The following is a 922,746-nucleotide window of genomic DNA, read 5'->3' as shown; positions in this document are numbered from 1 at the left end:
TATGCATATTTCCATCAATGTATTTTCCAGAAACCTGAAACAACCGAATTTCGATAAAAAAACACACTGCATCATTGTATTTGTTGCCGTAGACGAAAACGGAAAAAAACTTCCCGTTCCGAAATGGATTCCGGAAACAGAAGAGGAAAAGCAGAAAGAACAGTATGCAATTCGATTAATGGAACTAAGAACTCAGATTGAGGATGAAATGAAGCCTTTTCTGTAGAAAATTTTGAGGCTCTGCATACAGAGATTTGAAGGCGGAAATTACATTCTGAAAAATGATTTATAATTTTTATCTTTGCAGTACAAAAGGAAATGGTGTTCTTCCTTATCCAACCGCTTTTCAAAAGCTGATGACGCCTGATTAAAAGATTATTAACAGTAATTGATCAGGAAAATTATGTCTCAACATCAACGAACTTTAAACCGTACAATAAAATTTCACACTGGTTTTTTCTTCAGAAAATATCCGGCTTTGCCTTATATCCTGAAATGGCTTTTTATCAGTAGTATTATCGGAATTTTGGTAGGAAGTGCTTCTGCCGGATTTTTAAAATCATTGCAATGGGCAACCGATTTCCGGGAAAATCATCTCTGGCTGATTGCGTTTTTGCCTTTAGGTGGATTTTTAACGGGACTTTTGTATTATTATTTTGGAAAAGATGTGGAAGCAGGAAACAATTTGCTTCTGGAAAATATTCAGGAACCGAAGGAAATTATTCCTTTTAAAATGGCACCTTTTGTTTATTTAGGAACGATGGTCACTCATTTTTTCGGAGGTTCTGCAGGTCGTGAAGGAACTGCTCTTCAAATGGCGGGAGCGATTTCCGATCAACTGACAAAAATCCTGAAACTTGATAAAAATGACAGAAAAATTTTGCTGATCTCGTCTATTGCCGCGGGTTTTGGTTCTGTTTTCGGAACTCCTTTAGCGGGAGCGGTTTTTGGACTTGAAGTTTTTCTGATGGGACGAATTCGTTATAATGCTATTTTTCCCGCTTTTACTTCTGCGGTTCTGGCTGATCTTGTTACCAATCTCTGGAAAGCAAAACATACGCACTATCATATCGAACTTATTCCAAAACTTGAATTTTTACCGATTTTATACAGTGTTTTGGCAGGAATTTTATTTGGAATCTGCGCAGCAGCTTTCAGCAGGATGATCCATTTTACGGGCTCTGTTTTCAAATCTAACATAAAATTTCCTCCGTTTCGTCCGGTTGTGGGCGGAATCATTGTTGCTGTTGCCGTTTTTGCAATGGGAACTACAAGATATATCGGATTGGGGATTCCGACCATTGTAGAATCTTTTGAAAAACAGCTTCCGCTTTATGATTTTGCCTTCAAAATGATTTTTACCATCGTTACGCTTTCTGCAGGATTTAAAGGCGGTGAAGTGACTCCCCTTTTTTTTATCGGAGCAGCTTTAGGAAGTGCATTGTCATTATTTATTCCGCTTCCGTTTGGTTTGCTCGCCGGAATGGGATTTGTGGCTGTTTTTGCAGGTGCAACCAATACTCCTCTTGCATGTATGCTTATGGGAATTGAATTGTTTGGAGCTGAATGTGGAATCTATGTGGCAATTGCATGCATTGTTTCTTACTTATTTTCAGGAAATAACAGTATTTATACAAAACAAAAGATCGGTGAAGCCAAAAACAGCAGATTTGAGCATCTTGAGGATAAAAATTTCTCGGATTTGTAAAGTCGTTGATGTTGTTGATTGATTGTTATCAGCTATTAATGCTGTAATTCTATTATAATTAAAAACGATCAACCGTCAACTAAAAACCAATAACCACAATGTTTGATTACAGATTAAAAGTTTATCGGATATTTTATTCTGGCTATTTTGCTGAACACTTATTTTCCTTTTGTTGGTGAACTTAGTTCCTCCATTACTTTTTTAGCGAAGTCCGGATTAAATTTAACGTTGTTTTTTATTGGTTCTACTCTTTCTGTTGAAACTTTGAAAACCATCGGTTTTAAGCCTCTTGCTTTTGCTGTTTTTCTATGGATTTTCATCAGTACCGGAAGTCTGCTGTATATTTTAAATTTTAACTGATGGACGTAAGAGATCCTGTCATCTAGCCTCGATTGGAGCAATTGTCTGAGCTCATTTTCATTATTTGGGCTGCGGCAGCTTCGCTGCCGCAGCCCAAATAATGAAAATAGCGAGTGCGGAAAGCGAGATAAAGCTCCAAAATATTTTTTGCTTCATAACAGACATCTATTAATTACAAAAACCTTTTGGAAGGTCCCAAAAGGCTTTTGCGTATTAAATGTGGAAATGTTTATTTCTAATTGAAATAATTTCTTATATAGCGTCGTTGCAGGTATAAACCTGCGGACAAGCGATGTACTGAACGCAGTAAAACGGTCCTGTTACAGATCCTGAACAGCTGCATCCGCATTTTGAAAGATCCGGTGTTCCGCTTACGCCTCCTGTAATGTTTTTAAGATCGGCTTTTTTTAATTTTGTTGCTTTTTTTAAAAAATTTTGCATTGTGATGTGGTTTTTGATATTAAACGTTAGTTTTAGTTACGTGCCAAAGTTAAACAAATATTCATTATTCAGAGCATAATTTACTATTATTTTTGATAATTTATTTATTCTCTTAAGCTTATTAAAACTGATAACGAAAATTTGAGATTATTATTTCTTAAACAGCAGAAATTATTCTGTAAATTCAAGATCCTTGTCGTGGGTTTCTGAAACCGTTAATGAAGAGTAGAAAGCCAGTCCGAAAACAATAATTCCCACAATTGCCGCACTTGTAATTACCGAAAAATCTTTCTTAAAAAGATCAAAGGCGAAGATCATTACAGGAACCAATCCGCGAACCATGTTCGGAACGGTGGTAGTTGCCGTATTTCTGATATTGGTTCCAAACTGTTCCGCAGCGAGTGTAACGAACATTGCCCAATATCCTGTTCCCAATCCGAGCCATACACAGAAGATGTAATATTTTGTTTCGGTATCCGTATTTCCGAAAAGCATCAGTACAACTCCGATAATCGTAAAAATCAGCATATAGAAAATCGCCATTTTTCTGGATTTTAAAAGGTGGGAAATAAAACCGCTTGCCAGATCTCCGGCAGAAATCCCAACGTAAGCCCACATAATTGCTTTTCCGGGATTAAGGTCTTTAATTCCGAGTTCCGGTGCAAACTGGTTGGCTAAAACAGCCAGAATCCCGATGCAAAACCACGTGGGTAAACCAATTGCAATACATTTTAAATATCGCATTAAACGGTCTTTATTAATGAAAAACGACAGAAAATTTCCTTTGGAAACAGACTGGTGTTCCATTGTTTTATAAATTCCGGATTCGGAAACACTGATTCTGAGAAATAAAAGCATAATTCCTAAAATTCCACCGATGATGTAAGAAATATTCCACCCTCCTGCTAATTCTACTGTTAACTGAGCCACAACCGCCCCCATTAATCCGAAACCGGCAACCACAGACGTTCCGATCGCTCTTAAATTCTTTGGCAGACTTTCAGAAACAAGGGTAATTCCAGCTCCGAGTTCTCCGGCAAGCCCAATCCCCGCTATAAATCTTAAACCCGCATATTGGTACACCAAATGCTCTTTTGGAAAATAGGGTAAAAATCCGCACGCAATATTTGCCAAAGAATAGACTAAAATAGAACCGAACAACACAGAAAGCCTTCCTTTTTTGTCACCGAAAATTCCCCAGAAAATTCCGCCCAGCAGTAAACCAATCATCTGCGCATTTAAAATAAATGTTCCATCTACATCAGGATTCAGTCCTAAAGCTTTTAAACTTGGAATTCTTACGATCCCGAATAAGAGTAAATCGTAGATATCTACAAAGTAGCCTAACGCAGAAATGATAACGGGAATCGAGAAAATGTACTTCAGTTTCGAAGAGGTGGAAAGTTCTTGCATTTTGGAGTTTTAAATTTTGCTAAAAATAAAAAACCTTCCAATTTCTTGAAAGGTTTTTATGAATTATCTTTTTCTGATTCTTATCTCGCAATATTCACAGCTCTCGTTTCTCTGATTACCGTTACTTTTACCTGTCCCGGATACGTAAGTTCGTTCTGGATCTTTTCTGAGATGTCATACGATAACTGAGAAGCTACTTCATCATTTACTTTTCCGCTTTCTACCATTACTCTTAACTCTCTCCCTGCCTGAATGGCATAAGCCGAAGAAACTCCGTCGAAACTTAATGCTGCAGATTCAAGATCTTTTAATCTCTGGATGTAAGATTCAAGAACCTGTCTTCTTGCTCCTGGTCTTGCTCCTGAGATTGCATCGGCAACCTGAATGATCGGAGACAATAATGAAGTCATTTCCACTTCGTCGTGGTGCGCTCCGATGGCATTGACAACTTCTGCATTTTCACCATATTTTTCTGCCCATTGCATACCTAGTAAAGCGTGAGGAAGTTCAGATTCCTGCTCAGGAACTTTACCGATATCGTGTAACAGTCCTGCTCTTTTCGCAAGTTTTACATTTAAGCCTAATTCAGCCGCCATTGTTGCCGCGATATTCGCCACTTCTCTTGAGTGCTGTAACAGGTTTTGTCCGTAAGAAGAACGGTATTTCATTCTGCCTACGATTTTAATTAATTCAGGGTGTAATCCGTGGATTCCTAAATCAATGATCGTTCTTTTTCCTACTTCAATAATTTCCTCCTCAATCTGCTTTCTTGTTTTTTCAACAACTTCTTCGATTCTTGCCGGGTGAATTCTTCCGTCTGTTACCAATCTGTGAAGGGATAATCTTGCGATTTCTCTTCTTACCGGATCAAAACATGAAAGAAGGATTGCTTCCGGAGTATCGTCCACAATAATTTCTACTCCTGTTACCGCTTCCAAAGCACGGATATTTCTACCTTCTCTACCGATGATTCTTCCTTTTACCTCATCCGATTCGATATTGAAAACGGATACGGAATTTTCAATCGCCTGTTCTGTTCCGATTCTCTGAATGGTCTGGATAACGATTTTTCTTGCTTCACTTTTTGCATTAAGCTGCGCTTCTTCCATAATGCTCTGAACGTGCGCCTGAGCTCTTGTTTTCGCTTCCGCCTTCATCGTTTCTACCAATTCAGCTTTTGCTTCTTCAGCAGTGTAGTTGGCAATTTTTTCTAAAATTTCAACTTTTTTCGCTGTTGCAATATCAAGTTCGTGCTGTTTTCTTTCTAAGATTTCTGTTTTTTTAGCGTAATCAGCGATTTGCTTATCCAGATCTTTTTCAAGTTTTCCGGTTTTGCTAAGCTCGTCGTTCAGCTTATGCTCCTTATCCTTGATTCTTTTTTCTACCTCCTGCATTTTCTTTTCTCTTGCCTGAATGTCTGCATCGTGCTGAGATTTCAGTTCAAGGAATTTTTCTTTTGCCTGCAGGTTCTTTTCTTTCTTTATGGATTCAGCTTGTACATTAGCTTTTTCTATAAGGTTTTCGGCATTTTTCTGTGCATCATCTATAATAAATTTTGCTTTGGTATTCAACGAGCTTTTAGAGAAAAATATCCCTGCAACCGCACCGATTACCAAACAAATAACGCCGACTATAATGGCTGTTGTCATAATCTATATTGAGTTTTAATTGTCTTACTATTCATAAATAAAAAAAGCCCACAATAATCCAGAGATTGAGAGTAAACTCCTAATCAACACGATTTGAACTGATTTCCACTGTCTGTAATCCGGAGAACCGGCACGCCATTCAATGGACATTTGTTCGGTAATTGTTTAGCGTTGAGTTTACCTTTAATGTGTTAGAATTATTGTAGGCAGCTTTTTCGGGAAAAAAAATCTATTTCCCTGTTTCATTATTCAACGACTGATTAATTTTTAATAATCTTTCGTTGGTAGATTGTATGGTTTTATCGTAGTTCATAGACACCACTTCAGCATTGGTTCCCAATTTCAGGGCACACATCGCTAAAGCATCCTGTTTGTCTCTCACATCGAAATTCTGTTCAAAATCTTTAATCATATTCTCTATCTGCTTCCCGACTTTGCGCAGGGTTTCTTCCTCTGCTGCCGGTACATTCAGCGGATATACTCTTCCGGCTATATTAATGGTTATTCTTCTTACTTCCATTATAATCCACTGTTTTGAAGCTGCGCAATGCAGAAATCTATTTCTTTCACCAACCTGTTGATGTGGTTTTTCATCAATCGGTTGTGTTCAGGATTTCCTGATATTGCTGAATAAAGTTTTATATTTTTTTGTTCTTCTGCTAATACCTGATTTTTTCTTCTTTCTTCATCGTATCTCTTCTTCAGATCTTCATGCTCAACATTTAATTCCGAGAATCTTTCGCTAAGATTTTTGTAATTTTTCTGTAACTGCAAAATCTTTTTTTCTAATTCTGAAAAATTGTTTTCTAAATCTTGAAGCATTTCAGGTTTTGTATATTCTAACTATTAGCAAAAATAACAAAATATTAATACTAACAAAAATAAAACGGTCTATATTTTGCCCTGAAACAAAAAAGGAGATACAAAATATATCTCCTTTCTCTATTTTATAGTAAATTTTTATTCAAATTTCAGTACAAAAAAGATTGCTCTTGTGTGTAAAGTAGACATTGCAGACGTCCAGTAAGGAGGTGTTGTTGCATTATCTGCCACAATTTCATTGTTCATAATGAAAGTTCCTCTTACGGCAGGAGTCAGTTTAAATTTATTGAAATAAAACTGGATTCCCATTTCTGCAGACCATGCAAAGTTATGCGTAGTAGATCTGAAAACCTGCTGCATATTGTCGTCTGTAGAAGTTGCATTAGACTGAAGGTTTACGATATAGTTTACCCCGGTTGCAACGTAAGGTCTGGAATTGTACCATCTGTTCCCGTGGAATTCCAGCAATACCGGAACATCTATAAGGGTAGTTTTAATATCTCTTATTTTGTCTTTATCCGTTAATTTCATCGGAATAAAAGGATCGTTCGTCAAAGTACCCGCAGCATACTGGTCGTTGCTCTGCGTATTGAAAGTAAGCTGTCTCTGCCCAAATTGTAACCCTGGCTCCAATCTTACATCCAAAAAGTCATTCAGTCTCCACTTTGCAATTAAACCTGCACCGAAACTGTAGCTTTCTTTAGATGTAACAAGATTCTGATTGTTGTTCATCCCATATCTTGGATTGAGAACAATACGGTAGTCTAGTCTGTTACCACTTAGATAAAAACCCCAACTGAATTTCTGTTCGTCAAAGTCTTCCAACTTATCCATTCTGTTTCGGGTTCTGAATTGCGCGTTTGCTAAAACTGCAACATTTACTGAGGCTAAAACCAGTGCTCTTAATAAAAATTTATTCATAGGTTACTTTGTTGCTTTATAAATTGTGGCTATACCTAAACTTAGTTTTTTATATTCAACTTTTTTAAATCCTGTATCTAAAAGAATTTGTCTCATCTTTTCCCCGTAAGGAAAAGCATTTACAGAATCCGGAAGGTATGTATACGCCCTGTTATCTTTGGAAACCAGTCTGCCGATTGCAGGTAAAATGTTTTTAAAGTAAAACATATACAATGGTCCCATAAACCCTTCAACCTTTGAAAACTCCAGTATATAAACACTCTTGTTATCTTTAACTACTCTTCTTAATTCTGCCAAACCTTTGGTAAGGTTTTCAAAATTCCTAACTCCGAATGCAACGGAAACCGCATCAAATCTGTTATCTTCATACAGTAACTTCTCCGCATCTCCTTTTTGCATGGAAATTTTGCCGTCTAATTTAAGTTTTTTTATTTTAATAACGCCAACATTTAACATTTGTTGCGATAAATCTAAACCAATTACTTTAGAGCCGGTTCCTTTTTCCACAGCAATCGCCAGATCACCCGTTCCTGTAGCCACATCCAGCACTTCCTGCGGATTATCTTTTTTCATCCATTTCACCAGTGTATTTCTCCACATCACATCGATTTTCATGGATAAAACCCGATTCAGAAGATCATACTTCGGTGCAATATTGTCGAACATATCTTCTACCTGACTCTTTTTAGTAGCGTCGGTATTGTAAGGCGTAATTTTGGTAATATCTTTTGTCAAAACTTAAAACTTGTAATATTCATTATAATAATTAAGGTAATCCTGCTTTCTGAAGATCTTCGATCTTGATTCTACCTTCTGGATATTTTTGATAATTTTATCGTAATCTTCGTCTACGTTATAATAAAAATCATCGGTAAACAGCTTACTGAAACGTCTTGCGCCTCCGAAATACGGTTTTCCGTCTATGATGGTTTTATCTAATGCCAAAAGTAATGAATCTTTTTTAAGATTATATCCGTAATACTGATCATTGATATAATAATCCTGATGAGCGATATTGATAAGACCTCTGATTTTTTTTACCTCAAAAGCAGAATCGAATAATAATTTTTTATTCCGGTCGAAAACTTTTATAGAATTTTTTCCCTGATTAAGATCTACGGGAACCGTCTGTCCGCCTGCAATTATACCTTCGGAACCATTATTGATTTTATAGTAAAACGTATCCGGCGTAGGATTATCCACTACGTAGTAATTTTTTTTGGCTAAAAAAAGGAAATAAATCCCAAAGGCTACGATAAACGCCACAACTGCAATAAGTAAGCCTTTTAAAGAAGGATTGTTTTTCATAGGATTGTAAAGTACAATTTTTGCAAATTTAGTAATATTTTTAATTCTCTGTTATTAATATTAATTATTAACTTTGCATCTTTAAAAAAAATCATATAAACGAATGCCGAATACGATCATTATTGGTTCTGGATCTTATCTTCCCAGCAGAATTATAGGAAGAGACTTTTTTCTAGATTCAGAGTTTTATTCAGAAGACGGGGTAAAGATTGACAAACCTGCTGAGGAAACGATCTCAAAATTTGTAGAAATTACAGAGATAGAAAACAGAAGATTCATAGAAGATGATCTTTCCAACTCAAAAATCGGTTACGAAGCTGCAAAAATTGCTATTGCAGATGCAAAAATAGATCAGGAGGAACTGGATTATATCATTTACGCAAGTAATTTCGGGGAAGTTACTGTAAACGGATACGCAGATTTTATGCCAACAATGGCAGCGAGAGTGAAAAACAAGTTAGGCATTAAAAACAGAAAATGTGTTACTTACGATATGCTTTTCGGATGTCCGGGATGGGTGGAAGCGATGATTTTGGCAGACAACCTAATTAAAGCTAAAGTGGCTAAAACCATCTTGGTAATCGGTGCTGAAACATTAAGCAGAGTAACAGATCCGCATGACAGAAATAGAATGATCTTTGCAGACGGAGCAGGTGCTGTTGTGGTTCAGGCTACAGATCAGGAAAATGTAGGAATCATTGCTCACAATACAATCTGTGACAACGGTGTGGAACTGGATTATCTTGCCAACGGACCATCCATCAACAAAGATTCTGACCAGACCCGTATTTTCGTAAGAATGCAGGGCAGAAAAATCTACGAATATGCGTTGAAAAACGTTCCGGCTGCGATTAAAGAAACCATTGAAGACGCTGGTCTTTCTATTGAAGACATCAACAAAATCTTAATTCATCAGGCAAATGCAAAAATGGATTATGCGATGATTGAAAGGCTTCACAAGCTTTATAATGTGAAAGAGTATGACCATTCCATCTCTCCAATGACGATCCAGAATTTCGGAAATTCTTCCGTAGCAACCATTCCTACTATGTTTGATTTAATAATTAAAGGAAAAATGGAAGGTCAATCGTTTAAAGAAAAAGGTAACATTGTAATGACTTCGGTAGGAGCCGGAATGAACATCAATGCTATTGTTTACAGATTTCCTTAACAACATTTAATTTAAAATATAAAAAAGCACAGGGAAAATTAATTCTTTGTGCTTTTTTTACACTTAGTTATGCAAAGAAACTTTTTTATCATTGCGGCAGTTTTTATTTTTCTGGAAATTTACATTTACCAGGCAATCAGAACTTTAACAGATAACAACTGGATCAAAATAGGCTACTGCGTCATTTCTTTAGCGGTTTACGTTTTTTTCGCTTACGAAGTTTCCCACTTCAGCAGAGCAGACCGAAGCATGATGCGCGCGCAGATTATGATCTCCCTGTTCCTAATTTTTATTCTGCCCAAAGTTTTCATCGTTTTATTTTTATTAATTGATGATATCTTCAGAACCGGAAGCTATCTTATCGGACTTACCCGCCCGTCAGAAAACTTTTTCCCTGAAAGACGAAAGTTTTTAAGCATTATGGGATTAGGTTTAGGAGGTGTTCTTTCAGCTCTTTTTATCGACGGAATTACCTTTGGAAAATACCGCCATAAAGTAAGAAGAGTACGAATGAATTTTGCGAATCTTCCCCAAAGCTTTAAAGGATATAAAATCGTACAGATTTCCGATGTTCACAGTGGAAGTTTTGCGGATCCGGGAAAGCTTCAGCATGCAATTGACTTAATCAATGAACAGAATCCTGATCTGGTTCTTTTTACCGGAGATATGGTGAATAATGTTGCTGAAGAATTCAAACCATTCATTCCATTATTTTCAAAAATTAAAGCGAAAGACGGAAAATTTGCCGTTCTTGGAAATCATGATTACGCAGATTATGTAAGCTGGGACTCTCCGGAAGCCAAAAAGAAAAATCTTGATACCTTAATTGATTACGAAAGACAGGCCGGTTTTGATATGCTTCGGAACGAACACAGAATCATTGAAAAAAATGGCGAAAAAATATACATTTTAGGTGTTGAAAACTGGGGATTGAAACCTTTTCCACAGTTTGGAAGATTAGATGATGCCCTAAAAGGAGTTCCGGAATCTGCTGTTAAAATCTTAATGAGCCACGATCCTACCCATTTTGATTATGTGGTGAAAAAACACCCTGCAAATGTTCATTTAACGCTTTCAGGACACACCCACGGAATGCAGTTTGGTTTGGATCTGAAAAACATAAAATGGTCTCCTGTTCAGTATAAATATCCGAAATGGGCAGATTTATACGAAAGCGAAGGAAAAATGCTTTATGTAAACAGAGGCTTCGGAGTTTTGGGATATCCCGGAAGAGTCGGCGTTTTACCGGAAATTACGCTTTTTGAACTTGCTTAAATCACAAACACTTATTGCGTTTGATTCAAAGATATTTTTCACTCAGTTTTTCGATAAGTAGATTTGAATCAATCGCATTCTCATCAAATCTTGTTAAAGCTTCACGAACCTTAGGATATTCGTCTATGAATTCAAGGTTTTCGATTTCTTCTAATTTAAAGTCATTCATGATCTTCCGGAACAATTCTTCATCCACTCCCCAATATTTTATATATTTACTTTCATCAATAAATATTTCGACTAAGTTCTCATCATCATTATAGATTAGCCCAAAATTTATAAAAGCATCCTGAGTAAGTTCTTTTTTATATTGATTAATAAATTTCAAAATACTGTCTTTTTCCTCATAATTGCCATAATTTAAGTCAAAATCAATATGCCCAAATAGAACAGCCGCAACTTCGGGTAATGTTTTTGAAAGCGCAACAATTAAATTCCAGAGGTTAGAATTATCAATATTTATTTCAGCAAAAAAATCAAATCCTATCGATTCATTCTCAGAATTATTTTCTTTAAGCTTAAAAGTATATCCCTGAACAATATTTGCAGTTTTACTCTCTTCCCATCTTTTTAAGATTGAAGGATTGTTGGGAATCTCATCTTCATTTAAAAATCTTATCGTTTTGGGGAATTCCAAAGTTTTTTTCATAATTAAAAAATATAATCTTTCATACGGGAAGTAGCCATTTCTTTCTCGTTGATCCAACTGAGGAGGGCATCTAATTTGTCCTCCATTTTTTTGCCCGAATTCAGCCTTCTGTAAAAGGGAATATCAAACGGATATTTTTGGAAATCTGTAAACTGCCATGAATTAAGATAGATCAGAACGAAATCATCCTTTTTCAGGGTTTCAAAAACCATACTCTGGTAATATTCCATCGGAAGCATCTGAAATACAAAATCGTTATACGGAAGCTGACTGTAAGGAGAAATACTTTCCGGAACAATACTCAGTCCGTCCTCCTCATTAATTTGCGTATCTCTTTTCAGACGTTTAAAAGGAAAAAGAATGTTGGCATTATCAATATTGGAAACGTAATTAAATTCCAGCAATTTTAAATCATGCTGTGGAAGTTTATTGTCTTTCTGACGAATTCCGCGAATCTGTTTTTCTAAAAATTCCTGAGTAAATTTTTTAGCATTGTCAATTTCCGGAAGGGTAGAATTTTTATTATAAAAAGCAATTTCATGCCCTTGGAATGAAATTGCTTTTATTAAATTCTGAAGTTTTTGAGCGATCGAAATCTCTACAAAAAAACTTGCTTTAACATCATGAATGTCTAAAATTCTAAGTATTGCTTTTGTATTATCTTCTGAAATTTTCAGTCTTTCTTCATCGGAAACAGACTGCTGTTTTTTGCAGTCAGCTTCAATATTCAGAATGTTAAATGTGAACAATATCATTTAAACTAAATTTTAGATAATTTTTATAATAAATTAAAAATCAGATGTTAAAATAATTTCTATTTAAATTAAAACTCGAAGTAAATTAATTTTTATTCAATTTTACTTTTAAGTTCTTAATCATGTCTTTTGTCATTTCAGAAATCCCGAAATCGTAGCTTAATCCCCAGTCTTTTTTCGCTACGGAGTCATCAATTGAAGCCGGCCAGGAATCTGCGATCGCCTGTCTGAAATCCGGTTTATAGTCGATCTCAAATTCCGGAATTTCTTTCTTAATTTCTTCCGCCAGTTCTTTTGGAGTGAAAGACATTCCGCCCAAATTATATGAAGATCTCACGGTAAGATTTTCTTTCGGAGCATCCATTAATTTCAGAGTTGCATTGATAGCATCATCCATATACAGCATCGGCATTCCTGTATTCTCGGAAATAAAACTTGTGTATTTTCCTTCTTCAATGGCTTCATAAAAAATCTCAACAGCGTAGTCTGTTGTTCCTCCACCTGCAGGCGTTTTCCATGAAATCAATCCCGGATAACGGATGCTTCTTACATCCACTTCATATTTGTCAAAATAATATTCGCACCATTTTTCACCTGCCATTTTAGAAATTCCGTAAACCGTTGTAGGATTTAGAACTACATCCTGCTCTACATTTTCTTTCGGAATTCCCTTTCCGAAAACAGCGATAGAACTCGGCCAGAAAATTTTTTGGATAAGTCCTTCTTTTGCCATTTCACAAAAATGAAGCAAAGGCTCCAGATTTAGCTTCCATGCGAAAATGGGCTGCTTTTCTGATGTACCCGACAATAATGAAGCCAAATGGTAAACGGTGGTGATATCGTAATCTTTGATCACCTGTCTAACCAATTGTGTATTCGTAACGTCCATCCTTTCGTAATGACCCGCCGCAGTAATTCCCTTTTGCCATCTGTCAAGTCCCGAAGCCACAACATTTTCAGCTCCGTGAATTTCAACAAGTCTGTTTGTAAGCTCGGTACCAATTTGCCCTAAAGCACCTGTAATAAGTATTCTTTCCGTGTGGGGTTTCATTTTTAACTTTTATTTGTTGATCGAAGCAAAAGTAAATATTTTACACCCTATCTTAAAACAAAATCGTAAATTCGAATATAAATTTTGCAAATGAAAAAGATTATCCTTTCACTTATTTTAATTTCTTCCACAATTTCAGCACAATACACAGATATTACTATTGTGAAGGAGGTAAAAGTTAAAAACAAAGGTGTGGTTGTTTCTGCACATCCACTGGCAAGTGAAGCCGGAGCAAAAATTCTTAAATCGGGAGGAAATGCCTATGATGCTATTGTTGCCACACAATATGCACTTGCCGTTGTATATCCGCAGGCAGGAAATATCGGCGGAGGCGGATTTTTGGTTGGTGTAAAAAATAATGGTGAAAAATTTACGCTCGATTATCGTGAGACTGCGCCTAAAAAAGCAAGCCGCGATATGTACGTCGACAAAAACGGAAAAGCTAACACGGATCTTTCCCAAAATGGAAGATTAGCTGTCGGAATTCCGGGAAGTGTGGCAGGTTTTTTTGCTACTTTGAAATACTGTAAACTTCCGATGGACAAATTGATTCAGCCTGCCATTGATCTTGCTGAAAAAGGATTTGCGATTACTGAACAGGAAGCTAATTTACTGAATAACAATAAGCAGCATTTCCAGAAGCACAATCAGTCTTCAATTGTATTTGTAAAAGACATTCCGTGGAAAGCCGGAGACCTTCTAGTTCAAAAAGATCTGGCTGAAACGTTAAAGTTGATTCAGAAACAAGGTTTAAAAGGCTTTTATGAAGGAAAAACAGCGGAACTTCTGGTTTCTGAGATGAAAAAAGGAAACGGAATCATTACTTCTGAAGATCTCAAAAATTATAAAGTTGCCGAAAGAAAAGCACTTGAATTTGATTACAAAGGGAATCAGGTGGTTTCTATGCCTTTGCCTTCAAGCGGCGGACTTCTTCTTGCGCAAATGCTGAAAATGGCAGCTTACGAAAATCTGGAGAAATATCAGCAAAATTCTGCACAGGCTGTTCAGGTGATGGTGGAAGCCGAGAGAAGAGCCTATGCAGACAGAGCGGAATATATGGGCGATCCTGATTTTATTCAGGATAAAACTTCTTACCTGATTTCTGACGAATACCTCAAAAACCGCTGGAAAAGTTTCAGTTTCAGCAAAGCAACTCCGAGTGCTGAAGTTGGAAAAATAACCAAACAACCCAAGGAATCCACAGAAACCACTCATATTTCCGTTATTGATAAGGACGGAAACGCAGCAGCTGTTACGACTACTTTAAACGGTTTATACGGTAGTAAAGTTGTTGTTTCGGGAGCGGGATTTTTCTTAAATAATGAAATGGATGATTTTTCCATAAAACCGGGTGTCCCAAATATGTTTGGAGCGGTTGGCGGAGAGGCGAATTCCATTCAGCCGAATAAAAGGATGCTTTCTTCGATGACACCAACCATTGTTCTGAAAAACGGAAAACCTTATATGGTAGTGGGAACTCCGGGAGGGACTACTATTCCGACCTCTGTTTATCAGGCTATTGTTGATGTGATCGATTTTAAGCAAAATGCTAATATTTCTGTAAATGCACCGAAATTTCATCATCAGTGGCTTCCTGAAATCGTTGCCTTTGAAAAGAATTTCCCAGAAACCACGATTAAAGATCTGGAAAAATTAGGATACAAATCTGAAAAATGGAACCAGATCGGAAGAACAGAAATGATTCTGATTGATGACAACGGAAATATTCATGCGGTTGCGGATGGTCGCGGTGACGATTCTGTTGCAGTGGAATAATTGACGTTTTTGTAGTTAATTTAAAAAAGCTGACTTAAAAATAAGTTAATTAATTGATTATCATATATTTTCATTTATCAGAATGGCAAGAGTGAAATAATCTGGATTTTTAAGACATATGTTTAAGATTTTTCTTTATCAAAAATTAGAGAACGATTTAAAATAATTTTGGTTTCGGCTCGGGCCCCGCCCGAGCCGAAACTATTCATGACATTTGTCATTATTTTAAAGCAAATTTCACTAATTTTCGGTTTTTAAAATCCATATTCTTGTGAAAGCAAAAAAGATTTACCACCAGCTTTATTTTCAGGTTATTATTGCGATTGTTGCAGGAATTCTTCTGGGAAGATTTTATCCGGAACTTGGTGAAAAAATGAAACCTTTGGGCGACGGATTTATCAAACTCGTGAAAATGATTATTGCTCCGGTGATTTTCATTACTCTTACCTTGGGAATCGCACACATGACTGATCTGAAGAAAGTAGGCCGAATTGCGGTTAAAGCGATGATCTATTTCCTTACGTTTTCAACATTGGCATTGATTATCGGTTTGGTGGTAGGAAATATATTACAGCCGGGTCACGGTCTGAATATTAATCCTTCTACCCTTTCGGGCGATGTTTCGCAATATCAGCAAAAAGCACATGAAACGACTTTAACGGGTTTCATCATCAATATTATTCCGGAAACGCTGTTCAGTCCGCTGGTTGGAGATAATATTCTGCAGGTTCTCCTTGTTGCTATTTTAATGGGAGTAGCTTTGGTTTTAACGAAAGAAAAGAGCCAGAAAGTAACGGATTTTTTACAGGATCTTTCCACTCCAGTTTTCAAAATTGTGCATATGCTGATGAAACTGGCGCCGATCGGAGCTTTTGGAGCGATGGCTTTTACCATTGGAAAATACGGACTTCATTCGGTTTTGAATCTGATTTTTTTGGTGGGAACGTTTTATATAACTTCTGCATTATTTGTGGTTTTGGTTTTAGGCGCTGTCGCCTGGTACAACGGTTTTAATATTTTTAAGCTGATGTATTATCTGAAGGAGGAGCTTTTGCTGGTTTTAGGAACGAGTTCTTCAGAATCTGCACTTCCCGGAATTATGGAAAAGCTTGAAAAAGCAGGCTGTTCAAGAGCGATTGTGGGTTTGGTGGTTCCGACTGGATATTCTTTCAATCTCGACGGAACCAATATTTATATGACGCTGGCTTCGCTTTTTATCGCACAGGCTTTAAATATTCATCTTCCGATTGAAAAACAGATCATTCTTCTTTTGGTTGCCATGCTGAGTTCTAAAGGTGCAGCCGGAGTTACGGGAGCAGGATTTGTGACTTTAGCGGCAACATTAGCGGTTGTTCCTGAAATTCCGATTGCCGGAATGACGCTGATTTTAGGAATCGATAAGTTTATGAGTGAATGCCGTGCTTTAACCAACGTGATCGGAAATTCTGTAGCAACAGTTGTCGTTGCCAACTGGGAAAAGCAACTGGATAAAGATCAGCTTCAATATTGTCTGGATCATCCGAATGAAGTAGAAAAAAAGCTGGAAGTTTAGCCTGAGTTGTAACTGATAAGTTGTACTCTGAAGCCGATTTAGTTTTTGTTATGACTGTCATTTTAGCCGCGATTGAGCGGCATGTCTGAGCTCTTTTCGTTTTTTTCGGCGCGGCCGCTGCGCGGCCGCGCCGAAAAAAACGAAAAAGCGAGTAGCGAAAGCGCGAAACAGCTCCAAAAAAGAAAACAATTTATTTTTACAAGAAGACTGTTTTAGATTAAAATCCTTAAACTCGAAGGCTGAACTTTTACACGAATCGGAGATTTTATTTTGTTGAACTCCCCGTCGAGATGCCAGTTTTTGGTATTTACTTTAAATTCTATTTCGGAAACCGGAAGATACGTGATGTAATTATCCTGCTTCAGTTTTTTGGTAAACATCCTGAAAGCGAAAAGTGCAGAGTATGTAAAAGGAAACTTTTTTACCAATACCATATCTACCAAACCGTCACTTTTACTTGCGTGAGGTGCAATATAAGCGTTGTTTCCAAATTGTCTTGTGTTGGCAATGTTTACCATTAGATATTTCCCGTTGTACTGCTTGTATTTTTCGTCAAAAAACTTCAGTTTGATTGGTTTATAACTGAAAAAAGTTTTAAAAGAGACTTTGATATAATTTTTAAATCCTCTTGTGGTTTTTTCGAATTCCTTTACGACTTTACCGTCGAATCCGGTTCCGGAAACATTGATGGAAAGTCTTTCGTTTACTGTGAACGTATCAATTTTTCTGGAATTTCCTGTTCTGATCTTTTCCAGCAGTTCGTCCAGATTTTTGCTGAACTGGGTTTCGTTGGAGAATCCGTTTCCTGAACCTGCCGGAAAAATGGCAAGAATTTTTTCTGTATCAATGAGGTTTCTGGCTACGGTAGAAATGGTTCCGTCGCCTCCGATGGCTACAAAAATATCAACGTCATTAAAATGATCCTGAATAAACTGATCGGTTCCGGGAATAGATTCCGAAATGTAATACAAAGGATCTTTCACCTTTGCTTTCAGTTCGTTGAGAAACGGCTGATAATTTTTTTTCGCCGAAAAAGGATTGATGATGAAAGCGACTTTTTCCATTAGTGCAAAAATAAAAAATGCTCCCGATGTGGAAGCATGATTGTTATTTAATTTTCATTCTTTTCGTAAATTCGGGAGTAAGAGTTCCTTTAAGTTCTGACCACGAAATCGGGATGGTGATGTCTCCCGCTGCAAAAGCTGTAATTTCATACGGACTGTAATGGAAATATAGTTTTTTGTCATCAAAATAGAAGTTTTCTGTTGCGGGAATTTTATCCACCAGAAGCATTTCGGAATTATTAACTTCTCCTTTCTCGTCTGTTGCTCCGCTGTTGGTCTTGTTGATGTTTTTCATTAAAAGGGCTTCCAGTTTTTCTTTTGGTATGGAAGTGATGTCTTTTAATTCTAATTTTTTATTGTTTTGAAGATCAAAAACTCTTTCGGAATAACCATAATTATCGTGCGCTCCTCCTTCATACGAAGCCCAAAAGTATTCTATCTGCAGATAATCGTTGGTATTGGATTTTACTTTCATTCCGGTATCCGAATACCATTCCTGAGAAAACGAGATGTCTGAAATCCACTCTTTTGAATCTTTTCTGAGTCTGTTGAAATAGATATTTTTGCTTTTCTGCAGGTAATTCTGTAATCCTTCTCTGGAAAAATCTCCAATATTCTTTTCTGTAAAATAAATACTGTCTAATAAGGCTTTATCCTTAATCGTCGGGAACAATAATTTGGTGGATGAATATTTAATGGTTAAAGAATCGCTTAATTTAGTCGAATCGCTAATTTTCACGGAATCTACTGTAAACTTTTCAGGTACTGCAGTTTCTGTTTCATTCAAATTATTGTTTTCCGCCTTTTTACAGGCTGAAAAGACAAAGAAAGTGGAAAGTGCTAAGACCGCAATGGTATTTTTCATAATTCTGATTTCCTTCTGCAATGCAAAAACCATTCAAAAGATGAATGGTTTAAGATTATTTCGAAAAAAAAATTTTAATTACTGTTTCTTTACGAGACTGATTACCTGATTTTCCTGTTTGGAAGCCACTCCCCAAATCTGCTTAAAGGCAGGGTAATATTCTTTTTCATAAGTGGGACTCTTAACTTTGGTGGTAGAAATTACCTCAATCTTATTTCCTTTTTGTTCAGCAATATAACTGTATTCGATTTCTTTGTCGTCTGTTACAATTTTTTTGTTTTTCGGCATCTCTTCAATCACATATCCTTCCGGAATTTCCAAAGCCACTTTTTTAATTCTGGTGAATGGCGAAGTGAAATCGATAAGGTATTTTCTTTCTTCAGTCTGATCGAATTCGTTTGAGTTTTTATTTAAAAACAACATAGGATTGATAATCATTTTCTTTCCGATCCTGTCTATCAAATTCTCGGAAGAAAACTTCATGGTGCTTTCAAAATCCCCGTTTTCAAGTACTTTAGAATCGATATTGGTGAAATCTATAGAAAAATTATCTTTATACTGTTTTTTGTACTTATCTGCATTGTCGTCATAGTTTTCTTTCGCAAAAATGGCATAGGTTCCGGTATCTTTATCAGAATAGGTTCCGGAAATACTTCCGTCTGCATTAATTTTTGCCTCTGCGGTAAGATAAGTGAAACTTGTTTTTGCATTGATCATTGATAACTGCTGAACTTTATCTTTATTCATCAAAATTCCGAACTGATTCCAGTCTCTTGGTGGCAACTGATCGATTGAAGACTGCTTGGAAGTGGCATCATACAAATGAAAACCATCTTTTGTCTGAATAGCGGCAATTACAAAATTCATATTGGAAACATTGGGTGAAGCAACATTAATAAGACCGTTGCTTACTGTAGAAATCGTAAGCGGATCTGCTTTGATTCCGGCTTCACGAAGCATCATGACCAGAAAAAGGTTGATTTCTGCCGCGTTTCCTGTCTTTGTTTCGAGCATTTTCTTGATTCCGTCTTCTACATAAAGTCCTCTGTCTTTATTCCATGTAAAGGTATTTTTAACATAATTGAATATTGCATTTGCTTTTTCAATCTCATCTGATATTCCCGAAATATTTGCCGGCATATTGTCTTTTGCCAGTCTTGTCTTCTTTAATTCGCTTCCGAAATCTTCACTCTCATACAATCTGTCTTTGATCTGTTCCCAGGATGAAGAATACAATTTAAGTTCCTTAAAATTTGTTGAGTGAAGCTCTGCGCCTATTTTTGTTCTGTAATTTCTGTCATTGTTTACAAACTTCTCGGTTTTAAATCCTTTTACGTTTTCAAATCCGAAGCGGTATGTTCTGTAATTCATTCCGTACATCAATCTTTCTTCCACTTCTCTGTATTTCGGGGTCAAAAAACCCGTGTAATTTAAGTTGTAAGAAATATTTGATGGACTGTCTAAAACATATTCCGTATATAAAGAAGGGGTGTCTGTTTCAATCGTAATTTCCGGAACTACGTAAAGAAACGGAGAAGTAACCTCATACTGATATTCTATGATGGAGCCGTTTTTTACATTCGGAAATGCAAATTTTGTAATGGAGACATATTTGCTTTCCTTACTCTTAAATTTCGAACTTTTATCTACTTTTGTGGCCACAGAAGTACCATTTTCCAGGTTGTATGTGAAAGCTTTAACCTTTGAAATGGTTTCCTGATTGCTCCCACTCTGATATAACGGAATTTCAAGGTTCAACCAGTCTTCCGCCTTGTCTTTATCATAAATTTTAACTCTGTAAAATGCTTTTTTCACCAGATCTCCTGTATTATTGTCAATACTGAAATGCAAAGATTTGAATAAAATTTCGGCAGGTGCATTTTCGTCCAAAGCAGATTTCTGTTTTGTAAGATCTGCATCATTAAATTTAGGATAATTAAGAAATTCATGCTTTTGTGCCTCAATAAATATCAAATTCATTGAGCAGAAAGCCACTAGAAATATTTTTTTCATGTTAAATTTTAGAAATTAAAATTTTTGAGTTGTCGATGTTAATGGTTTTTTTTCGGAAATTAACGTAATCGTTATATTTTTCTTTAGGATAAAGTCCTTTATTAATTCTGATGGTTCTATTCACTTTCAGTTCTTCACCATTTTTTACAAAGCTTAATTTGTAGGTTCCGAATTCTGAGTTTAAGGTCACATTCTCAGGAAGTTCCTCGATTTTATAATTCTTAGGAAGGGCAAAGCTTATTTCATATTCATCCTGAAAAGATTGTCTTAATTCAAAAGGCAATTCCCTGTTTTCGTCTGTTTTGTAGACATTGTTTGAATAGATGGGCACCGCTCTGAAAATGATGCTGCTTCCTGCGTTTTTAGAATAATTATTCGCTTTAAAATCAAGATCAAACTTTGCAACAGCATTGTCTTTATCGTTCAGGAAATTTTTCATTTCAATCTTTTCAAAATGAAGAACATCCAGAAGATTTTTTATGGCTTCATTTCTTTCTTTTGGTGACATCGTTGCAAGTACGAGATTGTTATCATACTGAATTCCTGTATACGCAAAATTACCTTCCCCGGAAATACTATTGTCTTCATTAAGCTTTATTTTTAAAAGCTGTTTTTCTTTGCTCTGGTCTGCTGTATAAACCGGAGTATCGATTAATTCAATTCCGTTTTTTCTGATGGAAAGTACATTTCTTTCTGTGGTTCCGTAACTTAAATGATTAAAAGCTATTTGCTGAGATGTATTTTCCAGCCAGATATTTCCTTTTTCAGCAGGAACCATCAGAATAACATGGTTTCCTCCCATTTTAGGAAAATCTTTATCAAACGAAACCGGAGAAGAACCGGAATTGATCACCGAATAATAAGACGGAATTCCTGCTTCATCCAGTAAAGTTTTCATATAATTTGTTAATCCCTTGCAGTCACCATATCCTTTTTTCTGAACCTCATCCGGAAGCATCGGCTGCCAACCGCCGATTCCCAACGCTACGAAAATATACCTTGTCTTACTCTGCATATACTGATACAGTTTTCTTACTTTTTCTTCGGTTGTTCCCTGTAAATTTAATGCTGCAACTTCCGCTTTGATTGCAGGTGTTGATAAAGAAACCGGTTGTAAAATGCTGTTGTAATACCAAGATCCGAACTCACCCCAGTTGTTTATACTCCCCTGCTTTCCTTCAAGATTAAATTTAGTTAAGGCAAAACTTACTTTTGGTAAAATTTTTATCGGCTGGGGAAGCAAAAAAACATCATCAATAGCCGGAACATTTTTATAAGAGTATATTTTTTCTCCCGCATTATCGCTTTCTATAACTGAAGCATAGTTATAAGCCGAAGGATACGTTTTTGTTTTAAGTTCAATACCGGATTTATTGATGATCTTCATCTGAGCTTCTTCCAGTGAGATATTGGTTGATCTGAAAGGAATAAAATCCGGCAGGAAAACTGTATTTTCATCACCAATCTGATAAGAGAATTCAACGGTGTAAGGATATTGAGTCGGAGTATATGACATAGCCATCACTCGGTTATCCGAATAGAAAGTTCCCTGATTGTTATTGGCAAAATCTCCAAAATCCGACTTGGAAAATGACTTTATTTTCTTTCCTGATTCATCGTAAATATTTACCTTGATGTCTGAAATACTGTTGCCTTTTTCATAAGGGATATAAATCTGCGCATCGGAGTCTCCATCTTTGTTCAAAACTGTAGTAACCGTATAATACTGATATCTTATATCATCAATTTTATTGATCTGAATGGTTGTAAGATCTTTCCTGATCACCGCATCTGCGTTTTTCTTCAGATTCTCAGGAATAGCAGAAACCGGAAAGTTTTGTGAGTAGTAAAAAGAAGCCATCGAAAGCGCTCCAATACAAAGTATTTTCATCATGGTTATTAAAATTTAGCAAAAATAATGAAATCTTATAACTGACAAAATTATTTTTTATTGTATTGAATGGTTAATATTGAAAAAGAAAAAAGACTCCATTGCTGAAGTCTTTTATAATCGTATTTTTTGAATTCAATTATGCATCAATTTTTGCATATTTGGCATTCTTTTCAATAAATTCTCTTCTTGGCGGAACCTCGTCTCCCATCAACATAGAAAATACACTGTCTGCTTCCACCGCATTGTCGATGGTTACCTGTTTCAGGATTCTGTGTTCAGGATTCAGAGTGGTTTCCCAAAGCTGTTCAGGATTCATCTCTCCAAGACCTTTATAACGCTGAACCTCAACCCCTTTTCCATCCGGAGACATTTCTAAAGTAAATTCTTCACGCTCTTTTTCGTTATAAGCATATACTTTTTTGTTTCCTTTTTTCAATAAATACAAAGGCGGCTGAGCAATATAAATATATCCGTTCTCAATCAGCTCTTTCATGTATCTGAAGAAGAAAGTTAAGATCAAAGTGGAAATGTGGGAACCATCAATATCAGCATCGGTCATAATGACGATCTTGTGATATCTTAATTTTGCCATATTCAACGCTTTGCTGTCTTCTTCCGTACCTACGGAAACTCCTAAAGCGGTATAAATATTTTTAATCTCCTCGTTATCATATACTTTATGAAGCATTGATTTCTCAACGTTCAAAATTTTACCTCTTAACGGAAGAATTGCCTGAAAGAATCGGTCACGTCCCTGCTTTGCCGTTCCGCCTGCGGAATCTCCCTCAACCAAGAAAATTTCTGATTCTGCCGGATCTTTTGAAGAACAGTCGGATAGTTTTCCCGGAAGCCCGGAACCTCCCATTGGAGATTTTCTCTGAACCATTTCACGGGCTTTTTTCGCAGCCTGTCTTGCTTTTGCAGCCAACACGACCTTCTGAACGATAATTTTTGCTTCGTTAGGATTTTCTTCTAAAAAGTTAGTCAGCATTTCCCCAACAATTTTATCAACAGCTCCCGAAACTTCAGAGTTTCCTAATTTTGTTTTGGTCTGTCCTTCAAACTGAGGTTCCATTACTTTTACAGAAACTACAGCCGTAAGCCCTTCACGGAAATCGTCTCCTGTAATTTCTACTTTTTCTTTCTGAGGAATTCCTAAATCATCCGCATATTTCTTTAAGGTTCTCGTTAAAGCACGTCTGAAACCTGCTAAGTGAGTTCCTCCTTCGTGAGTGTTGATATTATTAACGTAAGAGTGAAGATTCTCGTTAAATGAAGTATTATAACGCATCGCTACTTCCACAGGAATATCGTCTCTTTCGCCTTCCATGAAAATTACGTTTTCCATGATCGATTCACGATTTCCGTCGATGAAAGCAACGAATTCCTTTAAACCACCTTCAGAATGGAAAACTTCCGATCTGAAAGAACCGTCTTCCAGTTTTTCTCTTTCGTCAGTAAGGGTAATGGTAATTCCTTTATTTAAATAAGAAAGCTCTCTTAAACGGCTTGCTAGTGTATCATAATTATACACCAGTTCTGTAAAGATAGAATCATCCGGCTGGAAGAACTGCTTGGTTCCTCTCTGATCGCTGTGTCCGATTTCCTCAACGCCCGTCTGAGCTTTACCTCTTGAATATATCTGCTGATAAACGTTTCCGTCTCTGTAAACTGTCGTTACCATTTCGTTGGAAAGTGCGTTCACACACGAAACCCCAACTCCGTGAAGACCTCCGGAAACTTTATAAGAATCTTTATCAAACTTACCACCTGCCCCAATTTTTGTCATTACCACCTCAAGAGCAGATTTCTGTTCTTTTTCGTGGAAATCCACAGGAATACCTCTACCGTTATCGCTAACCTCGATTCCGTTTCCTTCTTTAATGCTGACAAAGATTGTATCGCAGTACCCTGCTAAAGCTTCGTCGATAGAGTTATCTACTACTTCATAAACCAAATGATGGAGACCTCTTACTCCCACATCACCAATGTACATTGAAGGACGCATACGCACGTGTTCCATTCCTTCCAATGCCTGAATACTACTAGCTGTATATTGTTTCTGACTCATATAAATATTAAAAAATCCTGCTAAATGCAAAGACTCACAAATATCGTGATTTTTTTCGAGGTATGAAAGTTAAAATATGTCAAAAAAGTATCGATTTTTCCACAGAAACCAAAGATTATTTTCTTTTAAAAAACATCAAAGTTAAAGCCTATTTCTCGAACAAATGCTGTTGTAAATCATAGTGACGGTCTATAATTTATGCGTAAATTTATTTACTCAAAATGAATGGTTTATGGATGACTTTCTTGCAGCTCGTGCACAGATGGCAATGTCACTCGGCTTTCACATTATTTTCTCTTGTGTCGGTATGGTAATGCCTTTCCTTATGGCTTTTGCGCACTGGAAATACTTAAAAACAAAAAATGAAGTTTATAAAGGTCTCACCAAAGCATGGAGCAAGGGTGTAGCAATCCTTTTTGCGACCGGAGCCGTTTCCGGAACAATGCTTTCCTTTGAACTGGGACTGCTATGGCCTGAATTTATGAAACACGCAGGACCGATCTTCGGAATGCCTTTTTCACTGGAAGGAACCGCTTTCTTTATTGAAGCCATCGCTATCGGATTTTTTCTGTACGGATGGGACAGATTTAATAAATGGTTTCATTGGTTCTGCGGATTTTTGGTAGGCTTAAGCGGTTTGGCTTCGGGAATTTTAGTGGTTGCCGCAAACGCGTGGATGAATTCTCCAGCCGGATTTGATTATGTGAACGGACAATATTTAAATATAGATCCTATTAAAGCCATGTTTAATGAAGCGTGGTTTCCTCAGGCGTTACACATGACGGTTGCCGCGTTTTGTGCGACTGGATTTGCCGTTGCCGGAGTTCATGCTTTTTTAATCCTAAAGAAAAAAAATGTTGAATTTCATACCAAAGCCTTTAGAATTGCGGCAGGATTTGCTTTGATCGGAGCATTTGGAGCTCCCTTAAGTGGTGATGTTGCCGCAAAATCTGTTGCAAAAAGACAACCTATAAAATTAGCTGCCATGGAAGCCCATTTTGAAACGGAAAAAGGAGCCTCATTTGTGATTGGCGGTATTCCGGATGAGAAAAAAGAAGAGATAAAATATGCCATAAAAATTCCGAAAGTTCTTAGTTTTTTAGTGGCTAATGATTTTAATGCTGAAGTAAAAGGACTAAAAGATTTTCCAAAAGACGAATGGCCTCCGGTCGCGGTTGTGCATTACGCTTTTCAGATCATGATCTTCTTCGGAGTTGTAATGATTATCATTGGAAGCGTTTTTCTGTATGCTACGTTTTTCAGAAAAGAATGGCTTTCCAGAAACTGGCTCCTGAAAACATTTTTATACGCGACCCCTTTCGGATATATTGCTCTGGAAGCGGGATGGACAGTAACTGAAGTCGGAAGACAGCCGTGGATTATTTACGGAATTATGAAAACAGCAGAGGCGGTAACTCCGATGCCGGGAATTCAGTATTCATTTTACTTTTTTACCGCAATTTTTGTCTCATTATCTTTCGTTATTATTTTCCTTTTGACACGACAGATTAAAATGGTTCCTAAATTATACGATCCTACCGATCCACAGTTTAATTCTAAAAATAAAAAGTCATGATTTATATTGTTATAGGATTTCTCTGGCTATCCATCTGTCTGTATGTAATTTTAGGCGGAGCTGATTTCGGGGCGGGCATTGTGGAAATGTTCACCAGAAAAAAGAACAGGCCCAAAACGCAGACTTTGATGTACACTTCTATTGCTCCGGTTTGGGAAGCCAATCATATGTGGCTGATTATTGCGATCGTTATTCTTTTTGTCGGCTTTCCTGAGATTTACACCACGCTTTCCACCTATCTTCATATTCCTTTGGTTTTAATGCTGGTAGGAATTATTGCGCGCGGAACAGCTTTTACGTTCCGGCATTATGATGCAGTAGAAGACAGTTGGCAACGCATTTACACACAGATTTTTTACTTTGCCAGTTTACTTACTCCTTTTTTTCTGGGATTAACGGCTGCAGCTACAATCTCTCATTCCATTAATCCGGATGCGACTAACTTTTTAGATTTATATATTTTCAGCTGGCTGAACTGGTTTGGTGTAGCAGTTGGTTTATTTACAGTTTCCATCTGCGCTTATCTTGCTTCCGTTTTTGCATTGAGAGAAACATCCGACCGTTTTGAACTGGGCATGATGATCAGAAAATCCAAACAGACCATGATCTTTGTTGTTGTCGCAGGACTTCTGGTTTTCATCACGGCTTATTTTTCTGATATTCCTTTACTGATGTGGGTTTTCTCAAAACCTTTAGGAATTATGGCTACGGTTTTTGCCACGATTTGCCTGTTCCTGATTCTGAGAGCAATGAATCGCCGTAAACTTTTACCTGTAAGAGCTTTAGCCGGATTTCAGGTGATTATGATTCTGGTTGCCGCAACTTATCAGCATAATCCGAATATTATTTTGTTTGGAAACGGGCAACATCTTTCGTTATTAGAACACGTTGCAGCACCAAAGACTATTTCCGCTTTGGGATGGGCTTTAATGCTGGGATCGTTATTCATCCTTCCTTTTCTATTTTATCTGATGGCTTCGTTCAGTAAACAGAGAAGATAATTTTATATGTATAAAAGGTTTCGGCGCAGCAAAGCTGCGCCGAAACCTTATCATCTATTTTTTAAGCAAAACAATTTCTACCCTCCTGTTCTTCATAAAATCCTCTTCCTTTCTTTCGGGATAAACAATAGGATTGAGATGCCCCATTCCGGTGGCTTTGATGCGAGTTGAACTAATTCCCTGCTTTTCCAGAAATTCTTTGATGGCATTGGCTCTCGTCCATGATAAATTAAATGTTTTCAGATCTAAATCTTCACCATCGAAATTATCATAATCACAGCAGATATGTCCCTGCAATTCTACCTCAACTGTAGAATTATTTTTTAAAATTTCCGCTAACTGCATCAATACACTATTTCCTTTTGGCAGCCATACGTGGCGACCTCCGATAAAATTAACATTCGGTAAAGAAAAAGTTTCTCCGATTTTCATTTCCGAAACTTTTTTGCTGAAAAAACTCTCAAAGGCCTTTCCGGAATGTATTTCTCCGGCAATCATCACCCGATCAATAAATACATCTACCCTTCTGTTTTTACCACGCAGTTCTTCGGTACTGTTGTCATTAATCGGTTTTTCTTTTCCCAATCCTACTACACTTTCCAGCTTGATATTGTTTCCAGCTTTTGACTGTAAATATCGATTAACCGCATTTGCGCGATCTTCAGACAGCTTTTTATTGTATTCCGAAGTTCCGGAAATGTCGCAGTTTCCAAAAATTCTGAATTTCAGATTGCTTTTTAGTTGCGCCAGACTGTCAAGTTTTCTCTGCGATTCTTTCGTCAGTTTAGAACTGTTATATTCAAAATAAACCGAACTAAGCATCTGAGCTCTCGTGTTGACGAACAGAAAAATAAGGACGATCAGAATTCTCATCTTATTTAGTTTTTATAAATAACGGAAATTGTACTGAAATAGTTTCTTAAACTTTACAAAAAGTTCCGGCGGAAGCTTCGCTTCCGCCGGAACTAAATTATTATATGATAAAATCTTAAACCAGTTTCATCAAAAGAACCTCATCAATCTTCTCCACTTTCACGAGATTATTTTTCGTTAAAGTTTTGGAAGCTTTGTCCCATTTTTTACCGGACAACTGACTTCTTTCTTTCACTTCTGCCAATGTAAAAGGTTCTTCCTGAGAGTTTAAAATTTCAATAATTACTTTTTCATCTTCACCCAGTTCGATTTGAGGAACCGCTTTTTCAGGTCTCATCTGAGGGAAGAATAAAACTTCCTGAATAGATGCGTTATTCGTCAGGAACATAATCAACCTGTCCATTCCGATTCCTAATCCTGAAGTTGGCGGCATTCCGTATTCCAACGCTCTTAAGAAATCTTCATCAATAAACTGTCCTGCCTCATCATCTCCTTTTTCGGATAATTTTAACTGATCTTCAAAACGCTCTCTCTGGTCAATCGGATCATTAAGCTCAGAATATGCGTTAGCGATTTCTTTTCCGCAAACCATCAGTTCAAAACGCTCGGTTAAGCCTTCTTTACTTCTGTGCTTTTTCGTAAGCGGTGACATTTCAATAGGATAATCTGTAATGAAAGTCGGCTGAATAAAGTTTCCTTCACATTTTTCACCAAAAATTTCATCAATTAATTTTCCTTTCCCCATCGTTTCATTCACTTCGATTCCGATAGACTTCGCAAAATCGAATAATTCCTGCTCCGTTTTTCCGGTAATGTCGAATCCTGTAAATTTAAGAATCGCATCCGTCATGGAAATTCTCTGGTAAGGCGCTTTAAAATCCACTTCATGTTCTCCGAAAGTAGCTTTTGTTGTTCCGTTTACCTGAATAGCACAGAACTCTAATAACTTCTCAGTGAAATCCATCATCCAGTTGTAATCTTTATACGCTACATAAATTTCCATTGCGGTAAATTCAGGATTATGCGTTCTGTCCATCCCTTCATTTCTGAAGTTTTTAGAGAATTCATACACCCCGTCAAAACCACCCACGATCAATCTTTTCAGATACAGTTCGTTGGCAATTCTTAAATATAAAGGAATATCTAAAGCATTATGATGGGTAATAAAAGGTCTCGCCGCAGCTCCTCCAGGAATCGACTGTAAAATAGGAGTTTCTACTTCGAAATATCCTGCATCGTTGAAGAATGTTCTCATTGCATTGAACAGTTTTGTTCTTTTTACGAAAACTTCTTTCACCTGAGGATTTACCGTTAAATCTACATAACGCTGTCTGTATCTTAGTTCCGGATCATTAAAAGCATCGTGAACAACACCGTTTTCATCCGTTTTTGCCTGCGGAAGAGGTCTTAAAGATTTCGTTAACAGCGTAAAATTTTTAACCAACACAGTCTTCTCTCCTACCTGTGTTGTAAACAGCTCTCCTTCTACTCCGATAATATCTCCGATATCCAAAAGGTGTTTGTACACTTCATTGTATAGAGTTTTATCTTCTCCTGTACAGATCTCGTCTCTGTTGAAGTACACCTGAATTCTTCCTGTAGAATCCTGCAACTCAGCAAAAGAAGCTTTCCCCTGAATTCTTCGCGACATCAGTCTTCCCGCGATCTTTACCTGTTTACTTTCTGCGAAATCCTGTTTTATAGATTCTGTAGTATCTGTAATGATGTATTCATCCGCCGGGAATGCATTAATCCCCATTTCAACAAGCTTATTCAGCTTTTCTCTTCTAATGATTTCTTGTTCTGATAATTGCATTTCTTATTTTTCTAAAAGCGTACAAATTTAGTGATTATTTATAAAATTCTGCTTTAAAGTTGAAGCAAATATTTTACGCTCCAATACATTACTGTATACAGTATATATTAATTAAACTGCTAAATGACCAGATAGCTTCAAACCGAAACTAAGGTTATCTGTCAAAAACAACAGACGTGATATTTTTGCATGAAAATAATGCTAAAGCGCAGATAACGTACAGGAAATGTGCATAGAAAACACTATTAATTGAAAAGCTACAGATACGGGATTATATTTTTGACTTCAAAAACCAGTCTTTATGCTTGTTAGGATCAACAAAAGTCCAAGCCAATATCCGGCTGATTTTCTGTCCCTGAGCCATTTCGATAATCCTGAAATCGACTGCTTCTATTTTCTTTAAAAGGAATGTTAATTTACTGAGGTTCTCTTTTTTGGAAACAAGACAAGTAAACCATAAAACCTGAGATGAGTACAGTTCACTTTCGTGAATCATATTTGTAATGAATGCCAGTTCTCCGCCTTCACACCATAATTCCGACTGTTGTCCTCCGAAGTTCAGCAATGGTTTTTTAACCATAGATTTTTTAAGATTTTTTGTCTTTCTGAAATTCCCTTTCATGGCAGATTCTTCGGAATCATGAAAAGGCGGATTGCACATCGAAAATGCAAAACGATCTTCTTTATCAATAATATTCTTGAAAATATGTTCAGATTCCGGCTGCTTTTTCAGATGTATGAAAGGGAGTAAATCCGGATTCTGACTTAAAATATATTCCGCATTTTTCAGGGAATTGTCGTTAATATCAGTTCCAAGCATTTTCCATCCGTAAGAACGATGGGCAATTAAAGGATAGACAAGATTTGCTCCTGTTCCGATATCCAGTCCTTTAACATCAGAATTTTGAGGATTTTTTTCACCGATTAAATCGGCAATATAATGAATGTAATCTGCTCTTCCGGGAATCGGCGGACAAAGATTACCATCGGGAATATCCCAATCCTGAACCTTATAAAAGTGTAACAACAACGCTTTGTTCAGCAATTTTACAGCCTTAGGAAGACTGAAATTAATTGTTACACTTTGATAAGCGTTCACAAAAACATAGTGTTTTAGTTCCGGTACACAGGAAATCAGCTTTTCGAAATCATAAGGATCACGATGCAGATTTCTTGGATGTAAAGCAGACTTTTCAGTCATCAATTATTTTTTCAGACTTAAAATATACTGTACCATTTTTTTGGCATCTTCTTTCGATACCTGTGGATGTGGAGACATCGGAACGCCTCCCCAAACTCCGCTTCCGCCTTCTATAATCTTAGAAGCCAGCATTTCTGCATCCTTTTCAGAATACTTATCTGCTATTTCCTGATAAGAAGGTCCTATCATTCTTTCATTCACCGCATGACATCCGGAACAATCCAGCGTTTCAATAATTTTGTCGCCGGAAAGATTACTTTTCGCCGATTCATTCATTGATGTAGCTTCGGGAGAAGCCGCATCAACAGGTGTATTTTCTTTTTTGGAACAGGAAAACATCAGCATTGCCAGACATCCTGTCAAAAACAGATTTTTCATTATTTTTTTGTAAGAGTATCTGCTTTAGCTTCAGCTGCAGGAAGAGATTCTGCGGCATTTACTTTTGCTGCTTCAGTTTTTTTGGCAGTAGAATCCACCACAGTTGGAGCATCCGGCTCTGGCAACATCGTGTTGCTATCCTGTAAGTCATGATTTGGCTTTTTAGAGCAGCTAGCTGCCAATAAACCACCGATAAACGCGATTGCTAATACTTTTTTCATTATTTTTCCTATAAAAATTTAGACAAAAATATAAAAAATAAACTTTCAAGCTTATGATAAACCTCCATTTTTAAAGATATTTCATTAAATTTTTTCTGCTAAATGATTTTTCTGATTAGTGAAAGCAATCAGTTTCAGATTAAGTTTTTTGATGATCCGTTATTAATCATATTGCTTTTTAACGCAAAGGTTCGCTAAGATTCTTTGTATATGCCGACTGTTTTTGAGATCGCAAAGCCGTTTCACTCAGCAAAGAACGCAAAGTTTTTTTAATGATGATAAATTGAGGACAACCATAAAAGTTTTTTTTTAATTTCATATTTTTTTTGTTTTCATATTAAAAAAATTATATACATTTGTACTATGGTTAACAACAAAAATATGTGGTGGTGGCATTCAAACTCTTCGTCGGGTCTGATGTTATTGCCATGTTGTTAATGCTAAACAACCAACAGAAATAATTTATAACAAATAATAAAGACTTTGACGTAATCCGTTGAAGTCTTTTTTTGTTTCATCCATTTTAAAATTCAACTGCAATGTTCAGTAAAAAGATAAAAATAAAAACCATTTCCAAAAAAACACTCGGAGATCTTCAGACTCCGATGAATATCTATCTGCAGATTCGCGACAAATTCAGGGATACTATTCTTCTGGAAAGCTCAGATTCTAAAAATATTGATAATAATTTTTCCTTTATTGCCATCAATGCGATTGCCGGAATTGAAATTAAAAATTTAAATGATTTTGAAATAAAGCTTCCGGGACAGGAACCTGTAAAACAATTTATCATTGAAAATAAAATTGAAGATGTTTTTCAGAATTTCTCAGATCTTTTCGAATGCGAAAAAACGGCAGATCCTATAGAACAGACGGCACAAAGTCTTTTCGGATATACCAGTTTCGAGGCGGTTCAGTTTTTTGAAAATATTCAGTTCAAAGCACAGAGTCCCGAAGTTGAAATCCCGATTCTTCGGTACCGATTATATCAATATGTTATTGCCATCAATCATTACAATGATGAAATGCATATTATTGAAAATCAGATGGAAGGTGTAAAATCTGAATTTTACCTGCTGGAAAGCTTAATCAAGAATCTAAATTCCGTAATTTATCCTTTCGAAAAAGAAGGAGCAGAAACTTCTAATATTACGGATGAAGAATATATTGAACTCGTAAAAACAGCTCAGAAACACTGCATGAGAGGCGATGTCTTTCAATTGGTTTTAAGCAGAAGATTTCAGCAGAAATTTAAAGGAGATGAATTCAATGTCTACCGTGCATTAAGAAACATCAATCCTTCCCCTTATTTATTTTTCTTCGATTATGGCAATTACAAACTCTTCGGTTCAAGCCCTGAAAGCCAGTTAATCATCAAAAACAACAAAGCCGTTATTCATCCGATTGCCGGAACATTCAAAAGAACAGGACATTTTGAAACCGATCTCCAGTCTATCGAGACTTTAAAAAACGATGAAAAAGAAAATGCAGAACACACCATGCTTGTGGATCTTGCAAGGAATGATCTTGGAAAACTCGGAAAAAACGTAACGGTAACCAAATTAAAGGAAATACAGCTTTTCTCCCACGTTATCCACATGGTAAGCGAAGTGACGGCAGATCTACAGGAAAATGTAAATCCTTTCGAAATGGTGGCAACAACTTTTCCGCAGGGAACTTTAAGCGGAGCCCCGAAACACAGAGCGTTGCAGTTAATTAACCAATATGAAAAAGATTCCAGAGGATATTATGGCGGATGCATCGGAATGATTGGTTTGAACGCAGACTGCAATCAGGCAATTATGATCCGTACTTTTTTAAGCAAAAACAATACGCTGTATTATCAGGCAGGAGCCGGACTTGTGGCAAAATCAAACCCCGAAAGTGAGCTTCAGGAAGTAAACAATAAACTGAATGCCCTGAAAAAAGCAGTGGAAAAAGCGGAGAAATTAGTCGAAAATTATTAAAATTAAAAAAATGAGCAATACTATAAAACAAACAAAAGTTCTCGTATTCGATAACTACGACAGCTTTACCTACAATCTGGTTCAGATCATCGAGAGAGTTTTGGATACCAAAGTAGATGTGGTAAAGAATGACCAGATCAGTCTGGAAGAAATCGATCAGTACGATAAAATCGTACTTTCACCCGGTCCCGGAATTCCGGAAGAAGCCGGAATTTTACTGGATCTGATCAAAGAATACGCTCCTACAAAAAGTATTTTAGGCGTTTGCCTTGGTCAGCAGGCAATTGCAGAAGCTTTTGGAGGAAGTTTAACCAATCTTTCCGAAATCTTTCACGGAGTGGCAACTTCCGCAGATTTCGTAAAAGAAGACACCAAAATTTTTAAAAATCTATCCAGCGGAATCGAAGTCGGAAGATACCACAGCTGGGTTGTTAACCGCGAAGATTTACCGGAAGAACTGGAAATTACCGCAGTAGACAAAGATGGAATGATTATGGCGTTACAGCACAAAAAATATGATGTTCATGGCGTACAGTTTCATCCGGAAAGCATTCTTACTCCACAGGGAGAAATCATCATTAAAAACTTTCTACTCAATTGAAAACAATACAGATTCCCTCAACCATAAAACCTCCACAAATGAAAGAGATCCTGCAATACCTTTTTAATCATCATACCTTGTCCAAATCTGAGGCAAAGGCGATTATGATTGAGATTGCCCAGAATAAATTCAATGCAACCGAAGTTACGGCTTTTATAAGTGTTTTCCTCATGCGAAATATCACACTTAAAGAGCTCGAAGGCTTTCGTGAAGCCCTTCTGCAAATGGCAGTTCCCGTAAACATCGATTCCGGAGATGCCATTGATATTGTAGGAACGGGCGGTGACGGAAAAAACACCATCAATATTTCAACTTTATCAAGTTTTGTAGTCGCAGGAGCGGGACAGAAAGTAACGAAACACGGAAATTACGGAGCTTCCACCATCACCGGATCTTCCAATGTACTGGAAGAACTGGGCTATGAATTCAAAAACAGTTCGGAAAAACTTCAGGAAGATCTTGAAAAAGCCAACATCTGCTTTTTACATGCCCCCTATTTTCATCCGGCACTTCAATCGGTTGGTGCGTTGCGAAGAGCTTTAGGTCTAAGAACTTTTTTCAACCTTCTCGGTCCGCTTGTAAATCCTGCAAAACCTCAGTTTTCCATGATCGGCGTTTACAATCTGGAAATTGCCAGAATTTACCAGTATCTTTTGCAGAAGGACAACTGTGATTTTATCCTTGTTCATGGGATGGACGGCTACGACGAGATCAGCCTTACCCACGACAGTAAAATTATTACCAAAAAAGGAGAAGAAGTGTATTCCACAGAAGATCTTGGTTTTGATTCTATCACGCATGAAAGCATAAAAGCAGGCGAAACACCCCAAGAAACGGCAAAAATTTTCAGAAATATTCTTCAGGGAAAAGGAACGGAACAACAGAATGCCGTTGTATTGGCAAATGCAGCAGTTGCCCTTTATCACACCGATAAATTCGGAAGTTATGAAGATTGCCTTTTGATGGCGAAAGAAAGTTTACTTGGAGGAAAAGCATTAAGAAGTCTGCAACTTCTTTTGGAATAATGAAATTGATTATGAATATTTTAGATAAAATCATACAAAGAAAAAAAGAAGAAATTTCCTTCTCGAAATCGAACACTTCAGTCTCAGCATTGAAGGAATCTGAATTTTTCGGAAGAGAAAATTTTTCACTGAAAGAAAGCTTAAAAAAGAGAAGCGGAATCATTGCCGAATTCAAAAGACAGTCACCCTCAAAAGGAATTATTAATGATAGAGTTTCACCTTTAGAAGTGGTTTCCGCATATGAACAATTTGGAGCGAGCGGAATCTCTATTTTAACGGATCGGGATTTTTTCGGAGGAAGTTCTGAGGATATTCTGAGTGTAAGAAATTCTGTAAATATTCCGATTTTGCGAAAAGATTTCATGATTGATGAATATCAGTTTTATGAAGCCAAAAGCATCGGTGCCGATGTTATTTTGCTGATTGCAGCCTGTCTTTCACCACAACAGGTTTCAGAATTTACGGAGCTTTCTCATGAGTTGGGATTGGAAGTTTTACTGGAAATCCATACCGAAGAAGAGTTGAAACACATCCACAAAAACATTGATCTTGTGGGAATTAACAACAGAAACTTGAAAGATTTTAAAGTAGATCTGCAACATTCCGTTAATTTGAAAAATCAGCTTCCGAAAGATATTCTGTCTGTTGCCGAAAGCGGAATTTACAACGAAGAAGATTTCAGATACTTAAAAAATGAAGGTTTCGACGGATTTCTGATGGGCGAATATTTTATGAAACATGAAAATCCCGGAAAAAAATTAGCTGAATTTATTTCGAATACAGGAATTTAAAAATCAGATTATGAAATCAACAGACAACAATCTATTGACGAATAAAACCGCTCCGAAGCTAAAAGTTTGCGGATTAACCCAATCTGATCAGATTCAAAAGTTAATATCTTTACAGACAGACTTTCTTGGTTTTATCTTTTATGAAAAATCGCTCAGGTATGTTTTGAAACATTTGAATCCGGAACAGATTTCAGCAATTGAACACTCTGGAAAAGTCGGTGTTTTTGTGAATGAAAATTTAGAAAAGATAATTGAAACAGCAGAAAAAGCTAAACTGAATTTCATACAGCTTCACGGCGATGAAGATGAAAATTTTATTACAGAATTAAGAAAAAAATTAAATTCTGAAATCAAAATCATCAAAGTAATCCGAATCGGAAATCAAAACTCTGATGAGCTTCAGAAAACAATCAATCAATATGCGCAAACAAACGATTATATTCTTTTCGATACCGATTCAAAAACATTTGGAGGAACAGGAAAGACCTTCGACTGGAATCTGTTAAACAACATTGAAATTCCCTTTCCCTATTTTTTAAGTGGCGGAATTTCAGAAGAAAATACAGAAAACATAAGCATTTTAAAACAAAAGCCTTTTGCTCTGGACATCAATTCGAGGTTTGAAACAGAACCCGGAGTTAAAAACATCAATCAGATAAAAATATTTAAAGAAAAACTGATCTGATCATAAATTAAAACACAAAATTTGTTTAAACTCATTTTAAAATTAACCGCAAAAGACAAAAGACTTATTGAATTAATATAAAGCATTTCAAAAGTCTGCAAAGAAAAAAAATCTTTGATTTTTTTAAACTTATGTGCTCTTTTTTCCATTTAAGTAGTAAACTTAAACAACTAAGGTGTTTAAATCTTTTGTGGTAAAAAAGTTTAAACAAGCTTACAATAAAAAAACAAAAAGCATTGAAAAAATATTATTCGAGAAAACTGAAGCTTTTAAAATTTAAGAAATTAAATCTTGAAGAGATCGGAAAATCCGTTCACAGAGTCCTGTTTTCTCAAAAATTTGAAAATGAAAAAGTAGAAAGACTGCATGATTTTGTCTCTGAAAATGACAGCAATACAGAATATTGGTACATCGGAGGATTATTAAGTGATTTCATCGAAATCATTAAAAATTTTCACAAAGAAGATGTCGAATATTTCTTTAAAACCATTCATTTCTGGGACAGCTATCATTTGGTGGTGATTGCCGATAAATTGCTCGACAGCAACGTAAAAGCCAGTGTGAAATATGATTTCGGAATCGTTTACTGTAAAATTTTCTGCCTGTATGAGAAATTCGATTCTTATTATCTTGTTGATAATCTTGAAATTGCGATTACCATGTACAACTCGAAATTAGATTTAGATATTTTAATAGATTTAACTGCAAAACTGCATCTGCTGCATCAGAACAAACAGATCAGCAAACAGCAGTTTGATTATAACCTTTCACTGATAAATACATTACAAAATGAATTATAGAAACCCCGACGAACACGGATATTATGGAGAATTCGGAGGCGCTTTCATCCCGGAAATGCTCTACCCGAACGTAGAGGAACTGCAAAAAAACTATCTTGACATTATTGAATCTGAAGATTTTCAACAGGAATATCAGGATTTGTTAAAAAATTACGTAGGACGTGCAACACCACTGTATTTTGCGAAAAATTTAAGCCGGAAATACAACACCAAAATTTACTTAAAAAGAGAAGATCTCAACCACACCGGAGCGCATAAAATCAATAACGCTTTAGGACAGGTTTTGTTGGCAAAACGTCTCGGAAAAAACAGAATCATTGCCGAAACCGGAGCCGGACAGCACGGCGTTGCCACCGCTACAGCCTGCGCGCTTCTGGGACTGGAATGCATCGTTTACATGGGCGAAGTCGATATCCAGAGACAGGCTCCCAATGTCGCAAGAATGAAAATGCTCGGCGCAAAAGTCGTTCCCGCAACTTCAGGTTCCAAAACCCTGAAAGACGCTGTAAATGAAGCCTTAAGAGACTGGATCAACAATCCCGTGACCACTCATTACGTGATCGGAAGTGTGGTCGGTCCGCATCCTTTTCCGGATCTTGTGGCGAGATTTCAGAGTGTGATTTCAAAAGAAATAAAAGAACAGCTTCTGGAACAGACCGGAAAAGAAAATCCAGATTACATCATTGCCTGCGTTGGCGGCGGAAGCAATGCAGCAGGCGCTTTTTACCATTTTGTAAACGAAAAAGACGTGAAAATTATCGCTGCTGAAGCAGGAGGTTTCGGTGTAGAATCCGGAAAATCTGCCGCAACGACTTTTCTGGGAACTTTAGGCATTCTTCACGGAAGCAAAAGTCTCGTGATGCAGACCAATGACGGACAGGTTATCGAGCCCCACTCCATTTCCGCAGGGCTGGATTATCCCGGAATCGGACCTTTTCACGCGAATTTGTTCAGGGAACAAAGAGCAGAATTTTTCAGCATCAACGACGATGAAGCCCTGAAATCAGCGTTCGAACTCACCAAACTCGAAGGCATCATTCCCGCTCTGGAAAGCTCTCACGCGCTCGCAGTTTTCGACAAAAAGAAATTCAACGAAGACGATATTGTGGTCATTTGTCTCAGCGGTCGCGGAGATAAAGACATGGAAACGTATTTGAAACATTTGTAAAATAATTCGGGCGATAATTTCCGTCTTCCACTCCCGCTTTTTTGTTCCGCTTTGCTGCACAAAAAGAGCTCCGTTCAAGCCGGATCGCATCGTCAACATCAAAAATAATTTTTGTCATTACGAAGAACTGATGAACTTACACTTTATTTAACCATAAAAGTCATAAAAGATAAACTAAATGATTAGTGTTTATCAATAAAAAGATCTCAACAGCTTTCAAAAAATCTTTGATTTTTTACACTTTTGAAAACTAATGTTATCAACCTTATCTTTATAAATATCTTTTGCACCTTTTGCGGTTAAACTAAAAAACCATTTTAAGCAGACTTTACGAAATGACACCATTAAAAAGAATTTTTAAATGAAAAAACTAAATATATACTTCACCGCAGGAATTCCCGAACTGGAAAATACTGCTGAAATCATACAATTAATTCAGGATTCCGGCGCAGAGATGATTGAAATCGGGATGCCTTATTCCGATCCTGTTGCAGACGGTCCCGTTATTCAGCAGGCTCATGAATTAGCCCTGAAAAACGGAATGACCATCGAAAAACTGTTCTCACAATTGAAATCCATTAAAAACGAAATAAAAATCCCTTTAATTTTAATGGGCTACATCAATCCAGTGCTGCGTTTCGGATTTGAAGAATTCTGTGCAGCATGTTCGGAAAGTGGAGTTTCAGGATTAATTATTCCCGATCTCCCTCCCATCGAATTTGAGAAAAATTATCAGAAAGTTTTAACAAAATACCATCTGAATTTCACCTTTCTTGTGACTCCCGAAACTTCGGACGAAAGAATTTTATACCTCGATTCCTTAAGTTCCGGATTTTTGTATGCGGTAAGTTCGTCTTCAACCACCGGAAACGATCAGGCTGTTCTCAAAAACGAAGAATATCTTTCAAGATTAGCTTCACTTCCTTTGAAAAATCCGGTGATGATCGGTTTCGGAATCAAATCAAAAGAAGACTTCGAAAATGTAACCGAAAAAGCGGATGGCGGAATCATTGGAACTGCTTTCGTCAACATTTTACTTCAAAATAGAGACTGGAAGACCAAAGCTATAGATTTCATCCATTCCATCAAAGCCTAAAAATCACTAAATTTGTGTATTCAAAAAATGATATGAATACAATTCAGAATAAAGTAGTAGAATTTGAAGACTTAGGAACGCGGGAATATCAGTCGGCGTGGGATTATCAGGAATCTCTGATGAAAAACATCATAGATCTGAAAATTAAAAACCGCGATCTTCCTGCGGAACAGCACAGCAAAACGCCCAATCATTTTCTTCTTGTAGAACATCCTCATGTGTATACGCTGGGAAAAAGCGGACATGAAGAAAATATGCTTGCCGGAATTGATAAGCTGAAAGAAATCGATGCCACTTTCGTAAAGGTAAACCGCGGAGGAGATATTACGTATCACGGTTACGGACAGATTGTAGGCTATCCTATTTTAGACCTTGAAAATTTCTTCACGGATATTCATAAATACATGAGAAATCTGGAAGAAGTCATCATCAGAACCATTGCCGAATACGGATTGAAAGGGGAACGATCTCCCGGAGAAACCGGAGTCTGGCTGGATGTGGGAAAACCTTATGCAAGAAAGATCTGTGCAATGGGCGTAAAAGCTTCACGCTGGGTAACTTTACACGGATTCGCTTTAAATGTAAATACGGATATGCGTTATTTTGAATACATTATTCCGTGCGGCATTAAAGACAAGCAGGTAACTTCCTTAAAAAGAGAACTGGAAAGAGAACTCTCTCCTGAAGAAATGGAAGACATTAAAGCGAAAATAAGAAAGCATTTTACGGAGGTTTTCGAAGCAGAACTTATTGCTAAGTAATTTTTACTAAATAACATTTCCCTGCATATTGCGATGTGCAGGGATTTTTAATTAAAAAAACAATATTAGACGTACGTTCGGCGTTCCGTAGGAACGCTATCTTTAGAAAATTCATTAAGAATTACAGATATCAATCCTACGGATTGATTGATGAACTGATTATTATTTCTACGCAGATTCTTCTCCTAAAAGAGCAATGACTTTTACTATAAACAACTTAAATAACCTGAATTCGGGATAAGAAATAAATTTAAACAATTGATTTATAGTATTGTATTGATTTATCGCAAAGGAAAACAAAAGATTTTTCTACTTATTGAAAGTTTGCAAGCTAAACAAAGGCACTCCGTTTATTAAAAAAAGACAAAAATGGTATTACTTTGATAAGTTTTACGCCTTTGTATATCTTAAAAGCTGAATTCCTGATAATTGAATCTCTTTGTTTAACCTTGCGGTTAAGAAGACTTATCCCGAACTCAGGTTAAATAGAAAAACAGAAAGATTTCAGCCGAAACTTATTATCAATTTTGCCTAACCTAACCTTGATTGTAATATTCGCATCACACTGAAGTTCAGTAAGAGTGATAAAACATGATCAATTTATGCCCTATTAATTTCATCGAACTCACGTTAAATACTTTCGCCCAATTTAATTTTTCCAGTATTCATCGGTAATCTGAATGCCTGATAAAATTTCTTAAAAATTTTGAATTTTATATTCAATTTTTTATTACTTTTAAAATCACAACGCAGTGAACTATAGATAAAAAACTGCATATCATTAACCACAAAAATTAAAACTATGAAAAAATTTCTGCTATCCGCAATGGCATTTGTGATGGTACTTTCCTCCAATGCCTGTTCAGATTCCAGTGCCAATCAGGATCCGAATCTTGTTGTAAAGGAAACCAATGAAAATGCCATGAGAGACTTTGGCAGCACTATTCCGGTAGGGATCCAGAAGGAAGGCAATATCCTGAAAGTTTCTTTCATCATTTCTGCGCAGTTCTATGAAATTAAAGACAGCAAAGAAAATGAAGCCTTCATCTCAATGATTCAATCAGCGGTCGAAAATGAAACTCCGGTTCATGTTTTCCTGAAAAAAAATTCCAACGAAATTGCCAAAGTTGAAAAAGCAACCGATGAAGATGTTACTTACTTCAAATCTATCTTCACCAAAGAAACTCAAAGTGAAACCAGCAAAGCAGTAAGTGTAATTCCGAATCAGGCGACTCTGAACAATCTTTTCACACAGATCAAAAATCAGTCCTGCGGAACTTCTACAGCTTCTTCACCATGTATCACGTTTAGATATGCAGTGGACGGATGTTATGCAAGAGCTCATAAAATGAGACAAATTCTTCTGAATGCAGGTTATGACTGCGAAAAACAATTCGTCTACGGAAACCTGAAAGCTTCTACAGGAACATGCTGTGTTTCGTGGGGATATCACGTAGCCATCTTGGTAAGCTTTAAAAATGCTTCCGGTGTGGTGGAGAAAAGAATTATAGATCCTTCCCTTTTCGCCTCCGGTCCTGTAACCGATGTTACATGGAGAAATGCCTGCGTAAATACAAGCTGCGGTTCTGCTTCTGTTTCGTCTTATGCCAATACGGCAGGAAATGTATATTACAGAAGTCCGTCCGGTTCGTTGCTTTATGACAACAATTATATAAACACGAATTGTGTACTGACAACATTTTCAACATTGTCCGGATGCTCTCCTGTTCCGGCTCCAAGTGTAGCAAGCTGCGGATTCTAACAAATCTTTATATAGCTCCTGCAATTATTTGTTATTTTGCAGGAGCTTTTTAAAATCATATTTTCATGAAATTCTTAACCTATACTCTCTTCATAATAATGATGGTCATTTCCTGCTCCGGCAATCAGAGTTCACAAAACCTTACATGGTACAATAATTCGGTGATTACCGATATTACAGATGATCCAGATCGACCACAGGAATTTGCCCGTGTTTCCATAGGAATCAGCGCGCAGGTTTTCTATCTTTCAAAAAAATCTCAGGATTATACCCATCTTATCGAAAAGGCAACTTTAAGTCTTAAGACAAGTAAAAAATATGATATTGGCATTGAAAATAAAACAAATATTATCAGACAGATCAAAGACGTAAAATAATCTTTTCATCACATTATCATTTAATTACAGATATTCCGGCATCAATTCTCAGTTCCGCTCCGTGAATATAAGATGCTTCATCGGAAGCAAGAAAAAGTACTGCTTTTGCAATTTCCGAAGGTTCTCCCTGTCTTTTAAAAGGAATGGCAGGAATAATATGTTGTACGGCTTCATCAATCTGTTCTGAATTTAAACCCGTATTATTAAAAATATTGGTTTTGATATGTCCCGGACTGATTCCATTCACTCGGATTCCTTTAGTCGTCAATTCAGTTGCGAAAGTTTTAATAAAAGATTGAACTGCCGCTTTTGCCGCAGAATATACTGAAAAATTGGACATCCCGAATTCTTTGACAAAAGAAGTATTAAACACAACCGAACTCCCCTCTTTCATTAAAGGAAGCATCTGCTGAACTGTAAAAAAGCTGCCTTTTACCAACATATTGAAAAGCTCATCAAAATGATGTTCATCCACATTTTCAATCGAAGCAAATCTTCCGTATCCTGCATTTGCAAATACCAGATCGATATGTTCCGTTAATTTTTCAGCTTCATTTCTAAGATTCATCAGGTCGCTTATTTTTCCGGCATCCGAAACAATTCCGAAAGCATTTTTGCCTAGCTTTTTTACGGCATTTTTTACATTTTCTTCACTTCTTCCGGTGATGATTGCCTTTCCGCCTTCTTCTATAAACTGTTGTGCTGTTGCGAATCCCATTCCGTTGGTTCCGCCTGTAATCAGAGCGGTTTTGTTTTTAAATCTCTGCATTGTTTTTGGTTTAAAATTCTTCAGCAAAAATGGAAAGTTCAGTCTTCAGAAAAAATCCGATTCCTGCGATGTTTTAAGAAGGTTTTAAAAATTTTTAAATTAAATTTAACAAAATTAAATTGTGTACAATTTAATTTGGCAATATTTTTGCATCATAGTATTCAAATTAAAAAATTAACAAAATGTCATTAATAGAAGATTTAAACTGGAGACATGCTGTAAAAGCATATGATCCAACAAAAAAAGTATCAGAAGAAGATTTAAATAAAATTTTAGAAGCCGCAAGACTTGCTCCTACTTCTTCCGGATTACAGCCTTTCCGTGTGATCGTAGTGGAAAATCAGGAATTAAAAGAAAAAATGGTTCAGGGTGCGTTGAATCCTGAAGTGATGAGAGATTCTTCTCATGTTTTGGTTTTCGCGGCATGGGACAGCTATTCCGATGAGAAAATCGATAAAGTGTACGATCATCACACCGATGTAAGAGATTTGCCGAGAGGAAGGTTTTCAAGCTATACCGATAAAATTAAAGAAATCTACGGTGCGCAGACTCCCGAAGAACATTTCGCGCATACCGCAAGACAAACATATATTGCTTTAGGACTTGCCATGGCTCAGGCTGCGGAACTTAAAGTAGACAGCACTCCTGCAGAAGGTTTCAGCAATGAAGTGGTGGATGAAATTTTGGGCTTGAGAGATTTAGGCTTAAAAAGTGTGAGTTTATTGTATTTAGGATACAGAGACGAGAAAAACGACTGGCTGTCGCACATGAAAAAAGTAAGAATTCCAATGGAAGAATTCATCATCAAAAAATAAAACCTCTTCATTTTTCAGAAATCATGGAAAATCCCGAATTTTTAAAATTAGAAAACCAGCTCTGCTTTCCTTTATATGTCATTGCCAAAGAAATTACAGGGCTTTACCGTCCTTTTCTTGATGAGCTGGATATTACCTATCCGCAGTATCTTGTGATGATGGTGCTTTGGGAACATGACGGACTTCCGGTAAACAGCATCGGCGAAAAGCTGTATCTGGACAGCGGAACGCTTACACCGCTTCTTAAAAGACTTGAAAATAAAGGATTTATCGAAAGAAAAAGGAAAAAAGAAGATGAACGTGTGGTGGAAGTTTTCATCACAGAATCCGGTAGAAATTTACAGGAAAAAGCCTGCAGAATTCCGGAAAAATTATTTCAGAAAATCGGAGCATCGCCAGAAGACTGGAAAGCTCTGAAAGAAAATGTTCAAAAAATATTAACTAAAATAGAAAAATAAATGAAAATTTTGTATACAACAAAAGTAACTGCAACAGGAGGAAGAAACGGACACGTAAAAAGCGAAAACGGAGTTCTTGATCTGGACGTAAAAATGCCTAAAGCTTTAGGCGGAGCCAATGATGATTTCACCAACCCTGAAATGCTTTTCGCGGCAGGATATTCCGCATGTTTCGACAGCGCACTAAATAGAGTAATTTCTTTGTCTAAAGCAAAAACCGGAGAAACTACGGTAACGGCGGAAGTAAGCATCGGACAATTGGAAAACGGTGGTTTCGGATTAGCGGTTCAGCTTGATGTAAATATTCCTGAAGTTTCTATTGAGGAAGCACAGGCTTTAACAGAAAAAGCGCACCAAATCTGTCCGTACTCTAATGCGACAAGAAATAATATCGAAGTAAAACTTTCAGTTACGAACAACTAATTCAGCGTTTTACGGTATAAATATCAGAATCTGTTTCTTTGGAAGCAGATTTTTTTTGTTTAGCTGCATGAGAAACTTTAAACAGAAATTTGTTTCATCCGAAAAACGTTTATATGTTTGTTGTAAACTTCAAACATAGATAAAAAGTTTGTTTAAACTCATTTTAAATTTAACCGCAAAAAGTACACAAAAGACTTTATTGGATTTATTCAAGATATTTCAAAAGTCTGCAAAGAGAAAAAATCTTTGGATTTTTTTAAACTTATGTGCTCTTTTTTCCATTTAAGTATTAAACTTAAACGACTAAAGTGTTACAATCTTTTGCATCTTTTGCGGTAAAAAAGTTTAAACAGAATTTCTTTAAAAACCCTCATCATTTGAAAAATCTTTTCACCTTATTCATCACAATTTTTAGCTGTTTTCAGTTGTATGCTCAACATACGTATGTTTTTTTCGGTTCTTTTAACTGGGAAAAAGAAACGGAGGGAATTTATGTGTATGAATTGAACATGGAAAAAGGAAAACTATCGAAAATTGCTTCTGTTTCGGGGATTTCAAATCCGTCTTTTCTCGCTTTGTCACCGGACGGAAAATATCTTTTTGCGTGTACGGAAAGCAAAACAAAGAACGGCGGAAGTGTAAGCAGTTTTGAATTTAATCCTGATAAAAAATCTTTACAGTTCATCAGTAAACAAAGCAGCGGTGGTGAAAATCCGGTTTATCTTACAGTTCATCCCAGCGGAAAATGGCTCGTTAACGGAAATTATACGGAAGGAAGCGTTTCTGTTTACCCGATTTCAGGTAACGGAACTCTTGAGCCTTTTTTGCAGAACATACAGTTTTCGGAAGGAAGTGTAAATCCCGACAGACAGGATCGTGCGCACATCCACTCCACTGTTTTTTCTCCGGATTCTGATTATCTATTTCTGCCTGATCTCGGAGCGGATAAAATTCGCGCCTATCGTTTTAACAATGAAAAAAATACACCTTTGCAGGAAGCTGAAATTCCTTTTATAAAAACAACTTTAGGAGCGGGACCGAGACATTTTACTTTTCATCCAAATGGAAAATTCGCGTACTGTATTGAAGAAATGGGCGGTGCAGTCAGTGTTTATGCTTACAAAAACGGAAACCTGAAACCGCTTCAGAGGATTTTTACCCATCCCGAAACCTATAAAGGAGATTTTGAAAGTTCTGATGTTCATCTTTCGCCGGACGGAAAGTTTTTGTACGCTTCCAACCGCGGAAAAGAAAATAATATTGCTATTTTTTCAATTCAGGACGACGGAAGCCTGAAAACAATCGGTTATCAGTCTGTAAAAGGGAAACATCCGAGAACATTTAATCTCGATCCAAGCGGACAATTTTTAATCACCGCCAATACGGCAACGAATAATGTCACAGTTTTTAAAAGAAATCCTGAAACCGGTTTGCTGAAAAAAGCCGGAAGAAAAATTAAGATCAGAAATGTTTCGAATGTGCAGATCAGAAGATATTGATCATAACAAAAAAACTCTGTAAATTTAGATAACAACAAAATTTAAAAACTAATGAACCAGAATAACTTATACGTTCAATATCATAATGCTGATAAACTGAGATGTTTTCCAACTGAAAAGACAGATTTTAATTCTTTAATCTCAGAAATTACTCTTAATGATGATATAAAAGAACATGATTCTTGGATTTATACCAAAAAGAAGACAGCTAAAAAAGCAACTAATGGAATTTGTTTTCTAATTGTAGGAAAAACTGAAAATAAAATTAAAAATTATTATTTATGGAGTTGCTTTAAAATCGAAGATTATGAAGAAAATTTAGACAAAATAATTGTTATCGGAACAGGTCAAGATTTAAAAAAACCAATTTTGCTCAATAATCTTCCTGATTTTATAAGCTTCAAAAAATTTTGCGGAAATTTTGGAATCGGATTTCAAAATATTACTAACAATGATTTCTCACTAAAATTATTTTCATACGTCAAGGACAACAAAGGAATTTTTTCTCAAGTCAATCAGAAGATATCTCTTTATAAAGAAATTAGAGAATTAAACAATAAAATGCTTTTTATTAATCCAGAAAGAAAAGTACAGGAAATTGATAAAATATTACGAAAAGATAAAAAAATAGTAGAATCATTAAAAAAACTTGTTGATTATAAGTGTCAATTTCCAGAATGTAATTCAACTATTCCTACCGAAAAAGGAGTGAATTATGTTGAAGTTGCTCATATAAAACCGGTTTTTAAAGGTGGGAAAAGTATTTTAGGAAACTTAATTGTTTTTTGTCCTAATCATCACAAAGAATTTGATTTGGGAATAAAAGAAATTCTGGAGGATAATACAGAAATAATTTCAGGAATTTTAAATGGTAAAAATTTTAAAATCGATTTACATAAAAATTATACTTATAAGGTAGAATAATATCAGTAAAATTACCTCATCCCAGAATCGCTCTTCTTAAAAGCATCTACTTTCTGATAAGAATCGTTTTTCTCTTTTTCTTTTTTGTCTGAAATTAAAATTCCGAAAAGATGATCGATTTCGTGCTGGAAAATAACGGCTGTAAAACCTTCCACAATTTCTGAATATTTCTGACCTTTTAAATCGACATATTCAAGCTGAATGACTTTGCTTCGGTAGAACTGATCTCTGAAATCGGGAATCGAAAGATCGCCTTCGGGACCTAAATTCTGTAATTCTGATCTCCAGACAATGACAGGATTGATGAAATATTCCAACGGTTCACCTTTTTTATCAAAACGCTGAACCCAGATTACTTTTCTGTTGATTCCAACCTGTGGTGCGGCAATTCCCACTCCGCCATCGGTGGAAAGTAAAGATTCTTTCATTCTGCTGACCAAAACTGCCGTGTTTTTATCCAACGGATCGATTTCTGCGGAAAGGCTTAATAACGTCTTGTGCTGATTTTCGTCTGTAGTCTGATAAATCGGCAACGCAGAATTTTTATCTCCCTGATTAATAATGGAAATTTCGCTTGGTGTCAGTTTTTGAGCGTTCATCAAACCGATGAAAAGGATGAAAAGAAGGGATATTTTTTTCATTTTTCTGAATGTTTTGCAAAGATAAAAATTGCAGGCTAAGTTTTGTCTGTTTTGGTTAAAGCCTATTTGAATATTGATAAAAAAGCAATGAAAAATATGCAGACCTCATTGTCTTTTAAACGACTCATTGTCATTCCGACGAAGGAAGAATCTGCTTGAAATTTCTTACACCTTTAATCTAAATAAAAACACAGCTTTTTACTTTTAACTTTTTACCTGGCTCTTTCTCAGTACGTTTTCGCCATATCACTGGGAATGATCAGATTAAAATCGGTGGGAATATAGTCTTTTTCAGGAACTTTTAATTCAGGATCATCTGATTCAAAAACAGAAATCACCGCCATTTTCAGGTTCGGATTTTTTTGTTTAATGTACCAGTAAATTCCGCCAAATTCCTTGCTGTGATAGTTTCCGTTGTAATGGATGAATGTTTTTCCGGATTGCAGATTTTTCAGGATAGATTCTGCCATAGTCGCATCTTTTATTGCCTGAGCGGAAATAAAATTCATCACTTTGGTTCCGTCTGCGTGATCGCCCATCATCGCTTTCATTTCAGGATAACCCGGTGTTTCAAGCGTTACTTTTATGGGAAGTTGTGCGATGTAGTTTTTTTCTTTTTCAGATAAATTATTCAGAGATTCCAGACCTTCTTTGGCGGTTTGAGATGCGTATTTTCTAGGAATATTGGTTGCGATGAAATTCAGTTTTTTTGCTTTGGCAAAATCAACCAAAGGTTTATAATCGGTCGTGAAATTATTCCAGAGTCTTGCGGAATCTTTCAGTGTTTTCGCGTCTATTTTCCCGTTGAGATATTGATTCAGTTGCGGTTGATTGTCTCTTTCGAACATTTCAGCACCTAAAATAAGCTGTCCGTTTTTCTGAGTATACAAACCTTCCGTCACTTTAAGCTGTAACCAGTGGTTGATGGAATTATTATGATTTTCACCAAAGAAAACCACGTCGTAATCAGCCAGTTGTCTGATGAGTTTTTCGGGCTTTACTGATTTTCCTTTTTTGTCGTAAAACTGATAGGCTTTAAATGGCTGTGCCTGAAATGAACAGAAAACAGTAAGAAAAAAGGCGGTGAGAAGGTTTTTCATTTTAATTTGTTTTTTTGACGAGAATGGCTTTACAAATATCACGATATAATTTTAATTTTCTGTTGTTTTTTTAAACACGAATGACACAAATGGTTTCACGAATATCACGATATAACTTTAATTTTTTAATGATCCATTGTTTATTTTAACGCGAAGCTTTTTTAAACACTAATCACACAAATGGTTTCACGAATGACACAAGGTAACGTTGATTTATTTTAACGCAAAGTAGATATTTTAAGGTAAATATTTAAAGTAAGCAAAGTTATCCAGATTTCATCTGTTATTAAGCGAACGTTTTATGATTGCATTTGGCAATGTCTTAGCTGAGTGGCTCGTTCTATCATTTGCTGAACGAAGTGCCTTTGCGAACAAAAAAATATCCTCAATAAGCTAAAAACAAAACTTAGCGATCCTTGCGTTAAAATAAATCAACGTTACCTTGTGTCATTCGTGTTTAGATAAAAAAAGCCGCCTGTAAAAAAACAAAACGGCTTAAAGAAACTATCTAACTATTTCAATTTATTTTTCAAGATCGGCGACGAGGTCTTTCCATTCCTGTAATTCCGGGATTCCGGGTTTTCTTTTTCCGAAAAACTGAACGATAAAGTCACCTTCTTTATTGAAAACTTCAATGGCGGTCACTTCTCCGTCTTCCGTCGGTTTTTTCACAATCCATGCTTCCGCAATTTTGGTTACGTCCAGATGCAGATTGAAATCCGGATCCATCACATTGAACCATTGCTGATGCCAAAGTGTTTTTTTCACATTTCCTGTATGAATCTGGATAATTCCTCTGTTTCCGACAAAAATCATGATCGGAAGTTCTTTTTCCGATGCATCTTCCAGTACGTTAACGACTTTTGAGCTTTCAATTTTCTTTGCAAAACCTTCCGGAGCCAGTCTCAACGCCTGTGTTCTGCTCACTCCGAATTTTCGGGTCATCATAAAGAAATCATGCGTATCTTTCAGATTTGTCCATGCTTTTTGAAAGCCTTCTACATCAATTTCGGCATCCGGTTTTTCTTCTGCTTTCGGAACTGCTTTTTCAAAATCGAAAGATCCGTTCTGCTCTTCTGCTTTATATTTTTCTGCCATTTCATCGAAAGCAGCTTCGTTGCTGTCTTTGGTAAGATAAATTTTATGCAGCGCCAAACCGTCTTTTCCGAAAAACTGAAGGCTTTTTTTATCTCCTTCCACCACTGCGAAAGCTAATTTCCAGTGATTCAGGAAAATTCTTAAATCAATATCTTCTCCTACAAAAAGCTGTGCATGAGGACTGCTGAAATCGCCGTTCAGATACACTCCTTTTCTTTCGTGAACGCACTCTTCGTTGCGTGTAAGCGCCATTACTTTTCCTAACTGCTCCACTTCTGCTAAAATATTCTGGAATTCCGGCTTCAGAACCGTTACGCCTTCTCCTACGCTGGTTGCCAACAGTTCTGCTTCGCTTACTCCCAGTTCTGCTGCGGCATTTCGGATTCTCAGATGCGGATTTTCAGCTTTAAGAGCTTCCCATTTTTCCTTCAGATCGTTTACTAATGTGCTCATTTATTTATTTTTTAATGGTTAAAATTGTATAATTTCTCGTGAGGGTTTCTTCTCCGGTTTTGCTTTTTACTTCTTCCTGCCGTTCGGAAATTTTCATTCTTTTAAAATAACTTTTGGAAACGGTTTCCTCCATTTCATCGGTATTGTATAATGTAAAACCGAACTGTGTGAAAGGGAGTTTTTCCATGAAATCGCGCTGTCCGAAAGTGAGAACAAATGTTCCGCTGTCTTTCAGAACTCTGTAAATTTCATTGAGGAAATCTGTTGGTTTTTCCCAGAAATAAACGGTGTTTACAGTAAATATTTTATCGAATGTTTTGTCTTCAAAAGGCAGTTCAGTTCCTTCATACAGTACAAATTCAGCCTGATTCTCAAAATCTTTATTCAGTTTTATGGCTTCGTGATGCATGGTTTCCGAAATATCAATTCCGGTATATTTTACATCAATGGCTTTGTCTAAAATATTTCTGACATGCCCTGCATTTCCATGACCGATTTCCAGAATGTGTTCATTGTCTTCTATTAAAAGGGTTTTTATGCTTTCCAACGTCATTCCGATGTTGGTTTCATTCATCATTTCGCCGATCTCGATTCCCTTTTCTCCTTGAGGATGGGCGAGATTCTGTGCTAATATTTTCAGTTTTTCTGTATCCATATTATCCAAAAATAATCATTGGGTGCGAAGTTACCGGATGATTGCAGATCGTACACGGAAAATTGTAGGCTTCCCGGATATTTTCTGCGGTGAAAACCTCTTCCGGAGTTCCGTACGCAGCAACTTTTCCTGATTTCATTAATAAAACTTTATCGGCATATTGTGCGGCAAGATTGAGATCATGAAGAACAACAATCGCAGAATTGGCTTTTTTGGTGAAATTTTTAATGATTTCCAATGCTTTGTACTGATGTTTAATGTCTAAATTATTTAAAGGTTCATCTAAAAAAACAAGTTTGTGGGCAATTTCGTTCTGAAGCTGCGCAAAAACCCTCGAAAGATGAACGCGCTGTTTTTCGCCTCCCGATAAAGTATTGTATTCTCTTTCTTTTAAATGCAGAATATCCGTTTCATTCATCATTCTGTTTGTAGATTCATGGTCTTCTGTTTTGGGCTGTGCATCGAAATACGGATAACGTCCCATCATCACGACCTCTTTTACTTCCAGCGGAATATCGTTGCTGTTGTGCTGTGAAAATTTGGCTTTGTGTTTTGAAAGCTCTTTCACATTCCAGTCGTTGATATGCTTGTTTTTAAATATAATCTGCTGTTCAGATTTAATTTCATTGGCAAGAATACTCAGAAGGCTCGATTTTCCTGCTCCGTTCGGACCGACAATTGCCAGAAATTCGCCATATTCCAGATGAACGTCCACCGAATCCAGAATATGGAAGGTTTTATGCTGATAACTGATCTGATGCGCTTTTATCATAACAGGGATTTTTTAAATTTAACTAAAATCGCAATGAAAACCGGACCTCCCATTAAGGCGGTTAAAATCCCGATCGGAAGTTCCGAAGGTTCCACAATACTTCTGCTGAAAGTATCTGCCGTTAATAATAAAATGCTTCCGCATACCGCTGATAACGGTAAAATAACAGCATAGTCTGATTTAAACAAAAATCTTAAAATATATGGAACGATAAGCCCGACAAAACCAATGGTTCCCGAAAATGCCACACAGCTTCCCACCATTAAAGCCGTAATAAGGATGATCTGCTTTTTTAATCTTTCGACATTAATTCCCAAGTGCTGTGCATCTTTTTCGCCTAACATCATTGCATTCAACGCTTTGCCTTTTGGCAGTAAAACCGTGTACGAAATAACCAGAACGATTCCCAAAATAATATTCTTCGTCCATGTTGCAGCGGCTAAACTTCCTAAATTCCAGAACGTTAAATCTCTCAACTGGTCGTCTTTTGAGATGTAAATCAGGAAACCTGTAATGGAAAATCCGATCGCTGTAATGGCAACTCCCGATAATAACATCATCACGACATTGGTTTTACCGCCGCTGGTTGAAATTCTGTACACCAGAAGCATGGAAATAAAAGACCCGATAAAAGCAGCGATCCCCACCAATGAAAACTGTACGGCTTCAGGAAGAAATTCTCTGAAATATCCTCCCAAAACGATGGTAATGGCTGCAAGCAGGGTTGCGCCGGAAGTGAGCCCGATTAAATCTCCCGTTGCCAGAGGATTTCTGAACAATCCCTGCAAACCTGTTCCCGAAACCGCCAACATACTTCCGATAAGGATCGCCATCACAATTCTGGCTGCTCTTACGTCCCAGACTACATATTTATCGCTCATTGTGAGTGACTGATCTCCGTTCATTATTTTTTGTAAAACAGCGAATGCAGACTGACCTCCGAAATCGTAAACTCCGGTGTTAAGCGACCCTACTGCAATGATGCAAAGCAGTACGGTGCTTATGATGATGTAAACGGATAATTTACCTGGTGCTTTCAATCAGAAGTTGGTTTAATTCTACTGCTGCCTGTCCTAATCTTGGTCCGAAACCGGAAACAAGACCACCGTCCATGGCAATAATTTTTTTATTTTTTCCGGCATTGGTTTGGGAAACACCCGGCATTTTTAGTGCGCCTTCGTTTCCTCCCGCTCCCTGCAGCCCGCTCGTGAAGAAGAATAACACATCGGGATTTGCTTTTACAACCGCTTCCGGCGTTAAAGGTTTGAAATCTTCAAAATCATTTACGGCATTTTGTCCGCCTGCAATTTCAATTAAAGAAGCCATCGGTGTATTTTTTCCTGAAACCATGAGCATATTTCCTCTTGCATAGATGAACAGGACTTTCGGTTTTTTGGCAATCGGCTGAATCTGTTTCAGATCGGCATCAATTTTATCATTCAGTTTCTGATAATCTGTATTTCCGACTGCTTTCGCTACTTCTGCGATCAGTTTTTTAGTTCCGTCAACAGTAAATTCCTGTTTAAAAATTTCTGTTTTGATGCCGGAAGATCTAATTTTCCCCATCAGTTCAGGATTGATGTCTTTATCGGAAGCTAAAATTAAGGTGGGAGAAACTGCCATAATCGGCTCGATGGTCATTGATCTTACGTGTCCCAGATCTTTAGCTGTCGATTTAAGAGATTCGGGAAAAGTACTTGTCACGTCGGTTCCCACGATTTCTTTTTCGTGACCCAAAGCAGCTACAATTTCAGTGATTCCGCCGTTCAGCGTTACGATTTTATGAGCAGATTTTGGAGCTTCAGAGCTTTGTTCTGTTTTATTTTCAGTAGCAGTTCCTTCTTTTTTGCAGGAATAGACTGCCATTAATACAGATGCGGCAAGAATGAATTTTTTCATGATATCTTTTTATTTGATTTAAAATTTTAGAACAGGGGTTTGTATTCGAACTGCGGATAGCCTCTTTCGCCGCTGCTGCTCGTAAGTCTGGTGAATCTCAGCTTAAAGTAATATCCGTCCGGATCTTTGATGACATAAAATACATCACCTTTCACCTGATATCCGGAAGGTCCGACTTCCCGCCAGTTTCCTCCGATAACACGCTGATCGTTGTAAATGAATTTCGACTGATCGATATCCGAAACTTTAAAATTATTGTAGGCTTCAACCCCGGTTGTGGTTCCTGAAGCTTTTACTTCATAAGCTCCTGCTCCACCTACATTATTGATGGTGATAAAGTCTGCATACACATAGCTTCCAGCTCCTGTAATGGTATTGGTAAAGACCGAAAAGCAAAGATCCCATTTCTTTTTTTCAGGCTGAATGAAGAGTTCTTTTTCATTTTTCAGGCTGACAAAATTATAGTTGTACGCGGAGTTTTTATTGATGGTTAATTCCTTGTGAGAAGCAGAATTTAATGGGGCGTATTTTATTTTATATCCTCCGTTTGAAGTTCTCAAGATCTGAATTTTCATCCATCCTCTGCTTTCTCCGGCTGTGGTAACGCTTCCCGCAGGAACATTTCCTGTGTAAATTCCTTTTCCCATGTTCAGAAGGTATACTGCATTTTCAGATTCATTGGGATTAATTTCTTCAATTGCGGTGTATCCTGAAGGAAAGTTTCCTTTCACATCATCAATATAAATGGTGTTGGAAGGGTTAAAATTCGCAACCTGTACAAGATCCTGCAAACCGGAAACCTCAGCTTCTGTGACCAGATCGATATTTGTAGCATTCGGGATTTTTCCTGCTGCCATCATCAGAGAAGAATTAAGAATGACTTTAAAATTGCTTCCTGAATACAAAGCGAGATCCCAATCGGTTCTTTTGGTCAGCACTTCAGAATCCGTTCCCAGATCAAACCAGACCTGATTGGGCTGTGTAGGTCCGCCAACGGTAGGATTCACGATGGAACCTTCAATTTTTGATATGGTAACGGGATCTTCATTATCATTAATACAGGACTGGGTGATGAATGATGTCCCGATGAAGAGGTAAAGCAGTATTTTTTTCATTTCAATGATTATTTTTTAAAAGTTGTAGGTTAGTCTGGTGAAGTAGCTTCTGCCGTAGAAAAGATTCGAGTTCGGATCGGTGGTTCCGTGCGCGGTTCCGGCAACGGTGGTGTCTCTTACGGATGAAACATCAAAAATGTTCTTGATTCCTGCACTGAGTTCAAAATGATTTTTGAAAAAGGGCTGACTTACGACGAAATCCATCATATTGAAGTTGCCGCGCTCTCCCACATAATAAAAAGGATGGGCAATATCCTGACTGTCTAAGACAAACATCTGAAGTTTCCCGACGTGTCTGTAAAACAACGAAACATTGGTTCCTGTTTTTGGGAGGGTATAGTTTGCAGCCAGTTTTCCTTCGAATGTATAAAAGAAATCATCTGGAGAAACCAGAGTCCCTGAAAAGAGTTCTTTTCCGATGCCATAATAAGAGGCATTGGCAGCAAGGCTGAACTGGTTTTTCTGAACTTTAAAATTGGCTTCAAAAAGTAATGATCTGAATTTGTTGATATTGATGTATTTGTACTGCAACGGACTCTGATTGATCTGCAGAACTTCTATTCTGTTTTTGAGATCCATGTACGTTGCGCTCGCTCCTACCTGAACATTCCATCCTGAACTGGTGGTGAATTTTTTGTCTCCGTTTAAAGAGATCGTGATTCCTTCTTCCGGTTTTAAATCTTCATTTCCTCTGATGTCGTGGTTGCTGTCTACAAAGTAGGTGTAGAGTTCATCAAAATTGGGAAATCGGTTCGCGCTTCCTGTAACGAGTCGGATATTACTGGAATCATCAATTTTACCTCTTACCGTTAAGGAATAATTGTGCTGTCTATCAAATTTATCACTCAGCGCCAAACGGTAACCGGGTCTCAATGAAAGCCAGTCTGTAGGATTCCATTCTGCTGAAATAAAATTGGCGTAGTTGAAAATTTTTCGGTCAACATTATTTCCTGCAAAATCTCCTGCAATAAAACCTGCGTATCCTTTGGTATGATCGAGTTCATAACCCAACTGGAAATCTATTTTTTTATCATCAAGAAAATTGCTGAAAACACCTCGTGAATAAATGACATCTGCTTTATTATAGGATTGATAAACTTCTTTCGTTCCCATTACTTTCCTGTTCGGAATATCATAGGTAAAATCTCTGTATTTTCTGTCCTGAGTCTGATAAGAAAAATCACCTGTATAATTGATGCTGCCTAATCTGGTCTGAACATTTAACTGATTGACGTATCTTGTGGTGAGGTAATCTCTGTCGGCAGAAGTATAAGTTCTGTTTCCCTCTCCTAAATAAAGTTCTGAAACAATCGGGCTGTAGAAATTGAGTTGTTCATTAACGAAGCCGAATTTATAGAAAACGGACGTTTTATTTTTACTGTATCGGATCACTCCGTCGATATTCAGCACATCTTTCGGCTGCCACAGATATCCTCTTTTTCCATCCTGTTCAAAATACTTATATCCTTCCTGCGTCCCTTTGAATCCCTGAAAATCGTTATGATTGATATTGGCTCCGATATACCAGTTTTCATTTAAGTTATATCCTGCATTCAGCGTTTGAATATGTCTTCCTTCTCCTTTTTTGTACCAATTGTATTCTTTTCCTACGGTTTCTTCCTGAACCGAAGCATTTAACGTTAATTTTTTCTGAGTGCTTTTTTTGGTAATGATATTGATGACTCCGGCAACGGCATTGCTTCCATAATCCACTCCCATTGAACCTCTTACCACTTCTATACGTTCTACATTATTGATATTGAGCTTGGTGAGATCTATATTGTTTCCCAGTCCTACATCTCCCACCACAGGAATATTGTCAATCAGGATCTTGGTATATTCTCCACCCAGTCCCAGTAAACTCGCGGTTGAATTTCCTGAATTGCGGTCTGAAGTAATCAGGATGTTCAGACTTTGGTTTAAAACATCTGCCACATTGGTTGCTGCCATATTTTTGATCTGCTGCGCATCAATAACCTCCACTTTATAAATTGATTTATTTATGGATTGCTGAGTATACTGTCCGGTAAGGACAACCTCTTCAATTTTTTCCAGCTTTACAGAATCTTTTTTCTGCGCGTCCATCCACAAAATCATCGTTAAAGCAAGAACAGAAAGCAATTTCTTCTTCATAGGATCAAAAAATTTTTGACAAATATAATATTTTATTTAGAACAATTAAAAATAATTATATAATTTTGTAGAATAATTCTAAATAAAAATAATGTTATGAAACTAGGACTACTTATTGGAGGTTTACTGCTTACAGCGATTTCGGGAAATGCACAGGTAACAACGATTAATGAGAATTTTGAATCTTTCACGGCAGGAACAGCTGCAGCATGGCCGCAAAATAACTGGAACCGCGTGCAGAGTGGTTCCGGACCTTGGGTATATGTTGACAATTCGAATGCAGCAGACAAACATATCCAGTATTACAGCTTTTTTACAACGAATACACCGGGTTATGCTATTGCTCCGCAAATTGTAGCACCGGACGGAACTCAGACGCTTACGTTTAAGTCTTCCCTTACAGCAGGATCTTCCGCGGGAAGTACCGGAACTATTGAAGTTGGATTTGTGGACGGCGTTACAACAGCAGATATGGCAAGTTTTACAAAGATTGGAAATACGATTACGCTTACTTCAACAGATACGCAGTATTCCGTACCGATTCCTGCATCCAATAAGCAGTACATCGCATTTAAGATTGTGGGAAGTCTAAATCATACCGCGATTCAGTTGGATGATATTTCTTACGCAGTAAGTTCGATACTTGCGGTTTCAGATCAGGCAAAATTAAAGGAAAGTGTACAGTTTGCAGTGAATTCCGACAATACCGCATTGCAGTTTGTTGCTAAAAAAGAACCGAAAAAAATTCAGATCTATTCAACGGGAGGTCAGAAAACAGCCGAAGGAAAATTATCCGGAAGATCGTTTGATATCAGTACGCTTCAAACCGGAGTTTATTATATCCTGATCGAAACGGCGGAAGGAGAAATCGTGAAATCAAAATTCATTAAAAAATAAACTTTTCACAGAATCACAAAGGTTCACCTGAACTTTAATGATAATACTTTCTATTTTTTCTAATAAAAGGCTGTCCGCAATGGTGAACAGCCTTTTAGTTTTATGCTTCCCTCAGGAAGAGTAAAGTTATTTTTAAACTTCCTTCTTACAGATTACAAAGTTTTAAATCCTTTAAATACCTGAGTAGAACTTTCCAGCATTTTAGAAACGTCTCTTCTGAAATTCAGCAAATGATCCTGCCCGTTGTGGCGGTTCAGGTGTTCTTCACTTTCCCACAATTCCACCATGAAAAAAGTTCCTTTGTTATCTTTGTCTTCAATAAGGTCATACTGCAGACATCCCTCTTCTTTTCTGGTTTCTCTTACCAGTATCTGGAAAAGTTCAACTGCTTCCATCAGATAATTCTCATTAAATCTGAAAAGCGCAACTACGTTTATGTTCATTGTTATTTTTTTAGTGGTGTAAATGTAGAATTTTTTCAAAACCGAAAAGATATTTCATGCTTTTATTTTTCCACATTTAACAGATTTTATCACTAAAAAACAGATTTGTAAATGGTAATCGAGCTCATCACGATGACCAGAGTTCCGATGATGATAAACATACTTTTCACAGGAAGTTTTGCCGTTAACATTGCAGAAAAAGGAGCGGTAAAAATTCCTCCGATCAGAAGACCGAGAATGATATTCCAGTGCTGAATTCCCAATGTGAAAATAAAAGTAATGGCTGCCGTTAAGGTTAAAATAAATTTTGCCACCGTAGAACTTCCCACTGCAAATCTCGGCGTAAAGGAATTTTTAATTAAAGTTCCTGTTACCAACGGTCCCCATCCTCCTCCGGCAAAGGAATCGATAAAACCACCGATCACTCCCAAACGCGTTAAATTTGTTTTCCGTTTTAATTTTTTGTCCTGCTTATTTTTAAAAGCATTGGATAAAATCTGAATTCCAAGATATAATGTGTAGAAGGAAATAATTGTTTTGGTGATTTTTGAATAATATTCTCCGAGATACGTGAGTGAAACCGCCCCGATAACGGCTCCGAAAACCGCAGGAATGGCGAGTCTTTTCACCAGACTTTTGCTTACGTTTTTCAGTCTGATATGACTGATGCTTCCGGCTGCCGTTGTAAAGCTTTCCGCAGAATGAATACTCGCACTCACCGCATGAGGCGGAATTCCGAGGAACAAAAGAGTGGTTGTACAAATTACGCCGTATCCCATTCCCATTGATCCTGCAACGATTTCTGCCAAAACTCCTACCAACATCATCCAATAGAAAATGTAATTGTCTTTGGCTAAAACAGTGAACAGTTCATCCAGATAGCCCAGTTCATACATCGTAAAGGCAACAACCGACAGAACTGCGATCGTCACAAAAAATACATTTAACCTGAACTGAACTTTTCTTGAAATAACCATTTTTTCTGTTTTCTATCGTTTTAAACCATTACTGAAATATTTATGCAGCTAAGAAAATTCACTTTAAATCAACTTACCTTTTTAAATCTTTCCTAAATGACTCAGATTATGTTTGTTTAATTTATAAAATCATTACGGCTCCCACCGTTGAATTGCCTGTCTCGTCGATCAATATAGCGTTGCCTGTTGCATTGCTTTCTTCAAAGCTGTCGAAAACCAGGGGTGAAGCTGTTTTTAAACGGATTTTTACGACTTCGTTTAATTTTATGCTTTCAGAAACCGGCGTTTTTTCTAAAGTATTAACGTCTATTTTATATTCGATTTCTTTGATAATCGCTTTTAAAAGTTTGCTCTTGTGCTGAATAAAATATTTGTTTCCTTCGTTTAATTCCTTTTTATCCAGCCAGCAGACAACGGCTTCAATTTCGTTTTCAACTTTCGGAAGGCTTTCAGTTTTTACTAAAAAATCGCCTCTGCTGATATCAATATCATCTTCAACATGCAGAATAGCGGGCTGATTGGCAAAAACGAATTCCACTTCTTTTCCCCCTGTTTCTATTTTTGAAATTTTAGTCTGAATATTCTGAGGAAGTACCGTAATTTCGTCACCTTTTTTGTAAATTCCTGAAAGAACTTCTCCTGCGTAACCTCTGTAATCGTGCAGATCCTCCGTTTGCGGACGAATGACATACTGAACCTGAAATCTCGGACTCTGAAAGTTTTGATCTGAATTGATTTCAACCGTTTCGAGGAAATCCAACAGCGTAGAACCTTCATACCAAGTCATATTTTCTGATCTTTCAACAATATTGTCGCCATGAAATGCCGAAATCGGGAAATAATTTACATTTTTTAACCCTAGTTTTTCTGCAACCAATTCATATTGAGCTTTTATATCTTTAAAAACTTTTTCAGAATACTCAACGAGATCCATTTTATTGATGGCGACCACCACATTTTTCATCTTCAATAAAGACGCAATAATGGAGTGTCTTCTTGTCTGTTCAATCACGCCCTGTCTTGCATCAATCAGAATAACAATCAGTTGCGAATTAGAAGCTCCCGTAATCATATTTCTTGTATACTGAATATGTCCCGGTGCATCCGCAATAATAAATTTTCTTTTCGGCGTCGAAAAATAGCGGTACGCAACATCGATGGTAATTCCCTGCTCTCTTTCTGCTCTTAAACCATCCGTTAAAATAGCAAGGTCTACTCCGTTTTCGTTTTTATTTTTTGACTGTTTTTCGAGTGCTTCAAGCTGATCGATCAATATATTTTTACTGTCGTACAGAAGTCTTCCGATCAGGGTACTTTTCCCGTCGTCTACGCTTCCTGCAGTGATAAATCTTAATATGTCCACTTTTGTTTTATTAATGATGAGTAATTGAGTGAGGTTGAGAGTGAGGTTAAGGATAAGGTTGAGGTTAAGATTAAAGGCTTACTACAAAAACTTCTGGCTTCCATCTTCCAACTTCCAGCCTAAATATAAAGGTTGGGATTAAGGCTAAGACTGAAAACTTACTACAAAACGTCCATCTTCCATCTTCCAGCCTCCAACTTCCAGCCTAAAAATAACCTCCTTTCTTCCGGTCTTCCATCGCAGCTTCCGTCACTTTATCATCGATTCGGGTTTCGCCGCGCTCAGAAATTCTGGATGCGGTGATTTCATTCACAACCTCATTCAAAGTTTCGGCAGTGCTTTCTACTGCGGCGGTACAGGTCATGTCTCCGACGGTTCTGTAACGGACTTTTTTATTAACAATTGTATCATTTTCATCAATCTGAATAAAATCCGATACTGCAATTAACTGTCCGTCATATTCAATCACCTCACGGTCATGTGCAAAATAAATGGATGGCAACTGGATATTTTCTTTTTTAATATAATTCCAGACATCAAGCTCCGTCCAGTTCGAAATCGGAAAAACTCTTACGTTTTCACCTTTGTTGATTCTTCCGTTGTAGATGTTCCACAATTCCGGACGCTGCAGCTTCGGATCCCACTGTCCGAATTCATCCCGCACAGAGAAAAAACGTTCTTTGGCTCTGGCCTTTTCTTCGTCTCTTCTCGCTCCGCCAATGCATGCATCGAACCCGAATTCTTCAATCGTATCTAATAAAGTGTGGGTTTGCAGCCAGTTTCTGGAAGCAAATTTCCCTTTCGGTTCGGTTAAATTTTTAGCTTTGATGGTATCTTCCACTTTTCTTACAATCAGTTCCGCGCCGATATTTTCTGCTAAATAATCTCTGAACTGCAATGCTTCAGGGAAGTTATGTCCTGTATCGATATGAACCAACGGAAAAGGAATTTTCATCGGAGCAAAAGCTTTTTTTGCCAGATGAACCAAAGTGATAGAATCTTTTCCGCCACTGAAAAGCAGTGCAGGTTTTTCAAACTGAGCAGCAATTTCCCTCATAATGTAGATACTTTCTGCTTCCAACTGCTCCAGATAGTCTAACGTATGTGTCGTCATTTTTTATTTTTTTGAATTAATGAGAATGCAGACCGCACTCTTTCTGTGAACTTTCCCACCACCATCGTCCAACGCGCGGATTTTCTCCTTCTTCGATTGCTCTTGTACAGGGTTGACAACCGACACTGATGAATCCTTTTTTGTGTAAAGACAATTCCTGAACTTTATTTTCTTTCAGATAATCTAAAACATTCTGGTAATTCCAGTGAATTAAAGGATTGTATTTGTATAGTTTACGATCTTCATCCCATTCTATAACCGGCATATTTTCTCTGTTTTCAGATTGTTCGGAACGTAATCCTGTAATCCAGACTTTTGCATTTTCCAATGCGCGGTTTAAAGGTTTAACCTTACGGATAAAACAGCATTCTTTTCGGTTTTCTACAGAATGATAAAATGCATTGATTCCTTTTTCATTCACATATTTTTCCACGTCGGAACTTTCCGGAAAATAGACTTCCGTTTTTGTTTTGTATCGGGAATTATTTTGGGAAAGCAATTCGTAGTGCTCGTAAAAAAGTCTTCCAGTATCAAGCGTGAAGACTTTTACCGGCAGATGATTTTTGAAAATCATATCTGTAATTACCTGATCTTCCTGTCCGAGCGAGGTGGAGAAAACAACCCCTTCCGAAATTTTTGAAGAAATAAATTTCAGTCCCTCTTCTGCGGAAAGCTGTTTCAGTAACTCTGCATCTTCTTTTGAAATCATATTTTGTTCATTTGAAGTAATGCAAATATCAGATAAAATAATTATCCTACCAAAAAAGTAGACTAATTATTTTAAAAAAAAGGATCTGATTAATCCACCAAATCCATTAACGTTCTTTTCTCCAGAATATTCAGCGAAGCGTCGCGAACTTCAATCAGAACGTCGTGAAGACCGCAATGATCTTCACTGCAGTCGTCGCATTTTTCATAAAAGTTTAAACTTACGCAAGGAAGCAGAGCAATGGGTCCGTTAACGAGACGAATGATTTTCGCCAGCTTTACATTTTCCGGATTTTCTTTGAAGAAATAGCCCCCTCCTTTTCCTTTTTTGCTATCGAGAATGTCCGCTTTTTTAAGCTCAAGCAGGATATTTTCCAGAAACTTTAAAGGAATTTTCTTGTGTTCGGCAATTTCGGAAATAAGAATCGGTCCGTCATTTCTCTTTTCTACAAGATATGACAGTGCCTTGAAAGCGTATTGAGATTTTTTAGACAGCATTACTACAAAAATAAGAAAATTGTTTGATATATGTAATAGGGAAGCTGGAAGTTAGAAGATGGAAGCTGGGAGTTTTCAGAGACCGTATTACTTCCTTCTTCGTACTTCCTTCTTCCATGCAAAATCCCTAAATTTGCGTTATGTTCAGTAAACAGGAAGCACAGCAGTTAAAGAAAGAGTTTTGGACGGCTTTCGGAAAGTCTTTTCCAAGAAAATGGATTTTGTATGATACCAAAATCAAGGATATGTCGTTTAAATTTTATGCGGATAAGAAAAAAGCGGAAGTTTCTCTGGATATCGAAATGAAGGATGAAGTTTTCAGAGATGCGTACTACAACAAAATATGGTCACTGGAAGACATTCTGAAGGATTTTATCGGCGATTTTCACAAGGAAGAATTTTATACGCTGGAAAACGGAAAAGTTATCAGCCGAATCTGGGTTGAAAAGCACGGCATTTCTGTTTTCAATAAAAATACATGGAGGGAAGCTTTTGAATTTTTTGTTGAAAAAATGGATGGCTTCGAGCGGTTTTATTATGAATATGAGGATTTTATAAAGGATGTTTAGTGAATAGTTCTTAAAGGATAAAAAAACATATCATGAAAATAAGATATTGCTGGAGGTGCAGAATGGATGTTCCCATGCTTGATGAAGAAGAGGGAAAAATCGCTTCGAAATTATTAGCTGAAGGATTTCAGGAATTTAAAACAACCAGAAAAAAGCCTTTAAATGAAAATTTCAAAAAACTGCTGGATTATTACAATAATTTAACCGGTTTTGAAGAAACAAATCCTAATGCCATCATGCATCATTTCATTGATATGTATGGTCCTGACTGTGAAAACTGCGGAAAACCTTACCGAACGGAAACTGCTACATTCTGCCCGAAATGCGGTAACAAAAGAAAAATTTAAGGACTTTTCTCAATTTGGATTTTTTTTAAACGCAAATATTATTTTTACCAATACAATTTTGAGAAGGCAAAGGCAAATGAAATTTGCTGTTCGAAGCTTGAAAATAGATTTCAAAGGCTAGTTTTGTGTCAAGGTGAATCGTGAATTTTTAATTCAAATCAGGATCGGAAACCGCTTAAATATTTTTAACCTTGTGATTTAAACTAATTCAGAGTTAACCGCAAAAGATAATGATAAAGCGAATTTCAAGAATAATCAAAGCGCTTAAAAGAATAAAAATCAAAGATTTTTAAAAACTGTTGTTATCTTCTTATTTATAATCACAACTTTAAATAGACGTTTACTTTATCTTTTGCGGCTTTTGCGGTTAAATAAAAAGTTTAAACAGATTTGTATAAAATTCAACCTTCTGTTCTTATATTTTTCTGTATTTTGGTCAAAATAAAAATAACAGAATAAATTTTCAGCAAAATAAAAACTAATAATTAAAACAAAATGTCAGAAAATAAAATATTTTTCGCAGACGCAGCAGATCCTGAAATGTCTAAAGCTTATAAAAAAGCGCAGGAAACCTTTAAATATTTCTGGAGAGAGCAATCTTGGGAATACAGAAGAATTATTCCGGCACTGAGTGTTTCATGTGTGAAAGTAGCTTTTTCTCAGGAAGATCCTTATTCAGACTCACCTATTGTAGAACATATGTGGATCAATGACATCAATTTCGATGGCGATCTTATCAAAGGCTACCTCATCAACCAACCGAATAAACTCACCAATGTTGAAGTCGGAGATTATGTGGAAATTCCTGTAAACGAAATCAGCGACTGGCTTTTTGCCATGCCGCAACGCGCAAAAAAAACGAAAGGACTTTCAAAACTGTTTTCATCTTCTGCAGAGTCTCTTCCTCCGAAAGCTTATGGCGGATTTACAATCCAGAAAATGCGTTCGGATATGTCTCCGGCGGAAAGAAAAGCACACGATAATGCGTGGCAAATGGATTTCGGAGATTTTAATGATATTGAAATTGTCTATGAACAGAAAGAGCATCCTGAAAATCTTGTGGAGCATCCGATGAGCAGAAACATGAAGGAAGAGCTGGTAAAATTCGTCAGCGAAAATCCGGATGAGATTACAGGTCAGGATAGTAACGGCTACTCTATGCTTCATGCGGAAACAATTGCCGGAAATCTAAGTTCTGTGGAAGTGATTCTTGCAGCAGGAGGTGATAAAAATTTAAAGACAAAATCCGGAAAAACAGCTTTGGACTTTGCCCGACAACTGAATTGGGAACATATTATTCCTGTTTTGGAAAATTGATTTTATCTTAATTAAAGTAAGTTTGATGTTAGAAGATTGAAAATTAATTTTAACCGAAATTAAGTATAAGTTTTTGGCTAAAGCTAATTGTTTTTTAATTGAGTTTGTTTAAACTTTTAAAAAATAAAATATTCTTGTTGGAAAACGCAAAGACGCAAGATTTTTATTAATCTCAAGTCTTTAAGGCGCAAGAAAATCAAAGATTTTCAATAAGGATTGATACTTAATTTTATCGAAGATAAAATCTTTGCGTCTTAGGAAGAGACCATATTTAATGAATATTTTGCGCCTTTGCGATGGTTATAACCATTAAGTTTAAACATCCTATAAAATGTGCTACAGTCAATTCCTATTGATATTTTATCCTGATTTTACATCGAACTCACGATTAGTATATAAAAGAGAAACTTTCCCGTTTCTCTTTTTTGTTTTCTGCCATCCACGATCTGAATACATTCTTTCCTGATTCGGCTACATTTCCTACTGCACAACTTTCCATCTTTGTACCATCATTTAACAACAAAAAATATTTAAAAATGGAAACAAAAAAAGTATGGTTCGTGACAGGAGCTTCAAAAGGATTAGGATTTGAACTGGTTAAAAAATTATTGTCTGAAGGATTTCAGGTAGCTGCAACAAGCCGTACCGTGAATTCTTTAATTTCCGCTTTTGGAGAGACTTCGGAAAACTTTCTGCCCTTAAGTGTAAATATTACGGACAATAATGATGTAAAATCTGCCATTGCAAAAACCACAGCGCATTTCGGACAGATCAATGTTGTGGTAAACAACGCAGGATACGGACAGATCGGAACTTTGGAAGAGCTTAGCGATGAGGAAGCAAGAGAAAATTATGCGGTGAATGTTTTCGGAACTTTAAACGTCATCAGAAATGCTATGCCTTATCTTCGTGAGCAGAAATCGGGAAATATTTTCAATATTTCTTCTATCGGAGGTTTTTCGGGAAATTTTCCGGGTTGGGGAATTTACTGCTCTACTAAATTTGCTGTGGCAGGATTTACGGAAGCTTTGGCTGAAGAAGCAAAAGATTTCGGAATTCATGCAACGGTAATTTATCCGGGATATTTCCGTACAGATTTTTTGGCTAAAGATTCGGTAAAAACTCCGGCAAATCCTATTCAGGCTTATGAAGCGGCAAGAAGTTCGGAACAGGCACATCTTGACGAAATCAACGGAAACCAGCCGAATGATCCTGTAAAAGCAGCAGATGTTCTGATTCAGCTGAGCAAAGAGCAAAATCCGCCGGTACATTTCCTTTTAGGCGTAGGAACCATGGAATTTCTTACCAATAAAGTAGATGCGATTACAGGAGATGCAAGGAAATGGGAGGTTTTAGCAAATTCTACAGCAATTTAGAATTAATTTACTTCTTTTGTCTTGAAACAAAAGAACCAAAAATTCAAGACTTAGATCCTGAATGCTAAAAATTAAAACGTAATCCTAAAATTCCCAAAACTCGCGCGAATCAAAATTTGTTCTTCGGTTATGGATTATATCCGCGCTCAGACAGTGGAAATTTTTTAACGGATTACGTTTTAATTTTCTTAACGCTTCAGGCTCTTATGTCGGAAAAGCCATGTGATATAGACCTGATATAGACATTTTTGATTTATGTCAGGTAATGTAAAGTATGAACGTTTATCAAATTCTACAGCAATTTAGGATTGATTGATTTCTTTTGTCTTAAAACAAAAGAACCAAAAATTCAAGACTTAGATCCTGAATGCTAAAAATTAAAACGTAATCCTAAAATTCCCAAAACTCGCGCGAATCAAAATTTGTTCTTCGGTTATGGATTATATCCGCGCTCAGACAGTGGAAATTTTTTAACGGATTACGTTTTAATTTTCTTAACGCTTCAAGCTCTTATGTCGGAAAAGCCATCTGATTTAGTCATTTTTGATTTGTATCTCAGGTAATGTAAAAGTATGAACGTTTAGCAAATTCTACAGCATTAATTTACTTCTTTTGTCTTGAAACAAAAGAACCAAAAATTCAAGACTTAGATCCTGAATGCTAAAAATTAAAACGTAATCCTAAAATTCCCAAAACTCGCGCGAATCAAAATTTGTTCTTCGGTTATGGATTATACCCGCGCTCAGACAGCGGAAATTTTTTAACGGATTACGTTTCAATTTTCTTAATGCTTCAGGCTCTTATGTCGGAAAAGCCATCTGATTTAGACATTTTTGATTTAGGTAATGTAAAGTATGAACGTTTAGCAAATTCTACAGCAATTTAGGATTGATTGATTTCTTTTGTCTTGAAACAAAAGAACCAAAAATTCAAGACTTAGATCCTGAATGCTAAAAATTAAAACGTAATCCTAAAATTCCCAAAACTCGCGCGAATCAAAATCCGTTCTTCGGTTATGGATTATAACCGCGCTCAGACAGTGGAAATTTTTTAACGGATTACGTTTTAATTTTCTTAACGCTTCAGGCTCTTATGTCGGAAAAGCCATGTGATATAGACCTGATATAGACATTTTTGATTTATGTCAGGTAATGTAAAGTATGAACGTTTAGCAAATTCTACAGCAATTTAGGATTGATTGATTTCTTTTGTCTTAAAACAAAAGAACCAAAAATTCAAGACTTAGATCCTGAATGCTAAAAATTAAAACGTAATCCTAAAATTCCCAAAACTCGCGCGAATCAAAATTTGTTCTTCGGTTATGGATTATATCCGCGCTCAGACAGTGGAAATTTTTTAACGGATTACGTTTTAATTTTCTTAACGCTTCAAGCTCTTATGTCGGAAAAGCCATCTGATTTAGTCATTTTTGATTTGTATCTCAGGTAATGTAAAAGTATGAACGTTTAGCAAATTCTACAGCATTAATTTACTTCTTTTGTCTTGAAACAAAAGAACCAAAAATTCAAGACTTAGATCCTGAATGCTAAAAATTAAAACGTAATCCTAAAATTCCCAAAACTCGCGCGAATCAAAATTTGTTCTTCGGTTATGGATTATACCCGCGCTCAGACAGCGGAAATTTTTTAACGGATTATGTTTTAATTTTCTTAACGCTTCAGGCTCTTATGTCGCAACAAAAGAACATTTATTTCATAAAAATCACTAAAAACAATTAACTTCGTTACTATGAAAGAGACCTTCCGTTTTCATTCGATCTCCGATTTTCATGCTTTCTGTAATCTGCCGAGTCCGGATCATCCGCTGATCAGCTTAATTGATTACAGCAAAGTCCGCTATCCTGTAAATGATACGGAGCTGAAATGGACCCAGAATTTTTATTCGGTGGGGCTTAAAAGAAATGTAAACGCGAAGTTCAATTACGGTCAGCAGGAATATGACTTTGATTCGGGCGTGCTGTGTTTTGTTTCGCCGATGCAGTTTCTAAGAATTGAGATGAAACCAGATGTTGAGTTTGAACCGACCGGATATCTTTTGCTGATTCATCCCGATTTTCTCTGGGGAACCTCGCTCATCAAAAAATTTAAATCGTACGATTTTTTCAGTTATAAGATCAACGAAGCTCTTTTTTTATCGGAAAAAGAAGAGAAAACTATTGTGGAACTGTTTAAAAATATTGAAAAGGAATACCAAAACAATATCGATAAATTTACTCAGGAGCTTATTGTTGCGCAACTGGAATTATTCCTGATCTATTCTGAACGCTTCTACGAAAGACAGTTTTTCACCAGAAAAAAATCCAGTCACGAATTGCTGGATAAATTTGAGGAAGTTCTTTCGCAGTATTTTAACAGCGGAAATCTTCTAGAACATGGTATTCCTTCCGTGAAAACCATCGCCGAACAACTGAATATTTCACCCAATTATCTGGGAAGTTTACTGCGCATCCATACACAGCAGAACACGCAGCAACACATACAGAATAAACTGATCACTCTCGCAAAGGAACGTCTTAGTACAACGAATTTATCCGTAAGTGAAATTGCGTATGAACTGGGTTTTGAACATCCGCAGTCGTTTAGTAAGTTATTTAAGCAGAAGACGAATCAGTCTCCAGGGGAGTTTAGGAGGTTGTTTAATTGAGAAATCAAATTTTCAATTTTTATTTTTTAAATTTGGTATCCGAAAAAATATTAATATGAAAGACATTAATTGGTTAGTAACTTCAGGTCAAGCAAAAATTACTGAAACAAAAATTACTTATATCCCAACTAAAGCAAAAGATCCTGAAGGAAATGAATATTATCAAACTTCTGTTATAAATAGCGATGTAGATTTTGAAAATGGTTCTATCGAATTTAATATAAAAGTTAAAGAAATTAAAGCTTTGTGTCAAATAGTACTAGAAACAGAAGAATATGGCAATTTAAATATCGGAATGAATGCTAGTGGTTCATTATTTGGAATTACAAAGTATGATTACAAAACAAAAAGATGGGAATGGCAAAATGGATCTGGATTTCCTGAAAATTTGGAATTAGACAAAGAATATAAATTAAAAATAATTGTTACTGGCTCCTTATTAACACTATATGTAAATAATATAAAAATCGCCGAATCCAATCAATATATTAAAAAAGCACAGCTAAAATTTTTCATAACATCAAGTAATGAAGTTGAAATTACAGATTTTAAAGTTACAATGAAAAAACCCAAAGCATTTATAGTAATGCAGTTTTCCGATGAATTTAATAAATTATATAATGAGGTTATAAAACCAATTTGTGAGGAATATGGCTTAGAATGCGAAAGAGCAGACGAATTTTATACTTCTACACCAATAATTGCCGATATTGTAAATTCTTTAATTAAATGTTCTATCATAATAGCTGAAATAACTCCAGATAATCCAAATGTATATTATGAATTAGGTTATGCACATGCAATTAATAAACCTACAATTTTATTATGTGATAAAAACAAACGATCTAAATTACCATTCGATGTTTCAGGTTTTAGAACACTGTTTTACGAGGATTCCATAATGGGGAAAAGTAGTATTGAAAGTAGCTTAAGAAAATATTTAGAGATCATATCTTATTAAAAAAGAGAAGCCAAAAACTTCTCTTTTTATTTTATCCAAATTTCTTCTTTCTCAGCCAGAAGAACAAACCTCCCAAAATACCGATAATGACTAAAGGAAGCAGCAAATTAAACCATTGCCAGTTGTTTTTCTCTTCCGTAATTCTCTGTCGGTCAAGAAGCCTTTCTTCGATGTTTCGGTTTCTGAGATCCATAAGATTGCTGTCGTCCAGAAGATAATCTAATGCATTTCTCAGGAACTGCTCGTTTCCAAACTGTTCGTTAGTAAGCAAATCTACGCCTAAAGGAAGCGGTTCTCCTTTCAGAACTTTATTTCTTCCTACGTCTCCGTCGGCGATCACAATCATTTTATTTTCAGGGCTCGAACTTTTGAAATTCGGGTAGGATTTTCTTTCGATTCTGGAAGCATATGCAGAATTGAATTTTCCTTCCAGAGACACCGCATAAATCTTCGGTGTGCTTGGTTTTTCCATTTGTCCGAGACTGTCGACACTGGAAATTTCTTTCAGATCCACATAATTCGGAACCTGCTTCAATAAAGTTCTTTCACTGGATTCAAAAAGAACGTTCGTTTTGATATTTTTTCTTCCGCCCAATGTATCAATCGAAGTCGGGAACTCAAACTTTACAGGATTGATATTTTTAGTAATCGGATTGTTGCTTTCTGCAATTCCCAAAGGAAAATACGGCCACGGAAGACTGGTGTACTGCGGATTTCCACTCACTTCCCCTGTTACCAATCTCAACAGCGCAAATTTCTTCACATCTTTTACCAAAGCCGGATTGATCCTGATTCCATAATTGAAGAAAAAGTCCGTCATATTGATGTCTACAGGAAAAGGCATCACTTTTTGAGACCTCATCAACGTATCCATTTCCGCATTTACGGCATCAATCATCCACAGCGTTTTTCCGCCGTTCATGATGTATTGGTCAAGAATTACTTTTTCACGGTCTGTGAAAGCTTTTCTTGGTTTTGCGATCACCAAAGCGTTCATTTGTTTTAAGGTCGGAATATCTGCAATGGTAAGTTCGGTCTGATTTTTAGGAATAATAGGACCTGCATCATAACTTTCCGTTGCCAGTTGCATAAATCCCTGAAATTCTCTTGGATTCAGCTCATCCTGATTCACCAGAATCCCGATTTTCTTTCTTTTATGCGCCGCAATATTTTTAATGTTTGAAACCAGATTGTATTCTAAATTTTCAATGGATTTCGTAAGCTGCTGATCAGCATCAATTCCTGTCTGCTGAACGACCAAAGGAATAGAAACTCCCCTTTTGTCGTATTTCACAACCGCATAAGGAAAGAGCATGATCTGAGAAACTTTGCCGTCTTTGATGTCCGGAAGCATGGAAGGTTGCATTCCCATCGCCATCAGAGTATCTTTAGACATTTTGGTTTTGATAGGATCAATGAATTTAAAATCAATCTTCGGATTAATTTTTCTGAACTCTTCCAGCATAAATTTCGTTTCGCTCTGAAGCTGTTTGAAACTTGCAGGAAAGTCTCCTTCCAGATAAACATCGACTACCAAAGGTTTATTTACCGATTCAAGAACCTTAACAGTATTATCGGAAAGTGTATATCTTTTTTCTTTGGTTAAATCCAATCTTATTCCTGAAATGACAAGAATAATAACCAATGGCAACACTACGAAAAGTAAAATTCCTAACGGAGATTTGAACTGTATCTTCTTCATCATTCTACTTCTTTTTATTAATGAAATGATTGGACAAAACTAATGTAACACCGATAATTAAAGCAAAATAAGCCACATCCTTAAAATCAATAAGCCCTCTTGTAAAGCCTAAGAAATGTTGGTAAAAGCCTACATTCTGTAAAATAAAATCTGCGCCTCCCAACAATTTGTAACTCGCCAGTTGTTCGATCCCGAAATACATGATGAAGCACATGAAAACGCCCAACAGATAAGCCATAATCTGGTTTTGGGAAAGCGAAGAAGCCAAAATTCCCACTCCGGAAAATGCTGCAATTAAAATAACTAAGCCGATGTAGCTTCCGAACGTCATTCCCAGATCTACATTTCCGGCAGGAACGCCTAAAACATACACTGTATAAAGGTAAATTAACGATGGAATCAGGCATAAAATCCCGACAATCCAAACCGAAAGAAATTTTCCGAAAACCAGATCTGAAACTTTCAGCGGTTGGGAAAACAGCCAGTTTAAGGTTCCGGTCTGCTGCTCTTCCGCAAAAGTTTTCATGGATAGTGCGGGGATAATAAACATCAGTAACCAAGGAACTAAAACGAAATAACTTTGCAGAGAGGCCATTCCGATCTCAAAAATGTTGGAGTCGTTGTCGAAAAAAAACAGAAACAGCGTCGCGATCAGACTGAAAGCCGCGATGATTACCCACGCGCTCCAGTTTCCGAAGTAGCTCCAAAGTTCTTTTTTTAAAATTGCAATCATAGTTTTATTTAGGGTTTAGGTAATAGGTGTCAGGAATTAGGTGTTGGAAAATCCACAACTTACCATTCACAATTCACCATTATCTCACTTTTTCTTATTCTTATTTACCAGCTTCACCGTCATCATGATTAAAAATACCAGAACGAAAAATCCGGCGATTAATTGCCACCAGTATTCAATAACCTGAGCTTTCAAAATCACGGTAAAAACGACAAGGAACAAAATGAAAGTAGCGATTTCATTTGCCTGTCTCAATTTTATATTGGCGGTTTCTAAAGTATTTCCGTTGAGTTCCTTCAGTTTTAAAACTTTTTTCCAGCACCAGTAATGGTAAACCGCTAAACCGATCAGGAAGGTAAGTTTTAAATGAAACCATGGCATTTTCATCAATCCTGAATTCAGGAAAATCATTGTCAGTCCGCAAACCGTCATAATTACTCCGGCAGGAACGGTGATGATGTTCCAGAGCCTTCGGGCCATAAAAGTATATTGTTCTCTGAGGATCTTTTTCTTTTCTTCCGCAAATTCATCGGTATCTTTATAGTACACAAAAATTCTTACGAGATAAAAAATTCCCGCAAAATAGCTTACCATGAAGATGATATGAAGCGCTTTTATTATGGTGTAAAGCATTCTGAAAAATTAATGGCAAATATAATGTTAATGACAAAAATATTTACTAGAAAACAGAATAAATCTTGCTTTTATTCTGTTATGTTCATTATTTTATATTAAAAAGTTGAGGGATTTTCAGGCTTAGTGTTTTTCGAATGAAATACTGTCTACCTTTTTACCATCTTCATACTTCTTTATGAACCGGAGATTTCCTTTCTCGTCGTAAAATTTCCAGTCTCCGAAATAATACCAATGGCGTTCATTTTTAGAGACATCCATTTTAGACTGTCCACTTTGCATCAACTTTCCGTTCGGATAATACATTTTGGTCTTCGTTATATTCTTTCTGATCCTGTCTTTCTGGAAAAGCTGATTATTCAATGTGGTTTTCCAGATCCCGGCTTTTTCACCGTTTTTATATTTTCCGACGGCAATCAATGTTCCTTCATCCGAAGAATATTCTTCCTTCCATTTACCGTGTCGTTTACTTATATTCTTTTCATCTTTGATGTACTGATTCATCTTGGTGTTGCAGGAAGCCAATAATAAAACAATCAGTAAAATGAGGGATATTTTTTGCATAAAAAAACAGAATTTCCGTAAATATAGAAATTCTGTTTTTATTCTACAATTGTAGAGGTGTTTTATTTTTTAAGAAATTACGCCTAATTCTTTTCCAACTTTTTCAAACGCAGCAATTGCCTTATCAAGATGTTCTCTCGTATGTGCTGCAGAAAGCTGAACTCTGATTCTCGCTTTTCCTTTCGGAACCACAGGATAGAAAAATCCGATGACATAGATTCCTTCGTCCATTAACTTTTCAGCCATTTTCTGAGCCAAAGGCGCATCATAAAGCATTACAGGAACAATCGCAGCATCACCATCCGGAATATCGAAACCTTTAGACTTCATTTCCGCTCTGAAATATTCTGCATTTTCCATTACTTTATCGCGAAGAGAGGTATCTTCAGAAATCATGTCCAAAACCTTCAAAGCTGCTCCCACGATTCCCGGAGCCAAAGAGTTTGAAAACAAATACGGTCTTGAACGCTGTCTCAGCATATCAATGATCTCTTTTTTACCGGAAGTAAATCCGCCTAAAGCACCTCCTAAAGCTTTTCCAAGCGTAGAAGTAATGATGTCTACTCTACCCATCACTTCGTTGGCTTCGTACGTTCCGCGACCTGTTTTTCCGATGAAACCTGTTGCATGAGAATCATCTACCATTACCAAAGCATCGTATTTATCGGCAAGATCACAAACTCCTTTCAGATCTGCAACGATTCCGTCCATGGAGAAAACGCCGTCTGTAACAATGATTTTAAAACGGTAATTTTTTTCGGAAGCTGCAATTAACTGAGCTTCCAGATCTTCCATATTGTTGTTTTTGTAACGGTATCTCGCTGCTTTACACAAACGAACACCATCGATGATGGAAGCGTGGTTCAGTTCGTCTGAAATAATTGCATCCTCTTCCGTAAATAAAGGTTCAAAAACTCCTCCGTTCGCATCAAAACAGGCAGCATACAAAATGGTATCTTCAAGACCTAAAAAGTCTGCAATTTTCTGCTCCAGTTGTTTATGAATATCCTGAGTTCCGCAGATAAAACGAACCGAAGACATTCCGTAACCGTGAGATTCTATCATTTCCTGTGAGGCTTTCATCACTTCAGGATGGTTGGATAATCCCAGATAATTGTTCGCACAGAAGTTCAGCAGCTTTTTTCCGTTGGCTTCTATTTCGGCACTCTGCTGAGAAGTGATGATTCTTTCTCTTTTGTAAAGTCCGTCATTTTCAATATTCTGAAGTTCGTTCTGTAAATTTTCAAGATACTTTTTAGAGATCATTTCTAATAATTTTTAAGATGCGCTAATTTAATAAAATCGTGGTAAAGTAACAGGATTTCTCCTTTTTATTGTAAATGTCTGTACAAAATCATAATGCTTTTCTTAATAGTCTATAATTTTGGTAGACTAATTACTGTATTTGCTGAATAAAATCAGAAAATGCGATTATCACCAGTACAAAAAATTGAAAATATATCATCAGAGGATTTTATCAAAACCTATCTAAAACCTGCAAAGCCAGTAATCTTAAAAGGTTTTGCCGCTCCTGAAAGTCCTGCTTTTGAAAATGGAATTACGAATATTTTAAAGAAATTGCAGGAGACTATAAAGTGAATATCTATGGAAGTGAAATTGAATCTCTGGACAGAATCGCCAGTAAACCAATCGGACAGAGTACTTTTTCAGAATATCTGGATCTCATAACTTCCTCTCCTACCGAACATCGTCTTTTTTTATTCAATTTATTAAGCATTAAACCAGAATTAAAAAATGATATCATTTACAACGATGTTACAAATGGAAAAATTATAAAATGGCTTCCTTTTATGTTTTTCGGAGGTGAAGGTTCGGTTACCCGAAATCATGTGGATATTGATATGTCCCATGTTTTCATAACTCAGTTTCAAGGTATTAAACGAATCTGGCTTTTTCCGTGGGAACAGTCTGATTTACTGTATAAACTGCCTTATAACTTTCATTCCATCACCAATATTAAAGAGCCAGATTTCAAAGAATTTCCGGGACTGAAATACATAAACGGTTATGAAGCTGTTATAAAACCCGGTGAAACGCTTTACATTCCTTCCGGATGGTGGCATTATATTCAGTATGAAACGGAAGGATATTCTGTTTCTGTAAGGGCTCTGCCTTCAAGCTGGCTGGAAAAATGGCGGGTTTTTAAAAACTTAGTGCTGATCCGGAATTTTGATAATGCGATGCGCAATTTATTCAAAGAAAAGTGGTTCGATTTTAAAGTTAGAAAGGCCATAAGAAAAGCCAATCGCGCGATTAAAAAACAAAAAAACTTTCAGATTTAGTGAATTATTAACCTTAAATATATTACTATGGAACTACTTTATTTGATATTTTCCTCAGAAAGATCTTTATATACCTATTTACCCCATTTCATTTAACCATTTTTAAACAAAAAACCTTCAGAAATTCTGAAGGTTTTGACTTTATGCTGTAAAAAATTATTTCTTTAAAAACTTCACATTCTTATCGTTAATTTTAAAAATATACGTTCCCGGAACCAACTCTGAAATGTTGATTGATTTCTCCGGCTGATAAATTCCCTGTCTCACTAATTTACCGTCTGTGAAATAAATCGTAAAATCTGTAGGTTTTGTAATCCCTTTTAAGTTCAGTTCATTTTTAGCAGGATTCGGATATAAAGCAAATTCTTCTTTAATTAAATCTGCTGTTCCCAATGTGTTATCCTGAGTTACCGTAGAATTTCTGTCCAGAATCTGATATTCATAGTTAAATTCCACACTTGCTACAGGAAAACTCACAGTCTGTGTAAAATACTGGTTGTTGGACGTATTGTTTAAAGCAAAATAAGCAACCTGTCCTCCTGTTCCGTTTACTTTGATCGGTAAAGGCATTTCGAAGAAACTTACCGTTGAACTGCTCTGGGTTTGAGATGCTCTGAAAGTAACGGTATTTCCTACCTGCTTCCAACGGATGTCATACGTAGGATACCCCTGTCCGTAAATCCAGTCGTTGAAGAATTCTGTAAAATCCTTTCCGGTAGACGTTAATAAAGACGCATTCAGATCCTGAGTTCTTACATAGTTATAAGCCAAATTCGGTCTGGAATGGTAATCCTGAATTGCCTGATAAAATACGGCATCTCCCAAAATCCATTTCAACATTCTCAGTACATAAGCTCCTTTTGAATAAGACAGTCTGCTGCTGAAAATAGTTCCTACACTGGTAAGATTGGCATCAGCAACATATACACTTCCTGTTGGCGAACCTGTAACAAAGTTTTTCTGAGTCAGCAGATAATTTAAAAAGTCTGTATTTGTCATCAGCAATTTTTCATTCGCCACATGTTCTCCAAAAGTGGCAAAACCTTCATTCAGCCAGATGTCATTCCACGCTCCGCAGGTTACTTTGTCGCCAAACCACTGGTGAGCCAACTCATGGGCAATGAGACCTCTGCTCCATCCCGCCATCGATGACATGGTCTGATGTTCCATTCCTCCCCCCGCCTGAAATTCCATATGCCCGTATTTTTCATTTCGGAAAGGATAAGGCCCGAAGTACGTTTCAAAAGTATTCATCACGGTTTTTGTCCAGTCGATGTTACTCATACTTGTCGTATTGGTAGAAGTTGCCGGAAATATATAATTAATGAACGGAAAAGGAGGATTTCCCATCGTATCCGTAAGTTTCACAAAGTTGGTGATCGAAAGTGCAATTAAATATGCTGCAGTAGGATACTGCGTTCTCCAGAACGTCAGTTTCTGACCATTCCCTAAAATGGTTTCAGACATTGGCTTTCCGTTGGAAGCAACGCTATATTGTGAAGGGGTGGTTACTTTTATATCTACTCTTTCAATTTTATCATTCAGACTTTGCTTGGTTGGAAACCAGTCCTGCGCTCCATAAGGTTCATTTAAAGTAGATAAAACCGCAGTTCCGCCCTGTGTTCCGTTAAAAAAAGCGTTGTTGGTTGATGAAGGCGCTCCTGAATACGTAACTGTTAAAGAATCCAGAACATTCGCCGCAAGAGCAGACTGAAAGTTAATTTTCAGTTCTTTGGTAGACAACTGTTGAAAAGTAAGCGGCGTTCCGTGATACTGCACTCCCGAAACCGTCATCTGATTATCCAGATCAAAATAAATAGAGCTTACACTCTGATTCGGTTTAAAATGAGAAGTGACGGAACCCGAAACATTATACACCGCCGGATTAATGGTAAGATCCAGCCTTTGGTATTGAAGATCGTAATTCAGTGTATTAGGATTCACATTTCCTACAGCCATTTTGTGAGCGAAAGATTTCATCTCCTTTTCCACCATCGCTTTTCTTTCGATATTCTCGTTTTGTGCGCTTAATTGCTGAAAAGCCAGAACACTCAAAACTAAAAAGTAAAACTTTTTCATATTCAATTTAAAATAACATATCAAAGATATAAAAAAACCTTTCAATCATTGATTAAAAGGTTTTGATATTCATTAAATTTTAACAATTTATAAATCTAAAGCTGGTTCGAGAATTTTTTCCATTCTTTTCTTTACCATATCTACAGAGCCTGCATAATTGTTAACCATTAAAGAGAAAACCAATGTTTTTCCGGTATTTGTTTTCATATATCCGGCTAACGTTTTTACTTTGTTCAGCGTTCCTGTTTTTGCAAAAACCTGACCGTTTCCAAGACCGTTGAACATTCTTTTTAATGTTCCGGACTGTCCTCCGATCGGCAATGAATTCAGATACGTTTTGTAATATTTTTCATTCATTAAAGAAGTCAGGAATTTTGCCTGAGCAATCGGCGTTACGTTATTGCTTCTTGAAAGCCCGCTTCCGTCGATATAATTTAATCCAAGCATATCAAATCCTCCGTTTTTAAGATGCTCTGTTACTACTTTTCTTCCGGATTCTGTAGTCTGATCTCCAAGACTCTGAAAACCTACGGTTTTTAACAACGCTTCAGCCAGACCGTTATCGCTGTGCTGATTGGTATAATAAATAATGTCTGCTAAAGTTGGAGATTTGTATACTGAAACGAGCTTTCTAGCTTCAGGATTGGCATCCGTCATTTTTGGAGTCACCTTTCCTGTTACAGAAATTCCACTTTTTACAAGAGTAGTTCTGAAAGAGTTGGCAAGAAAAGCAGGTGCATCGGGTAATTTTGTCGTTAAAATTCCGTCGCCTTCATATTTATCTGCATACACCATCTGATTGTTGTACGGAGAAACGTAGAAAAACTTTTTATCGGTTGAAAAATTGTTTCCTTTCTTTACGATCAGTTTTTCATTGGCAGGATTGATCTCTTTGGTTGTTCCCACCGGCAAATAGTAATTGTTGTTTTCCAACCACACAACATTTTCCGGAAGCTTCGAAATATTGCCTTTGAAAAGCGCTGTCTGGATAATAATATCTCCATTTACCTTTTTGATTCCCTCACGAGAAAGTCCTTCTTTGAAATCTGTAATAATGTCTCTGTAAGCCCAAGCTCCGCCTTTATTGGTTCCTAAAGAAGGATCTCCGCTTCCGACGATGTAAAGATTTCCGTTTAACACTCCGTTTTCATCCACTGTTCCTGAATATTCGAGCTGAGTATTCCAACGATAACTTTCGCCTAGCATGTTCATTGCTGTTTCGGTAGTTAATAATTTCGTTGTGGAGGCTGGAACCAAAGGAGTATTTTCGTTATACGAAGAGATTACTTTCTTCGTTTTCGGGTCGTACACTACGAATCCCCAAGTTGCATTTTTCAGCACAGGATCGGTCATCATAGTGTTTACATTAATGTCTACAAGTTCTTTCGGCGACAAAATAGTTTTTTCCACCATGGAAGTGATGGGAGAAGGTAAGTTTAAACTGCTCTTCTGATTGTCGTAAGCCGGAGAATACAGAACTGTAGAAACGGTAGACTGTGCAAGAAAAAATCCTGAAGCCAGCACCGCAACACCTGAAATATACTTTCTGAAATTTACCATCTATTTTACTTTTGCTATAGTTTGGATGGTTTAAAAATCAACGGGTTAAATTGAAATAGAAAACACCAAACATATAATCAACGATCAAATGTAGAAAATATTGTTGTATGGCAGTTCAGTAGACTATTATAAAAAGAGTATAAAGTTTGTTAAAAATTGTTAAAAATCTACAAAAACGTCTTTTCTGATGCTGTGATACGCAGTAATTTCATCGAATTCTTTCAGACTTGCTAAAACCCTTTTTTTATACTCTTCATACTTTTTCCCTTTGGGAAGTTTCAGCATGATCTGGAACTGATAGAGATTGTTAAGTCGCGCAATCTGAGCTTTTTCCGGACCCAGAACACAATCTTCGGGAAGATATTTTCTAAGGATTGATCCTAAAAACTGGGAAGCACGATTGGCTTTATCCTCTCTCCTGTGTTTCAGCTCAATCATAATAAGCTTTGTAAAAGGCGGATAATGGAATTTCTGGCGTTCCGTTAAAATATATTTGTAGATTTTCGCCGGACTATTCATTTTAATTAACTGAAAAACAGAATGATCCGGATTAAAAGTCTGTATTAAAACTTTTCCTTTTCCGGAAACTCTTCCCGCTCTTCCGGAAACCTGAGTAATGAGTTGATAAGCTCTTTCTTCTGCTCTGAAATCCTGAACATATAATAAGGAATCCGCTTTCGGAATCGCAACCAACTCGATGTGATCAAAATCCAGGCCTTTTGAGATCATCTGTGTCCCGACAACAATGTCTGTCTCTCGGTCTTCAATTTTTTCGTACAGTTTTTCATAGGCAAATTTCTTTCTCATGGAATCTACATCCATTCTGTCCACTTCCTGATCGGGAAATAATTTAGAAACTTCTTCATGGATCTGCTCTACTCCTACTCCTCTTTCATTCAGGTTTTCGGAATGACATTTTGGGCAAACTTTGGGTTTTGAGGCTCTCTGTCCGCAGTAATGACATTTCATTTCATTGGCAGCTTTATGATACGTCATCACCACATCGCAATTGGAACAATAGTTTACGTAACCGCAGGTTTCGCATTCCACAACATTGGCGTAACCACGGCGGTTATGAAGAACGATTGCCTGATTTTTTTCTTCGATAACATTTTTAATCTCGTCAATAAGCTGTAAAGAAAAATTTCCGGATACTTTTTTGGATTCCTGAGCTTCTTTGAAATTAATCAGTTCATATTCAGGAAGATTGACATTTCCAAAGCGTTCTTCCAGAAAAACATATTTCATTTTATCTTTTCTGGCGTTGTAATAGCTTTCTACGGAAGGTGTTGCAGAGCCTAAAATGACTTTTGCTCCATAAAAATTTCCAAAAACCAGTGCCGCATCTTTTGCATTGAAATAAGGAGAAACTTCTCTCGGACGATACGCAGAATCATGTTCTTCATCCACAATAACCAACCCGACATTCTGAAAAGGTAAAAACAAAGAATTTCGTGTTCCTATTAAAACTTTAATATCATTCTGCCTGATTCTTCTCCAGACTTCAACCCGTTCAAAATCTGTAAGTTTCTGATGGTAAAATCCCAATTGTCGACCGTATTTTTTTTCCAGTCTTTGGGTGATCTGTTTGGTTAAAGAAATTTCGGGAAGTAAAAACAGTACATTTTTTCCTTCGCTGATGCATTCTTCAATCTTTTCTAAATAAATATGGGTTTTTCCGGAAGAAGTTACTCCGTGAAGCAGGACATTTTTCCCTTCTTCAAAGGCTTCATCCACTTCATTTTTCGCTTCTTTCTGGGCTTCCGAAAGTTCTTCGATCTGTTCTATTTCACCTTCATAGCTTTCGATGCGGTCTTTCTGCATATAATATTCTTCGACCAGATTTTTATCTGCCAAAGCCTTAAAATGCGAGCTTCCGAAATATCCGTCTTCAAAAAGTTCTGATTTTTTGATGGGCAAATCAGGATTTTCGGTCTGCTTTTCTAAAATATGGAGGAAAAGATCTTTCTGCTTTTGCGCTCTTTTTAAGGATAAAAGTATTTCTGTAAGATTTTGACGCTGTAAAACCTCATCATTGATTTTTACGTAGGCAACTTCTTTCGCTCTGTATTTTTCGGCAATTTTCTCGTCGATTTCAATGTACTGCAAATCGATTAACGAATTGACGGTTTTAATGATATCTTTTTTAGGAATAAAAGCTTCGATGTCAGTTAGATTAATCAACTGCCGTACTTCCAAAGCCTGAATAAGATACATTTCGTTGACATCGAGGTTCTCAAAATCAACTTTTACATTGGGTTTTAGCTTTAAATATGTTTCACTTTCGAGTTTGAGGGACGAAGGAAATGCAAAACGGTAAATTTCTCCCAAACCGCACAAGTAATAGTCGGAAAGCCAGTTCCAGAATTTAATCTGCTCCTGCGGAACAATCGGCTGATCGTCGAGAAGACTGATAACTTCTTTTGCTACAAATGTTTCCGGCGCATTGTTGTGAAGTTCAAAAACAATTCCCGTATAGATTTTTTTGCCGCCAAAAGGAACCAAAACCCTCATTCCTGTCAGAATTCCGGTTTGCAGCTCTTCAGGAACTTTATAGGTGAAAGATCCTTTTAGGTTTAACGGTAAAACAATCTGGGCGTAATTCAAGGGAAAAATTTAAAGTGTAAAATTAATTTTTTCTTTTGTGAACTGCAATTTTTTTGGTGGTGTGTTTTTATGGGATACTTTTTAAGTAGATCATTCAGGAAAAATCTTTGATTGATATGCTTTTTTAAACGCAATGACCGTTAAGATTTTCTTTAAATGATTATGTATATTTTTTCGTTCGCTAAGGCGTTTCACTTAGCGAATGAGATGAAATACTTAAAGCTTATTATCAAAAGGAATTTTTTCGTTTTGAAAGACTCTGAAACATACAAAGTTTTTAAAATCTATCTGTTCAATTGGAGATTGTCTCGTCGTGTTGCTCGTTGCCATGAGTTTTTTTAGCCCGGATTGCAACGGCATCCTTTTGGGTTGCGGGCGGAGCAAGGCGGAGCCCGTAACCCAAAAGATACAGTGAAAAGCCGGAAAAAGCTCCAAAAAAATGTTGAAGGGTTTGAGAGTTTAAGAGTTTAAGAGTTTGAGAAAGTTAAGCTTTAGTTCAATGTAAAGATTTCTAATCAAAATTGATTTTAACCGAAATTCAGCATACGTTTTGGCTAAATTGTTACTTATCTTTTTGTATAGTTTTTACATTAAAAACAATAGTTGCCATTATCCACTAAAGAAGTAATCGATAATGTAAAACCAGACTGCAGAAGTGAAAAACGCCGCAATAATACTGAAGCCGATCGTTAAATTGGTAAGTTTTGTATTTAATCGGTACTGCTCCGCAATAATGCTTGAGGTAACGACTGTAGGCATTGCTGATTCGAAGATGGTAATTCTGGCAATATTTCCTTTTATTCCGAGTAAAAGTGCTAATCCGAGCGTTATTGCCGGAGCCAGAATAAGTTTGTAAAACATGGAAACGGACATTTGGGGAATCAGTTTTTTCCAGCCATTGAATTTCAGTTGTAATCCGACTGAAAATAAAGCTAAAGGACTAACTGTGGCTGCTAATTTATCGAAAAAAGGTTCTGCGGAAGTGAAATCGACGAATTGAGACAAAACTAATGCAGCAATACAGCCAATTAAAGGTGGAAATGTAATGAGTCTTTTCAGAATAAATGCCGCGCTGATCTTTCCGGATTTGCTTCCGCCTTTTAAAGCCGCAATAATTCCTAATGTTGAAAGTGCAAAAAACATGGTCTGATCACAGATAATGGCAATGCTCAGTAAGCTTTCTCCGTAAAAAGCCGAAATAAGCGGAAAACCGATAAACGAAGTATTGCTGTAGCCGCTTACAAGTTCCAGAGTGCTTCGGGAACGCCGTGAATAACCTTTACTTTTGCTGTAAAACATCATAAAGAAAAAGCAGAAAACCGCTGTAAGAAAAGTCGCCACCACAGGAAACAGCATTTCTGCCGACCAGTGAACTTTCGGTAAATATTTGAATGAAACCGCCGGAAGCGCAAGATAGAGAATCCAGGTGTTGATTCCTTTATGTGCATCGGGATGGATGGATTTTGTTGCTTTGAAAACCATTCCCGCGATAATGCACACTGCAATCAGAACAAAATTTACCATAGTTTTGAATTATTGTGCAAATTTACGGTTGATTTCTTTTTAATGGAGATATCTGAAGATTTTTTAATCGCTTATTTTCCATTATCAAAAAACTTTATTTTTGTCATTCTGACGAAGGAAGAATCTCTACGAAAATATTATAAATTCTTCATTCCGCTTCTTAACTTTGTTCGTAAACTTTCAGTATATGTTTAGAATGGTAACTATATATAAATTTAATTCATTGTATCAAACAAGCTCATTACCTCTATTTTCTCCAATGGTTTTGAAAGGATAATTCTTTTGGCTGTTTTTGGAAGAAGATCGAAAAAATTATCGCTGAAATGGGTATCTCCCATCAGATAAACGTCTTTTGCCAAAACATCTGTAGAAATTTCAATTTCAGTGGCAGATATTTTCCTGATTTTAAGTGCAGGTTTTGTTAATTTTAAATCTTTGGGCTTTGCGAAGAAATAGTTGCTTTCGGCAATTATCTTTCCGTTGGTATCTTTTAAAGTCAATTTTAAAAACGTTTCATTTCTATTGGAATCAGAAACCAGATTTTGAATTTCGATCGGATCGAATGGTACAATTTCTTCCAGTGTTTTTCCATTGGGAACTGTTGTTATTTCGTCTAAAACTTTCCCTTGAAAATTAACGATCTCTATTTCCACAAAAACATCATCAAATTTTCGTGTCTGATCATTAATGGCATAAAAAGTAAGTATTCCTTCTTTTTCTGCCATTAAAATCACCTGATTTTCAAAGCTCCTTTTCACCTGATAATGCAATGCTTTCCAGTTTCCTGAATAATCTATGGAAGACCACGAAACAACAGGCCAACAATCGTTCAGTTGCCAGTATAAAGTTCCCATATTATAAGGTTTTGCTCTGCGGTGTGCTTCAATGGCAATCTGCATTCCACGAGCCTGAAGCAACTGCGAAACATAATTATACTTCACAAAATCTGTCGGAACTTTATAATCACGCTTCATGTAATTTTCAATAATTTCCCAGCCTCTGGAATGTTTTTCATGAGCTTTTATGGTTCCATTTTGTAAGCTTAAATCAGGATTTCCCGAAAACATAGATTTTGTAGTTTCCAATGTCGGCATTCCCTGAAAACCATATTCCGAAGCAAAACGCGGAACTTTTTCATTGCATATTTCAAACGTCTGTTCTCCCCACCAAACGCCCCAATAATGGGAATCGCCTTCCGTAAGGCTTTCTTTATGCCCCCATCCGATGGACGGTGAGCTTTCCCAATAGATTTGCTTATCCGAAGACGCATATTTTTGAATGGCATTGGGAATTACTTCATGAAAAATTTTCTTGTAATCTTTCCAAACCTGCAGCGAATCTTCTTTTGAATATTTGAATTGTTTCTGATACCCCCAATTGACAATCGCTTCATCGATTTCGTTATTTCCGCACCACAAAGCCAAAGAAGGATGATTCTGAATCCTTTCGATCTGGTCTTTCACTTCCAATTCTACATTTTTCTGAAAGTTTTCATCGGACGGATAAAAACTTCCTGCAAACATAAAATCCTGCCACACCAAAATTCCATTTTCGTCGCAGGCTTTGTAGAATTCGTCATCTTCATAAATTCCGCCTCCCCAAACGCGGATCATATTCATATTCGCATCCTTACAGGCTTTAATCAACTGCTGATATTTTTCTTTGGTCATTCTCGGAGAAAAACTATCGCCCGGAATCCAATTGGTTCCTTTGGTATACATTGGTTTTCCGTTCACTTTGAAGTAAAATGATTTTCCTTTTTCATCTTTTTCCTGAATTAATTCAACTGTTCTCAGTCCGATTTTTTCAGATTTTTCAGCAATCATTTTTGAATCTTTTTGCAAAGAAACTTTGATATCGTATAAGTTCGGATTTCCCCAACCGTTAGGCTGCCATAATTTCGGATTTTGAATCTGATAAGGAATTGAAATTAAATTCAATCCGGATTTTAAAGAAATATTTTGAGATTTTCCGTTAATTGAAAAAGTGTATTTTCCTTCTTTTTCAGTAAAAATTTCAGCCTGAATGTTTAAATCCGCTTTTTGCTTTGTTAAATTTTTTTGTTCGATTTTTACATGATCAAGTCTTGCAGCATTCCAGAAATTCAACTTAACGTCTTTCCAGATTCCTGCCGTTACTAATCTCGGTCCCCAATCCCAACCGAACTGATATTGCGCTTTTCTCACAAAACTTCTCGGAGATTCCGGCATGATGAAAGGAACTTTTTGGGCTAATTCTTTTCCGACATTTACCGCAGACCTGAATTTTACCTGTAAAACATTCTCACCTTTTTTTAAACTTTGTTTAACCGGAATTGTCCATTTTCTGAACATATTATCTGTCGATTCAATCAATTTTCCATTTAAATAAATTTCAGAAAACGTATCCAATCCATTAAAAATCAATTCAATATTTTGATTTTCTAAATCCTTTGAAGAAATGTTAAATGACGTCTGATAATCCCAGTCTTCATTTTCTATCCATTGTACTTTTTTTTCGTTTTCATCCTTATACGGATCGGGTATAATTTTGTTATTCATCAAATCCAGATGAACAGTTCCCGGAACAGAAGCAGTCAACCAATTATTCTCTTTGGCATTTTTGAATTTCCATTTTTCAGAGGATAAATTGCGCTCTGAAGTTTGTGCATTGGTAAAGATTTGTATGAAAAGGAAAGTAAAAAGTATGGATTTTTTCATTAAGAGATTGATTATTAGTAAAATTCAAACGTTTTGTCATTCTGACGAAGGAAGAATCTCAGCATTTATATTTAGATTCTTCACTTCACTTCGTTTCATTCAGAATGACAAACTTGGCGTATATTTTTTAGTTAAAATTTCATATTATTATTTATTCTTCAAAGCAACAATCTCTTCAGCATTCGCAAAAGCTCCGCCGTCCGTAATTGCTGAAGAATGAAAATATCCGGCTTTGGTAAATCCCCTGATTTCTTCGATATTGGATGAGCGAAGTCCGCTACCGACAAGAATTTCTATTCTGCCATTGGATAACTCTACTAATTTTCTAATATTTTCCTTTCCTTCCGAAACATTGGGTTTCTGTCCGGAAGTAAGGATGGTTGTAAAGCCGCATTCAATGACTTTTTCCAATGATTTTTCTAAATCTTTCGCACGGTCGAAGGCACGGTGAAACGTACATGGAAGAGGTTTTGCCAGTTCTACCAAAGTTTTATTCTGTTCAATATTCACTTCATTATTTTCATCCAGAATTCCGAACACGAAACCGTCTACGTTTAAAGATTTTAATTGAACCAGATCTGATTTCATCTGCTCAAATTCTTCATCAGTGTACGTGAAATCTCCACCACGAGGACGAACCATCACAAAGATCGGAATATTGATTTTTTCTCTAAGTTGTTTTACGGTTTCAAAATCAGGTGTGGTTCCTCCTTCGCTTAATCCGTCGCACAATTCTATTCGGTCTGCACCGTTTTCAAAAGCAATGATTGCAGATTCCGGATTGAAACATGCTATTTCTATTTTTGACATTTTTTTAATTTAAGTTTTGGCTAAAGCCAATGGATTTTTTATTTTGAAAGACGGGCTAAAGCCCGTTCCTATTGATGACTACATCTATTTTAATGCAAAACCGGGTTTTTCCAGACGGTTTCCTTTCTGATCGTACACTGCAAAATTAAACCCATCCTGAATGCAGTAGGAGCCATATTCCCCTTTTTTATTAAGGGCAATAAAACCCACCTGAATATCCTTCAGATTTTTATTTCTACGCTGTGTAATTTTTACAATTCTTTCAACCGCTTCTTTACAAGCCTGTTGCGGCGTTCTTCCCTGTCTCATTAATTCTACCACCAAATGCGTTCCTACGGTTCGGATCACTTCTTCACCATGACCGGTTGCTGTTGCTGCACCTACCTCATTATCAACAAACAAACCCGCCCCTATAATCGGTGAATCTCCTACTCTTCCGTGCATTTTGAAAGCCATTCCGCTTGTTGTACAGGCTCCGGAAAGATTTCCGTTTGTATCCAGAGCGATCATTCCGATTGTATCGTGATTTTCGATATTGACGATCGGCTGATATTTGCTGTCTTTCAGCCATTCTTTCCATTCTTTTTCGGATTCGGGAGTGAGAATATTTTCTTTTTTAAATCCCTGCGAAATGGCAAACTGCAAAGCTCCATCTCCAACCAGCATTACGTGAGGTGTTTTTTCCATCACAGCTCTTGCTACAGAAATCGGATTTTTAATATTTTCCAGACAGGCAACAGACCCGATGTTGTAATTTTCGTCCATAATACAGGCATCTAAAGTCACTCTTCCGTCTCTGTCGGGACGACCGCCGTAACCTACACTTCTCTCTGCCGGATCATTTTCCACAAGGCGGACTCCTTTTTCCACTGCATCCAAAGCTCTTCCTCCTTTTCCGAGAATCGTCCAGGCTTCTTCATTGGCTTTTAAACCGAAATTCCATGTGGAAAGAACGATCGGTTTATTAATGATTGTCTTGTTATTTTCAGGCTGATTTTTAGCTAACAGATCCAACGGATTTACCGCTAAAGCCAGTGAAGCGACGGCAGATTTTTTCAGAAACTTTCTTCTACTTTGCATACTCAGATTTATTTGGCTCCAAATTAAGGATTTTTCGCATGAAGATGAAATAAAAAAAGCGGTAGATTTTCTACCGCTCAAATGATTTTATTGAAATTAATGAGGTAATTTTTCCCTGAAATATCCATACATCCAAGTCCCGAAAATAGCACTCAGCAAAGTGATAGCTACCGCAAAAGCTCCGGTTCCGATCTGTGCGAAAAGCGGTCCTGGGCAGGCTCCTGTAATTGCCCAGCCAAATCCGAAGATCAGTCCGCCATAAATTTGCCCTTTATTAAATTTCTTTGGAGCAATGGAAATTTTTTCGCCATAAATAGTTTTGATATTAAATTTTTTAATGATCAATACGGCAATCATTCCCGTTAAAACGGCACTTCCGATAACGCCGTACATGTGAAAAGACTGTAACCGGAACATTTCCTGAATTCTGAACCAGCTTATAATTTCTGCTTTTACAAAGATGATCCCGAATAATATTCCAACGATCATATATTTTAAATTGTGGTACCATTTGTGCCTAAGTTGACTTTCGTTGGTACAAATACTGTCCTGATGTCTTATCTCTTTTTCCTGTTTCATTTTTAAATTTTAAAGTGAAAGAATAATGGGCAGAATGATGTTTGCCATTAAAAAACCGCCTACCATAAAGCAGATTGTTGCAATTAAGGAAGCGCCCTGAAGGTTGGAAAGTCCCATGATGGCGTGTCCGCTGGTACATCCTCCCGCATAACGCGTTCCGAAACCTACCAAAAAGCCGCCGACAACCATCATAATAAATCCTCTTATAGTAAAAAGACTGGTAAAATTCATGAGTTGGGTCGGAACGAGATTGCTGTAATCTGTAATTCCGTAGGTTGTTAATTCTGCTTTTAGATTCTGGTTAACGGTAATTTCTTGTGAATTCATTAAAAATTGGGCGGCAATCATTCCGCCTAAAAAAATTCCGAACACGAAGAATAAATTCCATAGTTCTTTTTTCCAGTCGTATTTAAAGAAGCCGATATTCGCAGGAATACAGGCTGCACAAATATGTCTGAGTGATGAGCTGATCCCGAAAGATTTATTTCCCAAAATCAGCAAAGCAGGAACAGTAAGCCCGATTAACGGTCCTGCAACGTACCACGGCCAAGGTTCTTTTATGATTTCTAACATTAAGTATTTGTATTAAAACTGTTTTTATTCTGATTAATGATTTTAACGTGAGTTTGATGTAAAGATTGCAAATAAAATCGACTTCAGCAGAAATTGACCTATTTTTGGATCTAAACGCCAGGAACGCTAAGTTTTCTTTTCAAAATAACTCTGTTGATTTTTATTCTGCCTGATTTTGGATCTCCAAAGATCTTTTGTCTCTTTCTTTGTTAAATCTATTTTAAAATTTTACTCTGGCAAACAAAATCACTTACCGGAATGTCTGTTTGAGAAATTGCGCTGAACCCGCCTTCAATTTCACTAAAATTGCGGTAGCCTCTTGCCTGAAGAATACTTGCAGCCATCATACTTCTGTAACCTCCTGCACAGTGAAGATAGAAATGTTCTGCCGGATCGATTGAACTGATCCATTCGTTGATGTATGCCAAAGGTTTGTTGAATGCTTCATCTATATGTTCTGCATTGTATTCACTTTCTTTTCGGACATCAATAATTTTCGCATCTTTTTCTTTAATTTCCTGTTCAAATTGCTGCGCTGAAATTCTGTTGACAGAATCTGTTTCTTTACCGCTGTCTTTCCATGCGTTGAAACTGCCTTTTAAAAATCCGAGAACATTGTCAAATCCTACACGGCTTAATCGGGTCACGGTTTCTTCCTCTTCATTTTCGTTGGTAATAAGCAGAATCGGCTGTTTTACATCTACAATCAAAGCTCCGACCCAAGGTGCAAAATCGCCATTCAGTCCGATATTAATGGATTGCGGAACAAATCCTTTTGCGAAGTCTTCGTTATTCCGTACATCCAAAATCAAAGCACCTGAATGTTCTGCCATTTCTTCAAATTCATCCGGAGAAAGAGCCTGTAAACCTTTAGACAAGACTTCATCGAAACTGTCGTAGCCTTTTTTATTCATCGCCACATTCATTCCAAAATAAGCCGGAGGCGGAAGAAGTCCGTCTGTAACCTCTTTGATGAAACTTTGTTTATCTCTCTGATTCAAGGCGTAATTGGTTTTCTTCTGATTTCCCAGAGAATCTACCGTTTCTTTCTGCATATTTTTTCCGCACGCAGAACCTGCTCCGTGTGCCGGATAAACGGTAATATCGTCATTCAAAGGTAAAATTTTGCTGTAAAGACTTTCATAAAGCAAACCAGCCAATTCTTCCTGCGTCATGTTTGCTGCTTTCTGCGCCAGATCTGGACGGCCTACATCGCCTAAAAACAAGGTATCTCCGCTAAAAAGAGCTGTTTCTTTTCCGTTTTCGTCCATCAGAAGAAAAGATGAGCTTTCCATGGTATGACCGGGTGTATGAAGAACTTTTATGGTGATACTTCCTACCTGAAAGGTCTGATTATCTTCTGCAATAATGGCTTCAAATTCAGGTTTTGCTGTGGGACCGTACACAATCGGTGCATTCGTTTTTTTACTTAAATCTAAATGTCCGCTTACAAAATCCGCGTGAAAGTGGGTTTCAAAAATGTATTTCAGCGTAACGTTATCTTTTTTAAGACGCTCAATATAAGGCTGGGTTTCTCTTAGCGGGTCTATAATTACCGCTTCACCGTTGGAAACAATATAATAAGCTCCCTGTGCAAGACATCCTGTATAAATCTGTTCTATTTTCATTTTTTATGATTTTAAATTTTACTTATTTTTTCTGATACAAATTTCCGAGTTTGGGATTTTCTGTACCGCTACTTTTGTTACAGAAGGGTTTTATTTTTTGAACACAAAGACCACAGAGTTTTTTTTAAATACATATTTTTTTAGCTTCACAAAGCCGCTAAAGCTTATAAGAGATTGGATTTCATGGTATTTTAATTAAAATTAGCTTTACACGAAATTTATTATAAGTTTTGGCTAAAGCCTATTGTTTTCTTGATTATTAAAATGGGCTGAAGCCCATTCCTATTGATACTTTTGTACTGTTTTTAGATCAAACTCACGTTAAGACACTATATCCCCAAAGATTTTTTAACTACTATGCTTTTTTGAGTGTCACAAAGCCACTAACGCTTATAAAAAATTGAATTTCAATGCATTAAAATTAACTTTAATAGAAATTTAGTACAAGTTTTGGCTAAAGCTTATTGTTTTCTTGATTATCAAAATGGGCTGAAGCCCATCCCTATTGATAGTTTTGCACTGTTTTTATATCAAACTCACGTAAAATACTATGTACCCAAAGATTTTTTAACTACTATGCTTTTTTGAATATCACCATGATGCTAACGCTTATAAGAGATTGGATTTCATGTTGTTTTAATTAAAATTAGCTTTAATCGAAATTGAGTACAAGTTTTGGCTAAAGCCTATTGTTTTCTTGATTATTAAAATGGGCTAAAGCCCATTCCTATTGATACTTTTGCACTATTTTACATCAAACTCACGTTAAAATACTTTGTCCCCAAAGATTTTTTAACTATTATACTTTTTTGAATATCATAATGATGCTAACGTTTATAAGAGATTGGATTTCATGGTATTTTGCTCTATAGATTTAAAACTTTGATGTTTTTTTCTCCCGAATCTTTCGCAGTCCGACCTGAGTGGAGCTCTTTTTGTTTTTTACAAAACAAAAAGATTGGGAGCCCTTCGATAAACTCAGGATAAACTACTGGCGGAAACAGATGCCCTAATAAAAAAACTATAAAAAAAGTTCTTTAATGATGATGTACATTCCCATCACAAGAATGAACCATCCGAATGCAGGTTTGAGTTTTTTCCCGTCGATTTTTTTGGACAACTGCGAACCGATGATGATGCCGACAATTGCAATTGATGAAATGGTGGCTAATAATTTCCAATCGATTTTCACAGCATCCATTGATGAGAAAAATCCGATAAGCGAATTGAGCGAAATGATTACCAGTGAAGTTCCGATGGCTACTTTCATTGGAGTTTTAAGCAGATTAACGAGTGCGGGAATGATCATAAATCCGCCTCCTGCACCTACCAAACCTGTCAGAACCCCAACAACAGATCCTTCTCCTGCTGCTAAAAGGGTATTGTTTTTCTGTAAATCTGATGTCTTGGTAACACAATCTGTAGTTTTCTGAATCATTTTGTAGGAAGCCAAAATCATTAATCCTGCAAAAATTAAAAGCAACAGAATATCTTTGGTTACCACAAAGTTGCTGACTGTAAAAACTTCATCGGGAATTAAGGGTACAATATAATTTCGCGTCAGAAAAATGGAAATAATGGACGGAATGCCGAAAACAAGTGCTGTTTTAAAATTCACCAAGCCTTTTTTAAAATAGGAAACTGAACCGACCACACTGCTGATCCCGACAATAAAAAGGGAATATTCTGTTGCCAGAAAAGCGTCTAATCCGAAAAGGTAAACCAAAACGGGAACGGTAAGAATGCTTCCGCCGCCACCGATTAACCCTAACGAAATTCCTATTAAAACAGAAGCGAGATATCCAAAAATTTCCATGTTTTCAACTTTATGATGCAAAATTGAAGATATTTGGAAAGGTGTACCGCTACTTTTGTTACAGAACGGCTTTTTAATGCTAAGTTTGCGAAAATTTTTACTTTAGTTGTTATGTTGAAAGGATATTAATATTTTTTTTGATCGCGAAGTTCGCTAAGATTTTTTTTAATACTATCCTTTTTAAGTTCGCAAAGCTACTTCGACAAGCTCAGCATAAACTATTTACTTAGATAAGATTGCTAAGAGAGATTTAGGAAAGTAATATAGAATCTTTGTAAACATTTAAGATTACTTTTATCGTGATGAAATATTTAGTTTCGACGGATTAAAACATCTTAATATTTTTTTGATTGCGAAGTTCGCTAAGATTTTTTTTACTACTATCCTTTTTTAAGTTTGCGAAGCTACTTCGACAAGCTCAGCATAAACTATTCAATTAGATAAGATCGCAAAGAGACTCGCTAATCTTCCAAAATTGTAATTTTATTTCGTCCGAGCTGCAGCTTTCCGGAGTCTTCAAGCTGTTTCAGGAGTCGGGAAACGACGACTCTGGCTGTTCCAAGTTCGTTAGCAAGCTGTTCGTGGGTGATTACGATGGTTTTGGAATTCAGAATTTCGGATTTTTTGTGAAGAAGATTCAGCAGTCTTTCATCTACTTTTTTGAAAGCGATCGCATTGATGATATCCAAGAGTTCTTCAAAACGTTTATGATAGAGCCTGAAAATATAATCGAGCCATTCCGGATATTCTTTAATAAACAATGAAACCTTGTCAACAGGCAGAAACAGGATTTCGGTATCTTCTTCTACTTCCGCTTTTACGATGCTTTTTTCGTTGTGCATTCCGCCCAGAAAAGACATGATGCAGCTTTCTCCGGCTTTGATGTAGTACAGAAGAATTTCTCTCCCGTCTTCTTCGGTACGGATCACCTTCATCATCCCTTTCATCACAATCGGAATAGAACGGATGGACGAATTTTCATCGAGAATAATATCGCCTTCCTGATAGGTTTTTGTAACTCCGTATCTGTAAAGCTTTTCTACCAGTTCCGGCGAAGTAGTAAATTCTGAGGAAAGAACCGAATCTTGCATAATTAAATTTCTAAGGCTAATTTACGCCAATTTCGTCAACAAAAAGCCAAGCTTTAGAATCCGCGCCCGGATTTCCCGCAGGAATAATGCCTGCATTTTCTATTTTAACCTTAATGTATTTTGAATTCTGGCTTCCTACATTCACTTTAATTTCTCCTTTTGCTGAAAGGATTTCTTCTTTTCCGACTTCTTTGATTAACTTAAAATCTGAGCCGTTGTCTGACACGAAAATCTGAGCCGATTTTGCAAAATGAATCCAGCTTCCTTTATTATCCAGTGTATTGAAATAAACTTCTGAGAACTGCGTTTTCTGTCCGAAATCAATGGTTGCGACCACATCTTTTCCATTAAAACCGAGCCATGTTTTTCCCAATTGCTTTTGGTTTCCAGTAATTCCGTCGACTAAAGTAAAAGCTCCGCCGAAAGAATAATTTTCACTCGGCTGCTCTTCTAATGTAATTTTTTTTCCGGTTGTTTTGGATATGGTGAAACTTTGGGAAGATACAGAGCTTTTAAGCTGTCCATTTTCGAAATAGGCAGATTTAACCGTCATTGATTTTGAAATCTGAACAGGATTTTTATAGTTTTGAGAATTGGCAGAAGGATCTGCTCCATCCACTGTATATCGTATTCCATCAGGATTCTGAGAGGTTGAAAGTTCGTAAGCTACTCCATTTTCAGAAGAAATTACTTTCCCTGAAACATTGTAAATGCTTTTCGCATAATTCACCGCCATTTTATCCAGATTTCTGAATTCATTAATTACTCTTCCTTCAAATTCCTTGTAATTTTTAGGATCAGCAGTTCCCCATCCCACTTCCGAAAGCGCCAGTAATCTCGGGAAAATCATATACTGAACCTGTTTGAAATCCAGAATATATTCCGTCCATAAATTTGCCTGAACTCCTAAAATGTATTTTGCCTGTTCAGCATTCAGTTCTTCGGGAATCGGATTATAAGAATAGACTTTATCCAAAGGCGTAAATCCTCCGAAAGCGTTCGGCTCTGTTGCGGGATCTCCCTGATAATGATCGAAATAACAGTAAGAACCGGGCGTCATAACGGCAAAATGACCGGATTTTGCAGCTTCTACCCCGCCTTTTATTCCTGTCCAGCTCATTACAACAGCATTCGGAGCCAGTCCACCTTCCAGAATTTCGTCCCAGCCGATAATTTTTCTGCCTTTTGAATTTACATATTTTTCAATTCTTCGGATAAAATAGCTTTGCAGACCATGTTCATCTTTCAGGTTATTTTTTTTGATTAATTCCTGACAATGTGCGCATTCTTTCCATCTTGTTTTCGGGCATTCGTCGCCTCCGATATGGATGTATTGTGAAGGAAAAAGTGCGATTACCTCATCTAAAACGTTTTCTAAAAATTTAAATGTTTCATCTTTCGGGCAGAAAACATCATCAAAAACGCCCCATTTCGTTGCCGGTTCGAAAGATCCTTTTGTACAGGCTAAATCAGGATAAGCGGACAATGCAGCTAAAGCGTGACCCGGCATTTCAATTTCGGGAACTATGGTAACATGTCTTTCCTGAGCGTATTTTACCACTTCTTTAATCTGTTCCTGTGTATAAAAATACGGTCCGTAAGGTTTTCCGTCGAAGGTATTGTCAACATACGCTCCAATCATCGATTCCTTACGTTTTGAACCGATCTGCGTTAATTTCGGATATTTTTTGATCTCAATTCTCCAACCCTGATCGTCGGTTAAATGCCAGTGAAAAGTATTGAGTTTGTACATGGCAAGATAATCAATGTACTGTTTTACTTCTTCAACGGTGAAAAAATGTCTGGAAACGTCCAAATGCATTCCTCTCCATTGAAATTTTGGGGAATCCCGGATTTCGAGAGCAGGAATTTTTCCGTCTTCTGACGTTTTTATTAATTGTAAAAGAGTTTGGATGCCTTGAAAAAGACCTTCAGGGTTCTTCCCAACAACCATAATCATTTCGTTGCTGATATTTATAATATAATTTGAATTAAACTCTCGTTTATTATCAATTTTCAAATCTTTATTTAACAGTAGCGAAATAAAATTTGGCTTTGTTTTTTTTATGTTTTGAGATGAATTTTTTGGATAGATTTTTTTAAAATTATCCATAAAATATTTGTATTCATTCGATTTTTTGTCTCCCACGAAAAGTGTATTCCCGCTTACCTCGAAATTCCCTGTTTTTAATTCAACCTTTTGCGGATAGGGAATTAAATTTAATCTGGTTTGAGTAAAAAAAAGACTTGAAAAAAGCACAGAAAGTACCAGTAAAAAACGCTGCATTTTGTGAGTTTAAGATTAAGCGAATATACTTATTTTCTGAAAATTTTTAAACGTAATTTAACTTATTAAATAAGAAAAACATCTAATTTTGCAAAAAAATAAATGATGAGAAAAACATTTTTATTGGTGGGCGGACTTTTATTTTCAGTTTCCGCACAGGCACAGATTTTAGATGTCATAAAATCAACGGTAAAAGATCAGACAGGAATTGATCTTAACAATCCAAAAGTTCCCGCTCAAACCAACGGAACGGCAACCACGCCAAAAACAACCACGACCACATCTCCAATCAATCTCGGAAGTCTCACTTCCACACAGATTTCTTCGGGATTAAAGGAAGCTTTGAGCTTAGGTGTAAATGAAGGAGTAAAAAAATTGGGCGTTACAGACGGTTTTCTAAAAAATGAAGCGGTAAAAATCTTAATGCCGGAAAAACTGAGAAAAATTGACGCGACTTTACGTTCTATCGGGCTGGGAAGTCTTGCAGACCAAGGAGTGAAATTACTGAACAGAGCTGCAGAAGATGCTGTAGTGGAAGCCGCTCCTATCTTTACGAAAGCGATTACTTCAATGACGATTACGGATGCTAAAAATATTTTGCTGGGAAGTAATAATGCAGCGACAAACTATTTACAGACTAAAACTCAATCGCAATTATTTACAGCGTTTCAGCCAAAAGTGAAAGCTTCACTGGGAAAAGTGGGAGCCGATAAGGTCTGGAGCAATATTATTTCCAAATACAATACTTTTACCGGACAGGCTGTAACCACGGATCTTAATGAATATGTAACCACAGAAACCATCAACGGAGTTTTCAAAATGGTAGCAGAAAAAGAAAGTGGAATCCGAAATACGCCTGCCATGAGAACCACAAGTATTTTACAGAAGGTTTTCGGAGCGCAGGACGGTAAATAATTTAAAATCTAATCCCTTCAAAATATCCGGTTTTGAAGGGATTAATTCATGATAATTTATTGATTTTCTGCTTAATACCCGATATTAAAGTAAATTGGAAGTACTATATGTAATTTAATATTGTTTCAATAAATACTTTAAAATATCTGTGGTAGTTACAATCCCTTTCAGTTCTCCATTTTCCACTACAGGAATAGAATGAAAGCTCTGTTCAGATAAAATTTCCACTACTTCTTTAATGGTTGTATTGGGTTCTACAATCATCGGGCTTTTCGTCATCACCTGTGAAATGCTGAAAATATCATATACTACGGCAGAAACGCCATCTGCTTCAACATCCTCTGCTTCTTCTACATCTGCATAGCTGATTTTCAATAAATCGGAATAACTTAATACTCCCAGCAATTTTTTATCTTCCACAACAGGAATGTGTCTTATTTTGTGATTCTTAAATAATTTTTCGGCATCATACAGTGTATTCGAAACATTAAGAGTTATTAAGTCTTTCGTCATGATCTGAGATACAGGAATTCTTTGTTTCATAATATTCAAAATTTAAATTGTTTTTAAAGAAATCACTTACTAAACTCCATTTTGTATACTCAAAGTTAGCGAACAAACTGTTGTTTTTAGAATTCGGGAGTATGATAAAAGTTAGCTTCTTCAATAAAAAAAGTGAATATTGATTTTATGAATCACAATTGAAAAACCAATTCACATTTTAAATATATAAAATTTAAAATAAATAATTATTCATTAAAAATAAAATGATAAAAAGACTTAATCTACCGTAAATTTAAAAATAAAATTTATATTTTTTAACAAAAATGATAAATATCAAAATGACAAATATCAGCGAAAATCATCACAAAAAAAGATGAATACCCCCCTAAATTTGATCGTGTTAAATAAATAAAATTTAGGAACATGAAAAAAATGTTATTAGCTGGTTCTATGATAATAATGGGGCTATGCAACGCACAGGAAAAGCAAGAAGGTCTAAAGGGAACTTGGTTTGCAACGGCACAATTTGGCTATCAAAGCACAAATGACGGTTCGGAAACCGGTAAATCTTCCAGTACTACGATTCTTCCTCTTGCCGGTTATTTTATGGGACCTTCCACTGCTATAGGAATTGCAGCAGGAAATATTGGTGTAAAATCTCAAAATCAGGTTGCGGATAATGTAACTTTAAAAACGAATCTTCTGGTGGTGGAACCTCTGGCAAGAAAATACTGGAATATACACGGAGGACTTTTCTTTTTCGGGCAACTTGCAGTTCCTATCATTTCAGGAAAAACGAAAATGACAGCAAACGGACAATCTGTACCGAATAGTGATATCAAGGTAAATCAGATAGGGCTGGCTGTTTCCGGAGGATTAGATTATGTTCTCACCAAACATTTTACGGTAGAATTTTCTTATAATCTGGCTAATCTTTCGTATACAACAATTAAAAACTATCCGGGAACAACAAAAGATATTAAAACAACAGATTTTTCTCTGGCTCATGTTGCCACTGTAGTACCGGATTATAATAAGGCGGTATTCGGACCTAACGGAAATGCCATCTCTACGCTATCTTTCGGTTTTAAATTTTTATTTTAAAGAAATCTGAAGATACTTTACACACTCATAGGTTTGAATGAAATAAATGATGCTTAACAAAAAAGCTGTTTCAATTGTCTGAAACAGCTTTTGTTTTTTATGAGAACTGCATTTCCGGAATTTCTCCTTCAATAATCAGATCAGCTTCTGTAGATTGTATGATGTGCTCCACAGAAACTCCCGGAGCTCTTTCAATAAGCTTAAAACCTTGAGGCGTAACATCTAAAACGGCTAATTCTGTAACCACTCTTTTCACGCAGTTTACTCCGGTTAAAGGAAGGGTACATTTTTTTAGAATTTTACTTTCTCCGGCTTTGTTTACGTGCATCATCGCAACGATAATATTTTCTGCCGAAGCTACAAGATCCATTGCTCCGCCCATTCCTTTCACCATTTTTCCCGGAATTTTCCAGTTGGCAATATCTCCGTTTTCGGCAACTTCCATGGCTCCCAAAATGGTAAGATCTACTTTCTGCGCTCTGATCATCCCGAAACTGAACGCCGAATCGAAGAAGGAACCTCCGTCTAAGATGGTAATCGTCTGTTTTCCGGCATTGATAACGTCCGCATCTTCTTCTCCCTCAAAAGGAAATGGTCCCATTCCCAACACTCCGTTCTCACTCTGGAACTCTACCGAAAGATTGTCCGGAACGTAGTTGGCAACCAATGTTGGAATTCCGATTCCTAAATTTACGTAATATCCATCTTTTACTTCTCTGGAAATTCTTTGTGCAATTTGTTCTTTAGTTAGCATAGCTTAATCTTATCCTGCCAAATTAGCCATTTTTTCAGAATTACAAAATAATTTTCTTTCTTATCACAGGATAAATTTTGAATCTCAAATTGTTGTAAATTTGTACGCTTTTAATTTAAACGATGAAAATTTTATTACATTACCTTAAACCTTATAAGTGGCTGATTATTATTTCGCTTTTTTTAGCTGCTGTAAATCAGGTATTTTCTTTATTTGCCCCCGCTATTACGGGGAATATATTAGATAAACTTGTTACCCATCCCAATTTTTTCGATAAAGAGAAAACTCTTCCCCGAAATATGGGGGAATATCTCTACGGAACTGATATCTATCATGGAGTTTTTTACTTTTTGGGACTGTTAATCGGTACTGCCATGATCAGCCGAATCGCCAAAGCTTTTCAGGATTATGTGGTGAATGTGATTATTCAGAAATTTGGGGCTAAAATTTTTACGGACGGTCTGAAGCATTCGATGAGACTTCCTTTTCAGGAATTTGAAGACCAGAGAAGTGGTGAAACACTTTCTATTTTAACGAAGGTTCGTGAAGATTCTGTAAAATTCATTAATAATTTCATCAACGTTTTTTTCGGAATTCTGGTGAGTATAATTTTCGTTTCTGTGTACGCAATTCGTCTGCACTGGTCGATTATGCCGGTTTATGTGGTGGGAATAGTTTTTATTGCGGTGGTAACGAATTTATTAAGTAAAAGAATAAAAACCATTCAGAAAAATATTGTTACCGAAACTACAAATCTTGCGGGAAGTACTACGGAAAGTCTCAGAAATATTGAGATCGTAAAAAGTCTGGGACTGACCAATCAGGAAGTTGAACGTCTGAACAATAATACCTACAAAATTCTGAATCTGGAACTGAGAAAGGTAAAAAGTATCCGTTCCCTGAGTTTTGTACAGGGAACTCTGGTTAATTTTTTACAGCAGACGATTACTTTTACTTTATTGTTATTGATTTTTAAAAATATTGTAACTCCGGGACAGTATTTATCGTTAATGTTTTACGGGTTCTTTATTTTCGGACCGATGCAGGAAATCGGAAACATCATCATTTCATACCGTGAAGCGCAGGCTTCTCTGAATAATTTCGACAGAGTGATGAAAAAAGAAGTGGAACCAAAACCTTTAACGCCAAAGAAAATCGGAGCTATTGAGGAGCTTGAATTTGAAAAAGTTTCTTTTCAGCATCAGACTGCGCATTATAAAGCTTTAAATTCTATTTCATTTAACGTAAAAAACGGAGAGACCATTGCTTTTGTAGGACCAAGCGGTTCGGGAAAAAGTACTCTGGTAAAACTGTTGGTGGGATTGTACAGACCGCAGGAAGGCTCTATTTTATATAACAATATTGACGGGAAAGAATTTGATTTTGATGAACTGAGAAACCAGATCGGGTTTGTAACGCAGGATACTCAGCTTTTTGCAGGAACTATTAAAGAAAATCTGCTATTTGTAAACCCATCTGCAACGGAAGAAGATTTGCAACTGGCTTTAAAAAAATCAAGCTGTACTGCTCTTCTGGAGCGTGCTGAAAACGGAATTAATACCGTGATTGGTGAAGGCGGACTAAAACTAAGCGGTGGTGAAAAGCAGAGAATTGCGATTGCAAGAGCATTACTGAGAAAACCTCATTTGCTGATCTTTGATGAAGCTACTTCTGCACTGGACAGTATTACCGAAGAGGAAATTACCACAACCATTAAAGAAATTTCTAAGGAAAAAGAACAGATTACCGTTCTTATTGCACACCGTTTAAGCACGATTATGCACGCCGACAGAATTTACGTTCTGGAACGCGGACAAATTGTAGAAACCGGCTCTCATCTTAATCTTATTGAAGAAAAAGGTTTGTATTATGCCATGTGGAGACAGCAGATCGGGGAGAGAAAAACTTTAGTGTAGATGAAATGGAAGTTGATATGATTGTGAGATTCTTCACTTTGTTTATAATGACAATTAGGCTTTTATAACTAAAATAAATTACCCCGAATATTGATTTCGGGGTATTATTTTTAAGAAGAAATTTAAAATCAATCTCTTTTTCTAACGGTTCTCTGCTCGATTCTTTTTTCGAATTTTTCACCCTGAAAAATTCTCTGGATCATGATTCCCGGAATGTGAATCTGGTTGGGATCCAATTCTCCCGGTTCTACTAATTCTTCCACTTCTGCAATGGTAATTTTTCCTGCTCCTGCCATCGGATGATTGAAGTTTCTTGCCGAACCTTTGAAGATAAGGTTTCCGGCGTGATCTCCCTTCCAGGCTTTTACAATAGAAAAATCTGCTTCATATGCATATTCCAGAATATGAGGTTTTCCTTTGAAATCTTTTACTTCTTTTCCTTCCGCTACTTCAGTTCCGAAACCAGCCGGTGTATAAAAAGCGGGAATTCCAGCCTGTGCCGCTCTGCATTTTTCTGCCAAAGTTCCCTGCGGAGTAAGTTCCACTTCCAATTCTCCTGAAAGCATCTGTCTTTCGAATTCTGCATTTTCTCCCACATAAGAGGAAATCATTTTTTTGATCTGTCTTTTGTGAAGCAGTAATCCCAGACCGAAATCGTCTACTCCGGCGTTGTTTGAAATACAGGTTAAGTCTTTTACATCACTCTCTACCAAAGCATTAATTGAGTTTTCAGGAATTCCGCAAAGTCCGAATCCGCCTAACATTAATGTCATTCCGTCTTTAATGCCTTCGATGGCTTCCTTTGCATTTTTTACTCTTTTATCTATCATGAAATATTAGATTTTTCTGTTGGCTAAATTTAATAATTTTTCTCATATATCCGTTGTTCAGGATTTTTAGATTTTTTTTCGTGGTCTGAATTTTGGTACGTCTTACACAATCACCTCACAAATATTTATTTATGGAAACAAAAAATATTTCAAGAATTGCTCTGGGAGCTTTTCTGATTACCGCAGGAATAGGACATCTTACTTTTGCAAGGAAAGAATTTCAGGCACAGGTTCCGGAATGGGTTCCTCTGGATAAAGATGATACTGTTGTTTATTCGGGAATTGCTGAAATTGCTTTAGGAACGGCAATGATCGCAACGCCCAAAAAATACAGAAAAAATATGGGAAGAATTGTTGCCGGATTTTTCGCGGCTGTTTTTCCCGGGAATATTGCCCAGTATAAAAACAGAAGGGATTCTTTTGGACTGAACACGGATAATCAGAGATTGGGAAGGCTTTTTATGCAGGCTCCGCTGATTGCATGGGCACTGAAATCTACTGATGATTGATTTTTGAATGTCAAATATTGAACTACGGAGAATGTTTTAGCCCAGATTGAGCGGCATGTCTGAGCTCTTTTCTTATTTTCGGCGGCTGCGAAGCAGCCGCCGAAAATAAGAAAAAGCGAGTAGCGAAAGCTGGAAAAAGCTCCAATTTTGATGATCGATAATCAATAATTGATGATTGATTATTGATGAGCGATGGGTCAATATATAATTGATCCGGGTATTACCAAAAATAACAAAAACGGACTTTTCTAAGCCCGTTTTGTTGTTTTATATGAAAATTGAAGTGTTTTACTGAATGACTAATTTTAAGGTAAATAATTTTCTTGTGTATACTTTTACAAAATACACTCCTTTCGGAAGATTTTCGTTGACCAGAGAGAAACGCTGGTTATTTACATTTTTCGACTGATATAAAAGGTCTCCGTTGGCAGAAAGAAGTTCTATTTTTTCGATCGGATAATCACTTTTAATAAAAGTCGGTTCACCGGGTTTTGTAGGATTCGGATAAAGAACCACATTTTTCTCTGTACTTTTTGTTTCTTCTGTTCCAAGCGGTGTTCCGGTTACCTGAAACTGAACCCTGTTTGAAACTTCCGTGTAAGAATCGTTGGTAAACATCACCATATAATAATTTCCCGGTGCTGCAGGAACTGCTGTTCCGGTGATTGTTTTGGTTCCCTGTGTAATTCCGTCAAAATAAGTATAAGAAATAAACTGATCATCCGGAACCGAAATATTCTGAGGATAAATTCCGAGCCAGTCTTTGATTATTCCCGGAGAATCCGTCCATGAAGCGGTGATATTTTCTCCTAAACTGTAAACCGGTTTGTTGATCCAAAGTTCGGTGACTACATCCCCTACTTTAAAGAAAACTTTTTCTCCAACCGTTGTATAACCGTCTTCCAAGAAGTACTGTGCATAATAATATCCTTTGGCAAGGCCTGTAAAATTAAGCGTTCCCGAAGCCGTTGTCACATAGCTCCACTGAGTAGAATTTATGGTTCCGGGCGTGTGTCCCATTTTATAAATTCCGATCCAGTCTTTGGTTAAATTCGGTCCGTTGGAGAAATTTACGGTTACGGTTCCGCCAACAGGATAAACATCTGAAGTGGTACTCAGATTAACTTTCGGACCTACGTAGAAGTTTTTTCTCGGTGTAATTTCCGTATATCCGTTATTGGCAAAAAATCCTGCAAAATACTGACCTTTGGCAGAAATTCCGTTCGGGAAAGTGGCTGTTCCTGCGGTTTGCCCGTTGGTATACACAAAAGCCTGAGAAGTTACGGCAGAAGGATTCTGTCCTTTTTTATAAATTCCAACCCAGTCCTGATTATTTCCTGGACCGTCTGTAAAGTTGGCAATAATGGGTTCGTTTTGAAGATATTCTGTTTTATTTAAAGTGAAAACAGGATTAGAAACCACACTTCCGGTTACTGTAAACTGTTTTACATCACTCCAGTCGCTCCACTCCATGTTGCGGTCTCTGTAACGCACTTTTACGTAATAATTTCCGTTGGTGATTGAGTTGGCGGCAATAGTAGCTTTTGTGATATCTACTCCTGCATTCAGGTTTTTGGTGATATCGGGAGTTCCGCTTCCGTCTTTTCCGAACCAGTTTTCATAGTCTCTGTAAAATTCTTTTTCAATGATGGAAAAATCAGCCGCTTTACTAATTAAGAACTGAGTGGTGTTCAGCAATTCTCCGTTTGAGCTTGAAAATGTACTTCCGTTTAAAGTTAACGGTAAAGTAACCGGCGCCGTAAATGTATTGGAAATGGAAGGTTTTGCAGGTTTGGGCTGATTTTTATAGCGGTGGAATGTATCAATCAGCTCATTATATTTTTTATGATAAACCCCTCCGATAGAATAGGATTCCACATCTACTTTTCCTGTGTTTACATCTACTTCCACGATCTGGTACGTCCAGTCTGTTAATGTTTTCTGAACATCATCAAAGTCCTGTTCGGTCGACATTCCCCAATACTGATCCCATGCAACTCCACCGGAAATAATCTGGTAATTCGGTGTATTTTTCAGCTGACCTCTGTGGTATAAATGGTGATGCGCTCCAACGTGCATTAAATATTTTGAAGAAGTGGTTAAAAGTGGAACGGCACTGTTTCTTACCCATGTAGAAATATCTCCTACATATTGTTCCGCCTGATACGGTCTGTGGCTCAGAGAAATGATCCAGTCTACCGTAGAATCGCCGTTTGCAGCATTTAAAACCTGTTGCAGCCAAGTCATTTGTGCAGAACCGGTATGTTCAGAGCTTAAGCTTATAAAGAGAACGTTTCCAGCCTGTTGCGCATAGTAATTTTCGTTTCCTGAGCTAATGTTTTTATACTGAATTTCATCGATGTAAAAATGTGCATAATAGGAATTCATTCCCAGACTTCCGTAAGTTTCATGGTTTCCCACCGTGGTCTGAATCGGAAGATAAGGCGATAAATTAATGTTTTTCTTGAAATGAACATTTTCGTAATGATCCAGAGTTCCCACATCTACCTGATCTCCTACCATGAAGGTTAAAGCAATATTATCTGAAGGATCGGAAGCCGCACCGAATTTTTCCTTTAATTTTTTATAAGCATTTAAAGTTAAGGTATCGTATCTCGGTTCTGCTTTAATCTGGTTGTCGCCCATGATCAGGAAACGGATTTTTCCGTTGGCTGTTGCTGCTTGTCCCGGTAGAGGAAGTGTCCGGAAATTATACACTGCAGATTCACTGGTTCCTGTTTTAATCTTATAATAGTATTTTGTGTTAGGCTGAAGATTGGCAATTTTTGCAGTGTGATAAAAGTAATTGTTGTTATATCCTGTATCTGAAAAAATATTCGTTGTTCCTGTAAAAGTAACATTCAGGTTGGTTGGGCTGGTTCCGTAAAAAACTGTGGTTTCATTATTGGAAGAGGTTTTCCAGTTGACAATCATGGAAGTTGGCGTCGGATTTTGTAAATAAGGATACAAAGTCTGTCCAAAAACCATCTGGACGACGAAGAGGAAAAAGAAAAAATAATGTTTCATTTTTAGTTTAATTTTTATTAGATTTATTGAGATTAAAAATTGTATATCAGCGGATTATTAAAAATTGTACTGCCTGATTTTATTTTCGTGCAAAAGTAGAATTCACATATAAACTGTGTCTGATGGGAAGTTGAAGGAAACATTAAATCTGAGCCGAAAAACGGGATGAAAATTTCATGATATTTAATATAAAATTGTTTGGAAAATTTCAAAAATGTTTTGTACATTTGCAACCTGTTATTCAACCTCTGACGAAGTCCGTGTAAGTTGCTTAGCTTTAACATTTTATTTATTAATAATGGATTTATTAAAGTACGTACAAGACAAGTACATTACAAAAAAAGAATTCCCTGAATTCAAAGCGGGTGATACGATCACTGTTTACTACGAAATTAAAGAAGGACAAAAAACAAGAACTCAGTTTTTCAAAGGAACAGTTATCCAATTGAGAGGTACTGGTTCTACAAAAACTTTCACCATCAGAAAAATGTCTGGTGATGTAGGAGTAGAAAGAGTATTCCCAATCAACATGCCGGCTCTTCAAAAAATCGAAGTTGACAGAAGAGGTAAAGTTAGAAGATCTAGAATCTACTACTTCAGAGATCTTAGAGGTAAAAAAGCGAGAATTAAAGACGCTGCTTACAAGAAGAAATAATTCAGACAACAATACATACGAAAAGAGACTGCTAATTTTTAGCGGTCTCTTTTTATTTGAAGTACATATTTATTTGGAGCTTTTTCCCGCTTTCCGCTGCAATCTTTTTTTTTTCAAAAAAGGATTTTTACTGCAATCGGGGCTAAGAAAAGTATGCATTTTAAAACCACCCCGTCAAAAATTTCAGGAAATTTTTGCCACCCCTCCAGAGGAGGAGAATTCATTCATTAAAAATAAATTTATATATTCTCTCAATCATTTAAATTTTCAATCATCAAACCTTTTGCTTTTCTACTTAATAAATTCATACAACGCATTCCAGAATTTATCATAGACTTCGATATGCGGAAGGTGTCCTACGTTTTCGATTTCCACGAGTTTAGAACCAACAATCTGTTGTTGTGTTTTCTTTCCTAATTCCTGATATTGCCCCATTTTTGTTTGCAGTTCTTTTGGAGCGCGGTCTTTCCCGATTGCGGTTCTGTCTCTTGTTCCGATAATGAGTAAAGTGGGAACTTTTATGTTTTTAAATTCATAGCAAACCGGCTGATTGTAAATCATATCTGAAGTTAAGGCTGCATCCCATGCAACTTTTGGATAATCAGGATGTACAGTCCATCCTGCAATTAAGTTTAACCATGGTTGATATTCTGCTTTCCATTTATTGTCGTAATAAAATTTAAGCTGATAATTTTTATAGGTTTCTGCGGTATTTTTTAATTCTGACTGATATGCCTGATCAATTGTTTGATAAGCAGCAAATGTTTTATAATCTTCCAATCCGATTGGATTTTCTAAGATCAATTTTTCAACTTTTTCGGGGTATTGTAAAGTAAATCTTGTCGCAATCATCCCTCCCATCGAATGTCCTAAAACAATAATTTTATCGATTTTTAATTTGTCCAAAATGGCTTTTGTATTTTCTGCCAACTGCGAAAATGAAAACTGATAACTTTGAGGTTTTGAAGATTTTCCAAATCCTATCTGATCCGGAATAATCACTCTGAAACCATTATCTGAAAGGTCTTTGGCGGTTCTTTCCCAATAAGCTCCATTAAAATTCTTACCATGAAGGAGCATGATGACTTTTCCGTTTGACTTTGTTGGCTGAACATCCATGTAAGCCATTTTCAAATTGTTTTTCTGAGATGTAAAATTTAAAAAATGAACTTCGAAAGGGTATTGATAATTCGTTAATTCCGCATCCAGTGGTTTCACCTGTGACAATAAAAGATTCGTACTTGTAATAAAAATTAATGCGGTAAATATATTTCTGTAATATTTCATAAACCATTTTATTTACTGAAATTAAAAAACCGTTCCAAATGAAACGGTTTCAATAGTATTATTTAAGATATTTCAGCAAGTTGATTTTCTTTTTTAGATAAATTCATGAGGACAATTGCAAAAAGTATTAGTGCAATTCCAACCCATTGTATAAAAATTACTTTTTCACCCAATAAAACAAAGGCCATCGTCACAGAAACCGGTAATTCTAAAGAAGAAACGATGCTTCCCAATCCAAGTCCTGCATTCGGAAATCCGACATTAAATAAAATCGGCGGAATTATGGTTCCGAAAAGTGATAAAATTAAACCATATTTCCATAAAATTGAATAATTAAAGGAATGAATATGCTCTGTATTGTCTGTAAAATTAAGGTAAAAAGATTTTAAACCTTCGAAATGCAGCGGTCCGATCTGTGCAAAAAACAAAAATGCAAAAACAACAACTGAACCACCCAAAAGCATGATAATACTTTTTCTGAAAACAGGTAAGTGCGTTGCTAAAGTATTGGAAGTAAACATCGTTAGTGTATAGGAAGCTGCAGCTAATAATCCCCAGAAAATTCCTTTCCAGTCCAGATCTAAACTTTCATTGATTAAATTGGTGGCTAAAATGGTTCCCGCCAAAACAATAATAACGGAAACAATTTTTCTTGCATTGGGCAGTTTTTTTGTCAGAAAACTTTCCACCACTACACTGAACCAGACGGACTGCATCAGCAAAACAATCGCTATCGAGACATTGATATACTGAACTGCAATGTAATAAAACAAACTGGTGCAACCTAATGAAGTTCCGGCTAACAGTAAGTTTCTTACTTCTTTTGATGTTGGTGAAGGCAAAGCTTTTTTAGAGGTGATTGTCTGAATAAAATTTAAGACTAAAAGGCCCACTATTCCCAATAAAAACTGTGATGTTGTAACTTCTGAAGTGGTATAACCATCCTGATAAGCGAGTTTAACAAACGTTGCCAGCATCCCATATATACTTGCGCCAATCCCTACAAATAGAACTCCCTTTAAAATATTTTTCTTCTGCATAATTCATTTTTACAGCCTGCAAAGGTACAATATATTATTAAATGAATAATAAAATGGCTGTGAAAATAAAAAGTTACGGCGCGAGCTTCGCTCGCGCCGTAACTAAAATTTATAAATATTCAGATTATTTTTTAACAATAACTTTTGATGCAGCATCAATACCGATGCCTTTTACTTTCACCATATATGTTCCGTTAATCAGTTTATCTGTAGAGATTGATTTTTTAGCATCTGGAGAAATTTTATCCTCAGAAGAAACTAATTTTCCAGACATATCATAAATTTCAACACTTACTTTTCCTAACGTATTGCTTGGGAAATTGATGAAAAATTCATTCTTCGCAGGATTAGGATAAATTGAAATGTTGTTTTTAACAACTTTTACTTCGTCTGTAGCCAATACACAATCTGCAGGAACACTAAAATCCTGAACCTGATCATTAATATTTGTTAAACTTCCCGCACTAGCATTAACACCTAAACCTCTCTTTGCAAACGTTCTCCAGATCATACATCTGTCTGCACCTCCTTTAGCCTGATCTGCTGCAATGATGGCATCTCTACCATTGATAAATGTAGGATTACAAACCTGAAGTTTCAATGCGTCGGTTACTAATTGTAAAACTCTTGAGCTACCATTTGTTGTGTTTGCCATTACATCAGAAGAATATCCATACTTGGCAACATACTGCCAGTGAAGATCCCAAAGCATTGTAGCCCATACAAATCCAATAGAGTGTACATCAGGAACTATTTGTAAATTAGTATTCGTATACTCCATTCCATTGGTGTCACCATAAGTATAATCATTAATGGCAAAATCTGGTGAATATTGAGCTGGTCTTATACCGCTTCCAAAAATCCCTTGTCCTGCTGCATATGTTGCCATACCTCTTGGAACAGAGGCGTTATCTCCCGCCTTATTAGTAAGCATTAAAGCAAAGAAGTCCGACCATCCTTCACCCATTTGCTCTTTATCTAAAGAAGAATTCAAACATCCAGAACCAGTTCCGGTAAGTCTATTAGAAATTCCGTGACCATATTCATGAACTACTATTCCATTATCAAAACTTCCATCTGGCGTAATACTGCTGGCAGGATCATTTTTTAAAGTTACATTTACAGTTGTATTAGCGGAAAGCTGCCCTTTAATATATTCACCTTCAGTATTTGAAATTAGAACTGATGGGATAGTAATCGTTGCATCAGTTCCAGACATATTTCCAACCGTATCACCATTTGTAGTGTTATTATAAATAATTACTGCTGTAGCTCCTGCGTTTTGTGCATTTTTCACCTTAACTGTAAAATTACAAGTTCCTCTTTCTACTAAACCAATCTTACCCGTTAAAGATCCTGCAGGTATTGCTGTACAGCCATCAAGAACTGAGGATAACTGTACATTGCCTGTAACACCAGTCGCATCTAAAGCATTTCCAAATAAAGCTGTTCCTGCAATGGGTTGACGAGGCACTGCCGAAGTCGGTGCATTATAATAAAATATTCTGTTCACAGCTGACCAAAGATACATCTGCATTCTTGGTTTACTTCCATCACTAGGACTTGCAAAGTTAGCATTATTTGTTCCTCCTCCATCTTGTGCTTCAGCCTGTACATAATCGTTACCAGAACCTCCTAAGCCAAAATTAGTATTCTGAAAGTTTCTTGCTGTAGGAGTAAAACCAAACATGTAGAAAATATCGTGAATTTTATTATTAATATAAAATAAATTCGTTATTGCCGCATTCTGATTGTTTAATGGATCATCATTAATATTAAAAGCATAATTGAAATTTCTTGTAGTGCCTCCATCAGGTGAATATCCAACTGCATTGGTTCCTGCTGTATCCTCATAAGCATGTACGTTATTACCTCTTGTAATTGTATAACGGGTAGTTCCGTCATAATGCCATCCTTCCGGAGAGGCAGTTAAGATCCATGGATTACTTACAATTGATCTTGAACCAAATGTAGGAGCCTCTATAGGTAATGCAAAAACATTATATGAAGCGTTATCGGGTGCTAAAAGTGAAAAACTATTTTTACTTTCTTCTTGCTTTAGCGGTCCTGCTGTAATAGTTTCATTATGAACATGACTGTAATCACGCGAATAAGCATCATTATGGAAATTACAGGATAAGTTCAAATCTAGTTTACTGATAATATTTCCTGTATTTGCATCTACTAGAATATCCCAATAGCTTGGAGAATTAGGCTCTGGAAAAGAGAATTGGTAAGCTAATTTTAAAGCACCATTATCTTGTACGTATACCAGTCTTTGTTTTGCAGCGGGTGCGTTATTTAAATCTGCATCATTATACCCTAAAATAGGATAATTCTGAATTTTATCTTTCTGTAAATTTTCAGCTATTTTCTGAAGAGCAGCAGTCTTCGTAACAGAAGCTGTATTTGATACAGAAGAAGTATAATCTTTCAAAAAAGTATCAGAATAATAAATTACTTTATTATCTCTTACTAAAACAGTACCTTCCGCATTGTATACCGGAAGTCCATTATAAGTCTGCTGGAATTTAATTACATTTCCATTTAATGACTTTGATTCATCAACATTATCAATCTTAAAATTTGTAAGATCTGATTTCTTATATTCTCTGATCTTATTTTGAGAAATATAATCCTTAATTAACTTCTCATTATCCTGTCCGAAAAGAACAGAAGGAAACATTGCAGAAACTACAAATAAAAGGGGTAAAGCTACTTTTTTCATATACACTAATAAAGCCGCTAATTTACATATAATTAACAATAAAACAATAGTATAATTTAAAATTATTTAAATAGACATTTAATTTAACAATAGTATATAAACTCCGCTAAATTTATGAATAAATCAAATTAAGAAATCCCGGATTAACAGCAATTTTATGAATTGAATAAAAACAAAAAAGCCACTCTTTTGAGTGGCTTAATATTTAAAATGAATCAGGTATTATTTCCCTTCTTCCATTTTTCTTTTTAATTCTGCTAATGCATCGATATCTCCAAGAGTAGATCTCTCTTCGTTTGAAGATGATGAAACATTATTAGATCTGTTGTTAGAGTTTTCTCTTACGTTTTTCTTCTCTTCGTCTCTGAAGATTCCTGTATGAGAAACTACTACTCTCTTGAATTCTTTGTTGAATTCAATTACTTTGAAATCAGCCTCTTCACCTTTCTTGATTTTAGATCCGTCTTCCTTCTCTAATAATCTTGATGGACAGAATGCTTCAACTTCAGCATCTTCGAACTGTACAGAAGCTCCTTTATCGTGTACTTCTACCGCTTTACCAGCGTGAACTGTTCCTTCAGCATATTTAGTTTCGAATGCATCCCAAGGGTTTTCTGTTAATTGTTTGTGACCTAGAGATAATCTTCTAGCCTGGATGTCTAGTTCAAGAACTACAACATCTAATTTATCACCAACTGCACAGAATTCAGATGGATGCTTGATTTTCTTAGTCCAAGAAAGATCAGAAATGTAGATTAAACCGTCGATACCTTCTTCTAACTCTACGAATACACCAAAGTTAGTGAAGTTTCTTACAGTTCCTACGTGCTTAGATCCTACAGGATACTTAGCTTCGATATTTTCCCATGGATCTTTGCTTAATTGCTTGATACCTAAAGAAATTTTTCTGTCTTCTCTGTCTAAAGTAAGTACTTCAGCTTCTACCTCATCACCTACTTTTACAAAGTCACCTGCAGATCTCAAGTGAGTAGACCAAGACATTTCAGAAACGTGGATTAATCCTTCAACACCCGGAGCAATTTCTACGAATGCACCATAGTCAGCAAGAACTACTACTTTTCCTTTTACTTTATCTCCAACTTTTAAGTCAGCAGAAAGAGCATCCCAAGGATGAGCTTCTAATTGCTTCATACCTAACTGGATTCTTGTTTTCTCATCATCAAAATCAAGGATAACCACTTTTACAGTCTGTCCGTCCTCAAGGATTTCAGATGGGTGGTTCACTCTAGACCAAGAAAGGTCTGTAATGTGGATCAATCCATCAACACCTCCTAAGTCGATGAACACACCGTAAGAAGTAATATTCTTAACAGTACCTTCAAGAACCTGTCCTTTTTCTAACTGAGCGATGATTTCTTTTTTCTGACCTTCGATATCTGCTTCGATCAATGCTTTGTGAGAAACTACTACGTTTTTGAACTCAGGGTTGATTTTCACAACTTTGAATTCCATAGTTTTTCCTACGAACTGATCGTAATCTTTAATTGGCTTAACGTCGATCTGAGAACCAGGTAAGAATGCTTCGATTCCATGTACGTCAACGATCATACCTCCTTTAGTTCTAGACTTAACAAAACCGTTAACGATTTCACCTGTTTCGTGAAGTTCGTTTACTTTATCCCAGGCTTTAAGCGTTCTTGCTTTTCTGTGAGATAACTGTAACTGTCCTGTTTTGTCTTCTCTTCTGTCCACCATTACTTCTACCTCGTCTCCTACTTTAAGACCTTGGTTGTAACGGAATTCGTTAAGAGAAATAACACCTTCAGACTTGAAGTTGATGTCTACGATAGCTTCTTTATCAGTTAATCTTACTACTTTACCAATTAGAACGTCGTTATCGTCTAAGTTGTTTAAAGATCCGTTGTAGATTTCTTCTAAATCGCTTTTCTCTTTTCTAGCATCAGCATCAAGACCAGATTCGAAAGAATCCCAGTCAAATTGTTCAGGTGCTACGTTTTGATTTAATAATAATTCAGCTGAATTTGTCTCTTTTGACATAATTCTAATTAAATTTGTATTCCTTCTCTTTCAACGGTCTGAATAAATGTGAATTGAAAAATACGGAAGTAATTAATTTTTAGTTATTTACTCTTCAAACCTTTTCGCCACAAAAGTGGGTGCAAAGATATGAAATTTATTTGAAACAAACAATAATATTCTGAGCATCAAAATACTGCATATCTTTACCAGACAATGCATACTTTACAAATATTCATCCCTGAAATATTGTTTTAATAAAATGAAGCTACCTAAGACAGCTAAACCATCATTCTAATCCAGCCTTTGAAATCAGGAAAAAGCGCCTTATAATTTTTTATTGATATCTTTTAGTTAAAAACAAATCTTAAACTTTAAACTGAAAAAAACAACTAGCCAACACCATAACGAATTCTGTATCTTTGCACCATGGAATTAGAATCTATCTACGAAAAACTGCAGATTCAGGACATGAATCAGATGCAGAAATCTACATACAAAGCGACAGAAAACAATCAGGATGTTGTCCTGCTCTCTCCTACCGGTTCGGGAAAAACACTGGCTTTTTTGTTTCCTGTGCTGCGAAATTTAAAGAAAAACAGTTCAGGAATTCAGGCTCTTATTCTGGTTCCGGCGCGAGAACTGGCTTTACAGATCGAGCAGGTTTTTAAAGCAATGGGAACCGATTTTAAAGTTTCCGTGTGTTATGGCGGTCACGACAAAAAAATTGAGGTAAACAACCTGATTGAAGCTCCGGCGGTATTAATCGGAACACCGGGAAGAGTGGTTTATCATCTGAGGAATAATAATTTTGATCCGAAAACCATCAAAACGCTGGTTCTGGATGAGTTTGATAAGGCTCTTGAACTTGGCTTTCATGATGATATGGAATTTATTTCCAATTCATTGAAGGGATTGTCTCAGAGAATTTTAACTTCCGCAACGGCAATGGACGAAATTCCTGCATTTACTGGATTAAAAGATGAAAAGATTATTGATTTTTTAAAACTAAGCGAAGCAAAACCCGACATTCAGTTTAAAAAGGTAATGACTACGCCGGAAGAAAAACTGGACACGTTATTCAATTTAATCTGTAAAATCGGGAACAAAAGAACTTTAATTTTCTGCAATCACCGAGAAGCAGTTGACCGGATTTCCGAGCTTCTCCGCCAGAAAGGAATTGACAGAGAAACCTTCCATGGAGGAATGGAACAGGATGAAAGAGAACGCGCCCTGCTGAAATTTAGGAACGATTCTGCAAGAATTTTAATTACCACTGATCTGGCTGCAAGAGGGTTAGATGTTCCGGAAGTAGAATCGATCGTTCATTATCAGTTACCGCCGAAAGAAGACGCTTTCATCCACAGAAACGGTCGTACAGCAAGAATGAACGCGAAAGGTTTTGCGTATCTTATTATGACGGAAGATGAAAATTTCCCTTTCATCAAAAACAATACACCGGAAGACAGCGTAGCCGGATTTACCAGAGTTCCGGAAAAAACGCCTTTTCAAACCATCTATATCAGCGCCGGAAAAAAAGACAAAGTGAATAAAGTGGACATTGTTGGTTATCTGCTGAAAAAAGGAGAACTCCAGAAAGAAGATGTCGGCTTGATCGAAGTAAAAGACACGACTTCTTACGTTGCCGTATCAAGAAATAAAGTCAATGCGCTGCTGAAAAAACTTGCCAATGAAAAACTGAAGGGCAAGAAAGTAAAAATGGAAGTGGCGTATTAAGATTAAGGTTGAGGTTAAGATTTAGATTAAGGCTGAGATTAAAACACAACGCTTATCTAAACCTTAACCTCAACCTTAAATTTATCTCACTCCTCTTACTCGTGTCGGTAAAGTATAAACAGATTTTGAAGCGGTGATGAATAGAACATCATTATTTTTACCTCCGAAAGTAACGTTAGAAGTCCAGTCTTCTTCGATGGGAATATGATAAATCTTCTTTCCTTCTCTGTTGAATACATGAACCCCTTTTCCAGTTAAATAAAGATTTCCGTGTTTGTCTAACGTCATTCCGTCGGAACCCATTTCACAGAAAAGTTTTTTCTCGGATAATTTTCCTTCGCCCAAAATATCATAAACATATGTTTTTCCGGCATCAATATCCGAAACATACAATTTTCTGAATTTTTCGCTTCCTACCACTCCATTCGGCTGTGTAAAGGTTTCAAGTTTGGAAATCTGTCCGTCTTTATTTCTGTAGTATAAACTTTTATGCGGAGTTTCCTGCTTAAAATTCACCCAGTAATCTCGTACATACAGAGGATCGGTAAAATACATTCCGCCAAACTCGTCATTCCAGACATCATTCGGTCCGTTCAGTCTTTTTCCTTCAAAGCCTTTCAGCAGAACCTGTACTTTTTTATCTTTTGAAATTTTCCAGATTTCACCCTGATCATCGGAACAGGTGATTAAATTATCATCTTTATCGAAATGTGTTCCGTTGGCTCTTCCCGTTTTATTCATGAACTCAATCACTTTATTGGTTTTCCAGTCCCAATAATAAATCTTATCATTCGGCTGATCCGTGAAGTACACATTCCCTTCTTTATCCGAGGAAGGACCTTCGGTAAAACTGAACTGATCCGAAACTTTCTCGGGCTTTACATCTTCATAAAACATTTTAGTGGTATTTACTGATTGACAGCTATATACTGCTAAAATCAAACCAAGCGAGCCGGTTTTTAAAATATTTTTCATTCCGCACAATTTTTAAAGCAGGCAATTTACGATATGTAAAATGAGATTCAAAGTTTATTTTCTCTTTTTGATTAAATAAAAACCAAATCCAAAATGTCCGAATTGTACTATTTCAGAAGCAGATCATATTAGTTCAGGAAACAATTATTGCAGAGCTTTGTATCAGTGAAAAACACTATAGGATTTTAGTTAAAAATATCTGGAAATGAGCATTTAAACTTTATTAAATGATTTCAGCCAGCTTTCAGATCAAATCAAAAAGATGAATACACAGAACAGCAATTTTCAGGCTCCGGAACTTTATGAGGAAAGCTTCCGGAATTCCGTAGGAACAATGGACGAAACCGGAAAAAGAAAATGGGTCTATCCGAGAAAACCCAAAGGAAAATTTACCAACTACAGAGATTATGTAACTTATTTGCTTTTAGCGATATTTTTCACTTTACCTTTTGTGAAAATCAACCATAATCCTTTTCTTTTATTTAATGTTATCGACAGAAAATTTTTTATTTTCGGACAGCCGTTTTATCTGCAGGATTTTTTCATTTTAGCACTTGGAGCCGTTACTTCTGTTATTTTTGTGATGCTTTTCACCGTTGTTTTCGGAAGGATTTTCTGTGGCTGGCTTTGTCCGCAGACCATTTTTATGGAAGGGGTTTTCCGGAAAATAGAATACTGGATCGAGGGCGACCGTAATAAACAGATGAAGCTCGACCGACAGGAATGGAACAGCGAAAAAATAAGAAAAAGGCTCACCAAATGGTCTGTTTACGCCGTTCTTTCTGTGGTGATTACGAATTTCATGTTCATGTATATTGTTGGTTATGAAGAAGTTTTCAGAATCATCACCGAAGGTCCCGCAGAAAATCCGCTGAAGTTTCTTGCGATGATCTGTTTCACTGCGGTTTTCTATTTTGTTTTTTCGTGGCTGAGAGAGCAGGTTTGTACTTTGGTTTGTCCGTACGGAAGATTACAGGGCGTTTTAATCGACAAACAGACCATCAACGTTTATTATGATTTTAAAAGAGGTGAAAACCGCTCCAAATGGAAAAAAGACGAAGACCGAAAAGCCGTCGGAAAAGGAGATTGTATCGATTGTAATCAATGTGTTGTTGTCTGTCCTACAGGAATTGACATCCGAAACGGACAGCAACTGGAATGCGTAAACTGCACCGCATGTATTGATGCGTGTGACGAAATTATGGTAAAAGTAGGTCTTCCGAAAGGGCTGATCCGTTATGCCACAGAAGCGGAAATTGAAAATCAGGAGAAATTCAAATTTACCGGAAGAATGAAAGCAACAACGGTAATTTTAAGTTTACTGATCGGGTTTTTAGGATTTCTGATGTACGACAGAGGTTCGATGGAAGCTAAATTCATTAAACCGGCAGGATCAACATTTTTCATTAAAAACGGAAAAATTACGAATACTTTTATTTATACGCTTTTAAACAAATCCAACGAAAAGAAAACACTCACAATAAAAGTCTTGAATCCTAAAAATGCGGAAATTAATTTCTTCGGCAATGAAAAAATTATATTGAAAGGGGATCAGATCTTAAAAGGAAATATCAATATTTCTTTCCCTGAAAAAGAGATCCGGTTTTCGAAACAGAATATGACGATTGGCGTTTTTGATGAAAAAGGAAATCTTGTAGATTCTTTCGACACGGTATTTGAAGGACCTTTTCAATTGGTATTGTAGATATTGAGGTGAGAGTTTGAGTTTGAGTGTTTCAGAGTTTTAGAGAGGAGTTTGTTGGAGTTAAACTTCATACCATCAACAAAATTAAGCCTTATATTTTTTAATAAATTGTGTGGGAGTCATGCCGGAAGTTTTACGGAAGACTCTCACAAAATAGGAATATTCTTCGAAACCAAGACGGAACGCAATTTCCGTAAGGCTTTCATCAAGATACATAAGCATTCTTTTGGCTTCCAGAATTATTCTTTCTGTAATAACGTCAGTCGCTGTTTTCTGAACGACAGTTCTGGTAATTCTGTTTAAATGTTTAGACGAAATTTCCAATAAAGAAGCATAGAAAGCAACGGATTTTTCTTTTGCAAAATACTCTTCAATAAGATTTTCGAACTGCTGATAATGTTTAAAATAAGAAATGTTAACCCCAGAATTTTCTTTTCCCAGCTCTTTTGAAAAAGCTCTTGTTGCCTGAATGAAAATCTGTGACATCAGTGAAAGAATTAAACCATCTTTCATCACGTTTTGAAGCTGATATTCTTTTTCCAGTGCTGCAAAAAGGTGATTATTTTCTCTTAGTTCCGTTGCAGTAAGCTGTAATTTTCTTGGGAAATTAACCGATCCGAAAAAGGGAAAACTTCTGAGCTTCTGATTGACATAATGCATTTCGTAAAAATCCTGTGAGCAGAAAAAAATATATCCATCGATATCCTCAGAAAGTTCCCAGCTGTGAATCTGTCCCGGAGACATAAAAAATAAGCTTCCTGCTGAAACGTCATATTTCTGAAAATCAATTTCATGCATTCCGCTTCCTTTGGTAAAGAGAATTGTGGCATAAAAATCATGACGGTGCGGTTTTTCGATATGTCTGTGTCCCAAAACCAGATGTTCCTTCATTCGGTTGAAATAAAAATCTGAGGTATTTTTACCAGGCTGAAAAAGATTAATATGGATAACAGAAATAGAATTCAATTTTTTATACGTTTTTCATCATCAAAAATAACAAAAAGAATTACATTTTCTTATCATAAAATTCACATTGAACCCTGATTACAAAGCGGAGAATGAACTTTTTGCCCTCTTAATTTGCTGTGGGATTTAAAAAATTTTTATCTTTGACCATTACGATTCTAAAAATGAAGATAAATTTACCTGATAAACTGTATTATTCAATAGGAGAAGTAGCGAAAGCTTTTGATGTAAATACTTCATTAATACGTTATTGGGAACAGGAATTCCCTATCATTAAGCCTAAAAAGAACAAAAAAGGCAATCGGTATTTCACTCCGGAAGACATTAAAAATCTTCAGATCATTTATCATCTCGTAAAAGAAAAAGGCTACACTCTGGACGGTGCTAAAATCGCATTAACCACCAACAGCAAGATCTCCGAAACCATCACCATCATCGACAGATTGGAATTTGTAAAAGCTGAATTGCTGAAACTGAAGGAGTCTTTGGCAGAGAGGGATGAGGAATAGTTTAAATATTTCTTCCATAATCTTTTTTGAATTTATTTTTTGAAGCCGAATAACAGAATTTATATCCTAAAATAATCCAATTGCAACCCCATCATTGCGAATACTTAACAGAATGATTAAGTTTACAGCGATGAAAAAAAACTATTACCAGAGATTGGCAGTCATGGGAATATTGCTGATCATTTTATTCGCTTTTCAAAAATATACAAGTAAGGAAAAGGAAGAATTTCCCGATGTTCAGTTTATCACACAACCATTCGCTGTGCTCCATCTCACAGAGTTTGATCCTAATGAACTGGATGAAAAACAATGGCAGAATTTAGGGTTTACAGAAAAACAAACAGCGACGATTCTCAACTATAAGAAAGTAGTCGGAGGAAGATTTGTATCAAAGGAACAGCTTAAAAAATGCTTTGCCATTTCTGAGGAAAAGTTTTCGGAGCTGAACCATTATATTTTACTTCCGGAAACCCGTAAAGAAGCCAAATCAGTTGCATTCAAAAGTTTTGAAAAAAAATCGATTACGGTTAGAGGAAAATTTAACCCCGATCTTTATTCGGCAGACGACTGGACGAAAATGGGCTTTAGTGAAAATCAGGCAAAAGCTATTTTAAAATACAAAAGTTATCTGGGCGGAAGTTTTGTGAGCAAGGAAAAATTCAGGGAGTGCTTTATCATCAGTGAAGAAAATTTTCAGAAAATCGATCCTTATCTTATTCTACCGGAGAAAACACCGGAAAATTACAGAGCTGCTAAAAATTTTAATGTCGATAAAAAGAAAATTCAATATCATTCTTTCGATCCGAATGCATTGGATTTTGAAGGATGGAAGTCTTTTGGCTTTTCAGATAAACAGGCACAAATCATCATCAATTACCGTGACCGGAATTTAAAAGGAAGCTTTAAAAATCTGGAAGACATTCAGAAATGTTTTGTTATTTCTTCTGAGAAGTTTGAGGAAATGAAACCGTTCATTAAATTCAATACAGAAACAATTGCGGTGAGTAAAAATGACAAATCTGAAACTAAGCAGCAGGAAAAAACGGATTTTACCAAGGTAGATTTAAACGCAATAACCTACAAACAGCTTATAGAGTTTGGATTTGACGGAAAAGCAGCCGGTTCGATGATCGGTTTTCGAAATAAACTGGGTGGATTCGTGAATAAAGAACAGATTCTTTCTACGTACAATATTGATCCGGAACTGACGAAAAAATTACTTTCAACCGCACCGCTTATAACTTCGAATGTTCAGAAATATACGTTGCAGGATGCTCCGGAAGAATGGCTGAAAAATCATCCTTATTTTAAATATTCTGCAGAAAAAATTATTTTTTACCGAGTTTCCGAAAAAGATGAGAATAAAATCTGGAAGATGCTAAAACTGAAACCAGAGTATGAAGTGAGGATGAAATGGTATTTGAAGTAGGATGCAATTTTCCACACTTTAATTGAACCGCAAAAGAAGCATAACATAAAAATATCACATTTAAAATCAACAAGATACCTCTTTTTAATTAACCTCAGTTCGGGATAAGAAAAAAAATTAAATAATTGATTTATAATGTTGTATTATTTTATCGCAAAGAAAAACAAAAGATTTTTTTAATTATTGAAAGTTTGTAAGGTAAACAAAGGTACTTCGTTTATTTAAAAAAGACAAAAATGGTATTACTTTGATAAGTTTTACGCCTTTGTATATCTTAAAAGCGGAATTCCTGATAATTGAATCTCTTTGTTTAACCTTGCGTTTAAGACTTATCCCGAACTCAGTTAATTAATTTAAATTTATCAATTAAATCTGCGCGATCTGTAAAATCCGCGGGAGATAAAAAAACTTTTTGAGATTCCTCCTGTGTCAGAATGACAATGCAGCTTTAATTTTTTTGTCAAAATATTTTTTTAACAATCATTCATTGTTTTAACTATTATAGGAAGTATTCGCAATGTCACCCTCAGCTTGTCGAAGGGTTTTCTTTAAAGTTAATTTTTTTAGACTTTGCTTAGATCCTTTCAGGATTACAAAAAAGCTGTAAATACATCTGAGAAAAGTTTAAAAAAAAGAGATGTCCAATCCGGCATCTCTAATATCTTTAATCGTATGTTTTACTGGAACCTTTAACCAGTTTTTGTAAGGCAGAAAGTTCCTCATCCGTAAGATCTCTCCATTTCCCGATAGGAAGATCGAGTTTGATATTTAAAACCCTGATCCGTTTCAGCTTCTTTACTTCGTAGCCTAAATATTCGCACATTCTTCGGATCTGTCGGTTCAGACCTTGTGTAAGGACGATACGAAAATTCATTTCATCAATTTTTTCGACCTCACATTTTTTAGTAACGGTATCCAAAATCGGAACACCGTTTCGCATTTTATCCAGAAATTTGGGCGTAATCGGCTTATCGACTCTTACAATATATTCTTTTCCGTGGTTGTTTCGGGATCTTAGAATTTTATTTACAATATCGCCATCGCTGGTTAAAAGAATCAATCCTTCGCTCGGTTTATCCAGTCTTCCGATTGGGAAAATTCTTTTAGGATGATTAATATAATCGATGATATTATTTTTCTCACGTTTTGTATCAGTGGTACAAACAATTCCTACAGGTTTATTAAAGGCAATATAAACATGGTTTTCTTCCGGCTCGCGGATTGGTTTTCCGTCTACTTCAATCACGTCTTCATCGGAAACTTTTGTTCCCATTTCAGGAACTTTACCGTTAATGGTGATTCTTCCTTCCTCCAAAAGTTTGTCTGCCGCTCTTCTCGAACAGTATCCTACTTCAGATAAATATTTGTTAATTCTTGTTTTTTCCATACTATTTTTCAGACTGTATTCATCAATAAAGAAATTTCTTTTTATGATTCGTTAAATCTAAAATCATTTTCCAAAAAGTCGGACGTGGCATCTTCAATTTTGTATTCTCCGATCTTTGTCCGTCTCAATTGTGTTAAATACGCTCCGACACTTAATTCCTGTCCGATATCGTGAGCTAAACTGCGAATGTAAGTCCCTTTCGAGCAACCCACCGTAAAACTTACGAGCGGAAAATCAATCTTTACATCATCAATATAAAAAATTGTGGTTTTACGGGATTTCATTTCCACCTCCTCTCCTGCTCTGGCATGATCATACGCTCTTTTTCCCTCAATTTTTATTGCCGAAAAAACAGGCGGAGTCTGATCTATTTCTCCGACAAATTTTTCCAATGCCGTTTTTATCTGCTCTTCTGAAATCTGCGAAATATCCTGATGCAGAATTTCGGGTTTTTCAGTATCGTATGATTCGGTCTGAACGCCTATTTTTATTTCGGTCCAGTATTCTTTTGGGGCATCCTGAATTTCGGGAATTTTCTTGGTGAATTTACCACAGCAGACAATCAATAATCCTGTTGCACGCGGATCTAAGGTTCCTGCGTGACCAATTTTGAATTTCTTAGGTAAATCAAACTCTCTTTTGAGTTTGTATTTCATTTTATTGACCGCCTGAAAAGAAGTCCAGTCCAATGGTTTGTCTAATAAAAATATATGTCCAGATTGTAGATCTTCAGCGGTCATTTGTTTTTTCCTATTTCATTAATTTCGTCAATTCCTTTATTATCTATTTTATTTTTATTTACCCACAACATGTATATGATAAGTAAACAACAAAAAAATAAATTTTCAGGCTCATAAATAAAGTGTGTTGGGTACACAGAAAATGAATAATATAATATAAAGGGTAAAAGCAACAATATAAAAGTATTTATTAAAACAATTACATTTCGCTTCTTATTAAATAATTTAATGCAAACAATTAGAGATAATATGGATAAAATTAACAAATAAATCAAGTTTAAAGTTTTAATTTCATTCATCATTCCTAAAATTAGAAATAATGTTGTTATTATAAAAAAAACAACAGAAACTCTATGCAATAATTTACTCCTAAAAACTCTTTCGTCCATTCTTATTTAAAGAAATAAAAATAAATCAGTAAAGCAACCCCAACGAAAATACGATACCAACCCCAAGGTTTGAAACCATATTTATTCAAAACTCCGATGAATGCTTTGATGGCGATTAATGCAACGATAAATGCAACAACATTTCCTACGATGAAAATCATGATGTGATCCTGAGATTCCATAATCATTTCATAACCTTTCTGCGGATTGGGCGTTTCTTTCCCCCATGTTTTTACAAAAACCGAATATACCGTTACCGCCAACATGGTAGGAACCGCCAAAAAGAATGAAAATTCTGCCGCTGCTTTTCTTGTCAGTCCCTGTGTCATACCTCCGATAATGGAAGCTGCACTTCTGCTCGTTCCCGGCATCATTGCCAGACACTGCCAAAAACCAATGGTTACTGCTTTTTTTATGGTAATGCCTTTTTCATCATCAATTTTTGGATTTTTGAACCACGTATCGGCAAACAGCAAGACTACTCCACCAAGAACCAAAACGGAGGAAATAGCGATCTGATTTCCTAAAACCGCTTCAATCTTATCATCAAATAAATACCCTAAAACCAAAGCCGGAACTACTGCAAAAGCCAGTTTAAAATAAAACTGCAAATTTTTCAGATCAAAAAACTTTTTCCAGTATGCCACAACCACAGAAAGAATGGCTCCAAACTGTATGGAAACCTGAAACATCTTTAGAAATTCGGTTTCTTCCAGCCCCAGCAAATTGGCGGTGAAGCCCATGTGTGCGGTTGATGAAATGGGCAGATATTCTGTTAAGCCTTCGATGATCGCAATAATGATTGCTTTGATTAAATCCATAATTTATACAAAATTAAAAGATTAAGAAACCGAGAGATTTAGACTGAGCTAAATTTCCGAATTTCTTAATCTTCAAATACAATTTATTTTTACTTTCTTTTTAAAATCGCATATACTTCGATACAAAAACCGATAACCACAAATAATGGTGCAATTCTGATTCTTCGGATAGAAAAAATACCATCGTTCCATGAATTCGGATCATATTTTCCGTCCACAGTATTGGCATCGGCTCCCATCATCAAAAGAAAGCCAACTACGATAAATGCGAAACCGATAAGCATCCATTTAAAGTTTTCTTTTCCAAAATAAAAGGAATTTTCTTTTGGAGCTTCGGTTGTTTCTTTTCCGAAGTTGTCTGCGGAAAATTTATTTGTTTTTTTGCTCATTTTTAAGAGTAATATAAGTCGTCAACGTTTGATCTTAAGAATCTCCAGGTAGCCACTACTGTACTTAAAACCGTAATAAAAATTCCCACTCCAAATACCATCAGAATCAGCCAGAAATACTGGTTATTGTCCTGTACAAATGCAGATCCGATCTGGCTTGTAAAGTAATACCATGCTCCGAAAAGCACTAAAAGTCCGATTGCAGATCCTATGGCTCCTAAAACCACCGCTTCAATAATGAATGGCTTCAGGATAAATCTTCTTTTCGCTCCTACAAGCTGCATGGTTTTAATAATAAATCTTTTGGAGAATATTTTCAGACGGATGGAATTGTTAATTAATACAACCGCAAGAATTAAAAACAGAATGGAAAAACCTAAGATCCATTTCAGAATTCTGCTCAGGTTATTGTAAACATCAACCATCAGAGTACTGTCGTTCTTTACATCAATAATTCCGGGAACAGCTTTAATGGCTTTAATGGCCTGATCGATCTTTGCAGGATCTACATATTCCGGTTTTAAGGCGATTTCTACAGATGAAGGAAAAATATTTTCTTCGAAAAGCGCATCCGTATCAATTCCCATTGCTTTTTTCGCTTCTTTGGAAGCCATTTCTCTGGTGATGTACGTTGCTTTCTTTACCGGAGCCAGTGTCTGAATTTCTTTGAAAACCTCAGCTTCCATTTTCGCAATCTTTACAGAATCTTTTGCCTCATAGTTTTCATCAAAGTAAGCATTTACAACAAGTTGCTCCTTGATATAGTCGGAATATTTCTGGGCATTGATTAAAATAAGTCCCATTAATCCTAACAAAAATAACACTAAGGCAATACTTATTACTACTGTAATATTGCTAGACCTAAGCCTTTTCTTATTAAATTCATCTACAGATTTAGCCATTAATATTAAAATTTTTGGCTAAAATAGAAAAAATCTTCCGAAATTTGGGACGAAAAAGAGAAAATCACTGTTAATAAAATCATAAAAAACATTGAGTGTAAAAGCAAAAAAGCATCTTGGTCAGCACTTTCTGACAGATGAAAACATCGCAAGAAAAATCGTGGAAGGTCTGAGTTTTGAGGGCTACAATAAGGTAATGGAAGTGGGTCCCGGAATGGGAGTTCTCACCAAATATCTTATTGAAAAAGAACAGAATATTTACCTTGCGGAAATCGACAAAGAATCTATAGAATACTTAAAGCAAAACTATTCTAAAATAACCGAAGAAACTTTTGTGGGAGATTTTCTGAAGCAGGATTTTCGGTTTACCAACGGAGAACAGATTGCCATTATCGGAAATTTTCCTTACAACATTTCTTCCCAGATCTTGTTCCAGATTATCGATCATTATGAGCTGATTCCTGAAATGGTGGGAATGTTTCAGAAAGAAGTAGCGGAAAGAACAGCAGCCGTCCCAAGAACAAAAGATTACGGAATTCTCTCTGTCCTGATTCAGGCTTATTATGACACTTCGTACTTGTTTACGGTTCATGAAAATGTCTTTAATCCGCCGCCAAAAGTAAAATCCGGTGTTATCAGAATCACCCGAAACCCGAAAGAAGGATTAGCCGGAAATGAGGTTTTATTCAAACAGATCGTAAAGGCAGGTTTTAACCAGAGAAGAAAAAAGCTGTCGAATGCGCTGAAAATTTTAAATATTCCGGAAGCTTTAAAAACACATGAATTTATGGATAAAAGAGCGGAAGAACTCAGCGTAGCAGATTTCATTTCATTTACACAGCTCTGGAAAGAAAGTGTGTAGTAAAAAAGTTAAGAAGAGCAATAACTTAATTTATCCTAAAAAAAGCCCCTCAATTTCTTGAAGGGCTTTCATTTTGCATTATCGATTGATTTTTTATTCTCTGTTTTTCAACATAATCCAGCCAGACTGGGTCATGCTTGTTTTTGATTTCGGATACTGGAAGTTAAATTTATACCAGTATGTTGCAGTTGGTAGCTTTTTACCTCCTAAAGTTCCGTTCCAGATTGGGCGTTCTTTCGAGAATCTGAATAATTCTGATCCATATCTGTCATACACTGAACCTGTGAAGTTATTAAAGTTTCCAAGCGCTGTAAGATCCAATGTATCATTAACACCATCCTGATTTGGAGTAATTATATTTGCAATATTCAATGTGAAGAATTCTAACGCACCTACACAATGTGTACCCACTGTTCTTACCTGAATATCATAATGTGTATTATTTATAAGCCCTGTAAATACATTAGACTGCTGCCATGAAATACCGCCATCCACAGAATATTCTGCCGTTTGAGGGATGTTATTAATCATTGGAACCTGCGCAGTAATTGTTAACGTATTGTTGCTGTAATCAACATTCGAAACAAATGGTGAAGCTGCCGCCATTACTTTTGCAGTGAAAGTCTGCTGGCAAAATCCATTCTTAATGGTTACGGAATAAATACCCCACTGATCTACTTCTATAGTTCTTGTGGTTGCACCCGTACTCCATAAATAAGTGTAATTTGGTCCCGCTCCTGCGTCTAAAGTTACCCTGTCTCCCTGACACATTTCCACATCTCTCAATGAAGAACTGATTTCCGGAACAACCTCAACGGTAACTTTTGCAGGCTGTAAAGATTTACATCCTTTTGTTCCCAATGCATATACAGAGAAAGTAGTTGTATTGTAAACTGTTGCACTTTGCGTATTGCCTGTTCCTGAGAAGTTTGCCCATTGATAAGTTACTCCACCTGTGGCAGTAAGATCAACTACTGTTCCCGGGCAGACTTTAATTTTGGATGCCACAAGATTTGCAACAGGAGTAGTTTCTTTTGATAAGGTTAATTTAACCATCTTACTACAGAACCCGCCATTTGATACTACAACATAGAGAATCTGTCCGTCATTACCATTATAATGAAGAATATCCTGAATATAGTTGTTGTTCTGAGCAATTGCATCTGCCTGATTTACATAAAAATGAAATACCGCGCCCGGCGTTGTACTGATTGATGCCATAGAGTTGGTAAGATCAAACCAGGTGACATCCGGAGTTGTACAGAGCAGCAATGTCGCATCTACTGCGGCGGGTGTTGTTCCTCCGTTAATCTTAATATTGGCTTTACCCGGACAAGGACTTCCCGGGAATGAAACCTGAATTTCATAATTCCCCGGCTGTGTTGCTGTAATGGTAGGAGAAGTAGCTCCCGGAATAGCAACTCCGTTGAAGAACCACTGATACGTCATATTCGGATCACTAACCGATGCTGTGATAACCTGAGGAACATTGTCGCATACATTAATTTCCTCCGGCAATGTTGCTCCGGAAGGATCTAATAATTCTACTCCAATGTTGAAAGATCCACCATCTAAAAATACAGCAGAATCATAGCTGCTGTCAATAGCATCTGCCAAAACCATTTTAAAGTGGTACGCCTGTCCAGGAACCACTGTAGCGGTCGCCTGTAAAGGAACCGTTCTTCCGTTAAAGTTAGTTTCTATATTAGCCGTGTTATATCCTCCAAAAAATGCAACGTTTGGCGCGCCGCATCCCATATTGGTTCCCGCAAAACTATTTTGTGGGTGAATATTGGTTACACTCACCGGTCCTGTTCCCGGAGCCGGTAATACAGCCATGTTGACATAAGGTCCGCCGGATACAGGTTTTAATAATAAAGCAAATGCATCTGAGAAACTACAAGGGAAAGTTCCTGTATATTCTTCGGAAGCAAAAAGATAATTAAACTTTACCTGACTGGAAGTAGGTACAAAGTCAAACTCTAGAATAACGGCATCATTAAGTGTTGCAGAAGGATTCGTTGCTGCAACAAGATCCGGATCACTACCCGTCGGCAAATCATCTCCTAAAGTAGAGCTAATATAGCTGTTTCCGGCTTTTTGAGCATATCCTGTAGAAAGAACAATACCATCCTTGAAAGGAAAGCTGGTTGTTCCTCTGTTGAAATATCCCCAGGATCTGTTTGCATTTGTTGCCGGGAGATTCGGACTCACCTGCACGTTGGAAACGTTGGGTGTAACACAAGAATTGGTTCCTGATGAAATCAGCACATCTTTTACCAGCTGCAAAGGGGTATAAGCTGACGCAGGATATGTAGGAGCATTCACATCAATAAAAGCACCCGCTTTCATTGTAAGAGAGGAAGCCTTTTCTTGCTGAGGCTTTCTGTTTGTATTTTTTTGTGAATAAAAGAGACTCGATGAGGAGACCGCAAATAAAGAAAACAATAGTAGATATCTCTTCATAATAATTTTGTTTTAACAAATTTAACTTTTTTTTGAATATACCACACACATATTTGGCATTTTTATATAAAAAAAGCAAAAAAACCTCCCGGTTGGGAGGTTTTCAATTTAAATATCTTTTAATTTCTGTTTTTCAGCAAAATCCATCCGCTTCTCAGCTCAAGTTTTTTACTGGCAGGATTTTCCCATTGTACTCTGTACCAATAAGTAGCAGTCGGAAGCACCAGACTTCCTCTCAACATTCCGTTCCAGAAAGTCTGGTTTTTGGAAGCTTTAAATACTTCCTGTCCGTATCTGTCGAAAATGGAAGCTGCAAAATTGTTATAATTGCTGATTCCTGTAAAATCTACAATATCATTTTTTCCATCAGAATTTGGTGTAATGGCATTGATTATAACAAATGTAAAGAACGATATGGAAGTGCTGCATTTCGCATCTTTTACCTTTACCAGAAGATTATAATTGGCATTATCCAGTATATTGTAGAAAATATTTGAGGTCTGCCAGCTAAAACCATTATCTGCAGAATACTCCAGAGTTCCGCCTGTCGGGTTTGTCGTAGACAATGTTAAAACATGGTTCTCGTAAGAAATATTTGTGAATTGTGGTAATACCGGATTAATCAGCTGTGCAGAAAATACTTTAGAACAAACTCCATTACTTATCGTTACCGTATAAGTTCCCGGTGTACTTACGGAGATCGTTTGTGTTGTTGCTCCGGTATTCCATACATACGTATAATTTGTTCCTGCACCTGCATCTAAAATTCCTGAATCTCCGGCGCAAACATTAACATCTTTAAGAGTAGAGACAATTGCCGGTACAACCTGAATGGTAATTGAAGTAGGATTAGCCACTTTACATCCGTTTCCTCCTAACGCAAAAACAGAATAAGTAGTCGTGGATGTTGGAGATACAATTTGTGTACTTCCGTTACCCGGTAAACCTACCCATTCGTAAGTAACGCCGCCGGTTGCTGTTAAAGTTACAGATTCACCCGCGCATATTTTCATTTGAGAAGCAGTTAAAACTGCTACAGGAGGAGCCACGATTATTGTAATGGTAGCTGGAGTCGCTGAAACACATCCATTAGCACCCACAGCAAAAACGGTGTAAGTAGTTGTAGAAGTAGGCGAAACTACCTGTGTATTTCCATTTCCTGTAAGTCCTGTCCAGTTATAGGTTGCACCGCCAGAAGCCGTTAAAGTAACAGACTCTCCGGAACATATCTGTAATGCCGTAGAAGTTACAGTTGTTACAGGAGCTGTTGTATTTTGTGTTACCGTAACATTTGCTGTATAAGTACAATTTAAATTTCCTGGCTGGTTGACGTTAGTTACCGTTAAAGTATATACTCCACCCGCGTTTACCACCGGAGTTAATGTATTAGCTCCAGAAACAATATTTCCACCGCCTGTTGCGGTCCATGTAATCGTAGAACCTGCAGGGATTACAGAAGACGAAGCATTCAATGTAATCTGAGGTGTGGTACAGGTAATCTGCTGAGGCGGATTAATGGTTAAAGTGGTCTGAGGCGTAGATAAAAGCTGTAAGGTTACTACATTCTTACATCCTCCGTTCGTCACCAGAACATATATCGTCTGTCCTCCTGCACTGTTAAAAGACGCAGGATTTGCAATGGTATTCGTATTTCCGGCATTGGCGTCTGCAGCATTCAGATAATAAGCAAAGGTAACCCCTGTTGCTGTCGTAATCTGAGGTTGTGCCTCTGTTAAATTATAATTAATTCCTCCGTTCTGATAACATTTTAATAAAGTTGCATTCTGAACGGTAATAGGCTGAGTCACCTGTATCGTAATCGTTGCAGGAGTAGCAGAAACGCATCCGTTCGCACCTACTGCAGTTACCGTATAAGTTGTGGTAGTTGTAGGAGAAACAGTTTGTGTAGCTCCGTTTCCGGGAAGACCTACCCAATTGTAGGTAGCTCCACCAGAAGCCGTTAAAGTTACCGATTCTCCTGAACAGATTAAAACTTTTGAAGCTGTTAATCCTGTGGTTGGCGGTGCACTGTCTCCTGTAACCGTCACATTTGCGGTTCCTGTACAGGTAAGATTTCCCGGCTGATAAATATTAGAAATAGTTAAAGTATACGTTCCCGCTGTATTTACAACAGGATTTAAGGTATTTGCTCCTGAAACAATATTTCCGTTGGTAGTTGTCCAGCTGAAAGTGGAGCCTGTAGGATATACTGAACTCGAAGCATTTAACGTAACTTGTGAATTCGTACATGTTAAAACTCCCGGTGTGGCAATCGTTGCTGTAATCTGAGGAGCTTTTATCAATTGTAATTCGGCAACTTTGGAACAAAAACCATTTTTAACCGAAACATAAACAGTCTGTCCCGGACTTGAAAACGCAGTTGGTGTTGCTATTGTATTTCCGTTTCCGGCAACTGCATCTGCCTGATTTACATAATAAGCAAATGTAGCTCCCGGTGTTGTACTGATTGAAGACTGCGCCGATGTTAAGTTGAAAGTAGCATTCCCCTGCGTATAACAGGAAGTAAGTGTTGAATTCTGAACCGTCGGCGAAGTTCCTCCGACAACAGTAATAGAAGCCGTTCCCGGACAGGTATTTCCGGGTAAAAATACCTGAACAGAATATACTCCCGGCTGTGTAGCCGTATAGGAAGCATTTGTCGCTCCCGGAATTGGATTTGTTCCCAGATACCACTGATAAGTAGCTCCGCCTCCCTGAACCGAAGCCGTAAATGTCTGCGGAGCGTTATCACAAACGTTGATGGATGAAGGAAGTGAAACTCCGGCAGGATTTAACAGCTGTACCCCAATGTCGAAAGATCCTGCTTCAAGAAATACCGCAGAATCGAAATTAGCATCCTGATAATCTGCCAAAACCATTTTAAAATGATAAGTCTGTCCCGGAATTACCGTTGCTGTTGCCGTTAACGGAACAGTACGACCGTTAAAATTGGTTTCAATTTGAGGAATATTATATCCTCCAAAATAAGATACGTTTGCAGCTCCACAAGCTAATGGTGCTCCAGTCTGATATTGTGTGGAAGGGTGAATATTGGTCACACTTACAGGTCCTGCTCCTCCCGGTAAAACGGCAAGATTGGTATATGGATCCCCTACTTTTTTCAATAAAAGTGCAAAACCGTCACTGATAGTACAAGGGAAGTTCGTCTGATATTCTTTTGAAGCAAATAAATATCTGAAACTCACTTTCGTGGAAGCCGGAACAAAATCGAATTCGATATAAGTAGCATCATTAAGCTGATTGTTAGGAACTCCAAGAGCCGCTGCCAAATCTGCATCTCCTCCGGAACCTAAACCGTCACTTAATGTTCCCTGAAGATCATTTCCTGCTTTTCTCGCATATCCTGTCGTAAGAACAATTCCTTTGGCAAAAGGAAAATTAGTGGTTGCTTTATTAAAATATCCCCAGCTTCTGTTTTGGTCTGTCACTGCTAAATTAGGAGAAACAGATACATTGGTTACGTTAGCTGCGGAACACGTAGACCCTCCACTAATGAGCACATCTTTTACCAGTTGTGTTATGCTGTATGCAGACTCTGGATAAGCCGCAGTATTTACATCTATAAAAGCTCCGGCTTTCGTGTTTTCAGGGGTTTGTCTGCTCACAACTCCTTTTCCGTCTCTGCCTTTCTGGGCATTAACGAAACTCCCTACAAAAACCAAAAGCAAAGCCAAAAATAAATTTTTTGTCCTCCTATTTAACATTTTATATTATTTTAAACAAAAATACTATTTTTTTTAATTGAATTTTAATTCGGTGCTAATTACATTATCACTAATACAATTAAATATATCATAAAAAGAGTAATTTCAATTATCTGTAAAACGTAAAAAAGACCAACAAATTGTTGGTCTTTTTTACTATTGATTTAAATTTTTCCGCTCATAGTTTATCAATCTTGTGCATAGTTTTAAGCTGGTTCACAAAGACTGTAACAAATTACGGATAATTATTCGAAATTTTTCAATAAGATCCAGCCTGTCTTTACAACCGGCTTTTTACTTGCGGGATCTTCGAAGCTTACCTGATACCAGTAAGATGAGGTATTCAGTCTTTTGCCTTGGAAATATCCGTCCCAATAAGGCTGTAAGCTGCTTTCCCTGTAAACTTCTTTACCGTAACGGTCGAAAATAGAAGCTTTAAAGTCTTTGTTTTTATTAACGATTCGGAAATCGATGATGTCGTTAATGTTATCTCCGTTTGGCGTAATAACGTTCTGCATTACAAATGTAAAATATTCAAGGAAGCCTACACAGCTTGTTTTCTTCACTCTTACTCTGATGGAGATCACCGTATTTCTAGGCACATTGGTAAATGTATTGGAATTTTGCCATGTTAAACCATTATCAACAGAATATTCCAAAACACCGTTGCTTGGATTACTTGCCGTAATAATCATGGTTCCGTTTTCGTTATAGTTAACATTAATAACTTCCGGAATAACCGCCTGGATAACCTGTGTTGTAAAGACTTTTGAACACACTCCATTAGTAATGGTTACACTGTATGTTCCCGGAGTTCCTACAGAAATCGTCTGAGATTTTGCTCCATTACTCCACAGATATGTATAGTTCGGGCCTGCTCCTGCGTCTAAATTAATAACATCGCCCTGACAGATCATTCCACCGGAAAGTGTTGATTTAATAGCCGGAACAACTTCTATAGTAACGGATGCAGGCTGTAAAGATTTACATCCCTGTGTTCCGATCGCGTAAACAGAATATGTTGTAGTCTGGGTTGGAGAAACCGTTTGTGTAGCTCCGGTTCCCGATAAATTCGTCCATTGATAGGTTGCTCCGTTCGAAGCTGTTAAAGTTGTAGATTCGCCTAAGCAGATTCTTACTTTTGTTGCAGTAAGCTGTGCAACAGGCGTTGCTTCTTTTCTTAAAGTTAAAGTTACCGTTTTGCTACAGAAAGCTCCATTAGAAACCACGACATACAAAACCTGTCCGTCTGTTCCGTTATAACTTGCCATTTGTGCAGCAGTAAGATAATTTCCATTCTGAGCAACAGCATCTGCCTGATTTACATAATAACGAACGATGGCCGTAGTGGAAGTTGTAATCTGCGGCGTTGCATCATTTAAATTAAATGTTGCCAAAGATGGTGTTGTACAAAGTTTTAAAGTAGCATTCTGTGCAGGCGGCGTTGTTCCACCTACAATGGTAACGGTAGCTGTCTGACAATTGGTTCCTCCCACAAATGTTCTTACAACATATACCCCAGGTTCTGTTGCAATGTATGTAGCACTTGTTGCACCCGGTATGGCAACACCGTCTTTGTACCATTGGAAAGTCATTCCCGGAACGGAAGCAATTTGTGCCGTTAAAGTTTGCGGTGTATTATCACACATGTTAACGCTTGTTAATGGATTTCCATTTCCGTCTACAATGGTCATTCCAATATCAAAAGATCCTCCCTGAAGAAAAACCACAGAGTCAAAACTACTGTCGGAAGCATCAGCCAGAACCATTTTAAAATGATACGTCTGTCCCGGAATTACCGTTGCCGTCGCTGTTAAAGGAATTGTTCTTCCATTGAAATTCGTTTCAATATTTGCGGTGTTCATCCCTCCAAAATATGCTTCATTAATAGGTCCGCACGTGAAACCGTTACCTGCAGGAACAATATTGGTAACACTTACAGGTCCCGCTGTTCCCGGTAAAATTGCCATATTGGTATAGGTAGGATCACCTACTTTTTTCAGTAATAAAGCAAAACCATCAGAATAAACTCCACATGGGAAATTAGACGTATATTCTTCCGAAGCAAAAATGTAATTAAATTTTACCTGAGTACTGTTAGGAACGAAGTCAAATTCAATAAAAACAGCATCTTTTAAAGGAGCCAAAGGGTTAATTGCCGTTACAAGATCCGGATCACTTACCGTAGAACCGGGAACAGTATCACTTAATCCGCTTTCCAGAACATTTCCCGCTCTTCTGGCTTTCCCTGTTACGAGAACAACACCGTCCGTAAAAGGAAAAGCGGTAGTTCCTTTATGAAAATATCCCCACGCTCTTTCCGTGTCTGTTGCAGGCTGGTTGGGAGAAACAGTGACGTTGGTAACATTGGCAACAGCACAACTTGAACCGCCTGTAATAAGGATATTTTTAACAAGCTGTTCTATATTATAAGATGATGGCGCATAGGAAGCGACATTAACATCTATAAATGCTCCTGACTTTAAACTCGAATTAGTATGCTTTTCTTTGATTGGTTTTCTTGATGTTTTTTGTGCAAACATAGATCCCGAAACCAGAAGCAACACTAAAAGGAAATAGTAGTTTTTTAATCTATAATTTAACATTTTGTTGTTGTTTGTTCAAAAATACTAAATTATTACTTAAAATCAGAACAAAAAACAAGCATTATACTACAAATAACCTAAAATATTTTAAAATTATAGAAATAACAGATATTCTATCTGAATTAATAAAAAAGACTGATAAAATTATCAGTCTTTTTGTGTGGAATTTTACTATTTCAACAATTTTATCTGTTGATTAACTAATCTTTTTTCAGTTCGTCAATCATATTTTGCAATTCTGAGATCTTATCTTTCAGTGCTTTAATTTCATTTTTGTTGGAACTTACATTGCTTTTCAGCATTACATTTTTGGCGCGCTCGTTATGGTCTTCCTCATCTTCTTCCTCATTAATTTCTTCAATATCTTCCTGAATATCCTCAATATCTTCATTAATTTCTTCGATATCCTCGCTTATTTCCTCAATGTCTTCGCTGATCTCTTCAATATCTTCCTGAATATCTTCAATATCTTCACTGATCTCCTCGATATCTTCCTGAATGTCTTCAATCTTTTCATGACTTTTATTCACCGACATCTGGATGAAAATGGCAAGATAAATTGCTTCTAAAGAAACCACTGTGGTAAGAATCAGCAGCATTTTATCAAATTCTACAATATGAAGAACCGGCAGAAGAAAGGAAATCAAAAAAAACAGGGTATGCGCAATGAGCGACGGAATAGAACCGATCCACCATGTAATTCCGTTGGCAATTCTTTCTAATACTTCAATTTTTTCTTCGTTCTTTTTCATTGCGTTTCAATTTTAAATTAATTCCTTGGTAACTCCTAATCCAAACAGTGCAAAATCATATTTTGCAGGATCTTTTTCATCAAATGTACGGATGATAAGATCTAATTCTTCCACCGTTTTCCAGTCGTTCTGCGTTCTCGTAATCAAACCGAGTTTTCTTGAAATATTTCCGGTATGTACATCCAAAGGAATCGACAGATGTTTCGGATCTGTATTTTCCCAAAGACCAAAATCTACGCCACGCCTGTCGTTACGTACCATCCAGCGCAGAAACATGATAATTCTTTTGGTGGAAGAATTTTTATACGGCGAACTTATGTGTTTGTGCGTTCTGTGCTTTTCCGTTCCCAGAAATTGTGTTCTGAAACGTTCAATCGCATGAGAAAAATTAATCTCAGAATCATTTACCCTGAATAAATCTTCCAGACTTTCATTCTCCGTATAAATTCTGTTAAACTGCTTAATAAAATAAGCAAAATCTTCTCCGTTAAACGTTCTGTGGACACTTTTGCCTTCAAGAAATTTCAAATCCTTTTCTGAATGATTCAAAACAAAATCATAGGGCGAATTTCCCATAATATCGAGCATCTTTTCCGCCGATTTAATGATCGCTTTTCTGTTTCCCCACGAAATTGTCGCCGCCAGAAATCCTGCAATTTCAATATCCTGTTTCAGAGAAAAACGATGCGGAATCTGGATCGGATCATTTTCTATAAATTCAGGATCATTGTATTGGTCTGCCTTTTCATCTAAGAAGATTTTCAGTTCTTCAAACTTCAACATTATTTTTAAATTTTTACAGGTTCCAGTGCTTTCGGTAAGAAAGTATTGGGAAAAACAGTTCTTGCTTCATCGGTAAATACGGTAAGATCTCCATAACGGTTGGAAAAATGTCCTAAGATCAGTTTTCCGACTTCTGCTTTTCTGGCTACCGTTGCGGCTTCCAGAGCAGTTGTATGTCCTGTATAATCTGCCATTTCCTTCAAATCGTGAAGAAATGTAGATTCATGATAAAGCACGGTTACATTTTTAATGATCGGGATTAAACTTTCCAGATATCTTGTATCGCTGCAAAAGGCATAAGATACAGAAGGTGCAGGTTCTACGGTAAGAATTTCATTTTTAAGAACATATCCATCGCTTAAAACAAAATCTTTTCCGGCTTTTATATTGTGATAATCACAGGTTTCTATTTCGCTGTATTTCGCGATTTCCTTCATGTTCAGATGCCTGTCTTTCGGTTTTTCTTTAAACAGATAACCGTTGCAATATATTCTGTGATCCAGAGGAATGGTGTACACTTCTACCCTGTTGTCTTCATAAATTTTCTCTGAATAATCTTTATCCAGTTCATGATAGACCACTTCAAAACCACGGTGTGTTTCTGTAATCGTGAAAATAGTTTCCAGCATTTTCTTAATTCCTTTCGGACCGTAAACATGAAGCGGCGTTTCTCTTCCCAGAAGCCTGAAGGAAGCAATAAGCCCCGGTAAACCAAAACAGTGATCTCCGTGAAGATGAGAAATAAAAATATGATTGATCTTCGAAAATTTCGCTTTGGCTTTTCTCAACTGTACCTGCGTTCCTTCCCCGCAATCGATGAGGAAAGACCGTTCTTCCATCTCCAGAAACTGCGCGGTAGGAGAAGAATTCACCGTAGGAATTGCTGAATTAAAGCCTAATATCGTTAAATAAGTACTCAAATCGATGGTTTATTAAGGTGACAAATGTACGGATTTAGGTTAAGACTAAGATTTAGGCTGAGATTAAAATTACGTAGTGGAAACCAATTTAAATATCTAAATTCCGGTTTCTGTTTTCACCATACATCTTAGCCTCAACCTCAAACTATTCTTTCCCTTTCAGGAAATCCAAAAATAGATCCAAAGCCTGTTTTCTGTGGCTGATTTTATTTTTATCCTGCGGTTCCATTTCTGCAAAAGTCATGTCGTACCCTTCCGGAACGAAGATCGGATCGTAGCCGAACCCTTTGAAACCTTTATTTTCCTTCAATAAATTTCCGTGAACCCTTCCGTCGAAATATTTGGCTCCGTTTTCGTCATAATAGCATAAAACAGTAATGAAATATGCTTTTCTGTTTTCAATACCTTCCATTTCGCTCAAAACTTTTTCGATATTTTTAGCAAAATCATGATTTCCTGCATAACGCGCGGAAAAAATTCCCGGTCTTCCGTCCAGAGATTCTACAACCAGTCCGCTGTCATCGCCCAAACTTGGAATTCCTGTTTTTTCGAAGCAGTATTTTGCCTTAATTAACGCATTGGCATTGAAAGAATCTCCGTCTTCTACGATTTCGTCATGAAGATCGTAATCGGCAAGACTTTTAACGACAAATTCATCTCCTAAAATCTGCTGAATTTCTTCTTTCTTATGTATGTTGTGCGTTGCTACCAGTAATTCCATATTCAATTTCATTTATTTAATTTCTATTTTGTTTAAACCTTAAATCATCATCACAAATAACACCAATGATATTAGTGAAATTAGTGTTTAAAAATTTAGTGTCATTCGTGTTTAGATTTAAATTTCAGAATAATGCACTTTGTATTTTTTCATGAAAAGAAAATAAAACAAGGAGAAAAGTGCAATTCCTATCGTCAATATGATCCATTCCGAAACTTTAAAAGCATCTGCGAAGCTTTCCGTTTTCACATAAGTGATTAATAAGGTGGAACATAAATTATTAAAACCATGCAAAAGCATTGGTAAAAGCAGAGATTTTGTTTTGTAATAGACCAATCCCAGAACGCATCCTAACAGAACCGCTCCCACAAACTGCCACGGATTTCCGTGAACCGCACCGAAGATTACGGAAGCAAAAACAATTGCTATTTTTGGTTCAACACCTTTATTCATCAATCCTTTCTGGATAATTCCCCTGAAAATAATTTCTTCAAAAATAGGCGCACAGATAACGGCAGTAATGATCATCACAACCGGATCATCGGTAAGTTTTTCCATCATCTGGGTAAAAAAATCGTAATATTTCCCGAAAAAAGGTCCCGTTGTAGGAATCTGGGCGGTAATAAATTCTGCAATAAACATCATCCCGATCATCATTGGAAAAATCAGGAGATAAGTAGAAAAATTAGTGGGAGAAAAATTGAAATTCAGCTTCATTCCTGTTGTTCTTCTCACGATGAAAAAATCAAAAAAAGCAATAGCCGTAAGAAATCCTGCGGCATTGGTAATCATAAAAAACCAGTCTCTGTACTGCAGGTTTTCTTTGAAAGTAAACATCCAGAAAACATTAAAAGACGAAACCACCATTGTTCCGAAAAACAATCCTGCCAGTAAAACAAGACCGCCAATCCATGTAAACTTGAAATTCGGATATTTACTTTTTTCCATAGAATCTAAGAATTTATTGAGAAACAAAGATAATTCAAATTATGAGAAAAGAGAATCGCAGAGAAATTTAACCTTAAAATACATTGTTACATTTATGTTTTTTTTAAATGTTTAAATTAATTTCAAAATTAACCGCAAAAGTTGCAAAAGACCATTATTCCGCAATAATTAGAATAATCAAAGTTCTCAAAAGAATAAAAATCGAAGATTTCTAAAACTGTTGTTGCCTTTTTCATTTTTCGTTATTGAATTTGAATAAAATTTCAGCTTATCTTTTATAACTTTTGCGGTTAAATAAAAAAAAGTTAAAAAGATTTTAAGTTAAATTTCTCTGTCAGACTGTTTTAATGAAGTAACTTTGCAGCTTAATATTTTCACATGCAGAGTTTGGTAAAAAAGTCGGAGAATGTTAATCTGTCTTTAATCAGTTATGTAAGTTTTACCTTTATAGGGTACTTCATTATCGGATTATCGCTTTCGGTACTTCCTATTTTTATTAATAAAAGTCTTGGATTCAGTCTGGTAATTGCAGGTTTGGTCATCAGTCTGCAATATGTTTCTACATTTTTCCTGAGAGCTTATTCCGGAAAAATCATTGACGGAAAAGGTCCGAAACCAGCCGTTTTATTCAGTATGATCAGTTTTTCGCTGACCGGAATTTTCCTGATCATAGCTTATTATTTTAAATTTTCTCCTTGGTTAAGTTTAACATTTTTGGTCATCACGCGTCTTCTTACAGGCTGTGCGGAAGGAATGATCGGTGCAAGTCCGATTAACTGGGCAATTATGGCAGTCGGAGAAAAACATACGGCAAAAATTATTTCCTACAACGGAGTTGCCTGTTACGGCGCATTGGCAATCGGAGCTTCTCTGGGTGTAACGATTGAGCATGAATTCAGCTTATACGGAATCGGAATTTTTTCGATTATTCTTGGAATTTTAGGGTTTCTTTTTGCAAAAACGAAAGACAATAAAACCAATACAAATATAAAGGAATCGCAGTCTTTCTGGAAAGTTTTGGGAAAAGTGGCTCCTTTCGGCGTTTGTCTGGCTTTAGGAGGACTTGGTTTTGCGAGTATTTCTACTTTTATCACTTTATATTACAACTATTTTCACTGGAATAACGGCGCTTTATGTCTGAGTGTTTTCGGGGTACTGTTTGTTGCAGGAAGACTCGTTTTCAATAATGTAATCAATAATTACGGAGGAATTAAAGTCGCCGTTATCTGTCTTTTGGTAGAAACTATCGGGCTTTTAATTATTTCGTTTGCCACGAATTCACAAATGGCTCTTGTAGGAGCCGGCGTTACAGGGCTTGGGTTTTCATTAATTTTTCCGGCTTTGGGTGTTGTGGCGATTAAAAGCGTGCCTTCATCCAATCAGGGTTCCGCTTTGGCGGGATATGGTCTTTTTATTGATCTTTCTCTTGGTGTTGCAGGACCGCTGATTGGCGGAATTGCCGATCTTTACGGGATGAGCTATATTTTCCCTTTCAGTGCGGCGATGGTTTTTGTGGGATTGGGACTGGCTTATTTACTTAAGTTTAAACACAAATAGATCTTTTAAACACGAATAACACAAATGGTTTTCACAAATTCCACGAATTTGATTTTTTTTTAGCCTATTTTTAGTTTGGCAAAAACAAACAAAAAAAGTTGTTTAAAGTAAAACGGCAGAAAACTCTATGGAGTTTTATCTGTGTAGAAATCATATTAACCGTACGTTCGGCGTTCCGTAGGAACGCTATCTTTAAAAAATTTATCATATTTATAGATATCAATCCTACGGATTGATTTGCGGATTTATTCTTATTTTTACACATTCTGCTCCTAAAGGAGCAACCTCTCTTACTTCAAACAACTTCAAAATAAAAAATCAAAGATTTTTAAACTAATGTCTCCTGTTACGTATAAAGAATTTCATCCTAAGTTGATTCTGTTTAAACTTTTTATTTAACAGCAAAAGGGACAAAAGATGACTAGACTTTTATTTAAAGTTGATCATTATAAATGAAAAAGTTCGCAATAGTTTTTAAAAATCTTTGATTTTTATTCTTTTGATTGCTTTGATTATTCTTGAAATTCGCTTTCCCATTGTCTTTTGTGTCTTTTGTGGTTAATTCTGAAATTAGTTCAAACAAATTTGTTACGAATGTGTTATAATCTTTTGTGAGTTTTCGGTTAAATAAAATTCATGCTTTTTCGTGTAAAAATTTGTGTTTAAACAAAATTTTCAGGATTCGACAAAATTCCCGATTTTTGCAACTTCAAAATACGATATGTCAGACTTAATCAAAGAAATAGAAAAAAGAAAAACCTTCGGAATTATCTCTCACCCGGATGCCGGAAAAACCACTCTTACGGAAAAGCTTTTGCTTTTCGGGGGTGCAATTCAGGAAGCGGGTGCGGTAAAATCCAACAAAATAAAAAAGGGAGCGACCTCCGATTTCATGGAAATTGAAAGACAGAGAGGGATTTCCGTGGCAACTTCGGTATTGGCTTTTGAATACAGAAACCACAAAATCAACATTCTGGATACTCCCGGTCACAAGGATTTTGCAGAAGATACGTACAGAACTTTAACGGCGGTTGATTCTGTAATCGTAGTAATTGACGTTGCAAAAGGGGTTGAGGAACAGACGGAAAAGCTTGTTCAGGTTTGTAGAATGAGAAATATTCCGATGCTGGTTTTCATTAATAAGCTTGACCGTGAAGGTAAGGATGCTTTCGATTTGCTGGATGAGGTGGAACAGAAGTTAGGATTAACAGTTTGTCCGCTTTCTTTGCCAATCGGGATGGGAGCTGACTTTCAGGGAATTTACAATATCTGGGAAAACAATATCCAGTTGTTTTTGGAAGAGAAGAAACAGAAGGTGGGTGAAGCGATAAAGTTTGACAATATTAATGATCCTTCAATTGATGAAGTGATTGGCGAAAAAGCCGCTGCTACTCTAAGAGAGGAACTGGATCTGGTTCAGTCGGTTTATCCGGAATTCAACCGTGAAGATTATATGAAGGGGGATTTGCAGCCTGTTTTCTTTGGTTCGGCTTTGAATAATTTCGGGGTTCGTGAGTTGCTGGATGCTTTTATTGATATTGCACCGATGCCACAACCGAAGGAAAGTGATACGCGTATTGTAAAGCCTGAAGAAAATGGTTTTACGGGATTCGTTTTCAAGATCCATGCGAATATGGATCCGAAACACAGGGACAGACTGGCTTTTGTGAAAATTGTTTCGGGAACTTTCAGGAGAAATGAAAATTATCTTTTGGTAAGAGAGGGCAAAAAAATGAAGTTCTCTTCACCAAATGCTTTCTTCGCGGATAAAAAAGAGGTGGTTGATGAAAGTTTCCCGGGAGATATTGTAGGTCTTCATGATACGGGAAGTTTCAGAATCGGAGATACGTTAACAGGCGGTGAAAAACTGAATTTTAAAGGAATTCCGAGCTTCTCTCCTGAACATTTCAGATATATTAACAACAACGATCCGTTGAAAGCAAAACAACTGGCAAAAGGGATCGATCAGTTGATGGATGAAGGAGTTGCACAGTTATTTACCCTTGAAATGAACGGCAGAAAGATCATCGGAACAGTGGGTGCGCTTCAGTATGAGGTAATCCAGTATCGTCTGGAGCATGAATATGGGGCAAAATGTACTTACGAGCCTCTTTCTATGCACAAAGCGTGTTGGGTGGAAGCGGATGAAAAGTCAGATGAATTTAAGGAATTTGCAAGACTGAAACAGAGATTTTTGGCGAGAGATAAATACAACCAGTTGGTTTTTCTTGCTGATTCTTCTTTCACGATTCACATGACGCAGGAGAAGTTCCCAAATGTGAAACTGCATTTCATCAGTGAGTTTAAGAATGCTTAATTGAAATAAATCAGCTTTAAATAGATTATCCGCGGAAGTTTTTCTGCGGATTTTTTTATGAAATTAAATGAAACTTTTATACCATGAAGAATCTTGAGTGTATCTGAGATTTTTCGACTCCGCTTTGTTTCGCTCAAAATGACAGTTCTGAAAATTAAATTCAGATAAGATTTAATTAAGAAAAAAGAAATCAAAGATTAAAAAAACTTTGTAAAACAGCATTTTCTCATTTTACAAAACACTAAAATTCAAACTATTATCAATTTACATAAGCAAAACAATTCCTTTACAATCTTTACAAAAACTTCCCTCCTAATTTTACCTCATCGAAAAAATTAATGTTATGAAAAAGTTCATCTTACTCGTTGCTGTATCAAGCACGTTTATCATGTGTAAAAAGGGAGAATCAGCAGTTTCTAAACTGGAAAATACCGCAGATTCTGCAGACAGCGCAATTTCTGTTGCTTCAGAAAAATTAAATGATGTAAGCGAAAAAGCCAATGCCGCGCTGGATTCTGCCAACGTAAAAATAAAAGATTTTGAAAATGCTAAAAATGAAGTGAAAGACAAGATTGAAAATACTTCCAAAATGGTAGATTCTTTATCTGAGAAAATTTCTTCCGTAAGACTGGAATCGAAAACCGAGAAAAAAGATTCGGCTAAAAAAGAAGAAAAAATTGTGGTGAATGTTCCGGCTCCGAAAGTGATTAAAGAAACGAAAATTGTTTATAAAGACAAACCAAAGAATGAAAATTTTGAACTGAATGTTCTAAAAAATAAAATGGTAAAATCGGGCTATTTAACCATGAATGCAGACAATGCGGAAATCGTAAGGGAAATTATTCGAAAGGAAACGGTTAGAAACAACGGGGCTGTGACAAAAGAAGAGCTCACTTATGTTGCAGCAGAACCTTCCGATGACAGATCTTCGGAAATGGCGGATCAAAAAGCATATTATCTTCAGATTAAAGTTCCTCTGCAGAATTTTGATCAACTGATGGATGATTTAAGCAGCAATATCGGCAATATTGAAAGTAAAAACATAGAAGTAAAAGGAAATGACTATTATAACAATACGCTTTGTGAGATCAGGATCTCTCTTTTGGATAACGCTCATAAAGCTCCGGAAACTTTTGGTGAAAAATCTTTAGCCGCTGTTTCTTCAGGATGGAGTGTCATTACTTCTATTTTCCTGTTTATTCTGCCGCTTTGGCCATTGTTTTTAATTGCCGGAATCGGATATTATTTTTATAAAAAGAGGGGTAAAAACACAACCAATCATGATGCTCATTAATTTCGAAAGTCCATCCTTTGTGATGGATTTTTATTTTAATATTATTTTAATCATATAATCTCTTATCTAATAATTCTTATTGATATTTTTGATATATCAACAAACATAAGAATACAATCAAAGGATTTAACTTTAACGAAAAATTTCAATCAAAAAAATAAATAAAGAGAAAAATTTTATATATTATATTTTGTGGTTCGTGTGAATGTAAAAAGGCTCCCAAATTCGGAAGCCTTTTACTATTTCATGTATAATTAAGCAATTACTTTGCAATGCTTCTTGAAATAACGATCTTCTGGATTTCAGAAGTTCCTTCGTAGATCTGAGTGATTTTTGCATCTCTCATCATTCTTTCTACGTGATATTCTTTCACATATCCGTATCCGCCGTGGATCTGTACAGCTTCAATCGTAGTATCCATTGCTACCTGAGAAGCGTATAATTTTGCCATTGCACCGCTTTCAGAGATATCTTTTCCAGCGTCTTTTTCTACAGCCGCCTTGAAGCAAAGCATTCTTGCTGCTGTGATCTGAGTTGCCATATCTGCCAGTTTAAACGCAATCGCCTGATGATTGATGATTTCTGTTTTAAACGCTTTTCTCGTTTTAGCATATTTCAAAGCCAGTTCGTAAGCTCCGGAAGCAATTCCTAAAGCCTGAGAAGCAATCCCGATTCTACCACCGTTCAGAACAGCCATTGCGAAATTGAATCCGAAACCATCTTCCCCGATTCTGTTTTCCTTCGGTACTTTTACGTTATTAAAGATCAAAGAATGCGTATCGCTCCCTCTGATTCCCAGTTTGTCTTCTTTCGGACCGATCTCAAAACCTTCCCAACCTCTTTCTACGATAAAAGCATTGATTCCTTTATGTTTTTTCTCAGGATCTGTCTGTGCAATTACAATATAGTAAGATGCTGTTCCTCCGTTTGTGATCCAGTTTTTAATCCCGTTTAAAAGGTAATAATCTCCTTTATCTTCCGCAGTTGTTTTCTGGGAAGTTGCATCAGAACCCGCTTCAGGCTCAGACAAAGCAAAAGCTCCTATTACCTGTCCGCTTGCCAAAGGGGTAAGATATTTTACTTTCTGCTCTTCAGAAGCAAATTTCTCAAGACCGGCACAAACCAAAGAGTTGTTTACAGACATTACCACAGCCGCAGAAGCATCTACTTTTGCAATTTCTTCCATAGCAAGAACGTAAGAAACACTGTCCATTCCGGCACCACCGTATTTAGGATCCACCATCATCCCCATAAGTCCCATTTCTCCCATTTTCTTTACCTGTTCTGCAGGAAACTTCTGGTCGCGGTCTCTTTCGATTACTTCCGGTAAAAGTTCGCTTTGCGCAAAATCTCTTGCTGCCTGCTGAATCATCAGCTGTTCTTCTGATAAATTAAAGTCCATAACATTGAATAATTAGATGGTCGCTAATTTACACTTTTTGGACAAATCTGAAAATAGAATCATAAATTAGATAAAAACAACGAAAGAAGTTGATTTTTAAATATTCATCATATATATGTTAAGTTTGAATTATTAAATATATTATGGCATACATTTTATTAATTTCTAAATAATCACTTGCAATTTCCACAATTAAAAAAAATGCTTATATTTAAAATCCTTTAACAATTACTTAAAAAATCATGACAATCAAAAGATTATTTGATATTCCTCAACATGCATTGAAAACCTATCCCAAGTCGGATATGTTTGTAACCAAATATCATGGTGAATGGAAGAAAACTTCCACACAAGAGTTTATCAATGAAGCCAATAAGATCTCAAGAGGACTTTTAAAGCTTGGCATAAAACCGGGTGATAAAATTGCATTAATCACCACCAATTCCCGAACAGAATGGGCAATAATGGATCTTGGACTTTCCCAGATCGGAGTAGTTTCCGTTCCTATTTATCCTAGTATTTCTGCCGAAGATTATGAGTTTATCTTTACCAACGCCGAGATTAAGTACTGTTTTGTGTCTGATAAAGATCTTTTGAATAAGGTAGTTAAAGTAAAACATAACATCCCTTCATTACAGGGCGTTTTTACTTTCGATAATGTTTCGGGTGCTGCCAACTGGAAAGAAATACTGGATCTTGGCGAAGATGATTCTACGCAGATTGAAGTGGAAGATCTTTCAAATGCTATTAATCCTGAAGATCTGGCTACCATTATTTATACTTCCGGAACCACCGGAAAGCCAAAGGGAGTTATGCTGACGCATCACAATATCGTTTCCAATGTTTTGGGTTCTATCCCAAGAATTCCCAAAAAGAAAGGACTGGATTATAAAGATACAAGAGTTCTGAGTTTCCTTCCCATCTGTCATATTTTCGAAAGAATGCTTTTCTATCTTTTCCAGTACAATGGTTTTTCTATTTATTTCGCAGAAAGCATTGAAAAAATGGGAGAAAACGTGAAAGAGGTAAAACCTCACTACATGAGCGTTGTACCAAGACTCGTAGAAAAAGTGTATGATAAAATCTACGGAACCGGTTCTTCTGCGGGAGGATTGAAACAGAAAATCTTCTTCTGGGCACTGGATCTGATCTCTAAAAAGAAAAGCGTATCTAAACCATCCGGATTAAAGGAAATTATCGCCGATAAACTGGTATTTAAAAAATGGAGAGAAGGTTTAGGCGGCGAAATTGTTACTTTGGTTTCCGGTTCTGCGGCTTTGTCTACAAGACTGAATTTAATGTTCCAGAATGCAGGAATTCCTATTCTGGAAGGATATGGATTAACGGAAACTTCGCCTGTAATTTCGGTAAATTCTTTCAGCAAAATGAAAATCGGAACGGTAGGATTACCACTTGATAATCTGAGTGTTAAAATTCAGGCAGACGGAGAAATTACCGTAAAAGGACCTTCTGTTTTTAAAGGATATTTTAAAAATGAAGAAATGACGAAAGAAGTTTTTACAGAAGACGGTTATTTCAGAACGGGAGATATCGGACATATCGACAGCGACGGATTTTTACAGATCACCGACCGTAAAAAGGAGATGTTCAAGACTTCCGGAGGAAAATATATTGCACCGCAGACCATAGAAAATTTAGCAAAGGCTTCAAAATTTATCGAACAGATCATGGTTGTCGGGGACGGCGAAAAAATGCCTTGCGCACTGGTACAGCCAGATTTTGAATTTGCAAAAAGCTGGGCATCCAGAAACAATCTGAATGTAGGTTCTACTCCACAGGAAATTGCCAAAAGTGCGGAATTAAAAGAAAGAATTAAAAAAGAGATCGACGATATCAACCAACATTTAGGAAACTGGGAACAGATCAAAAAAATCGAGCTTACCCCAGAAGTCTGGAGCATTGATGGAGGTCTTTTAACGCCGACTTTAAAGCTGAAAAGAAAAGCGATTAAGGAAAAATTTATAGATCTTTACAATAAGATGTATGAACGTAAGGACTAAATTTTCAACGAAAATAAAGAATAAAAAAATTAACCGATTCATCATTTTTGGATCGGTAATTTTATTTTCGTCCTGTGAAAAACATACCGACAACACAAAGATATGTTCCAAAGAAGATTCTGTTCAATTTGTTTCGGATATACCAAAAATTCAAGGACTCAGCAGAACGGAACTTATGGATTATGTGAAATCTTCACCAACCATCGAGACAAACCAGAGCAGCGGAATTCCTTTCAGTACGCTTGATTATGATAAAATTATAGCATACGATTTCAAAGGTGATGAAGAATTGTACGATGCTCCGATTAATGAACAGGGAAACTTCATTCCTATCATAGAAAAACAGCAGTTTCTGTCACAAGAACAGGCTGATAAAATTTTAACGGCTTTAGCGAAAAAATCCAGTTATGGAGAAGCTTCCGCGGCGTGTTTTAATCCACATTTAGGGTTGGTATTTTTTAAGGACAATAAAAAGGTTAACCAGATCAGTATTTGTCTGGATTGCAATGGTTCTATTTCAGAAATTGATATTCCGGCTCGACGTCACAGAGTTTTTAACAAAGGAACTGATGACGAATATTCTTTTACCGGTTTTACTCCTCAAGGAAAAGCAGCTGTTGCTGAGCTTTGCAGAGCAATTAATTTTTACTATAAATCTGCAGACAGTACGAAGGCAAAAAAATAATTTTCTCTGTCGTATTTTTAACACGAATTGCACAAATATTTTTACGAATGGCTCTATCTAATGATTTCAAAATAAAGCTATTTCAGTTTTCCACTAAATAAAAGTTTTTAAATATTCTTTTTCTTTATAATCACTAATATCATGTGGTTTATATTTATTTTTTTAAAACTCTATAGAGTTTTATCTGTGTAGACATCATATTAGAAGGACGTTCGGCGTTCCGTAGGAACGCTATCTTTAGAACATTTATCCTATTATAGATATCAACCCTGCGGATTGATTGATAGACTTATTCTTATTTCTACACAGATTCCGCTCCTAAAGGAGCAAAGCTATTTTACCTTAAAAAACTTCAATATTAAATTGTGCTATCTGCGAAACATTTGCGCAATTAGTTTTTAAAGCCAAAAAAAGCTGTCTCAAAATTGAAACAGCTTTATATCTTTAAAATCGTAAGTTATTAAAATTTAATTACAGATTTCATTCTTTCGTTTTCTTCCATTACCAACTCGTCGTCAACAAGGATTTTTCCTGAATGCTCATCGATGATGATTTTCTTTCTCTGAGCAATTTCCATCTGCTTTTGTGGTGGAATGGTGAAGAATGATCCTTTCGGAGCGCCTCTTTCCAATCCTACTACAGCAAGACCGTTTGGAGAGTTTGTTCTGATTCTGTTGTATGAAGCCAATAATCTCTCATCAATTTTTTCAGAAAATTCTTTTGATTTCTCAATAAGATATTCTTCTTCTTTCTGAGTTTCAGAAATAAGACCTTCCAATTCTTCTTTTTTGAATTTCAGGTGATTTTTAAGCTCATCAATTTTTGAATTCAATTCACTTAACGTTTCGTTTTTGTGACCTATTTTAGCACCGAATTCTTTAATTCTTTTCTCTGCTAGCTGGATTTCAAGCTCCTGATATTCAATCTCCTTTCCTAACGCTTCAAACTCTTTATTGTTTCTTACATTATCCTGCTGAGACTTGTATTTTTCAATTAAAGTTTTTGCATGGTTTATTACTTCATGCTTTGTTTTGATCTGATCGTCCTGATCTTTAATTTCTGCATGAAATTTTTCAGCTCTTTTTTCAAGACCTTCGATTTCAATCTCAAGATCCTCTACTTCGATTGGCAATTCTCCTCTTGTATTTCGGATTTCGTCCAATCTAGAATCAATGATCTGCAAATCGTATAAAGCTCTTAACTTCTCTTCAACTGAAATATCGTTGGTTTTTGCCATATTTTAAATGAAATAATTTACCGGGTTTGTTTTCTCAATAGATTTTGAGATTGCAAATGTACTAAATTTTTGTGACAATATTTCAAATAATTGTTGAGTTACAAATTGTTCTGATTCAAAATGCCCGATATCACAGATCATCATTTTCGAATCGGCAAGGAAAAAATCGTGATATTTTACGTCTCCCGTAAGATAAGCATCACATTTTTTGGAAATTGCAGACCGGATGCCGCTTGCTCCGGAACCACCCAGAACTCCTACTCTTTTAATTTTTTTGTTATTGAATCCTGAATGACGGATCATCTCCAGACTGAATTTTTCTTTTACAAATTTCAGAAAATCCTTTTCATCCATCGGCTCATCAAGGTCGCCATACATTCCCAGTCCGGAATAATGGTTGGTATTTTCCAAACTGTAAATCTGGTGCGCGACTTCCTCATAAGGATGTGCTGTTTTCATTGCGTTAACGATCTGTCCCTGTTTGTAATCCTCAAAAATTACAGAAACCATATCCTCATCTGCATTTTCGCGGATGTTCTGCTGTCCCGAAAACGGATTTGAGCCTTCAATCGGTCTGAACGTTCCGTTCCCGTTGATTTTGAAACTGCATTCGTCATAAAATCCGATATTTCCTGCACCTGCCGAAAATAAAGCTTCCTTCACTTTTTCAGAATAATCTTTCGGAACGAAAACCGTAAGCTGTTTCAGATTATTTTTTTTAGGCTGAAGAATTTTTAAATTTTTTAATCCCAACTGATCACAGATTCCACGGTTCACCCCAAAAAAATCATTATCGAAAGCCGTATGAATGGCATAGATGGCAATTTTATTTTCAATAGCTTTTAAAACAGCTCTCTCTACATAGTTTTTCCCTGTTAAAGATTTCAGTCCCGAAAAAATGATGGGATGAAAACATACAATTAAATTACAGTTCTTTTCAATGGCTTCATCCACAACATTTTCCAATGCATCATGGCATACCAGAATTCCGGAGACATTTCTGTCGGGAACCCCGCAAAGCAAACCTACATTATCAAAATCTTCTGCCTGCTGCAGTGGAATTCTTTCTTCTATTTTGGCAATTACCTTACTTATTGTCATTTTATTGTCTATGTTTGGTACGAAAATAGGGATTATTTGTTAATTTTAAAAAAACCTCGAAAAATGGAAAAAGAGCACAATCTTATTCCCGAAGATGCTCTCTGGAAAAGACATCTTTACCGCATTATATACCGCTCCGACACAAAGCTCGGAAAACTTTTCGACATTACTTTACTGATTCTTATTCTCATCAGTACGGCAATTATCATGATGGAAAGTGTTCCGAAGCTGGATAAAAGGTTTCATTATACGTTCATTATTATGGAATGGATTATTTCCATATTTTTTTCTGCGGAATATTTTTCGAGAATTGCCGTAGTGAAAAACAAACGGAATTATATTTTCAGTTTTTTCGGGATTATTGATTTTCTTGCATTGATTCCGTTTTATCTGAGCTTTATTTTTCCGGTTACCAAATATTTTCTCATTTTCAGAATGCTGAGAATGTTAAGAGTTTTCCGGGTATTCAACTTACTGGATTTTATGAATGACGGCTCTGTAATTGTGAGAGCATTAAAGAACAGTTCAAGAAAAATATATATTTTCCTTTTGTTTTTAATAATTTTCTCGGTGATTGTCGGCTCACTGATGTTTATGGTGGAAGGCGGAAGAGAAGGTTTTGAAACCATTCCGCAGGCAATTTACTGGGCGGTTGTTACCGTTACAACGGTTGGTTATGGAGACGTTTCCCCGATTACTCCGATGGGAAAATTTTTCGCCGTGGTTTTAATGCTTGCCGGTTATTCTATCATCGCTGTTCCTACGGGAATTGTAACCGCCGAGATGAGAAACAAAAGGCAAAATCTGGAAAAAGTATGTGACAGATGCGGGAATGAAGATATTGATGATGATGCAAGGTATTGTAAACAGTGTGGCAAGAAATTAGCTTAGTAAAAATTAATACTCAATTTATTAACGAAACACCACAACAATCATGGAACCTAAAAAGAAAAATAAACCGAACAGCTTAGTAATTATCCTTTTCTCGATGATCGCCCTTATGATCGTAATTTACTTCATACTCGTAATGTTTTTCCCTACTGTTTTCGAAAGTTTGACGACAGGAGAAATTCAGCCCGTTCCCAATAAATAAAATATCTTCATTAAATAATAAAGGCGATCTTTACAGACCGCCTTTATTATGCTTAATTTTTATTTCCTGATGGTTTTCACTACCTGTTTAGAACCGTCTTTCATATCCAGCATCAGCAGATATACTCCCTGCTTCAGCTCACCCAAATGAATTTCTGAATCAGGATTTTCAATCATTCTTATCAGCCTTCCTGAAATATCAGTCACGGAGACAGATTTTACTTTAGCGATATCAGAAATTGTAACCACATCACTGAAAGGATTCGGGAATACTTTAACGGTATTTTTATTGGCTGCAACTTCAGAAGTTCCTAAAGTGTTTTTTGTAATATTAATGGAAAATGCTCCTTCCGGTTCATCTGACCAGCCACTGTAATGGCCAACATTTACATAATAAGTATTTCCTGAAAGAGTAGGAATAGAAATTGTTTCAGCACCGCCCTGTCCTCCGTCATCTACTGTATTTTCACAGGTTAATGCAGAGCAGTTTCCGCTATAAACTCCGATCTGAGGATCAAAATCGCTTCCCGCAGGCATTGTTACACTGATATTAAATGTACTTCCGTCTCCTGTAAAAGTAAACCAGGTTCCGTCATTCATTTCATTAGAACATACGCTTACAATCCCTGAATTATTAGTAGCTCCCGCTCCGTCATTTTGTATATACGTATAAGGGAAAGCATTGGCAGATAATGCACCTGAGCAGGCATCATTTACCGGAGGCGGTGGGAAAGTTCCTACACAGATATTAAAACTCTGATTACTTCCTGCTCCGTAATAACTATAAACTCTCACCCAATATGTTTCTCCTGCGGTAAGACCTGTTACAACTCCGGAAGGCGGATCTGAACAGAATATACTGGAAAGCGCTCCACAGCCTCCACTGAATACCTGAAAATAAGTATCGGTATCTCCCGTTGTACTGCCTACAGAGGTGATATTGAGAAGGGATATTTTATGAGTCGCCGCAGTTGCTACAAATTTAAACCAGACATCATCATCCGCATCTCCATAACATGGACTTGGAGCAGTTCCTGAATCTGTAGCACCCAGAGTATAACCAGCCGTTACAGTTCCACAGTTTAAATCCGGATTCACCGTTAAAGTAACCGCTGTTGCACATTCGTCATTAGCAGGCTGCGGAGGTGCAGTTGTAAATGATACTTCCGTACATCCGGCAGATTCTCCTCCTGAACCTACAGCTATAATTTTAACATAATGGGTGGTATTAGGAGCCAATCCAACAGAAGGTGTATAACTATTAGTTGTTACAGAAACCTGATTCGCCACATTTGTTCCTCCTGAAGAAGTACCTATAGAAACTTTATAGCTTGTTGCTCCTGCCGTATTGTTCCATGTAATCGTAGGAGTTAAAGGAACAAAAGAAGCATTACTTCCCGGATAGGTAACTACCGGGCAAGCCGGAATAGGATTCGGAGCCAGCCCCTGAAAGGTAACAACAGATTTATAATTTACCAGATTTCCCGTCGCAGGTGGTGAAGCCGGATCCGGATCTGTATAATCGTTTTTATAATAAATGGTAGAATTTTGTGCCGCGTTATAAACGTGCATTGCCTCATCATAATTATTGTTATCATAGCCTGAAGAATTTTCTTCAGCAGCAATAACGAGATTGGAGGTATTATTGTAGGAAAAAGGGGTAGGAAAAACAATTTCAATAACACCATTATTATTGGTAACTGTCCCGGAAAAAACCTGTGTTAATTGTGATGAAGGAATCCAGTCTGAATCTGTACTGAAAGATGTTTTGTTGGTCAGCCCCAGATAAACCACCCATTGCGAAGAGTTTGAAATGGACATTGTGGGATCTATATAGAACTTCAGTCCTGTAATGTTTCCGGCTGCGTTTGCGTTAATTTCCTGCTTTGTGAAAATCTGCTGTACGTAAGAATATCCATAATATGTACTGATTGGAGCAACGCCGACATTAGTACTTCCTGATCCCAGAGTAATCTGGGCGGAAAAACACATGCTTAAGAACAATAAGCATGAAAGTAGAATTTTTTTCATAAACTATTTATATTTTGTTGATTAAGTACTAATTTAACAATTATTATCTAATTTCTGTAACAATTTCCAAATTTAATTAACAAAAAAAATAGCGACTAAAAATTAGTCGCTATTATAATTTATGGTATGTATTAAAAACTATTTTTTAATTGTTTTTATCGTTTGTTTAGATCCGTCTTTCATCTCTAAAGTAACTAAATACATTCCTTGTTTCAATTCTCCTAAGTGAAGTTCTGATGTAGGATTAGCAATAGTTTTCACTAATCTTCCCGCAATATCTGTAACCAGTACATTTTTAACATTAGCTACGTCAGAAATATTCAATACCTCAGAGAATGGGTTTGGATATACTTTGATATTGTTTTTAGCATCTTTTACTTCATTAGTTGCTAATACAAGTGATGCATCATAAGCAGATACCTTGAATTGACCAGTTGTTGATGAAGAATAATTCCAAACACCAATCATCAATGTAGATCCCGGAGTTAATCCTGTAAGAGATACTAAAGAGAAGTTACCGTCTGCGGAGCTGTCATCATCACAACCAATTTGCGTAAGTGCTCCACAGCTTCCACTGTACACTCCTAAAACAGTATCCGTAACATTAGAACCAGAAACAGACTGAGTCTCTATTGTAATATTTCCACTTGCAGGAACTACAACAGAATACCATACATCTCTGTAACCTGTAGTCTGGCAAGAGTGTGTAGCCGTAGCATCAGATGTAGCCGTAGCACCAGAGTTTGTAGCAGTTACAGCATTTTGTGCAAAAGTACCACCAGGCGTTAAAGCAATTGCTCCGGAACAGTCGTCGTTTGCAGGAGGCGGAGGTGCAGTTGTAAAGCTTCTTTCTGTACATCCCGGAGATGTAGATGTAGCATCATAAGCATTTAAGGTATAATAATAAGTCGTATTATAACTTAGCGCAGTTGGAAGGGTATAAGTTGTTACATTTCCTAAATCCTGAGCATTCATAATATTAGTAGCACCGGCTGAAGTACCGATAGAAAGTTTATAACCAGAAACTCCGGTTACAGCAGTCCAGGTAAATGTAGGGGTTACAGAAACATTTGTTGCAGCAGCTGAAGGTGCAGTAACAGTAGGACAGAAAGATTTTGTCGTAAATGTTACAGGAACCCAGATAGACTGATCTGAAGCACTACAATTAGATCTAACCCATAAATAATAAGTTGTAGAAGGGGTTAAATTAGATAAAGTAGTTGTAGCAGCAGTTAAGCCAGAAAGTGTTGGTGTTGTAGTAGCAGTCGGAGCTGTATTCGTTGTACTGTAATAAACATCATAACCGTTTGCAGGTGCTGTAGCAGGTGCAGTCCAGTTTACAACAGCAGAGTTATATGCTAAAGTTGCAGCAGGAACTGTAACCGCAGAAGGCTCTGAACATGTTGGAGTAACAACAATACTAATATCATCTACATACAGGTTATATTGGTCAGCAGCAGAATATGCATTAAATCCAAAATAATAAACACCGGATGCAGCAGGAGTAAAGTCTACAAAGTTAGTTGCCGCTGTTGCAGTGTTAATGTTTGTATGATCTGCCAAAGCATTCGTCATACTTGCACTGCTGGCAGAGGTGCCATATGCTACCTTTAATTTTTCAACATACGTTGTACTGTTATTTCCATAGGTGTATTTAATTCTATAAGAAACACCAGCCGTTAAATTGATTCCCTGAGTATAGAACCAGGCATTAGCAGCATTAAGAGAATTATACAGATAAGTAAGCGCTTTAGTAGTAAAGCCATAAGCAGCAGGTGAACTTGTAGTCCAATTGTTACCCGTACCAGCATTTTCTATAGAAGTACATGAAGGCAACGCAGGTGTCGTCACACTTTCAAAATCTTGTGTGTAAGGAACATTTGTAGATGTACATGCAGTTGTAAAGCTCAGAGGACCTGCCCAAGAACTTGTAGATCCGGAACCACAATTAGAACGCACCCATACATAATAAGTTGTATTAGAGGTAAGTCCGGATATATTGTAAGTTGTAACCCCCGCTGCAACAGTAGCACTTGGTGTTGTAGTAGCAGTTGGAGCTGTGTTGGTTGTACTGTAATAAATATTATATCCATTTGCAGGAGCTGGTGTAGGAGCTGTCCATGAAATGGTAGCACCTGAAGCTGTAATTGCAGATGAAGTAAGTACCGTTGGTTCTGTACATGCAGGAGTTAATTCCAATTTAAAATCATCAAACCCCATATAATATGGTGCAGTAGATGTTACGTAAGCTTTTATACCAAATGTATAAACTCCTGAAGTTGTTGGTACATATGTTACTGTAACTTTGGTATAATTGGTACTATTAGATCCCCCTGTTGCTGTTTGCGTTGAAGTAAGGAATGTACTAAGGCTTGTTGCTCCTGTAGAAGATTGAGCATTATTTACCAATACTTCATTCTGCCATCCCGTTAATCCATCTCCGACCCAATAGAATGAAAAATCGTATGACTGACCTGCTGTAAGATTAAATGAAGGAGTCCATAAATATGCAGCCGTAGTAGGATAGTAAATAGTCATATAGTTAGGAGCAGACTTAGGATCATTATAAGTATTTCCAGATGCAGTCTGACTTGTAAACAGATAAGAAGAGCTTAAACCTCCACTTGTTGCCCAACAGCTTGGAGTAATTCCGTTTCCAACTGTTGTCATACCATCAAAATTCTCAGTCCATGGGAAAGTTGATATCGCTGCTGCCGGAGCAGATACTGCAACAGGAGTAGAGTTAGTAGTGATTCCTGAACCTGAACAAGTAACAGCACAATAGAAGGAATTAGCAGCACTTACAGTTGTTGTGTAAGTAGATGTTGTAGCACCCGCAATTGCACCTGCATTATTGTACCATTGATAACTAACCCCTGATCCAACCGTAGAATTCTGCAGACTTAGCGTCGTAGAATACGGGGAAGAACACGGTGTACTTGTTGCCGTTGCTAATGTATTCCCGGGATTAGGAGCACCAGAGCAAGCTGTTGCAGTGTATGTTAGTTGTGTCTGATACCTTCTCGTTTGAGTGGTATAACTAGTAGTTGTAGCAGCAATTGCAGTTGAAGCACTGGTTCCCATCGCCTGAGCAGTAGTTGTAGTATCATATAACCATTGGAATGCTCCTCCTGTAAATGGAGTTGCCAAGGTACCGGAAGGAACCCATTCAATATATACTTCAATAGCACCTCCTGTATAACTGAAAGTGTTTGATGTATTATTGTTAAAGGTTACCCAGCCTGCAGCAGCAGGAAAATTGTTAGTACTATTTATCGTAGCACTATAAAATAAAGTTGCTCCTCCAATCATAGTACTCCAGGCAGTACCACTTGCTAAAGCTGTAGCAGTACTATTTTTAAGATAGACATTAAGTGTCCATGCATTACTGCCCGACACATTAAACGCCGTACTCTTATTATAGGCGATACTGTTAATGGTTGCTCCAGGAACAACAGATGCACCACTCAAATCCGCTGCCGTAAGCAACTGTATAGATTTTGAATGATGAAATGAACTCGTACCACTGGAACGATAGATCGGATCGCCATTTGTACCAGCCGATGCTGTACTGGCTCCCGAACCTATTGTTACTGTGGTTTGCGCCATGATGCCTGCATAGAGGAACATCAAACACATCAGTAAAAGTTTTTTCATGCGTAAAAAAATAAAATTAGGTGATGTAAAAATAAAAATAAATTTTAATTTAATTAACCAAAACTTTATAAATAATTAATATTTAATAATTAATAAAAACATTTTAAATCTATTTACTAAACAATCATTTGAATAATTAAATAAATCATAATTTAAACAAACTTATAAAATATTGTTTATTAGCAAGTTAAATAACACTCACAAATATTTGACTTACAATCAATAACAACTTTGCATAAAAAAACCTTTCAAAAAAATATAGACTGCCTCAAAGAGACAGCCTATATTAGTTAGTTCTATTTATCAAAATCTTTTGATAAACCATAAATTATTTACTTTTCGATACCTCTAAATATATATCTTTTTGATATACGGATAAAAACTACCACAAACCTTAACACTCTGATAAAAATCACCCAGTGCTTCAAATTTCATATTTACAGAAACTGTTTACAATGTATCAGGTAGCATGATGCTGCCATACTTTGATATTTCAGTTACATGATCAGGGAGGCTTAATGGTGAGTGAAGTCATTTTTTTGTCCTTTATTTTTAATCTTTAAACCTGATGCAAAAGATTTTAATACTTTAGTTGTTCAAGTTTATACTTAAATGGAAAAAGAGCACATAAGTTAAAAAAATCAAAGATCTTTTCTCTTTGCTGGCTTTTGAAATAAAAGTTATTTAAAGTAAAATGGTAGAAAATTCTGTGGAGTTTTATCTGTGTAGACACCATATTCGCAAGGCGTTCTGCATTCCGTAGGAACGCCATCTTTAGAAAATTTATCGTATTTAAGATATGATTCCTATGGATTGACTGACGAATCTATTCTTATTTCTACACAGATTCTGCTCCTAAAGGAGCAAACTCTTTTGATTTAAATAAGTCCAATAAATTCTTTTGTGGTTCTTTTGTGGTTAAATTTAAAATGAGCTTAAACAGACTTGTTATATTCATCTTTATGGTCGTTACCTATTAAAGATATTGTAGAAAAAGTATTTGATCTTCTAAACCATAAAAAATAATTTTAAGTCTTTTAGATGAACTTTTTTCTGCCTTTTCATATCAGACTATTTTAAAATATGCTCCCGCAGGCATTTTATCTTCGGATGCTCCCGAAAACACATTCCTTTGGGCGAAACGATTTCGGAACTCCCCGAAAATGTTTTCCTTTTGGCGGAATACACCCGGCGGGTTCCGAAGGTCTGCTTCTTTAGGCGGGACGGTTTCGGCTGCTCCCGACAGCTCCCTCCCTTCGGCGGTGGCTCTAGGAAGGGGTTTGCGGAGATTCAGGTTTCTGATCTTCTCCCCCGCTTTCTTCCGTACTGCTATATTTGGTAACGGCAAGATTATATTGGTTTACCAGACTGCTGAGCTTTGCCATCAACTGATCGTATTCTGCATTCGGGGTAAGCAGGGCATGAGCCTCTATATGCTGCTTCAGTGTCCGGTAAGCTTCCGTAGATGCTGTTCTGGCGGTGGCTAACACACCTGTTTCTACTTCCGAAAGTTGTACGGTACGGGCAATGTACTTGTTGTTAAAATTCTGGTTGGAAGTTTTCAGCTCGTTTACCCAGTCCGTAAGTTGAAGCTGGGAGATTTTATCACTGTGCTTTTCTTCCCATTCTGCTACGATGCTGTTAATCGTGGCGGTTTCCAGCTGATACCGAAGCTTGTAGATACGGTCTCCAAAACGGTTAAGGATATCTAGAAGTGCAAAGGCATTGTTTTTGGTCACCGGATCGAAATGGTACTGCCATGCTTCCAGCATCATTTTAATCCCGATAACAGCGTTGTCTCTCTGCGCATCCAAAGCCTGAATTTCCGGCGTAATATCGCTTCCCGTATAGGGCAGATAAGCATTATTAAAACTTTGTGCCGCTGTTTGCAAAATTGTTCTTTGGCTGCCTATATTTAATTGGTCGGCAGCGGCTTGAGGTAAAAGTTCCAGTACATTGTTCACGAATTGCAGAAAATCTCCGTTACGGTATTTTTCCAGATTGGCGGTTGTAATCATTGTGTTATTTTAAAATTTTAAAGGGCTAATTTATAAAAAAATTGAAAGCGTTTTTCTGTTCAGGTATATTTTATGAAAAATTTTAGATAACTTCAACATATTGGCAGCTATAACGTTTTCATAGTAAAGAATTTTCATGAAACATTTATCAAAAAAATAGAGGCTATCCTATTGACAGCCTCTACCTTTTTATTAGTATAATTATTTAAGATTATCTCTTAATTGTTTTGAATGTCTGTTTAGAGCCATCCTTCATTTCAAGAGTAACTAAATACAATCCTTCTTTAAGCTCTCCCAACTGTAGTTGAGAAGCTGGGGTTGCGATAGTTTTCACTAACCTTCCGGCAGCATCTACGATAAAGATAGATTTTACATTAGATACATCAGAAATGTTTAGTACATCCACAAATGGATTAGGATAAACTTTAATTCCTTTGTCTTTATACAATATTTCGCCTGTACCCAATGTAGGTGCCATTTCCGCATAAGAAAGGAAACCTGTGTAACCGGTGCTTGCCAATGCAGTAGTAGATTGTGTTGTATTTGGACTGCCTGCCGCATAAGTACCTGTAGTACCAAATGAGCTGTCATATACTCCATTTGCTGTTGTCGCGATTACCGGGAAATTGCTACTTGCAATTGCTGCATCCCCTAATCTTACATTGATGGTTGAGAAAGCACCAGATACCAGTGGAGCTTCCCATCTTCTTGTAGCAGATAAATTTTGAGTACCTGCGCCAGCCGTTCCGGAGTTGGAATCAAAAGCTTCAGCTTTCATATTGGTTACCGCCGTAGTTGCAGGTGCCAATGCAATTGGAGCATACGCTGTTTTACCTACAGGATATACTATATAACTTGTATTCGCATTACCGGAAGCAATCGTTCTGGCAAATGGTCCCACTACATAAGATGTAGTGCTGCCTCCTGACAATGTACCTGCAGCTGTTGCTGTACCTAATGTCAATAAGTTAGTAGAAGTTGTATTTACTTTACCTGCTGTAAGCGTTAAAGTTCCACTTACTGATAACGGTGCATTTAATGTAACACCTCCGGTACTTGCATTATTTACAGTTAAACTAGTTAAGTTAGCTGTAGGAGATGCTGCTAAATTTCTGAATACACCTGTACCAGATATAGTTTGAGCATTGGTAGATGCCACGCTAGAAGTAGAAGATGTTAAATCTGCTCCCCATTGTGCCAATTCTAAAGTACCAGTAGAAGTAAGCGTACCATTATTTACAATATTTCCATTAATTTTTGAACCAGATAATCTTAGCTCACCAGAAGTAATGGTTAAATCTTTTTCAACACCTACGGTATATGGAGGTACAACAAATCTATTTGTACCTGTAGGTAAATTAATAACTAAATTACCCGCAATAAAATATCCAGTGCCCGGCCAAGTATTATATTGAAGACCACTCGTGTTTCCACCTGCATCAGTAGACACTCCGTCTCCTAATTGAATTGTATGATTTACTCCTGCACGGTAACCATTACCCCAATACGCGAAAGCATGTCCATTTGAAGTACCTCCTGCTGCTGAAGTTGCCACATGCGGATCTACAATAACAATTCTACCGCCTGTTAAATTTAATGTAGCTCCTGTTCCTGAAGTACCAAAACCAAAGATATTAGTACCAGAAGCAACAGAATTAGCCACTATACCTGCATCATTACCATCTACAATAATATCTCCACCTGATTGATTAAATGTTGATCCATTTACATTATTTACATTACCATTTACATTTAATATACCACCTGAAATTGTTAATGTTCCGTTATTTACTAATGAATTATTTTTAAGAGTACAACCTACCGTAAGATCACCGGATGCATTTACCAATGTCCCTCCTGTATTAATCGTAACATTTTTAGAAACATTTCCTGCGGAATTTACCGTTACCGTAGTACCTGCTGCAATTTGCACCACATCTGTACAAGATGGTACCGTTCCTTTATTCCAAGTTGCAGCACTATTCCAGTTTCCGTTTCCTAAAGAGACAAAAGGAATATCCGAAGCTGCGATACCTAAATAATAAGTATCCGCTAAATTAGCCAATGGAAGAACGGTTCTTTGTGCATTTACATAATTTGTTCCTGCTTGGTGTGTCCCTAAAGCCGGAGCAGAAGCTAAGGTAATTCTGCTGTTACCGTTAACAGCAGTATAAATATTTTGCCCGTTTATTGCCATAGAATAAGTAGGTGTTCCCGTAATCCCTGTCTGAGAAACAACCCAGTTGGATTTTGCCTGCGTATCTACAGTATAAGCCCCATCTACAATGCTTACAGTATTTGTTCCCGCAACATCATTATATTGTACTGCAATTTTACCACCAGTGGTAGCAGCAGCTGTTTGGTTTAAGTAAAGATTTCTTGCCACAAAAGCGGTTGATGTTCCTGTAGCAAAAGGATATACTCCTGTAGTCGTTGCTGACGGTGTTGTACTTGCTGTAATAGTTGCTCCACCTGTTGTAGTAGGCCACCATCTTGCAAAAGTACTTCCTGTACTAAAGCCACCTGCAGTATAAGATAAAGTTCCGTTAGATGTAGCTGAAGTTCCTAAAATAAGAGTATTAGCACCTGTATTTACAAAACCTGTTGTCATTGTTAATGTACCAGAAACAGTTCCTGTATTTGCACCGCTTAATAAAGAGTTTGCATTGCCAAAAGTAACCCCTGTTGAAGAACTATTATTAATCGTTACAGAAGTAAAATTAGCTGTAGAACTTGCCGTAACAATATTATTTCTGAATACTCCGGTTCCTGAAACAGTCTGCGGTGTAGTAGAAGCTGATGCTGTTCCGTTATTCTTGAAATTCTGGAAACTCAATGTGGAAGCAGTATGTGTAAATGTACCATTATTGGTAAAGTTACCCGCAATACTTACTCCTGATGTTGGCATTCTGAATTCTCCGTTTGCATTAATCGTTAATGTATTAATACCGATTGTTGTAGCAGAGTTGGCTACATATCTGTTTGTACCTGCAGCTCCATCTATTATTACATTATCAAAATAGATTTTACTTCCTGCATTGTTCCAGATAAATCCTCCCGCAGCAGAAGCCGTTGCCGTAGTACCCCCTGCATCTGTAGATGATCCGTCACCAAACTTCAGAGTCCAGCCAGCTGTATTATCAATCGCAGTTCCTCCCGTATAGGAGAATGCGTATGAAGTAGTACTGTTAGCTGCATGAGGATCTACCACCGTCATCGTTCCACCGGTAAGCGTTACGTTTCCTGTAGCTATATTTACTATATTTGTACCAGAAGCTACACTCGTCGCTGTGGCGCCCGCATCGTTTCCATCTACATTAATATTTCCTCCACTTTGAGCAAAAGTAGAACCGGAAGCATTGTTAATATTACCATTTACTGCTAATGTTCCTCCAGATACCGATAAGGTACCGTTATTGTTAATATAATTGTTTTTATTAACACATCCTACAGCAATAGAACCCCCTGTAACAGCTAAAGCTCCTCCTGTATTAATAATTACATTACTTGGATTTGCCGTTGTAGAAGAAGATACAGTCACCGTATGTCCTGAAAGAATAGCTGCATTAGCACACGAAGGCACCACTCCGCCTACCCATGTACTTGTACTTTCCCAAGGACCGGATTGTGCTGATTCTATAGGAGCTTCTGAAGTAATTGAAGCTAATGTATAAGTAGCTGCTATATTTGCTGCAGGAACTGCAGCTCTCTGCCCCATAGGCTGGTTTGTACCTGCCTGTGCAGTACCTAACAACGCCCCGTTATTTAATACCGTAACATTGGGAGTTACAGCTGTATAAGTTCCCTGCCCCTGAACGGCAACAGTATGGGTAGCAGAAGAAGCGTATCCCGCAGAAGTCGTCACCACCCAATTAGCATTCGTCTGCCTGTCATAAGTTAATGAACCTTCGGTTAAAGGAGTTATTGCTGTAGTACCTGAAGCACCATTAAACTTTACAGCCATTTGACCAGCCGTAGTTAATGCTGCAGTAGCTCTATGAAAATGATCCGCTGAAAGTCCAATTACAGGATTACCCATTACAAAAGGATAAGTTCCTGCACCCGGAGTTGGAATTGTAGATGCTGCTATAGTAGTTCCTGATCCTGCTGTTCCGTACCATCTGCTGAATGTAGAACCTGAACTGAACCCTCCTGCAGTATACGACAGTGAACCAACAGTTGTACCACTTACACCTAATATAAAAGCATTAGATCCCGTATTTACCACGCCATTTGTAAAAGTTAATGTCCCTGAAACAGTACCTGTATTTGTGCCGCTTAATAACGAGTTTGCATTTGCAAAAGTAACACCGCCTGCACTTGAGTTATTAACAGTTATACTTGCAAAATTAGCTGTAGAAGTTGTTGCTGAATTTCTAAAAACACCGGTTCCTGATATGGTTTGAGCAACTGTATTGGCAACAGATGATGTACTTGAAGGCATTGCAAATGTTAATGTGGAACTTGCTGTATAGATGCCATTATTAACTAAGTTACCACCAACGGTTAACGCTATTGAATTCTGGTCTAATTCTCCAGCCGTAATCGTTAAGTTCCCCTTTATACCATTACTCCATGAATATTCTTTTACGATTCTGTTGGTACCAGAAGGATTGTTTACTTCAACATTACCAAAATTTAGTTTTCCGGAACCTACATAATTGTATATGTAAAATCCTATTGCATTTCCTCCCGCATCTGTTGAAACGCCATCTCCAAATTTTAAAGTATGATTTAAAGAAACCTCTGAAGAAACAGACGTGTTATAATAAATCGAGTAATGCGAAGATGAGGTGGACGCAGGTGGATCTAATAAAACTAAAGTACCACCTGTCCAGTTTACTCCATTTGAAGAAGTAATATTTAATGTATATTGGCTACTTGTAGTACTTGTAGCTGTAGCTCCTGCATTATTAGGATCAATGGTTATTGTACCTCCACTTTGATTAAAATTACCAGATGTGTAATTTAAATAGCCATTGATCAGGACATTACCGCCAGAAACAGTAAATGTTCCTCCACTGACAGTAAGATTTGAATTATTTGCGTTGGCAATGCTTACTGTAAGCGTATTTGCAGCAACTGTTAAACTTCCTGAGTTTATGGTAAGCTGCCTTACCGATGCATTCCCGGGAAGCGTCATTGCTGATGAATTTTGTATTACAAAATTATCTGCATTACTAATAGAACCGGGTGACGTTCCCGTTCCGTCAGTATTGGTTCCCCAGGAAGCCACATTTGTAAAATCCGTCGCCGAGGCTTTCGAATAATACGTGGTCTGAGCTTTTATTGAGGCGACACCGCCAATCAATAAAAGTAAAAAATACGTTTTTTTCATAAATTGTTAAATTAAAATTAGGACTTGTAAAATTATAAATAAATTTAACCCAATTAAAAAAAAATCAATAAATATTTAAATTTAACATAAAAAAAACACATTAAGAGTGATATTTTTAAACAATCATTTAAAAAATTAAAATTTCTGTAATTAAAAAGCAATTCATAAAAAACTGTTTATTAGACAGTTAATTATTAATCACAAATCACTGATTTATAAACAACTATAACTTAACATAAAAAAATAACCATTCTCCAACCTGAGATATCTGCTTAAAGTGAAACTTTTGCATCCCAGTTATTATTTTCAGGACACAGAACTGTAATGTAACATTTCTCAAAAAAAATAGAGACTATCCAAATTGGCAGTCTCTATAATTTATTGATGGGTATAGTGAACAGAATTACCTCTTAATCGCTTTAAAGGTCTGTTTAGATCCGTCTTTCATATCTAAAGTAATTAAGTACATCCCTTCTTTCAATTCATTTAAATGAACTGATGATTCAGGATGGGTTATGGTTTTAACCAATCTTCCTGCAATATCTGTTACATAAACAGTTCTTACATTAGAAATATCCGATATATTCAAAATATCTGTAAAAGGATTCGGATATACTTTAATTTCGTTCTTCGTACCGGACAATTCGTTTGTCGCAAGCGGAGCGGTTACAATAAGTGAATAATCAATAATTTCTCCTCTTGAAAAACCTAAACAAGGATCCGTTGGTGCACTGTTGTTGTAATTGATCAGAACCCTCATTCTGTATGTTCCTACAGACGTATTTGCAGGGATGGTAAGTGTAGCACCGCTTGTGGTTGTGGTATAAGCTGTTGTTGCATACAGCTTTTCGGAAGCTTCAAAAACATTATTCTGATTTAAATCTATCCAGACAGCCATTCCCACAGTAGGTCCTCCCGCCGTTATGGAAACAGGAATAACCGTATTGGAAGAAGATTTCGCTATTGAAATATTATTTGAGCTCATCAGATTCTTATAGCCAAAAGTTGCTGCACTGTTTGCTGTTGCAGAACTGTATGCCATATTGGTATTGGCAGTGGTGGATGTAAATGAACTGATCCATGAATTCTGATTGGAAGTTGAAGGTGTACAGTAATTGCTTGTATAGAATCTTGTTCCGCCTTCCCATGCACTGTTATCAGTAGTGGTACATTTAGCTCTTGCCCATACATAATAGAATGTATCACTGGTTAATCCTGTCAGGTTAGCTGTTGTACCCGTTCCACTTGTAGTTACTGAATTAGCCGCATTTAAAACCGTTGTTACTGTTGGTGGTGTATTTGTCGTACTGTAATAAACATCATACCCTACTCCAATCGTAGAAGAAGGTGCCGTCCAACTAACTGCAGCTCCGTTAGCTGAAGTTGATGGTACAGTAATTAATGTCGGATTATCGCAGCTTGGAATAGTCTGAATATTAATATCATCAATCCCGATTCCTCTGTAAGTTCCTCCTACACCGTGTCTGAATGCCAGATACTGATCTGTTCCCGCCGGAATATTTACCGTATACTGAACCATAGTTGACGTTAAAGTAACCGAACTGATCTGCGTAAAAGTAGAAGCATCAGCAGGATTGCTTAACGTTCCTACCTGAAGCGTATAACCTGCAGCCCCTCCCACAGCCATGAAACGAACTCTGTTTGCCCCGTTTGAAAGAGGGGTAATTTGTGGGGAAACCAACATTCCTCCCACTGTAGTAGCTGTATCATTATATAGATAATAACCATTTGGAGCAGAAGAATTATACGATGTATTTACATAGCCATATCCTGCCCAAGATGACGGTTCTAAATATCTCCAGCAGGAAGGTGCATTTGTATTGCTGCTGCTTCCCGTAGCTGTGGTGTCGAAATTTTCAGACACAGGAAGAGAGGTTACAGCCGGACAAACAGTTGTAAAGCTTCTCTCTGTACAGTTTAATGAGTTTTGAGTTGCCGTATATGCTCCTACAGACCAATAATATACCGTACTGTAATTAAGGGAAGTAGGCAAAGTGTATGTGATAACATTTCCAACATCAAAATTATTAAGCACATCATTTCCACCCGGTGTTGTTCCTATTCTCAGTTTGTAGCCTGTAACTGCAGACGAGGAAGAAGCCGTCCATGTAAAGGTAGGCGTAAGCGGAACATTAATGGCAGATGCTGCAGGCGCAGATTGTGCAGGACAGATAGAAAGTGTTGTAAATGTTCTCTCTGTACATCCTGTAGATGAAATCGCAGCATTATAGGAATTAACCGTATAATAATACTTTGTGTTATATGCTAATTCTGTTGGCAAAGTATACGTTGATACGTTTCCTACATTCAAATTATTTAAAACATCTGTTCCTCCTGAAGTTGTACCCACAGATAATCTGTATCCTGTAGCTTCTGGATTTGCCGTCCATGTAAATGCAGGCGTCACGGAAACTCCTGTTGCCGCCGAAGAAGGCGCAGAAACCGTAGGACAGAACGTTTTCGTGGCAAAAGAAGATCCTGAAACCCAAGAACTCTGATCCGAAGCAGAACAACGGGATCTTACCCAAACATAATAGGTTGTATTCGGCGTTAAATTGGTTATTGTATACGTTAAACCTGTTGCTCCCACAACATTTGGCGTGGTAGCAGCAGTAGGTGCTGTATTGGTCGTGCTGTAATAGATATCAAATGCCGGTGCAGGATTTGCCATCGTCCAGCTTACCGGAGCTGTCGTAGACGTAGTCGTTCCGGGAGTTACAGAATCCGGGAACATACAAGGAATTACGGAAATATTTACATTATCAATATAAATATCGTTGCTTCCGTTATCTCCTGTAGCCATAAATCTTACAATCGCTGTCGGACTGCTCGTTCCCAAGTCTGCATATTTGGTAGCCCATGAAGCAGAAATCCCCTGAGTAGAACCCACCTGATTGAAAGTGTTTCCGCCATCCGTAGAAACCAAAACTTTTAAAACATCAGTTCCTGAAGTATTCTGATAATCATACGACAACAGCCTCGACCCTGTTCCAGAAGATAAATTGATATACAAGTCCATATATCCTGAAGCATTGATCGTATTGTATGAATGGAATCTTGCGGCAGGAGCTATACCGGGTGCAGCAACAGCAATATTTCCGCCCACGCTTGTCCATCCTGTTGTACTTGCGTAGCCATTTACCGTAATATCACTTGCTCTCCATGAGTTATCCCCTCTCGAAGGCCATGTTCTCCAATAGCTTGCATTAGGAAGATCGCCTATGGAGTTTCCGTTTTCCCATGTCGTGAAACTTTCATTAAAAGGAATCGCAGCATACGTTGCAGGCGGTGCAATCCATGTTCCCGGAGAATAAGTAAACGTAAGACCGGAAGCAGGTACAGTTGTGGAATTGGTCGTTCCTAAAGTAACCGAATCTGTACTTCCTGTTCCTATGGAAGTTGCTGTCCAGTCCGTTCCTACTCTGTTGTTGGTATCAGAAGCTTCTGATCCTCTTATTCCGACCTGTCCCGTTAAGACCGCAGTACCGGAAACACAATTTCCGTAAACAATGCTTACATTATTAGAAGTTAAATCAAACTGAATCTGAAAATTAAGAAGCTGCGCAGCAGATGCCCCACTTCCCTGAAGATCTTTAAACTGTATAATAAATTTTGAACCAACAGTCTCGTAAGAGATCTCGGAGGTTGTTGTATTTGCGTTCTTCAAATTGGCTGCAAAACCTGCAAATGCCCCTTCATAGGGAGTTGTGGTATCTGTAGACAACCCGGTATATGTAGCTGCAAGAGCAGCGGTTCCAAGCGTTACAAAACCATTATTGCTGAGGTAAACAGCGTTATAAGATTTACCATTAAATTTAAAAGCTGATGGTAAATTAATCGCAGCAGAAACAGCATCTGTCCCTAAGGCTGCTCCCGACTGCCAAATTGTTCTGGAGGCAGAAAGCGGTGTGTAAGCTCCTGTAGTCTGCGTAAATCCGTAGCCGTTATTGGTATTCGGATTGGTAGCCTGAGGCGGTCCCACCTGTGCAAACGCTGCCGATCCCAAGGCAAGAAGACACGTGAGTAGAATTTTCTTCATATTTCAATAAAATTAAGGGCGGTAAAAATATAAAAATTATTCATTAAATCTGTTAAAATTCAGAAATTCATCATTATTTAATGTTAAAAAGATAAAATATTTTAATAAAAAATAAACATTAATTTAATTTTAACAGATCAATAAAAAGTGGAATTTTAATGAGTGGCTCATGGTATTGGTTTAAAAAACACAAAAATAAAAATGGCTAAAAATCTGATCAATAGATTCATAGCCACTTTAAATTTATATCAGCAGAGTTTTAAATTTAATTCAGATAAAATTCATATTTTTTTAATAATTGAATTTCTTTGATCAGTTCACCGCTTAGATTTACAGAATGCTTCATAGACTGAACTTCGAGATGTTCCACCTTCGAATCTTCTTCTACATTTTTCAGATAAAATTTCAGCTTCTGCGTTCCCTGATTTCTTTCTAAAACTTTTCTGAAAAAATTCAGGTCTTCCGGTCGGAAATCCATCACATCCATCACTAAGGAAATACTTTTTGCAAATCTCTCAAAAGCTTCCTGAAGCTCAATAACATCCGTAACATTCACAAAAACCCTTCCGTCCTTTACCTGAGCAAATTTTATTTTGAAAATAACAAACCGCTGAACCTCCAGTTTTTCTTTCAGCTTCATATAATCACGATCTCCCAGTCGGAAAGAATAAGAACCGGAATAATCTTCCAACGTTACAAAAGCCACTTTTTCACCACTTCGGAAACCATCTTTTACCACATATTCGGTAATCAGACCGGCAACAGTATATTCTTTTCCGCCACCGCCGTTTTCTCTTTCCTTCTGTAAGGTTTTCCAGTCTTTTTTCTTCTCTTCGAATAATTCTTCCTGCTTATTCGCAAAAGCCTGTTCTTTATACGCATCTACTTCATCAAGATTAAGGAAATGGAAAACACCTTTTGGCTCTGCTTTTTTGGTGACTTCCTCAATGATTTCCTCTTCTTCACCCGCAATCACATCATCGGAAACAATTTCCGCAAGTTCAGCCACATCTTCCGGAACCTCCTGCTCTAAGATCGGAACCTCATCTATTACGATTTTAGATTCGTCTTCTTTTTCCAGAACAGATTTTTTGGAAAGACTTCCCTGTATAAACTGGAACTGGTATTTGAATTCGTCCAGAGGATGTGCAGAAAGATAGAATCCAATGGTTTCTTTTTCCTTATTCAGCTTATGCATATTCGGCCATTCCGGACACGGAGCCAGTTTGGGCTGCTCGATCTGAACTTCCTCTGCAAAATCCGCAAAAAGAGAATGTTCCATTTCATTTTTACTTTCCTGAAAGCTCTGTCCGTAACGGATCAGTCTTTCGAGATTGGTTCTTCCCGCCATATCAATATCGAAATACTGACCTCTGTGGAAATTGTCGAGTTCGTCAAAAGCTCCTGCCAAAACCAAACTTTCTGCCACTCTTTTATTCATTTGCGAAGGCAGAATTCTTTCGAAGAAATCATAGATATTTTTAAATCTTCCGTTCTGTCTTTCTCTTGTAATGGCTTCACTCGGACCTTCACCAATTCCTTTAATGGCACCCAGACCAAAACGGATCTGCCCTTTTTCGTTTACCGAGAATTTGTACTGCGATTCGTTTACATCCGGTCCCAAAACATCAACGCCCATACTTTTACAGTCTTCCATGAACATGGTGATGGAATCTGTATTGTTAATGTTGTTACTCATCACACTCGCCATATATTCTGCCGGATAATTGGCTTTTAAATAAGCAGTCTGATACGCAATAAATGCATAACACGTAGAGTGAGACTTGTTGAAGGCATATTCTGCAAAGGCTTTCCAGTCGTTCCAGATTTTCTCTAAACGTTCTTCGTTGAGGTTATTTTTTCTTCCGCCTTCAATGAATTTCGGGTACATTTTATTAAGAACGTCGATCTGCTTTTTACCCATCGCCTTTCTCAGCGTATCGGCTTCCCCTTTCGTGAAATTTGCCAGTTTCTGGGATAAAAGCATTACCTGTTCCTGATATACGGTAATTCCGTAGGTTTCTTTTAAATATTCCTCTGTTTCCGGTAAATCGTAGACGATTTCTTCAATTCCGTGTTTCCTGTTGATGAAGTTCGGGATGTATTTTATAGGACCGGGACGGTACAATGCATTCATGGCAATAAGATCGGCAAAAACGGTAGGTTTCAGCTCTCTCATGTACTTTTGCATTCCGGGACTTTCATACTGGAAAATCCCGACTGTTCTTCCCTCTTTAAATAACTGATAGGTTTTTGCATCATCAAGCGGAATAAGATCCGGATCAATATCTACTCCATATCTTGCTTTTACTAGTTTTAAAGCATCTTTAATAATGGTTAAAGTTCTCAGCCCTAAAAAGTCCATTTTCAGAAGCCCTGCACTTTCTGCCACCGAGTTATCAAACTGCGAAACCAGAATATCGGCATCTTTTGCCGCAATGGTTACCGGAACCAGATTACTTACATCTTCCGGCGTAATGATAACCCCACAAGCGTGAATTCCTGTATTTCTGATGCAGCCTTCCATTTTTTTTGCACTCGCCAAAACTCCGTGACGCGCATCATTCGGACTGTCGAGAACGTAGCGCATTTCGTCAACAAGCTGTTGTTCTTCAGGTTTTAATTTATCGTATTTTGCTAAAGCTTTCGCAATATTCATTCCCGGTGTGGAAGGAATTAATTTAGCAATATTATTCGTGTCAGGAATCGGGACATCCAAAACTCTCCCCGCATCTTTAATCGCAGATTTACCTCCTAAAACCGAATAGGTAATAATCTGGGCAACCTGTGTTTTTCCGTATTTATCAACCACCCACTTGATGATTTTATCACGTCCTTCATCATCAAAGTCGATATCGATATCGGGCATGGAAACCCTTTCCGGATTCAGGAATCTCTCGAAAAGGAGATCGTATTTAATAGGATCTACGTTTGTAATTCCGATACAGTAGGCAACTGCAGAACCTGCCGCAGAACCACGACCGGGACCCACCCAAACGCCCATTTTACGGGCTTCGTTACAGAAATCCTGAACAATCAAAAAGTAACCGGGATATCCTGTATTGGCAATAACTTCCAGTTCGAAATCCAGACGTTCTTTTATCTCATCTGTAATTCCGGTTTCCACATATCTTCTTTTTGCCCCTTCGTACGTTAAATAGGTAAGATAAGCCATCTCACCGCGTTTTCCGCCATCGACATCATCTTCGGGATGAATAAATTCTTCCGGAATATCGAATTTAGGAAGGAGAACGTCTCTTTTTAAAGTATAAGGCTTGAACTTTGCGAAAAATTCTTCATATGCTTCGAATGCATCGGGATACGTTAAAAACGCTTCCTTGATTTCATCCGCCGTTTTCATATAGTATTCTCCGGTTGCAAGTCCTCTTCTTTTTCCAAAACCTTTTCCTACAGGCGTTGAAAGCTTTTCACCATCTTTGATGCAGCTTACAATATCCTGAATATTAGAATCGTCTTTATTGGTATAGAACGTTTCATTCTGCGCTAAAATTTTAACATTATATTTATCGGCAAAATGCAACAATACATCATTTAAATGCTCTTCTTCCGGCAGTTTATGGTTCTGGATCTGGACATAAAAATCGTCTCCGAAAGTATCTTTCCACCATCTGAAAAGCTCCTCCCCTTTCTGTTCCCCCGTATTTAAAATGGCATCCGGAATATCTCCGTGAATTCCTGAAGTTAGAGCAATAACTCCTTCTTTATATTCGGCAATCAATTCCCGGCTTACCCTCGGAACTCCGAAATAAAATCCTTTAAGAAATCCGATACTGGATAGTTTGGCTAAATTTTTATAGCCGTTAAAATCCTTTGCCAATAAGACAACCTGCGTTCTTCGGTCGGGATCATCTTTGGTAAACTGCTTCTGCTCATAACGGTCTGAAATATAAAATTCACATCCAACTACAGGAATCAAAGGCTGTGAAACCGGTTCCGGTTCATTGAATTCTTCGCCTTTTTCTTCTGCTTCCTGTTTTTTAGCGAGGTATTCTTTATGCTTTTTCGCACGGTCGCCGTTTGCGCCTTCTACCGCAGAAACAAATTTGAAAGCACCCATCATATTTCCCAGATCCACCATTCCGACAGCGGGAAAATTATCATCAGTTGCTTTTTTAATTAAATCGTTGATGCTTGTGGTAGCCGTTAAAGTAGAGAAAACACTGTGGTTATCAAAGTTGAAATATTTTCCGAGGTCGATCTCATCAATACTTCCGAAGTCCTGCTGTTTCTTTTTGTTGTGAAAATCCGCAACCTGCCTTCTGATAACAATATTGAAAGGCTTTATCGGATCAGGATACAGCGTTTTAAAATACGCAAGCTGATCTTCCGAAGTTTTCAGTACTTCCGCAGGAATGATCCCGATTCTCATCATTTCGAAGAAAACCTGCGCCGTTGCATTTACGTCGGCAGCGGCGTTGTGCGCTTCATCAAATTTATGACCGTATAATTTTTCGTAAAGTTCTTCCAGCTTCGGAGCTTTGTACCTTCCTCCTTTTCCGCCTCCTAACTGACAGAAATCTGTTCCCAGAATCATCGTATCGGCTTTGGGCTTTTCCTGAAGATTGTCTTTAATATTTTTACGGTAGAATTCGGCTCCCACAATGTTGTAGTCAAACTCCACATTGTGTCCGGAGACCACTCTTACTTTTTCTAAAACTTTAGAAAATTCATTTAAAATTTCTTCGAGATCACGACCTTCCTCATTGGCGATTTTTGTTGTAATCCCGTGAATTCTCGCGGCATTGAAGGGAATATCATACCCTTCCGGTTTTATAATATAATCCTGATTTTCAATTAATGTTCCGTCATCATCATGCAACTGCCACGCAATCTGCACCATTCTTGGCCAGTTATATGAATCTGAAAGCGGAGCGTTGAAATTCTTCGGTAAACCTGTGGTTTCTGTGTCAAAAACTAAATACATGTAATTTTTCTAGCTTTTATTAAAAAGAGAATGTAAAGTTACTTTAATTTTTTGTCTTTTGGAATTAGTTTTTATAAATCCTGCTGAATCATGGTATATATATTTGATTTTGATAAATCAGGTTTTAGCGCAAATCAGACATCAAAGAACATTGAAAAACAACAGATTACCGAAAAACACTAACGATTGTTAGTATTTTGATTTTTTGTTTATCTTTGCTTTCTATGGAAAATACACTTCACGAAAAGGTTTCTCAAGATATATTACTCAAGGCTTATAACCACATGATGCTTGCCAAAGCAATGGCAGATATTTATGAAGAAAACAGAAATGTCTGTAAATATGTTCATAGTACATCAAGAGGTCATGAAGCTATTCAATTGGCAACAGCATATCAGTTAAAAAAAGAAGACTGGGTTTCCCCATATTACCGTGATGAAAGCATACTTTTAGGAATCGGTTTTGAACCTTACCAGTTGATGCTTCAATTGCTGGCAAAAGCTGACGATCCTTTTTCCGGAGGCAGATCTTACTACTCACACCCTTCAAGCAGGGACGAAAATAAACCGAAAATTATTCATCAGAGTTCTGCGACAGGAATGCAGACCATTCCGACAACAGGAGTTGCGCAGGGAATTAAATATATTCAGGATTTTGAATTGCAGGATTTTGAAAACAATCCGGTAGTGGTTTGCAGTCTGGGCGACAATTCTGTAACGGAAGGTGAAGTAAGTGAAGCTTTCCAGTTTGCTGCTTTACATCAGTTGCCTATTATTTTCCTTGTTCAGGATAACGAATGGGGAATTTCCGTAACCAAGGAGGAAGCAAGAACTTGTGATGCTTATGATTTTGTAGCCGGTTTTACGGGTTTAAGCAGAATGAGAGTAGACGGAACTGATTTCGTGGAAAGTTTCGAAGTAATGAAAAAAGCGGTGGATTTTGTAAGAACTGAAAGAAAACCTTTGGTAGTTTGCGCAAAAACAGTCTTAATTGGTCACCACACTTCGGGAGTACGAAGAGAGTTTTACAGAGACGAGGAAGATTTAACCAAACACCGGGCGAAAGATCCGGGAAATATTCTAAGAAATCATTTGATCGAATCCGGAGTTGATGAAGAATTATTAAAACAGATTACGAAAAAAGCCCGTCTTGAAGCTGAAGAAGCTTTTGAAAAGGCTAAAAACGCAGAAGATCCGAAGCCAGAAAGTGTAATGAATCATGTTTTCGCGCCAACTCCAATTACGGAAGAGATTGGAACCAGAGAACCTGAAGGTGGAGAAAAAATTGTGATGGTTGACGCCGCCATTCACGCGATTCAGGAATTGATGTGGAAACATCCGGAAGCTTTGCTGTACGGACAGGATGTCGGGGAAAGAATCGGCGGGGTTTTCCGTGAGACGGTAACGTTAGGAAAAAAATTCGGCAGCAAAAGGGTTTTTAATACCGCGATTCAGGAAGCTTATATTATCGGTTCCACAGCGGGAATGAGCGCAGTCGGATTAAAACCGATTGTTGAAGTTCAGTTTGCGGATTATATTTATCCGGGGATCAATCAGTTAATTACAGAAATTTCAAAATCTAGTTATTTAAGTCAGGGAAAATTTCCTGTAAGCAATATCATCCGTGTTCCGATCGGAGCTTACGGCGGTGGCGGTCCTTACCACAGCGGAAGTGTTGAAAGTATTTTAGCGAATATCAAAGGAATTAAAATTGCTTATCCGAGCAACGCGGCAGACTTCAAAGGTTTATTAAAAGCAGCCTATTACGATCCGAATCCGGTGGTAATGCTGGAGCACAAAGGGTTGTACTGGAGCAAGGTTCCGGGAACGGAGGATGCAAAAACCATTGAACCTGCGGAAGATTATATTTTACCTTTCGGAAAAGGAAAAGTAATTATTGAAGCTGATAAGGAAGAAACCGAAAAAGGCAGAACTTTATTAATTGTTACTTACGGAATGGGGATTTACTGGGCAAAAGAAGCGGCGAAAAACTTCAATGGAAGAGTTGAAGTGATTGATTTAAGAACTTTAATTCCTCTGGATGAAGAACTGGTTTTTGAAAGGGTAAAAGCACACGGAAAATGTATCGTTTTAACGGAAGAGCAATTGAATAATTCTTTTGCGGAAGCTTTCGCTCACCGAATTTCGAAAAACTGTTTTAAATATCTTGATGCTCCGGTAGAAACGATGGGTTCTCTGGATGTTCCTGCCGTTCCTATCAATTTGGTACTTGAAAAGGAAATGCTTCCGAATGCGGAAAAGCTTTCCAATAGAATCGAAGAAATGCTGAAATATTAATTCAGTTTAAAATAAAAATTGTAAGCCTCTAATTTTTTAGAGGTTTTTTTGTGTCTTAATTTCTTATATTTATATGCTGTCAGCGAAAGTTTTTCAAATTCTGTTTCAAAACATGGTATCTGTTTTGCTAAGTTTTTTGCTGGTTCAAAATTAAATTGCACAAATATGATTACAACAAAATACGTTAATTACCGACAGGTTCTCAATTTATCAGGATTTCATGTGATTCTGATTTCGATCTGGTGTACTTTAATTGCTGTGCTTTTTCATTTTTTTCATTGGGACTGGATGATTATTCCGTGGGTTCCGGTCGCATTGATTGGTACTGCGGAAGCATTCTTAGTTGGTTTTAAAAACAACCAAGCTTACGACAGATTGTGGGAGGCAAGAAAAATTTGGGGAGGAATTGTTAATTCCAGCAGAATGCTCGGATCGATGGTTTATGCCTTTGATACTAAAGAAGAAAAAGTAGGAACATTTGATCTGGAAGACCGCAGAAAGAAAATCGTTTTCCGGCATATTGCATGGCTGTATCAGTTAAGGGAGCAACTCCTGATTCCTACAGAGTGGGAACATATTAAAGTAGAAGAAGATCGGTTCAAAAGTGTGGATTATAAGCGTAACCGACTGATAAAGGCGGGTTTTCCTGATTATGGGAGAACGCCTATTTTCCTCAACAAATACTTGTCTGAAGAGGAAACTGAATTGCAGTCTCAGTATAAAAATTTCGCGACTTACCTTATTGCTCAGCAGTCGAAAGATGTTAATGAGCTTAAAAACATGAACGTTATTTCAGACTTCAACCAAAAGCAACTGCAGGATTGTCTTAATGAATTTTATACGCTGCAGGGACAGGCGGAAAGGATTAAAAAGTTTCCTTTGCCAAGACAGTTTGCAAGTACCGCCTTCGTTTTTAATGTCATTTTTATTATGCTTCTTCCGTTAGGTTTGGTGAGTGAATTTGCCAAATTGGGAGACTGGGGAATCTGGGCTTCGATTCCGTTTTGTATTACAATTGGCTGGATTTATATTATTATGGAGCTGGTTGGAGATTATTCTGAAAATCCTTTTGAGGGTCTTATGTTTGATATTCCGATGCTTTCGATCTGCAGAACGATTGAGATTGATCTTCTGCAAATGACAGGAGAAACGGATTTGCCTGATCCTATCGCTTCTAAGAATGGGGTTTTGGTTTAATTAATTGTCTTCAATTGAAATTAAGACCGCGGTTTAGCCCCGATTGCAGCTTTGTCTGAGCTCATTTTCATGGATTTAGGGTTGCGGCGGCTTTCCCCCCGCAACCCTAAATCCATGAAAATAGCGAGTGCGGAAAGCGGGAAATAGCTCCTGAAAAAAACTTTTTTCTCTACAAAACAATTGCCGTTGTATTTTTTACCTCAGAGATCATGAAAGAGCTGTGGGTACTTGCAATATGCTGCAATGTGGTAAGCTTCGTAAGCATAAAATTTCGATAGTCTTCCATATCTTTTACCCCGATTTTTAAGATATAATCGTAGTCTCCGCTTACATGGAAGCATTCGGTTACTTCTTCTAAATTCATCACTTCTTTTTCGAACTGCAGAACGTATTCCTTTTTGTGCTGAGCGAGTTTGATGTGACAAAGCACAATGAAATTTCGTTGGATTTTATTCCTGTCCAGAATCGCAACATATTTTGAAATCACTCCTGTATTTTCGAGTTTCCGGATGCGTTCATAAACAGCCGTAACGGACAAACCTAACTTATGAGACAGTTCTTTGGTGGTTTGTTTGGAATCTTCCTGCAGAAAAAGGAGCAGTTTTTTATCGGTATCATCAAAACTCATAGATAAATTTTAATCAAATGTTTATTAAATTCAAATATAATAAACTTTTTTTCTATCAATCTAAATTTTAATAGTTTTATATTCTAATAATTTAAATTTTTATTGTAATAATTCTGAAGGTTATTCATATTTATAGCATAAAAAATTTAAACGATATGAACGACTTTAATGCAGCCAACGAAATACAGGATCTACAGTATTTCGGTGAATTTGGCGGAGTAAACCCATCAATTTCAGACAGTTCTACCTATACTTTTCTTTCTGCAAAAACGATGTTCGATACTTTCGAAGGAAATGCGGAAGGATGCTATTTGTATTCAAGACATTCTTCTCCGATGAATCTGTATCTTGCGCAGGCTCTGGCAAAACTTGAAAATACAGAAGCAGCAAACGTAACCGCATCGGGAATGGGAGCGATTACTTCGGTTCTGATGCAGGTCTGCAAAAGCGGAGATCATATTATTTCGAGCAGAACAATCTACGGCGGAACGTATGCTTTCATGAAAAATTTTCTACCGCCATTCAATATCCAGACGACGTTTGTAGACATCAATAATTTTGAATCTGTTGAAAACTCAATTACCGAAAACACAAAAATCATCTACTGTGAAAGTGTAAGCAACCCGCTTCTGGAAGTTGCAGACCTTAAAAAACTTTCTGAAATCTGTAAAAGACATAATCTGAAACTGATCGTAGACAATACGTTCTCTCCTCTTTCTATTTCGCCAAAGCTTTTGGGCGCAGATATTGTGATCCATTCTTTAACGAAATTTATCAACGGAAGCAGCGATACCGTTGGCGGAGTGTACTGCGGAACTCAGGAGTTCATTAACGATACGAAAAACGTAAATAACGGAGCGTGTATGCTATTGGGACCTACGATGGACAGTCTTCGTTCTGCAAGTATTCTTAAAAATCTCAGAACGTTGCACATCAGAATGAAACAGCACAGTTATAATGCCATGTATCTTGCACAAAGATTTGAAGAAGACGGACTGCGTGTCTCTTATCCCGGATTAAAATCTCATAAAAACCACGAACTGATGAAAACGATGATGCACGAAGAGTACGGATTCGGCGGTTTGCTGACTTTAGACGCGGGAACCACAGAAAAAGCCAATGAACTGATGGAATTAATGCAGCAGGAAAATCTGGGTTATCTTGCGGTAAGTTTAGGCTTTTATAAAACTTTATTCTCATGCTCAGGAAGCTCCACTTCTTCTGAAATTCCGGAGGAAGAACGTGCTGCGATGGGAATTTCCGATGGACTGATCAGATTCTCAATAGGGCTGGATCACGACATCGAACGAACGTATGAAAAGATGAGAGAATGTATGCTAAAAACAGGTGTTCTCAGCCATGAAACCATCTCCATATCTTAATTATTGTAAAAAAAGCTGTTGTTAATTCGACAGCTTTTGTTTTTTTAACCGCAAATGTTATAAAAGATATTTTGTATGCTATTTTGCAGCATTTCAAAAGCTCAAAAAATGTATTTTTTTAGATAAGTTTCGCGCCTACAGAGCAATATTTAATGTAATCGAAAAGCATAGTTTTTTTTAACGCAAAGTTTAATTTTAAATACCCATTATTTAAGGGAACAAAGAAGAATCAATAAATTGCTTTGATGAAGCGTATTTTCAAGCTTTGCGTAGCAAATTTATTTGCCTTTACTGACTAAAATTAAAGCTTTGCTAAAAAAATCTTTGCGTCAAAAAATTTACGCTAAAAAGTAATGCATTAAAAATTTTAGTGGTAAAATCAAACTTTATGAAAATGTTTCGGGAAGGCATCTTCGGGTTTCATCCTGAAAATATTCAGCAAAATCCACGATTTTAAGAAGCCATACCCGTAAGAAAACATCTGGATGTAGGTGGAAATAACCGCCATTCCGGCAATGCTGATGTTTTTGGTCACCCACAAAGCATGGAAAAGAACCATAAAAGTATATAACCCATAAAACGCAAGAATAACGCCTTTTCCCAGAATAAAATATTCTATAAATCCCATCACGTAACCTAGCATAAACAAGGTAGGAAATGCAAATGAAATCTTTACATAATTCGGATGTCTTTGATTAAGGATTGGTCTTGCACAGCCAAACTGATACACCTGTTTTGAAAATTTGCCGAAATCTACCCTTCGTTTGTGATAGACTGCAATATCATCGAAAAAAGCAGTTTTAAAGCCATTTTCCCAAAGCGTCATGGAAAGATCCGGATCCTCTCCTATTCTCATTTCTGAAAAACCACCGACTTTTTCAAATACTTCCTTTTTCACCCCCATATTGAAGCTTCTGGGCTGAAATTTTGAAACGGCTTTTTTACTTCCTCTGATTCCTCCGGTTGTAAAAACAGAAGTCATGGAATAAGAAATGGCTTTCTGCATCAGATTAAAACCTTTATGCGCCTTATCTGCTCCGCCAAAAGCATCACACGGAATTTCAAGAATATCTTTTTTGATGTTTTCGATGTAGTCGTTCTCTACAATAACATCACTGTCCACAAAAACAAGCCATTCATTTTCCGCTCTTCTCGCACCGTAATTTCTTGATAAACCCGGTCCTGAATTATCCTTCCGGAAATATTTAATGGTTAGAAAACTTTCGAACTTTGAAATCGTTGGTTTTAAATCGATTAATGAGCCGTCATCCACGATAATGATCTCAAACTCTCTGTCTGTCTGCGCAGTAAGAGAATTCAGGAGTTCAAAAAGTTCGTCTTTACGATTAAAAATAGCAACGATAATGGAAATTGTAGGCTTCAAATCTGAAAATTTTTCAAAATTACTTATTCAGGAAGGAATGAGCAAAAAGATTTTGGAAATTAACAGCTTAATTTAAGATGATAAACAATAACATTACACCGTAATAGTTGTTTTTTGAGTATTTTTGATCTTTAAACATAAATGTGATGAGTGGTTTTAGAGAATTTAAATATTCTATTATAATTTTTATTATTGGCTTAATTACAACTTCCTTTATTTTTATACCCTCATATTGGTTATTTAATATTCATCCTTTTCCTCCAAAATTTGGATTCGGAACATGGATATTTGCCATCTTATTTACATTAATTCCTGCTTATTCTATTGAGATGAAATTCATCCAAAAATTTAGGCTTAGTGAAAAAAGAAAAGATATCATTTTATTTTCATCGCTGCTTTGTATTTTAATAATACAATTTGGAGTTATGAATCTTATGAACAGTTACAAAGAAGGTGTAAAGGCAAAAACTACTACAGTAGAAAAGATTTATGAATCAAGAAGTCCCAAATTATTTATCGAGAAATTTGAGGTCATCAATGAACCAATTATTTATAAAACGATAAAAGAAAACACAAATAACGGAACCCGTTATTTACAGATTTATTTTCTGTACCATTTTATTCCTAACAGCAATACTTACTATTCTCTGAAGTTTGAAGAACTTTCTGATACAAATTTTATTCCCGAAGAAATGCAAATGGGTATATTTATGAACAGAATTAAATCTGAAATGCAAAACTATGATTTTCAAAAAATAAAAACATTCAAATATCTTACTATAACAGATCCTGATTATGATAGCTATGGCAAAGCAGTATCCGATTATTCAGGGGTTTTTCTACAACCTATTAACAATAAAGATGATGAAGATCTGTTTTTGGGAGCTAAATTATGATCGGAGGATTTTTACTCTATTTAATCATTTTTTTACTTTCCAGAGTCGAGGATTGGAAATAAAATTAAACAAACAGTCCTGATTTAAAATAAACCCACAAAACCAAAGAAATAATAAAAGACAGTACAGAAACACTGAAAAAAAGCCACTGAAAAACACTCTTGAAATAGTATTTTTCTAAAGAATGTAAAACAAAAAATAATAAAAATGAAATGGCAACTCCAATAAGTGAAGCAACAATTAATGTCTGAACATATTTTTCAGAAGGCAATGGATCTTTGAATACGAAAAAAAATAAAACTCCCGAAGAAAAAAGAAATACTGCACTTACTTTTTCTGTAAAATACTTTTTGGGCTTTTCATTTTTGAGCTTTTCGTGATAACTAAGATCTGAAGAAGAATTCCTTCCAAACAATTCCAAAGCATCGAATACAATGTCTAAAATATCCAGAAAATTCCAATTCATGATTTGAGTTTTTTGACAAAAATATATTTTTTATTTAAAAATCATAAAAAAAACCTTCCATTTCCGGAAGGTTTTCATTTTATTTTTCTTCTAATTTATGAACTTTCTTCGTTCCCTCATACATTTCATACTGCAAAAATCTGGTTTCCAGTTTTCCGTTGAAAAGCTTGATTTTTCTTGACGGACGAAGACCGATTTTCTTCACCGCTTCCAGATCAGAAGAAATCAGCCATGCCAATGTATTCGGATAATGGGTTTTGAAAGTGTCGCCTATTTTCTTGTAAAAATCATCATCGTTAATAGAAATTCTTTCGTCGTAAGGTGGATTGAAGACCAACAACAAAGGGAAATGTTCTTTTTTGGAATCAAAGAAATTCTGCTTTTTCACTTCAATCACGTCTTCCATTTCTGCTGCTTCGATGTTCATTCTTGCCGCATTCAGCATTCTGGCATCAATATCGTAACCTACAATCTTTCCGGTAAACTCTTTCACCCTGTTGATTCTGAATTCTTTAATCTTGGTAAAAAGATCTGCATCATAATTTTTCCAGTTTTGGAAAGCAAATCTCCTTCTGAAAATTTGCGCCGGAAGATCCAAAGCAATCATTGCCGCTTCAATTAAAAGTGTTCCGGAACCGCACATCGGATCAAGGAAATTACCTTTTCCGTCCCAACCTGCCAGTTGAAGCATTCCGCTTGCCAGAACTTCATTAATCGGAGCTTCTCCCTGCTCTCTTCTGTATCCTCTTTTAAATAAAGGATCTCCCGAAGAATCCAGAGAAATGGTAATTAACTCTCTGTCGATATGAAGGTGGAATTTAATATCCGGATTTTTGGTTTCTACATTCGGGCGTTTTTTGAATTTTTCCTGAAAATAATCCACAATCGCATCTTTCATTTTCAGCGTTACAAACTGAGAATGTTTGAATGTTTCAGAATTTACGGTAGAATCAATTGCAAAAGACTGATCCACATCCATAAATTCTTCCCAGTTGAATTTGAAAAGCCTGTCGTAAAACTGGTGCTGATTGAAAGCCTTAAATTCATGAATCGGAACCAAAATTTTCAAGGCTGTTCTCGCAGAGTAATTGATCTTGTACAAAAAGCCCAAATCTCCTTCACAGTTTACCGCACGGTTTTTAACCTCAACTTTCCTTCCTCCCAGCTTTTTAATCTCTTCCGCCAGGATTTGTTCCAGCCCGAAGAATGTTTTTATCTGAATCTGTATATTTTCTGTATTCATTCTGCAAAAATAGCAATTTTAGTTGTTGGTTCTCAGTTTATAGTTTATACAAATCACTGCAACTACAAAAACCATAGCTTTGCGACAGCAGACAATCGCTCAAAAAACACTATTTTTGCATTATGGAATGGTTTGAATCTTGGTTTGATACCCCTTATTATCATGTACTGTACAGCAACAGAGACTATACAGAAGCGGAAAATTTCATCACAAAACTTACTGCTGAACTGCAGCTTCCGCCGAACTCAAAAATCATCGATCTCGCTTGTGGTAAGGGAAGACATTCGGTTTTTCTTAATAAACTCGGATATGATGTTTTAGGACTTGATCTTTCGAGACAGAGTATAGAATTCGATAAGCAGTTTGAGAATCAGACCTTGCTTTTCGATGTTCACGACATGAGAAACCCGATAGATGCAGATCCGATGGACGCTGTTTTTAATCTTTTTACCAGTTTCGGATATTTTGATAATGAGAATGATGACAAAAAAGTATTCCAGTCGGTTTATAATGCATTAAAACCGGGCGGATATTTTGTTTTGGATTATCTGAATGAAGAATATGTAAGAAAAAGCATCGTTCCGGAATCTACCACCGTTCGCGGAGATATTGAGTTTAAAATAAAAAAGAAAATTGAAGGCAGGCATATTGTAAAGGACATTCAATTTGAAGCAGACGGAAAGCCGTATCATTTCTTCGAAAAAGTAAAACTTCACACATTGGATGCGATCAATTCCTATGCAGCTGAATGTGGTTTTGAGAGAATAAAAATCTGGGGAGATTATCAGCTGAACGATTTCAACAAAGAAACTTCTCTGCGTTGCATTAATTTATTCAAGAAAAAATAATGATTACCGTACTTTTACTGGTTTTAAGCGTTATTACAGGAGTTTTTCTGGGAAAGCATTTCGGTAAAAAAGAAAAGCTGGCAAAAAATCTTTTGATTTTAAGTGCCGGATTTCTGATTACCATTTGTCTGAATGAAGTATTTCCTGAAGTCTATACTTCAGAAACGGGAGGAAGTCTGGGCATTTTCGTGATCGGCGGTGTTTTACTGCAAATGATCCTTGAAGCTTTAACCAAAGGTTTTGAACACGGACATTTTCATCATCACAGCGAACATAATATTCTGCCTGTCGCTTTAATGGTGGGGCTTTTCATTCATGCTTTTATAGAGGGAATTCCTTTGGCGAACGAAGAACAGGAATTGTCACCTTATCTCTTGGGAATTGTTTTTCACAATCTTCCGATATCGTTCATTTTGGGCGCGTTTTTGTTTAACCGAAAAGATGAATCGAAATCTAATCCCTCTTATCCGTCCTTATTAATTGTTGCACTTTTTGCACTTGCTTCACCTTTGGGAATGCTGCTCGGAAATTATTTCAATCCTGATCTTCAGCCCTATTTTCTGGCTATTGTAGGAGGAATTTTCCTTCATATTTCTTCGGTAATTATCTTTGAAAGCAATAAGAACCATAACATCGACTGGGTGAAAATAGGACTTGTTATTTTAGGAGTTTCATTAGCCTTAGTCATGCATCTCTTTCACAGTCATGCACCAATAGGACATCACCACTAAACAACGTGGATCCGATGTAAAAACAATACAAAAAAATCAATAGGCTTTAACCAAAATTTAATTAAATTTCTATTAAAGTCAATTTTGATCTGAAAACTTTACATTGAACCGAAGATTAACACAATTAATGAAATACAGTGGTTTGATAGTCAATTAATTTTCAATCTTATTATATCGAACTTAAGGTAATCAACTTAATGAAAATAAAAAAGCTCCGAAAATAAATTCGGAGCTTTTTATATAGTATATTGTTTCAGGAAATTAAAATTTCCATCCTACTGTAATAAAGAAATTGTTTCTTACATTTTTTACATCAGACACTGCGAAAGCATCACTTGAGATTAAATGATTCGGAGAATAATATCCTGCTTCGTAATTACCGTCTACTTTACCGTATAAGAACGGATTGGTATAATTTGAAGTAACGTTCTGATATGATGCATCAATATAGAATGATCTGAAATCATATCCTAAACCTACAGATAAAGCATTTCTGTCGTTTAAGATCAGATTACTATATGACTGATTTTTATCAACACTTCCATTATTCGAGTATCTGTCTACCGTTAAAGCATCAAACGGGCTTGAAGCATAAGAATAACCTCCTCTCAGTCTGAACTGTTTAACTCTGTATTCCGCACCAATCTTTACTTCTGACAGATTTTTGTAATTTTCTTTAAAGAAGTCGTTCAGCTCGGTTTCGGCATCTCCGTACACTTTATATTTAGGCTTTGTTAGACCTAATGTATAATCTACGTTCAGGGCAAAACTCTTGCTCGCGATAAATGCAGCACTCACAGTAGCCTTTAAAGGAGTCGTTAATTTTCTGTTTTCAACAGCAGTATCATCTCCATAAACCGGATCATTATAGAAGTTGTAGCTTCTGTCTATATTCCAGAAAGTAGGCGTTTCTAAAGCTGCTCCCAATCTGAAATTAGGACTTAATTTTCCGATCACCCCCAATGAAGCCGAGAAACCGTTTCCTTTTTCATAGAATGGCGTATTCTGCTTACTGAAGTACTCTGAACTTCCATCCGACAAAGAATTGAACATTGCTGTATCCGATTGATCAATGGAAGAATTAAAGAAATTCAATCCTGCTCCCAGATACAGGTTATTGTTGTAGTTTGCTCCTACCCCAACACTTGTTTTTGATAAATATCCATATCTGTCGTAGCCATGTCTGCCGAAAGATGAACTTTTACCATCAGGAAAATCATATACTAGATTACTGTTTCCCTGAGTTTCAATATAATTTTCAATAGACTGGTTAGAATAATTAACCCCAATATTGATAAACTTCCAGGCACTTTCACTTAATAACTGAAACGTCATTACAGCTCCTAGGTTCCCAAGATCTCCTTTGTTGACACTGTATCCGAAAGATGAACCTGCATAAGTAGACGTATTCTTGTTATTGGTGATAGATAATGTTCCGGAAATTTCTCCTGAAATGGCTACTCCCAAACCCGCAGGATTGGTAAGCAGCGAATTTGCATCACCTCCCAAAGCTCCGTTTGAGCCAGCCATTGCGTTAAATTTAGCTGAACCTACATTCGGGGCATTAGAATAAACATCCACTGTATTTCTAATCACAGAAACATCTTGAGCCTGCGCAAAAAATGCAGCAGAAATACTCATTATTGCTAAAGATTTTTTTAACATTATTTTTTGAATAGTTTTTGCTTTTTAAAATTATCTGCCGCCTCGGAAACCGCCTCCGCCGCCACCGCCGGATCTGAATCCGCCGCCGCCACCGCTTCCGCCACCGAAGCCTCCGCCTCCTGATCTGAAGCCGCCTCCGCTGTTGGAATTATTGAAGCCTCCGTTATTTCTAAAACCTCCATCATTGTATCTTGGCTGCGATTGTTGCGGATAATTGTAGCTTGGTCTTGGCTGACTCTGATTCGGGTTTCTAAAGCCTCCCTGAGATCTTATGCCGCTTTGACTTTGATTTCTGAAACCGCCCACATTACTGTCTCCTTGTCTGAAGCCTCCACTGTTGCCGGAATTTCTGAAACCTCCGTAATTCGAGTTAGAATCTCTGAATCCGCCTGCATTGTTGGTGCTTCTTCTGAAACCTCCGGAACCTACGCCATATTTGCTGGCAAAACCACCGTTATATGAATTAAAGCCTCTGCCGTTAGATCCGCTTCTTCTATACATGGGTGCATAATATCCTCCTCCCCAGTATCCTCCGTAACCCCAGTAAGGATTGCCGTAATATCCACCCCAACCCCAATATGGATTGTAGCTCCAGTATGGAGAATATCCCCATCCCATATTCCAGCCCCATCCCCAGGAACCTCCCCATCCCCAGGAAAGTCCGATGTTCCAGCCGCCATAGCCACCATATCCCCAGTAAGGATTATAGCCTCCATACCATCCTCCCCATCCCCATGGAGAACCCCATCCCCAGGAATTGTTATAATAGTTGGTCTGGCTTCCTGCATAGCTTCCCCAGTCTGAATCTGTAGCTGTGGTATTCCAGTTGTAGTTATTCCAGTCGCTGTATCTCCCTTCCTTAGCATTTGCTTCGGCATTCTGGATTACATTGGTATCATCCTGATAATAGTTGTATTCTTCTCCTACCCTGTTTCCTCTGTCATTAATAATTACCCCTTCAGGAAGTGTGTCTTTATTCGGGTCGTAATAAACACCGTCTGTCTCGCTGTAGCCGCCCATCTGAGCGCCGCAGGACATAAGTAACAATCCACCGGATATTGCTAAAATCCCTTTGGATCTTAAAATTCCTAGTAAATTTTTATGTATATTTTTTTTCATGATAACGTAAAAATTTTTAATTTAAATTATATTTGCAATCTGTACTAAAAATGTACCAAAACACGGTTATAAAAATCTATCAAAAATAGATTTTTATTTTTAGATAACAATAACATAAAAAAGTTAAAAAAATTAAAAAAAATAATGGCAAAATTAACCTCAAGAAGCGAAGATTACAGCAAATGGTATAATGAGTTGGTGGTAAAAGCCGACTTAGCTGAAAACTCAGGAGTACGAGGATGCATGGTGATTAAACCATACGGCTATGCAATCTGGGAAAAAATGCGTGACGAAATGGACAAAAAGTTCAAAGAAACAGGTCACGTTAATGCTTATTTCCCGCTTTTTGTGCCCAAGAGCTTGTTTGAGGCTGAAGAAAAAAATGCAGAAGGTTTTGCTAAAGAATGTGCGGTTGTTACCCACTACAGATTGAAAACAGATCCCGATAATCCTTCCAAGCTTATTGTAGATCCGGACGCTAAACTGGAAGAAGAACTTATTGTACGTCCTACTTCTGAAGCAATTATCTGGAACACTTATAAAAACTGGATCCAGTCTTACAGAGATTTACCTATATTAATCAACCAGTGGGCGAATGTTGTCCGTTGGGAAATGAGAACCCGTCTTTTTCTAAGAACAGCAGAATTTTTGTGGCAGGAAGGTCATACTGCTCACGCTACAAAAGATGAAGCAATTGAAGAAGCTGAAAAAATGAATAAAGTATATGCAGATTTTGCAGAGAACTTTATGGCAATTCCTGTGATTCAGGGATTGAAAACGCCTTCAGAGAGATTTGCCGGAGCAGACGAAACCTATTGTATTGAAGCATTGATGCAGGACGGAAAAGCTTTACAGGCAGGAACGTCTCACTTTTTAGGACAGAATTTCGCAAAAGCTTTTGATGTGAAATTCACCAATAAAGAAGGTAAAATTGAACATGCATGGGCAACATCGTGGGGAACTTCAACCCGTTTGATGGGGGCTTTGATTATGACACACTCCGATGATTTCGGATTGGTGCTTCCTCCTACTCTGGCTCCGATTCAGGTTGTGATTGTTCCTATTTTTAAAGGTGAAGAACAATTGGCACAGATCAGCGAAGTTGCTTTAGATATTCAGGCTAAATTGAGAGCAAAAGGAATTTCTGTAAAATTTGATAACGATACTCAGAACAAACCGGGCTGGAAATTCGCAGAATATGAATTAAAAGGTGTACCAGTAAGAATTGCAATGGGACCAAGAGATCTTGAAAACAGATCTGTGGAAATTGCAAGAAGAGATAATTTAACAAAAGAAGTCCGTTCTATTGATGGTTTAGATACTTACATTGAAGAATTATTGAAAACTATTCAGCAGGATATCTACAACAAAGCATTTGAATTCAGAAAAAACAATATTACGAAAGTAGATACGTACGAAGAATTCAAAAAAGTTCTGGAAGAAAAAGGAGGATTCATCTATGCACATTGGGACGGAACGGCTGAAGAAGAAGAACAAATTAAGGATGAAACCAAAGCAACGATAAGATGTATTCCTTTGGACGATGATATTGAAGAAGGTGTTTCTTTAATTTCCGGAAAACCATCTAAAAGACGTGTTTTATTCGCAAAAGCATATTAAGACTTAACATAAAAAATTATTAAATCTGCAAAAATTTCAGGAATTTTTGCAGATTTTTTTTTAAAATCAATAAGTGGACTATTTTTTGTTTAAATTTATTACAACATTAATCTTTAAAATAAATTTATTATGTCTTTAAATGTTATTGATTTAATTAAAGGACAAGTAGGTCCTGCTTTAGTGTCTCAGGCTGCATCACAGTTTGGGGAAAGTGAGTCTGCCATTTCAAAAGCAATCGGAGGTTTATTGCCTGCCGTTGTGGGAGGTTTAGCAAACAATTCAGATAATCCTGCCGTTTTGGATGCAATTTCAGGAGCTTCTTCCAATGGAATTTTGGGTAATCTGATGGGTGGTTCTTCCAACAATTCGATCATTTCAAGTTTACTGTCTTTAATTTTCGGCGATAAACTGAGCGGTTTAGTAAATGGTATTGCTTCTTATGCAGGGATCAGCAATAATTCTTCAAGTTCTCTTTTAAATTTAGTTACAGGAGCAACTTTAGGTTCTATTGGAAAATATGCCGCTGATAATAATCTGGATAAATCAGGAATCTCAAATTTACTTGGTGACCAGAAAGGAGTTATTTCTTCATTATTACCTGCCGGACTTTCTCTGGCTTCTTTAAATATGGGAGACTGGGATGCCAGATACAAATTTGATAATGACGGCGATGCAATAAAAGCTCCTGCTCAGGAAGAACCCAAAATTGAAGTTACCAGAAGTACAGCTCCTAACGGAACTTTTCCGGACAGAAACAATAATGATGGCGGAGGTTCTATCTGGAAATGGCTTCTTCCATTATTGCTTCTAATCGCTGTAGGTTACTTCATCTGGAAGCAGTGCGATAAAAAAGAGACCACAACAACCACTACTATGACAGACTCCGGCAAAGTGGTTACAGATACGGTAAACGCTAAAAAATCGGATACAGCTTCAATGAAGTCTGCAAACGCTAAAGTTGATGAGAATATTGATTTAAACGGTGTTTCCTTAAAAGGGTATAAAGGAGGAATGGAAGACAATATGATTGCTTTCTTAAAATCCGGTGGTTATAAGAATGCTAAAGATGATGCTGCTTTAAAGAAAACGTGGTATAATTTTGACCATGTAAACTTTAAATTGGGAAGCGCTACAGAACTTGAAGCAGGATCTGAAGGACAGCTTCAGAATTTAGTAGCTATTTTAAAAGCATATCCTGATGCAAAAATAAAAATTGGCGGTTATACAGATAAAACCGGAGACGAAGCCAAAAATCTTAAGCTTTCTGCAGACAGAGCCAACTATATTAAGACATGGCTTGAAAAACAGGGAGTAGGACCACAGGTGACCGGAGCAGACGGATATGGAAGCCAGTTTGCAACCGTAGACGCATCTGCTTCTAATGAAGAAAGGGCCGTTGACAGAAAAATGTCTGTACGATTTACAAAATAATCTTTAAAACATAAATCAGAATCCCGGAAATTTTTCGGGATTTTTTGTTTTCCGGTATTCTCTGTTTTCATTTATTTAATTATATTTGTTAGTCATTTCTAACATTTATGAATCTGAAATTAAAATCCGCCTGGCGAAAAGATAAAACATCTCATTCACTATCCGAAGTATATTCTTCGGTAAAAGTTCCTAAAAACGCAAGTTTCTGGAGAAAGTATCTTGCGTTTGCAGGTCCCGGACTGATGGTTGCCGTTGGATACATGGATCCCGGAAACTGGGCAACAGATATTGCCGGAGGAGCGCAGTTTGGCTATACTCTGCTTTCTGTAATTTTAATTTCAAATATTTTTGCAATGGTTTTGCAGCATCTGTCTGTGAAATTAGGAGTGGTTGCGGAAAGAGATTTGGCGCAGGCTTGCAGAGATCATTTTAGCCCGACCACCAATTTTATTCTTTGGGTCTTCTGTGAAATTGCCATTGCAGCGTGTGATCTTGCGGAAGTAATAGGTTCTGCGATTGCATTAAATTTACTTTTCCATATTCCTCTTACCTGGGGAATTGTTATTACGACTATTGATGTTCTTTTCATTCTTCTGCTTCAGGCAAAAGGTTTCCGATGGATCGAAAGTATTGTGGGCGGACTGATTTTTATTATTCTCGCCTGTTTTGTGTATGAATTGGTTATTTCCAAACCAGCCGTTAATGAACTTTTGGATGGTTTAATTCCACAAAAGGAAATCATTCAGAATCCTGCAATGCTCTATATTGCGATCGGAATTTTAGGCGCTACCGTGATGCCCCACAATCTGTATTTACACAGCAGCATTGTTCAGACCCGTGATTACGAGCGTACACGAGAAGGTAAAAAAGAGGCTATCAAATTTGCTACTTTAGACAGCACGGTTTCTTTAATGCTTGCCTTTTTTATCAATGCCGCAATTCTTATTCTGGCAGCGGCAACTTTCCATATTACAGGGAATAAAAATGTTGCCGACATTCATGATGCCTATAAGATGCTGACTCCAATTTTAGGGGCTTCGATGGCAAGTATTGCCTTTGCGATTGCCTTGCTTGCTTCGGGACAAAATTCTACGCTTACCGGAACGCTTGCCGGACAGATTGTAATGGAAGGTTTTCTGAACATCAGATTAAAACCATGGTTGAGAAGACTGATCACGAGACTAATTGCTGTAATTCCCGCTCTTATTGTTGCTATTCTTTACGGTGAAGAAGGAACTACCGATCTATTGGTTTTAAGTCAGGTTATCCTTTCGATGCAGTTGAGTTTTGCCGTAGTTCCGCTTGTTATGTTTACGAGTGATAAAGGTAAAATGGGCGAATTCGTCAACAAACCTTTCCTGAAAATCTGTGTCTGGATTATTTCATTTATTATTATCATTTTGAATCTTTATCTTCTGTATCAGACATTTTTTGGGAAATAGTTCTGTACCAAAATTATTTTCTTTTTATATTAAGTAACCGTAATTTTTTTGTACATACTTCATTAATGATCGTACTTATTCTTTGACGTAAAGTCCTCAAAGTTTTTTTTAAAGACTCATGTATATTTTAAGTTCACAAAGCCGTTCTACTTAGCAAGAACTCAAAGCTTTTCAATGATGACAAATTTTGGACAATTATTAATTTTTTCAAATCTGATATTTGTAATGATGTTAAATTTTTCAAATAACAGATTCCCAATATTTAAAACACGACTTCAACTCTAGCCCCGATTGAAGCTTTGTCTGAGCTCATTTTCTGTGTTTTGGCTGCGGCTTCGCCGCCGCAGCCAAAACACAGAAAATAGCGAGTGCGCAAAGCGGGAAAAAGCTTCTTAAAAAACAAGAAAAATAACTGTAGTTTAAGTAATTTTTAGAACAACCCCATCAAAAATTTTTACAAAATTTTGCCGAGTCTAAAGAGAAGGGAATTTTTTTGCGCTCCATATAAATTACAACAAAAACTCAAAATCTGACGAAATGTCACGCTTTTTTCTTTGGCAGAATGTTTGTGAATAAAAAGGAAAATAAAGATTGAATTATGGTAAATCAGGATATTAACGAAGAAAGCATCAATAATCAAGAAGATACGAATATTCAGAACGAAGCGGCAACTGAAGAAAATGTGACAGCAAAACCGACAGCAGAGGAACTTTTGGCAGAAGAAAAGGATCGTTACATCAGACTGTACGCGGAATTCGAAAACTATAAAAAAAGAACGGGCAAAGAAAAAATGGAGTTTTTCCAGTATGCAAATCAGGATATGATGATTTCTATGCTGGGCGTATTGGACGATTTTGAAAGAGCGATTAAAGAAATCGCGAAGAACGGAAATCCTGCTGATCTGCAAGGTGTTGAATTAATTTACAACAAGTTCAAAAATAAACTAACAGAAAAAGGACTGAAAGCAATGGAAGTAAAAGCGGGAGACAGCTTTAATGTGGATTTCCACGAAGCGATCACGCAGATTCCTGCTCCGTCAGAAGATTTGAAAGGAAAAATCGTGGATGTTATTGAAACAGGATACACTTTAGGAGAAAAAGTGATCCGTTTTGCAAAAGTAGTTACAGGAAATTAACATAAGCAATAAGTGATGGGTAATAAGCAATTTTTGATATTACTCATTATTCATTACTAATTACTCATATAAAGATGTCAAAAAGAGATTATTACGAGGTTCTTGAGATCAGCAAATCTGCATCAGCCGACGAAATAAAGAAAGCATACCGTAAAATGGCCATTAAATATCACCCTGATAAAAATCCGGGCGATAAAGAAGCGGAAGAAAAATTTAAAGAAGCTGCAGAAGCTTACGAAGTTCTGAGCGACGAACAGAAGCGTGCACGATATGACCAGTTCGGACACGCAGGAATGGGCGGAAACGGAGGCTTCGGAGGAGGCGGTTTCGGTGGCGGAATGAACATGGAAGATATTTTCAGTCAGTTTGGAGATATTTTCGGTGGCGGTTTCGGAGGATTCGGCGGTGGCGGCGGTGGTCGTCAGCAGGTAAAAGGTTCTAATTTAAGAATCAGAATTAAGCTGAATCTTGATGAAATGGTGAACGGAACGCAGAAAACAATTAAAGTAAAGAAAATGAAGATGGCAGAAGGTGCCACTTCAAAAACCTGCCCTACCTGTAACGGTTCCGGTGTACAGCTTAAGGTAATGAATACAATGTTCGGACAGATGCAGACACAGACAACCTGTGGAACGTGTCAGGGAATCGGAAAAGTGGCAGATAAAATTCCTGCGGGTGCCAATGCTCAGGGATTGATTAAAGATGAAGAGGAAGTTACGATCAATATTCCGGCGGGAGCAAGAGACGGTATTCAGCTTAATGTAAGAGGAAAAGGTAATGATGCTCCTTTCGGCGGAATTCCGGGAGATTTACTGGTGATTATCGAAGAGGAAGTTGATAAAGTAATCAAAAGAGAAGGCGATAATCTTCATCAGGAATTGTACATTTCATTTGCTGAAGCAGCTTTGGGAACGAAAAAAGAAGTACCGACAGTTGGCGGAAAAGTAAAAATTACGGTGGATGCAGGAACACAATCCGGAAAAATTCTGAGATTAGCAGGAAAAGGTCTTCCAAGCATCGACAGTTACGGAAAAGGAGATATGTTTATCCACATCAATGTATGGACTCCGCAAAAGCTGACAAAAGATCAAAAAGATTTCTTCGAAAAGCAGATGAACAGCGGAGAAATGGTTGCGGAACCATCCGGCAAAGAAAAAACTTTCTTCGATAAGGTGAAAGATCTTTTCAATTAACTATATTTATAGAGGCTTTCTTTGAAAAGTCTCTTTTTTGAATTTTAAACTACTTTAAATTAAAAACCTGTACATATTTGTACGTATTGTAAAAATTTCACATGAACTACAAGCTTCAACTCCATACACCAGAATCTACGGCAAATCTTATTTTCAATATGATTACTTTTGATGCATTCAAGATTAATATTGTTGAGAGATATTTCGGACCTGCTAAAAAATCATGCGAGGTTTTATTTAAAGTAAGAACGCTGGATGACAAAATCGTAGAAAGAAGAGACGGAAACATGAGAGTAAAGATCAAAAATGAAGATCTTGAGACTTACAAACAACTGCTTTCTGTTCTGAAATCGTATGAATATAAAAATCATCTGATCAACAGAAAAAACGCAGACCAGGATTATGTGCATTTTATTCTGAGACTCGTGATCATGAATTATGATCTGAACTAGGTAATTAAATTATCTTTGAAATAAAAAAATTCGCGGCTTCGTAGAAGCCGCGAATTTTTACTATTATCGATCAATTTTCTATGCGCGTTTCACTAAAGAGAACAGTGCTTTTCCGATTGTGAAAACAGCCACGGCAAGCAATCCTCCTGCAAGTCCAAGAATCACTTCTTTAAGAACCGTAAGTATTTTATCTGAAGACCATGATGGTAAAATATGGTGAAAATATTCTATTCGGTGAGCAAAAATTCCTCCGGCAACCATAATCAGGGCAATCGTTCCGATCACTCCTAAAGCTTTTATAACTATTGGTAAAGCTTTTACAAGAAGATGTCCCAGTTTTCCGATAATTCCTTTATCGTTACTTTTTCTGATCAGTTTAAATCCTGCATCATCCATTCTTACAATTAAAGCTACAATTCCGTAAACTCCTACTGTTGCAATAAAAGCCACCAACGAAGTTACCAGAATCTGGGTAATAAAAGGATGACTTTCCTCCAAAACCGTTCCTAAAGCAATAATTACAATTTCAATAGACAGAATAAAATCCGTGGTAATTGCTGATTTAATCTTTGCCTTTTCGGTTTCTTCAGAATTCAGATCTTCTTCTTCCGCCTCTTCTACCACTTCATGACCCTTTTTATCCCTGTGAAACAGAAATTCTATAATTTTTTCTACCCCTTCAAAAGCAAGATACAGACCTCCCAAAATCAAAACATAATTAATGGCAGGCGGATACAGCCAGTTTAGCAGAAAAACAATCGGAAGAATAATAAGTTTGTTGATGAAAGATCCTTTTGTGATCGCCCAAAGTACCGGAAGTTCTCTCGAAGAAAGGAAACCAGTCGCTTTTTCAGCATTTACAGCGAGATCATCCCCTAAGATTCCTGCCGTTTTCTGAGTTGCTATTTTACTTGTAACTGCTACATCATCCATTAATGCAGCAATATCATCCAAGATCGCAAAAAAACCAGATGCCATAAAATTTTAATGTTTTTTTAATGTTTGTTAAAGGGCAAAAATAATTATTTAATTCGGTTTTTCTTATGACTGACCGAGCTTTATTTAAACTTATTTATCGCGTAGTTAATTAAGATTAATTATTTTAAATCTGTATATCAAATTGTATTCCTCATAATTTGTATATTAGTGATAATCATCAAAAAACTATGAAAATTACACGGCGAATTCTGATTTTGCCTTTAATATCTAAGCATTACCATGTTATATTATACTTTCGATGTAAAAAACAACAGCAGTGAAATTGTTTCAAAAGTGAAGATTGAAACTGAAAAGCTGATAGAAGTTTATGATGATGAAATGGAAATCCATCATAAGTATGGCAAAAAATTACCTCATGATGCCCCAAGACATATTGAATATCAAAATATCACCCGTTTACGGAAATTACTTTCGGAAGCAAAAACAGATATTGATTTTGCAGAAAAAAATCAATATGTACAATCTTTTTCAATTAAAATAATGATTCGTAAAGATTTTCATTCAATATTATGTAAAAAATGCAGTCGGGAATATTCTCCCGAAGAAATTATTTACGAACATGGTTTCAGGGAGAAAGTTTATTTGCTTCGGGAGGAAAAACTTTATTGTGTAAAAACAACCATTTTCTTTTCGGGTATATGGAATGGAATTCATAACAAAAAATAAAATTTCTGGTATTATTAATTTTTAAATTTTAATTTTCTGTACTTTTATTCTATGAAAAAGCTGATTCTTCGTTACCATTTCTTTGTTTTAGGGTTAATTGGCTTTATTCTGACTTCATGCAATACGAGAAAATTTAAAGTCTGGGTGGGAACAAATAACGAACAGAAAATTTACAATCTGAAATATGGCGAACATAAAAGGCAGAAAGCAGACATCTTTCTTCCTTCGGATTATCCTGAAAATTCTCCCGTTGTTTTATTAATTCATGGCGGAGCATGGACTCTGGGCAAAAAAGAACACATGATCCAGATTCAGAAAATGCTTTTTAAAAATAATATTCCGACCATTAATATGAATTACCGGCTGGTTTCAAAATCAAAAAAAATCACGTACCGCGAACAGCTTGAAGACATTAATTCGGTGATTGCCAAATTCAACGAACTGGCGCAGAAAGCAGAACTTCAGCCTAACAATTATATTCTTCTGGGAGAAAGTGCAGGAGGTCATCTTGCTTTGCTGTATGGTTATCAAAATCCTGATAAAGTAAAAAAGATCATTTCCTTAAGCGGACCCACAGATTTTTATTCTCCGGAATACCTGAATTCATTTTACTCCAAATATTCTTCGCCAACCGTCCAAAAAGTGGTGGGAACAAAATTCACGCGTGGAAACTTGTCTGAAGAATTTAAAAAAGCCAGTCCGATTGCCCATATTTCGAATGTTCCTACCCTCCATTTTCAGGGAAATCAGGATTTTTTAGTCAGTCCGAAACAGGGAATTGCCTTAGATTCTGCTTTAACGGCTCAAAATATACCGCATAAATTTATTTTTATGGAAAATACAGGTCATGCGCCAAGATTTTTTAGTAAGAAAAAAAGAGACAGTATCATTTATCCCAATATTCTGGAGTGGATTAAAAATTAATCTGATAAATAACTAAAGAACTGGTTTTGTAATATCTCCTTATCCTTCTAAGAAGAATCTATAATGATTCAGCAAAAAAATAACCCGCTCAGATAAGCGGGTTAAATATATTTAAAAATGAATTCTTAGTTGTCTTCTTCATCAAAATTATGATTTTCATACTTGGAGAAGTCCTGTTTCTTTCCGAATAAAAATTTGATAATAACCGGAACTGTTGTTATCAGAACAATCACAATGATAATCAGTTCTAATTTTTTCTTAAGATCAATTCCAAACTGATCGATGAATAATTTATCCAGATAATGTCCCGCAAAAATCAATAAAAACGACCATAGAACCGCTCCGATAACATTATCTCTTAAAAATGCCTTTTTATCCATCTTTACAATTCCTGCAACGATCGGGGTGAATGTTCTTACCACCGGTAAAAATCTCGCCATGATAATTGCCAAAGCTCCGTTTTTCTCGAAAAAATCGTGCGCCTGATAAAGATATTTCTTTTTAAAAAGCCATGTATCTTCTTTTTTGTATAAAGCAGAACCTGTCTTTCTCCCAAAATAGTAACCTATTTCATTCCCTATAATAGCTGCCAGAGAAACTGATGCCGCTAAGATAAATGTATCGAAAAAATCGCTCCCTGTGGAGCCGAAAGTCTCTCTGATGATATCAATTGAATAAATTCCAGAAACGAAAAGCAATGAATCGCCCGGTAAAAAAAATCCTACAAAAAGACCTGTTTCGGCGAAAATGATAAACAGAATGAGCCAAAATCCTCCAAGCTTGATATAAAACTCCGGATTTAATAAATCTTTCCAGCTATTGAAATCTTCCATACATTTTGATAAGTAACAAAAATAGGATTAATAAACGTCAATCGGAAATTAATTATAAGATTTTAACGAAATTTAAACATCATGCTACAATTCCATATCATCATCTGAAACTGCCGTTCCATCCGCCATCAGGAAAGCTTTCAGGAATGGAGTAATGTTTCCGTTCATTACAGAATCCACATCCGAAGTTTCGAATCCGGAACGCACATCTTTTACCAGTTTATAAGGATGCATAACGTAGTTTCGGATCTGGCTTCCCCACTCGATCTTCATTTTATTGGCTTCGATCTCGTTACGGGCTTTCATACGCTCTTCCAGTTCCATTTCGTATAATCGCGAACGAAGCAACTGCATTGCTTTTTCCTTATTTTGAAGCTGGGAACGCGACTCTGAGTTTTCAATGATGATTCCTGTAGGTGCGTGACGAAGACGAACCGCCGTTTCTACCTTGTTTACGTTCTGACCTCCTGCTCCGGAAGATCTCATCGTTTCAAATGAAATATCGGCAGGATTGATGTTGATTTCAATGGTATCATCCACCAAAGGATACACATACACCGAAACGAAACTCGTATGACGCTTCGCATTGGAATCGAAAGGCGAAATTCTTACCAGACGGTGAACTCCGTTTTCTCCTCTTAAATAGCCGAATGCAAACTCTCCTTCAATTTCCAGCGTTACGGTCTTTACTCCCGCAACATCCCCTTCCTGAAAGTTTAGTTCACGGATTTTATACCCTTGTTTTTCCGCCCACATAGTATACATTCTCATCAGCATTGAAGCCCAGTCGCAGCTTTCTGTTCCTCCTGCTCCTGCCGTGATCTGTAAAACCGCAGAAAGTTCATCCCCTTCATTGGAAAGCATATTCTTGAACTCAAGATCTTCGATTTTTTCTACCAGTTGAGGGAAAGTTTCGTCCAGTTCTTTTTCAGAATCAGGATCTTCCTTCGCAAATTCCACTAAAACCTGTAGATCTTCAAACTGGGTATTGATTTCATCATACGCTTCTACCCACTTCTTTTTGGAACGAAGTTGCTTCAGAAATCCTTCAGCTTCTTTAGGATTGTCCCAAAAACCAGGAGCTGCTGTTTTTTCATCATCATTAGAAATTTCTATCTTCTTTTTATCGATCTGAAGATATTTATGTAAATCATCAATTCTTGACTGAATTTCTTTTATCTGGTCGCTGTTAATCACGATTGTTTATTTTTTGCAAAAATACGGATAAAATTATGAGTGCAAATTTTTGTCCCGCAGATTTCGCGAATTAGTACAGATTTCTGCTGAAATACACCTTCAGTTTATATGTTGATATTCTTAGTTAATTCAAAATTTAAACACATCAGTCACCTGAGATTTTAAATCTTTCGTATCGTAGAGAAGAACACATTAGTTTCTGAAAATCTTTGATTTTCTTCTTAATTGATTTTTTTACTTTAAAGTAATAAAACTAATGTGACTGAAATTAGATCATTTCCGCTACAATCTCTCCGATTTTCGGAGCCAGCGCAACGCCCATTCCCGAAAGGCGGACTGCACAAAACTGTCTTTCTGAAAGTTGTTTTACAATCGGAGTTTTTTCGGTTCCCATTGCCATAATTCCTGACCAGCGATGAGCGATTTCAAAATGCTGATCTGGTAATATCACTTCTTTTAAAAAGTTTTCTAAATGACTTTGTAAGAATTCTGTGGTTTCAAAAGATGTGGTTTCTTCTGTTTTAAAATCCTGATTTCTTCCGCCTCCGAGTAAAATCCGGTTTCCGAGATTTCTGAAATAATAAAAACCTTCATCATAATGGAATGTTCCTTTTAATTTCAGATGTTCAATCGGTTCAGTTAAAATAATCTGTCCTCGAGCCGGAATAATTTCTTCTTTCTCTAAAAATTTTGAAGCAAAAGCATTGGTACAGTGTATTAATTGACCTGCCTTCACAGAAAGATTTTTTGAAAGATGAACTTCAATTTGATCCGGATATTCTGTGATATTTTCAACTTCGGTTCCGAAAAGAAATTCAACCTTTAATTCGTGACACTTTTCCAGTAATTTTTGAAGCAGTTTCCCGGAATGCAAACTTCCTTCACACGGATTTTCAATGAGATATTGAGATTTTCCCAAACCGAATTCCTGAATTTTATGCTGGCTTAAAAAATAGGTTTCTTCAACATTGGTAATGGATTTCAGCTTCTGATTTACTTCATCTAGTTTTTGTAAAGGTTCATCTTCATTAAGAATCTCGAAACCGCCATTCAGATCAAAATCTATTTCAGAATTTTTAAAATAATGCTGAATTTTCTGCAAACCGTCAAACCTCATCTTTACAAGGTCTAGTGTTTTTTTCCAGCCCATTTTTTCAGAATCGGCAATCACTTCCGTTAGACTTCCGAAGCAGGCAAATCCTGCATTTCTCGTGGAAGCGCCCATCGGAACAGCATTTCGCTCAATGATCAAAACAGATTTTTCGGGATATTTTTCCTTAATGGAAATTGCGGTCCAAAGTCCCGTAAAACCGGCTCCGATAGTAATAACTTCGCGTTTTTTGTAAAAAGTTTCAAGTTCCCAGATGCTGTTCATAAGCTATTTTTATGGTAAATTGTGAATAGTCAATTCTCTTCGCTTGTGAATTTTTTTTTTCATTCTGAGTCATAATATTATAAAAATTGACAGTTGACTTGCAACGCAAAATTCACAAACAAAGAGAATTCACCTTTCTATCCCTGACTTCCCTCTTCTTCGCCGTTATGATGAAATCCGATGATTCTTCTTGGTTCTTCAACTGCTTTATAAGTATCCAGTTCTTTTTTAAGATTCTGAATTCTCTGCTGGAACTGATCGAAATTATTGATGATCGCATCTGCTAAAAATCTCGCAATCTGATCCAGATATTCTTCCGTCAGTTTCGCTGCCGCATCTCTTAAAGCCCCTTTCAAAAGTTTGTGATCGATCTTTAAATTTTCGTTCCGCGTTTTCTGATATTCGTTTTTAATTCTTTTTTTCAGACTTTGGGTAAAATCAATCAGCATCGTATTGCTGAATACTTTCATTTGTGAAGAAACCTCGTTCCAGAAAGGAATTTTATCAGCTTTGTTGTTTTTTAAAATCTTAAACAGCAAAGAATCCTTCTCCAGATTTTTCGTCATGGCATATAAAATGATTTCAGATCTTTCCGCAAGATTAGGCGGAAAAACAGGGATCATCACATCAAATCTTCCGGGAGCCAGAATTTCTTCATTGATGTCGGAAACTGAGTTTGCCGAACCTACCATCAGAAGATTTTCCTGCTCAAATTTCGAAATATAATGCAGAATAAGTTCCTGCGTTTCCAGATTACAGGAAGCGACATTATTTTCAGCTTTTCGGGACATCATAATGTCATCAAAATCATCCAGAAACATCAGTATTTTTTCTTCTTTCATTACCGTCGCAAGAAAATCACTGAAATTGGTCTGCGTTCCGTCTACAAAGGAAGTTCCGAGGTAATGTTTTTTAACTTCTTTAAATTGATAGCCGATAATTTCCGCAATTTTATTCGCCCAGAAAATCTTTCCGCTTCCGGGAGGTCCGTACAGAATAATTCCGGCAGGCTTGTTGATTCCCCAGTCTTTAATCTGCTGCGGATTTAAAAATGGTTCCAAAACTCCTGAAATATAGAAGAACAGATCTCTGTAGCCAATAAAATCTCTTTTTTGGAGGCTGGTTTTATGCCCGAAATAATCGTAGACAAACTGATAATTTCCGCCCAGTTTGTTATCGATTCCGTAGCTTGAAATGGAAGATTTGAAGAAACCGTTGTCAAAAATATTCGGATCGGCTTCTTTAATGGCTTTTTCTATTTTTTCTTTGGGCTGATTGATGGTTTCCGCAATCTGTTCCAGTGTTTTCGTTTTGTCCAGATCTTTTTCGTAAAGCTTTAAAAATTCGATGTTTTCGCGCGCAAACTTTTCAAAATACTCTTTTACTTCAAAATTTGTGCTTATGCATTCTGTAAGCTCAAGATCAAAATCCTGAATAAACTGTTTGATCGCTTCGGCTGAAACATTAAGTTCTTTTGCCAGTTCAATTAACTTCATAATTCCCTATTAGTTCTATCAAATTTAATGTTTTTAGAAATTAAATTTTACGGATTGATGATATAATTTGTAACAAAACATGAATTATATACACTACTACTATGTAAAACAAATTACATGGAAAAAATTTTATCAGTAAAGAATCTGACTAAAAAATTCAAGAAAATCGTGGTAAACAATATCTCCTTTGATGTGGAAAGAGGGAATGTTTACGGACTTTTAGGACCGAACGGAAGCGGAAAATCCACCACTTTCGGGATGCTGCTTTCTACGATTAACCCTACAAGCGGAGAATGGTACTGGTTTGGAAAGAAAGGAACTGATCCGGATACGCTGAAAAAAATCGGGGCGATTATAGAACAGCCTAATTTTTATCCTTATCTGAATGCGGAGACGAATCTTAAAATTGTTGCCGAAATTAAAGGAACGCCTTATTCCAGAATTGATGAAGTGCTGAAAACGGTTAATCTTCTGGAAAGAAAAAAGGATTCTTTCCGAACGTATTCTCTGGGAATGAAACAGCGTCTTGCGATTGCTTCGGCGATGCTGAACAATCCGGAGGTTCTTATTCTGGATGAGCCGACAAACGGTCTTGATCCTGAAGGAATTATCCAGATCAGAGATATCATTAATAATATTGCAAAACAGGGCATTACGATTATCATTGCGAGTCACCTTCTTGATGAAATTGAAAAGATATGCAGTCATGTAATTGTTTTGAAGGAGGGAAATTCCATCTATTGCGGAAGGGTGGACGAAATGACCGCCAATAATGGTTATTTTGAATTAAAAGCAGACAACAATACATTGCTTTTAAATGCACTGAATGAACTGCAATGGTTTACTGCGGTGAAGCAGGAAGGTGAAATTTTAAAAGCACAAATTCGTGATGATGCTTCTATTTCGGCTTCGGCGCTAAACCAGAAACTGGCTGAAAAAGGGATTTTCCTGTCTCATTTAACGAAGAAAAAACTGTCTCTTGAATCTCAATTCCTTGAACTTGTAAAAAACACAAAATAATCATGCTGAAATTACTAAAACTAGAATATTACAAAAACCTGAGCTACAGACCGTTTAAGGTTTTTACGATCTTATATTTTGCGATTCTTATTACTTTGCTTTTCGTCGGACTGGTAGATTTTGATGCTTTCGGAGGAAAGATTAATTTGAAAGAGCAGGGAATTTATAATTTTCCGGGAATCTGGAATTTTACAACATGGATTGTTGCTTTGCTGAAGATTTTCTTAGGATTAATCATTGTTTTTTCGATTTCGCAGGAATTCAGCAACCGGATGTTTAAGCAGAATATGATTGACGGTTTAAGCAGAAAGGAATTCATCAGCTCTAAATTGTTAACGATAAGCATTTTCACAATTATTTCTACGGTTATCGTTTTTGCAATTACCATGTTTTTAGGGTATCAATATTCTGATACAACAGAATCTGGGAAAGTTTTTGAAGAGGTTTTCTTTATTGGCAACTACTTTGTAAAGCTGTTTACGTTTTTCTGTTTTCTGATGTTTCTTTCGGTTTTATTGAGAAAATCGGTCTTTGTTTTTCTTGCATTCTTTGTTTTGTGGATTGCAGAAAGTATTTTATCTACCATAGAAGTTTTTACAAAAGTAAGAGGAACACAGGAAGCGGAACGATTAAAGATTATGAAAGACGATTTCTTCATCAGTCATCTTTTTCCGCTGGAAAGTATGTCAAGCCTTATTCCCAATCCGATGATGCGTTTAAAAGCGGCGCAAATCTTTGGCGGAAAATACGAATTCCACTACCCTACCGAAAGCTTGTTTGCGTGCCTGGTTTGGTGTGCGATTTTTATTTTCGGGTCGTACTGGATTCTCAGAAAGAAGGACTGGTAATTGATTTGAAACATTCAACACAATATATTCAGATTATTTTTTTAAGTGGTTCGTTTTTACGGATCACTTTTTTTGTTTTTTGGCTTAAAATTTTCATTCAGATGAAATTAAATTATAACCATGAGAAAGATCTATTATTTTCCGGGACTGATCAGTGCTTTGCTGATTCCTGTTTTGTTCTGGTATTATGGGAATGTGAAACTTGAAGAAGCTAATCTGCGTGTTATGGACATAGGACTTCCAGCGAAGCTTACAGGTAATAATTATCTATATAGCTTTGAGCCTTTGAGAAACTGGGACTATAAACAGATAAAAGTTAATCCTAATACAGCTAAAGAAAATTCTAACTTGTATGTTTCGGAAATGAAAGCTCTTCAGAAAAGAAATCAAAAAGAAACAGGAATTGAGTTCATTCTGGATAAGAATAATACTTACGGAGACTTTGCTTCTTTACTAAATGATATGGAAATTGCAAAACAGGACACTTATGCTTTTGATATAGAAAAAACAGGGCATGTATTTGCAGTTCATTATTATAAGGATCCAAACGCAAAAGAAGTTGAATGCCTTCTGTGTAATGATGCAATTTATACTTATGCAGAACCAACTTTTAAGGATAAATTTTTCAAACTTCCAAAAGAAGCTTTTTTCATTATTTTTGGATTTCTACTGTTTAAATATTTCCATGTTCAGCATTAAGGAAAATCTTCAAACTAAAAGAACATTTGCATGAGAAAGATCTATTATTTTCCGGGACTGATCAGTGCTTTGCTGATTCCTGTTTTATTCTGGTATTACGGTAGCCAAAGAACTCATGAACAATACACCGTGATGGATCTGGGACTTCCCGCTAAACTAAAAAAAGGAAAGGAAAATTCATTGAATACTTTTGAACCTTACAGAAAATGGAATTACAAAAAGATTGTTGTAAAGCCCAATACCGCACTTCAGAATCAGCCATATTATGTCTCCGAATTAAAAAAACTTCAGGCAAGAAATGAAAAAGAAACCGGAATTGAATTTGTAATTGGAGATAAAAATAATTATCAGGATTTTATCGCTTTAATTGATGCAATGAAGATGGCAAAACAGGAATCCTATGGGGTTGATGTTGAAAAAACCAATCATTTTTTTGCTGTTCATATGTACAAAGATCCGAAGGCTGTAGAAAGAGAAGCTATTTGTGGAGGAGTTGTAGGAGGCGAGCATCACGAAAAGAAAATCTCATTGAATTTTTTAAAGCCAGAAACATTTATTAATCATGTTCCTCAACAAACGTATTACATCATCTTTGGATTTCTACTGTTTTTAAATATTTCCATGTTTAGCATTAAAGAAAGACTTCAGCTAAAACTCTGATAGATTCTTCAATGCGCTCCACTCCGTTCCGCTCCTTTCTGAATGACGGGATACTCAATTTAAAGTATAAACATAAAAAGGCTGCCTTTCGACAGCCCCTTCAATCACCTCTTCACTTAACACTTACTTTTTATCTTTATCAAGTAGAGAAATATATTCTCCATAACCTTTTTCCTGCATTTCCGCTTTCGGAATAAACTTCAGGGAAGCTGAATTGATGCAGTAACGAAGTCCGCCTTTGTCTGCGGGACCGTCATTGAAAACGTGTCCCAAATGCGCATCTCCTGTTTTACTTCTCACCTCCACTCTTATCATTCCGTGAGAACGGTCTAACTTCTCTTCGATTAATTTTTTGGTAATCGGCTTAGAAAAACTTGGCCATCCGCAACCGGATTCGAATTTATCGGTGGAGATAAACAAAGGTTCTCCTGTGGTAATATCTACATAAATCCCCTCTCTGGTTTCATCCCAGTATTCGTTCTGGAAAGCTCTTTCTGTACCGTTTTCCTGAGTTACGTTATACTGTTCGGCAGTCAGTTTTTCTTTTAAAACCTTTTTATCCTGCTTCTGATATTTGGTTTCGTTACTTCCTTTTGTATCTTTTTTTGGCGGATTGGCGTTTCTTGCCATTTCAAACAATCCCGGTTCGATGTGGCAGTAACCTCCCGGATTTTTATCCAGATAATCCTGATGATAATCTTCCGCTTTATAGAAATTCTTTAAAGGAATGGTTTCCACCACGACTGGTTTGCTGTAATTTTTAGCCAGTTTTTCCACTTCAGCTTTTACGATCGCTTCCGTTTCTTTGTCTGTGGAATAAATTCCCGTTCTGTATTGGTTTCCTCTGTCATTTCCCTGTTTGTCGATGCTTGTAGGATCTATGGTTTTAAAATACAGATCAATTAATAGTTTTAAATCTACAACTTCAGGATCGTATTTCACTTTTACGGTTTCGGCAAAACCTGTAGTATGACTTACTACTTCTTCATATGTAGGATTCTTTTTATTTCCGTTGGCATAGCCAACTTCTGTTCCTACCACTCCGCGAATCTGCTGAAAAAAATGCTCGGTTCCCCAGAAACATCCTCCTGCAAAATAAATTTCTTTTACATTTTTGTTGTCCATAATGGTCTCATTTTCTTTTTTTGTGTCTGTGGATTTTTGTCTGGCATCTCCACAGCTTGTCGCAAAAACTGCTATTCCCAGTACCACACTGAGTAGAATTAGTATGTTTTTCATTTTTATCTTGTTATTCATTTTTTTATATTTAAAATCATTAATCCAAATCCTAAAAGCATCAGGTCTTTTATGATGAAAAAATCTGTTACCGGAACTCCGTCCACTATTTTCCAAACTCCCGGAGTTGTAAATAAATAGCTTAAAGTAGTAAGGAAGGTAACGATCATTCCGATGGCGGCGTACTTTCTGAGTGATGCAAATTTCACACTAAAAATTAAAAGTAATGCAATGATAATTTCTATCACTCCGATAGCATTAGACACTGCCTGAATGCTTACAATATTATATACGAAAAAAGTAAGGAAATGGTTTTCTACCAAAGGTTTTATCGCGTTCGCTTCTGTGGGTGTGAATTTGAAAATTCCGATCCAGAGCAGAATGATGGCAGCTCCGAAAAGTGAGAGGTAATACCCTGCTTTTCCGGCAAGGTTTTCGTTATCGATTTTAAGTGTAGTTCCGTTCATTTTTTAAGATTTTGAGTTAATACTTTATTATTTTCAAAAGTATAGTCGGAACGTTTTCAAAATCCTGACAAAAAATTTCTTAAATATCTAATTTTTTAATCACTTTTTCTTTAAAATCCTGAATTTCAGAATCATGAATTTTACTTTTTTCTTCATTAAAAAGTTTTCTTTTTAAAATTTCATCTAAAATTTCCAGCTTTTCTTTATAAGCTCTGCACCATTTACAGATTTTCAGATGCATGGAAAGTTTTCGATTCTCTTTTGAAGAAATAGTACCTGCGTTTCTTTTTTCCATGAGCATGGTTGCTTCACTGCATGGTAAAAATAAGATATGGATTAGTTTTTTTAACATTTTAAAAGCATTTATAATTGAGCAAACCAGTTAAATTCCAGACATTCTCTGAGCTGCATTCTGCCTCTCTGCAGAATCTTCCAAAGATTAGTCGTAGAAATATTCAGTTCCTGACTTACTTCGGGTGCTTTTTTTTCTTGAAGATAATACATTTTCATTGGAAGTTTCCACCGAACGGGCAATTCTTCCAGGCAATCCTCCAATGTTGTATTAAAATCTGTATCGTCTAAAAGTTCTGTTTCTTTATTTTCAGCATTCCAGTCATTCAGCACATCGTCATTTTTCCACGATCCGGTTTCATCAAAAAAATGATCCAAACTTATCTGTGGTTCCGATTTGTATTTTTTGCGGTAAAAATCGGCAACCTTTCTGTTTAGAATCGTCATTAACCACGTTAAAGGCTGACTTTTCCCTTCAAAAGATTCGTATAACGAAAAAGCAGAGATAAAAACCTCCTGAACAATATCTTCCGCCTCCACTCTATCCGACAGCAGATAAACAGCTCTTCTCAGCAACTGCCCGGAATACTGATCGATCCAGTTCTTAATGGTTTCATTTTTTGTCATTGATTTAAATTTATAAAAAAATCAGCACATTTTTACAGTTAAAAACGAATATAGAAAGTTAAATGGTAAACTGCAAAGTTTTCATCAAACTTATCTGAACGTTGTATTTGTCCTGCTGAAAGCATCTAAGCAATACTATCAAACATAGCTACAAATCCTGACACCAATAACCCGATTCTGATAAAATTATATCTCGTGTTGTGCAATTTACATGCTTTCATCATGACAAATGATGGTTTATTATGATAAATGGTGAAAATTATGACCGTAATTTAGCCCCGATTGCAATGAAAATCCCGCAGTGAAGCGGCGGAGCAAAGCGGAGCCGCGCAATGAGGAATTGCAATGGAAAGCGGGAAAAAGCTCCTGAAAATGTTTCAGATTATTATACAAATCTTAGCAAAAGTATCAAATATTTAAAACTAAATCACTCAAAAACATTAAATTTGCATCTTATCAAAATTGTAAAAAGCAAAGCAATATATAGTATTATGACATCACAAGAGATTCGTCAAAAATTTTTAGATTATTTTAAAAGTAAAGAACACCTTATCGTTCCTTCGGCTCCTATTGTTCTGAAAGACGATCCTACCCTTATGTTTTCCAATTCGGGAATGACGCAGTTTAAAGATTATTTTTTAGGTTATAAAGAGCCTAAAGCCCCAAGAATTGCCGATACCCAGAAATGTTTAAGAGTTTCCGGAAAGCACAATGATCTGGATGATGTAGGTAGAGATACCTATCACCACACCATGTTTGAAATGTTGGGAAACTGGTCTTTTGGTGATTATTTTAAAAAAGATGCTATTGCTTTTGCCTGGGAATTGCTGACGGAAGTGTACGGAATTCCTAAAGAAAATCTTTACGTAACCATTTTCGAAGGAGATGCTTCCGAAAATTTGGATAGAGATCAGGATGCTTATAATTTCTGGAAATCCCATATTTCTGAAGACAGAATCATCAACGGAAACAAGAAGGACAATTTCTGGGAAATGGGAGCAAGCGGACCTTGCGGACCGTGTTCTGAAATTCATGTTGACCTGAGAACTCCGGAAGAAAAAGCTAAAGTTTCCGGTCTTGAATTGGTAAACAATGACCATCCTCAAGTGGTGGAAGTCTGGAATCTCGTTTTTATGGAATTCAACAGAAAAGCTGATGGTTCTCTGGAAAAACTTCCTGCACAACATGTTGATACCGGAATGGGCTTCGAACGTCTTTGTATGGCGCTTCAGGGAAAATCCTCCAATTATGACACCGATGTTTTTACCCCTTTGATTGCTAAAGTGGAAGAACTTTCAGGAAAAAAATATACCGGAATTTTAAAAGACGAAAAAGATATTGCGATTCGTGTTGTGGTAGACCACATCAGAGCGGTTTCTTTTGCCATTGCAGACGGACAATTGCCTTCAAGCGGAGGTGCAGGTTACGTTATCCGAAGAATTTTAAGAAGAGGAGTTTCCTACTCTTACAGATTCTTAGACATGAAAGAACCTTTTCTTTATAAATTGCTTGCCGTTCTTCAGGAACAAATGGGTAAATTCTTCCCTGAACTTGAAAAACAGGGAGCTTTGGTTACAGAAGTGATCAAAAGCGAAGAAGAATCTTTCTTAAGAACCATTGAAAACGGACTGATAAGAGTTGAAAAATTAATTCAGCAGACCATTGAAAGTAATTTGAAGGTACTTCCAAGCAATGAAGTTTTCGAATTGTATGACACTTACGGTTTTCCGGATGATTTAACGAGAATTATTGCTGAAGAAAAAGGCTTAACGATTGATGAAGCAGGTTTTGAAGCGAGAAAAAAAGAGCAACAGGATCGTTCAAGAGGCGGTGCTGAACAGAAAGTTCACGACTGGGTAATTCTTGAGGAAAAAGCAGAAAATTTTGTAGGCTACGACCAATTAGAATCTGAAACCTACATTACAAGATACCGAAAAATAGAAAATAAAGACGGAGAATTTTATCAAGTGGTTCTAAGTGAAACGCCTTTCTATCCGGATGGCGGCGGACAGGTTGGAGATAAAGGTCTTCTTGAAAACGCCACGGAAAGTTTTGAGGTTCTGGAAACCAAAAAAGAAAACGGGCTGATTATTTCGTTAATTAACGGTCTTCCGAAAGATGCAGGAGCAGTTTTCTATGCTAAAGTAAATGTCGCGGAAAGAAAAAATTCTCAGGCAAACCATTCGGTAACGCACTTACTGCATGAAGCGCTAAGAGAAGTTCTTGGAACGCACGTTGAACAGAAAGGTTCTTACGTAGGTCCCGATTATCTGCGTTTCGACTTCTCCCACTTCAACAAAATGACGGAAGAAGAACTGGCTTTGGTAGAAAATAAAGTGAATGCAAAAATCAAAGAAAGTATTGCATTACAGGAATTCAGAAGCATCCCGATTCAGGAGGCTTTAGACAAAGGTGCAATGGCTTTGTTTGGAGAAAAATACGGAGATAATGTAAGAATGATCCAGTTTGGAAGCTCGAAAGAACTTTGTGGTGGAACTCATGTAAAAAACACCAGCGAAATCGGTCATTTTAAAATTCTTTCCGAAAGTTCTGCAGCAGCAGGAATCAGAAGAATTGAAGCGATCTCCGGAGACGAATCTGAAAAATATTTCAAAAACCTTGAAAAGCAGGTAGCTGAACTTTCTCAGTTGTTAAAATCCAAAGACATCATCCGTTCGATTGAAAAGCTGATGGAAGAAAATGCTTCTTTAAAATCTGAAGTGGAAGCTTTCAAGAAAGAAAAAGCAAAAGGAGAAATCGGCGACTGGAAAAATGCTTACGAACAAAAAGGCGATAAGCAGCTTTTGGTAAAGAAAACGTCTCTTGATGCAGGTTCTGTAAAAGATATCGTATTCCAGTTGAAGAGAGAAATCCCGACTTCAGTAACGATCATCCTTTCTGATGCAGACGGAAAACCAATGATTACCGTGGGTGTTTCAGATGATCTGGCTGCAAATTATCAGGCAGGAGCAATCGTAAAAGATTTAGCGAAAGAAATCCAAGGCGGCGGCGGAGGAAATCCGGGCTTTGCAACGGCAGGAGGAAAAAATCTTGATGGTCTTGAAAATGCATATCAAAAGGCTTTAGCGCTTTAATTAAAATATGGTTTTGAATTCGGCGGCGAAGCCGCCGAATTCCCAAAAATATCCTGAAAATTTTTCAGGATATTTTTTTTATTCCACTTTGGAACGATTCATGATAAGACAATAAAAGACAGATCTGATTTTATCTGAAATATAATTCTGAATGAGATATAAAATTAAAATACAATGCATTGTCATTACATTCAGAAAAAAATCACACAGAAAACCGATTATTATTAAAAATAACACACTTACACATATTAATATAAACTACAAAAAAATTTACATTATGAAACGAACACATTTTATTTCAAAAATTCAGATTGCTGTACTTACATTAATGACCAGTTTTTCTGCACTTTGGGCAAATGCACAGGAAAAAGCATCCGATCTGAAAGTTGATGTTAACGTAAACAAAGGAGACAGCTCGGCTGACTGGATGTCTAACCCGATTGTTTGGGTTGCAGGAGCACTTATACTAATTCTTATCGTTGCCTTGGCAGCACGAGGAGGCGGAAGTAAAGCTTAATAACGTGATTTCTATTTATCATTATTGAAACAAGATAATATAAGAGGCTGTCCTAATTTTGGGGCAGCCTTAATTTTGCTGATTTAGAAATGTGTTTTTATTTTAACAAAAGATTATATTTTTTCGTACCGTTTTGTAACCTTCTTATTTTTAGTTTTGTCTTATCTATAAAAAAGACTAATGACAAAATATCTATCTTCCCTGTTTTTGTTTATTTCGGTAGTGTTTTTCGCCCAGAATCAGCTGAAAGTTATCAGTAAAACGGACAAAAAACCTGTTCATAACGCATCGGTTTACTGTGATGACGCACTTCTTGGGAAAACCGATTTTAACGGCAATTTATCTTTTAAAACAAAATGTAAAAAGGTAGAAATTCTTGCCAGCAATTTTCAGGATGTAATGGCGGATGTAAAACCTTCTATGGAAGTTTCTATGCAGCCTTTATCTGAAAAAATGGGAAATATCGATAAAATCGTTATTCAGGATAAAAGTGATCCGAGAGCGTTGAGAATTTTAGATGAAGTGAATAAAAGAGCCAAGGAAAATTCACCCAAATCATTGGACTCCTACAATTTCAAATCGTATTCCAAGTTTTCTATTGATGTAGATAAAGATTCTGTAGATACGTATAAAAACTTTTTGGCAGTACGAAAAGATTCGCTTTCAAAGGTTAATAAAAAAGACCTTAAACAGACAGAAAAAGAGAAAAAAGACTCTTTGATCGGAGAAGATCTTATTCAGGCAACCACCGAAAGCCAGCTGTTTCTTTGGGAAAAAGCAACAGAATACAAATATTCTAAAAGTTTCGGAGAAAAAACCAATATCATTGATAACAGAATGTCGGGATTCAAAAATCCGATTTACGAAGCTTTAGCCATTAATATTTCTAATCTTGACAGAACGCCAAGACAACTTAGACCCGAAAACAGAAAATTATTCAATTTTTATCTTTCCGATACTTTACAGCTTGACGGAAGAAAAACTTTTGTGATTAAATTCAAGGAAATCACCGATAAAAAGAAGCAGAATCCGAGAAAATTCAACGGGAAAATATACATCGATTCCGAAACTTATGCTTTGAAAAAATTTGAAAGCCAGAGTAAAAAGCAGAATGAAGGAGATATTGTTTCGGTTTGGAAGCCTATCGACGGAAAGTGGTTTTTAGACTATGAAAACATCAAAGTAAAAATGGGAAGCCAGAGTTTTGAGACTTCGAAAAAAGACAGTCTGAAACCCGGTGAAAAATCAAAGTACAACAAAAAGAATTTCGGAAATTACCTGTATGTGAAAAACCGTTTCTTCGGTTTTGAAATTAATAAAGAACAAAAAGCATCCGACTTCAAAGGGTATTCTCTTGAAATGAAAAACTCGGACGGAAGTCTTCTTTCCCAGTACAGAACCGATAGTCTTACGGCGAGAGAAAGTGCTACTTATACAAAAATCGACAGTTTTGTGGAAAAACATGATTTTGAAAAAAAACTGAATACATTAACGCAGCTTTTAAGAGGAAATCTGCGGTATAAATTCATCGATTTTGATCTTACGAAGTTCTTCAGCTATGATAAATACCAAGGTCTTCGTCTGGGAGCAGGAATCAAGCTGAATGAAAAATTCAACAAAACATTTTCTCCGGACGGCTATTTCGGGTACGGATTTAAAGATCATACGTGGAAATATGGTTTGGGTCTTGATGTGAAATTATCAGATAAAAGAACTTCCATTTTCAGGATCGATTATGTGGATGATGTGTTCGCAGCAGGAAGATTCAGCAATCATATGTGGGACATGATGATGAAATTTTCAGACATCAATCTGGATCTTCACAACTCAACTTTCTACAAAAACCAAAAATGGGGAGCTTCTTTCCTTTATGATATTTCGAATTCTTTAAGTGTGAAAATTGCAGTGAATAAAGAGAAGCAACAAGCTCTTTTTGATTATCAGTACAAAAATATGGGCAACAGTTTCAACAATACAAGCGCTACTTTATCCTTAAAATTCTCACCAAATGATAAAAACATCATGACACCAAGCGGAAAATTCACTTATGAAAAAGGATATCCCCAAATCTTCATGAATTATGAAAAAGGATTCGAAACTTTAGGAGGAGATCTGGATTATCACAGAGTGGATGCATTAATTATTCATCAGTTCAGATCAAAATTAGGATACACGAACGTTAAACTTTTCGGAGGATTTTCCTCAGGCAATGCACCGATCTGGAAAAACTTTGAAATCGCCGGACAAACTGATGCAGACAGAGACAACTGGACTTCAAGCATTACCACACCTTCCAATCTGGGATTTGCAACCATGCCTTCGGGAACATTTTTCACCGATAAATTTGCAGCCTTCAAAATATCACAGTCTCTTCCTTTCAGGTTTAAAACTTTCGGATCAAGATATTCCAGTATCGAACTCGAATATCAGGCGGCGATCGGAAACATGAAAAACAGACAAGATCATCAGTTTCAGTTTCAGGTGCTGGATCATTATTATCAGGAAGCCGGAGTTATCTGGAACCGTTTCTTGGGAAGAAATTTTGGGGTAGGATTTTCTTACCGTTTAGGATATTATCAGACGTCAGAATTTAAAGATAATTTTGCTGTTAAGTTCAGATTTAATCTGTTAAACTAAGCGCTAATTCAGAAATCATAACAAGAAAAATAAGAACAGAAGCTTTCGGGTTTCTGTTTTTTTATTATCTTTCCGGAAAAATAATCATGAAACATATGCTTATTGAGTGTTTCTCTACAATATTACTTTCTAGTATAAAAAAATTCAAGCCTTTGAGTCAAGATGGAGAGTTTGAGCATTTTTTCTAAAAGATATTTCCAATCAATAACCACATTAATATCAATTAACAAAACTTTTGCGGGACAATAAATATTAGTAATTTTGGCAAGGTTTTCTATGAAAAGGATTTTACTGTTTCTATGTTTTTCAATCTGTATTTTTGGTTTTTCACAATCGAAAGTTACTTCTATTGAAACTGTTATCATAGAAGATAAGAGTGATCCCAAAGCATTGGAAATCCTCAATAAAGTGAACCAGCACTTTCATGAAAACTCTCCGAAAACACTGGATTCCTATTATTATAAATCTTACGAAAAAATTTCTCTGGACATCGACGAAGATAGCATTGCACAGTACAATAAGTTCTTCGAAGAAACCGGAATGTTCAAAAAAAGGAGAGAAAAAGATTCATTAAACAACATTACCGCACGAAAAATATTCTCGAAAAGCAAACTGTTTCTCTGGGAAAGAGCTCAGGAATTTCTGTATTCTAAAAAATACGGCGAGAAGATCAATATTCTGGATAACAGAATTTCCGGTCTTAAACAGCCCATCTATGAAATGATTTCGCTTCAGCAGAGCAACAGAGATAAAGTTCCGGATCAGGTGAAAAAGGAAAACCGTGGACTTTACAGGTTCTTTCTCACAGATACGATTGAAATCGACGGAAGAAAAAATTTCGTTATCCGTTTCAGGGAAGTGAATTACAAAAAGCCCGATAAAAAAAGGAAATACAACGGAGCCATTTATGTGGATACCGAAACCTTGGGCGTAAAAAAAATTGAAAATTTCAGCAAAAATAAAAACGACGGCATTATTACCAGTTCGTGGATTTTCTTCAACAACAAATGGTTTCTGGCATACGAAACCGTAAAGCTGAAGATGAGCAATATGCAGATGGAAAACGAAAATTCCGAGCAAAAAATTGACAGAAAAAGCAAAAAGACCTTCGGAACTTATGCGTTTCTCACGTCGAGATATTTCGATTATCGTTCCCCTGCGGAAAATAATCAGAATGATTTTAAAGGCTACACTTTTTCAGTAAAAAATATTGATGGAAAAACCTTAGACCAATACAGAACCGATCCTCTCACCGAAAGGGAAAGAAATACGTATAAAACCATTGACAGTCTTGGGAAAATTTACAACATCGATCAAAAGGCAAGGGTTTTGGGCGGTCTTTTTCTTAACGGACAGATTAAAGTCGGTGTCGTTGATTTTGCTGTGGATGAGATCGTGAATTATAATCTTTATGAAGGCTTCAGAGTTGGGTTAAAAGCAAAACTTAATGAAAATTTCAATCCGTATTTTTCTCCGGATTACATTTTTGCCTACGGTTTTAAAGATGATAAATGGAAATACAGAATCGGGCTCGACATCAAAACAACCCTGGAAAAGGATTCTTATTTCCGGTTGGATTATTACGATGATGTGACGGCTTCCGGCGAGTTCTACAGAAGACTCTGGAGCTTTAAAATGAGGACGGCAAACTATGGAAATAACCTCAATAACGACCGTTATTACCGTTATAAAGGAGCATCTGCTTCTTATCTGAATGATGTTACCAACGGATTAACCCTGGTTTTTGCTGCACGCAGAAATCTGGAAGAAGCAATGTTTGATTATTCTTTCCGCGGAAGAGGTCCGTCTTTTGATAATTTTAATACCTTATTTACGCTAAAATACTCGCCCAATTCCACAAATATTATGACACCGCAGGGAAAATCGCTGATTGATCAGAAATATCCCGAAGTGTACTTTAATTATGAACAGAGCTATAAAGTTTTTGGCGGAGATTTCGATTATACCCGGTTTGATGCGCTTTTGGTTCATAATTTCAAAACGATGTTTGGAACCACCGGTTTCAGACTTTATGGCGGAATGGTTTTCGGAGAGGCTCCAATCTGGAAAAATTTTACAATGAACGGTCTTGCTTCTTCAAGGAAAGATTTCAATTTTAACCTAACTTCCTTCTTAGGATTTGCTACTCTGGAAGGCGGTAAATATTACAATGACCATTTTATTGCCTATTATTTTACACACAAAATTCCTTGGTATTTTAAAAGTTTCGGGCAGAATATTTCAAGTTTCGACTTCGTTTTAAGAGGAACAACGGGAAATATGAGGCATCCTGATTACCATCAGTTCAGATTCCGTCCTTTGAATCATTTATATCAGGAAGTCGGTCTGGAATGGAATAATTTTCTTTCAACCTACTTTAATCTGGGATTATTTTACAGAGTAGGATATTACACCACTCCTAATTTTAAACAAAACTTTGCGATTCAGTTTAAATTAAAGATTCTGGATTTTTAAAAAATGAAACAGCTAAAAATAAAAGATAAATGCAGAAAATCGAAATAAAAGCAGATCAGTTTTTTGAATTACTGAAATTAAAAGATACTTCAATGTGGGAAATTTTTACCCAAATGATTGACGGAAACGAAAAGGAAATTATTTTTCTGGATAACGAAGATAAAATCCTTTTCAATTATATCCTTCCTTCCACACCGGAGAAAATGGAGGAAGACCGAAAAGAATTTTCAAAACAGTTTGCAGATAAGCTTGCGAATCTGAATTAAACTTTTAGAAACGTATTTCTTCTTATTTAAAGTTTAACCTCAACTTAAACTTCATTTTTTGTTTATTTTGTGTTAAATTTTAAAAGTTCAATCAAATCATTAAAAAATTCAAGATGAAAAATTACCTATTATCTGCAATCAGTGTGTTTGTTTTTGGGACTTTTACTGCTCAATCCTATCAAAAACCTCTGGTTTCTGCTATCAAAGAAGGCGATCTTCGCAAGGATATGTATGATCTTGCAGCCGATCAGTTTCTGGGGCGTGAAGCAGGAACTTTAGATGAGCTTAAAGTATCTATGTGGTTAGCCGACAGAGCTAAAGAAGCCGGAATGAAACCGGCCGGAGATAACGGAACTTTCTTTCAGTTTTTCGATATGTACAGACATCAGGTAATTCCGCAGAGCAGTCTGAAAATTGGTAACAATTCTTTAAAATTATGGAAAGATTTTCTTGTTGCGGAACCCGTAAATGCAGACATTGATTCTGAAATTGTTTACGCCGGAAATGCCGAACCTGAAGATTTATCGAAATTAAATATTAAAGGGAAAATTCTCGCCGTAAATGCATCCGACAAGAATATTGAAAAGGAAATGACACTTTTCGTAAGAAGATATCCCGGTTTTGTAAGAACAAAATACTATAACAAAGCATTTGAACTGGGAGCAAAAGGAATCATCTTCATTACAGACGAAACATCAGACAAAAGCTGGGTTGAAGTTTTACCGCAAATGACCAGAGGTTCTTACGGAGTTGAAGGTTTAAGAGAAAGTGTAACGAATAATATTCCGGTTTTATGGATTAAAAGAGAAAATTCTGACTGGGTAAAAAACAATCCTAAAATTTCGCTGCACCTCATCACAGAAACTTATAAATATCCTTCCGTAAACATCATCGGAAAAATAGACGGTACAGATCCGAAACTTAAAAGCGAGTATGTATTAATCAGCGGACATCAGGATCACGACGGAATAAGACATCCTGTAAAAAACGATACGATCTACAACGGCGCAGATGATAATGCAAGTACCTGTGTTGCAATGTTGGCAATGGCAAGAGCCTATAAAAAACAACCTTCAAAACGCAGTATTCTTTTTGTTTTTCATGGTGCTGAAGAAAGAGGTTTACTGGGTTCGAGATGGCATGCAGCGCATCCTGTTGTGCCAAAAGAAAATATTGTTGCCGTTCTTAATGGGGATATGATCGGGAGAAATGACAATAACGAAGCTGCCCTTCTGGGAGGAAATGCACCTCACAAAAATTCTGAAGAATTGGTAAAAATGGCTGAAGATGCCAATAATGAGAGTACGAAATTCAGGTATCTGAAAGATTGGGATTCGCCGAAGCATGCAGAATATTTTTATTTCAGAAGCGATCATTTACCCTACGCAAAGGCAGGAATTCCTGCAATATTTTTCACGAGTGTTCTGCACGATCAGTATCACACTCCGCAAGACGAATCGGAAAACATTAATTACAAAAAGCTGTATAAAATGACGGAATGGATGTACCGAACTTCATGGAAAGCAGCCAATGAAACCGAACGTCCGAAAGTGATTTCTAATTTTACACTGGAAAGATAAATTAAGAACTATAAAAAAGCTGTCTCAAAAGCCAAAAACTGACTTTTGAGACAGCTTTTTTGTTTTTTAATCATGAAAATCCGAAGATTCGGATCATTTTAGCTCCTCAAAAATATATCCAGAGTTTTCTTGGCTTCCATAACATCATGAACTCTCAAAATTTTTGCGCCCTGCTGCAAAACTTTCAGATGCAATTTCTGAGTTTCTTCATTAATGTCCAAAGGAGATTTTCCTAAAGGTTTGTAAATGAAAGATTTTCTCGAAATACCGATCAGTAAGGGAAATTTTCCAAATCCTAAATATTGTACTTCGTCAGTCATTTTCACTTGATCTTCCACCGTTTTACCAAATCCGAAACCGGGATCAAGGATCAGATCTTTTACTCCTGACTTGAGCAATTCTGCCGTTTTCTCTGAAAAATATCGGTTTTCTGAAAGAATAATATCTTCAAATATTATTTTATCATGCATCGTTTCATATGTAGGATTTACATGCATCAGAATATACGGAAGCTTTGTTTTCGCCGCAGTTTCAAACATTTTATCATCATACTGACCGCCGGAAATATCGTTAATCAGATCAATGCCTTCGTTGAAACCAAACTTTACGGTTTCCGAGTAAAACGTATCCAGAGAGATCAAAGCTTCCGGAAATTCTTTTTTAATGAAAGAGATCATATTTCCGATTCTTCGGATTTCCTCTTCGTAAGTCAGAAATTCTGCATTCGGTCTTGTGGATTGTGGTCCGATGTCGATTATTTCCGCTCCTTCTTTCAACATTTTTTCGGTCTGTTCCAAAGCTGATTTCTCACTGTTAAATTTTCCACCGTCTGAAAAAGAATCCGGAGTGAGATTGAGAATTCCCATGATTTTCGGAGCCGACAAATCTACGATTCTTCCGTTGCAGTTTATTGAATGATAATTATTTGATGGTAAATATGCCATAATAAATGTAAGGTAAATAAAGATAGAGTTTAAACCGTAAGAAACTGATTTCCCCAGTTTTTCATTTCAACTAAAACACTTTTCAGGGCTTTGCCTTTCTCTGTAAGTGAATATTCAACCTTAGGAGGAACTTCTGCATAAACTTTTCGCAAAACAATCCCGTTTTCTTCAAGCTGTTTCAGTTCTTTTACAAGCATTCGGGTATTTATTCCTTCAATTTTTCTTTCCAGTTCTTTAAAGCGACTTGTTTCTTTCATGAGCGCAAAAATAATTGGCAAAGACCATTTTCCACCCAGAACTTCCGCCGTTCTTGTGATAGGACAATCTGTAAATTTAGATTTTTTTTCGTTCATAACTGCTGAATATCAATAATACATTACTTTTTGTTACTACTTCACATTTTGATAACTACTTGCAAATATAAAGTAATGGATTTAATTTTGTAACTGAAATTCTTTTAATCTTAATTATATTTAAATATTTAAAACTATTAAAATAATGAAAGCTTTAGTAATAAACGGACACGTACGATGGCCACAAATAGCCGAAGGTAAACTTAACCAGACAATTTTTGAAGAAAGTATAGCCGTATTCAGAGAAAAAGGATACGAAATTCTGGAAACAACCATAGACAAAGGATATGACGTGCCACAGGAAGTAGAAAAATGGATAAATGCAGATTTTATTTTGTTTCATTTCCCTATTAACTGGTTCGGAATGCCCGCAAAAACCAAAGCATATATAGATACTGTACTGATGAGCGGCTATGGAAAAATATACGCAGGAGACGGAAGAAATAACGGCGGGAAATATGGTACCGGCGGATTATTAAAAAGCAGGGGAATGATTGTGAATACCTGGAATGCTCCTGAAGAAACTTTCGGAACTCCGGAACAATTATTAAGTGATATATCCATGGAAGATTTTACAAAACCATTTACGGCAGCTTTGCAGTTTCTTGGTGTAGAACCGCAGCCTACCTTTGCATTTTATGATGTTTTCAAAAACCCTGATATAGAAAACGATCTAAAGAAATATAAAGAACATATAACAAAATATATTTAACATATCATGAACAGAATACAGGTAATTTTAGCCATAGACACAAACAATCTTCCAGAAAATTTTCAGCAGATCCTGAAACACGAACAGGAAGTATTAGCAGACTGGAAAGAAAAAGGAATTCTGGAACATCTGTTTTTAACACAGACCAAAGATGCAGCCGTTATCATTCTGAAAGAGGTTGATGAAGCAAATGCAAAAGAACTTATTGAAACTTTACCACTTTATCAGATAAAAAAAAGTGTGGAATACTTAAATTTAGTGAAACAGTTTTAAAATACAGTAAAAGAGTAAAAAGTAATTTTTACTCTTTTTTATTTGAATGGCTTTTATAGTCATTGAATTTATCTGCGGTAAACCAATTAATGATAATTCATAACTCAAAAAAACCTATTGATTCCTGCCTATTTTGTATATTTGAAAGATTAAGAGAATTTATGTCAGAAACATCAGTACAGTTCGGGAAAGTTATCAGTCAGTGCCGCGAATTATTCAGCAAAAAATTACAGGATTACGGTGCAGCTTGGAGGGTTTTAAGACCAAGCTCAATTACGGATCAGATCTATATTAAAGTGAACAGAATCCGTACGTTACAAATGACTGACAAAAAAATGGTAGATGAAAGTGAAGAAGATGAATTCATCGCCATTGTGAACTACTCCATTATCGGACTGATCCAGCTTGAAAAAGGTTTTTCCAACGATTTTAATGAAAATAAAGAAGAGATTTTAGAGCTTTACAATCATTATGCGACCGAAGCACAGCAATTAATGGAAAGAAAAAACCATGATTACGGAGAGGCTTGGAGAGATATGAGAATTTCCTCTATAACAGATCTTATTTATCAGAAAGTTTTGAGAACCAAGCAAATTGAAGATAACCAAGGCGTTACTCTTGTTTCCGAAGGTTTGGACGCCAATTATTTTGATATGCTGAATTATGCGGTGTTCTGCCTGATAAAATTTTCTGAAAAAGCAGCCAGTGTAAAATAAAAAAACAAATTAATTATGATAAAAGGTTTATTACGATTTCTTCTTGCGGTTATTTTCATCCTTTCAGGGTTTGTAAAAGCAGTGGATCTGGTTGGTTTTTCCTTTAAAATGGAAGAATATTTTGCCCCGAATGTTTTTAATATGCCGTTTTTTGAAAAGCTTGCACTGCCGCTTTCGATATTTGTTGTGGTTCTGGAACTTCTTCTGGGCTTTATGCTTTTGATTAAACTGAAACTTAAATTCACGCTTTCTGCATTAATTGCACTTTGTATTTTCTTTGGTTTCCTTACCTTTTATTCTGCCTATTACAGTGTGGTAACAGATTGCGGATGTTTCGGGGATGCCATTAAATTTACGCCGTGGCAGAGTTTCATGAAAGATATTGTACTTCTGGTAGGATTAATTGCTGTTTTTATTCTTTACAGAAAAGATTTTAAGAAAAAAGATGCGTACAGCTACAGTGCAAAAAAAGAGACAGGAAATAAATTCAAATATATTCTTCTGGGCGTTTTTTCTGTTGCCATGATTGTGGTGGGTGCTTATGGAATTATTCATGAACCTGTTATCGATTTCCGCGATTATAAAATCGGAACCGATCTGAGAGCTGAAAAAGCTAAAATTGCTAAAAATCCGTCCCAGTATAAAACGTTTTATTCCCTGAAAAACTCTAAGACCGGAGAAATTCTGAAAGTGAATCAGGACGATTATATCAAAAAGACAGAATATTGGGCAGAAGGATCACCGTGGAAAATTGAGGAAGGAAAGAATGAATCTGTTCTGGTAAAAGAAGGCTACAAATCTGAAATTGCAAAATTCAAGCTCGAAGATACATCAGGAACAGATCTTACTCAGCAGATTATCAATGCTCCGAAAGCCATTTTAATTTTCACGTACTATCCGCAAAATGTTTCTCCGGAAGTTATTAAACAGCTTGAAGCTAAAGTAAAAACTGAGGGTACACCTGCTGTTTACGGGGTTTCAACGCTTCCGAATACTTTTAAATCCACTAAAAATTTGATGATGGATGCTACAGCCATTAAAACCATCGCAAGAAGCAATCCTTTTGTTCTGGTTCTTGAAAACGGAAAAATTGTGGATAAACAGCCTGCAAAAGATTATCTGAAATAAAAAAACACTAAAATTTAAACTATATCAATGCAAAAGTCTAACAAACCCATTGCCGGTTACCATTTATTGATGATTCTTTCTTCTGTAGACGGAGAATTTGCTCCGGAAGAAGGAATGCTTGTTCAGCAGTATCTAGCCGATGAATTTCCTTTTAAAATGAATCTTGATAATGAGCTTGAAACCATTGCCCTGCTTCAGCCGGAAGAATGGAAAGATCATTTTGAATTTCACGCACGTTGTTTCTACGACGATTCTACGGAAGAGGAAAGAACAAGTTTCATCCAGTTTGCCAAAACGCTTATTAAGGCGGATAATAAAGTAACGGATGAAGAGCATACTTTTTATACGCTTTTGAAAAATCTTTGGAATATTAATCGATAATTGAGTCATTAGAAGTTAGAAATCCGTTTCTGACTTTTAGTTTTTAACTTTAAAATAAAAGAAACTATGAGAAGAAAAATAGTTGCAGGAAACTGGAAAATGAACAAAAATGTAATTGATGCCCAACAGTTAATGGTTCAGTTACTAAGCTATAAAAACAATAATACTACGAACTGCGAAGTATGGATCGCTCCTCCGTCTCTATATCTGATGATGGCAAAAGATGTTTTTGAAAAGGATGAAATCGGCGTTTTTGCACAGGATATCAGTGAACATGAAAGTGGAGCGTACACAGGAGAAATCTCTGTGGATATGCTGGAATCGATTGATGCAACAGGTTCTTTAATCGGGCATTCTGAAAGAAGACAATATCACGGCGAAACAGATTCTCACTGCAACAGGAAGGTAAAATTAGCTTTGGATAAAGGTCTGATTCCGGTTTACTGTAACGGGGAAACTTTGGAGCAGAGAAAAGCAGGACAACATTTTGAAGTGGTAAAAAACCAGACTGCAGTGGCTCTTTTCACACTTTCAGCGGAGGAAATTAAAAAAGTAGTGATCGCTTACGAACCGGTTTGGGCAATCGGAACCGGAGAAACTGCAACGCCGGAACAGGCACAGGAAATCCACGCTCACATCAGAAGCATTATCGCTGCAAAATACGGACAGGAAGTTGCTGATGAAGTTTCTATTCTTTACGGAGGTTCTGTAAAACCAGATAACGCAAAGGAAATATTCTCTCAACCTGATATCGATGGTGGTCTGATTGGTGGAGCCGCTTTAAAACTGGAAGATTTTTCTAAGATTATTGAGGCTTTTAATTAGCAGACAATATAAGCCGTGAAAAAATTTATACTGCTGTTTCTGGGAATACTGTTATTTGATATTCTTTATGTGTTTATCTATGATCAGTTTTTCATCGGTATAAAACCTGAATTTTTGCAGTACCCGTTGTCAGTCATAAAAGTTTTGGCGAGCTCACCTGCAGTATTGTTTGATCCGTTACTGCCCTTTTATGCACCAATTGCTTTTTATAAGGTATTCCTGATACTTTTAGGAAATGTTTTCATACAGACGTTTTTAATTTACAGGATGTTCTATAAAAAGAGAAAGTATACGGAAAGCTAAAAATAAAATCCGGCGGCATCTTCGATGCCGCCGGATCTTTTATAATCAGAGTTTGTAAAATTAAAGTTTGTGCTTTTGTATTTTAGATGGTCTGTTCTTCATGTTTTCCTTCTTTGATCTCCTCGACCATCTTTGCATTAAAGGCTGGAAGATCTTTCGGAGTACGGCTTGTGACCAGACCATGATCTACCACAACTTCGCTGTCTTCCCAGTTCGCTCCCGCATTTTTAAGATCTTTGCTGATTGAATCTACCGATGTCATTTTTCTTCCGTCCACCACTTCGGCGTTAATAAGAATCTGTGGTCCGTGACAAATAGCTGCAACAGGTTTATGCTGCTGGAAAAAATCTCTTACGAAAGATAAAGCAGTTTCGTTGGTTCTTAACTGATCCGGATTGATTACTCCTCCCGGTAAAACCAATGCATCGTAGTCTGAAGCATTGGCTTCATCCAAGGTTTTATCAACGTTGTATTCCTGTCCCCAATCTTTTTCTGCCCATGCTTTAATAGTTCCGGATTCCGGACTGATGATGTGGGCTGTCCAACCTTGCTGTTCCAAATGTTCTTTTGGAGATTTCAATTCGCTTTCTTCAAATCCGTGTGTTGCTAAAATTGCAATTTTCTTTGACATAATTTTTATGATTTAAGTGTTGTACTCATCATCTTGAAAAAATGATACCGTTTTTGCCCTTACATTTTATAAAATTTGTTAAAGTATTTATTTCCGATCTAAAAATTACTTTTATTACTATTGATATTAAAATTTATAAATCCGACTTCTATCCTAGCCCGGATTGCAGCAATTGTCTGAGCTCATTTCTAATATTTGAGGGTTGCGGCGGCTTCGCCGCCGCAACCCTCAAATATTAAAACGGCGAGTGCGGAAAGCCGGAAAAAGCTCCTAAAAAATTCATAAAAGTTTCAGGTCTCCATAAAAAAACGCACCAAAATCAATTGATGCGTCTTCTTATTATTTTTACAAAATTTATTTTTTGTCTTTAGATCTCTGTAAAACTTCGTCTACCATTCCGTATCCTTTTGCTTCTTCGGAAGTCATCCAGTAATCTCTGTCTGAAGCTTTTTCTACCCAGTCATAAGTCTGTCCTGAGTGCTCGGAAATGATCTCGTAAAGCTCTTTTTTAAGCTTTAACATCTCTCTCAAGTTGATCTCCATATCAGAAGCAACACCTTGAGCGCCTCCTGAAGGCTGGTGAATCATTACTCTTGAGTGCTTTAAAGCAGAACGCTTACCGCTTTCTCCGGCAACCAAAAGAACCGCTCCCATTGAAGCTGCAATACCTGTACAGATTGTCGCTACATCCGGCTTAATGATCTGCATCGTATCATAGATTCCTAAACCTGCATAAACACTTCCACCCGGAGAATTGATGTAAATCTGAATATCTTTTGAAGGATCTGCACTCTCTAAGAAAAGAAGCTGAGCGGTAACGATATTCGCCACCTGATCATCAATTCCTGTTCCTAAGAAAATAATTCTGTCCATCATTAAACGAGAGAAAACGTCCATTTGTGCAACGTTTAATCTTCTTTCCTCCATGATGTACGGCGTAAGACCTGTAGGACCGTACATTCCCATATACTGATCGGTTACTAAACCGTTATTTCCTAAATGTTTTACAGAGAAATCTCTGAATTCTTTTTTAATGTCCATATGTTTGCTTTGTGTATTAAATTTTTACAAGGTTGAATTTACAACTTTTATTCCTAAAATTTTATAAGACTTTTTGTCATAAAGTTTTAATAATTAAAAAATCATTTGCCATTATCTGTCAGTATAAATACCTGTAATTGCAGAATAATTTAAAATTTTAGCCAGTTCTTTGGAAACCATCGTGAGCATCTGAATTTTCTTAAGCTGTTCAAAATATTTAGATTCATCGGATTCTGCATATTCTGCCAATTCTCCTTTTGCTTTTGATATCAGAAAATTGACGTATCTGAATTTATGAATCAGAATATCTCCTGCAACCTGCTCCGGAATTTTATCTCCGTAATTGGGTGAAAAAATATTTCTTGTGGTCCAGTCGTTCAGCTCACTGTAGATATTCATGGAATTAACGGCTGCTTTACTTAGTTCTTCATCCATTAATCCGAAAAAGAAATTTCCTTTTCGGAGTTCCTCTTTTTCAATTCCTTCTTTTATATAGTCTACGATTTTTTTATTCAGTTCTACCTGAAATTCATAATCGTCTTCTTCAAAATGGTGGAGAATTTCTTCAATCACCGTAATATCATATTTCTGCTGATCCGGCGCAGTGCGGTGAAGAACAACATCTCCGTAATTGAGCATATGATTGATAAGATCATTTTCAAGTTTCGTTACATTAAAAAGTACTGGATCAATATAATCTCTCGGATCATTAACTACTTCAAGCTTTGCCGGTTGTTGCGCTTCAGCTTTAATTTGTGCTTTATGCGTCTGATTTTGGGTGATTTGCTTCTGAACATCCAGCTCATTAAACAGACTCTGCTCAGAAAGTCCGAATTTTGTAGAGACCTGCTTCAGGTAAACCTCCCTTTTCAAAGCATTCTGAACAAAGGAAACCGACTTCACAATGTCTCTGATCGCCTCAGCTTTCTTAATCGGATCGTCTCCAATTTCCTTGAAAAGAATTTCGGCTTTAAAATCAATAAAATCCATCGCTTCATTTTCGATGAATTTTTCCACGTATTCCTGCGGATATTTTCTGGCGAAAGAATCGGGATCGTCTCCGTCCGGAAACAGCATCACCCGAATATTCATTCCTTCTGTGAGAAGCATATCGATACTTCTGAAACTGGCTTTGATTCCTGCGTTATCCCCGTCAAAAAGAATGGTTACATTCTCCGTTAATCTTTTGATAAGCTTAATCTGCTCCGTCGTTAAAGATGTACCGGAACTTGCCACCACATTTTCGATTCCCGACATGTGAAGCGAAATAACATCCATGTAACCTTCCACCAAAAGACAGACATTTTTACGCGAAATTGCCTGTTTGCTCTGGTTTAAACCATAAAGAACGTTGGATTTATGATAGATTTCCGTTTCCGGAGAGTTAAGATATTTCGCTGTTTTTACGTTATTTTTAAGAATTCTGGCCCCGAATCCTAAAACCCTACCCGAAAAACTGTGAATCGGAAAGATTACTCTTTCACGGAAACGGTCGATTCCGGCGGGAGAATTTTCAGGAAAAATCGAAAGTCCCGATTTCTCCAGAATTTCTTTTGAATAACCTTTTTCCAAAGCATATTCTGTAAAGGCGTTCTTTTTTTCAGGTGAATAGCCGAGCTGGAATTTTTTAATGATATCATCACGAAGTTCACGCTCTTTAAAATAAGAAAGACCGATTGATCTCCCCTCTTCCACTTCCCAAAGGAAATTCTGGAAAAAATCGTTGGCAACTTCATGAATTTTGTACAATAAATCTCTTTCCGACTGTGCATTTTTTGCTTCTTCGGAAAAATCTTTCTGATCTTCTTCAATTTCAATTCCGTATTTTTTTGCCGCGTGACGAAGTGCTTCAGGATAGGTAAAATTTTCGATTTCCATTAAGAAAGAGATCGCTGTCCCACCTTTTCCGGTGGAGAAATCTTTCCATATCTGTTTACTTGCCGAAACAACGAAACTCGGTGTTTTCTCGTCATGAAAAGGACTTAATCCCTTGAAATTAGACCCTGCTCTTTTGAGCTGCACATATTCTCCCACAATCTCCTCAACGCGGATTGTAGAAAAAATCTTATCTATGGTCTGTTTGGAAATCATGCTGCAAAAATATATAAAAATTATATTCTTTCTATAATAGGATTGTAAAGAAGATTTTTATTGGCCCACATAATTTATTGATTTAAAACAATTTAATTTATTTATTTTTGAATCAAACTATAACGACATTCTTTATTTATGAAATATTTCAGACGATTTTTTATTATAACTGTTACTATTTTCATTGTATTCCTTTTGTATCTAGAGTTTGGAGGAATGTTCATCTTAAAGACCAACGACAAAAGAACAATCACATTCAACATCAGAAGCAGCGAAAAAATTCCTAATAACTTTTCAAATTTTTATAATACCGTTTATCCGAATTCGTTATCCGCAAATTCATGGAGTTACATGTTTGATATACTAACTAATCCACAAGTTCCTCGAAAAGAATGCCCATGTAATCAAATGTCTTACAAGATTTTACCAACTTTAGAAATTAAGCATACAAAAAGAATAAATTATTTCATGAATCAGTTTATTGTAGCAAGATTTATTGAAAACAAATTTAGCCAGAAAGAATGTCTTCAGTTTAATTTCAGCAGTTTTAACTTCTTAGAAAACAGAAAAGGCTTATCTGAGGTTTCCCAGTCTCTTTTTAAAAAAGATGTCGAAGATCTGAAACCCATGGAAATGGTTGAAATTTTAGCATTATACGAAGCTCCTCTAAGATACAACCGATCTAGAAATCCTCAAAAAGCAAAGGAAAGGACAGAACATTTTTATCATGTTTATCTCAATAATTCTAAAATATAGAATTAAATTTTTTACCGCAATTAATTATCTTTGTTTAAAAATATGCAATTCACGATTCAACATATGGAAGACTGGCAGAATATTGCCGAAACCGTCATTTCAAAATTAGAGCATAACATTTTACTTTTAAAAGGAAATCTGGGCGCCGGAAAAACAACTTTTACCCAGTTTCTCCTTAAAAACTTGGGAAGTACAGATGAAGTAAACTCACCTACCTATTCCATTGTTAACGAATACAGTACCCCGAAAGGAAAAGTATATCATTTCGATTTATACCGTTTAAAAAATATTGATGAAGTCTATGATATCGGAATGGAAGAGTATTTAGACCATTCATTTCTCTGCATTATCGAATGGCCTGAAGTATATGAAGAAGATCTTTACGGCCTTAAATACCACGAAATGAGCATCATTAATACCGGAGAAAACAGAGAAATTTCATTCGAGTAAATATTATGTATATTTGCTCCTGAATTTGAATGTAAAATAACGATCTGTAAGAACCTAATTATTTAAAAGGATGAGTACTACAAACATTTTTACTCCTTTTACCGAAGAGGAACTGATGCCGAAAGAAGAAAAACTGGAGGTCATTAAAAAAGGAAAACAATTCAGCATAGGAATTCCTAAGGAAACTTCCCTGAATGAAAGAAGAACCTGCATTACACCCGATGCGGTACAGGTTTTGGTAGAAAGTGGTCATGAAATTATCATAGAATCCGGAGCCGGACAAGGTTCTTTCTTTACAGATCTTCAATATTCTGAATCGGGAGCCAGAATTACAAACGATCCTAAAGAAGCTTTCGGACAGGATTTAATTTTAAAAGTAAATCCGCCGACAGAAGAAGAAATTGATTATATGCGTCCGAATACCTATCTGGTTTCCGCATTACAGATCAACCTGAGGGATAAGAATTATTTCCTGAAACTGGCAGAGAAAAAAGTAAATGCCATTGCATTCGAATTCATTGTAGACGAATACAAACAATTAGCTTTAGTAAGACTGGTCGGCGAAATTGCAGGAACGGTTTCCATTCTTTATGCTTCCGAGCTTTTAGCTTTATCCAACGGTTTAATGTTGGGCGGAATCACAGGAGTAAGACCCGCTGAAGTGGTGATTTTGGGAGCAGGAATCGTTGGAGAATTTGCCACAAAAGCAGCAATCGGTTTAGGCGCAAGTGTAAGAGTTTTCGATAATTCACTTTCAAAATTAAGACGACTTCACACTCTGGTCGACAGCAGAGTTCCGACTTCTATTATCGATCCGAAAGAGTTGAAAAAAGCATTAAGGAGAGCCGATGTTGTGATCGGAGCCCTTCCAAGACTTAATATGACGCCCATCGTTACCGAAGATATGGTAATGAAAATGAAAAAAGGAAGCGTTATTATCGATATTACCATCGACAACGGAAAAGTAATCGATACTTCCGAACTTACCACCATGGAAGATCCATACATCATCAAGCACGGTGTAATCCACTGCGGACTTCCGAATCTTACTTCAAGAATGCCGAGAACCACCACAAAAGCGATCTCCAATTTCTTTCTTTCCTATATTTTAAATTACGACGAAGAAGGCGGTTTCGAAAATATGCTGGTTCGCAAAAACGAAATGAAACAGAGTCTTTATATGTACAAAGGCAGACACACGAAGAAAATAATCTGCGACCGTTTCGGACTTACTTATCACGATATCAATCTTTTAATTTTCTAATGAAAAAACTGAAATTCTATGCAATCGGTCTTGTACCGGGATGTATTATTGTATTTTTTATCTTAAACAAAAAAGGTGCAAGCTGCAGCGGTTATCTTCCCAACAGCCGCGTTATTGCAGAAACCCTGTCTAAAGATTTTAAATATTCTGAAACAGCAAAAGCAGAAATGGCGACATTAAAAGTTGATGAAAAATTTCTGAAAGACAGTATCATCACCAAAGGAAAGATTGATTTCGACAGAAGCCACGCACAGAAAAAACCCTGTCCTGATTATCTTCTCACCTATCCTGAAGAGAATCCCGCTTATGAAATCACTTTCGAAAAATGCGAGGAAAGCGTAACGGTAAATTCTTTGAAGAAATTGAAATAAATTATCAGTCTGCTTTGCGAAGCATTTATGCCTTTGCTTATTTTAAATTTAGAATTATCTTTATTAAAACTTTGCGTTTAAATAAAAAATAAAGATGCTTCGACAAGCTCAGCATGACATTTCGCAAATACCGAGTGTTTGGTTTAAAATAGAAAATAAAAAGAAGTAAATAAATTTTCAATCCATGGAAGGCAATTACTACATGATTCATGATTATTGGATATTCATCGGAGTATTTGCGGTTTTCTTTTTTTTAACGGTAAGCATTTATTTATTCAGCCAAAATCAGAAATTTAAAGTAAAAAATGCCAAGCTTTCGACTGCCAATAAAATGATTCAGGAAAGACTGAATGAAGTACAGCTTGAACACATCGGAACAAAGCTGAATCCGCATTTATTTAAAAATATCCTGAATTCGGTGCAGTCTCACGCCTATCAGACGTATATGTCGCTCGATAAACTTGCGAATGTTTTAGACTATATTCTATACGAAAGCAATAACAAATTCGTAAGCCCGAAAGAAGAATTAAATTTTGCTTTAAGTTTAATTGAGATCAACAAAATTAAAGTAAATCCGCTTTTTGATTTCAGAATTAAATCGAAAATCAATAAATCGGATGAAATTTACGAAGAGAAAGTTTTTGCCCCTCTTCTTTCGGTAGATTTGATTGAAAATGCCTTTAAACACACCGATTTCCTTGCTTCAGACTCTTTTATTTCCATTCAGCTTGAACTTGAAAAAAGAATTTTCACGATGAAAGTAAGCAATAAAGCTTCTCTGAAAAATGTTCTCGAAAAAGAAAAAAGCGGCTTCGGAAGCCAGTCTCTGGATCAAAGGCTGAAAATGATCTACAATAATTTTTACACGCTTCAGAAAAGTTCAAAAAACGGTATCTTCACGGCAGAATTAACAATCAATTTAGGAGATTTCTATGATAAAATGCGTTATTCTTGATGATGAATTACTGGCAATCAGCTATTTAAAACTTCTATGCGAACAGATTGAAAATGTAGAAGTTGTAAAAGCATTCAATGATCCTAAAATTTTTCTTAACGAAATTGAAAACATCGACTGCAACGTCTGTATTTTAGACATCGAAATGCCCGGAATAAACGGATTGCAGGTTGCAGAAGCCATTTCAGGCTCAAAAAAAATCATTTTTACCACCGCTTACAAAGAATATGCAGCCGAAGCTTTCGACCTGAATGTTGTGGATTATGTAAGAAAACCCATCAAAAAAGAAAGGTTAACCCAGGCTTTCGAAAAAGCGGAAGAATTGCTCCGGAAAACCCATAAAAAAGATTTTATCGAGTGGAATACCAACATCGGCAAAACCGTAATTTTTACGGACCAGATCGCCTACATCAAAACTTCGGAAATCGACAGTCGGGATAAGGAAATCCTTCTTAAAGACGGAACCAATATTGTTCTAAAAAACCTGAATTTCAAAAACCTTCTGGAAATGCTTCCTGCAAAAGATTTTGCGCAGGTCAACAAAAAAGAAGTTATTGCTTTATCTGCCGTCAAAATATTCTCCACCAACGAAATTATTACCACTGTTTCTCTGGAAAATGACCGGTTCTTAAAACTTCAGATTGGGGAAACCTACAGGAAATCTCTTTCTGATTTATTGGGACATTAGATTTCACTGCAAAATTCTTTCTTTTCATTACATTTGATTAAAAATCATCTTTTTTTTCCGATTTTCTTAGCAATTTTGTCTAAAATTTGGAATCATGAATTGGGGAAAATACAGAAATATCATCTTTTATATTTCCACCATTATTGTTTTTTCATCACTGATGTACTTTTTCATCATTGAAGGACAGACGTTGGAAATCGGAGAAAAGATCATTACAAAAACAAACAACAGTTCCAGTTGGGACAACTTTTTAGAATCATTCAAGACCAATCTTCACCATCCTTTAGCTTTATTACTGGCGCAAATCGTTACGATTATTCTTGTTGCAAGACTTTTCGGCTGGATTTGTATGAAGATCAAGCAGCCTTCCGTGATCGGTGAAATGATCGCGGGAATTGTTCTGGGACCTTCCCTTGTAGGAATGTACTTTCCGGAATTTTCGGCATTTCTTTTCCCGAAAGAATCTTTAGGAAATCTTCAGTTTTTAAGCCAGATCGGACTTATTCTTTTCATGTACATTGTGGGAATGGAACTGGATTTAAGTGTTTTAAGAAAAAAAGCACACGATGCGGTGGTCATCAGTCATGCAAGTATCATTATCCCTTTTGCCTTGGGAATTGGTCTGTCTTATTTCATTTATAAAGAATTTGCGCCGGAAGGAATTCAGTTTACCTCATTCGCGCTATTCATCGCTATTGCTATGAGTATCACTGCGTTTCCTGTTTTGGCAAGAATCGTTCAGGAAAGAAATCTTCAGAAAACCAAACTGGGAACTGTGGTTATCACCTGTGCTGCAGCCGATGATATTACGGCATGGTGTATTTTGGCAGCCGTAATTGCTATTGTAAAAGCAGGATCGTTCGAAAGTTCACTCTATGTAATTCTGATGGCAATTGCCTATGTATTTTTCATGATTAAAATTGTAAGACCATTCCTGAAAAGAATCGGTGACTTACAGGCAGGAAAAAGCACCATCAACAAACCCATGGTTGCAATTTTCTTTTTAACCTTGATTCTTTCGGCTTATGCTACGGAAGTTATTGGGATTCATGCGCTTTTCGGAGCTTTTATGGCAGGAGCGATTATGCCGGAAAATGCAAAATTCAGAACTTTGTTTATTGATAAAGTTGAAGATGTGGCATTGGTTCTTCTTCTGCCCCTTTTCTTCGTATTTACAGGACTTCGTACCCAAATCGGTCTATTGAATGACAGTCATCTCTGGATTACGGCAGGATTCATTATTTTAACCGCAGTAATCGGAAAATTTGCAGGAAGTGCATTAACCGCTAAATTTTTAGGTATTAAATGGAAAGAAAGTTTAACGATCGGAGCTTTGATGAACACCAGAGGTCTGATGGAGCTTATTGTCCTGAATATCGGTTATGATCTGGGCGTTTTAAGTCCTCAGATATTTGCCATGATGGTAATTATGGCGCTGTTTACAACTTTCATGACGGGACCGGCACTGGATTTCATCAATTTTATTTTTAAATCTAAAAAAGATGAAGATGAATCTCCGGAAAATGATGCAAAATACAGAGTTTTATTGTCTTTCGACCATCCTGAATCCGGAAGCACCCTGCTGAAACTGGCTCATGATTTTACCAATAAAATGAACGGCAACAAAAGCATAACCGCAATGAATATTGCTCCTGTGAATGAAATGCACGCTTACGACATTAATGAATACGAAAATGAGCAGTTTAAAAATGTAATAGAAACGTCCAATGATCTGAATCTTGAAGTTACAACGCTTTTCAAAGCGTCCAATGATATTGAAAACGATCTTACGCACATTACCAACAAAGGAAATTATGACCTTCTTCTCATCATGCTCGGAAAATCGATGTATGAAGGAAGTTTACTGGGAAGATTGCTTGGTTTCACGACAAAGATTATTAATCCTGAAAAACTTTTAAACACAGTTAAAGGAAAAGGAAATATTTTCAACAACTCGCCTTTTGACGATTTTACGTTACAGATTCTGGATAAAACCCATATTCCTGTTGGGATTCTGGTTGAAAAAGAATTCACTTCCGCAGACAAAGTTTTTGTCCCGATTTTTAATTTAAGTGATTTTTATCTGCTTGAATATGCCAAAAGACTCATCAATAACAACAATTCCCAGATTATTATCCTAGATGTTGCAGGACAGATCCGGAATAATATTGAAGTGAAGGAACTCATCCGAAGCATCGAACAGGTTGCGCCCAATCACATTACGCTATACAATGAGAAAAAAATTGAGAAAGAATTTCTGAATTCGCAGGATTTAATGCTCATCAGCAGCAAAAGCTGGAAAAACCTTATCGATACAAAAAGCATATGGTTATCGGATATTCCGTCAACATTGATTATCAGCAATCCTTAATGATTTGAATAATGAATTTTGCTACGCAAGCAATGGCTAATTCTTAAATTCACAATGAAATAAATTGACAGCAAAGCGAATTGGCAACGAAGTTAATTGACCTGTAAAAAATTTGACTCGCGAAGCAAAATTCACAATTCACTTTTTAATCCTGATTAAAAAAAATTATTTACCTTTGTCTCGTGATTACAAACAACGGAACATATTATTACGGAATTTTTAACTCAGATCTGGGATAAGGATTTCATATAGATAAAACAAAACCTCGTCCTTGGGCGGGGTTTTTTATTTTAAAATTTAAACGATGAAAATAAGTATTATTGGTGTAGGATTAATCGGGGGCTCAATAGCTTTAAAATTAAAACAAAAGGGAATTGCCGATTTCGTCTACGGTATTGATAACAGCAATGAGCATCTGAATGAAGCATTAGAACTCAAAATAATCGACGCAAAAGTAGATCTGGAGTACGGAATTAAAAACTCTGATCTGGTGATTCTTGCCATTCCTGTGGATGCCGCGAGAAAATTACTGCCGAATGTTTTAGACCTGATTTCGGAAAATCAGACGGTAATGGATGCAGGATCTACCAAAGCGGGAATTGTAAATGCGGTAAAAAACCATCCGAAAAGATCGAGATTTGTGGCTTTCCATCCGATGTGGGGAACGGAAAATAACGGCCCGAAATCGGCAGTTTCAGAAAGTTTTTCCGGAAAAGCCGGGGTTATCTGCGATAAAGAAGAATCTGCGAAAGATGCTTTAGAATTGGTTGAAAAAATTGTCGAAAGTCTTGATATGCATCTGATTTATATGAATGCAGAAGATCATGATGTTCACACCGCTTACATTTCGCATATTTCCCACATCACCTCTTACGCTTTGGCAAATACGGTTTTAGAAAAAGAGAAAGAAGAAGAAACTATTTTTCAACTGGCAAGTTCCGGTTTTTCCAGCACCGTTCGTCTGGCAAAGTCTCATCCTGAAATGTGGGTTCCGATTTTCAGACAAAATAAAGAAAATGTTCTGGATGTTCTTAATGAGCATATTGCTCAGCTAAGAAAGTTTAAAGCCGCTTTGGAAAAAGAGAATTTCGAATATCTGGAAGAACTGATTTCCAACGCGAATAAAATAAGAGGAATCTTAGATAAATAGATAAAAAATAGGGTTAAAGATTTTAAATATGTCTTTAACCCTGATATTTTGAATTACTTCTAAAACTTCATCACATCTTTCACCACTCCGTTATTCTGCGTATGCTGTAACAGTTCGGCTTCGATGAAAGATTTTATTTTTCCTTCTGAGCCGTCGTTCGGGAAGAGAAGGTGAACGTTGGCTCCTGCGTCTAACGTGAAGAACAGCGGCAAACTGGTTTCTTTTCTGAAATCCCAGATTTTGTTGATGACTTCCAAAGTTCCTGTTTTCATCAGAATAAATGCAGGATCGCTCATCATCATCATGGCATGAAGTGTTAATGCTTCGTGTTCTACCAGTTTAATAAAACGCTGCAAGTCTCCACTGGCTAACATTTCTTTCATGGGACCGAAATTTTCCCTTGCTTCCTGAAATCTTCTGTCTGCGTAAGGATTGGTATTCATCAAACCATGACCGACAGTGGAAGAAACGCTTTTCTGCCCTTCATGGATGAGTAAAACCCAGTCATTAAAATCTTTAAAAATTTCATGAATTTCATCGTTTGGGTATTGTACTGCAAAAAGATCTGAACTTCCTTTTACCTGAGATTCTCCCCACACAACCAATCCGTTGTAAAGACTTCGGCACGCGCTTCCGCTTCCTAATCTTGCTAAAAAAGAAGCTTTTCTCAACGATTCTTCATCTGATGTTTTTCCTGAAAACGTTTCGTCAAGATTCATCAGACATTTGGCAATGACTCCAAAACCTGAAGCCGAGCTTGCAATTCCTGAGCTGTGGGGAAAAGTATTTTCGGTTCTGATGATGTATTTTCCCTGTAAAATCCATGGAAGATACTGTTCAATATTTCGAAAATATTTTTCAATTTTTTCGGCAAATTTTACTTCCTCATTTCCGGCAAGAAAAGTCTGCACAGAAAAAGGTTCATTGGCAGAAAACTCCATCGAAGTATTCGTTCTGCAATGATTTAATGTAAAACTGATGCTGGGATTGGCGGGAATCTGATTGTCGTATTTCCCCCAGTATTTGATTAAGGCAATATTCGAAGGACAGCTTTCCGAAACTGTCTGATTATGTATTGTAAATTCGTTATTTCCTAAAAACTCCTGTGTTGTCATAATTTTAATTCTTGTAAGATGGAATGCAGCCTGATTTACCGTTATTGCTTAATCTTAAGCTCAGCCTTAAAATTTAATACATTTTCTCAATAAGATCTGCATATTTTTTAAGCACTACATTTCTTTTTACCTTTAGTGTCGGAGTAATTTCTCCCGTATTAATATCAAATTCCGAAGGCATCAATGTGAATTTTTTCACTTTTTCGTAATCGGATAAATGGCTTTGCAGTTCTTTAATTTTGTCTTTGTAAAAATCGTGTATCTTTTCGTTTTTTACAATTTCTTTCCAATTGGTGAAAGGAATATTATTTTTTTTGAGATATTCTTTTAAAAATTCAAAGTTCGGAACCACTAAAGCGGAAACAAACTGTCTTCCTTCCGCAATCAGCACAATCTGCTGAATGAAATTGTTGTTGGTTAAGATATTTTCAATCTGCTGCGGCGCGATGTATTTTCCGTTGGAAGTCTTCATGAGATCTTTCAATCGGTCTGTAATGGTAAGATTTCCTTTGCTGTCGATGGTTCCGGCATCTCCGGTTTTAAACCAGCCGTCATCGGTAAAAACTTTCTGCGTTTCTTCAGGCTTTTTATAATATCCCTTCATGATTCCGTTTCCTTTTGCCTGAATTTCGTCGTTCTCCCCGATTCGGATTTCCACGCCCGGAAGAGGTTTTCCGCAGCTTCCGTGTTCAAAATGCGTCAAAGGAAAAGCGGTTAAAGTTGCCGTAGTTTCCGTTAAACCGTAGCCAACCGTTACATGAATTCCAACCGACTCAAAAAACTTCGTCACTTCCGGAGATAATGAAGCTCCGCCACAAGGCAGAAACCACAATCTTCCGCCCATTTTTTCTTTAATTTTACTGAAAACCAAAGATTCGGCAATATTTTCTTTTATTTTTAATCCAAATGGAACCGGCTGTTCTCTTCTTCTTAATTCTGCGGTCTGCGAACCGGTTTCCAATGCCCAGTTAAATATTTTTTTCTTCAGCGAAGAACCTTCTTCTGCCTTTTCCAAAACTCCGGCGTAGACTTTCTGGAAAAATCTCGGCACCGCACACATCATGGTCGGTTTTACCTCTTCCAAAGCATTGGCGATATTCTTCGGATCTTCAAGGAAATAAACTCTTGCGCCTCCGTAAAGACACAAAAGGCTCCAGCTTCTTTCGAAAACGTGGGTTAAAGGTAAAAATGCCAGAGAAAGTTCTTCTTCGAAGTTTTTAAACTTAAAAAATTCAAAATGGGCATCAAATGCTTTTATGAAATTTCCATGGGTGAGAATGACTCCTTTCGGTGTTCCTGTTGTTCCGGAAGTGTAGATAAGCGTGGCAATATCTCCATATTCTTTCTTGCAGAATTCTAATTTGGGAGCGCTTTTGGCAATAAAATCTTCAAGATAAAAACTGCTGAATTCTTTTTTGATCCAGACAGCTTTTTTAGAAATGATAATCGTTTGCAGATTTGTACTTTCTTTTTTCAGAATTTCCAGACACGTATCGTACTGAGCCTGATCTCCCACCAAAATAGCCTTTGCTTCCGAATCGTTGATGATGTATTCTGCCTGTTCTGCATTATTGGTGGAATAGATCGGAACCGTAATGGCTCCGATTGCTAATACTGCGAGATCAAAAATCATCCATTCTGATGAATTATCCGAATAAATGGCTACTTTATCATTTTCCTGAATGCCTGCATTTTTAAGCGCATTGGCTGTTTTATACACAATTTCGCCGAATTTTTTCCAGCTCAGTTCTTTCCAGCCCGCATCTTTCTTTTTAAATCCGATGGCAGATTTTATGGGATGCTTTTCTGTATTTTTTAAGATAATTGCTTCTGCAAGATTCATTGCTTTATCTTTTTATCGTTGATGTAATTATTTAAATGAAAATCAATACTTTCCGTAAGAGGAATGAACTGATAATTCAATCTGCTTTTTATTTTTTCGTTGGAAACAATATTCATCTCAGAAATTGCTTTTACATTGGATCTTGTCGCCATTCTTAAAGCCGGAATCAGCCATCCGAATAATGCATTTGCCAAAACTCCGACATTCAGCTGAAATTGTGACAGGAGTTTCGCTTCCTTCAGCCCCAGTTTCTTTCGGATCTGCTTTCCTAATTCTGCATATCTTCTGTTCTCGGAAATGATGATGAACCGTTCTCCAAAAATATTTTTCTCCATCAGTTCAACAGAGATTGCGGCAACATCTCTCACGTCCGCATAGCTTGTTCCTCCTGAAAAAGTAAAACTGTTTTTTTCGAAAGTGGGAAAAATATCGCCACTGCTGTTTCCCCAGTTTCCGCTTCCGATAATCATTCCCGGATTTACAATAACGACGTTTAACCCTTCAGCAGAAGCTCTCCAGACTTCCATTTCAGAAATATGTTTTGAGATTGCATAAGCAGAATGGTCTTCTTTCGGGTTAAAATCGGATTCTTCATCCAGCTCACCTTTTTCATTAAAATTATCGAGAACAGCAATTGAACTTACATGAAGGAACTTCTTCACTTCAGTACCTTCACAGGCATAAAGTAAATTTTCTGTTCCTTTAATGTTCGTGTGGTAAATTTCTTTGCTGTCTTTGGGATTGAAACCCACTTTAGCAGCGCAGTGATACACCTCATCAATTCCTTTTAGGGCTTCCTGAAGAGAGAGAATATCATCAAAATCTACATCGATCCATTCAATTCGGTTGAAAAAATCATCGGGATTTTCCGTATAAAATGTATAGGAATGCCTTACTTCGTTTAAATTGCTCGTCGGTCTTTTTGCTGCACGAACGTTTTTTCCCTTTTTCAGAAGTTCTAAAACGATTACTCTGCCTAAAATTCCGGTTGCTCCCGTTACAAAAACCATCAATTTTTTTTACTTGATTGCTTACTAAATTATGATAATATTCTACGTTATGCAAATTTGCGATTTTTAAGGGAGATTTTGTGTTTTTTAAATGGATAAAAACAGCAAAAGTTTTGATGTTTCTGTTTTGAGCAATAGATAAGATGATCATTAAATTAACCTGAGTTCGGGATAAGTCTTCTTAAAAGCAAGGTAAAACAAAGAGATTCAATTATCAGGAATTCATTTTTTTAGATATACAAAGGTGTAAAACTTATCAAAGTAATACCATTTTTGTCTTTTTTAAATAAACGAAGTGTCTTTGCTTACCTTACAAACTTTCAATAAGTAAAAAATCTTTTGTTTTTCTTTGCGATAAATTAATATAATGCGATAAATCAATTTTTTTAAATTTATTTCTTATCCCGAACTGAGGATAAATTAAAAAAAACGGACTTTCGCCCGTTTTCTGTATTATCTTGTGTTAGAAAAATTTAGATCAAAACCATATTGTTTCTTCTTGGAGCTTTATCGCATAAGATATCGGCAATACTTTTAGAAATAAGGTTTCCTTCGGTAAGATTATCCAGCCAGAAGAATTCTCCGGCACAGTTGATCTCAATGAAATAATATTCGTCTTCGGGCGAAACGATCATATCAATAGCTCCGTAATCGATATTGTAAACGTCTAAAAGTTCCAGCAATTTTGCTTCGATGTCTGTCGGAAGTTCCGCAGGAATCCATTTATCAATGAGATTTACCCCGTCTTTTCTCCAGTCTATTTTTGCGGCTTCCGACTGTTGGGAATCGATTTCAAAAGCGTACACTTCTCTTCCTACAATGGTAATGCGGAGCTCTTTTTTCTTTTCAATTTTTTTCTGAAACTGCATCGGACAGTATAAAAGCGTATCCAGTTCTTCCAGTTTATCTTCCTTTACCACATTGGTGAATACCACACTTTCAACACCGTCTTCATAAATAGCAAATCCAGTCTGCATTTTGGCAACTACATTTTTATGTTTCACAATGAACTGTCTGGCTTCTTCCGGATTGTTTGTAAGGCAGGATTCCGGAATTCTAAGTCCAATTTTATGAGCTATTTTCAATTGCTCTTCCTTGCTGTCTACTCTTCTGTAAACACTTGGTTTCCCTAATGCATAAACATCAATAGACTCTAAAAACCCAAATAATGTCGTTCTGATCTCTCCCATCGCTGCACCGTAAAATTTAGAATCCAGCTCTTCTTTCAGACCAGATCCAATATTGTAGGCTCTTCTGTACCAGACTGCGGAAATATCGTCCAAACGATGTTTTTTTTCAGGAGTTTCTAAAATACTGATCCACTTTCCATCTTCAAAACGAGTAGATAATTTATTTTGCAAAGGGTATAAATCGACGTCGAAACGGATGACTTCACAATGGTTTTCAGCAATATATTCTGTTACTTTTTCTATGGAAAAATTATCTCCTGTATGGGTAATTATTAAAATTTTATTCATTGGTTTTCATTCTTTTTATAAGGTTATCGGCAATTCTTTCCGCAATTGGGAAATTGAGTTCTTTCTGGAGCATTCCCCATTCTCCCTGCGGATTTACTTCCAGGAAATAGTAGTTTCCGTCTTTGCTTTTTATCATATCGATTGCTCCGATGTACAGTCCCATTTCTTTCATCATTGAGGTGAGACCGATTTTAATATGTTCCGGTAAGTGATATTCTGACCAAAAATAATTCTCATTGGCTATTCTCCAGTCGGCATTTTCGCTGTTATTGATTTTTCCGGTAAAAAATTCTCCGTCAAGATACAGTATTCTCAGTTCATATTCTTTTTCAATGTAGGGCTGAAAAATCATGGGACAGTATTCTATATCGTCTATATTTTCGAGAGAATTTTCATCGATAATATGGGTAGAAAGGAAATTTTCCGCGTTCATCGACTTGGAAAGCGCACCATGAAGTTTTGCCACCATTTTTCCGTTACATTTCTGATGGAAAAATTCGGTTATTTGTTCTGAATCGTTTGAAAAAATAGTTTCGGGAATAGTAAGATTGTTTTTTTTGGCAATCTTTAGTTGATGCATTTTATTGCCGTCAATCTTATTTTCATTTTCAAACGGATTGATCCACGGAATGTCTTCCAGTAAAGTGAAAAGATTGTTTCGGAGGGCAGCATATTCTTTCAGGAAAATTTTTGTGAAGCTTTCATCCAGTTCTTCAGGAACAGTGATGCCCCACGATTTTCTGTGCCATACTGCTTTAATTTCGTTTGAATTTACGGTATTTCCGGATTCATCAGTTAATTCAAAATAGTTTTCGTTGATGCTGATTTTCTGGTAATGACTGATTTTGTCTGAATTCAGTCGGAAACATGGAATATTTTTAGATTTTAAATATTCAAAAAAGATTTCAATATTGTAAAAGTCGTGAGAATGCGTTATACAAAGAATCATCTGCCGTTTTTTATTAAAAAAGGAAACTTAGAGTGTAAGTTTCCTTTAATATGATTTTTTAATGCGATCTGAAAATAAAAATCCATTAAACAGATGGAGAATCATCATCTCCGTCGGAAGGATATTTCATTGTTTGCGCCATATCATAGATTGGCTTTGTAACTGTATCTACAGCGGGTTTTGTAATGCTGTCCTGCGATGCAATAGTTACATCTCCACCTCCTTTAATTTTTTCAGGATCCTGTAATTGTTTCTCTAAAAATGAAGCGAAGAAAGGCTTCTTTTTTGAATCTTTGTTTTTCATAGTTGTTTATTTTGGGTATTTTTTATGACTATTCAATTCCCGGAGGATTACCTGGATTAAATCCTCCCTCGTCACTGTCTGAAGGATATTTCAGTGTGACAGGAGTGTCTGTAACCGGTGTTGTGGTTACTGGTCCGTCCAGCGTTTTTAAGGTAAAAACAGAATCTTTTGCGGGTAACGTAACAGAATCATCCATTAATCCTGTTATTATTCCGCCACCGCCCTGAACTTCTTCAGGATTCTGAATCTGCTTCTCTAAAAACGAAGCAAAAAACGGTTTTTTCTTGTCGCTTCTTTTCATAATGTCTGTGATTAGAGTTTATACAGTTAAATCATTTTTTAGATTTCTGTACCCCCTTCATCACTGTCTGAAGGATACTTCATGGTAACATTATCATTGGAAGGTTTTGTAACGCTGTCCTGAAGTGCCGTTGTAACATTATCTCTTAATGGAGCTGTCGCAACAGTTTCAGATCCTCCTTTGATTTTTTCCGGTTCTGCGATCTGTTTTTCTAAAAATGATGCAAAAAACGGCTTTTTGTTTTTCTTATTTTCCATGAGATTAATATTTAGTGATTTAGCTTCGACTAAAATATTAAAAAATATCACACAAAGTAGAATAAATTTACACTTTAAGAAAATTTTAACAAATAACCCACAATAAATGCATTATGTTACACAATATTCAAAAATTCTTTTACAATTTTAGCAAAATCTACAGGATTTTCAGCCTGAACCCAATGCCCTGCATTTTTAACTGTTGAAAACTGAGCTTTGGGAAACTGCTGTTTAATAGCAAACTCATCCTGAGGAAGAATATAATTGGATTTTTCGCCTGCAATAAACAATGTCTCTCCTTCGAAAACACCGAATTTTATCGCATTGGAGACAAACTGATTGTATTTTTCAGAAAGGGTTTTCAGGTTAAATCTCCAGTTCAGTTTTTTATTATCATCCCAATACAGATTTTTTGTAAGGAATTGTATTGTTGATCTTTCAGGAATATACTGGCTTAAAACGGTTTCCACATCATTTCTGGAATTTACCGTATTAAAATTCACGGTTTCCAAAGCTTTTATAATCCCCTGATGATGTGGAGGATATGCTTTCGGAGAAATATCCACAACAATAAGCTTTTCCACTTTTTCAGGATATTTAATGGCAAACTGCATCACTGCTTTTCCTCCCAGAGAATGCCCCAGAATATGAGCTTTCTGTATGCCGTAATGCTCCATATAGCGAAGAATATCATCCGCTAAATCGTCATGAGACATTTCATCCGAATGAAAACTTCTTCCGTGGTTGCGGAGATCAATAAGATGCGTTGGCAAAAACTCTCCGAAATCTTTCCCGAAAGTTCCCCAGTTGTCCAGCATTCCAAATAAACCGTGAAATACCAAAAGCGGTGTCGACGAAAGATTCTCGCCAAATATTTTTGAATTTAAAATTTCCATACGTTTTGTTTTTAGGATAGAAGTGGGTTTTGGAAGCAGATAGTTCAGACAACACTTATCAAGCCTTTGGCTTTACATATCCAGCTTCCAGCCTATTTACCATTTTGCCAGTCTCTTCAGATAAGCCTGAACTGTATTTTCCATTCCCATGTATAATGCTTCTGAAACCAGAGCATGACCGATGGAAACTTCGAGCAAATTCGGGATGGTATCTGCAAAATATTTTAAATTTTCTAAACTTAAATCGTGTCCGGCATTAATTCCCAATCCAAAATCTGTAGCAACAACTGCCGTATCATAATAAGGTTTTATGGCAGATTCTTTATTTTGGGTATAATTTTTAGCGTAAGCTTCGGTGTAGAGTTCAATTCTGTCGGTTCCTGTTTTGGCAGCATATTCTACCAGTTCAGGAGTCGGATCTAAGAAAATTGAAGTACGGATTCCTGCATTTTTAAATTCTGCGATAATTTCCGTAAGAAAATCCAGATGTTTTTTCGTGTTCCAACCCGCATTTGAAGTAATGGCATCATCTGCATCGGGAACCAACGTTACCTGTTCCGGTTTTACCTCAAGAACCATATCGATAAAAGAACGGTGAGGATTTCCTTCGATATTGAATTCCGTGGTTACCAAAGGTTTCAGATCATAAACATCTTTTCTTGTGATGTGTCTTTCATCGGGTCTTGGATGGATGGTAATGCCCTGTCCTCCGAATTCCTGAATTTTTACGGCTGCTTCCGTTACACTGGGTGTTTCTCCTCCTCTTGCATTTCTCAGCGTCGCAATTTTATTAATGTTTACACTTAGTTTTGTCATACTGCAAAAATAAAAAAACCCAACTTAAAAGTGGGTTTATAGTCTTAAGATTTTTCCTATTTCTGTAAGGTAAGTCTTATAATGGTAAGAACTATATTTACAGCAAGTCCTATAAGTGCCATATTACACGCAGATTTCGCTGCCATAGGTTCTTTGTCTTTTTTAACGAAGTAAATGATTGCACCTGCCAAAGGAATACAGAATGATAAAATCTTTAATCCTATATGCAAGTCTTCATTAGACTGATTAGGCTTTTGGTAATTTTGATTAAAATCGCTCATAGTTTAAGTTATTAATGTTTCAATGAATTTATAAGTATGATAGGTAATTCTTTCACTAAGACCACTCATTCCTATTCCGGCGAGAATTCCGGTAAAACAACGGATAAAGTTGGTGCTCTCTCTGTTGAGATAAGCCTGAGTTAAGCCATCAACAAACGTAGGAAGAACAAGCACAACACTTAAAAGAATACTTATCTGATAAAACCATAATAAAGGAATCATGACAAAATATCCTAAGTAAATGCCGGTACATCTTGCACATACCGGAAATTGTTTATTCTTGTAAAAAAATGATCTTGAGGGCATTCTATGACAGTCTACCCATTGTATTTTAGTCATAAAGCTAAAATACAAAAAAATTCTTCTGAGAAATTATTTTTTTGATTTTTGAAAATGTAGTTGACAAAGTACTCTGAAAACAAACTTCATTACACCTTAACACTGATCTGCATCACCTGAAGATCAAATTCCTTTGAAGCTACGAGTAAATGATCGAAAATATCCGCCTGAATCTGCTCAAAATGTTCCCAGCGCGAATCGTTAGCGAAACAGTAGATTTCCAGAGGCAGACCTTGTGGAGTAATATCAAGCTGACGAACCATCATGGCTCCTTCCTGATTAACATCGGGATCGTTCTCAAGGTATTTTTCTGCATAATATCTGAAAACACCAATGTTCGTAAGCTGTCTTCCGTTCACTATTTTATCACTGTGCTTTAAAGTCTCTTTTTCTTTTTTCAGTTCAATGCTTTTTCCTTCAAGATATTCCGAGATCAGATTGATATCTTTCAGCCTTTCAATATCTTCTTCCGTTAAAAATTTAAAGGAATTGATATTAAAGTAGATTGATTTTTTAATTCTTCTGGTATTGGATTCAGACATCACCTGAAGATTTTTAATCTCAGTAGTTAAAAGATCATAGGTTGGAATTGAAGAGATTGTTTTATCGAAATTCATAATCTTCGTCGTCAAAAGACTGATGTCTGAGATATTTCCTTCAATACTGTATTTGGGAATACTGATCCAGTCTCCTACTTTTAAACTTTTAGAAGTGGAAACATGAATTCCGGTTACAAATCCAAGGATGGTATCACGGAAAACCAAGACCAACACTGCCGTAATCGCTCCTAAACTTCCGACAATGGTAGAACCTTTAATCCCGAAAATCACACAGATTCCTACAATGGAGAAAATGAAGATTCCTAAAATTTTCATTGTTTCAGAAATCGCATTCAATGCCATAATCTTGTAATAATCCTGTTTGATGGCAAAATAATTTCTAAAGGCCGTTAATCCTCTGTAAAGCATCCCCGCCAGAATTAAAACAAATCCCAGATTGATGGCGCGTATAATAAAGACGTTGGTTCTGGGAATCGCTTTTGGCGGAAATATAGAAGTCTGAATTCCTACAACAATAGCCAGAGCAAAAAGATGAGCCACAGAATTGGTAACTCTGGACTGGTAAACTGATTTTACAACCGGATATTTTTCTTCGTTATGAAAAAAACGGAAAATAAAATTAATCACAGGTTTTACAAGAAAATCAACCAGCAAAAATAAAACAACTAATATAGCAAGCTTTGTAAAAGCATGAAAAACCCAGTCCAGACCCGCCGGAGAAATTTTGGTGATGTATATATAAAGCTGTTCGCTTAAATCCTGTATAAAATTTTTAGTTTCCTGTAACTGATCATTCATTATAACAAATTTAATAAAATTTAAATCCTCCCAACACCGATTAAATAAGAATTTTTCACAAAACAATCAAAAATTATTTAACAATTATTTAAAATTATTTTAAAAATAAAACATATTTAATAATAAAATCATTAATTTAGTCTTTTAATTAAAAACTGTAATTTATGAAAAAATTTAACCTCTTCTTTATTTTTATCATTCTTTTTTCTCTGGGTTCCTGTCACTCAGATTCTTCTTCTCCCACAGAAGCAACGGCAGACAATACGGTAAAAACCGGAAAGGTAACCGGTAAAGTAATGTCTCAAAACGGCGCAAAAGCCATTGGTGGTGCCTCTGTTTTTACTTTCGATGATAAATATAAGATTTACTACACAACTTCCGATGCGGATGGTAATTTTACACTGGACGCTCCGGTCGGCAATCACACCATTCACATTCAGACAGGGAATGGAAGCAATTTCCGTACAGAAGTTGCTGCGACTGTAAAAAATAACGAAACTTTAACGCTTGATCTTTCCCAGACCAAACTGAATCAGGTGGCTAAAATTGCTTATGTAAAAGGCTCGTATGATAAAATTGAAGATATTATTCTTTCTTTAGGATACACCGCAACAGAAATTACGAATAATGATCTTACGAATTTAAATACCATTGCACAATATGATATCATTTTTCTGAACTGCGGTTCGAGAAAATATTCCACCAATCAGGCACTTTTCCCTGCAATCGACGCAAATCTTGCTATTTTCGTTGCTAATGGAGGAAGTATCTATGCTTCGGACTGGGATGTTTCTTATCTGGTAGGCGGAACAGATAATACTTCAGGCTGCGCTCCAGCGGGAGGATTTGTTCCCGATTCAAAACTATGTTCTGTGAATAACGGAAGTTCGGGAATTGTTCCGGCTGTGGTAAGCAATGCAGGATTGTCTTCTGCTCTTGGTTTCAGCAATCTTAATATTGATTTTGATTTGGGAGCATGGCAAAAAATTACCAGTTATGATTCTTCTTACTGGGAAGTCCTGGTAAAAGACGGAGCCAATCAGGCATTGATGCTGAGAACGAATCATTTTACAGCTACAGGAATTCCTGTAACTCCAATTGGAAATGCACCGAACACCACGTTTGTTCCGGTTTGCGTTACAATTCCGGGAACTAATATCCAGATCACGATTTCAGTTCCGCAGACTCTGGTTCCTTATCTTGTTGCATTAGGAGCAACTGTAGGTCCTTGCTCCGGATCATCCAACAGCGGCTTTATTTATTATACGAGTTTCCACAACCATGCTGCAGGAAACATCGGCAATGCAGGTGTTATTCTACAGTATGTAATCCTGAATCTTTAATCCATTTTTTTCATTATTATATAAAGTGGCTCTTTGGAGTCACTTTTGTTATATACTGTCAATAAATTTCAACTTATGGACACAACATTAATTAATATCCTTTGTCTTATTCTTTTGGTTTTAGGTATTTTAGGAACGTTTCTTCCTGTTTTGCCGGGGTTATTATTAAGCATTTGCGGACTTTTGATCTATAAATACGGTACAGATGCAGATCTGTCTATGATCTATGTATGGGTATTTGTAATTCTCACTGCGGCTTCTGTTATTTTAAATTACGTCATTCCGGCAAAAACCACCCAGAAATACGGCGGAACCCGCTGGGGAAGCATTGGTTCGGTTATCGGAACCATTGTAGGAATTTTCTTACCGATTCCTTTAGGATTTCTGGTAGGAATGTTTGCGGGAGTTTTTGTTGGAGAGCTTCTTCACGACAGTCAGGATATAAACAAAGCCCTGAAGTCCACAAAAGGAGCATTTATAGGATTTATTTACGGAACAGGATTTAGTTTCGTGGTAGGTGTGGCAATGTTTTTGGTGGTATTATTTAATATGCTTAATATTATCTAAAATAAAAAATTATGTTTCATAAAATCCTTATCCTGAGTTTAAGTTCGTTATTTTTAATGAACTGCAATGCTCAAAAGAAAAATAAATTAAAAGTGAACACGGATAAAACAGGCGTTACAAAAGTAACCAATAAAGATGGCGAAATCATTTATTTCAATGAAGGAGAAAATAAATTTCTGAAAGAATATGAAATGAATGTAACCTTTAAAGGAATATCGGAAGACAGCCGCTGTCCAAAAGGAGTAAACTGCATTTGGGCGGGAGTTGCCGTAGCGCAGGTTGAAGTAATGGGAACTGCAACCCGACCAATGGTTCTTAATTTAGCTACTATGGATAATGAAGGCAGAAACTATCATCAGTCGGCTGCATTTAACGGATATACTATTTCTTTAACGGATGTTCAGCCTTATCCGGCTTCTGCAGACGGAGCAAAGGCTTTGAACGGAAAGTATAAAATAGGAATTACCATTAAAAAAGGAGGAGAAAATCCTACCATGAAATAGGTTTCTTCCCTTTTGAAACAAGATATTCATTAATTTTTGAAAAAGGTCTGCTTCCGAAGAATCCTCTATACACGGAAAACGGAGAGGGATGAGCAGATTTTAAAATAAAATGTTTAGCCGGATCGATGAGTTCGGCTTTTTTTTGTGCAAAAGCGCCCCAAAGAACAAAAACAACGTTTTCTTTTTTATCTGAAATTTCTTTGATGATGAAATCTGTAAATTTTTCCCATCCCAAATCTTTGTGTGAATTAGGAGAATGCGCACGAACGGTTAAAGTTGCATTCAACAGTAAAACTCCTTGTTTTCCCCAATCGTCCAATTCTTTTGAAGTTCTTTCAACACCTAAATCATCTTTTAATTCAATAAAAATATTTTTCAGAGAAGGCGGCGCGGCAACCTGTTCAGAAACAGAAAAACATAAACCATTCGCCTGATAATCATTATGATAAGGATCCTGTCCGATGATCACTACTTCAATATCTTCAAAAGGCGTAATTTCCAACGCTCTGAAAATCTGATTTTTTGGTGGAAAAACTTTAGTGGCTGCATATTCCTGCTTTACTTTTTCCCAAAGGTTGGTAAAGTATGGGGTGTTTTTTATGGGGGCTAATATTTCTGTCCAGGTCATTTTTTTAATTTGAAAATTTGAGAATGAATTAATTTGAAAATTCAATTTTTACGCCAACCTGTCATTCTGAATGAAGCAAAGCGTAATGAAGAATCTATGCAAATTTAATGATTAAAATAAAAAGAGATTTCTCCTCCGTCGAAATGACAAAGAAATTTATTTCTTCAAGCTAAAAACCAGATTCTCCAGAAAATCTTCATCCTTCCTATCTTCCTGCAATACAAAATCATGTTTTAAAAGAAGTCCTTTTGAATTTTCATTGAGTTTATGCGTCATCGCAACAATTTCCTGCAAATGTAAATTTTTAAATGCAAAATCCACGACTGCAGCCAAAGCTTCCGACATGATTCCTTTTCTGTGATACTCCGGTAATAATTCATAACCGACTTCTGCTTCTTTTCGGTCTTCGGAAAAATTCCATAGACAAATGGTTCCAATCAGATTTGGTTGGTCTTTTAAAGAAATTCCCCAGTAAAAAGATTTCTGATTTCGGGTATTTTCTTTAATGGTTAAAATAAACTGAAGCGCATCATAATTATTTTTAGGAGGATTTCGGTGTACGAACTGGTTAATGGTTTCATTGCTTCTGATCTTTAGAATGTCTTCTGTATAACTCTCGTCGATGGGTTTGAGAATTAATCTTTCGGTTTCTAGCTTCATAGTTCAAACTTACATAAATTTAGTAAATTAAACTTATTAATTTCGACCAAAAAACACGAAAATTTTATTAAAAGAAGTCAGCCTAAAGTTCAAAAATTAAATCTAATTGTTAAATAGTGGTAAACAAACCTCACAGGTTTTTGAAACCTGTGAGGTTTTAAAAGAAATTTAGTAATTAAACTCATTAATTTCTGACTCAAAAATCACAAAAAATTTTATTAAAAGAAATCGACCTAAAGTTCAAAAATTAAATCTAATTGTTAAATAGTGGTAAACCTCACAGGTTTTCGAAAACCTGTGAGGTTTTAAAATAAACTTAGTAATCAAACTCATTAATTTCTGACTCAAAAATCACAAAAAATTTTATTCGAAAAGTCAGCCTAAAGTTCAAAAATTAAATCTAATTGTTAAATAGTGGTAAACCTCACAGGTTTTTGAAACCTGTGAGGTTTTAAAATTAAATCAGCCATTACTTAATTATACAGCACATTAATGATTTCAAAAAAACTTTACAAAAGGTAACATCCCGAATACAAACGAAGCTTTAAAAGTATAAACTGCACTTGCCGAAGCTTATATTAATAAAAGAGATCAAATCAATAAATCATTTTCAAATTCTCAAATTATTTCATTTTCAAATTAATTATCTTTGCAGTGTGTATATAAATAAAGAAGATTTAAACGAATTAGAGTTTCCGCAATTGCTCGCGGAAATTTCTCCCTTTGCGTATTCTCCGAAAACAAGAGAAAAAATTCTTCAACTTCGTCCGATGGAAATAGACGAGGCAGAACTTTCATTGAAAAAAACTTCCGAATATCTTTCGAGTTTTGAAAGTTCAAATGCAATTCCGTTTGATGAATATGAAGATATCGAAAGTGAGCTGAAGCTAATGCTGATCGAAAATTACCGACTGGAAAACAGCGCTTTCATCAAAATCAAAACCATCACGGAGCAAATCGGGAAACTGCAGAAGTTCTTCCCGACCATGCCGGAAACCTTCCCTACTCTCATGGAAGATGTTTCTGTTCTGGAATTCAGAAAAGAGATTATTGATAAAGTTGATAAAGTATTCAACCGTTTTGGTGAGGTTAAAAGCGAAGCTTCCCCAGCTTTAAAAGGATTAAGAAGTGAAATTCAACACGCCAAAAAAGCGATTCAGGAAAACTTTAACCGTGCGTTAACAACTTATGGACAGAGTGATTTTCTGGATGATATCCGCGAAACGATTATTGATGACCAAAGAGTTTTAGCGGTAAAATCGGGTTTCAAAAGAAGAGTTCCGGGAAGAGTTTTGGGACTTTCAAAAACCGGTTCTATCACTTATATTCAGCCGGATTCCGTAGTAAAGCATTATTTCAAGCTTCGTGAAAGTGAGGAGGAAGAGAAAAAGGAAATTGATAAGATCTTAAGACAGCTTACCGCAGAACTAGCGGAATTTCAACCTCAGCTCTGGAGATATCAGAAGTATATTTTCGACCTTGATTTAACGAGAGCGAAGGCTAAATTTGCGGAACTCATCAATGGTGTTTTACCAAAAATCAACCGCCATAAAACATTAAGATTAAAAGAAGCGTTCCATCCTTTGCTGTTTTTAAGAAATAAAGCGGAAAATAAAACGATCTATCCTCAAACGCTGAGTTTAACGGAACACAACAGAATCATCTGTATTTCCGGACCGAATGCGGGAGGAAAATCCATTACGCTGAAAACGGTTGGTTTGCTTCAACTGATGATCCAGAGCGGAATTCTGGTTCCGACCCATCCCAAATCGGAAATGTTTTTCTTTGATAAAATCATGACCGATATTGGGGATAATCAGTCAATTGAAAATCACCTTTCAACGTATTCATCCAGACTGAAGAAAATGTCGGGAATCATTCGTGAAGCTGAAGCGAATACACTTTTACTAATCGATGAATTCGGTACAGGTTCCGATCCTGAACTGGGAGGTGCTTTAGCAGAAAGTTTCCTTGAGTTTTTCTATGACAAAAAAAGTTTTGCGATTATTACGACGCACTACACCAATATTAAACTTGTTGTGGAACAGCTCCCGAATGCTCAGAATGCAGCAATGTTATTCAATGAAGAAACATTGGAACCGATGTACAAACTGGAAGTGGGACAAGCGGGAAGTTCATTTACTTTTGAGGTGGCGGAAAAGAATAAAATTCCGAGATTCATTATTCATTCTGCCAAGAAAAAGGTGGAACATGATATTGTAAATCTGGATAAAACGATTGTAAAGCTTCAGCAGGAAAAATATGAAGTGGAAAAGCTTAAAACCGATCTTGCCGAAAGAAAGGAATCTGTAGAAGACAAACGCGATAACCTTCAGAAACTGAATGAGCAGCTTCAGCAGAAGCTATTCAATTTCCAGAAATTATATGAAGAAGAGCACCGTAAACTGCAGTTCGGGAACAAGATTGAGGCTTTTATCGACAGCTACGTAAAAGGAAAGTCCAGAAAAGATGTGGTAAAAGATTTTGTAAAAATTCTTGAGCAGGAAAAATTCAGAAAACTGGGTGCAGATAAAGATGAATCCAAACGTCTGCAGGTTGTAAAAAGGAAGATAACCCAACAGCTTAAAAAGGAGGAAGTGATTGAAAAAATTACGGAAACCAATGAAAAACTGGAGGAAAAACGCAAAACCGACCGCGCTCTCTGGATGAAAGTCGGGCAGCGCGTCCGTATTTCCGGCAGCACAAGTGTGGGAACGATTGAAAAAATTTCACGGAATAAAGTGATCGTGAATTACGGAACATTCAAAACAACAATTGACGCAGACGAACTGGAAAGAATTTAAATGATAACGGTAAAAACTCATATCAGTTTTAAGGATTTTCTGATATTTCATCTCAAAAGTTCTTTAATAAGGCTTATTGCTTTTCCTTTGCTGATTTTGCTTTTCTTTATTGTAAAACTGTTTGCGGATGGCAATTCTGAACAGGAAATTTTGCTTTCGGCTTCAATGTGGCTCGGAATTATGTTTTTGTTTTTCGTGATCCGGTCTTTTTTGCGGCTGAGATTTGTTTTCAGTTCCAATAAAAAGATTCAGGAAAACATTACGTACATTTTTACGGAAGAGAAAATCCGTACGGAAGGAGAAACTTTTGATGCAGAATTTGCATGGAATACAGTTTATAAAGTGAAGGAAAATAAAGAATGGTTTCTGATCTACCAAAGTGCACAGACGATGAATATGGTCCCGAAAAAGTATTTTACAAAGGAGCAGATTACCGGATTGCGAAGAATGATTACAGAAAATAATGTAAAAGCAAAGCTCAGAAAAGAGTAATGTGCTTACAAAATATCTCATGAGAGCGTCTGTTCAGGACGCTCTTTTATTTTAAATTTTATATTTTTACCCCAAACAATAATTTATGAAGACCTTAAAAATGCTGTCCGACTTTCTGCCGATACCGAGCTATACTGTAATTATCCTTTGTTTTTTATTTCCCTTTTTCCTTGTGAAATGCGGTAACGTTACTTTGATGTCTGTAAAGGGAACTGATCTGATAACGGGAGTTTCTAAGCAAAAAATGGACGAAAGAATGAGAGAAAGCATTAAAAAAAGTTCTCCTTATGCATCTTCCGTAAGCAATCAGGAAGATCATACGTCTTCATCCGATGATTCTCGGGAAGAAAGTGACAAAGGAGATATTTCGCCGAATCTGTTTGTTATTCTTTCTTTTCTAATGGCAGTAGCAGGAATTGCTGTGCAATTGATGAAAACCTTACGAAACAAATATCTTTATCATCTTGGATTTTCTGTAGCCGGACTTCTTGGTCTTTTGGGATTTTATCTCAGTTTTAAAGCAAAAATGGAAGATATGGAACATACTACAGGAATGGGAATGGATGGAAAAATAAATATTGCGTACAGTTTTGGAGGAGCTTTTTATATTGCTGCCGCTTTATTTTCAGTTGTTTTTCTTTTCTTTGGAATCTATTCTTATCTGTTTTTGTCAAAAAAAGATCTGGAGAAAATTTAACGATATTTAGTTATCAGTTTCTAAAAAATTTCAGATTTTTATTCTTTTGAGAGCTTAAGATATTTTAGTAGAAGCTTTATAATCAATTGATGTAACTTTGGTTGAATTCAAAATTAATTTAAACAGATATATGGTTAAAAATATAAGGATTCTCTGGATTTTCTATGTAAAATTACTGATTCCTGCTGTTCTCTTTTCTTTGCTGATGAATATCCTGCTTGGTTTTACTGCTGCCAATTTCGGATTATGCTTCTTATTATTTTTTCCGGTTTTTCATTACCTCATCTATGAATTGAGGCTAAAAGAAGAATATTCTTTCTTTGCCAATTTCGGGTTTTCAAGATTATTTCTCTGGATCTTTACTTTTTCATTAAGTGTAATCATTAATATAGTTACAAAACTAATATGAGCAGATTACATATTGACAGCCTCACAAAATCTTTTAATGAAAAGAAAATCCTAAGAGATATCTACATCAGTTGTGAAACGGGAAAGGTAATCGGTCTGCTGGGAAGAAACGGTACGGGAAAATCTACTCTTTTAAAAATTATTTTCGGGATCGAGAAGGGAGATTCTCAGTTTATCAGAGTGGATGATAAAGTCCTGCAAAATCAGATGGACAGGAAAGGAAGAATTGCTTATTTACCTCAATACTCATTTCTTCCGAAAGGTATTAAAATAAAAAACCTGATCTCTCTTTTCTGTACTAAAGAAAACGCGGATCTGCTTTTTAAATCAGATCTGCTAAAACCTTTTTTGAATACATCTTCACGAAACCTTTCAGGCGGCGAGAAAAAAATTGTTGAAGTTATTTTAATGGTCTATTCCGATTCGAAATTTGTTCTTCTGGATGAACCTTTTAACGCTTTATCACCGAAAATGATTTCTGAAATTCAAAAAATGATCAAAGAACAGTCTCAGCATAAGGGATTTATTATTTCAGATCACCGTTATCAGGAGGTTTTGGATATTTCAGATGAAATTTATCTGCTTTCTGATACGTATCTGAAGCAAATTAAAGATTTTAAAGAATTGCAGCAGTATAATTATCTTCCGAAGAATATTTAATTTATATATTTGAACTTTCAAAAAAATTTTCATGATGGTTTCCGGAAAAAAAGCTTTTTATCTTTCAGTGTTCAGTATTTTTTCTTTTGCTTTTGCGAAGGGACAGAATAAAGTGCCTTTCGGCGTGGTAAAAGCTGAAGAAGGTTATGCCATGGTGCGTGTCCATAAAGACGATTACCGAAAAATAATTGACAAGATCCGTATGAAAACCGGAGATGTTTTTATTTACGAAAAACCTGCACCGGGAGAAACAGAATGGATCTGGATAAAATATCCTGAAAAAGAAGACACCGAAAAACCTTTCGTAAGATATGACAGCATCATCAAGGAAGGAATGGTGAATAAAAACCGTATTGTTTTCGTTGATAATTTACCAAAATTTACGCCTTCTAAATCGAAAAACGGAAAGTCTCTGATTTTTACAGATGATACCAATCCCAAAATTCCAGGAAACCAGAGAACAAAAGTTATCATTGATGTTTATCCTTCTTATGCACAAATCAAAAAGCAGGAAAAAGATTCTAACGGAAACATCGTTAAAATAGACAAGGTAAAAGTCTGGGGCGTAGGAAAAGAATTGCCGGAAGGTTTAATGGAAATAAAATCTGTACGCGTCCAGCAACCCGGAAGAGGTTCTGTTTTTGTAAGAGATGCCATTAAAAATATGTTTCAGCCTGCTATGGATTTTGAAAACGTGGGCGTAACCGCCATCGATAACGATCATATTTTTCTTTATATGATTAACGGTTCAGGCGAAAACCGCTACACAACAATATGGACAATCAAGCAGGGAAAAGCTGAGAGCCAGATCATTTATAAAACTCCTGAATAATTCATCAATAATCATTATTTTTGTCATCGAAAAGTGTGACTTTAGATTTTATAAGCTTATCACTTTTCAGGAAACTGGTTTTGCTTAACTGCAGATTAAAAGGGAATCGTGTGAAAATCACGAACTGTCGCGCAACTGTAAGTAACGGAATTCTTTATTAAAAATCCACTGTGCAAAGTCATGGGAAGGAAATAAAGAGGTTACAAGTCAGGAGACCTGCCTTTTTCTTAACAACAAAAAACTTTCGCGATTTGAAGTTTATTTATCTAATGGATACTCAGAGATTTCTGTCTCTGCTTTTTCTGTTGTTCCGATATTTTCATTTCGCTTTAATAATAATGATATATGACTACAGAAGAAAGAATTGAAGCATCCGAAACCCGAATTTTTAAAGCGGTTTTCCCAAACACAACCAATCATTACGATACTCTTTTCGGAGGTACGGCGATGCAGCTAATGGATGAAGTGGCTTTTATTGCAGCAACAAGATTTGCAAGAAAACGCGTGGTAACCGTAAGCAGCGATAAGATTGATTTTAAAAGATCGATCCCCGCAGGAACGATTGTGGAGTTAATCGGAAAAGTTGTTCACGTAGGAAAAACAAGCATGAAAGTAAATGTAGAAATTTTTACGGAACAGATGTATTCTTATGAAAGGGAAAGAGCCATTGTAGGAGATTTTACTTTTGTAGCGATTGATGAATTTAAGAAGCCAATTCAAATATTATAAAAAGGTTCCGGCGACCTTCGGTCGCCGGAAACCAATATTTTCAAAATGTTCTTTAAAGCGGTTTCGGCGGGCTTTGCCCGCCGAAACTTTTATTTCAATACCTTTTCGGTCTCAAGATTTTTAATTAACAACATCTGAAAAGCTTCTCCCAGTTCATCCGAAGCCCTTACAATGGCATTTTCCAGCATATTTCTGATTTGTTTTTCCGTGACTCCGGCTTCTGTCCAGCTCTTTCCTGAAGTGTGGGAATTTAAGATAAAAGGCATAATGCGGTCAATTGCACAGGCAAAAACAGCATCGGGAGTCTGCTCTTCTTCAAATTCCAGCCAAAGGTTAAAAAATTCTGAGCGCAGCGGTTCATCTAAAATTCCGAAGATCTTCTGAGCCGAAACTTTCTCTCTTTCAAATTTTCCGACCATGGCAGCTTCATCAAATATAAAAGTATCCCCTGCTTCAATTTCAACCAAATCGTGAATCGACAGCATTCTGATCACTCTCAAAAGATCAATATCCGCTCTGTTTTTCGCATAAGGAAACAGAATCTGCGCCAGAATAATAATCTGCCACGAATGTTCTGCCGTATTTTCCCTTCTGGAATCATCTGCATTATAATTTCTTCGCTGTACATTTTTCAGGGCATCAACAGCAAGAATAAAATCGATTTCCTTTTGTATCTTCATATTTATTTTGTTTAAAATTTCATCATCCATTTTACGGGATTGATGATAAAAAAGCTGTACAAAAATAAGACTTTTGACTGTAAACCTGTTTTAATTCACAGATTAGTATTACATTTATTTAAATATTATGTATGACGCCAAATTACAATTATCCTGCAGAAATCAAAGGAAAACGAAAACTGTATTCTCTTTTTTACGGAGTAAATAATCCCTTGGAAGTAATCAGTGGAAATCATGCCATTGCAGGAGATACTTATTACCTTAAAGCTACTTTAACGAATAAGAATTTTATCTTTTCTCAGGATAAGGAATTCATCGAATATATTTTAAAACAAAACCAGAAAAATTATTTTAAATCTGATATCCAGTCTGTTACTTTAAGAAAATATCTCGGGAAAGGACTGCTTACGAACAATGGAAAAGATTGGCTGAAACAAAGGAGACTTATACAGCCCGGTTTTAGTAAAGCTAAAATTGCTGAATTGATCTCTATCATGAACGAAGAAATAAATAAAGCTTTTACGCCTTTTCCTGATGAACCTGAAATCGATCTGCATGATTTTTTCCATACCCTGACTTTTAATATTGTTGCAAAAACACTTTTCAGTTCGGATATTAATGAAGAAAGCGTAAAAGAACTTGGGAAAATTATTACAGAAGTTCAGGAAGTTTTTGCCAAAGAAGTAAGAATACCTTTCTATTCACAATTTTTGAAAAGTATTGGTGTCATCGATAAAATGATCAAGAAAAGTACTGAAGCCAAAAATATTATTCAGGGTGTTCTGGATAAACGCAGAAATTCGAAGGAAGAAAAAAATGATTTGCTAGATATGCTTATTCAGGCGAGATATGAAGACACGCAGCTTCCGATGTCTGATGAACAACTTATTGATGAAATGCTCATTCTTTTCATTGCAGGACACGAAACAACAGCCAATGCATTAAGCTTTATCTTTTTTGAGATCAGTCAAAATCCTGAATCTGAACAAAAGCTAAAGGCTGAAATTGCAGCAGAAGGAGTAAACGCTTTCGGGACAGAAAGCTTAATGAAAAAATCTTATACCACGAATATTATCAAAGAAGCAATGCGGCTGCATTCTCCGGCATGGGCAATTGACAGACAGGCTTTAGAAGACGACAGCTTTAAAAATTACTCTTGGAAAAAAGGAACTTTCATTATTCTTTACATCAGCGGACTTCATAGGAATCCAAAATATTGGAACAATCCAAATTCCTTTATTCCGGAACGTTTTGATGATGAAAATGCTAAAAATTTCGCTTATTATCCTTTCGGAGCAGGACCGAGACTCTGCATTGGAGAACACTTTGCCATGATAGAAATGGCACTTATCGTCCGTAGATTCTATAAAAGCTACACTTTTAGATCATATCATAAAGAATTACAGAAAAAAGCTTTGGTTACCTTAAGAACAGTGAGCTTAAAAGGTAAAATTATTAAAAATTTAACCTGAATTTCCTAAAATTCATATTTCTAAAATTTTCCAGTAAAAAACAATTAAACTGATTATCAATTAGTTAAATAATTTATTTAATTTTTTTTACTACTTTGTATTGCATAATACCATTTTATTTACATATCTTTGTAATGTAAAATCGAAACAGGTACAACTAGCTAGGTTCCGGGTTTCGAAAATTATACAACTAATTAACAAAACTTATTAAAGATGAATACTGAAAATACCAAAGCGCAAATGCGAAAAGGAATTCTGGAATTCTGTATTTTAAGTCTCATCAATCATCGTGAAATGTACGTTTCCGACTTAATAGATGAACTGAAAAAAGGAAAACTGGATGTCGTAGAAGGAACACTCTACCCTCTTTTAACAAGATTAAAAAACGGTGAGTTCCTTTCATACAGATGGGAAGAATCTACGGGAGGACCACCCAGAAAATATTACCAGATTACAGAAAAAGGTAAATTATTTTTAGATGAACTTCAAAATACCTGGAACGAATTAACCAATTCAGTCAACCAAATCACTCAAAAAAATTAAAAACAAAGCTATGAACAAGACACTCTCAATAGGACTCGCAGGTTTTTCTTTTACCATAGAAGAACACGCATACATAAAACTTAGCGATTACCTGAATGCTCTGAGAAGCTCTCTGGACGCTTCGGAAGCAGATGAGGTAATGCATGACATAGAAATCAGAATGGTAGAAATCTTCAAAGATTCTATGGCAAAACGTGAAGTAATTAACGACTCGGATGTAGAAAGAGTAATTGCACAGATCGGAAGCCCTGAAAAAATCGAAGAGCAGGAAGAAGCATATTATTCTGAGAAAAATACAAAGAAAACAGGAACTTCCGGAACCGGATATTCTGATAAAAAACAGTTGTTCCGAGATCCTGAAAGACAAAAAATTGCCGGTGTTTGCGCAGGTTTAGCACATTACGTGGGAATGGACATCACTGCGATGAGAGCGATCTGGCTTGGTGTTTTCATCCTGGGAATCTTCACGGCAGCCGTTTCTTCAACCTTGGTTTTCTTACTTTACGTTATTCTTTGGGCAGTTTTGCCAAAAGCAGAAACCGCAGCAGATTTCCTGAAAATGAAGGGAAAGCCTATGAACTTCGACAATCTTAAGAATGAGTCTAATAAATTGGTACAGTTTGCCAATGAATCTACTCAGAGGGTCGGAGAAATCTATATCGAAAACAAATCCTACATCAATAACGCCGGAAGCGGACTTTGGAATGTATTACGATATATTTTAGGGGGTATTTTCGGGTTTATGTCTTTGTCTTGTCTCATCGGAGTATTTGTAGTATTCGGTTTTATGGGAGCAGACAGCGATTTCCCTCCGGTAAGCCAGATGAACTTCTATTTTGATAACGATAATATGAAATACATTCTTATGGCACTGATTACTTTAGGAAGTTTATTGCCTGCGATGTTATTCGGATTATTAAGCATCAAATTAATTTCTCCTAAAACAAAACTGAGAAACACAGGTTGGGTAATCGGAGCTTTGTTCCTTGCACTCATCAGTTTAGGTACTTATTTCGGGTTCAGCATGGCAAAAAGAGAAATGTTCCTGAAAGGTCATAAAGAAGATACGGAAGAAATTGCGATCAATACACAATCAGACAGTATTTATGTAGATTTCAAACAGGTTTCTATTCCGCAAAACTTTAAAGGATACGATGATGATCTTTATTCAGACAAAGTTTCTGTATACGAAAGAGACTGGATGCATGTGGATGTAACGAGAAAAGCAGATGTAAAAACACCTTATTTAATCATTAAAAAAGAAGCTAAAGGATACAATCTTCCATTAAATGTAAGCGTTCCTGTAGAAGTGGTAAATAACAGAATTGTTCTTCCGAACTACATCAAATACCCTTACGAACACCGTTTCAGAGATTACAGCATAGATTATGAACTGGTACTTCCTTTAAAAACCGTAGTGATCCCTGTGAAAAAAGACGGAATCAGCTTCGATGGAGATCTTAACGCAGACGGAATTAATGATGACGATCAGGAAAGAGACGAAGACGGAAAAATTAAAATCGAAAAAAATAAAATTACCGTAAATGGCTCTACGATCGAATACAATTCTGATGATGAAGACAGCATTATCGTTAACGGAAAAAAAGTTCCGAGCAATAAAGCAGATCAGGTAATCGACTCCATGAAAAGCAGCATCAAAAAGATGAAAGGAGCCAACATCGACTTCAAAGTGGATAAAGATAAAAACGAAATTTCCATACAAACCAAATAACTAAACTGCAGAGAGTGGCAGAAGGTGTGAATGAATAACACAACCGTTTGAAATTCACACTCTTCTTCTCTCACTGAAAACGAAAAAATATAAAGATTTTATTCGCTGTTTCAATAAAAATCTTTACATTTGTGTAGTAAAAAATTAAAACCAAAACACTCAATAAAAATTCAATAATCATGGTACAACTGGCACTAGAAATTGTAATGAAAATTGTTGATTTAATCAGCAGTCTGTTTTAAGAGCGATAATATTTCAATATATTTGTAAAGTATAACCACTTTGGTTATACTTTTTTGTTTTTAATCTAAACTATATGAGAAAGCTGATCGGCAAGCTGCTGCTAAAATTAATGGGCTGGAAAGTCGTTCTTCAGGGCGACGAAAACGTTCTGAACAGATGTATTCTTGTAGTCGCCCCTCACACGCACAACATGGAATATATTTTAGGAAACCTATCCTACTGGTCTCTGAAAAAACCATTAAAAATCATCATCAAAGATGCACACACCAAAGCATGGTACGGAAGCGTGGTAAAAGGTCTGGGCGGAATCGGGATCGACAGAAGCCAGAAAAATGATCTGGTGAATTTCGTAGCCAAACAGTTTGAAAAAGACGATTTCAGTCTGGTCATCACTCCGGAAGGAACAAGAAGCTGGGTTCCGAAATGGAGAAAAGGTTTTTACCACATGGCTTTAGCGGCAAAAGTTCCTATCGTTCTCGCGGCAGGAGATTTTAAAAGAAAAATCATTTATCTTGGGTATACCATTCCCTACGAAAGAATTGCAACGGCACCATTTACCGAAATTATGCAGGAAATTCAGGATTACTACATAAAAAATGATATAGTTCCTAAAATCCCTGAAAACTGGAACCCGAATATCATGGGAAATGATACTGAGGCTAAAGGTTAGGAGATAGAGGCAGGAAGATAGAAGCTAGATGCTGGAAGATGGAAGTTAGAAACTAGATGTTAGATGTTATCAAAATTACTCATTACCAATTACTTATTACTGATTATTAAAATATGTATATAAAAGATAAAAGCAAGGAAGAAATATTAGAATTCATCAACAACTGGGGCGGAGAAACATTTGCAAAAACTCTGGATATTAAGTTCACAGATATTGATGTTGAAAATGAAACACTGACTGCAACAATGCCTGTTTCACCAAAAATTCATCAGCCTTTCGGAATTATGCACGGTGGCGCAAGCTGTGTTTTGGCAGAAACCATGGGTTCAAGCCTGTCTAATATTTTTATTGATGGTTCAAAATATTTCGGAGTGGGAACCAACATCAATTCCAACCATTTAAGAAGCAAAAAAGACGGAATCGTAACAGCCGTTGCAAGATTCATCCGAAAAGGAAAAACAATGCACGTTTCGGAAATAGAGATCCGTGATGAAAAAGGTCAGCTCATCAATCATACCACGATGACGAACAATATCATCAACCGATAAGATTTAATTTTCACTGAAAAATATCAAGCTCAAAAAAATTTGAGCTTTTTTTATTTTCTTACTGCAACCTTTTATTTTTTCTGCATCTTATAAGAAAAATAATAACCATGAAAACTTTAAATTTATTTTTTATTGACCCTGTTCATTTGTATAAAGATTTAACTTTATCTTGAAAAGGTCTAAATTTTATGTGATGATCCGTAATTGGTCATAATTGAAAATCTTTGAGTTCTTTGCTGAGTGAATAGTTTATGCTGAGCTTGTCGAAGTACCTTTGCGAACTTAAAAACGGTTGGTATATAAAAGAATCTTAGCGATCCTTTGCGTAAAAATTAAGCAATTATGATTAATAACAGAAAATCAAAAAATTTTAATAAAACTTCCGGTAAATAATAACTTACTATTTGTCGCGAATTAAATTATGAAGCAAAACAGCAACTTCAACTGGCAGAAAATCTATCTCGATTATTCCCCGAAACTTCTGGGAATATGCCGAAGATATGTCGATGATATTTATACGGCGGAAGACATCGTGCAGGACAGTTTCATTACCGCAATCCAGAAAAACGATCAGCTGAATGATGAAAAAGCTCTGTTTGCATGGCTGAAAAAAATTGTGGTAAACAATGCACTGCAACACATCCGCAAACACAGCAAAGATACTTTTGTAACTACAGAACCTTTGGAAATCCCAGATACCTATTCAGAAATGGACCATCATTTATTAGAAGAGAAAAATGTATTCGTTTACGACTTTACCAGTGAAGAACTGCTGTCTTCCATCGACAGTCTTCCACCGCATCACAAATCTGTTTTCAATCTGTATTTTATTGAAAATCATTCTCATGCAGAAATTTCCGGTTTATTGGGAATTACCGTAAATACCTCAAAATCTCACCTTTTGAGAGCGAAAAAATCGATTCAGAATTATCTGATGAAGAATTTCGTCAATCAAAATACTCCGAAGAAAAAAATGGCGCAACTGCTTGTTGTTTTCGGACTTGGAGGATTGCTTTGGGCGCAGACTTTTAAAAGTAAATTTGCAGATTTTACCATTCAGCCATCAAAAAAATTGCAGATTCCTTCCGATCTTAAAATTAATAACACTGCATTTTCATCATCCAATACGAGTCTGAAAAAGAAAACAGTTATTGGAGGAACATTTTTGGTCATCATCATTCTGTCTGTTTTTTTCTTAAATCCGAAGAATTCTTTTTTCTCAACGAATCAGAATTCAGCTTTACCAATTCTTACAGATAATAATGAAACAGTAGGTAAAAAGACAAAAAACCACTTCGTAAATACCAATTCTGATTCAAAAGAAAAATCAGACAATAATGCTGTAAATCAGTCAGCAACAAATATAATTGAAGAAAAAAACACTGCTAAAAGAGAAATAAGAGGAGATGAAACAGGATTGAAAAGCAGATCGGTTTTAAAAAAAACGGCTGCAAACGACACCATTGAAGAAGCTCCAAAGAAAGTAATTGTCGTTAAAAAAATCATTAAAAGAGACACCGTATTTATTGAAAAATAAATTGAAACGCAGAATATGTTCTTCCAAAAAATAATACTTCTTTTTCTCATCGCCTGTGTCAACTTTTCGTTTGCACAGAAAATCAGGAAAAAGAAAATAGATACGGTTTACGTCTACGAAAAAGTAGTCGTTTATGATACCGTATATCTCATGAAACCTTTAAAATTCAGGCTGAATGATGTTGTGATGAAAACACCAACCGTTCAGGAAACGAAATTTGTTACGGATGTATACAAACAGGAAATCGACAAACAGAGGGCTTCAAGAAGAGCAAGATTGCGAAAACCGGTGAGCTTTCAGTACGGAATTGAAGGAGGATTTGGCATAAAAAGTACAAACTGGGCTTTAGAAAATAAACCGCAGTTCGGAGAAAATATCGGAATCTGGGCTTCCAAAAGTTTCTCCGATTCTCAGTTTTTAGTCTGGCTGTCTGCCAATGTGTACCACTGGAATTCATCCTTCGATCTCGATGCCAACAAAGAAGACACTTTTCTGAACGGATATTATTTTACCGAAGATAATCAGCCGCTTCTATTTCAGAAGTTTAATAATGAACATTTTGAGTTTGCACTTCAGCTTAAACTGATGTATAACTGGAAAAACTTCCGTCCGTTTGCAGGAATTCTGCTAAATAATCAGACTTATAAAATGCAGTTTCTGACTCCTGAAAATGATGTTTTAACCAAACTGGAGGATTTTAAAAGCACACAGACCAATCTCGGATTTTCTGCGGGTCTTCAGTATAGATTTTTGCGACGCTTCATCATTTCTGCGGAATATCAGCATTACAGCATCAAGAATATTTCCTTAAAAAATCCTGACTTTGATTTTGAGATTTTTAAGACTAATAATACCTTTGCAGAAAGAAAAATCAACGTTGGAATTTCTTATATTATTTCCCGACTCTGATTTTCTAAAAAGCTTCAAACAATGATTTATTTCAAATTTCCATTCGACGAAAAACTGTATTCCACAGATGAAAATTCCGGAGAAAATCCTATCAGTTTTTATTCTTTTGATGGATTGAAACGATCGGATTTTGGAGGAAAAATTATTGAATTAAGCCCCGAAAATTTTAATCAGATAGCTATTTCAAGTAAGATTTTATCTGAAGATAAAAATGAATTTGCTGCCGAAACCAAGGAAGAATATTTAAAAAATCTTGAAAAAGTAATTGAGATTATCCAAGAACATCAGCTTCCGAAACTGGTCTATTCAAGAAGAAAAATTTTTACCGATTTTGAAGAAATTAATCTGAAAGAAAGCTTTAATCATCTTTGTCAATCCTATCCGAATGCATTCAGATATATTTTTATCAATAACGAAAATTCATGGATGGGCGCTTTTTCAGAAGTTTTAGGAAAATTCAGTAAAAAAACGTACGAATTTGAAACGATGAGTCTCGCAGGAACGCTTCCTGTTTCTGAAAACTGGTCGAAAAAGGAAATAGAGGAACAAAAACCTGTAACGTCATACATCAGAAATATTTTAAACCAGTATTCTGAAAACGTAACGGAATCTGAAACCTACGATCATATTTCGGGAAACATCAAGCATCTACGAACCGATTTTAAAGCCCAAATTAAGCCTGAAAACTTAGATCAGATTATTCAGGAATTACACCCCACTCCTGCTGTTTGCGGAATTCCGAAAGATTTCTGTAGAGAAGAAATTCAGAAGATTGAAAAATTTCCGCGCGAACTGTACGCAGGATATATTAAAATTGAGACTGATGAAACGGTACAGTATTTTGTTAATCTTCGCTGTTCAAAACTGTATAAAAATGCAGTTCATTTATTTGTAGGCGGCGGAATTACCGCACAAAGTAGTCCCGAAAAAGAATGGACAGAAACGGAGCTGAAATCGGAAGCAGTTCTGAAAAATCTGGTGATTTTGAAATAATAAATTTCTTTAAATTTTATTTGACCGAAAAAAGGCAAAAGATTCAACATTTTGTTTAAAGTAAAATGCCAGAAAACTCTATAGAGTTTTATCTGTGTAGAAATCATATTAGGAGGACGTTTGGCGTTCCGTAGGAACGCTATCTTTAGAAAATGTATCGTATCATAGATATCAATCTTATGGATTGATTGATAGACTTATTCTTATTTCTACACAGATTCTGCTCCTAAAGGAGCAAAACTCTTTAGTTTAGATTTTTATTATTTGAGAGCTAAAATTCAACAAGAAACAGAAATAAAAAAGCCTCCTTCAAACTGAAAGAGGCTTTATATAAAATTGTAATTCAATTATTTTCTTACTCCGATCTTGCTCCATGTATTCATTACAAAAAGCAAAATAAGACCTATCGCTGCTGAAGCTATTGAGAAAACAAACTTCAGGTTATCTTCAGACAAAATATCCGATTGCCAGTCTAAAGCATAAAGATTAATTGCGATAAACACGATGAACAGTACCAAAAATACTTTATAAAACTTCTGCATAACTCTTAAAAATTAATGTAATTCTGCACCAGTTGCGCAAAATTCGCGGTGAATAATTTAATTGAAATCGCCAACAGGATAATTCCGAAAACTTTCTGTAAAATGGCAAGTGTTGCATCGCCCATTTTCTTCTCCAGCCACGTTGCAGATTTCAGCACCAAATATACGAAAATTGTGTTGAGAATAATTCCAAAAATAATGTTAATGTCATGAAACTCCGCTTTCAGAGAAAGCGTTGTCGTTAAGGTTCCTGCTCCTGCAACCAGCGGAAACGCGATGGGAACGATGGATGCAGCCTTTGCTTCAGAAGTTTTATTGATCTCAATCCCCAGAATCATTTCCAGTGCTATGATAAAAATCACAAAAGCTCCCGCAATTGCGAATGAATTAACATCCACACCAATAAATTTCAGAATTTTGTTTCCCACGAAAAGAAAAACAAGCATAATGGCTCCTGCTGTAATAGATGCTTTTTCAGCTTCAATCTGCCCGAATTTCTGCTGTAAACTTACCACAATCGGGATAGAACCAATGATATCAATCACTGCAAAAAGAACCATAAAACAGGTAATAATCTCTTTTATCGAAAAATCATTAAATATTTCCATTTCCTTGCAATTAATAATTTCGCAAAAATATGAAAATAAATTGATTATTTGCTAATCTTAGAATACAAATTAACGATGGAGGATAAAAGTTCGTCCATTCCTTCCGAAGATTTTATCGGAGCATATTTTTCAACCTGTACTCTCTGAATAAGATTCCTGTATTCTTCGGCTATTGACGAGCCTTTTTCTTTTTCCAGCAAATCGGTTAAATGATCAGCAGGATTTCCAGAATATTGATTTTTCACTTCCTGATCAAGTTCATCAAAGGTTTGAAAAAACTTCTGATAATCTTCATTATCTTTAAGATTTTCCAAATAGCCAAAATAATCGTTGATGTCAGTTTTAAACTTTTCACGGATTTCATTTTCCGTTTCAGCAACAGAACCTAATGGCATCGGAGCCTGAATTTCTTTAGATAATCTGTTTTTCTTCTGCCATGTTTTAAACAGAAGATACATTCCGAATAAGGAAAGCAAAATAGCAATATTGATAAAAAGAACATTCCAGTGAAATTTCTTTTTTTCTTTTACTTTAAATGAAGTTGTTTTTAAAACAGGCGTATTTACCGTTTCTAAAAAAGTATTGGTATACTCATTCACTTTTTCAACCGCTGTACGGGACTCAAGAATCTGATCATGAGAAAAAGCATTTACCGCTAAAGACTGCTGTCCAAGATCTACATACTCTTTGCTGGAAGGATCGAAAAAGGCAAACTGTTCTGTTTTAATATTAATTTCTCCCGCTTTTTTAGGAATTACAAGATAATTGGCTAACACCTCTCCTTTCATTCCTTCCGTTCCAACCGTTACGCGTGAAATGATCTTAGGAGCGAAAACTTCATAATCCGGAGATTGCGCAATTTTAGGAAGCTCCATGCTTTTAAGATTCCCTTCTCCGCTTACTTTTACCAGAACATTCATCGGTTTTTTAACCTCAATTTTTTCTTTTGAAGTATTAACAACGGTTACATTAAAATTCCCGACTGCATTCTTAAAACATTCCGGAGAACCTTCAGGAAGTTTTTTAACATTAATCTTTACTTTATTGGAAACGAGCTTGTTTTTGTTAGCATAAGAATTCAGCGAAGCCGAAACCCCCGGAATGTCCACATAACCGGCTTCATTCGGGAAAACCATAAACACGGCAAGAATCTGCGATGCCATATTTCCTGCATCGGAAGGATCAATTTCAGATTTGGTAAAACTTACCGGAAAAACATCCAGATTGTCCTGCTCAGGAAGATGTATATTTCTTACTCTTCTGAAGTTATCCATGTTTTTTGAATACACCTTCAGAACAGCAATGGTAGGCTGATCCTGATACACTTCACGGTCATCAATCTCCATATTGAGATAAACGTCTTTTGAAGCATTGTTGACAGTAACCGGTTTCTTTTCTACATCTTTAATAAAAATGTCAAAAGGTTCGGTTTTATAAATTTTATTATTGATGGTAATCAGGAAAGATCCGATCTTTACTTTTCCTTTCTGTTTGGGTTCAAGAGCTAATCTTGTAATAGATTGGGAAATTACGGTATTGGTTTCAGGATCCACATAACCGTTACTGGCAGAACCGCTTCCTATGATATTAAATTTTGACAAGTCCGGTGAACGTAATGGCGTTTGCTGATTATACTCACCACCATTCATTTCAAGAACAATATTCAGATTTACTATTTCCTTACCATTATACGTTGTTTTGTCAGGAGTTACAGAAAGATTTACCTGTCCGTAAGAAATTACGGAAGACATTAAGAGTAATATGTAGATAATTCTGTTCTGCATCACCAATCTTTCTCGTTGCTCTCGGGCATCGAATAAGAATTTTTATTCAAAATTCTTCTGGCGGTTTCTTTTTCCTTATCGCTTACTTTGTTGAGTATTTGATTTTCGAGACCTTTAGGGATTTTGCCTTCATTATTCTGGTTACGGTTGGGATCATTTCCCTGTCCGTCTCCTTTATTCTGCTGACCTTGTCCCTGATCCTGCTTTTGATCTTTTCCTTTTTGATCATCATTTTGCTGTTGGTCTTTACCACCGCCTCCTTTACCGGAGTTATTTTGCTGTTGTTTTTTCTGCTGGTTTTCCTTATCCTTCAGCTTGGCAATCTCGTAATTTTTTCTTGTTACTTCGCTGTACGGATTTTGTTTCAGGGACTGTCTGTAGAATTCTGCTGCCTTTTCAGGCTTATTCATCTGCATATAGGTATTCCCCAAATTATGAAGAGCAGCCGCTTTATCAGGAATTGTCTGAGAAAGTTTCTGAGCCGTCTCGAATTCTGCTTTTGCTTCTTCGTATTTTTTGCTTTTATATAATGCGTTTCCTAAATTGTAGTGCGCTATAAAATCTTTACTGTTGGTTCTTATCGCTTCCAGATACTTTACAGACGCCCCATCATAATCTTTACCGTTGAATTTTTCATTGCCTTCATAGACTAAAGTCCTGTAATTTTTCTGCCCGAAAAGATTTCCCGAGAAGATGAAAGCAATTATAAACGATAAAAAAATGATTTTAGTATTCATTATGTGCAAAATTATTCCTTTAAATGTTAATAAACAGTGTCTTATTTGTTAAAATTGGGTTAAAGTAATGGTCTGATTCTGAGACAATGTATCCGGATTATCAAACATTAAAATCTCTTTTAGGATTAAATAAATAAATCAGAAAGAAGAAAAATAGAGAAACTTCCAGAAAATACTGGTAATAATGATTCGCATTTTGTGATTTCACCATCGTTTCAGATGATCCTGTTTTCTTTTTCAGAGCATCTAAAATTCTGTCCGGAGCTTCATTGATGTTATTTCCGTCAATATAGCTTCCTCCGGTTGCATCAGCCATTTTTTTCAGCGCTTCCGTCTGTCTTTTGGAGATAACAGTCTGTCCGTTGATATCACTTTTATATCCCATTAACTGTCCGAAAACATATTCCGGAACCGGAGCGCCTTCTTCGGTACCGATTCCGACGGAAGTAATCATAATTCCCTCTTTTTTAGCCAGTCGTATCGCTGCATCATCATTTCCTTCATTATCTTCACCGTCACTAAGCAAAACAACTTTTCGTCCGTCTTTGCTTACGTTTTTAAATTTTTCAGCCGCAATCTTCATTCCGTTAAGGAAATCTGTTCCCTGAATCTGCATGGAGTTTGTTTCGATTCCGCTGATATAGGTTTCTGCTGAATTATAATCTGTGGTTAAAGGCATAATGGAAGTTGCCTGTCCTGCAAAAATCACCATTCCCACTTTATCGCTTTTCATTTTCTGCATCGTCTGAAGCATCAGATTTTTTGCTTCCGTTAAACGGCTCGGACTGATATCTTCCGCATTCATTGAATTGGAAACATCCAGCATGAAAATGACATTGTTTAATTTCTGACTGGATTTCACTTCTTCTGAACCACTTAATAAATCGATAATTGAAAATATTAAAAACAGGGTTCCCAAAAGATAGAGTGCGGGAAAAAACTTCGTAAAACCTGATTTTTTCTCAAATAGCTGCTCATGAAACTGGCTGTCTGCAAAAATTTCTCTTTTCTTTTTTTTCCATTTCAGAAAACGGATTAAAAAGGAAGCTAACAGCGGCAGAAGCAATAGCAATAATAAAAACCAATAATTCCCTAAATACCAATCCATTAACTTAAAATTTTATAAAAAACCCATCTCAGTAAAGCGTCTAAAAACAGCATTCCCAAAGCAATCCACAGGAAAATTTTAAAATATTCCTGATAATTGAAAAGCTTCGCCACCTTTACATCAGATTTTTCCAGTTGGTTAATTTCGTCATACACTTCTTCAAGACTTGTATTTGATGTGGCTCTGAAATATTTTCCACCCGTCATTTGTGCGACTTCTTTTAAAACAGGCTCATCAATTTTCACTTCGGTTTCCGTAAAGACAAGATCTCCGAAAATATCGGTCTGTGTAGGCATTAAAGCGTATCCGTTCGTTCCGATTCCGATGGAATATACTTTAATTCCGTTATTTTTAGCCAGTTCCGCAGCAATTGCAGGAGGCATTGCATTTTCAATGGTATTCACACCATCCGTCATGAGAATGATGATTTTACTCTTTGCCTTGCTGTTTTTCAAATGGTTAACCGCAACAGAAAGTCCTTCTCCGATGGCTGTTCCCGGCTGTAATTCCAGAGGATTCAGATTGTTCAGTTCATCCACAACAACCTGATGATCGGAAGTTACCGGAACTTTCGTAAATGCTTCTCCTGAATAGGCAACGAGACCAATTCTGTCATTCGGTCTTTTATTAACGAATTTAATTGCAATATCCTTCAATGCCGTTAAACGGTCGGGTGTTAAATCCTTTGCCAGCATACTCAGGGAAACATCCACAGAAAGCATAATATCAATTCCTTTGGTGTCGTCTCTGTCCTGAGAGACCGTAAAAGTTCTCGGTCTTGCCATTGCAATAATCAGCGAAGAAAGAATAATATACTTCGAAATTCTCAGGATAAACATAATAAAATGAATCCCGCCGCTTTCGCCCATATTTTTTACCGTAGGAACTTTTATCCCTTTTCTTTTCTGTCGGCTTGCATCCCTGAATAACAAAGGGATAAACAGTGCGAAAAGCAACAGAAACCACGGACTGTAAAATTCAAAATCAGGCATCTTTTCTCAAGTTTTCAAATTCAAGATCTTTGGATGATCTTTTTACAAAATCTCTGATGTCGGCAAAATCTTTTTCCATGGTTGCCTGATCCGGAAATGTTTTCGCAAATTTCACCAGATCTCCTCTTAAAAATACGTCTTCCACTATTTTTTCATTTTCCTGAGAAATGGTATTGTTTTTCTTCATCACATCGATAAGGTCATCCGTTAACAAAACATCTGCCGGAACGCGGTATTGCTTTGCGATGAATTTTCGGGAAATATCAATCAGTTCAACATAAAATGAACGGTAATCTCCTTTTTCCACATATTTTTTCTTTTTAAGGGAATCCAGTTCCTTCAGGGTCTGATTTGTGGCGACAACCGGCGAATCTTTTGGTTTTCGTCCGTATTTTATGAACATGATAATCGCAATGATGAGGCAAATCACCGCAATGGCGGCTAATATGTAAAATTTATACAGTTCCCAATAATCTGTGACTTCAAGTTTTACTTCTTTGTTGTTCATAATATCATTAATCTGGTCGGTCTTCTGAGCCGTATTAATAACATCAATTTCGTAAGGAATTGTTTTCAGAACTTTTCCGTTGACTTTGAATTCCAGTTCGGGAATGGTAAATTTTCCTTCATCAAAAACAGCAAATTCAATTCTTCTGTAATAAACATCCTGAGTCTGCGCAATACTGTCTTTAATTTCTTCAAAATGAAAAGGCAGCAACTCATTTTCGCGAGCTGCAGAAACTTTTTCATTGTTCAGGTTATTAATGGTGATCACAATATGGTTCACTTCTCCCAAAGCAATGGTTTTCTTCTCAACACTGGAAGAAAGGATCTGCGAAAAGGCATTTGCACAGATTAAAAAACAAAATATAAATAAAAGTTTTTTCAATTTTATTATTAAATTTTAATGATGAAGCAAGATTGTCATTCCGACGTAGGAGGAATCTAATAATTTCAAATAGATTCTTCACTCCGCATCCGTTACGTTCAGAATGACAAACTTACCTCACAATTTTATTTTTTCTGAAAATAGTTATACAGCAATCTCGAATAATCCGAACCTGTATTAATATTCATAAAACTCGCCGAACTGTTGGCAAAATCTTCTTCTAAAGATTTCATTTTCTGCTTTTTGGCTTCTGCAAAATTGTATCTCCATCTTGCACTTGAAGTATTTACCCAAACCTGCTTTCCGGTTTCCGCATCATATAATAAGGTATATCCCACATCCGGAATTTCATTGTCTTTTTCATCATAAATTCTCATTCCAAGCAACTGATGTTTTTTGGAAGCTACTCTCAGCATTTTAGAGTCATATTCGTCTTCAAAATCCGAAAACAGGAAGACCAAAGATTTTCGTTTGAAAATTCCCATCATATATTCCATTGCTTTATCAATTTTTGAAATGGCAGGAACATAATCTGCGGTTAAAATGGTACTGATAATGGATAAAATATGTTTTCTTCCTTTCTGTGGCGGAATTACTTTGTACACTTTATCCGCAAACAGAATTAAACCTACTTTATCATTATTTCCCGCTGCTGAAAAACCTAAACTTGCTGCAATTTCTGCAACGTATTCTCTTTTCAACTGATTTTTAGTTCCGTAATCCATCGAAGCGGAAATATCCACAACCAACATCATCGTCAGTTCACGTTCCTCCTCCATTACTTTTACGAAAGGTTCCCGAAAACGAGCTGTTTTGTTCCAGTCGATCCTGCGGATCTCATCTCCAAACTGATAGGGACGAACTTCCGAAAACGTCATTCCCTGTCCTTTAAAAGCACTGTGATATTGCCCCATTAAAGTAGCTTCCGTCTTCTTTCGGGTCCGGATTTCTATCTGCTTAACTTTTTTTACAATATCTTTTATCTGCATTTCCTTTGTTTGAGTGTTTTAGTGTATGAGCGTTTTTTTGAGATTTTGTAAACTTCCATCATCATGCTTCCAACTTCCCTACTATTTAAATTCAATAGATACATTCAACCATTCGTCATCAAATTTCGGGCTGTATTTTTTGTAGAAATTAATTGCAGGCTCGTTCCAGTTGAGCACCTGAAAAACCATTCCGCTGTATTGGTTAGATTTTCCGTAGTCTATGGTAGCTTCAAATAATTTCTTGCCGATCTGTTTTCCTCTCAGGTTTTCCGTCACCACCAAATCTTCTAAGTACAATCTTCTTCCCTTCCAGGTCGAATATCTGTCGTAATACAAAGATATCCCGACAATTTCACCATTAAATTCTGCTACAAAAGCTCCCCAAACAGGAGATTTTCCGAATCCGTCTTCAATAAACTGATCCAAAGTTAAGGTAACTTCATGCAAAGCCTTTTCATAATCCGCCAGTTCTTTAATCAGTTCCAGCATTGGTGCGCAATCTCCCTGAACTGCCTTTCTAATAATTACCTCACTCATTACGGAGCCTGAATTTTTGCCAGAATTCTGTTGATGATCTCTTCTGAAGAAATTTCCTCCGCTTCAGCCTCGAAAGTTAATCCGATTCTGTGTCTCAGAACATCTTTTGCAAGTGATTTTACATCTTCCGGAATTACAAATGCTCTTCCCTTTAAGAAAGCATACGCTCTGGAAGCAATGGCAAGATTAATTGATGCTCTCGGAGAAGCCCCGAAACTGATATAATTTTTAAGTTCCGAAAGTCCGTAATCTTCAGGGAAACGGGTGGCAAAAACCATATCCAGAATATATTTTTCAATCTTCTCATCAAGATAGATCTGATTGATTAATTCTTTCGCCGCAACAATATGTTCAAGTGAAATCACAGGTTTTACAGTTGGCTGATGCGAAGTGGAAACCATTCTCATTACGGTTCTTTCATCTTCCAGTTTTGGATAATCGATCGTACATTTCAGCATGAAACGGTCGCTCTGCGCTTCCGGTAAAAGATAAGTACCTTCCTGATCGATCGGGTTTTGCGTTGCCAATACCAAAAACGGTTTTGGAAGCTTCATGGTTTCGTCTCCGATGGTTACCTGCTTTTCCTGCATCACCTCCAAAAGAGCCGACTGCACTTTCGCAGGCGCTCGGTTGATCTCATCCGCCAAAACGAAATTCGCGAAAACAGGACCTTTTTTTATGGAGAAATCATTGTCTTTTACATTGTAGATCATTGTTCCCACAACATCCGCAGGAAGAAGATCCGGCGTAAACTGAATTCTGGAAAACTCTCCGTGAACCGCTTCAGCCAGAGTTTTTATCGCAAGAGTTTTTGCCAGTCCCGGAACACCTTCCAAAAGAACGTGACCATTGCCCAAAAGACCGATCAGAAGACGGTCTATCATATATTCCTGTCCAATAATAACCTTGTTGATTTCCTGTCTCAAAAGAGAAAAAAAGTAGTTTGCTTCTTTTACCTGCTCCGTCAATTGACGAATATCTTCAGCTTGATTGATCTCTGACATATCTTGATTTAAAATAATGGGTAAATTTCCAATAAATACTTGCATTAATCAACACAAAAAATGCCATTTTTGAGTTAAAGTTTGTTAAATATTCCGGCATTGATGCAGGATTCTAAATAGATGAAGGCTTAAAACTCAATACAATCAATATTATTTTTCTTAAAAATATATAAATTTTACTTTAATCCACCGTTCAAAAATTGTCATTTCCAGTTTATTAAACTATTTTTGGAGATTAAAATTTTTGTAAAATGAATTATCATTTTCAAGCACACAGACAAGTAAGAAAAAACCTTCTGGATATTCTGCAAAACACTTCTCACGAAGATCTTTTACTGATTCCGGACGGTTTTAACAATAATCTTTACTGGAACATTGCTCATACGGTTGCTACACAGCAGTTGCTGCATTATTATCTAAGCGGAAATCCTTTCAGAATTGATAAATACTGGATCGAAACTTATAAAAAAGGAACGCTTCCGAATCTGGATGTGCAGAAATCCGAAGTGGAAGATCTGGAGTTTTTATTAACCGAAACTTCAAAAATCCTGATGAAAGATTATGACAGCGATTTCTTTTCAGATTATACGCCTTACACCACAAGTTTTGGGCTGGATCTGAAAAGTATTCAGGATGCCATTATTTTTAACAATATGCACGAAGGTCTGCATTATGGCTATGCTTTGGCGCAGAAGAGAGCTATTTTAGGGGAAAAAGGAAGATAGTACAACTGAATTTTGCTTCGCAAGTTAATCGTGAAAAGTGATTTTCAATAGAATTGAACTGACTTACGAAGTAAATGGGCAATTTATAATTTAAAATATCAAAATGACAGATAAAAAAGATGACTTCATTTTCGGGCTGCGTCCCGTAATTGAAGCTATAGAAGCGGGAAAAACAATTGACAAGGTTTTTGTGCAGAATGCATTGCAGGGACCTATTTATGCTGAACTTAAAGCCATTCTGGCGAAAAATAAAATCCGTCCCAATTACGTTCCGGTAGAAAAGCTGAATCGTTTTACGAGAAAAAATCATCAGGGAGTAGTTGCTTTTATTTCGGATGTTCCTTTTCATAAAGTGGAAGATGTGGTTCCTCAATTGTTTGAGGACGGAAAAACTCCTTTTTTATTGATTCTGGACAGATTAACAGATGTAAGAAACTTCGGAGCCATCTGCCGAACCGCAGAATGTGTGGGAGTGGATGCAGTGATTATTCCCGAAAAAGGAGCAGCGCCGATTAATTCCGATGCGATAAAAACCTCAGCTGGAGCTCTTTATAATGTGAAAATCTGTAAAGCTCCGAATCTGGCTCATGTGGTAGATTTTCTTCAGCAAAGCGGAATTTCTGTTTTTGCAGCAAGCGAAAAGGCTGAAAAATTAATTTATGATATTGATTTTACAGAACCCTGTGCAATCGTGATGGGAAATGAAGAAACAGGAATTTCCAAAGAGGTTCTTCACCATTCTGACGAAAAAATAAAACTTCCGATCGATGGGAAAACACAGTCTTTAAATGTTTCTGTTGCGTGTGGAGCGATTTTATATGAAGCAGTGAGACAGAAAATGATTACCGCTTCGAAAGCGTAAAATATGAAAATTAAAATTCTTTTACCTTTTTGTTTTGCAATAGCTTGTAATGCTCAAAACAAAAATATCCCTACAGATAATCCTTTGACAACCAATCTCGATAAGCTGGTTCAAAGGAAAGTATCTGTTTATATGGAAGATCCGGCTCGTGTTGGGATTTCCATAGGGATTTTTAAAGATGGTAAAAGCTATTTTTATAATTATGGGACAACAGAATTAGGAAAGTCAAAACTTCCGACTTCAAAAAGTGTTTATGAAATTGCATCAATAACCAAAACATTTACAGGAACACTTCTCGCGCACGCACTGATAGATAGAAAAATTAAACTGAATGATGATATCCGCAAATATTTAAATGGCAACTACACAAATCTTGAGTTTGATAAGCAACCCATAACGATTGCACATCTTACCAATCATTCTTCAGGATTACCGCAGTTTTTGCCCGATCAGTCGGAAACATTTAAAAAACCAATGGATTCTGTAGCTTTTGCTTTGTCAAAGTTTTATAAAAATTATTCTAAAAAGAAATTTTATGAAGATCTTTACGAAGCAAAAGTGGCATTTAAGCCCGGAACAGATTATAAATATTCCAACGTAGGAACACAGATCGCAGGCGATATTCTGGAAAAAGTATATCATAAAAGCTATGAAAAATTACTTTCGGAATATATAACCAAACCTCTGAAAATGAATCATACAATAATTAGTATAGATTCAGTAAAACTCATGACCTGTTATAATGAAAAGGGTAAAGTAATGCCCAGAAATATTACAACAATCATGGCTCCGACAGGAGGGATTCTTTCTACCACAGAAGATTTGGTAAAATATATGCAGTATCACCTCAGTCAAAATGATAAATATGTAGCTTTGTCACATACTCCTGTTGTAAAAACTGAAGGCGATCAGACAGGATTATTTTGGAGAATCCATACCTATGAAGACGGAACAAAAACAATTTATCATACAGGAGGAACATTTGGTTTTTCCGGTGTTCTTCAGATTTATCCTTCAGAAAACATGGGAGTTGTTATATTATCCAATGAATCCGACGGAGAATCTCAGGGAAAGCTACAGGATATTGTAGAAAGTATATTAGAAAACAGCAGTAAAATAAATTAAAAAAATCGAATGAAAAACATAGCAGCTTTAGCGCTTATCTCAACCATAGCCATTGTTTCGTGCAACAAAAAGGAAACGGCAAAAATTACAAAAGTAGATCCTAAAACCGGAAAAACAATTACAGTGGAAGTTCCGGCAGATTCTGTAGCAAAAGTAGAGGAAAATCCGGCGATTAAAGATTCAGCGGGAGTGTATACGCAGACTTTTAAACTGGAAAAAGGAAAAACTTATCCTTTAACAACGTATCAGAGAGATACGAAAACAATGACTGATCCTCAAGGGAAAACTCTGAACGGAACAAGCGAATCTACGGACGAAATGTCTTTTACGGTGAATGATATTAAAGGAAATGTTTATGATATTACCTTAAATTTAATCGCTAAAAGAAGCTCTCAGACGGCACAGGGAAAAACAATCGTAGTGGATACCAAAATGCCGATCCCGAAAGAGGATGACCTGAAGATGATCTGGAATATCAACAGAGCATTGACCGGAAATAAACTGAACATGAAGATGGACACCAAAGGAAATGTAATTTCAATTACAGGTTTTGATGCTGTTTACACTAAAGTTGCCAATTCTGTAGGATCATTGATTAAAGATAAAAACCAGAAAGAGAGCGTAGTTGCAAGTCTTAAGGAATCTTTTAACGAAAAAGTTCTTAGAGATCAGTTCAACAAAAACTTAACGATTATTCCTAAAAAAGGGGCGAAAATCGGAGAAAAATGGACGAACAGCGAAAATGCTGATGCACAGGGAAATATTAAAGTGACCTCTCACTACATTCTGAAAAGTGTAGGAAACGGTGTGGCAGAAATTTCGGTAACCGGAGGAATTCCAAAGAAAGTTAATAAACAGAATCAGGGAGAAGTTACCCACAGCTTAAGCACGGAACTTACGCAGAACGGAACGATTACGTTTGACCAAAATACAGGATGGATCAAAAACCAGAATATTTCTGTGAAAACGACACAGATTGAAAGTATTTCAAACGGAAAAGAAACCCAGTCTATGACGAGCGTTTCCAATTCTTCCGTAATGGTAAATCCTTCTGCTAAATAAAGCAGAACTTTTTAAAGTTGAAATGTCGGAGCGTAATAACGGCTTTGAACATTAAACCTTAAATATTTTTATTATGATGAAACATATTTTTGAGTTTGTACTCGCAACCATTATTATCTATTTTGTGTGGAATATTCTGAAGAGAATCTTTTTCAAAAAATTTCACAGCTATCTGTTTAACCAGAACAGAAATGAAAACAGAGGGGAGCAGAACATCAAAAACTCAGACAATACGAAGAAAAAAATCAACTGGGATGCAGAAACCGTTGATTATGAAGAGGTAAAAGAAAACAACAGCAAAAGGTAACAATTCCGAAAAATATTTAGATAATAACCATCAACATGGCGAAAAATAAAAACCTGATTTATATTGCAATTTCATTAGTTGTATTTATCGTTTTAGCATTTTTATACTCCACTCCTGTTTTCACGGGAAAGCAGCTTTTCCAGCATGATATTGTGCAGTATCGGGGCGGAGCAAAAGAGCTTCTCGATTACAGAGCCGATACCGGAAAAGAAACCTACTGGAGCGATTCCATGTTCGGAGGAATGCCGACTTATCAGATGGGAAGTCAGTTTAACGGAGACATCATCAAAAAAATCGATTCCAAACTGAATTTTCTGCCAAGACCGGTTAATTATCTTTTTCTTCTTTCCGCAGGATTTTTCCTTTTGGGAATGGTTGTGGTAAGAAACTGGAAATATGCTCTTTTAGGAGCTACTTTTTTCGGACTTTCCACCTATTTTTATATTGCCATCGCAGCGGGACACAACGGAAAAATCAATACCATTGAATATTTCGCACCGCTTCTAGCCGGAATTTTACTCGTTTACATCCGGAAACAGTACGTTTGGGGATTCATTGTCACTACCCTATTTATGGGGCTTCAGATTGCTGCAAACCACCCACAGATGACGTATTATCTTTTCTTAGCGTTAGGATTTTTATTCCTTTCCGAACTGATAAGAGGTATTCTGAAAAAAACACCAATGAAACACTTCCTGATTTCGTCCGGAATTGTTGCCGCTTCATGTTTAATCGGAGTCGGAATGAATTCTCAGAGAATCATGGCGAATTCAGAATACATCAAAGAAACCGTTCGTGGAAAACAGATCCTTACAAACGGCAGCAATACAGGCGGAGATTCCGGAATGGATAAAGAAAGTATGCTGATGTGGAGCTACGGAAAACTGGAAACTTTAAACCTTTTCATCCCGAGATTAATGGGAGGTGGAAGTCAGGAGCCGGAAGGAAAGGAAATGATGGCTAAAATTCAGGAACTGGTTCAGGAAAACGTAAGTTCACAAGCTGAATATGACAGAATTTCCAAAGGTTTCGGGAATCTAACCTATTGGGGAGATCAGCCGGGAACTTCGGGACCTGCTTATCAGGGAGCTATTGTTTGTTTTCTTGCACTTTTAGGATTCTTCATCGCATGGAAAAAATACCGCTATTGGATTTTAGGAGCTTCTATTCTTACCGTATTTTTAGCTTGGGGAAGTAATTTCATGGCACTTTCCGACTTTTTCATCGATTTCGTGCCGTTTTATAATAAATTCAGAGCACCTTCTTCTATTTTGGTGGTTGTAGAATTACTATTTCCTTTAATTGCGATCATCGGATTATACAGATTCTTCACAGATAAAACACTCACACAGGAATACAAACAAAAAATTCTTCTTTACGTAGGAGGCGGAACTTTAAGTTTTGTATTGATTTTACTGGTTTTCGGAAAATCTCTGTTAGGATTTCATACCGATAATGAAAAAACCTATCTTCCTCCTTTCCTGTTGGATTATCTTATAGACGAAAGATTTAAATTATTCAGAATTGATGCTATTAAAGCATTCATCTATGTTGCTATTGCAGTGGGCGCCTTATTTCTTGTTTTAAAGCAAAAGCTGAATCAGAACATTGCTCTGGTAATTATCGGAGTAGTCAGTTTATTCGATCTTTGGACAGTTAACAAACGTTATCTGAACGATGACAATTATGTGGATAAAATCTTTGCTGAAAATCCTTTCCAGACGGAAAGCTCAGATCTGATGGCTGAAAAAGTTCAGGGAAATCCAAATCTGGAACCGATTTTAGCGAATGTAAATGTGAACAAAACATTAGAAACCATCGCTGAAAAAGACAAAACGCATTACAGAATTTTCAACAATATTTTAGGAACATTCAGCGAGACAAACACTTCTTATTTCAAATCTTCCATCGGTGGTTATCATGCGGTAAAACTGAGAAGATACGATGATGTAATCAACGAATATTTCCAGATCATGGATTCTGTAAAAGTTCCGAATATCCTGAATCTTCTGAATGCAAAATATTTGGTTTTAGGAGGTCCGGAACAACCTCAGGCAATGCCGAATCCAAAAGCCAATGGAAACGCATGGTTTGTAAGCGATCTTAAATTCGTAGAATCTCCCAATCAGGAAATTAAAGCAATCGGAACCATCAACAGCAAAAGAACCGCTGTTATTTCCGCAGATGATAAGAAATATTTTGACGGAAAACCTGTTCAGGCAGACTCAACAGCGTTTATCAATCTAACGAAATATCAACCTAACGAACTGGAATTTAAATCGCAGTCTAAGACTCCGCAATTGGCAGTTTTTTCTGAAATTTACTATCCTCACGGCTGGAAATTCTTCATCGACGAAAAAGAAGTTCCTTACATTAAGGCAGATTATATTCTTCGTGCCGTTCACGTTCCTGCGGGAAATCATAGTGTGAGAATGATCTTCGAACCGGAAGTTATCGAAAAAGGAAAATGGATTTCATTAATCTGCTTCGGTTTATTTATTCTGTTAAGTGGTTTTGGGATTTATTTTCTTTACCGCAAAAGAGACAAAAGACAAATGGAAAAGATTTAGAAATTCAAAAGTTTGAAAAAGCATTGTGCTTATGATTACTCAAAAATACATTACAGATCTTACCTATAGAATTAATGGAGCTTGTATAGAAGTTCACAAGATTTTAGGCGCAGGTTTGGCAGAAATTGTATATCATAAAGCTTTAGAAAAAGAGTTTAAATTAAGGAATATCGAATATAAATCTGAGTTTCAAATTCCTGTAATTTATAAAGATGAGTATTTAAATTGTGATTTCAAATGCGATTTCCTAATTGAAGATTTAATTGTTTTGGAAATAAAAGCTGTATCTTCTCTTTTGGAAATTCACAAATCTCAAATTCTAAATTATATGAATCTACTAAAAGTACCAAAAGGTGTTTTAGTAAATTTTAATGTAAAAAATATTTATCACTTTGGTCAAGAGACATTTATTAATAAATATTTTGATCAATACGATTAAAATAGTGAATTACATTTTGTCACCTTTTGAATAGCTAAAAAATCATCATCATCTTTTGCCTCTTTTGCGGTTAAAACAATTATTAATGGAACCAAAAAAAATACTCATCATCACCTATTACTGGCCTCCGGCGGGAGGTCCAGGTGTGCAGAGATGGCTGAAATTTGCAAAATATTTACCTGAATTCGGATGGAAACCTGTGATCTATACACCGGAAAATCCGAGTTATCCTTTGCTGGATGAAAGTTTATTGAAAGATGTTCCGAAAGATCTGGAAATTGTAAAAACAAAAATCTGGGAACCTTATCAACTGGCTGAAAAGCTGAACAAAAGCAACAAAAAATTTAAAGCGGGGCAGTTTGATGTCGGGAAAAATCAAAGCTGGAAATCTAAGCTTTCGATTTGGGTGAGAGGCAACTTTTTTATTCCCGATGCGAGAGTTTTCTGGGTAAAACCTTCCATAAAATTTTTGGAACAATATTTAAAAGAGAATCAGATTGAGGTTGTGGTAACTTCGGGACCACCCCATTCTTTACATTTAATAGGTTTACATTTAAAAAAGAAACTTCCTAAATTGAAATGGATTGCCGATTTCCGTGATCCGTGGACAGAAATCTCTTATTACAAACACTTAAAACTGACCAAAAGTTCGGATCGAAAGCACCGTCAACTGGAAAGCGAAGTGTTCAGAAACGCAGATATTACGTTAGCAACAAGCTACACCGATGCTGAAAATTTCTGTAAAAACGGAGCGAATGCACTTTGTATTACGAACGGTTTTGACGAGTCAGACTCAAACACTCAAACACTTAAATTTTCCAACACTCAAACAAAATTCACATTAAGTTACATCGGAGTTCTGGAACAGTTGAGAAACCCTGAAAATCTCTGGAAAGCTCTAAATGATCTGGTGACAGAAAATGAAGAATTCGCTGAAAAGTTTACCTTGAAATTTGCCGGAAGAATTGATGATAAAATTCTGAATTCTATAGAACATTCAGACCTGAAAAATCATATTCTGAATTTAGGATATCTTTCTCACGATAAAGCGATTGAAGAAATGCAGACTTCGGAAATACTGCTCATCACCAACTTTCCTAATGATTCTTCCAAAGGGATCATTCCCGGAAAAATATTTGAATATCTGGCAACAGGAAAACAAATCATTTCTTTTGGACCTAAAGATGCAGATGTTTCTAAAATTTTAAGTGAAACACAGGCAGGAAAACATTTCAGTTATGATGATTCCGGGAAAATTAAAGAATTTATTTTAGAAAAATTTGAACTTTGGAAAAACGGAAATCTCTCGGAAAACACACAAAATATTGAACAGTTTTCAAGAAAAAATTTAACTAAAAAATTAGCGGAAATTTTATAATCACGAAAATTTTACATATTAACGCTACTGTGTAGACATCACATTATGTTAGTATTAGAGATGTCATCCTAAGCTTGTTGAAGGGTCTCTGCCGAAATATAGTTATTAACAATTCAGTTGCTTATAAAAACAGCTATTTATGAGATTCTTCCTTCGTCAGAATGACATAGGATCGTTGAACCTCTTTCTCAATGAAAATCATATTTCACAATAATACATTGTTTAAATATTGCACTGAGTATTTGCAAAATCGCACTAAATCTGTCGAATTTTTTTAATTTATTCTAAATCGTCCACTGATCGTTAACAACACCAATAAGATAATATTTTCCCTGAAATTCTTCAAAAACCAAACGAAGGCATTTCCAGTCCATTTCGGAGTTGACTTCTGAGCCTTTGATGAAATTTTCCGTAAAATCTGCATTTGGATAAATTTCCTTTACATTATTCAGAGAATTGCCTTTTCCCTGAAACGCATTTAAAGAAACCTGCGCTGTCGCAAAGTCTTTGGAATACACCCAGTCTGTTAAATAATCATGAATAGTCGCTCTGTACAGATCTCCGGAACCATCCATTCTTCCCCAAGTGAAAAGGGTTTTGGTAGGTTGATATCTGATAAAATCCGCTTTTGAAAGTAACTTGTCTTCTTTTGGATTTACGAAAGCGTACATCGAAAAGCGAACTCCTTTTTCAGGGTGAATAAATTCCGCAAACTTCTTAAAATCTTGATCTTTTAAGGTTTGTATAATATCCTCATTGACCTTTTTTAAAGCCTGATCTTTGGTAATTTTCGTTTTACTGATAACTGAATCATCTGAAACCGTTTTGCCTTTTGCATTCACCTCATCATTAACAAATTTTTCAGGATTTTTCTCACATGCAACTGCCGAAAAAATAAGCAGGGAAAAGATAATTTTCTTCATTTTTCTTAATGTCTGATCATAATTCACCAAAATAAATGCCATGTTTTGAATTGAAGAAATTTCATATTTATCGAATAGATGGTCATTATTACAGCAATAGTTTTTTGCTTTTATCGAAAAAAGCCTTTGTTGATGGGTTTTCCTTACATTTGTTGTATGGAAATTTTAGATATTCTTATCATCGGAGGCGGACCGATCGGGCTGAACTGTGCACTGGAAGCGCAGAAAAATAATCTTTCTTATCGGGTTATCGAAAAAGGAACCATCGTTAATTCTCTGTACAATTATCCTTTGTATATGCGGTTTTTCTCAACTGCTGAAAAACTGGAAATTGATGGAATTCCCTTTATTTCAACGGCTCCAAAACCGGGAAGACAGGAAGCGCTGGAATATTATCAAGGAATTGCAAGACAGCGGAATATCAACATCAATTTATATGAAAAGGTAGAAAAAGTTTCCAGAGAGAATGACATTTTCACCATTGAAACTTCGAAAGGAAAATATTTAGCGAAAAACGTCATTATTTCAACGGGATTCTATGATATTCCGAATCTGATGAATATTCCCGGAGAAGATTTACCCAAAGTAAGACATTATTATACAGAACCTTATCCGTACGCAAAACAGAAAATTGTTGTGGTCGGTTCGAGCAATTCGGCGGTCGATGCTGCTTTGGAAACTTACAGAAAAGGCGCGGAAGTCACCATGATTATCCGACATTCCGAGATTTCAAAAAGTGTAAAATACTGGGTGAAACCGGATATTGAAAACAGAATTGCGGAAGGAAGTATTGCAGCGCATTTCAATGCCAAATTGATTGAAATTAAACAGCATTCCGTTGTTTTTAAAGATGAAAAAGGTGAAGTGCAGGAAATTGAAAATGATTTTGTTCTTGCAATGACCGGCTATCTTCCTGATTTTGATTTTTTAAAAAATTCCGGAATTGAATTGCAGGGCGATTGTCTGAACCCGCTTTATCATCCTGAAACCATGGAAACCAATGTTCCGAATTTATATTTGGCGGGTGTAGTTTGCGGAGGAAAAGATACACATCTCTGGTTTATTGAAAATTCCAGAATTCATGCGGAAATGATTGTGAAAAACATTCTTTCGAAATAATGTCATTGCGAGGAACAACGTGACGAAGCAATCTTTATCTATTTTTATTGTTTAGTTTTAATTAAGCATCTGTTTAGTTTTAGACAAACTCAGTATAAACTTTTCACCCAGCAAAGAATCCAAAGTTTTTTTAATGATTGTCTTGTCCTGAAAAAGGTTGACTACTAAATACCAAAAAACCAGTCATCCTAATGAGATTAAAAAAAGTATCCGCCCCTGTTCAAGAATACAGTGAAGCATTTAAAAGACAAGTTGTCTCCGAATATGAGCGGGGATTATATACAAAATCACAATTACAAACCCGCTATAATATCAGGGGTAATTCCTGCATTCCCAGATGGTTAATGAAATATGGTAACTTTACTTATGAAAAACAATTAAGTAAAGGCAGACCCATGAAAGATCCACAGAAACAGAAGATTAAAGAGCTTGAAGCAGCATTGGCCAAAAAGGAAGAAGAACTCAAAGTGTTCAGGAAATTTATAGAAATTGCAGAGCGTGAGCTTAAGGTTGAGATTGTAAAAAAGTCTGGTTCCAATCAATCCAGGAAATAAAGGTAAATACGACTCTTTCAACAGAGAATATCTGCCGATTGTTTGGCTACAGTAAGCAAGCTTATTACAAGAGACAAAAACAGCCTGTTTCTACAGATCATGAAACAAGAGTTATAGAATTGGTTGTATCAATTCGTAAAAAGATGCCTAAAATAGGTACTAGAAAACTTTATGTTTTACTTAAGAATGATTTTGAAAAGGAAGAAATTCATGTAGGAAGGGATCAGTTGTTTAGCATTTTGAGATCAAATTATCTTTTAATTCCCAGAAGGCACAGCTATTTTAAAACAACCAATTCCAGACATTGGATGAAAAAATATCCCAATATTATCAAAGGAAAAGAATTGAAATGTTCGGAGAAAGTTTGGGTTGCAGATATTACTTATCTCAAGACCAAAGAGAAGAATTATTATCTTCATCTGATTACCGATGCCTATTCTAAGAAAATTGTAGGATACGAATTGAGTGATAATTTACAGACCAACTCTACGTTGAAAGCATTAAAGCAAGCCATACAGAATCGACTGTACAAGCATTCACTCATTCATCATTCAGACAGAGGGTTGCAGTATTGCAGTAAAGAATATACTGAAACACTCAAGAAAAGTGATATGCTTATCAGTATGACCGAAAATTCGGATCCTTATGAAAATGCTATAGCAGAGAGAGTGAATGGTATTCTGAAACATGAATTTGGATTGATTGATACTTTTGAAAATTTTAAAAATCTTTCCCAACAGCTTGAACAAGCAATTTATTGCTATAACAATTTAAGACCGCATTTTTCTTTACATTATAATATTCCAAACCAAGTACACATGAAAAATAATGTGAAATTAAAAACCTATAAAAAACAAAATCAGAATAGGAAAATTCCTACTCTGATTTAAGTATATTTGTGATATAAAACTAGTTAACCTTTTTCAGGACTAGTCAGATTACAAATTGCGGACAACAAGATGAGATTGCTTCGTCGCTTCGCTTCTCGCAATGACATTAAAAATCAACCTTTATTCCCAATACAAAATTTCTTTTGGCAGCCGGATTATAATAACGGTTTCCGAAAGCATTGATATCAAAACCTAAAACATATTCTGTATTATAAAGATTCTGAATCTGAAGATACAAACTGACTCTCGTTTTTTCAAAATGTACAGGAAATCTGAACTGAATATTCCCAACCAAACTTGGTTCCGACAATACTGAATTGGCATCATTCAAAGGAATTTTTGACGTGTAAAAATGGGAATAATCTACCGAAAGTTTTCTGAAAAACGTAAAATTCAGCAAACTGTTGATTGTTGTTTTGGGAACTCCGGTAATTTCATTTCCTGATAAATTATTTCCGCTCTGCTGATAATTTTTAAATGTAAAATCGTAAAAGCTTCCCGAAAACCTGAATCTGAAATGGCTTAAAAAGTTGTTTTTCAGATTGAAATTCTTCGATTCCATTAAAATTTCAACCCCTTTTTGAACGGTTTCTCCGGAATTGACGAAGTATTCCTGTCCGGCTTCGTTCTGTCTCCTCACAATTGCATCTTTCATCCGGAAATCAAAATAATTTCCTTCCACAAAAACGGAGTTACCGAATTGTTTCCGAATCCCGATTTCCTTGTTCCAGCCGAATTCGGGTTTTAAATTTGTATTAAACTGCTGATTCGAAGAGCGGATTTCTTCATTCGTTGGTGCAGAATTCCCCTTCCCTATTTTTCCGCGTACCGAAAAGCCTTTTCCCAAAAGATAGGTGAAACCAAAATTGGGCAGCCATTGGTTTTTAAAATGAACTTTTCCTTCTTCATTTCGGGGATATATCCGGTTCCAGTCGTAAGAATTTGAATTTATACTGATGGAAATATCGGTGAATAATTTTTCGCTGACATTCAGTTTTTGAGAAAGAAAGAAAAATCCTGAAGTATTTTTAATCTTATCGAAATTCTGTGGGTTTCCTTCTGTTCCTCTGTTATTATCGTAATTTCTGACCAAAATATCATTAATTCCGCCTTCAAATCCCAATCGGTAGGCTAATGAAATAGTATTCCAGCTTCTTTCATAATTGAGGTGTGTTCTTAGTGCAAAATTCTTTTCAAAACGGTTTTCATAATTGGTGATAAACGGATTTTCAAAATCTACGTAAGAACCCTGAATTAAAATAAAATGGGAGAAATACGGACTGAAGTTATAATCATTTGAAATTCCTGCCAAAATCATTTTATTGCGGATTCCGGCATCCTGTTCTTTTGCACTCGGAACTGTTTTAGTTGAAGGTCTTGCCTGTTTCCGGTTGATCTGCATCTGTTCTAAAGTGAGTCCTCCCGGAGTCTGATAATCGAGATCAGCGTACAAAATCATGGCTTTCAATAATCCATTTTCTGAATATTGGAAATGGTCTTTTACAAAAATCTGCTTTCGCTGAACCTTCGACTGTTCCCGGTAAGAATCGGTTTGATAATAGTTCTGAAAAACCTGAAAAAAGTGCTTCCCAATGTGTTTGGAAAGATCAAAACTCTGGTTAAAGGTTCCATAACTTCCAATTGCCAGATTTGCGGAAATCTGGTCTGATTTTCTGGTCTGAAGCAAAACAGTTCCGCCCGTTACAGCTCCGTAATCGCCGCTTTCAGGACCTTTATATATTTCCATCCGGTTGATGAGTTCAGGAGAAACAACATTAAAATAAGTGTTTCCCGAAGCATCGGACAGGATGAAATCATCAAGATAAACTTTCACATTCCGAACGCCAAAAGGTGACCTTAAAGTGCTTCCGCGAAGGGAAATCCTGTAGCTTCCGGGAGAACGTTCTTCCATTCTGGCTCCTGCAATCTGATTGATGGATTCCAGCATTCTTTCGGACGTATTCTGGTTAAGCAGATTTTCTGAAACTACAGCAACCGATTTTGTGGACGAAATAAAAGTTGTGGGTTTCTTGTAAGCATCAATCCTGACTTCTGAAATCAGTGCTGCAGAATCTCTTTTTTGAGAAAACAGCAGGGAAACGGAACATAATAAAAATAGAAAGCAGAGTTTTGTCATCGAATGAAGGGAAGCAAAAACTGTACTTTTCTGTGCGAAAATATAAATTCGCAGAAGATTTGTTTAAAATAATGTGAGTTGAGCTTCCGCCGAAATTGATGATGCCTTTTGGCTAAAGCCAAATTTGTTTCTTACTCCGTTGCAATAAAAAGTCCGTCAACATTTCTGTGACGGACTGAATTTCTTAGAGTGTGTTTTCCTTCGCGTGAGGGATGCGGCGGGCGGCGACGAAGGCGCCGGTGCGAGTGAGGAACGAACGAATACGGAAGCGAAGCGAACCCCAAAGCAGCCCGACCCGAATTGTAAGGGGAAACCTCATAGGTTTTAAAAACCTATGAGGTTTAGCTCCGGAATGAGGGACACGCCCAAAAGATTTAAGATTCTGCGTGTTTTCTGTCGCCAATCATCCAGGGAACAATGTAATAAAACGCAATGGCAATGATTGTGGCTAAAACTCCGGTTCCGATCCATAATATGGTGAATCCAAACCTTTCGGCAATGAACGTTCCTAAAGTAGGGGTTACGATAAAGGCGATGGAGAATGAAATTCCGTTCAAGCCCATATACGCTCCTTTGTTGTTTTTTCCGGAGCGTAATGCTGTGATGGTTGACATAAACGGCAAAGCCCAGATTTCTCCTACGCAGAGAAGACTCATGGATATCACTAAAGTCAGGATACTGTAATCAAAACCAAGCATGGCATAAGCAAATCCGCAGATGAATGTTCCCAACAACATGGTTACAGCAAGACTGAAATATTTTTCGGCAACCTGTACCAATCCCATTTCGAGTAAAACGACTAAAAATCCGCTGTATCCCAAAATATATCCTATACTTTGCTGACTTATATGTGCTGTGTCTTTGTAAAAAATAGTCAATGTACTGAACAACTGGAAGAAGCAGATTGAAAAAAGCATACAGAAAAAACAGTAAACCAGAAATTTACCATCGCGGTAAGGGGAATTTTCTTTTTTAATTTCTATGACTTCCTGCACTTTTCGGGCTTTTAATTTTGCCAGAATGTTTCGTTTTCTGAAAAAGACGATGTATAAAATTCCCGCCACCAAAGCTGTAAAAGCATTGCTGAAAAATAAAAATTCGTAGGAAATTGCCGATAAAATACCGCCCAAAGCGGGACCGATGGAAAAGCCTAAATTAATAGCCATCCGGTTTAAGGAAAATGCTCTGGTTATGTTTTCGGGTTTCGCATATTTTGTAATGGCAACCGAGTTTGCAGGACGAAATGAATCGCTTACAATGCTTTGCAGCAAAATAATGGTCGCCACTCCTATTTCTGTCTTAAATAGAGGAATCATACAAAATAAAGGCACACTGAGCAATAAACTGAGATACTGAACTTTGTATTCTCCGATTCTGTCTGTAATAAATCCGCCCAGCCAGGAACCGATTACCGAACCGATTCCGAAAAAGCTGAGTACAATTCCTGTATTTTCGATACTGAATTTCAAATGATCGGTCATGTAAACTCCCAGAAAAGGAAGCACCATGGAACCTGCCCGATTGATGAGCATGACCAAAGCAAGCATCCAGCTTTCTTTGGAAAGCCCTTTGAATGAGTTGGTGTATAGATATATAAGTTTCACAATTTCTAATTTTAATTATTTTTTTGAACACTAATGAAGCAAATGTTTTTCACTGATAACCTTATTTTTTGGTTATCGTTTTTGTTTCGTTAGGGTTAAAAACAAAAAACAGGGCTTAAAAATTAAGCCCTGTTTTATTTATATGTATAATAAATTTTTACTCCGGCTTATAAGAGTCTTTTAACGTCACAGTTCTGTTGAATACAAAGTTTGTATCCGTAGAATCCTGATCTTTCGTGAAATAGCCAATTCTCTGGAATTGAAGAGGTTCTCCAACTGCCACATCTTTTAAGCTTGGTTCAGCAAATCCCTGAATGGTAGTTACAGAATCCGGATTGATAAAGTTTAGGAAATCGACATCTTTCTCTGCATCTGGCTGTTCCACTGTGAATAATTTGTCGTAATTTCTTACTTCCACAGGAATTGCATGTTTCGCAGATACCCAATGAATGGTTCCTTTTACTTTTCTTAAGCTTTCTTCTGTTCCGCTTCCTGACTTAGATTTTTCGTCGTAGGTTGCGTAAATGGTCGTAATGTTTCCGTTTTCGTCTTTTTCTACTCTTTCACCTTTAATGATGTAAGCAGATTTCAGACGAACTTCTCCGCCTAACTTTAGTCTGAAGAATTTGTTGTTTGCTTCTTCTTTAAAGTCTTCACGCTCAATATATAATTCTCTGGAAAACGGAATTTCTCTTGTTCCTGCATTTTCCTGTTCAGGATTGTTTTCTGTTTCCAGCCATTCTTCTTTTCCTTCCGGATAGTTTTCAATAACTAATTTGACAGGATCCACCACTGTCATTACACGTTTTGCGACTTTATTCAGGTCTTCGCGAACGCAGAATTCCAGTAACTGAAGCTCGATAAGATTTTCTCTTTTGGCAACTCCTACTTTTTCAATAAAATTTCTGATGGAAGCAGGCGTAAATCCTTTTCTTCTCATTCCGGAAATCGTAGGCATTCTCGGATCATCCCAACCGTTTACTACATTTTCGGCAATAAGCCTCTGCAGTTTTCTTTTGGAAGTAATCATGTAAGAAACATTCATTCTCGCAAATTCTCTCTGCTTGTTTTTCACTTTTCCTTCTTCGTACACCTGATCTAAGTACCAGTTGTATAAAGGTCTGTGGTTTTCAAACTCTAAAGAACACAGTGAGTGAGAAATTTGTTCAATATAATCAGATTCACCATGCGCCCAGTCGTACATTGGGTAAATTTTCCAGTCCGTTCCTGTTCTGTGATGAGGTTTGTTCAGAATTCTGTACATCACAGGATCACGCATGTTCATATTCGGTGAAGTCATGTCGATTTTTGCACGAAGAGACATAGAACCGCTTTCGAATTCACCGTTTTTCATTCTTTCGAATAAATCTAAAGATTCTTCTACAGGACGGTTTCTGAAAGGAGATTCCACACCCGGTTCTGCCGGATTTTTTCTCTGCTCGGTAATCACTTCAGACGGCTGCTCATCTACGTAAGCTTTCCCTTCTTTTATCAACTGAACTGCCCAATCGTAAAGCTGCTGGAAGTAATCGGAGGCGTACAAAACTTTATCCCACCTGAAACCTAACCATTCAACGTCTTTCATAATAGAATCTACGAATTCCTGTTCTTCTTTTTCAGGGTTCGTATCGTCGAAACGAAGGTTCACGGGAGCATTGTATTTTTCACCCAAACCGAAGTTGATGCAGATCGCTTTGGTGTGACCTACATGCAGATAACCGTTTGGTTCAGGCGGAAAACGGAAACGGAGCTGATCTTTTCCCAGACCGTTTGCCAAATCATCTTCGATAATTTGCTCAATAAAATTGAGTGATTTTTTTTCTTCTTCCATTAAAATTCGCTTTTAAATGCCGTAGAATACGACAATTTGCAAATTTATGAAATTTTCAGGGTTTATGGAAATAATAATGTAAAAGTATAATTCTGAACCTGTATTTCCTGAACAGCGTTTTTTGTTAAAAGATTCAAATTTTTAAACAAACATAACGTTAATACTTTCTATGAATTGGGAGATTGAAAGAACTTTATACCTGCGAAATCTAAAATATTGGAAAAAAAATTTACAAACACCTCTTACACAACAGTTTATATATTATTGAAAAAAAATGTTAAAAAAGTAAAAATTATGCATTGAATTCTGGCATAAAGATTGTAAATTTATTACCACAAAAATATTAACATTTTATATTATGAAAAAAGTTAAAAGTAAGTTTTCTTTAATTTTAGAATACATTAAGAAAGCGATTTTTGTAAAAGATGTCATTTAATCGCCAATCACTAAACCATAAACACCAAAACTATACGACTGAAAATTACTACATAAAAACTTCAAAATCATTTTCTTGACAAACAAAGTTCATCTGAGCTTTGAAAACTTTTAATATATTTTCTAAGGGCACATTAACTCACTTTAATGTGTGTTAATATGTGTTAAAGTGTTGCACATCACAAAAAAGAATTTCATATTTACATAACAAACCAAAAAAAATGTTTCTATGAAAAATCTAAAAAAACTTAAAAAAAGTGAATTAAAAACAATTAAAGGAGGTATAGTTCCTATCGGCTGTCTTAGTTGGAATCCTAAATTAAGATGCTGCAGAACATGGGATGAAGAACATTACAACAATCCTGTTTGTGAAATCTAATTTTTAAACCATAGTAATTCTCCTTTCAGATCCAGATTTGATTCGAAATTATTAACAAATAAAGCTCCGGTTCCCAATCCTTGCGGCATCGGGCTTTTTTTTGTAAAAGTATACTGAGCAATTGCGTTAAGCCCGATATTACTTTCCAGTGCTGATGTAATCCACCATCCTATATTCATACTTTCCGCGAGAGAAATCCATTCATCAGATCCTAAAAAACCTCCTACTAAAGCAGGTTTTAAAATAATATACTGAGGTTTTATGGTTTCGAGTAATTTTCTTTTCTCATTAAAATCTGTAATCCCGATCAGTTCTTCATCCAAAGCAATCGGAGTAGGCGTTTCAAGACATAATTCTGCCATATCATTCCAGCTTCCTGCTTTTATCGGCTGTTCGATGGAGTGAATATGCAGATCGGCTAATTGCTGTAAAACAATTTTTGCTTCTTCTTTCTTAAAGCCTCCGTTCGCATCTACCCGAAGTTCAAGCCTGTCCTTTGAGAACTTTTGTCTCAGTTTCTGAAGAATTTCATGTTCGGATTTCCAGTCGACTCCTATTTTGAGTTTAATGCAGTGAAAACCTTTTTCCAGTTTATCCTGAATCTGCTCTTCCATATAATTGATATCGCCCATCCAGATCAGACCATTAATAACAATCGGAGTTTTTCCTTGTGTAAATTCACTTGGAAAATATAGATTCTTACCGTTTTTCAAATTGAGAACAGCCTGTTCATAACCAAACCAAATGGACGGAAATTCTTTTAATTCTTCTTTTAAAAACTCGGAATCCTGCTGAATATTTTCACAAAGCCATTTTAATTTATCTTCATAATCCGGTCTGTCGTCAAAACTTAATCCTCTGAAAATTGCGCACTCCCCTATTCCTTTTTTTCCATTTTCTGAAATTTCGAGAATAAAGGTCTCTTTTTCAAGCAAAACGCCGCGAGATGTTCCACTCGGGCGTTTGAATTCTAATAAATATCTTGAATATTCTGCTTTCATTATTTTACACTGTCAATTCGCATAAATTCTTCCGCTTTCTCCACCATATCGATACTTCCGCAGAAAAACGGGATTCTCTGATGCAGTTCTGTAGGTTCAATTTCAAGGATTCTTCTGAAACCATCGGTTGCTTTTCCTCCTGCCTGTTCTGCAAGGAAAGCCATCGGATTGCATTCGTAAAGCAATCTCAGTTTTCCGTTTGGAGCCTGTGAATAAGACGGATAAATATAAATCCCGCCTTTCAGCATATTTCTGTGGAAATCTGCAACCAACGAACCAATATATCTTGAAGTATACGGTCTGTCTCCCTCTTCCATCTGGCAATATTTAAGGTAATTTTTTACGCCCTGAGGAAATTTGATATAGTTTCCTTCGTTGATGGAATAAATCTTTCCTGTTTTTGGGAAAGTCATGTTCGGATGAGACAGATAATAGGTTCCCAAAGAAGGATCTAATGTAAATCCGTTCACTCCGTTTCCTGTTGTATACACAATCATTGTGGAAGATCCGTAAATAACGTATCCTGCTGCAATCTGGTTAACTCCTTTCTGTAAAAAGTCTTCCAGCTGAACCGGAGTTCCCGGCTCTGTAACTCTTCTGTAGATTGAGAAAATGGTTCCTACCGAAACATTTACATCAATATTTGAAGAACCGTCAAGAGGATCGATCAGCACCACATATTTGCTTAAATGTCCGTTTTCGCCACATTTGATATCGATGAAATCGTCGTTTTCTTCGGAAGCAATTCCACAGACAACCTCTCTCTGAGACAAAGCGGTAATAAAAATTTCATTGGCAATTACATCCAGTTTCTGCTGTTCTTCTCCCTGCACATTCTGGTTCCCTGCAGCGCCTGCGATGTCTACAATTCCTGCTTTATTTACTTCTCTGTTTACTACTTTTGAAGCCAGTCTTATTGCACTCAAGAGACGGGAAAACTCTCCCGTGGAATACTGAAAATCATCCTGTCTATCAATAAGAAACTCTCCTAAAGTCTGTAATGGTTGCTCTGACATATTTTGCTTTTTACGTTTTCTCCAAATTTCGTAAAATTTATTACAATTTAAAAGAATAATTAATAAAAGACCTTATTGCCTGTCTATCAAATAAATACAATCGCAAAAATCTGACTTGAAAAATATTTGTCTTAAAATACCAATCCCATTTTATTGAAGCAATCGGAATAATTTCTGCGAATTGATAATTTTAATAAAATCTTAAGCCCGCAGCGATATTGTCCTCTTTCATATCTCGTTGTAAATGCATAATTTTGTCACCCGTAAAATATTCCCACAAATTTTATCTAACAATTTTATTATTAACAATTTAATGAAAATTTTCAAGTTTGGTGGAGCATCGGTAAAGGATGCTGAAAGTGTAAAAAATGTAGCTATGGTTTTAAAAAGCCAGGGATTTGCCAAATGTCTGCTGGTGATTTCAGCAATGGGCAAAACGACGAATGAGTTGGAAAAAGTTGTAGAACTTTATTTCAAGAAGGAAAACTATCAAACTGAAATTGAAAAGATAAAACGAAAACACATTGAGATCGCTGAAGGATTATTTCCTGAAAATCATGCGGTGTTTGCAGAAATCAATTTATTTTTTGATGATATTGATTCTTTTTTAAGAAGAAACAAATCTCCGAACTACGATTTTGTTTATGATCAGGTGGTAAGCTGCGGCGAAATGATTTCTACAAAAATTGTGAGCGAATATTTGAACGAAATTCAGTTTCCCAATCAGTGGCTGGATGCAAGAGATTATGTAAAGACAGACAATTCTTACAGAGAAGGTGTCGTAGACTGGGCAAAGACGGAAGAATTTATTTCTAATTTAAATAAAGAAATCTGCTACGTTACGCAGGGATTCATCGGTTCGGATGGTAATAATTTTACGGTGACTTTGGGAAGAGAAGGATCTGATTATTCTGCTGCAATTTTTGCATATTGTTTAAATGCAGAAGCTATGACGATCTGGAAAGATGTTCCGGGAGTAATGACGGGAGACCCGAGAAAATTCAAAGATGTAACGTTACTTTCTCATATTTCTTACGAAGAGGCAATTGAAATGGCGTATTACGGCGCAAGTGTGATTCACCCGAAAACATTACAGCCGCTACAGCAGAAAAACATTCCTTTTTACGTAAAATCTTTTGTAGATCCTACGAAGGAAGGGACAAAAGTAGGTGCTTCGGAAAAGAACCAAAGCGAAGAATCTTATATTTTAAAGGAAAACCAGACTTTGCTGAAAATTTCCACAAGAGACTTTTCATTTATCGCAGAAGACCATATGAGTCTTATTTTCGGGTATTTATCCAAGTACAAAATTAAAGTTTCCCTGATGCAGAACTCTGCAATTTCATTGGCTTTATGTCTTGAAGATAAATTTAATACCGTGGATGAATTAAATGAAGAACTTCAAAAAGTATTTAAAACAGAAGTTATAAAAAATGTATCTTTATTTACCGTAAGAAATGCGAAAATAGAGAACATAGATAAATTTTACCAGGAAAAAAGTGTATTATTGGAGCAGATTGCGAAAAATACGCTTCAAATGGTAACACAATAAAAACTAATTGCGACTAAACACAATATGAGTTTAATTTCGAAAAACGATCTGATTAAGGCTTCCGGCTTAAGTAAAATAGGATTTCTGAAGAATCCTGTAGCATCTGCTGTGATGAGCATTGCTAAAATCAACGAAGTAAATAAATTATACGACAAACTAAAAGATAAGGAAGGCAAAGACTTTTTCGACTCATTTGTGAGAGAGCGCAACTTAAGCTACATCGCTTTTGAAGAAGATCTGGCAAAAATTCCGAAGACGGGACCGTTCATTCTGGTTTCCAATCATCCGCTTGGTGCGATTGACGGGATTTTAATGTGTAAAGTATTGTCGGAAGTACGTCCTGATTTTAAGGTAATGGGAAATTTCCTTCTGGAAAAAATCAAACCGATGGAACCGTACGTAATTGCCGTAAATCCTTTTGAGGGCAGGAAAGAAGCTTACAGCAGCTCTTCCGGAATGCGGGAGACCTTAAAGCATCTCCAAAACGGAGGTTGTGTAGGAATTTTCCCTGCAGGAGAGGTCTCTAATAAAAATAATCCTTACAGCGAAATTCTGGATAAGGAGTGGGAAAAACCGGCGTTAAAGCTTATAAGAATGGCAAAAGTGCCGGTTGTTCCTATGTATTTCCATGCGAAAAACAGCAGAATATTTTATCAGGTGGCAAAAATACACCCGAATCTGCAGACTTTAATGCTGCCCGCAGAAATGATGAATGACCGGGAAAAACCTATCAGGATAAGGATCGGAAAGCCTATCTCTGTAAAAGCAATGGACGATATGGAAACCATTGAGGAGCTGGGAGAATTTCTGAAACGTAAGGTGTATATGATGAAATCTTACTACGAGAAGCGAAAATCTTTGGCTCAGAGCATTAATCTTAAAAATCTTTCGGTAAAATTTCCTTTATTAAAAGAAGAAAATATTGTTCAGAATATCATCGACGAAACTCCGAAAGAAGATATTTTAAAAGACATCAATAAGCTGAAAGGAACCGATAAAATGTTTTTCAGCAACGGAAATTATGAAGTTTATTTTACCACTTACGAAGAAATTCCTTCAATAATGCGGGAAATCGGAAGACAGAGAGAGCTTACCTTCCGTGCAGTAGGAGAAGGAAGTAATCTTCCGTTCGACCTTGATGAATATGACAAACATTACCATCATCTTTTCCTTTGGGACAGTGCTGCAGAGAAACTTGTGGGAGCTTACAGAATGGCTCTGGGAAAAGAAGTCATGAAAAAATCAGGAATTAAAGGGTTTTATACAAGTTCTTTATTTGAATTTGAACAGGATATCCATCCTTTTTTCAAGAAAGTAATCGAAATGGGACGTGCGTATATCTGTCAGGAATATCAGCAGAAACCACTTCCACTTTTCCTTTTATGGAGAGGAATTGTACATGTCTGCTTACGAAATCCGGATCATAAATTTTTGATGGGAGGCGTAAGTATTTCCAATAAATTTTCAGAATTTTCCAAATCTCTGATGATCGAGTTTATGCGTTCGAATTATTATGATTCCGCAGTTGCACAATATATTACTCCAAGAAACGAATACAAAGTAAAACTTCGCGACAGGGATAAACATCTGTTTTTTGAGGAAATGGAATCTGATCTTAATAAGCTTGATAAGATCATTGATGATCTGGAACCGGAACTTAGATTGCCTGTTTTAATTAAGAAATACATTAAGCAAAATGCTAAAGTTATCGCCTTTAACGTAGATCCCAACTTTAATGATGCGATCGACGGACTGATGTACATACGAATAAGTGATCTTCCGGAAAGCACGATTAAGCCTGTATTAGAGGAAATGAGCGAACAGATAAGACGCGAACAGGAAAATAATTCAGTTGAAAATCAGTAGGTTTTTAAGTTTTGTTAAAAAAAGTCTTGTTAATACTTGCTTCATATACTAAAACTTACTACTTTTGCATCACTTTAAAACAACGAAGTAACAAGAATGGTTTCTTAGCTCAGTTGGTAGAGCAATGGATTGAAAATCCATGTGTCCCTGGTTCGATTCCTGGAGAAACCACTTAAAAAACCACCTGTAAAAAGGTGGTTTTATTTTCAAAGTTTTAAATAAAATTTGCCAAGATTAATAATTATTATTACTTTTGCACCACTTCAAAAAAGAAGCAAAAATTAAATGGTTTCTTAGCTCAGTTGGTAGAGCAATGGATTGAAAATCCATGTGTCCCTGGTTCGATTCCTGGAGAAACCACTTAAAGTCATCTCATTTGGGATGACTTTTTTTGTTTATACTTATTTGTAATCATTTTTATAATCTATCTCAATAGGATTATTTTGCTCACGAATCATTTTTTGTGTTTGTTTTGTCAATTCATTCAAGTCTAATGCCTTTTTTCCACCATGTCCGTCACTGGTATAAACAGGTAACATATTTCTTAATTTAAGATCAGCATAAGGATCATTGTAATATTGCATCATTAATTTTTTGAAATGAGAAAAATCCATATCCAACCCTTTTTTTCGCAGAAATAAATTCCCAGAATTATTTTTGATTGCTATAAGTGTAAAGTCGTAATCCATATCACTATCAGTTGCTCTTACAATAAGTCCCGGAAGTCCGTTAAAAATATATGGACCATCCGTAATCGGAATTTCTGTTGTGAACCATACAATCCATTTTCTTCCACCATAGTCTGTTACAGCTTTCTGAACATCAAATCCTCCTATTTTATCCCTGTCGGATTCTATTTTCCAGATTATTTTATTTTCTATTTTTACATCGTAATAATCATTAAACCGTGTCCGATAATTTCTTTTAATATCTTTATTCTTTAAATCTTTTGTTACGTATATCTGCCTTTCAATATTTTGATCAGCTCCTATTCCGAATCTTGATACGCTTAATAATGAATCAGATCTTTTCTCTTTTTCGGTTCTAAATACGGATATGTTATCATTAAAATCCAAAATCATATTAATATAAGCAAGACTATCATTATGAGGTTCCAAGTGATATTTCAACTCATAAACAAATGATTTTTTTTGTGCGGAACAGAATCCTATAAAGCATATTAGAAAAATAAAATTAACTTTTTTCATAATAAAAAAGAGCTATAACTGAAACAGGTGTCTCATGTCATTTTAGTAAATAATTAAATTGTCACACATCTTAAACATTGACTATCGTTTGATCTTCCACTCACTGTCAGAACGATACATATCTGTGCAGTCTGCACCTCCTCCATTCCCAGAATATCTTTAAGATTTTCATAATAGATTATTTCAACAAAATTATGTCTTTTATCTTTCTCTCCAGCTTTTGTAATTGATCCGTTTTTTGTTTTCAATTAAAAAATTCTTTTCCGTTTGTAGATTTAAATAAGCACTTCGTAGATTTTATTATTATTTTTAAAAGAAAAACTTGAATTTTATCTGTTTTTATTTTAAAATAATTTAGAACCTTGAAACTGACTCAGAAAAACAAATATCACATCTTCTTTTGGCTTGCCTATTATCTCTTTGAGATTAATGCATCATTTGTGTATATACATGAAAGTTTTAAACAATTTTCATGGCAAAAAACACTCTATCTGTCTGTAATCTCAGAATTCACTTTTCTTTTTGCAGAAATTCCGGCAGCATATTTAGTTTTGACAATGATAGACGGTAAAATAAAAATTCTCAGAAATAAAGCATTCCGAATTTTTGCTGTAATTATAATCGTAACATTTTCAGTAGTTGTTTTCAGGATAATATCCCATGATCTCATATTTCCTTACTATTATTATGTTCCGGAAGACACCACAAGATTTTCATTAGGCGGAATTTTTGTTGCAGCCATGAATATCGTTTTTGCCATCGCCATCATGTTGGGCTTTGAAAAATTTATTCAGCAAAATGAAACGCAAAAAAGATTAATCGAAATTTCGAAAGAAAAAACAGATGCAGAACTAAAATTGCTTAAGACCCAATTAAATCCCCATTTTCTTTTCAATACACTTAATAATATTTACGGACTTTCGCTTAAAAAATCAGATGAAGCACCCCAAATTATTTTGAAACTGGCAAAAATAATGCGGTACAATATCTTTGATTCCGCCCAAAGCAAAGTGTATCTCAATCAGGAAATAGAGAATATTCAGGATTTTATTGATATACAGAAAATAAGACACAAACTGATTAAGGTAGAATTCAATGACTCAATCGACGATCAATTGCAGGAAATCTCTCCGTTAATTCTTCTGCAATTTGTTGAAAATGCCTTTAAACATGGTGCTTCGGAAAGCAGATTCAACTCTTTTATCACCATTAATCTTGAACTTAAAAATAAAGTTCTGGTTTATAGTATTGAAAATTCCAAAGAAGAAAATCCGGAAAAAGAAAGCACCAAGATTGGTTTAAAAAATATTAAAAGACAGCTGGATTTGTTATATCCCAAACATAGTCTGGAAATTAATGACAGCAACAACCTGTATTCGGTTACTTTGAAAATATTATTCGATTAAAATGATTCCTGAAATAAAATACAATTGTCTGATTATAGAAGATGAACCTATTGCCATGGAAATCATGGAGCATTTCATTTCTCAAAATAAAGATTTTCACATTGTCGGAAAATGTTCGGATGCAATTTATGCCAACAGTCTTCTTAAAATATATCAGATAGATTTGATATTTCTGGATTTACATCTTCCCGCAATAAAAGGGTTTGAATTTTTAAGAAGACTCAAAAATCGTCCTCACGTTATTGTAACAACCGCCTTTCACCAATATGCACTGGAAGGATATGAGCTGAATATTGTAGATTATCTTTTGAAACCAATCTCTTACAGCAGATTTCAGGATTCAATAGAAAAATTTAAGCATCTGATGAATGCAGAAAAAGCCATCCTCGAAATAGAAGACCGGGATTTTATATTCGTCAATATTGCAAAACGAAAAATAAAAATTGTTCTTCAGGATATTTTTTATATTGAAAGCATCAGAGAATACATTAAAATACACACAAAACAGGAAGTTTACACGGTAAAAATGCCCATCAGTAAATTTGAGAAAGATCTTGAAGGAAATAATTTCATTAGAATTCATAAATCTTATATCGTTTCCAGATCCAAAATTGAAGTAATGTCTGCCAGCGAAATTACAGTCAATGGAAAAAAGCTGCCCATCGGAAGAACTTACAGACCATTCATTAGCAATTAATTTTTCCCTTTTATCACGTGTAGAGATTCATTATTTACTCTTTTATCATGCCAAATAGTAATTGATATACGGTAAGCTGCTTTTTGTAGAAATAAAATACTCAGCAGCCGGAATAACTGTAATATTGATACAGAAAAACAGTTAAATCTCTTAACTAAAATCTTAAAATTACTATGAAAAAGACAATTAAGAATCTGCGGCCTCTGAAGGCGAAAGAACTGAAAAAAATCCATGGCGGAGCTACAAAAGGCTATGACAAATGCTGTTATAAAGGAGAAATTCCACCATATGATCCATTTTCAGGATGTGAAGCCTATTACATCTGTGATTAAAAGTAAAATAGTTTAATTAACCAAAATTTCTAAACAATAACAATCTTAAAAATTAATTTATTATGAAAAATTCAATTCTAAAACTAAAAAACGCAAAAAAATTATCCAGAAATGAGCAAATTTCAATATTAGGAGGAAGTTCTTCCTGTTATATAAGAACCTGTGAAATTACCAAAGAGCAATGTGACGATTTACAAGGATTCTACAATAAAAAAGGTTGCTGCGGCTATGTTCCTTTAAGTCAGAATTGCTAAAAAAGCTGAAAGCAAACATGAGTAAAAGATTTTATCCTATCAACAAAAACTAATATACTGAGTAAACAAGATAAATTTTCATAAGATAAAATTAATCAGCTTTAAATTTAAAACGAGAGATTGTCGAAACATGGCAATCTCTTTTTTTTATAATATAATTAGCATACTATTTTATCGATATACAGCCAAAATATACTATATTCGCCAACAAATTCTAATTGGAAATGAAGAAGATTATCTCCGGTTTATTGTTATTTTCTGCTGTTACGGCATTTGCTCAGGAAGCCATTAAATTTGAAGATCTTCCCTTTAAAGATCTTATTGCAAAGGCAAAAAAAGAGAAAAAGATTGTCTTTCTGGATGCCTATGCTTCATGGTGCGGTCCGTGCAAAATGATGGAAAGAAATGTTTTTACGCAGAAATCGGTGGGAGACTACTTTAATGCAAATTTTGTAAATGCAAGATTTGATATGGAAAAAGGCGAAGGAAGAGATATTGCCGTAAAATACGGAGTACGCTCCTATCCTACTTATCTTTTTCTGAATGGCGACGGAGAGCTTGTTTCCCAGAATTTCGGATATATGGAAGGAAGTATGTTTCTGACGATGGCGCAGGATGTAAATTCTCCCAACAATAAAAAAGGTTCACTGAAGGAACGTTTTGCAAAAGGTGAAAAAGATCCAGAGTTCCTCATCAATATTATGAAACTGAACTCCTCTTCTGACTTTAATTTTGCAAAGCAGGCATCTGAAAGGTATTTTGAAAATAAAAAACTTACTGAAGAGTTTACAAAAGATGACGTTGGACTGCTGCTGTATTTCTTAAAATCTACTGAAGACAAAAATTACAAAGTTTTTACAGACAGAAAAGCGGAAATCATTAAGTTTTTACCGGACGAAACCTACAAAGAATTTGACAATCAGATCAAGCTTGGCAAAATTGTGGAGCAGTCTATCGATCAGCAGAATAAAAAAATCAATGAAGATTACTTCATGAAAAATGCGGAACCTCTTGTAGGAAAGCATGATGCGGAACTGAAGCTCAACCAGACAAAACTCGCATATTACGAGCAAAATGCCAATTTTCCGGAATATGAAAAAGCGGCTTTAGCCTATTATAAAAATTCAGAAGCATTTGAACCCAATGAATTGTTAAAAGCAGCGTGGGTATTTGCTGAACATATAAAAACTCAGTCATCCCTGAAAAAAGCGGCGGAGTGGGCCGAGAAATCCGTAATGAGAGGCGAAAGTTCTGAAAATACTTATATTCTTGCAAAGCTTTATTTTCTAACCGGAAATAAAGAAATGGCAAAAACATACGCAGAAATGTCTAAAAATATGGCTGCTCAGGCTCAGAAAGATTCCACTTTAGCTGATGAGTTATTAAAACAAATAAAATAGAATGCTTAAAATAAGATTGATTGCAGGGATTTTGACCTTGTTTTTTTTAGGAACACTCCATGCACAGGAACAGGAACCACAACAGACTTCTGAAAAAAGTGTATATCTGAAAGGAAATGCTTTACTAATACCCGTAGGAGTTATCAACCTGGGATTAGAACATCAGTTAAATAAAAAATTCACAGTACAGGGCGATGTTTTAATTTCTCCGTGGAAATCTTTTGCCGGACATGAATTGCAGTATTACTCCGTTTCACTGGAAGGAAGATATTACTTTGATGAAGCTTTTAAACACTGGTATATCGGAGGAAATATTGCAGGTTCCCGCTTCATAGCACAAAAATGGAATTACTGGAGTGACAGTACTTTTGTTGATGAAAAAAACGGAAATGTCTATCAATATTCAGATGTTTACCAGAAAGGATATTCAATAATACTGGGAATTACTGGAGGCTATCAGTTTAAACTTGCTGAAAACTGGAACATGGATATTTATGCAGGAATCGGAACTTCTCAAGACTTTTACAAAGGCTATGTCCGTTCAACAGGAGCACGTTACGATGTAGCGGAAGGCTTTAACAAAAGCGGGGAAATTCTTCCTTACAGAGGCGGCATCATGATTTCTTATAAACTAAAATAAAACAATGAAACTATTCGGTAAAAATCATATTATTATCTGTATCATCACTTTCGGGATTCTTTTTCTGATGAACTACCTTGGAAACGATCAGGCAGATAAGCTGGAAAGAGCTTTAATGATCGGTGCAGCAGGCGTTATCGGTCTGTCGATTGGTCTTGTCATCATGAACAAAGGAAAAAACGACAAAACTCCGCCGCAGGATTTTGATTAAAAAATTTCAATTGTCAATTGTCAATAGTGAATTCATTTTATTTGTGAATCTAAATTGACAATTGACGATTCACATTTCATCAGTTTTCGTAAACAACGTATTTCTTTCTGATTTTCTCGAATTTTTCCAAATCCGACTTCCACGATGCTTTGATCTCCGAAGTTGATTTTCCAGCAACAATCTGTTTTCTCAACTCATCGGTTCCGGCTAAAGTATCAAACCACAAATTACTTCCTGTGGTTGGTTTCAGGAAAAAGTCCAAATCAGGATTTTTATAGTTTTTGTACGCTTTTATTACCCAGTCCAGATTCAGTTCTCTTAAATCTTTTCTATAATCTGAAAGATTTTCGCCGTAGCACAATTTTCCGTTTAAGAAAGGATCTTTTGCTCCTGCACTTGGCTTCGGAGTAAACTGATAAGGAAGATTTTTTGTCCATGGAGATCCGTAGATCTGGAACGGTAAATCTGTTCCTCTTCCCACGGAAACCTGCGTTCCTTCAAAAAAGCATAAACTTGGATATAAATTGATGGCTTTATCGTTGGGTAAATTCGGGGAAGGCTTATCTGAAATCTGATAGCGTAGCTTTTTATGATAGTTTTTCATCGGAATCAACGTGTATTTTGCCTGAACTCCGTTTTTCAGCCATTTTTCTCCATTTACCATTTTTCCGTACTCTCCTATTGTTAATCCGTATACAACAGGAACTTCGTGCATTCCCACAAAACTTGTCCATTTTTTCTTTAAAACAGGACCGTCTGTGTAGCCGTCATGCGGATTTGGTCTGTCTAAAACAATCACTTCAATATTATTTTCAGCGGCTGCTTCCATAAGATAGGTCAGTGTTGAAATGTAAGTATAAAATCTCACACCAACATCCTGAATATCAAACACCAGAACATCCATCTCTTTGAGTTGTTCCGAAGTAGGTTTTTTGTTTTTACCATATAATGATACGATGGGAATTCCGGTTTTCACGTCTACTCCGTTCTTTACCTTTTCTCCTGCATCTGCATCGCCTCTGAAACCATGTTCAGGCGCGAAGATCGATCGGATTCTGATCCCGTTTTTTACTAAAAAATCCACAACGTGCGTTTTATCGCTCATCAGTCCGGTCTGATTGGTTACCACTCCTACAATTTTTCCTTTCAGCAATGGCAGATACTGCTCCGGCTGATCTGCTCCCGTTCTAAAATCTTTTTTATCTTGAGTCTGAGAATAATATTGATTGAATACTCCTAAAAAAATTAGGCAAATAAGAAGTAAATTTTTAATTTTGAAATCTAAATTCATAAGTTTGAAATTTCCTTTATATTTCTCGAAAAAAATAGCGTTTTCCAAAGATAACAAAAATAACCTTTCGAGGGTTATCATCTTCATCGGCAGACTTTCTGTGGCATTGGGAATTATAGTTTCCCTCATTACAGTTTCCACAGGATTCGGTTCGAAGAAAGCCATTAAGGAAAGACTTGCAGATTTCAGCGGACACATTACGGTAAGATCAACGAGATCAAACTCTTCCTACAACACTTCTGTTCTTGATAATCAGGGACTGAATATCAAGAAAATAAAAGAGCTTCCGGATGTGGAAAGTGTGCAGAAATATGCTACGGTTACCGGAATCATGCGAAATGAGCACAATTTTGCCGGAATTATCTTCAAGGGAGTAGGAAAAGATTTCGACAGTCTTAGATTTAAAAAATTTCTGGTAGCCGGAACTTCTCCGAAAGTAACGGAAGTAGGCTATTATAACGGTGTTGCCATTTCCCAGAAAATAGCGAATGATCTTCATCTAAAAGTGAAAGACAGCATTGTAACAGTGTTTTCAAAAGCAGATCAAAAGCCTATCTACAGAAAATTTGAAGTAGTAGGAATCTATAAAACGGATATTAAAATGATCGATGATCAGTTTGTTCTGGGAGGAATTAACCATGTAAGAAAAATTCAGGATATGAAGCCTGATGAAATGGGCGGACTGGATATTTTCTTTAAAAATGTAAATGATATTGACCGTGATTTTCCTGAGATTGAAAAACTGATCGGTTATAAAAATTATGCCGAAAAAGCTACTGAAAAATATCCTCAGATTACGGACTGGATCAGTATTTTTGATACAAATATTGCTCTGATTATCATCATCATGTTAATCGTTGTGGTTATTAATATCATTATGGTTCTTCTGATTCTGATTATTGAAAGAACCAATTCTATCGGTCTTTTGAAAACTTTAGGAGCCAGCAATTCACAGATCAGGGCTACTTTTATCAATTACACTTTAATTATTATGATTCCGGGATTGCTGTACGGAAATGCGATTGGTCTCGGACTGCTTTTTATTCAGAAAGTTTTTGGAGTGATTACCTTAAATCCGGAAAATTATTACGTAAGTACAGTTCCGGTAGATCTTAATCCGATTGCCATTATTTCAATTTCTGCCGGAATTCTGATTATTTCAGGGTTGGCTTTAATAATTCCGAGTTATCTGATCAGTAAGATTTCTCCGGTGAAGGCGATAAAGTATAATTAATAAAGTGAATGGTGAATTTTTACTGCGTAAGTGAATGGTGAATTTTTTTAACACTGAATTTTTGTAAAGCCATTACATTGACTCTTTGACGATTCACAATTGACTTATAATCAAACTTTTCAGACCACCCCGTCAAAAATTTCTCTGAAATTTTCGCCACCCCTCCAAAGGAATGGAATTTTCTTTGTGTGTAATTCCTGTTTGAAATCCTGAATTCATAGCCCCGATAGAAACGACATCCTTTTTTGTTGCGGCTGGAGCATAAACTGGAGGTTTACGGACGTAGTTCAGGAAGCCGTAACAAAAAAGATACAGTGGATAGCGGGAAACAGCTCCTTATTGAGTTGGAGTATAGGAAAGCTTGAAAATGAGAGAGTTTGCGGGTAAGAGAGTGTGTGTTTTGGGGTTGAAATTGGGAAAACAGTATTAATTATTCATTTTTAATTATTAATTATCTGAAAGCCGTATCTTTGCAACGCTTTAAAAGACATTTATGAAATACGCAAACAACATCCTCGAAACCATCGGAAATACGCCTCTTGTAAAACTTAATAAAGTTTTGGGTGAAGATTTTCCGGCACTGGTTTTGGCAAAGGTGGAAACTTTCAATCCGGGGAACTCTGTGAAGGACAGAATGGCTCTGAAAATGATTGAAGATGCTGAAAAAGATGGAAGATTAAAACCCGGAGGAACGATTATCGAGGGAACATCCGGAAATACAGGAATGGGACTGGCTCTTGCCGCGATCATCAAAGGGTACAAATGTATTTTTGTAACCAACTCTAAACAATCTAAAGAAAAATGTGATATTCTTCGTGCTGTAGGAGCAGAAGTTATTGTTTGTCCGACGGATGTAAAACCTACCGATCCGCGTTCTTACTATTCTGTTTCCAAAAGGCTGGCTAAAGAAACGGAAAACGGATGGTATGTAAACCAATACGACAATTTATCCAACAGAGCTGCTCATTACGAGTCTACCGCGCCTGAAATCTGGGAACAGACGGAAGGAAAACTAACGCATTTTGTTGTAGGAGCAGGAACAGGAGGTACGATTACAGGCTGCGGAACATTTTTTAAGGAGAAAAATTCTGACATAAAAGTAATCGGAGTAGATACATATGGTTCGATCTTAAAAGAGATCCACGAAACGGGGGAAATCAACTTAGGAAATGCTTACACGTACATTACGGAGGGAATTGGCGAAGATATTCTTCCTGAAAACTACGATATGTCGGTAATCGATCATTTTGAAAAAGTAACGGATAAGGACGGAGCGGTGTATGCAAGAAAACTGGCTAAAGAAGAAGGTATTTTCTGCGGATATTCTGCGGGAAGCGCGATTTCTGCTTTGGTACAGATGAAAGATCAGTTTACGAAAGATGATGTGATTGTGGTTCTTCTTCACGATCATGGTTCTAGATACGTCGGAAAAATTTACAACGACGACTGGATGAAGGAAATGGGCTGGCTGGATTAATCAGCTTTTTTATGATAAAATAAAACTCAGAGCAAAGCACTCTGAGTTTTTTGTTGTTTTATTCTGAAATATTTTTCTTTAAAACCTGCTTCAGAAAGCTGTATTCTTTTTCACTCATCGATTTTTTGGGAAACATATAGCTGTATTTTCCTTCAACGGTAATAAATTCATTATTGCTGTCAAAATAAGTGAAATCTTTCCATTCGCTGGTTTCTTTTTCGCCATCGATATTTACGGTAAAAAAATTTTCATCAAACCGGATTTCGTAGATTTCACAGTTTTCAAGCTTATTCAGGTAATTATTCACCTGCTTTTTCCATCTCGAAACTTTGTTGATGCTTACCGAAAGAAAAACCGCACACAGCAAAAACAAAAAACTTACGAAGTATAAAATTCCCGCTTTTTCTTTGGTAAAATCATTTCTGAAAACAAAAACAATCAGTAAAATAACGGCAATTACAATCGTTGTAATCGTTTTTCCTCGGGTTGTTGATGAAAAAAACAAATTTCCCTGATTTCCGCTGAAATATATTTCTTCGAAGTCTTTCCTTTTAGGTTTTAAAACAATAACTTTTTCTTCAGTCATAAACAGTAATTTCTGATGCAAAGCTAAATGAAAAATTTAATTAAATGATGATCTCTTCATTGATCTCTTGTTTTTTCACAACTCCAATCATCAATCATGATGCTTCAGCTATCAACTAAATTACCCATCCTCATATTTATCTGCAACTGCCGAAAGTTTATTCATCAGTTCACGGTTCCTCTGTCTGAGATCTTCCATTTTTTTCAGCATTTCATGGATCACTTCCAAACCCGGAAGATTGATTTCCAGATCATAATGCCAGTTGGTAAACCGCTCAAACGTGGACAAATCTTCATACATCACATAACGGATTTCGTTTTCTGTATGAATATTGAGCAATCCGGAATTCACCAGTTCATCAAAAAAAGTAATTTCTACATTGTATATTTTTACGAGTTCTTCCCGCGATATTCTTTCACTCATGGCTTAGGAATTTTTAAGTTGTTCAAAAAGTTCTTTCTGCTTTTCAGTCAGGTTTGTCGGTAATTTAACTTCATACGTCACGAAAAGATCACCAAATTCGCCCTCTTTCTTGTACACCGGAAAACCTTTTCCTTTTAGTCTCACCGTTGTTCCGTTCTGTGTTTCAGGTTTTACTTTCAGATTTACGCTTCCGTTCAGCGTGTTTACTTTTACGTCACCGCCTAAAACGGCAGTGTACAGATCAATTGAAACTTTAGATTTCAGATCATCACCGGTTCTTTCAAAATTCGGATCAGGAGTGATATTGAAAGTAATGTATAAATCTCCATTCGGACCGCCATTGAAACCGGGATTTCCATGACCTTTTAATTTAATCTGCTGACCGTCATAAGTTCCCGCCGGAATGGTAATTCTTACTTTTTTGCCATTGATATCAAAAGTCTGAGGATGTGTTGTTGCGGCATCTTTCAAGGTTAAAGTTAATTCTGCCTGAATATCCTGTCCTTTAAATTTTCCCGACGCACTTCCCCTTGAATTCCTTCCGAAACCTCCTCCTGCTCCGCCAAACATACTCTGGAAAAAATCTGAAAAATCTTCCCCATCACCAAAATCCGCTTCCGAAAATCCGCCTCCGAAGTTTCCTCCCTGATTTTGATATTGTCTTTGCTGCTGTTGCCGAGCTTTTTCATATTCTTCGCCATGCTTCCAGTGTTCTCCGTATTTATCGTACTTTGCACGGTTTTCGGGATTGCTCAGAACTTCATTGGCTTCATTAAGCTCTTTGAATTGTCTTTCGGCTTCCTTATCATCAGGATTAAGATCGGGATGTAATTTTCTTGCGAGTTTACGATATGCCTTTTTGATATCTTCCTGCGTTGCGTTCTTGTCTACGCCTAAAATTTTATAGTAATCTATATAAGCCATAGAAACGATGTTTACTCAAATTTAAGGATTTTATGACTGAATTTTATATAATGGAATGTTAAAAATTAAGCTATCTTTGGTTAAAAAGCAACGCATGAAAGAAGTGTTGAAAAACTACTCCGGAATTTTACTTTTACTGTTGGGAATCTCTGTCGGAAGCATCATCGGAATTGCGGCTCCCGATATTGTGGATTATATAAAACCTTTGGGAGATATCTTCCTGAATCTGCTGTTTGTAAGTGTAGTTCCGCTGGTTTTCTTTGCCGTTTCCAATTCTATTGCTTCACTGGAGCAACAGTCTAAGTTCGGAAAGATAATGGTAACCATGGCTTTTACCTTTCTGTTCTTTATTTTAACTGCTGCAATTTTCACAATTTGTGCCGTTTATCTTTTTCCCGTTTCCGGAGTTTCGGGAAGCTCGGAAATCGTGGAGGAAGCAACGAGTAATGACAGTTGGGGAAACAGAATTGTAGGATTTTTTACGGTAGGAGAATTTACACAGCTTTTTTCAAGACAAAATATGCTGGCTCTTTTAATTTTTGCTTTCATGACAGGATTTTCCGCCAGAAAAGCGGGAGAAAAAGGACAGGCTTTCCGCTCATTTATCGCTTCGGGTTATGAAGTGATGAAAGAACTGCTTTTGTTGATTATGAAAGTCGCCCCGATTGGTTTGGGCGCTTATTTTGCGTATCAGGTTGCCACTTTGGGACCTCAGCTTTTCGGATTTTATGCAAAACCTTTAGGATTGTATTATATTGCAGGAGTAGTCTATTTTCTGGTCTTCTTTTCACTCTATGCATTTATGGCAAAAGGACAGAACGGGGTTAAAAGTTTCTGGACGAATGCTGTTTTCCCCACTTTAACCGCTTTAAGTACCTGCAGCAGCTTCGCCACGATGCCCGCTAATTTACAGGCAGCTTCAAAAATCGGAATTCCGAGCCAGATTTCAAATATTGTAATCCCGATTGGAACAACTTTGCATAAAAACGGTTCTTCCATGTCGTCGATCATTAAGATTTATGTGGCATTCTTAATCATCGGAAGAGACTTTTTTGATCCTATGAATCTTCTTCTAGCTTTAGGAATTACCGTGTTTGTAAGCATTGTTGCAGGAGGAATTCCGAACGGAGGATATATCGGAGAAATGCTGATGATTTCGGTATACAAATTACCGCAAGAAGCAATTCCGGCAGTAATGATTATCGGAACGCTGGTTGATCCTTTGGCAACGGTTTTAAATGCGGTCGGACAATTGGTAGCTTCTATGTTTGTGAGCAGGTTTGTGAAGGTTTGATTTTTTTATCTGAACACAAATTGCACGAATGTTTTTTCACGAATTGCACAAATGTTTTCTAAATAATTTTATGTATTGATTTCTGTATGAATTCTTTTTACAAAAGTATCGGGCTATATGATGAATTAATCTTTGAAACTACAATGGATAAAGCTGAATTCATGTATATATTAAAAAAGCTTATTTATCATAGTAATTTTAGTTTTTTTGAAAATTCAGAATATTTAATTCCAAAAAGATATGAATATAAAGGATATTTGAATAAAAACGAATTTTTGATTATGAGAAGAAGACATCTTTTTGATATGAGTTCTCCAAATCCTTATATAAGAGGTACGATAAATGATGAAAACGGAAAAACATTCATTAGAATGGAATTCACTCCCATAAAATATTCCGGTATATCCTTAATTTTTCCGATAATTTTTTTAATTATATTTTTCAATATTCCTTTCCAAGGCAGTTCTGATATGTCTTTTATAGTAATTATACCAATAATTGGAGTTATAAATTATTATTTTACTCTAAAAAGAAATATTACTAGGGGAAAATACGATTTTGAAAGAGAATTAAATTTTATAGTTCAGAAAAATAATATGTTAAAAAATACACGATAATTATTCACTCCGTTTCACCGGTTCTAAATTCTCCAGTTCTTCTGGCGTGAAAAGTCTGTAAATGACTTTGAATGTTTTTCCCAGAGGTGTTTCTAAAGAGAATCCGCCCGGTCCGAAACCATCGACAACATCGAGTGTAAAATGTGAGTATTTCCAGTATTCGAAGAGATCACGGTCGATCCAGAATTCATGATTGTTAATCGTACCGATCATCGCATCGTTCATTCTCGGGTAAAATCCTCCTTTTTCAAAACACTGCGGCTGCGTTCCTTCACAGCATCCTCCTGCCTGATAAAACATCAGATCACCGTATTTTTTTTCCAGTTCCCAAATGACTTCCAGAGCTTTTTCGGTTGCTGAGAGTCTTGCTATTCTTGTTTGCATTTTTCTTTATTTTTAGTGAATTAAAGGTCTACGAACACAGTTCAGAAGTGAAGTAAAAAATCTTTATAAATAAGGTTTAGATTCTTCCTTCGTCAGAATGACAACATTTTCGGTATTTCAGAATGTCATTATCTCTTCTTTGATCCATTCGCAAAAATCATGTTCTTAACGCCTCCGTTTCCCTCGTCATTATTTTTCTTACATAAAGTTAAAAAGTTTCGGCGAAATGTCATTTCGCCGAAACTCTAAATTTATTTAATTCGAACTTCCTGCAATATCGAGAACAATTCTGCCATCGATCTGCCCTTTCTTCATTTTATCGAAAACATCGTTAATATCTTCTAATTTTGCCGGGGTTACCGTTGCTTTCACCAGTCCTTCATTTGCAAAATCCAGTGCTTCCTGAAGATCTTTTCGAGTTCCTACGATGGAGCCTCGCACCGTGATTCTTTTTAATACGGTTTCAAAAATCGGAAGTTCAAATGATCCCGGCGGAAGACCATTTAACGCGATTGTTCCTTTTCTTCTGAGGACATCAATTCCCTGTTTAAAGGCAATCGGAGATACTGCTGTAATTAATGCACCATGCATTCCGCCAACCTCTTTATGGAGGTATTCTCCGGGATCTGTTGTTTTGGCATTCACGACCAGATCTGCGCCTAATTTTTTAGCCAGATCCAGTTTATCATCAGCGACATCAATGGCAGCAACATGCATTCCCATTGCTTTTGCATACTGAACGGCAACGTGTCCCAATCCACCGATTCCTGAAATGGCAACCCATTCTCCCGGTTTTGTTTCCGTTTCCTTTAAACCTTTATATACGGTGACTCCCGCACAAAGAATCGGCGCAATTTCTAAAAAGTTAACATCCGGTTTCAGGTGTCCTACATATCGTGAATCTGCAATGACATATTCGGCAAACCCTCCATCAACGCTGTATCCTCCGTTTTTCTGGGCTTCACAAAGTGTTTCCCAGCCTGTGATACAGTAATCGCAGCATCCGCAGGCGGAATAGAGCCACGGAACTCCCACTGCATCTCCTTCTTTTACAAAAGCTTCAGGACCACATGCAACAACAATCCCCACTCCTTCATGTCCCGGAATTAAAGGCATTTTTGGTTTTGCAGGCCAGTCGCCGTCCACCGCGTGTAAATCTGTATGACAAACGCCACAGGCAATTACTTTTACGAGTACTTCATATCTTCCGGGTTCTCTTACGGGAACTTCTTCTATTTTCAGGGGTTGTCCATAGCCTTGAACAACTGCTGCTTTCATTGTTTTTGGAATCATTATTTATTTTTTTGAGTTGGTTTTTAAGTTTAGTCTTTTTCTTTAAAGTTTTGATACGGCTCTAAATGACACAAAAGTTCCTGCTCACCCGAAAATTTCAGATAAGGACGAATGGTTGTTCGCGTGAGGGATAGGAAGGGCGGCGAGGAACGAGCCGGTGCGGAGTGAAACGGAGCACCGAAACGAAGTGGAGCCCTGAATAGCCCGACCGTTTTTCCCCGTTGCCGAGACGGGGAAAACGGGCACGCCCTAATATTTAAGATTAAAAGAAACCTAGTTTGTTTTTGTTGTAGGAAATCAGCATATTTTTGGTCTGACGGTAATGATCCAGCATCATTTTGTGGTTTTCGCGACCGATTCCCGATTGTTTGTATCCTCCGAAAGGTGCTCCTGCAGGATATGCATGATACTGGTTTACCCAAACTCTTCCTGCTTCAATATGACGCGGAATGTTATAAAGCTGATGGGCATCTCTTGTCCATACTCCTGCTCCAAGACCGTAAATGGTGTCGTTTGCAATTTTTAATGCTTCTTCTTCGTCTTTGAAGGTGGTGAATGCCAGAACAGGTCCGAAAATTTCTTCCTGGAAGATTCTCATTCTGTTGTTTCCTTTGAAGATGGTCGGCTGAATATAATATCCGTCTTCCAGACCTTCGCCAACATGATTTACATCTCCACCGACAAGCACTTCTGCGCCTTCTTCTTTTCCTAATTTGATGTAGGAAAGGATTTTGTCTTTCTGGATCTGTGAAGCCTGTGCTCCCATCATTACGGTTTTATCTAAAGGATTTCCGACTTTGATGGCTTTTACTCTTTCGATCACTTTGGCAATGAAGGCGTCTGCGATGTCTTCCTGAACCAGTAATCTTGACGGACAGGTACAGATCTCACCCTGATTCAAAGCAAAAAGAACTGCGCCTTCGATGGCTTTATCTAAAAACTCGTCGTCTGCATCCATTACCGAATTGAAGAAAACGTTTGGAGACTTTCCTCCTAATTCTAACGTTACCGGGATGATATTTTCTGTTGCGTACTGCATAACAAGTCTACCCGTTGCTGTAGAACCTGTAAATGCTGCTTTTGCTACTTTCGGATTGGTTACCAAAGCTCTTCCCAGTTCTGCTCCGAAACCGTTCACAATGTTCACCACTCCTGCCGGAAGCAGATCGCCGATGAGTTCCATAAGAACCATGATGGAAATCGGAGTACTTTCTGCGGGTTTTAAAACGACACAGTTTCCTGCTGCCAAAGCCGGAGCTAATTTCCAGACTGCCATTAAGATCGGGAAATTCCATGGAATGATCTGTGCGATCACTCCAAGCGGTTCGTGAACGATTAATGAAACGGTATCTTTATCCAGTTCGTTGTGAGAACCTTCTTCCGCTCTGATAACGGACGCAAAATATCTGAAATGATCAATTGCCAAAGGAATATCTGCGGCTAAAGTTTCTCTTACCGCTTTCCCGTTATCGATGGTTTCAACGGTTGCGATGTATTCTAAATTCTGCTCGATCCTGTCGGCAATTTTGTTTAAAATGATACTCCTTTCTGTGGAAGAAGTGTTTTTCCATGTTTGGAATGCTTTTTCGGCCGCATTTACCGCCAATTCAAGGTCTTCTTTGGATGAATGCGCTGCCTGTGTGAAATTTTTACCGTCAATGGGAGAAACTACATCGAAGTACTGTCCGTTGACCGGAGCTGTAAATTGTCCGTTGATGTAGTTATCATATCTTTTTTTGAATTCAGGCCATTGCAATAGTGTGCCTGATTGCTGTTGTGTTGTAGTGCTCATATTCGTACAATTTTAATTTTTATCTATTGCCAAATTACACTTCCCTTAGAGATTCGGATAGCACAATCGTACAAAAAAACTTCAAAATCGTGCAGACTGAGAATTTTATTATTTCATTAACAGTATTGTAAGCCGATTATTTTCTATATTTGAGTAAACAGGCTATTAAAAATGTTTAGAAATGAACAATAACAAGATTTTATTAGAAACTCCTGAATTGAAAAGGGAAAACCAGCTTATGCACTTGGTTGAAAATCAGACAAAATTCAATCTAAACAATTGTGAATTCAGCATCTACGAAACGCATAAGGCTGCTTTCGATGTAAAACTGCATTTTGAAACGATTGCATTCACGGCAATGCTTCGAGGCAAAAAGCATATGAAAATAGATCATAAAACGGGCTATTTCGATTATTATCCGGGAGAAAGTGTTTTGGTTTCGCCGGGAGAAACGATGGTAATCGATTTTCCTGAAGCGGATGAAACGCCTTCGCAGTGTATCTCTCTAAGCCTAAATCCTGAATTCATAGAGAGTTCTCTCAATCACCTCAATTATCATCTTCCGAAAGTAGACGAAACTTCGCGCTGGAATATTGAACTGGATGAATATTTTCTGTTTAATAATCAATCTCTTGCTTCGGCAACCAATAATATAATGAGAATTGCCATGGACGATAATTCACAAAAAGATATTATGGCAGATTTTGCTTTGAAGGAACTTCTGATCCGTCTTATGCAGACACAGGCAAGAAGCATGGTGGAGAAAAATATCGTAAAAAATAGATCCAGAATTGGTTTTGCCGTAGATTATATTAAGAAAAACCTTCATCAGAAATTATCGATAGACAGCATTGCAAAAATGGCATATGTAAGTAAATCTAATTTCTTTAAAATGTTCAAAGATGAACTGGGAACTTCTCCGAATGAATTTATTCTGCAGGAAAGAATCAATCGCGCGAAAGAACTGTTGGCGAGCCAGAACAGCATTAAGGAAACAGCCTATCAGACAGGGTTTTCGGATGCGAATTATTTTACGAGAGTATTTAAGCAATTAGTGGGAGTAACACCGAAAAGTTATCAGGATACAGTGTTGTTTCCGGAATAAAAAAAACACCTCGAATTGAGATGTTTTAATATTATTCGTAATTTCTAATTATCCCTGATAATCATAATATCTTGCCCCTTTCAAAAGAGGATTTTCCAGTTCTACTGATGTTAAACCAAAGCCTTTATAGTTTTCGTTAACTGAATTTTGCAGTTGTTTTCTGTGGAGTTTTTCGTAAGTCTCAAAATCAATTGCTGTTCTGTTTTTTAAGCTTTCAAATAAATTCCATTTTTCGGTCACCTTTTTCCAGTTTTCTGAAACTTTTCCGGCAAAAACTTTGGATTTTGATCCGCTTCCGTATCCTAAAAATCCGATTTGCTGTCCTGCCAATTCTTCATTCTCGTTAAAAGATGTCTGTAAAGCAGAAAGTAGAGCCATAAAAATAGAAGCGGTATACATATTTCCGATTTCCGAAGAGGCTCTTTGCGATTTTTCAATTTTATCATTAATAAACTGAAGGTATTCTTCTGATTTTGCCACTGCTTTTTGTTCTTCAGGTGTTTCGTAAGACAAAGCGTTTTCTAAGCTGTAAATTTCTGTGAAAACTCTCTTTCCGTGGAACGCATATGGAAGATGGAAGATTAGATGTTTCCAGTTTTCGTAAGGCTTATTAAGTCCTGTAATTTCTTTATAATGATCGTAGGCTTCTCTAATTCTTTCCTGATAACACTGGTTGGAATATTGTCCGTCAAAGACAGGTTCATCCGTAAAAACTTCTATTTTTTCAGGAAAACTTTCGGGAGCATTCGTTAAGTCTTCTTTTTTGAAATGACGACGCGGCTTGAAAAAGTCAAAGACCGATTCTGTGGCAACTCCCCAGTTGTTTTCAATTTCAATGAGATCAGGTTTTGAAGAAATTAAAACCGCAACTGCTCCTCCACCCTGTGTATATTCTCCGGAAGAAGCCAGTTCGTATTTTGCGTAATCACTTGCAATAACTACCGCTTTTTTATCAGGGTTTGCTCTTACAAAATCTAAAGAATTATGAAGCGCATCTACTGCTCCGATGCACGCAAAAGTCATGTCTACCACATCACAGTTCCTGAAAACCCGTTCTCCAAATTCTTTTTCGAGAACTTTTTCTACCATCTGCATAGCATAAGAAGCAGTTGGTTTAGCGGCATCCAAAGCGCTTTCTGTTCCTAAGTAAATTCTTGATATTTCTTTCGGATTGATGTTATAATCCTTTATGAGTTTAAGTAATGCTTCTGCTGCAAATGTTGCGGCATCTTCATGAACATCGGGAAAGCCCATTTTATGCAATCCCAATCCTTTTTCGAGTTTTGCAGGTTCGATTCCTCTTTTTTCTGCTAAATCTTTAATTTCCAAATATAATGAAGGCACATAATAGCTTGCTGCCTCAATTCCAAAAGTCATATTTCTTAATTTTCATACGAATTTAGAAAATGTAAACGTTTAATCATATATGATTTTTAGCAATTATTAAAAATTTATTCAGAATATGATAAACCTCAGTGCATTATGTTTTATGCCTGAAGATGGAGATTTTGTGATTACTGATCCTCAAACTCATTATTTTTCAGTAATTCTGCCAGAACTTTTTTTGCACGCATCACCCTAACTTTTGTATTGGCGACAGAAATGCCCAGTTCTTCGGCAATTTCTTTGATGCTTTTTTCTTCAAAAAATCTTAAACGAATGATTTCCTGATAATTGACATCTAAAGATTCTATTGTTTTAATGATTTTCTTTTGTTCTTCTTCGGAAATCATTAATTCTTCAGGAGATTTGGCATATTGGTTTTTTACTTCATCCAAATTTTCTGTAGGATCCTGATTTTCTCTAGATTTTTTCCGCCAAAAATCGATGATGGTATTCTGCGCGATCGTGAGAACCCATGTTTTAAACTGAAAATGAGGATCGTACATTTCCAGCTTTGAAAGGACTTTTGAAAAAACATTTACGGTGATTTCATCGGCATCATTTTCGTCGTGAACTTTTTTCATTACAAAAGAAAAAACATCAACCCAAAAAATGTTGATGAGCTTTGTCTGCGCTTTCTGGTCTTTTTCCTTCGCTTTCTGAATGAGAGGAAATAATTGTTCGTCGTTCATTAGTAACAAATATAACTGATTTTCGCTGAAAATACAATGCAGGAAATCAAATGATTTTTTGGTAAAAATGGTATTACCGACCGAAGTTTAGCCCTGATCGCAGCATTTGTCTGAGCTCATTTTGTTTGATATAGGTTTCGGCGGCTTTGCCGCCGAAACCTATATCAAACAAAATAGCGAGTGCGGAGAGCAGGAAACAGCTCCTAAAAAAACAGCTTCTTTTTCATCCTGAATTGAAAGTTTCTGTCTTCGCCTTATTGCTCTGAAATGATTATCTTTGCACATTAAAATTTTAAATCAGAAAATAATGAACTCTTTTATTGAAGAACTGAAATGGCGCGGGCTTTTTGCCGACATGATGCCCGGAACGGACGAACAACTGGATAAGGAAATGACAACAGCTTACATCGGTTTTGATCCTACCGCAGATTCTTTGCATATCGGAAGTCTTATTCAGATCAAAATTTTAGCTCATTTTCAGCAGCACGGTCATAAACCGATTGCTTTGGTGGGTGGCGCAACAGGAATGATTGGTGATCCTTCGGGAAAGTCTGCGGAAAGAAATCTTCTGGATGAAGATACTTTGCTTCATTATGTAGACTGTCTTAAAAATCAGCTTTCCAGATTTTTGGATTTTTCGGGGAGCGAGCCGAATAAAGCGGAACTGGTAAACAATTACGACTGGATGAAAAATATATCTTTCCTTGATTTTGCCAAAAATGTAGGAAAAAATATTACCGTAAACTATATGATGGCGAAAGATTCTGTGAAGAAAAGATTTTCGGGAGAATCGGGTGCAGAAGGAATGAGTTTTACGGAGTTTACGTATCAGTTGATTCAGGGGTATGATTTTTTACATCTGTATCAAAATAACAGCGTTAAACTTCAGATGGGAGGTTCTGACCAGTGGGGAAATATCACGACCGGAACTGAACTGATCCGCAGAAAAGCGCAGGGTGAAGCTTTTGCATTAACAGTTCCTCTGATTACAAAAGCCGACGGTTCTAAATTCGGGAAGTCTGAAAGCGGAGAAAATTACTGGCTGGATAAAAAGAAGACTTCTCCTTACAAATTCTATCAGTTCTGGCTGAATGCAACGGATGAAGACGCAGAAAGATTCATTAAATTCTATACATTTTTAGGGAAGGAAGAAATTGAAGCTTTAATTAAAGATCATAAAACGGCTCCTCACGAAAGAAAACTTCAGAAAAAATTAGCTGAGGAAGTTACGGTATGGGTTCACGGAAAAGATGAATACGAAAAGGCATTGAAAGCATCTGAGATTCTTTTCGGACGTTCAACCGCTGAAGATCTGGTAAGTCTTGATGAAGAAACTTTTCTGGAAGTATTTGACGGAGTTCCTCAAAAAGAAGTATTGAAGAATGATGTTTTAGGTGTAAATATTGTAGATCTTTTATCTGAAAAATCAGGATTTTTAAAATCGAAAAGCGAAGCGACAAGAGAGCTGAAAGGAAATTCTATTTCCGTAAACAAACAGAAAATTAATGATGTTTACACTGCCAATGAAAGTGATCTGATTGACGGAAAGTTTTTACTTCTTCAAAAAGGAAAGAAGAGCTATTTTATTATGAAAGTAATTTAAAAGTTAATAATATAGTGTAAATCGGGGGCGTAAAATTTTCAATTTTGCGCCCCCGATTTTTTAGGTAATATCAATAAAAAAAGACCACCTTTTCAGATGGTCTTTATATTTTGAATAATTTTTTCTTATAATTCTAAGAAGCTGTAAGAAAGTGATGCACTCTGCGTACCCGATCCTACTACTTTTTTAGTTTTAGCAACTTCACCGTCTACATAAATATTGATGATTAGCTCAGAATCTGAATAAGGAAGAACTGCATTTGCTGCTAAATTTAGCTGAGCCTGGCTTGAGCTTACAAACTGCTCTCCGCTGGACCATGTAGTTCCTGTAGGATTGAAAGTAGTACTCTGCCCTGTTCCGATTTGTGTAACTACTGTTTTGAAAGTTCCTGTAACTGGTGGATTTGCAGGTGGATTTGGACCTTTTGTATTTATTTTAGCTTCAAATTGAATAATATGATCTGTAAATCCGTCCTCGTCATCTTTCTTACAAGAATTAACAACTAAAATTGCCGAAAATAATACAGCGAATAAAAAAGAAAGTCTAAGTAAACTTTTTGATTTGTAAAATTGCTTCATTTCTCCAAATAGATTTTTAATGTTCCAAATATAGGTTTTTTATCAATATAAAAATAACTTTTATGAAAAATTTCCAACAATGATTTGCAAATAATATCAATTCAATAAATATTTACACCGTTGTTTTTGCCTGAATATTGAATGACTGGACAATAGTTTTTAAGACAGTTTGTCCGTGTCTCTGAAATGGTCTTATTTTGATGCTGTTGAAGGATAAATACATCATTAATAATTATCTTTGCCTTATGAATTTAGATTATATTGTAAGAGAACCCGAAAATATTAGTTCCGACACCACGATTCTTTTCATGCTTCATGGCTATGGAAGCAACGAGCAGGATCTTTTCAGCTTCAGGGAAACACTTCCTAAAGACTGGATTATCGTAAGCTTCAGAGCTCCAAGAAACACCCAGTTTGAAGGCTTTTCATGGTATGATATCGATTTTAATAATCCTGAAAATTTTATTGATGTTCCGCAGGCTACAGAATCTTTAAACAGCGTTACGGAAAGTATTCTTAAAATTATAAACAGCTACGGAATTACCGAAGGAAAGACTCACCTTTGCGGTTTCAGTCAGGGGGGAATTTTATGTTATGCTCTGGCTTTAAAATACCCTGAAATGTTCAATCTTGTGGCTTGTTTAAGCAGCTATCCGGAAGAAAAATTACTCACCGACATTGTAAGGGATAAGAAAAAACTGGAAAGACTTCGCTTCTTTATTTCTCATGGAACAGACGATGCCGTAATTCCTTTGGAATGGGGAAGAAAAGCGGCAGATCTTTTATATGATTTAAGCTGTTATTTTACATTCAGGGAATACATGAGCGGTCATGGAGTGAATCAGAAAAATTATATGGATCTGATGGATTTTTTCTCCAAATAGATTATCGAAATGTAAACATTCGTTTTAAATTATTAAACAAAATACAAACATTCTCATTTTGGGAATGTTTTTTTATTGATGATAAGGATAAATTCAGTAAATTCAGTAAATGAAACTGAGGTATCTTTTTGTGTTGTTGCTGTTCAGCATTTTAATGAATGCTCAGAACTCTTTTGAAATAAAGGATGCCAAAAAAACAGTTATTCCCTTTAAGCTTATTGCCAATTTAATCTTTATTCCCGTCAACATTAACGGGGTTAATCTCACTTTTTTACTGGATACGGGAGTGGCAGAAACTTCAATTTTCAGTCTGGAAAATAAAGAAATCAGTCTTCAGAATGTCGAAAAGATAAAGTTTGCCGGTTTAGGAGGCAGTGCAAGCATCGACGGATTACGTTCCGACAATAATATTGCGAAAATCGGAAAAAATTTCGTGAATTATTCAATGACGGTTTATATCATTACCGATCAGGATTTTAATATTTCATCGCACGTAGGAATTCCTGTGAATGGAATTATCGGCTATCATTTTTTTAAAGACCATCCTGTCCTGATTGATTATGCATCTAAAAAGATTACCATTTACAACGATAAAAATCTATTTCAGAAAAAGATAAAAAATTTCAGAGAGATGGATATCAGCATCGAAAAAAACAAGCCTTATATTGTGGCTGATGTTGAAATGACCAGAGAAAGAAAACCTTCAAAATTGCTGATTGATCTGGGAAACAGTGATCCGATGTGGTTATTTCCTGCCCTTATCAAAGATTTTGTATACAACCGGCCGAATATCGATGATTATCTGGGAAGAGGTTTCAATGGCGATGTGTATGGCAAACGGAGCAGAATTCACAATCTGTATCTCGGAGATTTTAAATTTGAAAAGCCATTAACGGCAATGCCTGATGAATATTCTATTCAGCATGTAAATATGGTGGAAAACAGAAAAGGCTCAATTGGCGGAGATATTATGAGACGTTTTACTGTTGCATTCGATTATTCTGATCAGAAAATGTATTTAAAAAAGAACGGCAATTACGATGATCCTTTTCATTTCAATATGAGCGGTCTGGATTTTAAACAGGACGGAATGGAATGGACAAAAGATGTGGTGAATCTTCCCGCTAAAAGCAAAGAAAGTCCTTCCAACGGAATCGAAATCATTAATAACAACCTGCAGTATAATTTTGTTTTAAAGCCCATTTTTTCCATTGCCGGAGTCCGTAAAGATTCTCCCGGAGCTAAAGCCGGACTTCAGAAAGATGACCGCCTGATTAGTATTAACGGCAAGAAAACAGAAGATATGACGCTCAATAAAATTATGGAACTGATGAAATCCGATGAAGGAAAAACCATCGATATGCTGATTGAAAGAAAAAATAAACAAATGACTTTAAGCTTTACTCTCGAAGATCCGATACCTTACCAAGAACAAGAATGATATGAAAACCGAAGAAACTACGCTGGACAAAATAAGAACCAGACCGCGATTTAAGATGTTCACTCATTTAACCAAAGAAGAATATGCAGAAAATCTGAAAAAATATCTTAAAGAACATAAAGATGAATTTTCCGGCAACATTAATAAAGAGGTTGCAACCATCTGTGTGGAAACAGATTATGAAACCTACTGGAAACCAAGATTGTCTTTAAGGATTGAAATTGAAGACGAAAAAACTGCGATACGGGGCGTTTTCGGACCCAGTTCCGCAGTTTGGACGTTTTTTATGTTTTTATACTTTGTTTTTTCGATCCTCTGGATGGTTTTTATTTCCATGTATTATGTTGAAAAACAAATCAACAGTCAGGAATTTCCATGGGCGCTTACCGCATCCTTTATTATGTTATTCTGCATTGCACTCACATATGCAGCAGCACGTTTCGGCCAACATAAAGGGAAAGATGAAATGCAGAAGCTCAGAAGATTCGCCGAAGAATCTACGCTGCAATTCGAAAAGATCGATTAAGGAGCAACTGTTTTGGTGGTTTGCGGCATTTGTTCCACAACAGCTTTTGCCGCTTTTATAGAATCCACCACTTTTTCTCTGTTGTCCTGCTCTTTGAGTATTTTTTCGATGTTTGGCTCTATCATCTTAGTCATTTCTTCCACAGAAACGCTGTTTGCATTCGGATCGTTTAGAAGTTTTCTCCAGGGTTTTCTTTTGCCCCAGCCATAATCTCCATACACCATTACCGGAGTTCCTTTTGCTTTTGTAGTTGCACCACCCGGATTTAATACCCACGTATCTGCATAACCGTAAAGCCATTTTGCATCTTTCATTAATAATCTTAAACAGGAGTGCGATGCAGGGTAACCCGGAAGATCGTACTGATGCCATCCAATTCCGTCAAGATTAAAAATATTAAAATTGTAAGGCAATTTCCACTCGCTGCTTACAGTTGAAATTGCCAGCTGCTTTTTCCAGTTGGCAAAAGTAAGACCTGTCTTTGTTTTGGCGGTTTTCTTCCCCATACTTGTAGGACCCCATTTTACCAATGTTCCGTTTGAATATACTCCGTAAGCCTGAATAGGATATGAAAAGATAACAAATTTCTTCACCGGACTCAACACATCAAGCTGCATCGGGAAAGGAGAATACTCCATTAATGTAGTATCAATTTTTGCAGGAACCACCAAAGTATCGGCATTCCATTTATTTTTAGAATCCAGCCTGTTTAAAGCTAAAATAGCATAACGCTCCTTTTCAGTATACTTTTCATTGAAGATTCCGAAGAGAGAATCTTTCATTTTTTTGTCTTTTGGGAAAATAAAAGCATTGTAAAAACCATCTTCCTGCATTGCGGGTGGTAAAGATTCTTTTTCTATTACAGAATCTTTTTTTACAATTATAGAATCTTTTTCAGAATCGGGTTCACTTATTGATGATGTTGTATCACTGATTTTATCGCTGATTTTTTCAATTTCCTTTTTGCAGGAAACCATCATTAAAGTAATAAAGAATGCGTAAAGAAATGATTTTTTCACAAGTCTGTTTTTCATAAATAAAAATGGCAGATAATTTTTTCTACTCAGTACAAATATCAGACCTAAAATCGGATAAAAAAAATACAGCGTTCATTTACCGTAAAAATACGGTGAGCAGATAATCCTATTCTGAAAGTTCATTATTTTCAAGCTTATCTGATAATTGACTGATAGTTAACTAAAAAGCTATTATAAAGAAAATAAACTGAGAATTCACTCCATAAAATATAGACAGCCAATGCAAAGACTAATTCATAAAATTAATTTAATCTGATGATTTTCAATCTGTGCTGTCCGGTACCTGTTAAAGCCGTAACAGTACCCACTTCCCCACCGATTTGTATATTAACCGTTTGTCCGGCTGTTAGGTTCACCACTGATGATGGAGAACTTGTAATATTAACTCCGCTTCCCGCGTATGGAGATGCCGAACAGGATGATTCTGTGTCTGTTGTACCATTTACAACAATTCTGGTTGTAATTGCATGGTTGGCAGCTGTATTTGCATTAAAACTGTTATTTACGATAATCTGATACGTTCCTGTCGCCGGAGCCGTAAAATTTCCTGAGGTTGTATTATAGGAAGTTCCTACATTTACCGCTGTTGTATTGTAGGGGATAACAACATAGGCAACAGCAGGAGTATATGTTGTGGTTCTCGAAGCATCTACCAGCAACTGAGGAAAGGTATAATTGCTGGGTTCCCATTGGCTGGTAGTGGTGTTGTAAATCAATGTCTGTCCGTTTACAGGAGCTGTATTGGCAACATTTCGTCCCTGAATTTTTGTAACTGTGGAAGCTGCTAAGGTTCCGGTAACGTCACCTGCTATAGAAATTCCTGATGTTGGATAAGTTCCTGCTGCAGTTAATTGTCCCTGTGCATTTACCGTGAATGTAGGAACAGCAGTAGAAGCGGTTCCGTAAGCCCCTGCAGTCACCGCAGTATTACTCAAAGATATGGTTCCTGTAGTGTTTATGGGTCCTCCCGTAAGTCCTGTTCCTGTGGCAATATTGGTTACAGTTCCTGTATTTGAGGCTGAAATCGTTCCGTCCGGAGCAACATTTATTCCTGAGCCAATTTTTACCCCTCCAAGAATTGTGGAACTTGCAACAGGCAGAGAATATGCCGAAGGTAGCAAGTGTTTCTGCCCATCTGCACCAATATAGGTATTTGTATTTCCTGTCCCTCCCAAGACTCCCTGAGTTCCTGAAACAAGGTTACCGATGCCAGTAACTAAATCGTAGTCTAAAGTTACTCCGCTCCCCAATACAGCATTGGTACCGCCTGTTAGAGTTAATCCCGCTGTTGATGTCGTTATATTACCTCTTGTAAGCGCTGCATTTGGTGATGTATTGATCCAGCCAGATCCGTTATATTGTAAAATCTGCCCTGCTGCAATAGCGGAAAGAGATACATCACTTAAACCTGACAATGCGAAATTTCCTAAAGTTCCGTTTCCTCTAATGTATTGAGTAGCTGTTCCCGAACCGGAAACAGTAATCGTTCCCGAATTGGTAATCGGAGAGCCGGAAACACTAAATGCAGAAGGCATACTAAGTCCTACACTTGTAACTGTTCCCGTATTTGCCGCCGATATTGTACCGTCTGCCGCAATATTAATTCCTGAACCAATTTTTACTCCTCCAAGGGTCGTGGAACTTGCAACTAGCAAAGAGTATGCTGAAGGCAGCAAATGTTTCTGTCCGTCCGCACCAATATAAGTATTTGCAATTCCCGTTCCTCCTGAAACTCCCTGAGCTCCTACGGAAAGCTCTCCGATACCAGTCACTAAATTGTAATCGACCGCTGCTCCGCTTCCTAAAACAGCATTAGTACCTCCGCTTACGGACAATCCAGTAGTGGTTGTCGTTAAATTTCCTTTGGTAAGAGCAGAATTTGGAGATATATTAGCCCAGACTGAACCATTATACTGCAAAATCTGTCCTGCTGTAAGACCAGACAAAGAAACATCATTTAAACCTGATAATAAAAAGTTTCCTAAAGTGCCATTTCCTCTGATGTATTGAGAAATGGTTCCCGAACCGGTGACTGTAATCGTTCCCGAATTGGTGATCGGAGAATTGGAAACACTGAATGCAGCAGGCATACTGAGCCCTACACTTGTTACAGTTCCGTTATTGACGGTATTAAGAATACCGCCGGAGAATGTAAGTCCTGAGCCTAAAGAAAGCGGACTTACATTACCAGAAGCATTTGCATATAAAATTTTATTAATAAGACCTGCACTGGTATAGGCAGCTCCGACAGATTTTACGATTCCATTAACGTCAAGCTTTTCAGTAGGATTGGTTACACCAATACCCACATTCCCGGAGTTTTTATTGTAAATATTACTGCCGGATAAAGTCCATTTTGACTCATCAATCTGTTTAAGGGTACCTTTGTTATCAACTACCCGCACTTGTGCATAGAGTGAAAAAGACAAAAACGAACAAAATAAAATTGAAAAATTTGCCAGTCTCATGTTATCAATAAAATTTTGATCAATTATTATTCTAAAGAAATCTCTTATTTCAGATACTGAACCTCAATAATGTCTCCCGCCAGTACAGACCAGTTGTTAGGAGCAGTACTGTTCGGAACGAGAGTTACCACAGATCCTGATACTGTATAATCTTCATTGGCAATTAATTTTGCTCCGTTTCTGTATACCCATACCTGCGAATAAGCAGGCAATGCAGGAGATCCCGTTAAATTGTAAGAAGTCTGGCCAGCCGCAGAGGTAAATTTTTCCTGTCCGCTTTGTACAAGATCTGTTGCAAGCATTTTTAAAACATTTCCTGTAGCTTCATCTCTTACCAGAATTGTGTACCCTGAAGTTCCTAATGTTGCAGAAGTTGAAGGAACATTAGATCCTGCCTGATTTGCATTGGTGTTCTGAAGGACTTTCGCTAATCCGAACTTTTTGCCGTTAAGATCAATAGTTGTGTCATCTGTAAGCGTACCTCCCAGTTGCCAGGTTGTAGTTGTTACATTATTCGTTGTATTAGTAAGCGTTGTAATCCCGTTTTTAGCCTGCAGGTATTTAATTGTCCCCTTGTTGTCTATTACTCTTATTGTTCCGTTAAGAGCCTGTGTTGCTCCATTAGCAGAATTTTGGGTTACATCGCCTGTCGTTTGCTGCGCATTTACCATTCCGAAAGATGAAAGAATGAATACCAGGATTGCTGAAGTTTGTAGATACCTTTTCATGATAAGTAATTTTAAAGTTTTATAAGAATTTGTAAATTTTTATTTCATCGTTAGCGTAGCAGGATACTCCGGGTTCCAGTTTTATATTAAATGAAGAAAGAACCTGAAAATCTATGTTTACGCCATTTCTGTAGACTTTTGTATTAGAAGAACTTACATTCCAGGGAGTCGGGAATTCCGTCTGACCATCTGTTGCAATAATTTTTACAGAAAGAATCTCCGTTCCGGACATTTGTGAAATCCAATTGCTGCCATTATACACAAAGAGAGTTCCCGTAGAATTATTAACAAATATATCTCCCGTAGAGTTGGTGGTAGGAATAGCAGGATCTGAGTTTCCGTAGAAAATTTTTGAACTGTCATTAAATCTGAGCCATTTGCTGCCATCCCAATAATAGTAGCCTTTGGTAATTACGCTGTTTGTCGTTGTATTATAAACAAGCAGGCTGACTGCAGGATTAGGAACGGTAGAAACGTCCGTAACGCTCTGAAGAGGAACTCGCGGTATGAGAACCCCTTTGTCTGATGCTTTTGCCACAATGTCGAGTGCCGCTGAAGGATCAGGATTAGGAGTATTCACCCCTACCTGAGATAAAAGCAGTGGTGAAATCAGGACTGAACATACAATAAACATTAACCTCATAGCTTTAAGGCTTATTACTTATTATTATACTCTAATAAGTTAAATGTTCATTAAAATGTATTTGGAATAGATTGCAGAACAGCAACTACTTACAGGTTTCTCGAAATAATTTTAATGGCATTATTCAACTTTGTGTGATTAATTGAATAATTCTCATCTAACTTTGTGATTATTTAACGAATATACATATTTATTTAAAATAAAAGAAAAATAATTTTAAAATTTTACTAATTTTTAATAAATAATTTAATTAGTTAAATTCTATCGAAAAAATATAAATATAAAAAGTGGTAAAATATTAAACAAGCTTTAAATACCTTGTAACGTTTTGTTTATAAATGATTGGCGGAAAGTTTAATTTTGAAAAACGGGTAAAACAGAAATTCAGAATATTATTTTGTGTGTTGATGACCTTTTTCTAATTTGCTTTTACAAACCATAAAGTACTCTACACAATCCTGAATGAGAAAATCTTTTTTTACTGAACAATAAGTCTGCATTTCGCTAACAAACAATTTCTGAATAGTTTCTAATTCCGATAATGATCTTCTCCGTAAAAAACAATCTCTGATATAGTTTTTAAGAATAAGAATTATAAAGCCTCTTTTTGCACATTTTTCATCAAATATAAACGGAAAAATGATTCCCATCCATTCATTATCAAAAAAAAGAACATCTTCATCATCTTCCAACAGTATTAAACTTTCATCATAAGCCCATTTCAGAAGATTTTCTTTCAGTTCTTCCTTATTGTTCCAATCAAAGTTTAATGTAATCATCCGTTTATTTTCTCTTTAATCTTGATATTTCTGCTAATGGAAATTTAAAAAATTAGGGTTTATTCTGTATAAATGTTGGGAATTATTTTCAGAAAATTATACAAAAACTCTTCATGAATTAATCTGAAAATATAAAATGATATAAATAAAAAAAGTCTTCTACAATTAGAAGACTCTCTGCGATCCGGACGGGACTCGAACCCGCGACCTCCGCCGTGACAGGGCGGCATTCTAACCAGCTGAACTACCGGATCAATTTTTAAAAGTAAACTGATAAAACTTTTGCTATGCGGATGTAATTCATACTTTTCAGAAAAATACTTATCCGTATGCTTTTGCTGCTGTTATATTCAAAATATTACCAAATGAGTAACTTTTGAAGTAAGATAAAGAGCGCTTGTTTTAACTGGTGCAAATATATAGATTTTTTTATTGCTGTAAAAAGAATTTGCTTTTTTTCTTCTTAAACAACTGTAAAGAACAGATTTTCAAATATAAAATTTGTCTGTTATCTGAAAATATTTAACCGAATAAAACCATTAATTACATAAAAAAGATATACTGAATCTCCTGCCAGGCCGCTATGATTATTACTTTTATTTACCTTTAATATTTATTTTACAGGAAGCTCAGTTCCTTAAATGCACGTGTTTTTATACGTTTATATAACACTGATAGTCAGTTAAGTATAAATACGCAGTTTATAAATTAAGTATTTTCACTTAACGGTGTATTATTTTATTTTCTTTACTTTGAGTTGTTCTTTAATGAATCTTCTATTACATCAACAAGGCAAATTTTAAAAAGCCGGGCTGTAATATTTTTTAATAATTGACTTCTTTGACATAAGTAATTTTAAAATATTTTTTAAACCTTAAAACTAATAATTATGGCATCACAAAATCCAGTAATCAACCAAAGTGGAAGTGCAAGTATTAAATCAGGTCAATTCTGTACCTGGAATACGGCAAACGGTACAAACTCTACCATCACCATTGCTAACGCCAGCAGAAGTAATGTATTAAAATTTGCTATTTCGGGAGCTCCGGCAAGTGGTATTATTGTAGACAATGCAGGTCAGTCGACAACACCTTTCGACGGGGTGTATTCTTTGAAGCCCAATTCTCCAAACATCGTAGTTACAGCTTTTGGTGATTTTGGCGGTTCAACAGTTACCATCACCAACATTACCAATGCTCAAAATGATGCTGAGGCAAGTATTCAGTGTCAAACAAGCTAATTGTAGCGGTAAACTCCGCTTTCAGATTCTCTTATTATTTATTCTTGGTCATACTCTGGCAACGGCTCAGGGTATGGTCAAGTCTAAAGCAGACACTGTATGGCTTTCCCGATATGAATTTGCACAAAAGCAAACCAACAATGGAAGCGATTGTATCTGTTCTATTACCAATAACAGTCAGGCTAATATAGCCACATTTGTATTAACCGGCGCACCAGATACAAGTACTATTCAACTGGACAGTACGGCAACGTTCAATGGTACACACTATTTAAAGCCCGGTCAGCAGGCAATTGCTGTAGGCAACTTTGCCGGAAAAACAATTACAGTATTAAATCTGTCCCTTTTAGATGTCGTGATTGTTGTTATGCTATTCTGCCCCGGTTAAGAATTTACTGTATCCTATTTTGATAAAAAACAATTATTCTTATGGCACAATCCGAAACAGAAATCATATTCAGCAATGAAAACTCCGGAAACCCTGCGCTGTATATATACAATCAAATAGGGCAACACTGGACTGCTTTATTGCTACCGGAAGGATCTGCTTATACTGATCCTGCTATTACCCTTCAGACTGCAGTACAGCAACAGGTCTATTTTCTTTTTGCCAAAACAGCTCCCGCCGATCCAAGGACCTTTATAGAGAACTACCGTTCTTATCTGCTTACGTTTCGTCAAAACGTAACAGCCAACCTTACAGTTGTATGGCTGAGTAACATTAATGAAAAACCTTCTGATAAAAATACGACCGTTATTAATTTTGCTCAATATGGAGCCAATAAACCTTTTGTAGTAGGGCAGACATTTAATACTACCATCGGAAATGGTTTTGCTACGCTTACCATACTGAACAATACCACTATGACATTACAGCCGGAAACAACTCCGGATGCTTTACGGCTTATCTGGACTCCAGGCAATCCTAACATGAACTTTGCGAATAAAGTACTTGGAGCCAGTTCGCTCTTCAACAGCGACATTACGATTCCTTTCAGCGGTCCGGGTACAGGATCTTTTCGTTTTTCACTGGGGCTTAATATGAATTTGGACTTTACAGCATATGGCTTACAAAATAAATATTATTACGGCAACAGCAAACCACGTTCCTGCTTCTCTTATCCCATGCTGAAAACCGGCAATGGCAATGATTATTTAATTACCCAGACCGAAATAGATCTGCTCGATATAGCTAATAATAACGGACTGAATACCTATTTTGCCATCACTGGCCAGATCTACAATACACTTAGCGGTCAGAAAAGATCTGCTTTCCTGCTTAGTAATTATGCTATCAATACCGGCTACCCTCTTACTTTATGGCCTTTGGTAAACATGGTAGATTCAGGTGCACCTGTCAATAATTTATTTCCGACAGACTACAGCGCACGTTTTGTAATATCACCACAGGATGCAGCAGGCGCCGATCCATACTACCTTTCACCGGAAGGCGATTTTTATCTTGATCCAGGAGCATCACAAGCTGCCTTTGCCGATGAAAACGGGCAATACAGTTTGCTTCCCGGACTTTCAGGTACTGAGATCATTACCTTTACTCCTTATAAAAATAATAACGGTACTGTTACCGGCGATACTATACGCTTTATTTCAAAGCAGGCCGCCTTTGCCGCTAATTTTCCGGGGCAGGAAGTTTCACTTGCCAATCCGGGGACAGGTGCTCCCACTCTCGACAGTACCTATCTCACGGCATGGGCTAATATTGTTACCCAAATTTCCGGCAATGTGCAATATGCTTCACAACCTCAGGGGGCTTCTTTATTTGCCAAAGATCATGGTATAGCGTCATCTGCGAATAACATCACAGGATTTCTAGGGTTTTATGAGCCTTCGGTAGATATGCCGCAAGACAACAATTTTGCAGTGCCATTGGTGCCTTATCTTGGCATAAGTACTGTATCTTCTTCAAGCTCACTAGATATAAATACATTTGAATCCAAGGTGCTCAGTGCAGAAAGAAAAGCATTGATATCAGCCGCCTTCACCGTACCTCGTTCCAGCAAGAGTCTGGCAAAAAGAAGCATGGCAGAAGCGGAAGCAATGTCTTACACTGCCTCTGCTACACCGCAGGGAATGGTTGCCAATGTAAATAATGACGGCAGCTGGAGACTACTAAATCTGGCGCAGAATACCGTAAATAACGGTTCTCCTGAATATCTAAATCCCGAAGGGCAAATACCGGCAAAACCTCCGCAATATCAGCTCAGTTTTATTAATCTGATGCCTCAAATGCAGAGCGCATTTCTTACCAATCAGCAGTTTCTGGTAATGACCAATAATCAATATTTAGGCAATTTATTCTCAACGATGAATACATCAGGCGGTGGCTCAAGCAATCAAGCGGTGTTCAACAATAAAATGTCTATTGAAGACTGGCCTTTTGATCTGAATGTGGGAACAAGTAATACTTACGCCGACTATAATAATGTTTTAATTTTTAAATTCTGTCAGGGCAGCATTATTGATCGGGTAAAAAATCCGAAAGAATGGACTCAGGCTAATGCGTTTAATATTGATAAAGACAATACTGATCCCAATGCTTCTTATAACCAGCTGGTTGCCGTATCATCGTGGCTTCAGGATTATTTACAGGCAGCTGAAGATGCATATAACGCCGCTCTCTTAAATCCTGCCTCCGGACAGCTTGAATATTATCGGAAGTTTCATTCCATTATCAATGATCCTAATTGGAATGGCATTCTGGCTCTTAAAGCAACAATCGATCTAAAAGAATTCCCTCAACAATTAAAAGGACTAATCAGCGGTATTAACCTTAAAAACTTCTATGCACATCATTTTGGAATAGAAATAAACCGTGTAGATGCAAGCGGTGTGATAACTATGGATCCTGTAAGTTCTTTGTTCGGGTTGATAAATTATGTTGATCCTGCATATGCCCAGCAAATCTCACAGGGATTAGATCCTAATAAGCCGATACAGCCTGCAGCAGGCGCTACTTATGATTTTAAAGTATTGTTTCTACAGGTACTTTTTGAAAATACAGCCATCAAAGATTTTGCCAGTAAGATACAGCTTACCATGAATAATCTCTTCTCTGATAAAGTAACTCATACAAACAATCCTTACGGTTCAGGCAGTCTGAATACAGTGGTACTCAATGGCACTTATCAGGATCATAATGGCACTCCTGTATATGTTTTTGATAATAAAGATGATAATCTTTTCTTCTTTGACAGTAATCTGCTTACAAATGTAGAAATTACCAAAATACAGTTCAACACACTCACAACCGATCCTGCAGCACTCGATATACAATCGAGGTTTACCATGTGGGGCTACCTTAACTTCGATACAATGATAGCTCCGGCTTCCGGCGAAGGGGAAACAGATTATCCGCTTGATACTTTTTCTTTTGGGATCACAATAAACAATGATACTTTACAACAAGGGCTTAATTACAGCAACCTGTATGTAAATATGTCATTTAATCTAAATACGCCTTCAGTTACAACTTTTGCTTTCGATGCCTCTCAGATTGCTTTCAATTCATCACAAAGCAATGCCAGACCGAATAGCCTTTATCCTAATTTTGCTTTACAGATCAATAAGCTCTTGAGTGGCAATGAAGAATCGGCTCCATCAGGACAAGGGTATTTAAAGCTTGCATTGCCCGGCATCAATGCCACGGGACTTGCTGGTAACTGGTACGGATTACAGATGACACTTAATATGGGCTCACCCGGAGAGCTTGCCAGCAGCGCAGGTTTTAATGCCAGTCTTCTGATTGCGTGGAGCCCCGGATCTAAAAGTGCGGCTCCCGGCTACAATGCATTTGTAGGTATTAAGCTGCCCGGTACTTCCAGTAATGCTAAACTTCTGAGCATACAGGGTGTATTAAAATTATCTATTGATAAACTGAGTTTACAATACGTAAAAGACCAGAACTCATACCTTTTGACCTTATCTAACATTGCTTTGAAATTACTGGGCATTTTGAAATTACCTCCCGGAGGAAATACGGATTTCCTATTGTTCGGCAATCCCAATCCGGGTGCTACCGCTAAAAGTCTGGGTTGGTACGCTGCTTATAATAAATCAGAATAAATTGCCTTAAATCATATGTAAATAAAAATAACAACCATGGCAAGAATACTCTACTGGAACATACGGCAATTCGCAATTAACAAGATCGACGCACCCCGGGCTAAAAGGAGATGGGATGGATCTTTTATTATTCCTCCGCAACCGGGCTACAGAAAACGAGTGATAAGAACGACAATCACTCAGAACAAACCCGATATTTTTGTCGTAGTGGAAACATCTACCGGAGCAGGAGCTGCAGGTACTTTAATTTCTGCCGGCGGTGCTGATGGAAGCATATTTCTGCTACAACAAATGAGAACCTGGTTTCCGGGTGACGACTGGCGGCTTATTCCCCCGCTAAGACTGGGACAAGGAAATGTTCAGGAGGGTATCTCCGTATTTTATAACCATGCCAGAGTACAATTTACAGGTCCATGGGGATGGCAGGGCGATGGCAACCCATCTGATTCGGTTGCTAACATAGGACTGGGAAACCTCGTTAACTATGGTCCTCCTTGGGTAAACCTTCTGCCTGCCGGCAATGCACCTGCCGGACTTAACACAATTAACCCTGGTGTACCCTATAGGAAACTTGCGGGACAATGGCTTTTTCACGGACCTTTGGCTGGCGGTGTTGCTCCGGTATTAGGCTTCCCTAATGCATTTAACAGAACTCCTTTCTTAACTACTTTCTGGGAACCGGGAGCAGGAGGTGCAGCAGGCAAAATGATTAAATTATTGGCTTTCCATGCTTCACCAAAAAAACAGCAGGCTGCCGATGGAACCAACCAATTATCCAATATTCTTGAAATGACTACAGATCTTGCTGCCAATCAGGTAGGAGTTATTGTAGGAGATTTTAATGTAGATTTATTTAATACTCACTTTGAGCCCATTGCTTACGACCGTTTACTTGGTGCTTTTCCAGCAGGTGTTGGCTATACCCGTCAGATTAATCCTACCGCTAACATATGGCCAGACAAAGGATATGTTTGTACCATGCTGAGGTCTCATAACAGTGCCAGACCTTGGGCAACGAACGGCTATCCGGGGTATGAATATGTAATACAAGATACATTCTCAAGTGTAGACAATATTTTAACACGTTATGGCGGAGGTTCGGCTGTTGGTCCTGCAACCAACATTACCATAGCCAACAGAGTTACAGGAACACCATACAACAGAGATGTGCCGGCTATAGCGGGAGCTCCACAAGGGAGTTTGATTTATAATTCTGCCATGGCATTAGATGGAGGAGGATTACCTTCTGCACTCCCTCTTCCTATAGCCGGACCCACAGGACATGGCGGTGTTGTTCCCGGAAATATAGGAGCGCTGACTTCTTTTGTTGGCTGGAATAACTACCGAAGAATCATCAGTACCAGTGACCACATGGGATTAATTGTGGACGTTTAACAGAATCATTTTATTATTATGAGCTTATCCAATTTAGTTACTATATTTAAAAGCCAGGCTGCTGCCAATAGCGGTAATATTACTATTAATGCAGCATCTTTTACCGATTCAGGCTTAATTCCGCCAGTTGGGCTGGATGAATTGCTGTCTCAAAGTTATCAACTTCCGGATGGCTCATTTTTGTTGATTGATACTTCCGGTACTTCTATTCCTGAGCCTGTAGGAAATACATTAACAATCTCCGATGCTACGGCAGCAATACTTAATGTAGAAAAGGCAAATACTTCAGTTACACTGACTATTACAGCAAACGAAGCGGATGAAGTTCAGTTCACCATACAAATTAATTTGTCCGACTGGAAGTTTGCCACCAGCTGGCAATACATGACGGGCGGCGTATTCGATAATCTTCCATACACCTCCCCTTCCTTCATTTTCAGTACTCAGGACACAGCCATTTTCAGCTGGAAGCAAAAAAATATATCTTTAACGAAGGGGCAAAACTTTGCATCGCTTATTACCCTTACCCAATGGCTTAAGCCTGTCGTAAACTTTTTTACTTCATGGTCATCTTCTACCAATCTGGCTTTGGCAGGAAGTATAGATCCCTCTCAGGTTAATAACGAAGACATTATTTATCCCGAGATGAATTTATTTGTGCCTATTGATGCAACTTTAATATCATTAGGTTTTCTCAATGTCAGTAACCCCGGAGTTGGATTTCAGATTAAAACAGAAGAAGAAACGGTTACAGCCGATCCGGAAGATGAAGGAGAAGCATTACGTCTGGAATATGAACCTACAGACAGCTTAACACCAGCAGAAGGAGAAACACAAAAAGTACAAACTCCTATCCTCTATTTTAGTTTGCTGTTGGCAGCCGGAAATTCTATTGTACTGAATTTTAGTGCTGCTGTAGAATATGAATCTTCTTCTTTTACCCTGAATGTAGACTCTGAGCCAGACAAACCACTCACACCTCTCAACCTGTTCGGTCTTATGGCTGGACAAAATTGGTTTCAGAATATTCCTCCTACTTTACAACAGTACCTCAACAGCATTGCATTCAAAGGATTTAACACGGGGCTGGATTTTAACAACGGGCTTACTATTACCAGCGTTTCCTCTTTTATCGGCTCCAATGGAGCCTGGACGCTTTTTGATAATTTTATTATTCAGCAGTTTGATGTTAATTGGGTTATTATTAATCCTGGAACTACCAATTCACAAAGTTTATATTTCAGTGCTCACGTAGACTTTTTTCCAATCATATTTGTTGGCGGTTTCGATGTGGAAATTACCTCAGACCTAACCCTTTCTGCTGCCTTTGCAGGATCTGTTACCTTCAACAATTTACTGTCTGCCATTACAGCAGGAGCCATTACTATTCCAGATAATCTTTTACTGGTTGAGTTTACTGCTTTCGGGATTAATATGGATATTAACAGTAAATATTACGAGTTTTACGCGAATGCTAATATTGATCTGAATTTCATTACAAACGTTTCGGTAACGGATGGTACGTTACTGCTAACTTCTTCTTCGCCCGCGAGCGGTACCGGTCCAAGTATATTTACGGCAAAGGTATCCGGATTGTTTGCCATTGGTAAATTACAACTTAATACCGATGTAAATTATAATTCATCGGACGGATGGAACTTAAGCCTTGCAATGCCGGAAAGCAGTAACTTAAATCTGGGAGAGCTCATTAAGCAATTATTCCAGTCTATCAGTCTGCCTACAAGCTTTTTACCAGATAGTCTTAATATTACTCAATTCTCACTGGATGCCACAATTCCCAGCGGAACGGGAAAAAGCAGCTACGAGGTAAAAGGAGGATTGCAGTGGATCTTTACCTTTCCTATTATTGATCAGCAGATCAATATCATTGCCAATCTTTGGCTGAAATATGAAGCCGCGAGCAATGATTCTACATCCGGTAAATATTCCGGTGGTGTTTTAGGAAGTGTAACATTAGAATACTTCAATGCTACTGTCGGTATAAGCTATAATTTCGCCGAAAACAATCAGCAGCTTGCTATTACCTGGGAAGGCTTTACCGCTATGTATGATGTAACCGGAGAAAGCCGTACAATTGTTTTCTCTATTAAAAACTGGACATTGGGCGGGTTAATTACCTCTTTTATGAAGATGTTGTTTAACCCTACATTTGAGCTCGATGCACCATGGGATATACTCAACAAAATAAGTCTGGATGGATTCTCGGTTACATACAACCTCGACACGAAAGATATTAAGGTTAATTACAAATTACCTAAAACATTAGACCTTATATTCATCAATATCAATGGAATTAATCTTACCAAAAATCAGAAAGGGGTATTTATCACTTTCGATGGGAATTCTGTTGTTCCTTCTATTAACGAAAGTAATTTATTTAAACCAGAGACAGGCGGACAGGACATTCAGAAAATGCCTGATGTTCCGGGACAAGGCACACAGTATTTCGATTTGCGTCTGCTGGCAATGGGTCAGCATGTAGAATTGGTAAATCCTGCCCAGTACAACTCTATCAAGGATGTAACAAAAGCTATGCAGGAAGCTTTTACCGAACCAAAACCGGGTACCATTCCTATAGGATCGGGCTCCGGCAACACACTGCTTAGATTCAATGAAGACAGCAACTGGCTCATCGCCACCAATTTCGGGATATTGAATGCAGGAACAAAAGAGAAGCCTGTTTGGACTCTCGATATGCAGGTGGTATTTAATGATCCCAATCTCTATGGTCTGCGCATTGCTATGGCAGGTGGAAAAGCCAAAGTATTTGAAGGGCTGGATTTTGAGATCATGTATAAAAAGATCTCTGAATCCATTGGCGTATATCAAATGGATCTTACCCTTCCTAATGCTTTACGTTATCTGCAGTTTGGTGCGGTCAATATCACTCTTCCTTCCATTGGTATAGAAATTTACACCAATGGTGATTTTACGGTAGACATCGGCTTTCCTTACAATATGGATTTCTCCCGATCATTTACAGTACAGGCAATTGTGCCTCCGGGTATACCGGCTATGGGTTCAGGGGGAATCTATTTCGGAAAGCTCAGCAGTGCTACAACCAATAAAGTCCCTAAGACCAACTATGGAAACTTTAATCCGGTAATTGTATTTGGTATCGGCTTGCAGGTAGGTGTAGGATATAGCGTAAACTATGGCTTACTCAGCGCCGGCTTCAGCGTTACCATGTTTGGTGTTATTGAAGGAGTAATAGCAGCTTATTATCCTTACAGCGGCACTTTACAGGAAAGCAATAAAGAACAGGTAGAAACTTCATATTATTATTATCTTCAGGGTACTATAGGGATTATCGGTAAATTATACGGTTCTATAGACTTTGGTATTATATCGGCAAGTGTAAACATTACCGTAATGGTATATGCACAGGCAACCTTTGAAGCTTATAATAAAATACCATTGGCTATTGTAGCTTCTGTAGATGTAAGGGTTTCTGCTAAATTAAATCTAGGAATCTTCTCCATTACCATTCATTTTACTTTTACAGCAAAAATTAGATTTGATCTTACCATCGGCACGGATCAGACAGCCAAAGCTCCCTGGAATAATAATCTTTCGGCACCAAACGCTGCATCCCGTATATCTTCACCTGCAGCCGAATTTCGTATTGCTCCTGCCCGACAGGCAACACCACTTGATGGCGCCAGACCTGTTTCTTTTGCAGTAATGGATTCATTCGATATAACGGAGCTGACAGGCTCTGATATAATGGTGATGCGCCGTTCGCCCAATATGCCCATCAGTTATCATTCCGTTTTGGTAGAAGATGACTCTGAACTCCCTGTGCTTAATTTATATTTTGTACCCCATTTAACAGTAGCAGGACCTGAAAACGGAAATCTGCAGAACCAGACAGCACAATATGTAGCTACTTTATTCATCGATGCTCCCGATCCTTCGGGTGACGGTAGCGGAACTACAACTTCCTTTGAATATCTATGCTCTGATTTTTTCCGTTGGCTGATACTGAACTACATTGATCATACCCCTTCGAAGTCTTCCCGTGGAGAAGTAGAAACTGAAGGTATTTCAAAAGCTGATCTTGATGCATTAATCACATTCCTTTCAAGCGAAGAATATCCGTTTCCTATTCCTACCAATGACCTGCTAAGCTTTCTTCAAAATAGTTTTCAGGCATTAAATGTACAATTATTACAAGAAGATCTTGCCGCCGCAGCAATTTTCCCAATGTTTTTTGATCTTGAACTGAAAGTACCAGATATTGCATTGGACATCCAGTTCAATAACTATAATATGGCTACACAGGAATACCTGTCTGAAGTAAAAAAATGGTTTAATGAACTTGCCGTAAAGGTACAGGAAGAAACATCTTCTGCCGCCAGATTTATGACTTTGGAAGATCCTCAGCAATGGAGTATGTCTACTTTTGTATTTGAAGACTACTTTGTACTTATAGGGAAACAACTGGCAGGTTACGCATCTGATGCTATGGATAATTTTACTTACCGCATCAGCAATGGTAATAGCTTGTCGGCCATGGTAACCTGGGCAAACAGCATTACTGTAGATGGAACAGGCAATAAAGTAAATGTTCAGGATATTGCGACAGCTAACCAGACACATCCGCTTAATGGAAAAAATCCTATAGCCATTACCGGCATAATGTACAATATTTTGGAAGGTGATACTTTTACTTCGATAGCTGCCATATATGCCATTACACCTTCAATGTTAATCACAGAAAATGCAGCCGTTCCGGGATTACTGGCTCCGCAAACGATTACTTATCATGGAAATGCATATAATGTACAATCTACAGATACCATTAACACAGTTGCTGCAGGTTTAAATACCACACTAAATGATCTTGCTTCGGATAAAGATTTCCAGAGTACAGCAGTGCTCACAACAGGTAACTGGCTGATTATTGGCGCGGCACTTTACACCGCAAAAAGCGAAGATACCTTTAGCAGTATCGCTACTGTTATCTATAATCATCTTGATACAGCGGCTTTACTGATGCAGAACCAGATCACTTCAGGCCTTTTCATTGCAGGCAACAGCTTTGAATACGACGGTATAAAATATGTAATCGTACCGGGTGATACCCTTACCAGTATGGCAGCAGCTATTTCTGTATTAAAAGGAACTACGATTACACCACAGGATCTTGCAGGTAATATCCAAGTACAGGCACAACAAGTGCAGCCTCTCGGTCAGGTATTAATTCAGCCTTTTACCCACACTACTGCTGAATTCACCGATGCAGTAAACGCCGACACGCTTGATGCATTGGCACAGAAATACAATACCACAGCAGCCTTATTGGCTACCAACTATGCCAATCAGCAGCAAAATAACTTTTTCTACAACGGAGAAGGATTTACCAATGCCAATATTCCGGGTCTGCAGTATTTAACTGTAGGCAGTATTCTGGAATACTTTGCCGATAATAACTCCTATGGACAGTTATCCGGTATGGCATCTCGTTATCAGTTACATGGTATGCGTCTGCCTACGAATCTTCCGGGGCTTACCCTTGCACAAGGTTCTCCCTGTACAGGAAATAATTGTGCCCTATATTCCCTTACCGGTCAGGAGTTTGCCCTTCCGGCTACAATACCTGCCGATTTCTCTATCCAGCTCATCAACAATTCATTAAGCTGGCTTAAGTTTAACGGAAAATCAATGGATGAGGAAGGCGGAAATATATTAAATGTAAAGCTGACACCTGAAGATATTAATCAAATTGGCACCTTGCTTAATTATGCACAGACAAAAGGGATAAAGCCAGACGTTCTGGAGCTCGCACCTATGAAGCCTTTCAACCTTCAGCCTGTACAATATACTTTCCAGACAACTACAAAGTGGCAAACTTCCGGAGCATTAAACCTGCCTTATGGGTCACCAGACGGTCAGAGCAGCGTATCACCACTTATCTGGCAATTTCCTTCAGGTCTGCTCAATCAGCTGGCACTGCCTAAACAAGCAGGTTCTGAATTCAGTATACAGATCGGTCAGTACGATGCAGCTAAAGGAGTAATGGACTACTGGCCATCCTCCTATTACGGATGGAGTACGATGATAGATATAGAACTTAAACTTCTTGATACTGATTCCACCGCTCCTGTAAATGCTTACAGTTATGAATTATTAGGTGCAAGCGAAGCCGGTGCTAATATCCTGCAAAGACTGTTGTTAGCATTAAATCCAAAATCTTCCAATAACAATCTGGATAAAATAGTCGATATACAATGGTTGTATGAAGGCTCAGATGGATTATTGTCCGTAGGTATGGAACACATGAAAACCTTCATCGTACAGGCTAATCTTTCCACAGAAACAAATCCTGACAATGATGCCATGAAAATGATGGCTTTGGAAGTAACAGAAGAAAAGCCAGATACAGGAATACTGAACAGTATTTATGATTTCATACGCATGTTATGGGAATGCAGCATTACCCGTTCCGGAGGATATTATCTTATGTATAATGAAACTGAAGGTAATACAGGATTTCCTTCCAGTATTTTTGGAAAAGGAGATAATGCGAATGTACGCCTGCTTGTTACCTATAGCAGCCAGTACAATAATAAGCCTACAGATTACATGAACTGTGCAGTAACCGGTGATAAAATTGATGCTAATTCTTGTGTGGTATATGCGCAAAGTGAAATGCAGGAAGGACTATCTTATTATGTGAATAAGCCAGAAGATACGATTGATGCAATAACTGCACGCTTCAATATATTACCTGCCGAACTGGTAGATCTTAATAAAAAAGTGACACTTAACACGAAGGCTACTGTAAATGATTCTTTAAAATATGATATTCCGACTATTATATTTGATGGATTGGTATGTGAAATAGGTGTTAGCGGACCGGGAAATACGCTGACTTCAATTGCAGCTTATTATAATGTGGAAGCAAGTGCTATACAACAACTCAACCCAGACATTCCTGACTGGAATAATCTTCCGCTCTGGCAGCTGATACTGTTGCCTCAGGTGCAATACACCATCAGTGCGGAGGGTAAAGCGGGTCTTACATTTGAAACCATAGCTGCCTATTATTTTATCGATATGGCTTCCATGGCTTGGGCTGCAAAAGATGTAGTCAATATTTTTATGACTTCAACCATGCTTACTATCAATGATCAGATCATGCATAAAGTAACAGCCGTTCAGCAAGGTACTGCAGGTTTTGACCTGAACAGAACCAACCCGAACCCGGATCCTGAAAATCAGCCGAAGATCACTGATCCTGATTATGCAGAGGTATATCTCAACAATATGTTCAATCTTTTAAGCTATCAGATCGTAGAAAACAGCTGGTTCGGTGAAAGTGTTGTGGGCTTACCTGCTGGTCCTGCCAAACCACAAACACAAGATGATGTACTGGGTAAAACAGACGATAATGACACTGAAGATGATCTGATCTGGTATTACAATCAGATTGTGCCTATTGCCAAATTTGCTAAAACGAACCCATTTATGACTTATCCTGCCGGCTATCCGCAGGAAGAAGACAATCCGTATCGTGGTATCGGTCATCAGGTACAGGTACATTTTGACTGGGTAGATTATTATGGTAATGTAACAGTAACTCCATTTAGTGATCCGGAAATGGATCCCTCTACTCCGGTAAACAATCCGCCTATTCAAATCGGCTACGTGGATGAGCTGAAAGGATTGGGTAAATGGCCAAGTGTGGAGTTAAGTTATTTGTTTGATCTTGACCTCAATCATAACCCTGAACTTAAAATAGAATTTAACTTTAATATCCAGCGTTATAATGATTTGCCTGATGTACCGGCAGATCAGCAGCAAGACTGGAAACAGAATGCCGCTAATGATCTTGTAACCTATACCAATATATATTATCAGTTAACACAATTAAATCCGACAGACGGTAAGAATACTTTAACGATTACACTAAGCACATCCCTTACACCAGGCAAGACTGTTGATCTGTCTGATGAACAGTTTAACCAGATGCTGCAGTTTGTAAAAGATATTTATACTTATCTATCCGCACGCAGTCAGGGTAATGAAGCAACAGCACCTGTAATGAGCCCCATCACAAGTTCTGTGAATATAGAGGATATAGATACACACTCTATCCTTCAGCTCACTGTGAATCTCGACTTTTACCGTGACCTTAAATACGTTAACACAGATTTTAAAGATAGTGATCTGGTTACCCGCGCTCTTACTCAGGTAAAGCCGAAAACCATGTCTACAACAGTGAAGGACGGTACAGATCCTCAATACAGCCTCAACGAATTTGCTGCTTTATTCGAAGCTGCTTTCTTAAATGCCGGTAATTATGAACTGAAAATTGCCATTGGTACCAATGCTGCAACAGCAGGCGGTGTGAATAATCAGGCAGTATTCGTAGTACGCATGGGGCTAAAATCCGGGCAGGGTATTTACTGGAAAGTTAATCAGGCAGGTACTTATAAGCTGACTACAGAATCCATTACACAGCTTACAGCTGAAGGAGTTCCTGCAGAAGTTACCACGGCTATCAGCTCTTTGGTAGACACTTTTTATGAAAACAGGGGTCAGTTCGATATTGCGTTACAACAAAAACTGACTGAAAAACAGTTTTCCCAGTATCGCATCAATATCTATACCTATAGCTTACTGAATGCGGTATTCTACGCTCCTAAACCATTAGCAACGAGTCTTGTTTCTAAAAGCGGAGTCCCTATATGCAAATATATCACGGGTCAGGGTCTGGATTGCAGCAAAGGGGAAATACAGACTTTTACCGGCATAGATATGGACACATGGGGTGCACAGTCTCTTAATGCTATTGATGTATTCCTGAGTGCAGACTATGCAATACCTGCTTTCCTTGTAGATCAATTAAAAGCAGATGAAGAAGAGGCATGGCTGGCTACACAGGGGATTGAAGCGACCACTTATTTACAGGCTATTACCAATGCTAAAACCACACTTGCTGGTGCCATAGCTTCAGAAGTAGAACCTGTACTGAAGGCGCCGTATGTTTCGTTCGCAACAGGTGACAACACAAGTCTCGGCAATGCAAGAGAAAAATTTGAGCAACAATTGCTTAACCAATTAGGCAATGCCTATACCGTAAATGCTCTGGTTCAATTTGAAGTAACTGCTGAATCAGACTTCAGAGCAGACAGCAACTACAAAACACCACCACGACTGTATGGCACACCGGTGATCAATAACAAAGCAGACGGTGATGCAAAAGAATATAGTATTTCTACATCCAAGATACAGCTAAACGAAAAAGACGCAACGGATACAGATTCCTTTCTTACGTTCAGTTTTACCACCAAAAATGCAAAAGAGTTTACCAGTGTAGATCTGGATATGACTTATGTGGTAACCCACGTGGAATGTGACATCAGTGATGTAGCCGGTATCAATGGATATCAGGGTTCCAACTGGCTCACCTTCATTATACCTGCTGATGTAAACAGCCTTGGTGGCGATAATCCTGTTTCAGCATCTTTACAGCAAAGTTTAGGTATCGTGGATATTCCGGTAGTATTGCGTAATTATCCTACACCTCCTACTCTCACTACGCAGACCGGTAAAAGTGTTCCCGTATCAGGAGATAATACAAAAACACGTCTTGCCAAAGCATCCGAATGGAATTTTATGTATTCCTATACTGAAGATCAGGCAGCACAGGACAAAATATTTTCCGATATTGAATTCAATACCGTGCCTGCTCTTTCTGCAAAAATGTATGGAAGTCCTGCACGTGATCTTTTCAGTGATCTGGCTCAGTTTGTGACTGTATGGCCACAGGTATTGGATGATTTCAACAGCTACCTGAAGATGATTACCGCACAATCAGACAGCACTGATCCTAATCTTACCAATGCTTATTATGCTTTGCAGACGATGGTGAGTTTAACAAATAACCTTGCTATTGCATGGAGCGAATACAATGGTTTACAAATCGATAATTCTGATGATAATTCTACGGCACGGGCTTACGACTTTATTATCCGACAGACAGATGATACTGATTTTGACAACCGTCTGCTCGTAACCATTGTTCCTGCTGCGGATATGTCTTCTGATGATCTTTCGCTCTACAGGGGTAATAAAGATGTATTTGAGGCTGAATTACCCAAAACGCCTTATGTAACTATTGACAACTATACAAAAGTGAATGCTACTGATAAAAACGGAACTCCTATTCCTAATGCATATTGGTATCAGGCGACAGATAAAACCTACCTTTCATGGGAAAAATCTTTCAATATTCCGTCCCGCAACGTTAATGTAGATGCGCTGAATGTCTTACAATTCCAGTATGCTTGGGCGGGTATTTCCATTATTCGTAATGAAGACCTTGTTCCGTACAACCCTACCGTTAATAACTTTATTTACCGTACGCCATTGGTAAGATTCTCTAATAAACTGATTCCTTTGCTTAACAGTAATGATATTTTTGATATTGCTAAAATTAATAATGAAGCAGGAGTCAATCTGTCGTTGGCACAGCAGTTGGCCAATTTCCTCAGCACTTTCTTTACCTACGATGAACTGGCAGAACAATTGCTAAAACTAAGTGTATCATGGAATTATCCATTATTGGCTACATCCGGAAATATTCTTCCTCCTATAGAATTACCCGTTTTGCTTGCCACTCCATTCATTTTCGAAATACCAAAAGATTATGAGATACCTGTCGGAGGTTGCCAGCCTTCGTTTAGTGAAGCAGATCCGTTTGTTTGCCGTCTTTCTAATGCACTAAAAACCTGGTATAACCAGCACAAACCTGTAAACAGTGGTGCATGGTTTCAGATTGATCTGGCGGTATTCTCATCTCTCAGCGAGAGTAAGCTGCCACTGATAGAGCTTAAAAATATAGTATTGTATTATAAAAATATTACGGATATGAACGCATGATCCTCAATAATAGTTTTCATTAAATAATAAAAATTCATTTAAGAAAGTTGAAATCTAAACAAATCAGAAAAAAGCTCATTTTCTTACTATTCAGAGATCTGTTTCTCCTTTCAAACAGGTCACTGAATAGGTAACTTTCATACCATGATTTTGGGTTTCATCTGGAAATAGATAAAAACAAAAGTGCTGTAAAAATATCTTTTTACAGCACTTTATTTTATTTGATAAATCATTGCGATCCGGACGGGACTCGAACCCGCGACCTCCGCCGTGACAGGGCGGCATTCTAACCAGCTGAACTACCGGATCAATTTTTTTAAAAGAAATTGAGAAAACTTCTGCGATCCGGACGGGACTCGAACCCGCGACCTCCGCCGTGACAGGGCGGCATTCTAACCAGCTGAACTACCGGATCAAATTTTGTTTTAAAAGTAAATTGAAAAACTTTTGCGATCCGGACGGGACTCGAACCCGCGACCTCCGCCGTGACAGGGCGGCATTCTAACCAGCTGAACTACCGGATCATGTTTTTGTTTCTAAAGAACTTCGTTTCTTTTTTGTGATGGCAAAAGTACAACTTTTTTCGTTACCTGCAAATTTATTTCAAAAAAAATGCCTTCCAAAAACGGAAGGCGTTCATTATCAAATTTATTTTTTTTACAAGTGAGCGCTTAATTTCTCTGCGATCACTTCTTTTGGAGCTACTCCTACTAATTTGTCAACCACTTCTCCATTCTTAAAAATAAGAACTGTAGGAATATTTCTGATCCCGTACTGCATAGAAATATCCTGATTGTTATCCACGTCTACTTTCCCTACTATTGCTTTTCCTTCGAAATCGCTTGCTACTTCTTCGATGATTGGTCCCAACGTTCTGCAAGGTCCGCACCATACTGCCCAAAAGTCTACTAATACCGGCTTATCTGATTTTAAAACCGTTTCCTGAAATGAGCTATCTGTAATTTCTAAAGCCATTTTTGTTTCTTTTATTTAAATTAATATTATTCTTTTATAATTTCTTTAATTGGATAATCAAAATTACGCTTTTTGAGTAATAAGACTATCTATGCTCAACATTTGTATTTTCTATAACAAAATCTTTAGAAATTTCTTTCAAAGCAGTAGCCAAAGCATCGATATCTTCTTTAGTGGTTAAATGGCTGAAGGAAATACGAAGCGGCGTACAGTGATCCATTTCATCTTCAGATAAAACCATCATCATCACCATAGAAGGTTTTGACGCTCCTGAAGAACACGCACTTCCCTGAGAAATCGCGATTCCTTTCATATCTAACTGTAGCCCGATTAGAGGATTTTTATACGGTAATAAAGCACTTAAAACCGTGTAAAGACTACCATCCTTCTCAGAACTCCTTCCATTGAATTTAATGCCCGGAATTTCCGCTGTAAGCCTTTCTACGGCATAGCTTTTAATTTCCTGCATATGATTAGTATAAGTTTCAAGATTTTTTAAAGAAATTTCCAGTGCTTTTCCCAGTCCTACAATTCCTGCTACATTTTCTGTTCCTGCTCTTAAGCTTCTTTCCTGTGGTCCTCCTGTAATAATTCCTTTTAAACCGCTTGATTTTCTGATAAACGCAAACCCAACGCCTTTTGGTCCGTGAAATTTATGGGCGCTGCATGAAGCAAAATCTACCTTAATATCAGAGAAATCAAGATTCATGTGAGCCATCGTCTGAACAGTATCCGAATGGAAAAGCGCATTATTTGCCTTGCAGAGTTCTGCCACTTTTTTAATATCGATAAGATTTCCGATCTCGTTATTGGCATGCATTAAGCTTACCAGAGTTTTCTTGTCGGAAGCTTTTAACAGTTCTTCCAGTTTATTAAGATCAATATCTCCTTTTTCATTGGGACGGATGTAGTTTACCTCTACTCCTTTTCTGCTTTTCATATCCAGAATACTTTCAGAAACGCACTTATGCTCAAGAGGGGAACTGATGATACGTTCTATTCCGAGCTGCTCAACAGCCGATTTTATGATCATATTGTTCGATTCTGTACCGCAGGAAGTGAAAATAATTTCAGCGGGCGTTACATGAAGATAGTCTGCAACCTGTCTCCTTACGTTTTCGATAAGAATTTTTGCTTCCTGACCAAAACTGTGCGTAGAGGACGGATTTCCGAAATTCATTTTCATGGTATCAACCATTGCATCGATAACTTCTTCCGAAAGTGGAGTTGTTGCAGCGTTATCAAGGTATACTTTATTCATTTTTACTTTGAAAATATTAGTTTCTGTGGAATATGTACAATCTGTAAATCCTACAAAATCAATAGAGTTATCGTTTTAAAATACTCTGTTTCGATCTGTTTATTTTACTGCCCAAAATTAGTGAAAAAATTGGTAATGTCCTTCATTTGCCCAATTCAACATTGGTTTATCTCCCGATGTATCTCCAAAAGCAATAATTTTATCGTATTTATGATTGCTGATTTCCTGCTGAATTCTTACCAGTTTTTCGTTTCCATTACAGTTTCTTCCCACAAAATTTCCGGTGAAAACTCCATTTCTGAACTCGGCTCTGGTGGAAACGAGCTGCATTTTAAAAGCTTCTGCAAATGGTTTTGCCCAAATGTCTAACGATGCGGTAACCAATAGACTCCGCGTATTATTATGATCTATATTTTGAATAAAATCCAATGCATTTTCCCTTACGATTTTAGGATAATAATGTTCAAAAAACTGTCTGGATTTTTTTTCGATTTTTTCCTGAGTCTGTCCTTTCAGAATGGAACCGATAAAGCTTTTTTTCACTTTTTCCGTATCGGCAAGTTTCAGTTTTAAAAGAACAAAAAGCGGAATATGCTTCAAAAACTGCAGACGAAATCTTGTAGAATCGTAGAATTTAAGATACATAAACATGGTATCTTTATACGTAAGTGTTCCGTCGAAATCGAAGCAGTACAGTTTTTTCATTGAAGTAAGTCAATTTTAGAATATTTATCTTTTAACGTAAAGATCGAAAGTATATTTTAAATAAAATAATTTTAAAGCTTTAATTTTTTAAATATAAATTCAGGAATATTGCGGATAATCATCATGATAATTCCCCAGATCGGCAAAACATAGGCTACGTTTTTCTGTTTTTTATAAGCCTTGAAAATAGATTCTGCTGCCTGTTTCGGGGTTGCGGTAAGTTTTGGATTCAAAGGTAAGCCTTCAGTCATTTTGGTTGCCATAAATCCGGGTTTCACTGTCATTACGTGAACTTTTTTATCGAAAAGATAATTCCTCAAACCACTTAAATAGGCTGTGAAAGCCGCTTTGGAACTTCCGTAAATAAAATTACTCTGTCTTCCGCGATCTCCGGCAACAGAAGAAAGTCCGATAATCGTTCCGGATCTTCTGCTTTCAAATTTCTGCGCAAAATAATTCATCACAGGAACCAGTTTAGCGTAATTGATATCAATAATACGTTGTGTATTTTTGTTGTCATACAATCCTTCTTCTGTTCCTTCTCCCAAATAGCCTGTCGCACAGAACAGCAAACCTGAATTAACAGCATCAAACTGATTATAATCTATGCTTTTCATAAGGTCAAGCTCTATCACTTCGGACTGCTGAAGAAATTTCACATCAATATGTCGGGCAAATCTTTCGGTCGTTTCTTTACTGGAGGTAAAAAGATAGATTTTTTCAAATCTCTCTCCTTCCTGCAATGCCTTTTCCACAAAAGCCTGTGCTACTTCCGATGTACTTCCTAAAACGATCATGTTTGCTAAATATTATTTAAAATTCTTTTATGCTGCAAAGACACAAATTTTGAGCTCTGAACATTTTTCAGATAATTGGTGAGCGAAGATCTGCTCATGCTGTCTTTGGTAAGGTAAATTTTACCGTTGTACTGCTCTACGATATCATCCAGCTGGTCAATCAGTTTTTTCAGTTTGGAATTCACTTTGAAGTCCAATGCTAAAGAATATCCTTCAAACGGAAAGGAATTGTAAGCTTCCGGATTTTCTTTTCCGTACAGCTTTAAAACAGCTAAAAAAGAACCGTTTCCGCTGTTGGCAATGGTTTCCAGAATTTTTTTCATTCCTTCTTTTCCGGATTCTTTGGGAATCATCATCTGATATTGGATGAAGCCGGATTTTCCGTAAATCTTATTCCAATCATGAACGAAATCAAGAGGATAAAAGAAAGTTTCATAATCGATAAAGTTTTTAACTTCCTTTTTAGACTGTTTTTTATAATAGAAATAATTGAAAATCTTTACCGTTAAAGCATTTAAGACAAATCCGGGAAAATAAAACGGAACAGTTGGCTCAAATTTTTTCTTTAAACGCAATGGTTTTTCTTTGAATTTCTGAGGCAGCTCGTGCTGAAAAGCGTGTTCTCCTCTCATCAGGATACTTCTTCCGATATTTTTACCTTTCTGAAGGCAGTCGATCCATGCTACAGTATAAGTCCAGCTTTCGCTTTCTTCAAACAGATTAAAGATCTCATCCAGATTTTCGGCTTTAATACTTTCCTGACGGATGTATGCCGATTCAATATTTTTCAGCTTGAATTTTGCCGTTAAAATAATCCCGGTTAATCCCATTCCGCCGATAGTTGCCCAGAATTTATCTGAATTTTCTTCTCTTGAACAGTTGATGATATCGCCGTTTTCGATCATCAGTTTAAATTCAATTACATATTCCGAAAAGCATCCTTCAGCGTGATGATTTTTACCGTGAACGTCAGAAGCAATGGCTCCTCCTACAGAAACAAATTTGGTTCCCGGTGTTACGTATAAAAAATATCCCTGCGGAACGGCAATTTCCAGCACATCGGAAAGCAGGACTCCCGATTCGCATTCGATAATTCCGTTCAGACGGTCAAAACTGATGAATTTATTTAATTTTTTGGTTGAAAATATATGCTCTCCCAATGAAGAATCTCCATAACATCTTCCGTTTCCTCTAGCAATTACTTCATTATGATTCTGAACAAATTCTTTTATTTTTCTGAAGCTGTCCTCAGACTTCATTTCTTTTTCCACTATGGGAAAATTACCCCAGTTGGTCACTTTTTGTACAAAATTCGGCTTCATTTTTTAAAGTAGATTTGAATTAAAAATGCAGCAACCCACAATATCAAGGTGATCTGAATGTATCTGTCTCTGTAAACAATCTTCGTGGGAGATTCGGTTCTGTTGTATACCAATGTCTGCTGTAAGTATCTTAAAAAAGCAAAAACAACAAAAATTACCGTATAAAATACTCTTGAATGAAATCTTGCCTGAACTTCAGGAGACAGGGTAAACATCAGATAACAGACAATTGCCAGAGTCACGGAAATGGATAATGCAATATCTGCAAACTGTACATTGTAGCCGTCTAATGCTCTTCGCGTTTTTCCGGAAACCTGCGCATTGATGAGTTCTCCCCGCCTTTTTCCTATGGCTAATACCAACGCAAGCACAAAGGTGAGTAAAATCGCCCATTGAGAAATGCTGATTCCCGTAATGTAGCCTCCCGATAAAACTCTTAAAACGAATCCCACAGCAATGATAGAAATATCAATAATCGGAACGTGCTTTAATTTGAATGTATACGCAAGATTCATTACAAAATAAAATCCTACGATGGTTGCAAATTTCCATAAACTTTCATGAAAATACATCTGGGCAAAGAAAACCAGTGCGATGTCCAGAATAATAAGTCCTGTAAAAATTCCTACCGCCTGAGATTTTGAAATGGCTCCGCTCGCCAAAGGTCTTCTTCTTTTTTCGGGATGTTTTTTATCTGCTTCAATATCGTTATAATCATTTAGAATATAAACGACACTTGCAGCCAAAGAAAAAATGATAAAAGCAAAGATGCTTTTTGTGAGTAGTTCGAGATTTTTAATATTACCCGAAAAGAAAAGAGGAACAAAAACAAACAGGTTCTTCACCCATTGCTCCACGCGGAGCAGCTTTAAATATTTCTTCATTTATGTTGTTTCAAATGCAAAAATAGTAATTTCAAAAAATATCACCATAAAAATACAAAAATAACCGCTATTGCGGTTATTCACGAAAATATTTATATGTTAAATAATTATTGACCGTTCTGTGCGTCGTTAATCATTTTTTCATTGGCGGTAATAGCGAATTCCACTCTTCTGTTTTTAGCTCTTCCTTCTTCTGTATCGTTAGTAGCAACCGGCATACTTTCTCCTTCTCCCAAAGCAAATAATCTGCTAGAAGAAATTCCTTTACCCGCTAAATAAGCTTTTACAGAATTAGCTCTTCTTTCAGAAAGACTCATGTTGTAAGAATCTGAACCTTTGCTGTCTGTATGCCCATAAATATTAATGTTTGTATCCGGGTTGTTCGTTAAAACCTGAGCCAGTTTATCAAGGTTTGTTTTTGCAGTACTTGTTAAAGCAGAAGAATTGAAATCGAAATTCACGATGCTTTCACTTAATGTAATTTTGATACCGTCTCCTACTCTTTCTACCTGAGCTCCCGGTAAAGTTTCTTTAATTTCTCTTGCCTGTTTATCCATTTTAGAACCGATAACGTTACCTGCAACACCACCGATAATACCTCCTAAAACAGCTCCTAAAGCAGCATTTTTACCTTTTCCTACGTTATTCCCCAAAATACCGCCTATTACAGCTCCGGAAGCAACACCTACTGCTGTCCCTCTCTGCTGATGGTTGGAATTCTGTACAGCCTCACAGCTTGTAAGCAATAAAGCTGATGATAAAAATAACGCTCCGATATATGTTTTTGTAAATTTCATCTTTTTATATTTTTTATGTTAAATTATTTCATTCCTGTTCTTTCGAAATTGTAAACTACTCTTACATTTTCTCCATCGAAAGGAATATTCTGTTCCAATGAGAATTGGTCTGTATTCTGGTTAGTCAGCGTCAAAGTATAACCTGCTGTATTTTGCTTTGCTTTTGTACCGTCAGCAATTTTTTTGAAATTAAATGTATTTCCGCTTACCACATCAATCTTAATCGGCTGTGTAAATCCTGTTCCGCAGGTTCCTCCTCCGTTTAATGTATACGCTCCTGTCCAGTTATTTGGAATCAGTCTCCAGTGGCTTCCTACGAAACACTGTGCATCTACACCGTCATCGAATGGCTTTACTTTGAACTTTTTATCATAATTTACACTGACGATCTGCCAGTCGCCTTTCATTTTCAAAAATTCTGATCTTTGTGTTTGGGCTGTTTTAGCATTATTCACTGTGGAACAAGACACTGCAAAAAGCGATGTTCCCAACATCCCTGCAAGTAGTAACTTTTTCATTTTGTTGTTTATTATTTTGTTACAATAAAGTTACAAAAAACCGTGCCAAAATTAATTATTACCAATAAAAAAAGTCCGAAAATTTCGGACTTTATATGTTTCTACCTTAAATACAGGAAGATATACTATTTTTTAACAGTCTTTTTTACGGATTTATCAGCCTTCTTTGAAGAGCCTGCTTTTCCGTTGTAAAAATGCGTATAAGCATATTCTGCCGCTTTTTTAAGATCAATTACTCCTCCTGCTTCAGAGAAATCTCCGAATTGATTTGTTGTACTTGGGTTGCTGGATTTCACCAAAGATTCGATAATCTGTACAGGTGTTAAATTAGGCATATAAGCCAATAAAACTGCTGCAGCTCCTGCTACAACCGGAGAAGCCATAGAAGTTCCCTGTAAGTATTTATATTCATTATGAGGAACGGTAGAATAAATTTCTTCACCCGGAGCAAAAACGTTTACCATTTTCTTATTGAAGTTGGAAAAACTCGCTCTTAATGCATCATTTTTATTGGTACTTGCTCCTACAACCAATACGTTGTTTACAAATGGTTTTTCATCGGTTACATTCTTAAAGTTGGTAGGATAAGCCAGATGTTCTGCCACATCTTCGTTTTCATTTCCTGCAGCTTTTACCAGAAGAACTCCTTTATCCTGAGCATATTTAAATGCATTCCAAACTACATTTTTACCCGGAGAAACCGGCTTTCCGAAGCTCATGTTTAAAACTTTCGCTCCGTTATCTACTGCGTATCTGATTGCGTTGGCAACGTCTTTGTCTCTTTCATCACCATTCGGAACGGTTCTTACAGACATTATTTTCGCTACTTTCGAAGCAACTCCATACTGTATTTCTTTTCCGTTCGGAAGACCGGCAATAATTCCCGCTACGTGAGTTCCGTGTTCTGCATCCGGACCTTCGTAATGATTGTTTCCGTAATTTTTCTCAGAATAATCGTCATAGTTATCTCCTACGATTTCTTTTCTCGGATCGTAATTAAGATCATACTGCTTTTCCTGAGGACCAAAATAGTCTAAAGCTTCTTTAATCTGACCGCTCATTGCTTTTTCAAACTCTGCAGCCGATTTTCCTTTAAATTCAGGACTTTGAGCAACCTGCGCCAAAACCTGCGCCGCCATTGCTTCTTTTTGATCTGCAGGTTTTATTGCTGCAACATTTTCAGGAGTAAGAGGTTTTCCGTTCAGTAGTTTTACCATTACGGGAATTGCCTCATTAATCATAGTATAGGTCTTGAATCCCTGCTTTGCCTCAACGCTTTTCTTAGTGAAAAGGTCTTTAGCTTTCATATACATTGCAAATTCTTCAGGCATTTTAGCTTGGTTTGCTTTGTTTTTTGTAGAATCATCTCCTTCGAAAACAGGTTTATATTTAACAACAACTCTGGTTACCTCCATATTGTCGATGTCTATATCTCCATTTTTACCCCCGATAAAGTTCCATCCGTGGATATCATCGATGTAACCGTTACCATCATCATCTTTTCCGTTGTTCGGCACTTCATTAGGATTTGTCCAGATGTTTTTTACCAATCCCGGGTGATCCACCTGAACTCCGCTATCTAACACACCTACCAAAACTGTCTTTGGCTTAAGACCTTTAGATTCTAAAAATTTATAGGCATTTTCTGTATTTACCCCATAAACTTTCGTTGTAGCAAAATCTTTATGATACCACGTCATAAGATCTTTATCCTGCATCGGATCTTTTGCTTCCTGCGCCTGAGAAAAACCAATCCCTACTAAAAAAACAGCAGCTAATAATACCTTTTTCATTTACTATGAATATTTAATATTTTTAATATAAGTCAAAGATTCCGGTCCTTTGTTACAAATTAAGTCCAAAACTGATAAATCTTTCAAAAAACCACGTTTATCAGAGAACGTTTGATAATATTCGTCCATTTCGTATTCTGAAGGTATTTTGGCTGAAAATTGATCTCTGAAATTAATTTCTTCCGGAAATTTGATATATTCTTCATTCAAAGAGTGTGCCTTTTCTGTTTTAAGGATCTGCTGAACGATTTCAAGAGTTTTAAGGTTAAAATCCAACAGATGTTTTTCTTTCAGATCGTAAATCTTTCTGAATTTATCTTCATAAAATTCAAAATACGGAGAGCTTTGATAGGCGGTTTTAATGGATTTCCAATGCAAATTCCTCCAGTCTTCACGGTGAGAAATTTCAATATCCTTAAATTCTCTGCATCCGTTATGAGCAATAGGAATGATTAATGATAACTTTCCGTTGGCTCCGAAAATATTAGCTCTGTTTCTGTACGTCTGTTTCGGAAAACTTTCAAACTGTTCAAATACAATTTCATTTTCAGGATCTAAAAACACTGAAAACCAAGAAATTGGCGGCAGATAAAACGCCGGTAATAATACATTCTTCATATTCATAATGCAAAAATGAAGTATTTTTTCAAATACTTCATTCTATTTACAATTTATTTTTTCAATTAAATAATTGATTTTGAAACTTTGTCAAAGATTTAAACTTTGACAAAGTGAATTACACATCGTCTTCCGTCTTTTTCTTTCTGAATAATTTCATGAAATATTCCCACCCGAAGAACAGAATAAGAATCATCGCTGCAATCCACCAGTAAGAGGTTTTGTTGGCTTCTCCTGTATTGGTTGCTTTAAACATTCTTTCCCAACGAACTTTTTTAGGAGCCTGATAAGTAGAACTTGCATCCGCAAAAACTCCCTGAACACTCATCCAGGTAAACATTGGCTTTCCAACGATATTTTCTTCAGGAACGAAACCAAAGAATCTTGCATCCAAAGAAGCGTCTCTGTTATCTCCGACCATCATATAATAATCCTGCTGAATGGTATACTGATTGGTTTGTTTTCCGTTGATGAAAATTTTACCGTTTTTATTCTCTAGCTTATTGTGTTCATACTGAGAAATAATCCACTGGTATTCCGGTAAGGTTTCCTGATTGATGGTAACCACATCTCCTTTTTTAGGAATCTTTAAAGGTCCGTACCAATCCTGATTCCAAGGTTTGTTGATTGGGAAAATAGACTGGGTAGTATCAATACTTTTGGTGTACGCTGTTTTATCAGCATTCAATTTATAAGAAATCGTTGCAGAATCTTTAGGATAGATATTTTCTTCCATGCTGATCACGTTCGGTAAAGATTTAATTTCTTTAGCCGTTTTATCAGTAAGTCCCTGAAACATATAAACAAATCCGCCGCTTTTTTCATTCTGAATTTCTCTAACAGGCAAAAATCCGTAAATGTTATAAAGTCCCGGAATATCCAACTGCGTTCCTGTGCTTACTGTGTATGCATGCTGAACTTCCTGATCTCCTAAATATGTTTCAGCTTTTCCGTTAACGAAAAGTCTTCCTGCTCTCATTTCGAAAGTATCTCCCGCAACAGCTACACATCTTTTTACGTAAGGATCTTTTCTGTCGATGGCAGTGTGCACGGAATCCTGTGGATAATTGAAAACAACAATATCTTTTTTCTGAGGCTTGCTAAACTGAAAAATTCTTTCATAAGGTAATTTTACAGCGTCCACATAAGATTTAGGATCATCTTTCGGGTTTCCTTTTTCCCCTGTATCCATGATGGTTCCCTGTAAGAAGGGAATCGCCAGAGGACGCATTGGAAGTCTGTATCCGTAACTCCATTTGTTTACGAAAAGGAAATCACCTACCAATAAAGTTCTTTCCATAGATCCTGTCGGAATTCCGAAAGGCTGTGTTACAAAAACGTGAATTATTGTTGCGAAAACTACCGCAAACGTCACAGACCCAACAAATGAATCTTTCTTTTTTGCACTTTTTTCTTCGTCGGTAAGAAAGATGGCATTTTCGTCTTCCAGCTCAACATCTTTTCCATAATTTATCGTTGCCATGTAGATAAACGGAAGAATGACTGTAAGAAACTGATCTTTGAAGAGCGTTTTCCCGAACTTTTTCACTAAATACAAATGAAAAACAGACATCATAATAGGTCCTACGATTGGCAGATATGATAAAATTGCCCACCATTTCGGATGTTTTGTCTCTTTTAAAATAATGAAATAGTTGTAAAAAGGAATAAACGCGAAAAGCGGACTATATCCTAATTTTTTGAACAGTTTCCACGTGGAAATCCCCATCAATACAGATAAAATGAGAACATAAACTGCGTACGTTAAAAAATAATTCATAAATTTTTGTGCCTAATCTATAATATAATTGATGAATGATGTCTTGATAAATGATCACAAATTCACTATTAACACTTCACCATTCACTCTTATTAGTTTGCAATGTAAGAATTTTGTTACAATATTAAAGTCCCAAAACGTCCTTCATCGTGAAATTTCCTTTTTTATCTTTAATCCATTCTGCCGCAACTACTGCACCCAGTGCAAAACCACTTCTGTTGAATGCGGTATGTTTGATTTCTATTTCGTCCACTTCGCTTCTGTAAAAAACACTGTGTGTTCCCGGAACCTCATCTTCACGGATGGCAAAAATGCCCAGTTGATTTCCCTGCGTTTCTTCCAGTTTCCAGGAATCGAATTTCGGATTGTTTTTAAAAATTCCTTCGGCGATGGAAATTGCTGTTCCGCTTGGCGCATCTAATTTGTGAATGTGATGAATTTCTTCTAACTGACAAGAATATTCGTCTACATTTTTCATTAAATCTGCCAGTTTTTCGTTTAAGGCAAAGAATAAATTAACACCAAGACTAAAGTTTGAACCATATAAAAAAGCGGTTTCTTTTTCTACAGCCAGTTTTTCAATTTCGGATTTTTTTTCCAGCCAGCCCGTTGTTCCGCAGATCACCGAAATTTTGTTTTCCAGACAGGCTTTGATGTTTTCGTAAGCAACTTCCGGTAAGGAAAATTCGATTACAACATCAGGATTATTGAGATTTTCAGCAGTTGGAGTTTCTTTTAACCGGGCAACGATTTCGTGTCCTCTTTTAGTGGCAATTTCATCAATGATTTTGCCCATTTTACCGTATCCAACTAATGCTATTTTCATGTTCTTCTTTATTTAATTTTATAATCTAATGCAAAGCCCGTAAAGATTTCTTTAAAATCCTCCTGCATATTCTTCGTTCGCGAAGGCGTTTGACTTCGTCGAATCTTCGATTTCACTAAGCTAAGACTGCATTACTTATTTTTAAAATCTGTAACTTAAACTTAAGCCCGTTTTCGGAGGTGCAATTCCATACTGATCCTGAATCATTGCCGGATTAAGCGTAAGATCCGGATCGTGTCTCGCTTCGTATAAATGGGCATCAACCACTGCATCTACGATATTCAGAATGTAAATTAATCCTGTAATTGCAATGGCGTAATCTCTCTGCCTCTTTGATCTGTCCTGTGCATTTCCGAGAGCCACTTTGTCGAGCCAAGGATGGCTATCAACAAATTCATTTGGAGTTCCGTTGAGCTTGGCGATGTAATATTCACGGTATCTTCTGTACTGATTGTCATTCCAGACTGCAATTCCTACCCCCGCTCCTACTGCTCCTAAAACAATGGGAACCTTCCAGTATTTTTTATTATACACCTGTCCCAATCCGGGAAGTACGGCAGAGTACAACCCTGCTTTTGTAGGGTTAAGTTTTAGCGTTTTTTTTGTAGGTCCGTTTGCTTTTTCAAGATCTGCAACTACCCTGCTTTCTGTTTTGATGTTGTTCTTTTCCACGGCAACACTGTCTTTCGGGCGATAGTCTACCCGAATAGTGTCGTTAGGATTTACCTGTGAATACGCAAGAGCGAACAGACACAGAAAAAATGTGAAAAGTATTTTTTTCATTTATTTAATATGGGATAAAATATATTCCAGCTCATCTTCATTTTTGAAGTCCAGAACAATTTTACCTTTTTTACCGTTTGGAGAGGCTTTGATTTCAACTTTTACATCTAAAATATCTGCAATTGTTTTCTGCGCTCTTTTATAATTGTTGGAAAGCTCGGCTTTTGCTTTTTTCGCCGCCGGAGATTTCGGGTTTTTAATGGCTGTAGCTGCCTGTTCTGCCTGTCTTACATTGAGTTTTTCTTTGATAATTAAATCAAACAAAATCTGCTGATGTTCTTCGCTTTCAAGACTGATGATGGCTCTTCCGTGTCCTGCAGAAATTTCTCCGCTTCGGATCGCATTCTGAATATCGGGATGCAGTCTCAGTAATCTGATGGAATTTGTAATGGTACTTCTGTCTTTCCCTACTCTCTGGCTTAGATTTTCCTGGGTAAGACCAATTTCTTCCATCAATCTCTGATATGTTAATGCAATTTCTATCGCATCAAGATCTTCTCTCTGGATGTTTTCAACAAGTGCCATTTCAAGAAGCTCCTGATCATTAACCAGACGGATGTATGCCGGAATAGACTCTAATCCTGCAATTTTACTTGCGCGGTAACGTCTTTCTCCGGAAATGATTTCAAACTTTTCGCCGTCTTTTCTTAAGGTAATCGGCTGAATAACACCTAAATTTTTAATCGACTGCGCAAGTTCGTTCAATGCTTTTTCGTCAAAATAAGTTCTTGGCTGAGACGCATTGGGATAAATATCTTCTAATGCAATTTCTACGATATTCCCTACAAACTTATCTGCTCCCTCATCGGTGGCAGAATTGATCGTTGCTTTGGATTCGGCACTAAGAATTGCGCCCAAACCACGTCCCATTGCTCTTTTTTTATCCTTCATATTTTGTTTTTAGCGTTTAGCTTAGCTAGCTGCTTTTAATTCTTTACTAATTTTTCGTTTTTCAATAAAACTTCTTCTGCCAACTGAATGTACTGTATTGCTCCTTTACTTTCTGCATCGTAATTCAGGATACTTTCTCCGAAACTTGGCGCTTCGCTTAATCGTACATTTCTGCTGATAATGGTTTCGAACACCATTTCAGGGAAATGAGAATTTACTTCTTCCACGACCTGATTGGATAGTCTCAAACGGCTGTCGTACATCGTAAGAAGCAGACCTTCAATATCCAGATCTTTATTGTGGATTTTCTGAACGTTTTTGATGGTATTCAGTAATTTTCCAAGACCTTCCAACGCAAAATATTCGCACTGAATCGGAATGATTACAGAATCTGCTGCTGTAAGCGCATTTACGGTAATAAGACCTAAACTCGGCGCACAATCGATAATAATATAATCATAATCGTCTCTTACGCTCTGTAAAGCTTTTTTAAGCATATACTCACGCTCTTCTTTGTCGACAAGCTCAATTTCCGCTGCCACCAAATCGATGTGAGAAGGCACAATATCCAGATTCGGAGTTGCTGTCTGTTTAATACATTTTGAAGTTTCTACGCTGTGCTCCAAAAGATTGTATGTAGAATATCTTACGTCTTCTACGCCTAAACCTGAAGTTGCATTCGCCTGAGGGTCTGCATCGATGATTAATATTTTTTTCTCTAATACCCCTAATGCTGCGGCTAAATTAACAGCTGTTGTTGTTTTCCCAACTCCTCCTTTCTGATTAGCGATACCTATGATTTTTGCCATTGTTAGAACTTTAAGTTTCAAAAATACACATTTTTCCCTGCTCTTAATAAAGGGATAAAACGAAATTTGAGTTAAAATATTGTTAATAAGCAATTTAGCAATAAAAAAAATTATCCACAAAAAAAATTCTTTGTGGATAACTGTTCAAGATTTGTTTTTTATGTCTTATTGATCAAATTTCATTGTGATCGGAAATTTGAAATAACTTCTTACGGATTCACCCTGTTTGTTTTTTGCAGGTGTCCATTTTCCTTTAATCGATCTGATTGTTCTTACCGCCTCACTATTGAAATCCGCATCTGAACCCGCAGCCTTTATTCCAGAAATGGTACCGTCTTTTTCTACAATAAAAGTAATCGTGGTTTTCATTAATTCACCAGAATCAAAGCCTGATCCGTCAAAATTACTCATTACTTTATTTCTGAATGAGTCGATTCCACCATCAAAATTTGCTTCTTTTCCTAAATCTCCACTATTGAAAATTTTATTGGGATCCTCTTTAATTACTACTGGTGGAGCCGTAGTAATTACAGGACCAGTTCCGATCGTTGGAGTTGTTGGTACATAAGTATTTGGTGGAGCAGTTTCTCCATCAGGATTATTTCTTGTTCCTGCAACAGCTCCTTCAATTTTCTCTACAACTTTTTCATTGGTTACATGAGAAGTAGGTGTCGGAACCGTATCATCGAATGTTTTTACAGGAGCAGATGGTGCTTTTGGAGGCAGAACTGCTACTGGAGGTGGTGTATCATCATATTCATTAATAAGAATTGGTGGAGGTAATTCATACCCTCCTTCGTCAGTCACTTCGGGATTCTTAAATGCATTAATCGCAAGCGGAGTTAAAGAAACGGCAGCCAATACACTGACTCCTATAAAAAATGCTTTTGTTAAGATTCTGTCTGATTCTCTTCTTAATACATAAGCTCCGTATTCTTTGTTACGGTGTTCGAAAAGAACTTCGTTAAAACGAAATTCCTGATTTTGATTTGTGTGTTTCATCACTAAAATATTTAAACTGTTAAAAAATTTTGATTATTAGTTTTTATGATCTTACCAATAAGCATTGATTCAATATCAATTTTTTTGCCAAATATCTGTTAAAATGATAACGTTTTTAAAATTTTAATGTTAAATAATAAAATTAACTATGTTGTAAATAATAAATTCCTGATTTTAAATATTTTACGGAGAAAGTTAAAATTGCAGACCTTTATTTTAGCCCAGATTGAGCGGCATGTTTGAGCTCTTTTTGAGGTTTCGGCGGCGGCAAAGCCGCCGCCGAAACTAAGAAAAAGCGAGTAGCGAAAGCTGGAAAAAGCTCCTGAAAAGGGAATTGGTCGATAGTTGATGGTTGATGGTTGAAATTTACGGAATAAAAAGAAAGTAGAAATTTAGTTTTTAAGAATCAAAGTATCCAATAAAAAAAGAGACCACCGTTTGATGATCTCTTTCTGTATGTTGAAAAAATATTCTTAGAATAATTCTTTTCTGATGATATTTTGGCTTCTTTCCGGTCCAACAGAAACCAAATAAACGTTGATTCCTAAATATTTCTCGATAAATTCGATGTATTCCTGAGCGGTTTGCGGAAGTTCGTCGTAGCTTCTGGCTTTCGTGATATCTTCATTCCAACCCGGTAAATCCTGATAGATTGGTTCGTAGTTGTATAATTTTTCGGTGGATGAAGTGAAATAATCGATGATTTTTCCGTCTTCCGTTTTATAATGCGTAACGACTTTTAAATTTTCAATTCCTGTAAGAACGTCTAATTTTGTAATCACTAAATTATTGATTCCGTTGATCATACATGCGTGCTTCAAAGAAACAAGGTCTAACCAGCCTGTTCTTCTCGGTCTTCCTGTCGTCGCTCCGAATTCTCCTCCGATCTGTCTGATTTTCTCACCCAGTTCATTATCCAGTTCTGAAGGGAAAGGTCCGTTTCCAACTCTTGTACAGTATGCTTTGGCAACACCAATTAAGTTTTGAAGGGAAGTTGGCGGAACTCCCGCTCCTGTACAAACTCCTCCTGTAGATGGAGAAGATGAAGTTACGTAAGGATACGTTCCGAAGTCGATATCCAGCATTAAAGCCTGCGCTCCTTCGAATAAAACATTTTTACCGTCTCTGATCGCTTCATTCAGTTCAAGTTCGGTATCTACGATTCTGTGCTGAAGCTGTTTTCCGATTTCTAAATATTCGTTGTAAATTTCTTCAACGTCCAATGTAGGTTTTCCGAAGTATTTTTCAAAAAGAGAATTCTTGATTTTTAAGTTTTTCTCGATTTTATCTCTTAAGATCTCAGGATTCAAAAGGTCGATCATTCTGATCCCCACTCTTGCAATTTTATCTTCATAGCAAGGTCCGATCCCTTTTTTTGTTGTCCCGATCTGCGTTCCTCCGTGCTCTTCTTCACGGTACGTATCCAAAAGAATGTGGTAAGGCATGATGACATGCGCTCTTCTGCTGATGAAAATGTGATCTGTCTTTAAGCCTTTGCTTTCGATCTGATTCACCTCCTTAATGAAAGATTTAGGATTTACCACTACTCCGTTGGCAATGATACATTTCCCTTTGCACTGAAGAACTCCCGATGGAAGAAGGTGCAAAACGAATTTCTCTTCACCTACATAAACCGTGTGACCCGCGTTGTCTCCCCCTTGGAAACGTACAACGTAATCTGATTTTGCCGATAAAACATCCGTGATTTTTCCTTTACCTTCATCTCCATACTGAAGACCTACAACTACGTAAGTTGACATATTTTACTTTTATTTTAGATTCATGCAAAATTACTTTTAAAAAATTGGGTGGGCAAATTTGTGGCGGATTTTATTTTTTGGGTGGGAATTATGAGCTTGAAAATACATTTCTGACATTTATTATTATATTTGAAAATCAATTATTACAAACTAATGACTATAAAAGAAGCCATCTTAAAAAGCCTTGAAGATTTAATAATACCAGTATATAATATAGAAGTCTACAATCACATTGTTGAAAAAAATTATTATGAATTTCTAAAAGGTAAAACTCCTTCTTCAACAATATCTGCGCAACTTGGTGACTTTATAAGATTGGGGGATTCAAGAGTTAAAAGAATCAAAAAAACTAACGGCACTTATTATTATTATCTAACAAAGAATGAACAACAGATTGAAGAATACATTTTAGATGATGAAAGTACGATTGCAGTAAATTTAAAAGGGGAAATAAAAACCAAGGTCTATGAAGAAAGAGACCTACATAAATTATTGAGTAGTTTTTTGAAGAACACTGAAACTTTCTCTAAGACTATATTTCATGAACAATCTAACGGAAAGGACAGTAATCAAATATGGACTCATCCTGATATGATTGGGATCAAATTTTTAAATCTTCAAACCAAAGCAAGCCAAAACTTTCTAAAATCAATTAATCGCGTTGATACATTTAAGCTAAGTTCATATGAACTTAAAAGAGAAATTAATAGTGATAGCGAACTTAAAAAGGCTTATTTTCAAGCTGTTTCTAATTCAAGCTGGGCTAATTATGGATATCTAGTTGCTTTTGAGTTTAGCGACAGTCTGAATGAAGAAATGTCTAGATTAAATCAGTCCTTTGGAATTGGAATTATTGAGTTGAACGCTAATCCTTATCAAAGTAAAATATTATTCCCCGCAGTTTATCGAGATTTAGACTTTAAAACCATTGATAAGCTTTGTAAAATAAACAAAGAATTTGAACATTTCATAGAACAAACAGAAAAACTATTAACAGCTAGCGAAAAATATATTACTGGTGCAGAAAAAGAATTGAACGAGTTCTGTGATAAGTATTTTTTAAGCGACTCTGAAATAGAAAAATATTGTAAAGATAAAAACATTCCTTTTGAAAAATAATCAAAATCACTACAATTAAAAATTGCTTTAATAAAAGGCGAAAACTCAGGTTTCCTGCGGAATGACAGACAAAATGAATTGTTAGATTTTGCAAAGTTTCATTAATCGATACAACGCTACAACATATTCAAAACTATGATTCGTAAGAATTTCCACGTTTTGATTTATACAATTTATCGATCCTAACCCACACAGGTTTTGAAAACCTGTGTGGGTTGAACAAATCCACCTACAAAAAAGGCGTATTCAGAAAATCATTCAAAGGCTTCATCACTTTAAAGATTTTGGCAAGATTTTTCACGGCATTTTTATCGAAAACTTCTTCATCTTTCAGGTTATAAACTACGATAAAACTTTTCAGTTTGAGATACTCTCCCATCGGATCTTCCTTTTCAAAACCCTGCGGAATTTTTTTCAGCTTATCATCCTGATCAAGATCCGGAAAATATTTTTTGAATTCTTTGTTATTGATGACTTTAAGAAAATCCTCTCCATATAAAGAAATTTCTTTTCTCAACTCCTTTAAAACTGAAGATTCGGGCATGTAAATTCCTCCGGCAATGAACGATTTCCCCGGCTCCAGATGAAGATAATATCCGCCTTTCGGACTTCCTTTTCCCATTCCCAATGACGCTCCGAAATTCGTTTTATAAGGAATTTTATCCTTTGAAAATCGTGTATCTCTGTAAATTCTGAACAGAGATTTCTTGGCATCAATTTTTCCCAGCTCATCGTCAAAACCAGACATTTCTTTAATGAGATCTCCAAGAAAAGCAATCACATTTTCCTGAGATTCCGTGTAAAGGTTTTTATTTTCCGTAAACCATTCGCGGTTATTGTTAACGGTAAGTTGATTAAGAAAATCGAATACTTTTGGAGAAATTGTTGCAGACATCATTCTGTAAAGTTTTTTATTTTAAATTGTAAAACTGATAATTTGTAATGATTCAAATGTACAAAAACCGAACTGTTTTCAATTATACTTTTTCCACACAAATAACCAAATAAAGAATTTAAATGGATCTGAAAGTTTAAAATTTTTGAAAATTCATAAATTCCAGAGAAAAAATAAAACACATCTAATAAAAAAAAACAATGGTTAACATCTTTATAATTTGCACCCTGTTTTTTTGCATTTAATTTTCAAAATAAAAGTAAAAGATTAAAGGATTCTGAATTTAAGTTTAATTATTTAAAAATAATTCAAAAACAAATCAAATATTTATTGTATATTTGCAGAAATTTTATAATATTTAATGAATTTATTTACGGAGACCAATTTAAGTCCTGATATTCTTAAGGCAATTGGCGAACTGGGCTACGAAAGCCCGACAGAAATCCAAAAACAGACTATCCCTTTTATTCTTTCAGATATTCGCGACTTGATCGCACTTGCGCAGACGGGGACAGGCAAAACAGCAGCATTTTCGCTTCCGATTTTGGATATGATTGACGAAACGAGTCGCAAAATCCAGCTTTTGGTGCTTTGTCCGACACGGGAATTATGTCTTCAGATTGCTAAAGACATAAAGAATTATTCTAAGTACATGCAGAACATCAAAACCACAGCGGTTTATGGTGGAAGCAGTATTATGGAGCAAATGAGATCTCTGAAGGACAAACCGCAGATTATTGTGGGAACTCCGGGAAGAGTAATCGATTTGATTAACAGAAAGGCTTTAGACTTTTCTGCTATTCACTGGTTGGTTTTGGACGAAGCAGACGAAATGCTTTCCATGGGTTTCAAAGACGAATTGGAAACCATTTTAAGTGAAACACCGGAAACAAAACAGACTTTCCTTTTCTCTGCAACGATGAACAAGGAAGTGGAAAGAATTTCCAAAAACTATCTTACGAAGCCGCACAGAATTTCTGTAGGTTCTATTAACGAGGTTAAAAAGAACATCAAGCATGAATATTATGTGGCAGGTTACCGTCAGAAAAAAGAAGCTTTAAAGAGATTAATTGATTCCAACCCGAATCAGTACTCCATTATTTTCTGCAGAACAAGAATGGAAACTCAGGAAGTTGCCGATTTCTTAATGCAGAACGGTTATGCAGCAGATGCACTTCACGGAGATCTTTCTCAGGCGCAGAGAGATACGGTAATGAAGAAATTCAGACTAAAAAACATTGATATTCTTGTAGCGACAGATGTTGCAGCAAGAGGTCTGGATGTAAATTCTCTTACCCACGTTATCCACTATTCTTTACCGGACGATCCTGAAGTTTTCGTACACAGAAGCGGAAGAACAGGAAGAGCAGGAAAAGACGGAATTTCAATGTCTTTAATTAAGCCTGAAGAAAGCAGAAAATTAAAGCAGATCAAATCGGCTACGAAAATTGAAATCACGGAAGGTAAAATTCCTACCGGTGACGATATTATCAAAGCTCAGGTTGGAGGAGTTTTCGAAAGTCTATTCGAAATTCACGAAGATTTCTTTGAATTTGATGACTCTCTGATTCCTGATTTATCGGCATTCACGAAAGAAGAACTGGCGCACAAGCTTCTTCAGTTCCAGTTAAAGGATCTTGCAATGTACTACAAAGACAGACATGATCTTATTGAGCAGAAACTGAGCAGCAGAGATGATGACAGAGGTTCAAGAAGAGACCGTGACAGAGGAAGAGACCGCGACAGAGGGGAACGTGGAGAAAGAAGCGACAGAAGAGAACGTGGTGCAAAACCAAGAAGGAAGAACGAAAATATGGTTCGATTTTTCTTCAATCTTGGTAAAAAAGACCAGTTGAAAAAACTTGACGTTTTAGACATCATCAACAAAGCGACATCTTCAGGAAAAAGCAAAAAAAGAGCCGAGATCGGAGACATCGAAATTCTAGAGAAATTCTCTTTCTTCGAGGTTGAAAAATCTTTCAAAGGAGATCTTTTAAGCAATATTTCTACAATGAAATTCAGAGGTAAGGAAATGAGAGCTGAAGAGGCTAATTAATCTTACTGAAAATATATCTAAAACCGGCTGTAAAGTCGGTTTTTTTATTTGATAATCAGGCGTTCATCCAATGTTAACAAAACTTAACGTTATCCCCTTTCAGGTAAGGCGGTTTTTTAAGAAATTTGCACACGAATTATAAAAACTTTACAATGGGAATTGGTAATATTTTCCACGCTTTTCAACCGAAAGATAAAATCTTCTTTGTACTTTTCGAAAAAGTAACAGAAAACCTTGTAGCAATGTCTGAGGAATTCAACCACGGAATCAAAGATTTCGATCTGAACGACGATTCTATGTTGAAAAAGATGAGCGATTACGAACACAAAAATGATGAGCTTACTCACGAGATCTTCGTAGAACTGGGGAAAAACTTCATTACTCCTTTCGACAGAGAAGACATCCACACTTTAGCAACAGGATTAGACGATATCGCAGATTACATCTACGCTTCCACAAAATATATCTTCCTTTACAAGTCGCCGGAAATGAAGGCCTATTCAGACTTCTCATTGCTGATCCACAAAGCTTGTCTTGAGATCCAGAATGCAATGAAAAACCTGAAAGGATTCAAAAATATGGAGCAGGTAAAAGAAGCTTGTATCAAAGTAAACTCTATCGAAAACATTGCAGACGATTTGTTATCCAATTCTATGGTAGAATTGTTCGAAACAAACGACGCGATCAACATTATCAAAGTTTCATCTGTACTTAATTATCTTGAAGTCGTAACTGACAAAGCAGAAGATGTTGCCAACACGATTGAAAACATCATGATTAAATACGCATAATTAATAATTATAATTAAACAATGGAATTTCCGATTTTACTTATAGTTATTATTGCATTGGCTTTGATATTCGATTACATTAATGGTTTTCATGATGCAGCCAACTCAATTGCGACTATTGTTTCTACAAAAGTTTTAACTCCGTTCCAGGCGGTTCTTTGGGCAGCACTCTGGAATTTTGCAGCTTTCTTCATCGCTGCTTACATCATTGGAGAATTTAAAATTGGTAATACAATTGCCAAAACAGTTAATGAGAATTTTATTACCCTCGAAGTTATCTTTTCAGGTCTTGTTGCGGCAATCGCATGGAACCTTTTAACATGGTGGTTTGGTATTCCCTCCTCCTCTTCACACACACTGATCGGAGGATTTTTAGGAGCCGCTTTAATGCACGCTTTTATGATGGATTACCACAACGTTGCAGCAGCACAGCCGGAATTGGGAACTTGGGAAACCGTAAAGGCAGCCGCTTCGCAGGTAACGCACCAGAGCGTTGTGAAATTTGACAAGGTAATCCCTATTTTCCTTTTCATTTTCATGGCTCCGATTATCGGGATGATTATCTCAATTATCATTACTTTAATTATTGTTCACCTTTATAAAAGATCAAACCCGCACAAAGCAGACCAGTCTTTCAAAAAATTACAGCTTGCTTCTTCAGCACTTTTCAGTTTAGGACATGGTCTTAATGACGCGCAGAAAGTAATGGGGATTATTGGTGCAGCATTAATTTACTATCATGTTGAAATGCTTCACGATCCGATTTATTTAAATCTTGAATCAGCAGCACGTTTTGATTATTTCGCACAGCATTATATCTGGGTTCCTCTGGTTTCGTTTATCGCGATCGCTTTGGGTACAATGAGCGGTGGATGGAAAATCATCAAAACCATGGGAACGAAAATTACAAAAGTAACTTCTCTGGAAGGAGTAAGTGCTGAAACAGCAGGTGCTATTACGTTATTTATTACAGATCACTTCGGAATTCCTGTTTCTACCACACATACGATTACAGGTTCCATTATCGGGGTTGGTCTTACAAAAAGAGTTTCTGCCGTAAGATGGGGAATCACTGTAAGCCTTCTTTGGGCATGGGTTCTTACTATTCCGATCTCTGCAATTGTTGCCGGAATTACTTACCTAGCAGTAACTGCATTATCTTAACAACTCAGATTACTCAAAATAATAAAACTTTGCTCTTTCGGGCAAAGTTTTTTGTTTTTTTAAATTGAAAAATTTGGAGCTATTTCCAGCTTTTCATTGCAATCTTTTTTTTCAAAAAAGGATTTCCATTACAATCTGGGCTAGTAATTGTTGGCGTGTATTCAAGTTGTGGAAGAAATAACCAGAGGATTTGTCATTCCGTATGAATCTAAGAAATTGTATTAGAAATAAAATCTAAAAAATTATATTTAGATTCATACGGAATGACAAATCATGTGAAAATAACTAAGAATAAAAAATTTCAATCACATAAAAGCGTTTCACTCTTAAAACGGTGAGGATTTTGTTTTATAAAGCCCTGAAAAATTGTATTTTTGTTCAAACTATTAGAATTTATGGAATTTTTAGACAGATATCAGCAGATTGTTGCGGATGCCATTACCAAATATACCTTTAAAGATAAACCAACTGAACTTTACGAGCCTATGAACTACATTATTTCGCACGGAGGAAAGCGTCTTCGTCCGATCATGGTTCTAATGGCCTGCGATTTGTTTGGAGGTGATCTTAAAGAAGCTATAAAGCCTGCTCTGGCAATTGAATTTTTCCATAATTTCACGCTGATCCATGATGATATTATGGACGAAGCTCCGTTAAGAAGAAACAAACCGACAATTCATACGTTACACGGAATTAACGTAGGAATTCTTTCCGGAGACGGCTTAATGCTGAAAGCCTATAAATTTTTCGAAGACCTTGAACCTGAAATTTTCAAGGCGTGTATCAGAATTTTCACGCATACAGGATTGCTTTTATGCGAAGGTCAGCAATATGACATCAATTTCGAAACTCAGGAAAACGTAACGTTTGATGATTACATCAGAATGATTACCTACAAAACCGGAGTTTTAAGTGCTTCTTCTTTTGAGATCGGAGCATTGATTGCAAAAGCAAACTTCAAAGATGCAAAATCAATTTTCAACTTCGGAAAACACATCGGAATTGCATTCCAGATCATGGACGATTACCTTGATGTTTTCGGAGATCAGGCGCAATTCGGAAAAAAACACGCCGGAGATATTTACGAAAACAAAAAAACCGTTCTTTACCTGATGGCGAGAGAACACGCTACGGAAGAAGAGAGAAAAGAGCTGGATTACTGGTATTCTAAAAAGACCGATAATATCGATAAAGTATACGGTGTGGAAAAGATTTTCAGAAGAACAAAAGTGGACGAAAAAGCATTACGTCTGATCGAAAAACATAACGAAATCGGACAAAGCTATCTTCAGAAAATTGATATTCCGGAGGAAAAGAAAAAACCGTTTGCTGAACTTGCCAATTATTTATTGAGAAGAGAATCATAATTTGATAATTAGTCAATTTGAAAATGAGTAAGCATAAATCTTAAATTTTCAAATTGACACATTCTCAGATTTTCAAATTGATTAAATGAAATTCAGAACCGAAGTTGATATCAAAGAATCGCAGAAGAAAATTGAAGTTGAAGATAGAATATTTTCGATCGGCTCCTGTTTTGCCTCTGAAATGTCGGATCTTTTTCAACAGGGGCAATTGCAGACCATCAACAATCCTTTTGGAACCATTTTTAATCCTTTTTCAATCAACAATGCGGTCAAAAGGCTTCATGATGCCGAGTTTTATTATGAAGAAGAACTGATTACCTTTAACGATGAATTTATTTCTCTGGATCATCACTCAAGTTTCGACACAAGATATGTTCATCAGACGTTACAGAAAATAAATTCCGGTCTTGAGGAAGGAAATTCCTTTCTCCAAAAAACCAACTGGATAATTATCACTTACGGAAGTTCATTTATTTACGAATTCACGCCCAAAAACAAACTCGTTGCCAATTGTCACAAAATCCCTCAGAAATTCTTTGAAAAAAGACTTTTGACCTTTCAGGAAATTACAGATTCTGTGTACAATACAATTCTGAACCTCAAAGACATCTGTACCGATGATGTTCAGATTCTGTTTACCGTTTCTCCGGTTCGTCATACCAAAGACGGAATGATTGAAAATCAGCTGAGTAAATCTAAACTGATCACAGCAATTCATGAAATGATTGATGAGCTGGATTACTGTCATTATCTTCCGGTTTATGAAATTTTAATGGACGATCTCCGCGATTACCGTTTTTACAAAGAAGATATGATTCATCCTAACAATCAGGCAATTAATTATATTTTCGAAAAATTCGGAAATGCTTATTTTTCGGATGACACAAAAGATTTCATCAAAGAAAATTTTAAAATTCACAAAGCGTTGGAGCATAAAACCAGCGACGAAAAAGATCCGAAATACATCGAATATAAAGAAAAATTAAACCTAAGGATTGAAGCTCAGCGAAAAAAAGTAAAGCATAAAATATTTTAAAAACTAATGGCTATTATTAAAAACACAGAAGGATTATCAACCGATCAATTAAATGATGAATTACAGAAAGGTGCTAAATTCGTAGTTTTTTCATATACAATTTCAATTATTTTCCTATCCTCAAAAAGACCAAGTGATATTTATTTTATAAAATCTGATGAGTCTTCCTCAAAATACAGTTGGAAATATTCGCTGTTGACTTTATTTTTTGGTTGGTGGGGAATTCCTTTCGGACCTATTTTCAGTATTGCCTCTTTTTACAGAAACTTTACGGGAGGAAAAGACATCACAAATGAAGTTTTACATCAGATAAACACCCATCATGTTGAGTCTTCAAATTCAATAGAATCAAAATGATTGATTTCACAAAAATTGACTATCTGAAAAACGGAAATGAAAGGCAAAAAAGAGCTTATGAAGTTTTGACGAGATATCATATTTTTGAAAAGCTGAAGGACTATTCTCCCATTTTGGCAGGAACTATTCCCATAGAAATTGATATTGAAGAAAGTGATTTAGACATCATTTGCGAAGTTGATCTTAATTTTGAAGAGGATTTTTTAGAAAAAGTGAGTTTTAAGATAATTGTTCCTGCAGAAACAGAAGTTACGGTGGAAAATATAATGATTGAAAACGAAAAAGCAATTGTTATGAATTTCAGACTGGAAGAATTTTCCATAGAAATTTTCGGACAGAATAGACCTGCAACCAAACAGAACGCCTATCTTCATATGATTGCCGAATACAAAATATTACAGGAAAAAGGTGAAGATTTTAAGCAGAAAATAATAAAATTAAAAAAACAGGGCATCAAAACGGAACCCGCTTTCGGCATCTTGCTGAATTTGGAAAATCCTTACGAAGACCTGTTAAAAATGATATAAAAAATGATTGATACCCATACACATTTATACGCAGAAGAATTTGATGAAGACAGAAAAGAAACCATTCAGAGAGCTTTAGATAAAGGAATTACAGAATTTTATCTTCCGGCAATCGATTCGGAATCTCATGAAAAAATGCTGCAACTGGAGGCAGAATATCCGGAACATATCTTTTCGATGATGGGACTGCATCCCTGTTATGTAAAACCAGAATCCTGGCAAAAAGAGCTCGAAATTGTTAAGAATTATCTTGATCAAAGGTCTTTTCCAGCCATCGGAGAAATCGGAATCGATCTATACTGGGATAAAACTACTCTTGATATTCAGGTGAAAGCTTTTGAACAGCAAATCGACTGGGCAATTGAAAAAGATCTTCCTATCGTAATCCACACCAGAGAAAGCTTTGATGAAACTTTTGAGGTTCTGGAAAGAAAAAAACATCCGAAACTGAGAGGAATTTTTCATTGTTTTTCAGGAAATTTAGAACAGGCAAAACAGGCAATTGACCTGAATTTCATTTTAGGAATTGGTGGTGTTGTAACCTTCAAAAATGGTAAAATAGATCAGTTTCTGAATGAAATCCCTTTGGATAAAATCGTTCTGGAAACAGATTCGCCTTACCTCGCTCCGGTTCCGCACAGAGGAAAGCGCAACGAAAGTTCATATCTTGATCTGGTTGCCGGAAAACTGGTGGATCTTTACAAAGTGGATTTTTCGGAGATTGACAGAATTACTACTGAGAATGCGAAAAAAGTCTTCGTTAAGACTTAAAAATAAAAGCCTTCCGGATTTGGAAGGCTTTCACATTATTTCTTTCTTGTAAAATTTTTATTCTTAGGCTTTTTAAAACCGACTGACGCAGCTCCGTTATCCGGCTTTGCCTTATTTCGGCTGAATTTTGAAGAATTTCCTCTTGCCTGTTTCGGTTTTTCCGATCCTGCAGGAACTGGCTTGTTATTCGAATCTCTTTTCTGAGCAACCAGATCGTCTGTATGAAACGGATGGTTTTTAACCACAGGAATTTTCATTCCGATCAGTTTCTCTGTATTGCGAAGATTGAGAAGATCCAGCCCGTCTACAAATGAAATAGAAGTCCCTTCCGCTCCTGCTCTACCCGTTCTTCCGATTCTGTGAACATAGGTTTCGGAAACATCAGACAACTCAAAATTAACAACGTATTTAAGCTCATCAATATCAATTCCTCTCGCTGCAATATCTGTAGCCACCAAAACTCTGGTTTTTCCGGATTTAAAATTGTTTAAAGCATTCTGACGCGCATTCTGGGATTTGTTTCCATGAATAGCCTCTGTTGTAATATTATCTTTCTGAAGTTTTCTGGCAATTTTATCAGCCCCGTGTTTTGTTCTTGCAAAAACCAATACAGAATCAGAAATATCATTCTTTAAAATGTGCGTTAAAAGATTCAGTTTATTATCTTTTTCTACAAAGTAAACCGATTGTTTAATGGTTTCTGCGGTAGATGAAACCGGAGTTACTTCTACTTTTACAGGATTATTAAGAATAGAATCTGCCAGTTTCTGTATTTCTGAAGGCATGGTTGCAGAGAAAAACAAAGTCTGTCTTTTCTGAGGTAAAAGTTTGATGATTCTTTTCACATCATGAACAAACCCCATATCCAGCATTCTATCCGCTTCATCCAGTACAAAAATTTCAAGATTTTTTAAGCTGATGATTCCCTGAGCAATAAAATCCAGAAGTCTTCCCGGTGTTGCTACCAGAATATCAACTCCTTTTTTTAATGCAGCTTCCTGATTTCCCTGCTTTACACCGCCAAAAATTACGAGATGTTTTAATGGTAAATATTTTCCGTACGCCTGAATATTTTCTTCAATCTGAATCGCCAGTTCTCTTGTAGGCGTTAAAATCAAAGCTTTAATATTTCTGTTGGGGAATTTGTTCTGAGCAAGATTCTGAAGGATAGGAATGGCAAAAGCTGCCGTTTTTCCTGTTCCTGTCTGAGCGCAACCCAAAAAATCTTTACCTTTTATAATTTCCGGAATCGATTTCTCCTGAATCGGAGTCGGGTTGGTATATCCTTGTTCCTGAATTGCTTTTGCAATAGGATCAATTAAATGTAAGTCTGTAAAATTCAAATAAATTGTATTTAATAATTAAAACAAAATTCCTTCAAAATGAAGGAATTATATTTTGCAAAGGTAGCTTAAATATTTTAATTAATTATTTTACTTTTGTCCATTGCTGACTGGTTCTTAAATCCTCGAAAAACCTATACAATTTCTCAAGTTTTTCAGTTCCCTTTTTGCCGTAATCTTCAACATGTTTTGAAGTTCCGTCTGTAAAATTGATTCTCAAATGGGAAGTGGGAAGATCTGTAATATTTCGCTCGCCATATTTTTCATTGAGATTTTTTACATCTGAGTTATCCAATAAAGTAATTAATGTATTATAATCTTCCTGTTTTATTGTCCCTTTAAAAGTTCCTTCACGGGGTTTATCGAACTCGCCTTTTGAAAATCCTTTTGAAAAATTAAAGTGTTCTGCTTCAAATACAGCCGTTCTGTCAGGATTTACTGTTATTTTAAAAATGGGGCAGGATCCGAAACAAGCACCTGCTTCATATTCAATTTTCGAATATTTTAAACCGTTTTTCTGAGAAATACACGAAAATAAAAAGATAAAAGCCAAAAGGCTTAATAAATATTTCATAGCTTACATTTGAGTGGTTTCTCTCAATAATTGTTCCAAAAGTGAAAACATTGAATTATATAGACTATAAATATTACCTTTTTATACTTTTTTAGGGTTAGTTCATCATAATACGATTTTTTCACCATAGAATCATAATTATTTATGAATTTTTCAAAGACAATTATGTATACAAATTATAAATATATAAAATAAAAAGCATTATAAAAAAGTCATTTAACGATGAATTTTATTTTATTCATAGTTACATTTGTGTCTAATTTAATAATCATGAAAAAAACAATCATTCTACTTTCTGTTATATTAGGTATTACAGCAAACGCTCAATGGAATCTTACAGGAAACACAGGAACAACTCCAGGAACAAATTTTATAGGAACTTTAGATAATCAACCCCTTGTTATTAAAATAAACAATGATGAAAAAATGAGAATTACACCAACTGGTCAGTTTTCATTTCATAATATAGGATATACAGGTCAGATCTGGGATAAAAACTTGCTTTTTGGCGGTGGTATGAGCAATACTACAGGTATTTTAAACACAGCGTTTGGTATGGGAACATTAACGCAAAACGCCACATCCTCAGGTAATGTTGCATTGGGAAGTAATGCTTTGGCTTCATTAACAAATGGTAATTCAAATACTGCGGTAGGTAGTGGCACCATGCGAAATACACCTTCTGCTACATTTAGTGTTGCAATAGGAACTAATGCTTTGGAGAACATGCAGGGAGGTACAGGAAACATCGGAATAGGACTGGGAGCAATGGGATCAGGAGCACTTGTGGGAGATGATAATATCGCTTTAGGAAATAGTGCCACGAGATATATTGGAAACGGAAGTTTAAATGTGATATTAGGAGCAAATTCCTTCAGAGCGTTAACAACAGGATCAAATAATATTAATTTAGGAGGTTCTAATGCAAGATATATTACATCTGGAAGTAACAATATATTTATAGGAACGAACATTGTACCATACAATGCGACGTCGCCAAACAATGAGTTAAACATAGGAAATTGGATTGTAGGAAATAACGGGACAATCGGAATCGGGCAGTTTACCAATCAGTTGCCCGTAGATGGAATCGCTGCGGATGGTGAAAAATATAAACTTTTTGTAAAAGACGGAATTAAAACTGAAAAAGTAAAAGTAGATATTGCTGCTAATAACGGATGGGCAGATTACGTTTTTGAGAAAGGTTATAAATTAATGCCATTAAATAATGTTGAAAAATTTATCAAAGAAAACGGACATCTTCCGGAAGTTCCTACAACAGAAGAAGCTATTAAAAATGGTATTGAACTTAAGGAAATGAATATTCTACTTCTGAAGAAGATTGAAGAACTTACGCTTTATACCATAGAGCAACAGAAAAGAATTGAAGCGCTTGAGAAAAAAGTTAAATAATTAATTATATAAAATTCTAATGCATGAAAAAGTTTTATATCGCAATTATATTAATCTTATTTCCTTTATTAACTTTCGCTCAAGGAGAAAATGATAACTGGTATTTTGGGAATTATGCCGCAATTAATTTTTCCTCTCCGTCACCAATTGTATTTACCAACAGCCAAATGACTACAAATGGAGCCTCCGCTTCTGTAAGCGACAGTAATGGGAAATTATTATTTTACACTAACGGAATTTCAGTATGGACCAGAGAGCATACTATAATGCCAAATGGAGGTAACATAATGCAGGAAACTCCTATGCAAATAGCTATTGTGAAACATCCTTCCAATCCTAATCTATACTATATTTTCAGTGGCGGGGTCGTCTCATCATCAAACACCTTTGTAGCGAGATATTCAGTTGTAAATATGTCTTTAGGAAATCTTGGACTTGATGGATTTTCTCTTGGTGATGTTGTACAAAGCCAGACAAATATTCCTATTTTAGATGAATTTGGAAATGATTTTACAACAGCAAAAGGAGTTACCATTGTTCCGCAAATAGATAATGCTTCTTTTTGGGTGTTAATTCCTACAATGACAAAATTATATAGTTATCCCTTAAACAATACAGGCTTTGTAAATAATCCCGTAACCAGTAGTTTAAATATTGAGAATGCTTATCCTTCTCCTTTTCAGCATTATGCCTATATCAAGGCTTCTCCAAAATTAAGATCATTGTGCAAAAGTTTTTCACATTATCTGAGTTTTAGCTCTGAAGATTTTGTAAACTCTTATAATGAAGGAAGAGTATACTCTTTTGATGACAGTACAGGACAAATAACAAATGCCTATGAACTAACAATTGCAAGTCTTACTCCCATCTTGACGGAATTCAACAAAGATGGTTCTATTTTATATGTAGGAACACACCTCTCGACTAATATATATGCTGTTAATATGTTGGCATCTACAAATAACAACATTATATACAACAGCATAGCAAATACCATTACCGGCAGTGTAGATTTTCAAGGAATTCAAAGAAATAAATACGGTGATATTTATTTCAAATATGCCTATATTCAAAATAACTACATTGGTAAAATTAATAATCCTGATGTTTTTGGCGGAGCCAGTTTAGATTTGTACAATCTAAATATATCTCCCGGCTATTCCAGTACAAATCCTAATTTGTTTCCTCAATTAGTTCCTACTCTTAATACCAACAATACAAGTAATAATTGTGTCCCCAATATTGTAAAAAATTCACAGGAAACAAATAATATCCATACCTATAATGCGAGTAATACTATTATTACAAATACAGCCTATGTTATAGATGCAGGAAAAAATATTACAATGAAAGCAGGAGAAAGTATTACATTGCTACCCAATACTTACATTAAAAACGGCGCTAAATATTATGCCAAAATTGAAGGATGCGGAGAACCCTGTGAAGGAGAAATTGAAGGGAAAAAACAAAATGTGAAATTATTTATGGATTTAAGGAAGAAACTTCCTGATGTACATGGAAGTGATATTAATTTATATCCAAATCCCGCTTCTGATTTTTTAACGATTCAATCCACTTTGAAAGTTGAAAATGTAAATATTTATGATATTTCGGGGAAGAAAATTAATACTGTATTGAATGGAAATACAATTGATATTAAACATATTCCTTCCGGATCGTATCTCATTACAATCGAAACCAAAGAAGGAAAAACAACAAAAAAGTTTATAAAGAAATAATCATTGACACTAAAAAGGAGAAACAAAGCATTTCTCCTTTTATATTTTTAGGCATAATACTGAAAAATAGTTGGTAGAATCCTATCAAAACCTCATTGTTAGGCTGCTTGGAGGAAGTTTTATGAAACGTGTTTCATAAAACTTTTTCTTTGTCTGAAAAATGGCAAAAAAACGTTGTTGGTCTTGTTCAAGCCTGGAGGTAATTCGTTGGGGAAAACAAGGGGGAAAGCAAAGATTTAAATGTAAAAATTGCGGGATTTTATTTACTCAAAACAGAACGGAGCAGAGAATTAAAAATCGTTTTATCTGGTTCAAAAAATGGGTATTGGAAAGGCAGACCTACAAAACGCTTTGCAGAGACAGCGGTTATTCGAAAGATACTTTGCAGAAAACATTTTATACCATTTTAGAGCAGTCTCCTACCTTAAAGATCATCAAACGGGAAAAGGTGAATTTAAGAATGGATGCAACTTATTTTGCTCAGTTCTGTTTAATTGCTTATCAGGATGATTTTGATGGATATACACAGCTTATCCGTTTTACCGATGGAGAACATTATGAAGAAATCAGGGAAGATTTAAACAATCTTTTACGGCTGGGCGTAAAGCTGGAAAGCATTACTACAGATGGACATAAAAGCGTTTTGAAAGCCATAAATAAATCTGATGGAGACATCATTACTCAGAGATGTCTGGTTCATATTCAGAGAATGTGCCTGATCTGGCTCACAAAGTTTCCTAAACACATTGCCGGTCAGGAACTTCGAAAACACGTTTTATTATTACTGAAAATTAAAACACAAAACGATAAAATCTGGTGGAAAAATGAACTCAACGACTGGTATTTGAGACATCAGGATTATATTAATGAAAAAACAATTAATCTTGAAACCGAAAGATACTGGTATACCCACAAGCTTATCAGACGATCGTATTTTACTATAAAACGGGCATTGCCCAATATGTTTCATTATCTGGAAAATCCCAATATTCCTAAAACAACCAATGGTATTGAGGGATATTTCAGCCATTTAAAAAATCATCTCGACCTGCACAGAGGTCTCACATTGAAAAACCGAATCAATTTCATCAAATGGTATATTTATTTTTCTAACGAAAAATAGAGTTTTTTTAGCCATAAGGTTCATCCGATAATAAACGAAAAGGTGAGGGAAACCTCACCTTAAAACTATCGTTTTGAACATTAATCCTATTGCTGAAAAGTTGATCTCCACCAGTGCTTTTGTCCTCTTCGGATTAACATCCATAATTTATTAAAATATATCCTGAATTTCACCAACTATTTTTCAGTACATTACCTATTTTTATGTGTCGGTTAAATTCTACCCATGCAACTTCTTCCAGATCACATCTTTCAGTTCCATAAGACCTTCTCCGGTAACGCCTGAGAAAAATAAAGGCTGTCTGTTTTCCGGAAATTCTGCGGAAATTTCTTTCCTCAACTCTTCATCCAGAAGATCGGACTTTGAAATGGAAATAATAAAATCTTTATCCAGCAATTCAGGATTGTATTCCTTTAATTCATTTTCCAAAATCTTAAATTCCTGAAAATGATCTTCAGAATCTGCAGGAATTAAAAACAACAGGATGGAATTCCTTTCAATATGTCTTAAAAAACGGTGTCCTAAACCTTTACCTTCCGCTGCTCCTTCAATAATTCCCGGAATATCTGCCATTACAAAAGACTTGTAATTTCTGTAATCTACAATTCCAAGATTAGGGGTTAACGTGGTAAAAGCATAATCTGCAATTTTAGGTTTAGCCGCAGAAACAGAAGATAATAAGGTAGATTTTCCTGCATTCGGAAATCCTACAAGACCCACATCAGCAAGAATTTTAAGCTCAAAAACGACGTATCCTTCCTGTCCATCCATTCCCGGTTGTGCAAATCTTGGAGTCTGGTTGGTAGAAGATTTGAAGTGTTCGTTTCCTTTTCCTCCCATTCCTCCTTCCATCAGGATAATTTCCTGACCGTCTTCCAGAATTTCACCAATGATCTCGCCATCTTCATTTTTAGCAATCGTTCCGATAGGAACCTCAATATAGACATCGGCTCCGTAAGCTCCTGTTAACTGATTCTTTCCTCCGTTTTCACCACGCTCCGCTTTTACGTGTCGCGTGTAACGCAGAGGAAGCAAAGTCCATTCGTTGGCATTTCCTTTCATGATGACGTGTCCTCCTCTTCCTCCGTCTCCTCCATCCGGACCGCCTTTAGGAATATACTTTTCGCGGCGGAGATGCGCAGAACCTGCTCCTCCATGACCGCTTTTACAATGAATCTTTACGTAATCTACAAAATTTGACATAATTTTAATTCAAGGTTTTATGTTGAAGGTTCAAAGTTTTAACCTTGAATTTGGAACTTTGAACCTTGAATCAAAAATTTTTACTTTTGAAACTTCTCTACTTCAGCGAAAAGTTTTTCAGAGATTTCATTGATGTCTCCGACACCGTTGATCTCTACATATTTGCCCTGCTGCTTGTACAGCTCGGCAACTTCTGCTGTTTTTGTGTAGTACTCTTTTATTCTGTTTTGGATGATCTCTACATTGCTGTCGTCTGATCTTCCGCTGATTTCTCCTCTTTTCAGCAATCGGTCTACCAAAATTGAATCTTCAACCACCAAAGAAAGACAAACATCAATTTTATCGTTCAATTCATCTTTTACAATTTTCTCCAGTGCTTCCGTCTGAACAGCCGTTCTCGGATAACCGTCGAAAATGAATCCTGCTGCATCGGTAGGTTTTCTGATCTCATCGATCAGCATATCCGTTGTTACCTGATCCGGAACCAATTCTCCCTTATCAATGTAAGATTTTGCTAATTTTCCAAGCTCGGTATCATTTTTCATATTGAATCTGAAAAGATCACCTGTTGAGATTTGTTTCAGATTGAATTTCTCGATCAGGTTTTGTGCTTGTGTTCCTTTTCCACTTCCTGGAGGACCAAACAGAACGATGTTTATCATAATGTTGTTTTGCTTCCGGCAATCGGCACTGCTCTTATTGGCCTGCTTCCTGCTTTTAGCTGTTTTTAAGTTATTATTAAATTTATTACTTTATTTTACTTTTAAGCTAAAAGCTATCAGCTAATAGCCAACAGCGTTTTAATGATTGATTTGTCCGTCTTCCAACTGGTACAGATTAGGTAAGTTTCTTCCTAATTCATCATAATCCAGACCGTACCCTAAAACAAATTTATTTGGAATTTCTTTCCCGATATAATCCAGCTTGAAATCTTTCTTATACACTTCTGGTTTCAAAAGGAATGAAGCTATTTTTACAGATTTTGGACGCTGTGTCTCGTTAAAATACTTGAACAGACTTTCTACTGTATTTCCGGTATCTACAATATCTTCTACCAGAATGATGTGACGGTCTTTTACATCCTTTGTCAGCTCCATTTTCTGGTAAACAATTCCTGTAGATTCTGTTCCCACATAAGAACTCATCTGGATAAAAGCAATCTCACATGGTCCGGAATAATGCTTCAGAAGGTCTGAGAAGAACATAATTACCCCATTCAAAACACCTATGAAAACAGGAACTTCATCTTTATAATCTTCATAAATCTTTAAAGCCGTAGCTTTTACAATCTCCTGAATCTCGGCATCCTCCAGATAAGGAACGAAAGTTTTGTCGTGAACTTTAATACTCTCCATAAAAAATTTTAGTAGGTGGCAAAGTTACGGATTTTTGACGAAAGTTTTTAATGGATAAATACTAAGAGTTTTTAAAATCATTTACTTTTTTCATTCCAATCCGTTATTATACAAGCCATTAGAAAAATATGAAAAATACTGCTGAAAAACAAAAGAACTGATTTAAAATTAAATCTAAATTAAAAAAAATACACAAAACACTAAATATCAAATATTTACAATCTTATTATTTTAACATTGTTTTAACCATTTTTCTTATATTTGCTGATTAGTCCAAAAATCCTACAATGTCTCTGTACCAAAGAATCGCTGAGAAGCTGCAATATATAAGCCCGAATTTTTATAAAAAAAGATATTTTAAAAGTTTAAATAATCTTACCAAAGATAATTTTTCGTCGCGGAATGTAGAGCCGGAACTGGTCTGGATTAAAGAGTTTTTGCCTAAAAATGCTGTTATTCTCGACATTGGAGCCAATGTAGGAACTTTCCTTTATCAACTGGAAAACAAGCTGGATCATGAAAACATCTATGCTTTTGAACCCAATAAAAAATTATACCGCCGCCTGAAAAGATTATTTCCCGCAATGCGCATTTTTCCTCTGGCGCTTTCTGATGAAAACACAACCGCAGAATTTAAAGTTCCGGTGATTAACGGAAAAATGGTTGCTTCAAGAGGTACTCTGAACACCGATTATAAAGAAAAAGGCGAAGAAAAAAGCTACACCGAAAAAGTAAAAGTGATAAAGCTGGACGAATGGGCAGCCATTGAACATTTCAAAAAACTGGATTTTATTAAAATTGATGTGGAAGGCAATGAAATGAAAACCCTTAAAGGAGCAAAACAAATCATCAGTAAGTTTTCTCCTACTTTAATGGTGGAAATGGAACAGAGACACCACCACACTCCGATTTGGGATAAAATTTCAGAAGTTGAATCCTGGGGTTATGATGCAAATTATCTGAACAGATACACTTTTGAGCTTAAAAAATTAACGGAAGAAATTCTTTTAAAAAATATCAGCGACGAAAAAAATAAAACGGAATACATCAACAATATTATTTTTATTCCAAAAAACTAATAAAAGATGAGCGTAGTAGCAAGGCAGGGCTTTAAATATTCCATCATTGGATATATTGGTTTTTTACTGGGAACGGTTTCCGCAATTTTTATTTTTCCGAACGACTTTGAGTTTTACGGAAAACTACGATATATTCTTCCCAGCGCGGAATTTCTGGTTCCGTTTGTGGTGATGGGAATTTCCTATTCCAATGTAAAGTTTTTTCATAAAGTGGATCAGGACGGCAAAAAGCAGAATATGCTTTCCCTTTCTTTACTTGCTGTTTTTATTAATTTTCTTATTTTTTCGTTAATATTTTTCATCCTGCCTTACGTTTATCCTAAATTTAAACTTACGGAAGCCTGGAGAGCGAAGGAAATCATTTTACCACTGGTTCTTATCCTTTCCTTTTGTGCCATTTTCAACAAATACACCTCCAATTACAAGAGAATTGTAGTTTCTAATATTTTTGACAATCTTTTTCCGAAAATTGCCAATTTAGGAGCCTTCTGTCTTTTTTTCTACTTTGCTGCATCACAGAAAACTGCATTTGCCTTTTTCTTCGGAATTTTTGCTTTAATGCTTTTCGGATATATCCGTTATACCAATAAACTGGACAAAATCAATCTGGATTTCAGTACAGATTATTTCAAGAAAGATGGTTTCTGGAAAGAATTTTTCAACTACAGTTTTTTCGGTTTTTTAGGAACTTTCGGAAATTACTTGGCCATCAACAGCTTAATGATCGGCGAATATCTGGGAATGGAGGAAAACGGAATTTATGCTACCCTTTACGCTTTGATTTCCCTGATTTCTATTCCTCAGCTCGGATTGTTTAATGTTTCTGCGCCCATTATCAGCAAAAATCTTGCAGACGGCGACATGGAAGGTTTAGATAAATTTCATAAAAAAACATCGCTTACGCTTTATTTCCTAGGGGCTGTTCTGTTTTCCTGCATCGTGGTAGGATTTCCTTATTTAACGTATTTCATGCCGAAAAATGGAATTCTTCTAAGAGAATATCAACCGGTTGTATGGATCTGGGGATCAGCCGTTCTGGTAGATTTAGCAACAGGTTTTAACGGAAATATCATTTCCCTTTCAAAATATTATAAATTCAATATTGTTGTCATGCTTTTACTGGCGGGACTTACCATTGGGCTGAATCTTTATTTTATTAAAAATACAGAACTAAAATTAAGCGGAATTGCTTTGTCTACCGCGATTTCTCTTACCACCTACAATGTCATCAAGATTATTTTCAACTATGTGATGTTTAAAGTGTCTCCTTTAACGATTGAAATGATTTTTGTATCCATTATCTGTACTTTAGCAGTTACGGTTGCCATTGTTTTGCCGAATTTCGACAGTAATTTCATCAACATGATCTACAAACCTACTATTGTTCTTATACTGATCTTTATTGGAAATTATTTCACTAAGATTTTCCCTATAGAAGATTATTTGAACAAAAATTTTATTAAAAGTATTTTTAAATTTAAATAGAAATCAACTCTTTTAGAAGCTTTTCGAGTTTTTGCTGAACAGATTTTTTATCGAAATCTTTTTGAAAATCGAATTGACTGTTTTTAAGTGATTTAAACTGCTCCAGAATATCTTTTTGCTCAGGAATAATAAAGTTTAATTTCGATGCATAATTCGAAGGAAAAACAGCCTGTTTCCCGAATTTGATGGCATCTCCCAGATTTCCCGTCATTTTTGTTTTGCCGTAGATTTCTTCCTGACTGAAAAACTGAGTTTTCTGCTGAATCGGGCACCATAAAACGTCTGCTTTATTCATCCAGTTTTCGAAATCTGTTTGAGTAACCCTCTCTGAAAAATAGGTAATATTGATATATTTCAATGAACGTTCTAAATCAATAATCTCTTTTAATTCTTCATTTTTTGCTTTTCCTAAAAAGACAAATTGAATAAATTTATTTTCAGGATCTGAATGTTCATTTAACTTTTCAAGATTGTTTATGATTGAAAAAACTCTTTTATAATCTCTTCTTTGCTGGGAAACTCCACCCGGAATTACAATGGTTAACACTTTATTCTCCGGCTTTTTAAAATTTTTGGTGTAAAAAAGAGGCAAGAATGTATATCTTTCAGAACTCAGTTCTTCATCCAAAACCAATCGTTTTTTTGCTGTCTGATAGACTTTTGATGCATTTAACAAACCTTCTTTCCACAACAATTTCAGTCTGTATATCTGATCTTCTTTGAAAATACTTTTGATAAGGCTGAACTTTGAAGATTTCATAAAGTTCATATTGTGAACGATTACGGAAGCTTTGTATTTTTTTACAATGGCAAGAAAGGTGTTGAAATAACGGTGAACCGTTCCGATGATAATTACATCATATTTTTTTAAATTCAGCTGATCCAAAATCATGGAACTGTCCGACAGAAAAATATTCTCTCCGGATTCAAGGATCTGATCTTTTATTTTTTTTGAAAAATAATAATCTACGGTAAATTCTCCGGAACCGCTCATTACATTCATAAAATCCTGAGCAATTTCGGCGTGGGTATCAATTTCTATGTAGGCTATTTTTTTCAAAGGTTTTATTTTTAGAAATTTTTACGCAAAGATCAAAAAGTTTTTGTTTCACTTTACATTTATTTTCGTTCGCAAAGGTACTTCGACAAGCTGCTCAGCATAAACTATTCACTCAGCAGAGAACCCAAAGTTTTTTTTAGTAATAACGAATTGCGGACAACTACATTTTATTTAATTCATTACATTTTAAGCCACTTTTTCTTCAGCATATTCCAACGCTGGTTGTTGATGGCTTTCTGTTCTTCTGTTGAAATTTTCAGTTCTAAGTTTTGAGAACGGCAGTTTTCATATGATTTAATCATTGAAAAGAAAAACGCAGCCGATTTGCTTTTCATGGCTTCTTTTGAGGAAGCGATGTAAGCTAAAAACCGGTTCAGTCCTAAAAAATAAAAATATCTTCCGTAATAATCTGCGGGTTTTATGGTATAATCAGCTCCTTTCACTTTAATTAATTTCACATGAAGTTCCGGCAGAACAACTTCTTTCCAGCCCAGATTTTCCAGCAAAATGGCATCAATATTATCCCATCCCAATGTTTCCCGAATGCCTTTCATTTCAATAAAACTTTCTTTTCGGTATGCTTTCATCGGACCTCGAACATGATGTTTGTTGGAATTTCCTTCGTAGATCCACTCTCCGTCTTTTTCAACATACAGTAAACCGCCAACCAATCCGTATTTTGGATTATTTCTGAAAGCATTTTCTACCGTTTCAAGATAATTTTCAGGTAAAATGACATCCGCATCAAATTTGCAGATGATCTCAAACTCTTCTATATTCTGAGTATTTAAGCCATTTTTAAAAGCATTAACGACTTTGGAACCTGGTTGGTGCGCAGATTTCTGAAGATCAATTGTTTCAAATCTGGAATCGTGATCTGTGTATTTTCTGATGACTTCTGATGTTCCGTCTGTAGAACCGTCATTAACAACCACAACTTTAAAATCCTTAAAACTCTGCTGTTGTAAAGAATCTAATGTAAAAGGAAGATTGTTTTCTTCGTTATGCGCAGGAATGATGATTAAAAATCTCAAAAGAAAAGTATAAATGATGAATAATAAGCGATACTTGATAAAAAACGTCGTATTCTTAGTCAACATCAGGTATCGCTTACCGTTATTTTTATTTATTGTGCGGTTTCAGCATATTTTTAGGATCAAGAATTTCATCCAGTTTTTCCTGAGAAAGAAGTTCTTTTTCCAATACTAAATTATACACGCTTTTTCCTGTTTCCAAAGCTTCTTTGGCAATCGCTGTCGATTGTTTATAGCCGATGTAAGGATTTAAAGCCGTTACAATTCCGATGCTGTGCTTCACCATATTCAGGCAAACCTCTTTATTTGCCGTAATTCCGACGATACATTTTTCGCGAAGCGTATCCAGAGCATTGCTTAAAAAGTGAATATTTTCCATGATCGCGTGAGAAAGCACAGGTTCCATAACATTGAGCTGTAACTGTCCTGCTTCTGCTGCAAAAGTTACCGTAAGATCGTTTCCGAAAACTTTAAAACAAACCTGATTCACCACTTCCGGAATCACAGGATTTACTTTTCCCGGCATAATGGAAGATCCCGGCTGCATCGGAGGTAAATTGATTTCCGATAATCCGGCTCTCGGTCCTGAAGCAAGTAATCTCAAATCGTTACAGATTTTTGATAATTTAACAGCAAGACGTTTCATCGCTGAGGAATAGATCACATAAGAACCCGTATCTGGTGTAGCTTCCACCAAATCCGGTGCAGAAACTATAGGAAAACCTGTTAATTGCGCTAAATTTTTCGCGCAGAGTGTTGCGTATCCAACCGGAGCGTTAATTCCCGTCCCGATCGCAGTGGCTCCCATATTAACTTCTACGAAAAGATTAGCATTGTTATTTAATTTAGAAATATCTTCTTCCAAAGTAGCTGCAAAGGCTTCAAATTCCTGTCCCAAAGTCATCGGAACTGCATCCTGAAGCTGTGTTCGTCCCATTTTGATGACATCCTGAAATTCTTTCCCTTTCGCTCTGAAAGCTTCAACAATTTTCTCCAGTTTTTCTACAAGAGAAATGTTCATCTGCAACAGTCCCATTTTAATTGCCGTAGGATATGCATCGTTGGTAGACTGGGAAAGATTGATATGATCGTTGGGTGAACAGAATTCGTACTGTCCTTTATTTTTCCCGAGTTTTTCCAGAACACGGTTGGCAATTACTTCATTGGCATTCATATTAATGGAAGTTCCTGCTCCGCCCTGAATCATATCTACCGGAAACTGATCGTGCAATTCTCCGTTAATTAATTCATCACAAACTTCAGCAATGGTAAAATATAAATTTTCATCCAGCAGACCCAGCTCATAATTGGTTTTGGCTGCCGCTTTTTTTACGAAAGCCAATCCTTTGATGAACTCGGGATATGAAGATAAAAGCTGTCCTGAAATTTTAAAATTATTAATCGCTCTTTGTGTCTGTACTCCATAATAAGCATTCACCGGAACCTCTAATACTCCCAGCAAATCACTTTCTTTCCTGAAATTTTCCATTACAGATTTTTTAATTATTTTGAGACTTTAAAGATAGCAAAAACGCACCGAAACCGATGCGCTTTCCTTATTTATTTTGTAGGATATTTTACGTTTAAAGCCTGCAATATGGAGAAGGTTTCCGCGTCCATTATTCCGTCGTAATTTTGTGGTCGGAAGTGATACTGAAATGCTTCTATTGTTTTTTTGGTGGCATCATCCCATTTACCGCTCAGATCCAATGCGTAACCGAATTTCTGCAGCTGCGTCTGAACATTAAAAATAAACGTCGGATCGTTGTATTTTGACTGAAAATCCGTAGATGTCGCCAGATCGTAGAAACTTTGCTTCACGGCATCGTCATACCACATTCCGATCTGGTATTCGTCGTATAATTTTTTCCATGGAAATAAAGGTCCCGGGTCCTGTTTTCTTGTAGGGGCAATATCTGAATGTGCCAGAATATTGGTTGCCGGAATATTATATCTCGCCACAATATCTTTCACCAAAGCGGCTACTTTTTTTACCTGAGTTTCATCAAAAGGCATAAAAGTTCTCTTTCCTGCAGCGTCTGTAGTGAATCCTGAATTTACAATCTCAATTCCGATGGAAGTATCATTAAGGTTTTTATCGGCTCTCCACGCGCTTACTCCGGCGTGATATGAACGTTTATTTTCATCTACCAACTGATAAATTTCATTATCTCCTGTATTATTTACCAAATAATGTGCACTTACCGCCTGTTGAGATAATACGGTAATGGATTTATCATCCGGTAAAGCCGTATAATGCAAAATTAAATATCGTTGTCTGAAATTCTGTGCAATTGCAGGGAAATAAGTTTTCACGACTTTATAACCTGCAGGTTTTGCTGAAACGATAGAACCATAACTTGCCGTGTTATCATTTTTAGTAATATCTGCAATATTGGTTGTAAAAAATTCTACTCCGTGTTCAGAAGTAATTTTAGGTTTTGGCTTATCATTACCCGAAGTCTGAGTGGCAGTTTTCGGCTGTACTGCGGGAGTTCTCGGGATGTACTGTTTTTTTTTAGCATTTTGCTGAGAAGTACAGGAAAAAATCAAAGAACTTAATCCGATGATATATAATGTATTACGCATTTGTTTACTTTTTTTGTTGTTTATTACCTCAAAAATACACAAATTTTTCTTGAAAAATATTTGGTAAATAAAGAAATCTGTTCTATATTTGCACTCGCAATAAAGGAACAACGATCATTAAAAAATAAGATAAACAGGAGGGTTGCCGGAGTGGTTAACGGAGCAGTTTGCTAAACTGTCGACGCGAAAGTGTCGCAAGGGTTCGAATCCCTTACCCTCCGCTTTTCTATATATCTTTTCGGGGCGTAGCGTAGTCCGGTCATCGCGCCTGGTTTGGGACCAGGAGGTCGCAGGTTCGAATCCTGCCGCCCCGACTTTTTTAACGCGTTTATTTACTAACTAAGCGGGAATCAACTTTATAATGGGTGCGTAGCTCAGCTGGATAGAGCATCTGCCTTCTAAGCAGACGGTCAAAGGTTCGAATCCTTTCGCGCTCACAGAAACCTCATAGCTTTTTGTTATGAGGTTTTTTGTTTATGTTAGTTTTTGTGCAACTTCTAAAGCTAAAGTCCGAACGATTGTTTATTCAGAAAGTTTTGATTCTAAAAATAAAGCTTATAAAAGAGAAAGGGAATAAAATCATGGAAAAGCAGTTCCAAAATTCAAAAACTAATTGAGAGTTCAGCCGGATAGAGCATCCCGATCATAATCGGGACGGTCAAAGGTTCGAATCCTTTCGCGCTCACAGAAACCTCATAGCTTTTTGTTATGAGGTTTTTTGTTTATGTTAGTTTTTGTGCAACTTCTAAAGCTAAAGTCCGAACGATTGTTTATTCAGAAAGTTTTGATTCTAAAAATAAAGCTTATAAAAGAGAAAGGGAATAAAATCATGGAAAAGCAGTTCCAAAATTCAAAAACTAATTGAGAGTTCAGCCGGATAGAGCATCCCGATCATAATCGGGACGGTCAAAGGTTCGAATCCTTTCGCGCTCACAGAAACCTCATAGCTTTTTGTTATGAGGTTTTTTGTTTATGTTAGTTTTTGTGCAACTTCTAAAGCTAAAGTCCGAACGATTGTTTATTCAGAAAGTTTTGATTCTAAAAATAAAGCTTATAAAAGAGAAAGGGAATAAAATCATGGAAAAGCAGTTCCAAAATTCAAAAACTAATTGAGAGTTCAGCCGGATAGAGCATCCCGATCATAATCGGGACGGTCAAAGGTTCGAATCCTTTCGCGCTCACAGAAACCTCATAGCTTTTTGTTATGAGGTTTTTTGTTTATGTTAGTTTTTGTGCAACTTCTAAAGCTAAAGTCCGAACGATTGTTTATTCAGAAAGTTTTGATTCTAAAAATAAAGCTTATAAAAGAGAAAGGGAATAAAATCATGGAAAAGCAGTTCCAAAATTCAAAAACTAATTGAGAGTTCAGCCGGATAGAGCATCCCGATCATAATCGGGACGGTCAAAGGTTCGAATCCTTTCGCGCTCACAGAAACCTCATAGCTTTTTGTTATGAGGTTTTTTGTTTATGTTAGTTTTTGTGCAACTTCTAAAGCTAAAGTCCGAACGATTGTTTATTCAGAAAGTTTTGATTCTAAAAATAAAGCTTATAAAAGAGAAAGGGAATAAAATCATGGAAAAGCAGTTCCAAAATTCAAAAACTAATTGAGAGTTCAGCCGGATAGAGCATCCCGATCATAATCGGGACGGTCAAAGGTTCGAATCCTTTCGCGCTCACAGAAACCTCATAGCTTTTTGTTATGAGGTTTTTTGTTTATGTTAGTTTTTGTGCAACTTCTAAAGCTAAAGTCCGAACGATTGTTTATTCAGAAAGTTTTGATTCTAAAAATAAAGCTTATAAAAGAGAAAGGGAATAAAATCATGGAAAAGCAGTTCCAAAATTCAAAAACTAATTGAGAGTTCAGCCGGATAGAGCATCCCGATCATAATCGGGACGGTCAAAGGTTCGAATCCTTTCGCGCTCACAGAAACCTCATAGCTTTTTGTTATGAGGTTTTTTGTTTATGTTAGTTTTTGTGCAACTTCTAAAGCTAAAGTCCGAACGATTGTTTATTCAGAAAGTTTTGATTCTAAAAATAAAGCTTATAAAAGAGAAAGGGAATAAAATCATGGAAAAGCAGTTCCAAAATTCAAAAACTAATTGAGAGTTCAGCCGGATAGAGCATCCCGATCATAATCGGGACGGTCAAAGGTTCGAATCCTTTCGCGCTCACAGAAACCTCATAGCTTTTTGTTATGAGGTTTTTTGTTTATGTTAGTTTTTGTGCAACTTCTAAAGCTAAAGACCGGACGATTGTTTATTCAGAAAATTTTGATTTTAAAATTATAGCTTATAAAAGAGAAAGGGAATAAAATCATGGAAAAGCAGTTCCAAAATTCAAAAACTAATTGAGAGTTCAGCCGGATAGAGCATCCCGATTGTAATCGGGACGGTCAAAGGTTCGAATCCTTTCGCGCTCACAGAAACCTCATAGCTTTTTGTTATGAGGTTTTTTGTTTATGTTAGTTTTTGTGCTGCTGCTATATTCTTTTTTTCTAAATCTTTAAATGAATATTATGTCACTCCTGCGAAATCTTACAGGAAAGATTAAGGAAACATTTATCGGATCATAGAGGATTTACTTCAAAAGCTAAAAACCGGACGATTGTTTATTCAGAAAATTTTGATTTTAAAATTGAAGCTTATAAAAGAGAAAGGGAATAAAATCATGGAAAAGCATTTTCAAAATTCAAAAACTAATTGAGAGTTCAGCCGGATAGAGCATCCCGATCATAATCGGGACGGTCAAAGGTTCGAATCCTTTCGCGCTCACAAAAACCTCATAGCTTTTTGTTATGAGGTTTTTTGTTTATGTTAGTCTTTATGCGTTACTGCCAATCTACATCACTCAAACGTCATACAGAACAGAAACATCAAATGGAAAATTAATTTTGATTAAGGAATCCGAAGCTTCTAATTCATGAAAAACAATATTTCCACCTCTTAATAAAGATATTGATTTTACTAAAAAAGCATTCTCTTTTTTATTGTTACTTGTAAAAATCTCATTGATAATTTTCCACTCTTTTTTCTTAAAGGTCTTAAGATTTATCACAATTGATTCAATTCGTAAAAATGATTCTTCATCGATCTTCACGCAATAATACGTTTTCTCATGAGTCCTAAAGTTTTTGTGAATACAATGAAATAAATATACATCCTTTTCAAACGAAACTATTGATGTGATAATATCGTCATACCAATCAATTATATGTAACTTATTAATGGTCATCCACTTAACTTATTTTTTAAATCTCAGATCATGCATTTTTTTCCTCCGAGTTATGAATTTAGATGCTCTGAAATCCTTTGATATAAAAAACAGATTCAGAAAAATGATAACCAACCATTATCATCAAGCATTTTTTACCATTTCTGATATAAACAACTTTATCCTGAAATATGTAAAATAAATCTTTTCTGACATTCAGTCTGCATTCATCAATTTTTATTTCTAACAATTCCTGTTGTAAATTTTCACCTATATTTTCAATTCCGTATTGATAGAAATTTTTATTGGAATGATGTTCTAAAGTTCTTATGTTTTTAGCTTGTATCGTAGAAAAAGCTTTACAGAGGTTTTGCTCCATATAAAAATTAGAGACAAATGAAATCACAAGCAAAAGAAGAAAAAAAAGGAAAACTTTATTTTTCATTTAAGTTTTATCTAAAATAATGGTTCTGAAACAGGTAAAGGTAATGAAAAACGGCATTAAAAAAATTAACCAAAAATTATTTCAGTTTTACTTTCATAATTCAAAAAAAGTTTATACATTTGCAACCACAAAAAACAAGGTAATTCTTGTTAATAAGATGACCTCAATCGGGGCGTAGCGTAGTCCGGTCATCGCGCCTGGTTTGGGACCAGGAGGTCGCAGGTTCGAATCCTGCCGCCCCGACAATTTTAGGGTGCGTAGCTCAGCTGGATAGAGCATCTGCCTTCTAAGCAGACGGTCAAAGGTTCGAATCCTTTCGCGCTCACTTAAGCCTCATAACAAAGTTATGAGGTTTTTTGTTTACATTAATTTATGTGCTACTGCTATATTCTTTTTTCTAAATCTTTACATAAATATTATGTTGGACATTCCTGTGAAATTTTACAGGAAAGATTAAGGAAACATTTATCGGATCATAGAGGATTTACTTCAAAAGCTAAAGACTGGATGATTGTTTATTCTGAAAATTTTGATTCTAAAATTGAAGCTTATAAAAGAGAAAGGGAAATAAAATCATGGAAAAGCAGTTCCAAAATTAAAAAGCTAATTGAGAGTTCAGCCGGATAGAGCATCCCGATTGTAATCGGGACGGTCAAAGGTTCGAATCCTTTCGCGCTCACTTAAGCCTCATAACAAAGTTATGAGGTTTTTTGTTTACATTAATTTATGTGCTACTGCTATATTCTTTTTTCTAAATCTTTACATAAATATTATGTTGGACATTCCTGTGAAATTTTACAGGAAAGATTAAGGAAACATTTATCGGATCATAAAGGATTTACTTCAAAAGCTAAAGACCGGATGATTGTTTATTCTGAAAATTTTGATTCTAAAATTGAAGCTTATAAAAGAGAAAGGGAAATAAAATCATGGAAAAGCAGTTCCAAAATTAAAAAGCTAATTGAGAGTTCAGCCGGATAGAGCATCCCGATTGTAATCGGGACGGTCAAAGGTTCGAATCCTTTCGCGCTCACCTCTTGGTCTTTAAGATTTTTCAAATCTTGAAGACCTTTTTTTTTATCCTCTAAACCACTATTAGTAAGGCTTATAAGCTGTAAAAATGAATTTGAAATTGGAGTTCGAAAATTTCTGCCATCAAACTCTAATTTACCATGATAAATCGAACTCGCTATTTTTCGCTTATCCTCAATATCACTATTTTTATACCTTTCGGAGATTCCTGAAATAGCATCAAGTGCCTTTTTCAGCTTACCCGGTATATCATTATCCTTGGATGCCCTAGTTAAAGATTTTAAAGTTTCTTCAAGCTCTTCTAACTTTTTACGACATTCGACTTTTACTTCTGCATAATCTTCCTCATCAAGTCTGTCTGTCAAAAACAGATCACGCGCCTTAGCCTGCTTAAGATTTAGCTTTTCTATTTCTTCTACAATTTCCTTCCGTTCATCATCGATTGAACCGCAATATCTTTTATAGTTCTTCAACAACATCTTACCTAATTGTTCCCTCATCCCTACCTTAATGTCAAATCGCTTCAATTCATCGATAAAACTATTATTTATAGCTTCCGAGTTATGCCGAAATCCACATTTAGAATTACAGTGATAATAGCTATAATATTTTGTATTTCCTTTCGACCGACTTGCCGTTAGATGGCTTCCACATCTTGGACAGACCAGTACTCCTCGAAGTGGAAAACTTTCATTGTTGAGAACCTTGTTTTTGGAAACTTCTACATTTGATCTTCGGCTCTTCCCGTCTAGTACGTCCTGCACACGGTAAAATAATTCTTCATCAATCAGTGGCAAATGCTTACCTTTTACAAAGTGTGCTTCCTCATTCTCATGTTCTGGAATAAATACCTTACCTACATATACAGGATTTCTTACAGCTACCATAAATGCATTCCTGGTAAGGTTTTTTCCCTCCCTTTTATTCATTAGTAACCGAACATGCTCAGAAGGTAATTTTCCCTTTACAATTTCATTAAAGGCCCATATAATATTTTCAGCCTCTGGATACTTTACGCCTATATATTTTGTCCCATCTTCCGTACACCTATTAATATATCCATACGGTGGCAATCCCATTATCCTTCCCTCCTTTCTTGCCCTTCTCATTCCATTAAAGACATTAATTGCCCTTCTAAGATTTTCGACTTCAGGTGTGGACAAATATACTCCCAGAACAATTCTATTCTCGGGAACACGTAAATCCAGGGGCTGTTCAATGGCTTGTGGCTCTACTGATAGCCTACCAAGTTCCTTGATCATTTGATAAGCATCCCCGGTATTCCTGCTGAAACGATCCCATTTGGTAAACAATAACAATCTTGCCTCCCTTGCCTCTTTTTTCCTTTTCTTTAGACCATCAAAATATTTCGACCATTCTGGTCGTTCAAAGTTTTTTGCGGAATGATCCTCAAAAATTGTCTGGCCAATCGTTAGTCCCATCCGCGTACAATATTCTCTCAACCGCTCAGCTTGATCACGTTGAGAGTATCCTCTTTCAGCCTGTTCATCGGTTGAAACTCGAATGTACAGGTCTGCTACTCTTATCAAACTATTTTTATTATACATACAAAGTAATTTTATCCATTATTATTTAATAACCTCACAAATTAGCACCCTATATCAATAGTTGTGAGAAACTACCCAGCACAACCGCCTTGTAAATATTAATTGGCTCTTTGTCTGCTAAGGATTTGGGATAAATCATAAATCTTTCAAGATGCTCTATCATATTATATGCTTGCGCACTATTCCGGCTAAAACGATCCCAACTGGTAAACAGCAGAAATCTTGGTTCACTTTTAGAGTTTTGTGTATCTTCAACCCAAGACTGATACTCACTCCATTGTAATCTATCAAAACTACCCGCTGATCCACGATCAACCACAATTCTCCCGATCTCTAATACCTTTTCCAGACAATAATTCTCTAGTTGGTACAGCTGGTCCTGATACAAAAAGTCGCCGTTGGAATCATGCAATGCAGGTATCCTTATATAAAGGTCAGCAACCTTTATAGGTACATTCTCATTCATTAGGAATTTAATTTAAATTATTATACAACTGATCAAAAACACCGATACAACAATCTGATTAATAATAATTTACACTATGTAGCGGTATAACAAAATTACAAAAAATTATTGGGGCAAGAAAAATTCCTTAATAGTAATTCTTACAAGAAGCTCCAAAAATTGTAGCATTTCAACAGCTTCAGATTCTGTTGCTTCTATTCCTGACTTGCGTAAAGTAGCCATAAAATCCTCAATGGGCGTTTCCTCCAATTCAATGAATGTCGAAAATTTTAACATCTGACTATTCATCGATTTCACCTTTTTATTTGAAGTCTTATTTTTCATATAGCATATCATTTGTCAACTGCACACGAGTTTCTGTTCAGCTGCAAATTATTTATGCCATGATATAATCAGTACCTATTTGGATCTGACTTTCCTTAGTCGTCCTATCCATTCCTAGTTAGCAGTATTCACAATTTAATTTTTTGAGAGGAAAATTAAAAGGCCAAGAAAAATTCTCGGCCTCTATATTTATAGTTGTGAACTAACAAACGAATCTAAAATTCTATCACAAAAAATTTAAATTGTGGGGTTTTTAAACTCTACACAAAAAACTGTACCTACTTTCATTTCGCTCTCTACAGTAACAACGGCATTGACTTTATTAGCAATCTGCTTCACTATAGAAAGACCAATTCCAGAGCCTTCATATCCCTCTGTATTTGGCAGTCTATTAAAAATCTCAAAAATTTTATCACCGTGCGTTAGATCCATTCCGATACCATTGTCTTTAATATAGTAAAATATGGAAATCCCATTCCTTACACTGTAAACCTCAACCTTCGGGTACATTTCCTTGCTACTATACTTAATGGCATTACCGACAAGATTTAGAAATAGCTGATAAATCAATGTCCTCTCCCCCATGATTGGAAGCGTTTCACCCATAACAAATTCAAGATTTTGCACTTCATACTGTTGCCTACAGGTTTCTACAATATTTAATATCTTCGACTGTGGGTTTATCGATTCAAGCACAAATTCGACATTGTTTACCTTTGACATCTTATAAACCTTATCCATCATATCGGCCATGAGCTTGGTACTATCGAGGATATTCTTCATGGATTTTAGCAGCACTTCATTTGATACTTCTTTTTTATATAATATCATCTGCGCAGTTAATTGGATGGTTGTCATTGGGTTTTTAAGATCGTGGGTTAAGGTATAACCAAACGTATCAAGTGCATTATTGGACTGAACCAGCTTTTTATTCAGTTCATCAATTTCTCCACCTCTCTGGGCGATAGCCTGCCGAATGCTGTGTGCAATATTCTCAATGAAAATAATTTCAGAGGAACTCCACTTTTCGGCTTTTCCTCTTGTAATTTTTTTCCATGCTTCAAATGAAGATCGTGGAGATGGAAAGGAGATTTTTCTTTCCTGGTCAACATTCATTACCTTCTCAGGCTTCCCCGCCCATGTTTCTTCTATAATCCGCTCTTTTCTAAAAATATAAAGGTACCAATTGTTACTGGGTAAAATACTGATACGAATTACTCCGGGAAACAATGACGTTTCAAGTGTCATTCCTTCATACAGAAATTTATCTGTGTAAAAGAACTCTTCGTCAGACAATCTATTTTCTATCTGCTTAATATACTGCTTGCCCGGAACCTCGCCTATTGCTTTTATTCCACGGTCATATTTGATTATCAAGCCTTGCCCATTTACAAGCTCCATGATCCTGGCAGCATAATTTTCTAGGACTCCGTATAGATCACGCTTGATAAGTAGATCACTTTTCAGATCCCTTTCCAACTCAGCTAAGCCCTTCTGAAAACCTACTCGTTCTTTCTGAAACTCCGCCAGATAATAATTTACCGCATACTGCGTGAGAAAGACAGATAAATGTCTCTGGGAAAGGTCAACATGCTTGGGAACCCTGTTCTGGCAAGCAACCAGCCCCCATAGTTCACCCTCAACAATAATACTAAAACTCGCACTGGCAGCCACTCCTGCATTTCTGAGATATTGAAGATGCAAAGGTGAAAGTGCCCTAACACTACTCTTGCTAAGATCGATCTCTTCCGCTGCACGCCCAAAAACTTCAAAAGTGTCTCCGTCGATATCCGCCGTGTGCCGTGCATGAAAAACTTTGTAAAGCTCTCTCGCTTGGGACGGTATATCAAATTCAGGATACCTAAAGCCGAGCAAAGATTCCAGATCAGCACTTTTGCTCTCTGCGATAACTTTACCACTTTTATCTTCCAAAAATTGGTAAACCATTACCCGGTCGTAACCAATAATTTCTTTGATCAGTTCAGTAAGCGCCTGCCATGAAGTGTTCCCCAGACTTTGATCTTCAATATACTTGGCATAATAATATAGTTTGGTAGTTTTAATAGATTGGGGGTTACATTCTTCGATTTCAAGATATAACTTCCCCTTGTCCTTATACAGACTTAGAAAATATTTTTTATTATTGATTGTGACACGTTCCACAAATCTGTAAAATATCTTTCCTGAGATTTGCTCTTCAATTTTTTCACTTGTAAGTTCAAGCTCAGGAACCACAGTTTGTAAAATGGAATCAACTTTTAAACCCAAAATCGATTGCAAATCCTGACCTGTAATATCAGGACAATTTTCACTGGCTGCGATACATACGTTGTTTTCAAATATGATGAGATATCCGAAATACTGTATTTTTCCACACAAATGGATCTTCTCTTCATGGCAACTGACTTCACGCATAATTTTAATATTTAAATGTACAAATATGGTAAAATCAACAGCTTCTCCCCCATCAACGATATCATATAGTAGCTAAGGTACTAAAAATATATTGACGTTTAGTTTACAATTGATTGTCGAATGATTTCTAGCATATTAACCCTGATAAAATTACTTTTACAACAATATCAAATATTTTTACAGATTCATTGCACTAGGAATACTTAAGTTTAAGGGATTTTACCAGAAAATAGTGAACAGTTGCAAAAAATTATAGAATTAATCGCATCCATCTTTCAGGAGCATCATTGCTACTATATAAATTTAATAAAGTTTTTAAATTTGCTGAAATAGTTAAGTGTGCTTTTAACTAACATTATATTTGCCTGTCACCTTCCATACATCTGATTTTTCGACACTCTCCAAGACCCATACTTTATCCGTTATTAAAGTTCCGGCAGCAGTACTGTAGAAAGCAACATAGAGAACAATTTGATCCTCATTGATAACCTCTATATTAGCGGTTGAAAGGGAGCCATCATTAAAATAGATAGATACGTCTAAATAGACGGCATCAACTGAAGGCCTAAAATTAAATCTACCCAAGCTGCCAACATAGATATGTGAATTGTCAAAGTTTATACTCTTCATAGCTAAAAAATTAAATGAGTTACAAAGTCTTAAAGGGCCGGGACAGATACCAGCCCAAAAAAAGAATTAATTTGAATTGATAATGGCATATAATCTGAACGGCACTCCATTTTAAAAGTTTTAATAATTTCATGTTAAAGGATCATTACTTTTAATTTACTGTCAGAAAGTCATTGAAGTTAAGGGTCAAAAATCCTTCAAGGTTTCTGTGCGCAAACATATTTTTTTTATACTATCAGGTTTCAACTGTTCTATTTGCATACCTTATTACCTCCAATTTACCAATAAATATAACAACACTATCTCTGATCAAAAATGATAATCGTTACATATGAATTTTAATCGGTAAATTTAATATAGTACAAATAAACACTGAAATGGGAAGCCTTTTTGAAAATAATAAATTCGAAATTGAAGTTCAGGGCGTGAAAATTGCTGTAATTGAGCATACGGTACATGATCAGCAAGTTTTTAGGCTGGTTTTTAGTGACAGCCGTAGCCCGTTGGTTATTTCAAGGGCAAAAACCTGGAATGGAGAAATCTGGACGAGCATTCCACAGGGACGACAAAAGGAAGCTGAGTTTTACGGCAAAGAAATAAATAAACACTTAAAAGAATAGAGCTATGTGTTATTATAATGGACAACGCGTATCACGGGAGGAATTCATAAGACTAATGGATCTTGAAAAAGCAGTTATGAACTATGACTTTCTGGATCAGGAAATACATGAAGGTTTTAATTACGGAAATATTGCGGTACTTAGACCCACAGAGGACAAGTGCAATTTTGATATCGTACAGATGGAATGGGGATTTATACCATCTTATATCAAAAATAGAGACGATGTAAAAAAAATGCGTTTTGGCTATAAGGACGGCGCAGGAAAATGGCATCAAGCTTACACCACATTAAATGCCAAAGGTGAGGAGCTTCTTTTGAAGGATGAAAATACCGGACGTGAGAAAATGTTTCGCAAGGCAGCGCTTGAAAGACGATGTCTAATTTTATCCAGCGAATTTTATGAATGGCGACATATTTACCGTCTGAACAAGAAAACAAACCAGCCCCTAAAAACAGCAGATAAATATCCATATCATATCGGATTAATAAATAAAGAATATTTTTTTATTGCTGCGATCTGGCAGAACTGGACTGATAAGGAAACAGGTGAAACAGTTGACACAGTTGCGCTTGTAACCACCGAAGCGAACTCTCTGATGAAGCAGATCCACAACTCAAAAAACCGTATGCCTACAATGCTTCCTGATGAACTCGCTTGGGAATGGATGATGTCAGATCTAACTGAAGAACAGATTACCGAATTGGCAACTTACCAGATCAAGTCAAGCGAAATGGAAGCTTATACGATCGAGAAGGAATTTAAGACCACCGGAACGCCAACAAAAGCGTTTGTGTATGAAGGCGTACCTGAACTAAATTATGAAGTATAAGCGCTAAATAAAAGAGGCATAAATGTTTTACAATATGCTTTTTACTTCCAAATTATATATAAAAAAACAAAAGCAGGTAACCCTGCTTTTGTCATTAAATATCTAAAGTCCTAGATACATTTTGAAATCAAAATGCTTCCTTGTTTTTGGGTCTAAAAGACGATTGTAACTTTGCGGTTTGCCGTCCCTTCCAACATATAGAGGAACGTAAAACGGGTTGAAAGTATTAACCTCCTCAAAACTCCAGTTAGGAAAGTTAAATTTACGTTTTGTAACCTCCATCATATAAAAATTGAGCAGAAAACGACTTTCCTTGTCCCAGACCGTTTTTTTGACCTTTTCATTAATTGTGGAAAAGTCAGATTCATTTGGATCATAATCCACCTGCAATTTAAATGCTTTGTTAAAACGTGCCAGAAATTCGGCAGATTTTTCATCGATATTTTCAGCAGTGATTTTTTCCAGCTCCTCCTGCAAGTCTGTTTCCAAAATTCCATAATCGTAACGTTCCGTAGAATCCAAAAACTCCAAAGCATTATCTTCCTTATCAAACAGTAAAAAGAATTTCTTATTACCATCAGCCATAACTCTAAATTCACTTTTCTCCTTGTGCTTTGTACAAGTCTTATGCGTATTTAGGTTTTGCTTGAAAAATTCATAATTCTGCAGTTCTTTCCTGACTGCCTCAAAATCATTGAGATTATAATTTGTTTCGACGATTTTAAAATTCTGCTGTCCCATTAAATTCATGTATATTATCGGAAATAAAATTAGTGTAATTTTTTTTATGTTCATGACTTTTAATTTGGAGTTCTATAAGCAGGTACACTCGTACCACCCAATTTTACCGCTGTATTAAATAGGTTTATGATTGAGGACGTCATAAAGCGAACCTTCATCAAACTCCCTTCCATTCTATACATACTGTAAAAATGAACAAGATCGATGTTTAAATTTCTAGCATATCCCATCAGTGGGCCTGTCAGATTAACCCCTGCAGGAGAAGCGATGATCATTACGCCGCCCGGAATTCCGTGCGTCAAATTATTGATTGATAATGCATTCATTTCTCGTTTTACCTGCGCAGTTGCTATTCCAATATTTCTAAAAGTATTCTTAACTTCATAAAATACGCCGTCAGGCACATAATTGGTATCGGTTGCCAATGGTGAGGTCGCATCAGGAACGGTACCGTAGTAATTTTTTCCGATCGTATTATCCTTTACATTAGGTCCAATATTAAACTGAGCCCAATCTATAAATACCTTTTCAAACATGTGCCCTAAATAATTTTCGTCAGTTCCACTCAGCTGTCCTCTTCCCCTTCCAAGAATGTACTGTGCATATATTTCCTTTGTTTGTCACTTCGCATTAGAATGCCTCCACTAGTTCGCATCAGAATGCCACCACTAATTTCACAAAAAAAACCATTATTCTATTCATTATTATTTTCATAATTTTCTTGATCTTCTGACTTTTTGGGTCTTCCCCTTTTTGATTTTTCCTTAGGGTCGTCTTCAAACATTCCGTTCAGTTCCAGGAGGTTCTTTATACGGTAACTGTTTCCATTTAGTTTGACGATTGTGGCATGGTGCACTATGCGGTCTATTATCGCCGATGCGATTACTTTGTCCCCGAAAAGTGTCCCCCAGTCTTCAAAGTTCCTATTTGTGGTAATGATCATTGAACCGTTTTCGTATCTTTTTCTGATGATCTCAAAGAAGTCTTCCATGCTGTACTGCGGCATTTTTTTGAAGCCCAGTTCGTCCAGTATCAGCAGGTCCGGTTTTAGGAACTTCTGGATGGTCGCAGCATAGGATCCGTCCGCACGGGAGGAATATAGCTTTTCGACCATTTCATTGGTATGGATGAAAAGTACCCGCTTACCTTTTTTTACAGCTTCCAGCCCGATTGCATGGGCCAGGTGCGTTTTTCCGACCCCCGGTTTCCCCATGAATACCACATTATGTTTCTGGTCTATGAACCGGCAGCTGGCCAGATCATAGATCTGCCTTTTGTCAACCTGGGGCTGATAGCTGAAATCATAACAGTCCAATACCTTCTGCGTGTCGAGTTTTGATTCCCTGAGCTTATTTATATATCCGTTGGTCTGCCTGTTGGCCATTTCATCCTCCACCAGAAGCTCAAGAAATTCAATGTAACCGATCTTGTGCTGTAGCGCGTACCTGTTACGCAGCTCGAGGTTCTGACAGATGGCCGCGAGTTTAAGAGTGCGGAGCTGTGTTTTTAGATTTTCCATATTTATATCCATTAATTTGTAAGAGTGTCATAATAACTGAGTTCGTGCTGAAATTCGTCCGAGAAGCCCATTGTCAGCACATCTTCCCGGGGCAGGTCGTACATCGCATTCTCGCATATCCGTTTGACCTGTTGGTAGCTTATGGCGTGAAAGTGCAGTGCGCGTGCACATGATCTTTCTATCTGGCCCAAAGTGAAGCGCTTTCTCAGCGCAAGTATACCCTGGGTCATCTTGCCCCAGTGCGTCGGCACTTCTTCCACAAGTCGATCAAACAGAGTGTACGCATTTGGACCTATCTGCCCCATCATTTCACGGTATTCTTCCTTGCTGACCATTCTCTTTTCCCTGGGGCGGTGCGCCGCAAGACTGACAAACATGCCTATGCTGTCGGATAGTTGGTGCATGGCGATCTGTCGTGAGCTGTCATAGATGCGAAGTATCGTACCGTTACTCTCCAGCCTTACATTCATGCCCATATAGTCAGCCGGAACCGAATAATAATTCTGCTTATAGGCGACATGTCCCATACGGTTTACCCTGCGGTGGCTGACATCCTGTATCTGGAAACGTCTGGAAGGCAGGGGCTGCAGCGCAGCTTTCTCCGATTCAAGAAAGATATCATGAGGCCTGCGCCTGGTGGTGCCGTGGACACGTTTATTGCATATTTCATCATTCCATACGCGCAGACCACAGATCAGGTCCTCATAGATTTTGCTTTCAAAGGCTTTCAGAAAGTTGTTCCTGACATATTTTATGGAAGACTCTACTTTACCTTTGTCTGTTGGCCGGCGGGGTCTGCAGGCAATACCCGCACAATGATAATAACTGAGAAATTCCGCATACTGTGCCTGTAGGGTGGGTTCGTAGAGATCTACCTTGGTTACACCCGAGCGCAGGTTGTCCAGCTTGACCATTTTTGGGACACCCCCAAAATATTCAAAAGCACTGATGTGGCAGTCCAGGAACTCCCGGACCTGTTGACTGGTAACAACCTTATAATAGGATTGCCTGCTATGGCTGAGTACCATACTGAACACCCAGACCTTAACACCACGGCCATTCCTGCGGAACTCACCAAAGTAGCCGAAGTCGACCTGTGCCTCTTCACCAGGAAGGCTGTGCAGCGGAACAAAACATTCTGCCCGCTTGAATTTACCAATGTAACGGGCGACACTCGAATAAGACAGGGTAAGCCCATGCTGCTGGATCAATTTCTGGTGGATCAGCAGTGCCGAAAGTCCACTGGCCAGATAATGCTCGATCTGTTCATGAAATACCTCAAGACCACTGGAACGGGACTGCTGCCTCGGAGCTGAATCTCCATTCAGCAGCGCTTTTTGGATACGCGAAACGGTCTTGCGGCACATCCCAAGTTCCCTTGAGATCTCCCGCAAAGATTTGCCGTGTTCCAAAAGTGTTTTTATCGTATTGTACATAGCCACTTTATACATAACGCTGAGAGTTTATTATACTCTCAACAAGTAAAACCTTAATTGTTTAAGGTGGTGGCATTTTAATGCGAATTGCTGGGGGTATTTATATGCGAATTAACATGTTAAAGGCATATACCCGCCAAAAACATCAACATCTGAACCGCTCTGATTGTAATCTGGGGATATAATGTACTTAAATCGATCAGCAATACCTTCTGTAGAGGTCACATTATTCCCACCTATATTAAAGGAATAGCTTAATCCCGTAAATCCTACCAACGCACTCTTAAAGATATTCTGTCCGGTCGCTAACCCATTAAAGATACTTCCAACAGCGCCTACTACGGAGTTTTGTACGAATTTGGTTCCATTGACACTTATATTCTGAATACTCTGCCCAATTGCTGCTCCGGCAAATGCACCACCCACAACAGCTGTCCAGGTCTGTTTCCAGTCCCATTTTACAGGGTTCAACTGTCCATGATTGGCCTGAACCCCGCTAATGTAACTTCCCACTACCATACCAATTAACCAACCCCATATTTCCCCGCTTGGATCATTATATAATAACGGATTATTCATTACATAACCGTATTTATTATAGTTCTGCGTGTTCGTAGGATCTTGGATATTTTCATCCGCGTTCAAAAATCTTCTTAATAGCGGATCATACAGTCTTCCGTTCATGTGCACAATACCTACCTGCATAAAATGCTCATGGCTGGTATATCCACGATCAAGTAGTAGGCTTGCCGTTTTCAGCGTTGCCTTATCCGTAATAACGGCTCCGGAACCTATCTTTAGGTGAGTAAAGTTCCCCCAGGCATCATAATGTCTTTGCTCTAACTTATTGCCGGCTTCATCTGTGATCGCCAGGATACTTCCCAGATAGTCTTTGTGCAAAAATTTAAATGATCCAGTACTCTCCCCAAAATTCTTTAAGAAAACTATGTTCGATTCGTAAGGGGTGCCAGCAATGTAAATAATATGCTTTTCCTGGTTTGTTGTCTGGTCGAATACAATCTCAAAACTTCCGTCTTCATTGTAAAATTTAGATTCCTGAACCTGCCAAACTGGTGGCAGAGGTTCTAAGTTCTCGCCTGTTGAAAAAGACTCCACGGGTGGATCTCCCGGATCTCCACCGCCGAACTGTTTTAACTTAATAATATCGACACGCTGCCTCATCGAACCTAGCCCGTACTTGAAACTGATACGGTCTTTTTCGCCATTGATCTGTACAGGATCATTATTCTCGTTGTAAAGTATCGATTGAATAAGATCACCGTTGTAATTCTGTGTTCCTGCGGCATTCAATGTCATTCCCGTCGGCTGGTAAATCTTAGACTGATTTTCATATTTCATCGTACCTACCTGGTCATTTTGAAGGATTCTACCCTTAACGTCATAGGTATTTTGAGAAAGCTGTCCCGTTCTCGGATCAGTCCAGTTGATCAGACGGTTGTTTTCATCATAATTGAATGATTCTGAAATATTGAAATCACCTAATGTCTCCCTGAGCTTCAGTTCATTTTTAACAGCATCAAACGTATATTTAATATTTAAAATACTTTGCTGTACCACTGAGGAGTGCTTGATCTCAGTTAGGAAACCTGTCGCTTCATTATAAGAATTTAGAATATTTGTACCACCTAATTTGGCTGTCAGCGCCTGCCCTTTTGAATTGCTGGTCTGCAGTTCCCACAAGATCTTCCCTGAATTTTTTTCCTTTAACTGATAAAGTTCACCGTTCCACGAGCTGTAAACATTTTCGATCTTTACATTGGTCGTAACTCCAGCAGACTGCAGTTCTTTTTCATAAGAAGATATTCTTCCTTTACTATCATAAATGATATTCTTTTCAAGGTATTTCTTCCCGTTGCTGTTCTCTGTTGAAGATAATGGTCTACCATAAGTATCGAAAGTAAAGGTGGTGCTGAAAGCCTGACCTGCAACTGTGCCGGACTTTGAGGTAAGCTGTCCCTTGGTGTTATATCCGAAAGAAATGCTTTTGTTAGTGGTCTGACCACTATCAATTGTTGAAAATTCGGTCTGGGATATTAATTGCCCAAGATTATTATAGACAAATTCCTTTGTTCCCCTAGGACTGGTCGTCTTTTTTGCTTTTCCTAATCCATCAAATTCATATTTATACACGCCATTGGATGGATCGTTATGTTCGGACTTTCTGCCCCATACATCATATTTTGTACTGACCGTATTTTCACCATATTTCGCTTTGATCTGCTGTCCTGCAGCATTGTAACTGAACTGGATCGTTCCTCCCTTGTCTGTTGAGGAAATGATGTTTCCAAGTATATCGCTAGTTTTTGAGGTAACCTTATTATAATTATTAACCTCAGTTGTGGTAACGGTTACTCCGGAAGTTACTGTTTCCACTTTCTTTCCAACAAATGAGCTTATGGCTCCAGAAGCGTTTAAGGTAGCTAAACCAGTTGTGGTCACTTTCACCGGATAGACAGTATCGTCATAAGTGATTACGTTCCATAATGTAGGGGAACCACTGTCGAAATACTGCTCGCTTTCAGCAGTCTTTCTACCCAAAATATCATATTTCGTATCTTTTGAAATGAACTGTCCCTGGGCAAATGCCTTGCTGGATTTTTTATAGACCTGACCCCATTCATTTGTAAAAGTTTTGGTCATATTCCCATCCGCAGCCTGTTGAGTAATGGTTACATTATATTTATTATCCTTGTCATATTGATAGGTAGTAGTTCCACCTAAATTTGATGCTGAGGTTAACATTTTATCCCATGAATCATATGTATTGGTAACAACAATTCCGAAAGGGTCTGTCTGAGTCTCTAGTTTCCCCCAGATATTATAAGTACTATTGGTCTCTAAGTTTAGATTATCAGTCTGCTTGGATACAAAGCGTCCCGTTGCATCATATACTTTACCATTACTTTCCGTACTGGAATCAATACTGTTGCTCGTAACCCTTTGCGTTACATTACCAAAGCCATCATAGGAAAATGTATCCAGCAGATAACCCGAGTTGTCCCTATTCCATTTTTTTACCGTTTTTAGATTGTTATTATCATAGGTGTACTCTTCCTTGTTCGACTGTATATCACTATAAGCCTGTACAGTTTCATTTTTTGATACCGGACGTCCGACATAATAATTTGCCCCAGTTCCAGCTTGATTATTGGCGTACAGGTAATTGGTAGTCTTAACTGCATATGAGGTATTAAGTTTAGATAGGGTCTGAGAAGGAAGGTAAAAATCGCCATAAGTCGCGGTACTTTCTGAAACCGCACCCGTCATAAAATCTTTCGCTCTAGTTGTTTTCGGAAAAATTGCCGTTACAACTTTAGCCCTGTTGCCATCGTTGACAGTTGTCACTATTTGTCCGTCAACAAGTTTGTCCGTCTGATAGACCGTAGATTTAAAACTTAAAAGCTGATTATTGTTTTCAGAAATATCCGCTGGAAATACTTTAGTTTCATCGTTGGTTCTGATCGACCATTCCTTAATGGTTGCACCCTGGTTAAGTGGGTCGGTTTCCACGCCGGACCATACGTGCGTACTAAGTAAAGTGTTTGCAGGATAAATAGTTGTATTCCATGCTGAACTTGCTATTTGTCGAAAACCTATCGTCTTTCTATTGTGCAGGTTCATAATAAGGCCACGATAGCGGAACAATTTAAATCTGCCGCTGTTAGGCTGATTACCCCATTCAGAAATCCTTGAAACCAGTTGTGAATTTACATTCGCCAGCTCCATCAATGGATATTGTTCATTTTTAACACCTGTATAACACGCTGCACATCCACTTATCCCTGCATCGTAGCTGATTAAGGTTCCCCTTCCTGCCTGATTTATTCTTTCCACCATTGCCCTCTGCAGGTTGGAAAAATGATAATAATTGTTTATGCCCCCCACATTTGAATTACTGGGTCTGAACAGATATAACTCATTCTGCCTTAGTCCCAAAAGTTCCCTGTAAATAAGAGGTGCATTATAATTATTCGTTACCGGGGTATCGGAACCAAATTGTATCTTACCATTCGCGTAACCTTGGCTCGGACGAACCTTGATAGTAAAAGATGAACTTGCTGATGTCGGTGAGGCGATATTATAGCTTGTACTAAAATCTATGATATCCGACTTTCCATCGGCATTGATGTCCAAAACCTTTGCAGTTGAATAATAACCATTTTGAGATGATGTATAACTGTCAGTAGCATTAAAATCATTGAAATATGGCGTTTTCTCAAAGCTTTTACCGTTGTTCAGATTCACAAAGTAATGGTTGTTAACATTCGTTCTGCTAAATAGATCTGAAATTCCATCGCCATTGAAATCTGCTACCTGTACACTCGCCGATAAGCCCAAATAGTCCGCATTGTAGACTTCAACCAAACTGTAATTCCCCTGGGCATCTTTTTTAACATTATAAGCCTGTAATAAATTAGCAGGTACAAATTCACCATTTACCGTAGAACCCCAATTCGGACTGGATTGCGCTATATCATCAAGACCGTCACCATTGAAGTCTCCCATGACAATGTCCTCACTTTTGGTCAGGTAAAATTCAACATATGGAAATGTGCTGTCCTGTTGCTTGGCAACGAAATATTTTGTTTCATCTATGCTGGAACTCTCGCAATTGATGGGCCGTCCGTTTGGATCTAAACTAGGATCAACGGTACCACCTCCGCCACCACCGGGACACCATGTATTGGTGATGCGGATCGATTTTTCAATCAGTACCTCAGAAATGCCATCGCCATCAATGTCATATTGAAGCAGTTTTCTGATAGACGATGTTTTATCATAATAAGTTAAAGGATTTGTTGTCGATGTGTGCTCTGTTTCGCTCCACTGGCTTCCCGGAATGACTTTAGTCTCCACAAGGGTCAACGCATTGGGATAGAGAAAACCTGAACCCGTATAGGAAATAGGTTTTGTCAGGTCAATAAGATAATATTTCAGTGTTACATCCTTTGTTGTGGAATTTAGTGTATATGAAACAAAACCCTGCCGGCTGCTCGTATAATTATTGCTGTCTTTAATAGTTATCGGAATCGCGCCGTTGTATACATTTTCTGTTCCTAAATAATAAAGTGGCGAAGTATTACCACCTGTACTTAAATAATATCCCGTGGGATTACCTCCCCAAGCATTATTATATACAATAAAATCGGTGCTGTGTATCCCCCTAAAATCACCACTAAGGGCCATTTCGCGAAACGGAGTCCATGTACCATCTGAGACTGAACCTGTGGCACCACTTTGATTTTCATTACGGTGAAATTCGATCGGATTTGCTGGCTGGTTGTCAGCACTGAACTCCTGTATCTTATCGACAAACTGATATTTTGAAACATCTAATTTATATGTGATTTCATATTTCCGGTACTGTAAGTTATTAGTCTTTGACACAATGCTGTTCAGTAGCTTGTCCTGTATTAAAGCGATTCCATTGACGTAGGATTGTTCGATTAATTGCCTTGTATATGTCCCATTATAATTGAACTGAACCTCGTTATAATGAGCTTTTCCCAGACTTTCATTGCCGCCCCATTTTATACTCGAGATCAATGAAACATTCGTTCCGCTGCCCTGCAGATAGTCATACGAGATGTAATTTCCCTGTGTGTCCTTCCACTTAACAATATTATATTCCAGAGGAGTTCTGGCATTACTACTTCCCGAAGCTGTTGCTCCGTACCATGCCTGTGAACCATCTGCTAAAGTAACCTCCCAATATTCCGGCCCACTCCAGATTTGACCCATGATCGAACCTACAGACTTAATTTTTGTGTTCGAGAATTTTTCCGTTACGTACTCCGCTCCATCTTTACCGTACTCGCCTGATTTTAAAATTAAACGTTGACCGTTAAAACTGTAGTAATCAGAATAATCAAGCTGTAAGCCCTTAAATTCACCGTCTTTTTCTATATTTTTACCAACCCTGGAGATAGATGTAATACCCGAAATATTCCACCCGTACCCCGCAGTACCGTTCCCAGCGCCACTCAGATAAACAAGACCTACCTGCGGAGATACATTTTTAACGCCGGGCGGTAGATCGATTGCCATATTAAATTGAAGCTGTCCTCCTTCATTTACATCTATATTCCCCTGCGTATCATGAAAATACTGCGAAGGGCTTACAAATTGCCCGAAGGTCATCAGCGAAATGAAAATCTGTAGAAAGGACAGTAAGAATGTCTTTTTGTTAATAAATTTCATATCCATGTTATTTATCTTTTTGTGATGTTCTTACTCAGTGTTCTTCCGTCTTTCAGTACAAATCTTACGACATAGACACCCCAATCATACCCCGTCATATTAATCTTGAGCTGCTTATTCAAACTCGGCAAATTCTGTTGCTGAAATTTCCAATGCACAGTACTATGCTGGTAGAGTGAAACTGATTCAATCAGTCCGTCAACCTTGTCCGTCCAGTCAATGGTCAAATAATCATTTACAGGAACCGGATACAAACGGATCTCTTTGAAGAACTCAGCTTCTGTCATAACATGGGTCTGCCCCACGGAGGCTACCTTATTCTCCTTTTTGTCGGAGCTTTCAGCAGCCTGCTTTCCATTGATGTCCGGTCCCCTATACCGCTGGTTCCCGGCTTCATCATACTTAAAATAAACTTCGGATGTTTGAGAAAATCCGAATACCCCTATCGATAAGGATAATAGGGAGATAAATTTTCTTTTCATAAGATCATAATATTATTTTGTTAATAAATTAGGTTTCTATTGTAAGTGGGGAGTAACCCTATCATAGGGTCATATATTTACCATTCAAGCGCACAATTAATGCTGCGAAATTACCTGCAGCTTCCTTGCATTTTTTTTAAAACACCTTGATGGATTTTTTTAGCTGTATTAAAGCGAGCTTAGTTAGCTTTAAATTTTCCCGTAGGGGTAGCTAATCGAAATGTCTAAAAGTAGGAGGATTACAATTTAGGGGATAAATTGCATAATTAAAGTTTTGCATTTTGGTTAGGTTATTTTGTTTCAGGCAGTTAAGATAAAAAATATTGAAATTCAGTGATTAAGTGATTCCACTATTTATTTATCGGGTTTTTACGGATTGTATAGTATTAGAAAATTGCATATCAAACTGGTTATGATTCACTTCTAATATGTAAAAATTTCCAACTTTACTTAATATTTCCTTGCATAGGATAACACTATTCAAAACTGTAATTACTTTTGAATTGCCTTGAGAAATTCAGTCAGATAACCTATAATGTGGGTGCCTTTTAAGAATTTGGTTCTAGGTTGAAACCCTACAAATATTTACAGCTTAAAGAAGCGCATAACCTTCTCTAACAGAGATGCCTTTTGTTTAATTAAAATTTGAACATGACTAGCCTGCTTTTGGAGTTTTAAATAATTTTCAAAACTAAAACCGATATCCGCCTTATAAAATTCTTCAGTGCAATTCATATAAAAATCATTTTCCAGCTCATCAATAGCTTTTTGTTCATTATCAATTATATCTGACCACTTATAAATTTTTTCCAGAAGGTTTCTCTTTAGTAAATTTTCCAGCGGATCACCCAGATCCTGGTCCTCTAAAACTGTCACGCAGGAATCAATGATTGCAGTGTTCAACGTTAATTCAAACTCCTTGTTTTGTTCGAACTCATTAAAGTAAAATGCAAAATGCCCTTCACCTATATACAGTCTTTCTTTTGGATGCATTTTCAAATATTTATGTAATAATCCAGCTTCAACGTCGCTGATGCTTACATCAATACTGATATTATAAAATATTTCCATGATAAGTTTTTTAGCACAATTTACATCACTTTAAATAAAAATGATATATCTTATTAGCCGGATTTGTTTTCATCGTCGAGAACATTAGAGAAAACAGTAAAAATCTTTCCTATTTAAAAAAATAAAAGTTATAACTGGACCGGCCACTCCTAGCCCCATTAATTGAGCATAACAATCCCCCCATTGTTGCATTTCCCTTCTGTTGAGAAATCATCAATTTATAAAATTTATAAAAAAATATCCTAAGCCTACATCACAAAAACTGAAAAAATATTGCTATATTAACAACTAAATTAAGCCAGTATTAACAAATGAAGATTTCGTACAAGGAGGTCGGTTCTGAATTTATAACCGAAAACAATGAATTATTTAATCTACTCATAGTTACTGCAACAGAAACTGAGAAAAAAGAGCTCCATCAAAATTTAAAGCCGTTACCAGAGCAGGATAAAATTATAAAAGTGTCAAAAGATAAACAGACGTATTTTTTAGGGACATTCGGAGCGTATCCTGCAGTTCATGTCGCATGCGATGACATGGGAGCGGTAAGTAGAAATGGATCTATTACAACAACAATGCACGCTATTTCTTTATGGAAACCCAAAGCTGTGCTCATGGTGGGTATAGCCTTCGGTATTGATAAAAAGAAGCAAAAAATAGGCGATGTTTTAGTGTCAGAAAGGATCGTTGCCTATGAAGCTCAAAGGGTGGGTATAAAAATAATACCACGTGGGAAAGAAGGTCCTGCAAGTTCTGTACTAGTTAACAGGTTTAAGTCAACGACTGATTGGGAGTATAAAATCGGAGCACGTACACCGAAAATTATTTCTGGCTTAATATTATCCGGAGAGAAACTTATTGACGACCAGAAATTTAGGGATAACCTTATTGAAGCTGAACCAACTGCAATCGGTGGCGAAATGGAAGGTGCGGGCATTTATGCAGCCTGCGACGGCCAGGTACAGCACTGGATTTTGGTGAAAGCAATCTGCGATTTCGCTGACGGCAATAAAAGCAGTAGAAAGGCCCATAACCAAAAAATAGCTATTTCAGCAGCAGTAAATCTCTGTGAACATGTTTTCAGTTCTCCATATGGTTTCGACGATATTTTGACCTCACCAGCCCCTGAGAAAATAGTTGAGAAATTATCAACCTCAAAAAAAAAAGTTCATGAAGCACTAAAAATTCAGACAAACCGCCAGATTAAAAAGCAGATAAATTCAGGTAAGTACATTCCCGACACCTTTATAGAGATGGGCCGGCAGAAGGAACTACTGCGCAATATGGCTCATCCTGTTTTATTTGCGGAGAAGTGTCTTCAAGAAGTGGAGGTTCTGGATTTTTCTGCTTTGGAGAAAAGACTGAAAAAACTGGCCCTTCCACCGTTTAGTTTCGACCCCTCGATATTTAAATACGAACCTAAACAAGTGAACATTAGCAATATCAGTGAAAATGCCGAAAAATGGTTAGATAATCTCAAAGATATCAATGCTCGAATACAAAAAATTAATCTGGGAAATGATTGTACTTCATTTTCTTATAAATTGAGAGATAATCTATCCGATCTCGAAAGTCTAAAATCCAAGGTTGCTTTGATCAAAGAAATGCCAGGTCAGGGGAAAACAAATTTTGTATGTGACTTCTCACAAAATTTCCTGCTTAAATTAGAAATTCCTTGCGTCTTTTTGTTGGGAACTGAAATTGATGCAAAGGACATTCGAAGCTCAATTCTAAAAAGAGTATTTCCGGATGGTGATGAATTAACATTCATAGAATTTATGGGTGAACTAAAAGATATTGCACTAAAAACCGGTAAATGTTTTGTAATTATTATTGACGGACTGAACGAAAACGGTAATCCAGCTGAGCTAAGTAAATCCCTTAATGAATTTATATCAGAAATTCTCGATTACGACTTTGTACGTATTATCCTGACCTGTAGAACGGAATACTACAAAACTAATTTTGCAAAACTTGAAAACTCCAGCTTCAAAGAGGAAATTTTACAAATTGATTCACTCAACAATTATAGGCACCACCACGAAGATAAAGTAAACAACAAACTTTTTGACAGATATCTTGAGCACTTTAAAATCAAGTATAAGTCCTTTAGCGGTAAAGCCTATGGCCAGCTGGTCGATAATTTTTTATTGTTACGGATTTTTTGTGATGCCTATAAAGGTAAGGACGTTCATAAGGTTGAAAATATTTACAAAGAGGAACTGTTTACACAATACTTTGAGGTAAAAACTAAGGAAATAAATGATCGGCTTAAATCGAATGACGATTTTGGGATAAGTGGAGAAATCGATATCAAGAAGTTTATCATGGCAATCGTTGAATATATGATAAAACATAACGAATATGCCAATATACCCCTTGATGATATTATTCACGGCAAAAACAAGGAACTGTACATTAGATTTCTTGATGAAAATATATTGGTTCGTCGTGACCTACAAAATAATGATGATATTTTTGACACATCGGAAACTGTCAACTTTACATTCGATGAATTTCGTGATTTTCTATTGTCTAAATATCTGATCTCCAAAACTTATAAAAATTCACCCGCAGAATTTGAAAATTTTCTAAAGGACCAGTTTATTGAAGGATCTCCTATTCGCGAAGGCTGCGGAATATTTTTATTCCATGCATCCCGAAAATCGGGCGACGGTGATTTAATTAAACTTATCGAAAAACAGGACTGGTATGAATATATATTCGAGCGATCAATTTTTAATCTAAAAGACGAATATATAGAAGAAAAAGACAGGGAAAGATTGTTTAGTAATTTATTAATACATGCCTATAATTCCGCTCGGATCTTATACGCCCTATTGTCACGAACTGACTTACAGCGCCATAAAAACCTAAATATCCAACATTTATTTGAGCATTTAAGGTCATTAACCAGTACAAATTATGATAAAGCCTTTATCAGGGCTTTCTCATTAAGTGATTGGTCCGGCGGCTTAATAAGACAAAATGATATTTTAGATCGATTAAAGAAAAGGCTAGCATCAAAGAAGTTTGAGGATGTACACCACCATCCCTTTGAATTACTCATTTATATGTTTACAAATCCCAACAACTGGGAAATAAAATCAATTTATGAAAGATATAGATACAAATATCCCGACAAAGCAAAAGAGCAGCTTTCGAAAGCTCTGAAAGCGAAAAATGAAAATCTAGTTAAAGAAATTAAATCCTTTTGTAAGCAATATGGTATTATTTTATGAATCTTATAAGATCATGGTGCTGATGCATCCTGACTTAACCGAAAAGAATTTCCTAAAAAAAACAGGTGCAAAAGATGGGTATGCAAAAAAAATGTTCACGGAAATGTATCAGAGCATAATTTCTGAAAGAATAGACGTGATTGCTGAATACAAAAAATTTTATTCCGTTGAATATGGGACCCTTGAGGAATATCTGTACAAAAAATACAATCTTGAAGTTGAATCGATTGAAGAATTAATGGAAGCCCTTGAGGAAAATAAAGAGTGTCGACTTTATCGAAAGGACCAAAATTCATATGGAAATTGGGAAATATCAACATTTATGAATTCTGAAACAATGTTCGACCGAATTACTGAAATACTTTTAACCAAATAATTATGAAAGTTAGATATGATTTTGTGACCAATAGTTCTTCTACCTCTTTTATTATAATCAGTGATGGAGAATTTAAGCTTAATACATTCATTAAGGCTGTCGGCATTGATACCAGCAGCCAGTTTATTGATATTTACAAACAGCTATTTGAATGTTTTAAAGACAGCATGACACCAGCCCGCGAGCTTCACCGAAGAGAGGGATTCAGTCTCAGTTTTGAAGATTTTATTAAAAATCGGCTATGGTACGGTGAGGAATTGCTCCCAAAAATATTGGAAAGCGAGAAAAAAGGTAAACTAATTTATATCGGCAAGCTCAGTAGCGATCATGACGATGTAGAGACATTTTTCTGCACAGACGAGTTTATAATAGAAAATCCTAAATTGTATATAGATGCTAGAGAAAATGGATGGTAATAACAGAAGTATTGTGCACAAACATTATCCAGAACAAAATTACCGGATAATGTTCAATAAAAAAACAGGCTACTTTATTCGCGCGGAAGAAAAAGGATATCCCGAACCGCTGTGGGCAATGCATGGTCCGGAGCTTTTGGATATCAGTATTACAAACTGGTGTGACAAGGGATGTAGCTTCTGCTACAGAAAATCTACGGTGAAGGGATCACACATGTCACTACATGACTATGAACATATTATGAAGGAAGCGCAAGCTGCTGATGTACTCCAAGTTGCCTTGGGTGGGGGGAATCCCAATCAACATCCTGATTTCATAAAAATACTTCAAAAGACTGTAGAATATGGTATTGTACCATGCTATACTACCAACGGTCGTGGACTGACGGATGAAATACTGCACGCAACCAAGGAGTATTGTGGCTCAGTCGCGATAAGTGCTTATGAACCATATACCGAATTCCGGACTCACCTTGAGCTTCTCTTTCAGTATGGAATTAAGGCAAATGTACATTTCGTTACTGACAGTCAAACTATAGATACAGCTATAGAATGGCTGGAAAATCCACCCTACTTTCTGGATGGTATAAATTCAATTATATTCTTAAACTATAAACCGATCGGAAGAAATCCCAACCTCTCATTACTATTAAAAGATCCAGAAAAAATTAGCAGGTTCTATGCTTTGGTAAATGAAAAAAAGCAGGCATTTAAAATTGGATTTGACAGTTGCAGCATTTCTGGCGTTGTTAAGCATGTACATGTTAATACTAGCTTTTACGAAGGATGTGATGCCGGAAGGTTTTCAGCTTTCATCGATGAGAATTTACGTATGATGCCATGCTCATTTATGACTAATAATGATTGGTTTGGAGATTTAAAAACGCATTCTTTAGTGGATATCTGGCAAAATAATCAATTCTTCAAAAAATATAGAGGTAACATACTTAATAACGGCTGTAATGGTTGCTCCCATCAAAGTACTTGCATGGGCGGCTGTCCTTTTATCGAAGAGCTTTCACAATGTGGCTGGAAAGATGAACGACTAAATTTAAAATATAACTTTTAAACCTTCAGCTAACTTCTAATGAAATTTCGAAGATCTGGAAGCAAATATGGGCCGCGAAATTTAAATGTAGAGGTACGATTGCAGATCTATAGCTTGTAAAATAAAATTTGGGTGTCCAACATAACTTGGTCACCCATTTTATTTTGACCATTATATCTTTTTATAATAAAAGTATTTCAGAAACCTTCTCATCAACTATTTTCCTATCAAGGTTATATTTTCACATAGTTTTTCTTACTGCCTCAAAAATGGGTGTGCTTCTCCAAGTATGTGATATAAGGGCGAGCAAATTTGAAAAAATCAAATAAAGGACGTCCAGATTTTTCACTATGCTTAAAAAAAATGCGTAGCATATTGAAATTATTAGCACATATTTAAAACAAACTGTAAATCGAAACAACTACAATTATTGGGCGTGCCCTTCACTCATTTTCATAAATGACCGGAGGACCGCGCTTTTCACTATATCTTTTGCCCAAGCAAAAGGATGCCATTTCAATCACTCAGGCAAGATTATGTTTCTTTTATATCCCTATTTTTTTTAACAGTTATATTTTTTCCCCTTCAAAAGCAAAGCACATTTACTCCATCGCTTCACCACTCCGTAAAAGAGCTTTCTGCTCCCCATACATAGCAAATCGCAAGCTGTCCACAGCATACCTCCACAATCATCTCGCAATTCCCTATGAAATAACAATGCCTTTAACCCCATAAATCTGTTAAAGAGATAAGATTGAGGGAATCAGTTTTATCAAAAGAACAGTCGAAAAAGACATTCAAAAGTACATCGGGCAGCCAACCCTCAGCCCGCAAAAGACTACGGCATAAACACATGCCGTCGCACTCACCCATCCTTTATTCCGTTTCCTTTTGCCTTACCGCAATTCCCCTATGTACGGATTGACTTTCTTTTTTTTCCTGTTTTTTCTTTTGAAAAAATGATTTGGGGCCGAGCCTCAGCAGGACTGGAAAGGGAGCAAACGTAACAAGATTGTACAACAACTTAAAAACAAAAGTTATGAACATTTCAGGAAGGCTGACACAAGATGCAACGGTCAGCAAAACAACATCAGGTAAGGAAGTGGTAAACTTCAGGGTAGCGGTAAATGACGGCTACAAAAACAAACAGGGGGAATGGGTGGACAACACCGCATTTATTGAATGTGCCTACTGGCGAAGCGCAAAGCCAGTCTCATGGCTCAAACAGGGGCTATATGTAGAACTAACAGGACAAATCAGCGCAAGAGCTTGGCAGGGAAAGGACGGCAACCCGAAAGCGGGGCTGAACTTCACAACCTCCAATATCAAACCCGCTTGGGGAACAGCATCGGAAAAAGATTCTCTGCAGGCTAGTAAAAAACAGGAACCTGCCAACACTGCAAAAGAGGACGAGAAAGACGATCTCCCATTCTAGGTAGGACAGTACAAAACCCAAAACATTAAACCCATTTAAAAAATAGAAATCATGGCACATAATTTAAATTTCAACAATAGAACAGGTAGATATTCATTTTTCAGCGTAAAAGAAAAAGCTTGGCACGGTCTGGGGCAGATTGTACAGGATTACCCAACAAGTGCCGAAGCAATCCGGCACGCAGGATTGGACTACGAAGTAGAAAAAAGCCCTTTGTTCACCAAAGGATCAGGAATCGTTCAGATTTCGGACGGTATTGTCATTCAGGACACTGAAATCGAAGTACCTAATTATTTCGCCAATATCCGCACAGATAACAATACCGTTCTCGGCGTTGTCGGTAGAGATTACCACATTGTACAGAATAAAGACGCCTTTACGTTTTTTGATTCTATCGTAGGTGGTGGAAGCGGTATTCTGTACGAGACCGCAGGGGCACTCGGGCAGGGCGAACGCATATTCATTACCGCCAAACTTCCAAATTATATCCGCATAGGAGGTTCGGATGATGTGATTGAAAAATACATCTTCCTGACCACAAGCCATGACGGAAGCGGAAGCATTACAGCAGCCTTTACACCTATCCGAATCGTATGCCAAAACACCCTGAACGCATCACTCCGCAATATGAGCAACGTGGTACGCATAAAACATACCGCAGGGGCAAAACAACGTCTGTGTGATGCCCACAAAGTAATGGGACTGGCAAACACCATGACCACGCAGATGGATGGCATTTTTAACCATTGGGCAACCATCAAAATCAAGGACAGCGAAGTTAAAAAGTTGATACAGCTTGCCTTATGCCCAAATACGGAAGCCTATAACCTGCTAAAAAAAGGGGCTGAGGACGAACTATCGACCATGTTCAAAAATACCGTTGACGATGCCTTCGCATACGCCATGATGAACGATACACAGCAACTCGAAACCACCAAAGGCACACTGTTCGGGGCTTACAATGCCGTAACTGGCTACTTTCAGAACGTCCGAAATTATAAGGACAATGAATCGAAGTTACAGAGCATTGTACTTGGCGGTACTGCACAGCTCAAGTCACAGAAAGCATTTGACCTATGCACATCTTTCCAGAAAATCGGAACAGACATTTTCCAACTGAATTAAGCACAGCCCAAAAGGTGGCAGGCTTGTATAGAACTGCCACCTTTTTAAAATCAAAATATCATGAAATCATTACAAGAAATGAACAATACCGAAAGGGCATTTGCCGTTGCAAGGCTCTTTCCCGATCAGCTCGGAACGTTGACCGACTTTATTAAAACCGAAATAGCGCACTTACGTGAGAAAGAGCAGGATATTAGAAAAGCATGGCCACCAAACTGCATTTTAACAGCCGATTATTGGTATAGCCTTGTGCAGAATGCTGAACAGACAATAGAAAAATTCGGTGTACTGCTATACCGCAATCCGAGGATTTTTGCCGACCATTTTTTCTATCAGGATAACAGCGTTTTCGGTATTCACTGTATGATAAGATTTGCAGGTTCCCAAATGATACCCACAATGCTGAGACTGGCAATAGAACTCTATTTCGGTGACGATAAGGTAGTAACCATTGATTTTAGAAAGAACGAAACCTCAAATTAAAAAGATATGAAAACCTTACATCACATGAACAACCTTGACAGAGCTTATCTGCTCGCAAGACTGTTTCCCGAAGAACTCAAACCACTGACCGAATTTATCAAGAAGGAAGCGGAACTGTGGCACAACCATAGAACCGAGATTGAAGAAAATTGGACTGAAAAAGATATTGATGTCAGTATATGGTTTGACTACATAGCAAACTTTGAGCGCAGATACCTTAAAAACGGTACAAGGCTGTACAGAAACAAAAAGACGTTCAGAGATCAATTGTTTGACGGCTACGATGCCCTTTTCTCCATGCACGCAACCATTCATTATACCGAGCAAAAGGAATGTAGCCGAGACTTTAAATACGCCATTTATATGCTGTTCGGTGATAGAAAAATTGTAGACATAAACTTAAATCCTTAGTCATGAAAAAATCAGATAAAATGACTGATGTCATGCTCATCAAGGCATTTAGCGAAACAGGTCGAAACAACTATGAAGTAGCCATTATCCCCCTTTGGGGGGACTGGCTAAAAAAGTCGCTTGAAACAACAGACCTGCTCGAAATCCTAAATGTAGAATACTATTCGGGTTATATCACACGGAAAGAACACGGTATTTCCTTTCTGTTGTGCAGGACAGAAAAAGTACCATTCTACGAGCAGTGGCTCGGTGAAAAAGAACTGGCTTTTTTAGATGCCAAAGCGGAGGAAATCGAGCAGTTATGCAGGCACTTTGACTGCATTAAAAGCGATTCGCTGATAGTTCATCCCTCTGGAATGGCAAATTATGAAGCTTTTGAAGATGTCAAATTCAGAACAGTCGATTTTGACATCACATTGATACAGGAAATTTTAACCGCTAAAAATTAAAAAAATGACACGTTCAAACTTACATATCACCTTATCAAACGGACAGCAGATTATCTGTGTTGCCGATAGTACGAGCGCACCCGAACAAGGCTATATCGTGGAGGAAGTATTCACCCCGCTTCTAAATTTCAGTAACCATATCAAGGAAATGGACTTTCTCAAAAAGCACTGTACAATGGATGAAAGAAGGGTCAATGCCATGTACAGATATTACATAAATCTTATAACAAACGAGATCAGAATGTACGAGGAAAATTACAACTATCGTGCTGACCGATTTTATAAGAGTGAAGATCTGACCGAGCGTTATACAAGCTATGTAGAATCTCTAAATAACGAAGATAGTGAAGAATCAAATTGAAACAGAACTAAAATTAGGTAACAAACTCATAAATATTTGAAAATGGATATACTGGCAAAATATAAGTTCGCAGACTGGCTCTATAACAGGTTTGTAGAGAACTATAAAAATCAGAATGTAGTGGAAGCGTTCATTTTCTTGGATATTCTTTCACGATACCAAATGTTCGCAATGGAAGTCCGTAAACTTTCAGATCAGCGAAGACACATCAAGGAACTATACAGGGACATTACCAAGGCTCTGAAAAATGGAACCGCACATAAACTTTTTCTCACAGGAGAGGAAGGTACAGCGGAATTTAAAAGGGAAATGAAAGCCTACGAAGACTACCTACGGGAACAGGGCTTTTCAGAATCATATATCACTGATTGCGTAAGCGACAAAGCAATGAACTACTATGGAAACAGCTAATTTTTTCAGACAGATTGCACAGATGGACATCAACAGCAAATTGACGCTATCTATTACAAAAGCAACAGAAAACAGGATACTCGTATCTATCTTGATCGAGAATGATGGTTGCGCAGATAAGGCAAAAAATGTCATTCCTCCTTTTAATCTGAAAGGAAGTCCCGAAGAACTGGATTTTGGATTCTTTGAACATATCAAAAAACCCGTTCAGATGGCAGACGGACTGATTTCTAATATGCAAAATTTTCTAAAGGGACTGGAAACCGCTCAGGCTAACTCTGCGATGGAAAAACAGAAATCAGATAAGGAAAAAGCTAAGGGCAGAAAGTATAGCGAAGCACTACTGAAAGCTGATGCCTTTGCCAAAGTAGGAAAGTACAAGGATGCATGGACGGCACTACCAAAAGTCGGTGATTATCCCGAGCATAAAGAAGACATCCGAAAGAAACAGGATGAATACGAAAAGCAATTTGTTCCCGATCTCTGGTCGGCTTCCGAGCAGAAAGCAGAGCAGGAACAAGAGCAGGAAAAGGTCGATCAAGAAGAATATAACCCTTAAAATTCAATATTATGTTAGTAGCAACAACACTTCAGCGAGTTTTTATCCTCAAAGAAAAAGAACATGAAATCAGGCTCGATGATCCCGAGCCAAAGTGGAATCTTCAGGCGGTACTGAATTTTTATTCAAATAACTACCCTGCCCTGACCACGGCAAAAATTTCACGTCCTACAATTGTGGACGACATTGTGGAATACCGCTTTGAGACAGTTATCGGAACTAAAGGTTAATTAAAATTCAAAACCCATGAATCATGCAAAAGAAATATCCGCAAACGGTAAAACTGCCCACAGCAGTAAGCCAGTCACAACTTCACCGCCAGTTGTGCGGGTTCGGGAACTGGATGAAACGTCCGAAGGATGCAGGAGAAATTCGCAAGGACAGACGGCAGTCCACTCCGCACACGATGTTACCAATGCCTTTTTAGGCATGCAGTTCCATGCAAGATTGCAGGAACCTGAAATTGGCGAAAATTACGACAGTTCAAAATTGGAGAGGGAGTTTTTTAAATCCCTCTCCAATATCTCAAAAAAACTGAATGTAACTAAACTGGACTGTGCAGGTCTGCCCTACCCGTATAATATTTCGGAATCATTGGCTCACCTGAAAACACAGCTTAAACTTAGCACCGAGGACTGGCGGGAAATTAGATTGGTCAATGATGGAAAGTGTACATTTTTTGCCAAAGAGGACAGATACAACACAGGTTGTACGCTATATTATATCCCTGTAATTCCACTTTACACAATCCTGCACAATAGAAAAACCGTAAAAGCAAGTAAACTTTTGGTCTGTGTTTACGCATATATCTATCAGGTACTCGCTGTTCCCTATTACAGAAATGACGATTGCTACCTGAACTCCATGTACGATATGCTCGAAAACTCTTATTTGGACGATGAGGAGGAAGATTCAAATTCAGATGAATATTTAACTGAGTTCAAGGATGCAGAATTGATAGGAGATCATATAAAAGAACTAATCACAGAACCTACGAATCTACAGTCTTTTAAAAAGCTCTTACACAGATTTAAACCAAAAAATGAATTTGAAAAAGATGTTCATTCGATAGCCAGTTCATTTTATGAACTTTCTACAACCTATCCAAATGTCCGCATTGATCGGAAATATTTTCCATTACGGTACAGGGAAATGACCGAAGAATCCGAACGCCCTGTCACCCTTGACAACTACGTTTCATTCTGCGCTTCCATCGAAGGAAGCCTTTTTCACACGCTTTGCGATTTTGTAAATGGCGACCTGCAAGAATTTTCGGAGATAGACGAACCGACACGGTTTATTCCCTTTGATAACAGAAAAATAGAAAATAATGATTTCGATTTTGAAACAAAGGTATTTGACAATATTGACAGGCTCATTCAGCTATGGCAGGAACATAACTTTTAAAAAATAGAACTCATGGAAGATATAACCAACAGCTTCGCAAATTATTTTGACCCTACCTGCGCATTGGTGTTTTATCAGTGTAAGACAGGTTTTAATGAAACGTATGTCGAATATTTTGACATGGAAAATGGTATACCCATCAATCCGCATCCCCTATCTGTGAACGAGGGTAAAAGACTTGCGACAGCTTTACAGGTGGATGAAGAAAATCTTAACCTTTTAAAATCGAGTGGCATCCTTAACAACAACCTGCTATCATTCGATGCTAAATCCGCTACTATTGTCTGGTACACAAAAGCACAGTTTCGGGATCTGCACTTTAGTAGCCATCTTGGGATAAAATCGGGAAAAGCACATACCCCTCCAATGGTATGGGTTGCAGACAGGGAAACGCTGAAAGTTTTTGCACTTTCAACATCGAGAAAGCCCACAATCAATACACCGCTTTACAACGCACCATATTTTAACGTCTATGCGGATGGCTCCGTATGTATGGGGACTGTGGATATTTCAACTGCTGAAACTGGTTCCATTGACCAGCTGATGAAATTATGGGAAAACTACTTTTTCAATAGCTACTTTTCACACCTTATGTCTGACCATAATCCTGTTAAGGGAAACTGTGTGATGCTGTGGGAAAACCTTATCGATAACGGTAAACTATTCCCTACTGAAATGCTTGTAAAAACATCACAAAAACTTAAAGACATTTTATTATGAGAACGCCAAAGAAAAATATCCATTTCTTGGACAATTATTTGTTAAGTCCAACAAATCCCATTCGTGTAAATGTAATTGGTGCGGGCGGAACGGGCTCGAAATTTATGACCGCACTCATGGAAATCAATCATAGTTTAATGGAACTTGACCACCCAGGATTGGACGTGCACCTATGGGACGATGATATTATTACAGCATCCAATATCGGACGGCAACGGTTTGCTGAATCGGAACGGAATCTTTATAAATCGCAAGCCATCATCAATAGGCTTAACAGGTGGGCTGGTACAAACTGGAAAGCGGAAACAAGAAAATTCGAGCGTAATGCCGATGGACAAATACCCGACTATGCAAGCGCATCAATTTACGTAACCTGTACAGATACGGTTGCATCAAGAATTGAAATAAACAAGATATTGCAGAAGTTAACCAAAGATTATGATTACCACAGGGACAAAGCAAAGTATTGGCTAGACCTCGGCAATACCAAATTTTCAGGACAGGGCATACTTTCAACTATCGGAAACATAGATCAGCCGACCTCAAAAAAGTTCAAAACATTTGAAAACCTACCATCTATTATTGAGGAATATGGTACAGCTATGCAAACCTCGGAACAGCAAGATGATACCCCGAGCTGTTCACTGGCGGAATCACTTGAAAAACAGGATCTTTTCATCAATAGTACCATTGCGCACTTGGGGGCATCGCTTTTATGGAACCTGCTAAAGGACGGTATGACAGAATACCGTGGTTTTTTCCTCAATCTGAAAAATTTTAAATCACAACCCATTACCGTCGGCAGTTGAAAAAACTGCCGGCGGCCAAAAGCCTTCGGCTTTTGGCGCGAAAATCGGCTGCAACGGCTGTAACCTTCTACGCTATCCCCGCTTCGACAGCCGTTGCGGGTTATTTGTGGGATACATAGTATCCCAGTTAGCTTCGCAGATATGTTTTTTATCGTTTTATATTCTTTATAAGTTAAATAATTCAGACATCGAATTTTATAATAAAATAGAGAAATTATGTCATATCATTTTTCGTGAAATCAATCCCCGTCTAATAAAGAAAAGTTCCTTCCTGGTCTTTTCCGGTCACGCTCAAATTCCTCCCACTCTTCAAGTGTATATTTTTTCCCTTCGAAGATCTTGTGTACATTTCCTTCATAGCTATCAAAATCTGTGTGTACCTCATAAGTAATTTCCTCCAAAAGATCCTGCTCGCCTTTAACAGTTAAACTGAAACTTATCTGTTTCACTACGTCAGCAACGGTATCTTTAATAACAATTATTTTGGAATCTATGGAAAAGTCTCTGGATACATGGTAATCCTTTACTTTACTCCTAAACCCCTGATCAAGAAGTAGGTTATCAAGAAACTGTTCGTTTAACGTAACCCAGCCTTCGAGCAATATTTCCCTTTCATCCGCTTTTTTGCAGACAAATACGGTATCCAAGGGTATATCCAGTGGCATTGACAAATATTGCAGCCCCCTGTAATTTTCGCCCTCAGTATAAGTGCCATTGGAATTAATAAAGAAAGGTAAATAGACACCATTTGAAAAGGTATCATGTTCCATACCTAATGGTGAATTGAAATATAATTTTTCAATGACCATCAATAGAACTCTGTTTGATGGATTACGATGTTTATCCCTAAAACGGTTCCACTTGGGTTTAAAATTCTTTTTATTGATAATTGCAGCAATCCCTAAATCTCGGGAATACTTCCACTCGACAGGACTGAACAATAAAGGATCGTTCGTGTTGCTGCTTTTATAGCTAAGATTGATAAAGGTAAAATTCGATTCAGCTTTATCACCATCCACTTTTTCTAATGTGAATGTACCAGAGGATTCTATATTGAATAACGCTTTACCTTTATAAGAACTCTTTTTGTGAAATGAAAATCTATATTCCACTGCGTTCAATAGATCGGACATGATTTAACGGTGGATGATAGCCATCCTATAATTTACTGTTTATACGGCATAATTTTCGGGGTTTGCACTTTCCAAATACCCTTGCTGTGCATCTTTTTTCATCGAATCAATCATACTTTCAGGAAGCATATAGTGGTTTAGCATCTTTTCTTCCATCTCCTTCATCTTTTCTTCATCGTTTAAGGCATGGTACAGTTTAAACAGGATCTCATCTTCGGTAAGGAACTGATACGGATCATTTACATAGTTAGCTCTGAAAGCAATAAATTCTTTGATTTTATTAGCTGCCTTTTCATATTGACCAATTCGTATAAGGGACGAATAGAGCCTATTATACGCAAACGATAGCCATTGGGCAAAAATTTGACGTTGCTCATCGGCTGAGTACTCATTCCTATCTATATCAAAATTGGCAAGCAGATATTCAGCTTCCTTTATTGCATCTTCATATTTTTCCAGTTTGTAATATAATAATACAAGCCTAAGATGCCCCATTTTAAAGGGAATGCCCGTTGAAATAGATTCCTTATAATATTTTTCGGCCAGTTCATCATCGCCCTTCTTCTCTGCAATAAGACCTTTGAGCTCAAATATCTCCGGATAACTAGGATCTATTTCCAGTGCTTTTGCGCAATATTCCTCCGCCACTTCCACGGAATCGGCATCAAGATAAGAACTTGCTAAAAGTGCTAAGTACTTCTTTTCTTTCGGGAACTCATTATTTAAAATATGTAAGTTGGCGATTGCTTTTTCTGTTTCACCAAACATTTTTTGATTGCTAATTTTCTGCAATAACTTCTCTATTTCTTGCTCATTCATTATTCAAATTTTATAATTGTGTGAAAAACTAACCCCTAAATGTATTACCAGGAGGTAGCTTACCATGCGTTGCCGTATATGTATCTATCAAAGAAACTTCCTCAGCGTTGGCTGTAGCATAGTTCACATTCTGTAAATACCACTCATAAGGTAATAATTTTCCTGAAGATAGATTATTTAAAATATATTCATCTTTATCACCATGATATAATTGGAAAATTACTAAATATCTTGCATAAACCGACTTAAAAGAAGTTAATCCATATTTCCAGATTGCTCCACTCATCATAAATTGATTTACGAACCCAGCTCCAAACGTGTAATTTCGCATTAGTCCGGGTGTTCCCACATGAAGGTCATAAACATTATAAATATCTTTCTCACGCCTTCTTGTTCGAGGCTTTACCTGTGGAACTGCAATCGGCGGTGCGATCGGAACTGTAACGGGTTTATCCAAGGGTATATCAATTGGAGGAGGTACTGGTTTTGGCAGATCCTCATCTATTGCTGGAGGCGGAGCAGGTATAGCTGGGCTGGAAACAAATTCCCAGATCACTTTTGCTGTTTCCGCTACTGCATTGCCTACAGCAGAGAAAAAATCACATATATCGTCCCAGAAATACCAGATTGCAGCAATCGCAACAACTGCCAGAATTATCCATCCGATAGGATTCCACGACATCGAAGTCCCTGCGGTGGTTGCGCTTGCAAAAAAACCACTTGCTCCACCTGCTATTGCTAACTCCATAATTTAATTTTTTTTATAGTTGTCCTGAGTTCTTACAGCTTATAATACCACCATAGGGACATATACATTTTGATACGTCTGATAATGGTTTTTTATCCAATATTTTGATCTTTGGTACAGCCTTGATCCAAGTCAATGGAACACCTGAAAGTTCAAGATTTAAACGGCAGATTCCTTTCAGTGCGCACAATCCAAAATGAGGGATATTCAATCCTGCAACATTGTCTTTATCAGTTGCAAACTTTCCCTCCCGGAGCTTGATCTTCGGATTGGAAGTAACAATCAACGTTGATGTCAGTAGGCCCTTGTCACAATCCAGAATCGCCTGGTCTTTTAGATATTCCATTTTAGGTCAATTTAACTTCAATTCCACCTTTCACATTTATATTTTTGTCATTGCTGATCGTAATATCACCTCCTTTGGCCGTGATGTCGATCGTACCTGAACCACCTCCCTTTTCAGAGGGCGTAGCATTTATCGCCAGATTGTTGCTTCCTGTAACAGTGATGTCCTTTCCGGTCAAGCTGATTGTACCGTCTTCTTTCATTTTCAGAGAACTGTTTCCGATAGTAATTGTTAGGCTCTTTTTTCCCTTAAAATTGATATTACCCTCATCATCCATTTCAAAAACCGAAGTTGCAGGACTGTTTTCTTTTGCACCTACATTGATGGAACTTGTACTGCCAGCATTGACAACATGATTTAAATTAGCATCAGTAGTGGCATTGCCCGTTCCGTCAAAATACATATTTGCGCCACCTTTGTCTTTAAGATTTATTGAACCTGCACCATTATCATATTTTAGTTCTGTTCCACTCCTTCCACTAAAAGACATAATATTGTTTCCTGTTCCTCCACCAGCTCCAATGCCACCGTGAAAAAGACCACCCATCACAAAAGGTCGGTCAGGATGCTGGTAGACGAAATTTACCATCACCTGATCTCCTACCTCTGGAACTGACATAAAGCCCCTATTCGTTTTCACATCATCACTGCTTCCTGCATCAGGTGACATGACCCGGATAAACTCGGAGCAATCCGTCCCCTGTTGCCAGTCGAATTGAACCTGAACTCTTCCCTGGTTTAATGGATCTGTATTGGATACCACCTTTCCAAATTGCGGTTCAGCTTTTGGGGCAATAAATTCTGGTCGGGGAATATAACCCAAATCAGCGGCTATAGCCTCAAAACGCCCGCTATAGTATCCCCTTGCATCAACTTCATGTAAGACCTCCGTTAATAACAATCGGGTAAAATATGACGTCTCGCTGGTTTCTGCTTTTCGCATTTCCATGTCCGCTATACAACCCGGATAGAGGAACGGTACAGTGGATATTCCGGTAGTAACAAATACCTCCGCAGCCTTGCTGCCAGCAGTACCCTTCTGTGAAGCTTCAACATCCAAAAATGAATTTGCCTTTATCGGTGCTATACGCAATGAAGGAGTTTTAAAAGTGTTAGTAGAGATTTCATAGGCTCGCTGAGCGATATCTGAAGTATGTTTAATAGCTGGATCTCCTCCGGTCAATTTCTCATTCTTACGGCTATTGTAACCGTAGAAAGAAGGCTTGACATGCTGGGCTTTCATGCTTATTTTCACATCACCGAGATTCCTGCCGTATACTAACTTTACAGGGTTTTCAGCTGGCGGAAGCTTTCCAAAATGCAATACCTCTCCATCATAGAAGAACTGTTCTCCATAAGCCTCCGCCATCCGCCCCAAATAGTTATAATGCGTTTCTTCATATTGAGAACTGTAACTTATGTTCCCGTAGTTCGCATCAACCCTGAAATCAAACTTATTGGGATCAAGTCCCTCGTTTATAACTTGTTGGGCAATACTATTGAGACTAATTTCCTGACTTCCCCCAAAACTTTGGGTATGGGGTGCAGCGTCCAACAAAATTGTCGGGCTTTCACCAATAAGGACTATATTACCCAAACTTCCCTGATCCTGACTGAAACCGACCTCAGTCACAACCCCTACAAAATTTCTTTCAGGGCTTTCTTCTACATCTTTATATCTGAAAACAACGGTAATCCGTTTTCCAAGGAAATTTTGAGCCTCTTCCAAATTGTGGTTTTCAGCATCGCCCAATGTGTCGTGCGCTAAGGTCAACTCAAAGGTATGGTGCTTTACGGCACTCTGTGTAAGCTTGAAATGCTTGAAGAATCGAATGGTGGTGCCTTCAACCACAATTTCAAGCTTCACCAGCCTGTTCAGCCCATTTACTTCATTTTCCGAAATCGCTCCAGCATTATAAATTTTTGAAGTAGGCTGGTTCTTCCATAGCTTCCCTTTAGTAAGTGACCTTTCGTTATTCTGCATTGGCTTATCAAAAAAAGTCTTTGCCCCTGCATTCTCAGGCTGTGAAGAAAAAACAGTAGTTGAACTGCTACTTTCTCCTCCTCCTGTTGACGAATCTATATGATCCATGTCTTTCTGAAACATACATATCTATTTTTTCATTTATATAATTACGGTGATATTCTCCCTGAGCGCGGTGAGACTTTTTGTTCAGCTACGTCGTCCGATCTATTTTTTTCCTTATTTGGGATAAAGGAATTAAGTGACTGTACTGAGATGAATTCGTACAAATTTCAATAGGATTGAAACTCCATTCTATGTGCAGGGTTGCACGTCTATACTAAATAAATATATATTCTTTTTCATAAATTAATGTGATTTTGGTTTTGCAATATAGTATATTGAAAAATCACGGCAAAATGATTTACCCACTTTTTTGAAAAGTGTCGTAATTTTACTATCCCCTATCTATCAATGATTTCAATCCAAAATATTGGAGTTAATTGACAGCAATAGGCTAATTATATAGGTCTATTTTGAAGCTGCTCCTTATCCTTTTCAATTTTTTCAACCCTATATACGTAAACTTTGATCGGCTGTCCTAATTCGTCCGTTCCTACATATTCAAAAAGTTCAAAATGACGGGGTATCGGTTCCTTCACAACACGACCAGTCCATGTGATAGTGCATTGATCTTTCATAAGAGGCTAAATATATTATATATAATATAAGGATAATTACGGAAATCCGTAAGGTAAATTGCGAATTTTATTCATTTACGGATATAGGAGCGGTACCCAGTTCAGATTTGACTTTGTGTAGATATTGTGTAAAACTCATACCATTTATCTGCTGGAATACTTTTGAAAAATTAGTCCTTGATGAAATTCCACACATTTTTGAGAGTGTGTCACTGGTATACTTATGGTATTCTTTATCGGTGTCAAGTTTCTTAGTAATGTAGGAAATCCGCAACTCGCAGAGATATAGATGAAAATTTGCGCCCCTATGTGCATGAATAATTTCGGATAGATAATTGTGGTTTACACCAAAACTTTTGGCCATTGATTTGAGCTTGATATGCTCATTAAGATATTCGTGATTTGCTTCAAATTCACTCAGCTTCCGAAGAACATCCTCAACAATACTATTACCTATATCGGTTTTCCTGTACGTTCGCATCCTGAATGCTCCTTCCTCTTCCATATTTAAGGTACCACCTGCGAGGTTAATCCCTAAAACGCTATTCCGACCAATAACCGTCTTTCTGGACCTCAGCCTTAAAAGCAGATAGAACGCTCCAAAGGAAAAAATAAATAATAGGATCACATATACAGTTCCTCTAATCCAGGATATCCGCTGTAATTTGTCCTTCTCCTGTAAAAGTTTATCAGCATCATACTCATGATGGATTTTTGAAGACAGATAAACGAAATCCTCTTCAAGAATTTTATCGACTTTAAGAAGTTGTCTGGTATAGTATAATGATTTTGCACTGTCTTTATTATCTGCATAATAATTTATCAGATCGACATATATATGTCTTACTTCCGGCAGAACAAAATTATGCTTTACGAAAATTGAATCTATCTTTTCAAAATCCCTGATCGCTTCTCCGATATTTCCCTGCTCCCACTTGGCTCTGCCGAGGTACGAGTATGATACGGTCAACCACGCGAAGTCATTGACCTGGATAAGCGCTGCTAAAGAATTGTTCAACATTTTGACCGCATTGCCATAATGCTTGTTACGGAATTCACGAATGCCCTCTTCTTTGAGGAAATAACTGTGTTCCTGCTTGTAATCCGCATTTTTCGATGATCCTGCAAGCCCTACCGCTATCAGCGAATCAGCCTTTTTATTATCATCCAGTTTGCGGTAACATACGATCATTTGATGGATCGTATTCAAATACCCTCTTTGATTCCCATACATCAAATTTGGGTGCTGATACTTCTTGATCTCACCCTCAAAAAAAGCTCTGCCCTCCTCAAAATTATTAAGAGCCTCCTTATAATAACCTATATAGCTTTTAACAACTCCTATGTGGTAATTAAGTTTGTTTCTGTAATATGGATCTTTATTGCTTTTATTCTTCTCAAAAGCTTTCAAATATTCATTTAGCGCGAGCTTATATTTTTTGAGATAAAAGTAATAAACCACTCCTTTACTCATGTACGCACTGCTCAATAAACTATCGTTCCTAATTGCCTTTGCGACATAAATGGCACTGTCTGCATATTTCAGTTTGATCTGCGGATCAGCCGAGTAATAGCGGGCGTCCTTATAACCAAGAAACAGCTGGGTATGATCATTCTCCGATTTTGCCTTTTGGATAAGCTTTCCTACCAGCGGAAGTGCTGCTGCATCATTTTCCGGTAGGTTCTCGTATTGACGTTGGATGAGATAAAAATCGCTCAGCTTTTCTTGCTGGGCAAACAGTAATTCGCACAGAAAAAGTAATATGATTGATAAAAAATGAATTTGTGGGCGGTTCATGGCTAAGTATTACTATAAAATTAAGAAAATTTCTCATATACCAGACAACCCAAATTCATCGCTACGTGAAAAAGCGTTTTACAAATTAGCGAACTATATATCAGTGCATTACGAAATTAAACATCAAAATTGCAAGTGTGAATTTGCGTTCTAATACATGTGAATGGTTTCTAATACACTTCAAAAATGCCCCCAATACCACATTTTTTTTCAAAAATATTAGGTGACTTTTTCTCAATTATTTACATCTGCTGCAGTGGGTAATTCATTGGTGTGCATTTGATAACTGAGACCACAAGTTGTTTTAACCTATCCCAAAGACTGATAATTTGGACCACAGAATTCAACCACGTCTCGGCCGAGATAATCTAAAAAATTTTACAATGAAAAAAACAACGGTTATCTCAATATCGATAATCCTTTTCAGCCTTTGCACATTACAATCTTGCAGACAGGATGAAATGGAAATAGTACCAGAAAAAAACAGCCTGGCAGAAAAAGAAAATCAGCAAAAGCTCTATTTAAAAACAGAGAATGACACTTTGCAAACGACGTCAAACTTAAGTTTTGACGCGGACGGAAATGAGATCAAAGATCCACCACCAAAAGATAAAGATCAATGGAAACATTAAGTGTGAATTTTTTCTAATACAGTGTGCATTTGTATTCTGAGACAACAAGTTCTTGCATTTCAGCCAAAAGGCATTCTAAATTTGATGAAATAGAAATTTTGAAAATAGATTTTTAAATCCTCGAAAATGCATGCGACTAGTATGGCATTTATGACAACCACCAAATAACCACATCATGAGAATTAACAATATCATTTCAGAACTGATCATATTTATCCTCATTCTTGTATGGGCGTACACGTTCGCCAGTAAAATCTTTGATTTTGACACATTCAATAGACAGATAAGAGGGGCTTATGTCTTATCTGCAGGAGGGGCTGTCCTACCTTATATTTTACAGGCTGTACACCTCGGGATTGTCATACTATTGATAAACAAGAACTGGAGAAGGTTCGGATTATTAGCTTCCCTTTCTATCCTGATCCTTTATACTGCTTACCTAATTTACATTTTAAAATTTGCACCGAGCATCCCATGCTCATGTATTGCAGTTTTCAAAGGAATGAATTGGAACGACCAGCTGTATTTTAATTTCATTGCCTTGGCAATTAACATTATTGGTCTGATCACTTTTTTTTCGCTAAGGCGAGCCCCACACAATAGTGTTCAGACCACTTATAACTAAACTAATAACCAAACAGGAGACGCCGAAAACCTGAACAAAGAGTAGGCAAAAAACTAACCAAAGTTTAGCTTTTTGATTTATAAAAGCACCAAACATCATGAAATCACTAAGAATTACATTAGGAGTTGCAGCAATTGCAATCGGAAGTTTCGCAGCTTTCTCTTTTGCGCCAGCAAGTAGCAGTGCAAAATTAGCTTTACAAGAATTTTATGTGAACCCTGACGGATCACAGGGAGCGCAAGTTACCGGTACCAATCAATGCAAGGATCAAACGCAGATCTTGTGCTCACAGGAGTACGACACCTCGACCGGCGAACCAACAGGAAATACCAGCAGAATGCATAGAGGTCCTCGTAACTAATAAAAAGTAAAGAGACTGCTAATAGGCAGTCTCTTTTATAATTAATTACTCGCAAACAAACTGCCATTATAAAAAATCTATTCTTACTTTACAGGGTACGACATTGCTTCGCGAGGTTATCGCACAATTGTACGAATTTAATTTGCTCAATCTCCTAGCTGTGGCACCAATTTTCTATAAATATTTGCCGATGAATCTTTTAAAATCTGAAACGCCACCACGTGGATCTGGTGGTGGTCCAATTAGGTTTCCATGTTTATCAATCGCAATCAAAAAAGGAAATCCACCTGGGTTTAAAAATTCAACTAATGGGTGTTTTGTCTCAAGCCCTTCTGTAAAAAGTTGCAAAGAACTTTTACTGCAGTACTTACCTATCCCTTTTAACCACAAACTCTTATCGCGGTCAATACTTATAGAAATAAACTGAATTTCTTTACCAATATACTCCTTCTCTAATTCCACCATTACTGGAGCTAACTCTCTGCAGCCGCCACAACCATTAAACCAAAAATCAAGAATTACAACTTTGCCTTTAAAATCGGACAATTCATGGATTTTTCCAGTTGTATCAGGTAAAGAAAACGAATAGAATGGCATCCCCTTCTTTAATCTTGACTTAATGATTTGGTAGCTATCTAGCACTTTTCGATAAAATGTAGATCCATGGTCAACGTTGTCAGAGTATAGTCTGTATATGATGTTTGAATTTTCACTATCCTGTTCATCCGAAAAAACATTTAACGCAGTATTGGCTAATAGATATTCTTTTGCAGCAGGATATTTTGATAAATATTTTATAATTAATTTACAGTATTCTACTGGGTTTTCATTTACTCGGAATCCATCATTTTTTGGATTATCATATTCGGAGAGTAACACAAAATCGCTAAGAACAGTCATTCCGTAATTATGAATTACATGATTAGTCAAAAATGGCTTCATCCTATTTTTTTTTACAATATAATTTTTGAATAACGTTTTTAAAGAATCATTGGTACTTTGCATACTAGAATACATCAGCATATGTAATACCGTTTCGTATTCCATAGCTTTTATTAAGTCGATTTCTGAAGTTTTAAAATTGCCTTTATATTTTGTGCAAATAGAATCAATTGCATTCAATTTTTTGTCAGTACTTGCAAACTGATAGCTTAAAGATTGTAGACGATATGCGGGATCTTGCTTATAAAGGGAAAGGATTTGAGCTACGATTGCTTGTTGAAAATGCACTTTTGGACTTCCTATACCTGAAAATTTAAGATTCATTATACCAAGTTTTTTTGCATTAGGTATTTCGACATGTATACTATCCCCGGGGTTAACTAAAATTGAATAAGCACCAGGAAAAATCATCTCCTGTTCATTTAATGTTCCAGTAACTGACAATGGTTCATCAATGTCAAGCTCAAACTCAAAATGACCTCTTGAAGTTCGAGTTTTATAATCAACTTTTCGCCCATTTCCAATTATATGTGGATAAAATACACTTATCTCAACATCCGCATCATTTTCCTTGTATTCGGGTATGCAACCAGTAATTTTAGTCTTAACCTGTCCCTTTGAAGCAAATATTATTAGAGAAAGGAAGATTATTAGAATATTTTTTTTCATGTTTTTAATATTGATTTTGTTCAATATGATTGAAATTTATTACGAACTGAGGAATTGGTAATACATAGCGTGGATCATTAGGTGGTAATGTATATGTTTCATCACCTATTTGTCTAATTAATGTTTGCGAATATTTAGGATCTCTATTAAGTCGTTTAAGATCTTGCCACCGAAGGCCCCTGGTTACTAGCTCCTTTCTTCTTTCTTTTAAAATAAGATCTAACGCTGAACTGGCGTTTTGAGCAGCAAAATTTTGAAAGGTTTCCTTTTTATATCTTTTACTTGCAAGCTTGTTTAATGCATCCATTGCGCCTTGAACGTTATTTAGCCGTGCATTTGCTTCCGAAAGAATTAGCAAGATTTCACCTGTTGTCGTGCCAGTGAAAAGGTTATTCAAAAACTCTCCACGAAAAGTAAACTTTCCGTCTCCCTCTTCCTTAAAGAAGAGAGACTTTCGCAAATCATCATTGCCGTATCCATTATAGAGAGTATTATTAATACGGCCAATTGATGGACTACTAGATGATTTAACCATCAAACTTCTCACGTGAATCTCTTTTGATTTAATGTCCAAAGGATTGCTTGTCGTTGGATCGTTTATCAAATTGAAATCTTCGACAAAAGAGTTATATTTTAAAGTGGAATCTGCCGCATCTTTTGCCTCTCCATATTTATCCATAAAAAGAAAGGTTCGGGCAAGAAGAGCAAATGCACCTGCTTTTGTCACCCGGGTGTAATCAGATTGAGTTGCAGGTAAAACCCTCGCTGATAGTTGTAAATCCTTAACAATTTGCTGGTAAGTTTCCTCAACAGAAGCTCTTTTTACTTTCTCATCAATATCATCCTCTAATTTAATGGGTATTCCTAAATCACTATTTGCGGTAGTTTTATCATAGTATTTGCTAAATGTCATCACCATATTAAGAAATTGCTTTGCTCTATGGTATAGGGCCACGCCTTGGATACGGTCATAGTCAGAACCATTCCCACCTGTTCGATCAATCGAAGAAAGTCCTTTTATTACTACATTACAGACTTGAATTTGACTGTAAGCGCAATTCCATTCATTCTGCTGAATAAGGTCTAAATTCTCGTAATCTTTTTCTTTTTTCCATATTATGAAATCTCTATCAAATCCAAAGTAGACCTCATTAAACTGTTCACTAGTAAATTCATAATCATCACATGATGTCTCCACTCCTCCTCTTCCATCATATTGAAATAAATCAGCATTAAGAAGAAGGTCTAAATCATTCAAAGTTGTTGGGACTATCAATTTAACATCTTGCTTATCTTCAAGCCATTGTTTTGAACAACCGGCTGTCAAAAGTATAATCAAAAAGGTAAATAAATTAAATAATATCTTTTTCATATCTATAATATTAAAAAGTACAATTAAATGCTATCGTAAAAGTTTTAGGCATTTTGCTAAGCGGAAAATCCGGATCTAAACCTATTTTATTGGCTTTCCATAATAAGCATACATTGTTTGCTATTGCGGATAGCCGTAAAGTTTTCATATGAAGCGTACTTAAAAATTTTGGATCAAATGAATAAGATAAAACAATATCTTGCAATCTGATATGATCACCTTTCTCTATTAAAACCTCCGAATTTTTGTAATATTGATCACCAAGTGTTGATGCTGGATAAACAAGGGCAGGAACATCTGTAATTTTCTCGTCGCCGGGATTTTGCCATCTTTTATAGAAATCACCGTGCGTTGTGTAATTACGATACAAAGCTGAATACATAATACTATTTCTTCTAAAATAATATCCAAAGCGGTATGTAATATTGAAAGAAAGTTCTACATCTTTATAACCAAAAGTATTTCTTAAAGCACCGAAGTAAGGAGCTAGTGCACGCCCATTATATATGAGATTGTTTTGAGGATCGATTGCTAGCTGTTGCGTTATTTTTGAATAATCTTTCGACGCAACCCCATCTAGATATCCTCTTGCTTGGCCAGTTTCAGGATCTAGCCCCGCCCATGGGTAAGAGTAAATTCCAAATAAGGGCTTTCCGATAACCGGAGAATAATTTGCAGGGTTTCTATAAATACTGTTGTCAGTTAGAAAGGTATTTATAGAAGTTGGGCGCTGGTATTCCGTAACTTTGTCCTTGGCGATAGAAAATAATGCTACTGTATTCCATTTAAACTTAGTATTTATTAAATTTGAAGTCTTAAGTTCCACATCTAAACCGCTTCCACTCATATTTGCAACGTTACCTCGATATGTGGTAAATCCAGTGGTAGGATCAATTGCGCTATTTCCAATTAAATCACTTCCTTTACGGTTATAGTATTCGATACTACCGACAATTCTGCTATTTCTCGTACCATAATCTATACCTATATTCCACATCCTATTTTTTTCCCATTTCAAATTTTTGTTAGGTGGGTTTCGCAACGTAGCAGCAGGAAGAGTATTGATATTATTATATGTTAACATCGCTGTCGTATATGCGGTGATGGTTCTATCAACGTTACCACTATAACCGAAAGTCGATCTCAAACTTAATTCAGGAAGCCACTCTAAATTATAAAATTTTTCTTTGTTGATATTCCATTTTCCCCCAATAGACCAAAGCGGCACTGATTTTTGATTGGTTCTTACTCCAAAGAGATTAGATTGATCGATTCTTGCACTAGCGGACAAAACGTAGCGAAGGTCATAATTATATGCACCGTTTATATAATAGGATCGCATTCTATTTAAGGTCTCATTATAATCATTGCCATGAGGAATAACACTCGTGAAACTCGTTCCATATAACGCAAATTCATTCAAATAATCAACAGTTACACTTGATCCAACATTCGGATCAAAACCGTAAAGACTATTTGAAATACCATTTGTTTTTACTTCGCGAACCTCAAATCCTGCTATTGCATTAAGTTGGTGTTTATTCCACTTATGATCAAAGTTTAATTGAAATCTTCCATTTAATGCTTTGAGCTCATTAGAAGTGTTATCCAGCTTTCCACCTAATGGTATATTACGCTTCATCGCTCCGTTTGTAAATGAAGTATATGAATTAATTTGACCACGCATAAAATAACTATCAGCGTCGTAAAAATTACGAATTCGTCCAATTTGATTTTCATATTGAAATCTAGTTTCAGCAGATAATGATGGAATGATAGTATATTTCACCGCAGCGGTAACTCTCATTTCAGACTGTTTCATTCTATTGTCCTGATAATTTAGTTCATTCAATGGTATAAAGTCCCAATTTAGTAATCCCTCTGAAAGTGCCTTCTGCTTTAATACATTACTAAAATCTTTTGTGATAATTGCGGGATTTCCTCGATCATCTACTAACCTTGCGTATGGGTACATCTGTTCCTGTCCCATATTGCTGAGCATAGAAACAACATTAGAAGTAGATTGATTATTTTGATTGTAAGAAAGTCCCGAAGAAATTTCTAGTTTTTCAATAGGCCGAAAAACCTGATTACTGTTGAGGCTTACACGACTAAAGCCATTTCCTTTTTCCGAATTTTGGTTTTTATCAAATCCCGCGGAAAAATAGTACGTGTATTTGCTTGTACCTCCGTTTAAATTTAAAGCATATTGCTGCTTGACGCTATTTTGGTACAGATATTTACTCATATCTTTCCGCAGATCGCCACCGCGTAGAGCGTCAAGTTGTGCATTTGCCTGATCAGCTAATAAAAGACCTTTCTTTTGGTCATTAAGGATACTAACTACCGGAGAATAAGGTCTATTTGCGGAAGTATTACTAATAATGGTATTGTAAAAGCCCTTTTCAAAAAGCATCTTTTCAATATCAATGAAGTCAGTGGGTTTGATCTGTGGAATATAGTTCAGGTCAGGCTTCTGTCCAATGGTGACACTAGAAGTAAAACCAATATTCATCGGCTGGTCTGCTCGTCCTTTTTTCGTTTTGATAACGATCACACCATTACCAGCACGTACTCCCCAGATCGATGCGGCAGCAGCATCTTTCAGAATATCAATATCCTCAATATCGTTCGGATTGATATTGTTAATATCACCCTCATATGGAAAATTGTCAACAACAATCAATGGCTGATCGTTACCAAATATCGTTGCCTGTCCCCGGATCGTCAATTTCGGAGAACCTGAACGTTCGTCGAAGAATATAGACGGAGCTATCCCCTTTAGTCTGCTGATAACATCAGTAGAAACCTGACGGTTAAAGGTCCTATTATCCACCTTGGAAAAAGAGCCTGTTGCTCTTTCCTTCGGAATAGACTGATACCCGCTGGCGACAACACTCACCTCTTCGATCCGGTTGTCATTTGTAGTCAGTACAATTCTGTCAGCATTTTTAGCTGCTACCTCTATCCGACCATATCCTAAATAGGATATCTGCAGATCAGATCCTGAAAAATCATCCGGTATCTCAAAAAATCCTGCTCCGTCAGAAGTTGTTATAAAGTTCGTTCCTTTGACCTGGATCGTGGCACCTGTCAATGGATTCCCCTTGTCATCGACCACCCTCCCTTTTATTGTTTCCTTATTTTTTGAGGGAGCTATACTATTTCCGTTCGATGGTTTTTCTTTTAAAATGATAATGCCATCAGCAATCTTGTAAGAGATTGGCTGATCAGCAAACATTTTATTCAGTACCTCGGTGATGTTGGCATTTTTAAGATTAACGGAAATTGGACCTGCTTTTTTTAAAAGTTCTTCACTATAGGCAAAGTCATATTTTGTTGTCTTCCGTATTTCAGAGATGGCCTTAGCCAGTGTCGCTCTCTGTAGCGAAAGGTTGATCTGCTGTGCCTTGATAGCAGTGCCACTAGCAAGAAGCATAAAGAATAGGGTACTCTTTAAGCCTGCACGCAGCAATTTTTTCCTGCCTGAAAACATATCCACCACCTGCGGAACGTTTTCCCTGTTGGAAAAATCATGTTTTTTCATAGATTTGTGTAGGGTTAATTATTAGTTGCTCGAAACTCTAGTATACAGACCCGATCGCCGGAGTGCGCTAACACTCCGGCATTATTTCAGGCCAACATATGAAACATTAGGTTTTTATTTCTTGATCTCAATCCTCCTTCCGGTCATTTTAAAATTTAAATCAGTAACTTCTCCAAGCGCAAAGAGAACGCTGTTCAATTTTTTACCTCGGCTAATTGTAGCATAGACTTTTGCATTTGGAACATTCTGATAATCCACATCTATATCATACCACCGTTCCAGTTGCCTTAAAACCTCTACCAGTTGCGCGCCATTAAATTGGAATTCATTATCAGTCCATCCAATAAAAGTCTCTGGATCAACTTTTTTCACGTCAATACCACCGAGCACAAACCTCCCCTGCTCCCCAGGTTTCAGTCTCACCATGAGCTCATTCTGTAGATTTCTTAGCTCAACACTTCCGCTAATAAGTGTTGTCCTTGTATACTCCTCATTCGTATAGGAATTGATATTGAACTTCGTTCCAAGAACCTTGACACGTTGGCCTTTTGATTCCACTATAAAAGGACGTGAAGCATTATGTGCCACTTCAAAATAACCTTCTCCCTCAAGTTCAACCAGGCGTTCCGCACCCGCGAACTTTGTAGGATACTTAAGTTTGGATTCAGCATTCAGCCAGACTGTAGTTCCATCCGGTAGGATCGCTTTATATTGACCTTTACGTGGTGTAGTAAGTGTTGCAAATTGCATCTTTGACGGTGAAACAGCTTGGCCATTCAAATAGGTTACACCATTTGCATCGCTCTTCACAGTCTTCCCTTCCAGGTCAATGACCTGACCATCGTCAAAAGTCAGTGTCGCCTGATCCTTGCCCGGATCAATGTCGGCCGTGGCCATATTAACCGTTTCATCAATGACATTTCTGGACTGATGATACCTGTAAAGAAGTATAGTAAGCGAAAAAAACAATAATATCGCAGCAGCAGTAGTCCAAATAATTACACGCTTATAATGGGATTGACGTTTCTTCACTAGGCCATGTAATTTTAGAAGTTCTGAGGATGTCGTAGCACTAGCAGCATCCCTTTTTAGAAGTTCCCGAGCAACGTGATCCTTATCTTGTAATTCCTCAAAGAAAGCACGGTTCGCACTGCTCTCGTTGAGCCAGATCTCAATAGTCTTTTCTTCAAGAACAGTCATATCCTCTCCTCTGACAAACTTCGTCAGAAGCGGTACGATCTTTAACTCTTCAAGGATTCTGCGCTCTTCCATTGGTTTCATTTTAAATAGAAACCCGAAAAGATATTGCGTTGTCCCAAAAAAGTTAAAAAATTATGAATAAATCATTAAAAGTGCGATTCCAGCACCTGATAGGGATTTTTTTAGAAGTGAAAGTGCTCTTGATTTTTGGGTATTGATCGTACTGACAGGAATACCGAGCTCCTCAGATATTTCTTTTGGCGTATCGCCAGTGACAAGCCTGCCCATGATAAGCCGATATGGTTCGGGCAACAGATCAATCGCTTGGTAAAGCTCTTCATATACTTCGTTCTGAACAATGTTATCCAATACATTTTTTTCAAACTCATCAAAATTCTTGGTGTACAAATCAAAGCGCTTCTGATTTACTTTCTCTTTTTCAATAGCTTTTATACAGCTGTTTCGCACAGATATATAAAGGAAAGCCTTGATATTTGAAAGGGTTTCAAATCCCTCCCTCCTGTCATATAATTTCAGAAATATATCCAATACTAGATCCTTGGAAATTTCCTTTCCGATATTCAGAAGTAGTCTATCTGCGAAAAATACCAATGAAGAGTGAAACATCGTGAAAATACGATCAAAGGCCATTTCATCACCGCTTTGAAACTGGGAAAGCAGTGCCCTTTCGTCGATCAAATTTCGAGATGTCATAACAGGGCAATTGGTAAATGATTAAGTAAAGTTAGAAAATAATAGTTGTAAAAAAAAGATATGATGGATGGGTGAATTTATAAAAGGAGAATTTTACGGGATTTGAAATGTCATGAAATGAAAAATCATTAAATTTAACCTAACCAATTGGGATATCAGCAGTATTAATATTTTATGATATTCCAAACAAAAACTTTAGCCATGAAAAAAATATTGACCCTTTTGCTCCTTATTGGAGTAACTAGCTTATGCTATGCACAAGTGCAGTCCTTTCACGATCCCGAAATATGGAAACATGGTCTGGGAAAAATTAAAGTAATTTCAACAGAACTTTCTAAGGATTCTACACAAAAAGACAGTAAAGTTTATCTTAAAGTCCATTTCTATGACATTAAAAATAAAATGTTTAGAGATTACTTCGCGGATCTGGATGATGAAAAAAGAGAATATGTAAGCCATAGCAATAGTTTTAAATGTTGGTCTGCTATGAGACAGTTTTCAATCATGACCGTCCCTTTTAAAGTTAGGGCAAGAAACAAAGATGGCTATGTCACAGCAAAAGCTGATGTTGATAATGTCGGATTTTTTGTTCCGTTTTATGTTAAGAGTATTGATAGATATTGGGTAGATAAATCCAGCAGCCATAAAATTTCTTTTGGTATACTACTCGCACCAATGGCTGAAGAATTGAGCGATAAAAACACGCAGAATTATTTTAATGACTCTGAAAAGTCCTATACGGCCTTTATGTTTTCAACTTCCCTAGCAGCAACTTATACCTATAATAAAATAACCTTTGCGCTCATCCCTGTTGGTTTTGATTTTGGAACCGACAAAGCTGGCAAAAAATGGATCAACAACGGCAGATACTGGTTCGGATTTGGTCTGGGAATAGATACTGAGTTGTTTGGGTTTTAAATAGAAAGAACATTCTAAACATATTAACCAACATTTTAAATTATGAATATTAGATTCGAGACAGTAAATGAAATTAGGGCTGAGGAGGAAATTGTTAAAAAAATGCTTGATGAAGCACAAGAACGATTGAAAGAAGAAATGACCAAAAAACTTGACACCATTAAGCATGTATTCCATAATGAGACGGTCGTAGTAACAATTGATTACGAAAAATCAAAGGCAAGTATTTCTGTGGAAAATGCTCAGCCAGATCGTATTCCGATTATTAGGAACGCAATAAATAGTCTTGCCTAAAAAATAGTCCCACTTGGGACTATTTTTTTATCAAATCTCAAAACATGAAAATATTTCCTTCTCAAATTTTGTAGTCTATGACTTAGTAGCTGCTCTTACTTTTAAAGATCATCCCCAGTCTTCCTTATTGATTTTTTGCCTTTTGTCAAAAGTTTTAAGTTTTTATACCCTTAATTTAGTTTCAATAATTCATTGGACAAAGAAATACAGCGACACTAACCTTTAAACCACATAACATGTTAACAAAAATTTTCAGAAAACTAATTTATGCAGTATTTGCAATTATGCTGCTACAGTCATGCGAAAGGGATATGGAAAATTATCCTCAGAACGATCAAACCTCGATAGCAAAAAAATGGTACGAGGATAACGGGAAACCTTTTCCCTTAGATTGGAAAAAAGCACAGCTCATAAACGGAAATAAAAGTACCATGCTCGTGGTTCCCGTGCAGGACGGCACAATCCTAGGTTGGGGATATTCCATGCAGCAAAACCTGATTTTTACCATTGAAGGAAATAAAGTAGCCAGCGCCAATAAGGTGAGCCTTTTCGCAGATACAAGAACCGTGGCGGAATTTTCCGAACAGGCTATTTCTAATTTCGTTAAAAAACAAGTGTATCGAGGTGACGAGCTTGGGAAAGTATATTATATGGTATATGATCTTAATGATACCTTGTTGTACAGCCAATCACTTGACTCAAGTGGGCTGAAAATGGTAAACCTTCAATTGAAGACTAAGGATGCCGATACCAACGTAAACAAAGAAAACAGCAAACCTGACACCAGTAAAAATATACCTGTTGTATGCAGCGAGTGGTATCTGGTACAGTACTACGATGATGGTACCGAATATTGGACTTATCTATATACAACGTGCAGCGGTACAGCAACCGGAGGTGGCGGCGGAGGCGGCGGTGGTAATCATGGAGGTGGTAGTGGAGGCACTTCAAGTACATCTTTCGTGGTAGCTGCACCTATAACCACTATTGACATTCAGGAGCGATTGAAATGTTTCAACAATGTGGTAAATGATGCTAATACAAAATACAAGGTGACTTTAAATGCACATAGAATAGACCTTAATTCTGATAAACCTGGTCACGCTTTTCTAACAATTGAAAAATCAAACGGTACTCAGCTTCAAAGGCTTTCTTATGGATTCTACCCGCAATCTGGTCCATCGGCGGCTACCATGCTGCCAGTTACCAGTGCAATGGGGGAAGAATCGAGTGATTATAAGCGAAAAAGTGATGCAAGATATAGTTTGTCTGTCACCAAGGCGCAATTCGACGCAATCATAAGCCAGTCTATTGCCCTATCAAAAGTCCCCTATGACCTCAATGATAACAACTGTACACATTATGCTACCGATGTTTTTAATTTACTCCTACCAAGTAATGGACAGTTAAACAATAATGGATTTTTAACACCAGATGGCGTATACACATATTTAGCAAATTTAAAACAGGCGGGCAATCCAAATGTCACATTAGGTCGGATTGATCCTCCAACTAGCACGAATTGTCAATAAAGGATATGAAAAGAAAATTTACTATAGGAATTGTACTATCTGTTCTGGTGATACCCAATACACCGGTTATAGGTACGGAGATACTGAAGGCCATTGACGGTGACCATTTTCGGTATGCTAATGCAAACGCTTCTTTTACCGGTATAGAGTACATGGAGGTTTTTCACCCTTGGATGAGCAAGTGGGTAACATTTGGATTCATCGAGGCTACGAGACCGCAAATGGCCAATATGGAAATTTTTAGGTTGTATAGAATTAACCCGTTTTGTTTTTGGCGTTGGCGTTATTATTTAACCGTAAGCAAAAATTTTGAATACCGCGACTGGGAAAAAATAAAGCCGAACAGAGTTCCCTTTAAACCATCGAATAAATGGCAGGACTTCTGACTTTTTCTAATAAAAACCAGTAAAAGTAATATCATGCAATAAATGAGCTCAATGGACTTCTAAAACTCAGATAATGCAAATCGCCCGCAACTGAACTAAAAGCTATGAAGAGGAAAACAATTAGAATGATGAGGAAAACAATTATTATAGTGCTAGGCATTATGATCCTACTTCCCAATGTGCCTTTTATTGGAAAGGATATTCATCGCTGGTTAGATGAGGGGTATTTCAGATACTCCAATCTTGATGGCTCATACAGGATAACCACAGATTTTGGTTTTAAAAGCCCCGGATTCTCAACTTTTGGTTTTGAATATTGGATTAAAGAGACATCTCCAGCCAAAGAAAACCAGAGGCTTTACAGATTGTACAAGATTAATCCATTGTGTTTTTGGCGATGGAGCTATTATCTTAGGCATAGTATCCATTTAGATTATATGGACCCCAGTGTCATTGAAAAGAATATTGAAAAAAAACAGACAACGCGAAAGTAATGTGTCATCGGGCATCTTCAAATATTAGCTAGATCATAATCTTAAAAACTCCCAAGAAATGGGAGTTTTTTATGTGATTAGCTCCATAAAAAAACGCACCTTTAAAAGATGCGTTTAAAAACTAATAACCATGAAACGTATTAAAACCATAAGTGGCCTCATACGTGTATTTGAAATATACTATATTTTGTATGTTGACAAATAATTATTGACCATTGAACGACCTGAGCGAAGGTTCTCAATTTTCAGGTGCAAATTTAAGCATTAATTTTAGATCAGCCTACGGGTTTCCGTAATGGCATTAAAATCATTTTTCTTTATCAATACCTTAACATCCATTTTCCGGGAAGACCAACCTCAATCTCCTACGTTTAAGATACCCGAAAGGTCATGCTAACATCTTCCTTTTCCACAAACCATTTCCTGAAAGATAGAGTGCCTTGCATCCAGTCTCATTATGTCTCGGACTGACAGACAAAGTGAAAAAAATAGACTAATCTCACGACTAGTCTACAATATACTATTAAGATGGTTAGTTAACTCTTAACCAATATACGAAATTTAAAGCTTAATCGTAAATTCCATCGCTTTTTTTGGATATACGGTTGTAGAAAGATATCCATTTGCAGGATTGCGTACATACTCAAAATAGTCTTTCATGGAAGGTTGAAATCCCTGAACATCATCCACAAGGATCACGGCGCCCTTTTTCAATTTCGGCTCGATCAGCTTGAATACCGCATATACCATGTCCGGCCATCCATCAAGAAGAACAAAATCCCATTCCACATCCAGATCCTTTAAAGTCTGCATCGCATCCCCTTCCAAAATCTCTACATGCTCATGGACACCTGCTTCAATGAGGTTTTGCCGGGCAATTTTAACCTTATGGGGTAAGTACTCCGTTGAAATAACTCTACCTCCGTTGTCCTTCGCGGCTTTTGCAAGATAAATCGTAGAAATTCCAAAAGATGTTCCAAATTCCAGGATATTTTGCGCATTTAGTGCCCTCGCCTGCATATAGATAAAGGTACCTTGATACGGTAATATCGGTATATATTTATCCTCATAAAAGCTTTCATTTTCCGTTTTCCAGTCTATACCCCTGCCAAAGAACTTAAATGCTTTGGGCATGAAATGAAAAACCATAGACCAGCCCTGCTTGAGAGCTTCTTTATACAGCCTAGCCAATGTATTTTCAGCTCTGCTATCGTGTAGAACTTCAAAAAGTTCTGGGGTTACTTTGGGCATATCACTTCCTTAAATTAAGTTATTAAGAATTATTCTAAATAATAAAAGTAAGAAATATAATGCAGATAGTACTTATATATCCCTAAAAAGTCCTTTTAATCCGCTTACATCATCATTTGGGCCTGAATCTCTAATACATACAATTATTTTCTGTATAATCTCCTAAAAAAAAAAAGCTGTGTTAATAAATCAACACAGCTTTTCAACCATTTTCTATACAATCTAATCCTTATTTTTATTTGCTCAAATCTCTGAGAGCTTTGACCGCATCATGGCTCGCTTGGATACCATCCTGTTGTTTTAATAAAACTTCACGGACATCTTCTCCGAGCTCATTTTCCTGCAGTGCGTCTTTGTATGCCTTTTTAATCGCATCTTCCCCACGTTCACATTCTTCCAGAATACTGTGACGGTCACTACCGCCAAAAGTTGCCTTTATATCGATCCAAGCGCGATGTAATGTTCCAAGGACCGTATTCCCGTCTTCTGGAACTTCACCCTTGCTTCCCACAAGTCCGGCAAGCTCTGTAATATTGCTTCGGCTTTGTGAGGCGAATTTTTCAAAGGCAGCTTTAAGATCTATGTTTTCGGCATTAATATCCCTGATAGCTTTTTCAAAGCCTTCAGCTCTATCGTTGTTGATCTCTATTAAATCATTTAAGACTTCTACAATTTTGTGATTTTCCATTTCCTATCTGTTTTTCTAAATAACCGATCCCCGGAACAATTTGTTTAAAATTTCTTCAAAAGAATCTAAAAACGTTTTCGGGGAAGTCCTATTTCATGCTCCTGCGGATAAGGGGCCCTGAAAGTCATACTTACATCTTCCCGAATCCGCTGTTGCGCTTCATATTTCTTCTCTTCATCATGGGAATACCGGGGGTCAGGTATAAATGGCATCTTGGCCATTTTGGTGATCGTAATTGTCGGAAAATGGAAATCAACTTCAACAATCCCCAATAGAAGATAGCATCCCCCACCCTGAAATGGATATTTTTCAAGGCAGTCAGCAAAATGAGCTGTATCAAAATAGTTTCCCTGAACATCTATCCAGGTACCAAAGTACATTGTTCCCTTTTTTGTAGGAACATGTTTCCTTGAAATCAAGTAGGCAAGCATCTTCACCTGCTTTTTGTGATGTTCTGTAAGATCTTTGGCCATAACAGTTCCCCTGTACTTCGTCTGAAGTAGATCGAAAGGTGTACAGGATACCGGAAAACTTAAAATCTCGATTTCATCGAAAGCATCCTCAAACACATTTCTTTTTAACTCCGGAAATTTGTATTCCTTGATCGGTTCTTCAAAAAGAGTCTGAAATCTTTTCTCTGGTTTAAAATCCCCCAGTAGAATGCGCGCTTTGAGCAATAGTTCATTCTTTGGAACACCTGAAAAACGGAATGCTCCAATAAAGATCAACGTCTGCAAAGTCTCAATACCAATTGGAACTCTCTTGATAAAATCTTCCATTGACCTATACTCCCCATTTGCCTTTCTTTCCTTTGGTATCAGCTGAGCAAGTTTCGATTCAACTTTTTCAAGCAGCATCAGTCCCAGATATATTTCCTCTCCATAAATCGTTGTTTCGTACTCGCTTTTATTGACACATGGATTCAATATAACACCCCCTGACATCCTTGCCTCGTGTACATAGACCTCTGTCCTATAGAAACCGCCCATATTATTTATTGCCGAAACCATAAACTCCAATGGATAATAAACTTTCAGGTACAGCGATTGATAACTCTCTACCGCATAGGACGCTGAGTGGGCTTTACAAAACGAATACCCCGCAAACGATTCTATCTGTCTATAAATTTCCCTGCTCAGCTCCTCTGGATGCCCTTGTTTTCTGCAAGATGCAAAAAAATCGTCCTTAACTTTTTGAAGTGCACTTAAAGACCTACCTTTTCCGCTCATAGCTCTTCTCAGGATATCGCCATCGGCAGCAGACACCCCGCCATAATGAAGCGCAATCTTGATCACGTCTTCCTGGTATACCATGATGCCGTAAGTATCTCCTAGCTGCTTCTCAAATACAGGATGGAAATACTCAAACTTGTCAGGATTGTTATGTCTAAAAATATACTCGTGCATCATTCCCGATTGGGCAACACCAGGACGAATAATGGAAGAGGCAGCTACCAAAACTTTATAGTTATTACATTTCAATCTGCGCAATAATCCACGCATCGCAGGAGATTCAATATAGAAGCAACCTATTGTCCGCCCCTGGCTCAAATATTCATTACATTTTACTTCATCTTTGGAAATAGTGGTATCCTTAATATTTACCTTAATTCCCCTCTTCTCTTCTAAAAGCCTGACTGTATCGTTAATGGTACCTAGCCCTCTTTGAGATAAGATATCAAACTTTTCAAATCCGATCTCCTCGGCGACGTGCATATCCCACTGCACGATAGGAAACCCTTTGGGAGGCATTTCAAGGGCCGTAAAGTTTGTGAGTGGTTCCTCGGAAATAATAATTCCACAGGAATGCATTGACCTCTGGTTCGGGAATTTCTCCAGCAGTTTACCATACTTCTGCACCTGCTTCACAATATCATCCCGAAAAACTCTTTCAGGATTTTTACTAAGCTCATCCAGCTCTTCTTTTGGAAGTCCAAATGCTTTACCAACTTCCCGAATGATCGAACGGTATTTGAATTCGACATTGGTTCCGCAAAAAGCAACATACTCCTTACCATAACGGTTAAAAATATAATCAAGGATGATATCACGCTCCTGCCAGCTCCAGTCAATGTCAAAGTCAGGCGGACTTTTCCGATTAAGATTCAGAAATCGTTCAAAATACAGATCCAGCTCTATGGGGCATATATCGGTAATTCCCAAGCAGTACGCAACAATAGAGTTCGCTCCACTCCCACGCCCAACATGCATAAAGCCCATACTGTTGCTATATCGGATGATATCCCAAGTGATAAGAAAGTACCCACTAAAGTTTAGTTCATCAATTACCTTTAGTTCCTTTTCGATTCGCTGAGTTGCTACCTCGTGATTTCTACCGTACCGTCTTTCCAATCCTGCATAAGCTAAACGGGTCAGAAGTTTAAGGTCATCGGCCTTTGTACCTGTATAATGTTTTCTATTTCTGGGTGTGGAAAACGCAAATTCAAAGCTGCATTTTGAAAGTAATTTTTGCGTATTCTCAATAATTTCGGGATAGTGACGATAAATTCTACGTATTGAATCCACAGAACGAAAATATTCTGATTTCCTGCACACTTCTCTTTCTGCAAGCTTGGAAAGCAAGGTATTGTTATCAATGGCGCGTAAAATCCGATGTAGGTTATATTCTTTTTTTGTGCTGAAAGTAATGGGACAAAGAATAACCATTTTAGATAACAGCTTTTTATATTCCGGTCTTATCAACAGATTGAGTTCATCCTCGTAGATTCCTACATATTCATTTTCTTGGAGGTTGTCCGGCATATTGCTCAGTGGATATAGGATAAAGTTGTAGGCTAATTCCGGTTGCAATGGTAAATCAATCTTATCGCAATTATAAGAAGTCAGCATTTTGTTTACTTCGGCAAGCCCACTAAACTCTTTTGCAATGGCGATATAATATAATTCACTACCGTTGCGCACCTCAACACCAACAATCGGGCGGATATTATTTTCTTCGCATTTCTTTTTAAATTCATAAACTCCGGTCACCGTATTAATATCTGTCAGAACAAGTTCCTTTATCCCCAGTGCTAAAGCCTGAGAAATAAGGTCGTCTATGGATAACGTGCCATAACGAAGACTATGATATGAGTGACAATTTAAAAACATACTTGTACATGCTAACGTGAAAAATTGAACCCAACAGCCCGTCCAACCGCATCTTTACCAAAACGGTTCTTGATATTATCCATCGCCTGGTATAAGCTGATAAGCTCCGCATTATCTTCAAAAAGATTCATCTGATAACTCCCGTGAACAAGGTCCGTAAATCGCAAACCAACCAAACGGAGCCGCATACGTCTTGTATAAATCTTATCAAATAGTTCCAGTGCAACTCTCGCTAAGGTGTGGTCAGATGATGTATAACTCACCCTGCATTGTTTGGATTCGGTGTCAAAGTTTGAGTATCTGATCTTGATCACCACGGTTGAGGTCAGCCATTTCTCTTGCCTGAGCTGATGGGCAAGCTGCTCCGCCATTCCTGATATCAGACCTTTTACCTCATAGGTATCCATTGTATCGCTGCTAAATGTCCTTTCCTTCGAAATGGATTTCCTTTCAGAATATGGAATGACAGGAGTTTCATCAATACCGTTTGCTTTCTTCCATAAGTCTGTACCATTTTTGCCGATCATCTGCTGCAGGATCTCTACAGGCATTTCCGAAAGTGTGCCTATGGTTCTAATTCCGACCCTCGAAAACAATTGAAAAGTCGCATTCCCCACCATCGGCATTTTTTTTATTGATAGCGGATTTAGAAAAGATTGTACACCTAAAGATGGTATTTCCCGATGTCCGTGAGGCTTTGATTCGCCGGTTCCTATTTTGCTTACGGTTTTGTTGGTCGATAAAGCATAACTTATCGGTAAACCTGTTTCCTTTTCGATCTTTGCCCCAAGCTCATTTGTCCACTTGTAAGCGCCGAAAAACTTATCCATTCCGGTCAGATCGAGATAAAATTCATCGATTGAAGCCTTTTCCATCACAGGCGCACTTTCCTCTATAACCTCAGTAACCGTATGGGACATTCTGGAATATAGTTCCATATCCCCTTTGACAACCTTCGCCTGTGGGCAAAGGCGGAGCGCCATTTTCATGGGCATTGCTGATCTCACACCAAAAGTTCGTGCCTCATAGCTACATGAAGAAACTACACCTCTGTCCCCACCACCAATGATCAGGGGAATTCCGTTTAAACCGGAATTAACCAATCTCTCACAGGACACGAAAAACGTATCCAGATCCAAATGTACAATCGACCGTTCCATTTTTTTACTAAATTATTTAGCAAAGTTGATAAGATTATTCACAAATTACAGTACATTTGTTGTGAAAAATATTCACAAAATGTCAACACTCTCAATTTTAGCTGATAACATCAGGTATTTAAGACTACAGCAAATTCCTGAAATTTCGCAACAGCAGATCGCGGATAGACTGGTTTTGACAAGGGTATCTTATGCAAAATATGAGACAGCAAAGGCTTCACCCCCGTTAGATGTTTTATTGGCGATTTCCAGATATTACCATATCAGCACAGATTTATTGCTCACTGTCGATTTAAGAAAATATAAACTGCAGGAGATGTTAAATCTCCCTGATAATAGGATCTTGCTTCCTATAAAAACGGATTCAGTTGGGGAGAACAAAATAGAAATAATACCTTATAAAGCATCAATGGGATACTTATCAGGCTATGCCGATCCTGAATATATAGAGAATTTACAAACAATGTCCCTACCCTTTCTCCATAACGGAAAATACAGGGCATTTCCCGTAGAAGGTGATTCGATGCCACCTTATAAGGATGGAACATACGTTGTAGGAAAATACATAGAAAACATTAAGGATATTAAAATTGGTAAAACCCATGTACTAATAACTAGATCAGGATTTACTTTCAAACGTATTGAAAAGATAAACCATAATTCTATCACCGTCGGAGCGGACAATACATTTTATGATAGTTATGATATTCCATTTAGTGATCTTTGGGAAGCCTGGCAATATGCTGGCAGTTTCTCCAGTAAAGAACTGGAAATAATTGATTTTGCAAATGAGGACATAAAATCGATGCTCATAAAGTTGATGCAGGAAGTTCGTGAACTTAAAAACAAAGTTAGCTAAAAACAATGTTTTAGCTAACTTTTTCACAAACCATCAATCACACAAAAATTTAATTTTTCAACCTAATATCCTCGTATTTTTTTCTTTCCGTTTTCAAAGAAACGAGCCACTCCAAATACATCCCTTCCGGCATATTTCTATACCCTATCTTATGGATATGATTGTATTCTTTATTTAATGAGGCCAGAAGCTCTTTTGATTTCGGATCAGAACGTTCCACTTTCTGATATTGTTCTTTGTGGGTTTCAGCCCGTAAAATTAACGCTGTTACTAAATTAGGACTGATCTGCAGAGCCCTTTCAGCACACTTGATTGCAAAGGTTCCGTCATTATCCGGAAAAGAACGCTTATAGGCATTTGCCAGATCAACAAGACATAACCCAAGGCTCTCGCGATTGTCAAGTGCTTTCATATAAACTCCATTTTCAATAGCATTTAAATGGATAAATCCCGAAGCCATCAACCAGGCATCCTGTGGAAAGATGCCACTTGTTAACTCTGTATTATACCAACCGATGGATTTTATATTGTGTTTAATATAAATATGGTTCGGAGCCAATGCAAGATTCGCTTCAACACCTAATTCCTCTGCAAGAATTTTATATAAGTAAGGTAACGAATTACAGTTTCCTTTCTGCGTAGTAACCAGTTTTGAAACAAAAAGACTTGTCAGATCTTTGTGCCCGAAAACGTCTTGAAAATCATAAGAGAATGGTTTATAACGAACAGTATCTTGGTTGATTAAAATAGGTGTCTCCTCACAGATAACTGAAAAGATTGCTGCATATTTACTAACGGTCTCCTTATCTCTTTCATTATAGGTAAGATCACGATTGCGAACGATTGTCTTACAAAAGTTGCCCATAAATTTAATTTTTCTGTCAACTTCAACCGTATCTAGCTTTCCCTGATAATATGCATTTTCTACACTCAGTACAGCAGTCTTAAAACTATATTTCTGTTTATCGTTCAGCATATTATCAATAGTCAGATATGCTTCATTATAAAATCGATTTTCCTGTGACTTGACAAAACCGGCAACCAAGAAAAATAAAAAGATATAAAAGTGTTTCATAATTTTGATGCCCAAAAAAGAGCAGATTTAAAAATTTGGATCATCTAAATGATCGATGATATCTATTGCAAGTATGTCATCTGGCTTTCGATCATACTGAGAAAGGTAATAATCTATCAAAAAGCCTAAATCTTTAAGTGAACAAAGGCGTTCGTAGGTCATTTCACCATCTTTAACTATATTTCCCATTCCCCTTTTTGACTTGAAGAACCTGTATATTGTATCAACTCCCACCGAGAACTCTCCATATAGGATTATTTTCTCATAATCTATATCGCTGAATTCTTCACCGAGTAAATCATTAATTGTATTTCTTCTGATCGCTTTAATAATTTCAACTAATTTCATGACTATCTGCATTTTAATTTTTAGTCCACTAGATTCAAATAAAAGTAAAATTCCAATTTGTGCTTGGAATCTTTCACAATCCCATTTTTATACAGATCATTCACTGCTTTAGCATATAATTCTTTGATAGCAATCTCATTATCAGATTTTGCCGTTACAATAACATTATAATCTACAACTTTAGATGAATCAACATTTGGTTTATCACTTTTCTTATTACAGGGTAAGAATTGTAAGAATTATAAGAGCACTCGTAACTTTATTCATATTACACCGTTTTTTATTCAAAACCCGGATAAATAAAATTATAATGGCCAGTCTTTATTCTATCAACTATTGCGAAAGGGGGGATGACAACTCCTATTTCCGCGTTTCGATTTTCGCCTTCCAGTTTACCTACTTTTGTGAAACTCTCATCATTAATTTTCCATACAAACCAATTAACGGAAACTTTTATTGGTTCTTCTCCAACTTTTTTACCATAATCATTTGTGTCGCGGAATAATACATCGTTTAAAGCTGGGTAAACAATGCTTTTTCCTCCCTGTTTAAATAAATCTTGTTTTACTCCGATGTTGATCATAGTATGCGCATGAAAGTCAATATCACCCGCTAACAGTTCGGAAAAAACAGGAATTTCATCAGCTGGATATTCTCTTTTAAATGATCTAATGACATCGCTGTTTAATTGGTTAAGGTCATTAGCAACGTATTGAAAATATTTTTTATTTCCATTGTCCAATGTCACTGAGAATATATCTCCAATCTCTGTTTTTACTCTTTTAGCCATTAATAATAGCGGTATTGTCAATGTTATTTTGAAAACCTAACAATATCAATTTTTGAGAATTATTTATTTTAAACTATCTTTTATCCATTGCGCAGATTTCAAAAATCTTTTTGCAGTATCATCGCTCCATTGTACCCCATATTCAAACTTATGATTTATACAATTTTCATTTTTCAAAACTGTCTTAGCAAGTTGTAAAAGTTTGGAACTACCGACTCTCATGCTTAGTTCATCTAACTTTGTTAACCAACTCGATGTAGTTTTGGCACCTCTCGATGTATCAAAGAAATGAATTAGCTGAACTTTAATTTCAAAGTCTTTCCATAGATCTGCTGATATTGCAAAATTCAGAACGTCACTAATAATTTTATAACAGCATTGGTTATTTTCCACTTTATAATTTTTCAGATAATCCATTAATCCAGTGTCGTTTGCTGTTACTAATTTTAAAATCTTTTTAAAACAGATTACATCATGGTGAAAAGTTTTCTGATTTAGAATATCCAATATATTTTTCGAAGTTGATAGCTTAACTTCCACAGTAGCTTTTCTGAAAATACTTCGGGATTGTTCAATTTTTATAATGTCTTCCAAAAAGTTGCTATTCGGCGAAACAAAATAGTTATGCTTAAGATAAACCGTAATATGAAAATAATCTTCCGGTGAATAAGTAATCATCTTGTCCTTCACAAAACTTGGGATAATATTTCCGAGCAAAGCTCCCAATCTGGCGACGTATAAAGACCTTAAAAAAGCTCCATGAAATTCATTATTATAATGCAACAGTTTTGGCAGGATGTACTTATAGCTATTCTTTTCAATTTCTGATGAGATCAGTTCCTGGAAGTTAATCTCCAAATCCTTTTCTGCTTTCAATTGGTCTTCCCTATCATTAGTTAATTCTTGATGATACAGAAGTAATTGGTCAAACCAATCTTGAATTTTAAAAAAATCGCTTTCAGAAATATTTAATGCTTCGGCTAAAGCTTTAGATTCCTTCAGGTCATCATTTTTAAATTTTAAATATGGATTGTCCGTCATAAATCTGAATTTAGATCATTTCCCCAAATTTCACTTTTTTACCATCGATAGTATAGGGATATATTTGCTGAAATCTGCTTTCAGGTGAAAGTATTAAATCCACAACCAATACATCCTTACCTTGATATTTTCCGTCCTGAGCAATAGCATAAACCCGAACATCCCCATCTTTTAAATCATCATATGCTCCAGCCAACAAAATATCATACATTTCTTTTGAATCAGTTGATTCCGAATAAGCAGAGATATAAGCTAGGTCACCATTTGCTCTGACATAGGTAGCATAAGGGGCAAATTCTCCGCTTTCTGATAAAAATTTTTCTGCTTGCTCCTTAATAGCGCTAAGCAATATTTGAACATTTGTCATCTTTAAATATAATAAAATTGGAATTATGTGCAACCTGGTACACCAGCACAAGGATCTTTAGGTTTTGGCACAGGAATTAGTTTTGGGGCCGGAGCAGGTGTAACTCTAAGGTTATCAATTTTAGGCTTTGCCGGAGGCGTATATCGTTGAATATTAATGCCGGAATTTTTAAGGGGTTCGCTTAATTTTGCAGATTCATTAATTTTCAAAATTGCTTCCTGCCCACTTGCTTTTGAAATTTCCTGCTGACCCCTAAGCTGTTTGGTAAAAGATTGTTTGGCAACGTGCTTTATTTCCACTGTTCCTCCCTCTTCTGTCATTGCGTCTGGAATAGTTTTTCCTGTCTTTCCAGTCTTAGGATCGGTGTATTCATAGGTTTTGGTATTTTTCTCTTTTCCCATTTCGGCAAGCTGTTTTTCTTCAACATATCTACCAAAATTGAAATGTTCTTGCTGAGCTTTTGTTACGGCTTCACTTTGCTTGGTTCCGACTTCACCAGTCTTCGTAACTGTTTCAATTAAGTTTGGTTTTATTGAAGATTCTTCAAATAATGGCATTAGACGAAACCACCAACAACATTCGGTAGCGTCTTCTGGTGCTAAACCTGTGGGATCTTTAAATCTTACAGGGTTATTGAACGACATGCTATAGGGACTCCAACTTGGAAATTCCTCACTTAAAGGATCTGGACTGATCCACCTGCCGTGTGTATCTCCGATCGGTTGTGCGTCCGGATCATCAAGGTCTATTTCAATAAAATTAACGATTTCACCTTTTTTCACATTAAACCTTACCGATCCGATTGTGACTATGCTATCCTGATCGTGGAATTCCAGATACTTTCCTTTGCTTAACGTGGCTACTTTCGGATAGTACCCGTACTTTTTGAATGGGTTTCCCGCCTCAATGTTTTTTCGCCTCCTCTCAGCTTCCGTAGGGCTTAAGCTATCCCTGGTCTTTAAAACCTCATCCATGTAGGGACGAGAACGTTCTTCCTTTGTCAGTCTGACAGGATTTACCCATTCCTTTTTGTTGCTTATCTTTTTGTTTTGTTTTACCTGTCCCTGGCTAAAGCCAATAAAAAACAGTAAAACAAAAAATAAAATCTTTCTCATTATTGTAGTTGTATTTTGAATTATCTGGTTATAAAAATTCCTTTGGAATTGCATATACTTTTGGACTTTCCTTCTTAGGGACGATAGGTTTTATTTTTTTTGCAGCTTCCCTTTGTTTTTGTGCATTCAATATCCTCAAACGTTCTGCAATCTCCTCACTCTTTTGCTTATTCTCCGTCGTTTTTAGAGAACCCAGCCATTGTTCATATTGTTCCGCAGGCATTTGGGCAAAACCTGACTGGTCTATGTAATCAAATCCAGCCTTTATTTCCAGAAATTGGTTTTCCAGCAGAGGATAATTCCTGATCTTTTGCAACTGTTCCTTATTTTCAGGGTCAATATTAACGCGGTTACAGGCCTGCATAAAACGCATCTGATCGGTGTTGCTTTTCCATAATGTCGCATTTATATTATTTGGATTGAGCTCCAGTGCTTTTCCTAAAACTTTTGCAACAAACTCATCATAGCCAAACTTATGGATATATCCACTGGCAAGGTCAACATAAGTCTGTGAGAGGACTTCTCTCTTTGATAGGTTCTGCATATAAAGCTTGTTCTTTAGAGCTTCAGCTTTAATATATCCGGAATTCAACACAAAAGAGTTTGCAGAAAACATTCCATTGGTAAGCTCAACACTAAGAACTTCGCCGTCCCCATCTTTAAAGCGTATATAAGAATGATTGGGTGACACAACAAGAAAGGCCTCTGCACCAATCTGTTCTGCTAACATCAAATACAAAAGTGGCATGGAATGACACTGCCCAGTATTTGTTGTCATCAATTTGGAAACAAACATCTTACTGTAATCCTTGGCACCCATATAGTCTTCAAAGTCATATTTGATTGCCTTATGGATAACTTTTCCATTCTGCTTTGTATCCTGCGCAAAGTATTTGAATATTGCAAGATTCTTGGCCACATTATCAGAATCATCTATTGCACTCCTTTTCATCTGTTGCCTGATCATGTTAGTAGCTTTCTGAATCTGCGTTTGATATGCTGACTGAAAATTACGGTCATTGTTGTTGTATGCATTTTCAACCAGAAAAACAGCGTCTGTAATGGAGTAGCTTTCAGGGTCGAACTTCATTAAGTTATCAAAAGCCCTGTAATAGGAATCCGTTCCTTTTCTATCGGATAAAGAAGTAAGCATATAATTTTTCACATACGATTCTTCCCTGATCATTGCCATTTGACGATCTACCTCTTTATTGATCTCATCCTGATCATCTCGGGGTGTAACCTTTTTATAATAATTTGAAGTCGCATTAATATTTGGAGAGTTTGGTCTATGGCTGGGTTGATTATTCAGACTTTCAGGTACACTGTAAAGATTGGAAACACCTGGTCTTTGCGGCAGATTTGGAATCTGTCCATATATGTAATGATAGCATAAAAACAAGCTAAATAATAATATTTGTCTCATCTCACAGGTGTGTTTTTCAAGGTTAATTTTGGCTTCGCAATATATTTTATTTTTAATAGTCTGGCTTCCGTATTTTCACGGAAATTTGAATTAAATTCTCAGGCCAGGTATTTATTATCAATGATTTAAAAGCGAAACTAAACTGTCAAAACGTCAAAACCTGTCGTGTAATAGTCTAAATTATTACGGGTTTGCACTAAAGTATTCTTGGGTAAATACAAAAGGCATGGAACAAGGTGCTATTGCTAGAGAAGGTACTGCGAAGAACCCAAAACCAAAATAGACGACCTAGCCCATGCCCATATTTTGAGACACAGGCGTAAGTCTGTCAATATTTTTGGTTTTTTTAGAAGTTCGCAGTTTCTCTCAGCCAAATTTGACAGCTTACGCTTTTTTTTCCGATAAAATTAGGGTGCTAATATATAAATATTTTTACAAAAGAAAATTATTATCACTAAAATATGATATATAATTTAAAATTGAATTATAATCGGTATATACTACTATTTAGTATAACATCCTTTAATTTTTATACCATAAACATACAAATATATTGCTAAAATAAACATTTTTAATAAAATATACTTAAATTTGTGTACTGCGAATTATCCTAAATAAACCAAAAATGCCATTATTCTCAAGCAATAAGAATAGTTACGATGTTATGTTTCAGAAAATTTATGAGACATATTGGAACCGTATGTTCGCGATGGTCTCCCGAAAAGTGAAAGATCGTGATGATGTCTTCGATATATTACAGAATATTTTTTTCCATTTATGGAATTATCGAAAATCATTATCAGAACAGAATGCGGAAAGCGTCATTATAAAAACCTGCATTCAGGAAATTTCAAATTTCTCCGTACAACAGAAAAAAATTCCTTACACAATAGAAGTCGCTGACCTTCATTTATCCGATGATTCATCTGACCGATTACAGGCAATTCTTGAAGAAGAAAAAGAGCTTGAACTTTTAAGGATAAATATTGAACTGCTACCTGCAACACGAAAGAAAATATTCACCATGAATAAATTTGAGGGCATGACACAGGAAACAATTGCCAATAATCTCAATCTATCATCCAAAGCTGTAAAAAAACAGATCTCAAAAGCAATGCTTTTCTTGCGTGAACACCAAAATCATAGTTAAATTGCGTTAAAACTTCTTAATTTTAGTTAAAATTCAATTTTTAGGGGGGGCTATTGCAGCTACTGTCAGGTATACATAATAAAGCCCTTTTATTATGGACAAGAGAAAACAGCCCGATCAGCTTTCTTTTGATGAAGCAAAAGAATTATGGAATGAGCTCGGAAATAAAACAGACGCCGAGCTGGAAACTCCGACAGAGCAGGAAAAAAGAGAGTTCCATCAAAAACTTTACGCCAGAATAGAAGCTCACCAAGCAAAAAAAAGAAGGATAAAAACTCTTCGATATACTTCCCTGATGGTTGCTGTCGTACTGTTGTTAATCGGTAGCGTAATTTCATACCGCTCTTTGTACCTTCCAGATGTTTATCAGGCTGATCAGCATGTTTTGACATTTACCCTAAAAGAGGGTTCCAGCGTAACGCTGTCCAAAGGCGCAAAATTGACCGTTGAAAAGTCCTTTCCAGCTGATACAAGAGAAGTAATCCTTGAAGGTGACGCAGTTTTTAATGTGACCAAATCAAAAATACATCCCTTCATCGTTCACGCAGGATCTTACCAAACCAAGGTTTTGGGTACAATTTTTAAAATCACACAGGACCATCAACGGTTTAACGTAGATCTTTACGAGGGCAAAGTTCAGGTTATAAAAGCGGAAAAACCGACAGAAACCTTTGTAATTAAACCCAAACAGACATTTTCCAACTTCGGCTCAAAGGATGTTGCAACCATTGTTGCCACCAAAACTACTGATACAACGCTAAAGAACAATACAGCGACAATCTCGTTTACGGATTTAAAGCTTATGGATGCCATAAAAATTTTAGAAGATACCTACGGCGTAAAAATTCAGTACCCTTCTACCGCTTCAAATTCAAAACTTAGTGCTACAAAAGAAAAAGCCACTGCAGCGGATATGATAAGACTGATCTCCCTAAAGCTAAACCTAAATTCAAAAAAAATAAATGATAAAACATTTCAATTGGAAGAATAGACTTTGGTTAGTCCATACTTCTGCACTGATCCCCTACTCCTAAAACAAACTGACCTGGATGAATAAAATAAAAAAGACCGACGGGTGCAACCGTCGGCCGCGTATTCAACCAATAACTGTTCGATCCATTATTAATTATAAATACTATGCAAAAATAATGAAAAAAGTTTGCAGCGCAGTACTATTGATCCTAATACTATCAATAACCTGCCAAGGGCTCTATGCTCAGGAAAAACTCTCAACAAAGAGGGTAAATTTTGAAACCGGAAAAACAACTGCTTCACAAGCAGTCGAAAAATTCCTCTCCGAAAATGTAAAAGATCATATCTATTCGAGTGATGATCTTAAGGGTTACACTGTTCAGTCCACCCAATGTAAAAACGAACAGGTATTAGACTGTCTGAATAAAATTTTGAAAGATATTCCAGTAGAAACTTTAATTGACAATAACAGTGTTATAATTAGACCAAAAAAAATCAAATCGAAAGCTTCTAACACAGAGTTATCTGCAATATCAATCGCAAAAAAGGATACCATAAGCGAATCATCTGATATTCATACCATTGATGAAATAACCCTTAACGCCGGATACTATAAGGTATCCGACAAAAAGCGAACGGGAAGTATTGCTAAAGTATCTGCAAAAGATATAGAAAATCAGCCTGTCACTAATGTATTATCCACAATACAAGGTCGCATGGCAGGTGTCAATGTAGCCCAAAACAGTGGTGTTCCCGGCGGAGGATTTGAAATTCAGATCAGGGGACAGAACAGTTTACGTACCGGATCTTTTACAACGCCTAATGGAAATATCCCTTTATATGTTGTTGACGGTGTACCCATCAGCGAGATTCCATCTTCCCAAATATCATCCGTAACCATGCCTAATGGAACTATAAACCCTTTAAACAGTATTAATCCCAACGATATTGAAAGCATAGAGGTTTTAAAGGATGCCGATGCCACTGCTATTTATGGTTCTAGGGGTTCGAACGGAGTAATATTGATAACAACAAAAAAAGGGAAGACAGGAAGAATACGTGTAAATCTTTCCTCAAATTATGGGATTAGTGAAGCAATATCTAATCTCAAGCTTCTAAATAAGGATCAATACCTACAAATGCGCAGGGACGCCTACGCAAACGATGGTATTTCAGCTTACCCTGCCAACGCATATGATATCAATGGCACTTGGGATCAGGAACATGAGACAGACTGGATAAAAACCCTGATCGGAAAAAAAGCAACGCTAAGTAATACCCAGCTTTCATTAAGCGGCGGTAATCAGACAACAAACTTTATGCTGAGCCTCGGACATAATGAACAGACTACTGTTTTTGGGCAGGGTTTTAAGTACAGCAGCAATACTTTTAATTCCAACATTTCACACCGTTCTGCTGACAATAAACTTTCCATCAGTGTTTCCAACATGTTTAGCCAACAGAAAAATAATCTGGTAAGAACGGACATGACAAGAAATGCATATATGTTAGCTCCTATTACACCTCAGCTTTACATGCAAGATGGCGGCCTAAACTGGCAGAACAATACTTTCACAAACCCATTGGCGGCGTATAATGCTTCTTATGATAACGACACAAAATTGTTCCAAACCAACTTGAATGCAGAGTATCGCATATTAAAGGATCTTAAGGTTAAATTGAATGCCGGACTTAATTATACGGCAGTCAATGAACTTTCACTGACACCAAATACCGTTTATAGCCCTTATTTAGCAACGGGTATGTCAAGTTCAAGCTCTCAGGCAGACAAAAAATCGCAGCAAATATTTTCCTTTATAGCAGAACCTCAATTAAATTGGTTAAAAAAATGGGGACGACACCAGCTGGATGCACTAATCGGTGGTAGCTTCCAAACAAGCAGAAGAAATGCAGATGAGAGGTTAGGAATAGGCTTTGAAAGCAATCAGTTCATTACAAATATTGGGGCTGCTAAGTCTGTCATGACCTTAGAAGATTCCAATGTTGAATATCGGTATGCGGCTTTATTTGGCAGACTCAATTACCAGTTTGAGAACAGGTATATTGTAAATTTAACTGGAAGAAGGGATGGGAGCAGTCGATTCGGGCCAAATAATCGTTTCGCAAATTTCGGGGCCGTAGGAGTAGCCTGGCTTTTCTCAAACGAAGCTTTTCTAAATGGTATTAATTGGTTAAGCTTTGGAAAACTCAGGGGAAGCTACGGTTCTTCAGGAAATGACAATATCGGTGATTTTCAGTATCTTGATAACTATACCGTCAACTCTACATTAATCTATAATAATGCTACTGGAGTTGCTCCTTCGCGTCTTTATAATCCAGATTATAGTTGGGAGATCACCCGTAAAATGGAAGCAGCGCTGGAACTGGGCCTTTTAAAAAACCGGCTAAATCTCACCACAGCATGGTACAGGAATCGATCTTCCAACCAATTGGTTGGATATCAGCTTTCAGCAGTTACGGGATTTAACAGTGTAATTGCAAACCTTGCAGCAACAATCGAAAATACAGGCTGGGAATTTGAGTTATCAGGGCGACCTATAGTTGGAAAGAACCTGCAATGGGAATCCGCCTTCAATATCAGCTTCCCGAGAAATAGATTAATCTCATTTCCAGGTTTAGCCGGATCAACTTATGCCAACCAATATATTATAGGACAACCAACAAATATTGTACGACTGTATCAATTACTTGGAGTTAATCCCCAAACGGGCCAATACCAGTTTACAGACTTTAATGGTGACGGGAAAATAACCACACCAGAAGACCGACAGGTTATTGAAGATATAAGTGTAAAATATTTTGGAGGTTGGACCAATACGTTACAATATAAAAACTGGGATCTTTCCTTTCTTTTCCAGTTTGTAAAAAAGAAAGCACGGAATTATATCGGTATAATGACCATGCCCGGAACAATGAATAACCAACCAGTACAGGTACTTGATGTCTGGTCACCCGAAAATCCAAATGGTACTTTCATGCCTTATAGTACTGTCAATACGAGTAGTCATAATCTACTTCGCTCAAGTACTGCGGCATATACTGACGCTTCCTTCATCCGTTTAAAAAATGTACAACTCGGATATAGAATTCCATTAAAAAGCGGACCTTTTAAAGATGTTAAGATTTACTTTCAGGGGCAGAATCTCTTCACATGGACGAAATTCTTCGGAGTTGATCCAGAATCTTCATCGCTAGGTTTTCTTCCACCATTAAGAACATATTCCTTTGGTATCCAATTTAACCTCTAAAATTTATAAAAATGAAAACTATACATTTTATTATATTAATTATTGTGAGCCTTGCAATTACTTCATGCGAAAAAATGATCGAAGTAGATATCCCCAATGATCAAATTGATAAGGAAACTGTCTTTAAGGACGTTCAAACTGCCAATGCAGCATTAGCTGCCCTCTATGCTGATGCCATGAAAAGTTCACCAATAGCAGGTGGAGATCTCGAAACCTATCTAAGCGCTTATACTGATGAATTGGATAACTTCACCACCGTCTCCTCAGACAGCAGGGATCTTTTCCTTAACCAACAGATAGATACCAATAGTATTGTATATAATGTCTGGGCAACGGCTTATAAACATATTTATTCTGCCAATTCTATTATGGAAGGGGTTACTGCTTCAACAGGAATTTCTGCATCAGACAAAAGATATCTGAGTGGGGAGGCATTGTTTGTAAGATCAATCATGTTGTTTTATCTCAGCCAGCTTTACGGTGACATCCCATACCCCGAATCAACTGATTACATGATCAATAATACCATAAATAAAACAAATTTTGCGCAAGTACTTTCAAATCTCGAAAAAGATCTGCTAAAAGTATCGTCTCTACTTGAAAATGACTATAGAAATTCAGAGCGTATTTATCCGAACAGGTTAGCAGCAAGATTGCTCCTGGCAAAAGTTTATATGGCAAAACAGGATTGGAATAAGACAGAAAACATATTGAAGGAAATTGCACAAAGTGGACTATATCAAATAGAGCCTGACATTACCAAAGTCTTTCAGAAAACTGGCAAACATATCATTTGGCAACTTAAACCAAACAATAATCTATCATTACCACAAGCTGGAATTTATTATTTTAATAATTCAGCACCTTCAAGCTATGCCCTAACAAATGCGCTGATCAATTCATTTTCAAATGACGATTTACGTAAACAGAAATGGATTGCACCTGTAGTCTTCAATGGAGTAACATACTATCGAGCGGAGAAATATAAAAACCGTGGAGGCAACAACCTAACAGAATACTCCATTATATTCAGATTGGAAGAAGTGTTTTTACTATTGGCAGAGGCGTTGACACAACAGGACAAGATTGTAGAAGCATTGCCTTATGTAAATGCGACAAGACAGCGTGCACAGCTAAATCTCCTGACATCATCCATTACAAAAAGTGCCCTACTGGATGAAATTCTGATAGAAAATAAAAGAGAATTTTTTACTGAGGTGGGACACAGATTCATCGACTTAAAAAGAATGGGAAAGCTTAATAACCTTCAAACAACAAAGCCCAACTGGAAGGACATACATAAACTATGGCCAATTCCCCAAAAAGAAATTCTACTAAACGATAATCTTAAACCACAAAATCCTGGGTATTGATAATGAAAAATATACTGCAATTAGTTTTGTTACTTGTAGGATATCTCGTGATATCTGCGCAAAAACAGCAAGACACCTTATCCAATTGGAGAGCAAAATTTGCTACTCTGTCAGATTTTGTAGTTCAATCAAAAAGTGCGAACTGGATTGGAATCAGAAAATTAAGCAAAAAGAACGGAGACAGTGTTTTTCTCGTTAATACGAAAGACCATGCACAAAAAGTATATAGGATAATGAATTCACAGATTACATTCCTAAATGATGAAGGCGTATTGGGAAGACAGGGAAATAAAGTTGTATTTCTCAATCTTATTACGGGTAAGTTACTAAACTTTGAGAATGTAATTGACTTTTATATCCTAGAACAACAAAATAGCTATGGATTGTTATTCAATGACCATCATCTCAGGTTCTATGATATTTCGGGAAAGCAGCTTCTTGAAATATCAAAAGTAGATAATCTTGCTGCCACCGATTCTAAAAACACAATATATTTAACCAAACAATATGATGGTAAATCCGAAATAATAGAAATAACGGGTTCATTGCATAAGGTTATTTACCAAACGGTTAATAAAATAAGGAAAATATCACTGGCCGAAACCCCAACACAACTTCTAATAACAGAGGCAACATCGGACAATGAACACGATAGGTTAACATTTTTGGAAACCGGATACTACAATAAGAAAATATTGAGACTAGATATACCAAAAAATGCAGTGATCAAGTTTTCTGCAATACAGGACGACAATTCTTATCTGATCAGCTCACGCGTTGCTGTTGAACAACACAGGGATTCTCTTGTGGAAATATGGCATGGAAACGACCCCTACATAAACGAACATTTTAAAATGTTTTCTAAACGAAGTTTTTGGATCTGGCACCCTAAAAGAAATAAACTGCAGAAAATCCCTGTACCCGATAATATTGAAATTAATTCGATCAACAATGACCGCTATTTCTTGACCTATGCTCCACGAAAGGGACACAATTTCATTACCAGTGAACCGGAACTAAATGCCGCCCAGATTTACGACCTAAAATTAAATTCTTATACTGATATTGGAGATATTAAGCTGGTACGGAAAATGGGAAGAGAATGGCCGCAACTACTTAACCATTCAGTCTACGTATCTTCTGACGGCAAATGGTTTTTAGCCAGCCACGATGGCATAAAATGGTCGTTATATAACTCAAATGGAGAAAAAGAAACCGTAATTGAAAAGACGGGGTTGGAACAGCCCGTGTTCTCACAGAAATCAGATCATATTTATTTTGAAAGCCCTGATGATCTGTGGGACTTTAACATACATCATAAAAAATTAACAGCGTTGGAGATCGGTGTGGGAAAAATGATAAAAATCAAAAATTATAACCTTGAAAGTGATGGTTATACGGCTGTTTCTTTTTTATCTAAAGACAAATTTTTAGCAGAAATATACGATAGGGAAGAAAACGTAATATCATATTACCTCTTACAAAGGGCGAAAGGTTACGAGACAATATCCCCGACAAAAAATAGAATTCATAAGCTGATTTATAATTCCGCAATGACATCCTTTTATACCTTGGAAGAGAATTTTAATCTTCCACCAACACTGTTTTCCTATAAAACCAAAAATCAGAAGACCTTGCTTTTTGATGGTGATATTAAAGACAATGGAGCAAAAAAAATAAAGCAGGAGATTTATAGGTATTCTGCCGTAGGAAAGAACCTAAGCGGTATCCTGTTTTATCCATCCAACTTTGACCCGAAAAAGAAATACCCGATGATAGTTCGCATTTACGATATCCAAAGACATCTTTCAAATTCTTATCTTTCACCAAACAGGACATTTCCTGAAGGCTTACAATTCAGGACATTATTGGAACAGGGATATTTTGTTTTTTTACCTGACACAACGGTGGGGGAAAAAGGCCCAGGTTTATCAGCACTGGAATGTGTTAACAATGCTTTGGATGTGGTGCTGAAAAATCCTTACATTGACCAAAAAAAGATAGGTCTATGTGGGCAGTCCTATGGCGGTTATAAAACGGATTTCATCGCCACTAAATCGAACCGTTTTGCCGCTTATATATCCGGTGCAGGTATAAGTGATATTATTAACAATTTTTATTCATATAGTACTGACTGGAATAAACCGCTATATTTCATATACAATACCGTATATCAGATGGGAACAACCCCAGCCGATGATAAGGAAAGATATCTGGCTAATAATCCTATCCTTAGTGTTAAAAACGTAAATGCTCCTATACTTTTATGGGCAGGTAAAAAGGACGGGAATGTTCCCTGGACACAAGCGATGGAATTCTATACAGGTCTTCGACGTTATAAAAAAGATGTAATTGCCTTGTTCTACCAGAACGGCGGACACTCTTTTATAAATGACACTCCCGAACAGAGAGATTTGAGTGAAAAAGTAATGGACTGGTGGGATTACTTCCTGAAAGGTAGAGATGATATCGATTGGATCAATAAACAAATGAAAAAGGATGCCCTATAGGCATCCTTCTTTTTTACTGGATACTTCTACTGAGTTCTTGAGAACAGGTAGTTTCATCAGAACTACGAAACTTGTACAGCTGAGAAGACGAATCCTCATTCCAGGTACAAACTTCACCAGGTTGCTCATTACATTCCTGTTGAACGACATCACAATGGCTTCCGTTGATACGGTAGGTTGGCATTGCGGTCTTCATTGTACTGCTAGCATAAGCACCCCCTAGTCCCATTGCTACAATAAGACCAGGTAATAACAATTTTTTCATGCTATCATAATTTAATTGGTTACTGCCTAATCTATTCAGGGTTTTCGGCAATTCCCTATATATCCCTATCCGCCAGTGCCTCCTTGAACCACTGGTTTCGTTGAATGTTAAATTTAAAAGCTCCGTCTCTAATCCTATAACGCTGTAGCTCGTTACCGATAAGTACATATAAATAATGTCCGTCACAGATCATAGATGACATAGATTTACCTTCTCTATTGCGTATATAAAAACTTCCGATATAATGTTGCTCGTCTGTACTGTAAACATCAATAATAGATGAATTCTTCCATGAACTTGATGGTTCATGCTTCCCTTTAAGATTAGAACGGTTAAAGATTAAGCCACCGTATAGCGCAAAACTTTTGTTTACACTCACCGATGGAGCATTCATCTTGTTGCGTCCATCGGAAAGTCTGATTACTGAGATATTAGCTCGGCTTGTTGTATCAATAGTGTTAAACCTATTTTTAACGCTTAAATCGCCATCCATCACAATGAACTGGTTCCGATAAAAGTAAGTGTAAACAATTTTATCATTTACAGGATCGTAATTCAATGACCCATCCACATCAAAGACACCATCTATCTGCTTTTTTAAAATTTCAGTCTTAAGAGATAACTTTGGATCTCCATTAAGGTCAAGAGAGGCAAAAGTATACTGATTGTCAGAACGTTTTTGCGTACGAATTCCGAACTTCATCGAATCTAGTACAATTAGCTGATTGAAATATGCATCACCATTGCTTATAGTATTTGCTGTTGAATCGCCCAGTTTACCTCTATAGATAACCGGAACATTTCCATCAAACAAATAATAATAAGGATACTTGACCTTAAGCTGCACATTTCTAAAGGTATGATCTAAATTATCCAAAGTAATCTTTGTACGGCGCATAGCAGCAAACCCGCTATCGATCTCAGTGATAAATAATGGTGTCGTCAAATTGCCAAGATAAATTTTACCATTTGTGATCCCCGCAAAATAATAGGAGTTAACGCCAAGATTATAAACCTTATCTTCAAAAATTGGATGCTGCAAAAAACGACGTGTAAAGTTATTTTCCTTTTTAATAATATTTTCCGAGGAAAGAAACATCATAACGACAACAAGACAACTGACAATTACTGTTCCTGCCGAAAAGGATAATATTCTGGTAATCCTTGTTTCCCTGTTTCTCTCCAATAGGAAAATTGCAACAGCAGTTAATATAACAACGCAAATATTAAAGATCAGATGCTCTGTCCATCCCATTTTTTCTAGAATTCCCCCGCAGCTGCAGGGGACAAATTCACTATAAGTAAGGATAATATAAATGTAAATTGTAAAAGCGGCCATTAAGCCGAGCGATAGATACAGTCCCAATAAACGAGTATTTTGCAAACAGAGCAAAATCGCTACAATGAATTCAATGGTTATGATGCTATAAGAGACTACACCGGCATACGCACTTAATAAAGGGGATTGAGCAAGCTGCACCTGAAAATTCTCAAAGTCGAGTAACTTACTTCCAGCAGCATATACAAAAAGTAAGGCCAAAAGAATGCTGACCGTTTTTACAAAATATTTTTTTACGAAGCCTATCATAATCATTGGCATTGATTATGACAAATTTCGCTATTAGGGTAAAATTATATATTGACAATATTAACAATTATATACCAATATGTAATAAACTTATACCAATATGCAACAAAAGTATGTACAATAGTAACTTAAAATATTATAAATTAGCTAATCGAGGAATTGTTGTCAAACCAATTCCGTGACGAATGAAAGCCTTGTACATATTCTGATAGTCAAGAAATCTATTTTTGAATGCAACCTGCTTTAAGCTCATCTTCGTGAAAACAATATCCTGAACAGCCTCTATCATCTTCTTTTTTAACCAGAAGCTATAAAAGGAATCCCCAAAACATACTTTGCAGTCCCGTTGGAAATGATTGTAATTATATCCTTTTTTTTCTATAAATGTTCTCAATGTCTGCTTTTCATCAGAAATATAAGAATCAAGTAAGTCCTTAACATAGGTTACCTCAGATGGGATATTTTTTATTTCGCTTTTAGGTAGACATAGATCAACTATATGCAAAAAGCTTCTCTTAATATTCTCTATCCGGTATAAACCTACTACTAAATGCATATTATCCTTATCTGTATATCTCGTTTGAACTGGTATTACATCTTTAAACAGCAGTTTTTTGTGACTAAGGGCGCGCAAGATTTCGTTTACTGGCCGCTCATATATATTAGGCTCTGTAAAATTATAATAACCCAAATGATTTGTAATAGAAGCTTCGTTCGATATAAAATTTAGTTTTTTTAAAAAGGAGAAATAAAAATCGGTAACCACTTTGAAACGATTGGAAATTTCATGTAGGTCTGAGAAAAATCCAGCAGATTTTACGAAATTAAGATCGCAAAATATAGATAGGTTTTGCTCCGCCATAGCGTCCAATAATGAAACAATATAAAAATTCATCACAATCTATAAGTTGACATCAAAATTAGACCGATCTCAGGGATAGCAAAAATAAGTTTCCGTATAGTGTAATTTATGGTCTATAGTTTATATAAATCTAACATTTTTACCCTAATAAAGAAATATTTCCATGTAAAAAAATCATCTCACTTTCTCGCGCATACATTTACTAATTAATTGTAACAAAAAAGGACAGCCACTGGCTGTCCTAATGAGCATGCTCTCACTCTGGTAGTGTAAGGCCTTCGCCCTATTTTTACTGTAATACTTTTATAAATATAATATTATCTAACCGGACCGATAATGATCGGACCCAATTTTTTGTTGTTAAATTGAAAAGAAATTTGCTTTTCATTACCAAAACTGTCTACTATCCACACATCAAATTGTTGTGAAACTAAAGATTGTGAGGTATAATACAAGCGAAATTCTTTCTCGGCCAAGGGATAAAGATCGTTCGGTAAATAAGGTTTATAACCTGAATAATTTAAAATGCCCTGTCCATCGTTCTGAAAATAACGTATCCGGTAGGTATTACCTGTATAATTTCCGTTTGAAATGATAGAAAATCTGATCTCAACAGTTTCACCCATTCCAATTTCCTTTGGTACTGGCATCACCTTCACCTCAAAAGGGAAAACTTCCTGTACATCCAAAACCTCTTTAGCACATCCTGAAAGTAACGTAATTCCTAGCATAGCAATAAAGCCTAGAAAAAGCGATCCTATCGACATTTTCCACTTATTAATTAAATTTTTCATTCTATTCTCTGATTTTCAAAAGTTAAAACGTAAACCGACACCCGTTGAAGGTCTGAACCGCTCAAGATCTGTTCCCCAAAGCACCCTTATGCGACCTTGCAGCATAAAAACAATCCGGTCTGAAAGGTATGTCTCGAGCGACAATCTCCCGCTGCTCCCAAAAACAAATCCATTATTACTTTTTAGAATCCCCCCATCCAAAAGGAGACTGTCTCCCCTATTGACAGATTCATAGCCCACAACTCCAGTTACACCTCCATTCAGCGTAATAAATTTTCTTGAATCCGAGAGAAGCTTAAGACTATAACCAACCTCTCCGATGAAGTCTTCAAAAGGAATTTCCCAATTTTTGTAGTCTACGGTCTTTCTTTGATATTCCACTCCCCAGATCCAATAGTTGCCATGTTTCGCAAAACTGTTCAGTGTCAGATTTAGATAGAAATTTTTGCCTACCCTTTCTGTATTTAGAAGTCCCGTATTAATTTCCAAAGATTTCTGTTTATAGACCATTCTCTGTGCATGTAATTTGATGCTCAAAATCGCCAGTACCAAAAAGATGATATATTTTTTCATAATTCGCTGCTTTATTGAGTGACTTTAATCTTCATTTCAGATACGGGCTTTGCGGCAACCAGATCCGAATTTTCAATTTCCAGAACCTGGTTCCTTGCGCCATTCCTTTCAAAAATTTCAATTCTTAGCACCTGTTCATCGGTGATTGTGAACTGATCCAGAAGTATGACGTTGCCAGCGATTGAATTATCCGAGATTACTTCAAGACCGGGATATTGCCTTACCGGAACCAATTGCTTTTCCTGAGATACTGTTCTTTTCGCAACCTGTTTATCCACAATTTTGTAGGTACAGAAGTCAACGACAAAAGGTACATTGGATCTGTTCTTCACTTCAAGATGAAAATAAAACTTTCCATTGTGGACATAGATTCCCTTAAGAATTGACTGAATGCCATAGGATCTGGCAGCGATATGCCGTACATATCTTTTATTTTGCTGATAGATGGTTTTAAGTACAATTTCTGTTAAAGATGGTGGATTAAAACCGAGCTCTTCAAACTGAACGTTTCTTCCTTCCTCACGCTCAACATCAGTTTTCATTTTCTTTAGATCATAACTCAACGTATAAGGATCAGCATTATAAATAACATTAAAGCTATAAAATTGCCCATCCTCTGTGATCACGCTGAAATTGGTTTCCTCTGCAAAGTCCTTAACCGCGGCCTTTATACGCAAGACGTTCTGCGCATCCTCAGCTTTTTCCGCAATCAGATAATTCGATCCCAGGTCTGTGTACCTGATCGCTACCGGAAAAATCAGGTGGCAGGTTTTATTATAGGTAACTTCCAACCTATAAGGTTCGACCCTTCCCGCTTCAAGAGACTGTTGTCCAAAGGTCTTGATGAACAGACCTACAAAAAGCAGGATCATAAGTGTACTTTTGATTGATATCATAGTATGATTATTATTGTTGTTATATTACTTTTTTGTCAACAGGAGTACCGGATGCCCTGATCTCACTGTTACCTTAACAGCTCTCAGCTTCTTAGAAAAAAAACCGGAAACTCCCTGAATCAAGCCCCTGCTCAGATCACTGGCAACCTGCTGGCCCGCAGAACGTGACATCGAAATATTCATTCCTGAACTTTGGCTCATGTTAGCCGCTATTTCTCCTGCAGCATTGATCTCATCTGTTCGTGGGACAAGGAGCCCAAGCTGACCGTCCGTGCCATAGACTAGAATCTCAACCGGAACTATATTTCCGGATACTTCAACTGCGCTGATCTTTAGCTGTAACCTGTTTCCCTGAAATTTGGTATCGGCAACCAGTTCGGTTCCTTTGGGAACATAATGACCGCCAATAGTGGCATTTTCGGATAACCTCAACTTTAGAGACCCGTCGCCTGATAATGTTTTTGTTTCCATTACCATTGCACGTATGCTGTTCCTGACAACATCGCTTTGAACAACTTGTCCTGGCGTTATAAAACCCATGTTACGATCTCCGATCCCATTTAAAATCTCCGATGCGTCCTCTTCCCGATAGAGGGCTGAGACGACACTCTTTTTCAGCACTTTCAAACTTTCGGTTTTCCCTTTTTTGCCCGGTAGAGCAGTTGTTTTAACTGCAGTTGAATCCATATTCTGTCCAACATTCACCGTAGGGCTTGCGGGTCCACCATTTGCTGACGGAAGATAGCGCGAAGCCATTTCGTATGATTTTTCCATTAATGCGAGCTGATCCTTATAGGTAGGTGCCTGCGGGACATCTTTTTCTGAAAGCTTATCTTTGAGTTCATCTACCTGTTTACGAAGTGCCAATTTCTCACGGTCATCATCCCTGTAAAACGAGCCCAGAGTTTGCTGCGCATTCTGATAACTGCTCAACGAACTATTCTGTGCACCGCTCATCCCATATCCCCCTGAGTTTCCTGCAATAACCTTCGAAACTGGAGTTTCAGCGTTAACCGATGTGTCTGCACCACTCCAATAATCTGACAAAGACATCAGGGAATTACGCTTTGCCGCTTCCCTTTCCTCAACCATCTCTTTTTCATATGCCTTTTGTTTATCGGCCTGCAGTCCTTTATCCGTTGCCTCGGGTACGGCATTTTTTAAACCTTTGTCTTTATTTTCCTCACCACTATTTTTAGGCTTAAATATTAAATAAAGACAGGCGATGAAAACAATGGCCATCAGGCCAAAGATGATGGGCTTTTTAAGCTTATCATTTTTTGAGGAACTACTTTCCGGATTTTCTGTAGAATCTTCATCCACAATTAAACTGATCCTCTTATTCTCTTTCTCTTCCATTGTGTATAGTTTTAGGATTTCTAACAGAATCTTTCAAAGAAGATTCATTATGAATTACTGCGGGCACCTCGATATGGCTTATATCGATTTTATCCCCTTTTCCCAGATCATAAAATACCTTGACCAGTACGCCTACGCCCATAAGCAGGTAGAAGGCGAATAGATAAAGTACATATCTGATCTGTTTACGGATGGGTAAATTCCGCCATCTCAGATCGAGCTTCTCAAGCTCATTATCAATTGTTGTTCTAATATTTTTCATTTTCTAAATTTTGAACCATAACGCCTCCCCCTTTTAAGGAGAGAACTAATTTTCTCTACCGCTCTATCACTTCCTCATCCTTATTGGAAAGGACTGAAAATTTTAAAATCTGGAAGCCCTGTGGATTGCTGTCTGACCGGACGCTATTGAGCAGATTGCATGATGTGACAAGGCTCCTTCGGGTAAGATTACTGGACCGGATGATAAACTGCTTGGCGTAGGTGGTGACAGAATAAGGATAAGTATTAAAATCACAGACCACACTGTCCACTTCAACTCTTTGCTGAATGTTCCCTGAGATAATCCTGTTATAATACCCCTTTTCAGAAAGGTCACGATAATAATCAAAAGCACTTTTATCCGCCAGGTCGAACGCCCGTTTCATATTGCTTTCAATCGCAGCTTTATCTGGTGCCAGCGTAAAAAAAAGCTCATGGAACCTCCTGACATGCTCACGTGCCTCAACGGGGCGGTTTATGCTTGCATCCTGTGAGAGTGCCAGCATTAGCGATTTTCCCTGATCAAGAACATAAATTTTCTCCCGTTGTACCGATGCAAAGGAATATGATTTCCATACAGCAAAAGCTGCTACCGCTAAACACAATATTGCAAAGACAATCGCGTATAGCCTGATCTGCTTGAAACTGTTTTCAATATTTCTTAATGTTTTGAATTCCATAATCAATTGCTTTTTTGTCCCTGTCCATTGCTCTTATTATCCAACAGTTCACCCCCGATATTCCCCACTGCAGCTCCGGCAGCGGCAGCGCCAACATTTCCTGTACGCATCGCAGCCTGACTGACATTGCGGGTAAAGTTTCCTGCACCGCCAGCCTGAATGATCCAGCTGGTAACAGTTGGAATGGTAAAGTATCCAACAATTCCTATGATCATAAAAATCAGATAAACGCTATTTTCAGGATCGGGCACAAATGAGGGATCACTTAAGAGCTCTATATCCCGCTGGACGCTCATGGCATTTATTTTCGCCAGCATTGCGCTGAAAAGATCAGCAACCGGAAGCCACAGATATACACTTATGTACCGTGTAAGCCATTGGTTGAGCGTACTCTGAAAACCATCCCACACAGAAATAGCAAAAGCAATGGGTCCGAGTATCGAAAGAACAATTAAAAAAAATGTACGGATCGTATCCACTACAAGTGCCGCCGCCTGAAATAAAAGTTCCAGTAATTCGCGCAACTGCTGCTTGATTTCCTGCTTTATATTATAAACCGCCTGATCCCTGTACATATTCATCATCGTTGCAATGTCTTCAAAAGACCAACCCAGATCATCAAGCTTTTTGTCGAATTCCTCGTCCGAGACCAGATAGGCCGTTGCGGGATTCCGCAACATCGCTTCCTTTTCCAGTACATCTTTTTGCTGTTGCAAAGTGTTTAGATCCAGAACCTGTCCTTCCAGCATAGAGTGTGTACCCTTAACAATTGGGCTAAGTACACCGTTAATTGTCCCCAATACTATCGTCGGGAAAAACATGATGCAGATGCCTATTGCAAAAGGTCTCAGTAAGGGAAAAACGTCAATAGCTTCCGCCCGGCTCAGTGCCTGCCAGACCTTTAACGCCACATAAAACAGAGCTCCCAGACCCGCAACTCCTTTTGCGACAACTGCCATCGTTTCCGACATCGGGATCATTTCATCATAGAGACCCCGAAGGATCTCATGTAAATTATTAAATTCCATAACCGTAAGAATTTATTACCAATATTTTTGATTAGCTGTACCATATAAGTCCATGACACGCTTGGTGTCATTCTGCTTTTTAGCACGCAGGATACTGACAGAGATATTTTTGTTCGTAAAATATCTTACCAGGCTATGGTACTCCTTTACCTCCTTGTAGACACGGTCTATAATCTCCATACGCTCCTTATCATTCAGTGAAAGGCTGCTGGAACTTACGATCTGCTTCAGTTCCTTGAGCAGTTCTGTACTCTCATTCAGCAGCGATGAATACCCATTTCCAATTGCTACAAGTTCCGCTGCAGAGAAGTTTTTGTCGTTCAGCATACGGGAAAAATTATTGACATAAAGATTACTGACATCCCCGACCAAAAGGACGGTCTGTTGCACTTTTCTCGCATCTTTCACCAGGTTGTTGACGGCCTTCAATTTGTCATAATACTCTTTGCCTTGTTCATAGACTTTTTTGACTTCGTTAAAATTCTTCACCACATTACTTACAGTATTTGAGGTTTGTACAATCTCATTGGCGCTGTTCAGAACACCTGAGATCAGATTGCCCGGATCAGTTACGACCCATTGTGCTTTTACTTTTTGTGTTATGGTAATTGCCATTACCATAAACACGGTCATTAATAAATTTTTCATTTTTCTAAATTTTTAAGATTGTTTAATTATTGGGATGATCGCCGGGCGTTAACCCTTTGATCTTTTTCAGTGAGATTTTTTTTATGGCGGCTTCAACATCCCCGCCCATTTCATGCGCTAGATCCATCACTTCCATTTTCTCCGATTCCTCCGTGGTGTATGCCAGATACTCCTGCTCGCTCACTTCTGTCGCGTAGACCGCTGAATGCGTTCCTCCAAGTCCTATCCATACTTCCTTATATTTGCGGTTCGGATCATTGTCCTGATTGATCGAAAGTATCTGCGATTTTTCCCGTTCTGTAAGCCCGAGCATATTCTGGATCTCGTCAAATTTATTGGCGTATTTCCGCTGGTCGAGCAGGATCTTGCAGTCACTGTTGTTGATGATTGTTTCTTTGACTATGGGAGATTGTATGATGTCGTCTACTTCCTGCGTGACCACAATCGCCTCACCGAAAAATTTTCTGACGGTTTTAAACAAATATTTTAAATATTCTGCCATCCCCTCTTTAGCAATTGCCTTCCAAGCCTCCTCTATGAGTATCATCTTACGGATACCTTTTAACCGACGCATCTTATTGATAAAGACCTCCATAATGATGATCGTAACCACAGGAAACAGTATTTTGTGATCTTTGATTGCATCAATTTCAAAGACAATAAATCTCTTATTAAGCAAATCGAGCTCTTTTTCTGAGTTTAGCAAGTAATCGTATTCACCACCTTTGTAATAGGGTTCCAGCACATTTAAAAAGTTCGCCAGATCAAAATCTTTCTCCCGAACTTCTTTGTCCTGCAGAATCTTTTTGTAGTCCCCCTTGATATATTCGTAGAAAGCATTGAAACAAGGTCTTTCAGAACTATTCTTAATTCTTTCGATATATCCTGCGACTGCATTGGACAGTGCCACTTCCTCACTACGTTTGGGAGCTTCGTCGTCCCTTTTCCATAATGTGAGGATCAAGGTCTTGATACTTTCTCTTTTCTCGATATCGAAGACATTATCTTCGGTAAAAAAAGGATTGAATGAGATCGGGTTTTCCTCGGTATAGGTGAAATAAATCCCGTCTTTTCCCTTAGTCTTACCTTTGATCAGTTCGCAAAGACCCTGATAAGAATTACCTGTATCGACTAATAGTACATGAGTTCCCTGCTCATAATACTGTCTCACCATATGATTGGTGAAGAATGATTTTCCACTTCCATTTTTGGGTGGGTTGGCGGGCTACTCAATTAAGAATAGCCCGCCAACCCCCAGATGGCCCTAAAATGAAACGGTTTCTATTCGTGATAATCCCCTTTTTCATGGGAAGGTCACTGATATCCAAATGCACAGGTTTGCCAGTCAGTCTGTCCGCAAGCTTGATCCCAAAAGGAGAAAGTGAATCCTGATAGTTGGTCTCCTGCGTAAAAAAACACAGTGCCGGTTCGATGAAAGTGTAAAAGGATTCTTCGGCTGGAAAATCACCGGCATTGCCCGGAATTCCCGCCCAATATAGAGTGGCGGCATCTACTGTGTTATGACGGGGTTTACATTCCATAAGAGCAAGTGCACTCCCGACATCATTTTTCAGGTTACGCAGATCATTTCGGTCTTCACTCCACGCAAATACATTATAATGGGCCCTGATCGATGGTGAACCGTGGGAGTGTGCTTCATTCAGATAACGCTCTATCCATTCTTTATTGATCTGGTTCGCCCGGCTATAACGTGCCAATGAGTGCATATTTCTGGCGGACTTCTCAAATTTCTTAAGGTTTTCAGAACTATTATCGATGAACAGGTACTGGTTATAGATATGGTCGCAACTGAGCATCAGTCCCACAGGACTGGCAAAAGACAACATGCAGTCACTGCGATCTGTGGAAAGCCTATCATAGCGATTGCAGTCAGAAACAGCTCCCGGAAGATCGTCTGTACTGGATAAGCTATGAAGTACCATCCTCTTACTTCCGATCCTAAGTTCCTCTGCTCCCAGAGCCATATCCTGCAGAACGGGGTTGGCATCACGTGACAGTGTAAAATACTGTTCAAGGATTCCGGTTTTCCCTTCGCTCCCCAATATTTCAGCTTCACTCAGCTGATCCATTGTTATATGACCACTGTCATTGATGATACGCTGGAACTGGCTTACCGATTCCAGGAAACGCCGCATTCCTTCTTTATCCCTTATTTCTTTTGGAACAAGATTGCCCTTGCACAAGCTGCTAAAATTGCTCTGGGACTGCATCCGTGCCTTTGTTGTTTTCGTCAGGAAAATATAACAGTAGTGATTCAGAAACGGTCGCTCATTAAAATGCAGCTGGAAAGAATGCGACAAAAAACTATGTTCACTTTTTTCAAGATCTGGCTGATAGTTCTCCTTTAAATACCAGTCCTGTTTGTGCAGGATACTATAATCAGGCAAAGTCTTGATCGCTTTACTCCATGAGGAATGAATGGATTCATACACATCCGTGCCCACCGTAAAAATTTCCGGTAGCCTTACACGGAAACACACGGTAAGGTCTCCTTCTTTCGATATAATACAATCGTTCTCAATTGCCAGGAGAGGAAAACGGCTTTCTAACGTAGTTGTTTTAGAGATATTTCTCATGATAGCCTATAAGATTTAGTGTTAAAATTTTGGATTTTCTCACCTTTTGCAACTGGGTATTTAAGGTAAGATTGGACAGGTTTACGGGTGATGATAAATTGTGGATGCTTTCTTTTCGCACCTAGCTTCATCAGCCCATGTTCACCGTACTTGTTGTTCAGACTGAAAGTTTTCCAAACAATCAGCGATGCAGAAATACAGCCGACCGAAAGGCAGATATACATATTTACGTCAGCCATGTACAGCACCATAACCAGGATCAGGACCAATAACAATCCTCCGGCAAATCCGAAAAGATACTGCGCTTTCAACCCTTTAAATTCAACTGTACAGCCGATACCCTTATTGATATTCCAGGTTCTCATTTCAGTATGATTTAAAGTTTAGCGTTCCCTGCACGATATCCAGGTCATAGTTGGCGGTCAGCACTTCGATCTTTTTCTTGGGTACTTTTCCCGAATGTTTATCGACCAGCACCTCTTTCTGCATTTTGACAGTGTGCCAGTCAAGATCGCGGCTGAATTTGTTAAGGATATCACTCGGGTAACTGCTCAAAAGAAACTTTCCTTTCGCATGGGATAGACACAATAGCAGAGATTCAAAATCATGTTTGCTATACCCATCGTAATGACCGCAGTCACTGTTAAAATAAGGCGGATCACAGTAGTGAAAAGCCTTTTCGTGATCGCGTGAATTGATGATCCTAATTGCATCCGTATTTTCAATCTGAACATTTTGAAGGCGTATTGCATAATCTTCACAGAATGACGCACGCTTATTGCTCAATCTTTTGGAAGAAGTCTGATCCCGTACATCGTAACCCCATGAATCGCCGATCTTTGCGCTGAAAGACTGGTTACATAAAACCCAGACTGTCCAGGCCCGTTGTAATCTGTCAAAGAGATGGGGATTATTATAGATCACAAGCGCATCACTATGGAGCGATCTGCTGTGTAGTGTGATCCTTATCATTTTTTCCAGTTCAACAAACTGATTTTTCACCATCTCATAGAAGTTGATCAGCTCACGGTTGTAATCGTTGATCACCTCAACCTCAGATCTCGGTTTCGACCAAAAAATTGCGCCTCCTCCCACAAACGGCTCTACGTAGGTATAATGGGGTGGAATAAGCGGAATAATGATCTTGGCCAGCTGTTGCTTTCCGCCATAATAGGTCAATGGCGTGACCATCTTATTATTTGCCATAATTGAAAAAATTTAAGAGGGTTAGCCTAAAGGAAAAATGATCTTAAGATGGTCGCTGCTACGATAAGGAATATACAGGCACCGAACCAGCTCGCCGCTGTCTTTGAAGTGTCAGGATCACCCGAACTGAATTTGTTGTACACTTTCACGCCGCCGATCAGTCCGACCACAGCACCGATAGCATAAATCAGCTTTGTTGCTGGATCAAAATAGCTTGTAACCATCTGCGTTGCCTCCTGAATACCTGCAGCGCCATTTCCTTGCCCAAAAGCCCCATTGCTGATAAGCGAAATAAACAGCAACGCCAGCAGAATTTTTTGTCTTGATTTTTTCATGTTTCATTACATTTTAAATTTGTAATACCCGCCTTTACGGGCTTGGAAACAAAGGTGTCGCAGATAGGATCGGATTTGGGGGCGGGTGGTATCAGACGTACTAAGTTTGCCGTTGTTTTCCTAATGTGAGTACCGGGAAACAAAAAAACCGTCAGGCTTTAGAAGCTGGCGGTTATGCATTTTTTTGAAAATGATTCCAGTAATTTCTTTTACTGATTCATATCTTACTTATTCGCGTTTAGTATTCATTACACATTTGGTTTATCCCAAAAATAAAATTCTGGTAAGTCATTATTCCCAAACATTACTGGATAAATGCTATACTAAAATCTTACAAAAAATGGGTCTCGTTCCATAAATTATAAGTGCTTTAAAAAGCAACGTTTCTACTATTCTCATCATAATTGGATCACAGCACAATAGAACGATCCTTGATATTAGAATAAGCATTCTCCGTTACTGAGTTCAAGATGTTTTACCAGACCAAATATTGCTTAATTTTAATATATAATCCTCACAGAATGAGGGAATACAAACATTTATAAACCATCAAAATAAAACATTATGGCTAGTAACAGAGGAGTGGTCTACAAAGGCCCATGGAACTTAGAAGTAAATGAAATTGCCTATCCCACATTCCAGAACCCCAAGGGAAAGGACATTCATCATGCGGTAATTATTAAAGTGGTCTCCACAAATATTTGTGGCAGTGACCAGCACATTTTTAGGGGACGTTTCTCAGTACCTGTGGGACACGTATTGGGTCATGAAATCACAGGCGAAGTAGTTGAAATTGGAAAAGACGTAGAATTCATAAAGGTAGGTGACATCGTTTCAGTGCCTTTCAACGTTTCCTGCGGTCGGTGCAGAAACTGTAAAAATGGAAATACCGACGTCTGCGAGACCGTTAATCCGGATGCTCCTGTTGGCGCTTATGGGTTTGACCTGGGAGGCTGGTTAGGTGGCCAATCTGAATATTGTCTTATCCCCTATGCTGACTTTCAGCTCCTTAAGTTTCCTGATAAAGAACAAGCACTGGAAAAGATTTTAGATCTCACATTAGTATCTGACATTCTCCCAACAGGATATCATGGCGCTTATGCTGCTGGTGTTACAACAGGATCTACTGTTTATATTGCAGGTGCTGGACCAGTGGGACGCTGTGCTGCAGAATCAGCAAAGCTTCTTGGAGCTTCCTGCGTTATTGTGGGAGATATGAACAAGGAGCGGTTGGAACTTGTCAAACAGGCGGGAATGGAAACTGTTGATCTTACCCTTGATGCCAGCGTAGCAGAACAGATCGAACAGATTCTCGGTGTACCGGAAGTGGATGCCGGTGTGGATGCCGTAGGTTATGAGGCACATGGACATGGTGATGAAGACTACAAAAAAGAAAATCCCAACGCAGTTATCAATGATCTTTTCGATGTTGTTCGCGCAAGCGGAGGTATAGGGATTCCAGGTATCTATACTCCTTCTGACCCAGGAGGACGTGATGAGAACGCCAAACACGGAAAACTGACTGTCGACTGGGGAAAAGGTTGGCTTAAGTCATTGCATATTCAAACGGGAATGGCTCCAATTGGACGTTACAACTATCAAATTATGCAGGCCATTCTATGGGGCCGTATCTCGATGAAAACGATCATGAACCCGCAGGTTATCAGTCTTGACGAAGCACCACAAGCCTATAAAGACTTTTCGGATGGTTCAAGCAAAAAGTTTATTATCGATCCACATGGCATGATAAAAAACCGCTCGTAAACTCACGTAGAGCGAAAATAAAAAGTAAAGGTGGAACATCGAATAAATGTCCCACCTTTTTTTAATTTCTCAGCTTAACCAATTACATACCTATTTAACGCGCACGTTGCTTTAATCAGTGTCTATATTGGCCCGGAGAAAGTCCCTCAAGCCTTTTAAAAATTTTAATGAAATGATTCACATTATTAAAACCTGATGCGTAACAGGCTTCAGTCACAGTAACGGAACTGTCAGCCATTATTTTTTTTGCATGGTCTATGCGCGTGCGCAGAACAAATTCCAAAGGAGTTATGCCCAGTATACTTTTAAAATATTGATAAAAAGATGATTGGCTCAAACAGCATTCTCTTGCCAATTTTTCAACAGTTATTTTTTCCGTAAGGTGCTTATGCACGTAATTGATCGCCGGTTGAATTCGATTGTCATACATTGGTTGATTGCTGTTCACTGACAAACGGTTCTGGGTCTGAAGAAGCCTCAATAGAAGCACTTTAAGAGATAGATCCGCAATTGCCTCTTTTGCAAAACCTTCCTCCATACTAAGGTTAACAAGTTTATTGAGACTTGTTACCAGCTCCATGCTATTCTCGAAATGCTGATGCGAAAAATCAAGTTTCCATTCAAAAGGTGCCTGATGATTTGAATATCTCTCATTTAGATAGTCAAGATTTTTGTGAACAGTATCCCAGTCCAGTGTCAGAGTGATACATTGCACGGGACGATTTTCATCTGCGTCTGGAAAACCTACATTCATGGTTAATCCGTCAGGAAGGATCACACTTTGACCGGGCAAAAAGTCAAATGCCTCCTGACCATCCACAGACATCACTTTTTTACCTCTCATCATACTTGAAACCACCAATCCACCACTATAAGAAAGTATTACATTGTCACTTTTATGAAATGTTTCAAATATGTTGAGCTCACAGTTCGGAAGATTAAAAGTCCTCCGGTGCTCCAGTCTGGAATCCAATTTAGAACTGTCGCTTAAATTTACGGGAATTATCCGATAAGATTTCATACTTAAGTCTTTATATATTTACTTAATCTCAATTTTTGTAGCCGCCAGATTTGATAGCAGAATGCCATACATTTCGGATCTGCACCTGTTAAATCATTTTCTGGAAATAATACAGAAAGCCAATAGGGATAAATTAACCAGAACGGCAAAGGCATTCGATAAGATGATCTGCCAATCTGCTTTCATGATTCCATACCAGACCCAGAGGGAAAGGCCTGAAAGTAAAACAATAAGTGTTAAGATTGAAATGTCATCCGCATTTCTTGTTCTTATCACCTTTATCAATTGGGGCATCATTGCAAATGAAGTTAAGACACCTGCAATGAGTCCAATTAAGTCTGTATTCATACGACATATTTATTTTGTTAATAGCGGACCTCGCGTCCTTTAATTTTCATTTTTTAAACATAGGCAGCCAAATATTTAGCTGTTTTGCTTTGCTTATTCTTAGCTACATCCCTGGGAGCTCCTTCAGCAATAATCTTTCCACCATCTTTACCCGCACCGGGTCCCAGATCTATAACCCAGTCACTGGAAGCCACAACATGCATATCATGTTCAACCGTAATCACCGTATTTCCGGCATCAACCAAAAAGTTCAGCTGACCTATCAACTTTTCCACATCAGACGGATGCAGTCCTGTCGTTGGTTCGTCCAAAACGTACAAGGTTTTCCCTTTTTGCGTACGCTGCAGTTCCGATGCCAATTTGATACGCTGTGCTTCTCCCCCGGATAATTCTGTGGCTGGCTGTCCAAGACGTATATAACCCAAACCGACCTGTCTGAGGACTTCAAGACTTTGCCTTAAAGACCTGTCGCTGCTGAAAAAATCCCAGGCCTGATCAACAGTCATGTCCAAAACTTCGGCAATATTTTTATCGTCATACTTTACTTCCAGTGTTTTGTCATTATACCGGGTTCCCTTACAGGTCGGACATGGTGTATAGACACTGGGAAGGAATAACAGTTCTACCATAACAAATCCTTCTCCTTTGCAGTGTGCACATCGTCCCTTGGCTACATTAAAAGAAAAACGTCCCACATCATACTTCCTTTTTTTGGCTAGCTCAGTTTCAGCAAATAATTGCCTTACCCTGTCAAACAACCCCGTATAAGTTGCCAGATTTGAACGTGGTGTTCTGCCGATTGGCTTTTGGTCAACTCGTACCAGTCGTTTGATGTGTTCCATGCCGGCTGTGATAACGCCTGAAGTTTGAATATTGGTTTCCTGTGATAGTTCAGGCTGTTCATCACTGCTTTCCTCCATATCCTGCCCCAAATAATCCGATATCAGGTCTACCAGTGCCTGACTTACCAGACTGCTTTTACCTGACCCTGAAGTACCAGTAATACTGGTCAGAACGCCTAAGGGAATTGAAACGTCCAAGTTTTGGATATTATTTCTGGTGACATTGCTCGCACGCAGCCAGTGTTCAGCTGTCCTGACAACCTCTTTGGTAACAGGAACCGGATCAATATAATGACGGGTTACCGACCGTTCTACAGATTGTAGTCCTTCCAGAGGACCGCTATATAATATTTCCCCGCCATTGGCTCCCGCCTGTGGCCCAACATCCACAACCCAGTCACAATGTCGGATAATGTCCACCTCATGCTCTACAATAAACATTGAATTGCCTGCATCTTTCAATTTTATCAAAACAGCCAACAAGGCTTCTGTATCTGCAGGATGAAGACCCGCAGAGGGTTCATCCAGAACGTAAATTACGCCAAACAGATTTGAGTGTACCTGTGTCGCCAGCCTTAACCGCTGTAACTCGCCGGGGGAAATACTTGGCGTGCTCCGCTCCAGCGAAAGATACCCCAGACCGAGATCAATCATGATTTTTAGCCGTGCAACGAGATCGATCGCAATATTTTGGGCAACGATAGCTTTCTCGGGATGTTTATCCTTATCTTTAGATAAAAATCTACCCTCCGCATATGGGGTAAAAATGGCCATCAAATGAGATAACGACTGATTGGATAGATCAGCGATGTCGAATCCCTCAAATTTTACAGCCAAAGATTCTTTTTTTAATCTCTTTCCGTGACATTCCGAACATTCCGTATTCAGCATATACTGTGATACCCGCCTCTTCATCATCTGACTGTTGGTATTTGCAAATGTTTGCAGAACATAGCGTTTGGCACCGGTAAAAGTTCCCATATAGCTTGGCGGCAATTTCATTTTCACCGCCCGCTGTACCTGCGCTGCAGACAGCCCTGAATACACGGGTACTGTCGGTGTTTCATCGGTAAACAGTATCCAGTCCCGGTCTTTTTTCGGCAGATCCTTCCACGGCTTATCGACATCAAATCCTAAAGTCATCAAAATCTCCCGGAGATTTTGCCCTTGCCAAGCCGATGGCCAGGCAGCTACAGCCCGTTCACGTATTGTCAGGGAATCATCCGGTACCATCGATTTTTCTGTGACATCGTAGATGCGTCCGATACCATGGCATACAGGACATGCTCCTTCCGGCGTATTTGGAGAAAATCCTTCTGCATAGATGATAGACTGCTTGGGCGGGTAATCCCCTGCCCGGGAATATAACATCCTCAATAAATTGGAGATAGTCGTTACACTTCCCACTGTAGAGCGGACGGTAGTTCCTCCCCTGCTCTGTTGCAGGGCAACAGCCGGGGGCAGTCCATGAATGGCACTGACTTCCGGAACATTCATTTGATTAAATAAACGTCTTGCATAGGGTGATACTGATTCCAGATATCTTCGCTGTGCTTCCGCATAGATCGTACCAAATGCAAGAGAAGATTTACCCGAACCCGATATCCCCGTAAACACGACAAGTTTATTTCTCGGAATATCGACATCAACATCTTTTAGATTGTGTTCCTTGGCTCCCCTGACACGTACAAAACCCTCGAAATTCTGTTCGCTTGGACTTTGATCTGAAAGGCCTCTCTTATTAGAGCCTTCTGTATTTTTACCAAAAATTTTCATAAAATAATGCTTTAAGGTTACATAAGATAAAATCCCTGTGGCTCAATCGGATCTGGGATTTCCTTCTCATTTAATAGTTGACGGATATTGATCTCTATCGTTCGTGAAAGTGCGGTCATAGGCGTATCCGTAGGGCTGTTGCTGAAAGGATCCTGAAGCCTATGCGCTAGCATTTCCAAGAAAAAAAACATCATCGAAACCGAAATAAGAATGACAACCTGCAGCACAATGTTTAAGTGGAACGAGGATGACAGACTCAGAAAAACGGCAAACAAATAGATGGCGGCATGCAATATCTGTCCAAATGTGGGGGGAAAAACGGTATTCTTAATCCGCTCTGCCCTCCCCATAGATGCTACCAGATCATTTAATGTTTTTTCTATCTGAAGCAGAGCAAATTCATTCAGCAGGTTCTCATCATAAAGTTTTTTCAAGCATCCATTCTGTAATTGACTGATCGCAAGGGGAACATTCGAATGTTCTCGGAGCTTTTTAATTTCCTCTTCGTTGAGCAAATCTTCCAGAACAGACCAAATATCCTGCCGCCTCAATGATCTTTCTAAGGCTCTGCACCAGCCAATCTGATAATTTGAAATTTTAGCCACATCTAGGTTTTCAGTTTTCACATAAAGCTGGAGCTGCAGGATCAGAGAACGGCTGTCATTTACGATTGCTCCCCAAATGGTACGGGCTTCCCACCACCGGTTATAGGACTGGTTGATTTTATACGATAACAGAATCGAGATCGCAATACCCAAAGTTGTCGCTATCTGAATGGAAATATCCGGCGCATAATCTGGTAAATAATATGGTAATAGACCAAAAGTAACCCCCAGAAGGGCAACTGTAAACAATTGTACCTTAATTTCATTTAATAGAAATTTAAATGGAACTCTGCGGTTTATAATCATGGGACTTTCTATTTAACATTATTATTACTATACAATTCAAAATAAGAATTTCCGATTCCAATTAAATAAATATAGCTCCAAAATACCAAACGGAGGAAAGTGATCCACCCTAAATTAAAGGGTAAACCACTTTCTTTATCAAACTTGTTTAATTCTGATAGATATCGCCTTCAAAAGAAGCATTGTAAAGATCTTTTAAGTCCTGTAAAGTCGGTTTACGCGGATTGAAACCTGTACATGGATCTTCTAAAGCATTTTTGCTGATGAAATCCAGATTTTTCTCCCAGTCTTCACGGGAAATACCGAATGCTTTCAGTGAACCTATGTTATTGACAGACGCTCTAAGTTTCTCTATTTCCTGAGCCAGCTCCTCTGCTGATGTCCTGCCAACAATTTTGGCCAGATCAGGGTATCTGCTTGTTGCTGTCTGATTGTAACGGATCACATTTGGAAGGAATATCGCGTTGGCTGCACCATGGGGAATACCATAAAGGGCGCCAACTTGATGCGATAATGAGTGTACAATACCCAACCACGCATTATTAAAAGCTAAACCTCCCATAAATGAAGCATCGTGCATGTTTTGACGGGCCTTGATATTGCCCGGATTATTCACCGCTTCTTCCAGATTCTGAAAAACAATTTCCAGACCTCCTTTTGCCAGTACATCTGCATAGTTGTCTTCAATATTCGACACATAGGCTTCCACACAATGTGTCAAAGCATCCAGACCCGTATTTGATGTGATGTGAGCCGGCATTGAAGCACATATTTCTCCATCTACAATTGCAATATCCGGAGTTAACTCGTAAGAAACGATCGGATACTTCACCCCTTTTTCTCTATCAGTGATAACCGCCAGACCTGTTGTTTCTGTTCCTGTACCACTTGTAGAAGGAATCGCTACAAATTTAGCCTTCTGGCGTAATGTCGGAACAGTGAAAGGTTTTGTCATTGCCTCAAAATCGGCATCGGGATATTCATAGAAGACCCACATCATTTTTGCCGCATCGATTGCAGAACAGCCCCCAAGACCAACAATCCAGTCCGGTTCAAAATCACGCATCACTGCAGCTCCCTTAAGACTTGTTTCCGAAGACGGATCTTCTTCAACACCGTCAAAAACAGCAGTTTCAAGTCCTGCTTCGTTTAAATAGGAAAGTGCTCTATCTAAGGTCCCACTTCTTTTCATTGATTGTCCACCAGTTACAATGATCGCTTTCTTTCCTGAAAGGTTCTTTAATTCTGATAAACTTCCAGCTCCGTGAAATACTTCGCTGGCAACAAATAACTTGCTCATATTTTTATTTTAAATTTCTTATACAAAATTACTGCAATGACAGAGGCTGATGTTATACATTGAATATTATATGATATACATTTGCTCCCTTATGAATAAACAACTGAAATTAAAACAAAAAGGCAGACAACTACCATTATACTATTGAAAATCAAATACTTCATACGGAACACAACATTCATAGTTATACATTTAATCACTGACATACAGCATATTTGGTACTGTATTAAGTATAAAAAGCAGAAGTAATAAACTTCTGCTTTTTATACTTGGAGTAAAACCTATCCTGAATCAGCGCCAGGACTTATATTGATTGATCAACCCATTGGTAGATGAGTCGTGGCCCTGAACCTGGTGATCCTCCTGAAGTTCAGGTAAGATAGCATTAGCTAATTGTTTACCAAGTTCTACGCCCCATTGATCAAAGCTGAAAATGTTCCAGATGACCCCTTGCACAAAAATTTTATGTTCATAAAGAGCGATCAGTTTACCCAATGATTTTGGCGTTATCTTTTTCAGCAAAAATGAATTTGTCGGACGGTTTCCCTGAAATACCTTGTATTTACGCTGCTGCTCGATTTCATCAGCCGATTTTCCTGATCCCTGCAATTCGGTTATCACTTCCTCCGCTGATTTTCCGTTCATCAGTGCTTCGGTCTGAGCAAAAAAATTGGACAATAGTATTTTATGATGTTCTCCCAGTGGATTTAAACTCTGAGCCGGCGCGATGAAATCCGAAGGTATCAGCTTCGTCCCCTGATGAAGTAACTGATAAAACGCATGCTGTCCATTGGTGCCAGGTTCGCCCCAGACTATAGGTCCTGTCTGATAATCAACAATATGACCGTTACGGTCGATATATTTACCATTGCTCTCCATATCCCCCTGTTGAAAATAGGCAGCAAAACGGTGCAGGTATTGGTCATACGAAAAAATACCCAAGGTCTCAGCACCATAAAAATTGATATACCAGATCCCCAAAAGAGCCATGATTACGGGAATATTCTTTTCAAAGGGAATATGCTGAAAATGCTCGTCGGCCTCATGGGCACCCTCCAATAACGCCTGGAAATTATCATATCCTATTCCAAGACTGATAGACAGTCCTATTGAGGACCATAATGAATATCTTCCCCCTACCCAGTCCCAGAACACAAACATATTGCGCGTATTGATTCCGAACCTTTCCACCTCAGCTTCATTCGTACTCAGCGCAACAAAATGTTTTTCGATATCTTTTATTTCAGCTCCGGCCTCAAGTAGCCAAGAACGCGCACTATGGGCATTGGCCATGGTTTCCTGGGTGGTAAATGTTTTGGAAGCAATAAGAAAAAGTGTGGTTTCAGGATTCACATACTTAAAGACCTCAGAAATGTGCGTACCATCGACATTCGATACAAAATGTAGATTCAGAGGCGTTTTATATGCTTTTAAAGCCTCCGTTACCATGACGGGGCCGAGATCTGACCCACCGATCCCAATATTGACAACATCAGTTATCGACTTTCCCGTATATCCGGTCCAGCTTCCCGAAAGTACTTCCTGTGTGAAATTTTTCATCTGGCCCAGTACTTCATGAACCTGGGGTATGATATTCACTCCATCAACAGTAACTACCGCATTTTTTGGCTGGCGCAGTGCTGTATGCAGAACAGGCCTGCCCTCCGTTGCATTGATCTTATCTCCAGCGAACATTTTATCAATCGCCTGGTCTAGTTTCACCTCTTTTGCCAGATCCAGCAAAAGGTTCAGCGTCTCTTCTGTAATTCTGTTTTTTGAATAGTCAAACAGTATATCACCCCATTGCACTGAAAACGTGGAGAACCGATGGGGATCTTCTATAAATAAATTGCGGATCTGCACATCTTCTATTATCTGGAAATGTGCCGTAAGCTTCTGAAAAGCCTCTGTATTTTTTAAATTAACCGTTGGTAACATATGTTTAAGATTTATGTTACAAACCTAGCTCAATTCTCCGGCGGTCACGCAACCAACTTATACCTATGTCTTATACATTTGCGCCAATTGCTGCTGCAGGTCCGTCGGTGTTTCATCAAGCTTAGCCTTAACAAACTTGTTGAGTGCAGCAGGTGAGTTGAAGCCAAGTTCGAAAGCAATTTCCTTATGGGAATAGCTGGAGAGCAGCAACAATTGCTTGATCTCATTCATGATCCTTGCGTGGATGGTTTCGATCGAGGTAAGTCCTGCGGTTTTCTTGGTGATCTCATTTAATTTTTTTGGTGAAATCAGCAATTTTTCCGCATACCAGCTTACTGTACGCTCTGTCTTGTAATGCCGCTCCAGTAATTCTAAAAATTTCCCATAGAGTTTCGTATTTTCATTGGTCAGCTTATTCTTGTCCCACTTTGTGTGGACAAACTCGACCAGTTTAAGTAACGTTATCTTGATGTAAAACCGTGCCTGTTCTTTCTTTACCGATGTCAGATCATGGTATAATTTTTCTATCTGATCCAACAGCAACTCTACTTCCTTGGTCTCCGCTACGGGCAGTTCAATATGATTGAGTTTGACAGAAATGTTGTGATTGTAAATACTCAGCTCATTTTTAAGGATATCCGAACAGAACAGCACTTCATCAAACAGGATCATCTTGCCCTCAAAGTTACTGCTGATCTGTTCTTTTGATGATAGCTGTCCAGGAAATATAACACAGATGTTATTTTCGGTCACATCGTACCGGCGGTCCTCCACCTGCATTTTCATTTTGCCTTTTTTAACAAATAATAGACAAAAATGGTCTTTTGTATGCGGTTCCCTATATTCCTCCAGTGCATTCCTGTCCAATTCAAAAATATGAAAGGGCGTGATTGCCCTTTCAGAATTATGCTGAATATCTTTCAGATGATGTGTGATCATATTTATTTTTTATATTAAATATTGCTGTGCAAATATTTTGCTGCTTTTTTGTCTACCAAAAATAATAATTCTCCCTGAGATGGCGCAAGCAATTGTGCCGGGTATATTCTGGGGTTATAAGGCCCCTCGATAACCTCTTTGAGAGCTTCTGCCTTCGTTTTTCCAAAAGCGATCACGAGCAGTTTTCGTGCCCTGTTAAGAAAAGGGGCCGTCAGTGTAATCCTGTACATCTGCTGCTGTTCCAGATAATACGCAGTGACCCAATTTTCTGTTTCATCCAGCGCCACGGTTCCCGGAAACAACGAGGCAGTATGCCCATCTTGTCCCATTCCAAGAAGGATGAGATCCATTCTGCCATCACTTCCCAGCATTTCTTTTAATAATACATTATATACAGCAGCGAAATCCTCTGCTGTTATACCGTCCCGGTACATGGGAAAGACATTGACCGGCCGAACAGGCACTCTGTCCAAGAGCTGCTCATAGGACATCCTGGCATTGCTCAGGTCATTGTCAAGTGGCACCCACCTTTCATCTCCCCAGAAGATCAGTACTTTGGTCCAGTCGATCTGGTTTTTATACTGATCTTCCGATAGTAACCTATACAGGCCTTCCGGTGAAGATCCGCCCGTCAGTGCAACGGCAAAATATCCTTTCTGCATAATCGCTTCATTTGCAGAACTGATAAAAACCGCTGCAGCTTCTTTGAAAATTTCTTCTGTGGTCGCAAATATATTAAGCATCTTGTTCCTTTTTAAATTTTTCGGCAGAAGTAGATAACCAGTGATGCCCCTGTCTCTTCAATAAATCATCCGCAGCTGCAGGCCCCGCACTTCCAGCAGCATACGTGTCCATCTTTGGCGAATTTCCGCTTTCCCAGGCGGTCTGAATATTGGAGATAACATCCCAGGCCTCCTCCACCTGATCCGAACGCATAAAAAGAGTAGAATCCCCGTCAAGAGCATCCAGGAGTAAGGTTTCATAAGCTTCAGGAGTTTCCGATGAACATTCAAAATAGTCGAATACCATTTCAGCCGGTTTCAGCTTCATGTCCAGACCTGGTTTTTTGGTCATGAACGACAGCCTGACGTCCATTTCTGGCTGGATATTGATCACCAGTTTATTGGGGAACAGCATATTCAGATCATCTCGAAATGTCGTGCACGGGACGTCTTTGAAACTGATCACGATGGAAGATTTTTTTTCCTGCATGCGCTTACCCGTCCGCATATAGAACGGTACCCCGCGCCAGCGTTCATTGTCAATGTAAAACTTCATCGCAACATATGTTTCCGTATTTGACTTTGGATTCACTCCGGGTTCTTCCAAATAGCCAGATTTCTTTTTACCGTCAATCTCTCCCTCGGTATACTGTGCTCTTACCGTATAATGTCCGATATCCTCAAGGTTGATCCTTCTGACACTTTTGAGCACGTCTACTTTACGGTCCCTGATCTCTGACGATTCAAATGCAGCGGGAGCTTCCATGGCAATCATGCAGAGAATCTGCATCAAATGGTTCTGGATCATATCACGGAGAGCCCCTGACCCATCATAGTATCCGCCCCGGTCTTCAACGCCGACAGTCTCCGCAACGGTAATCTGTACAGAATCGATATAATTATTATTCCACAATGGTTCAAAAATGGTATTTCCAAAACGGAAAGCCAGGATATTCTGTACATTCTCCTTTCCAAGGTAATGATCGATCCGGTAGATCTGCTCCTCCTTAAAAGTCTGCGAAAGGAGCTTATTGAGCGCTACGGCCGAAGCCTTATCATACCCAAAAGGTTTTTCAATGATCATCCTGTCCTGATCAACATTCTCGGTCAGACCTGCATTTTTTAAGCTATTCGATACCGTTTCAATAAAACTGGGTGCCACCGAAAGGTAAAACAGACGGTTGGATCTGATCCCCAAGTTTACATCAATGGTATCAAGTTCATTTTTCAACCGGATAAAAGATTCCTCCTGTGTTATATCAAATCTGATAAATTTAATTTTCTCACTGAAATTATTCCATTGTTCCTGGGAGAATTTTTGGATTCTTGAAAATGTCCTGATATTTTCAAGGATATAATTCCTGAATTCTTCCTGTGTCTGTTCCGTTCTTCCCAGTGAAAGAACTTCAAATTCCTCGGGCAACCAACCCTCCAGGAACAGATTGAAAAATGCAGGAAATAATTTTCTTTTCGCCAAATCTCCTGTTGCCCCAAAAACTACGATCGAGGTTGGCTTTTTATCATTATTTTTCATTTTATTTAATTTTAAGATTCCCAACGGGTATGGAATACGCCTTCCTTATCAGTTCTTTCATAAGTATGCGCTCCAAAAAAATCCCGTTGTGCCTGAATAAGGTTCGTAGGCAAATTTTCTGCACGGTAAGAATCGAAATATGACAGTGCATTCATCCATGCCGAAACAGGTGTACCATTCTGAATGGCATCCCGAATGATGGACCGGATACCTGCCTGTGATGCATTTAACTTGGCAGCAATCTCCCTGTCAAGTAGAATATTTGCAAGATCCGGCTGTAAAGCGAACGCCTTTCGGAAGTCTTCCAGAAGTGTCGCACGGATGATACAGCCCCCACGCCAGATTTTACACACGGTCTCCAGATTCAATCCATAACCATAGGTATCAGATGCCATCCTAAGCTGGGCAAGCCCCTGTGCGTATGTGCTAATAATCGCGAAATAAAGACCGGCCTTCAGATGTTCCAGATCAACAGGATCAACTTTTGACGTATTTTGCCAGGTCAGCAGCTTCGATGCCTGAATCCTTTCCAATTTATATTTGGACATGTCCCGCATATTCACAGCAGCGTCGATCACAGGTACGGGCACCTGAAGATCCATTGCATTTTGAGATGTCCATTTACCTGTCCCTTTGGATTTAGCCCAGTCTGAAATCAGATCCACCAGGAAAGTATTCTCTTCTTTTCGCTTTAGAATAGCTCCGGTAATTTCAATGAGAAATGAATTCAGTTCTTCCCTGTTCCACTGTTCAAATGATTCCTGTATCACTTCATGCTCCAGATGATAGACATTCTTCATTATATCATAGGTCTCTGCAATAAGCTGCATAATTCCATATTCTATACCGTTATGAACCATCTTCACATAGTTGCCCGCTGAGCCGTTACCCAAAAATTCAACGCATGGTGCATCATCAACTTTTGCAGCAATTGCTTCAAAAATGGGGCGTAATCGCTCATAAGCTACCTTATCACCTCCGGGCATCATACTCGGCCCCCTTCTGGCCCCGCTCTCACCACCTGAGATTCCCATACCAAAAAAGTGGATTCCCTTTGACGAAAGTTCCTGATACCTCCTGTCGGTATCAGAAAAATAGGTATTGCCCCCATCGATTATTATATCGCCCTCATCCAGCAAGGGAAGTAAAGTTCCTATTGCCCCGTCAACAGCAGAACCCGCAGGAACAAGGAGCATTATTGCTCTCGGACTTTCCAGAGATTTAACAAAGGATTCCGGATCAACGGTTGCAAAAATCTGATGGTCTTTCTGTGCTTCATTCTGCAATGAACCTGCCTTCTCCTGATCCATATCCAGCCCAGCCACAGCAAATCCATGATCCGCCATATTGAGCAATAAATTTCGGCCCATCACACCCAGGCCTACTATACCAAAATTATATGTCTTCATTTTCTAAATCTTTAAATATTCTATTTATATCATTCTTCACTACAGTTAAAAATTGAGCAGATTTGATTCGCAGAATAAAGTCTTCCCTGTTAGTACAGAGAAGACTTCGAAGGATAATCCGACTTTCTGATTTATGCTGTGATGGCTTCTTTCAGGGCTTTAGCTGCTGCAGCTGGATCCTGGGCACCATAGATGGCTCCTCCGGCAACAGCTACTGCTGCACCAGCAGCCACGACATCTTTAATCGTGTCAAGATTTACACCACCGGCAATCGAAAAAGGAACCTGTGCCTCGCGGCCCTCACCGATAAGTTTTTGCACGTTATAACCCGGCTGCGCTTGTTCATCAAGGCCAGCATGCAATTCAACAAATGCCACACCAAAGGCTGTAACTTCTTTGGCACGTTGTACACGGTCTTTTACACCGATCGTATCAACTACTACTTTTTTACCGGCTTTTTTTGCTGCTTCTACCGCACCTTTGATCGTGGAATCATCAACAGCACCCATTACGGTTACCAGATCCGCACCTGCATTGAATGCCATTTCTGCTTCTAATGCACCTGTATCAGCTGTTTTCAGATCCGCAAAGACCAATTTATCGGGATGCGCGGATTTCATTGCGGTGATTACTTTTAGACCTTCAGCTTTGATTAAAGGTGTTCCCAGCTCGATGATATCCACATAAGGTGATACTTTTGCAGCCAAATCAAGGGCTGCTTCTGTAGTCAATAAGTCAATCGCTACTTGTAACTTAGTCATAATATAAAATTTTAATATTTATTTAATTGTATTTCTCGTTATTCAAGATTGGCATGTTTCGGCCAGAGTTCCTCTTTTGTCAGGCCTGAATCTCTCCACAGTGTCATAAATACAGCATCAAGGACCAAAAGGACAGACTGTTCAAAGAGACTTCCGGCATACTGACGGGACGCTGATTCTCCAAAGTCCGTCTTCACCGCCGCGTTAACAAGCACCACATGGTCTGAAAGGCTAGCAATTTTGCTATTCGAATCCGCTGTAATGCCAATAACAGTTGCATGTTGTTTTTTTGCCTTTTCAGCGGCGATTACAAGTGTCGGCGTGCTTCCAGAACCGGAGCCTACCAGCAGAAGATCGTCCTTTAAGATGGCGGGCGTAGTTGTTTCACCCACAACATATACATTTAAGCCTAGATGCATAAATCTCATGGCAGCCATCTTCAGTGCTAAACCGGTACGTCCGGCACCTGCAAAAAATATACGGTCCGCTTTCTTTAAATTGTCCTCCAGTGTCTGTAGCGATACCGGATTCAGTACTGATGAAATCGCTTTAATTTCATCCAGGATTATATTTAAATTGTTTATTGAACTATTCTCTTCCATTTTCTGTAGTAAGGATATTTTATCACCAGATCCTCTGATTTGATAATACAAAGTTATGCTGCCTGAGACGCCTGATATTATACATATAACATTATATAATATACATTTGCGACCTTCCTGTCCACTGTAAAAGAGCGGGTTATATTTTAATAATACTGTATTGTATAGGGAGTGGTGTCGCTGAACCCAGAAAAAAGGTAACTGTGCCTGATCAATAACAGTCCAACGCACATTATGGCCTTACCAAACTATTTTACACCTGCTGGTCAAACATTAAATTCCGGAGGTTTAGTTTGCGGATAAATGAAACATTGATTTTCCCGGAACACCGGCAAACCGTGAATCAGTTTTTTAATTATATTTGTGTTACAACCAACTAACAGGAAACTTATGTCAAAAGGCCTTTTTATATTGCACTCAAAATATATTCCAGCAGGAGACCAGCCGGATGCTATCGCAAGACTTGTTTCGGGAATTGAATCTGGAGCTACCCACCAGACACTCAAAGGTATCACAGGTTCAGGAAAGACCTTTACAATGGCCAACATTATCCATCAGCTAAAACGTCCGACCTTGATTCTTGCACCTAACAAAACCTTGACTGCTCAGCTATATGATGAAATGAAGCAATTTTTCCCAGAGAATGCTGTTGAGTTTTTTGTCTCATATTACGATTATTTTCAGCCTGAGATGTATCTGCCCGGCAGTGACCGTTTCGTTGAAAAAGACTCTTCCATCAACGAGCATTTGGAAAGACTCCGCCTTTCCACCACAAAATCCCTTATTGAACGCAGGGATACTATTGTGGTCGCATCGGTTTCGTCCATTTATGGGCTTGGAGCACCCAGCGATTATAGCGCATTACAGGTTCGCCTGTCGCTGGGAATGACAGTTCAGATAGACCAGCTGGAGCAGGGCCTGGCACATTTACAGTACAGCCGTACGGAACGTGCCCTGAAACGTGGTAACTACCGGATCGAAGGAGATATCATAAAAATTTTTCCCGCTGATTCAGAATACAGGGCCATACAAATCGTTCTTAGTTACGGGATAATCACTTCACTAAAGTTTATTGATGCCGCTTCAGGCAAAGAGCTTGAAGATATAACAGCGTATTCAGTGTCGCCCAAAACTCTATTTGCACCTTCAAAAATACAGGCAACAGCAGCAGCGGACCAGATTATGACCGAACTTGATGAGCGTGTTGCACAGCTCAACAACGAAAATAGACTGGAAGAAGCTGACCGTCTTTACCAGCGTATTACCGATGATGTGGAAATGCTCCGTACTGCCGGATACTGTTCTGGTATGGAGAACTACGCAAGCTTTTTTAGTGGCCGTGATCCCAAACTGCCACCCGTTACCCTTCTGGATTATTTACCGAAGGATGGCCTTCTGTTTATAGATGAATCACACGTCATGATTCCGCAGATTTCGGCAATGTACAAGGGCGATCAGGCGCGTAAAGATACCCTGATAGATTATGGTTTTAGACTTCCTTCATCAAAAAACAACCATCCCCTTAGTTTTGAAGAATTTGAGAAGATCAAACCGCAGACTATATTTGTTTCGGCCACCCCCGGTAATTATGAGCTGAAAGTTTCAGAGGACCGCGTTGTTGAACAGGTTGTCAGACCCACTGGACTTCTCGATCCCATTGTGGAGGTACGGCCATCAGCAAATGATATTGACGATCTGCTGGGCGAAATAAAAAAATGTGTGGATTCGGGCAACCGTGTTTTGATCACCACGCTGACAAAAGCCGCCGCCGAAGAACTCAGTGGCTATATCCAGAGCGAAGGTTTCCGCGTGAGATATCTACACTCGGATTTTAAGACCTTAGAAAGAACTGAAATTCTCAATGATCTCAGAGCCGGAGAATTCGACATCCTGATAGGTATCAGTCTGTTGCGGGAGGGACTCGACATTCCGGAGGCTTCACTGATTGCAATACTTGATGCTGACAGGGCTGGATTTCTGCGGTCAGCAAGTGCACTTATACAGATGATTGGCCGTGTAGCACGTAATGTCAACGGAAAAGCTATTATGTATGCCGACAAGATCACCCCGGCAATGAAGGCAGCTATTGACGAAACCGAAAGTCGCCGAAAACGCCAAATTGCTTTCAACGAAGAAAATCATGTTTCTCCCGTTTCCTCCAGCCGTAGACCAAATGCGGAGGAACCCCGCGAAGGAAAAAACTTCACCCACACAGAAGCTTTTTGTAAGAATCTTGAGGAGCTCTGCGAAAGGATAACTGAACTGGAACGTCAGCTTGTTGCTGCATCAGACGATCATGATGAAAAACTGACAGATGAAATCCGCCTTCAATTAGACGGTCTCTATAGACAGTTCATCTATATCTAAGTATTCGCATCCGATAGTTTTTAACGATACTGAGGGGCTTAGATCCCGCTAAATATATCATACAAAGATGCAATAACGCTGCACTATATAGAATTGCACATTATTTTAATGTGCAATTTTATATAGTGTTGAATTAGTTGTAGGATACTTCTACACGATCAAGTTTAGGAATATTATTTTTGCAAAATGGAAGAAAAATTTATTTTTTATCTGATCCTTGCAGTATTGATTACTCTTTTGATTATTCTGGCAAGAAAGATCAGGATCGCTTATCCTATTTTACTGGTATTGGCAGGATTAGCTGTTAGCTTCATTCCCAGAGTCCCGGTTATAACAATTGATCCCGAGCTAATTTTCATTATATTCCTACCTCCCCTGCTCTACGAATCAGCATGGAATATTTCATGGAAAGAGCTGTGGAAATGGCGCAGGATTATCAGCAGTTTTGCGTTTTTGGTTGTATTCTTCACTGCCTTCGCAGTTGGAGTTACCGCTTGGTATTTTATTCCCGGTTTTACCCTGGCCCTGGGTTTTTTATTGGGTGGAATTGTATCGCCGCCGGATGCCGTAAGTGCGGGGGCAATTCTTAAAAATGTGAAAATACCCAAAAGTTCCGCCGCTATTCTGGAGGGCGAAAGCCTACTGAATGATGCCTCGTCATTGATCATATTTCATTTTGCCATAGCCGCAGTAATGACCGGACATTTTGTTTGGTATGAAGCTTTGGGAAGCTTTTTCTGGATGGTGATCGGTGGCGTGGGAATTGGAATTCTGACAGGAAAAATCTTTATGGAAGTACATAAAAAACTGGATACCGATGTTAATATAGATACCATTTTAACGCTCATTGCTCCCTACATTATGTACCTTGCGGCTGAAGAAACTCACGCTTCCGGTGTATTGTCTGTTGTATCGGGAGGACTGTTTCTGTCCTATAACCAGCATAAGTTTTTGAGCAGCTCTTCTAGATTACGGACCATAAGTGTCTGGAACTGCCTGGGCTTTATACTAAACGGTACAGTCTTCATGATGATCGGTCTTGACCTTCCCCAGATTATTGCAGAGCTTGAAAATGTAAGCATTTCAAAAGCTATCGGATATGGTGTTTTGATCACCGGCGTTGTAATACTTGTCCGGTTTATCTCTTCTTATGCCGCAGTAATTGCGACATTCATTGCAAGAAAATTTACGACGGTCGCAGCTTCCCAGAACCACGGATGGCAATTCCCGGTTTTCTTTGGCTGGTCGGGGATGCGCGGAGTGGTTTCTTTAGCTGCAGCACTTTCTATTCCGGTTTACATGGATAACGGACAGCTTTTTCCAGAAAGAAGCCTCATCTTGTTTGTCACTTTTGTAGTCATCCTATTAACCCTTGTTGTTCAGGGATTAACACTCCCTCTTCTCATTAAAAAACTAAACCTACCTTCCGAAGAAAACGAAATGTCCGAAGAACAGATTAGCGCCAGTCTTTTCAAGGAAATGACAGCGGATACAGTACATTACCTCCAGGACAAATACGGTGATAAAATCCAGGATTATCCCCATGTCATGAACATGGTCGCAAAATGGGAGAAAAAATATAATGATGTCGAAAATGTATGCCGAAGTGCTCCGTCCAAAAATCTATATATAGATCTTTTGGAATTTCAAAGACGTTGGCTGCTGAAAAAAAATGCAGAATACAAAGATCTGGATGAGGATATAATAAAAAAACATCTGATGCGTCTTGATCTTGAAGAAGAAAGACTACAATATTCATCTTTCTAGGATTGTAGTATAGTATTTCATATTTATTGATCGTTTTAATTGCAGGAATCAGTGCTCCACTGATTCCTGATAAGTTGCCGTCGACGGTTTTAAACACTTGGTGTAAAGCAATGTCCTCAATGTTCCTATAATTTCCTCCTTTTCTTATGTTTTTTCCTTTCATTGTCTTTAACTGCTTCCCTGATCGGCTGTTTAAGTCTATTTTCCGAGATAATTTCATCAATTCCAGATTTATTCCACGGCACCAACTCGGCCTTAAAGTCAAGTCTGAGGCCCGTTTCTTTCAAACCTTCTATCTCCTCCCATCCATTTCTTCGGTTCCATCCCACCGGATCAAGGGTTCTTGAATAAGGAATTTCAACAAAAATTAAATCTATGGGGTAGTCCAGTATTTTATCCCATTCTCGATCTCCTATCTCAAAATTTTTGGGATCGTAAGGAAAGGCATAGACATTTTTATCCTCAACATACCAATCCTCCAGATCATCAAAACGTATACCCATTGTTGATAGAACATCTTTAGGCCTCAAAAGATCTATCCGTGCATCTGCATAAAAGATGTGTCCTCCAATTTCAACCGTTGGAAGTTCTCCATGTTTAATTCTTCTTGTCAGTGCCTCCTGATCGACCATGAGCTCAAAATCGGTCAGCAATAGAATTTCCTCAACAGCCTTATTATACTTTTCTGCCATCTCCCTAGGGGCAAGCGTTACAAACTGTGGAGGAGTTATAGTTAAATTCTGTCTACTCGTCTTGTCGAAATGATCAAAGCGGTATCCCTCTTCCTCCAGATCGATCATATCTTCTAATGTGTAACGGGTTTCGGGGTTGGCCCTTTCCCGAAATTCGAATTTCTCCACATCAACAATAAACTCGATTCCGTAATCTGGATCTGTATAGATCGGTAGTTCTTTTTCCATAACTCAGCTTTTATTATTTTTATTAATTTAATTGCTGAGCTAAATTCTGCTGTAGCGTTAAATATTTGGTGAATTGCAGAACATTGAGGTACCATTTTTCCTTAATTTTCCTATCTAATTTCAAAATTTTGGCCTCTTCCCTTTCTTGGGATTCTCTATTGCTGATTTTTCATTTTTGATCAATAATTTTTTAGCTTCTATTTGATCTTGCGAATGATACAGTTCAAGATATTTATTAATGGGAAGAAGTCTGCTCAATATAGAATTACTGGATATATTATTCACTTTATCGACCAAATTGTCAATATGCTTCATTGCTTCATTTACACCTGACTGCTTCATATTGCTGGCTGAATGTTCAGAAAAAGGAATTATCACCTGTGCATTGTACGGTTTGTTGTTTTTTTCATAGATTATGGTCAGGTCTTTAGCAGGATAGCCAGTGTCATTGCTACTCGCAATAATATAATTTCGGTATTCCTGCAGAGTAAAATCAGGATCATTTTCTGAGATCTGGATCAAGGTCTTCAGATCTGGATTTTTAACTGTAAAATCACTGTTTAATAAAGCGGTTCCATTGATCTGTTGTTGTGACGGTTCGGCAAAATGAAACATTTTAAGATCCTGATAATATAGTTCAAGATCTGTAAGGAAATGAAAATTATTGATAACTGCAATTGGATCTAAGTTTGTAAGATCCGGAACTTTAAACTCTATTGAATTTTCGACCGTTTGATCTCGAAGCAGATCGACGATACGGCCGTCATTCATATTGCAGTATAAGTAATAACAACTTTCATCATCAATAAAATAATCATACCGATACGCTGTTAATTTGATACTATCCATATCGCCGTTCAGTGGTCGAAGTGAATTAGCAATAGCATCTATTTCATAAACTATACCCGCAATATCAATTTTTACGCGTTCGCCAGATACCCTTCGTCTGAGGATCTCCTGATCCACGATGATGTCAAAATCAGTTTTATTTTTAATGTCATCCACGCTACAGCCGTATCTCCGCATCATACCTTCCGGATCAATCTCAGCAATTCGTGGAACGCTTACTTTTACTGTTGACTGAGCAAATTCTTCCTTACTTTTTTCGGATTCATGAAAAATATCATCAGCGGGACCTAAAGATCTTTCCGTAGGAGTATTTTTATTTATTTTACTGTAAAAAAATTCGTAATGGGTAAGATGATCAAGCATTTCGTTGAAAAACAACAGATTATTTGGATCTTTTTTTTCAATTAAAACTAATCTATCAATATCAAATTGAAATTTGGTACCGCATAGTTCAATTTCAGGTAGGTTTGCTTCCATACTTTCTTTATTATTTATGAATATCTAATTAGATCCCTCTACCCTTTTTCCGGGATTTACTCGGGGAATGTGCCTCATTATTTTCCAACCTTCTCAAAGCGACCTCAGATAAGATCTGGCCCACAATTTCTTTAATCGGAAGGGGAACAGAAACTGAGGCATCTTGCTGGAGGTCGTTTTTATTGGTCACTTCTGCTAACCAATCAATATAACCTCTAGCATCATCCATATTAACAGGTTCCATTTTCCTGTAGCCTGCACTTTTAGAGTCATCAAGTCCGATGTAAAATCCGTAATCAGGAAAATCAAGCTTATCATAAACGATGATTATGTTGTCCATTGATTTTTGGGAAACATTATTTTTATGACTGGCTATTATCCGGCCTTTGTATTCTTCGATCACATAATCGGGATCATCCTTTGCTATCATAGCTCCTTTTTTTATTGTTACTGATTAGTGCTTTAAAAATTCAGTATCAGATAAAGTCTCCGATATTAAAATTGTCCAGAGCATTATTCTGGTTCTCTTTCGGAATGACATTATGCTTTTCCGATAACGACTTATCCAAAAGCCTGGCGATCTTCTGCGAAGCCCCATCGATGGACTGTTGCATCATCGCAAGAAACTCCGTTCCCTCCATTTTGTGGAGGATGTCACTTGTTTCTTTTTCCTGGGCTGCATCCAGATTGTCCTGCTTCAACAGGTCCCCAACTTTTGTAAGTTCATTTAAAGAAACTGCCTGCCCAAACCGGTCATCATCCTCTGGAATATTATCGGTTTCGTCAGGTTCCTCAATATTAGAACTGGAGACATCTTCCTTTTCCAGGTCATTTCTGGTTGGATCTTCGTTGCCCTGATCCGCCTTATTTGTCAACATTTGTTCGATTAACTTTTTCCTATTGGCAAGCCAGACGGGTGTTTTTGCTTTTTCAGGAATTGTGACCTTCCCTATCACATCCGGTTCAGCTATCTGCTCAACCTTTCGAAATATTTTCCGCTGTGGTTTTATGAACCTAACCTTATCGATCAGCAATAGTATAATCACGACAATTAGGCAGAACAATATTATGGTCTGTATTAAAGTTTCCATGACTTAAAAAAGTGGCTTTGATTTGTCCTTGAACTCCCTGACGAGCATTTCTTCAAAAAGCGTGAAATGATGTCTCAATATATTATCCAGCAGCGCATATAACGGGATTTTATCCTCACCGATCACACTGGCGATTCTGGCTAATCTGGTATGATGCTCTCCGCTGACATAAATGCTCTTATCGCCACGTTTTTCCATCAAAGTATCTGAAAGGAAAAGCGATTCATAACTCACATGCTCATAAGTTAACTGCTGATGAACTTTAACAGTAACTTCAACCTTTCTATTTTGCTTTTTCATCTTATAAAATGGGTTTAAATTTTTTATTGAAATAATCGGTAATCTCATCACCATATTCTCGGAAATGATTCTCCAGGATATTGTCTATATAAGAATACAGCGTTATTTTGTCCTCACGGGTTAACTGCACTATGCGCAGGAGCCGTTCGTGATATTCCGATCGGATATAGACAACCTTTCCACTCCTCCCCGTTGGAAAACGGTTGACAAGAAACAGTTCTTCGTAATCCATTTTTTTACCGGATCTTGTTCTGGACTTCTCAACTTTAGCCGTGCGAATTAAATCTTTATCGGTGCTTTCCTCCGGATTTGCCGCTGGTAAAGGCTCATCGCCACTCATAATGTTCATCAGGTACTCCTCATCTATGACGGGTTTCTCAAATTCTTTACGATCTTTCTTTATTGCCATCTCAGATATGAATTATTTTTAAAAACTCTTTAACAAATTCATCTACACGCGTAGCTTTCAAAATCTGTAAGTCGGCAGGCAGCAGCGTGGACTTGAAAACATAGCTTCCTGTGTCATCAATTTCTTTCCGAAACCGCTTACTGTCCATGATCCTTGTTGTCATACTCTTTAGCGATAATCCCTCTATTACAGTTTGATAAGAATCATAAAGACCTGTCTTTTCCCTGCCATCAACCTGATTCCAGAATAGAAACAGTGATTGTTCAAGGGCATTTTTGTTCTGTGCGGGAAGTTTCAGAAAAACCTCACTGAATGCCAATGTACTCTCAACGACCAGTCGGTCTGCGGTTATTGGCGAAAAAATAAAGTTCATGCCCTTTAAAGCACCGATAACACCCTGCGTATTGGCAGTTCCGGGGAGATCGAAAAAAATAATATCCGGCTGAACGTAGCTACTCTCACAGTAGTCAAAGGCTTTTTCAAGTGCATTCTCGGCCTTACACTTAATGATGGGATAAGCTTTCTTATTGATCGTATGGAATTGTTTTACGGCCAGCCGCTTATGAAAATCACTTTCCATAATGGTACGCTTATCTCTTTCGCGCATACCGAGAAGGCTGTGCTGCGGAAAATCGCAATCCATTACCACGATATTATATCCAAGACGATAATGCAAAACGCTCGCAAGAAGAATCGTCATTGTCGATTTACCAACTCCGCCCTTTTGCGCATAAATGCTTACCTTTAAGGTTTCTTTCTTTTTTTCCATATTATATTATTTTATAGCTTCTTAATTTTACAGTTGTATCAAAGAGCAAGAACCTAAGTTTACAGATGCGTCGTAAAATATATGTATAGTCAGTATTACTGGTTTAAAAATGACCTTGCATAAAGGCTCATATCTTATTTGTAAATCATTTGTACTTCTTAAAATACAGCAGGCTGGTAAAAAAACATCCTCTACTTATGACCTCATATTTTACCAGTTTTATGCTTTTACGCTTTTATAATTTTATGCTTTTATAGTTTTATGGTTTTAAAACCTAATACTTTTATGTTTTTACAATTACTTGCTTTGTAAGAGGGTACATTGACCATAGTTCTTACCGACATGCTCTATGCAAAAGAATGCAACTGTAGGGGCTGTAAAGCAGAAGCTTTACTACCTTTCCTCTTTTTACCTACGGTTTCCGAAAGCTCTTTATGATGCGAGCTTTATTCTATTCTTTCTCATATCTGTTCCCAAGAACAGAGCAAGTTGTGTTTTGAGTGCCTCAAAACTCGTTTTGTGCCCCAAAACTACTTGCACTGCCGAGGGCTGGGCAATCCTCCGAAGTCGGATTTTCCTTTTATGCTCTTTTGGATATCTTATGTGATCGCTAGGAAAAACTAGGTTTTTAAAGGCCCATCAGCTAAAATGTTCATCGCTATCTATTAGGTTTTGAAAAAAAGATATGACAGCAAATCGGAAAGGAGGTCGAAAACCCAAAATCGACAAGGCAACCCATCGCTATGTTTTCCGTCTCACGGATTCTGAAAACGCAAGATTTTTATCGTTATTAGATCAATCAGGACTTGACAATAAAGCTAAATTTATTGTATCACTATTGTTTGAAAGGAAGATAAATTCGGTGATTATAGAGAAAGGCGCTATGGATTACTGCACAAAATTAACGCAGTTTTTCGCTCAGTTCAGGGCAATAGGCGTAAACTATAATCAGATCGTAAAGATCCTGCACACAAATTTCGGTGATAAAAAAACAGTCTTTTACCTAGCAAAACTTGAAGGACTGACCATAGAACTCGCTAATATCTGCCGGGAAGTTTTAATCCTCAGCAAAAAATTTGAAGCAGAAATTCTTGGAAAAAAGCAAAATTTATGATAGCCAAAATAGGACGTGGCTCTAAAATCTATGGTGCGCTGCTATATAATCATAGCAAGGTATTCCAGGATAATGGCAAGATTTTGCACATGAACAATATGCTCGAAACACCTGACGGAAACTATACGACCGGACAATTATTAGCTTCATTCGTCCCGAACCTTGCCGCCAATAAGAATACAGAAAAAACTGCAATCCATATTTCGCTCAATCCAGATCCGCGTGATATTGTTTCGGATGAAGACTTTATCAACATCGCAAATGAATATATGACCAAAATGGGCTATGGTAATCAACCCTATGTGGTTTTTAAACACAATGATATTGATAGGACACACATCCACATTGTATCAACAACAGTCGATGAAAATGGAATAAAAATATCCGATGTTTTTGAGAAGAAAAGATCAATGGAAATCTGCCGCCAGATTGAAAAAAAACACCATTTAACACCCGCAGATCAAAAAAAAAGTGCTGACGAGCGTTTTACATTTACACCTGTCGATTACGGCAAAGGAAACATAAAAAGTCAGATTGCTGCAGTGGTACGCTACCTGCCTGATTATTATAACTTTCAGAACCTGGGGAGCTACAATGCTCTTCTTTCACTTTTCAACATTACTGCCGAGCAAATAAAAAAAGATTTTAAAGGTGAAATAAAAGAAGGATTAGTTTATAGTGCTCTGGATGCTAGCGGCACTAAAATAGGGAATCCTTTTAAAGCATCCCTTTTCGGTAAACAGGCGGGACTTATCGCTCTTCGATCCCATTTTGAAAAAAGTAAAGCAGTAAATTCCGAAATTAAAGTGAAAACCAGCCAGATTATTTCCACAGCCCAGACAATAACCTCCAATGAAAAGGATTTTATCGATTATTTAATAGACCACGGAATCAATACAGTAATAAGAAGAAATGAACAAGGCAGATTATATGGAATTACCTTTGTAGATCATAATATCGGAAATGTATTCAATGGTTCTCATTTAGGCAAAGAATTCTCCGCCAATATATTTCATGAACTCTTTTCAGGTAAAAACTTAAATGAGGATGAGAAAACCGATCTTTTAGCTTCCCAAAAATTTCCTTTGAGTAATACAAAATCTCTAAAAGATGATTTACATCCGTTATTCGATTTTATGCTTAATACGGGAAATATTATAAGCGATTGGGGACTGCTGGAATCTCTTTTATTGAATGGTTATAGCGAAGATCCCGAAGAACAGTTATTTGAGGTCAACATGAAGAAAAAGAAAAAACGAAAAAGACATAAAAATTGAAATCGTCTCCACCAAATTAATATAAAACTACGCTGTTATTTGCTTAATAGCCTTTACTTAAAAACAATGTGAAATAGAAAAACACCTAATGATACAAACATCCAAAACAAACTTTTATTATAGTGCTTAAATTTTTCGGTTGCAATATTTGCTGCCACGAATATTTGAGAATTTAGATCATTTAGGTATTTTACTTCATCCTCACTATTTACTTCACTTTCAAAAATATCAAAAGTCTTTGTCGCTATGGTACCAAAAAAGATATTTGAATCTGTATTTAGTCCATTTTGTTTGTAAATATTTACATTTATTCTCCCCTTTAAAGTCAAATATATCTGATAAAAGGTAATGACAGAGGTAACGAAAAATCCGATTGTTGTTAATAACAAAATAAAATTGACAAAACTTTCCCAACTCAATTTTGCTGCTATGCTACAGGATAAAAAACTAATCATCTCCGAACCAATGCTTGACGTGAAAATGATGGTAAGGACAACACCATAAAAGGTCAATATAAATGAGCTCTTTGTGTCACAATTAGATATCCATTGACTAATTAACTCTATCCTCTTAGTGCTATACTCTATTTTTTCCATACAACTAAATTACCCAATTTACTGTTCCACCATATACATCAACATCAACATTTTTGATATTATGATTATCTATCTTTTTCCAAAATTTTCCTGAGACATCATCTCTAGTTGGATTGGCGGCTTTAAATCCAGAATAGACTCTCGATGTCATTAGTATTGGAGGAAAATCTATTTTCGATTCACTTTTATCGAAACGAATCAACTTACCACCACTATATGATATTCCTGAAACATCACTAAAGGAAATGTTTTTTGTAAACTCTTCGCCCGTTAATATATCAACCTTTGGAGTATCGCTATATAATTTATCGGTGCTAGTCGGAACTTGCCTAAGTGGACTAAATGGTCGAAGAAACCCAAGGTAACCAAAAAAATTATAAGGATAATATTCCACTTTAAATTTACGCTTCTCCACTGACTTATTTGCAACGTCCGTCAGTCTTGAAGCAATATTTGCAGGATAACCGACCCAAACGAGATTCTTATTGTCAAAACCTTCACTTCCCCTTCTATGAAGGCCAACTTTCACTATTTTTAAATTTCCATAATCTATTCCAATTCCACATTCAAAATTCACCTCTTCAAAAACTTTGTTTATCAAATCGTGAGCTATATGATAAATTGAAATAGCACAATTTACCGCGTTGGTGTAACAATTATCTTTGGGAAAGACAATCATCACTCTGTCTCCAATAATATTTCGTACATAACCACCATGATGTTTTGCGATTTTCAACATGGCCTTCGAAAAAGCAGTATAAATTCGACCCATTGTTTGGGTGTGATGCTTCCTATTTAACTCAACAGAATTTCTTATATCCACGTATAAAACACAGCTGTCAATTTCTTTCCCGACTTTATCTTCACCACGTTCAAAGGTCAAAGATGTATCGTGTCTTGATGGCACCAAACTTGTGGATACATATCTGAAATTTTTTGCCCTGATATCGATAATATCCTTTTCTATTTCATCTAAAATCAGTTTCATTTTATTCGCCAATATTTATTGGTTTGCATATATTTAAACTTAACACCTTTAAGATTTTCTGGAACTTCTTTCGTTTTCTCTAACTGCCACAAGCTGTCAGAATTTAGCTCGGCGGTCCAATTCCACTCAGGGTACGCAGAATATTCTACAAAATAATTTATGCGCTCATTTTCACTAATAGATTCTAATCTGAATAACTCCGTAAGCGGTTTACCAACTATAGTCAATTCATTGTAAAGACCTGATTTATTCTTAAAATAATTTATAGTACCAAAATGAAAGGCTATTTTACTTTCAAACTTATTGGACGCATAGGTTTCTTTAATAATCTCTTTTGCACATTTATCAGCTTCTTTGATGCAATCTTTTAATGGTTTTGAGAGAAATGGTTCACCAAATACACAGATGATCCCATCTCCAATAATTTTATCAATCTCACCACCGAACTTATAGATTATCGGTATAATCTTATCGTAATAGGCATCAAAATACTCGCTGATTTCTTTTCCATTCAAATGACCAAAACGCGTTGAGAAATTGCAAACATCTATGAATAATAGTGCGACCTCCGCAGATTTTCCCTGATCGAAGTAAATCGCATAAGTGTTTCCAAGTGTCTGGATATTATTTTGTATAGAGGACTCAATATTCCGTGAATCAAATGACTCATTTAACGAAAAACTTTTGGTCGACTCCGTAAACGGACTTGTTTTGTTATATTTCTGATTTAATTTCTTTATTAATTCTAAATTGGCCATTTTTACTTTTCACGCATTAGTTTGTAATTACTTGCAAGAACGCATAATAATTATCCATAAAACTAACAATTTCATTTTACATAACAAGATAATTTCTTACAATTCAGATACAAAAAAGTCCTACAGTTGTAGGACTCGATGGTGTCAATAAGATATATGCTAGCAATCGCAAAACAGTGAAATAAGCATTCTCTTAATAGATTTTATGCAAAAAATTTACCTTCTGTTTGGAAACCATTTGGTTTGACCGCCGGTAATTTTTCCAATTCAGACTTTTCTCCCCTTCTAACATATTTCCGAATGATCGAGTTACCACCTGAACCTTGAATATATTTACCTGTTGCTCTTTCAACCCATCCATGAACTACTACGCCAACAAAATTTTTGTAATCTGTTTTATTTGCCATAGGACAGGAATCACGAAAGTTTTCTTGTCCATTGCGTGTAAGATTACCGTAAGGATGCTTAGAATGATCATATTTCCACCAAACAGCTAATGATATTTCTCCAAAACTGATCTCCCTCCATATTACTACGCTTTGAAATCCAAACAATTCTGCAAAAATGTAGCCCTCTTCTTCCTTCTTATCCTTGTCAAATTGTAAAAGATCCTTTTTTTGTTTTAAAAGTGCATTTAATCCCGCGATCAATAAATTTCGATAGGGATCGTTTGGTTTTAAGTTTGATTGCTGTACTTCCATCGAATAAACCAAAGAAGTTGTTTCAGATTTATTTAATAAATTCTGAAAATGTTTCCAGCTATGAAATCCGTTTTGTTTTGAGGCAAGTTCCAAAGCCTCATGATGAGAAATATTCTGATTTTTTTTAATAGATTTTGCGATACGCTTAATATAATCAGCAGTATGCCCATTTACCTTTTTTTCCATGTTTTAACAATATATCTTGCATAGAAATGATGTCACCTGTCAGCCAAAACCCCTTACAAGAAATTTGTTAAAGTGGTATATAAAGTTAGATACAGTGCTAAAATAGCTTCGCTATGACAAGTGGCAAGCTTCTGTAAAGCTCGAAACAAATATAGCAAAATATTTTGGTATTATTTTTTCTTTCAGAGCTACTGCCAAATTAGAACCTATATCTAAGAGCAATCTCACGCCAGATATCTTCGGCGAAATCCTGATCTTCGCCATGTTCAAAATGCCATTTTCCATTTGTTTTAATCAGCTTTTGTACCAGACCATCCAAGAGTATCTGAAATTCAGTCATATTTTTAGTCAAATCTCTGCTCAATAATACGACTTGAAAATCACGATTTTTAAAGGTGATTCTGAATACCTGTTTATTAAATTGCTCTTCAAATTGTCCTATAGTATCAAACATAATCCACTTCCGAAATTCAGTCTAATTATAGGAATTTTATCGCAGATAAAAAACTTAATGGCTAATCTAAATCTTACAATATTTCAAAGGTATTGGAATTTATAGGCCAATGTATACCATCTTATGCATTAGCAGAAAAATTGTTCGTCAGGACTAATACCTATGGTGAAACTTTTCACATATGCAAGAAGACGATTTAAGAGGCCTCGCAAAAATTATGGCTTTCATGCGAGCTGTAAGCATTCTCCTAGTTTTGATGAATTTCTACTGGTTCTGTTACTCCTTTTTCTTTGAACAGGGATGGACGCTCGAAATTGTCGAGCGAATTCTCAAAAATTTCCAAAAAACCTCTGGTTTATTTACTAATTCAACATACAGCAAACTGTTTGCCCTAATCTTATTGGCGCTGAGCTGTCTGGGAACTAAAGGCGTGAAAAACGAAAAAATTAAGTGGAAAAATATCAATAGATGTCTATTTCCTGGATCAATACTATACTTACTCAATTTCCCGCTTATTGAAATATCAGGCATTCTATATATGCTTTCTACATCTGCAGGCTTTATCCTGCTTATGGTTGCTGGATTATGGATGAGTAGGCTGCTTAAAAACAAATTGATGGATGATCCTTTCAATAATGAAAACGAAAGCTTCATGCAGGAGACAAAGCTTTTAGAAAATGAGTTTTCCGTTAACCTGCCCACAAAATTTTATTATCGTGGAAAATGGAATGACGGATGGATATCGGTGGTGAACGTCTTTCGCGCATCTATCGTACTAGGTACTCCCGGAAGTGGTAAGAGCTACGCTATAGTCAACAACTACATTAAGCAACATATCGAAAAAGGATTCTCGATGTACATTTACGATTTTAAATTTGATGATCTTTCACTAATCGCTTACAACCATCTTCTGAAACACAGTGACAAGTACGATGTAAAACCCAAATTCTATGTGATCAACTTTGATAATCCACGCAAAAGCCATCGCTGCAATCCCTTAAATCCTAAATTCATGACCGACATCTCTGATGCGTACGAAGCATCGTACACCATCATGCTAAACCTCAATAAGACGTGGATTCAGAAACAAGGGGATTTTTTTGTTGAGTCACCAATCATCCTGCTAGCAGCGATCATCTGGTTTTTGAAGATTTATGATAATGGTAAATTCTGCACTTTTCCGCACGCAATCGAACTACTTAATAAAAAATATGCTGATATTTTTACAATACTAACAAGTTATTCTGAGCTTGAAAACTACCTTAGTCCCTTTCTTGATGCTTGGGAAGGCGGGGCACAAGATCAACTACAAGGCCAGATTGCCTCCGCTAAAATCCCGCTATCAAGAATGATCTCTCCGCAGCTCTACTGGGTTATGTCCGGGGATGATTTTTCATTGGACATAAACAATCCGAAGGAACCCAAAATCCTATGTGTTGGCAATAACCCAGATAGACAGAACATATACTCGGCTGCCCTTGGCTTATACAACTCCAGAATTGTAAAAATGATAAATAAAAAGGGAAAACTTAAAAGTTCCGTTATTATTGACGAGCTTCCCACAATTTATTTCCGTGGATTGGATAACCTGATCGCAACAGCCCGAAGCAATAAAGTGGCTGTCTGTCTTGGTTTTCAGGATTTCTCTCAATTGATCCGGGATTATGGTGACAAGGAAGCGAAAGTTATACTCAATACCGTCGGAAATATATTCTCAGGTCAGGTCGTGGGTGAAACCGCCAAAACACTTTCAGAAAGGTTTGGAAAGATTGTCCAAAAACGTCAATCGATATCTATCAACAGAAATGACACCAGTACATCTATATCAACACAATTAGACAGTCTAATTCCTGCGTCTAAAATATCTACTCTTTCGCAGGGAATGTTTGTGGGAGCAGTTGCTGACAATTTTGGTGAGAAAATAGAGCAAAAAATATTTCATGCCCAAATCGTAGTAGATACGGAAAAGGTGGCCTTTGAAAGTAAAAACTATAAGCCTATTCCAGAGATCCGTTCTTTTATTTCAGAAACTGGCGAGGACAGAATGGACAAAGAAATTGATCAAAATTATCGCCAGGTCAAACTTGATGTTTCAAAAATTATTGCAAGTGAACTTTCGAGAATTGAGAACGACCCGGAACTAGCCCACCTTGTTAGAAAAACTTAGCATTTTGTTTTGTAAACATATACCAATTTCAAACAAATTAATGTGCTTCCCGTACTTTTAAACTACGACATAATAAAAGACTTATTTATTGAATCATTTTTATACTTCGAGAAAGAATTTTCAGTATATTTCTGTCAATAAAAAGCCTTTGTTAATGCCTTACAAGTATTCGGATGAACAGCGAATAGAATGGTTAAGAAGCCTACATCCAAAATTTGATGAACAGAATTGGCACGACGACGTCGTAGCCCATTTCAGCCATATCAAAAACTTTCATTTTTTCAGATCTGCAGGAACGTTTACGAAAAAAATAGATCCCCGTAAGATTTGTGGGATTGATTATTCCTATGGTTACAACTGTATTATGCACAAACCGAAAGATTGGCGATATTATTGGTTACAATTTTTTACTGATTTGCGCAGGTTAGATCGTGTCATTGACAATTTTCCAACCAAAGAAAAGATTATTGACCATATCCACAAGGCAAAAGAAGCTAAAACTGTAGTTCAATATGGCGATCGTTACTTTACTATAGGTGGTCAACATCGCTTATGCCTTGCAAAATTTTTGGAGGTCGCTGAAATTGAGGTAGATGTAATAAAATATGTTTTTGATCGAGTTCATTTCGTTAGTGAAATGCGTTTTCAAAGAACTATTCCTTTTTTGCAGGAATTAGGATTACTACCACTTGATTATTATACAGATCTTAATTACGATTTTTTTATCATAGAATTCGCAGGCCAGTACGTGTCCATAAAAAAAAGTTATGCAACTTTTATATTGAAAAGATATACGACCTTAAAAAAGATACCATTGAAAGGATATATAAATTATATAAAAGCTATGGACGCGAATTATTATGACAAGACGAGGATAGATGAAGATGTTAAGCTTTATATCTTGGATGCCTACTTGTTGAAGCATATTAAAGCACGTAAAAAATTGTTGCATGTTAATGCAAAAAACTAATTAATTGATATTGTTATTATGCTTCAAAAAACACATAAAATTAGTTTCCATTTTTATGATACTGGTGGCGGTGACGCCATTCACATAAGATTTTTAGGAGAAGATTCGAACTGGCACAATATACTTATTGACGGTGGATACGCCCGTGAATATAAAAATGCTTTTGCTCCACTTATCAAAGAAATTTTAGCTGCTGATGAATTCGTTGACCATTGGATAATCAGCCATATAGACAGAGATCACATCGGTGCAGTTTTGGGTTTCCTACAAGATAAAACCATAAAAGATAAGCCCAATGCTGTTAAGAGATTTATATTTAACAGTACCACCGAACCTATCCAAATACCCAGTGAGAAAATTTCAGTCCGTGATGGCATTACTTTAAGAGAATATATCAAAAAGAGCTACATTCAAAGCGAACCTTCTATAAATACAAAAACAAAATCTATTCAGGTTCAGGGACTGCAGTTGACGATACTTTCGCCTACGCCTGAAAAACAAAAAAAAGCGGAAGATTTATGGACCGAGGAAGAGCGGACAATGAAAGTTGGCAGAAAAGCTTCACAGTCAGATCATGCGAAAACTATCGCTGAATTGAAAGATCTTGCCTTTCATCAAGATAAAGATGAAGTAAACGGCAGTTCGATTGCTATCCTTGCTGAATTTGGCGACATTAAGGCCTTACTTCTAGCAGACAGCCACCCATCGGATATTGAAGATAGTCTTTCTGCCTTACGATATAGTTCAACAAATCCCATTCCTCTCTCCTTTATGCAGTTATCTCATCACGGAAGCAAAGCAAATACGAGCATTGGATTACTAGAAATGGTCAAAACAGAGAATTTTGTTGTAACTGGTAATGGCATCCACAATCGACATCCAGACAAGGAAGCATTGGTAAGACTGCTGGAACATGGAAAGAAAAATGCAATAAAAATTAAAATTCATTATTCCTGTGACACAAACGAATTGAGAGATCTATTTAAAATTGATGCAGAGGTCGAATCGTGCTACAAATTTGAAACTACCTATAAAGAGATTGGTCCCGAAAATGAACTATTTTTATTTGAAGAAATCACTGACGATATATGAATCTAAATTTACCCCAGCTTTCTACCATCAGAATTCAATGCAATGAAGACATTGGGACCGCTGTTATATACTTTCCAGATGCTGATACTGATTATGTATATATTTTAACCGCTAAACATTGCTTAGTTGGAGAAAAGTTTAACAAAACATATTCTAAAGAAGGAATACTACTGGATCAAATTTTCAATGATGAGTCATTGACCTATCATTCATATGTTCTTTCAGATACCGCAGTCGTGATAACCTCTGTAAGTAATGAAGAAGATTTGGCCCTAATTATTGTACCTGCGAATGATATAGTAGCGCTAACCGGAAAGAGGTTTTTCAGTCAGGTTATTGATGCAGATGATACTATCCAGGAATATAAAGTTAGGGGATTCGCAAATTTTAATGATCAAAAAGACGACCAGCCTTTTTCGCTTAAATTTCTTGAAAATAAAAAGCATAATCCGAATATTTTTACATTGCATCATGAAGGATCACTAGATACTTTTTATCAACAGGCCATGTCAAATGTAGCTGGTCTTTCAGGATCAGGAGCATATGCCGATCTGTTCGGAAATCTCTATTTTGTAGGAATAATTCATACTTACGTAGATGGAAATACATTTATAGTAACGAAGGTTTTAGCTTATAATAACCTCATTGATCCTAACAAATTCAAACTCATCGAAGAATTGAAACCCGAAACTAATCCTGAAATATTGGATAGTTATGGGAAAATGGATAAAAATAGAGAAATAATTAATTTGAGAACTAGGGAGTCAGTTGGTTCATTCACTGTTCATCGTGATACATCCTATTTAATCCGTGCTATTAAAGAAAATAATCTTGTCGTTATCCATGGAAAGCCCGGTGTAGGAAAATCAGCACTGGCGAAAGCTGTCGTGACAAAATTAAAATCTGAAGGTGATTATACTGTCATTACCCTTACTCCAGAAAATCTCTACTGCAATACCTTAGATGAAGCGATGAAGAGTGCCGGATATAATGCGACAATCCAACAAATTGTCAGTAGTCCTTTATCCGCACGAAATGTTTTGATTTGGATTGAAAGTTTTGAAAAATTAATAGAATCCGAATTCTCGGGGGCATTTAATGAATTGCTCCAAATTATGAAATCAAATTCGCGCATTATTCTTTTAATAACACTTAGGGAATATTTATTACAGAGGTTTCGCATTCATTTTTATTTTGAGCTTCCAAAAAATAATACATATTTAGAAGTCAATGATTTTACTGATGGAGAAATACAACTAGTTCAGGATGCCATCCCTCAACTTAAAACATTACTTGAAAACCCAAAAATCAAACATTTACTTCATAACCCCTATTATCTTGACAAGGCAGTTCGTATTATTCCTTTCCTGGAAAGTGAGCAACAATTAGATGAAATAAAATTTAAGAAGTTGATGTGGCAGCACATAGTAGAGAATGGAAATACCGCTAGAGGAGCTGTTTTTTACGAAATTTGTGTAAAAAGATCACGAGAAATGTGCGTCTTCACCGACTTTCCAGGAAGCGAAGACACGATTTCTCAACTATTGAGGGACAATATTATACAACAGAACGATATCGCAATAAATCCTGAATATAGTCCCTCACACGATATTTTAGAGGATTGGGCCCTGATAAGATTTATTTCAGAGCAAAAAAAGCAGATGCCAGACAGTGGAACTTTCTTAGAATCCATGGAAAATAACCCTGCAATGAAAAGAGCATTTCGGTTGTGGATGGAAGAGTTCTACCTTACTGAGCCGGTCAGATCGGTAAGTTTCGTTCATGAACTTTTGCAAGATAGCTTATTGTCGCAATCATGGAAAGACGAACTTTTAGTTGTATCACTCCGTTCCAAGAATGCTGCAATACTTTTAGATACACTAAAAGATAATCTTCTTAACAACGAAGGGCGATTCCTGAAACAGATAATGTTTTTACTCCAGATCGGATGTAAACGTATCGACCCGGCCAAGCAAAGTTTAGATCAGTTATTGCCGACAGGTTCCGGATGGGACTATATTATTGACTTTATTTGGGATAATTATGCTACAATTTCATCGTTCAAAATCGATACCGAATACATAGCACTTATTGAGGCGTGGTCGAAACAACTACCCGACTTCAATCCTCAAATAATCCCACAAAGCTCCAAAAGTGTTGCCAATTTCTTGGAAGGCTTCGTTCATCGAGTTCAAAGAGCGTTTAGTGCCGCAGTAAGATACGATTCTGTGAGTTCGGTATTAGAACCCTACGTAAGAATAATTTTTAAACTGACCGCAGCATGCCCTTCCTTAGTTGAAAACTTAATACAAGCTGCTAAAAACCCACATGTTGGAAATGAGCGATGGAATAATATCCAATTTTTAAATCAAATTCGAAAATGTATTACGGAAGGCGTCATGGCTGACCAAATATGCCGTTTTTTCCCAGATGATGTATTGGAAATGGCGAGGGAGGATTGGTTAAATAAAGAAGAAGAAGAAGACAGAAGACCACCTTATAATCCAATCCATTTTCGTAGGTCTGATGCTAGGGATTTCGGTTTAAGCAGACGATTTAATACCGAACATGGTTTTCCAAGTGCCTATCACACATTTTTTTATTGGATGTTTCTCTATCATCCCGATAAAGCATTAGATTTCATCATCATTTTTTTAAATGCTGCATTTGAAAAAAACCAAAGCGTTTTAAAATCGCAAGGTGAGGATATTGAAGATATTACTGTAAGTTTTCACGATGGCACTTCAAAGACTTATTATGGGACCTATGACTATTGGTCTATGTATCGGAGTCAACGATCTGAAAACCGGCATATCGCTTCCTTGTTAATGGCACTTGAAGCTGGACTTTTAGACTTAAGTGGGAAAACCACAGATCGACAACTCAGAGGATACTTGCAAAGAATTATCAAAGAATCTAACAATGTTGCATTTCTGGGAATTACCATAAGTGTAATACAAGCACATCCTGAACTTTTAGATGAAAATTCAGTTTGTCTATTAGGTATACCAATTTTTTTCTGGTGGGAATCAAGCCGATGGATGTCAGAATTATATACTAATGAAGTATTCAATGATGATGAATACGAGAAAAATGAAAGAACCAAGTCCAATTCAAAAGTTCATCGGCGCAAATACTATCAGGGCCTCGTAGGTTTTGTTTTTGATTATATGTTTATCTATCGGACTCAAAATGATCTATTATATAAGGAAATTGATAAAATGTGGGAACAGGCTCCAGCTGAGGAATTTCAATGGAGAAAGTTTCTATTTGATATGGATGCCCGTAAATACCAGCATATACCCGTTGAATATAATGGCAGAAAAATGGTCCAGATTCAACCCGGCTATGATGAGGAAGTTCGAAAAAATGTGACAGAAACTAATGATATTGGTCAAGCTCCAACTGTAAGTGTTCTCTGGGCGAAAGAAGCGTATGATAACAATCCTATTAATGATCATAATTATGAAAAGTGGCGAGTTGGTTACGATTATATTCAAAATTCAAAAGGTCAGTTTGATTTTATGACTTCGAAAACTCTGATGGCATCACTTGGTCTACGTGATTTTTTTAATGAAATGAATGCAGAGCAATTAATATGGTGCCGGAAAATTATCATGGACTTTGCAGAAAAAAATCTGATGGGCAAAGAATCTATAGATATGTATCTTGACGTTTTTGGTAAGCAAGCGGCTCTTACTGGTCTTTCATATAATATTAATTACGGAACAGACGAAAAAACTATACTGAAAATAAAGGAATTAATTTTTCGATTGCTCATAGGTGGATTGGATGAAACGGAACGAATTGCGCTTGAACATGGAATCGTCCATCACCTTCAAAAAGATGATTCGGAATTTGTACTAAATTGCTGGTATGGCTTATTAGCTTTCATAGAATACAAAAAAGAAACAAATTCTATTGAACAACGCCGCAGGGACGCTATGTGGATGTATGGTGAGGAAGCAGAAAATGAGAGTAGAGATATCGTAAAGGAGGAGGAATTTGTGGATCATTTAACAACAGTGGTTCTTAATGGCAGTATTGAAAAACCTGCAAAACTATCATTCACTCTTGATATGCCCACTCACTGGCTTCTTGATGATGCTCTGCGCATTATACCTTGGACAACGACAGTTGCGGAACAACATAACATGGTACAAGAAGTTCTTAAACTTCACCTGGAATTTTTAGGTGACAAAAAATCTTGGAGCAAGTCTGATTTTTTTGAAAGTAGACGTGCATTCACATTCTTTTATCCAAGATTTTTACTTTCACAATCCGTTGAAATTTCAAAGCCTCTTTTTAAGGAATTATTGGATCTTACCATAACTGAAGACAAAAAGCTAAATACCACTGATGTAACAAATTATTTGTATCGGCTCCTCAAAGAATTTATCCGGTCTGTTGCAAATGGCTCACCTAAAGATAATTTTTGGACACTCTGGGATGTTTTACGAGAGTGGACACTTGAGAATGAAACAACGGTTTACATACCGCTCTTTTTTATGGATCTTGATTGGACTGCGGAATCGGAAAATTGGCATGTGCTTGAAGGAAAAAGCCTTTATTATAAAGAGTTTATTACCAAATATGGATTTAACAAAATAAACGAGTGCATCAAATTTTTGAGTGGTGTGGCTTTTCAGCAGTTTATGCCGGAATCTTTAAGTTGGGTGGCCTTGATGCTTAAAAGCCAAAATGCTTACGAAGTGAATAGAAAGCTATTGGAAAACTTCGCTGAGAAAGCTTTTTACAAATATGGAAACGACATAAAAACTAACAAAGAATTGCTGGCTGATTATCTCTTTATCCTGGATTTTCTGATAACTATCATTTCCCCAAAAGCATACATGTTGAAAGATGAATTAATACAGTACAAATAAAAATATGAAAATAGAAATCATTGTAAAAAATATCAAAGACGCCATAAATGTTCTACTTGAAAAAGAAACTGGTAATCTAGCAAGAGGTCTTAATGAACTTAATATTTCTACTCATCTGGCCTTTTATTTAAAGCCTTTTTTCCCCCAGTTCGACGTTGATCCCGAATATAATGGTGACATAGATAAGCCAAATGATAGGAAAGCGCTGGATATAGCAGAAAATCGCATGATGGAAATAGGTTTTAAACCAAATGAAAATGATAATTACAAAATAAGTCCTGACATCATTATTCATCGAAGGCAGACAAACGACCATAACTTAGTTGTAATCGAAGTAAAAAAGGACAGCCATACAAGAAAACATAAAGAATTTGACCTGATTAAACTTGAACACCTAACCATTGATTTTCTTGGCAATCATTACAATTACAAATTAGGTGTAGCAATAATTTTTGGAACAAAAAAAAATACGGGCAAATTCGAGATTCGTTTTTTCCAAAACGGCAGAGAATTCTTGGAAGAGAACTTAGTCTAGTACTTATAGTCTATGTATTTTAATAGTTGCATCACTGAATAGTCTATTTTCATAATGTATTCGTCTTCTCCGCCGTAATTTCGTAGAAATCGGTCAGAAAAACCGTACCCGCCATTAGCTTTTGCTTTTTTTAGTACATCGCTAAGGGGGTAAAAGGTATTTCTGTATTTCCCTTTATTAATTTCCAATGATGGCAAACAATCTTTTGTATCGCATATAATCCAATAGCCTTTTCGCTCACCGAATCTTACAGCCGAATATGCCGTATTTGTAAAGCTCGCAATGTATTCTGCTTTAGATCTACGGGGAATGCTTCTGATCAGTATAGGTTTTGTCTTTGGGATGAAATTTCTTAATACAATATCCCACACATCATAATAAGCCTTAAATTTTTCACTTCGGTCCGTATAGACCCAGTTACAGATAAAGGTTATTGTATCGGCTGAAGGTATGATATCTTTCTCAAAAATATCAATTAAGTTTTGAGCTATCTCTTGCTTTTTGGAAGTTGTTAGGCGATAATAATCCTTCATGATTGCTTTATTATTTTGTGAGAAAAGGGTAAATTAATTATTGTATTTAATGTAGCGCTCTAAAGCGCTTTGATATGCGAGAGAATCTATAATTCTGTCGCTCGGAAGACTTGCAAGATACATTTCCAAAAGATCTTCCGTCGCATTATCATACTTCACTCCGATTACACTTCCAAGGAAAACAAAAAGAAAATTTTGACCAAAATAAGTATATGTTGCAGATTGGTATATTCCTCCGCAACCTTGTTGTTTTTTATTATTTGATTCAAATGCTGGGATTAAATTCACAAAATATTTGTTAAAAAGAGCTTGTAATTGCTTTTTATTTTCAATCGCAAAAGCGGGATATAAATCTTCAAAAAGCTGATATCTAATATTAATAAACTCTCTTCTAAATAGAGGATTGTCATCTTTTACAACATCAAGCCTGGTATCAGTAATCGTTTTCCAATCAGAATATCTATCAAGCCGAACTTTATCAATATTTGCCCTTTCCGCAGCCCTAAGCCTTTCAATACCATAATAAGCGACAATGAGTGTTATTGTTGCGGCAAATAATCCGTTATATTTAGCGAATTGATTAATGTAAAAATTAATACCATCCGGTGAAAATTCGAAATGATTTCGGCAGAGCGTTTTTTGTATTGAAAAAAAGGCGATACTGGATAGCACAAACATGCACATGGCAACGATTATAATTATAGCCCTAAATATCGATCCTATGTTTAAAATCGATTTTACTCTATGAAACAAACGTTGATTGATACTTTTCATAATAATGGTCTCTTGTACTTTATACTAATTCCAATATAAGAAAAAATAGCCAATGCATGCGGTGTTGCCTTACTTTTGGGAATTGAATTGATCTAAATAATAAATTACCACGATAATTTTGTTAATAGGCTATTAAATTGCGGAGCAGTCTAAAAAGGCTATTCTATTCATTTTCAGTACATAAAAATTGTAAAAGTTTTACCGAAAGAAACTTACAGCAAAAGTGTTGGCTCTCCTCCTATAATTTAAAGGCAGAGGAATTTTTGAGTTTTATTTCAGCTTCTGCTTTAATATGTCTACCGCTATCACTATCATCTTTTACCTCCAATGATGACTGTATTTTTCTTTCCACAGCGGCGAGTTCAGTTTTCAGAGCTGCAAGCACTTTTTCTTTGTTCCAACTGCCATTTACAATATCATTTAATACAATCTGGTCAGCTTTTAGCTGATTTATCTTCTTTTTCTCTTCGTCAATGAGTCCAGGAAGTTTTTGAAGGGCACTAATAAAATTTAAGCTTGCCCGCTCGGGATCGCTTGCCATAATACCATTATTGTGCGTATACTTAATATTTCCTTCACCACAGACAAAGAACCTATTATCTCTTTGAATAGGGCTAGATTCATCTTTCTGTGTCATTTCCGTTTTTACAAGCAGTCTAAAGCCATACAAAGAGCCTATCTCTTCGTAATCTCCGCCGGTCCTTGAAGCCGCTGCAAGTTTAGCTAGCTTTGCACCTATTTCTTTAACATCTGGATCCCGGCGCACGCCATCCAAGACGATCGGGTTCAAAACTTTTCCGTCTTGCGATTTTTGGACACGATTTCGATAGTTTTCCCAGTCTACATTTAACCTTGCTAACCGCGACTTTCTCCCTTCAAGTTCTTCTTGCAGACTTTCCAATTTTGAACTGGAACTCCACTTTGATCGTAAGAAAGCATGTTTCTCACTTTCAAGAACAGAAATTTTCTTTTCGACTTTCGCTTTTTCCAATAGATCGGTATTACCTGATAATAAAGCCACATACTCGGAAAAATTCATACCCGAAACTTCATCCATTCCTCCTTCATCAAGTATCCGTACTGCGATGGTATTACTCTTTAACTGTCCGATAAAACGCTGCTTATTTGCTAGTGTATTAAATTTGTACGCATCCAATGATTTTTCAACAGCATAAATAAAAACATCGACCTTATTGTCAGCAAAAAATTTAGCAATCTCATTGCCTTTTCGAACAGCGCGACCGTCTCTCTGCTCCAGATCTGAAGGCCGCCATGGAATATCCAGATGATGCACAGCTACTGCCCTCTTTTGGGCATTTACCCCCGTTCCGAGCATTTCTGTCGATCCAGAAAGTACCCTAATTTTCCCTTCATTGGTAGCTTTGATCAGTTCTTTACGCTGATCCTCCGTTTTTGCTTCCTGAATAAAGCGGATCTGCTCTGCTGGTATCCCATGATCTTCGACAAGTTTCCGCTTAATCTCGCTGTATATGTTCCACTCGCCCGGTTTAAAAGTGCCGAGGTCTGAAAAAACAAATTGAGTGCCTTTTTGGGCATTGAAATTTTTATAATATTTTGCAATATTTGCTGCACAAACAGAAGCTTTGTTTCTCGGATCGTCTGTATATCGCGAAGATATAAGCCGCATATCAAGGGACATTTTCCTTGCAAAATCTGTCGCGATCAACATCTTGGCTTTCTGCTCTGTCGGCGTTAGCGGAGCTCTACCAAGTAACTCAGCATTGCCACTCTTTGCAAACTCCATCAACTTTTTAATGAAAATTTCCTGATCCGGGGTCGGCGGTATATTGTAGAGGATCTCATTTTTTATCGGCCTATCAATTCCGATATCAGCCGCAGTACGGTAATCGGTGATTTCGGTGTAAAATTGGGACAGTTCGGGCACTTTTATAAAATGTCTGAACCGCTCCTTCTGAACGATATTATTGGCAACAGAGAATTCATAATCTATCGATTTACGGGCATAAATAGCAGCCCATGCATCAAAACAATTAATCCCCTGTCTTTCCAGCGCTTTTGGTCTTAAAAATTTAAAAAGGCAGTATAACTCTGTAAGTGAATTTGAAATAGTGGTTCCAGAAAGAAAAGTTGCACCAAGATCTTTCCCATTTCTTTCCTGAATTGTACGGATGGCAAAAAGGAGGTTGAGTGCCTTTTGGCTACCTTGTACATTGCCCAATCCAGCGACGCGCTCATGACGCGTATTGAACATGAGATTTTTGAATTTATGGCTCTCATCAACAAAAATATGATCAATACCCATCATTTTAAAGTCGACGACGTCATCCTTTCGGTTTTCGATATCATGCTCCAGTGTCTTAAGCTTCACAGCTAAGTTTTTCTTCCGGATTTCTACACCTTTCATCATTGCACCAGATACATCTTTCCCCTGACTGCGCAGTGCGTCAAGATTTTGCTCCACAGACATCAGTTCCGCTTGAAGTATCTCTTTCTGCAATTCTGTTGATTGGGGGATCATACCAAACTGGTCATGTGTGAGGATAATGCAGTCCCAATCATTGTTCTTGATATCGCCAAAAATCTTAAGCCTTTTCTGGGGTGTGAAGTCCTTTTTACCGGGGTATAATATCTTTGCGAAAGGATAAGCTTTTCGATAGGTTTCTGCAATCTCGTGAACATTGGCCTTTAGCGCTATGATCATTGGCTTGTGAACTAGCCCCAACCTTTTCATTTCTTGCGCTCCTACACACATAATAAGTGTCTTGCCTCCCCCAACTTCATGATCACAGATACCGCCGTTATTACTTTTAAGCATGTAAATAGCATCTTTCTGACTTTGATACAGATCCTCTATGCCTACTGCCCTGCGGTCAAGCCCTGGAAATGTTTGATGGCTACCATCATAATACGGTCTGACATGACAATTAAAAAGCTCGTTATATCTTCCGGTAAGTTCCCTTTTAAAATTATCGTCCTGCTGATAAAGCCAATCAGTAAATTCATGCCGGATCTCATCAATTTTGCCATTGGCCATCTGGATAGCATCCATATCCTTGACCTTGATGGCATTCCCATCCGCTAAGTACTCAGTTTTGGTGATATCCGGAGTGGTATTAACAAGAGCATGCCGCAGAAGGTTCAAACCATCAAATGTCCGGTTCTCAGATTTAATAGCGTATTTTTCTGAAATCCTAATATTGCTGGATTTTGCATTTACAGAAAAATCATCGCTGCTCTCTGAATAGTAAATCCGTACATCGGTGTCAAAGAGATGGCTTGCGAAACGGTTATAAATTTCTGTGTCGATCCACCGCTCCCCCAAGTTAAAATCTAGCTCCTCAAATTTAATCGGTTCAGGAATGACTTTTTCAAGCGCTTCCAGACTCTGCCGGGCTTCCATGTCTTCTGGATGGTTAGCAAGGTAATCATTCAGTTGCGTCGCTTTTAAAACAACATTTCCAGCAAGAAATTTCTGAGATACTTCCAATTCACCAGATAACGGATTGAAGAAAATTTGGCCCTGCAGATCTTTCCGTAATTCGTTTTCGGAAAGGCCGCTCACCTGAATCATAAAAGCAAGATCTACGGAGCCTGTTTGATTAAGTGAAGCCGACAAAGCCTCTGAAGCGCTGCTTACAGCAACTTCTGCCGTGGAGAAACTAACTGGATGTGTAAAAATATCTGCCTTATGGATGACACCACCAACCACCCGCTCAAGAAAAGGAACTTCATTTCCGGAAGAGTCCATTTTAATGAATCTAATATTTTCGGCTATATTTAAATTTCCATACCGTCCAGTAAACTCATCATATGTCCTATTTAAAAGCTGTCGCCCCTCTTTATCCTCCGCTCTACTTCTAGCTTCAATTTCATACAGCGAATGGTAGCTATCCCTTAGGTTGATATAGCTCTGGATTCGCTCCTGATCCTTTTTGGATAATTCAAGTGGATGAAAAATATAGCTCCCATCACGACGGTTAATTTTTAGTTTCCCGATACTGCTACCCGAAATAATTATAGTATCTTCACGGTAAAATGCCTTCACTTCACCGTCAAAGGCTCTTACCTCATTTTTTAACACCGCATTGTCAGGTAGTTCATGAAATAACGATGCGACCTCTTTAGGTTTCGTTAAGTTTGTTGCTAGAGGCTTTTTTTGCACACTTTCTTTCTGATCCGATCTACTTGCCCGTCGCGGTTTATTATGACTTGTATTGACTTCATCTGCATCAAAAAAGGAAAGCTGCTGAAAATTTGTAATCTTACTTTGGCCTGTGCTTTTCCTACTTTTCTTTGCCTTTTTAACCGATAAATCATCAATAATCTGATCGGAAAAAAGGCTTAGTTGAGTCACTGTTTCAGAATTACTAGCATCAGGTTTTACGCTTTTTGGAGTATTTAGAATTCGTTCTGATGTCAATTTATTACCAACCTCTTTCATGCTGTGTTCATCATAAAGCTCGCGGTTGAAATACTGCAGGAAAGCCTCTGAAAGCTTTAGATGAACATCCTTTGCAATTCCAGCAACTCCACCATCATGCACATGCACCGTTGTCGGCTTCCCATATTGATCAGTATCCTGAAAAGAACGCGTAGCAATAATGTAGTTTGGATTATAAAAAAAGAGGTTGCAGTTTTCTGTAGTCCCCATAAAATCGCGTGCACGAATAGAAAAGGACCGAGGTTGTGTTTTTTTTTGCAGAACAATGAGGTCTGTCCCCACAGACGTACCACTTTCTTCAAATAGATTATTTGGTAACCGTAGCGCAGCCACCAGACTGTGCTCACGCATCAATGCTTCACGGATCGGATAGTTGGAAGGACTGTTCAGAACCCCTTGCGAAGTTATAAATGCTAGCAGCCCTCCTTCGCGCAGTTTATCGGTAGCTTTTAAAAAGAAATAATTATGAACGCTCTGCGCAGCAAATTTCCGGACCTTATCTGTGCCCCTTGAATAAGTTAGATCAAATATTGAAGTAGTTCCGAACGGAATATTACCGATAACGACATCATATCCTGTATCTCCTTCTCCAATATTCTCAAAGCTGTCTATTCTGATTTCAGCATGGGAACCATACAAATTTTTCAGGATTTTCCCCGTTATTAAGTCCTGTTCATAAGCACAAATATTTACATGATCCAGTTCTCTAAAGGGTTCAATAAAAGCTCCTACACCGGCCGATGGCTCAAGCATGCTACCAATATCTATTCCCGTTTCCAGTATTGCCTTTGCTATGCTGCCGCTAATCTCTTTCGGTGTGTAAAATGCATCTAGAATAGAACCCTTAATTTTTGCCACATAGTCGGCATACTTACTTTGATCTTCTGTATTTTCTCTGATGAGCGTAAATAATTCCTGCGTCATCGCAAAATAAGGCCGATCAGAAACCTTCCAGCCATTGATGTCATCCGGTAATGAGACGGGATTTAAGATAAATTTCAAGCCTCCAAATCCCGCAAAATTACGTAGCAGCAGTTTTTCGTGCTCGGTTGCTTCCCGCCCCTCCTTTTCAATACTGAAACTTGTTCTGATGGCATCAATGTTCTGCCGTAAATGGCGTTTCTTATCGAATACCATTTTGCTCAATCCAAATAGCAATAAAACCTGTTAGCTCCGTATACAGCAGATCGTAATCAGTTGTATAGGCGAAATCATCAGTCAATTCATAATGCTCAAAGCATTCCTGGCATTTTGGAAGGATCTTCAGTGCAAAATCGCGATAATCAAGTTCATCAAAAACATCAGAAAATTCGTAGGACAGCACCTCAAACAGAGAATCAAATTTAGAAAAGTGCAATCCCTCATAAAGAATACCGTCGGCGATCTCATTACATTCGTTAATAGGATTGCCTGCCCTAAATGCGCCATCGTATGCGTTTGCTGCCCACCTGGCGCGCTGCTCAATAAAATTTGTATCAGCAGATCTTTCAGGAAAACTTGAATCAATGTGATCCTGCAACTTTAATTTGTAATAGGAATAATCCTGGTTATGCTTTTTCATATCGCTATAATTTTTATAAGTTTTATAGCGGTAAACCTAGCTTGGTTGAGCTGCACTGTTGGCATTGTGTCCTATCCGTTCCTATCCTTGCATCGATATTCCTAAAACCTTATAAAAAAAGAAACCCGGAACCATTTAAGGCTCCAGGCTTCACTAACCAAATCACATCATGAACTATTTGTATTTATGTTTCTTTTTTTCTTCAAATTCAAAAGTGGTCGAACCAGATCCGTCCAGTAAGATATAAGCACTAAATGGTTTCTTATTTCTACCCACCATTTTTTTTATTAAAGGTGTCCGCCGTTTTGTTAAAAGCGCTTCAATTTCTTTGTATTGCAACTGGACGCCGCATATGTTCCGGAATAATTTCCAGCCACAATTCTGATCTGTACATCTGATTATTTTTTCTCCGAGAATTACTGAGGAAGTGCATTTTGGGCAGTTGAGATGTACGGTATTCGATGATTTTCTTTTAATATTCAGCAGCTCATCAGTAACCTGCTGTACCATCAGCTCTACCTCAGCATGAAAAATCCCAGAATCCAGTTCACCATTTTCGATTTTCTCAAATGCAATTTCCCACTGCGCAGTCATTGCCGCATCAGCAATTTTCTTATCAGCTACAATTTCATAAACAAGCATTCCCTTATCTGTAGGGACAATAGCCTTGCTTTCTCTTCTGACGTACCCGCGGTCAATTAAGGTTTCAATCACGGCAGCCCTTGTTGCCGGCGTTCCAATACCTAAGCCTTTGAGCATCTTGCGCTCCTGTTCATTTTCTACCGTAGCGCCAATATTTTCCATCTTATGAAGCAAATCAGCTTCCGTGTATAGCGTTGGAGGCTTGGTCTTCTTTGGAAGTACCTCTAAACTGTCTATTTTAACCTGGATTCCTACTTGCAGATCTGGAAAATCAGTGACCAGATCATCACCTTCCTCATCAAAATCACCGTTAACAACTTTCCATCCTGCAGAAACAATTTTGACAACTTTCAAATTGAAATCATAATGGAGAATACCAAATTTCACATCTGTGATTTCTTTATGGCATGTAGGTGAAACGGCTTCAAGCACGCGCCTGGCGATCATATCATAGAGAGCATCCTCATCAGCGTTCAATCGGGTCGGAATATTTTCCGTAATCAATATACCATGATGGTCTGTGACTTTTACATCATTTACAATGTGTCTGTTGTAGCGTTCCCACTTGATTGTGTCAACAGCATCTTTGCAGGAAGATCGAGAACCTAAGGCTAGAATCAGCGCAGGTATTTCAGGCCAGACATCTTCGGGAATATATTTGGATCCCGTTCGAGGATAGGTTATAAATTTTTTTTCGTAAAGTTGCTGGGCAACTTCCAGGGTCCGCTGAGCAGAGTAGCCGAGCTTTTTATTCGCCTCTTTCTGCAGTCCTGTCAGATCAAATAGAAGTGGCGCTTGACTTGTGCCAGCTTTCTTTTCTACCTGTTTTACTTCTGCCACTCCGACACGTTCCAGGGTCCTCTTTACTGATTCAGCTTTTTCTTTATCTTCAAACTTATCTGTCGAAAGACTCTTAATACGAGCACCTTCTTTTATAGATGAAAGTTCAAGCTGAAAGTAGTTTTTAACCTCAAATGATTCACACGCTAGAAAACGCTGACAAATTAGTGCAAGAGTGGGCGTCTGTACCCTTCCAAGAGAAAAAAGTCCATCACCCAAGGCAACGGTCAGCGCCTGCGTAGCATTTATTCCAACAAGCCAATCGCATTCAGACCGCTGCTTACCGGCCAGAAAAAGACCATTGAAATCACTTCCCGGCAAGAGATTTTTGAATCCATCGATGATGGCCTTTTCGGTAAGGCTGTTAATCCAAAGCCGTTCAAAGGGCTTTGTGCAGCCCAGATATTGGTAGATAAACCGGAAGATAACTTCGCCCTCACGCCCTGCATCAGTCGCCACGATTATACTTTCGCACCGCTTAAATACAGACTCAACTACTGCAAGCTGCCGTTTCGATCCCTCATCGTCAATAAGGCCTTTACCCGACTTTATTTTTCTTCCTATTAATTTGAATCTTGATGGAATAATGGGAAGGGATTCCCTACTGAATCCCTTAATCCCATAATCTTCCGGCATAGCGGGACCTACCAGATGTCCCAGTGCCCAGGTCACCAGAAAACCTCCGCCTTCACAATATCCGTCTTTTTTGTCTGTTGCACCTACGATACGTGCAAGCTCATAAGCTACTGAGGGCTTTTCCGCAATAATTGCTTTCATCAGGATCAATTCATTTTTTGTTTTCTGGTATTTTCCTTCTTCACAGTACCGTTCTGAACCGCATTTTTATTCGCAGAAGTCCCCTCTTTTTCTTTCCCCTGCCCCTGTTTCTGTATCTCTGTCTGTTTTTTAGATTTCTCCTGATTGGGATGATCAAAATCGAATTCTAATCTTCCGCTCTCTTTATTTTGCCAGACATAGCCCGAGTAAAGTTTTGTGCCTTCTTTATTGACAATATCTTTCACATGAATCACTTCACCATCCTGCAAAAGCTTCTTTTCCTTTTCATCCAAAATTTTACCTCTAAATTCATCAGGGATGCCCTCAACCTGCGCCTGTTGTTGGCTCTCCCCCTGTCCGACAAAAACAAGTTTTTTCGCGTCGGCGTTATATTGTAGATGCTGATTGAAGACTTCTCCCGTTTTCGAGTTTACCATACCTTCCACAAGGACCTGTTTACCCTCCAGCAGTTCAGCTTTTTGCTCCGGACTAAGTTTCACACCACCAAATTTTTCACTGATCTTGATCAGATCTACTGGAAAGGACACAACCTCATTGGTTAATTTGTCAATACTGATGAGAGCCTTCACCTTCGAACCGTCGGAATAATTTGTAAGTTCCGCAACGCGCCCCATGTTTCCTGTTTTCTTTAAATTATCCCGATCCTCAGCTGTAAAAGAATGGCCATAAAACTGATTTTTAAGATCTGGTTCCACTCGGACTCCATGAGCCATCACGACAACTTTGTCCTGTACTTTACGTAATGAGAGACGTGCATCTCCTTTCATCACAACACCATCAAAATTCCCTTCAATTCGGTAAATCCCATCAGTTTTATATCCTTTCAGCAGTTTCTCCAGTTGTCCGTTTTTTTCAAGCAGTTCACGATTTAAATTCAGTTTTTCAAGTGATGTCCAGTCGATCTCCTGAGCATTGTACTTTTGAGGTCTACTCTCTGTTGTAGGTGCTGTGCCCTCCGATGTTTGATTTGTTTCCATATTTTTATTATTTAACTTATTGTCATATTTGATTTCAAGCGCATCAAGAAGCTTATTACCCTCGGGAGTGGGATGGTCAATGGCTTTCTGTAGCTTCTTAGCAACTTCATCCAGATTAATTTCAGGTGACCTGAAAAACCGGAATGATAATGGATCATTGAGCCGGCGCCAGAAGTTCGAAAAGAAATTGCTTATAGCGTCCCCCTTATCCACACGCATAAAATCCAGAAGATTTGACTTCTTAGGTGTAGAGGTTTGCAGATTCCCTTCCTCATCCACACCCTTTACCGCCTCGATACGATTCTTTTTTTTATCAAGTACTAAAAGAATATCGGAAAGAGATTCAAGTACTTGCTGCGGCTGGTTTTCTTTAGAAATAGTTTGTTCGTTCATAATAGAAAGTCTTTAAGTGCTTGAAATTATTGGAAGGATTCTAAGAAGGAATTCCGCTCTCTTTTGCTTTCCTACATAGGCGTAAACTTTCCGCCATGGTAACTGTCACGGATAAACTGGTGGACGTCAGAACTCTTGTAGAAAACTTTTCCGCTTATTGTAAAGTATTTGATCTTACCAATGGTACGATAGCGTTGCAGACAACGGTAGGTTATCTTTAACATTTGCAGAACGTCCTGGTTGTCCAATAATTCTTCGCCGTCGATGCTGAGCCTTTTTTTCTCTCTAATTTCGATATCACCGGCAAGGACGTCGAATCTTTTCATGATTCTTTCCATCCAATTCAAAAATTCAACTCTGTCAATATTCATAGCCTTTTGCTGTTTGGTTTACAGAGCCAAAATTGGCCTTGTTTTTCCGGCAAAATCTAACAGTGCACATACCCATATGCTAGTCAGATATAGTTTTTTTTTGCAGGCTTTCTTTGTATGACTGTTGCCTGGGAGAGTGGATTAGAAACATCTACATGGGTAAGATATGACTAGGTATGGGTAAAAAAAGAAGGATAACCCGTTGGATTACCCTTCTTATATATTAATTCTCTTTCAATCTATAAATCATTGTCCATATATTGTTCAAGATTGTATTTTAGCGAATGTAAAAAGCGAGCTCTTTGACCTGCTCTAAATTTCATCTGGTAAAACGCATGATGAATGTCACCGAGACTTACCTCGAATATATCCTCAAAAAGCTGGCTGATCTTTCGAATTCCAACACGGCCATTTGAAACACTTCTTGAAATGTGAAGTGCATAAATAAGCTCAATGAGAGCATTCTTTGAATCAGTCCAAGAAAATTCGGCATCTTCACTGATATCGAAATCATCGTTATTTGTAGGTTCAACTCTGCCAAATTTTCCCGAAAGGTAAGAATGATAAAGATCGTAAGCCTTGATCTGCGCGACCTTATAATCGTAGTAAGTCGAGAAATCCCTGTCAACCTCAAAGAAGAAGCTATCGACTCCATCAAAGTAGTTTATATTTCCTAGTCTATAATAGAACTCATCTTTGTCTGACCTACCGGTACGGTAATAACTGTAGAAATCTGAAGAAGCTATATTTTTTTTATATTCCTTGTTGAGTAACTTAAGCTGCTCCGTATAGTAAGCTTCGGTCAATTCCGAATTTAAAGGGCTATATGCTTCAATTTTTACTACCTTATTGTAAAACATAAGCCTGCCCAGAATTTCGGGCTTTACTCTTTTAAAGAAAGTAATTTCGTCCAAAATACTTTCAAAACCTTTCTGATTGATTTGTGCTTTTAATTCAGATAGAGTTTTATCAAGAAATGAAACCATGTGAAAAGCTTCATTAATTGCACTTTTGGTGCTCCTTGATATATTTATCTCTTCCTTTTCAATAGTTAATAAAATGTTTTTATATGCCTGTTTCATATGATTGTTTTTTAAAGTGATTATGCCCCACACTTTAAAATATATCCCGCTGTGTTGAGATAAAACAAAAATAAATATACACTATAATTTATTTCTTAATCATTGATTATGAAGGGTTTTAATTATTCGCAGTAAGTTAATTATTATCCGCTCGCATCTAACTAAGATTTGAGTACATAACAGAAGTTGCTTAATTTGGCAGATAAGTTTTAGGTATTACAATAAAAAATAATAATACTATAAAGAAATACATATAGCGTATTTGTATTAATTCTAGAAATACAGTGTACTTTTTCTAACAGATCTTTTTCATAGGTCAAAAATTGCAGTGTGGTTTTCATAATAACAAATTAAATACTATTTCCCACTATTTTTTTTGACAAAAAGCAAAAAAAATCAGGTTTAATTGAAATTTTAATCGTAAATTACCTTTATCATTAATAACCACCAATCCAACTTCTACAAAGTGTAAATGAAAAATATGGTAAGTACATTGGAAGAAAATTCAGCAAAAGAAACTCTCTTAAAGTTTCTTGATAGTATTCATTCCATGTCGCCAGAACTCCGAGACGCTTTATTCTTAAATACATATTTGCAAAAAGTAAACAAGAAGCATATTCTACTTAATATCGATGAAATCCAGAAGTCACTTTTCTTTGTTGTCAAAGGTTTAGTACGCTCCTACTACCTTGACAGTTTTGGAAAGGATATGACGTCTTGGCTACTCTTTGAAGGGGATCTAGCAATTTCTGTATATAGCTTTTTCAGTCAGAAACGATCTTTTGAAGTTTTGGAAGCTATAGAAGAAACAAGTTTTCTTGTACTTAGCCATGAGAAGCTCATGCAGCTCTATCAGCAGTTTCCCGAATTCAATTATATCGGAAGAATTCTTACTGAGACCTATTATATAAAAGCAGAAGAGAAGGCCAATGAATTACGTGTTTTTAGTGCAACAGAACGCTATCAGCATTTAATAAGAAAATACCCGAATATCGTTGCCCGCGTCCCTTTAGGTATGATTTCTTCGTACCTCGGAATAACGCAGTCTACATTAAGCAGAATCCGTTCAAAAAAGGTACTTTAACATATTTAGCACATTAATTTTGTTCGCTAAATTTTTTTTTAGGACACTCTAGGAAAAGATAGGTTAGGTTAACTATCACAGGCCGATCTAGTTTGTGACTTTTGTAGTATAGCAATTATTTCTAAAAACGGAACGGATATTATTTTTTATCCTCCAAATATTTATTCTAACGAATTCACTTAAAACTATTTATCAAATTAGTAACATGAAAGTTGGACAGCTAACTTGTGAGATGCTAGAAATACGTTATACCTGTTCACTTACCCAAACCAAAATCTTAAACTAAAATTAAAGAAGATGAAAAAAAGACGTAAACGACCACCACCTAAGTTGCTCAATCCCCGTAGAAGAGAAAATTCAAAACAGTTAATGCCCCACAAATCTGTTAATCTCAACTACACCCGAACCTAATAAGCAATTTGCAAAAATTTAAAAATCTATGGATAAACAATTGAAATATGATCCACAGTTTTTGAAGATAAAACAAAATATAGAGTTGGTCCTTTGCCAACTCTATAAATTCCTTAAATACTACCAAAAGTTAAAAACATGCCATACAAGAGGTAGACAAGATTTTTCAAATTCAAAAAACAAAATTTGTAATTTAGATAGCTAAATATTGAAAAATGGCACATGATAATTCTCCACTAAAGAGCCAGATTCCTAATCAAGGTTGGAAACAATTTCTTATAGCAAGGGATGAAATGCTTTCCGCATATGATAATGCAAAGGAGCACTCCAATAAACGGCAGGTAAAGACAGGTCATGGTAACGTAGCAGAATCAGCGTTCCGCAAATGGCTCACCAAATTTTTACCAAAGCGGTATGGTGTTACAGCCGGTTACATCATTTCGCCTGGAGTACCAAATGCTGAAAATTTTATTCACTATGACGTAATTATATACGACCAGCTAGAATCACCAGTACTGTGGATAGAAAACAATGCCGATTCTTCTGAACTAGGACGATTCATGGCAATTCCTGTGGAATTTGTTCATGGAATAATTGAGGTTAAATCTGCATTCAACAAAAAGGCAGTTAAAAAAGCGGTAGAGCAATTGACAAAACTCAAACCGCTATTAGCTTGTACGGAGCCTGCGAACCACCCCATGAAATTATATCTTCCGCCAAACTTCTTTTTTGCGACGGTCTTTTATGAGCTTCGAAAGACAGACGAAATGGACTTCGCTGCTCTAGATGAATTAGTTGAAGCCACAGCAATGAGGGGATTTTATGGAGGTTATATACTCCGTGGTGAAACCATAGAAAAATATTATAGCGGCAAATTAATACTGCTTAGAGAGTCTCAAGAAAGAGTAAGAGATAATCAATCTCTTTTGTTTTATGCACACTCGAAAAGCTATAAGGTAGCAGATGGTACTTTTAGAAAAATACAGCTCGATTATGCAGAATCATACTTTTCAGAATTTGCTTTCGATATAATAGCTTTATTAAAAGGAACATATAATCCAAATGTATTGTCCAGTATGTACGGTATGGGATCAACGCAATGGGAAAATGGCAGTGCAGTAGATATAAGATATTTTAAACCCGAAGACGTTAAAAAATTTGACGAAGAAACTGCCAAGTTCTTTAGAAAATAAGAATCATCTTATCTCAAAGCCAGAAAGTGAACTCAACAATTTTATTGTGCTGGTCCAATAAATTTCAAATTTGGCATAGCGCTAAAATTGTATTGGAGTTGCTATAGCAACTCCAATACAAAAATTAAATCATGATTTGATCGTTAAACAAATAACTCTAAAGGATTCGAACTCAAAAATATAAAAATAGTATGCTGTATATCAATACTTTACAATATTTATTACAATTTATGCATTGATAAAAGTTCGAAAAATAAATCCTTTTAACATAAGGCTACAGGATTCGAACACTTTTTTAGAAAATATAAATACCTATAAATCAAACACATAATCGCAAAATCCAGTTTAAATCCATAAGTAAAGAGTTCGAAGATAATCCTTTCAGGTTCACTTAATGACACCATTAGGACAATTTAGGCCAAATGGTGTCATTTTATTTATAAATCCTTGTTATTCAGTCTATTTATATTACTTTCCACCCTTTTACCTTATTTTTTAAAGCAAAATTTTTTTCTTAAAAAGATTAATTTAGCCTAAAGCGGCTAATAAAGAGTAGTTTACAAGAGTGGGAAACTCTATCGGTAACGATTTAGTAATGGTGCTTAGTGCACTTGCTTTCATTTGATTACCTTGTAAATCATTAATGCAAATATAATAAATAAAGGGTAAAGTACATTAGTGCTTTACCCTTTATTTCGTCCTTTCCTTTCTACTTGCAATATCAATAAAATCTCCCCATTGGGGGAAAACTGTGATATTGGTTTCAATATTATTCCCAAATTTTGGCATATCAACAATAGATGCAACTCCGAAACAAATAGTGAGAACTTCTAAACGACTATGCTATGAAAATCGTGTTGAATAAAATATTAGCGCAAATTCATCATCAGGAAGAGAAATTTTCTTCTCAAATGATGCCAACGGCGGAAGAGGCTTATCAAATGACCTTGTTCCTAAAGGAAATGTTGTTCAATATAAAAGCCCAAGTCATACAGGATGGATTTACAAATGAGCAGCAAGAAATTGACTTTTTCAAGAACATTAAACCACAAATCTTAGGGAAGCTCATTTACTATAACAAAGTCTTCCGCATCGAAACTACTTGCCCCGTTAGCAATGGCAAAATACATCAAAGCTATTATGAGAACCTGTTAAAAACCCTGAAATCAGAATACAAAGAAAGTATTTGCAATGAGGATTTTTATAGGTACTATCGGACTGGTAGGATAGACCGTGACCATAGTTATTTCAGGCTCGGACAAGTCAATTACCACGATGGATTAAAGAGTGGCGTATTTGAAATTGACCTTAGTTTTTCTACATATTATGATAACAAAATAGCCCATATTATAGCGAACGAATTACTTTATACTTATATGCTTACTAAAATCAGTCCCGAAGAAAATCCAGATTTAATTTTATTAAATGGAGAAGCAAACAAGGATATTTCGTGGACAAATTCTCAAAATGCACTTATCGAACTGATATATGCTCTCTATGCTTCGAATTCTATCGCATTCGGAAAAATAGGCATCCGAAAATTAGCTTTGATTTTTCAGGTGCTATTCCGAACACCATTAAACGACATACATCACTCTTTCCATCGAATGAAAACAAGGGCAGGTTCCCGGACGGCTTTTTTAGACCAGCTCAAAATATCCCTCGAAGAATATATGGATAAAGACCTTTAGCCATATCAACACAATAAATTTAAAGCAGTACCTAAAACGTACTGCTTTTTTCTTTACCCATATCTGCCAATTGGCAAATGTTGGCAAAACTCTATTATAAAATATCCTCAATGCCCCAAAACTCTTACTAAACAAGAGGTTCCCCTAATTGTAAAAACTTTCAAAAAACTGACAAACCAATTGGCAAGCATTGGCAGACAAACACTGCCACCCTTACCAATTTTGCATAGTGAACTTTAAAAACTGTGCAATGAAAATAATAACCATTGAAGAAGAAGCGTGGCAACAGCTAAACAGCCGTATTAATGCCATTGCCGACTACCTGAAAAGATTGGATGATACAAGCTATGATGACCTGTGGCTCAATAACCACGAGGTATGCCAATACCTGCACATCAGCGAAAAGACCTTATGGCGTATGCGCACCAAAGGAGAGATTGCTTATTCAAAAATCTACGGTCAGTATTTCTACACCATAGGAGCAATTAAGGATATGCTCAATGCCAATGCCGTACAGAGCAGTGATGAATTTGTGCAGGAGCTTATGGCAAAAGGCAAAAGCTATATCGAAAAAGGCAGAAAGCTAAAGACAGATAAAAAATAGGTATGAACCCTTAAAAGTATATCCCTATGAATATTGACAGAATGGAATTTTTGGCGTGGATGGAACGCTTAATGGGTCGCTTGGATATGCTGGGCGACAATATAGATGAACTGCAAAAGAAACGCAACAGCATAGACGGCGAGGAATTGCTGGATAATCAGGATTTGCTTCAAATGCTTAAAATCAGCAACCGCTCCCTGCAACGGTATCGCTCCATCGGTAAGCTGCCCTATTATACCATAAGCGGAAAATTGTATTACAAGCTATCCGATGTACATCAGTTCATTAGAGAGAGTTTTAATCCACCCTCAAAATGAACGCCAATGAAAGACAAAGACTGCCTTTGAGTGCCACATTGGGCAATACAGCCAACGCTTAATTTACATTCGGCGGTAAACTTTAAATTTTTCAGATTATGAGCGAAGAAACAACAAATAAGCAGGAAATGCCCGAACAATTATCGGACATATTATTAGTGCTGGATAAAGAAAAAATGAAAATCCAAGCCGTAAAGAGTATTGACGAGAACGGGAAAATGGAAACCGTTGACCCCACTAAGAAAAACCAAAACCAGTTTATGTGTGTGGATAAAAGCGGTGATTTTTTTTCCAACTTCTTCTCTAATTTTTTCAGCCAGTTAAAGAACCCTACCAATTTTTCATTCTTCAAAGTGCCTGCACCTATTGCGGTTGAAAAAGCACAGGAAATGCAAAAGCAAGTTGATAAGCCCACTCCCGAAGGTGAAAAAGTGATGAAAGAACACGAAGTAAAAACAGAACCGCAACAGGATAAAAAACAAGAAAATCAAAATAATATGGCAACAACACAAACAACACCGGAAGCCAGCGAGCACCGCTACAAACCGGAGCAGATTGATTGGGACACTATGAACAATCTCGGATTAAGTAAGGAATATCTTGAAAAGAGAAACCTGCTTGAACCTTTATTGAAAGGTTATAAAACTAATGAACTCTTACCGATTGGCGTTAACCTCGGCGGTACTATTCTCCGCACGGATGCCCGCCTGTCTTTACAGCAAGCCGAAGACGGAAAAGTTGTAGTAGGAATACACGGCATCAAAAAAGAACCCAACCTGCATTTTGAATTTTTCGGACACAAGTTTACGGATGAAGACAAGAAAAACCTGCTCGAAACAGGTAATATGGGGCGTGTAGTTAACCTGACCAATACCAAAACGGGCGAACTGATGCCGTCGATTATCAGTATAGACAGGCTAACAAATGATGTAATTGCGTTGCGGACGGATTTCATAAAAATTCCCGATGAAATTAAAGGCGTGAAACTGAACGATGAGCAAAAGCAAACTTTAATGGAGGGTAAACCGCTAAAGTTAGAGGGTATGATTTCCACCAAAGGAACGGAGTTTTCGGCAACGGTACAGTTCAATGCAGACAAGCGTTATGTTGAGTTCCTGTTTGACCGCAATAACTCCAACAGGCAGACCCAAAGCAATGGGCAAACTCAAAACAACGGACAAAGTAATCAGCAAACCCAACCGCAGGAAGCTCCAAAAACATTTAGGGGCAAAGAACTGACCGATGAGCAGCACAAGGATTTCAAAGCCGGGCAAACCGTCTATATTGACGGATTGAGGGATAAAAAAGGGCAACCGTATCAGGGTTATATCACTTTCAATGCAGAAACAGGAAAAACGAACTTCCAATTTCCAAGCCAAGTTAAAGCACAGGCAAAACCTGCCGAAGCTCATAAAACGCAAACTGCCGTCAATTCGGAGGGCAAGACCAACGAAGCGACCAAAAATATCAATGAGCCTTTGAGGTCGGGGCAACAAAGACCGAAAAACAAACAACAGCAGGAGCAACAGGAAAAGCCACAAGCTCCTGCAAAATCCAAAGGCAGAAAAATGTAAAATATGAAAACAATAATTGCAGAAAAACCAAGCGTAGCAAGGGAAATAGCCGGACTTGTGGGAGCATCCGATAAAAAGGACGGCTACTTGACAGGTAACGGCTATTTTGTTACGTGGGCATTCGGTCATTTAATCGGATTGGGAATGCCCGAAGATTACGGCATTTCGGGGTTTGACAAAACAGCTTTGCCAATACTCCCAAACCCGTTTTTGCTGACCGTCCGAAAGGTCAAAAAAGACAAAGGTTATACAGCGGATACGGGTGCATTAAAGCAACTGAAAGTCATCGAACAGCTTTTTAACCGTAGTAAAAGCATCATTGTAGCCACCGATGCAGGACGTGAGGGCGAACTCATTTTCAGGTACATTTATGAATACCTAAAATGCAACAAGCCTTTTGAGCGGCTTTGGATTAGTTCGCTTACCGAAAAAGCCATTAAGCAGGGGTTTGATAATCTCAAAGACGGAAAAGAATTTGATGGATTGTATCAGGCGGCACAAGGCAGAAGCCGTGCCGATTGGCTCGTGGGCATCAATGCTACACAGGCGTTGAGCATAGCCGCAGGAAATGGCATTTATTCGCTCGGAAGAGTGCAAACGCCTACACTGGTTTTGATATGCAAACGCTATTTGGAAAATAAAAATTTCTCGGTAAAGAAATACTGGCAGATACAGTTATCGCACAACAAAGAACTGATAGATTTTAAAAGCATTTCCAAAACCAAATGGGAAGACCAAAAACTTGCCGATGATACGCTGAAATCCGTTCAGCGAAGTAAAACGGCAACGGTTACATCGGTGGAAACCAAAAGCATTATAGAGCAACCGCCTCTATTGTTCGACCTTACTGGCTTGCAAAAAGAAGCCAACAAAAAGCTGAACCTTTCTGCGGAAGAAACGCTCAATATTGCCCAAAGCCTTTACGAAAAGAAGTTTATCACATACCCACGCACCGGAAGCAAGTACATTCCTGAAGATGTGTGGGCAGAAATCCCCAACCTCGTAAGGGCTTTGCAGGACAGCGAAACCTGCAAGCAAGCCGTAGGGAAATTGAAATGGGGACGGTTCAATAAACGTATTGTAAACGATTTGCGTGTTACCGACCACCACGGATTATTGATTACTGATAAAATCCCATCAGCCCTGAACGCAAAGGAAAACTCCGTTTATGATATGATTGCCTTTCGATTGCTCGAAGCCCTTTCACAAGCCTGCATCAAAGAGATAACCGATGTAGGTTTACAAGCGTTGCATTATGATTTTACAGTAAAGGGTTGTAAGGTTATCGAAGCAGGCTGGCGTTCCATCAAAGGCAGTTTCTCCGATGATGATACCGAACCTGTACAGGATTTGCCCGAAATAAAAAAAGGCGATGAACTTAAAATAAAAGAAGCCTCCGTTTTGGAAAAGAAAACGAAACCGCCTGTATTATATACCGAAGCAGGGCTTTTGTCGGCTATGGAAAGTGCAGGAAAGGAAATCGAAAATGAAGACGAACGGAAAGCCTTGCAAAATATCGGTATTGGCACTCCGGCTACAAGAGCCGCAATAATTGAAACCTTGTTTACCCGCAATTATATCCAACGGGAAAAGAAATCCTTAATCCCTACCGAAAAAGGATTGCAGGTGTACGAATTGGTCAAAGACCGTAAAATTGCGGATGTGGCAATGACCGCCGAATGGGAATTGGCTTTGCAAAAAATCGAAAATAACGAAACAGATGCAGAGGCATTTCAAAAAGAAATGGAAACTTACGCCTCATCTATTACCAATGAATTGTTACAAGCTTCCATTGCCCAAAACAACCTGCCTAAATTGGTTTGCCCGAAATGCAAAAGCCAGCAACTCATTATCCGTGATAAAATAGTGAAGTGTCCTGATGAAGTTTGTAATTGGGTACAGTTCCGCAATGTGTGTGGCGTACAAATCGGCTTAGCCGATATTGAAAACCTTGTCAATAAAAAGAAAACTTCACTTATCAAAGGAATGAAAAGCAAAGCCGGAAAGAAATTCGATGCTTATATCGTGTTGAATGAGGATTGCAAAACCTCTTTTGAGTTTGCCAAAAATAAAAGCTACAAAAAGTAATGGAAAATAAGCCTACCATTAGCACAAAGGAAATCAGAAATCTGATTTATTCCATACGTGGAAGGCAAGTGATGCTGGATAGCGACCTCGCTTCCTTATATCAAGTGGAAACAAAAAACCTCAACAAAGCCGTAAAAAGAAATATTGAAAGGTTTCCCGTTTCTTTTTGCTTTCAACTGACCGAAGAGGAAGTTGAAAACTTGAGGTTCCAAATTGGAACCTCAAGTTTAAGCTACGGTGGAAGACGGTATTTGCCCTATGTTTTTACTGAACAAGGGGTCGCAATGGCTTCTGCCATACTCCGCTCAGATATAGCGGTTAAAGTCAGTGTTGAAATTATGGAAGCCTTTGTAGAAATGCGAAAAATGCTCATCAGCAATGCTTCGCTGTTCCATCGTTTGGACAATATAGAACTGAAACAATTACAAGCCGACCAAAAATTTGAGGAAATATTTAAGGCTCTTGAAAGCGACAAGCTCCACGCCGAAAAAGGTATTTTCTACAATGGGCAGGTATTTGATGCCTATACCTTTGTTTCCGATATTATCCGAAGTGCCAAAAGCTCCATTACCCTGCTTGATAATTATGTGGACGATACGGTGCTGACCTTATTGGGAAAACGCAATACCAATGTAACCGCTACTATCTACACAAAAAGCATCAGCAATCAGTTACGGTTAGACCTGCAACGCTACAATAGTCAATATCCGTCTATCGAAGTAGAGATTTTCTCCGATGCACACGACCGATTTTTGATTATTGACAGTACGGAACTGTACCATATCGGAGCATCACTGAAAGACCTGGGCAAAAAATGGTTTGCCTTTTCGAGAATGGATATTGAAATCGGTAGGATGCTTCAAATTTTAAACAAGTGAAAATAAAACCCCTCTGAAATTTCGGAGGGGTTAGTTTATAAGGTCTAATAAGTCAACGCAAGCCCTACACCAAAACCCATATCGCTATCGTAGTGAGTACGAATACCAATGTTTTTATTGATAATATACTTAAGCTCTCCCATATATTCCATATCAGTATTGACCATAAAGCCCGCTCTCAATCTTTTTGAAATCGGAATATCCTCACGCATCAACGACAATCGTACAATTCCATCGTGATAAACTTCTGCCTGAAAATTAACGAGCATTGGCAAGGTGTACATAAACCCTAAGCTAAAGGCTCTTCGTGTGTCTTTTTCATTCTTTTGTCCGAATAAATTGGTTTCGTGTTCGTCCATTCCCATTTTACGGTAACGCCAGTCAAAACCTATAAAGGGCATAAGCCACTGCATTTTTCCGATGTATCTTCCTAAATGTGTTTCTACTTCATAGCCGTGCATATCGTTGTAGCCTAAACGCCATTCTGTACCCAAAGACCATCTTGCATTTTGAAACATTGCTTCGCCATCGTTACCATTGGTTGCAAAATCATTCTGTGCCATAAAGTGCGGCATATTGCTTTCTCGCTGTAATTTATTGTAGGCTTGCTTTTTATTGGGCAAATACGGATTTTGATAATCGTCAACAGCAAATACCCTGTTCATCCCCGACATCATATGGTAAAGTATATGACAATGGAAAAACCAATCTCCCTCTTCATTTGCTAAAAATTCGATGGTATCTGTTTCCATTGGCATTATATCCAAAACATTTTTAAGTGGTGATTTTTCGCCTTTACCGTTGATTACCCTGAAATCAAAACCGTGCAGGTGCATCGGGTGGCGCATCATCGAATTATTGTAAATGGTGATGCGTAAAATTTCTCCTTTTTTTACAGGTATTTTATCGGTTTCAGAAAGTATTTTATTATCCATACTCCATACATATCGGTTCATATTTCCTGTAAGGGTAAACTTCAATTCTTTGACCGGAGCATCTTTAGGGAGTTCCGTATTGTAAGGAGATTGTAACATTGCATAATTCAGCGTTTTTATTTCTCCCAAAGCATTTGCATTGTAACGGTTGGGTTCATTATCCATATTCATATTGTGTTGGCTATGGTCTTCTTTAGGTTTAGCCTCTCCAGTAATTTCGGGATACATTACCACATTCATATCCATTTGGTTCAGGCTCATTTTCATACCCATATCGTCCAAATCTCCATTCATCTTCATCATATCGTTCATCATCTTCATCCCCTCAAAATATTTCAATCTTGGGAGTGGCGATATTAACTGTTTGATACCATTGCCTACAAAATAGCTTGCCGATTGTGTTCTGTCTTCGGTTGTGGCTAAAAACTCGTAGGCAACTCCATCGTCAGGAATTGTTACCACAATATCATAAGTTTCGGAAACCGCAATGATTAATCTATCTACCTCTACTGGCTCTACATCATTACCATCATTGGCTACTACTGTAATTTTACCGCCTGCATATCGTAACCAAAAATAGGATGATGCTCCGCCGTTTGATACTCTTAATCTTACTTTATCTCCTGCTTTTAGTGTTTTGCCATCAACTGTTTTTAAATCGGTAGTATGATTTCCGTTGATTAATATTTTGTCATAATACACATCGCTTACGTCCATTGCCAACATACGTTTCCATTCGTTGGTCAATTTGGTTTTGAAATTTCCCTCTCTGATGGCTTCCGCATAGGACTGTGTAGCGTTCTTTTTTATCGCTGCCCAATCATTGGCGTTGTGCAACATACGGTTAATGTTATCGGGATTTAGGTTTGTCCATTCGCTTAAAATGATGGGTACGGTAGGTAAATCATCAATTCCTTTTCTAAAGGTTTTATCGTCATCACGCTTTTTCATCACAAAACTGCCATACATTCCAATCTGCTCCTGCAAACCTGAATGGGAATGATACCAATGCGTTCCGTGTTGGATAATCGGAAAACGATAGGTGTATGTTGCTCCTGCTTCAATAGGCTTTTGCGTAAGCCAGGGCACACCATCTTCTTTGTTGGGTAAAAACACGCCGTGCCAATGCAGCGATGTACTTTCTTTTAACTGGTTATGCACTACAATCTCCGCTGTATCGCCCTCTGTAAATGTGAGCGTTGGCATCGGTATCTGACCGTTTACCGCAATAGCCCTTTTTTCTTTTCCTGCGTAGTTTACAAGCGTATCTTTTACATACAGCTCATATCTCACTACTTTTTGTGCAAAAACGGATTGCGAACACAGCAGTATAAATACCGCTTGCAGCAACCTCATTTTACTATTTATGGGTATATTCATTTTGATATTTTATTAATGAAACTCATTCCTGTTCTTTTAGCCAGTCGGTTAATGTTTTGATTTGCTCGTCATTCAGTTTTGCATCAGTATGCATCAATGTATATGAGGACAGGGGCATTTGCTTCGTTTCTATTTGTTCTTTGATTGAGTTTAATAATCTTTCTTGTTTCCTGTTTGAGTATGTACCCCATTCATTGAAATTCAAATCTTCTTTTGCGTTTTTGATGTGGTTTTCTACCAATGCTCTTGCGGGCTGTACGTAATCGTACCAAACGTATTTGGTATTGTTGCTATGGCAATCGTAGCAAGAGGTTTGAAACATCGCTTTTATCTGAACAGGCATTTTATAGAATTGGGTAAAATCGGTTGTGTAAACCTGCCCTTTATCTACATTAAGGGCAGGCTGGTAAAATTGAATTGCAATAAAAATAAACAGCACTATTGCCAATATTATCTTTAGTACTTTCTTCATTTTAAAATTCTTTTTTTACAGAACCGCAGGTAAGCATCTGACTGCCGTAATATGGATTTTTTATTGCTTTAGCTTCGCTAATCCAAACAGCACCTTTGCCATCATTGTACATCGGGCAATAGTCCTGATATAATTTTTGGGTTGTTCCGAACAGTGCAATAAGGTCGGAAACGTCTTTGCTTAGCGATGCTAAATGTTCTCTTTGGTGTGCTATCTTTCCGGCATTGTCGCCAATATGCTCTGCGTTTTCCTGTGCATCTTCTGCTATCTCCATATATTGTTTATGTTTATTCGCCGGGATAGCTTTCATATCTACATTTTTTAAGGTAGTATATAATTGCTTTCCTGCGTTAGCAGCAGCTTTGTCGTTATCTGATACAAGTGCATTTTTTAAAGCCAAATAATCCTTAACAATAGGTGCAATAGAGAAGTTTTGCGCTACCTCTTTTACTTCTTGTTGTTCAATTTTTTTTGCTGTGGTATCTATTGATGCCATTGTACTATCCGTATCATTTTGTGTTGATGATGGCAAGTTTTGAGTTCCGGATATTGTTGTACTGTCATTGGCTTGCTGGTCGCTATTTTTGTTAGAAGACTGATTGCAAGAAACTGTAATTGCTGCAACCGTTGCCAGTGCGATGATGGAGAAAAATATATTTTTCATTTTAATGCTATTTAATGTTGTTAAAGAAATTTTTGCGGGTTACTTATTTTCAAATTCTTTCAGCTTTCGCTTCATAAATTCGATTTCCTTTGCCTGTGTTTCGAGTATGTTTTTTTGCAACTCTATCAGTTCGGGGTCGGTTAGCTTTGCTTTTTCAGACATCAGCACTGCTGCTGCGTGGTGCGGTATCATTCCTTTTACAAATTGTTTGTCGCCCACATTTATTTGCTCCCTAATGCCAAACCAAGAGAAAATGCCAATTGCAAGGGAAAATGTAATGATTGCCCAGTTGATTTTTTTGTTTTGATACATTCCTTTCATTATCCATAATTCAATGACCAACATTGCCGAAACCATCAGCAGGGTCATATATAAATTATTGATGTTCGGGATAAGATTATCCAATCTGTCTATCATAGCATACATTAGGAAGTACATTGCTGCGAACATTGCAACAGCCATTATAGCAAACCGTTTGTACATTGCTGAAGAATGTTTGCCGTTATGCCCGTCATTTGCCCCGTGGTGGTGCATATCGAGTTTGTTTTCTATATTTTCCATAACAGAATATTTTATTTATTATTAATTGTTTCCTGTACACTGCCACAGGTTAGCATTTGAGAACCGTAATATGGATTTTTAACGGCTTCTTCCTTGCTTAACCAATTTGCACCTTTCCCGTTATTGTACATTGGGCAATGCTGATAATAAACAGGTGTTTCCTGTTTTGATACCTTAGCCAATTCATACATATTCTTAGAAAGCAAAGCGAAAGTTTCCCTTTGTTTGGCAACATCTTTGGAAGCAGCAATCTGTTCGGCATTTGCCGTCAGGTCTTTCATTACTTTCATCCAAGCTGTATGTTCTTCAGTAGAAAGTTTTGCCATTTCTACCGCTTTGATGGCTTTTACCAATTCGGCAGCTTTTGCAGATGAAGTACCTGCATCAGTTTTTACCAAAGCATCTTTCACGGAAAAATAATTGTCGAACACAGCTTTCAGTTGTGGTGCATTTTGGGCATCGGCAGTATTTGTTGCAGCCATTTCGTTGTGGTTATGGTTGGCGTGTTCGTTTTTCATATCCATACCCGCATCATTGGATTTTGCGGCTGGCTTTAATTCTCTGCTGTACTGGCAACATCCCGGTAATTTTGCATATACATCATCAGGTGCTAAGAATTTTTCGCTGTCGTACCCTGCCAAAGCTATACGTTTCAATATTTCGTCCTGATTGGTCTTATCGCTATCATAAGTGAGCGTAGCCATTTTAGTGTCTTTATTCCATTCTACACTGGCTACCTTATTCACGTTTCCTGCTTTTTCGATAGTGGCTTTACACATACCGCAATTGCCATAAACTTTTACGGTTTCTGTTTTCGCATTCTTGATTTGTGCGAAACTGTTTACTGACGATAGTAATACAACGATTACCATCACTATTTTTGATAATGATTTCATTTTGAAAATTTTTAATTTAGTAAGATAAACAAAGATTGTGCGAAAACTAAATAGCTTTCGACAAGACATATTTGTGGCTATCAAGCCACCGTTTTAGCTTATTTTAGGCGGTTGCCAAATGGAAGAGTAGCCCAGAGAATAGTAGGCTTGTTTGAACACGAATTTTTGCTTTTTAGTTTCGGCAAAAGGGGTTGTTACTTTTAAATCTATTGGTATTTGTAAACTAACAGAAGATGAAGAAGTACTACATCCACAAGAGCCGTGTTTACAATTGCCGTCGCAGTCGTGACCATCCTTACATTTTTTACAAGACTTGTCCTTGCAACTGTCTTTATGGTGAGATTTTTCAGATTTTTCTTTTGAGCAACTTTTTTGTTCTGTCTTAGCTGTTTTTTTTGCACAAGCATAGCTTATGCTTGGCATTAGGAAAAAGCCCAAACACAATAAGATGACAAAGCTGATATGTTTACTCAAATTTTTCAACACTACAAAATTATGAAATTATTTCTTTTAATTGCTATCTTTTGCATTTCATAAACTTCAAATATAGAATTTCAGATAAAAATGTTTAAATGACATATTTCTATTGTCATTTTTATGCTCCTTGAGTAAATACCTATTTAATTATCTGTTGTAATTGTTATACACTATCTAATCAAACAGGTATTTATAGGTTAAAATTATTTTTTGATTAGTGGTTCTATTGTAAAGCCTGCTTTCTTAACCGTATCTATAATTTCCTGTTCGGTCATTCCTTCCGATTTCACGGTCAATACTTTGTCTTTATTTGTTGTGTCCACTTCCCAATGACAGATGCCATCAGCATTATCCAAATGTGGTTTTACTGATGCTACGCAACCACCACAATTAATATTTGTTTTGAATTGAAGATTTTTATTTTCCATTTTTTTACTGTTTTAGAATGTTATTTATTGATACAAATTTCGGTACGATGCCATTCTGTATTATTGTGGAATTTCTTATTTGATTTGTGAGATTTACTGTTTTACTTTTTCCACTTCAACCGCAAGCTGTTAGTTACTACACTCACGCTACTCAATGCCATTGCTGCACCTGCAATCATCGGGTTTAATAGGAAACCGTTTATCGGATAGAGAATACCTGCCGCAATGGGAATACCTATTAAATTATAGATAAATGCCCAAAACAGATTTTGCTTAATGGTGGCTACGGTTTGTTTTGACAATTTTATTGCCTGCGGTATTTTAGTCAGGTCTGATGAAATGATGGTCATTTTGGCGACGTCCATTGCAATGTCCGAACCTTTGCCCATTGCTATACTCACATCGGCTGTTGCCAAAGCGGTACTGTCATTAATACCGTCCCCAACCATTGCCACTACTTTACCTTTACTTTGTAATTCTTTTACAAAATCTGCTTTGTGCTGTGGCAATACTTCTGCTTTGTAATGCTTAATGCCTGTTTGCTCCGCAATGGCTTTGGCTGTAGCTTCGTTGTCGCCTGTCAGCATATACAGGTCAATGCCCATTTCCTGCATTTGGCGGATGGCTTCTACCGATGTTTCTTTAATCTTGTCTGATATGGCTAATACGGAAAGTGCCTGTTTGCTGTCGGCAAACCAAATAACAGTTTTTGATTGTTTGCCCCATTCATTGGCTTGCTTTTGTAATTGTTCCGCAATAGTAATGTTATTTTCTGCCAACAGTTTTTTATTGCCTACAAAATATGTTTCGTTATTATGGTCGGCTTTTGCTCCTTTACCTGTGATACTGTCAAATTGTGTTAAGGTTATGATTGCTGCTCCGTCCAAGTGTTTTACTACTGCTTCTGCCAATGGGTGTTCGGATTGCTTTTCAATGCTTAATAAAATGTCTTTGGACGCATCATCATTATTCAGCCATTGAACGCCTGTTACCTCTGGTCTACCCTCTGTAATTGTTCCTGTTTTATCTAAAATAATGGCATCAACTTTTTTGGCTAATTCTAAACTTTCGGCATCTTTTATCAAAATACCTTTTTCAGCACCTTTGCCAACGCCAACCATTATAGCCGTAGGTGTAGCCAATCCCAAAGCACAGGGACAAGCAATAACCAATACCGTAACGGCTGCCAATAGCCCCTGAACAATCCCGTTATCGCCTCCTAAAACAAACCATAGGATAAATGCGAGAATGGCAATCCCTATCACAACCGGAACAAAGATACCCGCAATCTTATCCACCAATTTTTGTACAGGTGCTTTGCTTCCTTGTGCGTCCTGCACCATTTTGATGATATGGGCAAGCATTGTTTCTTTTCCCACTTTAACCGCTTTGAACTGGAAACTTCCTTTTTGGTTAATAGTTCCTGCAAATACTTTTTCGTTTCCTTTTTTCAGTACAGGTACAGGCTCGCCACTCAACATACTTTCATCCACGTAAGAACTGCCCGAAGTAACCATACCATCAACGGCAATTTTCTCGCCCGGCTTTACAAGGATAACGTCGCCTGCGTTTACATCCTCAATAGCGGTCTGTTTTTCCGTTCCGTCCGTTTGTATCACAATAACGGTTTTAGGTTGTAAGCCCATTAGTTTTTTTATTGCTGAAGAGGTATTGCCTTTGGCTTTTTCTTCCAGTAATTTTCCTAACAGAATAAATGCGACAATTACGGCTGCTGCTTCAAAATATACGTGGGCGTGTAATCCTCTTTGATGCCAAAAGTCGGCAAACAACATATTGAATACACTGAACAGGTAGGCGATACCTGTACTCAATGCTACCAATGTATCCATATTGGCTGAACGATGTTTTGTCTGCTTCCAGGCATTGATAAAAAAATCCCTGCCCAACCACAATACAACAGGTGTAGAAAATGCCCACATAATTTGATTGGCATAAGGTATATCCATAAAGAACATTGCTATCACTACAACAGGCAATGACAGGGTAATAGCCCATACGGTTTTGGTCTTTAGCTTTTGGAACTTTTCAGCGTGGATAGTTTCTAATGTTTCCTGCTGCTTATTTTCTTCCTCAATCAACAAATCGTACCCAATTGACTGTACCGCCTTTTGCAATTTTGAAGCATCGGTCATATTAGGCAGGTATTCAACGGTAAGGTTTCCCGTAGCAAAGTTTACGGAGGCATTTATAACGCCCTCCTGATGCTTTACAATGCTTTCGGCACTGCTCGCACAAGAGGCACAGGTCATACCTATTACTGGAAATGTATTTTTTATGGTGGAAACACCATAACCTAAGTCTTTGATAGCTTTAACCGCTTCGCCTATTGCTTCGCTATTATCTACCGTGATAGCTGCCCTGCGGTTATTCAGCTCTACTTTGTGGGTTGCGATACCTTTAACCTGTGCTAATCCTTTTTCAACGATTAATGCACAATGTTCACTTTCTACATCTTCCAAAGGAAGATAAATGGTTTCTTTATTATTCGTTGCCATAATTGCTTGCTTTAATTAACAATACAAAATTGGCTATTATATTAATGGACGCTATTGTGAAATTTTGGGAATGATTTGTAAGATTTACAATTTATCCAACGGCTTTCTTTTACCTTCTTTTATTTGTTTGAAATAGCTCGGTGTCAGTCCTGTTACTTTTTTGAACTGGTTGCTTAAATAGGCTACACTCGAATAGTTCAGACGAAAGGCAATTTCACTCAAAGACAGTTCATCATATACCAACAGCTCTTTTACTTTTTCTACTTTTTGGGCAATAAAGTATTTTTCAATAGTAATACCCTCCACCTCCGAAAAGAGATTGGATAGGTAATTATAATCGTGGTGCAATTGACTACTTAATACATCTGAAAGATTGGATTTGGTGTCATTGTCCTGATGATGCACAAGGTCAATAATTATATTTTTTATCTTTTCAATGATGCGGCTTTTTTTATCGTCAATGAGTTCAAAGCCCAATGGAATTAAAACCTTATCTAAATTATTTTTTTCTTCTGGTGTAATCTCTTTATCCAATGTTACCTCTCCAAGTTTGATTTTTTTTACAGTCAAACCTAATTTATCCAATTCATTTTGCACCACCATAATACAGCGGTTGCAAACCATATTTTTAATAAAGAGTGTATTCATATATACCTTTTTACGACCTTAACAAAGGTACAAATTAATCTTTGGCATTATATCTTTTAACGCCAAATCCTGCCTCTCAACGCCAAATCCTGCCACATCTTCAAAGGCACTTATCTACTGCTATAATTTTAGGCTTCAAGTAAAATTCTAAACAAAATTATAGTATGGATACACAGCAAAAAGACCTATCGTATTTCAGGTTACGATTACAAGAATTATTAAATACCAGCTTCCCCGAAAAAGCAAACGACCAAAAATTTGTTGAGCAACGTTCTTCGTGGGCTGCCAATGCCTACGAGGGGGCTTTTAGTTCGGGAAACGCTATTGAGCAATGCAACGAAATAGCCAATTACATACTTTTTGAGGGCTTGCATTTCTCCAAATTCGATACCGTGTTTCAGGTGGTATGCAATGAGTTTGATACCATAATGGCAGATGAGGAACTGCGACCGTTCTCCCTTAAAATGTTTCCTGTTTGCGAGCCTGTTTTCTCCGGCTATGAACTAACCGATGATTTCGCATACGGTTATGAGTTTGACCTGCTCTATACCGAAATAACCGGAACCATCGCAATATGGATAGAGGAAAATGGGCTTCAGTAAAAAGCAACATCTCCAACAGAACATTGATGCCCTGCGAATTGCTTTTAAACTGGAAAAGGAGAAACGGCAAGCCACCGTAGGCGAAAGACTGCTAATGATGCAATACAGCGGATTTGGCGGTCTTAAATTCGTATTGAACCCCATAGCGAACGAAATAGACATCAACAATTGGAGAAAGACTGAACACGACCTTTTCCCGATTACGCAGGAGCTCCACCAGCTACTCAAAGAAAATTCCGAAGACGAAAAGCAATACCGCAGGTATGTGGATAGTATGAAAAGCTCTGTTCTGACGGCTTTTTATACACCGCCACAGGTCATAGATGCGATTTCTGCAACTTTGCGTGAAAGCGGTCTGAACATTGATAAATTCCTCGAACCCTCCGCTGGTATCGGGTCTTTCATACAATCCTTTTCAGAAAATCAAAAAGCCAGTGTTACTGCTTATGAAAAGGATTTGCTCACAGGCAAGATTTTAAAACAGCTGTATCCCGAAAGCACTATCCGCATAAGCGGTTTTGAGGAAATCTCCGAAAAGGAACAAAACAGCTTTGATGTAATCGCCAGTAATATTCCATTTGGCGATACTTCCGTTTTCGACCTTTCCTATTCCCGAAGCAAGGACAGTGCAAAAGTACAGGCATCCCGAAGCATACACAATTACTTTTTCCTGAAAGGTGCTGATATGCTCCGTGAGGGCGGTTTGCTGGCTTACATTACTTCACAGGGCATTCTGAACAGCCCGAAGAACGAACCGATACGCAGGGCGTTGATGCAGGGTAATAATTTGGTTTCGGTTGTCCGCTTACCCAACAACTTGTTTACGGAATATGCAGGAACGGAAGTCGGCAGCGACCTTATTATCCTGCAAAAGAATACGGCAAAACAAAACTTGACCGAAGCCGAAGAACTGTTTTGCCGAAGCAGCCAAACAGAATACAATACACCGGGCAATGCACTCTTTCAGGACAGCACAAGAATTGTGCATACCGACCGTAAATTAGATACCGACCCTTACGGGCAACCTGCCCTAATCTATACGCATAAAGGCGGCGTTGAAGGGATTTCCAAAGACCTCAAACAAATGCTTTCCGAAGATTTTGGCAGGCACCTGAATTTGAATTTATACAAAGGCGAACGGGACGATGAGCCAGTTATCCAAATTCCAGTTGAACCAAAGGTTACACCTCCGGTTATTGAGCCTGTAATCATTCAGCAAAAACCGCAACCTGTACCCACGCCCGTAATCCATCAGGAAAGCCCGCAGGAATTAAAGCAACTAAGCATTTTTGACCTGTTTCAAAATATAGACGAGCCTGTAATGGTTCTTGCTCCGCCCAAAAGAACGACAACAACCAAAAGACAAAGCACGAAAAAAAGAAGAGGTACAATAGGTCGCCAGCCCGACCTGTTCAGTTCGATGCAGCAACCTTATAAACCTCTTATTACTAATAGAGCCACTAATGGAAATACATCAGCCAACGGCAAAAAACAGGAAGCTATCGGCGACCTGTTTTCAGGTTTGGGTGGGAATGGCCAAGCTGCTCAACCAGCCGTTCCCGATACCATTCCCGAACCTGCTCCGTATAGTGATAAACTGCAATCGTTCCACCGTAACGATTGCCTTGTGGTGGATAATGGTTGGGTGGGTTATCTGCAAGATGTAGATACATCAGACGGTACGGCAGTTTTCCACCCTTTGCAGTTACCGACCTTACAGAAAGCAAGAGCCGAAGCGTACATTGCTGTACGTGATGTTTACCAAGACCTTTATAATAAAGAGGCAAAGTTTCAGACCGAATACAAGGAAGAACGGGAAACCCTTAACCGCCTTTACGATGCCTTTGTCAAAAGGTACGGCAATCTCAACAGTGCCGATAATGTCAAGCTCATCAAAACGGATAGCTCCGGTAAGGAAATCCCTTATTTGGAACGTGTCGTTGGTGGCGTGGTACACAAAGCGGATATATTCAGCCGTCCTGTAAGTTTCTCCACCTTAACAATAGCAACGGACAATCCCGAAGAAGCGTTAGCGGCTTCGCTGAACAAATACGGAAGCGTGGATTTGGACTATATGTCCGAAATCAGCGGTATGACGGACGATGCTTTAAAAGAAGCCTTACACGGTCGTATCTATTACAATCCTCTGCAAAAGGAATATGAAATATCCGAACGCTGGATTGCAGGTAACGTAGTAGAAAAAGCCCAAGAGGTCAAAGCGTATCTCGAACGCAATCCCGATGATGCCGAAGCCAAAGCAAGCCTTACAGTCATAGAAGAAGCCCGACCAAGGCGTATCGAATTTGAGGAACTCGATTTTAATTTGGGCGAACGCTGGATACCCACAGGTATTTATGCCCGATTTGCTTCACATCTTTTTGATACGGACGTACTCGTTCATTACTCTGAAAGCTCCGATGACTTTTCAGTAAAGTGCGACCGTAAGAATTTGCATATATGGGAGAAATATGCTGTCAAAGCTGAAAGCCGGACGTTTGACGGGATTGCCCTGTTCAAACACGCCCTTGTCAATACCACGCCTGATATTACCAAAAAAATTACGGTTGGCGACCAAGAGGTCAAAGTACGGGATATGGAAGCCATACAAATGGCGAATACCAAGATTGATGAAATCCGTACCGCCTTTACCGATTGGCTCCACGCCCAAAACGATGAGTTTAAAAGCAGGCTGACCGACCAATACAACGATACCTTTAACTGCTTCGTCCGACCGAACTATGATGGAAGCCATCAGGACTTTCCGGGCTTAGACCGTAAGGCGTTGGGCATTGAAGACCTGTATTCAAGCCAAAAGGACACGGTTTGGATGATTAAGCTAAACGGCGGTGCTATCTGCGACCACGAAGTAGGTGCAGGAAAAACCCTTGTGATGTGTACCGCAGCACAGGAAATGAAACGTTTGGGATTGGCACACAAACCGATGATTATCGGGCTGAAAAGCAATGTTCACGAAATTGCCGAAGCCTACCGCACTGCCTATCCACACGCTAAAATCCTGTTTCCGGGCAAAGAAGATTTTACCCCCCAAAAACGCCTGCGGATATTCGGCGATATTAAAAACAACGATTGGGATTGTGTTATTCTGACACACGACCAATTCGGAATGATACCGCAGTCGCCTGATATACAAAAGGAAATCCTCGAAATCGAATTGGACAGCGTGGAGCGTAACCTCGATGCACTGCAATCGCAAGGAAAGGAAGTTACCAGAGGGATGCTTGCCGGAGTAATCAAGCGAAAAGAAAACCTCGAAGTCAAACTCAAAACCCTGCAACACGATATTGAAAATCGTAAAGATGATGTGGTGGACTTTAAGATGATGGGCATTGACCATTTGTTCGTTGATGAAAGCCACCAATTCAAGAACCTGATGTTCAATACAAGACATACAAGGGTTGCCGGATTGGGCAATGTGGACGGCAGCCAAAAGGCATTGAACCTGCTCTTTGCTATCCGTACCATTCAGGAACGCATCAATGCGGATATGGGAGCAACTTTCCTTTCGGGAACGACCATAAGCAACTCACTAACGGAACTGTACCTACTTTTTAAATACCTGCGACCAAGAGCATTGGAAAAACAGGGCATTCACTCTTTTGATGCGTGGGCTGCCATTTATGCAAGGAAAACGACCGATTATGAATTTTCTGTTGCTAACAACATTGTAGCAAAAGAACGTTTCCGATACTTTATCAAAGTGCCGGAGCTGGCACAATTCTACTCGGAAATCACGGATTACCGAACGGCAAAAGATATAGGCATTGACCGCCCCAACAAGAACGAGGTATTGTATAACATACCGCCTACTCCAGACCAGGAAGATTTTATCAAAAAGCTAATGGAGTTTGCCAAAACAGGAAATGCTACCTTATTAGGAAGAGAACCTTTATCACAAAGCGAAGAAAAAGCAAAGATGCTTATCGCAACGGACTACGCCCGTAAAATGTCTTTGGATATGCGGATGGTAAGCGGTGCGTATGATGACCACCCCGATAATAAGGCTTCGCATTGTGCGGCAAACATTGCCAAGTATTACAACCAATACAACGCACAGAAAGGAACGCAGTTCATTTTCTCCGATTTGGGAACATACAAGCCGGGCGAATGGAATGTGTACTCCGAAATCAAACGCAAGCTCGTGGAAGACCACGGCATACCTGCACACGAAGTCCGGTTTATACAGGAGGCTAAAAATGATAAGCAACGCAAGGAACTTATCAAAGGAATGAACGAGGGTAAAATCCGTGTGCTGTTCGGTTCTACAAGTATGTTGGGTACAGGTGTGAATGCACAAAAAAGAGCAGTTGCCGTCCATCATCTGGATACACCGTGGCGACCAAGCGACCTTGCCCAAAGGGATGGTCGGGCAGTCCGAAAGGGCAATGAAATTGCCAAGTTCTTTGCAGAGAACAAAGTAGATGTGATTATCTATGCCGTAGAAAAATCATTGGATAGCTACAAGTTTAACCTGCTGTACAATAAACAGCTATTTATAGACCAATTAAAAAACAACAATCTCGGCAAACGGACTATTGACGAGGGCAGTATGGACGAAAAATCGGGAATGAACTTCTCGGAATACGTGGCTATTCTTTCGGGAAATACAGACCTGTTGGATAAAGCTAAAATAGAAAAACAGGTTGCCGGATTGGAAAGCGAAAAACAGGCGTTTAACCGTTCAAAGTATAGTGCAAAGTACAAATTGGAAGACTATACGGCTGAACTTGATAAAGCCCAATCCCGTTTTGACCGTATGAGCCTTGATTGGAATAATCTGCAAGAGCGTATTCAAAAACGTTCGGACGGTACAATCGCAAATCCTGTGCAATTGGACGGCTTGCCACCCAATGCGGATATTAAACAAATTGGTGCAAAGCTCAACCAGCTTTCGGACAAAGCCCGCACCGGAGGTCAGTATGAAGAAATCGGTGCATTGTATGGATTTATGCTGTTGGTAAAAACCGAAATATCCGAAAAAGAGGGTATGGATATACGGGTAAACCGCTTTTTGGTTCAGGGCGAGGGCAATATCAAATATACCTATAATAACGGTATCATCGCTAAAGATGAAAAGCTGGCTACTGTGAACTTCCTTAGTGCTCTGGAGAAGTTGCCAGGCTATATAGAGCAGGAACAAAAGAAAATTGCAGAAATACAAAAGGATTTACCTGTTCTTCTGGAAGTGGTAAACGGTACGTGGTCTAAGGAAAACCGATTGAGTGAACTCAAAACGGAACTGTCTGCCGTTGAACGGAAAATACAGTTGTCTATAACGCCTGAACCCAAAGAGGAACCTGCGGAACAAACCGAAAAACAAAAAGAAACTCCAAATATTTTGGAGAGTATTGTACGGACGAAAGGTATTCACTTACCCCGTGGGGTATTATAATATGTAAAAGTATCCGCTACATTTCTTCCTGTTCATCCATTTTCCTAATCAAAGCATCCCGTAAGCTGTCAAGAAATTTTGTTCGGTTTATTTTTCGGGATTTAAGTTCCATAAATGTATGATAAAAGTCGCCCAAATCAACATTAAAAGCACGTTCAAATGTTTTGGCAATAACTTTAATATCTGCATTTCCATTGTCAAGCACAGCTCGCGAATGCAGTGCATAAATCAATTCTATGAGTGCTGTTTTGCTCCCTGTCCAATTTAAATTCGGTAGGTCTGTTGATTTCTCTCTATACGTAGTGTTGTGAAGCTGGTCTTCAAGATAGACTTGTATCAGGTCATTAGCTATAATCTTTGCTACTTTGTAATCGTGGGATGTGGAAAAGTTGCGGTCTGCCTCAAAATAATACGTGTCTAAACTTAACTTAATATCGTACTTGCCTCGTACAAAGAGCTTATCGTCAATGAAAGAATTATTGGTTCGGTAATATTTATAAAATTCAAGGTTGTTATCGAAATACCTTTTGAGTTTTTTCAACTCATCACTAAGGTATTTCTTAATAGGTTTTGCACCGTAAGGCTTTTTTGTTTCGATTTTATAAATGGCATTATAGTAAATTAGTTTTGAAACGATGGCAGGCTTCTGATGTTTGAAAAAATGGATTTCCTCATCAATATTCTTAAATCCCCTATTTAAAACATACTCCTTTACTTCGGACAAGCATTTAAGGATGATATCTATAACGGCTTCTATCCTTTGTATAGAGTAGTCTGTTTCTATCTCCAATTCATCTATTGTTGTTTCCAGTCTAAGCAGTGTTTTATTATAAAATTTATCCATACGGTTGGTCTGTTTAATTTGGCTTTCGAAAAAGCACTATCCGTAATAAATATCAAACATTGTACAAACGACTATTCCAAATGATAGTTGTTTGTACAATATTTGATGAACAAGGTATCTTACTTGATGATTTTAGATAAACAAAGTAATTTGACGAAGTTGTTTAAATATGATTTCTTCTATTACTCTAATCTAAACCTAATACCAACATAAATTTCCCGTCCCCGTGTCGGACCCCAAACAGAAGATGTGTCAAAGTATGGACTGAATGGGTCTTGCCAACTGATAATTGGTTGTAATTGTCGGAAGTCAAAAATATTCTCACAACCTGCATACATTTCAAACTTTTTAAAGTTGTAAGTAAACTGTGCATTTACAATTGTATATGGCTCTGAAAAGTCAGGTCGTTGAAATTCTATTGGGTTTGATTTTGTGTCGGGCAAACGCTGTCTGCCATACCAATGCACATTCATATCAAAGTGAAATTTGTTTGTCAATGGCTTGTAGCTAAAAGTCGTAATTACCTTGTGCTTTGGATTGAATGGCAAAAGTTGTTTTGTTTCTCCGATTTCCCGATAAACGTCTAAATAGTTATATCCTGTTTTAAACTCAAACCGCCTGTAAATTTTTAAATACAATTCTGCCTGAAAACCGTTGCTTACACTTGTCCCTGTAAAATTCTGAATAATAGCCTTTGTCGGGTCGCTGTCATAATCGGGGAAAATCTGATTTTGAAAATCGGTTCTGTAATAATCGGCACTGAAATAACCTGATAAATTATTGTCTTCCGTATCAAACTTTTGTGTAAGGTTAAACCCAAAGTTTACTGCTTTTTCGGGTTGTAATTGCTCGGCAAAAATGATGTCCCTTGAACTTACAAGCAATCCGATATTTTCGCTGAATAAATTTACTGTTCTCCAACCTGTTCCAATATTTGCACGAACAATAGTTTTTGGCGTTATGTCATATTTCAGCAATGTTCTTGGTGTAAACTGAAAACCAAATTGGTTATGGTGGTCGCCCCGAACTCCTGCAATCCAAGTGAGTTTGTCGTTAAAAAACCGCATTGTGTTTTCGGCAAAAAGTCCTGGGATGTTTTCTAATCGCTGATAATTGCCTGCATAAGTTCTTTGCAAAAATGTATCTGTAAATGCAATGTCTTCATTCAGGTTCAAATGACGATAACTAATACCTGTTTTCAAATCGTGTTTGGCATAGTTTAATTCATATTGAATGTTGCCGTAAAAATTGGTTTGCTGTGCGTTGTATTTTACGGTTCCGAAAAATGAATTTTGCTGTTGATGAAAAGCCGAAGCAAACAACACAACATTGTGTTTATCATTAAAACGATACCCTGTTTTAGTCCACATTTCAGGCTGATTGATATTTACCGATTGCCCATAAACATTGGTGCTTCCTTTGTCGCTTTCTGCATTGAAAGAAGTTTGTCCCCCAATTCGTTGTTCATTGAAAAAACGTAAACCAATTCTGCTGTTCCAACCCCAATCTTTTTCATTACCATACTTCCACTTATTAAAAATCATATATCTGGTAAGCAATGGTAAGTCTAAAAAATTATCGTTGTCCCTGTCAATTTTGTTGGCAGGTTGCACCGTATGAAACGCAGTTAAGTTGCTCCATTTACCTTGCTTAAAAGCATAGTTGGCGTTAAAATGCTTTTCCATAAAATTGTTCATATACAGATTGAGCAATAATTTATCTGTTTTGTCAGGTTCTTTTGTTTCTACATTGATTTGTCCGCTAATGCTTTCATACCCTTGAATAACGCTGTTTGCTCCTTTGGAAACATAAATATTATCAACCAATGTCCCCGGAATACTGCTTATACCATAGGTGTATGCTAAACCTTGTATCATCGGGAAACCGTCAATTAAAATTTGATTGTAAACTCCCGATAAGCCTAAAATGCGAAGTTCTTTTGAGTTTGTTATTACATTGGTTGTTTGCGGTTGTACGGTTGTTTGTGTTTCAAAGCAACCTGCCAAATCACAACAAGCAGCTTTTGCAAGTTCCGTTTGTGTAATCTGTTCGGTTTTAATCGGCTTAATGTCCGAAATAATTACTCCGTCACGTTGTCTTGAAATTATAATTTCATCAAGAGTATGGTTTTCCTCTAACGTAAACTCAACAAATGTTTGGTTACTGATTTCAATTGTATCGGACGAATGTCCTACATAACTTGCAATCAGTTTCTTATCGGAAATGTCTTTGATTGATATTTCAAATTGTCCTTTGTTACCTGTTAATGTGCTTGTGGTTGTGCCAAGCCAATAGACATTAGCACCTACTAACGGCTCTTTTTTGTTGTTGGTTACTTTTCCTAAAATGGTTTGTGCCGAAATACTAAAAGGAAACAGTAAACCAACAATGAAGATGTATTTTTTCATTGTCTGATTTTTTAATAAAGGGCAAAGCAAGTTTGCTTTGCCCTGCCTTGTTTACTGTTTTACTTTATATGGTCTTTCGTCAGGATTTTCGCAACTTCCTGTGCTTTCAACGGCTGTAAAAATTTCTTTTTCATTTACCAACGCAGGATTGTATTTTACTTCAAAGGTTGTGGTTGTTCCTTGTTTTCCTGATTTGCAACTGCTCACGCCATTTAGCTTTTCAACATTGGCTGAAATCATTTTTAAATCCATAGAACAGGATATGCCCTTAACTTTGACCGAAGTGGTTTTGATGCTATCAGTTGTACACTGACTTTTATCAGAGCCTTTACAACAAGATGTTTGTGCAAATGCAACGTGTGTTGTGGCAGTTAATAATAATGCCACAACGAATAATTTTATGAAATTCATTGTTCTGATTTTAAATTGTTTAACGATAAAAATTTATGCTCCGATTTCTCGGTGCAAAACTCAAAAGGGTTGTTAAACAATTTTAGGCGGTTGCCAAAAGTCAGAAGCGAATTGAGAAGAAAATACTGATTTATAGAAGAAATATCGTTTTGTTGATATTTTGTGCTTGGGTAGAATTTTATAAAAAGGAATAGAAGCGACTTGTAAAAGACAAGAATTACATACTTGAAAAGGATTACAGTTTTTCTCACTATTATCTTTCTTCTGATTGTGGTCGTTTGATTGAATTGGGGCACATTGCCCACCACAACAGCTTTGTTCGGTGTCTGTCTGCAATGAAATAGCTACTATTCCCGGCTTAATCACAAGGAATAAAATATATGTTGTTAATATGTATGCTAAAAATTTCATTACTCTGCGAAGATACACTTAATTCTTGATTTTTTTTTCAATTGTATTACAAAATTCGACAATACAACTTTTGACGAAAATCTTCTTCTGGAAATTTATTAAAATTTCCCATCTTGTTCTGCTTCTTTTTTTAAGTATTATTTACTTAGAAATTATTTCTTCTTTAACAGCAATCTTGGATAAACATAATATTAATACCAAAACTTCTACCAGCGGTGCGATTACCCCTCTTGCACCAAATGCTGTAAATCGGGGTCGCTTTTGATACGCTCCAATTCCGTTTCTATAATCTGTACAATGTCTTGTTTTATCTGACGGTAATTGCTGTCAATATCCTGCTTCATTTTATCTTCTCCGTGTTCATCAACAAAGGATAGGATTTCCGGTATCTTCTGATATACTTTAGTTTCTGCGGCAACCTTTTCATTGTCCACAACAATTTCAGCGTGGAAAATCTTTTGCTCGATGCGTTCATCAAAGTTGTCCGAAACTGAACCTACAAACATACCCTGCGTAAGCGTTGAAATTTTCGATGCAGGAATAAGGCTGTCTAACTGTGTGGATATAGAGGTAGATTTATCATTCCTGTTAATCGTCATACTTTGGCGTTTCTGTAATACTTTCCCGAAGCGTTCCGAAAGACTTTTTGCCGTTTCTCCTACAACCTGCCCACTGAAAATATTACCTACTGTATTTTGGATAACTTTGCTCTCTTTGTCGCCGTAATCCCTTGTTAATTGCGAAAAATCCTGAAATCCTAAACATACTGCCACTTTATTACTTCTGGCAGTTGCAATAAGGTTATCCAGTCCTCTAAAATAAATGGTTGGCAGCTCATCTATGATTACGGAACTCTTTAATTGCCCTTTTTTGTTGATGAGCTTCACAATTCTTGAATTGTATAAGCCCAAAGCTGCGGAGTAGATATTTTGACGGTCGGGATTGTTACCCACGCATAAAATTTTAGGCTCTTTCGGATTGTTGATGTCAAGTGTGAAATCATCCCCAGTCATTACCCAATAGAGTTGCGGGCTAATCATTCTTGATAACGGGATTTTTGCCGATGCAATCTGCCCCTGTAATTGGTCTTGCGCTCCGGATTGCCACGCATCCATAAAAGGTGACAAATAATTTTCCAAATCGGAATATGAGGTTAAAATAGTAAACACGTCTGAATACTTTTTGTTAAGCAATTCAATAGCGTGTGGAAAGGTACAATATTTACCATCCTCATAGATTTTCAGATACCAAATAATGGCAGCTAATAGGATAATTGGGCTTTCCACGAAAAAATCCCCTTGCTTCTGTATCCAGCTTCGATTGAGGTTCAGCATTATGGTATAAGCCGCTTCATAAGCATCAGATATATCCGTCATAAAATCGGGATTAAGTGGATTGCAACGGTGGCTCTTGCGTGGGTCGTCAAAGTTGATGACGTAAAATTTGGGTTGGACTTTGTACTTATCCCGATGCTTCAGTAAGTGATTGTAGGCAATGGTAGAAAGGTCATCAAATTTAAAATCATATATATACATACTAAAGCCTTTCTCAATTTGTTGCTTGATGTAGTTGTTTACGATTGCATAGCTCTTGCCGGAACCCGGTGTGCCTAACACAATCGAGGCTCGAAAAGGATTGACGATATTTATCCAGCCGTTGTTCCATTTTCCTTTGTAATAAAACTTTGTGGGAAGATTGACAGAATATTCGTTTTCCATCAACTTTGTTTCCTGTTGAAAACTCTCGTTCTCATTATTGAAAACATCATCCATCAAATTGGTACGTAGCAATCGGCTCATCCAAACTCCGGCTACCATAAAAGCGATATAGCCTAAACCTGTGGTAAGGATATAAAGGATTGTAGCGGTTAATAACGGTAGCTTTAGTAAAGGGAAATTCAGAAAAAACAGGATAGTACCAATCGCTAAAGCCACATAGATTTTAGACCAAGTTATCTTTTCATTTTTTACTCCTTTAGAACCCAAACAGCTTAATGCCAACAATACCAAAGCAAATAGCTTGGTATATATGGTATGCGAAAACAGCCCTGCCGTTCGCTGAAAATTGCCCAATACTTTGTTGATGATTTCTAAAGTCCAGCCACGTTCTATAAAGAAACCGTAGCAGAACCAATAAAGGTGCATCAGTACCAAAAGGATACTCACTGCCCTCATAAAAGCCATTATTTTGGCTAAACCTGTTAAATCGTCTTCTCCCTGCATTATTTTAATTTTTAATGTTCGGGCGTGAATTTAAAGGCTCTACATAGTGGCTATAAGAATGTGGCAGTCAATGGCGGTGCGTGGCTGTGTTTGGCTGAATACTATTGCTGACCTCTTTTGCGTTTACGTTTCTTCTTCATTTTGTTGGCAAAATCCTGTTCCTCGTAATCTTCGCCCTGTGCTTCGGGCAGTAAACCTCCCAATGCTTCAATCAAACCGTCTTCGTGTTTTTCAGTAGTATTCAGGAAGTCGAACAAATGATGTGGTTCTTCCGCAGGAAGATCTGCATCATTTGATGTGGATATTTTTGGTGGATGTACGGCAGGTTCTTTAATCTCCGATTTGATATTATTGTTCCAATAATCATTAAAGGTATTGGCAGAAAGTTCCTTTGCTAAGCGTGAACCGTTCCAAACCGTTTTAGAATTGTGGTCTATAAAAGTTATCCCGTAAATACGTCCTGTGTCATTTCTACGCACTACTACATTTATACCCTGTTCGGCTAACTGCTTTTTAAAAGCCTGCTCATTACTTGTTGATTTCAGGGCAATAGTAACGGCAGCTTTAATGGTTGGTTTTGTCGGGTGGTCTTTTAAAACCTCTTTGCATTTTGCAAAATGCAATTCCAAAGTCGGTAGCCCTGCGTTTTTTCCGAAAAGCGAAGCCTTGAATGGATGTCCGGCTCTTTCTCCTTTGTCATTTAACGGAATGTATAATAAACCCTGCCGTAGCTGCCCCTGCAATTCGCCCTCCACTTTTTCGGTAGTAACATTGAATAGGGAAAGCAAAGCGTTATATTCTCCCAAAGTTTGGTATTGATAATAATTCGGCAGGTGTCGGACTACTGAAGCTATCTGACTTTTCACATCGCCTGCCCGATAATCTATCGGACGGAAAACCTTGTCGTTCTGCTTGTGTTCCTTATCAGTTGCAGGTATCAACCCGTGTTTACTTTCGAGTTCACGGCACACATTCATAGACCGCATTTTCTCGAACTTGTCCGAAATCTTTTTGCCCTCTTCGTCCACGCAAACTGAAACGATATGGATATGGCTACGGTCAATATCGGTATGTTTGAATACCACAAATGGCTGTTCGCCGTAACCCATTTCCCTCATATACTGCTCTGCCATTTCCCTGTACCTGTCATCGTTTACCTTATCATTCGGGTCGGGATTGAGCGAAATATGCAACGTATGTTTTTCGGTATTGCGGTTGGCTATCAGATAAGGTGCAAAGGATTGGGTTAATTGTGCAACTGAATAATGCCCGTTAGCGGTTTCAATCATCTTGTTGGCAAACAAAATTTTTCCGTTTTCATTCTCCACTTTGAGCTGATTGTATGCTAATGCTCCGTATAAATTTCCGCTTCTGCCGATTTTCGCTATCATTTCTAAGACTGTTTTTTTAGATGTTTTGCTTCAAATTCTTCGGTTATCTGAATGATTTTTTGGCATAGCATCGCCATTTCAGCCGTCTGTTTTTCTAATTTATAAAGGAATGCTGCGGCTTTTTTCTCGGAAAAATTCTTGTATAAAAGCTTTACAATTTGGTTGTAATTGACACCCACAGAACGAAACTGACTGTGAAACGAGGTCAATCGCATATAAAAATCAACCGTTCCCTTGTCAATTTTAACCGATTTCATTTCCTTACTGAACAGCAGGGAAATGATAAACTTTGCTTTATTGGGCATTCCCGATGCTTCAAAAAGCGATAAAAGTTTGGCATTTTCTTCGTCTGTAAGACGGAAAACGTGGCGGTGGATGCTTGGGTCGGTTTTCAGTGTCCGCCCGCCCTTATTCTGTTTTTTGTTACTGTTCTCATTCATCACTAATCCATTTTTAATCCACACAAAACCTCGACTTCGGAGAGCGTTTTCTGCCCCCTGCTAAGGGCAAGTTGTTTTGAGGCACTAACTCGGTTTCGAGTGCCTCAAAACACAACTTGCCGTGTTCTGTCGAACACAAAAATCCGCCCTGCGGGACGGATTAAATGTAACAGGGAAAAACGGCTCGATGCCGTTCCCGTTGCCCTCCGATTTGTCAAAAGAATTTTGCATAAATCCATTAATAAAAATCATTGTACAAAGTAAAGCCCTGTTTACGAAAGCATTGTACTGTATAGCAGTGCCAAACACTGCCTTTGAACGCCAAACACTGCCACACCGCAATCAGCGGGCAAATCAATCGCTTTATTTGCCGTATAATTTTAGTGCAGGTAGTAAAAAATGTATCTAAACAAAGAAGAAAATCAGGTTTGCAAACAAGCGGTTTGGAATAAAAGCATAGGGTTTTAAAAGCATAAAACAATAAAAGTGTAAAAGCATAAAAGCGGTAAAGCAATTTACCTGTTGCAAGTTTTGCCACTTGCTAAAGAATGTGCCTTACAAGGCAAAAATGAAAGCAGATACCTGTGCAGGAAAGTACCCAAAAGGGAATGCAGGAATATAGGAATGAGGTAATAATCAGATAAACCAATATTCAATCCTGCAAACAAATAAAGTGTGTAACAATAAATTTTTAAATAATGGAAACAACAAAGAAAACTTTAAAAATCAGCTTCTCCACCCAAAAAGGCGGTGTGGGAAAATCTACAATGACCACTTTACTGGCAAGTGTGCTTCACTACCGTTTAGGTTTTAATGTGCTGGTGATGGACTGCGACTTTCCGCAACACAGCCTGACCAATATGCGTGAACGGGATAAGAGAACCATAATGCAGAACGACTACCATAAAAAAGCGGCAATGAAGCAGTTTCAAGCAATCAACAAAAAAGCGTACCCGATTATTAAATGTAAAGCTGAAACGGCTCTGGAGAAAGCATCGGAATACAGAAGCCAGTCGGCGGTTGTGCCAGATGTGATCTTCTTCGACCTGCCGGGAACAGCCAATACTAAAGGCGTTTTGACCACTTTAAAAAAAATGGACTTCATCTTTTCGCCCATTACTGCCGACCGTTTGGTAGTGGAAAGTACATTGGGCTTTACCAAAGCCTTTCTCGGACTTCCCCAAACGGACGAGGGCAATCCCGAACAAGAGATGTGGCTGTTTTGGAACCAGGTGGACGGCAGGGAAAAAACAGGTTTGTATGATGCGTATCAAAGTGTCATCAAGGAACTCAACCTGCCCATAATGGAAACAAGGATAATGGATAGCAAGCGTTTCCGAAAGGAAACAGACGATACAGGTAGTTATGTATTCCGGTCAAGTTTGCTGCCTGCCGAACCACAGTTAATGAAAGCAACTAAAATGGATTTGTTTGTCGAGGAATTTTTAAAAATCACTCATCTATAAAAATAGTAAAGTATGGCTTCAGATAACAAAAACAACGATTTTGAAAAGCCCAATGTTGATGAGGAATACCTTATGAACGTCATAAGCGGCGATGAGCCTGTTGCTCCACCGAGCAATAACAAAAAGCAGGATGTACCAAAGGAAACAAAGCCCAGGGAAAAAGCCCGTAACAGTTCATCAAAGAAAGCGGACTACGAGGAAACATTTTTGGTCAATCGGTTTCCATCGGGGCGTAACGGTAAGGTAGTTTACATACGTCCTGAATACCACGAGAGATTGCTCCGCATTGTGCAATTAACGAGGGAAGAAAAAACAACACTCTACTCGTACATCGATAATATTCTTGAACATCACTTCAGAGAATTTGGGGATGATATTACCGATTATTTCAATGAACGTTTTAAACCCATTTTATAATGAAGAAAAATAATAAAAAAAGGAATGTTGTTACAGACAATGGTATTCCCGAAGTAATGAGAGATCAAGCGCAAAACAGCTATGAACAGGCATTTCTGCAAATGGATATTGAGCAGAAAAGAGGCAGTAAAAGCATATACCTAAGTCCTGAATATCACGAACGACTAACACGAATAGTTCAAATCATTGGCAACGATAAGATACCCTTGTTTGCCTATCTCAATAAAATCCTCGAACATCATTTTAACGTGTATGAGGATGCCATTACAAAGGAGTTCAAAGAAAAATACAAAGGACTGTTTTAAAAATTAGAGGTTATGGAAATAATTATTGTGATATGCCTGCTGATAGTCATCGCCCTGCTTTTACAGGACAAGATTGTCATTAAAAAAAGGTCGGAACAAAAACCAAAACAGGAAAAAATCAATCCGAACCTGCCCGATATTATGGGCCAACCAAAACCCGTAGAACGCCTTTCAGTGCCAAACACTGCCACTGAACGCCAAATTCAGGAACCGGAGATAAACCCTGCTAATTTAGACATTGAATACGACGAAAATGAAAACGTAGGTATTCAAATTCCGCAGGAAGAGCTGGACGAAGTTTTCAGAAAGATACCTGATTTGGAAGAAGAGGAAGAAGAATGGAACAGGTACGGAATATCCGGTGGTGATGACGGTTTTGCCCAAGGGGTTACCTTTGAAGAACTAAGCTCCGTGGGGGTGTTGCTCCAAAAAGAAGAATTGGAACCAGCCCAAAAGGAAACAGCGATAGCCATAGTTCAGAAAATACAAGGAACTGAATTATTCAGCCTACTGGAAAATTCCATAGAGGGTGCTTCTCAAAAAATAGCTGAGCTATTGGATAGTTCGCTCTCATCTGAAACGGAAACCAGTTCTTCCATTTTGCGGAAAAATGATTTAGAGGATTTTGATATTGGGGAGTTTGTATAGGCTTCCCTTTGTTTTTTAAAATAACGAAGTATGGAAAGAGAATTGCCTAGTATAAATATCGAGGGAACAGATTTCTTGGTCGATATAAATAAGGTCGAATTAAGGGAAAAAGAGAATCCAGTCAATACCATTTCAATTTACGAAATGAGAGATGTAGTAGATGGCTACGCTTTTAACTATAGTTTACAGGAGAAGAACATTCCGAACCTTATAAGTAACGGAGAAGAAACTTTGATAAAGATATCCGAACTAGTTGTGCTTGATCCAGCAGGAATGGCAGAAAAGTATAAGCTAAGTCTCGAAGAACTGAAAAACAAAACAGACTTCGACTTAATGGTCGATCAAACGGCATTCAATGATAGAATCCAAAAGGGAATGCTTCCTACAATCGACATTCAAGGTCATACATTTTATGTTGATATACGCATGGATATGCTTCGCCCCAAAGATGATTTCTTGTCAAAAGGAATTGTCTTTGATGAAATAGATCATTATTTCTCCGAGGAAGCGAATGCTTACATCATTCCCTACAACCCTAAAACACGCGAATTTCAAGAGTTAGATTATGATAGTATTCTGGTATTTCCAAAAGACCTTATCGCCGTTCAATTTCCTTTTCAAAGAGATCTTGATCCAATTGGTTGGAACCGAAACGGAGGTTGGAATATCAAAGAAGATTTAAAGCGTATAGGTCTAAAATCTCATTTTGAAGCAAAGACAATTCCCTGGAAGGAAACATTCCTACCACAAATAATAACAGAAAATCTGATGGTGCTGAAAGAAAAAACGATCAAGAAAAAACTCCAAAACAAGTCTGTTTCCTTTTCAAAAAAAGAGCAAGGAAGCAAAGGGCGAAAAATGTAACCTCTTTAAAAGAGGATTAGTAAGAAGCACGTCGAACATCATTTTGTTCGATGTGCTTCTTACTAATAGCTACCAATTAAAATGGCACTCACTGCCAAGTAATTCCTCTCACTATCAATTTTGGAAAACGGTGGAAATTAGGGGCTAAAAGCACAAACCTATTCATCAACTCGCACAACAACTCAACTTTGAGACGTCCTTTCCAAATGTTATGGCTGCTAATTTTATGCCTTCTCCTAATGTCAAATAAGGATAGAAACTCTCAGCCAATTCCCTTACTGTAATACCGTATTTGATAGCCATACTTAATAGTTGAATAAGTTCCCCGCCTTCGGGTGCGACTACTCTTGCACCTATAAGTTTGTCAGTTTCCGAGTTACGAATGAGTTTGATGAAACCCCTTGTGTCGTTGGCTGCTATGGCTCTCGGTACGTCTTTCAATTCCAATTTTGACACTTCAAACGGAATGCCTTTTGATTCTGCCTGTGCTTCATCTAAACCTGCCCCTGCAATTTGTGGGTCAGTAAACACCACCCAAGGTAAAGAAGAATAATCGGCTTTATTATCTGTTCCTGAGAACGCATTTTCAACGGCAATTTTACCTTCAAAAGCGGCTGTATAAACAAATGCAGGGGTGTTGGTTACGTCACCTGCTGCGTAAATGTTAGGTAGATTGGTTTCCATTTTTTCATTTACAGCGATATGTCCGCTTTTGGTGAGTTCCAAACCAATGTTATCTAACCCTAATTGGCTTGTATTGGCTTTTGTGCCTGTGGCAATTACTACCTTACCTTTTTCTATAATTTGCGTAAATGAACCGTCAGGACATTTACAGTGAATGATGGTTTCATTCGCTTGTTTCTCGAATTTCACGGCTCTGAAATTAGGTAAGATTTCAATGCCTTCTTTTCGCATTTGGGTTTCCAATGCTTCACTGATGTCTGGGGTTTGTGTCCGTAGAACACGGTCGGTAAATTCAATGATTCGGACTTTAACGCCTAAACGATTGTACGCCATTGCAATTTCCAAACCTATGTAACCTGCTCCCATAATGGTCAAGCTTTCGGGTTTTTCTTCCAAGTCGAAAAGGGAAACGTTGGTCAAGTAGTCAATTTTGTCCAATCCTTCAATAGTCGGAATGTTGGTCGTAGCTCCCACAGCAATTAAAAATTTGAAGGCTTTGTATTCCTTGCCATCAACCAAAATGGTTTTGTTGTCTTTGAATTTTGCCCAACCTTTTAGCATAGTCAGGTTTTCAAAATCGCTTACCACATCCATATATTTTTTCTCTTGAAGTGTGGCTACTAATTTTTTCTTGTCTTTGATGATTTGAGCGAAATCAATATCAACTCCTTTTGGCTTGATGCCTTCAAAGTTGGAATGTGTAGCGTGATAAGCCGACTCGCCTGCACGAATAAGATTTTTAGAAGGCACACAACCCACGTTGACACAAGTACCGCCAAAGTCCAAACCACCGTTTACCATTAAGGTCGATAAACCTAAACTTTCGGCTTTGATAGCTGCCGAAAATGCAGCCGAACCACCACCGATAATTATTAAATCAAATTGATTATTCCTACTATTTCCATTTTCAGAAATTTCACTTTTTACACGATAGTTTTTTGTGCCGTTAATGGTATTGATGATTTCTTCTTTACTTGTTTTGGTAGGGTCAAAAGAACATTCACAAGTAGCTTTTGGATAGCTCACATTTGCTTCTTTTACACCTTCGTTTTTGGAAAGTAGTTTTTCAATGCCTGTGGCACAATGGTCGCAGGTCATACCTGTGATGTCTAGTTTTATTATTTCTTTGTTCATAATGATTTCTCTTTTTGATTTTCCTTAATGATTTCGGCTTTATAGCCTGTCTGCTCAATAACCTTGATGATAGCGTCAGGATTTGTTTTCTTTGGGTCGTATTGGATGGTTGCCAAATCGCCCGGATATTCCACTTTGTGTTCAATAATGCCGTCCACTTCTTTGAGGGCATTTGAAATATGGTTGGAACAACCTGCACAAGTCATTCCCGTGATTTTCAGTTGCAGGGTCTTACCTTCTTGCTGTGTTGTATTTGCTGTTTGTGCTTTATTGTCAGTCGGTTTGCAACATTGTGCATTGAGCTGAGCAATTCCAATTAGGAACAAAGCACTCAATAGAATTAAATTCTTTTTCATTGTGTAATTATTTAATTAAGTTCTTAAATACAAAAGGCAAAAAAATACTATTTCTTGCCAACCACTTTGTAACCTGTACCGTTGATGGCTTCTTCAATTTGAGCGATACTCACTTTGGTTTGGTCAAATTCTACTTTGGCAATCGCTTCTTCATAAATCGCATCTACCTTAACAATGCCTGGCAATTTGTTCACATCATTTTCTACGTGTGAAGCACAACCATTGCAAGTCATTCCTTTTACATCAAAAGTTACCGTTTGGATGTCAGAAGCATTGACGATTACAACTTCCTTGTTGTCGTTTGAAGGATAGAAAATGTGTGCATAGTTTGGAAAAGCGAGCATCAAGGCTGCAAACACGGTTACAATTCCCAAGAATGTTTTGGTCTGCATAAAGGGTTTTTTTTCGTCTTCTTCGCAATCACATTGGATTTCTTCGGCTGTTCGTGGTTTGAGTTTCTGATACCAAGCAAAGCCCAATACCAAAACGGTGATACCGATTAGATAAGGTCTTGCTGGTTCCATCCATGAAAAGGTAGATGCCACTCCTGAAGCTCCTGAAATAAGAGCCAATACAGGTGTAATGCAGCAAAGTGATGCTGCTACTGCCGAAAGCACACCCGCTCCGACAAGTCTGTTGTTTTTCTTGTTCATACTGTTTCCTTTTTTGAATTGTTTATGATGTGTTTAAAAAATGGACGAAGTAAAGTAAGTTGCTCCTGTTTCAAAGAGTAGAAAATGGTTTGTCCTTCTCTTCTACCTTCAATGACGTTTCCGTCTTTTAGTTTTCTGAGGTGTTGCGAAACGGCAGGGATGCTCATTCCGAGAATGTCTGAAAGGTCGCAAGGACAAAGTTCGTTTTCTTCTTCTAAGAGAAATAAGATTTTTAACCTTACTTCGTTTCCTGCCAATGCTAAAAGTCCACTCAGTTGACTGAATGCCTTGTCGTTGGTTTGAAGTATTTCTCTACAATTGTCTATTTGAACCTTGTCGGCAAACACACGGATACACGATTGATTGTTTTCCATAATTTCCTTGTTTAGGATTTAATAACGCAGCAAAAATACAAATAGTTTTCTTATTTAAGCAAATACTTAAATGATAATTTTAATAAATCTTTTTTTTAAGCGGTGGGTCTCTTGGGACTTTGTTAAGGGGATAAATAAATACCCAGTGTCTTTTTAGGATAATGGAAAACTTATAAAATCATAAGGGAGAAATTTTATCAGCTATTCTGTATCGAAATGTTTGGCATTTTTTCATGCTCCATTATCAACTATAACGCCACTCACTGCCAAATCATTCCTTTGACTGTCACTTTATTATAACGCCTTGATTTCTGAAACACCTTTGTTCAGAAAGCCCGCGAGAAGTGGGAATACAATAACAAATTAATGTGTTTAATCATGAAAAAACAAAGAAAAAAAGTTTTGCTGGCAGCTACATTGATGCTCTCAGGAATCGGTGCATTCGCCCAGGGAAATGGTACAGCAGGTATCACAGAAGCTACCCAAATGGTCACCTCTTATTTCGATCCCGCCACACAGCTTATCTATGCTATTGGTGCCGTAGTAGGACTCATCGGAGGTGTTAAAGTGTACAACAAGTTCAGTAGCGGAGATCCCGATACCAGTAAAACGGCGGCATCGTGGTTCGGTGCCTGTATCTTCCTTATTGTAGCTGCTACCATTCTTCGTTCATTTTTCCTTTAATCCTTTGCCCTATGAGTAATTACAACATCAACAAAGGCATTGGAAGAACAGTAGAATTTAAGGGACTGAAAGCGCAGTACCTATTCATCTTCGCCGGCGGATTACTTGGGACATTGATCCTGGTCATGATACTTTACATGGCTGGGGTTAATTCTTACATCTGTCTGTCTTTAGGAATTGGTGGTGCTTCGCTAATTGTATGGCAGACCTTTTCACTCAATCAAAAGTATGGTGAACACGGATTGATGAAAATCGGCGCAATAAAAAGGCATCCCCATTACATCATCTGTCGCAAGCCCGTAAGGCGCTATTTAAAATTCACACCTAAAAAGAGTGCTGTATGAGAAATGTATCTAAGACCACTACATTGGAAAGCAAATTCCCTCTGCTGGCAGTAGAAAACAACTGCATTCTTTCCAAAGATGCAGACATAACTGCTTGCTTTGCCGTTCGTTTGCCGGAACTGTTTACGGTAGCTTCTGCGGAATATGAAGCCATTCACGCAGCGTGGCATAAGGCTATCAAAACTTTACCGGATTTTACAATCGTTCACAAACAGGATTGGTACATCAAGGAAAACTACGCTCCCGATTTGGCAAAGGAAGACCAGAGCTTTTTGGCTAAATCCTACCAGCGCCATTTTAATGAGCGACCGTTCCTGAACCATTATTGCTACCTGTTCCTGACCAAAACTACCAAGGAAAGAATGCGTATGCAAAGCAACTTCAGTTCGCTTTGCAAAGGTTCGCTGATACCCAAGGAAATCAGGAACAAGGAAACGATACACCGCTTTATGGAGGCAGTCGCCCAGTTTGAGCGTATCGTAAACGATAGCGGTTTCATAAGCCTGCAACGCCTGACCGAAGACGACATCATAGGGACGGACGAAAAACAAGGATTGCTGGAACAATACCTTACCCTTTCGAGGGAAGCCGAAACTCCGATGCAGGACATCGGTTTGGGGTCTGAAGAAGTACGTATCGGAAACAAAAGATTATCATTGCATACTTTGTCCGATACGGACGATCTGCCGGGAACGGTATCGGCAGATACACGTTTTGAAAAGTTATCGACCGACCGAAGCGACTGTCGTTTATCGTTTGCCGCACCCGTAGGATTGCTGTTAAGCTGTAATCATATCTACAACCAATACTTGTTTTTAGACAACAGCGATGCTAATCTTCAAAAGTTTGAGAAGTCTGCAAGGAATATGCACTCGCTGGCTCGGTACAGCCGTGCCAACCAGATCAACAAGGAGTGGATAGAAAGGTATCTGAACGAAGCCCATTCTTTCGGTCTTTCATCTATACGGGCACACTTCAACATCATAGCCTGGTCAGAAGATCCAGCGGAACTGAAACAGTTGAAGAACGATTGTGGTGGTGCATTGGCATTGATGGAATGTAAACCCCGCCACAACACTACGGATGTAGCTACTTTGTACTGGGCAGGAATGCCGGGCAATGCAGGCGATTTTCCGAGTGAGGAAAGTTTTTACACGTTCATTGAACCTGCCTTATGCTTCTTTACCGAAGAAACGAATTATCATAATTCACCTTCGCCATTCGGGATTAAGATGGCTGTCAGGCTTACTGGAAAGCCTATCCACTTGGATATATCGGATTTACCAATGAAGCGTGGTATCATCACAAATCGGAACAAATTTATACTTGGTCCGTCAGGAAGTGGTAAATCTTTTTTTACAAATCACATGGTTCGGCAGTACTATGAGCAAGGTGCTCACGTATTGCTCGTGGATACAGGTAATTCCTATCAGGGATTATGCGAACTGATTAAAGGAAAAACCAAAGGCGAAGATGGGGTTTATTTCACGTACACAGAAGACAATCCCATTGCCTTTAATCCTTTCTATACCGATGATGGCGTTTTCGACATCGAGAAACGTGAAAGTGTCAAGACTTTGATATTGACCCTTTGGAAACGTGATGATGAGCCGCCAACACGTTCTGAAGAGGTCGCCCTTTCCAATGCCGTGAGTGGATACATTGAGCGTATCAAAACGGAAGGGATTTTCCCATCATTCAACGGTTTTTATGAATATGTCCAAGGTGATTACCGCAAGGTACTCGAAGAAAAACAGGTTCGTGAAAAAGACTTTGACATTGCTAATTTTCTCAATGTGTTAGAACCTTACTACAAAGGTGGAGAGTATGATTATCTGTTGAACTCGGACAAGCAATTAGACTTGCTTTCCAAACGCTTTATTGTGTTTGAAATTGATGCCATCAAGGATCACAAAATTCTTTTTCCCATCGTCACGATTATCATTATGGAGGTCTTTATCAACAAGATGAGGAGGCTGAAAGGTATCCGAAAGCTTATCCTGATTGAAGAAGCGTGGAAAGCGATTGCGAAGGAAGGTATGGCAGAATATATAAAGTATTTGTTTAAAACAGTTAGGAAGTTTTTCGGTGAAGCCATCGTGGTAACGCAGGAGGTGGATGATATCATCCAGTCGCCCATTGTTAAGGAAAGTATCATTAACAACAGTGATTGTAAAATCCTTTTAGACCAACGCAAGTATATGAACAAGTTTGATGATATACAGGCAATGCTCGGGCTTACCGATAAAGAAAAAGGACAGGTACTCTCCATCAATATGAACAACGATCCGTCACGGCTTTATAAAGAAGTGTGGATTGGATTAGGTGGTACGCACTCGGCAGTCTATGCCACCGAAGTTAGTCTTGAAGAGTATTTGGCATATACCACGGAAGAAACCGAAAAAATGGAAGTGATGCAGCTCGCATCGGAACTCGACGGCAACGTCGAACTCGCCATCAAGCATATCGCTATGCAAAGGCGTGAACAAGTAAATCAATAATTATTAATCATTTAAAAATTTAGAAACAATGAAAAAAGTAATGTTACTGGTGTGTACGGCAATTATGCTTGCCGTTACACCCTCCGCAAAAGCACAGTTTGTAGTAACCGATCCTGCAAATCTTGCATCCGGTATTCTCAACTCCGCCAATGAGATTGTACAAACATCCTCCACAGTAAGTAATGTGGTTAAGAATTTTAAGGAGGTTGAAAAAGTCTATAAGCAAGGCAAAGAGTATTACGACAAACTGAAAGCCATCAACAACTTAGTAAAGGACGCCCGTAAAGTGCAACAAACGGTTTTGCTGGTAGGTGATGTATCCGAAATGTATGTACAGAATTTCGGCAAGATGATGAACGATCCCAATTTCACAGCTCAGGAGTTGACTGCAATTGGCAATGGTTATTCGGCATTACTGGGCGAAAGTACCGAGCTACTGAAGGAACTAAAGCAGATCATAACCTCATCAAGCCTATCGCTGAACGATAAAGAGCGTATGGACATTATCGACCGTGTGTACAAAGAAGTCAAGGAATACCACAGCCTTGTACGCTATTACACCAACAAGAACATTTCCGTAAGCTATTTGAGAGCGAAAAAGAAAGATGATGCCAAAAGAGTACTTGATCTCTACGGAACTTCCAACCAAAAATACTGGTAAGCTATGGAATGGAATAATCTTCACGAAGTCCTGCGGTCGCTCTACGATGATATGATGCCGCTTGCAGGCGATATGGCAGCAGTGGCAAAAGGTCTTGCGGGATTGGGTGCATTATTCTATGTGGCGTTAAAGGTTTGGCAGGCTCTGAGCCGTGCCGAACCTATAGATATGTTCCCATTGCTACGACCGTTTGCTTTAGGACTATGTATTATGTTCTTCCCGACAATTGTATTGGGAACCATCAATGCGGTACTAAGTCCAGTGGTAACGGGAACCCACGCCATACTCGAAAACCAGGTACTCGACCTGAACCAATTGCAACAGCAGAAAGACCAATTGGAATATGAAGCAATGGTCAGAAATCCAGAAACAGCTTTTATGGTATCGGACGAAGAGTTTGATAAAAAACTGGATGAATTGGGCTGGTCGCCTTCCGACATTGGAACAATGGCAGGAATGTATATGGACAGAACCGCTTATCAGCTAGAGAAAGCCCTTAAAGATTGGTTTCGCAATCTGTTGGAAATACTCTTTCAGGCAGCCGCATTAGTCATAGATACCATCCGAACGTTTTTTCTGATCGTCCTTTCCATACTCGGACCAATCGCCTTTGCGATTTCCGTATGGGATGGCTTTCAGAGTACGCTCACACAGTGGCTCACTAGGTACGTCAGTGTGTATCTCTGGCTACCGGTTTCAGATCTGTTCAGTTCCATGCTTGCAAGGATACAATCACTCATATTGGAGCGGGATATTGAGATGCTCGCCGATCCGAGTTATATCCCCGACACCAGTAATACCGTGTACATCATATTTATGATCATCGGCATTATCGGATACTTTACGATACCTACCGTAACAGGTTGGATTATCCAGGCCGGAGGTGCAGGAAACTTTACACGAAATGTAAATCAGACAGCAATGAAAGCCGGAAATGTAGCAAGTGCCGGAGCAGGTTCTGCCACAGGTAATATAGGTGGTCAGCTAATGAAATAATGTAAAATAATTAATCATCTAAAAAATGGAATTTAAAACACTAAGAAATATTGAAAACAGCTTCAGACAGATCAGGCTTTATGCCATCGTATTTGCCGTTCTCTGCATTAGTGTGGTAGGATATGCCGTATGGCAGTCCTACCGTTTTGCGGAGGAACAACGCCAAAAGGTTTATGTATTGGACAACGGAAAATCGCTAATGCTTGCCTTATCGCAGGATGCAAGTATTAACCGACCTGTTGAAGCGAGGGAACACGTAAGACGTTTTCACGAACTGTTCTTCACATTGGCTCCCGATAAGAATGCCATTGAAAGCAATATGAAACGGGCGTTCAACCTTGCCGACAAAAGTGCCTTTGATTATTACAAAGACCTTTCGGAAAAAGGATACTATAACCGTATCATTTCAGGAAACGTACAGCAGCGTATTGAGGTGGATAGCGTTGTCTGCAACTTCGATACCTATCCGTATGCCGTGCGAACCTATGCCAAACAATTCATCATCCGTTCGAGCAATGTAACCAGACGGAACCTGATCACGTCCTGCTATCTCGTGAACTCTGTCCGTTCCGATAATAACCCACAAGGTTTTAATATCGAAAAGTTTGCCGTAACGGAAAACAGGGACATTGAAGTAATTGAACGCTAAAAATAGAAGTTATGAAACAGTTACTTGACTTAGACACATTCGCACAAACCCTCACGAACAAAGGGTATGACGGCTATTTCCAAACAGAAGCGGCCTATGCCGACAAAATCAAAGATAGCATCAGCAGATTTTTGGAGGCTTGTAATAATGGAACAGACAAACCGATGTTGCCAAACATTCTGATGCTGAAAACCTACCTGGAATGGAATGGCGATGATAAGCCAAAGGTTGAATGCAATATGTGGATAAAGTACAAAGACGGTCTTTTCGATGTTCAGAAAATGAATATTGACAGAATAGACCAGTATGGGCAATTATTGAAGCAATCGAAATTAACGGATCTCACTACAAATTCGGTTCCGACAAGAAAAGAAGCGATTGCACAAGTTTCCGAAAAGCCCAGAGAACAGTTGTCTAACCAAAACAGACGGTTCCGAATGCGATAACCGATAATCATTACAATATGAAAAAATTAAGAGCAAAGATGGACAGGCACTTTGACCAATTGGATGATCGCTGGCGTGAACTGCCTGTACGCAAACAGCACAAATATACCCTATACTTTTTCTTGGGTTATCTGATGCTTACCGCAGGCGTGATTGCCAAAGTTTGGTACGACACGGGAAAGTCTGAAAACGATATGAAAATCAGGCATATGGAAAACCCTGTACTCAGAAAAGGAGAAAGCCCTGCAAGCTTACAGGACACATTATCAACCATTTTTAAAAATAAGATTTATGAAAGAAAATGAAAATAAAAAGACGGTGGTTCGGGTAACCGAGGGTAATCCGAAAGAAACCGCTGATGTGCTGCAAGACAGTACGCAGAGCAAAGCCGATAAACTGAAAAAGCCACTCATATTCGGCTTGATGGGAATTGTCTTTGTAGGCTGTATGTATCTCATATTTAAACCATCGGAAGATAAGAACGAAATCGAAAGTCTTGGACTGAACGATGCAGTTCCGCAGGCTACTGAAGCAGGATTACAGTCGGACAAGCAAAAGGCATACGAACAGGAAATGCTGGAACAAAAGGATAAAGAAAAACGAAATGCCCTGACAACGCTTTCAGATTACTGGAATACAGACAGCTCCCAGAGTATGGAAGAAGAAATACCTGAAGAAGAGGAAAGCTATCGTTATGGTTCTGAAAGAAATTCCGGCAGATATGGAAATTCTATCTTAAACAGTTACCGCAATGCACAAAGTACATTGGGTTCGTTTTATCAGGACGATAATTTGGAAACAATAGAACTCCGCAGGCAATTGGACGAACTGAAAGAGCAATTGGCTGAAAAAGATGTACCCAAAGCTGCAACTATAGATGACCAGCTTGCACTGATGGAAAAATCCTATCAGATGGCAGCAAAGTATCTTCCCCAAGGTAGTACGAGTACTTCAGAAGCTCTACCTGTCAATAACAGCAATGCTTCAGGAACTGCTACTACTAATCAAAAAGAGCATTTTGTAGCATTTACGTCTATGAGGAAAAACACTGTTTCTGCCTTATACCGTGAACCCAGCGATAGTGCATTTTTAGCCGATTGGAGCCAGACCAAAAATCGTGGCTTTTATACCGCAGGTTCCATTGAGCAGGTGGTACAACCGAAAAACAGTATAAAAGCAAGCGTACACGAAACACAAACAATAGTTGGCGAAACAGGTGTACGTCTTCGTTTATTGGAGCCAGCCCAAACACCACAACGAACCATTCCCAAAGGAACGATTGTAACAGCTAATGCCAAATTTCAGGGAGGGCGATTACAGCTAAAGATTACTTCGATAGAACTGGAGGGCAACATCATCCCTGTGGATATTACCATTTACGATTTGGACGGACAGCAAGGATTGTATGTTCCGTATTCGCCTGAAATGAATGCCCTTACAGAAATGGCAGGCAATATGAGCCAACAATCAGGAACAAGCTTGATGCTTACTCAAAATGCCGGACAGCAAGTTGCCGCAGACCTTAGCCGTGGCGTAGTACAGGGTATTTCGGGCTATTTCGCCAAAAAAGTAAGAACGCCAAAGGTAACACTGAAAGCAGGACATCAGGTCTTCTTGGTATCTAAAAAATAATGTTGAATTCAAATAATAAAACAATGAAAAATCATTTTAAAACTTTTTGGGCAATTGCCCTCATACTTGGCTTTGCCGTACAATCTTATGCACAGGACAGCATTAGAACACCGCTTGCCCTGGGCAAGATAGAACCGTACCGTATGGAATTGACCTACGATAAAACTTCGCACCTGATTTTCCCGACTGCCATTCGTTACGTGGATTTGGGAAGTGAATACCTAATTGCAGGAAAAGCGGAAGATGCCGAAAATGTATTGCGTGTAAAAGCATCGGTAAGGGATTTTGAAGCGGAAACCAATTTTTCCGTTATCACGAATGACGGACGTTTTTACAGTTTCAATGTGTATTACAGCGGGTATCCCGAAGCATTGAGCTATGACCTTTTGACAATGCAAAAAGCAGTGGACAAAGCCAACGGTAACGATGTGCTTTTTGAAGAATTGGGCAACAATTCTCCCTCATTGGCGGGCTTGCTTTTGGAAACTATTTACAAAAAGGACAAACGCATTGTAAAGCATATTGGGGCTAAGAGTTTCGGCATTCAGTTTATTCTGAAAGGAATTTACATACACAATGGTAAATACTATTTCCATACGGAATTGAGAAATCGCAGCAATGTACCGTTCAATATCGACTTTGTGAATTTCAAGGTAGTTGATAAAAAGGTTGCCAAACGAACCGTAGTACAGGAACGCCCGATGATACCGCTTCGTACCTATAAACCACTTACAGAAATTTCGGGACAAACCACCGAACAAAATGTTTTCCTGTTAGACCAATTCACTATTGCCGATGATAAGGTACTGTTGGTTGAGATTTTCGAGAAGAACGGTGGTCGTCATCAAACACTTCAGGTAGAAAATTCGGATTTGATAAAAGCCCGATTGATCAACGATATGCATCTGAAATTTTAATAAACCTTTAAAGCAATAATATGAAAAAGTATATCTATACTGTGATGCTTATACTGATAGGCATCACAACCAGCCAAGCGCAACGAATGTTGCCTAAACAAAAAGGATTGGAAGTAAATGTTGGTGTATTATCCGATGATAAAATCGGCAACGATTATTACATCAGCCTTGGTATGACTGTAAACGGCAAAAACGGCAATTATCAGCTATGGGCGTTGGAATATACCCATCAATACCACAACTACAAAGATCTTCGCATACCACAGGAAACCTACACAGCTGAGGGAGGTTATAGTTTCTTTCTTTTGGGCGATGCCCGTAAAAACATCACGCTGAATGCAGCTATAACAGGCGTACTGGGTTATGAAACAATCAACCGTGGCGAAACAATGTTGTATGATGGAGCAAAGGTTTTGAATGAAGACAACTTCATCTACGGAGCCGGTGGAAGGCTCGCTTTTGAAACGTACCTGTCAGATCGTTTTGTGTTAGTTCTGCAAGGACGTACTAAGGTCGTATGGGGTACGGATATGAAACAGTTCCGCCCCTCCGCAGGTGTGGGATTAAGGTTTAACTTTTAAAATGTAAAAACAATGATAGCAATATTCAATAAATTCAGAATAGGCTTATTGCCGATATACTTAATGTTGGCAATTCTCGCAGCTTCGGTTTCTTTGGTATCTTGTAGCAAAGATGATGAACTCGAAATACAGAACGATTTTCCTTTTGAGGTAAATGTAATGCCGGTACCCAAAGATGTTGCCGATGGGCAGACGGTAGAGATCCGCATTACCATACATCGAACAGGAAACTACACGAACACTCAGTATTTTCTTCGCTATTTTCAGTTTGACGGTACAGGAACATTGCAATACTACGATGAACCACCGTACCTCCCGAACGATTTGTATTCATTACCAACAGAGCAGTTTCGCTTGTACTACACTTCAACATCTGCTGTTTCACAATCTTTTGAGGTTTGGATTTCGGACAGCTTCGGGAATGAAAAGCAATTAAGTTTTCAGTTCAATAGTAGTGATTAAGAACAACAACTTTGACAACGACAAAACCGACTTTATAGGTCGGTTTTTTGCTTTTGATTTTCAACCAAGGATGTTTTGTTTAAATTTATTTGATATAATTTTGACAATATGGATGCAGTTACTTCTCAATTGGTAATGGGAATTATTCCGCTTGTTATCGGTATAGGTCTTATCTACTGGATAAGCCGGAGGAAATTTTACAGACGTAATGCGATGGGTGCAGAGGGCTTTTCGAGTTTTGAAGCATCTGTATTTATCCGTTTTATAGAACGTGTTGGTAAATGGATTGCCTATGCTTTAATTATTCTTGGCGTTGTTATTCTTTGGTCTTATACACAGATGAAAAAAGAAAGGGAGAAAAAACAACAGGAAGTTAAAATTGAACAGCCTACCAAACGTTGATAGAAATTTCCCTATAAACTTATTAACGAATCGGATAACCCAAAAGGCTATCCGATTTTTTGTTTACGGCAAAAGAAAACAGCCAAACACTGCCTCTCAACGCCAATGACTACAACATTTCCCAGTTATGTAATAAGCCATTATAAATTAGACTTCCACAGAAAAATTGAGCAGAATATGGAAGTTATCGCAATACAAAAATCCCTACTGGATGGAATGAAAAAAGAGCTGAAAGCACTTTTGGAACTGACCGAAAACGCTACTCGGAAATATACCCCGATTTTCAAAGAAGAGAAATGGCTCGATAACCAGGAAGTGTGCCTGATGATGAACATTACCAAACGGACTTTGCAGACCTATAAGGATAAAGGCTTATTGCCTTACTCCAAGCTCAACCGCAAAAATTATTATAAACTTTCGGATGTGCAGGCTTTGCTAAAAGGCAAACATTCGTATAATACCAATGACAATGGATTTACTGACGAATGAAACCGAAGAAATCATCGAACAACAGGAGATGATAATGCGGTTGCGAAGCCGTATTGAAGAAATATTAAAAAACTACCGCCCCGTAATGAACGGAGAAATATACCTGTCGGGCGAAGATGTATGCAAGCTGTTACACATCAGTAAACGTACTTTGCAACAATATCGTGATGACAATATTCTGCCGTATATTCAAATAGGAGGCAAAATCATTTATAAAGAAACAGATTTATTGAGTGTATTGGAGCAAAACTATTGTAGCCAAAAAATCAAATAATCTATGATCAAATTTAGTTTAGGGCATATTTCTATATCGAAATGAGTTTTGTATCTTTGTAGAAGATAGAAAATACTTAAAGTGTTTTTGCTTTAGGTTCCGCATTAGAAACTGGTAATTTTTAAATCCCCGGAACAGATAAGTAAGAACGCTCACGTCATAGGCGTGGGCGTCCGCTTATTTGGGGGATGGCGTACCAGTGCCTTAATGCCGGTAAGTGTGATTGCCTACGCTTTCTTTTTTTGTGTAGGGTTCATGAAAAAGAAAAAATGGCATTATGGATACAATAAACAGACCCAAACAATCTCTGGCATTTATCAATGATAAAAGCCTCATCTTAGATAGTATTTGCAATGACCTCTCTGGTTCAGGATTTGAAATACTCTTCCGCTTGGAGCATGTCGAAGATGGAATAACTCAATTATCCGCTTTAAAAGCACTTCCAGAAGTCTGTATCATAGACTTAGATTTTTACGATAATGATGTGCTGGTACAGCTTCAGGAATTAAGAGAAAAATATCCACGTATTAAATTGATTGCCCATAGTGATATTGATGATGAGAAAGTTGGCAAGGCTCTTTTAAATATTGGTTTTTCGAGTTGTTTATTGGTTGGCAGTGATGTTGCTGATTTTAAAAAAGCGATTGAAAAAGTTGTAGAAAATTAATTATTATATTTAGTCAATCCCCAACCCTTTATGCATTTCATGCCATTCTTTTCCGAATTGTATACTTTTTAGTGCAGCTTTTCGCTTTTCTTCGGGCAAACAATCGATACAGGTTGGATACTGAAGTCCTTTATAATTTTGCTTACATTGAGGACATAGTTCCATCTTTTTGATATCAAGATTATAAGCGCATTTTCTGCACGCAGTTATTGCATCTTCAAAGGAAAGATATTTGATACAGTCATTTACATGAAGTAAAAAAGCTTCTTTCTCAATCTGCTCTGCATCCTTATTTTTAGCACGTTCTCTTTGTAACCAATATCGGATATTAGATAGATTGTTCTTATTTGCCCATTTATCCTTTGAAACAAAACATTTATCTTGAACCTCGTAAGCATCTTCATTTTCGTAAAATATAGAAATGAGTTCATTTGCCGTTCTGAAAATTGCTTCATCAAATTCATGCTTACAATCTGCACAGCGATATTTTGGAGTTTTCCTTACCCTTACGCTTGGATTTTTGTTATTGCAATTTGAACAAAGTGGAACGGGTTCATAATTATATTTTTTTAGCACATAATCTGTAAAATCAGACTTACTAACTTCTTGATTGCTATCTATGTAGTCTTTAGTATATCCTCTTATTAGTTCTCTTAAATAATCGGAATATTTTCTTGGATGAGAATTATGTTGTATAGTTAATGTATCAGTACTACTGCAAATTTCGCATTTATCTTTAATAAATTCTGACCTCCTTTCTTTCCAGTCTTTTGTATGCCAGGAGCGCTGTTCCTCTTTGGACCCATTCCAATACTGTGCTTTTGCAAGTTCCAACTGAATTTCGCTATTTACTAATTGGTCTCTTAGTTCTATAAGTTCGTTATAGGTTAGCATTTGCTTTTACTAATTTTTAAGCACCATTTTGGTGCATACTTTTTTTGTAAATATATTCTTTGACTATCCCTTTCACAATCTTTTCGAAACGTCAGCAGTTATATCAATTCTTCTTGTGTTACTATCTTTATGGCTTCACCAAATTTCTTTTTGAGATCAATATCTTTTATACTATCCGGAAATGCCATTGCTAATAGATATTTTGGTCTGGATAGGGCTACATATATTAATCTCCTCGTTTCATCAGGAAAAATATTTCCGCTGTTTGATATGTTTTCAAATAAGATGTTATCCTTATGCTTTCTTTCATTGAAGAAAACAAGAATTGAATCCAAGGTTTGACCTTTGACTTGGTGTATTGTTGTAATGGGAATATTAAAAGCAGAAAAAGACTTCTTGAAATGCTGGCTTACGGTTTCCAATAATGTAGTTTTTTCGAAGTATTTTGATTTTCTATTTCGTAAATTAAAGTCAACGTCATAATTAAGTTTCAATCTGTTTTTTAGAAAAAGCTGAGTTTCTGTTGTCCAGTCTTGTACAGTTTTGCTAAAATCAGGTAATTCATTTAAGATGGTAATCATTAAAGAATTAAAATGAGCATCAACACTCTTTTCTTTTTCAATTTCCTTTAGTATATGATAATCAGATGTATCAGTATAAATGAGCTGAATACTTATTGCTCGTATTTCTTTTATTGCATTTTTAATATCACCGCTGATGTAGAGATTTTTAGCATAAATGATATCTTTAGGTAGTTCTGTACCCCAAGGTCTTTGTTCTAGTTTTTTTCCCAGCAACGAATCTTTTAACGAATTTCCCCTAACTACAATACAGCTATTAAGGTGTTTCTTTGTTGAACAATAATCGTCATAATGTTTAATTATTAATTGGTGATTATTGCTTGAATATTTGTACACTATAACAGAGTTATTTTGCTCCTCACAGTCAACACTATTAATTGCTAAGTCGTCTGAACGTCTAACTTTAGAAAAAACATCAATGATACTTTGAGGCGAACGTCTATTGTCGGTCAAGTCATAAGATTGCCAAGTTTGATCGCTTTCATATTTTCTTAAGAATTCATCAGGTTTTGCGTCTCTCCATTCATACAGGCTTTGATAAGGGTCTCCAATTAATTCAATGTTTTTCAGGCCTTGGTTCACCAATTCCTCAAATATGGCGTGCTGTATTAAAGAATTGTCCTGAGCCTCATCAATTATAACAAAAGGGAATCTTAGACTAAGCCATTGGCAAATTTTGGGGTTATTTCTTAATAAATGTAGTGCAATATATGCAGAGTCTCCAGTTGATATAAGACCTTTTGTAAATTGTCTATTTTTTATTAGCTGACAATACTTATTAAAATTCTCTCTATCTACTTTATCCAGAGATGGTTGATTGCCATTTATTGAAAATGTACCATCAGGCTCAATTCTTATTTCGCTCGGAGGATATAAATGAAAAATACTGCGATTATTTTTTGCTTTATATTCTGCGTTATTCAAAGGTCGTAACAAACCATCTAGTGTCTTTCCATTTTTTACGTAGGTCGTTTTCCACATGTCATCTAAGATATTTGTATGATCAAGTATCTTTGGTCTATTGAAATCACGATTAAGCAAATTATAAAAAGGAAGTGTAATAAATTTATTTATAAAACTATCAATGGTTGATACGTGGTTAGGAAACTGAAGTGATTTACCGCTTAGCTTTCTATATGCTTCATTAATTTCGTCTTTAGCAGAATTAGTGAACGATAAACAAGCTACACCAGAATGACCTCCGATTTCTTTTGAAGTTTCTAAATTTAAAATCTTCTTCGCAATAGTGGTTGTTTTTCCACTACCTGGGCAGGCACTTAGAATAACTTTCCCCCTAGCTTGTAGATAAGCTAATCTTTCCTCATTTTCAAAATACATTATAATCCGTTTTTTAAATGAGTTAATGCATTTAATATATACTTTGGAACCATAAATGATGCTTTTGCATCTTCCAAATTATCCAGCAAATGAATTGAGAAGTCCTGTGCAAATTCAGCTTTAGCGGGAAAAGTTTTCCATAGGAGAATTGCAACTTTCCTTCTTTGCTCATCTGTCATTAAATCTGTAGCAAATGTCGCCATATAAGCAACAATTTTAATGATTTTAGCACTTTCTACAAGGTCTAAATATTGTACTAAAAAGTTGCTTTTAAAATTTCTCCTATCATCATTTATGTTATGCAATGCAATTTCGTATTCTAATGTTTTGAATGACTCAAAGATTTGAATGTTATCTGCATTATTCTTTACAGAATTCAAGTTTTTTATTCTCGATACTGCATTACCTTTTTGAATAGAATCATCTAACAGATCGAGAATAGTGGTATCATTTATCAAACTATCAAAACTATATTCAGTTTTTTTCGAATCTGTAAATCTATCATCATCTGTGATGATGGAAATAGGTTTGTTAATTCTCTCTAATAGATTTGAATGATTAAAAAGATAGAGGAATGGATAGAAAGATGTTCCTTTTACGTTAACAATTTCGGTTCTGTAATCCTCCAATTTATAGTCCTCCAAAAGAGTAAACGCTGAAATCAATAGTTCTTCTGAAATACCTTCAATGAACAAAATTGATTTTGCAAATAAAAGTTGAGATTTGGTCACGTCTATATATCTCTGAAGCTTCTTCATTCTATTTTCCAAATCAGGATCTAACAATTCCTTATTTTTGGTGGTATCTTCGATTAATTTTTCAGACTCTCTATTTTGAAATTGTTTATCAAGTTTTGTCGCTTTGCCACAATCCAAAAGGATAAGATTCTTTAGGGGGACTTTTGAAGTTAAAGTCGGTGAATGAGTAGTTATAAATAGCTGACTATTTTCGGTAGCATTTGCATTGTTGAGAAAGTTATAAAGGCTTAGTTGCAATTGGGGATGCAGATGAGATTCAGGCTCTTCAATTAATAAGGCGAAATGAGGAAGACCATTATCTTTAATTTGCTCTTTTATATCACCAAGAACTACTGCTATGTATATCAGATTGTTTAACCCTAAACTATTTTGCCATAAATGAAATCCTTCATCCGTTAGGGTTGATCTATCATGTGGAAGATAGGGTTTAATAGCATTAACAATATATTCTGTTTTTGCTTCTTCAATTCTAACCCCAATTTTATTATCAATAACTTTCTTAAAAATACTTTCGAGATTTGTATTCACCCCGTCTCTGGTATTTTTTACCTCATCACGGCTCAACAATTGAGAATTAGCATCTTTAATAATTTGTTCAATTTCAGACTCAGACTTTTCTCTCTTTACAAATCGTCTTATAACTTTTCCAAGAATATTATTCCGAGTGCTCAGTAGATCTTTAGTACTATCTCTCAATGCCCCTAAATAGTAATGTTGAAAAAGTTCAAATGTTTTATAATCGGCTTTTTGCCCATCAATATTTCCTGTATTATATGAGAAGTTCGGATATTTCCCATCTTTCTCTTCGTAAGAAATCGATATTTTAGCATAATCTTCTTCGATTTTATTAGGATCGATTACCATATATTCATAAAAAGCTCCTTTTTGCGCTGTAGATAGCCCTTTGAAAACATATGTTATAGTAATGAGTGAAGACTTTTGAATAGTTTTGATTCCTCCGTTCTCTACTGTTTTTTGATGAAAGTCATCAGATGTAACAGAAATCTCTCTGATAGGCTCTCCAATATTATATAACAGACGTATAGCGTCAATGATTGCTGATTTTCCACACCCATTTTCACCAATAATTATATTTAATTTGGGGTCAAATTCTGTTTCAATTGCTTCGATTCCTTTGTAATTCTCAACTTTTATATAGGATAAATACATTTGCTTTTCTTGGTTAGAAATAAATAAACAAAGCTATAATGGTATGTATAGAATCAATTAAATTGAAAATAAGTTTTACAATCTCGTTGAGCAACAAACAATACTTCAAGCCTTTGGCTAATTTATAAAAAAAATGGTATTGTATGATAAATTGCTTTCAAAGTATTATTTCTAATCAAGCGACGTTCTTTTGCTTCTTTTCTTTGGTCGCAGATGTGAAAAGAAAAGAAGTCATTTCCAAAAACAACAAATGGGATAATGAATATCCCATGAAAAGAATGTCGCAACCTGTTTGGTAAAATGTAGAGAAAGGGAACTGCATAGCGGTGCATTTTAGTAAAGTGGTTGCACCTTTTTAAATGCGAAAAGGCGGTTCCGACCAAAGGAAGGATGCGTCTTTTCGCCGCCCGACCTTTTGGGGTCAGGCGACTTTCAGGGGTTGGGTGTGGAAATTTTTCAGATTAATGAAAAATCCCCTGTTTTCGGTCATTCCGTAGCGAAACATATTCCACAACAGCGAACAACCCATTTGAGCCAATGTTGCATTGATATACAAATCCTGTTTTTCTAAAGCTTCTGCCAAACTGCAACTTGGCGTATCGTCCGTTTGTTCGGACTGGTTTAGCAGTTCTCCAAATTCATCTGTAACCATTGGCAGGCTTGCCACCGTTTCATACTTTTCAGAGTCGGGTTGTTTGATACTTCCGATGGTAGATAGTAACACTTGCCCTGTATGTTGGCTGTTTCCAAAATCCAACCAATATTTTGGTTCATCACGGTTGGCTCTGCGTTGTTTACTCATTGCTTTGAGCATTTCTGCAATATCAAACCTTGTCTTTACATTATCCACACAAGTAATATAAATCGTAGCTTTCGCATTTTCGGGCAGTCCTCCTAAAGAATTGCGTTCAAACTTTTGGGTTTCTGCTTTCCAATTTGTTCCCATAAACCGATTAACACGGTTTATGAGTGCTACCGATTTGTACAAGCCTGTTTCACTCGGTGCAAATCGCTGTCTGCCTAAATTGGCTTCCGTGATAATATCATCATCCCACAAACGAACATGCAATCCTGCGTGTCCCAATTCTGTTAAACTGTGGTTCATTTCCATTAAGGCGGTCAGCACCTTTGAACCTGTGCCACCTGCACCAATCAAATTGACTTCAATCGGGTTAGTAGGGCTTATCAAATAGTTGTCCGTAAAATGAACGGCTGTTTTTACTGTTTCCATTACAATAGATTTTTAAGGGTTTTGTTATACGGTTTCAATACTTCTTTCGGAAAGGGTTTATCTGTATTGATAAGGTCTTTCCAAACTTTTACGCAATCGCCTTTTATGGGATTGTGTTTGCCCAATAAGTGGCTGAAATAACTATTGAAAAAGTAGTGTTCCCAAGCCTGTATAAATTCTTCCACCGAAGCCGATTTTTTAATATCAACGCTTACTGTACCCATACAAACTTTACCATCTTCGTAAATATTGAAAAACGGAGCGTAATGCAGTTTAGTCTTATCGTTCGGTCTTCTGTCACTCGAAAGGGAATAAACGGCAAGACTGTTTTTGCTTGCTTTCCAAAGCATTGGCGGTACAAAGGCTTTACCATTGGGAATTTTCAGACCGTCCACAAAAAACAACTTTCTTTGCTGTGCTTTGGTGTACCAGATTACCGTGGCTTTTTCTGCACTCGGATTAAGGTGCAAAATGTTTGTCGGTAAAATTCCGTTTGGTTTTAAAAAGGCTTTGTCCTTGTCTTTTTCGGTGCGAAGTGACTTTGCCAATATATTTGCTTCTCTCACGGTCAATGGGTGGGCATTGATTGGATTTCCGTTTTTATCCATATCAAAATGCTCTACATACACATCGGTTGTCCGTTCTTTGGTTTCGTAGAATACCAAAGCCGATTTGGGGTGGTATAATGTCCCGAAGTCCTGTGTTATATCGTTAATCGTTTCCATATTCTTGTGTTTAACATTGGTGTAAAATATCGCTTAGGTTGTGTAATAATTGAAATAACCTCTTTTCAAAACAAAGATTGTTGGCGGTTATATCCCTGCCGTCAAACTGTTTTAGTATAATGGGTTCTTCCATTTGTCCGTATTCCTGTATATCGGTGTTTACGGATTCTATCAAGGTTTCATTCAGCCAACCTTTATGGTCTGCGTAAAATGAAATGTACTTTTCCATTCCGATAACATTTTCCATATCGTCTCCAGATGCTTCTCCATTGGGTTTGGCATTGCGGAGTACATTTTCATTCGGATAGGTTTTATACAGGGAAAAGGCTTCTTTTGCTACGGTTAAACATTCCTTGTCAAAAACATTTCTTACTTTGAACTTTTCAATACGCTGTTCAAATACGGTCAGATTGATACGGTTATAAATCCGTTGTTCAATAAAATCACCGATAAATTCGGCTTGTTTGATTTCTGATAAATAAACTTCGGTTTCTTCGGTATAATCGTCCTGTTCAACCCAATCGTTCATCATTTCGTACATCCAATAGAGATAGCTTGCTTCCTGCCTGTAATACGGAATGTCGGCTATATGATACAGATAAGCACAAACAGACAATAATAAATGTGCGTTGGATTTTCTCTTTTTATCGTGCAAAAGGCGGTACAATGACGAAACAGGAATGTAAAAAAGTGTTGCTCCTGTATTGTAGCGTTCTTCACTTACGAAATAGGTTTTCTTACTGTCCTGTACCAAACGGATTTCTTCCCAATCCAAAACCTTGCTCTTTAACTTTTCCTCTACATCAGTCATAGCCAATGCCATATTATAGGGATAGTCAAATTGTTTGGTCTGTGCAGGTTCAATATTGTAATGTTCTGCCAATTTGGAAAGGGACTGAAAAAAATCCCTTTCCGTTTTGTCTGATTTACTGCAAGCCTGTACGGTTTTCGTTTCTTTCAGTTTAGGCAGAAACGAACATTTTAGAAAACCATTGGCAACATCGCTGTTGGTACTGATTTGCGTTTGTCTTTCCGTACTTCGTTTGCATCCTTTGGCTTTTGCATCCAATTGGCGAACTCGTTTAACTGGCGGTGCAATTGTCTTTGTCGTTGCTGTTCGGGTATTGTAATCGTTCCCGATAGGATATGTCTGTGCATAGTTCATCGCTTTAAAATTTTGGTTTACCCTTTCGTTCCCATTACGCTCTCAAATCTGTACTCGACTGCATCGTCCTTTATCTGCGGTGCAGATGCTTTTGCGGTAGTCAGTATGGGGTACATATTGGCGTAAAAATTCATTACCGCTTCCACGCTCCAACGTGGTTCGGGGTCGGTCAGTCTGATGTCCTGTCCTTTATCTTTGAGTATAAAAACTCTTTCCAATTGCGTTGCTAATAACATAATGCTCGTTTTTAATGGTTAATACTCTGTTTCTTCTTCGTCCGTTTCATCAATGGGATAGTCGGATATAACTTCTTCTGCTTGTGGCAGTTCGGGTGCTGTTTCCTCAATTGTTCCAAAAAGGCTCGGTGTGGCGAATTTGTCTGACAATGATGTTTTGCGTTTGCGTATCTCGTCCGCTTTTTCGGGAAATTCGGTTATCTCGGGAACTTTCATCCACGCTTCACGGAATTTGCCCTCTTTTTCGAGTTCGTCAGCCTTTGCCATTCCGTCTTTAAATTTTTTGTCTTTGGCTTCTTTTTCCTTTTTGGCTTTCTCGGTCTTTTCTTTTTCCATTGCCGATTGCTTTTTGACTTCCTCCATTTGTTTTAAGAATTTTTCCATATCCACCATTACGCCCGAAACGGTTTTAACAGGTGCTTTTATCTGCTCAAAAAATCCCTCGTCAAATTCCTGCGGAGTGGCGTTAAACGTTAAGGGGGGAATTAGATTTTTGGCACTATCTCCACATTGTTCGTTGTTGAGCAATACCGATACGATAAGGTTGTTTTCTGCTCCTTTGGAAATGTTGAGTTGCAGTACCCCTGTAAAGTCCAAAGCTTGTATCTGATTGAAAAAATTGGTATTCATCGTTCTGAAATTTTAATTGTTAACTATTCGTTTTTTGATTGCTGTGAGTTTCTCGTGTATGTCCACCCAATAGGCTTTTTGTCGTTTGTCAAACTCCGAGAAACTTTTGTCCTCGTGGCTGTACCCTGTATTTCTTTTGGCTATTTTGATAGCTTCTTTTAAGTCGGTTATTTCAATTTCACAACCGTTCAAATCGGTTATATACATACCTCTGTAATTAATTGTGATAATGGAAATTCCTCTGACCAAAATTCTTCGCTCGTGTGCTTTCCGTAGGCTTTATACATTGCTGTTCCTGTCTTATATAGTACAAGCCTGTAACAGTCCAAGCGATTTTCGGGTACGGATAATGTTTGGAGTTCTTCTTTGTCAATATCCACGTATGCCATAGGCTTATTTTCAAGCCATTTGTATAAATCGGGGTTATCGTCTTCGTCAGCGGTATAAAAATCTACTGCCGTATCGTAATAGTTCAGTGATTGTAAAAAGTAATCTTCTTCAAACGGCTTAACCATTTCAAGCCTTTTTTGCTGCTCCTTTTTCCAATCTTCGGTAATGTGGACAATGGCAAAATTGCAATTGTCCCATTCGCTGTTGGTTCCTGCTTTGAGCAGTACGTATGCTGTTGGTTTATCTGATAATTTCATCGTTCTGAATGTTAGTGTTGGTAAATTGATTTTCGATTTTACGTTCCAATAAGGTTTCTAAAATTTCGTACTCGCTGTCGTAATCTTCGCCCTCAAAATGGTAGGTGTCAGTTTCTTCGTCAAACTCGAACTGTTCAAAATCTTCGTACTCCAAAAAAACATCTGTGAGTAGCTTGTCAGCAGATGTTGCCCTGCCACATACACAGTTACCCAATTCCAGATAGTCCTGTGTGAAATTCACGTTATAGTGTTCTGCTATCTTTTGTACTTCTACAATATTGGGCGACCATTTTGTTTCATATTGGAATACGCCTGTTACATCATCGTTTTGATAGATTTCAAAGAAATAACCACCGTTATGCTCCGAAACAAATTCGGGTAACTGTCCGCATTCTTCTTTCTGTTCCTTTTCAACCATTGATTTGAATAGCTGTTGTATCTGTTCGATTGCTTCGGGTTTGCCCTCGAAAACAACCGTATTACTGCACCAATTTGTCATAATCGTTTATTGTTTAAGGTTATGAATGTGATTTTTCAGCGGTATAAACGCCATTCACATAGTAGCCGAATGACTGCTCCCAAAGGCGTATTAAACCGTCCGTGTCTATGTAGAAATACTCTGTACGATTGCAGTAGATAATATGTACTGTTTCGTCCTTGTGCTTTTTTTTAAGGCTCTTGCCTTTAGCCAATTCTTTTGCTTCCTCTATGGTTTTTGCTTTCATATCCTGCTGTCTTGTATCGTTAAAAATTTCTACTATATCCACAATGGCACATTCGGGACAACCCTCTACGGTTGTTATCTGCTGTATTGCTCCCTGCTTTCCGCTTAGTGATATTACTCTTAGCATTGTTGTACCTGTGTCGTGCTTTAGCGTTGCTTCATATATCTCTATTGTCATAACTGTTGTTTATAGTAGGCTACCACCGATTAAGGCGGTAGCCTGTTGTTATTTAATTAAGGTTTAGGATTTCCGCACCGTCTGTTGCAAAGGCGGTACACAATTCAAATGCTTTCTGCGTTTTCTGTTGAGCCGTTCCACCTAATACAATGCTCTGCAACTTGGCTTCATCATCTTTGTAATTTCTTACGTTCTGATAGTAGCCTGTTACGGCATTATATGCCCCGAACAATGTACCTTTGGTCGTGTCCATTTGCTGTGTGTCGCTTATCATCGCATAGGTAAAAGCATTATCAACCACGTTTTTGAACACGGTGGAAATTTCATCTTCCGCACCTTTGTTGATTAGCTCTAAAGTTTCCTTGTTCGGGCAAAGTGCCAATTGGATTAGCTTTCTTACTTCTCGGTCTGATACTTTTACCTTTGTCCAATTGTTGAAAATGTTCTCTAATTGGTTACTCAACGTATTGGCAAGTCCCATAATCTTGTGAGCGTTCTCAATACGCTGTTTTGCTCCCGAAGTATGTTTGATACGGACTACATTGGTCATATTGCGTAACGAAGCGTTTAAGGTGTTTTGGCACACGATACGGATAGGTGTAAACGCTGCGGTAATACTTCCGCTACCATCGTGCGAAGTGGTTAGGAAAATGTACTTTTCCGTAACATCATCGCCATTGCCCACTCGGATATAATCGGGTAGTTTGGCTGTGATAAAAATGCGTTCTCCGTTACCCAATGCTCCTGCGGTTTCGTAGAGAATACCCTCGCCACCACCTACAATGGCATCAAAGAAATTAAAGGCTTCACGGTTCTGTACAATGTGGTAATCCTTACCGACTACGCCCAAAACTGCATTGTTATCAGTGCGTATGTTGGCGAAATAGTTAGGTACTTCCAATTCGCTACTGCCTATCTCGATGCCGTTGGCTGTTTCGATAATACCCGAACCTTTGGTAAACAGTGGGGATTTTATGACTTCGTAATCTAACCCTGCGTGTCGGATAGCTTCCTCACTCGTTGGGTATTGCTCCACGATTTGCCCTAAACCGTGCCACGCTTTTTGCTGTACTGAAAAGAAACTGTGCTTTCCTGTTTGCTCGTTGAAATTGATATTATGTGCCATTTTGATAAAATTTTGATGTTAAAAAATGATTGAATGTTCTTGATTAAAATGGGAGGTCGTCCTCTGTTCCCTGTGCTGTAAATCCGTTGTTTTCAGATTGTGCAGTAGCCTGTGCGGTTTCGGTTCTTTTGATACCTCCGTGAAACTTGATGTTTGAGGTATGGAAATTCAGACCTGCTTTCGGCTCTCCGTCTTTGCCTGTCCACGCTCTTGTGCTTACCCTGCCTGTGAGTTCTACCAAAGTGCCTTTGGTCAGTAGTGATGCTACCTTTGCAGACAGCCAATAGGCACAGTCGAAGTAGGTTGTTTGCTCAATGCGTTCGCCCTGTTTGTTCTTGTAGCTTTCGTTGGTCGCTACTGAAAAGTTTACTACTTGTTTGTCCTGTGACGTTGTGCGTACTTCCGCATCCCTTGTCAGTCTTCCGATGATGTTCATAATCGTTCCTGTTTTAAAAGTTTTACATTTTGTTACGTTCGCTTTTCTCGTTTCCTGCTTCCTGTTGTGGTTTGCTCCGCTTCGCTTCGCATAATTTTTTCCAAAAGAAAAACCGGAAAAAAGAAAGCAGACTATCAAGGCGGTCAAGAGGAAAAGCCAAAAGGAAACGGAATAATTGGAGGGTACCTTTAGGGAGGAAACCGTTTATGCCGTAGTCTTTTGGCTGGGATTGAGCTTGGGGTGACCGCCGTACTTTGGCTGCCTTTTTACCGGTTGATTATGGAAATATTCTGTCCTAAATTTTTGTTGTAATTGACCAGGCTATTAAAGCCTATAAGAGAGATTTGAAAAATGAAACTGAAAGGGAATGGATAAGGAGTTAGTTTTTCAATTTTCTATTTAGAAAACAGCCTTAAAAAGCTCTTTTATGAGAGAGGGAAACAAAACGCAGGGAGATAAATGTGCTTTGGCTGTAAAAAAGTACGGGCATAAAAAAAGCAGAACCTATAAAGTTCTGCTCTGTTAAAAGGAAGTGTAATAATCTAATCAGACGATTGCTAAAAATGCTTCTTCCATTTCTTGAAATTTCGGAGCCACCAAATCCATATCCTTACTGATTTTCTGGCTGGTTATTTTAGCATAAATCTGTGTGGTGGAAATGTTTTTGTGTCCCATCATTTTACTAAGGCTTTCAAGCGGTACGCCTTCGGTTAAGAACATCGTACCAAAAGTGTGTCTTGCCGTATGAAAGGTTACTTTCTGTTCTGTAATGATCTCCGCTGTTTCAATCAATTTACTGACGTGATTGTTACAGGTTACATTTGTAGGAACCGGGAAGATAATTTCGTTCCTCGTCGTACCTTGATATTTTTCAATGATACGTTTTGGGATTTCCATCAACCTAACATTGGACGCAATATCCGATTTCTTTCTCCTGCTGATGATCCATTGATGACCATCAAAGAATGATTGGATATTATTCCGAGTTAATTTCTTAATGTCTGCATAAGCAAGTCCGGTGAAACAACTAAAGATAAAGAGATCTTTTACAAGCTCATATCTTGGGTGTGACGGTACGCATTTCATCAGCTTCTCAACATCTTCTTTCAAAATGTAACCTCTGTCGGTTTCCTGCATATTTATCTCATAATCCTGAAAGGGATTATCACGTATCAAGCCTTTTTTGATAGCCAATTCAGCGAGACTTAACACCGGCATCGTGTAAACCCAAACTGTATTGTGAGAAGACTGTAAATCGTATCGGAGATAAAAATCAAATTCCCTGATAAACTCGGCAGTCAATTCCCGGAATGCCATATCATCACGATGATAACGTTCTTTAATAAAATTGGTAAGATGGTTGTAAACCGTGATATACTTGTTGTAAGTGCTTTGTGAACGTTCTTCTTTTTCGACCAATCTTTTAAAATCTTCGTTTTGATCGTTGAATACTTTTAGTATTGCATCATCCATCACACCGACACCAAGAAAAGAAAGCTTTACTTTCTGTGCGGTGGCAAAACCTTCATGTTTCTGCATGTCTTCGTATATCTTGTCGATACGACCACGTATGTTATCCAGTTTCTGGTTAATATTCAATGCAACGGCACTTTTACCCTCAACTCTTCCGTGTTTTAAATTCCAATTATTAGGGTTTATTTCTAACTTTGTCCCCAAAGTTTTCGGTGTTCCGTCAATGGTAATACGTGCCATAATTGGTGCGTTACCATTCTTTTTCAGTTCGTTCTTTTTCAAATAGAAAAGCAGTTTGAACGTCGATTTTTTTGTCTGCTCCATAACTCAAATGTTTAATGTTTAAAATTAACTTTCATTGAGTTACAAGGAAATGTAAAAAGAGGTGCAAAAGACTGAAATATAACAAGTTAATATATATCATTACCTTTATCAATCGGTAACGAATTAGTAACCTAACCTTGTCATTTTAAGCCCAAAACTTATCAGACACAGAGTTCCAAACTACGACTACTATTTTATAAAACATTGTATAGCAAAGGTTTTAATCGTTTTGCTTACTTTTGCTTTTTACTAATCTTTTTTATTGAAAAAACAAATATTTTATCTTTTTTAGACGATTTTTCGATTAAAGCTCCATATCGTTGCTACGAACCTGACAGGATTCGAACCTTTTCAAAAATATTAAATAACTGAAAATCAACTATATATTAAAATAATTTTGTTTCTGTGGTACAAAAGGTTCGAAAAGTCAAGCCCACAAAGTTATCTGTACAGGATTCCGAACACTTCAAAAGTTCCACAAAAACCTGTTTTCCAGCACTTTATATAAATATAATTTAAAATATCAGCTTTACTCTGAAAAATCAAAAACTAATCAATCAATTTTTAGATATTTTTTAAGTTTTGTTCATACCCTAAAAAATATAATTCTTTAAAAAATTCAACTATTGCTTGCTCTGTCTGCTGACCGTGGATTTCTTTTATTTTCGAAGCTGAAGCAGTTAATCCAAATATAGTCTGAACACTTTCTGATAGCATTTTTTCAATATTCCCTTCTATTACTTTTACTTTATCCGGAAAAAACAACCTGATAATTCTCTGTTTGGTTATAGTATCTGAATTTTCATAAAACTCCCCTAAGTGGTTAATTATGTAATCAGTTCCCTTTTCTGTATGTTTTTCAGCCACTATTTTTAAAGCCTGCTGTCTCAATTTATCAGTATTATCTTTTAAAGATTCCTGACAACGACTTCTTATTAGTATATAATCATCATAGTCAATATTCCCATTTGAAAATAGCTTTTGTGCATTGAATCCCCTATCAATCAATTTTTCCATTTCTTTCTTTATCTCCTCTTTTTTCTGAATATAATCATGATGTTCTTCACCGTAAATTTCCTTTGAGATACTATTGGTAAGTTCTAAAAATGGTTCTACCACTCTATTATTCTTAAGGAATGAAAGAAAACTCAAATTGATAACGTCAGCTCTTACCCGGTATGAACAACGTCCCATACAATGGTAATAATAATATTTTTTAGTATGTCCCTGCGAGCCACTTCCTCTAAGCGTATTTCCACAATTAGGACATTGTAGGACACCTCTAAAAATTAAATTTTCATTGACTATCCTTTTTGAAGTTAGTTTCTTAGGATGGTTTAAATCTGCGTCTTTTATTATTCTTTGAACATGATCAAATAAAACGACAGGTATAAGACGCTCATGAGTACCCTCAACAATTCTTTCAGATTTATCTTCGAATGCCGGAATTTTTATTTTACCACAATAAATAGGATTTCTTACCAACCGATAAAAAGCACTTCTACTACAACTAAGCCCATTTGATACCGCATCCTTGTATATTTCAGTTAAACAATATTTATTTTGTCTCACTATAGCTGTAAAAGCCTCACGGATAATATATGCTTCCGGTTCGTAGAGGGCTATATATTTTTTCCCATCAGATGTGATTTTATTTCTATATCCTATAGGAGCCTTATTGATCCATCTTCCTTCCAGTCTTGCTTTTTGCATTCCCAAACGTACATTACGGCTTCTTTTATCGTTTTCTACTTCAGAAGTAGCCCAATACATTGCCAACATAATTTTACTTTCCGGGATTGAGAAGTCTATCTGCTGTTCAATTGCCTGAATTGAGACTTTCATATTCTGCAATCTTTCTAACATCTTATAAGCGTCCATAATATTGCGGCTGAATCGATCCCAATAAGTAAAGAGAATAAGTGAAGATTGGTTCTTAGTGAGCTTAAGTTCAGCGAACAACTTGTTCCACTCCGGTCGGTTAAATGTTTTTGCAGAATAGTCTTCGAAAATAGTTTTGGCAATAATGAGATTGTGATCTTTACAATAATGCACAAGTCGATCCAACTGGCTGCGTTGGGAATATCCTTTTACAGCCTGTTCATCAGTACTGACTCGTATGTACAGATAAACGGCTTGCATGGCGTAGTATTAATTAAAGTCCTTTAGTTAAAGTTCCTATATAATTTAAACGAAAAACAGAAGAATTTATTTGACTAGTTTATGTACATATTTTAACAAAAATTTTATGCTTCGGTTATATTCTGTTTTACCGGAATAGTATGACTAACGATGGAGAAAAAGACTCATATCTGACCTATACTGACAAGCTTTATTTACATAAACATTAGAATGGATGACAGGACAAAGTAACAGCTAAATGATTTGATCAACAGTTATGTTTTAAGTTATAAATACTATTAACCATGTCTAAAATTGCGATTCGCATTGGAATCAATAATGTTGACAGGTATACTCAACTGGAGGGTGCTACAAGAGGAGTTCTTCATTTCTTCCAATGTGCATAAAACACAGCTATGAAACCAAACTTTTTACCGATGATAACGGGCTAACCGCTCAAGTTCTTTTAGCACTAAATTTAATCATTAAATATTTTCATTTTATTACGTTATCAAACATTGCTCACTCCAAAATCAATAATACAGTTCCACCAATAATTAATAAAGCCCCGATTGCCGTTTTTAAGGTCAATGTTTCGCCTAGGAATAATACCGATAACACTATGGTTAGTGATACACTAAGTTTATCCACTGGTGCAACTTGCGACACTTTGCCTATTTGTAACGCTTTAAAATAGAATATCCAGGAAAGTCCTGTCGCAATACCAGATATCACGAGGAAAATCAAGTTCTGTTTTGATAATGTTGTAATTCCTCTTGTTTCGCCTCTGGCTAAAACTATTCCCCACGCAACAATTAATATAATAACAGTTCGGATAGCAGTCGCAAGGTTAGAGTTAACACCTGTAATACCGATTTTTGCAAATATTGCTGTAAGCGATGCAAACAAGGCAGAAAGCAATGCATATATCCACCACATAATTTAATTTTTTAAAAAGGTCGGTTTAAAGCTTCTATATATCCAAAAGAATAATGTTCCATTCAAGAGCCCAAGCATTATGGGCACAACAACATCTGTGGGATAATGGACTCCAAGATATATTCTGCTATAGGAAACAAAAAATGCCCACGGAAATAATATATAAGGCATCCAACTTATATTTTTATAAGTCGCTTTGCTAAGGTAAGTCGCAAGCGAAAAAACATTTAATGTGTGAGCAGATACAAAACCATATTGCCCTCCTGTATAACCATTAACGTAATGCAAAAGATTTTGCAATCCTTCTGTATGACTGGGTCTTAAGCGTTCAAATAGTGGACGAATAATAGATGCTGCCAATTGGTCGCTTAACGTAATTAATGGGAGAATAAGGAAAATAATCCACCAGCTTTGCTTTTTATATTTTAAAATCAATATAATTAAAATAGCAAGATAAAACGGAATCCAGCTCAACTTTTCGCTGGCAAACCACATTATCTGATCCATAAAATCTGTGTGATGACCGTTGATCCACAGTAATATTTGTTTATCTTTTTCTAATATCCAATCAATCATTCTCTTTATATTTTAGTTAGTCTTTATAATCAGAAACTCTTTTAGGTTTGCCCCACTTGTACCGATGTGTCCAATAGGCTATTTTAGTAGAAAGAATGCCAATACCTGCCGCAACCAATACATCACTTATGTAATGCTTGTTATTTGCCATTCTTAATGCACCAACTCCTGATGCTAAACCGTATGAAACATAGGGTACCCATTTATACCGATAACCATATTCTTCAGATAATAAAGTTGCAGCTGCAAATGCCTGGGCAGTATGACCGGAAGGAAAAGAATTGTAAGCACTTCCATCGGGTCTTAAGGTTTTTGTTGTGTTTTTCAGAAGTTCAACCGATGCAAACATAATCAGTTCGCTTTTTAGTAAAATGACCGAGCGATTAGCAATATCTGTTTTGGGTTTCATTCCGATGGCTTCAAATCCATAAGTTAGTGCTATGGGTGAAAATTGAAGGTAGTCATCCAATCTTGTTCTGAATTTTGGTATAGCTTCATTTCGTTCTTCAACAAATTCATTTTTTACAGATTCGCGACCGCTGCCATTAAATGCTATCCCTGTTAGGATAAGTCCTGATGGAATGATAAGTTGTTTAGGTTGAAAGCGAAGTGGTTTGTACGAGTAAATACTATCCATTTTCTGGGCATCTACATTTGCTGTAAATAAAATGGAGCATATCAATGTAAAACATAATCTTGACAAAATATTTTTCATAAATCAGTCTCTTTTATTTGTTCTGTATATTAATCTGATAAAACTTGGGAAAACAAAAAGCAATAAAGGGATTCCTGCCACAAAACCACCAATTACGGCGATTGCCAATGGCTGTTGCATCTGAGCTCCAAGACCAATTCCTAAAGCGAGCGGCATTAATGCCAGGATGGCACCGATAGCCGTCATTAGTTTTGGTCGGATGCGTAAAGCAATCGCATATTGAATGGACTGGTCAACACTGGCACCCGATTTTAAGTTGGCGAAAAACTGGTTTACCGTGAAAATGGCATTCTCTGCAATGATGCCTACAATCATAATAATGCCAGTATAACTTCCCACATTCAAAGGGATACCCGTAACATACAACGCCATCAGGCAGCCTGAAATTCCTAATACAGAAACCAGTAGAATCGATAATGAAATGAGCCAGTGACGGAACAAAAACAGCAATACGGCAAAGACCAATAAAGATGCTGTAATCAGGATTAACAGTAATTCTTTGAAAGAAGACTGCTGTTCTGAATAAGCTCCTCCATACTCTATGGTATATCCTTGGGGCAACGATAGTTCTTTTGCAAATGTTTGCTGTATTTCTTGAATGGTACTACCAAGATCCCTGTTGTTCAATCTTGCGGTGAGTACTACATTGGATTTCAGGTTTTCCCGGCGCAGTTCAGTTTCACCATCAATCATTCGTACTTCACAGAAAAATGATAATGGTTTAGTCGTACCATCGGGAAGAAATATCAGGTCATTTTTTATCTTTTCCAGGCTGTTGTCCTTAAAATCAGTAAACCGCATCAATATTCTCCGCATTTGTTCTCCATCCTGAATACTGCCGGACTGTACGTCACCTGCCATCGCCAGCTGAGCAGGGTTTAGCGTTGGCCCATTGGCATTAATCCCTAACGGAACCCCACCCGTATATGCCGTAAGCTGCGTTTGAAAATCGGTAAGTGATATATTAAACTGTGCCAGCTTTTCCACATTGGGAGTAAATACCATTGAGGGGCCTGCCTGTACCAGACCATTCTCTATATCTGCAATGCCATTGATATGAGTAAGGATATTTCCTGCCTGAGCGGCTAATTGTTCCAGCTTCTTCTGGTCATCACCAAAGATTTTAATTTCTACAGGGCTTGGCGTACTCATCAGGTCACCTAGTAAATCAGAAATTCTTTGCCCGAACGATACGTGCAATGAAGGTTGCGTGGCTTCGATTTTCTTTCTTAGGTCATCAATCACATCCACCGTTGTATGCTGATGATTGGGTTTTAGCTGAATAGAATAATCGCCGAAATTTTGTGGAACGGTTCTGAATGCCATTCGCATCCCTGTTCTTCGGCTGTAGGTTTCTATTTCTGGGTGATGAATAAGTAGTTGCTCTACTTCACGCAGCATACGGTCGGTTTCTTCAAGGCTGGTACCACTTGGTGAGTAATAATCCATCACAATGGTACCTTCATCCAGGTCGGGAAGAAATCCTGTTTCCAGTTTGCCTGAAACCAGCCACGCACCGCCAGCCAATACAAGCACAAAAACAATAGCATAAACGGGGCGATGAAATAAATTGGTCAGCCATTTTAATTGATGGGTATTGACACTATGCGGGTGTTGCGTTTTTGAAGAATGTTTAAACCCAATAGCCAGGTGCAATACTGGCAACACAAACCAGGTAACAAGGAAGGAGCAAACCAATACAATCTGCATTGTATCTGATAACTCTTTGAAGAAACTGCCTGCCAAACCGCTCATCATCCGGAACGGAATAAAAATAACAATGGTTGATAAGGAAGAACCCACCATCGCCGGAAACAGATCTTTGATGGCTTGTTTTACAATGCTGTAATTATCTTTCTCGGGATGTTCTTCGTGGGTGCGGTAAATCTGTTCAATGATAACAATCGCATCGTCTATAATTAGACCAATGGCAGCGGCGATTCCTCCAAGCGACATTACATTGATGGTAAGTCCCGATGAGTATAAAAACAGCAGCGATGTAGCTATCGTAACTGGGATGGTAAGCAACACCACCAAGCTTGCACGCCAGGAACGAAGGAATACAATCATTACTAAAATAGCAAGGAGTAAACCTTCGTATATCGTCTTTACCACGCTGTGTATACTATCTCCCACAAAAGCAGACTGATCGTAATAGGTTTTCAGTTCCACACCCGGAGGTAATATTTTTCTGATTTCATCCGCTTTAGCTTGCACATTTTTTGAAAAGTCCAGCAGGTTGATGCCTTGCTGTTTTACAAGGTCTATTAATACAGCATCGTTTCCATTCGCATTGACAATCACAAACTCTTGCTGTTGTTGCAATTCAATTGCAGCAATGTCTTTCAGCTTGATAATCCTGTTGCTGTCGGACCTGACGATGACGTTCTCCAACGCTTCGATATCATTGACACGTGTTTCGGTAAGGCTGAGATACAATCTTCTAAAATCAGAGAGGTTGCCGTTCGATTCTATAAAATTTGTATTGTTGAATACCGTAATTAAAGTACTGGGGGTAATACCCAAGGAAGACATTTTAACTGCATCTGGCTTTACCACATATTCTTTCACTTTGCCTCCTCTAACAATGGCGTTTGAAATACCAGGTACTTGTGAAAATAGCGGCCGTACATGCAAGTTAGCATAGTCTTTCAACGTAACCAGATCAGTACTCTTACTTTCAAGGGTATAGCCATATACAGGAAAAAGCGATTGGTTCATTGCTTCGGCAGAAATAACAACACCCGGCGGAAGCATAGCTTTGATTTCGTTGATACGGCTTTCTATCTGTGTCTTGGCGGCATAGATATCCACATCCCAGTTGAAATAAACCTCAATTACAGAACTCCCTCTGCTGGTACTGCTTTTCACAGTCGTTACTCCCTTTACCCTTTTTACCGCACTTTCTATAGGTTTGGTTACGGTTATCATCATCCTGTCAATAGGCTGCTGCCCGTTATCTACAATCAGGTTGATCTTGGGGAAGGTAACTTCCGGGAAAAGCGCTGTTTGCATCTTTGTATAAGAATAAACACCAGCAACCAACAATATCAACGCGATAAAAATGATGGGTTTTGAAAACTGGCGGAAATAGTTCTGATACTCCATATTGTTCATCGTTTTTTTATTTTGACTAAAGCCGTATCCGACAATCCGTAGTTTCCTTCGGTCAGTATCCTATCAGTTGAAGAAAAAGCAGGTGAAATAATTTCTACATTATCTTTGTTTCTCATTCCGATCATAACCGGTAATTTTATGGCTGTAGTATCGTTTGCCAGTTTCATCACCCAAAAGTGTTGCAGTAAAGCATCGCTTAAAACGGCTGTTTTTGGTAACACCTGTGCGTGCTGTCTGCTGTTGGTAGTAAGCAATACAGAAGCGACCAATCCTTCGGGCAGGAATATGTTTTTTGAGGGTTTTAGCAAGTATGCCTGTGTTTGATCAATTGCATTTAGCGTAGTAAGCGGCTTTACAATAGTGGCATTTAACTTAGAACCATCGGGTAAAACCAGCAAACAGTTCCTGTTTCTTTCTGCGGAATTATGAAACTCATAAGGCATATTGAGTTGAAAGGCAAGATCATTATTCTGTACAATTGTGCATAAAGGATTTCCTTCCATCACATATTCCCCGATTTGTTGACGGTCTATTATAGTAACCATACCTGAAGTGGGCGCTTTGATGCTTATTTTTCCAAAATTGTTTAACATATTATCACCACTCAAACCATCATTACCAATGGCAGACCTTTCTTTGGTTTCTATTTCAAAGAGTACCTGTCCTTTTTGGACAGCATCTCCATATTTGGTATACACGTGTGTAATAAATCCCGCAATAGGCGCAATAACCTGACTGCGTTTTAAGTAAACTGATGTAGCGGTGAGTTTTGTCTGTTCTTCCATCGGTCTGGTAGCTATTGTTGTATAATCTACTGTAGCAACGGGTTTTATGTCGGCTGGATTTTGCTCCGCTGTATGATGACAGGATGTAATAATTAATCCTGAGAACAATAGGATTAGAGTGGTATATTTCATTGTTTTTCTATTTATTCCAGTAGTTGTAAGCATTGATCAGTAACTGACGGTTGGTCTGCATCGTGATGAAATCTTTTTCCAAACCAATAGCGTTCTTTATCGTATTGACATAATTGATAACAGAAATTTGCCCTCTTATCAGTTCCTGTTTATAGTATCCTAACAGCTTATCATATTCTTTTACCTGGGTTTCGGTCAGCCTGATTCTTTCTTCGATAGCATTTATTTGCTGTAAGAAATTGTTTTTCCGTACCGAATTTTGATTAAGGAAATTTTCTTTATACGCTTGCGTAGTTTGAAGTAAAAAGTTTGTTCTGGTACGATTAATCGCTTTCTGCCTGCCATCAAATAAGGTCATCGTAAAGGAAACCCCTGCACTGATACCGATACGCCTGTAAATGAGCGAAGCATCTGTTGTATTAAACCCACCGTTTGCAAACAAATTCCATTGTGGTTCATATTTAAGTTCAAATATTTTTTGTTGTGCAACAAGTCTGGAGCTATCTAGATTGTATTTTTCGGTAAATGAAGATTCCGTATTATCATTGTTTAAAAACAAATCTAAAGGTGTTATTTTCTTTGATGAATTACTATCTGGTATACCTGCAAGTACATTCATATCCAATATATTCTTGCTGTAAGATGCCTGCATTGTTTGCTGCGCAATAAGTTGAGTTTGAAGTTCTATATCGAGCAATGACAGGTCTGAAAGCTTGATTACGCTACTGTTTACCAACTTCGTTGTGAGCTCTTTCTGATCTTTTAGAATGTTGATGTATTTCGTTAAGAAATCAATCTGGTGCATATCCTGCAGACAAAGGATGTACTGGTCGGTAATTATTTTTTCCAATTCAAAATTGGTCAGGCGTATATTATTTTGGTTTATTTTTATGCCAATACCGGCTTCATCTGCAATAGCAGAAAACCTGGACTTCATAAATAATGGTTGGTTTACTTGTACCAATCCTTGGTATAAGCCTCCATTCGTAAGCCCTGCATCCTGACCATAATAGCTATCAGCATTTCCCGGGCTTAACTGAAGCGAAGTTTTACCATTATTATTGGCTACAACCGGTGCCATAAGATAATTGGCTACGATACCTACCTGTGGTTTGGTATACACGGACTTTAGCCTTTCTAATTCGAGACGTGCAGCTTCTGATTGAAACTGGTTGTCCTTTATTAGCGGGCTATTGCTTTTCGCAGTTTGTATATAGTAATCAAGGGTTTGCTGAGCATAACTCATTGCAGGAAATAGGAATGCTATACCTAACAGAAATCTAAGAACAATCATTATCGGGATACATTTTTATTCAAGTTTAAAAGATTTGAAAAAAGCAGTTCTGGCTACTGAGCAACCTTTATAAAGTGGCCTTTAGAATCGAAAATCAGGTCTTTTTTGCCTACCTCGGCTTCATAGGTAAGATTACCTTTAGCATCAGTAATTTTTGCGGACTCCGCTATTTTCTTACTGGGATAGTTTTGATGGATATACGCTCTGGCTTTTTCAGGAAGCATATTAACGGGAATAGCCTTTTCAGTTTCCAAAATATTGCCTGAAGGGTTGATGAGAACAGAATAGTCTTTATGGTCTTGTATAAAGCCTGCTTCAAAATTGTCTTTTTCCTTTTCCCACCTAATGGTTTTGATAGTTGGAAACTCTTTTTGCAATGCCGATTTTACAACGGCAGGAACTTCCTTTTCTGAAACTTTTTGCGCATAAGTAAAGCTTATGCTTGCAGTAGCTGCCAATAGAAATGCTAACTTTTTCATTGTACTATTTTTTAAAATTTTATAGTACAAAGCTCATAAGTGATTTAGCAATATTTCTGAATTTTAGACGGTAGAAGATTTTTTTCTGAAAGAATTCAGATGAGAAAATATTACCATCATCGATAATAAAATCAGAGACACGATAGAAGCATTTGCTGTTCCGAGATTTAATCCTCCATTTGAAAGGGGTTTGGTAAGAAAATCTCCAAAAGTGGCTCCGAAGGGACGGGTAAAAATGAAGGCGATCCAAAACAATAATACGTGATTGAGCCTTGTAAAATAATGCAGCAGGACAACTACTATAATAATGCAGCCTGTAATCAATGCTCCATTTAAATAACTCAACCCGAGATTATCACTTAAAAAATCTCCGAAAGCAGTTCCTAAACTGTTAGAAAACAATATTGCAATCCAGTATAAAACTTCTTTTCTTTTTTGGAAAATTGGATACACCTCAAGATTATGATACGATTTGTACCAAATAAAGAGCGTGAGAAAAAGAAAAGTTATAAGCATTACGCTTCCTAAAAAATATCCTGCGCCCAAGGTTCGGTCAGTAAAATCAGAAATTTCTGTACCCAATGTGGTTGTGGCAATGATGACCATCCAAAATACAACCGGAATATACTTTTTTAAGGTTAGCTGTATCGACAATATAATGGTGAAAAATATAGCAGTAATTAGCATGCCGGTTCCGTATCCTAATTGCAAAGTCATAGATATAAAATCACCCAAAGTTTCTCCCAAAGTGGTAGCGACAATTTTCATCAGCCAGAAAAGAACCGTTACAGACGCAACTTTATTTAAAGTTTTCATTTTTCCTGTAAAGCTCGCACAGGATTTAGCAGATTTTCTGAATTTTTAGAAGAATTTATTTTTGAATTTCTTTCATTTTCCCTTCTTTAAACCTTTCGCTTGCAGTTTGATAGTAGGAAATGGTTTCATTAGTAAGTTCACTATTTTTAAATTGATCCTCTCTCATCTCCCCGGATTTTTGATCAAAGTTATATTGAACTGTTTTTTTACGGTCGTTAATTTGGGTAAAAATATCTCCTTTTAGCAAACCAAGTGTACGATAATTACCTATGAAAGCACGTTCTTCCCCAATCTTCGTTTGGTTAATATCTTTACCATATAAAGCAGTATTGTAATCCCACCCTAAATAACCGAATAGTGTTGGCATTAAATCAATTTGAGACATCAATCTATCAATTTTCTCAGGCTTTTGATTTAAATTATAAATAATTGCAGGTATGTGATGCTTGTTTATGTTGATTTCCCATTTTCCTGCGCTACTGGCACAATGGTCCGCTACTATGACAAAAACTGTATTTTTAAACCAAGCTTTTGTTTTTGCAAGAGCAATAAATTTTCCTAAAGCATAATCAGTGTATTTAACGGCAGCGTCACGCTCTCCCTGAGGAAGATTTATTTTTCCATTTGGAAAAGTATAGGGCTTATGATTAGATGTTGTCATCACAAATTGAAAGAAAGGTTTTTTTTCTTCAAAGTTGATATCTGCATATTTTATGGACTGTTTGTAAAGATCTTCATCACAAACGCCCCAAGCATTTTCAAAACTTACTTCACTGTCTGGAATACGGTACCGTTTGGTAGCTATATCTTCTGAAAGTGTGTTGCCACGATCCCTGTCAACAATATCAAAACCCTGACCCCCGAAAAAATTGTTCATATTGTCGAAATAACCATCACCACCATAAATGAAATATGGATGATAATTTTTGTTTCTTACAATTGTGGCCACAGAAAAAAGATGTTGATTATCGGGACGCCTTACAATACTGTTTCCAGGAGTGGGCGGAATGGATAAGGTGAGTGCTTCCATTCCCCTCACAGTACGTGTACCAGTCGCAAACAAATTGGTAAAAAATATGCTTTCTGCGGATAGTGCATCATAGTTTGGCGTAAGATTTTGGGTATTACCGAATGATTTTAAAAATTCAGCACTAAAACTCTCAATGGTTAATAAAATAATATTAGGCCTAATAAGTGTTTCGCCTTCGGTTTCTCGTAAAATTTCTGTGTTGCTTTTTGACAAATAGTGCTGGTTGTTTTGCAAAAGTTTTTTTCTTAGAACCAGATAGGCTTGCCTTTGATTTATTGTTGGATAAAAAGTTCCATAATCAAGCTCATTCGATCTGAATGCAGCAAAAAATGAAAACACCCCATTTTTACCTAATTCATTTACCGTAAGATTATTTCCGTTATCAGCCCAATTATTTTTTAAAAAGAAGCCAAGGCTAAAGGTTAATATTAATAGGCTTACACTCATTATCAATCTTTTTAGAAATGGCATTTTATTCGTAAAACTATAAAGGAAAAATTTTTTTTCTTGAAATAAATAGAAACTTAGAACAATCAGAATTAATAATATCCCTATAATCAGCGGAAGTGGATAGGATTGATTGATATTAGTAATAACTTCATAAGTGTATATAAGATAGTCGACAGCAATGAAATTGAATCTTACCCCAAATTCATCCCAAAATGGGATTTCTGCCATCAAACTGAAATACATCAATAACAAAACAATAAAGCAATAACAATAGGTGAATGTTTTATCCAGCAAACTACCAATCCATTTTTTGGGAAGAGCAAGAAGAAAAATGTTATATGTTGTTATGAAAAACAGACCCGTTGTGATATCGAATGAAAATCCTAAAAAAAGTATTTTCATAATATTGGCAACAGTAAAATCAATATTGTGTACCGAATATAAAAGCAACCCTACTCTTAAAAGCAGCGATAAGGTAATGTATAGCGTGAACAGGGAAAAGAGTATAGAAAACCGGCTTTTGAATATTTTTAACAAATACATACTTTTTCATTTTATGCGAACAAAGTATATATATGATTTTGTAGATTTTCTGAATTTTTAGAAAAGCACTGTAAAACAATGCAGATTATTTTTAAACTCGTATTTGATATCCCATTTGTATTGTTCCACAATCTCCTTCACGATAGCCAAACCTAAGCCTGAACTTCGTGTATCGGTGGTTGCCTTGCCAAATCTTTTAAAAAGAATAGCATTGTCAAGTTCTTTATAAATTCCTGTGTTGATTATACTGAATTTGGCATCTTCAATTAGAATGGTAATATTTCCATTTTCTAAATTATGCCGTATAGCATTTAGTATAAGGTTATTTATTAATATCTCTGTTAAAACCCTGTTGGCGTTAATTTCAATGATAGCATTTTCTTCGATTTCTATCCGTAAATTTTTATTTTCTGCCTGTTCCTCAAAATAGCCAATAACATCATTGACCAATTCGTTTACCGTAAATGTTGAAACCTCTGCATATTGCCTGTTTTCAATTTTGGTGAGGAGCAATAGGTTTTTATTGATACGGGATAGACGCAGCGAGGCTTCGTACAAAGACTGCAAAACAACGGATTGTTGCTGGGTAAGTGAAGTATCCTGTAAAAGTAAATCGAGTTTGGATTGAAAAATTGCCAAAGGAGTCTGCAACTCGTGTGAAGCATTTTGGGTAAAGGATTTCTGGGAGTTATATGATTTTACATTAGAAACAATCATTTTTTCAATTCCTGTGTTCAGTTGGTCAAATTCTTTTGTTCCGGTTTTATTGAATGATGGAAGCGATTGTTGTTCAATATTAAATTTATCAATCAGTTGTAATGTTTCGTAAAATGGTTTGCACAAACGGTTTGCAATAAAACGGGTTATGAAAAATATAACCAGCAGCATTCCTCCGAGAATGACCAGATAGACATAAATAATGGCTTTAATCAAATCTTCGGATTCTACCAGGTTGAGCTGAATTTTTAATACATAAGGCTTTCCTTCAATCTTCACATCCGAATATAGTACCCGATAAGGTTCCCATTCCGGTACTACTTCATCGAATATAGTTTCCTGAATAATCTTATTTTTGCGGTTTCCAGAAATGGTATCCGGTATAATTCTTACATCCCTGTTGAAGCGGTTCCATATATGAATATCAGAAGAACGAATCGTTTTAAGATGGTCAATTTCAAATTCTTTTTTTCGCAGGTATATCGCTTCATCCACGTCGTCCGTATATAGCTTTTCCATTACAAGATAGAAAAAAGGAGCACTCAACAACAGAACGAATGTTGCCAAAAAAGTATAATAGAGTAATGTTTTGTTTAGTAAGCCATTCACACGTCCCATTTGTAGCCCATTTTATAAACTGTTTTGATATAATCATCGCAACCAGCATCTGCCAGCTTCTTTTTCAAGTTTTTTACGTGTGCATACACAAAATCTACATTATCCAACATATCTGCCATATCTCCTGATAGATGCTCTGCTAAAGCTACTTTAGATACAATACGATTTTTGTTGCCAATTAAAAAAATAAGCAAATCATATTCTTTTTTTGTAAGTGTAATCACTTGATTGTTTACACGTACTTCTTTCGCAAGCAAATCAATTGAAAGTTCATTGATTTCTAAATGATTGGTACTGGAAAACTGTCTTCTTCGTATTACCGAATATATTCTGGCACTCAGTTCTGAAAGATGAAAAGGTTTTGGGAGGTAATCATCCGCACCTAATTTGAGCCCTATAATTTTATCATCTACAGCATCCCTTGCCGAAATAATAATGACACCATCCTGTTTACTTTCTTTTTTTAACGCTTCCAGAATTTCCAGACCTTCGCCATCAGGAAGATTCAAATCTAACAAAATGCAATCATATTCGTAAACGCCTGTTTTTTCAATAGCTTCATCAAAAGTAGAAGCAAATTCACAATTATATTGTTCCTGTTTTAAGTAAGTGGCAATACTTTCAGCCAATAACTTTTCATCTTCTATAATTAATATTTTCATCTGTTCATTCTATTAATTTTAACGATTTAATAAACAAAGTAAGCGATGGATTTTGAAGTATTTCTGAATGGATAAATAGCTTTTCAAAATGAGATTTATGCTAATTCAATAATCATGTCATTCAGTAATATCAAAGATACTTTCTGTAATTCTTCTTTATTCTCGTTCAAAAAAGCCTTTATCTTACTGGATTCATCTACTAACTCTAAACAAACAGGATTTTCAGATGACGGAATTTCAGAAATATTGTATTGGATAGAACCGTTATTTAAATATCCGCTTTTAGCAGTAAAAATATTGGCTTGATGGATAGCGTTTTGTTTCGCCTTTTTCAAAAGATATTCTCCAAGATTATTATTCCAAAGTTTCCTCCAAAAGTTCTGCCCAACTACTGATTGTCCGTATCTAAAGTATATTTTTGCAATGGCTAAATTTTCTGCGTTCATAATTTTAAAATTATAGTTCATTTAGTCTTTTTCCGGTGTAGTTTCCAAACCTGTTGTGTTTAGGCTCACCGATCATCTGTCTGCCATAAATACTGCTATGACCTGAGAATAAATAAGCAACAACGCACGCAATGGCTACATAAACCCCACAATCACTCCCGAAAAGTTCAATTGCCATAATACTACAAGCCAGAGGTGTATTGGTAGCGCCTGCAAAAACTGCTACAAAGCCCATTCCTGCCAAAAGCCCTGTTGGTAAAGGAATAAAATAGCCCAGCGAATTTCCCAATGCAGCTCCGATAAAAAATAAAGGTGTCACCTCACCACCTTTAAATCCTGCGGCTAATGTAACAATGGTAAAAATCATTTTTAATGCAAAATCGTAGGCTGGTAATTGCTGTTCAAAAGACGAAACAATGGTAGGAATTCCTAAACCGATATATTTTGTCGTTCCTAAAGCCCAAACTGCGGTTGCAACTAAAATACCTCCAACCAAAGGACGTAAAGGTGGGTAAGAAATTTTTGCTTTGAAAATTTTACCCACACGATGAATGGTTTTGCTGAAAATTGCAGCACATAGCCCGAAAGCTATTCCGGCAAGAATGGCGTATAAACCATTTAAAAATGAAAAATCAGGAATGGTCGGAATATGATAATGGGTATGTCCGGTTTTCCAAAGTTTGGTGACTAAGTCTGCGATGATTGCCGATGCAAATGCCGGAAAAATCGAATCATATTTTAGTCTGCCAATCAGAAAAACTTCCAGACCGAAAATGGCTCCGGCTAGCGGCGTTCCGAATACAGAACCAAAACCGGCAGCAATGGCGGCAATAATTAAAACTTTTCTTTCATTTAGATTGAGTTTTAGTGGCTTGGTAAATTGGTCGGCAATAGAACCTGCCATTTGTATCGCTGTTCCTTCTCTTCCCGCAGAACCTCCAAAGAGGTGGGTAGCCAAAGTTCCGAGATAAACAAAAGGCGCCATCCGAAAAGGAATGATTTCTTTAGGGTCGTGAATAGTATCAATCAGCAGATTATTTCCTGCTTCAACTTCTTTACCAAATTGATGGTAAATATATCCGATTACGAACCCTGCAACCGGAAGTAAGGCAATCAACCAAAGGTGATTTTCCCTGAAATCTGTAACCCAGCCTAATGTTTTTAAAAATAATGCGGACGCAGTTCCGATACAAGCACCTATTACAAGGCTAATGAATAACCATTTGATGATATAGGGAAGTGATGGATAAGCTCTAAAAAAAGCTTTTGTTCTGATAAAGGATTTTTGCCCTTTCGATTTTTGATGATAATGCATAATATATCCTGACTAAATGATTGAACATTCAATTTTAATCAGGCGCCATCAGCTTTTTAGGGCGGTTGGGTAAGGGAGACACCATTCCCTTTTTTTGAATAATCAAAGGTAATAAAAATCAATGACCTACGACATAATCTTTAAGAATTTTTGCTATTCCAAGCTCACAATTGATTCTGTTTTTTTCACTCATTGCTGGGAATGGAACACTTTTAATAAATAAATCTTCTGGTAAATTTGCTCTTTCTACCGCCATTAAAACAAAGTTTTCAATATCCTTCATTATAATGATAATACATTTGGGACGGTATATTCTTAATCTTTTCGAAAGCGAGTCAACACTTTCAGAACGTTGTTTTTGTCTGATTTTTTTATCCTTTCGGTCAATTACTTCAGTCACCAAATATTCAATTTTGCATTTCATTTCCTTAAAAAATGCTAAAAAATCAATATCGGTTTCAAAGTTTCCAAATTGCATTTCAAAGGCAGACTTTACACTCCTATACAAAGGTGTATTACATTTGTAAAAAGATTTTGTATCAGAAGCTTTTGCTTCTGTGATCAGTAAGATTTCTGTTGGCATTTCAAAAAGTAATATTTATTATCACCTGATCATTTCATTGACTGAACGATTTTATAGTTAGCCATGCTGACTTTATCCACACTTAAATCGTTGTTCAAAACATAAAGGAACTTTCCGTATTTCGAAAAAACGATGGCTTGTCTTGGTTCTTTAAAACCTTTGATGGTTTGGATATTCTTATTGGTTTTAACGTCAACTACTGAAATAGTATTATCAATTTTGTTACCGCTTAACACAAATTTTCCATCTGGAGACAAACTTGCTCCGTAATTATCTTTCCCAACAGGAATGCGATAAGCAATCTTTTTACTGGCGATGTCTACTATAAGCAGTTCATTTGTTCCGCTGTTCGCTGCATATAAGGTTTTACCGTCCTTACTAATCGAGATGGCCCGGATTTTATTGAAACCCTCCACTTCTCCTTCTATTTTTAGCGTTTTAACATCAACAACGGTGATATGGTCGTTTCCAAAATTGGTCACATAGAGCTTTGTATTATCAGGATTAAATTTCACCCCTTGCCTGGGCTGATGAAAGCCAGTAATGATATTCTTGACCTCAGATGTTTCTGGATTGACCAAGGTTACCGTATTAGTCGCTTCATTGTTGATAAACAGCTGTTTCCCATCTTTTGAGATAGCAGTCCCAAATGCACCATAGCCAACCGGGTATTTTTTAATCAGCTGATAATTGTCAGAATTATAAACCATCAGATATCCAAGACTACTATCGGTAATGTAAATTAGCTTTCCATCCGGAGAGAAAAGGATATTTCTGGGGTTGACAAAACCTTTGATTGTAGTTTTTAACTCGGCTTTGGATAGGTCATAAATTTTAATTTCTGTAGAATCACTGTAAGAAGCCGCCGCTATTTTTTCATCAGGGCTAACTGCAAGTGAATTATTTTTAATATCCCCATCGAATGGAACTTGTGCGAACGCTTTTATTGTAAAGCTTAAAAGTATCAGTGAAATTTTAAATGGTAGTGATTTCATATTATTTCTTGTTTAGTGAAGTATGATATTAATTTGTTCAAATACATTAAGCAATAGATTCTTAACTGGCAAAAGAAGTTACCGCCCATAATGCAGCAGCAGAAATGATGCCCCAAAGTACAACGCCCTGAATCAAAGGTCTAAAACCAACGCTCATCAGTAATTTTCTATTCAGACCGCAGCCAATTAAAAATAAAGTTAAGGTTAGCCCTGCTTTGGCAATACCGGTAAGGTAATGACTGAAATTCTGAACAAAAGGAATATAGGTATTGACAATCATAGCCAAAACAAATAAGCCTATAAAGTAGGGGATTTTCACTTTACTGCCTTTGTTTTTGAAAAGGAATGTAGATAGAAATGCTATAGGAATAATCCATAAAGCACGCGCCAACTTAACAGTAGTTGCTACTTCCAAAGCCTGAGTTCCGTATTTGCTTGCTGCTCCCACTACTGAACTGGTGTCGTGAATGGCAATGGCACTCCATAAACCAAACTGGGTCTGAGACAAATTCAGGGCGTGACCAATTATTGGGAAAATGAATAAAGCAATTGAATTAAGAATGAAAACCGTACCTAATGCCACTGATATTTGTTTTTCCTCAGCTTTAATGACAGGAGAAACAGCAGCAATAGCACTTCCTCCGCAAATAGCGGTTCCTGCAGAGATCAGATAGGAACTCTTTTTGTCAATTTTGAGGAATTTTCCCATCAAATATCCTATAACCAAGGTTCCAATAATAGAAACTATAGTGAAAAGGATTCCTTCTTTACCAGCCTTCATTGCACTGGTCACGTTCATTCCAAATCCTAAACCAACCACTGAAACCTGTAGTAGAATGTGCGTCGCCTTATGATTGAGATGAAGGTAAGGATGGCCAATGAACTGTGCGATGACAAGCCCCATCAATAATGCAATAGGCGGAGATATTAAAGGAGATAGGCAGAATACGACTGCTAACAAAAAAATAACTTCACGAGTTGTAATACTTCGATCTAGAAGACTTTTGAATCGATTAAGCTTATTGGGCTTTTGAGTGTCTTGTTCCATAATGACTTTATATTTTAATGATACAAATGTCATCATTTGGAAAGTCTGGCAGAAATTGCTATTCGTTATCTGTCATTACCTAAAGTTATAACTTATCGCAAATCTCATAAACAAATCAGAAAGATTTTCGCTGTCACCCTGATTTTGAATAAAGTTAAATTCTCGTTCTATACTTAGTCCTTTTACTTCTACAACAGTACATTCATTGTTTTTTAGTTCTTTGAAAATGGAATATATGGAAAGAAAAGCCAAGGCTTCTGAATTGAGCAGGTACATTTTGATGCTTTCCGAACTGTCCAACTGCATTTCTAAATTGAGATTACTTATTTTTATACCAGACTGTTTGAGAGCGTGTGCAATGACTTCAAGTGTCCCAGAACCCGGTTCACGTAAAAGAAAACTATACTTTATTAGATCTTCTACTTTTACAGATGATTTTTTTGAGATCGAATGTCCATTTTTTGCAACCAATACGAGTTCATCCTTTATAAAGGCGGAGTATTTGAATAAGGTGCTTCTCGATTTTCCTTCTATAATTCCTAAATCAATATTTTTATTCTGCAAAGCAATCTCTATTTGCTCTGTGTTTCCTGTAACCAACTGAACTTTTACCTTGTCGAACTTACGGTGAAATGCTGCCAATATAGGAGGCAGCAGGTATTGTGCTGCGGTAGTACTTGCGCCAATTCGCAGCGTTCCTGATTTGTTTTGAGTAAAAGCATTGAGATCAAATTCCATATTCTGATAGATTGAAAACAACTGTTCCGAATACTGTAATAAAGTTTCGCCTGCGGGTGTAAGTTTAATTTTTGTTCCGTTCCGGTCAAACAGTTTTACCTTGAAATAATTTTCAATCTCCTTAATGTGCTTGGTAACTGCAGGCTGTGTGATATACAGTTCTTCCGAAGCTTTGGTAAAGTTGAGCCTTTTGGCAACGGTAAAAAATACTTTCAATCTGAAATCAAACATCTGCTATTTTATTTTCTTTGAAATGTACAAAATAAAAAATTCTGAATTGTATTAAAAGGTGTAGAATGGTCGAGATATTTGAAACTCTTTAGCTCAAAAGATCTCTCAAAAACTTTTTTCAGTGATTCCTCGGTAAATTGTTTGGTATCGAGACCACTGCATTTGGTTGGACCATTATCGGAGAATGTTCCCATAATCAAAAATCCATCTTGAGTGATAGTCCTTTCAGCAATTGAAACATATTTTTTGACATTTTCTTCAGCCGTTAAAAAATGAAAAGCCGCTCTGTCATGCCACAGGTCATATTTTTGTCTTGGTATAAATTCAGTAATATCAGTTGCAATCCAATTTACCAGCTTACTTTTTTCTCCCAATCTGTTTTGGTTTTTTTGAAGTGCAGTTTCAGAAATATCTAGGACAGAAATATTCGTATAGCCCATCTCCAGAAGAACATCTACCAAATGGCTTTCTCCACCACCAATATCGATGATATGTGCTGAAAGAGGTAAGTTTAATTCCTTTATCAACTCAATGGAAGCTTTCGGATATTCTTGATACCAGCTTACTTCATTCTCGTTTTTGCTTTGGTAAATGGTATTCCAGTGTTGTGTTGAAGTTTTATCTGTATTCATTCTTATTTAAATATTTTTTATCCCAAATAAATGTCCGACTAAAGCTGTTGCAGCCATTGCTATTGTTCCCCAAAAGCACATTCTGAGAACCGCAACTATGATTTTTGAACCTCCTGTTTTTGCAGTAACTGCACCCAGCAACATCAAAAACACGATAGACAAAGTATATTGATAATAAACCATTGTTTTTAATGGAGCAAATATAGAAACTATAAAAGGCAAAATCCCCCCCGCTGTAAAAGACGCAAAGGATGCTAAAGCTGCCTGTAAGGGTTTTGCCTGTGTAATTTCGTTAATGCCCAGTTCATCTTTGGCGTGGGCCTCCAATGCATTGTGATTGGTCAATTCTTTTGCTACCTGCAAAGCTGTTTGCATACTTACGCCTCTACTTTCATATATTTTTGCTAGTTCTGCTAATTCCATTTCGGGCATTTCTTTTAACTCTTTCTCTTCTCTCAACAAGTCGGCCTTTTCGGTGTCTGCCTGCGAACTGACAGAAACATATTCTCCTGCGGCCATAGACATTGCCCCGGAAACCAAGCCCGCCAATGCGGCAAGAATAATCGTATTTCTTTCTGAACTGGCTGCTGCAACACCAATAGCAATACTTGTTACAGATAAGATGCCGTCATTTGCTCCAAGAACTGAAGCTCGTAGCCAACCTACACGATTGGTATAATGTTTTTCTAAGAAATTTGTATGCATTAGTATTACTGTAGTTCTTTAATTTTTTCCTTCATTTTTTTTATCTCTTCTTCTTGAGATTTTATGATATTTTCTGATAATATCTTCACTTCTGGATCTTTGATCTCAGCATGTTTGCTTGTCATAATAGCAGAAGAATGATGTGGAATCATTGCTTTCATATATTGAATATCGCTGACGAAAGTTTGATTTCGCAGAAAAATAAATGCAACGATAAATACAGTAATTCCACTACCAATGATAATGGAATTAAGTTTTTTATTATGATACATATTGCCCATCATCAATATCATTAACACGGCCATCGGAGACACCATTAGCAATGTCATGTACGTTCGGGTTAAACTTATATAAACATGAGCAATTTCGTCAACATTTAAAAACATGACGAGATACATGATGATAAATGAAATTATCAGTGTAAAAAAAAGCTTTCTATAAACAGTATTATCTTGTTTTTTGTGATTCATATTTTCCATTTTATTCTATTTTAAAGTTGTAATTGATTAAATGGAACAGCTAATTGTTATATTTTCAGTGGAAACAATTGCAGTTCCATTTATTTATAGTAAATCAAATAATTATCCAAAAACTTATAATATTATTATTAATACACAAGTGACAATCCGGCTCCCCATCCCATATCACTATCATAATGAGCCCGGATTCCGATGTTTTTATTGATAATGTATTTGAGTTCTCCCATATATTCTTTGTCGGTATTCACCATAAATCCTCCTCTCAATCTCTTAGAAATCGGAATGTCCTCACGCATCAATGCCAATCTTACAATACCGTCGTGATAAACCTCTGCCTGAAAATTGACCAGCATTGGTAAAGTGTACATTACACCTAAACTAAAGGCCCTTCGGGTATCTTTCTCATTGGTTTGGCCAAACAGGTTTTTTTCCTGCTGGTCAATTCCCATTTTACGGTATCGCCAGTCATAACCAATAAAAGGCATCAGCCACTGCATTTTTCCGATGTATCTGCCAAGATGAGTTTCCACTTCATAACCGTGCATACTGTTGTAGCCTAATCGCCATTCTGTACCCAAACTCCATCGGGCATTCTGCAACATAGCCTGACCGTCGTTTCCATTGGTCGCAAAATCATTTTCTGCCATAAAGTGAGGCATATTGCTTTCTCTTTGCAACATATTATAGGCTTGTTTCTTGTCTGGCAAATTTGGATTTTGATAATCACCGACCGAAAAAACACGGTTCATACCCGACATCATATGATAAAGGATATGGCAATGGAAAAACCAGTCTCCTTCTTCATTTGCGAGGAATTCAATGGTATCGGTCTCCATCGGCATAATATCGAGTACGTTTTTTAGCGGCGATTTTTCTCCTTTTCCATTTATTACCCTGAAGTCAAACCCGTGAAGGTGCATCGGATGGCGCATCATCGAATTATTATAAATGGTAATGCGTAAAACCTCACCTTTTTTTACGGGTATCTTGTCCGTTTCGGAAAGGATTTTATTATCCATACTCCAAACATAGCGGTTCATATTTCCGGTTAGTGTAAATTTCAATTCTTTTACAGGAGCCTCCTTTGGCAATGTAGTATTATATGGAGATTGCAACATTGAATAATTTAGAGTTGTAATATCTCCCAGGGCATTTGCATTGTATCTATTCGGGTCGGTGTCCATTTTCATTCCAGATTCCATATCCATATTATGCTGGCTGTGATCTTCTTTCTTTCCGGCTGGTCCCGTAATTTCGGGATACATCACTACGTTCATGTCCATTTTGTTCAGGCTCATCTTCATGCCCATATCATCCAGATCTCCGTTCATTTTCATCATACCGTTCATCATTTTCATTCCTTCAAAATATTTAAGACGGGGAAGAGGGGAAATCAACTGTTTAACACCATTTCCAACAAAATAACTTGCAGACTGTGTTCGGTCTTCGGTTGTTGCCAAAAATTCATAAGCCACGCCATCGGCAGGAATCGTAACCACAACATCGTAAGTTTCTGAAACACCAATAATCAACCGGTCAACATCTACAGGTTCTACATCATTGCCGTCATTAGCGACTACTGTAATCTTTCCACCTGCGTAACGCAACCAGAAATAAGAAGAAGCTCCACCGTTGGATATTCTTAACCTCACTTTATCGCCTGCTTTCAATGATTTGCCATCGATGGTTTTTAAATCTGTGGTATTGTTTCCATTCATTAGTACTTTGTCATAGTAAACATCGCTTACATCCATTGCCAGCATACGTTTCCATTCGTTTTTTAGCTTGGTTTTAAAATAACCCTCACGAATGGCTTCTGCATAAGACTGTGTTGAATTCTTCTTAATCGCTGCCCAGTCGTTGGCATTATGCAGCATTCTGTTGATATTTTTTGGATTGAGGTTGGTCCATTCGCTTAAAACAATGGGAACTTCAGGTAAATCATCTATTCCTTTTCTAAACGTCTTATCGTCCTTTCTTTTCTTCATTACAAAGTTTCCGTACATCCCAATCTGTTCCTGTAATCCAGAATGCGAATGGTACCAGTGCGTTCCGCTTTGTATAATAGGAAAACGATAGGTATAGGTAGCCCCGGGAGCTATCGGTTTTTGGGTAAGCCAGGGAACTCCGTCTTCTTTGTTGGGGAGAAATACACCGTGCCAATGCAGCGATGTGCTTTCTTTCAATTGATTATGAACAACAATTTCGGCTGTATCACCCTCGGTGAAAGTGAGCGTAGGCATCGGGATTTGACCGTTTACGGCAATCGCTCTTTTTTGCTTACCTGCATAATTGACAAGCGTATCTTTTACATACAATTCGTAATGCACCACTTTCTGTGCAAACAGGGTTTGTGCGCAAAGCAGTAGCAATACCGTTTGCAGCATTTTTATGGGTATATTCTTATATCTGTTCATTGATTTTAAAAATTTTATTTAATACTGTCTTCCATTACGCCAAACCATTTCACCAAAACTTGCTTATCCTCTTGCGACAATACTGCATTGCGATGAATTAGTGTATATGACGATAAGGGCATTTCTCCGTCCTTGACCTGTCCCGCCATAGCCCTGAACTTATTTCGCTGCTTGCGGGGGGAATACTCCCCAAAGTTGCTGAAGTTGAGTTCCTCCTTACCTTTTTTGATATGCTGCGCCATATACCATGACCCCGGCTGGATGCGGCTATACCACGGATAATGGGTATTGTTGCTATGACAGTCGTAGCAGGATTGGACAAGGACAGCCTTTACATTTTGGGGTACGGCATACACCTTTTCAATATGAGAGGCTGTCACTTCATCCGACTTGTTCTGTAACGGTTGAAAAAACTGTATGCCGATTAAGATAATAGTCAACCCCAATATGATTTTCTTCGTTAAGGACATATTAATTAAAGGTTTTTTCCACCATACCGCAGGTAATCATTTTTGAACCGTAATAAGGATTTTTGATTGCTTTGCTTTCGCTTAACCAAATAGCTCCTTTGCCATCATTGAACATTGGGCAATGATCCTGATAGAGTGCCTGCGGAGAACCGAACAGCGTAATAAGATCACTGATATCTTCACTTAATGATGCCAGATGCTCTCTCTGATGATCAATTTTACCTGCATTGTCGCCAATATGCTCTGCGTTTTCCTTTATATCATCTGTTATGTCCATGTATTTTTTGTGATTATCGGCAGGGACGGTTTTCATGTCCACTTTATTCAGGGTGGCAAACAGCTTTTTACCTGCATCGGCAGCAGCATTAGCATCGTCTGAAACAAGAGCGTTCTTCAGTGACAGATAATCAGCCACTATGGGCGCAATAGAAAAACCACCAGTTGCTGTTTCTCCTGCATTCTTACCGATGGATGTATCAGGCGTAGCTGGTAAGGGCACTGTGTCATTCACTTTTGACTGAGAAGGTGCCTGCTCGCCCGAAGTGGCAGTTGTATTATTTTCGGACAGCTCGTTGTTCTTAGTTGACGACTGATTACATGAAGCTGCTATAAATACTGTGATAACAGCGAAGATTGATATTGTTATATTTTTCATTTTTATTTACTTTTTGATTTTTAATAAACTTGCATTAATAGCCACTACAATGGTACTTATGCTCATCAGTACAGCACCCATTGCCGGGCTTAAAATAAATTTCGGATAGAGTACACCTGCGGCAAGAGGGATTGCTACCACGTTGTAGCCAACCGCCCATATCAGGTTTTGTACCATCTTTTTATAAGTAAGTTTGCCGAAGTCAATCAGTTTGACCACATCTCTGGGGTCACTGTCCACCAATATAATGTCCGCAGTTTCGGCTGCCACGTCTGTACCGGAACCTACGGCAATGCCAACATCTGCCTGTGCCAACGCAGGAGCATCATTTACGCCATCGCCTGTCATTGCCACAACTTCACCTTTGTTTTGAAATTCCTTTACTTTTTCCTGCTTATTGTGCGGAAGTACATTTGCCAAATACCCATCCATTCTCAATTTTCCAGCTACCGCAGCAGCAATCTTTTCATTGTCGCCTGTAAGCAAAAAGGATTTGATATTCAATCGTTTGAGGTCGTCAATAGCTTGCTTTGAACCCTCACGGATACTGTCTGCCAAAGTGATGATACCTGCTACTTTATTTTCGATTAAAACAAAGTTTACCGTTTCGGCTTCCTGATTGATTTCAGTTGGGATTTCGGGCAGTGAAAGGTGCTTTTCGGCGAAATAATTCGGTCCCGCCGCTACGACATTTTTCCCGTTTACAACACCTTTTACACCTATGCCCTGCATATAGCTAAAGTTTTCAGACTTCCATAGGGTGAGGCTCCTTTCTTTCAATGCAGCCATAATACCTTTTGCGATATGGTGTTCTGAATTTTGCTGTACTGCGGCAGCATACTGGATAACCTCATCGGCATTATATTCATCTGTTAAAGGGAAAACCTTTTCTACTGCGTGGGAACCTTTGGTAAGCGTTCCGGTCTTATCAAAAATGATGGTAGATAGCTTCCGGGTCGTTTCAAATGCCGTGCGGTTGCGGATAAGCAGCCCATTGGTCGCCGATAGCGTTGTGGAAATAGCGACCACCAAAGGGATAGCTACGCCCAATGCGTGGGGGCAAGCTGTTACCATTACAGTAACCATTCGTTCTAATGCAAAAGCAATATCCCCATTGCTGGCATACCAATAAATGAATGTGCCTATGCCTACGGCAATAGCAATAAAGGTGAGCCATTTTGCTACTTTGTCCGCAAGGTTTTGTGTATTGGACTTGGTAGCCTGTGCCTCTTGTACAAGATTGATAACCCTGTTTAAGTAACTGTCTTTTCCGACCGCTGTTACCTTAACTTTTACCGCACCATCGCCATTGATAGAGCCTGCAATAACCTTACTGTTGGCTTCTTTTTTTACCGGAACACTTTCTCCAGTAAGCATACTTTCATTGATGTACGAAAGCCCCTCCAGTACCAATCCATCGGCAGGAATTTTTTCTCCCGGTTTTATGATAACCGTTTCACCGCTTTGCAGGTCTTCGAGCTTTATCTTTACAGCTTCTCCGTTCCGCTCCACGGTAACATCATTAGGCAGTAAAGCCACCAACGACTGTAATGCCCTCGATGCAGCCATTTGAGAACGCATTTCGAGCCAATGCCCCAATAGCATAATGTCAATAAGCGTGGCTAACTCCCAAAAGAAATCCATCCCCTGCAAACCAAACACAACGGCTACCGAATAGATATAGGCTACCGATATGGCGATGGCAACAAGGGTCATCATGCCTATGGCTTTGGCTTTTATCTCGCCAATCATTCCTTTTAGGAATGGCAAGCCTCCATAGATATACATAACCGTACCCAACGCAAGCAGCACATACTTATCGCCACTGAAAGTAAAGCTAAAGCCTAACCACTGCTGTATCATGTGCGACAGCAGCAGGATAGGAATTGTAATGATGAGGCTTACCCAAAAACGTGCGAGGAAATCGCCCGTATGATGCCCCTCATGTTTATCAAAACTTTCTTTAGCATGGTCAGGGTGAGCATGTCCCGAATGCCCATGTCCTGATGTGTGTTCATGAGAGGCTGACGTACCGCCTATGGGAACCAATGCCATGCTGCAAAGGGGGCATTTTCCCGGTTCGTCTTTTAGCACCTGCGGGTGCATAGGACAAGTGTACTTGTTCATAATTGTAAGTTTAGGATTTACTTGCCAAGAATTTCAACTGTACTACCACAGGTAAGCATTTGTGAACCGTAATACGGATTTTTAACCGCATTCTCTTTGCTTAACCAGTTTGCTCCGCCATTATACATTGGGCAATGTTGATAATAAACGGGTACATCCTGTTTAGATACTTTAGCCAATGTGTAAATATTGCCCGAGAGTTTGGCAAAAGCATTTCTCTGTTTTGCAACATCTTTTGATTTTGATATACTTTCTGTATTGGCTGCTAAGTCTTTCATTATTTTCATCCAAACAGCATGCTCTTCTACCGATAGCTTACTCATATCAACTGGTTTAATGGATGCCGACAATTCAGCAGCTTTGGCGGATGCGGTCGCCGCATCTGTTTTTATCAAAGCATCTTTAACTGAAAAATAGTTGTCAAATACAGGTTTTAGTTGTGATTGATTTTGAGTAGCATTCTTGTTACCCTGTGCTGTCATTTCACTATGATTGTGATTGCCATGCCCGGCGTTCATATCCATTCCTGCCTCTTTGTTTTTGGCAGTTGGCTTCAACGCTCTATCATACTGGCAACAACCGGGTAATTTTGCATATACATCATCTGGCGCCAAGAACTTCTCGCTATCATAACCTGCTAAGGCGATACGTTTCAGGATTTCATCCTGATTTGTTTTGTCGCCGTCATAGGTGAGCGTAGCCATCTTGGTATCTTTGTTCCAGTCCACACTGGCTACCTTTTTTACGTTACCTGCTTTTTCGATGGTGGTTTTGCACATACCACAATTTCCGTAAATCTTTACGGTTTCTGTTTTCGCATTCTTGATTTGTGCGAAGCCGTTTATTGATGATAGTAATACAGCGATTACCATCACTATTTTTGATAATGATTTCATAATAATTACATTTTAAGAAATGGGGCATTAGCAAACCCATTTCTGTTTGAAATTTTAAATAAATGATACAAATTAGGGATTAAAAAAAGCCGGAACAGCTTTTGACAAGACGTACCTATGGCTGTCAAGTCATAATTTTAGCTTATTTTAGGGGGAAGCCAAATGGAGAAAAAGCCTGAAGAATAATAGGCTTCTTTGAAACCGAATTTTTGCTTTTTGGTTTCAGCAAAATAGTTCTTTGCTTTTAATTCTATTGCGATTGGTACACTTAAAGAATTTGGTGAAGAAACGCCGCACTTACACGAGTTATGCTTACAATTACCACCGCAGCCATTTCCATCTTTACATTTTTTACAGGATTTGGTTTTGCAACAATCCTTTTTTTCTGCTTTCTCGTGATGATTTTTTGAAAATTTCTGTTGTTCCGTTTTAATTGGAGCTTTTGAACAGGCATAGCTTATGTTGGGAGCCAATAGAAATCCCCAAAATAGCCATAGAACTATGGTGATATGTTTGTTCCAATTTTTCACTTAGACAAATTTATGAATTTATTTTTTTGTGATTATTAAATATAAACTGTAAAGTTTATACAAAGTTAAAATTGAATTTAGAAAAATTTCTGAATTTTATAACTTTGTGCTGATTTCTTTTTAAATCAATCTAATTATTGCAATATCTCTTCTTTAGCCACAAGCTGGCTTTTACCAATAAAATAAGCACGGGAACTTCTATTAATGGACCAATTACGCCTACAAATGCCTGCGGAGAGTGAATGCCAAAAACAGCTATTGCTACTGCTATCGCCAATTCAAAATTGTTGCCTGTAGCTGTAAAGGCTATTGAGGCATTTTTGTCGTAAGGAACTTTCAGCGTTTTATTGATATAGAAGCTAACAAAAAACATTAGTACAAAATAGATGATTAAGGGTATGGCAACTTTTATCACATCCATTGGCAATTCTAATATTTTATCGCCTTTCAGACTGAACATTAATACGATTGTAAACAATAAAGCATACATTGTAATGGGTGATATTCGGGGTATAAACTTATTAATTCCTTGATTACATCTTTGTACTTGGCCAATTTATCAGAACCCTTACTCAAATATGCTTTTGTCTTTAAAATTCTAAATTATTAGTTTTTATTGAAAGTCTTCGTCTTGTTCCAATCTCAGGCAAATATTTATCATCAATTGCTTCACCCAATAAACTTATTTCTCAAGTGCCTTACATAGCGTACTTCTCATTAAAAAATATAGCCAGCCCAACTAGGGGTAGCATCCTTACTCATTATTATAATGAATAGCTGGATCAAAAACAGCTTCATCATAAAGTTCAAATATGGTTTCCCGTAAACAAAAATAAAGGTAAAATTGAGTAAAGTTCAATAATTCCTTTATTAGTCTCAAAAATGAGAAAATGAAAACATAGTAGGGCTTTTCATCCAAATAATAATCATACAATGTTGCAAAAGTTACTGTTAAGGATAAACGCACTAAGAAAGTTTTATGGAAATTTTTAGCTAAATTTATAAAAGTACATTATTTCTTTTAAACGAGCTTGGAGTTGATAATAAATCAACTCCAAGCTGAAAATTACCTATTTTTACTATTATAATAGTCAAAATAACTTAATAAAATCATTATGGCAAGAGGATTCGAACTTGAATTACAAATCATAAAGTATTAAAAACCAATATATTGAAAATTAGAGCTCTTAAAATATTAGGACAAAAGTTCGAAAAATTGCTCCCGTCAACATATCGCAAAAGGATTCGAACTCTCCGAAAACCTACACAAACAACTCATAATCAAATATTTAATTTCAAAATCCAATTCAAATCTTGTATCAGACGGTTCGAAGATAATCCTTCCAAGTTCACTTAAGCCTCATAATTTTGTTATGAGGTTTTTTGTTTATAATATTTCATTGATCTGCACTCTTACCCTTTTTCCTTTTTTAGATATTCAATAAATTTTGAAGGAGGAATTCCCATTTTGTCTATAAAAATTCTGCTGAAAACTGTATGAGAAGAAAAGCCGCATTCTTCGGCAAGATAGCTAATTTTGTAATTGAGATATTCCGGGTTTTGTTTTAATTTTATAACGATATAATCTATTCTTAACTGATTTAAATAACCATTAAAATTGCTTTCTTTATGTTTTTTAATAATAGACGACAGATAGTTCGTATTGGTTCCTATCTGTGCAGAAAGAGAACTTAAAGAAACTGCAGGAGATAAAAACTGCTGTTTCTTTTCAAACTTACTCAGTTTGTCCAGAATTTCCTGTTCTTTTTCGTCAGAAAGATTATTTCTATAGATTTTAGGTTCTCCTTCATCCTGTTTCTGTTTTAGAATTTCCTTTTCAAAATCTGCATTAATTTCCATAAACCTTTTTTTATACTTTCTTAAGGTGAAGAAACGATGGATTAAAAATGCTGTAAGCGATCCTAAAAGCAGTATGGCAACCCAAAGATAAGTCATGAAATTTCTTGTATGGTTTAATTCATATTCAAGAGGCTCTATCTGATCCAGACTGTACAGCTTCGAAATAAATTCCGCCTTGGAATCATAATTCAGTTTTTTGTTTTTTTCCTGATAGAGTTTTGAATATTTGAGATAATTGGCATTGTCGCCTAATTTATCGGCATTTTCCATTGCTATCCGGTAAAGCTCAAGCTCGATATTTACAAAATCTATATTCAGAACAATTGTATTAAGCCCCTGTTCGCAGTATTTTAAAGATTCTTTATAATTTTTCTTCAGTTGATAGGCTCTTGCCAGATAATATAAATCATAAAAAACTCTGGCTTTGTCATTTTTAGATTCGTTTTTATCTTTTGTTGCTTTCTGTATTGCCAAATCCAGTTTTCCGAGAAGAATAAAATAATCTGCTTCAGTACAGCCGATAATATCATCTTTATCTTTTTGTAACAGTGTTGAATTTTTTATTTTGTTGAGGTAAATTCCTGCTGAATCCAGTTTTTTCTCGTAATCGTAACTCAGAAAAATATTTTTGTATTTAATACATTTATAAAAAGTTAACTGATACTTTTTTTCAGGGGAAATGTCTGTGTGTGAAGAAAGATAATCATCTATATTTTTAATAGCTCTCTGATAACTTTTGATGGATTTTCCGAAATTTCCTAACAGAGCATAGATTGCGTCATCGTCTCCTCCGGAAAGCAGTTCTTGTATTTCATCTGTTTTTTCAACAGATTTAAGCCTGTTTCGTTTTTCTATAAGCTGAAGCGAATATCTATATCTGTTTTGCAATGCGTATATGACAGCAATGATATTCAGGTTTGTTTTTTCAAAAGTAACATTTCCTGTCTTTTTAGCATACACATTGGATAAGTTCAGGTATTGTATTGCCTTCTCATAATTATTAACCGTTTCAAACCAGTATTTTAATGCATAAATATTATAGCACTTTGTTTTCTCTTCATCAGATAATTTCCGGCTGAGCATTTCATCGCAGTAGATTTTTGGATTGATGTCCGAATAACATTTTTGCACAAGAACGTCCACAGAATATTTTTTCAGAGAATCTGTATTATTATAAACATTCTTCTGTTCTCCTTTTGCATATACACAAAGGCAGTATAACATCAAAACGAAAAATCGGGTAATAAATAAACGGTTCATCATCTTCAGGTTTTACACAAAATTAATGTTTCAGTTTTATATTCCTGTTATTCATAAAAGATTAAAATATTTTTGATTATCCGTAATTAAGGATTATAAGAATAAAAAACGCCCCAAATTAATTTGGGGCGCAATTCACAATTATTTCCAAAAAAATTATCCTGTTAAAATATTATAGTTTTGATGGTCTTACAACGTATTAAACTTTTACTCAGATAAAGATAATGCAACGATTTATAATCAATCTGCCGGAAATCAAGACTTCATAAAAGTTTAAGTTTCCAACCTATAAGTGTGACATCAAAAAGTTATTAGTAATTATCGGTTATCAGAATCCTTTCATTAATTGTTATAATTATCCGACACCCAATACGTTCCGTTGCTTGTGATGGTAACTTTATTAAGGTTCGCGCCCCATGCTATCTGGTAGTTTGTAACAGCCGGTAATCCGTAGGCGAACTGTCCGCTGTTTGCTGTATTATAAATCGGATAATTTGTCCAGATGTAGGTATATGCTCCCGACGGATAATTGGCTTCATAAGAATTATTGTAGATTTTCAGCTGTCTTCCTTTACATGTTGCAGGATCCGGCAATATTAAATTGGCTGCTGCATTGATTCCTAAAGGAAGTGTGTAAGGCGTTGCATTTCCTATAGAAACATTAAAGCCAAGCGCATTGGTAGATTTAGCCTGCCATTCTATTAGATAATCATCAGATTTAACGATATACGGCGGAGAACCTGCCTGATTATTATTGGCATTAAATGTTCCTCCTGCTCCCACAATCTTATAATCAACAAAAACAGCTCCTCCTGAACCTCCTATACAGTTCCATGCAGAACCATCGAATAGGGAAAGACATTTTTTGGTAGTATCATACACGATCATTCCGCGCTCTGAAGCCGCTGCACCCAATGCATTAATCTGTGTAGTCGTAAGTCTTGTTGGCAAAAATCCTTTATTTGTAGAGGATAATTCCAGCAAAGCTTTTGTGTTTTCTGTATTTTTATCTCCTATGGTAACGGAACCGCTGTTATGGATAAAAGTACCATCGCCGGTTGAAGGCTGGTTTTGGAAATACGCAATTTTGGTATCATCAAGACCGCTGTTGTATACCGCTTCTGTACCTACTGCTATTTTTTCAAGGGCAATTCCCGACTGAGCTTTTACATTAACCGCTGATGAAAGTGCAAATGCACCTGCAATGATAAATAATTTCTTCATTTTCTATATAATTTTATTTTATTTAACTATAAATTTGGTTTGATACTGGTGTTGAGCATCTCTAATCGTGAAAATATATACTCCCTCACTTAAAGGATTTATTCTGAGTTCCTGTACTCCTCTTCCGGTAATATTTATGTTCGAAAGAAGCTGAACCATGCTTCCTGCTGCGTTATACACTTTTACTTCAGCATTCTTGTAAGATTCTATGGAAGATATCTGGAGAACACCCTGTTTTGCCTGGGAAGCCGCTAATTTCGTAGTCTCTGTATTTACTAAATCTCTAATATCTTTTTCTTTTCCTCTGCTTATTTTCAGAAGACCAACTTTACCTTCTGTAACAGAAGCTTTATTACTTTGATGCAGTGCAGCGGTAAACAAAATCCCATTACCGTTTTCATGCTCTTTGTTTGCCGGCAATGTCAGACCTTGTAATTTTGCAATGCTTTCTGATAAATTCGCAATATCTTCATCAGCAAATAATTCGCAGACAGCTTTTGCTGTGTTGAAATCACTCACTTTCAGAACTACTAAATGATCTTCATTGTAATTAAAGGTATTTCCGGGATCTGTCCTGTTTTCGGGATTATTGGTATCAGTAAGACTGAATGCAAACTTCTTCCCCCTATTTTTTACCGACAGCTGTACAAAACTGTTTCCTTTGTACATAGAGGTAGGAACTTTCAGATCCAAAAGCTGAAGCTCTTTTGTTTCGTCCGCTTTGGAAAGATTAAGGATAAAAGAAACCAACAGGGTATTTTCATCTTTAGAAACTTTAGTGTAAACGTTTTGAACAGCTCCCAACTGTCCTATTACAAAATGTTTTCTGGTGGTACCATAACCCGGATAAGCCATCAGGTTTTCCGCAAACAAGCCTTCGTTCAGGCTTTGAACTGTTTTACCACTCGTGCTTTTAGTAGTGGCGTACTTTTCGTAATTTTCTGTTTGTAATGTCTGCTGGGCAAACATCCAAGAAGAAGATAACAAAAGTAATAATGCATATTTTTTGTTCATGAAAAATTATTATTTTAAAATTCTGCCTCTATAACATATTGAAATAAAAAATGTTACAATTTTTATTTATTAGACATCCGGATTAAAAAGATCAATGCGCGTCCGGAATATCATGTTTATCGGCATATATCAAATTATGGCTGTGTTACGACAAAGAAGTTGCTGTTTGGAGTAAAAGTGTAAGTCTGATTTGTTGATCCTCCAAGTGTTATATTGATTTCCGGATAGTAAGTGCTGCCGTTCGTTAAGTACGCTGCAAAAATATAAGTTCCGGTAATTGTGGTTCCCGATGCATTAATAGACTGTGATGATCCTGAAACACCATTTATATCAAAACTAATAACGGGCGTAGCTCCTGTACCGGTTCTTGTGAAATTATAAGCAATGGAAAATACACGCACTCCGTCACCTTTCGCAGTAAACTTTCCTGTGGCAGTATCAAATTCACTTAAATTGTCTGCGACTTTTCCTCCAAAAGTTTTATTGTTCAAAGTAATCTGCGTGGTAGAAGAAGTTCCGGCAGTAATAACGAAACTCTGTGTTCCTGTATTGGTTGCCGATGCACCCGATTTATCCACTGTAGTAGGTTCCCACTGTGAAGTTGTCCCGTTGTATTTCAGGTATTGTTTATCCGTAGGTACAGCTGTACTTACATTGCTTCCCTGCAATTGGCTGGCATTCCATAAAGGGGCTGTATTATTTACCGTAACCGAAGTGTTTGCTCCGTTTACAACAGCATTTGTTCCGTTGGTAATTGTAACCGGAGCTGTAGCTGTTGAAGAACTTGTACCTGTGTTAAGATTATTTCTGGTTAAGGTTATTGTGGCTGTTCCTGTTGGGGCACTTACTGTGATGGGAGCTGTTGCAGATAAACTCGTAACACCGGTATTGGATAATGTTCCGGAAGATAATCCCAATCCTGAACCCAGGGTAATATCATTCAACTGTCCGTTGGTGTCGGTTCCTAAAATTTTTGCTGCAGTACTTGCTGTAGTGTTAGACACTCTTGCAGTACCTACCACGTCTAATTTTGCAGCAGGCGCAGTGGTACCAATCCCTATATTAGTATCTGTTCCGGAATTCACACCTGTAATCCCTCCCAAAATTAAACTATTGCTTTGTGTTACAGAAGCTTGATAACCTATTGCCGTTGCATTGGTTAAGCCATTGCTTATTGCCGTGGAAGCACCAATTCCTGTATTTCCAGTACCCGTGGTCATGCTCCCTAAAGAAGATTGCCCAATAGCTGTATTGTTTGTTCCCGCCGCTGCGCCTCCAAAGCCTAAAACAGATAAAGAATTTTGTCCTACAGCCACATTTTGACTTCCTGTAATATTATTATTTAATGCAGTATCCCCAAGTGCTACGTTGTTATTTCCCGTTGTATTATTATATAACGTATTTGAACCAACTGCCATATTTCTGGCACCTGTATTGTTTGCTAAAGCAAAAGCCCCTATCGCTGTATTATCAACTGTTGTAACTGTATTTAAAGACATCGCACGAGAACCAAATACTGTATTTCTTGTTCCTGTTGTTATTCCGGTACCTGCGTATGATCCAAACAAAGTGTTGTCATCTCCTGTTGTAATGGAAGATCCCGCATTGTAACCAAAGGTTGTTCTGTGATCAAAACCGGTAGTAGCTGTTAATAGCGTTGGAGTATATTGGATATATCCTGACAATATATTATTTACTTTAAACACTAAGTTTTGTGCATCGGTAGTACCTAGAAAATTCGTGCCGGGTGTAGTTCCTGCATTACCTGCCAAAGACCAAAAATTTCCGTTGTTTACTGTTCCATTGGGTATTTTTACCCAAACCTTATTGCTATCGAAATAGTAATATCCTTCTGAAGTTACGTTTATTGTTTTTGTTGTAGTAGGGTTTGCTGCCGCTGTTGCATACACCAAAGTTCCTATTTGTGGTGTATCGTACAAAGCGTCTTTTGCTTTCAATTCATTTCCTGTAAGACGTGGAGCAAGAATTCCATCCGCAGCATTGGTATCTGTTGGATTTCCTGTAACATCCAGTGTTGCATTGGGTGACGGAGTATTAATCCCAACCTTTCCAAGAGAAGTCTGTGCATTAGCTACAATTCCTGTCATAGATAATACTAATACGAGTACAATTTTTCTATTCATGTTTTTTATGATTTTTCTTTTTTGACCGAAATAATTCAATTAAGATTTAATTAAATCAACATACTGAGTGATGGTATGTCCTGAGATAAATCGTGTGCAAAATTATAGCTTAAGAGTCTCAGAAATAAACAAATGATTCGATAAATTACGATTTTGCACAGTAAATACAAGCAATTAAAAACATGATAATCAATATGTTAATTTTTAAAACCTGTTTTTATATTGTACTCATATTTCAGGAATAAAAAAGAGATTAAAATTCTTCAGTATTCAACAAAATTATAATTAGTGGAATGCATGTTTTTCAGGAATTAATCTTTTTAAAGAAATTTGCGCGATATAAAAATCTACCTTCTCTGCATCACCACCCATTATTAAAATAAGCCTCCCTCATTTCGATCCTCCTTTATTATTTTAGGAAAAAACACAAATTATGGCATATAAGAATATTCATATAGGATCTCTTTTAAAAGAAAGAGTAGAAGAAAGCAATTTGGATATGACAAGAATTACAAGATTTTTTAAATGCAGTGAAGAAGAAATTTTAAATCAGTTTGAAAAAAACGATATCTATTGTGAAGATCTGCTGAAATGGTCTAAATTATTAGAGTATGATTTTTTCAGGATCTATACACAGCATCTAATATTGCATGCTCCACAGAGAAATGTAAATTACAATAAAGTTCCTGCCAAAAAGTCTTCCTTACCGCAGTTCCGGAAAAATATCTATACCAAAGAAATTATTGAATTTATTCTGGAAAAGATCAACAAGGGAAAAATGTCTAAAAATGAAGTAATGGAACAATATAACATTCCTAAAACAACATTATATAAATGGATTTCTAAACATGAGAAAAGTCTCATCAAAAAAAATGATCCTCCATCAACCTAAAAAAATGGAAAATAAAAAGACGGAAAATATAACCCGGTCTCAGCTGAAAGGAAAAAGCAAACAGGAAATCATTCATATTTTAGGAGAAAAAGACGCAGAATATTCTGAAGAAGATCTGTGGATTTATATCGAAAGAAAAAAAATAATGAAGAAAGTTCTGTATGTGTATTTTGAAAATGAAAAGGTAAGTTTTACAGTAGAAAGATATTATTATTGGTATGAAAGAATTAAAAAAACCGAATTATAAAAGAATTTACAATGATCTGTTGTCTGAAAAATATCCCGAGAAAAAGGAAAAATGCACAAAGCTGCTTTCCAAAAAACATCTGTCTTTTGTAGACATTATAAGACTGAATGAGCTTATATTCGGTAAGAACAATGAAGCTTTTAATCAGCAATACCGTTCCTACGACAAAAAAACAATATCTGAGATTCTTGAATATCAAAAAAAGAACAACCTCAACAATACCCAGCTTGCCAGTCATTTTAAAATGAGCAGGAATACCGTTACAAAATGGAAAAAAATCAAGGAAATAAATTTCATCCGATAAAAAATAAAAAAAACACTTCATATATAACAGCGTCCTGATTTGTTGACTAATACATGATTTTTGAAACAACAGGACACATTAATTCAACCTAAAAGTTGCAATTAAAAACAAAAGAGGACTGATCTATTTCAGCCCTCTTTTAATTTGCACCTTATTATAATTTCTTAGCATCACACTATAAATTGATAATTATATTTTTATTTTTTTCAGTTCACTCTGATAGACAATAAATTAAAAGCTAAATCTTTGTGAAATAAATAAAATAAATTTATGACAAAGAAAAAAGTAAAACTTTATGTAGAACAAAGAATACAAAAACTTATAAAGGAAAATAATTTAAAAAAAAGACAAAAAGCAATTACTTTCTCAAGAGTTTTAAAAATTATATGGGAATCTATACAAATTTGCAAATTATTATTTCCTTCTTTTTATGAAAAAGAAGAAAAAATAATTATGGAATATTGCAATGAGAGATTAAAAATAGCTTACAGTTACATTATAACCTTAAACAAATAAAGTAGGTTCTGAATATAGTGAAGAATCTTAATTATTTGATTTTTAGAGATTCTTCGCTGCTCTCAGAATGACAAAAGTCAAATAGTTTGACTTTTGAGACAACCTATTTGACTTTACTTCAAGCGATAAGAACTTCCGTCCCAGACGTAGGTTTTAGTAGCTTTTTTCTTCTTTTCACGGTCTTTTTCATCCTTTTCCATTTCTTCCATTTTAAAGATGAAAGCATTGGGAATTCCGCCTTTGTCATTCGGGAAAACAAATTCTTCAGAATGGTAATAAACATCGGCATCACCAACACTCATTAACTGAGGTAAAGTAATCAGCTTTTTATTTCTAAACAAAATATATTGGTCATAACTAGGAATCCCACAGGCTTCGCCCGAAACAGTGGCTTTTAAAGTCAGTTCAACGTTTTTAAGCTTATGATTACTTTCCGTTGCAAAACTTCCGTAGCTTAAACTTTCTCCCGAACCTGTTTCAAAAGAAACCTCATCAATCAGCGTATTTCCTTCCATAACTTTTACAGAAGCGTAATTCTGCTGAACAGTTGCGTTAAAGCCGGGATCTTTCTTCGCTAATGTTTTGGTGAGACCGAAAAGAAAATCGTAGCCATTCTTATTTCTATAACCAACTGCCAGATTTCCGCCCCAAACATAACCTTCGGAAGTTGTATCCCCTTTCTGGTAAGAAATTTTATACCAGTTCGCTCTTCTTTCGCCCAATTTCAGGATCGTTTCGTCTTTTTTAACAATTAAAATCTGCTGATTGCTCTGAAGAGAATCCAAAACCGGAGAACTGACATTCGGAGACTGTCTGATTCTCGTCCAGTCCGTGAATATTTTCTGTGTTTTATTTTCTTCAAAATCGAAAACTCCGTTTGCATATGCATAATCATCTTCCTGCGCAGAGAAAATCTGAACAATGAATACAAACAGAATGGTGAAAAAGGTTTTCATTAGATTTGGCTAAAACTGAGGTTAAGACTAAGTTAAGATTGAGGTTTAGGCTAAGTGAAAAATGTGATTATTTATTTTTCAAGCAGCAAACTTACCCACTCTTCTCTCTGAAGTTTTTTTGTAAGCGTTAAACCGTTTTCTTTACACACTTCAAGAATATCATCCACATCGAAGAAACACAATCCGGAAAGCAGTAATTTTCCACCTTCATTTAGTACAGAAACATACGTCGGAATGTCTGAAATTAAAATATTTCTATTGATGTTTGCCAAAATAATATCGTAATGTTCTTTGCCTAAATTTTCCGCAGTTCCCAGTTCAATATCCAGTTCCACATTATTTCTTACTGCATTTTCTTTGGAGTTTTCCACCGACCATTCATCAATATCAATCGCTTTGGTTTCTCCAGCTCCGATCTGTTTTGCATAAATTGCCAGAACCGACGTTCCACAACCCATATCCAAAACTTTTTTATCGTTAAAATCAATATCCATCATCTGCTGGATCATCAGATGCGTTGTCGGATGATGCCCTGTTCCGAAAGACATTTTCGGCTGAATAACAATTTCGTGCATTCCCGGAACTGATTCATGGAATTCTGCTCTGATCAGCACTTTATCATCAATATTAATCGGCTCAAAGTTCTTTTCCCACTCTTCATTCCAGTTGATGTTCGGCATTTCCTTAAAAGTATATTCAATTTTTACCTCTTCATTCTGAAAAAGCGGTAACGCTTTCAGCTCTTCTTCATTAAATAAATCTTTCTGAATATATCCTAAAATACCATTGATTTCTTCCGTAAAACTGTCGAAACCTATCTCAATAAGTTCTGCCATTAATATTTCGTTCCACGGCTGAAGCGGTGTAATTTTGAAATCGAATTCTAAATAATTTTGCATGTGAATAATTTGTTGCAAAAATAAAACTACTTTTTTGATTTATTGGAATATTGCTGGTTTTGTTTTTAAGCGATTAGTTTTGTTTTTAACGCAAAGTCCGCGAAGATTTTCTTTTAAAAACTTACTGGATATTTTTAAGTTCGCTAAGGCGTTCCACTTAAATAAGCACGCAAAGCATTTTTTTAACTTATCCTTCAGTTTGCCTGCAAATTCTTAATTCTTCTTAACTGCTTAAATTCTCTTAATGGTTTCTTTTTAAACGCAATAGACGCAAAGGTTTATTGAAATTATTGAAAACATTTTTCGTTCGCAAGGGCGTTTCACTCAGCGAAGGTAATACGCTTAGTTTGTCATTCTGACGAAGGAAGAATCTCTATTTTTTATTTCTGGAATATTGCTGTTCTTATTTTTAACGCGATTAGTTTTGTTTTTAACACAAAGTCCGCGAAGATTTTTCTTTCAAAACTTACTGGGTATTTTTAAGTTCACTAAGGCGTTTGACTACGTCGAATCTTCGATTTCACTTAACCAAGCACACAAAGAGTTTTTTACTACACCCTAATTATTTTTTAAGCTTATTTTTCAGTTTGCCTGCAAAATTCTTAATTCTTCTTAACTGCTTAAATTCTCTTAATGGTTTTCTTTTTAAACGCGATTAGTTTTGTTTTTAACGCAAAGTCCGCGAAGATTTTTTTTTAAACTTACTGCATATTTTTAAGTTCGCTAAGGCGTTCCACTTAACCAAGCACACAAAGAGTTTTTTACTACACCCTAATTAATTTTTAGGGTATCCTTCAGTTTGACTGCAAATTCTTAATCTTTCTTAACTGCTTAAATGATCTTAATGGTTTTCTTTGTCATTCGGACGAAGGAAGAATCTCGACTTCTTACAGAAGAAAAATCTATTGTTTATTGATTAGAGATGCTTCACTTTCACTTCGTTCCAGCTCAGAATGAAAGATTTCCTGCAGAAAAAAAGCGAACCGAAGTCCGCTTTTATGATTGCTTTATATCTTGAGTCTGACAAAATCCAGAACTCAAAACTTTAAACTTTAAACTTTAAATCAATTAAGGATTGGTAGAGAAAATAGAACCGTTTGCGATCAACGCTCTTCTGTTCATTTTTAAAATATCTCTTACCCATTCTGCAAAATCTTCCGGCTGAAGAACTTTATCAGGATTTCCATCTGTTAAACCGCCCTGAATCGACATATCTGAAGCAATCGTGCTCGGTGTTAAGGTAATCACACGAATATTCTGTTTTCTCCATTCTGCCATCATCGACTGAGACAGGGAAACTACCGCTGCTTTTGAGGCTGCGTAAGCCGACATATTCGGTCCGCCTTTCAGACCTGCTGTAGACGCAACGTTTACAATATCTCCCTCTCCTTTTTCTTTCATGAAAGAATAAACTGCTTTTGCTGCATAATATACCCCGAAAAGATTGGTTTTAATCACCTGTTCCCAGGTTTCGGAAGGCATTTCTTCGATAGAACCGAAATCTCCGATCCCCGCGTTGTTAATTAAAATATCAACACCTCCTAACTGCTCCGCAATAGATTCGATTCCTGCTTTCACATGGATTTCATTATCAATACTGAAAACTGCGTAAGCCGATTTTACTCCCAGTTTCTGGATTTCATCGACTACCATTTTAAGGTTTTCTTCATTTCTTCCCGTAATGGCTACGTTTACTCCTTCATTTGCCAAAGCTAAAGCAACTGCTTTTCCCAATCCTCTTCCGCCTCCTGTAACGATGGCATTTTTTCCGTTTATATTCATTTTTAAAGAATTTTTTATTCGTTGATGCAAATTTACGAAACATTAGCCGAGCTAAAAATCCGTATTATGATTAATTTAAAAATAACCGCTTATGTTTAAAGCAAAACCGACTCCAAAATAGAGCCGGTTCCTTTGAAAGTATAGTAATAAATGAAAATTATGGAATTATAATCTGGTTCTGAACGTCAAATTCTTCTGTTGCAGAGAACTGGTTTCCGTACATATCCGTTGCTCTTACCTCAACCTTATGTTTTCCCAAAGCAAGTTTTTTCGGGAAATCTCCAGTCCAGATATGCTTTGAAGCTTCCGGATTGGAAGGTCTTCTTCCGGGGAAAATATTCTGCGTGGTGTCCCATTTGAAAACGGACATCGCAAAACTTGGGTCTACAGTCTCATCATACTGCATTTCTTCCCATTTATCGCCATCAATTCTGTATTCTACCTTGTCTTTTTTGCTTCCCATAAAGAAGTTTGCCAGAACTTTAGCAGACGTTTTTGAAGGGAAAGGAACTACTTTCGGAACATATAAATTGATCTGATAATCTTCCGGTTTTCCGGCAGTTTTATATTTTACTTTGTATTCGTTATCGTTAAAGCTGATGAAAGAATATCCTTTTGCTGTTCCGTCTCTCATCGTGGAAGTCGGCAATCCCAAATCATCCGAAGTTCCGGACCACCAGTCGCCGCAGGTTGTTCCTACATTGTATTCGTGAAGATCTTTAGAACCGTTCCATCCTGCTGTTTTCCCGTAAAAAAGCTGTTGCTGAATATGAGTGTGCGCCGAAAGCAACAAAGCATTTTTAAACGGAGCAAGTTGATCAAACAATTTCTGGCGGTCTGCATTTCTGAAGTTGTCTTCATTTTTATGCTCCAGAGGAATATGGAAAGAAACAACGATCAGTTTATTTTTATCCACCAGCTTCAGATCGTTTTCGATAAACTGCATCTGGTCTTCACGGAAACCTCCCCAATATCCTTTTCCGTCGCGCGGATCGGGATACAAAATATCATCCAGAATAATAAAATGCACATTTCCGTAATTGAAGGAATAATTTGCTGGTCCGAAATTGGATTCAAAAGTCTCATCGGAAAGCATATCTTCTTTCGCTTCGTAATTCATGTCATGATTTCCCATCACGTTATACCAAGGAAGTCCGATTTCTTTCATCACATCTGCGTAAGGTTTTTGCAGGCTCAAATTATCTCCTACCAAATCTCCGAGACTGATTCCTAACACCGCATTTTTCTTCGTGCTTTTTACTTCATTTACAATGGCTCTTTTAAAATAATCCAATTGTTTTTCCGTGTAAGGCTGCGGATCTCCGAAAACCAGAATATCAAAATTTTTGCTTTCATTCTGTTTATTTAAGGCAAAATTAATTTCTTTCGGAAGCTCGCCTGTAGGCGCAGAACCTTTGTATTTAAAATCTGTAGGAGAACCTTTTGGCTTGTACTGATAATAATACTGAGGAAGATTGTTTGCATTTAGAGGAGTCATATAACCGGAAGGTTTGATAACAAAAATGGTCTGTCCGTCCTGAACAGGAAGACTGTATCTTCCGTTTTTATCGGTTAACACAACCTGAGCTCCGTTGGAAACCCCCACTCCTTCAATTCCTTTTTCTTTGTTTTCCTTCTTCAGGTTTTTGTTGCTGTCTTCGTACACATATCCCGAAACAGAAGCCTGTGAAAATGCCATTGCTGAAATTAAAAGACAAGGCATTAAAAATTTTATATTCATTGTAATAATATTTGAATGTAAGTTTTGGCTAAAGCCAATCTGATTATTTTTCTAAAAATCGGGCTAAAGCCCGATCCTGCGGATAAGTTTATGGTTTATTCCACCACATTTTAACATTGATATTGTCTCCACCCATTGCCTGAACTGCTGCATTGTAATTAGCTGTGTTCATTACTTTGGTCTGGGTAGGATACATAAATCTTACCGGCATCTGTCCGTTGTTCTGAAGCCCGCCGTTGTTCGGTAAAACCGGGAATCCTGTTCTCCTGCATTCGTACCATTGCTGATGATCTACAAAAAACAGAGAAATGTATTTCTGAAGCATAATTCTTTCAAAAGTTCCGTTGTAAGCCACATTAGCATTGGTAAAATAATTGGCAGGAACGGTCGCTCCCCATTGTTCAATAATCGATTTTACTCCGTTTTCATAATAAGTCTGGGTATTTCCTGTAATAATTCCTTTGAAAGAAAGCTCTGCAAGGATAAACTGAACCTCAGAATAGGTCATGATTAAATCTTTCAATGGCGCTTTTGCCAGATTCTGGTTGAAATTCGAAGGCTGATAATTGAAAGCACTTCCCAAAGCATATCCTGAAGGAGCACCTTTGTAACCGATGTTTGCATTCGTTGCCAGATCTTTTGCCTGTGTGAAGAACATGCTCATTCTCGGATCATTATTGTTTTTCATGGCATTCACAAAAAATTCTCCTGCGGCACGGTACGCCGTAAAATCCTGCGGTCTTGCGATCGGCGGAAGGTAAGGTGAAATTCCGGAAATCGTTAATAAAGCGCTGTCTGTATTGTTCTGGAAAATAGGATATGTGGTAGGATTGCTTACAATTTCCTGAATTCTTTCATGAACATTTACTTCTCCGTTTCTTTTAAGAATTCTTGTTAACAATCTTAGTGATAAAGAATTACAGAACTTTTTCCAGTTAACGATTCCAGTCACGTTATTATTGGCATTATAGAAAAGATCAGTTTCCGTTAATGTTTTGGTAGTATCGAATAAGCTGTTTGCTGTTTTAAGATCATTTAAAAGCTGAATGTAAATATCTTTCTGGCTGTCGTATTTCGGGGTAATGATTCCCTGATCGATTTTTACCGCTTCAGAAAAAGGCACATCTCCGAAAGCATCGGTAAGATTGGAGTAGATCCACGCATTCAAGACCATGGAAATCGCCAGATAATTGTTGTTCTGCTCTTTTTTGGCAAAAGTTCTCAGGTCATTTACCTGCTTCAGCCATTTGTAAGAGGTATTCCAGACACCGTTTCCGCTTCCTTCCGTCATATAATATCTGCTGTACGTATTTCCTTCATTCGGAAAATCCAGACCGATCTGCATGATATCGAAAGTGAAATCATTGGCTCTGCTGTAACCGTAGTTTGCCATTTCGTACTGAATGGGAGCCAGAAGGCTTCCTACAGACGGATTGAGAATTTTACTGGTATCTGTGTTGATTTCTTCAAAATTTCTGTCGCAAGAATTGAAAATAAAAAGTGAAGCAACCAAAGCTATGTTGATGAATAATTTTTTCATTTTTTAAGATTTAAAATTTAAGATTTAACTGAAATCCAACGGTTCTGGCGGTTGGAAGCTGCCCCATTTCCACTCCGGGAGTAATGGTGGCATTATCTAAAGTGGCTACTTCGGGATCGAACAGCGGGAACTTTGTCCACATCCATAGATTTTTTCCGAAAATAGCTAAGGTAAGATCCTGCAGTCCTAAAGATTTTATGGTTTCTTTCGGGAAAGAATAGGCGATTCTTGCATCTCGCAGTTTGATAAAATCTGTGCTGAATGTATTCGTTTCCACGTTGGCTCTTCTGTAGTATTCTGCATAATAAGCAGATACGGTAACTGCTTTTGTATTCGGACTGTAAGAACCGTCCGGATTCTGCACTACTCCTTCTCCTACGATCATTCCGTTCGGATTGTCTCTTCCCGGAAGTGTAGATTTCAGTTTTCCCTGTTCCGACATTTTGTGATGCGACTGCGAATACGCAACACCACCGTACTGACCGTCGAATGAGAAACTTACGGTGAAATTTTTAATTTTAAAATCATTCTGTAGACCGGCTCTCCATTTCGGGAATGCATTTCCTACTTTTTCTATTTCTGCAGGTCTTAAAGGCAATCCTGCGTTGTCATAAACAACCTGTCCCTGACCGTTTTTTACCAGTTTAAAACCATACATATCGCCCAAAGAACCTCCTACAACGGCTTTATAAAAAACCACTCCTCCCACGGTTGAAATAATTCCGTCGAAACCTTCCGACGTGGTAAGTACTCTGTTTTCGTTGGCAGACCAGTTGGCTCCGATCATCCAGGAGAAGCTTTTGGTTTTAAATGGTGTCGTATTTAAAGATAATTCCAGACCTCTGTTTCGGATTTTCCCTGCGTTGATGATTCTTTGGGAATAACCGCTTTCATAAGGAAGAGAAACCGGAATAATCTGGTTTTCACTCATGTTCTGATACAGCGTGAAATTAAAATTCAATCTGTTCTTTAATACGCTGAAATCCATTCCCGCTTCTACGTTGGCATTTTTTTCAGGCTTAAGATTAGGATTGTTGAAAATATTTCTTGCTACCACACTTCCTGTGATAGAACTGGTATCATAATAAGTATCTAACTGATAAGGAGAGCCGTCGATTCCTACTTTTGCCCACGAAGCTCTCAGTTTCCAGTAATTAAATCGGTCGCTTTTCAGTTTAAAAATTTCTGAAAGAATGAAACTTGTACTTACGGAAGGATAAAAGAATGATCTGTTGGATTTCGGAAGCGTGGAACTCCAGTCGTTTCTTCCGGTAATATCCACAAAGAATTTATTGTCGTATCCTAATGTAACCAAACCATAAACACTGTTTACCTGCTCGTCTCCCGGCTTCGGATATTTTACATCAATTCCAAGCGCATTGGTAAGATTGTATTCTCCGGCAATTTTCAATCCGTTTGCCTGATAATCATTCATCACATACTGATTGTAACGGATGCTTCCTCCGGCTGATGCAGAAATATTGAATTTATTAAAGTTCTGTTTGTACGAAAATAGAATATCGTTGTTGTATTCGTGATTTTTGATGTACTGTTCTCTGTAGAATCCTTTTGCATAATTAGCTGAACTCCACGGACGCTTCGTTGTTCTTTTTTCGTTCAGAACTTCGAGTCCGGATCTCAGCATCAGGCTGAAATTTTTATTGAACTGATAATCTGCCGTAATGTTTCCAAAAATCGTTTTTTTATCCACTCCGTTCAGCATTTCGTAAGCGATGAGATAAGGATTGTCGATAAACGTACTGAAAGGATGAATCTGATCGATCTGAACCTGTCCCGGCTTCCAGATCGGCTGATACCATGCAAGATCCACATTCGGATTCTGGAAGATCATGAAATAGGAAATCGACTGATTATTGTATCCCGTTGCCGGAAGATTGTCACTTGATGTTTTATTGAAAGTAAATTTGGTGGATACTTTTAATTTTTTAGTTAACTGATGCGCGAATGACAAAGCAAAATTCAGTCGGTCAAAACCTGTATTCGGCATCATCCATTCGTTATTAAGATAGGTAAGAGAGGTTCTGAAATTGGTTTTATCATTAGAACTTTCCACCGAAAGACTGTTGGAATACGTAGAACCTGTTCTCCAGAATCCTTTGATGTTGTCTTCATAAGCTCTCCAAAGCTGTCTTTCCTTGCTCTGTCCGCCAACGGCAGGATCATACTGAAAATAATACTGTCCCGCGAATTTCGGTCCGAAAGCACTGCTCGTTCCTCCGGTACTTACACCGTCTGCAGAAGCTCCGTAGGAGTAATAGAACTGCCCTGCTGTATTTTTAGCCAAAGTTCCCTGTCCGTATTCGTACTGCCAATCCGGCCATTTCAGAACCGTATCATAACTTGAATAGGAATTGAAAGTCACCTGAATTTTTCCGTTTTTGCTTTTTCCGGATTTTGTAGTGATCATCAAAGCTCCGTTCGCAGCGCGGGATCCGTATAATGCGGCTGCGGAAGCTCCTTTCAGAACGGTTACCGATTCAATATCATCTGGATTGATGCTGTTCAGTCCGTTTCCTAAATCAATCGGAACATCACCTCCTGAACCAGCTCCGTACGCCGGAGTTCCGGTTCCTGTGGTGGAATTTCCCAGAGGAATTCCGTCTACAACAATTAATGCATAATTATTATCCAATACCATCGACTTTTCGCCTCTTAAAGTAATTCTGGAACTGGCAAGTGGTCCCGCTCCTGCCGTCTGAACTTTCAGTCCGGCAACTTTTCCCTCCATAGACTGAGCCCAGTTGTTGTTCTGGGTTTCTTCAAAAGTGCCGGAATTTACTTTTTCGGCAACATAACCTAAAGATTTGTCCTGTCTTTTAATCCCCAAAGCGGTTACCACCACTTCGTCGATATTTTTAATGGTATCTTTTTTAGCCTTTTGCTGAGCCGCCAGATTTACACTGACAAGTCCTAGTAATGATAAAATGAGTACTTTTTGTGTCTCTTTACGCATATCCTTTTTGTTTGCGCAAAACTAAAACGATATTATGAGTAAGATTTTAATACTATTTTAACATTTATTAAAGAATTATTAAACGCCATATTAACTAAAACTTAACAATATACCATACAAAACTGGTTAATAACAGGTTAAAAGAATGAATAATTTTTAATATTTTCAGGCTGATTTATTTCCTTAATTTTATTGTCTTTTCCTGAGTAAATAAGGGATACCACAAAATTGTCTGAATTTTAAAGGAAACTTTTAAAACAAAAAAGTCTGCCTCAAAAGAGACAGACTTTCTGTATAAAGATGACATGATCTTATTTTTTAAGCTGATCGGGAATATTGGTGGTGATGAAACCGATTCCCTGCTTTTTTAATTCATCGGCAATGGCAACGTCATTCACCGTCCATGCATTGGTGATCAATCCCAAAGCTTTTGCATCTGCAATCCATGTAGGATTTTTCTGGAAAATACTGTAATGATAATCGATCCCATCCAAACCTTCGTCCTTGATCTGCTGCGGAGAAAGCTCTCCTTTAAGATACTGAACTTTAAAAGTCGGTTCCAGCCTTTTAATTTCCTTACAGATATTTAAGCTGAAAGAAATGAAATCGCATTGCGCTCCAAGTTTCATATCCTTGATCATTTTGATGGTTTTCGCCGTCAGTTCATCTTCTTTTTCCTTGGTTTTGTCAGGCTTTATTTCAACCACCAGTTTTAGCGACTTATCTTTTTTACCCTGTTTTAAATAGTCTTTCAGAGTGGGAAAATCTTCACCGTTGGATAATTTTACTTTTTCCAGTTCTTTAAAATCGGTTTCGGAAATTTCCATTTTTGCGTGATGTTCGTCGTGGTTTACCACCAAAACTCCGTCCTTTGTCATTCTCACATCGAATTCAGATCCGTAAATCTTTAAATTCTGTGCATTTTCCAACGATTTCAGAGAGTTCTCTGTCGTGGGCGGCTGCGTCTGCCAATAACCTCTGTGTGCTACGATCTGGGTTTGTGCCTTCATTCCAACTGTGCTTAAAACTGCTAACCCTAAGATAAAATTTTTCATAATATAATTTGAATAGTATTCGAAAGTCTTTCAACTTTCAGATAAAGGTATATAAATTTATTTAAGTGAATCGTCAATTGTGAATCCATCGCTTTCAATGATCAGTTCTTTAAAATTAACAATTGACTTGCAAAGCAAAATTGACCATTCATATTTTTTACATTAAACTTGTTTAAACTTTTTTACCGCAAAAGATGCAAAAGATTGTAACACTTTAGTTATTTAAGTTGAATACTTAAATGTAAAAAGAGCACATAAGTTAAAAAAATCAAAGATTTTTCTCTTTGCAGACTTTTGAAATACTTTAAATAAATCCAACAAAGTCTTTTGTCTCTTTTGCGGTTACATTTAAAATGAGTTTAAACTTATTTTTAGATTAGAAAGAATATTTCGCTCCGATCTGGATCTGATAAGGATTTCCGGAAAGTGGCTCCAGTCCACTTGTATTCAGACTGTACTTAAACTGTTTTGTTGCCTGATCAAATCCTGTAATTCTGTACAGCGCTGTATTTCCGTAGGATTTATTAACGCCCCATTCTTTGTTAAGCAAATTGGCAACATTGAAAATATCCACAGAAAGTTCAAAAGCTCCGATTTTTTCAAATTTGATTTTCTTTGCTACACGAACATCCCAAACTCCGTAGAAACCGTTCTTCCCACCATTTCTTTCTGCAACTTTGTTGTTGTAATCTGTAATGTAGTTCTTTAAAGCCTGTCCCACTTCAGGATTATCAACTAAAGTCTGCGTAAGATTCGGGAAAATGTAAGCTAAATCGTTCGTGTCTACGAAATCTCCGTTTACGTTTCCGCCTGCCGTTACAGAGAAACGCGTTCCGCCGATTCCTGCGTAACGGATTCCTAGAGTAAATCCTGCAATTGTTGGTGAGTTCCCGTAAATCACGACTTTGTTTCTGAACTGGTTATCCGAATACGACATTCTCAAGTTTCTCGGATCTCCTGAAACCATGGTAGACAAGGTTGCAGAGTTCGCTACGTTTCCGTTGTACGAAGTATTATCTTTGATGTCTGCCCAAGTGTAACTTGCTGTAATTTCTCCGTCTTTCCAGTAACGGTAACTTGTGTCTAATACGAATGAAAACTGATTGACTTTTCCATCGCTTACCAATTCCAGAACTCTTCCGAAATTTTTGTTGATTCTTCCGTCTTTCCAGTTCAGTGTTCCGTTGGCTGCGATCGTTGCTGCAGGAACAAAAACCCCTCTTCCGCCTTCATTATCCAGCGTAAAATAAGGATTTGCCACCATATTTCTGTCGTAGTAGAAATAGTTGTTTCTTCCCAGCGTCATATAACCCGCAACTCCCGCTCTGAATCTCTCGTTGAAGAAATGCGTATAAGAAACATTAGCTTTGTAAACCACCGGAATTTTTGCATCTTTTCCTGTGTAGTTAATTGTCGGAAGCTGATACTGCGCTAAAGTAGGAACCGTTCCGTAATCGTTTCTGTAGCTGATGAAATCCGGCTTCAGACCAATCTGAGAAGGATTTACATCCACTGTTGCCAAATGTCTTCCGTCAAATACCAGATTATTGATAATCATATAGTTGTTGATATCTGAAGAGAAGATTCCAGCCCCAAATTTCAGGAAGTCTTTATTTCCTTCATTAATATTCCAATCGAACTGGAATCTTGGCTGAATGATGAATGATTTGATCTGATTATCTGTCCGGATTCCCATTTCATCATACAATTTCTGGTTGAATCCTGCTTTCGGATAACCACCATAATCCAATCTTAAACCCGCCATTAAATCCAGACCTTTTGCAATTTTTGTCTGAATCTGTCCGTAAACTCCCAAATTATAAATATTGGACTTTACAGAAGGATCCTGCATTAAAGGAACTTCTCTGTAAAATCTGTACGCCACAAGATTATTGAAATTAAATAAATTATCTCCTCCGTTCACAGTAGGATTCTCCCTGAAGTGGAATCTTCCGTTCACTTCACTTCCGTACAACGATTTTGCCATCGTGTACATTAAATCTGCTCCGAAGGTATATTTGATTTTATCCGTATTGTAATATAAATTGTCTACGATCTGGAAAACATTATTTCTGAAACTTTCCTGCGCAAAACGGTGACCTCCGATCTGAATATTGGTTGCCTTATCTTTTCCGTCGATATTGGTTACGATATTTTCGACAATGGCTCTCGGAACGGGATGACCAAGCTGATCGTTCTGATAACTGTCCTGAAACGTGTAAAGATACTGCGCCTTCAGTTCGTTTGTCATATTCGGTTTTAAGTTGGATCTTAAAGTCAACAATAAGCTGTTATCCAGATTTTTATCATTTCCATACGATTCAAAAGCGTTGATCGCTGTGTTGTCTCCCAAACCGTTTTTATTGAGATCGTAGGTGAAGTTATTTCTTAAAGTCAATAAGTTCTTATCGTTAATCTGCCAGTCTAAACGCAAAAATCCGGCATCAGAATTTCTCACTTTATCAAAACTTCCGAACTGCGGTGTATTTCCAACGCCATATTTAGCTCTTGCAATATCAAGGAACTTATTTAAAGTGGCTGTTGTCGTATTCAGTCTCAGTTCATCGTCATGAGATTTAATATCAGCAATCTGCAACGGTCTTGAATCCAACTGGTGATCCCAAGCAATGAAGAAATGCAGTTTGTTCTTAATGATCGGGCCGCCCAAAGAGAATCCAAACTGAGAAGTGGAAAAATCGTTGTTGATTTTATTTCCTCTGATGTCGTATTTGCTGGAAAGCCAGTTTGTTCTTAAATATTCCCATGCACTTCCAGAGAATTTATTCGTTCCGGATTTTGTAACCGCACTCACGGTTCCGCCTCCGCTTCTTCCTAATGTTACATCATATTGATTGGTGGTTACTTTAAATTCACGAACCGCTTCGATGGAAATAGAAAACGGTGCATTACTTCTGCTTGTCGTAGATCCTGCAGAAGTAGGATTTTTAGCCGTCATTCCGTCGATGGTAAAATTCGTGGAAGAACCCAACTGTCCGGAAATACTTCCGCTTTTACCGCTCAACGGTGAAAGTTCAGCAAGATTGTTGAAGTTTCTTCCGTTTACAGGCAAAATTCCGATATTTTTCGTCGTGATGGCTGTTGCCGCACCTAAATTCCCGATTTTGTTTTTCAAATTTCCGGTAACAACCACTTCTTCAATGCTTTTCTCGCTTCCCAGATCTACGTTTACCGTTACCTGATCTCCAAAATTTACATTGTAACCTTCTCTTTTTTCATCATTTACGAATACCGTGTAAGGTCCGCCCAAAGGAATTTCTTTGAAAATATATTCTCCTTTCGAATTGGTTTCCGTTTCCGTTTTGAAACCTGTCGATTCATTTACAATGGTTACTTTTACCTTTTCCTGCGGAGCTTTTCCGGTTCCGGTAACTTTTCCTACAATGGAAGCCTGAGTGGTCTGCGCATACGCAAGAGTTCCGAAACTCAGAAACAATAATCCCAATACAATCTTTACTTTTTTCATATTTACAAATTAGCTTTGCAAATGTATTTTGACTTTCAGAATCCTCTGTTTAAGGGAGTTTTAACATTTTTTAAATTATATCGGAACATTATATTAAATAAATTTTAACGCCGAATTTATCTGGTGGATAATCAGTTGGTTGAAATATGTTACAACTTTTTAATTTTCTCAGAATATTTAATTCCCTTATTTTTTAAATTGGAATTTCTTTTATTTATTTTTGCTGAAAAAGATAGAAACCCGATGTCCGAAAACATACAACAGAAAATAGAAGATCTGCGAAAAGAGCTTCATCAGCACAACGAAAATTATTATCTCCTTGATACTCCGACGATTTCGGATTATGATTTTGATATGCTGCTGGAAGAACTTCGTGATCTGGAAACCCAATATCCCGAATTTTATGATGAAAACTCTCCTACCGTTCGTGTCGGCGGAGGAATTACCAAAGTCTTTCCTACGGTTCAGCATAAATTCAGAATGTATTCTCTGGATAATTCCTATGATTTTGATGATCTTGAAGACTGGGAAAAAAGAATTATCAAAACCATTGATGAACCGGTAGAATTTGTTGCCGAACTGAAATATGACGGTGCTTCGATCTCCATTCTGTATGAAAACGGAAAACTGGTTCAGGCAGTAACTCGCGGTGACGGTTTTCAGGGTGATGAAATTACGGCAAACGTTCGTACCATTTCGGATATTCCTCTGAAACTGAAAGGTGATTTCCCTGAACATTTCTTTATGCGCGGAGAAATTTATTTAACCCGGAAAAATTTCGATAAAATCAATAAACAGCGTGAGGAAGAAGGTCTTGATCCTTTCATGAATCCCAGAAATACGGCAAGCGGAAGTCTGAAAATGCAGGACAGCGGCGAAGTGAGAAAACGTGGGCTTTCATCGGTTCTGTATCAGTTTATTTCAGAAGATATTCCTGCAGCATCGCATTGGGAACTGCTTCAGAAAGCACAAAGCTGGGGTTTCAAAACTTCTCAGCAGGCAAAATTGTGTACCTCTTTGGATGAGGTGAAGGAATTCATTAATTTCTGGGATGCTGAACGTCATAATTTACCGTTTGAAATTGACGGTATCGTTTTAAAAGTCAACTCTTTAAAACAGCAGAGACAGCTTGGATATACCGCAAAATCTCCACGCTGGGCAATGGCTTATAAATTTAAGGCTGAAAAAGTGGAAACCGAACTGCAAAGCGTTTCCTATCAGGTCGGAAGAACAGGAGCCATTACTCCGGTTGCGAATCTGAAGCCTGTTTTATTAGCCGGAACGATCGTAAAGAGAGCTTCACTTCACAATGAAGATATTATTAAGAAACTTGATCTTCATGAAAATGATTTCGTTTATGTAGAAAAAGGCGGTGAAATTATCCCGAAAATTGTTGGCGTCAATACCGAAAAAAGAACGGAAGAAAGCAAGGAAATTGAATACATCAAAAATTGTCCGGAATGCGGAACTGAACTTGTAAAAATCGAGGATCAGGCAATTCATTTCTGTCCGAATGACCTTCACTGTCCGCCACAGGTTGTAGGAAGAATGATCCATTATGTTTCGAGAAAAGCTTTAAATATTGATAATCTGGGAAGTGAGACTATTGAGCAGCTTTACAGGGAACGACTGATTGAAAATCCTGCAGATTTTTATGTTTTAACGAAGGAACAGCTTCTCCCGCTTGAAAGAATGGCAGAAAAATCGGCACAGAACATCATTTCAGGGATCGAAAAATCCAAAGAAATTCCGTTTGAAAAAGTGCTGTACGGAATCGGGATAAAACACGTCGGAGAAACAGTTGCCAAAAAACTGGTTAAAAATTTCCCGACCATCGAAGATCTGAAAAATGCAACGGTGGAAGAGCTTTGCCAAGTAGAAGACATCGGAACCAAAATCGCGGTAAGCATTGTAGAGTTCTTTGCAAATTCCGAAAATATTTTGATGATCGAAAGGTTAAAATCTTACGGAGTACAGCTTGAAAAAGGCGAAAGTACAAACGAAGTTTTATCCAATGTTTTGGAAGGCAAAACATTCCTTTTTACAGGAAAATTATCATTATTTACCAGAGAAGCGGCGGAAGAAATGGTGGAAAAACACGGCGGAAAAAATATTTCGGCAGTATCCAAAAACCTTAATTTCCTTGTCGTTGGCGAAAAAGCAGGAAGCAAACTGAAAAAAGCACAGGATATCGGAACAATTGAAATTCTGGATGAACAGCAGTTTCTGGATTTGGTAGAAAAATAATTTTGCTTTAAATAATTACCAAAGACTGTCTTTCAAAGGCAGTCTTTTTTTAGCTATGTTCCAAAATATACAGAGCATCCGAAATTTCGCTTGCAAATCTTTCATCCGTCTTTCCGAAATAATAAAAACCTTCTTCAAGACTCTTCGCATTTTCCTTGATCCATTTCAGAAATTTTTCATGATCTAATTCATCGAAATATTTATTTTTATTTTTTTCGTTGACAAAATCCTGATAATAATACCGCATAAAATCCACATAAATCATAAAGCTGTTTTGGGCAATATCCACTTTCCAGTATGCTAGTAATCTTTCGATTTCACCTGTCATATTATAGATTCCGAAAAACAAATCATCATCAAAAAAATTTCTATTTTCTAAGAAACACTTCCACCATTCTAAAAGAAAAGCGATAACGGCTTCTTTTTCAGCATTATCCCAGATTTCCCATTTTCCGTACTTCAGCTTTCCGAAAATACCAAACGGATGGATTCCCAGATCATGATCAATGCAAAGTTCCAGTATTCTCGGCAGGAAATGTTTAAAATCATCCACATTTCCCCACGTTGTCATTGCTTTGAAAGCATATCGGGAAAGATCCTCTTCTTCGAGTTCTCTGAGTTCCTTACTGTGAATTTTCTCTTTGTCACGATCCGAAACACAACAGGGGCATCCCTCTATGACAGACCGGATTTCATATTTTGAAAAAACAGAATACAGGTTTTCAATCGACTTTTTCAGACTTTCATTCAAGGTTGTAGCATTTTACGATACAATATACCTCATTTGGATTTTTATCAAAAGAATTATTGTAATTTTATTTAGTAAAATCTTCAAAATGGAATTTTTAAAAGATCATTACGTTATCCAGAATGAGCTACTGCTGATTTTCATCTCCGTTCTTCTCGGCATTTTCATCGGGACAGAACGCGAGTACCGGAATAAATCGGCAGGGTTGCGCACTTTTATTCTGGTCTGTTTCGGATCCTGCCTGTTTACGATACTTTCTATTAAAATCGGAGTTGCCAATCCGGATCGTCTTGCAGCCAACATCATTACCGGAATTGGCTTTCTGGGAGCAGGCGTTATTTTTAAAGGAGACAGCAAAATCGACGGAATTACCACTGCCACAACTATTTTTGCCACTGCTTCCATCGGAATGGCAGTCGGATCAGGATATGTTTATCTTTCACTCCTCGGAACGCTTCTTATTTTGGTGGTTTTAAATTATTTAACCTATTTTGAAAAATTTATAGACAGACATCATAAAATCCGGGAATATAAAATTGCGGTAGTCAATTACCATGATATTCAACATTGTGAAGAGCTTTTTAAGAGAAACCATCTGAAATTCACCTTGGCAAAACAACAGTATACACAGGGAAATCTCTCGACAACATGGGTGGTTACAGGCAATAATACCAATCATGAAATTTTAATGAAGAACCTGATGGAAGATGATAAAATAATTGCCTACCAGTTTTAATATCATCGATGTCAATAAAAAATCCCTTCAAATGAGGGATTTTGGAGGTTACACGATTATTTCTTTTTAAAAATATACAGGGCTTTGTTCGGGCCGTCAATCGGTTTTCCTTCCATATCAAGCTGTGTAAGTGTATTTTCCCCAACTTTGTATTTGTATTTTGAAATTTTTCCGTTTAAGGTAATGATGCTTCCCGTAGAATCCCATGTAAACATTCCTGTATCTTCATTTTTAGAATTTCTTTCCAGATATTCTTCTGTGATTTTAAAAGATTTATCCTTACTTAAAACAAGGATAGTTTTAATTCCGGGGCAGTCTGCGCATGGAACTGTGGCTTCGTACGTTCCGTCCCAGTCTAAAGAATTTTCTGAATTATCAGAACCCGCAACTGAATTTGTTTTGGTACTGTCCACCGGAGTCTGAATTGCCATCGGATCTGTTTTAGGGTTCATCTCCACTTCAGGATTTTTGTCTTTTTGCGTACAGGAAACTACAAGCGACATAAGAGCGATTCCCAAAATCTGAATTGTTTTTTTCATAATAAATGATTTAGCGTGAATGCTTTTTCAGCAGCAAAAATTAAGCCGCCTGATTGGTTGATGGTTTCTTGTTGATAGTTGATGGATCAAACTGATTAAAGATTAAATCGTATCATCAATCTTGATAAAAAAATTTTACTTGTTCTTACTTTTTAGAATAATCGGTATGCTGAATTATAATTTTACGTTTGAAAATAACAGAATCATAAAGTATTAAATTTGAACAGCCTCTAAAAAACAATCAACTATCAGTCAATTTTAACCCAAATCTCCCTTTTTCTTTGTAAATTGGGGCAAAATTTTGATTATGACAAAAAAGATACTTCTATCTGTATTTCTTTTGCCGGCTGTAATGACGTTTGCACAGCAATACGGCGGAATGTGGATTCCAACGGAGCTTAATGAAAAGGAAATGAAAGATTTGGGAATGAAAATCTCTGCCAAAGATATTTTTAATCCGCAAAAAGCAAGCATAAAAGATGCGGTTGTACAGTTCAACGGAGGATGTACCGCAGAAATTATCTCGCCAAAAGGGTTATTGCTTACCAACCATCACTGTGGTTACGGGCAGATTCAGTCTCACTCAACCGTGCAGAATGACCTTTTATCGAATGGGTTCTGGGCAAAAAACCCTCAGGGAGAACTTCCGAATCCGGGAGTAACGGTAGACTTTATTGTTGACATCAAAGAAGTGACCTCTCAGATTTTAGAAGGAACCGATAAATTGCAGGAACCTGATCTTTCTAAACAGATTGCCAAAAATATTGAGATTTACAAAAATTCTCAGAAAACAGAACCTTATCAGTCGATTTCTGTAAGATCCATGTATTATGGGAATAAATTCTATGCTTTCACTATTGAAACATTCAAGGATATCCGTTTGGTAGGAGCTCCGCCTCAAAGCATCGGAAAATTCGGTTCAGATACAGACAACTGGGTTTGGCCAAGACATACGGGAGATTTCTCCATGTTCAGAATTTATGCTGATAAAAACAACAAACCAGCGGAATATTCTAAAGACAATGTTCCTTACGTTCCGAAACATTATCTTCCGGTTTCCATTAAAGATAAAAACGAGAATGATTTCACTTTTGTATTCGGATTCCCGGGAAGAACCACAGAATATCTTCCTGCGATTGCAGTTGAAAAAATCATGAAAGACACCGATCCTGCGAGAATTGCAGTGAGAGATATTGCATTAAAAACGCTGGACGAAAAAATGCGTACCGATGATGCCACACGAATTCAGTATGCTTCAAAATACGCTTCAGTAGCGAATTACTGGAAAAAATGGATCGGCGAAGTAGAAGGTCTGAAAAAATCTAATGCAGTAGAGAAAAAAGTACAGTATGAAAATTCCCTGATCGCTAAAAATAAAGATATAAAAACGACTTTAGATCAACTGAACAAACTGTACAACGATCAGGCTCCTTATGCATTAAATAACGCATATTATTCTGAAACCATCAGAAATGCAGAAACGTTAACGCTTGCCAATCTTTTCTACAACTACGTCACTGCGGTAGAAGCCGGAAGAATGGACGAAAAAGGGACAACTTCCTTTAAAAACAAGCTGACTTCTTTCTACAAAGATTACAATGCAGAACTTGATGCAAAAGTTACGGCAAAATTACTGGCTCTTTATGCCAATAAAACGGCTCCGGAATTTTTACCTGCAGGATTTGAAAAATATAAAAATGAAGCACAAAATCTTCAGACGATTGAAGAAGATTCTAAAAATTCCATCATCACAGGAAGAACTGAAGTAAACGGAGCTTTTCTTAGTAAAGATATCGAAAAAGCATTCTCCAATCAGGATAAACTGATTAAAACATTGAAAAAGGATCCTGTTTATCAGACTTATTTATCCATGAGAGACACCTACATCACCAAAGCTGATCCTCAGTTTACATCGATGCAGACAAAAATTGATGCTTTACAGAAGACTTACATGGCTCAGCAAATGGCAACGGACAAAGACAGAAAATTCTTCCCGGATGCGAACTCTACCCTTCGTGTAACGTACGGAAAAGTGAAAGGTTCTTCTCCGAGAGATGCCGTTTCTTACAATTACAAGACGTATTTGGCGGGAGTAATGGAAAAATATGTTCCGGGAGATTACGAATTTGATGTTCCGAAAAAGCTGATTGATCTTTACAGCAAGAAAGATTTCGGAGTATACAAAGATAAAACCGGCGATGTTCCTGTAGGATTTACAGCAACCAACCACACAACGGGAGGAAACTCCGGAAGTCCGGCTCTTGATGCCAACGGAAATCTGGTAGGACTGAATTTCGACAGACAATGGGAAGGAACAATGAGCGACATTAATTATGATCCTCGTTTCAGCAGAAATATCATGGTGGATACGAAGTATATTCTTTTCATCATCGATAAATTTGCAGATTCCAAATGGCTGATTGATGAGATGAAAATTGTAAAATAAATAATAAGAAAAGTCCTGAAAATTTCAGGACTTTTTTATTTCTTTACGATTCTTACTTTAAGAGTCTAAAAAGGTTTTTAATTTTTACATTCCGGCTCTCCACAGAACTTACCTACTTTTTCGCAAACACCATCGTAGTTCATGCAAATCATTAATCCTCCTTTTACTGTTTTAAGATTTTCTCTAGAAAGTTTCTTTAAATTTTTCATTGTTTTTGTTTTAATTTGTTTCCTACTCTGTGAGCTTTTCGGATACCGCTATATTTTAAGATAAATTTAAACAAAAGAAACAATTCTCCAATAATTTTTCACACATTTAAGAAAAAAATATATTATGTTAAATAAAATAATGTTTTTACAACATTTGCTGATCTGAAATCCTTTTTAAAATATAAACTTAAACTTTCGAAAAACGCAAAATATTCAATAAATACTGTCCTATCTTAAGGTGCAAAAAATTTTATCTACGATAAAATTAAGCATAATACCTATTGAAAATATTTGATTTTCTTGCGCCTTAATGATTTGAGATTAATAAAAAACTTGCGTCTCTGCGTTTCCAAAAGAATATTTTTAAAAAGTTTAAACTCTATATAATAAGCGTTTATTTAGATTTTTTAATCCGCATTTTCAGGATGGAAATTGCACATGAACTAAAAACAGAAAGAGGCTTTTTCAAGCCTCTTTTTTAATGTCCGAAAATATCTTTTAAACTCACTTCCCTGAAGGTTCCCATCTTATCAACCGCTTCCCTGTTCAGGTTTTCTTTTTTCCCGATAATGGCGGTGTTGAAGTGAACGGATTTTATATAATGGTCGTAAAAATCTTTCAGATCTTCAAATTTCAGGCTTTCAATCTGGCGATAGATATCTTTCCTGAAATCGTGATGAATATTCAGTTTTCTTAATCTTAAGGTATTGAAGAAAATATTCGTTCTCGTTACCCGTTGCGAAGCAATCTGTTTTAAAGCAGAATTTTTTGCATTTTCAAACTGTACTTTCACTTCAGGAAGTTCAGTCATCAGTTCAGTCATCGTATCCACAGCAATCTGCAATTTGTCCGGCTGCGTTCCGATGTAGGTGGTAATGTAATCCGGATGATCCAGCTCTGAATTCGCTGCGTAAGAAACGTATGCAGAATAGGCTAAACTTTTGCTTTCACGGATCTCCTGAAAAACAATGGATGACAAACCGCGTCCGAAATATTCATTAAAAACATTGATTTTACCAAAATTTTCCGTATTGACATTACGACCTCTTCCTACTTTGCTCATTTCCATCTGAACCATGTCGTAATCTGTAAAATATACATTTCCATCGGTTTCCGGTTCCGGATAGTTTTTAGGCTCCGGAATGACAAAACTTTCATTTTCAGTATATTTCCCGATGTATGAAGTGAAATTTTCAAAATTTCTTCCGTAGAAAAATATCTGATACGGATATTTGAAAAGCTTTTTCATACGGTCTGTAAAAACTTCCACATTGCTGCTTTCCAGCTCTTCTTTTGAAATAACATCCGTGAACCGCGAAAAAGGTCCCAATTTGGTATAATTGGTAAGAGCCGTCATAATTCTGCCTTTATCTTTCTTCATCGCAGCACGGTTTTCCAGAATAGTTTCTGTAAACTGTCTGTAAATTTCCTGATCCGGCTTTACTTCATACAGCCAATGCTGCAGAAGATTTATTCCTTTTTCAATGTTTTCTTCCAGACCGTTCAGCGAAATAATCAGCTGATCGTTGGTGGTTTTAAAATCATTGGTAACGCCGATTTTGAAGAATTCTTTTTTCAGATCTTCCGGAGAGAATTTTTCAGTTCCCAAATACTGAAGGACCTGAGTTGAAATTCCCAGATCGCGGTCGTGATCGCTTCCGAATGGAAAAATAAAATGAACCTGCGCAATATCGTTGTATTTATTTTTAACGAAACTTATCGTTTTTCCTTTCACGATATCTTTCTGAATTTCCTTTTCATAATCCACAAATTCCGGCTGAATATCTTCTGTTTTTTCTTCCAGAATCTGCTGTAAAAACTCAGACTGGGCTTCACGGTTTATTTTCACAGGAGTAATTCCGGGATTTTCTACGCGGATTAATTTTTCGTTTACCCCTTTTTCTTTGTAAACGATCACATAATTATCTCTGAAAAACTCATTGGCAAAGGCGATAACCTCTTCTTTCGTTAGTTTTTCATACTGATCCATTTCATTCAGTTCCTGTTCCCACGTTCTTCCTTTGATGTACGTATCATAAAGATTCGTTGCCAATCCGTCTGCGGTTTCCAGCGCCTTCATCCTCTGGATTTTAAAATCATTGATGATGGCAGGAAGCATCCAGTCCGGAAATTCTCCTTTTTTAACCAGTTCGATCTGCTCCAGAACCAAATCTCTGGCTTCATCCAAAGTCTGCGATTCCTTCGGAACGGCAACGATGGAAAAATATCCGTACTGTTTCAGACCTACTGAATACGCCTGTCCCCACAATAATTTTTGAGTCTGATTGATATTCAGATCCAGCAATCCTGCTTCTCCTCTGTTGCTCAGAATATTTACCACTACATCCGCCAACATCGCTTCTTTTGTTCCGTAACTTTCTGTTCTCCAAGCCAATTGGACTCTCGGAGTTGTGGGACTTTTTACCGTTCGTTTTATAATTTCCGTAATCGGTTTTTCGATAATAGGAGTTTTTTTCGGAAGCTCTCTGTAAGGAATGGTTCCGAAATATTGGTCAACAAGCTGAATTGTCTCTTCAAAATCAAGATCTCCCACCAAAACCATAGCATAATTGTTCGGAACATAATATTCATCAAAATATTTATGAATCGCCTTCATGGAAGGATTTTTCAAATGTTCTGCCTTTCCTAAAGTGGTTTGCTGACCATTGGGATGCGTAGGAAAAAGAGCATCCATCAGTTCATAATTCACCAGACGCGAATCGTTGTCCTGTGCTCTGTTGAATTCTTCATAAACAGATTCGAGTTCGGTATGAAAAAGCCTTAAAGCCAGTTCAGAAAAACGTTCTTTCTCAATTTTCAGCCATTTTTCAAGCTCATTGTTCGGAACATTATTCTTATAAACTGTTTCATCAAACCATGTATGTGCGTTGGTTCCGCTTGCGCCTAAAGAAGAAATTGCCTTATCATATTCATTCGCAATGGCATACTGACTGGCTTCCTGAGAAACTTCATCTATTTTGCGGTAAATTTCTTTCTTTTTTTCAGGATCATTCTCCGCTTTATGCTGTTCGTATAAATCTGAAATCTGATCTAATAATTCACTTTCCTTTTCCCAGTTTTGAGTTCCTAATTTAGAGGTTCCTTTAAACATCATATGTTCAAGATAATGTGCCAAACCTGTATTATCAGAAGGATCGTTATTGCTTCCGGTTCTCACAGGAATATAAGTCTGGATTCTCGGAGCATCAGAATTTTGAGCAAGAAAAACCTTTAAACCATTTTTTAAAGTGTAAATTCTTACTCCATTTTCGTCATTGGAAACCGTGATATATTCGTAGTTATTTTTATCTGTATGAATTTCTTCCCTGAATTTTTTATCAATCATAAACTTCATTTTTCACCCTTAAAAATAGAATGAATACAAATGTAAGCAATCAAAAAAGAATCCTTCTATTTTATAAATATTAAAATCTATGATTAAGATTCGCATTTTATATTTAAGTTTGCATCAGTTTTCCAAATTACAACACCATGCAAGGAAATATCCTCATCATCGATGACGAGATCAAGCTCCTGAAACTATTAGGAATGATCCTTTCCCAAGAAAATTTTAACGTAAAAGAAGCTTCCACCGCACGTTCTGCGATGACGATGCTCGAACAGTATGAATTTGATGTCGTGCTGAGTGACGTAAGGCTTCCCGATGCTTTCGGAGTAGATTTAGTAAAATCCATCAAAACAAAATATCCTCATCTGGAAATTATTCTGATGACGGCTTTCGGAAATATTACAGACGCAGTTCAGGCAATGAAAAACGGCGCCTACGATTATCTGGTGAAAGGTGATGATAATGATAAAATTATTCCGCTGGTTTATAAATCTTTAGAAAAAGCAAAAGATAACAAATCGAAAATCATTCAGAAGAGTTCTTCTTCAAAAGGTTTTGAAACGATTATCGGAAATTCACCCTCCATTATTCAGGCAAAAAAACTGGCAGAAAAAGTAGCGTTAACCGATGCAACCGTTCTTCTGACGGGCGAAACCGGAACCGGAAAGGAAGTTTTTGCAAATGCCATTCATGAAGGCAGCGACAGAAAGAAAAATAATTTTGTAGCCATCAACTGTTCCGCTTTCAGCAAAGAAATTCTGGAAAGCGAACTTTTCGGGCATAAAACCGGAGCTTTTACCGGAGCAGTAAAAGATAAAAAAGGACTGGTAGAAGAAGCCAATGGCGGAACCCTATTTCTGGATGAAATCGGAGAAATGCCGATCGAGCTTCAGGCAAAACTGCTTCGTGTACTGGAAACCAAAGAGTTTATCAAAATGGGAGAAACGAAGGTTTCCAGATCGGATTTCCGGCTGATTGCCGCAACAAACCGTGATCTGGAGGAAGAAATAAAGCAGGGAAACTTTCGTGAGGATCTTTATTTCCGGCTGAATATCTTTGAAATAAGGCTTCCGTCACTTCGCGAGAGAAAAGAGGATCTGAAAGCTCTGGCTAAAAATTTTGTGAATGTTTTTTCTCAAAAACTTCATATCTCCAATATTGAAATCTCTCCGGAATATTATAAAACATTGGAAAAAAACGACTGGAAAGGAAACATACGGGAACTGCGAAATACCGTCGAAAGGAGCTTAATTCTAATGAATGACCATATCCTTGATGCAGAAAGTCTTCCGCGTTATTCTGAAAAAGTTTCTTCTGAAAACGATTCTTTCAGCATGAAATCTCTGGAAAAGGAACATATTCTGAAAGTGCTTCAATACACCAAAGGAAACAAGGCAGAAGCTGCGAGATTACTGGAAATCGGGATTGCTACCTTATACCGCAAACTGGAAGAATATCATTTGAGATAAATGTTAATTAAAATCCACGCTTTAGATACTGGAACATTTTATTTAAAACAATAAATAATTGATTATCATTTAATTATAACTAATTTTAAATACATTGAGAATTAAATCATTAAGTTTTAGTTTAGAAGTTAAGAATATATAAGAGAAGTTTCGCTTTAAGCTAAAAAATACCTTCAAAAATATGCAGGAACATAATTTTAGTCTGTTTTTTTTAAGAAAGAACTTAATTGGTTAAAAAAATAAAACCTATCATTTTAATAACGAGCCTATCAAAATGATAGGCTTTTCTGTTTTTTGGCACATGATAAAAATTCAATAAAACACTCATTTTCAATTAATTAAACCACTCTATAAAACAATGGAACTTCTTTTGGCATTGTCAGTCTGAATAAAATATTTATAAAATGACAATTTCAAGAAAAACGTTCAGAGAACGGGAGCGCTCAAAACTGAGTCTGCTGATGGTATCTTACGTAGTATTTACTTTATTAACCTTAATTGTTGCCGTATGATGTTGATAGTTTTAATTCTTCTCAGCGCCTTATTATTCTGGGTTTCTTACAAATCCGTTGAATTTTTTGATAAAATATAAAAATTATGTGGAGTTTATTTTTCCTATCCGTTATTGCGTTTGTGTACATCTGCTATGTATTAATAAAACCTGAAAAATTTTAACCAAAAATAATGAACACAGAAATTTTAGGCATTATTGCCATGTTCACGATTACCTTAGTGATTGGTATTTTTCTCGGAAAATATATTGCTAATGTATACGGCTACAAAAAAACCTTTTTAGACAAAATTTTTCAGCCTGCTGAAAATCTGATCTATAAAATTTCGGGCATCAATCCGAACCATCAAATGACCTGGAAACAGAATATGTCTGCGATGTTAACCATCAATTTTGTATGGTTTATTCTTGCCTTTTTTATCTTGCTGAATCAATCCTGGCTTCCTTTAAATCCGGACGGAAATCCGGATATGTCGCCGGATTTAGCCTTCAATACCGCTATCTCTTTTTTAGTCAACTGTAATTTGCAGCATTATTCCGGAGAAACGGGAGCCAGCTATTTCAGTCAGTTGTATTTAATGTTCTTACAGTTTGTCTCTGCTGCGACAGGAATGGCTGCAATGGCAGTTCTATTCAAAGCTTTCAGAGATAAAACGACAACAGAACTGGGGAATTTTTACGATTTCTTCACCAAATCTGTGATCCGTATTTTATTGCCTTTAAGCATTGTGGTTGCTTTCATCCTTTCATCCAACGGAAGTCCGATGACTTTCGAAGGAAAAGACCATCTGACCACTCTGGAAGGAGCCAAAATGGATGTTTCGCGAGGTCCGGTTGCCGCTTTTGTTGCCATCAAACATCTGGGAACAAACGGAGGAGGATTCTTCGGAGCTAACTCAGCGCATCCGTTAGAAAACCCGAATTATACAACCAATATGACGGAAATGATTGTTCAGATGATTATTCCATTCGCTCTTGTTTTTGCTTTAGGATTTTATCTGAAGAAAAGAAAACTTTCATGGACGATTTTTGCCGTTATGACGATTGGTTTTCTGGCTTTAACCGTTCCGAACGTTATTAATGAAACCAACGGGAACCCTCTGATTACCCAAATGGGAGCTGATTCTCATCTTGGAGCGATGGAAGGTAAAGAAATCCGTTTCGGAAGTGCTGCTTCAGCATACTGGAGCATTGCTACAACCGTTATTTCAACAGGATCTGTAAACGCGATGCATGACAGTACGATGCCGCTTTCGGGAATGAATGAACTTCTTGCCATGATGATCAACTGTTTCTACGGAGGATGCGGAGTCGGAATTCTCAATTATTTCATTTTCATCATTCTAGCCGTATTCATCAGCGGATTAATGGTGGGAAGAACCCCTGAATTTTTAGGCAAAAAAATTGAAGCTAAAGAAATGAAGATCGCGATGATTGTGGCTTTATTCCATCCTTTTCTGATCTTGGTAGGAACAGCTTTAACAGCCTATCTGCCTGAATTCGGAACAAAAACGCTGAATAATCCCGGTTTCCATGGCTTCAGTGAAATGCTGTACGAATTTACCTCATCATCTGCAAACAACGGTTCCGGTTTTGAAGGTTTGGGAGACAACACACCATGGTGGAACATCTCCACAGGAATTGTGCTTTTGTTATCAAGATTTATCCCGATTATCGGCCCGGTAGCCATTGCAGGATTACTGGCACAGAAAAAATACATCCCGGAAAGCTCGGGAACGCTGAAAACAGATACTGCCACTTTCGGATTTATGACGTTAGCCGTTATTCTTCTGATCGCAGCGCTGTCCTTCTTCCCTGCCCTTACGTTAGGTCCGATTGCAGAACAGCTTCAGTATTTTTCTAAATAAAAAATTAAATAATTGAACCATTAAGACTTATTAAAGCTGTTAAAAAAATTAAGCTTATCAAATTATTAAGTTTAAAATATTCTTTGAATATTTCTTAATTGTTCAAAAAAGAAAAATTTAATTCAAAAATCAATTCAAACCATTAAGCAGATTATATAAAGAAAACTAGTCTCAATTTTCATCCATACCCAACTAATATTATCCATTTTCATTCTTTAATATTAATTTGCTTTAATGGTTGATTTTGGTTTCCAATGATATAACACTTTCAAAACAAAATGAAAAATCAATCTCAGACATTGTTTCAAAAAGATTTGGTAAACGAAGCCATCAAACAGTCTTTCGTAAAACTGAATCCGAAAATCATGTTTAAAAATCCTGTCATGTTTCTCGTAGAGATCGGAACGGTTGTCATGCTTATTGTAAGCCTGTTCAGCCTTACCGGAGACAAGTCTCAAGGCAGTTTCAGCTATAATTTTTTAGTATTCGTTATCTTATTTTTCACGGTTTTATTCGCCAATTTTGCCGAAGCCATTGCCGAAGCGAGAGGGAAAGCGCAAGCGGATACTTTACGAAAAACCCGTGAGGAAACTCCCGCAAAAGTTGTCGTAAGCAACAAACAGGGATTTCAGGTAGAAACCGTGATGAAAAAATCTGCCGAAATGAAACTGGGCGATATTTTCCTTTGCGAAGCCGGAGATCAGATCCCGATGGACGGAGAAATTATCGAAGGACTTGCAACCATCGACGAATCTGCCATCACCGGAGAAAGCGCACCCGTTATCCGTGAAGCAGGAGGAGACAAAAGTTCCGTAACAGGCGGTACAAAAGTACTTTCCGACAGAATAAAAGTAAAAGTAACCACCAAACCCGGAGAATCTTTTTTAGATAAAATGATTGCTCTTGTGGAAGGTGCTTCCCGACAAAAAACACCCAACGAAATCGCATTAACCATACTTTTAGCAGGTTTTACGCTTACCTTTATTATCGTAACCGTTACCCTGAAACCTTTTGCAGACTACGCGCAGACACCGATTACCATTGCGGCATTTATCTCACTTTTCGTTTGTTTGATTCCCACAACGATTGGCGGTCTGCTTTCTGCAATCGGAATCGCGGGAATGGACAGAGCTTTGAGAGCCAACGTGATCACCAAAAGCGGTAAAGCCGTTGAAACTGCGGGAGATATTGATGTACTGCTTCTGGATAAAACAGGAACCATTACCATCGGAAACCGTAAAGCAACCCAATTTCATCCTTCAAATGGAATTCAGCTTGATGAATTCATCAAAGCTTCAGCACTGAGTTCCGTTGCGGATGAAACACCTGAAGGAAAATCGATCATCGAATTAAGCCATTTAAAATCCGAAGATTTACTTGTTCCCAATCCGGTTTATATCGATTTTACGGCTGAAACCCGAACTTCAGGAATCGATTTTGAAAACACGAGAATCCGAAAGGGAGCATATGACACGATTAAAAAACTGACAGAAAAAGCCGGAAATATTTTCCCTTCTGAAACACAGGAAGCCGTGACCAGAATTTCCGAAAACGGAGGAACTCCTTTGGTAGTTTCTGTTAATGAAAAAGTATGGGGCGTTATCGAGCTTCAGGATATCATCAAGACCGGAATTCAGGAGCGTTTTCAGAGATTAAGAAAAATGGGCGTGAAAACGGTAATGGTAACCGGTGATAACCCTTTAACGGCAAAATTTATCGCTGAGAAAGCCGGAGTGGACGATTTTATTGCCGAAGCAAAACCGGAAGATAAGATGAACTACATTAAAAAAGAACAGCAGGAAGGAAAACTGGTTGCCATGATGGGAGACGGAACCAACGATGCTCCCGCACTTGCACAGGCAGATGTGGGCGTAGCGATGAACAGCGGAACACAGGCAGCCAAAGAAGCAGGAAATATGGTGGATTTAGATAATGACCCTACGAAACTTATTGAAATTGTGGAAATCGGGAAACAGTTACTAATGACACGCGGAACGTTAACAACTTTCAGTATTGCGAATGATGTTGCCAAGTATTTTGCGATTATTCCGGCATTGTTCATCACGTTTATTCCGGCGCTTCAGAAGCTGAATATTATGAATCTTCACAGCCCTGAATCTGCGATTTTATCTGCGATTATTTTTAACGCCATCATCATCCCGATCCTGATTCCTTTAGCTTTGAAAGGTGTTGCTTACAAACCGATCGGAGCAAGCGCATTATTGAGAAGAAATCTCTTGATCTATGGACTGGGTGGAATTATTGCCCCATTTTTCGGAATAAAGCTCATCGATTTAGTTATAAGTCTTTTTTATTAGACTGGAAGTTTGAAGCTGGAAGTTAGAAATGAAACGTAATATTTTAACTTCCGTCATCCTTCTTCCATCTTCTATCCACTCAACTCAAAAATTTAATTCAAATGAAAAATCATATTTTATCAGCATCCAGACTTACATTGGTGATGCTTGTAATTGTCGGAATATATTTAGGAATTGTCTACGCAGGTTCTAAAGTTTTACCGACTCAGGGAAATGCAGAAATTATTAATTTTAAAGGACAGAAATTTTACGCCAATATCGGACAGAATTTTACGTCTCCGAAATATTTTCACGGTCGTCCTTCTGCAGTAGATTATAATGCGGCAGGAAGTGCGGGAAGCAATAAAGCACCAAGCAACGAAGAATATCTTCAGACTGTAAAAAAACGAATTGACACTTTAAAAATGATGAATCCTGAAATGCAAAACGTAAAAGTACCTGTAGAACTCATAACAGCAAGCGGAAGCGGACTTGATCCGGACATTTCTCAGGAAGGCGCGCTTTATCAGGTTAAAAGAGTGGCAAAAAACAGAAATATCAGTTCAGAAAAACTGGAACAACTTATCAAAAATCAAACAGAAACATCTATTTTCGGTCCGTCAAAAGTAAATGTATTGAAATTAAACATTGCTCTGGATCAGCTTAAATAAAATACAAATTTTATGAAAAAATATATTGCGGCATTCTTACTTGCAGGATTTTTTTTACCGAAGGCACAAAACACAGACTCTGCAAAAACCGATGCCAAGCTGAAAATCTCTGCTTACGCTGAACTATTTTACACCTATGATTTCAATGAACCTTCCGGAGGAAACCGCCAGAGCTTTTTGTACAGCTACAACAGGCACAATGAAGTTAACCTCAATTTAGGATTCATTAAAGCCAACTATGAAAACGACAGGATGCGCGCCAATCTCGCTCTGATGGCGGGAACTTATGCACAGGATAATCTGGCTGTGGAACAGGACGCTCTGAAATATGTAAATGAAGCGAATATCGGGATTAAAATTTCCAAAACAAAAAATCTGTGGATTGATGCAGGAATTATGCCGTCGCACATTGGCTGGGAAAGCGCAATCGGGAAAGATAACGTTAATCTTACCAGAAGTCTCGCCGCAGAAAATTCTCCCTATTTCGAAACCGGAGCCAAAGTTTCTTACACTTCGGATAACGGAAAATGGTTTCTGAGCGGTCTTGTTTTAAACGGATGGCAGAGAATTGCAAAAGCTGAAGGAAATAAAAGTCTTTCTTTCGGGCATCAGATTATTTTTAAACCCAATGATAAGATTACACTGAACAGCAGTTCGTTTATAGGGAATGATAAACCGCAGGATGATAAAAGAATGCGTTATTTCCATGATCTGTACGGAAATTTTCAGTTGACGGATCATTTTTCCACGACTTTAGGTTTTGATGTCGGAGCTGAACAGAATGAAAAAGGAAGTGAAAGTTACAATCTTTGGTATTCTCCAAACGTATTGATGAAATATCAGTTTGACAATCAGTGGAGTTTTGCGGGACGTGTGGAATATTTCAGTGACAAAAACGGAGTGATTATCGCTACAGAAACGCCTAATGGATTTCAGACTTTCGGATATTCTTTAAATGTAGATTATCAGATTCTTAAAAATGTAGTTTTCCGTACGGAAGCGAGAGGATTTACTTCTAAAGATGCCATTTTCGTAAAAAATGACAATTTCAGAAAGGGAAATTTTTTCATCACCACCAGTTTAGCTGCCTGGTTTTAAGATAAATTATTAAGTCTAAAGCCGGAAACCTCACAGGTTTTAAAAACCTGTGAGGTTTGTAATGACTTTTATAACTATGGTAATCCTTTAAAATAAAATTAAAACAATAAAAATCATGTCTTCTTCAGCAAAAGATTTTTTAGAACTCATCCAGAAATCCCGAAAAGGGAAATTTAAAATCTACATCGGAATGAGCGCAGGAGTAGGAAAAACCTTCCGTATGCTTCAGGAAGCGCATACTCTTTTGCGAAACGGAATTGACGTAAAAATTGGCTACATTGAAACGCACGGAAGGGAAGAAACCGTCGCTTTAACAGAAGGAATTCCCGAAATACCGAGACGGTCTTCTTTTTATAAAGGTAAAAATCTGGAAGAAATGGATCTTCAGACCATCATCAATACGCATCCCGAAGTTATTTTGGTGGACGAACTGGCTCACACAAACATTGAAGGTTCCAAAAATAAAAAAAGATGGCAGGATGTTCTGGAAATTCTGGATAATGGAATCAACGTCATCAGTGCGATGAATATTCAGCATATTGAAAGCCTGAATGAAGAAGTAAAAAAGATCACCGGAATAGAAGTCTCGGAACGGGTTCCCGATAAAATTCTGGCTTTGGCAGATGAGGTTGTGAACATCGATTTAACCGCCGACGAACTTCTTACGCGCCTGAAAGAAGGAAAAATTTACAAAAAAGAGAAAATCCAAACGGCTTTAAGCAATTTTTTTCAGAGCGGACATATTTTGCAGCTTCGGGAACTGGCTTTAAAAGAAGTGGCAACCCATGTTGAAAGAAAGGTAGAAACGGAGATCAAAACTGAAAATTTTAAACCCATAAAATTTCTGGCGTGCATCAGCAGCAACGAGAAAATAGCCAAAAATATCATCCGGAAAACGGCAAGACTGGCAAGTTATTACAACAGTCCGTGGACCGTTCTTTACATCCAGAAACCTTCAGAGAATCCTGAAAAAATTGCACTGAACAAGCAGCGATTTCTGATTAATAATTTTAATTTAGCTCAGGAATTGGGAGCCAAGGTGATCCGGCAGAAGGAAAGCAGTATTCATAAAGGAATTCTGGACTACGTGATTGCGCATAACATCACCACCGTATGCATCGGAAAACCACACGCTCATCTTCTGCAGAGAATTTTCGGCTATAGCTGGATCTACACTTTAATGAACCGACTGAATGAAAGACAGATCGACATTATTATTTTATCTTAGAATGCAATGAAACTAAAAACGAAACTCACCCTCGGAGTAGGTCTTTTATTTGTGCTGATTGTTTTGCTATCGGTTATCGGGTCTTTTTACATCAATAAACTGAAATCTGATACGGAAAAAATTCTTATCGCCAATTACAACAGTCTGGAATTTTCTCAGAATATGCTTCTTGCTCTGGATAAAATGAAAACCGACAGCGCCGTTGCCATTAAAGATTTTAAGAAAAATAATCTTCTTCAGGAAAGAAATTTAACGGAATTCGGAGAGAAGGAAGCTACCCAGAATCTTAATCTTCATTTCAACAGCTACATCAATGATCCTTCGCCGGAAAAGGAAAAACTCATCCGTGAAGATCTGGTGAAAATTATGTCTCTCAATATGAAAGGAATTGAGCGAAAAAGCGATATTGCCATCATTACGGCAGAAAATGCAACGTTCTGGATCGCCTGTCTCGGAACCATCTGTTTTTTAATTGCGATCACGCTTGTTTTCAATCTTCCTCAGACGATTGCAGAACCCATCAGTCAGCTTACGTTCAGCATCCGTCAGATCGCGAATAAAAATTATAACGAAAGGGTTCATTTCAGGGGAAGTGAAGAATTTAACGATCTTGCCAATTCTTTCAACATCATGGCAGAAAAACTTCAGGAATATGAAAGCAGTACTTTGTCTGAACAGCTTATGGATAAAAAACGGATTGAAACACTGGTGAATAATATGCACGATGCTGTAATCGGTCTGGACGAAAATCATTTTATTTATATGATTAATGATGAGGCTCTTAAAATCACGAATCTCAATAAAGATGAAATTATCGGGAAAACGGTTCATGAAGTGGCTGTAAACAATGATCTCATAAGGGAACTTCTGAAAAACATCAATCATCCGCAGAAAGATCCTATTAAAATTGTAACCGATAATAAAGAAAATTATTTTGAGCAGGATGTAATCCCGATCAATATTACAAAAACGGGAGAAAAGGAAAAAAAATATATCGGAAAGGTTATTCTGCTGAGAAACATAACTCCTTTCAAAGAACTGGATTTTGCAAAAACCAACTTTATTGCAACTATTTCCCATGAATTAAAAACTCCTATTTCTGCCATAAAAATGGGCGTTCAGCTTTTGGAAAATCAAAAATTCGGGGAACTGAATGATCAGCAGAAAGAGTTATTAAAAAGCATTAATGAAGACGGACAAAGACTGCTTGATATTACGGGAGAACTGCTGAATTTATCCCAGGTGGAAACCGGAAATATCCGCCTGAATATCGAAAGCTGCGCTCCAAAAGAAATGGTACAGACTGCTGTAAAAAATGTGGAAAAACTGGCAGAACAGAAAAACATTTCGATACAGACGCAGTTTCTGACGGATGAAAAGGACTTTGTTTTGGCTGATTTTGATAAAACAGTATGGGTCATGAATAATTTCCTGAGCAATGCGATTAAACATTCTTTTCAGGACGAAAATATCCTGATTTTGGTTGAAAAAGAACATTCGGGAATTAAATTCAGCATTACCGATACCGGAAAAGGGATTGAAGAGAAATACCAGCGACAGATTTTCGACCGCTATTTTCAGGTTCCGGGAGAACATCAGAACGGAACCGGTTTAGGACTTGCAATTTCTAAAAATTTCATTGAGAAACAAAACGGAGAAATCGGAGTTAAAAGTTCTTTAAATCAGGGAAGTACTTTTTATTTTGTGTTGCCGATGGTTTAATTTTTTTGTATATTTGATTATGAAATCAACAAAGATATTTCCTAATATTGTGCGACAGCTTCGCAATCAAAAATTGCATAACGGACAGCCTTTTATGATTAATACAAAAGAGGTTAATCCAAATGAATGCTATTTGGAATATCCCGATGGAAGTATAAAGCTTGTTGTTATTCAGGAGAATAAAAAAGATTTTTCTGTTATTCGGGAATTAACTAAATCCGAAGCTCATCATTTACGAAAAAGATTAAATTTTTCAGATTTTTAATGCCTGAATTATATATTATAACAGGCTCTAACGGAGCAGGAAAATCATCACTCGGTCCTCATTATGTTCCTGCCGCTCTAAGTGATTCTATTTTTGACGGTGACAAATTATTAATGGTGAAGAAAAGTGAATTTTGGAAAAAAGGAATCCGATCATCAAAAGAATGTACAAAATTAGCTGCGAAAATTGTTGAAGATACTTTTGATAAGCTCGTAGAAACATCTTTAGGCAACAGCTTAGATTTTGCTTATGAGGGGCATTTTACCAATCACGAAACATGGTCGATCCCACAAAAGTTTAAAAATGCAGGCTATAAAATCCATTTAATTTTTTTTGGACTTACCAACACCGATTTATCTGAGCTGAGGGTACTTTACAGAACAAAAGAAGGAGGACATCATGTTGATCCTTTCACATTGGCTACCAATTTTTATGGTAATTTAGAGAAACTTGATATTTACTTTAAAATTTTCGATTCTGTTGAGATTTACGATACCTCCGGAATTGAACACATCCCTTTAGCTAAAATTGAAAACGGAAATATTTCATCATGTATCAGTTCATCACAATTACCTGATTGGTTTACAGAATATCTTCCCAATATTTCGCTATTAACCGAAAATAAAAGTTTTGAGTGATTGTAATTTCTTTTAAAATGAATAATATTTTTTTTCTGGTTTTTGTAATCGGATTTTGCTTATTTGCTATCGGAAAAACCATTTACTATTTTATTGAAAAAAAGAAAGTTCTTACAACCTGTAAAAATTCAGATTCTATTGAAATAAAAAATATAAACGGTACAATATTTACGGACAGCGGAAATAAGAACAGATTGGAATTATGTACTTTTACTCTTTTCATCAATGAAAATTCTATCTTTCTGTTCGCTTTAAGTTTCAGCTTCATCCCTTTACAGGTTATCAATCTTTTATTTTCAAATAAAAACAGAAAAAATACACGACATCCTATTCTTTTAAGAGAATATAAAATTGATGAGAAGAATGCCGTATTGGTCTATTATCCCGACCACATACTCGGATCGAAAAAAATAACTTTGAAAAATCTTAATCCAGAACAGCTTTCCATTTTAGAAAAAACATTAGAAGGCAAAAGCCGCAGATTTTATTAACATGAAAATAGAACTTATACCTGTTATAGAAGTTTCAAATTACGATGAGGATCTGGAAATGCCTTCCGGTTCGTCTTTAGAATTTCCGGATGAGTGGGAAAATTATAATATTTCCGCAAATCTAAAGACTGGTTTTTCCGAAAGTTTCAAAGCTTATTTTAAAAGTTCTTCTTTTTACAGAATAAGTGAAATTTCTGATGCAGATCTGTTGAAAATCATTTACAGAGAAATTGAAATACAGCAGACTGAAGAAAATCGCGGAATTGATGACTTGGTGTGTTCCATGGATGGCGGTTACATTTTAAAGATTAATGATGTTGACACCCATTTTCCACAATGTTGCGGAAGGCTTAAACACATTACTGAATGGGAAGATCTTGTTTCCGACGAAGGGAATCATTGTTTTTATACAGGACATCCCTCTCCGAAAGTTAAAATACAGGAACATAAGATCATTTTCGATTTTTTACATTCGATGCCCCAAGAAAGTTATGCTTATCCGGTTTCGGAAGATCAAATTGAAGTAGATAAAGAATCATTAAGAACAGCAATTGAAAATGTAAAAAAAGAACTTGAACATTTTGCTGAGCAGCTCATCAGAATTAATAAAAAAGAAAATTTGAACATGCCTGAAATTGATAAAATATTCATTTACGGAATTGATGATTAAAATATATTATGCCGGAAACTTTAATCTTTTTCACCGCTTTACTGGGAATTTCAAATTTCCATTATTTCCTCTTTTTCAGGAGGGAAAATAAGCAGCTGAAGCTGAAAATATATTTAACGATACTTTTCATGATTACCATTCTGGCAAGTTTTTACGTCATTATCATTACTCCCGACTTTTTTGAATATAAAGGCCTGGAAAACTCCTTGTTTTTGGTGCTGATTAACTTTGCTGTTCCCGGATATTTTTTAATGCTTTTCGGGATCAACAGCCTCTTGGAAAACATTCCGATTATTCGTGGCTATTTTACTTTCAATGTTATATTTGGTATTTTATTTCTCAGTTCGACGATGTTATATTACTTTTTAATGACGTTGATAATGATGATTTTAACTTTGGATTATGTTTAAAGAACAAATGACTACTCGCCTTTTATTTATTCCCATACTTTTAACGCTTACGTTCTGTACTAAAAAAGAACCTGTTTTTACTGAGAAATTCAATGTTGGTAAAATAAGTTTTGAATATTCCTCTGACTGGAAACTTACCCAATTACAAGGTATCGATTCTTATTTTGCTTACCTTTCAAAAGACGAAGATACCATCTGGATAGAATACGGATCTTATAATCCGAAGATATACGAAGAACCTTTGAAAGATCATATTTTCATGCAAATTCCAATTGACGGTACAGAAGCTGTTTTTGAAACTTCACGAAATAATTATGGAGGTTTTGCTTCGGTTTATATTCCAAAGACAGATTCTGCACAGGGTTTATATATGAGAAATAAAAATGGAGATATTCAGCAGGTTTTGAATATTTTTAAAACATTAAAGGTGAACAATTCTGCCCGAAAGAAACCATTAATTATCGAAAGAGAAAATTTTAAGACTAAAAATTCTCCTCCCGGAATTGTTTTCTATGAAAATAACTGCTTGAACTGTCATTCAGAACATCGTTACATGATTGTTCCGGCTCTTGATAAAAAGTTTGTGAAATTGAAAGGAAAAGTATGGTTCGAAAACTATTTATACTCTGAAAAAGAAATTTCGCGTGATGAATTTCAGACACGTTGCACCCAAATTTCCAAAAAAGATTCTGCCATTGCCAACGAAATACTTAAATATCTGTTTTAAAAATTCGCAAATATTATTCTACCTTTGACCTTTATTACGTTTAAAATTAGAAAAGCAAATGACTACAGACACATTAGACTTTTGGGTAGGAAATTTCAAAAGCGAGGAAGATTTTTATGAATTTGTGGAAGAAGATGAAAATTTTTATCTGGAAGAAGAATCTGATGAAAAATATATTTCAAAATTTGCAGAATCTCAGGACACCATCTGGCTGGATCACGATTTTGTAGAATACGGCTATGAAGACGGAAACAGAACCATTTACGAAAAATTTGCAGATTATTCTTTTGCAGAACAGTGGCTTCCGATTTTAATCAACAGGCTCAACGAACTGAATCTTGATTTTGATATTAATTCCATTATTTTCCTGAATAAACAGATTCCGAAACCCACTTCCGTGGAAACAGATTTTTTCTCTCTGGTTTACATCGGAGGAATTGAATATTCTGCGTAAAATATTTAAAAACTTATAACCTTTTTCAAATTATTAATGAACATTTATTCTGTTCTTCAGATTGGCGATTACCACATTAATCATTGCGAAGATTTTCTCATCACAAAGAAAATAGGAAGCGATAAGATTCTTTGTGCTATAATGGATGGATGTTCAACTGCTATGGAAAGTCAGTTTGCTTCCGCACTATTTGGGAAGATCCTGCGTAAAATATGCATTGAAAAAGGTTATAAAGAATTATACGAAACAGAGAAAAATTCTGATCCTGAAGAAGATTTAAAAGCTGTTTTAAAAGAGCTCTTCAAAGAAATTTCAACCGTGAAAAATCATTTACTGCTTGATGAAAAAGAACTTCTTACAACATTGATTATTCTTCTTTACGACACCAAAAAAGACGAAGGAATTATCATATGTATCGGAGACGGTTTAGTGTGTATCAATGGAAAAACAACAGAATTTGAAAGAGACAACAAACCGGATTATCTGGCGTATCATTTAAAGAAAAATTTTGAAGAATTTTACTTCAATCAGACACAGAAAATACGATTCAGTAAGCTTGAAGATATTTCTATTGCTACAGACGGAATTTCATCTTTCATCCCTATCAAAAAGACAGATCACGGCGAAAAAATCAATCCGGCAGACTATCTTCTCTATGATAAAAACAATGTTGAATCTGAAGAAATGCTTTCTCTGAAATTAAAAAAGCTTGAACATCATTACGGAATGAAACCGAGTGATGATCTAGCCATCATAAGAATTATAAAATAACACAAATGAAAACATTCACCCTTACAGGCGGCGCCAGAATCGGCAGAGCCAATGCAACCTACCCTTTCGCAAATTTATACGTAGACGAAAATACCCTGAAAATAAATGCTTCACTAGTCGGAAATCTTATCTTTCAGCCCCAGGATATTATTTCGATAAAACCCTATTCTTTGGTTCCTATCATCGGAAAAGGCATCAAAATTCTGCACAGAGTTGAAAACTATAATCAGCACGTTGTGTTCTGGACAATGACAGATCCTGAATTTGTAATCAGCGAAATTAAAAAGACCGGATTTTTAGAGAAGACTAATCTTCACTCCGAAAAAGATTTAACGATCGTCCAACAGCAGAAACAGGGCGGATTTCCATTAAAGCCTTTTGTGAAAATCATTTTTACAATAATTTGGTATCCGCTTTTTTTGTATGATTTTATTCCGTTTTTTTGGGGGAATAAAGAGGGAAAACCTTTTGGTACGGGAGTCTGTACAGCATTGGGATTACTTTTTACTACAGCTTTACTCACCTTAATTTCAGGAGATTTCCGAAAACTGATTTTAAAAGAAGGCAGAACATTGGACGATATAAAAAAATCAGCTATTTTTATCTTGCTGATCAGCGGAATTATGTTTACCGCTTTTCTTACGTTTGCTTTATCATAACTTAATAAGATGATTTCTAAAAAGTTACTTCGCATTGCTATAGCTGTTTTATTCCTGCTTATCGTTGTTCATACTTTAGGAAATTATCTTATTCTTTATCCGATAAAGTTTGATTTCTGGACGGTTATTTCGGAAAGTCAGCCTCATTATCTTCTTTTTATTCTGGCATTTTTTGTTCTTATTTCGTGGTTAATAAGCCATGTCAGAATTAAGAATTTAAGTCCTAAAAACAGATTTCTTCTGGCTTTTACCATTTTGTGCGGAATAATGCTTTTATGGATAAGTTATTTTAATTTAAACACTTTCTTTAATACCCGAAAAGCAATTATGAAAATTGAGAATGAATACATTCAACAGGCAAAAGAAGATATTAAAAATGACAGTATTGTCTTTAAAAGCTATGGATTGCCTATTTTTATGTATGATGAGGAAACTTATCGTAAAATTGACAGTATCAGAAGCCATTATGGGATTTATCTGAAAAATACAGGCTGTACCGTAGATTATATTGAAAATGAAGGTCGTAATAAATACGAGGAAATTGTAACGCCTTATCTCGAAAAACGAAATGGTAAAGGCTGGAACAAAAAGATGCTTGATGAAATTGAGAAATTAAAAAAAACAGAATTGCATCCTCAAAATAATTTTCATTAATAATTTAGTTTCTAAGAAAAAAATCGCTAACTTTAAAACAAACTAACAATCAGTTATTTAAATTGATTTTAATAACCTTAAAAACTATAAACATGAAATTATCTCAACATCAGTTATCCGAAAATTCAGGATAAATTACTTCTTTTTTATCGTCATACAGGATGGATTTTTAATTCATCCTTTCGTCTAATTTTTACTTCTTTAAAAAACGCTCAGCCATGAAAATAGGAATCTATATATCCGGATTGGGAATTTCAAAAAGTAACTCGGTTGAAAATTATGCAGAACGGTTAAAAAATGAAATCAATTTCAATACAAATGGTTACCAGTACGAAACCAAAATCGAAAAAATCCATTACAGCAAAAGCAGGGAAAGCACTGTTGTAAGTATTGTTGAAAAAGAATCTCCCGAAAATCCCGTTTACAAATTTTACGATTTTAAGTACAACGAAATTCTCACCGAGGATTTCAAAGGAAGGACGCTTATTTACAAAAGTCTCTGGCTTTTCGCATTGGTTATCAGGAAATTTCCATTAATCATCAAACGGATTTTTATTCCCCAAAACTATTCGAAGCCGGGACAGTTAATGTATGTATTTTCCATATTTTTAATTTTATCGCTTTCTTTGGTTCTGATGTTTCCCGCCGTTCTCGAAGCTACAGGTCAGTTTTTCTCAAAGGAAAGCGGAAAAATGACTGAACTCAGAAAACTGATTCCCATCGGAGATTTGAAATATATTTCGATGAAAGGAATTTTTATCGATCTTCCTAATAAACGCTATATTGGTATAGATTTTAACTGGTTTTCTAAACTGATTATTTTATTTACAGCACTGTTGGTATTGCTTGTTCCGAATGCCAATACCATTATCACAGATCTCGCCACCAATTTTGTCTGCGCCAACGATTATTTGCAGCACGGATCAAAAAAACAACTGATTCAGGGAAATTTAGAACACCTTGTAGATTATATTACGGAAAACGAAAAGGACTGTAAAATTCATTTTCATGCCTATAGTTTCGGAAGTGTTCTCGCATTGGACTATGTTTTTCCCTACGGTATAAAAGCCTCTAAAAATGCTTTAGAATACTGTGAAGTCATCGTTACCATCGGAACACCTTATGAATTTGTAAATTCTTATTATCCTGAATTTTACGACAACCGCCAAACCCAACCCGGAGATCAGCTTCAGTGGTTGAATGTGTATTCTGCAGCCGATGCTTTAGGTTCCAACTTCAGAAAAGACGGAATTGCCGGAGACTCTGAAATCTCTTTTAAAGGAGCTTCCAATAAGCCGTTTAATATCAACTACGAAGTTTATCCTGTCGGAAAATTCAGCATTATTGATTTTATCATGCTCTACAGCATCAAAGTTCATGATATGTACTGGGACGAAAATACGGAAGGACAAAGCTGTCTTGGACTGGTTTATCAGGAGATGAAGGGGAAAGGTTTGATGTAAATTCAATAAATTATTCAATAATTTCCCACTTATCATATTTATATTCGTAAGTTTTTACTGTTTTTTTACTGTTGATATACTGATAAACTTTTACCTGATGATCCGGCAGATTATAAAAACTAAATTGAATGTAATCCATCCCTGTATTTCCTGAGATTTCCAAAGAATCTTTACTATTTTTGGAATAGTAGTAAAATTCTGCTCCGGACTCCTTCACTTTTCCTACACTAAATTTCTTGAATTTTTCTGCATCTTCTTTATCCACGTAATAATATCCTTCATAATATCCAAAACCACTGCCAACCGAACTTGGAATGATAAATTTATCTTTAAATTTTTTCCCTAAATAAATCAAATCATCAGTAGTCCAATTTCGAAGATTATAAAACGGATCTTTGAGATTGTTTTTTTCACATTCATATTCGCCAGGATCGAAACTTCCACATTCTAATCTAAAAACACTGTATCTAAAATTAATGTATCTTCTGGTAAATTGTCGCTCATCCAAATCATCTATTAAGGTTCTAGTTAAAGAATTGAAATCCATTTCGGAAGCTTCATGCTTTAGCTTATCATACAGAATCTTATCTTTTTTATTTTCTTCAATGCATTTCGCTTTTGAATATATATAATTTTCATAAATAGAATCCTTTTTCGCTTGGGAAAAGATAATGATAGGGAAAAGCAAAAATAAAAACTTCATCAAAATTTTTATTTAAAATTAAGAATAATACTCTTCTAAACTTTAAAATCAATAATTAAAATTTGAATTACGGAAAGCCGTAAGTTTATTTTAATTCATCATCATAAATTTGACATCATTAATTAAATAAATAAGCATGAAATTCTTTAAAAACATTATCTACTTCTTAACCATTTGTCTTGCCACATTATCATGTTCAACAAATTATTATACTGTTTTACTAACGGAAGACTCAAAAATCTATGCAACCGCAGATTCTTCTAATGTAGTTACGATAGTTCCGAAAGACACACAAGTATTTGTTTCATCTAGAGCCAATAAAAAAAATTATAAAAAAATAAAATGGGGCAATTATTCAGGATGGGTATATAATCCTATTTATACCACTTATAGTAATTATACAACTAGCTCTAATTCATATAATTCTTCATCTTACAGATCAAGCAGCACATCGTTTTCCGGCGGTACAGTTCATGTAAAGGGTTACACCCGAAAGGATGGAACTTATGTTAGACCACATACAAGAAGTTCTCCTTCAAGAAGAAGATAAAGAGAATGCTTCAACACACTCAGCATGACATCTCTAATACTTACCGCCTTATTTTAGCGGCTCATTCGTAGCGACGTCATGCTGAGCTTGCCGAAGCATCTTATACTTTTTTATTTTTTAATGCGCTTCCAGCCAGTTATTTCCTACTCCAACTTCAACCAATAGCGGAACCTGCGTTTCAACGGCGTTTTCCATTTCCATTTTAATGATGTTTTTGGCAACTTCCACCTCATCAATCGGGGCTTCAAAAATTAATTCGTCATGCACCTGAAGCAGCATTTTTGTCTGCAGCTTTTCCTTTTCCAGTTCTTTCTGAATTTTAATCATTGCCATTTTTACCACATCTGCTGCGCTTCCCTGAACAGGAGCATTCACCGCATTTCGTTCCGCGTGACCGCGAACCACAAAATTATTGGAATTGATGTCTTTCAAATGACGTTTTCTGCCTAAAAGTGTTTCCACATAACCGACTTCACGGGCTTTTCTTACCTGTTCCGCCATGTATTCCTTCAGTTTTGGATAGGTTTCAAAATAGGCTTCGATCATTTGTTTGGCTTCCGTTCTGGAAAGTCCGGTCTGCTCTGCCAATGCAAAAGCGCCCTGTCCGTAAATGATTCCGAAGTTTACGGTTTTTGCCTGACTTCTCTGTGTTTTGGAAACTTCTTCCAATGGAATATTGAACAGTTTTGCCGCCGTAGAAGCGTGAATATCTTCCCCGTTCTGGAACGCTTTAATCATATTGTCTTCCCCTGAAATTTCGGCAATCAAACGCAGTTCGATCTGGGAATAATCGGCAGAAATAATTTTCTTTCCTTCTGCTGAAACAAACGCTCCACGAATTTGCTGTCCCCTTAAAGTTCGGATCGGAATATTCTGCAAATTAGGGTTTACACTCGCCAGACGACCTGTTGCAGCCGTAGTCTGTGAGAAATTGGTATGAACGCGGTTATCGGATTTTTCAATCTGCGACGGTAATGCATCAACATAGGTTGATTTTAATTTCTGATAGGTTCTGTATTCCAGAATATGCTTGATGATTTCGTGTTTTGAAGACAATTTTTGAAGCACATCTTCCGAAGTTGCGTACTGTCCTGTTTTTGTCTTTTTAGCCTTCGGATCAAGCTGCATTTTTTCAAATAAAATTTCACCCAGCTGTTTTGGAGAATTCATGTTAAATTCTTCACCTGAAATCTCAAATATTTTGGATTCGAGTTGTCTTAAATCGTTCTCAAGATCAATACTTTCCTGAGCCAGCCATTTTTCGTCAAGAGAAATTCCTTCCAGTTCCATTTTTGCCAAAACTTCCATCAAAGGCATTTCTATACTGAAGAATAAGTCTTCTAAATTTTCTTTTTTAAGCTGCGGCGCAAACAATTCGTACAACTGGAAAGTTACATCTGCATCTTCTGCTGCGTAATCGGTCTGGGTTCTGAGATCCGCATCACGGAAATTGCCCTGTTTTTTTCCTTTTTTACCGATGATGGTTTCGATGGAAACAGGTTTGTAATTTAAGTAAACTTCTGAAAGATAATCCATTCCGTGTCTTCCGTCCGGATTTAAAAGGTAATGCGCAATCATGGTATCAAACATGGCTCCTTTTACCGTAATGTCATATCTTTTCAGGATTTTATAATCGAATTTCAGATTGTGCGCTACTTTTACCAGATCTTCTTTTTCGAAAAACGGTCTGAAAATTTCCAAAGTCTGCAAGACTTCTCCCTGATCTTCGGATAACGGAACATAATACGCCAAACCTTTTTTGTAGGAAAAACTCATCCCGACCAATTCAGCTTCCAGTTCATTAAGAGAAGTGGTTTCGGTATCGAAGCAGACTACTTTCTGTTTTAATAAATTATTGACTAAAATTTTCTGTGCTTTCGGATTATCCACAAACTGATAAAGGTGATCATTCTGCTCAATCGTTGATTTTGTGGAGGTTGCCTGATCAAGATCTTCATAAGTGGCGAAAAGATCCAACTGTCCGACTGCCTGTGCAGCTTTTTGCTGCGGAGTCGTTTCCGTAACGGTTACTTCCACTTCTGTAACCACGGTTGCGGATGCAGCAGGAGCAAAAGCACGGTAAAGATTTTCATACAATCTCCGGAATTCTATTTCTTCAAAAACTTCTTTTACTTTCTCAAAATCAGGCGTTTCCAGATCGTACTGTTCCTGATGAAATTCTACAGGCGCATCGCAGATAATGGTCGCTAACTTTTTGGATAAGATTCCTCTTTCGGCTGAAGCTTCTACTTTTTCTTTCAGCTTTCCTTTAAGCTGATTGGTGTTGGCTAAAAGATTTTCTATGCTTCCGAATTCTTTCAGGAATTTCATGGCTGTTTTTTCACCAACGCCTTCCAGTCCGGGAATATTGTCGACCGCATCTCCCATCATCGCCAGGAAATCGATTACCTGCTTCGGATCTTCAATTTCGTATTTGGCTTTGACTTCTTCAACGCCTAAAATTTCAATGTCTCCGCCTTTAAGTCCCGGTTTATAAATTTTGATTTTATCGGTTACGAGCTGTGCAAAATCTTTATCCGGAGTCACCATAAATGTGGTGTAGCCTTCTTTTTCTGCTTTGCAGGCAATGGTTCCGATTACATCATCTGCTTCATATCCCGGAACTCCCAAAATAGGAATGTGCATCGCCTCCAAAATCCTGTGAATATATGGAATCGCATTTTTAATGGCTTCAGGCGTTTCGCTTCGGTTGGCTTTATAATCTGAGAAGTCTTCGGTTCTTACACTGGCTTCTCCTACATCAAAAACTACCGCCAAATGGGTTGGTCTTTCTCTTCTGATGAGTTCAATTAAAGAATTGGTAAATCCGAAGATGGCAGAAGTATCCAGACCTTTGCTTGTAAGCCTCGGATTTCTGATCAATGCGTAATATCCCCTGAAAATCATCGCATAAGCATCGATGAGAAATAACCTTTTATCTTGTGTTGCGTCCATATTTTCCATAAGGAACAAAGATAAGAAATTACTTTTCTTTTTCTTTGTCTTGATGACAAGCAGACCGAATTTGTTTCAGATATTTTCTTTTGTCTTGAAACAAAAGAAACAAAAATTCAAGACCGGGAAGCTGAATGCTAAAAATGAATCCTATTCTCTAAAAATTCTAAAACTCGCGCGAATGGTACATTGGTTCTTCGGTTCGAAATTCTGCTGCGCTCAGACAGTAGAATTTTTTTAACGTTCATAGGATTCATTTTCTTAACGCTTCAGCTTCCAAAGTCGATTTTCAAGCAATATGAGCTGTCATTTTGGCGAAGGAAGAATCTAAATGTTGAATTCTATTTTAAATATTTTTCTTTTGTCTTGAAACAAAAGAAACAAAAATTCAAGACCGAGAAGCTGAATGCTAAAAATGAATCCTATGCTCTAAAAATTCTAAAACCCGCGCGAATGTACACTGGTTCTTCGTTTTAAAATTCTGTCGCGCTCAGACAGTAGAATTTTTTTAACGTTCATAGGATTCATTTTCTTAACGCTTCAGCTTCCGAAGTCGATTTTAATTGAATATGAACTGTCATTCTGGCGAAGGAAGAATCTAAGTTAAAGATTCTTCATTTCATAATGCTTCGCAAAATTCCAATCAGAATGACAGAGGATATCTAATTAAATTTTGGATTGAAGAAAATTGGAAGGTTGGTTTAGCATTGCTTGTGTCATTCTGACGAAGGAAGAATCTAAATTAACTACTTGTGTAAAGATTCTTCATTCCATAATGCTTCGCAAAATTCCAATCAGAATGACAAATGAGTACTAATCTTACTGAAAATCTCAACGATCTCTATTTCCTAGCCTCGATTGCAGCATTTGTCTGAGCTCATTTACAAATTTTCGGCTGCGGCGGCTTTGCCGCCGCAGCCGAAAATTTGTAAATAGCGAGTGCGGAAAGCGAGAAATAGCTCCTGAAAATATTTTTCAAATAAAAAAGACCTCAAATTTGAGATCTTTTTGAATATTTTGGAATAGTTTAGTCAATTTCGGCTTTTGAAAAGAGATCCTGAATCAGCATTTCGTCTTCACAGGCTTTTTTGAATTCGGAAATAAATTCTTTCAGGCTTTCCGGATTATTGGAATAAGCACAGAACATATCGGCTTCGGGATCAAACTTAATATCTTCTGAAAGGTTCGGTTTTTTCTCTTCCACAAAAACTTTTGCCAGCGAAGTCCAGTCGTAACCGTTTCCTTCGAAACCTTCATCTTTTCTCCATTCGAAAATTTCGGGTTTGTAAGTTCCTGCGTTTAAACATACTGAATACGTTTTTTCTGAGGATACCCAAAAAAAGGGCTTAATAGCAGTCTCAAAATTGTAGGCTTCCATAATGTTTTTTTATTAAAATTAATAGAATATTAAAGATAATAAATTTATGAGCTCATCCATTTTTTATAACATTTATTAACGTTTGTCCGTTATTTTTAAGCTTAAAAAACACATCGGTTCTCACATTTCCGGAAAAGGCCTCCTGTTAAAAATTTAGTTTTCCGGTCTTCAAAAAGATGAAATAATTGAAAAAAAAACAGAATAGCTGCTCTTTTGAGCCAGGCTATTCTGTAACCAATTTTATTTTTACTAAGATGATTGTTGTGTTTTATATTATTTAGCTCCCGGCCATAAACCTTCATACTTGGAATTTCCGTAGTCGATGGTTTCTGCGCTGATGACAAAGCTGATCAGCATACTGTTTTCATCCACTGCATCGAAATCCACTTCATGTTGGATAACATATCCGTTTTCCCACCCCAGAGTAATTAAAGTACCTTCTTCGTGAGATTTGTTGAATGTGATTTCGCCGGTTGTAGGTTTGTATTTTCCGTTAAGTAAGCTTTCAAGGATGTCGGATTTTTCTGTAGCTTCCACAGTAACTTTAATCAGTGCATTGGAAGGATCTGATGCTACTCTTCCGGAAACGTCTGTAGATCTTGAAACACTGTAGTTCAGCTTTAATAATTTTTGTCCTTCGCCGCCGTTGAATTTTAAAATTCCTCTTGAATTTGCTGCCATGATTCGTAAATTTTAATCGTTAATATTTTGTGATTTGGTTGATTTGGTATTCCAAAGATAGAACACCTTTTCTGAACCCGAAAGGAATCGAATATGAATCTGAATTTTTGTAGTAATTCTACGACTTCGTGTAGTAATTCTACGATTAAAGAAATATTTTTAAAATTAAAATATTAATAATCAAATATTTAAAATGTTTTAAAATATGAAAATACAGCTAAATTTACACACTAAAAAGAGAAATATTAAGATTTAATTAAGATCATTTTAGCTTTTGTTAACGGATTGAATCTCATAGCTGAATAAAAATTCCGATGAAAAGATTTTCACCGGAATTCGTATAAACTGAACTGAGAACTGATAATTTCTTTATTGGTAGGAATCTTGGAATTCTCTGTCTGTCTTAAATATTCTTATGCTGTCTGCTTTTACAGGCTGGTTATTGATGGAAATATCAAAACTGCTGTTGTCTTTTGCTACTTTAAAATCTAACTGAAAGTCTTTTCCTGCTTTTTCAAACTCACTGTTGAGCCTTTCCCAATTGAAGTACGCTCTTCCAACATATTGCTCGCCTTTCGCAGTTTCCCAGATAAAATTCAGTTCTTTTGGAACCGCTCTTTCTCTTGAAGGAATTTTATCAATCCATGAACGGAGAATAACTTCTTCTTCCGCGTTGTAATAACTGATATTGGATTCAAATAATTTAAAAGCCGGATTTTCTGAAGTAATTTGTGGTTTCCAGCTGTACTTTTTGCGGTAGTCTTCCCATTCTTTCGGTGTAATCTCTACAAATCTGTTCTTTTTCATTTCTTCACGTGTTACCGAAAGTTTGGAAAAAAACTTCTGCTCAAGCTGTTTATCATCTTTTATAACTTCAGCCTGAAATTTCCCCAGCTCAATCTGAACAGCCCGGAATCTCAGCCATACTACGACAACTCCTTTTGGAGCAAAACCAAAAACAAGCGTTGTAAAACTGTTGTACGGATTTTCTGCGCTGCTGTATTTTTCATTCCTTCCCAGATTTTTATATTCTTCCAGATGTTTATTGTAAAAAGAAGCTTCGCGCTGCGCATACGCACGCTGCATATAATCTTTAATTTTTTCTACCGGAAAATCTGCCTTAAGATGATAAAAAGTATCTTCATATCTGGAAAAATAAGTAACATCTATTCCGACGGGAGTTCCATACTGTTCTGTCCAGCCTTTCCCGGAATTTCCCCACGTTCCCGAAGAGCTTCCATAAGGCAGACTTGCAGGAACGCCTTCCAAAGTGATAATTTTATCTTCAACAGGCGTTACAATCATATTGTTATTCGGACTGCTTATTTCCACGTTAAATTCCGGCAACTGTTCTTCTTTCATTTTCTGGCAACTTATATTCTGAAAAAGGAGGATTAAAAAAAATACTATTTTTATCGTTTTATCCATTCTGTATGTTTCTTTTGCGGTATTGTGCAGCCAATGCACCTCTTCTTTTCGGGGCATTGTCGTTGGGTCGTGCATCCAGACCGATTTGGTTGGCTTTTACAGACCAGTGAAGATATTCGTTTCTTAATTTTTTAAGGTCTTCTTCCTGAATGTGACCTAAATACGAAATCGCTTTGATATCCTGTTTGTATTTGGCAACTGAAGGTTTTTTTCCGGCTTTAAAATCTTCTACATAGTTATTTCTGAGCTGGTTACACGCGTTGGTGTAGGTAGAAAGCTGACTGTAAATTCCGGTTAAAAAGGAATCTGTTATTTTATGATTTTCGTTGATGAGATCTTCGAGATATATCACTTCATGCTGTTTGGAATAATGAAACATCTGGTTCAGCGGGATTTTGTCATATTTATTGGATAACTTTCTGGTTCCCACGAGACCGTAATACATAGAGGTTTTATTCCACCATCGGTCGTAATTCACATCTTTCTGCCTGAAATATTTAATTTCCAACTGCTCATCATGAAACCATCCTTCCTCCACCACAATTTTTTTAAACGCTTCGCATTCTTTGTGGGTGTTTATATTGTTATATGGATCGTAAGAATCGCAGTATAAAACGGAAGTTTCATCTCCTTCTCCATAAGATCCGCCAATATCGGAATGCACTCCGGGAAGGGTAAATTCCAGTCCGTATAAACCAGTACTGTCGATATTCGTTAAATCAAAATTATCTCTGTATTCATCATCCGAAGCAAGCTGAAGCACAAAATTTACTTTTCCGCCTCCGATGGTGTCTAAACCAAGTTGTTTTGTATCGTCATCAATTCCGAAACCTCCTCTGTGGTTAAGTCCGTAAGAAGCAACGGTATCGTACAGTCCTGCAAAACGGAATTTTATTTCCTTCACATCCAGATCCTGCGCCAGAAGACAGGCTCCGAAATATCCGTGCCGCATGATGAACTGAGACTTAGAGCCGTCTTTATCTTTAATTGTCACCGTTTCATTATTGATGAATTCCGGAGGAAAAACCTGTAACGTCTCTTTTCCTAAAGCATAAGAAATTATTCCCGGAGAATTTGCCACATGGATAAAATGTCTCGCCGCCGCAGCTCCTCTGCTGAATCCATACACATTTACGGTAAGAACTCCGATCGGTTTTGTATTGTTTTTAAGTTTATTTACGATGGCTTCGGCTCCTTTTTTACAACCTTTTGCCACTTTTGCCACGACTCCGGTATCTCCGGTTCCCTGCGCAACGCCTTTTAAAATGCTGTCGCTTTTTCTGTCTTCTGTTCCGATTCCCTCAATATACCATGAAACCTGATTCTGCGCATTCGGATCGATGGTGTCGTAACCGCGTGCAACATTCGTAAACTCGTTGTTGTAACTGTCATCTTTATCGCTGCTTGCTTCTTTGAAATTTCCGCCAAGCTGGGTATTGGTTTTATTATTCTGGGTACCGTCAAAAAAAAGATTCAGGCTTATATCGATAGTATTAACGGGTTTATCATCAGGATTAATGGTTTCTGCTTTGTTATAACTTACTCCTGTTCCGTTTCCTTTCTGTTCTACGGTTGCCGCACTGTTATGACTGATGCCTTCTTTGGCAAAAGTTCTGGAATCTCCATCAAAACGGGTGACCGCTTTACCTTCTACAAAATATTCAATGCTCATTTTTAGTGATTTTTAGATTTCTCGCCACTATTGTTCTGAACTTCTTTTTCTGCGTGATGTTCCACTTTTCCCTGACTGTTGACCTCAACGCCTTTAAGGCTGGTTAATTTATGCTCTTTTTCACCGTAGACTTCCATATCGCCTTTTACATAATGACTCATTTTTCCGACAACATTCGTCATGAAATCGGCTCCGGTGGAAAGATATTTCATGGAACCTACACTTTCGGTATGATTTGCCATAATGGTATCAGATTTATTCATTCCGACATTGGTGCTCATATTTTCGCCGACGTTGATGTTCATGTTCCGGCAATTGAACGTCATGGTTTCGGGAGCTGTAATGGTGATGTTGCTTCCGGTGGTGTCTAAATGAATTTTATTTCCCGATTTATCGGTAATGACGATGCTTTCATCCTCTGTAAAAATAATTCTGTGACCGCTTCTCGTCTGGATAGATTTCACTCTGTTGTCCACACCGCCGCCGAGACCGATTCCGCCATGGAACATTCCGCCCATCACAAAAGGTCGGTCGGGATGACTGTGAACGAAATTCACCATCACCTGATCTCCCACTTCTGGAATCGCAACGTAACCTCTGTTTTGGTTCACCTGATCGGTTCCTCCCGCATCGGGACTCATCATTCTAATAAAATGCGTTGTATCATTGGTTTGCCAGTCGAATCTTACCTGAACTCTTCCCTGTCCTTCCGGATCTGTATTGGAAATGACGGTGGCGATCTGCGGTTCGGCTTTAGGAATTTTAAATTCAGGTTTTGGTAAAAATCCGGTGTCTGAAGCAATTCCTTCAAAACTTCCTTTATAATGTCCAATCGTATCAATTTCATGAGTAACTTCCGTCACCATGATTCTCGTAAAATAATCGGATTCGTTGCTGTCTAATTTCCTCATCTGAACATCCACGACACAACCCGGATGCAAAAAAGGAACAGTCGTATTTCCTGAAAATGAAAATACGCTCACCGCTTCACTTCCCGCCGCACTTTTCTGAGAATATTCCACGTCGAGATGGGTGGAAGCTTTAATGGGCGCAACCTGTAATGCAGGGGTTTTATATATTTTTTCGTTGTGGGAATAAGCTGTTTTTGCCAAATCTCCCACATGCTGAATCGGTGTTTCGCCTGAAGTCAGTCTTTCATGTCTGCTGCTGTTATAGCCGTAGAACTGGGGTTTTGTGTGTACTGCTTTTAATTCAACTTTAATATCATTTGCGCTGCTTCCGTAGGTTAGCTTGATTGGTTTATTCTGAGGCGGAAGTTTCCCGAAATGAAGCACTTCGCCATCATAATAAAACTGTTCGCCATACGCTTCAGCCATTCTTGCCAGATAATTGTAGTGCGTTTCGTCATACTGACTGCTGTAAATAATCTGTGAATAATCGTTGGTATCCACTCTTACATCAAAACGGCTGGAATCGATCCCCTGTTTGATGACTTCATTGGCAATGATCCCCATATTAACGGGCGAACTTCCTCCAAAACTCTGAATATGAGGTGCTCCATCGAGTAAGATAGTGGGACTGTACCCTGTTAACACAATATTTCCAAGACTCATTTTTTCCTGACTGAAACCTACTCCTGTAATGACTCCGACAAAGGTTCTTTCGGGGCTGCTTTCAATATCTTTGTAAGAAATAACGGCTGTTAAACGTTTTCCGAGAAATTTATTGGCTTCTTCGAGAGTATGAGTCTGTCGGTCACCTAAAGCATCATGAGCCAATGTCACGCTGAATTGGTGGTGGCGTTTTGTGCTTTGGGTAAGTTGAAAATGCTTGTAATATTTAATCACTTTTCCTTCGATCACGAGAGAAAGTTTTACCAGACGGTTGATTCCTGTGTGATGATTCTGAGAAATTCCGTCTGCATTCTGCGATGGGCGGAAGGAAGGATTCTGTAGTATATTTTGTGATTCTGTTTTCATATTTCCTGTGATTTGGTAGGTTAAACATGATCGCTTAGTGTTCGGTATTTGGTGTATTTCCTTCTTTTATGGATCTTGAAAGAATTTTTGTCTTTCTCAATAAAAAATCAGGCATAAGATCGGTCGGAAGATACAATGTGCTTTCTCCCTTTTTCTGAAGTTCATCGTTGATTCCGGGATTCCAGGAGAGGAGTTTGTCTACTTCCACATCCAGTTCATCGGCAATGATGTTGAGATTGAATCCTGCATTGATCTCGGTTTCTGCCAATTGCACATTGTTTTTTCCGCTTCCTCCTTTTACGAGGAAAACGGTGTTCATTCTTGAGGAATTATAGTTTGCCAAAACATTCTGCAATTCTCCGGTTGCATAGCATGCATTCAGATATTTTTTAACATGATTGATGGTTTCTTCCGGCAAAAACTTATAAAAAACATGGTATTGAGTAGAGTTTGCAGCCGTCATAGCTTTGGCAATATTTCCTTCTCCGCAATTATAAGCAGCCACTACAGTAATCCAGTTGTTGTATTTTTTGTATAGATTGGCTAAGGAAACTGTTGCTGTTTTTGTGCTTTTGTAAAGATCCGTTCTGTTCTGTTCGGTTAATCCGTATTGATTGGCGTGAGCGGTCATAAATTGCCAGACTCCCACTGCTCCGGCTCCGGAAGCTATATTTCTGTTGAAATGGGATTCTATTAAGGCTAGATTTCTCAAATGTCTCGGCAAACCTTTCTGAACCAGAGAATATTCGATAAAATCTACAATTTCTCTGTTGGCATTAATGATACTTTTATATCTCTTCACACTGCTTTCCGAAGTATCGGAAGCGGCAAGAAACTGTGCATTCGCCATATTCGAGCACAGCAATACCATTGCGGTTAGAAAGATATTTTTGAGATTTGGGTTCATTGTTTTATGCTTTTGTGAAAAGTTTTTTAAACTGATTCACGATTTCCATTCTTTCTTATTCTACGTTCCAGCTCAGTTTTTCTTCTTCTGAATTCCAGTCGACATGAATGATCTGTCCGGCTTTTACTTCTTCTCTTACGATCATTTTCGAGATAGGTCTTGCCAATTGAGAACGTATCACTCCTGAGATCTGTCTTGCGCCGTATTTGCTGCTGAATCCGCCCAAAGCAAGATTTTTCACGGCTTCATCGGAGATTTTTAAACTCATTCCCAGTCGCGCTAAAGAGTTGTGTAGTGATTTTAACTGAATATTAAAAATTCTCTCGGCGATGGATTCTGTAATTGGAGCAAAAGGAATAATTTCTGTAATTCTTGCTAAAAATTCCGGTCTGAAACGTCCAGAATTCGACATAATCTGCATCAAAGTTTTCGATTCCGGGATCTTTCCTTCTTCAAACTGTTTTACGATTTCTTCGCTTCCGATATTTGAGGTAAATAAAATCAGGGCATTGCTGAAATCACCTTCTTTTCCAAGTTTATCATGAACTTTTCCCTCGTCCATGATCTGTAAAAACACATCAAAAACCGAATGATGGGCTTTTTCAATTTCATCAAATAAAACGACAGTGTAAGGCTGCTGTCTTATTTTGTTGACGAGCATTCCTCCTTCTTCGTAACCTACGTATCCGGGAGGCGCGCCATACAAAAGTGCGGCTGAATGTTCTTCTTTAAATTCAGACATATCGAAACGAACCATTGCCTTTTCGTCGTTGAAAAGGAGTTCTGCCATCGATTTTGCCAATTCGGTCTTTCCTGTTCCTGTTGGTCCCAAAAGGAAGAATGATCCAATGGGCTGTCCCGGTTTATTGAGTCCGCTTCGGTTTTCAACAATTGCATCGGAAAGGATTTTTAAAGCGTGATCCTGCCCTACAACACGGTTCATTAAAAGAGATTCCATATTCAGCAGTTTCTCTTTTTCCTGCGCCTGAATTTTCCCGATTGGAATGTTTGTTTTTGCCGCCATTACCGCCGCGAGTTCAAGACGGTCTACTTTTTCTCTTTTCTTTGAGGCGTGCTGCAACAGTTCGGCATAGCTGTCTTCAATAATTTTCTGAATCTGCTCCACCGGCATGGAATTGTCGATTTGCGGCTGCTCACTTAAAGATCCCCATAAAATCGGACTTATTTTGTCTCTCAGCAAATTGTAATTCCAGATCAGTTCGTCTGCTTTGTCTTTTTCGTCAAAATAATCTTCGCTCTGAAGCTTTTCGTAGGTTAATTTCCAGCTTTCCAGTTCTTTTTCTGAAAGTTCGTCGAGCATTTTAATCGCCGCCATGGTTCTGTCTAAAAGATCGATGGCTGCATCGGGAAGTTTTTTCCCTTTTGCATATCTTTTTGCAAGACGTACACATTCCGGAAGAGCGGTTTTCTCGACTTCAATTCCGTGGTGTTTTTTGTAGCCTTCGAGTAAAACGTCGATCATTTTAACGCAGGTTTTTTCGTCCGGTTCATTTACGGTTAGCACTTCAAACCTTCGGTTGAAAGCCTGTTCCAGCTCAATAATTTTCCTGTATTCTTCCTGAGTGGTGGCTCCGATTACGGTAATTTCACCTCTTGCGAGTTCAGGTTTCAACAAATTGGCAACGTTTCCGATGCTTCCTTTGGGATCTAAAAGGGTATGAATTTCATCAATAAAGAGAATGGCTTTTTCTATCTTTTTGCATTCGTTGATGACTTTTTTCAAGCGGTCTTCGATCTCGCCTTTGTAAGAGGTTCCTGCCAGTAATGCTCCGGTGTCCAATTCCAGTAAGGTTCCGTTTTTGAGCATTTCAGGAACATTTCCTTTGATGATTTCAATAGCAAAACCTTCTACCAATGCGGTTTTCCCGACTCCGGGTTCTCCGATAATGATAACGTTCGGTTTGCTTCTCCTGCAGAGAATTTCAACCAGCATTCTGAGTTCTTTGTCTCTTCCGATGATGTTTTCCAGTTCTCCTTTTCTTGCCTGTGCGGTTCTGTCTGTGCAATAGCTTTTTATGGAAGGAAAAGACTGATCTGAATAATCTGAACCTTTTGAAAATATCGAAGAAAATTCTCCGTTTTCCGAACTGTCGTAAGGCGTATCTTTTCTGTATAAGTTAAAAATTTCATGTTCTCTGAGAGGTAGTGATTTGAGCTGCTGTAAAGTAAAAGCGACCTGTGGTTTTACAATGGCTGTTAAAATACAGATCGGGGTAATTTCGTCCAGACCTAATTTTAGTCGGATGTCATCCGCTTCTTCTACAATATGATCTACAGTTTCGTCTTCTCCTGCTTCACTTGGAAGATGGCTGGTTTTGGGATAATCTTCAATGCGAACATCTGCCCATTCGTAGAAATATCCGGGATCTTTGTCGATGCTTTTAAGGAATTCGTTCAGCCCGATGTCTTTGTGCATAAGTGCCTGCAAAATGTGCGGAGCTCCGTAGGTGGCATTGTAATTTTCCTTCGCGATGGATTGCGCTATATGAAACAGCTGCTTTACAGTCTCATTGGTAACTAATACTCCCATTGTACTATTCAGATTAATATTTTGTGCGGTGATTTGGTGTTTCTCCGGTTTGGATTTTCCTTGTTTTTTATGGAATGAATCTATAACCGTCTGAATTTTTATTATTTACTAAGTTAACTGTTTTTTCTTAAAAACGGAAAAATATGTATTAATAATGTGATTTAGAATAAATATTTTAACAAAAATTAATTTAAAATGGTAAAAAGACCGTCTTGAGTGACAGCCTTTTGTATGAATATCAATGAAATGAATTGTTTAGCTTGATGGCCAAAGACCTTCGTATTTGGAATTTCCGTAGTCGATGGTTTCTGCACTTACCACGAAGCTGATGAGCATGCTGTTTTCGTCTACCGCATCGAACTCAACTTCGTGCTGAATAACGTATCCGTTGTTCCATGAAAGGGTGATTAATGTACCTTCTTCGTGGGATTTGTTGAAGGTAATTTCTCCTGTGGTCGGTTTGTATTTTCCGTTCAGTAAGCTTTCCAGAATGTCTGATTTTTCTGTCGCTTCTACGGTTACTTTGATGAGCGCATTGGAAGGATCTGAAGCTACTCTCCCGGAAACATCCGTAGATCTGGAAACGCTGTAGTTCAGTTTTAGTAATTTTTGCCCTTCTCCGCCGTTGAATTTTAAGATTCCTCTTGAATTTGCTGCCATGACAGGTAAATTTTAATCGTTATTACTATTTTGTGATTCGGTGATTGTGTAACAAAGATAAAGCGGCAATTTCTCTTCTGAAAGTTTTTAAATATCAATTTGAAATTTTGTCGTATTTCTACGATTTGATGTCGTAATTCTACGACATTGGATTTAATACTATCTTAACAAACCTTTGCTGTAAAATGTTTACGACAATTCTTTGAGTGTAAAAAAACTTTTATTTTTTACACCATACTGAGAAATACTGTAGCTGATTTCGATTTCTTTTACCAATCCGGAGTCTTTATCCAAGATATATTTTCCGACAAAATCAAGCTCATTTTCGTATGAATTTATATTCTGACGGAGAACGATTTCATGATCTTCGGAATCTTCCACTTTCTGCTGAAGCTGAATTTCTGTATTTTCTTCTCCGATTGACTGACTAAGATAAGATTTTCCTTTCTTAAACCTGTTTCTTATGCCTGCAAAATAGTTTTTGATGAAGATGTCTTCCTTCATTCTGCTATGGAAAAGTAAAGGATCGAGAACGACGAGTTCGAATTCATCAAGATATAGTTTAGCGTATTTATCGGGGAAAAGATCTGTAAGACGCTCTTTAATCGTATTGAAATGATCTGTGGTTTCTTTGGTTAACGAAATAAATACAACTCTGCCTTTGTCATCGGTTCTTACCTCAACAGGATTCAGCGAACGGATGGATTCTGAAGCGAGATCCGCCATCATCGTTCCGGATTTTTCGAAAAAATTGTTTTTGAAAAGGTGAAAAATGTGATTATTTTCTTCTTTTCGGATCCATTTTACTGAAACGGTGTAAGAAAGTGCATTTTCTTTTTTTTCAAGCTCATTTTCTTCGGTTTCCCGGCTTTCAACGGTATAAATTTTAGCCAGATTTTCGGGATGGAAAGGAATTTCAGGGTTTAATTTCAGATCTTTGAAAGGTGCATCATTCCTGCTGTTGTATTCTTTTATTTTGTGAATATCAGGAATAAGAAGTTTTTTCCGCGGAACAAGGTTATCGTATATAAAATCTTCTCTCGCACAATGTGCATTGTGAAATTCTTTAAGGTATTCTGGATTTTCGAGATTAATTTCTTCAGCTATACTTTCCAGCGTTTCTCCGGAAAGGATAAAATGAACGGTCATATATTTTTGTTTTTTGGCTCAAACTAAGTTAGAGGAAAATTTTTAGTCCGCAAAATAGTTTTGTCATGATCTTCATGTAACGCAAGGTTCATAAGTTTTTATGCAAATCACTTTTTAAGTTCACAAAGGCGTTCTACTCAGCCAAAAATGCAACCTTTTTTAAAACCATTTTAAATTTAACCACAAAAAAACAGCGCCCGAAAATGGATGCTGTTTCTATTTCAATTATTAATTTTTGATTATTTCTGTCTGGTGAATTCCAGATATTTATCGCCGCATTGCGTGAAGTGTTCGAATTCGTTCATTGCGTTTCCGTAATTCTGGATCACAATTTTGTCACCTTCATAGACACCGCCAATTTCGCCCATCATAATATTGGTGATCGCTCCTGTTTTTTCGTCGGTTTCTGCAGAGACATTTCCGGCAGCAATTACTTTTGTTTTATCTAAAATTTTAAACGTTGGATTTCCGTCCGTATTTTTAAATTCTATTGAAAATCTTGCACCTTCACAGGTTGTTGCGATAAATTTCCCTTCAACAGAAGTTTTGGAGACGGTCTTTTTTGTATCTTTTTCTTCCGGACTTTCTGTTTGTTCATCAGATTGTGCAGCATCTTTTTTCTCAACAGGAACTGCCGTTTTTTCAACAGGCTGAGAAACGGACATTGAGTCTGCTGTTGCCGTTTTGTTCTTTGTTTCATTTTTCGAGCAGGAAATGGTGAAAAGTCCTGCCAGTAAACAAATTCCAATGATTTTTTTTGTAATCATAAGGTATACTTTTGACGTATTTATTAGATCAAAAATACCATAAATTTTAATCCGACCATATTTTTTGTTTTAAAATTAACTGAAAAATGATTGAGGCGATGATTTAAGATGAAAAGTACTGTGGTATTTTAATACTGCGTTCGCAAAGAAAATTCATTCAGCAAATAACAGCACAATACGTTCAAAATATATTTAACGGCAAAAGAGAGATGAGTTTAAAAGATTTACAAAAAAAAAGAGATTGTGAAAAACACAACCTCTCCTATTTTTAAATTTTCTTCAGAATATATTTGTCATTCGGGGGATTAAGCATGTAAATGGTATTTCCCATGAGATAATATTTTCCGCCAATTTTAGCAACAATATATTCTAATGTATCATCTGTTTTGGATTTGATCACGATTTTATCATCAGATGCAGAATTTATAAAAGTTCCTGAAACTAAATTGCTTTCATCATTAATCTTTTCGGTAATGGCAACATTATTTTTATCTGTAATTTTAACCTCATATTTTACCTGATAATCTCCATCCGTTCTTGAAATTTCAAAGTCAGCCTGATAATTTCCTTTCCATTGTGAAAATTCATCAACGACAGTCTGTGCAGATTGACTTTCTTTTTTGGTGTCTGAATTTTGTGTTCCAAATGTAAAATGTTCTTCCAGACCTACATTTTCTTCAGACAGCAATTGTACAGGAAGCGGACATTTTTCAATTTTTGAAGAAACGGGAATGGGTTTAAGCTTTATATTTTTATCCAATTCAAAATTCTTTTCGATTTTAAAGTAAGATTGTTTTGCATCGAAAGTTCCTACCGCAATTCCTTTCCGTTTGCTATCAAAAATAACATTTAAAGAATACATTTCATCATCGGCAATTCTCAAAGTATCTTTTAAAATATCTTTGTTATCAAAGAAAAGCAGATAATTAGATTTCTTTCCTTTTTGGTCCTTAACGACAATATTTTTAACGTAATAATCGTCAAAAGAAGTACCTGTATAATCTGGCTCGAAATAAGTATTTCCTTTTGCGGCAAAAAGATTATCTAAATTTTTTGAACTGTAGCTATCGTCTTTTATATTTTCTTTATCAACAGTAAATTTTGTATTGATGTGATCCTGTGACTGATATTTTTTGCATCCAATAAAAATAAACAGCAAAAGCTGTATTAGCAATAATCTTTTAGAATAGTTCTTCATATATAGTCTTATTTTTTATATGTATGGTTTATTTTGGCTGCTTCATCCTGATCTTTTGTATCGTAAGAATTCAGTTTTACAAATCTTGCAGGGTTCGTTCTTACCGATTCGCCTTTTCCATATGCATCCAAAACTGTTGCCACTTCAAGATGTAAATGAGGTGCTCTTCCTCCGCTTGCAATAGATCCCGAAACTCCGGCGTATCCCAAAACGGTTCCTGCGTCCACTTCTTTTTTGGCGTTTGCATCAGCTTCCGTTACCGAAACACTATCTAAATGCATATAAATAAAGTAGACGTCATCTGTCTCTTTTATATTGATTCCTTTTAGCTCATCGGTAAACTGTGTTTTGTAAGCTACTTTTTTCTCCTGCTCCAAAAGGTCTTTCACATTTTGAATTTTTACTCTTACAATCCATCCTGCAGTTGCAGAATATCTTACCTGATGGATGTTACCTTTTAAAGTTGCATATACTTTATCTTTTCCGGGGATGGCAAAGAAATCAAATCCTGAATGGTATTTTTTGCTTCCGTTGCTGTTTCTTCTGCACCATCCGTATGTTCCGCTGGAAGGCTTTACATTTCCGCCATAATTATATTTTGTAAGTCTTGGATTATCAACAGGATCATGCCATTTTCCACTCTGCTGTTCTACTTTTGCAGGTGCAGCAGATTTCTGGCATAAAAAGCTCGTTTCTGCATTTGCTTCCCCTTTATTGTACCATTTTTCTATTTCTTCCGCTATTTCCCAAACGTACGTTCTTCCTGTTTCGTTTTTTCCTTCTTTAAAAAATGCAGGATTTTGCTGATAAGCTTTTTGCCTTACCCATTTTGTGTTTTTAATAACTTTATTATTTTTATCATAATCCAGCTGTAAGTTCTTATCAAAAACAACATGATTTCTTTCATTACCTCTTCCGCAATCTACAGGCATTAAAATAGCAAGGTAAAAATCTGCCAGTGTATTGAGTTTTCCTTTATAGGGTTCCAGATAATATTCTACGTATGTAAGCTGTTCCAGCTTGGTCATGTTTTTCAGATTTCCGTTTTTTCCGGCAGTTACATTGGTTCCTTTCCTCCTATTGATATCAGCCGCCGCCGTTGTTCCTATCTGTATTAAACCTGTGTATCCTAAACTATTGACGATTGCGGGATTGAAAGTACCTCCTGTTTCCAGAGCCATAGCTGAAGTAAGATAATCGGGTTTACAGCCAAGTCTATGCGAAATTTCAATAATTTTTTTGCGTTCCTGACAGGTAAAATGTTTCCCCCAAAACAATTTGGTTTCTTTACACAGGCATGAATCCTTAGTTTCTCCGTTTACCACACTCGTCGTTTTACCTTCCGGTTTGGGAACTGTGGGTTTTTTATCCGGTTTTACGGCTCCTTTGGATTCTGCCCAGTCCCAAAGTTCATTCCATGTATTTCTTACGGTTTCTGTGAAGGAATCAAATACTCCGCTGGTTTCTTTTTTAGAATCTGGTTTTGAAGCGGCGGGTGAACCTGTGGCTTTTGGCGTAGATTTCTGAGCCTGAGAGGGCTGAATAGGCGGTTTGTATTCAGGATTTTTTATCACGCGGTTTTCACTTGCGTGTTTTCTGTCTCTGTAATATTCTACCGTTACATAGAATTCCAGTTCTTTAGGATCTCTTTCTCCTTTTGAAGCTTTTTGCATCAAAGCTTTAGTAAGTATGAATTCTGCGGTTGCCGTTCCGGTTCTGCTTACAACCGCTTCTTTGCTGTCTACAAATTTATTTTTAGAGTTATGTCCCTCTCCTGCTGCATCATCTTCCCAAAGCGTAAACAGCAGTTTTTTACCGGCAAGATTTACGCACTGCGCGTTGGCAACAAGTTTTTCCTGATAACTGAAAACGGTTCCCGGAGAATCGTCTGCATAGCGCAATTCCACTTTATTGATCTTGGGAACTTCTCTCTGTTGCGGAGTAATATCAATGGTGGTACTTCCTTTTCCTTCCGGCTGATGAAGATACGCTTCCAGACGGTAGGTATTTTTAGCCGCAACTTCTCCAAATGTAAAACTTCCGTCCCCCACTTTTTTGATGTTGGTTGTCGTAAAACTTCCGTCGGGACGTTTTTTAAAAAGTTCCCAGGTAACCACAGCAGGATTTCTCTCTTCTGCGGACGTGGCGGGATACCAGTCTGTAACCATGTAAGTGGTTTTTTCACCAACAACAGGACTTGGGTTTCCCGAGATTTTTGAAACTCCTTTTTTAGACATAGAACGTTCTTTTTGAATTAATTAGTAAGCATCGATTTCACTTTCGAGAACGGTCTCTTTAAAATCCTGCATCTTCACCAAAGGATTGATGTGCTGAACGGTTTTATTATCCGCATTTTTCACATTCTGTTTACTCATTTCTCCACGCTGTCCGTGATCTTTAATGGTAATCTTGCCTCCGATTACACATTGCAGTTCAGAAAGTTCGGTGACGATCTTTTTCCCCATAATGGTTACTTTATCATAAGTTTTCTGCCATTTTCCGGCAGGCGCGTAAGAGCATGGTAGATAACCTCCCGAAGTAGGTTTAAGTCTGCATTTTCCAAAACTGGGACCGGATGGATTAAACTGAAGATCGTCTTCGGTAACGCCAAGAAAATCTGCATTACCATCGGAATCGTTCCAAAAATGTTTCTGATGGGAACTAACTTTGTACTGGGGAAACTGATCACCCTGATTACACTGGGCTTTGCCTTTCCGGACAACAAAATATTTGCCGTCATGAGGTGATGATTGCTGTGACATATTTACGTGATTTGGGTAATCCAAAGATAAAAAATTTACATTAAAAAATAAAAAAAGCAGAAAAATATTTTCCGCTTTTCTATTTATAAAGAATTAATGTTGAGTATATTCCGGTTCTTCAACTGGCATCATGGTCGGCATAAAATATTCATTTAGCCAGTAAAAAGTCTGTCCGTTCTGCTCGATTTTCACCGCAGGATCATTTCTGTGAGACAACATTCTGTCGACTAAATCTTTGTAATGTTTAAAATAGGTTTTTACCGTTTCATTAGTCACAATTTTAGATTTTTTCCAGCCTTTCAGCATATATTTCGACATCAGTTCTTCATCAGAATTATCAAAACCTGTACTGATTCCCACGGAGTAAGACATCGGCTGTTTATAAAGATCGCTTTTGTCTAAAAATTTCAGAGTGGGGTTATATTTTTTCAGCAGTTTCACGTACTCGTTAATCGCTCTGGACTGGCTGAAATCTGATCTTTCCGCTCCGGTGTTCTGATAAACTTCGGTATAGAAAAGTTTTAAATTGTCAAATTCTTTCTCAGAAATTAAAATTCCTTTTTCCAATCCCGGTTTGTAATCTTTCAGTTCTTTCGGAATGTAACCTTTCACCAGAAACGGATTTCCGTAATTGATGAGCTGTGCGGCAATTCCTGCCGGAACCGGATTGGTAAGTCCCGGATAAAGATATTTGTATTTTACATCCACATCCGTTCTTCCTGCTCCTACTGATGAATGGAAATAATCGTTTAAAGATTTATCCAAAGTCGTATTATCAAGAGTAACCTGCGCAATCAGGCTGTCGACGGATTTTTTAAGATAACCGGGCTTCGCGATATCGCCTTTTTTAGGAAAAATCACAAATCCCTGTGCCATACTCTGCTTCGGATAATCGAGTGAGAAAAAGCCTTCATCTCCTTCAATAAGACTGAAATTATTTTTCGTTAAAACATCATTCTGGTTAATAATTTTCTGTTTCTTCAATTCAGCAATATTTTTTGCGGTATTGGTTACCACATTTTCTGCCATCAAAACAAAATCGTTGTAGGTATCGGATGATCTTGCACTGGTCTGGAACATGATCAGTCTCGCCTGAGCCTGCGTTAGAGAATTGATGACTCCATACATATTTCCGCCCTGACTGGATGATGTTCCCACCGTGATTACGATATTGGTTTCATCCGGAACGTTGGATAAGAGGTTTCCGGCTGCCATCAAACCTTCATTTACCGGCTGATAACCGCTGTTGCTTACACAGTTCATCTCATTGCTCTTCTGATCGATGAAGGTGGTTATTTTGCTGTAATCTGTGCTTAAATTTGAAACCGCCACATTGTCTCCACAGGAATTATTTTTGTACAAAACCACGCCGTATTTTATCTGATTAAAATAGGATGGTTTCTCGAATCTCAACTGTAAATCCTGCAACAAGGATTTCACAATCGGAGCATAAGGTGCATTCGGAGCACTGATGTCTAAGGCAAATACGATATTTATTTTTTTGTTTTTCTCCGTAATTTCGCGGTAACGGTCGAAATAAATCGGCTCTCCCAATACATTGAAAACGTAATTTTTACTGTAATCTAAAATATTGGTAAAATACTTTGTTTTAGAATCCGGAGCGGGCGGTTCATTTAAGGGTAATGTTACCGGAAAAATATTTTCAAGGGGTGTTCTTTTGTTTACGTCTGTCAACAAAACAGCAGTCCTATTTTCGGTTTCATTTCCTCCCGGAGAGCCTTCATGAATTCCCAGCGTGGTTTCTGTAATTCCTGTGGTATTTTTCATTTTTACGGCAGAACGTTCTCCCCATGTGGAAACTACGTTGGAGCTTACCCATCCGTACAGACTTGTACTGATGCTGTCGATATCGATGTTTGGTTTTTTACCCACCAGAAATCGTTTGTTGTTTTCCGCCTGTTTGTAGACGTATACGATCTGTCCGTTCGGAATTTTCACATTTGCCTGTTCAATAAGACTTGGCGAATTAAAAACCATGATGGAATCGTTCTTGTAATATCTTTCTGAGTTTTTGATGACCTCACTGTTGCTCGGAACAATGGCTACTCTTACCGGAAATCCTGTTTTTTCGCTTTTTAAAGAATTGCTCCATAAAAGAAGATCGGATTCCGGAATCCAGCCGTAGGTTTTGATCTGTTTGGAAGAGACTTTTTTCATGAGTGCATCCGGAATATATTCTGCAACTTTTACCATTCCGTCGCGGTTTTTTAAAACCATCAAAGGCTCCAGAAATTTAACTTCCTTGTACGATTTTTCATCGCTTTTATCGAGATATGCGGTATTTCTGGATCTGTCGGATATGGCAATCCAAGGAACTGATTTTTTAGGAAAACCGTTCACGACCGGATAATTATCAACCTGTCCGTAATGGGTGGGCTCCGGAGTTCTTTTCGACGGCAGTTTTACCTGACAGCTTACGAGTACTACTGAAACTCCGATATAATATGCTGCTAGAGGAAGTTTATTTTTCATCCTGATTTATTTAATGATTGGTGTGTTGGTTCAAGAAAATTTCTGAACGGAAAATTATTTACTTTGGTTAATATCAACTTTGGTTACACAGTTCTGTGCATCATCGAAGTTTACCTTTACGGTCTGGATCACCATATTTTTATCAAACTGAAGACCTGCACAGTACATGTAAAAGTTATTGACTTTGCTGTCGCTTACTTTTACCACGGTATTTTCATTGTTGCACAGATAGGTTCTCAGTAAATAATTGTAATGCATATTGAAGCTGTTTCCGTTGGCAATCTGCTGAAGATGATATTTAAAATCATTATCTATTTTAGCATAAGCGTCTTCTACACTTGCCTCTTCTTCGAGCGCATCATAGGCGGGAAGAATTTTAATCTGATGAAGAATCGGCTCCGCGCTTTCGTCGGTGTAAAGTGTTACGACATAATCTCCCGGTTTTTTGTAGGAATAGATTGCCATTTTATCTTTAGAATCGATGTTTCCTGTTTCACCGAACTTCCATGTAAACTGTTTGGCATCGGAAATCGCTCGGAACTGTACGTTTTCAAACTGCATTGCCTGAGTCTGCGCATCGATTAAAGTTCTTGTTTTTGCAGAATCTACAGGCTTCGGAATTGATCTTGCGGAAACCATTACGGGAAAAGATTTGGAATATTTGTTATCAATAATCAGCGTTACCTGATAATATCCCGGTCTGTTGTAAAAGTGAAAGCCGCTGTTTTTATCGCTTGAAGTTCCGTCTCCGAAGATCCATTTTTTGGTTTTTGCAAACTGGGTTTTGTCTTCAAACAAAAGGGTGTCTCCTACTTTCAGGGAAGAGGGATAAACTACCCCTACAATATCATCTGCGGAGTGGATCACCTTCTTCTGCAGCCACAATGCAACCAGTGCCGCGATAAGCAGCGTCGCAATAACACCGATGATAATGTTCTTTTTGTTTTTTTGAAAATAATTCATAGTTAATGATTGTGTGATGTGTGTTTTATTTGGTGTGTTTTATGAAAGGATATGAAAATTTACTGAGTCCGTGCTTTTAAAGCTGTTTCCCGCTGAAAAAGCTGGCTTTTCTTCTCTTTGAAACCTATGGAGCATTCTTCAAACTGCTTTTCGAAGCTTTTGATATTTTCCGTTTTGCTGGAAATTACTTTTTTGTCGTTGAAATACATTTTGTAGAATTTCGCAATCTGCGGATACGCATCTTTTCTGATGTCTGAAATATTATCCCCGTTCTGGAAATAATTGGCGACATCGTTAATTCCGTACATGATATTGCTTTCTACAAAAGGCTGCGGCGATTCATCCGTTGAACGGTTGATCATCGAAAAAGTGCTGTCTAAGGTTTTATAGGAAAACTTCTGCTTTTGGTCGAACTTTGCTTTTTCTTCAAGATTCTGCACCGAGATCATATCTTCGTCTGAAAACGGAGATTCAAAACCTTTTAAAAAGATGATTCCCAGAAAAATAAGCGCTGCAAAAAGCATTACAATTAAATATAAAAACTGATAATGCTTTTCTTTTTTAGATAGTGTGATTTGTCCCTGCATAATTTTAGTTTTTATCTTCTTCGTTTGCTTCCCGAGAATTTTCTTGTAGGATCTACCCTTAGTTCATGGTTTACAATGCCCACTTTTCCGCGGCATTCGCTGAGATCCCGTAAAGCATTCTGCTCTTTGTAGGAAACATTTACAATCTGATTTTTCAGTGCAAGCATCGGCTCGATCTGTTTCATGAGGATGGAATAATGCTTAAAATTATCCGCGCTGTCTTTCCCCATGATGTTTTTGGCATCCCTTACGTTATCCATAATGTAGTTGCGGAGGAAAATATCGTTATCCACCTTGCTGATATCGAGCTGATCCATCCGGTACAGGATACTGTCCACATGGATTCTGAGAAGATCGCTTCTTGTAAGCAGTTCGCGGTAGTCGTCCGCCTGTTTTTTGATCCCTTCTCTTTGGATATCATAGCTTTTAAAAAAGAAAAAGACACAGATGAAGGATACACCTGATAAGACAATGAATGACAGAACAAATTTCCAGATGCCCGCCCTAACGTCGGCATGGTTTAATTTTCTCTCCCTGTTCGAAGACATATTTTGTGATTTGGTTTGGTTACGTGAAATTATAAAAAAATAATTTATGCACAAAATTTAAGTTTTCACTTTAAATAATTCTATTTTCTGAATTAAATTAAGATTAATTTTCACTTTCAGCATATTTTCCTAATTTAGTGATCTGAATTTTAATTATCATCCACCAAATCGATAATAAAGTGAGCAAAATATTAACCAATACTGTGCGATTTTCTATTGCCGACAGTGATTTTTATTTTAAGAAAATCATGATCAAAACGCTGACGGAAAATCCGTTCTACATGCTGCTGAACGACTGCAACAACGGGCATGAGCTTATCAGCCGGAATTACAGAAGACAGGAAGACGTATTTATTGTAGAGCTTTTTATGCCTGTTCTCAGCGGGCTGGAAGCCATTAAATACATCCGGAAAAGCGATTCTGAAACCCCTGTTATTACGTATTCCGGAACCTATCAGGAAGATATGGCGGAAATTCTTTCTAAAATTCCCAACACTTTTTACTGTGAGAAAAAAAGTACCATCATTAAAGAAATTATCAAAGGAAAAATTACTTCAGACAGTTTCGATTATGAAGCCTACACGAAACATTGGGAGCAGCAGCCTTTAGCAGTAATGGATTATATGAACCGGCAGAAAAAAAGTCAGGAAGAACTTTCCCCAACAGAAATACAGCTGATGAAATTCTGCTATGAAGGCTTCAGTAACAAGGAGATAGGAGAAAAACTGAATCTCAGTACGAGAACAATAGACACGTACATTAACCGTCTTACGGAAAAGCTCGGATTAAAGACAAAACTTCATCTGATCCGCTTCTGTGTAGAGAACGGCTACTACAATTCCAGTATGTAATCGTGACTTAACAGAACATCTGTACAGAATAAATACTAAGTTTTCAACCTCTTATCAAAAAATATTTTATCACTAATTTGCTAATATTCAATTTTTTTAACTAAATTTGCACACCTAAAATTTAAAATTAAAATAAGGAAATGACAAAGGCAGAATTGGTAAACACCATCTCAAACAAGTTGGGAACCGAAAAGAATGAAACACAGAAAGTTGTAGAGGCATTTATGCAAGAAATCAGGACTTCTATGTATAATGGAGATAATGTTTATCTAAGAGGTTTTGGATCTTTTATCATTAAAACAAGAGCAGCAAAAACAGGAAGAAACATCTCTAAGAACACTGCCATTGAAATCCCTGCTCATAACATTCCTGCTTTCAAGCCATCAAAATCTTTTGTGGAGAAAGTAAAAACGAAAGTTACAGTAAAATAAGAAATTAACTGAATATTAACTAGTTACTAAAAAATTATAATTATGCCAAGCGGAAAGAAAAGAAAAAGACACAAGGTTGCAACTCATAAGAGAAAGAAAAGAAGAAGAGCGAACAGACATAAGAAGAAATAATCTCTTTTTCTCGAGATTTACAATATAAAGATATAGTTGGTGATTTTAAATTTTAAAGCCTCACCGACTATATTTTGTTTTGCAACTATAAGATGTTTAAGGAAAAGAACGTTTTATATTTTATCAGAAAAATTAGCATTCATTCAATTGTTATGCGTAATTTAAGGTTAAAATTCATCTGATGAAAAAAACACTCTTTTCCTACAATCTTAACAATTTTATCTTACAACAAAATGAAGAAAGAACTAATAGTTTCGCATGAGGATGATCTTACAAAGATTGCACTGCTGGAAGACGGAAGACTATGTGAACTTCATGAGCAAGAGGACAAAAGCGATTTTATAGTTGGAGATTTGTTTGTTGGGAAAGTAAAAAAGCTGGCTCCTAACCTGAATGCAGCTTTCGTAAACATAGGATACGAAAAGGATGCCTTTTTGCATTATCAGGATCTGGGACCGCAATATCTCACGTACAGAAAATTTTTACGGGATACGATTTCCAAGAAACAAAATACTTCAAGCTTAAAAAATTTCGAGATACAACCCGAAATAGACAAAAACGGAACGGTAGACAAGGTAATCGCGAAAGACGATCTTGTGCTGCTGCAGATTACCAAAGAACCGATCTCTACAAAAGGACCGAGAATTTCCACTCAGGTTTCTTTAACAGGGAGATTTCTGGTACTCATCCCTTTCGATAACAAGGTTTCGATTTCCAAGAAAGTAAAAAGTTCCGAAGAAAAAGAGAGACTGAGAACGTTAATCGAAAGCATCAAGCCTGAAGGTTTCGGGGTTATTATAAGAACCGTAGCCGAAGGCAAAAAAGTTGCAGACCTGCACAATGACATGAATCAGCTGATTCAGAAATGGGAAACAACTTTCAAAAATATACAGAAAAATAAAGTTCCGTCACGAGTTTTAAGCGAAGACGATAAAGCTTCAGCTATTTTAAGAGACAACTTCAACCAGGATTTCGTGAGCATTACCTGCGACGACGAACAGATGGTGGAAGAAATGAAAAACTACCTGGAAGTAATCGCTCCCGAAAGGAAAAACATTGTCCATTTTTACAATTCTCATATTCCTCTTCTGGAATATTATAATGTTGAAAAACAGCTCAAACAAAGCTTTGGAAAACACGTCAATATCCCAAGCTCAAAAGGTGCTTATCTGGTAATAGAACACACAGAAGCACTTCACGTAGTGGACGTAAACTCCGGAAATAATATCACAACCGGAACTGCCGTAAATAAAGAACACGCCTTAAAGGTGAATAAAATGGCAGCAACCGAGATTGCAAGACAACTGCGTCTCCGTGATATGGGTGGAATTATTGTGATCGATTTTATCGACATGCCCAACGCAGACCACAGAAGAGATCTGTACGAACATCTGAAGGAAGAAATGAAGCGCGATAAAGCCCGCCATAAAATTCTTCCGCCGAGTAAATTCGGACTGATACAGATTACCAGACAAAGAAACCGTCCGGAAAAACAGATCGACACCAAAGAAGAAAACCCGAATAAAGACGGAGAAATTGCAGCTCCGATCGTTATTGTGGAAAGAATGGGAGAAACCCTGAGAACCATTATGCAGAAGGAAAAAGGAAAACTTTACCTTCACGTACATCCTTTTGTGGAAGCTTACCTTACGAAAGGGATCAAAAGCATCCAGATGAAATGGTTTATGAAATACAAAAAGTGGGTAACCGTTATTCCAAGGGATTCTTTTAAATATTTAGAATACAGAATTTACAATTCCAATAAAGAAGAATTGATAGGATATTCTAATTAATACAGGAAAAACTTAAAATCTCCATATTATTTTATGGAGATTTTTTATTTTTACAAGCAATCTGTATTTCATAGCTTCACCTCTTATTATACAAACTGACACCTGAAAATGAAAAGTATTTTCTCCTTACTTTTATTATTATGTTTCTTCGTGGCTTCTGGGCAGAAAGAGGATTCTGTTGCAATAAGCAAAATATTTAAAATTGAAGATTCTTTACTGAATAAAATTATTTCTGACACTGACAGCACTTCCATAAATTCAAAAAGTATTATTCATATTCAAAAAGAAATTCTTTTAAAATACAATCAATTTATTGCAGCTTATCCGAATTCTGAATATTTATTTACTGCATTTTTAGGCAAAGCATCGAAGGAACAAAGTCTTAAACAATTTAATCGTGCAAAAATATCATATCTTGAACTTTTAAATTATTTTAAACAAAATAAAAATTTAAAAGACCCTTTTGTAAGGATACCCTATTCTGAAGACAATCAGTTTTTGTATGAACTCTACAAAAAACTGGCTTATCTTGAGATGATTCAAAAAAATTATAGGGAAGCCATACAATATCTTAATTTAGCCCAAAATAATCCGGTAAGAATATCCTGCGGAAACGGACTATTTTCAGAAATAGCTTATATTGCTTACCTATATTCTGAATGCTATTCCAATCTTCATGAATACGAAAAAATATATGACGTTCTGATTCCGATAGCCGCTATTCCGATGGTTCACGAAAACTCCCCTACCGTTACAATGCTGTATGAAACTCTTTCCAAAAAATATACAAAAAAGGAACTTAAAAAACTCTTTAAAGAATCTTTTAAAACACTTTACTCCAAACAAGGCGTGATAAATACTATAGAAAACACCATTTATTACGTAAAGTTTATGGATAGAGATGTCATTTTATACGATCTAAATTTTAAAAATTTATCCAAAAGAGATACAAAGAAAAGACTGAATAAAATTTTACATTTTTCAAAGTTTTACACACTATTATCAAAATGAAAAATCACCATTATAAAATCACAGTTTGCTGGACCGGAAACAAAGGAAAGGGAACCAGTTCTTACAGAGAATACGAAAGAAGCCATGACATCTCTGCAGAGAATAAGGCGATAATTCAAGCTTCATCCGATCCGTCCTTTCGCGGAGACAAAACAAAATACAATCCGGAAGAGATGTTTCTTTCCTCAATTTCCTCATGCCATATGCTCTGGTATCTTCATTTTTGTTCCGAAGAAGGGATTATTGTGACGGAGTATACAGATTTTGCTACAGGCATCATGACGGAACCGGAAAACGGGAGCGGACATTTCACGGAAGTCATTCTCCATCCTGAAATCACGGTTTCAGAGGAATCGATGATAGAAAAAGCCAAAGAACTTCATCAAAAAGCAAACAAATTCTGCTTCATTGCCAATTCTGTAAATTTTCCGATAAAACATATCCCCAAAGTGTTAGTTAAATAATTTCTCAATCTAAATCAGTGTTCGAAAATCCCTATAAATACGGACATTTATTCGCAATAACTCTAAAAATAGAATTGAAAATTCCAATCACAGAGAGTTATTTATCAAATTATCATAAAAAATTAAATTATTTTGAATATTTATTTGGAATATCAACATATTTTTAACTATATTTAATAAAAATTCAAGTTTAATTAATTCCAACGAAACAAGCCATAATAAAATAACAATTAATAATCTTCCACAACCTATGCTGTAATCCGAAGTATTTTTACTTCTTCAGAACAAATTAAGATTTTGCGACAACTGATACTTGAGATCCGGAAAATGATAATTCACAATCAATCAGCAACGGATTTAGAAGTAAAGACCTCTCTAAAATTTTTTATAAGTAATAAAGCACGGTAGAAACACACAGAAAAAAAATTCTTTATCTAAATGAAATTCGGCAGTAAGCTGTAAAATAGTATGCAATCGCAAAGTAATAACAGCTCTATTTCATTACCAAAACAAGAATCCGCCTCAGAAGAGCCGGATTCTTTATTATTGAGCTTTTTTGTACATATGGATCACAAGCATAATGATTGCACTCTAAGAACTAAAATTTATTGCGTCATTATAAGAAATTTTAATTTTAGTATTCTTTTGTACAGTAATACCATATTTATCATCTGAATTGTCATCAATCACTTCATCAACAATAAAAAACAAATCATTTTCTATTAATATGTATTGATAAGGATCATTATTTTCAAAACTAACGCTTACTAAAACCTGCTGATTTAAATATTTTGATACTTGATATCCAAATAAAAAGTTATTTGGATATATTGCAGTTATTTCATTGTTAGGAATATAAACATTTAATTCAGTACAAAACTCTGAAATTTCATCTAAAATTCTGTTTTCAAAGGTTATTTCAAAGTCTTTCTGATCAAATAAATTTCCTATTTGTTCTTTTTTATAATTAAAAACATTACTGAGCATTTCAATAACCTCAGCATCTTCTTTATCATATTTTACATAACAAATATAATTATCCATTTTTGATGATTTTTTATATATCCTCTTCCAAAGCCAAGATCCGGAAATGAAACTCCAACTTTTGAAGCAGCTTTCTGCAATTTTTCTTCAGATGTAAATAGGCTCATCCTTATAATCATCTATATTGCAATTTGATATATTATTAATTAGACGAAAAACACCTTCATTCCACAATCTGTCAAATTCTATTTATTAAATATATTTCAACAATTTGATCTGGTGTGGCTGCATCATATTTTAAAGCAGTTGACCTTGTACTGGTAAATATATTAATTCTTTCCGCAAAATTTATTAATATAAAAAATAATGCTTATTGCTAAAAATTTAAAGACCTCTAATAAAATATCGTTGTATTATAACACAAAACCCACGCAATTGCGGTGGGTTATTTATTATTGCTAACGGATTACAAATCCGCTAGATCCCTGCTTCTTCCGCAACTTACCCTTGCATTTCCCAAATGATTTTTATACTGGTAAATATATTGATTTTTTATGTAATCGTAAAATCCTTCTGAAGTCGGTAAAAACTGCAGTTCAGAATTCTTCAGAGATCATACGCTAAAGATTCCGTATTCTCTTTACTGTTCGGGTTTTGGGGATTCTGGTAAAACCCGGCTGTAAGCCTGTTAATTTTATCATACGCATACCCGTATCTTTTCGGGGTTGTTGATGGATTTGCACCAATAGATTCTACCGCTCGCCAGTCTACCTCTGCAATATTCCCGTTGTATTTCGGGACAACATTCTTTCCTGAAAACTGAGCTGTATCCGGATTTTCGATCCCCTCGCGACTGGTATATTTTATTTTGTAGGAAAACAGTTTTCCGCCAAGATCCGTTGCCGCCATCTGGTTTTTGTTGATCTCCGTCATCCAGCCGCGGATGTTGTAATCGTAATCGATGCTTTGCAGGGGCGCAGAACCCGATGTAGAGCCTACTTTCTTGTTCACAAGCTGTGACAGATCGTTGTAGGTGTTTTCGGCAAGCAGTTCTTCAGGATTATTGTCTACCTGATGGTAATGTTTTACCAACCTGTTTTGGGAATCGTACTCAAATCTTTCCTGCACCGTTACCCCGACTTCGCCCTGCTTTCTGAGGTTAAAAATGAAAAGCATTTTATTTTGTGCTGCTCTTTATAACACAAAACCCACCGCTTTGCGGTGGGTTATTTATTGTTGCTCACGGATTATAAATCCGCGAGATTGGGGTTAAAATAATAAAACTTATTCAATTCTTGTATCAAAATTCAGATATTCATTTTTTTTATCAAATTTTATCCTAATATTTGATTTATCAGAATCTATCAACAATTTATTATTTACACATATACTATTATAGTAATATATTATTACAGAAAAATTATCATACACTAATTCCTGATTAGGAATACCCAAAACATTAATAAATTCTTTCTTACTTTTTTTATTTAATAATTTGTAACCACTTAATAGTTTATTAAAGTTTTTAACATTTCTGTACTTTAAGCAACCTATATTATCTTTCTTCCATTCTGATGATAAATTTTTTAAGCTATCATTTTTTATAACAATAACATTTTCTTTGGATGCAACATTATTTTCATTGAATTTACAAGAAAAGAAAAGTAATATTATTATAAAGTTTTTATCATAAATTTTATTTGTTGTTTTTCCAATTTTACCTTTCCCATTTTTATCAAATCTTACTCCTTTAAGAACATCATATACTTCTGTTTTATCTACTCTTCTAAAATTCGGATCTATAGAATTACTAGGCCCTTTTTTTGACCATTTAGGATGTACTTGTGTACCTCTCGCCTCCATAATGTCAGGTACATCGTTTTCATTTTGTCCTCCTTTATTAGTATGATCAAGCCCTAAACCATGGCCTATTTCATGAGCAGGTGTTGTTGAACCAGCTAAGTCATCATCAGTATTAAAATAATATGAATTTGCACCTAATTCTTGAGTGAAACTACTTTCTCCATTTTTACCATCTTCTACACGAATAAAGTTATTTTTTATATCCGTATTTCCAGAAGCCATTTTTTTAGCGTCAACTTCAGATACTGTTTCATAAGTAACTTTAAATTTAACTTTATATTCCACTCCACCAACTTTTACCCTTCCATTAGCACCATTCCATTGAGAAGATATTCCTGTTGCTATTTTATCGGATAATTTAGAAGTTGCTTTTCCTCCATAAAATATCAAATGTTGATTTATTGTGATGGTTTTATTTTTTTTATCTAGTGTGGGCTCACCACTTTGCCCATCGGGATCAATAAATTTTATTGGATTATTCCATACGTAACCATAAATATCCATAGTTTTCTCTGCCAACGGATCAACAACACCCCATCTACCGATGTCTGCCATATAAAATCTTGCGCCATAATCATACAATCCTGATTCCGTCTGCAATTCTTTTCCATTGTAACTGTATTTGTATGCAGGATTTCCCGGTAAAACATTATAGGCTTCATGCTTCATCCCAAAAGGATAATAGTTATTTTCTTCAAGAACTTCTGCGCCGCTTCCATTGTTGAAATAACTTAAACGGATATTTCCCAAATGGTCTGTGTAGTTGTAAATATACTTATTATTTTCGAAATTATAATACCCTTCGGAAGTTGGAACAAATTTAAGCAACTCATTGGTATATTGAAAACCATCCAGATAATCCGTCCTTTCGTTGAAAAGATGGGTTATATTACTGGAATTTTTATAGGAATATTGTTTCCCCACTTTTACTCCATCTGCCCTGTAAGTATATACTGTATTAACGTATATTTTTCCGGCACGAGTTGTTATGAAATTATCGAACTTAATGTATTTCGGAAGATTTAAAAAATTATAATCAATTTGCAAAATTCCCTTATCTCTGTGAGAAATCATATTTCCGTTGCTATCATAGCGAATTGGATTTCCTGAGGTATCCGGATAACCTCTGTAATCTGTTGAGGAATCGGTAACGGAAGTCAGCCTGTTTCCGGTATAAATATATCCAAGATCATCAATATTAAATGCAGAAGCACCTTGCTGAGATTGCGCCGATCTTTTCAGATTGGATATATTTCCGTTAAGATCATATTCCATCTTTTCGAAGTATTCCTTTGCAGAAGGATTGGTGTCTTTCTGGTAAAATCCTGCCAGTAGTCTGTTCACTCCATCATAAACATAGCCGTATCTTCTCAGGTTATCTCCTGTGGTTGTTCCTGTTCTCCAGTCTACTTCCGCAATATTGCCGTTGTATTTCGGTTTTACTTTCAGAGTAGAAAAGTCTGTATTGGGCGTTTCAAGCCCTTCCACTTCACTATATTTTACTTTATACCCGAACAGTTTTCCGTTAAGGTTTGCCGGATCATTGATCTTGGTCATCCATCCGCGGATGTTGTAGGTGTAATCGATGCTTTGAAGATTATTTCCCACTTTCTTGTTCACAAGCTGGGACAGATCGTTGTAGGTGTTTTCAGCAAGCAGTTCTTCGGATTACAAATCCGCGAGATCGGTTTTTTTGCCAAAAACGCAGCTACGCTATAAAACATAAAACCCACCGCTTGCGGTGGGTTATTTATTGTTGCTCACGGATTACAAATTCGCGAAAGCAATTAAATAGGACTAGGTTTTATTCTTTTTCTTTTTATTAATGAAGCTGGTGCTGGAATAAATAATTTTTCTTCTGAATTTTGTTTATTATTATTTTCATCAATTAAGCATAAACATAATTCACATTCAAAGATTAGTTTTTTAGAATCAGATTCTACAAATACACGAAGATTATCATCATGACAACAAGGACAATCTTTATCTGTCTTAAAAATCAAAAGATTAAACAATATGTGATCAACATGTTCAATTGCCCATTGATAAGAATCAACTTTTGCTTGAATAATATCGTATTGAATTATTTCTTCCAATGAATACCAAACAATATTATCATTATAAAAGATTTCTTCTATATCTAGCTTTTCATAATAACTGAAGTGAAGTTTATATAAATTTTGTATATGAACATCTTTAATTTTTTTTATTTCTTGTGTCCAATCTAATAATTTCCTTAATAAAGCATGAGCATCCAAATTTTCTTTATCTTGAATTATTCTCTGTTTTAATTGTTCCCATTTTTTTAATACAATATGACTCATTATGGTGCTACTGGATATGTTGTTATTAAATTTCCTTTTTGATCAGTAATTACATTAATCCATGATGTTAATCCTCCGCCATCTTTTAAAGCTGCATTACCTATTATCTGACCTGTATCTACAGTTCTTTGAAACTGTCCTCCTGTCAGTGGAGTTAGCGGAGCAGTAATTACAGTTTTACTTTGTAGTATGTTTTTTACCTGTTCTTCTGTTATATTAAAGACTGATCTATTATTTGCTAAAGGTCTATTAAAATGACCATTGACTACATGTTTCCATCCAGCACTCACTGGGTTTCCGTTTAAACGTAAGGGGGTAAAGCGGGTAATTCCTTTTGCTATATTAATTCTAGAAGCATCTACATTAACCAGCTTTTGTATTCCAGATGCATTTCCATGGCTAACTTGAACAAGCATAGCCATTAGTTGAACTGTACCGACAGCTTCCTGAGCTTCTTCACTTTGATAATCAAGCCACCAATCAAAAGTAGCCCAACCAGCAGACGCAACAATGTTACTTCCTCCCATCATAAAAGTTCCCATCGTGAATGCAAGATTTCTTTCAAATTTCTCTGTTGCAAGAGCTGCTTTGCTTCCTCTAATAGCTTTAGCAAACCTGTCTTCAGAAGAATGATAAGCGCTCAAGCTGTTTATACCCATCCAAGAAAGTGATGAATCATGTGATTTTAGAGGTTTTATAGGAGCAGGTATTACAACTTCTTCTATTAATTTACCACCCTTGGGACCGTATATTTTTTTTGGATCAGGATCTTCTCCAATCATACCAGTCGGATCATTAAATCTAATCGAATTTCCATAAACATAAGAATAAGGGCTATATGTGAATTGTAATTCACTTAATGGATCGTGCACTCCCCATCGTCCGACATCAGGCATATAAAACCTTGCACCATAATCATACATGCCGGACTCCGTCTGTAATTCCTTGCCATTGTATTTATACTGGTAACTGCTTCCAAAACTGAAAGAAGTATTGTATCCTTCATGCTTCATCCCAAAAGGATAATAGTTATTTTCTTCAAGAACTTCTGCGCCACCTCCACTGTTGAAATAACTTAAACGGATATTTCCCAAATGATCTGTGTAGTTGTAAATATACTTATTTTTTACAAAATCAAAATACCCTTCTGAAGTTGGAACAAATTTTAACTGAAAATCATTCGTAGGTATTCCGGATAATGGTGTCCAGTCATATTCATATTGAAACCCATCCAAGTAATCGGTGGTTCTGGTTCCCAAAGCATAAGCATAGGAAGGATCTTTATAATTATGTACTTTTCTGATCTTTGAGCCATCTGCTCTGTAAAGATAATTCGTATTTACATATACTTTGTTGCTCCTGTCGTAACTTGCAAAATCACTGAACTTAATATATTTCGGAAGATTTAAAAAATTATAATCAATCTGAAGAATACCTTTATCCTTATGATCTTTCATGTTTCCGTTCAGGTCGTAGGAAATCGTGTTTCCTGAAGTATCGGGATAACCTCTGTAATCTGTTGAGGAATCGGTAACGGAAGTCAGCCTGTTTCCGGTATAAATATAGCCAAGATCATCAATATTAAATGCAGAAGCACCTTGCTGAGATTGCGCCGATCTTTTCAGATTGGATATATTTCCGTTAAGATCATATTCCATCTTTTCGAAGTATTCCTTTGCAGAAGGATTGGTATCTTTCTGGTAAAATCCTGCCAGTAATCTGTTCACTCCATCATAAACATAGCCGTATCTTCTCAGGTTGTCTCCTGTGGTTGTTCCTGTTCTCCAGTCTACTTCCGCAATATTGCCGTTGTATTTCGGTTTTACTTTCAGAGTAGAAAAGTCTGTATTGGGCGTTTCGAGCCCTTCAACTTCACTGTATTTTACTTTATACCCGAACAGTTTTCCGTTAAGATTTGCCGGATCATTGATCTTGGTCATCCATCCGCGAGATCAGGGCTATAAGTAAGTTTTGCTTTATTATAAAAACACAAAACCCACCGCTTTGCGGTGGGTTCTTTATTATTGCTCACGGATTATAAATCCGCGAGAGCGGGTATCAGGGCTGTATATAAAGTCCACACATATTTGCGCAATCTGTATAATAAAGCACCCCTTTCATTTTTGAGTTCCAGATTTCTTTTCCGTCAATACTTTGGCTTATAAATTCTCTTTGAGTTTTAGTATAACTTATTTCTTTGGATAAAACAAAATTATATTTTTTTCCAACTTTTATTTTTCCAAAATAATCTTTCTTATTATCACATTCCTTAAAAACAGGAACAATAATCTTCGTTTTTTTATTTTCTAAATGAAGAATATAATTCCATGAGGTAGAATCTATTTTCTTTACAACTGCTGATATAACATCTTCACTTTTATTTGTTTGTGAAAAGCAGCTGATATTAAGAAAACAAATTATAATAGTTAATACTCTCATTATTTCTTTTTTAAGTTTTTATACGTTCCCGAATAACTTCCAATTGGAGTAATCACTCCTGTTTTTATATTTCTTAATGAAAGATTATCGGTTATAGTAACTCTATTACTATCAATAAATGTTCTGCTTGAACTCTGTATTAATTTAAATCCATCGCTGTCTTTATATCGAGGATCAACATAAGCCGCAATATCATGTGCATCATTGTATCCTTTTGCTGATGCTTCTGAGGAAAGCGAAGCAGGGCTTCCTGGAAAAAGGACTGCACCAATGTATGATTCTAAAGCTTCGTGCAAAATATTTGTTCCTGTAGCTGCACCCATAACATTCTCATACTTCCCTAAAATATCCGGATTAACAATATTAGTCGCACGAACTTTCCCTCCATATTCGAAACTACCACGATAAGCACCTCCTTCGTATAAAGGATATTCACTTCCCTCTGCTTCATCGACTCTCATGTCACTATCTGTTCTTAGGGTAACAATGTTGTCGTGATCAATATTTGTAGCATGAAAAAGAAGATTTGATGCATCTGTCTGTTCAGCTCCTTCAATTTTTGTTGCGGTTACTTTTCCATCTTCATCTATAGATAAATTAAGTTGCCCTTGAACGGAAGCCTGTAGTTGTTCAAATGCCTTATCTTTTTCATTTCCAGTAATAATAACATCTTTATTTTGCATTCCATCGGGATCAATAAATCTAATTGGATTATTAAATGCATAGTTGTAAGGACTGTAACGACGCATCTTTTCCGCGAGCGGATCCACGACGCCCCATCTACCGATGTCCGCCATATAAAATCTCGCACCATAATCATACATGCCACTTTCCTGCAACTCCTTTCCATTGTACTTGTAATTTTTATATGAACTTGATCCAAAGAACGAATTTCCACTCTTCAAATGATTCATTCCAAAAGGATAATAATCATTAGCATCCACAATTTCAAGAGCGCCTGCGCTGTTTTTCCCAAAACTTACCCTTGTATTTCCCAAGTGATCTTTATACTGGTAAATATATTGATTTTTTATGTAATCGTAAAATCCTTCTGAAGTCGGCAAAAACTGCAGTTCAGAATTCTTCAGCATTCCCACAGGTTCCAGACCTCCGATGTCCACAAGTCTGAATGCCTGCGTTTCCATGGCTCGTGAACTCTCAAGATTGGATGCTGAAAAAGACGAGCTTCCTCCGCCTCCGCCACCTGAATTAGTGATGTTCTGATACTGGAAGCCGTCAAGGTAATCGATGGTCTTCACAGAGGTTGTGTAGCCGTTAATTCCGGAAATCGTTGTGGTGTTTACCTTACGGAGCTTTGTTCCGTCGGCGCGGTATTTTGTGTCCAGTTTCACCATTTCAATGCCATCTCTGCTGTATTCCAGATGGTGGGGAAGGTTTAAATGATTGTATTTAATCACACTGATTCCCTTATCCGGCATACTGATCATGTTTCCGTTCACATCATATCCGATGGTTTGTCCGCCGCCTTCGTATCCTGTTGCATTTTGTGCATAATCATTGATGCTGGTAAGCCTGTTGCTGGTATTGCCGGAAGCATAGATGTATTGCAGGTTATCAATCATGGTCGGCGTTGTATTCCCATATTCCAGAACCGAGGTTCTGTAAAGACTGGTGATATTTCCGTTAAGATCATACGCTAACGATTCCGTATTTTCTTTACTGTTCGGGTTTTGGGGATTCTGGTAAAACCCTGCCGTTAACCTGTTAATTTTATCATACGCATACCCGTATCTTTTCGGGGTTGTTGATGGATTTGCACCGATAGATTCTACCGCTCGCCAGTCTACCTCTGTAATATTCCCGTTGTATTTCGGGACAACATTCTTTCCTGAAAACTGTGCTGTATCCGGATTTTCGATTCCCTCGCGACTGGTATATTTTATCTTGTAGGAAAACAGTTTTCCTCCAAGATCGGTAGCCGCCATCTGGTTTTTGTTGATCTCCGTCATCCAGCCGCGGATGTTGTAATCGTAATCGATGCTTTGCAGGGGCGCAGAACCCGATGTAGAGCCTACTTTCTTGTTCACAAGCTGTGATAGATCGTTGTAGGTGTTTTCGGCAAGCAGTTCTTCGGGATTATTGTCTACCTGATGGTAATGTTTTACCAACCTGTTCTGGGAATCGTACTCAAATCTTTCCTGTACCGTTACCCCGACTTCGCCCTGCTTTCTGAGGTGATAGGTATTGGTTTTTAAAGGAACCCCAACAAAATCCAGTTCAGTTTCGGTGTTGGTATACCCTCCGAGATGGTTGGTGCTTTTGGTGGCAATGGCTCTTCCCATCGAATCGTAATAGCTGTAGGTTTTCGTCCAGTTGTTGTCCTCGATGTTTTTAACGTAGGCAGCGGTTAAAATTCCCATCGTGGAAGCATCTTCACTGCTTCCCAGCGTCTGTTTCATCGTATGCTGTCCCAGAACCGTTGCCGGAACTGCCGGAGCTTCGGGAGGATAGGTATCGTAATAATTAACCGAAAGCAGGGTCATGCTTCCTGTAGGAAATGCCTGTTTGTCGTAGTACACATCCAGTCCCTGCAGATTAAAGGAGGTGGAGGTTCTTCTTTCGGTATTGTAAGGATTGGCGGTCATGCTGTTCAGGGCATTCTGCATTACCTGTCTCGATGCGGTGTTGGAGAAGAAACCGGTATACGCCACTCTTCCGAACTCATCATATTTGGTAAAAAGCCAGCCTTTGCTTCCGAAGTTATTGTTTACTGTTCTCAGGATCGCATCCTGTGTGAGCACCACACGGTCCTGTTTATCGTACACCATCAGTTCCCACTCTTTTCCGGGCAGTCTTTTTTCAACCAGACGGTCTCTGCCGTCGTACCGGTACTGGTAGCAGAGCTCGTTTAAAATCGCATCCGTAATCAGGTTACTGTTATCTGAAATCTGTTTTACCGCTTTCGGGGAAAGGACGAAAGCCAGCTGGTTGTATTCGTTGTACACGTAATACGTGTCCACATTCTGTGCCCCGTCATTTCTGCGGATCAGAATCGTCTGTCCCTGTCCGTTTTTAAATTCCGTTACAGGGTTTCCGTCTTCATCGGTTACGGTGTTTTTATACAGTGTTGATGCGGGATAATATCCCGAATTATCCGTAGAAACCGAAAGCGTGGAAACCATGGTGGAAACATTGTTCACGGTACTGGTGGTTGTACTGGTGATAAATTTCTTCACCTCTGTTCCCAGGTTGGTTTCGTACTTCAGCTTCCGGGTGTGTCCCGAGCTCATCTTCCATGGCTCTCCCGGGCTTGCCTGCTGCAATACCCTGTCCAGCGGGGAGTTTTCCATTTCCTTTTCAGAATATGCATTGGAAACCCCGTAATAGGAGTTGGCTGCCGTTTCATCGGTAATTCCGGTATGGATGGAGGAGTTCTGGGTCGTAGCAGGAACGGGAAGGATGTTTTTCACCTGTCTTCCGAAGCCGTCATAGGTAACGGGGGTTACCAGGTCTTTTCCGCCGGGTGTCGCTTTTACACTGATGATCTGCTTGGGTCTTCCCAGACCGTCAAAGTAAGTGATGGTCTCGGATTTCCGGCTGCAGTCGTCATTCAGACAGCTCCGGGACTGTATGTAGTTCTCGTTCTGGGACTGTGCGAAGGACATCGCGGCAATGCTCAGCCCCAACAGGGAGAATGTTTTGGTGGTACTGTATTTTCTCATGTTTGTGTTATGGTTTGTAGTTGTACTTGTTTTCAGACATTTTTTTGTTGATATAGCTTCCTGCGCTGTTTTTTCCTCTTACTCCTGTTTCTTTCAGCCTGTTTGCCGGATCGTAAGTGTAGGTCTGTCTTACTCCGGACGGAGGGGTGATGCTCGTTACCCCGATCAGCGGATCATAAGTGTAGGTGGAGATCAGCTTTCCTGAAAGAGCCGACTGTTTTCGGAAGCTATTCAGGGCATCGAGAAGAAGGCTTTCCTGTGCAGGATCTGCGGCATCGTTATTCGACGCCGAAATAATATTGACATCAAGGTAGGCATGAGAAATAGAGGTATAATCCGCTCCTTCAATTTTAGCAATTGGCAGAGTTTTGTTATATCCCCAGATAATGGTTACCGGAATTCCGTCTTTGGTGGTGTATTGAAGAAGGTTCCCTTTTTCATCATATCTATCATAGGTTACATCCGTTGACATTGTATTATTCAGTTTATTATATGATTTTTCAGACAGTGGCAGGATAAGATTTTCTGATTGGTACGTTGGAAGTACTGTTGGATAAACGGTTTCAGATTTCTTCAGTGTTTTGGTAACACCGCCGACGGTTTGGGTCGTCGTTGTTTCCAAAGGAATACCTATCATGTTTTTAGAGATCATCAGCTGGTTGTTTTTTTCGTGGGCGTACTGGTAATTTGTCTCTGTAATGCTGTTCTCAGGGGTTGTGACGGTTTGTCTGGTAATCTGATTATGATTAGGCATGGACGAATATTCATAATTCGTAGTAGTAATGAGCTTGCGGTAAGCCGATTCTGAAGTATTTAAATTTTCTGCCGCCCAGTAATCATCTAAATTATTATACAGAGTTAAAGGAACTTCATCAATATAGTCTGTTACCGTTTCTTTTTCAATTTTGGTATCCACAGTGTAGTTTTTATACATTGTCATATAAAAATTGGCAATACGCTGTACATTTCCTGTAGGGCAGTTGGCATCAGTAAGATCATTAAACACCTTGGAAACAAAAAGATTTGGATTGGTTTTCAGGATATTGTACCTGTATTGGTTCTGTACCTGCTTATTTTTATAAATACTTCCGTTTCTTTTAACGAAGTATTTGGTATTCTGCAGGGTACCGCTGAAAGACAGCCTGTTTCCTTTTGCAGGAAAATAAACATCATTTAATAATGTACCAAAAAAGTTAGGGAGTGCCTGAATACTGCCAAGACCGCCATACCCTGTACCTGATGAAGGAGCCCCTGCCCCGCTACCGGAACCTGAAGAAGGCTGAATCCTTACCAATGCATCATCTGAGTCTTTTCTGAATGTTTTCTGGTATCCTCCGTTCTCAAAATGGTCTCCGCCCAAACTGGTGGTTACAACACGGTACCGCTCCTGAAGCCTGCTGTTATACAAAGGGCTGGAATTGGTAGAGTTATGCGCTGAATAGGTTACAGCCATATTCATGTTTTCATGAAATTCATCGAATGTTGCATATTTTACATACGGGACAATCATCATTTCATTTTCGTTAATATCTTCCTCTTTCGCAGTATAAAGTGCGGCCGGACAGTAATACAGTCTTTTGTATTCGCTTACCTGATTATTTTCAGAATGAGTGACAGACTTTAACCTGATCCCAAAGTTATCAATGGGGTCTTTGTGGCTGTAAGAATATTTAAGTTCCGCATTTCCTCTCGGTGTAAATGATATAAGATATCTCCTGTTCTTCTGAACACTGAACGATCCGGTAATTGAATCTTGTGGCGCATAGCCGTAAGATTTTCCATTAGCATATATCTGTATATTAGAATCAAGATCCTTTACCGTAAAATTTGCAAGTTTCATGTGATTAGGACTTGCATCACCTGAATAGGTTGTAAGAGTAAATTGAAGAGTCTGGTCAAAATGAAGATTCTCTATCAATTGTGTAGAAGTCCCTCCCGAAGAAAAAAGATCTTCTCCCATATTCACCTTTGTTTTGAACAAAGCCTTTGTTTTAGGAGCTTCATATTCAAACTTCGTTTTTCCTCCGGTGGGGTAGATTACTTCCTTCAATGTCCCTTTGGAAGCAAATGCAAAATCCGGTCTGCGGTTTCCGAAGGTCGATAAGATGGATGGAAGGTAAGCAGCACTTGGAGTAGCATCACCAAAGAAAGCCGCAATCAGAGAACCGTTTTCAGAATGTCCGTTAAAATACCCGTACATATCCTGTCCGTGAGTCAGTCTTGCAGGCAGATCTAATGGATTGTCATAATTAAACTGGTATTTTTTTTCAAAAACATTGTTGTTGTAATAGTTCAGCTGTGTTAAATAGAATCTCTGAATATTTTGTGGCGGATTTGAATTTTCAAAAAGATAATCAAAGGCTATTTTTTTAAATACTGAATTATTGACTTTGTATTCAATTCCTGAAAGGTATTTTTTAAAATCGGAATCCGTTCTCTCTGAATAAATAAAGTTGAGCACATCCGTATTTTCACTGTTCGAAATACTTAAAATCCTTTTTTTATTCTTCGTATAATGGGTTTGTGTTAAAACTATCAGTTCAGGATCCAGATTGGGCATAATTCCTGTTCCTAATCCTGCGGAATATAAATATCGTGTATGAATTTTACTGATGCTGTTGGTAACCAGCGGAGTATCTTCATAAGAGAAAAAAATCTTCTCTCCGTTAAGATACTGAATCTCCTTCAGGAAAAATGAAGTAATCGCATAATCGCCCGGCGGATTGGCGGGCATGGCTTTTGAAGCCGTGGTTTCCCAATATGCTATGCTTCCTCCGAAAATGTACTGGATTCCTTCCTTTGTCGTCAATTCAAAACCTATGAATTTCCTGTTGTCGGTTTCATTAGCCGGAAGGATATTTTTTATTCTGACATCCGAATCATTTTTCAGAAAAACCGGAATAAAATTCTCATCCAGATAGAAAGATCCGGACAGATCGCCGAACCTGAAATCAAAAATATCACGCTCTGTATCCATCTGTTGGGGAGTATAGCAGGCAGTTCTTATTTCTTCGTCCGCCGCACAGTCAGAAGCTGTTTTCTGGATTAATTCTGCTTCGGGCTTATTCATTCTCATGGTTGCCTTTTCATCGATAAGTCCGTTAACGGTTCTTGTAATGACTCCTCCTGCATTAACTACCCACGTCATCCCCGCATCGTTAGGCAGGTCGTCAACTTTTACCCCGGCTCCGCTGTATATAAGGCTGATATCCGTACTTAATTTATTGGATTTATAAGTAAACAGGGGGATGTTTACACTGGCACTTCCCGTATGTTCATTTTCAGACACCACATTCGTTGCTTTAACGAAAGAAAAAGACTGTGGGCTTGGGGGTATGAAACCCGTCCCCTGGGAATACATCATGGCAGACTGAAATAAGATCAGCAAAAATGTAAATGGTTTTATTTGTCTCATCATGTTTATTTTTTAATCAATTTGGCATTCGCCGTTTTGTCACTGGTTTTCACCACCACCAGATACGCCCCCTGAATCAAAGGCTGGGTATTGATCTTGGTGATCTTATTTTTTGTCTTTACCGTTTCAAGCTTTCTTCCGCCCATGTCGTACACCGCAATCTCGGCTTCAAACGCTCCTTCTCTCAAGCCCTCAAATCCAAGCTCCACATACACATAATCCGTTACCGGGTTCGGGTAGATCCTGATATCCTGCTTTTCGATCAGCTGGTCAACCTGTTTATCCCCAAGCTTTACGATCTTCCAGTTTTCTTTGCCTAACTCCTCTGCGCTGGTTCCTGCGAGTACAATCGATCCGTCACGGTTCAGCTTAATATCAGACAGTCTTTCCTCTTTTTTTCGGGATTCTCCTTTTACGTGCTTTCTCCACTGCTCATTTCCGTTCTGGTCCAGATACAGCATCCAGAAAGTCTCGTCATCATTTTCAATCCTGCCTTCCGCCTGTGTGTAACCGCCCAGCAGGATGCCTTTAGACTTCCCGCTTCCGTCTTCCTGCTTCCCGGCAATAACGCTCATCCCCATCAGAACATCGCGGTTTTTAAAGCTGTAGGATTTCTGCCAGAATTCTTCACCCCTTTCATCAATGGAGATCAACCAGAGGTCGGTACCCTCTTCAATACCTACTGATTTGTTTCCCGATCTTTCCGATCTGGATTCCCCTCCGATCAGGTAGCCTGTAGAAGTCAGTGCCAGTGTTCTTAGATGATCATCGCCTTTTCCTCCGAAATTCTTTTCCCATTCCACTTTTCCGTCTTTCGAAAGTTTCACGATCCAGTAATCGCCTTCGCCATAATTTTCTGTCTGCTTGGCTTTACTTCCAGCTTCTGCCTTCCCGCTTCCTACCAAAGCCCCGCTTCTCGAATAGATCCCTAATAAAGCTCCCCCGTCTTTGGTGGGAATCATTTTTTCCACTTCATCCAGACCTTTACCTCCTAAAACCAATTGGGATAGTTCCTTCCCGTTTTTATCCAGCCGTACTACCAGTACATCTTTGGAGCCGTAGCCTCTCATTTTTGGATCCTGAGCGGAGCCGAAGGATCCCGCTACAAAGAACCCCATATCCGTGGTCTGAATCACCGCCCGTGCTTCTTCATCCGCAGTACTGCCTATGGTTTTCTGCCATAATTCATCCCCAAATTCGTTGATTCTGATCAGCCAGAAATCCGACCCGCCTTTGGAATCGTCTTTTTTATCCAGCCCTTTCCCCGAATAGCTGGAACCTGCCAGAAGAAATCCTCCTTCCTGCGTGTTGACGGTTGCCGACAAAAAGTCATGGTTTTTCCCTGAGAAATATTTTTCCCAGACCTCTTCGCCCTGCTGGTTCAGTTTTACCAGATGGAAATCATAGCCGTTGTTCTGCTTTTGGCTGCCGGATGCTGGCTGATGGTTGTCAGAATGGATGCTGCTTCCGGTAATTAGATACTGCTGATCGATGGTCGTGGTGACCTGTGAAAGAAAGTCCTGCGTAGAGGACCGGATGTCTTTCTGCCAGACTACTTCCTGGGCATATACCCCCAGAATGCTGCACAGAGTGAACACACTCATGCTGAATTTTTTCATACTTAGTGTAATTTTAACGTTATTGTAAAGGTGAAATTAAGAATAGAACGGGTTAAAAAAATAAGGAAACCCTCATTCTTGAAAAATTATTCCGGATAGAATCTGCTCGAAAATCTTTTTTTGTATTCATGGTCTTTGTTTTTTTATTGGCTTTTGACAGCCTGTTTTTAGTTTTTTTTAAAAAATCAGAATCGTAAAAAGCTTTTAGTCTTTTTGTCTTCTGCAAAGTTACACCCCTGTAACGACAAAAGGTGTCGTTTTATTTTAAAGATGCAAAAATTTTTAAAAAGGTTGGAAATTAATCGAAAAAAAAGAAAGCGTGGAGCTTCCCATTTTCCCGTTATAATCCGGAAACGAAATTAGACAAAATATTTTTCAACGGCAAAGTTTATTTACTGTGCGCTTCGGCTTCGCTCAGCGCACGGTGGCAGGTTTGGGTACAATGATCTGTTTAAAATGGGGTGGCAATGATGTGTGCTTCGGCTCCGCTCAGCCTACAGTGGCAGGTTTTCGTTACAATGATTTGCTTAAAATGGGGTGGCAATGATGTGTGCTTCGGCTCCGCTCAGCCCACAGTGACAGGTTTGCGTTACAATGATTTGTTTAAATTGATGTAGTAATGATGTACGATTTGCAGAGCCGAAGCGGAAAATATCCGCATCAAAATTTTATCGGAGATAAAATCTTTGCGCCTTAATACATACAGCATGAAGTTGTTTAAAGTAAAAGAGTTTGCTCCTTTAGGAGCAGAATCTGTGTAGAAATAAGAATAAATCCGTCAGTCAATCCATAGGATTGATATCTTAAATACGATATATTTTCTAAAGATAGCGTTCCTACGGAACGCAGAACGTCTTGCGAATATGGTGTCTACACAGATAAAACTCTATAGAGTTTTCTACCATTTTACTTTAAACAACTTTTATGTTAAAAATCTTGCGCCTTTGCGATTGTAAACAATTTTGGGGATGGTTATTCAGGATGATGTTCGCTTCGGCTTCGCTCAGCGCACGGTGGTGGTTGATTGACAATGATTTGTTTAAAATGGTGTAGCATTGAAGTACGCTGAGCGAAGCCGAAGCGTACAATGAAGCAGAAATACTTTCATAAAATTCTTCCGGAATCCTTCGACTGCTGTTCGGTAATCCTTCGGAAAAAATCCCATTTTTCCGAAGCCGATCCGAAGAAGACCCGAACATGATCCGAAGAAATGGGTTTTCAAACCGGTCAAAACCGGTCAAAAGCAGTCAAAACCGGTCAGAATTTTTTATGATGGTGGAAAATGGACATTTCTGTGGTAATTTTACCCTGTTCATCAAAAAACAACATTCAAAAACAAGCAAAAAAACAGATTTCAGAAATTCAGCCATTCAAACAAATCAACCCATCAGCACGCAGAGCGAAACCGAAGCCCCCAACAACCAACAACCAACAACCAACAACCAACAACCAACAACCATCAATCATCAATCATCAACCATCAACCCTAAACCCTAAACCCTAAACCCTAAACCAACGCCCCCTCACTTTTACCATTAATTAACATTTTCCGCTCTTCCTTTCTTCAAAAGAAATGATTAAATTTGAGAATGAGTTTTGGAAAAGATTTATTAAAGAAAATAAAGGCTGCGGAATTGCCGGGCATCCATGCGCACGGTGTTTTCTCCCCTCCTTCCCGCCCCGTTTTTACGTATGAAGAGGTTTTGGCAAAAAATCCAAAATTTGCTGCCGTAAATATTGTTCTGTACCTGAAGAATGATGAATGGCATTTCCCATTAATTCAGAGAACCATTAATGAGCACGACCGCCACAGCGGACAGATCTCTTTACCGGGCGGAAAGCGTGAGGAAACGGATGAGGATTTTGCAGAAACTGCGGTGCGTGAGACGTCTGAAGAAATCGGCATTGAAAAACATTATGTACGGATGATTCGTGAAATGTCGCCTATCTACATACCGCCCAGCAACTTTTATGTGTATCCTTATATTTCGTATACCAAGAAAAATCCGGAATTTATTTTACAGCAGAGCGAGGCGGTGGAAGTAATCGAGTTTCCCATCACGTGCTTTCTCAATCTTCCGGATGAGCCGGAAATGATGGTTTTACCGAGCACGGCAGGAAATGAAGTCCCTGTTATAAATTTCAACGGATATATTATCTGGGGCGCTACCGCCATGATTCTGAGCGAATTCAGCCAGTTGCTGAAAAAAATGTAACTTTGCAATACCGTGTTTAATTGAGAGATGGCGAAGAAAAACATTTTCACCGACGCGTTCGGAACTCCTTATTTTTTAAAAAGGTTAATTATTTTTATTTTAGGAATTGTATCTTACAGAAGATTCAACGGCTTTAATAAACTGAAAATCACCGGAACTGAGCATCTTGTGGATCTTCCGGATTCCAATGTGCTGTTTGTATCCAACCATCAGACGTATTTCGCAGATGTGGCAGCGATGTATCATGCATTCTGCTCGGTGAACAATGGGTATCTGAACACCATTAAGAACCCGATCTATCTTTTAAATCCTAAAATTGATTTTTACTATGTAGCTGCCGAAGAAACCATGAATAAAGGGATTCTTCCTAAAATCTTTAAGATTGCAGGAGCGGTAACGGTAAAAAGAACTTGGAGAGCGGAAGGTAAAAACGTCAACCGGATGGTAGACATGAGTGAGGTGGATAACATCATGAAAGCCCTGGATAACGGCTGGGTAGCTACTTTTCCTCAGGGAACCACTGCTGCTTTTGCTCAGGGAAGAAGGGGTACGGCAAAACTGGTAAAAAACCAACGTCCTATTGTTATTCCTATTAAAATTAACGGATTCAGAAGGGCATTCGATAAAAAGGGACTTCGTGTAAAAGTAACAGGTGTAAAACCGACCATGGAGTTTAAAGCGCCTCTTGACATAGACTACGATAAAGAAAACGCGCAGCAGATTCTGCATAAAATCATGACGGCGATTGAGCAGACGGAGGATTTCAATGTCCTGCACAGTTATGATGAAGAATTAAAGGCTAAAAAATCAGAACAAAAAGAATCAGATAATTAGTGCCTGTTTAAATATTGCTAAATAAAAGTTTTACAGGTTTTTCTTAACTTTCTTAATTAAAAGAAACTTTGTTTATTCTTAAATTTAACATTAAGAAATCTTAGATTCGATGAAGTTAATGTAAGCTGGTTAAACTGATTCTAATTAAGAAATCAATACATTGATTTTTATTAAGTTTTTTAAGCTGGAGGAGCTTAACTCCTTAATGGTAAAAGTAAATTATAAATTTAAACATGCTCTTAAAGTAGAAAAAATTATGAAAAGAATATTAGGAATTTTATTCGCGATCATAGTATTAGTATCCTGCAACAGCCAGAAAGTGTATTCGGATTTCGACATCAGCTATTCGAAAAGCGGAGGATTTGCACCGATGTATGAAAACCTTCTGATTAAAGGAAATAACGCGCATTACTCTTTCGAAGGACAGGGAAAAAAATACAAACAGGATTTTAAAGTTACAGACGAAGATCTTAAAAAACTGAACACTACCCTTTCCCAGAACAATTTCAGAAGAATACAGGAAGACCACCAGAAGATCTATGACGGGATTGCCACAACGATCAACGTGAAAAAAGGCCCGAATGAAGGCAGCAAAACCGATGCAAGCTCTGTAATGCCGAACTATAAAACAAACTGGACGAACATTACCAATGCTTTTCAGGAGATCATTAATACTAATGTAAAAAAACCGTAAATACAGTTGAAAACTCATTTCATCGCGATCGGCGGAAGTGCAATGCACAATCTTGCCATTGCATTAAAAGATAAAGGATATGTAGTAACAGGTTCGGATGATGCGATCTTTGAACCTTCAAAATCACGTTTGGAAAAGAAAGGAATTCTTCCCGAAGAAATGGGATGGTTTCCGGAAAAGATCACTTCCGATATCGATGCCGTTATTCTCGGAATGCACGCACATCAGGATAATCCGGAACTGGCGAAAGCCAAAGAGCTTGGTCTGAAAATCTATTCTTATCCCGAATTTCTGTACGAACAGTCTAAAGATAAAACAAGAGTGGTTATTGCCGGCTCACACGGAAAAACGACGATTACTTCCATGATTCTCCATGTGCTGAATTTCCATCAGAAAGAAGTGGATTTCATGGTAGGAGCGCAGCTCGAAGGTTTCGACTGTATGGTGAAATTAAGCGAAAACAATGATTTTATGGTGTTGGAAGGGGATGAATATCTTTCCTCTCCTATCGATCTCCGTTCAAAATTTTTGCTCTATCAGCCGAATATTGCTTTGCTGAGCGGAATTGCATGGGATCACATCAACGTTTTCAAAACATTTGATGATTACGTGGAGCAGTTCAGAAAATTTGTGGCAAGCATTACAGCAGGCGGTGTTCTGGTGTACAATGAAGAAGATGCCGAAGTGGTAAAAGTAGTGGAAAGTGCTGAAAATTATTTCAGAAAAATTCCTTACAAAACCCCTGAATACGAAATTGTAAACGGTAAAGTTCACCTGAAAACAGAAATGGGCGATGTTCCGCTTTCAGTTTTCGGCGCACATAATTTACTGAATCTTGAAGGGGCAAGACACATCTGCCATACATTGGGAATCATGGATGAAGATTTCTATGAAGCGATCATGAGCTTTAAAGGAGCTTCGAAGCGTCTGGAAAAGGTGGAAAGAGAAGACAACGGAACATTGTATAAAGATTTTGCACATGCACCAAGCAAGGTAAAAGCAGCCGTAAAAGCATTCTGCGAACAGTTTAAAAACGAAAAGAAATACGGTTTTCTTGAGCTTCATACGTATTCCAGCTTAAACCCTGTTTTTCTGGAACAGTACGATCACGCAATGGACGGACTGGATGAAGCGATTGTTTTCTATTCTGAAGATGCCCTGAAAATCAAAAGAATGGAGCCGATTTCACCGGAACTGATCAAAGAAAAGTTTAAGAATGAAAATTTAAGAGTATTCACCAACGCGGAAGCGCTTCATGCGTACTGGAACACGCTGGATAAAACTGAAGGCGTTTATCTCATGATGAGTTCCGGAAATTTCGGAGGTCTCGATCTTACGAAATAACTGTACAGAATATAAAAATCAAACTCCTTTCAGACCGAAAGGAGTTTTTTATTTTATTGACTTACCCCTTTTTACTCATAAAGGCTTCGACAGGCTCAGCCTGACAATGTTTAATATTGCGGTTAGTATTCGGGATGTCACCCTGAGCTTGTCGAAGGGACACTATTATAAACCGCCTGCTCATTGTTGTTCTCCAATAATAATTAAAAGGATAAGTCGATTATTTTATTTGATTCTTTTATAAAAACGCCTCAATACATCTTTGGCTCCGTCGCCGTCGAAATCCTGAGTGCGGTCTTCTACCACCATATCAGATTCATTAAGCTTTGTGATGTAATACGGATACTTTTCCTGCCCTTCAAACCAGAATGTACTGTTTGCCTGATTAAACGTGTATTTTTGGGTGACAACATTTGCTTTTTCGCAGGTATTGTTGTTCTGCGCAAAAGAAATGGAGAAAAGATGGGTAGAAGTAAATTCGTAGGTGCTCATTTTCTGACATTCCGTTGAGAAAGAAACCAGAATCTGCTGATTTAAAGATTTGTAAATCTCGGTTTTTTCGACATACCATGTTCCGATAATGGAAGATTTATTGTCTGTGTTCTGATCTTCATCACTTCCGGTGCAGGAAATAACAGAGAGCAGAAGAAATGACATGAGTATTTTGTTCATATTGATAAAAAGTATTCTTGCTGTCTAATTTCTTAAACAGAGGTATTGTAAGTCCGCAAAAATAGATGAAATTCACGGCTTATACATGTTATGCCGAAAAAAATCAGATGTTTTTGTTTTTTAAAAATTTTTGAATATTCAGGAGCCCGGATTCAATATTTTTGTAATGGAAATCGCATCCGCAACTGTATCGATGCTGTAAATCTGCATCACTCCTTGTGTCGTAGCAGCCTGAGCCAAGATATTCTGCTGATTCTGAGCGCTTACTGCATTCTGAAAAAGTATGCCTGTAGAATGTGCCATAGCCTGATAAAGATTTCCCATTGCCACTGCAGGAGCCTCTCCTAAAACTTTTACATTAGCCTGAGTCACCGCATCGGTGATCTGATCATTAACTTTTGTATCCATAATTTTAGTTTTTAAGTATAATGGTAAAGTTAAATGATATTTTTTAATAAAAAAAGAAGCAATAAATAATTATTACTTCTTTTTGTTTACTTCTTACAAATGATATCATTGTAATTTTGATAAGGCTCTTCCATTACAAATTGTCTCGCAAAACTATATACAGTATCCTTATTTAAATTTTTTAAAAAATCCTCTCTCCAATTAAAGATATCATCTCTTAAAAAGTCTATATTAATTTTTAAAAAATCTTGAATAATATGTCTTTTAATTTCGCAACTGTACGAATATTTATTGCCGTTATCTTTATTTGCAGGAATAAAAATATTAATTAAATCTAATTGTTCAAAATCTCTAAAAGCTTTTATAGTATTTTCTAACAGCTTTTTATAAGCATAATATTCTGTTTCTGCATACCTTTCTTTGAAACAAATAATTCTATTAAAATAATCAGATTTTTCAGAATCAAAATATGCTGTGTTATGCTTATTTCTTTTTATAAATTCATATTTAGAAAGTTGCAAACCCTTTATATTTTGATTAAAAAAATAATCGACAGGAATATCTATTTTTCCAAACTCATTAAATTTTAAAATATCTAGTTTTATATTAGAAAATTTTATTCTGTTCTTTGATGCTTGTGAATATCCGTTATTTGTAATTAAAAAACCAAAATTTGCATTCACATCTTGGCTCATTCCTATAAAACTTTCAACTCCTTTCACATCAACATTCTTATTATAGAACTTACAGTCCACAATACCTAATATTCTTTTTCCAGCAATTGTTCCTCTAATAGAAAAATCAATTTGTCTTTCAGCTTTGCTATAAATACCTAAAATCGAATCATTAAACTCTATTTCACATTCTGGATAAGCTAGCTTTAGAGCTTCGTAAACCTCTATTTCGTACTTTTTCCACATAGAATATTAAATATCCGCTACCGATTTCAGCATTTTCTGCTCCCATTCCGGATCTTTCGGATCGAAGAATAATCTTTTTCCGGTGTCTAAAGAACGAACCACATTCATTTCATCTTCGGTTAATTCAAAATCAAAAACATTGAAGTTTTCTTCAATTCTGGAAGGGGTAACCGATTTAGGAATCACGCAGAATCCTTCCTGTAAATGCCATCTTAAAATTACCTGCGCCACCGTTTTTCCGTATTTTTCGCCGATTGATTTAAGATCCTGATTATCCAGTAATCCGGCGTTTCCGTTTCCAAGCGGACTCCATGGCTGCGTGATAATGTTATTTTCTCTGTTGTACACCTGAAGTTCTTTCTGCTGGAAAATCGGGTGCAGCTCGATCTGGTTGATGACAGGAAGTACCGTTGCATCCGCTTTTAGTTCTTCCATTTTATCCTCCGGAAAATTACAAACTCCGATTGCTTTTATTTTTCCTTCCTGATACAGTTCTTCCATCGCTTTCCACGCTCCTTTAAAATCAGAGTACGGCCAGTGAATAAGGTACATATCAAGATAATCCAGCTGCAGTCGGTCTAAAGTTCTCTGAAAAGCGCCTTTCGCCTGCTCATAAGAAGTATCCTGAACCCAAAGTTTTGAAGTAATGAATAATTCTTCACGGTCTGTTCCGCTGTTTTTAATCGCATTTCCTACTGCGGTTTCATTCTGGTAAATGGAAGCCGTGTCGATCATTCTGTAGCCGGTTTCAATGGCCTTGATCACCGCATTTTCACATTCCTGCATATCTTCCATCTGCCAAACCCCGAATCCTAAAGCCGGAATATCCACTCCGTTGTTCAGTGTAATTACAGGCTGTCCTGTGTATGTTTTCTTTTGCATACTTGTTATTTATCTATTTATAATTTGTTAAATCTCAATTTCTTTTCCCATCATCTTCCTGAAAAGTGTTTTGATATGATCGATCTCCGTCTGATAATTCGTTTTCTTCCGGCATCCGAAATACAGCGTGTTTTTCAATGGTTTTTCACCTTCCCAGATCAGTTGTACTTCTCCGTTTTCAATTTCCTTTTTGCAGAGAAAATCAGGAACCACCGCCAAACCCGTTCCACCTTTCAGACAACGCACAATTGAATTCAGGTTCGGAACGATATAATTGGGACGGAAGTTCGGTTTATGCCCGAAATTCAGGATCCAGAACTGAAAAAGATGCTCCATATCTCCCGCTGTTCCGTACCATTTTTCATTTTTCAGCCATTCTTCCGCGTGTTCGATTCCTTTTTCATTTAAAATAATTTCAAACTCCTCTTTATCAACCTCTTTTCCTCCCACAAGAATGATCTGTTCGGAAGAAAATGCTTCATGCTCAATATTCGGCGAAACTCCTTTTTTGGGAGTAATGATTAAATCTAAAATTCCTTTATCTAATTGATCGAGCATTTCGCGGTATTCTCCGAAACTGATGATCAGATTGAACGGCAGACTGGAAACATACTGCTCCAGCGTTGTCTGAAACGTTTCAAAACACATGCCGACACTGATGGTAGGCGTGAGTTTCTCTGTCGATTTCTGAAAGTTTTTTTCTACCTCTTCCAGTTTTGCCAGCGGTTCCGTAATCGCATTATACAAAACCTTTCCTCTTTCCGTCGGAATCATTCTCCTTCCGGTTCTGTCGAATAATTTATATCCGACATACGCTTCAAGCGAACTGAGATGCAGACTTACGCCCGGCTGCGAAATAAACAGGGTATCCGCAGCTTCGGTAAGCGTTCCTGTTTTATAGATTGCCTTAAAAGTTCTGTACCATTCTAAATTAACCATAGGTATTACTTTTATGATGCAAATGTACCTAAATAATCATGATTATGATATTTTCAGCATCAATGAAAGCGATAAAGGCGGTCTATATTTAAAATAAAAAACTGATAATCAATTACATATACTAATTATCATTTAAATAATACTTAGGTATAATTTTTATTATTTTTCTTATAGCAATTTAGCCAATACCTTTGTCCCTGTAAAATTTTAACAATCATAAAAGCAATGAAAAAAGTATTAATTATCAACGGAGGACAGAATTTCGGACATTCCGGAGGAAAATATAATCAGACCATCGCAGAGAACACTTTAGAAGTACTTAAGAACTTTGAAAATGTAGAAGTAAAGATCACTAACGTAGACGAAGGGTATGATAAAAATGAAGAAGTGGCAAAATTTGTGTGGGCAGATTATATTATTTATCACACTCCGATCTGGTGGTTCCAGTTACCGAACGGTCTTAAAAAATATATTGATGAAGTCTTCACCGCAGGACACGCCAAAGGAATTTATATGAGCGACGGAAGAAGCGCCGATAATCCAAAGATCAATTACGGAACGGGAGGAATGCTTGGTGGAAGAAAATATATGGTAACCACAAGCTGGAATGCGCCTGCAACAGCATTTACGCTACCGGGAGAATTTTTTAATGAAACCAGTGTAGACAATGGACCGTTATTTGGATTCCACCGGATGAATGCTTTCGTTTCTCTTGAAAAATTAGAAAGTTTCCACTTCCATGACGTCGAAAAAAATGCTGATGTAGAAAGAGATATGAAGCTGTACAGAGAGCATCTTACCGAAGTTTTTGAAAAAGAATTAAAACCCCAGCTGGCGTAATGAAGATTTATTTAACCGCAGTTATTAAAGCCAGAGAAGAATATAGAGCCGAAGTTCTGGAAGTTCTTCAGAATATGGTGAAAGAGACGGTGAAAGAGGAAGCCAACGAACTTTATACGCTTCACCAGGGAATTGAAGATAAAAACCAGTTTATATTTTATGAAATCTGGAAAAACGAGGAAGGTTTAGCAAAACATAACGAGCAGCCTTACATCAAAGCTTTTGGAGAATTAGTGAATGAAAAGCTTCAGGAGCAACCACAGATTTATTTAACAGAAATTATTTAAAACACTATTAAACAACTGAATTTCAACAGTCTATTTAACAGTAAATATCAGCATGAAAAAATTAATATTACTCGTCCTTGTCATCTTTATGGCAGGATTTATGCAGGCACAAACCAAAAAGTTTAAAAATATGGAAAAGAAAATTTTGTTCGTCATTACCAGTCATGGAACAAAAGGCGACACCGGTGAAAAAACAGGATATTATCTGGGGGAAGTGGCTCATCCATGGGAAGTTCTTCACAAAGCAGGATATGAAATAGATTTTGTAAGCCCGAAAGGCGGAACTTCTCCGGTAGACGGATTTGATCTGAAAGATCCTGTAAATAAAGAATTCTGGGAAAACGAAAAGTATAAAAACAAGATCGATCATTCCATGAAACCATCGGAAGTGAATCCGGAAGACTATAAAGCAATATTTTATGCGGGAGGTCATGGTGCGATGTGGGATTTTGCAGACAACACCGAACTGGCTTCCATCGCTTCTCAAATTTATGAAAACGGCGGTGTGGTTGCAGCAGTCTGCCACGGTCCGGCAGGTTTGGTCAACATCAGACTGAATAACGGTAAATATCTGGTTGACGGTAAAAAGATCAATTCTTTCACTAACGAAGAAGAAGCTGAAGTGAAATTAACCAACGTGGTTCCTTTCCTTCTGGAAGATAAGCTGAAAGAAAGAGGCGCAAAATTCGAAAAATCCGGACTTTGGCAGGTTCATGCAGTGAGCGACCAGAGGGTAATTACCGGACAGAATCCTCAGTCTGCAAAAAGTGTAGGCGAAGAAATTCTAAAGGAATTGAAAAAATAAACAGAATAGTTTAAACAAATTCAGAATAAACCGCACAAGGGACAAAAGATAATGATAAAGCGAATTTCCAGAATAATCAAAGTGCTCAAAAGAATAAAAATCAAAGATTTTTAAAAACTATTGTGACCTTTTTTTTATTTATAATCACCAACTTTTAAATAAAAGTTCAGTTGATCTTTTTTGACTTTTGCGGTTAAATAAAAAGTTTAAACAGATTTAATAATGAAAAGAGCTTTTCAGATATGGAAAGCTCTTTTGTTTTTTACTATTTGCATTAAAATCTATTTTCCGATCGGCATATGGGTAGAAATGGCAATTCTGTTCCACATATTAATCACAATACCTGCCATAATAATATCTGAAATCTGGGTTTCATCAAAAAGTTCTTTTGCCTTCTGATAGGTTTCTTCGGTTAATCCTTTCTCACTGATTAACGTAATTTCTTCCGCTATCATCAAAATAACCTGTTCTTCCTCCGTGTAAAGTTCTTTTGCATCTCTCCACGCATTCAGCAGGAAAATTCTTTGCGGTGTTTCGCCGTATTTCAATGCATCTTTCGTATGCATATCCAGACAGAAAGCACATCCGTTGATCTGCGAAGCTCTGATTTTGATTAATTCTTTCTGAATCGGACTTAAAAAGCTGTTCTGAAGAGAAGTTTCCATGCCTATTCCCGCTTTGTATGCCGCAGGATGAACGGTTGTCCAGTTGAATCTTGCACTCATAATATTTTGGTTTAAATTTCTGAGACAAAGTTCCGGTTTGATGTCTGTAAAAAACTTAAACTGGTTTAAGAACGTAATTTCGCCCTGATTTCGCTTAAATATTCCGGAGTAAAGCCTAAAAAAGAAGCCACTAAATATTGCGGAATTCTCTGGATAAACCACGGATATTGGGTACTGAAATGCACATACAGTTCTTCGCGTGAAAATTCATAAAGATAACGGATGCGTCTTTCTGAAGCGGCATACGCTCTCTGGTAGATCATCCTGAAATACCGCTCCATAACGGGATGCTTTTTCAGCAGTTCTTCCTGATCTTTTAAATCAATTTTTAAAATGTGTGATTTCTCGACCGACTGGATTGAAAAATTGGAGACAGATTGTCTTTCATACGCAAAAGTATCGGTGATCCACCAGTTTTCAATTGCAAATTCCGTAGTCTGCTCCACTCCTTTTTCATTGATGAAAAATTTTCTCAGACAGCCTTTTACCACGAAATACATCGACCGGCAGATTTCTCCTTCGGTCATCAGATTCTGTTTCTTCTTACTATCCATCGGCTGAAAAAATGAATGAATGGAAGAAAATTCATCATCGGTTACCGAAATAAATTTTTCCAAATGCTGCCTGAAAGTTTCCATTTTTTTTTGAAAATTGTATAACCAAACTTAACTTTATTTTTTTAGTTTTACAAAACAAAAACGTAAATTATGGAAATTGTAGCTAAAATACTCATCGCCGCTGTTGCCCTCGAACACCTTTATATTCTCTGGATGGAAATGTTTGCCTGGGAAACCAAAGGAAAAGAAGTTTTCAAGGCAGCTTTGCCTCCCGAAATGTTTAAACCGACCAAAGGTTTAGCCGCCAATCAGGGACTCTACAACGGTTTTCTTGCTGCCGGACTCATCTGGTCATTCTTCATCGAAGATCCGAAATGGCAGACGAATATCGCTTTATTTTTCTTAGGATGTGTTGCCGTTGCCGGAATTTATGGTGCTATTTCTGCCACGAAGAAAATATTTTTTGTTCAGGCGTTACCGGCAATTCTGGCGATTGCTGCGGTGCTTTTAAAATAAAACCTCTCCCCCGATTTTATAACCCTTCATCATTTTGAAGTAAAAAATTTCCTCTCTATTAAAATAGATGAGGAATATTTGTATTGGTAACCTTCTGCTGTACGCTGAGCGGAGCCGAAGCGTACTGTAAGAAGACTCCTTATTTCCTCTCTAATAAAATATTTGTATTGGTGACCTTTCGTACGCTGAGCGGAGCCGAAGCGTAACGTAGAAATCTACAGCTTCCAATCAATCTGCTAAACAAAATCATTTGTTCAAAACCTTTTTGAGTTTCTTCTTTAATCCTTCAGGTGTAAACAATCCTTCATGATATTCAATCAAATTTCCATATTTATCCAAAATAATCCACAAAGGATAAACCGGCTGACTTTTATTCTTTGATAAAGCCAGAGCCAGCTCATGAATTCCCGAGTTTCCGTTAGACAGATAATGGTATTCTTTTCCTAAAAAACGGATGTTCTGTTTTGTTTTTTCGGCTTCAAAATTGATAATATAGAAATGCTGATTGATGAGTTCAACCAGTTCTTTATCCTTATTTAAATTGAATTTCTCGATTTTACAGACACTGCACCAATCTGTATAAAGATGAATAATGATTGGTTTAGGATCTTCCTTCTGCTGAATTTCCAAATCCGAAAAAGTGCCGGTTTTCATCTGCGAAAGACAAAAACACGGCATCAACATTAAAAATAAAAATATCGTTAGGCTTTTCATTTTATATATGTTTTTTCTTATAAAAATCTTTTAAACGCAAAGTTTTAATTTTTTCTATTTCATATAAGTGAGCAAAGATGGATCAACAGGTTGATTTGATGAAGCTTTTCCTTACGCTTCGTGAAGCAAATTTATTTGCCTTTGCTTTCTAAAAATATTCTTGTTCATTAGAAAAATCTTTGCGTTAAAATTCACAACTATTTTAAAGTATATTTCACTCCCAAAAAACCTCTTATTTTCTGCATCGGCGCATATCCGTACGTCGTATCAAAAGTATAATGATAAGGATTGCTTAACGGATCATTTACATTTTTATCAAACGGATCAAAAGGTCGCATCAACGGATCTTTCGGAGTAAAATTGAAAAGATTTTTTATTCCGCAGTACACTTCAAATCCCGATTTAAAACTCTTCGAAACCTGAATATTCGCCAAAGTATACAACGGAGAATATTCCGGTCGGTAATCATTCGGTAAAACCGGCAGCCGCATCGGTCCGTAAAACTGTCCTGTAAAATCGACTGTCAGATTATTTTTAAACTTATAACTCAGATTATAAGTCCCGCTCCATTTCGGGGCATGAAGCTGCTGCGATTTTTCATTTTCCCCATCAAACTTCTGATAAACATCCAGATACGTCACTCCCAGATTAACACTCAAAGGAAGATCAAAAGTATAATCCAGATTTAAAGAAGCTCCTCTCGAAATTCCGTACCCCTGAAGATTATCATAAATAATTTTCGCAGGATCGGTATCAAAATCTCCGACAATTTTGTTGCTGAAATACGTATAAAATGCAGAAGCATCCAAATTAATCAATTGATCTCCAGCCGGAATTTTCCAAACATAGTTTATATTTCCGTTGATAGATCTTTCAGGCTTTAAATTTGACTGAATCACCACTTCACGCGAACCCGTTAATGCAGCGTGATCTTCAGTAAACAAATTCACCACACGGAAACCTGTTCCGAAATTGAATCGTACAGTATGATAAGGATTCGGCGAAAATTTCCATGCAAAACGCGGAGAATGTACGGCATGATGAATTTTGTCATAATCCAGTCTGTACCCCAACAGCAACGTATTTTTTTCATTAATTTCCCACTGATCCTGAATAAAAGCTCCAACAATCGGCGACCTCATTGGTTCATTCATCAATCCGTCCGCAGACAATGTTCCCGGCGTATTGTCATCATAATACGTCTTTTTAAACGTAATCCCCAGAATCAAATCATGATTTCCGAATTTTTTATCCCAATATGTCTGGGTAAAAGCCACTTTCTGATTCGCCAGAAAAGGATTACTGCCGTAAAAAGAATTCTGGTCATGAAAATTAAAGGAAAACTGAGTAATGATATTCTCTTTTAAAGGCCATTGATAAACCCCGAAAGCTTCTACTCTATTCGTATAAATACTCTCTCCGTATACTTCATTGCTTCCCCGATAGGATGTATTCCACTGCATTTCTCCGCCAAAGCGGTCTTCATATAAATATCTCAGAGCAAAACTCCCCAATCGGCTCTCCTTCCTCCGGAAATTCCATTTATTAAAAACTGAAATTCTGTTCTGCAAAGCTCCATCCGTAAAATTGTCTTTATTGTAATCGAATCTTTTTGTATAGTTGAAATAGTTCATGCTCAACAGCGAAGCGACATTCTTTCCCAAATTAAATTTCGTGGAAAGGTCAATATTATTTTCACTCCATGTTGTCGTCATGAGATCGACACTTAATTTGGGTGCAGTCAAAGCATTTTTAGTAATAATATTAATGACTCCGCCCATTGCTTCGGAGCCGTAAATAGAAGAAGCTGGACCTTTTACTACCTCAATTCTGTCAACCAGACTGTTGGGAATTCCGCTCAGTCCGTAAACGGTGGACAGCGAACTGACAATCGGCATTCCGTCAATTAAAATCATCGTGTAAGGACCTTCCAGTCCGTTAATGTGAATATCTCCTGTGTTGCAGACGGAACAATTTAACTGAGGCTTTACTCCATTGACCATAGAAATGGCTTCAAAAATGCTCGGCGTCGGATTTTTCTGAAAAAACTTCTGCGAATAAATTTCAACATTTACAGGACTTTTCGATTTGCTGATAGGTTTTATCGTTCCTGTAATCACCACATCATCAATATTTTTTGTTTTGATTTTTGGATTTGAAACTTTTGCAGAATCGTGCTCTTTCGACCCATTCAAAGCCAGACTGTCCGTTTCCTGTGAAAAGCAGAAACCCGAAAAGAAGATTGCAGAAAATAATATTCGCCTCATGAAATTATAATTGTTAGACAAAGCTAACAATTATTTTCTAACCACAAAACTCAACTGAAAAATATTATTAAATTGAATTCATGAAAAAGTGTTAAATTTGAGAATCAACATATAAAAGTAAAATGAGATATCATCAGTCGGGAAATATTCCCCAGAAAAGACACACGATTTTTAAATCTCCTGAAGATAAATTTTACTATGAACAGCTTTTCGGGACGGAAGGTTTTCATGGAATTTCTTCTTTATTGTACCACATTCACCGTCCTACGCAGATAAAATCCATCGGCGAACCGAAGGACGTAGCTCCGAAAATTGTTATTGATAAAAACGTAACGCCAAGAATGTTTAAGGGAATGAATGTAACTCCCGAAGACGATTTTCTGGACAGCCGTAAGTTCCTAATGGTGAACAACGACCTGAAAATGGGATTGTCGAAGCCAAGAAAATCAATGGATTATTTTTATAAAAATGCCGAGTGCGATGAACTTTTATACGCGCACAGCGGAAGCGGAATTTTAAAAACTTTTGTGGGAAATCTTGAATTTTCTGTAGGGGACTATTTAATTATTCCGAGAGGAACCATTTATCAGGTGGAACTGCATTCTGATGATACGGTTTTCTTCATTCTGGAAAGCCATTCTCCAATCTACACTCCGAAAAGATACAGAAACGAATTCGGACAGTTGCTGGAACATTCTCCTTTCTGCGAAAGGGACATCATCACTCCTACCTTTGTGGAACCGAAAGACGAAAAAGGAGAATTTTTAATTAAAGTAAAAAAGGAAAACCAGATTACAGACTTCATCTACGCAACGCATCCGTTTGATGTTGTAGGATGGGACGGTTATTTTTATCCTTACAAATTCAATATCAAAAACTTTGAGCCGATTACGGGAAGAATTCATCAACCGCCTCCGGTTCACCAGACTTTCGAAGCTCATAATTTCGTAGTCTGCTCGTTCTGTGCAAGAATGTACGATTATCATCCACAAGCCATTCCGGCTCCTTACAACCACTCAAATATCGATTCGGATGAGGTTTTATTTTATACGGAAGGCGATTTCATGAGCCGAAACCATATCGATTTAATGGATTTCACGCTTCACCCGGGAGGAATTGTTCACGGACCGCATCCGGGAGCTATGGAAAGAAGTATCGGTAAAAAATTCACGGAAGAATATGCTGTAATGGTAGATCCTTTCAGACCTTTGAAAATTACGGAAGAAGCTTTAAAAGTGGAAGATCCTTCTTACAAAACTTCATGGCTGGAAAGCGAAGACAATCATCTTGAAGACCGTTCTCAGGAATAATAAAGCTTTTTGCGACTGGCTTCCGGCTTTTAGCACTGAAATTATTATCAAAATATATTGAGGACTGAATATTAATATTTCAGTCCTTTTTTTTTGAATCAATTTAATTAAAACATGATAAAAATCTTCGAATAATAAGACTAAGTAAAAACAATATGAACTATCTTTAAGACTAAGAAAAATTCATAAAAAATTTCAATATGCAAAATTACATCAGCGCAGAAGAAGCTATTTATACCATTAAAAGCGGAAACCGTGTATTTTTTCACGGAAGCGCCTGTACTCCCAATTACTTAATCGACGAACTAGCGAGGCAATCCCATCGTTTGGATAATGTAGAAATGGTTTCCATTACCCAGCAGGGAAATGTGGAAATTGCAAAACCTGAGTACAAAGACAAATTTTTCGTTAATTCTTTATTTGTTTCGTCTCCTGTACGCGATGCAGTGAATTCCGACAGAGGAGATTTTGTTCCCGTATTTCTAAGTGAAATTCCTATTCTTTTCAGAAAAAATATATTACCGCTTGATGTTGCTTTAATTACTGTTTCACCGCCCGACAGACATGGTTTCTGTACATTGGGAACCTCCGTGGATGTTGCAAGAGCTGCGGTGGATACCGCAAAAATACTTGTCGCAGTTGTGAATCCTTTAATGCCGAGAACGCATGGCGACGGAATGATCCACATCAGCAGAATTCATAAGCTTGTATGGCATGAAGAAGAACTTCCAACCGTAGATTACGGGGCAAAAGTAGGTCCTGAAGAAATGCTGGTCGGTAAAAATGTTGCGGAATTAATTGACGATAAATCCACCCTGCAAATGGGAATAGGAACCATTCCGGATGCGGTTCTGAAATGTCTTCACAATCATAAAGATCTGGGAGTACATACCGAAATGCTGAGTGACGGTGTAATAGATCTGATCCAGAATGATGTCATCAACAATAAATATAAAGGCTACAACGACAATAAAACCATTACCAGTTTCTGTTTTGGCACAAGAAAACTGTATGATTACGTGGACGATAACACGGTATTTTCATTTGATGATGTGAGTACGGTGAATTTCCCGATCAATATCATGAGAAATAATAAAATGGTTGCTATCAATTCTGCCATTGAAATTGATCTTACCGGACAGGTTTGTGCAGATTCTATCGGAACGATGCAGTACAGCGGAATCGGAGGGCAGATGGACTTTATGAGAGGAGCCGCATTGAGCGAAGACGGAAAACCGATCATCGCCATTACTTCGAGAACCAAAAAAGGAGTGTCCAGAATTGTTCCTTTCCTGAAACAGGGAGCCGGAGTGGTAACCACAAGAGGACATATTCATTGGGTGGTAACGGAGTACGGAACCGCTTATCTTTACGGAAAAAATTTAAGGCAGAGAGCTCAGGAATTAATCAGTATTGCGCATCCCGATGACAGGGAAATGCTGGAAAAAGCTGCCTATGAAAGGTTTAAGCATTAATATTCTCTATATTTTAAGAGCTTATTTTTCTTTCTGCCAGTCAAAAAAACAGTCTGCGATTTAACATAATGAAATAGTTAAAAAAAAATCAGTCAATTGGCAGTATATTTGCAAAAAAGCTTTTAAAAACAGGAAATTGAAAACGATATATAATTCGATAAGAGAAGAGGTTGTTAAGCATCCCAAAGTGAAAAATTCAGTTCTGGGGAATGTGCAGGAATGGAAGCGAAGCCATTATATTATCCTTTCTGAAATCATTAAAGATGAACTTTCTGAAGCAGAAGAACTTAAAGGCGGAAAAAAATTTGAAATAGGCAATACCATTTCCCACGTTACCCTTCAGCGTTTTTTCGAGAATGATTATCAGGATAAAACGCACAATGATCTCAGATTTTTAAAAACACTGGATAAGATATGTATTTTTCTGGGATACAAAGATTTAAATGCTTACATACAGTTTATAAAAGAAAAGAGACAGGGAGATGATGAAGACAACAGTCAGAAATTCTTTCGGATGGTGTGCGACTACTGCGCTACCGTTTTTGAATTTTACAAGCAGTTTCCTCAGCATAAGACAGAGCTCTTCACAGATCTGGTATTCAATGAATCGCCCTTTATGGAAAGAGCCTCACATTTCAGCAAAGAATTGTGTGAAAGAGATTTTCATCTGGTAACGAAAAATAACCGTTCGAATTATGAAGTATTTGACATCCATATTGTGACAGATGAACCGGACAAAAAAATTCTGGAATCTCAGGAATTCTGGAACCTGCTTTTTAAAGTAGGAGCAACAGGTGAAGAACATTTTGTCAACCAGCTGAATACACAGATTTATTTTATAAGAAAAATAGACAATGTGTGGAAAATATGGGATAATTATAACCCGGATGCAGGAAGATTAAACAATCTAAAATAAAGAAAGCCGCAGGAAAAACCTGCGGCTTCATTTTTCGAAATATTTTTTTTTCACTTGTTAGTAATACAAATCTATACATATTATTAGCAGAATAATAAACTTAAATATACTTAAATGAACTTTTCTTTACGATTATGTTAAATCAACCTAACGATTGTTTGTTAATATTTTTCGTATTAGTAAGAAATTCGTAATTTGCATTCCCATAAATATAAAAGTAAAAATAGAAATATGTCAACACTTACATTTGCCGAAAAAATTGCTCAGGCTGAAAATTTTTTACCGATCAATGGTACAGATTACATTGAGTTTTATGTAGGAAATGCTAAACAGGCTGCACATTATTATAAAACCGCTTTTGGTTTTCAGTCTGTTGCATACGCTGGTCCTGAAACTGGAGTAAGAGATCGTGCTTCTTATGTTCTTCAGCAGGGAAAAATCAGATTGGTACTTACCACAGGGCTTAAATCTGATTCTCCAATTAATGAGCACGTAAAAAAACACGGTGATGGAGTGAAAATTTTGGCTCTTTGGGTAGATGATGCCTATTCTGCATTTGAAGAAACTACAAAAAGAGGCGGAAAACCTTACCTTGAGCCGGTAACGTTAACAGACGAAAACGGTGAGGTAAGAATGTCCGGAATTTATACTTACGGAGAAACCGTTCATATGTTTATCGAAAGAAAAAATTATAACGGACCTTTCATGCCGGGTTACGAAAAGTGGGAAAGCGATTACAAGCCTGAAGACGCAGGTTTATTGTATGTAGACCACTGCGTAGGAAACGTAGACTGGGACAGAATGATTCCAACGGTAGAATGGTATGAAAAAGTAATGGGATTTGTAAACATTCTTTCTTTTGATGACAAGCAGATTAATACAGAATATTCTGCTTTGATGTCTAAAGTAATGTCCAATGGAAACGGTTACGCAAAATTCCCGATCAACGAACCTGCAGAAGGGAAGAAAAAATCTCAGGTAGAAGAATATCTGGACTTCTACGAAGGTGAAGGAGTACAGCACATTGCGGTAGCTACAAAAGACATTATCCATACCGTAACTGAACTTAAAAAACGTGGGGTAGAATTTTTATCTGCGCCGCCTGAAGCCTATTATGACATGGTTCCTGAAAGAGTGGGACACATCGACGAAGATATTAAGAAACTTCAGGAGCTTGGTATCCTTATTGATCATGATGAAGAAGGATATCTGCTTCAGATCTTTACAAAACCTGTAGAAGACCGCCCTACTCTATTCTTTGAAATTATTGAAAGACACGGAGCGCAAAGCTTCGGAGCAGGAAACTTCAAAGCATTATTCGAAGCATTGGAAAGAGAACAGGAAAGAAGAGGAAATCTTTAATTTTATAGTAACAGTGAGTTTTGTCAGGATGAACAGTCTTGACAAAACTTTTTTATAAAAAACACATTAATATGAAAAAATTTTTAATTGGAATGTTATTTTTAGGAGCGAGCTTTGGGCTAAAAGCTCAGTATGGTTCGCTGAATGATATTCTTACAAGACTTGAGGAAAGAAAGGGAGTCAACCAGAATCTGGAAGCGGTAAATATTGACAACAAAAAGTTTATTTTCATCAACGATGAAGCAGACCATACCGAAAGGGATTTTATTGTCATTAAAGGAAACAAAGCGACTTATGTAGAGGTTTTTGATGATAAAGCTACTGGAGAAAGCAGTTCAAATGTTTTTTCAGGGGATATTGTAAGAAACAGAAAGAACATCATTTCTTTAAGAGCTGATCTTCTGGAAAACAAAAAAGTTCCGATCCCCGTTACCAAAACGCTGCTTTTAACAAGACAGGACAATATTCTGTACCTGATTGACGTGAATACAAAAGCACGTTGGATTGACGAAGAATCTTTTTCTAAAGTTAAAAACAAAACCAAATCTAAAAAGTAATATTTAAACAAATATTACAACCAAAAATTCTAACGGATTTATATAAAGTCCAAACTAAATTCTAAAATTATGAAATCATTTGTAGAATATTCATCAGATTCAGATTTTTCTATTCATAATATTCCGTTTGGTGTAGCGGTTTTCAACAAAGAATACATCGGGTGCTGTACAAGAATCGGTGATCAGATCATAGATCTGGCAACGTTGTACGATTTAGGGTATTTCGAAGAAATTGAAGGCTTTGGCGATAACGTTTTCGAAGCCTATACCTTAAATGAGTTCATCGAGCTTGGAAAGCCCGTAACAAATGCCGTTCGTTTAAAAATTCAGGAATTATTACAGGAAGGTTCTACTTTGTCAAAAGACGAAAAAACCATTGAAGAAGCTTTCTATGAGCTGGATCAGGTTAAAATGATGATGCCGGTTCATATTCCGAATTACACAGATTTTTACAGCAGCATCGAACATGCAACCAACGTGGGAAAAATGTTCAGAGATCCTGCAAATGCACTGCTTCCTAACTGGAAACATCTTCCGGTAGGTTATCACGGAAGAGCTTCCTCTATCGTCGTTTCAGGAACGGAAATCAACCGTCCGAAAGGTCAGATGAAACCTGTAGATGTGGAAAAGCCAATTTTCGGACCTTGCAAACAACTGGATTTTGAACTGGAAATGGCATTCATCATCAATAAAAATACCGAAATGGGCGAAAGTATCTCAACCAAAGATGCTGAAGACGCGATTTTCGGAATGGTGGTTTTCAACGACTGGTCGGCAAGAGATATTCAGTCTTGGGAGTATGTTCCGCTGGGACCATTTTTAGCTAAAAATTTCGGTTCCTCTATTTCGCCGTGGGTGGTTACTCTGGAAGCTTTAGAGCCATTCAGAACCGCTTCTCCTACACAGGATCCTGAAGTTTTGGATTATCTGAAATTTGAAGGAGATAAAAATTACGATATCAATCTTGAAGTCTATCTTCAGCCTGAAAACGGAGAGCAAAACCTGATCTGCGAAAGCAACTACAAGCATATGTACTGGAACATGACGCAGCAACTGGCTCATCACACCGTAAACGGCTGTAACGTGGAAGTCGGAGATCTGTATGCAAGCGGAACTATTTCAGGAAGCGATCCGAAATCTTTCGGTTCCATGCTGGAATTAACATGGAGAGGTCAGAATCCGATTCAGTTAAACAACGGAGAAGAAAGAAAATTCATCAACGATAACGATACCGTAACCATGAAAGCCTGGGCTGAAAAAGACGGGGTAAGAGTTGGTTTTGGAGAGGTTTCTGGCAAAATTATTCCTGCTGTTTAAATATAAAATTTATAGATAATTTTTGACACATAAGTCACAAAGAAGTTTTTATCTGCATAAGAGAACACATTAGTTTGAAAATCTATCGATTTTCATTGAATTAGGCAAAACACAATTATGGAACTTACTAAGAAATACATCAATGAGCTTACGTATAAGATAATTGGCGCATGTATAGAAGTTCATAAAATTGTTGGTCCGGGTCTTTATGAAGAAATATATCATAAATGTTTAGAAAGAGAATTTGATTTGCTTGGCATAAAGTATAAAAGTGAACTTGAAATTCCATTAATCTATAAAGGTTTAAAGATTGACTGTAAGGTTAAATGTGATTTTCTAATTGAAAATGCTATAGTATTGGAAATAAAATCCGTTACAGAATTTCATAATATTCACAGAGCGCAAACAATGAATTATATGAATTTGCTTAAAGTTTCAAAATCAATTCTTGTAAATTTTAATGTTTATAATCTTTATCATGAAGGAACGGAAACATTTGTAAATAAAGACTTTGAAAATCTGTTATAAATGAAAATCTATAGATTTTCAAACTAATGTGTACTAAATATTTTCAATATTTTGAACTTTAAACTTATGTGACTTATGTGTTAAAAAAAACAATATAATAATGAAAACACTCATCCCCTCTGAAATAACTCCAGTACAACTGCAGACAGTAATGCAGACTGCCGTTTCACCGCGTCCGATTGCACTGGCTTCAACGGTTGATAAAGACGGAAACAGCAATCTGTCGCCGTTCAGTTTTTTTAATATGTTCAGTACAGTTCCTCCGGTTTTGGTTTTTTCACCTTCAAGAAGAGTTCGCGATAATACGATCAAACATACGCTGGAAAACGTTCTTGAAGTTCCGGAAGTGGTGATCGGAACGGTTAATTTTCCGATTGTACAGCAGATCTCTTTGGCTTCAACAGAATATGAAGAAGGCGTTAACGAATTCATTAAATCCGGATTAACGATGAAAGATGCTGATCTTGTTCAGCCTAAATTAATTGAAGAATGTCCTGTAAATTTTGAATGTAAAGTATTAGAAGTAAAATCTTTAGGCGATCAGGGCGGTGCAGGAAATCTGGTGATCTGTGAAGTTCAGAAAATTCATATCCGGGAAAAATATCTGGATGAAAACGGAAATCTGGATCAGGCAAAACTGGATATGGTGGCAAGACTGGGAAGCAACTGGTATTCCAGAAATACGGCAGACAATCTTTTCGAAGTTCCAAAACCACTGGTAACGAAAGGAATCGGCTTCGATCTTCTTCCGGATGAAATAAAATTCAGCAGAATATTTACAGGAAACGATTTGGGAATGCTGGCAAATGTTGAAATACTGCCTTCAGGAAATTATCATTCCGATGAAAAGATTCATTTTGAAGCCCAGAAATTATTACTGGAAAGTAAAATTGAAGAAGCCTGGAAAATTCTGATTTACTAACATTTATGAGAAAATTCATCCTCTTATTACTGATCCTGTTTGGTTTACAGTCCTGCTATTATCCTGTAAGAAAAGACTACGGAATTTACAGCAAATCTCTGGTGTTTTCTAACGATCAGAAGTGGCTGGTTAATAATATCAACACGACGGTTGATGAACATCACAAGGAAATGATGACATCTGCAACCATGAAATTATTTAACGAATTAAGCGGCGGGAAAGCCTATGATTTAAAGACAGCAAAATCCGAAAACTTAATCAGTCATGATATTCCGTTCAGTCCGGAAACAGAAGATCTGGAAGACCTTAAAAACAATTCAGACTTTAACTTTCTGGTGAATATTTATACGTTCAAAGTCCGAAACGGGTTAGACCATACTTTAGGCGTACAAGACGAATACAGAAAAAATGAAACTTTCGCGATGATGGATGTTTATGACATCAAAACATTGAAAAAGATCTACACCCTCAAAGCCTATTCGGAAGTTTCTGTAGAAAAAGGTGAGAAAGCAACGATCTTTACACCGTCCACGGAAATGATGACGATGAAAAACTTCAGAAGTCTTTTAAAATCCGTAAAAAAGAATGCCATTAAGCTGAACAAATAAATAAGGAGTGAAAATTTTCACTCCTTTACTTTTTAGAAACAACACTGAGATCGTCCGTTTACCGTAACGATTGTACCATAATCGTTTGGACATCCCGAAGCGATACAAGTACTGTCTCCATCGCTGAGATAGAAATTGTAACATCCTGTTGGCGGACAAGATTGTACTCCTTTTCCTACAATAGCTTTTTGTGCCTCTCTGGTTAATTTTTTTAAATTTTTCATAGCAGAATAATTTGGATTTGTTAATCTCACTAATGTATGAAAAATTTTCAATCCGGAAACTTACATTTTCTCTTTAATAAACGCAATGCATTTTTCTGTAACTTCATGAAGGTCTTTTGGAAGTTGTTCCTCTTCCCACGGTTCCTTTGCTCCAAAAGTATGATTGGCATTTTCAACCAGATACAGTTCAGAATTAGGATTCAGGATGTGAAGATGCTCTGCGCTTTTTACATTTACTGCTTCATCTTCCGTTCCATGAATGATTAAAAAATGTACTTTCGCCATTTCGGCTGCTCTTTCCACATCAAAACGGTGAAAATTATTTTCAAAATCTTCATAAAACTGATAATAATGAGGCATTTCCTGCTTTGTTCTTCCATTCATCACATAATACACTCCGGCTTCCTTCCATTTTTCGAAGGCATCGTTTTTCGGGAAGCGATCCAGTGTGTCTACACTTGCAAGGGTAATTAAACCTTGAATTCTTTCATCCTCAAAACTTTTGATGATTGAAATTCCTCCTCCCCTGCTGTGACCGATCAGGATAATCTTATCAGCATCTACTTTTTCATTTTTAACGAAATAATCAATCACGGTTCCCAGATCCGAAAGTTCCTTAGAATAATTATTATTTCCAAACGCTTCAAGATCAGCAAATTCATGAGGATTTTCAACCGTTATTCCGTTGTGCGAAAAATTAAATTTAACAAAGAAAAATCCGGCTTCCGCAAACTTTTCAGCCATAAGATTCCATGCGCCCCAATCTTTGTAGCCTTTATAGCCGTGAACGAAAATCACCAACGGTAATTTCTGTTCAGTTTCCGGAAAAAATGCATCGGCGAAAAAGTGTCTGGTTTCAGGATTGGAAATAATGATATTTTGCTTTTTTGTGATCTGCATATTGTATTGTATAATAATGTATTAAAAATTTTTCTTTGTCATTCCGACACAGCATTAATCGATGCGAGCATCGTTCAGGAAATTTATATTCAGATTTCTTCATTCCGCTATGGTCTATTCAGAATCATAATTTCGAAACAATCAATTTTTACTTAAAAATAGTATAAATAGAAATAAAGACAAAGGAATATCTTATTTTTGCCTTATGTTGGATTTAAGAAAGGTAACCGTCATGCGTTATATTCTGCCGCTTCGGGAGGGAGGTTCTCTTCCTGCTTTGGCAGAAGCAGATGATGATTTTAAATATGTTCTGAAATTCCGTGGAGCAGGTCACGGAGTAAAAATGCTGATCTCTGAACTGATCGGCGGAAAGATTACAGAAATTTTGGGATTGAAAATTCCAGAGCTTGTTTTTGTGAATCTGGATGTAGATTTCGGAAGAACGGAGGCTGATGAAGAAATTCAGGATCTTTTGAAAAATTCCGAAGGTCTTAACTTGGGACTTCATTATCTTTCAGGTTCCATTACTTATGATCCGAGTGTGAAGATCGATCCGCTTCTGGCTTCGAAAATCGTCTGGCTGGATGCATTTATCACGAATATCGACCGTACTTTCAGAAACACAAATCTGCTGATGTGGCACAAAGAACTCTGGATTATTGATAACGGAGCTTCTTTTTATTTTCATCATTCATGGCAGAATTTTGATGCTGCAGCAAAAACACCTTTTAAATATGTAAAAGACCATGTTTTGCTTCCACAGGCATCGAAGCTGGATGAAGCCGATCTGTTTGCCAAAGAAGTACTGAACGAAAAGGTATTCAGAGACATTGTGAATATCATTCCCGAAGACTGGCTGCACTGGAACGATGCGGAAGAAACGCCGGAAGAAATCCGTGATATCTATTTCAACTTCCTGAAGACCCGATTAGAACATTCTGAAATCTTTTTAAACGAAGCTAAAAATGCAAGAGGATAAAATCTACGAATACGCGGTAATAAGATTGGTTCCGAAGGTTGAAAGAGAAGAATTTTTCAATATCGGACTGGTAATGTTTTCAAAAAAAGAAAAATTCATTAAGGTGGAATTTTATCTCTGTCCGGATAAATTTAAGCTGATGCGAAGCAAAATAGACTATGAAGACGTGATCCAGAATCTGGAAAGTTTCAAAAAAATCGCTGACGGCACAAAAGACGGCGGACCGATTGCACAGCTTGAAATTCCGGAAAGATTCCGTTGGCTGACTGCCGTAAGAAGTTCTGTGATCCAGACTTCGAGACCTCATCCCGGAAAATCCAGAAATCTGGAAGATACTTTTGGTAGGCTTTTTGAGGAGTTAGTAAAATAATACGCTTCAAAAAAATATTCTATGAAATTTACGAATGACAATACTATATACAGGTTTTCTAAAAGCCTGTTTTTTATTTTTCTGTTCAGCTTTTTTACGTTGAGTGATTCTCAGGGTCCGATCGAAGGAACTCCGACACCGCCAAGTGTTCTTCTTCCCGAAAAAACGGATTTTTCAGAAAATATTACGTATAAAAATGATGTTTCCGGAAATCCCATCAAATTGGATCTGTACAAACCGAAAAACGCGGGTTCCGCAAAACTTCCGGTGGTTATCTATGTTCACGGCGGAGCATGGGCGAAAGGCGATAAAGTAGTAAGATCCAACAATTACATCGAAAATTTCATTTTAAAACTTGTTGAAAAAAATTATGCTGTGATAAGCATCGATTATACCCTTGTAAGTGAAACCGTACACTTTCCGCTGCCGATTCAGGATACCAAAGATGTGGTGCGATGGGTAAGAAAAAATGCAGATCAATATCATTTTGATCCTGATAATATTGGTTTTTTCGGAGCTTCTTCGGGAGCGCATCTTGCTCTGATGGCTGCTTACACGAATGACAATGAATATTTGGGAAGCCCTGAATTATCTCCCTATTCGGCAAAGGTAAATTATGTGGTTGATAATTTCGGACCGACTGATATTAATAAACTTCTGCATACAAGACTGGGAAAAGTTCCGGTGTCTATTGTAGGTCTCTTCTTTAAACCGATTGTTGAGATCAGACAGAAACTGGTTTATGGAATTTCCGGCTACGATATTAATGAAGAAAAAAGAAAAGCCATAGATTATCTGGAAACGGTTTCTCCGATCAATGAGACTGAAAACGGTATTCCGACCTTTATTCTTCATGGAAATAAAGATAAGGTGGCGCCATTGAGTCATTCTAAAAAACTGGTAAAAAAGCTGAAAAAGCAAAATATAGAAGCTGAACTTGTCGTGGTAGAAGACGGAACGCACGGTTTCGGAACGACTGATAAAAAATATATGGATCAGCTTACGGATGATATGATCCGTTTTATTGATGCGCACAAAAAGTAAAAAGTTTTAGTTTAAAATTTAATTGAAGATAATTGCTTTTTTACAAAGAATATTTGACCTTTTATATAACCACAAAAGACATAAAAGATAAGATAACCTTTATTCAAAGTGCTGATTTTAAAAGAAAAAGATCACAAGAGTTTTTAAAAATCTTTGATTTTTATTCTTTTGAGTGCTTTGCTTATGCTGGAAATTCGCTTTATTATTATCTTTTGCATCTTTTGCGGTTAATTCTGAAATTAGTTTATTCAAGTTTTAGTTTAAAATTTAATTGAAGATAATTTTAACATTTTTCATCAAATGTTTTTAACTATTCGTTACTATGCTTATCTAAAAATCAGAATTTAAACTAATTTCGTATGAAAATAAAAAATCTATTTTCTGTTTCTGCTTTTTGTTTTTTAGCATTATCCTGCAGCTCTTCTGATGATATTACGCAACCCTCTTCAGATCCGAACAGTACAGTTTCTACAACGGAAGCCATGTATTTTCCTCCTTCCAACAGTGATGTATGGGAAACCAAATCTCTTTCTTCATTAAACTGGCATCAGGAAAAACTTCAGGATCTTCTGACGTATCTGGAAACCAAACATTCTAAAAGTTTTATGATCCTGCAAAATGGAAGAATTGTTATGGAAAACTATTTTTCGGGCCATACTTCTACTACACCTTGGTATTGGGCAAGCGCAGGAAAAACGTTAACCTCAACGGTGACAGGAATTGCAGAACAGGAAGGGTTTATCAATATCAACAATAAAGTTTCCACATACATAGGAACCGGCTGGACAAGCGCGCCTTTGGCAAAAGAAAATTTAATTACCTGCCGGAATTTACTTACGATGACTTCCGGATTGGACGACAGTCTCGGAGATAATGTAAGTCCTGCAAATCTACAGTACAAAGCCGATGCAGGAACACGATGGGCGTATCACAATGTCTATGTAAAACTTCAGGATGTTGTAGCCGCAGCAACGGGACAAACTTGGTCACAATATTTCAACAGCAAACTGAGGGATAAAATCGGGATGACAGGAAACTGGATTCAAAGTGGTGACAACAGTGTGTACTGGAGTACAACGAGAAGTATGGCGCGTTTCGGACTGATGGCTTTAAACAACGGAAACTGGAACGGAACACAGATCATCAACTCGAATTATTTCCAAAGTGCGACAAACACTTCCCAAAGCATCAATTTAGCCTACGGTTATTTGTGGTGGCTGAACGGAAAAACAAGTTATCATATGCCGCAGACTCAGTTTCAGTTCAACGGAAAACTGATTCCGAGTGCCCCGGATGATATGTTTTGTGCTTTGGGAAAAAATGACCAGAAAATCTATGTCGTTCCAAGCAAAAAACTCGTTATCATCAGAATGGGCGATGCTGCAGATAATGTGAATCTTGCCCTTTCAGATTTCGATGATGTTTTGTGGCAGAAAATAAATGCAGTGATTAATTAAAGTGAATGGTCAATAATCAATTTGCTTCGCAGTGAATTTAACATGATTGAGATAATCATAATGAAAAAATTCACCATTGACTGCAAAGCAAATTCACCATTCGTCTTAATTAATGGGTTCTTCATACAACTGACTTCCCAAAACTGAATATCTCTTTCCGGAAGATTGGAGTGATAGAAAACTTCTTTTACTTCTTCAATGATTTTAGCAACAGCTTCCGGATCGGTTGTTCTGATTCTGGTTTCGTGGTTATCTTTCACGCCGCTTAGCAGTGAATTTAACATGATTGAGATAATCATAATGAAAAAATTCACCATTGACTGCAAAGCAAATTCACCATTCATCTTAATTAATGGGTTCTTCATACAACTGACTTCCCCAAAACTGAATATCTCTTTCCGGAAGATTGGAGTGATAAAATACTTCTTTTACCTCTTCGATAATTTTTGCGACGGCTTCCGGATCGGTTGTTCGTATTCTGGTTTCATGGTTGTCTTTCACTCCGCTTCCTGTGAAATTCAGAGAACCTAAATAGGCAATTTCGTCATCAATGATGTAAATTTTACTGTGAATAAAGGTTTTATTGGTAGAATTTCCGCTATTCGGAGAGACAAAAACCTTGAAGGGAAAAAGCTGCTTGTAGCTGTAATGGTAAACCTTTGTCTTTTTTATTTTTTTGACGATGGAATCTCTTATGAGAAACATTAAAATGACAATAATAAATCCGTAAGCAAGTTTAAAATTGTTTAAAAGATACATTAGCGGAAGCAAAACCACGCCCAAACCGATCATGGCAAAAAGAAGCGTTCCGGAAAGGCTTACCAGATTGTCTCTGGTCTGTTTTGCCTTTTCGTCAACGTGTTTATTCTGAATAATCAGTTTGTGAATATTCTTGTCGTAGCCGTAAAAATCTTCGATTTCATCGCTGGTAACCAATCTTATTTTAATTCCTCTGGAATGGAGATGAATCAGCTCTTTAATTAAAAAAGGAGAAAGATAAGGGGAAACAATTTTCACATTTCTCTGAGCATTTCTGATGTCCTGCATCATTTTAGCTCCTGCACTTTTTCCTATATAAATATCACAAACCGCATTGTTGTAAAACATACCCATCGTTCGAAATCATTTTATTTTCGCTCCAAAGAAAGAAAAAATAAAAAACTTTGCAAAATAATTGAGTGAGAAGTTGGGAGTTAGAAGTAGGGAAGCTGGGAGTTGGAAGCTGGAGGATGGAAGTTTAAAATCTGTATGCACATTTATTAGCATCAAATCTTCCTGCTTCTAACTTCCCGTTTCTAGCCTACTCCATCCTTCTTCCATCTTCCATCCTACTTTCTACTCTTTTCCACTCTTTTCATTTCGTTGATGAGCAAAGGAAATGCGGGTTGCGCCATTCCACCGTGATCAAAACCCTGAAGTTCGTATAAAGTGGTTTCTTTATGACCTTTCAGTTTCATCATTCGCGCCATATAAGCGTTTTCTTCATATCTTCCGAGCAGTTCTTTCTCGCGGTCTCCGGTAATTAATAACAAAGGCGGTGCATCTGCTCTGATGAAATGCAGCGGTGCATATTCGTCAATTCTGGCATCCAGTTCATCAATTCCTTTTTCTTTTCTAGTGGTAAAATGCGAGATCATCTGTCCGCTGAAAGGAATAATTCCGGCAAGTTTATTGGCATCAATTCCATATTTGTTCAGGTACATTTTATTTAAACCTACCATAATGGCAAGATAACCTCCCGCAGAATGTCCTGAAATAAAGACAAGATCTTCATTTCCTCCATAATTTTTAATATTCTTAAAAACCCATGCTGTTGCTGCGGCTGCATCTTCAATGTATTTCGGGGCATTAACTTTCGGAGAGAGTCTATAATTGACTCCAATCACTGCGATTCCTTTATTTTTCAGTCCTTCTGGAATTTCCTTTTCACCTCCGGTTAAACCTCCGCCGTGAAACCAGATCACCGTCGGAAAATTTTTCACATTTTTCGGAATATAAATATCCAGCACGCATCTTTCATTGATGTAAGCATCCGATTTATTAGTTTTTTCATCATAATAATGGATATTATTTTTGGTGCGGTATTCCTGAGAAAAAAGTGGGGTGGAAAACAGGGTAAGAAGTAAAAATAGCAGAATCCTTTTCATTGAATGACTTTTATGGTTTAAAGATACAAATTGTCTTTCACCCAAATAAAAAAATGAACCCGGAAAAACCGGATTCATTTCAGATGAGAATTAAAAAAATTTCATTGTCCTTTATTAATCATACTGCTTTTTAACGCAAAGAATCGCAAAGATTCTTTTATATACCAACTGTTTTTAAGTTCACAAAGGTGCTTCGACAAGCTCAGCATAAACTATTCACTCAGCAAAGATCTCAAAGGTTTTTCAATGATGACAAACTACGGACAATCATAAAAATGAATTAAAAATTAAAGTTAAGTCTTGAGAATACAAATCTTCCGTTCTGCCCAAACTGTGAAGTTGATCGCGAGTAAACGAACTGATCGTTATTGGAAGAAGCAGGAAGGTTTTTCGTTGGATAAATGTCAAAAAGATTATTGACTCCAACAGTAAGTCCTATATTTTTGGTAAACTGATATGCCAGAGAAACATCGGTAATGATCTTATCTGTAATTTCCTGATGTTCATTCGGAGAAATGATGCCGTCTCCGTTTGCATCAATAATATCGGGACTCGTTACCTTTCCGAAGTAAGTATTTCTGAGATAGAAAATAGCATTTCCCCAGGTAAGCTGATTGGATAAGCTGGCTTTTACTCTGGGAACTGCTTCTTCCAGATACACTCTTGATGCCTCGGAAAAATAAACATTTTCCAGATTTGAAGACTGTAATAATCCTGATGAATGGATGGCTCCGACTTTTCTGGTCCGGTTAAGATTGATCGCAAAATTATTATCCAGTTTGATGTTTGAGAATTTTGCATTATGTGTAAGAACAATATCTAATCCTCTGGTTTCCGTATCTATTGCGTTGGTAAAAAGCTGTACAGCATTTACTCTTTCGGCATCGTAAATCAGCTGCGTTGCCGGAGAAACGGCAGATCTTGTAAACTGACCGGTAAGCAGAATTCTGTTATCAATTCTGATGAAATATCCGTCTGCGGTAAGCGTAAGTTTTGCCGAAGGAATTTTATAGGTAAATCCTACACTTGCAGATTTTGAAGTTTCCTGTTTCAGACTTGGTATTCCCAATGAACTGGCAACTTTTGAATCGTTGCTGAACGTTCCCACTTCCAGAAGCTGTCCGTTTGTAAACAAAGTTGACGTTACATTATAATAAATCTGATGGATAGAAGGCGCTCTGAATCCTGTAGAACCTGCAAACCTGAAATTAAGATCTTTATTTACTTTGATTCTTGAAGCTAATTTATAATTGAATGTAGAACCGAAATCTGAATAATTTTCATATCTCACGGCTGCATCTGCCAATAACCAGTTGGTAAAATTGAATTCAACATCTGCGTATCCAGCAATTGCCTGTCGGTTTTTATTCACTGCATTTGCGGGTTTAAATCCACTGAAAACCTGAGAGCCTCCCGGAAGTGAAGCGCCGAAAAAGTCGGTCGGACGAACTGTATTTCCGTTCCAGAGATTTCCGGAAACATCATACGTAGCGTAAGAAGCTTCTTCTCCTGCTGTTATTTTAAAATTTTCGTAACGGTGTTCTGCTCCGAAGGCAACGTTGATTCCGCTCCAGACATCATATTTCTTTGAAAAATCAAGGTTGATTGTATTTTGGGAAAATCTTAAACCTCCTGCATCAAATTCATTCGGAGAATTGAATCTTAAAGAGGTATTTCCGGTATTTTTAATATCATAGCTGAAAGAATTCTGTCCGAAAGTATTGCTGAAATCGATGTTCCAGCCTTTCCAGTCTCCTTTAATTCCTGCGGAAAGCGAAAGATCCTGAATGTCTGTTCCGATCTGCGGCAGATAACCGTTGGGATACAATCCTGTAAATGTTCTGCTTTGGTTAGGTCTTCTAAAAAATCCTCCCGAAGTTCCGTGTCTGAAGCTGTATCCGCCAAAAGTATAAACTTTCCAGTTGTCGTTCAGCGGAACTTCTACATTGGCAAAAAGCTGATGATTATTCAGTTTAGACTGTCCCACCTGCATATTGAAATCTTTTCTGGACAAACCTCTGTAAGCCAGCTCCTGATCCGTCACATTCGTATTTAAAATTCCCTGTAATGCGGAAATTGTATTCGCCGACTGAATCTGGTTCTGTAACGTCGGAGAAAAATAATTGACTTCCTGCGCATACTGATGAATATAATTGATGATCTGTTGGGAATTCGGAGTATTGTTAATATTCGTGAAAAGGGATGAAAGATTCACGCCGTTATTTAAAGCACGCTGTTCAATCGCGTTGTAAGCATTGAAAATGTTTCCGCTTTCTGTTCCCGCTCTGTAGGTAGGATTTCTGAACTGGGATGTCCACGTAATGTTATAAAATCCGCCTTTCTTCCCAATTTTATTTCCGTAGTTAAGGTCTACCTGAATATTCTGTCCGTCAAAATCTCCTGTGTGATCGTTGGCCGTTGGAGTAAGATTTCCGCCATAGCTTAGTTGTCCCGTCAGTTTTCCGGTATCTCTTTTCAATCCTAAATTGATGACTCCGGCAATGGCATCCGAACCGTACTGCGCAGAAGCACCGTCTCTTAAGACTTCAATTTTATTAATGGCAAAAGACGGAATGGCATTAAGATCGGTTCCTACTGTTCCTCTTCCGGGAGATCCGTTGACATTGACTAACGCGGAAGTGTGTCTTCTTTTTCCGTTTACCAGAACCAAAACCTGATCGGGACCCAACCCTCTGAGCTGTGCAGGATCCAAATGATCGGTTCCGTCTGCATTGGTTTGTATGGTTGATGTAAACGACGGTGCAATGAAATTAAGGATTTGTGCAACGTTGGTTTGCGGTAAAATAACCGAAGATTCTTTGATATTGAAAACGTCCACCGGAACAGGGCTGTCTACTTTAGACCTTGCTCCGCCTCTTGATCCTAAAATAACAACTTCCTCTAAGTTGTTTGTTTTTACTGTATCTTTTTCCTGTGCGTATGCAAATGTTCCCAGGAAAAATAATACCGATGCCGAAAAAATAGTTTTTTTATTCTTCATACATTCCTCACTTTAAATTCATGTTTTAAAAGTGCAAATGTAAATTATATTTATTAGTCCACAAAATTAATAGACTAAAAGAATTCAGAAAATGAATATTGTCATCTTCTATTTTTTAAAGTTGAAATGAATTTTAGATTTTAGTGAGTTTCGCGTATTTCAGGATAAGATTTTTCTCGCCTTCATGCTGGAAGACTACTTTGGCTTTGATATTCTGAGGATCTGTTCCGTCGAGGAAAGTCACTTCTCCGATTCCGAAACGGTCGTGTCTTACCTTATCACCCACTTCAATATCCTGAGAAGAAGCTCCGCTCGGATTGATAATTTTTGCGGTACTTACAGGTTTCAGTTTGCGTGGTTCTGCAATCGGTTTTGAGCTGTCGCTTCTTTCGATGGTTTTCTTTTCCACTTTTTTGAAACTTCTCATTTCGGAAGGATGCTCATCGAAAATATTGGATTTGATGCCGGAATTGTTGATAAAACGTTTTTCAATCGCAGGATTTACAAATTCGATATATTCTTCATCAATTTCACTTAAAAATCTTGAAGGTTCCGCATCGGTAATTTTCCCCCACTGGAAACGTGAAACGGCATAAGAGAAAAACACCTGCTTTTCGGCTCTCGTTAAAGCAACATAGAAGAGACGTCTCTCTTCTTCCAGATCTTCTCTTGTGGAAGAACTCATAAAGCTCGGGAAAAGGTTTTCTTCAAGCCCTACCAAATGTACAACCGGAAATTCAAGACCTTTTGAAAGGTGAATCGTCATTAGCGAAACCATATCCTCTTCATTGTTTTTATCCTGCGTATCGGCAGAAAGGGCAATGTTTTCAAGGAAATTCGGTAAGCTCGGATCTCCGTCTTCCAACTGCATCTGTTCTTCAATGAAACCCTGCATTGAGTTCATTAATTCCTGAACGTTTTCTACACGGGAAATTCCTTCGGGAGTCTGATCGTCTTTTAAAAATTTAATCAGTCCGCTTCGTTTCGCCACTTCCATCGCAACGCTGTATGCTGTTTCCGTTTTCAGCAGTACCTGAAATGCTTTGATCATCGACCAGAAGTCGTTCAGTTTGTTTAAAACACCGTTGTTTAAGCCTAAATGTGGCGCATACATCGGTAAATTATCCAAAACTTTTGAAACGGCAACATTCTGTGCATCTGCAAAAACAACCAATTTATTCTGGGTGGTTTCTCCAATTCCTCTTACCGGATAGTTGATGATTCTCATCAACGCTTCAGAATCGTTTTCATTGACTAAAAGTCTCAGATAAGCGATGAGATCTTTCACTTCTTTTCTCTGGTAGAAAGAGAGGCCTCCGTAGACTTTGTAAGGAATATTTTTTCTTCTCAGCGCATCTTCAAAAGCACGCGTCTGAGAGTTGGTTCTGTATAAAATGGCAAAATCGCTGTATTTTCTCTGCTCACGGTTTCTGGTTTCCCAGATGTTTCCGGCTACGAAATTCGCTTCATCGGCATCGGAAAGAGAACGGTATACTTTGATTTTCTCTCCTTCTTCATTTTCGCTGAAAACATTTTTCTTGAACTGCTGAAGGTTTTTCGCGATCACTACATTTGCAGCATTTACAATATTCTGGGTAGAACGGTAATTCTGCTCCAAAGCAACCGTCATTGCATCCGGATAGTCTTTTTTAAAGTTCAAAATATTGTAGATATTCGCGCCACGGAAGGAATAGATTGACTGTGCATCATCTCCCACAACACAAATATTTTCAAATTTTGAGGCTAAAGCTTTAACGATAAGATACTGAGAATGGTTCGTATCCTGATACTCATCCACAAGAATGTATCTGAATCTGTCCTGATATTTTGCTAACACTTCAGGGAAACGGGTTAACAATTCGTTGGTTTTTAACAGCAAATCGTCAAAATCCATCGATCCGTTTTTGAAGCACTGCTCTACATACCGCTGGTAGATCTGCCCGATGAATTTCATATTGGCTTTTTCATCGGCTTCCATCAACTCAGGATTGTTGAAATAAGCTTTTACGGTGATGAGGTTGTTTTTATAGGTCGAAATTCTTGCCTGAACTTTTTTGGGTTTATACAGATCGGCATCAATATTCATGTCTTTCAACACTTTTTTGATGACATTTAATGCGTCCTGCTGATCGTAAATGGTAAAATTGGAAGGATAGCCGAGATAATATGCCTCATTTCTCAGAATTCTTGCAAAAACAGAGTGGAAAGTTCCCATCCAGAGACTTCTTGCATTGCTTTGTCCCACTACTTTTGCAATACGTTCTTTCATTTCTTTTGCCGCCTTATTGGTAAAGGTAAGCGCCAGAATATTGAAAGGATCAATTCCGTTGGTAATGAGATGGGCAATACGCATGGTAAGTACACGCGTTTTTCCGGAACCCGCTCCTGCAAGAACCATTAATGGTCCCTGTAATGTAGTAACGGCTTCAAATTGTGATTCATTAAGTCCTTTCAGATAATCCTCCATGCTGCAAAAAATTTTTGGGAACACAAAATTAGTGTATTATATGGAGAATTCAAATTTTAATAAAACAGCATTTATCTATTCACCTTATTCCAGATTTTGCCGTTGTATTCGTATGTGGTATCCATGTTAAAACGATTGCTGTCTGTGATTGAGACATTAAGTTTATAAGGGTTTTGAAAGCGAATTTTTACGACAACTAAAATATTTTGTTTTTTACTGTCTTTTAAAATAAAAATATTGGACTCATTTTTTTTGGAATATTTTACCAAATAATCATACAAAGGAGGATCTAAAAATTCTTGTAAATCGGGAAATACCTGCTCCGGAATTTTTGTAGAAAGGCATAATACTGAAAAATAGTTGGTAGAATCCTATCAAAACCTCATTGTTAGGCTGCTTGGAGGAAGTTTTATGAAACGTGTTTCATAAAACTTTTTCTTTGTCTGAAAAATGGCAAAAAAACGTTGTTGGTCTTGTTCAAGCCTGGAGGTAATTCGTTGGGGAAAACAAGGGGGAAAGCAAAGATTTAAATGTAAAAATTGCGGGATTTTATTTACTCAAAACAGAACGGAGCAGAGAATTAAAAATCGTTTTATCTGGTTCAAAAAATGGGTATTGGAAAGGCAGACCTACAAAACGCTTTGCAGAGACAGCGGTTATTCGAAAGATACTTTGCAGAAAACATTTTATACCATTTTAGAGCAGTCTCCTACCTTAAAGATCATCAAACGGGAAAAGGTGAATTTAAGAATGGATGCAACTTATTTTGCTCAGTTCTGTTTAATTGCTTATCAGGATGATTTTGATGGATATACACAGCTTATCCGTTTTACCGATGGAGAACATTATGAAGAAATCAGGGAAGATTTAAACAATCTTTTACGGCTGGGCGTAAAGCTGGAAAGCATTACTACAGATGGACATAAAAGCGTTTTGAAAGCCATAAATAAATCTGATGGAGACATCATTACTCAGAGATGTCTGGTTCATATTCAGAGAATGTGCCTGATCTGGCTCACAAAGTTTCCTAAACACATTGCCGGTCAGGAACTTCGAAAACACGTTTTATTATTACTGAAAATTAAAACACAAAACGATAAAATCTGGTGGAAAAATGAACTCAACGACTGGTATTTGAGACATCAGGATTATATTAATGAAAAAACAATTAATCTTGAAACCGAAAGATACTGGTATACCCACAAGCTTATCAGACGATCGTATTTTACTATAAAACGGGCATTGCCCAATATGTTTCATTATCTGGAAAATCCCAATATTCCTAAAACAACCAATGGTATTGAGGGATATTTCAGCCATTTAAAAAATCATCTCGACCTGCACAGAGGTCTCACATTGAAAAACCGAATCAATTTCATCAAATGGTATATTTATTTTTCTAACGAAAAATAGAGTTTTTTTAGCCATAAGGTTCATCCGATAATAAACGAAAAGGTGAGGGAAACCTCACCTTAAAACTATCGTTTTGAACATTAATCCTATTGCTGAAAAGTTGATCTCCACCAGTGCTTTTGTCCTCTTCGGATTAACATCCATAATTTATTAAAATATATCCTGAATTTCACCAACTATTTTTCAGTACATTACCTGTAGAAAAAGAGATCCCGTTAATATTATTCCTGTTATAAAAATATTCTAATGTTGATTTATTCCAAAATTTAGTTGTTAAATAATTTGACTTATCATATTCCCAGTTTGGAGCGCAACCATCACCTACTATATCCATAGGACCCCAATGAATAAGATCAATGTGAAGCCTGATATTTTTTAGATTATATTTATTAATCGGCTCTAAGATTTTCCGGCTAAGCTTATTGTAAATTTTATCAATATCTTTGTAGTCAGCTCTTAATTTAATCATTTCAAGACTGTCTTTTCTTTCTTCAGCTTTACAATCTCGTTGATAAGGTTTCGGACATCCGTTATAATCTGTGGTTCCAGGAATTGTGGGACAAGCATCATATTTATCCAAGATTCCATCTTGGTCTGTATCTATTAAATCGTCTTTAATTTCTTGAGCATGAAATAAAGACAACTGTAAAACAAAACAGAGCAAAATAGTTAATTTATTCATTCTCAATAGGCTTTTCAATTAATTTCCATTCCATGTTTTTATATTGATAGGTTTTAGAATACGCCTCATTATATTTTTCATTATAAATGAATCGAACAATCACCTTATTGTTGATTTCGTTAAAAAATACCAACTCTAGTATATTAAAGTCATCTTTGGGTTCCGAAGAAGTGTTATCCTCGGTTATTACTAATTTTTTTTGTGATTGAAGGGGAAATATAATAAAACTTTTCTTCATCGGAAATGTTCTCATAATTTGCATTAAGAGCTTTTTTCTGGTAAGTTCCTATTTATTGCCTTTTTGTTGCTTGGGAAAATCCCACAATAAAAAAAGACAATAAAAGAAACGAAAACAGAAGCTTCATTTTATTTGATATACGTTCTCACGCGGGAAATCATGTCTCCCATATCAAAAGGTTTTGCGATAAAATCGTTGGCTCCTGCATCAAGAGCAGACTGCTCCAGTCCTCGGCTTGCGGACATGATAAGCACCGGAATATCTTTTAAATTTTCATCGGCTCTTATGGTTCTGCAGATATCTCTTCCGTCTTCTCCGGAAAGCCACATATCCATGAGGATAACATCCGGTTTTGGCTGTGTATTCAGTGCATCCAGCATATCCGATCCTTTATAGAACTTGGAAACGGTAAGTCCTTCTAGCTCCATCATCATTTCAATAGAATCAACAATTGCAGGACTATCATCCAAGACTAAAATTTGTGTAGACATGTTTTATATTTTAATTTTAGGTATTTCGAAGCAAAAATCAGACCCCTTTCCTTCTACGGAGTGAACATAAATTTTTCCTCCCGTCCTTTTGATGATTTCTGAGGAGATGTAAAGTCCTAATCCCAGCCCCGGAAAGGTATGTTCTTTTGTTCCGCTCACACGGTAATACTGCTCGAAAACCTTATGCTGTTTATCTTCCGGAATCCCGATCCCGAAATCTTTTACACTGAATTTTATCATATTATCTTTCACCTGAGTAGAAACAATCACTTCATCTGCATCAGGAGAATATTTGATGGCATTGCTGATCAGGTTGCTCATCACCTGAGAAATACGGTGCCTGTCTGCGGTTACCTTTCCGATATTGCTTTTATTGAAGATAATTTTGTGTCTTGCCGTCATCTGCTGTTCTATAACAATATCTTCCACGAGCTGATCAAAATCAAAATCAGATTCATTAAGCTGGATTTGTCCTTTCTGAATTTTGGTAACATCCAGAAGATCATTAACGAGTTCTGTGAGTTTCTCAATCTGATCGTTCATTCTTTTTGCTACTTCAGCATTTTTGTAATCGCCCTGTTTATTAAGGTTCATCCCTATAAACTGGGTGTAAAGTTTCAGGCTGGTAAGCGGAGTTTTGAGTTCGTGACTGGCAATGCCCAGAAAATTATCTTTTTGGTTCTGCAATTGTTTAAAATCATCTATATCGGTAAAAGTTCCGATCCACTGCTGTATTTCTCCCTCCGAATCCAGATTGGGAACAGCTCTTCCCAGAAACCAACGGTAAACTTCAGGATTATCCGGATCCGAAAATTCATATTCTACTTCGAAGGGTTTTCCTGTATTTACACTTTCTTCCCAGATTTTTATAATATTCGGATAAACTTCGGGTCTTATGATATTTTTAATGGCTTCATTGGCATCTTCTTCCTTTTTGAACTTCATGTATTTGTACCAATTGTCGTTCATATAGGTTATTTTACCCCGTTTGTCACTGGTCCATACAAACTGAGGCATAGAGTCTGCAAGATCTCTGTATTTTTTCTCGCTTTCCTGTACTTCTTTTCTGGCTTTCACAAGATCTGTGACATTCACTGCCATATTAAGGATCGCATATACTTCCCCACTGGAGTTTTTCAGAGGTTTGTAAGAAAAGTTATAGTAAAAAGTCTGAAGTTTGCCATCTACTACAAGATCTGCACGATCTTCTGTTGCGGAGTAGGTTTTTCCTGTTTTGAAAATGTCTTTTAATAATCCTACAAATGGCTGACCTTCCAGTTCAGGAAGTGCATCTTCAAGTTTCATTCCGATGACGGAAGCATCTTTACCCCATGTTCTCAGCATTTTGTCGTTGGCAAGCTCTATATATAAATCTTCTGAACGATAGATCGCGGTGGAATAATCTGACTGCCTGATAAGATCTTCAAAACGGTATTCGCTTTCCAAAAGTTTCTGCTCCGAAATAACATGATCCGTAACCTCTATGGCTACAACACTTACTCCGATAACTTTATGATCCTCATTATACACAGGAGCATAAATGAAATTAAAAAAGTGTTCTTCGTAATTTCCGAATTTCTCTAAAAAAACCGACCATTTATTGCCTTTAAAAACTTCTCCGGTCGTGAAAACGCTGTTTAATATTTCAAAAAGTCCCTGAGATCTTATTTCAGGAAGCACCTCTTCAAGCTTTTTTCCTATTACGGATGCATCTCTTCCCCAGAGTTCAAGAATCTGCTGATTGGCATTACTGATAATAAAATCCTCCCCCATCAGCAAAGACATCGCTACCGGAGCCTGACTGAATAATATTTTAAGCGACTCATGAGAGATATTCTGGTCTAAAAAGTTTTTCATTACAATAATGGTTTCTGTTTTACAAAATTAATTTTTATTCTACACTTTCACTGAAAATATGATACCACTTTTTAACATAATAAAATTTTATTTCAAAGAAGTATTTTTAAAGCTAATTTTATTTTGATAATAATGTAACAATTAATGTATTTTTGGAACTAATTGACAAAACAATTTCTACTTTATGAAAAAGCGACTTCTTTCTGTTGCTGCAGCGGCTTTCTTCGGAATGGCTCTTAATGCACAACAAATTAAATTCGAAGAGTATGACTTACCAAACGGTCTTCACGTAATTCTTCATCAGGACAACTCGGCTCCGGTTGTAACAACAGGGGTAATGTACCATGTAGGTGCAAAAGACGAGGTAAAAGGAAGAACAGGTTTTGCTCACTTCTTCGAGCATCTTTTATTTGAAGGAACACCTAACATCAAGAGAGGTGACTGGTTTAAGATCGTTTCTTCAAACGGGGGACAAAACAACGCTAATACAACGAACGACAGAACGTATTATTACGAAACTTTCCCATCCAACAACGAACAGCTGGGACTTTGGATGGAAGCTGAAAGAATGCGCCATGCTGTAATCAACCAAGTTGGTGTGGATACTCAGAGAGAGGTTGTAAAGGAAGAAAAGAGATTGAGAATGGACAACCAGCCTTATGGAAATCTTTTCACTACCATTCAGAAAAATTTGTTTACCAATCACCCGTATAACTGGCCGACAATCGGTTCTATGGAGGACCTGAATGCTGCGAAATTAGAAGAGTTTCAGGCATTCTATAAAAAATATTACGTTCCGAACAATGCTACTTTGGTGGTAGCAGGAGATATTAAACCGGAACAGACTAAAAAATGGATTAAGGAATACTACGGAGGAATTCCAAAAGGAACAGTTTACCCGAAAGATTTCCCGAAAGATACTCCAATTACTCAGGAGAAAGAAGTAACGGCTACAGATCCAAACATCCAGCTTCCTGCTTATGTATTTGCTTACAGAACTCCGGGTAACAAAGAAAAAGATGCTTATATTTTAGATATGCTTTCTTCTTATTTAAGCAGCGGAAAATCTTCTGTTTTATACAAAAAATTAGTGGATCAGGATAAAAAAGCGCTTCAGGTACAGGCATTTAACCAAGGTCTTGAAGATTACGGTATTTTTGCATTCTTTGCGATCCCGATGGGACAAACCACAAAGGCTACTTTGCAGGCGGATATTGATGCTGAAATTAAAAAACTGCAGACGACTTTAATTTCTGAGGACGATTACCAGAAGCTTCAGAATAAGTTTGAGAACCAGTTCGTTAATTCAAACTCCAGCATTCAGGGAATTGCAGCTTCACTGGCAACCAACCACGTATTGATGGGCAATACAAACCTGATTAACAAAGAGATTGACATCTACAGAGGCATCACAAGACAGGATCTTCAGAATGCAGCTAAAAAGTATCTTAATTCCAACCAAAGAATAATCATTAACTACGTACCTGAAAAAAAGTAATCCGCTGAGATTTAGGTTTAAAAATGATTATTAAAAATTAAATTTTTACAAATGAAAAAGCAATTAACATATATAGCTGCAGCGTTTTTCTTCGCAGGAATGGTTTCAGCACAAAAAATAGATCTTAATGCCATGCCAAAACCGGGACCTACTCCGGCAATTAATATTGCAAAGCCAAAAACATTTCAGCTGAGCAATGGTCTTACGGTAATGGTAGTAGAAAACAATAAGCTGCCGAGAGTAAATGCCAATCTTACGATGGACAGAGCTCCTTACAGTGAGGGAGCTGTAACAGGAGTAAGTGAAATCATGGCGGAACAGTTCGAAAACGGAACAACCAACATGAGCAAAGATGAATTCAACAAAAAGGTGGATTATCTTGGAGCGAACTTAAACTTTTCTTCTAACGGAGCTGCAGCAAATTCACTTTCAAAATATTTTCCTCAGGTTCTTAACTTAATGGCAGATGCCATCATTAATCCGAAATTTTCTGCTGAAGAAATACAGGATTCTAAAGACAGAGCCATTGAAGGTTTAAAATCTGAAGAGAAAAATGCGTCTTCTATTGCTTCAAAAGTTTCTAACGCTTTAATGTATGGTAAAAATACATCAAGAGGAGAATTTGAAACGGTAGAATCGATCAGTAAAATTCAATTGGCAGATGTACAGAATACCTACAAAAAATATTACGCTCCGGACAACGCTTATCTTGTAATTGTAGGAGATGTAAAATTCGATCAGGTAAAACCTATGGTTGAAAAAGCATTCAGCGGATGGAAAAAAGCAAATACTCCGGTTACTCCTTTAGAACCGGCTTCTAATGTTGCCAAAACGGAAATTAACGTAGTAGATGTTCCTTCTGCTGTACAGTCTGTTGTGTCTTTAAACAACCTGAACACGCTGAAAATGAAAGATCCGAACTACTTTCCGGCAACCATTGCAAACTATATTCTTGGAGGTGGCGGTGAAGCGAGACTTTTCATGAACCTTCGTGAGAAAAACGGCTTTACATATGGTGCTTACTCTAATCTTAGCGCAAGCAAATATTCTCCGCAATTCTCGGCAAGTGCAAGTGTAAGAAACGAAGTTACGGATAAAGCAGTAAAAGAGTTCATGAACGAACTTAACGCTATTTCTACCGTAAAGCCTGAAGAACTGGAAAATGCAAAGGCTAAACTGAAAGGTTCTTTCATCATGTCTCTGGAGCAGCCATCAACCATTGCAAGATTTGCTCTCAATAAAAAAGTACAGAATCTTCCGGATGATTTTTATACCAATTATCTGAAATCTATTGATAAGGTAACGGCTGCGGATGTTTCTAATGCTGTAAAATCTACCATTCTTCCTAACCAGAGCAGAATTTTCATTGCCGGAAAAGCAGCGGATATTTCTGAAGGTCTGGAAAAATTAGGATATCCTGTGAAATATTTCGATAAAGAAGCCAATCCTGTAGCAAAACCTACAACACAGAAAGTAGATGCAGGAGTTACTGTTGCTTCTATTGCAGATAAATACATCAACGCAATCGGAGGAAAAGCAAACATTGATAAAGTTTCTTCTTACACGGTAAATGCTTCTATGTCTATGCAGGGGCAGAATATCGACCTGAAAATGATGAAAGCGAAAGGAGGAAAAGAACTTACCACTGTTACAGGAATGGGACAGACTCTTCAGAAACAGGTATTCGACGGAAAGACAGGATACTCTGAGCAAATGGGGCAAAAAGTGGAAATGAAGCCTGAGCAAATTGCTGAAAAGCTTAAAAATACTGAACTTTTCCCGGAGCTTGGTTTTGCAAAATCTGCTGACTACAAACTTGCAGGAATTGAAAAAATCGGCGGTGAAGATTCTTATGCTGTAAAAAATGGTGATAATACTTATTATTACAGCGTAAAAACAGGTCTTAAAACCGGAGAAACAAAAACAGTAAAAGCAATGGGACAAACCATGACTGTTCCTACAACATTCTCTGATTACAAAGATGTGGCAGGTGTGAAAATGCCTTATACCATTACCGTAAGCCAAATGGGTATGGACATGACAATGAACGTAAAATCTTACGAAGTGAATCAGGCTAAAGATTCTGATTTTAAATAAAAACAATCTGATCTTACAGTAAAAACGGCAACAATTGTTGCCGTTTTTTATTTTTCCTAACATTTGTATTATCTTTCTTTGTCATTCGGTAAAAAAAGATTAAATTTGCCCATTCAAAAAGATATCAAATTAATGGATTCTATATTTATACTATTGATGGTTCTTATTATGATCGCCAGCATTTTACTGGTTATCATCGTTATGGCTCAAAATCCTAAAGGCGGAGGTCTTTCCAGTACTTTCGGAGGAGCATCTTCTGCTCAGTTTGGAGTACAGAGAACCAACGACTTTATGGAAAAAGCAACATGGACTTTAGGAGGAACAATTATCGTTCTTATTCTTTTAAGTGTTGTAATTACAGGGAAGCCTTCAGCAACAGCTCCGGTTCAGACGCCTGCAAAAAAAGAAGCTCCGGCTAAGCAATCTTCAGCTCCTGCTTCTGCAACAACTCCGGCTAAGACTCCTGCACCAACAAAATAAGTAAATACTATTTATATATAAAAAGCAGCTCGATCGGGCTGCTTTTTTGTTTTATGATACTGATTTAGGTTTAATTGATTCTGAAAGAATTCCAGTAATCATTCTGATCTTCACCAAAAAGACATTCTATAAAAGAATCCAAAGACATTTTATACAAAACTTCCAGATCCATTTCTTTAAAATCTGTTGCAAAAAATTCAGGTTTCAACTGAATATCTTCCCGATCAATCACCAAAATATTTTCAGGGCAGTAAAAAGGATAATTTTTGATATCCGAATTGGTTGTAATTAATTTTCTTCCGGAAGCCAATACCTCAAAGGTTCTTATGGTTAAGCCATTCTGAAAAGGTTTATTAATATCCAGCACAGATTTTGTTTTTTTGTAAAAATCAATGATCTGATGATGATTCAGCTTATCAAAACTTACTTTTGTAATATCAAACTGCTTCAGGTTTTTATCAATGATCTTTTTCAGTCGGAATGCAATTTTTCCCATTGCATAATAATAAAAGTAAGATTTCAGATTCAGCCTGTCTGCAATTTCTCTGATCTTTTCTCCTACAATATACCGGTCTGTATGTGCGCTTCCTATGAAGACAATATCATATTCCGGTTTCTGAGTATGCTGTTTTAAGCTTTTGTAATCATCCACATAAAATAAAGGTCGGAAGCTTATGTTGTATTTTACCGAATCATTGTATTCAAACGTAAATTTTTTGTCGAAATATTTAAGATTTTCAATCAGATTAGGATATTCTTTCAATGGATCAAAATTATAATAAATCATTTCCATTTCAGGGTTGTCCTGCTTTATTTTTTCAAGAAAAAAAACAGGAATGGCTTCTCCTTTTATCAGGAAGAAATAATCGTATTTTTTGCCTTTAATTTCTTCAAGAATCCGGTTATAGTAATTGTTTATTTTAAGATGGTAGAATCTTTTATTAAGACGGATTATTCCTTTCGAAAAATTGGAATTGGAAGGTCTTTCGTCATAAAAATCCACTTCAGCGCCCAGTTCAGAAAGTCTTCGGGCTATTGCCTTTTCATATTTGAAAAAGCTAACCGACAGAAAAAGTATTTTTTTATCTTTTAAACAGATCATTTTAAAAGTCCTTTTACTTTCATTTCTTCAAGGGACTCTTTAAACTTTACATCCTGAATATTCTGCTGCAATACCCAATTGGTAAATTTGGACATTCCTTCCTCAAAGGATATTTTCGGCTGAAAATTTAATTTTGATTTAATCTTGCTGATGTCTGCAAAATTATGCCTGATATCTCCCAGACGAAACTGTCCGGAAACATTAATTTCAAAATCAACATTATAGAATTTTCTGAAACTTTCCGCTACCGTAGTTACAGCCGTTGAAACTCCTGTTCCCACGTTGAAAACTTCACCGTTCGCCCCATCATTTTCAATACAACGGATTGTTGCTTCCACGGCATCATCCACATGAATGAAATCTCTGGATTCGTTTCCGTCTTCAAAAACATTAATATCATTTCCGTTAAGAATCTGGGACGAAAAAATAGATAAAATTCCCGTGTAAGGATTTAAAAGCGATTGTCCTTCTCCGTAAACGTTCTGAAACCTCAGCGCAACCGGAGCAACTCCCATGGAAGAACAGGCAGTCATTACCATCTGTTCCTGGGTGTATTTTGTAATTCCGTAGATGGAAGTGGGATGTATTTTAGACTCTTCGTCCGTTGGCAAAGCGCGGAGAATCTGTCCATCGGGATAGATAATTTCGAAATTTCCTTTTCGCATTTCTTCTATGTTTCTGGGTCTGGGATAAATCAGTCCCAATTCGGGATGAAGATATTTTCCTTCTCCATAAACCGCTCTGGAAGAGGCAATAATTACTTTTTTTACCTGATGTGGTTTATTAACCAGCAGATCCAGCATTTTTGCGGTCCCTGAAACATTCACATCCGTATATTTTTCGATCTGGTACATGGATTGTCCGGTTCCCGTTTCTGCCGCAAAATGCACAATAACATCCTGTCCGTCAATCGCTTTTTCCCAGTCTTCAAAATGAGCAACATCTCCTTTAATGAAATTTACCTTTCCTAAAATATTTCTGTACAAAGGCGAATCCTCATCAGGATTTTCTCCGTGAATCTGAGAAGAAAGATTATCTAAAACTGTAATTTCATACCCCTTCTTCCTAAGTTCTAAAGATAACTTACTTCCAATAAATCCGGCTCCTCCCGTGATGAGTATCTTCATGCTGTGTTTGTGAAAATGTTATTTTTTTCTGTTTAAATTATAATAAAAAGTCCTAAGCAACAAAAGTAAATATTTTGCTTTATAAAACAGCTTAAATGTGGTATATTGAATAAAGTTTATTTCTTTTAAAATATACATTTCCTTCAGATTCTTTTTAAAACCTTTTGCCATTTCGGGAAGATTTGCAGACAAACCCGAAACCCCGAAACTTCTTTTTCCTTTGCCTACCAGAACCAGACTTTCATTCAGAATGTACATTTTATTTTTCAGGGAAACCTTCATCCAGTAGTTTACATCTTCCGCATATCGCTGTTCGGCATCAAAATAACCTGTATTTTCCAGAACTTTTCTCCGGAACATTACCGTAGAAGGCTGTGCCTCATTTCTTATCAGAAGTTTTCTGAAGGTAATTTCCGCAAGACCATTTTTTACACGGTACGGAAAAAGGATTTTATTATTATTTCTCGCCGTGGCAAGAAAATCTATTTTCAGTTTACTATTTTCAAAATATCGTATCTGTTTTTCGGTTTTTGCAGCATCCCACTCATCATCTGCATCCAGCAAAGCAATATAGTCTCCTTTTGCTACTTTCAGTCCTGTATTTCTTGCACTTGATACTCCGCCGTTTTCCTGATGAAGCAAGGTTATCGAAAGCTGCGGATTATCCTTCATGTAATTTTCAGCTATAGCAGCGCTTTCGTCTGTGGAGCCGTCATTCACGATGATAATTTCAAATTTTTCCAGAGGAAAAGTCTGATTTTTCACAGAATCCAGAGCAGAAACAATGGATTGTGCAGCATTATACATCGGAATAATTACGGAAATCATCTATACTTTTATATTATTTTTAAAAATACCCAAAATTAAAGCGGTCATTACAAACGGCATTGACATATTGAAAAAACTGATATCAAAATATGAATTAACGATCATATTTTCATAGCCATATTCTGCAAAAAACATGATAAACGGAACAAATACACAGATAAACAGTAAAATTCCTGACCAAAACAGAGTTTCATAAAAAGATTTTACCCTGAATGAAAGTATACAGCCTGAAGCAATATAAGAAATACTTAATATCAAAGGCTGTTTTCCTCCCTGAATAACAAAAGGATTATGCTTCAGGAAAACATTAAAATCCGGAGCATTATGAAAGAAAATATAGCAGACTGCAGCCATTGTAACTAAAAAAACAGCCGTAAAGCGCAGTTTTTCTTTTATTGAAAAATCAACAAACTTTTTAAACAATAAAATAGTCAGCGGAATAACTGCGGAAAGCCTCGTGAGTAAAATTAAAGCGGATAGAAACGATACAACCGCAGAATTGATCTTTTTCTCTTTGATGAATTTTTCCCAAATTAAATAAACAAACCCCGCAATGATGATAAAATTGGAAAACAAATCACTTTTAACATAAATTTCCCACAGATAACTGGGCGAAAGGAAAAGCAGGACCAAAACCGCAAGTCTATGCCTGTAATTATTAAAAATTTTAAAAATTAAATAAGCAAAAAGCAGAAAAGAGAAAGACTGCAGATACCCTACACTTCCGAAAAGCAGGTAAAAAGGCATCCCAAACACAATAAGAACTGGCAGATTAGAAGATTCTCTTCCCATATGATCCGGAATATTGTATGGATACTGTCCGCTGAAAACAGCCTTTATCCCGACTTCCATTGCCGACCAGCGATCAACATTCAGCGTATTTCCATCCACTTTATAATTTAAATAAATACTAATGAGAAAGAAGAAAAATATTCCCAGGAAAAAAGCCGTTTTATAAAAAAATTCTTTGAAATGAACTTTTAGATAGAAGAAACCCAATCCGAAAAATACCACAAGATATCCTGCCAAAAGCGGGATGTTATACTGTTCTCCGTATTTAATGATAAAAAGAGAATTTACAGCAAGATAAATACAGGCTAAACTGTAGGTTTTCAGTTTTTCTGATATTGGGATATTTGAAAATGCAGCTTCCATGAAGAATATTAGTTTTAAGAATTTCCTTCATTATAAGGCAGCCTGTTCATAATCGATCTTCCCAGAGAAATTTCATCTGCGTATTCCAGCTCATCACCTACGGAAATTCCCCTCGCAATACTGGAAAAATTCACATTAAAATTTTTAAACTTTTTGTAAATATAATATGCTGTGGTATCCCCTTCCATCGTTGCGCTTAAAGCAAAAATAAATTCCTTTACCTTTCCGTCATTCAGCTTTTTTTCGATACTCGGAATGTTTAGCTGATTGGGTCCTACTCCTTCCATCGGAGAAATTTTACCCCCCAGAATTAGATATTTCCCTGTATATTTTCCTGTGTTTTCAATAGCAATTACATCGCGTACATCTTCCACAATGCAGATGACCTCGTCATTTCGCTTCTCGTTGCTGCAAATCTCACAAATTTCAAAATCCGAAAAATTGTGACATTCTTTGCAGTATTTTATTTCGTTCACGAGATTAATGAGGGAATTTCCAAGGCTCGTCGCTCTGGAGTTGGGCTGTTTCAGTAAATGTAACGCCAGACGCAAAGCTGTTTTTCTTCCGATACCGGGCAATCCGGCAATTTCATCCACTGCTTTCGCTAAAACTTTACTAGGGTAATCCATAAAACAAAAATAATGATAATTGTTGACAGTTTACCATCCGCTCATTTCTTGTTTTGGATCTGAAAAATAAATTTTAATTCTTCTTAATAATCATCCTTTTTTCGTTGCGGTTTTCTGAGCTCAGATTAAAAACCTTATATTTGGTTCTCTAAATAATAACTTGAAAATAAAACTAAATGATTCTTAACAATTTAAACTATCCGCTGGATTTTAAATTCAAAATTTCTACACTGGCAAGTGATTTCAATATTACAGACAAAAACGGAAATTACGTCGCTTATGTGCGTCAGAAAATGTTCAAACTGAAAGAAGACGTTATCATTTTTAATGATGAAAGCAAGTCTAAAGAACTTTTCAGAATCAAAGCCGATCGGTGGCTTGATTTCAATGCCTCCTATTCTTTAACTGAAATAGCGACCGGAAGAAGCTTCGGAAGACTGGCGAGAAAAGGGATGCGTTCTTTCTGGAAATCTACTTATAACATTCTGGACAGTAATGATAAAGAACGCTTTACCATCACAGAAGACAATGCATGGACAAAGTTTCTGGACGGAATGGTAAGCGAAATCCCTGTGATCGGTATGTTTACCGGATATTTCCTAAACCCTTCTTACACCGTAGCCGGAATGGACGGAAAAGCGTACTTTAAACTGAAAAAAATGCCTTCTTTCTTCGGAAGAAGATTTCAATTGGACAGACTGGTTGATATTGATGACGAAGAAGAAAGTCTCGTAATTCTTTCATTGCTTATGATGACACTGCTTGAAAGAGCGAGAGGATAGCCTCAGAATTTCCGCAGTTTTCAATCTATGAAAATATCTTTTGATTTAGATGATACCATTATTTCCAACAATAGATTTCCTTTAGAAAAAGAGACTTTTTGGGCTAAAATTATCGGATGCGAGAGCATTCGATCCGGAACAGTTGCCTTGTTTAAAGCATTAAGAGACAGAAAACATACAATTTATATTTATACGACTTCTTACAGGAGTACCTTAAAAATTAAGCTCATGTTTCTATCTTACAGTATTCCGGTTGATGTTGTTATCAATCAGCAAATGCATGACAGAAGAGTGATAAGAAAAGGCAAAAATATTTCTAAATTTCCTCCGGAATTTGGCATTGATATTCATATTGATGATTCTGCAGGAGTTGAAATGGAAGGAAAAAAATTCGGATTTAAAACCATCATCATTTCACCGGATGAAACAGACTGGAGCAATATCATTCTGAATAAAATTGATGAATTTGGAATGGGATATGAATGATTTTAAAAAGCTAAATTTTATCAAAAAATCAATACATTAAATTTTCCTTACCTTTAAGTTTCGAAAATTTTTAGGTTAAATTAAATAATACACGATGAAATATGTAATCATTTTCTTTTCGGCTTTCCTTCTGGTTGCCTGTAAAAAAGATAAAGAAACAGTTTCCGATTCGGCAAAAAAAGATTCTGTAACGGTAGTTCAGGATTCTGTAAAAACAGATGTTCAGAAAACAGGTATTACCGTTGAGACATTTCCTTTTCCGAAAGAAATCAAGGAATGTTCATGCTATTTTGCGAAAAGCAAGTCGGATTTTGAAAACGAAAAGTACATTTATGCAGATGATGCCGGAAAAACAGCCTATATGAAGCTGGACGGAAAAAGACTGGCAATGAGCCTGATCTCTTCAAGTGATATGGAAGTAGATGAAGAGCTGAATAAAGAAATAGAAAGTGACGAATACAAAATCTCAGTAAAAGGTAAAAAAATAAAAGGTGAAGAAGCTTTGCTTTTTGAAGGTACTCTTACGATTGAAAAACCGGACGGAACGGTTGTCACCCTACCTGTTTACGGAGAATGCGGATGCTAAAAATCTGCCTGAAACAATAAAAAGAATGCTTCTGAATGATCGGGAGCATTTTTTATTTCGTAATTTTGATAAAAATAAATTTCATGGAGCTATCTCACATAGAACCGCAGATTATCTGGAAGAATTTCTCCAAACTGAATGCGGTTCCAAGACCCTCAAAAAAAGAAGAAAAAGTAATTGCTTTCATCAAAGAATTCGGTGAAAACTTAGGACTGGAAACCAGCGTTGATGAAGTAGGAAATGTAATCATCAAAAAACCGGCAACAGCGGGAATGGAAAACCGTAAATCTGTGGTTCTGCAATCGCATCTGGATATGGTTTGTCAAAAAAACAATGATGTAAATTTTGATTTTGAAACAGAAGGAATCAAAATGGAAATCGATGGAGACTGGGTAAAAGCAAAAGGAACCACTCTGGGAGCCGACAATGGTTTAGGAGTAGCGACAATCATGTCTATTCTGGAAAGTTCAGATATTCCGCATCCTGCTTTGGAAGCACTTTTCACCATTGATGAAGAAACAGGAATGACGGGAGCTTTAGGTCTGAAACCGGGACAGTTAACCGGAGATATCCTTCTGAATCTTGATACCGAAGAAGACGATGAAATTGATATCGGCTGCGCCGGAGGAATTGATGTAACGATCTCCCAAAACTACGAAACTGAAGCGGCAAACGGACAAATCGTGAGATTTGAAGTAAAAGGTTTGCAAGGAGGGCATTCAGGAATGGATATTCACAAAGGCTTCGGAAATGCAAATGTTATTTTGGGAAGACTTCTTTATAAGGCTTTGGAAAAAGAAAACATTCAGCTGATTTCTATTGACGGAGGCGGATTGAGAAATGCCATCCCGAGAGAAGCCGTTGCTGTTGCTTCCGTAAGAAATGCTCAGGAATTTATCGAAGAAGTGACGAACGGACTTAAAAAAGAAATTTTAGACGAGTTTGCAAGCATTGAATCCGGTCTTCAGATCAATATCGAAAACACTACAACTTCAGAGAAAGCGATTTCGGAAGCAGATTCCAGAAAGATTATTTTAACATTGAAATCTCTTCATAACGGAGTGTACAGAATGAGTCCGGATGTAAAAGATCTGGTAGAATCTTCCAACAACGTCGCAAGAGTTGAATTAAAACACGGTGCATTAAAAATTTTAAACCTTTCCAGATCATCTGTAGAATCATCTAAAGATTCGGTGGCTGAACAGTTAAAATCGGTTGCTGAACTTGCCGGAATGAATACCGTTTTCAGCGGTTCTTATCCGGGATGGAAACCAAAACCGGGTTCTGAAATCGTTCAATTGATGGAAAAAATCTATGTTGAGAAATTCACTGAAAAACCTCACGTTGTAGCCTGTCACGCAGGTCTGGAATGCGGAATCATTGGAGCCAATTATCCTGAAATGGAAATGGTAAGTTTCGGACCGACTATTCGCGGCGCACACTCTCCGGATGAAAAGGCAAATATTCCTTCGGCACAGAAATTCTGGAGTTTCCTGAAAGATATTTTAGCCAACATTCCTCAGAAATAAAATTGTAAAATTGCTATATTGAATATCCAAAGTCTTTTTGATTTTGGATATTTTTTGTTCCCAATCTTTCTCAATTGTTATCAAAAAGTTATACATTTGAATAAACAATCCAAAGTATGAACACACAGACACTCAATGAAAAACTTGAATTAATTCAATGGCTGTCAACATTGGAGGATGCTTCTGTTATCAAAAAACTGATTCAATTCAGGAAAGAGGAGACTAAAGACTGGTGGAGTTTAATTTCGGAAGAAGAAAAAGAATCAATTGAAAAAGGAATTTCTGAAGCGGATAATAATGAACTAAAATCTCATTCTGAAGCCAGAAAGTTATATGGAAAATGGTTATAATATTCTCTGGACCCCAAATGCTTTAGAGGAATTAGAACAGACAATAGAATATCTTCAACTTCATTTTACGGATAAAGAAATTAAAAAGCTTGTTCAAAAAATTGAAAGTTTAATTGAAATTATATCTCAAAATCCTTTCATATTTCCCATATCCGAAAGCAAAAATATTCACAAACTGGTTATTCTGGAATTTAACACCATGTATTACCGCGTAAACAATGGCAGCGTGGAAATTTTATCATTCTTTTCAAACAGACAGTCCCCTCAAAAAAGAAAAATTTAATTCAGTTTTTTTAATTGTTAATCATGAAAAGCATCACCGTATTCTGCGGATCCAGCTTCGGTTCTGCATCTATTTACAAAGAACAGGCAGCTTTGCTTGGTGAAACTCTGGCAAAACAAAAAATTCAGCTTATTTACGGCGGCGCAGATGTTGGTTTAATGGGCGCTGTTGCAGACGGAGCACTAAATGAAGGCGGAAAAGTAACCGGCGTCCTTCCCCGCTTTTTACAGTCCAAAGAAATTGCTCACAAACAATTGACAGAATTAATTCTGGTGGAAACCATGCATGAACGAAAAACCAAAATGAATGAACTTTGCGACGGCGTTATTGTTCTTCCGGGAGGTTACGGAACAATGGAAGAATTTTTTGAAATGATAACCTGGGCGCAACTGGGACTTCATAAAAAACCGATTGGAATTTTAAACATCAACGGATTTTATGACGATCTGATCAGACTTGTGGAAACAATGGTGGAAAAAGGATTTTTAAAGCAGATTAACCGTGAGATGCTTTTAATCTGTGAAAATATTGAAGAATTACTGGAAATGATGAAAAATTATCAGGCTCCGAATGTTGGAAAATGGATTTCGAGGGAGGAAGTTTAGTATATTTACATTACAGACTTTTAATTGTCTAAAAAAAATCAACCATGAAAAATATATTTCTTTCAGCAGGATTATTTTTAAGTCAAATAATATCCGCACAGTACAATTATCCTGCAACTCCTGAAAAAGTGGTGGTGGATGATTATTTTGGGACAAAAATCACAGATCATTACAGATGGCTGGAAGACATCAAAAATCCGGAAGTGAAAAAATGGTTCAAATCTCAGTCTGATTTCAGCCATACCGTGATTGATAAAATTCCGAACCGTGAAGATCTTTACAGACGGATGAAAGAAGTACAGGAAATGAACGGTGATTCTTTCGACGTCATCTATCAAAGAGGAAACACCTATTTCTACACAAAGACTAAAAAAAGCGAAAACCTTTCTAAGCTTTATTCAAGAGATCTTGCAACAGGAAAAGAATCGCTGATTTTTGATCCTGAAACGCTTGGCAAAAATACACAAATCACCAATTTTGTACTAGATTCCAAAGCGGGAAAAATTGCTATTTTACTATCAAAAGCAGGCGGAGAAATCTGCGATTTAAGAATTTTTGATCTATCCACAAAGAAATTTCTAAAGGATGAAATCGGTCCTATCTGGAGTGAATTTGCTTTTGAATTTACACCCGATGATAAAGCTATTCTTTATACAAAAATGAGTACCGCAGATCCAAGCAGTAATATGCTTCTAAAAGACATGAAAGCGATGCTTCATGTGATTGGAACCGACACAAAAGCTGACAAGGTATTAGCATCCAGAGAAGATTATCCAGAGCTGAATGCTTTAACAGAGCAATTTCCTTCAATTTATTTTACCGATGACTATAAAAATATTGTTTTAAGATTAAGTTCTGTAAAATCTGAAAGTCCGATATTTGTTGCACCTTTTTCTGAATTAAGAAATAAAAAAATAAACTGGAAACAAATCGTAAAACCATCAGACGATATTACTGATGTATTTATTTCCGGCGACAAATTATTTCTGCTGACTCATAAAGATGCACCCAATTATAAAATTACTCTCACAAGCTTATCCAATCCTGCCCCTGATAAAGCTAAAACTGTAGTTGCGGAAAGCAAGGATAAAGTAATCATAAGTATTCATAATTCTAAAAACTATCTTTATTACTCTTTAGGAGATGGTATTGTAAGAGATAAATATCAGGTAAATATCAATACACTTGCCGGAAAGAAAATTGATTTTCCGACAGGGGTTAACAGTTCATTATCTCTCAACCAAAGAGAAAACGACAATATATACTGTAACAATGTTAACTGGCTGACTCCGTTGACGACCTATGAATACAACCCTGAAAAAGAGAATATTGTAAAAAGCAAATATCTTAATTCAGAAACAAAATATCCGGATTACAGCACACTTTACAATGTAAAAGAGGTGGAAGTAAAAAGCCACGACGGCGTTATGGTTCCGCTATCTATTATTTATCGTAAAAATATAAAAATGGATGGCAGCAGTCCGGCTTACATTACAGGTTATGGCGGTTATGGATTTTCATATGAGCCGCGTTTCTCAACAAGACTTTCTGTGCTGTTGGAACAGGGTGTCGTATTGGCAATAGCGCACGTAAGAGGAGGAGGCGAAAAAGGGGAAAACTGGCATAAAGACGGTATGAAAGGAAAAAAACCGAATACATGGAAAGATTTTATTGCATGTTCTGAATATCTGATCTCCCAAAAATACACCTCATCTTCAAAACTCATTGGGAATGGTGTAAGTATGGGCGGAGTACTCATTGGAAGAGCCATTACGGAAAGACCTGATCTATTTGCCGTTGCTATTGCAGAAGTAGGAATGACCAATGCCATCCGCTCTGAGATTACACCGAATGGTCCTAATCAAATTCCGGAAATAGGAACTTTAAAAGATGAAGAAGACACTAAAAACCTCCTTGAAATGGATGCCCAGAGTAAAGTAAAAGCCGGAATAAAATACCCCGCTGTAATTATCCGCACCGGAATGAATGACTCAAGAGTTGAACCTTGGGAACCCGGAAAATTTGCAGCCATATTGCAAAAACATTCCGGTTCAGGAAAACCTGTTTTGCTGTATGTAAATTATGAAAACGGACATTTCACCAGTGATTTTGACGTTGTTTTTAAAGAATATGCCGATATTTATTCGTTTGCTTTATGGCAGGTGGGGCATCCAAAATTTCAGCCTGTAAAGTAATAGAAACAAAACCTCCCGAAGAAAATCTTCGGGAGGTTTTTTATGGTAAGTTAAAGTCTTTCTAAGGATAAGGAGCAATCTCTACTTCCAGACCTTCCATTTCAGGAACAATATGCAACTGACAACCCAGTCTGCTGTTCTCCTGTACATGGAAAGCTTCACCCAGCATCGCATCTTCTTCTGCTCCCATTTCGTCCAGTCCCGGATCGTTGGTCACATAAACCTGACATGAAGCACACATTGCCATTCCTCCGCAAACTCCGATGGTTCCTTCTTCCGCCAGTTCATAAGAACGGATGATTTCCATCAGATTCATGGACATATCCGTTGGTGCAACAACATCGTGCGTAACGCCTTCCCTATCGGTAATTTTTATATTAATATCGCTCATCTTTTGTTGATCGTTAATAGTTGATTGTTGATGCTAATTGATATTCAACAACAGACAACAAAATTAGTCAATTTTTTTCACAACTGCCTTTTCAGCCTCTTTTCTGCTTCCGTCGAATCCGTCTACTCCGCTTACCGTTGTATATTTCAGAACGAATTTTTTACCCGGATTAAGTCTGTTGTAAACACTCTGACACATTAAAGTTGCTTCATGGAATCCGCAAAGAATCAGCTTTAATTTTCCCGGATAAGTATTGATATCTCCGATCGCATAAATTCCGTCGATGTTCGTCTGATAGTCTAAAGCATTGTTTACAACGATTGCATTTTTCTCGATATTCAGTCCCCAGTTTCCGATTTCTCCCAATTTTGGTGTTAAACCGAATAACGGAATAAAATAATCTGTTTCAATATCGTAAGGATCCTGTCCGTCAATAGCAACCGTGATCGCTTCTACTTTTCCGTCTCCTTTAATCGCTGTAACCTCTGCAGGAGTTATTAATTTAATTTTACCCTGATTTTTAAGATCCTGAACTTTTTCTACAGAATCCAAAGCGCCACGGAATTCGTTTCTTCTGTGGATCAGAGTTACTTCACTTGCCACATTTGATAAGAAAATACTCCAGTCCAGCGCAGAATCTCCTCCTCCTGCGATTACTACTTTTTTATTTCTGAAATGTTCAGGCTCTTTTACGAAATACTCAAGACCTTTCTCTTCGTAATCGGCTACGTTTTCAATGGTAGGTTTTCTTGGCTCGAAAGTTCCCAAACCTCCTGCAATGGCAATTGCTTTTGCTCTGTGAACCGTTCCTTTGTTCGTAATTACTTCAAACCATTCATCATCCACTTTTGTGTAAGAAACCGCTGTTTCTCCCAAAGTGAATCCCGGCTGAAACTGCTTGATCTGCTCCATCAAATTATCCACAAGTTCTCCTGCATTTACAGAAGGGTATCCCGGAATATCGAAAATAGGCTTTTTAGGATAAAGCTCAGCCAACTGTCCTCCCGGTTGAGGAAGTGCATCAATAATATGGCACTTCATTTTTAATAAACCTGCTTCAAATACAGCAAAAAGTCCTGTGGGACCGGCTCCTATGATCAATATATCCGTCGTTATCATAATTATAAGATAATTTAATTATACTTGTGAGCGCAAATTTACTAATTTTAATGCGAAGCATATTTAATTCAGTCTAAATAAAAAACTGAGATTTGTCAAATATCTTTTATATTTTTAAGTTATTGAATTTGGCAATGTTTTTGTAAAATTTAAATTATGAAGAAATTTTTAAGTATTATTTCGATATTTATATTCATTCTGGGATTTGGACAGATTGATAATATTGCAGACGGAGAGTCTATTACGCTGAGAATCCATTACGGATTTCTGAATGCCGGTACCGCTAATCTTACGGCACAGAAAACCACTTTCAAAGGCGCTCCTCACCTTCATGTAAGAGGGACAGGACAGACTACGGGAGCGGTAAGAGCTTTTTTTAAAGTGGAAGATTTTTATGAAAGCTACATCAATATGCAGACTGAACTTCCTAGCTTTTACGTAAGAAATGTGCGGGAAGGAAGCTACAGACAACATCTGGAAACTACTTTTAATCACGACAACAATACATTGGTTTTAACGGATAAGAAAACGCCGGCAAACGGATCGAAAGTGATAAAATCTGTAAAAGGAGTTCAGGATATGCTTTCGTGCTTCTACTACTTAAGAAGCAAAACTGCCGCTGAACTGAAAACAGGAACAGTAATCAACATGAATGTCTGGATTGATGATGAAATGTTTCCTTTTCAGTTAAAAGTAGTGGGAACTGAAAATCTGGAGACCAAATTCGGGACAATTAACTGTTTAAAAATTATTCCGTCTGTGAAAAGCGGAAGGGTTTTTAAAGAGAAAGAAGGAGTAACAATGTGGGTTTCCAACGACGCCAACCACATTCCTATTTTATTGAAAGCTGAATTGGCAGTCGGATCCTTAAAAGCAAGTATCGACGGATATAAAAATGTAAAATATCCCCTAAAGTTCACAAATTAAAATATGGTAACTCATTAGAAATAAAGTGTCTGCAAAATTTGCAGACACTTTTTCATTTTGTCATGTAATACATCTCAGATTTCGGTTGTCTTCTTTAAAACATTAAGAACTGAAATATGAAAACTCATATACTGACAATTTGCCTTATTTTATCTTCTCTATTCACCTATTCTCAGAAAAAGGAAGATGTACAGATTGTCAGAAAAAACATAGTCATCACAAAAACTTCATCATCGCCCAAAATTGACGGAATTCTGGATGATGCAGAATGGCGGAACGCTCCTGTTGCTACAGGTTTTATAGAAAGACAGCCCAACAACGGAAAACTTCAGGCAGATTCTGTGAGAACGGAGGTAAGAATTTTATATGATGATACAGGAATTTACTTCGGAGCACAGATGTACGATCCTACTCCCCATAAAATTGCGAAAGAACTCACGGAAAGAGACGGTGTAGGAAATGATGATTTTTTCGGTGTTACTTTAAACGGCTATAATGATAAGCAGCAGAGTCTGGAATTTATGGTAACCGCTGCCGGAGTTCAGTTTGATGCAAAAATAACAACAGACGGTGAAGATTCTACATGGAATTCTATCTGGTACAGCAGCGCAAAAATTAACGAAAAAGGATGGGCTGTAGAAATGAAAATCCCTTATTCTGAACTGAGATTTCCGAAAAGTAATGTGCAGGAATGGGGAATGAATATGTTCCGAAGAATTCAGAGGATTAAAGCTTCGTATGACTGGAATTTTGTGGATAATGCTAAAAATTCTTATACTTTGTTTGATGGTGTTTTAAAGGGAATCGAAAATATCAATCCTCCTACCCGATTGTCTTTTACGCCTTATTTTTCAACATATGTGAACAGCTTCGATGGAAAAACTACCGCCAATGTTAACGGCGGAATGGATGTGAAATATGGGATTAATGACGCCTTTACATTCGATATGACTTTGATTCCTGATTTCGGACAGGCAAATTTTGATAATTCAATTCTGAATTTAACGCCATTTGAACAACAGTTTTCCGAGCAGAGAACGTTCTTTACCGAAGGAACCGAACTATTCAGTAAAGGCGGAATGTTTTATTCAAGAAGAGTCGGCGGACAGCCTTCTAGATATCCGACAACCAATGACAATGAAGAAGTAACGGAATATCCTTCAAAAGTAAAATTATTCAATGCTTTTAAAATTTCGGGAAGAACAAAAAAAGGATTGGGAATCGGCTTTTTTAATGGGATAACACAAAAAATGGAAGCTACGATTTTAAACCATGAAACCGGAGAAGTGAGAAGAGAGGTGGTAGAACCGTGGACGAATTACAATGTTCTGGTTTTTGACCAGCGATTTAACGGGAATTCTTCTGTCTCTTTGGTAAATACTAATGTTACCCGAAACGGAGATTTCCGCGATGCGAATGCAACGGGAATTCTCTGGGACATCAACAACAAAAAAAATACTTACAATACTTTCGGAAGTTTAAAAGGAAGCTGGGTGATGGATGGTGAAACGAAATTCGGGACTAAAGGTGAGCTTGGCTTTGCAAAAATTTCAGGGAAAAACCGTTTTAATATCAACGGAAATGTCACTACAAAAGACTGGGACATCAACGATGTAGGATTTTCTACAAGAACCAATTTCGGAAATTACAACGCGTGGTACGGTTACAGAATTTTGCAGCCTACGAAAACGTTCAACAATATGTATCTGAATTTCAACCTGAATTATTTTCACAGATTAGAACCGTTCATTTTTCAGAATCTGATTTTTAATAACAATAACAGTTTTACCGATAAAAATTTCAGGGTTTTCGGAGGAGGAATAGAGTTTACACCTTTTACACAAAACGATATTTACGAGCCGAGAACTTTTGGGAGACATCTTCAGGTTCCTAAATATTTTGATTCCTGGATCTGGTTTGAAAGCGACAGCCGAAAGAAATTACAGCTTAATTTCAGTTTCGATTATTATGCGTATGATGAAAAAGGCAGAAATCAGGTTCTTACCAATTTCGGACTTCGTTACCGTTTTTCAGACAAATTTAATGTAAACTGGAGCTTTAATCCGAGCTTCAGCAATAATGAAACAGGTTTTGCAGGGAAAAACAGCTCTGATATTTTCATCGGAAGAAGACAGCGAAATACCTACGAAAATGCACTGACTTCAAAGTATACTTTTAATGAAAAAATGGCTCTTACATTAACTTTCAGACATTATTTTTCGGATGTTACCTACAAACAATTTTACACGCTGAATCAGGACGGAAGTCTTGCAGAAACCAATGCTTTTGATAAAAATTTAAACGGAACCTACAATGCATGGAATGTCGATTTAAGATTTTCGTGGTGGTTTGCTCCGGGAAGCCAGTTGACATTATTATACAGGAATGCCACTTCCAATTATCTTGAATTTTCAAGGCTGAATGTGAAGAAAAACTATGATATGCTTTTCAGCGAACCTACTGTAAATAATATTTCTCTAAAGTTAACGTACTTTCTGGATTATAATAGGATAAAAAACTGGACGAAGAAGAAAGGTTAATCGTTGATTTAACAGAACCGTTGTATATTTTCAATAGAATCTTGTTTTTAATTACGTTTTGTTTCTTAGGTCAGTAATTAAAAACGTCAAGCCTCCGAAATTTCGAAGGCTTGATTTTCATTGTGTGTGTTTTTTTAGGCTGCTTTCTAACCTTTGCTACCTTTTTTTAGTATCTATCACAGAGCATTGCTGCTCTGCAATAATGATACAAGTATTATCATTTGTGCTTTAAGATATTTGATCCTGAAATAATTTTTTTTCATCATTTGTGTTTTCAGAATCAAAATCAATTTTAATTACCGGTTAATAATTGTTGTTTTTGTTGATACAAATGTAGGCACATTGTGGTACATAATTCTAATAAATCATTTAGATATATATCGCTAAGCTTGTAGATATTTATCTACAGAATATAAAAAGCAATATTTAGCTTTATAAACAGGCATTTTAAATAAAAAAATTCATGAAATATTATAATTTCATGAATTTTATATCATAATAACCTCTAAAAATCAGTAATGATTTTTCATGAGATCAATAAGTTCTACAATATTTTCGATGTTAAGCTTATCGAAAATTCTTTTTTTAATTGTACTTACTGTATTTTGTTTTACATCAAGACGATTGGCAATTTCGAGATTTCCAAGACCTTCGGCGTACATCTCTGCAATCTGAAGTTCTCTTTCCGTAAGAGACAGCAAAGGATTTATAAGTGTTGGGTTACTTATAGAGTTTCTCAGCAAAGCCTGTGTAACATCAGAAATATAGCTTCCGTGAGTGTACATTTTTTTTATGGCCTCAGAAATTTCTTCCTCCTCATTCAGTTTGCTCAAAAATCCGTCTGCTCCCGCATTCAAAAATTTCAGAGAATGGGTGCTTTCTTCAATTCCTGTGAAAATTAACACTTTGGTTTTCGGACTTATTTTTTTAATTTCCGGTACAATGGTAATGCTGTTTCCATCGGGAAAATGAGCATCTATAATGGCAATATCTATCGGATGTTCCTGTATAGAGTTCATCAGCTGCTGTAAACTGGAAGCTTGAAAAATTTCGCATTCCCAGTCCATGTCTTCCAGCAGAAAAACAATCCCCTGTCTTATCAGGCTATGGTCATCTGCAAGCAAAACATTAACAGATGCAGAATTTAGTTCACTCATTTACTGATATTTAAATTAACAGAAAAATGTACGGTTGTGCCTTTTCCTTCTTCGCTTGAAACAGAGATATCTCCATCGTATAAACCAATAATTTCTTTACATAAGCTCAATCCTAAGCCTGCACCTAGATTTTCTACGTCTTCCGACAGAACTCCCTGATAATAAGGTTCGAATATTTTTTCCAGATCGGATTTTGAAATTCCGACACCGGTATCGCTGATTTCTGTAATCAAAGATATTGTATTTTCGTCAACAGGCTGCGTTTTAGCGGTGACTTTTATCTGCCCGTTTTCAGTAAACTTATTCGCATTTCCCAGAATATTCATGAAAATCTGATTGATCTTTTTATTATCAGAATAAACATTGATATCCGGATTTATATTTTCATCAATAATGAATTTATTGTTTCTGGTTTCAATATACGGCTCAATGGAAGTAAGAATTGAAGTGATCTCGCTTTTAAGATTAAATTTCACCGGAATCAGTTTATTTTCAACCGCCTGATTTTTGGTATACTCCAAAATCTGGTTTGCCTGCATCAGCAGAGAATCGTTGGTAAAACTGATGGATTTCAGATATTCTTTCACCTTTTCATCTTCCGTTCTCTTATTAATCCGGTTAATGAACAAACCTATGATTTTAAGCGGAGATCTCAGCTCGTGACTCAGCATTCCCAAAATTCTGTTCTTGAAATTAAGGTTTTCGCTGATCTGTTTATTGGCAGCGTTCAGCTTTTTCTCATAAATAAAGGCAATTCTGGTTAAGAACATGATTAATACAGAAACAATAAACATCAGAATCATCGCCCCAAATACGAGATTTTTTCGGATTCTGTTGCTTTCGGAATTCTGCTTTTGATATTCTTTCTCAAGCTCGGCTTTCGAATCTTTAATGGCAACATCATAAATGTTCATCAGTCCATTGCTATACACCATAAGATTATTAAAGATTTTATAGAAGTTACCGCTGTTGTTCTGGTTTCTTACGACATTCACCTGAATTTTCTTTATTTCTCCTTTATAATGATTGTTTACTTCATTAAAAATACTGTCGAATTCAGCTTTAATATTGGCAGGACTGGCTTCTTTTCCCTGTTTCACCGTGATAATCGTACTTTCTTTCCGTACATTTTCTTTTCCGGAAATAGCGTCTCCCAAACGTCCGAAAAGTCCTTTTTTCTTTACCGTATCAGAGATTGTCTTTGTTTCTACCTTAAATTTATCAAAGTCGTAGTTTACACTGTATTTTTCGAGTTTAGGAAGATTATTCTCGACTTTAAAGTTAGATTTTGTTGAATATTCGTAGGTAGAATCTATCAGAGATTTCAGTTTTTTAATCTCCATAGAATCTTTTCTGTTTGAGGTAAGAACATTCTTAAGCTTAGGATATTTGTTTTCGTAATGTCCGATGCTGTCGAGATTTTTACCCAGTTTATTAAGGGAAGCGAAATATGAATTAAGATAAGTATTATCATTGCTCACCATGTATTTTTGAAGGAAATTTTGTGCATTCAGAAGCTCTCCTCGGGAATTATCCGTAAGATTTTCCAGTGTATGAACTTCTTTCAGCTGATTTTCAAAGAAAGCCAGATTTTTTCTTGAAATAAATTCATTATAGAAATATCCTGCAATAAGAAGCTGGATGAGCAGAATACAAACGAGCAATGAGTAATGGATTATTTTTCTCGCTTTAAAGTTCAATAATTTTTTGGACATTTTGTGTAAGTTATTAGTAAGTGTGTTTAGCTGTTTTTTAACTGCAAAGAAATTTTGCTTAACCGTTTAAATCATCATTTAAATTTGAAAATTTTAAACAAGTTTAGCATAAAAATAGTAAAAAATCCTGTAAATATAATTTTTACAGGATTTAAATTTATTTAAAACTTCAATATTTATAAAGTTTTGAATTGCTCTAATGTTCTGATATCATTTTCGAAAAACATTCTGATGTCGCTCATCTGATAAAGAAGCATTACAATTCTTTCAATTCCCATCCCGAAAGCATATCCCGAATATTTCTCAGGATCAATGTTTACATTCTTCAAAACCGCCGGATCTACCATTCCGCAACCCATGATTTCCAGCCATCCCGTTCCTTTTGTTATCCTGTAATCTGTTTCAGAGTTTAATCCCCAATATACATCAATTTCCGCACTTGGTTCCGTAAAAGGGAAATAAGAAGGTCTCAGTCTGATCTTGGATTTTCCGAAAAGCTCAGTTGTAAAGAACTGAATGGTCTGCTTTAAATCTGCGAAGCTTACATTTTCATCAATATACAATCCTTCAATCTGGTGGAAAATACAGTGGGAACGCGAAGAAACCGCTTCGTTTCTGAACACTCTTCCCGGAGATAAAATCCTGATCGGCGGCTGATTCTGTTCCATGTAACGGATCTGTACGGAAGAAGTATGCGTTCTTAATAAAATATCAGGGTTCTGCTCGATGAAGAAAGTATCCTGCATATCTCTCGCCGGATGATATTCCGGAAGATTAAGTGCCGTGAAGTTATGCCAGTCGTCCTCGATTTCAGGACCGTCTGCCACAGCAAAACCGATAGATTTAAAAATCTCGATGATTCTGTTTTTAACTAAGTTGATCGGGTGTCTTGATCCCAGCTCCAAAGGAAACGCCGGTCTTGTAAGGTCTTCTTTTTCTACGATAATAGAAGATGCGGAAGCATTTTTTAAATCTTCCAGTTTTACGTTAACAGCCTGCTTCAGAGTATTGATCTTCTGCCCGAAATCTTTCTTCTGGTCGTTGGGAACTTCTTTGAATTTTTCAAAAAAATCATTCAGAATTCCTTTTTTACCATTGTACTTGATTCGGAAGTTTTCAATTTCCTCTTTAGATGTAGCATTAAAGCTGTTTACCTCAACGAGTAATTCTTCTATCTTTTCTATCATTGTTTTACCCTTTCAAAATGTTTTGCAAAAATAAGGTTTTTCAGTTGAATAATTTTCTTAAAAATGTTAAAAAATCTGCCTCTTTTGGGGAGACAGACTTCAATCACTTATTTCACTTAAATAAAAAAATTATTTTTTTTCTAAAGCTTTCACGTTGATCTGAAGAGTCACCTCATCTTTTATCACGCCATTTTCGGCAGGAGCCTGAAATTTCACCCCAAACTCTTCTCTCATTATGTCTTTCGGTTCGGTAGCAATATTCACCAGACCTTCCTTCACAGAAACGTTGGCTTTAAACTGAACCGGTTTTGTAATTCCTTTGATGGTTAAATTCCCATCCAGCAAGGTATTGTAATCTCCTTCAGCAGAAGGTGTTACTTTGGTAATTTCATACGAAGCCGTCGGAAATTTTTCTACCTCGAAAAAGTCCCCGCTTTTCAGATGTCCGTTAAGTTTGTTCAGATTTTCGGTATCGTTTTTCAGATCTTCAGAAGTTAAGGAAGCCATATCTGCAACAAATTTTCCGCTTTCCAGCTTTCCTTCTTTTACGGTAACATCGCCGCTTTCAAATTTAATGGTTCCGAAATGGCTTGTATTCTCCGATTTAAAAATTTTATATCCCTTCCACTCTACTTTACTGTTAAGTGTATCCACAACATATTCAGCTCCGTCTTTGGTTGTTGCAACTTCATTGCTATCGCTGGAAAGAGGCTTCTCCTTTTTGCAGGAAACTACCGCAGCTAGAGCAAAAAATGCAGGAATAACCAACGAAAACAGCTTTTTTTTCATGATTTATAAATTTTTATTACTCCTGCTAAAATAATAAAAAATATTGTTCTTTCCTAAAAACATTTCAATTCATTACTTTTGTAATATGCTATTAGAAATAAATCATTTAAACTTTTCGTATTCTAGAGAAAAACCTTTGTTTGAAAACCTCAATCTTACGTTTGAGGAAGGTAAAATCATTGCGCTTGCCGGAGAAAGCGGGTGCGGGAAATCTACTTTGCTAAGCCTGATTTATGGTTTGCTGGACTGGGAAAGCGGTGATATTATTTTTGACGGTAAAAAATTACTGGGACCGAAAGGAAATCTGGTTCCGGGAGAAGCCGAAATGAAATTCGTTGCCCAGAATTTTGATCTGATGCCTTATGCAACGGTTGCCGAAAATGTAGGAAAATTTATTTCCAATATTAATCTGGCAAAAAAGAAAGAAACGGTTTCTGAACTTCTGGAAGTTGTCGGTTTAGAAGAGTTCGCCCCCATTTTACCTAAATATCTGAGTGGAGGACAACAGCAAAGAGTTGCCATTGCAAGAGCGCTTTCTGTACTTCCGAAACTTCTGATCCTTGATGAACCTTTCAGTAATCTGGATTTTCCGAGAAAGATTGAACTAAGGGAAAAGCTTTTCCGGTATGTAAAACAGAATAACATTTCTCTGGTGATTTCAACACACGAACTTCAGGATATTATTCCGTGGCTCGATGAAATTATCGTATTGCAAAATGGAAAAATTGTACAGAAAGGAAATCCGGAAGCAGCTTTTAAAAATCCTTATAATTCTTACGTTGCCAAACTTTTCGGGAAAGTGAATATTTTCAGTGAAAGTGAGATGCAGGATTTTCAGATTTCAAAATTTTCTTATTATCCGAAAGAAATAAAAATCTCTGAAAACGGTTTTGAAGCCGAAGTTCTGGAGAGCCGTTTCGCAGGAAATCATTACTGGAATAAAGTAAGGGCAAAAAATAAAGAAATCATTCTGTATTCTGATGAAAAACTTAGCGGAACTATCGCTGTTTCATTTGGCTAAATTCTGACGAATATTTCTAACGAAGCTGAATATCATAGCCCAGATTAAGCGGCGTGTCTGAGCTCTTTTCTTAGTTTCGCGGCTGCTCCGCAGCCGCCGAAACTAAGAAAAAGCGAGTAGCGAAAGCTGGAAAAAGCTCCTGAAAAAAATGTAACAATCACACTTACTGTGAATTTGTGTATAAAAAAAATACAAACATAAGAATCAGGTTTAAAACTTTTTCTTACATTTGTATATCAACAGCATAAGGAAATTTTTGGTTAATTCTCTTTCTGCCTCCTGAGACGAAATCCGTTTATTCTAGGCAAACAATGCAGTCTCTTGAAAGATTACCCTGTCCAATTCTTTCCTTTTTTTTATTGCTTTATTTTCCTCTTCTGATAGAAAAAATCCTCCAATTTGAAGTATAAAGAATATAGATAACGAAACAGCATTTAATACTTGTTCATAATCTTCTGAATAGACACAATAAAAAACAGAAAAAATAAAAAGCATAGAAAAAGTAACCCCAAAAGCATTTTCGGAATTACCTTTATATAGAAAAAACAAAACATTTTCTGTAACCAGACTATATATTAGTAAGATAACATACAGTAAAAATATAAAAACCAATGCCAGAACACCACCTTGACCTTCTATTTTAAAAAACATAAGGAAAGCAATGCACGATAAAATAAATCCTATGACACTTGCAGCAATATTCCTTAAAATGTTCTGCATTACAAAAATTTAAATGCTGAAATTTGTTAAAAATTAAGCCTTTTTCACAAATTCAGACTTCAGTGCCATAGAACCGAAACCATCGATTTTACAATCGATATTATGATCGCTGTCCGGTCTCAGACGGATATTTTTAACTTTTGTTCCTGCTTTTACAGGTTTTGGAGCACCTTTTACCGGAAGATCTTTAATAACCACCACAGAATCTCCATCCTGAAGTTCGTTACCGTTAGAATCTAAGATTTTTCCTGAATTTGATGCATCTGCGCTTTCTTCTTCGGGATTCCATTCGTAAAAACACTGGGAACAAACCATCATATTATCGCTCGGATAAGTAAACTCGGAGCTGCATTTTGGACAAAGTACTGTATCACTCATATTTTTAATTTTTTGCAAAGTTAATTTTTTAATATATTCAGTTAAAATTTAATAACATGAGATATATCCGTAGATTTTTGATTTTTATTTCTTTAGTCCTGTTTTTCAGGTTATTTGCTCAGATATTTAATGAGGTTGACTTAATTCCTAATTACACAATGACATTCGTTGATGAAGAAATTTCCCAAGTCGACCGTTTTCAGAATCTGAATGAATCTAAAGAATATTCAAAATCCCAGATCTACAAATATCAGAAAATCAACAAAGAAAGATCGGATACAGCCAACTCGCAACTTATGATGATCGTTGTATTGGTTATTATTCAGTTGTTTTTCTATTTTTCTAACCACAGAGAAAGCCCAAAGCAAAATTTTGAATTCACAGACTAAAATTTTGAAACAGAAATTCTCAGCAGAAATTCGTACTTTTGCAGACTCAAAATAGCAGAACCCAATTTTATGGAATTGATACACAGAAACCTGGCAATCGGAATTCACGATGCTTTGCAGGAAACATTTTTCGAAAAAAATAAATACGCCGATAAAGTAATCGAAAGACTTTTGAAAGCGAATAAAAAATGGGGAAGCCAGGACAGAGCAGTGGTTTCTGAGATTTTCTATAACATCATCCGTTGGAAAAAACGCCTTGAATATTATATGGGGGAAGGTGTAAAGCCCAACAATATTTATAAATTAATTATTGCTTATCTTCTTTGGAGCAAAACCAATTATAAGAAATTTGAAGAATTCGACGGTATAAAAATCGCCGACATTCTTACCAAACTGAAAAAAGGAACCGTTCCTACAAAAGCAATCGAGCATTCTATTCCGGAATGGCTTGCCGAAACTTTAGAAAAAGAACTGGGCGAAAAGTGGGAAAAAGAAATGTATGCTTTAAACGAGCAGGCTCCGACGGTTTTAAGAGCAAATTCCCTTAGAACAACAACCAAAGAGCTTATTTCTGATCTTTCCGATGAAAACATCGTTTCTTATCCTATCAAAAATTATCCGGATGCAGTACAATTGGAGGAAAAAAAGAATGTTTTCCTGACTACTGCTTTTAAAGAAGGTCTATTTGAAGTTCAGGATGCTTCTTCCCAAAAAATCGGGTATTTCCTTGATGTAAAGGAAGGGCAGAGAGTTGTTGATGCTTGTGCAGGTGCAGGAGGAAAAACGCTTCACTTAGCCGCTTTAATGCAGAATAAAGGACAGATCATCGCGCTGGATATTTTCGACTGGAAACTTGCCGAACTGAAAAGACGTGCAAAAAGAGCCGGAGCGCACAACATTGAAACCCGCATGATTTCTGATAATAAAGTAATCAAAAGGCTTCATGAAAAAGCAGACCGATTATTGATCGATGCTCCATGTTCTGGTTTGGGCGTTTTAAAAAGAAATCCGGACAGCAAATGGAAAATAGATCAGGCTTTTATCGACAGAATTAAAATTGAACAGCAGCAGATTCTTCAGGATTATTCTAAAATGCTTAAAAAAGGCGGAAAAATGGTGTATGCAACGTGTTCTATTCTACCTTCTGAAAATAATTTGCAGGTTGATGAATTCATCAGAAACAATCCGAACTTTAAAATGATTAAAGACGAAAAAGTAATGCCAAGTGAAGGCTATGACGGGTTTTATATGGCTTTAATTGAAAGGGTTTCTTAAAAAACATTCTTTATATAATGAACAAAACTACTCTTTTCAGGGTAGTTTTTTGTTATACTCTTTATTACAAAAGACAATTGTAAAGCGATTTTTAAGGTTCTCAAAAGAATAAAAATCAAAAATGTTTAAAAACTTTTGTGGCCTTTTTCATCTCTGTTAAGTAACTTAAACAACTTCAGTTCGGGATAAGAAATGAATTTAAATAATTGGTTTATAGCATCATATTAATTTATCACAGAGAAAAACAAGAGATTTTTTCACTTATTGAAAGTTTGTAAGCTAAACAAAGGCACTTCGTTTATTTAAAAAAGACAAAAGTGGTATTACTTTGATAAGTTTTACGCCTTTGTATATCTTAAAAGCTGAATTTTTGATAATTGAATCTCTTTGTTTAACCTTTAGTTTGTAAAACAATAAATTTAAGAACTAAACGCATTCACAAGAAACAGGGTGAACCAGTTTGTTTAAAAGGGAATAAGACCTATGCAATGATTATGAACCCTGTTTCTTATAAGAGCAAGATCATAATAGAAATTTAGGATAAGGACCTATTATCAAGGGCTTAGATACAACTCTTATTGTGAATGACAAACTTAAAAAGTTATGAAACAAAAGTACGTTATTGGAATTGATGTTTCCAAATCAAAATTAGACTGTGCTGTGATGGATTTTGAATACAATATTCTTTACGAAATGATTATTCCTAATACGGAGAAAAGGATATTTTCTTTTTTGAAAGACATAATGGAGTTATTGAAAATAACAAAAGAAGAATTAATGATTTGTTGTGAAAATACAGGAATTTATAACCGTCCCTTAGAACTATTTTGTACACAATCTGATTATTTGCTTTGGGTTGAACATCCCGTAAAAATCAAGAAGGCCTCAAGTGATCTGCGCGGAAAAGATGACCGGAAAGATGCCCGAAGAATTGCAGAATATGCCGTTCGTTATCGCGACAAGACGCTTCGATATAAAGAACCTTGCCAAGTTGTGAAGCAGATGAATGTATTGAGCAAATCAAGAGATTCTCTGCTTGTACAAAAGACCGCGTTGGAAAACCAATTACGGGAAGCGAAAAGCCATGATCCGTTCGAATTTAAGATATTAAGCCAATCTTTTTCCAAAATATTGAAAACACTTGTATCAGAAATAAAGAAAATTGAGAAACAACTTTCCACACTGATCGAAAGTGAGGGGGAAATAAAAAACAACAAAGATTTGCTGGTTTCCATTCCCGGAATCGGGGTGCAAACCGCCATCAATTTTATCATTATTACAGATAATTTTAAGAATTTTGAAAACGCAAAACATTTGGCATGTTATGCGGGAGTCGTTCCATTTAAAAATCAATCCGGAACGATTGTAAAGAAAGAACGAATCTCAAAAATGGCAAACCAAAAGCTGGAAAAATTACTTCATTTATCAGCCATGGCAACCATCAGAGCAGATAAGGAACTCAAAGCTTATTTTGTGAGAAAAGTAGAGCTGGGCAAAAATAAAATGAGCGTACTAAACGCAATAAGAAACAAATTGGTGCACAGAATAATGGCTGTCATCAAAAGACAACAGCCTTATTTGTCACAGAAAGAATTTTTATCAACAAAAAATTCAGATTTTACTTGCTTATTAACATAGAAATCCTTGCGGTTAAGAAGACTTATCACGAACTAAGGTTAAATAATAATTCTGCTAATTTTTTGTAGCTTTTGTGGTTAAAATATGAATTTTTAAAGAATTATCTTTGCTAAAACCATTTCAAATTATGCATCTAAGAATTTTAGTAAGTTTCTTTACTTTTTTATGCTGTTTATCTTTCGCACAGACGTACGAAGTACAGTACCTCAGTTCATCCAATGGGAAAGTTTTAACGGAACAGCCTCCCACTTTAGTTTGGGCAAATGAAAAGGAAAATTTTATCCTGAATAACAAAATCAGAGAACAAAAAGCAGATTTCCCTTTCGAAATTACGAAAATTGAAAAACCTTCGAATACAGTAATTTCTTATGCGTTTTTAAAATCTGACGAAATTATTTCAACTTCAGATAAAGAGTCTGTGGCAAAACAGACTTTTGAATTTACCAATGAAACCAAGAAAATTTTAGGCTACACCTGCAAAAAAGCAGTTACCAAAATCAATTCCAATACCATTGAAGTCTGGTATACGAATGATCTGAAAATTCAGGGAGGACCTTCTGTAATCGGGCAAAATCTGGGATTTGTTCTAGAAATTGAAAGAAATAAAAACTCACTGATTACCGCTCAATCTATTAAAAAAGTTAAGAAAACTGACATTGATGCTATTCTGAAAGGATCGATTAATTCAACCGATCCGTTAGGTTACAGAGATCTTTTGTGGAAAAGCAGATTCACTACCCTTAAAGTTTTTGATCATGAAACCATTAATTTTTCAGATGAATCTAAATCTGACGAAAACATAAAAAGATTCGCCAACGGAACCATTATTATGAAAAAAATTAAGTTTCCGAAAATTTCTGATGGCGAAAATATTTTCGTTGAATTAAAACAGCAATCCAACGGCGATGCTTACGATAGAACCGGAACCGTATTTTTTGTACCGCAGGACAAATCTCAGTCGTTTTTCGACGGACTGGAAAAAGGCGTAAAGACACTTCCTGTGTATGAAAACGGAAACGGAAAACAGTATTACGGAATTACAGCAACGGAAAATTACAATCCCGCGGTAGAAATGATGAGATTTTTCACGGCTTTCGGAATCAATAAATTCAATCATATTCAGTTAAAAGATAAAAACTGGCAAACGATCAGTCCGTATCGTGAAGATATTACAGACCTTAAACCTTCTCTTTCTGAAAAGGAATTATGGATCGGAACATTCATTGGAAATTACGATAAAGGCGGTCATAAAGTAAGTCTGGAAATCACCATTCACAAAAGCGATCAGACAATCTATAAAAACAATACGGTTATTCCTTTATTCAACACTCTGAACATTATGGAAATAGCAGGACAGGACTATTCTACCATGTTTAATAATGATAAAGGACTGTTTGTAGAGTTTACTTTAAAAAAGGATTTGAAAAATGCCCAGTTGAAATATACAACAACCGGTCATGGAGGCTGGGAAAACGGCGATGAATTTGTACCCAAAGCCAACTCGATCTTTTTAGACGGAAAAATGACCTATTCTTTTGTGCCATGGAGAACCGACTGCGGATCTTATCGTCTTTATAATCCGGCTTCAGGAAATTTTCCGGACGGGCTTTCATCATCCGATCTCAGCAGATCAAACTGGTGCCCCGGAACAGTTACCAACCCCAACTTTATACAACTTGGAGATTTAAAAGCCGGAAAACATACCATTCAGGTGAAAATTCCGCAGGGTCAGACTGAGGGAACAAGCTTCAGTTCATGGAATGTTTCAGGAGTTCTGTTAGGGTCTCAATAAAACAAAACCTTCTCGCAAACTGAATTGCAAGAAGGTAAAAACACAAATGATGAAAAAAAATTATTTCGAGCCACAAAGTAAGGGCTAAAATTTGTAGAATAAATTATCATACATTAAGAAATATCTCATAATAATTTCGTATGTAATGAATAAATCGGGTATGTGAGTTAAAAAAATCAACTAAAATCTTATTTTACATTTAAAATAATTAAATTTTTACTTCATTTCAAACTAATTAATTAAAATTATTAACTTATTTAAAATTTTTGTTGTTATTTTTAAACCACTATTCTACTTTTGTTTCAAATTAAATAACAAAAAATGTGTGGAATTGTATGTTTGTTTGATGCCAAACAAAAAACTGAAATGTTAAGACCTCAGGTTCTTGAAATGTCTAAAAAAATTCGTCACCGTGGTCCAGACTGGAGCGGAGTGTTCCAGAATGATAAAGTGGTTTTCTCTCATGAAAGACTTGCCATCGTGGATCCTACCTCCGGAAAACAGCCTTTATTTACCAAAGACGGAAAAATAGTTCTTGCCGTGAACGGTGAAATCTACAATCACAGAGAACTGAAAGAAGAATTTCCTGATTACGAATTTCAGACACAGTCAGACTGTGAGGTTATTTTAGCCTTATATCAAAAATACGGAAAAGATTTTGTTGAAAAATTAAATGGAATTTTTGCCTTTTCTTTATATGATACAGAAAATGATGTGTATCTCATTGCACGCGATCACATGGGAATCTGTCCTCTATATCACGGTTGGGATAAAAACGGAAACTATTACGTTGCTTCAGAACTGAAAGCGCTGGAAGGAGTCTGCAAAACCATTGAGACTTTTTTACCGGGACATTTGGTGTACAGCAAAGACGGAAGCCAGCTTCAGCAGTGGTACAAAAGAGACTGGGAAAGTTTTGACGCTGTAAAAGATAACGAAACGGATATTGAGAAATTAAGAAAAGGACTGGAAGATGCAGTTCACAGACAATTGATGAGCGACGTTCCTTACGGAGTTTTGCTTTCAGGCGGATTAGATTCTTCCGTAATTTCTGCGATTACGGCAAAATTTGCAAGACAGAGAGTGGAAAGCGGAGATACACAGGAAGCGTGGTATCCGAGATTGCACAGTTTTGCAGTCGGTTTGGTAGGATCGCCGGATTTGGCAGCAGCTCAGAAAGCAGCAGAACACATCGGTTCGGTTCACCATGAAGTTAATTTTACCGTTCAGGAAGGTCTGGATGCGGTTCGTGATGTTATTTATCATCTGGAAACGTATGATGTAACAACAGTGAGAGCTTCTACTCCGATGTATCTTTTGGCAAGAGTGATTAAATCCATGGGGATTAAAATGGTGCTTTCCGGAGAAGGTTCTGACGAACTGTTCGGTGGTTATTTATACTTCCATAAAGCTCCGAATGCGAAAGAATTCCATGATGAAACGGTAAGAAAATTAGGAAAACTTCACCTGTACGATTGTTTAAGAGCCAACAAAGCATTGATGAGTTGGGGAATTGAAGGACGTGTTCCTTTCCTTGATAAAGAATTTATGGATATCGCCATGACTGTGAATCCAAAAGATAAAATGGTAAATGCTGCCGAAGGAAAAATTGAAAAGTGGGTTCTGAGAAAAGCTTTCGAAGATATTCTTCCGGAATCTATTGTTTGGAGACAGAAAGAGCAGTTTTCAGATGGAGTCGGTTATTCATGGATCGATACTTTAAAAGCCGTTGCTGAAAAAGAAGTAACAGACGAAATGATGGCAAATGCGAAATTCAGATTCCCTTTGAATACGCCTCAAAACAAGGAAGAATACCGTTACAGAACAATTTTTGAAGAGCATTTCCCAAGTGAAACTGCGGCTGCAACAGTTCCTTCGGTTCCTTCCGTTGCTTGTTCTACGCCGATTGCACTGGAATGGGATGAAGCATTCAAAAACATGAACGATCCGAGTGGAAGAGCAGTAAAAGTGCATGAAACTTCTTACGGAGAATAGATTTAGAAGTATGAGAGTGTGAGCGTTTTTTGAGTTTGTGAGATATTTTTTTCATTCTTTATTTTTTGTTTAACAAATAGAAGATGAGCATTCTGAAACGAAATACTAAACCTCAAAAATCTAAACTTTACATAAAAATTTATCAATCCTGTAGCAATACAGGATTTTCTTTTGCATTTACATCAATAATATTGTCAGAATTTAACCGTTAATCAAATATATTATCTAATAAATAATTATATTTGGAAAACGAAAATATCAATTATAAAAAAATGAGAAGAAACATTACTATCTTATTTGCTTTATTATCCATGACTTTTGCTTTCGGACAGGGAAAATATGGTAAATATCTTAGCTCCAAAAAACTGGCAATGGTGTATAAAAGTGTGAAAGATGGCGATAAAGACGACTTCTACCAACAATATTACTGGCTGGTAAAAGCGGAGCAGCTGAAAACGTATCCTCACCTTAAAGATATAAAACCAAAAGTTTTATATGAATTTGTAAAAAAAGTAAATCCTCAGAATCCGACTAAAAAACTGGATGCAAGAGGTAAAGAACTGAGACAGACGGCAGAATTATCGTTAAACCAGTATTTCAAAAACAAAAATCTGGATAACAATTCTGTTTTAATGTACAATCTGGAAACGTATGTAGATCCTTCAAAAGGACAGTATTATACAAAAGTTGATGCAGAAAAGATCAAAGAACTCGTTCCGAAAGAACTTTATGCCTTTAACTCCAATAATAGAAATACAGGAGAAGATAAAACGTATTATCTTTGGATCAATAAAGAAAAAGAAGATTTCAATATTGTAGATATCATTCCTGAAGAGAAAGAAAATAAAGCGTTTTATGCGAGAGTGAAACAGTATCTTCCAAGCTATAAATTCTCAAAATATGTTCCTTCTGTGAAAAAAGGTACAAAAACGGACAGAACAGATGCAGATTTTTATTATATTATGCCGTTTGAACAAAACACAGACAACATCGAATACAAAACAAAAGATTTCAAAACTTTCGAATTAAGCCAGTACAGAAAAGCCGGCGAAGAATGGAAAGGGGTTGAAAAACCAAGAAAATAAATTAAAAAGTCCTGTGAAATTTCGCAGGACTTTTTTGTTGGAGTTTTTTTAACGCAAATCGCACAAATGTTTGCACAAATATTCATAATTGCTCGGAGGATTGTAAGAAAATAGAATCTTATAAATATCGTTATTGATAACATCAAAAAAATTAAAATAGTTCAGGAGTATCAGGAAAAATATTGCAGCAACTAGATTTCCCCTTCGTAGAAATGAAAGCATTCCACAATAATTAATACCTTTTCTTTTATTAAAAGGAACAAAAATTGCTTTGAAAATTACATTCTCATTTTTTTTGAACCAAACAAATCTGGAAGCTTTCCAGTAAAAATACATGTCAGAAACACTTTCGCCGCCCCAAAATTCAATTAAAAAAATTCTGCCGCTGATTCTTGCAACAGCAATCTTCATGCAGATGCTGGATTCCACTATTCTGAATACTTCTTTGCCTTCCATCGCAAAAGACCTTCAGGAATCTCCGCTGAATATGCAAAACGCCATCATCAGTTATGTTCTTACTTTAGCCGTTTTTATGCCGGCAAGCGGATTTTTGGCAGACCGTTTCGGAACCAAAAAAGTGTTTATATTTTCTCTGATTCTTTTCAGTTTGGGATCTCTGTTCTGTGCCATGTCTCAAAATCTTACTCATCTGGTTATTTCGCGAGTTATTCAGGGAGTCGGAGGAAGTTTAATGACACCTGTCGGAAAATTAGCTTTAATTAAAACGTTCGATAAAAGCGAATTATTAAAAGCCATGAACTTTGCCATTATTCCCGCATTAATTGGTCCTGTTCTCGGTCCTTTGGTGGGAGGTTATATGGTAGATTATCTTTCGTGGCACTGGATTTTTTTAATTAACATCCCGATCGGAATTCTGGGAATTGTTTTAGGCATAAAATTCATGCCCAATTATAAATCCAAAGATGTAGATTTTGATCTGAAAGGATTTTTGATCTTCGCAGCCGCCTCTCTCCTGCTCTCCATTGCTTTGGAACTTTTCGGAGATATGCAGAACACTACTCCGGTTTTGGTCATTTTCATTCTTGGTTTTCTTTGTCTTTATTACTATTACCGACACGCAAAACGGGATGAAAGTCCTATTTTCCCTTTAAATCTATTTCAGGTAAGAACTTTCAGAGTCGGAATTGTCGGAAATCTTGCCACCAGATTGGGAATCAGCTCTGTACCATTACTTTTACCGTTAATGATTCAGATTGCCTATAAACAGTCGGCAGTAACTTCCGGTTGGATCATCGCTCCGATGGCTTTAACTGCAATGTTCGGAAAATCATACGTGATAAAAATTTTAGACCGTTTTGGTTACCGACAGACTTTAATGACGAATACTTTTATTATCGGAACGCTGATCTGTCTTCTGGCAATTCCCGATATCAACACCTCATTGTATTGGTTTATTCCTATTATTTCCATTTTGGGATTCTTTAATTCCATTCAGTTTACTTCGATGAATACGATTTCTATTGCGGATCTTCGAAATTTTCAGACCAGCAGCGGAAATTCACTTATATCCGTCAATCAGCAGCTTGCCATCGGATTCGGAATTGCTTTCGGATTAATTGTACTTAAAATTTTCGAAAATACAGATCTTATTCACGGAGAAACTCATAATGCTTTCCGCTATACTTTTCTTACTGTGGGAATTTTAACGATTATTTCCGGATTTATTTTCCGCAGGCTTCATATTTCGGATGGGAAGAATATGAAATCGAAGGAGGATTGATCATAATAATTCGCCTTAATTATTTTTCTTAAAAGAATCCAAAAGCTTCAGACTATTACGGTTTTCCGTAAAAAATTAACACGTTGTCTTATTATTTTTGTTACATCAATAACCAGAAACTAAAATAATAAACATGGCTTGGAGCTACAGAAAAAGAGTTAAAATAATACCGGGAGTTCATTTAAATTTTAGCAAAAAAGGAATATCTACTTCCATTGGAACAAAAGGACTGAGCGTTAATTTCAGTAACACTGGTACAACAGTCAATACAACTATACTTGGTATCTCAAACCGCCAAAAATTTAGCAATTCTAATCCAACACCTGAATCTTCTTTAAATTATCCTGATTATTATACTCAAAATAATCTTTATGACAATATTTTCAGTGCAGATATTCATGAAATAACAAGTCAGAATATGCAGGGAATAAAGGAAGCAATCTTATTAGCACATCATCAGAAAAAAGAGCTTGCTGCCGACTTAATAAAAATCAAAAAAGCATTATCTATTACTAAAACTAAAAAAATATTGAGTTATTTATTTTTATATGGATTTATCAATAAAAATATTAAAAAGAATGCAAACCGTGATATAAAAATACAGTTGGACGCAATTAATCAGACAGAAAATATGATTGAAAAATGCTGCGTTAACCTCGATATTAATTTTGATCCTGAAATACAAAGAAAATTTGAAACCGTTTATGAAGCCTTCAAACATCTTATGGCATCTCATAAAATATGGGATATCACCAGTGCTCATTTTCAGGACAGAGTCGTTGCACGTTCTTCAGCTAGCACAGTAGTTAACCGACGTGAAATACGTTTTGCTTTAAAATCTCTTCCCTATATCCAATCCAAATATCAGGCAATGTACTTAAAGAATGCTAATGGTGCAGATATTTATATTTATCCTGCGTTTATTATAATGTATACCAACGAAACTAATTTTGCGATCATCGGAATTGATGAATTAAATTTACATCATACATATACTCACTTCAGAGAAACATCTATAGTTCCTCGAGATTCAAAAATTATAGATCATACTTGGGCAAAAGTTAATAAAAATGGAACAAGAGATAAAAGATTCAGTAATAATTATAAAATCCCAGTTGTAAAATACGGCAATATCAACTTTACTACTAAAACAGGGATGCATGAAGAATATGAATTTAGTAATTATGAATCTGCTGAAGAGTTTAGCCGAGCTTTCAGTAATTTTCAAAGAGAATTTATTTAAATCCTGTCCTACTTTTTTCTAAAGATCTATTTTAAACCAGCCCGTCAAAAATTTCTCCGAAATTTTCGCCACCCCTCCAAAGGAGGGGAATTTTTACATCCCAAATAAAAATCAGAAAACACCCGTTCAGCGCAATCATCAATCATCAATCATCAATCATCAATCCCCCTTATTAACACAGATCAATGTACAGGATTTTTGTTTAAAATACCTTTGCTTCATAATACAACCATATTATGGCAACTAAAAAAATAGAAAAAATAGTATCTCCGAAACCTGCGCATTTTGTGGGCGACGGTTTTAGGGTTCATAATTTTATTCCGGGCGTTCAGGGAATGGATATGAAAAGGATGGATCCGTTCATTATGCTCGATTACAATTCAAAATTTCACTTTAACGGAACAGATCAGCCTCGCGGAGTGGGCGTTCATCCGCACCGGGGTTTTGAGACCGTGACCATATCGTATAAAGGAAAAGTACAGCATCATGACAGCGCAGGAGGTGGCGGAATTATCGGTGAAGGCGATGTACAGTGGATGACTGCCGCAAAAGGTGTTCTTCACAAAGAATATCACGAAAAAGAATGGGCAAAAGAAGGCGGAATTTTCCAGATGGTTCAGCTTTGGGTAAATCTTCCGTCGGTTTATAAAATGAGTTGTCCGAAATATCAGGCAATCAAAAATTCGGATATGACGAAAGTGGATCTTGGAGAAAACGGACATATTGAAGTGATTGCCGGAGAATATCAAAATCAGAAAGGTCCCGCTTTTACCTTCAGTCCGGTTCACATGATGAATGCAAAACTGAAAAATGGTGGAAAAGCAGCATTCAGCTTTCCCAAAAATTTCAATACTGCTGCATTGGTGATAGAAGGAAGTATTCTCATAAATGGCGAAGAAAAAGCGCCACTCAATCATCTCGTTCTGTTTCAAAATGAAGGAGAAAATTTTACTATAGAAGCAGCAGAAGACTCAATCGTTTTAATCATCAGCGGAATGCCTTTAAACGAGCCGATCTTTCCTCATGGACCATTTGTAATGAATTCCAGAGAAGAAATTATGCAGGCTTTTGAAGATTTCAATTTAGGGAGATTCGGTTATCTTGCAGATTAATTTTAATTAAAAATCATCATCAAGCTGTTCTTTTTCTTAATTTTAGATTTTTAATGATTTCTCTGTCATTCAGAACACAGCGGAAGCGAAGTGAAGAATCTATGAAGCTAAATAGATTTCTCCTGCGTCGAAATGACGGATTCAATTGAAATTTTTAAATCATTATCTGAAAGTTTTCTCAAAATTCAAAACAAAAATTTAATACAAATAAATCACGCACATCATGTCAAACATCGGACTTATTATAGAAGAAAAATCTGCGGACATCGGAAACTTTCTGGTGGGAAGATTATTGCCTTTCCGCGAAAAAAGAGCAGTCGGACCTTTCGTTTTTATTGATCATATGGGACCATCCGACTTAAAAGATTATCAGAATCTGGATGTTCCGCCGCATCCGCACATCGGGCTTTCAACATTAACGTATCTTCTGGAAGGATCTATTTTCCACAGAGACAGCATCGGAAGTGCTCTGGAAATAAAACCGGGAGCCGTAAACTGGATGACTGCCGGAAAAGGTGTGGTACACTCCGAAAGAACTCCTGAATACCTGCGGCATTCTGATAAAAGACTTCACGGATTCCAGATCTGGGTAGGACTTCCAAAACATCTGGAACAGTCTGAACCCACATTCCACCACATTGAAGCAGATGAAATTCCGGTTTGGGAGGAAGACGGAATTCAGTATAAATTAATTGCAGGTGAAGCTTTTGGGAAAAAATCGCCGGTTCCGGTTCACAGCAAGCTGTTTTTTATTGAAATTAAAACCAAAGAGGCAAAAAAGATCAGCATTGGGAAAGATCTTTACGGAGAAGCTGCTATGTATGTTCTGGACGGAACTGTTTCTACTGACGGAAATTCTTACGGATCTAAACAACTGATGATTGCCAAAAACACCCAACTCTGCGAATTTTACATGAGCGAAAACGGAACGGTTTATCTTTTCGGCGGCGAACCATTTGAAGAAGAGCGGTTTATATTCTGGAATTTTGTAAATTCCGAAAAAGAACTGATCGATCAGGCAAAAGTGAACTGGCACGACCAAAACCACGATGCTTTTCCTTTGGTTCCGGGAGATGAAAACGAATATGTACCGCTTCCGAAAGCTATTTTAAACAGAAAACCGTAATTCAATTTTAAATCATACATGATGAAAATATTAGCATTTGCAGGAAGTACGTCTTCCACTTCCATCAACAGGGAACTTGTAAAATTCGTTCTAAAAGATTTTAAGAATGAAGAAATCAACCTGATTGATCTGAATGATTTTGATATGCCTGTTTTTTCCGTAGATCGTGAAAAGAAAGGCTTTCCGGAAGAAGCACACCACTTTTTGAAAGCGATAGAAGAATGTGATGTTATTATCTGTTCGCTAGCAGAACACAACAGATCGTACAGCGCCGCTTTTAAAAACGTTTTCGACTGGGCTTCAAGAATCAACGTGAAGGTTTTTCAGGACAAGCCGATGTTTCTGATGTCCACTTCTCCGGGAGGTTACGGCGGCGGAAATGTGATGAACACGGCAAAGATATTTTTCCCGAATTTCGGAGCGGATATCAAAGAAACTTTTTCGCTTCCTAAATTTTATGAAAATTTTGATGTGGAAAGCGGTGTCATTAATCCTGAAATGCTGAAAGAGCTTAATAATAAAGTGGAAAATTTCAAAAATACAATCCTTAAATAATGACCAAAGGAAGATTAGAGGCTTTCAGTGATGGGGTTCTTGCGATCATCATCACCATTATGGTACTGGAACTGAAAGTTCCGGAAGGAAACGACTGGCAAAGCCTTAAACCGCTTATCCCGAAATTTCTGGCGTATATTTTCAGCTTTCTGTATGTAGGAATTTACTGGAACAATCATCATCATCTTTTTCAGGCAGTGAAAAAAGTAAACGGAAAAATTCTTTGGGCAAATCTTCATCTTCTGTTCTGGCTTTCTTTAATGCCTTTTGCAACAGAGTGGATCGGAGAAACTCATTTTGCCAAAAATCCGGTGGCTACTTACGGATTCGGATTAGTGCTCTGTGCGATTGCCTATACGATTCTGGAAAATGCCATTATAAAAGCTGAAGGTGAAAATTCCAGACTGAAACAGGCCATTGCTTCCCGTTTTAAGGAAAATGCATCCATTGTTTTGTACGTCTCAGGGATTATTGTATCATTTATTTACCCTTATATTGCTGTAGGGTTGTATTATACAGTAGCTTTGCTCTGGCTGATTCCGGACAGAAGAATAGAAAAAACTTTAAATGAGAACTGATATGGAAACACACGAATATGTAAACGGAGAAATTACCGTCATCTGGCAGCCTAAAAAATGTATCCACGCTGCAGTCTGTGTAAAAACACTTCCAAAAGTGTATAACCCGAAAGAAAGACCGTGGCTGAAACCTGAAAATGCAACAGCTGAAGAACTTAAAAATCAAATCGACCAGTGTCCTTCCGGCGCACTGAGTTATCAATTCAATACAAAAAAATAATGGCAATCACAGTAAAAGCAAGTTTAGGAACAGAAAAATACTACACCAAAGTTGTTGCGGGAGAAAATACCCTTATTACAGATGAACCTGTAGACAAAGGCGGCGGAAATAAAGGGTTCAATCCTTTTGAAATTCTTGCCACTTCCCTCGCAAGCTGCACAGCGGCAACGTTGAGAATGTACATCGACCGAAAAGAATGGAACGTCGAAAAAATAAACGTTGAAGTGGAACTGGAAAATTTTCCTTTAACGAAAAGAGCCATTTTCAAAAGAGACATCAGCTTTGAAGGCACAAATCTTGATGATGAACAACTGAAAAGACTTCACGCCATTGCAGATGCGTGCCCGATTCATAAAATTCTTACAAACGATATAGAAATACTAACCAAATTTTCATAATATGATTGAAGTAAAACAAACCAACGATCCGAAACACGGAAATTTTGAAGCATTCATAGACGGAAACCACGCAGGATTAATGACGTACACCTGGGCTGGAGAAGAAAGATTCATCATCGATCACACAGAAGTTGAAGAAGCATACAACGGAAAAGGCGTTGGGAAAGAAATGCTTCTTGCGGCAGTAGATTTTGCAAGAAAGAACGGAAAAACAATTATTCCGCTTTGTCCTTTTGCCAAGGCTACGTTCCAGAAACATGAAGAACTTCAGGATGTTCTGGTAAATAAGACACAGGCTTAGTTTTAAGCTAAGGTTGAGATTAAGTTTGAGCTTCTAAGTTATCGGTCTTAACTTCAACCTTACATATAAAACCTTCCGGAAATATATCCTGAAGGTTTTTTCTTTTTGGACAGAACAGAAAAAAACTATATTTGCTAAAATTTAAATTAAAGCATGAATTCCGGAACTGTTCTTTTGCTGTTTGTTTTTGTCTATTTCATCGGACTTTTGGTTATTTCTTATTTTACAAGCCGAAATTCTGATAATCAGTCGTTTTTTATCGGGAATAAAAAAAGTAAATGGTGGCTTGTTGCTTTCGGAATGATCGGAACCAGCTTAAGCGGGGTAACATTTATTTCCGTTCCCGGAACAGTTGGTAAAATGACGGGAACTGAATATATCTACGGTGGATTCGAATATTATATGATGGTGATCGGCTTTTTCATCGGATATTTTATTGTTGCTGCAATTCTTCTTCCGCTGTACTACAAAATGAATCTCACCTCGATTTACACCTATTTAGGCAAAAGATTCAACGTTGAAGCGCATAAGATCGGCTCAATCTTTTTCATTATTTCAAGGGCAATTGGTGCAACGGCAAGGTTATATTTAGTGGTCAACGTTCTTCAGATTTTCCTTCTGGAAGGTTTGGGCGTTCCTTTCTGGGTTACGGCTTTGGTTCTGCTGTTAATGGTGCTTTTATATACATTTGAAGGCGGTGTAAAAACAATTGTGATTACCGATACTTTACAGACGTCATTTATGATTATCAGTCTCGTTGCCTGTATTGTTTATATTTTATCGCATTTAAATTTATCATTAGGCGAAGCGTATACGATTTTAGAACAGAAAAATTATACCCACTTCATCAATTTTGATCCGAATTCCAAAACATTTTTCCTGAAAACGATTTTAGGGGGAATTTTCATTACGATTGCAATGACAGGATTAGATCAGGAAATGATGCAGAAAAATATCTCTGTGGATAATCTTAAAAATTCAAAGAAAAATATGCTCACTTTCGCAGGAACGCTGCTTTTTGTGAATCTGGCATTCCTTTTTTTAGGAGGTCTTCTTTATCTTTTTGCTTTGCAGAACGGCGCAGAATATGGAAAAATAGACGGAGAAACGGTAACCAATATTTTCGGTTTCAAAGATTCTGCGGGTAACATTAAAAATATCATGGGAGACGATCTGTTTCCTGCTTTATCGCTTCAGGGGCATTTCCCGATGATTATTTCCGTTATCTTCATTATCGGATTAATTTCGGCATTATTTCCTTCTGCGGATGGCGCTTTAACCGCTGTTACGAGTTCGTATTGCGTAGATCTTTTGAATCTTAATGAAGACAAAAACAAAACGGAAAAAGAGAAAAAACAGCTTCGTATGAAGGTTCATTTAACGTTTACGATCGTTTTCTTTATTTTGATTATGGTTTTTAAAGCGTTGAATGACAAATCGATTGTTTACCTCATCATGGAGATTGCAGGCTATACTTACGGACCGCTTTTAGGACTTTTTGCCTTCGGAATTTTCACGAAATTTCAGATTTCAAGGAAATATTCAATTTTGGCGGTAACAATTTTAGCTCCGGCTGCAACGTACATTATCAATTATCTGGTAACAACGTATACGGATTACAGAATCGGGGTAGAGTTAATTGTTCTGAATGGATTATTAACTTTCATTGGGCTTTGGTTGGTAAAACATAAATCTTATCTGAAGGTTGTTTAAAAAACCAATGTCTTAAACCTGTTGAAACAAATTAAAAAATAATTTTCAGACAAATACAGTTCTTTTTGTGTTAATAAAAAGTACAGTATATATAATTATTAAACGCAAAGAAACCTGTTATTTTTTTGAGAAGTTGAGCAAAGATATTTCCGTCAGAGACGGATGATGAAGCGTTCGCTTAATGACAGATGAAATCTGCTTCACTTTGCTTATCTTAAAATGTTAACTCTGAAAATAAAGACTTTGCGTTTGAAACTTAAATTTAGAAATCTATTAAAAAACTTTAAACAGACTTCCTTTTAAATAATAAAAATCCGCACTTTTCAGCGCGGATTTTTCCATTTCCGTAACCCATCAAAAAATTGTAAATTCGCATACAAATAAATCTTATATAATGAGTAAAAGTATTGAAGAGTTAAAATCTCTTACTACACAAATCAGAAGAGACATTTTAAGAATGGTTCATGCTGTAAATTCCGGTCACCCGGGAGGAAGTTTAGGCTGTACTGAATATTTCACAGCCCTTTACGGAAAGGTAATGAACTATCATCTTCCTTTCACAATGGAAGGTAAAAATGAAGATCATTTCTATCTTTCTAACGGACACATTTCTCCTGTATTCTATTCTACTTTGGCAAGATTCGGATTTTTTCCGGTTCAGGAGCTTAGTACATTCAGAAAATTAGATTCAAGATTACAGGGTCACCCGACGACTCACGAAGGTCTTCCAGGCGTAAGAGTGGCTTCAGGTTCTTTAGGACAGGGGCTTTCTGTAGCTTTGGGCGTAGCTCAGGGTAAAAAACTGGACGGAGACAGCTCTTTGGTTTACTCTCTTCATGGCGATGGTGAATTGCAGGAAGGTCAGGTTTGGGAAGCATTTATGTACGCAGCAGCCAAAAAAGTTGACAATATTATTTCAACCATCGATTATAACGGACAACAGATCGACGGAAGTACAGATAACGTACTTTCTTTAGGAAATCTTCATGCAAAACTGGAAGCCTTCGGATGGACAGTTCTGGAAGAGAAAAACGGTAACGACCTTGAGGCGGTAATTGCCATTCTTGAAAAAGCAAAAACAGAAACCGGAAAAGAAAAACCGGTAGCCATTATTCTTCATACAGAGATGGGTTACGGTGTAGATTATATGATGGGAACTCACGCTTGGCACGGAAAAGCTCCGAATGATGAGCAACTGGAAACAGCTTTCAAACAGTTATATCTTGAAGCTCCGGCTGATTATTAATTATTAGTAATGAGTAATTGGTAATAAGTAATCTTAATTAATAATTAGAAAAAAATGAAATTTACATATACAGAAAAAAAAGATACACGTTCAGGATTCGGAGCCGGATTGGCTGAACTTGCAGATAAAAATCCTAATGTTGTAGCGCTTTGTGCAGACCTTATCGGTTCTTTGAAGATGGAAAAATTCATTGAAAAGGCTCCTGAAAGATTTTTTCAGGTAGGTATTGCGGAAGCGAATATGATGGGTCTTGCAGCCGGTTTGAGCATTACAGGAAAAATTCCTTTTACAGGAACTTTTGCTAACTTTTCCACTTCCAGAGTATACGATCAGATTCGTCAGTCTATTGCGTACTCCAATAAAAATGTAAAAATCTGTGCTTCTCACGCGGGTCTTACTTTGGGTGAAGACGGTGCAACACACCAGGTTTTGGAAGATATCGGAATGATGAAAATGCTTCCGGGAATGACGGTGATTAATCCTTGTGATTACAACCAGACAAAAGCAGCTACTTTAGCGATTGCCGATTTTGAAGGTCCGGTTTATTTAAGATTCGGAAGACCTGTAGTTCCTGTTTTCATTCCTGAAGATATGCCTTTCGAGATCGGAAAAGGAATTATGCTTCAGGAAGGAACAGATGTAACCATTGTTGCAACGGGACATTTGGTTTGGGAATCTTTACTTGCTGCAGATGAGCTTGAAAAAGAAGGTATTTCCTGTGAAGTAATCAATATCCACACGATTAAACCTTTGGACGAAGAAATCATCTTAAAATCTGTTGAAAAGACAGGAAAAATTGTAACGGCTGAAGAACACAACTACATCGGTGGTCTGGGAGAATCTGTTGCGGGAATGTTGGCAAGAAAAAGACCGACAAAACAGGAATTTGTAGCAGTAAACGATACTTTCGGAGAATCTGCAACGCCTGCTGAATTGATGAAGAAATATAAAATTGATTCTACTGCCGTGAAAGAAGCAGTGAAGAGAATTTTAGATAAATAATTCTTTTAAAAATAAATAAAAAAGCATCCTTTTTGGATGCTTTTTCGTTTGTTGAGGTAATGTACTGAAAAATAGTTGGTGAAATTCAGGATATATTTTAATAAATTATGGATGTTAATCCGAAGAGGACAAAAGCACTGGTGGAGATCAACTTTTCAGCAATAGGATTAATGTTCAAAACGATAGTTTTAAGGTGAGGTTTCCCTCACCTTTTCGTTTATTATCGGATGAACCTTATGGCTAAAAAAACTCTATTTTTCGTTAGAAAAATAAATATACCATTTGATGAAATTGATTCGGTTTTTCAATGTGAGACCTCTGTGCAGGTCGAGATGATTTTTTAAATGGCTGAAATATCCCTCAATACCATTGGTTGTTTTAGGAATATTGGGATTTTCCAGATAATGAAACATATTGGGCAATGCCCGTTTTATAGTAAAATACGATCGTCTGATAAGCTTGTGGGTATACCAGTATCTTTCGGTTTCAAGATTAATTGTTTTTTCATTAATATAATCCTGATGTCTCAAATACCAGTCGTTGAGTTCATTTTTCCACCAGATTTTATCGTTTTGTGTTTTAATTTTCAGTAATAATAAAACGTGTTTTCGAAGTTCCTGACCGGCAATGTGTTTAGGAAACTTTGTGAGCCAGATCAGGCACATTCTCTGAATATGAACCAGACATCTCTGAGTAATGATGTCTCCATCAGATTTATTTATGGCTTTCAAAACGCTTTTATGTCCATCTGTAGTAATGCTTTCCAGCTTTACGCCCAGCCGTAAAAGATTGTTTAAATCTTCCCTGATTTCTTCATAATGTTCTCCATCGGTAAAACGGATAAGCTGTGTATATCCATCAAAATCATCCTGATAAGCAATTAAACAGAACTGAGCAAAATAAGTTGCATCCATTCTTAAATTCACCTTTTCCCGTTTGATGATCTTTAAGGTAGGAGACTGCTCTAAAATGGTATAAAATGTTTTCTGCAAAGTATCTTTCGAATAACCGCTGTCTCTGCAAAGCGTTTTGTAGGTCTGCCTTTCCAATACCCATTTTTTGAACCAGATAAAACGATTTTTAATTCTCTGCTCCGTTCTGTTTTGAGTAAATAAAATCCCGCAATTTTTACATTTAAATCTTTGCTTTCCCCCTTGTTTTCCCCAACGAATTACCTCCAGGCTTGAACAAGACCAACAACGTTTTTTTGCCATTTTTCAGACAAAGAAAAAGTTTTATGAAACACGTTTCATAAAACTTCCTCCAAGCAGCCTAACAATGAGGTTTTGATAGGATTCTACCAACTATTTTTCAGTATTATGCCTTTGTTGATATCTTCGCAAAGGAGCAAAGCTTTATCAGAATCTAGACATTTTAAGGCGAAATTCCAAGAAAATTATTTTAGCTTTCTGTCTTCTTCTTTTATCGCTAAATCATTAATGCTTGCAAATCTTTTTCTCATCAAACCATTCTCGTCAAATTCCCAGTTTTCGTTTCCGTAAGCACGGAACCAATTTCCTTCTTTATTCTGATATTCATACTCGAAACGTACAGCAATTCGGTTATCTACATGCGCCCAATATTCTTTTTTCAGTTTATAATTAAATTCTTTCTGCCATTTACTGCTGAGGAATTTTACAATTTCTTCTCTGCCATTTACAAATTGATCTCTGTTTCTCCATTCACTGTCTACAGTGTAGGCTTTGGAAACTCTTTCAGGATCCTGACTGTTCCATGCATCTTCTGCAAGCTGAATTTTTTCAAGGGCTGCCTCTAAAGTGAACGGTGGAAGTGGGTGTTTCTGTTCCATTTTTAATGTATTAGATTGTTAACTATTCTTTTTGATTTTTCTATTAATTCATTTGATCTGAAAACCTGACTTTCGACAATTGAGCTTTCAAAAAGCAAATAGACATGATCAGAAAGATCCGGATCTTCCAGTAATGATGAAAAATGATCTCTCAAATCCTGCTTATGACTTTGTATAACAGACAGTATTTTTAGGTTATCCGTCGGAATCTCAGATAAAATATTAAGAAAACTGCAACCTCTGAAATTTTCTTTCCGATTCATTTCTATTAAAAAGTCAAAAGAAGCGATCAGTTTTGATTTTACATCTTTTTTTCCTGATACAAATTTGTTGAGCTCACCAAACCAATAATCATGTCTTACGTTCAGAAATTCTACACACAAATCTTCTTTCGATTTAAAATACTGATAAAAACTTGCCTTTGCCACTTTTGCTTCGGCAATGATCTGATTTATTCCCGTGGAATTATATCCTTGTTTAGCAAACAGTTCAAACGTGGTTTCTATGATTCTTTCTTTAGGTGATACCATTCTTTTGTTTTTGATAAGTCAAAGGTAATACAAAATTTCAAAAACAGACAGACTAATCTGTCTATAATAATGATAAAGATTTATCTATCACAAAAAAGAAGTCTTTTACATCCATAAAAAAAGCGGACAAAGCCCGCTCTCAATTTATTGTATTATTAAATTACCTAAAAAACTTCCATTTAGGAATTATTGCCAGCATTCCGAAACCTGTAAAAAGAAAAAGATTGGTAACGTCAGTGTAAAGGAAAGTAGACAAGTAATAGTTGTGCATGAAGAAATGCAGAACCAATAACGCAGGAAAAGCAAAGATGCCTATTTTTCTGTAAAAAAACATAAGCACAAGACTTACCACCATTAAAGCATCAATTGCGAAAACAGTGTAGGCGTACCAAGCCGGAATATTCAGGGTTTCGTGCTGCAAATATTCATCAAGATCGATCCCGAATCCCATAACCGTAAACAAGAGCAATGCCGCAAAAGCAAGGATGAAACCCCACCCTTTCTTCGGATCTTCGTCAAAATAGCTGTATTCTTCCATAACTACAAAAATAAAGAACTTATGAGAGATTTCATAAGTTCTTTTATATAATTCGTTTAAAATTTGATTATACAGAGATCGCGTTAATCAGTCTGTTTTTGTCGCTTAAGTATTCTTCCATAGAAATCATACTTTCTGTTCTCATTACATCTTGAATATCATCGATTTGGTAGATGATTCTCTTTGCATCGTCTGTATTCTTAGCTCTTACTTTGCAGAAAATATTATATTTTCCGGAAATTACGCTAGCTTCAATTACGTTTGGAATAGTAGATAATTCTTTCAGAACTTCCTGAGTTCTGTTAGATTTGGTTAATAAGATTCCGATAAAAGCGGTGAAGTGATAGTCTAACTTTCCGTAATCTATATTAAGAGATGATCCCAAAATAATACCTGCATCCTCCATCTTTTTCACTCTTACGTGAATTGTACCCGCAGAAACATCCATCTGCTTAGCAATTTCTGTAAAAGGCATTCTTGTGTTCTCTACTAAGAAATCAAGAATTTTCTTGTCTATTTCGTCCAGTTGATAGTTCATATTAGTTAAATTACAATTTCTTTAAAAAATCTACATATTTTTTGCAAATTTAAAAAAAATAATTTAACAAAAAAAATTATATCAAACATTAACAATAATTAACACATATGACAAAAATCATTAAAATATTCTGATTATTTACTCCCTGATTTTACAGAATCTGTTTTTATTTCAGTTTGCTCAGCCGTTTGTTTTTTATCTTTTTTCTTCTTTTTAAATATAGAATTAAAACTCTTAGACCAGACAATACCCGCTCCGTATGCCTGGTTCGCAGTTCCGTTTGATCCGGCTCCGTTTACCATTCCGATGTTGGAAGGTTTGGAATATCCCCGCAATAGAAGACTTCCGTCATTTTTCTTGGAAATATCATACTCGATCGTCCCTTCTCCGGACAGATAATTAACGTCTGTATTTTCGGTTTTTGTGAGTGGAATTCCCAGTCCTGTTTTTACTTTTACTCTTGGTGAAAGCGCAAAACTAACTCCTGCATTCGCACGGTCTCCTACATTGGAATACTGATCTCCTTTTACATAATTCAGGTCGATCTGGAATTCGTTGCTCATAGTATTTAAAACAGATCCCAATTGTTTTAATAACAAATTGTATCCCTGTGTTTCTGCAAGATCTGCCGCATTGACATTCACTCCGCCGGTGTCGGAAACATTAAAAGTGCTTAAAAGTAAAACAGATCCAAACTGTAAAACTTTTTCACCTTCCTGACTCATTTTTGAAGCCAACGTCTCTTTAATCTGGCTGGAAACATCCAACGCAGTTACGTCAAGATCAATTTTAGGATCAACCAGCGATTGGGTAATATTCGCCTGAAGCAGAATAGTTATTGGCTGAAGGCTTCCCATATTCAGATATTTACCTGCGTTTGAAACCACTTTCGTATAATTTGCAGTAATATCCAAAGCTGGCTTCATCGCATCTCCATCCCAACGGATGCTGCTTCCTTTCTCAATCTGGAACGTTTTGTTAAGAATCGCTTTGGAAACAAAAGTTCCGTTATCTACCTTATATGTTCCGTTCATGGCGATATTTCCCTGTCGGCTCATCTGGAAACGAAGCTTTTCGGCAGCTCCTTTTACCATAATATTTCCGACATCGTCTCCAATAAGAACATTCACGGTTGTCCCTTTATCTACATCCAGAGCAAGATCAATATTCATGTTCGCTCCGGATTTTTTCTTTTCATCCAAAGTAACCAGACCGTCTTTTCCTTCTTTCAGGAATCTCAGCATCTTAAATTCTTCCACATTAGAAGTAGAGCCTGAGTTGAATGTAAATGTACTTCCGCTTAAAGCTTTCATGTTAGGAGTGGAAATACTTAAACCGGAAACAGGTCCGTCTACGTATAAATCTCCCTGCCCGTAAACTCTTCCCCAGAATAAATCCAGATCTTTCTGGGTAGTATTCAGCATTAATAAATTATCGGCTCTCATCACGAGGTTGACTCCCATCGACGAGAGTGTCTCAAACTGAATCGCACCGGAAATATTTCCTTTTGAATTGGTTCTTCCGTCATGAACCTCAACACTGTTAAGAATCGCTAAACCTTTGGTTAAAGGAATTACAGTATCATCAAAAGAATAATCAACACCTGTAAACAAAAGTTTCAGACCGAATCCTTTAAGTGCAATATCTCCACTGTAGTCCAGATTGCTGAATTTTCCTGAAATTTTAAGGTCTCCGGTTGCTTTTCCTCTCAGATTTCCAAAAACCGAAGTCACGAACTGCTGGGCGAAGGCTACATCAAAATCGCGCATTTCAGCGGTAAGATCAATTATTGGCGACTCAGTATTATTATTTACCGTTCCGGTTACATGAAGACTGTTGTTTCCGATAATTCCTGCAGAATTTACTTTTATATCGACATCATAAACATTCAGGGAATAACTGTTGGTTGCAGAAATGGTGATATCTCCCATGTCGTTTCCGTTCATCATGATATCATCGATCGTCATATCTACCAAAGGTTGCAGCGTGTTTTTGTCCATTTTAATTTTCACACTTCCGTTTGCAAGACCTTTAATGTTCATAGAATTTCCTCCTGCCTGCATTTCCAGCAGCTTTTCGATGGCAAAATTATCCACTTCCGCATCTACATAAAAATCCTTGGCAGATTTAAACTGGGCATCTTTAATAAACAATGCACTGTTGTCTGAAAAAACCCGGAGATTCTGAATATCAAAATCGCTTTCTTTTTTACGGTAAGTGATGGAATGATTAAGTTCCGGACTGGTATCAATAGCCCATGTTACATCATTAAACTTAACCTCGGTTGGTTCAAATCTGAAAACAAAATCGCCTCCTGCGTTGGTAGACTGATTGACGTTGATCGCGTATTCTTTCAGATTGTCATCAAGCTCATCTTCAGGACTTCCGTGTTTAAATTTTGTTGCGAGATGAAGAATGGTATTGTTCTCGTTTCTTCCGCTTAAAGTAATGTCTTTAAGAACATTTTTATTGTATAAAACCCTGTTGATTTTAGCATAAATCTGCTCATTAAGATTCGCGGTATTGATTCTTACCATAACGCTGTCTACCATTGCGCTGTCTCTGGTAATTTTATCTCTTTCGTTAATTTTATACTCGGGATTCGCGGCAGCCAAAGCTTTATCCGCTTCTGTAATCTCCTGAGTTTTCGTCATGATATATTTCAGTGAAGCCGCATCAAGATTCAGGATCAGGTTATTGGAATTTCCGTCGTACTGCCCTTCCACTTTTGCGCCCTGCGGAATTTTAAGATCCGGTAAGAAATAGCTTACCAAACCTTGCTGAACATCAAAATTCATGGCAAAGCTCTGTCCTCGGTATATTTTTCTTGGTGCAGGTCCCACAAGAATTTTATTGAGTCCGTTTTCTACCATTCCCGCAAGATCGCCCAGATTGTATCGTCCTGAAATTTTTCCGTTCACTGCTCCCGGAGCATCCACAGCAATAACTCTGCCTCCGTTTTCCACAAAGGTTTTCACTTTTGCATTCGGAATGGAGTATTTCTGGGTTGCCGTTGCAAAATTAATTCCTCTGGCTTCTACATCCAGCGCTAAATCGTTAATGGAAGACATTGCCATTTTACCAGTCACCTTTCCGCTTACAATCTGGTTTCCGGGTTTATTGGTAAAATAATTCATGTTTAGGTAATTTACATCAGCATTCACATCCATCGAAATTCTTGGAGTGCTGAAATCAATTAATCCTTTTATGGTTGCTTTTGCCTGTTCATCATTCACGGTGATGAGTCCGTTGTATTTTTTATGATCCAATAATCCGTCAAGATACAGATTATTGATTTCCTTATTCATAATTTCAATGCTCGAAATCTGTGATTTCGTCGTCAGCTTCATGGTGTTTACATCAAAACTCTGCCCGTTGATATTGAACTTCCCAGAAATTAATCCTACGGATTTGTTTTTTGTAATCACGGAAGTATTAAGATCCTTCACTTCCGCTATTCCGGCATATTTCGGCATCGGAGAGCTGTATTCCGTTAAAGAAAAATTCGTGATTTTTGCCTGCCCGATTCCTGTCATCAGATTTCCGTTTGAAACGTAAACGCGGTTCGGATTTACACTTGCGGTTCCGTTGTATTTTAATTTTCCGAAATCATCCGCGAAGTTTTTCATTTTTTTAGCAATAAATGAAGGCATCATTGCTTTTAGATCTTTATAAGTGAAATCAGCAGAAAGATCATTGGTTTCAATTAAAAAGTTTCCTTTCAGCAGCTTATTCACCTTCATTTTTTTGGTGGCAATATTCACATCAGGATTTCGGATGAGAAAATTATCAAGCTTAAAATCATTCAGTGGACCTGTCATTTTCCCTGAAACATTGAAAGGCTTAAAATTATCCCAGTTGGTCACAAAATAACTGATATCATATCCGCTTAACTGGCTTCCCTGTTTTAAGTTCATGTCCCATTTCACTTTATCTGCAAAATCTGCCCACGAACCGTCATTGTGAAGGTTAAATTTAATATCTCCCTGTAAAAGCGAGTGATCTGTATTTAAAGTAAGATCTTTCAGGAAAAGATATTCCGGCGTCATGGAGAGCTCGGTAGAAAAAGTATCCACAAAATGAGATTTCCCCCATCTTGTTGTGGTGAAAGACATATTATTGATTATTCCTGAAATATTTCTTCCGTTTACTTTTACATTCGGTGCAATCAGATTAAAATTGGTTGCGGTTAACCATTTTCCTTTTTCACCCGGAGAATTCAGATTGACGATGGAAACTTTAGAATCCAGAATCTGCAGTCTTGAATCGAGCTGAAACGGAGGTTTATTGGGATTTCTCTTTTTGCCGCTGTCAAACAGTTTGGTAAAACGGATGAAGTTTGAAATACTGTCGCCTTTGTATGTAATCACTTTTACATCCGCGTTTTTTAACGTAAGAGAATTGAAACTCAGAGAATTATTTTTAGTGATATTCGAGGCTAAAGAAAGCCAGTTGGAATTAGCAATAAATTCTTTGGACTGAATAAAATCGTATCCTTTATAATCTTTGATCTTTAATCCTTTGATTTTTACATTTCCGAAAAAATTAACCTCAACGCTTTCTGTTGACATTTGTGCTTTAAAGTCGCGGTTAACAATTTGTAACGCCTGATCTGCTGCCCACTGTTTTGTGGAAGGAAGATTAATAATTATAAAAATAGCGGCAACCAAAGCCAGACCCAGCCAGAAGAGAATCAGTAAAAGTTTTGCCCACCATGAATAACTTGTAACGTCTTTTACCGCCTGTTTTCCAAACTCTTCAGCCGTTTCAATGGGATGATTAATTGCATCTGAAGCAAGTTCGGACGCTTCTTTAACTGTTTCTTTTACAACACCTTCCGCATTTTCAACAGCTTTCTGCACCTGATTACCTAAGTTACCAGCTACTGATTTTTTGTTCTCATTCTCGTTATTATTCTCTAACTTTGCCATTATTATGAGCGACTCTATAATTTTAGGTATTGAATCGTCCTGCGACGATACATCAGCAGCTATCATCAAGGGAAATTCTATTCTTTCGAATATTGCAGCGAATCAGGCGATCCATAAAGAATATGGCGGTGTGGTTCCTGAGCTGGCTTCGCGTGCGCATCAGCAAAATATTATCCCCGTTGTTGAAAAATCCTTAACCAAAGCAAATATACAACAAAATGCAATTTCTGCGATAGGATTTACACGTGGGCCGGGACTTTTAGGTTCTCTTCTTGTGGGAACGTCATTTGCTAAGTCTTTGGCAATGAGTTTGGATGTTCCGCTTATTGAGGTAAACCATCTCCAGGCGCACATTTTAGCCCATTTCATCGAGGATGCAAATCCTGTGCCGCCAAAGTTCCCTTTTTTGTGTCTTACCGTGAGCGGCGGACACACGATGATTGTTCTGGTGAAAGATTATTTCGATATGGAAATTATCGGGAAAACGACTGATGATGCAGCAGGTGAAGCATTTGATAAAATCGGGAAGATATTCGATCTTGATTATCCGGCAGGTCCTATTATAGACAGACTGGCCAAAGAAGGAAATCCGGATGCTTTTACATTCAATAAACCTAAATTAGAAAATTACGATTATTCGTTCAGCGGAATTAAGACTTCTGTGCTGTATTTTATTCAGAAAGAGGTAAAAAAAGATCCCGATTTTATTAAAAATAACATGAATGATCTTTGTGCTTCGGTACAGAAAACGATTATTGAAATTCTGATGAACAAACTGGAAAAGGCAGCCAAAGATTTAAATATTAATGAAGTGGCGATTGCAGGAGGAGTTTCGGCAAATTCGGCTTTGAGAACGGCGATGCAGGACAATCATGAAAAACTGGGCTGGAATATTTACATTCCGAAATTTGAATATACTACGGATAATGCTGCGATGATTGCGATGGTTGCTCAGTTAAAATTTGAGCGGGGAGAATTTACTGATCTGAGAACTTCAGCAACCGCAAAATACGATTTATGAAAATACTGTTAGAGGAAAAAATACTTGGCAAACATTCTAAGAAAAACTCCAAATATTACTGGATCTTAGAAACGGTGACGGGAAAAAATGAAGCATCGGAGGATTTCGCCGATTATTTTCCGGCAAGCTCAGAAACGGGATATGTTCAGAATATCAAGGAAGAAATTATTGAACAGATCAATGCAGAAAATGTTTTCAGTTTTGAATATGAACCGAAAGAGGGAGATTATTTATCCATCAAAAATAATTTAAGAAAAAACGAATATCTGAACTTGATTTTCATTAACAATAAATGGATTGAGGAGATTTACACCTGTTCCTACAGAGATTGTGAAGGCGATATTTATACAACGATAAAAACCGGAGTGGCATTTTTAAGCGAAAATGAAACTTATTTTTAATAATTAGTTAGAAAAATTCAGGCAGATTCTAAATATTTAAATATGAAACTTTTTTACGGAGAAATTGAAGGAAATGTGGTAACGATTAACGATGAAGAACAACAACACATTGTAAAAGTTCTTCGGATGAAAAACGGTGAAGCCATTCATGTAACAGACGGAAAAGGAAATCTTGCTTCCGGGAAACTGACGATTGAAGGTAAAAAAGCCCATATTGAAGTAGATGAGATTAAAAATAATCTTCCTGATTTCAGTCCGAAACTCCATATTGCGATAGCTCCGACTAAAAATATTGACCGCATTGAATTCTTTGTTGAAAAAGCGGTCGAGATGGGAATTTCTGAAATCACTTTTCTACAGACGGAAAAAACTGAGCGTAAAAATATCAATCTGGATAAAATTAAAAAACAGGCAATTGCTGCTTCCAAACAGAGTTTAAGATTTCATTTTCCCATTATTAACGATGTAATGAAGATTCAGGATTTTCTTAAAAATATTGATCCCGAACATACGTTTGTTGCGCACTGCCACGAGAATTTAGAAAGAACGGAACTCAATAAGATTCCCGGATTGCAAAATATCACTTTTCTGATTGGTCCTGAAGGCGATTTTTCGGAAAAAGAGATAGCTTTTTTGGCTGATAATAATATCAAAGCAGTTTCTTTGGGAAATCAGAGGTTGAGAACAGAGACCGCTGGAATTTTTGTTGCCGCGTGGAATTATAATCAAATGATTTAGAAACCATTATCTTCATCTTCCTGATAATGGGTCATGGTTAGCTTTTTATGCTTCCACTCATATACTTTATAGTAATAGTTTACCGGACCGACATGATAAGTTGATGTAATTGCTTTATTTTTTTTATCAACTACAGGATTAATAATCGTATCCATTGGCTTGTAATAATCGTACTTTTTAGTTTATTTATTGTACAGCCAGAAACTTGATGAAGACCAGTAATTTCCCATCTGATTTATTACTTCCAAATCCTTAAATCCGTCAAAATTTACATCCTGACTTACATTAAAATAAGCTTCCAACTCATTTAAAACAGAAACCGTATCAAAAATAATTCTCTGATGAAGTTTCTTCTGATGAAAAATATCAATTGATTTAAAATTGATTCCATCATTAATATTCTGTCTTCCTTTTAATGTATAAGAATATCCGTTTCCGGTTAAGGTTTTTGAAAAGGAAACCGTTGTGGTATCTTCAGGTTCTTCTTCAATGAGATTTTGTGAAAAAGTATCAACAGCAATTTTAGCTTGAGGTATATTTATCAGTCTTTTTATTGCAGCCTATCACCATCAGAACTACGAAAAGCACCGTTAATCTCATAATTCAAGATCATTATCCTTCAAATATTTATCAAAAATCTGCTGTCCGCTTCTTATGGAGTTTACTGCCCAACGGATTTTCATCCTTAAGAGCTTTTCTTCATTCAGTTTATAATCGATATCAGATTTTAGTAATTTCTGCTTCAGTTCATACATACAAATGGAAGCGGCTACGGAAACATTGAAACTTCGGGTAAAACCATACATCGGAATCGCCAGAGTTTCGTCGGCAAAATCCAGAATTTCCTGAGAAACTCCTTCCATTTCCGTCCCGAAAACCAAAGCCATCGGTTCAGTAATTTCGTATTCGGGCAGCATTTTAGCATTATTTTCCAGCGAAACCGCAACAATTTTATAGCCTCTGTCTTTTATGTCTTGGAAAGACTCCATGCTTCTCGGCATTTTTTCCACTTCTACCCACGTATCTGCGCCTTTTGTAACGCGAAGATTGGGTTCAAAACTATATTCTTCCTGCAAAGCCACCACTTTATGAAAACCGCACGCTTCCACAGAACGTACAATTGCGGCTGCGTTCCTGAACTGATAGACATCTTCCACCACCGGAAGAATAAAATCTGAACTTTCCGGCGCAAAATGCTCAATTTTACTTAATCTTTCTTCCGTTAAAAACTGCTTTAAATACTCAAAAGTTTGCTGTAAATCTTTCATTCATTTTCAAATCTTTGCAAATTAACGTAAATTTGAGGAATCCTGCGAATGGAGGATAAAAATCTAAGAAAAGTCTTATATGAAAAGAAAAGTCCTGTTGATATACACTGGTGGAACGATTGGAATGGAGAAAGATTATGAAAGCGGAAGCCTCCGTGCGTTTGATTTCGGAAATATTTTTGAAAAAATGCCAGAAATGAAGCTGATGGAATGTGAAGTTTTTGTACATCCTTTTGAAAAACCGCTGGATTCTTCCGACATGGGACCTGAAGAATGGAAAATTATTGCTCATTATATTCAGAAAAATTATCATCAGTTCGACGGATTTTTAATTCTGCATGGTACAGACACGATGTCTTATACCGCTTCTGCATTAAGTTTTATGCTGAAAGGATTGAAAAAACCGGTTATTTTAACGGGCTCTCAACTTCCGATCGGAGATCTACGAACAGATGCCAAAGAAAATCTTCTCACGAGCCTTTATTATGCAAGTCTGTACGAAAATGAGGAAGCGGTTATTCAGGAAGTGGCGATTTATTTTGAATATAAACTGTTGAGAGGAAACCGCACTTTGAAATATTCTGCGGAGTATTTTGATGCGTATGCAAGTCCAAACTATCCTATTCTTGGGCAATCCGGAGTACATTTAAATATTATCAAAGATAATCTTTACCGCTGTGATCCGGATATTGAATTTCATGTAGACGATCATATTTCGGAAGATGTTATTTTCTGGAGAATTTTTCCGGGAATGAATCTGAATCATTTTAAAGAAATTCCAAAAATGAAGGTTCTTATTCTTCAGGTTTTTGGCTCGGGAACCATTTTCAGCAGTGAAAAAACGGTGGAAACGTTGCAGCAGATCCGAGATAACGGAACTGAAATTGTGGTGGTAAGTCAGTGTATTTCAGGCGGAATCTCATTCGGAAAGTATGAAAACAGCAATATTTTTTCAAGAATCGGAGCCATTAGCGGAACGGATATTACTGCCGAAAGTGCGATTACTAAAGCAATGCATTTGATAGACAACCCAAATTACACAGGAAACTTCGCAGAAAACTTCTCCAAAAGCCTTTGCGGAGAAATTTTCGGATAAATTTGCATTTTGAGTTTGCAGATTCCGGAAAATAGTCTATTTTTGCAGTCTCGAATAAAGAAAGGTGTCCGAGTGGTTGAAGGAGCTACCCTGGAAAGGTAGTATACGGGTAACTGTATCGAGGGTTCGAATCCCTTCCTTTCTGCAAATAAAAGTCTTAGGTTTTACCTGAGACTTTTTTGATTTAACACTCTTCGTATTATCAAAAGTCTGATCGTTTTTTTATTGTATTTACCAAAGATTAACTGTATCACTTTCTTTTATGACTTCCATGGTTACCTTTGAAATTGGCTTAAACATTGAAATAAACTTAATAATATGTATATTGCATTTTACGCAGTGCGTAAATTTGGATATTAAAAGAAATTTAAAACGCAGAATCAGGAAATAATGAGTGAGTTTTCAGGGTATGAAAAAATGCCTAATAGTTTAAAAAAGCTGGGACTGAATGAACATGATTTTTCCCAAATGGAAAAATTAAAATGGGTTGTAACGGAAAAAGTACATGGTGCAAACTTTAGCTTTGTGTATGACAATGGTAGTCTAAAATTTGCGAAAAGAAAAGAATATCTCAATTGGACAGATGATTTTTTCGGCTTCCAGTTGGTTGTAAACAAATTAGAAGATAATATTTTGCGTCTTTTTGAACATTTAAGCCACGAAATAGAGGGAGAGAAATACATTATTTACGGAGAGCTTTTTGGCGGCAAATATCCTCATCCTGAAGTAAGTGCTGTAAATGACTTACAGGCAATTCAGACTGGAGTATACTATACACCGGACATTGAGTTTTGCGCTTTTGATATTGCTATTGAGAACAATGGTTCAGATTCTAAATATTATCTGGATTATGAAAGTTCACTCGCTTATTTTAATCAATTTAAAATATTTCATGCAAGACCCTTATTGATTGGAAAATTCAATGAAGCAATGAATTTCAATATCAGAATCAACTCAACTATTCCAAAAGAATTTAACCTTCCGGATCTGCAAGATAATTTAATCGAAGGGGTAGTTATAAAACCTTATAATCAAACAGATAACACTTTATTATCAAGACCAATCGTTAAATTAAAAAATCCTGAATTTGATGAAGAGGATAAATTTCATGAAGCTCAAAAATGGTCATTCATTCCAGATGTTTCTTCTAAAACAGAAGATTTGTCTTTTATTCTAGAAGAATTGAGAAATTATATTACACAGAACAGGTTAAATAGTGCCATCTCTAAAATAGGAACATTAGATATGAATAATCCACTTCGGGTTTCTGAGATCAAAACGGAATTTCTGGAAGATGTAATAGCAGATTTTAACGAAAATAATAATATCTGGAATGATTTATCTTCTAGCGAACAAGAGTGGATTATAGAAAGAGTCAGCTCTGAAATAAATAAAATAATAGCTTCTACCAACAACAGTTTTTAGAAATTAGAGTTTAACGCTTATTAAAGTTTGCCCGAATTTTTGATTTTCAGTGGTTAAAATTTAAGACCTGAAATTATTAGTTCTGCACTCGAAAAATATAAGAAAATTTTGATAATCGATTGAGGCAATATCATGAATATGAATAAATAACAACCATCAACGATAAAAAAATCCCAGTTTTTCAACCGGGATTTTCTGTTTGAAAAAGTACTAACTAATTTCAAACTACAATTTAGCTATATGAATGTTTTGGTGTTTTGGTTAATTGCACATCGTTAAAAACTGATGGCTCATCTGCACTTTAAATTTCGCTTCTGATTTCAGTTTAGAATAGATCATGCTTTCAAAAGCCTGCACTTCTTTTAATTTCTGATCTATGAATTCTGCGATCTGAACAACGGAAAACAGAAAATCTCTGTATATCGCAATATTTACCGTTTGTCCTTGAACCGGAAGATAAGCTTTCAGAAAAGGAATTGTCGCCTGATGCTGGTTGTAATTCACACAATATCCCGCTCCTTCACGCGAAGTGATGATTTCAAAATCGTTGATAAAATCCAGCACGCTTTTATTTTTATCTTCTTTATTACTATTTTTAGACAAGTATCTGTTGATTTTATCTAAAATATGCTGTGCATATTCCATCATCGTAACGGTTTTCCATTCGAACTGATGATTGATTTTCTTTGAATTTCTGGCAGGTTTTCCGTTTTCACAGGTGGTGCAGAAAGAAATCCCTATTTTGTCGTAATAAGGAAAAAAGCAGTCTTTAATCTGTAGGGAAGCATCCGCCTGAATTCTGTCGTTGACAAAGTTGTAGTACAAAAAAGGACTGTAGAGATCCGAAAGTTTTTTCAGATAGTCGGTTTCACTTGTATTCTGATATTCCTCAAACCATTTTTCAAGGTTGTCGTAATAGGTATTTTCAAATTCGTTAAAACTTAAATATAATGGCAGTTCCATAGCTTCGTAATTTTGATAAGACAAAGCTATTGCAGTAATGCGACAAAACTCGACGTGTTATTTTTTAGTTTTAATTTTTTTGAATTGATGATTTTGGATTGATGTAATAAAGTGGATAGGATCTAAAATACCTCAACTGATTCGCGTTCAGGATAAGACTAATTTTTATTTCTGATTTTATCCCATTTTTTAATGGCAGGATGCAAATATTGTATATCAGGATTATTATAAAGAGAATCTTCCTTATATTTTTGAATAAAGTAATCCCAATCAGGGTTTCCTTTTAATGGCGGAAACATCATGTATCTAATACCTCCTTTATAATATTTTTCTTTTTCAAAATTCTTTCCTAAGGATGTTTTTTGAATTACTTTGTAAGAAGCAAAATAAATTAAAGGTAAAAATAATGGTAAAATTATATAGATCTTAGGAAAATGATCCAATCCTCTTCCAATAATTATCAATAAAAAAATATAAGGAACCAATTGAAAAACATATGAATCGGATACATTGTGTTTTATACAAAAAATTAAAAAGGGAATAATGCCTACAAGTATATAATCACCATAGGTTTTATTTTTTAAGCCCCAGAATAAAAATACAGAAAAAAACAGAAAATTGTATATAAAAAAGACGATATTTCTTATAATACTTTTAAAAATAATTGATGGATCAAAATTAAAAAGAGAACTTTCATAGGAATTATCTGTAAAAATAGCTATAAAAGTCTGATACCCCATAAATACCGGAATTAATAAAACTGAAAATAAAAGAATCGGTATTAACCCTCCATAAATAATATGTTTTTTTAAGATAGAGAAATTTCTAAAAATGAAATAAAAATAAAGAAATAAAAAAAGAATCGTCTGAATATGTATCAAAAAAAGGATACCTAATAAAACAGACAAATAATAAAAATATTTAATTTCTTTTCTCTGATTAAATTTAAATAAATTGATGAGAAATAAAATTACAAACAGTAAATAAAATGTATAAACTTCTGTTATGATTGCCTGCCTCCAAAATGTAAATGAAAGTCCTAAAATCATTATACATATGAAAGAAGATTTGGAAGAAACTTCTAATATTATTAATAATTTTCTCAGATATAATAAAGACAATATTGCTGATAGGATACTTACTGAAACAAACAGAAAATGTATTTTTATAAAAGGAAATATTTTATGAAGCAAGGATAATAGATTGGAAAACAGCAGATGATTAGTTGCATTCGAAGAAAAATCGAACCCCTTATATCCTTGTAATGTAAAAGCCAGACTATCACCAAGTGCAGGATCTTTAGCTATTGAAAATATGTATATAATTCCTATAAATAGTAAGAAAATAATATCGTAAAGATTGTGTTTTATTTTTATTGAGTTCATAATTATTCAAAATTTATTAATACGAGTTTATCTTAATGCATGACAAGATTCTTAGTATTGTTAATTAATAATCAAAAGTACAAAACCTAGTACAGTATTTATAATAGATATATAAGTAAATGAATCCTAAATTATCCTATTTCTAATCTTTACATCCAAACAAATAAATTTTATAATCTATTGTTTATCAATGTTTTTATTATTTTCCTGTTAATTCCTCTCTTCTTTTCTTAATAAAATCCGTCGGACGAATTCCGTTGATTTCGTAGAAAAGATCAGAAAAATTCTGTCTGGAAGCTATTCCGCATTCTTTTGCGAGAGTTTCTATGCTGTACTTCAGATATTTTTTATCTTCAAAAAGCAGATTGGTAATGTAATTGATTCTGAGTTCGCTTAAATATTTATTGAAATTTGCCTTTTTATATTCGTTAATCACCTGTGAGAGGTAGTTTGAATTAGTACCCAGTTGGGCGGCTAATTTGCCAATGGTTAAGCCTTTTTGTGTAAAACCTTTTTTATCTTCAAATGTTTTAAGCTTTTTCAGAAGTTCTTCAACTTTGTTCTCTGTAATCGTCAGCTTTTTTTCTTCAATCTGTGGAACAATTTCTTTTATTTCATCCGCCTCTTCTTTCTTATGGCTTGCCATAAATTTCTTTTCCACCATAATATATTTTTTCTGAATTTCATTAGATTTTTTATGCCTTCTGGTAAGCAGAATAACCAAACCGATTCCCCAGATAATCAAAACGATAATAATAACAGTTCCGAGATAATTTATTTTCTGAAGTTTATTTTTTTCTTCCAGTAAGGTATTGGTGTCATAATCTTTATGAATTTTCGGGGACAGATAAATGAAATCTTTGGACATGATGCTGTCTGCACGAAGTAACTGACTTGTATAATATAACTGAAGTTCCTGATTTTTCTCTTTTTTGGAATAATCGATCAGGAGTTCGTAATTTTCTCTCAGCTCCGGAAGAATAAACTGATGCTTCTGAAAAATAGAATCAATTTTTTTAAAATAAACAATAGATTGTCTGGTCTTTTTAAGCCCTGAAAAACTTTTTCCGATATAGAAATAGCTTACCGAAAGTCTTGCAAAATCGCGGCTTTCTTTAATAACGGGCAGTGATTGATTAAAATCTTTTAATGCTTCCTGAAATTGATTTTTTTTATATTCTGAAATTCCTTTAGCTAAAATAAAATAACCTTTCTCTAAAGCATATTCCGGATTATCCCCTACTTTAGAAAGACCAGTCTGTATTGCTTCATCAGCTTCTCGGTCTTTCCCGAGATTCCGATAACAGATAATAAGCTGATGAAGGCTGTTGAAATATCCCTTATTATTATTATTGTAAATTTCATTGGGATGAAGTTTTGTTATTTCTTTCGCTTTCTCCCTGTAATAAACCAGACATTTTGTAAAAAGCTGTGAAGCATCTTCATAGTAGCCGAGATAACTTTTTACAACCCCGATATGATAAAGATTCTGATACTTCAGATATTCATTTTTAGTACTTTTTGAATATTTGTATGCTTCCAGATATTCGTTTAGAGCGAGTTGAAATTTTTTATAATGATAATAATAAATAACGCCTTTATCAATATGGGAGACAATTTTAAGATCATCATCATTCGTTTTATCGGCGGCCCAGATCATGCTGTCCGCATATTTCAGTTTATTCTCGTTTAAGGAAGAAAAATAAACGGCATCTTTATAGCCCTGAACCAGCTTTTGGTAATTCTTCTCCTTTTTTGCCATATCAATATACGGCTTAATAAACGGAAATGCTTTTGTATCATTTTCGGGAAAGTCTTCATATTTCAGCCTAAGCTTATAATAATCGCTGTAACTTTCCTGAGATAATACTAAACTAAAAAACCCGAAAAAAAGAATAAAAAATAATTTTTTTTTCACCCTGTTAAATAATCCTGTGTGTTAAGTCCTCAAAAGTACACAAAATAGATCATTTTTTATCAAAGATTAATGAATTAAAACAGGGTATAGTATTATTTCTACTTTACAAATTTACAAATTGAAAATCAGACAATTAATAAATAAAAAGACAGCAATGGTATTGTCTTAATTTATGAATAATGACCACATTTGTTTTTTTATTTCACCATAAGGTTATAATTTCGAACCAGGAAATCAAAGAAAAATAAAATTAGTTAAGCCGTTTATAAATTTATTGAATAGAAAGGAAGCACTAAAAAAGCACAAAGATAAATTTTGAAAAGCTAATAAACATGATTCTATTCATAAATCTTACCACCTTCCTTAACAGGAGAAATTACTTTTTTGGAAGGCTGGTTTTTTTAAAATTTAATTTTTTTGAAAACTAATAACCATTTTTTTTTGAAAAGTACAATAACCGTGAAAAAATAAATTAGTCCTGTGTCCTACAGGTAAATTGGGAAGGAGGTTCTGAAATATGAACCTTTTTATTAGAGTTTTCAGTTTTAATCGAAAAGAGACTGTTCCTTACGGGCAGCCTCTTTTCTTTTTAAAACATTAAGGATTTACAAATCACTTCCAGCCTCCGCCTAAGCTCTTGTAAATATCAACAACTGTACTCAGCTGTTTTTGTTTAGCTTCCACCAGTTCCATTTTGGCATCCAGAGCGTCTCTTTGGTTCAGAAGAACTTCCAGATAATCTGCTCTTGAATTTTTAAATAGCTGATTGGCTATATCTATTGATTTTTCCAAAGCCTGTGTTTCTTCAGACTTCAGTTTGTAATACTGATCGATATTTTTTACTTTAGACATTAAATTGGCAACATCCAGATAAGCATTCAGGATGGTTTTATCATACTCATACAAAGCCTGAATCTGTCTTGCATCTGCCGTCTGAAAGTTGGCTTTAATAGCACTTTTATTAATAAGAGGTCCTGCCAGTTCACCCACTAAGCTTGCAGCCATAGATTCCGGCAATTTAACGAGATAAGAAGGTTTAAAGGCTTCCAGTCCTAATGTTGCAGAGATTTCCAGAGACGGATAAAACTCTTTTCTTGCCGCTTCCACATCCAGTTTTGAAGATTTTAATTCCAGTTCAGCCTGTTTGATATCGGGACGATTCGCCAGTAACTGGGACGGAATCCCCGTATAAACCGTCTGAGGAATCATCGCCATGAAGTCTCCTTTTGATCTTACAATTGGCTGCGGAAAACGTCCGCAAAGCGCATTGATTTCGTTTTCTTTCTCCGTGATTTCCTGACGGATGGTGAATTCCGAAGCTTTAGACTTTGCCAGCTCGGCTTCGAATTTTTTTACGGCAAGTTCAGTTGCTGCTGCAGCTTCTTTCTGAATTTTTGATATTTCCAGAGCTCTCTGCTGCAATTTTGTATACTGCTGAATAATATCCAGCTGGTTATCCAGCGCTAATAATTCATAATAATTATTGGCAACTTCCTCTATTAAGTTGGAAAGAACGAAGTTTTTACCTTCTACAGTAGAAAGATAATGGGCAACAGCAGATTCTTTCTCCGTTCTCAGTTTTTTCCAGATATCCACTTCCCAGTTTGCCATCAGTCCGCCCTCAAAATTTCCAAGCGGATCCGGCATTTCTTTTCCGGGTTCTATTTCTGTGGTGGCATCACCTGCTCCTTCGCTGGTGTAGCGTCCTGCTTTTTTCACACCTGCTCCTACTCCTGCAGAAACCGTAGGGGTTAATCGTCCTTTTTTAGCTAAAACACCACTTTTTGCAATCTCAATCTCCTGCAAAGTAATCATGAGCTCCTGATTATTTTTTAAGGCAGTTTCTATTAAAACTACTAAGTTGGGATCTGTAAAAAACTGTCTCCAAGGTGTTGTTCCGCTGTTATTATTGGCATCACCCTGATCCTGCTGATTAAAATTCTGAGGAATATTTTCTTTTACCTCATCTTTTACCACGGTCGCCATTGGCGCCTTACAGCCTGCTAAAACAAGCGATAAGGCGATGGCTGCTATATATCTTTTATTATAAATCTTCATGTTTGTCGTCGTGTTGGTACGGTTCTGTTTGTTCTGTCAAAGGATTTTCCTCTTCATATCTTGCCAGTCTCGATTTATCGGCAATTGTTCCAAAAATGTAGTACAATCCCGGTATAATCATCAATCCGAAAATAGTTCCGATCAGCATTCCACCCGCTGCCGCAGTACCAATGGTTCGGTTACCGATTGCTCCGGGTCCTGTTGCCACCACTAACGGAATCAGACCTGCGATGAATGCAAATGAGGTCATCAAAATCGGACGGAAACGAATTGCAGCTCCTTCAATCGCAGCCTGCGCTACAGGAATTCCTTCTTCTGCTTTTTTCTGAACGGCAAATTCCACAATCAGTACGGCATTTTTACCCAAAAGACCAATCAGCATGACCATGGCAACCTGAGCGTAAATATTGTTTTCCAGTCCTAATAATTTCAGACATAAGAAAGCTCCGAAAATACCCGTCGGTAAAGATAAAATTACCGGTAACGGAAGAATGAAACTTTCATACTGTGCGGAAAGAATAAGATATACGAATCCTAAACACACAAGGAAGATGAAAATTGCTTCGTTTCCACGGCTTACCTCATCTTTAGAGATCCCCGCCCAATCGATTCCAAAACCTCTCGGAAGTGTTTTATCCGCAACTTCCTGAATGGCTGCAATTGCCTGTCCAGAACTGTAACCCGGAGCAGGAGTACCACTCACCTCGGCAGAATTGTACATATTATGTCTGGTAATCTCAGAAAGACCATATACTTTTTCCAGATGCATAAAATCTGAATACGGAACCATCTGATCTTTATCATTCTTTACGTACAATTTCAAAATATCGCTAGGTAAGGCACGATATTGAGGTCCCGCCTGAACAATTACTTTATAAGGTCTGTCGAAACGGATGAAACTGGTTTCATAGTTGGAACCGATTAATGTGGATAAATTATCCATTGCATTTTCAATCGTCACTCCTTTTTGTTCGGCAAGATCATTATCCACTCTCAACATATACTGAGGGAAACTCGCGGAATAGAATGTAAACGCAGAACCCAGTTCAGGACGTTTTTTCAGTTCCCTTACGAAGTCGTTGCTTACCTTCTCCATTTTTTGATAATCTCCGCTTCCTGCTTTATCGAGCAGACGAAGTTCGAAACCACCTGCTGCACCGTATCCCGGAATGGAAGGCGGCTGGAAGAATTCTATATTCGCACCCGGAATATTTTTCGCTTTTTCCTCAAGCTTTTCTATAATTTCCGCCGCAGATTCTTTACGGTCTTCCCAGCTTTTAAGGTTAATAAGACAAGTACCGGAGTTGGAACCTGTACCTTCGGTAAGGATTTCGTAACCTGCCAATGAAGAAACAGACTGTACTCCGTCGATATCTTCAGATTCTTTCAATAATTCTCTGGCAATCTGGTTGGTTCTTTCCAGCGTAGAACCGGGAGGAGTCTGAATAATCGCATAAATCATCCCTTGATCTTCCGCAGGAATAAATCCTGAAGGCAATGAATTGCTTAAAAAGAATGTACATGCACAGAAGGCTAATAGTAAAGGTAAAGTAATTGTTTTTTTCTTCACTGTTTTGTTTAGCATTCCTTCATATTTGTTCGCTCCTTTTGTAAATAATCCGTTGAATTTATCAAGGAAAATAGTAATGGGAGTTCTTCTTTTAGCTTTTCCGTGGTTATTTTTTAAAATTAAAGCACATAAAGCCGGCGTTAATGTTAAAGCTACAACCCCTGAAAGGATGATTGCAGAAGCCATAGTAATGGAAAACTGACGGTAGAAAACCCCAACCGGGCCAGACATGAACGCTATCGGAATAAATACGGATGCCATTACCAGAGTAATTGCGATAATCGCTCCGCTGATCTCATGCATTGCTTCTTCAGTTGCTTTTAGCGGAGATAAATGCTTCTCCTCCATCTTGGCGTGAACCGCTTCAATTACTACAATCGCATCATCCACTACAACCCCGATCGCCATTACAAGCGCAAATAGCGAGATCATGTTTAAGGTAATTCCGAAGGCGGACATTACCGCAAAAGTACCCACCAAAGATACGGGAACCGCCAAAGCAGGAATTAAGGTGGAACGCCAGTCTCCCAGGAATAAGAATACAACGATTGCCACCAAAATAAAGGCTTCAAAAAGCGTATGAACTACTTTTTCAATAGAAGCATCAAGGAATTTTGATACGTCATAACTAATGTCGTAATGCATTCCTTTCGGGAAAGTGGTTTTCTGCAGTTCTTCCATCAAAGATTTTACGTTCTTGATAACGTCACTTGCATTGGAACCATATGATTGTTTTACTGTAATCGCTGCTGAAGGTTTACCATTCAATGTAGAATAAATATCATACATGGAAGAACCGAATTCGATATCTGCAACATCTTTCAGTCTAATAAACTCTCCATCCGGTTTTGCTTTAAGGATGATGTTTCCATAATCCTTTTCATTATTAAAACGTCCGGGATATTTTAAGATATATTCAAAAGACTGGGATCTTTTCCCTGAACTTTCCCCTGTTTTTCCCGGAGAAGCTTCTAAACTCTGCTTATTCAGAGACTCCATCACTTCATCTGCAGAAATACTGTATGCTGTTAATCTGTCGGGTTTCAGCCAGATACGCATTGCATATTCTCTGGTTCCGAGGATATCTGCAAAACCAACTCCGCTTACCCTTTTCAATTCAGACATTACATTGATATCTGCATAGTTGAAAAGGAATTTCTGGTCTGCTTTAGGATCGTCACTGTACAGGTTAATGTACATCAACATGTTCGGTTCTTCACGGGTAATTTTCACCCCTTCACGCACTACCAAAGGCGGAAGTTTATTTACTACCGAAGAAACACGGTTCTGTACGTTTACCGCTGCTACGTTCGGATCGGTTCCCAGATCGAATACCACCTGAATAGAAGCTTCCCCGTCGTTTCCGGCATCGGAAGTCATATATTTCATCCCCGGAACCCCGTTCAGACCTCTTTCCAGAGGAATAACAACAGATTTGATGAGCAATTCGTTGTTCGCTCCCGGATAATCCGCTGTAATATTTACTTTGGGCGGAGAAATGGACGGGAACTGGGTAACCGGTAATTTCAAAAGGGATAAAACTCCCATAAATACGATAATCAAAGAGATTACGATAGACAGAACAGGTCTGCGAATAAATTTCTTAAACATAATTACTTACTTCATTAGAGCGTATTACTCTGCTTTTAATTTTAATGACTGAAGAACTTTTTTCGGATCCTGAACTTTTGTCTGAACTTTTTGATCGTCTTTTACTTTCTGAACACCTTCCAATAAGATTTTATCTCCTGTTGAAAGTCCTGAAGCTACTACATACACATCAGGCAGTTCATAAGCGATTTTAATATTTTTGGACTTTGCCACTCCGTTCTTATCCACTACGAATACATATTTCTGATCCTGAATTTCGTAAGTGGCTTTCTGAGGAATGATCAAAGCATTTTTCAATGGTAAAGTCATTCTTACCTTTCCGGTTTCTCCGTTTCTCAGAAGTTTATCCGGATTCGGGAATTTTGCTCTGAAGGCGATGTTTCCTGTTTCACTGTCAAATTCTCCTTCAATGGTCTGAACCTGTCCTTTCTGTGTAAAAATATCTCCGTTTGCCATTACCAGATCCACCATATTACTTCCTCTTGAAGCTACATTTCTCTGATAGTTAAGATATTCCGGCTCCGAAACGTTGAAATAGGTATAAATATCATTGTTATCGGAAAGAGAGGTTAATAAATCTCCTTCATCTACCAGACTTCCCAGTTTCAAAGGAATTCTGTCGATAATTCCCGAAAAAGGAGCTTTAATGTCTGTAAATGACAAGTGTATCTGTGCCAATTTAGCTTCTGCATTGGCTGCATCCAGCTTTGCTTTAGCCATCGCTCTTTCGTTTTTGGAAACGATATTGTTGCTGGCTAATGTACTTGCATTTTTCAGCTCAATCGTAGCCTGAGCAACTTCTGCCTGAGCTTTCAGTAGTTCTGCCTGATATAATTTCGGCATAATTCTGAATAAGGTCTGTCCCTGATGAACAAACTGTCCTTCATCCACAAAGATTTTCTCAAGGAAACCTTTTTCCTGTGCACGAACTTCAATGTTCTTTACAGATCTGATCTGCGCCACGTATTCTTTGTCGATCACGGTGTCCATCACAATGGGTGAGGTTACCGGATAAACTGCGGCTTCTTCTTTTTCTTCTTTTTTCTTGTTACAACCTGTGAACAATAAAATACTGCTTAGCGCAATGCCTGCGACAACTCTTTTAATCATAATTCTAGAGTTTATGTAAATCGTTAATGTTTTAAATATGAAAATGGCAATTGGAAAAATTAACGGTATAATTTATTGCCGGAAATTATAACGTCGGATTTCCCGACGGATAGCAAACCGACAGGAAATAAGTGGGAAAAGGGGATTTTAAATTCTGATAGAACGAATCAGAATGAATTTTTTAACAGAAGAGTATTCTGATAGACAGCCATGAACAGCTGATTTTAATTTTTTAAAACTTTTTAAACCAAAAATATAGATCAGCGTGAAGATGCTGGCGAAAACAACCATTGTCTGAAAGGTATCGGACAACTGAAAATCATCTTCTGTAAGCTCCAGTGAATATGCATTGCCTATATCATCCGGATTCTGCTGAATAGAAAGCTTTTCGTAGGTCTGATTTAAACGGTTTGCTTTTTTGGGTAAATTCTGAGAGGTATGACTTGTATAATCGTTTCGCAGAGTTTTGACATTGATCTTGCTTTCTACTACAAACAGCAGAAAAAGAGTTGTCAAAAAATAAACGATATAGTTTCTCATAATTTCAAGGCACAAATGTAGACTTTAGTTCTGTTATGTTTCAAGACATTGGAGTGAGAAATTGTTTATATTAACAATATTTAACACTCCTTTAAATTCGCTGAAACAGCTTAAATTAAAAGAAATGAGCCTGTTTTTAGGTTGATAAATTAAATGATTTTCAAATACTTAAAACAGAGAACATATTTATTCCCCGAACATAAAAAGCAAAGAGCAGCCATGTAAAAGCAGTGAAAAGGTAAATACAAAGTTAATTTTTCACAAAACCCCCATTCTTTTAATTAAAAATAAAAATTTTAACAAATTTTATTAAATCATATGCAATAATAAAATATTATTTATTATTTTTACTATAAACAAAACATGAAAACTTTCTACCATTATTATTAACAACTCAGATTAATATAATAAACATGAAAACAAAATTCCCACTATAAATTTCTCTGTTTTATTTTTGATTTTTCCTGACCAAGTTGGAATTGAATCAACAAAGATTTTAATCTGCAAGTGTAGGAAATGTTATAAATCGATTATATAAAAACTCCATAAGATTCTAAAAACACATCATTGAGAAGAGACGTTCCCGGAATGTCTCTTTTTGTTTATGCCACTATTCTGTTTACAGTTTTTCACAGAATTTTACCGTATTTTATTTAACATAAAATATTTTTATAATGATAAAAAGACATATAATTTAAGTGAATTTATACAAAATTAACATATTATTAGCATAAAAAATTGTAATTTTAGACATTACTATCATTCAATTTTTAGTAACTCACTTAAAAATCACTTATATTATGAAAAAATTATTGCGGACTATTACTTTTACAGCCTTACCGCTCTTTCTTGTAACAGCATGTAAAAATCAGATCAAAGAAGAAGTTGCAGAGCAGCCTGAAAATGCTACAGCCACGAAGCAGGAGCCAGACAAAATAACCAAAGAGGTTTATACTGATGAATCCGGAGAACAGCTTGAGGTAACCTTTAATGAAACCCAGCATACTGTAACGGTACATTTAAACGGAAAATCTTATAATCTTAAAAAAAGTGATGAACTGCCAGAGTTTACAGCAGGTGATGCAGATTATCAGTATTCAAACGTTCGTGGTGAAGTAACTTTTCTGAACAAAGATTATAACATGGTACTTTTCCATTGCAAGAAAAATAAATCATCTTCTTCCAATACTAAAATGGCTTCTTACTAATCACAAAATCTTAAAATTATGAAAAAAATAATCGCTTACATTTGTTCGGTAATCATGTTTGCTATTCTTGCTTCCTGTATGAATAAACCATCTTCAGATGTTTCACCCGAAAAAAGCTCAGATATTACCGGAAAGACATGGGAGTTAACAGAGATTTACGGTAAACCTATTCAGCTTAAAAATCCCAAAGCAGTACCTCATTTTATGCTGAATACTTCCAATATGAGGTATGAAGGACATGGAGGATGCAACGGAGTGGGCGGAACTTTTGAAATAAAGCCTGAAATCATGCGTATCAAATTCAATCAGGGAATGTCTACCATGATTGCATGTGATGATCTTGAAACCGAACGTGCTTTTGTACAAGCTCTTCTGGCAGCAGATAATTATTCTGTAAACGGAAATACTTTAACGCTCAACAAAGCCAGAATGGCTCCATTAGCAAAATTTATCTTAAAATAAATTGTAAATAATCCCAATATGAAAACACTTCTGTATAACAGGAGTATTTTTTTCTTTGAGATTACTTTTTTTTATAAATAAGACAGCAGATAAGCAATGTAATATTTACAGCCACAGAAAAGGCATTGGTGAGAATGATGGGAAGTTCATCCTTCAAAACTCCATACCACGTCCAAAGCGAAACTCCTACAATAAGCACTCCAAGCATTCCCCATGAGAGATCATCTGCATTTTTTTCTTTTATTACCTTAATTAACTGAGGAATCATCGAACCTGAAGTAAGAAGACCGGCAATTATTCCTAAAAGATTTTCATTCATAGATGATATTTATTTTGATAAAGCAAAAATTATGGCAATTTTACAGTCTTTTCTATTTTTCCATATATAGAATTCTGCTGAATGAATTTATTAAGAATAATCGTTACTTCTATTGAGTAATAATCAGAGTAACTTGGAAGTTGAATTTGTATGTATTTCTTTTAATATTAGTTTTCAAATCGCTCCAGAGAAATCTCTTTATCCAGAGGAATATCTTTTTCAATAAAATCAAATAGACTTTTGGAAAAGTAACAGCCATTTAAAATACCTCGTGCTCCCAAACCATTGAATACGTATAAATTATGATAATCCGAGTGTCTTCCGATAATTGGTCTTCTGTCCTTTACAGTCGGCCTGAATCCGAAATTTACCTCTCTAATTTCAAAAGGATGAGGATAAAATTCCGTCAGACCTTTTTTAAGCTGCTCAACTGCAGAATCATCAATTTCATGGTGCAACTGTTCTCTGTCGTACGTTCCACCATAAAAATACAACTGCTCATTTAAAGGAAAAAGAAAATGTTTTTTCTTGATAGTAATATTTTCGGGAATTTTTTCTGAAAGCTCTACTTTAATATGGTGGCCTTTATTGGGATTTACAGGAATTTCGGAAAAAAAGGGATTATGCTTTACTCCCATTCCTTCGCAAAATAAAATATTCTTAAAAGTAAAATCATGATAAGTGGATCTTTCTATATCCACATCTGAATAAATAAATTTATCAGCAATTAATTTTTCATTTTTTTCTAAAAACCTAAATAAACCTGTAAAAAAACCGTTAACATTGAGTCTCGCAGACTGATTCACCTTTCCTGAAAGAAAATCGTTTTTTACCACCTTTAAATGATCGAAATTTTTATCTAAAAAATATAAAAGGTCATCATTTCCCGACTTCTTTAGCCAAAGTGACTGTTCATTTTCGTCATGAAAGATCCGATGAATCGGAGCATCGATCAGATAATTTTCTTCGGTATAATTTTCAATTTCTTTTAAAGTACTTTTAAGAAAATCGATTTGTTCCTGTGCTTTCCAAAAAGTCGTAAATTTTTTAAGCACAACAGGATTTATAATTCCTGCAGAAACTTGCGAAGCACTCTTCTGTCCTTCCGAAAACAAGACGAAAGTCTTATTGTTTCTGATTAGCTGATGTGCAAAAAAAAGCCCTGCATATCCGTCTCCCACGATAATATAATCTACATTCTTCATAATAAAAAAACCTGAGTAAAAATACTCAGGTTTTCTATAATTATCAAGTGAAATCTTAGTAATTCCACATATCATTTTCCATTTGAAGGATCTGCGCCTTAATTCTGTCGCTTTCTTCAATCTGATCTTCAGCATCTCTAGGAATATAGTCTTTAATAACTCCATCACCTAATCCCGCTGATGATTTATAAATAACAGAAGAGAATCTTCTTGCGTTGATTAAATCATCAAAAGATAAATCTGCTGATGAATTTTTTCTGTTATAAACATAATTGTTAGCTAAAATATCTCTCGCGCTAGGATAATAAATCCAGAAAAGATCAATAAGCTCATCTGCTCCAGCTAAAGGCTGTCCATCTGGTCCTGTTCTACCTTGTACAGCAGGGTCTGGTCCCATAGCAGCAAGACCAAGTGGTCTATATTTCAACTGCCCATCTCTTTTATCGATAAACCACATACCCATTACTTTTAAAACTTTAACTTTATCAGTTGTCGTTTTAAAAACGTCGGTATATTCTTTTTTCTCTTGCTCTGTTAACTGTCTCCCTGAGTTTAAGATATCAATCGCTGCATCAGCAATTCTTACACTTTCTAATCTTTTTTGGATACCCTCAGGACTCAATTTAGTTACGAAGTTCTCATCATCATAGACTTCAGCAATTTTACCACTTGTAGCAGCATCTAACAATAATTGATATAAAGATCTCGTTTGGCTAGATGTAAGACCATCTGGATTATCATAATAGAATGGCTGATTAATTTTATCATTCATATCAATGATTTCCCAAACAAACATACTTTTAAGAATGTCTTTATCATCAACAAATCCATATTCCAAAGGTTTTACTTTTTTGTCAACAATACTATCACCAATTTTTTGTTTGTTTTCAGCTCTCATTTGTCTAAACTCCTCTGGAGAAGAAGCGTTCAGGATGGTTTGGGAGAATGCAAACCCAGAAACCAATACTAAAAGACTGCTAATATATTTTTTCATAATATTTTTTTATCTTATTAAAATTACTGAACGTTGATTACAACTGGTGAGATATTTTTCAACGTTTGATTTCCTAAACCTGTAGCAGTAGCTTTAATGTCGAAGACATATACTACATCTCCAGCTCTTAGATTCTTAACTAATCCTGCAGCTTCATCAAGACTGCTTCCTTTGATTAATAATGCAGCTCTACCCGGAACTTTTACCATAAATTGATTAACAGTGAATGAAACTGGGAAATCAAAATCAGGAATAGCTGCCTGTACAGTCTGATTTGGTATAGAAGTAGCAGGAACATTCAATACTGTCTGACCTCTCATTTGTCCTTGAGGAGCAGGAACATTCTTAATTCTATATTCAAATACCTGAGAAACAGTTTTACCCGATGGATCTGTACCAGACAAAGTAAGTTTAAGAGTATTTCCAGTAGAAGGAATTACATTCCATTTACCAGGACCTGCACTTTTAACAACTGCACCTGGAGCAGATAGGGACAATTTAGAATTATCAGCTCCCAAAATTGATCCAGAAAGTGGATTCTCTAAACCTCTATACACTACATTCATCTTATCTGGTGATAATAATAAACCTTTTTGAAGCTTAACTTCCTCTGGTCCAGCAATTACATTATAAGTATGAGTGAAAGGGTAGTTTTGAGCTTTTCCTGTCGCATCCGTTAATGTAATATTTCCACTGAACGTTTTCTGTCCGATTCCGCTTGTATTAAGATTTGCATATCCTTTTCCGTTTTCCTGTCTGCTTACTCCGGAAATACTGATCTTATTACTGTTTGAATAGTTTCCTAACATTACAACAGCTTCAGCCGGCTTTCCTGCAACTACATCTACAGGAGCAGAAACAATAGCTTCATAACTTGTAAATTTGATACTTGCATCCACTTTTTCCTGCAGCATTAAAGCCAGCGCATCAGACTGAACGTTTCTTGCATCATTCTGAATAATTTCCAAGTTAGAAATTGCAGCGATTAATGGCTGGTGATAAAACTTGTTTTGGAACCAAGTTTTGTCATTCGGAGATTTTCCTTTTGGATATTCAGCAATTAAAGATTTATTAGCTCTTTCAACTAAGTCTTTCAATTGCGGGTTATTTCCAAAAGTAGCATTAATGTAATTTCTTACATCATCTATTTTCGCTTTTAATTCCAACGCACCTTTTGATGGTGTATTTTCATCTCCTTCCTTAAAGAAATATTCAGTTGTAGCTTCATTATTGTTAAGTGCTGCAAAGTTTTCACTTACGTCAACATCTTTTCCTAATGCATCTTTATCATGAAACTCTGATTTCTTCTTAAGAACATCTTTAATTTCCTGAGCAGATTTTACCAAAACATTGATCTTATCTCTAAGAACCTGATACTGAGCCCATGGTTGCGCATAAGTATCCGGAACCTGCTGAGCTTTCGCCTCAAGAGTTTTTTCAAAAATCTTTTCGTTCTTTCTTTCAGTTAAAGTTCTTGTTTCATTAAGAGCTTTAGTAGAGTCATAATATGACCTGATGATTTCCGCATCAATATTTAGGGCCATCATAGCGATGAACACCAAATACATCAGGTTGATCATCTTCTGACGAGGTGTCTGTTTTCCTGCTGCCATTCTCTTTTCTTTGTTTTTTGATTAAGTAGTTAAATTAAAAATGGTTTGGGAAATTAAGATTTCATAGCAGTTAGCATACCACCATAAACTCTGTTTAAATTGTTTAAGTTTGAAGTTAAACCTTGTAGTTCTTGATTGAATTTTTCTGATTGTTCAGCAGATTTCTGCATATCTGCAACATATTTATTAGCAAATTCAGATTGCTTTTTAGTGCTTTCCATCTGCATTGCATATAAAGCGTTCATGCTTTCCATATGCTGAGCTGCTTTATTTAACTGCTCATTATATTTATGTGTAGAAGCAGAAACATCAACAGTCTGATTGATCTGATCTACTGAGCTTGAGAATTTATCGATTCCTGTTCTCAGTCTTTCAAATAACTGAACATCAAGTTTAGCGTCTTCAAGCATTTTGTCTAATTTGGTTGAAAGAGAATTTTCTAATTCAGCAAATTGAGCAGAATTGCTTTTAGATACATTTGAGTGTAAAGGATTTGGGTTCGCATGCTTATCTAATAATTCAGGATAAACATTTTCCCACGCATAAGACTCCTCAGATTTTGGCGGGTCGAAAGCGAAAATGATGAAGATGATAGCTTCCGTAATAAGTCCCACTGTAAGCGCCATGTTTCCGTTAATTGGTCCCAAAGTAATGTGAGTAATTTTAAGCCAAGCTCCAAGAATTACAATTGCAGCACCGAATGAATAGAAGAAATTCATCCAAGCATCTTTAGTCTTAAACATATAAGTTAGTTTTTTTTAATGTTAAATAAAATTTATTGAAAATAGTGGTAATTGAATTATCTGTTAACTTTTCTTGGTTTAACAGCAGCCTCAGGAATATCCTGTACAGTTCTGAATCCAATATAGCTTCTTGCAGAGTCTTTTCTTTCCCAGTCTCTTGCGCCATTCATAAGCATATATCCTACATCTTTCCAAGATCCTCCTCTGATAGATTTCTTAGTATCTGCCAAATCTTTCGTAGAAGGATTTAAAGTAGATGAGAATCCGTATGAAGAGTTGTTATAATCAGATGATGTCCATTCAGAAACGTTTCCAGCCATATCAAATAACCCAAATCCATTCTTCTTAAATTTCTTAACTGGAGCTGTATATGTATAAGTACCTTTTTTGTCGTCTTCCATATAGTTACCTCTCTTAGGCTTGAAGTTTGCCAGATAGCAACCTCTGTCGTCCATTAAGTAAGGACCTCCCCAAGGATAAGTAGCATTTTGCATTCCCCCTCTTGCAGCATATTCCCACTCGATTTCTGTAGGCAGTCTGAACTGCAATGGTCTTTGTTTTCTTCTTTTTAAGCTTTCGTTGTAATCTGACTTCAATTTAGATCTGAAGTTACAGTATGCTCTTGCCTGATCCCATGTTACTCCAACTACAGGGTAATCTTTGTAAGCTTTGTGCCAGAAATACTGCTCAAATAATGGCTCGTTATATGCAAAGTGGAAATCTTTTACCCAAACTGTAGTATCCGGATAGATTGCAATACTTTCACTTCTAAGGTAGTTTACTCCTCTTTCTTTTTCAGCCATTGCAACATCCATATCTCCCCATCTGTAAGTATATTTCAGTTTACTCACGTCAAGGATTCTTTCATTACCGATTCTTGAAGAAGCTGGTAAATACATCGATTCTAAAACTTCCGCATATTCTACATCCGGATATTTAGATGTACTCCAGTGCAAAGGAACTTTCCAGTCGATTTTTTTCGTTGGATCGTAGTTTCCTTCGTTTCCACCGCCTTGTCCTTCTAAATATTCCTGATATGGTGTTAAATTCTCTTCTTTCTGAGCAAGGTATGCATAATCTCCGATGCTTGTTCCTTTACCTTTACCTTCACCACCTTCTCCGGCAGCTTCAGCAAGTAAAGTTCTTGCGATAGAATCTCTTACATAATTGATAAATACCCTGTATTCCGCATTAGTAGTTTCTGCTTCATCCATGAAGAAAGAAGAAACAGTAACAGTTTTTGCCGGAGCCTTTTCAGGACTGTTTGTGAAATCCTGATCAGTTAATCCTGCAACAAATGATCCTGCAGGAATAGCTACCATTCCGTAAGGTCTTTCTGCAACAAATGATTTTGTTTTTTCTCTAGGTATCAATTCTCCTTTTGTTCCCGGTTTACCCACTGAAGAGGCTCCCCCACCTGAACAAGATACCGATGCTACCGACGCAGACAATAATAAAAGAAATATCCTTTTCATGTTAATTTTTATAATTAAGCCGTAAATATATAATTTTTTTAAGAAACTTTTAAGATTTTTTTTGAAATAACGGAAGAAATCTAAATTTATTTTATTTACAAGTAATTTTTATTCTACCGTTACAGATTTCGCAAGGTTTCTAGGCTGGTCTACATTAGCTCCACGATACACTGCAATATAGTACGCCAACATCTGTAAAGGCACTGATGCAACGATTGGAGAGAAACATTCGGAGGTTTCCGGAATCTCTATAACGTAATCTGCCATAGCACTTACCTGCGTATCTCCTTTATTTACAACAGCAATAACTTTTCCTTTTCTTGCTTTAATTTCCTGAACGTTGCTTACAATTTTATCATAATGTCCTTTTTTAGGAGCAATGATAACAATCGGCATATTTTCATCAATTAAAGCGATAGGACCATGCTTCATTTCTGCAGCAGGGTATCCTTCAGCATGAATATAAGAGATTTCTTTTAATTTTAATGCACCTTCGAGTGCAGCAGGATAATTGTATCCTCTTCCTAGATATAAGAAATTGGTTGCACTTACAAAATCCTTAGCGATATTTTGTACCAATTCATGGGTAGTTGCTAAAACATCTTCTATTTTTCTAGGAATTGCATCCAGTTCTGCAATTAAGCTCATAAACTCAGCATTCCCTAAATTACCATTATGCTTTCCTAATTTGAATGCTATTAAGGTAAGAATTGTTAACTGTGCAGTAAACGCTTTTGTGGAAGCCACTCCAATTTCAGGTCCCGCGTGTGTGTAAGAGCCTGCATCTGTGATCCTTGCAATGGATGAATCCACCACATTACAGATTCCATAAATGAAAGCACCTTTTTCTTTAGCTAGTTTTAATGCAGCCATGGTATCTGCAGTTTCTCCGGACTGAGAAATTGCAATGACTACATCTTTATCTGTAATGATAGGATTTCTATATCTGAATTCCGAAGCATATTCTACTTCAACAGGAATTCTTGCATATTCTTCAATTAAATATTCACCGATTAATCCTGCATGCCAAGAAGTTCCGCAAGCAATAATGATGATTCTGTTTGCATTTTTAAACTTTTCGATATAGTCCCAAATCCCCGCCATTTTGATAACACCTTCATCTACCAAAAGTCTTCCTCTCATCGTATCATGAACGGATTTAGGCTGTTCGAAAATTTCTTTTAGCATAAAATGTTCGTACCCTCCTTTTTCGATCTGCTCTAAGCTTAGTTTAAGCTCCTGAATTTCCGGCTCAATTTTAGAATTCTCACTGATGGTTCTGATATCTACTCCATTTTCAAGAGAAATTGTCGCCATATGTCCTTCTTCCAGATAAATTGCCTCTTTTGTAAATTCTACAAACGGAGATGCGTCTGAAGCGATAAAATACTCTTTATCTCCAATTCCTATTGCCAAAGGAGATCCTAATCTTCCTACAACCAATACTCCCGGAAAATCTTCATGCATCACTGTAATAGCGTATGCCCCATAAACTTCATTAAGAGCATATCTTACAGCAGTAGGAAAATCCATTTCAACATTCAGATCCATGAAATACTGAACAAGATTTACTAAAACCTCAGTATCTGTTTCAGATTTGAATGTAAATCCTTTTTCAGTAAGCATTGTTTTAATTGTATCATAATTTTCGATGATACCGTTGTGAACAAGTGCTATTTTTCCACTATTGGATAAATGTGGGTGAGAATTTCTATCACTAGGTACACCGTGGGTAGCCCAACGGGTATGTCCCATACCGATTTTTGCAACTCCTTTTAACTGACTGGAAATATTTACCAAATCATCAACTTTACCTTTAGTTTTTTCAACCTCAAGTTTGTTTTCTGCGTTTTCCAGAACAATTCCGGCACTGTCGTACCCTCTGTATTCTAATCTTCTAAGACCATTAATTACAATATCGTAAGCGTCTTGAAAACCTGTATATCCAACGATTCCGCACATATTTTATCAAATGTATTTTAAATTATTTTGTACCGTAAATTACTTTTAACTGAACCCTGTTCGGATTTCCTGCTTGTGATCCTACGAAAACAGCTCTATTTGTATTATATGGTGTTGTAGTAAATTTATATCCTGCTAAACTTGTTCCAGCAGAGTTAGTCTGGAAAGATCCCATATCAATTCTGAAATATAAAGTAGATGCATCTATTTTAGAATTAGGATCTAATGTGTTTTCAACAAAATCTTTAACAGACTTAGTAACTACAAAATCATAATATGCCTGATTTTTAGTCAAATCATAAGCTTTATAGATGGTATATCCTGCAAGTCCTGATAAACTTAACAGATCACTAGTAAAGTTAGTAACGGTTACTGGATTACCAGTCGTAGAATTAATAACTACAGGATCATTCTTATATTTTTGAAGGAAAGTAAATTCTGTGGGCTTGGCATAATTGTTATTCCAACTCGTATCATCTGTATATATTCTAACTTTAGCACTAATAATTGCCGCCTTATCGTTTTGATATAATTGCTTAAGCTGATTAATAGTTGCATCTGGAATTTTAATACCTATTGATGGACCTCCCATGCCTTGAAGATAAAGTTTTGGAGCTCCGTTGTTTTGATTTCCAATTGTGGCAGTTGACCATGCAGAACCCGTTCTTTTATATTGATATTGTCCAATATGTGTATTAGCAGATCCTAAAGCGAATGAATATGTTGTCTGTGGCCTCGTTGTAGTACCATTTTCAGTTTTATCATACTTATAATACATAACCAGCTCCATATCATTGGGCGAAATCTGGAATAAATATCCATCCTCCTCATCAACAGAAATTCTAAGTCCTTTAAAATATCTGATAAAATTTGAAGCATCCTGAAGTTCAGGCTGATCTTTCTTTGCTATGATTTTACTCTGGAAAAAAGTTTTATCCAAAGGAATTCTGATTCCAGGAGTTGAAGCTGTAAATAAAGCAGCTCCGCCATCGTCTTTGGTGATAGCAACAGAACTTACATACCCTTTAAATTGCTTGGATCCTAGATCTGCACCTAAGTCAAATATCTGGTTTGATTTTGCACTGTCGGAAACTCCTTTTAGAAAAGTGTTTACTTCATGAACTCTTAAGTTGAATGTTCTTTTCGCTTTACCAAATTTTAAAACAGGATATGTATTTACTACTTTTTTAGCATTAACACTTCCGTCAGCAGCTGTTGTATAAGTATAATTATCATCCACTGTATTAGTAGTAACACTATCTGTGGCATATCTGGGTTTCATAACTAAAACTACAGAATCTACAACTGCATTTGTTCCAAAATCCGGATCATAGGTTGATAATCTAAGCTGTGTTAAATAAGAAGCTTTCTGCATACCAAACTGTCCTTCATTGAAAGCACCTAATACACCATAAGTTAATTTTGAAGCATCGCTTCGGATACTATCATTATTATTTATATTAAATGCAGTAACATCAAAAGATTTTTCATTTCCCTGTGCAGCACCATCCAAGAATAGCTGCTCTCCAAGAGTATCTGCATCCGGCTCACAGTTATAGAGTAATGCACTTCCCAAAACCACCAGAGAAAAAACGGTGATTGCTTTTTTAATAGTATGAATCATTAAAAATGTGTTTTTTAATAAAGTTGATTTATAGAATCTACGTCAAGATATTCCGATTTCGGAGTAGAAGTTTCGTTAAAAGCCTTATCTAAGTCTTCATCCAAAAATTCATCTCCTTTTACGACTAAATCAACATAGCTCATGCTTTCGATAACAAAAGATTTTACACCGGGATTATCTAACGCTTTTAATCCTGAAATATTATCAAACTTCAGTTTTTCGTCGATGTTGGAAGCTAAAGCTGCATCTTTTTCATTGTATAATGAAAGAACAATTTTGGCGTCCTTAAAATAAGTATCTGTTTCGTAGTATGTTTTAAGATAAATCGGAACAAAAGAAGCCATCCATCCATTTAAATGAATAATATCCGGAACCCAATTCAGTTTCTTAATGGTTTCAATTACTCCTCTGGCAAAAAATATTGCTCTCTCATCATTATCCTCGAAAGGCTGTCCTTCATCATCAAAATAATATTGTTTTCTTTTGAAATACTCTTCATTGTCGATAAAGTAAACCTGAAGTCTTTCTCCCGGAAGTGACGCTACTTTAATAATAAGAGGCTGATCCAGATCATTAATAATAATATTCATTCCCGAAAGGCGTATCACCTCATGAAGCTGGAATTTTCTTTCACTTATTTGTCCAAATCTTGGCATAAAAACTCTTACATCATTGCCTTCTTGGTGCATCTTAAGTGCCATTTTGTTTACCACTGCAGCCATATTTGTATCTTCCTGATATGGATACATCTCTGTAGTAATGTACAGTATTTTTTGATTCGGCATAAACTTCTATCTAATTTTTGTAAAAATGCTTTAATGTGCAAAATTACGAAAAAACATTCATTATTATTTTAATTAACATTTTTTTACGATAATTCCCTTCTGAAATTATTAAAACCTTGCCTTCATTTATCATAATTATATGATATTTTTAGTATTTTTGAATTACTATTAAAATAAACTATGGAAGTTCTAAAAAGTAAAAAAGTTCTTCAGGATTTCATTGAAAGACAGAAAGAAATGGGCAAAAAGATAGGTTTTGCACCTACCATGGGAGCCCTTCATAACGGACATTTATCACTATATAAAACCGCAAGAGAAGAAAATGATCTTGTGGTATCATCAATTTTTGTTAATCCTACTCAATTTAATAATCCTGAGGATCTTGAAAAGTATCCGAGAGACATCAACAGAGATATTTCCATTCTGGAAAAGTCCGGATTGGTAGATGCTGTTTACATTCCTGAAGTTACAGATATTTATCCTGAAAAAACAGAAAGCAGACATTATGATTTTGACGGGCTGGAAAATGAAATGGAAGGAAAATCGCGACCTGGACATTTTGACGGTGTTGGTACTGTTGTAGAAGAACTTTTCAGACAGGTAAAACCTGATAATGCTTATTTTGGGGAAAAGGACTTCCAACAGCTGGCAATTATCAAAAAAATGGTTGAAAAGAAAAAACTTTTAATCAATATTAAAGGAGTTCCGATTTACCGAGCTGAAAACGGACTTGCCTTAAGTTCCCGAAACCAAAGACTTCACGAAGACCGAAGAGAAGCCTCTGCTGTTATTTACGAGACCCTAAAAAAAGTAAACGACTGGTTCAAAGTAATAACAGTTCCCGAAATTAAAAACAGAGTACAGGATATCTTTGATCAGCAAAGAGGGATGCAGTTAGAATACTTTCTGATTGCTGATGAAAAAACACTTAAAGAAACTGATTTCTTTTACAAAGACAGAAAATTCCGTGCATTTATTGTCGTTGTTGTGGATGGAGTACGATTAATCGACAATATGCACCTGGACTAAATTTGATAAAATTAAATTAAAAATAACAAGCGCTATCCTTTTAATAACGCTTGTTATTTTTTTATCCGCAACATACAAAATCACATAAAGATAAAGTATATAAAAAATCAAAGGCTTCTTACGAAGCCTTTGAAACACCAAATCACAAAATATTAATATGAAAAAAATTTACTTTTCAGTAAACTTGTGACTCGGCTGGGATTCGAACCCAGGACCCATACATTAAAAGTGTATTGCTCTACCAGCTGAGCTACCGAGTCGTCACTTAGTTTGAATTTACTTTAAAAAAGTAACATTCTGTTTAAGAGCTGCAAAGATACAAATTATTTCGTTCCTGCAAAATTTATTTTTCAAAATCAAAGGCTTCTTGAGAAAGCCCTTGAAACACCAAATCACAAAATATTAATATGAAAAAAATTTACTTTTCAGTAAACTTGTGACCTGGCTGGGATTCGAACCCAGGACCCATACATTAAAAGTGTATTGCTCTACCAGCTGAGCTACCAGGTCGGCCACAATCAATAGTATTGTAAAATAAATTAAGCTATACTATTAATTATTCAAATTTTCTGCATTGTGCCTGCGACTGGACTCGAACCAGCACATCCTTAGGAAACCACCCCCTCAAGATGGCGTGTCTACCAATTTCACCACGCAGGCAATAAAAATCACAAAATCCAGTAATTTTTTTGCTTGTGACTCGGCTGGGATTCGAACCCAGGACCCATACATTAAAAGTGTATTGCTCTACCAGCTGAGCTACCGAGTCGGCCACTTTATCAACGATTAACACTGTGATAATGTCCCTCGTTTTTAGTGGTGCAAAGATATGAGTTTTTTCTTTATCTCAAAACTTTTTTGCAAATTTGTTTAAAAAAAATTCATGATAATTTCACTGGTCGGATACATGGGAAGTGGCAAATCTCACGTTTCCAAAATATTAAGCGAAAAACTCAATTTTAAATTAATTGATCTAGATAAAGAAATTTCCAAAAGGAATAAAATGACAATCCCCGAAATCTTCGATAAAAAGGGAGAAATCTATTTTAGAAAGCTGGAAAGAGAAACACTGGAAGAAATTCTTGCCTCTGAAAAAAATGTTATTTTAAGTCTGGGGGGAGGAACTCCTGTCTACTATAACAATATGGAAATCATCAACCATAATTCAAAAAGTGTTTTTTTGAGAGCTTCTGTCGCTACTTTAGCAGAAAGACTTTCTAAACAGAAAGAAAAAAGGCCTTTAATAGCCAATATCGCAGATAAAAATCTTGCTGAATTTATAGCAAAGCATCTGTTTGAAAGAAATGACTTCTACAATAAAGCACAAATTAGTGTAATTACAGACAACAGAACTCCGGAAGATATCGCCAGTGAAATAACAGAAAAGCTCTATCTCTAGAGCTTTTTTTTAATCTTCGTTTTCAGATTCGTCACCATTTTCGCCAAAGAAATCATCCCAGTCTGTAAAATCTGAGGCAATATCGTTTTCCACATAATCATCCATATCTCTGCGGTCTTTCTTTGTAGGTCTTCCCTCTCCTTTATTTCGGTAATAATCCTGAGACATCTTACGCATTTTCAATAATTCATATTGTTCCTTATCGGTTACATCTTTTATGTGAAGAGGAACAAGCTTTGCTCCGATCCTGCTTTTCGGAATCTGGATTACTTTAATCTGATAGTCAATCTGATTTTTACGGATCTTTATTACATCTCCTTCCTTCACCTCTTTAGAAGACTTTACAACCGACGCACCGATAGACACTCTGTTCTTTTTAATCTCCTCAGTAGCAATGGTTCTAGTCTTATAAAAACGAATGCTCCATAAAAATTTATCTATTCTCATAATTTTTTATACTTTTGTCGTTATATTATTTGTAAAGTAATTAAAGTTTTTTGAAAAATGAAAAAAATATTTTTATATATCCTTGCTGGATCTCTGTGTTTCACGGCATGTAAAAAGGATGATGAAGTTGAAACATTTGTAGAGCCGGACGATATTGCGGTAAGAAATTCATACGACGATCAGGCGATCCAAAAGTTCATGAATGACAATTATCTTGATTCACAGGGGAATATAAAAGCATTCAGCTCAACAGATACTTCTGATGATAATGAGAAAAAATTATCAGAACTAAGTCCTCAGAAACTTTCTTCCGGGGTTATATATATTGTAAGAAACGGAGCGCAGCCAACTTCAGGAGTAACTCTTGAAACGAATCCTGAAGCAACAAATGCCACTCAGATCAGAACGATGATGAGAGCAAACTACTATCTTGCAACAAATACAGACGGTAATGTAGCATTTACAACATCAGGAGTTTTAGCCAACACAATCAATGGAAGCGGCTCTCCTTTAACAGACCCGCTGTTTTATTATGTGAAGAAAAAAACAATGACGGATGCAACAACTGATGCTGCCAAACTAAGAAGCTATTACGAAATAGAAGGCCTTCAGGAAGGATTGAAATATTTTAAGGGATACGCAAATTTATCAGACGGAGATGCATACAATTTACAGGGGGTAATTATCGTTCCTTCAAGAGCTGCTTTTGGTAGAGATGCACATTATAATTATACAGGCTATTCTCTTAAAAATAATTGTTTTGTATTCAACTTCCAGATTTACAAAGCCAATCCAAGACCGGTTTCAGAACAATAAAAATTAAAGCGCTTCCCATTGAGAAGCGCTTTAATTTTTATTGGAATCTATGATTTTGCTTTCTGCTTCACATTTCCTAAAATATCCGGAAAATAGAGATCTGCCAGATGATCAAACTCATCGCCTCTCATAAACATTGTGGCATCCACTTCTTCATACGAACTTCTTCCTGCCGCCGCAATCAGCTCATTACATGTGTGAAGCGTATTTTTATGAAAATGGTACACCCTTTCCGCCTTATCCGTAACATCCAGACCTTTAATCAACATTTTATCCTGTGTGGCAACACCTGTCGGACAATTGTTGTTATTGCATCTCAAAGCCTGAATACAGCCTAAAGAGAACATAAATCCTCTCGCATTATTACACATATCTGCACCCATCGCGATGGCTCTTAAAATGTCAAGACTTGTAAGAACTTTTCCACTTGCAATAACCCTTAATTTACTTCTTAAATTATAATTATTCAGCGTTCTGTTAACAAAAATCAAGGCAGGTTCCAGAGGCATCCCTACTCCATCGGAAAACTCCGGTGGTGCGGCTCCTGTTCCTCCTTCCGCTCCGTCAATGGTTATAAAATCAGGATAAATTTTCAGAACATTCATCTGAACACAGATATCTTCAAATTCTTTGGTGTCTCCGATACACAATTTAAAACCAACAGGTTTTCCTCCCGAAAGATCTCTTAACTGCTGTACAAACCTCAACAAGCCTGCCGCATCGGAAAAAGAGGTATGAGAAGGCGGTGAAATAATCGTTAATCCAGGCGTTACGTGACGGATTTTTGCAATTTCCGGGGTATTTTTTACAGCCGGTAAAACTCCGCCATGACCTGGTTTTGCCCCTTGAGACAATTTAATTTCGATCATCTTTACATTGGGTAAAGTGGAATATTTTTTAAACAATTCCGGATTGAATTTACCTTCTTCATCACGACAGCCGAAATATCCGGTTCCGATCTGCCAACAAAGATCGCCGCCTTCCAGATGATGCGGAGAAATCCCTCCTTCTCCCGTATTGTGGTAAAAATTTCCTTTTTTTGCTCCTCTGTTTAAAGAAATCTGAGCGCGGTCGCTTAATGCCCCGAAACTCATTGCCGAAATATTAAATAACGAAGCATGATAAGGCTGAGAACACTGCTCTCCTCCTACCCAGACTCTCGGAAGCTCTTCCATCGGAGATTTTGCATAAATGGAATGCTTAATTCCTTCATATTTTCTGTGGTTAACTTCCAGTTGTGTTCCGAAGGGCACCGTATCACTCAAATTTTTTGCCCTTCTGTACACCGCAGAACGCTGATTTCTCGGAAAAGGTTTTCCATCGGTTTCTCTTTCAATGAAATATTGCTGCATTTCCGGTGAAATACTCTCAAAGAAGTACCTGAAATAGCCCAAAACAGGAAAATTTCTTAGAATAGCATGTTTAGATTGGGTAATGTTATAGATTCCGATTGCATACACAATGGTTAACAAAACAGGAATCCACCAATCTGCCCTTATTAAAAAAGCAACCGACCACGCAACGACGAGAATAATAGCTCCCCAAAGCAAAAATTTGTCTCTCATATCATTTTGAATTTTACCAAAGTTAAAAAATTTAAATTGATATGAACGGCTTGAGAAACATCAAAAACACTAATGAAAGAAGTTATTTTTGGTTTAAATGTGATGATTTCAGGTTTCGATTTCATTAAAACAAAAAAAGACATCACTATGATAGCAATGTCTGAATTATTTTAAATGAATTGTTTAAAAGAATATTAAATTTTCTCGAGAAAACTCTCAAAAGAATTCATCACAGAAACGGTTCCGTCCGCTTCTATTTTTTCAAGCTTTAAGAATTCAATCTGATTGACTGAAGACTGATCGAAATTCTTCTGTACTCTCACATAATTCTCTGTGAAGCCAAACATTTTCCCGTCTTTATTTTCGTGTTCCCAAAGTACAGGAAGTGTTTTTCCAAGCTGGTTCTGGTAAAATGCCATTTTTTTCTTTTCAGATAAAATTCTAAGCATTTTATTGCGTCTTTTTCTTTCGGGAATCGGAACTACGCCTTCCATTTCTGCCGCTTCCGTATTTTCCCTTTCAGAATAGGTAAAAACGTGCAGATAAGTTATCGGAAGCTCGTTCAGGAAGTTATATGTTTCCATGAACAGCTCTTCTGTTTCTCCGGGAAAACCGACAATTACATCCACACCAATCGCTGCGTCCGGCATTACTTCACGGATCTTATTAACTCTGTCGATATATAGTTTCGTTAAATAACGGCGTTTCATTTTTTTCAGCAGTTCATCACTTCCCGATTGTAAAGGAATATGAAAATGCGGAACAAAACTTTTGCTTTTCGAAACCAGTTCTATGCTTTCATCTTTCAACAGATTCGGCTCGATGGAAGAAATACGGATTCTTTCGATGCCTTCAACCTGATCAAGCTCAGAAATTAAATCTAAAAAAGTATGTTCGTGTCTTTTGTTTCCAAATTCACCTTTTCCGTAATCTCCGATGTTTACGCCTGTAAGAACGATTTCCTTGATGTCTCTTTCAGCAATTTCTTTGGCATTTTTCAATACATTTTCGATGGTGTCGGAACGGGAAATCCCTCTTGCCAAAGGAATCGTACAGTAGGTACATTTGTAATCGCAACCGTCCTGAACCTTCAGAAAAGCTCTGGTTCTGTCTCCGATGGAGTAACTTCCAATAAAAAAATCTGTTTCTTCAATTTCGCATGAATGAACGATCCCTTCGTTTTCAGATTTCTCCAGATCATCAAGATAGCTCAGAATATTGAATTTTTCTTTGGCTCCTAAAACCAAATCTACCCCTTCAATCTGTGAAATTTCCTCCGGTTTCAACTGTGCATAACATCCCACGATTACAACCAAACCATCCGGATTGGCTTTCATGGCTCTTTTTACGTGAAGTTTGCATTCGCGGTCGGCATTTTCAGTTACCGAACAGGTATTGATAACATACACATTCGCATTTTCATCAAAACTTACCTTTTCGTAACCTGCTTCTGTTAATTGGCGGGCAATGGTAGATGTTTCCGCAAAATTTAATTTGCAGCCAAGAGTATGAAATGCGGCAGTTCTTTGAAATTGAGACATTTATTGATTCTGAATTTTGTGGGTGCAAAGATAATCATTTTAAGATGAATTCTGAATTGATTCAGTCTATTGATTAAATTCATCCCTTATTTCCGGACTGGTCTGGTAACAAACCGGAGATGAATTTTGAATTTCAGGTTCATCAATTTGCTGCAAATCTCTGATACATTGTTCTCTGATATTCCACAATTCATCTAAACTGTAAGTGATGCGATCTTCGTTCAGCCATTTTCCAAGAAAATCTTTGTGAAATGAAATTTTCTGAGCCCCAATTTCGTTGAATTCTATTTCCTTTTCAATCAGCAGTTTATCTTTAAATCGATGATAATGTGAACTGCGGTTCGTAAAATCGTAATATTCGTCATCAATTTTGAGATAATTATGCGCTTCCGGAATGTATTTCAAATTAAATTTTTGCAAAGTACCGCTAATCTTCGGAGTGTATTCTGCATCCATTTTAAAAATTCCAACAATGAGTTTTACATCGCTGTGATGGTTTTCCAGAGCAAGTTTTCTCAGGGCGGCGTGTTTTGTACTGCAGGTTCCGCCAAAATCATCAAAAATACATTCGGTTCTGCTTTTATCATTATTCCTTTTGTAAGGGAGCATTGAAACATATTGGCAGGCAGAATGAAAATCTGTGATGTTTCTATTTAAAAATTCATCAGAAACAATTCCTTTATTTTGAATGGTAAAGTTCTTCATTACTGCTGTCTGAATTTATTACTCATTTCAGAATTAAATTCCTGCGATTTATTTCGCGGAATAGAAAGACTTTTCCAGTCTTCATTCTTCATCATTTTTGCGATATAAACAATCTGCCCGATATGATAAGGATAATGCGCCAACTGACGGAAAACAGCATCCATAAATGTATGTGCTTCATTTCTTATGTAAATTACGGAATGTATATTTTCATCATTCATCTGGTTCAGAGCGTTAAAAAAGCATTTCCAGCCTTGTTCCCAATATTCCAGAACCTCAGCTTTCGTTTTAAAAGTATCAACAAATTCTTCATCCCTGTTCCTCCATGATTTTTCGCCGTCTTCGGTTAAAAAATTAGTCCATCTGGATAACATATTTCCGGCGATATGCTTAACAATAATGGCTATAGAATTACTTTCTTCATTAAACTGCCAGAAAATCTGTTCATCCGAAAGCTGCCCGAAAGATTGATCTCCGAGCATTTTATAGTATTCAAAACGTTTTATCAATAACTCTTTCATGATGTAAATTTGAATATCTAAGATAGGGATTTTATAAAACAAAAACCGTTACACAGGCAACGGTTTTCTATTGAGTTCTGAAAATTATTCTCTGTTTTTCACCATTACCCAACCGGAATATTTGAATAAGGTGTTCTTCTTATCATTTTCGTTCCAAGAAACCGAATACCAGTAAGTTCCTGTTGGAACTTTTTTACCTCCAATAGTTCCGTCCCATGTATAATTTCTTAGTTTATCCGCTTTGAAAACGAGTGTTCCGTATCTGTCGAAAACACTCAGCACTAAATTCTGTTTGTATCCTAAAGCTGAATAATCGATCACATCATTCACTCCGTCTCCGTTTGGTGTAATTACATTTACCAAATTAGGAACAACAACTGTAATATCAATCGGTTCGCAATTGTAGGCATCTTTTACAAAAATTCTGCTGTCTCCTCTCGGAACATTGGTAAATACATTGGAATCCTGCCATTTAATCCCGTCAAGAGAATATTTGTATGGAGCGGTTCCTCCTGAAACATTTACTGTTATGGTATTATTGGTAATATCAACCGTAGAAATCACAGGCTGCTCAGAAGCATAAACTTTTACAATCTGTTTGGTAATACAGTTACCGCTTTTTAATTTCACCCAATACGTTCCCACTCCTACATTACTGATTGTCTGTGTAGTGGCTCCTGTACTCCATTCATAGCCTGTAAATCCGGAACCTGCATCTAATGTCGTTTTATCTTCCATACAGATGATTTTGTCTTTCAGAATGGCGGAATATACCGGCTGAATAACCACCAGATTTACTTTTGCAATTGCAAAACAGTTATTGGAGTTGAATACTTTGACGTAAATGACACCGTTGGGAGCAATATAGTTTGAAAATCCTACGATTTCGTTCGTACCGTTTTGTGCATCTGCTAAAGAAGGATAATATTTTTTAGTCGTTCCGCTTTGCGTGGTTACTGCAGCAAGGGAAAGATCAAAGAGTCCCGTAGAAGGATCAGCTTCAATAAAGCAGGTTCTTAAAGTAGCTTCTGTAACGACGACAACCGGATAAAACTTCAGAATAATCTGCGCAATTGCCACACAACCATATTGAGAAGTAATTTTAACGTATACCATTCCTTCTGCCGAAACGAAATTAGTAGTATTTGTAATGGGATTTATTCCCGCATTAAGATCTGAAAGTGAATTATAATAAACCTTTACTGCGGTAGGATCTCCAAAAACAGCAGCGGAAGTTAAATCGTAAGTTCCGGTTCCGGCATTGTTGTTATTACAACTGTAGAGCGTAACATTGGTTCCTGAAATATTTCCGTATTTAAATTTAAAAGCTCCCACCTGTCTGCAGGAATTGATCGGGTTATTAGGGTTTGCAGGATCCTGATAATGAATACTGTAATAATATGTAGTAGTCGTATTAATGGTAATAGGCGACAAAATAGGATTTGCTCCGGAAAGAGCGTCATTTTGTGAAGTGTGATAACTGATCTGGAAATTACTGTTTCCATTTAAAATCCCGGAAGATAAAGTACTAAAATCAAAGACCATAGGATTTTCGCAGACAATAATTTCTCTTGGACTGGCAGGATTGGCAGCGGGAGCTCCCGGCGGAATAAAAGGATGAGTCTGAATGCCAGGATCCGTAAACGGTGAAGCCAATGTTGCGGTTCCTCCCCACGTTAGAGAAAAAGGAGCCATTGTAGGATTAAGAACATCTACCCAATTGTCTATATACAGATAATAGGTCTGTCCCGGTAAAACATCCATGTATTTACAGTACGGCGTTAATGATCCTCCTGCAGCACTTAAAATCGTACTCGTCATATTCATCCCTGTGGAAGCTCCTACTCCGATAACGGTTGCTGCATTACAGCGAATCGGAGAACCAAGACTTGCACAGTTGGCATTCGGTCCGTAGATCGCCCAGTCGTAATCTGCATTAGGATCTGTAGGAATGAGATCGAAAGTAAGCGTTCCGCCTGTTGCAATGGTAAATTTATACCAGATTGAATTATGCTCACCGGAAGATAAACATCCTCCTAAATTTTCGTTAACATTCCCGATTCCCATGGGAGAATACGTAATATTCGAATTTCCGCATACCGCAAGAGCGGATGAACAGTCTGCCTGAGCGAAAAAAATAGATGAAATAAAAAGTAAGAAAAGAAGTAGAATTTTTTTCATATCATGCTGATTTGGTTATTAATTGAAATGCAATTTGTTGTCTATCAAATATAAACAATTCTAATTAAAAACAAAAGCTTCAACGAAAATAATTCAACAAAAACCAAATAACAATAAATATTTTTCAGCAATTACTTGATACTTGTAATATTTCCGCAAAGGTTTTCCAGATGAAAAATCTTATGAAACGGGCTGTTTACTTTTTGCAGATGTTCTTTATCCTGAATAAAAGTATAACGCGAAGCGATGGAATTCATATCCGAAACAATAACGAGCCAACATTCGTCAACCGAAGTATCGTAATAAGGAAATTTTTCGTTCTTTTTTTCAATAAGTTCTACAATTTTCTCGGAACATAATTCATCAAAAAGATTCATATTATACTCATGGGTAATAAAAACATTTCTTCGGTGGAAAGATTTCCGGATGCTTTTTACATTTCCTGCAGGCTTTCCTTTTTTGATGCTTTTATAAATATTTAAAATGATTTCCTGCTGATTTTCCGGAGAATCCAGTCTGATGTTTGAGTGAAATTCTAAAAAATAAACACCACGATATTTCGTAGTGTCTTCCTGTTCCAATAAAATTTCTGCCTGACGGAAAATCTTGTTCAGATTGCTTTCAACCTTCTTCATTTCAAGATGATTGATTACTTCGGTAAGTTCGATTCCGATTTTCTTATCATTAAATTTTGCAATAAAGTCGGGGCTTTCGCAGGTTAAATCTTCAAATTTAACTTCAGGGAAATGGTGCATAAAAGAATTGAGCAGTAAAATTTCCGCTTTCTTTTTATATTTTTCGCGGTCATGCAGCTGAGATTCGTCGATCTTACGATGATACTTCTCTATCGGCTTCTTTTTCAAGTGTCGGTTCAGATAATATAAGCTCAGATTTTTAATTAAATCCTCATCAGAAAATGCCTTTTTCATGTGCTTATTATTTTATTGTTATGGAACACATAAAACTTCCGGTTTCAGATCATGAAGTTTTGATTATCAAAAAATTACATATTAAAGGTAAATAAAAAACAGATTCAAAAAGTATTTTTAATGTTAATTTATAAAATAATTAATGTAGAGTTTATTTTCATAATTAATACCTTTGCCTCCTCACTTAATAAACTGTTACACATGGATTTTAAAAATTTTAAAATACCTTTTAGCGTAAATCCGCAGTACTCCAAGAAAGTTGCTTATTTTTCTATGGAATTTGCGATTGAGCAGGTGCTGAAAATATATTCGGGAGGATTAGGATTTTTGGCGGGTTCTCACATGAGAAGTGCTTACAATCTGAAACAGGATCTTATCGGAATCGGGATTCTCTGGAAGTTCGGGTATTACGATCAGGCAAGAAATCACGATCAGACGTTACAGCCTACATGGACGAAGAAAATGTACAGCTTTCTGGAAGATACCGGCATAAAATTTCAGATAGAAATTCACAGCGCTCCGGTTTGGGTAAAAGTATGGTATCTTGATCCTGAAATTTTCCACACGGCTCCTATGTTTTTCCTTTCAACAGATGTTCCTGAAAATGATCATATTTCTAAAACCATCTGTCATAAATTATATGATGCCAACGAATCTACGAAACTGGCACAATACATTCTTTTAGGAAAAGGAGGAGCAAAATTACTGGATGAAATTAACATTGAAAGAGATGTTTATCATTTAAATGAAGCCCACGGACTTCCTGCAGCTTTCCATCTGCTGAAAAAATACGGCGGAAACCTGAATAAAGTGAAAGAAAAGCTGGTTTTCACCACGCACACTCCTGAAGAAGCTGGAAATGAAAAGCACAATATGAGACTTTGTTATGATATGTCTTATTTTTCAGGCTTCAGCATGGAAGAGGTAAAAAATATCGAAGGTTCTGATGATGACCGTTTCAACCATTCTCTTTGCGCGCTGAAAATGGCAAGAATAGCCAACGGAGTTTCCCAGCTTCATGGGGTAGTTTCCAGAGCAATGTGGAGCAAATATCCGGGAATCTGTGAGATTACTTCGATTACCAATGCACAGGAATTCAAATATTGGGCAGACAAACCGCTTTACAACGCGAAGGATGAAAATGATGAAACGGTTTTCGATTACCGTAAGAAACATCTGAAGAAAAGATTATTTAAAATCGTAGCCGACCAGACCGGAAATTTATTCAATCCAAATGTTTTTACCATTGTCTGGGCGAGAAGATTTGCAGGGTATAAACGTGCCGATCTGCTTTTACATGACAAAGACCGATTCTACAAATTGCTGAATCATCCGAAATATCCGGTTCAGATCATTTGGGCAGGAAAACCTTATCCGATGGATTATTCTGCGATTTCTACCTTCAATTCTCTTGTAGAAGAAAGCAAAAATCATAAAAATATGGCGGTTCTTACAGGCTATGAACTGTCTTTGAGTAAATCTTTAAAGCAGGGTTCTGATCTTTGGCTGAATAACCCCAGAGTTCCGAGAGAAGCTTCAGGAACCTCCGGAATGACGGCTTCCATGAATGGTTCTGTAAATCTTTCCACAGATGACGGATGGATCCCTGAATTTGCAAAACACGGGGAAAATTCTTTTGTGGTTCCGAAAGCAGATTATGAAAACATGAGTATTTATGAACAGGATAATTATGATCTTAACAAATTGTATGAAATTCTGGAAAATGAAATTCTTCCTACGTATTATGACAAGCCGGATCAATGGAGAAAAATACAGTATAATTCTATGAATGATGTTAAAGATCAGTTTAACAGCGATAGAATGGCAGATGAATATTACAGAATTATGTATAATGATTAATGTTAATTGTTAATTGTTAATTGTTAATTGTTAATTGTTAATTGTTAATAAGCTTTAAACCATTAAGGTCGATTAAGAAGTTAAGCATTATTTAAGTTTTGATGACGCTACATTAAAATCAGAAATGATAAATCTTAAAGAAACCTAACTTCTTAATCAATTTTAATGGTTCAAAATATGAAACAAACAAGGCTTGGAAAAATTTTCCAAGCCTTGTTTGTTTAGGTTAATCTTTTTTCTTTTTAGGGACTTTTAAGCCCTCCTGTTTCGCTTCAGAAATACCAATGGCAACTGCCTGTTTTCTGCTTGTCACTTTTTCTCCGGAAGAAGATTTCAGCTTTCCTTCCTTGAATTCATGCATTACTTTTCCTACTTTGTCCTGAGCCTTATCTGAATATTTTGTCTTGCTCATATTATTTATTTTTAAGATTTGGGTATAGAAACTCCGATTTCATAAACTCGGGCGTGCTTCAGATATTTAGAACGCTCTCTGGAAGTTACCGACTCAAAATGATCATTTTTAATCACTACAATCGGATCTTCTGTATTTTCGATTTCAAAATTGGCGATGTATCTTTCATCGGGTGGAGACTGCAATAGTTTTGCTTTAATTTTCTGCAGTTCATCGGCGTATTTTCTGAATCCGGGATCTGAAGAATGGATAAATTTGTATTCATCTCCCGCGTCTACGAAATAGTGTAACTGCTTTTGCAGTAATCCTGCTTCATTACAGATTTCAGGATTATCATTTCCGTCTTTGAAACCCACTTCCACCAGTTCCCCTCCTTTTTTACGGGCACAATCTTCGGCATCTTTGTAACTTGAAAATCCGGTATATACTATTTTATCTTCCAGTTCGTATCGGTTCAGTTTTTGGTTAAAAGCATTCGTTTCCATAATTATATTTTAATTTGATTGTATCTTAATATATCCAATTTTACTGCCAAAATCAGAGATTTAAAAAGCTTTTTTTACCATTTTAAAAATTATTATATTTGAAATCTTTTAATATTAGAAATGAAAAAATTCTTACTAACGCTTACAGTTGCTGTAGCATTTCAAAGTTTATCCGCTCAGGAAATTACTTTAGATAAAATATATTCAGGATATTACCGCGGAAAAGGCATTGCCGGAATTACCTCCATGAAAAACGGTGAAAATTATCTGGTTATCGAACAGGGAGGAATTGCAAAATATTCTTACAAAACTTCCCAAAAAGAAGGAAACCTTGTGGATGGACAGTTCCAGAGCTATGAATTTTCTGATGACGAATCTAAAATTTTGTTACTGAAAGACAGTGAACCGATTTACAGACACTCGTTTTTAGGAAAATATGAAGTAAAAGATCTGAAATCTGGAAAGACAGTAAGTCTTAATGACGGAAAATTTGTTCAGGAGCCAAGATTTTCACCGGATGCTTCAAAAGTGGCTTTTATTGCAGATAATAATCTGTTTTATCAGGATCTGAACTCAGGAAAAATCACACAGATTACGCAGCACGGTGTTAAAAATAAAATTTTAAACGGACTTGCAGACTGGGTTTATGAAGAAGAATTCGGACACGCAAGACTGTACGAATGGACAAAAAACTCGGATGCGATTCTTTTCGTAAAATTAGATGAAACAGAAGTTCCGGAAATCTATATTCCGATTTACGGCAAGACGCTTTATCCAAGCGAAATGCGTTACAAATATCCAAAAGCAGGAGAAAAAAACTCTATTGCTTCAGCGCATATTTATCAGTTGAGTGACGGTAAAAAGACAACCGTTAATTTAGACAGTTTCAAACATTATTATATTCCGAATGTAATTCAGACAGCAAAACCGGACGAAATTGTTTTGATTACTTCAGACAGAATTCAGAATGCTTCTGATATTTTAAAAGTCAATACAAAAACAGGAGCTGTTCAAAAATTATTTACCGAAACCGATGAAAAATGGATCGATACAGACAGCCCAACTCTGGAATTTTTAGAGGACAATTCTTTCCTTTGGGGTTCTGAAAGAGACGGGAACCGCCATTTGTACTGGTATGACAAAGATGGTAAACTGAAAAAACAGGTTACAAAAGGAAACTGGGAAGTAACAGATTATTACGGATTTAATCCAAAATCAAAAGAAATTTACGTTCAGACTACCGAAAAAGGAAGCATCAATAAAGTGATTTCTAAGGTAAATATCGAAAACGGAAAATCCCAGTTGATTTCAAATACGGAAGGAAATAATTCTGCCAATTTCAGCAAAAACTATAATTATTTCATCGAAACTTCTTCTACGGCTGCAAAACCTTATACTTATGTTTTAAAGGACGGAAATGGTAAAACGGTAAAAGAACTTCAGAATAATGAAGCTCAGCTACAGAAATTAAAAGCTGATAATTTCGTAGAAAAAGAATTTATTACGATTCCGAATGAAGCGGGAGATCAGATGAATGCGTGGATCATCAAGCCTAAAAACTTTGATAAAAACAAAAAATATCCGCTGTTCATGTTCCAGTATTCAGGTCCGGGTTCTCAGCAGGTTGCCAATTCATGGGATAACGGAAACGGAATATGGTTTGAAATGCTTGCTCAGAAAGGATATATCGTAGCTTGTGTCGACGGACGCGGAACAGGTTATAAAGGCGCTAAATTCAAGAAAGTAACATACATGAATTTAGGAAAATATGAAATTGAAGATCAGATTGCGGCAGCAAAATGGTTCGGAAATCAGTCATACATTGATAAATCCAGAATCGGAATATTCGGATGGAGTTTCGGAGGGTATATGACGAGTCTGGCAATGACAAAAGGAGCCGATGTTTTCAAAATGGGAATTGCAGTGGCACCGGTAACGAACTGGAGATATTATGATTCTGTTTACACGGAAAGATTCATGAGAACACCACAGGAAAATCCGGACGGATACGATAAAAACTCCCCGACTGAATATGCGAATTTATTGAAAGGGAAATTCTTATTAATTCACGGAACTGCCGATGATAACGTGCACTTCCAGAATTCCATGGAGTTTTCGGAAGCGTTGATTCAGAACAAAAAACAGTTTGATTTTATGGCTTATCCGGATAAAAACCACGGAATTTATGGCGGACAGACAAGACCACAACTTTATCAGAAAATGACTGATTTTATTTTGGAGAATTTGTAATTCAATATTTTAGCATAAAAAAAGCCGGATCTCTTTTTAAGATTCGGCTTTCTATTTTTTGTCATTCCATTCTTCAGGATTTCTGGAAGTGTGAAAGACAGAATAGATTTCAATAATATTTTTCTCTTCGCTGTAAGAATAATGAATTCCAAAGGGAAATTTTTTGAGAAAAACAATTCGGATGTCGCCATATTTAAGTTCAAAGGACAATGGATTTTCCTTTATTAAGTCGATTTTGTTCCGAAAATCAATAAGAAATCTGTTCCATAACTTTTTATTAATTTTCCTGTACCAATCGTTGATTTCTTTTAAATCCTGCTTTACAAAATGTCCGTAAATTAACCTAGTCGCCACTTTCGAGATTATTTAAATAATCATCCATTTCAGACTCAGAAACAAAACTTTGAGGATTTTCACGTAAATATTCTGCCCTTCTTCCTGTTTCTTCTTTTTGCCATTCAGGAATCTGATGAGACTTGCTTTTGAAATGTTTCTGCTTCAAAAAATCAATAAAATCATTCACCTCTTCATAAAAATTTTCAGGAAGTGTTCTGATGTTATCTTCTAAATCTTTTAACGTAATTTCCATTTTCTTCATCTTTATTTCCATCAAAGTTAATAAAATTCTATTATTATTTTTAAAATTCTATATTTGTGAAATTTGAAATTTGTAAACTATGAAGACTAAACATCCTAAAGGATTGCCTTTCCTCTTCTTTACGGAAATGTGGGAGCGTTTCGGGTACTATCTTATCCTCGGAATTTTTGTATTGTATGTTATTGAACCTACCGGAGCAAAAGGCGGTCTCGGACTTCCGGACAAAACTGCGGACGATATTTTCGGGACGTACATTGCTTTAACTTACTTAACTCCTTTTATCGGAGGATTTCTTGCGGACAGAGTGTTAGGATACATCAAATCCATTTATATCGGAGGTGTTTTGATGGCTGCAGGATATATCGGGATGGGTGTTTTTAAAGATCTTACTTTATTTTATTCTTCTTTAGCGTTAATTATCATCGGAAACGGTTTCTTTAAACCTACCATTTCTACTCTGCTTGGCAATTTATACTCCGAAGAACCCTATAAAGCTAATAAAGATTCCGGATACAATATTTTTTACATGGGAATCAATATCGGAGCGTTTATCTGCAACATTATTGCCGCTTTTATGCGAAACAAATTCGGCTGGGGTGAAGCCTTCATCACTGCCGGAGTCGGAATGTTGGTCGGATTAATTATTTTTACCATCGGAAGAAAACATTATATTCATGCCGCTCAGATGAAGCCTGTTCAGGAAGGAGATACCAAACTTTCTGAAATATTAATAAAAGTATTCTTACCGGCAATCATTGCAGGAGCAATCGGCTGGATCATTCCCGGAAATATTTTCGGAAGCGACAATACAGATGCCTTTATTTTTGCCTGTGTTCCTGTTATTTATTTCTATGCTTCCCTATACTTCAAAGCGAAGCCGGACGAAAAATCGTCTATCGGAGCCTTATTATCGGTTTTCCTGATCAGTATGTTCTTCTGGGCAGTTTTCAAACAGAACGGAACCGCTTTAACGAGATGGGCAAATTATTACACCGACAGAAGCGTACCTGCTTCCATGGAAAAACCTTTGGAAAGCATTTACATGGTAGACGGAAAAAGTTATGAAGACAAAGAAGTTCCTGTTTACGACAACCAGTTTCAGTCTCAGAAAGATAAAGACGGAAACACAATAAAAGTTCAGGGAAAAGATGTTTATTTTAAAAATATTTCTCCCGAACAGCGAGCAGAACTGGAGAAAAATCCTCAGGCGAAAACCTATCTTTACAATACAGAATTGTTTCAGTCCATCAATCCGTTTTGGGTAATCGCTTTAACGCCTGTTGTGGTTGGTTTCTGGGCATTATTGAGACGAAAAGGAAAAGAGCCGTTAACGCCAACAAAAATTGTTTTAGGACTTTTCATTTCAGGGTTATCTTGTCTGGTTATGGTTTTGGCAGTCTGGGCAGGAGATAACGGAGCCGTAAAAGTTTCGCCGTGGTGGCTGGTTGCAAGTTACGGAGTTATTACCGTGGGAGAATTATGTCTTTCACCGATGGGATTATCCTTCGTTTCCAAACTTTCTCCTGCAAGAATTACAGCGTTGATGATGGGCGGGTTTTTCCTTGCCAACTCAGTAGGAAACAAGCTTTCCGGAATTTTAGCCAGTACTTGGTACAATTATGACAATAAAATGAATTACTTTTTAGTGAATTTTGCTTTGTTGATATTCGCAACCCTTTTAGGCTTATCTATGCTGAAAAGATTAAACAGAATCATGAAAGAAAAAGGACATTAATCCCTGTTCACAATACAGAAAATCAAGCTGCGGAATTATTCTGCAGCTTTTTTATTTAAATATAAAATTAAAACCTTGCCGAAAACACAAAAAAAACTATATTTGTCAGTCTTAACAAAAATTAACAATAAAAATGGATAATACTGAAGCATTGAGTCCGAAGCCGGATGAATTTGTAGAGAACAAGAATTCCAGACATCCGAAAGGATTGTGGGTTCTTTTCGGAACAGAAATGTGGGAGCGTTTCAACTTTTATGGAATGAGAGCTTTATTAACGCTCTTCATGGTAAATTCCTTATTGATAAAAGAAGCTGATGCAGCAATCATCTACGGTGGATTTTTAGCTTTATGTTATCTTACTCCGCTTTTGGGAGGTTTCATCGCCGATAAATATATCGGTAACAGAAACGCCATCTTAATCGGTGGATCTTTAATGGCAGTTGGTCAGTTTTTGCTTTTCATCAGTGCTTCTACGTTTTCGGGAGGTCTGGATGCAGCAAAAACCATCATGTGGCTTGCTCTATTCATCATCATTTTCGGTAACGGATTCTTCAAACCGAATATTTCTTCGATGGTAGGAAGCCTTTATCCAAAGCGGGAAAAATCAAAACTGGACTCTGCTTTCACAATTTTCTACATGGGAATTAATATTGGAGCATTCTTAGGACAGTTTATCTGTCCGTACGTAGGAGACGTAAAAGATGCGACAACAGGTGTAAGAGATATTTTCGCCTTCAAATGGGGATTCCTTGCTGCTTCCATTGCAATGATAATCGGTACCATTACTTTCTTTATTCTTAAAAATAAATATGTTGTTACACCGGAAGGAAGACCTATCGGTGGATTACCTAAAAACAATACAAGTGCAGATTTTGAAGAAGGAGAAACACAGACTGCTAAATTCTCCGGATCGGCATTAGGAATTACAGGAGGATTATTCGTTATTCTTTTCTTTGCTTTCAGATATCTTTTGGTGGGAGAATTCGGATTTAAAGCCGTAGAAATGGGACAGCTGATTAAAGGAATTATTTATCCCTTCATTTATGCAGCAGGAATTTCTCTGGCATTCTTAATCATGAGTTCTGCTGAAAATAAAGTGGAAAGACAGAGAATTTGGGTAATATATATCGTATCGTTCTTTATTATTTTCTTCTGGGCAGCGTTTGAGCAGGCGGGATCTTCATTAACTTTTATCGCAGATAATCAGACCGACAGAAATATCTTAGGATGGAATATGCCTCCTTCGATGGTACAGATTTTCAACGGTATTTTCGTTGTGGTTTTAGCCGTTCCTTTCAGCTTAATCTGGGACAAATTAAGAGCAAAAGGAAAAGAGCCGGTTTCGCCGATGAAGCAGGCAATGGGACTTGCTCTGATCGCATTAAGTTACTTCATCATCGCACATAACGTAAAAGATTTAGGAAACTCAGGATTATTGGCTATCAAATGGTTAATGTTACTGTATTTTATTCAGACTTGTGGTGAACTTTGTTTATCTCCTATCGGATTATCATTGGTAGGTAAGCTGGCTCCAAAAAGATTTGCATCCTTATTATACGGAGTATTCTTTATTTCCAATGCTGCAGGTTATGCTTTAGCAGGTTCTTTGGGAGCATTGATTCCTGCAACGGGAGATAAATTCTCTAAGGCACAGGAAATGGGAATTAATCTTCAGGATGTTTTAGATAAAAAAGTAACATTAACTGCAGATCAGGCAGCGGCTTTTGAAAAAGCGCAATTGCCTTTAGCTAATCCTACTTTTGCAGGTTTTGAAATCCACAATTTATTTGAATTCTTCATGGTATTCGTTGTTCTTTGTGGTATTGCTGCTGTAATTTTAGCATTAATTTCACCTATTTTAAAGAAAATGATGCACGGTGTAAACTAAATTGCATCAAATAAAATACAAGAACCTCCGCTAAGTCGGAGGTTTTTTTTATTTTAGTAATTATCTGCATGACAGCAAATATAATTACAAATTCATATTAAAGAATTTAAGTGATTGTTCGTCAGCGGACAGAAATATAAACCTCTTCTATTAAAAGGTAAAAAAGCATTAATGATAATTGAAGTATGACAGAAATTTTTAAAAATAATATATCGCAGCACATTACTCTTTCTGAAGATGAATCAGCACAATTTTACAGCTTATTCCAAAAAAAGATCATTAAAAAAAAGCAGTTTTTATTAAGAGAAGGGGAAATATGTAAGTTTGAAGGTTTTGTAATAAAAGGGCTATTCAAGACCTATCATATTGATTCTGACGGAATAGAACAAATCCTGAACTTTGCCACAGAAGACTGGTGGATTACTGATATTGATAGTTTTACAAATGAACTACCGTCTCAACTGAACATAGAAGCACTGGAAGACAGTGAAGTTTTAATCATTTCTAAAAAAGACAAGGAGTTTGCTTACAAAAACCTGCCCAAAATCGAAAAGCTGTTTCGTGTAATGACACAAAAAACACACGTTGCCCTGCAAAGAAGAATGATTGATAACCTCAGCAAAACAGCAGATAAACGATATACTGATTTCATCGAGAAATACCCTCAGCTTTACCAAAGGTTAACCAATGTGCAAATCGCTGCATATTTAGGTATCAGTCATGAATTTGTGAGCAGAATAAGAAAAAAAATAGTTAACAAAAAATAATTCAGACTTCATTTATTGAACTTGTTCAATGTTTTGAAGCAATATGCTTACAGATATTTGTAACAGCCAATATGCTCAATTATAAGATAAAATTTAAACGATATTCATCCTCTTTATTATCCATAATGAAAACACAAATGCAAAATTTAAAAACCATTAAAATCAATACTGTTCAGCCTAAAATGGATAAACTGATCAGAAACAGCTTTGCCGCTACATTGAAAACAACGATATACGGATTTTTAGCGGCAGCCGTTGTATTGTCCTGCAACCGTAAAAACGAAAATCTCCCAGAAAAAAGAACATCAGCCAATTCTGAACTTCTCGGAAAAAAAGCCATTATTACATTTCCGGAAATGAGAGCAGAAGTAACTTACCACAAAGATTCAACGCTGCACTGGAAAACAACCGATAAAAACGGATTGATTAATGAAGGCGATGAAAAAATGGATTATAAGAAGCTGAGTGAAGATCTGCATTTCTTAAACTGGATAGAAAAAGACGGCTGGACAGTAAGTCAGGTAGTCAATACTAAAGATGGAACCGTAAAATCATTCTGGAGTTTTGCTGACGATTCAAGCCCGAGAGGAAAGAGAAAATCTTTATTTGTGGATGGAAAAATTGAGATGGTAAAGTAAGTACAACCTCAAAGCCTGCAACAAGACTGAAAATTTGTATAGATTAATATCCTTCAAATATAAATTCGAAACAATATTTGAATGCAAACTATCTTTGGTAATGACTTTTCCCGTTATTTTACAGAAAATTTAATTAAAACTTAATCATACTGACCTATGAGTTTAACTTTAGACGAAATACAAAATTTTAAAGGCAAATATCCGAAACAGATCTGGAGTCTGTTCTTCTCCGAAATGTGGGAACGTTTCTGCTTTTACGGAATGAGAGGAATGCTTGTTTTCTTTATGATCTCGCAGCTTAATTTTCATGAAAGTGAAGCCAATCTTCAATATGGCGCCACGCAGGCTTTTGTTTATGCGTTTACCTTTATCGGTGGTCTATTTGCAGATAAAATTTTAGGTTTCAGAAAATCTCTGTTTTGGGGCGGACTATTAATGATCGTCGGAAGTTTAATTCTTGCGACAGACCCTCACAAATTTTTCTTTCTGGGAATCGCGTTTACCGTAGTGGGAACAGGTTTCTTTAAACCCAACATCTCATCAATGGTCGGTCAGCTTTATAAACCGAATGATTCAAGAGCTGATGCCGGATTTTCACTTTTCTATGCAGGAATTAACCTTGGAGCATTACTGGGTGGATACTTTTGTATTGCCATCGGAAAAGGAGAGATTTTATCAGATGTAATTCCAGAAATGTTAAGATGGAATATTGCATTCGGATTAGCTGCAGTGGTAATGGTCATCAGTTTAATAAATTTTGTTTTTACCCAAAGAAGTTTAGGAACAATCGGGCTTCAGCCGGGACATCCTGAAAATGAGACAAAATCTGCACCTATCCCGAAATGGCAGGAATACGGAGTGTATGTTTTATCATTAATCTTCGTTCCGATTATCATGGTAATGGTTGCAAAAACAGAATATACAGATTATTTTATGTGGACAATTGGTCCGATTACATTAATCTATTTATTTTATGAAATGACTAAAGTGACTACTGCTGAACGAAACAAACTTTGGGCAGCCTTAGTCTTCATTCTATTCTCAATTTTATTTTGGGGAATTTATGAACAAAGCGGCGGTTCATTAAGTATTTTTGCGGCAAAAAATTTAAATAAAGATCTATTAGGATTAGATCCGAATGGAGTTAATAATTCCGGAGGTGCCTTCTTCATTATCTTTTTAGCTCCTTTAATCGGATTACTTTGGATTTGGTTGGGTAAAAGAAAAATTGAACCGAACACCATCATTAAATTTGGTCTGGGATTCGTCTTTTTAGGTGTGGGATATTATATTTTATTCGCCACCCGTTTTTTTGCAGATCTTCAGGGTATTACTTCTCTTAATTTCTTTACCATTGCTTTACTCGTTATCACTCTGGGAGAATTATGCCTCTCTCCCATCGGTTTATCCATCATGACGAAGCTATCTACAAAAAATCTTCAGGGAATGATGATGGGAATGTGGTTTCTGGCATCTGCTTACGGTCAGTATGTCGCGGGAATCATCGGAGCCGGTCTGGCGACTGCAAAAGAAGGTTCTACGAATTATGATTCTTTGATCACTTACACCGATGGATATAAACAATTAGGATTATATGCCGTAATTGCCGGATTGGTACTAATTTTGATTTCCCCGCTTGTGAAAAAATTAATGCAGGATGTAAAATAAAAATAGTAAATGCTTACATTTACTTCAAAATACCAAATCATGAAGAAAATTATAAGTTTAATAGCACTCTTTCTGGTCACTTTCAGTTTTGCGCAGGTAAAATGGATGACGATTGAAGAAGCACTGAAAGCACAAAAAGAAAATCCTAAAAAAATTCTTATCGATTTTTACGCAGACTGGTGCGGTCCGTGTAAGATCATGGATAAAAAAACATACGGACATCAGGTAATTTCTGATATGCTGAATGAGAGTTACTATCCGGTAAAATTTAATGCGGAAGATAAAAAAGAAATTGAAATTTTCGGCAGAAAGTTTTCTAATCCGAATACAGAACATAAGAAAGGAAGAAATTCCTTACACGAATTCACTCAGTATATGAATGTTGCAGCCGTTCCGAGTACGGTTTTTCTGGATGAAAGCGGTAATCCGATCACCATTTTACAGGGAGAATTATCCGCAAAGGAATTAGAACCTTATCTGGAATTTATTTCTAAAGATCTTTTCAAGAAAATACGTTCGCGGGAGCAGTGGGAAGATTATCAGAAAAAATTTAAATCTAAAATAAAAGAATAAAAATACAGGCTTTCAGTAATGAGAGCCTTTTTTAATTTCTAATTTTTCCCGAAATTCGTGGCTCCTAAAATGACTTTAGAAACCTCCATAGAATACGTAAAAGGAATCGGTCCGGAAAAAGCCAAACTTATCAAAAGTGTATTGGGAATTTCCACCGTGGAAGATCTGCTGAACTTCTACCCGCTCCGTTATCTGGATAAAAGCAAAGTTCACAAGGTTTCGCAGCTCGGAGACCTCTCCACAGACGTACAGCTGAAAGGAAGAATCACAAACATTCAGGAAATACAGACCGGAAAAACTAAAAGACTTTCAGCAAAATTCAATGACGAAACAGGATCAATGGATCTGGTATGGTTCCAATATTCAAAATGGCTGAAAGAACAGCTTCCTGTGAATAAGGAAGTTTTTATTTTCGGGAAAATCAATGTTTTCAATAATCAGTTTTCTATGCCGCATCCGGAAATAGAAATCGAAGAAAAGAAAGATTCCGAAAACAGGCTAAGACCAATTTATCCAAGTTCTGAAAAACTCACCAAAAGAGGGCTGAATCAACGATTTTTTCAGGTTGTGTTAAGAAATATCTGCAAAGAAATCCCTAATCTGATCTACGAAAACTTTCCGGATTATCTTTTAAAGGCATTTAAGTTTTTATCAAGACAGCACACCTATCTCAATATTCATTTTCCGAAGGATATGGAACATTTTGAGAAAGCCAATTACCGCTTAAAATTTGAAGAATCATTTTTCTTTCAGTTAGGATTCGGACTGAAAAAACTTCACCATAAAAGCCATACGGCAGGAAATCCTTTTCCGATCGTCGGAGATTATTTCAATGATTTTTATGAAAATCATCTTCCGTTTGATTTAACGGGAGCTCAGAAAAGAGTACTTAAAGAAATCCGGATGGATATGAAACGTCCCATCCAGATGAACCGTCTTTTGCAGGGTGATGTAGGTTCCGGAAAAACCATGGTTGCTCTTTTAACGATGCTTATAGCAAAAGACAATGGTTTCCAAAGCTGCATCATGGCTCCTACAGAAATTCTTGCTCAGCAGCATTATAACGGAATTAAAGAGCTCTTAGAAAAAACGGAAGTTAAAATCAGGCTTTTAACAGGTTCCACCAAAAAGTCCGAACGGAATAAAATTCATGAAGAACTGGAAAATGGTGAACTTTCTATTCTTGTAGGAACCCATGCCGTTCTGGAGGATAAAGTGAAATTTAAGAATCTCGGTTTGGCAATTATCGACGAACAGCACAGATTTGGGGTGGCACAAAGAGCAAAACTTTGGGCAAAAAATAAAATTCCTCCTCATATTCTGGTCATGACGGCAACTCCGATTCCGAGAACTCTCGCGATGAGCTTTTATTCTGATCTTGATGTCTCGGTTATTGATGAACTTCCTATCGGAAGAAAGCCTATCATTACGGCTCACCGAAGAGAAAAAGACCGAGCTTATGTCTATAACTTCTGCCGTGAGGAAATCCAGAAAGGAAGACAGGTTTATTTTGTGTACCCTTTAATTGAAGAATCGGAGACTTTAGATTACAAAAATCTGATGGAAGGTCTGGAAAATGTGATGGATAATTTCGCACATTACAATGTAACCATGCTTCACGGAAAAATGAAACCTGATGAAAAAGATGCCGCTATGAATTATTTTGCTTCCGGAAAAGCAGAAATTATGGTTGCCACAACAGTAATTGAAGTCGGGGTAAATGTTCCGAATGCTTCTGTAATGGTTATTGAAAGTTCTGAAAGATTCGGGCTTTCGCAGCTCCACCAGCTTCGCGGACGCGTCGGTCGCGGTGCGGAACAGAGTTATTGTATTCTGATGACTTCGGATAAATTATCTAAAGACAGCAGAACCCGCATAAAAACAATGGTAGAAACCAACGATGGCTTCAAAATTTCTGAGGTTGATATGCAGCTTCGGGGTCCAGGAGATATTCTGGGAACCCAGCAAAGCGGTGTTGTAGATTTTAAAAGGCTGGATCTTGTGAATGATTCTGCTATTATTAAGGCAACAAAAAAGACGGTAGAAAGAATTTTAGAAGCCGATCCACTGTTATCAAGACCGGAAAATCAGATCATTAAGAATTACTATCTGAGAAATTATAACGGTAAAAACAAATGGAGTAAAATCTCCTGAAAACAAAAAACCGCGAAAAGATCTTGTCTTCACGCGGCTTCCCCTTATAAAACTGTTATTTGAAGAAAATTTACTTTACTTCTTTAAAAATTCACTTCGCTTTTCGCTTAATATTTTGTGATGTGGTGTGTTGATATGATAATGTTATGATGTTTAAGCTTAAAAATTAAAGTAAAAAAACAAAATGAATTATGTTTCCAATTGCTTATTTATAAAAACTAACTAGGTTTCTGACAAAGGATTTGAAAAATGAAACGATATATTCCTTTGGCAGTACTGAGTTTTCATGATTGTACCGTTTTGTTTAAAGATCTTCTGCGCTTTTAATTGGAAATTATTATAATTCATTTTGTTTAACTAACATTGTGATTTATATAATTTATTTCAAGATTGAAACAATTGTTATTCATTCATTTATCGTTTTTTTGATATAATAAATCTGTGTTTCAATTTCGGTAATGCTTCACAGACAATATAAGTATCTTCTCTACTTAATTATCACCTTTGTGTGAGTATTACTTTACAAATATAAAACTTTAATTTTAATTCCAAAATAATTTAACCATAATTTTTCACAGTTTCATGATAAAATTATTCCTGTTGAATCCTGAAGTATGATACTGCCAGTTTATAGCAATAATTTCGTTCACTATTTTTTTCATATTATTATAATTATCAGGAAGTTCCATTACTATATTCGCTCCTTTAACCAGAAACTCATCTTTGTCTTCATTTTTAAAATTATCTGAATAAATAACAAGAATCGTATTATTAAACTTGATATCTCCTTTAATTTCAGATAAAAATTCAGAAGCATATTTTTCGATCATATCTTTACTGATCCATAATATTTCAGGAACAGGAATATCTTCTTCAGCCAATGATTGTAAAGCAGATTGTATATGATGAAGAACATTTGCTCTTATGGCTATTTTTGAATCCTTGAATATATTCTCAAAAAAAATCCTTTTTCCTTCATCTTCTTCTACAAGAATGATATTCAGATAATCTTTGATCATACAGCCTTCAGATATTGTTCATTTGTATGTGAGAATTTCCTTCTCAGTGCAATAATTTTCTGGAATTGCGAAGGCGTCATGCCGGTAGTATTTTTAAACTGTGTGCTTAGATGTGCCACACTCGAGTAATTCAGACGGTAAGCAATTTCCGTAAAACTAAGCTTTTTACTTATAATGAGCTCTTTTGCAAACTCTATTTTACGGATGATAAGAAAGTTTTCGATAGACGTATGGGTAATTTCAGAGAACAGATTAGAAAGATATCCGTAGCTGTGATTCAGCTTTTCAGAAATATAGATGGAAGCTTTTACAGAAATACCTTCTTCCGAAGAGATCAGCTCCACAATGGCATCTTTAATCTTCTGTACCAATGCAGCTTTCTGATTTTCAATAATTTCTATTCCGTAATCTTCCAGATTTTTTTTGAAAGTTATGTGCTGTTCCTGGGTAAGAGATTCATAGAATTCTACTTCACCAAAGTTCAAAAGCCTGTACTTGAGACCATGCTCCCGAAGCTTTTCGTCAAGTATTTTTTTACAGAGGGTATTAAAGTCAAACTTTACGTACATTTTCATCTTTTATAAATCCTTTTATGTTTATTGTAAATATAAAAATTTTATTTCAATTATATGTGATATAATTGAAATTTGTTATTTCTAGCATAAATAAAAAATTCCTGCATTAATTAATACAGGAATTTAAACACTAAGGATGAAAAAAAATATATACTGATAAAAAGCTAAAAAAGCTTAGCACCAAGCATATGAATGTACTGTTTTAGGTGATTTGGTATTGCAAAGATGGACAAAATAAATAAATCACATTTTATAGAATTATGTTTAAGATTTATAAAATTCCAATCTGCAGCATCTTAAAATACAAATTCCATCAGGAAATCATCCATAACAAAACCGTCTCCAATATTCAGAACCACTTCATCATACACTTTAAAACCCTGAGATTCATAGAACTTTTTAGCGTTATTTTCTTTATTTACATTCAGAATAATTCTTTTATCATTACTCTCAGAAATTTTCTGCTTTAAAAAATTCAGGGCTTCTTTTCCGAAACCTTTTCCCTTACTTTCAGGAACTAGATAAATCCTGTGAAGTTTGGTTGTCTGTTCTTCATATCCGTTTTCATATCCCATAAAGCCTTCAAAAGAATTGTTATTTTCATCAAAAATCAAGAAATAATGATAATCAGGATTCTTCAAATGTGTAGAAATTTCTTCTTTAGAATACATTTTTCCCAACATATAATTAATCTGTTCGGCAGAAATAATTCCTGAATAGGCACTTTCCCAGGATCTTCTTGCCAAATTCTGAATCAGAGGAATATCTTTTTCTGTAGCTTCTATTAATTTCATATAATTAAATTTTAAAAATTGAAAAAGGTGAAAGAACTTATCTTTCACCTGATATTTTTAGTATTGCTTCAAATGTTATTGCAAATTCACAGTTCATTTTAAAGCAGATGACTGCAATTCTCTTTTAAATATTCGCCATTTCAGCTTTAATTTTTACATGAAGACCTTCTGAAGCAGCTACCAAAGGAAGTCTCAGATAATTTTTGATGATTCCCATTTCTGCCAAAATTACCTTAACTCCACAAGGATTTCCTTCTGCAAAAATTAGTCTTGTGATCTCAACCAGCTTGTTATGAATTTCATACGCTTCATCCACTTTTTTATCAAAAGCTAACTGAACCATGGTAGAAAATTCTTTAGGATAAGCCTGTCCGATTACAGAAATTACCCCTGCTCCACCGGCCAAAGTTACAGGAAGTGTATATTCATCATCTCCTGAAACCAGATTGAAGCCTTCCGGTTTTTTTCTTAATATATCAAAATACTGAAGAATATTCGGAGCCGCTTCTTTAATCAGGAACAGGTTCGGAAATTCTTTTGCCAGACGCAGTGTTGTTTCTGCTTCAACATTCTGCCCTGTTCTGGAAGGTACATTATAAATGATAATATTTTTTCCTGTGGAAGCCAACGCTTTGTAATGCTGATATAGCCCTTCCTGATTAGGTTTGTTATAATAAGGAGACACAGAAAGTACTGCTGTAAATTCAGAAAGATCAGCTTCTTCAATCTGTTTTTTTACTTCAAGAGTATTATTTCCGCCAATCCCTAAAACCAAAGGAACGCGTTTATTATTAACCTTAATGATGTGTTCAACCACCTGTTTTTTTTCTTCAGCAGAAAGTGTTGCAGCTTCCGCTGTAGTTCCCAAAACAACTAAATAACTGGTTCCGTTTTCGATATTGTAGTCTACCAATTTTGTTAAACTTTCGAAATCTACGGATAAATCTTCATTAAAGGGCGTTACCAAAGCAACACCTACTCCTTTTAAAATGCTCATCTGTTAGAATTATTTTTGCCAAATTTAATCATTTACGAGAAGAATTTCTAATAATTAATAATGTTTTATTATACATATAATTATATTTGCATATACTAAAAAAAGTATGGCTAAGTTATCTGCTAAAATGTTTATCCAATAGACTGATAAGTACAGATGCTTTAATAAATAATTTACAGCGTATGAAAAATAAATTCTTGTTATTAGGAATTGCTCTGGCTACTCTTTCGGCTTGTAAGACGGCTTCTTCGGCTTCTTCCATGCAGATTGCGAATGTGAGAACGCAGAAAAATATTTCTATTAATAATGAGCTGAAAAATGATGAGGAATTTGTAAAAATTATTGAACCTTACAAACTGAAACTGGACAAAGAAATGAACCAAAAGATCTCTCATACCAATACAGATCTTACAAAACAGGGGGATAACAGTAATTTAGGCAATCTTTTAGCAGATTATACTTTCGACGGAGCTGATGTATGGGCAAAGAAAAATTTACAGAAAAATGTAGACGCAGCCCTCATCAACATCGGAGGAATCCGTACCACGATCGGGAAAGGAGATATTTTACTGAAAAGTGTTTTTGAAGTGATGCCTTTTGAAAATGAAGTAATTATCGTAAAAATGAAAGGCAGCGATCTACATGGACTTTTTGATTATTATGCAGAACATCAGGTAAACAATCCTGTTTCTCATTTATATATAGAAACCAATAATAAACAGCTAACCAAAGCTTTAATCAACGGAAAGGCAGTAAATCCGGATCAGGATTATTATCTTGCAACTTCAGACTATCTTGCATTGGGAGGCGATAATATGAAATTCTTCTCGAAAGGAGAAATGATTCCTACAGGAATGAAATTAAGAGATCTTTTCATTGATTATTTTAAGAAAAATCCTGAAGTAGTTTCTAATACAGATGTTCGTTTAAATTTTATCGGTAAGAAGTAATGGATAGAAAAAGTTTTTTAAAAGCAATAGGAGGCGGAACTTTAGCAATGGCTTTAGCTCCCAATATGATGATGGCGGAAGAATTAAACATTCTTGATTTAAAGTCCGCAACGAAACTTACTATTCTTCACACCAACGATCAGCACAGCAGAATAGAGCCTTTTGACGCAAGCTATACGAAAAATCCTAATCAGGGAGGTTTTGCAAGGAGAGCAAGTTTAATACAGCAGATCAGAAACCAGGAAAGCAATGTTTTACTTCTGGATTCGGGAGATATATTTCAGGGAACACCCTATTTCAATTTTTTCGGAGGGGAACTGGAATTCAAATTAATGTCGATGATGAAGTATGATGCTTCCACGATGGGAAATCATGATTTTGATAATGGACTGAACGGTTTTTTAAAGGTTTTGCCGAATGCAAAATTCCCTTTCATCTGTTCAAATTACGATTTCAAAAATACAGTTCTGGACGGGAAAACTTCTCTTTACAAGATTATCGATAAAAACGGAATCAAAGTGGGAATTTTCGGAGTGGGAATTCAACTCGACGGGCTCGTTGGCAAAAAACAATATGGAGAAACGGTTTACTCCGATCCTGTAGATGTTGCCCAACATTATTCAAACTTCCTGAAAAATGAACAAAAATGTGATCTTGTGATCTGCCTTTCACACATAGGCTACGATTACAAAGACGAACCCAATAAAATAAGTGATAAAATCTTAGCTGCCAAAACAGAAAATATTGATATTATTCTGGGCGGTCATACCCATACCTTCCTGCCGGAACCCCAGACTTTTACCAACAGAGCGGGTAAAAATGTTCTGGTAAATCAGGTAGGATGGGCAGGTCTTCTGCTCGGCAGAATAGATTTCTTTTTTGATACTAATAAAAATGTAAAACATATTTCCTGGAATAATCAGGTAATAGACAGCAGCATAAAAGCATAAGCATGAAAAAACTTTCTTTAATCTCTCTTGGTATTTTAGCATCCCTGCAAGTTGCACATGCACAGACTATTTCTTCAAAAAAATGGGCAGATTTATTTTCCTATAATAATATTCTTGCCATGAAAGAAGATAATGGAAAAATAGTTGCAGCAGCAGACAGCGGGATTTTTTATTATACCATTTCTACCGGCGAAATTACCAAACTTTCTAAGGCAAACGGTTTACATGAGGTTAAAGTTTCGGCTTTTGATTATAATCCACAGAATAAAATCGGATTGGTAGGTTATCAAAACGGTTCACTGGATATAATCACTCCGGATGGGATTACTTATGTTGTAGATATTCCTATTGCAACAGGATACAACGGAAGCAAAAAAATCAATCATATATCGATTACCGGCGATCTTGCTGTGATTTCTGTAGGATATGGAGTCTCAATTTTCGATTTAAAAAAGAAAGAATTTAAAGATTCAGCATTCTTTTTATCAGGAGGCGTTTATCAGGCAAGTAACGAAGCTACTATTTTCGGAAATAAAGTTTTTTCTGTTACCAATACCGGTCTTAGAAGCCATGAAATGAATACCACTTTTCCTGTCTTTTCAACATGGACTACGGAATTGCCGGGCTCATTCAGCCATATAGATTCTGAAGGAGTATTAAGTTTTTCTTCCGGAAATACAGCCTATCTTTATAATAACGGAACTCCGACTGCTCTATCACAATCCTTCACTAATGTACGTGATGTAGTTGTTACAAGTAACAATATTGTCGTTACAGATGCGAGCAGAGTGTATACATTCAGTACCAACGGAACTTTCAACGGGAATGTAACTTTCGGAGAAGAGTGCAATACTGCAACAACGGTTGGAAGCAGTGTTTATGGAGGAACTGCTTTTTCAGGAATTAAAAATGAAGGCGGAAATACTTTCAAGCCGGATGGTCCTTATCTCAATTATGCCTACAAAATCAGCCTCTATGGTGAAAATCAGATTTTGGTTTCAACTGGAGGAAGAGAAGCTCGGTTTAATACCGCAATTATCAATCCAAAAAATCCAGGATTTTATTATTTTGACGGAATGAGCTGGATATATCCTTCATATTTTAAAGGTAGCTCTACAATTTTTAATGTTCTGGACGTGGTAGCAGATCCAGTAAATCCAACTGATGTATTCTTCACAAACTATATGCTCAATGGTGCACGCGGAATTTATAAAATGAAATACAATGCAGGGAGCAAAGATTTTACTTTAGTCAAAAGTTATGATTTAGGAACCACCAATATCTTCACAAGACGACCTGTAGGTTTAATCTTTGATGATTCCAATAATCTGTTTGCTTCTATAGCTTTCTCTGGTGATGGTGCCGCACTTGGGCCTTATACTGCTATCGGAGCCTATGACAGAACAACAGATGATTTCGTGATAAAAAACACAACTTCTCAATTTGGAGCGGCACAAAAAGCTTTATATAGTGAAGGACTTCTTTTTATTCCTACGCCGCGAACTAGTAATTTTATAGCGTATGATACAAAGAAAACGCAAAGTACATCGGACGATACTGCCTATATTTTAACCCAGCCCAATGGCTTCCCAACCACAGCAAATGGAACGATTTCTGTAGCTGTCGATAAATCGGGGGACGCATGGATTGGTACAGATGTGGGATTAAGAGTTCTTTCTAATGCTGTTTCAGCAATAAAAACCCCTTCTACAGCAAAGATGGAACCTATCATCATAGAACAGAACGGATTGGGGGAAGAACTCTTCAGAGACGGACAGATTTTACAGATCGAAGTAGATGCTGGAGATCATAAGTGGGTTTCTGTTGACGGCGGCGGAGTGTATTATCTTTCTGCTGATGGACAGCAAACGATTAAACATTTTACCAAAGAAAATTCTCCACTCCCAACAAATACAATTACGGACATTAAGGTTGATAAAAAAACTGGAAAAGTATACTTTGTTTCTTATGACGGAATTGTGACGTATCAGGGAGATGTTGCCGATGTAACATCAAATTTTGGAAACGTTCTGGTATATCCAAACCCTGTAGTTTATTCTAATTTTAAAGGAAAAGTTACTATTAAAGGTTTAGCAGAAGTTACCAACATCCGAATTGCTGATGCCGCCGGAAACGTTGTACATTCCGCAGTGGCAAGAGGTGGATATTATGAGTGGGATCTTAATAACCAGAGAGGAACCAGAGTTGCCTCCGGAGTTTATTTTGTATTAATGACCAATGAGGACGGCTCCGATAAAGCTACGGCAAAGATTGCTGTCGTAAATTAATGAATTCACAAAGCGGATTTTTATTATCTTATATAAAATATGGTGAAAATGATGCGGTCCTGCATTGTTTCACCGAAGAGGACGGGTTTCAGCCTTATTTTTTAAAAGGAATTTACGCTAAGAAAAATAAGAAAAAAGCCCTTCTTCTTCCATTAAGCAAACTTAATTTCTCTTTAAATCCTGTAAAAGGAAACGGAATCCAGACAATTTCAAAATTTGAACTGATTAAAAGCAACGATATTTATACGGATATTCGCTGTAATACGGTTGTATTTTTTATTTCAGATTTTTTAAACCAAAATCTGAGACATGAAAACAAAAACCATCACATTTTTTTCTGTCTTGAAGAATTTACAGATGAGCTGGAAAACCGGAATTATCAGTCTCATTTAATTTTTTTAATTAAAATTTTAAAAATTCAGGGTGTTGCGCCATTACTTAATTCGGGGAAATTTCTTGATCCGGAAACCGGAACTTTCACGCTTGAAATAATGCATCAACTCTTTACTGAAGAAGTTTCAGCCATTTGGAAAACCATTTTATCGGCTGAAAATCCTTACAGTATTAAAATACATTCCAATTTCAGAAAAGAATTTCTCGACAGCTTACTTGTGTATTATCATTATCATATCACCGATTTTAAAATTCCTGCTTCTCTGGAAGTCATTCAGCAGATATTTGAATGATTAATACAGGAGAATTAGCGTTAAGTAAGATATTATTGATTTAAAATTCCACATTTTTCGGTGTTTCGGTTTCAGATTCTGCGATATTTTTTCTGGAAAATCTTGGCATTAAAATTTTGGCAATAAGTCCTGTCCAGCCTGTCTGATGTGATGCTCCTACACCGCGACCGGTATCTCCATGAAAATATTCATAGAATAAAATATAGTCTTTAAAATCCGGATCGGTCTGAAATCTGGGATACTGACTGTTAAAAGGACGGTTTCCATGTTCATCCTTCAAAAATAATGAAGACAGTCTTCTGCTTAAAGCCTCTGCAATTTCGTCAAGGTTGGAATATTTTCCGCTTCCGGTAGGATATTCCACCAAAAAATCGGGACTGTAATAGAAAAAGAAGCGTTGCAGACTTTCAATTATTAAAAAATTAATCGGAAACCAGATCGGACCGCGCCAATTGCTGTTTCCGCCGAATAATCCACTGTCGCTTTCTGCGGGAGTATATTTTACCTTATAATCTGTTCCGTTGAGATTTAGGGTAAAAGGATTTTCCTCATATTCTTTTGAAAGCGCGCGAACACCAAATTCGCTTAAAAACTGCTTCGAATCGAGCATTCTGCTTAATAATCTCTTCAAACGATGTCCTCGTAAAAGAGAAAGTAAGTGTTTGGATTCATTACCTTTTACTTCCCAATGAGAAACCAAAGCAGCCAGTTCAGGTTTATTTTCCAGAACCCAGGTCATTCTTTTCTTAAAATTCGGAAGTTTTTCAATCATTTCGTCATCGATAACCTCAACTGCAAACATGGGAATAAGCCCGACAATAGTTCTTAATTTCAGATACATATGATCTCCATCGCTCGAAGCAATGGCATCATAAAAGAATTCGTCTTCCTCATCCCACAAACTGAAACATTCTTCACCCATATTATCCAGAGAATTGGCAATTGCCAGAAAATGCTCAAAAAACTTCATCGCCATTTCTTCATACACATTGTTATACAAAGCAAGTTCCAGAGCAATTCTCATCATATTTAAAGCAAACATTGCCATCCAGCTTGTTCCGTCGGATTGCTCAAGATGTTCTCCGTTGGGAAGAGGCATATTCCGGTCGAAAACACCGATGTTGTCGAGTCCTAAAAATCCTCCTTCGAAAATATTATTTCCGTTGTTATCTTTTTTATTGACCCACCATGTAAAATTCATCAGGAGTTTCTGAAAAGCACTTTCCAGAAATTGCAGATCAGGATTTCCTTTCAGATATTCATCAATTTTAAAAACCCTGAAAACAGCCCATGCATGAACGGGAGGATTTACATCGCTAAAATCCCATTCATAAGCCGGAAGCTGTCCGTTTGGATGCATATACCACTCAAAAAGAAACAGTTTGAGCTGATGTTTTGCAAAATCGGGATCAATTAATGAAAAACTGATGGTATGAAAAGCCAGATCCCACGTTGCGTACCACGGATATTCCCATTTATCGGGCATTGAAATGATGTGTTCGTTGTTGAGGTGTTTCCACTCAGAATTTCTGATGTGTTCACGGGATTTTGGAGGGGGAGTCTGTGACGGATCTCCTTTCAGCCAACGTTCCACATTATAATGATAGAACATTTTGTTCCAGAGCATTCCTGCAAAAGCCTGTCGCTGAACCAGTTTTTCGTCTTCTGTTTTTATTCCGCACTGAATGTCTTCATAAAATTCGTCTGCTTCTTTTTGTCTTGAAACGAAAATTTCCTCAAAATCCTGAAAAGGCTGTTTTAAATCCTGATCCGAAAGTCTTAATTCAAACGTTTTTGTTTCTTTTGGCTTAAAATTTTCGTCGATGAAAAAGGAAGCCTTTGTTCCAAAATCTTTTGGATTTACAGACTGGGAATTTCCGTTGATGACAAAATCGTTGATTCCGTCTTTTGTATATTTTGACTGGTTTTGAGAATGATACAATCTTTCATTATTCGTTTCATTATCGCAGAATAATACTTTCTGAGCATTTCCTGCGTATACATTTTTGATTTCTAAATCCTGATGATTAATCCTGATGCAATCTGAATTTTCAGCATTCATCTGAGGTTTGTAATTATTATATCCCCAATTCCATGTATTTCTGAACCAGACTGTAGGCAGAATGATTAACGGAGCTTCTTGTTCTGACTTATTGACGACCGTTAGTTTTACCAGAATATCGTTCTGACTTTCTTTGGCGTATTCAATAAAAATATCAAAGTATTCGTTTTGGTCGAAAATTCCGGTATCGATTAATTCATATTCGGGATTTTCTTTTCCTCTTTCCGCATTGGTTTTTATGAGATCTTCGTAGGGAAATGCGTTTTGAGGATATTTATACAGCATTTTCATGTAAGAATGCGTAGGCGTGGAATCAAGATAGTAAAAATATTCTTTTACATCTTCACCATGGTTTCCCTGACCGTTTGATAAGCCAAAGAAGCGTTCTTTCACCATTTTATCTTTTTTGTTCCAGAATCCGACTGAAAAAACAAGCTTCTGAAGGTCATCGCAGATGCCGCAGATTCCTTCTTCTCCCCAACGGTAGGTTTTGGCTTCCGCAATGTCGTGATTGGTGTAGTTCCATGCATCACCATCTGCGCTGTAATCTTCACGTACCAATCCCCATTCACGGTTGCTGACGTAAGGTCCCCATTTTTTCCATGTAACGTCGGACAGTCTTTCTTTTTCTTTCATGTTTTTTTATAAATGATGATTAACCAATAATCTATGAATATTTTATTGTTTTGGGAAACCTCATAGGTTTTAAAAACCTATGAGGTTTTCAGAATGATAATTTAAATGATTATTTTAAAATTGACAGTGAAACGGATTCATCAGTAACAATTGATTTTTGAAAGACTTTCTTCTCTGCTTCGGCTGCAATGCGCTCCGGATTGAACGGTCTGTCTGAGCTCTTTTTGTAAGCTCCGGAAAAAGCAAAGGCACAAAAAAGCGAGTAGTGAAAGCCGGAATTGTGCGCCCAAAGAATTATCCCCCTGTTGAAAAGCTTTCGAAAGTTGTCATTCCGCCATCTACGAAAATACTGGCTCCGGTGATGTAATCTGCAAGATCACTTGCGAGAAACGCCGCCATATTTCCGATATCCTGTGGCTGCCCGATTCTGTTGTAAGGGATTAAGTCTAATAAGGAATTTAAAGCTTCGGGAGTACTCCACGCAGCTTTGTTAATGGGCGTCTGAATTGCTCCGGGACAAATGGAATTGACACGGATTTTGTCTGCACCATATTCCTGCGCCAAAGTCTGCATGAGCATTCTGATGGCTCCTTTGCTTGAAGCATAATTGGCGTGACCTGCCCAAGGAATGATTTCGTGAACAGAACTGATGTGAATAATTTTTCCACAGGCAACGGAACGCGAAAGATCGATACCACGGCGAAGAAATTCTTTAATGGCTTCTCTTGCACACAAAAACTGCCCTGTAAGATTGATGCCAATGACGGTATTCCACTGATCGAGCGTCATTTCGGTGAATTTTGCGTCTTTCTGAACGCCTGCGTTGTTGATGAGAATATCGACTGTGCCGAATTGTGAAACCACATCCTGAAACATTTTAATAACCTGATCTTCTTTGGAAACATCGCACTGATAGGTTATTCCGTTTCCGCCCGCATCGGTAATTTCTTTTAAAACGGCTTTTGCTTCATCTAAAGAGTGTTCTGAAGAGTGATTAACAATTACGGTTGCTCCTGCTGAAGCGAGTGATTTTGCAATTCCAGAACCAATTCCGCTGGAAGCTCCGGTAACGACAGCAACCTGGTTGTGAAGAGATATTTCCATGTTTTATTATTTGATGTTACTCAAATTTAGGTGAAAGTTTCACGCCAAACATGAAAATTCAAATTAAAAATTTCTTAAAGTTTACTTTTTTGCGGATTAAGCTAAACTCGTTTTATGGAATCGATGATCTTTTCAGAAATTATGTTTACAGTTTTTTGTACATCAGATATTGTATTCCGCTTCTGCCCATTCTTGTTTTTCCGTCGAATTTGTAGCCGACTTTAAGGTATAATTCGTAAGCAGAACTATTGTTTTGGTTCACTGCAAGAACAATCTCATTGCAGTCTCTGAAGTTTTCTCTAACAAATTCATCAAGAAGAATCATTGCAGCTTTTCCGATTCCTTTTCCCTGCAGTTGAGGATTTACAGAAAGGGAACGCAGTAACATGGAATTGTGATTGTCTGTGATATCTAATTTATCATTTCCGAAATCCAGCACAAAAAAGCCGACCGGAAGATTATTCTCCAGAATGGTTATGGGAAAAGCAAGGGTATCGCTTCGTTCTTCAATTTTCTGTAATGCCTGTTCTGCGGGAGCGGTGTATTGCAATTGCGTTTCGTCCAAAGTATAGCTTACTCCAGGAAAATCTTTCGGTTCAAAAAATTTTAATTTTACCATAATTTAATGATGATAAATGTTTTCATACATTACTCCTGCCCGAATTTCAACCGGCAGTTTATTTTCTTCGGGAACAACGGGACAATTGTAATCGTAAGCGTTGTAGGCACAGTAAGGATGATACGATTTATTAAAATCCAGAATAATGGTTTTGCCTTTCGGAACCGTTAAATCGAGATATTTTCCACCGCCATAGGTTTCTTTTTCGTTGGTGGCATCACGGAAAGGCAGAAATAAATGGTCTTTGTATTTTTTCTGTCTGATTAAATCCAGACTTTGATACAGCGTTAATGTATATGATTTTCCGTCTAACTGAAATGTCGCTTTTCCAAATTCTCTGTAAGGTTTTGTTTTTCCTGAAGATGTGGGAAGATCAAAGGGTTCTGCGTTTTCCGTTTTCTGGAATTTTGCAGTAATTCTGTATTTTAAATTGATCGGAAAGAAAGGATGCTGCTTAAAATTTTTAAAGTTATCTCCACGCAAAGGCGTTTCTTTCGGGTTTAAATATTCTGCATTGAGTTCTTTCTGAAATTTTTTAATTTCAGTTTCTTCTTTTGAAATCTTTTGAGAGAATATCAAAAGTGGAAAAAGTAAAAATATGAATATGTATTTTTTCATGAACTTAAAACTATGATTTACGATGAAAATTTTACTGTAAATAAGCTATTCAGCGAATTAAATTTTCAGTAAGATTCTGAAATTTTCACACGGTAGATGTCAGATGAATTTCGTTTAATGGATTCCACAAAAAACCCGCCTTCTTCCGGAATAACCTCCTTTAAATCAAAACTTTCACAATCTTTCGGCAATCCTGAAAACACGAGTGTAAACCAGAAATCTCTCATAAACGGAACCGGAGTCCAGTCGGGATAGATGGTAATATTTTCTGCATGAATTAGTTTGCTCTGATGTTCTGACTGATTATCAAAAAGATAGGTAGACTGCCAGATTCTGATGAAGTTCCCAAAGAATGGTGAAGCCGGAAAACAGCAATGTACAATTACCTGCCGTTCCTCTTCCATCTTAATCTGGAGGGATTCTAATAATTCTTTCACGATCACCGGTTTTACAATTGTTTCTGACATAATTTCTTTGTGAAGTAAATAGTCAGTTCCTCTAATTTAGTATTTTAATTTGAAATCTGACTATTCTTTAATCACTTTTTTTAATATTTCAGCTGCAATTTTTCTTTTGAATAGTTTCTTACTTTTTCTGTAAGTTCAGGATTGTCTGCCAGTTTCTGTCCATAAGAAGGCACTATTTCCAGCAGTTTTTCTTTCCACTCGCCATGAAGTTTTTCAGGGAAGCATTTTTCAAGCACGCTCAGCATTGCATAAACTGCTGTAGACGCTCCCGGAGAAGCTCCCAATAGTGAAGCAATGGTTCCTTTTTTATTCACTACTACTTCAGTTCCGAATTCCAGTTTACCGCCGTGTTTTTCATCTTTTTTAATGATCTGAACTCGTTGTCCGGCAACTTTCAGTTCCCAGTCTTCTTCTTTGGCATCTTTAATAAATTCTCTCAAATGCTGAATTCTTTGGGATTTCGTCATTGCCACCTGTTGAACCAGATATTTCGTTAAGGGAATATTATGCCACCAAGCTCCGAAAAGCGATCTCAAATTTTTAGTATTCACACTTTCAGGTAGATCCAGATAGCTTCCTTCTTTTAAAAACTTAGTTGAAAATCCTGCAAAAGGTCCGAAAAGAAGGGCTTTCTCTCCGTCAATAATTCTTAAATCCAAATGAGGAACGGACATTGGAGGTGCGTCCACCGTTGCCTGTGTATATACTTTTGCCTGATGTTTTTCCACCAATTCCTGATTATGACTTACCAGCCATTGTCCGGAAACCGGAAAACCGCCGTAACCTTCGCTTTCTTTGATTTCTGAACTGTCTAACAACGGCAAAGCATATCCTCCTGCTCCTATGAATACAAAATCCGCCTCTACCTCCTGTTTGTGATTATGAATCCTGTCTTTCACTTTCATTTCCCAGGTTCCGTCTTCTTTCGGATCGATGTCTTTAACTTCATGGTACAGGAAAACTTCAACATTGGAATCTTCCAGCAAATGTCTTCCCATTTTTCTGGTTAATGTTCCAAAATTAACATCTGTTCCCATATTCATTTTGGTTGCCGCCATTACTTCAGACTGATTTCTTTTGCTCATTACCAAAGGAATCCATTCTCTCAATTTATCGTGATCGGTTGAAAACTCCATTCCTTTAAACAGAACGGATTCTGACATTTTCTCATGACGTTTTTTAAGATATTCTGCATCTTTTTCTCCAAAAACGAGACTCATGTGCGGACAGGAATTGATGAAATCCTTCGGTTCGCTGATGTAACCTTTGGTAATTAAGTAAGACCAGAACTGTTTTGAAATTTCAAACTGTTCGGCAATACTTTCTGCTTTGGAAATATCAATGGTTCCGTCGGGTTTTTCGGGAGTATAATTAAGCTCACAAAACGCTGAATGACCTGTTCCAGCATTATTCCAGGCTGCTGTACTTTCTTTGGCAAACCTTCCCAGCCTTTCGAAAATAGCTATTTCGAGCTCAGGATCAAATTCGTGTAATAATGTTGCTAAAGTGGCACTCATAATTCCGCCACCTATTAGAACAACGTCGTATTTTGGTTTCGGCGTTCTGCTTGTAAGCGATTGTGACATAATTTAAATTTTATAGGTCAAAGTTCGGGAAAAGTTATTGAAAATCGGCTTTGTTAAACGATTTTAACATGAGTTTTTGGGAAAAAACCGAGTTTTTATTATTGTCTGTATAGTATTTTTTTAAAGGCTTCGGCGGCTTCGCCGCCGAAACCTTTAAAAAAAAGCATCCGCAAAGTTTGCGGATGCCCTGTATGATTTAAAATTCAGATTAATTCAGTTTGGCAGTTAGCTTTTTAAACTGTTTTTCTGCATTTTTCCCTTCGTATAAAATTCCGTAAATCGTATCTACAATCGGAAGTTTCAATCCTTTTTCCTTTGAGGTTTTGTAAATAGAATTGGCTGCATAATAACCTTCTGCAATCATGTTCATTGACTGGATTGCCGATTTTACGGTATATCCTTTTCCTATAAGATTTCCCAAGTTTCTGTTTCTGGAAAATAATGAATACGCGGTAACCAGTAAATCTCCGAGATAAGCACTTTCGTTCACGTCTCTCGGCGCTTCGTAGATGGCTTCAAGAAAAGTCTCCATTTCACGGATCGCATTGGAAACAAAAACAGCGGTAAAGTTATCTCCATATCCCAATCCACTCGCAATTCCGGCTCCGATAGCGAAAATATTTTTAAGAATCGCACTGTATTCGTTGCCTAAGATATCTTTGCTGGAATGCATTTTAATAAAATCTGAATTGAAAATATCCACCAGTTTCTGTGAAGCCTCATCTTCTACCGTTGCAACAGTAAGATAAGACAGCCTTTCCATCGCCACTTCTTCTGCATGACAAGGCCCTGCAATAACTGCCTGATTTCTGAAGCCTATTTTAAATTCATCTCTTAAATAATGAGCGACCACATCATTTACCTTCGGAATAATTCCTTTTATGGCAGAAACAAAAATTTTATTCTGATAATCACAGGTCATTTTCTCCAGCGTATCGGAAAGATAGATCGACGGTGTTGCCAAAACAATAATTTCACAGGCAGAAACCAGCTCGTTGACATCGGTTGTAAGCTTAAGATTTTTAAGATTGAAATTAACTGCTGTAAGATAAGTCGGGTTATGACCTCTCTGCTCAATCGCTCCTTTTACGTACTCATTTCTTACGCACCAGTGTACAACTTTGCAGTTCTCTACAAGCATTTTCACAATAGCAGTCGCAAAACTTCCACTTCCGACTACTCCTACCGCAACGTCATTTTTGCTTTTCTTCGGGTTCGATTCTATATTTGTTTTCTTTTTAGCCATAATAGAAATGTGAACTGCAAATATATTAAAACAAAGACGGAAAGAAGGATTTTCGAGGCATGATAAAACCCAAATTTAGACAAAATTAACACTTGAACACAATTAAATATCTAATTGACCGTTAATTACAGAAAAAACTAAAGTTTTGTTAAAAATAAGCCTGAAAGTTTATTTTTAATTAAATTTGCAGGCTTAAAACCGTTTTGTAATTATACTAAGAGAAGAAAAATGAAGAAATTTCTAAGCAGTAAAAAGAACATAAATGTGCTTTTAGGAGGACTTTTATTAGTAGTTTTTGCGCAAGGTATTTTCATTGCAAAGTTGTATTCGGAAAAGGACAACAAAAATTATGAAGTGAACCTTGTAAAGATAAACACTGAAAAAGACAGTGTAGATTACCTGAAAATGAAAACTGATCTTACACTGGTAGATCAAACCGTAGCGGAGCTGAATTCTTTCCTTAAATCTAAGGATGTTCCCAACGAAAAAGTTACTATTCTGAGCAAAGACAGTATCTCCAACTCTATCTATCTGGCAAAACAGGCAAACCGTTACAGCCAGTATCTGATGAACCTTCAGAAAAAGTTACTGGAAGTTCCTTTGGGAATGCCGACTGAAGGTTATATTTCATCTAATTTCGGAGTGAGAAAGAACCCTATTCCTTTTAAAACCGTTTTAGCTTCGGTAAAAAGCAGTGCTGCCAAACCTGCTGCTGTTGCTGTTGCCGCCGCGGCTCCGGAAGTAAAAGCTGAACCTGTAGAAAAAATCATAGAAGTAACAGACAGCTATGGAAACAAAAGAGAGGTAAAAGTAATGGTAACTCCGAAAGCTCCTTCTGCAGCTCCCGCTCCTGCTTCGTCAGCAAAATCTGTTGCAGCCGGATCTGAAAAACCAGTAGAAAAGAATAATGCTCCTGCAGAAGCAGACCAGATGCAGTTTCATAAAGGACTGGATATTGCCGTGGCTTATGGATCAGATGTCGTGGCAACTGCAGCCGGAACGGTTATTTTTTCCGGACAGAAAGGAGGATACGGAAATTGTGTGATCGTTTCTCACGGAAACGGACTGGCAACTCTTTACGGACATTTGTCGCAGTTGGTCGCTAAAGTGAATGATAAAGTGAAAGTAGGACAGGTTATCGCCAAATCCGGAAATTCGGGTCGTTCTACCGGACCTCATCTTCATTATGAGGTACATAAGAACAATACTCCGGTAAATCCAAAGTTGTTTATGAATCTTTAAATTAAGATCTAAAATATAGAGTTTCGGCGGCACCTTTGGTGCCGCCGAAACTTTAAAAACATATCTTAAAAAAATTAGTAGGCTGCTGTAAAACGCTCTCTGATGTGGTTATTTTGCTCCAGTTCATCTACTAAAACCACCGCCACATCTTCTACGGAAAGAACACTTCTTCCGTTTTCATCAAAAACAGGGCTCTCCAGACCGGTTCTGTATTTTCCGGTTCTTACGCCTGCCGTTCCCTGATGCATTTCAATTGCCGGACTGAAAAATGTCCAGTCTAAGGTTTCATTTTCTTTAATTTTGTTTAAATAATCTCTTGCCGCAGTTGCTCCCGGTTTTATCTCAGCAGGAAAATCTGGTCCGTCTACCAGTTGTTTTCCATCAATATAAAGACTTCCTGCCCCGCCCACAGTAATAAATCTTTTTACACCGGATTGTTCAACTGCTTTTTCGATATTTACAGATCCATTCAGAAAGTCATCATACAAATTAGGATTGGTCCATCCCGCGTTAAAAGCACTGATTACGGCATCATTTCCTTTTAAAGCTTCTGATAATTCGTCTGTTTTGTTTACATCAACGCTTTTAGCTGTTATTTTTTCGTTTTGCTCCACTTTTGAAGCATCTCTTACAATGGCTTCTACATGATATCCTCTGTTGGATAATTCTTTTACAACCTGAGTTCCTACAAAACCTGTCGCTCCTATTACTGCTACTTTTTTCATATTTTTTTATTTTTAATATTTAATTGTAATAATTTTTGTTACATTTTTCGTTAAAAAATTTTATTTGAATTGGTCGCTGAATTCTTTCAAAGATTTATTTCCTAAAAAATTGAGAACCAACTGATCTGTTTCTGAAAACAATATCCTAAGATGATTATTAATGTCTTTCCCTACAGGACAAACCGGATTCGGATTATTATTTTTCTTTCCTAAAACTTCCGTGTTCTTCACAGCCAGATAGATTTCAGAAATTCGTATAGAATCTGCACTCTTTGCCAGCTGACTCCCTCCTTCTTTTCCCTGTCTGCTTATAATTAAACCCGCTTCTCTTAACACACCAAGCTCTTTACGAACAACCACAGGATTGATATTGATACTTCCTGCTATCCATTCTGAAGTAAGCCAATCCTGCGGACTTTCCGCCAATAAGGTCATAATATGTATTGCCGTAGCAAATCTTGTATTGTTCATTGTAATTACTCAGCAAAGATAAATAATTTTTTAATGTAACAAAAATTATTACAATTAAATTTTGTTAAAGTATCAGACGATCAAGATCCAGAAGAAGATAATTGATGTTCTGATTGATGGTTCTGGTTGCGGACTGCATCTGGTTGAGCATTGCGGCACGGTTATGAAGATCATCTGAACGGTAAAATCCTCCGTCACTGAAAATAACAGATTCGTCTGCCTTTTTTCTGTCATCATCAAACTGATAATGAAGCCAGCGTTCTTTCATGCTCGAAATAATGGAATGCTGCTCCCTGTTGGAAAACTTTTTCTCTGTATACATATACCAGATAAACGGCGGGAAATTGGGAGATTGTAATGTACCATTCCATACATCTCTCAACAAATTTCTCTGATGGATAAACTCTACTTTTTTACCTTTCGGATTTAAAGTTGCCAAACCGAAACCTGCTCCCAAAACTCCTCCTCCAATATCAATAGCGTTACTCCATGAATTATCCTTTACAATTCCTCCCGCTACCGAAGCAGCAGCTCCTGTTACAATCGACAGCAGAATGAGTTTATTGTTTCTGGAATCGTTTAAGTTATCCACATAATTTCCGATCTGTGCTACTCTTTCGCCTTCACAGTCGAATTCTGCCGCAACCGCATCTAGTTCAGTTAAAGCAATGGTTATTTTGCTGTTGATTTTAGATTTAAGCTGTAACACTTTTACCTGAGACTCCAGAGAAGTATCTTTTTTAAGCTCCATGATCTCATGAACTTCGTCCAGATTATCCAGGGCATTAAGAATCAGAATACTCTGGTCAGAAAATTTATCTCTTAACTCTTTATTGGCATTAATAATGGAATCTGAATTGTACGAAGGAAGTTTATTACCGTAATTATACTTGAAAGGCGCTTTACAGTAACTGTCTTTGAGTGTGAGAATATTTTGCTTAATTGTCTGATTTTTCCTTGATATACAGGAAGTAAGCAACATACAGAATGCTGCGAAGTAAATTATCTTCTTCATTGATTGATGTTTTTGCGATTCGGGATTCTTATTTTTTATCTGTAAGCTGTAAACTTTCAGAAAACTAATAAGAATTGCTTTATTTAAATTTCAAGCCAGAGATAAAATTACACAAATAAAAAAATTTACCCGAATAACAGGTAAATTTTTAAGCTATTTTTAATAAAATTATTTCTTGATATCCAGCAATTCCACTTCAAAAATAAGCGTAGAATTCGGACCGATCTCTTTGCTGATCTGCTGATCTCCGTAAGCAAGATGCGGAGGAATAATCAGTCTCCACTTACTTCCTACAGGCATCAGTTGAAGTGCTTCCGTCCATCCTGCAATCACTCTGTTTAAAGGAAATGAAGCAGGGGTTCCTCTTTTCACAGAACTGTCGAAAACTTTCCCGGTGATGGTTGTTCCGTGATAATGGCATTTTACCGTAGATCTAGGGCCCGGCTTTTCACCATCGCCTTCCGTAATGATTTCATACTGTAATCCGCTAGGCAATTCTACCACGCTTTCTCTCTTGCCATATTCTGCCATATATTCCTGACCGTCTTTCAGGTTTTTTTCTGCCAATTCTTTTTTACGTTTAAATAACATATCTGCTACTCCCATAATTGATAATTTTTACAAAGATAGTTCTTTGTGCTGGAAGATGACAGCCTGAAGATGGAAGTTTTTTAATCATAGAAAATTTTCAAAATATATAAACCATTAGTTTTCAGTTTATTAAATTTTATTTTTTTACATCTTTAACTCAGCTTAAAAAATTCAAGTATCATTAATATTCTGTTAATAGGATTTCGGAAACTTGGCGTTATAATTGGACTTAAAAACTAAATGCCCAATCCATTACCATATAAAAAGGAATATGACAGACTGACTGATGAAGAGCAAGAGCTTCTGGAAATCAATAAAAAAAGTATTACCGATTTTGTTGAACAGTCCCCTTCTGTAAGTGATGTTCACTATGCAACAAGAAACGCCCATGCCAAAACGTATGCTGCTACCAAAGGAACTTTTCTGATCGATAAAAACATTCCTGAAGAACTTAAACCGTATTTTGATAAGGAAAAATACGACCTCGTTATCCGGTTTTCCAATGCGCACTTAAAGGTGGTAAAAGGAAAAAAAGATCTTCCTGCTTATGGTTTTGCAGTAAAAATAAATGATGAAAAAGGAAACGTCATTGCCAATTTTCCTTTGGTGAATTTTCCGTTGTTTCCGATTAATTCCGTGAGTACATTTCTAAAATTATTTACATCCGTTAATCGTTTTTTTGTGAAAAAATGGAGTTCTTTTTCTTTGCTGATGCAGATATTGAAAGTAATTCCCTCTACATTTACCTTATCATTTGTAAAAAATATATTTAAGCTCTGGAGCAAAAGAAATGATTTTTTTCTTTCGTTTGATTTTCATTCGGTAGGAGTATACAGACTCGGAGATTATATGATGAAAATTAAATTAAAGCCTCAATCTGTCAACAAACATTTCGGGAAAAAACTGAAGGTTAAAAATGCTCTGGAAAGCTACCTTAAAGAAGAAAATTTCTCGGCAGATGTTCTTATTCAGCTTTGTTATGATCTGAAGAATCAGCCAGTGAATAAACTCAATGTGGAATGGAAAAATTCACCTTACCTTAAAATTGGGGAAGTAAAAATTGAAAAGGATCAGCTTCTGAGTTCCGATTCCTGCGACAGTGAACTGCTTTCTTTTAATCCTTTTGAAAGTAAAATATTTTTTCAACCCGTCGGAAAAATCCAAAAACTCCGTGATGAAGCCTATAAAGTTTCTGTGCAAACGAGACGGAAAATTAATAAACTGCTGAAGTATAATAAGTAGTGAGAAAATGTGAATGGTTAATTTTGCTTTGCAAATAATCTGTTCTTAATGCTGATTCAAGAAGACTTTAAAAATTATTCCGGATATTTTCGTTCGTAAAGGCTTTTCGCTGAGCAAAATAACAGCATTTTTTTCAAAGAGGAAACCTTATTTATTTTTTATAACATTTGTCATTCCGCCTTACATTGTTTCGGAATGACAAATGTCTGATATTCAATCATTAAAATTGATATTAATTTTTTGAAGTAATTTTCTCGTATTCCTCCTCAAAGGTTTTTTTCCATTTTGCAATGGTCGTTCTGCTAATCTTATACTTCTTAGACATATAATTCGTAGAAAAATTATGCTTGTTCTGATATTGTAAAAGTTTAAGCATTGTTTTTTTATCGTATGTCTTCAGTTTTTGGTTTTTCTCCAGACTTTCTTTTGATTGTTTAAAAACCAATTCATTAAAATTCAAAACATCTTCAGTTGTTTTCAAATTTTTTATCAGACGCTGAACTTTCGGATCTTTCAGTTTATCGGGATCTTTTTCTTTAAGCATATCCTGATAAATCTTTGTATAATTTGGACGCATAGGATATTTTTTTACGTTTTTTGCAGCCATCGGTGAAGCGTACTTTTAGGAATGGAATATTCCTGAATAATTTCATTATGAGTCATTTCTCCGGATAGTATTTTTCCGATAATAAACTCTTTAATCTCTTGTGTATAAATGTTTTTCCTGAAATAAGGAATTTTGTCCGATTTGGTTTTTGTTTTGTCGACAGCAGAAGGCGGAGCATATAAAATAAGGTGAGAACTGTAGATTCTAAAGAAATCATACTCCAGAAGTTTAGAACATCTTAACAAAAGATCTGTTTCTATTGATGCACTTTCGAAAATTTTATCGACAGCTTTCTCATCTTTTTTTAGAAAACTACACATTCTTTCTTTACTAACTTCCAGTTCGTTAGCTCTCTCTTTAATAAACTGTCCTATATGTATGTCTTTGTATAGCATAGGTTTTTTTAAGCCTTAGTGATTAATAAGCAATTTACAGTCCGAAATCATAAAAATAAAGAAAATAAAAACTTCAGCATAATAATATTATACACGTTTTAATAATTGGTGGAATATTAAATCATAGTAAAAGCCCTGCCAAGAATTAACTGTAAATAATATATCGAAATTTAGATAAAGAATTCATGCCTTATATTGCATCACCTTCATTTATTTCTGTCCCTCATTATTCAATCAGTAAAACTTCAATATTCCGGACTTTTATAAGCACCAATAATATTTTCGGTTAAAATTTCATCATGTAAACTCTTTTTTTAATAATTTTAAGATCGTTCTTTTCGCTTTATTTAATTAATCATCAATAATTGAATTAAATATTTAGAAAAAATACTAACTTCTCTGAAATCAAATATAGAAAAAATTGGATTCAGTCCAAAAGAATGAGGTATAAAATTTTGTAAAAATCTATTTTTAGTTAAAATTTAATTAAATATGTGGTATGTATAGTGAAATATTATATTCCGCTATATTTGAAGAGACAATAATTTAAGGAGAAACATATTGTGAAATATTTAAAGTAGATCCCATAAAAATTGGACGGAAAATTTCAAGTCTATATCTTTGTGGCCAATATAAATATAAAAAGAAAAACTTCATCCGGAGTTACATTGCCTTAAGGATTTTATAAAGCTGTTTTCGGATAAAAGGAAATAGAAAACACTCTTTTTAAAGTTATTATTAAATCCTTAAACTTCATTTTTTAATGAAAAACGCTATTAAACTTTTCGACTTTTCGCAAAAAATCAATTTCAAAAATGAGCTTCTTGCCGGATTTACCGTCGCCATGACCATGATCCCGGAATCTTTGTCTTTTGCAATTCTTGCAGGACTTTCTCCTTTAACGGGTTTATACGCTGCTTTTATGATGGGATTGGTTACTGCAATTTTCGGAGGTCGTCCCGGAATGGTTTCCGGAGGTGCGGGAGCAACCATCGTTGTTTTAATCGCACTGATCAAAACCCACGGAGTAGAATATTTATTTGCAACTGTAGCTTTAGCCGGAGTTTTTCAGATGCTGGTCGGAATTTTCAGACTCGGAAAATTTGTGAGACTGATTCCGCAACCCGTAATGTACGGTTTCCTGAACGGTCTTGCTGTTATCATTTTCATGGCACAGGTAGAACAGTTTAAAATTACCGATGCAAATGGTGTTGTGACTTGGCTGCAGGGTTCTTCCTTATATATAATGTCAGGTTTAACGGCTTTAACGATTGCTATTGTTTACTTTTTCCCGAAAATCACCAAAGTTGTCCCTTCTTCTTTAATTGCTATTTTAATTGTTTTCGGAGTGGTTGTTGGTTTCGGAATTCATACAAAAACGGTTGCTGACATTGCCCACATCAGCGGAAATTTGCCTAGTTTCCATATTCCGAAAATACCTTTTTCATTAGAAACCTTACAGATTATTTTTCCTTATGCTTTAATTATGGCAGGAGTGGGTTTAATTGAATCTTTGCTGACTTTATCTATGGTGGATGAAATTACCAATTCAAAAGGAAACACCAATAAAGAAGCGGTAGCCCAAGGTTTAGCCAACGTTACCAACGGTTTTTTCGGCGGAATGGGAGGCTGTGCAATGGTTGCGCAGACTTTAGTGAATCTGAATGCAGGTTCCAGAGCCAGACTTTCCGGAATTATCGCATCCCTCACCATATTGGTAATCATTTTAGTAGGAGCTCCGTTTATTGAAAAAATTCCGATGGCAGCTTTGGTCGGTGTCATGATGATGGTTGCAATCAGTACCTTTCAGTGGGTTTCGATAAGTATCATTAATAAGATGCCGAAGTCTGATATTTTTGTGGGAATTACCGTGGCTTTAATTACGATTGTTCTACACAATCTGGCTTTGGCGGTTTTGGTGGGAGTCATCATTTCAACTTTGGTCTTTGCTTGGGATAATGCGAAGAGAATTCGCGCCAGAAAATATACGGACGAAAATGGTATTAAACATTATCAGATTTCAGGACCGCTGTTTTTTGGTTCAGTGACCACTTTTATTGATAAGTTTGATCCTGTAAACGATCCGGATCAGGTAGTCATCGATTTTAAAGAAAGCAGGATTGTTGATATGAGTGCAATTGATGCTCTGGATAAACTCTCTAAAAAATATGCACAACTAAATAAAAAACTCCATTTAAGACACTTAAGCGAAGACTGCCGTCAAATGCTTAAAAACGCAGAAGCCGTAATTGAAGTGAATATTCAGGATGATCCGACGTATAAAGTGATGCCGGAGAAGTAAGAGGGTTTTTGAGTTGGAGAGTTTGTGAATATTGGCTGGAAGATGGAAGTTAGAGGATGGAAGTTTAGAAATACTCCGCAAACATTTGACAAAATCCGTTAAATCTGTGGGAAATAAAATTTTGAATAAGCTGGAGCATGATGAGGGAAGTTTAAATTCATGCAAATCTCCGTGTAATCTATAGAAAATAAAAAATCTGCAAAATCAGCGGGAGAAAAAAACAATTCATCATTGATAGTTCATCAATAACCCAAACAAGGACTGCAAAAATAATTTACAGCCCTTGTCTTTTAGGTTACTAATGTATTTGCGATGAAATCAGGCACCAAAGTATAGTGCGACAGCTTCATGCTGATCGAAGCTCTACCGCTCGTTAACGTTCTCAGATCAGAAATATATCCGAAAGTAGAAGCCAGAGGAACTTCTGCCGTGAAAATTTTTCTTCCTGATTTTTCATCAATCGAAGTGATGATTCCTCTTCGTTTGTTGATATCCGCAGTCACCGCTCCGGTATAATCTTCAATCGTCTGAATCTCAACTTTCATGATAGGTTCCATTAATTTAGGTTTACAGGATTTTCCGATTTCCCGGAAACCATCTCTCGCAGCCATTTCAAAATCCTGCGCATGAGAATCATTACTGTGAGTAGATCCGTCCAGAAGCGTAACTTTCATGCTTTCCAGAGGATAACCCTGCAATGCTCCGTTTTCCATTGCCTCACGGAAACCTTTTTCAACAGACGGAATAAATTCATTAGGAATTACTCCTCCTTTGATCTGATTGATGAATTCCAGACCGATGCCATCATCATTTCTCGGTCCTATTTCAAACGTGATATCCGCAAACTGTCCGCTTCCGCCATTCTATTTCACAAGTTTTTCACGGTGCGTTCTGGTTTCGGTTAAAATTTCCCTGTAAGAAACTTTAGGTTTTCCCTGATTGATTTCAATTCCGTGATTCAACCTGATTTTTTCTAAAGTAACTTCAAGATGCAATTCTCCCAAACCGCTCAGTAAAGTTTCGCCCGTTTGTCGGTCTCTTTCTACGAATAACGATGGATCTTCTTCCTGAATTTTCGCTAAAACCAATACGAAAGATTTTTCATCCGCATTTGTTTTCGGCTCAATGGAAACCCTGATTACCGGAGCCGGAATCGTGATGGTTTCAAGCAAAACAGCCCGTTCAACAGAAGATAAAGAATCTCCGGTTTTCGCATCTTTTATCCCTGTTAAAGCCACAATATCTCCCGCTTTTCCTTCATCAACCGTTATCGTTTTGTCCGACTGCATCTGCAAAATCCTTGAAATTCTGAAACTTTCACCCGTTCTTACATTCTGAACCGTATCGCCGGATTGTATACTTCCCGAATAAATTCTCAACATCGAAAGTTTACCCATATGTTTATCAATCACCACTTTGAAAACCAATCCTGAAAAAATATCCTTTTCATTTCTTTCCAATTCAACCGTTTCTTCTGTTTTTGCATCTTTTCCTATCACAGAAGGCAACTGATCCGGTGAAGGAAGATAACTTACAATTGCATCAAGCAAAGGTTGTACTCCCTTGTTTTTGAATGCAGAACCACATAAAACAGGAACTAAATTTCTCGACTGAGAAGCTCTTTTTATGGCTTCAGTAATCATTTCTTCAGCAATTTCTGTTTCAGAATCCAGAAAATATTCAAAAAACTGTTCGTCAGATTCCGCTAAAGTTTCCATTAATTTCTGCCTCCATTCATGAGCTTCAGTTTTGTAAAGTTCCGGAATTTCTTTTTCCACAATGGTTTCTCCGTTTTCGTCAATCCAATACAATGCTTTTTGCTTAACTAAATCAATAACACCTTCAAAATGATCCTCTGCGCCAATCGGAATTTGCAAAGCCAGAGGAACTGCATTCAGTTTTGTTTTAATTTCATTTAAAACGGCAAAGAAATCAGCTCCGATTCTGTCCATTTTATTGATGAAACAAATCTTTGAAATTCCATGTTTCTCAGCCTGGAACCAGACATTTTCCGTTTGTGGCTGAACTCCCGAAGAAGCACAGAAAACTGCTACAACGCTGTCCAAAACTCGTAAAGAGCGTTCCACTTCCACCGCAAAATCAATGTGTCCCGGAGTATCAATTATGTTGATATCGAAGATATTGTCGTCTTTTTTCCACTGGGTAGAAATTGCCGCCGAAGAAATCGTAATTCCACGGTTTTTCTCCTGAATGTCTTTATCCATCGTGGTATTTCCTTCATCCACGTTCCCTATTTTATGGATCATTCCCGTGTAATAAAGAAGTCTTTCCGTGAGTGTGGTTTTTCCTGCATCGACGTGCGCTATAATCCCTATATTTCGTGTGTTGTATTTCATTTTGTTTAATTTAAATTGTTGATTTTAAGGTTGTAAAATGTCTTAAAACGCAAAGTTCTTTGAAAACTGTTTTTTATTTAAGAAAGCAAAGAGTTGCGACAAAGTCGCTGATGAAGCCAGCTTCTTAAAATCAATTTATTGATTAAAATCTTTGCTCACTTTCTTATTCAGTAAGAAAATTTTTGTTTGCGTTAAAAAATTAGACAACCTTTCCGAATGTAAAAGCTGAAAAGTAGGGTAGCGAAAAAGACCTATCTGAAACAGACAGGCCTTCGTTTTATTTTAGTTTTATAAGGTCGATCGTTATTCAGATAAATATTTAGTGCTACCAAAGTACACAGCTCTGATAGGATTGCTTAAAGTGATTATATTTATCATTTTTGTTGACATTGTTGATTGTTAACCGGTTGCAAAACTAGAAAAAATATTTTAACAGCAAAAACTTTTTTTATTTTTTTTAAACGACTGAAAATTCAAGAAATAAATGCTGAGTGTCAAATTATTTTTAACGCGATGATCGCCAGGTTTTGTTTAATTCTTTGAAAACATTTTCGTTCGCAAGGGCGTTTCACTCAGCCAAGGCGTCATGCTATCATTTGCTGAACGAAGTGCCTCTGCGAACGAAAAACACCCACAATAATTTCAAAAAATCTTTGAGGACTTTGCGTTTAAAAAAGAATTTTTTCGCTATCAGATATTAGATTCAAATTGCGGATAATCATAAAAATTTCTTAAAACACCAAACAACATTTATACATTAATTTAAAAATTCTATCTTTGGGAGGAATTGGCAATTTTTAAACACAAACCATGAAAGAAAATAATAACCATTTAAAACATCTTTTTCAAGAAAAAAGCTAAATAAAATTTTAACTGTACCATTTTGAAAACAGATATAGACATCCACAATCACTCACATTTTTCTTTTGATTTGTGGCTTACTTTAATAAAATCTCATCCTGAATTTAAAGCAAAAAGAGTTGAGCTGTTCTCCTCATTTTTTGACGTAAAAAAACCGATTAACGAAGTTGCGAAAGTCGTAAAATATTACGATGATCTTTGCAATTCTATCAATGAAATAACGGGAGGAAATATAGACACTTTTGAAATTTATTTACTGATCCTGAATGCATTGGAAGTTAATGTAAAACAATTGAGTAAAGACCATATGAACGATTTTTATCAGAAAAGCGAAGACTTATTTTTAGAGTATAAACCTGTTGTTATTTTTGAAAATTTACACCAGTTTTTTGATGAAATTAAAAATCAGGGAAAGACGATTAATATACTGAGCAATACAGGCTTCATCAAAGGAAAAACGATGAGGAAATTTCTGAGGATTGAAAATCTGGATCAGTACATTGATTTTCATGTTTATTCAGATGAAATGAACTGTTCCAAACCCCATCCGAAAATATTTCAGGAAGTTAAAAATTTACTGCCCAATCAGGATTTAGATATAAAACAGGTTTTACATATCGGAGATAATCCTTTCGCGGATTATAAGGGCGCAAAAGATTTTGGTTTCAATGCACACTTACTTACACACAAAATATAATTTATGAACAAAAGATACAGCTTACACCACATTCATTCGGCGGATGAATTTACTTTTTCACCCGAAGAATACAGCTATTTCAAGTATGGCGATAAGTCGTATGCTGAAAAATTTGCAAAAGAACTGTTCGAAGGATTTGTTTTTTCACATGAAGATATTTTAAATACAGATAAAGAGATTGTGGTATTGCCAAGTCCTTATATGGCGATTCCTACCGCTTCTAATTTTTTATGTTTTTACTTTAAGAAGCATCTGGATTTTTATTTGTTTCAGAAAGGAAAAAAATCAAGCATTTTATCGAAAATTAACAGAAATCATACCTATACGACAGATTATGGAAATTTAAGTTTTGAAGACCGTAAAAATCTCATCGCGAATGATACGTATTATCTGGATAAAGATTTTCTTAGAGGAAAACTTTGTATTTTTATAGATGATATTAAAATAACAGGAAGCCATGAATTTACGGTGAATAAAATTCTGAATCAGTACCATGTAGAAGCAGACTTTTTATTCATGTATTATGCTGAACTGATGAATTTTGATCTCGATCCTAAAATTGAAAATTACTTTAATTATTACGCAGTGAAAAATGTAGAAGATATCGCAGAAGTAATGGGAAAGCCTAGTTTTCAGTTTAATACACGAATTGTAAAATATATTTTAGGCTTAGATTCAGGTAATTTTGAGTATCTTTCGTCTAAAGTAAAAAAGGAACTGATGGATAATCTGCTGGAACTGGCAATCAGCAACAATTATCATTTAATAAAAGAATATAAAAACAATATAAACACTTTAACACAAACCGAATTATATTATGGCTATTAACTTACAGAAAGGACAGAGAGAAAATATAAACGCACCGAAATTTACGGTTGGTCTTGGATGGGATATTAACAATACATCTACCGGAACCGCTTTCGATTTGGATGCTTCTTTATTTTTATTAGGTGAAAATAAAAAGTTAATTTCAGATAATCATTTTATTTTTTACAACAATCTGGAGTCTCCGGACAAAGCAGTAATTCACTCTGGTGATAATCTTACGGGAGACGGCGCAGGAGATGACGAGCAGATTAAAATAGACCTTACAAAAATTGATCCTGCTGTGAAAGAAATTACCGTTGTGGTAACGATTCACGAAGCAGATTCCAGAAGACAGAACTTCGGACAGGTAAGAAATTCTTTCATCAGAATTTTCAATACAGATACCAACGAAGAAATTCTGAAATATGAATTAGATGAAGATTTCTCTATCGAAACCGCAGTAGAATTCGGAAGAATCTACAACAGAAACGGAGAGTGGAAATTCGAAGCAGTGGGAGCCGGACAAAGAGAAGGTCTTGAAAAATTTGTATCAATCTATCAATAATTTACCATGGACAATCAGGAAAATCAACCTATAGATCCGCTTGGATCGATCGAATCTTTAAAGACTTTTGAGCCGACTCCGATGGCGCCGCCACCAGGTATGGCTACACCAAGTACACCTCCTGCCCCATTGGTAGACAGAGACGGAAATGTAAATCTGAATCAGCTGAAAACAGATGAACGTCAGAAATATGAAGCCCTTGCAGATTCTATCGACGAAACCAATCCGGGATCTATCGTTAATTTCGGGGCAGACCTTCAGAGAACATTATCCAACCAGAGTGACAGTTTCCTTGGAAATGTAAGGAGATCAAATTCCGGTGAAGTCGGAGAATTGATTAATAATTTATTAGTCGAGCTGAATTATGTAGATGTTGAAGAATTAAATCAAAATAAATTCAAAAGTTTTTTAAGCAAATTGCCTTTCATGAAAAGTGTCATGACGCAGATCGAGAATTTATTTGCCAAATATGATAAAATCATCAACAATATCGATCAGATCGCTTATAAGGTAAATGCAGGAATCATTACTTCCACGAAAGATAATGCTGTTTTGCAGACGATTTTTGAAAGCAATGTGAATGCAATTAAACAGATCGAAGAACTGGTGATTATCGGAAATCTGAGAATTGAAAAAGCGGGAGCAGAATTAGCGCACATGGAAGCCAATACTCAGGAATTTCAGGATTATCAGATTGCAGATAAGAGAGATTTTATTGCAAGATTAGACAGAAGATTAGCGGATCTGAAAGTAGTTCGATTAATCATGATGCAGTCGCTTCCTCAAATCAGGCTGGTTCAGAACAACAACGTTTCTATTGCAGAAAAAGCGCAGACGATTTTAACAACAACCTTGCCGCTTTGGAAAAATCAGCTTTCACTGGCGGTGGCGATGTACAGACAGCAGCAAAGTATTGAAATTCAGCAAAAAGTTTCGGCTACAACAGAAGAAATTTTAAGAAAGAATGCAGAACGTCTTGGGCAGAACTCTATTAATGTGGCCAGAGCGAATGAACAGACGATCGTTTCTGTGGAAACACTGAGAGAAACAACTTCAAAATTAATTAATACATTGAACGAAGTGAAGCAGATCCAAAAGCAGGGTGCAGAAGGAAGAAAAAAGCTGGATCAGGATTTAATGACTTTGGAACACGAGTTAAAAGCAAACGTAAGAGGATAATAACGAGAGATAAAAAGTGAATGATGATGCTGTAAACATATTGTCTCAGAGCAAAAGAAGATTAACCAAACTTAAACTTCTCGCGAATTTTTTTGAAAATGTTGATATAATTTCGATCTACATTAAGACGGATATTATCCATAATCTTTTTCAGGAAAATAAGGGACTCGATTACAGCAAACTGGAACTTTTTCATCTTCAGTACACCGACAGTCTCATTGAACTTTTAACCAAAATTAAACGGCAGAAGGAAAATGATATGCTGGCGGTTCTTAATGAAATTGATGTTAACAGCAAATACATTTCCGGTTTTGAGGAAAAGCGTGTTGACGGCTTCGAAACAGACCGGAAAATGTACAGCGGTATTTTTTCTAATCAGCTGAAAAGCCTGTATAATGATCTTACGGAAGATAAATTTCGATTGAACTGGGATAATGTTCTGTATTTCAACAAAAAATATGCGGCAGAATTCTACCGTTCAAATGTTGATGAAGAATTGCTGAAGTCCGGTTCTTTTCCTGCCTATCAGTATAAAGATTATCAGATTGAAAGAAAATTATTGGGAAGACTTAACATTCAGAATTTTAAAGTCCGCTTTGTGTGTGGATACGCCATCGCGGGAAACGAATATGAATTGTTTAAGATTTTTCAGTCTGAAGATCATTTCATCTTCGATATTGAAGGCAGAAAAATGTATCTGATTGATCCTAAAAAACTGGAAAAACTAGATACAATGCCCAACGAATCAAATCAGGGAACAATTGTTTATCAGTTAAAAAGAAAGAATGAACAATTGGAACAGACGATGAACGAAAGGAAAAAAATATTACCGGAACAGGTCATTGCCGTACTTCAGGATTACATTAAAAATCTAGAAAATACAGACGTGATGAGTAAAATGTTCGACATTAATGAGGAAACCAATATTCTTCGCGCAATGCTGAATTTAAATTTAAATAATTAGTAAAAGTAAAAAGTTTTAAAATTCAATTCTTTACAAACTTTTTCACTTTACTGCCATCATTTGCTGAGTGAAACGCCTTTGCGAACAAAGATATGCAGAACAATTAAAAAAAATCTTTGCGAATCTTTGTGTTTAAACTAAGCACAGTAAAAAAAAATTAAAATTAGAACTAAAACAAAATATAACAATGGCTATTAACTTACAAAAAGGTCAGAGAATAAACCTTACAAAGGAAAACGGAACTACGCTTACACAGGCTTGTGTAGGAATCAACTGGGGGGCAATTGAGAAAAAAGGATTCTTCGGAGGGATTACAAAAGAAGCGGTAGATCTGGACGGAAGCTGTATTTTATACGATTCTAATAAAAATGCAACAGAAGTAATCTATTTTGGAAACTTAAGATCAAAAAACGGTTCTGTAAGACACAGCGGAGACGATTTAACAGGAGATGTGAATGGAGATGACGGTCTTGACAATGAGGTGATTACTGTAGATTTCAGCAATCTGGATTCCAATGTAGAACACGTTGCTTTGGTTCTGAACAGTTATAAAGGTCAGGATTTCGGGACTATTCCTTTCGCATCCATCAGAATTTATGAAGGAACGCCAACCAACGTAAGAGAAGTTTTTGCGAAATATGATATTGCGAACGATGCTTCTTTCAGAGGTCACGTTGCCATGGTGATGGGAGTTTTCTACAAAAGAAACGGAGAATGGAAGTTCAACGCGATCGGAGATCCTACAGCAGACCGAAAACTGCAGGAAACAATAGAAACTGTAAAGCAGAAATATTTGTAAAATATTAGTGTTTAAAATGATTATCAATAGGAACGGGCTTTAGCCCGCTTGCATTAAAAATAGGTTCCAATCCGGCTTTAGCCAAAACTTATTAACTATTGAATAAATTTTTAAAATAAAAAATAAAACTTAGCAATACTTGTACCCGTACAAATATTGCTTTTATCGTATAATAAGCACATTTAAAAGTGGACAAACATCAAGGTATTTTAGATCTTCATCCCGGTCTGGTTTGGGGATTTGCGGTAACGGTAGTTATCATGTTGCTTCTGGATTTAGGAGTTTTCAACAAAAAAAGTCATGAAGTTTCTTCCAAAGAAGCTACAATCTGGTCAATCGTATGGATCTCGCTGTCTATGGTATTCTCCGGCGTGGTTTATTGGGTTTTCAATACAGACGGAAGTCCCGAAAGTCATGCTTTGGCAGTGGAGAAATTCACGCAGTATCAGGCGGCTTACTGGATTGAGAAGGCGCTTTCGGTGGATAACTTATTTGTATTCATCTTGGTTTTCGGGTTCTTTAAAGTTCCGAAATACCTTCACCACAAAGTTCTTTTCTGGGGAATTATCGGAGCATTGATTTTCAGAGCAATTTTCATTTTTGCGGGTGTTGGATTAATTAATCTGACCTATCTGCCTGAAATGAATATTTTCGGACATCCTGTGAAAATCAATATTGTAATGACTTTATTCGGGCTGTTCCTTGTATATGCAGGAATAAAATCCTGGGGCGACGGAGACGATGACGACGAAGAAGATTACAGCAATACAGCAGGAGCAAGACTGATTAAGAGATTCTGGAAAGTTTCAGACAATTACGTGGGCGACAAATTCTTCACGGTACAGAACGGAATGAAAATGGCAACCCCGCTTTTGGTTGTTGTAGCGGTAATTGAATTTACAGACGTTCTTTTTGCAGTAGATTCCATTCCGGCAATCTTTGCGATTTCTAATGACCCGTTTATTCTTTACACCTCAAATATTTTCGCGATTCTGGGATTAAGATCATTGTATTTCCTGTTGGCGAATTTCATTCATATGTTCAGCAAATTGCCTTATGGTTTGGCAGTTATTTTATCGTTCATCGGAGTAAAAATGCTGATCGCACCATGGTATCACATTCCGTCTCCGGTTTCTTTGGGAATCGTTGGAGGAGTTTTGGTAATTTCAGTGATTCTGTCTTTAATCTTCCCTGATAAAAAGGAGGACGAAGACCAAGAAAAAATTGAAGAATAAGATTATTTATATCTAAAGAAAAAAATCCGAAAAGCAATATGCTTTTCGGATTTTTAATATAAAGATTACAAACGGGAAAAGAAAAGCGGGGCATCGTTCTGCCGGAGTCGAACCGGATAATCTTGCCGGATCAGTAGGCTTCATTATTCCTGCCCTTCGATTGGTGACGAAGTATCTTTTCTCTACAACACTTTATATTTTAAAACAAGGCAACAACCAGAAAGTGCAATGTCGTGCTCTAACCAACTGAGCTACTTTTCCTATTTTAATTTTGTGTTTTTTAAACTGTGGAAAAGGCGGGACTCGAACCCGCGACCCCGTCGTAATGAGCGAAGTAACACTATTCTACGGCACTTGTATATTATAAAACAGATAAGGTAAAAGGCGAAAAAGGTATTTTTGCTCTTATGAGCGCCGCTCTTACCCGATTTGGGCAGGGAGCCGGCAATTCTACATCTGCGAGAGACTTACGCTTTCTTTCGAAAACTTTTGCCCAGTTGGTTTTCAACCCAACCTCACCAGTTCGGTCGCCCGAATTACGCTACCTTAGGACCGTTATATTTACGAAGTAACCCTTCTCTACGACACTTATCTGTAAGTTTTTAAAATTAAAAAAAGAGGCAAAAGACGAGAAAACTCTTTATTATAAATCATTTTCAGATTTATTCTGGAGTCGAACCAACATCATTAAGATTAACCGAAGTAAGTTTTCTCTAACGGCACTCTTTATTATATCAAGGTAAAATTTCGTACAGACACTTACTGGCTTACATCTTACCATTAGACTACTGTTTTCACAGGCAGGATTTGAACCTGCATCTTAAGCGGGGAAACGAAGAATTTCTGTACTACGACACCCGATATTTTTAAATTTTCAATAAAAAGAGGCAAAAGGCGAAAAGACAGACATGCACCTGATCCCTACTGTTATTCAGGAAATTGCACTTGTTTTTTAGATTTTTTGATCTAAATAATTGCTGTTCGAAGTAAGCCTTTTCTACGGCACTCTTTTGTTTTTTAAATCAAGGTAATAATGTGAGAATCTTTCAGTGCTTTTGCTCTACCGTCTGAGCTACTCTTCCATTTTGGAACAGGCAGGATTCGAACCTGCGACCCAAAGATTAAATATCGAAGTATGATTCTGAAACGACACTTGATTTTTTATGTTTTTTAAATAGTTTTCTTAAAAATTACAAGGCAAACAGTGATAAAAGCTGTCTTAAAAACCGTCTAGCCACTCGACCACACCTTTCGGCGAAAGGATTCGAACCTCTGTACAAATCGAAGTAACTTTTATCTACGGCACTTGTAAGTAATTTTAAAATCGAGCAAAATTTTGAAAGAGACTTTTTCAGTTTGGATTCGAAGGAACTCTTTCTTACGGCATCGATTATTTTTTAAGTTTTTATGGTTATTGTTTTTTGTTACTGCAAAATTACTCTATTGGTACGCAATCTTTTTACGCAGTTAAAATTATTTTTTAAAAAAACCAAGTAACATGGTATAAGAGTTTTTGATATCAATTCAAATTTTAAGTAAGACGATGGAACTCTTATGATGACGACATTGGTTATTTAAAACCGGGCAATGTAACGAAAAGACTCTTGTTCAAGTCGAAATCAAAGGAATTCTTTTCTTACGGCACCGGTAATTTTTTTAAAGTAAGGTAAAAAATCAAACAGAGACTTACTGACAGAGTGATACCATTACACCATTCCGAATACTTGGAAACAGGATTCGAACCTGTATTGCTGTCCCTAAACGAAGAAATTCTGTTTTACGACACTTACTTTTTGGTTTTCCATTGGGTTTTTCTGTATTTTTTCCAGTTTCTCTGAAACTTAATTTCTTTTGAATTAATGGTTTTGTAGCCATGTGGAAAACACCAAGAACATCCCATTTCATCTCCATATAAAATTCTGGAAATCTGCACATTCGAAATTTTCTTCGGAAAGTCAATTAATCCATATTCATTGCTTCCGAAAGACTTCTTTAATGTTTTAATTTTTTTCATAAGTATTGAGTATTTAACCTCAATACAGTGTTCCTTTAAGCCATTTTTTATAGTAATTCATGGTTATCTGTTTTTGTTGATGCAAAATTATTGCG

General features: G+C 36.9%; 804 protein-coding genes, 27 tRNA genes, 3 pseudogenes and 3 riboswitches (1 of these 837 cut by a window edge). Of the genes and pseudogenes, 367 read left to right on the top strand and 467 right to left on the bottom strand.

All coding sequences use genetic code 11. From position 1 onward, the window contains the following. On the top strand, window positions 1-226 hold the 3' portion of the coding sequence (locus tag KKI44_RS22585; protein WP_214589247.1) for an acyl-CoA thioesterase. It extends 242 nt beyond the left edge of the window; 226 of the gene's 468 nt are visible here — the last part of the coding sequence; the start codon falls outside the window, past its left edge; it ends in the stop codon at window positions 224-226. A gap of 79 nt (window positions 227-305) precedes the next feature. Next, a riboswitch (Fluoride riboswitch) is annotated at window positions 306-373 on the top strand. 30 nt (window positions 374-403) lie between these two features. Beyond that, a complete protein-coding gene (locus KKI44_RS22580) occupies window positions 404-1,708 on the top strand; it encodes a voltage-gated chloride channel family protein (protein WP_214589246.1) in 1,305 nt (434 codons plus the stop codon). A gap of 158 nt (window positions 1,709-1,866) precedes the next feature. Here KKI44_RS22580 and KKI44_RS22575 read toward each other — a convergent pair whose 3' ends face one another. From KKI44_RS22575 to KKI44_RS22535, 9 genes are all read right to left on the bottom strand, one after another. Continuing rightward, window positions 1,867-2,028, bottom strand: coding sequence for a hypothetical protein (locus KKI44_RS22575; RefSeq protein ID WP_214589245.1), 162 nt, complete (start codon window positions 2,026-2,028; stop codon window positions 1,867-1,869). 292 nt (window positions 2,029-2,320) lie between these two features. Beyond that, window positions 2,321-2,509: a hypothetical protein gene (locus tag KKI44_RS22570; protein ID WP_214589244.1), complete on the bottom strand. Its 189-nt coding sequence runs from the start codon at window positions 2,507-2,509 to the stop codon at window positions 2,321-2,323. 171 nt (window positions 2,510-2,680) lie between these two features. Further along, window positions 2,681-3,922, bottom strand: a complete 1,242-nt coding sequence (locus KKI44_RS22565; protein WP_214589243.1) for an MFS transporter — start codon at window positions 3,920-3,922, stop codon at window positions 2,681-2,683. An 80-nt stretch (window positions 3,923-4,002) separates the two neighbouring features. Further along, window positions 4,003-5,571, bottom strand: coding sequence for a ribonuclease Y (gene rny, locus KKI44_RS22560; protein WP_214589242.1), 1,569 nt, complete (start codon window positions 5,569-5,571; stop codon window positions 4,003-4,005). A 229-nt stretch (window positions 5,572-5,800) separates the two neighbouring features. After that, window positions 5,801-6,091: a cell division protein ZapA gene (locus tag KKI44_RS22555; protein ID WP_214589241.1), complete on the bottom strand. Its 291-nt coding sequence runs from the start codon at window positions 6,089-6,091 to the stop codon at window positions 5,801-5,803. Further along, on the bottom strand, window positions 6,091-6,393 hold the full coding sequence (locus KKI44_RS22550; RefSeq protein ID WP_214589240.1) for a V-type ATPase subunit a family protein: 303 nt from the start codon (window positions 6,391-6,393) through the stop codon (window positions 6,091-6,093). Before KKI44_RS22550 ends, KKI44_RS22555 begins: the two co-directional genes overlap by 1 nt. A 138-nt stretch (window positions 6,394-6,531) precedes the next feature. Further along, window positions 6,532-7,314 carry a porin family protein gene (locus KKI44_RS22545; protein WP_214589239.1) on the bottom strand — a complete coding sequence of 261 codons (783 nt, stop codon included), beginning with the start codon at window positions 7,312-7,314 and terminating at the stop codon, window positions 6,532-6,534. Window positions 7,315-7,317: 3 nt separating this feature from the next. Beyond that, window positions 7,318-7,980 carry a bifunctional demethylmenaquinone methyltransferase/2-methoxy-6-polyprenyl-1,4-benzoquinol methylase UbiE gene (gene ubiE, locus KKI44_RS22540; protein WP_235131927.1) on the bottom strand — a complete coding sequence of 221 codons (663 nt, stop codon included), beginning with the start codon at window positions 7,978-7,980 and terminating at the stop codon, window positions 7,318-7,320. A gap of 72 nt (window positions 7,981-8,052) precedes the next feature. Beyond that, window positions 8,053-8,622: a hypothetical protein gene (locus KKI44_RS22535; RefSeq protein ID WP_214589238.1), complete on the bottom strand. Its 570-nt coding sequence runs from the start codon at window positions 8,620-8,622 to the stop codon at window positions 8,053-8,055. Between the two features lie 103 nt (window positions 8,623-8,725). Here KKI44_RS22535 and KKI44_RS22530 point away from each other — a divergent pair, with 103 nt between their 5' ends. Together KKI44_RS22530 and KKI44_RS22525 are read left to right on the top strand one after the other, a co-directional pair. Beyond that, a complete protein-coding gene (locus KKI44_RS22530; protein WP_214589237.1) occupies window positions 8,726-9,793 on the top strand; it encodes a 3-oxoacyl-ACP synthase III family protein in 1,068 nt (355 codons plus the stop codon). Window positions 9,794-9,862: 69 nt separating this feature from the next. Further along, a complete protein-coding gene (locus KKI44_RS22525; protein ID WP_214589236.1) occupies window positions 9,863-11,068 on the top strand; it encodes a metallophosphoesterase in 1,206 nt (401 codons plus the stop codon). 25 nt (window positions 11,069-11,093) lie between these two features. On the opposite strand, the gene KKI44_RS22520 is transcribed toward KKI44_RS22525, so the two are convergent. The 3 genes from KKI44_RS22520 to KKI44_RS22510 all read right to left on the bottom strand — a co-directional run bounded on the left by KKI44_RS22520 (window position 11,094) and on the right by KKI44_RS22510 (window position 13,523). Next, window positions 11,094-11,717: a hypothetical protein gene (locus tag KKI44_RS22520; RefSeq protein ID WP_214589235.1), complete on the bottom strand. Its 624-nt coding sequence runs from the start codon at window positions 11,715-11,717 to the stop codon at window positions 11,094-11,096. A gap of 2 nt (window positions 11,718-11,719) precedes the next feature. Continuing rightward, the gene (locus KKI44_RS22515) at window positions 11,720-12,472 is read right to left on the bottom strand and encodes a polysaccharide deacetylase family protein (RefSeq protein ID WP_214589234.1); all 753 of its coding nucleotides are present in this window, start codon (window positions 12,470-12,472) and stop codon (window positions 11,720-11,722) included. Between the two features lie 85 nt (window positions 12,473-12,557). Further along, the gene (locus tag KKI44_RS22510; RefSeq protein ID WP_214589233.1) at window positions 12,558-13,523 is read right to left on the bottom strand and encodes an NAD-dependent epimerase/dehydratase family protein; all 966 of its coding nucleotides are present in this window, start codon (window positions 13,521-13,523) and stop codon (window positions 12,558-12,560) included. Between the two features lie 90 nt (window positions 13,524-13,613). Between KKI44_RS22510 and ggt the strand changes: the two genes are divergently transcribed. Both ggt and KKI44_RS22500 read left to right on the top strand, forming a co-directional pair. Continuing rightward, window positions 13,614-15,299 (top strand): gamma-glutamyltransferase, encoded by a 1,686-nt coding sequence (gene ggt, locus KKI44_RS22505; RefSeq protein ID WP_214589232.1) that lies wholly within the window; start codon window positions 13,614-13,616, stop codon window positions 15,297-15,299. A 271-nt stretch (window positions 15,300-15,570) separates the two neighbouring features. Then, window positions 15,571-16,851, top strand: a complete 1,281-nt coding sequence (locus KKI44_RS22500) for a dicarboxylate/amino acid:cation symporter (RefSeq protein ID WP_214589231.1) — start codon at window positions 15,571-15,573, stop codon at window positions 16,849-16,851. A 212-nt stretch (window positions 16,852-17,063) separates the two neighbouring features. Here the strand turns inward: KKI44_RS22500 and KKI44_RS22495 are convergent, their stop codons facing one another. The 5 genes from KKI44_RS22495 to gyrB all read right to left on the bottom strand — a co-directional run bounded on the left by KKI44_RS22495 (window position 17,064) and on the right by gyrB (window position 24,758). After that, entirely contained in the window at window positions 17,064-17,915 is an 852-nt protein-coding gene (locus KKI44_RS22495; protein ID WP_214589230.1) for a diacylglycerol/lipid kinase family protein, read from the bottom strand. Window positions 17,916-17,958: 43 nt separating this feature from the next. Continuing rightward, window positions 17,959-18,813: an RsiV family protein gene (locus KKI44_RS22490; protein ID WP_250902121.1), complete on the bottom strand. Its 855-nt coding sequence runs from the start codon at window positions 18,811-18,813 to the stop codon at window positions 17,959-17,961. Between the two features lie 45 nt (window positions 18,814-18,858). Further along, window positions 18,859-20,793 (bottom strand): transglutaminase-like domain-containing protein, encoded by a 1,935-nt coding sequence (locus KKI44_RS22485; RefSeq protein WP_214589229.1) that lies wholly within the window; start codon window positions 20,791-20,793, stop codon window positions 18,859-18,861. A 1-nt stretch (window position 20,794) separates the two neighbouring features. Next, complete coding sequence (locus KKI44_RS22480) at window positions 20,795-22,687, bottom strand: DUF3857 domain-containing protein (RefSeq protein WP_214589228.1); 1,893 nt, start codon at window positions 22,685-22,687, stop codon at window positions 20,795-20,797. Between the two features lie 136 nt (window positions 22,688-22,823). Further along, complete coding sequence (gene gyrB, locus KKI44_RS22475) at window positions 22,824-24,758, bottom strand: DNA topoisomerase (ATP-hydrolyzing) subunit B (RefSeq protein ID WP_087710974.1); 1,935 nt, start codon at window positions 24,756-24,758, stop codon at window positions 22,824-22,826. Window positions 24,759-24,990: 232 nt separating this feature from the next. Here gyrB and KKI44_RS22470 point away from each other — a divergent pair, with 232 nt between their 5' ends. Next, the gene (locus KKI44_RS22470) at window positions 24,991-26,334 is read left to right on the top strand and encodes a cytochrome ubiquinol oxidase subunit I (RefSeq protein WP_214589227.1); all 1,344 of its coding nucleotides are present in this window, start codon (window positions 24,991-24,993) and stop codon (window positions 26,332-26,334) included. Next, window positions 26,331-27,335 carry a cytochrome d ubiquinol oxidase subunit II gene (locus KKI44_RS22465; RefSeq protein ID WP_214589226.1) on the top strand — a complete coding sequence of 335 codons (1,005 nt, stop codon included), beginning with the start codon at window positions 26,331-26,333 and terminating at the stop codon, window positions 27,333-27,335. The genes KKI44_RS22470 and KKI44_RS22465 overlap by 4 nt, the downstream gene beginning before the upstream one ends. A gap of 54 nt (window positions 27,336-27,389) precedes the next feature. Here the strand turns inward: KKI44_RS22465 and KKI44_RS22460 are convergent, their stop codons facing one another. The 5 genes from KKI44_RS22460 to KKI44_RS22440 all read right to left on the bottom strand — a co-directional run bounded on the left by KKI44_RS22460 (window position 27,390) and on the right by KKI44_RS22440 (window position 31,824). Further along, window positions 27,390-28,208 carry an OmpA family protein gene (locus KKI44_RS22460; RefSeq protein WP_214589225.1) on the bottom strand — a complete coding sequence of 273 codons (819 nt, stop codon included), beginning with the start codon at window positions 28,206-28,208 and terminating at the stop codon, window positions 27,390-27,392. Window positions 28,209-28,323: 115 nt separating this feature from the next. Next, window positions 28,324-30,024, bottom strand: coding sequence for a lysine--tRNA ligase (gene lysS / locus KKI44_RS22455; protein ID WP_214589224.1), 1,701 nt, complete (start codon window positions 30,022-30,024; stop codon window positions 28,324-28,326). Window positions 30,025-30,295: 271 nt separating this feature from the next. Beyond that, window positions 30,296-31,225, bottom strand: a complete 930-nt coding sequence (gene rlmF, locus KKI44_RS22450; RefSeq protein ID WP_214589223.1) for a 23S rRNA (adenine(1618)-N(6))-methyltransferase RlmF — start codon at window positions 31,223-31,225, stop codon at window positions 30,296-30,298. 3 nt (window positions 31,226-31,228) lie between these two features. Next, window positions 31,229-31,603: a c-type cytochrome gene (locus KKI44_RS22445; protein ID WP_214589222.1), complete on the bottom strand. Its 375-nt coding sequence runs from the start codon at window positions 31,601-31,603 to the stop codon at window positions 31,229-31,231. Beyond that, complete coding sequence (locus tag KKI44_RS22440; RefSeq protein ID WP_076393272.1) at window positions 31,603-31,824, bottom strand: hypothetical protein; 222 nt, start codon at window positions 31,822-31,824, stop codon at window positions 31,603-31,605. The genes KKI44_RS22445 and KKI44_RS22440 overlap by 1 nt, the downstream gene beginning before the upstream one ends. 539 nt (window positions 31,825-32,363) lie before the next feature. Here KKI44_RS22440 and KKI44_RS22435 point away from each other — a divergent pair. The 11 genes from KKI44_RS22435 to KKI44_RS22385 all read left to right on the top strand — a co-directional run bounded on the left by KKI44_RS22435 (window position 32,364) and on the right by KKI44_RS22385 (window position 42,857). Next, window positions 32,364-33,791 (top strand): anthranilate synthase component I family protein, encoded by a 1,428-nt coding sequence (locus KKI44_RS22435; protein ID WP_214589221.1) that lies wholly within the window; start codon window positions 32,364-32,366, stop codon window positions 33,789-33,791. Window positions 33,792-33,801: 10 nt separating this feature from the next. Then, on the top strand, window positions 33,802-34,392 hold the full coding sequence (locus KKI44_RS22430) for an anthranilate synthase component II (RefSeq protein ID WP_108411658.1): 591 nt from the start codon (window positions 33,802-33,804) through the stop codon (window positions 34,390-34,392). Window positions 34,393-34,430: 38 nt separating this feature from the next. Next, window positions 34,431-35,417: an anthranilate phosphoribosyltransferase gene (gene trpD / locus KKI44_RS22425; protein WP_214591206.1), complete on the top strand. Its 987-nt coding sequence runs from the start codon at window positions 34,431-34,433 to the stop codon at window positions 35,415-35,417. A gap of 11 nt (window positions 35,418-35,428) precedes the next feature. Then, window positions 35,429-36,208: an indole-3-glycerol phosphate synthase TrpC gene (gene trpC, locus KKI44_RS22420; RefSeq protein WP_214589220.1), complete on the top strand. Its 780-nt coding sequence runs from the start codon at window positions 35,429-35,431 to the stop codon at window positions 36,206-36,208. Window positions 36,209-36,218: 10 nt separating this feature from the next. After that, complete coding sequence (locus KKI44_RS22415) at window positions 36,219-36,893, top strand: phosphoribosylanthranilate isomerase (RefSeq protein WP_214589219.1); 675 nt, start codon at window positions 36,219-36,221, stop codon at window positions 36,891-36,893. Between the two features lie 236 nt (window positions 36,894-37,129). Continuing rightward, window positions 37,130-37,693 (top strand): hypothetical protein, encoded by a 564-nt coding sequence (locus KKI44_RS22410; RefSeq protein WP_214589218.1) that lies wholly within the window; start codon window positions 37,130-37,132, stop codon window positions 37,691-37,693. Next, window positions 37,683-38,861, top strand: a complete 1,179-nt coding sequence (trpB, locus tag KKI44_RS22405; protein WP_214589217.1) for a tryptophan synthase subunit beta — start codon at window positions 37,683-37,685, stop codon at window positions 38,859-38,861. Before KKI44_RS22410 ends, trpB begins: the two co-directional genes overlap by 11 nt. Before the next feature lie 361 nt (window positions 38,862-39,222). Next, a complete protein-coding gene (gene trpA / locus KKI44_RS22400) occupies window positions 39,223-39,957 on the top strand; it encodes a tryptophan synthase subunit alpha (RefSeq protein WP_214589216.1) in 735 nt (244 codons plus the stop codon). Between the two features lie 32 nt (window positions 39,958-39,989). Further along, window positions 39,990-40,718: a lipoyl(octanoyl) transferase LipB gene (gene lipB / locus KKI44_RS22395; RefSeq protein WP_214589215.1), complete on the top strand. Its 729-nt coding sequence runs from the start codon at window positions 39,990-39,992 to the stop codon at window positions 40,716-40,718. An 802-nt stretch (window positions 40,719-41,520) separates the two neighbouring features. Further along, window positions 41,521-42,480, top strand: a complete 960-nt coding sequence (locus tag KKI44_RS22390) for a protein-glutamine glutaminase (RefSeq protein WP_214589214.1) — start codon at window positions 41,521-41,523, stop codon at window positions 42,478-42,480. Window positions 42,481-42,545: 65 nt separating this feature from the next. Next, window positions 42,546-42,857, top strand: a complete 312-nt coding sequence (locus KKI44_RS22385; protein WP_214589213.1) for a hypothetical protein — start codon at window positions 42,546-42,548, stop codon at window positions 42,855-42,857. Window positions 42,858-42,873: 16 nt separating this feature from the next. Here KKI44_RS22385 and KKI44_RS22380 read toward each other — a convergent pair whose 3' ends face one another. Continuing rightward, complete coding sequence (locus KKI44_RS22380) at window positions 42,874-43,626, bottom strand: SDR family oxidoreductase (RefSeq protein ID WP_214589212.1); 753 nt, start codon at window positions 43,624-43,626, stop codon at window positions 42,874-42,876. Window positions 43,627-43,808: 182 nt separating this feature from the next. Between KKI44_RS22380 and KKI44_RS22375 the strand changes: the two genes are divergently transcribed. From KKI44_RS22375 to KKI44_RS22355, 5 genes are all read left to right on the top strand, one after another. After that, window positions 43,809-44,441, top strand: coding sequence for an NAD(P)H-dependent oxidoreductase (locus tag KKI44_RS22375; protein WP_087711009.1), 633 nt, complete (start codon window positions 43,809-43,811; stop codon window positions 44,439-44,441). A gap of 23 nt (window positions 44,442-44,464) precedes the next feature. Next, window positions 44,465-44,899, top strand: a complete 435-nt coding sequence (locus KKI44_RS22370; protein WP_214589211.1) for a MarR family winged helix-turn-helix transcriptional regulator — start codon at window positions 44,465-44,467, stop codon at window positions 44,897-44,899. Beyond that, window positions 44,900-45,322, top strand: coding sequence for an organic hydroperoxide resistance protein (locus tag KKI44_RS22365; RefSeq protein ID WP_214589210.1), 423 nt, complete (start codon window positions 44,900-44,902; stop codon window positions 45,320-45,322). A gap of 377 nt (window positions 45,323-45,699) precedes the next feature. Continuing rightward, window positions 45,700-46,821, top strand: coding sequence for a lactonase family protein (locus KKI44_RS22360; protein ID WP_214589209.1), 1,122 nt, complete (start codon window positions 45,700-45,702; stop codon window positions 46,819-46,821). A gap of 51 nt (window positions 46,822-46,872) precedes the next feature. Then, window positions 46,873-47,745: a hypothetical protein gene (locus KKI44_RS22355; protein ID WP_214589208.1), complete on the top strand. Its 873-nt coding sequence runs from the start codon at window positions 46,873-46,875 to the stop codon at window positions 47,743-47,745. Window positions 47,746-47,756: 11 nt separating this feature from the next. On the opposite strand, the gene KKI44_RS22350 is transcribed toward KKI44_RS22355, so the two are convergent. The 9 genes from KKI44_RS22350 to KKI44_RS22310 all read right to left on the bottom strand — a co-directional run bounded on the left by KKI44_RS22350 (window position 47,757) and on the right by KKI44_RS22310 (window position 57,611). After that, window positions 47,757-48,386 carry a peptide deformylase gene (locus KKI44_RS22350; protein WP_087711015.1) on the bottom strand — a complete coding sequence of 210 codons (630 nt, stop codon included), beginning with the start codon at window positions 48,384-48,386 and terminating at the stop codon, window positions 47,757-47,759. 227 nt (window positions 48,387-48,613) lie between these two features. Then, window positions 48,614-49,486 (bottom strand): ChaN family lipoprotein, encoded by an 873-nt coding sequence (locus KKI44_RS22345; protein WP_214589207.1) that lies wholly within the window; start codon window positions 49,484-49,486, stop codon window positions 48,614-48,616. Window positions 49,487-50,008: 522 nt separating this feature from the next. Continuing rightward, the gene (locus KKI44_RS22340) at window positions 50,009-51,037 is read right to left on the bottom strand and encodes a hemin-degrading factor (RefSeq protein ID WP_214589206.1); all 1,029 of its coding nucleotides are present in this window, start codon (window positions 51,035-51,037) and stop codon (window positions 50,009-50,011) included. A gap of 4 nt (window positions 51,038-51,041) precedes the next feature. Beyond that, a complete protein-coding gene (locus KKI44_RS22335) occupies window positions 51,042-51,692 on the bottom strand; it encodes a class I SAM-dependent methyltransferase (RefSeq protein WP_214589205.1) in 651 nt (216 codons plus the stop codon). Window position 51,693: 1 nt separating this feature from the next. Continuing rightward, window positions 51,694-52,464: a heme ABC transporter ATP-binding protein gene (locus tag KKI44_RS22330; RefSeq protein WP_214589204.1), complete on the bottom strand. Its 771-nt coding sequence runs from the start codon at window positions 52,462-52,464 to the stop codon at window positions 51,694-51,696. Further along, on the bottom strand, window positions 52,461-53,504 hold the full coding sequence (locus KKI44_RS22325) for a FecCD family ABC transporter permease (RefSeq protein ID WP_214589203.1): 1,044 nt from the start codon (window positions 53,502-53,504) through the stop codon (window positions 52,461-52,463). The genes KKI44_RS22330 and KKI44_RS22325 overlap by 4 nt, the downstream gene beginning before the upstream one ends. Continuing rightward, window positions 53,488-54,363, bottom strand: coding sequence for a hemin ABC transporter substrate-binding protein (locus KKI44_RS22320; RefSeq protein ID WP_214589202.1), 876 nt, complete (start codon window positions 54,361-54,363; stop codon window positions 53,488-53,490). Before KKI44_RS22320 ends, KKI44_RS22325 begins: the two co-directional genes overlap by 17 nt. Before the next feature lie 26 nt (window positions 54,364-54,389). Next, on the bottom strand, window positions 54,390-55,478 hold the full coding sequence (locus tag KKI44_RS22315) for an HmuY family protein (RefSeq protein ID WP_214589201.1): 1,089 nt from the start codon (window positions 55,476-55,478) through the stop codon (window positions 54,390-54,392). A gap of 15 nt (window positions 55,479-55,493) precedes the next feature. After that, the gene (locus tag KKI44_RS22310) at window positions 55,494-57,611 is read right to left on the bottom strand and encodes a TonB-dependent receptor plug domain-containing protein (RefSeq protein WP_214589200.1); all 2,118 of its coding nucleotides are present in this window, start codon (window positions 57,609-57,611) and stop codon (window positions 55,494-55,496) included. A gap of 96 nt (window positions 57,612-57,707) precedes the next feature. Between KKI44_RS22310 and KKI44_RS22305 the strand changes: the two genes are divergently transcribed. Continuing rightward, entirely contained in the window at window positions 57,708-58,508 is an 801-nt protein-coding gene (locus tag KKI44_RS22305) for a T9SS type A sorting domain-containing protein (RefSeq protein ID WP_214589199.1), read from the top strand. A gap of 152 nt (window positions 58,509-58,660) precedes the next feature. On the opposite strand, the gene KKI44_RS22300 is transcribed toward KKI44_RS22305, so the two are convergent. From KKI44_RS22300 to KKI44_RS22275, 6 genes are all read right to left on the bottom strand, one after another. Continuing rightward, window positions 58,661-58,951 (bottom strand): putative quinol monooxygenase, encoded by a 291-nt coding sequence (locus KKI44_RS22300; protein WP_087711034.1) that lies wholly within the window; start codon window positions 58,949-58,951, stop codon window positions 58,661-58,663. 92 nt (window positions 58,952-59,043) lie between these two features. Next, entirely contained in the window at window positions 59,044-59,928 is an 885-nt protein-coding gene (locus KKI44_RS22295; RefSeq protein WP_214589198.1) for a sulfite exporter TauE/SafE family protein, read from the bottom strand. Between the two features lie 121 nt (window positions 59,929-60,049). Continuing rightward, on the bottom strand, window positions 60,050-61,291 hold the full coding sequence (locus KKI44_RS22290; RefSeq protein WP_214589197.1) for a sulfate adenylyltransferase subunit 1: 1,242 nt from the start codon (window positions 61,289-61,291) through the stop codon (window positions 60,050-60,052). A gap of 205 nt (window positions 61,292-61,496) precedes the next feature. Further along, window positions 61,497-62,405, bottom strand: a complete 909-nt coding sequence (gene cysD / locus KKI44_RS22285; RefSeq protein ID WP_214589196.1) for a sulfate adenylyltransferase subunit CysD — start codon at window positions 62,403-62,405, stop codon at window positions 61,497-61,499. A gap of 16 nt (window positions 62,406-62,421) precedes the next feature. Further along, window positions 62,422-63,114 (bottom strand): phosphoadenylyl-sulfate reductase, encoded by a 693-nt coding sequence (locus tag KKI44_RS22280; protein WP_214589195.1) that lies wholly within the window; start codon window positions 63,112-63,114, stop codon window positions 62,422-62,424. Window positions 63,115-63,203: 89 nt separating this feature from the next. Next, entirely contained in the window at window positions 63,204-63,611 is a 408-nt protein-coding gene (locus KKI44_RS22275) for an RrF2 family transcriptional regulator (protein WP_076393217.1), read from the bottom strand. Window positions 63,612-63,751: 140 nt separating this feature from the next. Here KKI44_RS22275 and KKI44_RS22270 point away from each other — a divergent pair, with 140 nt between their 5' ends. The 6 genes from KKI44_RS22270 to KKI44_RS22245 all read left to right on the top strand — a co-directional run bounded on the left by KKI44_RS22270 (window position 63,752) and on the right by KKI44_RS22245 (window position 70,845). Further along, window positions 63,752-64,180, top strand: coding sequence for a DUF4268 domain-containing protein (locus KKI44_RS22270; protein WP_076393214.1), 429 nt, complete (start codon window positions 63,752-63,754; stop codon window positions 64,178-64,180). Between the two features lie 32 nt (window positions 64,181-64,212). Further along, window positions 64,213-64,527 (top strand): hypothetical protein, encoded by a 315-nt coding sequence (locus KKI44_RS22265; RefSeq protein ID WP_250902120.1) that lies wholly within the window; start codon window positions 64,213-64,215, stop codon window positions 64,525-64,527. Between the two features lie 495 nt (window positions 64,528-65,022). Continuing rightward, window positions 65,023-65,844, top strand: a complete 822-nt coding sequence (locus KKI44_RS22260; RefSeq protein ID WP_214589194.1) for a DUF2314 domain-containing protein — start codon at window positions 65,023-65,025, stop codon at window positions 65,842-65,844. 536 nt (window positions 65,845-66,380) lie between these two features. Beyond that, window positions 66,381-67,220 carry an SDR family oxidoreductase gene (locus KKI44_RS22255; RefSeq protein ID WP_214589193.1) on the top strand — a complete coding sequence of 280 codons (840 nt, stop codon included), beginning with the start codon at window positions 66,381-66,383 and terminating at the stop codon, window positions 67,218-67,220. 1,749 nt (window positions 67,221-68,969) lie between these two features. Continuing rightward, the gene (locus KKI44_RS22250; RefSeq protein WP_214589192.1) at window positions 68,970-69,884 is read left to right on the top strand and encodes a helix-turn-helix domain-containing protein; all 915 of its coding nucleotides are present in this window, start codon (window positions 68,970-68,972) and stop codon (window positions 69,882-69,884) included. Window positions 69,885-69,939: 55 nt separating this feature from the next. Continuing rightward, window positions 69,940-70,845 (top strand): nucleoside 2-deoxyribosyltransferase, encoded by a 906-nt coding sequence (locus KKI44_RS22245; protein WP_214589191.1) that lies wholly within the window; start codon window positions 69,940-69,942, stop codon window positions 70,843-70,845. A 31-nt stretch (window positions 70,846-70,876) separates the two neighbouring features. Here the strand turns inward: KKI44_RS22245 and gldG are convergent, their stop codons facing one another. The 5 genes from gldG to kbl all read right to left on the bottom strand — a co-directional run bounded on the left by gldG (window position 70,877) and on the right by kbl (window position 75,743). Beyond that, entirely contained in the window at window positions 70,877-72,547 is a 1,671-nt protein-coding gene (gene gldG / locus KKI44_RS22240) for a gliding motility-associated ABC transporter substrate-binding protein GldG (RefSeq protein ID WP_214591204.1), read from the bottom strand. 4 nt (window positions 72,548-72,551) lie between these two features. After that, on the bottom strand, window positions 72,552-73,280 hold the full coding sequence (locus tag KKI44_RS22235; RefSeq protein WP_214589190.1) for an ABC transporter permease: 729 nt from the start codon (window positions 73,278-73,280) through the stop codon (window positions 72,552-72,554). 84 nt (window positions 73,281-73,364) lie between these two features. Beyond that, entirely contained in the window at window positions 73,365-73,913 is a 549-nt protein-coding gene (locus KKI44_RS22230) for a CopD family protein (protein WP_214589189.1), read from the bottom strand. Window positions 73,914-74,036: 123 nt separating this feature from the next. Next, a complete protein-coding gene (locus KKI44_RS22225; protein WP_214589188.1) occupies window positions 74,037-74,477 on the bottom strand; it encodes a hypothetical protein in 441 nt (146 codons plus the stop codon). A 69-nt stretch (window positions 74,478-74,546) separates the two neighbouring features. Then, window positions 74,547-75,743, bottom strand: a complete 1,197-nt coding sequence (gene kbl / locus KKI44_RS22220) for a glycine C-acetyltransferase (RefSeq protein ID WP_214589187.1) — start codon at window positions 75,741-75,743, stop codon at window positions 74,547-74,549. Between the two features lie 159 nt (window positions 75,744-75,902). Here kbl and KKI44_RS22770 point away from each other — a divergent pair, with 159 nt between their 5' ends. Beyond that, window positions 75,903-76,076 carry a hypothetical protein gene (locus KKI44_RS22770; protein ID WP_250902119.1) on the top strand — a complete coding sequence of 58 codons (174 nt, stop codon included), beginning with the start codon at window positions 75,903-75,905 and terminating at the stop codon, window positions 76,074-76,076. Beyond that, window positions 76,073-76,780, top strand: coding sequence for a cupin-like domain-containing protein (locus KKI44_RS22215; RefSeq protein WP_250902118.1), 708 nt, complete (start codon window positions 76,073-76,075; stop codon window positions 76,778-76,780). Before KKI44_RS22770 ends, KKI44_RS22215 begins: the two co-directional genes overlap by 4 nt. Window positions 76,781-76,936: 156 nt before the next feature. On the opposite strand, the gene KKI44_RS22210 is transcribed toward KKI44_RS22215, so the two are convergent. The 13 genes from KKI44_RS22210 to KKI44_RS22150 all read right to left on the bottom strand — a co-directional run bounded on the left by KKI44_RS22210 (window position 76,937) and on the right by KKI44_RS22150 (window position 97,113). Then, entirely contained in the window at window positions 76,937-78,859 is a 1,923-nt protein-coding gene (locus KKI44_RS22210) for a M1 family aminopeptidase (RefSeq protein ID WP_214589186.1), read from the bottom strand. Between the two features lie 87 nt (window positions 78,860-78,946). After that, on the bottom strand, window positions 78,947-80,419 hold the full coding sequence (gene dacB / locus KKI44_RS22205; RefSeq protein WP_214589185.1) for a D-alanyl-D-alanine carboxypeptidase/D-alanyl-D-alanine-endopeptidase: 1,473 nt from the start codon (window positions 80,417-80,419) through the stop codon (window positions 78,947-78,949). A gap of 159 nt (window positions 80,420-80,578) precedes the next feature. After that, window positions 80,579-83,026, bottom strand: coding sequence for a primosomal protein N' (gene priA, locus KKI44_RS22200; protein ID WP_214589184.1), 2,448 nt, complete (start codon window positions 83,024-83,026; stop codon window positions 80,579-80,581). Window positions 83,027-83,635: 609 nt separating this feature from the next. Then, window positions 83,636-84,550: an AEC family transporter gene (locus KKI44_RS22195; RefSeq protein ID WP_214589183.1), complete on the bottom strand. Its 915-nt coding sequence runs from the start codon at window positions 84,548-84,550 to the stop codon at window positions 83,636-83,638. A 215-nt stretch (window positions 84,551-84,765) separates the two neighbouring features. Further along, complete coding sequence (locus KKI44_RS22190) at window positions 84,766-87,249, bottom strand: beta-mannosidase (protein WP_214589182.1); 2,484 nt, start codon at window positions 87,247-87,249, stop codon at window positions 84,766-84,768. Window positions 87,250-87,396: 147 nt separating this feature from the next. Next, on the bottom strand, window positions 87,397-88,059 hold the full coding sequence (locus KKI44_RS22185; RefSeq protein WP_214589181.1) for a copper homeostasis protein CutC: 663 nt from the start codon (window positions 88,057-88,059) through the stop codon (window positions 87,397-87,399). A gap of 84 nt (window positions 88,060-88,143) precedes the next feature. Continuing rightward, window positions 88,144-89,139 carry an isoaspartyl peptidase/L-asparaginase family protein gene (locus KKI44_RS22180; protein ID WP_214589180.1) on the bottom strand — a complete coding sequence of 332 codons (996 nt, stop codon included), beginning with the start codon at window positions 89,137-89,139 and terminating at the stop codon, window positions 88,144-88,146. A 96-nt stretch (window positions 89,140-89,235) separates the two neighbouring features. After that, the gene (locus KKI44_RS22175; protein ID WP_214589179.1) at window positions 89,236-89,718 is read right to left on the bottom strand and encodes a DUF6691 family protein; all 483 of its coding nucleotides are present in this window, start codon (window positions 89,716-89,718) and stop codon (window positions 89,236-89,238) included. A 9-nt stretch (window positions 89,719-89,727) separates the two neighbouring features. Further along, on the bottom strand, window positions 89,728-90,291 hold the full coding sequence (locus KKI44_RS22170) for a YeeE/YedE family protein (RefSeq protein WP_214589178.1): 564 nt from the start codon (window positions 90,289-90,291) through the stop codon (window positions 89,728-89,730). Window positions 90,292-90,506: 215 nt separating this feature from the next. Beyond that, complete coding sequence (locus tag KKI44_RS22165) at window positions 90,507-91,919, bottom strand: MBL fold metallo-hydrolase (protein ID WP_214589177.1); 1,413 nt, start codon at window positions 91,917-91,919, stop codon at window positions 90,507-90,509. A 1,021-nt stretch (window positions 91,920-92,940) separates the two neighbouring features. Continuing rightward, complete coding sequence (locus KKI44_RS22160) at window positions 92,941-93,735, bottom strand: sulfite exporter TauE/SafE family protein (RefSeq protein WP_214589176.1); 795 nt, start codon at window positions 93,733-93,735, stop codon at window positions 92,941-92,943. Window positions 93,736-94,196: 461 nt separating this feature from the next. Continuing rightward, window positions 94,197-94,826, bottom strand: a complete 630-nt coding sequence (locus KKI44_RS22155) for a Crp/Fnr family transcriptional regulator (RefSeq protein ID WP_029297242.1) — start codon at window positions 94,824-94,826, stop codon at window positions 94,197-94,199. 16 nt (window positions 94,827-94,842) lie between these two features. Next, entirely contained in the window at window positions 94,843-97,113 is a 2,271-nt protein-coding gene (locus tag KKI44_RS22150) for a family 20 glycosylhydrolase (protein WP_214589175.1), read from the bottom strand. A 105-nt stretch (window positions 97,114-97,218) separates the two neighbouring features. On the opposite strand from KKI44_RS22150, the gene KKI44_RS22145 reads away from it, so the two are divergent. Continuing rightward, complete coding sequence (locus tag KKI44_RS22145) at window positions 97,219-98,028, top strand: DUF4197 domain-containing protein (RefSeq protein ID WP_214589174.1); 810 nt, start codon at window positions 97,219-97,221, stop codon at window positions 98,026-98,028. 114 nt (window positions 98,029-98,142) lie between these two features. On the opposite strand, the gene KKI44_RS22140 is transcribed toward KKI44_RS22145, so the two are convergent. After that, the gene (locus tag KKI44_RS22140) at window positions 98,143-98,571 is read right to left on the bottom strand and encodes a CBS domain-containing protein (RefSeq protein WP_214589173.1); all 429 of its coding nucleotides are present in this window, start codon (window positions 98,569-98,571) and stop codon (window positions 98,143-98,145) included. A 384-nt stretch (window positions 98,572-98,955) separates the two neighbouring features. Between KKI44_RS22140 and KKI44_RS22135 the strand changes: the two genes are divergently transcribed. Next, a complete protein-coding gene (locus tag KKI44_RS22135; protein WP_214589172.1) occupies window positions 98,956-99,636 on the top strand; it encodes an outer membrane beta-barrel protein in 681 nt (226 codons plus the stop codon). 97 nt (window positions 99,637-99,733) lie between these two features. On the opposite strand, the gene KKI44_RS22130 is transcribed toward KKI44_RS22135, so the two are convergent. Next, window positions 99,734-100,390 carry a CoA transferase subunit B gene (locus KKI44_RS22130; protein ID WP_214589171.1) on the bottom strand — a complete coding sequence of 219 codons (657 nt, stop codon included), beginning with the start codon at window positions 100,388-100,390 and terminating at the stop codon, window positions 99,734-99,736. 122 nt (window positions 100,391-100,512) lie between these two features. Between KKI44_RS22130 and KKI44_RS22125 the strand changes: the two genes are divergently transcribed. Continuing rightward, window positions 100,513-102,306 carry an ABC transporter ATP-binding protein gene (locus tag KKI44_RS22125; RefSeq protein ID WP_214589170.1) on the top strand — a complete coding sequence of 598 codons (1,794 nt, stop codon included), beginning with the start codon at window positions 100,513-100,515 and terminating at the stop codon, window positions 102,304-102,306. 128 nt (window positions 102,307-102,434) lie between these two features. Here the strand turns inward: KKI44_RS22125 and KKI44_RS22120 are convergent, their stop codons facing one another. Continuing rightward, window positions 102,435-103,136, bottom strand: coding sequence for a CoA transferase subunit A (locus KKI44_RS22120; protein WP_029297233.1), 702 nt, complete (start codon window positions 103,134-103,136; stop codon window positions 102,435-102,437). 131 nt (window positions 103,137-103,267) lie between these two features. Here KKI44_RS22120 and KKI44_RS22115 point away from each other — a divergent pair, with 131 nt between their 5' ends. Then, window positions 103,268-103,645 (top strand): hypothetical protein, encoded by a 378-nt coding sequence (locus KKI44_RS22115; RefSeq protein ID WP_214589169.1) that lies wholly within the window; start codon window positions 103,268-103,270, stop codon window positions 103,643-103,645. A gap of 288 nt (window positions 103,646-103,933) precedes the next feature. Here the strand turns inward: KKI44_RS22115 and KKI44_RS22110 are convergent, their stop codons facing one another. Then, complete coding sequence (locus tag KKI44_RS22110; protein ID WP_214589168.1) at window positions 103,934-106,672, bottom strand: fibronectin type III domain-containing protein; 2,739 nt, start codon at window positions 106,670-106,672, stop codon at window positions 103,934-103,936. 298 nt (window positions 106,673-106,970) lie between these two features. Between KKI44_RS22110 and rplS the strand changes: the two genes are divergently transcribed. After that, window positions 106,971-107,327, top strand: a complete 357-nt coding sequence (gene rplS / locus KKI44_RS22105) for a 50S ribosomal protein L19 (RefSeq protein WP_007846341.1) — start codon at window positions 106,971-106,973, stop codon at window positions 107,325-107,327. Window positions 107,328-107,618: 291 nt separating this feature from the next. On the opposite strand, the gene KKI44_RS22100 is transcribed toward rplS, so the two are convergent. From KKI44_RS22100 to rpsA, 4 genes are all read right to left on the bottom strand, one after another. Beyond that, complete coding sequence (locus KKI44_RS22100) at window positions 107,619-108,614, bottom strand: alpha/beta fold hydrolase (protein WP_214589167.1); 996 nt, start codon at window positions 108,612-108,614, stop codon at window positions 107,619-107,621. A 62-nt stretch (window positions 108,615-108,676) separates the two neighbouring features. Beyond that, window positions 108,677-109,654 carry an EamA family transporter gene (locus tag KKI44_RS22095; RefSeq protein WP_214589166.1) on the bottom strand — a complete coding sequence of 326 codons (978 nt, stop codon included), beginning with the start codon at window positions 109,652-109,654 and terminating at the stop codon, window positions 108,677-108,679. Between the two features lie 124 nt (window positions 109,655-109,778). Continuing rightward, window positions 109,779-112,382 carry a T9SS-dependent M36 family metallopeptidase gene (locus KKI44_RS22090; protein ID WP_214589165.1) on the bottom strand — a complete coding sequence of 868 codons (2,604 nt, stop codon included), beginning with the start codon at window positions 112,380-112,382 and terminating at the stop codon, window positions 109,779-109,781. A 222-nt stretch (window positions 112,383-112,604) separates the two neighbouring features. After that, a complete protein-coding gene (gene rpsA / locus KKI44_RS22085; RefSeq protein ID WP_076392562.1) occupies window positions 112,605-114,401 on the bottom strand; it encodes a 30S ribosomal protein S1 in 1,797 nt (598 codons plus the stop codon). A gap of 408 nt (window positions 114,402-114,809) precedes the next feature. Here rpsA and KKI44_RS22080 point away from each other — a divergent pair, with 408 nt between their 5' ends. Further along, window positions 114,810-116,117 (top strand): DEAD/DEAH box helicase, encoded by a 1,308-nt coding sequence (locus tag KKI44_RS22080; RefSeq protein WP_214589164.1) that lies wholly within the window; start codon window positions 114,810-114,812, stop codon window positions 116,115-116,117. Window positions 116,118-116,198: 81 nt separating this feature from the next. Here KKI44_RS22080 and KKI44_RS22075 read toward each other — a convergent pair whose 3' ends face one another. After that, window positions 116,199-117,092, bottom strand: coding sequence for an SMP-30/gluconolactonase/LRE family protein (locus KKI44_RS22075; protein WP_214589163.1), 894 nt, complete (start codon window positions 117,090-117,092; stop codon window positions 116,199-116,201). Window positions 117,093-117,354: 262 nt separating this feature from the next. Here KKI44_RS22075 and ccoG point away from each other — a divergent pair, with 262 nt between their 5' ends. Beyond that, window positions 117,355-118,797 carry a cytochrome c oxidase accessory protein CcoG gene (gene ccoG, locus KKI44_RS22070; RefSeq protein WP_214589162.1) on the top strand — a complete coding sequence of 481 codons (1,443 nt, stop codon included), beginning with the start codon at window positions 117,355-117,357 and terminating at the stop codon, window positions 118,795-118,797. 84 nt (window positions 118,798-118,881) lie between these two features. On the opposite strand, the gene KKI44_RS22065 is transcribed toward ccoG, so the two are convergent. Continuing rightward, window positions 118,882-119,763 (bottom strand): AraC family transcriptional regulator, encoded by an 882-nt coding sequence (locus tag KKI44_RS22065; protein ID WP_214589161.1) that lies wholly within the window; start codon window positions 119,761-119,763, stop codon window positions 118,882-118,884. A gap of 164 nt (window positions 119,764-119,927) precedes the next feature. Between KKI44_RS22065 and KKI44_RS22060 the strand changes: the two genes are divergently transcribed. Together KKI44_RS22060 and KKI44_RS22055 are read left to right on the top strand one after the other, a co-directional pair. Beyond that, on the top strand, window positions 119,928-120,272 hold the full coding sequence (locus KKI44_RS22060) for a MerR family transcriptional regulator (RefSeq protein WP_076392608.1): 345 nt from the start codon (window positions 119,928-119,930) through the stop codon (window positions 120,270-120,272). Between the two features lie 112 nt (window positions 120,273-120,384). Continuing rightward, a complete protein-coding gene (locus tag KKI44_RS22055) occupies window positions 120,385-121,701 on the top strand; it encodes a helix-hairpin-helix domain-containing protein (RefSeq protein ID WP_250902117.1) in 1,317 nt (438 codons plus the stop codon). 664 nt (window positions 121,702-122,365) lie between these two features. Here KKI44_RS22055 and rluF read toward each other — a convergent pair. From rluF to KKI44_RS22030, 5 genes are all read right to left on the bottom strand, one after another. After that, the gene (rluF, locus tag KKI44_RS22050) at window positions 122,366-123,088 is read right to left on the bottom strand and encodes a 23S rRNA pseudouridine(2604) synthase RluF (RefSeq protein ID WP_214589160.1); all 723 of its coding nucleotides are present in this window, start codon (window positions 123,086-123,088) and stop codon (window positions 122,366-122,368) included. A gap of 41 nt (window positions 123,089-123,129) precedes the next feature. Continuing rightward, window positions 123,130-123,828, bottom strand: a complete 699-nt coding sequence (gene truB, locus KKI44_RS22045) for a tRNA pseudouridine(55) synthase TruB (protein ID WP_214589159.1) — start codon at window positions 123,826-123,828, stop codon at window positions 123,130-123,132. A gap of 391 nt (window positions 123,829-124,219) precedes the next feature. Then, the gene (locus tag KKI44_RS22040; RefSeq protein ID WP_214589158.1) at window positions 124,220-125,038 is read right to left on the bottom strand and encodes an undecaprenyl-diphosphate phosphatase; all 819 of its coding nucleotides are present in this window, start codon (window positions 125,036-125,038) and stop codon (window positions 124,220-124,222) included. 89 nt (window positions 125,039-125,127) lie between these two features. Then, on the bottom strand, window positions 125,128-125,427 hold the full coding sequence (locus KKI44_RS22035) for a DUF3098 domain-containing protein (RefSeq protein WP_214589157.1): 300 nt from the start codon (window positions 125,425-125,427) through the stop codon (window positions 125,128-125,130). A 2-nt stretch (window positions 125,428-125,429) separates the two neighbouring features. Beyond that, window positions 125,430-126,329 carry a cell division protein FtsX gene (locus KKI44_RS22030; protein WP_214589156.1) on the bottom strand — a complete coding sequence of 300 codons (900 nt, stop codon included), beginning with the start codon at window positions 126,327-126,329 and terminating at the stop codon, window positions 125,430-125,432. A gap of 91 nt (window positions 126,330-126,420) precedes the next feature. Between KKI44_RS22030 and rsmA the strand changes: the two genes are divergently transcribed. Next, on the top strand, window positions 126,421-127,191 hold the full coding sequence (rsmA, locus tag KKI44_RS22025; RefSeq protein ID WP_214589155.1) for a 16S rRNA (adenine(1518)-N(6)/adenine(1519)-N(6))-dimethyltransferase RsmA: 771 nt from the start codon (window positions 126,421-126,423) through the stop codon (window positions 127,189-127,191). 93 nt (window positions 127,192-127,284) lie between these two features. Here rsmA and KKI44_RS22020 read toward each other — a convergent pair whose 3' ends face one another. From KKI44_RS22020 to KKI44_RS21985, 8 genes are all read right to left on the bottom strand, one after another. Continuing rightward, on the bottom strand, window positions 127,285-129,657 hold the full coding sequence (locus KKI44_RS22020) for a choice-of-anchor L domain-containing protein (protein WP_214589154.1): 2,373 nt from the start codon (window positions 129,655-129,657) through the stop codon (window positions 127,285-127,287). A gap of 119 nt (window positions 129,658-129,776) precedes the next feature. Further along, a complete protein-coding gene (locus tag KKI44_RS22015) occupies window positions 129,777-133,382 on the bottom strand; it encodes a choice-of-anchor L domain-containing protein (RefSeq protein WP_214589153.1) in 3,606 nt (1,201 codons plus the stop codon). 245 nt (window positions 133,383-133,627) lie between these two features. Next, window positions 133,628-135,988, bottom strand: a complete 2,361-nt coding sequence (locus KKI44_RS22010) for a choice-of-anchor L domain-containing protein (RefSeq protein WP_214589152.1) — start codon at window positions 135,986-135,988, stop codon at window positions 133,628-133,630. Between the two features lie 200 nt (window positions 135,989-136,188). After that, on the bottom strand, window positions 136,189-136,740 hold the full coding sequence (locus KKI44_RS22005) for a DUF1003 domain-containing protein (RefSeq protein ID WP_087708064.1): 552 nt from the start codon (window positions 136,738-136,740) through the stop codon (window positions 136,189-136,191). A 12-nt stretch (window positions 136,741-136,752) separates the two neighbouring features. Next, the gene (locus KKI44_RS22000) at window positions 136,753-137,523 is read right to left on the bottom strand and encodes a TIGR02757 family protein (protein ID WP_410492757.1); all 771 of its coding nucleotides are present in this window, start codon (window positions 137,521-137,523) and stop codon (window positions 136,753-136,755) included. A 5-nt stretch (window positions 137,524-137,528) separates the two neighbouring features. Further along, on the bottom strand, window positions 137,529-138,443 hold the full coding sequence (locus tag KKI44_RS21995; RefSeq protein ID WP_214589151.1) for a ribonuclease Z: 915 nt from the start codon (window positions 138,441-138,443) through the stop codon (window positions 137,529-137,531). A 145-nt stretch (window positions 138,444-138,588) separates the two neighbouring features. Further along, window positions 138,589-139,164 (bottom strand): RdgB/HAM1 family non-canonical purine NTP pyrophosphatase, encoded by a 576-nt coding sequence (rdgB, locus tag KKI44_RS21990; RefSeq protein WP_410492756.1) that lies wholly within the window; start codon window positions 139,162-139,164, stop codon window positions 138,589-138,591. A gap of 117 nt (window positions 139,165-139,281) precedes the next feature. After that, the gene (locus KKI44_RS21985) at window positions 139,282-140,112 is read right to left on the bottom strand and encodes a CPBP family intramembrane glutamic endopeptidase (protein WP_214589150.1); all 831 of its coding nucleotides are present in this window, start codon (window positions 140,110-140,112) and stop codon (window positions 139,282-139,284) included. Window positions 140,113-140,490: 378 nt separating this feature from the next. On the opposite strand from KKI44_RS21985, the gene KKI44_RS21980 reads away from it, so the two are divergent. The 3 genes from KKI44_RS21980 to KKI44_RS21970 all read left to right on the top strand — a co-directional run bounded on the left by KKI44_RS21980 (window position 140,491) and on the right by KKI44_RS21970 (window position 145,280). Beyond that, window positions 140,491-141,669 (top strand): MFS transporter, encoded by a 1,179-nt coding sequence (locus tag KKI44_RS21980; protein ID WP_214589149.1) that lies wholly within the window; start codon window positions 140,491-140,493, stop codon window positions 141,667-141,669. Window positions 141,670-142,390: 721 nt separating this feature from the next. Then, window positions 142,391-143,986, top strand: coding sequence for a peptide chain release factor 3 (locus tag KKI44_RS21975; protein ID WP_214589148.1), 1,596 nt, complete (start codon window positions 142,391-142,393; stop codon window positions 143,984-143,986). 343 nt (window positions 143,987-144,329) lie between these two features. Further along, a complete protein-coding gene (locus tag KKI44_RS21970; RefSeq protein WP_214589147.1) occupies window positions 144,330-145,280 on the top strand; it encodes a hypothetical protein in 951 nt (316 codons plus the stop codon). Window positions 145,281-145,542: 262 nt separating this feature from the next. Here the strand turns inward: KKI44_RS21970 and KKI44_RS21965 are convergent, their stop codons facing one another. After that, a complete protein-coding gene (locus tag KKI44_RS21965; protein ID WP_116099329.1) occupies window positions 145,543-146,682 on the bottom strand; it encodes an acyl-CoA dehydrogenase family protein in 1,140 nt (379 codons plus the stop codon). Window positions 146,683-146,924: 242 nt separating this feature from the next. On the opposite strand from KKI44_RS21965, the gene KKI44_RS21960 reads away from it, so the two are divergent. Further along, entirely contained in the window at window positions 146,925-148,703 is a 1,779-nt protein-coding gene (locus tag KKI44_RS21960; protein ID WP_214589146.1) for an AMP-dependent synthetase/ligase, read from the top strand. Further along, window positions 148,687-149,388, top strand: coding sequence for a hypothetical protein (locus tag KKI44_RS21955; protein WP_214589145.1), 702 nt, complete (start codon window positions 148,687-148,689; stop codon window positions 149,386-149,388). Before KKI44_RS21960 ends, KKI44_RS21955 begins: the two co-directional genes overlap by 17 nt. A gap of 460 nt (window positions 149,389-149,848) precedes the next feature. On the opposite strand, the gene KKI44_RS21950 is transcribed toward KKI44_RS21955, so the two are convergent. Next, on the bottom strand, window positions 149,849-150,625 hold the full coding sequence (locus KKI44_RS21950; RefSeq protein WP_076392508.1) for a zinc ribbon domain-containing protein: 777 nt from the start codon (window positions 150,623-150,625) through the stop codon (window positions 149,849-149,851). Between the two features lie 3 nt (window positions 150,626-150,628). Then, a complete protein-coding gene (locus KKI44_RS21945) occupies window positions 150,629-151,726 on the bottom strand; it encodes a Nif3-like dinuclear metal center hexameric protein (RefSeq protein WP_214589144.1) in 1,098 nt (365 codons plus the stop codon). A gap of 63 nt (window positions 151,727-151,789) precedes the next feature. On the opposite strand from KKI44_RS21945, the gene KKI44_RS21940 reads away from it, so the two are divergent. Both KKI44_RS21940 and KKI44_RS21935 read left to right on the top strand, forming a co-directional pair. Further along, window positions 151,790-152,617: an ion transporter gene (locus KKI44_RS21940; protein WP_214589143.1), complete on the top strand. Its 828-nt coding sequence runs from the start codon at window positions 151,790-151,792 to the stop codon at window positions 152,615-152,617. Between the two features lie 43 nt (window positions 152,618-152,660). Next, entirely contained in the window at window positions 152,661-152,819 is a 159-nt protein-coding gene (locus KKI44_RS21935) for a hypothetical protein (protein ID WP_214589142.1), read from the top strand. A gap of 59 nt (window positions 152,820-152,878) precedes the next feature. Here the strand turns inward: KKI44_RS21935 and KKI44_RS21930 are convergent, their stop codons facing one another. The 6 genes from KKI44_RS21930 to dnaE form a co-directional block, all read right to left on the bottom strand. Continuing rightward, a complete protein-coding gene (locus KKI44_RS21930) occupies window positions 152,879-154,849 on the bottom strand; it encodes a T9SS type A sorting domain-containing protein (protein WP_214589141.1) in 1,971 nt (656 codons plus the stop codon). Window positions 154,850-154,987: 138 nt separating this feature from the next. Continuing rightward, on the bottom strand, window positions 154,988-158,506 hold the full coding sequence (locus KKI44_RS21925) for a fibronectin type III domain-containing protein (protein ID WP_214589140.1): 3,519 nt from the start codon (window positions 158,504-158,506) through the stop codon (window positions 154,988-154,990). 1,268 nt (window positions 158,507-159,774) lie between these two features. Then, entirely contained in the window at window positions 159,775-160,524 is a 750-nt protein-coding gene (locus tag KKI44_RS21920) for a DUF6261 family protein (protein WP_214589139.1), read from the bottom strand. A 211-nt stretch (window positions 160,525-160,735) separates the two neighbouring features. Beyond that, window positions 160,736-165,862 carry a T9SS type A sorting domain-containing protein gene (locus tag KKI44_RS21915; protein ID WP_214589138.1) on the bottom strand — a complete coding sequence of 1,709 codons (5,127 nt, stop codon included), beginning with the start codon at window positions 165,860-165,862 and terminating at the stop codon, window positions 160,736-160,738. A 403-nt stretch (window positions 165,863-166,265) separates the two neighbouring features. After that, window positions 166,266-169,922 (bottom strand): GEVED domain-containing protein, encoded by a 3,657-nt coding sequence (locus KKI44_RS21910; RefSeq protein ID WP_214589137.1) that lies wholly within the window; start codon window positions 169,920-169,922, stop codon window positions 166,266-166,268. A 265-nt stretch (window positions 169,923-170,187) separates the two neighbouring features. Further along, window positions 170,188-174,867 carry a DNA polymerase III subunit alpha gene (gene dnaE, locus KKI44_RS21905; RefSeq protein WP_214589136.1) on the bottom strand — a complete coding sequence of 1,560 codons (4,680 nt, stop codon included), beginning with the start codon at window positions 174,865-174,867 and terminating at the stop codon, window positions 170,188-170,190. 224 nt (window positions 174,868-175,091) lie between these two features. Between dnaE and KKI44_RS21900 the strand changes: the two genes are divergently transcribed. Both KKI44_RS21900 and KKI44_RS21895 read left to right on the top strand, forming a co-directional pair. Then, window positions 175,092-177,164 (top strand): thiamine pyrophosphate-dependent enzyme, encoded by a 2,073-nt coding sequence (locus tag KKI44_RS21900; protein ID WP_214589135.1) that lies wholly within the window; start codon window positions 175,092-175,094, stop codon window positions 177,162-177,164. A gap of 165 nt (window positions 177,165-177,329) precedes the next feature. Then, window positions 177,330-178,361, top strand: coding sequence for a bestrophin family protein (locus KKI44_RS21895; protein WP_214589134.1), 1,032 nt, complete (start codon window positions 177,330-177,332; stop codon window positions 178,359-178,361). Window positions 178,362-178,530: 169 nt separating this feature from the next. On the opposite strand, the gene KKI44_RS21890 is transcribed toward KKI44_RS21895, so the two are convergent. Further along, window positions 178,531-178,989, bottom strand: a complete 459-nt coding sequence (locus KKI44_RS21890; protein ID WP_214589133.1) for an Lrp/AsnC family transcriptional regulator — start codon at window positions 178,987-178,989, stop codon at window positions 178,531-178,533. 155 nt (window positions 178,990-179,144) lie between these two features. Here KKI44_RS21890 and KKI44_RS21885 point away from each other — a divergent pair, with 155 nt between their 5' ends. After that, window positions 179,145-180,371 carry an aminotransferase class I/II-fold pyridoxal phosphate-dependent enzyme gene (locus KKI44_RS21885; RefSeq protein ID WP_214589132.1) on the top strand — a complete coding sequence of 409 codons (1,227 nt, stop codon included), beginning with the start codon at window positions 179,145-179,147 and terminating at the stop codon, window positions 180,369-180,371. A gap of 379 nt (window positions 180,372-180,750) precedes the next feature. Here the strand turns inward: KKI44_RS21885 and KKI44_RS21880 are convergent, their stop codons facing one another. Beyond that, window positions 180,751-181,755: a glycosyltransferase gene (locus tag KKI44_RS21880; RefSeq protein WP_214589131.1), complete on the bottom strand. Its 1,005-nt coding sequence runs from the start codon at window positions 181,753-181,755 to the stop codon at window positions 180,751-180,753. Between the two features lie 434 nt (window positions 181,756-182,189). Here KKI44_RS21880 and KKI44_RS21875 point away from each other — a divergent pair, with 434 nt between their 5' ends. Beyond that, the gene (locus KKI44_RS21875) at window positions 182,190-182,651 is read left to right on the top strand and encodes a hypothetical protein (protein WP_214589130.1); all 462 of its coding nucleotides are present in this window, start codon (window positions 182,190-182,192) and stop codon (window positions 182,649-182,651) included. A gap of 64 nt (window positions 182,652-182,715) precedes the next feature. On the opposite strand, the gene KKI44_RS21870 is transcribed toward KKI44_RS21875, so the two are convergent. Together KKI44_RS21870 and KKI44_RS21865 are read right to left on the bottom strand one after the other, a co-directional pair. Beyond that, window positions 182,716-183,117, bottom strand: a complete 402-nt coding sequence (locus KKI44_RS21870) for a branched-chain amino acid ABC transporter substrate-binding protein (RefSeq protein ID WP_214589129.1) — start codon at window positions 183,115-183,117, stop codon at window positions 182,716-182,718. Window positions 183,118-183,196: 79 nt separating this feature from the next. After that, window positions 183,197-184,360: a class I SAM-dependent RNA methyltransferase gene (locus tag KKI44_RS21865; protein WP_214589128.1), complete on the bottom strand. Its 1,164-nt coding sequence runs from the start codon at window positions 184,358-184,360 to the stop codon at window positions 183,197-183,199. Between the two features lie 122 nt (window positions 184,361-184,482). Here KKI44_RS21865 and KKI44_RS21860 point away from each other — a divergent pair, with 122 nt between their 5' ends. Together KKI44_RS21860 and KKI44_RS21855 are read left to right on the top strand one after the other, a co-directional pair. Next, window positions 184,483-185,208, top strand: coding sequence for an SAM-dependent methyltransferase (locus KKI44_RS21860; RefSeq protein ID WP_214589127.1), 726 nt, complete (start codon window positions 184,483-184,485; stop codon window positions 185,206-185,208). A 2-nt stretch (window positions 185,209-185,210) separates the two neighbouring features. Continuing rightward, window positions 185,211-185,939, top strand: coding sequence for a ZIP family metal transporter (locus KKI44_RS21855; RefSeq protein WP_214591200.1), 729 nt, complete (start codon window positions 185,211-185,213; stop codon window positions 185,937-185,939). A gap of 261 nt (window positions 185,940-186,200) precedes the next feature. Here KKI44_RS21855 and KKI44_RS21850 read toward each other — a convergent pair whose 3' ends face one another. Together KKI44_RS21850 and KKI44_RS21845 are read right to left on the bottom strand one after the other, a co-directional pair. Continuing rightward, entirely contained in the window at window positions 186,201-187,604 is a 1,404-nt protein-coding gene (locus KKI44_RS21850) for an OmpP1/FadL family transporter (protein ID WP_250902116.1), read from the bottom strand. Between the two features lie 30 nt (window positions 187,605-187,634). Further along, the gene (locus tag KKI44_RS21845) at window positions 187,635-188,723 is read right to left on the bottom strand and encodes a prolyl-tRNA synthetase (RefSeq protein WP_214589126.1); all 1,089 of its coding nucleotides are present in this window, start codon (window positions 188,721-188,723) and stop codon (window positions 187,635-187,637) included. 144 nt (window positions 188,724-188,867) lie between these two features. On the opposite strand from KKI44_RS21845, the gene proS reads away from it, so the two are divergent. The 6 genes from proS to KKI44_RS21815 all read left to right on the top strand — a co-directional run bounded on the left by proS (window position 188,868) and on the right by KKI44_RS21815 (window position 195,996). Next, window positions 188,868-190,343, top strand: coding sequence for a proline--tRNA ligase (gene proS / locus KKI44_RS21840; RefSeq protein ID WP_214589125.1), 1,476 nt, complete (start codon window positions 188,868-188,870; stop codon window positions 190,341-190,343). Between the two features lie 129 nt (window positions 190,344-190,472). After that, complete coding sequence (locus KKI44_RS21835) at window positions 190,473-191,774, top strand: OmpA family protein (protein ID WP_214589124.1); 1,302 nt, start codon at window positions 190,473-190,475, stop codon at window positions 191,772-191,774. A 107-nt stretch (window positions 191,775-191,881) separates the two neighbouring features. Further along, window positions 191,882-193,216, top strand: a complete 1,335-nt coding sequence (locus KKI44_RS21830; protein ID WP_214589123.1) for an Nramp family divalent metal transporter — start codon at window positions 191,882-191,884, stop codon at window positions 193,214-193,216. Window positions 193,217-193,814: 598 nt separating this feature from the next. Further along, window positions 193,815-194,351: a nucleotide exchange factor GrpE gene (locus KKI44_RS21825; RefSeq protein WP_214589122.1), complete on the top strand. Its 537-nt coding sequence runs from the start codon at window positions 193,815-193,817 to the stop codon at window positions 194,349-194,351. A gap of 74 nt (window positions 194,352-194,425) precedes the next feature. After that, window positions 194,426-195,544, top strand: coding sequence for a molecular chaperone DnaJ (gene dnaJ, locus KKI44_RS21820; RefSeq protein ID WP_087709546.1), 1,119 nt, complete (start codon window positions 194,426-194,428; stop codon window positions 195,542-195,544). Between the two features lie 101 nt (window positions 195,545-195,645). Continuing rightward, window positions 195,646-195,996, top strand: coding sequence for a prevent-host-death protein (locus KKI44_RS21815; protein WP_214589121.1), 351 nt, complete (start codon window positions 195,646-195,648; stop codon window positions 195,994-195,996). Between the two features lie 78 nt (window positions 195,997-196,074). Here KKI44_RS21815 and KKI44_RS21810 read toward each other — a convergent pair whose 3' ends face one another. After that, window positions 196,075-196,974 (bottom strand): DUF808 domain-containing protein, encoded by a 900-nt coding sequence (locus tag KKI44_RS21810; protein WP_214589120.1) that lies wholly within the window; start codon window positions 196,972-196,974, stop codon window positions 196,075-196,077. A gap of 240 nt (window positions 196,975-197,214) precedes the next feature. On the opposite strand from KKI44_RS21810, the gene KKI44_RS21805 reads away from it, so the two are divergent. Further along, window positions 197,215-197,661, top strand: coding sequence for a hypothetical protein (locus KKI44_RS21805; RefSeq protein WP_214589119.1), 447 nt, complete (start codon window positions 197,215-197,217; stop codon window positions 197,659-197,661). Between the two features lie 51 nt (window positions 197,662-197,712). Next, on the top strand, window positions 197,713-198,585 hold the full coding sequence (locus KKI44_RS21800) for an alpha/beta hydrolase (protein WP_214589118.1): 873 nt from the start codon (window positions 197,713-197,715) through the stop codon (window positions 198,583-198,585). A gap of 125 nt (window positions 198,586-198,710) precedes the next feature. On the opposite strand, the gene KKI44_RS21795 is transcribed toward KKI44_RS21800, so the two are convergent. The 4 genes from KKI44_RS21795 to KKI44_RS21780 form a co-directional block, all read right to left on the bottom strand. Then, complete coding sequence (locus tag KKI44_RS21795) at window positions 198,711-199,418, bottom strand: DedA family protein (RefSeq protein ID WP_214589117.1); 708 nt, start codon at window positions 199,416-199,418, stop codon at window positions 198,711-198,713. An 84-nt stretch (window positions 199,419-199,502) separates the two neighbouring features. After that, window positions 199,503-200,615, bottom strand: a complete 1,113-nt coding sequence (gene prfB, locus KKI44_RS21790) for a peptide chain release factor 2 (RefSeq protein WP_214589116.1) — start codon at window positions 200,613-200,615, stop codon at window positions 199,503-199,505. 268 nt (window positions 200,616-200,883) lie between these two features. Continuing rightward, complete coding sequence (locus tag KKI44_RS21785; RefSeq protein ID WP_214589115.1) at window positions 200,884-201,990, bottom strand: NAD(P)/FAD-dependent oxidoreductase; 1,107 nt, start codon at window positions 201,988-201,990, stop codon at window positions 200,884-200,886. 137 nt (window positions 201,991-202,127) lie between these two features. Then, window positions 202,128-203,486 carry an AAA family ATPase gene (locus tag KKI44_RS21780; protein ID WP_214589114.1) on the bottom strand — a complete coding sequence of 453 codons (1,359 nt, stop codon included), beginning with the start codon at window positions 203,484-203,486 and terminating at the stop codon, window positions 202,128-202,130. A 117-nt stretch (window positions 203,487-203,603) separates the two neighbouring features. Between KKI44_RS21780 and KKI44_RS21775 the strand changes: the two genes are divergently transcribed. The 4 genes from KKI44_RS21775 (at window position 203,604) to KKI44_RS21760 (ending at window position 206,713) form a co-directional block, all read left to right on the top strand. Continuing rightward, entirely contained in the window at window positions 203,604-204,506 is a 903-nt protein-coding gene (locus KKI44_RS21775; protein WP_214589113.1) for an ABC transporter ATP-binding protein, read from the top strand. A gap of 2 nt (window positions 204,507-204,508) precedes the next feature. Further along, window positions 204,509-205,354 carry an ABC transporter permease gene (locus KKI44_RS21770; RefSeq protein WP_214589112.1) on the top strand — a complete coding sequence of 282 codons (846 nt, stop codon included), beginning with the start codon at window positions 204,509-204,511 and terminating at the stop codon, window positions 205,352-205,354. A 120-nt stretch (window positions 205,355-205,474) separates the two neighbouring features. Beyond that, complete coding sequence (locus KKI44_RS21765; RefSeq protein WP_214589111.1) at window positions 205,475-206,053, top strand: hypothetical protein; 579 nt, start codon at window positions 205,475-205,477, stop codon at window positions 206,051-206,053. Window positions 206,054-206,083: 30 nt separating this feature from the next. Then, window positions 206,084-206,713 carry a hypothetical protein gene (locus tag KKI44_RS21760; protein WP_214589110.1) on the top strand — a complete coding sequence of 210 codons (630 nt, stop codon included), beginning with the start codon at window positions 206,084-206,086 and terminating at the stop codon, window positions 206,711-206,713. Between the two features lie 123 nt (window positions 206,714-206,836). Here the strand turns inward: KKI44_RS21760 and msrB are convergent, their stop codons facing one another. The 4 genes from msrB to KKI44_RS21740 form a co-directional block, all read right to left on the bottom strand. Next, the gene (gene msrB, locus KKI44_RS21755; RefSeq protein WP_214589109.1) at window positions 206,837-207,952 is read right to left on the bottom strand and encodes a peptide-methionine (R)-S-oxide reductase MsrB; all 1,116 of its coding nucleotides are present in this window, start codon (window positions 207,950-207,952) and stop codon (window positions 206,837-206,839) included. 14 nt (window positions 207,953-207,966) lie between these two features. Further along, window positions 207,967-208,416 (bottom strand): DUF417 family protein, encoded by a 450-nt coding sequence (locus KKI44_RS21750; RefSeq protein WP_214589108.1) that lies wholly within the window; start codon window positions 208,414-208,416, stop codon window positions 207,967-207,969. 79 nt (window positions 208,417-208,495) lie between these two features. Further along, window positions 208,496-208,768, bottom strand: coding sequence for a hypothetical protein (locus tag KKI44_RS21745; protein WP_214589107.1), 273 nt, complete (start codon window positions 208,766-208,768; stop codon window positions 208,496-208,498). Window positions 208,769-208,779: 11 nt separating this feature from the next. After that, window positions 208,780-209,334, bottom strand: a complete 555-nt coding sequence (locus KKI44_RS21740; protein ID WP_214589106.1) for an RNA polymerase sigma factor — start codon at window positions 209,332-209,334, stop codon at window positions 208,780-208,782. 491 nt (window positions 209,335-209,825) lie between these two features. Here KKI44_RS21740 and alaS point away from each other — a divergent pair, with 491 nt between their 5' ends. The 6 genes from alaS to KKI44_RS21710 all read left to right on the top strand — a co-directional run bounded on the left by alaS (window position 209,826) and on the right by KKI44_RS21710 (window position 219,904). After that, the gene (gene alaS / locus KKI44_RS21735; RefSeq protein ID WP_214589105.1) at window positions 209,826-212,429 is read left to right on the top strand and encodes an alanine--tRNA ligase; all 2,604 of its coding nucleotides are present in this window, start codon (window positions 209,826-209,828) and stop codon (window positions 212,427-212,429) included. A gap of 277 nt (window positions 212,430-212,706) precedes the next feature. Next, window positions 212,707-212,946 (top strand): hypothetical protein, encoded by a 240-nt coding sequence (locus KKI44_RS21730; RefSeq protein WP_214589104.1) that lies wholly within the window; start codon window positions 212,707-212,709, stop codon window positions 212,944-212,946. Window positions 212,947-213,126: 180 nt separating this feature from the next. Continuing rightward, window positions 213,127-215,583 (top strand): DUF5686 family protein, encoded by a 2,457-nt coding sequence (locus tag KKI44_RS21725; RefSeq protein WP_214589103.1) that lies wholly within the window; start codon window positions 213,127-213,129, stop codon window positions 215,581-215,583. Window positions 215,584-215,859: 276 nt separating this feature from the next. Then, on the top strand, window positions 215,860-218,058 hold the full coding sequence (locus KKI44_RS21720) for a hypothetical protein (protein WP_214589102.1): 2,199 nt from the start codon (window positions 215,860-215,862) through the stop codon (window positions 218,056-218,058). Between the two features lie 29 nt (window positions 218,059-218,087). After that, window positions 218,088-218,324 (top strand): hypothetical protein, encoded by a 237-nt coding sequence (locus KKI44_RS21715; RefSeq protein WP_076392418.1) that lies wholly within the window; start codon window positions 218,088-218,090, stop codon window positions 218,322-218,324. A 113-nt stretch (window positions 218,325-218,437) separates the two neighbouring features. Then, window positions 218,438-219,904 carry a M20/M25/M40 family metallo-hydrolase gene (locus KKI44_RS21710; RefSeq protein ID WP_214589101.1) on the top strand — a complete coding sequence of 489 codons (1,467 nt, stop codon included), beginning with the start codon at window positions 218,438-218,440 and terminating at the stop codon, window positions 219,902-219,904. Window positions 219,905-220,002: 98 nt separating this feature from the next. Here the strand turns inward: KKI44_RS21710 and folP are convergent, their stop codons facing one another. After that, the gene (gene folP, locus KKI44_RS21705) at window positions 220,003-220,848 is read right to left on the bottom strand and encodes a dihydropteroate synthase (RefSeq protein WP_250902115.1); all 846 of its coding nucleotides are present in this window, start codon (window positions 220,846-220,848) and stop codon (window positions 220,003-220,005) included. 29 nt (window positions 220,849-220,877) lie between these two features. Next, a complete protein-coding gene (locus KKI44_RS21700; RefSeq protein ID WP_214589100.1) occupies window positions 220,878-221,201 on the bottom strand; it encodes a winged helix-turn-helix transcriptional regulator in 324 nt (107 codons plus the stop codon). 145 nt (window positions 221,202-221,346) lie between these two features. On the opposite strand from KKI44_RS21700, the gene KKI44_RS21695 reads away from it, so the two are divergent. The 7 genes from KKI44_RS21695 (at window position 221,347) to KKI44_RS21665 (ending at window position 225,539) form a co-directional block, all read left to right on the top strand. Next, window positions 221,347-221,913: an NAD(P)H-dependent oxidoreductase gene (locus KKI44_RS21695; RefSeq protein ID WP_214589099.1), complete on the top strand. Its 567-nt coding sequence runs from the start codon at window positions 221,347-221,349 to the stop codon at window positions 221,911-221,913. A gap of 6 nt (window positions 221,914-221,919) precedes the next feature. Next, window positions 221,920-222,186 (top strand): hypothetical protein, encoded by a 267-nt coding sequence (locus KKI44_RS21690; protein ID WP_214589098.1) that lies wholly within the window; start codon window positions 221,920-221,922, stop codon window positions 222,184-222,186. Window positions 222,187-222,347: 161 nt separating this feature from the next. After that, a complete protein-coding gene (locus KKI44_RS21685; RefSeq protein WP_076392414.1) occupies window positions 222,348-222,902 on the top strand; it encodes a DUF1599 domain-containing protein in 555 nt (184 codons plus the stop codon). A 15-nt stretch (window positions 222,903-222,917) separates the two neighbouring features. Continuing rightward, window positions 222,918-224,030 (top strand): BT_3928 family protein, encoded by a 1,113-nt coding sequence (locus KKI44_RS21680; RefSeq protein WP_214589097.1) that lies wholly within the window; start codon window positions 222,918-222,920, stop codon window positions 224,028-224,030. Between the two features lie 27 nt (window positions 224,031-224,057). Further along, complete coding sequence (locus tag KKI44_RS21675; protein ID WP_076392410.1) at window positions 224,058-224,411, top strand: TerB family tellurite resistance protein; 354 nt, start codon at window positions 224,058-224,060, stop codon at window positions 224,409-224,411. 66 nt (window positions 224,412-224,477) lie between these two features. Then, a complete protein-coding gene (gene tpiA / locus KKI44_RS21670; protein WP_214589096.1) occupies window positions 224,478-225,236 on the top strand; it encodes a triose-phosphate isomerase in 759 nt (252 codons plus the stop codon). Between the two features lie 15 nt (window positions 225,237-225,251). Further along, window positions 225,252-225,539 carry a hypothetical protein gene (locus KKI44_RS21665; RefSeq protein WP_214589095.1) on the top strand — a complete coding sequence of 96 codons (288 nt, stop codon included), beginning with the start codon at window positions 225,252-225,254 and terminating at the stop codon, window positions 225,537-225,539. Between the two features lie 82 nt (window positions 225,540-225,621). On the opposite strand, the gene KKI44_RS21660 is transcribed toward KKI44_RS21665, so the two are convergent. From KKI44_RS21660 to dnaG, 3 genes are all read right to left on the bottom strand, one after another. Next, window positions 225,622-226,170: a type 1 glutamine amidotransferase domain-containing protein gene (locus KKI44_RS21660; RefSeq protein WP_214589094.1), complete on the bottom strand. Its 549-nt coding sequence runs from the start codon at window positions 226,168-226,170 to the stop codon at window positions 225,622-225,624. Between the two features lie 354 nt (window positions 226,171-226,524). Then, window positions 226,525-227,211, bottom strand: a complete 687-nt coding sequence (gene clpP, locus KKI44_RS21655) for an ATP-dependent Clp endopeptidase proteolytic subunit ClpP (protein WP_214589093.1) — start codon at window positions 227,209-227,211, stop codon at window positions 226,525-226,527. Between the two features lie 111 nt (window positions 227,212-227,322). Further along, complete coding sequence (gene dnaG / locus KKI44_RS21650; RefSeq protein WP_214589092.1) at window positions 227,323-229,302, bottom strand: DNA primase; 1,980 nt, start codon at window positions 229,300-229,302, stop codon at window positions 227,323-227,325. Between the two features lie 138 nt (window positions 229,303-229,440). Between dnaG and KKI44_RS21645 the strand changes: the two genes are divergently transcribed. From KKI44_RS21645 to KKI44_RS21610, 8 genes are all read left to right on the top strand, one after another. Next, a complete protein-coding gene (locus tag KKI44_RS21645) occupies window positions 229,441-230,058 on the top strand; it encodes a transglycosylase domain-containing protein (protein WP_214589091.1) in 618 nt (205 codons plus the stop codon). A 42-nt stretch (window positions 230,059-230,100) separates the two neighbouring features. Then, window positions 230,101-230,508, top strand: coding sequence for a tRNA (adenosine(37)-N6)-threonylcarbamoyltransferase complex ATPase subunit type 1 TsaE (gene tsaE / locus KKI44_RS21640; protein WP_214589090.1), 408 nt, complete (start codon window positions 230,101-230,103; stop codon window positions 230,506-230,508). A gap of 70 nt (window positions 230,509-230,578) precedes the next feature. Then, the gene (locus tag KKI44_RS21635) at window positions 230,579-231,772 is read left to right on the top strand and encodes an alanine dehydrogenase (RefSeq protein WP_214589089.1); all 1,194 of its coding nucleotides are present in this window, start codon (window positions 230,579-230,581) and stop codon (window positions 231,770-231,772) included. Beyond that, entirely contained in the window at window positions 231,772-232,143 is a 372-nt protein-coding gene (locus KKI44_RS21630) for a hypothetical protein (protein ID WP_214589088.1), read from the top strand. The genes KKI44_RS21635 and KKI44_RS21630 overlap by 1 nt, the downstream gene beginning before the upstream one ends. Before the next feature lie 184 nt (window positions 232,144-232,327). Beyond that, complete coding sequence (locus KKI44_RS21625) at window positions 232,328-233,098, top strand: histidine kinase (RefSeq protein ID WP_084196407.1); 771 nt, start codon at window positions 232,328-232,330, stop codon at window positions 233,096-233,098. Next, entirely contained in the window at window positions 233,076-233,786 is a 711-nt protein-coding gene (locus tag KKI44_RS21620; protein WP_214589087.1) for a LytR/AlgR family response regulator transcription factor, read from the top strand. The genes KKI44_RS21625 and KKI44_RS21620 overlap by 23 nt, the downstream gene beginning before the upstream one ends. Window positions 233,787-233,880: 94 nt before the next feature. Beyond that, window positions 233,881-236,157 carry a cation:proton antiporter gene (locus KKI44_RS21615; protein WP_214589086.1) on the top strand — a complete coding sequence of 759 codons (2,277 nt, stop codon included), beginning with the start codon at window positions 233,881-233,883 and terminating at the stop codon, window positions 236,155-236,157. Between the two features lie 304 nt (window positions 236,158-236,461). Further along, window positions 236,462-237,307, top strand: a complete 846-nt coding sequence (locus KKI44_RS21610; RefSeq protein WP_214589085.1) for a prephenate dehydrogenase — start codon at window positions 236,462-236,464, stop codon at window positions 237,305-237,307. Between the two features lie 59 nt (window positions 237,308-237,366). Here KKI44_RS21610 and KKI44_RS21605 read toward each other — a convergent pair whose 3' ends face one another. The 13 genes from KKI44_RS21605 to KKI44_RS21545 form a co-directional block, all read right to left on the bottom strand. Next, on the bottom strand, window positions 237,367-238,422 hold the full coding sequence (locus tag KKI44_RS21605) for a diphosphomevalonate/mevalonate 3,5-bisphosphate decarboxylase family protein (protein ID WP_214589084.1): 1,056 nt from the start codon (window positions 238,420-238,422) through the stop codon (window positions 237,367-237,369). Window positions 238,423-238,495: 73 nt separating this feature from the next. Next, window positions 238,496-240,265: an AMP-dependent synthetase/ligase gene (locus KKI44_RS21600; RefSeq protein ID WP_214589083.1), complete on the bottom strand. Its 1,770-nt coding sequence runs from the start codon at window positions 240,263-240,265 to the stop codon at window positions 238,496-238,498. Further along, the gene (locus KKI44_RS21595; protein WP_214589082.1) at window positions 240,262-241,275 is read right to left on the bottom strand and encodes an NAD-dependent epimerase/dehydratase family protein; all 1,014 of its coding nucleotides are present in this window, start codon (window positions 241,273-241,275) and stop codon (window positions 240,262-240,264) included. Before KKI44_RS21595 ends, KKI44_RS21600 begins: the two co-directional genes overlap by 4 nt. 473 nt (window positions 241,276-241,748) lie before the next feature. After that, window positions 241,749-242,753 carry an MvdD family ATP-grasp ribosomal peptide maturase gene (locus KKI44_RS21590; RefSeq protein ID WP_214589081.1) on the bottom strand — a complete coding sequence of 335 codons (1,005 nt, stop codon included), beginning with the start codon at window positions 242,751-242,753 and terminating at the stop codon, window positions 241,749-241,751. After that, window positions 242,746-243,702 (bottom strand): MvdC/MvdD family ATP grasp protein, encoded by a 957-nt coding sequence (locus tag KKI44_RS21585; RefSeq protein ID WP_214589080.1) that lies wholly within the window; start codon window positions 243,700-243,702, stop codon window positions 242,746-242,748. Before KKI44_RS21585 ends, KKI44_RS21590 begins: the two co-directional genes overlap by 8 nt. Window positions 243,703-243,787: 85 nt before the next feature. Further along, window positions 243,788-244,006 (bottom strand): microviridin/marinostatin family tricyclic proteinase inhibitor, encoded by a 219-nt coding sequence (locus KKI44_RS21580; RefSeq protein ID WP_076392378.1) that lies wholly within the window; start codon window positions 244,004-244,006, stop codon window positions 243,788-243,790. A 28-nt stretch (window positions 244,007-244,034) separates the two neighbouring features. After that, window positions 244,035-244,307, bottom strand: a complete 273-nt coding sequence (locus KKI44_RS21575) for a microviridin/marinostatin family tricyclic proteinase inhibitor (protein ID WP_250902114.1) — start codon at window positions 244,305-244,307, stop codon at window positions 244,035-244,037. A gap of 38 nt (window positions 244,308-244,345) precedes the next feature. Next, a complete protein-coding gene (locus tag KKI44_RS21570; RefSeq protein ID WP_214589079.1) occupies window positions 244,346-244,564 on the bottom strand; it encodes a microviridin/marinostatin family tricyclic proteinase inhibitor in 219 nt (72 codons plus the stop codon). 116 nt (window positions 244,565-244,680) lie between these two features. Next, window positions 244,681-245,460: an alpha/beta fold hydrolase gene (locus tag KKI44_RS21565; RefSeq protein ID WP_214589078.1), complete on the bottom strand. Its 780-nt coding sequence runs from the start codon at window positions 245,458-245,460 to the stop codon at window positions 244,681-244,683. 96 nt (window positions 245,461-245,556) lie between these two features. Then, the gene (locus KKI44_RS21560; protein ID WP_214589077.1) at window positions 245,557-246,276 is read right to left on the bottom strand and encodes a pyridoxine 5'-phosphate synthase; all 720 of its coding nucleotides are present in this window, start codon (window positions 246,274-246,276) and stop codon (window positions 245,557-245,559) included. 56 nt (window positions 246,277-246,332) lie between these two features. After that, window positions 246,333-246,557 (bottom strand): hypothetical protein, encoded by a 225-nt coding sequence (locus tag KKI44_RS21555; protein WP_214589076.1) that lies wholly within the window; start codon window positions 246,555-246,557, stop codon window positions 246,333-246,335. Window positions 246,558-246,560: 3 nt separating this feature from the next. Beyond that, window positions 246,561-246,896, bottom strand: a complete 336-nt coding sequence (locus KKI44_RS21550; protein ID WP_214589075.1) for a DUF2085 domain-containing protein — start codon at window positions 246,894-246,896, stop codon at window positions 246,561-246,563. Window positions 246,897-246,985: 89 nt separating this feature from the next. Beyond that, on the bottom strand, window positions 246,986-248,254 hold the full coding sequence (locus tag KKI44_RS21545) for a mechanosensitive ion channel family protein (protein WP_214589074.1): 1,269 nt from the start codon (window positions 248,252-248,254) through the stop codon (window positions 246,986-246,988). A gap of 164 nt (window positions 248,255-248,418) precedes the next feature. Between KKI44_RS21545 and KKI44_RS21540 the strand changes: the two genes are divergently transcribed. The 3 genes from KKI44_RS21540 to KKI44_RS21530 all read left to right on the top strand — a co-directional run bounded on the left by KKI44_RS21540 (window position 248,419) and on the right by KKI44_RS21530 (window position 250,667). Next, window positions 248,419-249,597, top strand: coding sequence for a carboxypeptidase regulatory-like domain-containing protein (locus KKI44_RS21540; RefSeq protein WP_214589073.1), 1,179 nt, complete (start codon window positions 248,419-248,421; stop codon window positions 249,595-249,597). 75 nt (window positions 249,598-249,672) lie between these two features. Beyond that, entirely contained in the window at window positions 249,673-250,164 is a 492-nt protein-coding gene (locus KKI44_RS21535; protein ID WP_214589072.1) for a DUF456 domain-containing protein, read from the top strand. A gap of 11 nt (window positions 250,165-250,175) precedes the next feature. Next, window positions 250,176-250,667: a hypothetical protein gene (locus KKI44_RS21530; RefSeq protein ID WP_214589071.1), complete on the top strand. Its 492-nt coding sequence runs from the start codon at window positions 250,176-250,178 to the stop codon at window positions 250,665-250,667. On the opposite strand, the gene KKI44_RS21525 is transcribed toward KKI44_RS21530, so the two are convergent. Next, window positions 250,654-251,295, bottom strand: a complete 642-nt coding sequence (locus tag KKI44_RS21525) for a uracil-DNA glycosylase (RefSeq protein WP_214589070.1) — start codon at window positions 251,293-251,295, stop codon at window positions 250,654-250,656. The genes KKI44_RS21530 and KKI44_RS21525 overlap by 14 nt on opposite strands. Window positions 251,296-251,451: 156 nt before the next feature. Then, window positions 251,452-251,955 carry a GNAT family N-acetyltransferase gene (locus KKI44_RS21520; protein WP_214589069.1) on the bottom strand — a complete coding sequence of 168 codons (504 nt, stop codon included), beginning with the start codon at window positions 251,953-251,955 and terminating at the stop codon, window positions 251,452-251,454. Between the two features lie 656 nt (window positions 251,956-252,611). Here KKI44_RS21520 and KKI44_RS21515 point away from each other — a divergent pair. The 7 genes from KKI44_RS21515 to KKI44_RS21485 all read left to right on the top strand — a co-directional run bounded on the left by KKI44_RS21515 (window position 252,612) and on the right by KKI44_RS21485 (window position 258,577). Further along, on the top strand, window positions 252,612-254,759 hold the full coding sequence (locus tag KKI44_RS21515; RefSeq protein WP_214589068.1) for an endonuclease MutS2: 2,148 nt from the start codon (window positions 252,612-252,614) through the stop codon (window positions 254,757-254,759). Next, window positions 254,760-255,251 (top strand): YcxB family protein, encoded by a 492-nt coding sequence (locus tag KKI44_RS21510; protein ID WP_214589067.1) that lies wholly within the window; start codon window positions 254,760-254,762, stop codon window positions 255,249-255,251. It begins immediately after the preceding gene. 85 nt (window positions 255,252-255,336) lie between these two features. Then, on the top strand, window positions 255,337-255,948 hold the full coding sequence (locus tag KKI44_RS21505) for a hypothetical protein (protein WP_214589066.1): 612 nt from the start codon (window positions 255,337-255,339) through the stop codon (window positions 255,946-255,948). A 130-nt stretch (window positions 255,949-256,078) separates the two neighbouring features. Continuing rightward, entirely contained in the window at window positions 256,079-256,357 is a 279-nt protein-coding gene (locus KKI44_RS21500; protein WP_214589065.1) for a hypothetical protein, read from the top strand. Then, a complete protein-coding gene (locus KKI44_RS21495) occupies window positions 256,354-257,016 on the top strand; it encodes an ATP-binding cassette domain-containing protein (RefSeq protein WP_214589064.1) in 663 nt (220 codons plus the stop codon). The genes KKI44_RS21500 and KKI44_RS21495 overlap by 4 nt, the downstream gene beginning before the upstream one ends. A 31-nt stretch (window positions 257,017-257,047) precedes the next feature. Continuing rightward, window positions 257,048-257,848, top strand: a complete 801-nt coding sequence (locus KKI44_RS21490; RefSeq protein ID WP_214589063.1) for a hypothetical protein — start codon at window positions 257,048-257,050, stop codon at window positions 257,846-257,848. Between the two features lie 58 nt (window positions 257,849-257,906). Beyond that, window positions 257,907-258,087, top strand: a riboswitch (cobalamin riboswitch). 106 nt (window positions 258,088-258,193) lie between these two features. After that, complete coding sequence (locus KKI44_RS21485; RefSeq protein ID WP_076392338.1) at window positions 258,194-258,577, top strand: acyl-CoA thioesterase; 384 nt, start codon at window positions 258,194-258,196, stop codon at window positions 258,575-258,577. An 89-nt stretch (window positions 258,578-258,666) separates the two neighbouring features. Here KKI44_RS21485 and KKI44_RS21480 read toward each other — a convergent pair whose 3' ends face one another. Next, the gene (locus tag KKI44_RS21480) at window positions 258,667-259,257 is read right to left on the bottom strand and encodes an HD domain-containing protein (RefSeq protein WP_214589062.1); all 591 of its coding nucleotides are present in this window, start codon (window positions 259,255-259,257) and stop codon (window positions 258,667-258,669) included. Between the two features lie 131 nt (window positions 259,258-259,388). Between KKI44_RS21480 and KKI44_RS21475 the strand changes: the two genes are divergently transcribed. The 8 genes from KKI44_RS21475 to KKI44_RS21440 all read left to right on the top strand — a co-directional run bounded on the left by KKI44_RS21475 (window position 259,389) and on the right by KKI44_RS21440 (window position 267,904). Next, window positions 259,389-260,729, top strand: coding sequence for a cytochrome P450 (locus KKI44_RS21475; protein ID WP_214589061.1), 1,341 nt, complete (start codon window positions 259,389-259,391; stop codon window positions 260,727-260,729). A gap of 213 nt (window positions 260,730-260,942) precedes the next feature. Then, window positions 260,943-261,272: a PadR family transcriptional regulator gene (locus KKI44_RS21470; RefSeq protein WP_072952756.1), complete on the top strand. Its 330-nt coding sequence runs from the start codon at window positions 260,943-260,945 to the stop codon at window positions 261,270-261,272. Between the two features lie 10 nt (window positions 261,273-261,282). Next, window positions 261,283-263,004 carry a PspC domain-containing protein gene (locus tag KKI44_RS21465; protein ID WP_214589060.1) on the top strand — a complete coding sequence of 574 codons (1,722 nt, stop codon included), beginning with the start codon at window positions 261,283-261,285 and terminating at the stop codon, window positions 263,002-263,004. Between the two features lie 316 nt (window positions 263,005-263,320). Next, window positions 263,321-263,917, top strand: coding sequence for a 1-acyl-sn-glycerol-3-phosphate acyltransferase (locus KKI44_RS21460; RefSeq protein ID WP_214589059.1), 597 nt, complete (start codon window positions 263,321-263,323; stop codon window positions 263,915-263,917). Window positions 263,918-264,030: 113 nt separating this feature from the next. Then, a complete protein-coding gene (locus KKI44_RS21455; RefSeq protein WP_262911587.1) occupies window positions 264,031-264,465 on the top strand; it encodes a PaaI family thioesterase in 435 nt (144 codons plus the stop codon). A 421-nt stretch (window positions 264,466-264,886) separates the two neighbouring features. Further along, window positions 264,887-266,002: an RNA polymerase sigma factor gene (locus tag KKI44_RS21450; RefSeq protein ID WP_214589058.1), complete on the top strand. Its 1,116-nt coding sequence runs from the start codon at window positions 264,887-264,889 to the stop codon at window positions 266,000-266,002. Between the two features lie 15 nt (window positions 266,003-266,017). Beyond that, complete coding sequence (locus tag KKI44_RS21445; RefSeq protein WP_214589057.1) at window positions 266,018-266,911, top strand: outer membrane beta-barrel protein; 894 nt, start codon at window positions 266,018-266,020, stop codon at window positions 266,909-266,911. Window positions 266,912-266,932: 21 nt separating this feature from the next. After that, the gene (locus KKI44_RS21440; RefSeq protein WP_214589056.1) at window positions 266,933-267,904 is read left to right on the top strand and encodes a chorismate-binding protein; all 972 of its coding nucleotides are present in this window, start codon (window positions 266,933-266,935) and stop codon (window positions 267,902-267,904) included. Window positions 267,905-268,251: 347 nt separating this feature from the next. Here KKI44_RS21440 and KKI44_RS21435 read toward each other — a convergent pair whose 3' ends face one another. From KKI44_RS21435 to KKI44_RS21390, 10 genes are all read right to left on the bottom strand, one after another. Further along, the gene (locus KKI44_RS21435; protein ID WP_076392320.1) at window positions 268,252-268,446 is read right to left on the bottom strand and encodes a hypothetical protein; all 195 of its coding nucleotides are present in this window, start codon (window positions 268,444-268,446) and stop codon (window positions 268,252-268,254) included. 5 nt (window positions 268,447-268,451) lie between these two features. Beyond that, the gene (locus tag KKI44_RS21430) at window positions 268,452-269,054 is read right to left on the bottom strand and encodes a MarC family protein (RefSeq protein ID WP_076392318.1); all 603 of its coding nucleotides are present in this window, start codon (window positions 269,052-269,054) and stop codon (window positions 268,452-268,454) included. 44 nt (window positions 269,055-269,098) lie between these two features. After that, on the bottom strand, window positions 269,099-270,838 hold the full coding sequence (locus KKI44_RS21425; protein ID WP_214589055.1) for a BatD family protein: 1,740 nt from the start codon (window positions 270,836-270,838) through the stop codon (window positions 269,099-269,101). After that, window positions 270,838-271,575 carry a tetratricopeptide repeat protein gene (locus KKI44_RS21420; RefSeq protein WP_214589054.1) on the bottom strand — a complete coding sequence of 246 codons (738 nt, stop codon included), beginning with the start codon at window positions 271,573-271,575 and terminating at the stop codon, window positions 270,838-270,840. The genes KKI44_RS21425 and KKI44_RS21420 overlap by 1 nt, the downstream gene beginning before the upstream one ends. A 100-nt stretch (window positions 271,576-271,675) precedes the next feature. Beyond that, window positions 271,676-272,683, bottom strand: coding sequence for a vWA domain-containing protein (locus KKI44_RS21415; RefSeq protein WP_214589053.1), 1,008 nt, complete (start codon window positions 272,681-272,683; stop codon window positions 271,676-271,678). Then, complete coding sequence (locus KKI44_RS21410) at window positions 272,683-273,675, bottom strand: vWA domain-containing protein (protein WP_214589052.1); 993 nt, start codon at window positions 273,673-273,675, stop codon at window positions 272,683-272,685. The genes KKI44_RS21415 and KKI44_RS21410 overlap by 1 nt, the downstream gene beginning before the upstream one ends. After that, the gene (locus tag KKI44_RS21405; protein WP_375180995.1) at window positions 273,668-274,564 is read right to left on the bottom strand and encodes a BatD family protein; all 897 of its coding nucleotides are present in this window, start codon (window positions 274,562-274,564) and stop codon (window positions 273,668-273,670) included. The genes KKI44_RS21410 and KKI44_RS21405 overlap by 8 nt, the downstream gene beginning before the upstream one ends. 125 nt (window positions 274,565-274,689) lie before the next feature. Next, complete coding sequence (locus tag KKI44_RS21400) at window positions 274,690-275,553, bottom strand: DUF58 domain-containing protein (protein WP_214589051.1); 864 nt, start codon at window positions 275,551-275,553, stop codon at window positions 274,690-274,692. Between the two features lie 81 nt (window positions 275,554-275,634). After that, on the bottom strand, window positions 275,635-276,090 hold the full coding sequence (locus KKI44_RS21395) for a GNAT family N-acetyltransferase (protein ID WP_214589050.1): 456 nt from the start codon (window positions 276,088-276,090) through the stop codon (window positions 275,635-275,637). After that, window positions 276,090-277,094: an AAA family ATPase gene (locus KKI44_RS21390; RefSeq protein ID WP_076392594.1), complete on the bottom strand. Its 1,005-nt coding sequence runs from the start codon at window positions 277,092-277,094 to the stop codon at window positions 276,090-276,092. Before KKI44_RS21390 ends, KKI44_RS21395 begins: the two co-directional genes overlap by 1 nt. 251 nt (window positions 277,095-277,345) lie before the next feature. On the opposite strand from KKI44_RS21390, the gene KKI44_RS21385 reads away from it, so the two are divergent. From KKI44_RS21385 to KKI44_RS21350, 8 genes are all read left to right on the top strand, one after another. Then, on the top strand, window positions 277,346-277,819 hold the full coding sequence (locus KKI44_RS21385; protein ID WP_214589049.1) for a DinB family protein: 474 nt from the start codon (window positions 277,346-277,348) through the stop codon (window positions 277,817-277,819). A gap of 103 nt (window positions 277,820-277,922) precedes the next feature. Continuing rightward, the gene (gene rlmB, locus KKI44_RS21380) at window positions 277,923-278,681 is read left to right on the top strand and encodes a 23S rRNA (guanosine(2251)-2'-O)-methyltransferase RlmB (RefSeq protein WP_214589048.1); all 759 of its coding nucleotides are present in this window, start codon (window positions 277,923-277,925) and stop codon (window positions 278,679-278,681) included. A gap of 3 nt (window positions 278,682-278,684) precedes the next feature. Beyond that, window positions 278,685-279,806 (top strand): serine hydrolase domain-containing protein, encoded by a 1,122-nt coding sequence (locus KKI44_RS21375; protein WP_214589047.1) that lies wholly within the window; start codon window positions 278,685-278,687, stop codon window positions 279,804-279,806. 9 nt (window positions 279,807-279,815) lie between these two features. After that, the gene (locus tag KKI44_RS21370; protein ID WP_214589046.1) at window positions 279,816-280,868 is read left to right on the top strand and encodes a DUF6263 family protein; all 1,053 of its coding nucleotides are present in this window, start codon (window positions 279,816-279,818) and stop codon (window positions 280,866-280,868) included. A 73-nt stretch (window positions 280,869-280,941) separates the two neighbouring features. Further along, window positions 280,942-281,175, top strand: coding sequence for a hypothetical protein (locus tag KKI44_RS21365; protein ID WP_410492755.1), 234 nt, complete (start codon window positions 280,942-280,944; stop codon window positions 281,173-281,175). Between the two features lie 35 nt (window positions 281,176-281,210). Next, entirely contained in the window at window positions 281,211-283,745 is a 2,535-nt protein-coding gene (locus tag KKI44_RS21360) for a hypothetical protein (protein ID WP_214589045.1), read from the top strand. Window positions 283,746-283,776: 31 nt separating this feature from the next. Further along, entirely contained in the window at window positions 283,777-284,184 is a 408-nt protein-coding gene (locus tag KKI44_RS21355; protein WP_116097837.1) for a GxxExxY protein, read from the top strand. A gap of 85 nt (window positions 284,185-284,269) precedes the next feature. Further along, entirely contained in the window at window positions 284,270-285,562 is a 1,293-nt protein-coding gene (locus KKI44_RS21350) for a glycosyl transferase family 1 (protein ID WP_214589044.1), read from the top strand. Between the two features lie 284 nt (window positions 285,563-285,846). Here the strand turns inward: KKI44_RS21350 and KKI44_RS21345 are convergent, their stop codons facing one another. Beyond that, window positions 285,847-286,485 carry a hypothetical protein gene (locus tag KKI44_RS21345; RefSeq protein WP_214589043.1) on the bottom strand — a complete coding sequence of 213 codons (639 nt, stop codon included), beginning with the start codon at window positions 286,483-286,485 and terminating at the stop codon, window positions 285,847-285,849. 156 nt (window positions 286,486-286,641) lie between these two features. Here KKI44_RS21345 and KKI44_RS21340 point away from each other — a divergent pair, with 156 nt between their 5' ends. Together KKI44_RS21340 and KKI44_RS21335 are read left to right on the top strand one after the other, a co-directional pair. After that, window positions 286,642-287,604, top strand: coding sequence for a YpdA family putative bacillithiol disulfide reductase (locus KKI44_RS21340; protein WP_214589042.1), 963 nt, complete (start codon window positions 286,642-286,644; stop codon window positions 287,602-287,604). 191 nt (window positions 287,605-287,795) lie between these two features. Beyond that, window positions 287,796-289,048, top strand: a protein-coding gene (locus KKI44_RS21335) for an IS3 family transposase (protein WP_214589041.1) whose coding sequence is annotated in 2 segments (ribosomal slippage) — window positions 287,796-288,123 and window positions 288,123-289,048 — 1,254 coding nt in all. Because the reading frame shifts where the segments join, the coding sequence is not laid out codon by codon here. A gap of 106 nt (window positions 289,049-289,154) precedes the next feature. Here KKI44_RS21335 and KKI44_RS21330 read toward each other — a convergent pair. The 3 genes from KKI44_RS21330 to KKI44_RS21320 all read right to left on the bottom strand — a co-directional run bounded on the left by KKI44_RS21330 (window position 289,155) and on the right by KKI44_RS21320 (window position 294,620). Then, window positions 289,155-291,185: a TonB-dependent receptor gene (locus KKI44_RS21330; protein ID WP_214589040.1), complete on the bottom strand. Its 2,031-nt coding sequence runs from the start codon at window positions 291,183-291,185 to the stop codon at window positions 289,155-289,157. A gap of 374 nt (window positions 291,186-291,559) precedes the next feature. Beyond that, window positions 291,560-292,792, bottom strand: coding sequence for an MFS transporter (locus tag KKI44_RS21325; RefSeq protein ID WP_375182191.1), 1,233 nt, complete (start codon window positions 292,790-292,792; stop codon window positions 291,560-291,562). Between the two features lie 154 nt (window positions 292,793-292,946). Further along, window positions 292,947-294,620, bottom strand: coding sequence for a glutamine--tRNA ligase/YqeY domain fusion protein (locus tag KKI44_RS21320; protein ID WP_214589039.1), 1,674 nt, complete (start codon window positions 294,618-294,620; stop codon window positions 292,947-292,949). A 664-nt stretch (window positions 294,621-295,284) separates the two neighbouring features. Between KKI44_RS21320 and KKI44_RS21315 the strand changes: the two genes are divergently transcribed. Next, the gene (locus KKI44_RS21315; protein WP_214589038.1) at window positions 295,285-295,434 is read left to right on the top strand and encodes a bacteriocin-like protein; all 150 of its coding nucleotides are present in this window, start codon (window positions 295,285-295,287) and stop codon (window positions 295,432-295,434) included. Here the strand turns inward: KKI44_RS21315 and menC are convergent. Both menC and fbp read right to left on the bottom strand, forming a co-directional pair. Continuing rightward, window positions 295,431-296,435: an o-succinylbenzoate synthase gene (menC, locus tag KKI44_RS21310; RefSeq protein ID WP_214589037.1), complete on the bottom strand. Its 1,005-nt coding sequence runs from the start codon at window positions 296,433-296,435 to the stop codon at window positions 295,431-295,433. The genes KKI44_RS21315 and menC overlap by 4 nt on opposite strands. Next, complete coding sequence (gene fbp / locus KKI44_RS21305) at window positions 296,435-297,451, bottom strand: class 1 fructose-bisphosphatase (RefSeq protein ID WP_076392274.1); 1,017 nt, start codon at window positions 297,449-297,451, stop codon at window positions 296,435-296,437. Before fbp ends, menC begins: the two co-directional genes overlap by 1 nt. A 313-nt stretch (window positions 297,452-297,764) precedes the next feature. On the opposite strand from fbp, the gene KKI44_RS21300 reads away from it, so the two are divergent. The 4 genes from KKI44_RS21300 to KKI44_RS21285 all read left to right on the top strand — a co-directional run bounded on the left by KKI44_RS21300 (window position 297,765) and on the right by KKI44_RS21285 (window position 301,229). Continuing rightward, window positions 297,765-299,003 (top strand): aspartate kinase, encoded by a 1,239-nt coding sequence (locus tag KKI44_RS21300; RefSeq protein ID WP_214589036.1) that lies wholly within the window; start codon window positions 297,765-297,767, stop codon window positions 299,001-299,003. A 24-nt stretch (window positions 299,004-299,027) separates the two neighbouring features. Beyond that, window positions 299,028-300,869, top strand: coding sequence for a lysophospholipid acyltransferase family protein (locus tag KKI44_RS21295; RefSeq protein ID WP_214589035.1), 1,842 nt, complete (start codon window positions 299,028-299,030; stop codon window positions 300,867-300,869). A gap of 98 nt (window positions 300,870-300,967) precedes the next feature. Beyond that, window positions 300,968-301,040 (top strand) — tRNA-Phe (locus KKI44_RS21290). A gap of 116 nt (window positions 301,041-301,156) precedes the next feature. Then, window positions 301,157-301,229: transfer RNA gene (locus KKI44_RS21285), tRNA-Phe, on the top strand. Between the two features lie 41 nt (window positions 301,230-301,270). On the opposite strand, the gene KKI44_RS21280 is transcribed toward KKI44_RS21285, so the two are convergent. Continuing rightward, the gene (locus KKI44_RS21280; protein ID WP_214589034.1) at window positions 301,271-302,077 is read right to left on the bottom strand and encodes a GLPGLI family protein; all 807 of its coding nucleotides are present in this window, start codon (window positions 302,075-302,077) and stop codon (window positions 301,271-301,273) included. A gap of 362 nt (window positions 302,078-302,439) precedes the next feature. Between KKI44_RS21280 and KKI44_RS21275 the strand changes: the two genes are divergently transcribed. From KKI44_RS21275 to KKI44_RS21245, 7 genes are all read left to right on the top strand, one after another. Further along, window positions 302,440-303,483: a sensor histidine kinase gene (locus KKI44_RS21275; protein ID WP_214589033.1), complete on the top strand. Its 1,044-nt coding sequence runs from the start codon at window positions 302,440-302,442 to the stop codon at window positions 303,481-303,483. Between the two features lies 1 nt (window position 303,484). Next, on the top strand, window positions 303,485-304,180 hold the full coding sequence (locus KKI44_RS21270) for a LytR/AlgR family response regulator transcription factor (RefSeq protein ID WP_214589032.1): 696 nt from the start codon (window positions 303,485-303,487) through the stop codon (window positions 304,178-304,180). 173 nt (window positions 304,181-304,353) lie between these two features. Continuing rightward, the gene (locus KKI44_RS21265) at window positions 304,354-304,512 is read left to right on the top strand and encodes a hypothetical protein (RefSeq protein WP_214589031.1); all 159 of its coding nucleotides are present in this window, start codon (window positions 304,354-304,356) and stop codon (window positions 304,510-304,512) included. Window positions 304,513-304,574: 62 nt separating this feature from the next. Then, entirely contained in the window at window positions 304,575-304,766 is a 192-nt protein-coding gene (locus KKI44_RS21260; RefSeq protein WP_214589030.1) for a hypothetical protein, read from the top strand. 224 nt (window positions 304,767-304,990) lie between these two features. Next, a complete protein-coding gene (locus KKI44_RS21255; RefSeq protein ID WP_214589029.1) occupies window positions 304,991-306,166 on the top strand; it encodes a thioredoxin family protein in 1,176 nt (391 codons plus the stop codon). Between the two features lies 1 nt (window position 306,167). Further along, window positions 306,168-306,806 carry a DUF3575 domain-containing protein gene (locus tag KKI44_RS21250; protein ID WP_214589028.1) on the top strand — a complete coding sequence of 213 codons (639 nt, stop codon included), beginning with the start codon at window positions 306,168-306,170 and terminating at the stop codon, window positions 306,804-306,806. 4 nt (window positions 306,807-306,810) lie between these two features. Next, a complete protein-coding gene (locus KKI44_RS21245) occupies window positions 306,811-307,017 on the top strand; it encodes a hypothetical protein (RefSeq protein WP_214589027.1) in 207 nt (68 codons plus the stop codon). 79 nt (window positions 307,018-307,096) lie between these two features. Here the strand turns inward: KKI44_RS21245 and KKI44_RS21240 are convergent, their stop codons facing one another. Beyond that, on the bottom strand, window positions 307,097-308,308 hold the full coding sequence (locus tag KKI44_RS21240; protein ID WP_214589026.1) for an exo-beta-N-acetylmuramidase NamZ domain-containing protein: 1,212 nt from the start codon (window positions 308,306-308,308) through the stop codon (window positions 307,097-307,099). A 4-nt stretch (window positions 308,309-308,312) separates the two neighbouring features. Between KKI44_RS21240 and KKI44_RS21235 the strand changes: the two genes are divergently transcribed. Both KKI44_RS21235 and KKI44_RS21230 read left to right on the top strand, forming a co-directional pair. After that, on the top strand, window positions 308,313-309,542 hold the full coding sequence (locus tag KKI44_RS21235; protein ID WP_214589025.1) for an ABC transporter permease: 1,230 nt from the start codon (window positions 308,313-308,315) through the stop codon (window positions 309,540-309,542). 493 nt (window positions 309,543-310,035) lie between these two features. Then, window positions 310,036-311,019: a PLP-dependent cysteine synthase family protein gene (locus KKI44_RS21230; RefSeq protein WP_076392256.1), complete on the top strand. Its 984-nt coding sequence runs from the start codon at window positions 310,036-310,038 to the stop codon at window positions 311,017-311,019. 58 nt (window positions 311,020-311,077) lie between these two features. On the opposite strand, the gene KKI44_RS21225 is transcribed toward KKI44_RS21230, so the two are convergent. The 3 genes from KKI44_RS21225 to KKI44_RS21215 all read right to left on the bottom strand — a co-directional run bounded on the left by KKI44_RS21225 (window position 311,078) and on the right by KKI44_RS21215 (window position 312,952). Further along, window positions 311,078-311,605, bottom strand: coding sequence for a YcxB family protein (locus KKI44_RS21225; protein WP_214589024.1), 528 nt, complete (start codon window positions 311,603-311,605; stop codon window positions 311,078-311,080). A gap of 120 nt (window positions 311,606-311,725) precedes the next feature. Next, window positions 311,726-312,028, bottom strand: a complete 303-nt coding sequence (locus tag KKI44_RS21220; protein ID WP_214589023.1) for a chaperone modulator CbpM — start codon at window positions 312,026-312,028, stop codon at window positions 311,726-311,728. 3 nt (window positions 312,029-312,031) lie between these two features. Next, window positions 312,032-312,952, bottom strand: a complete 921-nt coding sequence (locus KKI44_RS21215) for a DnaJ C-terminal domain-containing protein (protein ID WP_214589022.1) — start codon at window positions 312,950-312,952, stop codon at window positions 312,032-312,034. Window positions 312,953-313,046: 94 nt separating this feature from the next. On the opposite strand from KKI44_RS21215, the gene KKI44_RS21210 reads away from it, so the two are divergent. Then, window positions 313,047-314,246, top strand: a complete 1,200-nt coding sequence (locus KKI44_RS21210) for a dicarboxylate/amino acid:cation symporter (protein ID WP_214589021.1) — start codon at window positions 313,047-313,049, stop codon at window positions 314,244-314,246. Between the two features lie 86 nt (window positions 314,247-314,332). Next, entirely contained in the window at window positions 314,333-314,863 is a 531-nt protein-coding gene (locus tag KKI44_RS21205; protein ID WP_214589020.1) for a hypothetical protein, read from the top strand. Here the strand turns inward: KKI44_RS21205 and KKI44_RS21200 are convergent, their stop codons facing one another. From KKI44_RS21200 to KKI44_RS21190, 3 genes are all read right to left on the bottom strand, one after another. Then, window positions 314,864-315,247, bottom strand: a complete 384-nt coding sequence (locus KKI44_RS21200) for a DUF779 domain-containing protein (RefSeq protein ID WP_185206438.1) — start codon at window positions 315,245-315,247, stop codon at window positions 314,864-314,866. Between the two features lie 255 nt (window positions 315,248-315,502). After that, complete coding sequence (gene adhP / locus KKI44_RS21195) at window positions 315,503-316,540, bottom strand: alcohol dehydrogenase AdhP (RefSeq protein ID WP_214589019.1); 1,038 nt, start codon at window positions 316,538-316,540, stop codon at window positions 315,503-315,505. A 262-nt stretch (window positions 316,541-316,802) separates the two neighbouring features. Beyond that, on the bottom strand, window positions 316,803-318,332 hold the full coding sequence (locus KKI44_RS21190; protein ID WP_214589018.1) for an aldehyde dehydrogenase family protein: 1,530 nt from the start codon (window positions 318,330-318,332) through the stop codon (window positions 316,803-316,805). A gap of 181 nt (window positions 318,333-318,513) precedes the next feature. Between KKI44_RS21190 and KKI44_RS21185 the strand changes: the two genes are divergently transcribed. Continuing rightward, window positions 318,514-319,437 carry an AraC family transcriptional regulator gene (locus KKI44_RS21185; RefSeq protein WP_214589017.1) on the top strand — a complete coding sequence of 308 codons (924 nt, stop codon included), beginning with the start codon at window positions 318,514-318,516 and terminating at the stop codon, window positions 319,435-319,437. Between the two features lie 48 nt (window positions 319,438-319,485). Here the strand turns inward: KKI44_RS21185 and KKI44_RS21180 are convergent, their stop codons facing one another. Continuing rightward, window positions 319,486-320,814: a hydroxymethylglutaryl-CoA synthase family protein gene (locus KKI44_RS21180; protein ID WP_214589016.1), complete on the bottom strand. Its 1,329-nt coding sequence runs from the start codon at window positions 320,812-320,814 to the stop codon at window positions 319,486-319,488. Between the two features lie 137 nt (window positions 320,815-320,951). After that, window positions 320,952-321,512: an RNA polymerase sigma factor gene (locus KKI44_RS21175; RefSeq protein WP_214589015.1), complete on the bottom strand. Its 561-nt coding sequence runs from the start codon at window positions 321,510-321,512 to the stop codon at window positions 320,952-320,954. 307 nt (window positions 321,513-321,819) lie between these two features. Here KKI44_RS21175 and tyrS point away from each other — a divergent pair, with 307 nt between their 5' ends. Continuing rightward, window positions 321,820-323,115, top strand: coding sequence for a tyrosine--tRNA ligase (gene tyrS, locus KKI44_RS21170; protein ID WP_214589014.1), 1,296 nt, complete (start codon window positions 321,820-321,822; stop codon window positions 323,113-323,115). 125 nt (window positions 323,116-323,240) lie between these two features. Here the strand turns inward: tyrS and KKI44_RS21165 are convergent, their stop codons facing one another. After that, window positions 323,241-323,693, bottom strand: coding sequence for a hypothetical protein (locus KKI44_RS21165; protein WP_214589013.1), 453 nt, complete (start codon window positions 323,691-323,693; stop codon window positions 323,241-323,243). A gap of 245 nt (window positions 323,694-323,938) precedes the next feature. On the opposite strand from KKI44_RS21165, the gene KKI44_RS21160 reads away from it, so the two are divergent. From KKI44_RS21160 to KKI44_RS21150, 3 genes are all read left to right on the top strand, one after another. Further along, window positions 323,939-324,577: an alpha/beta hydrolase gene (locus tag KKI44_RS21160; RefSeq protein ID WP_214589012.1), complete on the top strand. Its 639-nt coding sequence runs from the start codon at window positions 323,939-323,941 to the stop codon at window positions 324,575-324,577. Between the two features lie 109 nt (window positions 324,578-324,686). Next, entirely contained in the window at window positions 324,687-326,018 is a 1,332-nt protein-coding gene (locus KKI44_RS21155) for a PDZ domain-containing protein (protein ID WP_214589011.1), read from the top strand. A gap of 1 nt (window position 326,019) precedes the next feature. After that, window positions 326,020-326,544 (top strand): hypothetical protein, encoded by a 525-nt coding sequence (locus tag KKI44_RS21150; RefSeq protein WP_214589010.1) that lies wholly within the window; start codon window positions 326,020-326,022, stop codon window positions 326,542-326,544. On the opposite strand, the gene KKI44_RS21145 is transcribed toward KKI44_RS21150, so the two are convergent. The 6 genes from KKI44_RS21145 to KKI44_RS21120 all read right to left on the bottom strand — a co-directional run bounded on the left by KKI44_RS21145 (window position 326,541) and on the right by KKI44_RS21120 (window position 332,453). Then, window positions 326,541-327,563, bottom strand: coding sequence for a L,D-transpeptidase (locus tag KKI44_RS21145; RefSeq protein ID WP_235131417.1), 1,023 nt, complete (start codon window positions 327,561-327,563; stop codon window positions 326,541-326,543). The two genes, KKI44_RS21150 and KKI44_RS21145, sit on opposite strands and share 4 nt — an antisense overlap. Window positions 327,564-327,823: 260 nt before the next feature. Further along, entirely contained in the window at window positions 327,824-330,010 is a 2,187-nt protein-coding gene (locus KKI44_RS21140) for a beta strand repeat-containing protein (protein ID WP_214589008.1), read from the bottom strand. Window positions 330,011-330,093: 83 nt separating this feature from the next. Beyond that, window positions 330,094-330,777, bottom strand: a complete 684-nt coding sequence (locus tag KKI44_RS21135; protein ID WP_214589007.1) for a hypothetical protein — start codon at window positions 330,775-330,777, stop codon at window positions 330,094-330,096. A gap of 19 nt (window positions 330,778-330,796) precedes the next feature. Next, window positions 330,797-331,420, bottom strand: coding sequence for a hypothetical protein (locus tag KKI44_RS21130; RefSeq protein WP_214589006.1), 624 nt, complete (start codon window positions 331,418-331,420; stop codon window positions 330,797-330,799). A 392-nt stretch (window positions 331,421-331,812) separates the two neighbouring features. Continuing rightward, window positions 331,813-332,199 carry a hypothetical protein gene (locus tag KKI44_RS21125; RefSeq protein ID WP_214589005.1) on the bottom strand — a complete coding sequence of 129 codons (387 nt, stop codon included), beginning with the start codon at window positions 332,197-332,199 and terminating at the stop codon, window positions 331,813-331,815. Between the two features lie 180 nt (window positions 332,200-332,379). Then, window positions 332,380-332,453: transfer RNA gene (locus KKI44_RS21120), tRNA-Asp, on the bottom strand. 635 nt (window positions 332,454-333,088) lie between these two features. Here KKI44_RS21120 and KKI44_RS21115 point away from each other — a divergent pair. From KKI44_RS21115 to KKI44_RS21095, 5 genes are all read left to right on the top strand, one after another. Continuing rightward, the gene (locus KKI44_RS21115; protein ID WP_214589004.1) at window positions 333,089-333,439 is read left to right on the top strand and encodes a hypothetical protein; all 351 of its coding nucleotides are present in this window, start codon (window positions 333,089-333,091) and stop codon (window positions 333,437-333,439) included. 73 nt (window positions 333,440-333,512) lie between these two features. Continuing rightward, window positions 333,513-333,827 (top strand): hypothetical protein, encoded by a 315-nt coding sequence (locus KKI44_RS21110; RefSeq protein ID WP_214589003.1) that lies wholly within the window; start codon window positions 333,513-333,515, stop codon window positions 333,825-333,827. 41 nt (window positions 333,828-333,868) lie between these two features. Beyond that, entirely contained in the window at window positions 333,869-337,522 is a 3,654-nt protein-coding gene (locus tag KKI44_RS21105; RefSeq protein WP_214589002.1) for a hypothetical protein, read from the top strand. A 36-nt stretch (window positions 337,523-337,558) separates the two neighbouring features. Next, on the top strand, window positions 337,559-338,917 hold the full coding sequence (locus KKI44_RS21100) for a hypothetical protein (protein ID WP_214589001.1): 1,359 nt from the start codon (window positions 337,559-337,561) through the stop codon (window positions 338,915-338,917). Between the two features lie 18 nt (window positions 338,918-338,935). Further along, window positions 338,936-349,831 (top strand): LysM peptidoglycan-binding domain-containing protein, encoded by a 10,896-nt coding sequence (locus tag KKI44_RS21095; protein ID WP_214589000.1) that lies wholly within the window; start codon window positions 338,936-338,938, stop codon window positions 349,829-349,831. A 235-nt stretch (window positions 349,832-350,066) separates the two neighbouring features. Here the strand turns inward: KKI44_RS21095 and KKI44_RS21090 are convergent. From KKI44_RS21090 to KKI44_RS20995, 20 genes are all read right to left on the bottom strand, one after another. Beyond that, window positions 350,067-350,140, bottom strand: a tRNA-Asp gene (locus tag KKI44_RS21090). 32 nt (window positions 350,141-350,172) lie between these two features. Then, window positions 350,173-350,246: transfer RNA gene (locus KKI44_RS21085), tRNA-Asp, on the bottom strand. Window positions 350,247-350,281: 35 nt separating this feature from the next. Continuing rightward, window positions 350,282-350,355 (bottom strand) — tRNA-Asp (locus KKI44_RS21080). Between the two features lie 133 nt (window positions 350,356-350,488). Next, a complete protein-coding gene (trxA, locus tag KKI44_RS21075) occupies window positions 350,489-350,806 on the bottom strand; it encodes a thioredoxin (RefSeq protein WP_076392215.1) in 318 nt (105 codons plus the stop codon). Window positions 350,807-350,891: 85 nt separating this feature from the next. Beyond that, window positions 350,892-352,067 (bottom strand): cysteine desulfurase family protein, encoded by a 1,176-nt coding sequence (locus KKI44_RS21070; RefSeq protein ID WP_214588999.1) that lies wholly within the window; start codon window positions 352,065-352,067, stop codon window positions 350,892-350,894. A 117-nt stretch (window positions 352,068-352,184) separates the two neighbouring features. Beyond that, complete coding sequence (locus KKI44_RS21065; protein ID WP_214588998.1) at window positions 352,185-352,772, bottom strand: HAD family hydrolase; 588 nt, start codon at window positions 352,770-352,772, stop codon at window positions 352,185-352,187. 71 nt (window positions 352,773-352,843) lie between these two features. After that, window positions 352,844-353,569 (bottom strand): SDR family NAD(P)-dependent oxidoreductase, encoded by a 726-nt coding sequence (locus KKI44_RS21060; protein WP_214588997.1) that lies wholly within the window; start codon window positions 353,567-353,569, stop codon window positions 352,844-352,846. Between the two features lie 5 nt (window positions 353,570-353,574). Then, on the bottom strand, window positions 353,575-354,891 hold the full coding sequence (locus tag KKI44_RS21055; RefSeq protein WP_214588996.1) for an FAD-binding oxidoreductase: 1,317 nt from the start codon (window positions 354,889-354,891) through the stop codon (window positions 353,575-353,577). Next, window positions 354,888-355,775: a decaprenyl-phosphate phosphoribosyltransferase gene (locus KKI44_RS21050; RefSeq protein WP_214588995.1), complete on the bottom strand. Its 888-nt coding sequence runs from the start codon at window positions 355,773-355,775 to the stop codon at window positions 354,888-354,890. Before KKI44_RS21050 ends, KKI44_RS21055 begins: the two co-directional genes overlap by 4 nt. Window positions 355,776-355,882: 107 nt before the next feature. Next, window positions 355,883-356,572, bottom strand: coding sequence for an OmpA family protein (locus tag KKI44_RS21045; RefSeq protein ID WP_214588994.1), 690 nt, complete (start codon window positions 356,570-356,572; stop codon window positions 355,883-355,885). Window positions 356,573-356,595: 23 nt separating this feature from the next. Beyond that, window positions 356,596-357,090 (bottom strand): lipocalin family protein, encoded by a 495-nt coding sequence (locus tag KKI44_RS21040; protein WP_214588993.1) that lies wholly within the window; start codon window positions 357,088-357,090, stop codon window positions 356,596-356,598. 125 nt (window positions 357,091-357,215) lie between these two features. After that, a complete protein-coding gene (locus KKI44_RS21035) occupies window positions 357,216-358,883 on the bottom strand; it encodes a S8 family serine peptidase (protein ID WP_214588992.1) in 1,668 nt (555 codons plus the stop codon). Between the two features lie 3 nt (window positions 358,884-358,886). Next, a complete protein-coding gene (locus tag KKI44_RS21030) occupies window positions 358,887-359,507 on the bottom strand; it encodes a WbqC family protein (RefSeq protein ID WP_375181041.1) in 621 nt (206 codons plus the stop codon). Between the two features lie 112 nt (window positions 359,508-359,619). After that, window positions 359,620-361,281: a signal peptidase I gene (gene lepB / locus KKI44_RS21025; RefSeq protein ID WP_214588990.1), complete on the bottom strand. Its 1,662-nt coding sequence runs from the start codon at window positions 361,279-361,281 to the stop codon at window positions 359,620-359,622. A 124-nt stretch (window positions 361,282-361,405) separates the two neighbouring features. Continuing rightward, window positions 361,406-362,107 (bottom strand): 4-hydroxy-tetrahydrodipicolinate reductase, encoded by a 702-nt coding sequence (dapB, locus tag KKI44_RS21020; RefSeq protein WP_214588989.1) that lies wholly within the window; start codon window positions 362,105-362,107, stop codon window positions 361,406-361,408. 141 nt (window positions 362,108-362,248) lie between these two features. Next, on the bottom strand, window positions 362,249-362,890 hold the full coding sequence (locus tag KKI44_RS21015) for a DUF5683 domain-containing protein (protein WP_214588988.1): 642 nt from the start codon (window positions 362,888-362,890) through the stop codon (window positions 362,249-362,251). Next, entirely contained in the window at window positions 362,891-363,781 is an 891-nt protein-coding gene (locus tag KKI44_RS21010; protein WP_214588987.1) for a ParB/RepB/Spo0J family partition protein, read from the bottom strand. It abuts the gene before it with no gap. 35 nt (window positions 363,782-363,816) lie between these two features. After that, window positions 363,817-364,590 carry a ParA family protein gene (locus KKI44_RS21005; protein WP_076392187.1) on the bottom strand — a complete coding sequence of 258 codons (774 nt, stop codon included), beginning with the start codon at window positions 364,588-364,590 and terminating at the stop codon, window positions 363,817-363,819. Window positions 364,591-364,755: 165 nt separating this feature from the next. Then, window positions 364,756-365,592 carry an energy transducer TonB gene (locus tag KKI44_RS21000; protein ID WP_214588986.1) on the bottom strand — a complete coding sequence of 279 codons (837 nt, stop codon included), beginning with the start codon at window positions 365,590-365,592 and terminating at the stop codon, window positions 364,756-364,758. A gap of 473 nt (window positions 365,593-366,065) precedes the next feature. Beyond that, window positions 366,066-367,352, bottom strand: a complete 1,287-nt coding sequence (locus KKI44_RS20995; RefSeq protein WP_214588985.1) for an adenylosuccinate synthase — start codon at window positions 367,350-367,352, stop codon at window positions 366,066-366,068. 153 nt (window positions 367,353-367,505) lie between these two features. On the opposite strand from KKI44_RS20995, the gene KKI44_RS20990 reads away from it, so the two are divergent. After that, window positions 367,506-368,471, top strand: a complete 966-nt coding sequence (locus tag KKI44_RS20990; protein WP_214588984.1) for a hypothetical protein — start codon at window positions 367,506-367,508, stop codon at window positions 368,469-368,471. Between the two features lie 229 nt (window positions 368,472-368,700). On the opposite strand, the gene KKI44_RS20985 is transcribed toward KKI44_RS20990, so the two are convergent. Continuing rightward, complete coding sequence (locus tag KKI44_RS20985) at window positions 368,701-369,369, bottom strand: DUF2461 domain-containing protein (protein WP_250902112.1); 669 nt, start codon at window positions 369,367-369,369, stop codon at window positions 368,701-368,703. 358 nt (window positions 369,370-369,727) lie between these two features. On the opposite strand from KKI44_RS20985, the gene KKI44_RS20980 reads away from it, so the two are divergent. From KKI44_RS20980 to KKI44_RS20945, 8 genes are all read left to right on the top strand, one after another. Then, the gene (locus KKI44_RS20980) at window positions 369,728-371,422 is read left to right on the top strand and encodes a DEAD/DEAH box helicase (protein ID WP_214588983.1); all 1,695 of its coding nucleotides are present in this window, start codon (window positions 369,728-369,730) and stop codon (window positions 371,420-371,422) included. Between the two features lie 152 nt (window positions 371,423-371,574). Next, window positions 371,575-372,213 carry a DUF47 domain-containing protein gene (locus KKI44_RS20975; protein ID WP_076392175.1) on the top strand — a complete coding sequence of 213 codons (639 nt, stop codon included), beginning with the start codon at window positions 371,575-371,577 and terminating at the stop codon, window positions 372,211-372,213. A gap of 20 nt (window positions 372,214-372,233) precedes the next feature. Then, window positions 372,234-373,376 carry an inorganic phosphate transporter gene (locus KKI44_RS20970; protein ID WP_087712448.1) on the top strand — a complete coding sequence of 381 codons (1,143 nt, stop codon included), beginning with the start codon at window positions 372,234-372,236 and terminating at the stop codon, window positions 373,374-373,376. 395 nt (window positions 373,377-373,771) lie between these two features. Then, on the top strand, window positions 373,772-374,743 hold the full coding sequence (locus KKI44_RS20965) for a polyprenyl synthetase family protein (protein ID WP_214588982.1): 972 nt from the start codon (window positions 373,772-373,774) through the stop codon (window positions 374,741-374,743). Window positions 374,744-374,828: 85 nt separating this feature from the next. Further along, complete coding sequence (locus KKI44_RS20960; protein ID WP_214588981.1) at window positions 374,829-375,779, top strand: GSCFA domain-containing protein; 951 nt, start codon at window positions 374,829-374,831, stop codon at window positions 375,777-375,779. Between the two features lie 6 nt (window positions 375,780-375,785). Further along, a complete protein-coding gene (locus tag KKI44_RS20955) occupies window positions 375,786-376,136 on the top strand; it encodes a hypothetical protein (protein WP_116098970.1) in 351 nt (116 codons plus the stop codon). Beyond that, window positions 376,133-376,663, top strand: a complete 531-nt coding sequence (locus KKI44_RS20950; protein ID WP_214588980.1) for a DUF4269 domain-containing protein — start codon at window positions 376,133-376,135, stop codon at window positions 376,661-376,663. Before KKI44_RS20955 ends, KKI44_RS20950 begins: the two co-directional genes overlap by 4 nt. 3 nt (window positions 376,664-376,666) lie before the next feature. Beyond that, on the top strand, window positions 376,667-377,434 hold the full coding sequence (locus KKI44_RS20945; protein ID WP_214588979.1) for a TatD family hydrolase: 768 nt from the start codon (window positions 376,667-376,669) through the stop codon (window positions 377,432-377,434). A 35-nt stretch (window positions 377,435-377,469) separates the two neighbouring features. Here KKI44_RS20945 and KKI44_RS20940 read toward each other — a convergent pair whose 3' ends face one another. Both KKI44_RS20940 and KKI44_RS20935 read right to left on the bottom strand, forming a co-directional pair. Then, window positions 377,470-378,777: a DEAD/DEAH box helicase gene (locus KKI44_RS20940; RefSeq protein ID WP_214588978.1), complete on the bottom strand. Its 1,308-nt coding sequence runs from the start codon at window positions 378,775-378,777 to the stop codon at window positions 377,470-377,472. A gap of 85 nt (window positions 378,778-378,862) precedes the next feature. After that, window positions 378,863-379,351, bottom strand: coding sequence for a DUF6438 domain-containing protein (locus KKI44_RS20935; RefSeq protein ID WP_214588977.1), 489 nt, complete (start codon window positions 379,349-379,351; stop codon window positions 378,863-378,865). 270 nt (window positions 379,352-379,621) lie between these two features. Here KKI44_RS20935 and KKI44_RS20930 point away from each other — a divergent pair, with 270 nt between their 5' ends. From KKI44_RS20930 to KKI44_RS20920, 3 genes are all read left to right on the top strand, one after another. Next, window positions 379,622-380,764 (top strand): hypothetical protein, encoded by a 1,143-nt coding sequence (locus tag KKI44_RS20930; protein WP_214588976.1) that lies wholly within the window; start codon window positions 379,622-379,624, stop codon window positions 380,762-380,764. 23 nt (window positions 380,765-380,787) lie between these two features. Next, window positions 380,788-382,503 carry a T9SS type A sorting domain-containing protein gene (locus KKI44_RS20925; protein WP_214588975.1) on the top strand — a complete coding sequence of 572 codons (1,716 nt, stop codon included), beginning with the start codon at window positions 380,788-380,790 and terminating at the stop codon, window positions 382,501-382,503. A gap of 160 nt (window positions 382,504-382,663) precedes the next feature. Beyond that, window positions 382,664-383,626 carry a transposase gene (locus KKI44_RS20920; RefSeq protein WP_250902065.1) on the top strand — a complete coding sequence of 321 codons (963 nt, stop codon included), beginning with the start codon at window positions 382,664-382,666 and terminating at the stop codon, window positions 383,624-383,626. 219 nt (window positions 383,627-383,845) lie between these two features. Here KKI44_RS20920 and obgE read toward each other — a convergent pair whose 3' ends face one another. The 3 genes from obgE to hpt form a co-directional block, all read right to left on the bottom strand. Further along, entirely contained in the window at window positions 383,846-384,829 is a 984-nt protein-coding gene (gene obgE, locus KKI44_RS20915; protein WP_076392153.1) for a GTPase ObgE, read from the bottom strand. An 80-nt stretch (window positions 384,830-384,909) separates the two neighbouring features. Continuing rightward, the gene (locus KKI44_RS20910; RefSeq protein WP_214588974.1) at window positions 384,910-385,491 is read right to left on the bottom strand and encodes an adenylate kinase; all 582 of its coding nucleotides are present in this window, start codon (window positions 385,489-385,491) and stop codon (window positions 384,910-384,912) included. Window positions 385,492-385,629: 138 nt separating this feature from the next. Then, a complete protein-coding gene (gene hpt, locus KKI44_RS20905; RefSeq protein ID WP_214588973.1) occupies window positions 385,630-386,184 on the bottom strand; it encodes a hypoxanthine phosphoribosyltransferase in 555 nt (184 codons plus the stop codon). Window positions 386,185-386,471: 287 nt separating this feature from the next. Between hpt and KKI44_RS20900 the strand changes: the two genes are divergently transcribed. After that, window positions 386,472-387,263, top strand: coding sequence for an FkbM family methyltransferase (locus KKI44_RS20900; protein WP_214588972.1), 792 nt, complete (start codon window positions 386,472-386,474; stop codon window positions 387,261-387,263). A 6-nt stretch (window positions 387,264-387,269) separates the two neighbouring features. Continuing rightward, the gene (locus KKI44_RS20895) at window positions 387,270-388,748 is read left to right on the top strand and encodes a lipopolysaccharide biosynthesis protein (RefSeq protein WP_214588971.1); all 1,479 of its coding nucleotides are present in this window, start codon (window positions 387,270-387,272) and stop codon (window positions 388,746-388,748) included. Here KKI44_RS20895 and KKI44_RS20890 read toward each other — a convergent pair. The 4 genes from KKI44_RS20890 to KKI44_RS20875 form a co-directional block, all read right to left on the bottom strand. After that, window positions 388,741-389,808 carry a hypothetical protein gene (locus KKI44_RS20890; RefSeq protein WP_214588970.1) on the bottom strand — a complete coding sequence of 356 codons (1,068 nt, stop codon included), beginning with the start codon at window positions 389,806-389,808 and terminating at the stop codon, window positions 388,741-388,743. The genes KKI44_RS20895 and KKI44_RS20890 overlap by 8 nt on opposite strands. Window positions 389,809-389,987: 179 nt before the next feature. Continuing rightward, a complete protein-coding gene (locus tag KKI44_RS20885; protein ID WP_214588969.1) occupies window positions 389,988-390,842 on the bottom strand; it encodes a glycosyltransferase family 2 protein in 855 nt (284 codons plus the stop codon). Window positions 390,843-390,930: 88 nt separating this feature from the next. Continuing rightward, a complete protein-coding gene (aspA, locus tag KKI44_RS20880; RefSeq protein ID WP_214588968.1) occupies window positions 390,931-392,331 on the bottom strand; it encodes an aspartate ammonia-lyase in 1,401 nt (466 codons plus the stop codon). Between the two features lie 71 nt (window positions 392,332-392,402). Then, complete coding sequence (locus tag KKI44_RS20875) at window positions 392,403-393,431, bottom strand: N-acetylmuramoyl-L-alanine amidase (RefSeq protein ID WP_214588967.1); 1,029 nt, start codon at window positions 393,429-393,431, stop codon at window positions 392,403-392,405. A gap of 136 nt (window positions 393,432-393,567) precedes the next feature. On the opposite strand from KKI44_RS20875, the gene KKI44_RS20870 reads away from it, so the two are divergent. The 12 genes from KKI44_RS20870 to KKI44_RS20815 all read left to right on the top strand — a co-directional run bounded on the left by KKI44_RS20870 (window position 393,568) and on the right by KKI44_RS20815 (window position 396,204). Continuing rightward, window positions 393,568-393,652: transfer RNA gene (locus KKI44_RS20870), tRNA-Ser, on the top strand. An 18-nt stretch (window positions 393,653-393,670) separates the two neighbouring features. Next, window positions 393,671-393,745, top strand: a tRNA-Pro gene (locus KKI44_RS20865). Between the two features lie 49 nt (window positions 393,746-393,794). Beyond that, window positions 393,795-393,868, top strand: a tRNA-Arg gene (locus KKI44_RS20860). Window positions 393,869-394,046: 178 nt separating this feature from the next. Then, a tRNA-Met gene (locus tag KKI44_RS20855) sits at window positions 394,047-394,116 on the top strand. A 178-nt stretch (window positions 394,117-394,294) separates the two neighbouring features. Then, window positions 394,295-394,364, top strand: a tRNA-Met gene (locus KKI44_RS20850). Window positions 394,365-394,542: 178 nt separating this feature from the next. After that, window positions 394,543-394,612: transfer RNA gene (locus tag KKI44_RS20845), tRNA-Met, on the top strand. A gap of 178 nt (window positions 394,613-394,790) precedes the next feature. Further along, window positions 394,791-394,860, top strand: a tRNA-Met gene (locus KKI44_RS20840). 178 nt (window positions 394,861-395,038) lie between these two features. Next, a tRNA-Met gene (locus tag KKI44_RS20835) sits at window positions 395,039-395,108 on the top strand. Window positions 395,109-395,286: 178 nt separating this feature from the next. Next, window positions 395,287-395,356: transfer RNA gene (locus KKI44_RS20830), tRNA-Met, on the top strand. Between the two features lie 178 nt (window positions 395,357-395,534). Beyond that, window positions 395,535-395,604, top strand: a tRNA-Met gene (locus KKI44_RS20825). 178 nt (window positions 395,605-395,782) lie between these two features. Next, window positions 395,783-395,852: transfer RNA gene (locus tag KKI44_RS20820), tRNA-Thr, on the top strand. Window positions 395,853-396,134: 282 nt separating this feature from the next. After that, window positions 396,135-396,204 (top strand) — tRNA-Met (locus KKI44_RS20815). 76 nt (window positions 396,205-396,280) lie between these two features. On the opposite strand, the gene KKI44_RS20810 is transcribed toward KKI44_RS20815, so the two are convergent. Next, window positions 396,281-396,529: a hypothetical protein gene (locus KKI44_RS20810; RefSeq protein ID WP_214588966.1), complete on the bottom strand. Its 249-nt coding sequence runs from the start codon at window positions 396,527-396,529 to the stop codon at window positions 396,281-396,283. 193 nt (window positions 396,530-396,722) lie between these two features. Beyond that, window positions 396,723-397,088 (bottom strand): hypothetical protein, encoded by a 366-nt coding sequence (locus KKI44_RS20805; protein ID WP_214588965.1) that lies wholly within the window; start codon window positions 397,086-397,088, stop codon window positions 396,723-396,725. Between the two features lie 168 nt (window positions 397,089-397,256). On the opposite strand from KKI44_RS20805, the gene KKI44_RS20800 reads away from it, so the two are divergent. The 6 genes from KKI44_RS20800 (at window position 397,257) to KKI44_RS20775 (ending at window position 398,121) form a co-directional block, all read left to right on the top strand. Next, window positions 397,257-397,331, top strand: a tRNA-Pro gene (locus KKI44_RS20800). A gap of 8 nt (window positions 397,332-397,339) precedes the next feature. Next, window positions 397,340-397,413, top strand: a tRNA-Arg gene (locus tag KKI44_RS20795). 47 nt (window positions 397,414-397,460) lie between these two features. Next, window positions 397,461-397,715, top strand: coding sequence for a GIY-YIG nuclease family protein (locus KKI44_RS20790; RefSeq protein ID WP_214588964.1), 255 nt, complete (start codon window positions 397,461-397,463; stop codon window positions 397,713-397,715). Next, window positions 397,698-397,767, top strand: a tRNA-Thr gene (locus KKI44_RS20785). Before KKI44_RS20790 ends, KKI44_RS20785 begins: the two co-directional genes overlap by 18 nt. A gap of 47 nt (window positions 397,768-397,814) precedes the next feature. Beyond that, a complete protein-coding gene (locus KKI44_RS20780; protein ID WP_214588963.1) occupies window positions 397,815-398,069 on the top strand; it encodes a GIY-YIG nuclease family protein in 255 nt (84 codons plus the stop codon). Then, a tRNA-Thr gene (locus KKI44_RS20775) sits at window positions 398,052-398,121 on the top strand. The genes KKI44_RS20780 and KKI44_RS20775 overlap by 18 nt, the downstream gene beginning before the upstream one ends. 622 nt (window positions 398,122-398,743) lie before the next feature. Here KKI44_RS20775 and KKI44_RS22885 read toward each other — a convergent pair. From KKI44_RS22885 to KKI44_RS20745, 5 genes and pseudogenes are all read right to left on the bottom strand, one after another. Next, window positions 398,744-399,688, bottom strand: a pseudogene (locus KKI44_RS22885) (recombinase family protein); the annotation flags it as partial. Between the two features lie 49 nt (window positions 399,689-399,737). Next, a complete protein-coding gene (locus tag KKI44_RS20760; protein WP_214588962.1) occupies window positions 399,738-400,154 on the bottom strand; it encodes a recombinase family protein in 417 nt (138 codons plus the stop codon). A 105-nt stretch (window positions 400,155-400,259) separates the two neighbouring features. Beyond that, a complete protein-coding gene (locus KKI44_RS20755) occupies window positions 400,260-400,478 on the bottom strand; it encodes a hypothetical protein (RefSeq protein ID WP_214588961.1) in 219 nt (72 codons plus the stop codon). Between the two features lie 237 nt (window positions 400,479-400,715). Continuing rightward, window positions 400,716-402,893, bottom strand: coding sequence for an ATP-binding protein (locus KKI44_RS20750; protein WP_214588960.1), 2,178 nt, complete (start codon window positions 402,891-402,893; stop codon window positions 400,716-400,718). Window positions 402,894-403,238: 345 nt separating this feature from the next. Next, window positions 403,239-403,523: a hypothetical protein gene (locus KKI44_RS20745; RefSeq protein WP_214588959.1), complete on the bottom strand. Its 285-nt coding sequence runs from the start codon at window positions 403,521-403,523 to the stop codon at window positions 403,239-403,241. 377 nt (window positions 403,524-403,900) lie between these two features. Between KKI44_RS20745 and KKI44_RS20740 the strand changes: the two genes are divergently transcribed. Beyond that, entirely contained in the window at window positions 403,901-404,143 is a 243-nt protein-coding gene (locus KKI44_RS20740) for a hypothetical protein (protein WP_214588958.1), read from the top strand. Window positions 404,144-404,147: 4 nt separating this feature from the next. Beyond that, window positions 404,148-404,975, top strand: a complete 828-nt coding sequence (locus KKI44_RS20735) for an SOS response-associated peptidase (protein WP_214588957.1) — start codon at window positions 404,148-404,150, stop codon at window positions 404,973-404,975. Window positions 404,976-405,077: 102 nt separating this feature from the next. On the opposite strand, the gene KKI44_RS20730 is transcribed toward KKI44_RS20735, so the two are convergent. From KKI44_RS20730 to KKI44_RS20700, 7 genes are all read right to left on the bottom strand, one after another. Then, window positions 405,078-405,770 (bottom strand): hypothetical protein, encoded by a 693-nt coding sequence (locus tag KKI44_RS20730; protein WP_214588956.1) that lies wholly within the window; start codon window positions 405,768-405,770, stop codon window positions 405,078-405,080. A gap of 5 nt (window positions 405,771-405,775) precedes the next feature. Continuing rightward, window positions 405,776-406,252: a hypothetical protein gene (locus KKI44_RS20725; RefSeq protein ID WP_214588955.1), complete on the bottom strand. Its 477-nt coding sequence runs from the start codon at window positions 406,250-406,252 to the stop codon at window positions 405,776-405,778. Between the two features lie 158 nt (window positions 406,253-406,410). After that, the gene (gene istB, locus KKI44_RS20720; RefSeq protein ID WP_084106828.1) at window positions 406,411-407,235 is read right to left on the bottom strand and encodes an IS21-like element helper ATPase IstB; all 825 of its coding nucleotides are present in this window, start codon (window positions 407,233-407,235) and stop codon (window positions 406,411-406,413) included. An 11-nt stretch (window positions 407,236-407,246) separates the two neighbouring features. After that, on the bottom strand, window positions 407,247-408,671 hold the full coding sequence (gene istA / locus KKI44_RS20715; RefSeq protein ID WP_180268491.1) for an IS21 family transposase: 1,425 nt from the start codon (window positions 408,669-408,671) through the stop codon (window positions 407,247-407,249). Window positions 408,672-408,782: 111 nt separating this feature from the next. Beyond that, window positions 408,783-414,893, bottom strand: coding sequence for an RHS repeat-associated core domain-containing protein (locus KKI44_RS20710; RefSeq protein WP_250902111.1), 6,111 nt, complete (start codon window positions 414,891-414,893; stop codon window positions 408,783-408,785). 11 nt (window positions 414,894-414,904) lie between these two features. Beyond that, entirely contained in the window at window positions 414,905-415,375 is a 471-nt protein-coding gene (locus KKI44_RS20705) for a hypothetical protein (RefSeq protein ID WP_214588954.1), read from the bottom strand. A 585-nt stretch (window positions 415,376-415,960) separates the two neighbouring features. Then, window positions 415,961-416,446 (bottom strand): hypothetical protein, encoded by a 486-nt coding sequence (locus KKI44_RS20700; RefSeq protein ID WP_214588953.1) that lies wholly within the window; start codon window positions 416,444-416,446, stop codon window positions 415,961-415,963. Between the two features lie 311 nt (window positions 416,447-416,757). Between KKI44_RS20700 and KKI44_RS20695 the strand changes: the two genes are divergently transcribed. From KKI44_RS20695 to KKI44_RS20620, 16 genes are all read left to right on the top strand, one after another. Beyond that, window positions 416,758-419,688, top strand: a complete 2,931-nt coding sequence (locus tag KKI44_RS20695; protein WP_214588952.1) for a hypothetical protein — start codon at window positions 416,758-416,760, stop codon at window positions 419,686-419,688. Next, window positions 419,672-420,064, top strand: a complete 393-nt coding sequence (locus KKI44_RS20690; protein ID WP_002981348.1) for a hypothetical protein — start codon at window positions 419,672-419,674, stop codon at window positions 420,062-420,064. The genes KKI44_RS20695 and KKI44_RS20690 overlap by 17 nt, the downstream gene beginning before the upstream one ends. A 2-nt stretch (window positions 420,065-420,066) precedes the next feature. Further along, window positions 420,067-420,480 (top strand): hypothetical protein, encoded by a 414-nt coding sequence (locus KKI44_RS20685; protein WP_002981350.1) that lies wholly within the window; start codon window positions 420,067-420,069, stop codon window positions 420,478-420,480. A 49-nt stretch (window positions 420,481-420,529) separates the two neighbouring features. Continuing rightward, on the top strand, window positions 420,530-421,549 hold the full coding sequence (locus tag KKI44_RS20680; RefSeq protein ID WP_198418441.1) for a radical SAM/SPASM domain-containing protein: 1,020 nt from the start codon (window positions 420,530-420,532) through the stop codon (window positions 421,547-421,549). Window positions 421,550-422,567: 1,018 nt separating this feature from the next. Further along, window positions 422,568-422,963, top strand: coding sequence for a single-stranded DNA-binding protein (locus KKI44_RS20675; RefSeq protein ID WP_214591191.1), 396 nt, complete (start codon window positions 422,568-422,570; stop codon window positions 422,961-422,963). 51 nt (window positions 422,964-423,014) lie between these two features. Continuing rightward, complete coding sequence (locus KKI44_RS20670; protein WP_214588951.1) at window positions 423,015-424,088, top strand: DUF932 domain-containing protein; 1,074 nt, start codon at window positions 423,015-423,017, stop codon at window positions 424,086-424,088. A 60-nt stretch (window positions 424,089-424,148) separates the two neighbouring features. Next, window positions 424,149-424,571: a hypothetical protein gene (locus KKI44_RS20665; RefSeq protein ID WP_214588950.1), complete on the top strand. Its 423-nt coding sequence runs from the start codon at window positions 424,149-424,151 to the stop codon at window positions 424,569-424,571. A gap of 6 nt (window positions 424,572-424,577) precedes the next feature. Then, a complete protein-coding gene (locus KKI44_RS20660) occupies window positions 424,578-424,982 on the top strand; it encodes a hypothetical protein (RefSeq protein WP_214588949.1) in 405 nt (134 codons plus the stop codon). A 2-nt stretch (window positions 424,983-424,984) separates the two neighbouring features. Continuing rightward, entirely contained in the window at window positions 424,985-425,431 is a 447-nt protein-coding gene (locus tag KKI44_RS20655; protein ID WP_214588948.1) for a hypothetical protein, read from the top strand. Between the two features lie 4 nt (window positions 425,432-425,435). After that, a complete protein-coding gene (locus KKI44_RS20650; protein WP_214588947.1) occupies window positions 425,436-425,792 on the top strand; it encodes a penicillin-binding protein in 357 nt (118 codons plus the stop codon). A 42-nt stretch (window positions 425,793-425,834) separates the two neighbouring features. Beyond that, the gene (locus KKI44_RS20645) at window positions 425,835-426,203 is read left to right on the top strand and encodes a hypothetical protein (RefSeq protein ID WP_214588946.1); all 369 of its coding nucleotides are present in this window, start codon (window positions 425,835-425,837) and stop codon (window positions 426,201-426,203) included. Beyond that, complete coding sequence (locus tag KKI44_RS20640) at window positions 426,190-426,762, top strand: PRTRC system protein E (protein WP_214588945.1); 573 nt, start codon at window positions 426,190-426,192, stop codon at window positions 426,760-426,762. The genes KKI44_RS20645 and KKI44_RS20640 overlap by 14 nt, the downstream gene beginning before the upstream one ends. An 11-nt stretch (window positions 426,763-426,773) precedes the next feature. Beyond that, window positions 426,774-426,992, top strand: a complete 219-nt coding sequence (locus tag KKI44_RS20635) for a PRTRC system protein C (protein ID WP_002981373.1) — start codon at window positions 426,774-426,776, stop codon at window positions 426,990-426,992. A 16-nt stretch (window positions 426,993-427,008) separates the two neighbouring features. After that, window positions 427,009-428,169 (top strand): hypothetical protein, encoded by a 1,161-nt coding sequence (locus KKI44_RS20630; protein WP_214588944.1) that lies wholly within the window; start codon window positions 427,009-427,011, stop codon window positions 428,167-428,169. Window positions 428,170-428,181: 12 nt separating this feature from the next. Continuing rightward, on the top strand, window positions 428,182-428,889 hold the full coding sequence (locus KKI44_RS20625) for a PRTRC system protein B (RefSeq protein WP_002981377.1): 708 nt from the start codon (window positions 428,182-428,184) through the stop codon (window positions 428,887-428,889). Further along, a complete protein-coding gene (locus KKI44_RS20620) occupies window positions 428,886-429,698 on the top strand; it encodes a PRTRC system ThiF family protein (protein ID WP_214588943.1) in 813 nt (270 codons plus the stop codon). Before KKI44_RS20625 ends, KKI44_RS20620 begins: the two co-directional genes overlap by 4 nt. A 239-nt stretch (window positions 429,699-429,937) precedes the next feature. Here KKI44_RS20620 and KKI44_RS20615 read toward each other — a convergent pair whose 3' ends face one another. The 7 genes from KKI44_RS20615 to KKI44_RS20585 form a co-directional block, all read right to left on the bottom strand. Then, entirely contained in the window at window positions 429,938-430,831 is an 894-nt protein-coding gene (locus KKI44_RS20615) for a hypothetical protein (protein WP_214588942.1), read from the bottom strand. Window positions 430,832-430,870: 39 nt separating this feature from the next. Further along, window positions 430,871-431,650, bottom strand: coding sequence for a tetratricopeptide repeat protein (locus tag KKI44_RS20610; RefSeq protein WP_214588941.1), 780 nt, complete (start codon window positions 431,648-431,650; stop codon window positions 430,871-430,873). Window positions 431,651-431,678: 28 nt separating this feature from the next. Continuing rightward, the gene (locus KKI44_RS20605; protein WP_214588940.1) at window positions 431,679-432,398 is read right to left on the bottom strand and encodes a hypothetical protein; all 720 of its coding nucleotides are present in this window, start codon (window positions 432,396-432,398) and stop codon (window positions 431,679-431,681) included. 13 nt (window positions 432,399-432,411) lie between these two features. After that, window positions 432,412-432,744: a DUF4280 domain-containing protein gene (locus KKI44_RS20600; RefSeq protein ID WP_214588939.1), complete on the bottom strand. Its 333-nt coding sequence runs from the start codon at window positions 432,742-432,744 to the stop codon at window positions 432,412-432,414. 1 nt (window position 432,745) lies between these two features. Continuing rightward, window positions 432,746-434,851 carry a type VI secretion system Vgr family protein gene (locus KKI44_RS20595; protein ID WP_214588938.1) on the bottom strand — a complete coding sequence of 702 codons (2,106 nt, stop codon included), beginning with the start codon at window positions 434,849-434,851 and terminating at the stop codon, window positions 432,746-432,748. A 377-nt stretch (window positions 434,852-435,228) separates the two neighbouring features. Then, window positions 435,229-435,408 (bottom strand): hypothetical protein, encoded by a 180-nt coding sequence (locus KKI44_RS20590; protein ID WP_214588937.1) that lies wholly within the window; start codon window positions 435,406-435,408, stop codon window positions 435,229-435,231. Window positions 435,409-435,475: 67 nt separating this feature from the next. Next, window positions 435,476-437,206: a helix-turn-helix domain-containing protein gene (locus KKI44_RS20585; RefSeq protein WP_214588936.1), complete on the bottom strand. Its 1,731-nt coding sequence runs from the start codon at window positions 437,204-437,206 to the stop codon at window positions 435,476-435,478. A 383-nt stretch (window positions 437,207-437,589) separates the two neighbouring features. On the opposite strand from KKI44_RS20585, the gene KKI44_RS20580 reads away from it, so the two are divergent. From KKI44_RS20580 to KKI44_RS20575, 3 genes are all read left to right on the top strand, one after another. Continuing rightward, complete coding sequence (locus KKI44_RS20580) at window positions 437,590-437,838, top strand: hypothetical protein (protein WP_214588935.1); 249 nt, start codon at window positions 437,590-437,592, stop codon at window positions 437,836-437,838. Between the two features lie 175 nt (window positions 437,839-438,013). After that, on the top strand, window positions 438,014-438,463 hold the full coding sequence (locus tag KKI44_RS22880) for a MauE/DoxX family redox-associated membrane protein (protein ID WP_312992989.1): 450 nt from the start codon (window positions 438,014-438,016) through the stop codon (window positions 438,461-438,463). A 97-nt stretch (window positions 438,464-438,560) separates the two neighbouring features. Continuing rightward, window positions 438,561-438,824 carry a hypothetical protein gene (locus KKI44_RS20575; protein WP_214588934.1) on the top strand — a complete coding sequence of 88 codons (264 nt, stop codon included), beginning with the start codon at window positions 438,561-438,563 and terminating at the stop codon, window positions 438,822-438,824. A 174-nt stretch (window positions 438,825-438,998) separates the two neighbouring features. Here the strand turns inward: KKI44_RS20575 and KKI44_RS20570 are convergent, their stop codons facing one another. The 5 genes from KKI44_RS20570 to KKI44_RS20550 all read right to left on the bottom strand — a co-directional run bounded on the left by KKI44_RS20570 (window position 438,999) and on the right by KKI44_RS20550 (window position 447,253). After that, window positions 438,999-440,435, bottom strand: coding sequence for a TlpA family protein disulfide reductase (locus tag KKI44_RS20570; protein WP_214588933.1), 1,437 nt, complete (start codon window positions 440,433-440,435; stop codon window positions 438,999-439,001). 4 nt (window positions 440,436-440,439) lie between these two features. After that, the gene (locus KKI44_RS20565) at window positions 440,440-441,807 is read right to left on the bottom strand and encodes a RagB/SusD family nutrient uptake outer membrane protein (RefSeq protein ID WP_214588932.1); all 1,368 of its coding nucleotides are present in this window, start codon (window positions 441,805-441,807) and stop codon (window positions 440,440-440,442) included. A 10-nt stretch (window positions 441,808-441,817) separates the two neighbouring features. Further along, window positions 441,818-445,354, bottom strand: coding sequence for a SusC/RagA family TonB-linked outer membrane protein (locus KKI44_RS20560; protein WP_214588931.1), 3,537 nt, complete (start codon window positions 445,352-445,354; stop codon window positions 441,818-441,820). A 114-nt stretch (window positions 445,355-445,468) separates the two neighbouring features. Then, complete coding sequence (locus tag KKI44_RS20555; RefSeq protein WP_214588930.1) at window positions 445,469-446,626, bottom strand: FecR family protein; 1,158 nt, start codon at window positions 446,624-446,626, stop codon at window positions 445,469-445,471. A gap of 60 nt (window positions 446,627-446,686) precedes the next feature. After that, window positions 446,687-447,253: an RNA polymerase sigma factor gene (locus tag KKI44_RS20550; protein ID WP_214588929.1), complete on the bottom strand. Its 567-nt coding sequence runs from the start codon at window positions 447,251-447,253 to the stop codon at window positions 446,687-446,689. A gap of 216 nt (window positions 447,254-447,469) precedes the next feature. On the opposite strand from KKI44_RS20550, the gene KKI44_RS20545 reads away from it, so the two are divergent. The 4 genes from KKI44_RS20545 (at window position 447,470) to KKI44_RS20530 (ending at window position 450,892) form a co-directional block, all read left to right on the top strand. Next, complete coding sequence (locus tag KKI44_RS20545) at window positions 447,470-448,186, top strand: hypothetical protein (protein WP_214588928.1); 717 nt, start codon at window positions 447,470-447,472, stop codon at window positions 448,184-448,186. A 42-nt stretch (window positions 448,187-448,228) separates the two neighbouring features. Further along, window positions 448,229-448,480, top strand: coding sequence for a hypothetical protein (locus tag KKI44_RS20540; RefSeq protein ID WP_214588927.1), 252 nt, complete (start codon window positions 448,229-448,231; stop codon window positions 448,478-448,480). A 236-nt stretch (window positions 448,481-448,716) separates the two neighbouring features. Beyond that, window positions 448,717-450,012 (top strand): hypothetical protein, encoded by a 1,296-nt coding sequence (locus KKI44_RS20535; RefSeq protein WP_214588926.1) that lies wholly within the window; start codon window positions 448,717-448,719, stop codon window positions 450,010-450,012. Window positions 450,013-450,502: 490 nt separating this feature from the next. Next, window positions 450,503-450,892 (top strand): hypothetical protein, encoded by a 390-nt coding sequence (locus KKI44_RS20530; protein WP_214588925.1) that lies wholly within the window; start codon window positions 450,503-450,505, stop codon window positions 450,890-450,892. A 561-nt stretch (window positions 450,893-451,453) separates the two neighbouring features. Here the strand turns inward: KKI44_RS20530 and KKI44_RS20525 are convergent. The 4 genes from KKI44_RS20525 to dinB all read right to left on the bottom strand — a co-directional run bounded on the left by KKI44_RS20525 (window position 451,454) and on the right by dinB (window position 457,101). Beyond that, window positions 451,454-452,143, bottom strand: coding sequence for an O-methyltransferase (locus tag KKI44_RS20525; protein ID WP_002981422.1), 690 nt, complete (start codon window positions 452,141-452,143; stop codon window positions 451,454-451,456). A gap of 235 nt (window positions 452,144-452,378) precedes the next feature. After that, window positions 452,379-452,831, bottom strand: coding sequence for a PA2169 family four-helix-bundle protein (locus KKI44_RS20520; protein ID WP_002981425.1), 453 nt, complete (start codon window positions 452,829-452,831; stop codon window positions 452,379-452,381). 65 nt (window positions 452,832-452,896) lie between these two features. Continuing rightward, window positions 452,897-455,941 carry a DNA polymerase III subunit alpha gene (locus KKI44_RS20515; RefSeq protein ID WP_214588924.1) on the bottom strand — a complete coding sequence of 1,015 codons (3,045 nt, stop codon included), beginning with the start codon at window positions 455,939-455,941 and terminating at the stop codon, window positions 452,897-452,899. An 11-nt stretch (window positions 455,942-455,952) separates the two neighbouring features. After that, window positions 455,953-457,101, bottom strand: coding sequence for a DNA polymerase IV (gene dinB, locus KKI44_RS20510; protein WP_214588923.1), 1,149 nt, complete (start codon window positions 457,099-457,101; stop codon window positions 455,953-455,955). 79 nt (window positions 457,102-457,180) lie between these two features. On the opposite strand from dinB, the gene KKI44_RS20505 reads away from it, so the two are divergent. Next, window positions 457,181-457,960, top strand: coding sequence for an XRE family transcriptional regulator (locus KKI44_RS20505; protein WP_250902109.1), 780 nt, complete (start codon window positions 457,181-457,183; stop codon window positions 457,958-457,960). A 49-nt stretch (window positions 457,961-458,009) separates the two neighbouring features. Here KKI44_RS20505 and KKI44_RS20500 read toward each other — a convergent pair whose 3' ends face one another. The 7 genes from KKI44_RS20500 to KKI44_RS20470 form a co-directional block, all read right to left on the bottom strand. Next, complete coding sequence (locus KKI44_RS20500) at window positions 458,010-459,035, bottom strand: tetratricopeptide repeat protein (protein ID WP_214588921.1); 1,026 nt, start codon at window positions 459,033-459,035, stop codon at window positions 458,010-458,012. 27 nt (window positions 459,036-459,062) lie between these two features. Then, window positions 459,063-459,383 (bottom strand): hypothetical protein, encoded by a 321-nt coding sequence (locus KKI44_RS20495; protein ID WP_126358699.1) that lies wholly within the window; start codon window positions 459,381-459,383, stop codon window positions 459,063-459,065. A 280-nt stretch (window positions 459,384-459,663) separates the two neighbouring features. After that, a complete protein-coding gene (locus tag KKI44_RS20490) occupies window positions 459,664-460,173 on the bottom strand; it encodes a hypothetical protein (RefSeq protein ID WP_002981436.1) in 510 nt (169 codons plus the stop codon). 63 nt (window positions 460,174-460,236) lie between these two features. Further along, on the bottom strand, window positions 460,237-461,214 hold the full coding sequence (locus KKI44_RS20485) for a hypothetical protein (RefSeq protein ID WP_214588920.1): 978 nt from the start codon (window positions 461,212-461,214) through the stop codon (window positions 460,237-460,239). Window positions 461,215-461,224: 10 nt separating this feature from the next. Continuing rightward, on the bottom strand, window positions 461,225-461,581 hold the full coding sequence (locus KKI44_RS20480; RefSeq protein WP_002981440.1) for a hypothetical protein: 357 nt from the start codon (window positions 461,579-461,581) through the stop codon (window positions 461,225-461,227). Window positions 461,582-461,604: 23 nt separating this feature from the next. Continuing rightward, window positions 461,605-462,696: a putative toxin gene (locus KKI44_RS20475; protein WP_250902108.1), complete on the bottom strand. Its 1,092-nt coding sequence runs from the start codon at window positions 462,694-462,696 to the stop codon at window positions 461,605-461,607. 28 nt (window positions 462,697-462,724) lie between these two features. Continuing rightward, window positions 462,725-464,122 carry a hypothetical protein gene (locus tag KKI44_RS20470; protein WP_214588918.1) on the bottom strand — a complete coding sequence of 466 codons (1,398 nt, stop codon included), beginning with the start codon at window positions 464,120-464,122 and terminating at the stop codon, window positions 462,725-462,727. Window positions 464,123-464,747: 625 nt separating this feature from the next. Here KKI44_RS20470 and KKI44_RS20465 point away from each other — a divergent pair. The 5 genes from KKI44_RS20465 (at window position 464,748) to KKI44_RS20445 (ending at window position 473,396) form a co-directional block, all read left to right on the top strand. Continuing rightward, window positions 464,748-465,272 (top strand): sigma-70 family RNA polymerase sigma factor, encoded by a 525-nt coding sequence (locus tag KKI44_RS20465; protein WP_002981445.1) that lies wholly within the window; start codon window positions 464,748-464,750, stop codon window positions 465,270-465,272. Window positions 465,273-465,366: 94 nt separating this feature from the next. Beyond that, window positions 465,367-466,263, top strand: coding sequence for a FecR family protein (locus tag KKI44_RS20460; RefSeq protein WP_214588917.1), 897 nt, complete (start codon window positions 465,367-465,369; stop codon window positions 466,261-466,263). Between the two features lie 157 nt (window positions 466,264-466,420). Next, window positions 466,421-469,513: a SusC/RagA family TonB-linked outer membrane protein gene (locus KKI44_RS20455; protein ID WP_250902107.1), complete on the top strand. Its 3,093-nt coding sequence runs from the start codon at window positions 466,421-466,423 to the stop codon at window positions 469,511-469,513. 11 nt (window positions 469,514-469,524) lie between these two features. After that, window positions 469,525-470,886, top strand: a complete 1,362-nt coding sequence (locus KKI44_RS20450) for a RagB/SusD family nutrient uptake outer membrane protein (protein ID WP_214588915.1) — start codon at window positions 469,525-469,527, stop codon at window positions 470,884-470,886. A gap of 2 nt (window positions 470,887-470,888) precedes the next feature. Further along, window positions 470,889-473,396, top strand: coding sequence for an alpha/beta hydrolase family protein (locus KKI44_RS20445; protein ID WP_214588914.1), 2,508 nt, complete (start codon window positions 470,889-470,891; stop codon window positions 473,394-473,396). A 13-nt stretch (window positions 473,397-473,409) separates the two neighbouring features. On the opposite strand, the gene KKI44_RS22875 is transcribed toward KKI44_RS20445, so the two are convergent. From KKI44_RS22875 to KKI44_RS20375, 15 genes and pseudogenes are all read right to left on the bottom strand, one after another. Beyond that, entirely contained in the window at window positions 473,410-473,625 is a 216-nt protein-coding gene (locus KKI44_RS22875) for a hypothetical protein (protein WP_164720349.1), read from the bottom strand. Window positions 473,626-473,716: 91 nt separating this feature from the next. Further along, entirely contained in the window at window positions 473,717-475,249 is a 1,533-nt protein-coding gene (locus KKI44_RS20440) for a MauE/DoxX family redox-associated membrane protein (RefSeq protein ID WP_250902106.1), read from the bottom strand. Between the two features lie 136 nt (window positions 475,250-475,385). After that, window positions 475,386-476,144 (bottom strand): helix-turn-helix domain-containing protein, encoded by a 759-nt coding sequence (locus tag KKI44_RS20435; protein ID WP_214588912.1) that lies wholly within the window; start codon window positions 476,142-476,144, stop codon window positions 475,386-475,388. 284 nt (window positions 476,145-476,428) lie between these two features. After that, window positions 476,429-476,905: a DUF3872 domain-containing protein gene (locus KKI44_RS20430; protein ID WP_214588911.1), complete on the bottom strand. Its 477-nt coding sequence runs from the start codon at window positions 476,903-476,905 to the stop codon at window positions 476,429-476,431. 15 nt (window positions 476,906-476,920) lie between these two features. Beyond that, a complete protein-coding gene (locus KKI44_RS20425; RefSeq protein ID WP_214588910.1) occupies window positions 476,921-477,478 on the bottom strand; it encodes a conjugal transfer protein TraO in 558 nt (185 codons plus the stop codon). Between the two features lie 11 nt (window positions 477,479-477,489). Further along, on the bottom strand, window positions 477,490-478,350 hold the full coding sequence (gene traN / locus KKI44_RS20420; protein WP_250902105.1) for a conjugative transposon protein TraN: 861 nt from the start codon (window positions 478,348-478,350) through the stop codon (window positions 477,490-477,492). Window positions 478,351-478,398: 48 nt separating this feature from the next. After that, window positions 478,399-479,733 carry a conjugative transposon protein TraM gene (traM, locus tag KKI44_RS20415; RefSeq protein WP_214588908.1) on the bottom strand — a complete coding sequence of 445 codons (1,335 nt, stop codon included), beginning with the start codon at window positions 479,731-479,733 and terminating at the stop codon, window positions 478,399-478,401. Beyond that, on the bottom strand, window positions 479,714-479,995 hold the full coding sequence (locus tag KKI44_RS20410) for a nitrogen regulatory IIA protein (RefSeq protein ID WP_214588907.1): 282 nt from the start codon (window positions 479,993-479,995) through the stop codon (window positions 479,714-479,716). The genes traM (KKI44_RS20415) and KKI44_RS20410 overlap by 20 nt, the downstream gene beginning before the upstream one ends. Before the next feature lie 55 nt (window positions 479,996-480,050). Then, on the bottom strand, window positions 480,051-480,674 hold the full coding sequence (gene traK / locus KKI44_RS20405; RefSeq protein WP_214588906.1) for a conjugative transposon protein TraK: 624 nt from the start codon (window positions 480,672-480,674) through the stop codon (window positions 480,051-480,053). 2 nt (window positions 480,675-480,676) lie between these two features. Then, on the bottom strand, window positions 480,677-481,702 hold the full coding sequence (gene traJ, locus KKI44_RS20400) for a conjugative transposon protein TraJ (protein WP_214588905.1): 1,026 nt from the start codon (window positions 481,700-481,702) through the stop codon (window positions 480,677-480,679). A 15-nt stretch (window positions 481,703-481,717) separates the two neighbouring features. After that, window positions 481,718-482,350: a DUF4141 domain-containing protein gene (locus KKI44_RS20395; protein ID WP_002981476.1), complete on the bottom strand. Its 633-nt coding sequence runs from the start codon at window positions 482,348-482,350 to the stop codon at window positions 481,718-481,720. Between the two features lie 22 nt (window positions 482,351-482,372). Further along, window positions 482,373-484,947 (bottom strand): annotated as a pseudogene (locus KKI44_RS20390) (TraG family conjugative transposon ATPase). Further along, the gene (locus tag KKI44_RS20385) at window positions 484,944-485,312 is read right to left on the bottom strand and encodes a DUF4133 domain-containing protein (protein ID WP_214588904.1); all 369 of its coding nucleotides are present in this window, start codon (window positions 485,310-485,312) and stop codon (window positions 484,944-484,946) included. Before KKI44_RS20385 ends, KKI44_RS20390 begins: the two are co-directional and overlap by 4 nt. Before the next feature lies 1 nt (window position 485,313). Next, window positions 485,314-486,153 carry a DNA adenine methylase gene (locus KKI44_RS20380; RefSeq protein WP_214588903.1) on the bottom strand — a complete coding sequence of 280 codons (840 nt, stop codon included), beginning with the start codon at window positions 486,151-486,153 and terminating at the stop codon, window positions 485,314-485,316. A 26-nt stretch (window positions 486,154-486,179) separates the two neighbouring features. Continuing rightward, the gene (locus tag KKI44_RS20375) at window positions 486,180-486,488 is read right to left on the bottom strand and encodes a DUF4134 domain-containing protein (RefSeq protein WP_214588902.1); all 309 of its coding nucleotides are present in this window, start codon (window positions 486,486-486,488) and stop codon (window positions 486,180-486,182) included. Window positions 486,489-487,052: 564 nt separating this feature from the next. Here KKI44_RS20375 and KKI44_RS20370 point away from each other — a divergent pair. Then, window positions 487,053-488,252, top strand: coding sequence for an alcohol dehydrogenase catalytic domain-containing protein (locus KKI44_RS20370; RefSeq protein WP_214588901.1), 1,200 nt, complete (start codon window positions 487,053-487,055; stop codon window positions 488,250-488,252). Window positions 488,253-488,367: 115 nt separating this feature from the next. Here the strand turns inward: KKI44_RS20370 and KKI44_RS20365 are convergent, their stop codons facing one another. From KKI44_RS20365 to hxlB, 12 genes are all read right to left on the bottom strand, one after another. Further along, complete coding sequence (locus KKI44_RS20365) at window positions 488,368-489,273, bottom strand: helix-turn-helix domain-containing protein (protein WP_214588900.1); 906 nt, start codon at window positions 489,271-489,273, stop codon at window positions 488,368-488,370. Window positions 489,274-489,366: 93 nt separating this feature from the next. After that, the gene (locus KKI44_RS20360; protein ID WP_214588899.1) at window positions 489,367-489,621 is read right to left on the bottom strand and encodes a SemiSWEET transporter; all 255 of its coding nucleotides are present in this window, start codon (window positions 489,619-489,621) and stop codon (window positions 489,367-489,369) included. Window positions 489,622-489,674: 53 nt separating this feature from the next. Next, on the bottom strand, window positions 489,675-492,239 hold the full coding sequence (uvrA, locus tag KKI44_RS20355) for an excinuclease ABC subunit UvrA (RefSeq protein WP_214588898.1): 2,565 nt from the start codon (window positions 492,237-492,239) through the stop codon (window positions 489,675-489,677). A gap of 17 nt (window positions 492,240-492,256) precedes the next feature. Next, complete coding sequence (locus KKI44_RS20350) at window positions 492,257-493,150, bottom strand: bestrophin family protein (RefSeq protein ID WP_214588897.1); 894 nt, start codon at window positions 493,148-493,150, stop codon at window positions 492,257-492,259. 148 nt (window positions 493,151-493,298) lie between these two features. Continuing rightward, a complete protein-coding gene (locus tag KKI44_RS20345) occupies window positions 493,299-494,450 on the bottom strand; it encodes an iron-containing alcohol dehydrogenase (protein WP_061084742.1) in 1,152 nt (383 codons plus the stop codon). A 291-nt stretch (window positions 494,451-494,741) separates the two neighbouring features. Beyond that, window positions 494,742-496,388 carry a glucose-6-phosphate isomerase gene (gene pgi, locus KKI44_RS20340; RefSeq protein ID WP_214588896.1) on the bottom strand — a complete coding sequence of 549 codons (1,647 nt, stop codon included), beginning with the start codon at window positions 496,386-496,388 and terminating at the stop codon, window positions 494,742-494,744. A gap of 63 nt (window positions 496,389-496,451) precedes the next feature. Then, entirely contained in the window at window positions 496,452-497,327 is an 876-nt protein-coding gene (locus KKI44_RS20335) for an AraC family transcriptional regulator (protein WP_061084744.1), read from the bottom strand. 14 nt (window positions 497,328-497,341) lie between these two features. Then, window positions 497,342-498,070: a 6-phosphogluconolactonase gene (gene pgl / locus KKI44_RS20330; protein ID WP_214588895.1), complete on the bottom strand. Its 729-nt coding sequence runs from the start codon at window positions 498,068-498,070 to the stop codon at window positions 497,342-497,344. Continuing rightward, entirely contained in the window at window positions 498,063-499,583 is a 1,521-nt protein-coding gene (gene zwf / locus KKI44_RS20325) for a glucose-6-phosphate dehydrogenase (protein WP_214588894.1), read from the bottom strand. Before zwf ends, pgl begins: the two co-directional genes overlap by 8 nt. A gap of 11 nt (window positions 499,584-499,594) precedes the next feature. Next, complete coding sequence (gene gndA / locus KKI44_RS20320; protein WP_214588893.1) at window positions 499,595-500,992, bottom strand: NADP-dependent phosphogluconate dehydrogenase; 1,398 nt, start codon at window positions 500,990-500,992, stop codon at window positions 499,595-499,597. Window positions 500,993-501,123: 131 nt separating this feature from the next. Further along, window positions 501,124-501,753 (bottom strand): 3-hexulose-6-phosphate synthase, encoded by a 630-nt coding sequence (gene hxlA, locus KKI44_RS20315; protein ID WP_061084748.1) that lies wholly within the window; start codon window positions 501,751-501,753, stop codon window positions 501,124-501,126. Window positions 501,754-501,791: 38 nt separating this feature from the next. After that, complete coding sequence (gene hxlB, locus KKI44_RS20310; RefSeq protein WP_112376614.1) at window positions 501,792-502,355, bottom strand: 6-phospho-3-hexuloisomerase; 564 nt, start codon at window positions 502,353-502,355, stop codon at window positions 501,792-501,794. Window positions 502,356-502,745: 390 nt separating this feature from the next. Here hxlB and uvrB point away from each other — a divergent pair, with 390 nt between their 5' ends. Further along, on the top strand, window positions 502,746-504,722 hold the full coding sequence (uvrB, locus tag KKI44_RS20305) for an excinuclease ABC subunit UvrB (protein ID WP_112376456.1): 1,977 nt from the start codon (window positions 502,746-502,748) through the stop codon (window positions 504,720-504,722). Window positions 504,723-504,908: 186 nt separating this feature from the next. Beyond that, the gene (locus KKI44_RS20300; RefSeq protein ID WP_214588892.1) at window positions 504,909-506,489 is read left to right on the top strand and encodes a Na+/H+ antiporter; all 1,581 of its coding nucleotides are present in this window, start codon (window positions 504,909-504,911) and stop codon (window positions 506,487-506,489) included. A gap of 125 nt (window positions 506,490-506,614) precedes the next feature. Here KKI44_RS20300 and KKI44_RS20295 read toward each other — a convergent pair whose 3' ends face one another. From KKI44_RS20295 to KKI44_RS20265, 7 genes are all read right to left on the bottom strand, one after another. Then, window positions 506,615-507,409 (bottom strand): hypothetical protein, encoded by a 795-nt coding sequence (locus KKI44_RS20295; protein ID WP_214588891.1) that lies wholly within the window; start codon window positions 507,407-507,409, stop codon window positions 506,615-506,617. Window positions 507,410-507,529: 120 nt separating this feature from the next. After that, complete coding sequence (locus KKI44_RS20290) at window positions 507,530-508,735, bottom strand: hypothetical protein (RefSeq protein WP_214588890.1); 1,206 nt, start codon at window positions 508,733-508,735, stop codon at window positions 507,530-507,532. A 28-nt stretch (window positions 508,736-508,763) separates the two neighbouring features. Next, window positions 508,764-509,165, bottom strand: a complete 402-nt coding sequence (locus KKI44_RS20285) for a hypothetical protein (protein ID WP_214588889.1) — start codon at window positions 509,163-509,165, stop codon at window positions 508,764-508,766. Between the two features lie 46 nt (window positions 509,166-509,211). Continuing rightward, window positions 509,212-509,826 carry a hypothetical protein gene (locus KKI44_RS20280; protein ID WP_214588888.1) on the bottom strand — a complete coding sequence of 205 codons (615 nt, stop codon included), beginning with the start codon at window positions 509,824-509,826 and terminating at the stop codon, window positions 509,212-509,214. Window positions 509,827-509,829: 3 nt separating this feature from the next. Further along, complete coding sequence (locus tag KKI44_RS20275; protein WP_250902104.1) at window positions 509,830-510,126, bottom strand: DUF3408 domain-containing protein; 297 nt, start codon at window positions 510,124-510,126, stop codon at window positions 509,830-509,832. Window position 510,127: 1 nt separating this feature from the next. Further along, window positions 510,128-510,535 (bottom strand): DUF3408 domain-containing protein, encoded by a 408-nt coding sequence (locus KKI44_RS20270; RefSeq protein ID WP_214588886.1) that lies wholly within the window; start codon window positions 510,533-510,535, stop codon window positions 510,128-510,130. Between the two features lies 1 nt (window position 510,536). Further along, complete coding sequence (locus tag KKI44_RS20265; protein ID WP_214588885.1) at window positions 510,537-511,304, bottom strand: ParA family protein; 768 nt, start codon at window positions 511,302-511,304, stop codon at window positions 510,537-510,539. Window positions 511,305-511,989: 685 nt separating this feature from the next. On the opposite strand from KKI44_RS20265, the gene mobA (KKI44_RS20260) reads away from it, so the two are divergent. After that, window positions 511,990-512,418, top strand: coding sequence for a conjugal transfer protein MobA (gene mobA / locus KKI44_RS20260; RefSeq protein ID WP_214588884.1), 429 nt, complete (start codon window positions 511,990-511,992; stop codon window positions 512,416-512,418). Next, on the top strand, window positions 512,415-513,695 hold the full coding sequence (mobB, locus tag KKI44_RS20255) for a conjugal transfer protein MobB (protein ID WP_214588883.1): 1,281 nt from the start codon (window positions 512,415-512,417) through the stop codon (window positions 513,693-513,695). Before mobA (KKI44_RS20260) ends, mobB (KKI44_RS20255) begins: the two co-directional genes overlap by 4 nt. Before the next feature lie 53 nt (window positions 513,696-513,748). Here mobB (KKI44_RS20255) and KKI44_RS20250 read toward each other — a convergent pair whose 3' ends face one another. The 5 genes from KKI44_RS20250 to KKI44_RS20230 form a co-directional block, all read right to left on the bottom strand. Then, window positions 513,749-514,291, bottom strand: a complete 543-nt coding sequence (locus tag KKI44_RS20250) for a hypothetical protein (RefSeq protein ID WP_214588882.1) — start codon at window positions 514,289-514,291, stop codon at window positions 513,749-513,751. Between the two features lie 4 nt (window positions 514,292-514,295). Beyond that, the gene (locus KKI44_RS20245; protein WP_214588881.1) at window positions 514,296-515,279 is read right to left on the bottom strand and encodes an adenylate/guanylate cyclase domain-containing protein; all 984 of its coding nucleotides are present in this window, start codon (window positions 515,277-515,279) and stop codon (window positions 514,296-514,298) included. Further along, a complete protein-coding gene (locus tag KKI44_RS20240) occupies window positions 515,276-516,037 on the bottom strand; it encodes an adenylate/guanylate cyclase domain-containing protein (RefSeq protein ID WP_214588880.1) in 762 nt (253 codons plus the stop codon). Before KKI44_RS20240 ends, KKI44_RS20245 begins: the two co-directional genes overlap by 4 nt. Before the next feature lie 203 nt (window positions 516,038-516,240). Next, window positions 516,241-516,924, bottom strand: coding sequence for a hypothetical protein (locus KKI44_RS20235; RefSeq protein ID WP_214588879.1), 684 nt, complete (start codon window positions 516,922-516,924; stop codon window positions 516,241-516,243). Between the two features lie 199 nt (window positions 516,925-517,123). Beyond that, entirely contained in the window at window positions 517,124-517,264 is a 141-nt protein-coding gene (locus tag KKI44_RS20230) for a hypothetical protein (RefSeq protein ID WP_214588878.1), read from the bottom strand. Between the two features lie 295 nt (window positions 517,265-517,559). Here KKI44_RS20230 and mobC (KKI44_RS20225) point away from each other — a divergent pair, with 295 nt between their 5' ends. The 5 genes from mobC (KKI44_RS20225) (at window position 517,560) to KKI44_RS20205 (ending at window position 527,028) form a co-directional block, all read left to right on the top strand. Then, window positions 517,560-519,545 (top strand): conjugal transfer protein MobC, encoded by a 1,986-nt coding sequence (gene mobC, locus KKI44_RS20225; RefSeq protein WP_214588877.1) that lies wholly within the window; start codon window positions 517,560-517,562, stop codon window positions 519,543-519,545. Between the two features lie 154 nt (window positions 519,546-519,699). After that, window positions 519,700-520,515, top strand: coding sequence for a hypothetical protein (locus KKI44_RS20220; RefSeq protein ID WP_214588876.1), 816 nt, complete (start codon window positions 519,700-519,702; stop codon window positions 520,513-520,515). A gap of 18 nt (window positions 520,516-520,533) precedes the next feature. Continuing rightward, a complete protein-coding gene (locus KKI44_RS20215; RefSeq protein WP_214588875.1) occupies window positions 520,534-521,607 on the top strand; it encodes a ComEC/Rec2 family competence protein in 1,074 nt (357 codons plus the stop codon). Beyond that, entirely contained in the window at window positions 521,604-526,493 is a 4,890-nt protein-coding gene (locus KKI44_RS20210) for an AAA family ATPase (protein WP_214588874.1), read from the top strand. The genes KKI44_RS20215 and KKI44_RS20210 overlap by 4 nt, the downstream gene beginning before the upstream one ends. A gap of 4 nt (window positions 526,494-526,497) precedes the next feature. Beyond that, window positions 526,498-527,028 (top strand): hypothetical protein, encoded by a 531-nt coding sequence (locus KKI44_RS20205; RefSeq protein ID WP_120230644.1) that lies wholly within the window; start codon window positions 526,498-526,500, stop codon window positions 527,026-527,028. Here KKI44_RS20205 and KKI44_RS20200 read toward each other — a convergent pair. The 8 genes from KKI44_RS20200 to KKI44_RS20165 form a co-directional block, all read right to left on the bottom strand. Then, window positions 527,025-527,561 carry a hypothetical protein gene (locus KKI44_RS20200; RefSeq protein WP_214588873.1) on the bottom strand — a complete coding sequence of 179 codons (537 nt, stop codon included), beginning with the start codon at window positions 527,559-527,561 and terminating at the stop codon, window positions 527,025-527,027. The two genes, KKI44_RS20205 and KKI44_RS20200, sit on opposite strands and share 4 nt — an antisense overlap. Window positions 527,562-527,594: 33 nt before the next feature. Then, window positions 527,595-528,335, bottom strand: a complete 741-nt coding sequence (locus KKI44_RS20195) for a hypothetical protein (protein ID WP_214588872.1) — start codon at window positions 528,333-528,335, stop codon at window positions 527,595-527,597. A 238-nt stretch (window positions 528,336-528,573) separates the two neighbouring features. Next, complete coding sequence (locus KKI44_RS20190) at window positions 528,574-533,895, bottom strand: N-6 DNA methylase (RefSeq protein WP_214588871.1); 5,322 nt, start codon at window positions 533,893-533,895, stop codon at window positions 528,574-528,576. Beyond that, window positions 533,882-534,319 carry a DUF1896 domain-containing protein gene (locus KKI44_RS20185; protein WP_027374793.1) on the bottom strand — a complete coding sequence of 146 codons (438 nt, stop codon included), beginning with the start codon at window positions 534,317-534,319 and terminating at the stop codon, window positions 533,882-533,884. The genes KKI44_RS20190 and KKI44_RS20185 overlap by 14 nt, the downstream gene beginning before the upstream one ends. 174 nt (window positions 534,320-534,493) lie before the next feature. Next, window positions 534,494-536,578, bottom strand: coding sequence for a type IA DNA topoisomerase (locus KKI44_RS20180; RefSeq protein WP_027374792.1), 2,085 nt, complete (start codon window positions 536,576-536,578; stop codon window positions 534,494-534,496). A gap of 5 nt (window positions 536,579-536,583) precedes the next feature. Beyond that, complete coding sequence (locus KKI44_RS20175; protein WP_051585160.1) at window positions 536,584-537,969, bottom strand: DUF3945 domain-containing protein; 1,386 nt, start codon at window positions 537,967-537,969, stop codon at window positions 536,584-536,586. Window positions 537,970-538,040: 71 nt separating this feature from the next. Beyond that, window positions 538,041-538,340, bottom strand: a complete 300-nt coding sequence (locus KKI44_RS20170; protein ID WP_027374791.1) for a helix-turn-helix domain-containing protein — start codon at window positions 538,338-538,340, stop codon at window positions 538,041-538,043. Window positions 538,341-538,579: 239 nt separating this feature from the next. After that, window positions 538,580-539,422 (bottom strand): RteC domain-containing protein, encoded by an 843-nt coding sequence (locus tag KKI44_RS20165; protein WP_027374790.1) that lies wholly within the window; start codon window positions 539,420-539,422, stop codon window positions 538,580-538,582. Between the two features lie 472 nt (window positions 539,423-539,894). Between KKI44_RS20165 and KKI44_RS20160 the strand changes: the two genes are divergently transcribed. The 8 genes from KKI44_RS20160 to KKI44_RS20125 all read left to right on the top strand — a co-directional run bounded on the left by KKI44_RS20160 (window position 539,895) and on the right by KKI44_RS20125 (window position 549,262). Next, entirely contained in the window at window positions 539,895-540,506 is a 612-nt protein-coding gene (locus KKI44_RS20160) for a Crp/Fnr family transcriptional regulator (RefSeq protein WP_027374789.1), read from the top strand. Between the two features lie 626 nt (window positions 540,507-541,132). Continuing rightward, window positions 541,133-542,110 carry a DUF6602 domain-containing protein gene (locus tag KKI44_RS20155; RefSeq protein ID WP_214588870.1) on the top strand — a complete coding sequence of 326 codons (978 nt, stop codon included), beginning with the start codon at window positions 541,133-541,135 and terminating at the stop codon, window positions 542,108-542,110. An 845-nt stretch (window positions 542,111-542,955) separates the two neighbouring features. After that, a complete protein-coding gene (locus KKI44_RS20150; protein WP_028298782.1) occupies window positions 542,956-543,801 on the top strand; it encodes an RteC domain-containing protein in 846 nt (281 codons plus the stop codon). Window positions 543,802-544,051: 250 nt separating this feature from the next. Continuing rightward, the gene (locus KKI44_RS20145; protein WP_019975893.1) at window positions 544,052-544,405 is read left to right on the top strand and encodes a helix-turn-helix domain-containing protein; all 354 of its coding nucleotides are present in this window, start codon (window positions 544,052-544,054) and stop codon (window positions 544,403-544,405) included. Between the two features lie 26 nt (window positions 544,406-544,431). Further along, window positions 544,432-544,722 carry a helix-turn-helix domain-containing protein gene (locus KKI44_RS20140; RefSeq protein ID WP_074745793.1) on the top strand — a complete coding sequence of 97 codons (291 nt, stop codon included), beginning with the start codon at window positions 544,432-544,434 and terminating at the stop codon, window positions 544,720-544,722. A 98-nt stretch (window positions 544,723-544,820) separates the two neighbouring features. Further along, a complete protein-coding gene (locus KKI44_RS20135) occupies window positions 544,821-546,296 on the top strand; it encodes a DUF3945 domain-containing protein (protein ID WP_214588869.1) in 1,476 nt (491 codons plus the stop codon). A gap of 3 nt (window positions 546,297-546,299) precedes the next feature. Then, window positions 546,300-548,384 carry a type IA DNA topoisomerase gene (locus KKI44_RS20130; protein WP_214588868.1) on the top strand — a complete coding sequence of 695 codons (2,085 nt, stop codon included), beginning with the start codon at window positions 546,300-546,302 and terminating at the stop codon, window positions 548,382-548,384. Next, window positions 548,384-549,262: an ORF6N domain-containing protein gene (locus tag KKI44_RS20125; protein WP_026706432.1), complete on the top strand. Its 879-nt coding sequence runs from the start codon at window positions 548,384-548,386 to the stop codon at window positions 549,260-549,262. The genes KKI44_RS20130 and KKI44_RS20125 overlap by 1 nt, the downstream gene beginning before the upstream one ends. Before the next feature lie 44 nt (window positions 549,263-549,306). Here the strand turns inward: KKI44_RS20125 and KKI44_RS20120 are convergent, their stop codons facing one another. From KKI44_RS20120 to KKI44_RS20080, 9 genes are all read right to left on the bottom strand, one after another. Next, entirely contained in the window at window positions 549,307-551,577 is a 2,271-nt protein-coding gene (locus KKI44_RS20120; RefSeq protein WP_026706433.1) for a multicopper oxidase family protein, read from the bottom strand. Between the two features lie 22 nt (window positions 551,578-551,599). Beyond that, window positions 551,600-552,049, bottom strand: coding sequence for a heme-binding domain-containing protein (locus KKI44_RS20115; RefSeq protein WP_026706434.1), 450 nt, complete (start codon window positions 552,047-552,049; stop codon window positions 551,600-551,602). 1 nt (window position 552,050) lies between these two features. Further along, complete coding sequence (locus KKI44_RS20110) at window positions 552,051-552,713, bottom strand: DUF3347 domain-containing protein (protein WP_026706435.1); 663 nt, start codon at window positions 552,711-552,713, stop codon at window positions 552,051-552,053. 39 nt (window positions 552,714-552,752) lie between these two features. Continuing rightward, window positions 552,753-553,274 (bottom strand): DUF305 domain-containing protein, encoded by a 522-nt coding sequence (locus KKI44_RS20105; protein ID WP_026706436.1) that lies wholly within the window; start codon window positions 553,272-553,274, stop codon window positions 552,753-552,755. An 11-nt stretch (window positions 553,275-553,285) separates the two neighbouring features. Then, complete coding sequence (locus KKI44_RS20100) at window positions 553,286-554,170, bottom strand: DUF3347 domain-containing protein (protein ID WP_026706437.1); 885 nt, start codon at window positions 554,168-554,170, stop codon at window positions 553,286-553,288. A 93-nt stretch (window positions 554,171-554,263) separates the two neighbouring features. Beyond that, window positions 554,264-554,644, bottom strand: coding sequence for a hypothetical protein (locus KKI44_RS20095; protein WP_214588867.1), 381 nt, complete (start codon window positions 554,642-554,644; stop codon window positions 554,264-554,266). A gap of 206 nt (window positions 554,645-554,850) precedes the next feature. Next, entirely contained in the window at window positions 554,851-555,075 is a 225-nt protein-coding gene (locus KKI44_RS20090; protein ID WP_026706439.1) for a heavy-metal-associated domain-containing protein, read from the bottom strand. 101 nt (window positions 555,076-555,176) lie between these two features. After that, a complete protein-coding gene (locus KKI44_RS20085) occupies window positions 555,177-557,591 on the bottom strand; it encodes a heavy metal translocating P-type ATPase (protein WP_214588866.1) in 2,415 nt (804 codons plus the stop codon). An 84-nt stretch (window positions 557,592-557,675) separates the two neighbouring features. Then, window positions 557,676-558,239 carry a helix-turn-helix domain-containing protein gene (locus KKI44_RS20080; protein ID WP_026706441.1) on the bottom strand — a complete coding sequence of 188 codons (564 nt, stop codon included), beginning with the start codon at window positions 558,237-558,239 and terminating at the stop codon, window positions 557,676-557,678. A gap of 164 nt (window positions 558,240-558,403) precedes the next feature. Between KKI44_RS20080 and KKI44_RS20075 the strand changes: the two genes are divergently transcribed. Together KKI44_RS20075 and KKI44_RS20070 are read left to right on the top strand one after the other, a co-directional pair. After that, window positions 558,404-558,841: a DUF1896 domain-containing protein gene (locus KKI44_RS20075; protein WP_028298702.1), complete on the top strand. Its 438-nt coding sequence runs from the start codon at window positions 558,404-558,406 to the stop codon at window positions 558,839-558,841. Further along, complete coding sequence (locus KKI44_RS20070) at window positions 558,828-564,251, top strand: N-6 DNA methylase (RefSeq protein WP_214588865.1); 5,424 nt, start codon at window positions 558,828-558,830, stop codon at window positions 564,249-564,251. The genes KKI44_RS20075 and KKI44_RS20070 overlap by 14 nt, the downstream gene beginning before the upstream one ends. Window positions 564,252-564,267: 16 nt before the next feature. On the opposite strand, the gene KKI44_RS20065 is transcribed toward KKI44_RS20070, so the two are convergent. The 6 genes from KKI44_RS20065 to mobA (KKI44_RS20040) all read right to left on the bottom strand — a co-directional run bounded on the left by KKI44_RS20065 (window position 564,268) and on the right by mobA (KKI44_RS20040) (window position 572,378). Further along, window positions 564,268-565,095 (bottom strand): RteC domain-containing protein, encoded by an 828-nt coding sequence (locus KKI44_RS20065; protein ID WP_214588864.1) that lies wholly within the window; start codon window positions 565,093-565,095, stop codon window positions 564,268-564,270. Window positions 565,096-565,277: 182 nt separating this feature from the next. Then, window positions 565,278-567,503: a TonB-dependent receptor domain-containing protein gene (locus tag KKI44_RS20060; RefSeq protein WP_072938719.1), complete on the bottom strand. Its 2,226-nt coding sequence runs from the start codon at window positions 567,501-567,503 to the stop codon at window positions 565,278-565,280. A gap of 51 nt (window positions 567,504-567,554) precedes the next feature. Beyond that, complete coding sequence (locus KKI44_RS20055) at window positions 567,555-567,914, bottom strand: hypothetical protein (protein ID WP_072938723.1); 360 nt, start codon at window positions 567,912-567,914, stop codon at window positions 567,555-567,557. A gap of 632 nt (window positions 567,915-568,546) precedes the next feature. Continuing rightward, on the bottom strand, window positions 568,547-570,547 hold the full coding sequence (gene mobC, locus KKI44_RS20050; protein WP_072938729.1) for a conjugal transfer protein MobC: 2,001 nt from the start codon (window positions 570,545-570,547) through the stop codon (window positions 568,547-568,549). Between the two features lie 101 nt (window positions 570,548-570,648). Then, a complete protein-coding gene (gene mobB, locus KKI44_RS20045; protein ID WP_072938732.1) occupies window positions 570,649-571,938 on the bottom strand; it encodes a conjugal transfer protein MobB in 1,290 nt (429 codons plus the stop codon). A 2-nt stretch (window positions 571,939-571,940) separates the two neighbouring features. Next, a complete protein-coding gene (mobA, locus tag KKI44_RS20040; RefSeq protein WP_072938735.1) occupies window positions 571,941-572,378 on the bottom strand; it encodes a conjugal transfer protein MobA in 438 nt (145 codons plus the stop codon). Between the two features lie 698 nt (window positions 572,379-573,076). Between mobA (KKI44_RS20040) and KKI44_RS20035 the strand changes: the two genes are divergently transcribed. Genes KKI44_RS20035 through KKI44_RS20015 form a run of 5 tightly spaced genes read left to right on the top strand, consistent with a single transcriptional unit; the run spans window position 573,077 to window position 576,078 of the window. Then, entirely contained in the window at window positions 573,077-573,844 is a 768-nt protein-coding gene (locus KKI44_RS20035) for a ParA family protein (RefSeq protein ID WP_019974889.1), read from the top strand. A 12-nt stretch (window positions 573,845-573,856) separates the two neighbouring features. Then, window positions 573,857-574,261, top strand: a complete 405-nt coding sequence (locus KKI44_RS20030; protein ID WP_059344618.1) for a DUF3408 domain-containing protein — start codon at window positions 573,857-573,859, stop codon at window positions 574,259-574,261. Further along, window positions 574,261-574,566: a DUF3408 domain-containing protein gene (locus tag KKI44_RS20025; RefSeq protein WP_059344617.1), complete on the top strand. Its 306-nt coding sequence runs from the start codon at window positions 574,261-574,263 to the stop codon at window positions 574,564-574,566. Before KKI44_RS20030 ends, KKI44_RS20025 begins: the two co-directional genes overlap by 1 nt. A 12-nt stretch (window positions 574,567-574,578) precedes the next feature. Then, a complete protein-coding gene (locus KKI44_RS20020; RefSeq protein ID WP_059344616.1) occupies window positions 574,579-575,214 on the top strand; it encodes a hypothetical protein in 636 nt (211 codons plus the stop codon). Window positions 575,215-575,244: 30 nt separating this feature from the next. Continuing rightward, window positions 575,245-576,078, top strand: coding sequence for a hypothetical protein (locus tag KKI44_RS20015; RefSeq protein ID WP_034871413.1), 834 nt, complete (start codon window positions 575,245-575,247; stop codon window positions 576,076-576,078). 165 nt (window positions 576,079-576,243) lie between these two features. Here the strand turns inward: KKI44_RS20015 and merA are convergent, their stop codons facing one another. From merA to KKI44_RS19995, 4 genes are read right to left on the bottom strand one after another with little or no spacing between them, the layout of a single operon-like run. Further along, window positions 576,244-577,896, bottom strand: a complete 1,653-nt coding sequence (gene merA / locus KKI44_RS20010; protein ID WP_214588863.1) for a mercury(II) reductase — start codon at window positions 577,894-577,896, stop codon at window positions 576,244-576,246. Beyond that, window positions 577,893-578,252: a heavy-metal-associated domain-containing protein gene (locus KKI44_RS20005; protein WP_027375686.1), complete on the bottom strand. Its 360-nt coding sequence runs from the start codon at window positions 578,250-578,252 to the stop codon at window positions 577,893-577,895. Before KKI44_RS20005 ends, merA begins: the two co-directional genes overlap by 4 nt. 47 nt (window positions 578,253-578,299) lie before the next feature. Further along, window positions 578,300-578,905 carry a mercuric transport protein MerTP gene (gene merTP / locus KKI44_RS20000; RefSeq protein ID WP_027375685.1) on the bottom strand — a complete coding sequence of 202 codons (606 nt, stop codon included), beginning with the start codon at window positions 578,903-578,905 and terminating at the stop codon, window positions 578,300-578,302. Next, the gene (locus KKI44_RS19995) at window positions 578,902-579,279 is read right to left on the bottom strand and encodes an ArsR/SmtB family transcription factor (protein ID WP_027375684.1); all 378 of its coding nucleotides are present in this window, start codon (window positions 579,277-579,279) and stop codon (window positions 578,902-578,904) included. The genes merTP and KKI44_RS19995 overlap by 4 nt, the downstream gene beginning before the upstream one ends. 378 nt (window positions 579,280-579,657) lie before the next feature. Here KKI44_RS19995 and KKI44_RS19990 point away from each other — a divergent pair, with 378 nt between their 5' ends. The 16 genes from KKI44_RS19990 to KKI44_RS19915 all read left to right on the top strand — a co-directional run bounded on the left by KKI44_RS19990 (window position 579,658) and on the right by KKI44_RS19915 (window position 590,984). Next, entirely contained in the window at window positions 579,658-579,963 is a 306-nt protein-coding gene (locus KKI44_RS19990; RefSeq protein ID WP_034871415.1) for a DUF4134 domain-containing protein, read from the top strand. A gap of 11 nt (window positions 579,964-579,974) precedes the next feature. Further along, window positions 579,975-580,307, top strand: a complete 333-nt coding sequence (locus tag KKI44_RS19985; protein ID WP_034871416.1) for a DUF4133 domain-containing protein — start codon at window positions 579,975-579,977, stop codon at window positions 580,305-580,307. Then, window positions 580,304-582,808: a TraG family conjugative transposon ATPase gene (locus tag KKI44_RS19980; RefSeq protein ID WP_214588862.1), complete on the top strand. Its 2,505-nt coding sequence runs from the start codon at window positions 580,304-580,306 to the stop codon at window positions 582,806-582,808. The genes KKI44_RS19985 and KKI44_RS19980 overlap by 4 nt, the downstream gene beginning before the upstream one ends. Window positions 582,809-582,836: 28 nt before the next feature. Further along, entirely contained in the window at window positions 582,837-583,469 is a 633-nt protein-coding gene (locus KKI44_RS19975; RefSeq protein WP_019977024.1) for a DUF4141 domain-containing protein, read from the top strand. A gap of 3 nt (window positions 583,470-583,472) precedes the next feature. Beyond that, window positions 583,473-584,465 carry a conjugative transposon protein TraJ gene (gene traJ, locus KKI44_RS19970; RefSeq protein WP_160811734.1) on the top strand — a complete coding sequence of 331 codons (993 nt, stop codon included), beginning with the start codon at window positions 583,473-583,475 and terminating at the stop codon, window positions 584,463-584,465. A gap of 25 nt (window positions 584,466-584,490) precedes the next feature. Beyond that, window positions 584,491-585,114, top strand: a complete 624-nt coding sequence (gene traK / locus KKI44_RS19965; protein ID WP_026357722.1) for a conjugative transposon protein TraK — start codon at window positions 584,491-584,493, stop codon at window positions 585,112-585,114. A gap of 11 nt (window positions 585,115-585,125) precedes the next feature. Further along, entirely contained in the window at window positions 585,126-585,560 is a 435-nt protein-coding gene (locus KKI44_RS19960; protein ID WP_034871419.1) for a hypothetical protein, read from the top strand. Window positions 585,561-585,577: 17 nt separating this feature from the next. Beyond that, entirely contained in the window at window positions 585,578-585,865 is a 288-nt protein-coding gene (locus KKI44_RS19955) for a hypothetical protein (RefSeq protein ID WP_034871420.1), read from the top strand. After that, on the top strand, window positions 585,852-587,192 hold the full coding sequence (gene traM, locus KKI44_RS19950; protein WP_070562255.1) for a conjugative transposon protein TraM: 1,341 nt from the start codon (window positions 585,852-585,854) through the stop codon (window positions 587,190-587,192). Before KKI44_RS19955 ends, traM (KKI44_RS19950) begins: the two co-directional genes overlap by 14 nt. Before the next feature lie 23 nt (window positions 587,193-587,215). Next, window positions 587,216-588,109, top strand: coding sequence for a conjugative transposon protein TraN (traN, locus tag KKI44_RS19945; RefSeq protein ID WP_034871537.1), 894 nt, complete (start codon window positions 587,216-587,218; stop codon window positions 588,107-588,109). 20 nt (window positions 588,110-588,129) lie between these two features. Further along, window positions 588,130-588,690, top strand: coding sequence for a conjugal transfer protein TraO (locus tag KKI44_RS19940; protein WP_078798986.1), 561 nt, complete (start codon window positions 588,130-588,132; stop codon window positions 588,688-588,690). 12 nt (window positions 588,691-588,702) lie between these two features. After that, on the top strand, window positions 588,703-589,152 hold the full coding sequence (locus KKI44_RS19935) for a DUF3872 domain-containing protein (protein ID WP_034871422.1): 450 nt from the start codon (window positions 588,703-588,705) through the stop codon (window positions 589,150-589,152). A gap of 108 nt (window positions 589,153-589,260) precedes the next feature. Continuing rightward, on the top strand, window positions 589,261-589,554 hold the full coding sequence (locus tag KKI44_RS19930; RefSeq protein ID WP_019977033.1) for a hypothetical protein: 294 nt from the start codon (window positions 589,261-589,263) through the stop codon (window positions 589,552-589,554). A 177-nt stretch (window positions 589,555-589,731) separates the two neighbouring features. After that, window positions 589,732-590,043, top strand: a complete 312-nt coding sequence (locus KKI44_RS19925) for a helix-turn-helix domain-containing protein (RefSeq protein ID WP_034871538.1) — start codon at window positions 589,732-589,734, stop codon at window positions 590,041-590,043. Beyond that, window positions 590,024-590,317 (top strand): helix-turn-helix domain-containing protein, encoded by a 294-nt coding sequence (locus KKI44_RS19920; RefSeq protein ID WP_034871423.1) that lies wholly within the window; start codon window positions 590,024-590,026, stop codon window positions 590,315-590,317. Before KKI44_RS19925 ends, KKI44_RS19920 begins: the two co-directional genes overlap by 20 nt. A 277-nt stretch (window positions 590,318-590,594) precedes the next feature. Next, on the top strand, window positions 590,595-590,984 hold the full coding sequence (locus KKI44_RS19915; protein ID WP_034871424.1) for a response regulator transcription factor: 390 nt from the start codon (window positions 590,595-590,597) through the stop codon (window positions 590,982-590,984). A gap of 9 nt (window positions 590,985-590,993) precedes the next feature. Here KKI44_RS19915 and KKI44_RS19910 read toward each other — a convergent pair whose 3' ends face one another. The 46 genes and pseudogenes from KKI44_RS19910 to KKI44_RS19685 all read right to left on the bottom strand — a co-directional run bounded on the left by KKI44_RS19910 (window position 590,994) and on the right by KKI44_RS19685 (window position 641,383). After that, a complete protein-coding gene (locus KKI44_RS19910; RefSeq protein WP_034871425.1) occupies window positions 590,994-591,878 on the bottom strand; it encodes a hypothetical protein in 885 nt (294 codons plus the stop codon). A 98-nt stretch (window positions 591,879-591,976) separates the two neighbouring features. Continuing rightward, window positions 591,977-593,797, bottom strand: coding sequence for a UvrD-helicase domain-containing protein (locus tag KKI44_RS19905; RefSeq protein ID WP_070562257.1), 1,821 nt, complete (start codon window positions 593,795-593,797; stop codon window positions 591,977-591,979). Further along, window positions 593,797-595,725, bottom strand: coding sequence for an ATP-dependent nuclease (locus tag KKI44_RS19900; protein ID WP_059344612.1), 1,929 nt, complete (start codon window positions 595,723-595,725; stop codon window positions 593,797-593,799). The genes KKI44_RS19905 and KKI44_RS19900 overlap by 1 nt, the downstream gene beginning before the upstream one ends. A 421-nt stretch (window positions 595,726-596,146) precedes the next feature. Then, a complete protein-coding gene (locus KKI44_RS19895) occupies window positions 596,147-596,956 on the bottom strand; it encodes a PRTRC system ThiF family protein (RefSeq protein WP_034871430.1) in 810 nt (269 codons plus the stop codon). Then, complete coding sequence (locus KKI44_RS19890) at window positions 596,956-597,681, bottom strand: PRTRC system protein B (protein ID WP_034871431.1); 726 nt, start codon at window positions 597,679-597,681, stop codon at window positions 596,956-596,958. Before KKI44_RS19890 ends, KKI44_RS19895 begins: the two co-directional genes overlap by 1 nt. Window positions 597,682-597,691: 10 nt before the next feature. Next, window positions 597,692-598,846, bottom strand: coding sequence for a hypothetical protein (locus KKI44_RS19885; RefSeq protein ID WP_214588861.1), 1,155 nt, complete (start codon window positions 598,844-598,846; stop codon window positions 597,692-597,694). Between the two features lie 17 nt (window positions 598,847-598,863). Then, window positions 598,864-599,082, bottom strand: a complete 219-nt coding sequence (locus KKI44_RS19880; protein WP_019976352.1) for a PRTRC system protein C — start codon at window positions 599,080-599,082, stop codon at window positions 598,864-598,866. 18 nt (window positions 599,083-599,100) lie between these two features. Beyond that, the gene (locus KKI44_RS19875; protein WP_059344610.1) at window positions 599,101-599,712 is read right to left on the bottom strand and encodes a PRTRC system protein E; all 612 of its coding nucleotides are present in this window, start codon (window positions 599,710-599,712) and stop codon (window positions 599,101-599,103) included. Between the two features lie 197 nt (window positions 599,713-599,909). Then, a complete protein-coding gene (locus KKI44_RS19870; RefSeq protein WP_034871435.1) occupies window positions 599,910-600,359 on the bottom strand; it encodes a hypothetical protein in 450 nt (149 codons plus the stop codon). Next, complete coding sequence (locus tag KKI44_RS19865; protein ID WP_034871436.1) at window positions 600,343-600,858, bottom strand: hypothetical protein; 516 nt, start codon at window positions 600,856-600,858, stop codon at window positions 600,343-600,345. The genes KKI44_RS19870 and KKI44_RS19865 overlap by 17 nt, the downstream gene beginning before the upstream one ends. Before the next feature lie 19 nt (window positions 600,859-600,877). After that, window positions 600,878-601,210 (bottom strand): hypothetical protein, encoded by a 333-nt coding sequence (locus KKI44_RS22765; RefSeq protein ID WP_228445516.1) that lies wholly within the window; start codon window positions 601,208-601,210, stop codon window positions 600,878-600,880. Between the two features lie 103 nt (window positions 601,211-601,313). Next, window positions 601,314-602,387 carry a DUF932 domain-containing protein gene (locus KKI44_RS19855; RefSeq protein WP_034871437.1) on the bottom strand — a complete coding sequence of 358 codons (1,074 nt, stop codon included), beginning with the start codon at window positions 602,385-602,387 and terminating at the stop codon, window positions 601,314-601,316. A gap of 43 nt (window positions 602,388-602,430) precedes the next feature. After that, the gene (locus tag KKI44_RS19850) at window positions 602,431-602,823 is read right to left on the bottom strand and encodes a single-stranded DNA-binding protein (protein ID WP_034871542.1); all 393 of its coding nucleotides are present in this window, start codon (window positions 602,821-602,823) and stop codon (window positions 602,431-602,433) included. A 546-nt stretch (window positions 602,824-603,369) separates the two neighbouring features. After that, on the bottom strand, window positions 603,370-604,620 hold the full coding sequence (locus tag KKI44_RS19845) for a site-specific integrase (protein WP_034871438.1): 1,251 nt from the start codon (window positions 604,618-604,620) through the stop codon (window positions 603,370-603,372). Between the two features lie 564 nt (window positions 604,621-605,184). Beyond that, window positions 605,185-606,762: a recombinase family protein gene (locus tag KKI44_RS19840; RefSeq protein WP_027374787.1), complete on the bottom strand. Its 1,578-nt coding sequence runs from the start codon at window positions 606,760-606,762 to the stop codon at window positions 605,185-605,187. A gap of 501 nt (window positions 606,763-607,263) precedes the next feature. Then, window positions 607,264-607,680, bottom strand: a complete 417-nt coding sequence (locus KKI44_RS19835; protein WP_027374786.1) for an EamA family transporter — start codon at window positions 607,678-607,680, stop codon at window positions 607,264-607,266. Between the two features lie 3 nt (window positions 607,681-607,683). Continuing rightward, window positions 607,684-608,256, bottom strand: a complete 573-nt coding sequence (locus tag KKI44_RS19830) for a phosphatase PAP2 family protein (protein WP_034722844.1) — start codon at window positions 608,254-608,256, stop codon at window positions 607,684-607,686. A gap of 16 nt (window positions 608,257-608,272) precedes the next feature. Next, entirely contained in the window at window positions 608,273-608,971 is a 699-nt protein-coding gene (locus KKI44_RS19825) for a phosphatase PAP2 family protein (RefSeq protein ID WP_042723208.1), read from the bottom strand. Between the two features lie 3 nt (window positions 608,972-608,974). Further along, entirely contained in the window at window positions 608,975-612,088 is a 3,114-nt protein-coding gene (locus KKI44_RS19820; protein WP_027374784.1) for an efflux RND transporter permease subunit, read from the bottom strand. Then, entirely contained in the window at window positions 612,085-613,005 is a 921-nt protein-coding gene (locus KKI44_RS19815) for an efflux RND transporter periplasmic adaptor subunit (RefSeq protein WP_157761370.1), read from the bottom strand. The genes KKI44_RS19820 and KKI44_RS19815 overlap by 4 nt, the downstream gene beginning before the upstream one ends. A 7-nt stretch (window positions 613,006-613,012) precedes the next feature. Continuing rightward, window positions 613,013-614,299 (bottom strand): TolC family protein, encoded by a 1,287-nt coding sequence (locus KKI44_RS19810; RefSeq protein WP_214588860.1) that lies wholly within the window; start codon window positions 614,297-614,299, stop codon window positions 613,013-613,015. 53 nt (window positions 614,300-614,352) lie between these two features. Continuing rightward, on the bottom strand, window positions 614,353-614,778 hold the full coding sequence (locus KKI44_RS19805) for a PepSY-like domain-containing protein (protein ID WP_050009682.1): 426 nt from the start codon (window positions 614,776-614,778) through the stop codon (window positions 614,353-614,355). Window positions 614,779-614,841: 63 nt separating this feature from the next. Continuing rightward, complete coding sequence (locus tag KKI44_RS19800; protein WP_042723207.1) at window positions 614,842-615,594, bottom strand: membrane protein; 753 nt, start codon at window positions 615,592-615,594, stop codon at window positions 614,842-614,844. 55 nt (window positions 615,595-615,649) lie between these two features. Continuing rightward, window positions 615,650-617,476 (bottom strand): LTA synthase family protein, encoded by a 1,827-nt coding sequence (locus tag KKI44_RS19795; RefSeq protein WP_228375279.1) that lies wholly within the window; start codon window positions 617,474-617,476, stop codon window positions 615,650-615,652. Window positions 617,477-617,674: 198 nt separating this feature from the next. Beyond that, the gene (locus KKI44_RS19790; RefSeq protein ID WP_214588859.1) at window positions 617,675-618,943 is read right to left on the bottom strand and encodes a sensor histidine kinase; all 1,269 of its coding nucleotides are present in this window, start codon (window positions 618,941-618,943) and stop codon (window positions 617,675-617,677) included. Further along, window positions 618,940-619,614, bottom strand: a complete 675-nt coding sequence (locus KKI44_RS19785; RefSeq protein ID WP_027374778.1) for a response regulator transcription factor — start codon at window positions 619,612-619,614, stop codon at window positions 618,940-618,942. Before KKI44_RS19785 ends, KKI44_RS19790 begins: the two co-directional genes overlap by 4 nt. 95 nt (window positions 619,615-619,709) lie before the next feature. Beyond that, entirely contained in the window at window positions 619,710-620,060 is a 351-nt protein-coding gene (locus tag KKI44_RS19780) for a DUF190 domain-containing protein (RefSeq protein ID WP_157761371.1), read from the bottom strand. 10 nt (window positions 620,061-620,070) lie between these two features. Further along, window positions 620,071-621,375, bottom strand: a complete 1,305-nt coding sequence (locus KKI44_RS19775) for a voltage-gated chloride channel family protein (RefSeq protein WP_027374776.1) — start codon at window positions 621,373-621,375, stop codon at window positions 620,071-620,073. Between the two features lie 32 nt (window positions 621,376-621,407). Further along, window positions 621,408-621,473, bottom strand: a riboswitch (Fluoride riboswitch). A 20-nt stretch (window positions 621,474-621,493) separates the two neighbouring features. Beyond that, window positions 621,494-621,958 carry a hypothetical protein gene (locus tag KKI44_RS19770; RefSeq protein WP_027374775.1) on the bottom strand — a complete coding sequence of 155 codons (465 nt, stop codon included), beginning with the start codon at window positions 621,956-621,958 and terminating at the stop codon, window positions 621,494-621,496. A 29-nt stretch (window positions 621,959-621,987) separates the two neighbouring features. Continuing rightward, the gene (locus KKI44_RS19765; RefSeq protein ID WP_027374774.1) at window positions 621,988-622,953 is read right to left on the bottom strand and encodes a YncE family protein; all 966 of its coding nucleotides are present in this window, start codon (window positions 622,951-622,953) and stop codon (window positions 621,988-621,990) included. Window positions 622,954-623,014: 61 nt separating this feature from the next. Continuing rightward, window positions 623,015-624,001: a YeiH family protein gene (locus KKI44_RS19760; protein WP_027374773.1), complete on the bottom strand. Its 987-nt coding sequence runs from the start codon at window positions 623,999-624,001 to the stop codon at window positions 623,015-623,017. Window positions 624,002-624,076: 75 nt separating this feature from the next. After that, window positions 624,077-624,970 (bottom strand): LysR family transcriptional regulator, encoded by an 894-nt coding sequence (locus tag KKI44_RS19755; protein ID WP_042723205.1) that lies wholly within the window; start codon window positions 624,968-624,970, stop codon window positions 624,077-624,079. An 8-nt stretch (window positions 624,971-624,978) separates the two neighbouring features. After that, the gene (locus KKI44_RS19750; protein WP_027374771.1) at window positions 624,979-625,602 is read right to left on the bottom strand and encodes a class I SAM-dependent methyltransferase; all 624 of its coding nucleotides are present in this window, start codon (window positions 625,600-625,602) and stop codon (window positions 624,979-624,981) included. Between the two features lie 6 nt (window positions 625,603-625,608). Continuing rightward, the gene (locus tag KKI44_RS19745) at window positions 625,609-626,307 is read right to left on the bottom strand and encodes a VIT family protein (RefSeq protein ID WP_027374770.1); all 699 of its coding nucleotides are present in this window, start codon (window positions 626,305-626,307) and stop codon (window positions 625,609-625,611) included. A gap of 5 nt (window positions 626,308-626,312) precedes the next feature. Next, window positions 626,313-626,786, bottom strand: a complete 474-nt coding sequence (locus KKI44_RS19740) for a DUF305 domain-containing protein (protein ID WP_051585158.1) — start codon at window positions 626,784-626,786, stop codon at window positions 626,313-626,315. Between the two features lie 128 nt (window positions 626,787-626,914). Beyond that, on the bottom strand, window positions 626,915-629,203 hold the full coding sequence (locus KKI44_RS19735) for a multicopper oxidase domain-containing protein (protein ID WP_027374768.1): 2,289 nt from the start codon (window positions 629,201-629,203) through the stop codon (window positions 626,915-626,917). A gap of 14 nt (window positions 629,204-629,217) precedes the next feature. Next, on the bottom strand, window positions 629,218-629,673 hold the full coding sequence (locus tag KKI44_RS19730) for a heme-binding domain-containing protein (protein ID WP_027374767.1): 456 nt from the start codon (window positions 629,671-629,673) through the stop codon (window positions 629,218-629,220). Between the two features lies 1 nt (window position 629,674). After that, a complete protein-coding gene (locus tag KKI44_RS19725; RefSeq protein WP_027374766.1) occupies window positions 629,675-630,328 on the bottom strand; it encodes a DUF3347 domain-containing protein in 654 nt (217 codons plus the stop codon). A gap of 6 nt (window positions 630,329-630,334) precedes the next feature. Then, window positions 630,335-632,434 (bottom strand): heavy metal translocating P-type ATPase, encoded by a 2,100-nt coding sequence (locus KKI44_RS19720; RefSeq protein WP_201443577.1) that lies wholly within the window; start codon window positions 632,432-632,434, stop codon window positions 630,335-630,337. Between the two features lie 38 nt (window positions 632,435-632,472). Next, complete coding sequence (locus tag KKI44_RS19715; RefSeq protein ID WP_027374764.1) at window positions 632,473-633,351, bottom strand: DUF3347 domain-containing protein; 879 nt, start codon at window positions 633,349-633,351, stop codon at window positions 632,473-632,475. Window positions 633,352-633,488: 137 nt separating this feature from the next. After that, entirely contained in the window at window positions 633,489-633,881 is a 393-nt protein-coding gene (locus KKI44_RS19710) for a hypothetical protein (protein WP_034722840.1), read from the bottom strand. Window positions 633,882-634,011: 130 nt separating this feature from the next. Beyond that, window positions 634,012-634,401 (bottom strand): annotated as a pseudogene (locus KKI44_RS19705) (arsenic resistance protein); the annotation flags it as partial. An 893-nt stretch (window positions 634,402-635,294) separates the two neighbouring features. Continuing rightward, the gene (locus KKI44_RS19700; RefSeq protein ID WP_214588858.1) at window positions 635,295-637,004 is read right to left on the bottom strand and encodes a helix-turn-helix domain-containing protein; all 1,710 of its coding nucleotides are present in this window, start codon (window positions 637,002-637,004) and stop codon (window positions 635,295-635,297) included. Between the two features lie 339 nt (window positions 637,005-637,343). Then, entirely contained in the window at window positions 637,344-638,225 is an 882-nt protein-coding gene (locus KKI44_RS19695; protein ID WP_214588857.1) for a hypothetical protein, read from the bottom strand. Window positions 638,226-638,243: 18 nt separating this feature from the next. Then, on the bottom strand, window positions 638,244-639,239 hold the full coding sequence (locus tag KKI44_RS19690; protein ID WP_214588856.1) for a T9SS type A sorting domain-containing protein: 996 nt from the start codon (window positions 639,237-639,239) through the stop codon (window positions 638,244-638,246). A gap of 134 nt (window positions 639,240-639,373) precedes the next feature. Continuing rightward, window positions 639,374-641,383, bottom strand: a complete 2,010-nt coding sequence (locus tag KKI44_RS19685; protein WP_214588855.1) for a beta strand repeat-containing protein — start codon at window positions 641,381-641,383, stop codon at window positions 639,374-639,376. Window positions 641,384-641,816: 433 nt separating this feature from the next. On the opposite strand from KKI44_RS19685, the gene KKI44_RS19680 reads away from it, so the two are divergent. From KKI44_RS19680 to KKI44_RS19665, 4 genes are all read left to right on the top strand, one after another. Further along, entirely contained in the window at window positions 641,817-642,275 is a 459-nt protein-coding gene (locus KKI44_RS19680) for a transposase (RefSeq protein ID WP_214588854.1), read from the top strand. A 4-nt stretch (window positions 642,276-642,279) separates the two neighbouring features. Next, window positions 642,280-642,522: a hypothetical protein gene (locus KKI44_RS19675; RefSeq protein WP_214588853.1), complete on the top strand. Its 243-nt coding sequence runs from the start codon at window positions 642,280-642,282 to the stop codon at window positions 642,520-642,522. Then, window positions 642,494-642,826, top strand: a complete 333-nt coding sequence (locus KKI44_RS19670) for a helix-turn-helix domain-containing protein (RefSeq protein WP_214588852.1) — start codon at window positions 642,494-642,496, stop codon at window positions 642,824-642,826. The genes KKI44_RS19675 and KKI44_RS19670 overlap by 29 nt, the downstream gene beginning before the upstream one ends. Window positions 642,827-643,096: 270 nt before the next feature. After that, complete coding sequence (locus KKI44_RS19665) at window positions 643,097-643,342, top strand: hypothetical protein (protein ID WP_214588851.1); 246 nt, start codon at window positions 643,097-643,099, stop codon at window positions 643,340-643,342. A gap of 113 nt (window positions 643,343-643,455) precedes the next feature. Here KKI44_RS19665 and KKI44_RS19660 read toward each other — a convergent pair whose 3' ends face one another. The 8 genes from KKI44_RS19660 to KKI44_RS19625 form a co-directional block, all read right to left on the bottom strand. Further along, on the bottom strand, window positions 643,456-644,298 hold the full coding sequence (locus tag KKI44_RS19660; RefSeq protein WP_214588850.1) for an SH3 domain-containing protein: 843 nt from the start codon (window positions 644,296-644,298) through the stop codon (window positions 643,456-643,458). Window positions 644,299-644,369: 71 nt separating this feature from the next. Continuing rightward, entirely contained in the window at window positions 644,370-645,197 is an 828-nt protein-coding gene (gene prmA / locus KKI44_RS19655; protein WP_214588849.1) for a 50S ribosomal protein L11 methyltransferase, read from the bottom strand. A gap of 1,068 nt (window positions 645,198-646,265) precedes the next feature. Beyond that, complete coding sequence (locus tag KKI44_RS19650; protein WP_214588848.1) at window positions 646,266-646,979, bottom strand: 3-ketoacyl-ACP reductase; 714 nt, start codon at window positions 646,977-646,979, stop codon at window positions 646,266-646,268. Between the two features lie 157 nt (window positions 646,980-647,136). Further along, window positions 647,137-648,720, bottom strand: a complete 1,584-nt coding sequence (locus KKI44_RS19645; protein WP_250902103.1) for a calcineurin-like phosphoesterase C-terminal domain-containing protein — start codon at window positions 648,718-648,720, stop codon at window positions 647,137-647,139. 88 nt (window positions 648,721-648,808) lie between these two features. Then, window positions 648,809-650,260 (bottom strand): SusD/RagB family nutrient-binding outer membrane lipoprotein, encoded by a 1,452-nt coding sequence (locus KKI44_RS19640; protein ID WP_214588847.1) that lies wholly within the window; start codon window positions 650,258-650,260, stop codon window positions 648,809-648,811. Window positions 650,261-650,270: 10 nt separating this feature from the next. After that, entirely contained in the window at window positions 650,271-653,234 is a 2,964-nt protein-coding gene (locus tag KKI44_RS19635) for a SusC/RagA family TonB-linked outer membrane protein (protein WP_214588846.1), read from the bottom strand. 311 nt (window positions 653,235-653,545) lie between these two features. After that, the gene (locus KKI44_RS19630; protein WP_214588845.1) at window positions 653,546-654,289 is read right to left on the bottom strand and encodes a glycerophosphodiester phosphodiesterase family protein; all 744 of its coding nucleotides are present in this window, start codon (window positions 654,287-654,289) and stop codon (window positions 653,546-653,548) included. Window positions 654,290-654,665: 376 nt separating this feature from the next. Beyond that, window positions 654,666-657,773: a TonB-dependent receptor gene (locus KKI44_RS19625; RefSeq protein WP_214588844.1), complete on the bottom strand. Its 3,108-nt coding sequence runs from the start codon at window positions 657,771-657,773 to the stop codon at window positions 654,666-654,668. 243 nt (window positions 657,774-658,016) lie between these two features. On the opposite strand from KKI44_RS19625, the gene ligA reads away from it, so the two are divergent. Beyond that, the gene (ligA, locus tag KKI44_RS19620; RefSeq protein WP_214588843.1) at window positions 658,017-660,020 is read left to right on the top strand and encodes an NAD-dependent DNA ligase LigA; all 2,004 of its coding nucleotides are present in this window, start codon (window positions 658,017-658,019) and stop codon (window positions 660,018-660,020) included. 49 nt (window positions 660,021-660,069) lie between these two features. Here ligA and KKI44_RS19615 read toward each other — a convergent pair whose 3' ends face one another. Continuing rightward, a complete protein-coding gene (locus KKI44_RS19615) occupies window positions 660,070-660,771 on the bottom strand; it encodes a hypothetical protein (RefSeq protein ID WP_214588842.1) in 702 nt (233 codons plus the stop codon). Window positions 660,772-660,856: 85 nt separating this feature from the next. Between KKI44_RS19615 and KKI44_RS19610 the strand changes: the two genes are divergently transcribed. Then, entirely contained in the window at window positions 660,857-661,504 is a 648-nt protein-coding gene (locus KKI44_RS19610) for an MgtC/SapB family protein (RefSeq protein ID WP_214588841.1), read from the top strand. Window positions 661,505-661,560: 56 nt separating this feature from the next. Here the strand turns inward: KKI44_RS19610 and KKI44_RS19605 are convergent, their stop codons facing one another. Next, window positions 661,561-662,043: a copper resistance protein NlpE gene (locus KKI44_RS19605; RefSeq protein ID WP_214588840.1), complete on the bottom strand. Its 483-nt coding sequence runs from the start codon at window positions 662,041-662,043 to the stop codon at window positions 661,561-661,563. Window positions 662,044-662,350: 307 nt separating this feature from the next. Between KKI44_RS19605 and KKI44_RS19600 the strand changes: the two genes are divergently transcribed. Then, window positions 662,351-664,489: a S46 family peptidase gene (locus KKI44_RS19600; RefSeq protein WP_214588839.1), complete on the top strand. Its 2,139-nt coding sequence runs from the start codon at window positions 662,351-662,353 to the stop codon at window positions 664,487-664,489. 77 nt (window positions 664,490-664,566) lie between these two features. On the opposite strand, the gene KKI44_RS22815 is transcribed toward KKI44_RS19600, so the two are convergent. Together KKI44_RS22815 and KKI44_RS19595 are read right to left on the bottom strand one after the other, a co-directional pair. Beyond that, window positions 664,567-664,698: a bacteriocin-like protein gene (locus tag KKI44_RS22815; RefSeq protein ID WP_262487837.1), complete on the bottom strand. Its 132-nt coding sequence runs from the start codon at window positions 664,696-664,698 to the stop codon at window positions 664,567-664,569. Window positions 664,699-665,176: 478 nt separating this feature from the next. Beyond that, the gene (locus KKI44_RS19595) at window positions 665,177-668,044 is read right to left on the bottom strand and encodes a M16 family metallopeptidase (RefSeq protein ID WP_214588838.1); all 2,868 of its coding nucleotides are present in this window, start codon (window positions 668,042-668,044) and stop codon (window positions 665,177-665,179) included. A gap of 146 nt (window positions 668,045-668,190) precedes the next feature. Here KKI44_RS19595 and KKI44_RS19590 point away from each other — a divergent pair, with 146 nt between their 5' ends. From KKI44_RS19590 to KKI44_RS19505, 18 genes are all read left to right on the top strand, one after another. Beyond that, window positions 668,191-669,516, top strand: a complete 1,326-nt coding sequence (locus KKI44_RS19590; protein ID WP_214588837.1) for a sigma-54-dependent transcriptional regulator — start codon at window positions 668,191-668,193, stop codon at window positions 669,514-669,516. A gap of 684 nt (window positions 669,517-670,200) precedes the next feature. Beyond that, complete coding sequence (gene kdpA / locus KKI44_RS19585; protein WP_214588836.1) at window positions 670,201-671,895, top strand: potassium-transporting ATPase subunit KdpA; 1,695 nt, start codon at window positions 670,201-670,203, stop codon at window positions 671,893-671,895. A 278-nt stretch (window positions 671,896-672,173) separates the two neighbouring features. After that, complete coding sequence (gene kdpB / locus KKI44_RS19580) at window positions 672,174-674,213, top strand: potassium-transporting ATPase subunit KdpB (protein ID WP_087706817.1); 2,040 nt, start codon at window positions 672,174-672,176, stop codon at window positions 674,211-674,213. A 101-nt stretch (window positions 674,214-674,314) separates the two neighbouring features. After that, complete coding sequence (kdpC, locus tag KKI44_RS19575; protein WP_214588835.1) at window positions 674,315-674,863, top strand: K(+)-transporting ATPase subunit C; 549 nt, start codon at window positions 674,315-674,317, stop codon at window positions 674,861-674,863. Between the two features lie 12 nt (window positions 674,864-674,875). Further along, a complete protein-coding gene (locus KKI44_RS19570; RefSeq protein WP_214588834.1) occupies window positions 674,876-675,961 on the top strand; it encodes a porin in 1,086 nt (361 codons plus the stop codon). Between the two features lie 115 nt (window positions 675,962-676,076). Then, window positions 676,077-677,189, top strand: coding sequence for a sensor protein KdpD (locus KKI44_RS19565; RefSeq protein ID WP_214588833.1), 1,113 nt, complete (start codon window positions 676,077-676,079; stop codon window positions 677,187-677,189). A 6-nt stretch (window positions 677,190-677,195) separates the two neighbouring features. After that, window positions 677,196-678,911 (top strand): ATP-binding protein, encoded by a 1,716-nt coding sequence (locus tag KKI44_RS19560; RefSeq protein ID WP_214588832.1) that lies wholly within the window; start codon window positions 677,196-677,198, stop codon window positions 678,909-678,911. Between the two features lie 19 nt (window positions 678,912-678,930). Continuing rightward, on the top strand, window positions 678,931-679,176 hold the full coding sequence (locus KKI44_RS19555; protein WP_116096347.1) for a hypothetical protein: 246 nt from the start codon (window positions 678,931-678,933) through the stop codon (window positions 679,174-679,176). Then, the gene (locus tag KKI44_RS19550) at window positions 679,176-679,814 is read left to right on the top strand and encodes a zeta toxin family protein (RefSeq protein WP_116096349.1); all 639 of its coding nucleotides are present in this window, start codon (window positions 679,176-679,178) and stop codon (window positions 679,812-679,814) included. Before KKI44_RS19555 ends, KKI44_RS19550 begins: the two co-directional genes overlap by 1 nt. A 17-nt stretch (window positions 679,815-679,831) precedes the next feature. Next, complete coding sequence (locus tag KKI44_RS19545; RefSeq protein WP_116096351.1) at window positions 679,832-680,305, top strand: hypothetical protein; 474 nt, start codon at window positions 679,832-679,834, stop codon at window positions 680,303-680,305. Between the two features lies 1 nt (window position 680,306). Continuing rightward, window positions 680,307-680,975, top strand: a complete 669-nt coding sequence (locus KKI44_RS19540; protein WP_214588831.1) for a hypothetical protein — start codon at window positions 680,307-680,309, stop codon at window positions 680,973-680,975. Between the two features lie 8 nt (window positions 680,976-680,983). Further along, window positions 680,984-681,385: a hypothetical protein gene (locus KKI44_RS19535; protein WP_214588830.1), complete on the top strand. Its 402-nt coding sequence runs from the start codon at window positions 680,984-680,986 to the stop codon at window positions 681,383-681,385. Beyond that, complete coding sequence (locus KKI44_RS19530) at window positions 681,378-682,112, top strand: hypothetical protein (RefSeq protein ID WP_214588829.1); 735 nt, start codon at window positions 681,378-681,380, stop codon at window positions 682,110-682,112. Before KKI44_RS19535 ends, KKI44_RS19530 begins: the two co-directional genes overlap by 8 nt. 58 nt (window positions 682,113-682,170) lie before the next feature. Beyond that, window positions 682,171-682,566, top strand: coding sequence for an immunity 22 family protein (locus KKI44_RS19525; protein WP_214588828.1), 396 nt, complete (start codon window positions 682,171-682,173; stop codon window positions 682,564-682,566). Window positions 682,567-682,602: 36 nt separating this feature from the next. Continuing rightward, the gene (locus KKI44_RS19520; RefSeq protein ID WP_214588827.1) at window positions 682,603-683,337 is read left to right on the top strand and encodes a protein phosphatase 2C domain-containing protein; all 735 of its coding nucleotides are present in this window, start codon (window positions 682,603-682,605) and stop codon (window positions 683,335-683,337) included. A 5-nt stretch (window positions 683,338-683,342) separates the two neighbouring features. Then, complete coding sequence (locus KKI44_RS19515; RefSeq protein ID WP_214588826.1) at window positions 683,343-683,996, top strand: hypothetical protein; 654 nt, start codon at window positions 683,343-683,345, stop codon at window positions 683,994-683,996. A gap of 9 nt (window positions 683,997-684,005) precedes the next feature. Then, window positions 684,006-684,650 (top strand): DUF1705 domain-containing protein, encoded by a 645-nt coding sequence (locus tag KKI44_RS19510; protein ID WP_214588825.1) that lies wholly within the window; start codon window positions 684,006-684,008, stop codon window positions 684,648-684,650. Window positions 684,651-684,868: 218 nt separating this feature from the next. Further along, a complete protein-coding gene (locus tag KKI44_RS19505) occupies window positions 684,869-686,113 on the top strand; it encodes a hypothetical protein (protein WP_214588824.1) in 1,245 nt (414 codons plus the stop codon). Window positions 686,114-686,123: 10 nt separating this feature from the next. Here the strand turns inward: KKI44_RS19505 and KKI44_RS19500 are convergent, their stop codons facing one another. After that, entirely contained in the window at window positions 686,124-686,816 is a 693-nt protein-coding gene (locus KKI44_RS19500; protein ID WP_214588823.1) for a hypothetical protein, read from the bottom strand. 136 nt (window positions 686,817-686,952) lie between these two features. On the opposite strand from KKI44_RS19500, the gene KKI44_RS19495 reads away from it, so the two are divergent. Next, on the top strand, window positions 686,953-687,366 hold the full coding sequence (locus KKI44_RS19495) for a hypothetical protein (protein WP_214588822.1): 414 nt from the start codon (window positions 686,953-686,955) through the stop codon (window positions 687,364-687,366). Between the two features lie 117 nt (window positions 687,367-687,483). On the opposite strand, the gene polA is transcribed toward KKI44_RS19495, so the two are convergent. The 18 genes from polA to tssO all read right to left on the bottom strand — a co-directional run bounded on the left by polA (window position 687,484) and on the right by tssO (window position 712,005). After that, the gene (polA, locus tag KKI44_RS19490; RefSeq protein WP_214588821.1) at window positions 687,484-690,321 is read right to left on the bottom strand and encodes a DNA polymerase I; all 2,838 of its coding nucleotides are present in this window, start codon (window positions 690,319-690,321) and stop codon (window positions 687,484-687,486) included. Window positions 690,322-691,348: 1,027 nt separating this feature from the next. Continuing rightward, the gene (locus KKI44_RS19485) at window positions 691,349-691,699 is read right to left on the bottom strand and encodes an immunity 51 family protein (protein WP_214588820.1); all 351 of its coding nucleotides are present in this window, start codon (window positions 691,697-691,699) and stop codon (window positions 691,349-691,351) included. Window positions 691,700-691,972: 273 nt separating this feature from the next. Further along, entirely contained in the window at window positions 691,973-692,380 is a 408-nt protein-coding gene (tssD, locus tag KKI44_RS19480; RefSeq protein ID WP_084196398.1) for a type VI secretion system tube protein TssD, read from the bottom strand. Between the two features lie 369 nt (window positions 692,381-692,749). After that, window positions 692,750-693,742 (bottom strand): DUF2931 family protein, encoded by a 993-nt coding sequence (locus KKI44_RS19475; protein ID WP_250902102.1) that lies wholly within the window; start codon window positions 693,740-693,742, stop codon window positions 692,750-692,752. 58 nt (window positions 693,743-693,800) lie between these two features. Continuing rightward, complete coding sequence (locus KKI44_RS19470; RefSeq protein ID WP_214588818.1) at window positions 693,801-695,480, bottom strand: T6SS phospholipase effector Tle1-like catalytic domain-containing protein; 1,680 nt, start codon at window positions 695,478-695,480, stop codon at window positions 693,801-693,803. Between the two features lie 2 nt (window positions 695,481-695,482). Further along, entirely contained in the window at window positions 695,483-697,420 is a 1,938-nt protein-coding gene (locus KKI44_RS19465) for a type VI secretion system Vgr family protein (protein ID WP_214588817.1), read from the bottom strand. 34 nt (window positions 697,421-697,454) lie between these two features. After that, window positions 697,455-698,327, bottom strand: a complete 873-nt coding sequence (locus KKI44_RS19460) for a lytic transglycosylase domain-containing protein (protein ID WP_214588816.1) — start codon at window positions 698,325-698,327, stop codon at window positions 697,455-697,457. A gap of 55 nt (window positions 698,328-698,382) precedes the next feature. Further along, window positions 698,383-700,878, bottom strand: coding sequence for an ATP-dependent Clp protease ATP-binding subunit (locus tag KKI44_RS19455; protein WP_214588815.1), 2,496 nt, complete (start codon window positions 700,876-700,878; stop codon window positions 698,383-698,385). Between the two features lie 255 nt (window positions 700,879-701,133). Beyond that, complete coding sequence (gene tssD / locus KKI44_RS19450) at window positions 701,134-701,538, bottom strand: type VI secretion system tube protein TssD (protein ID WP_076392041.1); 405 nt, start codon at window positions 701,536-701,538, stop codon at window positions 701,134-701,136. 189 nt (window positions 701,539-701,727) lie between these two features. Next, entirely contained in the window at window positions 701,728-702,687 is a 960-nt protein-coding gene (locus KKI44_RS19445; protein WP_214588814.1) for a hypothetical protein, read from the bottom strand. Between the two features lie 239 nt (window positions 702,688-702,926). Further along, the gene (locus KKI44_RS19440; protein ID WP_214588813.1) at window positions 702,927-703,454 is read right to left on the bottom strand and encodes a hypothetical protein; all 528 of its coding nucleotides are present in this window, start codon (window positions 703,452-703,454) and stop codon (window positions 702,927-702,929) included. A gap of 268 nt (window positions 703,455-703,722) precedes the next feature. Continuing rightward, complete coding sequence (locus KKI44_RS19435; protein WP_214588812.1) at window positions 703,723-704,652, bottom strand: hypothetical protein; 930 nt, start codon at window positions 704,650-704,652, stop codon at window positions 703,723-703,725. 8 nt (window positions 704,653-704,660) lie between these two features. Then, window positions 704,661-706,889, bottom strand: a complete 2,229-nt coding sequence (locus KKI44_RS19430; protein ID WP_214588811.1) for a M23 family metallopeptidase — start codon at window positions 706,887-706,889, stop codon at window positions 704,661-704,663. Between the two features lie 21 nt (window positions 706,890-706,910). After that, window positions 706,911-707,414 carry a DUF4280 domain-containing protein gene (locus KKI44_RS19425; protein WP_214588810.1) on the bottom strand — a complete coding sequence of 168 codons (504 nt, stop codon included), beginning with the start codon at window positions 707,412-707,414 and terminating at the stop codon, window positions 706,911-706,913. A 93-nt stretch (window positions 707,415-707,507) separates the two neighbouring features. Continuing rightward, window positions 707,508-709,907, bottom strand: coding sequence for a type VI secretion system protein TssR domain-containing protein (gene tssR / locus KKI44_RS19420; protein WP_214588809.1), 2,400 nt, complete (start codon window positions 709,905-709,907; stop codon window positions 707,508-707,510). Window positions 709,908-709,961: 54 nt separating this feature from the next. After that, a complete protein-coding gene (locus tag KKI44_RS19415; protein WP_214588808.1) occupies window positions 709,962-710,870 on the bottom strand; it encodes a PKD domain-containing protein in 909 nt (302 codons plus the stop codon). 59 nt (window positions 710,871-710,929) lie between these two features. Next, window positions 710,930-711,457 (bottom strand): type VI secretion system transmembrane protein TssO, encoded by a 528-nt coding sequence (locus KKI44_RS19410; RefSeq protein WP_214588807.1) that lies wholly within the window; start codon window positions 711,455-711,457, stop codon window positions 710,930-710,932. An 11-nt stretch (window positions 711,458-711,468) separates the two neighbouring features. Continuing rightward, window positions 711,469-712,005, bottom strand: a complete 537-nt coding sequence (gene tssO / locus KKI44_RS19405) for a type VI secretion system TssO (RefSeq protein WP_214588806.1) — start codon at window positions 712,003-712,005, stop codon at window positions 711,469-711,471. A gap of 179 nt (window positions 712,006-712,184) precedes the next feature. Between tssO and KKI44_RS19400 the strand changes: the two genes are divergently transcribed. The 5 genes from KKI44_RS19400 to KKI44_RS19380 all read left to right on the top strand — a co-directional run bounded on the left by KKI44_RS19400 (window position 712,185) and on the right by KKI44_RS19380 (window position 716,687). After that, a complete protein-coding gene (locus KKI44_RS19400) occupies window positions 712,185-712,856 on the top strand; it encodes a LuxR C-terminal-related transcriptional regulator (protein WP_214588805.1) in 672 nt (223 codons plus the stop codon). A 140-nt stretch (window positions 712,857-712,996) separates the two neighbouring features. Next, window positions 712,997-713,287 carry an HU family DNA-binding protein gene (locus KKI44_RS19395; RefSeq protein WP_027388329.1) on the top strand — a complete coding sequence of 97 codons (291 nt, stop codon included), beginning with the start codon at window positions 712,997-712,999 and terminating at the stop codon, window positions 713,285-713,287. A 365-nt stretch (window positions 713,288-713,652) separates the two neighbouring features. Next, entirely contained in the window at window positions 713,653-715,212 is a 1,560-nt protein-coding gene (locus KKI44_RS19390) for a ribonuclease E/G (RefSeq protein WP_214588804.1), read from the top strand. 108 nt (window positions 715,213-715,320) lie between these two features. Then, window positions 715,321-716,223 (top strand): hypothetical protein, encoded by a 903-nt coding sequence (locus KKI44_RS19385; RefSeq protein WP_214588803.1) that lies wholly within the window; start codon window positions 715,321-715,323, stop codon window positions 716,221-716,223. Beyond that, entirely contained in the window at window positions 716,220-716,687 is a 468-nt protein-coding gene (locus KKI44_RS19380; RefSeq protein WP_214588802.1) for an OsmC family protein, read from the top strand. Before KKI44_RS19385 ends, KKI44_RS19380 begins: the two co-directional genes overlap by 4 nt. A gap of 591 nt (window positions 716,688-717,278) precedes the next feature. Here the strand turns inward: KKI44_RS19380 and KKI44_RS19375 are convergent. The 9 genes from KKI44_RS19375 to KKI44_RS19335 all read right to left on the bottom strand — a co-directional run bounded on the left by KKI44_RS19375 (window position 717,279) and on the right by KKI44_RS19335 (window position 733,014). Further along, window positions 717,279-717,731, bottom strand: coding sequence for a hypothetical protein (locus KKI44_RS19375; protein ID WP_214588801.1), 453 nt, complete (start codon window positions 717,729-717,731; stop codon window positions 717,279-717,281). A gap of 546 nt (window positions 717,732-718,277) precedes the next feature. Next, window positions 718,278-718,847 (bottom strand): hypothetical protein, encoded by a 570-nt coding sequence (locus tag KKI44_RS19370; protein ID WP_250902101.1) that lies wholly within the window; start codon window positions 718,845-718,847, stop codon window positions 718,278-718,280. A 108-nt stretch (window positions 718,848-718,955) separates the two neighbouring features. Then, on the bottom strand, window positions 718,956-721,142 hold the full coding sequence (locus tag KKI44_RS19365) for an RHS repeat-associated core domain-containing protein (protein ID WP_250902100.1): 2,187 nt from the start codon (window positions 721,140-721,142) through the stop codon (window positions 718,956-718,958). A gap of 179 nt (window positions 721,143-721,321) precedes the next feature. Then, window positions 721,322-721,858, bottom strand: a complete 537-nt coding sequence (locus KKI44_RS19360) for a hypothetical protein (protein ID WP_214588800.1) — start codon at window positions 721,856-721,858, stop codon at window positions 721,322-721,324. Continuing rightward, window positions 721,858-723,798: an RHS repeat domain-containing protein gene (locus tag KKI44_RS19355; RefSeq protein WP_214588799.1), complete on the bottom strand. Its 1,941-nt coding sequence runs from the start codon at window positions 723,796-723,798 to the stop codon at window positions 721,858-721,860. The genes KKI44_RS19360 and KKI44_RS19355 overlap by 1 nt, the downstream gene beginning before the upstream one ends. Window positions 723,799-723,916: 118 nt before the next feature. Then, window positions 723,917-724,297, bottom strand: a complete 381-nt coding sequence (locus KKI44_RS19350) for a hypothetical protein (RefSeq protein ID WP_214588798.1) — start codon at window positions 724,295-724,297, stop codon at window positions 723,917-723,919. Continuing rightward, complete coding sequence (locus KKI44_RS19345) at window positions 724,297-727,980, bottom strand: DUF6443 domain-containing protein (protein ID WP_214588797.1); 3,684 nt, start codon at window positions 727,978-727,980, stop codon at window positions 724,297-724,299. The genes KKI44_RS19350 and KKI44_RS19345 overlap by 1 nt, the downstream gene beginning before the upstream one ends. Before the next feature lie 7 nt (window positions 727,981-727,987). Beyond that, complete coding sequence (locus KKI44_RS19340) at window positions 727,988-731,398, bottom strand: hypothetical protein (RefSeq protein ID WP_214588796.1); 3,411 nt, start codon at window positions 731,396-731,398, stop codon at window positions 727,988-727,990. Between the two features lie 2 nt (window positions 731,399-731,400). Beyond that, window positions 731,401-733,014, bottom strand: a complete 1,614-nt coding sequence (locus KKI44_RS19335) for a T9SS type A sorting domain-containing protein (RefSeq protein ID WP_214588795.1) — start codon at window positions 733,012-733,014, stop codon at window positions 731,401-731,403. A gap of 1,197 nt (window positions 733,015-734,211) precedes the next feature. Between KKI44_RS19335 and KKI44_RS19330 the strand changes: the two genes are divergently transcribed. The 5 genes from KKI44_RS19330 (at window position 734,212) to KKI44_RS19310 (ending at window position 738,102) form a co-directional block, all read left to right on the top strand. Next, entirely contained in the window at window positions 734,212-734,511 is a 300-nt protein-coding gene (locus tag KKI44_RS19330; RefSeq protein ID WP_214588794.1) for a hypothetical protein, read from the top strand. 92 nt (window positions 734,512-734,603) lie between these two features. Continuing rightward, window positions 734,604-735,230: an NUDIX hydrolase gene (locus tag KKI44_RS19325; RefSeq protein ID WP_214588793.1), complete on the top strand. Its 627-nt coding sequence runs from the start codon at window positions 734,604-734,606 to the stop codon at window positions 735,228-735,230. A 27-nt stretch (window positions 735,231-735,257) separates the two neighbouring features. Then, on the top strand, window positions 735,258-736,064 hold the full coding sequence (locus tag KKI44_RS19320; protein WP_214588792.1) for a lysophospholipid acyltransferase family protein: 807 nt from the start codon (window positions 735,258-735,260) through the stop codon (window positions 736,062-736,064). 256 nt (window positions 736,065-736,320) lie between these two features. Then, complete coding sequence (locus tag KKI44_RS19315; RefSeq protein WP_214588791.1) at window positions 736,321-736,758, top strand: hypothetical protein; 438 nt, start codon at window positions 736,321-736,323, stop codon at window positions 736,756-736,758. Between the two features lie 6 nt (window positions 736,759-736,764). Next, complete coding sequence (locus KKI44_RS19310) at window positions 736,765-738,102, top strand: UDP-N-acetylmuramate--L-alanine ligase (RefSeq protein WP_214588790.1); 1,338 nt, start codon at window positions 736,765-736,767, stop codon at window positions 738,100-738,102. Between the two features lie 225 nt (window positions 738,103-738,327). On the opposite strand, the gene KKI44_RS19305 is transcribed toward KKI44_RS19310, so the two are convergent. The 5 genes from KKI44_RS19305 to KKI44_RS19285 form a co-directional block, all read right to left on the bottom strand. Beyond that, the gene (locus KKI44_RS19305; protein ID WP_214588789.1) at window positions 738,328-738,774 is read right to left on the bottom strand and encodes a lipocalin family protein; all 447 of its coding nucleotides are present in this window, start codon (window positions 738,772-738,774) and stop codon (window positions 738,328-738,330) included. A 138-nt stretch (window positions 738,775-738,912) separates the two neighbouring features. Next, window positions 738,913-739,182, bottom strand: coding sequence for a RebB family R body protein (locus tag KKI44_RS19300; RefSeq protein ID WP_214588788.1), 270 nt, complete (start codon window positions 739,180-739,182; stop codon window positions 738,913-738,915). 86 nt (window positions 739,183-739,268) lie between these two features. Then, the gene (locus KKI44_RS19295; protein WP_214588787.1) at window positions 739,269-740,102 is read right to left on the bottom strand and encodes a restriction endonuclease; all 834 of its coding nucleotides are present in this window, start codon (window positions 740,100-740,102) and stop codon (window positions 739,269-739,271) included. A gap of 6 nt (window positions 740,103-740,108) precedes the next feature. Further along, window positions 740,109-740,984, bottom strand: a complete 876-nt coding sequence (locus KKI44_RS19290; RefSeq protein ID WP_214588786.1) for an aldo/keto reductase — start codon at window positions 740,982-740,984, stop codon at window positions 740,109-740,111. Between the two features lie 27 nt (window positions 740,985-741,011). Beyond that, window positions 741,012-741,923, bottom strand: a complete 912-nt coding sequence (locus tag KKI44_RS19285) for a LysR family transcriptional regulator (RefSeq protein WP_214588785.1) — start codon at window positions 741,921-741,923, stop codon at window positions 741,012-741,014. A gap of 225 nt (window positions 741,924-742,148) precedes the next feature. Between KKI44_RS19285 and KKI44_RS19280 the strand changes: the two genes are divergently transcribed. From KKI44_RS19280 to KKI44_RS19270, 3 genes are read left to right on the top strand one after another with little or no spacing between them, the layout of a single operon-like run. Beyond that, the gene (locus tag KKI44_RS19280) at window positions 742,149-742,763 is read left to right on the top strand and encodes an NAD(P)H-dependent oxidoreductase (RefSeq protein WP_214588784.1); all 615 of its coding nucleotides are present in this window, start codon (window positions 742,149-742,151) and stop codon (window positions 742,761-742,763) included. Then, window positions 742,763-743,050, top strand: coding sequence for a putative quinol monooxygenase (locus tag KKI44_RS19275; RefSeq protein ID WP_214588783.1), 288 nt, complete (start codon window positions 742,763-742,765; stop codon window positions 743,048-743,050). The genes KKI44_RS19280 and KKI44_RS19275 overlap by 1 nt, the downstream gene beginning before the upstream one ends. Before the next feature lie 52 nt (window positions 743,051-743,102). Then, on the top strand, window positions 743,103-743,855 hold the full coding sequence (locus KKI44_RS19270; protein WP_214588782.1) for a type 1 glutamine amidotransferase domain-containing protein: 753 nt from the start codon (window positions 743,103-743,105) through the stop codon (window positions 743,853-743,855). Window positions 743,856-744,136: 281 nt separating this feature from the next. Here KKI44_RS19270 and KKI44_RS19265 read toward each other — a convergent pair whose 3' ends face one another. Then, window positions 744,137-744,580 carry a carboxymuconolactone decarboxylase family protein gene (locus KKI44_RS19265; protein ID WP_214588781.1) on the bottom strand — a complete coding sequence of 148 codons (444 nt, stop codon included), beginning with the start codon at window positions 744,578-744,580 and terminating at the stop codon, window positions 744,137-744,139. 65 nt (window positions 744,581-744,645) lie between these two features. Continuing rightward, on the bottom strand, window positions 744,646-745,218 hold the full coding sequence (locus tag KKI44_RS19260; protein WP_214588780.1) for a Crp/Fnr family transcriptional regulator: 573 nt from the start codon (window positions 745,216-745,218) through the stop codon (window positions 744,646-744,648). A 69-nt stretch (window positions 745,219-745,287) separates the two neighbouring features. Between KKI44_RS19260 and KKI44_RS19255 the strand changes: the two genes are divergently transcribed. Next, window positions 745,288-745,653 carry a DUF1304 domain-containing protein gene (locus KKI44_RS19255; protein WP_076395792.1) on the top strand — a complete coding sequence of 122 codons (366 nt, stop codon included), beginning with the start codon at window positions 745,288-745,290 and terminating at the stop codon, window positions 745,651-745,653. Window positions 745,654-745,899: 246 nt separating this feature from the next. Here KKI44_RS19255 and KKI44_RS19250 read toward each other — a convergent pair whose 3' ends face one another. Both KKI44_RS19250 and KKI44_RS19245 read right to left on the bottom strand, forming a co-directional pair. Continuing rightward, window positions 745,900-746,367 carry a thioredoxin family protein gene (locus KKI44_RS19250; RefSeq protein WP_214588779.1) on the bottom strand — a complete coding sequence of 156 codons (468 nt, stop codon included), beginning with the start codon at window positions 746,365-746,367 and terminating at the stop codon, window positions 745,900-745,902. Between the two features lie 197 nt (window positions 746,368-746,564). Further along, a complete protein-coding gene (locus KKI44_RS19245; protein ID WP_214588778.1) occupies window positions 746,565-748,634 on the bottom strand; it encodes a TonB-dependent receptor plug domain-containing protein in 2,070 nt (689 codons plus the stop codon). Between the two features lie 122 nt (window positions 748,635-748,756). On the opposite strand from KKI44_RS19245, the gene KKI44_RS19240 reads away from it, so the two are divergent. From KKI44_RS19240 to KKI44_RS19200, 9 genes are all read left to right on the top strand, one after another. Then, window positions 748,757-749,944: a homogentisate 1,2-dioxygenase gene (locus KKI44_RS19240; RefSeq protein WP_214588777.1), complete on the top strand. Its 1,188-nt coding sequence runs from the start codon at window positions 748,757-748,759 to the stop codon at window positions 749,942-749,944. A gap of 200 nt (window positions 749,945-750,144) precedes the next feature. Next, window positions 750,145-751,419, top strand: a complete 1,275-nt coding sequence (locus KKI44_RS19235; protein WP_214588776.1) for an acetyl-CoA hydrolase/transferase family protein — start codon at window positions 750,145-750,147, stop codon at window positions 751,417-751,419. Between the two features lie 136 nt (window positions 751,420-751,555). Beyond that, window positions 751,556-752,335 carry a hypothetical protein gene (locus tag KKI44_RS19230; RefSeq protein WP_214588775.1) on the top strand — a complete coding sequence of 260 codons (780 nt, stop codon included), beginning with the start codon at window positions 751,556-751,558 and terminating at the stop codon, window positions 752,333-752,335. Between the two features lie 231 nt (window positions 752,336-752,566). After that, window positions 752,567-753,697, top strand: a complete 1,131-nt coding sequence (hppD, locus tag KKI44_RS19225) for a 4-hydroxyphenylpyruvate dioxygenase (RefSeq protein WP_214588774.1) — start codon at window positions 752,567-752,569, stop codon at window positions 753,695-753,697. Between the two features lie 71 nt (window positions 753,698-753,768). Further along, window positions 753,769-754,254 (top strand): hypothetical protein, encoded by a 486-nt coding sequence (locus KKI44_RS19220; protein WP_214588773.1) that lies wholly within the window; start codon window positions 753,769-753,771, stop codon window positions 754,252-754,254. Between the two features lie 69 nt (window positions 754,255-754,323). Next, entirely contained in the window at window positions 754,324-755,571 is a 1,248-nt protein-coding gene (fahA, locus tag KKI44_RS19215; RefSeq protein WP_214588772.1) for a fumarylacetoacetase, read from the top strand. 117 nt (window positions 755,572-755,688) lie between these two features. Next, window positions 755,689-756,099, top strand: coding sequence for a GxxExxY protein (locus tag KKI44_RS19210; protein ID WP_214588771.1), 411 nt, complete (start codon window positions 755,689-755,691; stop codon window positions 756,097-756,099). A 100-nt stretch (window positions 756,100-756,199) separates the two neighbouring features. Continuing rightward, the gene (locus KKI44_RS19205) at window positions 756,200-757,021 is read left to right on the top strand and encodes a flavin reductase family protein (RefSeq protein WP_214588770.1); all 822 of its coding nucleotides are present in this window, start codon (window positions 756,200-756,202) and stop codon (window positions 757,019-757,021) included. 5 nt (window positions 757,022-757,026) lie between these two features. Then, a complete protein-coding gene (locus tag KKI44_RS19200; protein WP_214588769.1) occupies window positions 757,027-757,629 on the top strand; it encodes a hypothetical protein in 603 nt (200 codons plus the stop codon). 32 nt (window positions 757,630-757,661) lie between these two features. Here the strand turns inward: KKI44_RS19200 and KKI44_RS19195 are convergent, their stop codons facing one another. Continuing rightward, window positions 757,662-757,853 (bottom strand): bacteriocin-like protein, encoded by a 192-nt coding sequence (locus tag KKI44_RS19195; protein WP_214588768.1) that lies wholly within the window; start codon window positions 757,851-757,853, stop codon window positions 757,662-757,664. A 60-nt stretch (window positions 757,854-757,913) separates the two neighbouring features. Beyond that, a complete protein-coding gene (locus tag KKI44_RS19190; protein ID WP_214588767.1) occupies window positions 757,914-758,753 on the bottom strand; it encodes an alpha/beta hydrolase family protein in 840 nt (279 codons plus the stop codon). Between the two features lie 205 nt (window positions 758,754-758,958). Here KKI44_RS19190 and KKI44_RS19185 point away from each other — a divergent pair, with 205 nt between their 5' ends. The 4 genes from KKI44_RS19185 (at window position 758,959) to KKI44_RS19170 (ending at window position 762,603) form a co-directional block, all read left to right on the top strand. Further along, the gene (locus KKI44_RS19185; RefSeq protein WP_214588766.1) at window positions 758,959-759,732 is read left to right on the top strand and encodes a HipA family kinase; all 774 of its coding nucleotides are present in this window, start codon (window positions 758,959-758,961) and stop codon (window positions 759,730-759,732) included. Continuing rightward, window positions 759,719-760,102, top strand: a complete 384-nt coding sequence (locus KKI44_RS19180; RefSeq protein WP_214588765.1) for a DUF3037 domain-containing protein — start codon at window positions 759,719-759,721, stop codon at window positions 760,100-760,102. The genes KKI44_RS19185 and KKI44_RS19180 overlap by 14 nt, the downstream gene beginning before the upstream one ends. Before the next feature lie 21 nt (window positions 760,103-760,123). Next, window positions 760,124-761,146 carry an alpha/beta hydrolase gene (locus tag KKI44_RS19175; protein WP_214588764.1) on the top strand — a complete coding sequence of 341 codons (1,023 nt, stop codon included), beginning with the start codon at window positions 760,124-760,126 and terminating at the stop codon, window positions 761,144-761,146. A 359-nt stretch (window positions 761,147-761,505) separates the two neighbouring features. Next, the gene (locus tag KKI44_RS19170; RefSeq protein WP_214588763.1) at window positions 761,506-762,603 is read left to right on the top strand and encodes a serine hydrolase domain-containing protein; all 1,098 of its coding nucleotides are present in this window, start codon (window positions 761,506-761,508) and stop codon (window positions 762,601-762,603) included. Here the strand turns inward: KKI44_RS19170 and KKI44_RS19165 are convergent. The 5 genes from KKI44_RS19165 to KKI44_RS19145 all read right to left on the bottom strand — a co-directional run bounded on the left by KKI44_RS19165 (window position 762,600) and on the right by KKI44_RS19145 (window position 770,218). Beyond that, window positions 762,600-762,968: a hypothetical protein gene (locus tag KKI44_RS19165; RefSeq protein ID WP_214588762.1), complete on the bottom strand. Its 369-nt coding sequence runs from the start codon at window positions 762,966-762,968 to the stop codon at window positions 762,600-762,602. The genes KKI44_RS19170 and KKI44_RS19165 overlap by 4 nt on opposite strands. Beyond that, complete coding sequence (locus KKI44_RS19160) at window positions 762,949-763,710, bottom strand: phospholipase D family protein (RefSeq protein WP_214588761.1); 762 nt, start codon at window positions 763,708-763,710, stop codon at window positions 762,949-762,951. Before KKI44_RS19160 ends, KKI44_RS19165 begins: the two co-directional genes overlap by 20 nt. 221 nt (window positions 763,711-763,931) lie before the next feature. Next, on the bottom strand, window positions 763,932-764,750 hold the full coding sequence (locus KKI44_RS19155; protein WP_214588760.1) for an alpha/beta hydrolase: 819 nt from the start codon (window positions 764,748-764,750) through the stop codon (window positions 763,932-763,934). A gap of 280 nt (window positions 764,751-765,030) precedes the next feature. Continuing rightward, entirely contained in the window at window positions 765,031-767,751 is a 2,721-nt protein-coding gene (locus KKI44_RS19150) for a TonB-dependent receptor plug domain-containing protein (protein ID WP_214588759.1), read from the bottom strand. A 133-nt stretch (window positions 767,752-767,884) separates the two neighbouring features. Further along, window positions 767,885-770,218, bottom strand: a complete 2,334-nt coding sequence (locus KKI44_RS19145) for an ATP-dependent helicase (protein WP_214588758.1) — start codon at window positions 770,216-770,218, stop codon at window positions 767,885-767,887. A 450-nt stretch (window positions 770,219-770,668) separates the two neighbouring features. On the opposite strand from KKI44_RS19145, the gene KKI44_RS19140 reads away from it, so the two are divergent. Beyond that, window positions 770,669-771,631, top strand: a complete 963-nt coding sequence (locus KKI44_RS19140) for a transposase (protein ID WP_250902065.1) — start codon at window positions 770,669-770,671, stop codon at window positions 771,629-771,631. Between the two features lie 169 nt (window positions 771,632-771,800). Here KKI44_RS19140 and KKI44_RS19135 read toward each other — a convergent pair whose 3' ends face one another. The 3 genes from KKI44_RS19135 to KKI44_RS19125 all read right to left on the bottom strand — a co-directional run bounded on the left by KKI44_RS19135 (window position 771,801) and on the right by KKI44_RS19125 (window position 774,899). Then, window positions 771,801-772,313 (bottom strand): hypothetical protein, encoded by a 513-nt coding sequence (locus KKI44_RS19135; RefSeq protein WP_214588757.1) that lies wholly within the window; start codon window positions 772,311-772,313, stop codon window positions 771,801-771,803. 366 nt (window positions 772,314-772,679) lie between these two features. Further along, on the bottom strand, window positions 772,680-773,042 hold the full coding sequence (locus KKI44_RS19130) for a response regulator transcription factor (RefSeq protein WP_214588756.1): 363 nt from the start codon (window positions 773,040-773,042) through the stop codon (window positions 772,680-772,682). Window positions 773,043-773,045: 3 nt separating this feature from the next. Next, the gene (locus KKI44_RS19125) at window positions 773,046-774,899 is read right to left on the bottom strand and encodes a PAS domain-containing protein (protein ID WP_214588755.1); all 1,854 of its coding nucleotides are present in this window, start codon (window positions 774,897-774,899) and stop codon (window positions 773,046-773,048) included. Window positions 774,900-775,083: 184 nt separating this feature from the next. Between KKI44_RS19125 and KKI44_RS19120 the strand changes: the two genes are divergently transcribed. The 3 genes from KKI44_RS19120 to secG all read left to right on the top strand — a co-directional run bounded on the left by KKI44_RS19120 (window position 775,084) and on the right by secG (window position 778,974). Beyond that, on the top strand, window positions 775,084-776,397 hold the full coding sequence (locus KKI44_RS19120; protein WP_214588754.1) for a M16 family metallopeptidase: 1,314 nt from the start codon (window positions 775,084-775,086) through the stop codon (window positions 776,395-776,397). 51 nt (window positions 776,398-776,448) lie between these two features. Continuing rightward, complete coding sequence (locus tag KKI44_RS19115) at window positions 776,449-778,494, top strand: M16 family metallopeptidase (RefSeq protein WP_214588753.1); 2,046 nt, start codon at window positions 776,449-776,451, stop codon at window positions 778,492-778,494. 132 nt (window positions 778,495-778,626) lie between these two features. Continuing rightward, window positions 778,627-778,974 carry a preprotein translocase subunit SecG gene (gene secG / locus KKI44_RS19110; RefSeq protein WP_214588752.1) on the top strand — a complete coding sequence of 116 codons (348 nt, stop codon included), beginning with the start codon at window positions 778,627-778,629 and terminating at the stop codon, window positions 778,972-778,974. A gap of 70 nt (window positions 778,975-779,044) precedes the next feature. Here the strand turns inward: secG and KKI44_RS19105 are convergent, their stop codons facing one another. The 5 genes from KKI44_RS19105 to recR are packed head-to-tail and all read right to left on the bottom strand — an operon-like array spanning window position 779,045 to window position 783,815. Beyond that, window positions 779,045-780,076 (bottom strand): hypothetical protein, encoded by a 1,032-nt coding sequence (locus KKI44_RS19105; protein ID WP_214588751.1) that lies wholly within the window; start codon window positions 780,074-780,076, stop codon window positions 779,045-779,047. Next, window positions 780,073-781,203, bottom strand: a complete 1,131-nt coding sequence (locus tag KKI44_RS19100) for an NAD-dependent epimerase/dehydratase family protein (RefSeq protein WP_214588750.1) — start codon at window positions 781,201-781,203, stop codon at window positions 780,073-780,075. The genes KKI44_RS19105 and KKI44_RS19100 overlap by 4 nt, the downstream gene beginning before the upstream one ends. Before the next feature lie 18 nt (window positions 781,204-781,221). Next, on the bottom strand, window positions 781,222-782,031 hold the full coding sequence (locus KKI44_RS19095) for a glycosyltransferase family 2 protein (protein ID WP_214588749.1): 810 nt from the start codon (window positions 782,029-782,031) through the stop codon (window positions 781,222-781,224). Then, the gene (locus KKI44_RS19090; RefSeq protein WP_214588748.1) at window positions 782,032-783,186 is read right to left on the bottom strand and encodes a hypothetical protein; all 1,155 of its coding nucleotides are present in this window, start codon (window positions 783,184-783,186) and stop codon (window positions 782,032-782,034) included. Window positions 783,187-783,200: 14 nt separating this feature from the next. Next, on the bottom strand, window positions 783,201-783,815 hold the full coding sequence (gene recR, locus KKI44_RS19085) for a recombination mediator RecR (RefSeq protein ID WP_214588747.1): 615 nt from the start codon (window positions 783,813-783,815) through the stop codon (window positions 783,201-783,203). Window positions 783,816-783,991: 176 nt separating this feature from the next. Here recR and KKI44_RS19080 point away from each other — a divergent pair, with 176 nt between their 5' ends. From KKI44_RS19080 to KKI44_RS19045, 8 genes are all read left to right on the top strand, one after another. Then, window positions 783,992-784,597, top strand: a complete 606-nt coding sequence (locus KKI44_RS19080) for a hypothetical protein (RefSeq protein WP_214588746.1) — start codon at window positions 783,992-783,994, stop codon at window positions 784,595-784,597. A 27-nt stretch (window positions 784,598-784,624) separates the two neighbouring features. After that, window positions 784,625-785,083: a hypothetical protein gene (locus KKI44_RS19075; protein WP_214588745.1), complete on the top strand. Its 459-nt coding sequence runs from the start codon at window positions 784,625-784,627 to the stop codon at window positions 785,081-785,083. Window positions 785,084-785,177: 94 nt separating this feature from the next. Then, window positions 785,178-785,669, top strand: a complete 492-nt coding sequence (locus KKI44_RS19070; RefSeq protein WP_214588744.1) for a hypothetical protein — start codon at window positions 785,178-785,180, stop codon at window positions 785,667-785,669. Window positions 785,670-785,752: 83 nt separating this feature from the next. Further along, window positions 785,753-787,198 carry an aminoacyl-histidine dipeptidase gene (locus tag KKI44_RS19065; RefSeq protein ID WP_214588743.1) on the top strand — a complete coding sequence of 482 codons (1,446 nt, stop codon included), beginning with the start codon at window positions 785,753-785,755 and terminating at the stop codon, window positions 787,196-787,198. A 116-nt stretch (window positions 787,199-787,314) separates the two neighbouring features. Next, complete coding sequence (locus KKI44_RS19060; RefSeq protein ID WP_076395731.1) at window positions 787,315-787,548, top strand: hypothetical protein; 234 nt, start codon at window positions 787,315-787,317, stop codon at window positions 787,546-787,548. Then, window positions 787,532-787,831 (top strand): type II toxin-antitoxin system RelE/ParE family toxin, encoded by a 300-nt coding sequence (locus KKI44_RS19055; RefSeq protein WP_214588742.1) that lies wholly within the window; start codon window positions 787,532-787,534, stop codon window positions 787,829-787,831. Before KKI44_RS19060 ends, KKI44_RS19055 begins: the two co-directional genes overlap by 17 nt. Before the next feature lie 23 nt (window positions 787,832-787,854). Continuing rightward, window positions 787,855-788,436, top strand: a complete 582-nt coding sequence (locus KKI44_RS19050; protein ID WP_076395726.1) for a TIGR00730 family Rossman fold protein — start codon at window positions 787,855-787,857, stop codon at window positions 788,434-788,436. 44 nt (window positions 788,437-788,480) lie between these two features. Further along, window positions 788,481-790,631: a prolyl oligopeptidase family serine peptidase gene (locus tag KKI44_RS19045; protein ID WP_214588741.1), complete on the top strand. Its 2,151-nt coding sequence runs from the start codon at window positions 788,481-788,483 to the stop codon at window positions 790,629-790,631. Between the two features lie 61 nt (window positions 790,632-790,692). On the opposite strand, the gene KKI44_RS19040 is transcribed toward KKI44_RS19045, so the two are convergent. After that, a complete protein-coding gene (locus KKI44_RS19040; protein ID WP_087707626.1) occupies window positions 790,693-791,022 on the bottom strand; it encodes a 2Fe-2S iron-sulfur cluster-binding protein in 330 nt (109 codons plus the stop codon). 63 nt (window positions 791,023-791,085) lie between these two features. Further along, entirely contained in the window at window positions 791,086-792,141 is a 1,056-nt protein-coding gene (locus KKI44_RS19035; protein ID WP_087707623.1) for an NAD(P)/FAD-dependent oxidoreductase, read from the bottom strand. Window positions 792,142-792,297: 156 nt separating this feature from the next. On the opposite strand from KKI44_RS19035, the gene KKI44_RS19030 reads away from it, so the two are divergent. Both KKI44_RS19030 and KKI44_RS19025 read left to right on the top strand, forming a co-directional pair. Next, window positions 792,298-793,068 (top strand): DUF3108 domain-containing protein, encoded by a 771-nt coding sequence (locus tag KKI44_RS19030; RefSeq protein WP_214588740.1) that lies wholly within the window; start codon window positions 792,298-792,300, stop codon window positions 793,066-793,068. A 116-nt stretch (window positions 793,069-793,184) separates the two neighbouring features. Continuing rightward, window positions 793,185-795,608, top strand: coding sequence for a DUF5916 domain-containing protein (locus KKI44_RS19025; protein ID WP_214588739.1), 2,424 nt, complete (start codon window positions 793,185-793,187; stop codon window positions 795,606-795,608). 512 nt (window positions 795,609-796,120) lie between these two features. Here the strand turns inward: KKI44_RS19025 and KKI44_RS19020 are convergent. From KKI44_RS19020 to KKI44_RS19005, 4 genes are all read right to left on the bottom strand, one after another. Beyond that, on the bottom strand, window positions 796,121-796,765 hold the full coding sequence (locus tag KKI44_RS19020) for a response regulator transcription factor (protein ID WP_214588738.1): 645 nt from the start codon (window positions 796,763-796,765) through the stop codon (window positions 796,121-796,123). Then, on the bottom strand, window positions 796,762-798,480 hold the full coding sequence (locus tag KKI44_RS19015; protein ID WP_214588737.1) for a sensor histidine kinase: 1,719 nt from the start codon (window positions 798,478-798,480) through the stop codon (window positions 796,762-796,764). Before KKI44_RS19015 ends, KKI44_RS19020 begins: the two co-directional genes overlap by 4 nt. A 176-nt stretch (window positions 798,481-798,656) precedes the next feature. Then, window positions 798,657-799,667, bottom strand: a complete 1,011-nt coding sequence (gene pheS / locus KKI44_RS19010) for a phenylalanine--tRNA ligase subunit alpha (protein WP_214588736.1) — start codon at window positions 799,665-799,667, stop codon at window positions 798,657-798,659. Between the two features lie 129 nt (window positions 799,668-799,796). Continuing rightward, window positions 799,797-800,456 carry a YceI family protein gene (locus KKI44_RS19005; protein WP_214588735.1) on the bottom strand — a complete coding sequence of 220 codons (660 nt, stop codon included), beginning with the start codon at window positions 800,454-800,456 and terminating at the stop codon, window positions 799,797-799,799. An 85-nt stretch (window positions 800,457-800,541) separates the two neighbouring features. On the opposite strand from KKI44_RS19005, the gene KKI44_RS19000 reads away from it, so the two are divergent. Further along, complete coding sequence (locus tag KKI44_RS19000; protein WP_214588734.1) at window positions 800,542-801,477, top strand: sulfate/molybdate ABC transporter ATP-binding protein; 936 nt, start codon at window positions 800,542-800,544, stop codon at window positions 801,475-801,477. Window positions 801,478-801,777: 300 nt separating this feature from the next. Here KKI44_RS19000 and KKI44_RS18995 read toward each other — a convergent pair whose 3' ends face one another. Together KKI44_RS18995 and KKI44_RS18990 are read right to left on the bottom strand one after the other, a co-directional pair. Then, window positions 801,778-802,197 (bottom strand): hypothetical protein, encoded by a 420-nt coding sequence (locus tag KKI44_RS18995; RefSeq protein WP_214588733.1) that lies wholly within the window; start codon window positions 802,195-802,197, stop codon window positions 801,778-801,780. Between the two features lie 33 nt (window positions 802,198-802,230). After that, the gene (locus KKI44_RS18990) at window positions 802,231-802,575 is read right to left on the bottom strand and encodes a zinc ribbon domain-containing protein YjdM (RefSeq protein WP_076395707.1); all 345 of its coding nucleotides are present in this window, start codon (window positions 802,573-802,575) and stop codon (window positions 802,231-802,233) included. Between the two features lie 56 nt (window positions 802,576-802,631). Between KKI44_RS18990 and KKI44_RS18985 the strand changes: the two genes are divergently transcribed. The 18 genes from KKI44_RS18985 (at window position 802,632) to KKI44_RS18900 (ending at window position 821,984) form a co-directional block, all read left to right on the top strand. Then, window positions 802,632-802,964: a hypothetical protein gene (locus KKI44_RS18985; RefSeq protein ID WP_214588732.1), complete on the top strand. Its 333-nt coding sequence runs from the start codon at window positions 802,632-802,634 to the stop codon at window positions 802,962-802,964. A gap of 69 nt (window positions 802,965-803,033) precedes the next feature. Beyond that, entirely contained in the window at window positions 803,034-804,239 is a 1,206-nt protein-coding gene (locus KKI44_RS18980; protein WP_214588731.1) for an RsmB/NOP family class I SAM-dependent RNA methyltransferase, read from the top strand. 603 nt (window positions 804,240-804,842) lie between these two features. Next, window positions 804,843-805,877, top strand: a complete 1,035-nt coding sequence (locus tag KKI44_RS18975; protein WP_214588730.1) for an IS110 family transposase — start codon at window positions 804,843-804,845, stop codon at window positions 805,875-805,877. A gap of 127 nt (window positions 805,878-806,004) precedes the next feature. Further along, the gene (locus KKI44_RS18970; protein ID WP_214588729.1) at window positions 806,005-807,669 is read left to right on the top strand and encodes a GLPGLI family protein; all 1,665 of its coding nucleotides are present in this window, start codon (window positions 806,005-806,007) and stop codon (window positions 807,667-807,669) included. A 321-nt stretch (window positions 807,670-807,990) separates the two neighbouring features. Beyond that, the gene (gene asnB / locus KKI44_RS18965; protein WP_214588728.1) at window positions 807,991-809,664 is read left to right on the top strand and encodes an asparagine synthase B; all 1,674 of its coding nucleotides are present in this window, start codon (window positions 807,991-807,993) and stop codon (window positions 809,662-809,664) included. 272 nt (window positions 809,665-809,936) lie between these two features. Continuing rightward, on the top strand, window positions 809,937-810,749 hold the full coding sequence (locus KKI44_RS18960) for a hypothetical protein (RefSeq protein ID WP_214588727.1): 813 nt from the start codon (window positions 809,937-809,939) through the stop codon (window positions 810,747-810,749). 334 nt (window positions 810,750-811,083) lie between these two features. Further along, the gene (locus tag KKI44_RS18955) at window positions 811,084-812,490 is read left to right on the top strand and encodes a DHA2 family efflux MFS transporter permease subunit (protein ID WP_214588726.1); all 1,407 of its coding nucleotides are present in this window, start codon (window positions 811,084-811,086) and stop codon (window positions 812,488-812,490) included. Between the two features lie 133 nt (window positions 812,491-812,623). Continuing rightward, entirely contained in the window at window positions 812,624-813,733 is a 1,110-nt protein-coding gene (locus tag KKI44_RS18950; protein WP_214588725.1) for a DUF4236 domain-containing protein, read from the top strand. A gap of 236 nt (window positions 813,734-813,969) precedes the next feature. After that, window positions 813,970-814,845: a pirin family protein gene (locus KKI44_RS18945; RefSeq protein WP_214588724.1), complete on the top strand. Its 876-nt coding sequence runs from the start codon at window positions 813,970-813,972 to the stop codon at window positions 814,843-814,845. A 223-nt stretch (window positions 814,846-815,068) separates the two neighbouring features. Continuing rightward, complete coding sequence (locus KKI44_RS18940; protein WP_214588723.1) at window positions 815,069-815,971, top strand: pirin family protein; 903 nt, start codon at window positions 815,069-815,071, stop codon at window positions 815,969-815,971. Between the two features lie 21 nt (window positions 815,972-815,992). Continuing rightward, window positions 815,993-816,526, top strand: coding sequence for an NADPH-dependent FMN reductase (locus tag KKI44_RS18935; protein WP_214591188.1), 534 nt, complete (start codon window positions 815,993-815,995; stop codon window positions 816,524-816,526). After that, on the top strand, window positions 816,526-817,104 hold the full coding sequence (locus tag KKI44_RS18930; RefSeq protein ID WP_214588722.1) for a TMEM175 family protein: 579 nt from the start codon (window positions 816,526-816,528) through the stop codon (window positions 817,102-817,104). The genes KKI44_RS18935 and KKI44_RS18930 overlap by 1 nt, the downstream gene beginning before the upstream one ends. Before the next feature lies 1 nt (window position 817,105). Beyond that, on the top strand, window positions 817,106-817,324 hold the full coding sequence (locus KKI44_RS18925) for a (4Fe-4S)-binding protein (protein WP_214588721.1): 219 nt from the start codon (window positions 817,106-817,108) through the stop codon (window positions 817,322-817,324). Continuing rightward, complete coding sequence (locus KKI44_RS18920; protein WP_214588720.1) at window positions 817,324-817,722, top strand: OsmC family protein; 399 nt, start codon at window positions 817,324-817,326, stop codon at window positions 817,720-817,722. Before KKI44_RS18925 ends, KKI44_RS18920 begins: the two co-directional genes overlap by 1 nt. A 1-nt stretch (window position 817,723) precedes the next feature. Next, the gene (locus tag KKI44_RS18915; protein WP_175608849.1) at window positions 817,724-818,023 is read left to right on the top strand and encodes a GNAT family N-acetyltransferase; all 300 of its coding nucleotides are present in this window, start codon (window positions 817,724-817,726) and stop codon (window positions 818,021-818,023) included. A gap of 153 nt (window positions 818,024-818,176) precedes the next feature. After that, window positions 818,177-819,736, top strand: a complete 1,560-nt coding sequence (locus KKI44_RS18910; protein WP_214588719.1) for a sodium:solute symporter — start codon at window positions 818,177-818,179, stop codon at window positions 819,734-819,736. A 394-nt stretch (window positions 819,737-820,130) separates the two neighbouring features. Continuing rightward, window positions 820,131-820,982 carry a transketolase gene (locus KKI44_RS18905; RefSeq protein ID WP_076392612.1) on the top strand — a complete coding sequence of 284 codons (852 nt, stop codon included), beginning with the start codon at window positions 820,131-820,133 and terminating at the stop codon, window positions 820,980-820,982. A 54-nt stretch (window positions 820,983-821,036) separates the two neighbouring features. Continuing rightward, the gene (locus tag KKI44_RS18900) at window positions 821,037-821,984 is read left to right on the top strand and encodes a transketolase family protein (RefSeq protein WP_214588718.1); all 948 of its coding nucleotides are present in this window, start codon (window positions 821,037-821,039) and stop codon (window positions 821,982-821,984) included. A 251-nt stretch (window positions 821,985-822,235) separates the two neighbouring features. Here the strand turns inward: KKI44_RS18900 and KKI44_RS18895 are convergent, their stop codons facing one another. The 6 genes from KKI44_RS18895 to KKI44_RS18870 all read right to left on the bottom strand — a co-directional run bounded on the left by KKI44_RS18895 (window position 822,236) and on the right by KKI44_RS18870 (window position 830,331). Beyond that, window positions 822,236-823,198 (bottom strand): transposase, encoded by a 963-nt coding sequence (locus KKI44_RS18895; protein ID WP_250902065.1) that lies wholly within the window; start codon window positions 823,196-823,198, stop codon window positions 822,236-822,238. Window positions 823,199-823,380: 182 nt separating this feature from the next. Then, window positions 823,381-823,794, bottom strand: a complete 414-nt coding sequence (locus KKI44_RS18890) for a nuclear transport factor 2 family protein (protein ID WP_214588717.1) — start codon at window positions 823,792-823,794, stop codon at window positions 823,381-823,383. 2 nt (window positions 823,795-823,796) lie between these two features. Next, window positions 823,797-824,324 (bottom strand): TetR/AcrR family transcriptional regulator, encoded by a 528-nt coding sequence (locus KKI44_RS18885; protein WP_214588716.1) that lies wholly within the window; start codon window positions 824,322-824,324, stop codon window positions 823,797-823,799. Window positions 824,325-824,484: 160 nt separating this feature from the next. Further along, window positions 824,485-824,862, bottom strand: a complete 378-nt coding sequence (locus tag KKI44_RS18880) for a hypothetical protein (protein WP_116547814.1) — start codon at window positions 824,860-824,862, stop codon at window positions 824,485-824,487. A gap of 67 nt (window positions 824,863-824,929) precedes the next feature. Beyond that, entirely contained in the window at window positions 824,930-825,400 is a 471-nt protein-coding gene (locus KKI44_RS18875; protein ID WP_029298841.1) for an Lrp/AsnC family transcriptional regulator, read from the bottom strand. A 134-nt stretch (window positions 825,401-825,534) separates the two neighbouring features. Beyond that, window positions 825,535-830,331, bottom strand: a complete 4,797-nt coding sequence (locus KKI44_RS18870) for a translocation/assembly module TamB domain-containing protein (protein ID WP_214588715.1) — start codon at window positions 830,329-830,331, stop codon at window positions 825,535-825,537. 4 nt (window positions 830,332-830,335) lie between these two features. On the opposite strand from KKI44_RS18870, the gene tsaD reads away from it, so the two are divergent. From tsaD to KKI44_RS18855, 3 genes are read left to right on the top strand one after another with little or no spacing between them, the layout of a single operon-like run. Further along, window positions 830,336-831,352 (top strand): tRNA (adenosine(37)-N6)-threonylcarbamoyltransferase complex transferase subunit TsaD, encoded by a 1,017-nt coding sequence (gene tsaD, locus KKI44_RS18865; RefSeq protein WP_214588714.1) that lies wholly within the window; start codon window positions 830,336-830,338, stop codon window positions 831,350-831,352. Further along, complete coding sequence (locus KKI44_RS18860) at window positions 831,349-831,753, top strand: hypothetical protein (protein WP_087707555.1); 405 nt, start codon at window positions 831,349-831,351, stop codon at window positions 831,751-831,753. The genes tsaD and KKI44_RS18860 overlap by 4 nt, the downstream gene beginning before the upstream one ends. Before the next feature lie 42 nt (window positions 831,754-831,795). Then, window positions 831,796-832,491, top strand: a complete 696-nt coding sequence (locus KKI44_RS18855) for an RsmE family RNA methyltransferase (RefSeq protein WP_214588713.1) — start codon at window positions 831,796-831,798, stop codon at window positions 832,489-832,491. Here KKI44_RS18855 and KKI44_RS18850 read toward each other — a convergent pair. Together KKI44_RS18850 and KKI44_RS18845 are read right to left on the bottom strand one after the other, a co-directional pair. Then, on the bottom strand, window positions 832,488-832,646 hold the full coding sequence (locus KKI44_RS18850) for a hypothetical protein (protein WP_214588712.1): 159 nt from the start codon (window positions 832,644-832,646) through the stop codon (window positions 832,488-832,490). The genes KKI44_RS18855 and KKI44_RS18850 overlap by 4 nt on opposite strands. Before the next feature lie 441 nt (window positions 832,647-833,087). Next, the gene (locus KKI44_RS18845; RefSeq protein ID WP_214588711.1) at window positions 833,088-833,759 is read right to left on the bottom strand and encodes a TrmH family RNA methyltransferase; all 672 of its coding nucleotides are present in this window, start codon (window positions 833,757-833,759) and stop codon (window positions 833,088-833,090) included. A gap of 79 nt (window positions 833,760-833,838) precedes the next feature. Between KKI44_RS18845 and KKI44_RS18840 the strand changes: the two genes are divergently transcribed. From KKI44_RS18840 to KKI44_RS18830, 3 genes are all read left to right on the top strand, one after another. Beyond that, on the top strand, window positions 833,839-834,855 hold the full coding sequence (locus tag KKI44_RS18840) for an asparaginase (protein ID WP_214588710.1): 1,017 nt from the start codon (window positions 833,839-833,841) through the stop codon (window positions 834,853-834,855). 58 nt (window positions 834,856-834,913) lie between these two features. Beyond that, window positions 834,914-835,000 (top strand) — tRNA-Ser (locus tag KKI44_RS18835). A gap of 245 nt (window positions 835,001-835,245) precedes the next feature. After that, window positions 835,246-836,280 (top strand): RNA ligase family protein, encoded by a 1,035-nt coding sequence (locus KKI44_RS18830; RefSeq protein ID WP_214588709.1) that lies wholly within the window; start codon window positions 835,246-835,248, stop codon window positions 836,278-836,280. Between the two features lie 261 nt (window positions 836,281-836,541). On the opposite strand, the gene KKI44_RS18825 is transcribed toward KKI44_RS18830, so the two are convergent. The 7 genes from KKI44_RS18825 to KKI44_RS18795 form a co-directional block, all read right to left on the bottom strand. After that, a complete protein-coding gene (locus tag KKI44_RS18825; RefSeq protein ID WP_214588708.1) occupies window positions 836,542-837,243 on the bottom strand; it encodes a hypothetical protein in 702 nt (233 codons plus the stop codon). Between the two features lie 158 nt (window positions 837,244-837,401). Continuing rightward, entirely contained in the window at window positions 837,402-838,628 is a 1,227-nt protein-coding gene (locus KKI44_RS18820; protein WP_214588707.1) for a hypothetical protein, read from the bottom strand. Window positions 838,629-838,827: 199 nt separating this feature from the next. After that, window positions 838,828-840,546, bottom strand: a complete 1,719-nt coding sequence (locus KKI44_RS18815) for a helix-turn-helix domain-containing protein (RefSeq protein ID WP_214588706.1) — start codon at window positions 840,544-840,546, stop codon at window positions 838,828-838,830. A 612-nt stretch (window positions 840,547-841,158) separates the two neighbouring features. Next, window positions 841,159-842,604: a TolC family protein gene (locus KKI44_RS18810; RefSeq protein ID WP_214588705.1), complete on the bottom strand. Its 1,446-nt coding sequence runs from the start codon at window positions 842,602-842,604 to the stop codon at window positions 841,159-841,161. Continuing rightward, a complete protein-coding gene (locus tag KKI44_RS18805; RefSeq protein ID WP_214588704.1) occupies window positions 842,591-845,785 on the bottom strand; it encodes an efflux RND transporter permease subunit in 3,195 nt (1,064 codons plus the stop codon). The genes KKI44_RS18810 and KKI44_RS18805 overlap by 14 nt, the downstream gene beginning before the upstream one ends. A 24-nt stretch (window positions 845,786-845,809) precedes the next feature. Continuing rightward, window positions 845,810-846,895, bottom strand: coding sequence for an efflux RND transporter periplasmic adaptor subunit (locus KKI44_RS18800; RefSeq protein WP_214588703.1), 1,086 nt, complete (start codon window positions 846,893-846,895; stop codon window positions 845,810-845,812). Between the two features lie 147 nt (window positions 846,896-847,042). Further along, window positions 847,043-847,435, bottom strand: coding sequence for a hypothetical protein (locus KKI44_RS18795; RefSeq protein WP_214588702.1), 393 nt, complete (start codon window positions 847,433-847,435; stop codon window positions 847,043-847,045). Window positions 847,436-848,235: 800 nt separating this feature from the next. Between KKI44_RS18795 and KKI44_RS18790 the strand changes: the two genes are divergently transcribed. Together KKI44_RS18790 and KKI44_RS18785 are read left to right on the top strand one after the other, a co-directional pair. Further along, complete coding sequence (locus KKI44_RS18790; RefSeq protein ID WP_214588701.1) at window positions 848,236-848,643, top strand: hypothetical protein; 408 nt, start codon at window positions 848,236-848,238, stop codon at window positions 848,641-848,643. A gap of 18 nt (window positions 848,644-848,661) precedes the next feature. After that, complete coding sequence (locus KKI44_RS18785; protein ID WP_214588700.1) at window positions 848,662-849,105, top strand: META domain-containing protein; 444 nt, start codon at window positions 848,662-848,664, stop codon at window positions 849,103-849,105. Window positions 849,106-849,166: 61 nt separating this feature from the next. Here the strand turns inward: KKI44_RS18785 and KKI44_RS18780 are convergent, their stop codons facing one another. The 9 genes from KKI44_RS18780 to KKI44_RS18740 all read right to left on the bottom strand — a co-directional run bounded on the left by KKI44_RS18780 (window position 849,167) and on the right by KKI44_RS18740 (window position 859,825). Beyond that, the gene (locus KKI44_RS18780; protein WP_214588699.1) at window positions 849,167-849,424 is read right to left on the bottom strand and encodes a SemiSWEET transporter; all 258 of its coding nucleotides are present in this window, start codon (window positions 849,422-849,424) and stop codon (window positions 849,167-849,169) included. Window positions 849,425-849,591: 167 nt separating this feature from the next. Next, window positions 849,592-850,629, bottom strand: a complete 1,038-nt coding sequence (locus KKI44_RS18775; RefSeq protein ID WP_214588698.1) for an NAD(P)/FAD-dependent oxidoreductase — start codon at window positions 850,627-850,629, stop codon at window positions 849,592-849,594. A gap of 55 nt (window positions 850,630-850,684) precedes the next feature. After that, entirely contained in the window at window positions 850,685-851,623 is a 939-nt protein-coding gene (gene gldN / locus KKI44_RS18770; RefSeq protein WP_214588697.1) for a gliding motility protein GldN, read from the bottom strand. A gap of 23 nt (window positions 851,624-851,646) precedes the next feature. Next, a complete protein-coding gene (locus KKI44_RS18765; RefSeq protein WP_214588696.1) occupies window positions 851,647-853,236 on the bottom strand; it encodes a GldM family protein in 1,590 nt (529 codons plus the stop codon). A 53-nt stretch (window positions 853,237-853,289) separates the two neighbouring features. Then, complete coding sequence (gene gldL, locus KKI44_RS18760; RefSeq protein WP_214588695.1) at window positions 853,290-853,979, bottom strand: gliding motility protein GldL; 690 nt, start codon at window positions 853,977-853,979, stop codon at window positions 853,290-853,292. Between the two features lie 56 nt (window positions 853,980-854,035). After that, window positions 854,036-855,454 carry a gliding motility lipoprotein GldK gene (gene gldK / locus KKI44_RS18755; protein ID WP_076392676.1) on the bottom strand — a complete coding sequence of 473 codons (1,419 nt, stop codon included), beginning with the start codon at window positions 855,452-855,454 and terminating at the stop codon, window positions 854,036-854,038. A gap of 108 nt (window positions 855,455-855,562) precedes the next feature. Continuing rightward, window positions 855,563-857,416, bottom strand: coding sequence for a glutamine--fructose-6-phosphate transaminase (isomerizing) (gene glmS, locus KKI44_RS18750; protein WP_214588694.1), 1,854 nt, complete (start codon window positions 857,414-857,416; stop codon window positions 855,563-855,565). A gap of 22 nt (window positions 857,417-857,438) precedes the next feature. Next, a complete protein-coding gene (locus KKI44_RS18745) occupies window positions 857,439-859,040 on the bottom strand; it encodes a DUF4270 domain-containing protein (RefSeq protein ID WP_214588693.1) in 1,602 nt (533 codons plus the stop codon). A 14-nt stretch (window positions 859,041-859,054) separates the two neighbouring features. Continuing rightward, window positions 859,055-859,825, bottom strand: a complete 771-nt coding sequence (locus KKI44_RS18740) for a glycogen/starch synthase (protein WP_214588692.1) — start codon at window positions 859,823-859,825, stop codon at window positions 859,055-859,057. 180 nt (window positions 859,826-860,005) lie between these two features. Here KKI44_RS18740 and panC point away from each other — a divergent pair, with 180 nt between their 5' ends. Beyond that, the gene (gene panC, locus KKI44_RS18735; protein WP_214588691.1) at window positions 860,006-860,854 is read left to right on the top strand and encodes a pantoate--beta-alanine ligase; all 849 of its coding nucleotides are present in this window, start codon (window positions 860,006-860,008) and stop codon (window positions 860,852-860,854) included. Between the two features lie 187 nt (window positions 860,855-861,041). Here the strand turns inward: panC and KKI44_RS18730 are convergent. The 4 genes from KKI44_RS18730 to KKI44_RS18715 all read right to left on the bottom strand — a co-directional run bounded on the left by KKI44_RS18730 (window position 861,042) and on the right by KKI44_RS18715 (window position 861,623). Continuing rightward, window positions 861,042-861,114: transfer RNA gene (locus KKI44_RS18730), tRNA-Lys, on the bottom strand. Window positions 861,115-861,291: 177 nt separating this feature from the next. Further along, window positions 861,292-861,364: transfer RNA gene (locus KKI44_RS18725), tRNA-Lys, on the bottom strand. 67 nt (window positions 861,365-861,431) lie between these two features. Continuing rightward, window positions 861,432-861,514: transfer RNA gene (locus KKI44_RS18720), tRNA-Leu, on the bottom strand. Window positions 861,515-861,550: 36 nt separating this feature from the next. Further along, a tRNA-Lys gene (locus KKI44_RS18715) sits at window positions 861,551-861,623 on the bottom strand. Window positions 861,624-861,737: 114 nt separating this feature from the next. Here KKI44_RS18715 and KKI44_RS18710 point away from each other — a divergent pair. Then, window positions 861,738-862,253, top strand: a complete 516-nt coding sequence (locus KKI44_RS18710; RefSeq protein ID WP_214588690.1) for a shikimate kinase — start codon at window positions 861,738-861,740, stop codon at window positions 862,251-862,253. Window positions 862,254-862,262: 9 nt separating this feature from the next. Here the strand turns inward: KKI44_RS18710 and KKI44_RS18705 are convergent, their stop codons facing one another. Next, complete coding sequence (locus KKI44_RS18705) at window positions 862,263-862,700, bottom strand: RNA-binding S4 domain-containing protein (protein ID WP_214588689.1); 438 nt, start codon at window positions 862,698-862,700, stop codon at window positions 862,263-862,265. A 57-nt stretch (window positions 862,701-862,757) separates the two neighbouring features. Between KKI44_RS18705 and KKI44_RS18700 the strand changes: the two genes are divergently transcribed. Next, complete coding sequence (locus KKI44_RS18700) at window positions 862,758-863,516, top strand: hypothetical protein (protein ID WP_214588688.1); 759 nt, start codon at window positions 862,758-862,760, stop codon at window positions 863,514-863,516. 47 nt (window positions 863,517-863,563) lie between these two features. On the opposite strand, the gene KKI44_RS18695 is transcribed toward KKI44_RS18700, so the two are convergent. The 6 genes from KKI44_RS18695 to KKI44_RS18670 all read right to left on the bottom strand — a co-directional run bounded on the left by KKI44_RS18695 (window position 863,564) and on the right by KKI44_RS18670 (window position 870,958). Then, on the bottom strand, window positions 863,564-865,081 hold the full coding sequence (locus tag KKI44_RS18695; protein WP_214588687.1) for an FMN-binding glutamate synthase family protein: 1,518 nt from the start codon (window positions 865,079-865,081) through the stop codon (window positions 863,564-863,566). A 194-nt stretch (window positions 865,082-865,275) separates the two neighbouring features. After that, window positions 865,276-866,622, bottom strand: coding sequence for a tRNA (N(6)-L-threonylcarbamoyladenosine(37)-C(2))-methylthiotransferase MtaB (gene mtaB, locus KKI44_RS18690; protein WP_214588686.1), 1,347 nt, complete (start codon window positions 866,620-866,622; stop codon window positions 865,276-865,278). Between the two features lie 66 nt (window positions 866,623-866,688). Next, window positions 866,689-867,327, bottom strand: a complete 639-nt coding sequence (locus KKI44_RS18685; RefSeq protein ID WP_214588685.1) for a hypothetical protein — start codon at window positions 867,325-867,327, stop codon at window positions 866,689-866,691. Next, window positions 867,327-867,848, bottom strand: a complete 522-nt coding sequence (locus KKI44_RS18680; RefSeq protein ID WP_214588684.1) for a DUF1572 family protein — start codon at window positions 867,846-867,848, stop codon at window positions 867,327-867,329. Before KKI44_RS18680 ends, KKI44_RS18685 begins: the two co-directional genes overlap by 1 nt. 84 nt (window positions 867,849-867,932) lie before the next feature. Beyond that, the gene (locus KKI44_RS18675) at window positions 867,933-870,029 is read right to left on the bottom strand and encodes a gliding motility-associated C-terminal domain-containing protein (protein WP_214588683.1); all 2,097 of its coding nucleotides are present in this window, start codon (window positions 870,027-870,029) and stop codon (window positions 867,933-867,935) included. 131 nt (window positions 870,030-870,160) lie between these two features. Further along, on the bottom strand, window positions 870,161-870,958 hold the full coding sequence (locus KKI44_RS18670) for a hypothetical protein (protein WP_214588682.1): 798 nt from the start codon (window positions 870,956-870,958) through the stop codon (window positions 870,161-870,163). Window positions 870,959-871,159: 201 nt separating this feature from the next. Here KKI44_RS18670 and glgP point away from each other — a divergent pair, with 201 nt between their 5' ends. Continuing rightward, complete coding sequence (glgP, locus tag KKI44_RS18665; protein ID WP_214588681.1) at window positions 871,160-872,818, top strand: alpha-glucan family phosphorylase; 1,659 nt, start codon at window positions 871,160-871,162, stop codon at window positions 872,816-872,818. 226 nt (window positions 872,819-873,044) lie between these two features. Here glgP and KKI44_RS18660 read toward each other — a convergent pair whose 3' ends face one another. Then, window positions 873,045-873,230, bottom strand: a complete 186-nt coding sequence (locus tag KKI44_RS18660) for a DUF6496 domain-containing protein (RefSeq protein ID WP_214588680.1) — start codon at window positions 873,228-873,230, stop codon at window positions 873,045-873,047. A gap of 11 nt (window positions 873,231-873,241) precedes the next feature. Beyond that, on the bottom strand, window positions 873,242-873,715 hold the full coding sequence (locus KKI44_RS18655) for a hypothetical protein (protein WP_214588679.1): 474 nt from the start codon (window positions 873,713-873,715) through the stop codon (window positions 873,242-873,244). A gap of 120 nt (window positions 873,716-873,835) precedes the next feature. Here KKI44_RS18655 and KKI44_RS18650 point away from each other — a divergent pair, with 120 nt between their 5' ends. After that, window positions 873,836-875,965: a S9 family peptidase gene (locus KKI44_RS18650; protein WP_214588678.1), complete on the top strand. Its 2,130-nt coding sequence runs from the start codon at window positions 873,836-873,838 to the stop codon at window positions 875,963-875,965. A 51-nt stretch (window positions 875,966-876,016) separates the two neighbouring features. Here the strand turns inward: KKI44_RS18650 and KKI44_RS18645 are convergent, their stop codons facing one another. Both KKI44_RS18645 and KKI44_RS18640 read right to left on the bottom strand, forming a co-directional pair. Beyond that, window positions 876,017-876,319, bottom strand: a complete 303-nt coding sequence (locus KKI44_RS18645) for a type II toxin-antitoxin system RelE/ParE family toxin (protein ID WP_214588677.1) — start codon at window positions 876,317-876,319, stop codon at window positions 876,017-876,019. Then, complete coding sequence (locus tag KKI44_RS18640; RefSeq protein ID WP_214588676.1) at window positions 876,309-876,554, bottom strand: DUF2281 domain-containing protein; 246 nt, start codon at window positions 876,552-876,554, stop codon at window positions 876,309-876,311. Before KKI44_RS18640 ends, KKI44_RS18645 begins: the two co-directional genes overlap by 11 nt. Before the next feature lie 88 nt (window positions 876,555-876,642). On the opposite strand from KKI44_RS18640, the gene KKI44_RS18635 reads away from it, so the two are divergent. The 7 genes from KKI44_RS18635 to recG all read left to right on the top strand — a co-directional run bounded on the left by KKI44_RS18635 (window position 876,643) and on the right by recG (window position 885,986). Continuing rightward, complete coding sequence (locus tag KKI44_RS18635; protein ID WP_214588675.1) at window positions 876,643-878,298, top strand: peptide MFS transporter; 1,656 nt, start codon at window positions 876,643-876,645, stop codon at window positions 878,296-878,298. Between the two features lie 133 nt (window positions 878,299-878,431). Beyond that, the gene (locus KKI44_RS18630; RefSeq protein ID WP_214588674.1) at window positions 878,432-880,186 is read left to right on the top strand and encodes a peptide MFS transporter; all 1,755 of its coding nucleotides are present in this window, start codon (window positions 878,432-878,434) and stop codon (window positions 880,184-880,186) included. 185 nt (window positions 880,187-880,371) lie between these two features. Next, complete coding sequence (locus KKI44_RS18625; RefSeq protein WP_214588673.1) at window positions 880,372-880,953, top strand: Crp/Fnr family transcriptional regulator; 582 nt, start codon at window positions 880,372-880,374, stop codon at window positions 880,951-880,953. Between the two features lie 137 nt (window positions 880,954-881,090). Then, window positions 881,091-881,591, top strand: coding sequence for a MoaF-related domain-containing protein (locus tag KKI44_RS18620; protein WP_214588672.1), 501 nt, complete (start codon window positions 881,091-881,093; stop codon window positions 881,589-881,591). Between the two features lie 156 nt (window positions 881,592-881,747). Beyond that, window positions 881,748-883,259: a peptide MFS transporter gene (locus KKI44_RS18615; protein ID WP_214588671.1), complete on the top strand. Its 1,512-nt coding sequence runs from the start codon at window positions 881,748-881,750 to the stop codon at window positions 883,257-883,259. A 39-nt stretch (window positions 883,260-883,298) separates the two neighbouring features. Further along, the gene (locus KKI44_RS18610; RefSeq protein WP_214588670.1) at window positions 883,299-883,832 is read left to right on the top strand and encodes a thioredoxin family protein; all 534 of its coding nucleotides are present in this window, start codon (window positions 883,299-883,301) and stop codon (window positions 883,830-883,832) included. 69 nt (window positions 883,833-883,901) lie between these two features. Continuing rightward, on the top strand, window positions 883,902-885,986 hold the full coding sequence (recG, locus tag KKI44_RS18605) for an ATP-dependent DNA helicase RecG (RefSeq protein WP_214588669.1): 2,085 nt from the start codon (window positions 883,902-883,904) through the stop codon (window positions 885,984-885,986). 572 nt (window positions 885,987-886,558) lie between these two features. Here recG and KKI44_RS18600 read toward each other — a convergent pair. The 4 genes from KKI44_RS18600 to dapA all read right to left on the bottom strand — a co-directional run bounded on the left by KKI44_RS18600 (window position 886,559) and on the right by dapA (window position 889,371). Next, window positions 886,559-887,005, bottom strand: a complete 447-nt coding sequence (locus KKI44_RS18600; RefSeq protein ID WP_214588668.1) for a response regulator — start codon at window positions 887,003-887,005, stop codon at window positions 886,559-886,561. Continuing rightward, entirely contained in the window at window positions 887,002-887,580 is a 579-nt protein-coding gene (locus tag KKI44_RS18595) for a helix-turn-helix domain-containing protein (RefSeq protein WP_214588667.1), read from the bottom strand. The genes KKI44_RS18600 and KKI44_RS18595 overlap by 4 nt, the downstream gene beginning before the upstream one ends. Before the next feature lie 296 nt (window positions 887,581-887,876). Beyond that, window positions 887,877-888,374 carry a GNAT family N-acetyltransferase gene (locus tag KKI44_RS18590; protein WP_214588666.1) on the bottom strand — a complete coding sequence of 166 codons (498 nt, stop codon included), beginning with the start codon at window positions 888,372-888,374 and terminating at the stop codon, window positions 887,877-887,879. Between the two features lie 124 nt (window positions 888,375-888,498). Next, a complete protein-coding gene (gene dapA, locus KKI44_RS18585; protein WP_214588665.1) occupies window positions 888,499-889,371 on the bottom strand; it encodes a 4-hydroxy-tetrahydrodipicolinate synthase in 873 nt (290 codons plus the stop codon). 182 nt (window positions 889,372-889,553) lie between these two features. Here dapA and KKI44_RS18580 point away from each other — a divergent pair, with 182 nt between their 5' ends. From KKI44_RS18580 to recO, 4 genes are read left to right on the top strand one after another with little or no spacing between them, the layout of a single operon-like run. Next, window positions 889,554-890,321, top strand: a complete 768-nt coding sequence (locus KKI44_RS18580; RefSeq protein WP_214588664.1) for a 5'-nucleotidase C-terminal domain-containing protein — start codon at window positions 889,554-889,556, stop codon at window positions 890,319-890,321. Then, complete coding sequence (locus KKI44_RS18575; protein WP_214588663.1) at window positions 890,321-891,271, top strand: bifunctional metallophosphatase/5'-nucleotidase; 951 nt, start codon at window positions 890,321-890,323, stop codon at window positions 891,269-891,271. The genes KKI44_RS18580 and KKI44_RS18575 overlap by 1 nt, the downstream gene beginning before the upstream one ends. Window positions 891,272-891,273: 2 nt before the next feature. After that, complete coding sequence (locus KKI44_RS18570) at window positions 891,274-893,559, top strand: T9SS type A sorting domain-containing protein (RefSeq protein ID WP_214588662.1); 2,286 nt, start codon at window positions 891,274-891,276, stop codon at window positions 893,557-893,559. Next, window positions 893,559-894,245: a DNA repair protein RecO gene (recO, locus tag KKI44_RS18565; RefSeq protein WP_214588661.1), complete on the top strand. Its 687-nt coding sequence runs from the start codon at window positions 893,559-893,561 to the stop codon at window positions 894,243-894,245. The genes KKI44_RS18570 and recO overlap by 1 nt, the downstream gene beginning before the upstream one ends. Before the next feature lie 40 nt (window positions 894,246-894,285). Here the strand turns inward: recO and KKI44_RS18560 are convergent, their stop codons facing one another. From KKI44_RS18560 to KKI44_RS18530, 7 genes are all read right to left on the bottom strand, one after another. Beyond that, entirely contained in the window at window positions 894,286-896,943 is a 2,658-nt protein-coding gene (locus KKI44_RS18560; protein WP_214588660.1) for an MGH1-like glycoside hydrolase domain-containing protein, read from the bottom strand. A 294-nt stretch (window positions 896,944-897,237) separates the two neighbouring features. Next, entirely contained in the window at window positions 897,238-898,047 is an 810-nt protein-coding gene (locus KKI44_RS18555; protein WP_214588659.1) for a glucose 1-dehydrogenase, read from the bottom strand. A gap of 145 nt (window positions 898,048-898,192) precedes the next feature. Beyond that, window positions 898,193-898,666, bottom strand: coding sequence for a GNAT family N-acetyltransferase (locus KKI44_RS18550; protein WP_214588658.1), 474 nt, complete (start codon window positions 898,664-898,666; stop codon window positions 898,193-898,195). Window positions 898,667-898,669: 3 nt separating this feature from the next. Next, on the bottom strand, window positions 898,670-899,284 hold the full coding sequence (locus tag KKI44_RS18545) for a DUF1684 domain-containing protein (protein WP_214588657.1): 615 nt from the start codon (window positions 899,282-899,284) through the stop codon (window positions 898,670-898,672). Window positions 899,285-899,349: 65 nt separating this feature from the next. Next, window positions 899,350-899,751 (bottom strand): hypothetical protein, encoded by a 402-nt coding sequence (locus KKI44_RS18540; RefSeq protein ID WP_214588656.1) that lies wholly within the window; start codon window positions 899,749-899,751, stop codon window positions 899,350-899,352. Window positions 899,752-899,831: 80 nt separating this feature from the next. After that, a complete protein-coding gene (gene mqo, locus KKI44_RS18535) occupies window positions 899,832-901,337 on the bottom strand; it encodes a malate dehydrogenase (quinone) (protein ID WP_214588655.1) in 1,506 nt (501 codons plus the stop codon). A 208-nt stretch (window positions 901,338-901,545) separates the two neighbouring features. Continuing rightward, window positions 901,546-902,583 carry an NAD(P)H-dependent glycerol-3-phosphate dehydrogenase gene (locus KKI44_RS18530; RefSeq protein WP_214588654.1) on the bottom strand — a complete coding sequence of 346 codons (1,038 nt, stop codon included), beginning with the start codon at window positions 902,581-902,583 and terminating at the stop codon, window positions 901,546-901,548. A gap of 228 nt (window positions 902,584-902,811) precedes the next feature. Here KKI44_RS18530 and KKI44_RS18525 point away from each other — a divergent pair, with 228 nt between their 5' ends. Continuing rightward, window positions 902,812-903,825, top strand: a complete 1,014-nt coding sequence (locus tag KKI44_RS18525) for a M23 family metallopeptidase (protein ID WP_214588653.1) — start codon at window positions 902,812-902,814, stop codon at window positions 903,823-903,825. A gap of 74 nt (window positions 903,826-903,899) precedes the next feature. Here the strand turns inward: KKI44_RS18525 and KKI44_RS18520 are convergent, their stop codons facing one another. The 4 genes from KKI44_RS18520 to KKI44_RS18505 form a co-directional block, all read right to left on the bottom strand. Next, window positions 903,900-904,550, bottom strand: a complete 651-nt coding sequence (locus tag KKI44_RS18520; RefSeq protein ID WP_214588652.1) for an NAD(P)-dependent oxidoreductase — start codon at window positions 904,548-904,550, stop codon at window positions 903,900-903,902. A gap of 60 nt (window positions 904,551-904,610) precedes the next feature. Continuing rightward, window positions 904,611-905,021 (bottom strand): Rrf2 family transcriptional regulator, encoded by a 411-nt coding sequence (locus KKI44_RS18515; protein WP_214588651.1) that lies wholly within the window; start codon window positions 905,019-905,021, stop codon window positions 904,611-904,613. A gap of 64 nt (window positions 905,022-905,085) precedes the next feature. Then, window positions 905,086-906,036, bottom strand: a complete 951-nt coding sequence (locus KKI44_RS18510; RefSeq protein WP_214588650.1) for a hypothetical protein — start codon at window positions 906,034-906,036, stop codon at window positions 905,086-905,088. A gap of 168 nt (window positions 906,037-906,204) precedes the next feature. Then, complete coding sequence (locus KKI44_RS18505; protein ID WP_214588649.1) at window positions 906,205-906,642, bottom strand: FKBP-type peptidyl-prolyl cis-trans isomerase; 438 nt, start codon at window positions 906,640-906,642, stop codon at window positions 906,205-906,207. Window positions 906,643-906,867: 225 nt separating this feature from the next. On the opposite strand from KKI44_RS18505, the gene KKI44_RS18500 reads away from it, so the two are divergent. After that, window positions 906,868-907,869, top strand: a complete 1,002-nt coding sequence (locus KKI44_RS18500; protein ID WP_214588648.1) for a catalase — start codon at window positions 906,868-906,870, stop codon at window positions 907,867-907,869. Window positions 907,870-908,101: 232 nt separating this feature from the next. Here the strand turns inward: KKI44_RS18500 and KKI44_RS18495 are convergent, their stop codons facing one another. Continuing rightward, a complete protein-coding gene (locus tag KKI44_RS18495; protein WP_214588647.1) occupies window positions 908,102-908,446 on the bottom strand; it encodes a helix-turn-helix domain-containing protein in 345 nt (114 codons plus the stop codon). An 11-nt stretch (window positions 908,447-908,457) separates the two neighbouring features. Beyond that, window positions 908,458-908,871: a transposase gene (locus KKI44_RS18490; RefSeq protein ID WP_214588646.1), complete on the bottom strand. Its 414-nt coding sequence runs from the start codon at window positions 908,869-908,871 to the stop codon at window positions 908,458-908,460. Window positions 908,872-909,634: 763 nt separating this feature from the next. Between KKI44_RS18490 and KKI44_RS18485 the strand changes: the two genes are divergently transcribed. Then, window positions 909,635-911,173 (top strand): SulP family inorganic anion transporter, encoded by a 1,539-nt coding sequence (locus KKI44_RS18485; protein ID WP_214588645.1) that lies wholly within the window; start codon window positions 909,635-909,637, stop codon window positions 911,171-911,173. Window positions 911,174-911,463: 290 nt separating this feature from the next. On the opposite strand, the gene KKI44_RS22760 is transcribed toward KKI44_RS18485, so the two are convergent. Together KKI44_RS22760 and KKI44_RS18480 are read right to left on the bottom strand one after the other, a co-directional pair. Beyond that, on the bottom strand, window positions 911,464-911,973 hold the full coding sequence (locus tag KKI44_RS22760; RefSeq protein ID WP_250902206.1) for a hypothetical protein: 510 nt from the start codon (window positions 911,971-911,973) through the stop codon (window positions 911,464-911,466). Between the two features lie 63 nt (window positions 911,974-912,036). After that, window positions 912,037-913,530 (bottom strand): elongation factor G, encoded by a 1,494-nt coding sequence (locus KKI44_RS18480; protein ID WP_250902099.1) that lies wholly within the window; start codon window positions 913,528-913,530, stop codon window positions 912,037-912,039. An 883-nt stretch (window positions 913,531-914,413) separates the two neighbouring features. Between KKI44_RS18480 and KKI44_RS18475 the strand changes: the two genes are divergently transcribed. The 7 genes from KKI44_RS18475 to KKI44_RS18445 all read left to right on the top strand — a co-directional run bounded on the left by KKI44_RS18475 (window position 914,414) and on the right by KKI44_RS18445 (window position 920,637). Further along, the gene (locus tag KKI44_RS18475) at window positions 914,414-915,088 is read left to right on the top strand and encodes an HAD family hydrolase (RefSeq protein WP_214588644.1); all 675 of its coding nucleotides are present in this window, start codon (window positions 914,414-914,416) and stop codon (window positions 915,086-915,088) included. 3 nt (window positions 915,089-915,091) lie between these two features. Next, a complete protein-coding gene (locus KKI44_RS18470; protein WP_214588643.1) occupies window positions 915,092-915,916 on the top strand; it encodes a phosphoribosyltransferase family protein in 825 nt (274 codons plus the stop codon). After that, window positions 915,906-916,460 carry a TerD family protein gene (locus KKI44_RS18465; RefSeq protein ID WP_214588642.1) on the top strand — a complete coding sequence of 185 codons (555 nt, stop codon included), beginning with the start codon at window positions 915,906-915,908 and terminating at the stop codon, window positions 916,458-916,460. Before KKI44_RS18470 ends, KKI44_RS18465 begins: the two co-directional genes overlap by 11 nt. A 6-nt stretch (window positions 916,461-916,466) precedes the next feature. Further along, a complete protein-coding gene (locus KKI44_RS18460) occupies window positions 916,467-917,639 on the top strand; it encodes a toxic anion resistance protein (protein ID WP_214588641.1) in 1,173 nt (390 codons plus the stop codon). A 16-nt stretch (window positions 917,640-917,655) separates the two neighbouring features. After that, the gene (locus tag KKI44_RS18455; RefSeq protein ID WP_214588640.1) at window positions 917,656-918,603 is read left to right on the top strand and encodes a hypothetical protein; all 948 of its coding nucleotides are present in this window, start codon (window positions 917,656-917,658) and stop codon (window positions 918,601-918,603) included. A gap of 187 nt (window positions 918,604-918,790) precedes the next feature. After that, on the top strand, window positions 918,791-919,402 hold the full coding sequence (locus tag KKI44_RS18450) for a TerD family protein (RefSeq protein WP_214588639.1): 612 nt from the start codon (window positions 918,791-918,793) through the stop codon (window positions 919,400-919,402). Between the two features lie 188 nt (window positions 919,403-919,590). Further along, window positions 919,591-920,637 (top strand): TerC/Alx family metal homeostasis membrane protein, encoded by a 1,047-nt coding sequence (locus KKI44_RS18445; protein WP_214588638.1) that lies wholly within the window; start codon window positions 919,591-919,593, stop codon window positions 920,635-920,637. A gap of 1,786 nt (window positions 920,638-922,423) precedes the next feature. Here KKI44_RS18445 and KKI44_RS18440 read toward each other — a convergent pair. Further along, window positions 922,424-922,651 carry a phosphate ABC transporter substrate-binding protein gene (locus KKI44_RS18440; protein ID WP_214588637.1) on the bottom strand — a complete coding sequence of 76 codons (228 nt, stop codon included), beginning with the start codon at window positions 922,649-922,651 and terminating at the stop codon, window positions 922,424-922,426. Between the last annotated feature and the right edge of the window lie 95 nt (window positions 922,652-922,746).

Origin of the sequence: Chryseobacterium sp. ZHDP1, from assembly GCF_018603435.1 — a bacterium.
Classification (GTDB): domain Bacteria; phylum Bacteroidota; class Bacteroidia; order Flavobacteriales; family Weeksellaceae; genus Chryseobacterium; species Chryseobacterium indicum.
The sequence above is the reverse complement of the archived record's forward strand: the minus strand, read 5'-3'. Positions and strand labels throughout refer to the sequence as shown.

What these genes read in the sequence shown, in the direction of transcription:
- KKI44_RS22580 (WP_214589246.1), top strand. Translation starts at nt 404, where the DNA reads ATGTCTCAACATCAACGAACTTTAAACCGTACAATAAAATTTCACACT.
- KKI44_RS22575 (WP_214589245.1), bottom strand. Translation starts at nt 2,028, where the DNA reads ATGAAAATCCATAGAAAAACAGCAAAAGCAAGAGGCTTAAAACCGATG.
- KKI44_RS22570 (WP_214589244.1), bottom strand. Translation starts at nt 2,509, where the DNA reads ATGCAAAATTTTTTAAAAAAAGCAACAAAATTAAAAAAAGCCGATCTT.
- KKI44_RS22565 (WP_214589243.1), bottom strand. Translation starts at nt 3,922, where the DNA reads ATGCAAGAACTTTCCACCTCTTCGAAACTGAAGTACATTTTCTCGATT.
- rny (WP_214589242.1), bottom strand. Translation starts at nt 5,571, where the DNA reads ATGACAACAGCCATTATAGTCGGCGTTATTTGTTTGGTAATCGGTGCG.
- KKI44_RS22555 (WP_214589241.1), bottom strand. Translation starts at nt 6,091, where the DNA reads ATGGAAGTAAGAAGAATAACCATTAATATAGCCGGAAGAGTATATCCG.
- KKI44_RS22550 (WP_214589240.1), bottom strand. Translation starts at nt 6,393, where the DNA reads ATGCTTCAAGATTTAGAAAACAATTTTTCAGAATTAGAAAAAAAGATT.
- KKI44_RS22545 (WP_214589239.1), bottom strand. Translation starts at nt 7,314, where the DNA reads ATGAATAAATTTTTATTAAGAGCACTGGTTTTAGCCTCAGTAAATGTT.
- ubiE (WP_235131927.1), bottom strand. Translation starts at nt 7,980, where the DNA reads ATGTTCGACAATATTGCACCGAAGTATGATCTTCTGAATCGGGTTTTA.
- KKI44_RS22535 (WP_214589238.1), bottom strand. Translation starts at nt 8,622, where the DNA reads ATGAAAAACAATCCTTCTTTAAAAGGCTTACTTATTGCAGTTGTGGCG.
- KKI44_RS22530 (WP_214589237.1), top strand. Translation starts at nt 8,726, where the DNA reads ATGCCGAATACGATCATTATTGGTTCTGGATCTTATCTTCCCAGCAGA.
- KKI44_RS22525 (WP_214589236.1), top strand. Translation starts at nt 9,863, where the DNA reads ATGCAAAGAAACTTTTTTATCATTGCGGCAGTTTTTATTTTTCTGGAA.
- KKI44_RS22520 (WP_214589235.1), bottom strand. Translation starts at nt 11,717, where the DNA reads ATGAAAAAAACTTTGGAATTCCCCAAAACGATAAGATTTTTAAATGAA.
- KKI44_RS22515 (WP_214589234.1), bottom strand. Translation starts at nt 12,472, where the DNA reads ATGATATTGTTCACATTTAACATTCTGAATATTGAAGCTGACTGCAAA.
- KKI44_RS22510 (WP_214589233.1), bottom strand. Translation starts at nt 13,523, where the DNA reads ATGAAACCCCACACGGAAAGAATACTTATTACAGGTGCTTTAGGGCAA.
- ggt (WP_214589232.1), top strand. Translation starts at nt 13,614, where the DNA reads ATGAAAAAGATTATCCTTTCACTTATTTTAATTTCTTCCACAATTTCA.
- KKI44_RS22495 (WP_214589230.1), bottom strand. Translation starts at nt 17,915, where the DNA reads ATGGAAAAAGTCGCTTTCATCATCAATCCTTTTTCGGCGAAAAAAAAT.
- KKI44_RS22490 (WP_250902121.1), bottom strand. Translation starts at nt 18,813, where the DNA reads ATGGTTTTTGCATTGCAGAAGGAAATCAGAATTATGAAAAATACCATT.
- KKI44_RS22485 (WP_214589229.1), bottom strand. Translation starts at nt 20,793, where the DNA reads ATGAAAAAAATATTTCTAGTGGCTTTCTGCTCAATGAATTTGATATTT.
- KKI44_RS22480 (WP_214589228.1), bottom strand. Translation starts at nt 22,687, where the DNA reads ATGATGAAAATACTTTGTATTGGAGCGCTTTCGATGGCTTCTTTTTAC.
- gyrB (WP_087710974.1), bottom strand. Translation starts at nt 24,758, where the DNA reads ATGAGTCAGAAACAATATACAGCTAGTAGTATTCAGGCATTGGAAGGA.
- KKI44_RS22470 (WP_214589227.1), top strand. Translation starts at nt 24,991, where the DNA reads ATGGATGACTTTCTTGCAGCTCGTGCACAGATGGCAATGTCACTCGGC.
- KKI44_RS22465 (WP_214589226.1), top strand. Translation starts at nt 26,331, where the DNA reads ATGATTTATATTGTTATAGGATTTCTCTGGCTATCCATCTGTCTGTAT.
- KKI44_RS22460 (WP_214589225.1), bottom strand. Translation starts at nt 28,208, where the DNA reads ATGAGAATTCTGATCGTCCTTATTTTTCTGTTCGTCAACACGAGAGCT.
- lysS (WP_214589224.1), bottom strand. Translation starts at nt 30,024, where the DNA reads ATGCAATTATCAGAACAAGAAATCATTAGAAGAGAAAAGCTGAATAAG.
- rlmF (WP_214589223.1), bottom strand. Translation starts at nt 31,225, where the DNA reads ATGACTGAAAAGTCTGCTTTACATCCAAGAAATCTGCATCGTGATCCT.
- KKI44_RS22445 (WP_214589222.1), bottom strand. Translation starts at nt 31,603, where the DNA reads ATGAAAAATCTGTTTTTGACAGGATGTCTGGCAATGCTGATGTTTTCC.
- KKI44_RS22440 (WP_076393272.1), bottom strand. Translation starts at nt 31,824, where the DNA reads ATGAAAAAAGTATTAGCAATCGCGTTTATCGGTGGTTTATTGGCAGCT.
- KKI44_RS22435 (WP_214589221.1), top strand. Translation starts at nt 32,364, where the DNA reads ATGTTCAGTAAAAAGATAAAAATAAAAACCATTTCCAAAAAAACACTC.
- KKI44_RS22430 (WP_108411658.1), top strand. Translation starts at nt 33,802, where the DNA reads ATGAGCAATACTATAAAACAAACAAAAGTTCTCGTATTCGATAACTAC.
- trpD (WP_214591206.1), top strand. Translation starts at nt 34,431, where the DNA reads ATGAAAGAGATCCTGCAATACCTTTTTAATCATCATACCTTGTCCAAA.
- trpC (WP_214589220.1), top strand. Translation starts at nt 35,429, where the DNA reads ATGAATATTTTAGATAAAATCATACAAAGAAAAAAAGAAGAAATTTCC.
- KKI44_RS22415 (WP_214589219.1), top strand. Translation starts at nt 36,219, where the DNA reads ATGAAATCAACAGACAACAATCTATTGACGAATAAAACCGCTCCGAAG.
- trpB (WP_214589217.1), top strand. Translation starts at nt 37,683, where the DNA reads ATGAATTATAGAAACCCCGACGAACACGGATATTATGGAGAATTCGGA.
- trpA (WP_214589216.1), top strand. Translation starts at nt 39,223, where the DNA reads ATGAAAAAACTAAATATATACTTCACCGCAGGAATTCCCGAACTGGAA.
- lipB (WP_214589215.1), top strand. Translation starts at nt 39,990, where the DNA reads ATGAATACAATTCAGAATAAAGTAGTAGAATTTGAAGACTTAGGAACG.
- KKI44_RS22390 (WP_214589214.1), top strand. Translation starts at nt 41,521, where the DNA reads ATGAAAAAATTTCTGCTATCCGCAATGGCATTTGTGATGGTACTTTCC.
- KKI44_RS22385 (WP_214589213.1), top strand. Translation starts at nt 42,546, where the DNA reads ATGAAATTCTTAACCTATACTCTCTTCATAATAATGATGGTCATTTCC.
- KKI44_RS22380 (WP_214589212.1), bottom strand. Translation starts at nt 43,626, where the DNA reads ATGCAGAGATTTAAAAACAAAACCGCTCTGATTACAGGCGGAACCAAC.
- KKI44_RS22375 (WP_087711009.1), top strand. Translation starts at nt 43,809, where the DNA reads ATGTCATTAATAGAAGATTTAAACTGGAGACATGCTGTAAAAGCATAT.
- KKI44_RS22370 (WP_214589211.1), top strand. Translation starts at nt 44,465, where the DNA reads ATGGAAAATCCCGAATTTTTAAAATTAGAAAACCAGCTCTGCTTTCCT.
- KKI44_RS22365 (WP_214589210.1), top strand. Translation starts at nt 44,900, where the DNA reads ATGAAAATTTTGTATACAACAAAAGTAACTGCAACAGGAGGAAGAAAC.
- KKI44_RS22355 (WP_214589208.1), top strand. Translation starts at nt 46,873, where the DNA reads ATGAACCAGAATAACTTATACGTTCAATATCATAATGCTGATAAACTG.
- KKI44_RS22350 (WP_087711015.1), bottom strand. Translation starts at nt 48,386, where the DNA reads ATGAAAAAAATATCCCTTCTTTTCATCCTTTTCATCGGTTTGATGAAC.
- KKI44_RS22345 (WP_214589207.1), bottom strand. Translation starts at nt 49,486, where the DNA reads ATGAAAAACCTTCTCACCGCCTTTTTTCTTACTGTTTTCTGTTCATTT.
- KKI44_RS22340 (WP_214589206.1), bottom strand. Translation starts at nt 51,037, where the DNA reads ATGAGCACATTAGTAAACGATCTGAAGGAAAAATGGGAAGCTCTTAAA.
- KKI44_RS22335 (WP_214589205.1), bottom strand. Translation starts at nt 51,692, where the DNA reads ATGGATACAGAAAAACTGAAAATATTAGCACAGAATCTCGCCCATCCT.
- KKI44_RS22330 (WP_214589204.1), bottom strand. Translation starts at nt 52,464, where the DNA reads ATGATAAAAGCGCATCAGATCAGTTATCAGCATAAAACCTTCCATATT.
- KKI44_RS22320 (WP_214589202.1), bottom strand. Translation starts at nt 54,363, where the DNA reads ATGAAAAAATTCATTCTTGCCGCATCTGTATTAATGGCAGTCTATTCC.
- KKI44_RS22315 (WP_214589201.1), bottom strand. Translation starts at nt 55,478, where the DNA reads ATGAAAAAAATACTGCTTTACCTCTTCATCGGGACATCATTCATCACC.
- KKI44_RS22310 (WP_214589200.1), bottom strand. Translation starts at nt 57,611, where the DNA reads ATGAAGAAGAAATTGCTTTCTGTTCTTGCTTTAACGATGATTTTGTGG.
- KKI44_RS22305 (WP_214589199.1), top strand. Translation starts at nt 57,708, where the DNA reads ATGAAACTAGGACTACTTATTGGAGGTTTACTGCTTACAGCGATTTCG.
- KKI44_RS22300 (WP_087711034.1), bottom strand. Translation starts at nt 58,951, where the DNA reads ATGAACATAAACGTAGTTGCGCTTTTCAGATTTAATGAGAATTATCTG.
- KKI44_RS22295 (WP_214589198.1), bottom strand. Translation starts at nt 59,928, where the DNA reads ATGGTTATTTCAAGAAAAGTTCAGTTCAGGTTAAATGTATTTTTTGTG.
- cysD (WP_214589196.1), bottom strand. Translation starts at nt 62,405, where the DNA reads ATGACGACACATACGTTAGACTATCTGGAGCAGTTGGAAGCAGAAAGT.
- KKI44_RS22280 (WP_214589195.1), bottom strand. Translation starts at nt 63,114, where the DNA reads ATGATTTCAAAAGAAGATGCAGAGTTACTGAAACAGCTTTCCGCAGAA.
- KKI44_RS22275 (WP_076393217.1), bottom strand. Translation starts at nt 63,611, where the DNA reads ATGCTGTCTAAAAAATCTCAATACGCTTTCAAGGCACTGTCATATCTT.
- KKI44_RS22270 (WP_076393214.1), top strand. Translation starts at nt 63,752, where the DNA reads ATGTTCAGTAAACAGGAAGCACAGCAGTTAAAGAAAGAGTTTTGGACG.
- KKI44_RS22265 (WP_250902120.1), top strand. Translation starts at nt 64,213, where the DNA reads ATGAAAATAAGATATTGCTGGAGGTGCAGAATGGATGTTCCCATGCTT.
- KKI44_RS22260 (WP_214589194.1), top strand. Translation starts at nt 65,023, where the DNA reads ATGTCAGAAAATAAAATATTTTTCGCAGACGCAGCAGATCCTGAAATG.
- KKI44_RS22255 (WP_214589193.1), top strand. Translation starts at nt 66,381, where the DNA reads ATGGAAACAAAAAAAGTATGGTTCGTGACAGGAGCTTCAAAAGGATTA.
- KKI44_RS22250 (WP_214589192.1), top strand. Translation starts at nt 68,970, where the DNA reads ATGAAAGAGACCTTCCGTTTTCATTCGATCTCCGATTTTCATGCTTTC.
- KKI44_RS22245 (WP_214589191.1), top strand. Translation starts at nt 69,940, where the DNA reads ATGAAAGACATTAATTGGTTAGTAACTTCAGGTCAAGCAAAAATTACT.
- gldG (WP_214591204.1), bottom strand. Translation starts at nt 72,547, where the DNA reads ATGAAGAAGATACAGTTCAAATCTCCGTTAGGAATTTTACTTTTCGTA.
- KKI44_RS22235 (WP_214589190.1), bottom strand. Translation starts at nt 73,280, where the DNA reads ATGATTGCAATTTTAAAAAAAGAACTTTGGAGCTACTTCGGAAACTGG.
- KKI44_RS22230 (WP_214589189.1), bottom strand. Translation starts at nt 73,913, where the DNA reads ATGCTTTACACCATAATAAAAGCGCTTCATATCATCTTCATGGTAAGC.
- KKI44_RS22225 (WP_214589188.1), bottom strand. Translation starts at nt 74,477, where the DNA reads ATGCAAAAAATATCCCTCATTTTACTGATTGTTTTATTATTGGCTTCC.
- kbl (WP_214589187.1), bottom strand. Translation starts at nt 75,743, where the DNA reads ATGATCTCTAAAAAGTATCTTGAAAATTTACAGAACGAACTTCAGAAT.
- KKI44_RS22770 (WP_250902119.1), top strand. Translation starts at nt 75,903, where the DNA reads ATGCGATTATCACCAGTACAAAAAATTGAAAATATATCATCAGAGGAT.
- KKI44_RS22210 (WP_214589186.1), bottom strand. Translation starts at nt 78,859, where the DNA reads ATGAAAAAGTTTTACTTTTTAGTTTTGAGTGTTCTGGCTTTTCAGCAA.
- dacB (WP_214589185.1), bottom strand. Translation starts at nt 80,419, where the DNA reads ATGGTAAATTTCAGAAAGTATATTTCAGGTGTTGCGGTGCTGGCTTCA.
- KKI44_RS22195 (WP_214589183.1), bottom strand. Translation starts at nt 84,550, where the DNA reads ATGGTAAATTTTGTTCTGATTGCAGTGTGCATTATCGCGGGAATGGTT.
- KKI44_RS22190 (WP_214589182.1), bottom strand. Translation starts at nt 87,249, where the DNA reads ATGAAAAAATCCATACTTTTTACTTTCCTTTTCATACAAATCTTTACC.
- KKI44_RS22185 (WP_214589181.1), bottom strand. Translation starts at nt 88,059, where the DNA reads ATGTCAAAAATAGAAATAGCATGTTTCAATCCGGAATCTGCAATCATT.
- KKI44_RS22180 (WP_214589180.1), bottom strand. Translation starts at nt 89,139, where the DNA reads ATGCAAAGTAGAAGAAAGTTTCTGAAAAAATCTGCCGTCGCTTCACTG.
- KKI44_RS22175 (WP_214589179.1), bottom strand. Translation starts at nt 89,718, where the DNA reads ATGAAACAGGAAAAAGAGATAAGACATCAGGACAGTATTTGTACCAAC.
- KKI44_RS22170 (WP_214589178.1), bottom strand. Translation starts at nt 90,291, where the DNA reads ATGTTAGAAATCATAAAAGAACCTTGGCCGTGGTACGTTGCAGGACCG.
- KKI44_RS22165 (WP_214589177.1), bottom strand. Translation starts at nt 91,919, where the DNA reads ATGAAAATAGAACAGATTTATACAGGATGTCTTGCACAGGGAGCTTAT.
- KKI44_RS22160 (WP_214589176.1), bottom strand. Translation starts at nt 93,735, where the DNA reads ATGGAAATTTTTGGATATCTCGCTTCTGTTTTAATAGGAATTTCGTTA.
- KKI44_RS22155 (WP_029297242.1), bottom strand. Translation starts at nt 94,826, where the DNA reads ATGCAAGATTCGGTTCTTTCCTCAGAATTTACTACTTCGCCGGAACTG.
- KKI44_RS22150 (WP_214589175.1), bottom strand. Translation starts at nt 97,113, where the DNA reads ATGCAGCGTTTTTTACTGGTACTTTCTGTGCTTTTTTCAAGTCTTTTT.
- KKI44_RS22145 (WP_214589174.1), top strand. Translation starts at nt 97,219, where the DNA reads ATGAGAAAAACATTTTTATTGGTGGGCGGACTTTTATTTTCAGTTTCC.
- KKI44_RS22140 (WP_214589173.1), bottom strand. Translation starts at nt 98,571, where the DNA reads ATGAAACAAAGAATTCCTGTATCTCAGATCATGACGAAAGACTTAATA.
- KKI44_RS22135 (WP_214589172.1), top strand. Translation starts at nt 98,956, where the DNA reads ATGAAAAAAATGTTATTAGCTGGTTCTATGATAATAATGGGGCTATGC.
- KKI44_RS22130 (WP_214589171.1), bottom strand. Translation starts at nt 100,390, where the DNA reads ATGCTAACTAAAGAACAAATTGCACAAAGAATTTCCAGAGAAGTAAAA.
- KKI44_RS22125 (WP_214589170.1), top strand. Translation starts at nt 100,513, where the DNA reads ATGAAAATTTTATTACATTACCTTAAACCTTATAAGTGGCTGATTATT.
- KKI44_RS22120 (WP_029297233.1), bottom strand. Translation starts at nt 103,136, where the DNA reads ATGATAGATAAAAGAGTAAAAAATGCAAAGGAAGCCATCGAAGGCATT.
- KKI44_RS22115 (WP_214589169.1), top strand. Translation starts at nt 103,268, where the DNA reads ATGGAAACAAAAAATATTTCAAGAATTGCTCTGGGAGCTTTTCTGATT.
- KKI44_RS22110 (WP_214589168.1), bottom strand. Translation starts at nt 106,672, where the DNA reads ATGAAACATTATTTTTTCTTTTTCCTCTTCGTCGTCCAGATGGTTTTT.
- rplS (WP_007846341.1), top strand. Translation starts at nt 106,971, where the DNA reads ATGGATTTATTAAAGTACGTACAAGACAAGTACATTACAAAAAAAGAA.
- KKI44_RS22100 (WP_214589167.1), bottom strand. Translation starts at nt 108,614, where the DNA reads ATGAAATATTACAGAAATATATTTACCGCATTAATTTTTATTACAAGT.
- KKI44_RS22095 (WP_214589166.1), bottom strand. Translation starts at nt 109,654, where the DNA reads ATGCAGAAGAAAAATATTTTAAAGGGAGTTCTATTTGTAGGGATTGGC.
- KKI44_RS22090 (WP_214589165.1), bottom strand. Translation starts at nt 112,382, where the DNA reads ATGAAAAAAGTAGCTTTACCCCTTTTATTTGTAGTTTCTGCAATGTTT.
- rpsA (WP_076392562.1), bottom strand. Translation starts at nt 114,401, where the DNA reads ATGTCAAAAGAGACAAATTCAGCTGAATTATTATTAAATCAAAACGTA.
- KKI44_RS22080 (WP_214589164.1), top strand. Translation starts at nt 114,810, where the DNA reads ATGGAATTAGAATCTATCTACGAAAAACTGCAGATTCAGGACATGAAT.
- KKI44_RS22075 (WP_214589163.1), bottom strand. Translation starts at nt 117,092, where the DNA reads ATGAAAAATATTTTAAAAACCGGCTCGCTTGGTTTGATTTTAGCAGTA.
- ccoG (WP_214589162.1), top strand. Translation starts at nt 117,355, where the DNA reads ATGAATACACAGAACAGCAATTTTCAGGCTCCGGAACTTTATGAGGAA.
- KKI44_RS22060 (WP_076392608.1), top strand. Translation starts at nt 119,928, where the DNA reads ATGAAGATAAATTTACCTGATAAACTGTATTATTCAATAGGAGAAGTA.
- KKI44_RS22055 (WP_250902117.1), top strand. Translation starts at nt 120,385, where the DNA reads ATGATTAAGTTTACAGCGATGAAAAAAAACTATTACCAGAGATTGGCA.
- rluF (WP_214589160.1), bottom strand. Translation starts at nt 123,088, where the DNA reads ATGGAAAAAACAAGAATTAACAAATATTTATCTGAAGTAGGATACTGT.
- truB (WP_214589159.1), bottom strand. Translation starts at nt 123,828, where the DNA reads ATGACCGCTGAAGATCTACAATCTGGACATATATTTTTATTAGACAAA.
- KKI44_RS22040 (WP_214589158.1), bottom strand. Translation starts at nt 125,038, where the DNA reads ATGGATTTAATCAAAGCAATCATTATTGCGATCATCGAAGGCTTAACA.
- KKI44_RS22035 (WP_214589157.1), bottom strand. Translation starts at nt 125,427, where the DNA reads ATGAGCAAAAAAACAAATAAATTTTCCGCAGACAACTTCGGAAAAGAA.
- KKI44_RS22030 (WP_214589156.1), bottom strand. Translation starts at nt 126,329, where the DNA reads ATGGCTAAATCTGTAGATGAATTTAATAAGAAAAGGCTTAGGTCTAGC.
- KKI44_RS22020 (WP_214589154.1), bottom strand. Translation starts at nt 129,657, where the DNA reads ATGAAGAGATATCTACTATTGTTTTCTTTATTTGCGGTCTCCTCATCG.
- KKI44_RS22015 (WP_214589153.1), bottom strand. Translation starts at nt 133,382, where the DNA reads ATGTTAAATAGGAGGACAAAAAATTTATTTTTGGCTTTGCTTTTGGTT.
- KKI44_RS22010 (WP_214589152.1), bottom strand. Translation starts at nt 135,988, where the DNA reads ATGTTAAATTATAGATTAAAAAACTACTATTTCCTTTTAGTGTTGCTT.
- KKI44_RS22005 (WP_087708064.1), bottom strand. Translation starts at nt 136,740, where the DNA reads ATGAAAAAGAACGAAGAAAAAATTGAAGTATTAGAAAGAATTGCCAAC.
- KKI44_RS22000 (WP_410492757.1), bottom strand. Translation starts at nt 137,523, where the DNA reads ATGTTGAAGTTTGAAGAACTGAAAATCTTCTTAGATGAAAAGGCAGAC.
- rdgB (WP_410492756.1), bottom strand. Translation starts at nt 139,164, where the DNA reads ATGGAATTACTGGTAGCAACGCACAACATACATAAGAAAGAAGAAATT.
- KKI44_RS21985 (WP_214589150.1), bottom strand. Translation starts at nt 140,112, where the DNA reads ATGGAAAAAAGTAAATATCCGAATTTCAAGTTTACATGGATTGGCGGT.
- KKI44_RS21980 (WP_214589149.1), top strand. Translation starts at nt 140,491, where the DNA reads ATGCAGAGTTTGGTAAAAAAGTCGGAGAATGTTAATCTGTCTTTAATC.
- KKI44_RS21975 (WP_214589148.1), top strand. Translation starts at nt 142,391, where the DNA reads ATGTCAGACTTAATCAAAGAAATAGAAAAAAGAAAAACCTTCGGAATT.
- KKI44_RS21970 (WP_214589147.1), top strand. Translation starts at nt 144,330, where the DNA reads ATGAAAAAGTTCATCTTACTCGTTGCTGTATCAAGCACGTTTATCATG.
- KKI44_RS21965 (WP_116099329.1), bottom strand. Translation starts at nt 146,682, where the DNA reads ATGGACTTTAATTTATCAGAAGAACAGCTGATGATTCAGCAGGCAGCA.
- KKI44_RS21960 (WP_214589146.1), top strand. Translation starts at nt 146,925, where the DNA reads ATGACAATCAAAAGATTATTTGATATTCCTCAACATGCATTGAAAACC.
- KKI44_RS21955 (WP_214589145.1), top strand. Translation starts at nt 148,687, where the DNA reads ATGAACGTAAGGACTAAATTTTCAACGAAAATAAAGAATAAAAAAATT.
- KKI44_RS21950 (WP_076392508.1), bottom strand. Translation starts at nt 150,625, where the DNA reads ATGGCAAAAACCAACGATATTTCAGTTGAAGAGAAGTTAAGAGCTTTA.
- KKI44_RS21945 (WP_214589144.1), bottom strand. Translation starts at nt 151,726, where the DNA reads ATGACAATAAGTAAGGTAATTGCCAAAATAGAAGAAAGAATTCCACTG.
- KKI44_RS21940 (WP_214589143.1), top strand. Translation starts at nt 151,790, where the DNA reads ATGGAAAAAGAGCACAATCTTATTCCCGAAGATGCTCTCTGGAAAAGA.
- KKI44_RS21935 (WP_214589142.1), top strand. Translation starts at nt 152,661, where the DNA reads ATGGAACCTAAAAAGAAAAATAAACCGAACAGCTTAGTAATTATCCTT.
- KKI44_RS21930 (WP_214589141.1), bottom strand. Translation starts at nt 154,849, where the DNA reads ATGAAAAAAATTCTACTTTCATGCTTATTGTTCTTAAGCATGTGTTTT.
- KKI44_RS21925 (WP_214589140.1), bottom strand. Translation starts at nt 158,506, where the DNA reads ATGAAAAAACTTTTACTGATGTGTTTGATGTTCCTCTATGCAGGCATC.
- KKI44_RS21920 (WP_214589139.1), bottom strand. Translation starts at nt 160,524, where the DNA reads ATGATTACAACCGCCAATCTGGAAAAATACCGTAACGGAGATTTTCTG.
- KKI44_RS21915 (WP_214589138.1), bottom strand. Translation starts at nt 165,862, where the DNA reads ATGAAAAAAACGTATTTTTTACTTTTATTGATTGGCGGTGTCGCCTCA.
- KKI44_RS21910 (WP_214589137.1), bottom strand. Translation starts at nt 169,922, where the DNA reads ATGAAGAAAATTCTACTCACGTGTCTTCTTGCCTTGGGATCGGCAGCG.
- dnaE (WP_214589136.1), bottom strand. Translation starts at nt 174,867, where the DNA reads ATGTATTTAGTTTTTGACACAGAAACCACAGGTTTACCGAAGAATTTC.
- KKI44_RS21900 (WP_214589135.1), top strand. Translation starts at nt 175,092, where the DNA reads ATGGAAAATACACTTCACGAAAAGGTTTCTCAAGATATATTACTCAAG.
- KKI44_RS21895 (WP_214589134.1), top strand. Translation starts at nt 177,330, where the DNA reads ATGATTACAACAAAATACGTTAATTACCGACAGGTTCTCAATTTATCA.
- KKI44_RS21890 (WP_214589133.1), bottom strand. Translation starts at nt 178,989, where the DNA reads ATGAGTTTTGATGATACCGATAAAAAACTGCTCCTTTTTCTGCAGGAA.
- KKI44_RS21885 (WP_214589132.1), top strand. Translation starts at nt 179,145, where the DNA reads ATGAACGACTTTAATGCAGCCAACGAAATACAGGATCTACAGTATTTC.
- KKI44_RS21875 (WP_214589130.1), top strand. Translation starts at nt 182,190, where the DNA reads ATGAACAGTTACAAAGAAGGTGTAAAGGCAAAAACTACTACAGTAGAA.
- KKI44_RS21870 (WP_214589129.1), bottom strand. Translation starts at nt 183,117, where the DNA reads ATGAATTGGAATTTTCTGGATATTTTAGACATTGTATTCGATGCTTTG.
- KKI44_RS21865 (WP_214589128.1), bottom strand. Translation starts at nt 184,360, where the DNA reads ATGAATACAGAAAATATACAGATTCAGATAAAAACATTCTTCGGGCTG.
- KKI44_RS21860 (WP_214589127.1), top strand. Translation starts at nt 184,483, where the DNA reads ATGGAATGGTTTGAATCTTGGTTTGATACCCCTTATTATCATGTACTG.
- KKI44_RS21850 (WP_250902116.1), bottom strand. Translation starts at nt 187,604, where the DNA reads ATGTTAAAAAAATCTTTAGCAATAATGAGTATTTCTGCTGCATTTTTT.
- KKI44_RS21845 (WP_214589126.1), bottom strand. Translation starts at nt 188,723, where the DNA reads ATGAAAAAAAATATACATAAAAATTTACTAGGAATTTTAAGATCCAAA.
- proS (WP_214589125.1), top strand. Translation starts at nt 188,868, where the DNA reads ATGGCAAAATTAACCTCAAGAAGCGAAGATTACAGCAAATGGTATAAT.
- KKI44_RS21835 (WP_214589124.1), top strand. Translation starts at nt 190,473, where the DNA reads ATGTCTTTAAATGTTATTGATTTAATTAAAGGACAAGTAGGTCCTGCT.
- KKI44_RS21830 (WP_214589123.1), top strand. Translation starts at nt 191,882, where the DNA reads ATGAATCTGAAATTAAAATCCGCCTGGCGAAAAGATAAAACATCTCAT.
- KKI44_RS21825 (WP_214589122.1), top strand. Translation starts at nt 193,815, where the DNA reads ATGGTAAATCAGGATATTAACGAAGAAAGCATCAATAATCAAGAAGAT.
- dnaJ (WP_087709546.1), top strand. Translation starts at nt 194,426, where the DNA reads ATGTCAAAAAGAGATTATTACGAGGTTCTTGAGATCAGCAAATCTGCA.
- KKI44_RS21815 (WP_214589121.1), top strand. Translation starts at nt 195,646, where the DNA reads ATGAACTACAAGCTTCAACTCCATACACCAGAATCTACGGCAAATCTT.
- KKI44_RS21810 (WP_214589120.1), bottom strand. Translation starts at nt 196,974, where the DNA reads ATGGCATCTGGTTTTTTTGCGATCTTGGATGATATTGCTGCATTAATG.
- KKI44_RS21805 (WP_214589119.1), top strand. Translation starts at nt 197,215, where the DNA reads ATGTTATATTATACTTTCGATGTAAAAAACAACAGCAGTGAAATTGTT.
- KKI44_RS21800 (WP_214589118.1), top strand. Translation starts at nt 197,713, where the DNA reads ATGAAAAAGCTGATTCTTCGTTACCATTTCTTTGTTTTAGGGTTAATT.
- KKI44_RS21795 (WP_214589117.1), bottom strand. Translation starts at nt 199,418, where the DNA reads ATGGAAGATTTCAATAGCTGGAAAGATTTATTAAATCCGGAGTTTTAT.
- KKI44_RS21785 (WP_214589115.1), bottom strand. Translation starts at nt 201,990, where the DNA reads ATGAACAGCATCTGGGAACTTGAAACTTTTTACAAAAAACGCGAAGTT.
- KKI44_RS21780 (WP_214589114.1), bottom strand. Translation starts at nt 203,486, where the DNA reads ATGAAGTTAATTGAACTGGCAAAAGAACTTAATGTTTCAGCCGAAGCG.
- KKI44_RS21775 (WP_214589113.1), top strand. Translation starts at nt 203,604, where the DNA reads ATGGAAAAAATTTTATCAGTAAAGAATCTGACTAAAAAATTCAAGAAA.
- KKI44_RS21770 (WP_214589112.1), top strand. Translation starts at nt 204,509, where the DNA reads ATGCTGAAATTACTAAAACTAGAATATTACAAAAACCTGAGCTACAGA.
- KKI44_RS21765 (WP_214589111.1), top strand. Translation starts at nt 205,475, where the DNA reads ATGAGAAAGATCTATTATTTTCCGGGACTGATCAGTGCTTTGCTGATT.
- KKI44_RS21760 (WP_214589110.1), top strand. Translation starts at nt 206,084, where the DNA reads ATGAGAAAGATCTATTATTTTCCGGGACTGATCAGTGCTTTGCTGATT.
- msrB (WP_214589109.1), bottom strand. Translation starts at nt 207,952, where the DNA reads ATGAAAAACATACTAATTCTACTCAGTGTGGTACTGGGAATAGCAGTT.
- KKI44_RS21750 (WP_214589108.1), bottom strand. Translation starts at nt 208,416, where the DNA reads ATGAACGGAACTACACTTAAAATCGATAACGAAAACCTTGCCGGAAAA.
- KKI44_RS21745 (WP_214589107.1), bottom strand. Translation starts at nt 208,768, where the DNA reads ATGTTAAAAAAACTAATCCATATCTTATTTTTACCATGCAGTGAAGCA.
- KKI44_RS21740 (WP_214589106.1), bottom strand. Translation starts at nt 209,334, where the DNA reads ATGACAAAAAATGAAACCATTAAGAACTGGATCGATCAGTATTCCGGG.
- alaS (WP_214589105.1), top strand. Translation starts at nt 209,826, where the DNA reads ATGACATCACAAGAGATTCGTCAAAAATTTTTAGATTATTTTAAAAGT.
- KKI44_RS21730 (WP_214589104.1), top strand. Translation starts at nt 212,707, where the DNA reads ATGAAACGAACACATTTTATTTCAAAAATTCAGATTGCTGTACTTACA.
- KKI44_RS21725 (WP_214589103.1), top strand. Translation starts at nt 213,127, where the DNA reads ATGACAAAATATCTATCTTCCCTGTTTTTGTTTATTTCGGTAGTGTTT.
- KKI44_RS21720 (WP_214589102.1), top strand. Translation starts at nt 215,860, where the DNA reads ATGAAAAGGATTTTACTGTTTCTATGTTTTTCAATCTGTATTTTTGGT.
- KKI44_RS21715 (WP_076392418.1), top strand. Translation starts at nt 218,088, where the DNA reads ATGCAGAAAATCGAAATAAAAGCAGATCAGTTTTTTGAATTACTGAAA.
- KKI44_RS21710 (WP_214589101.1), top strand. Translation starts at nt 218,438, where the DNA reads ATGAAAAATTACCTATTATCTGCAATCAGTGTGTTTGTTTTTGGGACT.
- folP (WP_250902115.1), bottom strand. Translation starts at nt 220,848, where the DNA reads ATGGCATATTTACCATCAAATAATTATCATTCAATAAACTGCAACGGA.
- KKI44_RS21700 (WP_214589100.1), bottom strand. Translation starts at nt 221,201, where the DNA reads ATGAACGAAAAAAAATCTAAATTTACAGATTGTCCTATCACAAGAACG.
- KKI44_RS21695 (WP_214589099.1), top strand. Translation starts at nt 221,347, where the DNA reads ATGAAAGCTTTAGTAATAAACGGACACGTACGATGGCCACAAATAGCC.
- KKI44_RS21690 (WP_214589098.1), top strand. Translation starts at nt 221,920, where the DNA reads ATGAACAGAATACAGGTAATTTTAGCCATAGACACAAACAATCTTCCA.
- KKI44_RS21685 (WP_076392414.1), top strand. Translation starts at nt 222,348, where the DNA reads ATGTCAGAAACATCAGTACAGTTCGGGAAAGTTATCAGTCAGTGCCGC.
- KKI44_RS21680 (WP_214589097.1), top strand. Translation starts at nt 222,918, where the DNA reads ATGATAAAAGGTTTATTACGATTTCTTCTTGCGGTTATTTTCATCCTT.
- KKI44_RS21675 (WP_076392410.1), top strand. Translation starts at nt 224,058, where the DNA reads ATGCAAAAGTCTAACAAACCCATTGCCGGTTACCATTTATTGATGATT.
- tpiA (WP_214589096.1), top strand. Translation starts at nt 224,478, where the DNA reads ATGAGAAGAAAAATAGTTGCAGGAAACTGGAAAATGAACAAAAATGTA.
- KKI44_RS21660 (WP_214589094.1), bottom strand. Translation starts at nt 226,170, where the DNA reads ATGTCAAAGAAAATTGCAATTTTAGCAACACACGGATTTGAAGAAAGC.
- clpP (WP_214589093.1), bottom strand. Translation starts at nt 227,211, where the DNA reads ATGGACATTAAAAAAGAATTCAGAGATTTCTCTGTAAAACATTTAGGA.
- dnaG (WP_214589092.1), bottom strand. Translation starts at nt 229,302, where the DNA reads ATGATTTCCAAACAGACCATAGATAAGATTTTTTCTACAATCCGCGTT.
- KKI44_RS21645 (WP_214589091.1), top strand. Translation starts at nt 229,441, where the DNA reads ATGAAATATTTCAGACGATTTTTTATTATAACTGTTACTATTTTCATT.
- tsaE (WP_214589090.1), top strand. Translation starts at nt 230,101, where the DNA reads ATGCAATTCACGATTCAACATATGGAAGACTGGCAGAATATTGCCGAA.
- KKI44_RS21635 (WP_214589089.1), top strand. Translation starts at nt 230,579, where the DNA reads ATGAGTACTACAAACATTTTTACTCCTTTTACCGAAGAGGAACTGATG.
- KKI44_RS21630 (WP_214589088.1), top strand. Translation starts at nt 231,772, where the DNA reads ATGAAAAAACTGAAATTCTATGCAATCGGTCTTGTACCGGGATGTATT.
- KKI44_RS21625 (WP_084196407.1), top strand. Translation starts at nt 232,328, where the DNA reads ATGGAAGGCAATTACTACATGATTCATGATTATTGGATATTCATCGGA.
- KKI44_RS21620 (WP_214589087.1), top strand. Translation starts at nt 233,076, where the DNA reads ATGATAAAATGCGTTATTCTTGATGATGAATTACTGGCAATCAGCTAT.
- KKI44_RS21615 (WP_214589086.1), top strand. Translation starts at nt 233,881, where the DNA reads ATGAATTGGGGAAAATACAGAAATATCATCTTTTATATTTCCACCATT.
- KKI44_RS21610 (WP_214589085.1), top strand. Translation starts at nt 236,462, where the DNA reads ATGAAAATAAGTATTATTGGTGTAGGATTAATCGGGGGCTCAATAGCT.
- KKI44_RS21605 (WP_214589084.1), bottom strand. Translation starts at nt 238,422, where the DNA reads ATGACAACACAGGAGTTTTTAGGAAATAACGAATTTACAATACATAAT.
- KKI44_RS21600 (WP_214589083.1), bottom strand. Translation starts at nt 240,265, where the DNA reads ATGAATCTTGCAGAAGCAATTATCTTAAAAAATACAGAAAAGCATCCC.
- KKI44_RS21595 (WP_214589082.1), bottom strand. Translation starts at nt 241,275, where the DNA reads ATGGTTTTTGTAACGGGAGCAACCGGAATTTTAGGCAGAGTAATCGTT.
- KKI44_RS21590 (WP_214589081.1), bottom strand. Translation starts at nt 242,753, where the DNA reads ATGAATAAAATTTTAATAATTACCCATACAGGAGATAATTTTTCCATA.
- KKI44_RS21585 (WP_214589080.1), bottom strand. Translation starts at nt 243,702, where the DNA reads ATGATTCTTTGTATAACGCATTCTCACGACTTTTACAATATTGAAATC.
- KKI44_RS21580 (WP_076392378.1), bottom strand. Translation starts at nt 244,006, where the DNA reads ATGAAAAACAAAGATTCAAAAAAGAAGCCTTTCTTCGCTTCATTTTTA.
- KKI44_RS21575 (WP_250902114.1), bottom strand. Translation starts at nt 244,307, where the DNA reads ATGAAAAGAAGCGACAAGAAAAAACCGTTTTTTGCTTCGTTTTTAGAG.
- KKI44_RS21570 (WP_214589079.1), bottom strand. Translation starts at nt 244,564, where the DNA reads ATGGAAAATAAGAAAAACAAAAAGCCGTTTTTTGCATCATTTTTAGAA.
- KKI44_RS21565 (WP_214589078.1), bottom strand. Translation starts at nt 245,460, where the DNA reads ATGGAAATTTTAAATTCAAAAATATTTGGCGAGAATCTTTCGTCGACA.
- KKI44_RS21560 (WP_214589077.1), bottom strand. Translation starts at nt 246,276, where the DNA reads ATGACAAAACTAAGTGTAAACATTAATAAAATTGCGACGCTGAGAAAT.
- KKI44_RS21555 (WP_214589076.1), bottom strand. Translation starts at nt 246,557, where the DNA reads ATGAGCGATTTTAATCAAAATTACCAAAAGCCTAATCAGTCTAATGAA.
- KKI44_RS21550 (WP_214589075.1), bottom strand. Translation starts at nt 246,896, where the DNA reads ATGACTAAAATACAATGGGTAGACTGTCATAGAATGCCCTCAAGATCA.
- KKI44_RS21545 (WP_214589074.1), bottom strand. Translation starts at nt 248,254, where the DNA reads ATGAATGATCAGTTACAGGAAACTAAAAATTTTATACAGGATTTAAGC.
- KKI44_RS21540 (WP_214589073.1), top strand. Translation starts at nt 248,419, where the DNA reads ATGAAAAAATTTAACCTCTTCTTTATTTTTATCATTCTTTTTTCTCTG.
- KKI44_RS21535 (WP_214589072.1), top strand. Translation starts at nt 249,673, where the DNA reads ATGGACACAACATTAATTAATATCCTTTGTCTTATTCTTTTGGTTTTA.
- KKI44_RS21530 (WP_214589071.1), top strand. Translation starts at nt 250,176, where the DNA reads ATGTTTCATAAAATCCTTATCCTGAGTTTAAGTTCGTTATTTTTAATG.
- KKI44_RS21525 (WP_214589070.1), bottom strand. Translation starts at nt 251,295, where the DNA reads ATGACCTGGACAGAAATATTAGCCCCCATAAAAAACACCCCATACTTT.
- KKI44_RS21520 (WP_214589069.1), bottom strand. Translation starts at nt 251,955, where the DNA reads ATGAAGCTAGAAACCGAAAGATTAATTCTCAAACCCATCGACGAGAGT.
- KKI44_RS21510 (WP_214589067.1), top strand. Translation starts at nt 254,760, where the DNA reads ATGATAACGGTAAAAACTCATATCAGTTTTAAGGATTTTCTGATATTT.
- KKI44_RS21505 (WP_214589066.1), top strand. Translation starts at nt 255,337, where the DNA reads ATGAAGACCTTAAAAATGCTGTCCGACTTTCTGCCGATACCGAGCTAT.
- KKI44_RS21500 (WP_214589065.1), top strand. Translation starts at nt 256,079, where the DNA reads ATGGTTAAAAATATAAGGATTCTCTGGATTTTCTATGTAAAATTACTG.
- KKI44_RS21495 (WP_214589064.1), top strand. Translation starts at nt 256,354, where the DNA reads ATGAGCAGATTACATATTGACAGCCTCACAAAATCTTTTAATGAAAAG.
- KKI44_RS21490 (WP_214589063.1), top strand. Translation starts at nt 257,048, where the DNA reads ATGATGGTTTCCGGAAAAAAAGCTTTTTATCTTTCAGTGTTCAGTATT.
- KKI44_RS21485 (WP_076392338.1), top strand. Translation starts at nt 258,194, where the DNA reads ATGACTACAGAAGAAAGAATTGAAGCATCCGAAACCCGAATTTTTAAA.
- KKI44_RS21480 (WP_214589062.1), bottom strand. Translation starts at nt 259,257, where the DNA reads ATGAAGATACAAAAGGAAATCGATTTTATTCTTGCTGTTGATGCCCTG.
- KKI44_RS21475 (WP_214589061.1), top strand. Translation starts at nt 259,389, where the DNA reads ATGACGCCAAATTACAATTATCCTGCAGAAATCAAAGGAAAACGAAAA.
- KKI44_RS21470 (WP_072952756.1), top strand. Translation starts at nt 260,943, where the DNA reads ATGAATACTGAAAATACCAAAGCGCAAATGCGAAAAGGAATTCTGGAA.
- KKI44_RS21465 (WP_214589060.1), top strand. Translation starts at nt 261,283, where the DNA reads ATGAACAAGACACTCTCAATAGGACTCGCAGGTTTTTCTTTTACCATA.
- KKI44_RS21460 (WP_214589059.1), top strand. Translation starts at nt 263,321, where the DNA reads ATGAGAAAGCTGATCGGCAAGCTGCTGCTAAAATTAATGGGCTGGAAA.
- KKI44_RS21455 (WP_262911587.1), top strand. Translation starts at nt 264,031, where the DNA reads ATGTATATAAAAGATAAAAGCAAGGAAGAAATATTAGAATTCATCAAC.
- KKI44_RS21450 (WP_214589058.1), top strand. Translation starts at nt 264,887, where the DNA reads ATGAAGCAAAACAGCAACTTCAACTGGCAGAAAATCTATCTCGATTAT.
- KKI44_RS21445 (WP_214589057.1), top strand. Translation starts at nt 266,018, where the DNA reads ATGTTCTTCCAAAAAATAATACTTCTTTTTCTCATCGCCTGTGTCAAC.
- KKI44_RS21440 (WP_214589056.1), top strand. Translation starts at nt 266,933, where the DNA reads ATGATTTATTTCAAATTTCCATTCGACGAAAAACTGTATTCCACAGAT.
- KKI44_RS21435 (WP_076392320.1), bottom strand. Translation starts at nt 268,446, where the DNA reads ATGCAGAAGTTTTATAAAGTATTTTTGGTACTGTTCATCGTGTTTATC.
- KKI44_RS21430 (WP_076392318.1), bottom strand. Translation starts at nt 269,054, where the DNA reads ATGGAAATATTTAATGATTTTTCGATAAAAGAGATTATTACCTGTTTT.
- KKI44_RS21425 (WP_214589055.1), bottom strand. Translation starts at nt 270,838, where the DNA reads ATGCAGAACAGAATTATCTACATATTACTCTTAATGTCTTCCGTAATT.
- KKI44_RS21420 (WP_214589054.1), bottom strand. Translation starts at nt 271,575, where the DNA reads ATGAATACTAAAATCATTTTTTTATCGTTTATAATTGCTTTCATCTTC.
- KKI44_RS21415 (WP_214589053.1), bottom strand. Translation starts at nt 272,683, where the DNA reads ATGGATTGGTATTTAGGGAATTATTGGTTTTTATTATTGCTATTGCTT.
- KKI44_RS21410 (WP_214589052.1), bottom strand. Translation starts at nt 273,675, where the DNA reads ATGCCTGATTTTGAATTTTACAGTCCGTGGTTTCTGTTGCTTTTCGCA.
- KKI44_RS21400 (WP_214589051.1), bottom strand. Translation starts at nt 275,553, where the DNA reads ATGCAGATAAAAGATATTGTAAAAAAAGTTAAGCAGATAGAAATCCGG.
- KKI44_RS21395 (WP_214589050.1), bottom strand. Translation starts at nt 276,090, where the DNA reads ATGAGTGAGGTAATTATTAGAAAGGCAGTTCAGGGAGATTGCGCACCA.
- KKI44_RS21390 (WP_076392594.1), bottom strand. Translation starts at nt 277,094, where the DNA reads ATGTCAGAGATCAATCAAGCTGAAGATATTCGTCAATTGACGGAGCAG.
- KKI44_RS21385 (WP_214589049.1), top strand. Translation starts at nt 277,346, where the DNA reads ATGAATTATCATTTTCAAGCACACAGACAAGTAAGAAAAAACCTTCTG.
- rlmB (WP_214589048.1), top strand. Translation starts at nt 277,923, where the DNA reads ATGACAGATAAAAAAGATGACTTCATTTTCGGGCTGCGTCCCGTAATT.
- KKI44_RS21375 (WP_214589047.1), top strand. Translation starts at nt 278,685, where the DNA reads ATGAAAATTAAAATTCTTTTACCTTTTTGTTTTGCAATAGCTTGTAAT.
- KKI44_RS21370 (WP_214589046.1), top strand. Translation starts at nt 279,816, where the DNA reads ATGAAAAACATAGCAGCTTTAGCGCTTATCTCAACCATAGCCATTGTT.
- KKI44_RS21365 (WP_410492755.1), top strand. Translation starts at nt 280,942, where the DNA reads ATGATGAAACATATTTTTGAGTTTGTACTCGCAACCATTATTATCTAT.
- KKI44_RS21360 (WP_214589045.1), top strand. Translation starts at nt 281,211, where the DNA reads ATGGCGAAAAATAAAAACCTGATTTATATTGCAATTTCATTAGTTGTA.
- KKI44_RS21355 (WP_116097837.1), top strand. Translation starts at nt 283,777, where the DNA reads ATGATTACTCAAAAATACATTACAGATCTTACCTATAGAATTAATGGA.
- KKI44_RS21350 (WP_214589044.1), top strand. Translation starts at nt 284,270, where the DNA reads ATGGAACCAAAAAAAATACTCATCATCACCTATTACTGGCCTCCGGCG.
- KKI44_RS21345 (WP_214589043.1), bottom strand. Translation starts at nt 286,485, where the DNA reads ATGAAGAAAATTATCTTTTCCCTGCTTATTTTTTCGGCAGTTGCATGT.
- KKI44_RS21340 (WP_214589042.1), top strand. Translation starts at nt 286,642, where the DNA reads ATGGAAATTTTAGATATTCTTATCATCGGAGGCGGACCGATCGGGCTG.
- KKI44_RS21330 (WP_214589040.1), bottom strand. Translation starts at nt 291,185, where the DNA reads ATGACAAAACTCTGCTTTCTATTTTTATTATGTTCCGTTTCCCTGCTG.
- KKI44_RS21320 (WP_214589039.1), bottom strand. Translation starts at nt 294,620, where the DNA reads ATGGAAGAAGAAAAAAAATCACTCAATTTTATTGAGCAAATTATCGAA.
- KKI44_RS21315 (WP_214589038.1), top strand. Translation starts at nt 295,285, where the DNA reads ATGAAAAATCTAAAAAAACTTAAAAAAAGTGAATTAAAAACAATTAAA.
- menC (WP_214589037.1), bottom strand. Translation starts at nt 296,435, where the DNA reads ATGAAAGCAGAATATTCAAGATATTTATTAGAATTCAAACGCCCGAGT.
- fbp (WP_076392274.1), bottom strand. Translation starts at nt 297,451, where the DNA reads ATGTCAGAGCAACCATTACAGACTTTAGGAGAGTTTCTTATTGATAGA.
- KKI44_RS21300 (WP_214589036.1), top strand. Translation starts at nt 297,765, where the DNA reads ATGAAAATTTTCAAGTTTGGTGGAGCATCGGTAAAGGATGCTGAAAGT.
- KKI44_RS21295 (WP_214589035.1), top strand. Translation starts at nt 299,028, where the DNA reads ATGAGTTTAATTTCGAAAAACGATCTGATTAAGGCTTCCGGCTTAAGT.
- KKI44_RS21280 (WP_214589034.1), bottom strand. Translation starts at nt 302,077, where the DNA reads ATGAAAAAAGTTAATTTTATTTTTCTAATATGCTTTATAGGATTCTGT.
- KKI44_RS21270 (WP_214589032.1), top strand. Translation starts at nt 303,485, where the DNA reads ATGATTCCTGAAATAAAATACAATTGTCTGATTATAGAAGATGAACCT.
- KKI44_RS21265 (WP_214589031.1), top strand. Translation starts at nt 304,354, where the DNA reads ATGAAAAAGACAATTAAGAATCTGCGGCCTCTGAAGGCGAAAGAACTG.
- KKI44_RS21260 (WP_214589030.1), top strand. Translation starts at nt 304,575, where the DNA reads ATGAAAAATTCAATTCTAAAACTAAAAAACGCAAAAAAATTATCCAGA.
- KKI44_RS21255 (WP_214589029.1), top strand. Translation starts at nt 304,991, where the DNA reads ATGAAGAAGATTATCTCCGGTTTATTGTTATTTTCTGCTGTTACGGCA.
- KKI44_RS21250 (WP_214589028.1), top strand. Translation starts at nt 306,168, where the DNA reads ATGCTTAAAATAAGATTGATTGCAGGGATTTTGACCTTGTTTTTTTTA.
- KKI44_RS21245 (WP_214589027.1), top strand. Translation starts at nt 306,811, where the DNA reads ATGAAACTATTCGGTAAAAATCATATTATTATCTGTATCATCACTTTC.
- KKI44_RS21240 (WP_214589026.1), bottom strand. Translation starts at nt 308,308, where the DNA reads ATGAATTTAGATTTCAAAATTAAAAATTTACTTCTTATTTGCCTAATT.
- KKI44_RS21230 (WP_076392256.1), top strand. Translation starts at nt 310,036, where the DNA reads ATGAAATACGCAAACAACATCCTCGAAACCATCGGAAATACGCCTCTT.
- KKI44_RS21225 (WP_214589024.1), bottom strand. Translation starts at nt 311,605, where the DNA reads ATGACTGAAGAAAAAGTTATTGTTTTAAAACCTAAAAGGAAAGACTTC.
- KKI44_RS21220 (WP_214589023.1), bottom strand. Translation starts at nt 312,028, where the DNA reads ATGAGTGAAAGAATATCGCGGGAAGAACTCGTAAAAATATACAATGTA.
- KKI44_RS21215 (WP_214589022.1), bottom strand. Translation starts at nt 312,952, where the DNA reads ATGGCTTATATAGATTACTATAAAATTTTAGGCGTAGACAAGAACGCA.
- KKI44_RS21210 (WP_214589021.1), top strand. Translation starts at nt 313,047, where the DNA reads ATGAAAGAAGTGTTGAAAAACTACTCCGGAATTTTACTTTTACTGTTG.
- KKI44_RS21205 (WP_214589020.1), top strand. Translation starts at nt 314,333, where the DNA reads ATGAATTCTTTTTACAAAAGTATCGGGCTATATGATGAATTAATCTTT.
- KKI44_RS21200 (WP_185206438.1), bottom strand. Translation starts at nt 315,247, where the DNA reads ATGCAAACAAGAATAGCAAGACTCTCAGCAACCGAAAAAGCTCTGGAA.
- adhP (WP_214589019.1), bottom strand. Translation starts at nt 316,540, where the DNA reads ATGATTCCAAAAACAATGAAAGCAGCAGTTGTTCAAGGCTATGGACAA.
- KKI44_RS21190 (WP_214589018.1), bottom strand. Translation starts at nt 318,332, where the DNA reads ATGAGCACTACAACACAACAGCAATCAGGCACACTATTGCAATGGCCT.
- KKI44_RS21185 (WP_214589017.1), top strand. Translation starts at nt 318,514, where the DNA reads ATGAACAATAACAAGATTTTATTAGAAACTCCTGAATTGAAAAGGGAA.
- KKI44_RS21180 (WP_214589016.1), bottom strand. Translation starts at nt 320,814, where the DNA reads ATGACTTTTGGAATTGAGGCAGCAAGCTATTATGTGCCTTCATTATAT.
- KKI44_RS21175 (WP_214589015.1), bottom strand. Translation starts at nt 321,512, where the DNA reads ATGAACGACGAACAATTATTTCCTCTCATTCAGAAAGCGAAGGAAAAA.
- tyrS (WP_214589014.1), top strand. Translation starts at nt 321,820, where the DNA reads ATGAACTCTTTTATTGAAGAACTGAAATGGCGCGGGCTTTTTGCCGAC.
- KKI44_RS21165 (WP_214589013.1), bottom strand. Translation starts at nt 323,693, where the DNA reads ATGAAGCAATTTTACAAATCAAAAAGTTTACTTAGACTTTCTTTTTTA.
- KKI44_RS21160 (WP_214589012.1), top strand. Translation starts at nt 323,939, where the DNA reads ATGAATTTAGATTATATTGTAAGAGAACCCGAAAATATTAGTTCCGAC.
- KKI44_RS21155 (WP_214589011.1), top strand. Translation starts at nt 324,687, where the DNA reads ATGAAACTGAGGTATCTTTTTGTGTTGTTGCTGTTCAGCATTTTAATG.
- KKI44_RS21150 (WP_214589010.1), top strand. Translation starts at nt 326,020, where the DNA reads ATGAAAACCGAAGAAACTACGCTGGACAAAATAAGAACCAGACCGCGA.
- KKI44_RS21135 (WP_214589007.1), bottom strand. Translation starts at nt 330,777, where the DNA reads ATGAAAAGGTATCTACAAACTTCAGCAATCCTGGTATTCATTCTTTCA.
- KKI44_RS21130 (WP_214589006.1), bottom strand. Translation starts at nt 331,420, where the DNA reads ATGAGGTTAATGTTTATTGTATGTTCAGTCCTGATTTCACCACTGCTT.
- KKI44_RS21125 (WP_214589005.1), bottom strand. Translation starts at nt 332,199, where the DNA reads ATGATTACATTAAACTTTGATTGGAACAATAAGGAAGAACTGAAAGAA.
- KKI44_RS21115 (WP_214589004.1), top strand. Translation starts at nt 333,089, where the DNA reads ATGGCATCACAAAATCCAGTAATCAACCAAAGTGGAAGTGCAAGTATT.
- KKI44_RS21110 (WP_214589003.1), top strand. Translation starts at nt 333,513, where the DNA reads ATGGTCAAGTCTAAAGCAGACACTGTATGGCTTTCCCGATATGAATTT.
- KKI44_RS21105 (WP_214589002.1), top strand. Translation starts at nt 333,869, where the DNA reads ATGGCACAATCCGAAACAGAAATCATATTCAGCAATGAAAACTCCGGA.
- KKI44_RS21100 (WP_214589001.1), top strand. Translation starts at nt 337,559, where the DNA reads ATGGCAAGAATACTCTACTGGAACATACGGCAATTCGCAATTAACAAG.
- KKI44_RS21095 (WP_214589000.1), top strand. Translation starts at nt 338,936, where the DNA reads ATGAGCTTATCCAATTTAGTTACTATATTTAAAAGCCAGGCTGCTGCC.
- trxA (WP_076392215.1), bottom strand. Translation starts at nt 350,806, where the DNA reads ATGGCTTTAGAAATTACAGATAGCTCATTTCAGGAAACGGTTTTAAAA.
- KKI44_RS21070 (WP_214588999.1), bottom strand. Translation starts at nt 352,067, where the DNA reads ATGAATAAAGTATACCTTGATAACGCTGCAACAACTCCACTTTCGGAA.
- KKI44_RS21065 (WP_214588998.1), bottom strand. Translation starts at nt 352,772, where the DNA reads ATGAAAAAACTGTACTGCTTCGATTTCGACGGAACACTTACGTATAAA.
- KKI44_RS21060 (WP_214588997.1), bottom strand. Translation starts at nt 353,569, where the DNA reads ATGATCGTTTTAGGAAGTACATCGGAAGTAGCACAGGCTTTTGTGGAA.
- KKI44_RS21055 (WP_214588996.1), bottom strand. Translation starts at nt 354,891, where the DNA reads ATGAAGCCGAATTTTGTACAAAAAGTGACCAACTGGGGTAATTTTCCC.
- KKI44_RS21050 (WP_214588995.1), bottom strand. Translation starts at nt 355,775, where the DNA reads ATGAAGAAATATTTAAAGCTGCTCCGCGTGGAGCAATGGGTGAAGAAC.
- KKI44_RS21045 (WP_214588994.1), bottom strand. Translation starts at nt 356,572, where the DNA reads ATGAAATTTACAAAAACATATATCGGAGCGTTATTTTTATCATCAGCT.
- KKI44_RS21040 (WP_214588993.1), bottom strand. Translation starts at nt 357,090, where the DNA reads ATGAAAAAGTTACTACTTGCAGGGATGTTGGGAACATCGCTTTTTGCA.
- KKI44_RS21035 (WP_214588992.1), bottom strand. Translation starts at nt 358,883, where the DNA reads ATGAAAAAGGTATTATTAGCTGCTGTTTTTTTAGTAGGGATTGGTTTT.
- KKI44_RS21030 (WP_375181041.1), bottom strand. Translation starts at nt 359,507, where the DNA reads ATGAATATGAAGAATGTATTATTACCGGCGTTTTATCTGCCGCCAATT.
- lepB (WP_214588990.1), bottom strand. Translation starts at nt 361,281, where the DNA reads ATGAATTATTTTTTAACGTACGCAGTTTATGTTCTCATTTTATCTGTA.
- dapB (WP_214588989.1), bottom strand. Translation starts at nt 362,107, where the DNA reads ATGAAAATAGCATTAGTTGGATACGGTAAAATGGGCAAAATCATTGAT.
- KKI44_RS21015 (WP_214588988.1), bottom strand. Translation starts at nt 362,890, where the DNA reads ATGAAAAAAATACTTTTCACATTTTTTCTGTGTCTGTTCGCTCTTGCG.
- KKI44_RS21010 (WP_214588987.1), bottom strand. Translation starts at nt 363,781, where the DNA reads ATGAAGGATAAAAAAAGAGCAATGGGACGTGGTTTGGGCGCAATTCTT.
- KKI44_RS21005 (WP_076392187.1), bottom strand. Translation starts at nt 364,590, where the DNA reads ATGGCAAAAATCATAGGTATCGCTAATCAGAAAGGAGGAGTTGGGAAA.
- KKI44_RS21000 (WP_214588986.1), bottom strand. Translation starts at nt 365,592, where the DNA reads ATGAAACACACAAATCAAAATCAGGAATTTCGTTTTAACGAAGTTCTT.
- KKI44_RS20995 (WP_214588985.1), bottom strand. Translation starts at nt 367,352, where the DNA reads ATGTCAACTTACGTAGTTGTAGGTCTTCAGTATGGAGATGAAGGTAAA.
- KKI44_RS20990 (WP_214588984.1), top strand. Translation starts at nt 367,506, where the DNA reads ATGACTATAAAAGAAGCCATCTTAAAAAGCCTTGAAGATTTAATAATA.
- KKI44_RS20985 (WP_250902112.1), bottom strand. Translation starts at nt 369,369, where the DNA reads ATGATGTCTGCAACAATTTCTCCAAAAGTATTCGATTTTCTTAATCAA.
- KKI44_RS20980 (WP_214588983.1), top strand. Translation starts at nt 369,728, where the DNA reads ATGAATTTATTTACGGAGACCAATTTAAGTCCTGATATTCTTAAGGCA.
- KKI44_RS20975 (WP_076392175.1), top strand. Translation starts at nt 371,575, where the DNA reads ATGGGAATTGGTAATATTTTCCACGCTTTTCAACCGAAAGATAAAATC.
- KKI44_RS20970 (WP_087712448.1), top strand. Translation starts at nt 372,234, where the DNA reads ATGGAATTTCCGATTTTACTTATAGTTATTATTGCATTGGCTTTGATA.
- KKI44_RS20965 (WP_214588982.1), top strand. Translation starts at nt 373,772, where the DNA reads ATGGAATTTTTAGACAGATATCAGCAGATTGTTGCGGATGCCATTACC.
- KKI44_RS20960 (WP_214588981.1), top strand. Translation starts at nt 374,829, where the DNA reads ATGAAATTCAGAACCGAAGTTGATATCAAAGAATCGCAGAAGAAAATT.
- KKI44_RS20955 (WP_116098970.1), top strand. Translation starts at nt 375,786, where the DNA reads ATGGCTATTATTAAAAACACAGAAGGATTATCAACCGATCAATTAAAT.
- KKI44_RS20950 (WP_214588980.1), top strand. Translation starts at nt 376,133, where the DNA reads ATGATTGATTTCACAAAAATTGACTATCTGAAAAACGGAAATGAAAGG.
- KKI44_RS20945 (WP_214588979.1), top strand. Translation starts at nt 376,667, where the DNA reads ATGATTGATACCCATACACATTTATACGCAGAAGAATTTGATGAAGAC.
- KKI44_RS20935 (WP_214588977.1), bottom strand. Translation starts at nt 379,351, where the DNA reads ATGAAATATTTATTAAGCCTTTTGGCTTTTATCTTTTTATTTTCGTGT.
- KKI44_RS20930 (WP_214588976.1), top strand. Translation starts at nt 379,622, where the DNA reads ATGAAAAAAACAATCATTCTACTTTCTGTTATATTAGGTATTACAGCA.
- KKI44_RS20925 (WP_214588975.1), top strand. Translation starts at nt 380,788, where the DNA reads ATGAAAAAGTTTTATATCGCAATTATATTAATCTTATTTCCTTTATTA.
- KKI44_RS20920 (WP_250902065.1), top strand. Translation starts at nt 382,664, where the DNA reads ATGGCAAAAAAACGTTGTTGGTCTTGTTCAAGCCTGGAGGTAATTCGT.
- obgE (WP_076392153.1), bottom strand. Translation starts at nt 384,829, where the DNA reads ATGTCAAATTTTGTAGATTACGTAAAGATTCATTGTAAAAGCGGTCAT.
- KKI44_RS20910 (WP_214588974.1), bottom strand. Translation starts at nt 385,491, where the DNA reads ATGATAAACATCGTTCTGTTTGGTCCTCCAGGAAGTGGAAAAGGAACA.
- hpt (WP_214588973.1), bottom strand. Translation starts at nt 386,184, where the DNA reads ATGGAGAGTATTAAAGTTCACGACAAAACTTTCGTTCCTTATCTGGAG.
- KKI44_RS20900 (WP_214588972.1), top strand. Translation starts at nt 386,472, where the DNA reads ATGTCTCTGTACCAAAGAATCGCTGAGAAGCTGCAATATATAAGCCCG.
- KKI44_RS20895 (WP_214588971.1), top strand. Translation starts at nt 387,270, where the DNA reads ATGAGCGTAGTAGCAAGGCAGGGCTTTAAATATTCCATCATTGGATAT.
- aspA (WP_214588968.1), bottom strand. Translation starts at nt 392,331, where the DNA reads ATGGAAAATTTCAGGAAAGAAAGTGATTTGCTGGGAGTATTAGAGGTT.
- KKI44_RS20875 (WP_214588967.1), bottom strand. Translation starts at nt 393,431, where the DNA reads ATGCGTAATACATTATATATCATCGGATTAAGTTCTTTGATTTTTTCC.
- KKI44_RS20805 (WP_214588965.1), bottom strand. Translation starts at nt 397,088, where the DNA reads ATGAAAAATAAAGTTTTCCTTTTTTTTCTTCTTTTGCTTGTGATTTCA.
- KKI44_RS20790 (WP_214588964.1), top strand. Translation starts at nt 397,461, where the DNA reads ATGTGCTACTGCTATATTCTTTTTTCTAAATCTTTACATAAATATTAT.
- KKI44_RS20780 (WP_214588963.1), top strand. Translation starts at nt 397,815, where the DNA reads ATGTGCTACTGCTATATTCTTTTTTCTAAATCTTTACATAAATATTAT.
- KKI44_RS20760 (WP_214588962.1), bottom strand. Translation starts at nt 400,154, where the DNA reads ATGAATGAGAATGTACCTATAAAGGTTGCTGACCTTTATATAAGGATA.
- KKI44_RS20755 (WP_214588961.1), bottom strand. Translation starts at nt 400,478, where the DNA reads ATGAAAAATAAGACTTCAAATAAAAAGGTGAAATCGATGAATAGTCAG.
- KKI44_RS20750 (WP_214588960.1), bottom strand. Translation starts at nt 402,893, where the DNA reads ATGCGTGAAGTCAGTTGCCATGAAGAGAAGATCCATTTGTGTGGAAAA.
- KKI44_RS20745 (WP_214588959.1), bottom strand. Translation starts at nt 403,523, where the DNA reads ATGAAGAGTATAAACTTTGACAATTCACATATCTATGTTGGCAGCTTG.
- KKI44_RS20740 (WP_214588958.1), top strand. Translation starts at nt 403,901, where the DNA reads ATGGGAAGCCTTTTTGAAAATAATAAATTCGAAATTGAAGTTCAGGGC.
- KKI44_RS20735 (WP_214588957.1), top strand. Translation starts at nt 404,148, where the DNA reads ATGTGTTATTATAATGGACAACGCGTATCACGGGAGGAATTCATAAGA.
- KKI44_RS20730 (WP_214588956.1), bottom strand. Translation starts at nt 405,770, where the DNA reads ATGAACATAAAAAAAATTACACTAATTTTATTTCCGATAATATACATG.
- KKI44_RS20725 (WP_214588955.1), bottom strand. Translation starts at nt 406,252, where the DNA reads ATGTTTGAAAAGGTATTTATAGATTGGGCTCAGTTTAATATTGGACCT.
- istB (WP_084106828.1), bottom strand. Translation starts at nt 407,235, where the DNA reads ATGGAAAATCTAAAAACACAGCTCCGCACTCTTAAACTCGCGGCCATC.
- istA (WP_180268491.1), bottom strand. Translation starts at nt 408,671, where the DNA reads ATGTACAATACGATAAAAACACTTTTGGAACACGGCAAATCTTTGCGG.
- KKI44_RS20710 (WP_250902111.1), bottom strand. Translation starts at nt 414,893, where the DNA reads ATGAAATTTATTAACAAAAAGACATTCTTACTGTCCTTTCTACAGATT.
- KKI44_RS20705 (WP_214588954.1), bottom strand. Translation starts at nt 415,375, where the DNA reads ATGAAAAGAAAATTTATCTCCCTATTATCCTTATCGATAGGGGTATTC.
- KKI44_RS20700 (WP_214588953.1), bottom strand. Translation starts at nt 416,446, where the DNA reads ATGGAAATATTTTATAATATCAGTATTGATGTAAGCATCAGCGACGTT.
- KKI44_RS20695 (WP_214588952.1), top strand. Translation starts at nt 416,758, where the DNA reads ATGAAGATTTCGTACAAGGAGGTCGGTTCTGAATTTATAACCGAAAAC.
- KKI44_RS20690 (WP_002981348.1), top strand. Translation starts at nt 419,672, where the DNA reads ATGGTATTATTTTATGAATCTTATAAGATCATGGTGCTGATGCATCCT.
- KKI44_RS20685 (WP_002981350.1), top strand. Translation starts at nt 420,067, where the DNA reads ATGAAAGTTAGATATGATTTTGTGACCAATAGTTCTTCTACCTCTTTT.
- KKI44_RS20680 (WP_198418441.1), top strand. Translation starts at nt 420,530, where the DNA reads ATGTTCAATAAAAAAACAGGCTACTTTATTCGCGCGGAAGAAAAAGGA.
- KKI44_RS20675 (WP_214591191.1), top strand. Translation starts at nt 422,568, where the DNA reads ATGAACATTTCAGGAAGGCTGACACAAGATGCAACGGTCAGCAAAACA.
- KKI44_RS20670 (WP_214588951.1), top strand. Translation starts at nt 423,015, where the DNA reads ATGGCACATAATTTAAATTTCAACAATAGAACAGGTAGATATTCATTT.
- KKI44_RS20665 (WP_214588950.1), top strand. Translation starts at nt 424,149, where the DNA reads ATGAAATCATTACAAGAAATGAACAATACCGAAAGGGCATTTGCCGTT.
- KKI44_RS20660 (WP_214588949.1), top strand. Translation starts at nt 424,578, where the DNA reads ATGAAAACCTTACATCACATGAACAACCTTGACAGAGCTTATCTGCTC.
- KKI44_RS20655 (WP_214588948.1), top strand. Translation starts at nt 424,985, where the DNA reads ATGAAAAAATCAGATAAAATGACTGATGTCATGCTCATCAAGGCATTT.
- KKI44_RS20650 (WP_214588947.1), top strand. Translation starts at nt 425,436, where the DNA reads ATGACACGTTCAAACTTACATATCACCTTATCAAACGGACAGCAGATT.
- KKI44_RS20645 (WP_214588946.1), top strand. Translation starts at nt 425,835, where the DNA reads ATGGATATACTGGCAAAATATAAGTTCGCAGACTGGCTCTATAACAGG.
- KKI44_RS20640 (WP_214588945.1), top strand. Translation starts at nt 426,190, where the DNA reads ATGGAAACAGCTAATTTTTTCAGACAGATTGCACAGATGGACATCAAC.
- KKI44_RS20635 (WP_002981373.1), top strand. Translation starts at nt 426,774, where the DNA reads ATGTTAGTAGCAACAACACTTCAGCGAGTTTTTATCCTCAAAGAAAAA.
- KKI44_RS20630 (WP_214588944.1), top strand. Translation starts at nt 427,009, where the DNA reads ATGAATCATGCAAAAGAAATATCCGCAAACGGTAAAACTGCCCACAGC.
- KKI44_RS20625 (WP_002981377.1), top strand. Translation starts at nt 428,182, where the DNA reads ATGGAAGATATAACCAACAGCTTCGCAAATTATTTTGACCCTACCTGC.
- KKI44_RS20620 (WP_214588943.1), top strand. Translation starts at nt 428,886, where the DNA reads ATGAGAACGCCAAAGAAAAATATCCATTTCTTGGACAATTATTTGTTA.
- KKI44_RS20615 (WP_214588942.1), bottom strand. Translation starts at nt 430,831, where the DNA reads ATGTCCGATCTATTGAACGCAGTGGAATATAGATTTTCATTTCACAAA.
- KKI44_RS20610 (WP_214588941.1), bottom strand. Translation starts at nt 431,650, where the DNA reads ATGAATGAGCAAGAAATAGAGAAGTTATTGCAGAAAATTAGCAATCAA.
- KKI44_RS20605 (WP_214588940.1), bottom strand. Translation starts at nt 432,398, where the DNA reads ATGGAGTTAGCAATAGCAGGTGGAGCAAGTGGTTTTTTTGCAAGCGCA.
- KKI44_RS20600 (WP_214588939.1), bottom strand. Translation starts at nt 432,744, where the DNA reads ATGGAATATCTAAAAGACCAGGCGATTCTGGATTGTGACAAGGGCCTA.
- KKI44_RS20595 (WP_214588938.1), bottom strand. Translation starts at nt 434,851, where the DNA reads ATGTTTCAGAAAGACATGGATCATATAGATTCGTCAACAGGAGGAGGA.
- KKI44_RS20590 (WP_214588937.1), bottom strand. Translation starts at nt 435,408, where the DNA reads ATGAAAGATCAATGCACTATCACATGGACTGGTCGTGTTGTGAAGGAA.
- KKI44_RS20585 (WP_214588936.1), bottom strand. Translation starts at nt 437,206, where the DNA reads ATGAACCGCCCACAAATTCATTTTTTATCAATCATATTACTTTTTCTG.
- KKI44_RS20580 (WP_214588935.1), top strand. Translation starts at nt 437,590, where the DNA reads ATGAAAAAAACAACGGTTATCTCAATATCGATAATCCTTTTCAGCCTT.
- KKI44_RS22880 (WP_312992989.1), top strand. Translation starts at nt 438,014, where the DNA reads ATGAGAATTAACAATATCATTTCAGAACTGATCATATTTATCCTCATT.
- KKI44_RS20575 (WP_214588934.1), top strand. Translation starts at nt 438,561, where the DNA reads ATGAAATCACTAAGAATTACATTAGGAGTTGCAGCAATTGCAATCGGA.
- KKI44_RS20570 (WP_214588933.1), bottom strand. Translation starts at nt 440,435, where the DNA reads ATGAAAAAAAATATTCTAATAATCTTCCTTTCTCTAATAATATTTGCT.
- KKI44_RS20565 (WP_214588932.1), bottom strand. Translation starts at nt 441,807, where the DNA reads ATGAAAAAGATATTATTTAATTTATTTACCTTTTTGATTATACTTTTG.
- KKI44_RS20560 (WP_214588931.1), bottom strand. Translation starts at nt 445,354, where the DNA reads ATGAAAAAACATGATTTTTCCAACAGGGAAAACGTTCCGCAGGTGGTG.
- KKI44_RS20555 (WP_214588930.1), bottom strand. Translation starts at nt 446,626, where the DNA reads ATGGAAGAGCGCAGAATCCTTGAAGAGTTAAAGATCGTACCGCTTCTG.
- KKI44_RS20545 (WP_214588928.1), top strand. Translation starts at nt 447,470, where the DNA reads ATGAAAAAAATATTGACCCTTTTGCTCCTTATTGGAGTAACTAGCTTA.
- KKI44_RS20540 (WP_214588927.1), top strand. Translation starts at nt 448,229, where the DNA reads ATGAATATTAGATTCGAGACAGTAAATGAAATTAGGGCTGAGGAGGAA.
- KKI44_RS20535 (WP_214588926.1), top strand. Translation starts at nt 448,717, where the DNA reads ATGTTAACAAAAATTTTCAGAAAACTAATTTATGCAGTATTTGCAATT.
- KKI44_RS20530 (WP_214588925.1), top strand. Translation starts at nt 450,503, where the DNA reads ATGAAGAGGAAAACAATTAGAATGATGAGGAAAACAATTATTATAGTG.
- KKI44_RS20525 (WP_002981422.1), bottom strand. Translation starts at nt 452,143, where the DNA reads ATGCCCAAAGTAACCCCAGAACTTTTTGAAGTTCTACACGATAGCAGA.
- KKI44_RS20520 (WP_002981425.1), bottom strand. Translation starts at nt 452,831, where the DNA reads ATGGAAAATCACAAAATTGTAGAAGTCTTAAATGATTTAATAGAGATC.
- KKI44_RS20515 (WP_214588924.1), bottom strand. Translation starts at nt 455,941, where the DNA reads ATGTTTTTAAATTGTCACTCATATCATAGTCTTCGTTATGGCACGTTA.
- dinB (WP_214588923.1), bottom strand. Translation starts at nt 457,101, where the DNA reads ATGGAACGGTCGATTGTACATTTGGATCTGGATACGTTTTTCGTGTCC.
- KKI44_RS20505 (WP_250902109.1), top strand. Translation starts at nt 457,181, where the DNA reads ATGTCAACACTCTCAATTTTAGCTGATAACATCAGGTATTTAAGACTA.
- KKI44_RS20500 (WP_214588921.1), bottom strand. Translation starts at nt 459,035, where the DNA reads ATGAAACACTTTTATATCTTTTTATTTTTCTTGGTTGCCGGTTTTGTC.
- KKI44_RS20495 (WP_126358699.1), bottom strand. Translation starts at nt 459,383, where the DNA reads ATGAAATTAGTTGAAATTATTAAAGCGATCAGAAGAAATACAATTAAT.
- KKI44_RS20490 (WP_002981436.1), bottom strand. Translation starts at nt 460,173, where the DNA reads ATGGCTAAAAGAGTAAAAACAGAGATTGGAGATATATTCTCAGTGACA.
- KKI44_RS20485 (WP_214588920.1), bottom strand. Translation starts at nt 461,214, where the DNA reads ATGACGGACAATCCATATTTAAAATTTAAAAATGATGACCTGAAGGAA.
- KKI44_RS20480 (WP_002981440.1), bottom strand. Translation starts at nt 461,581, where the DNA reads ATGACAAATGTTCAAATATTGCTTAGCGCTATTAAGGAGCAAGCAGAA.
- KKI44_RS20475 (WP_250902108.1), bottom strand. Translation starts at nt 462,696, where the DNA reads ATGAGAAAGATTTTATTTTTTGTTTTACTGTTTTTTATTGGCTTTAGC.
- KKI44_RS20470 (WP_214588918.1), bottom strand. Translation starts at nt 464,122, where the DNA reads ATGAGACAAATATTATTATTTAGCTTGTTTTTATGCTATCATTACATA.
- KKI44_RS20465 (WP_002981445.1), top strand. Translation starts at nt 464,748, where the DNA reads ATGCCATTATTCTCAAGCAATAAGAATAGTTACGATGTTATGTTTCAG.
- KKI44_RS20460 (WP_214588917.1), top strand. Translation starts at nt 465,367, where the DNA reads ATGGACAAGAGAAAACAGCCCGATCAGCTTTCTTTTGATGAAGCAAAA.
- KKI44_RS20455 (WP_250902107.1), top strand. Translation starts at nt 466,421, where the DNA reads ATGAAAAAAGTTTGCAGCGCAGTACTATTGATCCTAATACTATCAATA.
- KKI44_RS20450 (WP_214588915.1), top strand. Translation starts at nt 469,525, where the DNA reads ATGAAAACTATACATTTTATTATATTAATTATTGTGAGCCTTGCAATT.
- KKI44_RS20445 (WP_214588914.1), top strand. Translation starts at nt 470,889, where the DNA reads ATGAAAAATATACTGCAATTAGTTTTGTTACTTGTAGGATATCTCGTG.
- KKI44_RS22875 (WP_164720349.1), bottom strand. Translation starts at nt 473,625, where the DNA reads ATGGGACTAGGGGGTGCTTATGCTAGCAGTACAATGAAGACCGCAATG.
- KKI44_RS20440 (WP_250902106.1), bottom strand. Translation starts at nt 475,249, where the DNA reads ATGATAGGCTTCGTAAAAAAATATTTTGTAAAAACGGTCAGCATTCTT.
- KKI44_RS20435 (WP_214588912.1), bottom strand. Translation starts at nt 476,144, where the DNA reads ATGAATTTTTATATTGTTTCATTATTGGACGCTATGGCGGAGCAAAAC.
- KKI44_RS20430 (WP_214588911.1), bottom strand. Translation starts at nt 476,905, where the DNA reads ATGAAAAATTTAATTAATAAGTGGAAAATGTCGATAGGATCGCTTTTT.
- KKI44_RS20425 (WP_214588910.1), bottom strand. Translation starts at nt 477,478, where the DNA reads ATGAAAAAATATATCATCTTTTTGGTACTGGCGATTTTGAGCATCAAA.
- traN (WP_250902105.1), bottom strand. Translation starts at nt 478,350, where the DNA reads ATGATCCTGCTTTTTGTAGGTCTGTTCATCAAGACCTTTGGACAACAG.
- traM (WP_214588908.1), bottom strand. Translation starts at nt 479,733, where the DNA reads ATGGAAGAGAAAGAGAATAAGAGGATCAGTTTAATTGTGGATGAAGAT.
- KKI44_RS20410 (WP_214588907.1), bottom strand. Translation starts at nt 479,995, where the DNA reads ATGAAAAATATTAGAACAACAATTGATAATGAGCTTGAGAAGCTCGAT.
- traK (WP_214588906.1), bottom strand. Translation starts at nt 480,674, where the DNA reads ATGGAATTCAAAACATTAAGAAATATTGAAAACAGTTTCAAGCAGATC.
- traJ (WP_214588905.1), bottom strand. Translation starts at nt 481,702, where the DNA reads ATGGAATTTAATAATTTACATGAGATCCTTCGGGGTCTCTATGATGAA.
- KKI44_RS20395 (WP_002981476.1), bottom strand. Translation starts at nt 482,350, where the DNA reads ATGAAAAATTTATTAATGACCGTGTTTATGGTAATGGCAATTACCATA.
- KKI44_RS20385 (WP_214588904.1), bottom strand. Translation starts at nt 485,312, where the DNA reads ATGAGAACCTGGAATATCAATAAGGGTATCGGCTGTACAGTTGAATTT.
- KKI44_RS20380 (WP_214588903.1), bottom strand. Translation starts at nt 486,153, where the DNA reads ATGGCAAATAATAAGATGGTCACGCCATTGACCTATTATGGCGGAAAG.
- KKI44_RS20375 (WP_214588902.1), bottom strand. Translation starts at nt 486,488, where the DNA reads ATGAAAAAATCAAGACAAAAAATTCTGCTGGCGTTGCTGTTTATTTCG.
- KKI44_RS20370 (WP_214588901.1), top strand. Translation starts at nt 487,053, where the DNA reads ATGGCTAGTAACAGAGGAGTGGTCTACAAAGGCCCATGGAACTTAGAA.
- KKI44_RS20365 (WP_214588900.1), bottom strand. Translation starts at nt 489,273, where the DNA reads ATGAAATCTTATCGGATAATTCCCGTAAATTTAAGCGACAGTTCTAAA.
- KKI44_RS20360 (WP_214588899.1), bottom strand. Translation starts at nt 489,621, where the DNA reads ATGAATACAGACTTAATTGGACTCATTGCAGGTGTCTTAACTTCATTT.
- uvrA (WP_214588898.1), bottom strand. Translation starts at nt 492,239, where the DNA reads ATGAAAATTTTTGGTAAAAATACAGAAGGCTCTAATAAGAGAGGCCTT.
- KKI44_RS20350 (WP_214588897.1), bottom strand. Translation starts at nt 493,150, where the DNA reads ATGATTATAAACCGCAGAGTTCCATTTAAATTTCTATTAAATGAAATT.
- KKI44_RS20345 (WP_061084742.1), bottom strand. Translation starts at nt 494,450, where the DNA reads ATGAGCAAGTTATTTGTTGCCAGCGAAGTATTTCACGGAGCTGGAAGT.
- pgi (WP_214588896.1), bottom strand. Translation starts at nt 496,388, where the DNA reads ATGTTACCAACGGTTAATTTAAAAAATACAGAGGCTTTTCAGAAGCTT.
- KKI44_RS20335 (WP_061084744.1), bottom strand. Translation starts at nt 497,327, where the DNA reads ATGATCACACATCATCTGAAAGATATTCAGCATAATTCTGAAAGGGCA.
- pgl (WP_214588895.1), bottom strand. Translation starts at nt 498,070, where the DNA reads ATGCTTAATATATTTGCGACCACAGAAGAAATTTTCAAAGAAGCTGCA.
- zwf (WP_214588894.1), bottom strand. Translation starts at nt 499,583, where the DNA reads ATGAAAAATAATGATAAAAAGCCAACCTCGATCGTAGTTTTTGGGGCA.
- gndA (WP_214588893.1), bottom strand. Translation starts at nt 500,992, where the DNA reads ATGAAGACATATAATTTTGGTATAGTAGGCCTGGGTGTGATGGGCCGA.
- hxlA (WP_061084748.1), bottom strand. Translation starts at nt 501,753, where the DNA reads ATGACTAAGTTACAAGTAGCGATTGACTTATTGACTACAGAAGCAGCC.
- hxlB (WP_112376614.1), bottom strand. Translation starts at nt 502,355, where the DNA reads ATGGAAGAGAATAGTTCAATAAACAATTTAAATATAATCCTGGATGAA.
- uvrB (WP_112376456.1), top strand. Translation starts at nt 502,746, where the DNA reads ATGTCAAAAGGCCTTTTTATATTGCACTCAAAATATATTCCAGCAGGA.
- KKI44_RS20300 (WP_214588892.1), top strand. Translation starts at nt 504,909, where the DNA reads ATGGAAGAAAAATTTATTTTTTATCTGATCCTTGCAGTATTGATTACT.
- KKI44_RS20295 (WP_214588891.1), bottom strand. Translation starts at nt 507,409, where the DNA reads ATGGAAAAAGAACTACCGATCTATACAGATCCAGATTACGGAATCGAG.
- KKI44_RS20290 (WP_214588890.1), bottom strand. Translation starts at nt 508,735, where the DNA reads ATGGAAGCAAACCTACCTGAAATTGAACTATGCGGTACCAAATTTCAA.
- KKI44_RS20285 (WP_214588889.1), bottom strand. Translation starts at nt 509,165, where the DNA reads ATGATAGCAAAGGATGATCCCGATTATGTGATCGAAGAATACAAAGGC.
- KKI44_RS20280 (WP_214588888.1), bottom strand. Translation starts at nt 509,826, where the DNA reads ATGGAAACTTTAATACAGACCATAATATTGTTCTGCCTAATTGTCGTG.
- KKI44_RS20275 (WP_250902104.1), bottom strand. Translation starts at nt 510,126, where the DNA reads ATGAAAAAGCAAAATAGAAAGGTTGAAGTTACTGTTAAAGTTCATCAG.
- KKI44_RS20270 (WP_214588886.1), bottom strand. Translation starts at nt 510,535, where the DNA reads ATGGCAATAAAGAAAGATCGTAAAGAATTTGAGAAACCCGTCATAGAT.
- KKI44_RS20265 (WP_214588885.1), bottom strand. Translation starts at nt 511,304, where the DNA reads ATGGAAAAAAAGAAAGAAACCTTAAAGGTAAGCATTTATGCGCAAAAG.
- mobA (WP_214588884.1), top strand. Translation starts at nt 511,990, where the DNA reads ATGACAGCAAATCGGAAAGGAGGTCGAAAACCCAAAATCGACAAGGCA.
- mobB (WP_214588883.1), top strand. Translation starts at nt 512,415, where the DNA reads ATGATAGCCAAAATAGGACGTGGCTCTAAAATCTATGGTGCGCTGCTA.
- KKI44_RS20250 (WP_214588882.1), bottom strand. Translation starts at nt 514,291, where the DNA reads ATGGAAAAAATAGAGTATAGCACTAAGAGGATAGAGTTAATTAGTCAA.
- KKI44_RS20245 (WP_214588881.1), bottom strand. Translation starts at nt 515,279, where the DNA reads ATGAAACTGATTTTAGATGAAATAGAAAAGGATATTATCGATATCAGG.
- KKI44_RS20240 (WP_214588880.1), bottom strand. Translation starts at nt 516,037, where the DNA reads ATGGCCAATTTAGAATTAATAAAGAAATTAAATCAGAAATATAACAAA.
- KKI44_RS20235 (WP_214588879.1), bottom strand. Translation starts at nt 516,924, where the DNA reads ATGGAAAAAAAGGTAAATGGGCATACTGCTGATTATATTAAGCGTATC.
- KKI44_RS20230 (WP_214588878.1), bottom strand. Translation starts at nt 517,264, where the DNA reads ATGACTGAATTTCAGATACTCTTGGATGGTCTGGTACAAAAGCTGATT.
- mobC (WP_214588877.1), top strand. Translation starts at nt 517,560, where the DNA reads ATGCAAGAAGACGATTTAAGAGGCCTCGCAAAAATTATGGCTTTCATG.
- KKI44_RS20220 (WP_214588876.1), top strand. Translation starts at nt 519,700, where the DNA reads ATGCCTTACAAGTATTCGGATGAACAGCGAATAGAATGGTTAAGAAGC.
- KKI44_RS20215 (WP_214588875.1), top strand. Translation starts at nt 520,534, where the DNA reads ATGCTTCAAAAAACACATAAAATTAGTTTCCATTTTTATGATACTGGT.
- KKI44_RS20210 (WP_214588874.1), top strand. Translation starts at nt 521,604, where the DNA reads ATGAATCTAAATTTACCCCAGCTTTCTACCATCAGAATTCAATGCAAT.
- KKI44_RS20205 (WP_120230644.1), top strand. Translation starts at nt 526,498, where the DNA reads ATGAAAATAGAAATCATTGTAAAAAATATCAAAGACGCCATAAATGTT.
- KKI44_RS20200 (WP_214588873.1), bottom strand. Translation starts at nt 527,561, where the DNA reads ATGAAGGATTATTATCGCCTAACAACTTCCAAAAAGCAAGAGATAGCT.
- KKI44_RS20195 (WP_214588872.1), bottom strand. Translation starts at nt 528,335, where the DNA reads ATGAAAAGTATCAATCAACGTTTGTTTCATAGAGTAAAATCGATTTTA.
- KKI44_RS20190 (WP_214588871.1), bottom strand. Translation starts at nt 533,895, where the DNA reads ATGGTATTCGATAAGAAACGCCATTTACGGCAGAACATTGATGCCATC.
- KKI44_RS20185 (WP_027374793.1), bottom strand. Translation starts at nt 534,319, where the DNA reads ATGAAAAAGCATAACCAGGATTATTCCTATTACAAATTAAAGTTGCAG.
- KKI44_RS20180 (WP_027374792.1), bottom strand. Translation starts at nt 536,578, where the DNA reads ATGAAAGCAATTATTGCGGAAAAGCCCTCAGTAGCTTATGAGCTTGCA.
- KKI44_RS20175 (WP_051585160.1), bottom strand. Translation starts at nt 537,969, where the DNA reads ATGAACGAACAAACTATTTCTAAAGAAAACCAGCCGCAGCAAGTACTT.
- KKI44_RS20170 (WP_027374791.1), bottom strand. Translation starts at nt 538,340, where the DNA reads ATGAATATTGACAGAGTTGAATTTTTGAATTGGATGGAAAGAATCATG.
- KKI44_RS20165 (WP_027374790.1), bottom strand. Translation starts at nt 539,422, where the DNA reads ATGAAACAGGCATATAAAAACATTTTATTAACTATTGAAAAGGAAGAG.
- KKI44_RS20160 (WP_027374789.1), top strand. Translation starts at nt 539,895, where the DNA reads ATGAAAAATATGGTAAGTACATTGGAAGAAAATTCAGCAAAAGAAACT.
- KKI44_RS20155 (WP_214588870.1), top strand. Translation starts at nt 541,133, where the DNA reads ATGGCACATGATAATTCTCCACTAAAGAGCCAGATTCCTAATCAAGGT.
- KKI44_RS20150 (WP_028298782.1), top strand. Translation starts at nt 542,956, where the DNA reads ATGAAAATCGTGTTGAATAAAATATTAGCGCAAATTCATCATCAGGAA.
- KKI44_RS20145 (WP_019975893.1), top strand. Translation starts at nt 544,052, where the DNA reads ATGAAAATAATAACCATTGAAGAAGAAGCGTGGCAACAGCTAAACAGC.
- KKI44_RS20140 (WP_074745793.1), top strand. Translation starts at nt 544,432, where the DNA reads ATGAATATTGACAGAATGGAATTTTTGGCGTGGATGGAACGCTTAATG.
- KKI44_RS20135 (WP_214588869.1), top strand. Translation starts at nt 544,821, where the DNA reads ATGAGCGAAGAAACAACAAATAAGCAGGAAATGCCCGAACAATTATCG.
- KKI44_RS20130 (WP_214588868.1), top strand. Translation starts at nt 546,300, where the DNA reads ATGAAAACAATAATTGCAGAAAAACCAAGCGTAGCAAGGGAAATAGCC.
- KKI44_RS20125 (WP_026706432.1), top strand. Translation starts at nt 548,384, where the DNA reads ATGGAAAATAAGCCTACCATTAGCACAAAGGAAATCAGAAATCTGATT.
- KKI44_RS20120 (WP_026706433.1), bottom strand. Translation starts at nt 551,577, where the DNA reads ATGAATATACCCATAAATAGTAAAATGAGGTTGCTGCAAGCGGTATTT.
- KKI44_RS20115 (WP_026706434.1), bottom strand. Translation starts at nt 552,049, where the DNA reads ATGAAGAAAGTACTAAAGATAATATTGGCAATAGTGCTGTTTATTTTT.
- KKI44_RS20110 (WP_026706435.1), bottom strand. Translation starts at nt 552,713, where the DNA reads ATGAAAAATATATTTTTCTCCATCATCGCACTGGCAACGGTTGCAGCA.
- KKI44_RS20105 (WP_026706436.1), bottom strand. Translation starts at nt 553,274, where the DNA reads ATGGAAAATATAGAAAACAAACTCGATATGCACCACCACGGGGCAAAT.
- KKI44_RS20100 (WP_026706437.1), bottom strand. Translation starts at nt 554,170, where the DNA reads ATGAAATCATTATCAAAAATAGTGATGGTAATCGTTGTATTACTATCG.
- KKI44_RS20090 (WP_026706439.1), bottom strand. Translation starts at nt 555,075, where the DNA reads ATGGAAAATAAAAATCTTCAATTCAAAACAAATATTAATTGTGGTGGT.
- KKI44_RS20085 (WP_214588866.1), bottom strand. Translation starts at nt 557,591, where the DNA reads ATGGCAACGAATAATAAAGAAACCATTTATCTTCCTTTGGAAGATGTA.
- KKI44_RS20080 (WP_026706441.1), bottom strand. Translation starts at nt 558,239, where the DNA reads ATGAATACACTCTTTATTAAAAATATGGTTTGCAACCGCTGTATTATG.
- KKI44_RS20075 (WP_028298702.1), top strand. Translation starts at nt 558,404, where the DNA reads ATGGATACACAGCAAAAAGACCTATCGTATTTCAGGTTACGATTACAA.
- KKI44_RS20070 (WP_214588865.1), top strand. Translation starts at nt 558,828, where the DNA reads ATGGGCTTCAGTAAAAAGCAACATCTCCAACAGAACATTGATGCCCTG.
- KKI44_RS20065 (WP_214588864.1), bottom strand. Translation starts at nt 565,095, where the DNA reads ATGGATAAATTTTATAATAAAACACTGCTTAGACTGGAAACAACAATA.
- KKI44_RS20060 (WP_072938719.1), bottom strand. Translation starts at nt 567,503, where the DNA reads ATGAAAAAATACATCTTCATTGTTGGTTTACTGTTTCCTTTTAGTATT.
- KKI44_RS20055 (WP_072938723.1), bottom strand. Translation starts at nt 567,914, where the DNA reads ATGAATTTCATAAAATTATTCGTTGTGGCATTATTATTAACTGCCACA.
- mobC (WP_072938729.1), bottom strand. Translation starts at nt 570,547, where the DNA reads ATGCAGGGAGAAGACGATTTAACAGGTTTAGCCAAAATAATGGCTTTT.
- mobB (WP_072938732.1), bottom strand. Translation starts at nt 571,938, where the DNA reads ATGATAGCGAAAATCGGCAGAAGCGGAAATTTATACGGAGCATTAGCA.
- mobA (WP_072938735.1), bottom strand. Translation starts at nt 572,378, where the DNA reads ATGAATGAGAACAGTAACAAAAAACAGAATAAGGGCGGGCGGACACTG.
- KKI44_RS20035 (WP_019974889.1), top strand. Translation starts at nt 573,077, where the DNA reads ATGGAAACAACAAAGAAAACTTTAAAAATCAGCTTCTCCACCCAAAAA.
- KKI44_RS20030 (WP_059344618.1), top strand. Translation starts at nt 573,857, where the DNA reads ATGGCTTCAGATAACAAAAACAACGATTTTGAAAAGCCCAATGTTGAT.
- KKI44_RS20025 (WP_059344617.1), top strand. Translation starts at nt 574,261, where the DNA reads ATGAAGAAAAATAATAAAAAAAGGAATGTTGTTACAGACAATGGTATT.
- KKI44_RS20020 (WP_059344616.1), top strand. Translation starts at nt 574,579, where the DNA reads ATGGAAATAATTATTGTGATATGCCTGCTGATAGTCATCGCCCTGCTT.
- KKI44_RS20015 (WP_034871413.1), top strand. Translation starts at nt 575,245, where the DNA reads ATGGAAAGAGAATTGCCTAGTATAAATATCGAGGGAACAGATTTCTTG.
- merA (WP_214588863.1), bottom strand. Translation starts at nt 577,896, where the DNA reads ATGAACAAAGAAATAATAAAACTAGACATCACAGGTATGACCTGCGAC.
- KKI44_RS20005 (WP_027375686.1), bottom strand. Translation starts at nt 578,252, where the DNA reads ATGAAAAAGAATTTAATTCTATTGAGTGCTTTGTTCCTAATTGGAATT.
- merTP (WP_027375685.1), bottom strand. Translation starts at nt 578,905, where the DNA reads ATGAACAAGAAAAACAACAGACTTGTCGGAGCGGGTGTGCTTTCGGCA.
- KKI44_RS19995 (WP_027375684.1), bottom strand. Translation starts at nt 579,279, where the DNA reads ATGGAAAACAATCAATCGTGTATCCGTGTGTTTGCCGACAAGGTTCAA.
- KKI44_RS19990 (WP_034871415.1), top strand. Translation starts at nt 579,658, where the DNA reads ATGAAAAAACAAAGAAAAAAAGTTTTGCTGGCAGCTACATTGATGCTC.
- KKI44_RS19985 (WP_034871416.1), top strand. Translation starts at nt 579,975, where the DNA reads ATGAGTAATTACAACATCAACAAAGGCATTGGAAGAACAGTAGAATTT.
- KKI44_RS19980 (WP_214588862.1), top strand. Translation starts at nt 580,304, where the DNA reads ATGAGAAATGTATCTAAGACCACTACATTGGAAAGCAAATTCCCTCTG.
- KKI44_RS19975 (WP_019977024.1), top strand. Translation starts at nt 582,837, where the DNA reads ATGAAAAAAGTAATGTTACTGGTGTGTACGGCAATTATGCTTGCCGTT.
- traJ (WP_160811734.1), top strand. Translation starts at nt 583,473, where the DNA reads ATGGAATGGAATAATCTTCACGAAGTCCTGCGGTCGCTCTACGATGAT.
- traK (WP_026357722.1), top strand. Translation starts at nt 584,491, where the DNA reads ATGGAATTTAAAACACTAAGAAATATTGAAAACAGCTTCAGACAGATC.
- KKI44_RS19960 (WP_034871419.1), top strand. Translation starts at nt 585,126, where the DNA reads ATGAAACAGTTACTTGACTTAGACACATTCGCACAAACCCTCACGAAC.
- KKI44_RS19955 (WP_034871420.1), top strand. Translation starts at nt 585,578, where the DNA reads ATGAAAAAATTAAGAGCAAAGATGGACAGGCACTTTGACCAATTGGAT.
- traM (WP_070562255.1), top strand. Translation starts at nt 585,852, where the DNA reads ATGAAAGAAAATGAAAATAAAAAGACGGTGGTTCGGGTAACCGAGGGT.
- traN (WP_034871537.1), top strand. Translation starts at nt 587,216, where the DNA reads ATGAAAAATCATTTTAAAACTTTTTGGGCAATTGCCCTCATACTTGGC.
- KKI44_RS19940 (WP_078798986.1), top strand. Translation starts at nt 588,130, where the DNA reads ATGAAAAAGTATATCTATACTGTGATGCTTATACTGATAGGCATCACA.
- KKI44_RS19935 (WP_034871422.1), top strand. Translation starts at nt 588,703, where the DNA reads ATGATAGCAATATTCAATAAATTCAGAATAGGCTTATTGCCGATATAC.
- KKI44_RS19930 (WP_019977033.1), top strand. Translation starts at nt 589,261, where the DNA reads ATGGATGCAGTTACTTCTCAATTGGTAATGGGAATTATTCCGCTTGTT.
- KKI44_RS19925 (WP_034871538.1), top strand. Translation starts at nt 589,732, where the DNA reads ATGGAAGTTATCGCAATACAAAAATCCCTACTGGATGGAATGAAAAAA.
- KKI44_RS19920 (WP_034871423.1), top strand. Translation starts at nt 590,024, where the DNA reads ATGGATTTACTGACGAATGAAACCGAAGAAATCATCGAACAACAGGAG.
- KKI44_RS19915 (WP_034871424.1), top strand. Translation starts at nt 590,595, where the DNA reads ATGGATACAATAAACAGACCCAAACAATCTCTGGCATTTATCAATGAT.
- KKI44_RS19910 (WP_034871425.1), bottom strand. Translation starts at nt 591,878, where the DNA reads ATGCTAACCTATAACGAACTTATAGAACTAAGAGACCAATTAGTAAAT.
- KKI44_RS19905 (WP_070562257.1), bottom strand. Translation starts at nt 593,797, where the DNA reads ATGTATTTTGAAAATGAGGAAAGATTAGCTTATCTACAAGCTAGGGGG.
- KKI44_RS19900 (WP_059344612.1), bottom strand. Translation starts at nt 595,725, where the DNA reads ATGTATTTATCCTATATAAAAGTTGAGAATTACAAAGGAATCGAAGCA.
- KKI44_RS19895 (WP_034871430.1), bottom strand. Translation starts at nt 596,956, where the DNA reads ATGGAAACAGTAAAAACAGCCGTTCATTTTACGGACAACTATTTGATA.
- KKI44_RS19890 (WP_034871431.1), bottom strand. Translation starts at nt 597,681, where the DNA reads ATGGAAACGATTAACGATATAACACAGGACTTCGGGACATTATACCAC.
- KKI44_RS19885 (WP_214588861.1), bottom strand. Translation starts at nt 598,846, where the DNA reads ATGAACTATGCACAGACATATCCTATCGGGAACGATTACAATACCCGA.
- KKI44_RS19880 (WP_019976352.1), bottom strand. Translation starts at nt 599,082, where the DNA reads ATGTTATTAGCAACGCAATTGGAAAGAGTTTTTATACTCAAAGATAAA.
- KKI44_RS19875 (WP_059344610.1), bottom strand. Translation starts at nt 599,712, where the DNA reads ATGAATACCAATTTTTTCAATCAGATACAAGCTTTGGACTTTACAGGG.
- KKI44_RS19870 (WP_034871435.1), bottom strand. Translation starts at nt 600,359, where the DNA reads ATGAAATTATCAGATAAACCAACAGCATACGTACTGCTCAAAGCAGGA.
- KKI44_RS19865 (WP_034871436.1), bottom strand. Translation starts at nt 600,858, where the DNA reads ATGACAAATTGGTGCAGTAATACGGTTGTTTTCGAGGGCAAACCCGAA.
- KKI44_RS22765 (WP_228445516.1), bottom strand. Translation starts at nt 601,210, where the DNA reads ATGCTAAGAGTAATATCACTAAGCGGAAAGCAGGGAGCAATACAGCAG.
- KKI44_RS19855 (WP_034871437.1), bottom strand. Translation starts at nt 602,387, where the DNA reads ATGGCACATAATATCAATTTCAACGAGCAAACAGGAAAGCACAGTTTC.
- KKI44_RS19850 (WP_034871542.1), bottom strand. Translation starts at nt 602,823, where the DNA reads ATGAACATCATCGGAAGACTGACAAGGGATGCGGAAGTACGCACAACG.
- KKI44_RS19845 (WP_034871438.1), bottom strand. Translation starts at nt 604,620, where the DNA reads ATGGAGCAGACAAAAAAATCGACGTTCAAACTGCTTTTCTATTTGAAA.
- KKI44_RS19840 (WP_027374787.1), bottom strand. Translation starts at nt 606,762, where the DNA reads ATGCAAGCCGTTTATCTGTACATACGAGTCAGTACTGATGAACAGGCT.
- KKI44_RS19835 (WP_027374786.1), bottom strand. Translation starts at nt 607,680, where the DNA reads ATGTGGTGGATATATGCATTGCTTTCTGCCTTGTTTGCATCGCTTACA.
- KKI44_RS19830 (WP_034722844.1), bottom strand. Translation starts at nt 608,256, where the DNA reads ATGATTGATTGGATATTAGAAAAAGATAAACAAATATTACTGTGGATC.
- KKI44_RS19825 (WP_042723208.1), bottom strand. Translation starts at nt 608,971, where the DNA reads ATGAAAAATATTTTGTCAAGATTATGTTTTACATTGATATGCTCCATT.
- KKI44_RS19820 (WP_027374784.1), bottom strand. Translation starts at nt 612,088, where the DNA reads ATGAACAATATGGAGTATCAGAACTATTTCCGCCAGTTTTCAAAACCC.
- KKI44_RS19815 (WP_157761370.1), bottom strand. Translation starts at nt 613,005, where the DNA reads ATGAAATATACCACTCTAATCCTATTGTTCTCAGGATTAATTATTACA.
- KKI44_RS19810 (WP_214588860.1), bottom strand. Translation starts at nt 614,299, where the DNA reads ATGATTGTTCTTAGATTTCTGTTAGGTATAGCATTCCTATTTCCTGCA.
- KKI44_RS19805 (WP_050009682.1), bottom strand. Translation starts at nt 614,778, where the DNA reads ATGAAAAAGTTAGCATTTCTATTGGCAGCTACTGCAAGCATAAGCTTT.
- KKI44_RS19800 (WP_042723207.1), bottom strand. Translation starts at nt 615,594, where the DNA reads ATGAAAACTTTAAATAAAGTTGCGTCTGTAACGGTTCTTTTCTGGCTG.
- KKI44_RS19795 (WP_228375279.1), bottom strand. Translation starts at nt 617,476, where the DNA reads ATGAAAATACTTTTTTTAGGATTTTCATTCGATATCACAACGGGTCTG.
- KKI44_RS19785 (WP_027374778.1), bottom strand. Translation starts at nt 619,614, where the DNA reads ATGAAAATATTAATTATAGAAGATGAAAAGTTATTGGCTGAAAGTATT.
- KKI44_RS19780 (WP_157761371.1), bottom strand. Translation starts at nt 620,060, where the DNA reads ATGAACGCAGAAAATTTAGCCATTGCAAAAATATACTTTAGATACGGA.
- KKI44_RS19775 (WP_027374776.1), bottom strand. Translation starts at nt 621,375, where the DNA reads ATGCATTATCATCAAAAATCGAAAGGGCAAAAATCCTTTATCAGAACA.
- KKI44_RS19770 (WP_027374775.1), bottom strand. Translation starts at nt 621,958, where the DNA reads ATGCCAACAGAAATCTTACTGATCACAGAAGCAAAAGCTTCTGATACA.
- KKI44_RS19765 (WP_027374774.1), bottom strand. Translation starts at nt 622,953, where the DNA reads ATGAAATCACTACCATTTAAAATTTCACTGATACTTTTAAGCTTTACA.
- KKI44_RS19760 (WP_027374773.1), bottom strand. Translation starts at nt 624,001, where the DNA reads ATGGAACAAGACACTCAAAAGCCCAATAAGCTTAATCGATTCAAAAGT.
- KKI44_RS19755 (WP_042723205.1), bottom strand. Translation starts at nt 624,970, where the DNA reads ATGTTTGATTTCAGATTGAAAGTATTTTTTACCGTTGCCAAAAGGCTC.
- KKI44_RS19750 (WP_027374771.1), bottom strand. Translation starts at nt 625,602, where the DNA reads ATGAATACAGATAAAACTTCAACACAACACTGGAATACCATTTACCAA.
- KKI44_RS19745 (WP_027374770.1), bottom strand. Translation starts at nt 626,307, where the DNA reads ATGCATACAAATTTCTTAGAAAAACATTATACCAATCGTGTAGGTTGG.
- KKI44_RS19740 (WP_051585158.1), bottom strand. Translation starts at nt 626,786, where the DNA reads ATGGAAAATATGAATCACAAAAAACAAGATAATACTGTTTATAGAAAG.
- KKI44_RS19735 (WP_027374768.1), bottom strand. Translation starts at nt 629,203, where the DNA reads ATGAACAGATATAAGAATATACCCATAAAAATGCTGCAAACGGTATTG.
- KKI44_RS19730 (WP_027374767.1), bottom strand. Translation starts at nt 629,673, where the DNA reads ATGTCCTTAACGAAGAAAATCATATTGGGGTTGACTATTATCTTAATC.
- KKI44_RS19725 (WP_027374766.1), bottom strand. Translation starts at nt 630,328, where the DNA reads ATGAAAAATATAACAATATCAATCTTCGCTGTTATCACAGTATTTATA.
- KKI44_RS19720 (WP_201443577.1), bottom strand. Translation starts at nt 632,434, where the DNA reads ATGCACCCGCAGGTGCTAAAAGACGAACCGGGAAAATGCCCCCTTTGC.
- KKI44_RS19715 (WP_027374764.1), bottom strand. Translation starts at nt 633,351, where the DNA reads ATGAAATCATTATCAAAAATAGTGATGGTAATCGCTGTATTACTATCA.
- KKI44_RS19700 (WP_214588858.1), bottom strand. Translation starts at nt 637,004, where the DNA reads ATGATGAACCGTTTATTTATTACCCGATTTTTCGTTTTGATGTTATAC.
- KKI44_RS19695 (WP_214588857.1), bottom strand. Translation starts at nt 638,225, where the DNA reads ATGAAGAAATTATTTATCATTGCAGGTGCATTTGCACTTTCATCAGCG.
- KKI44_RS19690 (WP_214588856.1), bottom strand. Translation starts at nt 639,239, where the DNA reads ATGAACAAAAAATATGCATTATTACTTTTGTTATCTTCTTCTTGGATG.
- KKI44_RS19685 (WP_214588855.1), bottom strand. Translation starts at nt 641,383, where the DNA reads ATGAATAGAAAAATTGTACTCGTATTAGTATTATCTATGACAGGAATT.
- KKI44_RS19680 (WP_214588854.1), top strand. Translation starts at nt 641,817, where the DNA reads ATGGCATATAAGAATATTCATATAGGATCTCTTTTAAAAGAAAGAGTA.
- KKI44_RS19675 (WP_214588853.1), top strand. Translation starts at nt 642,280, where the DNA reads ATGGAAAATAAAAAGACGGAAAATATAACCCGGTCTCAGCTGAAAGGA.
- KKI44_RS19670 (WP_214588852.1), top strand. Translation starts at nt 642,494, where the DNA reads ATGAAAGAATTAAAAAAACCGAATTATAAAAGAATTTACAATGATCTG.
- KKI44_RS19665 (WP_214588851.1), top strand. Translation starts at nt 643,097, where the DNA reads ATGACAAAGAAAAAAGTAAAACTTTATGTAGAACAAAGAATACAAAAA.
- KKI44_RS19660 (WP_214588850.1), bottom strand. Translation starts at nt 644,298, where the DNA reads ATGAAAACCTTTTTCACCATTCTGTTTGTATTCATTGTTCAGATTTTC.
- prmA (WP_214588849.1), bottom strand. Translation starts at nt 645,197, where the DNA reads ATGCAAAATTATTTAGAATTCGATTTCAAAATTACACCGCTTCAGCCG.
- KKI44_RS19650 (WP_214588848.1), bottom strand. Translation starts at nt 646,979, where the DNA reads ATGAATATAAACGGAAAAAATGCCATCGTTACAGGAGGCGGAAGAGGA.
- KKI44_RS19645 (WP_250902103.1), bottom strand. Translation starts at nt 648,720, where the DNA reads ATGAATATAAAATTTTTAATGCCTTGTCTTTTAATTTCAGCAATGGCA.
- KKI44_RS19640 (WP_214588847.1), bottom strand. Translation starts at nt 650,260, where the DNA reads ATGAAAAAATTATTCATCAACATAGCTTTGGTTGCTTCACTTTTTATT.
- KKI44_RS19635 (WP_214588846.1), bottom strand. Translation starts at nt 653,234, where the DNA reads ATGCGTAAAGAGACACAAAAAGTACTCATTTTATCATTACTAGGACTT.
- KKI44_RS19630 (WP_214588845.1), bottom strand. Translation starts at nt 654,289, where the DNA reads ATGAAAAATTTTATCTTAGGGTTAGCAGTTTTAAGCACAGTTGGAATG.
- KKI44_RS19625 (WP_214588844.1), bottom strand. Translation starts at nt 657,773, where the DNA reads ATGAAAAAAGTAAAGATTGTATTGGGATTATTGTTTCTGAGTTTCGGA.
- ligA (WP_214588843.1), top strand. Translation starts at nt 658,017, where the DNA reads ATGTCCGAAAACATACAACAGAAAATAGAAGATCTGCGAAAAGAGCTT.
- KKI44_RS19610 (WP_214588841.1), top strand. Translation starts at nt 660,857, where the DNA reads ATGGAATTTTTAAAAGATCATTACGTTATCCAGAATGAGCTACTGCTG.
- KKI44_RS19605 (WP_214588840.1), bottom strand. Translation starts at nt 662,043, where the DNA reads ATGAAAAAAACAATTCAGATTTTGGGAATCGCTCTTATGTCGCTTGTA.
- KKI44_RS19600 (WP_214588839.1), top strand. Translation starts at nt 662,351, where the DNA reads ATGACAAAAAAGATACTTCTATCTGTATTTCTTTTGCCGGCTGTAATG.
- KKI44_RS22815 (WP_262487837.1), bottom strand. Translation starts at nt 664,698, where the DNA reads ATGAAAAATTTAAAGAAACTTTCTAGAGAAAATCTTAAAACAGTAAAA.
- KKI44_RS19595 (WP_214588838.1), bottom strand. Translation starts at nt 668,044, where the DNA reads ATGATTGATAAAAAATTCAGGGAAGAAATTCATACAGATAAAAATAAC.
- KKI44_RS19590 (WP_214588837.1), top strand. Translation starts at nt 668,191, where the DNA reads ATGCAAGGAAATATCCTCATCATCGATGACGAGATCAAGCTCCTGAAA.
- kdpA (WP_214588836.1), top strand. Translation starts at nt 670,201, where the DNA reads ATGAACACAGAAATTTTAGGCATTATTGCCATGTTCACGATTACCTTA.
- kdpB (WP_087706817.1), top strand. Translation starts at nt 672,174, where the DNA reads ATGAAAAATCAATCTCAGACATTGTTTCAAAAAGATTTGGTAAACGAA.
- kdpC (WP_214588835.1), top strand. Translation starts at nt 674,315, where the DNA reads ATGAAAAATCATATTTTATCAGCATCCAGACTTACATTGGTGATGCTT.
- KKI44_RS19570 (WP_214588834.1), top strand. Translation starts at nt 674,876, where the DNA reads ATGAAAAAATATATTGCGGCATTCTTACTTGCAGGATTTTTTTTACCG.
- KKI44_RS19565 (WP_214588833.1), top strand. Translation starts at nt 676,077, where the DNA reads ATGTCTTCTTCAGCAAAAGATTTTTTAGAACTCATCCAGAAATCCCGA.
- KKI44_RS19560 (WP_214588832.1), top strand. Translation starts at nt 677,196, where the DNA reads ATGAAACTAAAAACGAAACTCACCCTCGGAGTAGGTCTTTTATTTGTG.
- KKI44_RS19555 (WP_116096347.1), top strand. Translation starts at nt 678,931, where the DNA reads ATGAAATCAACAAAGATATTTCCTAATATTGTGCGACAGCTTCGCAAT.
- KKI44_RS19550 (WP_116096349.1), top strand. Translation starts at nt 679,176, where the DNA reads ATGCCTGAATTATATATTATAACAGGCTCTAACGGAGCAGGAAAATCA.
- KKI44_RS19545 (WP_116096351.1), top strand. Translation starts at nt 679,832, where the DNA reads ATGAATAATATTTTTTTTCTGGTTTTTGTAATCGGATTTTGCTTATTT.
- KKI44_RS19540 (WP_214588831.1), top strand. Translation starts at nt 680,307, where the DNA reads ATGAAAATAGAACTTATACCTGTTATAGAAGTTTCAAATTACGATGAG.
- KKI44_RS19535 (WP_214588830.1), top strand. Translation starts at nt 680,984, where the DNA reads ATGCCGGAAACTTTAATCTTTTTCACCGCTTTACTGGGAATTTCAAAT.
- KKI44_RS19530 (WP_214588829.1), top strand. Translation starts at nt 681,378, where the DNA reads ATGTTTAAAGAACAAATGACTACTCGCCTTTTATTTATTCCCATACTT.
- KKI44_RS19525 (WP_214588828.1), top strand. Translation starts at nt 682,171, where the DNA reads ATGACTACAGACACATTAGACTTTTGGGTAGGAAATTTCAAAAGCGAG.
- KKI44_RS19520 (WP_214588827.1), top strand. Translation starts at nt 682,603, where the DNA reads ATGAACATTTATTCTGTTCTTCAGATTGGCGATTACCACATTAATCAT.
- KKI44_RS19515 (WP_214588826.1), top strand. Translation starts at nt 683,343, where the DNA reads ATGAAAACATTCACCCTTACAGGCGGCGCCAGAATCGGCAGAGCCAAT.
- KKI44_RS19510 (WP_214588825.1), top strand. Translation starts at nt 684,006, where the DNA reads ATGATTTCTAAAAAGTTACTTCGCATTGCTATAGCTGTTTTATTCCTG.
- KKI44_RS19505 (WP_214588824.1), top strand. Translation starts at nt 684,869, where the DNA reads ATGAAAATAGGAATCTATATATCCGGATTGGGAATTTCAAAAAGTAAC.
- KKI44_RS19500 (WP_214588823.1), bottom strand. Translation starts at nt 686,816, where the DNA reads ATGAAGTTTTTATTTTTGCTTTTCCCTATCATTATCTTTTCCCAAGCG.
- KKI44_RS19495 (WP_214588822.1), top strand. Translation starts at nt 686,953, where the DNA reads ATGAAATTCTTTAAAAACATTATCTACTTCTTAACCATTTGTCTTGCC.
- polA (WP_214588821.1), bottom strand. Translation starts at nt 690,321, where the DNA reads ATGGACGCAACACAAGATAAAAGGTTATTTCTCATCGATGCTTATGCG.
- KKI44_RS19485 (WP_214588820.1), bottom strand. Translation starts at nt 691,699, where the DNA reads ATGGAAGCCTACAATTTTGAGACTGCTATTAAGCCCTTTTTTTGGGTA.
- tssD (WP_084196398.1), bottom strand. Translation starts at nt 692,380, where the DNA reads ATGGCAGCAAATTCAAGAGGAATTTTAAAATTCAACGGCGGCGAAGGA.
- KKI44_RS19475 (WP_250902102.1), bottom strand. Translation starts at nt 693,742, where the DNA reads ATGAAAGAAGAACAGTTGCCGGAATTTAACGTGGAAATAAGCAGTCCG.
- KKI44_RS19470 (WP_214588818.1), bottom strand. Translation starts at nt 695,480, where the DNA reads ATGAGCATTGAATATTTTGTAGAAGGTAAAGCGGTCACCCGTTTTGAT.
- KKI44_RS19465 (WP_214588817.1), bottom strand. Translation starts at nt 697,420, where the DNA reads ATGAAAACAGAATCACAAAATATACTACAGAATCCTTCCTTCCGCCCA.
- KKI44_RS19460 (WP_214588816.1), bottom strand. Translation starts at nt 698,327, where the DNA reads ATGAACCCAAATCTCAAAAATATCTTTCTAACCGCAATGGTATTGCTG.
- KKI44_RS19455 (WP_214588815.1), bottom strand. Translation starts at nt 700,878, where the DNA reads ATGGGAGTATTAGTTACCAATGAGACTGTAAAGCAGCTGTTTCATATA.
- tssD (WP_076392041.1), bottom strand. Translation starts at nt 701,538, where the DNA reads ATGGCAGCAAATTCAAGAGGAATCTTAAAATTCAACGGCGGAGAAGGG.
- KKI44_RS19445 (WP_214588814.1), bottom strand. Translation starts at nt 702,687, where the DNA reads ATGACCGTTCATTTTATCCTTTCCGGAGAAACGCTGGAAAGTATAGCT.
- KKI44_RS19440 (WP_214588813.1), bottom strand. Translation starts at nt 703,454, where the DNA reads ATGATTACAAAAAAAATCATTGGAATTTGTTTACTGGCAGGACTTTTC.
- KKI44_RS19435 (WP_214588812.1), bottom strand. Translation starts at nt 704,652, where the DNA reads ATGAAGAACTATTCTAAAAGATTATTGCTAATACAGCTTTTGCTGTTT.
- KKI44_RS19430 (WP_214588811.1), bottom strand. Translation starts at nt 706,889, where the DNA reads ATGTCTAAAAAAGGAGTTTCAAAAATCTCGGGAAACCCAAGTCCTGTT.
- KKI44_RS19425 (WP_214588810.1), bottom strand. Translation starts at nt 707,414, where the DNA reads ATGTCACAGCAATCATCACCTCATGACGGCAAATATTTTGTTGTCCGG.
- tssR (WP_214588809.1), bottom strand. Translation starts at nt 709,907, where the DNA reads ATGAAAAATAAACTTCCTCTAGCAGCATATTATATCGGAGTTTCAGTA.
- KKI44_RS19415 (WP_214588808.1), bottom strand. Translation starts at nt 710,870, where the DNA reads ATGAATTATTTTCAAAAAAACAAAAAGAACATTATCATCGGTGTTATT.
- KKI44_RS19410 (WP_214588807.1), bottom strand. Translation starts at nt 711,457, where the DNA reads ATGCAGGGACAAATCACACTATCTAAAAAAGAAAAGCATTATCAGTTT.
- tssO (WP_214588806.1), bottom strand. Translation starts at nt 712,005, where the DNA reads ATGTCTTCGAACAGGGAGAGAAAATTAAACCATGCCGACGTTAGGGCG.
- KKI44_RS19395 (WP_027388329.1), top strand. Translation starts at nt 712,997, where the DNA reads ATGACAAAGGCAGAATTGGTAAACACCATCTCAAACAAGTTGGGAACC.
- KKI44_RS19390 (WP_214588804.1), top strand. Translation starts at nt 713,653, where the DNA reads ATGAAGAAAGAACTAATAGTTTCGCATGAGGATGATCTTACAAAGATT.
- KKI44_RS19385 (WP_214588803.1), top strand. Translation starts at nt 715,321, where the DNA reads ATGAAAAGTATTTTCTCCTTACTTTTATTATTATGTTTCTTCGTGGCT.
- KKI44_RS19380 (WP_214588802.1), top strand. Translation starts at nt 716,220, where the DNA reads ATGAAAAATCACCATTATAAAATCACAGTTTGCTGGACCGGAAACAAA.
- KKI44_RS19375 (WP_214588801.1), bottom strand. Translation starts at nt 717,731, where the DNA reads ATGGATAATTATATTTGTTATGTAAAATATGATAAAGAAGATGCTGAG.
- KKI44_RS19370 (WP_250902101.1), bottom strand. Translation starts at nt 718,847, where the DNA reads ATGCTTTTCATTTTTAACCTCAGAAAGCAGGGCGAAGTCGGGGTAACG.
- KKI44_RS19360 (WP_214588800.1), bottom strand. Translation starts at nt 721,858, where the DNA reads ATGAGTCATATTGTATTAAAAAAATGGGAACAATTAAAACAGAGAATA.
- KKI44_RS19355 (WP_214588799.1), bottom strand. Translation starts at nt 723,798, where the DNA reads ATGACCAAGATCAATGATCCGGCAAATCTTAACGGAAAACTGTTCGGG.
- KKI44_RS19350 (WP_214588798.1), bottom strand. Translation starts at nt 724,297, where the DNA reads ATGAGAGTATTAACTATTATAATTTGTTTTCTTAATATCAGCTGCTTT.
- KKI44_RS19345 (WP_214588797.1), bottom strand. Translation starts at nt 727,980, where the DNA reads ATGAGAAAATACAGTACCACCAAAACATTCTCCCTGTTGGGGCTGAGC.
- KKI44_RS19340 (WP_214588796.1), bottom strand. Translation starts at nt 731,398, where the DNA reads ATGATGAGACAAATAAAACCATTTACATTTTTGCTGATCTTATTTCAG.
- KKI44_RS19335 (WP_214588795.1), bottom strand. Translation starts at nt 733,014, where the DNA reads ATGAAAAAATTCAGCATGAGTGTGTTCACTCTGTGCAGCATTCTGGGG.
- KKI44_RS19330 (WP_214588794.1), top strand. Translation starts at nt 734,212, where the DNA reads ATGATCCGAAGAAATGGGTTTTCAAACCGGTCAAAACCGGTCAAAAGC.
- KKI44_RS19325 (WP_214588793.1), top strand. Translation starts at nt 734,604, where the DNA reads ATGAGTTTTGGAAAAGATTTATTAAAGAAAATAAAGGCTGCGGAATTG.
- KKI44_RS19320 (WP_214588792.1), top strand. Translation starts at nt 735,258, where the DNA reads ATGGCGAAGAAAAACATTTTCACCGACGCGTTCGGAACTCCTTATTTT.
- KKI44_RS19315 (WP_214588791.1), top strand. Translation starts at nt 736,321, where the DNA reads ATGAAAAGAATATTAGGAATTTTATTCGCGATCATAGTATTAGTATCC.
- KKI44_RS19305 (WP_214588789.1), bottom strand. Translation starts at nt 738,774, where the DNA reads ATGAACAAAATACTCATGTCATTTCTTCTGCTCTCTGTTATTTCCTGC.
- KKI44_RS19300 (WP_214588788.1), bottom strand. Translation starts at nt 739,182, where the DNA reads ATGGATACAAAAGTTAATGATCAGATCACCGATGCGGTGACTCAGGCT.
- KKI44_RS19295 (WP_214588787.1), bottom strand. Translation starts at nt 740,102, where the DNA reads ATGTGGAAAAAGTACGAAATAGAGGTTTACGAAGCTCTAAAGCTAGCT.
- KKI44_RS19290 (WP_214588786.1), bottom strand. Translation starts at nt 740,984, where the DNA reads ATGCAAAAGAAAACATACACAGGACAGCCTGTAATTACACTGAACAAC.
- KKI44_RS19285 (WP_214588785.1), bottom strand. Translation starts at nt 741,923, where the DNA reads ATGGTTAATTTAGAATGGTACAGAACTTTTAAGGCAATCTATAAAACA.
- KKI44_RS19280 (WP_214588784.1), top strand. Translation starts at nt 742,149, where the DNA reads ATGAAAAAAGTATTAATTATCAACGGAGGACAGAATTTCGGACATTCC.
- KKI44_RS19275 (WP_214588783.1), top strand. Translation starts at nt 742,763, where the DNA reads ATGAAGATTTATTTAACCGCAGTTATTAAAGCCAGAGAAGAATATAGA.
- KKI44_RS19270 (WP_214588782.1), top strand. Translation starts at nt 743,103, where the DNA reads ATGAAAAAATTAATATTACTCGTCCTTGTCATCTTTATGGCAGGATTT.
- KKI44_RS19265 (WP_214588781.1), bottom strand. Translation starts at nt 744,580, where the DNA reads ATGAGTGCAAGATTCAACTGGACAACCGTTCATCCTGCGGCATACAAA.
- KKI44_RS19260 (WP_214588780.1), bottom strand. Translation starts at nt 745,218, where the DNA reads ATGGAAACTTTCAGGCAGCATTTGGAAAAATTTATTTCGGTAACCGAT.
- KKI44_RS19255 (WP_076395792.1), top strand. Translation starts at nt 745,288, where the DNA reads ATGGAAATTGTAGCTAAAATACTCATCGCCGCTGTTGCCCTCGAACAC.
- KKI44_RS19250 (WP_214588779.1), bottom strand. Translation starts at nt 746,367, where the DNA reads ATGAAAAGCCTAACGATATTTTTATTTTTAATGTTGATGCCGTGTTTT.
- KKI44_RS19245 (WP_214588778.1), bottom strand. Translation starts at nt 748,634, where the DNA reads ATGAGGCGAATATTATTTTCTGCAATCTTCTTTTCGGGTTTCTGCTTT.
- KKI44_RS19240 (WP_214588777.1), top strand. Translation starts at nt 748,757, where the DNA reads ATGAGATATCATCAGTCGGGAAATATTCCCCAGAAAAGACACACGATT.
- KKI44_RS19235 (WP_214588776.1), top strand. Translation starts at nt 750,145, where the DNA reads ATGCAAAATTACATCAGCGCAGAAGAAGCTATTTATACCATTAAAAGC.
- hppD (WP_214588774.1), top strand. Translation starts at nt 752,567, where the DNA reads ATGTCAACACTTACATTTGCCGAAAAAATTGCTCAGGCTGAAAATTTT.
- KKI44_RS19220 (WP_214588773.1), top strand. Translation starts at nt 753,769, where the DNA reads ATGAAAAAATTTTTAATTGGAATGTTATTTTTAGGAGCGAGCTTTGGG.
- fahA (WP_214588772.1), top strand. Translation starts at nt 754,324, where the DNA reads ATGAAATCATTTGTAGAATATTCATCAGATTCAGATTTTTCTATTCAT.
- KKI44_RS19210 (WP_214588771.1), top strand. Translation starts at nt 755,689, where the DNA reads ATGGAACTTACTAAGAAATACATCAATGAGCTTACGTATAAGATAATT.
- KKI44_RS19205 (WP_214588770.1), top strand. Translation starts at nt 756,200, where the DNA reads ATGAAAACACTCATCCCCTCTGAAATAACTCCAGTACAACTGCAGACA.
- KKI44_RS19200 (WP_214588769.1), top strand. Translation starts at nt 757,027, where the DNA reads ATGAGAAAATTCATCCTCTTATTACTGATCCTGTTTGGTTTACAGTCC.
- KKI44_RS19195 (WP_214588768.1), bottom strand. Translation starts at nt 757,853, where the DNA reads ATGAAAAATTTAAAAAAATTAACCAGAGAGGCACAAAAAGCTATTGTA.
- KKI44_RS19190 (WP_214588767.1), bottom strand. Translation starts at nt 758,753, where the DNA reads ATGCAGATCACAAAAAAGCAAAATATCATTATTTCCAATCCTGAAACC.
- KKI44_RS19185 (WP_214588766.1), top strand. Translation starts at nt 758,959, where the DNA reads ATGTTGGATTTAAGAAAGGTAACCGTCATGCGTTATATTCTGCCGCTT.
- KKI44_RS19180 (WP_214588765.1), top strand. Translation starts at nt 759,719, where the DNA reads ATGCAAGAGGATAAAATCTACGAATACGCGGTAATAAGATTGGTTCCG.
- KKI44_RS19175 (WP_214588764.1), top strand. Translation starts at nt 760,124, where the DNA reads ATGAAATTTACGAATGACAATACTATATACAGGTTTTCTAAAAGCCTG.
- KKI44_RS19170 (WP_214588763.1), top strand. Translation starts at nt 761,506, where the DNA reads ATGAAAATAAAAAATCTATTTTCTGTTTCTGCTTTTTGTTTTTTAGCA.
- KKI44_RS19165 (WP_214588762.1), bottom strand. Translation starts at nt 762,968, where the DNA reads ATGAAGAACCCATTAATTAAGATGAATGGTGAATTTGCTTTGCAGTCA.
- KKI44_RS19160 (WP_214588761.1), bottom strand. Translation starts at nt 763,710, where the DNA reads ATGTTTTACAACAATGCGGTTTGTGATATTTATATAGGAAAAAGTGCA.
- KKI44_RS19155 (WP_214588760.1), bottom strand. Translation starts at nt 764,750, where the DNA reads ATGAAAAGGATTCTGCTATTTTTACTTCTTACCCTGTTTTCCACCCCA.
- KKI44_RS19150 (WP_214588759.1), bottom strand. Translation starts at nt 767,751, where the DNA reads ATGAAGAATAAAAAAACTATTTTTTCGGCATCGGTATTATTTTTCCTG.
- KKI44_RS19145 (WP_214588758.1), bottom strand. Translation starts at nt 770,218, where the DNA reads ATGGAGGATTATCTGAAAGGACTTAATGAATCACAATTTGAAGCCGTT.
- KKI44_RS19140 (WP_250902065.1), top strand. Translation starts at nt 770,669, where the DNA reads ATGGCAAAAAAACGTTGTTGGTCTTGTTCAAGCCTGGAGGTAATTCGT.
- KKI44_RS19135 (WP_214588757.1), bottom strand. Translation starts at nt 772,313, where the DNA reads ATGAATAAATTAACTATTTTGCTCTGTTTTGTTTTACAGTTGTCTTTA.
- KKI44_RS19130 (WP_214588756.1), bottom strand. Translation starts at nt 773,042, where the DNA reads ATGTCTACACAAATTTTAGTCTTGGATGATAGTCCTGCAATTGTTGAT.
- KKI44_RS19125 (WP_214588755.1), bottom strand. Translation starts at nt 774,899, where the DNA reads ATGAAAAACTTTTTAGACCAGAATATCTCTCATGAGTCGCTTAAAATA.
- KKI44_RS19120 (WP_214588754.1), top strand. Translation starts at nt 775,084, where the DNA reads ATGAAAAAGCGACTTCTTTCTGTTGCTGCAGCGGCTTTCTTCGGAATG.
- KKI44_RS19115 (WP_214588753.1), top strand. Translation starts at nt 776,449, where the DNA reads ATGAAAAAGCAATTAACATATATAGCTGCAGCGTTTTTCTTCGCAGGA.
- secG (WP_214588752.1), top strand. Translation starts at nt 778,627, where the DNA reads ATGGATTCTATATTTATACTATTGATGGTTCTTATTATGATCGCCAGC.
- KKI44_RS19105 (WP_214588751.1), bottom strand. Translation starts at nt 780,076, where the DNA reads ATGATCTGTTTAAAAGATAAAAAAATACTTTTTCTGTCGGTTAGCTTT.
- KKI44_RS19100 (WP_214588750.1), bottom strand. Translation starts at nt 781,203, where the DNA reads ATGAAGATACTCATCACGGGAGGAGCCGGATTTATTGGAAGTAAGTTA.
- KKI44_RS19095 (WP_214588749.1), bottom strand. Translation starts at nt 782,031, where the DNA reads ATGATTTCCGTAATTATTCCGATGTATAATGCTGCACAATCCATTGTT.
- KKI44_RS19090 (WP_214588748.1), bottom strand. Translation starts at nt 783,186, where the DNA reads ATGGAAGCTGCATTTTCAAATATCCCAATATCAGAAAAACTGAAAACC.
- recR (WP_214588747.1), bottom strand. Translation starts at nt 783,815, where the DNA reads ATGGATTACCCTAGTAAAGTTTTAGCGAAAGCAGTGGATGAAATTGCC.
- KKI44_RS19080 (WP_214588746.1), top strand. Translation starts at nt 783,992, where the DNA reads ATGATTCTTAACAATTTAAACTATCCGCTGGATTTTAAATTCAAAATT.
- KKI44_RS19075 (WP_214588745.1), top strand. Translation starts at nt 784,625, where the DNA reads ATGAAAATATCTTTTGATTTAGATGATACCATTATTTCCAACAATAGA.
- KKI44_RS19070 (WP_214588744.1), top strand. Translation starts at nt 785,178, where the DNA reads ATGAAATATGTAATCATTTTCTTTTCGGCTTTCCTTCTGGTTGCCTGT.
- KKI44_RS19065 (WP_214588743.1), top strand. Translation starts at nt 785,753, where the DNA reads ATGGAGCTATCTCACATAGAACCGCAGATTATCTGGAAGAATTTCTCC.
- KKI44_RS19060 (WP_076395731.1), top strand. Translation starts at nt 787,315, where the DNA reads ATGAACACACAGACACTCAATGAAAAACTTGAATTAATTCAATGGCTG.
- KKI44_RS19055 (WP_214588742.1), top strand. Translation starts at nt 787,532, where the DNA reads ATGGAAAATGGTTATAATATTCTCTGGACCCCAAATGCTTTAGAGGAA.
- KKI44_RS19050 (WP_076395726.1), top strand. Translation starts at nt 787,855, where the DNA reads ATGAAAAGCATCACCGTATTCTGCGGATCCAGCTTCGGTTCTGCATCT.
- KKI44_RS19045 (WP_214588741.1), top strand. Translation starts at nt 788,481, where the DNA reads ATGAAAAATATATTTCTTTCAGCAGGATTATTTTTAAGTCAAATAATA.
- KKI44_RS19040 (WP_087707626.1), bottom strand. Translation starts at nt 791,022, where the DNA reads ATGAGCGATATTAATATAAAAATTACCGATAGGGAAGGCGTTACGCAC.
- KKI44_RS19035 (WP_087707623.1), bottom strand. Translation starts at nt 792,141, where the DNA reads ATGATAACGACGGATATATTGATCATAGGAGCCGGTCCCACAGGACTT.
- KKI44_RS19030 (WP_214588740.1), top strand. Translation starts at nt 792,298, where the DNA reads ATGAAGAAATTTTTAAGTATTATTTCGATATTTATATTCATTCTGGGA.
- KKI44_RS19025 (WP_214588739.1), top strand. Translation starts at nt 793,185, where the DNA reads ATGAAAACTCATATACTGACAATTTGCCTTATTTTATCTTCTCTATTC.
- KKI44_RS19020 (WP_214588738.1), bottom strand. Translation starts at nt 796,765, where the DNA reads ATGAGTGAACTAAATTCTGCATCTGTTAATGTTTTGCTTGCAGATGAC.
- KKI44_RS19015 (WP_214588737.1), bottom strand. Translation starts at nt 798,480, where the DNA reads ATGTCCAAAAAATTATTGAACTTTAAAGCGAGAAAAATAATCCATTAC.
- pheS (WP_214588736.1), bottom strand. Translation starts at nt 799,667, where the DNA reads ATGATAGAAAAGATAGAAGAATTACTCGTTGAGGTAAACAGCTTTAAT.
- KKI44_RS19005 (WP_214588735.1), bottom strand. Translation starts at nt 800,456, where the DNA reads ATGAAAAAAAAGCTGTTTTCGTTGGTTATTCCTGCATTTTTTGCTCTA.
- KKI44_RS19000 (WP_214588734.1), top strand. Translation starts at nt 800,542, where the DNA reads ATGCTATTAGAAATAAATCATTTAAACTTTTCGTATTCTAGAGAAAAA.
- KKI44_RS18995 (WP_214588733.1), bottom strand. Translation starts at nt 802,197, where the DNA reads ATGCAGAACATTTTAAGGAATATTGCTGCAAGTGTCATAGGATTTATT.
- KKI44_RS18990 (WP_076395707.1), bottom strand. Translation starts at nt 802,575, where the DNA reads ATGAGTGATACAGTACTTTGTCCAAAATGCAGCTCCGAGTTTACTTAT.
- KKI44_RS18985 (WP_214588732.1), top strand. Translation starts at nt 802,632, where the DNA reads ATGAGATATATCCGTAGATTTTTGATTTTTATTTCTTTAGTCCTGTTT.
- KKI44_RS18980 (WP_214588731.1), top strand. Translation starts at nt 803,034, where the DNA reads ATGGAATTGATACACAGAAACCTGGCAATCGGAATTCACGATGCTTTG.
- KKI44_RS18975 (WP_214588730.1), top strand. Translation starts at nt 804,843, where the DNA reads ATGAAACAAAAGTACGTTATTGGAATTGATGTTTCCAAATCAAAATTA.
- KKI44_RS18970 (WP_214588729.1), top strand. Translation starts at nt 806,005, where the DNA reads ATGCATCTAAGAATTTTAGTAAGTTTCTTTACTTTTTTATGCTGTTTA.
- asnB (WP_214588728.1), top strand. Translation starts at nt 807,991, where the DNA reads ATGTGTGGAATTGTATGTTTGTTTGATGCCAAACAAAAAACTGAAATG.
- KKI44_RS18960 (WP_214588727.1), top strand. Translation starts at nt 809,937, where the DNA reads ATGAGAAGAAACATTACTATCTTATTTGCTTTATTATCCATGACTTTT.
- KKI44_RS18955 (WP_214588726.1), top strand. Translation starts at nt 811,084, where the DNA reads ATGTCAGAAACACTTTCGCCGCCCCAAAATTCAATTAAAAAAATTCTG.
- KKI44_RS18950 (WP_214588725.1), top strand. Translation starts at nt 812,624, where the DNA reads ATGGCTTGGAGCTACAGAAAAAGAGTTAAAATAATACCGGGAGTTCAT.
- KKI44_RS18945 (WP_214588724.1), top strand. Translation starts at nt 813,970, where the DNA reads ATGGCAACTAAAAAAATAGAAAAAATAGTATCTCCGAAACCTGCGCAT.
- KKI44_RS18940 (WP_214588723.1), top strand. Translation starts at nt 815,069, where the DNA reads ATGTCAAACATCGGACTTATTATAGAAGAAAAATCTGCGGACATCGGA.
- KKI44_RS18935 (WP_214591188.1), top strand. Translation starts at nt 815,993, where the DNA reads ATGAAAATATTAGCATTTGCAGGAAGTACGTCTTCCACTTCCATCAAC.
- KKI44_RS18930 (WP_214588722.1), top strand. Translation starts at nt 816,526, where the DNA reads ATGACCAAAGGAAGATTAGAGGCTTTCAGTGATGGGGTTCTTGCGATC.
- KKI44_RS18925 (WP_214588721.1), top strand. Translation starts at nt 817,106, where the DNA reads ATGGAAACACACGAATATGTAAACGGAGAAATTACCGTCATCTGGCAG.
- KKI44_RS18920 (WP_214588720.1), top strand. Translation starts at nt 817,324, where the DNA reads ATGGCAATCACAGTAAAAGCAAGTTTAGGAACAGAAAAATACTACACC.
- KKI44_RS18915 (WP_175608849.1), top strand. Translation starts at nt 817,724, where the DNA reads ATGATTGAAGTAAAACAAACCAACGATCCGAAACACGGAAATTTTGAA.
- KKI44_RS18910 (WP_214588719.1), top strand. Translation starts at nt 818,177, where the DNA reads ATGAATTCCGGAACTGTTCTTTTGCTGTTTGTTTTTGTCTATTTCATC.
- KKI44_RS18905 (WP_076392612.1), top strand. Translation starts at nt 820,131, where the DNA reads ATGAGTAAAAGTATTGAAGAGTTAAAATCTCTTACTACACAAATCAGA.
- KKI44_RS18900 (WP_214588718.1), top strand. Translation starts at nt 821,037, where the DNA reads ATGAAATTTACATATACAGAAAAAAAAGATACACGTTCAGGATTCGGA.
- KKI44_RS18895 (WP_250902065.1), bottom strand. Translation starts at nt 823,198, where the DNA reads ATGGCAAAAAAACGTTGTTGGTCTTGTTCAAGCCTGGAGGTAATTCGT.
- KKI44_RS18890 (WP_214588717.1), bottom strand. Translation starts at nt 823,794, where the DNA reads ATGGAACAGAAACACCCACTTCCACCGTTCACTTTAGAGGCAGCCCTT.
- KKI44_RS18885 (WP_214588716.1), bottom strand. Translation starts at nt 824,324, where the DNA reads ATGGTATCACCTAAAGAAAGAATCATAGAAACCACGTTTGAACTGTTT.
- KKI44_RS18880 (WP_116547814.1), bottom strand. Translation starts at nt 824,862, where the DNA reads ATGGAAGAATACAGCTATTTTGACGAAGATCCGAAGAAAGGGTGGGGT.
- KKI44_RS18875 (WP_029298841.1), bottom strand. Translation starts at nt 825,400, where the DNA reads ATGAACTATCAACTGGACGAAATAGACAAGAAAATTCTTGATTTCTTA.
- KKI44_RS18870 (WP_214588715.1), bottom strand. Translation starts at nt 830,331, where the DNA reads ATGGCAAAGTTAGAGAATAATAACGAGAATGAGAACAAAAAATCAGTA.
- tsaD (WP_214588714.1), top strand. Translation starts at nt 830,336, where the DNA reads ATGAGCGACTCTATAATTTTAGGTATTGAATCGTCCTGCGACGATACA.
- KKI44_RS18860 (WP_087707555.1), top strand. Translation starts at nt 831,349, where the DNA reads ATGAAAATACTGTTAGAGGAAAAAATACTTGGCAAACATTCTAAGAAA.
- KKI44_RS18855 (WP_214588713.1), top strand. Translation starts at nt 831,796, where the DNA reads ATGAAACTTTTTTACGGAGAAATTGAAGGAAATGTGGTAACGATTAAC.
- KKI44_RS18850 (WP_214588712.1), bottom strand. Translation starts at nt 832,646, where the DNA reads ATGGATACGATTATTAATCCTGTAGTTGATAAAAAAAATAAAGCAATT.
- KKI44_RS18845 (WP_214588711.1), bottom strand. Translation starts at nt 833,759, where the DNA reads ATGAAAGATTTACAGCAAACTTTTGAGTATTTAAAGCAGTTTTTAACG.
- KKI44_RS18840 (WP_214588710.1), top strand. Translation starts at nt 833,839, where the DNA reads ATGAAAAGAAAAGTCCTGTTGATATACACTGGTGGAACGATTGGAATG.
- KKI44_RS18830 (WP_214588709.1), top strand. Translation starts at nt 835,246, where the DNA reads ATGAGTGAGTTTTCAGGGTATGAAAAAATGCCTAATAGTTTAAAAAAG.
- KKI44_RS18825 (WP_214588708.1), bottom strand. Translation starts at nt 837,243, where the DNA reads ATGGAACTGCCATTATATTTAAGTTTTAACGAATTTGAAAATACCTAT.
- KKI44_RS18820 (WP_214588707.1), bottom strand. Translation starts at nt 838,628, where the DNA reads ATGAACTCAATAAAAATAAAACACAATCTTTACGATATTATTTTCTTA.
- KKI44_RS18810 (WP_214588705.1), bottom strand. Translation starts at nt 842,604, where the DNA reads ATGAAGATTTATAATAAAAGATATATAGCAGCCATCGCCTTATCGCTT.
- KKI44_RS18805 (WP_214588704.1), bottom strand. Translation starts at nt 845,785, where the DNA reads ATGTTTAAGAAATTTATTCGCAGACCTGTTCTGTCTATCGTAATCTCT.
- KKI44_RS18800 (WP_214588703.1), bottom strand. Translation starts at nt 846,895, where the DNA reads ATGATTAAAAGAGTTGTCGCAGGCATTGCGCTAAGCAGTATTTTATTG.
- KKI44_RS18795 (WP_214588702.1), bottom strand. Translation starts at nt 847,435, where the DNA reads ATGAGAAACTATATCGTTTATTTTTTGACAACTCTTTTTCTGCTGTTT.
- KKI44_RS18790 (WP_214588701.1), top strand. Translation starts at nt 848,236, where the DNA reads ATGAAAAAATTATTGCGGACTATTACTTTTACAGCCTTACCGCTCTTT.
- KKI44_RS18785 (WP_214588700.1), top strand. Translation starts at nt 848,662, where the DNA reads ATGAAAAAAATAATCGCTTACATTTGTTCGGTAATCATGTTTGCTATT.
- KKI44_RS18780 (WP_214588699.1), bottom strand. Translation starts at nt 849,424, where the DNA reads ATGAATGAAAATCTTTTAGGAATAATTGCCGGTCTTCTTACTTCAGGT.
- KKI44_RS18775 (WP_214588698.1), bottom strand. Translation starts at nt 850,629, where the DNA reads ATGAAGAATGTAGATTATATTATCGTGGGAGACGGATATGCAGGGCTT.
- gldN (WP_214588697.1), bottom strand. Translation starts at nt 851,623, where the DNA reads ATGAAAAAATATATTAGCAGTCTTTTAGTATTGGTTTCTGGGTTTGCA.
- KKI44_RS18765 (WP_214588696.1), bottom strand. Translation starts at nt 853,236, where the DNA reads ATGGCAGCAGGAAAACAGACACCTCGTCAGAAGATGATCAACCTGATG.
- gldL (WP_214588695.1), bottom strand. Translation starts at nt 853,979, where the DNA reads ATGTTTAAGACTAAAGATGCTTGGATGAATTTCTTCTATTCATTCGGT.
- gldK (WP_076392676.1), bottom strand. Translation starts at nt 855,454, where the DNA reads ATGAAAAGGATATTTCTTTTATTATTGTCTGCGTCGGTAGCATCGGTA.
- glmS (WP_214588694.1), bottom strand. Translation starts at nt 857,416, where the DNA reads ATGTGCGGAATCGTTGGATATACAGGTTTTCAAGACGCTTACGATATT.
- KKI44_RS18745 (WP_214588693.1), bottom strand. Translation starts at nt 859,040, where the DNA reads ATGATTCATACTATTAAAAAAGCAATCACCGTTTTTTCTCTGGTGGTT.
- KKI44_RS18740 (WP_214588692.1), bottom strand. Translation starts at nt 859,825, where the DNA reads ATGCCGAATCAAAAAATACTGTACATTACTACAGAGATGTATCCATAT.
- panC (WP_214588691.1), top strand. Translation starts at nt 860,006, where the DNA reads ATGGAAGTTCTAAAAAGTAAAAAAGTTCTTCAGGATTTCATTGAAAGA.
- KKI44_RS18710 (WP_214588690.1), top strand. Translation starts at nt 861,738, where the DNA reads ATGATAATTTCACTGGTCGGATACATGGGAAGTGGCAAATCTCACGTT.
- KKI44_RS18705 (WP_214588689.1), bottom strand. Translation starts at nt 862,700, where the DNA reads ATGAGAATAGATAAATTTTTATGGAGCATTCGTTTTTATAAGACTAGA.
- KKI44_RS18700 (WP_214588688.1), top strand. Translation starts at nt 862,758, where the DNA reads ATGAAAAAAATATTTTTATATATCCTTGCTGGATCTCTGTGTTTCACG.
- KKI44_RS18695 (WP_214588687.1), bottom strand. Translation starts at nt 865,081, where the DNA reads ATGAGAGACAAATTTTTGCTTTGGGGAGCTATTATTCTCGTCGTTGCG.
- mtaB (WP_214588686.1), bottom strand. Translation starts at nt 866,622, where the DNA reads ATGTCTCAATTTCAAAGAACTGCCGCATTTCATACTCTTGGCTGCAAA.
- KKI44_RS18685 (WP_214588685.1), bottom strand. Translation starts at nt 867,327, where the DNA reads ATGAAGAACTTTACCATTCAAAATAAAGGAATTGTTTCTGATGAATTT.
- KKI44_RS18680 (WP_214588684.1), bottom strand. Translation starts at nt 867,848, where the DNA reads ATGAAAGAGTTATTGATAAAACGTTTTGAATACTATAAAATGCTCGGA.
- KKI44_RS18675 (WP_214588683.1), bottom strand. Translation starts at nt 870,029, where the DNA reads ATGAAAAAAATTCTACTTCTTTTCTTACTTTTTATTTCATCTATTTTT.
- KKI44_RS18670 (WP_214588682.1), bottom strand. Translation starts at nt 870,958, where the DNA reads ATGAAAAAGGCATTTTCTGATGAGGATTTAATTAAAAATCTGAGCTTA.
- glgP (WP_214588681.1), top strand. Translation starts at nt 871,160, where the DNA reads ATGGATTTTAAAAATTTTAAAATACCTTTTAGCGTAAATCCGCAGTAC.
- KKI44_RS18660 (WP_214588680.1), bottom strand. Translation starts at nt 873,230, where the DNA reads ATGAGCAAGACAAAATATTCAGATAAGGCTCAGGACAAAGTAGGAAAA.
- KKI44_RS18655 (WP_214588679.1), bottom strand. Translation starts at nt 873,715, where the DNA reads ATGGAAACGAATGCTTTTAACCAAAAACTGAACCGATACGAACTGGAA.
- KKI44_RS18650 (WP_214588678.1), top strand. Translation starts at nt 873,836, where the DNA reads ATGAAAAAATTCTTACTAACGCTTACAGTTGCTGTAGCATTTCAAAGT.
- KKI44_RS18640 (WP_214588676.1), bottom strand. Translation starts at nt 876,554, where the DNA reads ATGGAAATTACGTTAAAAGATTTAGAAGATAACATCAGAACACTTCCT.
- KKI44_RS18635 (WP_214588675.1), top strand. Translation starts at nt 876,643, where the DNA reads ATGAAGACTAAACATCCTAAAGGATTGCCTTTCCTCTTCTTTACGGAA.
- KKI44_RS18630 (WP_214588674.1), top strand. Translation starts at nt 878,432, where the DNA reads ATGGATAATACTGAAGCATTGAGTCCGAAGCCGGATGAATTTGTAGAG.
- KKI44_RS18625 (WP_214588673.1), top strand. Translation starts at nt 880,372, where the DNA reads ATGACAGAAATTTTTAAAAATAATATATCGCAGCACATTACTCTTTCT.
- KKI44_RS18620 (WP_214588672.1), top strand. Translation starts at nt 881,091, where the DNA reads ATGCAAAATTTAAAAACCATTAAAATCAATACTGTTCAGCCTAAAATG.
- KKI44_RS18615 (WP_214588671.1), top strand. Translation starts at nt 881,748, where the DNA reads ATGAGTTTAACTTTAGACGAAATACAAAATTTTAAAGGCAAATATCCG.
- KKI44_RS18610 (WP_214588670.1), top strand. Translation starts at nt 883,299, where the DNA reads ATGAAGAAAATTATAAGTTTAATAGCACTCTTTCTGGTCACTTTCAGT.
- recG (WP_214588669.1), top strand. Translation starts at nt 883,902, where the DNA reads ATGACTTTAGAAACCTCCATAGAATACGTAAAAGGAATCGGTCCGGAA.
- KKI44_RS18600 (WP_214588668.1), bottom strand. Translation starts at nt 887,005, where the DNA reads ATGATCAAAGATTATCTGAATATCATTCTTGTAGAAGAAGATGAAGGA.
- KKI44_RS18595 (WP_214588667.1), bottom strand. Translation starts at nt 887,580, where the DNA reads ATGAAAATGTACGTAAAGTTTGACTTTAATACCCTCTGTAAAAAAATA.
- KKI44_RS18590 (WP_214588666.1), bottom strand. Translation starts at nt 888,374, where the DNA reads ATGAAATTAATAGAAGCTACAGAAAAAGATATTCCTCTGATTCAGAAT.
- dapA (WP_214588665.1), bottom strand. Translation starts at nt 889,371, where the DNA reads ATGAGCATTTTAAAAGGAGTAGGTGTTGCTTTGGTAACGCCCTTTAAT.
- KKI44_RS18580 (WP_214588664.1), top strand. Translation starts at nt 889,554, where the DNA reads ATGAAAAATAAATTCTTGTTATTAGGAATTGCTCTGGCTACTCTTTCG.
- KKI44_RS18575 (WP_214588663.1), top strand. Translation starts at nt 890,321, where the DNA reads ATGGATAGAAAAAGTTTTTTAAAAGCAATAGGAGGCGGAACTTTAGCA.
- KKI44_RS18570 (WP_214588662.1), top strand. Translation starts at nt 891,274, where the DNA reads ATGAAAAAACTTTCTTTAATCTCTCTTGGTATTTTAGCATCCCTGCAA.
- recO (WP_214588661.1), top strand. Translation starts at nt 893,559, where the DNA reads ATGAATTCACAAAGCGGATTTTTATTATCTTATATAAAATATGGTGAA.
- KKI44_RS18560 (WP_214588660.1), bottom strand. Translation starts at nt 896,943, where the DNA reads ATGAAAGAAAAAGAAAGACTGTCCGACGTTACATGGAAAAAATGGGGA.
- KKI44_RS18555 (WP_214588659.1), bottom strand. Translation starts at nt 898,047, where the DNA reads ATGGAAATATCTCTTCACAACCAGGTTGCTGTCGTTACCGGAGCTTCC.
- KKI44_RS18550 (WP_214588658.1), bottom strand. Translation starts at nt 898,666, where the DNA reads ATGGTAAAATTAAAATTTTTTGAACCGAAAGATTTTCCTGGAGTAAGC.
- KKI44_RS18545 (WP_214588657.1), bottom strand. Translation starts at nt 899,284, where the DNA reads ATGAAAAAATACATATTCATATTTTTACTTTTTCCACTTTTGATATTC.
- KKI44_RS18540 (WP_214588656.1), bottom strand. Translation starts at nt 899,751, where the DNA reads ATGTCAGAAACAATTGTAAAACCGGTGATCGTGAAAGAATTATTAGAA.
- mqo (WP_214588655.1), bottom strand. Translation starts at nt 901,337, where the DNA reads ATGTCACAATCGCTTACAAGCAGAACGCCGAAACCAAAATACGACGTT.
- KKI44_RS18530 (WP_214588654.1), bottom strand. Translation starts at nt 902,583, where the DNA reads ATGGCTAAAAAGAAAACAAATATAGAATCGAACCCGAAGAAAAGCAAA.
- KKI44_RS18525 (WP_214588653.1), top strand. Translation starts at nt 902,812, where the DNA reads ATGAAGAAATTTCTAAGCAGTAAAAAGAACATAAATGTGCTTTTAGGA.
- KKI44_RS18520 (WP_214588652.1), bottom strand. Translation starts at nt 904,550, where the DNA reads ATGAAAAAAGTAGCAGTAATAGGAGCGACAGGTTTTGTAGGAACTCAG.
- KKI44_RS18515 (WP_214588651.1), bottom strand. Translation starts at nt 905,021, where the DNA reads ATGAACAATACAAGATTTGCTACGGCAATACATATTATGACCTTATTG.
- KKI44_RS18510 (WP_214588650.1), bottom strand. Translation starts at nt 906,036, where the DNA reads ATGAAGAAGATAATTTACTTCGCAGCATTCTGTATGTTGCTTACTTCC.
- KKI44_RS18505 (WP_214588649.1), bottom strand. Translation starts at nt 906,642, where the DNA reads ATGGGAGTAGCAGATATGTTATTTAAACGTAAAAAAGAATTGGCAGAA.
- KKI44_RS18500 (WP_214588648.1), top strand. Translation starts at nt 906,868, where the DNA reads ATGCCCAATCCATTACCATATAAAAAGGAATATGACAGACTGACTGAT.
- KKI44_RS18495 (WP_214588647.1), bottom strand. Translation starts at nt 908,446, where the DNA reads ATGCGTCCAAATTATACAAAGATTTATCAGGATATGCTTAAAGAAAAA.
- KKI44_RS18490 (WP_214588646.1), bottom strand. Translation starts at nt 908,871, where the DNA reads ATGCTATACAAAGACATACATATAGGACAGTTTATTAAAGAGAGAGCT.
- KKI44_RS18485 (WP_214588645.1), top strand. Translation starts at nt 909,635, where the DNA reads ATGAAAAACGCTATTAAACTTTTCGACTTTTCGCAAAAAATCAATTTC.
- KKI44_RS18480 (WP_250902099.1), bottom strand. Translation starts at nt 913,530, where the DNA reads ATGAAATACAACACACGAAATATAGGGATTATAGCGCACGTCGATGCA.
- KKI44_RS18470 (WP_214588643.1), top strand. Translation starts at nt 915,092, where the DNA reads ATGAACAAAAGATACAGCTTACACCACATTCATTCGGCGGATGAATTT.
- KKI44_RS18465 (WP_214588642.1), top strand. Translation starts at nt 915,906, where the DNA reads ATGGCTATTAACTTACAGAAAGGACAGAGAGAAAATATAAACGCACCG.
- KKI44_RS18460 (WP_214588641.1), top strand. Translation starts at nt 916,467, where the DNA reads ATGGACAATCAGGAAAATCAACCTATAGATCCGCTTGGATCGATCGAA.
- KKI44_RS18450 (WP_214588639.1), top strand. Translation starts at nt 918,791, where the DNA reads ATGGCTATTAACTTACAAAAAGGTCAGAGAATAAACCTTACAAAGGAA.
- KKI44_RS18440 (WP_214588637.1), bottom strand. Translation starts at nt 922,651, where the DNA reads ATGAAAAAAATTAAAACATTAAAGAAGTCTTTCGGAAGCAATGAATAT.